This is a genomic window from Mycobacterium kansasii ATCC 12478 (assembly GCF_000157895.3).
In the GTDB taxonomy this organism is placed as follows: domain Bacteria; phylum Actinomycetota; class Actinomycetes; order Mycobacteriales; family Mycobacteriaceae; genus Mycobacterium; species Mycobacterium kansasii.
Genome location: NC_022663.1, coordinates 5,411,821 through 6,334,566, shown reverse-complemented (window position 1 = coordinate 6,334,566; position 922,746 = coordinate 5,411,821). Strand labels below are relative to the sequence as shown.

At 66.5% G+C, this 922,746-nt stretch carries 761 protein-coding genes, 6 tRNA genes, 40 pseudogenes and 1 riboswitch (2 of these 808 cut by a window edge); of the genes and pseudogenes, 304 read left to right on the top strand and 503 right to left on the bottom strand.

Going from position 1 to position 922,746, the window contains the following annotated elements; translation table 11 throughout:
* From MKAN_RS27370 to MKAN_RS33155, 5 genes are all read right to left on the bottom strand, one after another.
* On the bottom strand, positions 1 to 2,532 hold the 5' portion of the coding sequence (locus MKAN_RS27370) for a tubulin-like doman-containing protein (protein ID WP_023373949.1). The gene continues 1,011 nt to the left of window position 1, outside the view; 2,532 of the gene's 3,543 nt are visible here — the first part of the coding sequence; it begins with the start codon at positions 2,530 to 2,532; the stop codon falls past the left edge of the window.
* Entirely contained in the window at positions 2,517 to 5,291 is a 2,775-nt protein-coding gene (locus MKAN_RS27365) for a vWA domain-containing protein (protein WP_225722820.1), read from the bottom strand. The genes MKAN_RS27370 and MKAN_RS27365 overlap by 16 nt, the downstream gene beginning before the upstream one ends.
* A gap of 9 nt (positions 5,292 to 5,300) precedes the next feature.
* Positions 5,301 to 5,828, bottom strand: a complete 528-nt coding sequence (locus MKAN_RS28995) for a hypothetical protein (protein WP_023373945.1) — start codon at positions 5,826 to 5,828, stop codon at positions 5,301 to 5,303.
* 99 nt (positions 5,829 to 5,927) lie between these two features.
* Entirely contained in the window at positions 5,928 to 6,608 is a 681-nt protein-coding gene (locus MKAN_RS30120; RefSeq protein ID WP_080692188.1) for a DUF4190 domain-containing protein, read from the bottom strand.
* Between the two features lie 112 nt (positions 6,609 to 6,720).
* Positions 6,721 to 7,401 carry a DUF4190 domain-containing protein gene (locus tag MKAN_RS33155; protein WP_023373939.1) on the bottom strand — a complete coding sequence of 227 codons (681 nt, stop codon included), beginning with the start codon at positions 7,399 to 7,401 and terminating at the stop codon, positions 6,721 to 6,723.
* A gap of 171 nt (positions 7,402 to 7,572) precedes the next feature.
* On the opposite strand from MKAN_RS33155, the gene MKAN_RS27340 reads away from it, so the two are divergent.
* The 3 genes from MKAN_RS27340 to MKAN_RS28990 all read left to right on the top strand — a co-directional run bounded on the left by MKAN_RS27340 (position 7,573) and on the right by MKAN_RS28990 (position 10,096).
* Complete coding sequence (locus tag MKAN_RS27340; RefSeq protein ID WP_023373937.1) at positions 7,573 to 7,806, top strand: AbrB/MazE/SpoVT family DNA-binding domain-containing protein; 234 nt, start codon at positions 7,573 to 7,575, stop codon at positions 7,804 to 7,806.
* The gene (locus tag MKAN_RS27335) at positions 7,748 to 8,230 is read left to right on the top strand and encodes a type II toxin-antitoxin system VapC family toxin (protein ID WP_023373935.1); all 483 of its coding nucleotides are present in this window, start codon (positions 7,748 to 7,750) and stop codon (positions 8,228 to 8,230) included. Before MKAN_RS27340 ends, MKAN_RS27335 begins: the two co-directional genes overlap by 59 nt.
* A 411-nt stretch (positions 8,231 to 8,641) precedes the next feature.
* Complete coding sequence (locus MKAN_RS28990) at positions 8,642 to 10,096, top strand: Rv2253/PknI dimerization domain-containing protein (RefSeq protein ID WP_023373933.1); 1,455 nt, start codon at positions 8,642 to 8,644, stop codon at positions 10,094 to 10,096.
* 271 nt (positions 10,097 to 10,367) lie between these two features.
* On the opposite strand, the gene MKAN_RS27325 is transcribed toward MKAN_RS28990, so the two are convergent.
* The 5 genes and pseudogenes from MKAN_RS27325 to MKAN_RS30115 all read right to left on the bottom strand — a co-directional run.
* A complete protein-coding gene (locus tag MKAN_RS27325; protein WP_023373931.1) occupies positions 10,368 to 10,949 on the bottom strand; it encodes a dihydrofolate reductase family protein in 582 nt (193 codons plus the stop codon).
* 219 nt (positions 10,950 to 11,168) lie between these two features.
* Positions 11,169 to 12,035 carry an RDD family protein gene (locus MKAN_RS27320; protein WP_225722819.1) on the bottom strand — a complete coding sequence of 289 codons (867 nt, stop codon included), beginning with the start codon at positions 12,033 to 12,035 and terminating at the stop codon, positions 11,169 to 11,171.
* A gap of 440 nt (positions 12,036 to 12,475) precedes the next feature.
* Positions 12,476 to 15,364: an nSTAND1 domain-containing NTPase gene (locus MKAN_RS27315; protein ID WP_023373927.1), complete on the bottom strand. Its 2,889-nt coding sequence runs from the start codon at positions 15,362 to 15,364 to the stop codon at positions 12,476 to 12,478.
* Positions 15,365 to 15,369: 5 nt separating this feature from the next.
* A complete protein-coding gene (locus tag MKAN_RS27310) occupies positions 15,370 to 17,679 on the bottom strand; it encodes a WD40 repeat domain-containing protein (RefSeq protein WP_023373925.1) in 2,310 nt (769 codons plus the stop codon).
* Between the two features lie 1,083 nt (positions 17,680 to 18,762).
* Positions 18,763 to 18,912, bottom strand: a pseudogene (locus MKAN_RS30115) (IS3 family transposase); the annotation flags it as partial.
* Between the two features lie 214 nt (positions 18,913 to 19,126).
* Here MKAN_RS30115 and MKAN_RS27305 point away from each other — a divergent pair.
* The 3 genes from MKAN_RS27305 (at position 19,127) to ricR (ending at position 22,525) form a co-directional block, all read left to right on the top strand.
* The gene (locus MKAN_RS27305; RefSeq protein ID WP_036394134.1) at positions 19,127 to 19,465 is read left to right on the top strand and encodes a hypothetical protein; all 339 of its coding nucleotides are present in this window, start codon (positions 19,127 to 19,129) and stop codon (positions 19,463 to 19,465) included.
* Positions 19,466 to 19,486: 21 nt separating this feature from the next.
* Positions 19,487 to 22,045, top strand: a complete 2,559-nt coding sequence (locus MKAN_RS27300; protein WP_023373917.1) for a heavy metal translocating P-type ATPase — start codon at positions 19,487 to 19,489, stop codon at positions 22,043 to 22,045.
* 189 nt (positions 22,046 to 22,234) lie between these two features.
* Positions 22,235 to 22,525, top strand: a complete 291-nt coding sequence (gene ricR / locus MKAN_RS27295; protein WP_036394311.1) for a copper-sensing transcriptional repressor RicR — start codon at positions 22,235 to 22,237, stop codon at positions 22,523 to 22,525.
* Between the two features lie 457 nt (positions 22,526 to 22,982).
* Here the strand turns inward: ricR and MKAN_RS27290 are convergent.
* The 9 genes and pseudogenes from MKAN_RS27290 to MKAN_RS27250 all read right to left on the bottom strand — a co-directional run.
* Positions 22,983 to 23,282, bottom strand: a pseudogene (locus MKAN_RS27290) (transposase); the annotation flags it as partial.
* 377 nt (positions 23,283 to 23,659) lie between these two features.
* A tRNA-Pro gene (locus MKAN_RS27285) sits at positions 23,660 to 23,736 on the bottom strand.
* Positions 23,737 to 23,804: 68 nt separating this feature from the next.
* Positions 23,805 to 24,272, bottom strand: a complete 468-nt coding sequence (locus MKAN_RS27280) for a lipocalin-like domain-containing protein (protein WP_023373911.1) — start codon at positions 24,270 to 24,272, stop codon at positions 23,805 to 23,807.
* Positions 24,273 to 24,284: 12 nt separating this feature from the next.
* Positions 24,285 to 25,058 carry an IclR family transcriptional regulator gene (locus MKAN_RS27275; RefSeq protein WP_023373909.1) on the bottom strand — a complete coding sequence of 258 codons (774 nt, stop codon included), beginning with the start codon at positions 25,056 to 25,058 and terminating at the stop codon, positions 24,285 to 24,287.
* Positions 25,055 to 25,876 carry a beta-keto acid cleavage family enzyme gene (locus tag MKAN_RS27270; RefSeq protein ID WP_023373907.1) on the bottom strand — a complete coding sequence of 274 codons (822 nt, stop codon included), beginning with the start codon at positions 25,874 to 25,876 and terminating at the stop codon, positions 25,055 to 25,057. Before MKAN_RS27270 ends, MKAN_RS27275 begins: the two co-directional genes overlap by 4 nt.
* Positions 25,873 to 26,223 carry a beta-D-galactosidase gene (locus MKAN_RS27265; protein ID WP_023373905.1) on the bottom strand — a complete coding sequence of 117 codons (351 nt, stop codon included), beginning with the start codon at positions 26,221 to 26,223 and terminating at the stop codon, positions 25,873 to 25,875. Before MKAN_RS27265 ends, MKAN_RS27270 begins: the two co-directional genes overlap by 4 nt.
* Positions 26,223 to 27,047: a cyclase family protein gene (locus tag MKAN_RS27260; protein ID WP_023373903.1), complete on the bottom strand. Its 825-nt coding sequence runs from the start codon at positions 27,045 to 27,047 to the stop codon at positions 26,223 to 26,225. Before MKAN_RS27260 ends, MKAN_RS27265 begins: the two co-directional genes overlap by 1 nt.
* A gap of 2 nt (positions 27,048 to 27,049) precedes the next feature.
* Positions 27,050 to 27,967: a 3-hydroxyacyl-CoA dehydrogenase family protein gene (locus MKAN_RS27255; RefSeq protein WP_023373901.1), complete on the bottom strand. Its 918-nt coding sequence runs from the start codon at positions 27,965 to 27,967 to the stop codon at positions 27,050 to 27,052.
* Positions 27,961 to 28,767, bottom strand: a complete 807-nt coding sequence (locus MKAN_RS27250) for an SDR family NAD(P)-dependent oxidoreductase (RefSeq protein WP_023373899.1) — start codon at positions 28,765 to 28,767, stop codon at positions 27,961 to 27,963. The genes MKAN_RS27255 and MKAN_RS27250 overlap by 7 nt, the downstream gene beginning before the upstream one ends.
* A gap of 295 nt (positions 28,768 to 29,062) precedes the next feature.
* Here MKAN_RS27250 and MKAN_RS32350 point away from each other — a divergent pair.
* A pseudogene (locus tag MKAN_RS32350) lies at positions 29,063 to 30,131 on the top strand (PE family protein); the annotation flags it as partial.
* Between the two features lie 16 nt (positions 30,132 to 30,147).
* On the opposite strand, the gene der reads toward MKAN_RS32350, so the two are convergent.
* The 6 genes from der to MKAN_RS27210 form a co-directional block, all read right to left on the bottom strand.
* Positions 30,148 to 31,548: a ribosome biogenesis GTPase Der gene (der, locus tag MKAN_RS27235; protein ID WP_023373891.1), complete on the bottom strand. Its 1,401-nt coding sequence runs from the start codon at positions 31,546 to 31,548 to the stop codon at positions 30,148 to 30,150.
* Positions 31,545 to 32,228, bottom strand: a complete 684-nt coding sequence (gene cmk / locus MKAN_RS27230; RefSeq protein WP_036394152.1) for a (d)CMP kinase — start codon at positions 32,226 to 32,228, stop codon at positions 31,545 to 31,547. The genes der and cmk overlap by 4 nt, the downstream gene beginning before the upstream one ends.
* A 29-nt stretch (positions 32,229 to 32,257) precedes the next feature.
* Positions 32,258 to 33,010, bottom strand: a complete 753-nt coding sequence (locus MKAN_RS27225; RefSeq protein WP_023373887.1) for a pseudouridine synthase — start codon at positions 33,008 to 33,010, stop codon at positions 32,258 to 32,260.
* The gene (gene scpB / locus MKAN_RS27220; protein ID WP_099184892.1) at positions 33,010 to 33,678 is read right to left on the bottom strand and encodes an SMC-Scp complex subunit ScpB; all 669 of its coding nucleotides are present in this window, start codon (positions 33,676 to 33,678) and stop codon (positions 33,010 to 33,012) included. Before scpB ends, MKAN_RS27225 begins: the two co-directional genes overlap by 1 nt.
* Positions 33,679 to 33,775: 97 nt before the next feature.
* Entirely contained in the window at positions 33,776 to 34,591 is an 816-nt protein-coding gene (locus MKAN_RS27215) for a segregation/condensation protein A (RefSeq protein WP_023373883.1), read from the bottom strand.
* Entirely contained in the window at positions 34,588 to 35,451 is an 864-nt protein-coding gene (locus MKAN_RS27210) for a ParA family protein (protein ID WP_036394155.1), read from the bottom strand. Before MKAN_RS27210 ends, MKAN_RS27215 begins: the two co-directional genes overlap by 4 nt.
* A 179-nt stretch (positions 35,452 to 35,630) precedes the next feature.
* On the opposite strand from MKAN_RS27210, the gene MKAN_RS27205 reads away from it, so the two are divergent.
* From MKAN_RS27205 to MKAN_RS27185, 5 genes are all read left to right on the top strand, one after another.
* Positions 35,631 to 37,190, top strand: a complete 1,560-nt coding sequence (locus tag MKAN_RS27205; RefSeq protein ID WP_051404591.1) for a DHA2 family efflux MFS transporter permease subunit — start codon at positions 35,631 to 35,633, stop codon at positions 37,188 to 37,190.
* 185 nt (positions 37,191 to 37,375) lie between these two features.
* Entirely contained in the window at positions 37,376 to 38,302 is a 927-nt protein-coding gene (locus MKAN_RS27200; protein WP_232336032.1) for a hypothetical protein, read from the top strand.
* Between the two features lie 471 nt (positions 38,303 to 38,773).
* Complete coding sequence (locus tag MKAN_RS27195; RefSeq protein WP_080674291.1) at positions 38,774 to 39,760, top strand: PPE family protein; 987 nt, start codon at positions 38,774 to 38,776, stop codon at positions 39,758 to 39,760.
* Positions 39,761 to 39,812: 52 nt separating this feature from the next.
* On the top strand, positions 39,813 to 40,994 hold the full coding sequence (locus MKAN_RS27190) for a PPE family protein (RefSeq protein ID WP_023373873.1): 1,182 nt from the start codon (positions 39,813 to 39,815) through the stop codon (positions 40,992 to 40,994).
* Between the two features lie 51 nt (positions 40,995 to 41,045).
* Complete coding sequence (locus tag MKAN_RS27185; protein WP_023373871.1) at positions 41,046 to 42,452, top strand: amino acid permease; 1,407 nt, start codon at positions 41,046 to 41,048, stop codon at positions 42,450 to 42,452.
* Here MKAN_RS27185 and MKAN_RS27180 read toward each other — a convergent pair.
* The 6 genes from MKAN_RS27180 to MKAN_RS27155 are packed head-to-tail and all read right to left on the bottom strand — an operon-like array spanning position 42,438 to position 49,278.
* Positions 42,438 to 43,826 (bottom strand): alkaline phosphatase family protein, encoded by a 1,389-nt coding sequence (locus tag MKAN_RS27180; protein WP_036394328.1) that lies wholly within the window; start codon positions 43,824 to 43,826, stop codon positions 42,438 to 42,440. The two genes, MKAN_RS27185 and MKAN_RS27180, sit on opposite strands and share 15 nt — an antisense overlap.
* A complete protein-coding gene (eboE, locus tag MKAN_RS27175; protein ID WP_023373867.1) occupies positions 43,823 to 44,941 on the bottom strand; it encodes a metabolite traffic protein EboE in 1,119 nt (372 codons plus the stop codon). Before eboE ends, MKAN_RS27180 begins: the two co-directional genes overlap by 4 nt.
* Positions 44,941 to 45,792, bottom strand: coding sequence for a TatD family hydrolase (locus MKAN_RS27170; RefSeq protein WP_023373865.1), 852 nt, complete (start codon positions 45,790 to 45,792; stop codon positions 44,941 to 44,943). The genes eboE and MKAN_RS27170 overlap by 1 nt, the downstream gene beginning before the upstream one ends.
* Positions 45,789 to 47,210: a TIM barrel protein gene (locus tag MKAN_RS27165; protein ID WP_023373862.1), complete on the bottom strand. Its 1,422-nt coding sequence runs from the start codon at positions 47,208 to 47,210 to the stop codon at positions 45,789 to 45,791. The genes MKAN_RS27170 and MKAN_RS27165 overlap by 4 nt, the downstream gene beginning before the upstream one ends.
* Complete coding sequence (locus MKAN_RS27160; RefSeq protein ID WP_023373860.1) at positions 47,210 to 48,055, bottom strand: SCO3242 family prenyltransferase; 846 nt, start codon at positions 48,053 to 48,055, stop codon at positions 47,210 to 47,212. Before MKAN_RS27160 ends, MKAN_RS27165 begins: the two co-directional genes overlap by 1 nt.
* On the bottom strand, positions 48,052 to 49,278 hold the full coding sequence (locus MKAN_RS27155; protein ID WP_023373858.1) for an inositol-3-phosphate synthase: 1,227 nt from the start codon (positions 49,276 to 49,278) through the stop codon (positions 48,052 to 48,054). The genes MKAN_RS27160 and MKAN_RS27155 overlap by 4 nt, the downstream gene beginning before the upstream one ends.
* Before the next feature lie 133 nt (positions 49,279 to 49,411).
* Here MKAN_RS27155 and MKAN_RS27150 point away from each other — a divergent pair, with 133 nt between their 5' ends.
* From MKAN_RS27150 to MKAN_RS33150, 3 genes and pseudogenes are all read left to right on the top strand, one after another.
* Entirely contained in the window at positions 49,412 to 50,164 is a 753-nt protein-coding gene (locus tag MKAN_RS27150; RefSeq protein ID WP_036394157.1) for an O-methyltransferase, read from the top strand.
* A 114-nt stretch (positions 50,165 to 50,278) separates the two neighbouring features.
* Positions 50,279 to 53,524, top strand: a complete 3,246-nt coding sequence (locus MKAN_RS27145) for a DEAD/DEAH box helicase (protein WP_172836650.1) — start codon at positions 50,279 to 50,281, stop codon at positions 53,522 to 53,524.
* 229 nt (positions 53,525 to 53,753) lie between these two features.
* Positions 53,754 to 54,642 (top strand): annotated as a pseudogene (locus MKAN_RS33150) (ISL3 family transposase); the annotation flags it as partial.
* 210 nt (positions 54,643 to 54,852) lie between these two features.
* Here MKAN_RS33150 and MKAN_RS27135 read toward each other — a convergent pair.
* The 18 genes and pseudogenes from MKAN_RS27135 to MKAN_RS27055 all read right to left on the bottom strand — a co-directional run bounded on the left by MKAN_RS27135 (position 54,853) and on the right by MKAN_RS27055 (position 71,355).
* A complete protein-coding gene (locus MKAN_RS27135) occupies positions 54,853 to 55,200 on the bottom strand; it encodes a hypothetical protein (protein WP_083028188.1) in 348 nt (115 codons plus the stop codon).
* Between the two features lie 1,276 nt (positions 55,201 to 56,476).
* A complete protein-coding gene (locus tag MKAN_RS27125) occupies positions 56,477 to 56,941 on the bottom strand; it encodes a hypothetical protein (RefSeq protein WP_083043973.1) in 465 nt (154 codons plus the stop codon).
* A 15-nt stretch (positions 56,942 to 56,956) separates the two neighbouring features.
* Complete coding sequence (locus MKAN_RS27120; protein ID WP_023373841.1) at positions 56,957 to 57,256, bottom strand: hypothetical protein; 300 nt, start codon at positions 57,254 to 57,256, stop codon at positions 56,957 to 56,959.
* Positions 57,257 to 57,273: 17 nt separating this feature from the next.
* Entirely contained in the window at positions 57,274 to 57,561 is a 288-nt protein-coding gene (locus MKAN_RS27115; RefSeq protein WP_023373839.1) for a hypothetical protein, read from the bottom strand.
* A 243-nt stretch (positions 57,562 to 57,804) separates the two neighbouring features.
* A complete protein-coding gene (locus MKAN_RS30105) occupies positions 57,805 to 58,101 on the bottom strand; it encodes a hypothetical protein (RefSeq protein ID WP_036448927.1) in 297 nt (98 codons plus the stop codon).
* A 97-nt stretch (positions 58,102 to 58,198) separates the two neighbouring features.
* A pseudogene (locus MKAN_RS27110) lies at positions 58,199 to 59,517 on the bottom strand (adenylate/guanylate cyclase domain-containing protein).
* Positions 59,518 to 59,571: 54 nt separating this feature from the next.
* Positions 59,572 to 60,513, bottom strand: a complete 942-nt coding sequence (xerD, locus tag MKAN_RS27105) for a site-specific tyrosine recombinase XerD (RefSeq protein WP_023373833.1) — start codon at positions 60,511 to 60,513, stop codon at positions 59,572 to 59,574.
* Positions 60,510 to 61,133, bottom strand: a complete 624-nt coding sequence (locus MKAN_RS27100; protein WP_023373831.1) for an NUDIX domain-containing protein — start codon at positions 61,131 to 61,133, stop codon at positions 60,510 to 60,512. The genes xerD and MKAN_RS27100 overlap by 4 nt, the downstream gene beginning before the upstream one ends.
* Positions 61,126 to 62,898 carry a CTP synthase gene (locus tag MKAN_RS27095; protein WP_023373829.1) on the bottom strand — a complete coding sequence of 591 codons (1,773 nt, stop codon included), beginning with the start codon at positions 62,896 to 62,898 and terminating at the stop codon, positions 61,126 to 61,128. The genes MKAN_RS27100 and MKAN_RS27095 overlap by 8 nt, the downstream gene beginning before the upstream one ends.
* Before the next feature lie 148 nt (positions 62,899 to 63,046).
* Positions 63,047 to 64,000, bottom strand: a complete 954-nt coding sequence (locus tag MKAN_RS27090) for a copper transporter (RefSeq protein WP_023373827.1) — start codon at positions 63,998 to 64,000, stop codon at positions 63,047 to 63,049.
* A gap of 22 nt (positions 64,001 to 64,022) precedes the next feature.
* Complete coding sequence (steA, locus tag MKAN_RS27085) at positions 64,023 to 65,204, bottom strand: putative cytokinetic ring protein SteA (protein WP_023373825.1); 1,182 nt, start codon at positions 65,202 to 65,204, stop codon at positions 64,023 to 64,025.
* A 161-nt stretch (positions 65,205 to 65,365) separates the two neighbouring features.
* Positions 65,366 to 67,123: a DNA repair protein RecN gene (gene recN, locus MKAN_RS27080; RefSeq protein WP_023373823.1), complete on the bottom strand. Its 1,758-nt coding sequence runs from the start codon at positions 67,121 to 67,123 to the stop codon at positions 65,366 to 65,368.
* A gap of 3 nt (positions 67,124 to 67,126) precedes the next feature.
* On the bottom strand, positions 67,127 to 68,062 hold the full coding sequence (locus MKAN_RS27075) for an NAD kinase (protein ID WP_023373821.1): 936 nt from the start codon (positions 68,060 to 68,062) through the stop codon (positions 67,127 to 67,129).
* Positions 68,059 to 68,868: a TlyA family RNA methyltransferase gene (locus MKAN_RS27070; RefSeq protein WP_023373819.1), complete on the bottom strand. Its 810-nt coding sequence runs from the start codon at positions 68,866 to 68,868 to the stop codon at positions 68,059 to 68,061. Before MKAN_RS27070 ends, MKAN_RS27075 begins: the two co-directional genes overlap by 4 nt.
* A gap of 8 nt (positions 68,869 to 68,876) precedes the next feature.
* Positions 68,877 to 69,053 (bottom strand): hypothetical protein, encoded by a 177-nt coding sequence (locus MKAN_RS30870; RefSeq protein WP_023373817.1) that lies wholly within the window; start codon positions 69,051 to 69,053, stop codon positions 68,877 to 68,879.
* 23 nt (positions 69,054 to 69,076) lie between these two features.
* Positions 69,077 to 70,087 carry an HAD hydrolase-like protein gene (locus tag MKAN_RS27065; protein ID WP_023373815.1) on the bottom strand — a complete coding sequence of 337 codons (1,011 nt, stop codon included), beginning with the start codon at positions 70,085 to 70,087 and terminating at the stop codon, positions 69,077 to 69,079.
* Positions 70,088 to 70,094: 7 nt separating this feature from the next.
* Positions 70,095 to 70,925: a tetratricopeptide repeat protein gene (locus tag MKAN_RS27060; protein ID WP_080674169.1), complete on the bottom strand. Its 831-nt coding sequence runs from the start codon at positions 70,923 to 70,925 to the stop codon at positions 70,095 to 70,097.
* Between the two features lie 79 nt (positions 70,926 to 71,004).
* A complete protein-coding gene (locus MKAN_RS27055; protein ID WP_036394162.1) occupies positions 71,005 to 71,355 on the bottom strand; it encodes a DUF732 domain-containing protein in 351 nt (116 codons plus the stop codon).
* Between the two features lie 589 nt (positions 71,356 to 71,944).
* Between MKAN_RS27055 and MKAN_RS27050 the strand changes: the two genes are divergently transcribed.
* A complete protein-coding gene (locus MKAN_RS27050; protein WP_023373808.1) occupies positions 71,945 to 73,201 on the top strand; it encodes a YcaO-like family protein in 1,257 nt (418 codons plus the stop codon).
* Positions 73,198 to 74,664 carry a TfuA-like protein gene (locus MKAN_RS27045; RefSeq protein ID WP_023373806.1) on the top strand — a complete coding sequence of 489 codons (1,467 nt, stop codon included), beginning with the start codon at positions 73,198 to 73,200 and terminating at the stop codon, positions 74,662 to 74,664. Before MKAN_RS27050 ends, MKAN_RS27045 begins: the two co-directional genes overlap by 4 nt.
* Positions 74,665 to 74,901: 237 nt before the next feature.
* Here the strand turns inward: MKAN_RS27045 and tyrS are convergent, their stop codons facing one another.
* Positions 74,902 to 76,179, bottom strand: coding sequence for a tyrosine--tRNA ligase (gene tyrS, locus MKAN_RS27040; RefSeq protein WP_023373804.1), 1,278 nt, complete (start codon positions 76,177 to 76,179; stop codon positions 74,902 to 74,904).
* Between the two features lie 19 nt (positions 76,180 to 76,198).
* Complete coding sequence (locus tag MKAN_RS27035; RefSeq protein ID WP_036394332.1) at positions 76,199 to 76,810, bottom strand: DNA-3-methyladenine glycosylase; 612 nt, start codon at positions 76,808 to 76,810, stop codon at positions 76,199 to 76,201.
* A gap of 57 nt (positions 76,811 to 76,867) precedes the next feature.
* Here MKAN_RS27035 and MKAN_RS27030 point away from each other — a divergent pair, with 57 nt between their 5' ends.
* The 3 genes from MKAN_RS27030 to MKAN_RS27020 are packed head-to-tail and all read left to right on the top strand — an operon-like array spanning position 76,868 to position 78,998.
* Positions 76,868 to 77,635 carry an ABC transporter ATP-binding protein gene (locus MKAN_RS27030; protein WP_023373800.1) on the top strand — a complete coding sequence of 256 codons (768 nt, stop codon included), beginning with the start codon at positions 76,868 to 76,870 and terminating at the stop codon, positions 77,633 to 77,635.
* A gap of 2 nt (positions 77,636 to 77,637) precedes the next feature.
* Positions 77,638 to 78,387: an ABC transporter permease gene (locus MKAN_RS27025; protein WP_225722970.1), complete on the top strand. Its 750-nt coding sequence runs from the start codon at positions 77,638 to 77,640 to the stop codon at positions 78,385 to 78,387.
* Positions 78,387 to 78,998 (top strand): TetR/AcrR family transcriptional regulator, encoded by a 612-nt coding sequence (locus tag MKAN_RS27020; RefSeq protein ID WP_023373796.1) that lies wholly within the window; start codon positions 78,387 to 78,389, stop codon positions 78,996 to 78,998. Before MKAN_RS27025 ends, MKAN_RS27020 begins: the two co-directional genes overlap by 1 nt.
* Here the strand turns inward: MKAN_RS27020 and MKAN_RS27015 are convergent.
* The 5 genes from MKAN_RS27015 to MKAN_RS27000 form a co-directional block, all read right to left on the bottom strand.
* Complete coding sequence (locus tag MKAN_RS27015) at positions 78,964 to 79,182, bottom strand: Trm112 family protein (protein WP_023373794.1); 219 nt, start codon at positions 79,180 to 79,182, stop codon at positions 78,964 to 78,966. The genes MKAN_RS27020 and MKAN_RS27015 overlap by 35 nt on opposite strands.
* Complete coding sequence (locus MKAN_RS27010; protein WP_023373792.1) at positions 79,175 to 82,159, bottom strand: acyl-CoA synthetase; 2,985 nt, start codon at positions 82,157 to 82,159, stop codon at positions 79,175 to 79,177. Before MKAN_RS27010 ends, MKAN_RS27015 begins: the two co-directional genes overlap by 8 nt.
* A 218-nt stretch (positions 82,160 to 82,377) precedes the next feature.
* Positions 82,378 to 82,527, bottom strand: a complete 150-nt coding sequence (locus tag MKAN_RS32650; protein WP_269466804.1) for a type VII secretion target — start codon at positions 82,525 to 82,527, stop codon at positions 82,378 to 82,380.
* Positions 82,528 to 83,161: 634 nt separating this feature from the next.
* Complete coding sequence (locus tag MKAN_RS27005) at positions 83,162 to 84,142, bottom strand: hypothetical protein (RefSeq protein WP_225722816.1); 981 nt, start codon at positions 84,140 to 84,142, stop codon at positions 83,162 to 83,164.
* 189 nt (positions 84,143 to 84,331) lie between these two features.
* The gene (locus tag MKAN_RS27000) at positions 84,332 to 85,888 is read right to left on the bottom strand and encodes an MFS transporter (protein ID WP_023373786.1); all 1,557 of its coding nucleotides are present in this window, start codon (positions 85,886 to 85,888) and stop codon (positions 84,332 to 84,334) included.
* A gap of 391 nt (positions 85,889 to 86,279) precedes the next feature.
* Between MKAN_RS27000 and MKAN_RS26995 the strand changes: the two genes are divergently transcribed.
* Positions 86,280 to 88,046 carry an ABC-F family ATP-binding cassette domain-containing protein gene (locus MKAN_RS26995; RefSeq protein ID WP_023373784.1) on the top strand — a complete coding sequence of 589 codons (1,767 nt, stop codon included), beginning with the start codon at positions 86,280 to 86,282 and terminating at the stop codon, positions 88,044 to 88,046.
* A gap of 14 nt (positions 88,047 to 88,060) precedes the next feature.
* Positions 88,061 to 89,323: a cytochrome P450 gene (locus MKAN_RS26990; RefSeq protein ID WP_103799530.1), complete on the top strand. Its 1,263-nt coding sequence runs from the start codon at positions 88,061 to 88,063 to the stop codon at positions 89,321 to 89,323.
* On the opposite strand, the gene MKAN_RS26985 is transcribed toward MKAN_RS26990, so the two are convergent.
* From MKAN_RS26985 to MKAN_RS32640, 22 genes and pseudogenes are all read right to left on the bottom strand, one after another.
* Positions 89,306 to 90,367, bottom strand: coding sequence for a type III polyketide synthase (locus MKAN_RS26985; RefSeq protein ID WP_023373779.1), 1,062 nt, complete (start codon positions 90,365 to 90,367; stop codon positions 89,306 to 89,308). The genes MKAN_RS26990 and MKAN_RS26985 overlap by 18 nt on opposite strands.
* Before the next feature lie 160 nt (positions 90,368 to 90,527).
* On the bottom strand, positions 90,528 to 93,572 hold the full coding sequence (locus tag MKAN_RS26980; RefSeq protein ID WP_023373777.1) for a type I polyketide synthase: 3,045 nt from the start codon (positions 93,570 to 93,572) through the stop codon (positions 90,528 to 90,530).
* The gene (locus tag MKAN_RS26975) at positions 93,569 to 99,886 is read right to left on the bottom strand and encodes a type I polyketide synthase (RefSeq protein WP_023373775.1); all 6,318 of its coding nucleotides are present in this window, start codon (positions 99,884 to 99,886) and stop codon (positions 93,569 to 93,571) included. Before MKAN_RS26975 ends, MKAN_RS26980 begins: the two co-directional genes overlap by 4 nt.
* Positions 99,887 to 99,907: 21 nt before the next feature.
* A complete protein-coding gene (locus MKAN_RS26970; protein ID WP_023373773.1) occupies positions 99,908 to 106,273 on the bottom strand; it encodes a type I polyketide synthase in 6,366 nt (2,121 codons plus the stop codon).
* An 89-nt stretch (positions 106,274 to 106,362) separates the two neighbouring features.
* Entirely contained in the window at positions 106,363 to 107,424 is a 1,062-nt protein-coding gene (locus tag MKAN_RS26965; RefSeq protein WP_023373771.1) for a type III polyketide synthase, read from the bottom strand.
* Between the two features lie 67 nt (positions 107,425 to 107,491).
* Positions 107,492 to 107,983: pseudogene (locus MKAN_RS26960) on the bottom strand (argininosuccinate lyase); the annotation flags it as partial.
* Positions 107,984 to 108,172: 189 nt separating this feature from the next.
* Complete coding sequence (locus MKAN_RS26955) at positions 108,173 to 110,026, bottom strand: PE family protein (RefSeq protein ID WP_155254716.1); 1,854 nt, start codon at positions 110,024 to 110,026, stop codon at positions 108,173 to 108,175.
* A gap of 440 nt (positions 110,027 to 110,466) precedes the next feature.
* Positions 110,467 to 111,885, bottom strand: coding sequence for an argininosuccinate lyase (gene argH, locus MKAN_RS26950; protein WP_023373765.1), 1,419 nt, complete (start codon positions 111,883 to 111,885; stop codon positions 110,467 to 110,469).
* 97 nt (positions 111,886 to 111,982) lie between these two features.
* Entirely contained in the window at positions 111,983 to 113,179 is a 1,197-nt protein-coding gene (locus MKAN_RS26945; protein WP_023373763.1) for an argininosuccinate synthase, read from the bottom strand.
* Positions 113,180 to 113,191: 12 nt separating this feature from the next.
* Positions 113,192 to 113,692 carry an arginine repressor gene (locus MKAN_RS26940; RefSeq protein WP_023373761.1) on the bottom strand — a complete coding sequence of 167 codons (501 nt, stop codon included), beginning with the start codon at positions 113,690 to 113,692 and terminating at the stop codon, positions 113,192 to 113,194.
* A gap of 97 nt (positions 113,693 to 113,789) precedes the next feature.
* Positions 113,790 to 114,716: an ornithine carbamoyltransferase gene (gene argF, locus MKAN_RS26935; RefSeq protein ID WP_023373759.1), complete on the bottom strand. Its 927-nt coding sequence runs from the start codon at positions 114,714 to 114,716 to the stop codon at positions 113,790 to 113,792.
* Positions 114,713 to 115,885 carry an acetylornithine transaminase gene (locus MKAN_RS26930; protein WP_080674290.1) on the bottom strand — a complete coding sequence of 391 codons (1,173 nt, stop codon included), beginning with the start codon at positions 115,883 to 115,885 and terminating at the stop codon, positions 114,713 to 114,715. Before MKAN_RS26930 ends, argF begins: the two co-directional genes overlap by 4 nt.
* 14 nt (positions 115,886 to 115,899) lie before the next feature.
* On the bottom strand, positions 115,900 to 116,781 hold the full coding sequence (argB, locus tag MKAN_RS26925) for an acetylglutamate kinase (RefSeq protein WP_023373755.1): 882 nt from the start codon (positions 116,779 to 116,781) through the stop codon (positions 115,900 to 115,902).
* 208 nt (positions 116,782 to 116,989) lie between these two features.
* On the bottom strand, positions 116,990 to 118,201 hold the full coding sequence (argJ, locus tag MKAN_RS26920) for a bifunctional glutamate N-acetyltransferase/amino-acid acetyltransferase ArgJ (RefSeq protein ID WP_023373753.1): 1,212 nt from the start codon (positions 118,199 to 118,201) through the stop codon (positions 116,990 to 116,992).
* A pseudogene (gene argC / locus MKAN_RS26915) lies at positions 118,198 to 119,257 on the bottom strand (N-acetyl-gamma-glutamyl-phosphate reductase). The gene argJ and the pseudogene argC overlap by 4 nt, the downstream one beginning before the upstream one ends.
* A gap of 93 nt (positions 119,258 to 119,350) precedes the next feature.
* Positions 119,351 to 122,026 (bottom strand): PE family protein, encoded by a 2,676-nt coding sequence (locus tag MKAN_RS32645; RefSeq protein WP_431331519.1) that lies wholly within the window; start codon positions 122,024 to 122,026, stop codon positions 119,351 to 119,353.
* A gap of 1,435 nt (positions 122,027 to 123,461) precedes the next feature.
* Entirely contained in the window at positions 123,462 to 126,701 is a 3,240-nt protein-coding gene (locus MKAN_RS26900; RefSeq protein ID WP_023373747.1) for a PE family protein, read from the bottom strand.
* Positions 126,702 to 126,898: 197 nt separating this feature from the next.
* Entirely contained in the window at positions 126,899 to 129,388 is a 2,490-nt protein-coding gene (gene pheT, locus MKAN_RS26895; RefSeq protein ID WP_023373745.1) for a phenylalanine--tRNA ligase subunit beta, read from the bottom strand.
* Complete coding sequence (gene pheS, locus MKAN_RS26890; protein ID WP_023373743.1) at positions 129,388 to 130,431, bottom strand: phenylalanine--tRNA ligase subunit alpha; 1,044 nt, start codon at positions 130,429 to 130,431, stop codon at positions 129,388 to 129,390. The genes pheT and pheS overlap by 1 nt, the downstream gene beginning before the upstream one ends.
* 451 nt (positions 130,432 to 130,882) lie before the next feature.
* Positions 130,883 to 131,662 carry a rhomboid-like protein gene (locus tag MKAN_RS26885; protein ID WP_036394169.1) on the bottom strand — a complete coding sequence of 260 codons (780 nt, stop codon included), beginning with the start codon at positions 131,660 to 131,662 and terminating at the stop codon, positions 130,883 to 130,885.
* Between the two features lie 9 nt (positions 131,663 to 131,671).
* Positions 131,672 to 132,583, bottom strand: coding sequence for an adenylate/guanylate cyclase domain-containing protein (locus MKAN_RS26880; protein WP_023373739.1), 912 nt, complete (start codon positions 132,581 to 132,583; stop codon positions 131,672 to 131,674).
* 73 nt (positions 132,584 to 132,656) lie between these two features.
* On the bottom strand, positions 132,657 to 133,856 hold the full coding sequence (locus tag MKAN_RS32640) for a PE family protein (protein WP_080674167.1): 1,200 nt from the start codon (positions 133,854 to 133,856) through the stop codon (positions 132,657 to 132,659).
* A gap of 499 nt (positions 133,857 to 134,355) precedes the next feature.
* On the opposite strand from MKAN_RS32640, the gene MKAN_RS26865 reads away from it, so the two are divergent.
* A complete protein-coding gene (locus tag MKAN_RS26865) occupies positions 134,356 to 135,420 on the top strand; it encodes an oxygenase MpaB family protein (RefSeq protein ID WP_036394346.1) in 1,065 nt (354 codons plus the stop codon).
* Positions 135,421 to 135,433: 13 nt separating this feature from the next.
* On the opposite strand, the gene MKAN_RS26860 is transcribed toward MKAN_RS26865, so the two are convergent.
* The 4 genes from MKAN_RS26860 to infC all read right to left on the bottom strand — a co-directional run bounded on the left by MKAN_RS26860 (position 135,434) and on the right by infC (position 137,515).
* The gene (locus tag MKAN_RS26860) at positions 135,434 to 136,219 is read right to left on the bottom strand and encodes a TrmH family RNA methyltransferase (RefSeq protein ID WP_023373733.1); all 786 of its coding nucleotides are present in this window, start codon (positions 136,217 to 136,219) and stop codon (positions 135,434 to 135,436) included.
* A gap of 15 nt (positions 136,220 to 136,234) precedes the next feature.
* Positions 136,235 to 136,624 (bottom strand): 50S ribosomal protein L20, encoded by a 390-nt coding sequence (gene rplT, locus MKAN_RS26855; protein WP_023373731.1) that lies wholly within the window; start codon positions 136,622 to 136,624, stop codon positions 136,235 to 136,237.
* A gap of 75 nt (positions 136,625 to 136,699) precedes the next feature.
* On the bottom strand, positions 136,700 to 136,894 hold the full coding sequence (rpmI, locus tag MKAN_RS26850; RefSeq protein ID WP_023373729.1) for a 50S ribosomal protein L35: 195 nt from the start codon (positions 136,892 to 136,894) through the stop codon (positions 136,700 to 136,702).
* Positions 136,895 to 136,933: 39 nt separating this feature from the next.
* Positions 136,934 to 137,515, bottom strand: a complete 582-nt coding sequence (gene infC, locus MKAN_RS26845) for a translation initiation factor IF-3 (protein ID WP_080674289.1) — start codon at positions 137,513 to 137,515, stop codon at positions 136,934 to 136,936.
* A gap of 426 nt (positions 137,516 to 137,941) precedes the next feature.
* Here infC and lysX point away from each other — a divergent pair, with 426 nt between their 5' ends.
* The 4 genes from lysX (at position 137,942) to MKAN_RS26825 (ending at position 143,492) form a co-directional block, all read left to right on the top strand.
* Positions 137,942 to 141,253, top strand: coding sequence for a bifunctional lysylphosphatidylglycerol synthetase/lysine--tRNA ligase LysX (gene lysX / locus MKAN_RS26840; protein ID WP_023373725.1), 3,312 nt, complete (start codon positions 137,942 to 137,944; stop codon positions 141,251 to 141,253).
* Between the two features lie 77 nt (positions 141,254 to 141,330).
* Positions 141,331 to 142,773, top strand: a complete 1,443-nt coding sequence (locus MKAN_RS26835; RefSeq protein ID WP_023373723.1) for an alpha/beta hydrolase — start codon at positions 141,331 to 141,333, stop codon at positions 142,771 to 142,773.
* A gap of 6 nt (positions 142,774 to 142,779) precedes the next feature.
* Positions 142,780 to 143,217: a DUF6653 family protein gene (locus MKAN_RS26830; protein WP_036395395.1), complete on the top strand. Its 438-nt coding sequence runs from the start codon at positions 142,780 to 142,782 to the stop codon at positions 143,215 to 143,217.
* Positions 143,218 to 143,237: 20 nt separating this feature from the next.
* Entirely contained in the window at positions 143,238 to 143,492 is a 255-nt protein-coding gene (locus MKAN_RS26825; protein ID WP_036395396.1) for a hypothetical protein, read from the top strand.
* A 117-nt stretch (positions 143,493 to 143,609) separates the two neighbouring features.
* Here the strand turns inward: MKAN_RS26825 and uvrA are convergent, their stop codons facing one another.
* Entirely contained in the window at positions 143,610 to 146,519 is a 2,910-nt protein-coding gene (uvrA, locus tag MKAN_RS26820; protein WP_023373716.1) for an excinuclease ABC subunit UvrA, read from the bottom strand.
* A 180-nt stretch (positions 146,520 to 146,699) separates the two neighbouring features.
* On the opposite strand from uvrA, the gene MKAN_RS26815 reads away from it, so the two are divergent.
* The 3 genes from MKAN_RS26815 (at position 146,700) to MKAN_RS26805 (ending at position 149,339) form a co-directional block, all read left to right on the top strand.
* Positions 146,700 to 147,377, top strand: coding sequence for an MBL fold metallo-hydrolase (locus MKAN_RS26815; protein WP_023373714.1), 678 nt, complete (start codon positions 146,700 to 146,702; stop codon positions 147,375 to 147,377).
* 162 nt (positions 147,378 to 147,539) lie between these two features.
* Positions 147,540 to 148,448: a 2-oxo acid dehydrogenase subunit E2 gene (locus tag MKAN_RS26810; RefSeq protein WP_036449014.1), complete on the top strand. Its 909-nt coding sequence runs from the start codon at positions 147,540 to 147,542 to the stop codon at positions 148,446 to 148,448.
* Between the two features lie 39 nt (positions 148,449 to 148,487).
* Positions 148,488 to 149,339, top strand: a complete 852-nt coding sequence (locus MKAN_RS26805) for an SDR family NAD(P)-dependent oxidoreductase (RefSeq protein WP_023373710.1) — start codon at positions 148,488 to 148,490, stop codon at positions 149,337 to 149,339.
* A 51-nt stretch (positions 149,340 to 149,390) separates the two neighbouring features.
* Here MKAN_RS26805 and MKAN_RS26800 read toward each other — a convergent pair whose 3' ends face one another.
* Positions 149,391 to 149,831, bottom strand: coding sequence for a universal stress protein (locus tag MKAN_RS26800; RefSeq protein WP_023373708.1), 441 nt, complete (start codon positions 149,829 to 149,831; stop codon positions 149,391 to 149,393).
* Positions 149,832 to 150,152: 321 nt separating this feature from the next.
* Between MKAN_RS26800 and MKAN_RS26795 the strand changes: the two genes are divergently transcribed.
* Positions 150,153 to 151,724, top strand: a complete 1,572-nt coding sequence (locus MKAN_RS26795) for a mannosyltransferase (protein ID WP_036395345.1) — start codon at positions 150,153 to 150,155, stop codon at positions 151,722 to 151,724.
* On the opposite strand, the gene MKAN_RS26790 is transcribed toward MKAN_RS26795, so the two are convergent.
* Both MKAN_RS26790 and uvrB read right to left on the bottom strand, forming a co-directional pair.
* Positions 151,713 to 153,125, bottom strand: coding sequence for an MFS transporter (locus tag MKAN_RS26790; RefSeq protein WP_023373701.1), 1,413 nt, complete (start codon positions 153,123 to 153,125; stop codon positions 151,713 to 151,715). The two genes, MKAN_RS26795 and MKAN_RS26790, sit on opposite strands and share 12 nt — an antisense overlap.
* Before the next feature lie 34 nt (positions 153,126 to 153,159).
* Entirely contained in the window at positions 153,160 to 155,331 is a 2,172-nt protein-coding gene (gene uvrB, locus MKAN_RS26785) for an excinuclease ABC subunit UvrB (RefSeq protein WP_023373699.1), read from the bottom strand.
* A 535-nt stretch (positions 155,332 to 155,866) separates the two neighbouring features.
* On the opposite strand from uvrB, the gene MKAN_RS26775 reads away from it, so the two are divergent.
* The 3 genes from MKAN_RS26775 to MKAN_RS26765 all read left to right on the top strand — a co-directional run bounded on the left by MKAN_RS26775 (position 155,867) and on the right by MKAN_RS26765 (position 157,419).
* Entirely contained in the window at positions 155,867 to 156,307 is a 441-nt protein-coding gene (locus MKAN_RS26775) for a ribonuclease FAU-1 family protein (RefSeq protein WP_036395399.1), read from the top strand.
* Between the two features lie 49 nt (positions 156,308 to 156,356).
* The gene (locus MKAN_RS26770; protein WP_023373693.1) at positions 156,357 to 156,914 is read left to right on the top strand and encodes a DNA polymerase ligase N-terminal domain-containing protein; all 558 of its coding nucleotides are present in this window, start codon (positions 156,357 to 156,359) and stop codon (positions 156,912 to 156,914) included.
* 85 nt (positions 156,915 to 156,999) lie between these two features.
* Positions 157,000 to 157,419, top strand: a complete 420-nt coding sequence (locus tag MKAN_RS26765; protein ID WP_023373690.1) for a hypothetical protein — start codon at positions 157,000 to 157,002, stop codon at positions 157,417 to 157,419.
* A 4-nt stretch (positions 157,420 to 157,423) separates the two neighbouring features.
* On the opposite strand, the gene coaE is transcribed toward MKAN_RS26765, so the two are convergent.
* The 3 genes from coaE to polA form a co-directional block, all read right to left on the bottom strand.
* The gene (gene coaE, locus MKAN_RS26760) at positions 157,424 to 158,671 is read right to left on the bottom strand and encodes a dephospho-CoA kinase (RefSeq protein WP_023373688.1); all 1,248 of its coding nucleotides are present in this window, start codon (positions 158,669 to 158,671) and stop codon (positions 157,424 to 157,426) included.
* A 6-nt stretch (positions 158,672 to 158,677) separates the two neighbouring features.
* Complete coding sequence (gene rpsA, locus MKAN_RS26755; protein WP_023373686.1) at positions 158,678 to 160,123, bottom strand: 30S ribosomal protein S1; 1,446 nt, start codon at positions 160,121 to 160,123, stop codon at positions 158,678 to 158,680.
* 183 nt (positions 160,124 to 160,306) lie between these two features.
* Positions 160,307 to 162,970, bottom strand: a complete 2,664-nt coding sequence (gene polA, locus MKAN_RS26750) for a DNA polymerase I (protein ID WP_099185132.1) — start codon at positions 162,968 to 162,970, stop codon at positions 160,307 to 160,309.
* 132 nt (positions 162,971 to 163,102) lie between these two features.
* Between polA and MKAN_RS26745 the strand changes: the two genes are divergently transcribed.
* Both MKAN_RS26745 and MKAN_RS26740 read left to right on the top strand, forming a co-directional pair.
* Complete coding sequence (locus MKAN_RS26745) at positions 163,103 to 163,549, top strand: Zn-ribbon domain-containing OB-fold protein (RefSeq protein WP_023373682.1); 447 nt, start codon at positions 163,103 to 163,105, stop codon at positions 163,547 to 163,549.
* On the top strand, positions 163,546 to 164,748 hold the full coding sequence (locus tag MKAN_RS26740; protein ID WP_023373680.1) for a lipid-transfer protein: 1,203 nt from the start codon (positions 163,546 to 163,548) through the stop codon (positions 164,746 to 164,748). Before MKAN_RS26745 ends, MKAN_RS26740 begins: the two co-directional genes overlap by 4 nt.
* Positions 164,749 to 164,818: 70 nt before the next feature.
* Here MKAN_RS26740 and MKAN_RS26735 read toward each other — a convergent pair whose 3' ends face one another.
* Complete coding sequence (locus tag MKAN_RS26735) at positions 164,819 to 165,430, bottom strand: ANTAR domain-containing response regulator (RefSeq protein ID WP_023373678.1); 612 nt, start codon at positions 165,428 to 165,430, stop codon at positions 164,819 to 164,821.
* A gap of 125 nt (positions 165,431 to 165,555) precedes the next feature.
* On the opposite strand from MKAN_RS26735, the gene MKAN_RS26730 reads away from it, so the two are divergent.
* From MKAN_RS26730 to cydC, 8 genes are all read left to right on the top strand, one after another.
* Positions 165,556 to 165,629: transfer RNA gene (locus MKAN_RS26730), tRNA-Leu, on the top strand.
* A gap of 10 nt (positions 165,630 to 165,639) precedes the next feature.
* Positions 165,640 to 166,146 carry a DUF488 domain-containing protein gene (locus tag MKAN_RS26725; protein ID WP_023373676.1) on the top strand — a complete coding sequence of 169 codons (507 nt, stop codon included), beginning with the start codon at positions 165,640 to 165,642 and terminating at the stop codon, positions 166,144 to 166,146.
* Positions 166,147 to 166,196: 50 nt separating this feature from the next.
* A complete protein-coding gene (locus MKAN_RS26720; RefSeq protein WP_036395401.1) occupies positions 166,197 to 167,525 on the top strand; it encodes an adenylate/guanylate cyclase domain-containing protein in 1,329 nt (442 codons plus the stop codon).
* 59 nt (positions 167,526 to 167,584) lie between these two features.
* Entirely contained in the window at positions 167,585 to 168,175 is a 591-nt protein-coding gene (locus tag MKAN_RS26715; RefSeq protein WP_023373672.1) for an HdeD family acid-resistance protein, read from the top strand.
* 130 nt (positions 168,176 to 168,305) lie between these two features.
* The gene (locus tag MKAN_RS26710; protein WP_023373670.1) at positions 168,306 to 169,763 is read left to right on the top strand and encodes a cytochrome ubiquinol oxidase subunit I; all 1,458 of its coding nucleotides are present in this window, start codon (positions 168,306 to 168,308) and stop codon (positions 169,761 to 169,763) included.
* Between the two features lie 29 nt (positions 169,764 to 169,792).
* Complete coding sequence (gene cydB, locus MKAN_RS26705) at positions 169,793 to 170,833, top strand: cytochrome d ubiquinol oxidase subunit II (protein WP_023373668.1); 1,041 nt, start codon at positions 169,793 to 169,795, stop codon at positions 170,831 to 170,833.
* An 86-nt stretch (positions 170,834 to 170,919) separates the two neighbouring features.
* On the top strand, positions 170,920 to 172,509 hold the full coding sequence (gene cydD / locus MKAN_RS26700) for a thiol reductant ABC exporter subunit CydD (protein ID WP_036395347.1): 1,590 nt from the start codon (positions 170,920 to 170,922) through the stop codon (positions 172,507 to 172,509).
* The gene (cydC, locus tag MKAN_RS26695) at positions 172,496 to 174,142 is read left to right on the top strand and encodes a thiol reductant ABC exporter subunit CydC (RefSeq protein WP_023373664.1); all 1,647 of its coding nucleotides are present in this window, start codon (positions 172,496 to 172,498) and stop codon (positions 174,140 to 174,142) included. Before cydD ends, cydC begins: the two co-directional genes overlap by 14 nt.
* Here cydC and MKAN_RS26690 read toward each other — a convergent pair.
* The 3 genes from MKAN_RS26690 to pyk all read right to left on the bottom strand — a co-directional run bounded on the left by MKAN_RS26690 (position 174,131) and on the right by pyk (position 177,953).
* Entirely contained in the window at positions 174,131 to 175,546 is a 1,416-nt protein-coding gene (locus MKAN_RS26690; protein ID WP_036395348.1) for a bifunctional lysylphosphatidylglycerol flippase/synthetase MprF, read from the bottom strand. The two genes, cydC and MKAN_RS26690, sit on opposite strands and share 12 nt — an antisense overlap.
* 121 nt (positions 175,547 to 175,667) lie before the next feature.
* The gene (locus MKAN_RS26685; protein WP_023373660.1) at positions 175,668 to 176,534 is read right to left on the bottom strand and encodes an acyl-CoA thioesterase II; all 867 of its coding nucleotides are present in this window, start codon (positions 176,532 to 176,534) and stop codon (positions 175,668 to 175,670) included.
* Positions 176,535 to 177,953 (bottom strand): pyruvate kinase, encoded by a 1,419-nt coding sequence (pyk, locus tag MKAN_RS26680; RefSeq protein ID WP_023373658.1) that lies wholly within the window; start codon positions 177,951 to 177,953, stop codon positions 176,535 to 176,537.
* Between the two features lie 226 nt (positions 177,954 to 178,179).
* Here pyk and MKAN_RS26675 point away from each other — a divergent pair, with 226 nt between their 5' ends.
* A complete protein-coding gene (locus MKAN_RS26675; RefSeq protein ID WP_023373656.1) occupies positions 178,180 to 178,929 on the top strand; it encodes a cutinase family protein in 750 nt (249 codons plus the stop codon).
* A 25-nt stretch (positions 178,930 to 178,954) separates the two neighbouring features.
* On the opposite strand, the gene MKAN_RS26670 is transcribed toward MKAN_RS26675, so the two are convergent.
* The 8 genes and pseudogenes from MKAN_RS26670 to MKAN_RS26635 all read right to left on the bottom strand — a co-directional run bounded on the left by MKAN_RS26670 (position 178,955) and on the right by MKAN_RS26635 (position 187,252).
* Positions 178,955 to 179,407 (bottom strand): DUF2752 domain-containing protein, encoded by a 453-nt coding sequence (locus tag MKAN_RS26670; RefSeq protein ID WP_023373654.1) that lies wholly within the window; start codon positions 179,405 to 179,407, stop codon positions 178,955 to 178,957.
* A pseudogene (locus MKAN_RS26665) lies at positions 179,397 to 179,812 on the bottom strand (TM2 domain-containing protein). The gene MKAN_RS26670 and the pseudogene MKAN_RS26665 overlap by 11 nt, the downstream one beginning before the upstream one ends.
* Positions 179,813 to 179,865: 53 nt before the next feature.
* Positions 179,866 to 181,896: a prolipoprotein diacylglyceryl transferase gene (locus tag MKAN_RS26660; protein ID WP_023373650.1), complete on the bottom strand. Its 2,031-nt coding sequence runs from the start codon at positions 181,894 to 181,896 to the stop codon at positions 179,866 to 179,868.
* A complete protein-coding gene (gene trpA / locus MKAN_RS26655; protein ID WP_023373648.1) occupies positions 181,893 to 182,702 on the bottom strand; it encodes a tryptophan synthase subunit alpha in 810 nt (269 codons plus the stop codon). Before trpA ends, MKAN_RS26660 begins: the two co-directional genes overlap by 4 nt.
* 2 nt (positions 182,703 to 182,704) lie before the next feature.
* A complete protein-coding gene (trpB, locus tag MKAN_RS26650; RefSeq protein WP_023373646.1) occupies positions 182,705 to 183,991 on the bottom strand; it encodes a tryptophan synthase subunit beta in 1,287 nt (428 codons plus the stop codon).
* 35 nt (positions 183,992 to 184,026) lie between these two features.
* Positions 184,027 to 184,845, bottom strand: coding sequence for an indole-3-glycerol phosphate synthase TrpC (gene trpC, locus MKAN_RS26645; RefSeq protein WP_023373644.1), 819 nt, complete (start codon positions 184,843 to 184,845; stop codon positions 184,027 to 184,029).
* Between the two features lie 150 nt (positions 184,846 to 184,995).
* Positions 184,996 to 185,607 (bottom strand): TIGR02234 family membrane protein, encoded by a 612-nt coding sequence (locus tag MKAN_RS26640; protein WP_036395350.1) that lies wholly within the window; start codon positions 185,605 to 185,607, stop codon positions 184,996 to 184,998.
* Positions 185,608 to 185,647: 40 nt separating this feature from the next.
* On the bottom strand, positions 185,648 to 187,252 hold the full coding sequence (locus MKAN_RS26635) for an anthranilate synthase component I (RefSeq protein WP_023373640.1): 1,605 nt from the start codon (positions 187,250 to 187,252) through the stop codon (positions 185,648 to 185,650).
* Here MKAN_RS26635 and MKAN_RS26630 point away from each other — a divergent pair.
* Positions 187,247 to 187,429 carry a hypothetical protein gene (locus MKAN_RS26630; RefSeq protein ID WP_023373638.1) on the top strand — a complete coding sequence of 61 codons (183 nt, stop codon included), beginning with the start codon at positions 187,247 to 187,249 and terminating at the stop codon, positions 187,427 to 187,429. The genes MKAN_RS26635 and MKAN_RS26630 overlap by 6 nt on opposite strands.
* A gap of 6 nt (positions 187,430 to 187,435) precedes the next feature.
* On the opposite strand, the gene MKAN_RS31520 is transcribed toward MKAN_RS26630, so the two are convergent.
* Complete coding sequence (locus MKAN_RS31520; protein ID WP_023373635.1) at positions 187,436 to 188,845, bottom strand: PPE family protein; 1,410 nt, start codon at positions 188,843 to 188,845, stop codon at positions 187,436 to 187,438.
* Positions 188,846 to 189,185: 340 nt separating this feature from the next.
* Between MKAN_RS31520 and MKAN_RS26620 the strand changes: the two genes are divergently transcribed.
* Positions 189,186 to 189,644 (top strand): peroxiredoxin, encoded by a 459-nt coding sequence (locus tag MKAN_RS26620; protein WP_023373631.1) that lies wholly within the window; start codon positions 189,186 to 189,188, stop codon positions 189,642 to 189,644.
* 6 nt (positions 189,645 to 189,650) lie between these two features.
* Here MKAN_RS26620 and MKAN_RS26615 read toward each other — a convergent pair whose 3' ends face one another.
* Positions 189,651 to 190,733, bottom strand: coding sequence for a calcium:cation antiporter (locus tag MKAN_RS26615; RefSeq protein ID WP_023373629.1), 1,083 nt, complete (start codon positions 190,731 to 190,733; stop codon positions 189,651 to 189,653).
* A gap of 133 nt (positions 190,734 to 190,866) precedes the next feature.
* Between MKAN_RS26615 and MKAN_RS26610 the strand changes: the two genes are divergently transcribed.
* Complete coding sequence (locus tag MKAN_RS26610) at positions 190,867 to 192,381, top strand: protein kinase domain-containing protein (protein WP_023373627.1); 1,515 nt, start codon at positions 190,867 to 190,869, stop codon at positions 192,379 to 192,381.
* On the opposite strand, the gene hisI is transcribed toward MKAN_RS26610, so the two are convergent.
* From hisI to hisD, 8 genes are read right to left on the bottom strand one after another with little or no spacing between them, the layout of a single operon-like run.
* The gene (gene hisI / locus MKAN_RS26605; RefSeq protein WP_036395351.1) at positions 192,378 to 192,725 is read right to left on the bottom strand and encodes a phosphoribosyl-AMP cyclohydrolase; all 348 of its coding nucleotides are present in this window, start codon (positions 192,723 to 192,725) and stop codon (positions 192,378 to 192,380) included. The two genes, MKAN_RS26610 and hisI, sit on opposite strands and share 4 nt — an antisense overlap.
* Complete coding sequence (gene hisF / locus MKAN_RS26600; RefSeq protein WP_036395352.1) at positions 192,722 to 193,507, bottom strand: imidazole glycerol phosphate synthase subunit HisF; 786 nt, start codon at positions 193,505 to 193,507, stop codon at positions 192,722 to 192,724. Before hisF ends, hisI begins: the two co-directional genes overlap by 4 nt.
* Before the next feature lies 1 nt (position 193,508).
* A complete protein-coding gene (locus MKAN_RS26595) occupies positions 193,509 to 194,321 on the bottom strand; it encodes an inositol monophosphatase family protein (RefSeq protein WP_023373625.1) in 813 nt (270 codons plus the stop codon).
* 7 nt (positions 194,322 to 194,328) lie between these two features.
* A complete protein-coding gene (gene priA, locus MKAN_RS26590; RefSeq protein WP_023373623.1) occupies positions 194,329 to 195,063 on the bottom strand; it encodes a bifunctional 1-(5-phosphoribosyl)-5-((5-phosphoribosylamino)methylideneamino)imidazole-4-carboxamide isomerase/phosphoribosylanthranilate isomerase PriA in 735 nt (244 codons plus the stop codon).
* A 2-nt stretch (positions 195,064 to 195,065) separates the two neighbouring features.
* Positions 195,066 to 195,686 (bottom strand): imidazole glycerol phosphate synthase subunit HisH, encoded by a 621-nt coding sequence (gene hisH / locus MKAN_RS26585; protein WP_023373621.1) that lies wholly within the window; start codon positions 195,684 to 195,686, stop codon positions 195,066 to 195,068.
* Entirely contained in the window at positions 195,683 to 196,315 is a 633-nt protein-coding gene (gene hisB / locus MKAN_RS26580; protein ID WP_023373619.1) for an imidazoleglycerol-phosphate dehydratase HisB, read from the bottom strand. The genes hisH and hisB overlap by 4 nt, the downstream gene beginning before the upstream one ends.
* Complete coding sequence (locus MKAN_RS26575; protein WP_023373617.1) at positions 196,312 to 197,454, bottom strand: histidinol-phosphate transaminase; 1,143 nt, start codon at positions 197,452 to 197,454, stop codon at positions 196,312 to 196,314. Before MKAN_RS26575 ends, hisB begins: the two co-directional genes overlap by 4 nt.
* Positions 197,451 to 198,794, bottom strand: a complete 1,344-nt coding sequence (gene hisD / locus MKAN_RS26570; RefSeq protein WP_023373615.1) for a histidinol dehydrogenase — start codon at positions 198,792 to 198,794, stop codon at positions 197,451 to 197,453. The genes MKAN_RS26575 and hisD overlap by 4 nt, the downstream gene beginning before the upstream one ends.
* A gap of 86 nt (positions 198,795 to 198,880) precedes the next feature.
* Here hisD and MKAN_RS26565 point away from each other — a divergent pair, with 86 nt between their 5' ends.
* Positions 198,881 to 199,291: a nitroreductase family deazaflavin-dependent oxidoreductase gene (locus MKAN_RS26565; protein ID WP_036395407.1), complete on the top strand. Its 411-nt coding sequence runs from the start codon at positions 198,881 to 198,883 to the stop codon at positions 199,289 to 199,291.
* 91 nt (positions 199,292 to 199,382) lie between these two features.
* Here the strand turns inward: MKAN_RS26565 and MKAN_RS26560 are convergent, their stop codons facing one another.
* Positions 199,383 to 200,420 carry an alcohol dehydrogenase catalytic domain-containing protein gene (locus MKAN_RS26560; protein WP_023373611.1) on the bottom strand — a complete coding sequence of 346 codons (1,038 nt, stop codon included), beginning with the start codon at positions 200,418 to 200,420 and terminating at the stop codon, positions 199,383 to 199,385.
* A gap of 49 nt (positions 200,421 to 200,469) precedes the next feature.
* On the opposite strand from MKAN_RS26560, the gene MKAN_RS26555 reads away from it, so the two are divergent.
* Positions 200,470 to 201,036, top strand: coding sequence for a TetR/AcrR family transcriptional regulator (locus MKAN_RS26555; RefSeq protein ID WP_023373609.1), 567 nt, complete (start codon positions 200,470 to 200,472; stop codon positions 201,034 to 201,036).
* Positions 201,037 to 201,038: 2 nt separating this feature from the next.
* Here the strand turns inward: MKAN_RS26555 and nadC are convergent, their stop codons facing one another.
* The 3 genes from nadC to nadA are packed head-to-tail and all read right to left on the bottom strand — an operon-like array spanning position 201,039 to position 204,525.
* Complete coding sequence (gene nadC / locus MKAN_RS26550) at positions 201,039 to 201,896, bottom strand: carboxylating nicotinate-nucleotide diphosphorylase (protein ID WP_023373607.1); 858 nt, start codon at positions 201,894 to 201,896, stop codon at positions 201,039 to 201,041.
* A complete protein-coding gene (locus tag MKAN_RS26545) occupies positions 201,896 to 203,470 on the bottom strand; it encodes an L-aspartate oxidase (RefSeq protein ID WP_023373605.1) in 1,575 nt (524 codons plus the stop codon). Before MKAN_RS26545 ends, nadC begins: the two co-directional genes overlap by 1 nt.
* Complete coding sequence (gene nadA / locus MKAN_RS26540; RefSeq protein ID WP_023373603.1) at positions 203,467 to 204,525, bottom strand: quinolinate synthase NadA; 1,059 nt, start codon at positions 204,523 to 204,525, stop codon at positions 203,467 to 203,469. The genes MKAN_RS26545 and nadA overlap by 4 nt, the downstream gene beginning before the upstream one ends.
* 46 nt (positions 204,526 to 204,571) lie before the next feature.
* On the opposite strand from nadA, the gene MKAN_RS26535 reads away from it, so the two are divergent.
* Together MKAN_RS26535 and MKAN_RS26530 are read left to right on the top strand one after the other, a co-directional pair.
* Positions 204,572 to 205,294 (top strand): NUDIX hydrolase, encoded by a 723-nt coding sequence (locus MKAN_RS26535; protein WP_023373601.1) that lies wholly within the window; start codon positions 204,572 to 204,574, stop codon positions 205,292 to 205,294.
* Between the two features lie 308 nt (positions 205,295 to 205,602).
* Entirely contained in the window at positions 205,603 to 206,943 is a 1,341-nt protein-coding gene (locus tag MKAN_RS26530; RefSeq protein ID WP_023373599.1) for a lipase family protein, read from the top strand.
* A gap of 6 nt (positions 206,944 to 206,949) precedes the next feature.
* On the opposite strand, the gene MKAN_RS26525 is transcribed toward MKAN_RS26530, so the two are convergent.
* The 8 genes from MKAN_RS26525 to MKAN_RS26500 form a co-directional block, all read right to left on the bottom strand.
* A complete protein-coding gene (locus MKAN_RS26525; RefSeq protein WP_225722969.1) occupies positions 206,950 to 207,531 on the bottom strand; it encodes a DUF2567 domain-containing protein in 582 nt (193 codons plus the stop codon).
* A 98-nt stretch (positions 207,532 to 207,629) separates the two neighbouring features.
* Positions 207,630 to 207,857 (bottom strand): biotin synthase auxiliary protein BsaP, encoded by a 228-nt coding sequence (bsaP, locus tag MKAN_RS30090; protein ID WP_080674163.1) that lies wholly within the window; start codon positions 207,855 to 207,857, stop codon positions 207,630 to 207,632.
* 13 nt (positions 207,858 to 207,870) lie between these two features.
* Positions 207,871 to 208,932 carry a biotin synthase BioB gene (gene bioB / locus MKAN_RS26520; RefSeq protein WP_023373595.1) on the bottom strand — a complete coding sequence of 354 codons (1,062 nt, stop codon included), beginning with the start codon at positions 208,930 to 208,932 and terminating at the stop codon, positions 207,871 to 207,873.
* A gap of 208 nt (positions 208,933 to 209,140) precedes the next feature.
* Positions 209,141 to 209,317, bottom strand: a complete 177-nt coding sequence (locus MKAN_RS31255) for a hypothetical protein (RefSeq protein WP_023373593.1) — start codon at positions 209,315 to 209,317, stop codon at positions 209,141 to 209,143.
* A gap of 73 nt (positions 209,318 to 209,390) precedes the next feature.
* Positions 209,391 to 209,900, bottom strand: a complete 510-nt coding sequence (locus MKAN_RS26515) for a 2'-5' RNA ligase family protein (protein WP_023373591.1) — start codon at positions 209,898 to 209,900, stop codon at positions 209,391 to 209,393.
* The gene (gene bioD, locus MKAN_RS26510; protein WP_023373589.1) at positions 209,900 to 210,574 is read right to left on the bottom strand and encodes a dethiobiotin synthase; all 675 of its coding nucleotides are present in this window, start codon (positions 210,572 to 210,574) and stop codon (positions 209,900 to 209,902) included. The genes MKAN_RS26515 and bioD overlap by 1 nt, the downstream gene beginning before the upstream one ends.
* Positions 210,571 to 211,731: an 8-amino-7-oxononanoate synthase gene (locus tag MKAN_RS26505; RefSeq protein WP_023373587.1), complete on the bottom strand. Its 1,161-nt coding sequence runs from the start codon at positions 211,729 to 211,731 to the stop codon at positions 210,571 to 210,573. The genes bioD and MKAN_RS26505 overlap by 4 nt, the downstream gene beginning before the upstream one ends.
* A 6-nt stretch (positions 211,732 to 211,737) precedes the next feature.
* Complete coding sequence (locus tag MKAN_RS26500) at positions 211,738 to 213,045, bottom strand: adenosylmethionine--8-amino-7-oxononanoate transaminase (RefSeq protein ID WP_036395409.1); 1,308 nt, start codon at positions 213,043 to 213,045, stop codon at positions 211,738 to 211,740.
* An 84-nt stretch (positions 213,046 to 213,129) separates the two neighbouring features.
* On the opposite strand from MKAN_RS26500, the gene MKAN_RS26495 reads away from it, so the two are divergent.
* The 6 genes from MKAN_RS26495 (at position 213,130) to treZ (ending at position 223,255) form a co-directional block, all read left to right on the top strand.
* Positions 213,130 to 213,549: a hypothetical protein gene (locus MKAN_RS26495; RefSeq protein ID WP_036395355.1), complete on the top strand. Its 420-nt coding sequence runs from the start codon at positions 213,130 to 213,132 to the stop codon at positions 213,547 to 213,549.
* Positions 213,550 to 213,883: 334 nt separating this feature from the next.
* A complete protein-coding gene (gene ripD / locus MKAN_RS26490) occupies positions 213,884 to 214,717 on the top strand; it encodes an NlpC/P60 family peptidoglycan-binding protein RipD (protein ID WP_023373581.1) in 834 nt (277 codons plus the stop codon).
* A gap of 85 nt (positions 214,718 to 214,802) precedes the next feature.
* Positions 214,803 to 216,944, top strand: a complete 2,142-nt coding sequence (locus MKAN_RS26485; protein WP_036395356.1) for an acyltransferase family protein — start codon at positions 214,803 to 214,805, stop codon at positions 216,942 to 216,944.
* 88 nt (positions 216,945 to 217,032) lie between these two features.
* Positions 217,033 to 219,225 carry a glycogen debranching protein GlgX gene (gene glgX, locus MKAN_RS26480; RefSeq protein WP_023373577.1) on the top strand — a complete coding sequence of 731 codons (2,193 nt, stop codon included), beginning with the start codon at positions 217,033 to 217,035 and terminating at the stop codon, positions 219,223 to 219,225.
* A gap of 3 nt (positions 219,226 to 219,228) precedes the next feature.
* Positions 219,229 to 221,538 (top strand): malto-oligosyltrehalose synthase, encoded by a 2,310-nt coding sequence (treY, locus tag MKAN_RS26475; RefSeq protein WP_023373575.1) that lies wholly within the window; start codon positions 219,229 to 219,231, stop codon positions 221,536 to 221,538.
* A complete protein-coding gene (gene treZ, locus MKAN_RS26470) occupies positions 221,531 to 223,255 on the top strand; it encodes a malto-oligosyltrehalose trehalohydrolase (RefSeq protein WP_023373573.1) in 1,725 nt (574 codons plus the stop codon). The genes treY and treZ overlap by 8 nt, the downstream gene beginning before the upstream one ends.
* 75 nt (positions 223,256 to 223,330) lie before the next feature.
* Here treZ and MKAN_RS26465 read toward each other — a convergent pair whose 3' ends face one another.
* Complete coding sequence (locus MKAN_RS26465; RefSeq protein ID WP_023373571.1) at positions 223,331 to 224,656, bottom strand: aminotransferase class I/II-fold pyridoxal phosphate-dependent enzyme; 1,326 nt, start codon at positions 224,654 to 224,656, stop codon at positions 223,331 to 223,333.
* 40 nt (positions 224,657 to 224,696) lie between these two features.
* Between MKAN_RS26465 and MKAN_RS30085 the strand changes: the two are divergent.
* A pseudogene (locus MKAN_RS30085) lies at positions 224,697 to 225,335 on the top strand (pyridoxamine 5'-phosphate oxidase family protein); the annotation flags it as partial.
* 28 nt (positions 225,336 to 225,363) lie between these two features.
* Here the strand turns inward: MKAN_RS30085 and MKAN_RS26455 are convergent.
* From MKAN_RS26455 to MKAN_RS26445, 3 genes are all read right to left on the bottom strand, one after another.
* Complete coding sequence (locus MKAN_RS26455) at positions 225,364 to 226,284, bottom strand: phosphatase PAP2 family protein (protein ID WP_042313070.1); 921 nt, start codon at positions 226,282 to 226,284, stop codon at positions 225,364 to 225,366.
* Between the two features lie 92 nt (positions 226,285 to 226,376).
* Positions 226,377 to 227,669, bottom strand: a complete 1,293-nt coding sequence (gene ilvA / locus MKAN_RS26450; RefSeq protein ID WP_023373565.1) for a threonine ammonia-lyase — start codon at positions 227,667 to 227,669, stop codon at positions 226,377 to 226,379.
* A 33-nt stretch (positions 227,670 to 227,702) separates the two neighbouring features.
* Entirely contained in the window at positions 227,703 to 228,140 is a 438-nt protein-coding gene (locus MKAN_RS26445) for a nitroreductase family deazaflavin-dependent oxidoreductase (RefSeq protein ID WP_023373563.1), read from the bottom strand.
* A gap of 134 nt (positions 228,141 to 228,274) precedes the next feature.
* On the opposite strand from MKAN_RS26445, the gene MKAN_RS26440 reads away from it, so the two are divergent.
* Positions 228,275 to 228,505 carry a hypothetical protein gene (locus MKAN_RS26440; RefSeq protein ID WP_023373561.1) on the top strand — a complete coding sequence of 77 codons (231 nt, stop codon included), beginning with the start codon at positions 228,275 to 228,277 and terminating at the stop codon, positions 228,503 to 228,505.
* A gap of 15 nt (positions 228,506 to 228,520) precedes the next feature.
* Here MKAN_RS26440 and MKAN_RS26435 read toward each other — a convergent pair whose 3' ends face one another.
* Both MKAN_RS26435 and fadD11 read right to left on the bottom strand, forming a co-directional pair.
* Positions 228,521 to 230,404: a lysophospholipid acyltransferase gene (locus MKAN_RS26435; protein WP_023373559.1), complete on the bottom strand. Its 1,884-nt coding sequence runs from the start codon at positions 230,402 to 230,404 to the stop codon at positions 228,521 to 228,523.
* Positions 230,401 to 232,245 carry a fatty acid--CoA ligase FadD11 gene (gene fadD11, locus MKAN_RS26430; RefSeq protein ID WP_023373557.1) on the bottom strand — a complete coding sequence of 615 codons (1,845 nt, stop codon included), beginning with the start codon at positions 232,243 to 232,245 and terminating at the stop codon, positions 230,401 to 230,403. Before fadD11 ends, MKAN_RS26435 begins: the two co-directional genes overlap by 4 nt.
* Before the next feature lie 295 nt (positions 232,246 to 232,540).
* On the opposite strand from fadD11, the gene MKAN_RS28970 reads away from it, so the two are divergent.
* Positions 232,541 to 234,955 (top strand): methyltransferase domain-containing protein, encoded by a 2,415-nt coding sequence (locus MKAN_RS28970; RefSeq protein WP_023373555.1) that lies wholly within the window; start codon positions 232,541 to 232,543, stop codon positions 234,953 to 234,955.
* Between the two features lie 4 nt (positions 234,956 to 234,959).
* Here the strand turns inward: MKAN_RS28970 and dnaE are convergent, their stop codons facing one another.
* From dnaE to MKAN_RS26405, 4 genes are all read right to left on the bottom strand, one after another.
* Entirely contained in the window at positions 234,960 to 238,511 is a 3,552-nt protein-coding gene (dnaE, locus tag MKAN_RS26420) for a DNA polymerase III subunit alpha (protein ID WP_023373553.1), read from the bottom strand.
* Positions 238,512 to 238,578: 67 nt separating this feature from the next.
* Positions 238,579 to 239,010 (bottom strand): type II toxin-antitoxin system Rv0910 family toxin, encoded by a 432-nt coding sequence (locus MKAN_RS26415; RefSeq protein ID WP_023373551.1) that lies wholly within the window; start codon positions 239,008 to 239,010, stop codon positions 238,579 to 238,581.
* Between the two features lie 858 nt (positions 239,011 to 239,868).
* Complete coding sequence (locus MKAN_RS26410) at positions 239,869 to 240,672, bottom strand: SDR family NAD(P)-dependent oxidoreductase (protein ID WP_023373549.1); 804 nt, start codon at positions 240,670 to 240,672, stop codon at positions 239,869 to 239,871.
* A gap of 4 nt (positions 240,673 to 240,676) precedes the next feature.
* Positions 240,677 to 241,693, bottom strand: coding sequence for an SDR family NAD(P)-dependent oxidoreductase (locus MKAN_RS26405; protein WP_023373547.1), 1,017 nt, complete (start codon positions 241,691 to 241,693; stop codon positions 240,677 to 240,679).
* Between the two features lie 227 nt (positions 241,694 to 241,920).
* On the opposite strand from MKAN_RS26405, the gene MKAN_RS26400 reads away from it, so the two are divergent.
* Positions 241,921 to 242,331: a group I truncated hemoglobin gene (locus MKAN_RS26400; RefSeq protein WP_023373543.1), complete on the top strand. Its 411-nt coding sequence runs from the start codon at positions 241,921 to 241,923 to the stop codon at positions 242,329 to 242,331.
* A 37-nt stretch (positions 242,332 to 242,368) separates the two neighbouring features.
* Here the strand turns inward: MKAN_RS26400 and MKAN_RS26395 are convergent, their stop codons facing one another.
* The 4 genes from MKAN_RS26395 to lspA all read right to left on the bottom strand — a co-directional run bounded on the left by MKAN_RS26395 (position 242,369) and on the right by lspA (position 245,620).
* On the bottom strand, positions 242,369 to 243,586 hold the full coding sequence (locus MKAN_RS26395) for an RNA polymerase sigma factor (protein WP_023373541.1): 1,218 nt from the start codon (positions 243,584 to 243,586) through the stop codon (positions 242,369 to 242,371).
* Between the two features lies 1 nt (position 243,587).
* Complete coding sequence (locus tag MKAN_RS26390) at positions 243,588 to 243,968, bottom strand: YciI family protein (protein WP_023373539.1); 381 nt, start codon at positions 243,966 to 243,968, stop codon at positions 243,588 to 243,590.
* Between the two features lie 90 nt (positions 243,969 to 244,058).
* Positions 244,059 to 244,985: an RluA family pseudouridine synthase gene (locus tag MKAN_RS26385; RefSeq protein WP_023373537.1), complete on the bottom strand. Its 927-nt coding sequence runs from the start codon at positions 244,983 to 244,985 to the stop codon at positions 244,059 to 244,061.
* Positions 244,985 to 245,620 (bottom strand): signal peptidase II, encoded by a 636-nt coding sequence (lspA, locus tag MKAN_RS26380; RefSeq protein WP_036444607.1) that lies wholly within the window; start codon positions 245,618 to 245,620, stop codon positions 244,985 to 244,987. The genes MKAN_RS26385 and lspA overlap by 1 nt, the downstream gene beginning before the upstream one ends.
* 57 nt (positions 245,621 to 245,677) lie before the next feature.
* On the opposite strand from lspA, the gene MKAN_RS26375 reads away from it, so the two are divergent.
* Positions 245,678 to 246,634 carry an asparaginase gene (locus MKAN_RS26375; RefSeq protein ID WP_172836651.1) on the top strand — a complete coding sequence of 319 codons (957 nt, stop codon included), beginning with the start codon at positions 245,678 to 245,680 and terminating at the stop codon, positions 246,632 to 246,634.
* On the opposite strand, the gene MKAN_RS26370 is transcribed toward MKAN_RS26375, so the two are convergent.
* Positions 246,599 to 248,011: a DNA polymerase IV gene (locus MKAN_RS26370; protein WP_023373531.1), complete on the bottom strand. Its 1,413-nt coding sequence runs from the start codon at positions 248,009 to 248,011 to the stop codon at positions 246,599 to 246,601. The genes MKAN_RS26375 and MKAN_RS26370 overlap by 36 nt on opposite strands.
* 65 nt (positions 248,012 to 248,076) lie before the next feature.
* Between MKAN_RS26370 and MKAN_RS26365 the strand changes: the two genes are divergently transcribed.
* Positions 248,077 to 248,649, top strand: a complete 573-nt coding sequence (locus MKAN_RS26365) for a class I SAM-dependent methyltransferase (protein ID WP_023373529.1) — start codon at positions 248,077 to 248,079, stop codon at positions 248,647 to 248,649.
* Positions 248,650 to 248,739: 90 nt separating this feature from the next.
* Positions 248,740 to 251,028 carry an arylsulfatase gene (locus MKAN_RS26360; protein ID WP_023373527.1) on the top strand — a complete coding sequence of 763 codons (2,289 nt, stop codon included), beginning with the start codon at positions 248,740 to 248,742 and terminating at the stop codon, positions 251,026 to 251,028.
* A 38-nt stretch (positions 251,029 to 251,066) separates the two neighbouring features.
* On the opposite strand, the gene ileS is transcribed toward MKAN_RS26360, so the two are convergent.
* On the bottom strand, positions 251,067 to 254,249 hold the full coding sequence (gene ileS, locus MKAN_RS26355) for an isoleucine--tRNA ligase (RefSeq protein WP_023373525.1): 3,183 nt from the start codon (positions 254,247 to 254,249) through the stop codon (positions 251,067 to 251,069).
* Positions 254,250 to 254,954: 705 nt separating this feature from the next.
* On the opposite strand from ileS, the gene MKAN_RS26345 reads away from it, so the two are divergent.
* From MKAN_RS26345 to MKAN_RS26325, 5 genes are all read left to right on the top strand, one after another.
* Positions 254,955 to 256,463 carry a condensation domain-containing protein gene (locus tag MKAN_RS26345; RefSeq protein WP_036444604.1) on the top strand — a complete coding sequence of 503 codons (1,509 nt, stop codon included), beginning with the start codon at positions 254,955 to 254,957 and terminating at the stop codon, positions 256,461 to 256,463.
* Positions 256,464 to 256,524: 61 nt separating this feature from the next.
* On the top strand, positions 256,525 to 257,862 hold the full coding sequence (locus tag MKAN_RS26340) for a condensation domain-containing protein (RefSeq protein WP_023373519.1): 1,338 nt from the start codon (positions 256,525 to 256,527) through the stop codon (positions 257,860 to 257,862).
* A 55-nt stretch (positions 257,863 to 257,917) separates the two neighbouring features.
* Positions 257,918 to 259,186, top strand: coding sequence for a glycosyltransferase (locus MKAN_RS26335; protein ID WP_023373517.1), 1,269 nt, complete (start codon positions 257,918 to 257,920; stop codon positions 259,184 to 259,186).
* Between the two features lie 143 nt (positions 259,187 to 259,329).
* Positions 259,330 to 260,052: a GAP family protein gene (locus MKAN_RS26330; RefSeq protein WP_023373515.1), complete on the top strand. Its 723-nt coding sequence runs from the start codon at positions 259,330 to 259,332 to the stop codon at positions 260,050 to 260,052.
* A gap of 29 nt (positions 260,053 to 260,081) precedes the next feature.
* Positions 260,082 to 260,783, top strand: coding sequence for a class I SAM-dependent methyltransferase (locus MKAN_RS26325; protein WP_023373513.1), 702 nt, complete (start codon positions 260,082 to 260,084; stop codon positions 260,781 to 260,783).
* A 307-nt stretch (positions 260,784 to 261,090) separates the two neighbouring features.
* Here MKAN_RS26325 and MKAN_RS26320 read toward each other — a convergent pair whose 3' ends face one another.
* The 5 genes from MKAN_RS26320 to MKAN_RS26300 all read right to left on the bottom strand — a co-directional run bounded on the left by MKAN_RS26320 (position 261,091) and on the right by MKAN_RS26300 (position 265,667).
* Entirely contained in the window at positions 261,091 to 261,807 is a 717-nt protein-coding gene (locus MKAN_RS26320; protein ID WP_023373509.1) for a glycosyltransferase family 2 protein, read from the bottom strand.
* A gap of 157 nt (positions 261,808 to 261,964) precedes the next feature.
* On the bottom strand, positions 261,965 to 262,747 hold the full coding sequence (locus MKAN_RS26315) for a glycosyltransferase family protein (protein WP_225722812.1): 783 nt from the start codon (positions 262,745 to 262,747) through the stop codon (positions 261,965 to 261,967).
* A 267-nt stretch (positions 262,748 to 263,014) separates the two neighbouring features.
* On the bottom strand, positions 263,015 to 263,263 hold the full coding sequence (locus MKAN_RS26310; protein ID WP_023373504.1) for an Rv1535 family protein: 249 nt from the start codon (positions 263,261 to 263,263) through the stop codon (positions 263,015 to 263,017).
* Positions 263,264 to 263,548: 285 nt separating this feature from the next.
* Positions 263,549 to 263,718, bottom strand: a riboswitch (M-box (ykoK) riboswitch).
* A 132-nt stretch (positions 263,719 to 263,850) separates the two neighbouring features.
* On the bottom strand, positions 263,851 to 264,543 hold the full coding sequence (locus MKAN_RS26305) for a TetR/AcrR family transcriptional regulator (RefSeq protein WP_023373502.1): 693 nt from the start codon (positions 264,541 to 264,543) through the stop codon (positions 263,851 to 263,853).
* Entirely contained in the window at positions 264,540 to 265,667 is a 1,128-nt protein-coding gene (locus MKAN_RS26300; protein WP_023373500.1) for an NAD(P)H-dependent flavin oxidoreductase, read from the bottom strand. The genes MKAN_RS26305 and MKAN_RS26300 overlap by 4 nt, the downstream gene beginning before the upstream one ends.
* Before the next feature lie 60 nt (positions 265,668 to 265,727).
* On the opposite strand from MKAN_RS26300, the gene MKAN_RS26295 reads away from it, so the two are divergent.
* Positions 265,728 to 266,162 (top strand): PaaI family thioesterase, encoded by a 435-nt coding sequence (locus tag MKAN_RS26295; protein ID WP_023373498.1) that lies wholly within the window; start codon positions 265,728 to 265,730, stop codon positions 266,160 to 266,162.
* 27 nt (positions 266,163 to 266,189) lie between these two features.
* Here MKAN_RS26295 and MKAN_RS26290 read toward each other — a convergent pair whose 3' ends face one another.
* Together MKAN_RS26290 and MKAN_RS32335 are read right to left on the bottom strand one after the other, a co-directional pair.
* Positions 266,190 to 266,753, bottom strand: coding sequence for a carboxymuconolactone decarboxylase family protein (locus MKAN_RS26290; RefSeq protein WP_099185128.1), 564 nt, complete (start codon positions 266,751 to 266,753; stop codon positions 266,190 to 266,192).
* A gap of 8 nt (positions 266,754 to 266,761) precedes the next feature.
* A pseudogene (locus MKAN_RS32335) lies at positions 266,762 to 266,863 on the bottom strand (hypothetical protein); the annotation flags it as partial.
* Between the two features lie 729 nt (positions 266,864 to 267,592).
* Here MKAN_RS32335 and pks2 (MKAN_RS26280) point away from each other — a divergent pair.
* From pks2 (MKAN_RS26280) to MKAN_RS26270, 3 genes are all read left to right on the top strand, one after another.
* On the top strand, positions 267,593 to 273,841 hold the full coding sequence (gene pks2, locus MKAN_RS26280) for a sulfolipid-1 biosynthesis phthioceranic/hydroxyphthioceranic acid synthase (RefSeq protein WP_230589220.1): 6,249 nt from the start codon (positions 267,593 to 267,595) through the stop codon (positions 273,839 to 273,841).
* A 74-nt stretch (positions 273,842 to 273,915) separates the two neighbouring features.
* Positions 273,916 to 275,382 (top strand): condensation domain-containing protein, encoded by a 1,467-nt coding sequence (locus MKAN_RS26275; RefSeq protein WP_023373490.1) that lies wholly within the window; start codon positions 273,916 to 273,918, stop codon positions 275,380 to 275,382.
* 510 nt (positions 275,383 to 275,892) lie between these two features.
* Entirely contained in the window at positions 275,893 to 279,513 is a 3,621-nt protein-coding gene (locus tag MKAN_RS26270) for an MMPL/RND family transporter (RefSeq protein ID WP_023373488.1), read from the top strand.
* Positions 279,514 to 280,080: 567 nt separating this feature from the next.
* Here MKAN_RS26270 and MKAN_RS26265 read toward each other — a convergent pair.
* Positions 280,081 to 281,433 (bottom strand): EspA/EspE family type VII secretion system effector, encoded by a 1,353-nt coding sequence (locus MKAN_RS26265; RefSeq protein ID WP_052492327.1) that lies wholly within the window; start codon positions 281,431 to 281,433, stop codon positions 280,081 to 280,083.
* Between the two features lie 19 nt (positions 281,434 to 281,452).
* The gene (locus MKAN_RS26260) at positions 281,453 to 282,283 is read right to left on the bottom strand and encodes a hypothetical protein (protein WP_036395388.1); all 831 of its coding nucleotides are present in this window, start codon (positions 282,281 to 282,283) and stop codon (positions 281,453 to 281,455) included.
* Positions 282,284 to 282,617: 334 nt separating this feature from the next.
* Between MKAN_RS26260 and MKAN_RS26255 the strand changes: the two genes are divergently transcribed.
* Positions 282,618 to 282,899: a WhiB family transcriptional regulator gene (locus MKAN_RS26255; RefSeq protein ID WP_023373482.1), complete on the top strand. Its 282-nt coding sequence runs from the start codon at positions 282,618 to 282,620 to the stop codon at positions 282,897 to 282,899.
* Between the two features lie 378 nt (positions 282,900 to 283,277).
* Positions 283,278 to 284,606 (top strand): annotated as a pseudogene (locus MKAN_RS26250) (ISL3 family transposase).
* Positions 284,607 to 284,630: 24 nt separating this feature from the next.
* Here MKAN_RS26250 and MKAN_RS26245 read toward each other — a convergent pair.
* Both MKAN_RS26245 and MKAN_RS26240 read right to left on the bottom strand, forming a co-directional pair.
* Positions 284,631 to 285,992 carry an EspA/EspE family type VII secretion system effector gene (locus MKAN_RS26245; protein ID WP_133163535.1) on the bottom strand — a complete coding sequence of 454 codons (1,362 nt, stop codon included), beginning with the start codon at positions 285,990 to 285,992 and terminating at the stop codon, positions 284,631 to 284,633.
* Between the two features lie 1,229 nt (positions 285,993 to 287,221).
* The gene (locus MKAN_RS26240) at positions 287,222 to 288,973 is read right to left on the bottom strand and encodes an AMP-binding protein (protein ID WP_036395390.1); all 1,752 of its coding nucleotides are present in this window, start codon (positions 288,971 to 288,973) and stop codon (positions 287,222 to 287,224) included.
* 567 nt (positions 288,974 to 289,540) lie between these two features.
* On the opposite strand from MKAN_RS26240, the gene pks2 (MKAN_RS26235) reads away from it, so the two are divergent.
* A complete protein-coding gene (gene pks2, locus MKAN_RS26235) occupies positions 289,541 to 295,780 on the top strand; it encodes a sulfolipid-1 biosynthesis phthioceranic/hydroxyphthioceranic acid synthase (protein WP_042314046.1) in 6,240 nt (2,079 codons plus the stop codon).
* Between the two features lie 56 nt (positions 295,781 to 295,836).
* Complete coding sequence (locus MKAN_RS26230) at positions 295,837 to 296,493, top strand: class I SAM-dependent methyltransferase (RefSeq protein WP_023373468.1); 657 nt, start codon at positions 295,837 to 295,839, stop codon at positions 296,491 to 296,493.
* Positions 296,494 to 296,727: 234 nt separating this feature from the next.
* Here MKAN_RS26230 and MKAN_RS26225 read toward each other — a convergent pair whose 3' ends face one another.
* Genes MKAN_RS26225 through rfbF form a run of 8 tightly spaced genes read right to left on the bottom strand, consistent with a single transcriptional unit; the run spans position 296,728 to position 304,501 of the window.
* The gene (locus MKAN_RS26225) at positions 296,728 to 297,501 is read right to left on the bottom strand and encodes a TylF/MycF/NovP-related O-methyltransferase (protein WP_023373466.1); all 774 of its coding nucleotides are present in this window, start codon (positions 297,499 to 297,501) and stop codon (positions 296,728 to 296,730) included.
* Positions 297,501 to 298,754 (bottom strand): NAD-dependent epimerase/dehydratase family protein, encoded by a 1,254-nt coding sequence (locus MKAN_RS26220; RefSeq protein ID WP_023373464.1) that lies wholly within the window; start codon positions 298,752 to 298,754, stop codon positions 297,501 to 297,503. Before MKAN_RS26220 ends, MKAN_RS26225 begins: the two co-directional genes overlap by 1 nt.
* A complete protein-coding gene (locus MKAN_RS26215; protein WP_023373462.1) occupies positions 298,751 to 299,785 on the bottom strand; it encodes an ATP-grasp domain-containing protein in 1,035 nt (344 codons plus the stop codon). Before MKAN_RS26215 ends, MKAN_RS26220 begins: the two co-directional genes overlap by 4 nt.
* Entirely contained in the window at positions 299,778 to 300,887 is a 1,110-nt protein-coding gene (locus tag MKAN_RS26210) for a DegT/DnrJ/EryC1/StrS family aminotransferase (RefSeq protein WP_023373460.1), read from the bottom strand. Before MKAN_RS26210 ends, MKAN_RS26215 begins: the two co-directional genes overlap by 8 nt.
* Positions 300,884 to 302,080, bottom strand: a complete 1,197-nt coding sequence (locus MKAN_RS26205; RefSeq protein WP_232336029.1) for a class I SAM-dependent methyltransferase — start codon at positions 302,078 to 302,080, stop codon at positions 300,884 to 300,886. The genes MKAN_RS26210 and MKAN_RS26205 overlap by 4 nt, the downstream gene beginning before the upstream one ends.
* A gap of 23 nt (positions 302,081 to 302,103) precedes the next feature.
* Positions 302,104 to 302,655: a dTDP-4-dehydrorhamnose 3,5-epimerase family protein gene (locus MKAN_RS26200; protein WP_036395423.1), complete on the bottom strand. Its 552-nt coding sequence runs from the start codon at positions 302,653 to 302,655 to the stop codon at positions 302,104 to 302,106.
* Complete coding sequence (gene rfbG / locus MKAN_RS26195; RefSeq protein WP_023373454.1) at positions 302,652 to 303,740, bottom strand: CDP-glucose 4,6-dehydratase; 1,089 nt, start codon at positions 303,738 to 303,740, stop codon at positions 302,652 to 302,654. The genes MKAN_RS26200 and rfbG overlap by 4 nt, the downstream gene beginning before the upstream one ends.
* Positions 303,728 to 304,501: a glucose-1-phosphate cytidylyltransferase gene (gene rfbF / locus MKAN_RS26190; protein WP_023373452.1), complete on the bottom strand. Its 774-nt coding sequence runs from the start codon at positions 304,499 to 304,501 to the stop codon at positions 303,728 to 303,730. The genes rfbG and rfbF overlap by 13 nt, the downstream gene beginning before the upstream one ends.
* A 399-nt stretch (positions 304,502 to 304,900) precedes the next feature.
* Here rfbF and MKAN_RS26185 point away from each other — a divergent pair, with 399 nt between their 5' ends.
* Positions 304,901 to 305,902, top strand: a complete 1,002-nt coding sequence (locus MKAN_RS26185; protein ID WP_023373450.1) for a glycosyltransferase — start codon at positions 304,901 to 304,903, stop codon at positions 305,900 to 305,902.
* A 47-nt stretch (positions 305,903 to 305,949) separates the two neighbouring features.
* Positions 305,950 to 306,819 carry an NAD-dependent epimerase/dehydratase family protein gene (locus MKAN_RS26180; RefSeq protein ID WP_129111746.1) on the top strand — a complete coding sequence of 290 codons (870 nt, stop codon included), beginning with the start codon at positions 305,950 to 305,952 and terminating at the stop codon, positions 306,817 to 306,819.
* 184 nt (positions 306,820 to 307,003) lie between these two features.
* Here MKAN_RS26180 and MKAN_RS26175 read toward each other — a convergent pair whose 3' ends face one another.
* Both MKAN_RS26175 and MKAN_RS26170 read right to left on the bottom strand, forming a co-directional pair.
* Positions 307,004 to 307,879: a glycosyltransferase family 2 protein gene (locus tag MKAN_RS26175; protein ID WP_161940155.1), complete on the bottom strand. Its 876-nt coding sequence runs from the start codon at positions 307,877 to 307,879 to the stop codon at positions 307,004 to 307,006.
* Between the two features lie 8 nt (positions 307,880 to 307,887).
* The gene (locus MKAN_RS26170; RefSeq protein WP_023373443.1) at positions 307,888 to 308,073 is read right to left on the bottom strand and encodes a hypothetical protein; all 186 of its coding nucleotides are present in this window, start codon (positions 308,071 to 308,073) and stop codon (positions 307,888 to 307,890) included.
* 138 nt (positions 308,074 to 308,211) lie between these two features.
* Between MKAN_RS26170 and MKAN_RS32330 the strand changes: the two genes are divergently transcribed.
* Positions 308,212 to 309,120 carry a class I SAM-dependent methyltransferase gene (locus MKAN_RS32330; protein WP_023373441.1) on the top strand — a complete coding sequence of 303 codons (909 nt, stop codon included), beginning with the start codon at positions 308,212 to 308,214 and terminating at the stop codon, positions 309,118 to 309,120.
* A 216-nt stretch (positions 309,121 to 309,336) separates the two neighbouring features.
* Positions 309,337 to 309,843, top strand: coding sequence for a GtrA family protein (locus MKAN_RS26160; RefSeq protein ID WP_042314042.1), 507 nt, complete (start codon positions 309,337 to 309,339; stop codon positions 309,841 to 309,843).
* A gap of 49 nt (positions 309,844 to 309,892) precedes the next feature.
* Here MKAN_RS26160 and MKAN_RS26155 read toward each other — a convergent pair whose 3' ends face one another.
* The 6 genes from MKAN_RS26155 to MKAN_RS26130 all read right to left on the bottom strand — a co-directional run bounded on the left by MKAN_RS26155 (position 309,893) and on the right by MKAN_RS26130 (position 318,173).
* On the bottom strand, positions 309,893 to 311,407 hold the full coding sequence (locus MKAN_RS26155; RefSeq protein WP_023373437.1) for a glycosyltransferase family 87 protein: 1,515 nt from the start codon (positions 311,405 to 311,407) through the stop codon (positions 309,893 to 309,895).
* Positions 311,408 to 311,595: 188 nt separating this feature from the next.
* Positions 311,596 to 313,488, bottom strand: a complete 1,893-nt coding sequence (locus tag MKAN_RS26150; RefSeq protein ID WP_023373435.1) for a hypothetical protein — start codon at positions 313,486 to 313,488, stop codon at positions 311,596 to 311,598.
* A 294-nt stretch (positions 313,489 to 313,782) separates the two neighbouring features.
* Positions 313,783 to 314,226, bottom strand: coding sequence for a hypothetical protein (locus MKAN_RS26145; protein WP_023373432.1), 444 nt, complete (start codon positions 314,224 to 314,226; stop codon positions 313,783 to 313,785).
* Positions 314,227 to 314,374: 148 nt separating this feature from the next.
* Positions 314,375 to 315,868, bottom strand: coding sequence for a glycosyltransferase (locus MKAN_RS26140; protein ID WP_023373430.1), 1,494 nt, complete (start codon positions 315,866 to 315,868; stop codon positions 314,375 to 314,377).
* A gap of 29 nt (positions 315,869 to 315,897) precedes the next feature.
* Positions 315,898 to 316,917, bottom strand: coding sequence for an NAD-dependent epimerase/dehydratase family protein (locus MKAN_RS26135; RefSeq protein WP_023373428.1), 1,020 nt, complete (start codon positions 316,915 to 316,917; stop codon positions 315,898 to 315,900).
* Positions 316,914 to 318,173: a nucleotide sugar dehydrogenase gene (locus MKAN_RS26130; protein ID WP_036395429.1), complete on the bottom strand. Its 1,260-nt coding sequence runs from the start codon at positions 318,171 to 318,173 to the stop codon at positions 316,914 to 316,916. Before MKAN_RS26130 ends, MKAN_RS26135 begins: the two co-directional genes overlap by 4 nt.
* Before the next feature lie 304 nt (positions 318,174 to 318,477).
* On the opposite strand from MKAN_RS26130, the gene MKAN_RS26125 reads away from it, so the two are divergent.
* The 3 genes from MKAN_RS26125 to MKAN_RS26115 all read left to right on the top strand — a co-directional run bounded on the left by MKAN_RS26125 (position 318,478) and on the right by MKAN_RS26115 (position 321,411).
* On the top strand, positions 318,478 to 318,933 hold the full coding sequence (locus tag MKAN_RS26125) for a GtrA family protein (protein WP_023373424.1): 456 nt from the start codon (positions 318,478 to 318,480) through the stop codon (positions 318,931 to 318,933).
* Between the two features lie 17 nt (positions 318,934 to 318,950).
* Positions 318,951 to 320,855 (top strand): hypothetical protein, encoded by a 1,905-nt coding sequence (locus MKAN_RS26120; protein ID WP_023373421.1) that lies wholly within the window; start codon positions 318,951 to 318,953, stop codon positions 320,853 to 320,855.
* 343 nt (positions 320,856 to 321,198) lie between these two features.
* Positions 321,199 to 321,411, top strand: coding sequence for a dodecin (locus tag MKAN_RS26115; protein WP_023373419.1), 213 nt, complete (start codon positions 321,199 to 321,201; stop codon positions 321,409 to 321,411).
* Positions 321,412 to 321,414: 3 nt separating this feature from the next.
* Here the strand turns inward: MKAN_RS26115 and lipL are convergent, their stop codons facing one another.
* The 4 genes from lipL to mutA form a co-directional block, all read right to left on the bottom strand.
* The gene (gene lipL, locus MKAN_RS26110) at positions 321,415 to 322,704 is read right to left on the bottom strand and encodes an esterase/beta-lactamase LipL (protein ID WP_023373417.1); all 1,290 of its coding nucleotides are present in this window, start codon (positions 322,702 to 322,704) and stop codon (positions 321,415 to 321,417) included.
* A gap of 64 nt (positions 322,705 to 322,768) precedes the next feature.
* On the bottom strand, positions 322,769 to 323,740 hold the full coding sequence (meaB, locus tag MKAN_RS26105; RefSeq protein ID WP_036395430.1) for a methylmalonyl Co-A mutase-associated GTPase MeaB: 972 nt from the start codon (positions 323,738 to 323,740) through the stop codon (positions 322,769 to 322,771).
* A gap of 100 nt (positions 323,741 to 323,840) precedes the next feature.
* Positions 323,841 to 326,093 carry a methylmalonyl-CoA mutase gene (gene scpA, locus MKAN_RS26100; protein ID WP_023373413.1) on the bottom strand — a complete coding sequence of 751 codons (2,253 nt, stop codon included), beginning with the start codon at positions 326,091 to 326,093 and terminating at the stop codon, positions 323,841 to 323,843.
* A gap of 5 nt (positions 326,094 to 326,098) precedes the next feature.
* Complete coding sequence (gene mutA, locus MKAN_RS26095) at positions 326,099 to 327,985, bottom strand: methylmalonyl-CoA mutase small subunit (RefSeq protein ID WP_023373411.1); 1,887 nt, start codon at positions 327,983 to 327,985, stop codon at positions 326,099 to 326,101.
* Between the two features lie 191 nt (positions 327,986 to 328,176).
* Between mutA and MKAN_RS26090 the strand changes: the two genes are divergently transcribed.
* The 4 genes and pseudogenes from MKAN_RS26090 to MKAN_RS33240 all read left to right on the top strand — a co-directional run bounded on the left by MKAN_RS26090 (position 328,177) and on the right by MKAN_RS33240 (position 334,796).
* A complete protein-coding gene (locus tag MKAN_RS26090) occupies positions 328,177 to 328,944 on the top strand; it encodes a TVP38/TMEM64 family protein (protein ID WP_023373409.1) in 768 nt (255 codons plus the stop codon).
* 244 nt (positions 328,945 to 329,188) lie between these two features.
* Complete coding sequence (locus tag MKAN_RS26085; protein WP_023373407.1) at positions 329,189 to 330,622, top strand: PE family protein; 1,434 nt, start codon at positions 329,189 to 329,191, stop codon at positions 330,620 to 330,622.
* Positions 330,623 to 330,853: 231 nt separating this feature from the next.
* Positions 330,854 to 333,949, top strand: a complete 3,096-nt coding sequence (locus MKAN_RS26080; RefSeq protein WP_023373405.1) for a PE family protein — start codon at positions 330,854 to 330,856, stop codon at positions 333,947 to 333,949.
* A 141-nt stretch (positions 333,950 to 334,090) separates the two neighbouring features.
* Positions 334,091 to 334,796, top strand: a pseudogene (locus MKAN_RS33240) (chymotrypsin family serine protease).
* A gap of 41 nt (positions 334,797 to 334,837) precedes the next feature.
* Here MKAN_RS33240 and MKAN_RS26070 read toward each other — a convergent pair.
* Positions 334,838 to 335,197 carry an Rv2640c family ArsR-like transcriptional regulator gene (locus tag MKAN_RS26070; RefSeq protein ID WP_023373401.1) on the bottom strand — a complete coding sequence of 120 codons (360 nt, stop codon included), beginning with the start codon at positions 335,195 to 335,197 and terminating at the stop codon, positions 334,838 to 334,840.
* 99 nt (positions 335,198 to 335,296) lie between these two features.
* Here MKAN_RS26070 and MKAN_RS26065 point away from each other — a divergent pair, with 99 nt between their 5' ends.
* The 3 genes and pseudogenes from MKAN_RS26065 to arsB all read left to right on the top strand — a co-directional run bounded on the left by MKAN_RS26065 (position 335,297) and on the right by arsB (position 337,677).
* Positions 335,297 to 335,746 (top strand): ArsI/CadI family heavy metal resistance metalloenzyme, encoded by a 450-nt coding sequence (locus MKAN_RS26065; protein WP_023373399.1) that lies wholly within the window; start codon positions 335,297 to 335,299, stop codon positions 335,744 to 335,746.
* Positions 335,747 to 335,798: 52 nt separating this feature from the next.
* On the top strand, positions 335,799 to 336,188 hold the full coding sequence (locus tag MKAN_RS26060) for an ArsR/SmtB family transcription factor (protein WP_023373397.1): 390 nt from the start codon (positions 335,799 to 335,801) through the stop codon (positions 336,186 to 336,188).
* Positions 336,185 to 337,677: pseudogene (gene arsB / locus MKAN_RS26055) on the top strand (ACR3 family arsenite efflux transporter). Before MKAN_RS26060 ends, arsB begins: the two are co-directional and overlap by 4 nt.
* A gap of 349 nt (positions 337,678 to 338,026) precedes the next feature.
* Here the strand turns inward: arsB and MKAN_RS26045 are convergent.
* Together MKAN_RS26045 and MKAN_RS26040 are read right to left on the bottom strand one after the other, a co-directional pair.
* A pseudogene (locus MKAN_RS26045) lies at positions 338,027 to 339,534 on the bottom strand (ATP-binding protein).
* Complete coding sequence (locus MKAN_RS26040) at positions 339,531 to 340,265, bottom strand: response regulator transcription factor (RefSeq protein WP_023373387.1); 735 nt, start codon at positions 340,263 to 340,265, stop codon at positions 339,531 to 339,533. The pseudogene MKAN_RS26045 and the gene MKAN_RS26040 overlap by 4 nt, the downstream one beginning before the upstream one ends.
* An 84-nt stretch (positions 340,266 to 340,349) precedes the next feature.
* Here MKAN_RS26040 and MKAN_RS30840 point away from each other — a divergent pair, with 84 nt between their 5' ends.
* The 4 genes from MKAN_RS30840 (at position 340,350) to MKAN_RS26030 (ending at position 342,398) form a co-directional block, all read left to right on the top strand.
* On the top strand, positions 340,350 to 340,673 hold the full coding sequence (locus MKAN_RS30840) for a hypothetical protein (RefSeq protein WP_133163571.1): 324 nt from the start codon (positions 340,350 to 340,352) through the stop codon (positions 340,671 to 340,673).
* Positions 340,674 to 340,764: 91 nt separating this feature from the next.
* The gene (locus MKAN_RS30070) at positions 340,765 to 341,244 is read left to right on the top strand and encodes a hypothetical protein (RefSeq protein WP_080674158.1); all 480 of its coding nucleotides are present in this window, start codon (positions 340,765 to 340,767) and stop codon (positions 341,242 to 341,244) included.
* A gap of 60 nt (positions 341,245 to 341,304) precedes the next feature.
* Positions 341,305 to 341,910 carry a TetR/AcrR family transcriptional regulator gene (locus MKAN_RS26035; protein WP_023373385.1) on the top strand — a complete coding sequence of 202 codons (606 nt, stop codon included), beginning with the start codon at positions 341,305 to 341,307 and terminating at the stop codon, positions 341,908 to 341,910.
* A gap of 20 nt (positions 341,911 to 341,930) precedes the next feature.
* Positions 341,931 to 342,398: a nitroreductase family deazaflavin-dependent oxidoreductase gene (locus tag MKAN_RS26030; protein WP_042313041.1), complete on the top strand. Its 468-nt coding sequence runs from the start codon at positions 341,931 to 341,933 to the stop codon at positions 342,396 to 342,398.
* Here the strand turns inward: MKAN_RS26030 and MKAN_RS26025 are convergent.
* From MKAN_RS26025 to MKAN_RS26015, 3 genes are read right to left on the bottom strand one after another with little or no spacing between them, the layout of a single operon-like run.
* Positions 342,395 to 342,751 (bottom strand): DoxX family protein, encoded by a 357-nt coding sequence (locus MKAN_RS26025; protein WP_023373381.1) that lies wholly within the window; start codon positions 342,749 to 342,751, stop codon positions 342,395 to 342,397. The two genes, MKAN_RS26030 and MKAN_RS26025, sit on opposite strands and share 4 nt — an antisense overlap.
* Before the next feature lie 9 nt (positions 342,752 to 342,760).
* The gene (locus tag MKAN_RS26020) at positions 342,761 to 343,906 is read right to left on the bottom strand and encodes an SPFH domain-containing protein (RefSeq protein WP_023373379.1); all 1,146 of its coding nucleotides are present in this window, start codon (positions 343,904 to 343,906) and stop codon (positions 342,761 to 342,763) included.
* A 21-nt stretch (positions 343,907 to 343,927) separates the two neighbouring features.
* Positions 343,928 to 344,362: an NfeD family protein gene (locus tag MKAN_RS26015; protein ID WP_023373377.1), complete on the bottom strand. Its 435-nt coding sequence runs from the start codon at positions 344,360 to 344,362 to the stop codon at positions 343,928 to 343,930.
* A gap of 57 nt (positions 344,363 to 344,419) precedes the next feature.
* Here MKAN_RS26015 and MKAN_RS26010 point away from each other — a divergent pair, with 57 nt between their 5' ends.
* Positions 344,420 to 345,370: a hypothetical protein gene (locus MKAN_RS26010; protein WP_023373375.1), complete on the top strand. Its 951-nt coding sequence runs from the start codon at positions 344,420 to 344,422 to the stop codon at positions 345,368 to 345,370.
* On the opposite strand, the gene MKAN_RS26005 is transcribed toward MKAN_RS26010, so the two are convergent.
* Genes MKAN_RS26005 through fabG1 form a run of 3 tightly spaced genes read right to left on the bottom strand, consistent with a single transcriptional unit; the run spans position 345,336 to position 347,982 of the window.
* The gene (locus MKAN_RS26005) at positions 345,336 to 346,379 is read right to left on the bottom strand and encodes a ferrochelatase (protein WP_023373373.1); all 1,044 of its coding nucleotides are present in this window, start codon (positions 346,377 to 346,379) and stop codon (positions 345,336 to 345,338) included. The genes MKAN_RS26010 and MKAN_RS26005 overlap by 35 nt on opposite strands.
* A gap of 5 nt (positions 346,380 to 346,384) precedes the next feature.
* The gene (gene inhA, locus MKAN_RS26000) at positions 346,385 to 347,194 is read right to left on the bottom strand and encodes an NADH-dependent enoyl-ACP reductase InhA (protein ID WP_023373371.1); all 810 of its coding nucleotides are present in this window, start codon (positions 347,192 to 347,194) and stop codon (positions 346,385 to 346,387) included.
* Between the two features lie 20 nt (positions 347,195 to 347,214).
* Complete coding sequence (gene fabG1, locus MKAN_RS25995; RefSeq protein WP_023373369.1) at positions 347,215 to 347,982, bottom strand: 3-oxoacyl-ACP reductase FabG1; 768 nt, start codon at positions 347,980 to 347,982, stop codon at positions 347,215 to 347,217.
* On the opposite strand from fabG1, the pseudogene MKAN_RS25990 reads away from it, so the two are divergent.
* Positions 347,955 to 348,757 (top strand): annotated as a pseudogene (locus tag MKAN_RS25990) (DUF559 domain-containing protein). The gene fabG1 and the pseudogene MKAN_RS25990 sit on opposite strands and share 28 nt — an antisense overlap.
* Before the next feature lie 54 nt (positions 348,758 to 348,811).
* Here the strand turns inward: MKAN_RS25990 and MKAN_RS25985 are convergent.
* The 6 genes from MKAN_RS25985 to MKAN_RS25960 form a co-directional block, all read right to left on the bottom strand.
* On the bottom strand, positions 348,812 to 349,819 hold the full coding sequence (locus MKAN_RS25985) for a VWA domain-containing protein (RefSeq protein ID WP_023373363.1): 1,008 nt from the start codon (positions 349,817 to 349,819) through the stop codon (positions 348,812 to 348,814).
* Between the two features lie 34 nt (positions 349,820 to 349,853).
* Positions 349,854 to 350,807 carry a DUF58 domain-containing protein gene (locus tag MKAN_RS25980; RefSeq protein ID WP_023373361.1) on the bottom strand — a complete coding sequence of 318 codons (954 nt, stop codon included), beginning with the start codon at positions 350,805 to 350,807 and terminating at the stop codon, positions 349,854 to 349,856.
* Positions 350,804 to 351,928: a chaperone MoxR1 gene (moxR1, locus tag MKAN_RS25975; RefSeq protein WP_023373359.1), complete on the bottom strand. Its 1,125-nt coding sequence runs from the start codon at positions 351,926 to 351,928 to the stop codon at positions 350,804 to 350,806. The genes MKAN_RS25980 and moxR1 overlap by 4 nt, the downstream gene beginning before the upstream one ends.
* A 209-nt stretch (positions 351,929 to 352,137) precedes the next feature.
* Complete coding sequence (gene ripB, locus MKAN_RS25970; RefSeq protein ID WP_023373357.1) at positions 352,138 to 352,857, bottom strand: NlpC/P60 family peptidoglycan endopeptidase RipB; 720 nt, start codon at positions 352,855 to 352,857, stop codon at positions 352,138 to 352,140.
* A 10-nt stretch (positions 352,858 to 352,867) separates the two neighbouring features.
* On the bottom strand, positions 352,868 to 354,283 hold the full coding sequence (ripA, locus tag MKAN_RS25965; RefSeq protein ID WP_023373355.1) for an NlpC/P60 family peptidoglycan endopeptidase RipA: 1,416 nt from the start codon (positions 354,281 to 354,283) through the stop codon (positions 352,868 to 352,870).
* Positions 354,284 to 354,513: 230 nt separating this feature from the next.
* Positions 354,514 to 355,092 carry an Rv1476 family membrane protein gene (locus MKAN_RS25960; RefSeq protein ID WP_023373353.1) on the bottom strand — a complete coding sequence of 193 codons (579 nt, stop codon included), beginning with the start codon at positions 355,090 to 355,092 and terminating at the stop codon, positions 354,514 to 354,516.
* Positions 355,093 to 355,375: 283 nt separating this feature from the next.
* Here MKAN_RS25960 and MKAN_RS25955 point away from each other — a divergent pair, with 283 nt between their 5' ends.
* Both MKAN_RS25955 and MKAN_RS25950 read left to right on the top strand, forming a co-directional pair.
* Positions 355,376 to 358,201 (top strand): aconitate hydratase, encoded by a 2,826-nt coding sequence (locus MKAN_RS25955; protein WP_133163572.1) that lies wholly within the window; start codon positions 355,376 to 355,378, stop codon positions 358,199 to 358,201.
* A gap of 25 nt (positions 358,202 to 358,226) precedes the next feature.
* Entirely contained in the window at positions 358,227 to 358,790 is a 564-nt protein-coding gene (locus tag MKAN_RS25950) for a TetR/AcrR family transcriptional regulator (RefSeq protein WP_023373349.1), read from the top strand.
* 52 nt (positions 358,791 to 358,842) lie between these two features.
* On the opposite strand, the gene MKAN_RS25945 is transcribed toward MKAN_RS25950, so the two are convergent.
* The 6 genes from MKAN_RS25945 to MKAN_RS25920 all read right to left on the bottom strand — a co-directional run bounded on the left by MKAN_RS25945 (position 358,843) and on the right by MKAN_RS25920 (position 364,473).
* Positions 358,843 to 359,049, bottom strand: coding sequence for a helix-turn-helix domain-containing protein (locus MKAN_RS25945; protein ID WP_023373347.1), 207 nt, complete (start codon positions 359,047 to 359,049; stop codon positions 358,843 to 358,845).
* 96 nt (positions 359,050 to 359,145) lie between these two features.
* Positions 359,146 to 360,774 carry an ABC-F family ATP-binding cassette domain-containing protein gene (locus MKAN_RS25940; protein WP_023373345.1) on the bottom strand — a complete coding sequence of 543 codons (1,629 nt, stop codon included), beginning with the start codon at positions 360,772 to 360,774 and terminating at the stop codon, positions 359,146 to 359,148.
* Positions 360,775 to 360,809: 35 nt separating this feature from the next.
* Positions 360,810 to 361,619, bottom strand: coding sequence for an enoyl-CoA hydratase (locus tag MKAN_RS25935; protein WP_023373342.1), 810 nt, complete (start codon positions 361,617 to 361,619; stop codon positions 360,810 to 360,812).
* Positions 361,620 to 361,681: 62 nt separating this feature from the next.
* Positions 361,682 to 362,011, bottom strand: a complete 330-nt coding sequence (gene trxA / locus MKAN_RS25930; protein ID WP_023373340.1) for a thioredoxin — start codon at positions 362,009 to 362,011, stop codon at positions 361,682 to 361,684.
* A gap of 43 nt (positions 362,012 to 362,054) precedes the next feature.
* Positions 362,055 to 362,411 carry a thioredoxin family protein gene (locus tag MKAN_RS25925; protein WP_023373338.1) on the bottom strand — a complete coding sequence of 119 codons (357 nt, stop codon included), beginning with the start codon at positions 362,409 to 362,411 and terminating at the stop codon, positions 362,055 to 362,057.
* Between the two features lie 31 nt (positions 362,412 to 362,442).
* Positions 362,443 to 364,473 (bottom strand): heavy metal translocating P-type ATPase, encoded by a 2,031-nt coding sequence (locus MKAN_RS25920; RefSeq protein WP_023373336.1) that lies wholly within the window; start codon positions 364,471 to 364,473, stop codon positions 362,443 to 362,445.
* Positions 364,474 to 364,783: 310 nt separating this feature from the next.
* On the opposite strand from MKAN_RS25920, the gene MKAN_RS25915 reads away from it, so the two are divergent.
* The 3 genes from MKAN_RS25915 to fmdA all read left to right on the top strand — a co-directional run bounded on the left by MKAN_RS25915 (position 364,784) and on the right by fmdA (position 369,558).
* Positions 364,784 to 365,890 (top strand): PE family protein, encoded by a 1,107-nt coding sequence (locus MKAN_RS25915; protein WP_023373334.1) that lies wholly within the window; start codon positions 364,784 to 364,786, stop codon positions 365,888 to 365,890.
* Between the two features lie 123 nt (positions 365,891 to 366,013).
* Entirely contained in the window at positions 366,014 to 367,843 is a 1,830-nt protein-coding gene (locus MKAN_RS25910; RefSeq protein WP_036392225.1) for an acyl-CoA dehydrogenase, read from the top strand.
* Positions 367,844 to 368,298: 455 nt separating this feature from the next.
* Complete coding sequence (gene fmdA / locus MKAN_RS25900; RefSeq protein ID WP_023373328.1) at positions 368,299 to 369,558, top strand: formamidase; 1,260 nt, start codon at positions 368,299 to 368,301, stop codon at positions 369,556 to 369,558.
* 8 nt (positions 369,559 to 369,566) lie between these two features.
* Here fmdA and MKAN_RS25895 read toward each other — a convergent pair whose 3' ends face one another.
* The 7 genes from MKAN_RS25895 to MKAN_RS25865 are packed head-to-tail and all read right to left on the bottom strand — an operon-like array spanning position 369,567 to position 376,902.
* Positions 369,567 to 369,914: a metal-sulfur cluster assembly factor gene (locus tag MKAN_RS25895; protein ID WP_023373326.1), complete on the bottom strand. Its 348-nt coding sequence runs from the start codon at positions 369,912 to 369,914 to the stop codon at positions 369,567 to 369,569.
* The gene (gene sufU / locus MKAN_RS25890) at positions 369,907 to 370,377 is read right to left on the bottom strand and encodes a Fe-S cluster assembly sulfur transfer protein SufU (protein WP_036391488.1); all 471 of its coding nucleotides are present in this window, start codon (positions 370,375 to 370,377) and stop codon (positions 369,907 to 369,909) included. The genes MKAN_RS25895 and sufU overlap by 8 nt, the downstream gene beginning before the upstream one ends.
* Positions 370,374 to 371,630, bottom strand: a complete 1,257-nt coding sequence (locus MKAN_RS25885; protein ID WP_023373323.1) for a cysteine desulfurase — start codon at positions 371,628 to 371,630, stop codon at positions 370,374 to 370,376. Before MKAN_RS25885 ends, sufU begins: the two co-directional genes overlap by 4 nt.
* Before the next feature lie 2 nt (positions 371,631 to 371,632).
* Positions 371,633 to 372,415 carry a Fe-S cluster assembly ATPase SufC gene (gene sufC / locus MKAN_RS25880; RefSeq protein WP_023373321.1) on the bottom strand — a complete coding sequence of 261 codons (783 nt, stop codon included), beginning with the start codon at positions 372,413 to 372,415 and terminating at the stop codon, positions 371,633 to 371,635.
* Positions 372,415 to 373,566, bottom strand: coding sequence for a Fe-S cluster assembly protein SufD (gene sufD, locus MKAN_RS25875; protein ID WP_023373319.1), 1,152 nt, complete (start codon positions 373,564 to 373,566; stop codon positions 372,415 to 372,417). The genes sufC and sufD overlap by 1 nt, the downstream gene beginning before the upstream one ends.
* A gap of 7 nt (positions 373,567 to 373,573) precedes the next feature.
* A complete protein-coding gene (sufB, locus tag MKAN_RS25870; RefSeq protein ID WP_023373317.1) occupies positions 373,574 to 376,093 on the bottom strand; it encodes an intein-containing Fe-S cluster assembly protein SufB in 2,520 nt (839 codons plus the stop codon).
* Positions 376,090 to 376,902 carry a helix-turn-helix transcriptional regulator gene (locus tag MKAN_RS25865; protein WP_036391486.1) on the bottom strand — a complete coding sequence of 271 codons (813 nt, stop codon included), beginning with the start codon at positions 376,900 to 376,902 and terminating at the stop codon, positions 376,090 to 376,092. Before MKAN_RS25865 ends, sufB begins: the two co-directional genes overlap by 4 nt.
* Before the next feature lie 162 nt (positions 376,903 to 377,064).
* On the opposite strand from MKAN_RS25865, the gene mptB reads away from it, so the two are divergent.
* From mptB to MKAN_RS25845, 4 genes are all read left to right on the top strand, one after another.
* Positions 377,065 to 378,786 (top strand): polyprenol phosphomannose-dependent alpha 1,6 mannosyltransferase MptB, encoded by a 1,722-nt coding sequence (gene mptB / locus MKAN_RS25860; protein WP_023373313.1) that lies wholly within the window; start codon positions 377,065 to 377,067, stop codon positions 378,784 to 378,786.
* Positions 378,783 to 379,733: an ABC transporter ATP-binding protein gene (locus MKAN_RS25855; protein ID WP_036391485.1), complete on the top strand. Its 951-nt coding sequence runs from the start codon at positions 378,783 to 378,785 to the stop codon at positions 379,731 to 379,733. The genes mptB and MKAN_RS25855 overlap by 4 nt, the downstream gene beginning before the upstream one ends.
* A 65-nt stretch (positions 379,734 to 379,798) precedes the next feature.
* Positions 379,799 to 380,509, top strand: coding sequence for an ABC transporter permease (locus MKAN_RS25850; protein ID WP_036391483.1), 711 nt, complete (start codon positions 379,799 to 379,801; stop codon positions 380,507 to 380,509).
* Between the two features lie 149 nt (positions 380,510 to 380,658).
* Positions 380,659 to 381,594 carry a COX15/CtaA family protein gene (locus MKAN_RS25845; RefSeq protein WP_036392222.1) on the top strand — a complete coding sequence of 312 codons (936 nt, stop codon included), beginning with the start codon at positions 380,659 to 380,661 and terminating at the stop codon, positions 381,592 to 381,594.
* Here the strand turns inward: MKAN_RS25845 and MKAN_RS25840 are convergent.
* A complete protein-coding gene (locus MKAN_RS25840; protein ID WP_023373304.1) occupies positions 381,544 to 382,398 on the bottom strand; it encodes an ATP-grasp domain-containing protein in 855 nt (284 codons plus the stop codon). The two genes, MKAN_RS25845 and MKAN_RS25840, sit on opposite strands and share 51 nt — an antisense overlap.
* A 19-nt stretch (positions 382,399 to 382,417) precedes the next feature.
* Here MKAN_RS25840 and MKAN_RS25835 point away from each other — a divergent pair, with 19 nt between their 5' ends.
* Both MKAN_RS25835 and MKAN_RS25830 read left to right on the top strand, forming a co-directional pair.
* The gene (locus MKAN_RS25835; protein ID WP_023373302.1) at positions 382,418 to 383,395 is read left to right on the top strand and encodes a quinone oxidoreductase family protein; all 978 of its coding nucleotides are present in this window, start codon (positions 382,418 to 382,420) and stop codon (positions 383,393 to 383,395) included.
* Between the two features lie 68 nt (positions 383,396 to 383,463).
* On the top strand, positions 383,464 to 383,778 hold the full coding sequence (locus tag MKAN_RS25830) for a YbaB/EbfC family nucleoid-associated protein (RefSeq protein ID WP_042313027.1): 315 nt from the start codon (positions 383,464 to 383,466) through the stop codon (positions 383,776 to 383,778).
* 5 nt (positions 383,779 to 383,783) lie between these two features.
* On the opposite strand, the gene MKAN_RS25825 is transcribed toward MKAN_RS25830, so the two are convergent.
* On the bottom strand, positions 383,784 to 384,221 hold the full coding sequence (locus MKAN_RS25825) for a hypothetical protein (RefSeq protein WP_023373298.1): 438 nt from the start codon (positions 384,219 to 384,221) through the stop codon (positions 383,784 to 383,786).
* 89 nt (positions 384,222 to 384,310) lie between these two features.
* Here MKAN_RS25825 and MKAN_RS25820 point away from each other — a divergent pair, with 89 nt between their 5' ends.
* Positions 384,311 to 384,637: a WXG100 family type VII secretion target gene (locus MKAN_RS25820; RefSeq protein ID WP_129111742.1), complete on the top strand. Its 327-nt coding sequence runs from the start codon at positions 384,311 to 384,313 to the stop codon at positions 384,635 to 384,637.
* Positions 384,638 to 384,639: 2 nt separating this feature from the next.
* Positions 384,640 to 384,930 carry a WXG100 family type VII secretion target gene (locus MKAN_RS25815; RefSeq protein ID WP_023373294.1) on the top strand — a complete coding sequence of 97 codons (291 nt, stop codon included), beginning with the start codon at positions 384,640 to 384,642 and terminating at the stop codon, positions 384,928 to 384,930.
* Here MKAN_RS25815 and MKAN_RS25810 read toward each other — a convergent pair.
* Positions 384,927 to 386,054: a hypothetical protein gene (locus tag MKAN_RS25810; protein WP_023373292.1), complete on the bottom strand. Its 1,128-nt coding sequence runs from the start codon at positions 386,052 to 386,054 to the stop codon at positions 384,927 to 384,929. The two genes, MKAN_RS25815 and MKAN_RS25810, sit on opposite strands and share 4 nt — an antisense overlap.
* An 84-nt stretch (positions 386,055 to 386,138) precedes the next feature.
* On the opposite strand from MKAN_RS25810, the gene MKAN_RS25805 reads away from it, so the two are divergent.
* Positions 386,139 to 387,467 (top strand): putative toxin, encoded by a 1,329-nt coding sequence (locus MKAN_RS25805; protein ID WP_169733145.1) that lies wholly within the window; start codon positions 386,139 to 386,141, stop codon positions 387,465 to 387,467.
* A gap of 50 nt (positions 387,468 to 387,517) precedes the next feature.
* On the top strand, positions 387,518 to 388,099 hold the full coding sequence (locus tag MKAN_RS25800) for a hypothetical protein (protein WP_133163590.1): 582 nt from the start codon (positions 387,518 to 387,520) through the stop codon (positions 388,097 to 388,099).
* A gap of 79 nt (positions 388,100 to 388,178) precedes the next feature.
* Here MKAN_RS25800 and otsB read toward each other — a convergent pair whose 3' ends face one another.
* The gene (otsB, locus tag MKAN_RS25795; protein WP_023373285.1) at positions 388,179 to 391,892 is read right to left on the bottom strand and encodes a trehalose-phosphatase; all 3,714 of its coding nucleotides are present in this window, start codon (positions 391,890 to 391,892) and stop codon (positions 388,179 to 388,181) included.
* A gap of 178 nt (positions 391,893 to 392,070) precedes the next feature.
* Positions 392,071 to 393,054: a heme o synthase gene (locus MKAN_RS25790; RefSeq protein ID WP_099318754.1), complete on the bottom strand. Its 984-nt coding sequence runs from the start codon at positions 393,052 to 393,054 to the stop codon at positions 392,071 to 392,073.
* A 293-nt stretch (positions 393,055 to 393,347) separates the two neighbouring features.
* Between MKAN_RS25790 and tkt the strand changes: the two genes are divergently transcribed.
* The 7 genes from tkt to MKAN_RS25755 all read left to right on the top strand — a co-directional run bounded on the left by tkt (position 393,348) and on the right by MKAN_RS25755 (position 401,805).
* On the top strand, positions 393,348 to 395,438 hold the full coding sequence (gene tkt / locus MKAN_RS25785; RefSeq protein WP_023373281.1) for a transketolase: 2,091 nt from the start codon (positions 393,348 to 393,350) through the stop codon (positions 395,436 to 395,438).
* Positions 395,439 to 395,452: 14 nt separating this feature from the next.
* Positions 395,453 to 396,571, top strand: a complete 1,119-nt coding sequence (gene tal, locus MKAN_RS25780) for a transaldolase (protein ID WP_023373279.1) — start codon at positions 395,453 to 395,455, stop codon at positions 396,569 to 396,571.
* Complete coding sequence (gene zwf, locus MKAN_RS25775; RefSeq protein ID WP_023373277.1) at positions 396,568 to 398,118, top strand: glucose-6-phosphate dehydrogenase; 1,551 nt, start codon at positions 396,568 to 396,570, stop codon at positions 398,116 to 398,118. Before tal ends, zwf begins: the two co-directional genes overlap by 4 nt.
* A gap of 102 nt (positions 398,119 to 398,220) precedes the next feature.
* Entirely contained in the window at positions 398,221 to 399,132 is a 912-nt protein-coding gene (gene opcA / locus MKAN_RS25770) for a glucose-6-phosphate dehydrogenase assembly protein OpcA (protein ID WP_023373275.1), read from the top strand.
* A complete protein-coding gene (gene pgl / locus MKAN_RS25765; RefSeq protein WP_023373273.1) occupies positions 399,129 to 399,869 on the top strand; it encodes a 6-phosphogluconolactonase in 741 nt (246 codons plus the stop codon). The genes opcA and pgl overlap by 4 nt, the downstream gene beginning before the upstream one ends.
* A 49-nt stretch (positions 399,870 to 399,918) precedes the next feature.
* Entirely contained in the window at positions 399,919 to 400,317 is a 399-nt protein-coding gene (locus MKAN_RS25760; RefSeq protein WP_023373271.1) for a hypothetical protein, read from the top strand.
* Between the two features lie 135 nt (positions 400,318 to 400,452).
* Positions 400,453 to 401,805, top strand: a complete 1,353-nt coding sequence (locus tag MKAN_RS25755) for a PE family protein (protein WP_036391476.1) — start codon at positions 400,453 to 400,455, stop codon at positions 401,803 to 401,805.
* 13 nt (positions 401,806 to 401,818) lie between these two features.
* On the opposite strand, the gene ppc is transcribed toward MKAN_RS25755, so the two are convergent.
* On the bottom strand, positions 401,819 to 404,638 hold the full coding sequence (ppc, locus tag MKAN_RS25750) for a phosphoenolpyruvate carboxylase (protein ID WP_023373267.1): 2,820 nt from the start codon (positions 404,636 to 404,638) through the stop codon (positions 401,819 to 401,821).
* A gap of 69 nt (positions 404,639 to 404,707) precedes the next feature.
* Between ppc and secG the strand changes: the two genes are divergently transcribed.
* From secG to MKAN_RS25730, 4 genes are all read left to right on the top strand, one after another.
* The gene (gene secG / locus MKAN_RS25745; RefSeq protein ID WP_036391473.1) at positions 404,708 to 404,941 is read left to right on the top strand and encodes a preprotein translocase subunit SecG; all 234 of its coding nucleotides are present in this window, start codon (positions 404,708 to 404,710) and stop codon (positions 404,939 to 404,941) included.
* 96 nt (positions 404,942 to 405,037) lie between these two features.
* Positions 405,038 to 407,401 carry a xanthine dehydrogenase family protein molybdopterin-binding subunit gene (locus MKAN_RS25740; RefSeq protein ID WP_023373263.1) on the top strand — a complete coding sequence of 788 codons (2,364 nt, stop codon included), beginning with the start codon at positions 405,038 to 405,040 and terminating at the stop codon, positions 407,399 to 407,401.
* A complete protein-coding gene (locus MKAN_RS25735; RefSeq protein ID WP_023373261.1) occupies positions 407,388 to 407,894 on the top strand; it encodes a (2Fe-2S)-binding protein in 507 nt (168 codons plus the stop codon). Before MKAN_RS25740 ends, MKAN_RS25735 begins: the two co-directional genes overlap by 14 nt.
* Entirely contained in the window at positions 407,891 to 408,673 is a 783-nt protein-coding gene (locus MKAN_RS25730; RefSeq protein WP_023373259.1) for an FAD binding domain-containing protein, read from the top strand. The genes MKAN_RS25735 and MKAN_RS25730 overlap by 4 nt, the downstream gene beginning before the upstream one ends.
* A 13-nt stretch (positions 408,674 to 408,686) precedes the next feature.
* Here the strand turns inward: MKAN_RS25730 and MKAN_RS32315 are convergent, their stop codons facing one another.
* Complete coding sequence (locus MKAN_RS32315) at positions 408,687 to 410,393, bottom strand: FUSC family protein (RefSeq protein WP_023373257.1); 1,707 nt, start codon at positions 410,391 to 410,393, stop codon at positions 408,687 to 408,689.
* A 1,054-nt stretch (positions 410,394 to 411,447) separates the two neighbouring features.
* Here MKAN_RS32315 and MKAN_RS25720 point away from each other — a divergent pair.
* Entirely contained in the window at positions 411,448 to 412,656 is a 1,209-nt protein-coding gene (locus MKAN_RS25720; protein ID WP_023373253.1) for a PPE family protein, read from the top strand.
* 26 nt (positions 412,657 to 412,682) lie between these two features.
* Here the strand turns inward: MKAN_RS25720 and tpiA are convergent, their stop codons facing one another.
* The 3 genes from tpiA to gap are packed head-to-tail and all read right to left on the bottom strand — an operon-like array spanning position 412,683 to position 415,747.
* Positions 412,683 to 413,468 (bottom strand): triose-phosphate isomerase, encoded by a 786-nt coding sequence (tpiA, locus tag MKAN_RS25715; protein WP_023373251.1) that lies wholly within the window; start codon positions 413,466 to 413,468, stop codon positions 412,683 to 412,685.
* Complete coding sequence (locus MKAN_RS25710) at positions 413,465 to 414,715, bottom strand: phosphoglycerate kinase (RefSeq protein ID WP_023373249.1); 1,251 nt, start codon at positions 414,713 to 414,715, stop codon at positions 413,465 to 413,467. The genes tpiA and MKAN_RS25710 overlap by 4 nt, the downstream gene beginning before the upstream one ends.
* Positions 414,716 to 414,727: 12 nt before the next feature.
* The gene (gene gap, locus MKAN_RS25705; protein WP_023373247.1) at positions 414,728 to 415,747 is read right to left on the bottom strand and encodes a type I glyceraldehyde-3-phosphate dehydrogenase; all 1,020 of its coding nucleotides are present in this window, start codon (positions 415,745 to 415,747) and stop codon (positions 414,728 to 414,730) included.
* A gap of 413 nt (positions 415,748 to 416,160) precedes the next feature.
* Here gap and MKAN_RS30065 point away from each other — a divergent pair, with 413 nt between their 5' ends.
* The 3 genes and pseudogenes from MKAN_RS30065 to MKAN_RS25690 all read left to right on the top strand — a co-directional run.
* A complete protein-coding gene (locus MKAN_RS30065; RefSeq protein ID WP_023373245.1) occupies positions 416,161 to 417,090 on the top strand; it encodes a hypothetical protein in 930 nt (309 codons plus the stop codon).
* Between the two features lie 665 nt (positions 417,091 to 417,755).
* Positions 417,756 to 419,039, top strand: coding sequence for a PPE family protein (locus MKAN_RS25695; RefSeq protein WP_023373243.1), 1,284 nt, complete (start codon positions 417,756 to 417,758; stop codon positions 419,037 to 419,039).
* 273 nt (positions 419,040 to 419,312) lie between these two features.
* Positions 419,313 to 420,560 (top strand): annotated as a pseudogene (locus MKAN_RS25690) (HNH endonuclease signature motif containing protein); the annotation flags it as partial.
* Between the two features lie 482 nt (positions 420,561 to 421,042).
* On the opposite strand, the gene MKAN_RS25685 reads toward MKAN_RS25690, so the two are convergent.
* The 4 genes from MKAN_RS25685 to MKAN_RS25670 all read right to left on the bottom strand — a co-directional run bounded on the left by MKAN_RS25685 (position 421,043) and on the right by MKAN_RS25670 (position 426,481).
* The gene (locus MKAN_RS25685; protein WP_023373236.1) at positions 421,043 to 422,464 is read right to left on the bottom strand and encodes a phytoene desaturase family protein; all 1,422 of its coding nucleotides are present in this window, start codon (positions 422,462 to 422,464) and stop codon (positions 421,043 to 421,045) included.
* Between the two features lie 74 nt (positions 422,465 to 422,538).
* Positions 422,539 to 424,134 (bottom strand): WS/DGAT/MGAT family O-acyltransferase, encoded by a 1,596-nt coding sequence (locus MKAN_RS25680; RefSeq protein WP_023373234.1) that lies wholly within the window; start codon positions 424,132 to 424,134, stop codon positions 422,539 to 422,541.
* 14 nt (positions 424,135 to 424,148) lie between these two features.
* Positions 424,149 to 425,690 (bottom strand): acyl-CoA synthetase, encoded by a 1,542-nt coding sequence (locus MKAN_RS25675; protein WP_023373231.1) that lies wholly within the window; start codon positions 425,688 to 425,690, stop codon positions 424,149 to 424,151.
* 26 nt (positions 425,691 to 425,716) lie between these two features.
* The gene (locus MKAN_RS25670; protein ID WP_023373229.1) at positions 425,717 to 426,481 is read right to left on the bottom strand and encodes an SDR family NAD(P)-dependent oxidoreductase; all 765 of its coding nucleotides are present in this window, start codon (positions 426,479 to 426,481) and stop codon (positions 425,717 to 425,719) included.
* 315 nt (positions 426,482 to 426,796) lie between these two features.
* On the opposite strand from MKAN_RS25670, the gene MKAN_RS25665 reads away from it, so the two are divergent.
* On the top strand, positions 426,797 to 427,357 hold the full coding sequence (locus MKAN_RS25665) for a QsdR family transcriptional regulator (protein ID WP_023373227.1): 561 nt from the start codon (positions 426,797 to 426,799) through the stop codon (positions 427,355 to 427,357).
* A 9-nt stretch (positions 427,358 to 427,366) separates the two neighbouring features.
* Here the strand turns inward: MKAN_RS25665 and MKAN_RS25660 are convergent, their stop codons facing one another.
* Positions 427,367 to 429,133 carry a DUF3556 domain-containing protein gene (locus tag MKAN_RS25660; protein ID WP_023373225.1) on the bottom strand — a complete coding sequence of 589 codons (1,767 nt, stop codon included), beginning with the start codon at positions 429,131 to 429,133 and terminating at the stop codon, positions 427,367 to 427,369.
* Between the two features lie 216 nt (positions 429,134 to 429,349).
* On the bottom strand, positions 429,350 to 431,092 hold the full coding sequence (locus tag MKAN_RS25655; RefSeq protein ID WP_023373223.1) for a PE family protein: 1,743 nt from the start codon (positions 431,090 to 431,092) through the stop codon (positions 429,350 to 429,352).
* Positions 431,093 to 431,679: 587 nt separating this feature from the next.
* Between MKAN_RS25655 and MKAN_RS25650 the strand changes: the two genes are divergently transcribed.
* Positions 431,680 to 432,657 (top strand): Rieske (2Fe-2S) protein, encoded by a 978-nt coding sequence (locus tag MKAN_RS25650; RefSeq protein WP_080674155.1) that lies wholly within the window; start codon positions 431,680 to 431,682, stop codon positions 432,655 to 432,657.
* A gap of 81 nt (positions 432,658 to 432,738) precedes the next feature.
* Here the strand turns inward: MKAN_RS25650 and MKAN_RS25645 are convergent, their stop codons facing one another.
* The gene (locus MKAN_RS25645) at positions 432,739 to 434,007 is read right to left on the bottom strand and encodes a PucR family transcriptional regulator (protein WP_023373219.1); all 1,269 of its coding nucleotides are present in this window, start codon (positions 434,005 to 434,007) and stop codon (positions 432,739 to 432,741) included.
* A gap of 265 nt (positions 434,008 to 434,272) precedes the next feature.
* Between MKAN_RS25645 and MKAN_RS25640 the strand changes: the two genes are divergently transcribed.
* From MKAN_RS25640 to MKAN_RS25630, 3 genes are read left to right on the top strand one after another with little or no spacing between them, the layout of a single operon-like run.
* Positions 434,273 to 435,013 carry a lysophospholipid acyltransferase family protein gene (locus MKAN_RS25640; RefSeq protein WP_099185123.1) on the top strand — a complete coding sequence of 247 codons (741 nt, stop codon included), beginning with the start codon at positions 434,273 to 434,275 and terminating at the stop codon, positions 435,011 to 435,013.
* A gap of 3 nt (positions 435,014 to 435,016) precedes the next feature.
* Positions 435,017 to 436,651 (top strand): acyl-CoA ligase FadD12, encoded by a 1,635-nt coding sequence (gene fadD12, locus MKAN_RS25635; protein ID WP_023373213.1) that lies wholly within the window; start codon positions 435,017 to 435,019, stop codon positions 436,649 to 436,651.
* Positions 436,648 to 437,925 (top strand): alpha/beta hydrolase, encoded by a 1,278-nt coding sequence (locus MKAN_RS25630; RefSeq protein WP_023373211.1) that lies wholly within the window; start codon positions 436,648 to 436,650, stop codon positions 437,923 to 437,925. Before fadD12 ends, MKAN_RS25630 begins: the two co-directional genes overlap by 4 nt.
* A 457-nt stretch (positions 437,926 to 438,382) precedes the next feature.
* On the opposite strand, the gene MKAN_RS30835 is transcribed toward MKAN_RS25630, so the two are convergent.
* The 8 genes and pseudogenes from MKAN_RS30835 to MKAN_RS30830 all read right to left on the bottom strand — a co-directional run.
* Positions 438,383 to 438,559, bottom strand: coding sequence for a hypothetical protein (locus MKAN_RS30835; RefSeq protein WP_155254715.1), 177 nt, complete (start codon positions 438,557 to 438,559; stop codon positions 438,383 to 438,385).
* Positions 438,560 to 438,692: 133 nt separating this feature from the next.
* Positions 438,693 to 440,078: a WS/DGAT/MGAT family O-acyltransferase gene (locus MKAN_RS25625; protein ID WP_023373207.1), complete on the bottom strand. Its 1,386-nt coding sequence runs from the start codon at positions 440,076 to 440,078 to the stop codon at positions 438,693 to 438,695.
* Positions 440,079 to 440,151: 73 nt separating this feature from the next.
* Positions 440,152 to 441,129 carry a DNA-binding protein WhiA gene (gene whiA, locus MKAN_RS25620; protein WP_099318757.1) on the bottom strand — a complete coding sequence of 326 codons (978 nt, stop codon included), beginning with the start codon at positions 441,127 to 441,129 and terminating at the stop codon, positions 440,152 to 440,154.
* Positions 441,126 to 442,212: pseudogene (locus MKAN_RS25615) on the bottom strand (YvcK family protein). Before MKAN_RS25615 ends, whiA begins: the two are co-directional and overlap by 4 nt.
* Positions 442,209 to 443,132, bottom strand: coding sequence for an RNase adapter RapZ (gene rapZ, locus MKAN_RS25610; protein ID WP_023373201.1), 924 nt, complete (start codon positions 443,130 to 443,132; stop codon positions 442,209 to 442,211). Before rapZ ends, MKAN_RS25615 begins: the two are co-directional and overlap by 4 nt.
* Positions 443,129 to 445,072, bottom strand: coding sequence for an excinuclease ABC subunit UvrC (gene uvrC, locus MKAN_RS25605; RefSeq protein WP_023373199.1), 1,944 nt, complete (start codon positions 445,070 to 445,072; stop codon positions 443,129 to 443,131). The genes rapZ and uvrC overlap by 4 nt, the downstream gene beginning before the upstream one ends.
* A 121-nt stretch (positions 445,073 to 445,193) precedes the next feature.
* On the bottom strand, positions 445,194 to 445,640 hold the full coding sequence (locus MKAN_RS25600) for a protease inhibitor I42 family protein (protein ID WP_023373197.1): 447 nt from the start codon (positions 445,638 to 445,640) through the stop codon (positions 445,194 to 445,196).
* A 189-nt stretch (positions 445,641 to 445,829) separates the two neighbouring features.
* A pseudogene (locus MKAN_RS30830) lies at positions 445,830 to 445,972 on the bottom strand (PH domain-containing protein); the annotation flags it as partial.
* A 253-nt stretch (positions 445,973 to 446,225) separates the two neighbouring features.
* Here MKAN_RS30830 and MKAN_RS25595 point away from each other — a divergent pair.
* A pseudogene (locus tag MKAN_RS25595) lies at positions 446,226 to 447,659 on the top strand (IS1634 family transposase); the annotation flags it as partial.
* A 9-nt stretch (positions 447,660 to 447,668) separates the two neighbouring features.
* Here the strand turns inward: MKAN_RS25595 and MKAN_RS25590 are convergent.
* From MKAN_RS25590 to istA, 5 genes and pseudogenes are all read right to left on the bottom strand, one after another.
* Positions 447,669 to 448,124 (bottom strand): annotated as a pseudogene (locus MKAN_RS25590) (ATP-binding protein); the annotation flags it as partial.
* Positions 448,125 to 448,131: 7 nt separating this feature from the next.
* On the bottom strand, positions 448,132 to 448,578 hold the full coding sequence (locus MKAN_RS32310; protein ID WP_225722810.1) for an IS110 family transposase: 447 nt from the start codon (positions 448,576 to 448,578) through the stop codon (positions 448,132 to 448,134).
* A complete protein-coding gene (locus MKAN_RS32305; protein ID WP_103798082.1) occupies positions 448,565 to 449,197 on the bottom strand; it encodes an IS110 family transposase in 633 nt (210 codons plus the stop codon). Before MKAN_RS32305 ends, MKAN_RS32310 begins: the two co-directional genes overlap by 14 nt.
* 297 nt (positions 449,198 to 449,494) lie before the next feature.
* A pseudogene (locus tag MKAN_RS25580) lies at positions 449,495 to 449,866 on the bottom strand (ATP-binding protein); the annotation flags it as partial.
* Positions 449,863 to 451,458, bottom strand: a complete 1,596-nt coding sequence (gene istA, locus MKAN_RS25575) for an IS21 family transposase (RefSeq protein ID WP_036392203.1) — start codon at positions 451,456 to 451,458, stop codon at positions 449,863 to 449,865. The pseudogene MKAN_RS25580 and the gene istA, both read right to left, overlap by 4 nt.
* A gap of 206 nt (positions 451,459 to 451,664) precedes the next feature.
* Between istA and MKAN_RS33145 the strand changes: the two are divergent.
* Positions 451,665 to 451,922, top strand: a pseudogene (locus tag MKAN_RS33145) (IS1634 family transposase); the annotation flags it as partial.
* Between the two features lie 220 nt (positions 451,923 to 452,142).
* On the opposite strand, the gene MKAN_RS25565 reads toward MKAN_RS33145, so the two are convergent.
* Both MKAN_RS25565 and MKAN_RS25560 read right to left on the bottom strand, forming a co-directional pair.
* On the bottom strand, positions 452,143 to 464,421 hold the full coding sequence (locus tag MKAN_RS25565) for a non-ribosomal peptide synthetase (RefSeq protein WP_080674153.1): 12,279 nt from the start codon (positions 464,419 to 464,421) through the stop codon (positions 452,143 to 452,145).
* Complete coding sequence (locus MKAN_RS25560; protein WP_023373182.1) at positions 464,414 to 464,641, bottom strand: MbtH family protein; 228 nt, start codon at positions 464,639 to 464,641, stop codon at positions 464,414 to 464,416. Before MKAN_RS25560 ends, MKAN_RS25565 begins: the two co-directional genes overlap by 8 nt.
* A 717-nt stretch (positions 464,642 to 465,358) precedes the next feature.
* On the opposite strand from MKAN_RS25560, the gene MKAN_RS25550 reads away from it, so the two are divergent.
* The gene (locus MKAN_RS25550; protein ID WP_371686044.1) at positions 465,359 to 466,924 is read left to right on the top strand and encodes an MFS transporter; all 1,566 of its coding nucleotides are present in this window, start codon (positions 465,359 to 465,361) and stop codon (positions 466,922 to 466,924) included.
* 76 nt (positions 466,925 to 467,000) lie between these two features.
* Here MKAN_RS25550 and MKAN_RS25545 read toward each other — a convergent pair whose 3' ends face one another.
* The 4 genes from MKAN_RS25545 to MKAN_RS25530 form a co-directional block, all read right to left on the bottom strand.
* Positions 467,001 to 467,471: a PH domain-containing protein gene (locus tag MKAN_RS25545; RefSeq protein ID WP_023373176.1), complete on the bottom strand. Its 471-nt coding sequence runs from the start codon at positions 467,469 to 467,471 to the stop codon at positions 467,001 to 467,003.
* Positions 467,468 to 467,950 (bottom strand): 6,7-dimethyl-8-ribityllumazine synthase, encoded by a 483-nt coding sequence (gene ribH / locus MKAN_RS25540; RefSeq protein WP_023373174.1) that lies wholly within the window; start codon positions 467,948 to 467,950, stop codon positions 467,468 to 467,470. The genes MKAN_RS25545 and ribH overlap by 4 nt, the downstream gene beginning before the upstream one ends.
* Positions 467,947 to 469,233: a bifunctional 3,4-dihydroxy-2-butanone-4-phosphate synthase/GTP cyclohydrolase II gene (locus MKAN_RS25535; RefSeq protein ID WP_023373172.1), complete on the bottom strand. Its 1,287-nt coding sequence runs from the start codon at positions 469,231 to 469,233 to the stop codon at positions 467,947 to 467,949. Before MKAN_RS25535 ends, ribH begins: the two co-directional genes overlap by 4 nt.
* Before the next feature lie 385 nt (positions 469,234 to 469,618).
* On the bottom strand, positions 469,619 to 470,266 hold the full coding sequence (locus MKAN_RS25530; protein ID WP_023373170.1) for a riboflavin synthase: 648 nt from the start codon (positions 470,264 to 470,266) through the stop codon (positions 469,619 to 469,621).
* Between the two features lie 118 nt (positions 470,267 to 470,384).
* Between MKAN_RS25530 and MKAN_RS25525 the strand changes: the two genes are divergently transcribed.
* Both MKAN_RS25525 and MKAN_RS25520 read left to right on the top strand, forming a co-directional pair.
* On the top strand, positions 470,385 to 471,086 hold the full coding sequence (locus MKAN_RS25525) for an LppX_LprAFG lipoprotein (RefSeq protein WP_036392193.1): 702 nt from the start codon (positions 470,385 to 470,387) through the stop codon (positions 471,084 to 471,086).
* Positions 471,086 to 472,639, top strand: coding sequence for an MFS transporter (locus tag MKAN_RS25520; protein WP_023373166.1), 1,554 nt, complete (start codon positions 471,086 to 471,088; stop codon positions 472,637 to 472,639). Before MKAN_RS25525 ends, MKAN_RS25520 begins: the two co-directional genes overlap by 1 nt.
* 4 nt (positions 472,640 to 472,643) lie before the next feature.
* Here MKAN_RS25520 and ribD read toward each other — a convergent pair whose 3' ends face one another.
* The 4 genes from ribD to fmt are packed head-to-tail and all read right to left on the bottom strand — an operon-like array spanning position 472,644 to position 476,742.
* Positions 472,644 to 473,663 carry a bifunctional diaminohydroxyphosphoribosylaminopyrimidine deaminase/5-amino-6-(5-phosphoribosylamino)uracil reductase RibD gene (ribD, locus tag MKAN_RS25515; RefSeq protein ID WP_036392191.1) on the bottom strand — a complete coding sequence of 340 codons (1,020 nt, stop codon included), beginning with the start codon at positions 473,661 to 473,663 and terminating at the stop codon, positions 472,644 to 472,646.
* A 7-nt stretch (positions 473,664 to 473,670) separates the two neighbouring features.
* Positions 473,671 to 474,369, bottom strand: coding sequence for a ribulose-phosphate 3-epimerase (rpe, locus tag MKAN_RS25510; protein ID WP_099185120.1), 699 nt, complete (start codon positions 474,367 to 474,369; stop codon positions 473,671 to 473,673).
* A gap of 43 nt (positions 474,370 to 474,412) precedes the next feature.
* Complete coding sequence (locus tag MKAN_RS25505) at positions 474,413 to 475,807, bottom strand: RsmB/NOP family class I SAM-dependent RNA methyltransferase (RefSeq protein ID WP_023373160.1); 1,395 nt, start codon at positions 475,805 to 475,807, stop codon at positions 474,413 to 474,415.
* A complete protein-coding gene (gene fmt / locus MKAN_RS25500; RefSeq protein ID WP_023373158.1) occupies positions 475,804 to 476,742 on the bottom strand; it encodes a methionyl-tRNA formyltransferase in 939 nt (312 codons plus the stop codon). Before fmt ends, MKAN_RS25505 begins: the two co-directional genes overlap by 4 nt.
* A 200-nt stretch (positions 476,743 to 476,942) precedes the next feature.
* Between fmt and MKAN_RS25495 the strand changes: the two genes are divergently transcribed.
* Complete coding sequence (locus tag MKAN_RS25495; protein WP_023373156.1) at positions 476,943 to 477,767, top strand: class I SAM-dependent methyltransferase; 825 nt, start codon at positions 476,943 to 476,945, stop codon at positions 477,765 to 477,767.
* A 66-nt stretch (positions 477,768 to 477,833) separates the two neighbouring features.
* Here the strand turns inward: MKAN_RS25495 and MKAN_RS25490 are convergent, their stop codons facing one another.
* Positions 477,834 to 478,319 carry a MarR family transcriptional regulator gene (locus MKAN_RS25490; RefSeq protein WP_023373154.1) on the bottom strand — a complete coding sequence of 162 codons (486 nt, stop codon included), beginning with the start codon at positions 478,317 to 478,319 and terminating at the stop codon, positions 477,834 to 477,836.
* Positions 478,320 to 478,443: 124 nt separating this feature from the next.
* On the opposite strand from MKAN_RS25490, the gene MKAN_RS25485 reads away from it, so the two are divergent.
* Entirely contained in the window at positions 478,444 to 478,785 is a 342-nt protein-coding gene (locus MKAN_RS25485; protein ID WP_129111890.1) for a hypothetical protein, read from the top strand.
* A gap of 26 nt (positions 478,786 to 478,811) precedes the next feature.
* On the opposite strand, the gene MKAN_RS25480 is transcribed toward MKAN_RS25485, so the two are convergent.
* Positions 478,812 to 480,830, bottom strand: coding sequence for a primosomal protein N' (locus MKAN_RS25480; protein ID WP_023373150.1), 2,019 nt, complete (start codon positions 480,828 to 480,830; stop codon positions 478,812 to 478,814).
* Positions 480,831 to 480,879: 49 nt separating this feature from the next.
* Complete coding sequence (locus tag MKAN_RS25475) at positions 480,880 to 481,617, bottom strand: lysoplasmalogenase (RefSeq protein WP_023373148.1); 738 nt, start codon at positions 481,615 to 481,617, stop codon at positions 480,880 to 480,882.
* Between MKAN_RS25475 and MKAN_RS25470 the strand changes: the two genes are divergently transcribed.
* Positions 481,616 to 482,581, top strand: a complete 966-nt coding sequence (locus MKAN_RS25470) for an alpha/beta hydrolase (protein ID WP_023373145.1) — start codon at positions 481,616 to 481,618, stop codon at positions 482,579 to 482,581. The two genes, MKAN_RS25475 and MKAN_RS25470, sit on opposite strands and share 2 nt — an antisense overlap.
* A gap of 24 nt (positions 482,582 to 482,605) precedes the next feature.
* Positions 482,606 to 482,922, top strand: a pseudogene (locus MKAN_RS30825) (alpha/beta hydrolase); the annotation flags it as partial.
* A 136-nt stretch (positions 482,923 to 483,058) separates the two neighbouring features.
* Here MKAN_RS30825 and MKAN_RS25460 read toward each other — a convergent pair.
* Positions 483,059 to 484,087, bottom strand: a complete 1,029-nt coding sequence (locus MKAN_RS25460; protein ID WP_023373139.1) for a helix-turn-helix transcriptional regulator — start codon at positions 484,085 to 484,087, stop codon at positions 483,059 to 483,061.
* 75 nt (positions 484,088 to 484,162) lie between these two features.
* On the opposite strand from MKAN_RS25460, the gene MKAN_RS25455 reads away from it, so the two are divergent.
* The 3 genes from MKAN_RS25455 to MKAN_RS25445 are packed head-to-tail and all read left to right on the top strand — an operon-like array spanning position 484,163 to position 487,649.
* Positions 484,163 to 485,554, top strand: coding sequence for a cytochrome P450 (locus MKAN_RS25455; protein ID WP_023373137.1), 1,392 nt, complete (start codon positions 484,163 to 484,165; stop codon positions 485,552 to 485,554).
* Entirely contained in the window at positions 485,551 to 487,029 is a 1,479-nt protein-coding gene (locus MKAN_RS25450; RefSeq protein WP_023373135.1) for a flavin-containing monooxygenase, read from the top strand. Before MKAN_RS25455 ends, MKAN_RS25450 begins: the two co-directional genes overlap by 4 nt.
* Before the next feature lie 44 nt (positions 487,030 to 487,073).
* Positions 487,074 to 487,649, top strand: coding sequence for a pyridoxamine 5'-phosphate oxidase family protein (locus MKAN_RS25445; protein ID WP_023373133.1), 576 nt, complete (start codon positions 487,074 to 487,076; stop codon positions 487,647 to 487,649).
* 82 nt (positions 487,650 to 487,731) lie between these two features.
* On the opposite strand, the gene metK is transcribed toward MKAN_RS25445, so the two are convergent.
* From metK to mihF, 5 genes are all read right to left on the bottom strand, one after another.
* On the bottom strand, positions 487,732 to 488,943 hold the full coding sequence (gene metK, locus MKAN_RS25440) for a methionine adenosyltransferase (RefSeq protein WP_023373131.1): 1,212 nt from the start codon (positions 488,941 to 488,943) through the stop codon (positions 487,732 to 487,734).
* A 126-nt stretch (positions 488,944 to 489,069) separates the two neighbouring features.
* The gene (gene coaBC, locus MKAN_RS25435; protein WP_023373129.1) at positions 489,070 to 490,332 is read right to left on the bottom strand and encodes a bifunctional phosphopantothenoylcysteine decarboxylase/phosphopantothenate--cysteine ligase CoaBC; all 1,263 of its coding nucleotides are present in this window, start codon (positions 490,330 to 490,332) and stop codon (positions 489,070 to 489,072) included.
* A gap of 15 nt (positions 490,333 to 490,347) precedes the next feature.
* Positions 490,348 to 490,677 carry a DNA-directed RNA polymerase subunit omega gene (gene rpoZ, locus MKAN_RS25430; protein ID WP_023373127.1) on the bottom strand — a complete coding sequence of 110 codons (330 nt, stop codon included), beginning with the start codon at positions 490,675 to 490,677 and terminating at the stop codon, positions 490,348 to 490,350.
* Between the two features lie 73 nt (positions 490,678 to 490,750).
* Positions 490,751 to 491,389 (bottom strand): guanylate kinase, encoded by a 639-nt coding sequence (gmk, locus tag MKAN_RS25425; protein ID WP_042312999.1) that lies wholly within the window; start codon positions 491,387 to 491,389, stop codon positions 490,751 to 490,753.
* 96 nt (positions 491,390 to 491,485) lie between these two features.
* A complete protein-coding gene (gene mihF / locus MKAN_RS25420) occupies positions 491,486 to 491,803 on the bottom strand; it encodes an integration host factor, actinobacterial type (protein ID WP_015355818.1) in 318 nt (105 codons plus the stop codon).
* A gap of 722 nt (positions 491,804 to 492,525) precedes the next feature.
* Here mihF and MKAN_RS30815 point away from each other — a divergent pair.
* Entirely contained in the window at positions 492,526 to 495,486 is a 2,961-nt protein-coding gene (locus MKAN_RS30815; protein WP_023373123.1) for a PE family protein, read from the top strand.
* Positions 495,487 to 495,518: 32 nt separating this feature from the next.
* Here MKAN_RS30815 and pyrF read toward each other — a convergent pair whose 3' ends face one another.
* The 7 genes from pyrF to pyrR all read right to left on the bottom strand — a co-directional run bounded on the left by pyrF (position 495,519) and on the right by pyrR (position 504,292).
* Entirely contained in the window at positions 495,519 to 496,343 is an 825-nt protein-coding gene (gene pyrF, locus MKAN_RS25410) for an orotidine-5'-phosphate decarboxylase (RefSeq protein ID WP_023373121.1), read from the bottom strand.
* On the bottom strand, positions 496,340 to 499,693 hold the full coding sequence (gene carB, locus MKAN_RS25405; RefSeq protein WP_023373119.1) for a carbamoyl-phosphate synthase large subunit: 3,354 nt from the start codon (positions 499,691 to 499,693) through the stop codon (positions 496,340 to 496,342). Before carB ends, pyrF begins: the two co-directional genes overlap by 4 nt.
* Before the next feature lie 82 nt (positions 499,694 to 499,775).
* The gene (carA, locus tag MKAN_RS25400; protein WP_023373117.1) at positions 499,776 to 500,909 is read right to left on the bottom strand and encodes a glutamine-hydrolyzing carbamoyl-phosphate synthase small subunit; all 1,134 of its coding nucleotides are present in this window, start codon (positions 500,907 to 500,909) and stop codon (positions 499,776 to 499,778) included.
* On the bottom strand, positions 500,906 to 501,415 hold the full coding sequence (locus tag MKAN_RS25395) for a PH-like domain-containing protein (protein ID WP_023373115.1): 510 nt from the start codon (positions 501,413 to 501,415) through the stop codon (positions 500,906 to 500,908). The genes carA and MKAN_RS25395 overlap by 4 nt, the downstream gene beginning before the upstream one ends.
* 58 nt (positions 501,416 to 501,473) lie before the next feature.
* Positions 501,474 to 502,766: a dihydroorotase gene (locus MKAN_RS25390; protein WP_023373113.1), complete on the bottom strand. Its 1,293-nt coding sequence runs from the start codon at positions 502,764 to 502,766 to the stop codon at positions 501,474 to 501,476.
* Positions 502,763 to 503,719 carry an aspartate carbamoyltransferase catalytic subunit gene (locus MKAN_RS25385; protein ID WP_023373111.1) on the bottom strand — a complete coding sequence of 319 codons (957 nt, stop codon included), beginning with the start codon at positions 503,717 to 503,719 and terminating at the stop codon, positions 502,763 to 502,765. The genes MKAN_RS25390 and MKAN_RS25385 overlap by 4 nt, the downstream gene beginning before the upstream one ends.
* Before the next feature lie 9 nt (positions 503,720 to 503,728).
* On the bottom strand, positions 503,729 to 504,292 hold the full coding sequence (gene pyrR, locus MKAN_RS25380; RefSeq protein ID WP_023373109.1) for a bifunctional pyr operon transcriptional regulator/uracil phosphoribosyltransferase PyrR: 564 nt from the start codon (positions 504,290 to 504,292) through the stop codon (positions 503,729 to 503,731).
* A gap of 577 nt (positions 504,293 to 504,869) precedes the next feature.
* On the opposite strand from pyrR, the gene MKAN_RS25375 reads away from it, so the two are divergent.
* Positions 504,870 to 505,502 (top strand): class I SAM-dependent methyltransferase, encoded by a 633-nt coding sequence (locus tag MKAN_RS25375; RefSeq protein WP_036392181.1) that lies wholly within the window; start codon positions 504,870 to 504,872, stop codon positions 505,500 to 505,502.
* Positions 505,503 to 505,505: 3 nt separating this feature from the next.
* Here the strand turns inward: MKAN_RS25375 and MKAN_RS25370 are convergent, their stop codons facing one another.
* From MKAN_RS25370 to MKAN_RS25355, 4 genes are all read right to left on the bottom strand, one after another.
* Entirely contained in the window at positions 505,506 to 506,516 is a 1,011-nt protein-coding gene (locus tag MKAN_RS25370) for a sulfotransferase domain-containing protein (RefSeq protein WP_174893698.1), read from the bottom strand.
* Between the two features lie 32 nt (positions 506,517 to 506,548).
* On the bottom strand, positions 506,549 to 507,736 hold the full coding sequence (locus tag MKAN_RS25365) for a type III polyketide synthase (RefSeq protein WP_023373103.1): 1,188 nt from the start codon (positions 507,734 to 507,736) through the stop codon (positions 506,549 to 506,551).
* The gene (locus MKAN_RS25360) at positions 507,733 to 509,202 is read right to left on the bottom strand and encodes a fatty acid desaturase (protein ID WP_023373101.1); all 1,470 of its coding nucleotides are present in this window, start codon (positions 509,200 to 509,202) and stop codon (positions 507,733 to 507,735) included. Before MKAN_RS25360 ends, MKAN_RS25365 begins: the two co-directional genes overlap by 4 nt.
* Before the next feature lie 257 nt (positions 509,203 to 509,459).
* Complete coding sequence (locus MKAN_RS25355) at positions 509,460 to 510,320, bottom strand: LppX_LprAFG lipoprotein (protein ID WP_023373099.1); 861 nt, start codon at positions 510,318 to 510,320, stop codon at positions 509,460 to 509,462.
* A 360-nt stretch (positions 510,321 to 510,680) separates the two neighbouring features.
* On the opposite strand from MKAN_RS25355, the gene MKAN_RS25350 reads away from it, so the two are divergent.
* From MKAN_RS25350 to MKAN_RS33135, 4 genes are all read left to right on the top strand, one after another.
* Positions 510,681 to 511,886 carry a serine hydrolase domain-containing protein gene (locus MKAN_RS25350; protein ID WP_023373097.1) on the top strand — a complete coding sequence of 402 codons (1,206 nt, stop codon included), beginning with the start codon at positions 510,681 to 510,683 and terminating at the stop codon, positions 511,884 to 511,886.
* Between the two features lie 9 nt (positions 511,887 to 511,895).
* Entirely contained in the window at positions 511,896 to 512,435 is a 540-nt protein-coding gene (locus MKAN_RS25345) for a GNAT family N-acetyltransferase (RefSeq protein ID WP_023373095.1), read from the top strand.
* A 450-nt stretch (positions 512,436 to 512,885) separates the two neighbouring features.
* Entirely contained in the window at positions 512,886 to 513,023 is a 138-nt protein-coding gene (locus tag MKAN_RS33140) for a hypothetical protein (RefSeq protein WP_225722809.1), read from the top strand.
* Between the two features lie 63 nt (positions 513,024 to 513,086).
* A complete protein-coding gene (locus MKAN_RS33135) occupies positions 513,087 to 513,455 on the top strand; it encodes a hypothetical protein (RefSeq protein ID WP_225722808.1) in 369 nt (122 codons plus the stop codon).
* A 1-nt stretch (position 513,456) separates the two neighbouring features.
* Here MKAN_RS33135 and MKAN_RS32290 read toward each other — a convergent pair.
* From MKAN_RS32290 to MKAN_RS25305, 8 genes and pseudogenes are all read right to left on the bottom strand, one after another.
* Positions 513,457 to 513,825, bottom strand: a pseudogene (locus MKAN_RS32290) (PIN domain-containing protein).
* Positions 513,822 to 514,045: pseudogene (locus MKAN_RS30030) on the bottom strand (antitoxin). The pseudogenes MKAN_RS32290 and MKAN_RS30030 overlap by 4 nt, the downstream one beginning before the upstream one ends.
* 16 nt (positions 514,046 to 514,061) lie before the next feature.
* On the bottom strand, positions 514,062 to 516,902 hold the full coding sequence (locus MKAN_RS25330) for an aminotransferase class I/II-fold pyridoxal phosphate-dependent enzyme (protein WP_023373082.1): 2,841 nt from the start codon (positions 516,900 to 516,902) through the stop codon (positions 514,062 to 514,064).
* A 337-nt stretch (positions 516,903 to 517,239) separates the two neighbouring features.
* Positions 517,240 to 517,722, bottom strand: a complete 483-nt coding sequence (locus MKAN_RS25325) for a GreA/GreB family elongation factor (RefSeq protein ID WP_023373080.1) — start codon at positions 517,720 to 517,722, stop codon at positions 517,240 to 517,242.
* Positions 517,712 to 518,191: a GreA/GreB family elongation factor gene (locus MKAN_RS25320; protein ID WP_036391450.1), complete on the bottom strand. Its 480-nt coding sequence runs from the start codon at positions 518,189 to 518,191 to the stop codon at positions 517,712 to 517,714. The genes MKAN_RS25325 and MKAN_RS25320 overlap by 11 nt, the downstream gene beginning before the upstream one ends.
* 126 nt (positions 518,192 to 518,317) lie before the next feature.
* Complete coding sequence (locus MKAN_RS25315; protein WP_023373076.1) at positions 518,318 to 519,583, bottom strand: NAD(P)/FAD-dependent oxidoreductase; 1,266 nt, start codon at positions 519,581 to 519,583, stop codon at positions 518,318 to 518,320.
* A gap of 123 nt (positions 519,584 to 519,706) precedes the next feature.
* Positions 519,707 to 520,345, bottom strand: a complete 639-nt coding sequence (locus MKAN_RS25310; RefSeq protein WP_023373074.1) for an Rv1733c family protein — start codon at positions 520,343 to 520,345, stop codon at positions 519,707 to 519,709.
* A gap of 114 nt (positions 520,346 to 520,459) precedes the next feature.
* A complete protein-coding gene (locus MKAN_RS25305) occupies positions 520,460 to 521,995 on the bottom strand; it encodes a PucR family transcriptional regulator (RefSeq protein WP_023373072.1) in 1,536 nt (511 codons plus the stop codon).
* An 87-nt stretch (positions 521,996 to 522,082) separates the two neighbouring features.
* On the opposite strand from MKAN_RS25305, the gene MKAN_RS25300 reads away from it, so the two are divergent.
* Positions 522,083 to 523,558 carry a dihydrolipoyl dehydrogenase family protein gene (locus MKAN_RS25300; protein ID WP_023373070.1) on the top strand — a complete coding sequence of 492 codons (1,476 nt, stop codon included), beginning with the start codon at positions 522,083 to 522,085 and terminating at the stop codon, positions 523,556 to 523,558.
* Between the two features lie 24 nt (positions 523,559 to 523,582).
* On the opposite strand, the gene MKAN_RS25295 is transcribed toward MKAN_RS25300, so the two are convergent.
* The 4 genes from MKAN_RS25295 to MKAN_RS25280 are packed head-to-tail and all read right to left on the bottom strand — an operon-like array spanning position 523,583 to position 526,211.
* Positions 523,583 to 523,990, bottom strand: a complete 408-nt coding sequence (locus MKAN_RS25295; RefSeq protein WP_023373068.1) for a hypothetical protein — start codon at positions 523,988 to 523,990, stop codon at positions 523,583 to 523,585.
* Positions 523,987 to 524,511 carry a transcription antitermination factor NusB gene (nusB, locus tag MKAN_RS25290; RefSeq protein WP_023373066.1) on the bottom strand — a complete coding sequence of 175 codons (525 nt, stop codon included), beginning with the start codon at positions 524,509 to 524,511 and terminating at the stop codon, positions 523,987 to 523,989. Before nusB ends, MKAN_RS25295 begins: the two co-directional genes overlap by 4 nt.
* A 2-nt stretch (positions 524,512 to 524,513) precedes the next feature.
* On the bottom strand, positions 524,514 to 525,077 hold the full coding sequence (efp, locus tag MKAN_RS25285) for an elongation factor P (RefSeq protein ID WP_023373064.1): 564 nt from the start codon (positions 525,075 to 525,077) through the stop codon (positions 524,514 to 524,516).
* Between the two features lie 15 nt (positions 525,078 to 525,092).
* Positions 525,093 to 526,211, bottom strand: coding sequence for a M24 family metallopeptidase (locus tag MKAN_RS25280; RefSeq protein WP_023373061.1), 1,119 nt, complete (start codon positions 526,209 to 526,211; stop codon positions 525,093 to 525,095).
* A gap of 32 nt (positions 526,212 to 526,243) precedes the next feature.
* On the opposite strand from MKAN_RS25280, the gene MKAN_RS25275 reads away from it, so the two are divergent.
* Positions 526,244 to 526,996 carry a B-4DMT family transporter gene (locus MKAN_RS25275; RefSeq protein ID WP_036448656.1) on the top strand — a complete coding sequence of 251 codons (753 nt, stop codon included), beginning with the start codon at positions 526,244 to 526,246 and terminating at the stop codon, positions 526,994 to 526,996.
* Here MKAN_RS25275 and aroQ read toward each other — a convergent pair.
* From aroQ to MKAN_RS25215, 12 genes are all read right to left on the bottom strand, one after another.
* Positions 526,993 to 527,433 carry a type II 3-dehydroquinate dehydratase gene (aroQ, locus tag MKAN_RS25270; RefSeq protein ID WP_023373057.1) on the bottom strand — a complete coding sequence of 147 codons (441 nt, stop codon included), beginning with the start codon at positions 527,431 to 527,433 and terminating at the stop codon, positions 526,993 to 526,995. The genes MKAN_RS25275 and aroQ overlap by 4 nt on opposite strands.
* A complete protein-coding gene (gene aroB / locus MKAN_RS25265; RefSeq protein WP_023373055.1) occupies positions 527,430 to 528,518 on the bottom strand; it encodes a 3-dehydroquinate synthase in 1,089 nt (362 codons plus the stop codon). The genes aroQ and aroB overlap by 4 nt, the downstream gene beginning before the upstream one ends.
* Positions 528,515 to 529,051 (bottom strand): shikimate kinase, encoded by a 537-nt coding sequence (locus MKAN_RS25260; RefSeq protein ID WP_023373053.1) that lies wholly within the window; start codon positions 529,049 to 529,051, stop codon positions 528,515 to 528,517. The genes aroB and MKAN_RS25260 overlap by 4 nt, the downstream gene beginning before the upstream one ends.
* A 16-nt stretch (positions 529,052 to 529,067) precedes the next feature.
* Positions 529,068 to 530,273, bottom strand: coding sequence for a chorismate synthase (gene aroC, locus MKAN_RS25255; RefSeq protein ID WP_023373051.1), 1,206 nt, complete (start codon positions 530,271 to 530,273; stop codon positions 529,068 to 529,070).
* 128 nt (positions 530,274 to 530,401) lie between these two features.
* A complete protein-coding gene (locus tag MKAN_RS25250; protein WP_023373049.1) occupies positions 530,402 to 530,812 on the bottom strand; it encodes a type II toxin-antitoxin system VapC family toxin in 411 nt (136 codons plus the stop codon).
* On the bottom strand, positions 530,809 to 531,096 hold the full coding sequence (locus tag MKAN_RS25245) for a type II toxin-antitoxin system Phd/YefM family antitoxin (protein WP_371686042.1): 288 nt from the start codon (positions 531,094 to 531,096) through the stop codon (positions 530,809 to 530,811). Before MKAN_RS25245 ends, MKAN_RS25250 begins: the two co-directional genes overlap by 4 nt.
* Before the next feature lie 53 nt (positions 531,097 to 531,149).
* The gene (locus MKAN_RS25240) at positions 531,150 to 531,578 is read right to left on the bottom strand and encodes a prepilin peptidase (RefSeq protein WP_023373045.1); all 429 of its coding nucleotides are present in this window, start codon (positions 531,576 to 531,578) and stop codon (positions 531,150 to 531,152) included.
* 11 nt (positions 531,579 to 531,589) lie between these two features.
* Entirely contained in the window at positions 531,590 to 532,414 is an 825-nt protein-coding gene (locus MKAN_RS25235) for a shikimate dehydrogenase (protein WP_023373043.1), read from the bottom strand.
* Positions 532,392 to 533,639: an endolytic transglycosylase MltG gene (mltG, locus tag MKAN_RS25230; protein ID WP_023373040.1), complete on the bottom strand. Its 1,248-nt coding sequence runs from the start codon at positions 533,637 to 533,639 to the stop codon at positions 532,392 to 532,394. Before mltG ends, MKAN_RS25235 begins: the two co-directional genes overlap by 23 nt.
* Positions 533,632 to 534,144: a Holliday junction resolvase RuvX gene (gene ruvX / locus MKAN_RS25225; RefSeq protein ID WP_036391447.1), complete on the bottom strand. Its 513-nt coding sequence runs from the start codon at positions 534,142 to 534,144 to the stop codon at positions 533,632 to 533,634. Before ruvX ends, mltG begins: the two co-directional genes overlap by 8 nt.
* The gene (gene alaS, locus MKAN_RS25220) at positions 534,145 to 536,859 is read right to left on the bottom strand and encodes an alanine--tRNA ligase (RefSeq protein WP_023373036.1); all 2,715 of its coding nucleotides are present in this window, start codon (positions 536,857 to 536,859) and stop codon (positions 534,145 to 534,147) included.
* A 94-nt stretch (positions 536,860 to 536,953) separates the two neighbouring features.
* Positions 536,954 to 537,343 (bottom strand): secondary thiamine-phosphate synthase enzyme YjbQ, encoded by a 390-nt coding sequence (locus tag MKAN_RS25215; protein WP_099185116.1) that lies wholly within the window; start codon positions 537,341 to 537,343, stop codon positions 536,954 to 536,956.
* 171 nt (positions 537,344 to 537,514) lie between these two features.
* On the opposite strand from MKAN_RS25215, the gene MKAN_RS25210 reads away from it, so the two are divergent.
* Positions 537,515 to 538,138: a hypothetical protein gene (locus tag MKAN_RS25210; protein WP_023373032.1), complete on the top strand. Its 624-nt coding sequence runs from the start codon at positions 537,515 to 537,517 to the stop codon at positions 538,136 to 538,138.
* A gap of 528 nt (positions 538,139 to 538,666) precedes the next feature.
* Here the strand turns inward: MKAN_RS25210 and MKAN_RS25205 are convergent.
* Positions 538,667 to 539,002, bottom strand: coding sequence for a hypothetical protein (locus MKAN_RS25205; protein WP_023373031.1), 336 nt, complete (start codon positions 539,000 to 539,002; stop codon positions 538,667 to 538,669).
* Positions 538,999 to 540,339 carry a replication-associated recombination protein A gene (locus MKAN_RS25200; protein ID WP_023373029.1) on the bottom strand — a complete coding sequence of 447 codons (1,341 nt, stop codon included), beginning with the start codon at positions 540,337 to 540,339 and terminating at the stop codon, positions 538,999 to 539,001. Before MKAN_RS25200 ends, MKAN_RS25205 begins: the two co-directional genes overlap by 4 nt.
* A 177-nt stretch (positions 540,340 to 540,516) precedes the next feature.
* Here MKAN_RS25200 and MKAN_RS25195 point away from each other — a divergent pair, with 177 nt between their 5' ends.
* On the top strand, positions 540,517 to 541,605 hold the full coding sequence (locus MKAN_RS25195) for a membrane protein (RefSeq protein WP_036391444.1): 1,089 nt from the start codon (positions 540,517 to 540,519) through the stop codon (positions 541,603 to 541,605).
* A gap of 74 nt (positions 541,606 to 541,679) precedes the next feature.
* Positions 541,680 to 544,322: a circularly permuted type 2 ATP-grasp protein gene (locus MKAN_RS25190; RefSeq protein ID WP_023373025.1), complete on the top strand. Its 2,643-nt coding sequence runs from the start codon at positions 541,680 to 541,682 to the stop codon at positions 544,320 to 544,322.
* 4 nt (positions 544,323 to 544,326) lie between these two features.
* Here MKAN_RS25190 and MKAN_RS25185 read toward each other — a convergent pair whose 3' ends face one another.
* The 5 genes from MKAN_RS25185 to aspS all read right to left on the bottom strand — a co-directional run bounded on the left by MKAN_RS25185 (position 544,327) and on the right by aspS (position 550,933).
* Positions 544,327 to 545,826 (bottom strand): PE family protein, encoded by a 1,500-nt coding sequence (locus tag MKAN_RS25185; protein WP_036392169.1) that lies wholly within the window; start codon positions 545,824 to 545,826, stop codon positions 544,327 to 544,329.
* Positions 545,827 to 545,934: 108 nt separating this feature from the next.
* The gene (locus tag MKAN_RS25180) at positions 545,935 to 546,954 is read right to left on the bottom strand and encodes a zinc-binding metallopeptidase family protein (RefSeq protein ID WP_036392167.1); all 1,020 of its coding nucleotides are present in this window, start codon (positions 546,952 to 546,954) and stop codon (positions 545,935 to 545,937) included.
* On the bottom strand, positions 546,947 to 547,903 hold the full coding sequence (locus MKAN_RS25175; RefSeq protein ID WP_023373019.1) for a transglutaminase family protein: 957 nt from the start codon (positions 547,901 to 547,903) through the stop codon (positions 546,947 to 546,949). Before MKAN_RS25175 ends, MKAN_RS25180 begins: the two co-directional genes overlap by 8 nt.
* Positions 547,904 to 548,025: 122 nt before the next feature.
* Positions 548,026 to 549,081: an FUSC family protein gene (locus MKAN_RS25170; protein ID WP_036391440.1), complete on the bottom strand. Its 1,056-nt coding sequence runs from the start codon at positions 549,079 to 549,081 to the stop codon at positions 548,026 to 548,028.
* A 76-nt stretch (positions 549,082 to 549,157) separates the two neighbouring features.
* The gene (gene aspS / locus MKAN_RS25165; protein WP_023373015.1) at positions 549,158 to 550,933 is read right to left on the bottom strand and encodes an aspartate--tRNA ligase; all 1,776 of its coding nucleotides are present in this window, start codon (positions 550,931 to 550,933) and stop codon (positions 549,158 to 549,160) included.
* 82 nt (positions 550,934 to 551,015) lie between these two features.
* Here aspS and MKAN_RS25160 point away from each other — a divergent pair, with 82 nt between their 5' ends.
* Both MKAN_RS25160 and MKAN_RS25155 read left to right on the top strand, forming a co-directional pair.
* A complete protein-coding gene (locus MKAN_RS25160) occupies positions 551,016 to 551,903 on the top strand; it encodes an oxidoreductase (protein ID WP_178131782.1) in 888 nt (295 codons plus the stop codon).
* Positions 551,904 to 552,087: 184 nt separating this feature from the next.
* The gene (locus MKAN_RS25155) at positions 552,088 to 552,288 is read left to right on the top strand and encodes a hypothetical protein (RefSeq protein ID WP_023373011.1); all 201 of its coding nucleotides are present in this window, start codon (positions 552,088 to 552,090) and stop codon (positions 552,286 to 552,288) included.
* Positions 552,289 to 552,318: 30 nt separating this feature from the next.
* Here MKAN_RS25155 and MKAN_RS32630 read toward each other — a convergent pair.
* A pseudogene (locus MKAN_RS32630) lies at positions 552,319 to 554,936 on the bottom strand (PE family protein).
* Positions 554,937 to 555,362: 426 nt separating this feature from the next.
* On the opposite strand from MKAN_RS32630, the gene MKAN_RS25145 reads away from it, so the two are divergent.
* From MKAN_RS25145 to MKAN_RS25125, 5 genes are all read left to right on the top strand, one after another.
* Positions 555,363 to 555,878 carry an SRPBCC family protein gene (locus MKAN_RS25145; RefSeq protein ID WP_023373003.1) on the top strand — a complete coding sequence of 172 codons (516 nt, stop codon included), beginning with the start codon at positions 555,363 to 555,365 and terminating at the stop codon, positions 555,876 to 555,878.
* Between the two features lie 42 nt (positions 555,879 to 555,920).
* Complete coding sequence (gene ypfJ / locus MKAN_RS25140; protein ID WP_023373001.1) at positions 555,921 to 556,805, top strand: KPN_02809 family neutral zinc metallopeptidase; 885 nt, start codon at positions 555,921 to 555,923, stop codon at positions 556,803 to 556,805.
* 7 nt (positions 556,806 to 556,812) lie between these two features.
* Complete coding sequence (locus MKAN_RS25135) at positions 556,813 to 558,018, top strand: cytochrome P450 family protein (RefSeq protein WP_023372999.1); 1,206 nt, start codon at positions 556,813 to 556,815, stop codon at positions 558,016 to 558,018.
* A gap of 337 nt (positions 558,019 to 558,355) precedes the next feature.
* Positions 558,356 to 559,042, top strand: coding sequence for a class I SAM-dependent methyltransferase (locus tag MKAN_RS33235; protein WP_023372996.1), 687 nt, complete (start codon positions 558,356 to 558,358; stop codon positions 559,040 to 559,042).
* 1,075 nt (positions 559,043 to 560,117) lie between these two features.
* Positions 560,118 to 561,125, top strand: a complete 1,008-nt coding sequence (locus tag MKAN_RS25125) for a YVTN family beta-propeller repeat protein (protein WP_023372992.1) — start codon at positions 560,118 to 560,120, stop codon at positions 561,123 to 561,125.
* Between the two features lie 169 nt (positions 561,126 to 561,294).
* Here the strand turns inward: MKAN_RS25125 and MKAN_RS25120 are convergent, their stop codons facing one another.
* The 3 genes from MKAN_RS25120 to MKAN_RS25110 form a co-directional block, all read right to left on the bottom strand.
* Positions 561,295 to 562,488 carry a PPE family protein gene (locus MKAN_RS25120; protein ID WP_023372990.1) on the bottom strand — a complete coding sequence of 398 codons (1,194 nt, stop codon included), beginning with the start codon at positions 562,486 to 562,488 and terminating at the stop codon, positions 561,295 to 561,297.
* A gap of 228 nt (positions 562,489 to 562,716) precedes the next feature.
* Complete coding sequence (locus MKAN_RS25115; protein ID WP_023372986.1) at positions 562,717 to 563,613, bottom strand: dihydrodipicolinate synthase family protein; 897 nt, start codon at positions 563,611 to 563,613, stop codon at positions 562,717 to 562,719.
* Positions 563,614 to 563,649: 36 nt separating this feature from the next.
* Positions 563,650 to 564,435 carry an aldolase gene (locus MKAN_RS25110; protein WP_023372984.1) on the bottom strand — a complete coding sequence of 262 codons (786 nt, stop codon included), beginning with the start codon at positions 564,433 to 564,435 and terminating at the stop codon, positions 563,650 to 563,652.
* A 90-nt stretch (positions 564,436 to 564,525) separates the two neighbouring features.
* Here MKAN_RS25110 and MKAN_RS25105 point away from each other — a divergent pair, with 90 nt between their 5' ends.
* Positions 564,526 to 565,050 (top strand): helix-turn-helix domain-containing protein, encoded by a 525-nt coding sequence (locus tag MKAN_RS25105; protein ID WP_023372982.1) that lies wholly within the window; start codon positions 564,526 to 564,528, stop codon positions 565,048 to 565,050.
* 123 nt (positions 565,051 to 565,173) lie between these two features.
* Here the strand turns inward: MKAN_RS25105 and MKAN_RS25100 are convergent.
* The 3 genes and pseudogenes from MKAN_RS25100 to MKAN_RS25090 all read right to left on the bottom strand — a co-directional run.
* A pseudogene (locus MKAN_RS25100) lies at positions 565,174 to 566,127 on the bottom strand (PPE family protein); the annotation flags it as partial.
* Positions 566,128 to 566,346: 219 nt separating this feature from the next.
* Positions 566,347 to 566,643, bottom strand: a pseudogene (locus MKAN_RS32260) (PE family protein); the annotation flags it as partial.
* Positions 566,644 to 566,934: 291 nt separating this feature from the next.
* The gene (locus tag MKAN_RS25090; protein WP_023372976.1) at positions 566,935 to 567,378 is read right to left on the bottom strand and encodes a hypothetical protein; all 444 of its coding nucleotides are present in this window, start codon (positions 567,376 to 567,378) and stop codon (positions 566,935 to 566,937) included.
* Positions 567,379 to 567,473: 95 nt separating this feature from the next.
* Between MKAN_RS25090 and MKAN_RS25085 the strand changes: the two genes are divergently transcribed.
* The 6 genes from MKAN_RS25085 to MKAN_RS25060 all read left to right on the top strand — a co-directional run bounded on the left by MKAN_RS25085 (position 567,474) and on the right by MKAN_RS25060 (position 575,895).
* Complete coding sequence (locus MKAN_RS25085) at positions 567,474 to 568,319, top strand: patatin-like phospholipase family protein (protein ID WP_023372973.1); 846 nt, start codon at positions 567,474 to 567,476, stop codon at positions 568,317 to 568,319.
* Positions 568,320 to 568,524: 205 nt separating this feature from the next.
* Positions 568,525 to 569,643, top strand: a complete 1,119-nt coding sequence (locus MKAN_RS25080; RefSeq protein WP_225722807.1) for a polyprenyl synthetase family protein — start codon at positions 568,525 to 568,527, stop codon at positions 569,641 to 569,643.
* The gene (locus MKAN_RS25075) at positions 569,640 to 570,911 is read left to right on the top strand and encodes a hypothetical protein (RefSeq protein WP_023372969.1); all 1,272 of its coding nucleotides are present in this window, start codon (positions 569,640 to 569,642) and stop codon (positions 570,909 to 570,911) included. The genes MKAN_RS25080 and MKAN_RS25075 overlap by 4 nt, the downstream gene beginning before the upstream one ends.
* Positions 570,908 to 571,924, top strand: coding sequence for a fatty acid desaturase (locus MKAN_RS25070; RefSeq protein WP_023372967.1), 1,017 nt, complete (start codon positions 570,908 to 570,910; stop codon positions 571,922 to 571,924). Before MKAN_RS25075 ends, MKAN_RS25070 begins: the two co-directional genes overlap by 4 nt.
* Positions 571,915 to 572,817, top strand: coding sequence for a methyltransferase family protein (locus tag MKAN_RS25065; protein WP_023372964.1), 903 nt, complete (start codon positions 571,915 to 571,917; stop codon positions 572,815 to 572,817). Before MKAN_RS25070 ends, MKAN_RS25065 begins: the two co-directional genes overlap by 10 nt.
* Before the next feature lie 207 nt (positions 572,818 to 573,024).
* Positions 573,025 to 575,895, top strand: a complete 2,871-nt coding sequence (locus MKAN_RS25060; protein WP_036444440.1) for an MMPL/RND family transporter — start codon at positions 573,025 to 573,027, stop codon at positions 575,893 to 575,895.
* Here MKAN_RS25060 and MKAN_RS25055 read toward each other — a convergent pair.
* The 6 genes and pseudogenes from MKAN_RS25055 to MKAN_RS25035 form a co-directional block, all read right to left on the bottom strand.
* Entirely contained in the window at positions 575,877 to 576,905 is a 1,029-nt protein-coding gene (locus MKAN_RS25055) for an Rv2578c family radical SAM protein (RefSeq protein ID WP_023372960.1), read from the bottom strand. The genes MKAN_RS25060 and MKAN_RS25055 overlap by 19 nt on opposite strands.
* 24 nt (positions 576,906 to 576,929) lie before the next feature.
* Positions 576,930 to 577,360 (bottom strand): annotated as a pseudogene (locus MKAN_RS33125) (hypothetical protein); the annotation flags it as partial.
* A gap of 38 nt (positions 577,361 to 577,398) precedes the next feature.
* Positions 577,399 to 577,709: pseudogene (locus tag MKAN_RS25050) on the bottom strand (hypothetical protein).
* 230 nt (positions 577,710 to 577,939) lie between these two features.
* Positions 577,940 to 578,503, bottom strand: a complete 564-nt coding sequence (locus MKAN_RS25045; protein WP_023372956.1) for a hypothetical protein — start codon at positions 578,501 to 578,503, stop codon at positions 577,940 to 577,942.
* A 421-nt stretch (positions 578,504 to 578,924) separates the two neighbouring features.
* Entirely contained in the window at positions 578,925 to 580,187 is a 1,263-nt protein-coding gene (hisS, locus tag MKAN_RS25040; protein WP_023372954.1) for a histidine--tRNA ligase, read from the bottom strand.
* Positions 580,184 to 580,858, bottom strand: a complete 675-nt coding sequence (locus MKAN_RS25035; protein WP_023372952.1) for an MBL fold metallo-hydrolase — start codon at positions 580,856 to 580,858, stop codon at positions 580,184 to 580,186. Before MKAN_RS25035 ends, hisS begins: the two co-directional genes overlap by 4 nt.
* A gap of 85 nt (positions 580,859 to 580,943) precedes the next feature.
* On the opposite strand from MKAN_RS25035, the gene MKAN_RS25030 reads away from it, so the two are divergent.
* Positions 580,944 to 581,843: a peptidylprolyl isomerase gene (locus MKAN_RS25030; RefSeq protein WP_036391436.1), complete on the top strand. Its 900-nt coding sequence runs from the start codon at positions 580,944 to 580,946 to the stop codon at positions 581,841 to 581,843.
* 191 nt (positions 581,844 to 582,034) lie between these two features.
* Here MKAN_RS25030 and MKAN_RS25025 read toward each other — a convergent pair whose 3' ends face one another.
* From MKAN_RS25025 to yajC, 6 genes are all read right to left on the bottom strand, one after another.
* Positions 582,035 to 584,395: a RelA/SpoT family protein gene (locus tag MKAN_RS25025; RefSeq protein ID WP_036392150.1), complete on the bottom strand. Its 2,361-nt coding sequence runs from the start codon at positions 584,393 to 584,395 to the stop codon at positions 582,035 to 582,037.
* A 216-nt stretch (positions 584,396 to 584,611) separates the two neighbouring features.
* Positions 584,612 to 585,151, bottom strand: a complete 540-nt coding sequence (locus MKAN_RS25020) for an adenine phosphoribosyltransferase (protein WP_036391433.1) — start codon at positions 585,149 to 585,151, stop codon at positions 584,612 to 584,614.
* The gene (locus tag MKAN_RS25015) at positions 585,151 to 586,785 is read right to left on the bottom strand and encodes an ABC transporter substrate-binding protein (protein ID WP_225722966.1); all 1,635 of its coding nucleotides are present in this window, start codon (positions 586,783 to 586,785) and stop codon (positions 585,151 to 585,153) included. Before MKAN_RS25015 ends, MKAN_RS25020 begins: the two co-directional genes overlap by 1 nt.
* Positions 586,786 to 586,874: 89 nt before the next feature.
* A complete protein-coding gene (gene secF, locus MKAN_RS25010; protein ID WP_023372942.1) occupies positions 586,875 to 588,185 on the bottom strand; it encodes a protein translocase subunit SecF in 1,311 nt (436 codons plus the stop codon).
* A 4-nt stretch (positions 588,186 to 588,189) separates the two neighbouring features.
* Positions 588,190 to 589,983, bottom strand: a complete 1,794-nt coding sequence (gene secD / locus MKAN_RS25005; protein WP_023372940.1) for a protein translocase subunit SecD — start codon at positions 589,981 to 589,983, stop codon at positions 588,190 to 588,192.
* Positions 589,984 to 590,110: 127 nt separating this feature from the next.
* The gene (gene yajC / locus MKAN_RS25000; RefSeq protein WP_042313999.1) at positions 590,111 to 590,488 is read right to left on the bottom strand and encodes a preprotein translocase subunit YajC; all 378 of its coding nucleotides are present in this window, start codon (positions 590,486 to 590,488) and stop codon (positions 590,111 to 590,113) included.
* Positions 590,489 to 590,706: 218 nt separating this feature from the next.
* Here yajC and gabT point away from each other — a divergent pair, with 218 nt between their 5' ends.
* Complete coding sequence (gabT, locus tag MKAN_RS24995) at positions 590,707 to 592,056, top strand: 4-aminobutyrate--2-oxoglutarate transaminase (protein ID WP_023372936.1); 1,350 nt, start codon at positions 590,707 to 590,709, stop codon at positions 592,054 to 592,056.
* On the opposite strand, the gene MKAN_RS24990 is transcribed toward gabT, so the two are convergent.
* Positions 592,006 to 592,878 carry an alpha/beta fold hydrolase gene (locus MKAN_RS24990; protein ID WP_023372934.1) on the bottom strand — a complete coding sequence of 291 codons (873 nt, stop codon included), beginning with the start codon at positions 592,876 to 592,878 and terminating at the stop codon, positions 592,006 to 592,008. The genes gabT and MKAN_RS24990 overlap by 51 nt on opposite strands.
* 60 nt (positions 592,879 to 592,938) lie before the next feature.
* On the opposite strand from MKAN_RS24990, the gene MKAN_RS24985 reads away from it, so the two are divergent.
* Together MKAN_RS24985 and car are read left to right on the top strand one after the other, a co-directional pair.
* Positions 592,939 to 593,403 carry a MarR family winged helix-turn-helix transcriptional regulator gene (locus tag MKAN_RS24985; protein ID WP_023372932.1) on the top strand — a complete coding sequence of 155 codons (465 nt, stop codon included), beginning with the start codon at positions 592,939 to 592,941 and terminating at the stop codon, positions 593,401 to 593,403.
* A 143-nt stretch (positions 593,404 to 593,546) separates the two neighbouring features.
* Positions 593,547 to 597,071, top strand: coding sequence for a carboxylic acid reductase (car, locus tag MKAN_RS24980; RefSeq protein ID WP_023372930.1), 3,525 nt, complete (start codon positions 593,547 to 593,549; stop codon positions 597,069 to 597,071).
* Between the two features lie 41 nt (positions 597,072 to 597,112).
* Here the strand turns inward: car and MKAN_RS24975 are convergent, their stop codons facing one another.
* Positions 597,113 to 597,793 (bottom strand): hypothetical protein, encoded by a 681-nt coding sequence (locus MKAN_RS24975; protein WP_023372928.1) that lies wholly within the window; start codon positions 597,791 to 597,793, stop codon positions 597,113 to 597,115.
* A gap of 180 nt (positions 597,794 to 597,973) precedes the next feature.
* On the opposite strand from MKAN_RS24975, the gene MKAN_RS24970 reads away from it, so the two are divergent.
* Positions 597,974 to 599,611: a PE family protein gene (locus tag MKAN_RS24970; RefSeq protein WP_036444438.1), complete on the top strand. Its 1,638-nt coding sequence runs from the start codon at positions 597,974 to 597,976 to the stop codon at positions 599,609 to 599,611.
* 1 nt (position 599,612) lies between these two features.
* Here the strand turns inward: MKAN_RS24970 and ruvB are convergent, their stop codons facing one another.
* The 3 genes from ruvB to ruvC are packed head-to-tail and all read right to left on the bottom strand — an operon-like array spanning position 599,613 to position 601,791.
* Positions 599,613 to 600,656: a Holliday junction branch migration DNA helicase RuvB gene (gene ruvB / locus MKAN_RS24965; protein WP_023372924.1), complete on the bottom strand. Its 1,044-nt coding sequence runs from the start codon at positions 600,654 to 600,656 to the stop codon at positions 599,613 to 599,615.
* Positions 600,653 to 601,240: a Holliday junction branch migration protein RuvA gene (ruvA, locus tag MKAN_RS24960; protein ID WP_023372922.1), complete on the bottom strand. Its 588-nt coding sequence runs from the start codon at positions 601,238 to 601,240 to the stop codon at positions 600,653 to 600,655. The genes ruvB and ruvA overlap by 4 nt, the downstream gene beginning before the upstream one ends.
* Positions 601,237 to 601,791: a crossover junction endodeoxyribonuclease RuvC gene (gene ruvC, locus MKAN_RS24955; RefSeq protein ID WP_023372920.1), complete on the bottom strand. Its 555-nt coding sequence runs from the start codon at positions 601,789 to 601,791 to the stop codon at positions 601,237 to 601,239. The genes ruvA and ruvC overlap by 4 nt, the downstream gene beginning before the upstream one ends.
* Before the next feature lie 200 nt (positions 601,792 to 601,991).
* On the opposite strand from ruvC, the gene MKAN_RS24950 reads away from it, so the two are divergent.
* From MKAN_RS24950 to MKAN_RS24930, 5 genes are read left to right on the top strand one after another with little or no spacing between them, the layout of a single operon-like run.
* A complete protein-coding gene (locus MKAN_RS24950) occupies positions 601,992 to 602,612 on the top strand; it encodes a DUF4178 domain-containing protein (protein ID WP_023372918.1) in 621 nt (206 codons plus the stop codon).
* A gap of 9 nt (positions 602,613 to 602,621) precedes the next feature.
* Positions 602,622 to 603,125: a DUF2617 family protein gene (locus tag MKAN_RS24945; RefSeq protein ID WP_023372916.1), complete on the top strand. Its 504-nt coding sequence runs from the start codon at positions 602,622 to 602,624 to the stop codon at positions 603,123 to 603,125.
* The gene (locus MKAN_RS24940; RefSeq protein WP_036391429.1) at positions 603,122 to 603,553 is read left to right on the top strand and encodes a DUF4247 domain-containing protein; all 432 of its coding nucleotides are present in this window, start codon (positions 603,122 to 603,124) and stop codon (positions 603,551 to 603,553) included. The genes MKAN_RS24945 and MKAN_RS24940 overlap by 4 nt, the downstream gene beginning before the upstream one ends.
* Before the next feature lie 24 nt (positions 603,554 to 603,577).
* Positions 603,578 to 604,072 (top strand): DUF350 domain-containing protein, encoded by a 495-nt coding sequence (locus MKAN_RS24935; protein ID WP_023372911.1) that lies wholly within the window; start codon positions 603,578 to 603,580, stop codon positions 604,070 to 604,072.
* The gene (locus MKAN_RS24930; protein WP_023372909.1) at positions 604,069 to 605,619 is read left to right on the top strand and encodes a polyamine aminopropyltransferase; all 1,551 of its coding nucleotides are present in this window, start codon (positions 604,069 to 604,071) and stop codon (positions 605,617 to 605,619) included. The genes MKAN_RS24935 and MKAN_RS24930 overlap by 4 nt, the downstream gene beginning before the upstream one ends.
* Before the next feature lie 227 nt (positions 605,620 to 605,846).
* Here MKAN_RS24930 and MKAN_RS24925 read toward each other — a convergent pair whose 3' ends face one another.
* The 4 genes from MKAN_RS24925 to pdxS (MKAN_RS24910) all read right to left on the bottom strand — a co-directional run bounded on the left by MKAN_RS24925 (position 605,847) and on the right by pdxS (MKAN_RS24910) (position 609,087).
* Entirely contained in the window at positions 605,847 to 606,602 is a 756-nt protein-coding gene (locus tag MKAN_RS24925; RefSeq protein ID WP_023372907.1) for a YebC/PmpR family DNA-binding transcriptional regulator, read from the bottom strand.
* A gap of 197 nt (positions 606,603 to 606,799) precedes the next feature.
* Positions 606,800 to 607,396, bottom strand: a complete 597-nt coding sequence (pdxT, locus tag MKAN_RS24920; RefSeq protein WP_023372905.1) for a pyridoxal 5'-phosphate synthase glutaminase subunit PdxT — start codon at positions 607,394 to 607,396, stop codon at positions 606,800 to 606,802.
* A complete protein-coding gene (gene tesB, locus MKAN_RS24915; protein WP_023372903.1) occupies positions 607,393 to 608,229 on the bottom strand; it encodes an acyl-CoA thioesterase II in 837 nt (278 codons plus the stop codon). The genes pdxT and tesB overlap by 4 nt, the downstream gene beginning before the upstream one ends.
* A 9-nt stretch (positions 608,230 to 608,238) precedes the next feature.
* Positions 608,239 to 609,087, bottom strand: coding sequence for a pyridoxal 5'-phosphate synthase lyase subunit PdxS (gene pdxS, locus MKAN_RS24910; RefSeq protein WP_232341748.1), 849 nt, complete (start codon positions 609,085 to 609,087; stop codon positions 608,239 to 608,241).
* Positions 609,088 to 609,513: 426 nt separating this feature from the next.
* Between pdxS (MKAN_RS24910) and MKAN_RS24905 the strand changes: the two genes are divergently transcribed.
* Positions 609,514 to 610,998, top strand: coding sequence for a PPE family protein (locus MKAN_RS24905; RefSeq protein WP_036392135.1), 1,485 nt, complete (start codon positions 609,514 to 609,516; stop codon positions 610,996 to 610,998).
* 210 nt (positions 610,999 to 611,208) lie between these two features.
* Positions 611,209 to 613,122: a PE-PPE domain-containing protein gene (locus tag MKAN_RS24900; protein WP_023372897.1), complete on the top strand. Its 1,914-nt coding sequence runs from the start codon at positions 611,209 to 611,211 to the stop codon at positions 613,120 to 613,122.
* A gap of 27 nt (positions 613,123 to 613,149) precedes the next feature.
* Here the strand turns inward: MKAN_RS24900 and MKAN_RS24895 are convergent, their stop codons facing one another.
* The 6 genes from MKAN_RS24895 to thrS all read right to left on the bottom strand — a co-directional run bounded on the left by MKAN_RS24895 (position 613,150) and on the right by thrS (position 619,998).
* Entirely contained in the window at positions 613,150 to 614,211 is a 1,062-nt protein-coding gene (locus MKAN_RS24895) for an NUDIX hydrolase (RefSeq protein WP_023372895.1), read from the bottom strand.
* Positions 614,211 to 615,347: a glycosyltransferase family 4 protein gene (locus MKAN_RS24890; protein ID WP_023372894.1), complete on the bottom strand. Its 1,137-nt coding sequence runs from the start codon at positions 615,345 to 615,347 to the stop codon at positions 614,211 to 614,213. Before MKAN_RS24890 ends, MKAN_RS24895 begins: the two co-directional genes overlap by 1 nt.
* A 32-nt stretch (positions 615,348 to 615,379) precedes the next feature.
* Positions 615,380 to 616,330, bottom strand: a complete 951-nt coding sequence (locus tag MKAN_RS24885) for a phosphatidylinositol mannoside acyltransferase (RefSeq protein ID WP_023372892.1) — start codon at positions 616,328 to 616,330, stop codon at positions 615,380 to 615,382.
* The gene (gene pgsA, locus MKAN_RS24880) at positions 616,327 to 617,025 is read right to left on the bottom strand and encodes a phosphatidylinositol phosphate synthase (protein ID WP_023372890.1); all 699 of its coding nucleotides are present in this window, start codon (positions 617,023 to 617,025) and stop codon (positions 616,327 to 616,329) included. Before pgsA (MKAN_RS24880) ends, MKAN_RS24885 begins: the two co-directional genes overlap by 4 nt.
* A gap of 314 nt (positions 617,026 to 617,339) precedes the next feature.
* Complete coding sequence (locus MKAN_RS24875; RefSeq protein WP_023372888.1) at positions 617,340 to 617,912, bottom strand: ATP adenylyltransferase; 573 nt, start codon at positions 617,910 to 617,912, stop codon at positions 617,340 to 617,342.
* A complete protein-coding gene (thrS, locus tag MKAN_RS24870) occupies positions 617,905 to 619,998 on the bottom strand; it encodes a threonine--tRNA ligase (protein ID WP_036392132.1) in 2,094 nt (697 codons plus the stop codon). Before thrS ends, MKAN_RS24875 begins: the two co-directional genes overlap by 8 nt.
* 140 nt (positions 619,999 to 620,138) lie before the next feature.
* Here thrS and MKAN_RS24865 point away from each other — a divergent pair, with 140 nt between their 5' ends.
* Positions 620,139 to 621,725: an MmgE/PrpD family protein gene (locus MKAN_RS24865; protein WP_169733144.1), complete on the top strand. Its 1,587-nt coding sequence runs from the start codon at positions 620,139 to 620,141 to the stop codon at positions 621,723 to 621,725.
* On the opposite strand, the gene MKAN_RS24860 is transcribed toward MKAN_RS24865, so the two are convergent.
* Positions 621,722 to 622,348 carry a PaaI family thioesterase gene (locus MKAN_RS24860; RefSeq protein WP_036392129.1) on the bottom strand — a complete coding sequence of 209 codons (627 nt, stop codon included), beginning with the start codon at positions 622,346 to 622,348 and terminating at the stop codon, positions 621,722 to 621,724. The genes MKAN_RS24865 and MKAN_RS24860 overlap by 4 nt on opposite strands.
* 382 nt (positions 622,349 to 622,730) lie before the next feature.
* Positions 622,731 to 623,615: an aldo/keto reductase gene (locus MKAN_RS24855; RefSeq protein WP_023372879.1), complete on the bottom strand. Its 885-nt coding sequence runs from the start codon at positions 623,613 to 623,615 to the stop codon at positions 622,731 to 622,733.
* Positions 623,616 to 623,669: 54 nt separating this feature from the next.
* Here MKAN_RS24855 and MKAN_RS24850 point away from each other — a divergent pair, with 54 nt between their 5' ends.
* Complete coding sequence (locus tag MKAN_RS24850) at positions 623,670 to 624,173, top strand: DUF1990 family protein (RefSeq protein ID WP_023372877.1); 504 nt, start codon at positions 623,670 to 623,672, stop codon at positions 624,171 to 624,173.
* Between the two features lie 15 nt (positions 624,174 to 624,188).
* On the opposite strand, the gene MKAN_RS24845 is transcribed toward MKAN_RS24850, so the two are convergent.
* Positions 624,189 to 624,644 (bottom strand): Rv2617c family stress response/phage resistance protein, encoded by a 456-nt coding sequence (locus tag MKAN_RS24845; protein WP_023372875.1) that lies wholly within the window; start codon positions 624,642 to 624,644, stop codon positions 624,189 to 624,191.
* 87 nt (positions 624,645 to 624,731) lie between these two features.
* On the opposite strand from MKAN_RS24845, the gene MKAN_RS24840 reads away from it, so the two are divergent.
* Positions 624,732 to 625,424, top strand: coding sequence for a helix-turn-helix transcriptional regulator (locus MKAN_RS24840; RefSeq protein ID WP_023372873.1), 693 nt, complete (start codon positions 624,732 to 624,734; stop codon positions 625,422 to 625,424).
* On the opposite strand, the gene MKAN_RS24835 is transcribed toward MKAN_RS24840, so the two are convergent.
* The 5 genes from MKAN_RS24835 to fdxA are packed head-to-tail and all read right to left on the bottom strand — an operon-like array spanning position 625,419 to position 628,162.
* Positions 625,419 to 626,366, bottom strand: a complete 948-nt coding sequence (locus MKAN_RS24835) for an NAD(P)H-dependent flavin oxidoreductase (RefSeq protein ID WP_023372871.1) — start codon at positions 626,364 to 626,366, stop codon at positions 625,419 to 625,421. The genes MKAN_RS24840 and MKAN_RS24835 overlap by 6 nt on opposite strands.
* A gap of 2 nt (positions 626,367 to 626,368) precedes the next feature.
* Positions 626,369 to 626,713 carry a cupin domain-containing protein gene (locus MKAN_RS24830; RefSeq protein WP_023372869.1) on the bottom strand — a complete coding sequence of 115 codons (345 nt, stop codon included), beginning with the start codon at positions 626,711 to 626,713 and terminating at the stop codon, positions 626,369 to 626,371.
* A gap of 12 nt (positions 626,714 to 626,725) precedes the next feature.
* On the bottom strand, positions 626,726 to 627,151 hold the full coding sequence (locus MKAN_RS24825) for a hypothetical protein (RefSeq protein WP_023372867.1): 426 nt from the start codon (positions 627,149 to 627,151) through the stop codon (positions 626,726 to 626,728).
* Positions 627,148 to 627,813 carry a helix-turn-helix transcriptional regulator gene (locus tag MKAN_RS24820; protein WP_023372865.1) on the bottom strand — a complete coding sequence of 222 codons (666 nt, stop codon included), beginning with the start codon at positions 627,811 to 627,813 and terminating at the stop codon, positions 627,148 to 627,150. Before MKAN_RS24820 ends, MKAN_RS24825 begins: the two co-directional genes overlap by 4 nt.
* Positions 627,806 to 628,162 (bottom strand): ferredoxin, encoded by a 357-nt coding sequence (fdxA, locus tag MKAN_RS24815; protein ID WP_023372863.1) that lies wholly within the window; start codon positions 628,160 to 628,162, stop codon positions 627,806 to 627,808. The genes MKAN_RS24820 and fdxA overlap by 8 nt, the downstream gene beginning before the upstream one ends.
* A gap of 54 nt (positions 628,163 to 628,216) precedes the next feature.
* Between fdxA and MKAN_RS24810 the strand changes: the two genes are divergently transcribed.
* The 3 genes from MKAN_RS24810 to MKAN_RS24800 all read left to right on the top strand — a co-directional run bounded on the left by MKAN_RS24810 (position 628,217) and on the right by MKAN_RS24800 (position 630,661).
* Complete coding sequence (locus MKAN_RS24810) at positions 628,217 to 628,774, top strand: DUF2249 domain-containing protein (RefSeq protein WP_023372861.1); 558 nt, start codon at positions 628,217 to 628,219, stop codon at positions 628,772 to 628,774.
* A gap of 48 nt (positions 628,775 to 628,822) precedes the next feature.
* Positions 628,823 to 629,656, top strand: coding sequence for a class I SAM-dependent methyltransferase (locus MKAN_RS24805; protein ID WP_023372859.1), 834 nt, complete (start codon positions 628,823 to 628,825; stop codon positions 629,654 to 629,656).
* Positions 629,657 to 629,767: 111 nt separating this feature from the next.
* Entirely contained in the window at positions 629,768 to 630,661 is an 894-nt protein-coding gene (locus tag MKAN_RS24800; protein ID WP_023372856.1) for a universal stress protein, read from the top strand.
* A gap of 14 nt (positions 630,662 to 630,675) precedes the next feature.
* On the opposite strand, the pseudogene MKAN_RS24795 reads toward MKAN_RS24800, so the two are convergent.
* The 4 genes and pseudogenes from MKAN_RS24795 to MKAN_RS24780 all read right to left on the bottom strand — a co-directional run.
* A pseudogene (locus MKAN_RS24795) lies at positions 630,676 to 630,996 on the bottom strand (PE family protein); the annotation flags it as partial.
* 125 nt (positions 630,997 to 631,121) lie between these two features.
* A complete protein-coding gene (locus MKAN_RS24790) occupies positions 631,122 to 631,916 on the bottom strand; it encodes a universal stress protein (RefSeq protein ID WP_023372852.1) in 795 nt (264 codons plus the stop codon).
* A gap of 64 nt (positions 631,917 to 631,980) precedes the next feature.
* Positions 631,981 to 633,138, bottom strand: coding sequence for a site-2 protease family protein (locus MKAN_RS24785; RefSeq protein ID WP_023372850.1), 1,158 nt, complete (start codon positions 633,136 to 633,138; stop codon positions 631,981 to 631,983).
* Between the two features lie 48 nt (positions 633,139 to 633,186).
* On the bottom strand, positions 633,187 to 633,618 hold the full coding sequence (locus MKAN_RS24780) for a CBS domain-containing protein (protein ID WP_023372848.1): 432 nt from the start codon (positions 633,616 to 633,618) through the stop codon (positions 633,187 to 633,189).
* Between the two features lie 229 nt (positions 633,619 to 633,847).
* On the opposite strand from MKAN_RS24780, the gene MKAN_RS24775 reads away from it, so the two are divergent.
* Positions 633,848 to 634,279 carry an Hsp20/alpha crystallin family protein gene (locus MKAN_RS24775; protein ID WP_023372846.1) on the top strand — a complete coding sequence of 144 codons (432 nt, stop codon included), beginning with the start codon at positions 633,848 to 633,850 and terminating at the stop codon, positions 634,277 to 634,279.
* 82 nt (positions 634,280 to 634,361) lie between these two features.
* Here MKAN_RS24775 and MKAN_RS24770 read toward each other — a convergent pair whose 3' ends face one another.
* Positions 634,362 to 635,024 (bottom strand): hypothetical protein, encoded by a 663-nt coding sequence (locus MKAN_RS24770; RefSeq protein ID WP_023372843.1) that lies wholly within the window; start codon positions 635,022 to 635,024, stop codon positions 634,362 to 634,364.
* A 197-nt stretch (positions 635,025 to 635,221) separates the two neighbouring features.
* Here MKAN_RS24770 and MKAN_RS24765 point away from each other — a divergent pair, with 197 nt between their 5' ends.
* The 3 genes from MKAN_RS24765 to MKAN_RS24755 all read left to right on the top strand — a co-directional run bounded on the left by MKAN_RS24765 (position 635,222) and on the right by MKAN_RS24755 (position 638,519).
* Positions 635,222 to 635,467, top strand: coding sequence for a hypothetical protein (locus tag MKAN_RS24765; protein WP_232336024.1), 246 nt, complete (start codon positions 635,222 to 635,224; stop codon positions 635,465 to 635,467).
* Positions 635,468 to 635,611: 144 nt separating this feature from the next.
* Positions 635,612 to 637,027, top strand: coding sequence for a WS/DGAT/MGAT family O-acyltransferase (locus tag MKAN_RS24760; RefSeq protein WP_172836654.1), 1,416 nt, complete (start codon positions 635,612 to 635,614; stop codon positions 637,025 to 637,027).
* 82 nt (positions 637,028 to 637,109) lie between these two features.
* Complete coding sequence (locus tag MKAN_RS24755; protein WP_023372836.1) at positions 637,110 to 638,519, top strand: YhgE/Pip domain-containing protein; 1,410 nt, start codon at positions 637,110 to 637,112, stop codon at positions 638,517 to 638,519.
* Positions 638,520 to 638,551: 32 nt separating this feature from the next.
* Here MKAN_RS24755 and MKAN_RS24750 read toward each other — a convergent pair whose 3' ends face one another.
* Positions 638,552 to 640,210: an HAD family hydrolase gene (locus MKAN_RS24750; protein WP_023372834.1), complete on the bottom strand. Its 1,659-nt coding sequence runs from the start codon at positions 640,208 to 640,210 to the stop codon at positions 638,552 to 638,554.
* A gap of 671 nt (positions 640,211 to 640,881) precedes the next feature.
* Between MKAN_RS24750 and MKAN_RS24740 the strand changes: the two genes are divergently transcribed.
* The gene (locus tag MKAN_RS24740) at positions 640,882 to 641,349 is read left to right on the top strand and encodes a hypothetical protein (RefSeq protein ID WP_036391413.1); all 468 of its coding nucleotides are present in this window, start codon (positions 640,882 to 640,884) and stop codon (positions 641,347 to 641,349) included.
* On the opposite strand, the gene MKAN_RS24735 is transcribed toward MKAN_RS24740, so the two are convergent.
* Positions 641,350 to 642,756: a wax ester/triacylglycerol synthase family O-acyltransferase gene (locus MKAN_RS24735; protein ID WP_023372826.1), complete on the bottom strand. Its 1,407-nt coding sequence runs from the start codon at positions 642,754 to 642,756 to the stop codon at positions 641,350 to 641,352.
* 14 nt (positions 642,757 to 642,770) lie between these two features.
* Positions 642,771 to 644,024, bottom strand: a complete 1,254-nt coding sequence (locus tag MKAN_RS24730) for an alpha/beta hydrolase family protein (protein ID WP_023372824.1) — start codon at positions 644,022 to 644,024, stop codon at positions 642,771 to 642,773.
* A 212-nt stretch (positions 644,025 to 644,236) separates the two neighbouring features.
* On the opposite strand from MKAN_RS24730, the gene MKAN_RS24725 reads away from it, so the two are divergent.
* The gene (locus MKAN_RS24725; protein ID WP_023372822.1) at positions 644,237 to 644,503 is read left to right on the top strand and encodes a hypothetical protein; all 267 of its coding nucleotides are present in this window, start codon (positions 644,237 to 644,239) and stop codon (positions 644,501 to 644,503) included.
* An 18-nt stretch (positions 644,504 to 644,521) separates the two neighbouring features.
* On the opposite strand, the gene MKAN_RS24720 is transcribed toward MKAN_RS24725, so the two are convergent.
* The 4 genes from MKAN_RS24720 to MKAN_RS24705 form a co-directional block, all read right to left on the bottom strand.
* Positions 644,522 to 645,757, bottom strand: a complete 1,236-nt coding sequence (locus MKAN_RS24720) for an alpha/beta hydrolase family protein (RefSeq protein ID WP_023372820.1) — start codon at positions 645,755 to 645,757, stop codon at positions 644,522 to 644,524.
* Positions 645,758 to 645,799: 42 nt separating this feature from the next.
* The gene (locus MKAN_RS24715; RefSeq protein WP_023372818.1) at positions 645,800 to 648,586 is read right to left on the bottom strand and encodes an AMP-binding protein; all 2,787 of its coding nucleotides are present in this window, start codon (positions 648,584 to 648,586) and stop codon (positions 645,800 to 645,802) included.
* Between the two features lie 3 nt (positions 648,587 to 648,589).
* Complete coding sequence (locus tag MKAN_RS24710) at positions 648,590 to 649,072, bottom strand: flavodoxin family protein (protein WP_036391410.1); 483 nt, start codon at positions 649,070 to 649,072, stop codon at positions 648,590 to 648,592.
* 106 nt (positions 649,073 to 649,178) lie between these two features.
* A complete protein-coding gene (locus MKAN_RS24705) occupies positions 649,179 to 650,165 on the bottom strand; it encodes a GNAT family N-acetyltransferase (RefSeq protein WP_023372814.1) in 987 nt (328 codons plus the stop codon).
* A 313-nt stretch (positions 650,166 to 650,478) separates the two neighbouring features.
* Between MKAN_RS24705 and MKAN_RS24700 the strand changes: the two genes are divergently transcribed.
* From MKAN_RS24700 to MKAN_RS24690, 3 genes are all read left to right on the top strand, one after another.
* A complete protein-coding gene (locus MKAN_RS24700; protein WP_023372812.1) occupies positions 650,479 to 650,727 on the top strand; it encodes a hypothetical protein in 249 nt (82 codons plus the stop codon).
* Between the two features lie 191 nt (positions 650,728 to 650,918).
* On the top strand, positions 650,919 to 652,760 hold the full coding sequence (locus tag MKAN_RS24695) for an AMP-dependent synthetase/ligase (RefSeq protein ID WP_023372810.1): 1,842 nt from the start codon (positions 650,919 to 650,921) through the stop codon (positions 652,758 to 652,760).
* A 57-nt stretch (positions 652,761 to 652,817) separates the two neighbouring features.
* Complete coding sequence (locus tag MKAN_RS24690) at positions 652,818 to 653,942, top strand: Rv2629 family ribosome hibernation factor (RefSeq protein WP_023372808.1); 1,125 nt, start codon at positions 652,818 to 652,820, stop codon at positions 653,940 to 653,942.
* A gap of 16 nt (positions 653,943 to 653,958) precedes the next feature.
* Here MKAN_RS24690 and MKAN_RS24685 read toward each other — a convergent pair whose 3' ends face one another.
* Positions 653,959 to 656,574 (bottom strand): flavin-containing monooxygenase, encoded by a 2,616-nt coding sequence (locus MKAN_RS24685; protein ID WP_036392118.1) that lies wholly within the window; start codon positions 656,572 to 656,574, stop codon positions 653,959 to 653,961.
* Positions 656,575 to 656,919: 345 nt separating this feature from the next.
* On the opposite strand from MKAN_RS24685, the gene MKAN_RS24675 reads away from it, so the two are divergent.
* The gene (locus MKAN_RS24675; protein WP_023372801.1) at positions 656,920 to 658,233 is read left to right on the top strand and encodes a phosphoribosyltransferase; all 1,314 of its coding nucleotides are present in this window, start codon (positions 656,920 to 656,922) and stop codon (positions 658,231 to 658,233) included.
* Positions 658,234 to 658,266: 33 nt separating this feature from the next.
* On the opposite strand, the gene MKAN_RS24670 is transcribed toward MKAN_RS24675, so the two are convergent.
* The 5 genes from MKAN_RS24670 to pcaH form a co-directional block, all read right to left on the bottom strand.
* Positions 658,267 to 658,557, bottom strand: coding sequence for a DUF1876 domain-containing protein (locus tag MKAN_RS24670; RefSeq protein ID WP_023372799.1), 291 nt, complete (start codon positions 658,555 to 658,557; stop codon positions 658,267 to 658,269).
* Between the two features lie 355 nt (positions 658,558 to 658,912).
* On the bottom strand, positions 658,913 to 659,260 hold the full coding sequence (locus MKAN_RS24665; RefSeq protein ID WP_129111896.1) for a hypothetical protein: 348 nt from the start codon (positions 659,258 to 659,260) through the stop codon (positions 658,913 to 658,915).
* A gap of 302 nt (positions 659,261 to 659,562) precedes the next feature.
* Complete coding sequence (locus MKAN_RS24660; RefSeq protein ID WP_023372793.1) at positions 659,563 to 660,792, bottom strand: lyase family protein; 1,230 nt, start codon at positions 660,790 to 660,792, stop codon at positions 659,563 to 659,565.
* Positions 660,789 to 661,364 carry a protocatechuate 3,4-dioxygenase subunit alpha gene (pcaG, locus tag MKAN_RS24655; protein WP_023372791.1) on the bottom strand — a complete coding sequence of 192 codons (576 nt, stop codon included), beginning with the start codon at positions 661,362 to 661,364 and terminating at the stop codon, positions 660,789 to 660,791. The genes MKAN_RS24660 and pcaG overlap by 4 nt, the downstream gene beginning before the upstream one ends.
* 2 nt (positions 661,365 to 661,366) lie before the next feature.
* Positions 661,367 to 662,131 (bottom strand): protocatechuate 3,4-dioxygenase subunit beta, encoded by a 765-nt coding sequence (gene pcaH, locus MKAN_RS24650; protein WP_023372789.1) that lies wholly within the window; start codon positions 662,129 to 662,131, stop codon positions 661,367 to 661,369.
* 57 nt (positions 662,132 to 662,188) lie between these two features.
* On the opposite strand from pcaH, the gene MKAN_RS24645 reads away from it, so the two are divergent.
* Positions 662,189 to 662,950 (top strand): class I SAM-dependent methyltransferase, encoded by a 762-nt coding sequence (locus MKAN_RS24645; protein WP_023372787.1) that lies wholly within the window; start codon positions 662,189 to 662,191, stop codon positions 662,948 to 662,950.
* A gap of 14 nt (positions 662,951 to 662,964) precedes the next feature.
* On the opposite strand, the gene MKAN_RS24640 is transcribed toward MKAN_RS24645, so the two are convergent.
* Both MKAN_RS24640 and MKAN_RS24635 read right to left on the bottom strand, forming a co-directional pair.
* Positions 662,965 to 663,450: a hemerythrin domain-containing protein gene (locus tag MKAN_RS24640; protein WP_023372785.1), complete on the bottom strand. Its 486-nt coding sequence runs from the start codon at positions 663,448 to 663,450 to the stop codon at positions 662,965 to 662,967.
* Positions 663,447 to 664,406 (bottom strand): Rieske (2Fe-2S) protein, encoded by a 960-nt coding sequence (locus MKAN_RS24635; RefSeq protein ID WP_023372783.1) that lies wholly within the window; start codon positions 664,404 to 664,406, stop codon positions 663,447 to 663,449. The genes MKAN_RS24640 and MKAN_RS24635 overlap by 4 nt, the downstream gene beginning before the upstream one ends.
* 329 nt (positions 664,407 to 664,735) lie before the next feature.
* Here MKAN_RS24635 and MKAN_RS24630 point away from each other — a divergent pair, with 329 nt between their 5' ends.
* Genes MKAN_RS24630 through phtC form a run of 5 tightly spaced genes read left to right on the top strand, consistent with a single transcriptional unit; the run spans position 664,736 to position 668,293 of the window.
* Positions 664,736 to 666,025, top strand: coding sequence for a Rieske 2Fe-2S domain-containing protein (locus MKAN_RS24630; RefSeq protein ID WP_036448671.1), 1,290 nt, complete (start codon positions 664,736 to 664,738; stop codon positions 666,023 to 666,025).
* Positions 666,022 to 666,549: a 3-phenylpropionate/cinnamic acid dioxygenase subunit beta gene (locus MKAN_RS24625; RefSeq protein WP_023372778.1), complete on the top strand. Its 528-nt coding sequence runs from the start codon at positions 666,022 to 666,024 to the stop codon at positions 666,547 to 666,549. Before MKAN_RS24630 ends, MKAN_RS24625 begins: the two co-directional genes overlap by 4 nt.
* Positions 666,546 to 666,797, top strand: a complete 252-nt coding sequence (locus MKAN_RS24620; protein ID WP_023372776.1) for a hypothetical protein — start codon at positions 666,546 to 666,548, stop codon at positions 666,795 to 666,797. The genes MKAN_RS24625 and MKAN_RS24620 overlap by 4 nt, the downstream gene beginning before the upstream one ends.
* Positions 666,781 to 667,578 carry a 3-(cis-5,6-dihydroxycyclohexa-1,3-dien-1-yl)propanoate dehydrogenase gene (gene hcaB, locus MKAN_RS24615; protein ID WP_023372774.1) on the top strand — a complete coding sequence of 266 codons (798 nt, stop codon included), beginning with the start codon at positions 666,781 to 666,783 and terminating at the stop codon, positions 667,576 to 667,578. The genes MKAN_RS24620 and hcaB overlap by 17 nt, the downstream gene beginning before the upstream one ends.
* Positions 667,562 to 668,293, top strand: coding sequence for a 3,4-dihydroxyphthalate decarboxylase (gene phtC, locus MKAN_RS24610; protein WP_023372772.1), 732 nt, complete (start codon positions 667,562 to 667,564; stop codon positions 668,291 to 668,293). The genes hcaB and phtC overlap by 17 nt, the downstream gene beginning before the upstream one ends.
* Here the strand turns inward: phtC and MKAN_RS24605 are convergent.
* Both MKAN_RS24605 and MKAN_RS24600 read right to left on the bottom strand, forming a co-directional pair.
* Complete coding sequence (locus tag MKAN_RS24605; RefSeq protein ID WP_036391406.1) at positions 668,281 to 669,084, bottom strand: IclR family transcriptional regulator; 804 nt, start codon at positions 669,082 to 669,084, stop codon at positions 668,281 to 668,283. The two genes, phtC and MKAN_RS24605, sit on opposite strands and share 13 nt — an antisense overlap.
* Positions 669,085 to 669,108: 24 nt before the next feature.
* Positions 669,109 to 671,532: a PE family protein gene (locus tag MKAN_RS24600; RefSeq protein ID WP_023372768.1), complete on the bottom strand. Its 2,424-nt coding sequence runs from the start codon at positions 671,530 to 671,532 to the stop codon at positions 669,109 to 669,111.
* A 558-nt stretch (positions 671,533 to 672,090) separates the two neighbouring features.
* Between MKAN_RS24600 and MKAN_RS24595 the strand changes: the two genes are divergently transcribed.
* Positions 672,091 to 673,680 (top strand): HNH endonuclease signature motif containing protein, encoded by a 1,590-nt coding sequence (locus MKAN_RS24595; protein ID WP_023372766.1) that lies wholly within the window; start codon positions 672,091 to 672,093, stop codon positions 673,678 to 673,680.
* Positions 673,681 to 673,719: 39 nt separating this feature from the next.
* Positions 673,720 to 674,358: a phosphotransferase-like protein gene (locus MKAN_RS24590; protein ID WP_172836655.1), complete on the top strand. Its 639-nt coding sequence runs from the start codon at positions 673,720 to 673,722 to the stop codon at positions 674,356 to 674,358.
* 10 nt (positions 674,359 to 674,368) lie between these two features.
* Here MKAN_RS24590 and MKAN_RS24585 read toward each other — a convergent pair whose 3' ends face one another.
* The gene (locus MKAN_RS24585; protein WP_023372762.1) at positions 674,369 to 676,006 is read right to left on the bottom strand and encodes an acyl-CoA synthetase; all 1,638 of its coding nucleotides are present in this window, start codon (positions 676,004 to 676,006) and stop codon (positions 674,369 to 674,371) included.
* A gap of 143 nt (positions 676,007 to 676,149) precedes the next feature.
* On the opposite strand from MKAN_RS24585, the gene MKAN_RS24580 reads away from it, so the two are divergent.
* Positions 676,150 to 676,803: a DedA family protein gene (locus tag MKAN_RS24580; protein WP_023372760.1), complete on the top strand. Its 654-nt coding sequence runs from the start codon at positions 676,150 to 676,152 to the stop codon at positions 676,801 to 676,803.
* A 43-nt stretch (positions 676,804 to 676,846) separates the two neighbouring features.
* Here the strand turns inward: MKAN_RS24580 and MKAN_RS24575 are convergent, their stop codons facing one another.
* Both MKAN_RS24575 and MKAN_RS24570 read right to left on the bottom strand, forming a co-directional pair.
* Positions 676,847 to 677,800, bottom strand: a complete 954-nt coding sequence (locus tag MKAN_RS24575) for a glycosyltransferase family 2 protein (RefSeq protein ID WP_051404554.1) — start codon at positions 677,798 to 677,800, stop codon at positions 676,847 to 676,849.
* Positions 677,801 to 678,078: 278 nt separating this feature from the next.
* Complete coding sequence (locus MKAN_RS24570; protein ID WP_023372756.1) at positions 678,079 to 678,684, bottom strand: TetR/AcrR family transcriptional regulator; 606 nt, start codon at positions 678,682 to 678,684, stop codon at positions 678,079 to 678,081.
* A 150-nt stretch (positions 678,685 to 678,834) separates the two neighbouring features.
* Between MKAN_RS24570 and MKAN_RS24565 the strand changes: the two genes are divergently transcribed.
* Positions 678,835 to 679,263 carry an anti-sigma factor antagonist gene (locus MKAN_RS24565; RefSeq protein WP_023372754.1) on the top strand — a complete coding sequence of 143 codons (429 nt, stop codon included), beginning with the start codon at positions 678,835 to 678,837 and terminating at the stop codon, positions 679,261 to 679,263.
* A gap of 70 nt (positions 679,264 to 679,333) precedes the next feature.
* Here MKAN_RS24565 and MKAN_RS24560 read toward each other — a convergent pair whose 3' ends face one another.
* On the bottom strand, positions 679,334 to 682,246 hold the full coding sequence (locus MKAN_RS24560; RefSeq protein ID WP_023372752.1) for an arylsulfatase: 2,913 nt from the start codon (positions 682,244 to 682,246) through the stop codon (positions 679,334 to 679,336).
* 228 nt (positions 682,247 to 682,474) lie between these two features.
* On the opposite strand from MKAN_RS24560, the gene MKAN_RS24555 reads away from it, so the two are divergent.
* Entirely contained in the window at positions 682,475 to 684,193 is a 1,719-nt protein-coding gene (locus MKAN_RS24555) for a thiamine pyrophosphate-binding protein (protein WP_023372750.1), read from the top strand.
* 219 nt (positions 684,194 to 684,412) lie between these two features.
* On the opposite strand, the gene MKAN_RS24550 is transcribed toward MKAN_RS24555, so the two are convergent.
* The 5 genes from MKAN_RS24550 to MKAN_RS24530 form a co-directional block, all read right to left on the bottom strand.
* A complete protein-coding gene (locus tag MKAN_RS24550) occupies positions 684,413 to 684,751 on the bottom strand; it encodes a hypothetical protein (RefSeq protein ID WP_023372746.1) in 339 nt (112 codons plus the stop codon).
* A 203-nt stretch (positions 684,752 to 684,954) separates the two neighbouring features.
* Positions 684,955 to 686,397, bottom strand: coding sequence for a serine/threonine-protein kinase (locus MKAN_RS28945; RefSeq protein WP_023372744.1), 1,443 nt, complete (start codon positions 686,395 to 686,397; stop codon positions 684,955 to 684,957).
* Positions 686,394 to 686,669, bottom strand: coding sequence for a hypothetical protein (locus tag MKAN_RS24540; protein WP_129111899.1), 276 nt, complete (start codon positions 686,667 to 686,669; stop codon positions 686,394 to 686,396). The genes MKAN_RS28945 and MKAN_RS24540 overlap by 4 nt, the downstream gene beginning before the upstream one ends.
* Before the next feature lie 209 nt (positions 686,670 to 686,878).
* Complete coding sequence (locus tag MKAN_RS24535) at positions 686,879 to 689,809, bottom strand: ATP-binding protein (protein ID WP_023372740.1); 2,931 nt, start codon at positions 689,807 to 689,809, stop codon at positions 686,879 to 686,881.
* 190 nt (positions 689,810 to 689,999) lie between these two features.
* Positions 690,000 to 690,071: transfer RNA gene (locus MKAN_RS24530), tRNA-Val, on the bottom strand.
* Positions 690,072 to 690,242: 171 nt separating this feature from the next.
* On the opposite strand from MKAN_RS24530, the gene MKAN_RS24525 reads away from it, so the two are divergent.
* The 8 genes and pseudogenes from MKAN_RS24525 to MKAN_RS24490 all read left to right on the top strand — a co-directional run bounded on the left by MKAN_RS24525 (position 690,243) and on the right by MKAN_RS24490 (position 693,284).
* Positions 690,243 to 690,315: transfer RNA gene (locus tag MKAN_RS24525), tRNA-Gly, on the top strand.
* A gap of 29 nt (positions 690,316 to 690,344) precedes the next feature.
* Positions 690,345 to 690,418: transfer RNA gene (locus MKAN_RS24520), tRNA-Cys, on the top strand.
* Positions 690,419 to 690,432: 14 nt separating this feature from the next.
* A tRNA-Val gene (locus tag MKAN_RS24515) sits at positions 690,433 to 690,507 on the top strand.
* A gap of 112 nt (positions 690,508 to 690,619) precedes the next feature.
* On the top strand, positions 690,620 to 690,931 hold the full coding sequence (locus MKAN_RS24510; RefSeq protein ID WP_129111680.1) for a hypothetical protein: 312 nt from the start codon (positions 690,620 to 690,622) through the stop codon (positions 690,929 to 690,931).
* Positions 690,928 to 691,188, top strand: a complete 261-nt coding sequence (locus tag MKAN_RS24505; protein ID WP_023372736.1) for a hypothetical protein — start codon at positions 690,928 to 690,930, stop codon at positions 691,186 to 691,188. Before MKAN_RS24510 ends, MKAN_RS24505 begins: the two co-directional genes overlap by 4 nt.
* Positions 691,185 to 692,180, top strand: a pseudogene (locus tag MKAN_RS32820) (tyrosine-type recombinase/integrase). Before MKAN_RS24505 ends, MKAN_RS32820 begins: the two are co-directional and overlap by 4 nt.
* A 74-nt stretch (positions 692,181 to 692,254) precedes the next feature.
* Positions 692,255 to 692,719 (top strand): helix-turn-helix domain-containing protein, encoded by a 465-nt coding sequence (locus tag MKAN_RS24495; RefSeq protein WP_023372730.1) that lies wholly within the window; start codon positions 692,255 to 692,257, stop codon positions 692,717 to 692,719.
* A 67-nt stretch (positions 692,720 to 692,786) separates the two neighbouring features.
* The gene (locus tag MKAN_RS24490; protein WP_042312964.1) at positions 692,787 to 693,284 is read left to right on the top strand and encodes a VapC50 family PIN domain-containing toxin; all 498 of its coding nucleotides are present in this window, start codon (positions 692,787 to 692,789) and stop codon (positions 693,282 to 693,284) included.
* Between the two features lie 783 nt (positions 693,285 to 694,067).
* On the opposite strand, the gene MKAN_RS24480 is transcribed toward MKAN_RS24490, so the two are convergent.
* The 12 genes from MKAN_RS24480 to MKAN_RS24425 all read right to left on the bottom strand — a co-directional run bounded on the left by MKAN_RS24480 (position 694,068) and on the right by MKAN_RS24425 (position 702,543).
* Positions 694,068 to 694,856 (bottom strand): hypothetical protein, encoded by a 789-nt coding sequence (locus MKAN_RS24480; RefSeq protein WP_023372724.1) that lies wholly within the window; start codon positions 694,854 to 694,856, stop codon positions 694,068 to 694,070.
* Entirely contained in the window at positions 694,853 to 695,239 is a 387-nt protein-coding gene (locus MKAN_RS24475; protein ID WP_023372722.1) for a helix-turn-helix domain-containing protein, read from the bottom strand. Before MKAN_RS24475 ends, MKAN_RS24480 begins: the two co-directional genes overlap by 4 nt.
* The gene (locus tag MKAN_RS24470; protein WP_023372720.1) at positions 695,227 to 695,418 is read right to left on the bottom strand and encodes a hypothetical protein; all 192 of its coding nucleotides are present in this window, start codon (positions 695,416 to 695,418) and stop codon (positions 695,227 to 695,229) included. Before MKAN_RS24470 ends, MKAN_RS24475 begins: the two co-directional genes overlap by 13 nt.
* Positions 695,415 to 695,663, bottom strand: a complete 249-nt coding sequence (locus tag MKAN_RS24465; RefSeq protein ID WP_023372717.1) for a hypothetical protein — start codon at positions 695,661 to 695,663, stop codon at positions 695,415 to 695,417. The genes MKAN_RS24470 and MKAN_RS24465 overlap by 4 nt, the downstream gene beginning before the upstream one ends.
* Complete coding sequence (locus tag MKAN_RS24460) at positions 695,660 to 695,923, bottom strand: hypothetical protein (protein WP_023372715.1); 264 nt, start codon at positions 695,921 to 695,923, stop codon at positions 695,660 to 695,662. The genes MKAN_RS24465 and MKAN_RS24460 overlap by 4 nt, the downstream gene beginning before the upstream one ends.
* Positions 695,920 to 697,707 (bottom strand): hypothetical protein, encoded by a 1,788-nt coding sequence (locus MKAN_RS31345; protein WP_023372711.1) that lies wholly within the window; start codon positions 697,705 to 697,707, stop codon positions 695,920 to 695,922. Before MKAN_RS31345 ends, MKAN_RS24460 begins: the two co-directional genes overlap by 4 nt.
* Entirely contained in the window at positions 697,704 to 698,264 is a 561-nt protein-coding gene (locus MKAN_RS24450; RefSeq protein WP_023372709.1) for a hypothetical protein, read from the bottom strand. Before MKAN_RS24450 ends, MKAN_RS31345 begins: the two co-directional genes overlap by 4 nt.
* A complete protein-coding gene (locus MKAN_RS24445) occupies positions 698,261 to 698,485 on the bottom strand; it encodes an excisionase family DNA-binding protein (protein WP_023372707.1) in 225 nt (74 codons plus the stop codon). The genes MKAN_RS24450 and MKAN_RS24445 overlap by 4 nt, the downstream gene beginning before the upstream one ends.
* Positions 698,486 to 698,553: 68 nt before the next feature.
* Positions 698,554 to 699,018: a hypothetical protein gene (locus MKAN_RS30795; RefSeq protein ID WP_133163511.1), complete on the bottom strand. Its 465-nt coding sequence runs from the start codon at positions 699,016 to 699,018 to the stop codon at positions 698,554 to 698,556.
* Positions 699,018 to 700,139, bottom strand: coding sequence for a tyrosine-type recombinase/integrase (locus tag MKAN_RS24435; RefSeq protein WP_023372703.1), 1,122 nt, complete (start codon positions 700,137 to 700,139; stop codon positions 699,018 to 699,020). The genes MKAN_RS30795 and MKAN_RS24435 overlap by 1 nt, the downstream gene beginning before the upstream one ends.
* Before the next feature lie 280 nt (positions 700,140 to 700,419).
* Positions 700,420 to 702,069 carry a tetratricopeptide repeat protein gene (locus MKAN_RS24430; RefSeq protein ID WP_036391399.1) on the bottom strand — a complete coding sequence of 550 codons (1,650 nt, stop codon included), beginning with the start codon at positions 702,067 to 702,069 and terminating at the stop codon, positions 700,420 to 700,422.
* Between the two features lie 144 nt (positions 702,070 to 702,213).
* Entirely contained in the window at positions 702,214 to 702,543 is a 330-nt protein-coding gene (locus tag MKAN_RS24425; protein ID WP_023372699.1) for a DUF732 domain-containing protein, read from the bottom strand.
* A 216-nt stretch (positions 702,544 to 702,759) separates the two neighbouring features.
* Here MKAN_RS24425 and MKAN_RS24420 point away from each other — a divergent pair, with 216 nt between their 5' ends.
* Both MKAN_RS24420 and MKAN_RS30015 read left to right on the top strand, forming a co-directional pair.
* Positions 702,760 to 703,278 carry a hypothetical protein gene (locus MKAN_RS24420; RefSeq protein WP_023372697.1) on the top strand — a complete coding sequence of 173 codons (519 nt, stop codon included), beginning with the start codon at positions 702,760 to 702,762 and terminating at the stop codon, positions 703,276 to 703,278.
* A pseudogene (locus MKAN_RS30015) lies at positions 703,199 to 703,771 on the top strand (GNAT family N-acetyltransferase); the annotation flags it as partial. The gene MKAN_RS24420 and the pseudogene MKAN_RS30015, both read left to right, overlap by 80 nt.
* A 4-nt stretch (positions 703,772 to 703,775) precedes the next feature.
* Here the strand turns inward: MKAN_RS30015 and zapE are convergent.
* Positions 703,776 to 704,849 (bottom strand): cell division protein ZapE, encoded by a 1,074-nt coding sequence (gene zapE, locus MKAN_RS24415; protein ID WP_036392100.1) that lies wholly within the window; start codon positions 704,847 to 704,849, stop codon positions 703,776 to 703,778.
* Between zapE and MKAN_RS24410 the strand changes: the two genes are divergently transcribed.
* The 4 genes from MKAN_RS24410 to msrB are packed head-to-tail and all read left to right on the top strand — an operon-like array spanning position 704,848 to position 709,012.
* A complete protein-coding gene (locus MKAN_RS24410) occupies positions 704,848 to 705,642 on the top strand; it encodes a pyrimidine reductase family protein (protein ID WP_023372693.1) in 795 nt (264 codons plus the stop codon). The genes zapE and MKAN_RS24410 overlap by 2 nt on opposite strands.
* Positions 705,643 to 705,658: 16 nt before the next feature.
* Positions 705,659 to 707,227 carry an alpha/beta hydrolase gene (locus MKAN_RS24405; protein ID WP_036392097.1) on the top strand — a complete coding sequence of 523 codons (1,569 nt, stop codon included), beginning with the start codon at positions 705,659 to 705,661 and terminating at the stop codon, positions 707,225 to 707,227.
* A gap of 22 nt (positions 707,228 to 707,249) precedes the next feature.
* A complete protein-coding gene (gene aftC, locus MKAN_RS24400) occupies positions 707,250 to 708,551 on the top strand; it encodes an arabinofuranan 3-O-arabinosyltransferase (RefSeq protein ID WP_023372688.1) in 1,302 nt (433 codons plus the stop codon).
* Between the two features lie 53 nt (positions 708,552 to 708,604).
* Positions 708,605 to 709,012, top strand: a complete 408-nt coding sequence (gene msrB / locus MKAN_RS24395) for a peptide-methionine (R)-S-oxide reductase MsrB (RefSeq protein ID WP_023372686.1) — start codon at positions 708,605 to 708,607, stop codon at positions 709,010 to 709,012.
* Between the two features lie 87 nt (positions 709,013 to 709,099).
* Here msrB and MKAN_RS24390 read toward each other — a convergent pair.
* The 4 genes and pseudogenes from MKAN_RS24390 to hemE all read right to left on the bottom strand — a co-directional run bounded on the left by MKAN_RS24390 (position 709,100) and on the right by hemE (position 713,035).
* Positions 709,100 to 709,850: pseudogene (locus MKAN_RS24390) on the bottom strand (class I SAM-dependent methyltransferase).
* On the bottom strand, positions 709,847 to 710,554 hold the full coding sequence (hemQ, locus tag MKAN_RS24385) for a hydrogen peroxide-dependent heme synthase (RefSeq protein WP_023372682.1): 708 nt from the start codon (positions 710,552 to 710,554) through the stop codon (positions 709,847 to 709,849). The pseudogene MKAN_RS24390 and the gene hemQ overlap by 4 nt, the downstream one beginning before the upstream one ends.
* Before the next feature lie 43 nt (positions 710,555 to 710,597).
* Entirely contained in the window at positions 710,598 to 711,947 is a 1,350-nt protein-coding gene (locus MKAN_RS24380; RefSeq protein ID WP_036391397.1) for a protoporphyrinogen oxidase, read from the bottom strand.
* The gene (gene hemE / locus MKAN_RS24375; RefSeq protein ID WP_042312953.1) at positions 711,944 to 713,035 is read right to left on the bottom strand and encodes a uroporphyrinogen decarboxylase; all 1,092 of its coding nucleotides are present in this window, start codon (positions 713,033 to 713,035) and stop codon (positions 711,944 to 711,946) included. Before hemE ends, MKAN_RS24380 begins: the two co-directional genes overlap by 4 nt.
* 122 nt (positions 713,036 to 713,157) lie before the next feature.
* Here hemE and MKAN_RS24370 point away from each other — a divergent pair, with 122 nt between their 5' ends.
* The 6 genes and pseudogenes from MKAN_RS24370 to MKAN_RS24345 all read left to right on the top strand — a co-directional run bounded on the left by MKAN_RS24370 (position 713,158) and on the right by MKAN_RS24345 (position 718,892).
* A complete protein-coding gene (locus tag MKAN_RS24370; RefSeq protein WP_023372676.1) occupies positions 713,158 to 713,637 on the top strand; it encodes a hypothetical protein in 480 nt (159 codons plus the stop codon).
* 4 nt (positions 713,638 to 713,641) lie between these two features.
* Entirely contained in the window at positions 713,642 to 714,379 is a 738-nt protein-coding gene (locus MKAN_RS24365) for a gluconate 2-dehydrogenase subunit 3 family protein (RefSeq protein WP_023372674.1), read from the top strand.
* Entirely contained in the window at positions 714,372 to 716,066 is a 1,695-nt protein-coding gene (locus tag MKAN_RS24360) for a GMC family oxidoreductase (RefSeq protein WP_023372672.1), read from the top strand. The genes MKAN_RS24365 and MKAN_RS24360 overlap by 8 nt, the downstream gene beginning before the upstream one ends.
* 9 nt (positions 716,067 to 716,075) lie before the next feature.
* A complete protein-coding gene (locus MKAN_RS24355; RefSeq protein WP_023372670.1) occupies positions 716,076 to 716,897 on the top strand; it encodes an enoyl-CoA hydratase/isomerase family protein in 822 nt (273 codons plus the stop codon).
* 57 nt (positions 716,898 to 716,954) lie between these two features.
* Positions 716,955 to 717,589, top strand: a pseudogene (locus MKAN_RS24350) (DUF3000 domain-containing protein).
* A 1-nt stretch (position 717,590) separates the two neighbouring features.
* Complete coding sequence (locus MKAN_RS24345; RefSeq protein ID WP_023372666.1) at positions 717,591 to 718,892, top strand: HRDC domain-containing protein; 1,302 nt, start codon at positions 717,591 to 717,593, stop codon at positions 718,890 to 718,892.
* Here the strand turns inward: MKAN_RS24345 and dxs are convergent.
* On the bottom strand, positions 718,889 to 720,829 hold the full coding sequence (gene dxs, locus MKAN_RS24340) for a 1-deoxy-D-xylulose-5-phosphate synthase (protein WP_023372664.1): 1,941 nt from the start codon (positions 720,827 to 720,829) through the stop codon (positions 718,889 to 718,891). The two genes, MKAN_RS24345 and dxs, sit on opposite strands and share 4 nt — an antisense overlap.
* Before the next feature lie 207 nt (positions 720,830 to 721,036).
* On the opposite strand from dxs, the gene MKAN_RS24335 reads away from it, so the two are divergent.
* The 7 genes and pseudogenes from MKAN_RS24335 (at position 721,037) to MKAN_RS24310 (ending at position 729,265) form a co-directional block, all read left to right on the top strand.
* Positions 721,037 to 721,480, top strand: a complete 444-nt coding sequence (locus MKAN_RS24335) for a CBS domain-containing protein (protein ID WP_023372662.1) — start codon at positions 721,037 to 721,039, stop codon at positions 721,478 to 721,480.
* 55 nt (positions 721,481 to 721,535) lie between these two features.
* Positions 721,536 to 722,825 carry an ArsB/NhaD family transporter gene (locus tag MKAN_RS24330; RefSeq protein WP_023372660.1) on the top strand — a complete coding sequence of 430 codons (1,290 nt, stop codon included), beginning with the start codon at positions 721,536 to 721,538 and terminating at the stop codon, positions 722,823 to 722,825.
* A 74-nt stretch (positions 722,826 to 722,899) separates the two neighbouring features.
* The gene (locus MKAN_RS24325; protein WP_023372657.1) at positions 722,900 to 724,186 is read left to right on the top strand and encodes an ArsB/NhaD family transporter; all 1,287 of its coding nucleotides are present in this window, start codon (positions 722,900 to 722,902) and stop codon (positions 724,184 to 724,186) included.
* A gap of 1,068 nt (positions 724,187 to 725,254) precedes the next feature.
* The gene (locus tag MKAN_RS24320) at positions 725,255 to 726,616 is read left to right on the top strand and encodes a PPE family protein (protein WP_023372655.1); all 1,362 of its coding nucleotides are present in this window, start codon (positions 725,255 to 725,257) and stop codon (positions 726,614 to 726,616) included.
* A gap of 71 nt (positions 726,617 to 726,687) precedes the next feature.
* Positions 726,688 to 726,786 (top strand): annotated as a pseudogene (locus MKAN_RS32245) (PE domain-containing protein); the annotation flags it as partial.
* 116 nt (positions 726,787 to 726,902) lie between these two features.
* Positions 726,903 to 727,406 (top strand): DUF421 domain-containing protein, encoded by a 504-nt coding sequence (locus tag MKAN_RS24315; protein WP_023372653.1) that lies wholly within the window; start codon positions 726,903 to 726,905, stop codon positions 727,404 to 727,406.
* 521 nt (positions 727,407 to 727,927) lie between these two features.
* A complete protein-coding gene (locus MKAN_RS24310) occupies positions 727,928 to 729,265 on the top strand; it encodes a PPE family protein, SVP subgroup (RefSeq protein ID WP_023372649.1) in 1,338 nt (445 codons plus the stop codon).
* 87 nt (positions 729,266 to 729,352) lie between these two features.
* On the opposite strand, the gene MKAN_RS24305 is transcribed toward MKAN_RS24310, so the two are convergent.
* The 5 genes from MKAN_RS24305 to MKAN_RS24285 form a co-directional block, all read right to left on the bottom strand.
* Positions 729,353 to 730,117: a hypothetical protein gene (locus MKAN_RS24305; protein WP_023372647.1), complete on the bottom strand. Its 765-nt coding sequence runs from the start codon at positions 730,115 to 730,117 to the stop codon at positions 729,353 to 729,355.
* Positions 730,111 to 730,821, bottom strand: a complete 711-nt coding sequence (locus MKAN_RS24300) for a fluoroquinolone export ABC transporter permease subunit (protein WP_036391393.1) — start codon at positions 730,819 to 730,821, stop codon at positions 730,111 to 730,113. Before MKAN_RS24300 ends, MKAN_RS24305 begins: the two co-directional genes overlap by 7 nt.
* The gene (locus MKAN_RS24295; RefSeq protein ID WP_023372643.1) at positions 730,818 to 731,717 is read right to left on the bottom strand and encodes an ABC transporter ATP-binding protein; all 900 of its coding nucleotides are present in this window, start codon (positions 731,715 to 731,717) and stop codon (positions 730,818 to 730,820) included. Before MKAN_RS24295 ends, MKAN_RS24300 begins: the two co-directional genes overlap by 4 nt.
* A 105-nt stretch (positions 731,718 to 731,822) precedes the next feature.
* Positions 731,823 to 733,013, bottom strand: a complete 1,191-nt coding sequence (locus MKAN_RS24290) for a class I SAM-dependent RNA methyltransferase (protein ID WP_023372641.1) — start codon at positions 733,011 to 733,013, stop codon at positions 731,823 to 731,825.
* Positions 733,010 to 735,007, bottom strand: coding sequence for an APC family permease (locus MKAN_RS24285; RefSeq protein WP_023372639.1), 1,998 nt, complete (start codon positions 735,005 to 735,007; stop codon positions 733,010 to 733,012). Before MKAN_RS24285 ends, MKAN_RS24290 begins: the two co-directional genes overlap by 4 nt.
* 94 nt (positions 735,008 to 735,101) lie before the next feature.
* On the opposite strand from MKAN_RS24285, the gene MKAN_RS24280 reads away from it, so the two are divergent.
* On the top strand, positions 735,102 to 735,785 hold the full coding sequence (locus MKAN_RS24280; protein ID WP_023372637.1) for a potassium channel family protein: 684 nt from the start codon (positions 735,102 to 735,104) through the stop codon (positions 735,783 to 735,785).
* Positions 735,786 to 735,849: 64 nt separating this feature from the next.
* Positions 735,850 to 736,542 carry a potassium channel family protein gene (locus MKAN_RS24275; RefSeq protein WP_023372635.1) on the top strand — a complete coding sequence of 231 codons (693 nt, stop codon included), beginning with the start codon at positions 735,850 to 735,852 and terminating at the stop codon, positions 736,540 to 736,542.
* A 115-nt stretch (positions 736,543 to 736,657) separates the two neighbouring features.
* On the opposite strand, the gene MKAN_RS24270 is transcribed toward MKAN_RS24275, so the two are convergent.
* Both MKAN_RS24270 and MKAN_RS24265 read right to left on the bottom strand, forming a co-directional pair.
* Complete coding sequence (locus MKAN_RS24270; RefSeq protein WP_023372633.1) at positions 736,658 to 737,329, bottom strand: DUF3159 domain-containing protein; 672 nt, start codon at positions 737,327 to 737,329, stop codon at positions 736,658 to 736,660.
* 67 nt (positions 737,330 to 737,396) lie between these two features.
* Positions 737,397 to 737,765: an OB-fold nucleic acid binding domain-containing protein gene (locus MKAN_RS24265; protein WP_036391390.1), complete on the bottom strand. Its 369-nt coding sequence runs from the start codon at positions 737,763 to 737,765 to the stop codon at positions 737,397 to 737,399.
* A gap of 156 nt (positions 737,766 to 737,921) precedes the next feature.
* On the opposite strand from MKAN_RS24265, the gene MKAN_RS24260 reads away from it, so the two are divergent.
* Complete coding sequence (locus MKAN_RS24260) at positions 737,922 to 738,632, top strand: alpha/beta fold hydrolase (RefSeq protein WP_023372629.1); 711 nt, start codon at positions 737,922 to 737,924, stop codon at positions 738,630 to 738,632.
* A 15-nt stretch (positions 738,633 to 738,647) separates the two neighbouring features.
* Here MKAN_RS24260 and MKAN_RS24255 read toward each other — a convergent pair whose 3' ends face one another.
* Both MKAN_RS24255 and dut read right to left on the bottom strand, forming a co-directional pair.
* The gene (locus MKAN_RS24255; protein ID WP_036391388.1) at positions 738,648 to 739,406 is read right to left on the bottom strand and encodes a DUF3710 domain-containing protein; all 759 of its coding nucleotides are present in this window, start codon (positions 739,404 to 739,406) and stop codon (positions 738,648 to 738,650) included.
* Positions 739,403 to 739,867, bottom strand: a complete 465-nt coding sequence (gene dut, locus MKAN_RS24250) for a dUTP diphosphatase (RefSeq protein ID WP_023372625.1) — start codon at positions 739,865 to 739,867, stop codon at positions 739,403 to 739,405. The genes MKAN_RS24255 and dut overlap by 4 nt, the downstream gene beginning before the upstream one ends.
* Before the next feature lie 25 nt (positions 739,868 to 739,892).
* Between dut and MKAN_RS24245 the strand changes: the two genes are divergently transcribed.
* Positions 739,893 to 740,369 carry a DUF3093 domain-containing protein gene (locus MKAN_RS24245; protein ID WP_023372623.1) on the top strand — a complete coding sequence of 159 codons (477 nt, stop codon included), beginning with the start codon at positions 739,893 to 739,895 and terminating at the stop codon, positions 740,367 to 740,369.
* Between the two features lie 9 nt (positions 740,370 to 740,378).
* Here the strand turns inward: MKAN_RS24245 and MKAN_RS24240 are convergent, their stop codons facing one another.
* The gene (locus MKAN_RS24240) at positions 740,379 to 740,681 is read right to left on the bottom strand and encodes a DUF4193 domain-containing protein (RefSeq protein ID WP_023372621.1); all 303 of its coding nucleotides are present in this window, start codon (positions 740,679 to 740,681) and stop codon (positions 740,379 to 740,381) included.
* Between the two features lie 185 nt (positions 740,682 to 740,866).
* Here MKAN_RS24240 and cei point away from each other — a divergent pair, with 185 nt between their 5' ends.
* A complete protein-coding gene (cei, locus tag MKAN_RS24235) occupies positions 740,867 to 741,520 on the top strand; it encodes an envelope integrity protein Cei (RefSeq protein WP_036392085.1) in 654 nt (217 codons plus the stop codon).
* Between the two features lie 5 nt (positions 741,521 to 741,525).
* Here cei and MKAN_RS24230 read toward each other — a convergent pair whose 3' ends face one another.
* Positions 741,526 to 742,395, bottom strand: coding sequence for an inositol monophosphatase family protein (locus tag MKAN_RS24230; RefSeq protein WP_023372617.1), 870 nt, complete (start codon positions 742,393 to 742,395; stop codon positions 741,526 to 741,528).
* Positions 742,396 to 742,786: 391 nt separating this feature from the next.
* Between MKAN_RS24230 and ppgK the strand changes: the two genes are divergently transcribed.
* The 3 genes from ppgK to MKAN_RS24215 all read left to right on the top strand — a co-directional run bounded on the left by ppgK (position 742,787) and on the right by MKAN_RS24215 (position 745,836).
* Complete coding sequence (ppgK, locus tag MKAN_RS24225; RefSeq protein ID WP_023372615.1) at positions 742,787 to 743,581, top strand: polyphosphate--glucose phosphotransferase; 795 nt, start codon at positions 742,787 to 742,789, stop codon at positions 743,579 to 743,581.
* Positions 743,582 to 743,761: 180 nt separating this feature from the next.
* Positions 743,762 to 745,312 carry an RNA polymerase sigma factor gene (locus tag MKAN_RS24220; protein ID WP_036392083.1) on the top strand — a complete coding sequence of 517 codons (1,551 nt, stop codon included), beginning with the start codon at positions 743,762 to 743,764 and terminating at the stop codon, positions 745,310 to 745,312.
* A 152-nt stretch (positions 745,313 to 745,464) separates the two neighbouring features.
* Positions 745,465 to 745,836 carry a RidA family protein gene (locus MKAN_RS24215; RefSeq protein ID WP_023372611.1) on the top strand — a complete coding sequence of 124 codons (372 nt, stop codon included), beginning with the start codon at positions 745,465 to 745,467 and terminating at the stop codon, positions 745,834 to 745,836.
* Here MKAN_RS24215 and MKAN_RS24210 read toward each other — a convergent pair.
* The gene (locus MKAN_RS24210; RefSeq protein ID WP_023372609.1) at positions 745,821 to 746,189 is read right to left on the bottom strand and encodes a DUF952 domain-containing protein; all 369 of its coding nucleotides are present in this window, start codon (positions 746,187 to 746,189) and stop codon (positions 745,821 to 745,823) included. The genes MKAN_RS24215 and MKAN_RS24210 overlap by 16 nt on opposite strands.
* Positions 746,190 to 746,315: 126 nt before the next feature.
* Between MKAN_RS24210 and MKAN_RS24205 the strand changes: the two genes are divergently transcribed.
* Complete coding sequence (locus MKAN_RS24205) at positions 746,316 to 746,501, top strand: DUF7455 domain-containing protein (RefSeq protein ID WP_023372607.1); 186 nt, start codon at positions 746,316 to 746,318, stop codon at positions 746,499 to 746,501.
* Positions 746,502 to 746,576: 75 nt separating this feature from the next.
* Positions 746,577 to 747,509, top strand: coding sequence for a YihY/virulence factor BrkB family protein (locus tag MKAN_RS24200; RefSeq protein WP_042313976.1), 933 nt, complete (start codon positions 746,577 to 746,579; stop codon positions 747,507 to 747,509).
* 37 nt (positions 747,510 to 747,546) lie between these two features.
* Here the strand turns inward: MKAN_RS24200 and MKAN_RS24195 are convergent, their stop codons facing one another.
* On the bottom strand, positions 747,547 to 747,786 hold the full coding sequence (locus MKAN_RS24195; protein WP_036391385.1) for a DUF3039 domain-containing protein: 240 nt from the start codon (positions 747,784 to 747,786) through the stop codon (positions 747,547 to 747,549).
* Between the two features lie 45 nt (positions 747,787 to 747,831).
* Here MKAN_RS24195 and MKAN_RS24190 point away from each other — a divergent pair, with 45 nt between their 5' ends.
* The 3 genes from MKAN_RS24190 (at position 747,832) to ideR (ending at position 750,269) form a co-directional block, all read left to right on the top strand.
* A complete protein-coding gene (locus tag MKAN_RS24190; protein WP_036391383.1) occupies positions 747,832 to 748,266 on the top strand; it encodes a DUF3099 domain-containing protein in 435 nt (144 codons plus the stop codon).
* Between the two features lie 150 nt (positions 748,267 to 748,416).
* Entirely contained in the window at positions 748,417 to 749,376 is a 960-nt protein-coding gene (sigB, locus tag MKAN_RS24185) for a sigma-70 family RNA polymerase sigma factor SigB (RefSeq protein WP_023372599.1), read from the top strand.
* A 200-nt stretch (positions 749,377 to 749,576) separates the two neighbouring features.
* On the top strand, positions 749,577 to 750,269 hold the full coding sequence (gene ideR, locus MKAN_RS24180; RefSeq protein WP_023372597.1) for an iron-dependent transcriptional regulator IdeR: 693 nt from the start codon (positions 749,577 to 749,579) through the stop codon (positions 750,267 to 750,269).
* A gap of 1 nt (position 750,270) precedes the next feature.
* On the opposite strand, the gene MKAN_RS24175 is transcribed toward ideR, so the two are convergent.
* Positions 750,271 to 751,347: a DUF4192 domain-containing protein gene (locus MKAN_RS24175; protein ID WP_023372595.1), complete on the bottom strand. Its 1,077-nt coding sequence runs from the start codon at positions 751,345 to 751,347 to the stop codon at positions 750,271 to 750,273.
* A gap of 114 nt (positions 751,348 to 751,461) precedes the next feature.
* On the opposite strand from MKAN_RS24175, the gene sthA reads away from it, so the two are divergent.
* From sthA to MKAN_RS24155, 4 genes are all read left to right on the top strand, one after another.
* Positions 751,462 to 752,868, top strand: a complete 1,407-nt coding sequence (gene sthA, locus MKAN_RS24170) for a Si-specific NAD(P)(+) transhydrogenase (protein WP_099185110.1) — start codon at positions 751,462 to 751,464, stop codon at positions 752,866 to 752,868.
* A gap of 292 nt (positions 752,869 to 753,160) precedes the next feature.
* Positions 753,161 to 754,138: a proteasome assembly chaperone family protein gene (locus tag MKAN_RS24165; RefSeq protein ID WP_023372591.1), complete on the top strand. Its 978-nt coding sequence runs from the start codon at positions 753,161 to 753,163 to the stop codon at positions 754,136 to 754,138.
* Positions 754,139 to 754,194: 56 nt separating this feature from the next.
* On the top strand, positions 754,195 to 755,220 hold the full coding sequence (locus MKAN_RS24160; protein WP_023372589.1) for an alpha/beta fold hydrolase: 1,026 nt from the start codon (positions 754,195 to 754,197) through the stop codon (positions 755,218 to 755,220).
* Positions 755,221 to 755,265: 45 nt separating this feature from the next.
* A complete protein-coding gene (locus tag MKAN_RS24155) occupies positions 755,266 to 755,952 on the top strand; it encodes a PhzF family phenazine biosynthesis protein (protein ID WP_023372587.1) in 687 nt (228 codons plus the stop codon).
* 2 nt (positions 755,953 to 755,954) lie between these two features.
* Here MKAN_RS24155 and MKAN_RS24150 read toward each other — a convergent pair whose 3' ends face one another.
* From MKAN_RS24150 to MKAN_RS24140, 3 genes are all read right to left on the bottom strand, one after another.
* Positions 755,955 to 756,440 carry a peroxynitrite isomerase gene (locus tag MKAN_RS24150; protein WP_023372585.1) on the bottom strand — a complete coding sequence of 162 codons (486 nt, stop codon included), beginning with the start codon at positions 756,438 to 756,440 and terminating at the stop codon, positions 755,955 to 755,957.
* Positions 756,441 to 756,470: 30 nt separating this feature from the next.
* Complete coding sequence (gene nrdR / locus MKAN_RS24145) at positions 756,471 to 756,935, bottom strand: transcriptional regulator NrdR (protein WP_036391381.1); 465 nt, start codon at positions 756,933 to 756,935, stop codon at positions 756,471 to 756,473.
* 166 nt (positions 756,936 to 757,101) lie between these two features.
* Positions 757,102 to 757,608, bottom strand: a complete 507-nt coding sequence (locus tag MKAN_RS24140) for a LysM peptidoglycan-binding domain-containing protein (RefSeq protein ID WP_036444416.1) — start codon at positions 757,606 to 757,608, stop codon at positions 757,102 to 757,104.
* Between the two features lie 349 nt (positions 757,609 to 757,957).
* Between MKAN_RS24140 and lexA the strand changes: the two genes are divergently transcribed.
* Entirely contained in the window at positions 757,958 to 758,638 is a 681-nt protein-coding gene (lexA, locus tag MKAN_RS24135) for a transcriptional repressor LexA (protein WP_023372579.1), read from the top strand.
* A 41-nt stretch (positions 758,639 to 758,679) separates the two neighbouring features.
* On the opposite strand, the gene MKAN_RS24130 is transcribed toward lexA, so the two are convergent.
* Entirely contained in the window at positions 758,680 to 760,932 is a 2,253-nt protein-coding gene (locus MKAN_RS24130; RefSeq protein ID WP_023372577.1) for a sunset domain-containing protein, read from the bottom strand.
* A 291-nt stretch (positions 760,933 to 761,223) separates the two neighbouring features.
* Between MKAN_RS24130 and MKAN_RS24125 the strand changes: the two genes are divergently transcribed.
* Positions 761,224 to 762,402: a TerC/Alx family metal homeostasis membrane protein gene (locus MKAN_RS24125; RefSeq protein WP_023372575.1), complete on the top strand. Its 1,179-nt coding sequence runs from the start codon at positions 761,224 to 761,226 to the stop codon at positions 762,400 to 762,402.
* Between the two features lie 13 nt (positions 762,403 to 762,415).
* On the opposite strand, the gene MKAN_RS24120 is transcribed toward MKAN_RS24125, so the two are convergent.
* The 7 genes from MKAN_RS24120 to MKAN_RS24090 all read right to left on the bottom strand — a co-directional run bounded on the left by MKAN_RS24120 (position 762,416) and on the right by MKAN_RS24090 (position 770,129).
* A complete protein-coding gene (locus MKAN_RS24120) occupies positions 762,416 to 763,576 on the bottom strand; it encodes an acyl-CoA dehydrogenase family protein (RefSeq protein WP_023372573.1) in 1,161 nt (386 codons plus the stop codon).
* Between the two features lie 165 nt (positions 763,577 to 763,741).
* Positions 763,742 to 765,184 (bottom strand): GTPase HflX, encoded by a 1,443-nt coding sequence (gene hflX, locus MKAN_RS24115; RefSeq protein WP_023372571.1) that lies wholly within the window; start codon positions 765,182 to 765,184, stop codon positions 763,742 to 763,744.
* Positions 765,185 to 765,230: 46 nt separating this feature from the next.
* Entirely contained in the window at positions 765,231 to 766,103 is an 873-nt protein-coding gene (gene dapF, locus MKAN_RS24110) for a diaminopimelate epimerase (protein ID WP_023372569.1), read from the bottom strand.
* A gap of 4 nt (positions 766,104 to 766,107) precedes the next feature.
* Entirely contained in the window at positions 766,108 to 767,037 is a 930-nt protein-coding gene (miaA, locus tag MKAN_RS24105) for a tRNA (adenosine(37)-N6)-dimethylallyltransferase MiaA (protein WP_036392075.1), read from the bottom strand.
* Positions 767,034 to 767,729 (bottom strand): class III extradiol ring-cleavage dioxygenase family protein, encoded by a 696-nt coding sequence (locus MKAN_RS24100; protein WP_023372565.1) that lies wholly within the window; start codon positions 767,727 to 767,729, stop codon positions 767,034 to 767,036. Before MKAN_RS24100 ends, miaA begins: the two co-directional genes overlap by 4 nt.
* Positions 767,730 to 767,798: 69 nt before the next feature.
* Positions 767,799 to 768,788, bottom strand: a complete 990-nt coding sequence (locus MKAN_RS24095) for a DMT family transporter (protein ID WP_023372564.1) — start codon at positions 768,786 to 768,788, stop codon at positions 767,799 to 767,801.
* A gap of 438 nt (positions 768,789 to 769,226) precedes the next feature.
* Positions 769,227 to 770,129 carry a DMT family transporter gene (locus MKAN_RS24090; protein WP_023372562.1) on the bottom strand — a complete coding sequence of 301 codons (903 nt, stop codon included), beginning with the start codon at positions 770,127 to 770,129 and terminating at the stop codon, positions 769,227 to 769,229.
* Positions 770,130 to 770,717: 588 nt separating this feature from the next.
* On the opposite strand from MKAN_RS24090, the gene MKAN_RS24085 reads away from it, so the two are divergent.
* Together MKAN_RS24085 and MKAN_RS24080 are read left to right on the top strand one after the other, a co-directional pair.
* Positions 770,718 to 772,502 carry a serine/threonine-protein kinase gene (locus MKAN_RS24085; RefSeq protein WP_036391379.1) on the top strand — a complete coding sequence of 595 codons (1,785 nt, stop codon included), beginning with the start codon at positions 770,718 to 770,720 and terminating at the stop codon, positions 772,500 to 772,502.
* 198 nt (positions 772,503 to 772,700) lie between these two features.
* Positions 772,701 to 774,059, top strand: coding sequence for a DUF349 domain-containing protein (locus tag MKAN_RS24080; RefSeq protein ID WP_080674145.1), 1,359 nt, complete (start codon positions 772,701 to 772,703; stop codon positions 774,057 to 774,059).
* Here MKAN_RS24080 and MKAN_RS24075 read toward each other — a convergent pair.
* The 4 genes from MKAN_RS24075 to recA are packed head-to-tail and all read right to left on the bottom strand — an operon-like array spanning position 774,056 to position 777,869.
* Positions 774,056 to 774,670 carry an Rv2732c family membrane protein gene (locus MKAN_RS24075; RefSeq protein WP_023372554.1) on the bottom strand — a complete coding sequence of 205 codons (615 nt, stop codon included), beginning with the start codon at positions 774,668 to 774,670 and terminating at the stop codon, positions 774,056 to 774,058. The two genes, MKAN_RS24080 and MKAN_RS24075, sit on opposite strands and share 4 nt — an antisense overlap.
* The gene (miaB, locus tag MKAN_RS24070; RefSeq protein WP_023372552.1) at positions 774,654 to 776,282 is read right to left on the bottom strand and encodes a tRNA (N6-isopentenyl adenosine(37)-C2)-methylthiotransferase MiaB; all 1,629 of its coding nucleotides are present in this window, start codon (positions 776,280 to 776,282) and stop codon (positions 774,654 to 774,656) included. Before miaB ends, MKAN_RS24075 begins: the two co-directional genes overlap by 17 nt.
* A gap of 41 nt (positions 776,283 to 776,323) precedes the next feature.
* Positions 776,324 to 776,863 carry a recombination regulator RecX gene (gene recX / locus MKAN_RS24065; protein ID WP_080674144.1) on the bottom strand — a complete coding sequence of 180 codons (540 nt, stop codon included), beginning with the start codon at positions 776,861 to 776,863 and terminating at the stop codon, positions 776,324 to 776,326.
* Positions 776,820 to 777,869, bottom strand: a complete 1,050-nt coding sequence (gene recA / locus MKAN_RS24060) for a recombinase RecA (protein ID WP_023372548.1) — start codon at positions 777,867 to 777,869, stop codon at positions 776,820 to 776,822. Before recA ends, recX begins: the two co-directional genes overlap by 44 nt.
* Positions 777,870 to 778,040: 171 nt before the next feature.
* On the opposite strand from recA, the gene MKAN_RS24055 reads away from it, so the two are divergent.
* Positions 778,041 to 778,736, top strand: a complete 696-nt coding sequence (locus MKAN_RS24055; RefSeq protein ID WP_042313970.1) for a (2Fe-2S)-binding protein — start codon at positions 778,041 to 778,043, stop codon at positions 778,734 to 778,736.
* Positions 778,737 to 778,792: 56 nt separating this feature from the next.
* Here MKAN_RS24055 and MKAN_RS24050 read toward each other — a convergent pair whose 3' ends face one another.
* Both MKAN_RS24050 and MKAN_RS24045 read right to left on the bottom strand, forming a co-directional pair.
* Positions 778,793 to 778,987, bottom strand: a complete 195-nt coding sequence (locus MKAN_RS24050; RefSeq protein ID WP_023372544.1) for a DUF3046 domain-containing protein — start codon at positions 778,985 to 778,987, stop codon at positions 778,793 to 778,795.
* A 30-nt stretch (positions 778,988 to 779,017) separates the two neighbouring features.
* Positions 779,018 to 780,172, bottom strand: coding sequence for a glycosyltransferase (locus tag MKAN_RS24045; protein ID WP_023372542.1), 1,155 nt, complete (start codon positions 780,170 to 780,172; stop codon positions 779,018 to 779,020).
* Positions 780,173 to 780,244: 72 nt separating this feature from the next.
* Between MKAN_RS24045 and MKAN_RS24040 the strand changes: the two genes are divergently transcribed.
* Positions 780,245 to 780,685 (top strand): limonene-1,2-epoxide hydrolase family protein, encoded by a 441-nt coding sequence (locus MKAN_RS24040; protein WP_023372540.1) that lies wholly within the window; start codon positions 780,245 to 780,247, stop codon positions 780,683 to 780,685.
* A 13-nt stretch (positions 780,686 to 780,698) separates the two neighbouring features.
* Here the strand turns inward: MKAN_RS24040 and pspM are convergent, their stop codons facing one another.
* The 4 genes from pspM to pgsA (MKAN_RS24020) form a co-directional block, all read right to left on the bottom strand.
* Entirely contained in the window at positions 780,699 to 781,514 is an 816-nt protein-coding gene (gene pspM, locus MKAN_RS24035; protein WP_023372538.1) for a phage shock envelope stress response protein PspM, read from the bottom strand.
* A gap of 9 nt (positions 781,515 to 781,523) precedes the next feature.
* Positions 781,524 to 782,345 (bottom strand): phage shock protein PspA, encoded by an 822-nt coding sequence (pspA, locus tag MKAN_RS24030; protein WP_023372536.1) that lies wholly within the window; start codon positions 782,343 to 782,345, stop codon positions 781,524 to 781,526.
* A 147-nt stretch (positions 782,346 to 782,492) separates the two neighbouring features.
* Complete coding sequence (clgR, locus tag MKAN_RS24025; protein ID WP_036392070.1) at positions 782,493 to 782,822, bottom strand: transcriptional regulator ClgR; 330 nt, start codon at positions 782,820 to 782,822, stop codon at positions 782,493 to 782,495.
* A 159-nt stretch (positions 782,823 to 782,981) separates the two neighbouring features.
* The gene (gene pgsA, locus MKAN_RS24020) at positions 782,982 to 783,554 is read right to left on the bottom strand and encodes a CDP-diacylglycerol--glycerol-3-phosphate 3-phosphatidyltransferase (RefSeq protein ID WP_023372532.1); all 573 of its coding nucleotides are present in this window, start codon (positions 783,552 to 783,554) and stop codon (positions 782,982 to 782,984) included.
* A gap of 84 nt (positions 783,555 to 783,638) precedes the next feature.
* Here pgsA (MKAN_RS24020) and MKAN_RS24015 point away from each other — a divergent pair, with 84 nt between their 5' ends.
* Positions 783,639 to 784,172, top strand: coding sequence for an amino-acid N-acetyltransferase (locus MKAN_RS24015; protein ID WP_023372530.1), 534 nt, complete (start codon positions 783,639 to 783,641; stop codon positions 784,170 to 784,172).
* Positions 784,173 to 784,238: 66 nt separating this feature from the next.
* On the opposite strand, the gene MKAN_RS24010 is transcribed toward MKAN_RS24015, so the two are convergent.
* On the bottom strand, positions 784,239 to 786,758 hold the full coding sequence (locus MKAN_RS24010) for an FtsK/SpoIIIE family DNA translocase (protein ID WP_042312937.1): 2,520 nt from the start codon (positions 786,756 to 786,758) through the stop codon (positions 784,239 to 784,241).
* 187 nt (positions 786,759 to 786,945) lie between these two features.
* Here MKAN_RS24010 and MKAN_RS24005 point away from each other — a divergent pair, with 187 nt between their 5' ends.
* The 3 genes from MKAN_RS24005 to MKAN_RS23995 are packed head-to-tail and all read left to right on the top strand — an operon-like array spanning position 786,946 to position 788,969.
* Positions 786,946 to 787,260 carry a putative quinol monooxygenase gene (locus MKAN_RS24005; RefSeq protein WP_023372526.1) on the top strand — a complete coding sequence of 105 codons (315 nt, stop codon included), beginning with the start codon at positions 786,946 to 786,948 and terminating at the stop codon, positions 787,258 to 787,260.
* Complete coding sequence (locus MKAN_RS24000; protein WP_023372524.1) at positions 787,260 to 788,093, top strand: mycofactocin-coupled SDR family oxidoreductase; 834 nt, start codon at positions 787,260 to 787,262, stop codon at positions 788,091 to 788,093. The genes MKAN_RS24005 and MKAN_RS24000 overlap by 1 nt, the downstream gene beginning before the upstream one ends.
* Positions 788,094 to 788,096: 3 nt before the next feature.
* Positions 788,097 to 788,969 (top strand): SAM-dependent methyltransferase, encoded by an 873-nt coding sequence (locus MKAN_RS23995; protein ID WP_023372522.1) that lies wholly within the window; start codon positions 788,097 to 788,099, stop codon positions 788,967 to 788,969.
* Positions 788,970 to 789,000: 31 nt separating this feature from the next.
* Here the strand turns inward: MKAN_RS23995 and MKAN_RS23990 are convergent, their stop codons facing one another.
* From MKAN_RS23990 to MKAN_RS23940, 10 genes are all read right to left on the bottom strand, one after another.
* The gene (locus MKAN_RS23990) at positions 789,001 to 790,257 is read right to left on the bottom strand and encodes a WS/DGAT/MGAT family O-acyltransferase (protein WP_306769721.1); all 1,257 of its coding nucleotides are present in this window, start codon (positions 790,255 to 790,257) and stop codon (positions 789,001 to 789,003) included.
* A gap of 642 nt (positions 790,258 to 790,899) precedes the next feature.
* Positions 790,900 to 792,576, bottom strand: a complete 1,677-nt coding sequence (locus MKAN_RS23985; RefSeq protein WP_023372518.1) for a ribonuclease J — start codon at positions 792,574 to 792,576, stop codon at positions 790,900 to 790,902.
* A gap of 19 nt (positions 792,577 to 792,595) precedes the next feature.
* Positions 792,596 to 793,498 (bottom strand): 4-hydroxy-tetrahydrodipicolinate synthase, encoded by a 903-nt coding sequence (gene dapA, locus MKAN_RS23980; protein WP_036392065.1) that lies wholly within the window; start codon positions 793,496 to 793,498, stop codon positions 792,596 to 792,598.
* A gap of 69 nt (positions 793,499 to 793,567) precedes the next feature.
* A complete protein-coding gene (thyX, locus tag MKAN_RS23975) occupies positions 793,568 to 794,320 on the bottom strand; it encodes an FAD-dependent thymidylate synthase (protein ID WP_023372514.1) in 753 nt (250 codons plus the stop codon).
* 555 nt (positions 794,321 to 794,875) lie between these two features.
* A complete protein-coding gene (locus tag MKAN_RS23965; protein ID WP_023372510.1) occupies positions 794,876 to 796,273 on the bottom strand; it encodes an MFS transporter in 1,398 nt (465 codons plus the stop codon).
* Between the two features lie 249 nt (positions 796,274 to 796,522).
* Positions 796,523 to 798,085, bottom strand: coding sequence for a class I SAM-dependent DNA methyltransferase (locus MKAN_RS23960; protein WP_023372508.1), 1,563 nt, complete (start codon positions 798,083 to 798,085; stop codon positions 796,523 to 796,525).
* 55 nt (positions 798,086 to 798,140) lie between these two features.
* A complete protein-coding gene (locus tag MKAN_RS23955) occupies positions 798,141 to 799,241 on the bottom strand; it encodes a restriction endonuclease subunit S (protein ID WP_023372506.1) in 1,101 nt (366 codons plus the stop codon).
* Positions 799,241 to 800,461 (bottom strand): winged helix-turn-helix domain-containing protein, encoded by a 1,221-nt coding sequence (locus MKAN_RS23950; RefSeq protein ID WP_023372504.1) that lies wholly within the window; start codon positions 800,459 to 800,461, stop codon positions 799,241 to 799,243. The genes MKAN_RS23955 and MKAN_RS23950 overlap by 1 nt, the downstream gene beginning before the upstream one ends.
* Entirely contained in the window at positions 800,461 to 800,946 is a 486-nt protein-coding gene (locus MKAN_RS23945; protein WP_023372502.1) for a dihydrofolate reductase, read from the bottom strand. Before MKAN_RS23945 ends, MKAN_RS23950 begins: the two co-directional genes overlap by 1 nt.
* A complete protein-coding gene (locus MKAN_RS23940) occupies positions 800,943 to 801,743 on the bottom strand; it encodes a thymidylate synthase (protein WP_036392057.1) in 801 nt (266 codons plus the stop codon). The genes MKAN_RS23945 and MKAN_RS23940 overlap by 4 nt, the downstream gene beginning before the upstream one ends.
* A 717-nt stretch (positions 801,744 to 802,460) precedes the next feature.
* Here MKAN_RS23940 and MKAN_RS23935 point away from each other — a divergent pair.
* The gene (locus MKAN_RS23935) at positions 802,461 to 803,204 is read left to right on the top strand and encodes a dienelactone hydrolase family protein (RefSeq protein WP_023372498.1); all 744 of its coding nucleotides are present in this window, start codon (positions 802,461 to 802,463) and stop codon (positions 803,202 to 803,204) included.
* 80 nt (positions 803,205 to 803,284) lie between these two features.
* On the opposite strand, the gene MKAN_RS23930 is transcribed toward MKAN_RS23935, so the two are convergent.
* From MKAN_RS23930 to MKAN_RS23920, 3 genes are read right to left on the bottom strand one after another with little or no spacing between them, the layout of a single operon-like run.
* Positions 803,285 to 804,388, bottom strand: a complete 1,104-nt coding sequence (locus tag MKAN_RS23930; RefSeq protein WP_023372496.1) for an acyl-CoA dehydrogenase family protein — start codon at positions 804,386 to 804,388, stop codon at positions 803,285 to 803,287.
* Complete coding sequence (locus MKAN_RS23925; protein WP_023372494.1) at positions 804,385 to 805,569, bottom strand: acyl-CoA dehydrogenase family protein; 1,185 nt, start codon at positions 805,567 to 805,569, stop codon at positions 804,385 to 804,387. Before MKAN_RS23925 ends, MKAN_RS23930 begins: the two co-directional genes overlap by 4 nt.
* Complete coding sequence (locus tag MKAN_RS23920; protein ID WP_023372492.1) at positions 805,566 to 806,348, bottom strand: SDR family oxidoreductase; 783 nt, start codon at positions 806,346 to 806,348, stop codon at positions 805,566 to 805,568. The genes MKAN_RS23925 and MKAN_RS23920 overlap by 4 nt, the downstream gene beginning before the upstream one ends.
* Before the next feature lie 99 nt (positions 806,349 to 806,447).
* Here MKAN_RS23920 and MKAN_RS32240 point away from each other — a divergent pair, with 99 nt between their 5' ends.
* Entirely contained in the window at positions 806,448 to 806,777 is a 330-nt protein-coding gene (locus MKAN_RS32240; protein ID WP_080674142.1) for a PE-PGRS family protein, read from the top strand.
* Here MKAN_RS32240 and MKAN_RS23915 read toward each other — a convergent pair.
* The 11 genes and pseudogenes from MKAN_RS23915 to pdxH form a co-directional block, all read right to left on the bottom strand.
* Complete coding sequence (locus MKAN_RS23915) at positions 806,691 to 809,975, bottom strand: acetyl-CoA carboxylase family protein (RefSeq protein WP_023372490.1); 3,285 nt, start codon at positions 809,973 to 809,975, stop codon at positions 806,691 to 806,693. The two genes, MKAN_RS32240 and MKAN_RS23915, sit on opposite strands and share 87 nt — an antisense overlap.
* Before the next feature lie 65 nt (positions 809,976 to 810,040).
* Positions 810,041 to 811,195: a PPE family protein gene (locus tag MKAN_RS23910; protein WP_023372488.1), complete on the bottom strand. Its 1,155-nt coding sequence runs from the start codon at positions 811,193 to 811,195 to the stop codon at positions 810,041 to 810,043.
* A 50-nt stretch (positions 811,196 to 811,245) separates the two neighbouring features.
* Positions 811,246 to 812,055, bottom strand: a complete 810-nt coding sequence (locus MKAN_RS23905; RefSeq protein WP_023372486.1) for a PPE family protein, SVP subgroup — start codon at positions 812,053 to 812,055, stop codon at positions 811,246 to 811,248.
* A gap of 302 nt (positions 812,056 to 812,357) precedes the next feature.
* The gene (locus tag MKAN_RS23900; protein WP_023372484.1) at positions 812,358 to 813,905 is read right to left on the bottom strand and encodes a class I adenylate-forming enzyme family protein; all 1,548 of its coding nucleotides are present in this window, start codon (positions 813,903 to 813,905) and stop codon (positions 812,358 to 812,360) included.
* 14 nt (positions 813,906 to 813,919) lie between these two features.
* Positions 813,920 to 814,054, bottom strand: coding sequence for a hypothetical protein (locus tag MKAN_RS32235; protein WP_371686039.1), 135 nt, complete (start codon positions 814,052 to 814,054; stop codon positions 813,920 to 813,922).
* 48 nt (positions 814,055 to 814,102) lie between these two features.
* Positions 814,103 to 815,254 (bottom strand): PPE family protein, encoded by a 1,152-nt coding sequence (locus tag MKAN_RS23895; protein ID WP_036391366.1) that lies wholly within the window; start codon positions 815,252 to 815,254, stop codon positions 814,103 to 814,105.
* 380 nt (positions 815,255 to 815,634) lie between these two features.
* Entirely contained in the window at positions 815,635 to 816,087 is a 453-nt protein-coding gene (locus tag MKAN_RS23890; protein ID WP_023372479.1) for a flavodoxin family protein, read from the bottom strand.
* 38 nt (positions 816,088 to 816,125) lie between these two features.
* Positions 816,126 to 816,347 (bottom strand): annotated as a pseudogene (locus MKAN_RS23885) (flavodoxin family protein); the annotation flags it as partial.
* Position 816,348: 1 nt separating this feature from the next.
* Positions 816,349 to 816,810: pseudogene (locus MKAN_RS23880) on the bottom strand (hypothetical protein); the annotation flags it as partial.
* Positions 816,811 to 816,859: 49 nt separating this feature from the next.
* Positions 816,860 to 817,597 (bottom strand): 4-hydroxy-tetrahydrodipicolinate reductase, encoded by a 738-nt coding sequence (gene dapB / locus MKAN_RS23875; protein ID WP_023372473.1) that lies wholly within the window; start codon positions 817,595 to 817,597, stop codon positions 816,860 to 816,862.
* A 171-nt stretch (positions 817,598 to 817,768) separates the two neighbouring features.
* On the bottom strand, positions 817,769 to 818,443 hold the full coding sequence (gene pdxH, locus MKAN_RS23870; protein WP_023372471.1) for a pyridoxamine 5'-phosphate oxidase: 675 nt from the start codon (positions 818,441 to 818,443) through the stop codon (positions 817,769 to 817,771).
* A gap of 286 nt (positions 818,444 to 818,729) precedes the next feature.
* Here pdxH and pdxS (MKAN_RS23865) point away from each other — a divergent pair, with 286 nt between their 5' ends.
* Complete coding sequence (pdxS, locus tag MKAN_RS23865; protein WP_036392051.1) at positions 818,730 to 819,629, top strand: pyridoxal 5'-phosphate synthase lyase subunit PdxS; 900 nt, start codon at positions 818,730 to 818,732, stop codon at positions 819,627 to 819,629.
* Positions 819,630 to 819,654: 25 nt separating this feature from the next.
* Here the strand turns inward: pdxS (MKAN_RS23865) and MKAN_RS23860 are convergent, their stop codons facing one another.
* The 11 genes from MKAN_RS23860 to MKAN_RS23810 form a co-directional block, all read right to left on the bottom strand.
* A complete protein-coding gene (locus MKAN_RS23860; RefSeq protein ID WP_023372467.1) occupies positions 819,655 to 820,743 on the bottom strand; it encodes an NAD(P)H-dependent amine dehydrogenase family protein in 1,089 nt (362 codons plus the stop codon).
* Positions 820,740 to 821,771: an aromatic ring-hydroxylating dioxygenase subunit alpha gene (locus MKAN_RS23855; RefSeq protein WP_023372466.1), complete on the bottom strand. Its 1,032-nt coding sequence runs from the start codon at positions 821,769 to 821,771 to the stop codon at positions 820,740 to 820,742. The genes MKAN_RS23860 and MKAN_RS23855 overlap by 4 nt, the downstream gene beginning before the upstream one ends.
* Before the next feature lie 97 nt (positions 821,772 to 821,868).
* Positions 821,869 to 822,945 (bottom strand): PDR/VanB family oxidoreductase, encoded by a 1,077-nt coding sequence (locus MKAN_RS23850; protein WP_036391362.1) that lies wholly within the window; start codon positions 822,943 to 822,945, stop codon positions 821,869 to 821,871.
* Between the two features lie 51 nt (positions 822,946 to 822,996).
* The gene (locus MKAN_RS23845) at positions 822,997 to 823,914 is read right to left on the bottom strand and encodes a metal-dependent hydrolase (protein ID WP_023372462.1); all 918 of its coding nucleotides are present in this window, start codon (positions 823,912 to 823,914) and stop codon (positions 822,997 to 822,999) included.
* 88 nt (positions 823,915 to 824,002) lie between these two features.
* Positions 824,003 to 824,464 (bottom strand): SRPBCC family protein, encoded by a 462-nt coding sequence (locus tag MKAN_RS23840; RefSeq protein WP_023372460.1) that lies wholly within the window; start codon positions 824,462 to 824,464, stop codon positions 824,003 to 824,005.
* A gap of 174 nt (positions 824,465 to 824,638) precedes the next feature.
* Entirely contained in the window at positions 824,639 to 825,673 is a 1,035-nt protein-coding gene (locus MKAN_RS23835; RefSeq protein WP_023372458.1) for a nitronate monooxygenase, read from the bottom strand.
* A 4-nt stretch (positions 825,674 to 825,677) separates the two neighbouring features.
* On the bottom strand, positions 825,678 to 826,994 hold the full coding sequence (locus tag MKAN_RS23830) for a M16 family metallopeptidase (protein WP_023372456.1): 1,317 nt from the start codon (positions 826,992 to 826,994) through the stop codon (positions 825,678 to 825,680).
* Entirely contained in the window at positions 826,972 to 829,269 is a 2,298-nt protein-coding gene (locus MKAN_RS23825) for a polyribonucleotide nucleotidyltransferase (RefSeq protein ID WP_036391360.1), read from the bottom strand. Before MKAN_RS23825 ends, MKAN_RS23830 begins: the two co-directional genes overlap by 23 nt.
* Before the next feature lie 386 nt (positions 829,270 to 829,655).
* Complete coding sequence (gene lppU, locus MKAN_RS23820; RefSeq protein ID WP_023372452.1) at positions 829,656 to 830,174, bottom strand: LppU family putative lipoprotein; 519 nt, start codon at positions 830,172 to 830,174, stop codon at positions 829,656 to 829,658.
* 11 nt (positions 830,175 to 830,185) lie between these two features.
* Positions 830,186 to 830,455, bottom strand: coding sequence for a 30S ribosomal protein S15 (gene rpsO / locus MKAN_RS23815; protein WP_023372450.1), 270 nt, complete (start codon positions 830,453 to 830,455; stop codon positions 830,186 to 830,188).
* Between the two features lie 121 nt (positions 830,456 to 830,576).
* Positions 830,577 to 831,551, bottom strand: coding sequence for a bifunctional riboflavin kinase/FAD synthetase (locus tag MKAN_RS23810; RefSeq protein ID WP_023372448.1), 975 nt, complete (start codon positions 831,549 to 831,551; stop codon positions 830,577 to 830,579).
* 219 nt (positions 831,552 to 831,770) lie between these two features.
* On the opposite strand from MKAN_RS23810, the gene mntR reads away from it, so the two are divergent.
* Positions 831,771 to 832,463, top strand: a complete 693-nt coding sequence (gene mntR / locus MKAN_RS23805) for a manganese-binding transcriptional regulator MntR (RefSeq protein ID WP_023372447.1) — start codon at positions 831,771 to 831,773, stop codon at positions 832,461 to 832,463.
* A gap of 2 nt (positions 832,464 to 832,465) precedes the next feature.
* Here the strand turns inward: mntR and MKAN_RS23800 are convergent, their stop codons facing one another.
* The 11 genes from MKAN_RS23800 to MKAN_RS23750 all read right to left on the bottom strand — a co-directional run bounded on the left by MKAN_RS23800 (position 832,466) and on the right by MKAN_RS23750 (position 842,008).
* Positions 832,466 to 833,719 (bottom strand): acyl-CoA dehydrogenase family protein, encoded by a 1,254-nt coding sequence (locus MKAN_RS23800; protein WP_023372446.1) that lies wholly within the window; start codon positions 833,717 to 833,719, stop codon positions 832,466 to 832,468.
* A gap of 15 nt (positions 833,720 to 833,734) precedes the next feature.
* Entirely contained in the window at positions 833,735 to 834,925 is a 1,191-nt protein-coding gene (locus MKAN_RS23795; protein WP_023372445.1) for a lipid-transfer protein, read from the bottom strand.
* A gap of 111 nt (positions 834,926 to 835,036) precedes the next feature.
* Positions 835,037 to 835,933, bottom strand: coding sequence for a tRNA pseudouridine(55) synthase TruB (gene truB, locus MKAN_RS23790; RefSeq protein WP_023372444.1), 897 nt, complete (start codon positions 835,931 to 835,933; stop codon positions 835,037 to 835,039).
* Positions 835,930 to 836,613, bottom strand: coding sequence for a 4'-phosphopantetheinyl transferase PptT (pptT, locus tag MKAN_RS23785; RefSeq protein WP_023372443.1), 684 nt, complete (start codon positions 836,611 to 836,613; stop codon positions 835,930 to 835,932). The genes truB and pptT overlap by 4 nt, the downstream gene beginning before the upstream one ends.
* On the bottom strand, positions 836,610 to 837,575 hold the full coding sequence (locus MKAN_RS23780) for a metallophosphoesterase family protein (RefSeq protein ID WP_023372442.1): 966 nt from the start codon (positions 837,573 to 837,575) through the stop codon (positions 836,610 to 836,612). Before MKAN_RS23780 ends, pptT begins: the two co-directional genes overlap by 4 nt.
* A 70-nt stretch (positions 837,576 to 837,645) precedes the next feature.
* On the bottom strand, positions 837,646 to 838,206 hold the full coding sequence (locus MKAN_RS23775; RefSeq protein ID WP_036391357.1) for an LppA family lipoprotein: 561 nt from the start codon (positions 838,204 to 838,206) through the stop codon (positions 837,646 to 837,648).
* An 18-nt stretch (positions 838,207 to 838,224) separates the two neighbouring features.
* Entirely contained in the window at positions 838,225 to 838,785 is a 561-nt protein-coding gene (locus MKAN_RS23770) for an LppA family lipoprotein (RefSeq protein WP_036392045.1), read from the bottom strand.
* Positions 838,786 to 838,828: 43 nt separating this feature from the next.
* On the bottom strand, positions 838,829 to 839,389 hold the full coding sequence (locus tag MKAN_RS23765; RefSeq protein ID WP_036392043.1) for an LppA family lipoprotein: 561 nt from the start codon (positions 839,387 to 839,389) through the stop codon (positions 838,829 to 838,831).
* A gap of 43 nt (positions 839,390 to 839,432) precedes the next feature.
* Positions 839,433 to 839,996, bottom strand: coding sequence for an LppA family lipoprotein (locus MKAN_RS23760; RefSeq protein WP_023372438.1), 564 nt, complete (start codon positions 839,994 to 839,996; stop codon positions 839,433 to 839,435).
* Entirely contained in the window at positions 839,996 to 841,684 is a 1,689-nt protein-coding gene (locus tag MKAN_RS23755) for an alpha/beta hydrolase family protein (RefSeq protein WP_023372437.1), read from the bottom strand. The genes MKAN_RS23760 and MKAN_RS23755 overlap by 1 nt, the downstream gene beginning before the upstream one ends.
* Positions 841,685 to 841,687: 3 nt before the next feature.
* Entirely contained in the window at positions 841,688 to 842,008 is a 321-nt protein-coding gene (locus tag MKAN_RS23750) for a hypothetical protein (RefSeq protein WP_023372436.1), read from the bottom strand.
* Between the two features lie 135 nt (positions 842,009 to 842,143).
* Between MKAN_RS23750 and MKAN_RS23745 the strand changes: the two genes are divergently transcribed.
* Complete coding sequence (locus MKAN_RS23745; RefSeq protein WP_023372435.1) at positions 842,144 to 842,725, top strand: DUF3558 domain-containing protein; 582 nt, start codon at positions 842,144 to 842,146, stop codon at positions 842,723 to 842,725.
* A gap of 10 nt (positions 842,726 to 842,735) precedes the next feature.
* Positions 842,736 to 844,427, top strand: a complete 1,692-nt coding sequence (locus tag MKAN_RS23740) for a CocE/NonD family hydrolase (RefSeq protein ID WP_023372434.1) — start codon at positions 842,736 to 842,738, stop codon at positions 844,425 to 844,427.
* On the opposite strand, the gene MKAN_RS23735 is transcribed toward MKAN_RS23740, so the two are convergent.
* The 4 genes from MKAN_RS23735 to MKAN_RS23720 all read right to left on the bottom strand — a co-directional run bounded on the left by MKAN_RS23735 (position 844,386) and on the right by MKAN_RS23720 (position 847,792).
* A complete protein-coding gene (locus tag MKAN_RS23735) occupies positions 844,386 to 844,931 on the bottom strand; it encodes a DUF1802 family protein (protein WP_023372433.1) in 546 nt (181 codons plus the stop codon). The genes MKAN_RS23740 and MKAN_RS23735 overlap by 42 nt on opposite strands.
* Positions 844,928 to 845,197 (bottom strand): DUF2277 family protein, encoded by a 270-nt coding sequence (locus tag MKAN_RS23730; protein ID WP_023372432.1) that lies wholly within the window; start codon positions 845,195 to 845,197, stop codon positions 844,928 to 844,930. Before MKAN_RS23730 ends, MKAN_RS23735 begins: the two co-directional genes overlap by 4 nt.
* A 28-nt stretch (positions 845,198 to 845,225) precedes the next feature.
* Positions 845,226 to 846,461 (bottom strand): PPE family protein, encoded by a 1,236-nt coding sequence (locus MKAN_RS23725; RefSeq protein ID WP_023372431.1) that lies wholly within the window; start codon positions 846,459 to 846,461, stop codon positions 845,226 to 845,228.
* A 128-nt stretch (positions 846,462 to 846,589) separates the two neighbouring features.
* Positions 846,590 to 847,792, bottom strand: coding sequence for a PPE family protein (locus MKAN_RS23720; protein WP_023372430.1), 1,203 nt, complete (start codon positions 847,790 to 847,792; stop codon positions 846,590 to 846,592).
* A gap of 275 nt (positions 847,793 to 848,067) precedes the next feature.
* Here MKAN_RS23720 and MKAN_RS23715 point away from each other — a divergent pair, with 275 nt between their 5' ends.
* A complete protein-coding gene (locus MKAN_RS23715) occupies positions 848,068 to 848,817 on the top strand; it encodes an enoyl-CoA hydratase (RefSeq protein WP_023372429.1) in 750 nt (249 codons plus the stop codon).
* A gap of 283 nt (positions 848,818 to 849,100) precedes the next feature.
* Here the strand turns inward: MKAN_RS23715 and MKAN_RS23710 are convergent, their stop codons facing one another.
* The 11 genes from MKAN_RS23710 to rimP all read right to left on the bottom strand — a co-directional run bounded on the left by MKAN_RS23710 (position 849,101) and on the right by rimP (position 861,170).
* The gene (locus MKAN_RS23710; protein WP_023372428.1) at positions 849,101 to 850,183 is read right to left on the bottom strand and encodes an ABC transporter ATP-binding protein; all 1,083 of its coding nucleotides are present in this window, start codon (positions 850,181 to 850,183) and stop codon (positions 849,101 to 849,103) included.
* Positions 850,176 to 851,489 (bottom strand): ABC transporter substrate-binding protein, encoded by a 1,314-nt coding sequence (locus MKAN_RS23705; protein ID WP_036391355.1) that lies wholly within the window; start codon positions 851,487 to 851,489, stop codon positions 850,176 to 850,178. The genes MKAN_RS23710 and MKAN_RS23705 overlap by 8 nt, the downstream gene beginning before the upstream one ends.
* A 6-nt stretch (positions 851,490 to 851,495) precedes the next feature.
* Positions 851,496 to 852,281 (bottom strand): carbohydrate ABC transporter permease, encoded by a 786-nt coding sequence (locus MKAN_RS23700; protein ID WP_042312924.1) that lies wholly within the window; start codon positions 852,279 to 852,281, stop codon positions 851,496 to 851,498.
* A gap of 47 nt (positions 852,282 to 852,328) precedes the next feature.
* On the bottom strand, positions 852,329 to 853,240 hold the full coding sequence (locus tag MKAN_RS23695) for a carbohydrate ABC transporter permease (RefSeq protein WP_023372425.1): 912 nt from the start codon (positions 853,238 to 853,240) through the stop codon (positions 852,329 to 852,331).
* Between the two features lie 79 nt (positions 853,241 to 853,319).
* Entirely contained in the window at positions 853,320 to 854,642 is a 1,323-nt protein-coding gene (locus MKAN_RS23690; RefSeq protein ID WP_036444400.1) for an MATE family efflux transporter, read from the bottom strand.
* A gap of 6 nt (positions 854,643 to 854,648) precedes the next feature.
* Positions 854,649 to 855,662 (bottom strand): DHH family phosphoesterase, encoded by a 1,014-nt coding sequence (locus MKAN_RS23685; protein WP_023372423.1) that lies wholly within the window; start codon positions 855,660 to 855,662, stop codon positions 854,649 to 854,651.
* Positions 855,637 to 856,134: a 30S ribosome-binding factor RbfA gene (gene rbfA / locus MKAN_RS23680; protein WP_023372422.1), complete on the bottom strand. Its 498-nt coding sequence runs from the start codon at positions 856,132 to 856,134 to the stop codon at positions 855,637 to 855,639. The genes MKAN_RS23685 and rbfA overlap by 26 nt, the downstream gene beginning before the upstream one ends.
* 113 nt (positions 856,135 to 856,247) lie before the next feature.
* Positions 856,248 to 859,088 carry a translation initiation factor IF-2 gene (gene infB, locus MKAN_RS23675; protein ID WP_023372421.1) on the bottom strand — a complete coding sequence of 947 codons (2,841 nt, stop codon included), beginning with the start codon at positions 859,086 to 859,088 and terminating at the stop codon, positions 856,248 to 856,250.
* A gap of 88 nt (positions 859,089 to 859,176) precedes the next feature.
* Positions 859,177 to 859,407 carry a YlxR family protein gene (locus MKAN_RS30000; RefSeq protein WP_230589209.1) on the bottom strand — a complete coding sequence of 77 codons (231 nt, stop codon included), beginning with the start codon at positions 859,405 to 859,407 and terminating at the stop codon, positions 859,177 to 859,179.
* A 189-nt stretch (positions 859,408 to 859,596) separates the two neighbouring features.
* Positions 859,597 to 860,640 (bottom strand): transcription termination factor NusA, encoded by a 1,044-nt coding sequence (gene nusA / locus MKAN_RS23665; protein WP_023372419.1) that lies wholly within the window; start codon positions 860,638 to 860,640, stop codon positions 859,597 to 859,599.
* The gene (gene rimP, locus MKAN_RS23660; protein ID WP_023372418.1) at positions 860,637 to 861,170 is read right to left on the bottom strand and encodes a ribosome maturation factor RimP; all 534 of its coding nucleotides are present in this window, start codon (positions 861,168 to 861,170) and stop codon (positions 860,637 to 860,639) included. Before rimP ends, nusA begins: the two co-directional genes overlap by 4 nt.
* A 226-nt stretch (positions 861,171 to 861,396) precedes the next feature.
* Here rimP and MKAN_RS23655 point away from each other — a divergent pair, with 226 nt between their 5' ends.
* Both MKAN_RS23655 and MKAN_RS23650 read left to right on the top strand, forming a co-directional pair.
* On the top strand, positions 861,397 to 861,933 hold the full coding sequence (locus tag MKAN_RS23655) for a hypothetical protein (protein ID WP_036391352.1): 537 nt from the start codon (positions 861,397 to 861,399) through the stop codon (positions 861,931 to 861,933).
* On the top strand, positions 861,930 to 862,418 hold the full coding sequence (locus MKAN_RS23650; RefSeq protein WP_023372416.1) for a ferritin-like domain-containing protein: 489 nt from the start codon (positions 861,930 to 861,932) through the stop codon (positions 862,416 to 862,418). The genes MKAN_RS23655 and MKAN_RS23650 overlap by 4 nt, the downstream gene beginning before the upstream one ends.
* Here MKAN_RS23650 and MKAN_RS23645 read toward each other — a convergent pair whose 3' ends face one another.
* A complete protein-coding gene (locus tag MKAN_RS23645) occupies positions 862,419 to 864,167 on the bottom strand; it encodes a proline--tRNA ligase (protein ID WP_023372415.1) in 1,749 nt (582 codons plus the stop codon).
* 368 nt (positions 864,168 to 864,535) lie between these two features.
* On the opposite strand from MKAN_RS23645, the gene MKAN_RS28940 reads away from it, so the two are divergent.
* Positions 864,536 to 865,822, top strand: a complete 1,287-nt coding sequence (locus MKAN_RS28940) for a sterol desaturase family protein (RefSeq protein WP_023372414.1) — start codon at positions 864,536 to 864,538, stop codon at positions 865,820 to 865,822.
* A gap of 12 nt (positions 865,823 to 865,834) precedes the next feature.
* Here the strand turns inward: MKAN_RS28940 and MKAN_RS23635 are convergent, their stop codons facing one another.
* From MKAN_RS23635 to mqo, 7 genes are all read right to left on the bottom strand, one after another.
* Positions 865,835 to 867,427, bottom strand: coding sequence for an MFS transporter (locus MKAN_RS23635; protein WP_023372413.1), 1,593 nt, complete (start codon positions 867,425 to 867,427; stop codon positions 865,835 to 865,837).
* 22 nt (positions 867,428 to 867,449) lie between these two features.
* Positions 867,450 to 868,685 carry a uroporphyrinogen-III C-methyltransferase gene (gene cobA, locus MKAN_RS23630; RefSeq protein ID WP_023372412.1) on the bottom strand — a complete coding sequence of 412 codons (1,236 nt, stop codon included), beginning with the start codon at positions 868,683 to 868,685 and terminating at the stop codon, positions 867,450 to 867,452.
* A 179-nt stretch (positions 868,686 to 868,864) separates the two neighbouring features.
* Positions 868,865 to 870,238: a cobyrinic acid a,c-diamide synthase CobB gene (locus tag MKAN_RS23625; protein ID WP_023372411.1), complete on the bottom strand. Its 1,374-nt coding sequence runs from the start codon at positions 870,236 to 870,238 to the stop codon at positions 868,865 to 868,867.
* Between the two features lie 4 nt (positions 870,239 to 870,242).
* The gene (cobO, locus tag MKAN_RS23620) at positions 870,243 to 870,866 is read right to left on the bottom strand and encodes a cob(I)yrinic acid a,c-diamide adenosyltransferase (protein WP_023372410.1); all 624 of its coding nucleotides are present in this window, start codon (positions 870,864 to 870,866) and stop codon (positions 870,243 to 870,245) included.
* A 33-nt stretch (positions 870,867 to 870,899) separates the two neighbouring features.
* On the bottom strand, positions 870,900 to 872,747 hold the full coding sequence (locus MKAN_RS23615) for a magnesium chelatase subunit D family protein (RefSeq protein WP_023372409.1): 1,848 nt from the start codon (positions 872,745 to 872,747) through the stop codon (positions 870,900 to 870,902).
* On the bottom strand, positions 872,744 to 873,214 hold the full coding sequence (locus tag MKAN_RS23610) for a GNAT family N-acetyltransferase (RefSeq protein WP_023372408.1): 471 nt from the start codon (positions 873,212 to 873,214) through the stop codon (positions 872,744 to 872,746). Before MKAN_RS23610 ends, MKAN_RS23615 begins: the two co-directional genes overlap by 4 nt.
* Positions 873,211 to 874,695 (bottom strand): malate dehydrogenase (quinone), encoded by a 1,485-nt coding sequence (mqo, locus tag MKAN_RS23605; RefSeq protein WP_036391350.1) that lies wholly within the window; start codon positions 874,693 to 874,695, stop codon positions 873,211 to 873,213. Before mqo ends, MKAN_RS23610 begins: the two co-directional genes overlap by 4 nt.
* 237 nt (positions 874,696 to 874,932) lie before the next feature.
* Here mqo and MKAN_RS23600 point away from each other — a divergent pair, with 237 nt between their 5' ends.
* Positions 874,933 to 876,771, top strand: coding sequence for a PE family protein (locus MKAN_RS23600; RefSeq protein ID WP_041803368.1), 1,839 nt, complete (start codon positions 874,933 to 874,935; stop codon positions 876,769 to 876,771).
* A gap of 180 nt (positions 876,772 to 876,951) precedes the next feature.
* On the opposite strand, the gene MKAN_RS23595 is transcribed toward MKAN_RS23600, so the two are convergent.
* Positions 876,952 to 877,359 carry a PPOX class F420-dependent oxidoreductase gene (locus MKAN_RS23595; RefSeq protein WP_023372405.1) on the bottom strand — a complete coding sequence of 136 codons (408 nt, stop codon included), beginning with the start codon at positions 877,357 to 877,359 and terminating at the stop codon, positions 876,952 to 876,954.
* A 209-nt stretch (positions 877,360 to 877,568) separates the two neighbouring features.
* A complete protein-coding gene (locus MKAN_RS23590) occupies positions 877,569 to 878,054 on the bottom strand; it encodes a (R)-mandelonitrile lyase (RefSeq protein WP_023372404.1) in 486 nt (161 codons plus the stop codon).
* 200 nt (positions 878,055 to 878,254) lie between these two features.
* On the opposite strand from MKAN_RS23590, the gene MKAN_RS23585 reads away from it, so the two are divergent.
* On the top strand, positions 878,255 to 879,271 hold the full coding sequence (locus tag MKAN_RS23585; RefSeq protein ID WP_023372403.1) for an alpha/beta hydrolase: 1,017 nt from the start codon (positions 878,255 to 878,257) through the stop codon (positions 879,269 to 879,271).
* A gap of 8 nt (positions 879,272 to 879,279) precedes the next feature.
* Positions 879,280 to 880,659: a mycothione reductase gene (gene mtr, locus MKAN_RS23580; RefSeq protein ID WP_023372402.1), complete on the top strand. Its 1,380-nt coding sequence runs from the start codon at positions 879,280 to 879,282 to the stop codon at positions 880,657 to 880,659.
* A gap of 2 nt (positions 880,660 to 880,661) precedes the next feature.
* Here the strand turns inward: mtr and MKAN_RS23575 are convergent, their stop codons facing one another.
* A complete protein-coding gene (locus tag MKAN_RS23575; RefSeq protein WP_036392029.1) occupies positions 880,662 to 881,195 on the bottom strand; it encodes a Fur family transcriptional regulator in 534 nt (177 codons plus the stop codon).
* 480 nt (positions 881,196 to 881,675) lie between these two features.
* Between MKAN_RS23575 and MKAN_RS23570 the strand changes: the two genes are divergently transcribed.
* From MKAN_RS23570 to MKAN_RS23460, 24 genes and pseudogenes are all read left to right on the top strand, one after another.
* Positions 881,676 to 882,047 carry a WhiB family transcriptional regulator gene (locus MKAN_RS23570; RefSeq protein WP_165800770.1) on the top strand — a complete coding sequence of 124 codons (372 nt, stop codon included), beginning with the start codon at positions 881,676 to 881,678 and terminating at the stop codon, positions 882,045 to 882,047.
* 120 nt (positions 882,048 to 882,167) lie between these two features.
* The gene (gene nicT, locus MKAN_RS23565) at positions 882,168 to 883,304 is read left to right on the top strand and encodes a Nickel transporter NicT (protein WP_036391343.1); all 1,137 of its coding nucleotides are present in this window, start codon (positions 882,168 to 882,170) and stop codon (positions 883,302 to 883,304) included.
* A gap of 420 nt (positions 883,305 to 883,724) precedes the next feature.
* On the top strand, positions 883,725 to 884,033 hold the full coding sequence (locus MKAN_RS23560) for a PE family protein (protein ID WP_036392022.1): 309 nt from the start codon (positions 883,725 to 883,727) through the stop codon (positions 884,031 to 884,033).
* Positions 884,030 to 885,637 carry a PPE family protein gene (locus tag MKAN_RS23555; RefSeq protein WP_023372397.1) on the top strand — a complete coding sequence of 536 codons (1,608 nt, stop codon included), beginning with the start codon at positions 884,030 to 884,032 and terminating at the stop codon, positions 885,635 to 885,637. Before MKAN_RS23560 ends, MKAN_RS23555 begins: the two co-directional genes overlap by 4 nt.
* Positions 885,638 to 885,863: 226 nt before the next feature.
* The gene (locus tag MKAN_RS23550; RefSeq protein ID WP_023372396.1) at positions 885,864 to 886,199 is read left to right on the top strand and encodes a hydrogenase maturation nickel metallochaperone HypA; all 336 of its coding nucleotides are present in this window, start codon (positions 885,864 to 885,866) and stop codon (positions 886,197 to 886,199) included.
* 12 nt (positions 886,200 to 886,211) lie between these two features.
* Positions 886,212 to 886,985 carry a hydrogenase nickel incorporation protein HypB gene (hypB, locus tag MKAN_RS23545; protein WP_023372395.1) on the top strand — a complete coding sequence of 258 codons (774 nt, stop codon included), beginning with the start codon at positions 886,212 to 886,214 and terminating at the stop codon, positions 886,983 to 886,985.
* A 260-nt stretch (positions 886,986 to 887,245) separates the two neighbouring features.
* Positions 887,246 to 888,301, top strand: a complete 1,056-nt coding sequence (locus tag MKAN_RS23540) for an NADH-quinone oxidoreductase subunit B family protein (protein WP_023372394.1) — start codon at positions 887,246 to 887,248, stop codon at positions 888,299 to 888,301.
* A 39-nt stretch (positions 888,302 to 888,340) separates the two neighbouring features.
* Positions 888,341 to 890,140 (top strand): nickel-dependent hydrogenase large subunit, encoded by a 1,800-nt coding sequence (locus MKAN_RS23535; protein ID WP_023372393.1) that lies wholly within the window; start codon positions 888,341 to 888,343, stop codon positions 890,138 to 890,140.
* Between the two features lie 83 nt (positions 890,141 to 890,223).
* The gene (locus tag MKAN_RS23530; RefSeq protein WP_023372392.1) at positions 890,224 to 891,129 is read left to right on the top strand and encodes a NifU family protein; all 906 of its coding nucleotides are present in this window, start codon (positions 890,224 to 890,226) and stop codon (positions 891,127 to 891,129) included.
* Complete coding sequence (locus MKAN_RS23525; RefSeq protein ID WP_023372391.1) at positions 891,126 to 891,752, top strand: DUF5947 family protein; 627 nt, start codon at positions 891,126 to 891,128, stop codon at positions 891,750 to 891,752. The genes MKAN_RS23530 and MKAN_RS23525 overlap by 4 nt, the downstream gene beginning before the upstream one ends.
* A gap of 8 nt (positions 891,753 to 891,760) precedes the next feature.
* Complete coding sequence (locus tag MKAN_RS23520; protein WP_036392019.1) at positions 891,761 to 892,414, top strand: DUF6084 family protein; 654 nt, start codon at positions 891,761 to 891,763, stop codon at positions 892,412 to 892,414.
* Positions 892,411 to 893,749 (top strand): annotated as a pseudogene (locus tag MKAN_RS23515) (hypothetical protein). The gene MKAN_RS23520 and the pseudogene MKAN_RS23515 overlap by 4 nt, the downstream one beginning before the upstream one ends.
* Positions 893,737 to 893,856 (top strand): DUF6893 family small protein, encoded by a 120-nt coding sequence (locus MKAN_RS33120; RefSeq protein WP_023372388.1) that lies wholly within the window; start codon positions 893,737 to 893,739, stop codon positions 893,854 to 893,856. Before MKAN_RS23515 ends, MKAN_RS33120 begins: the two are co-directional and overlap by 13 nt.
* Positions 893,857 to 893,874: 18 nt before the next feature.
* The gene (locus MKAN_RS23510) at positions 893,875 to 894,375 is read left to right on the top strand and encodes a hydrogenase maturation protease (RefSeq protein ID WP_023372387.1); all 501 of its coding nucleotides are present in this window, start codon (positions 893,875 to 893,877) and stop codon (positions 894,373 to 894,375) included.
* Positions 894,376 to 894,377: 2 nt separating this feature from the next.
* Positions 894,378 to 894,641 carry a HypC/HybG/HupF family hydrogenase formation chaperone gene (locus MKAN_RS23505; protein ID WP_036392016.1) on the top strand — a complete coding sequence of 88 codons (264 nt, stop codon included), beginning with the start codon at positions 894,378 to 894,380 and terminating at the stop codon, positions 894,639 to 894,641.
* A 1-nt stretch (position 894,642) separates the two neighbouring features.
* The gene (hypF, locus tag MKAN_RS23500; protein ID WP_036391340.1) at positions 894,643 to 896,991 is read left to right on the top strand and encodes a carbamoyltransferase HypF; all 2,349 of its coding nucleotides are present in this window, start codon (positions 894,643 to 894,645) and stop codon (positions 896,989 to 896,991) included.
* Positions 896,988 to 897,704 carry a HypC/HybG/HupF family hydrogenase formation chaperone gene (locus tag MKAN_RS23495; RefSeq protein ID WP_023372384.1) on the top strand — a complete coding sequence of 239 codons (717 nt, stop codon included), beginning with the start codon at positions 896,988 to 896,990 and terminating at the stop codon, positions 897,702 to 897,704. Before hypF ends, MKAN_RS23495 begins: the two co-directional genes overlap by 4 nt.
* Positions 897,704 to 898,366, top strand: a complete 663-nt coding sequence (locus MKAN_RS23490; RefSeq protein ID WP_023372383.1) for a D-sedoheptulose-7-phosphate isomerase — start codon at positions 897,704 to 897,706, stop codon at positions 898,364 to 898,366. The genes MKAN_RS23495 and MKAN_RS23490 overlap by 1 nt, the downstream gene beginning before the upstream one ends.
* A complete protein-coding gene (hypE, locus tag MKAN_RS23485) occupies positions 898,363 to 899,475 on the top strand; it encodes a hydrogenase expression/formation protein HypE (protein ID WP_023372382.1) in 1,113 nt (370 codons plus the stop codon). The genes MKAN_RS23490 and hypE overlap by 4 nt, the downstream gene beginning before the upstream one ends.
* Before the next feature lie 18 nt (positions 899,476 to 899,493).
* Positions 899,494 to 899,766 (top strand): HypC/HybG/HupF family hydrogenase formation chaperone, encoded by a 273-nt coding sequence (locus tag MKAN_RS23480; RefSeq protein ID WP_023372381.1) that lies wholly within the window; start codon positions 899,494 to 899,496, stop codon positions 899,764 to 899,766.
* A 16-nt stretch (positions 899,767 to 899,782) separates the two neighbouring features.
* The gene (gene hypD, locus MKAN_RS23475) at positions 899,783 to 900,931 is read left to right on the top strand and encodes a hydrogenase formation protein HypD (protein WP_023372380.1); all 1,149 of its coding nucleotides are present in this window, start codon (positions 899,783 to 899,785) and stop codon (positions 900,929 to 900,931) included.
* A gap of 35 nt (positions 900,932 to 900,966) precedes the next feature.
* Positions 900,967 to 901,677: a DUF6390 family protein gene (locus tag MKAN_RS23470; RefSeq protein ID WP_099185104.1), complete on the top strand. Its 711-nt coding sequence runs from the start codon at positions 900,967 to 900,969 to the stop codon at positions 901,675 to 901,677.
* Position 901,678: 1 nt separating this feature from the next.
* Positions 901,679 to 902,800 (top strand): alkaline phosphatase family protein, encoded by a 1,122-nt coding sequence (locus tag MKAN_RS23465; protein WP_023372378.1) that lies wholly within the window; start codon positions 901,679 to 901,681, stop codon positions 902,798 to 902,800.
* Between the two features lie 648 nt (positions 902,801 to 903,448).
* The gene (locus tag MKAN_RS23460) at positions 903,449 to 904,675 is read left to right on the top strand and encodes a PPE family protein (RefSeq protein ID WP_023372377.1); all 1,227 of its coding nucleotides are present in this window, start codon (positions 903,449 to 903,451) and stop codon (positions 904,673 to 904,675) included.
* A 69-nt stretch (positions 904,676 to 904,744) separates the two neighbouring features.
* Here the strand turns inward: MKAN_RS23460 and MKAN_RS23455 are convergent, their stop codons facing one another.
* From MKAN_RS23455 to MKAN_RS23430, 6 genes and pseudogenes are all read right to left on the bottom strand, one after another.
* Entirely contained in the window at positions 904,745 to 905,530 is a 786-nt protein-coding gene (locus MKAN_RS23455; RefSeq protein WP_042313951.1) for a gamma-glutamyl-gamma-aminobutyrate hydrolase family protein, read from the bottom strand.
* A gap of 245 nt (positions 905,531 to 905,775) precedes the next feature.
* The gene (locus MKAN_RS23450) at positions 905,776 to 906,330 is read right to left on the bottom strand and encodes an alpha/beta hydrolase (RefSeq protein WP_023372375.1); all 555 of its coding nucleotides are present in this window, start codon (positions 906,328 to 906,330) and stop codon (positions 905,776 to 905,778) included.
* A gap of 396 nt (positions 906,331 to 906,726) precedes the next feature.
* Positions 906,727 to 906,948: pseudogene (locus tag MKAN_RS33115) on the bottom strand (PPE domain-containing protein); the annotation flags it as partial.
* A gap of 171 nt (positions 906,949 to 907,119) precedes the next feature.
* The gene (locus MKAN_RS23440; protein ID WP_042312910.1) at positions 907,120 to 908,673 is read right to left on the bottom strand and encodes a cobyric acid synthase; all 1,554 of its coding nucleotides are present in this window, start codon (positions 908,671 to 908,673) and stop codon (positions 907,120 to 907,122) included.
* Between the two features lie 79 nt (positions 908,674 to 908,752).
* The gene (gene map, locus MKAN_RS23435; RefSeq protein WP_023372372.1) at positions 908,753 to 909,610 is read right to left on the bottom strand and encodes a type I methionyl aminopeptidase; all 858 of its coding nucleotides are present in this window, start codon (positions 909,608 to 909,610) and stop codon (positions 908,753 to 908,755) included.
* A gap of 151 nt (positions 909,611 to 909,761) precedes the next feature.
* Positions 909,762 to 910,346 carry a DUF1707 SHOCT-like domain-containing protein gene (locus MKAN_RS23430; RefSeq protein ID WP_023372371.1) on the bottom strand — a complete coding sequence of 195 codons (585 nt, stop codon included), beginning with the start codon at positions 910,344 to 910,346 and terminating at the stop codon, positions 909,762 to 909,764.
* A gap of 224 nt (positions 910,347 to 910,570) precedes the next feature.
* Here MKAN_RS23430 and MKAN_RS23425 point away from each other — a divergent pair, with 224 nt between their 5' ends.
* Entirely contained in the window at positions 910,571 to 911,962 is a 1,392-nt protein-coding gene (locus MKAN_RS23425) for a PE family protein (RefSeq protein ID WP_023372369.1), read from the top strand.
* 25 nt (positions 911,963 to 911,987) lie between these two features.
* On the opposite strand, the gene MKAN_RS23420 is transcribed toward MKAN_RS23425, so the two are convergent.
* From MKAN_RS23420 to dxr, 5 genes are all read right to left on the bottom strand, one after another.
* Positions 911,988 to 913,799, bottom strand: a complete 1,812-nt coding sequence (locus MKAN_RS23420) for a penicillin-binding transpeptidase domain-containing protein (RefSeq protein ID WP_036391336.1) — start codon at positions 913,797 to 913,799, stop codon at positions 911,988 to 911,990.
* Between the two features lie 145 nt (positions 913,800 to 913,944).
* Complete coding sequence (locus MKAN_RS23415; protein ID WP_023372367.1) at positions 913,945 to 914,802, bottom strand: GNAT family N-acetyltransferase; 858 nt, start codon at positions 914,800 to 914,802, stop codon at positions 913,945 to 913,947.
* Between the two features lie 52 nt (positions 914,803 to 914,854).
* On the bottom strand, positions 914,855 to 916,030 hold the full coding sequence (gene ispG, locus MKAN_RS23410; RefSeq protein ID WP_023372366.1) for a flavodoxin-dependent (E)-4-hydroxy-3-methylbut-2-enyl-diphosphate synthase: 1,176 nt from the start codon (positions 916,028 to 916,030) through the stop codon (positions 914,855 to 914,857).
* A 23-nt stretch (positions 916,031 to 916,053) separates the two neighbouring features.
* Positions 916,054 to 917,268, bottom strand: a complete 1,215-nt coding sequence (locus tag MKAN_RS23405; protein ID WP_023372365.1) for a M50 family metallopeptidase — start codon at positions 917,266 to 917,268, stop codon at positions 916,054 to 916,056.
* Positions 917,269 to 917,287: 19 nt separating this feature from the next.
* On the bottom strand, positions 917,288 to 918,493 hold the full coding sequence (gene dxr, locus MKAN_RS23400; RefSeq protein WP_036392002.1) for a 1-deoxy-D-xylulose-5-phosphate reductoisomerase: 1,206 nt from the start codon (positions 918,491 to 918,493) through the stop codon (positions 917,288 to 917,290).
* Positions 918,494 to 918,580: 87 nt separating this feature from the next.
* Between dxr and MKAN_RS23395 the strand changes: the two genes are divergently transcribed.
* The 3 genes from MKAN_RS23395 (at position 918,581) to MKAN_RS23385 (ending at position 919,637) form a co-directional block, all read left to right on the top strand.
* Positions 918,581 to 918,838 (top strand): ribbon-helix-helix domain-containing protein, encoded by a 258-nt coding sequence (locus tag MKAN_RS23395; RefSeq protein ID WP_036391998.1) that lies wholly within the window; start codon positions 918,581 to 918,583, stop codon positions 918,836 to 918,838.
* Entirely contained in the window at positions 918,825 to 919,256 is a 432-nt protein-coding gene (locus MKAN_RS23390) for a type II toxin-antitoxin system VapC family toxin (protein WP_023372362.1), read from the top strand. The genes MKAN_RS23395 and MKAN_RS23390 overlap by 14 nt, the downstream gene beginning before the upstream one ends.
* A 126-nt stretch (positions 919,257 to 919,382) precedes the next feature.
* Positions 919,383 to 919,637, top strand: a complete 255-nt coding sequence (locus MKAN_RS23385; RefSeq protein WP_023372361.1) for a DUF2631 domain-containing protein — start codon at positions 919,383 to 919,385, stop codon at positions 919,635 to 919,637.
* Here MKAN_RS23385 and MKAN_RS23380 read toward each other — a convergent pair.
* From MKAN_RS23380 to MKAN_RS23365, 4 genes are all read right to left on the bottom strand, one after another.
* On the bottom strand, positions 919,630 to 920,496 hold the full coding sequence (locus MKAN_RS23380) for a cytochrome c biogenesis CcdA family protein (RefSeq protein WP_023372360.1): 867 nt from the start codon (positions 920,494 to 920,496) through the stop codon (positions 919,630 to 919,632). The genes MKAN_RS23385 and MKAN_RS23380 overlap by 8 nt on opposite strands.
* Positions 920,497 to 920,500: 4 nt before the next feature.
* On the bottom strand, positions 920,501 to 921,022 hold the full coding sequence (gene dsbE / locus MKAN_RS23375) for a disulfide bond-forming protein DsbE (RefSeq protein ID WP_023372359.1): 522 nt from the start codon (positions 921,020 to 921,022) through the stop codon (positions 920,501 to 920,503).
* A 240-nt stretch (positions 921,023 to 921,262) separates the two neighbouring features.
* Positions 921,263 to 922,357: a dual-specificity RNA methyltransferase RlmN gene (gene rlmN / locus MKAN_RS23370; RefSeq protein ID WP_023372358.1), complete on the bottom strand. Its 1,095-nt coding sequence runs from the start codon at positions 922,355 to 922,357 to the stop codon at positions 921,263 to 921,265.
* Positions 922,358 to 922,398: 41 nt separating this feature from the next.
* Positions 922,399 to 922,746, bottom strand: partial view of a phosphatidate cytidylyltransferase gene (locus tag MKAN_RS23365; RefSeq protein ID WP_023372357.1) — the final stretch only. The gene runs 549 nt beyond the window's last position; 348 of the gene's 897 nt are visible here — the last part of the coding sequence; its start codon lies off the right edge, out of view; it ends in the stop codon at positions 922,399 to 922,401.

Genomic DNA, 922,746 nt, shown 5'->3' with positions numbered 1-922,746 from the left:
GATCTCGGAAAACTTGTAGCGGTATTCGACCTGCTGGCCGGGATGCACGCGGGTGAGCGCCTGGTCGCTCACGCTGGCCAACGGGCGCGCCAGCGACAGGGCCTCGGCGAACTTGGTGGCAATGTCGTGGCGGCGTGCGGTTAATTCGGATTCCGGGGCTCCGGCCCCCTGGACATAGTCGCGCAGCGACACCCGGCAGAACTCGTCGAATGCCTCACCGGGTCGCTCCACGTACAGCCGTGCCCGCGCGAGCAACTCGGCGGGGCGGGTGTGCACATCGAACTGGGCCACCGACGGCACCCGTGAGCGCCCGGTGTCCGGATCGGAACCGAGCGCACGGGTGACCCAATTCGCGCTGCGCTCCAACAAACCGCCGGGCGCGACCATGCCGCCGGTGGTTTGCCACTCACCGAGAATCACCCGTGTGGTGGCTTCCCCGACCGCGGCCCGGAACGGCACCAGTGTGTGGCCGGCCGCGATCACTTTGACGAGATCGCTCTCGTAGCGCTGCTTGAAGGCCGACGAACTGATCAGCAGGACCTCGTTGTTGGCCTCGGCGAACCGGGACGGGACGAACTCGTCGGCATCGGCCGGCCACGCCGCGTACTGGTCAGTGGCAAGGCGGGCCAGACCGACATCGGACGGCGGCTCGGCCTGCGCGTTCTCCAGCAGGATCAGCGCTTCAGAGAGCGCGTCGCGCAGCGGGACGAGTAGCTCGCCACCGATCACGGCGAACACATCTGCCAGCCGCGCCGCAGCGGTGGCATAGACCTGTCGGCGCACGGCACCGCGGAAGCCGTCCAATGTCGTGGCGAGCACCTGGTCGGCGTTGGTGATCACGCCGCGCAGCGACGCCAGCGCCGTGTCGACGTTGGGGGGCAGCGCGACGACGTCGGGTGACCCCATCGAACCGAGCTGGCCCATGGGCGCGGTGAGCACGTCGTCGATGTGGCGGCGCAGCTGGTCGACCAGCGCCCGGGCGTACGGCAGGCCGAAGTCGGCGATCGCGTTGCCGACGACGTCGTCGAGCCGGTCGGCGAAGGCCCGTTGCCAGCCGAAGGCCAGGCGGTAGCCGGCGTCGGAACAGGCGTGTGCCAGCGCATCACGACGGTTGGTGATCGCCTGCCGGAAGACGGGAACCCACTGAGCGGCGGTCATTCCTTCCGGGCTGGGCAGGTGGCTGCGGAGTTGACGATCAATGACGGTATTGACGACGGGGGCTACCGACTGGGCTGGGAACGCCACGTTGGCCACCCAGTTTCCGAGTGCGTTGATGTCCTCGCTGCCGGCGGCGGCCAGCAATCCGAGCTCGTTACAGATCGCCGCCCATTGGCTGGTCAGCAACGACTCCAGCTGCTCGTTGCTGGACGCCGGATTACCCGGCTGCATGTGACCGGACACCAATTTGTCAGCGCAGCTGCGGGCCAGTCGCTGCGCGGCGTATTCGGCGTAGCGGTCGCGACCCATCCTGAGGCTGGAAAACCCGTATGTCCCCCACGGCAGCGGATCCCACACCGAGTTGCCCCACCCCAACAGGTCCCGATCACCGGCCGGCGAGGCGGTGTTGCCCAGGTCGTAGGAGACGAACTGGTCGCTGGCCGTGCCGCTCATCATTAAACCGGCCAGGCCGCGGGCCAGTCCCCGGTACACCGCGAACGGTGAGCCGTCCCCGAACAGGGTGCGGTCGGCGCCGACATAGCGGCCGACCGGGAAGACCCGTGCGAACGGGATCGGCTCGCCCTCACCGTGTTGCTGTCCGAGCGCCCGAAGGATCCGTACGTCGTGCTCCCTGGCCGCGCCGGACTGGCTGGCGACGATCTCACCCAGCATGGCCAGCGAGTTGGCCCGAACGCCGGTCCGGGCGCTCTCCGGCAGCGAATCGAAAATGTCAGGCGTGACCAGGAACAAGCCCATCAACCTCGGGTCCAGCCCGGAGACCAGCGTCAACAACCGGCACACATCCAAGGCCATCGACGCGCCGGCGCCGCCGGCCATCGACGACACCACGAGCACCAGCGGCGGCTGATGCGGGTCGAATTGACCGATGCCCGGGACCTGCGCCGTCGACATCGCAGAAATGGTCTCCACGCGAAATAGCTGATCCCAGGCGGCTTGCAGCCGAGACCGGATCTCGCCGGCCTTGCTCAGGACGATCATCCGCCCGATCGCGCGGTACTGTCCGGCACCTGTCGAGATCGGATTGGTCACTTCCTCCGGGTGGCGCGGCGCCCAGGTGGCGATGGTATCCAGCGCAGCATTGGCGGCCAGGCGCTGCGAAAGCGCCGCGTCCAGGATCGCGTAGCTGCTGCCCTGCGGGCCGCAGCCGATGTAGGTGCCGCCCTGCGCTGGAACGTTGCTCAGCCCCTCCGGTCCGTCCTCAGCCCCGCTGGGCACATCGATGACGACGAATTGCCAACCGGGCAGCAGGCTCTCGATACCGGCCGCGTGCAGTTCGGAGCGCAGCTGGTCCATCATGTAGGCCAACGTCGCGCCGCCCGAGCCGCCACAACCAACAATCAGGAATCGTCGCATGAGGCTCCTTCGTCGAATGGGTCGAAAGGCCGGGGATCATAGCCGCCCGGCCGCGCGGTGTGTTCTGCCGTGGTGAACGGGTCCGGTGCGGGCGCGGCCGCCCCGGTGGAGGCGGACGGTGATCCGGGCTCGCCGTCGGTGGACGCGACCAGTCCGGCGTCGGCCGCCCGTTGCCGCAAAGCTGTCAGCAGCTCGGGTAGGCGTCGGCCGACATCGTCGTAGAGTCGCTGACGCACGGCGGTGTCGGTTCGCCCGCCCACGAGCAGCAGCACCTCGGCCGCATTCGGTGGACCACCGGGATCGTGCAACACCACCCATTTGTTGTGCACGGCAAGGGGAAGCACCGCCTTCAGACCGGTGCGATCCGTGCCGGGAAGTGCCGAGCCCACGCTGACCCTGCCGTCGGCATCGACGATGACGTGCCCGGTGCCGAAGGGGCTTCGTCCAACGGTCGCGCTCAAGGTAACCCCCAGCACACTCAGCTTTCGGGCACCTCCGGCCAGCCCCGGTACCAGCCTGAGCAGGTCGGTGTCGGCCATGTCGAACGGCGAGCCGTTGCGGACCACGGTGTCGGAGTCGGGGTCCACCTCGACCGGTATCCGCTCGGCCAGCATCGGCTCGCCGGGAATCTTGGCCGCATACCACTTGCCGGCATACAACAGCGCCAGCGGAATGCCCGGACCCAGCAGCAACGCGGCCAGAAACACCAGCACGAAGTTGGTCTTGCTGAGCGGCTTGGTCAGCGACGCGACGAACGGGACGTCGACGACCTGCGCGTCGCTCGGGTTGGCCAGGGGCGAAATATGAACCGGCACAGTCCCACTCAGGCCGCCGCGGCCGTCCCGGTCGGTGCGCAACGTGACCGGCAGCCGGGCGGTCTCACCCGCAGCTACCTTCAGACAGGTTTGCGGCGCATCGGCCGAGGAGGTGATGCGGGTGGTCCCGATGCCCTCGGGGGCGGCGATGATGTTGTCCTTGTCGGAAGCGGCGATCCAGACGCATCCCGGCCCGGTGATGGCGAGTGAGCCGGTCGCGCCCCTGGCGCCCACCACGGTGCCAAAGTCGATCCGGCCTGCCGGGGTGGGTAGCCCCAACTTGGGCAGAATCTGGATCGACATCGCGACGTCTTGGGGCGAGAGCGTGGTTCCCGGGGCTATCTGGGCGCCGCTGCGATCGGTCGCCGCAGCGGTGGTGATGGTCAACGACATCCGCAGGGTCGCATGACCCGGCTTGACGGTGGTCAGGTCGGCGTTGACGGGTTTGCCGATGTCGGTCTTGGGCACCGACACCAGCAGCGGAATCGGTTGAGCACCATCAGGTTCCAGCACCGCCGACAGCGTCGCAGTGCCTGCCAGGTCGCCGGGCTTGACCGGATTGCCTTGCCCGTCGGCCAAACCGAAGGTCAGGCCCTTGACGGCTTGTCCGCTGCGCCAGGCGACCTTCGCGGCGTCGACGAGGACCGGAAATATGTCGGTGATGATGTGAATGCTGACCCGCGACACCGCGTCCGGGTGTTGCCCGGTGGTGTCGACGTAGACGATCGCCCACTTCCCCGGCCAGTCGGGACTGCCGGTATTGCGGATCGTGATGGTTTGCGACGACTCCGAAAGCCATTCGTATTCGACTGGGGTGCCAGCGATTTCGGTGCTGACCGGGCCTGACCTGTTCGGCAACTCGACCTTCTGCCCGGCGGGCGAAATCAGGTACGGGACGATGCCGGGCGTGCCGCCGGAGCCCAGGATCTTCACCGACTTGATCGACCGGTCCAGCACGAAGTCGTGGCGGGCCTCCTGGCAAACCTGCAACTCGCACACCGGGCCTTTGCGCTGGGGTACACCGGGCTCGGGATTGAGCGAATCGAAGGCAAACAGCATGTCGTCGATGTTGGACACCCGGTAAAAATCGCCGGGAGCGGGTTCAGTGATGTTGCCGCAGGGCATTCCGTTGAGGCCCCGCCCGGTGCTGATCGCCGACATGACGTCGAACTGGGACGCGCGGGCGGCGTCACCGAGTCCCACACCTAACATCACGATGCCGCGGGAGCGCAGTTGGTCGGCAAGCCCACCCGGCCGGCAGATCGATTCGGTGGCGAGCCGAATCGTTTCGGCCACGCCGTTCGCACTATTCAGGGGAACCCCTTCGGCGTACGGCTTGGTCAGCGGCCGCGCCGTGAAATCGATCTTGCTGTCGGAGAACCATGCGATCGCCTGGCAGCGGTCGGCGCCGCCGACACCGCTGCCGCGGGAGGCCAGCGCCTGGCGCGCGCCGTCGAGAGCGAGCCAGTAGTCGGTGTCGATCCCGGTGTTTTTCGACGCCAGGGTCGACAGCGCATCGCCCACGTGCTGGGCGGTGGCACCGGTCAGCGGCGTCCAATCCTGTTCGGAGACATAGCTTTCGGCAAACCCGGCGATGGCGACGTCGAGCTTGGCCTGGATACGGTCGGCGTAACGACCCAATGTTTGCACCAGGTACTTGGCCGCCTGCACGCGCGCAGCTTTGCCGTCGGTGTCTTGCAGGCTGCTTGACTCGTCGACCAGGATCAGCAACTCACCCTGTTTCTGTGCGGCCAGGCAGGCACCGTAGCGGGCCACCCCATTGTCGGGCCCGGTGTCGGGTTGCGCCTGGGCTGTCGGCAGGAGCGATCCCCACAACATAAGGGCACCAGCCAGCGCAGCAACCGCTGTGATGCGGCCCGGGATACCGCCCAGCGCTCTTCCCGGGGTTGCGGGGCGTCGGCCTAGTTGGTTGACGATCATCATCAGGTCGTCCTACAGCCTGCCCGCCCAGATCGCGATATGCCAGGCGCCGACGGCGATACCGAGAAGACACACTCCCAGGACCGCCCAGTACAGGGTTGCGACCCACCGTGGCGCCGAATACACCGCGTTGGCCCGGCGTTGGGTGTCCACCCGGGTGAACTCGGCCAGCACCCCGATCGCCACCGGACCGGCCAGCAGCCACCCGGAAAACGCGGCCGGCAACGAAGTGCCCCACAGCATTCCGATCACAACCCCGGCGACCGCAAGCCCGAGCGCGAGCGCGAAAAGCGCTACGGGTGGACGCGCGACCACCAGCGCGGCTTCCCCCAGCCCGGGATCGGAACCGCCGAAAGCGTCGCCGGCAACTGGACGGGCCTGGTCGAAGGCCTGGTCGGCGAACGGGTCAAAACCGGTGTCGAATGGACGGTTCGTTTCCCGCCCAGCGGATTGACGAGGTGCCGGGGTGCTACGCGGCTGCGACGGGGGGGCCGAGGGGGCGCCGAAATCGCTGAAGTCAAACGGATCCGCTGGCGCCATTTCAGCTGGAACCCCTAGGTGCGGCTGAGGTGCCAAAACCTTGCCAGCAGTCGGTCTGCATCATCTCCATTCCCTCTGTCTGCGGTCCGCGGGCACCGATCAGTACAGGTTCAAGCACACGGCGAATGCGCGGTCCGGAGGCGCAGCGATGTATGTCGACTTGCACTCGTACTGATTGTTTACCCGAGCGGTGACCACGTACACACCTTGGCGGTGCTCGCAGTCGACCTTGAACAGATCAAGCTCGTCCGCCTGGGTTCCTCGGCGCTGAATTTCCACACAGGTGCCCACTGCGGCCTGGCTGAGATCGATCTTCACGCGTGGCCGGATGGACGGCGGCACCGTCACGATCGACGTCGACGTTGACGTCGACGCCGGCAGCGACGGTGCACTGGTCGGCGTGGCCGCGTTCCGACTCGACGGCGAGCGACTAGTCGATGCCACCCAGATCGCCCCGGCCAAGAGCACCGCACACATCAGGTACCCGGTTACCAGTCCCAGGATGGCCGCTAACCGCCCGCGCTCGCCCGTGCGGCGAATTCGGGGCAATGCCAGATGCCCCAGCACGACGGCCGCCGGGGGCATCGGGACGGCCAGGATCGCTGACAGCACCGCAAACGTGTCTAAGCTCGCCTTTTGGACGGGTGGGGTGGGGAACGCACTTCCTCCCACCTGCCACGGATCGCCGCCAGGCTGCGGGTAGCTGACCGCGGGCGGCCCGCCGCTCGTACCGAACTGATCAGCAGAATCCTGGCGAAACGGATCCCCAGAGTGGTTCACCGACGCAGTCTATCGGTCCGGTGCCCCCGTCGGCCCCGGTTACCAGATTCCTTCAACGACGTGAAACGGCGACACCATTCACAGCTTCTTCCAGGCAAATACGCTCGCCGGGTCATCCACGGAAATTGGAGACGCACGCGAAGAGGGTCTCGTCGGCGTTGACCAGTGCGTAGCCGGGGCACTGGCTCCTCTGTGTGGCGATCTTGTCGACCCGAAACACTCCGTCGCGAACCTCGCACGGCACGGAGTAGAACAGGCTTATCTGCGTTTGATCGGGGTTCGTCGGGTCGGGATAGAGGTGCTGTATCTCCACGCAGTCGCCGACCCGCATGTCCTCAACCGGGAACGTTGGCCGCGTTGTCGACGGCGCGGTGACGATGCTGGTGACGATGCTCGTCGACGGGGTGGCTGTGGTCGGCGTGGTGGTCGGGGTGGTTGTCCCTCCTGGCGAAGGGCCTCTACCGCCGCCCATGACCAGCCACACCACCAGGGCGACCGCCGCGAACAGGATGAACGCATACGACAGCGTCAGGCCGATCAGCGCGCGGTCACGCCCTCGTTCGCCACTGCGAGAGATCCGCGCCAGCGCAACATGGCCCAGCACAACCCCTGCCGGGGCGAAGAAAAACGCGAACACTATCGACAGTGTGGCCAGCGTGTTGACCTCGCCTTGGCGGCGTCTGCGCGGTTCGGGCGCCCCGGGGACCGGGCCGTCACCACCGAATGAGCCGGCGTCAAAGGAGCCGGCGCCGAACGGGTCCCCCGAGCCCCCGCCGTATCCGCCCGAGGTCATGTGCGCCTTCCCGGCACGACCGTAAGCACCGCTCTAGATTGCACCATCTTGCGGCTCCGGGTCACCCATATTGCTGACAACCGGTCGGTGAGAGGTTGCGGGCAATGATCAGGGGTATTGACTGTCGCTCTATGTACCACAGATGTACCATGACTGCGGTATCGTAATGGTATGCGTACTACCATTGACAAGGCCGGGCGTTTGGTGATCCCGAAGTCGCTTCGCGAGCAGTCGGGCATTACTGCGGGAGAGGTCGAGATCTCGGTCGAGGGGGCTGCTATCCGTATTGAAAGTCCGGCGGTTGACGAGCTCGTCGAACTGGACGGTCTTCTCCTGCTACCCGGGGGTGGGCCGGAGCTCGACGACGACGCGGTCAGGGAGTTACGGCTTGGCGATCAACGCTGAACATGTGCTTGTTGATACCAGCGCGGCACTCGCATTGGCGCAGCGGGAGAACCCATTTCACCGTGCGGCAAGAGCTAGGCTGCTGTCCTGTCGCCGGGGGATGTCTGGGCATGCTGCGGTGGAGCTGTTGTCGGTCCTGACCCGGTTGCCGCCGCCACAGCGCCTTAGTCCGGCTGCGGCATTGCGGCTAGAGGTGACGAATTTTCCGGATTCTCGCTTTCTGTCGGCAACTGACACTGCCGACCTGTTGCAGGAGTTCGTCCAGGCGGGCTTGGCCGGTGGCGCACTCTACGACGGTCTGGTCGGCGCCGCTGCCCGCGAGCACAAGTTGCCGCTCATCACCTGCGATAGGCGTGCGGAGCCCACGTATCGGGTGCTCGGCGTTACTTACGAGCTCCTCTTGCCGCACGGCGGGGCGACGTAGGTGACAGTGGCCCCAAACCGCCGGATCGGAGGTCGCCTGAACTCACCGATCCACAGGTCTTGAAAATATCCCGGAGACTGCACCCACCGACGACACGACCAGAGACCTCTTGCCGCGCCGGCGTCGTGCCGATACCCGAAACCGAAAGCCAGGCGGTCGCGCACGAGTGGCAGCGAATGCGGCCGTATGGCAGGTCGTGAGGGTGGTCATCAACAGCTGCCCCGGATGAGGGTATGGCAAGTCTCGTTGGGCCTCATGGGGTCTCATGGCTTCTCATCGAGGACCGCGAATCCCGGGTTTCCCTCTGCCGACCAGGTTCTCACCACTACGATCCGAGATAGCGGCATGTGAAAGGAAAGGCAAGTGTCCAACGATGTCGATCCGCACAGGCCGGGAGACCAGCCTCAGCCGGTGAACGAGGTGATATCCCACGGGTCGCCGACGCAGCATCAGGGTACAACCGGCGTCGAGCCCAGCGAGGCAACCGCACCAACGGGGAGTTTCGACGAAGTCGACTCGAGTTCACAACAAGCAGAGCCCCCGCGGGATGGGTTTGTTACCGCGAGCGGACCGCCGTTACCGCCGGTGATCGAGGCCTTCCCCGGCTACCACGATGTACCGAAGGCCTCGACGCCGGCATGGGTTACCGGTTCTCCGCCGGCTGCGGCGAGGCGGAAGAAGCGCAGCCAGCCCTGGATCCTCCTCGCCGCGACGATGGCGATGGCAGTGTTGATAGTCGTCGGTGTCATCGGTTACCGGATGATCCAGAACAACACCGCCGCTAAACCGCCTGCGGCCGCCGAACCGCCTCCGGCCGCCGTGCTCGAGGGCACCTACCGGGTAGACATCGACTGGGCCAAGCAGACCGAAAATGGCGCTCCCGCATCATCTTCCGACAAGACGAACAGCAGTTCTTGGTGGGCATTTCGCTCATTTTGCTCGTCCACGGGGTGCGTTGCCAGCGGCACCGTGCTGGACGACACGAACCACCAAGTGGCGGCTACACCCCCGCGCACAGCCGAATTCCATTTTGTCAACGGCCAATGGCAGCGCACACCCGTTACGAGTCAATATCCGCGTAAGCGGTGCCTGGGCGCAGACGGGAAAATCGGCCCGGGCACCGAGACCCAAATCATTTCGTGGTCCGCGGAGCCGCAGCCTGACAGATCCCTTCGAGGCCTTTGGACCAATACCGTCTTAACCGATGAATGCGGCTTCATAGGCACGGTCTGGCAGGCTCCGCTGGTGGCGGTGCGGACAGGCGATCTACCGCCCGCCGTTACGGTGGCCGATCCGGCGACCATTACCGTCACACCACTGACCAGCAGCCCGGTTCCACCGGTTGCGGGTGCGACTCCGGTACTCGACGGCACCTTCAGCGTGGAGTATGACTGGTCGAAGCAGACGGTGAACGGCAAGCAGACGATTGGTGACATGGCGCCCAGTGTCGACTGGTGGGCCTTTCGTTCGTTGTGCACATCGGCTGGATGCGTCGCCACAGGTGCCCAACTGGCCCAGGAAAACCACCAAGCGCCAGTAGGCGGCGGTATGGTGCTCCGTTTTGTCGATGGTCGCTGGGAACAGACACCTCACCTTGGGCCCGGCCAGGGCTGCCCCGGAGGAACGAACCCGCAAGTCGCCACCAGTGAGACCTTCGTGTGGTCATTAGAGCCGCAGCCTGACGGCACGCTTCGAGGCATCCAGACCGACACCGCTATGAGCGACGAATGCGGCAATCGCGGATATGTCTATCGAACCCCGCTGTTGGCGACACGCAAAGGCGATGTGCCCGCGGCGGTGGTCCTCGCCGATCCGTCATTGTTCCAGCTGCCACCTGCGCCGCCCAGCACCAGCCCCCACCCGTAGAAAATTGGTCGGACCAACCCGATCGAGTCGACCTTCACGACGCCGGCGGGTCACCAAAGGCCCCGGCTTCCGCACTGCCCGGGATGGCGTTCAAACTCATCGAGTCCGCCCCCCACCATTGGACAGTGGTCGACGCCCACCTCGTCGGACGATGGCGACGAGGCGGGGCCATCAGCAAGCCGCGTGACGGGCGGCCATGGGACCGGTCGGGCATGTCGGTGGCTGGAACTTCCGGCCGGATTCGGCTGCTTGGCGGGTGGGTATGGAGCGCTCAGACATGCAGGGTGGGCCGGTAGATGAGCTCTTGGATATTGCCGTCGAGCGTTCGGCTCTCGATCAGCTCGAGGTCGAAGTCGGCCGCGCCCTGGTAGATCGGGTCGTCACCGGTCTGACCGGTTATCACGGGGAAGAGCGTCACCTGGACGCGGTCGACCAGGCCGGCCGCCATCAGCGCTCGGTTCATCGACAGGCTGCCGTGCGAGCGCAACGGCACCTCGGACTCCTGCTTGAGCCGGGCGACGACGTCGACGGCGTCGCCGCTCACGACGGTCGCGTCGGGCCAGTCGAGAGGTCCATCCAGGGTTGTCGACACCACCGTCGCCGGCAGGTGTCTCATCCGGGTGACCCACGGGTCATGCACCTCGGACTCCTCGGTGCTCTCGGCCAGCATTTGCGCAAATGCCCGATATGTGTTGGCGCCGAAGACCATTCGCTGGTGCTCGTCGTACAGGGAGAGGCGGTGGTCGAGCAATTCGGGGCCTTGCTTGCCCCAGTAGCCGCTCCAGTCGCCGCCGCTGACGCCGCCGAAGCCGTCGAGGCTGGAAAAGACGTCGAAGGTGTAGCTAGCGGTCATGATGCGCTCCTCGGGTGCGGTTGCCGGCGTGTTGGGGATACAGACTGGAAACCATGGCAAAACTCATCGCCCTTGGACTCCTGGAGCCCGGCCGCCCGCTCCGGCCCGCGGTCAGCAATACGGCGACCAGAAAGACGGGCGCGCCACGCCGATCCCGAGGTCTTGCACATGTGCGATACGAAGTGACGCGTCAGATTTCGCCGACGCCGGCCACCGGGATCAATACTTCACCACGTGGGTTCCGCCGGCGAACTCGTCATGTTTGCCTTGTTTGGTGGGACTCGACTGGATGGTCGCCGCGATCACGATGCCGGCGACGAGCACGAGCAGTTCGCCCACGAAGGGGATGATCGCCAGCAGTGTGAAGAGGTTGCGGACGGCGGACTGCCGCACGGTCGGTTTCTCGGCGCCGGGCGGTCCGTGTACCCGCATACCCAGCAGCTTCTTGCCCAGGGTCCAGCCCTGACTCACCTCGAACGCCACGAAGTAGCTGAAGGCAAGCAACCCGGAAAACAAACCGGGGAATAAGCCGGCAGCCCCGATGTGAATTTCCGCCAGCACGGCCAGCGGCACCGCGACAATGACGACCAGCAGGCCGTCGATCAGCCGGGCGAGAAACCGCAAGCCCAACGGACCGGGCTGCAAACCGGACGGCAGCGCCCCGGATGACGGCTGAGCACCAGGACGGCGTCGGTCGACAACCGCAATTATGGACAGCAACGTCGTTATTCCACCGGCGAGTGCGAACAGAGCCCCGGTACCGAGAAAGGTGAGCGGGGTCGCCACATCGGTTCCGTTACCGACAGATAAGACCCCAAGTAAGCAGCCGGCTAACCCGACGACGATCACCGCTGCCCCTTCGATAACACTGAACATCGGGTGACTGGCGGGTCTTGTCAGCGAGACAATGCCCAGCACCAACGCCACGACACAGAGCGCCAAGATCGCCAGAAAGTAAGTGCGCCATATAGTGTCGGCCCCCGCGGTGGCGTATTCGTTCCAGTGCGTAGGGCCTTCGGGTAAGGATGCAGAAGCAATGGGCCCGAACAAGAGCGCCAGCAAGATCAGCGAGATTCCCCTGGTCACCGTGAGGCCTGAAGCTTTTCCGCTTCGTGATTGCGGTTTGTTCATCAGCGCCTTCCCCTGCGGGTCGAGGCATCAACTGTCGAGCCTGGGCGCGCAACGCGTCACCGATCTAGCCGCTCGCCTCGTGGTAGTTCGGTTCGACACCCGCTGCGAACCGGAACCCGGACCGAGAGCGGCGAGCGGTCTCCCCTGAATCGCGGCGCGTCCGAGGTCGCCGGCCACCAAGCCGTCGAAACTCAACCCCGGTAGGCAAAAGCCGCAGCGGCGGCTCGCTGCCGCTGCACCGGTGCGTAAGTTGGCCGCTGCGTTCGGAATTGGGCGCGCCACTGCGTATCACTACCTCTCGGGGGAAGTCTCTCACCGTTTTCTGCCACAAGTGTTGAGGCCGGTCGGCTCCATGGATAGCTGTCGGACGTGTCGTAAACCTCGTCGGGTGGGTGTTAGGGGACGGGCAGGTTCGGGCAGAGCCTGATGTAGTCGATGTCGGGGAATACCCAGTCGTGCCACTGTTTGTGGCTCATATTCGCGACGAGCTTGTCGCACAACAGATCAGGCCAGGCCGCGGGCCCCGGCCACAACCGCAGTGTCATGTCGAGCCCGCCGGAGACGATGCGCCGCCCGTCGGGGCTAAACGCCACACTGAACACCGTGCCGGTGTGGCCGCTCAGCGGTGGTCCGATCTGCTGGCCGGTGCTCACGTCCCACAACCGCACCGTGCCGTCGGCGATGCTGCCGCCCGAGACGATGCGCCGCCCGTCGGAGCTGAACGCCACACTGTCCACCGAGTCGGTGTGACCGGTCAGCGGAGCACCAATGGGCGCGCCGGTGGCAGCGTCCCACAACCGCAGTGTGGTGTCGGTGCTGCCGGAGACAATGCGGTGCCCGTCTGGGCTGAACGCCACACTGGTCACCGATTCGGTGTGACCGGTCAGCGGAGCGCCGATCGGCTGACCGGTGGCAGCGTCCCATAACCGCAGGGTCTTGTCGTAGCTGCCGGAGACGATGCGGTGCCCGTCGGGGCTGAACGCAACACTGGACACCGAGGCCGTGTGGCCGGTCAATGGGGCACCGATCGGCTGCCCGGTGCCGGCGTCCCACAACCGCAGCGTGTCATCGGCGCTGCCGGAAACGATGCGCCGCCCGTCGGGACTGAACGCCACGCTGGTCACCCACAGGGTGTGCCCAGTCAGCGGGGCGCCGATCGGCTGGCCGGTGCCGGCGTCCCACAACCGCACCGTGTCGGCGCTGGCGGAGACGATGCGCCGCCCGTCGGGGCTAAACGCCACACTCGACACCGAGGCGGTGCTGCCGCTCAGCGGGGCACCGATGGGCTGACCGGTTGCGGCGTCCCACAACCGCAGCGTCTTATCGTCGCTGCCGGAGACGATGCGCCGCCCATCGGGACTGAACGCCACACTGTCCACCGCGCCGGTGTGGCCGGTCAGCGGGGCACCGATCTGCTGGCCCGTTCCGACGTCCCACAACTGCAGCGTGCCCTCGACGCTGCCGGGGGGTGTGCGCCGCCCGTCCGGGCTACCGGAGACAATGCGCCCCCCGTCGGGACTGAACGCCACACTGGCCACCGCGCCGGTGTGGCCGGTGAGCGGGACGCCGATCGGCTGACCGGTGCCGGCGTCCCACAACCGCACCGTGCTGTCGGCGCTGCCGGAGACGATGCGCCGCCCGTCGGGGCTAAACGCCACACTGGCCACCGCGCCGGTGTGGCCGGTCAGCGGAGCACCGATCGGCTGACCGGTGCCGGCGTCCCACAACCGCACCGTGCTGTCGGCGCTGCCGGAGACAATGCGCCGCCCGTCGGGGCTAAACGCCACACTGAACACCGGCCCAGTGCCACCAACCAGCGGTTGCCCGATCGGTTGGCCGGTGTCGGCGTCCCACACCTGCACTGTGCCGGGGCCGACGTTGCCGACGGGGCCGCTGCCGGAGACGATACGCCGCCCGTCGGGGCTAAACGCCACACTGTCCCACGGGCCGCTGTTGCCGGTCAGCAGGGCGCCGATCTGCTGACCGGTGCCGCTGTCCCACAACCGCACCGTGCCGTCGGCGATGGTGTCACCGGCGGAGACGATGCGCCGCCCGTCGGGGCTAAAGCCCGCACTTTCCACCGGGCCGGTGTGGCCGGTCAGCGGGGCGCCGATCGGCGCGCCGGTGGCGGCATCCCACAACCGCAGCGTTTTGTCGTCGCTGCCGGAGACGATGCGCCGCCCGTCGGGGCTGAACGCCACACTGAGTACCGGGGCGGTGTGGCCGGTCAGCGGGGCGCCGACGGGCTTGCCGGTGGCGGCATCCCACAACCGCAGCGTGTTATCGGCGCCGCCGGAGGCGATGCGGAGGCCGTCGGGGCTGAACGCCACACTGAAAACCGCGTCGGGCGTCGGGATGATCTTGATGGTGGATTGTCGCTCCACCACGGCGGTGAGCAGCGCACTGATGTCGGTACTGGGCGCGATGGCCGGTGCGGCCAGGATCTGCTGGATCGCCCGCACATCGCCTCCGGCGCGAACACCCGCGAGGATGGCCTGTCCCTGCGAACTCAATTTCAAGGCGATCGCTTCCCGATTCCGGGTTTCCGCCAGGTGTTTGGCGTCGTTGGCTTGAACGAACCCGGCCACGGCCACGATCGCGGCGATAAGGGCGATCACGACAGTGCCGGCCAGGACGGCACGCAGGATGCGGACGCGCTTGCGCAGTTCGGCGGCGTGGGCTTCGGCAGTGTCTTGGCGTTCCCGCGCGAAGTGTGCCCGCTCCTCAGCCTGGCGCAATTCGGCTTGGCGTCGTTCTTCGTTGGCGACGGGCTCGTTTTCGGCCTGGCGGGAGGCGGCCAGGTAGTCGCGCGCGCCGGCGAGCCTATCACGGAATCCCGTTGTGCTGGCAAGGTTTTCAGCGTCGGTGAGCCGGGTGCCGGTAAGCAGCCAGGCGGGGTCTCGGTGGTGGGCGGTCCAGGCGGTGGCGTTGCGTTCGACGTCGTCGGCGGTTGCGAGGTTTTGCCGTTCGGCACGTAGCCAGCCGGCAAGCTCATCCCATTGATACAGCAGGCTTTCCGGCGCCACCTCCACGACCGCCTGCCCGTCGCGTTCGTCGCGCACCAGCAGCCGCTTTTCCACCAGCGCGTCAATCAGTGGGCGGCTTGCCTCCGGCAGATCAGCCTGGCGCGCCACCCGCCGCATCGGATGATGGTCTTCGGGATTGATGGTGACCAACCAGGGAATGAACGCCGAACGCAACAGCTCCAATGCGGTCTGGCGCTGCTGGGGGTCGCGCGGGAGGATCTGCTCGATCTCGTTGTTGACCGCATCGTTGCCGCTCATGGGACCTACCACTCGTATTCTTTCTTGATCTGAAGGCCGGGGCAGGCTTCGACGTAGTCGATGCCGGGAGACACCCAGGCCTGCCACAGCCGGCGGCTCATGTTGGTGGAGAGCTTGGCGCACAACGCCGATGCCGCGTCGGGATAGTTGAGCCACAACCGCACGGTCCCGTCCTCACTGCCGGACACGAGGAACGTTCCGTCGGGGCTGAATGCCACGCTCGTTACGTCCGCCGTATGGCCTCTGAGCGGAGCACCGACAGGTTGTCCCGTGTCGGCATCCCACAATCGCACGGTGTGGTCCCACACAGTCGAGGCGATGCGCTTGCCGTCGGGGCTGAACGCCACGCTCATCTCGTATAACAGCAGGCCCGGATAACTCATCAAGGTCTTCGCCGTCATCGGCCGGCCGACGGGTTTGCCCGTCGCCGTGTCCCACAACCGCACCGTGGTGCCCGCGACGGTGTCTTCGTCGGCGGCGATCCGCCTGCCGTCCGGGCTGAACACGACGCTCTCGACACCTCTGCTTTCCGTACCGCCGATTGCCATCAGTCCACCGACTTGCCGGGCGGTCGTCGCATCCCACAAACGCACGCCGTCGCGACTGCCCGATGCGATACGCGTGCCGTCCGGGCTGAACGCGACGCCTTTCACATCGGAACTGTGGCCGGTCATCGGGTCTCCGATCTGCCGGCCGGTCGCCACGTCCCACAGCCGGACGGTCTGGTCGTCGCCGCCGGAGACGATCCTGGTGCCGTCCGGGCTGAATGCAACGATTCGCACTTCCCAGTTCTCCACCGGGGCGCCGACGGGTCGGCCGGTGCCCACGTCCAACACCTGGACCTTCCCGTCACCCATCGCGGCGATCCGCTTGCCGTCGCGGCTCAACGCCACGAATTCCCCGTATTCGGTGATCGGGGCGCGGATGGCTTGACCCGTGGCCGGGTCCCACAGCGCGACGCCGTCACCGCCGGAGGCGATCCACCTGCCGTCGGGACTGACCGCCACTTTGACGTTCTTTACCCAGCCCGGGGACGACGGAGTCCAGCCGGGCGGGGTCAGGGACTGGCCCACGAGCGGGCCGGGTTCGGCACTCCATAGTCGGACGGTCCTATCCCCGCTGCCGGAGGCGACCCGTTTGCCGTCGGGACTGAACGCCACGGTTCCGACCGTCCATCGGTGGCCGACCAATGGCCGCCCGACGGGCTGACCGGTGTCGGCATTCCACAACCGCACCGTCTTGTCCTGACCGCCGGAGGCGATCCGCGTGCCGTCGGGGCTGAACGCCACGCTGTACACGTTTCCCGCGTGACCCGTCATCGCCGGGCCGACGGCGTGGGTTGCGTCAGCGTCCCACAACTGGATGGTGCCGTCGCTGTTGGCGGAGGCGATCCGTGTGCCGTCGGGGCTGAATGCCACGCTGAGCACCGAGCCGCCGGTCGTTTGCTGACCGATCGGTTGGCCGGTGGCCGCATCCCACACCCGCACTGTCTGGTCCGCGCTGCCGGAGATGATCCGTCTGCCGTCGGGGCTGAACGCCAGGGCGATGACGGGACCCTGGTGCCCGGCCAGGGGCTTACCGACGGTTCGGCCGGTGTTGAGATCCCAGATCTGAATGGTGCCGTTGTTGCCGCCGCACGCTATTCGCGAATTGTCCGGGCTGAACGCCACCTCAGCGCCGTTGAGCTTCAGCGGGTCGCCGATCGGATGGCCGGTCTCGGCGTCCAATACCTGCCCGGTGTTTCGAAGGATGGCGACGGCCCGCGTGCCGTCCGGGCTGACCACCGCAGTTCGGACACCGTCGAGGTGCGCCCGTTCGCCGATTGCCCCGCCGGACTCGGCATTCCATACAGACACGCCAAGGTCATCGGCTGCGACAATTCGCCGCCCATCGCGGCTGAACGCGACGCTGGTAACTGCATTGGGTGGCTGGAAGGAGGTCTCGATGATCTTCAGGGCCCGGTAGTTGTCTTCCAGCACGCTGCGTAACGGACCGTTATCAGGGGTTTGCGCAAGTCGCTGCGCCGCGACCAGTCCTTGAAAGGCTGTGATGTCCGACCCGATGCGGGTACGGGCCAGGATCGACTGAGCTTCGGCGACCAGGCGAAGGCTGGTCGCCTGGCGAAGATTGCGATTCGCCTCTCGCGTTGCCTGGAACGCCATGACGAAGCCAACAACTGCGGCGACCAGCGCGATGACGGCGGCTACCGCGAGCACGGTTATGAGCGCCCGCGGGCGGCTGGACTCAGCAACCGTGGCCCGGTGCCCGGCGGCGGCCTGGTCACCGGCGGCCGGCGGTTCGGTCGTGTCGTCCACCGAAATCTCCTTTGCAGCAACACCTTTGCAGTGCCGAAGACATCACCCGGGGCCGGCCCTTGCCCGGTGATCCTCCAGCGCTATCGCCGGGATCGGCAGCCGATGCCAAGGTTCCGATCCCGACTACTCAGTGTCAGCGGTCGAAGAGTTCTCCAAACAGAGCCTTTTGATTCTCCAAACAGAGCCTTTTGACCTCTTATCGGCCCAGTTCGGATAGCACCGGCAAGTTGCCTCCGCGGTTCCACGAGCCGGTGCAATGGGTGAGTGCCAGGTAGGCATGCTCAACTTGGCTGGCTCGCACGGGCGGTCGGGGCAGGCGGTTAGCGCCGAGGCTGCGGCTACGTGGACGACGGCGGCGCTGGCCCGCGGCGGGTTCGGCGTCAGCGGCCGGCTGCCTCGCCACGCGAGCTGTTCGTCCCTGGCGGCCAGAGTCCCCCAATGCGTCGGCGCGCGATTCAGCCGGGTAATACCGAACTGGACCACCATTGCCACAGGGCGTCGACGCCGGGCCCCGGCAGGTTATTGGTCTCAGATCCCCCTTGGGCCAAGGCGATGAGCGGACCGGAGTCGTTCGTCCACATCAAGGCAGCGGTGTCGCCTTCAACGTTGCCGCAAGCGATCGAGCCACCGGGCTTGCCGTCCGGTCGAGTCCAAGAAGCCGGCGTGGAGCCCGATCCAGGGCAGTTGGCGGCCCTGAAGTGGTGTGAGTGGTAAATAGCGGTGAAGGGCTTTCTAGCGTGCCGGTATCGCGGAACAGTGTGTAGCGCGCGCTTGTTGGGCCGCCCGGCAGCGAATTATCCGAACATTCCACCATGGCTATGGCCCCGGGTCCGCCAACGGTCCGTCGACCGAATGGCACGAACTTTTGCTGTCCCCGGGCGGCAGCCTGCCCATCAGGTCGACAACCGGGTCGGCACTGGCTACCGGAGGCGCGGCGACGGCGGCTGCTGCGCTGGCTGCCGCGACGAGCACTGCGCGAATCACAGGAGTTAGTGTTCGATGCCCGGACGCGGGCCAAACAGGGTATTTGGGTCTGCTGCAGGAATAGGTGACAGTTTCTGTTACGCGGCCTGATGGGCCGGCTTGGCGGCGCCGGCGGTGGTAGGTCCGTTCGATCCAAGTGACGATGACGATGCGTAGTCGTTCGCGGGTGTCCCAGCGGCGACGGTCCAAGACATTGTTCTGTAGCAGGCCAAAGAAGCTTTCCATGGCCGCGTTCAATCGAGCAGACCCAAAACTTTCGCTCCATCCACTCTGTCTGGCGGCGGCCGGAACAGCAGGGTCGGTCGCCACATGATTCCAAGGACCTTCGGCGCTTTTCCTGCGGTGGCAGGTTTCTGCTCCTACGCGAAGTGACCTAAGTCCCTACCCCCTAGGGGTATGATCTGGCATCGTAGACCGAAGTGCAGCGGCTGGCGTTGTGTTAAGACAATAGGCAGGCGTCGTTATGGTGGCATCGGGACAGATCACCGGCGGTAATTGGCCCGCAACGCTGGTTGGCTTAGTGCTGTTGACTACCTTCGTCGCGACCATGATCAGGCCGATCAAGTGCAAATACCGGCGGCATCGCGACGAAACTTTGCGGCACGACACCGTGGGGCTGTCCGGCCTGCTCGTTTCAGACAGGGATACCAGCCTCTGGCGGTGCCGGGGCCTTACGGCAGAGGCGCTCATCGTTCGCCAACGGCTGTCCGGGGATATCGATGCCGAGGCCTACCGGGCCCGCATGAACGATCTAGCGCGGAAGGCGGCCCGGGAGCGCGGTCGCAGTGCAGCTCTTGATTAGTCGGAATTGGCGAGGAGGCTCGTGATTCCAAGCGTTGATGTCGCAGTCGTGCTAGGAGCGGCCCTGGCAATCGCCGGCTTGGCGTGGTACTTCTTTGCCCCCCGCCGCGCCCAGGCCGCTGCGGTGAGCGGCGGTGTGCAGCGGATCCAGGTAACGATCCGCGGGGGGTACAGCCCCAACATCGTGCAAGTACGCCAGGGCATTCCGGTCGAGATCGAATTCGACCGGCAAGAAACCGGGGATTGCAGCTCGCGAGTCGTTTTTCCCGACCTTCATCTGTCGGCGGCCCTGCCCGCCCATCAGCGCACCATCGTCAAGTTCAACCCCCAACAGGCAGGGTCGTTCCCATTTGTCTGCAGCATGAACATGATCTCCGGCACACTCGTCGTCACCCCTAATGGTCAGGCCACGCAATCTGCTGAACCCGAAAAGACCGCCGCCGCTTTTGGTCACGCGCCATCCGATGGCGTCGGCGAGCCAACCGCCGCTGACGTTGAAGCCTCCCAGGCCGAAGAACGGCGCGCCGATATCGCCGATTTGACCCGTCGGGTGGTGATCGGGGCAGTGCTGACCGCGCCGGTGCTGTATGCGGTGATGGCTCGACCACTAGGTGCGCGCTGGGTGCCGGCGGTGTTACTCGACCATTGGGTGCAGTTGGTGTTGATCACCCCGGTGATGATGTATGTGGGGTGGCCGATCCATCGCACGGGTTGGTTGGCGCTGGCGCATCGCAGCGCCGATATGAACAGCCTGATTACCCTGGGCACTTTCGCGGCCTACGGCTACAGCCTGCTCGTGACGGTCGCCTCCACCGCGTTGCCGGCCGAAGTACGTGATGTGTATTTCGAGGCCGTTGGGGTGATTCTGACCCTGATCATGCTGGGCCGGTTGCTGGAAGCCCGCGCCAAAGCCGGCACCGGTGAAGCCATCCGCGCCCTGCTGGGCTTGCAGGCCCGCACCGCTCGCGTGTTGCGTGACGGTGCCGAAACCGAGATTCCTGTCGACGAGGTCGCCGTCGGCGACGCGATCGTGATCCGGCCTGGCGATAAAATCCCCGTCGATGCCACCGTGCTGTCCGGACAATCTGCTGTCGATGAGTCCATGGTGACCGGCGAATCGATGCCGGTGGTCAAACACATTGGCGACACCGTGATCGGCGCGACGGTCAACACAACCGGCTCGTTGCGGGTGCGCGCGGCCAAAGTCGGCGCGGACACCATGCTCGCCCAAATCATCCGCATGGTGCAGCAGGCGCAGGCATCGCGAGCCCCGATTCAGCGGCTGGCCGACGCGATCTCGGCCTACTTCGTGCCAGTCGTGATCGCTACTGCCGTAGCCACTTTCGCGGTCTGGTTCGTCGCCGGCCCAGCACCCACGGTGACGCAGGCGTTGGTATCGACGGTCGCCGTGCTGATCATCGCCTGCCCCTGCGCGCTCGGGCTGGCCACCCCGCTGTCGATCATGGTCGGCACCGGCAAGGGCGCCCGCGCGGGCATACTGATCCGCTCGGCCGAAGCCCTAGAGACTGCGCACAGGCTCGACACCATCGTGCTTGACAAGACGGGCACCATCACTGCCGGCAAGCCGGCACTGACCGACATCCATCTCACCGGGACATTGTCGGAGAACGAACTGCTGACACTTGTTGCCAGTGCCGAAGCCGACAGTGAACACCCAGTTGCCGTCGCGGTGGTCGCCGGTGCCCGAGACAGAGGCATTTATGTTGGTGCCCCCGAGGATTTCGACTCCATCACGGGCAAGGGTGTCCGGGCCACCGTCGGCGGCCACAGTGTGCTCGTCGGTACTGCGACCTTGTTGGCTGAAAACGGTATCGACACAGCGGGATCGGAAAGCATCAGCGCCGATCTGGCGGCCGCGGGCAAGACGCCGCTGCTGGCCGCTGTCGACGGCAACCCGGCCGGGGTGCTCGCCGTGGCCGACACCGTCAAAGATGACTCCATCGCGGCGATCGCCGCCTTGCGCAAGCTAGGTCTGCAGGTCGTGATGATCACCGGGGACAATGCCCGCACCGCCGCTGCGATCGCTCGCCAGGTGGGAGTCTCGCGGGTGCTGGCCGAAGTTCTGCCCGAACACAAGGCCAGCGAGATTCGCCGGCTACAAGCAGAAGGCCGCCGGGTGGGGATGGTCGGCGACGGCATCAACGATGCGCCCGCCCTGGCCCAGGCCGATGTCGGGCTTGCGATCGGTACCGGTACCGACGTGGCCATTGAAGCCGCCGACATCATCTTGATCTCGGGGTCGCTGGCCGGGGTGGTCACCGCGATCCGGCTCTCCCGCGCAACTATGCGGAACATTCGGCAGAACCTTTTCTTCGCCCTGATTTACAACGCCATTGGCATCCCGCTCGCGGCGGGCGTCCTGTATCCGCTGCTGGGGCTGCGACTCTCCCCAATGATCGCTGCCGGGGCAATGGCCCTGTCGTCGCTATCGGTGGTCGGCAACGCTAACCGCCTACGCCGCTCCCACGTCCAACCACTACCCCTCACCGAAACACCCGCGATCGAACCTCGGGTCGAAATTGATGGCGCCCAACAAGAAAGAATCTCTGGCAAAGCCTGAGGATGACACCGTTCTCGGCAGTGATGTCAGCAACCCTGCGTGCGCACGAGCCGATATGTTGAAGAAATCGACTACACCGTACCCCTATGGGGTAACGTTGCTATCGTAGATGTCTTTGGTGGCCGATCACACTCGTCACCATGCGGCGATGCCGGCGACGACCCGATGACTAAAGTGCTGGAAGGTCAAATGGAATCCACATACGGGTATGTAGCGCACAAGGACAGCTACGCCAAGCGACTGCGTCGAATCGAGGGCCAGATTCGCGGTATCGCAAAGATGATCGACGACGACAAGTACTGCATCGACATCCTCACCCAAATCAGTGCAGCCAGCAGTGCTTTGCGGTCCGTGGCGTTGAACCTGCTCGACGACCACCTCGACAGCTGCGTAAGCCAAGCAATTACTCAGGGAGGGGACGAGGCTGACGTGAAGCTGGCCGAGGCCTCCGCGGCTATCGCGCGACTTGTTCGTTCCTGATCGGCACGATGGGCAGGCGCCCGCTGCCTGCTATCAGTACCGACAAGAACAGCTACCCTTGAAACTCATACACCCTGCCCGGGTATATGAGTCATTTATCAACGAGACTCACGCCTGCTGCTGCGAATCCACCGGCTGCACCTGCGGTGTCTCCGCCTGCACCACGCAGCCGGGTGCACTTGCGGTTACCGCGCGCCGGTTCCGGCAAGGGCTCTGTCCTGTGGTCACTGATTGCAGGCCTTGCACCCGGAATTAGTGCGGGATGGATCCGCGTACTCGCCGTAGACCCGAAGGGCGGCATCGAGTTTGGCAGTAGACAAAAACTATTCGGCAGCTCCGCTTAGGACAGCGGCCACGACACGGTCGCGCTTCTGCGGGCCGCGACGAATATCATGCAAGGGCGGGCGCGACGACTGCGCGGGCACGCCCGGCTGCACGACCCATCGCTCGACGAGCCGCTGCGGTCGATGCGCCGGCGCCGCTCCAGCAGCGACGGGAAGAACGACCCGGCCCGCAGCTTAGGGATCGCCACCTCGATATCCCCGGCCGTGGTCGATACCGTCTTGGGCCGGTGTCCGTTGCGGTGCACCGTGCGCTCGCCGCTGCGCTGGTAGCGGCCGGTGCCGATCGCCTCGGTGGCTTCGGCCTCGATCAGGGCCTGCAGCCCGGCGCGGATCAGCTCGGCGAACACCGCCTAAGCATCGGCCGACTTGAGCGCATCAAGCTGAGCAAGCAGGGCAGAAAGGTCCTGGGGCATCGCGTCGTGTCTTTCTGTGAGTCACTTTGGTCGGCAACGCACTGACCACTACGCGATGGCCCACTCCCAACACCGGCAACGACACACCCGGCTTCACCCAACTCCAACCGGTCCTGCCCCACTCCCGAAACCCCACCACCCCAGGGAACTTACCCCGGGCTGACATGGCTGACGCCGGCGTGCCCGTGCATGTATTCCGGAAGATCGCCGGCCACGCTGACCTGAGCACGACGCAGCGTTACCTACACCCCGATCGCCAGTCGGTTGCGGGTGCCGGTGAGCTGCCGTCGAAGCACTTGTGGTCCCAAAATGGGACCAAGCTCCGAGTCGTCTGATCTACCTCTCCAGACATCGCAGCAGTTCAGAGCCTATTCCTCTGGTCGGGCTGACAGGATTTGAACCTGCGACCACTTGACCCCCAGTCAAGTGCGCTACCAAACTGCGCCACAGCCCGGTGCCGCCGAAATGACGCGGCGGCAGGTCGAAAGCCTACCGCAACCGAGCCCCAATCCCAGCCACCACCTAGGCAACCCGCCAGCCGGCCTGCTCGGCACGCTTCCACACCAAAGACGAGTACACGGTCCGCCCGTCAGGCAAAGTCAGTTCCGACGACAGGGTCAGCTTGTCGCCGTCGAGGTCGCTGTGCCGTAGATGAAACTGGCCCAGGTAGTTCGGCACCAGGGACAGCTTCGCCTCATGACGAATATCGCCCGTGGACTCGTCGACGAAGTACCGTCCGCTGTAGGCGAGATACCCCAGCGCCGCGGCCGCCGCCTGCTCGGTGGTGCCGCCGCAAGCCACCGGCCGGTCGTAGTCGGGCCGCCCGGACGACTGGATCTGGGCCGACATGTACCCATCCGGGGTGTACATGATCAAGCCCTGCGCATCCGCACCGTGGGGGTATCGCACCGGGCCGTCGGGACTGTCCCGCTCAACGTAGGACACCAGCTCCCAGGCGCCAACCAGAGTGTCACGCAATGCTTTTGCCATTTTCAATGCTCCTCACGATGCTTCGAACCAGCTGTTCACTTTCGCCTCCCACACCCGTAATGCCTTGGCCAGCTCTGCCTCGCGGCCGTAGAACCGCTGCGCCGGCACCGGCACGCTGACGGCCACCACGTGGTCGGTCACGCCATGCAGCACCGTCCCGACCGCGCAAATGCCGTCGGTCTGCTCCTCCCGGTCGTAGGCGATGCCGTCGCGGCTGATCTGGGCAAGCTCCTCGCGCAACGCTGCTCGATCGGTGATGGTGTTGGCGGTCAGCGGCATCAGCCGACTGGGTAGTACCTGCGCCTGCCGCTCCGGTGGCAGCGACGCCAGCAGCGCCTTGCCGTTGGCGCAGCAGTACAGCGGAAAGGACTCTCCCACCGCGCTCACCGCGCGCAACCGCCGCGGCGGAACCACCTGGTCGATGAAATCGGCGCGATCCCCGTCCAGGATCGACAAGTCCACCGTCTCGTCGAGTTCTCGCGACAACTGCGTCAGGAATGGGTGCAGGTCGGCCACCACGCTGAGCCGCACGGTGCTGGCCATGCGCGCGATCTCCGGCCCCAGCCGGTAGGGTCCCCGCACCCCGCGTGAGGCGACCAGACCCTCGTCCTCCAATGCGTTGAGGATCCGGCTCACGGTGGACCGGGCCATTCCGACCCGCTCCCCGATCTCGACTTGGCTGAGCCCGCCGGGGTGTGCTTGCAGCACCCGCAAGATCTCGGCCGCGCGGGCAATCACCTGGATGCCGCCGCTGCGGACGTCGCTGTCTTCGGCCTTGGCGCTCATCGCCGAACTCCGGGCAGGCGCAGCAACACCTCGGCTTCTTCAACGGAGGCGACGGGCAAATCCAGGGCCTGGACAAGGCGCATGGTGCGCGTCACCAGCGCCAGGTTGCTTGGAGCCAGCTCACCCTTACGCAAGTACAAGGTGTCCTCCAGGCCCACTCGCGCATTACCGCCCAGGGCCAGGCCCATCGCGGTTAACTCCAGGTTGGCCCGGCCGATCGCGATGACTTGCCACATCGCATCGGGAGGAAGCCGGCGCACCATCGTCAGCAGGTTGTCGGCGGTGGCGGCCATTCCGCCGCGCACCCCGAGGACGATGCTGAACTGCAAAGGTTCGGCCAGCAGGTCCTCTTCCCGCAATTGCAGGCAGGCCTCGAGATGCCCGGTGTCATAGATTTCCAGTTCCGGTTTGATATCCAGCTCGCGCATCCGTGCCGCCAATCGGCGGACGGCATCCGGCGGGTTGCGGAATTCGCCGGCACCGAAACTCATCGAGCACGGGTTGAGGGTGGCCATCCGCGGGCGCAGTTCGACCAGCTTTTCCCGATCCTCGAACGGAACCGACAGTCCGACTCCCGTCGACAGCTGGATCAGGATCGGGCAACGCTCGCCAATCAGGTCCATGGCCCGCCGCGCAGTAGCGAGATCTGCTGTAGGCCTTTCCTTTTCGTCACGAAGATGGATATGTGCCACCGCGGCTCCGGCGTGATAGGCCTGTTCGACCGCGGCTGCGATTTCTTCCGGGGTGGTCGGCAGCGCCGGGTTGTCGGCCTTGGTCGCGATGGGCCCGGTGGGTGCCACGGTGATGACGACGCTCACGCCCCTGCCTCCTGCGGATGAGCGATGGCCACCAGCAGCACCGCCGCACGCCCGGAACGGTTTTCCAGCGACCGCACCTCGCCTTTGGCGAAATGCACACTGTCGAACCGGCCCAAGACCGTTTCGGTTCCCCCGGCGGTGACGACCAGCTCGCCGTCGATCACCACATAGACGGTTTCCTCTCGGGCTGCGGCCTTTTCGGCGATCCCGCCCGGCCGATAGGTGGACAGCCCCACCCAGAACCGTTCGGTGTGTCCGGCCTCGTGGCCCTGCAGACGCACCGTAAGCACGTCACGGTGTAGCGCGGCAGTGTATTCCGGTGCCTGCGACACCCGGGTCACGTTCATCAGACCCCCGTCTCGATGCGGTAGCTCCCGGTGGGGTCGGCGATCGCGACCAGCCGAACGATGCAGCCGTCGCCGCCCACCCAGCGCCAGGGGAAGGCGGCGAAGGTGACACGCTTGCCGGTGACCTTGTCCAGGTCGCCGCCGACGTTTTCGAAACCGTAGATGCCCTTCGACAGGATCGCACGGTGGCAGGGCTCCCACTCCGGGAAGTCGTCGAGTACCTTGCGACCTGTCTGCTGTTCGTATTCGCTTACCGCCCAGGGCAATAAACCGCCTTGGGCTTCCGCTGGGCCATGTGGCGCGATCGCGGTGGCCAGCGGATGGTCCAGCGCCTGGGTGTCGGTGCCGACCGCCTTGACGCCCTTGGCCGCAAACCACTCACCCGCTTCCTTGTAGAAGCCCGGCGAGTAGGCGTAGTACTCGGCGCTGTCGGCGTATTTGTGGTGCCAGCCGGTGTTGACGATGACGATGTCACCGGGCCGGATCTCCGGGCTGGCCTGCTCGAGATCCTCGGCGGTAACCACACCCCATTTGGTCTTGGGGATCGACACCACCACCCCGGTGCCGAAGAAGGCACTCAGCGGAATCTCGTCCAGGAACGGCGTTCCCTCCACCACATGCGCCGGCGCATCGATGTGGGTGCCGGAATGCATGACGGTGGTGATCTTCTGCGTCAGCACCCGGCTTTTCGCCATGCCATGCAGCCGTTCGATCTTGACGTCCTCGAAATACGGCCAGGCCGGCGCCCCGTGTCCCCACGGGTGCGACAGGTCGTAGAACTCCAGCTTGGACTCGGCATCACCGAGGGGCCACGTGAAAGCCATGGCTATTTACTTCCTTTCCGATGTGGGTCTTGGTCGAGTTGTGCACTGATGTGCCGGGAAAGTCGTGCCGCCGTGCGCTCGCGGGCGCCCGGGGGCCAGTCGAGGAATCCGTGTCCGGTGCGCGCCCCGAGTTGTCCCTCGGCGACCAGTTGGCGCAGCAGCGGGCTGGGATGCGGGTCGCTGTTGAGGCTGGGGATGACCGCGTCGTGGATGGCCAGGGTGAGGTCGAGGCCGATGTAGTCGGCGTTTTCCAGCGGGCCCAGGGTGGCCAGCCGGAGCCCAATGGTGTTGCGCACCACCAGATCCACCGTCTCGGCGTCGCACACACCTTCAGCGACCAGCGCCATCGCCTCACGCCACAACGCATGCTGAAGCCGGTTGCCGATGAATCCGGGGACATCGCGTCCGACCCGCACCGGCATCTTGCCGGCCTCGGCCAGCAGCACCACGATGCGTTCCACCGTGTCCGGGGCGGTTCGATCGCTAGGCACCACCTCGACGACGGGAATGAGGTCGGGCGGATTCCAGAAGTGTGTACCGATTACTCGGCTGCCGTCGTCGACGCGCTCGGTAACCGCCCCAATCGGCAGGACGGACGTGTTGGTCGCCAGCACCGCATGTGGGGCCAGGCTCGCCAGGCGTTGGAAGAGTTCGCGTTTGACGGCCAGGTTTTCGACGATCGCCTCGACCACCAGGTCGGTGTTGTGCACCGCCGCGGCCAGATCTCCGGTGGCGGTGACCGATCCGCGTTCTGCACCGCTCACTTCGGCGCCTTCCGCCGCTGCCGCATCGAGGATTTCGGCGTTGGTGTCGGTGATGGCGACCTCGAGCCCTGCCGACGCCAGCACGCCGGCGATGCGCCGGCCCATCAAACCGGCGCCGACGACGGCGGCGCGGGAAAATCCGTGAGACGTCAGCATGCGGTATATCCCCCGTCCAGATACATCACCTGGCCGGTGTAGAAGCTTGACGCATCGCTCAGCAGATAGATCAGCGCCCCGACGAAGTCTTCGGGCTCGGCGAAGCGGCGCAACGGGATCCGGGCGAACATCGCCTCGCGGGTGGCGCGCCCCTTCCCGTCGTCGGCGTACATCCACTCGGTCAGCTCGGACCGGAAAACCGTTGGCGCAAGGGCATTTACCCGGATACCGTCAGCACCCCATTCGGCCGCAAGGGATTTGGCCAGCAGATCGGTGCCCGCTTTCGACGGGCAGTATGCGCTGTAGCCGGCGGGGTGACCGAGGGCTCCGCGGACCGATGAGACCAGCACGATGCTGCCGCCGTCGCCCTGCTCGAGCAGCACCCGCCCGGCCGCTTGGCAGACCAGCCAGGCTCCCCGCAGATTCGCATCCATCACCTTGTCGAAGTCCTCGACGGCCATCTCGGTGATCGGCGCGACATGGTTCATGCCCGACGCCACCAGAACCCCGTCAAGGCGGCCGTGGTGGGCAACGGCCGCAGCCACCATGGCCTGCGCGTCGGCCGGAGTCTCCGGCCGACGCTCGACCACCACCGCGTTGTCGATGCCGGCGTCCTCGACCAACTCGGCCAGGCCGGCGGCGTTGCCGCCGGTCAGGGTCAGCCGAGCACCCGCATCCGCAAGCGCCCGGGCGGCGACACTGCCCAGCGAACCGGTGGCGCCGGTGATCAGTATGGACTTGTCTTGCACGCTGAAGCGCGTCAAGCCCGAATTCGGCGCTTGCTGTGTCATCGTCACCATCTCTCACTATTCTCCTGCGATGCGGGTTTATTAACCCGTGATGTGAGAGATCGTATGGGTGCATCAGCGCGAGCGTCAACCATCTACTCCTGTGATGTAGGCCGCTACATCCGTATTACGGGATTTGAGCCGGAATGCTGAGCGGACGGACCCCGCACCATCCCGGAGCGGCCGACATGCTGGATACGGCACCCCAGCGCGGCTCGACAAAGACGCCGGTTAGCCAAATCAGCTGCCGGAACGGGGATACGCTGGTTGTTTCGGCGGTCGCTGTTGACCGAGTGGGAGTACTGCGATGTCCTACCTGGTGGCGGTCCCAGAAATATTGGCTTCGTCGGCGGAGGATGTGGCGAACCTTGGCGCGGCGCTGAGCGCGGCAAACGCGGCGGCTGCGACACCCACGACAGCGATGCTGGCGGCGGGTGCCGACGAGGTGTCGGCGGCCATCGCGTCATTGTTTTCCGAAGAGGCCCAGGCCTATCAGGCGCTCAGCGCGCAAATGGAAGCGTTTCATCAGCAATTTGTCCAGACGTTGAACGCCGGCGCGGGTGCCTATGCCAGCGCCGAGACCACAAGGTGGTGGAGCTCTTGCAGCAGCAGGCGCTCAATCTCATCAATGCGCCCACCAATCTGCTGCTGAGGCGACCGCTGATCGGCGACGGTGCCAACGGGACCGCGCCGGGCCAGCCCGGCCAGGCCGGCGGACTGTTGCTCGGCAACGGCGGGAACGGCGCGCCTGGCGCTGCCGGCAAGGCCGGCGGTGCCGGGGGCGACGCCGGCCTGATCGGCAATGGTGGAGCCGGGGGTGCCGGGGGTAAGGGCGGCACCGGCGCCCTGATGGGTGGGGCCGGCGGGCGCGGTGGACACGGCGGGTGGCTGTACGGCAACGGCGGGGCCGGAGGCCAAGGGGGTGAGGGCAACACCAGTGGAACCAGCAACGGCAACGGCGGCAGCGGTGGCAACGGTGGCGCCGCTGGCCTGTGGGGCGCCGGCGGCGCCGGCGGGGCCGGCGGCGCGGGCGGGGTCTCCCCACCCTCGGCCAACCAAGTCACAGGTGGGGTTGGTGGCAACGGCGGCAACGGCGGCAGCGCCGGCCTGCTGTCCGGCCCTGCCGGTGCGGGCGGGCTAGGTGGGACCGGTGGGCAAGGCAGCGCTGGCGGGTTCAGCCCCGGTGGTGCCGGCGGCGCCGGCGGCACCGGGGCGCCGCCGGGCTGTTCGGCGCCGGCGGGGCCGGCGGCCAAGGCGGCGACGGTGGCATGGGCGGGTTTGCCGGCGCCACGGCCGGCGGAGTCGGCGGGGGCGGGGGTGCCGGCGGCAGCGGCGGTGCCGCAGGGCTGTTGCTCGGCAATCCCGGACCCGCCGGGTAGCAACCAGCGCTGCTCAGCGGCGTTTGGCGCCCCGCTTTTCGCGCACCCGTACGTTGATCCGGATCGGACTGCCCTCGAAGCCGAATGTCTCGCGCAGCCGCCGCTCCAGGAACCGCCGGTAGCCGGCCTCCAGAAAACCGGTGGTGAATAGCACGAACGTCGGCGGCCGCGCGGTCGCCTGGGTGGCGAACAGGATGCGGGGTTGTCGGCCGCCGCGCACCGGGGGCGGCGTCGCGGCCACCACTTCCTTCAGCCAGGCGTTCAGCGGGCCGGTCGCTATCCTCGTGTCCCACGACGCCAGCGCGCTCTCCAACGCCGGCACCAGCTTCTGCACCGCCCGACCCGTCTTTGCCGAGATGTTGACTCGCTGCGCCCAGCGCACCTGCACCAGTTCGCGGTCGATCTCCCGTTCCAGCAGCTCGCGCCGGTCCTCGTCGACCAGATCCCACTTGTTGAAGGCCAGCACCAGCGCCCGTCCGGCCTCGATGACCATCGACAGCACCCGCTGATCCTGTTCGGTCAGCGGCTGTGACGCGTCGACCAGCACGATCGCCACCTCGGCGGAATCGATGGCCGCGTGGGTGCGCACCGACGCATAGAACTCGTGTCCGCTGGCCTGGCCGACTTTGCGCCGCAGGCCCGCGGTGTCGACGAAACGCCACACCTTGCCGCCCATCTCGATCAGCGAATCCACCGGGTCGACCGTCGTCCCCGCGACCTCGTGCACCACCGACCGCTGATCACCGGCCAGCTTGTTCAGCAACGAACTCTTGCCGACATTGGGTTTGCCGACGAGGGCCACCCGCCGCGGACCGCCGCCGGCCGAGGCCGACTCCCCCACTTCGGGCAGCGCGGCCAACACCTGGTCGAGCAGATCGGCCACACCGCGACCGTGCATCGCGCTGACCGCATGCGGCTCGCCAAGTCCCAGCGACCACAGCGCGGCCGCGTCGGCTTCGCCCTTCTCGTTGTCAACCTTGTTGGCGGCCAAGAAGACCGGCTTTCCCGAGCGGAGCAGGATGCGGGCGGCGGCCTCGTCGGCGGTGGTAGCCCCGACACCGGCGTCCACCACCAGAATCACCGCGTCGGCGGTGCGCATCGCCACCGACGCCTGCTCGGCCACCAGTTGCTGCAGACCTTTGGCGTCCGGCTCCCATCCCCCGGTGTCCTGCACGACGAACCGCCGTCCACTCCACAGGGCGTCGTAGGACACGCGGTCACGCGTCACGCCCGGAACGTCTTGCACCACCGCCTCGCGCCTGCCCAAGATCCGATTGACCAGAGTCGATTTGCCGACGTTGGGCCGGCCCACGATCGCCACGACCGGCGCGGGCGCCGACTCCGACAGCGCGGCCAGATCGGAATCGTCGAGCTCCCAGTCGCTTTCGTCGAACCAGGTGCCGTCGTGGGTCACCGCAGGGCTCCGCTATGCTGCGTCACCAACTCCAATAGGTGATCGACGACTTGGGCCTCGGTCATGTCGCTGGTGTCGACGACGATCGCGTCAGCCGCGGCTCGCAACGGCGACACCGCGCGAGTGGAATCCAGATGGTCGCGCCGGCGCACGTCGGCCAGCACCGCGTCGTAATCGTCGACCAACCCGGCCGCGACATTTTGATCGTTGCGGCGCCGGGCCCGGGTTTCGGCCGACGCGGTCAGAAAGATTTTCACCGGGGCATCGGGAAACACCACGGTCCCGATGTCGCGGCCTTCCACGACGATGCGATCCGGCCCCGCGGCCATGGCACGTTGCAGCTCGACCAGCCGCTCACGAACCACAGGCACCGCTGACACCGCCGACACCGCCCGGGTGACGTCACCGCCGCGGATCTCCGCCGAAACGTCTTCTCCGGAAAGGCAAAAACTGCTCGCGTCCGGGCTAAAGCCGACCGACAACTGCGCGGTTGATGCGCAGTCCCCGACCGCCGGTGCGTCCGCCGGATCGATTCCGGCGCGCAGCACCGCCAGTGTCACCATCCGGTACATCGCCCCGGTATCCAGAAAGCGAGCTCCCAGCCTACGAGCCAATCCCCTTGAAACAGATGACTTTCCAGTCCCAGCCGGACCGTCGATGGCGATAACCGTGGCCGCCACCGGCTGACGACCCCCTTGGCTTTGGTCACTCACAGGCCCACCGCTTTATACAGTTGTCCGATCTCGTCGCGACCTAATGCCCGCACACTGCCCGGGCGCTGCTTGCCCAGTGTCACCGGGCCGATATCGGTGCGCACCAATGCCTCCACCGGAAATCCCGCCGCCGCCAGCAGCCGGCGCACGATTCGATTACGTCCTTCGTGCAGCGTCACCCGCACCAACGTCTTGCCCGGGATCGCGTCCACCACCGCGAAACCGTCGACCCGGGCGAGCCCGTCGTCCAATTCGATTCCCGTCCTTAGCTTTTTGCCCAGCCCCCGCGGCACCGTCCCGGCCACCGTGGCCAGATATGTCTTGGGAACTTCGTGTGAGGGATGCATCAACCGGTGCGCCAGCTCGCCGTCGTTGGTCAGCAGGATCAGTCCTTCGGTGTCGGCGTCCAGCCGCCCGACATGAAAAAGATTCTTGTTCCCGCGGACTTTCCGCTCGATCAGGTCGCCGATACACGGCCGGCCGCGGTCGTCGGCCATGGTCGAGTGCATCCCCCGGGGCTTGTTCAGCGCCAGGTAGACGAGCGACTCGTCGAGCACCACCCGGGCCCCGTCGACCCGGATCACCGAGACGTCCGGGTCTACCCGGGTTCCCAGCTCGGTCACCAGCTTCCCGTCGACCTCGACACGGCCGTCTATGATCATCTTCTCGGCAGCCCGCCGGGACGCAATTCCGGCCTGGGACAACACTTTTTGCAAACGAATGCCCGGCGACCGCCCCAGCTCAACCATCAGTCATTGTCCACGTCGAACGTCAACGTCTGGTCGGATGGCTGGCCGCCGGCGAGTTTGATGAAACGCGGCTCGCTATCCAGAGAGGCACTCAGGTCATCGATCGTGTCGACGTCGGGAAGCAGCGGCGCGAGATCGGGCAGCTCGGACAATGCCGTCAAACCCAAACGCTCCAAGAACAAGTCGCTGGTGGCGAACGTCACCGCACCGGTGTCCTCGTCGGTACCGACCTCGGTGATCAGGCCGCGCGCCAGCAGGGTGCGCATCACGGCGTCCACGTTGACCCCGCGAACCGCACTCACCCGCGCACGCGTCACCGGTTGACGGTAAGCCACGACCGCAAGGGTTTCCAGCGCGGCGCGGGTCAGCTTGGTTCGCGCTCCGTCCAGAAGCAGCTTCTCGACGTAGGGCGCGAATCGGGCGCGGGTATACAACCGCCAGCCTTCACTGCTGTGCCGCAAATCGATGCCGCTGTCGCGTTCGGTGAGTTCGTCGGCCATCAACCTCAGTTTCGCCGCGACCCGGTAGACCGGTTGTTCGGTGGCCGTGGCCAGCGCCTCGGCGGTCACCGGGGTGTCGACGACCAGCAGCAGTGCCTCTAATACCCGTCCGAGTTCGTCGGGATGCATCTCGGTGGGCTCGGCGATATCCGGGATGCCCGATGACATGGCATAGCCGAGATCTTGGTCGGGAGCATCGTCAGTCAAGCGCCGCTCCTCAGCATCTCGTCCCGCTGCATCGTCATATCGTTGCCGGCGCGGGTCATCATTGGTCTCGAACTTCCACCAAAGCTTCGTTGGTCGGCCGTTCCCCGGTCCACGAAACCTGGAGCACCCCAAGGGGCTCTGACTGGTCGAATGCTACCGCTCGGGACCTATACAGTTCGAGCAGCGCCAGGAAGCGTCCCACCACCTCGATCGGCGCCTGACAGTCGGCGACCAGCTCAGAAAATGTGGCCCATTGGCCGCCGCCCCGCGCTTGCAGCATTGCGAGTAGGTGTTTGGCCTGTTCGGCGACCGAGACGGTCTGCTCGTGCAGGTGTGCGGTCGCCACCTTGGGTGCCGGCCGCGGAGTCAGGGCGACCGCGGCGATCTCGGCGAAGCGTTCGGCGTCGACGCCCAGCATCACCTCGGGCAGCAGGCCGGCGAACCGGTCTTCCAGGGACACCGCTCGGGGGTAACTGCGCAACGCGGTGGCCTCCAGCTCGGCGAACATCTCCGCGACATGCTTGAACGCCCGGTATTGCAGCAGCCGGGCGAACAGCAGATCACGCACCTCGAGCAGGGCGAGATCCTCGTCGTCGTCGACCTGCCCGGCCGGCAACAGCCGGGCCGCTTTGAGGTCGAGCAAGGTCGCGGCGACCACCAGAAACGCCGTGGTCTCCTCCAGGTCCAGCTGGGCGCCAATGGCTTTGGTATAGGCGATGAAGTCGTCGGTGACCTGATGCAAGGCCACTTCGGTGACATCGAGCCGGTGGGCGAAAATCAGCTGCAGCAGCAGATCGAACGGCCCTTCGAAGTTGGTCAGCCGGACCTGAAAGCCGTTCGGAGGTGCGGTGTCTGGATTCGCGGTGTCGTTCACACGCCGAATCGGTCGATGAACTCGCGGGCCAGGGCGCGGTAGGCCAGGGCACCGCCGGACTTCGGGGCCCAGGTGGTGATGGGTTCGCCCGCGACGGTGGTCTCGGGGAAACGAACCGTGCGGGTGATCACGGTATCGAACACTAGGTCACCGAACCGCTCGACGACGCGGGCCATCACCTCTCGGGCGTTGACGGTGCGCGGATCATAACGGGTCAGCAGGATGCCGCTGATCTCCAGCTTGGGGTTGAGCCGGTCGCGCACCTTGTCGACCGTGTCTGTCAGCAACGCCAGGCCGCGCAGCGAGAAGAACTCGCACTCGGTCGGGATGACCACGCCGTCCGCGCAGGCCAACCCGTTGACGGTGAGCAGACCCAACGACGGCTGGCAGTCGATGAGCACATAGTCGTAGCGGTCCAGCACCGGGTACAGCGCCCGGCCCAGGGTCTGCTCCCGGCCCACCTCGTTGACCAGCTGGATCTCTGCGGCCGACAGGTCGATATTGCTGGGCACCAGATCCATGTCCTTGACCCGGGTGTGAATCAGCACGTCGTCGATCGACACGCGCGGCTCCACCAGCACGTTGTGGATTGTTTTTTCCAGCTCGTAGTGCGGGACACCCAGGCCCGCGGACAACGCCCCCTGCGGGTCCATGTCCACCAGCAGCACCCGCCGGCCGTACTCGGCCAACGCGGCACCCAGGTTGATGGTTGATGTGGTTTTCCCGACGCCGCCCTTCTGGTTGCACATCGCCACCACCTTGGCCGGCCCGTGTGAGGTCAGCGGCACCGGATCAGGAATCGCCCGCGGCGGCCGTCCGGTCAGGCCGACTTCGATGCCGCTGTCGGGGTGGTCGGTCATACCCGGTCGCGGCTGATGGTGACGGGCGTCAGGGTGGACATCGCAGGAAAGTCTAACGGCTTCCTCCGCCTGCGCCGGGAGAACCGCGGGCAACTATGGGAGCTATGCCGTCGTCGGCAGCCGCAGGACCGCGGCGCTGTGACATGCTTCTCCGGCAAGCGCATTTCTTGGGAGCTGCCATGGACGACACGAGCACCGGCCAACGAAGCCACACCGATCAACTCGACGCCCGGCTACTACGGATCGCCGGCGTGTGTGTCCTGGGCTCGATGATGTCGATCGTGGACACGACGGTGGTCACCGTCGCGCAGCGCACCTTCGTCGCCACGTTCCACACCACTCAAGCCATGGTCGCCTGGACCATGACCGGCTACACCCTTGCTTTGGCGGCGGTGATCCCGCTGGCCGGCTGGGTAGCCGACCGGTTCGGCACCAAGCGCCCCTTCATGGGCTCGCTGCTCGCGTTCACCTTCGGCTCACTGCTGTGCGCGATGGCGCCCAACATCACTCTGCTGGTCGTGTTCCGGGTGGTGCAGGGCCTCGGCGGCGGCATGCTGATGCCGCTGGTACTGACCATCCTCACCCGAGAGGCGGGCCCCCGGCGGCTCGGGCGGGTGCTGGCCATCTTGGGCATTCCGATGCTGCTCGGCCCCGTTTTCGGCCCGGTGCTGGGCGGCTGGCTGATCGACAGCTATGGATGGCAATGGATCTTCTGGATCAACCTGCCGATCGGGCTGATCACATTGCTGCTTGCGGCAACCGTCTTCCCGGGGGATCAGCCGACACCGTCGGAGTCATTCGACGTCCTCGGCATGCTGCTGCTGTCCCCCGGCCTGGCCACATTCCTGTACGGGGTGTCCGTTGTTCCCGCGCGCGGAACGGTGACCGATCGCCATGTGTGGATACCGGCCGCGCTCGGTCTGGCGTTGATCGTCGGGTTCGTCTTGCATGCCAGCTACCGCGCCGAGCATCCGCTGATCGATCTGCGGTTGTTCACTAACCGCGTGGTCGCGCTTGCCAACTCGGCGATGTTTCTGTTCGCCGTCTCCTTTTTCGGCGCCGGGCTGCTATTCCCCAGCTACTTCCAGGAGTTGCTGCACCAGACGCCGCTAGGGGCCGGGATGAGCATGGTCCCGAGGGGAATCGGCGCCATGGTGACCATGCCGCTGGCCGGATCCATGATGGACAAACGCGGACCCGGCAAGATCCTGCTGGTCGGCGTGACGCTGATCGCCGCGGGAATGGGCATCTTCGCCTACGGGGTGGCCCGACAGGCGGCGTACCTGCCGACACTGCTCATCGGATTGACGATCATGGGCCTGGGCATGGGTTTGACGATGATGCCGCTTTCCGCCGCCGCGGTGCAGACCCTGGCCCCGCATCACATCGCGCGGGGTTCGACGCTGGTCAGTGTCAATCAGCAGGTGGGGGCATCGGTGGGAACGGCCTTGATGTCGATGATCCTGACCAGCCAGTTCAATCGCAGCGAAAACGTCGCGGCCGCACGCAAGATCGCGGACCTACAAGAGGACGCGGCCCGGCGCGGGGTACCGGTCGACCCGTCGTCGATACCGCCGCAGGCACTCAACCCTGACTTCAAAGGCAATGTGCTGCATGACCTTTCGCACGCATACAGCGTGGTGTTCGCGGCAGCGGTGGGGCTGGTGGCGTTGACACTTGTCCCGGTGGCATTTCTGCCGAAGAAGCCCGCGGGCCAGATGTCTAAGAGTGCGAAATAACCTGCCCCTTCGTCGAATGCCGCCGGCACCCGGGTGAACCAGCCCCGCCGGGCGCCAGCGCCCCGAACACCGCGCCTGGTGGATATGCTTGCACGATGACTTCGCGGGAAGGACCGTCGCACATCGCCAGCGAAAATCCGCAACGGTTGCCGACGAAGCGCGACGTGGAAATCGGCATTGCGGCAATGGCCGGTGTTGCCAAGTCCAACGGGCTCTCAGTAACCGATGAGAGCCTCCTGGAAGCCGCAAGCAGGTATCTGGCCGATGACGACATCGACTGGAGAAAGGTTGCCGAGCGACCGGCCGACGAAATATCGGCCGGGCTCGAATCCGACGTCGCGAAACGCTGCGCGTTGTTCCTGATGACCGCTGCGATTTTCGCGCACGGCAGAGTGCAGCTGCCGAGAGTCGAGGCGAGCCGGAAGGTCGCGAGGACGCTGGGTTGCCATGAGGGGTTCCTCGATGACCTACTCGACATTGCCCGCGGACGCGAATTCATCGGGGCCATGCGAATCAGGGCAAAGCTCATGAGCAGCCACGGCACATCTCGTATCCAGGTTCTGAAGGGCTTCTGGGACAACATGTCCGGTTATCTCGGGCTTTCGACCGACCCGGTGCTGGCCGCGTCCTATCACAAGCTGGGTCTTCTCGAACCGGGCCTGCTCGGACGCGAACTGTGGGCCCACTATGTGCGGAACAGCCTGAGGTTTCCGGGTGAGAAAGGCACCACGGGCGAGTTCATTGTTTCGCATGACGTGGCTCACGTCTTGTCCGCGTATTCGACGGAGCCTGCCGGTGAAATTCTTGCCGGAGCGTTCACGGTCGGATATAAGGCCCGCAACCCATTTGCACCGCTGCTGCTGGTGCTCCTGCAGTTTCAGGCCGGCATAAAAATTGACTTTCGGTCCGAGGCGCTGACCGGATCATTAGATCCCGCCGGCTATATGGATGCTTTTCGGCGCGGCCTCGAGTGCAAAGCTGACCTCACCTACGGGAGTTGGGACTGGCGACGCTACGCCGAGGTACCAGTGGCGGAGCTTCGCGAGCGGTTGGCGATTCCACCGCAATCGGCGCCGGCCGTTGCGGGCGGCACCTATCAAGAAGTCTTGTGAAGTCTAGGCAAGTCTGAGAGGTCGCTACCGGCGCTAATTGCCGAACCGGCGCGCGGGTCAGACATTAGACGAGCGGTGATTTTATCTTCGTTAACTACTCCTACCGGGGGTTTAACAAAGCGGTAATTTCATTTCGACCTCCGCGCCGCAGGGACGGCGGATACAAACTAATGCACTGATTGCCGACATCTTGCCGACATCGATGTCGCGACCGGCCGCGTCAGTCCCAATCGCTAGGTGGTGTCGATGACCGTCAATTTCTGTGCCAACAACGTTGATTGCTCTGGTCACGTTGCTTGCCCAAGCTCAGCCGGGGTCGGCGGTGGGGCATCGGCCATCGCGATGGGACGGTAGGGCGTGCCCGGCGTGCAGATCTTGCCTGTTGTCGGCAGTCCGCTGGTGGCCGGCGGCATCCGCCCCGGCCTGCTGTCCGACTTCACGGCATTGCCGCCCGAGATCAATTCCGGGCGTATGTACAGCGGCCCCGGATCGGGGCCGCTGATGGCCGCCGCGGCGGCGTGGGGCCGCCTGGCGGATGACCTGGAGACTGCGGCTACTGCCTACAGCTCGCTGATCCTCGAGCTGACCGGCCTGCCCTGGCGCGGGCCGGCGGCCGATGCGATGGTGGCTTCCGTTCTGCCGTTTGTCAGTTGGCTGAGTACCACGGCGGCGCTTGCCGAGCAGGCCGCAATTCAGGCCAGCGCGGCCGCTGCTGCCTTTGAGTTGGCGTTCGCGCTGACAGTGCCGCCGCCGGTGATCGTGGCCAACAGGGCTTTATTGATGACACTCGTCGCGACCAACTGGTTCGGGCAAAACACCCCGGCGATCGCGACCGCCGAGGCTCACTACGCCGAGATGTGGGTTCAAGACGCCACCGCCATGCACGAATACGCCGCCGCCGCGGCGGTCGCCTCGGTATTGACGCCGTTCACCCCGCCACCGAAGGTGACCAACCCCTACCCGGCGTCGATTCCATGGGACACCGTGCTCGAGTACTGGACAACGATTCTGGACGCCTTGGCCATCTCCGAGGGGTTCATTTACGACGCCGGCGGGCTGACCCTGAATGGTCTGCAGTTTGCCGCAGCGATGTTGTGGTCCAACGCGCAAGTGCCGGCTGCGGCGGCCGCGGCCGGGGCCGGCGCGCCGGGCGCCGCCGCGGGGTGGAGCTTGTCGCAAGTGGGCGCCGGGCCGGTGGCGATCAGTGCCGGTCTGGCCGTCAAGATCGGACCGATGTCGGTGCCACCGGGGTGGGACCCGCTGCCCTCGGCCGCAGGCGCCAAGGTGGCGACGGTATCGGCTCGTGGCGTCCGCGCCGCCGTCCGGGCCGGTGAATTGTCGGGCCTGCTGCCGGGCGTATCACCGGCACGGTCGAGAACGGCCGAGGCCGGCGGCAACTTCGGCCGCCGGTATGGATCACGAATCCGGGTGACGTGTCGCCCACCGAACGCCGGATAGCCGGTTCAGTGATCGCCATGGCGAGCCGCCACAACGTTAGGAGCTCATAGCGATGGATTTCGGGGCGCTGCCACCGGAGGTCAACTCCGGACGCTTGTATGCCGGACCGGGATCAGCCCCGCTGGTTGCGGCGGCCTCGGCCTGGAGCGGGTTGGCTTCCGAGCTGAGTTCGGCCGCCGACGGCTACCAGCGGGTGGTGACGACGCTGCATGCCGAAGAATGGCTGGGGCCGGCGTCGACGCTGATGATCGAGGCGGTCGCACCGTACCTGGCGTGGATGCGAGCCGCCGCCGCGCAGGCCGAGCAGGCCGCAAGTCAGGCGCGGGCGGCGGCGGCCGCGTTCGAGACGGCGTTTGCCTCCGTGGTGCCCCCACCGCTCATTGCGGCCAATCGCGCTCAGCTGGCATCGCTCATCGCGAAAAACGTGTACGGACAATACGGCGCCGCGATCGCGGCGCTGGAAGCTCAGTACGCCGAGATGTGGGCGCAGGACGCCAGGGCGATGTACAGCTATGCGGGTTCCTCGGCGAGCGCGGCGCAGCTGACCCCGTACACCCCGCCGCCGCACATCACTAGCCCCGCGGCGGCCGCAACCCAGTCCGCCGCGGTCACCCAAGCCGTCGCGACCTCGGCCGGGGCGGCGCAGAACACGTTGTCGGGGCTCATTTCTGAGCTGCCGAGCATGCTGCTGGGACTCGCATCGCCCATCTCGTCGGCACTGAATGCTGGGGGCTTGACCTCGAATCCGGGATGGCTGCAGTGGCTCATCGACTGGTATATGCCGATATCGCAACTCATCTACAACACCGTGGGTCTGCCATATTTCGCCATCGGTATCGGCAACAGCCTGATCACGTCGTGGCGGGCGCTCGGCTGGATCGGCCCGGCGGCCTCGGAAATCTCCGAAACCTCGGCCGCCGCGGCCGCAGCTGCGGCAGGCGCTGCGCCTGCTGCCCTCGGCGGCGCCGGGCCGGTAACCGCCGGTTTGGGCAACGCATCCGCCCTCGGCAAGTTGTCGGTGCCGCCCACCTGGTCAGCCAATCCGGGCCCGGGCCCGGCAGTGGCGGACGCTGCACCATTGGCCAGCGACATCGTCAATCCGCCGGAGGTCGGTGCGCCGGGAAGCCTGCTGGGCGGAATGCCACTGGCCGGCCCGGGCGCTGCCGCCGCGGGTGCGGGTCCCAAGTACGGGTTTCGGGTCACCGTGATGTCCCGACCGCCATTTGCGGGGTGACCGCCGCTGCGGTGGTGCACAATTCAATCCACCACGTGATGAGGACCCCACATGCCGCACCTGCAGCGCAGGCTTTCCAACCGTCACATCCAGTTGATCGCGATCGGGGGTGCGATAGGCACCGGCCTGTTCATGGGGTCCGGACGCACGATCTCCCTTGCCGGACCCGCCGTTTTGGTGGTGTACGCAATCATCGGGTTCTTCGTGTTTTTCGTCCTGCGGGCGATGGGTGAACTACTGCTATCGAACCTGAACTACAAGTCGTTCGTCGATTTCACTGCCGACCTGTTGGGGCCCGCCGCAGCGTTTTATCTGGGGTGGTCGTACTGGTTTGCCTGGGTCGTCACCGGCATCGCAGACCTCGTCGCGATCACCGGCTACGCCAGGTTCTGGTGGCCCGCCTCGCCGGTCTGGTTACCGGCTCTGCTCACCGTTGGCCTCATCCTGACGGTCAACTTGTTCAGCGTCGGCCATTTCGGCGAGATGGAATTCTGGCTGGCGCTGATCAAGGTCGTGGCGATACTGAGCCTGATCCTCTTGGGCGCATTCCTGGTGGTGACCAACTTCGTTTCCCCGCAAGGTGATCGAGCGACGATCGAAAACCTGTGGAACGACGGCGGATTGTTCCCCCAGGGCTTCATGGGCTTGGCCAGTGGCTTCCAGATCGCGTTCTTCGCCTACATCGGTGTCGAACTCGTCGGCACCGCCGCCGGCGAAACGGCTAACCCGCGCCGCACCATTCCCCGGGCGATCAACGCCGTTCCGGTGCGCGTGGCGATCTTCTACGTCGGCGCGCTGGTGGCAATCCTTGCCGTAGTGCCCTGGCGGCGCTTCGCCAGCGGCCAATCCCCGTTCGTGACAATGTTCTCGCTGGCGGGCCTGGCCGCGGCGGCGTCGGTCGTCAACTTCGTGGTGACCACCGCGGCCGCCTCGTCGGCGAACTCCGGGGTGTTTTCCACCGGCCGGATGCTGTTCGGCCTGGCCGACGAGGGCAGCGCGCCGGCAGTGTTCCAACGGCTCAACCGCGGGGGGGTGCCTGCGTCGGCCATTGTCTTCACGGCTCCGCTGCTGCTGACGTCCATCCCGCTGCTCTACGCGGGCGGTTCGGTGATCGGCGCCTTCACACTGATCACCACCGTCGCGTCGCTGCTCTTCATGTTCGTGTGGACGACGATCGTCGTCAGCTACCTCGTGTACCGCCGCCGGCATCCACGGCGGCACGCCGGCTCCATCTACAAGATGCCCGGCGGTGTCAGCATGTGTTGGGCGGTCCTGGCCTTCTTTGCCTTCGTGATCTGGACCCTCACCACCAAGACAGAAACCGCAGTTGCGTTGGCGCTGGTCCCGCTCTGGTTCGTGACCCTCACCGGGGGTTGGCTCATGGTCCGGCGGCGTGCCGTGAGCGTGCGCGGCTTTGCCGACGGCCCGATCAGCGGCGAACGCTCAGTGTTGCCGTAGGCCGTGGGCGTCCAGCACCACGTCACGCACCGCGGTGACCGAAATGGGTGCGGCCTTATCCGGCAGCAGGTCTGGTGATGAGGTGATGATCAGGGGCGTGTCCTCGTCGGAGTCCGGCAGCCTGCCGTGCGTGCCGCCGACATGCCGGCCGTGAAGAGCGATGACTCCCATGGTGTATCGAAGACCGAGCGCTTTTTTGGCCAGGGCCGCGGCGGCTTTGGCTTTGACGGTCCGGTCGTCGGGGTTCATCAGCAACTCGGCGGGGTCGTAACCGGGTTTGCGATGAATGTCCACGCACGGCGCGAACTCCGGCGCCCTGGTGTCGTCGAGCCAGTAGTAATAGGTGAACCAGGCGGCCGGTTCGGCGATCGCAACCAGCTCCCCCGCCCGCGGATGATCGATTGCCAAGGACCGCTGGGCGTTTCGATCCAGGACGGCGTCGACTCCGTCGAGCTCTGCGACCAGAGCTGCCACCCGGGCGATGTCGGACTCGTCACGCACATAGATATGCGCTACTTGATGGTCGGCTACGGCGAATGCGCGTGATGTCCACGGGTCCAGATATTCCCGGCCTTGTTGCGTGTAGACGTTCAGATACCCTTCCCGGCGGAGCCGGCGGTTGATATCCACCGGGTTGTTGGCCGGTGCGATCCCGTATTCGGAGACCACGACGGTCGTCATGTCATGCTCGGCGGCCGCCGCCAGCAGGGGGGCCAGTGCCGCGTCGACGTCCGCGGCGGCGGTCAGGGCCTGCGGTGACTGCGGACCGTAGCGCTGAAGATCGTAGTCCAGGTGTGGGATATACGTTGTGAGCAACGTCGGCGAATACCGCTGCAGGATTTCTATCGACGCATCCACCAGCCAGCGCGACGACGTGATGTCGGCCGTCGGTCCCCAGTATTGGAACAGCGGGAACGTGCCCAGCTTGTCGGTCAGGATGTCGTGCAGATCCGACGGCACGACGTAGCAGTCCGGCGATTTGCGGCCGTCCTGGTGGTACACCGGCCGCGGTGTGACGATCACGTCGTTGCTCGCGTTCATCGCATACCACCAGCCGACGTTCGCAGAGGTGTACCCGTCGAAGCGCCCGGCAGCGGTCTCCCAAACCTTCTCCCCCGCAACCAGCTTGTTACTCTGCCGCCACAGCAGTACCTCGCCCAGGTCACGGAAATACCAGCCGTTGCCGACGATTCCGTGCTGGTTGGGCTTCAGGCCGGTGACCATCGACGACTGCACCGAGCAGGTGACCGCCGGGAACACCGGCACCAGTTGTCGCATCGCGCCCGATGCGGCAAGCGCGGAGAGATTCGGCATGTGCCGCAGCAGCGGTTGGGTGAGCCCGACGACGTTGACCAGCAGAACTCGTCGGGTCATGCCGCGTCCCATTCGCACAACAGATCGTTCAGCCAACGGGTTTCGGCCGCGATATCGTCGGCCAAGCTGCCCATCCGCAGCGACGACGGAAGAACTTCCCATGTGTACGTTTCGATTTCGACGTCCACGGGTTGGGGTAGCGCGCCCTCACCAAGCATCGCCATCACGTCGGCGAGTACGTGTGACGTATTGCTCAGCGGTGCCGGCGGAGCCAGGTGCAGCGGGACGTGGTAGTGCACGCGGGCGCTGCCGGTCCGCGGTGTCGACGGGTCCGCGAACGACAGATCGTCGCGGAACCACTGGCGCCCGTCGGCGTCGATGCCGTTGACCTGATGCAGATAAGGGGAGCCCGCGAACTCGGCGAAGGCTTCGGCCACACCGTCGGCGGCCAGGTCGTCGATCTGAATTGCGTTGGAGGCCTGGATCTTCACCACGTCGATTCCGATGTCAGCCAGGCCGGCCACCACCTCGGCCGGGCTCTCACCCATCACGGCCAGGTGGCAGGTGTCCAGGCACAGCCCGATGTAGCGGGTATCGACGCTGCCGTGGCCGAACCAGCCGATGGCGTCGCGGCATGATCCGATCACGCAGCCGGGCTCGGGTTCGATGGCCATCCTGATTCGATGCCCGGCCTCCTGTTCGATGCGCCGCAGATCGTCGCTGAGCGCGGCCAGCGTCTGCCGGGCCCGGTCGTCGGCCGAGGCATCCCATGGGTTGCTCCAGCCCAGCGGCAGTGTCGAGATGGTGCCGAGTTCGGTGCCGGCCAGCAGGTCACTGAGCACCTCAGCGCAGTGCCGGGTGTATTCCAGCCGGTCCGGCGTGGTCCAATCAGGTTGGTATACTTTATGTTTCACCGAATCGCCGTGAAAGACCCCGTAGGGAAAAGCGTTCATGGTCACCACGGCAAGCCCGTTGTCGGCCAGAATCGCGGCCAGCCGGCTGCGCGCTGCTCGATCAGCGGCCAACCGGGCCATGGTGGCGGCCGGCAACCACAGGCCGACGCCGAGGCGTTCCAGACCGGCGCGTTGTCGAGCCGGCGCGAACACCGACAGCAGTTGGTGCTCCAGCGCCTGCAGACTGTCGGCAGCGACGACGTTGCTGCAGTAGGACAGCATCAGCGCTTTTCTCCGCGGTTGATGGTGTTGCCGGCAAAGGCCGCCTGCTGCTCTTCGCTCAACAAGCGAAGTTGCCCGCTTTGGCCGTAGAACTCGACCGGGTTGCGCCACATCACCCGGTCGACGTCGTCTTCGCTGAACGAGGCCGCCAGCATCGCCTCCGCGGTTTTGACCGTCTTGAGCGGATCGGATCGTCCCCAATCGGCGGCCGAGTTGACGATGATCCGTTCGAGGCCGAAACGCTGCATCAAGACGACCATCCGCGCTTCGTCCATCTTGGTGTCCGGATAGATGGAGAAGCCCATCCAGCATCCGCTGTCTCGGGCGGGCTCGATGGTCACCTCGTTGAGGTGGTCCAGCAGCACCATTCCCGGATCGATTCCGACCCGCTTCACCAGCTCGATGCTGGCCAGCGTGCCCCCGAGCTTGTCCCGGTGCGGGGTGTGCACCAGCGCGGGCAGGCCGTGTTCGGCGGCCATCTCCAATTGCGTTTGGAAAACCGAGGTCTCCTCCGGTGTCATGGAGTCGTAGCCGATCTCACCGACGGCGACCACACCGCTCTTCGAAAGATACCTCGGGATCTGCTCGAGCACGGCCCGGCAGCGGCTGTCGTTGGCCTCCTTGGGATTCAGCGCGATCGTGCAGTTGTGGGCGATACCGAACTGGGACGCGCGGTAACGCTCCCAGCCGATGAGACTGTCGAAGTAGTCGATGAACGATCCTGCGCAGGTGCGGGGCTGTCCCATCCAGAAGGCCGGCTCCACGACAGCACGCACACCCGCGGCATACATCGCCTCGTAATCGTCGGTGGTCCGTGACGTCATATGAATGTGCGGGTCGAAGATCCTCACTCCGGCACCTCCGTCATCGTGGCAGCCAGCTGCTGCAGCATCCGCACGTCGGCCGACACCGGCCGTCCGGCCGCAGTACGTTCATTGATGTAATCGGTTGCCATCCGGCTCAATTCCGCATCGGCACGGATGCGCAGGCCGGGTACGGCACGCAACGGAACCTCCATGAAGATCAGCTTCATCACGCCATGACGCCAGGTGGGCTGGGCCAGGAACCGTGTTCCGAATCCGCCGAGTGCCGCGCCTACCAGCCGCGGATCGTTGCACCGCAACGCATCCTCGGCCAGGGTCACGCCGGCCGCTGTGGTAACCGGTCCGAGGTTGCCGTCCAGCGCGGCCGTCTCCAGGCCGCGGAGCACGGCCAGGCGTTCGTCGCTATCCCCCCATTGGTACAGCCTTTCGACGAGCGGACCCGCTGTCTGGTCGGGATTTCCGGCCACCAGCGTGGTGAGCAGTTGCAGTCGGGCCAGGAGCGCCGCATCGCCGGAATCCTGCGACATCGCCCGCTCGGCCTTGGGGAAGGCTTCCAGGATCTTGTCCGGGCCGCTCCGGATCTCGGTCGCAGCGTTGTCGATCCACGAGCGCGCCGCGATCGGCAGTCTGGCGCGATTGATGGCGGACATGCTGCGCCGCAGCACATTCGGTGCGTCGTGGGAATGACGTGGCAACTCGACCGAGGCGACACCGCCGAAGCCGCTGCTGTGCAGTGCGTCCATCACGGCTCCGAGATCGAGGTCGCCATGGCCGAACTCGAGGTGTTCGTGTTTGAGCGGTGTCATGTCGTCGAGGTGGACATTGACCAGTTTGTCGCCCAGGTCGGCGATGGCCGCTTGCGCACCCGCCGGCTCGGTCATCACGCAGTGACCGACGTCGAGGGTGATGCCGAGTCGCGGCGGATCACCCAGTGCCCGGCACACTTCGCGGGCCTGTTCCACGGTCTCGACGAACATGCCGGGTTCGGGCTCGAATCCGAGCGTGACCGCCTTGCGGTCCGCGTAGTCGACCACCTGCGCCAGCCTGCTGACGAGCAGCTCCCGGGTGGTTTCGGGGTCGCTGTAGTCGACGGAATAGCCCGACCACAGCGACACGCAGGTGGCTCCGAGGTCCGCGGCAATGTCGATTGCCCGCCGCAGGAATTCGACGCGGGGTTCGGCGGCGATGTCGACGAGCGCGGGTTTGTGTTTGTTGCATGGGTCGAGCAGATAGCGCGCTCCCGTTTCGATCGCCACCTGCAATCCGTGGGTGTCCAGCAGCGCGCGCAATGCGCCCAGCTGCGCACCGAGATCGGAGTCGAACGGCCGAACATGCGGGTAGCCGATGGTCAATGCGACGGCGGTATACCCGTGCTCGGCGATCAGCGCGAGCGCGTCGGCGAGCGGGTGATCGGTCAAGCCATTCGTGTTGTAGCCAACATGCATCAGGTCACCTCAGTGGGTTGGGCCGCAGAAACTTTGAGCCGCAATCCAATTGCGATCCCGGACAACGCCAGCATGGTGCGCGGCGCCCGGGCGGCCAGCATGGCCTGGACCGCGATCGTCGACGCGATGCCGCTACGCACCGCGCTGCGCAGAACCTCGGCGGTCGGCTGCCGCCATGCCTTCCACAAGCCGGGGCCAAACGACCACGCGTACACCGCCGCGGCGGGTGCGGCGCGAAACCCCGGTGTGCTCACCATCGCCGAGGCGGCCACCGCCGCCGCCATACCGCCGACGATCGCCGGCAATCTCGGTTCCGAACCCGTGACCTCGCTGCGGGACAGCACCGTGATCGCCGTGGTGTGCCCGCCGACCACCGACGCCGGAACCAGCGCACGACGATAATTCGGGCCGGCGCCGAGCATCACGTCGAGGAACCGGCAACCCGCCATGACCAACGGCCCCGCGGCGGTGTCCTTGGCAACCAGGTCATAAGCGGCCACGCACAACGTGATTCGGCCGGCAGCGGCCAGACCGTGGCGGCCCCCGGCCGCCGTCGCGGTCGCCAGTCCCGCCGTGGCCAGGGCGGCGGCGAAAGATACGGCCGTGCCCCCCGACACTTCTCCGGACGGGATCGGCCGCTCGGGGCGTTCGACGGCGTCGCGCTCGCGGTCGGCCCAGTCGTTGAGCACCATGCCGCTCCAATACAGCAGCGCCGAGGCCAGCGGTAGCGCCAGGCGGCGTCCGGTCAGCGGACGCCCAGCCCAGATGGCGCCCACCGCAGTGTCACCCAGCACGGTGAGCGCAGCAGGCGCCCGCATCAGGTCCAGGTACGCCTTGACCTTCACCGGTCGGCCGGAACCGGTGTGGCAAAGGACTGAGCCCACTGCACCAGCGCCTCGTATTGCGCCGCAAGTGAATGCGTCGACGAGCCCCACGGTTCCTTGAAGAAGAAGCCGAGTTCCCCGACGACGCCGTGCGCACCGCGCATCCGGGCCATCGCCAGCAGGCGGGCCACGTCGAGAACCAACGGCGCGGCCAATGCGGAATCCGGTGCCGACCAGATGGTTTGCAGCGTGATCTGACCGCCCAGGAATCCGGTGGCGTGAATGTGGTCCCACGCAACCTTGGTTTCCCCGAGGTCGGGCACGTAGTCGATATGCAGCGGAGCGTTGACGGAGCCACCGAGCATCTGCTGGATGCCACGTTGCTTGCTGGCGAGCTTGGACTGCACAGCGACCGGGTCGGCGAGCGTGGCGCCGTCGCCGCCGCCCAGCAGATTCGTTCCCGCCCAGGAGTGTACGGTCATCGCGCGGCTGGCGAACATCGGCGCCAGCACGGTGCGCAGCAAGGTCTGGCCGGTCTTGGCGTCCTGGCCGCCGCAGAGAATGTCGGCATCGTCAGCCAGGCTGCGCAACGCGGGAACGCCCATGCTGGGCGACGGGGTGAAGCAGGAGTAGGCGGCGCCATTGCGGATCGCCGCCAGGGCCGTCAGCGCGCTTGCCGGCAGCACCATGCGGTCCTTTTCGCATAGTGCGGCCCGCAATAAATCCGGGTCGTGGTACTCGGGGCGGTCCGGCACCGGCGGCTGCGTCGATGCCACGTCGATGACCACGAAGACGTCAAGTGCGTTGCGCGAGATGAACGAGCCCATCGCATCGCTGAGCCGGTCGATCAGTTCGGCTTGGGTGCTGGCACCGACGGTGGACGGATCCGGCGTGGCCACGCAGGACGGACCGACGATCTCGGCTTCGGTGGCGGCCAGGCGATCTGACACCGCCGCGACGACGTGGTGCGGCAGCAGTCCCGCCTCGACCAGAGCCTCGGCGCGCTTGGCCAACGGGGCGGTCGAAAGGTCGCGTCCGGCCACCACGAAATCGGCATATTTCGGCAATGGGACGCCGGCGAACTCGGCAGTCGCCGTCACGCAGCCGGTTTCGGGGATCAGCCCGGCGCTGAGCGCATACAGACCCACGATCGACGTGGTCGCCACCGACCCCCGCGCACCGCTGAGCCACAGGCCGCAGCGGGGCTGCGCGGTCACCCGGGAGGTGGTGTCGTCGTGGTCCATCGCGCCGTCCTTGATCGCCGAACGCTGTAAAAATCTGATGTATCGTGCGTGACAAACTAGCTTTTCTAAGCAGAGGATGCTAACACCGCGCATTGGTCTCGGCTGATCATTGACTGTACGTAAGCTGGCAACGATGAGCTTCAGAGCACGCATTGCCCCATTGCGGTGGTCGGTCTGGCGCATGGCGCCCGGAATCCGCAACCTCACCAGGACGGGTCAAATCGGTGACGGTCGCGAAGCGGCCGCCGTCGACTATGTACTCCGGTACGCCCGTGCCGGCGACATCGACGACGTGCTGGCCACCATCGACAGGTTCGCCTATGAAAAGTCGATGCTGATCAATATCGGCGACGAGAAGGGGCCGATGCTCGACGCGGCGGCGCGGCGCGCCAACCCGGCGCTGGCGCTGGAGCTGGGCACCTACTGCGGCTACGGCGCACTGCGGATCGCCCGGGCGGCGCCGGCGGCCCGGGTGTACTCGGTCGAACTGGCCGAAGCCAACGCCGCCAATGCCCGGCAGATCTGGGCTCATGCTGGCGTCGCCGACCGGATAACCTGTGTGGTCGGCACCATCGGCGACGGCGGACACACCCTGGACGCACTGGCAACTGAACACGGATTCGGTTCTGGCGCTCTGGATTTCGTGTTCATCGACCACGACAAGAAGGTCTACCTGGACGACCTGCAGAGTATCCTGGACCGCGACTGGCTGCATCCGGGTTCGATCGTGGTAGCCGACAACGTCCTGGTGCCGGGGGCGCCGAAGTACCGCGCCTACATGCGGCGCGAGCAGGGCAGGCTGTGGAACACCGTGGAGCACAGGGCCCACCTCGAATACCAGACCCTAGTGCCCGACCTGGTACTGGAATCGGAGTACCTGGGTTAGTCGCCCCGACGCCCGGGTCGCCACACCCGAATCCCGAGCCTCATCCGCACCACTTTGGCTGCTGGGCGGGCGTGGCTCTGGGTTTCTGTCGGACCGGGTCGTTACGGTGCGGACGTGCAGTCACTGATGTATCCGTCGATCGATCTCGACGACGCCGAATCACATCTGGGCGCCGACACCTACCGGCGTGGCCTGGACTACGCGCGCGAAGGTCGAGTGGTGCGTTGTTCATGGAACCCCGGCGACGACAGTCTCACCGGGAGCATTCGCGGTAACCGGGGCCGCACTTACACCACCACGGTGGAGCTTTCGATGGATTACGCCGACTCCTGGAACCTCGAGATCGGGTTGTGCACCTGCCCTATGCAAGTGGACTGTAAGCATGTGGCCGCGATCCTCATCGCGGCCAGCGGGACCACCAAGACACGGTCGCAACCCCCATCGGCCGTACAGCCGGTGGTGCCGGCTCCGGCGGCATGGCGCAAGTCACTGGACTCCTTGTTCCCGACACGTTCGCCGGGCGGTACCGCCGGCACGCCGCTGGCTATCGAGCTGAACCTGTCGGCGAGCGGCTTGGATGCGCGCGTGGTGCGCCCGGGTAAGCGTGGTGGCTGGGTCGCCGCCGACCTGAGCTGGGGCCGCTTGTCCGCGCTGCGACACTACGGTTATCCCGACGCGCACCTCCACGCGCTACAAGAGTTCTATGCCGCCTATCGGGCGGGCGCCCCGAATCTGACTGGCTACTACAGCTATTCGTATACCTCGTATGGGGACGCGAAGACGATCTCGCTGCTGAAATTCGAGTCAGCCCGGTTATGGCCGCTACTGGACGAGCTGCGCCGAGTCGGCGTGCGGTTGGTGCAGGCACAAGACCACCACGACGTGCCGCCGTATGCCGCGGCACGCCTGTCCTTGGACGTCACCGCCGACCCGTCGGGCAACCTCACGGTCATGCCCTTGCTTGAAGTCGACGGAGCGCCCGCACCAGCTGTCGCGTTCATCGGGTCGTCGGGCCATGGTGTTGTCTGCACCGACGGCGGGCTGCGGCTGGCGCGGATGGACCAGCCGGTCTCGGCGACGTTGCAGCGGATGACCCTTGGCGGTCAGATCCTGACCATCCCTGCAGCTGAGGCACCGCAGTTCGCAGCCGAGTACTACCCGAAGCTGCGGCGCATCACGCCCGTCACATCGTCGGACACCTCGTTCACGCCGCCGACGATCACCGGGCCGACGTTGATGCTGCGTGCCGACTACCGGGATGGACACGAGGTCGAGTTGACGCTGCAGTGGGCGTACCGGGTGGGCGACAACGAGTTTCGCGTCGGTGTGGACGCGTGTGGTGATCCGGGCTACCGCGACCTGGACATCGAGAACGAGCTCGCGCGTCGCATCGACGCCCCGCTGGAGCGGTTCGGGCTCCGCGCCCCCGACGGCAGGCTGATTGCCCGAGCCCGATTGTGCGGCTTGGAGACAATGCGGTTCACCACTGAACTCCAACCGCTGCTCACCGGGCTGTCCGAGATCGTGGTGGAGGTGACCGGCGACCCCGTCGACTATCGGGAGGCGGGCGAGTCCCTGGTCATCGGTGTGGCCATGGATGCGGTGCCCGGACAGGCGGACTGGTTCGACCTGGACATCACGATCAGCGTTGAGGGCAACCAGATTCCGTTCGTCAGCGTGTTCACCGCGCTGGCCTCCGGCCAGTCACATGTGCTACTGGCCGACGGAGCCTACTTTGCGGTGAACAAGCCGGAGCTGGTGAAGCTGCGCCGGCTGATCGAGGAAGCCCGCGCACTGACCGATGCCGATGAGGGGCCGCCCCGGATCAGCCGGTTCCAGGCCGGGCTATTCGACGAGCTAGCCGCACTGGGCGTGGTCACCCAACAGGCCGACGAGTGGCGTCGGCAGGTTCGCGGACTGCGCGCGCTACAGGGAGTAGAGCCGGTGCCGGTGCCCAGCGGCTTGCGCGCCGAACTGCGGCCCTACCAGGCCGACGGGTTCTCGTGGCTGGCGACGCTTTACGCCCACGGACTGGGCGGGATCCTCGCCGACGACATGGGTCTGGGGAAGACGCTCCAGTCGCTCGCACTGATCTGCCATGTCCGACAAGAGGATCCGAGTCCAGCCCCGTTCTTGGTGGTAGCGCCCTCGAGCGTGGTTGCCAACTGGAGCGCGGAGGCCGCGCGGTTCGCACCGGAACTGTCGGTGGCTGCGATCAGCGATACCCTGCGCCGTGCCGGCATCGACCTTGACGAGCTGGCCGCCGGCGCCAACGTCGTCGTTACCTCGTATACCTTGTTCCGCCTCGACTTCGACGCCTACGCTTCCCAAACCTGGTCCGGCCTCATTCTGGACGAAGCCCAGTACGTAAAGAACCGGCACGCCAAGACCTACCAGTGCGCGCGCCGGCTACCGGCCCCCATCAAGGTGGCGATCACGGGTACGCCGATGGAAAACAACGTCATGGAGCTGTGGTCGCTGCTATCGATCACTGCCCCGGGATTGTTTCCCAACCCGGCCAAGTTCGCCGACTACTACGCAAAACCCATCGAGAAGACCGGCGACCCCGAGTTGCTGTCTCTGTTGCGCCGGCGGATCAAACCGCTCGTCAAGCGTCGTACCAAGGCACTGGTGGCCGCCGAGCTGCCCGCCAAGCAAGAGCAATTGCTCGATATCGAGCTGCCGCCCAGACACCGCTCGCTCTACGACAAGCGGCTGCAACGCGAACGCCAGAAGGTGCTCGGCTTGCTCGACGACATCCAGCGCAACCGATTCACGATCCTGAAATCTTTGACCGTGCTGCGCCAGATGGCGCTGCATCCCGGGCTTGTCGACGCTGCGCATGACGCGCTGGTCTGCGCGAAAATTGATGTCTTGGTGGAGCAGCTGCGTGACGTCGCCGATGGCGGCCACCGCGCGCTGGTGTTCAGCCAGTTCACTCGCTTCCTCGGCCGGGTGCGAGATCGCCTCGGCGCCGAGGGCATCGACTACTGCTACCTTGATGGGCGAACCCGCAACCGTCCCAAGGTGATTCAGCAGTTCAAGGAAGGGACTGCGCCAGTTTTCCTGATCAGTCTCAAGGCCGGCGGTTTCGGGTTGAACCTCACCGAGGCCGACTACTGCTTCCTGCTCGACCCGTGGTGGAATCCGGCCACCGAAACCCAGGCAGTCGATCGCACCCACCGCATCGGACAGCAGCGCAATGTCATGGTGTATCGACTTATCGCCCGCGACACCATCGAAGCGAAGGTCATGGCACTCAACGCGCGCAAAGCCAAGCTCTTTGCCAGCGTGATCGACGACGGCAACGCCTTCGCCTCAATGCTGACGGCCGACGACATCCGCGGACTGCTCACCTGAGGTCTGGGCGCTTGGCGATTATCCACAGCCAGAAGTTTGGGCACGGAGCTTGTCCTACCCGCGCGCCATGACCGAATGCATGTGACGCTCCAGGGTTTTCGTGCTGTTCAGGGCGGTTTTGATTGGCTAATGCGTGTCAGCGTTGCATCGGTGAAATGACGGACGCGCACGCGGTGCGGCTCTAGATTTCGGGGTTACCACACCAACCTCAACCCGGAAGGCCAACCACGTGCAATTTTCTACAGCATTTAACCGTCTGCTGCAGATCCTCGGGGCCTGGGTGACGGATATCGTCATCAAAGATCGCGATGTCGAAGTCAGTCTGCGCCCGCGCGCCCGATGGCTGCGCTGCCCGTGCGGGATGCTGTGCTCAGCGGCCTATGACCGGCGCCGGCGCCGCTGGCGCCACTTGGACTTGGGCGGATTCAAGCTGTGGCTGGTCTATGAGATCCGGCGGGTGGACTGCCCCGAGTGCGGGGTGCGCATCGACGAGCTGCCCTGGGCGCGCCCGGGTGCGCGTCATACCCGAGATTTCGAAAACATGGTGCTGTGGCTGGCCCAGCGCACCGACCGCACTTCGGTGGCCACGTTGATGCGCTGAGGCTGGGAAACCGTCACCTCGATCATCAACCGCGGGGTGGCCGAGCTACTCGTTATCCGACAGCTTGAGACGCTCTACCGCATCGGAGTCGACGAGGTGTGCTACCGCCACCCACACCGGTATTTGACCATCATCGGCGATCACGACACCGGCACCGTGGTTGACATCCAATCTGGACGCAGCGAGGAATCGCTGGTCAATTTCTATCAATCCCAACTCGATTCGGCTCTGTCGCACATCAGCGTGGTCAGCACGGATGTGTCCAAGGCCTACACCAAAGCCACCCGCACCCACCTGCCGCAGGCGACAATCTGTTACGACCCATTTCACATCATCTGATGGGCCAACCGTGCCCTAGATGCGGTGTACTCCTAGGGCGCCACGGGACCCGGCCGCGCCGCGATGAGCCCGGCGCAGTGGCGCTCTCCCGCTGGGCGCTGCGCATCCGGGGAAAAAACTCACCGACGATAAGCGCGCCCTGGTCAACCAGATCGCCCGCACCAACCGACACATCGGCAGTTACAGGCTCTAGTGCGCCCATCGTCCGGCGACCGCCACGCCGAGCCTTCACGGGCAGGCCTGCGAGAAGCATCAGGAACTCGCGACGACGGGTCTCGGCCCGTGACCGCCCGTCAAGCGCGCCTCCGCCGTCGCTGCCGCAAGCAACGTCCACGGGAAAGCCGCGTATTGACCGCCCTGACCTGGCTCGTGAGAACTTTCTTTACTGCTATCGAGCGTCTTCGCCCGTGTCGCGGACTGGCGGCAGCTCATAGCCCTGGAGTTCCGCAACTAGCTCGGCGATAACTCCCCGCACGTAAACCTCCTCTTCCTCTGTCAGACGGAAACGTTCTTCATCAAGCGCTAACGCATAGATAATCTCGAGCTGGCCCCACAGCCGGAGCAAAGAGCTGGTCCAGGATGGATCCGCCACGTCGTTCAGAGATCGGATTATCGACTTCAGGTCACGATCTACCCGTTCGAGATCGGCGAATCCACCGCTGTATCTGTTCAGCGAATCAAGAGCCAGTTGCCGGAGATAGGCGGTCCGGTCGCGAGACACGTCTTCGTTCGTCAACGTCGTAGGTCCCCGAAACTCACGGTGACAATCCTGCCACTTGCGGCTTGGACGACGCTGACATTGTTGACAGGATCAAAGAAAACCGTTGTGCCTCCTCTGCTCGGCGCGGATAGACCATTTCGAAGCGTATTTTGCACGACACTTACTGGAATGCCGTCGCTTTGCATTTCGTCAAGCGCATGTCCGCTGAAAGACGTTCCATCAATCGTCGCAGGAGCATTCGTTCCGCGGGGGACATCCATTGGGCCGCCGCGCTGACCAGTGGGTGTCGATGGATCTGGTGACGGTGCGTGCGGCTGTTCTGGTGCTGGTTGTGTCCAGTATGGGATGTCGGCCCGTATGGCGTCTTTGACGGGCGTGTATTGAGCGTTGGCCGCATCTAATTGTCGCTCGAGTTGCGCCTTCAAGGAGTTGTAATACCAAGCTTCTTGGTTATAGACCTGAACCGCGTTCCAATTGGTGGGGTCGGGCGGATTCAAATTGTGGTGGTCGATATCGTTTATCAACTTGTTGTAGGCGTCTCGCGTCGCTTGCAGCGATGGCGGTGGCGGCGGGCTGGCCCAGGGCGGAATGGGGGGCTGCCCAAGCGGCGGTTTGCCCGGCGACGGAGACGGTGGCGGCGGAACCGGTGGTTGCGGAGCAAGCGGTATCGGCAACGGCGGCGCCTGAGGTGCTTGGCCGGCTCCAGAACCTAGCATCTGGGCCCCGGGGCCCCCGGCGCCTCGAGGATCACCGCTTCCGGTGGAGGACCCCGGCGGGTCGCCTTGCGGTGCAGCCGGTTGGGGGGCCGGCGGCGGGGGTGTCGCAGGTTGCGGTGGGGGTGGGGAGTTGAGGGTGTGGGCGGTGCCGCCGGGGCCGAGCAGGGGCGATGGTGAAGACGGGCCGCTGGGTCGTGGTAGTTGTGGGTGGACGTAGGCCAGCGGCTGCACCGTAGCTGTCGAGCTGGGCGCGGTAGCGACTGGGCTGCGCAGCGCGGCGGCGGTGAGCATGCCAGCGGGTGTGCCGCTGCCGGGTCGCTGCACGGCTGATGGCTTGAATCCGTCGCCGGTGGGCCGAATGTAGCTGGTTAAACCCGCACCCGGATAACCGCTGACCACACCAGGCCCCAGCCCCGATCCAGGCGGGGTCAAGGCGCCGGCGCGGCTCTGCAGCGCCTCGCTGAGCTGCGCTGAGGCCGGTCCCTCACCGGCTGGGGGCGCGGCTGCGGGGGCGGCAACCACCCCGGCCGGTGAGATCCTTGCGAACATCCCCAACGGAGCCTGCGGCGCCGGACTCATTGTCTGAGCCCCGGTTGGGGTGCCCGCCACCGAGGCCCCGTATTCCGGGCGGCCGACACTGCAGCGGGGCCGGCTAGTGGGGCGGCACCAGCCACTGCGGCGGCACCGCCCTGCTGCGCGGCCGCTGCCGGGGTGACCACCGCGTGGGCGGCTCGCTCGCTGGCCTGCAGGGTTGCCTCGGCCGCGCTGTCGGCCCCGGTTTCGGCCAACCCCACCGCCGCCGCAGCCGGCGACCCTCCCGCCACCGCGGGTGGAAACGGCACCATGAGCGCCGCCGCGGCCGCGCGCAACGCCGCACCATAGGCCGCGCCTGCAGCCGCATTGCGCGGCCACATCTGCCCGTAATACTCCAGATTCAACGCCACGATCTGCGGGGTCAACGCCCCCCACACCAGCGGGTTGAGCTGCTGGGCGGTGGCCTCATCGCGTCGATTCGCCACTGCCTGCTGCGCGGTGACCATCGAGGCCACCGCGCTCTAATGCGCACCGGCCGCCGCCGCGACATGGGATGCCTTCTCCAGCAGCGCAGCTGCCAGCAGCTCATGCTGGGTATCCAACGCAGCCTGGGCCACCGCCGAAGCCGAAGCCCCCGCCCCGCGCCACGTGGTGCCATAGGTGGCCGTCCCACTGGCTGTCGACGCCGCCACCACCGCCTGCACCTGCGCCGCCTGCGCGCTCAACGTGTCGGCATAAGCCAACGTCGAGGCCGGACCAGACCCCGACACCAACGCCGCACAGTTGGCCTCCGGCGAAAACGCCGACCACGGATGCACCACCACAATCCCCTAACCCCCTACAGGGCCAGGGCCGCCGCTCGCATCGCCTCACTAACCACCGCGATCCCGGCCGCCACCGACTGCGCATCAGACTGCACCCCGCGCGCCGCGGCATGCTCAGCAGCGGTGCTCACATACGCTGCCCCCACCGCGGCCAGCGCCGCCGTGAACGCCGCCGAATCAGCATCCTCGCCCATCGGCATCACCCCCACCAACGTCGGCGCCCCCGCGGCCACCCCAGCACCCTGCTGCGCCGCCAACCCCGCCTGGGCTAGCGCCGAAACCCCCACCACAGCCGGCTCCATAGCAAACACCCCACGACCTCCGACGCACTACCCGCAGACAAACGTCAGCCGATCCTAAACCGCACCCGCCAACCCCGCAGTACAGCACGAACCCCGCACCAGCCGAGCCCCGAGGCCGCATTAAGCCGCCTACGCCCGGAGCCGGCATGCGAAAACAATGAGAGGGTAGATTGGCAACTTGCAGGAAACCTCAAGTGTTACTGTCGAACTCATCAACGCCCACAGACTCTGGTACCTCGCTGATCATGTTGTGGAGTCGTGGCCTACCTCATTGAGAACCAGCGCTGTCGGTGTTCCTACGAGCGCTGGCGACGCCTCTGGCGTCGACCACACATGTTCCCGCAGAAATGTCCGGAAATCTGATACTGCCGAGGCAGTCGGAAAGCGGAGGTGGATGACGACGTAATGCGGGTCATCGTCGGGTTGCCATACGTGTGTTTCACTTACGCCGGCCTGCTTGCGCGCCGGTGCGAACGTGCTGAACGCCTGAAGCCAGGTATCAATGTCGCTGATCTGATGTTCGATATGCAGGGTCGCCATTGGCTGAGTGTGCCGAATGCCGGGTGAACGGTCCAGACCCTGCAACCGCTGCCACCCCCAAACCCCAGCGCCCGCACCCCTTCTGATGGCCAGCGATTCACGCGGAGACGACGGCGAACAGGCGCCACTCTCCGGGCACACCCTTGAGTTGGTGCGCCCCGCGGTCCACAAACAGCAGTCCTGACCCGATCACCAGATCGTGCAGCGTGCTGGACACCAGCACCTCGTTCGGCTCGGCCAGGGCGCTCACCCGAGCCCCGATATGCACGGCGATCCCGCCGATGTCGTCACCGCGGACTTCGCATTCGCCGGTGTGCAGCCCGGCTCGGACCTCGATGCCGAGCGCCGGCACCGCGTCACGAATTGCCATGGCGCAGCGGATCGCTCGCTGCGGGCCGTCGAACATCGCCAGGAAGCCGTCGCCGGACGTGTTCACCTCGCGGCCCCGAAAGCTAGCGAGCTGCGAGCGGACGACGGCGTCGTGGGCATCGAGCACCGCACGCCAATCCCGGTCACCCAGCTGCGCCGCACACCGTGTCGAGTCCACAATGTCGGTGAACAGTACCGTGGCCAGAATCCGGTCATCCGGCACCTGCGCCCGATGCCCGGTGAGGAACTCGGCGATCTCCTGAAACGACGCACGCCACGGTTCAACAAACTGGTACATGTTGCGCCCCGGCAGCTCAACGTATTTCGCGCCCGGAATGCGGTCGGCCACGTACTTGCCCGCCGCCCGCGGGATGGTCGCGTCGTCGGTGTGCTGGACGCCCAGGGTGGGCACCCGGATTGTGGGAAGCACCGCCCGCACGTCCAATTCAGACAACAGCGGCATCATGAGAGCCACGGTTGCCGGGCTGGCCGCCAGACGCTCCTCTCGGGCCCAGGTTGCCCGGATCTCCTCGTTCCAGGGCATGTCCGGATTATGCGCATGCTGCGTCAGCCCGGTTCCCCACACCGCGACCGCGGCATCGAACAGTTGCGTCGACGTGCGCCCACCGGTGCGCTCAGCCATCTGGTCCGCGAAGACCTCGAGCGCGACCAGCGCGGTGGTGCGGGACGGATGTGTCGCCGCGAACAACGCCGCGGTTGCCAACCCGCCGCCGACCGCGACCAGGACCGCTTGGTGACTCCCGAGACGTCCAACACGGCGGTCATGCTGTCGGCCCACTGCTCCAACGTCGGCCGCGCGCCGGCAGTGACCGGATCGGACACTCCCGTGCCCGGCTGGTCGAAGAAGATCAGTCGGCCGAGCGATGTCATCGCCTCGACCCACCCGTGAAGGGACGGCAGTTCCGGCAGCACCTCGCAGCAAAAAAACCAGTTCGGGACGAACACAACGTCGCGTTCACCCTCAGCCGATGTGCGATAGGCGACGCGCAAGTCGCCGTTCAGCGCATAGCGCGTCTCCGAGAACACCGCCGCAGTCTAAGCCTGTCGACCGTGAATTTCGCCCCTCACGCGACGCACCCGTCACGTCGCACGCGGGTGGGCTCCGGCCCACACCTCCCGCAACGCGTGAACGGTGACCAGCGTGTAGATCTGCGTCGTCGTCACCGAGGCATGACCCAGCAATTCCTGCACCACGCGGACATCGGCGCCGCCCTCGAGCAGGTGGGTGGCGAACGAATGTCGCAGCATGTGCGGCGACACGCCCGCGGTGATCCCGGCGCACTCGGCCGCATCCTGCAGCACCTGCCATGCGCTTTGCCGTGACAACCGGCCGCCGCGGGCGTTGAGAAAGATCGCCGCCGTGCCGCGGCCCCGGCGGGCCAAATCCGGGCGCCCACGCACCAGGTAGGCGTCCAGCGCGTGCACCGCCGGCCGGCCCACCGGAACCAACCGTTGTTTACCGCCCTTGCCGCGCAACAACACCGACCGGGCGTGTGTATCGACATCGTCCACGTCCAGACCGACGGCTTCGGAGATGCGCGACCCGGTGGAATACAGCAGCTCCAGCAGTGCCCGGTTGCGCAGCGTCAGCGGCCCGTCGGCCGGGTTGTCGCCGCCCGCGCCTTCCAGCAGGGCCAGCACCTGGTCGACCGTCAGACTCTTGGGCAGCCGCCGGCCCGGTGTCGGCGGCCGGACCGCGCGTGCCACATCCAACTCGGCCAGGCCTTCGGCAGCGGCGAACCGATGCAGCCCGCGCACCGCGATCAGGGCCCGGGCCGCTGACACCGCAGCCAGCGCCGTCGCCCCGGAATCGGGATCGCCGCGCCGCAGTGCCACCAGAAAGTCACTGACGTCGTCCTCACCGACGGCGGCCAGGTCGGTGATCCCCCGGTCTTCGAGGTGCTTGGTGTAGCGACGCAGGTCTCGCCGGTAGGAGCTCAGGGTGTTGGCCGCCACGCCGCGTTCGATCGCCAGATGGTCAAGGTAGCCCTGCAGTTGTGTGTCCAGGGTCAGTGTTGTCACCGCGCGGTCTTTCGCGCCATGAAGGCCGTCGGCTTGTCGATCCAGGGGCTGTCCACCGGGCGCGGTTGGCCCAACCCACCGGTTACCGCCTGCGCGGCCAAAATCCCCGCTACCGCAATGGCATTGACGATTTCGCCGCTGAACACCTTCCGCGCGGCCTCTTCGAGGGGAAACCATTGCACCGTCATGTCGGCCTCTTCGTGGTGCGCCTCGGGTTGCTCCGCCGCGCTGAGTCCGGTGGCCAGATAGACCCGCACCGATTCGTCGCTGAAGCCCGGCGTGGAGTCGAGGTCGACAAGCACCTGCCAGGTAGCGGCCTGCAAACCGGCCTCTTCCTGCAGCTCGCGGGCGGCAGTGAGATGCGCCGGCTCCCCAGAGGCATCCAGCAATCCGGCCGGCAGCTCCCACAGCCGCCGGCCGAACGGGTGGCGGTACTGATAGACCAACGGGATGTTGCCGTCGTCGTCGACCGCGACGACGCCGACCGCACCATAATGCTCGACGACTTCTCGGACGGCGGTGGTGTCACCCGGCATTCGCACCCGGTCCCGCCGCAGCGCGAAAATCGCCCCGGTATGCAAGATTTCGGACGATATCGTCTCGAAGTCGTGCTCAGCCACGAGTCGCGGGCTCAGGTAGCGGCTGCGCGACGCCGTCGCGATGCTCGGATCGCCGCTCGTTTCCGTTCGAGGCGGGCTCGGACATTTCCGGGATGTCGACGGGCAGCAGCTCGCCTCCCTTGTAGTCGATGGCCGCCTTGACGAATGCGACGAACAGCGGATGCGGGCGGGTGGGCCGGCTCTTCAACTCGGGGTGCGCCTGGGTGCCGACCAGGAACGGGTGCTGGTCACGCGGGTACTCGACGAACTCGACCAAATGGCCGTCGGGCGAGGTCCCGGAAAACCGAAGGCCGCTGCGGGCGATCCGCTCCCGGTAGGCATTGTTGACCTCGTAGCGGTGCCGGTGTCGCTCGGACACCTGGGTCGATTGATATGCCTGTGCCACAATGGAATCCGGCTCCAGCACCGCGGGGTAGGCACCCAGGCGCATGGTGCCGCCCAGATCCGCCTCGCCGGCCACGATGTGTTGCTGGTCGGCCATCGTGGAGATCACCGGATCGGGGGTATCCGGTTCGAATTCGGCCGAATTCGCCTGGCTCAGACCGACCGAACGGGCGGCTTCGATCACGATGCACTGCAGGCCCAGACACAGCCCCAACACCGGCAAGCCCCGCGCCCGGGCATACGAGATGGCAGCGATCTTGCCCTCGATGCCGCGGATGCCGAACCCGCCCGGAATCAGCACTCCGTGGACATCTCCCAGCGCGGCCGCGACCCCGCCATCGGTCTGGCAATCGTCGGAACCCACCCAGAGGATCTCGACTTTGGCGCGGTGCTTGAACCCGCCGGCACGCAACGCCTCGATCACCGACAGATACGCGTCGGATAGCTCAACGTACTTTCCCACCAACGCAATTCGGACCGACTCGTGCGGTTCGTGCACCCTGCGTAACAAGTCGTCCCATTCGGTCCAGTCGACGTCACGGAACGGCAGGTTGAGCCGGCGGACGACGAACGCGTCCAGTTCCTCGCGGTGCAACACCTTGGGGATGTCGTAGATGGAGGGTGCGTCCGGAGTGGAGATCACGCCGTCGATGTCGACGTCACACATCAGTGCGATCTTGTTTTTCAGCGCTTCGGGGACATCGCGGTCGCAACGCAGGATCAGCGCATCCGGAGTGATACCGATGCTGCGCAGTGCGGCCACCGAGTGTTGCGTCGGCTTGGTCTTGAGCTCGCCGGACGGGGCCAGGTAAGGCACCAGCGACACATGCAGAAAGAACACGTTCTCCCGGCCCAGGTCGTGGCGCACCTGGCGCGCCGCCTCCAGAAACGGCTGCGACTCGATATCGCCCACGGTGCCGCCGATTTCGGTGATCACGACGTCGGGGCGGCGTCCGCCCGGGTTGGGTTCGGCCATCGCCATGATGCGCCGCTTGATCTCGTCGGTGATGTGCGGGATCACCTGGACGGTGTCACCGAGGTATTCGCCACGGCGTTCTTTGGCGATCACCGTCGAATACACTTGTCCGGTAGTCACATTCGCCGAGCCGGACAGGTCGCGATCAAGGAAACGCTCGTAGTGGCCGACGTCGAGATCGGTCTCGGCGCCATCCTCGGTGACAAAAACCTCGCCGTGCTGGAACGGGTTCATGGTGCCCGGGTCGACGTTGAGGTACGGATCGAGTTTCTGCATCGTGACCTGCAACCCGCGGGCGGTCAGCAGCTGGCCGAGGCTACTCGCCGTCAATCCCTTGCCGAGGGACGATGCGACCCCGCCGCTGACGAAGAGGTGCTTGGTGACAGTTTGCGGATGCTTGCGCAACTGGGCGACCTCCGTGAAGACGGGCAGGGCTTGCCTTTCTAGCCTGACCTAGCTGGGCCTGCCGACCCACGGAATCCCACCCTAACACCCACGACGCCGCGTCGTGGCGAACACGCCCGACCGGTCCCACCGGGGCCCTACCGGGGGACTATTGGGGAACAGTCACCGACGTGGCCCCGTGACCGGTGCCATAGTGGGCCGGTCGCCCGCCGTTGATGAGGTCGTGCAGGGCCAGGATCGCCGTGATGCGGCCGGGCGCGGCGTCGACGTCGTCGACGGTGCTGACGGTGGCGGCCATGCCGGCATCGGCGCGGGTGACTGCGACGGCCGCGCTGCCCGTCGACGAGCCATCCCGGCCGGCGAGCACGGTGCCGGAACCGTGCGGCGCCAGCGCAGCGGCGAACCGCGCCACGCTGGCCCCCTGGTTGCCGGCATCTGCGGGCAGGCCCCCGCCGGTGATGACGATGGCCGCGTTTGCCACTCCGAAGTGGTCGGCGGGCGGATAGGTGATGAAGCCGGTCTCGCGCAGCGCCGCCAGCACGGTGTCGCGCTGGGCGTCGTCGACCGGTGGCGCCGGCGGGTTGGCCGGGTTGACGGGGCTCAGCAGGGCGATCCCGAGCAGGTCACCGGCCTGGGAACCCTGGTCGACGAGCTTGGTGCTCAGCTGCGTACCGGCGGGCAGGATCGACGAATTCACCACCGACCGCAGCTTTTCCGCCGAGTTGGCTTCGACGAACTCCTGGGTCAGCGACACGGTTCCGGTGACCGAACCTCCGGCCTGCCCGACGATTTTCGACACCATGGCGACGTCGTCGTCCTTGGCATCCGGGGTCCGAAATATCACCACCGCCTTGCCGGCCAACGCGTCGTGCACTATCCGCCCGAGCACCTGGTTATCGAAAGTATTTGCCGCGCTGAGCTTTTCGTTGAGCGCGTTGCGTTGGTCGTTGAGTCCGCTGATCTGGGCGGCCAGGTCCCGCTTCTCGTTACGCAGGCTGGACAGCAGCGTATCGGAGAAGAAGCCCGAACCGAGCACGACTCCGATCGCCAGCGCCAGGAAGACGGCAGCCAGCGAAATCGCGTGTTGGCGTAACGAGATCATGAAGGCACCGTCCTCGAAGGGTTCAGGTCACCAGGTTCTGCACCCAGAGGGAGAAGCGGTTCCAGTAGTCGATGATCCAGTGCAGCACCACACCATCGGTGCGGGACACCCACAAGACGACGATGATGGCGATCAGCATCGTCAACGCCAACAGCGCAATGGCGCCAGCCGAAATGTGGTTACGGTACAACGTCGCGACCGCCTTGGCGTCTACCAGCTTCTCCCCCACCCGCAGCCTGGTGAGGAAGGTCGACGGGTTGCTTTGCGCCCGCGTCCGGTCGAAGAAGGTCTCGATGTTGGCGGTGTGGCCGGCGGTGACCAGCAGTGCGGCGCCGTGGTGGTCGGCAAGCAGCAACGCCAGGTCGATCGCCGAGCCGGCGGCCGGGAACGTCATCGCCCCGACACCGAGATCCTGGATGCGCTCCAGCCCGGGCGCGTGGCCGTCGGCGTCGGCGGGCAACACCACCTGGGCGCCGCACTTGAGCACCTCGGTGCTGATCTGGTCGGGGTCGCCGACGATCAGCTGCGGACGGTACCCGGCCTTACGCAACACGTCCGCGCCGGTGCCGACACCGACCAGCACCGGCTGGTACTCCTTGATGAACGGTTTGAGAGCTTTCACATCGTCGGCGGCCCTTGGCTCTTCCCCGACGACCACCACGTGCCGGCGGCGCATGTCTACGTCGATGTCGGGGATGCCGATTCCGTCGATCAGCAGCGGGCTCTCGCTCTTGATGAACTCGATCGTGTTGCCGGCGAACGCTTCCAGGTGCGCAGCGAGCCCACTCTTGGCCTCCCGCATCAGGTCGGCGATGTCGTGGTCGCTGCGCTCGGTACCGCGGACCAGCCGGCGGTCGCCCGAATACAGGCCGCCTTCGTACAACCGGATCTTCGAACCGTCCTTGACCTTCTTGAAGACCTCGGGTCCGGTCTCGTCGATCAGGGTGACCCCGTTGTTGACCAATACCTCGGGCCCCAGGTTCGGGTAGCGGCCCGATACCGACGACGATGCGTTGACGACGGCGGCGACGTCAGCTTCCACCAGTGCGTCCGCGGTGATGCGGTCCAGGTCCAGGATGTCGAGGACCACGATGTCGCCGGGACAGACCCTGCGCAGCAGGCGGTCGACGTTCCGGTCGACGCGGGCGGTGCCGACCAGGCCTGGCCGGGCGGTGTTACGAGACAGAAGTGCTGACATCTTCATGGGGGCGATTCTGTCGGGGAAGCATGGCCGGGGCCGGGAGGCGCGCCGTAACATCAGCCCCATAAGTTATATGGAGTCACAACTGTCACACACTACGCCGCAGGGCGCCGAGTTGTTGGCCGATCGCGACCAGATGGCAACAAGGCGTCGACGTTGGGCGGCTAGATCTCGTCGTTCTGCGCGGCGTCGAGCAGCTCACGGGCGTGGGCGCGACCGCTGTCCGACTCACCCAGCCCGGCCAGCATCCTGGCCAGCTCGGCCACCCGCTCCTCGGCGTTCAGCCGACGTACCCCGCTGGCGCCGTCGCGTCCGGTGCTGTGCACCGTCAAATGCACGTCGGCATAGGCAGCCACCTGGGGCAGGTGCGTGACCACGATGACCTGGTGGGTGCGCGCCAGCTTCGCCAGGCGTCGCCCGATCTGGACGGCCGCCCTGCCGCCGACCCCGGCGTCGACCTCGTCGAACACCATCGTGGTGCCGACCGTTTGTTTCCGCGATGTCGCCAGCACTACTTCCAGCGCCAGCATCACCCGGGACAACTCACCGCCGGATGCACTCTTGGCCAGCGGCAGCACGGTCATGCCGCGGTGTGCAGCGAAGCCGAACTCGACGTGGTCGATGCCGTCGGCACCGGCGCGGGCCGGCTCGCCCGACGGCAATGTCAATGCAACGGGATCGTCGTGCTCGGCCAGGTCGGTGGTCACGCCGATGGTGAACTCGGCGTCGGCCATCGCCAGGGCGGACAGCTCCGCCGTGACCTCGGTGGCCAACTTCTTGGCCGCTTTGCGCCGAATCTTGCTCAGATCGACTGCTGCTTGGGCTAATTCGCGCTCCAGTTGCTCGGCGCGGCGCTCCAGCGCCGCCAAGCCCTCTTCGGAGACGTCGAGTTGGCCCAGCCGGTCACGGGAGGCCCGGGCCCACCGCAGCACCCCGTCGATATCGGCGGCGTACTTGCGGGTCAGGGTGCGCAGTTGGGCTTGGCGGGCCAGTTTGGCGTCTAGAGCGCTGGCATCGGCCGGCAGCCCGTCGACATAATTGCCGAGCTCCCCGGCCGCATCGACAATCACCGTCAACGCCTCGCCGATTTGATCGGCCAGCGCCCGCAGCGCGGTATCGTCGGTCGATTCAAGAGCCGCCCGGGCGCGCCCGAGGCATTCGGTGGCGCCGACGCCGAACGTGTCATCGGGCGCGCCGGACAATGCCGCGCGCGCCACCGACGCGGCCTCGCGCAGGGTGTCCAGCTCGGAGAGCCGCACGATGTCAGCGACCAGCGCCTCGTCCTCGCCCGGCTGCGGGTCGACCGCGTCGATCTCGTTGAGGGCAAACTGCAACCGGTCCGCCTCCTGGGCCAGCTCGCGCGCCCGGTTACGCCGGTCAGACAGGTCTCGCCGCGCCGACAGCCACGTGTCGCGCAGCTTGCGATAGCGCTCGCACGCGGGTCCGCTGGCCGCGAAGCGGTCCACCGCGCCACGTTGTTCGTCCGGTCGCAGCAACCGCAACTGGTCGTTTTGCCCATGCAGGGCCAGTAGCTCGTTGGTGAAACCGCTGAGCGACTTGGCGGGCACGCTGCGACCGCCGAGGTATGCGCGCGACGGCCCGTTACCGCTGACCGAGCGCAATGCGATCACGCTGTCGTCCTCGTCGCGCTGCGCCCCCGAAGCGTCCAGGATCTCGTCGAGCCTGGCGACCGTGGCATCGTCGAGATCGGTTGTGGTGAACCGGCCTTCGACGACGGCACGATCGGCCCCGGATCGCACCCGGGTCGGGTCGGCGCGCGCACCGCCCAGCAGCTGCAACCCGGTGACCACCATGGTCTTGCCGGTACCGGTCTCGCCGGTGAGCACGGTCAGCCCGCGATCGAACTCGGCGGTCGCGGTGCTGATGGCGCCCAGCGACTCGATGCGGATCTCAGTGAGCACCGGTTACTTCCCGCGCCAACCGGTCACTGGCAACTGGAACTTGGTCACCAGACGGTCGGTGAACGGCGCGCTGTCCAACCGTGCCCATCTCACCGGTGTGTCACAGCGGGTCACCTCGAGCCGCCCGCCGGCGGGTATCAGCATTTCGCGGCGGCCGTCGCAGAACACCAGGGCGTCGTGACCGTCAGCCTCTATCTCGATCGCGATGCGGGCATCCGGACTGGTGACCATCGGCCGGCCGAACAACGCGTGAGCGTTGTTGGGCACCACCAAGATCGCCTCGAGATCCGGCCACAACACCGGGCCGCCCGCCGAGAACGCATAGGCGGTGGACCCGGTCGGCGTCGACACCAGCACCCCGTCGCAGCCGAAAGCCGACACCGGACGGCCGTCGATTTCGACGACCACCCCCAGCACGCCCAGCCGGGGGCCCTTTTCCAGGCTCGCTTCGTTGAGCGCCCAGCCCTGGTCGATGACGCGGCCACCGTGGCGCACCGCGACATCGAGGGTCAGCCGGTCTTCCACCCGGTAGTCCCGCGCCACCACGTGCTCGAGCACCAGGTCGATAGCCTCGGCCTCGGCTTCGGCCAGGAATCCGATCCGGCCCAGGTTGACACCCAACACCGGAATGCTGGCGTTGCGGGCCAGCTCGGCTGCCCGCAAGAAGGTGCCGTCACCGCCGAGCACCAGCACCAACTCGCAGCCATCGGCGGCGTGCGGGTCGGCATTCACCACCTCGATCTGGACGCCCCGGGCTCGCATGTCGTCGGGAGCCAGGCGTAACGATCCGCGGTTGACCGCCTCGGCGGACAGCACTCGAAGTCCAATCTTGTTGTCGCCCAGTACTTTCTCGACGCGCCGCGCGGTCTCGGTAGCTTCGTCGCGTCCGGTGTGGACCACCAGTAAGACGGTGCGCTCGGTGCTCTGCTGCGACGTCACTGCGGGCCCATGCTCGTCGCCCGCCGCACCGCGTCCACCAGTTCGTCGCCGGCCAACCACCGATCGGTCTGTGCGCGCAACCACAGGAAGTATTCGACGTTGCCCGACGGGCCCGGAAGCGGGCTGGCGGCGACACCGACGGTGTGCCAACCCAGCTCGTCCGCACGCCGCGAGACAGCCAGCACCGCATCCGCGCGCAACTGCGGGTCCGAAACCACCCCGCCGGGACCGACCTGCCCCTTGCCCACCTCGAACTGTGGCTTCACCATGGGAACGATATCTGCGCCCGGCGACGCACAGTCAATCAGCGCGGGCAACACCGTGCCCAGCGAGATGAACGAGAGGTCGGCCACGATGAGGTCGACGGAGCCGCCGATCGCCTCGGGCGACACGTCACGCACATTGGTCCGCTCGACGACCGCCACTCGCGGATCGTTACGCAGCGACCAGGCCAGCTGGCCGTAACCGACATCGACGGCAACCACTTCGGCGGCACCGCGGTCCAGCAGCACCTCGGTGAACCCGCCGGTCGACGCGCCCGCGTCCAGGCAGCGTCGGCCTTGAACGGGAACCGCGAAGGCGTCCAGCGCACCGATGAGTTTGTGGGCCCCCCGCGATACCCAGCCGCGGGCGCCATCCACCGCGACGGTCAACGCCGCGCTGGGGGCCACGGCGGTCGCCGGCTTGACCACCGGCAGGCCGTCGATGCGCACCTTGCCGGCTTCGATCAATTCCGCAGCCTGGTGACGGGATCGCGCGAGGCCGCGCCGCACCAGCTCGACGTCAACGCGGGCACGCCGTGCCACCGTTGCCCTCAGCCCTTCTCCGCCGACTCCAGGGCCCGCAACAACACGTCGTGGGCCTCCGACAGGCGGCGCGCGATGACCTCGAGCTCGGCAAGAGACGGCCCGTTCTCGGCGTCGGCGACATCGGGCAGCTGGGCCACCAGGGCTTCGATTTCCGAGCGAATCTGATCAGGGTCAATAGTCATTGCGCTCCCTACGCTAGTTGCCGCTAGTCGCCGTGCTCGAGGGACCAGCGGCGCAATGCGTCGCGGGCCGCCTCGTCGCCGGCCCCGATACTGACTGGCCGTCCGTCCGGATGCGCGTCCCAGACCGCGCTCGCGACGGCACGTACCACCGAGAGGTCGTCCCCGTCCTGGTCACCGGTGGCGCTGACCGTCACCGTCGTGTCGGCCACGTCGACCCGCCAGCCCGGCTGTGACCCTATCGCCAGCAGCTCGCCATCCTGGTGCAGGCAGCGCAGATCGTGGCCGAGATAGGTGGGACGCTGCCGAGGTGGCGCGAACACCGCATCTCGCGCGCTGTTGACCCCACTGAGCACCATCAGGCTCGGCAGCCCGGCGGCGTGGGCGCCTTCGATGTCGGTGTCGAGCCGATCGCCGATCACCAGCGGCGCGCGCCAATCGCCGCGGGCTATGGCGTCCGCCATCAATTGCGGACCCGGCTTACCGGCCACTTGCGGCTCGGCACCGGTGGCCGCTCGCAGCGCCGCGACCAGTGACCCGTTGCCCGGCAGCAGGCCGCGCTCGGTGGGCAAGGTGGGGTCGACGTTGGCCGCCACCCACAGGGCGCCGGCCCGGATGGCCAGCGCGGCCTCGGCAAGCTCCGGCCAGCCGGTGGTCATCGAGAGGCCTTGAACCACGGCAACCGGTCCGTCGTCCCAGCGACGCACCGGATGCAGCCCCACCGTGGCGACCTCGGCGGCCAGCGCGTCGGTACCCACAATCAGCACCGGTGAACCTGGAGGGAGCTGATCGGCCAGCACCCGGGCGGCGCTCTGCGCGCTGGTGACCACGTCGTTACCGTAGGCATCGAAGCCGAGTTCGCGCAGATGCGCCGCGACCTCGTCGGCGCTGCGCGACGCGTTGTTGGTGACGAAGAGTTTTCGACTGCTCACCCCCGCCAGCGATTGGACCGCGCCCTCGGTGGCCCGGCGGCCGCGAAATACCGTCCCATCCAGGTCGATCAGCAGGCAATCATACTGCTGCGCAAGACTTTTCACCTGATGCTCAACCCAGCTCGGCGACCCGGTCTTCGGCGTCGGTGACGCCTTCCAGATCGGCGTCGGCGGCGCGCAAGAACCATCGCAGCGCCTCGTCGCGACGCCCGAGCGCCAACAGTGTCTCGGCATAGGCGTAAAACAGTCGCGCCGCCGTCGAGCCGGTGCGGGCCGGGTCGAGCTGGGGCGTCGACAACACGGTCAGCGCCTGCTCCAGCTGCCCGAGATCGGCACGCGCGCCGGCGGCGACGATTCGTAACTCGTCGGCGTCGTCGCCGCTGAGTTGTGCCGCCTCGGGTCCGCGCGCAAGTTCGATGGCCCGTAGCGGGCGGCCGAGACCGCGTTCGCAGTCGGCGATCAGGGCCAGCAGCGGGGAACGGCTGCCCATCCGCCGCGCAGCGCGCAATTCGGCCAGTGCCTGAGCCCAGTCGCCGCAGCGGTAGGCGGCGATCCCGACGGCTTCGCGAACGACGGCGATCCTGCCGGAGCGGGCCCGGGCCGCACGCGCGTGGCTCAGGGCGGCTTCGGGATCCTCGTCGAGCAGTTCCCCGGCGGCCACCAGGTGCCGCGCCACCGCATCGGCGGTGGCCCGGTCCAGGGTGCTCAGCTCGCGCCGGATCTCCGGTGCCAGCTGCTTGGCATCCACTCCCGGCGGGATTGCCGGCCCGTCGCGGGACTCGCGGGGTACCTCGGGAGGTGCCGACCGCGGTTGAGCCGGGCGCGCCCGGCCCGGACCCGACCAGGGACCGTCACGCTTTTGCTGTGGACCACGCCGCGGTACGCCACCCGATGCCGGTCGCGGCCTGCGATCGCCGCTGCGGTCATGCCTGTCGTCGACCACTCGCTAGAGGTTACGGGCACATTCGATGAGCTCACAATCGGTCCCCACAATCGGTCCCCACAATCGGTCTAGGCCAGGTCTAGGCCTGTAGCCGATTGGGCAACAGCGGGTAGATCACCGCCGGGCAATACGTCGCGATCGCGACAATGGTGAACGCGGCTGCCGCATCGTGAGACATCCCGTTGTCTTCAGCCATTCTGGCGACGACGGATTCGAACGTCCCGTCCGGCTGGACTGCCATCGGACACACCGACCGGCCGATCGCCATCGCCGCCGCCGGCTGTCCATATGAGATGCCGGCGTTGTTCAAGGCCGTCAGGAAGGCATTACCCATCATGTCGGCGTGCGTGGGTGCCGCCATGGTCGCGGAGATGCCAAGCACCCCGGCAGCCAAGGCCAAGAGTCGAAGGGCCCTCACCGATGCCGTCATCTCCGCCTTCTCATCTGTCGGTTCTTGGACACGTGCCAGATAAATCGCTGAATACACTGCTGGCCGGCGGTCACATTCACAACACGGTGCGGTAAAAGTTTGCCCACTAACCCGTTTCGCAACCGATCTGCGTAGCCACGAACGTCTAGAGACGGCGATTTCATCCGCACGTGCGCGCCGAGCGCCCCTGTCCCCCAATCGGGGGACACGCGGACCCTGCCACTGGGGGACCCGAATTTTCCCCCGGCTATTAGCCAGTTGTGGGATAGCAGCTGGGTGCAAAGCCTCGGAAGATTGGTCTCGAAGCGGAAACCGAAACATCACGAACCCGCTCCGGAAGCCAAGGAAGTGAGGAGTTCTCCCAGATGTCCCACGAACTCCTGTACTGCCAGACCGAGGCCCACTAGAACTTCGGCGGGGGTCCCATCGCCTCCCACCCCCCAAGTCTGGGACCCCCGCCGAATCACCCGCCCAGCGGGGTCTCATCGCCGCCCCCCTCCCCCTCCGCGATGAGATCCCGCTGGGATTTTCTTCTGCACCCGGCGCAATGTCCCGCCGGAAACCCGGCAACTAAGTAGCGTGAAAAGCCATGTCGGAACTGTCCGGGCGCGGCACCCAGCAATTGATGAAAGCCGGACCCGACTGGTCACATTGGCCGCCGCGCGTGCTGGGTCACGCGGACCCCACCACAATCGGATATCGGGCCGGCACTCACCGGATCATCTCGCCCGATCAAACCTGGCAGGCCGTTCAGCCTGCGCTGGAACGGGCCGGGATCACCCGGGTCGCGGACCTGACCTGGCTGGACGATCTCGGAATTCCTACCGTCCAGGCCGTGCGGCCCGCCTCGCTGACCTTGTCGGTCAGTCAGGGCAAGGCCACCACCTACCGCGCAGCCCAGGTCTCGGCCGTGATGGAATCGCTGGAGAACTGGCACGTGGAGAGCATCACTCCCGACCTTTTATCCAGGAGCACAACCGATCTCGCCCGCGAACTGACCTATGACCCGGCTGAGCTCAACCGGCCCGCCGGAAGCTTCTACCATCCTGGTGCCAAGCTCGACTGGATGATCGCGACGACATTGCTGACCGGCCGCCGAACCTTCGTGCCGTGGCTGGCCACCGTCGTCAACGTGGCGGTCAGCGACTCCTGGGGACCGCCGATGTTCGGGATGGACACCACGGGATTGGCATCCGGCAACAGCTACCACGAAGCCACCCTGCACGGGCTCTACGAGATCATGGAGCGTCATGGCATGGCCACGGCCGCGCCGGGATCGACCTTGTTCGAGGTACCTCTGGACGACGCCGCGCGCTCGGAGTGTGCCGAACTGGTCGAGATGATTCACCGGGCCGGAAGCGAACTGAGCGTTGCCCGGATCGACAGCTGGGACGGGTTCTACTGCTTCGCCGCCGAGATCACCTCGCCCATGGCCGAGATTCCGTTCAGCGGCAGCGGACTTCACCACGACCCCAACGTGGCGCTGTCCCGGGCGATCACCGAGGCCGCGCAGTCGCGCCTGACGGCCATCAGCGGAGCTCGCGAAGATCTCCCTTCGGCGATTTACCACAGGTTCGCCCGGGTGCACACGTATGCACCGGCTCGTCGATCGATGCAGCCGATGCCCGCCGCGCCCGCGACGCCGTGGCACATCGACTACAGCAACTCGCTGACCGAGCTGCTCGCCTTGGCGGCGACCGCCGTGACCGTCCGGTCGGGCGTCGAGCCACTCGCGGTCGTCTGCGACTTCGACGACGCCTGCGTCCCCGTGGTCAAGGTCATCGCCCCCGGACTGTCGGCTTCCATACATTCGCCGATGCGTACCCCGTTACAGGAGCACGGATGACAACTAACGGCCGGGTCGTCGTCACCGCGGGACCAACGATCGGCGCCGACGATATCCATGCGGTGGTGCCCAATGCCGAAGTGGTGACGCCGATCGCGTTCGGTCAGGCGCTCGGATACGGGTTGCGGCCGGGCGACACCCTGCTCATCGTCGACGGACTCTTCTTCCAGCAGGCGTCGGTGCGGCACAAGGAACTGCTGACGCTCATCGACGACGGGGTGCGGGTGGTCGGTTCATCGAGCATGGGAGCGTTGCGCGCCGCAGAGCTGCACCCGTTCGGCATGGAAGGCTACGGCTGGGTCTTCGAGGGCTACCGCGACGGGCTGCTCGAGGCCGACGACGAAGTGGGGATGGTCCACGGCGACCCAGAAGACGGTTATCCGGTCTTTGTCGATGCCCTGGTCAACATTCGCCATACCGTCGCGCGGGCTGTCGAATCCGGTTTGATATCAGCAACTTTGGCTGAGAAGTTGATCGAAACCGCACGCAGCACCCCGTTTACCCAGCGTACCTGGAATCGATTGCTCGAGAGTGTCGGCGCTCCCGAAAGCCGCAGCCTGGCAACACAATTGAGGTCGCTGCGGGTCGACATCAAACACGCCGACGCGGTCCTCGCGTTGCGCGAGGTGGTCCGCGGCAAAGGCGGCCGTGCCGTGCGGCCCGGCCCACCTCCGACGGTATGGTCGGAGCGCTGGCGGCAGCGGTGGGCGCCTGCGACACCCGTTCCCGTCACCACCGGCAGTGGATCCCGGTCGGCCGTCGACGTCGGTGACCTTGACGTCCTTTCGTTGCTGAGCGTCTGCGCGAGCGATCGATGGGCATACGTCCCGGCGCTGGAGCAGGTCGCCGCCTGGTACTGGAGCATGACTCACCCCGAGGAGGGCGGCACGGTGTGCGAGCGCGCCGCTCGGGCCGCCGCGGAGGTAGCTGCCGACAGCTATGAACGCTCGCTCGAGACCGTCGCTCACCGCTATGCGCAGGCCACCGGCATCATCGACGAGTCCGGGTTTCCCGAGCACGTCAGGGCACACTGGCTCACCGCCGAGGAGAACGAGAGCCTGCGCGACGATCCGATTGCGGTCTCGGCCCGACTGACCACCCGCACCCTCTTTTTCGCCCGGTCGCTCCCGGCGATCCAGCACTTCCTCGAACTGCTGCGGGCAGATCCTCGGCTGCCCGAATGGCGTGCCATGGCCGCCCGCGCCCTCGCGCAGCGGGACGAATTAGCCCGTCAGAAGCCACATTTGAACGTGCACCGGCCGGATCGAGGACAACTCAAGCGGCTATTCGCCAACAGCTGGGGCACTCAGGTGAACCGCATCGAGCTGGCGCAGCGAGGATTGATGACCGAGGACGCGTTCTATACCGCCGCCACGCCCTTCGCGGTGGCGGCGGCCGACGACCAGTTGCCGTCTATCCAGGTCGGCAGGCTGGGTTCTGGCCCCAATATGGGAACCGCGTAACGTCTTGCCGTCGAAGGCGGTCGAACATCTTGGTATGCAGCCGATCCATGCCCCGGGTGAGCCTATCCGGTTCGTCGGGTGTCAGCGGTTGCAAGCAATCTCTCGCGCAGCGGCAGGCACTGGCAGCAGACGGTGGCGTCACACCGAGCAACTGATGGAAAGCTTTTCTGCCATAACAGAAAATGTGGTTTCCGCACCGCAATTTCGCCCCACGGCCAAAGCCGCTGCCTGGACGGGCTAAGACCCGACCCGTTCGACACCCGCGACATTGCGCTTGCCACGGCGCAGCACCAGCCACCGGCCGTGCAGGAAATCCATGCCCTGCGGCGTCCATTCGTCGGTTTCGACGCGAATGTTGTTGACCGACACCCCGCCCTCATTGATGGTGCGCCGCGCCGCCTTCCTGCTGTCGGCAAGGCCGGTGGCCACCAACAGGTCCACGATCCCGTCGGGACTTCCCGGTTTGAGTTCGGCGACGGTGGTTTCGCGCAGCGCGGCGGCCAGCGTCGGCTCGTCGAGCCGGCTCAGCTCGGCGTGGCCGAAGAGCGCGCGGCTGGCGTGCTCGACGGCTGCGGTGGCCGCTTCGCCGTGTACCAGCGAGGTGAGTTCGGCGGCCAGCCGTCGTTGAGCCGCACGTTGTTGCGGGCGCTCAGCGGTCGCCTGCTCCAGTTCGGCCAACTCCTCGGCCGACAGGAACGTGAACCAGCGCAGATAGCGGATCACATCCGCGTCGGAGGTGTTCACGAAGTACTGGTACCAGGCGTACGGGCTGGTCAGCTGCGGGTCCAGCCACAAGCTGCCGCCGCCAGTGGACTTGCCGAACTTGGTGCCGTCGGCGGCGGTCACCAGCGGGACGGTGAGCGCATGCACTGTGGCACCGAGCTTTTGGCGCACCAGCCGAACTCCGGCGATGATGTTGCCCCACTGATCGGAACCGCCGATCTGCAAAGCACAGCCGTGGCGCCGGTGTAATTCGACGTAGTCGTTGGCCTGCAACAACATGTAGCTGAATTCGGTGTAGGAGATGCCCTCCCCCTCGAGACGGCGCCGGACGGTATCGCGATCCAGCATCACGTTGACCGAGAAATGCTTGCCGACGTCGCGCAGGAATTCGATGGCCGACATCGCCGACGTCCACTCGATGTTGTTCTCGACGATGGCCCCGGTCGGCGAGTCCCCAGAATCCGAGAAGTCGACGAAGCGTTCCAGCTGCCCACGAATCCGCTCGGTCCATTCGGCGACGGTGTCGACGTCGTTGAGCGTGCGCTCGCCGACGTCGCGCGGGTCGCCGATCATGCCGGTGGCCCCGCCGGCCAGCACGATGGGCCGATGGCCCGCCCGCTGGAAGCGGCGCAACGTCAGCAGCGGCACCAGATGTCCGGCGTGCAGGCTCGCCGCGGTGGGGTCGAAGCCGGCGTACAACGTCATCGGGCCGCGCCGCAATTCGGCGGCCAGCGCGTCGAGGTCGGTGGACTGCGCGATCAGCCCACGCCAAGCCAACTCGTCAAGGATCATGGTCGAAGAGTCTTCCAAACTAGTCGCTGGCGCCCGGGACCGGCGCTCGGGGGCTGCGCCGATAGGCCGACACCTCCGGTCGCCCCGCAAGCCACAATCGCCACGGCCGGTCGGCGGCCTGGCTGACGCCGACCCGGGGACCAGACAGCGCATGGGGCGTTTCGTTGAGCCTCAGCGTCACCGGACTGTCCGGGTCGAACAGGTCAATCCCATTGTCCTCCATGGCGATTCCCAATGCCGAGCAGAGATTTCCCGGACCACGCGCCAGTGCGGCGGTACGGACCAGTTCGCCACGACGGGACCGGGCAACATCGATGCCGTCCTCGACGACGCAAGCCCGTAGCAACACGGCAGCAGCCGTGCCGTCGGGGCCGCACGAGACATTGGCGCAGACATGGATTCCGTGACTGCGGTAGGTGTAGAGCCGGCCAGGCGGCCCGAACATCACCGCGTTCCGGCCGCTGAGCCCGCGGTAGGAATGCGCCGCGGCGTCCGGCCAGGGGCCGTGAGGCACCCCCCCATAGGCCTCGACCTCGACGACGATGCCGCGCACCCCTCGTCCGGCGAGTGTGGCACCCAGTAAGCGGCGCGCGGCAGCGACCGGATCCACCAGTAGTTGCTCAGCGCTCACCGGAGAGATTGTGCCGCGCCTCTTGACAACCGCCGGCAGCAGGTCGATATTCATCACATGATGAGTTCATCGAGTGATGAATTACTTCGGGGCGGCGCCGAACCGGCGGTCCTCATCGAAAGCCTGACCGTCATCCGTGGCAAACACCCAGCGGTTCAAGATATTTCACTGAGAGTCGGGTGCGGAACCATCACCGGGCTGCTGGGCCCGTCCGGCTCGGGCAAGACCACGCTGATGCGCTGCATCGTCGGCTCCCAGATCATCACGTCCGGTTCGGTGCGCGTTCTGGGGCTGCCGGCCGGATCGTCCCAATTGCGCCACCGCGTCGGATACATGCCTCAGGACCCAACCGTCTACAACGACCTGCGGGTGATCGACAACATCCGCTACTTCGCCGAACTCTGCGGAGTCGACGGTCAAGCCGCCGACGAGGTGATCGATGCGGTGGATCTGAGCAGCCACCGCACCGCGCGCTGTGCCAACCTCTCCGGCGGCCAGCGGGCCCGCGTTTCGCTGGCCTGTGCCCTGGTCGGCCGGCCGGATCTGCTGGTGCTCGACGAGCCGACGATCGGCCTGGACCCGGTGCTGCGGGTCGAATTGTGGGATCAGTTCACCACCCTGGCGCGGCGCGGCACCACGCTGGTGGTGTCCAGCCACGTGATGGACGAGGCCGACCGCTGCGGCGATCTGCTGCTGATGCGCGAAGGACGGCTGCTGGCCCACACCACACCGGACAGGCTACGGAAGGAAACGGGATGCACATCACTGGAGGACGCGTTTCTGTCCATCATCCGACGCACCACCACCGCGCCCGCAGCCGGCTGAGCCTGCAGAACTATGCGGCCACTACCGCACGGATTCTGCGCCAGCTGACTGCCGATCACCGCAGCATCGCGATGATCCTGCTGGTGCCGGTTCTGGTCATCACGCTGATGTATTTCATGTTCGACAAGGTTCCGCCCCGCCCCGGTGCTCCCTCCGGATTCGACACGGCGTGCATGGTCCTGCTGGGCCTTTTCCCGCTTTTCGTGATGTTCGTCATCACTGCGATCACCATGCAACGCGAACGGGCTTCGGGAACGCTGGAGCGCATCTTGACCACGCCGCTGCGCAGAATCGATCTGCTCGCCGGCTACGGGACCGCGTTTTCGATCGCCGCGGCCGCCCAGGCCACGCTGGCGTGCATGGTGGCGTTCTGGTTCCTCGGCTTCGACACCGCGGGGAGTCCCGCGTGGGTATTCGTGATCGCGATCGTCAACGCGACCTTGGGTGTCGGGCTGGGGCTGCTCTGTAGCGCCTTCGCCCGCACCGAATTCCAGGCCGTGCAGTTCATCCCGCTGGTGATGGTGCCGCAACTGCTGCTGGCGGGCATCATCGTCCCGCGGGCGCTGATGCCGGCCTGGCTACAGTGGCTCAGCAATGCGATGCCCGCAAGCTACGCCCTGGAGGCCCTGCAACAGGTGAGCGCGCATTCCGAGCTGACCTACACCACGGTGCGCGACATCGTGGTCGTGCTGGGTTTCGCGATCACCTCGCTGGGTCTGGCGGCGGTGACGCTGCGACGGCGGACGCCGTAGTGGCGGCGCGGCGACGCCCCGGCCGGCCGGCCGGAAACTCCGACACCCGCGAGCGCATCCTGGCCTGTGCTCGAGAACTGTTCGCGCACAACGGTATTGACCGAACCTCGATCCGGGCCGTGGCCACGGCCGCCGGAGTGGACGCCGCCCTGGTGCATCACTACTTCGGCACCAAACAACAACTGTTCGCTGCCGCCATTCATGTGGCGGTGGATCCGATGGACATCATCGCGCCGATGCGGGAAGCCCCGGTCGAGGAGCTCGGCGTGCAGCTACCGACCGCGCTGCTTGCGCTGTGGGATTCCGAACTGGGCCCGCGGTTGATCGCGACGGTGCGGTCGCTGTTGTCGGGCGACGGCGTCACCTTTGTGCGCTCTTTCTTCGAGGACATGGTGACCGCGGAGCTGGGTTCACGCGTCGACAGTCCCCCCGGGACGGGCAGGATCCGCGCTCAATTCGTCGCCTCACAGTTGATAGGTGTGGCCATGGCGCGCTACATCGTCAAGATGGAGCCTTTTGCGTCGCTGCCGGCCGAGCAGATCGTGCAGACGATCGCACCGAATCTGCAGCGCTACCTCACCGGGGAGCTGCCGAAGGGCCTGGCGCCGTGAAGCGGGCGTGTTCGTCGTCGCCGACGTCGCGGGCTTGGTCGACCAGTAGCACCGGGATGCCGTCCTCGATGCGGTAGGCGCGCCGCAGCCGCGGGTTGTAGAGCGCCTGTCCGTCGTCCACGAGCAGCAGCGGGCCCTGGTCAGCCGGGCACACCAGGATGTCCAGCAGCTTTTCGTCAATCATCGGCGGATTTCTCGCCGCACAACTCGGTGCGCGCCGCCGGGGTCAGCCGGCGGAACTCGCTGGAGGCAGGGTCGAAATACCATGCCTGGCGGCCCGGCTTGGGAATTCCGGCGGCCCGCAGCGCGCTGACGGTGGGCCGGTAGGTCGCGCTGAGCGACAGCTTCGGCACCACGTGGACGATATCGGGTCCCAGTCCGACCGGCGTGCCTGCGACCGCTTCCGTGAGATCGGCCGCGGTGATCGTCGCCCCCGGCCGCAAGGTCACCGCCGAGACGGCGAACTGCTGGCCGTTGACCGCAACGTCATAGGTGACCGCGAGGTCGACGCCGTTGACGCAGCCCAGCGCATCGGTGACCGGCTCGGCATAGACCATTCCCCGCGCGGTGCGTACGACCGAGCCGCGCCGGCCCGCCAGCCAGTAGTCCCCGTCTGCATCGCGGTAGAACAGGTATTCGGTGGAGATCCAGGTGTCGGCGGGTGCGAAGACGCCCCGCTTGATCGAGGCGGTCGGATCGATGGGTCCGCTGGCGTGTGCTAGCAGCACTCCGACTTGGTTGGTTTCGGCGACCTGGACGAACCCGTGTTCGTTTTCCAGGATCAGGTCGTGTTCGGCGTCGTAGGCACCGAGTTCGACCCGTCCGGCGCCGGGCAACGGGCGGCCCTTGCTGCCGATCTTGGCGCCGGACACGTTGGCCAGCACCGCCTGCCCGTCGGTGGTGGCGAAGAACTCGACGACATGTGCCGGAGCGAAGGTGTCGACGACGCGCCCCCACAATCCGGTCGGCATACCCGAGCCGATAAACAGCCGCACGGGGTGGTTGCCGTTGAGAGCAAACGCCGGATCGTCGACCACGTCGCGCAGCATGGCCCAGGTGTAGGACACGACGGTGACGCCGTAACGGCGTACCTCGGCGACGAACCGGTCGGCACACAGTCCGCGTGACAGTGCGATGCGCGTGCCGCCCACGACCGCGCCGCCCAGGCTGACCAGCAGCGCCGATTCATGGTGCAGCGGTGTCAGGCAGTACACGGTGTCTCGACGGTCCAGGGCGGCCGTCGATGCCGTGCCGAAGGCCGAGACCGCCCACCGGTAGTTGGTGATCTGCTTGGCGACCAGCTCACCCCCGACCGCGCTGAACGCAATGAACGCCAAATCCCTTGCCAGGCCTGGATTTTGCCGGTACCAGGCGGGCAGTTGGACGGCATCGGGGTCGATCTTCTCCATGTCGATGACGTCGGCGTCTTCGGGCAGATGCAGATCTCGTGACTCGCCGCCACCGAGCACCAGCACCTGTCCGGGCAATTGGCGGGCCGCGGCGAGGTTGGTGGGATCGGTGATGATCTCGGTCGCTCCGCCGAGCCGGACCTGTGCGGCCAGGTCGACGTCTTGGCGCATCAGCACCACGATCGCCCCCAACCGGGACAACGCCGCGATGGCGACCAGGGCGCTGGGCCGGGTCTCCATCAACACACCCACCCGGTCCCCCTGGCGCACCCCCACGTCGATCAGGCCGCGAACGACGTTGTTGATACGCCGATTCACGGCCTCGTAGGTGTGCACGCGATCGTCGAACAGCAGGAATTCGCCCTGCGGAGCGTCGTGGGCCTGTTCGTCGATGATCCGGCCCAGCGATATCCGGGTGTGGTCGTTGAGTTGCCCCAGCCGGGCCAGGCGCGGCAACGTGCGGACGGTTTCGACGGCCAGGGTGCGCATCGATTTGTTGGCGGCGACTACCGCCTCGGCCGCACCGCGGGCCATGGCCAGGGCCGCCTCGGAGACCTCTCCGATACCGTGCGCGACCCGGGAGCTGAACGCGACTCCGCTGTCGGTGTGTTCGGCCGACTGCTCGACCATCAAGCTGATGTTGGCCGGCTTGTCACCGTCGCTGGAGATCCAGCGCACCCAGTCGGCGACCGTGGGCCAGCTCTGGTGCGCCGCCCTGGATCCGACGACGAGACCGAAATGGCCGGTGCGGATGAGACATTCGTAGACCTCGGTGTTGGGCGCGGCGCGGCGGATGCCGCGCACCGAGGCCGGCTGGCCGATGTCGTCGACTTCTCCGACGAAAGCCAGTATCGGGCAGGTGATGTCGGTGAGCGTCACCATTTGACCGCTGATGGCGAAACCGCCGGTCATCATCCGGTTGTGGGCGATGAACTGCTTGAGCAGCTCTGAGATCGCCGGACCGGACCAGGCGATCCAGCCTTCGGATTCGAGGAATCGGCGCTGTTGTTCCCGCGGCAGCAGGGCCTCGCGGTCGTGAAGCTGCCGCAGGAAGTCGAGGCGGGCCTTGGCCGTCTTGAGCGGATCCATCATCTGGAAACCGGTGCGCGCCATCCAGCTGGGAATGGCCAGTCGATTGAAGACGTGATCTGCCATGAAACTGGCGGCGGCCGCACCGAAGTTGGCCGGAATACCCATCGGCAACGCGGCCAGGGTGTCCACCGGCGAGCCGAACGCCACGATGCTGGCGAGGTTCTTGGAGCGCCGATAGGCGGCGACCTGGTAGCACCACATCCCGCCCTGCGAGTAGCCGACGAGATGCACGTCCTGTCCGGTGGTGTCCTTGACCGTGTCGATGGCCTGACTGAGTGCGACGATGTGGTCGGCCAGGTTGCGGCGCATGCCGCCCTCGACCTTGTCGGGCGAGCCGAAGTCGATTACCCACGGATCCAGACCGCGGGCGTGCAGGATGCCCACCGCGCCGTCCTCGCGGGTGACGTCCCACATGTCGGCCGACATCATCATCGGGTGCACCATCAGCACCGGCGGACCCACGGGCGCGTGCCCGGGCCGGGTGTCCGGCGGGAAGTACCGCCGCAGCTTGTACATCGGCACGCTCTCGACGATCTGCGAAGGCGACGGTGCGCTGCCGGTTTCCAGGCCACCCAGCCGCAGGACTTCCAGACCATTCTGGGCTGTGGCCACCAGACGCTCGACCGGGCGTGTGACCATCGACAAATTGAGATCCACCACTGCTCCTGAGTGCTCCTGAGTGCTCCTGAACGCTCCCCGAGTGCTGCCTGGGTGCTGCCTGGGTTGGCCTTGACCAGCGTGGACATCATTCCACATCGGAGCGGGGCGCAGGTCACGCCGTCGTAGACGGCTCCGCCGGCGCCGCCGGCGGTGGCCGGGGTGCTGCAGCTCCGACTGACGGTGCCCATGCTGCAGACGGCCCCTATCCCGGGCGGCGATCAGCGAAAGAATTTGCTGAGCACGCCGGCCGCCCCTTCGTCGGTGTCGAGATAAGCACCGGCGGCCTTACGAAGACTTTCTGCCAGCTGTCCGTCGACCTGTTGAACGCACGCGCCGGTGGCACCGCGAACGGTCTCGAACCCTGCCAGAGTCTGATTGAACAGCGAGCAGAACGTGCCGTGAGTGGTCGAGACCGACTGACTGATTGCGAATCCGCTCCAGCACGCCCAGGAACTCCGGCACGACGTACAGAAAACGTCCCATGATTACTCCCCTCTGGTAGACAACTTTGCTGTCAGGTTTGGCTCGCTACGCTTTTGGCACCCCGACATTGACGAATATCGGCACCCTCGCGGTCTTCTCAGCACTCGTTGGCGGCCCTTCGACGGGCGCCCGCGCGGCATCCGCTCCGCCCGAAGCCCTGCCACCTCCGCCGTCGCCCTGCGGTCGGCGCGACGGGGCATGCGGCGCAGATCCTGGCAACCCCGGGGTGCCCGACGCGGATTGCGCGGCGGTCGTCAGCGCGGGGCTGCCGGCCTGACCAATGCTGCCGACAGGCCCCACTTCCATTGGGAGCGAATGCATCTGAGCCGTCGCGCCACCGAGTTGGCCCATCGCCGGCAAGCCGGCACCGCCGAGAAGTCGCGCCGGGTCCGACATCTGAACCAGATCCGACAAGTGGGTGAGGTCGGGCATGATCGCCGAGCCGGGTGCGGCGTGCGCATACGGTCCGCGCTGAACTGAATCCCTCGTGGTGCTCGGGCCTTTAGCCCGCCGTGGGAATTAGATGGCTCGCAGTTCCGAGAACGCGCCCCCCATCGACTGAAGCATGTTGGTTTCGGCACATCGGGCCGACTCCAGGATCGCGGGGATGTCCTCGAGTTTGGCGTGTATGCGCGCCAGCTGCTCGAGCACACCGAGCCTTCGTTGATTGACGTCGTCCAACATACGTCGCGCCTCGGCCATGCGCTGCTCGACCTGCTCGTCGGCAAGGCGGACGCGCCGTTCGGCCTCGGTCTTGGCGTCATTGAGCCGCTTGTCGCACTCCTGCTGCGTGGTTCGCAGCTGATCATCGATCTGGAATTGGGCGTCGGACCGGAGCCTGATCAGTTCGGCATCGAGTTGCTGTTCCGCCTTCTCGCGGCGCCTGGCATCGGCGATGCGCATCTGGTCGATCTCTCGGACAGCTTGTGCCCTAAGCTCTTCTGCTTCTTCTCGCGCACGTCGGACCGCCTCGGCATGCTCGAGATCGAGGGCTCGTTGCCGCGCCTCTATCTGGGCCAGCATGTCTCTTTTGCTCACGCGAGCCGCTTCGGCTTCATTCTTGGCCGCGGCGATCAACGCCGACGCCTCGGCACGCGCCTCGGACTGCATCTGAAATACCTCGTCGACAGCGAACCGGAGCATTTTCGCCAACCGGTCGGTGACCGCCGGCGGCGACGGCGAGGTATCGCGCAGCACCGCGTTTTCGTCCCGCAGGGCGGCAATCTCCACCCGGAGTCTTTCGGTCTCGTAGTGTTGCGCCTGCCGCTGAACCATCAGTTCCGCGATGTACTGGTTGACGGCAGCCGGATCGTATCCATTGCGCGTGCGTTCGAATTTCGGAGCGGGATCGTTAACGAAGGTTGTCACCTGGTACCCCTCAGACACGCCTCGCGATGGGCTGACGGTGGTTGGCCACGGCCCGCTTTCCGGTCGCTGACTGACTTGCGGATCGCCCCCGGGGATGGCCGGTAAGCGATGCCAACACAGCCGCCGGTGCAAGGACGGACGGGACTGCGTGACTCACCGAAACTCCTTTACATCAGCGTGCGACTCGCCAGTTTGGTAAGCGAGGCAGACTATAGTGCACATTGGCAATAATTGTTATCGGCGGCATTTCTTGCGGCTGGAAGATGATTGTCTCCGACCCCCGCCCCACGCTGCGGAGCCACCGAGCCATCGCGATGGCTGTCACCCAGCCCGCTGCTCAAGAGGTAGCTGGCGTGGCAGCAGCAGCCAGACGGCCGCAGCGGCGGTTAGCGGCATCAGTGCCATCAGCAGGCTGGTGGTACGCAACGCGGAAACGACGATTTCCTGGGTGGTCGCCATGAGGCTGCGGGCTGACTCCGGATCAAGCACGGCGACGCCGCCGAGGTTGCCCCCGCCGTACGAACGGGTAGCTTCCAATGCTCTGGCGGCCTGGGTGGGAGAGACGCCCGTCCCGGCGAACCGGTCCTGCGCTCGTGCCGTGTAGAAAGTCGTGGCCAACAGGGTGACCATGGTGGGGCCAAGCGAGTAAGCGGACTGGCCGACGCCGGGTTTGACCGCGGCGACCGAGCCCTCCAAACCTGGTGGGGCAAAACTCATCATGACACTGGCCTGCGGGGGCTCAATGAAGCCCAGGCCTGCAGTCAGGACCACTATTCCCACTCCGATCACGACGATAGAAGTGCCCATACCGAAGGTGGCGAACACGCCGGTGGCCCCGGCGAGCAGCCCCAGACCTAACAAGATCGTGGCCCGCGCCGAGGTCCGGGTCATCATGCGGCCAGCCGCAACGGCCGCGGGCGCCTGCACGGCGGCGCCCAGCAGCAACAACACGCCCAGCACGGTGAGCGAATATCCGCGGACCACGGTGGCGTAGTAGCTCAGGATGAGGATGAGCCCGGCGGACAGGAAGTTGAACGCCAGCCCGGCGATGACGGCGGCATTGAACGGGCCGGCCCGGAAGATCCGCAGATCCAGGGCCGGATGGTCGGTCCGCAACTCCCACCACACGAAAAAGACTCCGGCAGCCAGCCCGACCACCAACAGCGGTGCGGCAGCGGCCGGGCCGTGCGCCAGCCGGGACAGGCCGTAGACAAAACTGACCAGCATGAAGCCGGCGGCGGCAATACCGGGATAGTCGATTCGGCGGTCGTTGATCCGGAACGTCTCGGGGACGAACCGAATGGTGATGGGGATGGTGAGCAACGCTACGGCGGGGGCCACGACCAACGCCCAGCGCCACCCAAGTGACTCGACCAGGACGTTGCCGATCAGCGGTAGTGGTGCGCCGACCAAGAATGCGGCCCCAAGGAAGAGGCTGATGGCCTTGGGCCGCTGCTCGGGCAGGAACACGGCGTTGATGATCGCCAGCGAAAGACCCAGCAGGAAGGCGAAGAAGACACCGGTCAGAGCGCGGGCGACCATCAGCATCACCGCGTTGGGCGAGGCTGCGGCCAGCAAGCCGAAAACGATCGCACCAGCCAGGCCCAGCAGATACATCCGGCGTTTGCCGTAGACGTCGCCGAGGGTGCCTGCGCCGAGGATGGCCGCGGCCAGGGTGAGAGTAGCCAGACTGGCAGCGAACCCAGCGGCGGCGGTGGACATATGTAGTCCCTCCCGCACCGGCACGAGGTTGCTGGAGAAGATGGTTGGGTCGGCACCGGTGACGGCGAATCCCAGTGCCATGGCGAGCACGGTCATCCATTGGGCGAGCGTCAGCTTGTCCTCGCCGGGTTGCGTTTCGATGCGTGGCACATCCATGCCGGTTTGCCTCTCGTCGTGATGTGCGGTCGAGTCTAGGGATCACGCTGGCCGATGTTTTCCTGTAATGCCCTGAACGACCGGAAGTTTGCGCAATCGATGGGCGACTGGCGGCCGATTAGGTCCGGCCGCCGCTCGAACCTCACCTTTGCCGCGGACCAACGACGAACTAGCCGCGGCCATTGCCTGATGGACTGGACAAACAGCAATTCCATTGGGCTACACGGTTTCCCAGGTTTTCGACAGCGTCCCACCGCGTGGGGTAACACCGGCCCTCGAGAACCGCGCCCCGAGCGGCACAGCCGGTACCGTTGACGCCGAAGACCACGGATTACGACACGGAATCTGTCCGCCAGCCGAGTCAACGATGTGTGCAGGTAGCGTCGGCCCGATGGCACACCTGCTCGGAGCCGAGGCCGTACACCTGGCGTACCCGACCCAGGTGATATTCGAGTCGGTCACGCTCGGCGTCAACGACGGCGCACGCATCGGCATCGTCGGGCGAAATGGGGACGGCAAATCCAGCCTGCTGGGCCTGCTCACCGGCCAGATGGAGCCGGACGCCGGACGGGTCACCCAGCGCAGCGGCTTGCGCGTCGGCGCGCTGAGCCAGGCCGACACCCTGGACCCCGCTCACACCGTCGGCTGGACGCTGGTCGGCGACCAACCCGAACACCACTGGGCCGGCGACCCGCGCGTCCGTGACGTGGTCGCCGGACTGGTGTCCGACATCGCCTGGCGTGCAAAGGTTTCCACCCTCAGCGGCGGCCAGCGGCGCCGCGTCCAGCTGGCCCGGCTGCTGGTCGGCGACTGGGACGTGATCGCTCTCGACGAGCCGACCAACCACCTCGACATCGAAGGCATCACCTGGCTGGCCGGCCACCTCCAACAACGCTGGGCCCGCAACAGCGGCGGGCTGCTGCTGGTCACCCACGACCGGTGGTTTCTCGACGAGGTCGCCACCACCACCTGGGAAGTCCACGACGGCGTCGTCGAGCCCTTCGAGGGCGGATACGCGGCCTACGTGCTGCAACGCGTCGAACGTGACCGGCTCGCCGCCGCGGCCGAGGCCAAACGGCAGAACCTGATGCGCAAGGAGCTGGCCTGGCTGCGGCGCGGTCCTCCGGCGCGAACCGCCAAACCCAAGTTCCGCATCGAGGCCGCCAACCAGCTGATCGCCGACGTGCCGCCGCTGCGCAACGCCGTCGAGCTGGCCAAGCTGGCCACCGCCCGGCTGGGCAAGGACGTCATCGACCTACTCGACGTGTCGGTCTGCTTTGACGGCCGCCCGGTGCTGCGGGACATCGAATGGCGGATCGGCCCGGGCGAACGCACCGGAATCGTCGGAGCCAATGGCGCCGGGAAATCCACCCTGCTGGGACTGATAGCGGGCACCCTCGAGCCCGATTCCGGCCGGGTCAAGCGCGGCAAGACCGTTCGGCTGGCGGTACTCGACCAGCAAGGTGATGCGCTGACCCCGTTCGCACAGGACCGGATTGCCGATGTGCTGACCGGGCTTCGCGGCGGCTATGAGGTCGACGGGCGCGAGGTGACCCCGGCCCAGCTGCTGGAACGTCTGGGCTTCGGCCGGGGTCAGCTGTCGGCGCGGGTTGGCGAGCTTTCCGGCGGTCAGCGGCGCCGGCTGCAGCTCATGCTGACGCTGTTATCCGAACCCAACGTGCTGCTGCTCGACGAGCCCACCAACGACGTGGATACCGACATGCTGACGGCGACCGAAGATCTGCTGGACTCGTGGGCGGGCACCTTGATCGTCGTTTCCCACGATCGTTATCTGCTGGAACGGGTCACCGATCAGCAGTACGCGATTCTGGACGGCCGGCTGCGGCATCTGCCCGGCGGCATCGACGAATACCTGCGGCTGGCTACCAAACCGTCACCTACACCAGTCGCCAAACCAGCTGAGCCACAGGAGATCTCGGGCGCACAGCGCCGGGCTGCGGAGAAGGAATTGGCCGCCGCCGAGCGTCAGCTTGCCCGCCTGGCCGACCGGATTGCCGCCAAGCACACCGAACTCGCCGAGCATGACCAGGCCGACCACGTCGGCCTGGCCCGATTGACCCGGGAATTGCGCGATCTCGAAGACGAGGTTGGCGCGACGGAGGAACGCTGGCTGCAGATTTCAGAGGTGCTGGAATGAACGGGTACCGGACGGTGCCGTACCTGCCCGGGGAAGCGCTGCTGGCGCTCTATCGGCACCGCGGTGCGGTGATCGACGCCGGCGTCGGGCGGCATGGCTTCGTGTATCTGTTGGGCGCCGAGGCCAATAAGTTCGTGTTCGCCAACGCCGACGCGTTCAGCTGGCGTGAGACGTTCGAGAGCCTGGTTCCCGTCGACGGGCCTACCGCGCTGATCGTCAGCGACGGCGAAGACCACCGGCGCCGCCGCAGCGTGGTGGCACCCGGGCTGCACCACCGGCGAGTTCAGGACTATGTGCAGACCATGGTGTCCACCATCGACGCCGTCATCGACGCCTGGCGCCCAGGACAGCGGCTCGACCTCTACCAAGAGTTCCGTTCGGCAGTGCGGCGCAGCACCGCCGAGAGTCTGTTCGGCCCGCGACTGGCCGCCCATTCCGACTTCCTCGGTGAGCAATTGCAGCCGCTGCTCGACCTGACCCACCGGCCGCCGCAGCTGATGCGGCTGCAACGACGGTTGAACTCACCGGGCTGGCGAAGCGCGATGGCGGCTCGGCACCGTATCGACGACCTCGTCAACACGGTGATCTCCGACGCGCGCGCCCGGCCCATGCCCGACGACCACATGTTGACCGCACTGATCGACACGTTGAGCGACAACGAGGTTCGCGATGCGATCGTCTCGCTCATCACTGCCGGCTACGAAACCACCAGCGGGGCGCTGGCCTGGGCGGCCCATGCGTTGCTCACGTTGCCGGGCGCCTGGGAGACCGTCGCCCGAGAAGTTGATCGCGTGCTCGGCGGCAACGCTCCCGCCGCCGACAACATCGACTCACTGACTTTCCTCAACGGCCTTGTGCAGGAAACACTTCGGCTGTACTCCCCCGGGGTGATCTCGGCTCGCAGGGTGATGCGCGACCTGGTGTTCGACGGCCACCGGATCAGGTCGGGACGGCTGTTGATCTTCAGTGCGTACGTCACCCATCGGTTGCCCGAAATATGGCCCGCGCCAAGGGAGTTCCGTCCGCAGCGGTGGGACCCCGACTCACCGGACTACCGCAGGCCCGCGCCACACGAGTTCATCCCGTTCAGCGGCGGGCTGCACCGATGCATCGGGGCGGTCATGGCTACCACCGAGATGATGGTGATGCTGGCTCGACTGGTCGCCCGAACGACGCTGCGCCTGCCTGCCCAGCGGATCCGCGCGGCCAACTTCGCCGCGCTGTCCCCAAAACCCGGACTGATCGTCGAGTTCGCCGGCTCAGTGCCAGCGCAGTAGTACCAACTCGGCACAGAACCCCGGCCCCATGGCCAGCATCAGTCCGGGACTGCCGCTCGGCGGCCGTTTGGCGATGGTATCGCGCAGGATGTGCAGCACCGACGCCGACGAGAGGTTGCCGATTTCGCCGAGCGAACGCCAGGTCAGCTCGAGCGCGTCGGGGGCCAGTTCGAGGCTGTTGGTGATTGCGTCGATCACCTTGGGACCGCCCGGATGACACACCCACGCGCCGACGTCGTCCTTGGACAGTCCATGCGTGGCGAGGAATCCGGTTACGTCACCGGGCAAATAATGCTCGATCAGGTTCGGGAGTTCGGGAGAAAGCCGCAGCTGCAGGCCGTGAGAACCGACGTCCCAGCCCATGATGTGCAGCGATTCGGGGTACAGCCGGCTGCGGGAGTCGACGATGGTGGGCCCGGTGGTGCGCAGCTGCTCGGCGCGGCGATCGCCGACGGCGACAACGGCGGCGGCGCCGTCCCCGAACAGCGCGGTCCCGATAAGTCCCGACACCGTCGGCTTGACCGCGGGGTAGGTAAGCGAACAGAGCTCGACCGCTATCAGCACGGCGACGTCATCGGGTGCACCGCGCAGGTAGTCGTGTAGCCGGGCCACTCCGGCCGCGCCGGCCACACACCCCAGGCCGAACAGCGGCACCCTGCGTACGTCGGGGCGCAGGCCCAGGCGGCCGGCGACCCGGGCGTCCAGGGCCGGCACCGCGACACCGGTCACCGTCGTGGTGACGATCATGTCGATGTCCTGCGGTTCCAGCCCGGCCTCGTGGAGCGCACCCATGAGCGCTTCGACGGCCAGATCGACGGCTTTGTCGATAAAGATCTCGTTCGCATCGCCGAAGTCGGTCAGCCCCGGGTACTGCTCCAGCGGAAGGACGAATTGGCGGCTGTTCACCCGGGCGGCGGCGTGCAAGCGCCGGACGATATCCTCGTGCTCCTTCAGACCGGGAAATCCGACGAACGAATCGGTGATCTGATTCTGGCTATAGCGGTGCGGAGGCAATGCACCGCACACGGCTGCAACAACGCTCATGGCCCCCTGCCCTCGCTTGCTCACCCGCCGGCCAGCCCACCTGAAGGGAATTCAAATTTTAGGCGGCTTCGGGCGGTCTGGCAAAGGCACGCGTATTCAACACATGTCGTATGCGGGCATGGCCGGTGATGCCGTAATTTGGCGTGCCCGCCGGATTTCGTCATTGGAGGCTGTTGTCGTCGGATGGCTCGAGCGCCATCGCGACCAGGGCATCGGGGCTCAGCGCGTCGATGACGTCCTCGGTGACGGTCGATTCACGCACCGTGTTCTCGGCCTGGCCGGCCAACACCAAGAGCTTGCCCAGTAATCCGGTTCGCCGAAGCTCGCGCAGCGGAATACTTCTCAACAACGGCCAGACCTGCTCGTCGCCGGGTTCGTCCAGACCGCTCGACGACAGCCGCTCACCCAGGTGGCGGGCGACCGCTGTGGGAGTGGGATAGTCGAATATCAGCGTGCGCGACAACGTCAAACCAGTGGCTGCGGCCAGGCGGTTACGCAGCTCGATCCCCGTCATCGACTCGAAGCCGACGTCTTCAAAAGCGCGGCCCGTGTCGATGCGGCGGCTGCTCGAGTCACCCAACACCGCCGCCGCGTTTCGGCACACCAAATCGAGTAGCAGACGGTGCCGTTCCGCCGGATCGAGTTCGTTCCAGTGGTGCCACAGCGTGGACCTACCGGCGTGTTCGATGTCGTGACGTGTGCCCTCACCAAGCCAAAAACGCTGCCGCGCAAAGCCGTAGGTGGGAAGTTCGACCGGCCGGGCGCCCAGGCCGGCAAATGCCTTGGGCCAGTCCATGCTCACGCCTTCGGTGAACAGCTGACCCATTGCGGTGAGCAGGGATTCGGCTTCGGGATGATCCTTGGCCAACAACGCCGGAGAGGTTGTCAAGCCAGCGCAGGGGCCGACCTCGAGAAACGTTGTTGCGCCTGAAGACTCGGCCAACAAGATACCTTCGGCCAACCGCACCGGTTTACGCACATGCTCAACCCAATAAGCTGCCGATCCATAGTCGGCACCAACCACTCGGCCGGTGACATTGGACACCAATGTGATCCGCGGCCGACTCACCGGCAGCCCCGCCAAGGCCGCACCAAACCCCGCAAGCATCGGCTCCATCGATGCCGAATGAAACGCATGCGACACCGCCAACCGGCGCACCCGCCGTCCCGTGCCCGCCAGCCGGTCCGCCACCGCATTCACCGCAAGCTCGGGGCCGGAAATCACCACCGAATCAGGCGCATTGACCGCCGCGATCTCAACTCCCGGCGCCAGCACTGACGCCACCTCGTCTTCGGAAGCGGCCACCGCCACCATCGCGCCGCCGGCCGGCAATCCCGCCATCAGCCGAGCGCGGACCGCAACCACCCGCGCGGCGTCGGGTAGTGACAACACCCCGGCCACCTGGGCCGCCGCGATCTCGCCCACCGAATGACCCAGCACGATGTCGGGCACGACACCCATCTCCGCCAGCAGCGCCGCCAACGCCACCTCCACGGCGAACAACGCCGGTTGCGCAAACTCGGTATTCTGCAACACCGCCGCATCCGTACCCCACAGCACCCGCCGCAGCGGCAGCCTCAGGTGTTCATCCAACGCCTCGGCTGCCGCATCGAAAGCCTTGCCGAACACCGGGAACCGCTCGCACAGCCCGCGTCCCATGCCCAGGTATTGCACCCCTTGGCCGGGGAACACGAATGCGGTCTTGCCGACCCGCTGTGCCCGGCCGACCGCCACACCGGCGCCCGGTTCGCCGGCGGCAAGGCCGGCAAGCCCGCTCAGCAGCTGCGCCCGGCCGCTGCCCACCACCACCGCGCGGTGCTCGAACACCGACCGCGTGGACACTAGCGACCAGCCCACATCCACCGCATCCAGATCGGGGCGCTCGTCCATCCGGGCCAGCAATCGCTGCACCTGGTTGGCCAACGCTGGCGCCGACCGGGCCGACAGCACCCACGGTAGGCCGGTTGACTTGTTAACGCGTGGCATTGCAGCGCTTTCGGTGGCCGGCGCCTGTTGGAGCAACAGGTGAGCGTTGGTGCCGCCCATTCCGAACGACGACACCCCGGCCCGCCGCGGCCGACCCCAGTCGGGCCACCCCGCCGGCACGGTGTTGACTTGCAGCCCAAGGCTTTCCACATTGATAGCGGAGCTTGCGCTGACATAGTTGAGGCTCGCCGGAATCGACTCGTTCTCGATGGCCAACACCGTCTTGATCAGGCCCGCGATTCCCGCGGCCGCGCCGGCGTGGCCGATGTTCGTCTTCACCGAGCCAACCCTGACCGGATCATGCCGGCGCTGAGCGAATATCTGACCCAGCGCCGCAGCCTCGGCCGGGTCGCCGATTCTGGTGCCGGTACCGTGCGCCTCGACATAGTCGACCCCGGTGCAGTCCACGCCGGCCTGGGCCAGCGCACGCCGGATCACGTCGGCTTCCGCCGAAGTCGACGGCGCGGTCAGGCCGGCGGAGCTGTGCCCGGCGTTGCCCACGGCGCTACCCACAATGACTGCGCGGATTCGGTTTCCGTCAGCCAGGGCCGCGTGCAGTGGCTTCAGCAGAACCAGGCCACCGCCTTCGCCGCGAACGTAGCCGTCGGCGCGGCCGTCGAACGCGTAGGTGTGCCCCGAGGTCGACACGGCACCGAACTCGCGCTCCAACAGGGCCGTTTCACTCGCGACATTGAGATGTACGCCGCCGGCAATCGCCTGCTCGGAGGTTCCGGCACGCAGGCTCTCACAGGCGAGGTGAACCGCCACCAGCGAAGACGACTGACCCGAATCGACAGTCATGCTGGGACCGTGTAGGGCGAAGGCATACGAGACCCGGTTGGCGATCATCGCTCTACTGACGCCGGCAAACGAGTAGTGATCCACGTTTTCGGTGGCATTGCGTAGCGTCAAGGACGAATAGTCGTCGTTCATGGCTCCGAGGTAAACCGACACCTGCCGTGCCCGAACCGTTTCCGGCACGATGAAGGCATCTTCGAGCAGCTCCCAGGCCAGTTCCAGCGCCAGTCGTTGCCGCGGATCCATCGCGGCCGCCTCGCGGGGCGAGATGTCGAAGAACTCCGCGTCGAAATCGGCGCTACCGGCCATGGGTCCGGCGGTTTCGCGGCCGTCGCGCAGCACTTGCCAGAATTCGCCGGGGCCGGGAGCGGCTGGAAACCGGCAGGCCAGTCCGATAATTGCGATGTCGCCCGGGTTCACGGGCCGAGTTCCTCGTCGAGAATGGCGAATAGTTCGCTTTCGCTGGCGGTGGTGATGTCGGCGTCCTGGCTGACGATCGCGGCGCTGGGCGTGGCGAGCCCGGCCAGCATGGCGCGCAGCCGCTCGGACACCTGGTCCTTCTCTTCGGAGGTCCAGTCGGTCCGGTTGACCAGGGTATCGAGTTCGCGCGCAACGTCGTCGAAGCGGGCCAGCCGGTCAGGTTGCTCGTCGGCGAGCACGGGGACAGTGGAATCGAGTTGCTGGGCAAGGTGTTCGGCCAGGGCGGCCGGGGTCGGATAATCGAAGATCAGCGTGGGCGACAGCGTCATCCCGGTTGCGGCCTTGATGCGGTTGCGCAGTTCCACGGCGGTCAGCGAGTCGAACCCGAGATCCTGGAAGGGCTTATGGGCATCGATGTCGACGGCGCTGGAATGCCCGAGAACGGTCGCGGCGTTGGTGATGATCACGTCGACGAGTTCGCGGTGGCGTTGCTCGGGGCTCAGCGATTGCAGACGCGAAATCAGGTCCGGCATCGACGCGGCGGTGCCGGTGCTGTCGATGACGCGCCGCGACGGGCGGGTGACCAATTCCCGCCATAGCGGCAGCACCTCGGCATTAGCTGTCATCACCGCGGTATTGAGCTGGGCGGCGACGACGACCGGGCGGTCGCTGATCAGCGCGGTGTCCAGCAGTTGCAGCGCGTGCTCGGTGGTCAGCCGATCCAGCCCGGCCTGCTTCATCCGGGCGAAATCTCGTTCCCCCAGGTGCCGCGTCATGGTGCTGGGCTGTTCCCACAATCCCCAGGCAACCGATAGTCCGGGCAACCCGCGCTCGCGTCGATAGGCGGCCAACCCGTCCAGGAACGCGTTGGCTGCCGCGTAACTGCCCTGCCCCGGGTCGCCCGCGATCCCGGCCATCGACGAAAACATCACAAACGCAGTCAGATCCACATCCTGTGTCAGCTGGTGCAGGTTCCAGGCCCCGTCGACCTTGGCCTTCAGCACCGCCTCGACCCGGCTCGGCGTCAGCGACGCGATCACCGCGTCGTCGAGCACCCCGGCGGCATGGAACACTCCCTTGAGCGGGAACCTGTCCGGTAACTCGGTCAGCACTGCTTCGAGCGCATCTCGATCGGCCACATCGCAGGCGGCCACCGAAACCTGAGCTCCACCCTGCTGCAATTGGGCCACCAAGTCCGCAACGCCCGGGGCCTGCTCGCCGGTGCGGCTGACCAACACCACATGCCCGACCCCGTAGCGGTCCACCAGATGCCGCGCCACCGCCGCCCCGGCCATTCCGGTGCCGCCGGTGATCACCACGCTGCCCCCATGGAGAACCGACCGCGCCGCGGGCCCTTGGGGGATGGTCAGCACCACCTTGCCGACGTGACGGGCCTGGCTGACATACCGGTATGCCTGCTGAGCGCAGCGCACGTCAAAGGCCCTGACCGGCAATGGTTTCAAGGTACGGTTGGACAGTAACTCGAGCAGCTCGGAAAGCATCTGCGCGATGAGATCCGGGCCGGCCTCCATCAAGTCGAATGCCCGATAGCCCACTCCCCGATACTGTTCGGTCACGGCCCGGGGGTCACGCAGGTCGGTCTTGCCCATCTCGATGAAATACCCGCCTGGCACCAACAGCCGCAACGACGCATCGACGGACTCCCCCGCCAACGAGTTGAGCACCACGTCGACCCCGCCGTCGCCGGTGGCTTTGCGGAACTTCTCCTCGAAGTCGAGCGTCCGGGAATCGGCGATGTGGTCGTCGTCAAAACCCATGGCCCGCAAGGTATCCCATTTGCCGACACTCGCGGTGGCGAAGACTTCCGCACCCCAATACCGCGCCAATGCGACGGCCGCCATGCCCACACCGCCGGTCGCGGCATGCACCAGGACCTTCTGGCCGGCTCGCACGCCAGCCAGCACCGACAACCCGTACCACGCGGTCAGGAACACCACCGGCACGCCCGCGGCCGCTACCAGCGACCAGCCCGCCGGAACCGCAGTGACCAACCGCTCGTCCACCACCGCTTCGGAGCTCACCACTCCCAGCAAACCCATCACCGGGTCACCGACGGAGCGCCCCGTGACCCCCGGGCCGACCTCGACCACCACCCCGGCGCCCTCGGCGCCCAGCTCGCCACCGCCCGGGTACATCCCCAAGGCCACCAACACATCCCGGAAGTTCACCCCTACCGCGCCCACGGCAACCCGCACCTGGCGGGTCTCCAGGTCTACCCGCGGACACGGCCGCACCGCCACCTCCTCGAATGTTCCGCCGCCGCCAACACCCAACCGCCACAACCGATCCGGCAATGCCAATCCCGAATTCACAACCTCCAGCCGGGCGCCGTACACCACGCCGGAGCGCACCACCAACTGCGGCTCGCCGGCACCGACGACAGCGTCGGCGGCCACGGATCCGTCCGAATCCACCAGAACCACCCGGCCCGGGTACTCCGCCTGAGCCGACCGCACCAGCCCCCACACCGCCGCACCCGCCAAGTCGCGGACGCCCTCACCGTCCAACCCCACCGCGCCGCACGTCAACACCACCAGGACTTCGCGACGATCGTCGGCCAGCCAGCGCTGCAGCGTCTCCAGCGCCGCAACCACGCGTTCGGCGACACCACCGGCACTCGCCTCGGACGCCCACACGACCACGTCGGAGTCGGCGCCGCCGGGCGCCAACGTAATCGGCGACCATGCCAGTCCGAGTAACCGGTCACCGGCCACACCACCGGCAGCCAATGCCGCCGCCGACAACGCGTCACCTGACACCGGACGAATCGCCAACTCGCGCACCGACAACACCGGCAGGCCCGCCCAATCGGCCAGGGCCACCGACACCGAACCGGCGTCTGCCGGGGTGATGCGGACCCGGACCCTTGACGCACCGGCCGCGTGCAGTGACACCCCCTGCCAGGAGAACGGCAGCGCCAACTGGTCGGCAGCCGCGGCGAATCCCCACGCATGCAGTGCGGCATCCAGCACCGCCGGGTGGATACCAAACCCCGCCACCTTGACATCCTCGGAAGCCGCCACCTCCGCATAAATTTCGCGCCCCCGCCGCCACGCTGCCCGCAGGCCGCGAAACGCCGGCCCGTAACCGTAGCCACGTTGCGCCAACAGCTCGTAGACATCGGTCACATCCACGGCGGACGCACCCACCGGCGGCCACACCGACAAGTCCACTCCGTGACCGGGACCGCCGGCCCGTAGTACACCTTCGGCATGTAGCACCCACGAATCGCCGGCTGCCCGCGTCGAATACACCGACACCGTCCGGCTCCCCGCCCCGTCCGCGTCGCCGACCATGACCTGTATCCGCGTCGCTTCGCCCGCCGGCAATGCCAGCGGCGACAGTAAGGTCAGCTCCTGCACCACCGGACAGCCGACCTCGTCACCGGCGCGCAGCGCCAACTCCACGAATCCGGCCCCGGGGAACAGGGTTACGCCGCCCACCACGTGATCGCCCAACCACCCCTGCACTTCGGGCCACAGCATTCCGGTCAACACCACGCCACCGACGTCGGGGCGTTCCACCACCGCCCCCAGCAGCGGATGGCCAAGCCCCCGCAGTCCGACACCGCTCAGCGTGGTCTGGTCGACTCCCAGGTCCTGCAACCAAAACCGGCGCCGCATGAAGGCATAGGTGGGTAGCTCGACCCGCTCGGCGCCCAGGCCGGTGAACACCGTGCGCCAATCCATGGACATGCCTTGAGTGAAGAATTCGCCCAGCCCGGTGAGCAGGGATTGGGCTTCGGGCCGGTCCTTGACCAACAGCGGCGGCGACGCCGTCAGCCCGGCCCGGGGGCCCACCTCCACGAATGTCACCGCGCCCAAGGACTCGATCAGCGCCACACTGTCGGCGAACCGCACCGGCTTGCGCACCTGCTCAACCCAATACGACGCCGATCCGTACCCCGAGCCGGCCAATTGCCCGGTGACGTTGGACACCAACCCGATCTGCGGCGGATCTGCTTTCAGATCGGCCAGAACCGTGCCGAACTCCCGCAGCATCGGCTCCATCAATGCCGAATGAAACGCGTGCGACACCGCCAACCGATGAATTCGGCGCCCCAGCGCCACCAACCCATCGACGACGACGTCCACAGCGGCCGCGGGACCCGAAACCACCACCGAATCAGCGGCGTTCACCGCCGCGATCTCGACGCCGGGTACCAGCAGCGGCGCCACCTCGTCTTCGGAAGCTGCCACCGCCACCATCGCCCCACCGGCGGGCAACCGGGCCATCAGCCGACCGCGGCCCACCACTACGCGCGCGGCATCGGTCAGCGACAACACCCCGGCCACATGGGCCGCCGCGATCTCGCCCACCGAATGACCCAGCACCACGTCCGGCACCACACCCACGTCCGCCAACAGCGCCGCCAACGCCACCTCGACGGCGAACAACGCCGGTTGGGCGAACTCGGTACTTTCCAGCAGCGCCTCATCGAGGCCCCACAGCACCTGCCGCAACGGCAATCTCAGGTGCCGATCCAGCGCGTCGGCGACGGCGTCAAATGCTTTGGCGTATGACGGGAACCGCTCATACAGCCCGCGGCCCATGCCCAGGTATTGCGCCCCTTGTCCGGGAAAGACAAACACGGTCTTGCCGGTCGGCCGGGCGCGACCTGCCACCACCGCCGCATCCGGCTCAGCGGCGGCAAGACCGGCCAAACCCTGCAACAACTGCGCCCGGTCGGCGCCCACCACTACCGCCCGATGCTCGAACACCGACCGGGTGGACACCAACGACCACCCCACATCCGCCGTTGCCAAAGCCGGACGCTGATCCACCCACGCCAACAACCGCCGCGCCTGGTTGGCCAACGCCGACGCCGAGCGCGCCGACACCACCCACGGCACCACCCCGTTAACCGGCTCGGCCGCAACACCGTCCACCGCCGGCGCCTGCTCGAGAATCACATGCGCATTCGTCCCGCTGATCCCAAACGACGACACCGCCGCCCTTCTAACCCGGCCCTGCGGCCGACCCAGCACCGGCTCAGCCGGCCAGGGCCGCGGCTCGGTCAACAACGACACCGCCCCCGCCGACCAATCCACATGCGGCGTCGGCACATCCACATGCAACGTCTTGGGCAACACCCCGTGCCGCATCGCCAACACCATCTTCATCACCCCGGCCACCCCCGCCGCCGCCGACGTGTGGCCGATGTTGGACTTGATCGACCCCAACCACAACGGCTCCGCGCCCGGCTCGCCACCGCGCTGCCCGTAGGTGGCCACGATCGCCTGCGCCTCAATCGGATCCCCCAGCATGGTCCCGGTTCCATGCCCCTCCACCACATCCACATCGGCCACCCCCAGCCGCGCGCTGGCCAGCGCCGCCCGAATCACCCGCTGCTGCGCCGGCCCATTCGGCGCTGTCAGCCCGTTGGAGGCACCATCCTGATTGACCGCCGAACCCCGCACCAACGCCAACACCGGATGCCCCAACCGCTGCGCATCAGCGAGCCGCTCCACCACCAGCACGCCCGCGCCCTCCGACCATGCGGTGCCGTCGGCAGCCCCCGCATACGCCTTGCACCGCCCGTCGGGGGCCAGCGCGCGTTGCCGACTGAACTCCACGAACGCCGCCGGGGTGGCCATCACCGTCACCCCACCCACCAGCACCAGATCGCACTCGCGCGACCGCAACGACTGCACCGCCAGATGCAACGCCACCAACGACGACGAACACGCCGTATCCACCGACACCGCCGGGCCCTCCAACCCCAGCACATACGACACCCGACCCGAGGCCACACTCAACGTCGAACCCGTCAGGCCGTACCCTTCCAGCTCACCCTTGACCTCGCCCCCGTAGCCGGCATGGATGACGCCGACGAACACGCCGGTGGGCGAGCCGCGCAGGGTAGTCGGGTCAATCCCGGTGCGCTCCAAGGCTTCCCAGGACACCTCCAGCATCAGCCGCTGCTGCGGATCCATCGCCAGCGCCTCGCTGGGGCCGATACCGAAGAACCCGGCGTCGAAGTCACCCGCGTCGGTGAGGAATCCGCCCCGTCGCGAGTAGGTTTTCCCGGACGCGTCCGGATCCGGATCGAACGTCCCCTCGATATCCCAGCCGCGATCGGCAGGGAATTCGGTGATGGCATCGCGGCCGTCGATCAGCATCTGCCACAACGACTCCGGCGAGTCGACACCGCCGGGATACCGGCAACCCATCCCCACGATCGCCACCGGCTCCGACAGCCTGTCCTCCAGTTCTGCAAGCCGGCGCCGGGTGCGTCGCAGATCGGCGGTCAGCCGTCTGAGGTAATCAACGTGTTTGGCGGTGCCCGTCAAAGCTGCTCCTTGGTGGCTGGCTCAGGAGCCGAGTTCTTCGTCGAGGATGGCGAAGAGTTGGCTTTCGCTGGCGGTGGTGATGTCGTCGTCGGCGGACAGCTGGGCCAGGATGGCATGCAGCCGGTCCGCCAGCCGCGCCTTGTCCTCTGGTGCCCAGTCGCCTTGGTTGATCAGCCTGTCGAGTTCGCCGGCCACGTCGTTGCAACGAGTTATCAGATCGGCTTCGTCTGAGGTGCCGGCGGCCAGCCGACTGTCGAGGTGTTCGGCCAGGGCGGCGGGCGTGGGGTAATCGAAGATCAGGGTGGGCGAAAGAGTCAGGCCAGTAGCGGTTTTCAGCCTGTTGCGCAGTTCGACTGCGGTCAGCGAGTCGAACCCCAGGTCCTGGAACGAGCGGTCGGCGTCGACGTCAGCGGTGCTGGAGCGTCCCAGCACGGTGGCGGCGTTGCTGCAGACCACACCGGCCAGTTCGCGGTGTCGCCGCTCCGGACGGAGCGAACGCAGTCGGGCGGCCAACCCCGTTGTCGAGCCGGCGGTGTCGGCGTCATCGACGACGCGTCGAGCCGGACGAGCGGCCAACTCGCCGAACAACGGTAATGGAGCGGTGCTGTCGGTGCCGAGCGCGCGGGAGTCGAGCCGGGTGGCCACCACGACGGCGCGGTCCGCGACCATTGCGGTATCGAGCAACTCCAGTGCCTGCGCGGTTGACAGGGTTGCCAGACCCGCTCGACTCATCCGGGCCTTGTCACGGTCCCCCAGGTGCCGGGTCATCGCACTGGCCTGTTCCCACAACCCCCACGCCACCGACAATCCCGGCAACCCATGCGCGTGCCGATACGCCGCCAGGCCGTCGAGGAAGCTGTTGGCCGCCGCGTAATTGCCTTGGCCCGGGGTGCCCATGATGCCGGCCATCGACGAAAAGAGGACGAACGCCGAGACATCCTGATATCGGGTCAACACGTGCAAATTCCACGCCCCGTCAACCTTGGCGCGCAGCACGGCATCCATCCGGTCGGGCGTCAGCGAGGCGATCAGCCCGTCATCGAGAACCCCGGCGGCATGAAACACCCCCCGAAGCGGATACTGCGGCGGCACCTGCGCCAGGAGCGCCGCTACCGCGTCGCGGTCAGCCACGTCACACGCCACGACCGACACCCCGGCCCCGGCATCCCGCAGCTGGTCTGCCAACTCCGAAATCCCGTGTGCCCGGCCGCCGGATCGGCTGACAAGCATCACGTGGGCCGCCCGATGGCGGGACACGACGTGGCGGGCCGTTACCGCACCGGCCATCCCGGTCCCGCCCGTGATCACGACGGTGCCCCCGGCGAGCCCGTCGGATTCGGAAAGCGTCAACACCACCTTGCCGATATGGCGGGCCTGGCTGACGAAGCGATACGCCTGCCGAGCCCGCCGCACATCGAAAGTCTTGGCCGGCAACGGCTGCAACGCTCCGGCGGCGAACATCGTCATCAACTCGGTCAGCATCTGCGCGATCCGGTCCGGCCCGGCTTCGATCAGATCGAACGCACGGTAACCGGTGCCCCGGTACTGCTCGGCGATCGTCTGGGGGTCCCGAATATCGGTCTTGCCCATTTCGATGAAGCGCCCGCCCGGGCTCAGCAGCCGCAGCGACGCGTCGGCAAACTCACCGGCCAGCGAGTTGAGCACCACGTCGACTCCGGCACCGCCGGTGGTCTGGCGGAACTTCTCCTCGAATTCCAGGGTGCGGGAGTCGCCGATATGGTCATCGTCAAAACCCATCGCCCGCAAGGTATCCCACTTGCCGCGACTGGCCGTGGCAAACACCTCCAAGCCCCAGCGCCGAGCCAGCTGCACCGCAGCCATACCGACCCCGCCGGCCGCGGCATGCACCAACACCTTCTGCCCGGCCCGCACCCCCGCCAAGTCCGACAGACCGTAGAACGCCGTCAGGAACACCAGCGGGACACCGGCAGCCGTATCCAGCGCCCAGCCCGCCGGAACCGCGGTCACCAGCCGTTGATCCACCACCGCCTGGGGCCCCGCCACGCCCAGCAGCCCCATCACCACGTCGCCGACGGCCACACCGGACACACCCGGCCCTACTTCGACAACGACCCCGGCGCCGTCGACACCGAGTTCACCGCCACCCGGGTACATGCCCAACGCCACCAGCACGTCACGGAAGTTCACCCCGACCGCGGCCACCGCTACTCGTACCTGCCCGGCGGTGAGGTCGCTTCGTTCACACGGGCCCACCTGTACGTCGTCGAGTGTTCCCGCGCCGCCTGGGATCAACCGCCAGCCCGACGGGCCCTCGGGCAGCCGAAGTATCGGGTCGGCCGGCTGCAACCGGGCCTTGTAGACCGTGCCGGCGCGAACCACCAGTTGCGGCTCGCCGGAACCGATTGCCGCGCTGACGGCCACCGACCCGTCCGAATCGAGCAGCACCACCCGACCCGGGTGTTCGGCCTGGGCCGAACGCACCAGGCCCCAGACCGCCGCACCGGCCAGGTCCGAGACGTCCTCGGTCGACAGGCCCGCCGCCCCGTGCGTCTGCACCACCAAGACGCCGCGCTGGTCGCCGGCCAACCACGACTGCAACACCGCTAGTGCCGCATGGGTGGCCGCCCGCACCGATTTCGCCATGTCCGCCTGCGGCGGCACCTGGGAAGCCAACTCCCACACCGTCGCGGGTGTGTCGCCAATACCGTTGTCCACCAGTGTTGTTGGAGGCCACACGACCTCGAACAAGCCACCCTCGCCAGGAGCGACCGAGGACAGCCCGTTGCCGGGCAACGGACGAAACGCCACGCTTCGCACGGTCAATACGGGCAAGCCCGCCGTATCAGCCAACTCCAGCGACACCGCGTCCGGGCCGGCCGGCGCCAGACGAACCCGTACTCGCGACGCGCCGGCGGCATGCAGCGACAGCCCCTGCCACGCGAACGGCAACACCGTATCCTTCTGCCCGCCGGCCACTCCCAGCGCATGCAGTGCCGTGTCGAGCAGCACCGGATGGATGCCGAAGGTGCCGACCTGCAGGCCGGCGTGCTCGGGCAGGGACACCTCGGCGAAGATCTCCTCGCCCCGCTGCCACATCGCCTGCAGACCACGAAACGCCGGACCATACGTGTAGCCCCGCGCCGCCAGCCCCTCGTAGGCTCCGGTCACGTCCAACGGTGTTGCGCCCGCGGGCGGCCATACCGACCAGTCTGTTTCCGCGGCGAGCACCCCCGGCCGCAACGCCGCCTCAGCGTGTAAGGTCCATGACGAATCCGGTTGGGCAGCACGAGAATACACTGATGCCGTCCGCTGCCCCGAGGTGTCGGCGGCACCCACCACGACCTGCACCTGAAGCGCGCCGGCCGTCGGCAGCAGCAACGGCGCCGACACCGTCAGCTCCGCCACCGTGGCGCAGCCGACCTCGTCGCCGGCTCGGACGGCGAGCTCCGCGAATCCCGCACCCGGGAACAGCGCCACCCCGGCCACCGCGTGGTCGGCCAGCCATGGCTGTGCCGTCACCGAAAGTTGGCCCGCGAGCACGACTCCGCCGGAGTCGGGCCGCTCCACCACCGCGCTCAGCAAGCCATGCGCCGCGCCGGTCAACCCGAGACGTCCGGCAGCTGTTCGGCTGTCATCGGGTTGGTCGAGCCAGAACCGGCGATGGACGAATCCGTAGGTGGGCAATTCCACGCGTTGAGCTTCCAGACCGCCGAACGCCGCGGCCCAGTCCACCCGGACACCCGCCACGTGAGCCTGGGCGGCCGACAGCCAAAACCTGTCCAGTCCGCCGTCGTCGCGGCCGAGTGACGGGATGACGATCGGCTCGTCGGGCCGATTGACTTCGGCCAGCGTCTCTTCAATGGCGGCGGTCAGGACGGGGTGCGGGCTCGACTCGATGAACACGTGGCATCCCGCGTCGCTAGCAGCGCGGACAGCCTCGTCGAATCGCACCGTCTGGCGGATGTTTTGGTACCAATACTCTGCGGTGAGGGCCGCGGTATCGAAGCGCTGGCCCGTCACGGTGGAGAAGAAGGCGATGGGCGCCTGTCGGGTCTGGATGCCGGCGAGGGCGTCGGTGAGTTCGGTGCGGATGGCATCGACCTGGGCCGAGTGCGACGCGTAGTCGACGTCGATTCTGCGGGTGCGAATGCCTTCCGACTCACATCGGCGAATGAGTTCCTCGAGCGCATCCACGGCACCGGAGACGACGACCGCCGAAACACCGTTGACCGCAGCGATGTTCAACCGGCCGGCCCAGGCGGATACCAGTTCCCCGGCGCGCGATACGCGGCACGAGACGGACACCATGCCGCCCGACCCGGCCAACTTCACCAACAGCCGGCTGCGCAGCGCCACCACCCGTGCCGCATCGTCCAGCGACAGCGCTCCCGCCACACAGGCCGCGGCGATCTCACCCTGCGAATGCCCGATCACCGCGTCGGGCACCACCCCGACCGATCGCCACAACTCGGCCAGCGACACCATGATCGCCCACAGCGCCGGCTGCACGACGTCCACCCGATCCAGACCAGGGGCGCCCGGCGCGCCCCGTACGACGTCGAGCAGTGACCAAGGCACGTACTCGCCCAGCGCCTTGTCGCAGCGGCGCATCTGCTCGGTGAAAACCGTTGACGCATCAAGTAATTGGGCTCCCATGCCGGCCCACTGCGACCCCTGGCCCGGGAAGATGAACACGGTCTTGCCCGTTGATTGGGTGCGGCCGGCCACCACCCCCGCGCCGGGCGCAGCAGCGGCCAGACCGGCCAGTCCCTGCAGCAACTGCGCCCGGTCGCCGCCCACCACCACCGCCCGATGCTCGAACACCGACCGGGTCGAAACCAACGACCAACCCACATTCACCACATCAAGGTCAGGCCGCTGCTCCAGCCACGCACCCAACCGCCGCGCCTGACCGGCCAACGCCGACGCCGAGCGCGCCGACAGCACCCACGGCACCACCGCCCTCGCCGGCTCGGCCGCAACACCGTCCACCGCCGGCGCCTGCTCGAGAATCACATGCGCATTCGTCCCGCTGATCCCAAACGACGACACCGCCGCCCTTCTAACCCGGCCCTGCGGCCGACCCAGCACCGGCTCAGCCGGCCAGGGCCGCGACTCGGTCAACAACGACACCGCCCCCGCCGACCAATCCACATGCGGCGTCGGCACATCCACATGCAACGTCTTGGGCAACACCCCGTGCTGCATCGCCAACACCATCTTCATCACCCCGGCCACCCCCGCCGCCGCCGAGGTATGACCCATGTTGGACTTGATCGACCCCAACCACAACGGCTCGGCGCCCGGCTCGCCACCGCGCTGCCCGTAGGTGGCCACGATCGCCTGCGCCTCAATCGGATCCCCCAGCATGGTGCCCGTCCCATGCCCCTCCACCACATCCACATCGGCCACCCCCAGCCGCGCGCTGGCCAGCGCCGCCCGAATCACCCGCTGCTGCGCCGGCCCATTCGGTGTCGCCAGCCCGTTGGAGGCACCATCCTGATTGACCGCCGAACCCCGCACCAACGCCAACACCGGATGCCCCAACCGCTGCGCATCGGCGAGCCGCTCCACCACCAACACTCCGGCACCTTCGGAAAAGCCGGTGCCGTCGGCAGCCCCCGCATACGCCTTGCACCGCCCGTCGGGGGCCAGCGCGCGTTGCCGACTGAACTCCACGAACATCGCCGGGGTGGCCATCACCGTCACCCCACCCACCAGCACCAGATCGCACTCGCGCGACCGCAACGACTGCACCGCCAGATGCAACGCCACCAACGACGACGAACACGCCGTATCCACCGACACCGCCGGGCCCTCCAACCCCAGCACATACGACACCCGACCCGACGCCACACTCAACGTCGAACCCCGCATCCCGTACCTCTCGAGGTCACCGGGCACCCGGTCCTGGCCACCGTAGGAGCCGTGGAACACGCCGACGAACACGCCGGTCGCCGAGCCACGCAGCGTGGTCGGGTCAATCCCGGTGCGCTCCAAGGCTTCCCAGGACACCTCCAGCATCAGCCGCTGCTGCGGATCCATCGCCAGCGCCTCGCTGGGCGCTATCCCGAAGAACTCGGCGTCGAAACCGGCGACGTCCGTGAGGAATCCGCCGCTGCGGGTGTACGAGGTGCCCACCGCGTCGGGGTCCGGGTCAAACAGATTCGCCAGATCCCAGCCGCGATCACCCGGAAAGTCCGACACCACGTCCCGGCCGGCGGCCACCATCTCCCAGAGGCCTTCGGGGCTGTCGATACCGCCGGGATAGCGGCAGCCCATTCCCACCACGGCCACCGGCTCCGTCGTCTGGGCCAGATAGTCACGGTTTTCACGCTTCAGCCGCTCGTTTTCCTTGAGCGTCTTGCGCAGGGCCGTGATGAGCTGTTCTCGGGTGCTGTCCATACCTCGCGGTCTTTCGTACTACTCCGGGAATCGGCGCGAGCGGCACGCCGCCTCCGTAACCCCCCGACCGAGCAGACAGTCCACGTCGACTAGTGCCAGCGCAGCAGTACTAGTTCGGAGCAGAATCCGGGGCCCATCGCCATCATCAGACCCGGACTTCCACTGGGCGGTGGTTTGGCGATGGTGTCGCGCAGCACGTGCAGCACCGACGCCGAGGAGAGGTTGCCGATCTCTCCCAACGAGCGCCAGGTCAGCTCCAAGGCCTCCGGGGGCAAGTTGAGACTCTCGGTGATCGCATTGATGATCTTGGGGCCACCGGGGTGGGTCACCCAAGCGCCGATGTCGGTAGTGCTCAAGTCGTGCGCGGCCAGGAAAGTGCTGACGTCGCCGGCTACGTACTCCTCGACGACGGCCGCCAGATCCTTGGACAGGACGAGCTCGAATCCGGCGGAGCCGACGTCGTATCCCATGGTGCGCAGTGAGTCGGGGTAGAGATGGCTGCGCGAGTCGAGGATGTCCGGTCCGCCGGCGCCGACGTGATCGGCGCGGCGGTCCCCCACCGCCACCACCGCGGCGGCACCGTCAGCAAACAAAGCACTGCCCACCAGACCGGCCAGCGAGGGCTTGTATCCGGGATAGGTGAGCGAGCACAGCTCGACCGAAACCAGGGCCGCGATGCCGTCCGGCGCTCCGCGCAGGTAGTCGTGCAGCCGAGCCACCCCCGCCGCTCCGGCCACGCAGCCCAAGCCGAACAGCGGCAACCGCCGCACATCCGGACGCAGCCCGACCCGGCCGGCGATGCGTGCGTCCAGCGACGGCACCGCCACACCGGTGACCGTGGTGGTGATGACGAGATCGAGGTCCTCGGGCTGCAGCCCAGCCACATCGAGCGCCCCGATCAGGGCTTCGACGCCTAGATCTACGGCCTTGTCGATGAAAATCTCGTTGGCCTCGCCGAAGTCGTTCAGCTTCGGGTACGTCTCCAACGGCAGGACCAGGTGACGGCTGTCGACCTTCGAATTGGCATGCAGCTGCCGAACGACGTCTTCGTAACAGCGGAAATCCGGGATGTTGACGAAGGCTTCGGTGAGTTCTCGCTGACTATAGCGATACGGTGGCAGAGCACCGAACACACCGGCGATGACGCTCATTGTTCCCACACCCTTAACACGAACAACAACGCCGAAACGTTCGATTAGCTTACCTAGGGGTCAAAGTCTAGTCTGCCGAGAACGGACCGGAGCGCGGTTTCGTCAAGGGCGTCAATTTCTGGCGCAGCCGGTCGACGGCGTTGTTCACAATGTTGAGCTGATCGGCAACCCGGCTCGGCGCGGTACCACCCCGAGCATCGCGCGAGGCCACCGAACCCGCCACGGTCAAGACCTCACGAACCTGCGGCGTCAGATCGGGGCTGAGGGCGGCCAGCTCATCGTCGGTGAGCTCCGGCAGCCCCACGCCACGCGCTTCGGCGGCACGCACCGCCGCGCCGGCGGTCTCATGCGCGACGCGAAACGGGATACCTTGGCGCACAAGCCATTCCGCAACATCGGTGGCCAGCGTGTAGCCGGCGGGCGCCAGCGCCGCCATCCGCTCGACGTCAAAGGTCAAGGTGCCCACCAGGCCGGCCATCGCCGGCAGCAGCAGCTCCAGCTGAGCTACCGAGTCGAACACCGGCTCCTTGTCTTCCTGCGGGTCGCGGTTGATCGCCGGCCGGCAACTCATCGCAAGCCTCTGGGCCCACTGGAAACAGACTGAACCCTTAGCACCTGCGGCTAACTGAGGCGGCTTGCTAGCCGAGCTGGCGACGCCCAGGGCTGCCGCCCGGGCCTGGCGTACCGGCCTGGCCGGCGGCCCCGTCCAGGCCGTCGGCACCCGACTCGCCGTTCTGCCCGTTTCCATTCACACCCAGGCCACCTGGGCCCCCGGAGCCACCGCCGCCGCCGTCACCGCCTTGCCCGCCGGGCCCGGCGGCCCCGCCGGCCCCCCAGCACCTGGCTGCCCGAACAATCCGCCCGCCCCACCGTTGCCACCAGCGCCGCCGACACCGCCGCCACCACCAGTGCCTCCAGTACCGCCTGGCCCACCATCGCCACCATCGCCACCGCTAGCGCTGGCCGACGGGATGACAGCCTGGGCGGTGGCCGTGGCATTGCCACCACCGCCACCGTTTCCACCAGTACCGCCGATCGCGCCGTGCCCGCCGTGCCCGCCAGCCCCGCCAGCCCCGCCAGCCCCGCCGTCGCCCAATAGCAGTCCACCGCGGCCCCCCATCCCGCCAGCTCCGCCACCAGCGCCACTACCCGCGTTGTCGGCGCCGCCGCCGCCGGCGCCGCCCGTGCCACCCATGCCACCGCTGGCGATCGCCGTCGCTGTGCCGTCATTGCCACCGGTGGCAGTAGCAGAGGCGGTGCCCCCCGCCCCTCCCGTGCCGCCTGCGCTACCGATGCCACCGGTGCCGCCAGGACCACCCGCGCCGCCGCCAGCGCCTGCTGACGCGTTGCCAGTGCTGCTGGTCGCGGTGGCGGTGGCGGTGTTGTTGGCTCCGGCACCTCCGGTGCCCCCTGGGCCTCCGCTGCCGCCGGTGCCGCCCGTGCCGCCGGAACCGCTGCTGGCGGTGGCGGTGGCCGCGGTAACGGCGTTGGCAGTGGCGGTGTTGTTGGCTCCGGCACCTCCGGCGCCGCCGACGCCGCCCGTGCCGCCGGTACCACCTGCGCCACCGGTACCACCGGTGGTGGTACCGGTGGCGAAAGCACCCGAGACGCCACTGGCACCGGTGGCGGTGGCGCTGCCGGCCTGGCCACCGGCCCCACCCGCTTGGCCGATCAGGCTGCCGTCGGCACCGAGCCCGCCGCCGCCACCCACGGCGGCGGCGGTACCCGTTAGGGAGTTGGTGACGGGAGTCCCCGCGGGTCCGCCTTGGGCGGTGCCGTTAGGCGTCGCCGGCACGGGGTTGACGGCGGGCGCTCCGGCGGCACCGATCCCGCCAACCCCACCAGCACCACCGGCACCGGACAACAGCGCAGCGTCACCGCCGACCCCGCCGTTCCCGCCGATGCCGTTATTGATAGCCGCGTTGCCAGCACCGCCAGCTCCACCGGCGCCACCGTCACCAAGCAACAACCCGCCGTTGCCGCCGGCCCCGCCAGTACCACCGCCGCCGCCCAGCCCCCCCATCCCCCCATTGCCGAATAGCCACCCACCATTGCCGCCAGCACCCCCAGGCGCACCGAGCCCACCGGTCCCGCCGACTCCGCCGGCACCGATCAGCCCCGCACTTCCGCCCCTTCCGCCGACCACCCCAGCAGTTGTACTGGCGCCGCCGCTTCCACCGTTGCCGTACAACAACCCACCGTCGCCGCCGGGCTGACCTACCCCGCCAACAGTCCCTCCATTGGCGCCGTTGCCAATTAGCGGGCGCCCCAGCAACGTTTGGGTAGGCGCATTGATCAAATTCAGTAGAGTCTGCTGAACGTTTATGGCTTCGGCGCTGGCATACGAGCGACCAGCGGTACTGAAGGTCTGCACGAAATTCTCATAAAAAGTCGCCGCCTCGGCACTCAGCTCCTGATATGCCTGAGCATGCCGAGTGAATAACCCCGCGACCGCGCTCGACACCTCATCAGCACCGGCTGCCACCAGCACCGTCGTCGGGACCGCCGCCACGACATTCGCCGCCCCGATCGCCGAGCCAATTCTGGCCAAATCCCCAGCTGCGGCCTCCATTATCGCTGGCGTTGTGATCACGAAGGACATCGTCAGTACCTCCTACCGGACGTTGGGTAAAGCGTAATCCCGGAGGCTCCGACAGGGCTCATCATCGAGCCGTCAAAATCATGGCTACATACCGTCACGCGTATCGGTCACACCGCATTCAGACCCGTGCCCGTTATTTCCCGCTTCCTCTGACCGCCCATCATCTCCGACAGCACAAACCAGCTCGTTCACATGTCTCTATGCCGACTTGGCGCGCGCGACCGACGAGACCGGGGCGGCGGCTTCAGTTTCCGCCGGTGAGGACGGCCAGCGGAATCGAGCCGCCATGCATTTCCAGGAGCCGCGGTCCACACATCCTTCTCTGCCGAAAGCCGGTCAGCATTCCCGCGAGACCCAGCGTGCGCCCGCCAAGACCGCATCTTATGGATGTTGCTCCGCGGGAGCGCTTCCGAGCAGCGCAGAGGTAGCCCAAGGTCGTCTCACGACGGACGGCGGAGCCGCTCCCGCAACGCGTCGCAGCTGACCTGGACCGCTTTCAATTGCTTGGCAACTTGACCCGGCGCGGTACCACCCCGAGCATCGCGCGAGGCCACCGAACCCGCCACGGTCAAGACCTCACGAACCTGCGGCGTCAGATCGGGGCTGAGGGCGGCCAGCTCATCGTCGGTGAGCTCCGGCAGCCCCACGCCACGCGCTTCGGCGGCACGCACCGCCGCGCCGGCGGTCTCATGCGCGACGCGAAACGGAATACCTTGGCGCACAAGCCATTCCGCAACATCGGTGGCCAGCGTGTAGCCGGCGGGCGCCAGCGCCGCCATCCGCTCGACGTCAAAGGTCAAGGTGCCCACCAGGCCGGCCATCGCCGGCAGCAGCAGCTCCAGCTGAGCTACCGAGTCGAACACCGGCTCCTTGTCTTCCTGCAGGTCGCGGTTGTAGGCCAATGGCTGGGCCTTCAGCGTGGCCAGCAGTCCGGTGAGGTTTCCGATCAACCGCCCGGACTTGCCGCGGGCCAGCTCGGCGATATCGGGATTCTTTTTCTGCGGCATGATCGAGCTACCGGTGGACCAGGAGTCGTGCAGCGTCACATAACCGAACTCCGTCGTGCTCCAGATGATGATGTCCTCGGCCAGCCGCGACAGGTCGACCGCGATCATGGCCAGCACGAACGCGGCCTCGGCCGCGAAATCCCGGGCGGCGGTCGCGTCGACGGAATTGTCGGCGGCGCCCGAGAAGCCCAGCTCCGCGGCGATCGCGTCCGGGTCCAGACCCAGCGACGAGCCGGCCAATGCGCCCGAGCCGTACGGGGACACGGCCGCGCGCTTGTCGAAGTCGACGATCCTTTCCACGTCGCGCAGCAATGGATGAGCGTGTGCGAGCAGGTGGTGGGCCAGCAGGATCGGCTGAGCCGACTGCAGGTGTGTCTTGCCGGGCATGATCGCGATCGGATGCGCGGCGGCCTGAACGGTCAGGGCTTGGACCACGTCGAGCGCACCGGCGGCGACCCGGCGCACGGCGTCGCGCAGCCACATCCGGAACAGGGTGGCGATTTGGTCGTTGCGTGAGCGGCCGGCCCTCAGCCGGCCACCCAGCTCCGGCCCGACCCGCTCGATCAGCCCGCGTTCCAGCGCGGCATGCACGTCCTCGTCGGTGACCAGTGGGCCGAAGCTGCCGTCGGCGACGTCGTTTGCGAGGCGGTCGAGGCCGGCCAGCAAACCGTCGCGCTGCTGTTCGGTGAGCAGCCCCGCTTGGAAGAGAACCTTGGCGTGGGCTTGGGAGGCTCTGATGTCGTAGGGCGCCAGCACCCAGTCGAAGTGGGTGGACTTGCTCAGCGCGGCCAGCGCATCGGACGGGCCGCCGGCGAACCGCCCGCCCCACAGCGACCCTTCGTTGGTGCTCACTTTTTCTCCGCGGGTAGGGCTCCCCTCGCGAGCAGAGGCAAAAGCCCCTCCACGACCGACGTGTCGGGGGCTTTTGCGTCTGCTCGCCAAGGGTGCGTCACCGCAGGTCCCGGCGGGCGGAGAGTTTGGACGACAGCCCGTGCACGTAGACAAAGCCCTTCGCGGCCGATTGATCGAAGGTGTCGCCCTCGTCGTAGGTGGCCAGGTTGAAGTCGTAGAGGGATTCGGCGCTGCGCCGCCCGTTGACCGCGATGTGACCGCCGTGCAACACCATCCGGATCTCGCCGGATACATGTTCCTGAGTCTTGGCGACGAAGCTTTCCAGCGCGATCTTCAGCGGCGAATACCACAGCCCGTCGTACACCAGTTCGGCCCAGCGCTGATCAGTTTGACGCTTGAACCGGCCCAACTCGCGTTCCAATGTCACATGTTCGAGTTCGGTGTGCGCGGTGATGAGCACCATCGCGCCCGGCGCCTCGTAGATCTCGCGGCTCTTGATGCCGACCAACCGGTCTTCGACCACATCGAGCCGGCCGACACCTTGCGCACCGGCGCGGTGGTTGAGTTCTTCGATGGCCTGCAACAGCGACACCGATCGGCCGTCGATCGACACAGGCACGCCTCGCTCGAATCCGACGATCACCTCGTCGGGGGTGCTCCAGTTGACCGTTGGGTCTTCGGTGTAGGCGTAGATGTCCTTGGTGGGGGCGTTCCACAGATGTTCCAGGAAGCCGGTCTCCACCGCACGGCCCCAGACGTTCTGGTCGATGGAAAACGGTGAGCGTTTGGTGACATTGATCGGGATGGCGTTTTCCTCGGCGAACGCGATCGCCTTCTCCCGGGTCCAGGCGTAGTCACGGACCGGCGCCAGTACCTCCAAATCCGGTGCCAGCGAAGCGAATCCGACTTCGAATCGGACCTGGTCGTTGCCCTTGCCGGTGCAGCCGTGCGCGACGATGCCGCCGCCGTGCTCGCGTGCGGCCGCAACCAGGTGCTTGACGATCAACGGTCGGCTGATCGCCGAAACCAGCGGGTAGCGGTCCATGTACAGGGCGTTGTTCAAGATCGTGGGCAGGCAGTAGCCCTCGGCGAACTCGTCGCGGGCATCGACGACGACGGCCTCGACGGCGCCGCAGTCCAGCGCCCGCTGCCGCACAACCTCCATGTCCTCGCCACCCTGGCCGAGGTCGATCGCCACCGCCACGACCTCACGGCCGGTCTCCTTGCCGATCCAGCTGATGGCCACCGAGGTGTCCAGACCGCCCGAATACGCCAGGATGACGCGTTCTGACATGAACCAACTCCTTTATTTCAGGTTTTCCAAAGCCGAGGCCAGCTCGGCGCCGGTCATCGGCTCGCGGGCGGCCACGAACACGGTGTCATCGCCGGCGATGGTGCCGACGACGTAGGGTAGCGCCGCGCGATCGATGGCGCTGGCCAGGTAGTGCGCGCCACCGGGTGGAGTGCGCAGTACGGCCAGGTTGGCGCTGGCGTCGGTGGACACCAGCAACTCGCCAAGCAGCCGGGACAACCGTCCGGTGCCCCCGGTGACGCCGCGCACCGGGCTGCCGTCTTCGGGCACGACATAGACCCCGACCCCGCCGTCGGCGCCGCGCAGCTTGACCGCGCCAAGTTCTTCGAGGTCACGCGACAGCGTGGCCTGGGTTACTTCGATGCCTTCGGCGGCCAGCAACCCCGCCAGTTCGCTTTGGCTGCTGACCGGTTGGGTCGACAGGATCGCCACGATGCGGGCCTGCCGACCGGCACGGGTGACTTCGGGTGTGGCCTTCGACCCGCTGGCGGTCATTGCGCCCCTCCTCTCCCCCGCAAGCGGTTGGTACCCCCACATCGCTGCGTCCCCCGCAAGCGGGCGGTACCCCCACTGCATCGTCGTCGGCGCGGCGTCATTGCGAGCGCTCCAACAGCCACACCAGCAGCGCTTTTTGGGCATGCAACCGGTTTTCGGCCTCGTCCCAAACCGCGCTGGCCGGGCCGTCCATCACCTCGTCGGTGATCTCATCGCCGCGATGCGCCGGAAGGCAATGCAGCACAACGGCTTCCGAGTCGGCCAGACCCAGTAGTTGCTCGTTGACCTGGAACGGGCGGAACGGTTTGACACGATCCACCCCGTCGTTCTCCTGTCCCATCGACGTCCAGGTATCGGTCACCAGGACGTCAGCGCCGGCGGCGGCCGCCCCGGCGTCGGCGGTCACCGTCACCGAGGCGCCGGTCGACTGGGCGCGCTTTTCGGCAGCGGCCAGCACCGACCGGTCGGGCAGGAAGCCCCCGGGGGTCGCGACGGTGACGTGAATACCTGCGGTGACCCCGCCGAGCAGCAACGAGTGGGCCATGTTGTTGGCGCCGTCGCCGAAGTAGGACAGACGCAGGCCGCGCAGTGACCCTTTGCGCTCGGCGATGGTCTGCAGATCGGCGAGCACCTGGCAGGGGTGGAACTCGTCGGAAAGCCCATTGATGACGGGCACCGTGGCGACACCGGCCATGGCGTCAAGGCGGTCTTGGCCGAACGTTCGCCAGACGATGGCATCGACGAAGCGGGACAACACTCTTGCGGTGTCCTGCAGAGTTTCGTCGCGACCCAGCTGGGTGCTTTTGGCGTCGACGACGACGGCGTGCCCGCCAAGTTGCGCGATGCCCATTTCGAAGGAGAAGCGGGTGCGGGTGGAGTTCTTGTCGAAGATGACCGCCACCCCGCGCGGCCCCTGCAGCGGGCGGCGACTGAACGGGTCCTTCTTCAGTTCCGCGGCAAGCTCGAGGACCTCGGCCTGCTCGGCGGGTGACAGGTCGTCGTCGCGCAGGAAATGTCTGGTCATGTCTGTGCTCCGGCGGTCTCGAGGATGCCCGGCAGCGCGTGCACGAAGCCGTCGAGCTGAGCTTCGGTGATGATCAGCGGCGGCGCCAGCCGGATGACGTCGGGCGCGGCGGCGTTGACCAGGTAACCGGCCTCGCGGCCGGCCGCCTCGACGGCTTTGGCGTACTCGCCCGCCAACACGATGCCCTGCAGTAGTCCGCGGCCGCGGACGTGGTCGATCAGCGGATGTCCCAGCGATTCGATGCCCTGCCTCAGCCCTTTGCCCAGCACATCGGCGCAGCGGACCAGATCCTCGGTCGCCAGCGTTCGCAGCACCGCCAGGGCCGCCGCGGTGCACACCGGGTTACCGCCGAAGGTGCTGCCGTGCAGTCCGGGGGTCATCAGATCCGCGGCGGGCCCGACGGCCAGGCACGCCCCGATCGGCAGCCCGCCCCCGAGCCCCTTGGCCAGGGTCACCACGTCCGGGGTGATGCCGTCGTGCTGGTGGGCGTAAAAAGCGCCGGTGCGGCCCATCCCGGTTTGCACCTCGTCGAGCACCAGCAAGGCGCCATGTCGTGACGTGATGTCGCGGGCGGCCGCCAGGTAGCCCTCGGGCGGGACGACCACACCGCTCTCTCCCATGATCGGCTCGAGAAAGACTGCGGCGGTGCCGTCGTCGACCGCGGCGGCCAAGGCGTCGACGTCGCCGTAGCGGACGTGGGTGACGTAGCCCGGCAACGGCTGAAACGGCGCCTGCTTGGCGGGCTGCCCGGTGAGGGCCAGCGAACCCATCGTCCTGCCGTGGAAAGATTCTTGGGCCGCAACCAGTTTCGTGCGTCCGGTCAGCCGGGACAGCTTGAATGCCAACTCGTTGGCCTCGGTTCCGGAGTTGCAGAAGAAGACTCGTGCTGGGTTTTCCGCGCCCAGCAGTGCCACCAGCTCCTCGGCCAGCGCGACTCCGGGTTCGGTGGCATACAGGTTGGATGTGTGGCCCAGCGTCGAAAGCTGGTGCGTGACAGCACCGATGACCGCCGGGTGGCGATGGCCCAGGACGTTGACCGCAATGCCGCCGAGCAGGTCGACGTAGGTTTTGCCGTCCACGTCGGTCACCATGGCGCCGTCCCCGCTGGCCAGCGCTATCGGCGGAGTGCCGTAGTTGTTCAGCATCACGGCCTGCCACCGTTGTTGCATGCTCTCGGTTTGTGTCACACGCCCACCACCTTCGTGCCGGTGCCCTCGTTGGTGAACAGCTCTACCAACACACAGTGTTTGACCCGGCCGTCGATGACGTGCGCACTGGGGACGCCGCCGTCGACAGCCCGCAGACACGCCTCTATCTTCGGGATCATCCCCGCTTCCAGGGTGGGCAGCAGTTGCGCCAGTGTGGCCGTGTCGATTTCGCTGACCAAGGAATTGCGGTCCGGCCAGCTCGTGTACAGGCCTTCGACATCAGTGAGCATCAGCAACTTTTCGGCTCCCAGAGCCTCGGCCAATGCTGCCGCAGCGGTGTCGGCGTTGATGTTGTGCACCACACCGTCGGCGTCCGGCGCCAGCGTCGAGACCACCGGAATCCGGCGTGCGCCAATGAGATCCACCACCGCATCCGTGTTCACCTTGTCGACGTCGCCGACCAGGCCGATGTCGGTGGCTACACCGTCGACGGTGACGCTGCGCCGCACCGCGGTGAACAGCTGGGCATCCTCCCCGGTGATCCCGACGGCATAGGGACCGTGCGCATTGATCAGGTTCACCAGCTCGCGGCCCACCTGGCCGAACAGCACCATGCGCGCCACGTCGAGCACTTCCGGTGTGGTGACCCGGAATCCGCCCTTGAAGTCACCTTCGATGCCCAGCCGCCGTAGCATCGCGGTTATCTGCGGTCCCCCGCCGTGCACCACGACCGGATGGATCCCGCAATTGCGCAGAAATGCCATGTCGGCGGCGAATGCCTGCCGCAGCGTGTCGTCGATCATCGCGTTGCCGCCGTACTTGATCACAATGATCTTGCCGTGCAACTGCTTCAGCCAGGGCAGAGCTTCGGCCAGCACCTGCGCCTTGACCTGAGTGGTCAGGGCCTCGATGGTCATGAGCGCCGCTCCTCCTCATCGCTTCGCTCTGCATTGTCGCCGGCGCGGGTCATGAGCGCCGCTCCTCCTCATCGCTTCGCTCTGCATTGTCGCCGGCGCGGGTCATGAGCGCCGCTCCTCCTCATCGCTTCGCTCTGCATTGTCGCCGGCGCGGGTCATGAGCGCCGCTCCTCCTCATCGCTTCGCTCTGCATTGTCGCCGGCGCGGGTCATGAGCTGTAGGCCGAATTCTCTTCGACGTAGGCGTGCGACAGGTCGGTGGTCCGGATGGCGGCCTGCCCATCGCCGATATTCAGGTCCACGGTGATGTCGATGTCGGCACCTGACAGGTCGACCTCGCGTGCTCCCGGAACACCGACTCCGTCGACACAGACGGCTGAGCAGTTGAACGACACGCTGATTCGATCGGGATCGAGGGTGATCGGCGCCATCCCGACGGCCGCCAACACGCGGCCCCAGTTCGGGTCGGATCCGAAAAGCGCCGTCTTGACCAGGCTGTCACGAGCGATTACCCGGGCGGCGGTCAACGCGTCGTCCTCGCTGGTTGCTCCTCTTACCGTTACCGTGACACGCTTGGTGACGCCTTCGGCGTCGGCTTGCAGTTGAGCGCACAGATCGTCGCAGACCCGCAGCACCGCTTCGTCGAGGTCAGCTTGCGACGGCGTGAATTCGCTTGCCCCCGAAGCCAGCAACAGCACCGTGTCGTTGGTGGAACAGCTGCCGTCGACGTCGAGCCGGTCAAAGGTGCGGGCGGCGGCTCGGCGCAGCGCGTGATCGAGTGCCGCAGGCTCGGCGACCGCGTCGGTGGTCAGCACACACAGCATGGTGGCCAGCGACGGCGCCAGCATGCCCGCACCCTTGGCCATCCCGCCGACCGTCCACTTCTGATGGTGCAGCGCAACCTGTTTGGGAACGGTGTCGGTGGTCATGATGGCGTGCGCGGCGTCGTCGCCGCCAGTTAGCCCGCCGTGCATTTCATGCACAATGTCACGAACGCCGTTGAGCACCTTGTCCATCGGTAGCCGGTCGCCGATCAGGCCCGTCGAGCAGACGGCGACCTCGATGGCCCCGGTCTCGGTTCCCCAGTCCGACAGCTCGGCGGCGACCGCTTCGGCGGTGGCATGGGTGTCCTGAAAGCCACCCGGGCCGGTGCACGCGTTGGCGCCGCCGGAGTTGAGAATCACCGCGCGCAACTGTCCGGTGGTCAACACCTGCTGGGTCCACAACACCGGCGCGGCCTTGACCTTGTTTCGGGTGAAGACGCCCGCGGCGGCATAGTCGGGGCCCTCATTGAATACCAGCGCGAGGTCGGGGGCACCGGATGATTTGATGCCAGCGGCGATGCCGGCGGCCCGGAAGCCGGCCGGTGCGGTGACCCCTTGAGCACGCAGCAACCTTGTGACGGTTGGTGTTTCGGTCACGGTGCCACTCCTACGACTGACAGGCCGTCGATTTCCGGCCAGCCCATCGCCAGGTTCATGGATTGGATCGCGGCGCCGGCCGTTCCCTTGACCAGGTTGTCGATCGCGGCCAGCGCCACCAGCGTCTGGGCGCCCTCGTCGACGGCGACGGCAATATGCGCGGCGTTGCTGCCGATCACCGCGCCCGTGCGGGGCAACTGGCCCTCAGGCAGCAGATGAACGAAGGGCTCAGCGTCGTAGGCCTTTTCGTAGGCTGCCCGCAATTGGGCGATCGGCGAGCGGGTGCGCGCGGTGCAGGTGGCCAAGATGCCGCGCGACGTCGGAATCAGGACGGGGGTGAACGACACTGTGACGTCGCGGCCGGTAACCGCGCGCAGCCCCTGCGCGATTTCCGGGGTGTGCCGATGGGCACCGGCAATGTTGTAGGCCCGAGCCGACCCGATGACTTCCGATCCGAGTAAGTCCGTCTTGGCCGCGCGGCCCGCCCCTGACGTTCCACTGACGGCGACGACGGTCACAGCCGGCTCGATCAGATCGTCGGCCATGGCGGGCAGTAGCGCCAGCAACGCCGCGGTTGGATAACACCCGGGAACCGCGATGCGGCGTGCGCTTTTCAGCCGTTTACGCGCACCTGGCAACTCGGGTAGACCGTAGGGCCAGCTCCCGGCGTGCGGGGAGCCGTAGAACCGCTCCCAGGCCGCCGGGTCCGTAAGCCGGAAGTCCGCGCCGCAGTCGATGATGAGGGTCTCCGGCTCGAGTTGCGCGGCTAGCGCCGCCGAATATCCGTGCGGCAGAGCGAGGAACACCACGTCGTGGTTGTCGAGCACGTTGTGCTCCGTGGGTTCGAGAATTCGTTCGGCCAACGGCACCAGATGCGGGTGATGCTCACCCAGCGTGCTGCCCGCGCTGCCCGCGGCGGTCAACGCGCCGATCGTCAACCGGCCGGCGGTGCGCGCTGGATGCCCCAGCAATAGACGTAGGATTTCACCGCCTGCGTAGCCGCTGGCACCGGCAACCGCCACCTTTGTCACATCGGCCATTCGGCCGATTCTGCATGGTTATGCAGATGTTTGCAAATCCATTCCGGAATGTGTCGGCTGGGCGCTGTTGCCGCCACGGTTGGAGGCGCACCACGACGCCGTCGGGCTACTAGGCAGCGACCTGAACACCGAGGCTCGCGTTCAACGCCGCTTGGATGGCGAGTTGGAGGTCGGCCAGCGCAGCCCCGATATTGGCAGCGAGTCCAAGAGATGCATTATCCAAAGCCGTCAGGATGACCCCGCCGGTCTGGGCTAGGCCGGCGGGGACGTTGGCGATACCTGTCGCAAGCGTCAGACCGACGTGGGACAGCCCCGGAAACCCGACGGCAAGGCTTGCCTCGACCGCGCCGCCCAGCGCACCGCCGATCTGAGCCGCGGCATTTTCCCAAATGGCCGCGAGGGCTTCGCCCGTCCGCAGCAGTCCGGACGCGCTTGCACCGAAGCTGCCGGCCAGCACTTGGCCCGTGCCGAGGAGACCCGACAGCCCAGCACCCAGACCGCCCGCCAGAGTCCCACCGGTCTGCACCAGCCCCGACCCCAATGCGGACAACGCGCCGTTGACGCTCGTCGCCAATGCCGCACTGAGTTCCGCCGACAGGCTCCCGCTCAAGCTCGCCGACAGGGCCGCGGATAGCCTCGCCGCCAGCTCCGGCAAGCGTCCACCGAACGCTGCTCCCAGGCTGCCGACCAGATTCTGTCCGGTTTGAATCACTCCGTTGAGCCCCCCGGTGAGCGCGGCAACCAATTGCGGGAACGATCCGCCCAGGCTGGCCTGCAACATCGCACTGAGCTGTGCGGCCAACGCCGGAGCAGTGAAGCCGCCTGTCAAGCTGGCCACGAACGTCTGGCCGGTCTGAATCAGGGCGTTCAATCCGCCACCCAAATTGCCGGCCAAGCTGGTCGCCGACGACTGACCGGTCTGGATCAGCCCGTTGAGGCCGCCGTTGAGCGCAGCCACCAACTGCGGCAACGACCCACCCAAACCGGCCTGCAACACCGCGCTCAGTTGCGCGGCCAACGCGGGAGCATTGAAGCCACCGGCCAGGGTCGCGGCGAAACTTTGGCCCAGCTCGACGAGGCCGTGCAGCCCACCATTGAGCGCGGCCACCACCGCCGGGGCATCCAACACCGCGCCCACCGCGGCCGCGAAGCGCTGCCCCACCTCGACCAGCCCATGCAACCCACCATTGAGCGCGGCCACCAGCTGCGGCAACGACCCACCCAAACCGGCCTGCAACATCGCGCTCAGTTGCGCGGCCAACGCGGGAGCATTGAAGCCACCGGCCAGGGTCGCGGCGAAACTTTGGCCCAGCTCGACGAGGCCGTGCAGCCCACCATTGAGCGCGGCCACCACCGCCGGGGCATCCAACACCGCGCCCACCGCGGCCGCGAAGCGCTGCCCCACCTCGACCAGCCCGTGCAACCCACCATTGAGCGCGGCCACCAACTGCGGCAACGACCCACCCAAACCGGCCTGCAACATCGCGCTCAGTTGCGCGGCCAACGCGGGAGCATTGAAGCCACCGGCCAGGGTCGCGGCGAAACTTTGGCCCAGCTCGACGAGGCCGTGCAGCCCACCATTGAGCGCGGCCACCACCGCCGGGGCATCCAACACCGCGCCCACCGCGGCCGCGAAGCGCTGCCCCACCTCGACCAGCCCATGCAACCCACCATTGAGCGCGGCCACCAACTGCGGCAACGACCCACCCAAACCGGCCCGCAACACCGCCGACAACTGCGCAGCCAACACCGGCACACTCAACCCGCCGGTCAAGGTCGCGACGAGACTCTCACCCGTTTGAATCAGCCCGCTCAGGCCACCGCCGACGCCGCCTGCCAAGCTGGTCGCCAACGACTGCCCCGTCTGAAGCAACCCAGTCACACCACCGTTGACCGCTGCAACCAACGTCGGCAAGGCCCCACCTAAAGTCGCCGAAAAGGCAACATTGAGATGGGCGGCAATCTCGGGCAAGCTGCCACCGAGGTTAGCCAATAGGGTTCCGCCCGTTTGGATGAGCTCACTAAGCCCGCTGCTGAAGCCTATGAGCACGTTCCCAGTCAGGGTTTGACCCGTGTGGATCAGTCCGGTCAAGCCACCGTTGAATGCCGCGATCAACTCCGGTAGGCCAAGGTCGAGGCTGCCTGACAGGGACGCGCCGAGTTGACCGCTCAATGAACCGCCCAACGTCAACGCCTGTGTCAGGGCGGCACTCGCCTGGGTGCTCAACCCAGCGCCGACGCCCGACATAAGAACGCCGAAATTCTGCAGGGAGTGGCCGGCCGCCACGATGACTTCGCCCGTCTGAACCAACCCCGTGCCGATACCGGACACGATGGCTCCTCCGGTCTGCAGGGCGAGACCGGAAGCTCCGGCACCAAACGCGTTCGCGAGCGAGTTGGCAGCCTGGAGAGCCAGTTCACCATTGAAGGCGGCGGTCAGACTGCCGTTGAACCCGCCGCCCACTGCAGCAGCGGCATTTCGGCCGGTGAGGACTGAAACAGCATTCGCCACCTCGGCTTCGACGTATGAAGACGCAGCGCCGCTCAACAGCTTGACGAAGTCCGCATGAAACGCCGACGCCTGGGCGCTGACGGCTTGGTACTCCTGACCGAAGGTGCCGAATAGTGCTGCGACTGCAGCTGATACCTCGTCCTCGCCCGCCGCCGCCAACGCAGTAGTGGGAGCCGCCGCTGCTGCGGCGGCCTCTTCCAGCGCCAGGCGAATACCTGCGAGATCCTGGGCTGCCGCCTGGACAACCGCAGGCACAGCGTTCACAAATGACATGCTCATCGCCCCCACAACATGAACGGTTTGACCCGATGAGACCCGACCTCATCGGCAAAAAGAAACGTAATCCCCTGGGACACAACAACAACGGAAAATGATCATTTTCAGTTGATTGGGTGGAACTTATCTAGGTGATAGCGGCGAGGTGACATTTGACCGAAGGAGTTCAACTCCACTCATGGCAGCGACCCGGCTGGCCCCGCGCGGGACTGTAGTATGCGACGCTATTTCGAACAGCAAACGTGTTGCGCCATAGCAGATTCCGATTGGCCCGTCAGGCGCCTTGCCGCCCAGGCGGCGAAAGCAATCGCCTGCGCCCTCGATGCACACCCACCAGCAGCCTTGCCCATCACGGTATTGTCCTGTTGTACAACAACGCATTTGAGCGGCATGACAGCGCTCACCATGCATTCAAAAGCCCGTCGTTGTCTGATCGCTCATCATCGTCGCAATCCCGACCGCCGAAAGGCGTTCGGCAGGCGCAGCTTCCAGCGACCGAGCGACCGAGCGATCTAGGCGGTGATAATCCATCTCGTTAGCTGCAGTGAGGACCGGCACCGAATGTTCAGATTGAAAGGGCACTGGCCCTACCCGGTGTTATGCGGCCGCGAGGACCGGGAAATCACGTCGCCGGTGACATGCCAAGCGGTTAGTGTCGTTTGCCAAATCTGCCTAACTGCCCTCAGTCGCCACGAATTGGTCACGGCAAATCACCTACGCCGTCTTACGACATGGATCGCTAGCCGGCGCGTCAGTGGCCGAAAAGTCGCACAAACCCGTGGGAAGCCACACATATCCCCGCCGAGAGATTTGGTGATTGTGAATTCATAATTGGTGAGCGGACACTCCCACCGACATGAACCGAATATGGGCACAACGGGCTTCGGTGCTCGCTTGCCGCCGCAGGGCCGCCACCCTAATTCGCGCCGATACGGCCAGTCTCCGAGCGCCGCAACTTGGTGCTCGAGCGATTACTCATCGTCGTTACAACGATCACTGGCCCCTAACCCGAAGTTAGGGCGATTCCGGTAGGCAATTTCCGCTTTGACGTGGGGTTTTGTCGGTCGATGGTGCGGTGAAGTGGTTACCCACTTCGTATTCCGACGATCCCTTCGATCGTCTCGCCGTCGGCAACGCAGCGACTTCAGGCGGCGGCCACCTCGAGGTCGACACCCACGGCGCTGTCCGCTCACCACGACAACGTCGGACGTTTCGACGTGGGGCCGACCCATCCGCGACACGATCAAGCGAAATCCCGCGACCGGCGGGCCGGACCCGACAGCGCCATCACTACCGCCGCCACGCGCGGCAGCGAGCGGATGGTGCTGAAACGGCTGACCGGCCGGCACCAGCGTGTGACCCTTCAGCGCGGGCTTGCGGGACTAGCTGGTGAAATAGGCTATTTCTCTTCGCGCGACACACCGGTCAGCAACTACGCCCCGATCGCATTCGCGAGCTGTTGGGGCCAATAGTTCAGCAGCGCGGGAACGATGCCGCCGATCTCCGTGCCGTTGGTTGTGACGTTGAGCATGCCTCCGGTGAGTGGGTTCGGCGCAATAGCCGTGATGCGCTCGAGGGGGTGCAGAATCCCGTTAAAGGGGACGTTGTTCTGCAGCGTTATGGTTTGTGGCACCACGCCGACCAGCGGAACCACAAAGGGAACCGTCAACGTCAGCGGCGTGGGCAGCACGTATTGGCCATTGAGGAAGCCATCTGCGATGACGGCGGGCGCGTCTACCAATACAGTCAAAGCCGCCGGCATGTTCCCGGCCTGCACGGCTTGGGAAAATGCCGCGGCACTCTTTCCGGCCGCGGCAGCTGTAGAGAACGCAGGGCCTACCAGCTCCAGACCCAATGCCACCGGGAACCCGAGGGTCTGGGTGGGAGCCAAGAAATTCGTGACATCCACCGATATGGTCGGGTCGGTAAGCAACTTGACCACGTTGGCGACGTTCTGCGCCGACTCTCCGGGGATGGTCAGGATCGGTAGCAGGTCTCCAAGGGCGCCGTTCACGACCGCAGTGAGTTGCGGGAAGTTGCCAGTCACGGAGAACAGGCTGGAGGTATCGACGAAGAGGCCGAACACGCCATTCGCCACCTGCTGCACTGCACCGCTGATGTTGCCCGCCAGAAGGTCGGAGAAAGCCGCCATCAGGTGTTGGGGCAAGTTATACAAATTGCTGTTGAAGTCGGTGACCGCCGCGCCGAGCGACTGGCCGGTCAGCTGGATGTAGCCATCCAGGTTATCGGCGATCTGGCTCAGGAAAGGCGCCGGACTGCCAGCAGAGGTGGCACTCGTGCTGGCGAGATTCACGGCCGTATTCGCCACGAGGGCTTCATACGCGTTGGTGGTGCTCGGCGGCGGGGCCACCCCCCCGGCTAGGCCGGGACTGCCCAGCTGCCCGGGCGTGCCGCCGGTACCGTTCGCGCCGCCGTTGATGCCGCTGCCACCATTGCCGCCGTTGCCGATCACGGTGGTCGTGGCGTTGCCACCGTTGCCGCCACTGGCGGGCGTAATCAAGTTGAGAGGGGAATTGCCGGAATTCCCGCCGTTGCCGCCGGCGCCGACAAGGCCCATGGCATCGCCGCCGTTCCCGCCGTTACCGGCACCGGTGGCTGCGGCAAATGTCGACCCGCCGAGGCCGCCGTTGCCGCCGCTGCCGATGAATGTGGCGTTGCCGCCGTTGCCGCCGGCTCCGCCGGCGCCGGTGCCGTTGACGCTGCCGCCGTCGCCGCCGGTCCCACCGTTGCCGAACCACCCAGCGGTGCCGCCGTTGCCGCCGGCCCCGCCGCTGCCGCCGGAGCCCCCTTGAGCGGCCGCGGAGCCGCCGCCGGCACCCCCGGCCCCGCCATTGCCGATGCCGAAGGCGTTGCCGCCCGCGCCACCAGCCCCGCCGGCGCCGCTGACGGTAGCGCCGTTGCCGCCGGCGCCGCCGGCCCCGCCGTTGCCGTACGACGACCCGCCGTTGCCACCGGCACCCCCGGCCCCACCGGCTCCGGCTCCGGCCGAGCCGACCGAGCCGTTCCCGCCAGCACCCCCGGCCCCACCGGCACCGGCGACGCTGACGTCGCCGCCCCGGCCACCATCGCCGCCGGCCCCAGTCGTGATGCCGCCGTTGCCGCCGGCACCACCAGCGCCACCATCGCCTATGCGCGCCCCACCCCCGCTACCACCTGCCCCACCGGCGCCACTGGCTCCGCCGACTCCGCCGGCCCCGCCGCGACCGCCATCGCCCATCCCGAGGCCGGCACCGCCGTTACCGCCCGCGCCGCCGGCCCCCTTGCCGAGGCCGGCGCTGCCGTCACCACCGGCACCGCCGTCGCCAAACCATGATCCGCCGTTGCCGCCGCTGCCGCCGGCCCCACCGGTGACGTTGCCGTTGTAAGTCAGCCCGCCGGTGCCGCCGGCACCACCGTCACCCCAGAGCCGGGCGTCACCGCCGTTGCCGCCGGCCCCGATGGTTCCATTGAAGAGAACAGCAAGATTGTTGCCGCCGACGCCGCCCTTGCCGCCCGCGCCGATCAGCCCGCTAGTGCCGCCATTGCCGCCGGTGCCGGCGGTTCCCGCCGCAAGAACCCCACCCAAAGTGTCGCCGCCGGCCCCGCCGTCGCCGCCATTGCCGAACACGCCACCGATGCCGCCATTGCCGCCGCTGCCGGCGAGTCCTCTGGTCGAGCTGCCGCCGGCCCCGCCGACACCACCGTTGCCAAACAGCGACCCGCCACTGCCGCCCACACCGCCCGCGCCGCTGGTGCCACCGACGGTCCCGGCGAGGTTGTTGCTGGAGTTCCCGCCCTGCCCGCCGGCGCCTCCGGTCCCGAAGTACTGAGAGTTGCCGCCGGCACCGCCGGTTCCGCCGGTCCCGGTCGTGACGCTCCCGCCGGCACCGCCGTCGCCGCCGCCGACACCGAACACACCGCCGTCGCCGCCGGCGCCGCCGTTGCCGCCAAGTCCGGTGGTGGCGGAGCCACCGGCGCCACCGGCGCCGCCGTAGCCGAGCAACCCGGCGTTGCCGCCGACCCCGCCGATACCGCCGTGGGCGTTGTTGACCGTCGTACTCCCGCCGGCCCCACCAACGCCACCATTGCCGTAAAGCCACCCGCCCGCACCACCGGCGCCGCCGGTCCCGCCAGCGGTGGCGGCCGTGCCCGGCCCGCCGGTCCCACCCATGCCGCCGTTGCCCAGCAAGCCTGCGGCCCCGCCCGCCCCGCCGGTCGCTCCGACATTCGTGCTATCTCCACCTTTGCCGCCGTTGCCCAACAGCCACCCGCCGGGACCGCCGGCTGTCCCGACGGGTCCGCTCGTCCCGTCGGTGCCGTTGCCGATCAGCGGGCGCCCGGTCAATGCCAGAAAGGGCTGGTTGATCAGGTCGAGCAAGCTCTGCTGGACGTTGGCGGCCTCGGCGCCGGCATAGGCGGCCGCACCCGAGTTGAGGGTCTGCACAAACTGGGAGTGGAAAGCCACCACCTGGGCGCTCAGCGCCTGATACTCCGCGGCGTGCTGCGAAAACAGCGACGCAATCGTCGCCGACACCTCGTCGGCACCGGCCGCCAGCAGCCCCGTGGTAGGCACTGCTGCCGCCGCGTTGGCCGAGCTGATCGTCGAGCCGATGCTCGCCAAATCCGTTGCCGCCGAAGCCACCATCTCCGGCATCGCGATCACAAACGACATCCGACAACCTCCACTTCCCGTCCCGAATCAAGCTGTCGTCGCGTCGCGACGGCCGGTGAAAGCAGATAGTAGGCGTTTCAAAACGCGAATTCCGTGTTTTCCCTGACAATTTCACCGATATAGTTCGGTAGACCCCAACGAGCGCAAGGAAGGGCAGGACACAACCACTCGGCTAACTTGGTGCCCGGCCCACAGTTTCAGCGACGCAGCAGGGCGCCGACGCGTTCGGCAGCCAGCTGTACCGCCGCGTCGCGGGCCGCGCTTGCGTCGTCTTCGGTCAGCGTGCGATCGGGCGCGCGAAACCGTAGCGCGAAGGTCAGCGACTTGCGCGCTTCGCCGATCTGCGGACCGGTGAAGACGTCGAATAACTGAATGTCCTCCAGCAACTCACCTGCGCCTTCGCGAACCGCATCCGCCACGACCTGGGCGGGGACATCCGCGGACACCACAAGGCTGACGTCCTGAAACACCGCGGGGAACGGCGACACCCTGGGAGCCGGAAGCGACTCCACGACGGGGATCGCATCGAGGTTCAGCTCGATCGCGCAGGTGCCCTTCGGCAGGCCCGTCCGCTCGATCACGGCCGGATGCAGCTGTCCCGCGTGACCGATGGAGCTTTCGCCGACGAGTACTTCGGCGCAGCGGCCCGGATGCCAGGGTAGGTACCGGGCCGCGCGAAGAGTCACGTCAATTCCACTGGCCCGGGCAATGATTCGCACCGCCTCGAAAGCGTCGGCAGCTTCGACCGCGCGGCCGGGACCCCACGGGCCGCGAGGCTCGCGCAACCCGGTCAGCACCGCGGCGACGTGTTGCGGTTGCCGGGGCAGCGATTCGTCCAGCTTGGCGATCTCGCCTTCGGTGGGCCGGCGATGCACGGGGATCAGCTCGATGCCGCGAGTCTGCTCGGTTGGCCGGACCACCTGCGCGATGGCGAACAACGCGACATCGGTCAGACCGCGGGACACGTTGCGCCCCAACGCTTCCAGCAGGGCCGGCAACAACGTGGTGGCCAGCTGCGGACGGTCGGCTTCCAACGGGTTGACCACACTGGTCGTGGTCCGGCGCGGGTCATCGGCCGTTAGTCCCCAGAGGTCGAAAACGCCGGCGGGCAGAAACGGCGTCGGCAGCACCTCGACGTAGCCGGACAGCGCCAGTGATTTACCGATCGCCCGACGGCGCCGCTGCGTAGCCGTGAGGCCGCGACCCGCGGGCGCGGAGGGCAGGACCGACGGGATGACCTCGAGCCCTTCCAGCCGCATCACCTCCTCGACGAGGTCGGCGGGCTGCAGCAGATCGGGTCGCCAACTCGGCGGCCTCACCTCAAGCACATCGGGGCCATCCTCGGCTACCTGGGCGCCGATTTGTGTCAGCCGCCGAGCAGCCGTGCCCGGGGCGTAGGACACGCCCGCGAAGCGGTCCGGCAGGTCGACGGCGATCCGGATCGGCGGCATCGACCAGTCATCGACCGGCGGTTCACCCCGCCAATCGGTCAGTGCCGGGACGACTACTCCCCCGGCGATATCGGCGAGCAGCGCAGCGCATCGATCCAGGGCGGCCACCGAAATGGCCGGGTCGACTGCGCGCTCGTAGCGCCGGGCGGCCTCGCTGGGCAAGTGCAACCGCCGCTGGGTGCGCGACACCGCAGCCGGATCCCATATCGCCGCCTCCAACAGGACGTCGGTTGAATCGGCGCGCACCTCGGTGCTGGCCGCACCCATCACGCCGCCGATCGCTGCGGTGGTGACGTCGTCGACGATCAGGACGTCGGCGGGTTCGAGTCGCCGCTCGATGTTGTCCAGGGTGACTACGGTCTCGCAGGAGCGGGCGAACCGCACGCCCAGGCTGCCGGTGATCCGGTTGCGGTCGTGCGCGTGCATCGGGTGACCGAACTCGAGCATTACGTAGTTGGTGACGTCGACCGCCGGCGAGGTCGCGCGGATGCCGCACAGTAGCAGCCGGCGTTGCAGCCACCAGGGCGATGCCGCGGCCGGATCGATGCCAGTCACCGGCCGCAGGGCGAACCGGCGCACGCCTGTTTCGGCCTGTACCGTCAACGGCCACGCCTCTGCCTCCACCGGCAGCGCCGGCACGTCGGCGGGGTCGACGAAATCCAAGTCATAAGCGCAGGCGATCTCTCGGGCCAGGCCTCGCACCGACATGCAGTAGCCGCGGTCGGGGGTGATCGCCAGGTGGAAGACCACGTCGTCCAATCCGAGCACACCCGCGCCGTCGGCCCCCGGTTCGGCCGTTCCCGGCGGCAGCACCAGGATCCCGGAATGATCTGCGGCCAAAGCAAGTTCGGCCGCCGAGCAGATCATTCCCGCCGAGGTACGGCCGTAGGTCTTGCGAGCGGTGATGGTGAAGCCGCCCGGCAGGGTGGTTCCCGGGAGCGCCACGACGACCAAATCGCCAACCATGAAATTTGTGGCACCACAGACTATTTCGCGCTCCGCACCGTCGCCGAGGTCGACCAGGCAGGCCCGGATCGGCTTCTTGAAACCGGTAAGTTCCTCGATGGCGGCGACCCGCCCCATGGTCAGCGGGCCGTCAACCGGGCCGAGTGCGGTCACCTCTTCGACTTCATGGCCGATACGGACCAACGTCTGCTCGAGTTCACCTGCCGGGACGTCCCAACCCGGTGCGCCGGCCGAAACCACTTCGCGCAGCCAGCTATACGGAACACGCATCAGGCACCCACCCCGAACGGCAACGAGAACCGGATGTCACCCTCGACCATGTCGCGCATGTCGGGAATCCCGTTGCGGAACTGCAGCGTTCGCTCTAGACCCATCCCGAACGCGAAGCCCGAGTAAACCTCAGGGTCAATTCCGGCGGCCCGCAACACGTTTGGATGCACCATTCCGCAGCCACCCCACTCCACCCAGTCGGCGCCACCCTTCTTGCTGGCGAACCACACATCGACCTCGGCGGACGGTTCGGTGAACGGGAAGAAGTGCGGCCGGATCCGGGTGCGCGCCAACGGCCCGAACTCGGCCCGGGCGAAGGCATCCAGCGTCCCGCGCAGGTGCGCCATGGTCAGCCCGCGATCCACCGCCAATCCCTCGACCTGATGGAACACCGGCGTGTGGGTGGCATCGAGTTCGTCGGTGCGGAAGGTCCGGCCGATCGAGATGATGTAGACCGGTAATTCGCGCTCCAGCAGGGTGCGCACCTGTACCGGTGACGTGTGGGTGCGCAGCAGCTGCCGTGAATTCTCCGGCGCGATATAGAAGGTGTCTTGCTCGCTGCGCGCGGGGTGGTCCGGCGGGAAGTTGAGGGCATCGAAGTTGAACTGCTCGCTCTCGACCTCCGGTCCTTCGGCCAGCTCCCATCCCATTGCGATGAAGGTGTCCGCGATGTGCTCGGCCAGGATCGTGATCGGATGCCGGGCGCCGGTCGGCTGCCGGGTCGACGGCAGCGTGACGTCAATACCCTCGGCGGCCAGCACCGCAGTGTCACGTTCGGCCCGCAGCGCCGTCAGACGTCCGTCGTAGCTGCGTTGAGCATCGCCCCGGGCGACGTTCACTCGCTGGCCGGAATCGGCACGCTCCTCCTTGGGCAACCTGCCCAGTGCCTGCCGGGCCAGCGCCAGCGGCGAACGGTCCCCAAGGTGCTCGGTCTTGGCGCGCGCCAGCGCCTCCAGACTGTCGGCTAGTGCGAAAGCCTGTTGGGCGGCGTTAACCGCCTTGGCCAATGCCTCCGGCGACAGATCGACGGGTTGTTCACCCACGCGGCGACACTCTCCTTGCTGACGAGGCTAGGTATAACTGCCCGGCTCTCCCCCGAGGGGGACACCCACCTCGGTCCGTCACCCGGCCAGCGGGTGGGCCCTAAGGGGGCTCACATCGTCGCGGGGTGGGTTCACGGCACGGGTTTGACGCAACTGCCGATCATAAGTCATCGATCGGCTCGTTTTGGTGATGCCCAGTGGGCAACGCCCCCCGGGGGCCGGAACCGCCAGCCACATCATCGAGACGGTCTGCACGCCCTCTCCCGCGGCAGCGAGTCAACCGTCGCCTTGCCGTAGGCCTTACTCGGCGTCCGCGGGGGCAGGGCCGACGGTGGTCCGGCATCCGCAAGGGGCGTGGTTCCAGACCACCCGGAGTTGTTGAGGAGTCCCCCACCACCGGCCAATGTCCTTTGGAGGTCCTATCGGGACGCCCGTCCGGCCCGGCCGCGCGTCATGTTTGCGCCGGTACGACCCGCATGGTCTTCCAGCGGGCCAACCCGTAGGCCACGCCCGCGCCCAGCGCGCCCACGGCAACACCGCTCACCGATGTCCAGCTGGTGTGCGCCAGAAGCAGAAAGCCGAACCCGGACGAGACCATGAGCAACGCATACCGCGCCGGCGTCCAGCGAACCGGCCGATCGAACCGCATGGTCACCAGCATGCCCAGCAAGAGGGAAATGGCGTGGCCGGCGTCGGTGAAATCACCGCCGGCGATCGCGGCCGCCACAGCCAGCGACGCCCACCAGCCGATCCATGCCGGCCGCCAGCGGCGGGAGATCGTGGCGGTAAGCGCTCCGACAACCGCGAGGGCGCCGTAGCTCATCCCTACGTCGCTGACACGGGTGATCGACCACGGCAGCCAGCCGAACTCGACCGCGCCCGCCAACGCGGCCGCCACCAGCAAGGTGGCCCCGAGATGGCCGACGACGAACGCGAGGGTCAACCGCCCGGTGTGCAGGTGCAGTTCGGCAAGCGCGAGCAGACAGGCCAGACACGGCAGCCAGAAGTAAAGCGGACCCTCGGCGATCACGAAGGCGCTATTCCACAGAGTGCCCAGGCGACCGTGTGACAGGTTGTGCAAGTTTGTACTGGCATGCCGAATGACCTGCTCGTGGGCATGCGGACCGAGCATCAAGATCGCGATGCTGACCGAGGCCAGAGCTGCCAGGTAGCCAAGTGTGAACCGGACCCGGCCGAGCCGGTACACGAGTGCCCAAATGCGATGATTCATCGATATCTACTATGCCTGCTGTTCTGTTTCGGGAGCGTCACCAAAAGCTGGCAGCTCCTTACGAGGTTTGAGGCGATAAATCGCCAAGTCCGGTGGAATGCCGGTGAGCTTGCTGGAAAACATCGGCCGACGTGCCCGCTTGGCGACGACGCCCAATGCGTCCAACTCGCTTTGCGGGATCAAGTCCAGGGTGGGACTCGATATCATGATGCCACCTTTTGTGGCGCGTTCCATAACGCGAGCGGCGATGTTGACGTCGATACCGAGCCAGTCAGCGGCCAGTCGCTGCGGCCGGCCGGTGTGGATGCCGACCCGCATCCGCGGCGTGTAGCCCGCCACCTCGACTGCGCTCAATGCCTCCCGAGCGGCGAGCACGGCGCGGACGGCCACAGCCGGATTGCGAAACACCGCCATGATGCCGTCGCCCATCCGTTTGACGATGTGACCCCCGGCGTCCAGCAGCGGGGGCTCGACAGCCCGGGCCACCCGGCGCAACAGCGCCAAGGTGGCATCATCACCGGCTTGCAGCGACCAGGTCGAGAAACCCACCAGGTCGGTGAAGACCAGCGTCACTTCGGGATTCACCGGACGGCGGGAAACTGCCTCAGTCAATGCCTGCCACAGTTGCAGCACACCCAGGCTGACTTCACGCGAGGCCGCATCACGATCCCCCAGCAGCCGGTCGGCAGCCCGTGCCGCGGCCCGCGGACCGCCGTCACCAGCAGTGGACAGCGGATCGCCGAATTCGGGATCGCCGGGCAACAGCCGTCGCGCCCGCCGGATGAACGCCACGACGCCCGGGCTGTGGTTGGTGGAGCGCAGCCACTGTCCCGGAGAACGCCGACGCGAAGCCGACGGCGCGACCGCAGTCGCCGTCTCGTCGGGCACGCCGGACTCCCCTTCGCCAGCCCCGACCTCCACTTCGCAAGGGTAGGTGCTACGGGCTGAGCCAGGCAATCGCAGTCGTCCCGCCGGCGCCCCGACGATCGACAACCTAGAAGCCGGAGAACAGCCCCAACAAGCCGGGAACAAGGCCGCCGACCTGTGTTCCGCCCAATGCAATAGAGGTGGGCGTTCCGCTGGTCGGCGTGAGCGTAAGCGTGAAGGGCTGAAGCGGGGACAGCAGCCCGCCAACCGGAACGCTGAACGCCACGTCCGAGTAACCAAGCCCCGCCGGCGCCGCCATCGACTGCGTTATCGTCTCGTGGCCGAAAAGGAAGCTGTTTACGGCGTTGACGGGAGCAAAGAACAGCGTGCCTGCCGCCGCCAACGGATTACCGCTTGATATCGCGTTGCCAAACGCCATGGCGCTATTTTGCAGCGCGGTCGTCGCGAGGTAATACGGACCCAAAGCATCAATGCCGAGCGCAAGCGGCGTAGGTAATGCGATGGAGCCGGAGTCGAAGGCTACTTGAAAGGTAGTCAGGTCCACGGTCCCGTTGAGCGTGAGCGCCACCGGACCGAACGGGGTGCTCGTACTCACCAGCGGAACAGTCACGGGAGCGGTCGGGCCGGCCAGCGGCAACATTGCGCTGCCGCCCGTGGTACCTGTGGCCGTGGCACCAGTGGCCGTCGTGCCGGTGGCCGTCGCACCAGTGGCCGTCGCACCAGTGGCCGTCGTGCCGGTGGCCGTCGCACCAGTGGCCGTCGTACCGGTGACCGCAGCACCCGTAGCCGTCGCATCCGTCGCCGTCGCACCGGTGGCCGTCGCACCGGCGACCGCAGCACCGGTGGCCGAGCTGAGCCCCGAACCGGCACTCCAGCCGGCGCTCTCCGCGCTAGCGGCAGTCGCGCCGGTGCCGCTGCCGGCAGTCGCCGCGCGTGCAGCAGAATCTGCGCCGGTCCCCAGCAACGGATGGCCAAGCAACGACAGGGCGGGTCCATTCACCGCGTTCAGCAGATTCTGCTCGGCATTGGCAATCTCGGCGCCGAGGTACGCACCCGCGCCATTGCTCAGGGTACGGACGAACTGGTCGTGAAACGCCGCCATCTTCGCGCTGAGGGCTTGATAGTCCTGGGCATGTGTCGCGAATGCCGCCGTGACAGCCGCCGACACCTGATCTGCCGCCATGGCCACCAGCCCGGTCGTGGGCGGGGCTGCTGCCGCATTGGCCGCGCTCATCGCGGAACCAATTTCCGCCAAATTTCCCGCCGCCGCGTTCATAACGTCCGGTACCACATTGAGAATCGACAATGCCGGGCCTCCTTGCTTGACTCAAGAAGAAAATCACCGAGTAGTCTCCAGGAAAGAAACTCTACTCCCGGCAATCGCCTTTTGGTTAGCCCTTTTTCGGCCCTTTCAGCAACGCCCGGCGCTTCGCCGCACCAGCTCGAAACCAACGTGGCGAGAAGCAAACAAGACCAATAGAACGTTCCCGCGGACGTCAAATCGTCCGATCGGAACTGTTTCATGGCAGTCGGCAACATCCCGGTGGGCCGTCGCGTGTTTATCCCATCCGGTCGGTCGCATCCGCAGCTCGGGACGCAGTCGACAACCCCGCCGCCAGGTCCGAGGGCAAGGGCTCGCGCGGGGTCGGCCCAATGCCATGCGCTGCGACAAACAACCCTGATCACGCGGGTACCACGCCGCTATGGACACCCGATAACAGCATGCCGGGGCACTCGCCGAAAACGTAGACAACGTATGTTGTCACCGATTATCGTGGGCGCACATCGAGCGCGTGGAGGCCGCGATGACTGCCACATCGACGACACCAGTCGAGCCACTCGGACCCGATTCGCTGACCTGGAAATACTTCGGTGACCTGCGGACCGGAATGATGGGCGTGTGGATCGGCGCGATCCAGAACATGTATCCGGAGCTTGGCGCCGGCGTCACGGAGCATTCGATCCTGCTGCGGGAACCACTGCAGCGGGTGGCCCGGTCGGTGTATCCCATCATGGGCGTCGTCTACGACGGCGACCGGGCGGCCCGGACCGGCGAGCAGATCAAGGGCTATCACCACACGATCAAGGGAGTCGACGCCGAGGGTCGCCGCTATCACGCCTTGAACCCGGAGACCTTCTACTGGGCGCATGCCACGTTCTTCATGCTCGTCGTCAAAGTCGCCGAATACTTCTGCGGAGGTTTGACCGAGGCCGAAAAGCGCCAACTATTCGACGAACACGTGCGGTGGTACCGGATGTACGGCATGAGCATGCGGCCGGTCCCCAAGTCGTGGGAAGAGTTTCAGGAGTATTGGGCCCGGGTCTGCCGGGACGAACTCGAGATCAACCAGGCCACGCTGGACATCTTCCGCATGCGCATTCCCAAGCCGAAGTTCGTACTCATGCCAACGCCCATCTGGGACCAAATGTTCAAGCCCCTGGTTGCCGGTCAGCGCTGGATCGCGGCCGGCCTATTCGACCCGGCCGTGCGGGAGAAGGCGGGAATGCATTGGACCCCGGGCGACGAGGTATTGCTGCGGCTGTTCGGCAAGCTGGTGGAGCTGGTGTTTCTGGCGGTGCCCGACGAGATCAGACTGCATCCTCGCGCGCTGGCCGCCTACCGCCGGGAAGAGGGCCGGACCCGAAGCGACGCGCCGCTGGTCGAAGCGCCTGCCTTCATGGCTCCGCCGCGGGACCGCCGCGGATTGCCGATGCATTACTTCCCACCGCGCGCACGCGGATTCGCCCCGTTCCCGCTGGAGCCGGCCCGGCTGATCATGGAGCGGGCCGGATCGTTGGTGCACACCACGCTCTCGCTGGCCGGCCTGCGCCCCGCCCGCGGCCGCGGCCGGGCGACCAGGGCCGCATAAAACGCAAACGATTTCAGCGAGTGCCGCTCAGTGCCCGGGCGCTTTGGTACAGGCAGATAGCCGCGGCGGCGGCGATGTTCAGGCTCTCGGCTCGGCCGGACATCGGGATGCGCACCCGGTGGTCTGCCGCGCCGGCGATCTCGGCGGACAGCCCGTGTGATTCGGGGCCGAACAACCACGCCGTCGCAACTCCCAGCAGCGGATCGGCATCGTCGAGGGACGTCTCACCGTCTACGGCAGTGGCCAGTACCTGCAACCCGGCGCCCCGCAACGACACGATGGCGGCATGGGTGTCCGCAACGGCGACGACGGGAATGTTGAAGATGCTGCCCGCGGACGCGCGCAGACACTTGCCGTTGTACGGGTCGACGCTGTGTCCGGCAAGGATCACGGCCGCGGCCCCCATGGCGTCGGCGATGCGGATCAGTGTCCCGGCGTTACCTGGCTCGCTGATCTCGACGGCCGTTGCGATGAGCCGCGGTGAGCGGGTCAGCACATCGTCCAGGCGGGTCGTCGGAATGTCGCACACCGCGACCAGTCCCGCCGGGGTAACCGTGTCGGACAGGGCTTTTGCGGCACGCTCGGTCACCAGATGGACCGGCGCGTCGTGGCCGGCCAACCAGGTCTCGTGCCGCTGCGCCGCGACCTCGGTGACAAACACTTCCCGGACCAGTCCGCGCGCCGACGCCGCCTCGACCAGATTGGGGCCCTCGGCGAGAAATCGGTTTGCGCGACGCCGGCCGACGTGGCGATGCAATTTGACCGCGGCGGCTACCCTGGCCGAGCGTTCGGTGAGCACCGGGATGCGGTGCGCCTAAGCGGCCTCTCCGGAGGGTGCGTTGACGTCCTCGGGCAGGGCCGCCCGGGCGACCTCCACGAGCGCGGTGAACGCAGCCGGATCGGTGACCGCGATATCGGCGAGGTTCTTGCGGTCCACCTCCACACCAGCGGCCTTCAGACCTTGGATCAGCCGGTTGTAAGTGATGTCGTTGGCACGCGCCGCCGCGTTGATCCGCGAGATCCACAATTTGCGGAACTCGCCCTTACGCGCGCGACGGTCGCGGTAGGCGTAGTTCAGCGAATGCAGCTGCTGTTCTTTGGCCTTGCGGTAGAGCCGGGACCGCTGGCCCCGATAACCTTTCGAGGCCTTCAGGACGGAGCGCCGCTTCTTGTGGGCGTTGACTGCCCGCTTTACGCGTGCCATGGATGTTCCTACTCTCGTTCGGACTCGGACGTGCTTGGTCAGGTACCGGCGCCAGCCGGTCGTACGGGGCGCCGGCTAACCGTTCAGCAGCGAATTGACCCGCTTGGTGTCGTTGGCCGCCACCGCCGTACGGCCTTCCAGGCGCCGGGTTCGGGTCGACGGTTTGTGCTCGAGCAGGTGCCGGCGGTTGGCTTTCTGCCGGACGATCTTTCCGGTACCGGTGCGGCGGAACCGCTTCGAGGCGCCGCTGTGAGTTTTGGCCTTGGGCATTTTTCCTCAGTCCTGGTGAGTTCTGGTTGGGCTAGCGAGTTAGTTCGATGAAGGTTTGATGTCGCCGCCCGCCGGTCCCTCCCCATGCCGCGCCCGGGCGCGAGTTTTCGCGCCGCGGTGGGGTGCCAGCACCATCGTCATGTTGCGCCCGTCCTGCTTGGGCGCCGTTTCGACGAATCCGTATTCGGCAACGTCGGCGCCCAGGCGCTGCAGCAACCGATAGCCCAATTCCGGCCGCGACTGCTCGCGTCCGCGAAACATGATGGTGACCTTGACCTTCGATCCGGCCTCCAAAAAACGCACCACGTGGCCTTTCTTGGTTTCGTAATCGTGATCGTCGATCTTGGGCCGCAGCTTCTGTTCTTTGACGACGGTCTGCTGTTGGTTCCGGCGGGATTCGCGCGCCTTCTGCGCCGCCTCGTACTTGTACTTGCCGTAGTCCATGATCTTGCAGACCGGCGGTCTGGCATTCGGGGCAACTTCGACAAGGTCGAGATCGGCGTCCGCGGCAACGCGGAGTGCGTCTTCGATACGCACGATGCCTACCTGTTCCCCCCCTGGGCCGATCAAACGAACTTCAGGTACGCGAATGCGCTCGTTGACGCGGGTCTCAGTGCTGATGTGGCCTCCCTTGTTGGCTTTCTTCCGCTGCAGCCAGGGCCCGGACGGGCCGGAATCAGCAGTGGGATACACCAGCCATCAGCAAAAAAGCCCTGCCTAAGCAGGGCCCAATGCCGACCGATCGCGGCTCGAGACAACTCCAGCCGCCTGCGCCACGCGCAGAACAGGCATCGCAAACAATGCCTGTGACCGGACCGCGCAACCTTGAAAAAGCGTTGGACCTTTTCGTGGCTGGCGGTGGGAGTGGGACTCCACTTAACTGTTCCTGGCCTTCGCCGGGATGGTCGCAGCAGCCAGTCTAACAGCCAAGACCCGTCCCCCGGGTAGCGAGCCGGCCAGCGCGCCAGCCTAAGCGCGCTGAGCAGGCGCAATCCAGCCACCCGGTCGCCAGGATTTTCCCGGTTTGAGGGAATATCCTCGCGGTTTGTGACCATCGCAAAGCCTCGCTCGACGGAGAGCAGGCCCGTCTCCCGGTATCACTGGGTTCCCGCGGCAGCAGGCTGGACCGTCGGAGTCATCGCGACGCTGTCGCTGCTGGCGAGCATGTCGCCGCTGATTCGCTGGATCATCAAGGTTCCTCGGGAGTTCATCAACAGCTATCTGTTCAACTTCCCCGACACCAGCTTCGCGTGGTCGTTCGTGCTGGCGTTGCTGGCCGCGGCGCTGACCGCACGCAAGCGAATTGCCTGGTTGCTGTTGCTGGGAAACATGGTGCTGGCCGCCTTCTTGAACGCCGCCGATATCGCCGCCGGTGGCAACACCGCAGCCGAAAACTTCGGTGAGAACCTCGGTTTCGCGGTGCACGTGGTCGCGATTGTCGTGCTGGTGCTGGGTTATCGCGAGTTCTGGGCCAAGGTCCGCAGGGCCGCATTGTTCAAAGCGGCCGCCGTGCTGTTAGCCGGTGGAGCTATCGGAATCCTGATTTCCTGGGGCTTGGTGGAACTGTTCCCCGGATCGCTTGCGGCGCCCGACCGGCTACCCTATGTGGCCAACCGGGTGGTCGGATTCGCGCTCGCCGATCCCGACCTGTTCACCGGTCGGCCGCACGTCTTCCTCAACGCCATCTTCGGCCTGTTCGGCGCCTTCGCCTTGATCGCGGCCACCATCGTGCTGTTCCAGTCGCAACGCGCCGACAACGCCCTGACCGGCGAAGACGAGTCGGCCATCCGCGGACTGCTGGAGTTGTACGGCAACAGCGACTCACTGGGCTACTTCGCCACTCGTCGCGACAAGTCGGTGGTATTCGCACCCAGTGGCCGCGCCGCCGTCACGTACCGCGTCGAGATCGGAGTCTGTCTGGCCAGCGGTGACCCGGTGGGCGACCCCCGGGCTTGGCCGCAAGCCGTCGACGCATGGTTACGGCTGTGCCAGACCTACGGCTGGTCCCCCGGTGTGATGGGTGCCAGCTCCCAAGGCGCTCAGACCTATCGCGAAGCGGGCCTGAACGCGCTGGAGCTGGGTGACGAGGCGATTCTGCGGCCAACGGATTTCAAGTTGTCCGGCCCGGAGATGCGCGGCGTACGCCAAGCCGTGACCCGGGCGCGCAGGGCCGGGTTGACGGTGCGTATCCGTCGACATCGCGACATTTCCGCGGCGGAAATGGAACAAACCATCGCGCGCGCCGATGCCTGGCGCGACACCGAAACCGAACGTGGCTTCTCGATGGCGCTGGGCCGGCTCGGCGACCCGGCGGACTCCGACTGCCTGCTGGTCGAGGCGCTAGACCCGGACAACCGGGTGGTGGCGATGCTGTCGCTGGTGCCGTGGGGCACCACCGGCGTCTCCCTGGACTTGATGCGCCGCTCTCCGGAATCGCCTAACGGCACCATCGAACTCATGGTCAGCGAGCTTGCGCTGCACGCCGAAAGTCTTGGCCTCAGCCGTATCTCGCTGAACTTTGCGATGTTTCGGTCCGCCTTCGAGCAGGGCGCGCAGCTCGGCGCCGGCCCGGTTGCCCGGCTGTGGCGATGGCTGCTGATTTTCTTTTCCCGCTGGTGGCAGATCGAAACGCTCTACCGGTCCAACCAGAAGTACCAACCCGAATGGGTGCCCCGCTACGCCTGTTACGAGGACGCACGACTGATACCCAAGGTGGGCGTCGCCTCGGTGATCGCCGAGGGCTTCCTGGTCTTGCCGTTCAGTAGGCGCAACAAAGCGCACACCGGGCACCACCCTGCGGTGCCCGAACCGCTGGCAGCCACCGGGCTGTTGCATCACGACGGCTCGGCACCGGACATCACCGAGCTGCAGCAGGTGGACCTCGCCGACGACGAAGTTGGGCGTCGCCTGCCCGAGCAGGTGCGTGTTCGACTGAACAAGTTGAAAACCTTGCGGCGCAACGGTATCGACGCCTATCCGGTAGGCCGTTCGCCCAGTCACACAGTCGCACAGGCGATGGGCGCGGACGACAAGGCCACGCTTTCGGTGTCCGGACGCATATTGCGGGTACGCCATTACGGCGGCGTGTTGTTCGCGCACCTGCGCGACTGGACCGGTGAAATGCAACTGCTGCTTGACAATTCATGCCTGCAGCAGGGCCGCGCTGCGGATTTCAACGCCACCATCGACCTCGGTGACCTGGTGGAGATGACCGGGCACATGGGCTCGAGCAAACGGGGAACCAGGTCACTGATCGTGTCCAGCTGGCGGCTGATCGGAAAATGCCTGCGGCCCTTGCCGAACAAGTGGAAGGGGTTGACCGATCCCGAGGCCCGAGTGCGGACCCGCTATGTCGATCTGGCGGTCAACGCCGAATCCCGTGACCTGCTCACCGCACGCAGCACGGTACTGCGCTCGGTCCGGGAAACACTGTTCGCCAAGGGTTTCATCGAAGTCGAGACTCCTATCTTGCAGCAGGTGCACGGCGGAGCCGCCGCCAGACCATTCGTCACGCACATCAACAGCTATTCGATGGACCTGTTCCTGCGCATCGCGCCGGAGCTGTACCTCAAGCGGCTGTGCGTCGGCGGCGTGGAACGCGTATTCGAACTGGGCCGGGCCTTTCGGAACGAGGGCGTCGACTTCAGTCACAATCCTGAGTTCACTTTGCTCGAGGCCTATCAAGCACATGCCGACTACCTGGTGTGGCTGGACAGCTGTCGCGAGCTCATCCAAAACGCCGCCCAGGCCGCCAACGGCGCACCGATCGCGATGCGGCCCACCAGCGACGGCCTGCAGCCCGTCGACATCTCCGGAGTCTGGCCGGTCAAGACGGTGTACGACGCGGTTTCCGAAGCCCTCGGTGAGCACATTCACGTCGACACCAACTTGGCGACGCTGCGCAGGTTGTCCGACGCGGCCCACATCCCCTATCGGGCGCAGTGGGATGCCGGCGCCGTGGTCCTCGAGCTGTACGAGCACCTGGTGGAAAGCCGCACCGAGCGGCCGACGTTTTACATCGACTTCCCCACCTCGGTGTCGCCGCTGACACGGCCGCATCGCAGCAAGCTCGGAGTCGCCGAACGCTGGGACCTGGTGGCCTGGGGCATCGAGCTCGGTACCGCCTACAGCGAACTCACCGACCCGGTGGAACAACGACGTCGTCTGCACGAACAATCCCTGCTGGCGGCCGGTGGAGATCCCGAGGCGATGCAGCTCGATGAGGACTTTCTGCAGGCCTTGGAGTATGCGATGCCGCCCACCGGGGGCCTCGGCATGGGCGTCGACCGGGTGGTCATGCTGATCACCGGACGCAGTATTCGCGAGACACTCCCATTTCCATTGGCGAAGCCGCATTAACCCGGTCCGACAGCTACCAGCGAATACACAGCAAACATTCAATGAACGCGTTCCTGGACGGTTAACAAGCGATCACAATGGTTCTTGTGACAGCGTCGACGGTGTATCTTGCGCAGCCGCTGGCCAGCGCCCATACCTCGCTGATGTACGGCTGGCTGCCGATCACGGTCCAGCTGGCGACCGCGACGGTACTGGTGCTGGCGATCGGGTCGCGCTTTCGCCGCTGGCGCCGGTTACCGGCCGCGGTGGCCGTCGGAGGTGCCACGGCCTGCGGGACCGGGTGGTATCTCGGCGGACTCGCCAATGATCCCGCCCCGGCCGCGCTCTGGATCTGGGCCGGTTTGACGGGCGTGGCCGCGACGGTACTGGTCCTGGACTGGCGCAGCGCGCGCTGGTGGGGTCGCGGCGCATCGCTGATGGCGGTGCCGCTATGTGTGCTCAGCGCGGCGTTGGCGCTCAACCTGTGGGTCGGCTATTTTCCGACCGTTCAGGCCGCTTGGAACCAGCTCACCTCCGGTCCGCTGCCCGATCAGGCGGATCCGGCCAGCGTTGCCGCGATGGCCGGCAAGGGAACACGGCCGCCGCGCGGCAGCGTGGTGCCGGTCTCCATCCCGTCCACGGCATCGCATTTCAAACATCGCGGGGAACTGGTGTACCTGCCGCCCGCCTGGTTCGCGAGTGATCCGCCCCCGCGATTGCCTGTCGTGATGATGATCGGCGGGCAGTTCAACACCCCGGCCGACTGGGCGCGAGCCGGCAACGCCATACAGACGGTCGACGAATTTGCCACCGCCCACGATGGCAATGCGCCGGTGCTGGTCTTCGTCGACTCCGGCGGAGCCTTCAACAACGACACCGAATGCGTCAATGGACGACGCGGCAACGCGGCCGATCATCTGACCAAAGACGTTGTGCCATATATGGTCTCGAAATTCGGCGTCAGCTCGCAGCAGCGCAACTGGGGCATTGTCGGCTGGTCGATGGGCGGGACTTGCGCCGTGGATTTGACGGTCATGCACCCCGACCTGTTCAGCGCATTCGTCGATGTCGCCGGAGATTTCTACCCGAACGCGGGAAACAAGGCGGAAACCATCGCCAGGCTGTTCGGCGGCAACGCCGACGCCTGGGCCGCATTCGATCCGACGACGGTGATCACCCGGCACGGGCCGTATACCGGGGTTTCGGGTTGGTTCGCCATCTCTGTCCCTGGTCAACCGGCGGGGCGTCGGGATACCCCGATCGTCGACACCGCCGCCATGCGGGTGGCCGGGCGCGATGCCGCCGCAAATCCGGGCAACCAGACGGCGGCCGCCAATGCGCTGTGCGCGCTGGGCCGGACCAACGGCATCGACTGCGCGGTGGTCCCCCAACCGGGCAAGCACGATTGGCCCTTTGCCGACCAGGCGTTCGTGCGGGCCCTGCCCTGGCTGGCCGGGCAACTGGACACTCCGCAGGCACCCCGGATTTCGTTACCGGGTGCCGGCGGTGCGGCGGCGCAGGTCGTCACCGCCGGACGGTAGTTGCCGGTGCGGCCTGTCGCGCGGGTTCGCCGGGCGGTATTCGCCCGGCACTGCAATCCCTGGAGCGCCTGGACGCGCTGGGCAAGCACACCGCTGGCGCTGGTGCCGATATGGACCCGGCACCGGATCCACGCCGCGGTGATCGCATTGTGGCTGGCGGTCAATCCGTTTGTCTTCGGCAAGCCGAAACACCATCGAGCATGGGCGACGCGGGCGATGGTGGGCGAGGAATTGTGGATCGCCGAGCGTCCGGCCGACGCGGCGATGCTGGTCAGCGCGCTGACATCGGCCGTTTCGCTGAGCGCGGTGATCGCGGCCCGCCGCCGCCGACTCAAGCCGGCGGTTGTCGCGACCGCGCTGCAAATGGCGCTGACCATGGTGTACTGGGCACAGATGGTCCGCTACCTCGATCATCGGCGCCGCGGTGACGGGCCGGTGACGTAGTGCCGCAGTACCGTGGCGGCATGCCCGACGAACCAGCAGCCCAGGCCGACTCGTCCGACCCCGGACATGACCCCGGATATGACAATGGCGGGGTCCCGACCTTCGAAGCGGTCCGGGAGAAGATCGAATCCCGCTACGCGACAGCGATGGGTGCGGCCGAACTGGATGCCGAGACGACTGAGAGCCGATCCGTCGAGGAACAGTACGAAAAGCGCCAGCGCGCGGCGGCCGAACGACTGGCCCGAATCCGTGAGTCGATGCACACCGATGAGTGACACGGTGGGCGGGAGAGAACGCCTGGTCACCGCCGCCGGTGCTGGCTGACGCCGAAACTTCAACCACTGCTACGCGTTGCGGCGGCGTGTCGGCGCAACGGATTGGCCGAACCCGGCTCAGGCGCTGACTTTGCCTCGGCGGTTCGACCGGGGTGGGCCCGCCGGCTTCCCGGTGTCGACGACTTCGGCCAGGAATTTGCCCGTGTAACTTTCCGGCACAGCGGCGACCTCCTCCGGAGTGCCCTGGGCGACAACGGTTCCGCCCCCCGCGCCACCCTCCGGTCCCATGTCGACGATCCAGTCCGAAGTCTTGATCACGTCCAGGTTGTGTTCGATGACGATGACCGTATTGCCCTTGTCGACCAGACCGTTGATCACCTTGAGCAGCTTGCGGATGTCCTCGAAATGCAGGCCGGTGGTGGGTTCGTCGAGGATGTAAATGGTGCGCCCGGTTGAGCGTTTCTGTAACTCGGAGGCCAGCTTGACCCGCTGCGCCTCACCGCCGGACAGCGTCGGCGCGGGCTGGCCGAGCCTGACGTAGCCCAGGCCGACGTCGACGAGGGTCTGCAGATAGCGGTGAATGCCGGTGATCGGCTCGAAGAACTGTGCCGCTTCCTCGATCGACATGTCCAGCACCTCGGAGATGGTCTTGCCCTTGTAGTGCACTTCGAGGGTTTCCCGGTTGTAGCGGGCGCCCTGGCACACCTCGCAGGGCACGTACACGTCGGGCAGGAAGTTCATCTCGATCTTGATGGTGCCGTCCCCGGTACAGGCTTCGCAGCGACCGCCCTTGACGTTGAACGAGAACCGGCCCGGTTGGTAGCCGCGGACCTTGGCCTCGGTGGTGGCGGCGAACAGGGTGCGGATCTTGTCGAACACCCCGGTGTAGGTGGCCGGGTTGGATCGCGGCGTGCGCCCGATCGGCGACTGGTCGACCCGCACCAGCTTGTCCAGGTGGTCCAGCCCGGTGACCCGGGTATGACGGCCCGGGACTTGCCGGGCCCCGTTGAGCCGGTTGGCCAATACCGCGGCCAGGATGTCGTTGACCAGCGTCGACTTGCCCGACCCGGACACCCCGGTCACCGATGTCAGCACGCCGAGCGGGAATGACACGTCGATGCCGCGCAGGTTGTGTTCCCGGGCTCCGACAACGGTGAGCTGACGCCGCGGGTCGGCAGGTCGACGGATCGCGGGAATATCTATGCTTTCCCGCCCCGACAGATAGGCTCCGGTGATCGAGTTCTCGTCGGCCAGCAGTTCGTCGTACGGTCCGCTGTGCACGATGCGGCCGCCGTGCTCGCCGGCGCCCGGCCCGATGTCGACGATCCAGTCGGCGTGGGCGATGGTGTCCTGGTCATGTTCGACGACGATCAGAGTGTTGCCCAGATCCCGCAAGCGGGTGAGGGTTTCGATGAGACGACGGTTGTCGCGCTGATGTAGGCCGATAGACGGCTCGTCGAGCACATACAACACCCCCACCAGGCCGGAACCGATCTGGGTGGCCAGCCGGATGCGTTGCGCCTCGCCCCCGGACAGGGTCGCCGCCGCGCGCGACAGCGATAGGTACTCGAGCCCGACGTCGAGCAGAAATCCGAGCCGCGACTGGATTTCCTTGAGCACCTGGCCCGCGATCGCCTGCTCGCGCGGACCCAGGGTGAGGCGCTGAAGAAAGTCCGCGCACTCCGCGATCGACAGTTCGCAGACCTCGGCGATCGACTTGGGGCCGAGCTCGCGCCCGGCCAGTGTCACCGCCAGAATTTCCGGCTTGAGCCGGGTGCCTTCGCATACCGGGCACGGCACGTCGCGCATGAAGCCCTCGTAGCGTTCCTTCATCTGCTCGGACTCGGTCTGCGACATCTTGCGCTGCAAAAACGCCAGCACGCCCTCGAAATCGGCGTAATACGACCGGGTGCGTCCGTACCGGTTGCGGTAGCGCACGTGCACCTGCTCGTCGCAGCCTTCCAGAATGGCCTTGCGCGCCTTGGCCGGCAGCTTGCGCCAGGGAGTGTCGACGTCGAAACCCAGCGCCTCGCCGAGCCCGGCCATCATCCGGATGAAGTACTCCGCGGTGTGGCCCGTCGACCACGGGGCGACCGCACCCTCGGCCAGGGTGCGTTCCGGGTCGGGCACCACGAGGTCCGGGTCGACTTCCTTGCGGATGCCCAGACCGCTGCATTCGGGGCAGGCCCCGTAGGGCGAGTTGAACGAGAACGACCGCGGCTCCAGGTCGTCTACGGCCAGGGCGTGCCCGTTGGGGCAGGCCAGTTTCTCGGAGAACCGCTGTTCACGGTGCGACGCGCCCGGTTCGTGGTCGGGGAATTCCAGCACCACGATGCCGTCAGCCAAGTTCAGCGCGGTCTCCACCGAATCGGTGAGCCGCTGCTTGGCGGCGGCTTTGACGGTGAGGCGATCCACCACGACCTCGATGTCATGCTTTTCCTGCTTCTTCAGCTTCGGCGGATCGGTCAAAGAATGCACGACACCGTCGACCCGGACTCGGCTGTAGCCCTGGGCGTTCAGCTTGTCGAACAGGTCGGCGAACTCGCCCTTACGGGTGCGCACCACCGGCGCGAGCACCAGAAAGCGGGTGCCCTCCGCCATGGCCAGCACCTGGTCGACGATTTGCTGGGGCGTCTGGCGCGCGATCCGCTCCCCGCAGACCGGACAGTGCGGCGTGCCGGCACGGGCGTACAGCAGCCGCAGGTAGTCGTACACCTCGGTGATCGTGCCGACCGTCGACCGCGGGTTGCGGTTGGTGGACTTCTGGTCGATGGACACCGCCGGAGACAGACCCTCGATGAAGTCGACGTCGGGTTTGTCCATCTGCCCGAGGAACTGGCGGGCATACGCCGATAGGGATTCCACGTAGCGCCGTTGACCCTCGGCGAAGATGGTGTCGAAAGCCAGCGACGATTTACCGGATCCGGACAGTCCGGTGAAGACGATCATCGCGTCGCGGGGCAGGTCGAGGTCGACACTGCGCAGGTTGTGTTCGCGCGCACCCTTGACGATCAGGCGCTCAGCCACCCAGGCCCTTTCACTGACGGGTTCCTTCTAGAGACGGAGTTCGTTCCCCATGCTATGTGCCCGTACCGACAAGCATTCGGGGACCAGTAAGGTGACGCCTATGACCTGCGCCGACAACGGCAATGCCGGGGCAGCCACGATAGTCGCGGGTACCACCGCTTGCTGGGGGGAGTGGCGCACATGACCACCGTCGATGACGACTACACCGGACACGTCGACCCGGGGACCGCGGCCCGTCGCACGCTGCCCGGCGCGACCATCCTCAAGGCGTCGGTGGGGCCCATCGACAACAATGCGTACCTGGTGACATGTGCTACGACCGGCGAGACGCTACTGATCGATGCCGCCAATGACGCCGACGTCCTCATCGACCTGATCCGCCGGTATGCGCCGAAGGTGTCGTTGATCGTCACCAGTCATCAGCACTTCGACCATTGGCAGGCACTGCAGGCGGTGGCCGAAGCCACCGGCGCCCCCACCGCCGCCCACCAAATCGATGCCGACCCGCTGCCGGTCAGGCCCGATCGTTTCCTGGCCAATGGCGACACCGTCCGGATCGGCGAGCTGACATTCGACGTCATCCACTTGCGCGGGCACACGCCGGGATCGGTCGCGCTGGCACTCGACGGGCCGGCGACCGGCGGGGTCACGCAGTTGTTCACCGGCGACTGCCTGTTCCCCGGTGGAGTCGGCAAGACCTGGCAGCCCGGCGATTTCACCCAGCTGCTCACCGACGTCACCACCCGGGTGTTCGACGTGTACGCCGACTCCACCGTCATCTATCCCGGCCATGGTGACGACACCGTGCTGGGCCTCGAGCGCCCTCACCTTCAGGAGTGGCGCGATCGCGGCTGGTGAACGGCGCATCGCGCTCAACTCGGCAGAACAAGGCCGGAAGGCAGCGGCGGTAGGGGACCTTGTTCCCTCGTCGGCGACCCGGCGGCGGCGCACAATCGGCACGAAGCCCGGCGTGAATTGAGGTAGGCGCCGGTCGCGGCGCGAAGGAATGGAGCTCCGACGATGTGGGCACCGTCATCTATCCCGTTCTCCGTTTGGCGCAAGATCGCCATGGCCACCTGGCGTCCCAGAAAGGACCCGATCATCTGGGCGACGGCCGAAATCGATGCTTCGCGGCTGCTGGACTACATCGCCCGGGTTCGCGAGGCCACGGGCCAGCATGTCACCCCCGTGGATCTGGTAGGCCGGGCGGCGGGCAAAGTCGTCGAAGCGCTGCCCGGCCTCAACGGCCGCGTGGTATTTGGCAGCTTTCTGCCATCGCCGACGATCGACTGCTTTTTCGTCGTGTCGCTGCGAACAGACGTGGTGACGGGAGTCGAAGCGGCCAGGACGGATCTTTCCGGCGCCGTCGTGCGTCGCATCAATGAGAAGCCGCCCTGGGTCATCGCCAAAGAATTGGCTGATCGTGCCGCACGGATCCGGCACAACGAAGATCCACAGTTCAAGCAAGCCAAGGCCATGGTCAAAGGCCTCCCGCCGCTACTGCTACGCCCGGTGATGGATGCGATCGCGTTCGTTACCGAAAGTCTCCAGCTGCCCCTGCCCTTCCTCGGGCTCGAGGCCCGTCCCTACGGTTCGATACTCGTCAGCAACGTGGGCACCTACGGCCTGGACACGGCCGCCGCTCCCTGGCCGACGTTTTGCCACGTGCCGTTCGGGATTCTGATCGGGGCCGTGACCGACAAGGTGCTCGCCGAAAAGGGACAACCGGTGGTACGCCCGGTGCTGCCGCTGACGATCGGTCTGGACCACCGGTTCGTCGACGGTTACCAGGCGGCGACGATGGCCCACGTGTTTCGCCAGTATCTGGACGATCCCGCCGCGTTCGACCCGGTCCCCGCTCCCACGCAACCGCGCAAGACGCGCCAGTCCCCCGTTCGCCGCAACGGGAAGCGCCCGGCAATGGCGTAGGCGCACTTCGCCGATAGCAGGACTACAGCAGGAAATGCCATGGAGCTAGCGCAAAAACGGGTCCTCATCACGGGAGCTTCGCGAGGCATCGGAGAAGCCCTCGCCCACGCTTTCGCCGGCGCCGGGGCAACCGTGGCGCTCGTCGCGCGGACCGAGGGCCTCCTTCGGACGCTGGCGGTGGAGCTTGGCGGTTCTGCTCACATCGCCGACCTGTCGGACCCCGGCCAGGTCGCAACCTTGATTGACCGTGTTGAAGACGAAGTCGGGCCGATCGACGTCCTCGTCAACAACGCAGGCATCGACAACAGCACGGGGGGCTTTGCTGACGCGCCCGACGACGATTTGCGAAAAGTAACGCAGGTCAACTACCTCGCCCCGGCCGAATTGTGCCGGCGCGCCATCCCACGGATGCTTCGCCGCGGCGCCGGTCACATCGTCAACGTCTCCTCGATGGGGGGCTGCGTTGTCCTTCCGGGGTTGGTGTCCTACTCGGCTTCCAAAGCGGCTCTTTCACATTTCACCGCGGGCCTAAGAGCCGACCTTCGCGGCTTGCCGATCCGCACCACCCTCGTCGAACTCGGGCCGATCCCCACCGACCTGCTGGCCCATACCGAGGATTACCCGCCGACCGCTGATTCCTTCCGCCGCCTTTACCGGATGCACCTCATGGTCGACGTCACCCGCGAGGTGGTTGCCGATCAGGTCGTGTCCGCGGTACAGAAGGGCCGCAAACACGTCCGGCTGCCCAGGCGGGCAGCCGTCTTCTCGATGCTTGCCGAGGCTCCCAGGCGTACTGCCGAACTCGTTCTCACCGGCATTCCGCATCAAACAAAACGCTCAGCCGGGTTGCCGCCGACATCCCACAGCGCGAGGGATGACGCGGTTCGCTGACGGTATCCGCCTCGCCGAGCATCCGGCCGGCTATTGACGCCCGGCTATGGGCTAGGTCGTGTGCACGATGAGCACGTCGACCTTGGCCCGCCGCGAGACGTTGGCCGGCACCGAACCCAGCAACCGCCCCGCGATCGTGCTCAGGCCGACGTTGCCGACCACCAGGAGGTCGGCCTTCGCTTCTTCGGCGAGGCTGACCAGCGCGTCGACCGGAGCGCCCACGATCGCGCGTTCCTCGACGTTCTTCGCGCCGGCGTTGTGTGCCCGTTCCTTGGCGTCGTGCAGGATCTCATAGATCGGGGCGGTGCCCGTCACCTTGTAGCTTTCGTCCTTCAGGACGTCGGCGGCTCGGGCGTCCTCGTGTTGAGGCAGGTACGCCGACGCGATGATCAACGTGGCATCGGCCCCGGCGATCTGCGCGGCCCGGTCCACTGCCCGCATCGACGAGTCCGAGCCGTCGGTTCCTACCACCACGGTCCGATAGGCGCCCATTTACCCTCCCAGTGTCGGTTGCTACGCCAACCCCAGACAGTATCGCTTTGCCTGATCCAGATGGGTCAGATTACCCACACCGCAGCGGCGTGGCGCAATCCGCATTTTGCCGGGGCAGACACCCGCAGCACACCAGCGGGTTACCGCGACGCAATCGACGGTCCCGGTTTGCTGCGAAAATAGCTGCGGTGCAACGCTTTTCGCTAGATATGGCGATCATGCGGGGCGGCACCGGCGGCGGTGCGCTCCGATGCCCGGCCGGGCGGCTAGACGACGGCTGGTGACCGGAATCATCGCGGGCGACCTACAGTGACAGGCATCATGTCTGCACCGACACTCGATCAGGACACGGCGCCGCCGGCGGCCGGGGCGGCGCACTCGCATGCCCGTGGCCGGCGCCTCGACCCCTGGGCTATCGCTTTGCTGGCGGCGGTCGTGAGCGGAGCCTGGGCCAGTCGGCCGTCGCTGTGGTTCGACGAGGGTGCGACGATCTCGGCTTCGGCACGGCGCACCCTGCCGGAGCTGTGGAATCTGCTGGGCCATATCGATGCGGTACACGGCCTGTACTACCTGCTGATGCACGGCTGGTTCGCGATCTTCCCGCCGACCGAGTTCTGGTCGCGGGTTCCCAGCAGCCTGGCCATCGGCGCCGCCGCCGGCGGCGTAGTCGTGTTCGCCAAGCAGTTTTCCGGCCGCAGCACCGCGTTGTGTGCGGGAGCCGTCTTTGCCATCCTGCCCCGGGTGACCTGGGCGGGCATCGAGGCGCGCTCCTCTGCGCTGTCGGTGACGGCCGCGGTCTGGCTGACGGTACTGCTGGTCACCGCGGTGCGGCGCAACAAGCCATGGGTGTGGCTGCTGTACGCGCTGGGGTTGATGCTGTCGATTTTGATCAGCATCAACTTGGGACTGCTGGTGCCGGTGTACGCCGCGCTGCTGCCACTGCTGGCCCCGGCGCAATCGCGGAAAGCTCCCACCATCTGGTGGGCGGTCGCCTCGCTGGCCGCGGTCGGGGCCATGACGCCCTTCGTCCGGTTCGCCCACGGACAGGTCTGGCAGGTCGGGTGGATCTCGGGGCTGAACCGAAACCTCTTCCTCGATGTGGTGCATCGACAGTACTTCGACCACAGTGTTCCGTTCGCCATCTTGTCCGGCGTGGTCGTCGTCGCCGCCGCCGTGCTGCGGTTGACCGGCGCGCCGGGGCCTGGCGAGGGCACCCGACCGCTGCTGCTTGCCGGCGTGGCCTGGGTGGTCGTTCCCACCGCCGTCGTTCTGATCTACTCGGCGACCGTCGAACCCATCTACTACCCGCGCTACCTGATCCTGACCGCCCCCGGGGCGGCGGTCATCCTGGCCATCTGCATCGTCAGCGTCGCCCGCAAGCCCTGGCTCATAGCCGGCGCGGTGGCGGTCTTCGCCGCCGCCGCGTTCCCGAACTACTACTTCACCCAACGCGGGCCCTACGCCAAGGAGGGCTGGGATTACAGCCAGGTGGCCGACGTCATCAGTGCCCATGCCGCGCCCGGTGACTGCCTGCTGGTGGACAACACCGTGCCGTGGAGACCGGGGCCGATTCGGGCACTGCTGGCCACCCGGCCGGCGGCGTTCCGGTCGTTGGTCGACGTCGAACGCGGCGCCTATGGGCCCAAGGCCGGCACGCTGTGGGACGGCCACGTCGCGGTCTGGCTGACCACCGCCAAGATCAACAAATGCACGACGCTGTGGACGATCACCAATCGCGACAAGTCGTTGCCGGATCATCAAGTGGGACAACGTTTGTCGCCGGGAACGGCGTTCGGGCGCACCCCGGTGTACCAGTTTCCCGGCTACCTGGGCTTCCACATCGTCGAGCGGTGGCAGTTCCACTATTCGCAGGTCGTCAAGTCAACCCGGTGACCGACGCCGGCGTTGGGTCGCCTGGTAGGAGGCGATGAACCCGAGGGCGGCCAACACGGTGAATAGCGCGAACAACCAGCGAGCGGCCGTCACTTCGCCCCCCTCGGCCCTGTTGACCACGACACCGGCCAGGCCGGCGCCGAAGGCCGCCGAGATCAGCTGCACGATGTTGATGGCCGCCGCCGCGGCGCCGCTCTCGGCCGGATCGTCGACGGAATCCATTGCCCATGCGGACAGATGCGGCCAGGCGATCCCGATCCCGGTCCCGGTGATCAGCAGCGCCAGCGCCCACAGCGCGACGACCCCCGGGGGGGCATCGGCACGCTGGGTGACGGCACCAAGCGCCAAGCCCGACGCCATCACCAACGGCGCTGCCGCCACCACATGCGCGATCACCCGGGTGTTGTTCACCGATGCGCTGACAATCTCGCTCGCCGTCCAGCCCACCGCCAGTGACGCACCCAGGAATCCGGCCGCCACCGGTGTCAGGTTGCCCAACCGCTGACCGAACAGCGGCACATAGGTGGTCACCATCGCGGCGACCATCTGCACGGACATGGTCAGGTAGATCCACTTCAGCGGTCCAGGCCCAAACACGCTGTGCGGCAATACTGCTACGTGCATCCGCCAGTCGACGAGCACAAAGATCCCGATCAGCAGCACGCTGGCGGCGAGCAGGCCCGCGGTCTGCACCGGGTAGCGCGGGAGTTCGGCGACGCTGACAGCCAGGGCGGCAGCGCCCATCAACAACAACGACCACACCGGCACCTTGTGCGCGGCGGTCACCGGCTGCCCACCGCTCGTGCCGGCCCGGCTGCTCAGCACGGCCAGCACCAACACGGCCATCAGCCCGGACATCACCGCCATCGCAGCGAACGCCCACCGCCATAGCCCGAACTGCGCGAAAAGTCCACCCGTGGCCGGCCCGACCAGCGTCGCCACCCCCCACATGGCCGACACCAGCGCCGAGCCGCGCGTCCACAGCCGATGCGGCAGCGCGGCGTTGATCAGCGCGTAGCCGAGTCCGGCCAGCAGTCCGCCGGCCACCCCCTGCAGGGTGCGTCCGGCGACCAGGGCCTCCATATTCGGCGCGGCCGCGCACAACAGGCTCGCGACACCGAAGACGGTCAGTCCCATCAGATACGAGGTGCGGGCACCGACGCGCAGCAGCATCGGGTTGACCGAGGTCGCTGCCACCACCGAACCGACCAGATACAGGGTTGTCACCCAGGCGTACAGGCGGCTGCCACCGATTTCGGCGATTGTGCTCGGAAGGAGGCTAATGGTCAGGAACTCGTTGGTGGCATACAGCGCGACGCCGCCGGCCAGCATGGTGGCCGTTCCCAAGTGCCTGCTGAGCAGTTCGCTCCAGCTGCCGGTCTCGCTCGCCGTCTCGGTCACAGCTACACCGTAGGCAGCGCCTGGTCACCCCGAGTCACTTGAGCCCGGCAGCGTCCATCCCACGCAATTCCTTTTTCAGGTCGGCAATTTCGTCGCGGAACCGGGCGGCCAGCTCGAACTGCAGGTCGCGCGCGGCTGCCATCATCTGCTCGGTGAGGTCCTTGATCAGGTCGGCGAGCTCAGCGCGGGGCATGTTCGATGTGTCGCGGCCCTCGAAGACGCCGGCGCTGACCGCGCGGCCGGGCGCACCCTGAGCACGTCGCCCGCGGGACGCGTTGCGGCCCGACCCACCGATCTCCACCGCTTCCGTGTCGTCGGCCTCGCGGTAGACCTGGTCGAGGATGTCGGCGATCTTCTTGCGCAGCGGCTGCGGATCGATTCCATTGGCCTGGTTGTAGGCGATCTGCTTTGCCCGGCGCCGCTCGGTCTCGTCGATGGCCTCTTTCATCGAGTCGGTGATCTTGTCGGCGTACATGTGCACCTCGCCGGAGACATTGCGGGCGGCGCGGCCGATCGTCTGGATCAGGCTGCGCGACGACCGCAAAAAGCCCTCCTTGTCGGCGTCGAGGATCGACACCAGCGACACCTCGGGCAGGTCGAGGCCCTCGCGCAACAGATTGATGCCGACCAGCACGTCGTAGTCGCCGAGGCGCAGCTGACGTAACAGTTCCACCCGCCGCAACGTGTCGACCTCGGAATGCAGGTAGCGGACCCGGATACCCATCTCCAGCAGGTAGTCCGTGAGGTCTTCGGCCATCTTCTTGGTCAGTGTGGTCACCAGCACCCGCTGGTCGGCATCGGCGCGTTTGCGGATCTCCCCGATGAGATCGTCGATCTGCCCCTTGGTCGGTTTCACCACCACCTTCGGGTCCACCAGGCCGGTCGGCCGGATCACCTGCTCGACAAACTCGCCGCCGGACTGGCTGAGCTCGTACGGTCCCGGCGTGGCCGACAGATATACCGTCTGCCCGATTCGGGTGGCGAATTCCTCCCAGGTCAGCGGGCGGTTGTCGCACGCCGAGGGCAGCCGGAACCCGTATTCGACCAGGTTGCGCTTGCGCGAGATATCACCCTCGTACATGCCGCCGATCTGCGGCACAGTGACGTGCGACTCGTCGATGACGAGCAGGAAGTCCTCCGGGAAGTAGTCCAATAGGGTCGCCGGAGGCGAACCGGGGCCCCGGCCATCTATATGTCGCGAGTAATTTTCGATGCCCGAGCAGAACCCGACCTGCCGCATCATCTCGACGTCGTAGTTGGTACGCATCCGTAGTCGCTGGGCTTCCAGCAGCTTGCCCTGCGCCTCCAATTCGGCTAGCCGCTCGGCCAGCTCCCCCTCGATGGTGGAGATCGCGTGCGCCATCCGCTCGGGCCCGGCCACGTAGTGAGTGGCCGGGAAGATCCGCAGCGAGTCGACCTGGCGGATCACCTCTCCGGTCAGCGGGTGCAGGTAATACAACGCCTCGATCTCGTCGCCGAAGAACTCGATGCGAACCGCCAGCTCCTCGTAGGAGGGGATGATCTCCACGGTGTCGCCGCGCACCCGGAAGGAACCGCGGGTGAAGGACAGATCGTTGCGGGTGTACTGCACGTCGACCAGCAGCCGCAGCAGCCCGTCCCGCGGCACCTCGCTGCCGACCCGCAACTCGACCGAGCGGTCCAGGTAGGACTGCGGGGTGCCCAGGCCGTAGATGCAGGACACCGAGGCCACCACCACCACGTCACGCCGCGACAGCAGCGCCGACGTGGCGGAGTGGCGCAACCGCTCCACGTCGTCGTTGATCGAGCTGTCCTTCTCGATGTAGGTGTCGGTCTGGGCGATATACGCCTCCGGCTGGTAGTAATCGTAGTACGACACGAAGTACTCAACCGCGTTGTGCGGCAACATCTCTCGCAGCTCGTTGGCCATCTGGGCGGCCAGCGTCTTGTTGGGTTCCATGACCAGGGTGGGGCGCTGCAGGCGCTCGATGAGCCACGCGGTGGTGGCCGACTTTCCGGTGCCGGTGGCGCCGAGGAGCACCACATCACGCTCCCCCGCGTTGATCCGGCGCTCCAGCTCGTCGATGGCGGCCGGCTGGTCGCCGGCGGGCGCGTGCGGGCTGACCACCTCGAAGCGCGCGCCGGAGCGCACCAAGCCTTCCACGTCCTCTGCGGCTGGACGGTATTCGGAATGGGCAACTACTGGGTGTTCGGTGGCAAAAGCCATGTCATCAGGGTAGAACGAGGCACCGACACGTCTTAGCCGTGGCGGACCCACATGCGGCTTGCCGGGCGCATCCGAGCAGTTAGCCGTCGTTGGAGGCGGACATGGCGAACCCCGGGATGTCCGGCCGGTCGCATGAGGCTCCGGCGGCGTGAACGCCGGTCGTAATCGGCGCTTTGTCCCGGGTGTTGCCCTCGCACACGACTTGCTCGTTGCTGGTCTGGTCGTAGGCGAGTTTGTCGACACCGTCGCCCCTCCGGGAACGAGCGGCGATGAAACACTCGAGCGCCGGGGGCGGGGGTGGCGACTGCTTATGCGGGGTCCGCCGGGACCACCGTCGACACATCACCGATGCAGGTGGCGACCACCGGTACTGAGGAATGCCGGCCGTGCTGCCGGTCCGCTGCCGGGTTCGCGCGGTGGAAGATCCGGCCGAGCCGCTAATGACACGCTTTAACGGTAAGGTGACGCCATCCACCCACCCAAGCACGAAACGTTCGACCTGGTGGCCCGCACCAACACCGATCCCAAAGGCATGGTGCGGGCCGTCGATGAGTACGCCGTGCATCCATGGGGGCTCTATCTGGCCCGGCCCACCCCGGGCCGGGTCCAGTTCCACTACCTCGAGTCCTGGCTGCTGCCGTCATTCGGGTTGCGCGCCACCGTCTTTCACTTCAATCCTGGCCACGAACGCGACTACGACCACTACCTCGACGTGGGTGAATACACGCCCGGCCCCGCGGTGTGGCGTTCCGAAGATCACTACCTCGACATCGAGGTCCGCACCGGACGCGGGGCCAGATTGGCCGACGTCGACGAGCTGCTTGATGCGGTCCGCCACGGACTGTTGCCCGCCGAGGTCGCTGAGCAGGCACTGCAGCGGGCGGTGACCGCCGTCGACGGCCTGGCGCGCCACGACTACGACCTGGTGCGCTGGTTGGCCAGCCACGGCATGGCGCTCACCTGGCGCTCAAGCTGATCGCCGGCCGCTGCGGGTCATTTGCGGCCATAGCGGGTATCCGTGTCGTATGCAATTGAGCGAATACCGGCGCATGGGGCTGCCCGGCGCCATCACCGTGCGCCGCGCCGCGCCAGGGGGACGGCACCGCCCGAAGAAGCTGACGACCGGGAAGGGACCACGTTTCGTCATCCGCCACCATGTGGCGCACAGCGATCACTACGACCTGTCCCTCGAGATCGACGGCATGCTCGTCTGCTGGGCGATACCCCGAAGTCCGTCGACCGATCCCAAGGACAAGCGGATGGCCCTACGCACCGAGGACCACCCGGTGCAGTACGCCACATTCGAAGCGGCCCGTGGCGTCATCGTCTGGGACCACGGCACCTACGCCAACATGACGGGGCACGACATGATCAAGGGTCTTGAGCGCGGCCATCTTTGGTTCCACTTGCACGGTCGGACACTGTGCGGCGGCTACGCGCTCACCCGGATCCGCGAGGGCGAGGACGAGACCTGGCTCCTGACCAAACGCAACGACGCCGTTCAGCCCGACGCACGGCCCAAACTTGGGCTGAACCAACCCGAAGCGGTGCTATCCGGTCGCACGCCGGACGAACCGTCGTGATGGACCTCGCCAAACGCTTACCGCGCAGGTCAATCCGGTCCGACGACCCGCTGCGTGACCGCGCACCGCGCGTATCGTCATCGATATGAGCTCCACCACGCAGAAATGGTCTACGATCGCCGCGATGACGGCCGTCGCGGTCGGCTCACAGCTAGACCCCGCAATCGCGCTGGCCGACCTCCACAACGTCACCTATATCGCCAGGATCGACGGTGTCGCACCCGGTAGTCAGGCCACCTTCGTGCTCAACGGCGGCCAGACATCCACCGCCCCGCTGAGCCCGATGCCCGGCAACGTGTTCGAGGCCAACGAGGTACTGGCCGATCCGCAACAGGCAGGGATGCAGGTGTCGCTGCACTGGCCCTACTCGGCGAATGTCCACTGCGAAATCGACGTCGACGACAACGTCGCCACCCAGGTCGACCAGTTCGTCAGACCGAAGCAAGGCAACAGTGATCCCATGAGCGGGGTACTGCATTGCGGCGCCCCGCTGCCCGGCACCTGACCGGTCACCTCCGGAGCGCGCCGGGCCTCAGTGGTCGCCAGCCAACGGAATCGGCCCAGTCCCACGCCCTCCGGTAGGCGTCGAGAAACCACGGCTCTTTGGCTGCCACGTAGTGCGCGATGTCGCCGGCACCCGATGCCGCGCTCTCCTCGGCGACACGCTTGAGCGACAGGTAGTCTGCCCGCACACCGGAGTTGGCCCGTAGCCAGTCCACGAACAGCAGCGCGAACTGCTGATTGGGCCAACCGTCCACCCGGATATGCACATTCGTCGGCCGTCCGGGATCGGCTGATGCGTGAAAGCGCTTGTGCCACAAAGCAGCATCCGAACTGTGGTCGTAGTGGTCGACGGTGCTGCGCGCATCGGCTTTGGGGACGTCCTGGGTGATGTGCTCCAGGCGCGGATAACCGGCGGATAGCAGCGAGTCGGCGAGTTCGTCTGCCACCGCCAGTGATTCGACGGTGATCTGGATGTCGATGACGTCCTTGGCGTCATAGCCCGGCACCGCCGTTGAACCGATATGGTCCACTCGCAGCGCCCGGTGGCCGGCTGCCGTCTTGAGCCGGTTGACGATGCGGCGGGCCTGGTCCGGCCAACTCGGATCGGCTGGCACCAACCGTGCCGGAGGGCGGACGATCCGACGCTCGCTGAGGTTGTGGGCAAACGGCAATATCCGGTTGTACCAGACGTCGCGGGCGCGCTCGACCAAAACTTCCACGCTGCCCGAGTTGTCCAGCCAGACATCGGCGACTTCACGGCGCTGCTCGTCGGTGGCCTGCGCGGCGATCCGGGCGCGGGCGTCCGCTTCGGACATCCCGCGTTGCTCGACCAGCCGTCGCACCCGCTGTTCGGCGTCGGCGTGCACGATCACCACCAGTGGAAACAGCGACGCCATCCCCGATTCGACCAGCAGCGGAATGTCTTCGACGACAACCGCATCCTGCGCTACCGCCGCGATGATCTCGGCGCGGCGGCGGGCCACCAGCGGGTGCACGATCCCGTTGAGTCTCGTCCGCGCCTCGTCATCCCGAAACGCCTTGGCGGCCAACGCCGGCCGATCCAGCGCCCCGCTAGGCAGCAGGATGTCGTCGCCGAAGGCGTCGACCAGTGCCGCAAGTCCCTCGGTGCCCGGCTCGACTACCTCGCGGGCCAGTACATCCCCGTCGACGATGATGCCGCCGCATTGCGCGAACGTGGTGGACAGCACCGACTTGCCGGAGCCGATGCCGCCGGTGAGTCCGATGCGCAGCATCGGCGCTTAAGCGTTGCCGGCGAGTTTTTCCCGCAGCGCCGCCAGCTGGGCGTCGCTGGCCAGCGACCCACCCGCGGCCTTCTCCGTCGACGCCTGGCTGCCCGAGGGCTGCTCGCCACCGCCGTGTCCGGCCGCCTCGGCCGCGGCAAATTTCTCCATCTGCGCGGTGTGCATCTTGTGCCGCCGCTCGGCCTCGGCGTAGCGGGCTTCCCACTCGTTGCGCTGGGCGTCGAAACCTTCCATCCACTCGTTGGTTTCGGCGTCGAAGCCCTCGGGGAAGATGTAGTTGCCCTGCTCGTCGTAGCTGTCGGCCATGCCGTACTTCGCCGGGTCGAACTCCTCGGTGTAGTCCTCGTTGGCCTGCTTGAGCGACAAGGAAATCCGGCGGCGCTCCAGGTCGATGTCGATGACCTTGACCATCGCGTCGTCGCCGACGGCAACCACCTGGTCGGGCACCTCGACGTGGCGCTCGGCCAGCTCGGAGATGTGCACCAGGCCTTCGATGCCCTCCTCGACGCGGACGAACGCACCGAACGGCACCAGCTTGGTGACCTTGCCCGGCACGATCTGGCCGATGGCGTGGGTGCGGGCGAAGTGGCGCCACGGGTCTTCCTGAGTTGCCTTCAGCGACAACGAAACCCGCTCGCGGTCCATATCCACGTCGAGCACCTCGACGGTGACCTCGTCGCCCACCTGAACCACCTCGGACGGGTGGTCGATGTGCTTCCAGGACAGCTCGGAGACGTGCACCAGACCGTCCACACCGCCCAGGTCGACGAAGGCGCCGAAGTTGACGATGGAGGAGACCACACCCTTGCGAATGGTGCCCTTCTGCAGTTGGTTCAAGAACTCGCTGCGGACCTCGGACTGGGTCTGCTCCAGCCAGGCCCGCCGGGACAGCACCACGTTGTTGCGGTTCTTGTCCAGCTCGATGATCTTGGCTTCGATCTCCTTGCCGATGTACGGCTGTAGGTCGCGGACCCGGCGCATCTCGACCAGCGAGGCGGGCAGGAAGCCGCGCAGCCCGATGTCGAGGATCAGGCCGCCCTTGACGACCTCGATGACGGTGCCCTTGACGGCCTCGTCCTTCTCCTTGAGCGCCTCGATGGTGCCCCAGGCGCGCTCGTACTGCGCGCGCTTCTTCGACAGGATCAGCCGGCCCTCTTTGTCCTCCTTGGTGAGCACCAGGGCCTCGACCTCGTCACCGACGGAAACGACCTCGTTGGGGTCGACGTCGTGTTTGATGGAGAGCTCGCGGGCGGGGATGACCCCTTCAGTCTTGTAGCCGATGTCGAGGAGAACCTCGTCCCGGTCCACTTTGACGATGGTTCCCTCGACGATGTCGCCATCGTTGAAGTACTTGATCGTTTTGTCTATTGCGGCTAGAAAATCCTCGCTGGTGCCAATGTCGTTGACGGCTACTTGCGGCGAGGTGACGGCGGGACTCGGCATATTGTTGGGTTGCTCCGGACAGGGTCGGTCGTAGGGACGTGGGACTTGAGTTGTTGATGTGAGTCGAGGCTACTCGACTGTGTACATGCTGGACAAACCGCACCATCCGTCGCGAATGTAACGCCACGGCGAATTTCAGCGAGTTTTTCCGCCGCCACGTTACACGCGGCGCCCGATCGCCTGTCAGTGAGCCGCCGCGTCCCAAGAGCGCCCGAAGCCCACCGACACTTCCAGCGGAACGTCCAACGGGTAGGCGCCGCCCATTTTCTCGCGCACCAGCGCCTCGACCCGTTCGCGTTCTCCGGGCGCGATTTCGAACAGCAATTCGTCGTGGACCTGCAGCAGCATGCGCGACGCCAGCCCGGCCTCGGTGAGCGCCTTGTCGACCTCGATCATCGCCACCTTGATGATGTCGGCCGCACTGCCCTGGATCGGCGCGTTGAGCGCCGCCCGCTCGGCAGCCTCACGCACCTGCCGATTGCTGCTGTCCAGCTCGGGAAGGTAGCGCCGGCGCCCCAACACGGTTGAGGTGTATCCGTCCTTGCGGGCCTGCTCGACCACGGCCATCAGGTAGTCGCGCACGCCGCCGAAGCGCGCGAAGTATTGGTCCATCTGAACCTTCGCCTCTTCGGTGGAGATCTTCAGCTGCGTGGACAGCCCATAGGCACTCAACCCGTAGGCCAGCCCGTACGACATCGCCTTGACCCGGCGGCGCAACTCGCCGGTCACCTCGTCGATGGGCACACCGAAAGCCCGGGACGCGACGAACGAGTGCAGGTCCTCGCCGGTATTGAAGGCTTCGATGAGACCTTCGTCGCCCGACAGGTGCGCCATGATCCGCATCTCGATCTGGCTGTAATCGGCGGTCATCAGCTCGCTATAACCGGCGCCGACGACGAACGCGTCGCGGATCTGCCGGCCGGCGTCGGTGCGGATCGGGATGTTCTGCAAGTTGGGCTCCGTCGACGACAGCCTGCCCGTGGCCGCGATGGTCTGGTTGAACGTGGTATGAATCCGGCCGTCGGCGGCCACCGAGTTCAGCAGCCCGTCGACGGTGACCTTGAGCCGGGTGACGTCGCGGTGCGCCAGCAGATGCTGCAGGAACGGGTGCCCGGTCTTTTCAAAAAGGCCCTGCACAGCGTCGGCGTCGGTGGTGTAGCCGGTCTTGGTCCGCTTGGTCTTCGGCATCCCGAGTTCGTCGAACAGCACGACCTGCAGCTGCTTGGGCGAGCCGAGGTTGATCTGCTTGCCGATGACGGCGTATGCGGCCTCGGCGGCGTCGCGGATCTGGTCGGCGAACTGGCTTTGCAGCTCGGCCAGCAGTCGCAGGTCGACGGCGATGCCGGCGCGCTCCATGTCGGCCAGCACCCGCTGCACGGGCAGTTCCATGTCGGCCAGCAAGGCCGTGGAATCGATGCGGGCCAGTTCGGCGTCCAGCGCTTCGGCCAGGTCCGCCACCGCCCTGGCCCGCAGGATCGCGGTTTGGACGGCTTGGTCGTCCACTCCTTCCATATCGTCGAGCAATGAAAGTTGTTGCTGTTCAGGCGTTTCCGCGCGCAGCTCGCGGCGCAGGTAGCGCAGCGAGAGATCGTCGAGGGTGAAGCTGCGCTGGCCCGGCCGCACCAGGTAGGCGGCCAGTGCGGTGTCGGAGGTGACGCCGTCCAGGGTCCAGCCGCGGCCCCCGAGGTCATGGATGGCGAGCTTGGCCTCATGCAGTGCCTTGGGTTTGGCCGGGTCGGCCAACCAGGCCGCCAGCGCGGCGTCGTCCTCGGGTGTCACCGTGGCGGTACCGATGTAGCCGCCGTCGCCGTCGGCGGCCGCGATTGCCAGCGCGGTGGTGTCACCGCCGTGCGGCAGATGGGTGCCCACGACCGTCAGGCCGCAGCGGCGCCCGTCGCCGGCGTGTGCGGCCAGCCACTGCGCCACCGTGCCGGGCTGCAGCGTCCCGCCGCGCACGTCGAACCCCTCGTCGACCTCGGGCTCGACCGCGGCCAGCGTGTCGAATAACCGGTCTCGCAACACCCGGAACTCCAGGTCGTCGAAGAGCCGGTGGATGTGGTCGCGGTCCCAGGGCTGCAGCCGCAGCGTGTCCGGGGTTTGGGCCAGCGGCACATCACGCACCAGCTCGGTGAGTTCGCGGTTGCGCACCACGTTGGCCACGTGCGCCCGAAGCGCGTCGCCGACTTTGCCGCGAACCGAGTCGACATGGTCGACCAGCTCCTGCAGCGAGCCGTATTCGGCGATCCACTTGGTGGCGGTCTTCTCGCCCACCCCGGGAATGCCGGGCAGGTTGTCGCTGGGGTCCCCGCGCAGCGCGGCGAAGTCCGGGTATTGCGCGGGGGTGAGCCCGTACTTCTCGACGACGGCCTCGGGGGTGAAGCGGGTGAGTTCGCTGACCCCCTTGCGCGGGTACAGGACCGTCACGTCGTCACTGACCAGCTGCAGTGAGTCGCGGTCGCCGGTGACGACCAGGACCCGATAGCCCTCCTTCTCGGCCTGGGTGGCCAGCGTCGCGATGATGTCGTCGGCCTCGAATCCCGGTTCGGCGAGCACCGTGATGCCCAGCGCGCCCAGGACCTCCTTGGTGATGTCGATCTGGCCGTGGAATTCGTCGGGCGTCGATGATCGGTTGGCCTTGTACTCGGGGTAACGCTCGGAGCGAAAGGTCTGCCGGGACACGTCGAAGGCCGCGGCGATGTGCGTCGGGGCTTCGTCACGCAGCAGGTTGATCAGCATGGCGGTGAAGCCGTAGACCGCGTTGGTGGTCAGCCCGCCGCGGGTCTTGAAGTTCTCCGCCGGCAGCGCATAAAACGCCCGAAACGCCAGCGAGTTGCCATCCAGCAACATCAGCGTCGGCTTGGCTCGATCCTCACTGGCGGTGCTCACGGATCACACTCTATGCACCTGGTCCGACGCGGTATGCGGCGCCGGAACTGCAACACGTTTCAGTTTTGTGCGTCTGCTGGGTAGGCTGGGCCGGTGCCCGAGGTCACCAGCCAAGCACCGGCCGTTGACGGGTGGTTCGCCACCGACGACGCCGGCAACCCGCATCTGACCGGCAGCAAGTGCCCGCAGTGCGGCACCTACGTCTTCCCGCCGCGAGAGAACAACTGCCCCAACCCGGCCTGCGAGTCCGACGCACTAGAGTCCGTCGTGTTGTCTCGGCGCGGAAAGCTCTGGAGCTACACCGAAAACCGTTATGCCCCACCGCCGCCCTATCCCTCCCCCGACCCCTTCGAGCCGTTCGCCGTCGCCGCGGTGGAGCTGGCCGACGAGGGGCTGATCGTGCTGGGCAAGGTGGTCGAGGGCACGCTGGCGGCCGACTTGAAAGTGGGCATGGAGATGGAGCTGACCACCATGCCACTGTTTACCGACGACGACGGTGTGCAACGCATCGTCTACGCGTGGAGGATCGCCCAGACATGAGCACGCCCGAACCGCTCTACATCCTCGGTGCCGGAATGCACCCGTGGGGCAAGTGGGGTACCGACTTCACCGAGTACGGGGTGGTAGCCGCGCGGGCCGCGCTGCGCGAGGCCGGCCTCGACTGGCCTCAGATCCAATTGGTGGCCGGGGCGGACACCATCCGCAACGGTTACCCGGGTTTTGTCGCCGGCGCCACGTTCGCCCAGAAGCTGGGCTGGAACGGCGTGCCGGTCAGTTCCAGCTACGCCGCGTGCGCCAGCGGTTCGCAGGCCCTGCAAAGCGCCCGGGCCCAGATCCTGGCCGGTTTCTGCGATGTGGCGCTGGTGATAGGCGCCGACACCACGCCGAAGGGCTTTTTCGCCCCGGTGGGCGGCGAACGCAAGAACGATCCCGACTGGCAGCGGTTCCACCTCATCGGGGCCACCAACCCGGTGTACTTCGCGCTGCTGGCGCGTCGACGGATGGACCTCTACGGAGCCACGCTCGAGGACTTCGCCCAGGTGAAGGTCAAGAACTCCCGGCATGGCCTGCATAACCCGAACGCCCGGTTCCGCAAGGAGACATCGGTCGACGACGTGCTGGCCAGCCCGGTGGTGGCCGATCCGCTGCGCCTGCTGGACATCTGCGCCACCTCCGACGGCGCGGCAGCGCTGATCGTGGCCAGCGCGAAGTTCGCCCGCGAGCACCTGGGCTCCCTGGACGGGGTGCCGTCGGTGCGCGCGGTCAGCACGGTCACTCCCCGCTATCCGCAGCACCTGCCCGAATTACCGGATATCGCAACGGATTCCACCGCGGCGGTGCCGGCGCCGGACCGGGTGTTCAAAGACCAGATCCTGGACGCGGCCTACGCCGAGGCCGGCATCGGGCCCGAGGACCTGAGCCTGGCCGAGGTCTACGACCTGTCCACCGCGCTGGAACTCGACTGGTACGAGCACCTGGGACTGTGCGCCAAAGGCGAAGCCGAGGCGCTGCTGCGCAGCGGCGCGACCACCATCGGCGGCAGGGTCCCGGTCAACCCCTCGGGCGGCCTGGCGTGCTTCGGCGAGGCGATCCCCGCGCAGGCCATCGCCCAGGTGTGCGAGCTGACCTGGCAGTTGCGCGGTCAGGCCACCGGCCGCCAGGTCGAGAACGCGAAGGTCGGCATCACCGCGAACCAGGGCCTGTTCGGCCACGGCTCGTCGGTGATCGTGGCGCGGTAATCACTGGCGAGCAGACGCGGAATCGCACTCCGCTGCGCGGATGCGTGCGATTCCGTGTCTGCTCGCGCCGTTAGGTGGGCGTGTCGAGGGTTTCCAGGACCACCTCGGCCACCCGCTTCATGGTGGTCCGCCGGTCCATAGCGGCGCGCTGAATCCACTTGAACGCCTCCGGCTCGGTCATCCCCTGCTTGGCCTGCAGCAGGCCTTTGGCACGTTCGACGAGCTTGCGCGTTTCCAGACGGTCGGACAGCGCCGCCACTTCCTGTTCCAGCGCGGTGATCTCGCTGAACCGGCTGACGGCCAGCTCGATGGCCGGGATCAGGTCGCTGGCCGTGAAGGGCTTCACCAGATAGGCCATGGCCCCGGCGTCGCGGGCGCGTTCCACGAGGTCGCGCTGGCTGAATGCGGTGAGTACCACGATCGGCGCGATGCGCTTGCTGGCGATCTCCGACGCCGCGTCGATCCCGTCGCGGCGCGGCATCTTCACGTCCATGATCACCAGATCAGGCTTGTGTCGCTCGGCCAGTTCGACGGCTTCCTGGCCGTCACCGGCCTCCCCGACGATGTCGTACCCCTCCTCTCGCAGCATCTCGGCGAGGTCCATTCGGATGAGCGCTTCGTCTTCCGCAATCAGGACACGGTGTGGCTTTGCGGCGTCGGCGTCGGTGGTGGGGCCGGTCATGACGGACATTGTGGCGTGAGCGGCTGCGATGGGAAACCTTGGGGTGCGGCGAGTCGGGATCAGGGTATGAATCCGCTATGGTTGGAGGCTGCTCTGAGGTGGAAAGCCGTACGGAAACAACCTCAGCCCTCGTATCCCAACTGGCAGAGGAAACGGACTCAAAACCCGTCCAGTGTGGGTTCGAATCCCACCGAGGGCACTCCGGGATCATGCTGTACACCATTGGCCACGGCGCCAAGACCGCAGGGCAACTCACCGACATGCTGCGCCGGCACGACATCAACCTGCTGGTCGACGTGCGCAGTTTCCCCGGCTCGCGCCGCAACCCCGACGTGTCCAAACAGGCAATGCCCGATTGGCTTGGCGCCGCCGGGATCGCCTACCGGCACGAACCTGACCTCGGTGGCCGGCGCAAACCGCCCGTCGACCCGGTGCAGCGCGACCGGTGGTGGGAAAACCAGGCGTTCGCGAACTACGCGGCGCACACCCGAACACCCGGCTTCCACGCGGCATACCAGCGGCTGCTGCGGGATGCCGACACCACCAACGTAGCGGTGATGTGCGGGGAACCGACGTGGTGGCGCTGTCATCGGCGCATGATCGCCGACCTGGCCGTCCGCGACGGGCACCGGGTGCAACACATCATGCCCAACGGCGCACTGTCGCAACATCGTCCGTCGGATTGGCTCACCCACGACGTCGTGGACGGGTCCTGAGTCTTGGCAGGTGGCCGACAATATCGAGCTCAACGGTTAGGCTCTTGATCGTGGCGGCTAAGAAACGCGGTGCCCCACGGAAACGATCCGAGGGCTCATCCCGCCACGACTGCGTCACGGTCGTGCGCGAGCAAACCCGCGAGTTCGACCAGCACTACGCCCGCAGCGCGGCGCGCCGGGCGCGGCTGCTCAGCATTGCCGCCTGGCTGGCCGTGATGGTCAGCGTGAGCTTTGTGCTGATGCAACTTCTGACCGATGCCTGGCTGTGGCCGCTGAGTTGGATCAACGTCGCCGCCGCCGTGGTCTTCGCGATCGTCCCGATGCTGCACCGGTTCGGGGAACTGGTGGCACCGCTGACATTTATCGGAGCCGCCTATGTGACGGTCTTCGCCAGCTGCTGGAGCATCGGCACCGGGTCGGGCGCGCAGTTCTTCTTTCTCGTCGGCGCCTGCCTGGTGGTGCTGGTGCTGGGCATCGAACACATCGTGCTGGCCAGCGGACTGGCGGCCCTTGCCACGGCGTTGATCATCGCGGTGGAGTTCCTGGTGCCCCGCAATACCGGAGTGGAGCCCGGCTGGGCTCAGTCGGCGGGCTTCGTCATCACCACGGTGTCCGCCTGCGTGGTGGTGGTCGTCTCGGTCTGGTTTGCCCTGTGGGACACCGCCCGCGCCGAAGCGATCATGGAAGCCCAATACGACCGGTCCGAGGCCCTGCTGGCCAACATGTTGCCGGCCAGCATCGCCGAACGGCTCAAACATCCCGAGCGAGACGTCATCGCCGACAAATACGACGAGGCCTCGGTGCTGTTCGCCGACATCGTCGGCTTCACCGAGCGGGCCAGCAGCGCCGCGCCGGCCGAACTCGTCCGATTCCTGGACCGGCTGTACAGCGCTTTCGACGCATTGGTGGACAAGCACGGGCTGGAGAAAATCAAGGTCAGTGGCGACTGCTACATGGTGGTCAGCGGAGTGCCGCGCCCGCGGCCTGACCATGTGCAGGCATTGGCAGACTTTGCCCTCGACATGGTGGACGTCGCGGCTGGACTGAAGGATCCACAGGGCTGCTCGGTGCCCCTGCGGGTGGGCCTGGCCACCGGTCCGGTGGTCGCCGGCGTGGTGGGTTCGCGCCGCTTTTTCTACGACGTATGGGGCGACGCGGTCAATGTCGCGTCGCGGATGGAGACCACCGATTCGGTCGGCAAGATTCAAGTGCCGGATGAGGTCTACGAGCTCTTGAAGGACGACTTCTTGCTGCAGGAGCGCGGGCACATCAATGTCAAGGGCAAAGGCGTCATGCGCACCTGGTACCTGCTCGGTCGCAAACCGGCGGAGCAGCCGGCCGACACGCTTGCCGAGGAGCCGAGCACCGCCGGCGTCTGACACCTCAACGCACCGGGCGGGCACCGCCGGTTCACCACTATGCTGCCAAAACCCGTCACATGCGTCACACTGGTGTCATGCAAACCGCACCCGTCTCGGGCCCCGTCCCCCGCTTGTTGCCGCATCTGTGGAAGTCAACGCTGTTATCGGGACTCCTGTCGCTGATCCTCGGCGTCCTGATCCTGGTCTGGCCAGGGATATCGGTCCTGGTGGCCGCCGTCGCGTTCGGCGCCTACCTCGTCGTGACCGGCATCGCGCAGGTCTTCCTCGCGTTCAGCCTGCATGTTTCGGCCGGCAGCCGAATTCTGGCGTTCATCAGCGGCGCGGCCTCGCTGATCCTGGCCGTACTGGCGTTCCGCCATTTCGGCAACGCGGTCCTGTTGCTGGCCATCTGGATCGGCATCGGGTTCATCTTCCGCGGCGTCGCGACAACCGTGTCCGCGATCAACGACCCGACGCTGCCGGGACGAGGATGGCAGATTTTCGTCGGTGTGATCAGCCTGATCGCCGGCGTGGTGGTGATGGCCGCGCCGTTCGAGTCGATCATCACGTTGGCCATCGTCGTCGGTGTGTGGCTGGTCATCATCGGCGCTTGCGAGATCGCGTCGGCGTTCGGCATCCGTAAGGCGGCCAAAACGCTGGGACTATAGGGTTTCGCAAGGTCCCCACAGGGTCCCCGCAAGGTCCACAGACAAACGTCACTCAACTCGCGTCAACGCGGACATCGCTACTACACTTCGTCGTAGCCCGCTGTAAGGCCTGCATCCCGGGAGATGACAGATGAATGTCGTCGATATTTCGCGCTGGCAGTTCGGTATCACCACCGTCTACCACTTCATCTTCGTGCCACTCACCATCGGCTTGGCCCCGCTGCTGGCCGTGATGCAAACGGTGTGGGTGGTCACCGGCAATACGGCCTGGTATCGGCTGACCAAGTTCTTCGGGAAGTTGTTCCTGATCAACTTCGCCATCGGCGTGGCGACGGGGATCGTGCAGGAATTTCAGTTCGGAATGAACTGGAGTGAATACTCCAGATTCGTCGGCGACATCTTCGGCGCGCCGCTGGCGATGGAGGGCCTGATGGCCTTCTTCTTCGAATCGACGTTCCTGGGACTGTGGATCTTCGGTTGGAGCAGGCTGCCCCGATTGGTCCACCTGGCCTGCATCTGGATCGTCGCGATCGCGGTCAACGTCTCCGCATTCTTCATCATCTCCGCGAACTCGTTCATGCAGCACCCGGTGGGGGCGCATTACAACCCGGCCACCAAACGCGCAGAGCTGAACAGCATTACCGCGCTGCTCACCAATAACACTGCGATAGCGGCATTTTCACACACCGTCGCGGGCTCATTGCTCACCGCGGGTACCTTTGTCGCCGCGGTCAGCGCATGGTGGCTGGTGCGTTCGAAAACCGCCCCCGTCGGGCCCGGCACCCGCGCCATGTATCGCCCGGCGACCATCCTGGGCTGTTGGGTTGTGCTGGTCGCCACCGTCGGCTTGTTCTTCACCGGTGACCACCAGGGCAAGCTGATGTTTATCCAGCAACCGATGAAAATGGCGTCCGCGGAATCGCTGTGCGACACCCAGACCGACCCGGACTTTTCCATCCTGACGGTGGGCCGGCAGAACAATTGCGACAGCCTCACCCGGGTCCTCGAGGTGCCCTATGTGTTGCCGTACCTCGCCCAGGGCCAAACCACCGGTGTGACGTTGCAGGGTGTCCGCAATTTGCAGCAGGACTACAACCAACGATTCGGCCCGAATGATTACCGGCCCAATCTGTTCGTGACCTACTGGTCGTTTCGCGCGATGATCGGGTTCCTCGCGATTCCGGTCCTGTTCGCATTGTTGGCCCTGTGGCTGACGCGTGGCGGACGAATCCCGGGACGACGGTGGTTCGCCTGGTTTGCGCTGCTCACCATTCCCGCCCCGTTCCTGGCCAACATGTTCGGATGGGTGTTCACCGAGATGGGCCGCCAGCCCTGGATCGTGGCTCCCAACCCGACGGGCGACCAGCAGGTTCGACTCACCGTCGCGACCGCTGTCTCCAACCACCCGTTCGGCATGGTCGTCACCTCACTGGTGACGTTCACGCTCGTCTACGCGGTGCTCGCGGTCATCTGGTTCTGGCTGCTCAAGCGCTATGTCGTCGAAGGTCCGCAGGAGCACGACGCAGAACCGGCGGCGCCGGCGGCGCCTGGCAGCGACGAAGTGGCACCGCTCTCATTCGCTTACTGACACCCACTGACCCAGGAGGGAGATGACCGGTGGGACTCCAACAATTGTGGTTCGCTGTCATCGGGGTGCTGTTCCTCGGCTTCTTGGTTCTCGAGGGATTCGACTTCGGTGTTGGCATGCTCATGGAGCCGCTGGCCCGGGTGGCCCCGGGCGATTCCGAAATCCAAAGGCGAGCCGTACTGAACACCATCGGCCCGGTCTGGGACGGTAACGAGGTCTGGCTGCTGACCGCGGGCGCCGGAATGTTCGCCGCGTTTCCCGGGTGGTACGCGACCGTATTTTCGGCGTTGTACCTGCCGCTGCTGGCCATCTTGTTCGGCATGATCCTGCGCGCGGTGGCCATCGAATGGCGCGGCAAGGTCGACGACACCAAATGGCGGGCCTGGGCCGATTTCGGTGTCGCCGCGGGGTCTTGGCTGCCCGCGGTGCTGTGGGGCGTCGCGTTCGCCATCCTGGTGCACGGACTCCCGGTCGACGGCGATGGCCACATACATCTGGGCATCGGCGATGTGCTCAACGCCTACACACTGCTGGGCGGTCTGGCCACCGCCGGGTTGTTCCTGCAATACGGCGCGGTGTTCATCGCCTTGAAAACCGCCGGGCCGATCCGCGATAGCGCCTACCGGATCGCGCTGTGGCTCGCTCTTGCGGCGACGGTGCTGGTTGGGGGGTTCGGAGTGTGGACCCAGCTGGCGTATGGCAAGCAATGGACCTGGGCTGCGCTGGGCCTGGCGGTGATCGCCCAGGTCGCGGCCGTGCTGCTGATATGGCGGCGCGCATCCGACGGGTTTGCGTTCCTGAGCACGCTGGTGGTCGTCGCGGCCGTGGTGGTGTTGTTGTTCGGCGTGCTGTACCCGAACCTGGTGCCGTCGACGCTCAACGAGCAGTGGAACGTCACGATCTACAACGCCTCGTCGACGCCATACACCCTGAAGATCATGACCTGGGTGACGGCCATCTTCGCGCCGCTGACGGTGGTGTACCAGGCCTGGACGTATTGGGTGTTCCGGCAACGCATATCGGCTGAGCGGATACCTCCGTCCATCGGTCTGGCGAGGCGCCCGTCCTGAGCGCGACGGACAGGCCGGCCCGGGCGCCGCTGGATCCGCGGCTGTGGCGGGCGTCGTCGGCCCTGCGCCGCTACCTGATCGCCGCGGTGGCATGCGGAGTGGCGATATCCGGCTGCGCGATCGGCTCGGCGGTGGTCCTGGCGGGCATCGTCGCGCGGGTCGTGGCCGATCCCTCGACGCGACACCTAGGCCGCTGGCTGGGACCGCTGGCAATATTGTTGGCGCTGTGGGCAATTCGCGCCCTGACACACTGGCTGCAGGCGCGTCTGGGGCAGCGGGGAGCCAGCGCGGTGATCGCGGATCTCAGCGGCCAGGTGCTGACGGCGGTAACCGGGCGCCAGCCCAGGCAGGTGGCGGCACAGCGGGATGCCGCCGCGGTGCTGGTCACTCGGGGACTGGACGGCTTGCGCCCCTACTTCACCGGTTACCTGCCCGCCTTGCTGCTTGCGGTGATTCTGACGCCGGCCACCGTCGCGGTCATCGCGGCCTACGACATGAAGTCGACGGCGATCGTGGTGATCACGCTGCCGCTGATTCCGATCTTCATGGTGTTGATCGGGCTCGCGACCGCCGATCGGTCGACAGCCGCACTGGCCGCGATGGGCACGCTGCAGGCTCGGCTGTTGGACCTGATCGCGGGCATCCCCACCCTGCGGGCGTTGGGCCGTGCAGTGGGGCCGGAGCAGCGCATCGCAGAACTCGCTGCCGCGCACCGCCGTTCGGCGATGGCCACGCTGCGGGTCGCCTTCCTGTCGGCGTTGGTGCTCGAATTGCTGGCCACGCTGGGCGTGGCCCTGGTCGCGGTCAGCATCGGTCTTCGCCTGGTATTCGGTCAGATGAGCCTGGCCACCGGGCTGACGGTACTGCTGCTGGCGCCCGACGTGTACTGGCCGCTTCGGCGTATCGGTGTGGAGTTTCATGCCGCCCAGGACGGCAGAGCCGCGGCCGCCCAGGCTTTTGCCCTCATCGGCGAACCGGCGTCCACGACGGCGGGCATCCGGACGGTGGCGGCCCGCGGAGCCCTGATCCGGATCGAAACCCTCAGCGTCGCAAGCAGAGACGGCCGATCCCCGGATGCGCTGACCGCGGTGCTCGAACCCGGCCGGGTGACGGTGCTGACCGGGCGAAACGGCGCGGGCAAGAGCACCGCCCTGCAGGTGATCGCCGGCCTCACGGTGCCGTCGTCGGGACGGGTCACCGTCGCCGGAATCGACGTCGGCGACTTGGACCCCGCCGACTGGCGGCGGCAGCTGTCCTGGCTGCCGCAACGCCCGGTGCTGGTTCCGGGAACGGTCCGCGACAACCTGGTCCTGTTCGGTGATCTGGATGACCTCGAGAGTGCTTGCACGGCAGCAGGGTTCGACACCGTGCTGGCGGAGCTGCCGGACGGATTGGACACCGTGCTCGGCCGCGGCGGCGTCGGCTTGTCGCTGGGGCAGCGGCAGCGGCTGGGACTGGCCCGTGCCCTCGGATCTAACGCACCGCTGCTGCTCCTCGACGAACCGACCGCGCACCTGGACGCGGTCACCGAGAGCCGGGTGTTGCGGGCCGTCGTCGACCGGGCCCGCCAGGGTGTGACGGTGGTGGTCGTCGGCCACCGGGCACCCGTCGTGGCCATCGGTGACCGGGTCGTCGAGGTCACCGCCGGCAGCGAGGTCGGCTATGCCCCGGTCTGATCCGCTGCGGGCCGGCTATGAGCTGCTGCGTCCTCGACTGGGGCGCGTCCTGGCCGCGATTGTTCTGGCGGCGTTGTCGTTGGGCAGCGGCCTCGCCCTGGCCGGCGTTTCGGCATGGTTGATCACCCGTGCCTGGCAGATGCCGCCGGTGCTGGACTTGTCGGTCGCGGTCGTCGCGGTGCGGACGTTCGCGATTTCGCGCGGGATTCTGCACTATTGCGGGCGACTGGCCAGCCACGACACCGCGCTGCGCGCGGCCGGTGCCGCCCGCGCCCGGATCTACCACCGGTTGGCCGTGGGGCCGGCAGCGGAGGCGGTCCGGCTGCACAGCGGCGAGGTGGTGGCCCGAGTCGGTGCCGACGTCGACACCGTGGCCGACATGCTGGTCCGTGCGGTGGTACCGATCGGCGTCGCCGCATTACTGGCGCTGGCCGCGACCACGGTCGTTGCGATCATCTCGGTGCCGGCCGCAGCGGTCCTGGCGATCTGCCTGCTGGTGGCCGGGGTTGTCGCGCCCTGGCTTGCCGGTAGCGCCGCCGTGCAACACGAAGCGCTGGCCCGGCGGCATCATGGCGACCGCGACACGTCGGCCATGGTCGCATTCGAGCATGCACCCGAGCTTCGAGTCGCCGGAGTCCTCACCGACGTCATTGCCGAATCCCAGCGGCAACAACGTGCTTGGGGTAAGGCACTCGACGCCGCGGCCAGGCCGGCGGCGATCGCCGAGGCGATACCGACCGCGGCGATCGGGATCAGCGTGTTGGGTGCGGTGGTGGCGGCGATCGGCATGGCTCCCACGGTGGCGCCGACGACGCTGGCCGTGTTGATGTTGTTGCCGTTGTCGGCCTTCGAGGCGACGACCGCACTGCCGGCGGCCGCGGTCCAGCTGACCCGGTCCCGTATCGCGGCGCGTCGGCTGCTCGACCTGGCTCCGCCCGACCGCCTCGCCGAGGCCGCCGCAACACCAGCGGGGCCCGCGAACACCGGCCGGCTGGCCGCCGATGTGTGGTTCGGTCACGTCCAGGCGCAGGCAGCCCGGGCAGTGGTCGACTTGTCACCGGGCACCCGGCTTGCCGTAACCGGCCCCAGCGGTTCCGGCAAGACGACACTGCTGATGACGCTGGCCGGGCTGCTGCCGCCACTACACGGCCGGGTGCTCTTGGATGAAATCGACCTGAGCCGCTTCGATGAAGCCGGACTGCGAAGAGCCGTCACCTTTTTCGCCGAAGACGCACATGTCTTCGCCACCACCGTACGAGACAACCTACTGGTCGTCCGCGGCGATTGCAGCGACGACGAATTGACGGCCGCCCTGGCGAAAGTCGGCCTCGGCGGTTGGCTAGCGGGCCTGCCCGAGGGCTTGTCGACCATGTTGATCGGTGGCGCGCAAGGACTTTCAGCAGGACAACGCCGACGGCTGCTGCTCGCGCGGGCGGTGCTCTCCCCCGCCCGAATTGTGCTGCTGGACGAGCCAACCGAGCACCTTGACGCGACCGACGCCGAGGCCGTGTTGCGCGATTTGCTGGTGCCCGGCCCCGGACCGATTCTGGGCGACAGGACGGTTGTGGTGGCCACCCACCACCTGCCCGACGATATTGACTGTGCTCGACTCAGCGTCGGCTCACCGGCGTGACCCTTCGGGTAGTCCTCGGCGCCGCGGCATGAATTCCAGGGAGAGCAGCACCAGCAGCAGCGGAACGATCTGGGTCAACGAGACCAGCGCATAGCGCCGTTCGTCCAATGCGTGGAATTTACACAGGTACCGGTACAAGGACTCCAGGGAAATGAACGGGTCAAGCAGATGGATCAGCAGATAGAACAGCCGTTGCGGCCGGCTCCGGTGCGCCGCGTCGAAGATCTCCGGGAACGCCGCGAACGCCAGCGAGAGCCGCTGCGCGCCCGCCTCTTTGGCGGCGGTGATCATGTCGACGCTGAGCCGCTCGTCGATCCCGTTCGGGGCACCACGGCGCCGCCACGGCACGTCGAGGGAGTAATCACTGCCGCCGCCCGCGGTCGTGAATCGGTCGAAGCCCTGCACCTGCCCCGAAGCGTCCCTGGCGATGATCAGCTGAACGCCTGGGTATTTGCCTTCCAGTACGCCGTCCAGGCTCATGCAGAAGCCGCGGTCGGTGCGCGCCCCCTTGGGTGACGCCAGCAGCATCTCGGTCAGTTCGGCGCGCTGGTTGTCGTCGAGTTCCTGCTCCGCCACGATCTCGGTGGTGATGCCGGCGTTATGGGTCCGCTTGACGGCCTGACGCAGGTTGCGGAACTTGCGGCCCACCATCGCGAAGTTGGGGACATCGATGACGACGTCTCGCCCGATGGGTACCGCCCGTAGCGACCGTCCCGGCACGGCGGGATCGGTCCATAAACTCAGCCGTCGCTCACTACAGGCCAGCACCGCAATCCGCCAACCCCGCGCATGACACAGGGCGGCAAAGTCGGCAACCAGCTCGGGAAACTGCGATTCCTCACCAATCGGATCCCCGGCGACTACCGCAAAGCCCAGCCGCGTCCGGTATGCCAGCGCCGCCGTGCCGGCCGCGCTGAAGTGGTAGCACTTGTCCGCCTGCATGGCGAACGGCGCCAACGGATCCTCGCTGGTGGCGTTGATCAAGGCCCACACCCGGGGTAAGGCGCCGGGCCGCGGGTGCGACGACGTCGGCCACATCAACACCAACCCCGATCCGGCGATCAGCATCTCACCGGCCAGATCGAACGACAGCACATGCAGGCCCAGCCCCGCGACCAGGAATAGCGCGGCCGCAGCCGCATGCATGGCCGTGACCGGACGCCCGAGGAAGATGCCCCGGGCGATCAAGGCGACGGCCGCCAGCATCGTCAGCGACCAACTCAGCCGCCCGGCTGCCTGCCAATCCTCGTGCCGGTAGTTGTGTGCGAGCAGGGCAATCAGCCAGCACGCCGCGCAGAACACCGCCAGGGCGCCGACAAAGCGAGCCATGAGTGAATCGACATGGACGACGACGCGTTCGCGGGCGCGGACCCGCGGCGCAACATCAACCGACGGTTCGTTCACGCTCACCTCCCGCTGACCTGCCTCTCAGCTGCCGGAAGGGTACCCGCTACCAGGAACGGTACGCCTGAGCGCGGCCTGGTCGAGCCGAAACCGGCGGTTGTCCTGCGGTTACCCCACCTGTCTATCGGCGGGCCGCGGGAAAGTATTTCAGGACGCCCTCCTGCACCACGGTCGCGATGAGTCGCCCGCCGCGGTCGAAGAAATGACCCGTACCCAGCCCGCGCGAATCCGCGGCCACCGGCGACGAGGTCGAATACAGGACCCAGTCGTCGAAGTCGACCTGCCGATGAAACCACACCGAGTGGTTGGCGGAGGCGGCGAAAATCCGGTCGAAGCCCCACGACAGCCCATGGGTGGTGATCACCGAGTCCAACACCGTGGTGTCTGAGGAATACAGCATCGTCGCGGTGTGCAGCACCGGGTCGTCGGGCATCGCGCCCAGCGCCTTGAGCCAGACCCGGTTGTAAGGAAGCCGATCGCCCTTCTCCCGCATCACCCAGGACGGATCATTGGTATAGCGCCACTCGATCGGTTGCAACGCGTTGACGAAGTGCGGGACGGTGGCCTCGTAGCCGCGCAACAGCTCGCCGATGGGTGGCCGGGTGTGCGGCTCGTCCACCTCCGGCGGATCCACGGCGTGCTCGAGCCCGGGACCGCCGGACATGTAGGAGATCATCGCCGAAGACAGCAACGTGCCGTCCTGTACCGCGTCGACGCGCCGGTTGGCGAACCGCCGCTCGTCGCGCAACCGCACCACATGGAATTCGATGTCCTTGGTGGTGTCACCCCCGTTGATGAAATGCACCGAGAGCGCGCTGGGCGGTAGCTCTTCGCGGGTCAACGTGCGGGTGCTGGCGACGAACGACTGCGCCACCAGCAACCCGCCGAAGGTGCGCATCGGGTTCTTGCTGGGATGAGATCCGATGAACCGGTCGTCGGCGACCCGGCGGAGATCCAGCACCGCCAGCAGTTCGTCAAAGTCGGACAACTAAACGTCGTCCTCACCGATCCGGTGCACGTGGATCAGGTTGGTGGAACCGACCGTGCCCGGAGGCGCACCCGCGACGATGACCACCAAGTCGCCCCGTTTGTAGCGCCCGAGTTCCAGCAGCGACTTGTCGACCTGGCGGATCATGCCGTCGGTGGACTCCATCTTCGGAACGATGAATGTCTCGGTGCCCCAGGTCATCGCGAGCTGGCTGCGCACCTCGGGCCAGGCGGTGAAGGCCAGCAGCGGCAGCGGGGTGTGCAGGCGGGCCAGCCGTCGCACCGTGTCGCCGGATTGGGTGAAAGCGACCAGGGCCTTGGCGTCCAGTCGCTCGCCGATGTCGCGGGCGGCGTAGGAGATCACGCCCCGCTTGGTGCGCGGCACATGCGTCAGCGGCGGGGCCGCAGTCGAATTCTCTTCGACCGCACAGATGATCCGCGACATGGTCCGCACCGCCAACAGCGGATACTTGCCGACCGACGTTTCACCGGACAGCATCAGCGCGTCGGCGCCGTCGAGCACCGCGTTGGCGACGTCGGAGGCCTCGGCGCGGGTCGGCCGCGAGTTCTCGATCATCGAGTCCAGCATCTGGGTCGCCACGATCACCGGCTTGGCGTTCTCCCGCGCCATCTGGATGGCTCGCTTCTGCACCAGCGGAACCTCTTCCAGCGGCAGCTCGACCCCGAGATCACCACGCGCCACCATGACGGCGTCGAAGGCCAGCACGATGGCCTCGAGGTTGTCGATGGCTTCGGGCTTTTCCAACTTGGCGATCACCGGCACCCGCCGGCCGATCCGGTCCATCACCTCGTGGACGAGTTCGACATCAGAGGGCGAGCGCACGAAGGAGAGCGCCACCATGTCGATGCCCAGGTTCAGCGCGAATGTCAGGTCCTCGATGTCCTTCTCCGACAACGCGGGAGCGGAAACACTCATGCCGGGCAGGGAGATTCCCTTGTTGTTACTGACCGGGCCGCCCTCGACGACAGTGCACACCACGTCGTCGCCGTCGACGTGATCGACCACCAACCCGACTTTGCCGTCGTCGACCAGCACGCGGTCACCGGCTGTGGCGTCCTGAGCCAACCTCTTGTAGGTGGTGGACACCCGGTCGTGGCAGCCGTCGCAGTCTCCGACGGTGATCCGGACCGTTTCACCATCAGCCCAATAGGTTGGCCCGCTCGCGAAGCGCCCCAACCTGATCTTCGGGCCTTGTAGGTCGGCGAGCAGGCCAACGGCACGCCCGGTGGCATCCGAGGCTGCCCGCACTCGTTTGTAGGCGGCCTCGTGATCGGCGTAGTCGCCGTGGCTGAAGTTCATTCGGGCGACGTCCATTCCGGCTTCGACCAGCGCTCTGACCATGTCGTCCGATTGGGTGGCCGGCCCGAGAGTGCAGACGATCTTCCCGCGTCTTGTCACGACGACAAAGCATAGTCGCGGTCATGTGCCTTCGGTGCGCCTCGCCGATACCCGCGGATCGGACCACAGCCGACCGCGGGCGTAGCAATGCGGGTGTGCGCGCCCACTCTCCGCGCGATGCGAACACAGAGCGGCTGCGGCGGCGCCGGCCCGTCGATCGCCGTACGCCGGCAACTTTCCGCGTGCAAAAGGTGCCGAAAATTTGCCAATTTGAGAAACTCCTCGTATGGACACCTACCGCGCCGTGATTGCTTCTCCCGTCGTCCGAATCCTTGGTCCCGCAATTGTCACCGCGTGGGGTATCAGCGCCTCCGTCCTTCCCGGGTTTGTGGTCCCGGCGGCGTCCGCCGAGCCCTGCCCCGACGTCGAGGTGGTGTTCGCCCGGGGTACCGGTGAGGCTCCGGGTGTCGGCCCCACGGGGCAGGCATTTGTCGACTCCTTGCGCTCGCGACTCGGCGGCAAGACGTTCGGCGTATATCCGGTCAACTACCCGGCCAGTGACCAGTGGGATACCGGGATCGACGGTATCCGAGACGCTAGTGCTCATGTCGTTTCCATGGCGGGCAGCTGCCCCCAGACGAAAATGGTCCTCGGCGGATATTCGCAGGGAGCGGCGGTGATGGGCTTTGTCACCTCGGCCGCGGTGCCGGATGGTGTCGATCCCGCCAGCGTGCCCAAGCCGTTGGCGCCCGAGGTGGCTGATCACGTCGCCGCGGTGGTGTTGTTCGGGTTGCCGAACCACCGGGCGATGGACTTCCTCGGCCAGCCCCCGGTCGCTATCGGTCCCGCGTATCAGGCCAAGACAATCAAGGTATGCGAACCGGAGGATCCGGTTTGCTCCGACGGCCTGAACTTCGCCGCCCATGACGCGTACGCAGGCGACGGGCTGGTGGTGGAGCAGGGGGTGGCCTTTGCCGCCAGTCGGCTTAGCGCGGCTCCTGGCGGCCCGGGCCCGCTTTCGGGCTTCGGCAACTGAGCTACCGGGCCGGCGCCGGCTGAGGTCAACCGCCCAGAACGGTTGGCACCAACGGGAAACCAGGCAGATTTCGCAGCACGGTCCACACCACCGTCGCCACCGCAAGGGTGATGATCGCGGGCGCGGGCAGCCACGACTGGCCATTACGGCGGCGCAGCAGCATCCAACCGGCAATCATGGGGATGCCGGCCAACAAGAGAACCACGAAAACATTGTCATTGATGGCGGCCGCGACATCACCGTGCAGCAGGTCATGCGTCATCCGCAGTCCACCGCACGCGGGGCAATTCCAGCCGGTGAGCAACTTGAACGGACATTGCGGGTACAGCGAGTGGCTGCGGTGCGGATCGACCACGCCGACGTAGCCCAATGCGCCGGCCAACAGCACGGCCGAGCCCGCGGCGCCGTAGAGATGACGAAGCCGCCGAGCGTGCTTACCGCGCGCCCCCGATGCTGTGGCGGGCCGATCAGGTTCCATCGCGCAATGGGCGACCCCACGGGTCGCTGACTTTGTCAGTCAGGATCAGCACCGCGTCGATGACGCCCCAGATCACGGCGCCGACCCCGCACGTCAGCCAACCGACGAGCAGCTGCGCGATGCCCATCCCGGTGTGCCCGAGGTAGATTCGGCCGATACCGGCGATGCCGAACAGCCCCAACAGCTGTAACAGCCCCGCGATCGTCTTCGATTTGTCCGAAAGTGGTTGCCCGGTAACAGGATGCCGACCGAAGGGAGCCGACGGGTCCGCTGCCGGGCCGTAGTAGCCGCCGGGCCGGGAGTATTCCGGATAGTACGGCGGCGGAAAAGGCGGCGGATATCCCGGTTGCTGCTCCGGTGAACCGGGCTGCGCAGCCCACGACTGGTCAGTCACCGCTTCAGCATGCCAGATTCAGTGGGTCTGCGCCCGAGCCGCCGGTGCCGGACCGCGCCGGCGGCTACCGTCCCGACCGCTGTCGCCGGTTACGTAACCGAGCCCGCCAGCCCTGCCGTGTCGAGCCGGTGCTGTCCGACGTCTGCGCACTGGGAACGGGCGGTGCCTGGTCGCCATCCTGGTGATCATCCCGGTCGGCATCCTGGTCGTCAGCACCACCGGAAGTATCCTCTTCCGCCGCCTTCGGCGCGGTGGTGTCCTCCGCGTCAGGCTCCGAAGCCTGCGCTTGGGCCGCTGGCTCTTGGGCCTCGGCCTCTTCGGCTTCGGTGTCTGCCGCTTCGGTGTCTGCGGCATCTGCCGCTTCGGTGTCTGCGGCCTGCGACTCGGCCTTTTCGGATTCAACCTCCGAGGGTTCAACCTCCGGGGTCTGCGCATCCGCGGCTTCAACCTCCGGAGCTTCAGCCTCGCCGACCTTAGCCTCGGGAGCTTCAGCCTCCGCCGGCTCAGCTTCGTCAGCGGCGTCGGCGGAAGCTGCTTCAGGCTCTTCGACTTCGGACTCTTCCGCCTCGGTTTCGGTCACGGCTGGCACAGCAAGCTCTGGCTCCCCGATGTCCGATTCGCCTTCAGCCTGTGCGGCCTCAGCCTCGTCGGCTGCCGACTCGGCCTCAGACTCGTCGACAACGACCTCCGATTCTTCGGCTCGAGCTTCGTCGACCTCAGGCTCCTCGGGCGCAGGCTCCGACTCGACCTCGGCCACTTCGGCGTCTTCGGCCTCAGCCGGCTCAGCCTCGGCCACTTCGGCTTCTTCAGCCTCTGCCGGCTCAGCCTCGGCCACTTCGGCTTCTTCAGCCTCTGCCGGCTCAGCCTCGGCATCTTCGGCCTGGGGGGCCACCTCGGCCGCTACCTCACCGGTTTCCGGACCGGTTTCCGGACCGGTTTCCGGACCGGTTTCCGGACCGGTTTCCGGACCGGTTTCCGGCTCCTCGGTCTCCGCTTCTCGAGCCTCGGTTGCGCCGTCCTCGGACGCCGCGGCCGGGGCCTTCAGGGTGTGCGGCTCGGCGAGTTCGCCAGCTCGCTGTGTTTCCGCCGACTCAGTCGGTTCGTCGTCTTCGGCGCCGGCAGCCCCAGCGACTGCGGTGACAGCCGCCGAGCCCGAAGCCACAGCCACGACCTCGGCCTCAGGCTCGGCCGGTTCCTCAGACTCGGCCGCTTCCTCGCCGACCACGGCGGTGCCACGCACCGTGGCCGGATCCTCGCGGCCCTTCGGCGCCAAGATCACATACACCACGGCGCCGATGAACACGAAAGTCGATGTGAACAGATTGATCCGGATTCCGGCGATGTGTGTGGCGGTATCGTCACGCATCAGCTCGACTCCGAATCGCCCGACGCAATAAAGCGCGACGTAAAGCCCGAACAGTCGCCCATGCCCGATCGTGAAACGCCGATCCAGATAGATCAGCATCGCGAATACCAGTACGTTCCAAAGCAATTCGTAGAGGAACGTGGGGTGCACGACGACCGCGAGCTGCCCGGTCGAGACACCGTCGAGGGAATGAACGTCGACGAATCCGGCGGGATCGCGCCGGTAGAAGATCTCCAGTCCCCACGGCACTGTGGTCTCGCGGCCGTAAAGCTCTTGATTGAAGTAATTTCCGAGCCGGCCGATAGCCTGCGCCAACACGACTGCGGGAGCAGCCGCGTCCAGGAAAGCCGGCAGCGGAATTCCGCGGCGCCGACAGGCGATCCACGCCCCGACGGCGCCGAGGGCGATCGCCCCCCAGATGCCCAAGCCGCCATCCCAGATTCGCAGTGCCGCGGCAAACCCGGCGCCACCGTGGCCGAAATATGTCCGCCAATCGGTGGCCAGGTGGTAGAGCCTGCCGCCGATCAAGCCGAAAGGCACCATCCACAGCGCGATGTCGTAGATCACGCCCCGCTCACCGCCGCGGGCCACAAAGCGTCGGTCGCCGATCAGTAAGGCCACGATGATGCCGGTAATGATGAACAGCGCGTAAGCGCGGATGGGCAGCGGCCCGAGATGCCAGACGCCGCGCGGCGGGCTGGGGATGTATGCGAGCAACGTCGTAGTCATGAGGCCGCCCTTTCCCGTACCCCGGCGGCAAGTTCCTCCGTCAGTGCACGCAGCCTCGGCAAGCCGGCACCCAGTGCCGACACCAAGGCCGAGCCGACAATGACACCGTCGGCGTAACCTGCGATCTGCGCGGCCTGTTCTCGTGACCGCACCCCCAACCCGACCCCGACCGGTATGTCCGACACTGCCTTCACCCTCCCCACCAGCTTGGGCGCGGCCTGTGAAACCACATCGCGCGCCCCGGTCACCCCCATCGTCGACGCCGCATAGACGAACCCACGCGACGCCTTGACCGTGATTGCCAATCGTTCGGGCGTCGATGACGGCGCCACCAGAAAGATGCGGTCCAGTCGATGTTCGTCGGATGCGGCGAACCAGGGCTGCGCCTCGTCGGGAATCAGGTCGGGAGTGATGAGGCCCCGCCCGCCGGCCGCGGCCAGGTCCCGGGCGAACGCATCGACTCCGTAGCGCAGCACCGGGTTCCAGTACGTCATCACCACGGCATTGCCACCGGCCCGGCTGATCGCCTCTACCGCGGCCAACGTATCCCGGACCCGCACTCCCCCACGCAAAGCCGCCTCGGTAGCCCGCTGGATGGTGGGTCCGTCCATACCCGGGTCCGAATACGGGACGCCGACTTCGACTATGTCACAACCAGATTCGACCAGCGCAGTCATGGCTTCCACCGACGTGCGCACGTCGGGATAGCCGGTGGGCAGATAGCCGATCAACGCCGCACGACCAGCCGCCCGGCACGACTCGAAAAGCGGCCCCAGCTTGCTCGTTTCACACTGCTCGACAGTCATCGTCAAACGGACCTGTCCGCGTCGGCGCCGGGTGACAGCAGGCCGAACCATCTGGCGGCTGTCTCGACGTCCTTGTCGCCACGCCCCGACAGATTCACCACAATGACTGCGCCCCTTCCCAATTCAGCCCCCAGCTGGAGCGCACCGGCCACCGCGTGCGCGGATTCGATGGCAGGAATGATGCCTTCCGTCCGGCACAGCAGACCGAACGCCTCCATCGCCTCGGAATCGGTGATCGGTTGGTAGCTGACGCGTCCGGTCTCCTTGAGCCATGCATGTTCGGGGCCGACGCCGGGATAGTCCAGACCTGCTGAGATCGAATGCGATTCGATGGTTTGGCCGTCTTCGTCCTGCAACAGGTAGGAGTAGGAGCCCTGAAAGGCTCCGGGCGAACCTCCGGTGAATGTTGCCGCGTGCCGACCGGTCTCGACACCGTCACCGGCCGCCTCGTATCCGACCAATCGCACCCCGGGATCGTCGAGGAATGCGTGAAAGATACCGATCGCATTGGACCCGCCGCCCACGCACGCCACCACCGCATCCGGCAACCTGCCCGCCTGGTCCTGGATCTGGACGCGCGCCTCCATACCGATGATCCGCTGAAAGTCGCGCACCATGGTGGGGAAGGGATGCGGCCCGGCGGCCGTGCCGAAGCAGTAGTACGTGCTGTCGGCGTTGCTGACCCAATCCCGGAACGCCTCGTTGATGGCGTCCTTGAGCGTCTGGGAACCGGTCTGCACGGAAACTACCTGCGCCCCGAGCAGTCGCATCCGGGCCACGTTGAGGGCCTGGCGCGCGGTGTCGACGGCACCCATGTAGATGACGCACTCCAGGCCCAGCAGCGCACATGCGGTGGCGGTGGCCACCCCATGCTGCCCGGCGCCCGTCTCGGCGATCACCCGGGTCTTACCCATCCGGCGGGCCAGCAACGCCTGGCCGAGGACGTTGTTGATCTTGTGAGAACCCGTGTGGTTCAGGTCTTCTCGCTTCAAGAACAGTCGTGCTGACCCGGCATGTTCGCTGAGTCGGGTTGCTTCGTACAGCGGCGACGGACGGCCGGCATAGTTGGCTTGCAACGTGTCCAGGGTGTCCAGGAAGTCCTGGTTGACGCGTTCCTTCTCGTAGGCGACGGTGACCTCCTCGATCACCGCCATCAGCGCCTCGGGAACATAGCGGCCACCATACCCACCGGGGCCCCCGAAATGACCGCCGGAATCAGGATCGTGGCTGGTCCGTTCGGCAATGGCAGCACTCGTGCGCGGAAGGTCCGGGCGAGATAGATCTGCCATCACCGACGCTCGAGGTGCACGCGGGTCATCAACGACTAACGAGCCGGCTTCGGGCAGGACGGGTGGGTGCCCGCGGTGACCAGATCGGCGACCGCCGCACGAGGGTCTCCGCTTTTCACCAGACCTTCACCGACCAGCACCGCATCAGCGCCCGCGCCGGCGTACGCCAGCAGGTCACCGGTGCCGCGGACCCCCGATTCGGCGATCCTGATCACGTTGCTGGGCAGCCCGGGAGCGATTCGCGCGAAGCAGTCCCGATCAACCTCCAGGGTCGTGAGATCGCGGGCGTTGACGCCGATGACCTTGGCGCCGGCCTTCAGCGCCCGGTCGGCTTCCTGCTCGGTGTGCACTTCGACGAGCGCGGTCATACCGAGTGATTCGGTGCGGTCCAGCATCGATACCAACGCCGACTGGTCGAGTGCGGCAACGATGAGCAACAGCATGTCGGCGCCGTGCGCACGCGCCTCGTGAATCTGATAGGGCTGCACGACAAAGTCTTTGCGCAACACCGGAATCGAGACAGCCGCACGTACCGCGTCGAGATCATCGAGGGAACCGTGGAACCGCCGCTCCTCGGTCAACACGCTGATGATGCGGGCGCCGCCGTCTTCGTAGGCCCGAGCCAGTTTCGCCGGATCGGCGATGGTCGCCAGCGAGCCCGCCGACGGGCTGGCGCGCTTGACCTCGGCGATCACCCCGATACCCGGGGCGCGCAGCGCGGCCATCACGTCAAGCGGCGGTGGCGCCGCGGCCGCGGCAGCCTTGATCTCCGGCAGGCTGATACGTGCTTCGCGCGCGGCTACGTCGGCCCGGACTCCCTCGAGGATGGAGTCAAGCACGGTTGCCGGACTCATGCCTGCTGTTTCCTTTCCCAACGGACCCCAACGGACCCCAACGGACCCCAACGGACCCCAACGGTCTCCAACCGTCACCACCGTGACCCGCGCCCCGCAGCCGATTGCGATGACGTTCATGAAGGGTAGCGGCCCTCGGCGCGCGCTTCGTCACCGACCCTCGGTGTCAGACCCCTGCGGTCGGTCGGTCGGGTCGACACCGTGGTCAAGGGCATCCCAAATCATTCGTTCCGACATGGGTCCGTCGTCGTCGCGGCGCGCCGTAGCCTGGCGCGCCGCAGGTCCGGCGTACTTTGTGGGGCCCGGATGAGCCGACCCGGCAATCGAGGCCGAGCGCAGCAGCACCGCGGCGGCCATCAGGATGCACACCGCAGCGCCCACCGCCACCGCAGCACCCCAGTAGTAACGTCCGCTGCCAACCAGGGCCGTCAGCGGGACATGCGCGAGCTCGGCGCCACGGGCCGCGACGTCGGGAATCACCCACAGACTGATGCCGAGATAGCCGACCGCAAAGCTCGTTGCCGCCAGCAGAGCGGCCAGCACCCGCAGCGGCCAACCGCGCACTGCGAGTGCCGCCACCGCCGCGGCCAACAGCAACATCGCTACCGGCAGCAACGCAGTCGACCAGGTCGCACCGGTCAATATCACCTGCCGGGGCGGCCCCAGCCCGTCGAACGAGCGAATGCCAACCCACGGCAGCCGCGACGCCGCCCACAGCGCCCCGGCGGCAATCACCAGCAATAACTGGGCCATCCCGATCATCAGCCGACTGGTCAGCCGGCGGGACCGGCCCGGCCCGGCATCAGTCACCGCCGCATACCTTGATCGGGCCTGGATCGGGCCGCTCCACGCCCCGGGTCGACGCCGGGCCGCAGTCCGGACTGGCCAGCGTCTCGGCGGCGGCAATCGCATTGAGCACCGCCCGCGCTTTGTTTCGGGCCTCGTTGTATTCGTAGGGTCCATTGGAGTCGGCCACCACGCCGCCACCGGCCTGGACGTAGGCGGTGCCGTTCCGCATCAGCGCGGTGCGGATGGCGATCGCGAAGTCAGCGTTGCCGGCGAAGTCGAGGTAACCCACCACGCCGCCGTAGAGACCGCGGCGAGTCTTCTCCACCTCTTCGATCAACTCCATGGCCCGCACCTTGGGCGCACCCGAAAGCGTGCCGGCCGGGAAGCAGGCGGTCACCGCGTCCAGGGCGGTATGACCGTGGTCTAGCAGACCGGTCACCGTCGACACCAGGTGCATGACGTGGCTATAGCGTTCGATGTGGCTGTAATCCTCGACCCGAACGGTGCCCGGCGTACAGACTCGACCGAGGTCGTTGCGGCCCAAATCGACCAACATCAGGTGCTCGGCCCGTTCTTTGTCGTCGGCCAGCAACTCCTTTTCCAGTAACTGATCCTCTTCGTCGGTGTTTCCGCGCCACCTCGTCCCGGCGATGGGGTGGGTCGTCGCTCGGCCCTCATGGACGGTGACCAGCGCCTCGGGACTGGATCCGACAATCGAAAAGTCGATTGCGCCAGCACTATTCGGTATCTGAAGCAGATACATGTAGGGGCTCGGGTTGGTCACCCGCAGGATTCGGTAGACATCGATCGGATCGACGTCGGTGTCCATCTCGAAGCGCTGCGAGGGCACCACCTGGAAGGCCTCGCCGGCAGCGATTTGTTCCACCAGATGCTCGACGATCGCGCCGTACTCTTCGACGGTGCGCTGGGCACGGTATCGCGGCTCGGGCGTACTGAAGGTGGCGACCGTCGACGGTAGTGGTTGACCCAATGCCGCGGTCATCACGTCCAGGCGCGCGACCGCGTCGTCGTAGGCCCAGTCGACCCGCTCGTCGGTGCCGTTCCAATTCACCGCGTTGGCGATCAGCGTGATGGTGCCCTCGTGGTGGTCGACCGCCGCCACATCGGTGGCCAGCATCAGCAACATGTCCGGCAGCTGCAGATCGTCGACGGCGAGTTCGGGCAACCGCTCGAGGCGCCGCACCATGTCGTAGGCGAAAAAGCCGACCATACCGCCCGACAGTGGCGGAAACCCGGGCTCGGACTGGCTCGGGGCCGCTGTGGCAAGAAGGTCGAGGGTCGCCTGTAGCGCGGCCAGCGGGTCGCCTCCGGTTGGGGCATCCTTCGGGACGGTGCCCAGCCACACCGCTTCGCCGCCGCGCACCGTCAATGCCGTCGGCGCTCCGGCGCCGATGAAGGACCATCGCGACCATGACCGGCCGTTCTCGGCCGACTCGAGCAGGAACGTCCCTGGCCGGTTGGCGGCGAGTTTGCGGTACGCCGACAGCGGAGTTTCGCTGTCGGCCAAGACCTTGCGGGTCACCGGAACCACCCGGTGCTCTGCCGCCAGCACGCGGAAATCCTCCCGCGTGGTCGTGGTTGCAAGGTTGGCGTGCACCGACCCATCCAACCAGATTCGCAGATCAGCACCGGCCTGACCTCGCGGTCAGGAAACGCCGGAGACACCGCTGCCGACGCGGAACTCCGGATCGGACCGCAGCGCTCGGCGCACCGCCTGTCCGCCGTCGTATCGCGGGTGAGCAAGGGCTGGCTTGCCGGGGCCCGCGCGGCCTGACCGAACCTACGGCCCGAGGAAGTCCAATGCCGGCGGCAAGAACTTGAAGGTGGTCTTCAAGCTTCCCAGGGCATTCGCCGTGAGGTTGTTGGTGCCCGGGAGCAGGCCCGAGACCCCGGCCGCGTTGAAGTTGCCAGAGCCGGCTTGGGCGGAACAGCCGGTGCCGGCGTAGACGCCGGCAACGTTGGCGTTGCCAGAGCCCGCTTGGGCGTGGCCGTTGGTGGCGGAGACGGCGGCTGCGACGTTGGCGTTGCCGTCGATAGCATTGGCAAGGCTGTGGTTTCCGAGGAAGACGCCGGCGACGTTGGCGTTGCTGGAGTTATTGGTAAGGGTCCCGGCCATGACATTGCTGTTGTTCCCCTGCGCGAAGCCAAGGTTGAGGTTGCTGGTGGCGCCGCCGGCGACAGCCGGGTTGCCGCCGGCCCGCACCGTGTTGTCGTTACCGAACGTCACGGCCGCGTTGCCGCTGCCGGACCCGGCAAGAGCCGAGCTGTAGTTACCGGAGACGGCGGCGAGGTTGCCGAAGTCGCGATTGCTGAACCCGGCAGAAGCTCCAGAATGGTCGCCGGTGACGAAGGCGGTGCTGCCCAGCCCGCCGAAGCCCCCGGTGGCATTGCTGTAGTTGCCCAACACGGTTGCCGTGCACAGGGTGCCGTTGGCCACGGCAGTGTTGTTGTTGCCGATGGCGGTGGCAAAGGAACCTAAGCCCGGGGTGAGCATGGTGGTGTTGGCGGTGGCGTTGCTGTTGGCGCCGACGGCAAGCGCAACGCCCCCGAAACCGGAGGTGGCGTGCGCCGTGCCCGACTGGAACAGCGTCGTCCCGAACATCGACAAGGCGATGTCCGGACCCGCAGGGGCGGCCGCTGGGGCGGACGCACTGACCTGGCCGGGCAGGCTTTGCAGCATCCGCTGGAACGGGGTCAGCCGCGCGGCCACCGCCGAGGCGCAGCCGTGATAGCCGGCCATCGCGGCCACGTCCTGGGCCCACATCTGCTCATACTCGGCCTCGGCGCCCGCGATCGCCAGGCAGTTCTGCCCGAACCAGTTCGTCAGCACCATCCGCACAAATGCATTGCGGTTGAGCGCCACCATGATCGGTTGCACCGTGGCCGCCTGGGCGGCCTCGAACGCGCTCACCATGGCCCGGGCCTGCCCGGCAGCCCCGCCCGCCTGCACCGCCGCCGCGGTCAGCCACCCCATGTAGGGTGCGGCCGCGGCTGCCATCGCCGCCGACGCCGGCCCCTGCCAGGCGGCGCCCGCCAGCTCCGAGGTCACCGACGAAAACGAGGTTGCCGCCGCCTGCAGCTCGGCGGCCAGCCCGTCCCAGGCCGCCGCCGCCGACAGCATCGGACCCGGGCCTGCACCGACAAACATCCGCGCCGAATTGATCTCCGGCGGCAATACCGAAAAATTCATCACAGCCGTCCCTTCTCAGGTGGCCTGCCCGGGCTGACCCCCCAATTCACGGTGACGGCCGCGGCGCTCCCAGTTGACGCGAGCAGTTCGGTACCAGAACTTTATGCCAATCGCGGCCCAATATCCCGGTAGTCAGCAAACTGGCGCAGGCTTTTTCGGAAGTGTTTTCCGACCACGCCTCCAGCCCCGTCGACCCGCAAACCGCGAGCCGATCCAGCACCGCCACCGCGATCCCCCGCGACCCCCGGCTATCTGCGGTCCCGTCGACAAATCTGCTCGACCATCGCTCGGTCGAGATCCTCGCCGAGCAGCGTCGGCCGGTCGGCGTAGCCTGACCGCCATGAATACTGGTGACACCGTGGCCGACTTCGAGCTTCCCGACCAGACCGGCTCGCCTCGCAAGCTCAGTACGCTACTATCCGACGGACCGGTGGTTCTGTTCTTCTACCCGGCGGCCATGACGCCGGGCTGCACCAAGGAGGCCTGCCACTTCCGCGACTTGGCGGCAGAATTCGCCGCCGTTGGCGCCATTCGGGTCGGCATCAGCGCCGATCCCGTCCACAAGCAGGCCAAGTTCGCCGACATGCAGCACTTCGACTACCCGCTGCTGTCCGACACCGACGGCACCGTCGCCACCCAATTCGGCGTCAAGCGGGGCCTGCTGGGCAAGTTGCTGCCGGTTAAACGGACCACCTTTGTCATCGACACCGACCGCACGGTGCTCGACGTGATCTCCAGCGAATTCAGCATGGACACTCACGCCGACAAGGCACTGGAGACGCTGCGCGCGCGGTCTTGACGCGCTTCACGGGACGATCGAAAGAAATAGATACGCGGCCAGCAACACCAAATGCACCTCCCCTTCCAGCCTGGTGGCCCGGCCCGGTACCACCGTCAGCATGCTGACCGCGACGGTCAGTACCAGCAGCACCAACTGGGTCGGACCGAGACCAAGTAAGAGCGGGCCGCTCAGCCAGAGCGATGCCAGGGCAATTGTCGGGATGGTCAGCCCGATGCTGGCCATCGCGGAGCCATACGCCAGGTTCAGGCTGATCTGCAGGCGGCCTTGCCTCGCCGCGCGTGCCGCAGCGAGTGTCTCCGGGAGTAGCACCAGCATGGCAATCACCACGCCGGCGAAAGACGGCGGAAAGCCGGCCGCCGCGATGGCACGCTCGATGATCGGTGATTCCACCTTGGCCAGACCCACCACCGCCACCAGCGCGAGTAGCAGAAGCCCGAGACTGCGCAGTGCCACACGGGTACTCGGAGGATCTGCATGGCGGTCGTCATCGACTGCGCCTTTTTGGGCGACGGGCAGAAAGAAATCTCGATGCCGGACCGTTTGAGTGAACACGAAAAGTAGGTATAGGCCCAGCGAGGCGACCGCGGCGAAGGCGAGCTGGCTGGGTGAAAACTGCGGCCCCGGTTTGCTGGTGGTAAACGTGGGCAGCACCAGGCTCAACGTTGCCAAGGTGGTGACCATGGCAAGCGCGGAGCCGCTGCCCTGGTCGTTGAACAGTGTCACGCCGTAGCGTCGGGAACCAAGCAGCAGCGCCAACCCGGCGATCCCATTGGTGGTAATCATGACCGCGGCGAACACGGTGTCGCGGGCAAGCGTGGCCGTCTGGTGCCCCCCGGAGGCCATGAGCGTGACGATTAGGGCCACCTCGATGACGGTCACCGCAATCGCCAACACCAGTGACCCGAAGGGCTCACCGACCCGGTGCGCGACCACCTCGGCATGGTGGACCGCGGCCAGGACCGCACCCGCGAGCAGCACCGCTTCCAGCAGGCCCAGCAGTGGCCCGATTTTCTGGCCCCACGTCAAAGTCAGCGCGACAAACGCAAGCACCGGCGCTACCACGCTCCAGGGCACGCGTTTCACCATCGAACGCCATTCTTGCCGATGCCATCGGCCGACCGATCAGCGGTCGCTGCGTGCCGGCCAGGCGCAACGCTGTTCGCACGGCGGCTACCGGCAAGCGCGGTGGTCCGTAGCGTCGCCTCAGTAGCATGCTCACATGCCGACCAACGCCGGCCAGAGTGCAGGCCTCAGTGAAGGCGAGTTGTTCGCCGGATACACCATCGTGCGCCGGCTCGGCGCGGGCGGGATGGGCGAGGTGTACCTGGCGCAGCACCCCCGGCTGCCGCGGCGCGATGCTCTCAAGATCCTGCCCCGCGAACTGACCGGTGACCTCGAGTTTCGTCAGCGCTTCAACCGCGAGGCCGATCTGGCCGCGAGCTTGTACAACGAGCACATCGTCGGCATTCACGACCGCGGCGAATTTCAGGGACAACTGTGGATCTCGATGGACTACGTCGAGGGAACCGACGCGGCCCAACTGCTGCGCAGCCGGTACCCCTCCGGGATGCCGCACCCGGACGTCGTCGAGATCATCTCGGCCGTTGCCGACGCACTGGACTACGCCCATTCGCGCGGGCTGCTGCATCGTGACGTGAAACCCGCCAACATTCTGCTGGGCGAAGCCATGCCCCGGCGCCGGATTCTGCTGGCCGACTTCGGAATTGCCCGGCAGCTGGGCGAAATCAGCGGGCTGACCGCGACGAACATGCTGATGGGAACCACCGCATATTGCGCACCCGAGCAACTGCAGGGTGCCGATCTCGACGGACGGGCCGACCAGTACGCGTTGGGTTGCACCGCGTTTCACCTGCTGGCCGGCTCTGCTCCGTTCCAGCACTCGAATCCGGCGGTGGTCATCAGCCAGCACCTGTCGTCGCCGCCGCCGTCGATCAGCACATGGCGACCCGAACTGGCCCACCTCGATGGCGTCATCGCCAAGGCGCTGGCCAAGGACCCCGCCGAGCGTTACCCGACGTGCGCGGATTTCGCCGCCGCACTTGCCGGCCGGCCCGCCACGGGCCCCGCACCCGTGACGAGTCCCGCGGCGGCGACGGAGTTACCGACGCAGGTCATCACCTCCCCGGCGGTATCGCCCAACCCGAGCAGTAGCCGGGTCAAGCCGGCCACCCTGATTGCGGCACTGATCACTGTTGCGCTGGTCATGGTCGCGGTGGTTCTCGGTGTCCGATTGCTTCGCAGCCCCTCCGCCGAGCCGGGCAGCGCTGCCCAGTCCCCGTCGACGGCGTCACCGAGCGGTGGGGCTACGCCTCCGTCGACGCCGGCGCTGCGGTTGTCCGTCTACCTCACCGACGATTCGAATGTGTTGACCCCGGCCGAGCACGCCGTCGTCGACCGGGCCCTGACCAAGCTCTACAACCAGCGCGGTGTCCGGCTCTGGGTCGTCTACGTCAAGGACTTCGGCGGCCTCAAACCGGCCAGGTGGGCTGAAAACACCATGCGCACCAACGGTTTCGCCGACACCGATGCCATGCTCGCGGTCGCCACCGACGGCCCGGCCTTCTCCTTCCGGGTGCCGGCGGCCGTCACCACCGGACGAGCCATCGACGTCGAGGTCATCAGACGCGACCGTATCGAGCCGTCCGTGTTCCGGCACGAATGGACGCGTGCGGCGCTGGCCGCCGCCAACGGCCTCGACGTGGCTGCCCGCTAACTCTCCGGCTCCAGCAACACCGCTGCGTCGAAGCAGCTGTGGTCGCCGGTGTGGCAGGCTGCGCCGACCTGGTCGACCGTCAACAGCACGGCGTCCCCGTCGCAGTCCAGGCGCACGGAATGGACGCGCTGGGTGTGCCCCGAGGTCGCGCCCTTGACCCATTGTTCGCCGCGGGACCGCGAATAGTAGGTGGCCTCACGGGTTTCCAGGGTGCGCGCCAATGCGTCGTCGTCCATCCAGGCGACCATCAGCACGTCGCCGCTGCCGCGCTCCTGCACGACCGCGGTGAACAAGCCGTCGGCGTTGCGCTTGAGGCGCGCGGCGATCGCGGGGTCGAGGCTCATCGCACGGTGATCCCTGCCGCGGCCATGGCGGCCTTCACCTGCCCGATCGTCAATTCCCGGAAGTGAAAGACGCTGGCGGCCAATACCGCATCGGCTCCGGCGGTGACCGCGGGGGCGAAGTGTTCCACGGCGCCGGCGCCGCCGCTGGCGATGACCGGCACGGTGACCGCGGCCCGAACCGCGCGCAGCATCGCGAGATCGAAGCCGGCTTTGGTGCCGTCGGCGTCCATCGAATTCAGCAGGATCTCCCCCACTCCCAGGTCGGCGCCGCGGGCAGCCCACTCCACGGCGTCGATGCCGGTGCCGCGACGGCCGCCGTGCGTGGTGACCTCCCAGCCCGACGGGGTCGGGGGTGAGCCGACGGGCACGGTGCGGGCGTCAACCGACAAGACGATGCACTGGGAGCCGAATTGCCTTGCCATATCACCCAGCAGTTCGGGGCGGGCGATCGCGGCGGTGTTGACCGAGACCTTATCGGCGCCCGCGCGCAGCAACGCGTCCACGTCGGCCACGGTACGCACCCCGCCGCCGACAGTGAGGGGAATGAACACCTGCTCGGCGGTGTGCCGCACCACCTCCAACATGGTGGCCCGACCCGACGACGACGCGGTCACGTCGAGAAACGTCAGCTCGTCGGCGCCTTCGGCGTCATAGGCCGCGGCGAGTTCCACCGGATCGCCCGCATCCCGCAGGTTCTCGAAGTTGACTCCTTTCACCACGCGCCCGCCGTCGACGTCCAGGCACGGGATCACCCGCACCGCAAGGCCGGTATCGGCGTACATGTCAGTAGTCCTCCGGTTCCCCGGTACCGCGCAGCAATTCGAGGATCTCGTCGTGCACGCCGGGCGCCGCGGCCAGCACCGAACGCGCTGCCGGAGTCCACGGTTTGCCGGCCAGGTTGGTGACGACGCCGCCGGCGGCGCGCACCTGAGCCACACCCGCCGCATGATCCCATACGTGGCCGCCGAAACTTATTGCACCACCCAGGATTCCGTCGGCAACGTAGACAAGGTCGATACCGGTCGACCCATGCATGCGCAACCGCGACGAGACCCGGCTCAGGTTTTCCAGCACCGCCAGCCGATAGCGCCCGGGGAATCGGCCCCGGGAATCCGCGCTGAAGGTGCCGACGCCGACGAGACTGTCGGCCAACTTGGCGGGCGCCAACCGCGGCCGTGGGACACCGTTTTTCATCAGCGGGCCGCCGGTGACCGCGGTGTAGCGCTCATCGATGAACGGCAACCAGGTCAAGCCGGCCACCGGATCGCCGTGGTGCAGCAGACCCAACAAGATCGCGGCCATCGGCGACCCTGCGGCGTAGTTGAACGTGCCGTCCACCGGATCCAATACCCACACCCAGGGCGTGTCGACGGGCGCGCCACCGAATTCCTCACCGTGCACGCCGATTCCGGTGGCCGCCACCAACGCCTCAACCACTTGGCGCTCGATCGCCAGGTCGACCTCGGTGGCGAAGTCGTTGCCCTTCTTGCGGACCGCGGAATCGGCACGGTGCCCGTCCAGAAACCGCGGCACCGCGGCATCCAGAATCGCCGATGCCTGCTCGACCAGCGGTGTCAGCTGCGCAGTCCGATCCATGGCAGGGCTACTCCCGTACCGCGGCCAACGCCTGCGGCAACGTGAACCGCCCGGCGTAGAGGGCCTTACCGACGATGGCGCCCTCAACCCCGCGGTCGGCAAGGGTGGCGATGGCCCGCAAATCGTCCAGACTGGATACCCCGCCCGAGGCGATCACCGGCGCCGCGGTGCGGTCGGCGACCTGCCGCAGTAGGTCGAGGTTCGGACCGCGCAGGGTGCCGTCCTTGCTGACATCGGTGACGACGAACCGCGAACACCCTTGGCTATCAAGGCGTTCCAGTACTTCCCACAGGTCCCCGCCGTCGGTCTCCCAGCCGCGTCCACGCAACCGGTGCCGCCCGTCGACGATGTGGACGTCCAAGCCGACGGCGACCTTGTCGCCGTGCTCGGCGATCGCCCGGGCGCACCATTGCGGGTTTTCCAGCGCAGCCGTGCCCAGGTTTACCCGGGCGCACCCGGTGGCCAGCGCAGCGGCCAACGAAGCGTCGTCGCGGATACCCCCGGACAACTCGACCTGCACGTCGAGCCTGCCGACCACATCGGCGAGCAGTGCGCGGTTGGAGCCGCGCCCGAATGCGGCGTCGAGGTCGACCAGGTGAATCCACTCGGCGCCGTCGCGCTGCCAACCCAACGCGGCATCGACGGCCGATCCGTACTCGGTTTCACTACCGGCCTTGCCCTGTACCAGGCGCACGGCACGACCGTCGACCACGTCGACCGCGGGCAACAGAATCAGTGGCATCTTCAAAGTTCCCCAACCCAGTTGCTCAATACGGCCGCACCCGCGTCCCCGCTCTTTTCCGGGTGAAACTGGGTGGCGGCCAACGGTCCATCCTCCACGGCGGCCAGGAACGGTACCTGGTGGGTAGCCCAGGTCAGCAGCGCCCCCGGGTGCCCTTCCCAGCGCTGCGCGGCATAGGAATGCACGAAATAAAACCGGGCGTCGGCGTCCAGACCCTGGAACAACGTGCTGCCCGCAGCGGCGTTCACCACATTCCACCCCATGTGCGGAATCACCGGGGCGTCCAGCCGGGTGACCGCGCCGGGCCACTGCCCGCAGCCTCGCGTCTCCACACCGAACTCGACCCCGCGCGCGAACATGATCTGCATGCCGACACAGACGCCGAGCACCGGGTGCCCGGCCGCCACCCGCTCGGCGATGATCCGCTCTCCCCCGATCTTGCGCAGGCCCGTCATGCACGCTTCGAAAGCCCCGACGCCGGGCACCAGCAGCCCGTCGGCAGCCGCGGCCGCCTTGGCGTCCGCGGTCACTTCCACCGCCGCGCCGACCCGCTGCAGCGCGCGTTGGGCCGACCGCAGGTTGCCGGAGCCGTAGTCCAGGACAACAACTGATTTCGTTGTCACAGAACACCTTTGGTGGACGGCACACCGGAAGTACGGGGGTCGGGTGCGACGGCCTGCCGCAGCGCGCGGGCGACGGCCTTGTACTGGGCTTCCGTGATGTGGTGCGGATCGCGTCCGTACAGGACGCGCACATGCAGGGCGATGCGCGCGTTCATCGCCAGCGACTCGAACACGTGCCGGTTGATGACGGTGTGGTACGGCACCGAGCTGCCGGCGATCGTGGTGTGCTGCAAATGATCCGGCTCCCCGGTGTGCACGCAGTAAGGCCGGCCGGACACATCCACCGCGGCATGGGCCAGCGCCTCGTCCATCGGGATGAAGGCATCTCCGAAGCGGCGGATACCCTTCTTGTCGCCGAGGGCCTGCCCGAGTGCCTGGCCCAGCGCGATCGCGGTGTCCTCGACACTATGATGCGCTTCGATGTGGACGTCGCCGGTGGTACGCACCGTCAGGTCGAAGCTGGCGTGACTGCCCAGCGCCGTCAGCATGTGGTCGTAGAACGGCACCCCGGTGTCGACGTCGACCTGCCCGGTGCCGTCGAGATCCAGTTCGACGACGATGTCGGATTCGCGCGTGCGCCGTTCGATGCGGGCACGGCGGGTTGCGTTGCCTGGTGGGGGGGCGGTCATGGCGCTCCTACGGGGCTGGTGGCGGGGACCAGTTCGGTGGCAGCGATTCGCGCGCTCGCCCGTAGGAACGCGTCGTTCTCGTCGACCAGGCCGGTGGTGGCGCGCAGGTAACCGGGAATACCGACATCGCGGATCAGCACCCCGGCATCCAGGTAATGCCGCCAGGCGGCCGGCGCGTCGGCGAATTTTCCGAACAGCACGAAGTTGGCATCACTCGGGACGACCCGGAAACCCATGCCGGACAGGGCGGTTGACACCCGCTCGCGTTCGGCGATCAGCGCGGCGACACTGGCCAGGGTGTCGTCGGCGTGCCGCAACGCGGCGCGCGCCGCCGCCTGAGTGACCGTGGACAGGTGATAGGGCAGCCGCACCAGCAGCATCGCGTCTACCAACGCCGGCGTGGCGACCAAGTACCCGAGCCGGCCGCCGGCGAAGGCGAACGCCTTGCTCATGGTGCGGCTGACGACCAGCTTGCTCGGATACTCGGCCACCAACCGCACCGCGCTGGGCTGCGACGAAAATTCACCGTAGGCCTCGTCGACGATCAGGATCCCGGGCACCACGTCGAGCAGCCTGCGCAGGTCGCTCAGCGAAACACTTTGTCCGGTGGGGTTATTGGGGCTGACAATGAAAACCACATCCGGCCTTAGCCGGGCGACGGCGGCCACGGCGGCGTCGATGTCCAGGCTGAAGTCGTCGGCCCGCACCGCCTCCATCCACTCGGTGTGGGTGCCGCCGGCGATGATCGGGTGCATCGAATAGGACGGGACGAAACCGATCGCGCTGCGCCCCGGCCCACCGAACGCCTGCAGCAACTGCTGCAGGATCTCGTTGGATCCGTTGGCGGCCCAGAGGTTTTCGACGCCGAGCTGGACGCCGGTTTGCGCAGTGAGGTAGCCGGCCAGGTCATGACGCAATGCCACCGCGTCCCGGTCAGGGTAGCGGTGCAAGTCGACGGCGGCCGCCCGCACCGACCGGACCACGTCGTCGACCAGCGCCTCGGTGGGCGGATGCGGGTTCTCGTTGGTGTTCAGCCGCACCGGAACCGCCAATTGTGGTGCACCGTAAGGTGATTTACTGCGCAGGTCGTCGCGCAGCGGCAGCTGGTCAAGGGTGGGCCCTTGGGCTGCGCCCGTCACCGCTCGAACCTCCGCCGTACCGCCTCACCGTGGGCTGGCAGGTCTTCGGCCTTGGCCAGGGTGATCACGTGCCCGGAGACGTCTTTGAGCGCCGCTTCGGTGTAGTCGACCACATGGATGCCGCGCAGGAAGGTCTGCACCGACAGGCCGCTGGAATGCCGGGCGCAGCCGGCCGTCGGCAACACGTGGTTGGACCCGGCGCAGTAGTCGCCCAGGCTGACCGGGGCCCAGGGTCCGACGAAAATGGCCCCGGCCGAACGTATCCGACCGGCAACCTGCGGCGCATCGGCGGTCTGGATCTCCAGATGCTCGGCGGCGTACGCGTTGACGACCTTGATGCCGGCCTCCACATCGTCGACCAGGATGATCGCTGATTGCGAGCCACTTAGCGCGGCCGTTACGCGGCCGCGGTGCAGGGTGGTCTGCAGTTGGGCGGCTACTTCGGCCTCGGTGGCGTCGGCCAGATCCGGACTCGGGGTGACGAGCACGCTGGCGGCCATCTCGTCGTGTTCGGCCTGGCTGATCAGGTCGGCGGCGACATGCGCAGGATCGGCCGTGTGGTCGGCGAGGATGGCGATCTCGGTCGGCCCCGCCTCGGCGTCGATGCCTACGTGGGAGCGGCACAGCCGCTTTGCGGCCGTCACGTAGATATTGCCGGGTCCGGTGATCATGTCGACCGGTACCAACTCAGCGCCGTCGGTGTCGGTGCCGCCGTAGGCCAACAACGCCACCGCCTGAGCTCCGCCCACGGCCCAGACCTCGTCGACGCCCAACAGCCGGGCCGCCGCGAGGATGGTCGGATGCGGCAGTCCGCCGAAGCTGGTCTGCGGTGGGCTGGCCACTACCAGCGAGTCGACCCCGGCGACCTGCGCGGGCACCACGTTCATCACCACGCTCGACGGGTAAACAGCGTTGCCCCCGGGGACATACAGGCCGACCCGCTGAACCGGAACCCACCGCTCGGTGACCGTCGCACCGGGGCCCAGCGTCGTGGTGACGTCGCTGCGCCGCTGGTCGGCATGCACCGCGCGGGTCCGTTCGATCATCACCTGCAGCGCTTCCCGTACCTCGGATGCAAGTTCAGTCAGCGCGGAGTCCAACGCGCTATCCGGTACCCGCACGGCCGCGGGGCGCACGCCGTCGAACGACTCGCCGAAGTCCAAAGCGGCCTCGGCACCGCGCTCGGCCACTGCTTGCACAATCGGCCGGACCTTGGGCAGCACGGCCTCTATGTCGGCGCCGCCGCGCGGCAACGCCGCCCGCAGCCGCGCCGCCGTCAACTCCGCTCCCCGCAGATCGATACGGGCCAGCTGCGCGGGCGGTGTAGTCACGTGGACCATTGTCCCAGAGCAACTCAAGTCGATATCCGGCCGGTACAGTGCCGGTAGAGCGGCTCCACCGTCCGCATTCGCGAAAGGTAGCCAACATGTCGGCAAAGGACCACCCGAACAACGCGCCGGGCGTCCCCATGGTGTTCCCGCCCTGGTTTGAGAACTTCCAGATCAAATACATCAATCCCGCGCTCAAACCGGTCGCCCGTTACCTGCCCGGCGCGGCTACCATCACCCACCGCGGCCGCAAATCCGGCAAGTCGTACCGGACCATCGTGACCGCCTACCGTAAGGGAAACGTACTGGCGATCGCGCTGGGCCACGGTAAGACCGACTGGGTCAAGAACGTGCTGGCTGCCGGCGAGGCCGATGTGCTGTTCACCCGCCGTCAGGTGCACATCACCAACCCGCGGATCCTGCCAGCCGGGTCTGACGGCACGGGGTTGCCGTTCATGGCACGCATGCAGGCGGGTCGGATGGGGATATTCGTCGCCGACATCGCCTGAGCTCAGCTGAGTGTGCTTCCGGGGTTACGGATGCGGGCTGCATCCGGCGTCACGGCCGACGCCCTCGGAACAGGGTCGGGGCAAGCCGCGATCAGGCCCGGGCGAACACGGTCTTTCCGGTCATCGCCGGCCAGGCCGACGGAGCGTCGTCCCAGGCCACGACGCGATCGACGGCGGGCGACAGGTCGCAGCCGCCGGCAATCACGTCCAGGATTTCCGGGATGACGGCACGTGCGTTGACGCGTCCGGTCACAAACCTCACGCCGCGGGTGTACATCGACAGCAACGGCATCTCGACCGTGGGTTGGTAGTAGATCCCGGTGTCGGTGCATACGCCGTCCGGCCAGGTGGCCCGCAGCGTGGCGGCCAGCACCGACGGGTCGGCCGACGTATGCACCGTGACGGGATACGGGTCCCACTCCTTGGCCGGCTTCGGCCGGTCATGCACGGTTGCCCCGAGCTTTTCGGCGACCGCGAGGCGCTGCACGTCAGTGTCGACGTAGTCGACGTGAGCTCCCAGCGCCGCCGCGAAGGCCGCGGCGTACAGCCCGATCGACAACCGCCCGACCACCAAGACCCGGCGGTCGGCGGGCTCGAGCCCGGACAAGTCGTCCTTGAAGGGCCCCACGGTGCGCCAGGCGTCGGGAATGTTGTCCGACAGCGACGCAATGGCGATCAGATCGCTGGGATTGATGCTGGCAGGAACCGCAACCAGCATCGCGTCGGCGTAAGGCACCGACACCAGGTCGGCCATGAATCCACCGCCATCCAGACCGGCGAGCGGACCCAAGCCGTACATCGCCATCAGCGGCACCGAGTTGCACGAGCCCGTCATGCCGCGACGACACTCACGGCACGTGCCGCAGCTGATCTGGAAGGGCACCACCACCCGGTCGCCCACGCGGATGGCGCTGACGCCGTCACCGACCGCCACGACTTCGGCCACCCCCTCGTGACCGACCGCATACCCGGGCGGTAGCGGCGCCCGACCGTGGACAACCGCGATATCGAGGTCACAACAGGCCACGACCAGGGGCCTCACCAGCGCTTGGTCCGGGGTGGTGAGCACCGGGTCCGGCGACTCGCGCCATCCGTATCGCCCGGTCTCTTCGAAAACCAAATGTCTCATTCCGCTATTCTTGAGTGATCACTCAAGAATAGTCAAGTATTTTCTACCCATGCCCAGACCCGACCACAGCCGTGCCGCGTTGATCAGTACCGCCGCCACGCTGTTCCGTCGTCAGGGATACGCAGCGACCGGGCTGAAGCAGATCCTCGACGAAGCCGGCGTCAAACCCGGGTCGCTCTACCACCACTTCCCCGACGGCAAGCAACAGTTGGCCGCCGCGGTCGTCGACACCGCCGGGGCCGCCATCGAGCAACTTCTGCGAAGCTTCCTGGCCACCGACCGCCTGGTGGCTGACGTCGTCGACCAATGGGTCGACCTGTTGGTCGCGGGATTGGCCGGCGACCATCGCGACGGCTGCCCGATCGAGCCGATTGCCACCGAGGCCGTGCACGCCAGCCCACTGGTACGCGAAGCCTCCGCACACGCATTCAAAGGATGGTGTGCGGCGATCGCGGAGCGACTTCACGCCGACGGTTGGGCGGCCCCCGATGCGGAATCGGTTGCGCTCGCGGTGGTTTCGTTGATCGAGGGAGCCTTGATGCTGTCCCGCGTCGCCGGTGATGCGGCCGCGCTACAAGCCGTCAAGCCGGCAGCGCGCAACCTGCTGTCCGGCTAGACCTAAATATCCAAACCGATATCGAGGACGCGCACCGAGTGCGTCAGCGCCCCCACCGCCAGGTAGTCCACTCCGGTTCGGGCGTAGGTCGCCGCCGTCTCCAGGCTGAGCCCGCCGGACGACTCGAGCAGCACGGTGGGTGCGCGTGCATCGCGTCGCTGCACCGCCATCTGGGTCTGCCACACCGGGAAGTTGTCCAACAGGATCAATTCGGGCTTTTCGGGCAACACCGCGTCGAGTTGCTCGAGCGAGTCGACCTCCACCTCGCAGGGCAGCTCGGGTGCGGCAGTGCGCACCGCCCGCAACGCCTCGACCACCGATCCCGCGGCGGCGACGTGGTTGTCCTTGATCAACGCCGCATCCCCCAGGCCCATCCGGTGATTGACGCCACCGCCGACGCGCACCGCATACTTCTGCAACGCACGCAGACCCGGCAAGGTCTTGCGGGTGTCGCGGATCTTGGCCTTGGTGCCGTGCACCGCGTCGACCCAAGCCGCGGTCACCGAGGCGATTCCCGACATGTGGCAGATCAGGTTGAGCATGGTGCGCTCGGCGGTCAGCAGTCCGCGTACGTCGGCCCGCAGAGTCAGCAACGGCTCGCCCGGCTGTAGCCGCACGCCGTCATCGACGCGGTGAAGCACCCGGTATCCGCCGTTGCCGATCACCTCGTCCAGCACCATCAGGGCGACGTCCACTCCGGCGATCACGCCGACTTCCCGGGGAACCATCGACGCTGTGGCCACCGCGCCGGCGGGCACCGTCGCGATCGTGGTGACGTCCGGCCCAAAGCTCAAGTCCTCATCGAGTCCGCGCCGAATGGTCTCCCGAGCGGCATCCCGCTCCCGATCAGACAGCACCATCAGCCCACCGCAGCTAACGCCGGCACACCGACCGTGTGGTGGTCATCGGCCAACTGAACCACGATGCTGCGGGCCTGCTCCGGGGTGGCATCCGGGTACTCGGCACGATGATGACAGCCGCGGCTTTCGGTGCGCGCCAAGGCGGCGGCAGCCACGACGCGGGCGGCAACCGCCAACGACAGGTCTTCGAAGTCCCGACGGCCCGCGACCCTGCGCACCGGTCCGGCCAGCGATCCGGACAGCCGCCGCAGCCCGTCGGCGGTGCGCACCACCGATGCTTCCCGACTCATCGCCCGTTGCAGCTCGGCACGCTCCGGGGCAGTGTGCAGGATCGGCTCAGGCAAGCTTGCGCGGCGCCGTCCGACTACCGCCGCATGCGCGGCCGCACCCCTTCCGGCCCGCCCGCCGACCACGAGGCCTTCGAGCAGGCTGTTGGAGGCCAGCCGATTGGCGCCGTGCATCCCGGTGCGGGCAACCTCACCGGCGGCGAACAACCCCGGTAGTTCGGTCTGGCCGAATACGTCGGTGACGACGCCACCGCAGCTGTAATGCGCGCCCGGGACCACGGGGATGGGCCGGCGGACCGGGTCGATGCCGACGGCGCGGCACGAGGCGGTGACGGTAGGGAACCGCGATTCGAAACCGTCGATGCCACGCGCGTCGAGATAGACGCACGGGTCGCCGGTGGCCCTCATCCGGGCGTCGATAGCCGCCGCGACGACATCGCGGGGCGCCAGATCACCCATCGGATGAACGCCTGCCGTAATGGAACGGCCTTGGCGGTCGAGCAATTTCGCGCCTTCGCCGCGCAGCGCCTCGCTGACCAGCGGGCACCGGCCGCCGCTGCCTACCGCGTAGAGCATCGTCGGATGGAATTGGATGAACTCGAGGTCGCTGACCGCCACACCGGCCCACAACGCCAGTGCGATGCCGTCGGCGGTGGAGCCGTCGGGGTTGGTGGTCGCGCTGTACAACTGCCCCAGCCCGCCGGTGGCAAGGATCACCGACGGAGCACTGATGATGCCGACGCCGCGCGGGCTGAGCACCAACACGCCGGTCACCGCGGCGTCGTCGCGAAGCACCCGCATGACCACATGGCTGCCGCGGATGTCCAGCGCCCCGGCCGCGTGGTCGAGCGCCCGCTGGACCTCGGCGCCGGTGGCATCGCCTCCGGCGTGCACGATGCGTCGCTGCGAGTGCCCGCCTTCACGCGTGAGCGCCCAACGGCCAGGCGAAGTTTCGTCGAATCGCGCTCCGTCGCCGACGAGTTCGGTAACCGCGCGGTAGCCATCGGCGACGATCGAGTACACCGCGCCGGCATCACACAAGCCGGCCCCCGCGGCCAGCGTGTCGGCGACGTGGGCCTCGACGGAATCGTCGGTGTTCGGCAACACCACCGCTATGCCGCCCTGCGCGTAGTGTGTCGCGGTCACCCCGACCAGCTGGGCCGCCTTGTTGAGCACCACGACGCTGCGGCCCGCGCGATGGGCCGCCAGCGCGGCGGCCAGGCCGGCCACGCCGGTACCGACCACAACGACGTCGACGGCATCGCGCCAGGCAGGCGCGGTCGTCATTCGCCACCGCCAGGTTGTCCGATTTCGATCATCCGCTGGACACTGCGCCGGCCCGCGGCCGCGACGTCGGGATCGACATGGACTTCGTCGGCCCCCTCCACCAGACAACGCAACAAAGCCGCGGGCGTGATCATCTTCATAAACTTGCACGACGCACGGTCGTTGACCGCCCGGAAGTCGACTTCCGGCGCCGCCCGGCGCAGTTGATGCAGCATTCCTACCTCGGTGGCGACCAGCACCTTGCGGGCACGGGTTTGGCGGGCCGCATCCAGCATCCCACCGGTGGACAGAATCTTGACCCGCTCCTGGGGGAAGGCGCCTTCTCCTGCAAGGTAGAGCGCCGAGGTAGCGCAGCCACATTCCGGATGCACGAACAGTTCGGCATCGGGATTGGCACGCGCCTGGTCGGTGAGCTCTTCACCGTTGATCCCGGCGTGCACGTGGCATTCGCCGGCCCATACGTGCAGATTCTGGCGACCGGTTACGCGGCGCACGTGTGCACCGAGGAATTGGTCCGGGCAGAACAGCACCTCACGATCGGGGTCGATGGAGGCCACCACGTCGACTGCGTTCGACGAGGTGCAGCAGATATCGGTGAGCGCCTTCACCTCGGCCGTGGTGTTGACGTAGGAGACGACGACCGCGCCGGGGTGCTCAGCCCTCCAGGCACGCAATTCGTCAGCAGTGATCGAATCGGCCAGCGAGCAGCCGGCCCGTTGGTCGGGAATCAGCACTGTCTTTTGCGGGCTGAGGATCTTGGCGGTCTCGGCCATGAAGTGCACCCCGCAGAAAACGATGGTGTCTTCGGGCGCATCGGCGGCGATGCGCGACAGTGCCAGCGAATCCCCGATGTGGTCGGCGACGTCTTGAATGGCGGGCAGCTGGTAGTTGTGGGCCAGTATCGTGGCTCCGCGCAATCGCGCCAGTCGACGCACTTCGGCGGCCCACTGTGCGTCACCGTCGACCCCGGTGTAGCCGGTTGGCGTATCAGTGATCCGAGCGGTCATGTCGGTGATGCCAGTGCCGAGCGTGTCCATGCGACTCAAGACCGTCACTGCGGCTCCTTTCACGCCAGCAGGTTTTCGACTTACAATCGAAAACATGCCCCATGGTAACACCGCGCATGAAGTCCTGGCCGTCGTATTCCAGGTTCGCATGATCACCGTCGGCCGGGAGCAACAGTCGAGTGCCGAAAAACCACAGCTCAACGTGCTTTTATGGCAACGTGCCCAGGACCCGCAAAAGGGCGCGTGGTCGCTTCCGGGGGGACGGCTGCGCAACGACGAGGATTTGACGACCTCGGTGCGCCGCCAACTGGCCGAGAAAGTCGATCTGCGTGAACTGTCCCATCTCGAACAGCTGGCCGTGTTCTCCAATCCGCATCGGGTGCCGGGCACTCGGGTGATCGCGTCGACCTTCCTGGGGCTGGTTCCCTCCCCCGCCACCCCCGAGTTGCCCGACGACACCCGCTGGCATCCGGTGAATTCCCTGCCACCAATGGCCTTCGATCACGGCCCTATGGTCGCCCATGCCCGCGCCCGACTCGTCGCCAAAATGTCGTACACCAATATCGGGTTCGCGTTGGCTCCCAAAGAATTCGCGCTGTCCACACTGCGCGGTATCTACGGTGCCGCGTTGGGCTATCAGGTCGATGCCACGAACCTGCAGCGAGTCCTGGCGCGTCGCAAGGTGATCACCCAGACCGGTACCGTGGCCCAATCCGGGCGCAGCGGCGGCCGTCCGGCGGCGCTGTACCGGTTCACCGATTCGCGGCTGAGGGTCACCGACGAATTCGCCGCGTTGCGGCCCCCCGGCCAAGCCTGAAAGTTCGGGCAGGACGGCTTCGGCTTCCGCAACTTCTCCGGGTCGGCGTGTCGCCAAGGATTGCGGTCTCACCGGATCTGAATGCCCAGCTCACCGATTGTGACGAGCGGCACGCCGCCTCCTTATCGCTCCAGCGACCGACGATGCCGTAAGTTGCATAAGAACTGAGTAAGGCTATATAAGAGGTAGCTAAGAGGCGCTGGCCGCCGTTTGAGGTGCCGGCGCCTGACTATGACTGGGCTGGTCGCGCTGTCTCCTGGTCCGGGACACATTGATGCGCGAGACGCCAAGGCCGAGAAGGGAGCCCGATGGTTAGCGTCGGCAATCTGGCAGATGCGCGCGCCGCGGAATGGATCGGCCGACCCTCGCATGAGGAGTTGCAGCGCAAGGTGCGCCCATTGCTGCCGTGCGACGATCCCTTTTATCAGGCACCGGCGGGCTACCAGCATGCCGAACCCGGAACGGTACTGCGATCACGTGACGTCGAGCTGGCGTTTCTGGGTCTGATTCCGCAATCCATCACCGCGACTCAGCTGCTGTACCGGACGACCGATATGAACGGCAACCCCGAGGCGACGGTGACCACGGTGATCCTGCCCGCCGAAGCCGCACCGGGGCAGACCTGTCCGCTGTTGTCGTACCAGTGTGCGATCGACGCCATAACCTCGCGGTGCTTTCCGTCCTATGCGCTGCGGCGCCGGGCCAAGGGCCTCGGATCATTGACTCAGCTGGAGCTGTTGTTGATCACCGCCGCCGTCGCCGAGGGTTGGGCGGTCTCGGTACCCGACCACGAAGGCGTACGAGGACTGTGGGGGGCTCCGTATGAACCCGGCTACCGCGTCCTGGACGGCATCCGGGCGGCCCTGAATTCGGAACGTCTCGGGTTGTCCCCGTCGGCGCCCATCGGGCTGTGGGGTTACTCGGGCGGCGGTCTGGCCAGCGCCTGGGCCGCTGAAATGTCCGGGGACTACGCGCCGGAGCTGGATATCGTCGGGGCTGTGCTGGGATCACCGGTCGGCGACCTGGGTAACACTTTCCGCCGGCTCAACGGCACCCTGCTCGCTGGCCTGCCCGCGCTGGTGGTGGCTGCGCTCTCACACACCTACCCCGGGCTGGACCGGGTGATCAAGCAACACGCCAACGACGCCGGGATCGACCTGCTCAAGCGGCTGGAGGGGATGACGACAATCGAAGCGGTTGTCCGCACGGCGAACAAGAACTTGGGCGACTATTTGGACGAGCCCCTCGAGGACGTCCTGTCCACCCCCGAGATCGTGCACGTCTTCCAGGACATCAGGCTGGGGGCCGCGGTACCGGCGCCCCCGGTCCTGATCGTTCAGGCGGTCCACGACTATCTCATCGACGTCGACGACATCGACGCGCTCGCCGAGGCGTATTCGGCCGGCGGCGCCAGAGTCACCTACCATCGGGACGCCTTCAACGAACACATGGTGCTGCACCCGCTGTCGGCTCCGATGACGCTGCGCTGGCTCACCGACCGGTTCGCCGGGCGGCCGCTGAGCGAACATGTCATCCGGACTACCTGGCCGACCATGTTCAACCCGATGACCTACGCCGGCATGGCCCGACTGGCCGTCATTGCCGCCAAGGTCATCACCGGGCGCAAAGTCCACCGCCGGCCGCTCTGACGGCGGTCAAGCCACCCCGGCTTCTGACATCGGCGCGTTTGACGCCGGCTCACCGGCCGGACAGCGGCCCAAGTCGTCACGTGCGGTCCCGGCCGCAATCACCGCGTACACCAGTGACGCGGTGGCCGCCGGCGACAGTAGCGTGGCCGCCACCAGCGACGGCCGCCAGCCAAAGAACACCGGCGGCGCCTGCGTGACGTACGTCAGCGCATGCTCGCCGCTTGCCAGCGGCACCGTGTCGAAATCCAGCGCGCCGTAGCGCAACCGAACCAGCAACGCCCCCACCGCCGCCGCTGCCGCCGCGGCGCCGACCATGCCGACCGAAAGCGCGACGACCATCCCCGGTCCCCGGTGTTCACGCCACTGCCACACCAGCACTGCCGCCACCACCGCCACCACACCCGACAGTCCGAGCATCAAAAACGGGGCGATGAAGAAGTTCTGCGATTCTTCGCCCAAATATTCGTGCACCCGCTCGCCCGCGCGGGTGAGCGCCACAACCGCATGGATCGGTGGCGCCACCCACGCCCACAACGCACCGATCACCAAACCGGTCAGCGACAAACCGAGCACCACGGTGATGGCCACACTTTTACGGGATGCGCGATCGGTGCCGGACGACTCTAGACCGGCCGGCGGGCTGGCCGTCTGCGGCGCCGGCGCACTCTGCGGCGCAGATTCCTCGGTCACCGCTGCGCCTCCAGATCGGATGAATCCACCTGTCCGTGACGGGAACATCGTGCCCGCCACCCATCGGGACGAACCTGCACGGTCATTCGCCGGCCGCACACTGCACAGAACCGTGGTGGCTCGAGACCCAATTGAGCGGCTGTGGGCGTGGCCGTGCCCGCCGGTTGCCCGGTGTAGACGTTGTAGGCACCGCCAACGACCGGATCGCCCCGATTTTCGACCACGTTTGCCGCCTTCTCACAAGGTGGCGTTGAGCGCCTTGATCGGCATCTGTAGGTCGTCGAGCAACTGGAGGTCGGCCTCGGCGGGGCGGCCAAGGGTGGTCAGGTAGTTGCCGACGATCACCGCGTTGATGCCGCCCAGAATCCCCCGCCTGGCACCAAGGTCGCCCAGGGTGATCTCGCGGCCACCGGCGAAGCGCAGCATCGTGCGCGGCAGCGCCAGCCGGAAAGCGCCCACAGCCTTGAGCGCTTCGCTGACCGGCAGCACCTCCAAGTCGCCGAATGGGGTTCCCGGGCGCGGGTTGAGAAAGTTCAACGGCACCTCGTCGGGGTTCAGCTCGGCGAGGTTGGCAGCGAATTCGGCCCGCTGCTCCACCGTTTCGCCCATGCCGAGGATGCCGCCGCAGCACACCTCCATGCCGGCGTCACGCACCATCGTCAGCGTCTGCCACCGCTCCTCCCAGGTGTGCGTGGTGACGACCTTGGTGAAGTACGAGCGGGCCGTCTCCAGGTTGTGGTTATAGCGGTGCACACCCATCGCCGACAGCTGCTCCACCTGCTGGGCGCTCAGCATGCCCAGCGAGCAGGCGATGTTGATCTCGACTTCGTTGCGAATCGCCTCGATACCGGCCGCGACCTGGGCCAGCAGCCGGTCGTCGGGCCCGCGTACCGCGGCCACGATGCAGAACTCGGTGGCACCGGTCTTAGCGGTCTGCTTGGCCGCCTCAACCAGGCTGGGAATATCCAGCCAGGCGCTGCGTACCGGGGAGCTGAATAGGCCCGACTGAGAGCAGAAATGACAATCCTCGGGGCAGCCGCCGGTCTTCAGGCTGATGATGCCTTCCACCTCGACCTCGGGACCGCACCACCGCATCCGCACCTCGTGCGCCAGCCCCAGCAGCTCCTCGAGCCGCTCGTCGGGCAGCTGCAGCACCCGCAGCACCTGATCCTGGTTCAAACCCTCACCACGCTCCAGCACCTGCTGGCGGGCCTCGGCCAAAATGTCGGCAAGATTGTCCGGGTCGGGCACGCCATGCTGGCCGGCGTCGGTCGTCGGGCGGATCGGCGCTTGAGTCACCAGGTACTCCCCTACATCTTTGTCGTATCCGAGCGTTCGGAACGCAGTTATGGTTCGGGGCCGCAGCGAATACGCGGCCCGAACTAAAACGGTGTTCAGGCTAGGGTAACGGTCTGCACGGGCCCAACAGCTTGTGGGCATGCAGCCGCGGCACCCGCCGCTGGGTATCGCACCTGCGTAGTCACCGTTTGGCGTGGGTACGGTGATTTTATTGGGCCATGTGGATGGCCTTCGGTACTGGTCTGGGCCTGGCGGCCTGCGGTGGCTCACCGAACCAGCCGCCCGCCGGGGGCTTGGCCACGATCAACGTCGCTTGGTCACCGGGCACATCGTGGCGGTGATTGCGGCGCACGACAAGGCCCTGCGGCTGCTGCCGGCCGGCCATCAGCTCACCGGGCAGCTCACCATGATGCTGGTCATGGTCGGCTACACATTCACCGGCTTGTACCTGCGGATAGTCAGCAGATGGGGTGCTCGAGCCGCTTGTTGCCCTCCCAGCGGCGCAGGCCGGCGAAACTGCCGTTGATCTGCGCCGGGCGTCCCGCGATGCGCAGCGCCCGTCCCAGCTGGCCGCCACCCACGCGGCGGGCCAGCGTGACGTGGGCGGTCCACTGACCGGGCAGGCTATTGGACATCGGAGCCGGCGCCGTATGCGGCAGGCAGACCCGGTGCACCTCGGCATGCAGTGCCAACAGCTCGCTCGTCGGCACCACCAGGCGCGTGAACACCACGTTGGCACGGCCGAAGAGCACCGGCGCGCCGATCGCACAGTTCAGTGGCAGTTCGCCGGCAACCGGATGCAGCAACGCATCGACATCGGAGTCGATGTGGTCGGCGACGGCCAGCGTCACGTGCGGCCGGCTGGCGGGCGCCTGGCTGGGTATGCCGGCGGCGGCCAACTCGGCCCAGATACGGCGGACCGCCGCCTCAGTATCGGGGTCGAAGACCAGCTCGATCGAATGAACCATCAGACGACCAGGGTTCTCACCCACTCGGGGTCAAACGCGGCCGCGCTGATGGCCGCGAAGTCTTCGGCCACGCCGGCGCCCGCTGGAAGTACTGCCCGCACCGGAGCCATCCGGGCCAGCGCTTCCCGATTGGAGGTCTCGACCAGGCTCGGGTGGGCCGGCCAGCTGCCGATCACCAGCCCGGCACAGGAAACCCCTTGGGCGGCAAGTGCTTCGAGTGTGAGCGCGGTGTGGTTGAGGGTGCCAAGTCCGGCGCCGACCACGACCAGCACCGCGGCCGGCAGGGCGACGCCGAGATCGCGCAGCGTGACGCCGCCGTCGGCGAGGTCGACCAGCAAGCCGCCCGCGCCCTCGACGAGAGTCAGCCGGCCCGGGCGGTCCAGACTCCTGATGAGCTGCAACACCTGATCGCGCGCGGGCAACGCCATCCCGGCCTGCTGGGCCGCCGCCGCCGGCGCCATGGGTAGCGGGTAGCGCGCCAACCCGGCGAGCTCGGTCACCCCGGACATCCGGCCCACCTCGGCCAGGTCGTCGTCGCCGGCGCCGGTACCGGTCTGTACGGGCTTGCACACCGCTACGTCGATGCCGGCCTGGCGCGCGTGTGACGCCAGCGCCGCACTGGCGATGGTCTTACCGACGCCGGTGTCGGTCCCGGTGACGAGCAGTACGGTCAACCGCGCGCCACAGCCAGGGCGTCGGTCAAGACACGGCGAGCCAACTCCTGCTCGTCGGCACTCAGCGAGGCGCGCGCCGTCAGCCGCAACCGCGACGTCCCGGCGGGCACCGTCGGAGGGCGGAAACAGCCGACCTTGACGCCGGCGTCCAGGCAGGCCGCCGCGGTCGCCACCGCCACCTCCGGGTCACCCAGCACCACGGACACCACGGCCGATTCCGGCGGTGCGGGCACACCGCAGATCCCGGCCAGGCGGCGGGCATGTGTGAGGACGGCGTCGGGCCGCCATGGTTCAGCCTTCAACACTCGCAGCGCGGCACCCGCCGCGCCCACCGCCGCCGGTGCCAGACCGGTGTCGAAGATGAACGGCCGGGCCGCGTCGATCAGATGAGCACGCACCGCTGCCGGCCCCAGAACTACACCGCCCTGGCTGCCCAGCGCCTTGGACAACGTCGTCGTCATCACCACATCAGGCGCACCCGCCAGCCCGACTTCGTGCAACAGCCCGCGCCCGCCGCCGCGTACCCCCAGACCATGCGCCTCGTCGACCACAAGCAGCGCCCGGTGCCGACGGCACACCTCGTGTAGCTCGCGGATGGGCGCCAGGGTGCCGTCGGCGCTGAACACCGAGTCGGTGACGACGACGGCGCGCCGCTCGGAGCGCGATCCCAGTGCCGCTTCCACCGCATCGAGGTCGCGGTGCGGGGTGACGACCACTCGGGCCCGCGAAAGCCGGCAGGCATCCACCAGGGACGCGTGCGAGTAGGCGTCGGACACCAACAGCGAACCGGGACCGGTTAAGCCAACAACAGCTCCCAGGTTGGCGGTGTAGCCGGAGGAGAACAACAACCCCGAAGAGGCGCCGACGTATTCGGCGAGCTCGGCTTCGAACTCCTGGTGCAGCTCGGTGTCGCCGGTGACCAGGCGGGAACCGGTGGCACCGGCGCCCCACACCCGCAGCGCCTGGACACCGCCGTCGATGACATCGGGATGCTGGGACAGGCCGAGGTAGTCGTTGGATGCCAGGTCCAGTTCGGTGGCGACGGCGGGACGTGGCCGCAGCGAGCGCCGCAACCCGGCCGCGCGGCGCTGCCGCTCGACCTCGTCGAGCCACGCCAGCGGTGACGTCTCGATCGGTGCCCGCGGGAAGGCGTTCATAGACGTTCAGACTACGAGTCGCGCGACCTCGACCATCGCAGAGGTGATCTGCGCAATCTCGGCGGGCGGACAAATGTAGGGCGGCATCGCATAGACCAGGTTGCGAAACGGGCGTAGCCAGACACCATGGTCCAGGGCCACCGGGGTGGCGACGGTCAGATCGACCGGCCGCTCGCATTCGATGACGCCGATGGCGCCGCACACCCGTATATCGGTGACCGCGGGCAATGTTCGGGCGGGCTCGAGCCCTGCGGTCAGTCCGGCCGCTATCTCGGCGATCCTCGACCGCCAGTCCTGTTCGAGCAGCACCTCGACGCTGGCCACCGACACCGCGCAGGCCAAAGGATTTGCCATGAAAGTGGGCCCGTGCATCAGCGCACCTGCCGCGCCGGTGCTGATGGTGTGCGCAATGCCGGTGGTACACAAGGTGGCGGCCAGGCTGAGATATCCGCCAGTGAGCGCCTTTCCGACACACATGATGTCCGGGCTCACCCCGGCATGGTCGGCGGCGAACAGTTCGCCGGTGCGGCCGAATCCGGTGGCGATCTCGTCGAATATCAACAACACGTCGTGGCGACGGCAGATGTCGCGCACGTCGCACAAGTAACGCGGGTCGTGGAAGCGCATTCCGCCCGCGCCCTGCACGACCGGCTCCACGACCACCGCGGCCAACTCGGCGGCATGCTCGGCCAGCTGCACCTCGAACGCCGCGCTGTAGCCGGGGTCGTAGTCCCGCGGCACCTGCGGAGCGAACACCTGCCGGGCCAAGATGTCGGTCCATAGCGAATGCATGCCGCCGTCAGGGTCGCAAATGCTCATCGGCGTGAACGTGTCGCCGTGATAACCGCCCCGCCAGGTCATCAACCGGTGCTTGGCGGGCCGGCCGCGGCTGCGCCAGTACTGCAGTGCCATCTTCACCGCGACCTCCACCGCCACCGAGCCGGAGTCGCTGAAGAACACCGTGTCCAGGCCCTGCGGGGTGAGCTCGACCAGCAGCCGCGCCAGCCGGGCCGCCGGCTCGTGGGTCAGGCCGCCGAACATCACATGGTTCATCGTGGCCAGCTGAGTGGTCAGGGCCGCATCCAGAACGGGATGGCCGTGACCGTGGATGGAGGTCCACCACGAGCTCATCGCGTCGAGGACCCGGATCGGGTGGCCGTCGCGGATCAACGTGAGCCAGGCGCCATGGGCGGCGACTGCCACTACGGGCGGGAGCGCTTCGGCGCCGATGGTGCTGTAGGGGTGCCAGAGGTGGGCGGCGTCGATCGCGCTGATCTGCTCGGGCGTCAACCCGGGCGTTACCGCGGCAGCCATGGAGACCGAGAGTAATGCAGGCGCCGCGCCGCCCATCGCGGTCGCGGGTCGCGGAAACCGCGACCATCCGGGAGCATGCATGGCATGGCTGCGCCGAATCGTCCCGAAGACCGTCCCGGCTCCGGTACCGCCGACCCTCAGGCTCCGCGGGTGCTCAAGCTGCGGATCGTCCCGTGGGATGTGATCAGCACGGTTGTTGTATCGGGGTTGCTGCTTTATCTGGTGACCGCAACCAGTTGGCCGTCGCGGCTCTTCGCTTTCACCGACAACGTATGCCTCTCCGAAGATTGCCCGCCGGTGCCCTACGGCGCCAACTATTACATCTATCCGCTGATGTGGGGCGGTATCGGCGCCGCCATAGCCGCGGCGGTCATCGGGCCGTTCGTGTCCATGGTGAAGGGCTGGTACATGTCCTTCTGGCCGATCATCGCAGTCGGCGTCATGACCGTCACGTCCGTACTCGGGTATGCGCTGGCCGGCTTCAGCGAACGATATTGGCCCTGATCGCCGCATCTGGTTGATCACGCGGCGGCAACGTCGGTGAGACCGAAATCACAACTGCCCGCACAAGATTGGGCCAACCCAGTCACCGTCCGGTCACGTTAAGACAAAAAATCCCGGCCGGGCCTGGCGGTTGCCCGCTTCTGTTGTCAAAGTGACTGTAGTGACTGGTGTGAATTACGTGGTTTCGGCCAGATGATTCACACTTGCGAGTGCATGCAGCGCCGGCAGGTCTCGATGTAGCGGCCACCGCGTGAGTCATGCAACGGCGGCTGAGGCGCGAAGTCACCGCGCTGACGCAAGAAGGGCCCGGCAGGGTCCAGGAGGTTGGATCCCCATGAAACGCATCTACGCCTTCGCCATCGGTCTGGCGATGATGGTCAGCCCGATGGCGGCCGTCCCGGGCCTCGCGGCCGCCGACCCCGGCCTGAGGTCGACGGATTACCAGCAGGCCACCGACGTCGTCATCGCCCGCGGTCTTTCACAGCGCGGGGTGCCGTTCTCGTGGGCCGGCGGCGGTGTCACCGGCCCCACTCGCGGCAAGGGTTCCGGCATCTACACCGTTGGGTTCGACGCATCGGGGCTGATCCAATACGCCTACGCCGGCGCCGGGATCAAGCTCCCGCGTTCCTCCGGCGAGATGTACAAAGTAGGCCAGAAGGTCCTGCCGCAGCAGGCACGCAAAGGTGACCTGATCTTCTACGGTCCCGAAGGCACCCAAAGTGTCGCCATGTATCTCGGCAACGGCCAGATGCTGGAGGTTGGCGACGTGGTTCAGGTGTCGCCGGTGCGAAGCAGCGGCATGACCCCCTACCTGGTCCGGATCCTCGGTACCCAGACCGCGCCCGGCCAGCAGCTGCCGCCGCAGACACCATTGCCGCAGGCGCCGGTACAGCAGACGCCGCAGACACCATTGCCGCAGGCGCCGGTACAGCAGACACCGCTGCCACAGACGCCGTTGCAGCAGGCGCCCGCGCGACAGGCACCACTGCAGCAGCTGCCCGCGCAACAGGCACCACTACCGCAGGCCCCCTTGCAGCAGGCGCCCGCAACCCAGGCACCGCTGCAGCAGTTGCCGGCACAGCAGGCACCACTGCAGCACATGCCGGCGCAGCAAGCGCCCGCGCAGCCGGCCCCGGCGCAGCCTGCACCCACCGGCACCCCCCGATAACCTTCGCGACCCAACGCAACCCGCCACCGGTCCCCGCTGCTCAGCGCGGGGCCGGTAGCGGGTTTCGGTAAATTAGCGGTCGATCATGCAGACCCTGGCACCACCTCCTACACCGACCGCGATGGGGTCGCGGGCGGTGGGCTTTTATCGGCATGATCTCGACGGCTTGCGGGGTATCGCGATTGCGCTGGTCGCCGCATTCCATGTGTGGTTCGGCCGGGTTTCCGGCGGCGTGGACGTGTTCCTGGCGTTGTCCGGCTTCTTCTTCGGCGGCAAAGTACTGCGGGCGGCCCTTGATCCAGCGGTGAAGCTCTCGCCGATCACCGAGGTGGTCAGACTGGTCCGCCGGCTGGTTCCGGCGCTGGTCGTGGTGCTTGCCGGCTGCGCGTTGCTCACCGTGCTGGTGCAACCGCAGACCCGATGGGAGACGTTCGCCAACCAGAGCCTGGCCAGCCTCGGCTACTACCAGAACTGGGAACTGGCCAACTCGCAGTCGGATTACCTGCGCGCCGGCGAAGCCGTCAGCCCGCTGCAGCACATCTGGTCCATGTCCGTGCAGGGCCAGTTCTATCTGGCATTCCTGTTCCTGGTTGCCGCGTGTGCATATGTATTCAGGCGTCCCCTGGGCCCCCGCCTGCGAACGCTCTTCGTCGTGCTGCTCAGCGCGCTCACGATCGCGTCATTCGGCTACGCGGTCGCCGCCCACCAGGCCAACCAGGCCAACGCGTATTACGACAGCTTCGCGCGGGCGTGGGAGTTGCTCCTGGGGGTGCTCGTCGGTGCGTCGGTGCCCTACATCCGCTGGCCGATGTGGCTGCGCACCGTCACGGCCACCGCAGCACTGGCGGCGATCTTGTCGTGCGGCGCCCTGATCGACGGCGTCAAGGAGTTCCCCGGCCCCTGGGCGCTGGTGCCCGTCGGGGCAGCGATGCTGATGATCATGGCCGGAGCCAACCGGCAAGCCCATCCCGGTACCAGCAATCGCCTGCCTGTGCCGAATCGGGTGCTGGCGATCGGGCCGCTGGTGACGTTGGGGGCGATGGCCTACTCGCTGTATCTGTGGCATTGGCCGCTGCTCATCTTCTGGCTTTCTTACACCGGCCACCGGCAGGCGAACTTCCTCGAGGGCGCAGCGGTGCTGCTGGTCTCGGGTTTACTGGCCTACCTGACGCTTCGCCATGTCGAGGACCCGCTGCGGTACCGGGCACCCACCACCGCCGCCACCGCCCAAGCCGCCCCGTCCTGGCAGCTGCGATTGCGCCGGCCGACCATCGCGCTGGGATCGATAGTGGTGCTGCTGGGCGTCACATTGACCGCGACGTCGTTCAGCTGGCGTGAACATGTCATCGTCGCCCGCGCCTCCGGCAAGGAGCTCAGTGGACTCAGCGCGAACGATTATCCCGGCGCCCGAGCCCTGACCAACCATGCCCGGGTGCCGACCCTGCGGATGCGTCCCACCGTCTTGGAAGTCAAAGACGACCTGCCGGCGTCCACCCGGGACGGGTGCATCAGCGACTTCGTCAATCCGGCTCTGGTCAACTGCACCTACGGCGACGAGGACGCGCCCCGGACCATAGCGCTGGCCGGCGGATCGCATGCCGAACACTGGCTGCCGGCGCTGGACCTGCTCGGGCGTCTGCACCACTTCAAAGTGGTGACCTATCTCAAGATGGGCTGCCCGCTGTCGACCGAGGAAGTCCCGTTGATCATGGGCAACAACGCCGCGTACCCACAGTGCCGCGAGTGGGTGCAGGCAACCATGGAAAAGATCGTCGCCGATCGTCCCGATTACGTGTTCACCACGTCGACCCGCCCCTGGAACATCAAGCCCGGCGACGTGATGCCGGCCACCTACATCGGGATCTGGCAAACGTTGTCGGACAACAACATTCCTATTCTCGCCGTTCGCGACACCCCGTGGATGGTCAAGGACGGCCAACCATTCAAGCCGGCGGACTGCCTGGCCAAGGGCGGCAATGGGAAGTCCTGCGGAATCAAGCGGTCCGAGTTACTCTCCGACTACAACACCACCCTGGATTTCGTGGCGCAGTTTCCATTGCTGAAGCCCATCGACATGTCGGATGCGATATGCCGCGAGGATTTCTGCCGCGCGGTCGAGGGGAATGTGCTGATCTACCGCGACTCTCACCACCTGACACCGACGTACATGCGAACCATGGCACCCGAACTGGGGCGACAGATCGCGACGATCACCGGCTGGTGGTGATTGGGCGCCGACGCGAGCGGCGCGAAACAGCAGGACACGAGCGCGAATCACCAAACGGCGCCACACCGAACGCGGATAAAGTCAACCCATGTCGCCGAACAACACCGAACGCTCAGGCGGAACCCGGCCCACACTGCCCACGGTGTGGCCGGGCACCCCGTATCCGCTCGGAGCTACCTACGACGGTGCCGGCACCAACTTTTCGGTGTTCTCCGAAATCGCCGAGAAAGTCGAATTGTGCCTGATCGCCGACGACGGTAGCGAAACCCGAATCTCCCTGGACGAGGTCGACGGATACGTCTGGCACGCCTATCTGCCCAACATCATCCCCGGCCAGCGTTATGGGTTTCGGGTTTACGGGCCCTTTGCCCCCTCGGCCGGCCATCGCTGTGATCCCAGCAAACTGCTGCTCGACCCGTACGGCAAAGCCTTCGACGGCGATTTCACCTTCGGGCAGGCGCTGTTCTCCTACGACATGAGTGCAGTGGACCCCGAAAGCGATTCGGCCGACCCGGGCACCCCTCCCATGGTTGACTCCCTGGGCTCCACCATGACCAGCGTGGTGATCAACCCGTTCTTCGACTGGGGCTACGACCGGGCACCGGTGACTCCGTATAACGAGACGGTCATCTACGAGGCTCATGTCAAAGGGATGACGCAAACTCACCCGGGTATCCCTGAGCAACTGCGGGGCACCTACGCCGGCCTGGCCCACCCGATGATCATCGACCACCTCAAGTCGCTGAACGTCACCGCGCTCGAACTGATGCCGGTACACCAGTTCCTGCACGACTCGCGGCTACTCGACTTGGGCTTGCGAAACTACTGGGGCTACAACACGTTCGGCTTTTTCGCCCCACACAACCAATACGCGTCGAACCGGCATCCCGGCGGGGCGGTGGCCGAGTTCAAATCCATGGTGCGCAGCCTGCACGAAGCCGATATCGAGGTGATCCTGGACGTGGTGTACAACCACACCGCCGAAGGCAACCACCTGGGCCCGACCATCAACTTCCGCGGCATCGACAATGCCGCCTACTACCGGCTCGTCGACTCGGACCTGCGGCTGTACAAGGACTACACGGGTACCGGTAACAGCCTCAACGCGCGCCACCCGCACGTGCTGCAACTGATCATGGACTCACTGCGCTACTGGGTGCTCGAGATGCACGTCGACGGATTCCGCTTCGACCTGGCCGCGACCCTGGCCCGAGAGCTGCACGACGTGGACCGGTTGAGCGCATTCTTCGACCTGGTACAGCAGGATCCGGTGGTCAGCCAGGTCAAATTGATCGCCGAACCGTGGGACGTCGGCGAGGGCGGCTACCAGGTCGGCAATTTTCCCGGTTTGTGGACGGAGTGGAACGGGAAGTATCGGGATACTGTGCGTGACTACTGGCGGGGCGAGCCCGCAACCCTGGGCGAGTTCGCCTCCCGGCTGACCGGGTCGTCGGACCTCTACGAGGCGACCGGCCGCCGTCCCAGCGCGAGCATCAACTTCGTCACCGCCCATGACGGCTTCACCCTCAACGACCTGGTGTCTTACAACGAAAAGCACAACGAGGCCAATGGCGAGGCCAACCGCGACGGAGAAAGCCACAACCGGTCGTGGAACTGCGGCGTCGAAGGTCCCACCGACGACCCCGACATCGCGGCGCTGCGCCGCCGCCAGATGCGCAACTTCTGGGCCACCCTGATGCTCAGCCAAGGCACACCGATGATCCTGCACGGGGACGAGATCGGGCGCACCCAGGGCGGAAACAACAACGTCTACTGCCAGGACTCCGAATTGTCCTGGATGGACTGGACTTTGGTGGACAAGAACTCGGATCTGCTGACCTTCGCGCGCAAGGTAACCACGTTGCGCAAGAACCACCCGGTGTTTCGCCGGCGTAGGTTCTTCGAAGGCGAACCGATCCGAAGCGGCGACGAGGTACGCGATATCGCTTGGTTGACGCCGGACGGCCGCGAAATGACACACGAGGATTGGGGCAAGAGTTTTCACCAGTACGTGGCGGTGTTTCTCAACGGCGACGCCATCACGGCACCCAACGCCCGCGGTGAGCGGGTGGTCGACGATTCATTCCTGTTGTGCTTCAACGCTCACGACGAACCGGTCGAGTTCCTGACGCCCCATGGCAGCTACGCGCAGGAGTGGACCGTGGAGCTCGACACCAACGACCCGGCCGGTCTCAAAGAGGTAGGCGACCGGGTCCTCAACGCCGGAGAACAGTTCTCGCTGCCCGCCCGTTCGCTCCTCGTACTCCGTAAGACGTTGTGACACATGGCTTTGCCCATCGTGTCCAGCTACCGGCTGCAGCTGCGTGGTTGCTCCAGCGGATTCGCGTTCACCTTCGCCGACGCCGAGAACCTGCTGGACTACTTCGACGACCTCGGGGTGTCACATCTGTACCTGTCCCCGATCATGACCGCGGCCGCCGGGTCGAGCCACGGCTACGATGTCACCGACCCGACGGCGGTGTCGGCCGAGCTCGGGGGCGCTGACGGGCTGGCGCGACTATCGGCGGCGGCCCGGGCCCGCGGCATCGGTCTGGTCGTCGACATAGTGCCCAACCATGTGGGCATCGACCAGCCCGAGCAGAACGCCTGGTGGTGGGACGTCCTGCGACACGGCCGCTCGTCGGCCTACGCCAGCTACTTCGACATCGACTGGGATCTCGACGAGGACGGCCGAATTGTGCTGCCGATTCTGGGTTCCGACGACGACGTCGCGGACCTGAAAGTCGACGGCGACCTGTTGCGGTTGGGTGATCTGGCGCTGCCGATCGCGCCCGGCACCGCGGCGGGCACCGGCCCGGAGATTCACGACCGTCAGCACTACCGATTAGTGGGCTGGCGAAACGGGGTCTGCGGCTACCGCCGGTTCTTCTCGATCACCTCGCTGGCCGGGCTGCGTCAGGAGGACCGGGCGGTGTTCGACGCCACCCATGCCGAAGTCGCGCGATGGTTTGTCGAGGGACTCGTCGACGGCGTGCGCATCGATCATCCCGACGGCCTGTCGGATCCGTGTGGATACCTCACGTGGTTACGCGAATTGCTCGGCCCTGACGCATGGATCGTGATCGAGAAGATCCTGGCCGTCGACGAGGCGCTGGAGCCGACGCTGCCGGTGGCCGGCACCACCGGCTACGACGCATTGCGGGAGATAGGCGGGCTTTTCGTCGATCCGAGCGGAGCCGCGGAGCTCACCGCGCTGGTCGAGTCCGCGGGAGTGAACTATCGGGCGATGCCGGACATGTTGGCCGAGCTCAAGACCCGTTCGGCAACCGACACCCTGGCAAGCGAATTGCGCAGGCTACGCCGCAGTATCGTGGCCGCCGCCGGCGCCGATGATCCGTTGCTGCCCGAGGCGATAGCCGCGCTACTCACCCACATCGGCGTGTACCGCTGCGACTACCCGGGCCTGGCCGCGGTGATGCCCACCGCGTTGGCCGAAACCCAGTCGGCCGCACCGGAATTAGGTCCGGCACTGCAGGTCGTCGCCGCGGCGCTGGCCATTGGCGGCGAACCGGCCACCCGGCTGCAGCAGCTCTGCGGTGCGGTGACCGCCAAATCCGTCGAGGACTGCTACTTCTACCGTGACTCCCGGCTGGTTTCACTCAACGAGGTGGGTGGCGAACCGCACCGGTTCGGTGTCGGGGCGGCGGAGTTCCATCACAGCGCTGCCACCCGGGCCCGGATGTGGCCGCTCGCGATGACGACACTGACCACCCACGACACCAAGCGCGGTGAGGATGTGCGCGCCCGGATCGGGGTGCTCTCACAGGTTCCGTCGCTGTGGGCCGAGTTCGTCGCCCGTTGGGAGATCCAGTCCCCCTCCCCCGATCCCGCCACCGGACAATTCTTGTGGCAGAACATCTTCGGGGTGTGGCCCGTCAGTGGTGAGGTGACCGCCGAGCTACGCGACCGGCTGCACAGCTACGCCGAGAAGGCCATCCGGGAAGCGGCCTGGCACACCTCGTGGAACGATCCGGACACCGATTTCGAGGACGCGATACACCGCTGGCTCGATACCGTGCTCGACGGTCCGGTGGCCGAGCAGCTGACCGGGCTGGTGGCTCAGCTGCACCCGCATGCGGCAAGCGACGCGCTCGGCCAGAAGCTGCTCGCGCTGACCGTACCCGGGATACCCGATGTGTACCAGGGGACCGAGCTGTGGGACGACAGCCTGGTCGACCCCGACAACCGCCGGCCCGTCGATTACGCCGCCCGCCGCACCGCACTGAAAACGTTGGCACACCCCAAGATTCGGGTCGTCACCACCGCGCTTCGGCTGCGGCGCTCCCGTCCGGAGAGCTTCCGGCACGGTGGCTACGTACCGGTGCTGGCCAGCGGCGACGCCAGTGATCATGTGGTGGCGTTTCGCCGCGGCTGGGAATGCCAGGACATCCTGGTCGCGGTGACCCGCTGGACCGTGCGGCTGGAGGAAACCGGCTGGGGTAATACCGTGGTGCCGCTGCCCGACGGGTCCTGGACCGACACGCTTTCCGGTGCCACGGCAAGCGGGCCGACGTCGGCCGCAGAACTGTTCGCGGACCTACCCGTGGTCCTGCTGGAGCGCAACCGTGACTGAATTTCGCGTCTGGGCACCCAAACCCGAGCTGGTGCGTCTTGACGTCGACGGCCGGGTGCACCCAATGACTCGTTCGGATGACGGGTGGTGGCACGCGGTCGTGGACACGGCACCGCACGCGCGCTACGGATATCTGCTCGACGACGACCCCGCCGTGCTGCCCGACCCCCGATCACCTCGCCAACCCGACGGGGTGCACGCGCGCTCGCAGTTGTGGGACCCTGCCGACGCGGCGTGGACCGACACCGATTGGGCGGGCCGGTCGGTCGAAGGCGCGGTGATCTACGAATTACACCCGGGCACCTTCACCGGCGCCGGCACCTTCGACGCTGCCGTCGAAAAGCTGGACTATCTGGTCGATCTCGGGATCGATTTCGTCGAGCTGCTGCCGGTCAACTCTTTTGCCGGCACCCGAGGCTGGGGATACGACGGCGTGCTGTGGTACAGCGTGCACGAACCCTACGGCGGACCCGACGGGCTGGTCCGGTTCGTCGACGCCTGTCACGCCCGCGGTCTGGGGGTCTTGATCGATGCGGTGTTCAACCACCTTGGCCCGTCGGGGAATTACCTGCCGCGGTTCGGCCCTTACCTCTCGTCGGCGAGCAACCCGTGGGGGGAGGGTATCAACATCGCCGACGCCGACTCCGACGAGGTCCGCCGCTACATCATCGGGTGCGCGCTGCGGTGGATGCGCGACTTTCACGCCGACGGGCTGCGGCTGGACGCCGTGCACGCGCTGGTGGACACCACCGCCATCGATATCCTCGAGGAGCTGGCCGGCGAAACCGATTGGCTGTCAACCCAGCTGGGGCGTCCGCTGTCGCTGATCGCCGAAAGCGACCGCAATGATCCCCGGGTGATCACCGCGCGCGATTGCGGCGGCTATGGACTGACCGCGCAATGGTCCGACGACATCCATCACGCCATCCACACCGCGGTATCCGGCGAGCGCCAAGGCTATTATGCGGATTTCGGCTCGCTGGCCACGCTGGCACACACCCTGCGCCACGGTTACTTTCACGCGGCCACCTATTCATCGTTTCGGCGCCGGCGCCACGGGCGGCCGCTGGATACTGCGACCGTCCCGGCCACCAGGCTGCTCGCCTATACCTGCACCCACGACCAGGTTGGCAACCGGGCTCTGGGAGACCGCCCGTCGCAATACCTGACCGGTGGCCAGCTGGCGATCAAGGCCGCGCTGGCGCTCGGATCACCTTATACAGCAATGCTTTTCATGGGTGAGGAATGGGGGGCGTCGACACCCTTCCAGTTCTTCAGCTCGCATCCCGAACCGGAGCTGGCCCGGGCCACCGCGGAGGGACGCAAGTCCGAATTCGCCGAGCACGGCTGGGATGCCGGCGAGATCCCCGACCCCCAAGACCCGCAGACGTTTCAGCGCTCCAAGCTGAATTGGGATGAGGTCCATGCCGGCGAACACGCGCTCGTGCACCGCTTTTATCGCGACCTGATCGCGTTGCGGCACGACGACCCCGATATGGCCGATCCCTGGCTCGGGCGCCTGACCGTCGACTACGACGAAGACCAACGCTGGATCATCGTGTGCCGCAACCGGTTGCGCATCGCGTGCAACCTGGGCGCCGAATCGGTGCAGGTGCCCGTCACCGGTGAGGTGGTACTGGCCTGGGGCGAGCCGGCAGTCGACGCCGACCACACTGCGCTGGAAGGCCATTCGGTCGCCATTCTCCGCTGCGGATAGCACCGCGAGCAGACGCGGAATCGCACTGTTGTGGCCAAAACAGTGCGATTCCGCGTCTGCTCGCCACCCGGTAGCTCACACGCTGCGTCGGCCGGTGACGTGCACCGCCTCGGCAATCGAGTCGGCAAGGGGTTCGATCTCGCCAACGCTCAGATCCGCAATCGTGATCCGCATTCCGGGCGGGGTGGCAATTCGAAACCGCGATCCCGGCGCCGCCGCCCAGCCGGTATTGAGCAGACGGGTGATCGCCACCGTCTCGTCGGGCACCGGAATCCACACGTTCAGCCCGGATCGGCCGTAAGCAAGGACGCCACGGTTGGCCAGGGCAGCACATAACCGCCGACGGGTATCCGCGTAGCGCCGTTCGGCTTTGCGAATCAGGCGCGTCGCCTCCTTGTCCGACCACCGCGTTACGGCCAGATCCTGCAGCAGGTGGCTCACCCAGCCCGGCCCCAGCCTTAGCCGCCCCTGCACCCGTTCGACCGTCCGCCGATCTCCGGCGACGATGGCCAGGCGCAGGTCGGGGCCATAGGCCTTTGATGCCGAGCGCACGAGAACCCAGTGCTCGGTCGAACCTGCGAGGGTGTGCAGGGGTGCCCCGGCAATGCCGGCACAGTGGTCGTCCTCGACCAGCAGCACGTCGTCGGATCGGGCCGCCAACAGATTGCCCAGCGCGGTCGCACGATCCGCGGACACCGCCGCCCCGGTCGGGTTCTGCGCGCGAGTGGTGATTACCACTGCCCGCACCCCGCGGCTCAGTGCTCGGGCGAGGTCGGCAACCAGCGGCCCGTCGTCGTCGACTCGTACCGGCTCCGCGTTAAGTCTCAGTGCGGCAAGCAGATCGAGCAGATTGGCCCAGCCCGGGTCCTCGACGGCGACCCGGTCACCGGGCCGCAGGTGTGCGGTCAGCGCCCGCTCGATGCCGTCGAGCGCGCCGCTGGTCACCGCGAGGTGGTGAGCCGGGACGCCATCCGCGGTCAGCGCGGCGCGAGCGTGGTGGACCAACTCGTCAGACATCGGCAGCTGTCCGTAGAGGACGGGCGGTCCGGGACGGGTCCGCAGTCGCGCGACGGCGATCGGCAGCAAAGCGGGGTCCGGGTTGCCGGTAGACAAGTCGCGGGCGCCTTCGGGGACGTCGAGGCCGAGCGCGGACCGCGGCGTGATGGCCGGCCGGTCGCGCACCCGGGTACCGCGCCGCCCCGCGGTCTCGACGGCTCCACGATCACGAAGGATGCGGTACGCGGCGGCCACCGTGTTGGGATTCACGCCGAGTTGCCCCGCGACATCGCGGATAGGCGGCAGCGTGTCGCCGGGCGTGAGGCTGCCTTGCGAGATGGCTTGTTCGACGCTGGTGGCTATGGATTCGGCGCCCGTCCCGGTTATCCTATATTGTGCTGGCACAGTCATAATTATGTACTAGTACGGAATCGGTGGCAATGATATGGCCCGTGGATACCAACCAACGCCAGGCACTACCCCCTCTCGCTACCGCGAGCGTGCTCGTTACGACGGCGAGACCGTCCATCGCATCCTCGACGAGGCCTTGTTCTGTCACCTTGGCTATGTCCGCGACGGCAGGCCGGTGGTCTTGCCGACCATGCATGTCCGCTGCGGAGAGACGCTGTACATTCACGGCTCCACCGGCAGCGGACCAATGCTTGGCGCCAAGCCAGCCGGCCTGCCCGTCTGCGTCACCGCCACCCTCGTCGACGGGCTGGTGCTGGCCCGCTCGGCGATGCACCATTCCCTGAACTATCGCTCGGTAGTCGTGATGGGCAGCGCGCGTGCGGTTGACGACCACGCCGAGAAGTTGTCTGCCTTGCACGCGCTGCTCGACCACATCCGGCCCGGTCGCGCCGCCGACTGCCGAACCCCCAACACCCGTGAACTGGCCGCCACGGCGGTGCTTGCCCTCGATCTTGTCGAGGTTTCGGCCAAGGTGCGCCAGGGCGGGCCGGTCGACGATCCGGAAGATCGTGCGCTGCCGCATTGGGCCGGGGTCATCCCGCTGACCGTGACGGCGGGGACGCCGCGACCGGCCGACGATCTCGACCCTGCTACCCCACTGCCGCAGTATCTGACGGGCAGACCGAGACCTACCGGCGCGCTCACCGTGCCTGGTTATCGGAGGCGGGCTTCGCGGCGTTCGCTCCCCTGGTGCTGTCCCACCATGTTCCCACCAGCACGACGACACCGCCCCAGACCATGCCTACCAACCAGCCGGCCAGCACATCGCTGATGTAGTGCACTCCCAGATAGATACGTGAAAATCCGACCAGGGCGGACCAGCCCATCGCCAAAGTCCACACGATGACTCGCCCGGTCCACGACATGATCAACCAGCGGGCCACCAGCCACCCCGAGAGCAATGTGACCGCGGCGGTGCCCGCTGCGTGCCCCGAGGGAAAGGAGTATCCGCCTTCGGCGATCGTTGCAAAAGGCAGGGCGGGCCGGTCCCGGACTACCAGCGCTTTCGCAACGAGAACCACCAGTGCAATACCACCGCCACCGACCAGAGCAAGCACCACCGGCAGCCACGACCTGCACCGAAAAACGACAGCGGCGCAGGTCAACACGGTGAGCGCCGCCATCCCAACCGGACCGCCCGCAGCGGTGACCACCTGCAGCGTCATGGTCAACCACAGGTCGCGATGGGCCGCAAGCCATTCGGCAGCCGGTTGGTCGATCCCCGCTATGCCGTCACCCTCGAGGACGTCATCGAGCACTTCGGTGAAGCAGACCGCCAATACCGTGACCACCGCAGCGCCGATGAGCAGCGCGACACCGGCGACCTCGGACACCGGCAGTCGACGAGTCAGCGCCCTTCCCCTGGCACCGGCCCGCTTGCGTAGCCAGGCCACCACGCGGCCGATCACGGAGACGTTGCACGCGCGCGCCCACAGTCCGCGAATCGGCGTCTCGTTCCCCGCGATCCACGACGCCGCGGCCACCAGTAGTGCCAGACACGCCACGGTCGCTGCGCTCACCAGACCGAAACCGGGCGTACCGGGTCCAGATGGCTGGCTCATGTTCTAACCCAACGTGCAAGAGAACGCCTCGGTCCGGGCGTCGACCAGGTTATCAAGCCATCGGCCCGTGCAGATGTGAGCAAGATTGCCGGCTACAGCAAGTAGCGGTAGGCCGGCGAACCCGGCTCGAGGGCTTCGATGTGAAGGTCGGTCGCCCGCATCCGGGCCAACAGTCCGTCCAAGTCCGCGGCCGACCCGAGTTCGATACCTACCAGGGCTTCGCCGGTCTCGCGGTTGTTGCGCTTGACGTATTCGAACAACGTGATGTCGTCGGTGGGGCCGAGCACCCCGTCAAGAAACCGGCGCAGCGCACCGGGCTCCTGCGGGAAGTCCACCAGGAAATAGTGCTTGAGGCCCAGGTGAACCAACGAGCGCTCGAGCACCTCGCCATACCGTGACACGTCGTTGTTGCCACCCGAGATCAAGCACACCACGGTGGACCCAGGCTCGATGTCGGCTTCCAGCAAGCCGGCCACCGACAGGGCGCCCGCCGGTTCGGCGATGATGCCCTCGTTCTGATAGAGATCGAGCATCGCGGTACACACCGCGCCTTCGTCGACGGTGGTGATCGACACCATATCCCCGGCGGCTGCCAGCGCCGTATACGTCAGCGTCCCGGCCCGGCTGACCGCGGCGCCGTCGACGAACTGGTCCACATGGTCCAGCGTCACCGGCTCGCCCGCGGCCAGCGCGGCCATCATCGCGGCGGCTCCGGCCGGCTCGATACCCAGCACCGCGGTGGCTGTCGTTCGCTCCGCAAGGTAGGTGGTAATCCCGGCGATGCAGCCGCCGCCGCCGACCGGGACCACCACCAGGTCGGGCTCTTGGACGATCGGGCCGAGCTCGGCAAGGATTTCGACGGCGATGGTGCCCTGCCCGGCGATGGTGCGCAGGTCGTCGTACGGGTGTACCAGCGTGGCGCCGGTACGGCGAACGTCTTCCAGCGCCGCCGCGGCAGCCAGGTCATAAGTCGCCCCGCCCACGATCAACTCGATGAACTCCCCGCCGTGGTAGCGGATTCGGTCTCGCTTTTGCTTAGGTGTTTTGGCCGGGACATAGACGCGGCCGTGCACCCGCAGTGCCCGGCAGGCGAAAGCGAAGCCCTGCGCGTGGTTACCCGCCGAGCAGCACACCACGCCGGCGGCCAGGTCCTCATCGGTCAGTTGCACCAGCAGGTTGTAGGCCCCCCGCAGCTTGTAAGAGCGCACCACCTGCAGGTCTTCGCGTTTCAGATACACCGTCGCGCCGGTGATCGCCGACAACCGGTCACTCAGCTGCAACGGCGTCGGTGTGATGACCGGGGCAATCCGCTTCGCCGCACTGTCGATGTCAGCCGCCGACAGCAGCGGCAGGCTGCTCGGGCCCTGGCTCAGTTCAGCGGACACCGATCAATGGTGCCATGCCACCCGCCGGACGACTCAGCTCACCGGCGTCAGCACGAACAGCGGTATCTGACGGTCCGTATTTTTCTGGTATTCGGCGTAGTCCGGCCAGGCCCGCACGGCCCGGTCCCACCACGTGGCCTTCTCGTCGCCGAATACCTCACGGGCCTGGTAGTCACGCGTGACGGTGCCGTCCCGAAGCTCGACCCGCGGGTTCTTCTTGACGTTGTAGTACCACACCGGGTTCTGCGGGGCCCCGCCCAACGAGGCGACGATTGCGTACTCGCCGTTATGCTCCACGCGCATCAGCGGCGTCTTGCGGAGTTTGCCGGTTTTGGCCCCGACGGTGGTCAGCAGAACGACCGGTTTGCCCTTCATCTCGGTGCCCTCGGTCCCGCCTGATTCGGAGTACTTGTCGGCCTGTTCGCGCGACCAGCCCAGCGGGCTCGGCGCGTATTCACCCTCTAACGGCATAAGCCCACTCTAAAGAGGCGTGCTCGCGGGCGGCGACCGGGCTTCGTGAGCCAATCCGGGCTCCGCCGAATCGCCCGTCACCCCCGCGGCAGACTTCGGTTACCCGAAGTCAAAGTAGCCACTATCCTGAATTCATGACCACAGCCGAACGATTGCGCTCGTTCGCCGCCCCGAATAATGCGGACGTGCTGATCGCGGGTGTGCCCTGGCCGCGGCACAAGTTGTTCGCCGTGATCGCCGGGTTCGCCGCCCTGGTGCTGCTCGGGGTGGTGACCACGAGTGCAGCCGCGTCTGTGCTGGGCGCCACCGCAGTCGGAATCGTGGTCGGCCTCGTACTGAAGATCCTCACACCGGCGCAGCGCTGACGGCCATAAGGCGGGTCACCGCGTTCTGGCCAGTTCGGCGATCGCGTTGACCCGCCTTATGGCCGTCGCGATCTCGTCGGCGAATTCACGCCGCCGTTGGGCGATGTCGTGGGAGTCGGAGTAGCCGGCCTCATCCACGAGCTCACGATGGCGAGCCAGCCGAAGTGCGGTCTTGAAAAGCTCCATCGACCTGGACTCGGCGTTGGCGATTCTGCGCTGCAATTCCCACTGCTTGCCCACCTGCAGACACTCGGCCAGAAACGCCTGCTCGTCGAACGCGTCGTCTTCGCAGGCGGCCAGGCGGTCGGCGACGATGTGGTAGGCGTCCAGGAACGGCCGTAGCACCAGATGCGCCAGCAGCAGATCGGCCGACTCCAGCAGTTGCCGTACCTGCTCGGCGGTGGCCGCCTTGGTGGTGTCTTCCACCGGCCCGATCAGCCGTACTTCGTCGGCGAGGTCCTTCTCGAACTGCGCGCGCGCCGAAAACAGGAACTCGAACTTGAGTAGCTCGCGAAGCCGCAGCGCCTCGTCGCGCACGGTAGCCGGTAACACGGAACCGTTCCCGGACCGTTCGGAGATCTCCGCGGCCGCCAACAACGCCATCTCCGCGATGGCACGGTCGACGAAGATGTGAATTGCGGTGTTGCGATAGAACGCGGCGACGAGGTGCTGGTCCTCGCCGATGCCCCACACCGCTTCGGTGCCGGCCTCGTAGACGCGCACCACACCCGACGCCACCATTTGGTGCAATGCCCATCGGATGGTGGAGCGATTCGTCAGATCCGCCGCGCCGGCCACCGCCCAGTGACGCGCCGCGATGTAGCTGGCCAGCGGTTGCACCGTGGCCAGCACCTCGCTGATGGACAGCGAACGGTCGGCGCCCAGCAGCGCCAGACTGACCACCGCGGTGGGCGTAACCGGCGTGGCGCGGTTGATGCGGTGCTCCACGTCCAGCGCGATGCGTTCGATCTCGGTTCCGCTGCCCGATTCGTCAGCCCGCAACTCCTCGAGGCGTTTGCGCAGCGGCAGCGGCTCGCCGAAGTCCAGGTAGGCACGGCCGAGCCGCTCACCCTGCTGGCGCGCGAGCCGGATCAGGAAGCGCAGGTCCTCCGGCGGTTTTACCGCACCATAGGCCTCGGTGGTCATGGCCTCCACCTCGTGCAGCTGGTCGTACACGATGGACGTCGGCACCAAATACACCTCCGGACCGTCGATTTCGTCGACGGCGTCGGCGATGTAGCGCAGGATCCCGAACACCGGAGGGCGCAGCTTGCCGGTACGGGTCCGGCCCCCTTCGATCGACCAGGTCAGGTTGGCGTGGTTTTGCACCAGCTGCGCGGCGTAGGCGCGCAGCACGAACCGGTAAACGGGAATGTCTTTGGTCTGGCGCCGGATGAAGATGGCCCCGGTGCGCTTGGCCCACGCACCCATCGGGAAGAAGTTCAAGTTTGCGCCGCCGAAGGTCAGCGCCGGGGACAGCCGATTGGCCAGGATCACCTCGGGCAGCAGTAAGCCGTCCAGGTAGGAGCGATGCGAGAAGGCGAACGCCAGGGTGGCTTTGCGATCCAGCTTGCGCAGCGCGGCGATCTGGTCCTCGTCGACCAGCACGTCGTAGGCCCGCATGAGCCAGCGACTGAAACCCCGCCACGCCTCCACGGCCCGCTCGTCGAGCGAGGCCGCCATCTCCCGCAGGTAGCCCGCGGCCTCGGCACGGACGCTGTCCGGATCGCGCCCGAGCTCGTGTGCCAGCTTGACCAACCGTTCGTCGTACCACGGGGTGCCCAGCAGCTGGACGACCTCGGCCGGGTCGGTCGACAACGGTGTGATCGATTCGTCGACAATTCCGGTGCGCTGCAGCAGCTTTCGCAACGCAACCCGACCTGCCTCGCGCGCCGTCACCGCCGCTCCCCCAGTGATGCCGGTTGTGCGGACGCCGTGACGGCCGGTTCGTGGACATCGGGTCCCGGCTCGGCCGCGTAGAGTTCCTCGATCTCGGCGGCGTACTTGGCCAGAATCGGGCGGCGCTTGAGTTTCATGGTCAACGTGATCTCGTCACCGCCGGGCTCCCACAAGGTGGGCAGTACCCGGAAACGTTTGATCTGCTCCACGCGGGAAAGTTTGGCATTGCCCTCGGCCACGCCGGCCGCGATGCGGGTGATTACTTCCGGGTCGGCGGCCAGGGCCGCGGGTGACGCGTCGGACAGCCCGTGCCGGGCGGCGTACGGACCGACCGAATCGGCGTCGAAGACCATCAGCGCGGTGTTGTAGGGGCGCCCGTCACCGATGGCCATCATCACGCCGATCATCGGGCAAGCGGCCAGGATGGTGTTCTCAATGTTGGCCGGCGACATGTTCTTTCCGGCCGCGTTGATGATCAACTCCTTCTTCCGGTCGACCACCCGCAGGTAGCCGTGTTCGTCGACGTCGAAAATGTCGCCGGTGTGCAGCCAACCCTCGGGATCAATGGCGGCTGCGGTCTTCTCCGGTTCCTTGCGGTAACCCTTCATCACCAGCGGGCCGCGGACCAGGTATTCACCGTCCTCGGCGATCCTGCCCTCCAACCCGGGCAGCAGCTTGCCGACGCTGCCCAGCCGCGCGTCTCGGGGGTGACAGGCGGTGGCCACGCAGCTCAGCTCGGACATTCCCCAAATCTCGGCAATCGGGATGCCGACGCCGGCGAAGAAACCCAGCGTCTCCTTCGGAATGGGCGCGGCGCCCGAGATCGCCCATCGAAGCTCCCCGAAGCCGAGTCGCTCGCGAAGCTGGGACAACACCAGCTCGTCGGCCCTGGCCCATTCGGCGGCGAGCTCATCGGGGATCGGCACACCGGCGAGCACCGCTTCGGCGCGTCTGGCGGCCACCGACATCGCCCACTGCAATGCCTGCCGCTTCATCTCGTCGCTCTCGTGGCTCACGGTGAATTCGATTGCGGCTTTGAGCTTTTCCCATACCCGCGGAACCGCGCCCCACACGGTGGGCCGCACGTCGGGCAGCGCAGCCGCGATAGCGCGGCCGTCGGAAACCACCGTGACCTGGGTGCCGAACATCTCCTGAAGGTACAGACCGGTCATCCGGTCGGCGATATGCGCCGACGGCAGAAACGACGTGACCCGGTCACCGAACTCGATTCCGAGCACCTCGTCGATGGCGTGGCCCTCGAACAGCAGGTTGGTGTGGGTCATCTCCACACCCTTGGGGTTCCCGGTGGTTCCGGAGGTGTAGATGAGGGTGACGACGTCGTCGCGCTGGACCGCGCGCCACGCCGCCTCGAAGTCGAAATCGGCGGGCGCGGCCGCGTAGAGCGCGGCGACCGAGATGGTGCCCTCCGGCGCGCCGTCAATGCAGACGATGTGGTCGATCGGGGCACCGCTGGCGCGGATGCGGTCGACGTATTGCTCCTCGCAGAGCACCACCTTGGTGCCGGCGTTGTCGAACACGTACGTCAGCTGCTCGGCGGGCAACGTGTTGTAGACCGAAAACGACGTGGCGCCAACGTGTTGGGCACCCACTTCCAGCGGATAGAACTCGATGCGGTTGGCCATCATCAGCGATACCGTGTCGCCGCGCCCGACCCCCAGACCCGCAAGGCCAGCAGCAACGTGGCGCACCTGGTCCGCATACTCGCGCCAGGTCAGCGTCCGGGCGCCTCCGGGGGTCCGCAGTGCCACCGCATCCGGGTCGATGGCGGCGGTTCGCTGAAATGCCTGGCACATGGTGGCCGGGCGCTCGGTCGTGGTCATCTGTCCCGCTCCTTCGCTCCTGCATCGCGCCGCATCAGCACTGCCCGTTCACATCGGTGAGCGTACGTCCGCGATCGCCGGACATGGAAGCCCGCGCCCGGCGCCCGCACCCGAAGTCGAACTGTTCGCAGGCCGGATTCAGTTGTCCACCAAGCTATCTGAGACGTAGAAGACGGGTGCTACTGGCCATCCCCGGACCGAGCGCCCCAGCGCCGCGGCCGGAGCGGCTACTTGAGGTCTGCCGCGGCCGCACATATCCGCGACCCGATGCGCGATCGCTGGGTACGATTTTGCGGTGTCCGACCCAGGGGCAGAGCGTGCGAAGCGCCCGGCGATCTGCCTCAACATGATCGTGCGTAACGAGGCACACATCGTCGTTGAGGCACTCGACTCGGTGGCGCCCTACATCAGCTCGTGGGTGATCGTGGACACCGGCTCCGACGACGGGACTCAGGACCTCATTCGCGACCACATGGCCCGCCTCGGCATTCCCGGTGAGCTGCATGAACGCCCGTGGCGCAACTTCGGCGACAACCGCACCGAGGCGCTGACCCTCGCGCAGGGCCATGGCGACTACGTCTGGGTGGTCGACGCCGACGATTTGCTGGTGGGCACACCCGATTTCGCGGGCCTGGATGCCGACGTCTACTGGGTGCGTTACGTGTGCAATTCCCACGGCTACTACCGCTCGCAGTTGTTCCGTGACGGGGTGCGCGTGCGGTGGGTGGGCGTCACCCACGAGGCGCCGATGTGGGACTTCAACTCCTGCGTGGAGGCGCGCCTGGGGGGCGACTACCACGTCGAGGATCGTCAACGCGGTGCGCGCAACCTGTCGGGACAGAAGTATGAGCGTGACCGTGATCTACTGCTGGCCGAGGTGGAACGCGATCCCGGGGATGCGCGGTCGGTCTTCTATCTGGCCCAGAGCTATTACGACCTTGGTGATTTCGCCAACGCGCGCACGTGGTATGCGCGGCGTGCCGAGATGGCCGGCTGGGCGGAGGAGACCTACTACGCGATGTGGCGGGTCGCGGTGTCGATGGGCCAGCTCAACGAACCGTGGCCCGACGTGCGCGACGCCTACCTGCGGGCCTGGGAGTTTCGGCCGACCCGAGCCGAACCGCTGTTTGCCATCGCGGCTCGGTACCGCGCCGACGGGTGCTACCAGCTTGGCTACGAGTTCGCCAAGCGCGCCGCCGAAATCCCGTTCCCCGAACAGGACATGTTGTTTGTCCGCGCCGACATCTACGACTGGCGGATAGTCGACGAACAAGCGGTGTGCGCGTCCTGGATCGGCAAGTACGCTGAGGCGTTCACGCTGTGGCGGCGGCTGCTGACCCGATCCGACCTCCCGGAGAACGAGCGCCAACGCATCGCGGAAAACCGCGACATCTGTGCGCCGACGATGGTCGAGGCAGCGTCCACGTATCCCGACCCGGAGCTGCTGGCGTCCGTGCAGCCTTCGAGTCAACACAACGCCGGGGTGGTCGTCAGCCTGGTCGCCGGGCCGGACCTCGCTGCCACTGAGCAGACACTCAACTCGTTTCTACGTTGCTGCACCGACGTCTGGCGGGTCGGACGCTTCCTGGTCATCGATGCCGGCCTGTCCGGCCCGGATCGCGAAACACTATGCCGGCGTTACGAATTCCTCGACGTTGTTCGCGTCGGCGTTAAGCTCGGGCAGATCCGCGCCCAGATTGACGGCCGGTTCTGGTTACACCTGGACCGGGGCTGGCGATTCTTCGCGCCCGAAAACCTGATCACCCGCCTCGTGGCAGTCCTCGAGGCCGAGCCGCAAGTGTTTCAGGTGGGCGTCAACCTCGCCGATGCGGTCACGCTGACCGGCGTCAGCGCACCCGAGCAGTCGGTGCGCCGCACACCCGAAGCCGGGCGCTACCTGCTGACCGACGCGATAGCCAGGGGCCCTGCCATATTCGATACCCAGCGACTGGACCGGGCCGGTGGAATCGACCCGACTAGCGAACTCGGACGCCGAGCGGCCGCCGCCGGGCTGCACACCGCCACCCTCGACGAGGTGCTCTGCATCTCCGGCGACAGTAGGGAAACCACTCTCTACACACCGGCGTTCTACGACGGGCAGGCCGCGGGATCGTCCGCCTCCGCGACGGTGATGGTGCCGATGTTGGCCGCGCTGAACCGGCCCAGCTCCGTGCTCGACGTTGGCTGTGGGGTCGGCGGTTGGGTCGCGACCTGGCTGGATAGCGGCGCCGACGCCATCGGCGTGGACGGCGATTACGTCCCCCGCGCTCAGCTATGCATCCCCGCGGACCGCTTCATCGACCATGACCTGACCACCCCGTTGGACCTCGGTCGTCGATTCGACCTGGTCACATGCCTTGAAGTGGCTGAGCACCTGCCGCCGGAGGCCGCCCAGACGCTCGTCGACAGCCTCTGTCGACACGGCGACGTGATCGTCTTTTCGGCGGCGATACCCGGCCAGGGCGGAACCGGGCATGTCAACGAGAGGTGGCCGAGCTACTGGGCGGCGCTGTTTGCCACCCACGGCTACCTGCCCTACGACCTCCTGCGCGGCAAGTTGTGGCACGACACCCGATGCGAGTGGTGGTACCGGCAGAACGTGCTCGTCTACGCCACCGACGACGTCGCCCACGAGCACGGATGGCCCGCCATGACGGGGCCGCTGGACATGGTCCACCCGGAACTGTTCGCGCTTCGATGTGGCGGGTGACTGGCTAACCGCCCAGGCACCCGGGACCGAGCAGCTCCTTGAGGTCCCCCATCAATGCCGGCGAGGGCGTCACCCGCAGTGACTGATCGAGCTCTAGCGTGGTGATCCGGTCCCCGCTGATGAGCCGCAAGTGCACCTGCGAAGTGCCGGGATGACGCGCCAGCACCTGCTTGAGCGCGCTCACCTTGTCGAACGTGCACTGCCGTGTCGGCAGGCTGACCGACAACGGCCGCTGCACCTGGGCATTGGAAAAGTCCGGTATCACAAGCTCATTGGCGATCAACGAAACCCGGTCATCGCGAATCGCGACTTTGGCGTTGACCAGCACCACGGCGTCGTCGGCGATGTCGGCGCCGTAGCTGGAATAGGTGTGCGGGAAGAACATCACCTCGATGCCGCCGGTGAGGTCTTCCAATTGCGCTGATGCCCAAGGCATTCCGTTCTTGTTGACGCGCCGGTTCACCGACGCCAGAATGCCGCCCACCCGCACCTGGGTGTCGTTGGGGACGTCACCGTCCAGAATCGCGGGAATGGCGGTATCGACCTGGCCGGCCAGCAGGTGTGCCACCCCGTTGAGCGGATGCCCGGACACATACAGGCCCAGCATTTCGCGTTCCAGGGCCAGCTTGTGCTTGTCTTCCCACTCGTCGTCGGGGACCTTGATGGTGAACACGGGGTCCGCGGCGCCGGTACCGTCGTCGCTGCCGCCGAACAGGTCGAACTGCCCCATCGCCTCGGCCTTCTTGGTGCCCAGCACCGAGTCGACGGCGTCGGTGTGGACCAGGAAGAGACCTTTGCGGGCGTGGCCAAGCGAGTCGAACGCCCCCGCTTTGATCAACGACTCGGTGACCTTCTTGTTGCACGCCGAAATGTCGATCTTGTTCAGATAGTCCGAAAAATCGGTGAATTTGCCTTTGTCGCTGCGGGTTTGGATCAGCGAGCCGACGACGTTGGCGCCGACGTTGCGCACTGCACCCAGGCCGTAGCGAATGTCCTCACCCACCGACGCGAAGTTCAGCCCGGACTCGTTGACGTCTGGCGGCAGTACCGTGATGCCCAGCTTGCGGCAGTCGGCCAGATAGACGGCGGCCTTGTCCTTGTCGTCGCCCACCGACGTCAGCAGGCCGGCCATGTACTCGGCGGGATAGTTGGCCTTGAGGTAGGCCGTCCAGTACGAGACCAGCCCGTAGCCGGCGGCATGCGATTTGTTGAACGCGTAGTCGGCGAACGGCAGGATGGTGTCCCACAGCGCCTTGATCGCGCCGGAGGAGAATCCGTTGGCTTGCATCCCCTGCGCGAAGCCTTCGTACTCTTTGTCGAGCACTTCGCGCTTCTTCTTGCCCATCGCCTTGCGCAGAATGTCGGCTCGGGCCAGCGAATAGCCGGCCACTTTCTGCGCGATGCGCATGATCTGCTCTTGGTAGACGATGAGGCCGTAGGTCTCGGCCAGGATCTCCTCGAGGGGTTCGGCCAGCTCCGGGTGGATCGGCTTGATCGCCTGGCGGCCGTTCTTGCGGTCGGCGTAGTCGTTGTGCGCGTTCTGGCCCATCGGGCCGGGCCGGTACAGGGCGAGCACCGCGACGATGTCCTCGAACCCGGTGGGCTGCATGCGGCGCAGCAGGTCGCGCATCGGCCCACCGTCGAGTTGGAACACCCCTAGGGTGTCGCCGCGGCCCAGCAGTTCATAGGTGGGCTTGTCGTCCAACGGCACCGATTCCAGGTCGAGGTCAATTCCCTTGTTGGCTTTGATGTTGTCGATCGCGTCGCCGATGATCGTCAGGTTGCGTAGCCCCAGGAAGTCCATCTTCAGCAGGCCGATCGCCTCACACGACGGGTAGTCCCAGCCGGTGATGATGGCCCCGTCCTGCGGTCGCTTCCACAGCGGGATGGCTTCGGTCAGTGGCTCGCTGCTCATGATGACCGCACAGGCGTGTACGCCGGCGTTGCGGATCAGGCCTTCCAGTCCGAGTGCGGTCTGGTAGATGGTGCGCACGTCCGGATCGGTTTCGATCAGGCCGCGAACCTCGGCTGCTTCCTTGTATCGCTCGTGAGCAGGATCGGTGATGCCCGACAGCGGAATGTCCTTGGCCATGATGGCCGGCGGCAGCGCCTTGGTGATCCGATCGGCAATTGCGAAGCCGGGTTGCCCGTAGTGAATTCGTGCCGAGTCCTTCAGCGCCGCTTTGGTTTTGATAGTGCCGAAGGTGATGACCTGGGCTACCCGGTCGTGGCCCCATTTGTCGGCGGCATAGCGCACCATCTCGCCACGGCGGCGGTCGTCGAAGTCGATGTCGATGTCGGGCATCGACGTACGCTCGGGGTTGAGGAAGCGCTCGAACAGCAGACCGTGCGGAATCGGGTCGATGTCGGTGATACCCAGCGCGTACGCGACCAGCGAGCCGGCGGCCGAGCCGCGGCCCGGTCCGACGCGGATGCCCACCGACTTCGCGTAGCCGATCAAGTCGGCGACGATCAAGAAGTAGGACGGAAATCCCTTGGCGCAGATCACGTCGATCTCGTAGTCCGCGCGGGTGACGTAGCTGGCGGGCGGTCCGTCGGGGAACCGTCGGCGCAGCCCCGCGGCCACCTCGTGGCGCAGCCAGGACGCCGGATCGTGGCCGTCGGGAACCGGGAAGACCGGCATCCGGTCACGCGGGGTCCACACGTCGGCGTAGGACTGCACCCGCTCGGCAATCAGCAGGGTCGAGTCGCAGGCGCCGGGGACCTCGTCGTCCCAGATCTGGCGCATTTCGGCGGCTGACTTGAGGTAGTAGCCGTCGCCGTCGAATTTGAACCGGTTGGGGTCGGACAGGGTCTTGCCGGTTTGGACGCACAGCAGCGCTTCGTGGTTGTGGGCCGCGTCGCGGGTCACGTAGTGGCAGTCGTTGGTCGCCAGCGGCGGAATGTTGAGGGTGCGGCCGATGTGCAGCAGTCCCTCGCGGACTCGCCGTTCGATGGTCAGCCCGTGATCCATCAGCTCGAGGAAGTAGTTTTCCGGGCCGACGATCTCCCGCCACCTGGCAGCGGCCTCGAGCGCCTCACGCTCCTGGCCGAGGCGAAGGCGGGTCTGCACCTCACCCGAGGGACAGCCGGTGGTGATGATGATGCCTTCGGCATGTTCGGCAATGAGCTCGGCGTCCATGCGCGACCACTTGCTGAGCTGGCCCTCGAAGGATGCCAGCGACGACAGCTTGAACAGGTTGCGCAGGCCGGTGGCGTTCTCGGCCATCATCGTCAAGTGGGTGTAGGAGCCGCTTCCCGAGATGTCGTCGGCCTTCTGGCTCGGGTCGCCCCAGAAGATGCGCCGGGTATCAAAACGAGAAGCGGGCGCGATATACGCCTCGACGCCGATGATCGGTTTGATCCCGGCCTGTGTCGCCGAGTTGTAGAACTCGCTGGCGCCGAACATGTTTCCGTGATCGGTCATCCCGATCGCCGGCATCTGCAGCCGCTCGACCTCGGCCAGCATGGGGTTGATCTTCGCGGCACCGTCCAGCATCGAGTACTCGGTGTGGTTATGCAGGTGCACGAAGGACCGCGAAGATGAACCGCTCATAGGGACGCCAGTCTATGACTGAGCACCGACGGCTTTCGGGCGTGTCGCGGAGTGTGTCTTGTGGTCGCTAGGCATACAGCTCGACGAACTGCTGCAGCGACTTTTCAACGTCGCCCTTGACGGCTCGTGCAGCCGCCGAACCCACCGGCCCGAACAACGCACGACCGCCCAGCTCGAGACGCAAGCCGAGGCCGGACCCGTCCTTGGTCGGCGTGACCGTGAGGGTAACGCCGTACTTGGCGCCGCCCTTGCCGGAGCCGGACAGCGCGACCTCGTGCGGCGGGTCCCATTTGGTCACCGTCCACGTGACCCGGTTGCGCATGCCCTTGGCCCGGGCCACCCCCACGATTTCGACGCCCTCGCTCAGTTCGTCCGGTAGCTCGCTGCGCCATCCCTCGTGGATCACCAGCCAATCGCCCAACTCTGAAAGATTGGAGACGTGTTCCCAGGTGTCGCGGGGGGGCATCGGAACGTCGGCGGTCATCTCAACGGAAGCCATCGCACGAGCCTAGCCGTGGCGACGATGCGGGCCGCACGGCCCGCTGAGGAGCCCGGCAACCAGACCCAGCCGTGGCGACGATGCGGGCCGCACGGCCCGCTGAGGAGCCCGGCAACCAGACCCAGCCGTGGCGACGATGCGGGCCGCACGGCCCGCTGAGGAGCCCGGCAACCAGACCCAGCCGTGGCGACGATGCGGGCCGCACGGCCCGCTGATGGCGCCGAGCGTGCGCTCATGGCGCGGAGTGTGCACTGATGGCGCCGAGCGTGCCGTCAGGGCGGGCCATTCGCGGATTTACCACCCTACGTTCACGCTCGAAGCCGCCACCGCACACTCAAAGCCGTCATCGCACACTCGATACGCGGAATGCCGGCCGACCTGATGAACGCGTAAATCTTCTGCGTCCTCACCGAACACCGGTCTTTGCAAGAGGTTTGAGCGAAGCCGCGCGTATCACCGCCGAATACAGCCGCCAAAGCGAGCGTGGGCTCCAAGGCTGCGCTCGTCGACGTGCTGATCAAGTCGACGCAGCGTCCTGGAAACATCCTGGAAGCCGGAAGCCGTCGTCAGCCGGCGCGATCACATCGGACCGGTAACCGTCACCCCACAACCGCCCTCGAAGCACCACCCCCGCCGGCATCGCCTAGCCCGACACCTGCTTCAACGCCCGCGTCCCACCCATCTCCGGCGGACCCAACAGTCGCCACACCCATCCATCGCACCAGCGGACAAGCCACCGACCAGTCTCGTGGTCACTTTGAATTCTCAAGTTGAGGTGGGCAAATCGCGGGCCTCCCGGCACCGGCCCGACGGCGATCCAGACACCACTGAGACAGATGCGACGTGAGGTGACACGCTTTAGCGACCGGGTCCCCCGCGCAGCCGGTTGCCGATCCTGATCGCGGGCAGCAACACGGTTCGCGGTAGGAATCTGCCGCCGGTGCTGACCAACTTGGGCACCGCACCCGGCACCACGGTGCGTTTGCCGGCAAGCATCCCGCCGATCGCGGCTTCGGCGACCTCTCGCGGCGACACCTGCGCGATGGGAATGCTGAACCGCTCGGCACTGGCGATCTCCGCCCACTCGGTAGGCACCGGGCCCGGGCACAGCGCCGTGACGGACACACCGGTGCCGTGCAACTCCTCTTGGACGGCTTCGGAGAAGGTCAGCACAAATGCCTTGGAGGCCGAGTACACCGCCATGAAAGGAATGGGCTGGAACCCGGCGATCGATGCGATGTTGAGCACCGCTCCCGCACCGCGCTCCACCATGCCGGGCAGTGCTGCGCGGGTGAGTTCCATGAGGGCCAGCGCGTTGAGTGTGACCTGCTCGCTTTCGCGTTCCGGGGACAGCTCGTAGAAACGGCCGCTGGTGCCGAAGCCCGCGCTATTGCACAGACCGGCGATCTCGTCGGTACCCAGGCGATCGGCCAACTGTGCTCTGGCTTGCGCATCGGCGAGATCGAGCGGCAAGACCTCGACACCTACCGAAAATTCCGCGCGCAATTGATCGGCGAGCTCCTCGAGGCGCTCGCGGCGCCGCGCAACCAGCATCAGCGGAAAGCCGCGGCGGGCCAGACCGCGGGCCAGTTCGACTCCGATGCCGGAAGAAGCACCGGTGATGACCACGGTGGCCTGCTTGTTCGGTTTGGGAAGACTCATGATTTCACCAATGTATCCCTCGGGTCGCCTGGACGAACGTTTCGCTTCTCTTGTCGAGTTCTGATGTGTCCGTTGGAGATTCGCCGCCTTTGGCCGCGGCGGAATCCCGGAACATGCTGAACGCCCGGTTGCGTACCCGATCCATGACGGCCGGGTTGACGGCGTCGGCCACAGCCGCGAACTGGCCGAAAGGAGAGCTTGCCCGTCGCGGCCGGTGCACGATCGCATCGGTGATCACACCGGCCGCCTGATCCGGGGTCAACGTGGGGAATTTGTCGTAGATCGTGGTCGGACTGATCATCGGCGTCCGCACCAGTGCCATATGCACGGTGGTGAACCGGACGTTGTCGCTGACCGTCTCGGCTTGCAGCGCGTCGCACAGACTGTCCAAAGCGGCCTTGCTGGCGATGTAGGCGCCGAAGCGCGGTGCTCGAGTCTGCACCCCGACCGAGGAGACGTTGATGATCTGCCCGAACTTGCGTTCCCGCATACCGGGAATGAACTTGAGAATGAGCTGGACCGCACCCAGGTAGTTCAGTTGCATGGTCCGCTGGTAGTCGTGAATCCGGTCATAGGACAGCTCCAGTGAGCGCCGAATTGACCTCCCCGCGTTGTTGATCAGGATGTCGACCCGTCCCAGATCGGCCAGTACCTGGTCGGCCATGCTGGCGATGCCGTCCATGTCGGACAGATCGCACGGGTATACGTGCGCCGCTCCGCCATCGCCGCGGATATCGCCGGCAACCTTTTCCAGGTTCTCCCGCGTGCGCGCGACCAGCACCACCTCGCCCCCGGCTTCGGCGATCTTCTTCGCGGCCGCCTCGCCGATACCCGACGACCCGCCGGTGATGAGGACGATCTTGCCCTCAACCGCGTCGCGCAGTGTCCGGCCCTGCACCGCGTCGAGCAGATTCCTCAGATAGAAGGGCCGATATCGTCCGGCGGAGTTCGGCGTGTTGACGATGTTGGACACCGTCGCGAACGGCTTCTCGACGAGGTTCGCTAAGTCACCAAGATTCATCGGTTGTCGCTCCTGATGGCGGTGTGGTGGATGTGGCACTGGTCATGAAGCAAACCTAGGGCATCGGTCAATGACCGGGACCAACCTGTCGGCATGCGAGTCCGCCAGGTGCCTGGCCGAACCGCGGGACGCTTCGACGTTCTACGGCAATCGACTTGTTACAGCTGATAATCCGGGCGTGATCGGCCTCTAACGGCCAGGCAACGCCGACGTGTTCCCTTGACCGGATGGGACTACTGTCACGTTTCCGCAAGCGCACGCCAATCACCATCTACGACCAGATCGGCGGGTACCAGGCGATCGAGGTCGTCGTCGAGGATTTCTACGCTCGGGTGCTCGCCGACGACCAGCTCGCCGGCTTCTTCACCGGAACGAATATGAGCCGTCTCAAAGGCAAACAGACGGAATTCTTTGCCGCGGCTCTGGGCGGGCCGGAGCCATATACCGGTGCGCCGATGAAGCAGGTGCATCAGGGCCGTGGCATCACCATGCACCACTTCACCCTGGTGGCCGGGCATTTGGGCGACGCATTGGCCGCGGCCGGAGTCCCCCCCGAGACGATCACCGAAATCCTGAAAACGATCTCGCCGCTGGCCGCCGACGTCGTATCGGACGACAGCACCACGGTCAGCGTCTGAGCCGGCCCGGAACGGTTGGCAACGCACCGATGAAAGGTCAGCGCCGCGCCACCGCCGCGAGTCGTCGCTGCAGGTATTCGACGACGCCGGCGTCGGTGCTCAGGTCGATGGCCGCGCGGTAGGCCTCGGCCGCCGCTGCGTGACGACCGGCTGATACCAGCAGATGGGCTCGGGCCGCCCAGGCGGGCTGAAACCGTTCGACCGCAGGGTCGGCAATCGCATCGAGGGCGCTGAGCCCTGCGTCCGGACCGTCGAGTTCAGCATCCACCACGGCCAGCGCCACCGACGCCCCCAGCGACGGCGCGACGCGCACCAGCGTGCGATGCAGCTTGCGAAGCGATGCCCAGTCGAGGTGACCGCCGTGCGCTCGGACACAATGCGCCGACTGGATCGCCGCCTCGTACTGGTAGCGCCCGGGACGGCCGATGCGGTGTGCTCGATGCAGCAACGTCTCGCCGCGCGCGATCATCGCCGGATCCCACAGCCGGGTGTCTTGTTCGTCCAGCGGCACGAACTCGCCCCGGCTCGTGCGCCGCGCGGCGCGACGCGACTCCGACAGGCACAGCAGCGCGGCCAGGCCCAGCACCTCGGGCTCGTCGGGCAGTAGTTCGGCCAGCAGCAATGCCAGATGCAGAGCCTCGGCGGACAGGCAGTCAATCGGTTCACCGCATGGTTCCACCTGCCAGTCGATGGCAAACGCGCCGTACACCGCCTCCAGAACCGCGGGCAGCCGCTCGTCGAGGTCGGCGCGGTCCGGCGCCACGTAGGGAATGCGCGCGTCGCGAATCCGGCGCTTGGCGCGGACCAGTCGCTGCGCCATGGTTGCGGCCGGAAGCGAGAACGCCCGGGCGATTGCGGCCGTGTCGATGCCGAGGACGGTCTGCAGCATCAGGGGTGTGCGGCAGTTGGCGGCGATCGCCGGATGCGCGCACACCAACATCAGCTCGAGGCGGCGATCCGGGATCGCCTCCGGGTCGTCGGTGGATTCGTCTGCGGCAGAATCAGTTTCGTCGAGCGCACCGGTCAACCGGTAACCGTGCGATTTCCACCGGTCGCGCAGCCGGTTGCGGGCCACGGTGAGGACCCAACCGTCCGGGTTGGCCGGTATTCCGTCGGCCGGCCACCGGCTGAGCGCACGCTCCAAGGCGTCGGCCAGGGCGTCCTCGGCCGCGGCGATATCGCCGGTTGGCGCGGCCAGCAGCGCCAACAACCGGCCGTAGGACTCGCGGACCAGCCCGGTGACCCGAGCCTGCACCTCACTCAGGCTGGTACCAGCCCTTACCGCGAGCGTAAGTGACTGCGACGGGCCGGATTTCGACCGATCCCCACTCGGCTGCGGGGCATCGTCGCGCCCACGCCAGGGCCGTATCGAGGTCGGGCACCTCAATAACGAACACCCCACCGAGCCGTTCTTTGGTGTCGGCGAACGGCCCGTCCTGAATCTGCGGGACACCGCTGCGCGCGGTGAAGGTGGTGGACGTGTCGGCCGGCTGCAGCACCTGGGTTGCGATCAGCACGCCCGCGGCGTCGAGGTCGTCGGCGTACTTGGCAAACGCCGCCCGTGCGGGGGCCATGTCTTCCTCACTCAGCCCGATCTCGCCGCCCTCCTGATAGTGCATGAGTAGGCAGTACTGCATGACGGTGTTCCTTTCCGACTCGATGGTGTCACCGGTATGACGATTGACACGCCATCAGATCGACACCCGGGCCAAGCCGGAAGCCTGCGGTCACCCCTCGGCTCGTAACACATCCAGCGCGTGCTGAAGATCCGGCGGGTAGGGGCTGACGATCTCGATCCTGCGGCCATCGGCGGGATGAGCGAAGGCCAGCGACCGGGCGTGCAACCATTGCCGTTCCAGGCCAAGCTTTTTCGCCAGCTTGGGGTCGGCTCCGTACACCAGGTCGCCGCAGCATGGATGGCGCAGCGCGGCGAAATGCACCCGAATCTGGTGAGTGCGTCCGGTCTCGAGCTCGATGTCGAGCAGGCTGGCCGCGACGAAAGCCTCGATGGTGTCGTAGTGGGTCACGCTGTGGCGGCCGTTCGTGGTGACCGCGAACTTCCATTCGGGGCCGGGGTGGCGGCCGATCGGTGCGTCGATCGTCCCGCTGGACGGATCGGGATGTCCCTGCACCAGCGCGTGATACCGCTTCTCGACGGTGCGGTGCTTGAAGGCCCGCTTCAGCACGGTGTACGCCCGTTCCGACAGTGCCACCACCATCACCCCGGAGGTGCCGACGTCGAGGCGATGCACGATGCCCTGCCGCTCGTGCACGCCGGATGTGGTGATGCGGTAACCCGCCGCGGCAAGACCGCCGAGCACAGTGGGACCGGTCCAGCCCACCGATGCGTGTGCCGCGACAGCCGCCGGTTTGTCGACGGCGACGATGTCGTCGTCGGAATACAGAATCGTCATGCCTTCGATGTCGACGGGTGTGTTTTCCAGCGGTGGCGGTGCCTCGGGCAGCCGAACCTGCAGCCATGCCCCCGACGTCAGCCGGTCGGATTTGCCGGCCGGCACGCCGTCGAGCTGCACGCCGCCGCCCTCGGCGATGGCCGCCACGGCGCTGCGGGACAGTCCGAGAAGGCGGGCGAGCCCGGCATCGACGCGCAGGCCCGCCAATCCCTCCGGGACGGGCATCGAGCGGTCGGGCATCAGTGCTGATCGGCCTTGCGCCGGCCGGTGTCCCCGTCGGCCTTGCGCCGACTCGGGGTGGCACGGTCGGGTCTGCGCCGGCCTACCGAGTCGAAATCGAAGCCCAGGATCGACAGGACCACCAGCAGGATCGCACCGCCGACCACCGACGGGTCGGCGACATTGAACACCGGCCACCAGCCGACCGACAAGAAGTCGACGACATGTCCCCGAAGCGGCCCGGGAGCCCGGAAGAAGCGATCAACCAGATTGCCCATCGCGCCGCCCAGAATCATCCCAAGCCCCAGCGCCCACCAGGGGGACACCAGCCGTCGTCCCATCCAGAAGATGCCCACCACGACGCCCGTCGCGATCAGCGTCAGTACCCAGGTGTAGCCGGTCGCCATGGAGAATGCGGCACCGGAATTGCGCACCAATGTCCACGTCACCGTGTCGCCGATAATTGGAACCGGCTGGCCCGGCGGCAGCAGCTTGACGGCCAGCACCTTGGTGACGATGTCCAGTGCCAGCACGATCGCCGCAACTGACAGCAGCAAGCGTAGCCGCCTGGGAGGAGGCGGCGCGGAAGCCTCAGGTTCCCCGGTATCCCCCGCCGTAGTAGGCGGATCGGCTGATCCTGTTGGTTCGTCAGGCACGCCACCATCATCCCCTAGTCCAGTGACAGCGCCCACATGCGGATGGCGGTGCCCGGCATGCGGGATGATCCCAGCATGGGCCGCCTAAGCGTGATCACCACCGGAGGGACGATCGCCACCAGCACCGGCGCCGACGGAGTGCGCCGTCCGTCGCGCAGCGGGGCAGAACTGACCGCGGCGGCCGGCGCAGACCTCGACATCGATGTCGTGGATCTGATGGCACTCGACAGTTCGCTGTTGACCCCGGTCGATTGGGATCGCATCCGCGCCGCGGTCCAAGCCGCCGTCGATGGCGGTGCGGTCGGTGTCGTCATCACGCACGGCACCGACACCCTCGAAGAAACCGCGCTCTGGCTGGACCTCACCTATTCCGGCGACACCCCGGTGGTCATTACCGGCGCGATGCACAGCTCCGACGCCGCCGACGCGGACGGTCCGGTCAATCTGCGCGACGCACTGACGCTGGCAGCCGACGCGACAGCCCGCGACCACGGCGTGCTGGTGTGTCTCGCAGGCCGGGTGCTGCAACCGCTGGGCCTGCGCAAGGCGGTAACCGACGACCTGAGCGGGTTCGCCGGCAAACTGCTTGGCACCGTCACCGAAACGGTGACGATGACGAGCCCCAAGCAACGCCCGTACCTCGGTGAACTGTGCGCTGCCGAGGCACCGCGGGTCGATATCGTCGCGGTGTATCCGGGATGTGACGCCGTTGCTTTGGATGCGTATGTGGCCGCCGGCGCCCGGGCCATCGTGCTGGAGGCATTGGGTTCGGGAAATGCCGGGTCGGCGGTGATCGATGCGGCGCGCCGACACAGCGGCGACGGAGTGGTGGTCGCGGTCTCGACCCGGGTCGCCGGCGCGCGGGTGGGCGCCGGCTACGGTCCCGGACACGACCTGGTGGACGCTGGCGCAGTGATGGTGCCACGGCTGCCACCGTCGCAGGCCCGGGTGTTGCTGATGGCCGCGCTGGCGGCCGGGCTACCGGTCGCCGACGTCGTCGACCGCTGGGGGTGAGACGCCGATCGGCTCGTCGGCCCGCAGCCGGCTGACATAGTCCGGCCAGTCCAGGCTGTCGACCGGGTTGGCGACGGCGAGGTCGCCGGTATCGATGGGAAAGGTCCGCGCGGGGCCCGGACCTGAACGACGAGTCTCGAACCGGACGGTGACCACGCCGTGGCCGGCCCCCTGCACCCAGCCGTGGCCGAGTTCCGGGTGGGCTACGTCGTCGCCGATGCGCCATCTGGCGCTGTCTGGCCCGCCGAATTGCGCGGCCCGTAATGTCGGGAAGTCGTGCTGGGCTTCCTCGGCCGGATCCGGTGACAGGTCCAAGTCGGGGAACAGCGACTCCTGCTGCACCTCGCTGAGCCCCGAAAAACCAACGCCGAGAAGGCGAATCGGCCCGATCTCAATGGGGTCCAGCAGCAGCCGCCGGGCCACCGCGATCAGCGCCCCCGCCTCGGTGGTCGCGTAGGGCATTGTCGCCGAACGGGTCAGCGTGCCCATGTCGGCCTTCTTCAGCTTCACGGTGACGGTGCGAGCTCCGCGGCCGTCGCGCAGCAGGCGATGATACGCGTGCTCGGCGATGGGGTCGATAGCCTCACGCAGCTGGTCAAGGGTGGTCAGGTCGGCGGCGAAAGTGGACTCGGCGCTGATCTGCTTGGCTTCGGCTCGCTCGGCAACGGGCCGATCGTCGATACCGCGGGCCAGCCGATGCAGTGCGGGCCCCACGGTCGCGCCGAGGATGTTGGCCACCTCGACGTCGGTCAATGCGGCCAGCTGCCCCACGGTCTCGATGCCGAGTCGATGCAGTTTCTCCTCGGCAACCGGGCCGATTCCCCACAACCGCCGCACCGGCAAGCCGTGGAGCAGCCGCTGTTCTTCCTCCCGGCGGACCACTCGAATGCCGTCAGGCTTGGCCAGACCGGACGCGATCTTGGCGATCTGCTTGCCTGAGCCCGCCCCCACCGAAGCCACCAGGCCGGTCTCCTCGCGCACCCGTCGCCGCAAGGCGTCACAGAACGTCGCTACGTCCTCGGCGGTGGCGGCGCCTAGGTGGGGCGGTTCCCCGAAGGCCTCGTCGAAAGACAGCTGCTCGACGACGGGAACCAGGCTGCGCACGGTGTCGAACACCCGGCGGCTGGCAATCCCGTACACCACACCGCGCGGCGGCAACACCACCGCTGTGACGCCGATCAGCCGGCGCGCCTGGTGCATCGGCATGGCCGAGCGGGCACCGAACACTCGCGCCTCGTAGCTGGCGCCGGCAACCACACCGCGCCCGCCGAGGCCACCCACCAATACGGGCCGGCCCCGGAGTGTAGGACGGGTGAGTTGTTCGACCGAGGCAAAGAACGCGTCCATGTCCAGGTGCAGCACCCAACGGGACTCCACAACGGGCAATGCTATTCGCGGCTGCCGAAACCATCGGAAGGTTCCGTCGTCTAACGTCGGTCGGTATGGCGATGAATCTGGTTCACCGGTTGTGCTGTAACTCCGACCGCTGGGCCAGGGAAGTTGAAAGCCAGGTCTTGCCATGGGTGCTCGCCGATGTGGACCTGGGCGACAACACCCTCGAGATCGGACCTGGATACGGCGCATTTCTTCGGATTCTGGTCGACAAGACGCCGCAGCTGACAGCTGTCGAGATCGACGCCCCGATGGCGCAGCGGCTGCAGGAACTGTACGGAGACCGGGCACGCATCATCATCGGCGACGGCACCGCCACCAGACTGCCCGCCGACGAGTTCAGCTCCGTGGTTTCGTTCACCATGCTGCACCACGTGCCGACCGTTAGCCTGCAAAACCGGCTGTTCGCTGAAGCCTTCCGGGTACTGCGCCCGGGCGGCGTATTCGCCGGCAGCGACGGCGTACCGTCTCTGGTGTTCAGCTTGTTGCACCTGCGCGACACGTGCAACCCGATCCCGCCGGCGACCTTGCCGGATCGCTTGCGCGCAGCGGGTTTTCGCGATGTCGATGTTGAGGTTCGCGACCGCAGGCAACGCTGGCGGGCGATCAAACCCGCTGCTTGACGTCGGTAACCAAGCGACCTAGATCGTTCGGCGGCCTTGTCGCTACCGGGCCACAGCACCAGCCAATCCCAACCCGAGTGGAGGTAACCCGTGACACACGACTCGACCAGCACCGTCGATCGGACCCGGCTGCCGTTGCCGGACACGCCGACGGGGGGAAGAGCCGGGCGAACGGTTTCCGAGTCGACAATGCCGACGATCGCTCCCATCCGCCCACCACAGAACGCGCCGAATGTGGTGATCGTCCTGCTCGACGACGTCGGATTCGGCGCCACGGCGACCTTCGGCGGCCCGGTGCCGACGCCAACCGGCGACGCGCTGGCGCGGGAAGGGCTGCGGTACAACCGGTTTCACACCACCGCCTTGTGCTCCCCAACTCGCGCCGCACTTTTGACCGGCCGGAATCATCACGCGGTCAACACGGGCAACATCACCGAATGGGCCACCGGGTACGACGGCTACAACAGCATCATCCCGAAATCTGCCGCCACCATCGCCGAGACGCTCCGCCAAAACGGCTACAGCACAGCAGCGTTCGGCAAATGGCACAACACCCCGGTATGGGAGGTAAGTCCGGCCGGCCCGTTCGACAGGTGGCCAACCGGGATGGGTTTTGAAGAGTTCTACGGCTTCATGGGCGGTGAAGCCCACCAATACAATCCCGGCTTGTATCACGGCACGACGCCGGTCGAACGGCCCGACGGCGTTGAGAACTACCACCTTACGACCGATCTCGCGGATCGGATGATCGAATGGGTACATCGGCAGCAGGCCATGTCGCCCGACCGACCGTTCTTTGTCTACTGGGCGCCCGGCGCCACCCATGCGCCGCACCACGTGGCACCGGAATGGAGCGAACCTTTTCGCGGCCGGTTCGACGGCGGCTGGGACACCCTGCGTGAGGAAATCTATTCCCGACAGCAGGAATTGGGCGTGATCCCGGCAGATGCCGCGTTGACGCCGCGCCACGAATCGATACCCGCCTGGGACACGATGTCTGCCGAGCAGCAGCGCATCGCATCGCGTCTCATGGAGGTCTACGCCGGATTCCTGGCCCATACCGATCACGAGATCGGCCGGATAGTCACCGCGCTCAAGGACATGAGCGTCTGGGACAACACGATGGTCGTCTACATCATCGGTGACAACGGCGCAGCTGCCGCCGGTGGGATCACCGGTGTCTTCAACGAAATGGTGACGTTGAACGGCCTCCAAGAAGATCCCGAGATCGTCTTGTCGCGGATCGACGATTTCGGCGGGCCCAAGGCCAGCAACGAGTATCCGGTCGGCTTCGCCTGGGCGATGTGCACCCCGTTCCAGTTCACCAAGCAGTTCGCCAGTCACTTCGGCGGCACCCGCAATCCGATGATTGTGACCTGGCCACAACGCATCAACGATGGCGGCGGTCTGCGCTCGCAGTTTCACCATGTCATCGATATCGCCCCCACCATCCTGGAAGCCGCCGGCATCCCCGCACCCGTTGTTGTCAACGGCGTGCCACAGCAGCCCCACGACGGCATCAGCCTGGCGTATACGTTCGACGACGCCGCCGCCCCGGACCGGCGCCGCACCCAGTATTTCGAGATCAAGGGCATCCGCGGGATCTATCACGATGACTGGATGGCCTGCACCTATCACGGCAAGATTCAGTGGCAACCGGGTTCGAAGATGCCCGCCTTCTCCGACGACCGCTGGGAACTCTACGACCTGTCGCAGGACTACAGTCAAGCCGTTGATCTTTCCGCCCAGCACCCCGACCGGCTTGCCGAGTTGAAGGCACTATTCGACGCTGAAGCTGAGAAGAACCATGTCTTTCCGCTCGACGACCGCGGCCCCGCACGGGCGATCGGTGCGCGGCCGACGGTACTGGGCCAGCGAACCTCGATTTCGTTGGGGCACGGATCAATCCGAATGCCTGAAGACATCATTCGGTGCGCCTTTAACCGGTCCTACTCGATTACCGCGGTCATCGACACTCCCGGTGGCGAGACGGTCGAGGGCGTTCTCCTGGCCGCCGGCGGCTACTTCGCCGGCCTGGCTCTCTACGTGCAGAACGGACTCGCCAAGTTCACCTACAACTATTTCGGGTCGAAATACACGACCGTCGCCGCTGCCACGCCGCTGCCCGCGGGCAATGCGACGGTCGCGATCGAATTCGACTATGACGGTGGAGGTTTGGGCAAAGGTGGCGTCGTGAGACTGCTGGTGAACGGGTGCCAGGCAGCCGAATCGCGCATCGAGCGGACCGTCCCGCTGGGGTTCAGCGCCGACGAAGGGCTCGATATCGGGCTTGACGGCGGCACCCCGGCCGCTGATACCTACGAGGGCACCTTCCCGTTCAACGCCACCATCAAGGAGGTGACGATCCAGCTGCGGTGAGCCGCCGGCGCGGCTGTCCCCGTCGGGGGCACCCGCCGTTAGCCGGCTTTGGCGATCGTGACTCGCACCCCGTCGCCGATGTCGACGCCGCCGCACGGGTCGCCGAATTCGAAACTGGTGGCCAGGATTTCGCCGGCAATGAGATCGCGGTGGGTCTGTGCCCAGGCTTGACGCTCGGCGGGCACGGCTATCACCACGCTGATCCGGTCGGACACGTCCAGCCCGGTTGACTTGCGCAGCTCTTGCAGTTCCCGGATGCGGTCTTTGGCCCAGCCCTCGGCCTCCAATTCCGGGGTGACCGCGCCGTCGAGCACCACCAGCCCGGCGCCGCCGGGCAGTGCCGCAGTGGACTCCGGGTCGGCAGCCACCAGCCGTGAGTTGTATTCCTCCGGTTGCAGCACCGCGGGCCCTGCCGTCAAGGTGCCGTCGGGATTGACGACGCCGTCGCCGGCCTTGACCGCCTTGATCGCCGCTTGCACGTCCTTGCCCAGTCGCGGCCCGGCCACCCGGGCGTTGACGGTCAGCTCGAACCGCCCGTAGGTGTCGATGTCGTCGGTGAGTTCGACCTGTTTGACGTTGAGCTCATCGGCGATCAGCTCGGCGAACGGCTTCAATCGTTCCGGATCGGCAACTGCCACAGTCAGTTTCGGCAACGGCAGGCGCACCCGCAGCTTCTTGGCCTTGCGCAGTGACGACGCTGCCGAGCACACTTCGCGCACCTGATCCATTGCGGCCACCAGATCGGCGTCGGCGGGCACCGCATCGGCCTGCGGCCAGTCCGTCAGATGAACCGAGCGCTCACCGGTCACGGCGCGCCAGATCACCTCGGTAATCAATGGGAGCAACGGCGCAGCCAGTCTGGTGGTGACCTCCAGCACCGTGTGCAGGGTGTCGATGGCATCGCCGTCTTCTTCCCAGAATCGCAACCGTGACCGCCGCACATACCAATTCGTCAGCGCCTCGGTGAACTGCCGCAGCTGTTCGCAGGCTCCGGAGATGTCGCACACCTCCATCGACCGGGTGAGGTCTTCGCGCAGCACCGCCAGCTTGGCCAGAATGTAGCGATCCAGTACATGGCGTGAATCGGTACGCCAGGTACCCACTTTCGGCGCATATAAGGCCAAGAAGCTGTAGGCATTCCACAACGGCCGCAAGACCTGCCGTACCCCGTCCCGGATCCCCTGCTCGGTGACAATCAGGTTGCCGCCGCGCAGGATCGGCGAGGCCATCAAGAACCAGCGCATCGCGTCGGAGCCGTCCCGGTGGAACACCTCGTTGACGTCGGGGTAATTGCGCAGCGACTTGCTCATTTTCTGACCGTCGGAGCCCAGCACGATCCCGTGCGCCACACAGGTTTTGAATGCGGGCCGGTCGAACAGCGCGGTCGCCAGCACGTGCAGGGTGTAGAACCAGCCGCGGGTCTGCCCGATGTACTCGACGATGAAGTCCCCGGGATAGTGGGCGTCGACCCGTTGGTCCGGATCGGCGCAATCGACCCCGTCGAACCAGCCACGGTTTTCGAATGGGTAGTGCACCTGGGCGTAGGGCATGGAGCCCGAGTCGAACCACACGTCGAGCACGTCGGGGATGCGCCGCATCGTGCTTTCCCCGGTGGGATCGTCGGGGTTGGGCCGGGTCAGCTCGTCGATGTAGGGCCGGTGCAAGTTGTCCGGCCGGACCCCGAAATCGCGTTCCAGCTCGTCCAAGCTGCCGTACACATCGATTCTCGGATAGGAGGGATCATCGGACTTCCACACCGGAATCGGGGTGCCCCAGTAGCGGTTTCGTGAGATGGACCAATCGCGGGCACCCTGCAGCCACTTTCCGAACTGGCCGTCCTTGACGTGCTCGGGATACCAGGTGATCTGCTGGTTGAGTTCGACCATGCGCTCGCGGAATTCCGTCACCGTGACGAACCAGGACGACACCGCACGGTAGATCAACGGGTTACGGCAGCGCCAGCAATGTGGGTAAGGGTGTTCGTAGGATTCGTGGCGGATCAACACCGCGCCGTTCGCCGCCGCCGGACCACTTTGTTTCTTCAGGTCATGGATGATCTGGGCATTGGCGTCGAACACGTGCTGCCCCTGGTAATCGGCGACGGTGGCGTCGAAGCGGCCCTTGGCATCGACCGGAGTCACCGGCGCGATGCCGGCAGCCTCCGCGACCGCCATGTCGTCTTCGCCGTACGCCGGGGCCATATGTACGATGCCGGTACCGTCTTCGGTGGTGACGAAATCGCCTGACAGTACGCGAAATGCGTTCTGCGAATCCCTAAAGTATGTAAAGGGCGGTTGGTACCGAATATCCAGTAGGTCGGCGCCGCGATAGGTACCGAGAACCTCGGGTTCTTCTCCGAACTCTCGAGCGTAGGCAGGCACCCTTGCCTCGGCCAGCACAAAGCGCCGATCGCCGGCTTTGATCTGTACATATGTCGTCTCGGGGTTTACCGCGACGGCCAGGTTTGACGGCAGCGTCCACGGTGTCGTCGTCCACACCAACAGGAATGCGCCGGCCAGCTCTTCAAGTGGTTGGCCACCCGCTACTTTGAATCCCACCGTGATAGCGGGGTCCTGACGGCTCTGGTAGACGTCGTCGTCCATCCGCAGTTCGTGATTGGATAGCGGGGTTTCGTCGCGCCAGCAGTAGGGCAGCACCCGGTATCCCTCGTATGCCAGGCCCTTGTCCCAGAGTTGTTTGAACGCCCAGATCACCGATTCCATATACGACAGATCGAGCGTCTTGTAGTCGTTGTCGAAATCGACCCAGCGAGCTTGGCGGGTCACATATGCCTGCCACTCGCCGGTGTAGCGCAACACCGAAGCCCGGCAGGCATCGTTGAACGCGGCGATCCCCATGGCGTCGATCTGCGATTTGTCGGTGATGCCCAGCTGGCGCTCGACCTCGAGTTCGGCGGGCAACCCGTGGGTGTCCCAACCGAAGCGGCGCTCCACCTTATAACCGCGCATGGTTCGGTATCGCGGCACGATGTCCTTGACATAGCCGGTCAGTAGATGTCCGTAGTGCGGTAGGCCGTTGGCGAAGGGGGGCCCGTCGTAGAACACGTATTCCGGGGCGCCGTCGCGGCGGGCGATGCTGGCGCGGAAGGTGTCGTCGCGCGCCCAATACTCGAGGACCTGGGCTTCCATCGCGGGAAAGTCCGGAGAGCCACCACGTTGGTCGGCGCCCAGGTCGCTGCGCGGGTAGGCGCTGTCAGTCATGCCGTCTCCTGTGTCGTTTGTCACAAGACACGGGGACGACGACGCGCCGGAGGCGCGAACACCGCGGTACCACCCCGCTTGCCGCGCCTACGCACGGCCGCTCGTTGCAGGCTGTGACGGGCCAACCCGTTCGGTTCTACTGGGCTTTTGCGCTGTTCTTCCGAAGGCTCACCGGTGATAGCCGGATCAACGCCGTTGCGGCCGATCCTACCCGGCAGCAAGGGCGCGAGCCCCGCCCAGCCAACAAACTGCGACCCCTCAACCACGGGTTTAAACCCAATGCAGCGAAAACCGAAATTTAAGCACCAACCATCAACTAGGCTCAGCTCACCAACGCTAGAAACCTAAATACCCGGATGAACGGTCGTCACAACGTCGGGCATAAGCAACCCTTACCGACGGCAATATGGTCGTGCCGTCGGGGAGGCACGACATGTTAATGAGGGGGCATGTGAACACCACGATACCCGGCCGACCCAGTGCCGTCACGACCGCAGTCCGTTGGCTGGCCAGGGGCACCGACCCGTCCAACGTGTCCCGTGACGTGTGGTGGGCCGGCACCGGTGGCGCAACCCGAAATCGCTACGGCCAAGACCTCGAACCCGGTTCACCCGGGTCCCTACAAATGTCATCACCGTGCCAGGTTCTGTGGACCACCCTTGGCTCTCCGGTGCATCGCAACCTGCTGGGCGACTGGGAGGAAGAATGGTCAGAGTAGGGAAGGTAGAGGCCGGGACAATCCGCGATTGGGCCCCCGAGCCGGGCATGCTGGTGTCGTGGCAACCGTCGCCGCCGTCACTCGCCAAGGCGAAGCAAGCACCGATCAGCCCGGTACCGCCCAGCTATATGCAAGCCCATCACCTGCGTAACTTCCGGTCCTACGCCAGCCGCGGCCTGGAGATGTCGCGATTGCTGATTTCCGCCTGGGACATTCCCGGTCGATGCGACATCCGCACCATGACGCACGTCATCAACGCGCACCTGCGTCGCCACGACACCTACCGAAGCTGGTTCGAGCACGCCGAGGGCGATCGCTTCGTGCGGCGAACCATCAACAAAGCCAACGACATTCAGTTCGTCGCGACCCAGCACGGTGAGCTGACAACGCAAAGCCAATGGCGGGACCACCTGTTGGCCACTCCGAGCCCGCTGGAGTGGGACTGCTTCCGCTTCTCGATCATTCAGCGCGCAGACCATTTCACCTTCTGTGTGGCCATTGACCATCTTCACTGCGACGCCATGTTCGTCGGTGTCGCGTTCGCCGAGATCCACCTGATGTACGTAGCACTGGTCGGGGGCGGAGCGCCGTTGCGGCTGGCCGAGACGGGCAGCTATCACGACTACTGCACCCGGCAGCAGGAGCACCTGGCCGGGCTCACCTTGGACTCCCCGGTTATCCGCGCATGGGCCCAATTCTTCGAGAGCAACGACGGGTGCCTTCCCAAATTCCCACTGCCACTCGGGGACACATCAGCACCGTGCGAGATGATGGGCGTCCGGTTGCTGGACGAGCGGCAGACACTCGCGTTCGAATCGGCGTGCTTGTCGGCGGGAGCGCGGTTCTGCGGCGGCGTACTCGCGATGTCGGCAGTTGCCGAACACGAATTGACCGGAACCGACGAGTTCCACGCCATCGTTCCCATCGACATTCGCCGCACCCAGACGGATTTCATGACGACGGGTTGGTTCACCGGCTTCGTGCCGATCACCGTCCCCACCACCGGGTCGTCGTTCGGTGAAATCGTCAAGGCGGCTCAGGAATGCTTTGATTCCGGCCGGGAATTGGCCGAAGTGCCGTTGGACCGCGTGCTGGAACTGGTTCCGTGGCTGCGGAAAGGCCAATGGGGAGCACCGTTGCTCTTCTACCTCGACGCCGGCATTCCACCGCTGTCGGCTTTGGCCAACTGCCACGTGGAAGGCTTGCACGCCCGGCTCTGCCACGACGGCGGAATGATGGGTCAAATCGACATCCGGGTCAACCGGTTCGAGAAAGAGACCCAGTTGACGGTGTTGTTCCCGAACAACCCGATCGCCCGCGAGTCGGTCACCCGCTACGCGGAGACGCTGAAGGCCGCCTATGTTCGCGTAGCGGAGGGACGCGAGGTGATGCCGGCCCGGCGCCACAACGGCAGTCAGCTGCACCTTGCCTATAGTCGGCGCGCTTACGAACCCGCGACGGCGGTCCCTCCCTTGACCACATGGCGCACCGGCTAGGCCGGCTGGGCCGGAAATCCGGGTTTTCCCAAGGAGTTTCGAATTGGCACGTTCTTCGGCCATGACGGACAACAGGATCGCCTTTCTCGACCACGTAGCTTTTCTTCGGTTGCGCGCAACCGGCGTTGACACCGTCGGCCAAGTCACCTGGATCTATGATCGTCCGGTTGACTTGGAAGGGTTGCGCCGGTTCAGCCGCCACCTCGGCCGTGGATGGCTTGGGCGCCGAATCGAGCGTTCACCGTTACCGTTTGGTCGTCCCCGCTGGGTCGCATACCACGATGCACCGGAAATCGACATCGCTCCGTCACCCCGATCTCGCGCTGAAATCATGGGCTGGCTGGATGAGCGTGCGCAGATTCCGGTCGACCCAGAATACGGACCTTGCTGGCATCTGGGGGTCCTCCCGCTGGACGACGGCGGGACGGCGGTAACCCTGATCACGTCGCACTCGGTGGTAGACGGCGTCGCGCTGCATCTCGCTATCCACGAGGCCGTCAACGGCATCACACGAGATTTCGGCTATCCACCGCCACGATCGCGCAGTCGTGGACGAGCACTGCTTGTCGACGCGTGGGACGCCATCCGCGGCTTGCCCGAGGTTTTTCGGGCGCTGATCGCCTGCATCATGCTCGTACTCGAACGCGACTCGAGCGCGAAGACGCGAACAAGCACACCATCGGCTAAGTCGAGCCGCAGCGACGAGCCGATTGTCGTACCTTCTGTCACATTTTCCTGCGATTTGGCTTTGTGGGATGCCCGGGTACTCGAACTCGGCGGGTCCAGTAATTCGCTTTTCGTTGCTTTAGCGACCAGGCTCGCGCAACGCATGGGACGGCTGAGCCCGGCTGATGGCGCCGTCACGATAACAATGCCGGTCAATGAACGCACCGCAGGTGATTTACGAGCGAATGCGCTGACAGCCATTACCTTCCGGGTTGACCCGGACCGGGTGACAACGGATTTGCAACTCATCCGCAACGAGATGAAACAGAGCCTGGCTGCGCTCCACGGGTCCCCAAACGAGCTGCTCAAACCGCTGCCGCTGGCCCCTTACACGCCAAGGTGGCTGGCCAGGAAGATGGCCGCACTGGCCCTGGGTAGTTCGGATTTGCCGGTTTGCTGTTCGAATGTCAGGGACCTTGGTCAAGACTTGAACCGTATAGACGGTACCGATGCCGACTACTTCTCGGCACGTCTGTTCAATCAAGGTGCGACCAAACAGAGCATCGAGCGGGAAAGCGGCCAGCTGTACCTTTTCTCCGGACGTCTGAATGGAAAAGTTTTCATCAGCGTATCCTCTTATCAACTTGACGCGGAGAATTCGAACCGGCAGCTGCGCGAATTGATAGAAGAAACGCTTGCAGATTATCGGCTAACCGCTGAGGTATTCGGATAGCTCGCAGTCACAGGACTGTGGTCGCCTGGGGGCGAGTAAAAGGTAGGGGACGCTGATGAAGTTCGCACTGGCGATCAACGGCACCCGCGGCGATGTCGAGCCCTGCACGGCTCTCGGTCGGGAGCTGGCACGCCGGGGGCACGAGGTTCGCCTTGCGGTGCCACCCAACCTGATCGGTTTGGCCGAAGCGGCCGGACTGGATGCGGTCAGCTACGGGCCGGACACTCAGGCGCTGCTGAACGACGAAGACAACTTGCACGAATTTTGGAAGCCGCAGACTTCGATCAAGTTGGTGCGCGAAGGTATCGCGGACCTGCGTCAAGCCTGGGCCGATATGGCAGCGACCCTGAGATCGTTGGCAAGCGGCGTCGATCTGGTGTTGACCGGCATGATCCACCAGGGCATTGCGGCCAACATCGCAGAGTATTACGACATTCGGCTGGCGACGATGCACTTCATGCCCGCGCGGGTCAATGGCCAGCTCTTACCGATCTTGCCGGCGCGGTTGAATCGCGCGCTGGTTTCGGCGCTGTGGTGGGTGCAGTGGCGCATCACGAAGAGCCCTGAAGACGCCCAGCGGCGAGAACTGGGCCTGCCGAAGGCAACCGCGTCCTCGTCGTCACGCATTCTGGGCCGCCGGGCACTCGAGATCCAGGCCTATGACGAGCTGTGCTTTCCCGGTCTGGTTACCGAGTGGGCGCAATGGGCTGACAGGCGACCGTTCGTCGGAGCTCTGACCCTGGAACTGCCAACGGATTACGACGACGAGGTGTTGTCGTGGATTGCCGCCGGCACACCGCCGATCTACTTCGGCTTCGGCAGCATGCCAGTGGATTCGCCCGCCGACACCATCGACATGATCAGCGCTGCCTGTGCGGAATTGGGCGAACGCGCGTTGATCTGCACCGGCCAGAATGACATCAGCACTTTCGTGTCCGCTGACCACGTCAAACTGGTGCCCGGGGTAAGCCACGCCGCCGTATTTCCGGCCTGCCGCGCGGTTGTACACCACGGTGGCGCCGGAACGACCGCGGCGGGCATGCGAGCCGGCATCCCCACCCTGATCCTCTGGATCTGGATAGAGCAACCGATTTGGTTAGCCCAGATCAAACGGCTCAAGATCGGCTCCGGACGCCGGCTCGCGGCCACCACGAAGGAGACGCTGGTCAGCGACCTCCGGGCAATTCTGGCCCCCGAGTACGTCAACCGGGCGCGCGAGATTGCAAATCAGATGACCAAACCTGGCGAAAGCGCCACGCGGGCAGCCGATCTTCTGGAAAATGAGGTGAGCCGGGATCAGGCCAGCCCGCAATTTCGTGACTGACTCCGGCGCACTGCCCACTCGAACAGGACGATATGACCACGAAACGCTTCTTCAACGACAGAGCCCCGGGCGGTCGCTACCGCTTCCTATGCGTTGACGCAGTGTCGGTCAGCTGAAAGACGGCGAACGGGAGGAGGGGGCAGATGTGGACCACAGTGCTGATCCTCGCGCTGATCACAGCGACTGAGCCGGTGCGTCTGGGCGTTGCCCTCTTCTTGATCTCGAAGCCGCGGCCAATGGTCAACCTGCTCGCTTTCTGGTTCGGCGGAATGGCGACGGGCGCAGCCGTCGCTCTGGGCGTTTTACTTCTGCTGCGCGACTTCGCGCATGCCCTCGCCGACAATGTGACGTCCCTGGCGGCAAGTTCCACTGTCGGGCACATCCAAGTCGTGCTTGGTGTAGTGGCATTAGTGGTGGCTGCTCTGATCGCCGCCGGAGTTTCGGTCCGTTCGCCCGCGCTGGTGTCCACCGGCGAATCCTCGGCGGTGCTGGTGCAGGAGCAGCCCTCCCGCTTCTCGCGGCTGATGGCAAACGCCCAGGGTGCACTCGAGGGCGGGTTTCCCTGGGTCGCGTTTGTGGCCGGCCTGAGTTCGGCGGGACCACCGCCGGTGGAGTACCTGGTGGCGCTCACCGCTATCGGCGCTTCGGGTGCGGCGTTCGGTACTCAGCTCAGCGCGACCGTCGCCTACCTTCTCGTGATGCTCGCGATCGTCGAGATCCCGCTTGTCAGCCATCTGGTCAACCCTGACAAGACCGAAGCCACCATGTTGCGGCTGCGCAACTGGCTACGGACGCATCGGCGCCAGATCCTTTCCATTGCCTTCGCCGCGGCGGGGGTCGCCCTGCTGGCAAGCGGCATGAAGTGAACCCGGCACGCGGGTTGACAGCTGAGCCGATGACACAAGAACCCGGCCGCCTCGCGCGGTACTATCGCCAAGCGGCGGCAGAGACGTTGCGGCTCATACCCACCGACGCACAACGGGTCCTCGATCTCGGCTGCGCGGACGGGTCGTTCGGCGTCACGGTCAAAGACCGCACCGGCGCGGAACTCTGGGGCATCGTGTCCGATGAGCACGCCACCCGGCCTGCCAGCGCCGTCATCGATCGCGTCCGCACCGAAGATCTGGAGCGGGAGATTGCCCAACTACCGGACGGTTACTTCGACGCGGTGATCTGCGTCGACGTACTGGAACGACTGGTGGAACCGGGCGCGGCGCTCCGGAAGCTGCGCACCAAGCTCAAGCCCGATGGCGTCGTCGTCGCCGCGGTTCCGAACTTCCGCTTTCTTCCCGCGCTGGGCCAGGTGCTGTTCCGAAAAGACTTCCCGCAGGAGGACTTTGGCCCGTTCGACCGCACTTACATACGTTTCTTCACCCGCAGGAGCATTGTGCGAATCTTCAAGAAAGCGGGCTTGCGGATACAGCGGATCGAGGGCATCAATGCTTGGCCCGGCCCGCTTGGCGTGGCGATTGCCGTGGGCAGTTTGGGGTTCTTCGCCGACGGCCGATATCTCCACTATGTCTGCGTCGGGTCGCCGGTCGCGCCGAGGCCGGGGCTATTGAGCGTTTTCAAAGCGGGTGCCCGCCAAGCTTCGTGAAGCGCGTCGCAACGCTTGTAACCGGATCGGTCAGTCCTCGAGCGGGTGCGTCGTGTACGCCGTCGCCGCTTTGCCCCACAGCGGCCGTGACAATGTCCCCGGTGGGAACTGCTTGCGCCATGTGCGGCCGTGGGTTTTGCGCATCGCCAGCGCCAGGGTCAGGTTTGCACCCAGCAAATGCCGCCGTTAGCCGCGGTTCACGGCAGGCTTTGACTAACCCGTTGGAGACGCGGGTTACCGCCATCGCCAAACACGGGTTGTATTACCTCCGGCATTTGCTGACACGTGTTTCGTGGATAACCAACTATTATCGGACCACTTTGTAGCGCCGGCGTTTTTGCAGCTGCCGCGGCAATATTTCGAAAGATGCCCACTGGAAGTAAAGCCTCCAGTATCCTGTAGTGTCGAAACGACGTGTCGAAGTGTAGACCGTGCCTGTCGGCACGTAGAAGAACTTTCCGAGTTTGCGCGCCTGCTTAATCAGCAGGACATCCTCTCCCATGATCAGATGCTCGTCGAATCTGAGAGCAGGAAAGAGTGAACGCCTCGCTATCTGAATGGCGTACGAGCCACCCAATCGGTGCAGCACGTTGTACACGGCGAACCAGATACGCGCGTTACGGCCGCCACCAAGAGGCAATACTTTCGTGGTGCCCACGGAGAGCGGCTTGTGCGATGCTCGCAGCAGTTGCGCGTTGAGGTCATGCAGAAAGTTGGGTTTGAGAAGCGTATCCGCGTCTAAGAACACTACCCAGTCGCTATGCTGCGACAGCCGGTCGATACCGAAGTTCTTGGCCGCCGAAACGCCTGCCTTCTCGTTCTTGAGGATACGGATGTTGCCGCCCTCGAATCGCTTTGCGACATCAAATGTGCGGTCCGATGAGCCGTTTTCAACCACAATAACCTCAAATGATCCTGTGGGGTATGAGAGGTTTGCGGCATGTTCGAGTGTGGCGGCGATATATTTCTCTTCGTTGTGGGCAGGAATGATGATAGAAAAAAACAGCTCGGGAGAGATAACCATATCGGTACTACCCCCCGGCTGAGGTGACAGCCAACACGACACGATCGTAGCAGGGTGTGTTTGCTCGAACCCAGATAATGGCCGAAGAGACCACCGCCGCAGGCGAACTGCAGCGGTCGGTGAGCACTTTCCGCAGGAGGTCAATCCGGAGGTGGAGTCACTCTCCCAGCTCGTAAGCTGTATACCCGATCGGGTTCCGTGATACCGCTTGCGGCAATGTCCCTGGCGGGAATCGCTTGCGCCACTTGCGGCCATACACGCGCCGCATCGTGCGCTCCATCGCGGAGTTTGCACCCAGCAAGTACCGCCATCGACCGAAATGCGTGTTGGCCGTCCTGCGGCCGAAATGGTTGACGTACGACATCTCGGTTGTGTACAAACCGAATTCAGCGTCTCGAGCGCGCAGGGCTAGATCTAGATCTACCCCCCACCCGTAGCGACCGAAGGTGCGCACATCCATCCCGCCGATAGCCTGCCAGCATTCGCGAGACAGCATCAACGCCGTTCCCTCGACAGCACTTACGGCCCGATATCGCGGCCGGGGAATGTAATCCGCGGCGTTCGGTTTCTGGTCGTCCTCTGCGCAGGGGAACCCATGGTCGAACATGGGCCCAACGATTCCCGCATCACCGGGCAGGCGGGGATCGAGTAGACCGGTGACGAAGCCCTTCGAGATGCGGGTGTCGTTGTTGAGTGTCATCGCGTGGGAGTGCCCCTCCGAGAACGCAATTCGGAATCCAAGATCACTGCCCCCGGCCCAGCCGAGGTTCTCCCCGGGAGTAACGACACGTTCATTGCTGATCCTGGGATAATCGCCCCGGTTGTCAACGATTAGATACTCCGCGCCCTCGCGCTCCAAGTCGCCGACAAGAGCATGGGTGTACTCATGCTGCCCGAACACTGGGACGACAATCAGTACAGACATGAGTCGACCGTACACCGGCCAATGCCACGCTCAGGGCCATTCCGGACGAGATGACGAGGTCCAGACCATACCGGCACGCTCAACATGGGCGACTCGTCGGCTCGCAACAGCATCGCAAAACTCAGCACCGGACAGCGGCGAACGGGGCCGGGACGCAAGTGCCCCAAGGGGTTGCCAAACCGCAGAACACCGACAAGTACGTCTGCGATCAACCAGCCCCTTGGAGCTATGCGTCAGGCATACCCGCGCCGGAGGGGGTGGAAATGCTCGCCATCCATCGGGCTAGACCCGAACTTCGAGCACACCGATGCGCCACAGCGCCGCGTAGACATGCCGAATCGGAATGGTCAGCAAGCGGGCGGCCCCGTCCACGAGCGGGTCCCCACCAACACCGAAAGGCGGGTTGGCGGTACGGCGCGCCACCTGCACCTTCGCGGGCGCGGACGTCTCGATGGGGGCTCCCTCGCGCACAACGCGCAGCCGGGGAGCGGGGGTTGCGGTTACTACTTCGTCGTACAGAACAGCGGTCATGATCGGCTCCTAGCGGGGAGATCAAAGCTATGGACTGATTGGACTGGCTGAAGAGCTGTAGTCCCGTCCCGTAGCGATTCCGATCCAGCAGGGCTGATCTAGGTGTGACGACTCAGCAGAGTACGTCGCGCCGGCGATCGGATCGGGACGAAACAGAGCCCGGATATCGGTCCGGACTGTCACCGGAACTCATGGGTCCCTCACCTCCTCGCGGTCGCGGTACGCGCGGTAATCCGCACGTTCTACGTGCACACAGGAGCAACGGAATGCCGACGACCGTCGGAGCCCGCACCCCTCTCGTCAGAGCTTTGGCACCACACGACGTGTCCGGTAATCCGGAAGCCACCTGGGCTCAACCCTTAAGCCGGGAGGAGCTGTCCTGACCCGGGGCGTCTTTCGACGTTCGGGGTCAGTGGCCTGTGTTCGTGTAGCCGCCTCACCTAACGAGGTGCTTACCCGACAGATGATGCACTACCGATGCGAGTCGGTCAAACGAACCCGGCGCCCGTGTCCGAATCTTTACGTATTCATGAGGGGCGTTGACAGCAATTCAGCAGGTTTACGCATTCTGAACTGGTCTTATACCCTCAAAGCCGGCGCCTGTGACTTACATATGAATCGATCGGCGCGACACGTCCGTCCGGCTCCGGACGCGGGCGCAGCCCGTCGAGCACGAGCGACACGACGAAGTCCGCCACTTGAGCCGCGGTAACCCCGTCGTCGGTGCTCAGGCGCCGGTGCGCCAATTGGCCCACCAACGCGGCCAGCGTGTAGGCGACCATCCGGGGCGGCGCCGCCACCACTTCACCTCGTTCCTGAGCAGCGACGATGAAGGTTTCGATGTCGTCGATGAACCGTTCGTAGATCCCGCCGAGGTGCTTTTCGAACCGGTCGCCGAGCGCATGGGCGTCCCGGAACAACAGTTTGACGGTGGCCTTGTCGGCTTCGAAGAACTCGAACGTGGCCTGGACCCCGGCCCGAAACAACACCTCTCCCCCGATGCTGTCGGCCGAACCGCCCGCCGCGACCAGCGCATCGGCGAGATGCGCGCGCAACGCATCCTCTTCAGCCGCCATCAACGAGTGGAACAGGACGTCCTTGGAGTCGAAATACCAGTAGATCAAGCCGTACGCCAGGCCGGCCTGTTTGGCGATGTCCGCGATCGTGGTGGCGTGAAAACCGTTGCGGGCGAAGACTTCTTTGGCTGCGGCCATGATCTGGTCACGCCGTTGCGACTTCTCCTCGTCGCTGACTGCCCGGCGCCGCCGGGTGGTGCTCACTTGTCGACCAGCCCCTCGAGCCGCCCGACGGTGTCGATGAATTCCTCGACCATCTCGAGCACCACCGAGCGGGTCGGCCGCACCCGATTGAGGGAGCCGACGACCTGACCGACGAAGTAGGTCGCCAACTCTCGGGCCTTGGCGCCCGGCTGCCCGGCCGCCTGGCTGATGCGCAGCTGTGCGTCACCGATCAGCGCCGTCTGCAGCGGCATACCGAGGGGGTCGGGATTTTCCGGCCGGGCCCACTCGTCGGTCCACGCGGTGCGCAACATTCGTGCCGGTTTGCCGGTCATCGACCTGGAACGCACGGTGTCGGTGGAGCTGGCGGCCAGAAACTTCTCCTTGACCACCGCGGGCGTCTCGGCTTCCTCGGTGGTCAGCCACACCGACCCGCACCACACGCCCTCGGCGCCCAGGGCCAGGGCCGCAGCGATCTGGCGGCCGCGTGCGATCCCGCCGGCAGCCAATACCGGAAGCGGATCGACGGCATCGACTATCTCGGGGACCAGCACCATCGTTGCCACCTCACCGGTGTGACCGCCGGCCTCGGTGCCCTGAGCCACGATCAGATCGACACCCGCCGCGGCGTGCCGGCGAGCATGTTGCGTCGTGCCGGCCAGCGCAGCCACCAGGACGTCATGGCCGTGAGCGCGTTCGACAAGGTCAGCCGGCGGCGGTCCCAGCGCGCTGGCGATCAACCGGATGTCGTGGGCGAAAGCTACATCCAGGAGCGGCTCGTAACCCTTGGGCGAGATGTTGAGACCTCCCCCGGACGTCCGGCGTTGCGGTTCGGCGGGCTGTGCGACGCCGTAGCGCAGCAGCAAGTCGTCGACGAAAGCGCGATGCTCGGCCGGCAGCAACTCGGCCACCTGCTGGCGGTCGATCCCACCCTGCTCGGCGCCGACATACTTCGGCGGCAGCAGCAGGTCCACTCCATAGGGTTTGCCGCCGGTCTGCTCCTCGATCCAGGTCAGCTCGCTGTCCAGCCGCTTGGGGCTGTGCGCCACGGCGCCGAGGACCCCGAACCCGCCGGCGTTGGTCACCGCGGCAACGACATCGCGGCAATGGCTGAATGCGCAGATGGGAAACTCGACACCGAGCATTTCGGCGACTCTGGTCCGCATTTGGGAGACGCTACTGAGCTATTGATTGATATGTCAATCTAATCCGGTAGCGTAGCCGCCATGGCCGAGCCGTTGACCGCTGAACAGCAACACCAGCGCCGCCAGGCGGTGCGTGACCTGATGACCAGCACCCCGTTCATGGGCGGGCTGGGCATCGTGTTCGAACGTTACGAGCCCGACGACGTCACCATCCGGCTGCCGTTCCGCGACGACCTCACCAACGACGGCACCTACTTTCACGGCGGGGTCATCGCATCGGTGATCGATACCGCCGGCGCTGCGGCCGCCTGGTCCAACCACGACTTCGACAAGGGCATGCGGGCGGCGACCGTCGCGTTGAGCATCCAGTACACGGGCGCCGCCAAACGCAGCGACCTGCTGTGCCATGCCCGCACCACCCGGCGCCGCAAGGAACTCACCTTCACCGAGATCACCGCCACCGATGCCGACGGCAGTGTCGTCGCACACGCGATACAGACCTATCGGATCGTCTGATCCTCGACCATCTCGATTACGGTGCGCCTACGGCGAGACGCCGTCGGGCGGCCAGCTCGACACGCCGTCCTCCAGCGGGACTTCGAGGCTGTGCAGGATCGAAGCGACCATCCGCCACGCCCCGATGGCCGTGACGAGCTCAATGAGAACCGTTGTGTCGCCATGTAATTCGTGTTCGCAGGCGGCCCAGCTATCGGCGCTTACCGCACCGTCGCGCACGACGTCGTCGGTGGCCGCCAGCACGGCCCGCTCGGCCGGCCCGAACCCGTCGTGGCTCCGCCAATCCCGTACCCCAAGCAGATCCTCGGCCGACACGCCCAATCCGGATGCAACGCGCCAGTGCTGGGTCCACTCGTAGTCGCAGGCGGTCAGCCAGCCGATCCGCATGATCGCCAACTCCCGCAGCCTCGAGTCCAGAACGCCGTGCCAGAGCATGGTGGCGAGCAGGTCGTTGAAGGTGCGCGCCAGTCGCGGGTGGTTCAGCAACACCTGAAAGATGCTGAGCTCGGCCATGTAGTCGGGCACGCCGGCTTCATCGGCGGCCGCCTTGGCCTCATCGACCGGCAACTGGGGTACCCGGGCTGGCTTCAAGGGTGGGGTCATGGTGTGAGCACTCCGTGTCCTTCAGGGATGCCATCGCGTTCGCCGGCCATGGTAGCCAGCAGTTCCTCAACCTTGCCGCGGCGCGCGCAACGGCGTGGCGGCCACTGGTGCCGGCAACGACCGCGGCGGGCCAGGACCGGCTCACCGAGCCGCCCCCAGGCGCCACACCACGTCGACATCTGCCGGCTTGGTGCTGAACCTGTTATTCCCCAAGGCATTTCAGCGCTGTGCAGATTGATCGGGAGAGCCACTTGCGGGCCGTGTTGACAACGCACCGGCAGCACTGTCCAGTCAGGTGCCAGGTGGGGGCGTTCGGCACAGACCAAATGACACGCGTGCCGACCGGTTCCGCAGCGCCCGAAGACCGCGCCGTCGTCTGGGAAACGATACACACCGACGATGAGCTTGCGCGGCGGCTTCGATGCCCGTGATAACCGTGCCCGCGCAACCGCGATGTCCGACATACCAGCACACTATGGACGGCTGACAGGCCGGTCAATAGCGGGCAGTCACGTGCCCGGAGCAGGCCGGGATGGGGCGAACTTGTTGTGGCACAACGCCGAAATTCGCAGCCAGACACCCGGGGGTCAACAGCCGGCGCATGACGTAATCGGGACGCTCCGAAAAGCTATCGGGGCTGCGGCGTTCGCCATCTATCGACGCCGGCGAATTCGCAAATACGTCAAACCGGACGCGGTGTGGCAGGTCTGCGAAGGCCCGGCAACCGGATACGCTGCGGTCACCTGAAGAGATGGCGATCGGAGGTCGCGCTGGGGAGGTGGCTGACCGTGGACGACACGCGTGCGGACCCGGTTGCAGTGATTGGTATGGCGTGCCGGCTACCGAGCGGCATCGATTCACCCGAGGCGTTGTGGACGGCGCTGCTGCGCGGCGACGACTTGGTTTCCGAAGTTCCCGGCGACCGTTGGGACGCCGATGAATACTACGACCCGGAACCTGGCGTGCCCGGCCGGTCCGTGTCGAGGTGGGGCGGCTTCCTCGACGACGTCGCCGGCTTTGATGCCGAGTTCTTCGGAATCGGCGAGCGTGAAGCGACCGCGATGGATCCCCAGCAACGGCTGCTGCTGGAAACCTCGTGGGAGGCGGTGGAACACGCCGGTTTGGCGCCGAAATCGCTGACCGGCACCCTGACCGGCGTGTTCATCGGTATCGCGCACAGCGATTACGCACACGTCACCGCCGAAGCTGGCGCCCTGGAAGACGCGTACGGGTTCACCGGAATTCCGTTCAGCATGGCCTCCGGACGAATTTCGTACGCACTGGGGCTGCGCGGGCCGGCGGTCAGCCTCGACACCGCATGTTCGTCGAGTTTGTTTGCGGTGCATATGGCTTGCCGCAGCCTCAACGACGGCGAGAGCGACCTGGCCCTGGCGGGTGGGTGCATGGTGATGCTGGAGCCCAGGATCGGCGCTTCCGCGTCGGCGTTGGGCATGCTGTCGCCGACCGGCCGCTGCCGCGCATTCGACGTCTCGGCAGACGGCTTCGTCCGCTCCGAGGGCTGCGCCGTAGTGCTGCTCAAGCGGCTTCGCGACGCCCTGCGCGACGGCGACCGAATCCTTGCGGTGCTGCGCGGCACCGCAACCAACCAGGACGGCCGCACCGAAAACATTTCGATTCCTTCCGCGCAGGCGCAGGCCCAGGCATATCGAGCGGCTTTGCGGGCGGCCGGCGTGGACCCGGCCACCATCGGGATGGTGGAGGCGCACGGTACCGGCACCCCCGTCGGCGACCCGGTCGAATTCACAAGCCTGGCAGAGGTTTACGGCGTCGAACGCGCCTGCGCAATCGGTTCGGCCAAGAGCAACCTGGGCCACACCGAGGCCGCTTCCGGCGTGGTGGGGCTCATCAAAGCGATCCTGTCGCTGCAGCACGGGGCGGTGCCGCCGATGCTGCACTTCACCCAATTGCCCGATGGCCTGGCCGGGATTAATACCAAACTTTTTGTGCCGCAGGACGTTACGCCCTGGCCCGAACAAGATGACGCGCTGCCCCGGCGGGCGGCGGTGTCGTCGTATGGGATGTCGGGCACCAACGTGCACGCCATTGTGGAACAGGCTCCGGCCGCTGCGACGTGCCACGACCCGGCGGACTCGGCGGCGCCGTTGATCTTTGCGCTGTCCGCCACGTCGGCCGAGGCGTTGCGCGGCAGTTCGCGCCGGCTGGCCGAGTGGCTGGCCGGACGCCAGCACCAAGACGCCACGGCATTGTCGAATCTGGCCTACACGTTGGCACGCCGGCGCGGCCACCGGCCGGTCCGTACCGGAGTGGTCGCCGACAGCCGGGCCGAGCTGATCGAGCGCCTGCACCGGGTGGCCGAGGACGAACACCCCTATCCCGCCGCCGTCGGCCACGACGACCGCGGCCCGGTGTGGGTGTTCTCGGGTCAGGGTTCGCAATGGACGGCGATGGGCGCCGAGCTGTTGGCCAGCGAACCGGTGTTCGCCTCGACCGTCGCCGCGCTCGAGCCGGTGATCGCCGCGGAATCCGGCTTTTCGGTCACCGACGCGATGTCCGCCCCGCACACCGTCACCGGCATCGACCGGGTCCAACCGACGCTGTTCGCCGTTCAGGTCGCGCTTGCGGCCACGATGTCGTCCTACGGAGTCCGTCCGGGCGCGGTGATCGGCCATTCGCTGGGTGAAGCGGCGGCAGCCGTGGTCGCAGGAGCCCTGTCCTTGGACGACGGGGCACGCGTGATCTGCCGCCGGTCACGGCTGTGTCTCCGGGTGGCCGGTAACGGCGCGATGGCCTCGGTGGAATTGCCCGCGCAACAGGTACGTGAGGAGCTCGCCCGGCCCGGCGCAACGGCCCGCGACGTCGTCGTCGCCGTGGTCGCCTCACCGCAGTCCACCGTGATCGGCGGGGCGGCCCAGACGGTTCGCGACCTCGTCGCGCAGTGGCAGGAGCGCGAGGTGCTGGCCCGCGAGGTAGCCGTCGACGTGGCATCGCACACCCCGCAAGTCGACCCGATCTTGCCCGAGCTATCCCAGGCTCTCGGCGACCTCACCCCGATGAAACCGACCATTCCTTACTACTCGGCAACGTCGTTCGATCCGCGCGAACAGCCGACCTGCGACGCGCGCTACTGGGTCGACAACCTGCGTCATATGGTGCGTTTCGCCGCCGCGGTGCGAGCGGCACTGGAGGACGGATACCGGGTGTTCGCGGAGCTGTCACCGCACCCACTGTTGACGCGGGCCGTCCAGCAGACCGCTTGCAGCCTCGACATTCCGGTCGCCGCGGTGGCCGCCATGCGACGTGAGCAACCGATGCCATGGGGACTGCGCCCGGTGGTGATCGATCTGTACAGCGCCGGTGCCGCCGTGGACTTCGGCGTGCTTCATCCCGGCGGGCAGTTGGTCGACGCGCCGCTTCCCGTGTGGACACGTCGTCGAATGCTGCTGCGCCCCGACCGGGCAGGCCGCCATTCATGCGTCAATACCGTTGCGGCGCATCCGTTGTTGGGTGCACACGTGCGGTTGATGGAGGAGCCGCCGCGTCACGTCTGGCACGGCGAGGTCGGCACGGCGGCGCTGCCGTGGTTGCGCGACCACCAGATCCACGATGTGGCCGCGCTTCCGGGCGCCGCCTTTTGCGAGATGGCATTGGCAGCGGCCCACACGATCTTCGGCGAACAGTCGCAGGTGTGCGATATCCGCTTCGAGGAGATGCTGCTGCTGGACGACCAGACCCCGATCGGCGCCGTCGCGTCGGTGGAGGAACCCGGTGTCGCCGGCTTCGTCGTCCAGACCGAGCAGCAGAACCAAAAGGTGCGACGAGCCGGCGCAATACTGCAGGCCGTATCCGCGCAAGACCGGCCGCCCGCCCATGACGTGGCCGATCTACTGCGGGCCTATCGGTGCCGCCACGACGGCGCCGAGGTGCGAAAGCGGTTCGGGGAGCGTGGTATTCGGTTGAGTTCGGCCTTCGCCGGCCTGACCGCCGCCCACGTCGCACCGCAGACGGTCAGTGCCGTGCTCGCCGAGGTCGCCTTACCGAGTTCGATCCGCAGGCAACAGGCCGACTACCGAGTTCACCCCGCGTTGCTCGATGCGTGTTTCCAGTCCGTTGCGGCCCACCCCGCCGTCCGGCAGGTGGGCAACGGCGGCCTGCTGTTGCCGCTCGGTTTGCGCCGGCTGCGTGTCTACGCGTCCACCCGCAACGCCCGCTACTGCCACACGACAGTGACTGCCTACGGCACCAATGTCGAGGCCGACATCGACGTCATGGACGAAGACGGGACGGTGCTGCTGGTGGCGCGCGGCCTGCAGATGGGCACCGGCCTCTCAGAGTGCGCCGACCGTGATCGCCTGCTGGCCGAGCGATTGCTGACCATCGAATGGCGCGAGCGCGAACCGGCCGGCTGCGATGGTGTCAATGCTGTCGGCTCCGGAAAGTGGCTGCTAGTCAGCATTTCCGATACCGCCGATATGTTGGCGACCGAACTCACCGATGCGTTGAAGCGCTACGGTGCCGAATGCGCGACACTGTGCTGGCCCCGACAGGCAGACCCCGCCGCCAACCTCGAACGGCTGGGCAAGCAGCTCGACTGCGGCGGAGTCACCGGCGTGGTCGTTCTGGCGCCCGAAGGTATGGGCGGTGACGATGCGCGAAGTCCGCGCCGCGGCAGCGAAAACGTCAAGCAGCTGGTGCGCATCGCACGCCGGCTACCGGAAGTCTCCGGCTCCGTCCCCCGGCTGCATGTGGTGACCCGCAACGCGCAGCGGGTGCGATCCGATGACTGCCCCAATCTGGATCAGGCGGGGTTACGCGGTCTGCTGCGGGTGGTCGGCGCCGAACACCCGTACCTGCGCACCACGCACATCGATGTCGACGACCACACCGACGCCGACCAGGTGGCACGCCAACTGCTGGCGGGCTCCGATGAAGACGAGACCGCCTGGCGACAGGGGCAGTGGCTGACCGCCCGGTTGTGCCCGGCGCCGCTGCGGTCCGAGGAGCGGGAAACCACCGTCGCCGACCACGACCGACACTTGGTGCGCCTGCAGATCCGGACGCCCGGAGACCTGCGGACGATGGAAGTCGCGGCGGCCGAGCGAATTCCGCCGGGTCCCGGGCAGATCGAGGTCGCCGTGAGCGCATCCAGCGTCAACTTCGCCGATGTCTTGATCGCCTTCGGCAGATACCCCGCCTTCGACGATCTGTCGCCGCAGTTCGGCGCGGATTTCGCCGGCGTGGTCACCGCCGTGGGTTCCGATGTCACCGATCACCAGATCGGCGACCGCGTGGGCGGCATGTCATCGGCGGGGTGCTGGGGCTCGTTCATCACCTGCGATGCCCGACTGGCAACAACGCTGCCGCCTGGGCTCACCGACCGGCAGGCCGCCGCGGTGACCACCGCGCACGCCACCGCCTGGTACAGCCTCGTCGACCTGGCCCGCATCGAAGCCGGCGACAAGGTGCTCATCCATTCCGCCACCGGCGGAGTGGGACAGGCCGCGATTGCGATCGCGCGCTTCGCCGGCGCCGAGATCTTCGCCACCGCCGGCAGCCCGAAACGTCGAGAGCTATTGCGCGACATGGGAATCGACCATGTCTACGACTCGCGCGGCAGCGAGTTCGCCGACCAGATTCGCCGGGACACCGACGGTTACGGTGTCGACGTCGTGCTCAACTCACTGACCGGTACCGCCCAGCGCGCCGGCCTTGCGCTGTTGTCTTTCGGCGGTCGATTCGTCGAGATCGGCAAGCGCGACATCTACGACGACACCCGGCTGGCGCTGTTCACCCTGCGGCGCAACCTCACCTTCCACGCCGTCGACCTGGCGTTGATGACGCTTACCCACCCCTCCCGGATCCGGGATATGTTGAGCACCGTCTACCGGCTGGTCGCCGACGGCGCATTGCCGATGCCTCAGTCCAGGCATTACCCGATTACCCAGGCGGCCGAAGCGATTCGGACAATGAGCACCGCCGGGCATACCGGCAAACTCGTCCTCGACATCCCGCACACCGGACGCAGCACCGTGGTGCTCCCGCCCGAACAGATCCCGGTCTTCCGGCCCGACGGCTCCTACATCATCACCGGTGGCCTCGGTGGCCTCGGGTTGTTCCTGGCGGAGAAGATGGCCGACGCCGGCGCTGGCCGCATCGTGCTCAACTCGCGCGCCCAGCCGGATCAAAAGGCCCGGGAGACAATAGATCTGGTCAAGGCCACCGGGTCGGACGTGGTGGTCGAGTGCGGCGACATCGCCCAGCCCGCCACCGCGGGCCGGCTGGTGGCAACCGCAACAGCGACCGGGCTGCCGGTGCGCGGCGTGTTGCACGCGGCCGCCGTCGTCGAAGACGCCATCCTGTCCAACGTCACCGACGAGCTGATCGAGCGGGACTGGCGGCCGAAGGTCCACGGTGCCTGGCACCTGCACCAGGCGACCGCCACCCAACCGCTGGATTGGTTCGCCGTGTTCTCGTCGGCAGCTGCCCTACTGGGCTCACCCGGTCAGGGCGCCTATGCGGCGGCCAACAGCTGGCTTGACGCCTTCGTGCAGTGGCGGCGAGTTCGCGGACTTCCGGCCACCGCGATCGCCTGGGGCCCGTGGGCCGAGGTCGGCCGGGGTGCACACCTCGCCGAAAACGCCGACACCACGATGATCGCCCCCGACGAGGGCGCATACGCGTTCGAGGCGTTGCTTCGACACACCCGCGCCTATAGCGGTTATGTCCCGGTCGTCGGATCACCATGGCTGACGGCCCTGGCCGCACGCAGCCGGTTTGCCGAGGGTTTCCACTCTCCTACCCGGAATCGGCCCGGTGAAAGCACATTCCGTGGCGAGCTGCTGGAACTGGCGCTAGAAGAGTGGCCGGGACGGCTTCGACGACTGATCTCCGAACAAATCGCTGTGATTTTGCGTCGCAGTGTCGATCCGGATCGCCCGCTTTCCGAATACGGGCTGGATTCGCTGGGCAATCTGGAGCTGCGGACCCGTATAGAAACCGAGGTCGGGATACGCTGCAGCCCCACTGATGTCACCACGGTTCGCGATTTCGCCGATTACCTGTGTGAAAAGCTGGCCGTCAAAGAAACGATCCGGTGACGATGTGCGGCGTATTCGATGACATGAAATATCCTGGGACCGGGCGTTGAGCCAAAGGAGTTCAATTGGTTGTCGTGGGCAATCTCGGTCTGGATAACGTCAGGAATTGGCTGCCGGAGCCGGGTGTTGTCTGGCTGTGGCAGCCGACGCCGGCAACTGTGGCGAACGCCCGGGACGCGCCGATCAGCGCCGTGCCGCCGAGCTACATACAGGCCCGGCATCTGCGGAGGTTCGCTGAGCAAACGGCCAAGAACCTCGACATGTCACGGCTTTTGGTCATTGCCTTCGATATCGTCGGTCACTGCGATATCCGCACGATGACCTACGTCATCAACTCGCACCTTCGTCGCCATGACACCTACCGCAGCAGGTTTGCGATCACCGGTGCGCGTCAGATAGTCCGCCATACCATGACCGATCCCGGCGCTATCGAAATGCAACCGGTTGAGCACGGCGAGATGACGCCGAACCAATGGCAGGAATACATCTTGAGCACCCCGAGTCCCCTGGATTGGGATTGCTTCAGATTCGGCGTGATCCAACATGACGATCACTTCACCGTCTGCATCAGCATTGACCACATACATTTCGATGCGACATTTCTCGGCACCATCTTCTTGGAGATCCGCGAGATGTACAACACGCTGATGGACGGCGGCGAGCCTATTCCGCTGCCGAAGGCCGGTAGCTACGCCGAGTACTGCCTGCGCGAACACGCCTACACCTCCGCATTGACAATAGATTCGCCGGAGGTACGTCAATGGATCGAATTCCTGGACAACAACGACGGATCCTTCCCCGCCTTCCCGCTGCCGCTGGGCGACACGTCGCGGCTCACGGCGGGCGAGGTGCTTTCCCTGCAGCTGCTGGATGCCCACCAGACCGCCGATTTCGAGGCCGCGTGCACCCGGGCCGGCGCCAGGTTCAGCGGCGGAGTCTTCGCGTGCGCCGCCCTCACCGAATACGAACTCGCCGGCGCGGAGACCTATTACGCGGTCACACCCACCGGCACCCGAAGCACCCCCGCGGAATTTGTCACCAGCGGATGGTTCATCGGCCACCTTCCGCTCGCCGTGCCGGTCGGGGCCTCGTTCGGTGAGACCGCGCGCGGCGCACAAGCCGCTTTCGACTCCCGCGCCCGCCTGGCCAGAGTGCCGTTCGAACGTGTGTTGGAGCTGGCACCCCGGCTCGCGACCCCGCTGTCGCGAGGATGCTTTCCCATGCTGTCGTTCCTCGACGCCGGTGTACCGCCGCTGTCGGCCGTGTTCGCGCCACATATCCGAACAGCAAATACCAGAGTCTTCAGTGACGGTCGCATCGCGGCCCGGGTGTGCATGTGGGTCAACCGATTCCACGAAGAGACCACGGTGACGGCATCCTTCCCGGATAGTCCGATCGCCCACGAGTCGGTGCGGCGCTACCTGGACGCCATGAAATCGGTGTATGTGCGCGTCGCCGAGGGCCGCAGCGACATCCGGCAACGTCGGGCAACCGCACTCAGCTTCAGCGGCAACGGAAATGACGGCCTGTTCCCTGGTTGATGGGCGGCGGTGTGAGCGGTGCCCGGACCCCGGCCTCGCCGGGCGGCCGGCACGCCAGGGCAAGGCGCTGTTGGCTGACAAGTCAATACCCGGGGTGTGCTGCCGGATTACCCGAAAACAGCCGACTTTCTGCACTTCGGACAAAAAATTTTTGTACGTTGGCACGATTTTTCCACAGGCCGAAGATCAACGGGTTACCCTGTGGTGCACTAGCAGAATTGAGGATGCCCGGCCGTTGCGGACCGAGACGTTGGGGGGCTGAGTCGACGTGCGATGCCCCCGGACCGGGCGCCTGAACACCACCGAAAAGAGGTGGCTGGACTTGAATAGAACCGCTGCCGATCCAGCCACTTTCGTTAGCCCACCTGACCAGTTGTCGGCGGTGCGCGCTGCGACGTTGTCGAGGCCCGACCGGGTGGCTACCGAGTTCATTCACCACCGCCGCTATGCGGATCGGCTTGATGGGCTTTATCGGCCGAACCGCTGTGGCGTGGAAAGGTGTTGCGACTGATGAGCGATTCGGAAGCAGCCCGCCCCGGAGGGATTTTCGACCGACTCGGCCAATTGGTCGTTCGGGCTCCGGCGCTGGTAATCGCATTCTGGATTGCGCTGGCAGCGGTGCTCGCTGTGACTTTCCCGCCGCTGATGGAAGTAGCCGGTAGGGCCGGCGGAGATGCTTTGCCCGATGATGCCCCGACGATGGTCACCGGCAAAGAGATGGGCAAGGCCTTCGGCGACAGCGGCAAAGGCTCGCAGTTGTTGGTGATCCTCACCGACGAAAACGGGCTTAGTCCCGCCGACTTAGAGACCTACCACACGCTGGTCGACAGGCTGCACCAGGCAAACCTGTCGGTGCAGGACTTCATTAGCACGCCCGGCTTGCACGACGTCTTGTCCAGCAAGGACAACAAAGCCTGGAACGTGCCGGTGATGTTCCAGACCGACCCGCAGGACCCAGCCACCACCGCGGGGTACAACAAAGCCAGGGAGATCGTTAGCCAGACCGTCGCCGGTTCGACACTGACCGCCAATTATGCCGGCGGTCTGGTCACCATGTCCGACCTCACCGCCATCGGTCAAGAAGATGCGCATCTGATCGAAATCGGCACCGCGGTCAGCGTGCTCATCATCCTGCTGATCATCTACCGAAACGTGGTCACCATGTTGGTGCCGCTGGCCACCATCGGTATCTCTATGGGGACCGCCCAAGGCACGTTGTCCGCGCTGGCAACAATCGGCCTGGACGTGCAAACGCAGACGATCATTTTCATGAGCGCGGTAATGATCGGTGCCGGAACGGATTATGCCGTCTTTCTGATCAGCCGATATCACGACTATGTGCGGCAAGGCCTGGCTTCGGACCTGGCTGTCCAGAGAGCATTGATGTCGATCGGCAAAGTAATCGCGGCATCGGCGGCGACCGTGGCGGTCACATTCATCGTGATGGTCTTCTGCAAATTGCCGGTCTTTTCCACGGTCGGACCGGCGATTTCGGTATCGATCGTCGTCAGCTTCGTGGCTGCGGTGAGCCTGCTGCCCGCCATTCTGGTGCTGATCGGGCGCCGCGGCTGGATCAAGCCGCGACGCGATCTCACCCATCGCTTCTGGAGGCGCACCGGAACACGGATCGTACGGCGGCCCCGGATCCATCTGGTCGCCAGTCTCGTCGTGCTGGCAATCCTGGCGGGATCCAGCTTCTTGGTGCGCTTCAACTACGACGATCTCAAGGCATTGCCGTCCGACGTCACCAGCGTCGCGGGATACGAGGCCATGAGTCGCCACTTCCCGCAGAACATGATGACGCCGATGATGCTTTTCATTAAGTCGCCGCGTGACCTGCGGAACCCGACCGCACTCGCCGATCTCGAGATGATGTCGCACCGGATCAGCCAACTACCCGACATCACCGCCATACGCGGGTTGACCCGGCCCAACGGCGAACCGCTGCAGCAGACGAAGGTGTCCTATCAGGCCGGCGAGGTAGGCGGCAAACTCGACGAGGCCGGGGATGCAATCAGGGACCACGGCAGCGACTTGGACAGGCTGGTCAACGGCTCCAACGATTTAGCCGGCGCCCTGGCGCAGGTGCGCGACCAGGTCACTCAAGCTGTCGGCAGTGCCGGCACGCTGGTGAGCGTGCTTACCACGATGAAGCAACTGATGGGCGGCGACAAGACGCTCAACGACCTCGACAGGACGGCCAAGCTGGTCGGCCGCATGCGGGCGCTCGGCGACGCCCTTAGCGCAAACATGGTCGACGTGGCGAATACCGTCGCCTGGGCCAGTCCGCTGCTGAAGGCGCTGAACTCCAGTCCGACCTGCAATGCCGACCCGGCCTGTGCGGCCTCGCGGAGCCAGTTGCAGGCGCTGGTCCAAGCACAGACCAGTGGAACCCTCAACAGCATCACCAATCTGGCTCGCAGCCTGCAGCAAACGAAAGAGGTGCAGACCGTCAGCCAGACGATCGACAAGCTGCAGCAAAACCTGAACGAAGCAGTCAGTACGTTGCGGTCTATCGACGGACTGCAGAACCGGCTGAATCAGATGCAGCAGGGCGCCAACGCCCTCGCACAAGGTAGCCGTGCGGTCGCCGACGGCGTAGCAGCACTGGTAGACCAGACCAAGAAGATGGGCACCGGACTCGACGAGGCATCGGACTTCCTGCTGGGCCTCAAGCGCGACGCCGAACGACCGTCTATGGCCGGCTTCAATGTCCCGCCGCAGGTGCTGGCCGCCGACGAGTTCAAGAAGGCCGCGCAGATTTTCATATCCAGCGACGGGCACGCGGCACGGTACCTCATCCAAAGCTCGCTCAATCCGTTCACCACCCAAGCCATGGACCAGGTGAATACGATCCTGTCGGCAGCGCGGTCCTCGCAACCGAATACCGAGTTGGCGGACGCGACGATATCGCTGGTGGGCATTCCGACCGGGCTGGCAGATACTCGGGACTATTACAATAGCGACATCAATTTCATCGTGTTGGCCACGATCGTTATCGTCTTTTTGATCCTGGTCATGCTGCTACGAGCGATTATTGCGCCCCTATACCTCATCGGTTCTGTACTGGTTTCCTTTTTTGCAGCCCTAGGCCTCGGTGTCATCGTTTTCCAGCTGATACTCGGCAAAGAATTGCATTGGAGCCTGCCCGGGCTGTCATTCATTCTGCTGGTTGCGGTTGGCGCTGACTACAACATGCTGCTGATCTCGCGTATCCGTGACGAATCGCCCCATGGCGTGCGGGTCGGTGTTATTCGCACAGTCGGTTCAACGGGCGGTGTGATCACATCCGCCGGCCTCATTTTCGCCGCGTCAATGTTCGGCCTGCTGGCCGCCACGATCAGCACCATGGTGGAAGCCGGCTTCATTATCGGCGCCGGGATCCTGATCGACACCTTCATCGTTCGCACCGTCACGGTGCCAGCGTTGGCTGCGCTGATTGGCCAGGCTAACTGGTGGCCGTCGAAGCTCGCTACGTCCAGTAAGAAGCAGCGGGCGAGCGGTCGCAACAAGACGCGGGGCCAAGCTCGGCCAGCACGGGCAAAGGCCGTCCCCGCCCGCAAGACCGGCGGTGCGACACGCCCACCGTCGAAAGTTCGTGCCGTTCCAGCCGGCGATACGCCCAGAGCCGTACGCCGCCGTCCCGCCAAAGATGTGCCGCTGCGGAAGTTGGATTTCCCCATCACGAGCAATGGCAAGGACCCGTTCGCCGATCTCGGCGAGCACGCTCTTCCGCTATTCGGTTCCGTCGTGCTGCGTGCCAAGACGGCCACATCAAATGGGCACGAATCAGGCGTCAGCGATGGCGACGGCGACCGCATCCAACACTCCCTGCCGCTTTTCGGCCCCATCGACCTGCCGGCCCTGATGACCAATGGCAACGGCAACGGTAACGGCCATGCCAACGGCAACGGCCACACCAACGGCAACGGCCACACCAATGGCAACGGCCACACCAACGGCAACGGCCACACCAATGGCAACGGCCACACCAACGGCAACGGCCACACCAACGGCAACGGCCACACCAACGGCAACGGCCACACCAACGGCAACGGCCACACCAACGGCAACGGCAAGCAACCCGTCGACACGGGAAGCGCCCTTCCCGATAGGTCGGCAATCACCTAGCACCCTGCTCGTTGTCCGCCGTCGACATGACATGACTGTTATCACTGCGCGCGTTCCCCTCCGGGAACGCTCTGACGTACGGGTTCGGTTCGCAACTGGTGCGGATTTGCGCGCTAGCCGCCACCTCTAGAGCCCGCCGGCGGCGTGCATCCGCGGCGCGGGCAGTGATGTTGGCCGGGAAGTTGATCCGGAGGGTTCGATCGTCGACGAGGTCGAGCCGCGGATCCGGGCGGCGGGCCGTTGCCGTCGCCCTCTGAGAAGTCCCCGTCGGTGTCGTCGTCCGAGATCCCGGGACTGCTCGGAATCGGCTAATTCGCTCTCGCGGTACCTATGGGCATCGGCGGGTTCGCGCCGCGCTGCAGGCGAACTCGTCCGCGCGGCGCAGCTTACGCACCACGTCCTCAGCGGAATACTTCTTCCGGCCAGCCGTGTAATTCATCGTCGGTTTAGGCCCCAACAGGGGCCACAGAACTCTGAAAAAGGCCGACTCCATCACCGGGGACACGCCAGTTGGACTCTAGCGTTGCACCGACGCCGATTTTCGCTGGTGATGGCTGGACGGGAGCCTTACCGGACGTGGTGCCGGGGCTGTGGGGCGGAACCGGTTGCGGCATCGACGGGAGCAGGCTCTGTCGTGGTTGTGCCGGCGGCGGCGCCGTCGTTGTGGTCGTCTTTTCTCACCTGATCGGCCAGGGCGGCGTGCTGCTGCGCACCCTGCTGGGCAAGTGAGGAGATCATTTGTGCCTGCTGGCCGGCAATGTTGGTGAGTTGGCTGAGCCCGCCGGCTGCTCCCGAGAGCCCGCTGAGCTGGCTGAGCGGTGCCGCCAGTTGAGCCATGGTTGACAGGTTGGCCAGGCCGGGCTCGCCGGCCAAGGCGCCCGACAAGTCGGGCAACGCCGCTAATTCGTCGGCGGTGGGCAGAATGGCTAGGCCGGCCAAGGTGGGGATGGGCAAGTGGGGCGCGCCGAAATCGGGGAAGCCGGGACTCGGCAGCGTGGGCATGCTGAATTCAGGCGAGCCGGGTAGGTCAGCGAACGCCAAGGAGACATCGGGCGTCTCGGCGGTGGGCGCCTTGTCGTCGGGCAGGCCCGCGACAGGGGAAACCAAGCTGTGCTCGGCGGCATCGAATTCGGAACGGGGATCTGCTGGGGGGAAAGGCGCATCGGGCAACCGGGGATTCGTGTCCGACAGTGAAGGCAAGGTCGTCACCATATGGGTCAATCTCTGGGTCGCTGCCTGCAGGTTACTCGCATTACGGTACGTCGCGATTGCAAAGAACCCGAGGACAGAGAGGAGGCTAGTGATCACAAAAAGGAACATGAGTGACGCGATTTGTAACGACAGGAGTCGGCCGGGGGCCCCCTCGAACTGTTCAAGGTAGAAGCAATATGCGCCTAAAAGGCCGACTCCGCCCAGCAATGCAATCACGAAATAGCGAATCTTTTCAACGAGATCGCCTTGAGCGGAAACCAGGTCGGCGGCGAGATGGTCGAGATCACGCATCAGCTTCGCCCGCTGTGATTGTGCGAGGTTGTGGGCTACATAAGCCTGCGCCGCCGAGCCTTGCCAGCCACCACCCGGAACAAGAGCCTCGATCTGGGCACTGACCTCGTTGAACATCGACCTACTGGCCACCAAACGATCACCTGGATCGGGTCTTCCCTGTCCAAGCAATGCCAGCACGACGCCAAGTAAGACCTCGGTCTCGGCGCAGATAACCGATCCCCTCTCCGAGGTATCCCGTACCTGCTCTTGTGGTGCCGGCGCCGGGGGTGGCTGGTTCCCATTTTGCTGGAACGGCCACGGCCCATGGTGAGCTGCCCACCCCACGTTTTCCGGATTAAGATTGGCTGCAAATTCCGCTTCCTCTACCATCGCGTCAACGAAATCCGTGATGAGCTCCTCAATTCCAGAGAACATGGTTGAACTTTCTTTCGGTCTAGCGTTGTAGCGCTATGTTTGGGCTGGTGTTGGGGGCGCACGCGCCAACGACGCCACTACTCGGTAAGTCCGCTATCAGGGCCTCCGCCTCGTCGGCCCTGGCTAAAATATCGCTCTGGTTCACTGTCAGCGTCGGCTGAGACATGACAGAACCTTCTTCCTGGTGATTACACCAATTGTAGTGGCTGAATTCACTGATTCCGGCACTAAATTCAGCACTGCAATTACAGACCTGGCTGGAAATCGCGTCATATGGTGTCGGCAGGGCCGTCACCATACTGGTCGACCTCTTGGTCTGCACCCGCACATTGCTCGCATTTTGTGAGGTCGTCCTTCCTAAAGAGACGAATTTGTCAATGGCGACACGAAGCGCAATAGGGCAAACGACGACGGCGATGGCAAGCGACACTTTCTGGCCGGTGGTTCCCCCGTACTGTTCAAGGGCGAGGCAACTAGCGGCCACCGCGAGGACCGTGAAGAACTCGTAATTCAGCCGGGCGCAGCGATCAAGGCACCGGAAGAAATCGAGTAGCGCCGTTAATTCGTCGGCGGTGGGCACCGTGGGCAGGCCACCCGGGAACAAGTCGGCCAAGCTCGATAGGCTGTCGCGGTCAACACCTTCGTGGGCCGTGGCCACGTCCCGCATGGGCTGCGCAAGGTGTTGGCGCTCCTTGGCGCCCGCCATACGGCTGGTCCGCATGTTCTCGGTGGACAACATGGTTCGCCTGGTCGCCTTTGAAGCGCACGCGCCCTCGGCGGCGTTGTCTGTTGGATCCGCCATCGGGGATTCCACCTCGTCGGCCCTGGCCGAAATCTCGCTCTGGTCCACCCACAGAGCGCGTGCTTGAGACATAACCGAATCTTCTTACTTGGGGTTACCACAATAATAGTCGCTGAATTCGCTGGTTCGTGCACCAAATTCAGCACATCGAATTCAGAACCGGCTTCCAAAACAAAGCAGAACCAGGTTCCGAGATAAACCGGAATGTGTTTCTGAAATAGAATGAGTGGCACGACGATCTCGTCGAATGGAGCCGGCTCGCCTCTAACGAGCTTGGCCAGGCCGTCTGATTGGATATGCAATGGTTTGTGCTATTGTTTGCCGGGGCGTGGTGGAGGCGTGAAACGAAAAGCTGCACCGCTTCTGAAAGAGCCTGGCAAAGATGACCGCACCAGTCTTATATGACATCCCGTTGGGCGCTTGCACGCAGGACCCTGACCGCTGGACGACCAGTCCCGATGACGAGGCCAAAGCGCTGTGCCGCGCTTGCCCGTGCCGGTGGCTGTGTGCCCGCGAAGCCGTCGAGTCACCGGGTGCCGAAGGGCTGTGGGCCGGCGTGGTGATCCCTGCAACGGGGCGGGCGCGCGCGTTCGCGTTGGGCCAACTGCGGTCGCTGGCCGAGCGTCACGGTTACCCGGTCCGCGAGGCCGCACAATTGGCCTGATCGGTTGTGCCGCCGGGTTCAGCCGTTGGTAGCAGTGGAAAGCAATGCACGGCTTCATCTTTGAGGCTCGTCGCGCATTCGAGTGCGGCCGCCATGCACACGCCGCGACAACATCAGCGGATTCCCGACCCTGACACATCCGTGGCTGGTGCGCCCCCTCGAGTGCGCGCATTGGTGGCCCTACACCAATCGGTTGATGCACGTGTGGACCAGCTCACGAGCTGCGGTCACAGCACCGGTATTGCTCTGGCTTCGCCTGCACGTAATCGGGCTCTTCGCGGATGAGGGTGTAGGGAGGCCGGCGCGTCGTTGACCGGGTAGGGGTCGGGGTCTTCCGATGATGGGGGTTCCTACACCAACCATCCGAAAGACCTCGACGTGCACGACGCTACCGGTGGTGCGGGCTTTGCCTGCGCTGACTTGACGACTTTTTGCCGGCTCGATGAACTCGGGCTTGAGGTGACGGGGCAGCGCCTGGACTGCGACCGGGCGATGCTGGCGTGCCGGATCACCGACGAGGATCGATGGTGCCGGCGCTGCGGCGAGCAAGGCAGTCCGCACGACACCGGGACGCGCCAACTTGCACATGAGCCGTTCGGGTGGCGGCCGACGACCTTGCTGGTCACGATCCGCCGCTACGGGTGCGCCAGCTGCCGGCATGTATGGCGCCAAAACACCAGCAGCGCGGCCGAACCGCGGGCCAAGCTCTCCCGCCGTGGCCTGCGGTGGGCACTGGAAGCCATTGTGTGCCAACACCTCACGATCGCCCGTGTCGCCGAAGGGCTCGCGGTGTCGTGGAACACCGCCAACGACGCCGTGTTGGCCGAGGGCAAGCGTAGGTTGATCGACGATCCGGGCAGGTTCGACGGGGTCAAGGTGATCGGGGTCGACGAACACGTGTGGCGCCACACGCGGCGCGGCGACAAGTACGTGACCGTGATCATCGACCTGACCGGCATCCGTGAGGCACCGGCCCGGCGCGGCTGCTGGACATGGTCGAGGGCCGCTCAAAACAGGCCTTCATGGCCTGGCTGGCCGAACGAGACAAGTCCTGGCGCGAGGCGGTGAAAGTAGTGGCGATGGAAGGCTTCACCGGGTTTAAGACGGTTTAAGACCGCCGCCAGCGAGGAGCTGCCCGACGCGGTCGCGGTGATGGATCCCTTCCACGTCGTGCGGCTGGCCGGCGAGGCGCTGGACGCATGCCGGCGCCTTGTTCAACTCGACACCTGTGGACACCGCGGCCGCACGAGCGATCCGCTCTATGCCGCGCGGCGGACCCTGCATACCGGGACCGACTTGCTCACCGACAAGCAAAGAGACCGGCTGACAAACCTGTTCGCCGTCGACGCCCACGCCGAAGTCGATGCGACCTGGGGCATCTACCAGCGCATGATCACCGCCTACCGCAACCCCGACCGCCGGACCGGCCCCGAACTGATGAGCACGCTCATCGAGTCGATCGGCCACGCCGTCCCCGCCGCATTGACCGAAGTCATCACCCTGGGGCGAACGTTGAAGAAATGCGCCACTGACGTGCTGGCCTACTTCGACCGACCCGGTACCTCCAACGGACCCACAGAAGCCATCAACGGCCGACTCGAACACCTGTGCGGCTCCGCCCTCGGATTCCGCGACCTCTGCCGCTACATCGCCCGATCACTGCTGGAGACCGGCGGATTCAGACCCCGACTACACCCTCAATCATGAAGAGCCCGTAATCGTGTGACGGGTCTATGGCGCGTTGGTGGTCTTACCGACGCGCTGTTGGCGTTGTTGGGAGGTGCCGGTTTCGGCATCGACTGGCACGCGCTGTGCGGTGGGTGTGCCCGCGGCGGCGCCGGTGGTGTGGTCGTCCTGGGTGACGTGATCGGCCGGGGTGACCCGCTGGGCCAGCGAGGCGATCATGTGTGCCTGCTGACCGGCCACGGTGGTGAGTTGGCTGAACCCGCCGGCTGCCCCCCAGAGCCCGGCGAGCCGGCTCAGCGATGCCGCCGGTTGAGCAACGGTGGGAAGGTTGGTCACGCCCAGGCTGGGCAGCGCAGCCAAGGCGCCCACCAGGTCGGGTAGCGCGGCGAACTCGTCGGCGGCGGGCAGCGGCGGCCGGCTCGGCATGCCGGCCAACCGGGGGACGGGCAAGTCGGGCGCGCCGAAATCCGGGAAGCCGGGCCTTGGCACGTCGGGCACGCTGAATTCAGGCGAGCCGGGTAAGTCAGCGAAAACCAAGGGAACGTCGAGTGTCCTGGGGGTGAACCCGGTGTCGTCGGGCAGGCCTGCGAGGGTGCGGGAGAAGATGTGCTCGGCGGCGTCGAATTCGGACTCGGAATGTGATGGGGGCAAGGGCGTGTCGGGCAACCCGGGAATCGGGTCAGACAGCGCCGGCAATCTTGTCAACATATCTGTCAATCTCTGCGTCAGTGCATGCAGTTTGTTGGCATGGGAGTGTGTCGTTTTCAGCAAGGAGACAATTAGGTAAATGGTGACTTCGATAGCAGCAGTGCAAACGACCAATGCGACGGCAAGTGACACCTCTTGGCCAACAGGGCCGCCCCACATTTCAAGGGCATAGCAACCACGGCCCACCGTGGCAACGGTGATTATTTCTCCAATCAGCCACGCGAAAGCGTTGAAAACGGTTTGGGCCTGAGCGGAAACCAGGCCGGCGGTGTGGTGGTCGAGATCGGCCATCATCTTCGCGCGATGCGACTGTGCGAGGTTCTGGGCTACATAAGCCTGCGCCGCCAAGCCCTGCCAGCCGCCGTCGGGAACAAGAGCCGCGATCTGGGCCCCGACGTCGCAGAACATCGACCCGCCGTCCACAAGCTCAACACCCGGATCGGGACTGCCGTCGCCAAGGCCTGCCAGCACGCCGCCAAGGCCGCACCCGGTCCAATCGCAAACACGGTGTCCCGACAGCAGCTCCGGGATGTTTTTCACCGGCTCTGGTACCGGCTGTTCTACCGGCGGTTGGTCATAGATCAGGTCCAACAGCTCATCGCCGTCCTCCCACGGGAGATCCTCCTCCCGGCGGGTCAATTCGACGGCAATACGGGTCTCCATATCGAAGTCTCTCGGAAATGGCAGTTGTCCCGGCATCCGGGGGATCCGGAACGGCCGAAAAGTACGCATGGGTTTCTAATTTCCCCTCGGGGTCAAAACGTTGTATCGGCTGCGGTTCTGGCTGGTGAGGGCGTTTGCAGCACGCCTCGGTCGCCTCACCGGGCGCGCTGCGGGCCCTGTTGGGTGGGGCCGGTCCGGCGTCGACAGGAACGCGCCGCGGTGGATTTGCCCGCAGCGGCGCCGGGTGTGACCGTCCTGGGTGACATCATCAGCCAACGTGGCCGGCCGCTGGACGCCGTGTCGGGCGCGTAAAGATATCACGTGTGGCTATTAGCCGACCATGTCGGCGAGTTGGCTGAGCCCGCCGGCTGCCCTCGAGTGCCCAGTGAGCCGGCTCTGGGGGCGTCGCCAGCTGAGCCGTGGCGGGCAGGTTGGCCGGGCCAGCCGGGGCGCAGCGGCCAAGGGTCGTCGAGATCAGCCAAACCGGGGATCGGCACGTCGGGCGCGCTGAATTCTAGGTGAGCCGGGTAACTCTGTTAGCGCCAAAGCGATATCGGGTCTCTCGGGCAGGGGCCTGGTGTCGTCCGGCAGGCGCGCGAAGGTGGGGCCGGCGGCGTCGAACTCGGAACGGGACTGTGCTGCTGGCGCGGGCGCGTGGGGCAAACCGGGGATCGTGTCGGACAGTGCGGGCAAGGCGCTCGCCAGATCGGCCAATCGCTGCGTCAGTGCCTGCAGGCTGTAGCACCGGCGCCATCGCGATCGGGAACCGCCTATTGACCAGTCGCACAGCGCCTTCCGTCCGACCCACCGGATACACGTACCCTAGCGCCCGGGGATTCGGTGCACACCGTGCATCGCACTCATCGCTGCCGACCCCACATCGACGACCTCAGCGAGGCCATCGCGACAATCCACGAATTGCGCACTAGCCCGATACAAGTCGGGTATGAGAACCGGGATCGGGTTCTATCTGGAAACAGTGCTCAACCGAACCCCTTCGAGGCCCGGCGGATTGGAATGCTGGCGCGAGGCCGGCCAGCTACGTCGGCCCACATCGACCTATTGATCGATCGGGCAACGCCGAGATCGACTCCAGCACACAGAAATTCAAGTGGACGTCGGGCTAACTAAGACGGCGCCGAGTGTGAACCGTACGACGCGACGCGCCGAGAAAGCGGGCGTCGTGAGATTCACTCTCGCCGCCGAAACTCCGGGCTAACGTCGATCTCGGCGAACGTCTGCCGCAAACTAGCGAGCAGGAAAGGCTAAGCGTCTAAGCGGGTGAACTCGTCGTGGCGATACAGCTCGACACATTGCGCTCGCCTGATTTTGCCACTCGTCGTTATCGGAATCGAGCCGGGCGAGACCAGAACCAGATCCGCCACGCTCAGGCCGTGCGACTTCGAAATTGCCGACGTCACTTCCCGTTTGACGACCTGTAACCTGTCAGCCAAATCCTCGTCCGTGTCAGGGCGCTTCTTGAGCTCGATGATTGCGACCAGCTTCTCAGCCCCACGGTCCGGAACCGAGATCGCCGCGCATCGACCCGGAGTGACCTCCTGGATCGTCGCCTCGATGTCGTCTGGAGAGTGGTTGCGGCCGTACACGATCAAGAGGTCTTTGATACGGCCGATGATGAACAACTCTCCGTCGAAGTAGAAGCCGGAATCACCAGTTCTGAGCCAGGGACCTTCCGGGGTACCGGCCGAAGGGTTGACAATGCGCGCCTGGAAGGTGCGCTCGGACTCGACCGGCTTCTGCCAGTAGCCGGCGCCCACGTTGGGTCCGTGCAGCCAGATCTCGCCGACCGCTCCCTCCGGGCACTCGACGCCGGTGTCGGGGTCGACGATTCGCACCGTCATTTGCCGCGGGTTGCCATAGCTCACCAACCCGGTACCGGTTCCAGGTGCGCACCGCTCCGCCTCACCCGCGGGCAGTTTCGCGGAATCGAAATACACGACTTTCGGCGGTTCGCCCGGTTCACGAGTCGCGATATAGACCGTTGCCTCGGCCATCCCATATGACGGCCGGACCGCCGCGGGATCAAGGTTGAATTTAGCGAATCGGTCGGTGAAGCGCTTCACGGTGACGGGCTGCACCCGCTCACTGCCGCTGAGGACATGCAGCACTTCCCCGAGATCGAAACCGTTCATATCGTCGTCGGACGTCTTGCGCGCTACCAGGTCAAACGCGAAATTTGGCGCCGCCGTGAACACCCGGCCACTACTCGCCATCAATTGCATCCATCGGGCCGGTCTCTGCAAAAACCCAGCCGGACTCGTCAGGACCACGGGAATGCCCGCAAGAATGGGAATGATAATTCCAACAAAGAAACCCATATCGTGATAAAACGGCAGCCAGGACACCACACCGCTGCCGGGCGGGGGAACCTTCCCGTACTTCCCGTAGTAGCCGTCCATGATCTGTCCGAAATTGACGAACAAATTCTTATTCGAGACCACAACCCCGGCCGGCGTGCGAGTGGACCCCGAGGTGTACTGCAAATACAGCGCATCCGGCACCTCCGCGCTGCGAGAGCCCGGCCGGACCGAGGAAGCCGGCCGAGAGTCCAGGTCCAGTAGATCGATTTCGACAACTGCGGGCGCAGATTGTCCGGGTTGCGGCTTCGCGTACCCGGAGACATGGTCGCTCACCGAGGACGTCGTCAAGATGACCGACGGTGACGTATCAGCCAGGACGGAAGTGGTGCGCTCGTCATGAACGCCGGAATAGGGAACCGAAAGCGGAACGGCGGTCAGCCCGGCCTCGAGCGCCCCGAGGAAACCAGCGATGTAGTCAAGGGTCTGCGGCGCAAGTATCACTGCCCGATCGCCAGGCGATCCGCATTGCCTGAGGCGCTGCCCTACGTTGAGCATGCGCCGGTGCAGCTGCGCCCACGTCAGCGTTTCCGGGACACCTTCCCAATCCTGCTCGTAATCAATGAATGTCATCGCTGTGTCGTTGGGCTGCAAGCTCGCACGCTCGCGCAGCACAGCGGGAATCGAAGACTCAACCACGGGCCTCACACTACCTCGGATGCGCTTGGCTAGTGCCGAATCTGCTCGTCACAGGGGTAACACGCGGATTATCCGCCGCCGGGCCGGCCGCGCTGGGCCCACCGGCTCGGCGCCCCGGTAGCGCTCAGGCCATAATTTCTGCCACCCCCATGGCTCTCGGTTTGTATGCAACACGCCGGCGGCCCGCCGCGGTGTTGGGCGCATTTATGGCGCATATATATAGTCGTCAAGCGGGTGCTCTGGAGGCGAGCCGAGCAAAGCGCCCGCATACTGCTTTTTGCGGACATCCGGGGCCACTCTTAAGCCGTCGACCTGCCCTTTCGCCCTTATTCGACAGATTTTTTTGTACGTACGCACAGTTTTCCCACATTGGTGAAGCTGAGGGGCTACGCTGCTGTTCACCTGACTAGTTGGGTCGGATGCGATCAGGGGGATCATGGCGCGGTGCACGATGCGCCGGCACCGACAGCCCGGATCGACATTCGATGAAGTCTCCTTGAGACAGGGGGAAAAGAAGAGGTGACGGCGGTGATCGAACCAGGTGTGACTCCGGTGGCTGTGATCGGGATGGCATGCCGGCTTCCCGGAGGAGTCGACTCCCCGAAAAAGCTGTGGGAGGCGTTGTTACGAGGAGACGACACAGTCACCGAGGTTCCCGCTGACCGCTGGGACGCTGACGAATACTACGACCCCGAGCCCGGCGTGCCCGGCCGGACCGTCTGCAAGTGGGGTTCGTTCCTCGACAACGTCGGCGACTTCGATCCCGAGTTCTTCGGGATCACCGAAAAAGAGGCAACGGCGATCGACCCGCAACACCGCTTGCTTCTGGAAACCGCATGGGAGGCCATGGAACACGCCGGTCTGACACCGGAAAAGATGGCCGAGTCCCTCACCGGCGTCTTCGTCGGTCTCAATCACGGCGACTACCAGTTTGTGCACATCGACGCGGAGGCCTTCGACGGGCCGTACGGCAACACCGGAACCAATTCCTGCTTTGCGTCGGGACGGATTTCCTATGCTCTGCGGTTGCACGGGCCCGCGGTCACGGTGGACACCGCATGCTCGTCCAGCTTGTTCGCAACCCACCTGGCCTGCCGCAGCCTCAGCGACGGCGAAAGCGATCTGGCCTTCGCGGCCGGTGTCTACGTGATGATGGAGCCGCGCAGGTTCGCCTCGGCGTCGGCGCAGAATATGTTGTCGCCCACCGGACATTGCCACGCATTCGACGCTGCGGCGGACGGGTTCGTGTCCGGCGAGGGCTCGGTGGTGCTGTTGCTCAAGCGGTTGCCGGACGCACTGCGCGACGGCGATCGGGTCCTGGCCGTCGTGCGCGGAACGGCAGCCAACCAGGACGGCCACACGGTCAGCATCGCGACACCGTCGGTGCAGGCCCAGTCCATGGTGTATCGCGCGGCGCTGGCCGCGGCGGGAGTGGAGCCGGGCAGCGTCGGGTTGGTGGAGGCGCACGGCACCGGCACCCCCGTCGGCGACCCCATCGAATACGAGAGTCTGGCCGAGGTGTACGGCATCGACCGGCCCTGCGCGCTGACATCGGCAAAGCCCAATTTCGGACACACCCAAGCGGCGGCCGGGGCGCTCGGGCTGATGAAGGCAATTCTCGCCCTGCAGCACGGTGTGATTCCGCGGAACCTGCACTTCACCTGCCTGCCGGACGATATGGCCCGAATCAGCACCAAACTCTTTGTGCCACAGGAGATCACGCCGTGGCCTACGAACGGTGAGCAGGTACGACGGGCGGCGGTATCGTCGTACGGAATATCCGGGACGAACGTGCACGCCATCGTCGAGCAGGCGCCCGAAATCACTGCTCACGACGACGTACCGACCACCCCGACTGAAGGCGAGCTGATCTTCCCGCTCTCGGCGACGTCAGCCGACGCATTGCGGCAGACGGCCGGGCGGCTCGCGGACTGGGTCGATGCGCAGGGCCCGGCATGGTCGGTGTCGGACCTGGCCTACACCCTGGCCCGGCGGCGCACTCATCGCCCGGTGCGGACGTCGGTGCTAGCCAACAACGCGGCGGAACTTTCCGTGGCGTTACGCGAGATTGCCGGCGACGAGACTCCCTACCAAGCCGCCGTCGGGCAGGACGACCTGGGCCCGGTTTGGGTGTTCTCCGGCCAAGGCTCGCAGTGGGCGGCGATGGGCGCCGACCTGCTCGCCAACGAACCCGTATTCGCCGCAACCATAGCGGAACTGGAGCCGCTGATCGCCCGGGAGTCCGGGTTCTCGGTGACCGAAGCTATGACCGCACCGGAGACCGTGACCGGGATCGACAGGGTACAGCCGACTCTGTTCGCTATGCAGGTGGCGCTGGCCGCCACCATGAAGTCCTACGGGGTTCGCCCCGGCGCGGTCATCGGGCACTCCCTCGGAGAATCGGCGGCGGCCGTCGCGGCGGGCGCGCTGTCACTTCAAGACGGGGCGAAGGTCATCTGTCGCCGTTCCCGGCTGATGACCCGCATCTCCGGTTCCGGAGCCATGGCATCGGTGGAACTGCCTGCCCAGCAAGTGCTTTCGGAACTGATGGCCCGCGGCGTCAACGACGTCGTGGTCGCGGTCGTGGCTTCGCCGCAGTCCACGGTGATCGGCGGCGCCACCGAGGCCGTTCGCGAGCTCGTCGCGGCATGGGAGCAGCGCGAGGTGATGGCCCGTGAGGTGGCCGTCGACGTCGCGTCGCACTCGCCGCAAGTGGACCCGATCCTCGACGATCTGTACGAGATTCTGGCCGACCTCGAGCCGCTGGCACCGGAGGTGCCCTACTATTCCGCGACGCTGTTCGACCCCCGCGAGGAGCCGTACTGCGACGCCAACTACTGGGTGGACAATCTGCGCCACACGGTGCGCTTCGGCGCGGCGGTGCAAGCGGCGCTCGAGGACGGCTACCGGGTCTTCGCCGAATTGGCGCCGCATCCACTGCTGACCCGTGCCGTCGAAAAGACTGCCGAGAGCCTCGACATACCGGTGGCGGCATTGGCCGGCATGCGGCGCGAACAGCCGCTGCCGCACGGGCTGCGCGGCCTGCTGGCGGATCTGCATAGCGCCGGAGCCGCGGTGGACTTCTCCGTTTTCTACCCCGCCGGGCAGCTGGTGGAAGCGCCGCTGCCGACGTGGACGCACCGATCGTTGCTGTTGAACCGCGCCGGGCACGACCACCAGGGCCAAGGCGGCTCGTCGGTGGTCGTGCACCCGCTGCTGGGCTCACATGTGCGGCTGCCGGAGGAGCCGGAGCGGCACGTGTGGCAGACCGATGTCGGCACCGAGGCACTGCCCTGGTTGGCTGATCACCAAATCCACAGTGCCCCAGCGCTTCCGGGCGCTGCGTATTGCGAGATGGCGTTGGCGGCAGCCCGCACCATCCTCGGCGAGGTATCCGAAGTCCGCGACATGCGCTTCGAGCAGATGCTGCTGCTGGACGAAGAAACCCCGTTGTCGGTGGTCGGATCGGTGAAATCGCCCGGGGTCGTCGACTTCGTGGTGGAGACCTTCCAGGAGGGCGGGTCGATCCGGCGCGGCGCGGCGGTGCTGCACGTCGCCGAAGACGAGGACCAGCCACCCGCCTACGATGTCCCCGGCTTGTTGGCCAGCCACCTGCGCACCGAGGAGGGGACCGAGCTACGGGAACGGTTCGACGAGCACGGCGTGCAATACGGTCCCGCCTTCACCGGACTGGGCGCCGCGCACATTGCGGACGGGGCCGTCAGCACGGTGCTGGCCGAGGTCTCGCTGCCCGGCGCGATGCGGTCACAGCAGCGGGCTTATGCGATCCACCCCGCCCTGTTGGATGCCTGTTTCCAGGCTGTCGGCGCTCATCCCGACGTGCAGGTCGCGGGCAACGGCGGTTTGATGTTGCCATTGGGTGTAGGACGGATCCGTGCCTACGGCTCCACCCGTAATGCCCATTACTGCTATGCGCGGGTGACAAACGTCGACGCCGCCGGGGTTGACGCGGACCTCGACGTGCTCGACGAGCACGGGACCGTGCTGGTGGCCGTGCGTGGGTTACGGCTTGGCACAGGGGTTTCCGAGCTAGGCAACCGGGATCGCGTACTCGGCGAGCGGCTGCTGAGCATCGAATGGCAGCAGCGTGAGCTGCCCGAACTGGACTTCGCCGACGCCGGAACATGGCTGCTGGTCAGCACCACCGACGTTGCGGACCTATTGGCGACCGAGCTGACCGACTCGTTGAAGTCGCACGGCGCGCAGTGCGCAACCATGAGCTGGCCGGAACACACCGACCATGCCGGGGCCGCCGAACGGCTGCGAAACCAGCTCAATGCCGGCGGTTTTCACAATGTGGTCATCCTGACCGCGCCGGACAACGGCGACCGCGACGAGAAGAGCGCGGTCCGCGGCGTCGAGTGCGTCCGGCACCTGGTGCGCATCACTCGCGAGCTACCGGAAATCATGGGCGAGGCACCTCGCTTGCACGTGGTGACGCGTAACGCGCAGACCGTGCTCGCCGCAGACAGCCCCAACCTCGAGCAGGCCGGGCTGCGAGGTCTGCTGCGGGTCGTCGGTGCCGAGCATCCGCACCTGCACACCACCCACATCGATGTCGACGAGCACACCCAGGCCGAGCACATCGCGCGCCAACTGCTGTCCGGCTCGGAAGAAGACGAGACCGCCTGGCGCAACGACGAGTGGCACACCGCACGCTTGTCGCCCGCGCCGTTGCTTCCCGAAGAGCGCAAGACGACTGTGGTGAATCACGAATCCGCCGGCATGCGCCTGCAGATCCGTACCCCTGGTGATCTACAGACCATGGAATTCGTTGCCTTCGACCGGGTTACGCCGGGGCCCGGCGAAATCGAAGTCGCCGTCACCGCCTCCAGCATCAACTTCGCCGATGTTCTGGTCACCTTCGGTCGATACAACTCCCCGGACGGCCGGATGCCGGAGCTGGGAACCGATTTCGCGGGCGTGGTCACCGCCGTCGGGCCCGACGTCACGACGCACAAGGTGGGTGATCACGTCGGCGGCATGTCACCCCACGGCTGCTGGGCGACTTTCGTCACCTGCGACGCGAACTTGGCGACACCGATTCCGCAGGGACTGACGGACGCCCAGGCCGCGGCGGTGACCACCGCGCACGCCACCGCCTGGTACGGGCTGCATGACCTGGCCCGGATCAAAGCCGGTGACAAGGTGCTCATCCACTCCGGCACCGGCGGGGTGGGCCAGGCCGCGATCGCGATCGCCCGTGCGGCCGGTGCCGAGATCTACGCCACCGCGGGCAGCCCCAAGCGCCGGCAATTGCTGAGCGACATGGGGATTGACCACGTCTACGACTCACGCAGCATCGACTTCGCCGAGCAGATCCGCCGCGACACCGACGGCTACGGCGTCGACATCGTGCTCAACTCGCTGACCGGTGCGGCGCAGCGAGCCGGGCTGGAATTGCTTTCGTGGGGTGGGCGTTTCGTCGAGATCGGCAAGCGTGACATCTACGGCGACACCAAGATGGGCCTCTTCCCGTTCCGGCGCAACCTGTCCTTCTACGGTGTCGACCTGGGGATGATGTCGCTCACTCATCCGCAGTACATCCGCGAGCTGTTGAGCACCGTGTACCGGCTGACCGCCGACGGCACGCTGCCGATGCCTGAGAGCACCCATTATCCGTTGGCCGATGCTGCCACCGCGATCCGGGTGATGGGTGCCGCCGACCACACCGGCAAGCTCATCCTCGACATCCCGCGTGCCGGGAGCAGCAGTGTGGTGTTGCCGCCCCAGCAGGTACCCGTCTTCCGTGGCGACGGCTCCTACATCATCACCGGTGGCCTGGGTGGCCTGGGGCTCTTCCTGGCCGAGAAGATGGCCACCGCCGGCGCCGGGCGAATCGTACTCAGCTCCCGGTCCGCTCCCAGCCAAAAGGCCTTGGAGACAATCGAACTCATCCGCTCGATCGGATCCGATGTCGTGGTGGAGTGCGCCGATATCGCCCAGGCCGGCGCCGCGGAGCGGCTGGTGGCCAATGCCACGGCCACCGGACTCCCGTTGCGCGGTGTGCTCCACGCGGCTGCCGTGGTCGAGGACGCCACACTGACCAACATCAGCGACGAGTTACTCGACCGGGACTGGGCGCCCAAGGTGTACGGCGCCTGGCATCTGCACCAGGCCACCGTCGGTCAGCCACTGGACTGGTTCTGCTCGTTCTCGTCAGCGGCGGCGATGCTGGGCTCGCCGGGCCAGGGCGCCTATGCCGCGGCCAACAGCTGGTTGGATGCCTTCACACATTGGCGACAGTTGCAAGGTCTGCCAGCCACCTCGATCGCCTGGGGTGCCTGGGCCGAGATCGGGCGCGCCATCGCGCTGGCGGAGAGCACCGACGCCGCGATCGCCCCGGAGGAGGGTGCCTACGCGTTCGAGGCGATGCTCCGCCACGACCGCGCCTACACCGGCTACTCCCCGACCGTCGGGGTGCCGTGGCTGGCCGCTTTCGCGGAGCGGAGCAAGTTCGCCGAGGCATTCAAGGCATCGGAGCAAGGACGCTCGGGTTCAAGCAAATTCCGCAACGAGCTGGCTTCGGTGCCGGTGGACGAATGGCCGGGCCTGCTGCGGCGCCTGGTCTCCGAGCAGGTCAGCCTGATCCTGCGGCGCACCATCGATCCGGACCGTCAACTCTCCGAGTACGGACTCGACTCGCTGGGCAACCTGGAACTGCGCACCCGCGTCCAGTCCGAAACGGGGATACGGATCAGCTCCACCGACATCACCACGGTGCGGGGTTTGGCCGATCACCTGTTCAACCAGTTGGCTCCGGAAGAAGCCACCACGTCTTCGTGACGTCGCCGAGAAGAGCTGCGGCCCAGGGTAGTTCGTCCTTGCGAGGTGGCTGAGTAATGCGAATCTTGCCGGAATCGAAAAGCGTCACCGAGTACTACGGCCACAAACGGCCGGGAATGCTGAAGTTCGTCCCGGCTGATGCGCAACGCGTGCTCGAACTCGGCTGCGGCCAGGGAGCCTTCAGCGCCCAACTCAAGAATGGCAGGGGCGCGGAGGTCTGGGGCATCGAGTACAACGAGGAAGCGGCCCGGCGCGCCGGCGACGTCCTTGACCATGTCCTGGCCGGGGACGCGAATGAGCGGATCGCCGAGCTGCCTGACGGCTACTTCGACGCGATCGTCTGTAACGACGTCTTGGAGCATCTGGTCAATCCACTCGAGACACTGACGCAGCTGCGGGGCAAACTCAAGCCTCAAGGCGTCGTTGTCGCGTCGATCCCCAACATCCGCTACCTGCCCGCGCTGGGCAAGGTGGTGTTCCGAAGAGACTTCCCGCAGGAGGACTTTGGCATCTTCGACCGCACCCACTTGCGTTTCTTCACGCGCAGCAGCATCGTGCGGATGTTCGAGGACGCGGGCTACGCCGTCCAGCGCATCAAAGGTATCAACCCTTTCCTGGGGCCCTTTGGTGCGCTGTTCATCGTGTTGAGCGGGGGGTACTTCGCCGACGGGGTGTTTCTGCAGTACGCGTGCGTGGCTACACCGGCAGGGTGAAGGCCGGAATGCACGAGCGCCCATGGTCACATAGGCCTCGCAAGTACGGGCAGCACAGGTACCGCACCGACGTTGTGGCGGTCTTGTTGGGAATACCGGCAGGTAAGACGCTGGCACCGGTGCTCGGTGAGGTGTGACGGTGCTCCGCCGGTTTGGTGATTTGATATCGGCGGGCCGGCGGCGGGGTGAGGCCGACTTCCAGGCTTCGCCTGCCTACCATGCCGCGTTCACGCGTCAGTCCAGCACCGCGTAGGAAATTTGCGGCGTAAAAGGAAATCTCCTGATACGAAGATTCCTGATGCCGGCCGACTCCAGTACGGCAAGGGTCTCGCCGGGCCAATATTTCTGGTTGAGTTCGTCGAAGGCGAGTACGGCGCCTTTGGGCATTCTGGGCAGGAAAGTCCTGATCGCCGCCAAAGTCGGTTCGAACAGATCAAAGTCGAGGTAGAGAAGCGCGACCACCGTGTGCTGATTGTCTTCCAAGTAGGCAGGGATCGTCTGTTGGGCGTCCCCCTTGACGAGTTCCACGCGGTCGATATGCCCCAGCGGGCGATTGAGATCGTACAGCGACACAGCGTGCCGAATGTCGTCCTCGATGCCTTGAACCGCCAAGCCACCGACCTTGGCAAATGACAGAGTTGCGTCCGCGGCTGTCGCATCCTGATCGGCAAGGCTGGGAAAGCCGGCGAAGGTGTCGAACCCCACGATTCGTCGTGTGTGATTGTAGGGCTCGTAGATCGCCGAGAGCTGCGCCCACGTCATCAAGCCGCCCCCCATGAAGACGCCACACTCGATGATATGGCCGTGAACGTCCACGATTTGCTTGAAAATCTCGTTCTTCGCCAGGAACGTCGCCATTGTCTGCCGCGGAACAAACTTCGCGAAGTTCTTCAGTTTGGCGAGTATGTCACCTTCGCCGGCGCTAAAGAATTCCTGAACCTTAGTAGCGTATTGCTCGTCCGCGGAAGTTTGTGTGCGCGCGTCGAGCATCGAAAAACGGTTATCCATTACTCACCTTTTCCGGACTGAATTTCGGGAGCAGCGGCGCACGCAAGTGTGCGGCGCAGCCCGTCACTTAGGGTGGTCGTCGGCCGCCAGCCGAATTCCGTCTCCGTCGCTGACCAATCAAGGAAGACGTTCGCGATGTCGTCATCGATGCTGGTCTCCTCGATCGCCGCATGGCACCCGAGGATCTCGGCCATTTCGTTGATGATTTCGCGCGGTTCATGGGAGAAATCGCCACCCAGATGGTAGATCGGAGCGTTTCCTTTCTTTTCGATGATGCAGGCAAGCCCCTCGATGGCGTCATCAATGTAGAGAAGTTGCAGACTAGGTAACCCGTTGCGATAGCGGTGGGTCACGATCGGCCGCCCTTCTTTCAGGCGCCGATACGCGAACCATATCAAGCGCGGCCGCAAGCTTTGCGGACCGAAAGTCGGTGAGATTCGAACGATGGTGGAATTGACTTCACCGTTGGCCCGCGCATTTTGAACGAGGACCTCTTCGAGAAATTTTGTTTCGCCGTATACCCCCCGAGGACGCATCGTTGTGTTGACGTCAGCAATCATCGAGCTCGACCTGTAGGCCGAGAACACCACTGCGCCTGAGGGCAGGACAAGGTGAATTCCGAGCGATTTGCAGACGTCGAGAATCCCGCGCAGCATAGTCAAGCTGTGACCCATAGCGTCGTTGTTGGTGTAGATCCGCGGGTAGGCGAGATGAATGATCTTTCCTATCTCGTTGTCGCGGCAATAGCGGTCAAGGTGGACCACGGGACCCAGCAGGTCCACCGTGGCGCGGTCGGGTGCAACGACACGATGCGAATCAGCGAGGCGGTCGCGCAGCGCGGCACCCAGAAAGCCGCTGCTGCCGGTGATGAGTATGCCGTCCTGGCGGACCGACGCGGGAGACTTCCGCAGTGCCGCGCGCAGCGAGTCGACCATCTCAAGCTTGACCGCCTGCTCTCCCGTGGTCGCGATGACTTGAGCCACCGCCACATCGAATTCCAGGCCGCGCCATTCGGCTAAAATGCCGGCTGCGATCGTGTTGCTGCGAGAAACGCCGAAATCACAGACGACCACGACGGAGCCGCCATTCTCGAGTTCCGCCACGCCCTCGCGGATCTTGTCGAGCAGATCGTCAGCCGAGTTGCCGCGCTTGTCGACCATGGCTCTCGTATCGACCACGTGGAACGGGCAGTCGCGCGCGATGCTGTCACCCGGCGCGGTTCCCAGTCGGCCTTCGACGATCCATCGGATCATTTCACGACCTGCCAGAGCGGAACGGCGACCTCGCTCAGGGTTCGCAAATACCATCCCGGAGTGATGCCGAGTGCGCCCCGCGGCGCGAGGCCGAGGAGGTGTCGGACGTACCAATCGACCTCGTTGAAACCGGCGAGTGTCCTCAGGTAAGTGCTGGCCGAGAACCGGGCATTGATTTCGAAGGGAACGAACGTGCCGTCGGCGGCGACGCGCCCCTGGATGTTCAAGGGGCCGGTGCTGCCGAGGCGCCGGGCGATCAGTTCGGCGGTCTCGCAGATGGCTGGGAAATCTTCGATCAGACCCTGGCTATATCCGCTCGAGATGAGGAAGTCCGGGCCGCGCATAGAGACGGAAAGTTTGCTGTGAAACGCGCGCTTGAGGGCTATCGCCCCCGCGCAGCTGCCGTCGGGCAACGAAAGAACGCCGACCGTGAACTCGCCTCTGTCCTCCGGCAGGTATTCCTGAAGTATCGGGGTCCGGCCATTGTTGTGTAGGTAGGTGCAGTACAGGCGTGCTTCCTCGCGGCTCCTGACAAAGAACACAAACACGCTGCCGCCGCTCGCCACCGCCGGCTTCACGATGCACGGCATCGGGAAGTCGCCTATGTCGGTCCCCGGGTCCATCGTTCGGGTCCGCGGCGTTCTGACACCGGCACTCTCAAGGATCTCGAAGCAGTGACCTTTGTGGGCAAGGCGCTCGGTGAGCTGCGGGTTGTTTTGCCCGAGCCGTATCCCGGCGCGGGTGAACAGCTCGTGGTCTCTGCCGATGAGGATCGCGGGCTCGTCGCCGCCCGGGATGATGCAATCGACCTGCTCGCGGAGGCAAAGGTCGAGCAGATTTTGGGCATAGCCCTCGCGATCGACGAGGAAGGTCGAGGCGAAACGCTCGTCATAGTGCCCGAAAGCGAGCGGGGAGATGTCGCATCCCAGGATGTCATAGCCTCCGGCATGGTTGAGGGCCTTGGCGATCTCGGTCCCAAGCGAGGCGCCCGCGATTCCGGCAATAAGCACCCGCGGACTCTTCTCATGCAACGCAAATCTCCCGGACAACTTGCACGACTCGGCGCTGCTCGATTTCGGTGATGTCATGGAAACTGGGAACATTGATTGCACGGTCTGAAATATTGCCGGCCCATTTGCCTCCAGGCGATCCTGCAAACGGAGGGGTCGTGGATAGCGGATGAAAGAAAACCCGGGCATCAATATTTTCGGCCGCGAATGTAGCAGTAAGACGCTCGGTCGTTACCCCGGTCGACTCTTCGAATACAACAGTCGGCATCCAGAATCCATTTTGGGTCCCCGTCGGCTCAGAGTTCATCGATACCCCCGGCACGCCGGCCAACCCACCCTGGTAAGCCCGAAATATCTCCCGCTTTCGTGAAATCAGGTCATCGATACGCTCCACCTGTGCGCAACCGATGGCTGCCTGGATGTTCGACATTTTGTACTTGAAGCCCACCACATCCGGCCAGAACTGCTTGGTCTGGCTGCGCGCGCGGCCGTGGTTGCTCAGCGTAAGAACTTCCTCGTACAGGTTGTCGTCATTGGTGACGAACATGCCGCCCTCACCGGTGGTGATCGTCTTGGTGCCGTGAAATGAAAAGGTCCCAAAGCACCCCATGGCACCGGCACGCTTTCCGTGGTAAATCGAACCAATGGCCTCCGCTGCGTCCTCGATTACCGGGATACCGTGCTTCTGCCCTACTGCCAGGAGACGGTCCATCTCGCAAAGATTGCCATACAAGTGCACGGCGACAATGGCCTTGGTGCGCGGAGTGATTGCGGCTTCGGCCAGCTCCGGGTCGATGCACCAACTCTCCGGCACGATGTCGACAAATATGGGTTTCGCCCCGAGGTGAACGATGGGCGCGGCCGTGGCGATCCAGTTGGTGTCGGCCATGATGACCTCGTCGCCCGGGCCGATTCCGAGCGCAGCCATGCCCATGTGCAGCGCACCGGTGCAACTCGACGTCGCGATCGCGTGCTTGACCCCGAGATGTGCCTTGAAGGCGCTTTCGAAGCGCTGGATGTATTCGTAGCAACGCTCGCCCCAGCCGTTGGCGGCGGCATCGGCGGCGTAGCGCACCTCGAGCTCGGTGATCGACGGCTTGGTGTAAGCGATGCGGGGCTTCACAGGAAGCTCAATTCGGGTACCGCAGTCACGAAACGTGTGCCGCTGTGGACAAGGTCAGCCAACTGGGTCCGCACCTCATGGGCGATGTTCCAGGGCAAAATGATCACGTCGTCTGGAGGATTCTCGCGCAGCACCGCAGGCGAACGGATGGGAATGTGGCTTCCTGGCATGAATTTTCCCTGCTTGGACTGCGCGGCATCACAAACGTACGGAAGTAAGTCGGGCCTGACACCTGCGTAGTTCAACAAGGTGTTACCTTTCGCCGCGGCACCGTAGGCCGCCACGCGCCGGCCGGCACGTTTTTGTTCGATGAGGAAGGCCAAGAGGTCATCCTTCACCCGATCCGCACGCGACTGGAAGGCCGTGTAGGTGTCGGGCCGGGTCAATCCGAACTCGTCCTCCCGCCTGAGCAGCGAACCCACGCGGTCCGTGGTGGAGTTCGCTGCCCCAGCATGACAGCCATACACTCGCAGGCTGCCGCCGTGGGTAGGCAATTCTTCCACGTCCCACACACGCAAGCCGGCCTGGGCAAAGATATGCGCCACAGTCGTGAGCGACAGGTACGAGAAGTGCTCGTGATAGATGGTGTCGAACTGAGTCCGGTCGATCAACGGCATCAGATGGGGAAATTCCAGCGTGACGCTGCCTTCGGGCTTGAGTACGGCGGCCAGTCCACGGGTGAAGTCGTTGATGTCGGGCACGTGAGCGTACACATTGTTACCCGCGACCAGATCCGCCGACCGTCCTTCACTGGCCAGTCGATGTCCCAAGGATTCCCCGAAGAATTCCCGCCTGACTGGGATTCCCTGTGCTTCGGCGGCAGCCGCCGTGCTCGTCGTCGGCTCGATGCCTAGGCATGGGATCCCCGCTGCCACGAAGTTCTTTAGTAGGTAGCCATCGTTTGAGGCCACCTCGATGACAAAGCTCTGGGACCCCAGTTGTAGCCGTTCGGTGATCATGTCCGCGTAACTGGCGGCGTGCTCAAGCCACGTGCTCGAGGTGCTGGAGAAGTAGGCGTAGTCGGCGCTGAACAGTTCCTCAGGGCGTGCGTAGTCCTCGGTCTGCACCAACCAACACCGGTGGCACACCAGCACACGCAGCGGGTAGTGCACCTCCGGGTGACGCAGGTCCTCGGCATGCAGGTAGGCGTTGGACGGTGGCGCAAAGCCCAGGTCCACGAAACTGTGTTCCACGGGTGCCCCGCAGTGCCGGCATTTCATGGCGCGACCCCGGTGAAATCAGCATCCAGTAGCCGATGGGCCAGATCACGAGGCGATAGATCTCGCGGCGGCAATGGCCACGCGATGGCAAGCCGCGGATCATCATGGCGCAGGCCGCCCTCGGAAGGCGGGTGATAGAAAGCCGTGTGGAGGTACAGCAATTCGCTGTCCGGCTCCAAGACCTGGAACCCGTGGGCGAAGCCCTCGGGGATGACGAGCATCTGCGCGTCGTCTGGCGCCAGTTCCTGGGCGTGCCACCGAAGAAACGTCGGAGAGCCGGACCGCAGGTCCACCGCGACGTCCCAAACCCGGCCACTAAGGCAGCGGACCATTTTCATTTCCGCATGCGGCGGATACTGAAAATGCATCCCCCGCACGGCCCCTGCATGGCTGGTTCTGGAGTGGTTGATCTGCGCGATCTGGCGGTGGCCCAGCAGAGACTGAAGGTCGTTGGCGCAAAAGAGGCGGACGAACGCTCCGCGGGCATCACGGTGGGGCAGGGTCTGAACAACCTTGAGATCGGAGATCGGGGTGTCGAGGATATTCATGCGGTAGCCCACGTCAGCTCTGAAGTGACTGCATCGGCGATGTAGGCGTCCAGTTGGTCGGCGCTTCGCACTTCACCAAATTCGAGCCAATGGCGATACCAGTCGGCCGTGTGGTGGATCGCTTTTTCAAGATCCCAGACGGGACGCCACCCGAGATGCATTCTCGCCCTGGCACTGTCGAGTTGCAGCAAGCCCGCCTCGTGCGGCTGCGGATCGGTTGTCTGTTGCCACCGAAGCTTCGGCCAGGTGCGAGCAAGGTCTCGGAGCACCTGCTCTACCGTACGGTTACCTTTCTCATCGGGGCCGAAATTCCAAGCATCAGCGCAACTGTCGTCGCCCGCCAGCAGCCGCCGGCCCAGTAGTAGGTACCCGCTGAGGCAATCGAGTACGTGTTGCCAAGGGCGCGTGGCGTGTGGCGAGCGAATGACCAGTGGCTCGTCGGCGACGACGGATCGCACCAAGTCGGGAATCAGCCGGTCCTCAGACCAGTCGCCACCACCAATCACGTTGCCGCCCCGAGCGGTTGCGATCAGCGAGGCCGACGAGTGTTGCAGAAAGGCAGTCCGGTAGCTCGCCGCCGCCAACTCGGCCCCGGCCTTGGACGCGCTGTAGGGGTCGTGGCCGCCCAGCCGATCTCTTTCTCGGTAGGCCCACGGCCATTCGCGATTCTCATAACACTTGTCGGTCGTCACGACCACCACGGCACGCACATCTGGCGTGGCTCGGGCAGCCTCGAGTACATGCACCGTGCCCATCACGTTGGTCGCCCAAGTGGCGACAGGCTCGCGGTAGGACCGGCGGACCAACGGCTGGGCAGCCAAGTGGAACACGATCTCCGGCCCTTCCGCGGCGAAAATCCCACGGACTGCGGCTTCATCACGAATGTCGACGCGATGATCGTTGATCGACAGCTTCAACAGGTCCCAATGGTTGGGCTTCGACGATGGGTCCAAAGCCAGCCCGGTCACCTCAGCACCCAGGGCATGCAGCCATAGGCACAACCAGCTGCCCTTGAATCCCGTGTGGCCGGTGACGAGGACCCGGCGCCCGCGATAAGCAGTTCTGAATGCGTTCAATGCCAGCATTTCCACGGCGCTTTGCCGCTACTCCACAGTTCTTCGAGCAGGTTCTTCTCTCGAAGGGTGTCCATCGGTTGCCAGAAGCCGGAATGCTCGAAGGCCATCATTTCGCCGTCGGCAGCCAGACGCGCCAAGGGGGGCCCTTCCCATGCGACGTGATCGCCGTCAATGTAATCGAGTACTGCGGGAGACAGGACGAAAAATCCGCCGTTGATGAGGCCGCCATCGCCGCGTGGTTTTTCGGCGAAGCCCGTGACTCGGTCGCCCTCGCACTCGATGGCGCCATAGCGCCCCGGCGGAAGCACCGCCGTAACCGTGGCGTGACGCCCATGCTGACGGTGGAATTCAACGCTCGCGCCGATATCCACATCGCTGAGTCCGTCACCGTAGGTGAAGCAAAACGCCTCATCGTCCTGGATATAGGTAGTCACGCGCTTCAGGCGCCCACCCGTCATGGTTTCGTCGCCAGTGTCAACCAGCGTCACCCGCCACGGTTCTGCGTGGTGCCGATGGACTTCCATCTTGTTGAGTGACATATCGAAAGTCACGTCCGACATATGCAGGAAATAGTTGGCGAAATACTCCTTGATGACGTAACCCTTATAGCCACAGCAAACGACAAAATCACGAATACCGTGATGCGAGTAGAGTTTCATGATGTGCCACAGGATGGGTCGCCCGCCGATCTCCACCATAGGTTTGGGGCGGATCGTGGTTTCCTCACTCAGGCGAGTACCGAGGCCCCCGGCCAGTATTACGGCTTTCATTGGACTCGCTTATGTTAGGAATGATGCCAAACCGACCAATTTCTTGGCCGATCTGTTAATTGAGAGCAACTAAATCTACCTTCCAATATGACAGTCGTGTACGCCAATATATCGGCAGTAGAGTTTGAATACTTGTCCCGGTAAGCTGACGAATGAGAAAGAAAGACCCCCAACGGTTGGATACTTCGCGCCCTCGCACTCCAGGTCGCCTTCGAGCGCATGAGTCTACTCTTGCTGACCGGCACTGGGACCGTAATCAGGCGGGCCGCGCGCCGTGTACTCGGGCCATCTCCACTCCGACGGCCCGGAACCGCGAGGCAGAACCACAATTGGCATCACTTTCCGGCTTATCCATCGGTACAGTCACTTCACTGGAGCCGTATGTTGGGGAGGCGACGCGTGACTGGTGACCGTCAGTTGGGCCGTGTGGATTCGGTCAGCGTTGTGATCCCGGTCTACAACGGAGCTGCGACTTTGCCTGGCGTGGTGAAGGAGCTTGCGCAGCTGCGTTCGACTCAGCAAACGCGGGACGGTCGTGAGTTCCGCGTCGACGAGGTGCTCCTGGTGTGGGACCGGGGCATTCGCGGTAGCGAAGAAGTCGTTCGAGAGTTGGCCGGCCACGACGAATGGGTGCGCCCGGTGTGGCTGTCTCGCAACTTCGGACAACATCCGGCCACACTTGCGGGGATGACCTCATCGGGTGGGGACTGGATCGTCACGATGGACGAGGACGGGCAGCACGACCCGGGTTATATCGGTGACTTGCTTGACACGGCCTACCGGGACCGCACCCAGCTCGTGTATGCCTCGCCGAGGAATCGACCGCCGCATGGGGTGTTGCGCAACACGGCGTCTCGGATAACAAAGTGGTTGTTTGTGCACGTCTTGGTGTCGTCTGACGGGCCCAGTGCATTCAACAGTTACCGATTGATCCTCGGTGAGGCCGGACGAAGTGTCGCTGCCTACGCCGGCGCGGGCGTGTTTTTGGATGTCGCTCTTTCTTGGGTTGTCGCCAACCCGTCGACCTGTCCGGTGATGATGCGCCAAGAAGGACGGCCTGCAAGCGCCTATACCCTGCGTCGCCTGGTGTCGCATTTTTGGCGGCTCGTCATCTCTTCGGGTACCCGGCCGCTGCGTTTCGTGTCAATGATGGGCATTTTGTTCGCCCTTCTCGGTTTTGGTGTGGCGATCTACAGCATGATCCAGAAGTTGGTCGGCGGTATCACCGTGCAAGGGTGGACATCGGTGTTCGTGGCGGTGCTGGTCGTCGGCGGGGCCACCTTGTTCGCCCTGGGGATCATCGCCGAATACATCGCCGCTTCAGCCACTATGGCAATGGGCAAGCCTGTGTACGTCATCGTGCGAGATCCCGGTGACACCTTCGACAATCCGGCGGACTGACCGTGCTTACCTGGATCGTGGGTCGCGGCGGACTTCTCGGAAGCGCCGTGTCGCGGGCGATGGGTCCGACGTTCATGCATCTTTCGGTGCCGTGGGAGGACCACGATGCGGCGGTCGAGGTGCTCGATGCCGATCTCAAGCGATTCATCCGAACGGCCCAAAACGACGATTGGTCGATTGTCTGGGCCGCCGGCAGCGGCGTCGTCGGTTCCACGGCCGACAAACTCGCCGCGGAGACGCGCATCATGTCGCATTTCGTCACGAGGCTGCGGGACATGCAGCCGGCCGGTAAGGGCGCGTTCTTCCTCTCCTCCTCAGCAGGCGGCGTCTATGCCGGGTCGACTCAACCCCCGTTCAGTGAGTCGACGAAGCCACGGCCGCTGAGTCCCTACGGCGAGACAAAGCTCGCTCAGGAGGAGATCCTGCGGATGACGCTTCAAGGCTGCGTCCCGCTCGTCATCGGGCGGTTCTCAAACCTCGCCGGGCCCGGTCAGAATCTTGCGAAACAGCAGGGTCTGGTCAGTCAGCTATGTCGAGCCGCCGTCACGCGACAATCGTTGAACGTTTTCGTGCCGATGGAGACACTGCGCGACTACTTGTACGTCGATGATGCCGCTGCGATGGTGTGCGCGCTGGTGGAGACTGTGGTGCGCGACCAGCCGTCGGAGCCGGTGCTGCGCAATATCTCATCTCAACGACCCGTGTCCGTCTGTACCGTCCTGCGGACCGTACAGCAGGTCGCACATCGCTCCGTCCGGATCGCACTCGGGACCAGCCCGTCCTCGCGCTATCACGTTCGGGACCTGAGGCTTTGCACAGACTTTCCGCGCGAATTCCAGAGCGTGGCAATCACGCCGTTCCCCGTGACAGTCAAGCGCGTGTACGAGGCAGTGCTAAGGCAACAAGCAATGTGCTAGTAGGCCAAGCCGACTGCCGAAGACTCTGTAAGTACCTACCGGTGTTCGAGCCGCGCTGACTGCCACATTCGCTCCCCCGGTACCGGGGACACGTCGCCTCCGAAGTGTATGGGCAACGGAAGGGCAGAAGTTCGCCTCCTCAGCGCTCACGGACGATATGCCATTTCGGTTCCACCCAAGGGCGTTAACCCGTCTTGCTGGCATCGTGCTGGCTGTCTGCGGCAGGGGGCGCGGGGTGCATCCGCCGCCCAAGCCAGCGGTACACCACGTGGCGCCCGAGGGCGTTCATACGCGCTCGCGCGCTGCCGACGGCCAGGTACCTCTGCCCGAGCAGCCCGGGGTGCTCAGCTGCCAACGCGCGAAAGAACCCGATCACCTCGCCGGCCTGGGACTGTATCTGCGTTCCAACACTCGCCTGAGCACCGCTGATTCGAAATGCCCAGAGTGGCCGGGGTACTGCGACAAGGCTGCCATTGCTATGAAGTAGCACCGCACAGTAAGTCGCCAGATCCATGAGAAAGGGGAAGCGAACGTCCCATCCACCGGCGTCAACAAAGGCCCCGCGCCTGAACAAGGCCGATGGCGGTTCGCCGAAAATGTTGGTGCCAGCGAGCACGCTGCGCCGGATAGCGTCAGGGCCGGCGATTTCACCGCGGAGCCCGGCCAATCCGCGGTTGCGAAGCACGATCCTGCCCGTGGCGTCGATAACATCTCTGGAACTGACGGCGACCACCGCTGAAGGGTGAGCTGCCAGCTCCTCCACCTGCACCTCGAGGTTGTCCGGATACAGCACGTCATCGGCACAGACTGCCTTGATGAATTCGCCAGTGGCCAGGTCGGTCACGGTCTTGAAGTTCACCGTTGGTCCAACGTTGGAAGCATGTCGGATCAAGCGGACCCGGGGGTCGACGGCGTAACGCTGCAGTGCCTCCCAGGTGCCGTCGGTGGACATATTGTCCGAAACCAGCAGTTCGAAGTCACGGAATGTCTGCGCCAAAAGCGACTGCATCGTTGCATCGATCGTCGCGATGCCGTTGTACACCGGCACGACCACCGACACCGATGGCGTCACGACGCTGTCTCCCGCTGCCCGGCGGGTCGGCATTCGGTCGAATCACGGCGGAACGAAGAGCCCCGAAGAGTGGACCAGCTGTACGTGGCCGTCGCGGTGACGATGACCAGTTGTGACAGCGAGATGAAAACCGGCGGCAAATCCTCCACCGCCGGCAACGCCGGGGCAAGGACCGCGGTCATGGGCAGCAATTTAGTTCCTAACTTACTCGGGCGCTAGGCTTCTCACATATCGCCCAGCATGTCCACGATTGTGGTCCAACATAGTACGAATATGTGTCTACACCGCAAACATCGCTTACTAATAATGGAGAGCGAGTCATGATCACTTTGAACCCTGTGAGCGTGGCGGCGGCGGTGAAAGCCCGAGTGGGGCGACCTGTGCTGCTCAACCTGCGCCCGCCGCGCGACCGACGCGCCGACAAAGCGGGCCGCTGCGTGGTCTGCGGCGCCGATACCAGGTTTACCTTCAATTCCTGGACCATCCCGGACGACGTGCACGCCTTTTGGGCCGATCCCACCGTGTCGCGGGCCAATATCTTGCGCGAGAGCATGTTCTGCCGGCTCTGCTGCAGCAACCTGAGAGTGCGGCGGATCGCCGAAATCCTCATCGCTCTCTACGGTCCGCCCGGGTGCGGGTCGTTCGCTGAACTCATCGAGGATTCGGCGTTTCGCGCTCTGGACGTCGCCGAAGTAAACACGATCGGCTCACTCGGCTCGCTGCATGCCTTGTTGCGCCGACTACCGCGGCTTTCGTTCTCCGCCTACCGGGGGCCGGAGCGCCTGGGCGAGATGATTGACGGCGTCCGTAACGAAGATATGTGTCGCTTTACCTACCCCGATGCATCCTTCGACCTCGTCCTGTCGTCTGACACTCTGGAGCATGTCCCCGACTTCCGAACCGCACTGGCCGAGACGCGGCGAGTGCTACGGCCTGGCGGACGTCATGTCTTCACGGTGCCGGTCGTCTGGACGCGTGCGACTACGGAAGCACGGGCCCGCGTTGGCGATGGCGGCGAGATCGTGCACCTGATGCCGCCCCTCTACCACGGTAGGGGTAGCGGGGCTTACCGGTTCATTCCGGTGGGGGCCGATTTGCTGGCGTTCACCGAATTCGGCCGCGACATAGTCGATTACGTGCGCGAGGCGGGTTTCGAGCCCGAGGTCTACGAAGTCGCCGACGACGGCACCGGCGCCCAGACCGTCTTCGCTGGGCGCGTCCCCGGGTGACCGGATTCCTTGAAGTCGAGTGCTGGGGTACTTCGCATGTTTGGCTGTGAGGAGCGCTCCGACAAAAAGGTGAGGGATGGAATGACACAGCTGGGGATAACCGTCTGGCTTACGCGATTGCATGGCATGAATGATCGACTGGGAAGGGCGTATGCATGTCGACGCCGACGCGCCTAGGGTGAGCCGGGAACACTCGCCCCCATTCGAATGCGCCAATTGACTGAATTCGACTTGCCGCCCGAATCGGCGCCGCCGGGGCCGTTGATCCGGCTTGTCCGTGACCAGCGTGTGGCTTTCCTAGTGGTCGGAGGAGTCAACACCGTCGTCGGGTTCGGTATCTTCGTCGCCTGCTCGCAGACCGTAGGCCACCTAGTCGACCGCCGGTTCGGCACGGTCGCCGGGTCGCTGGTGACGGTCGGCATCTCTCACGTACTGAGCGTGCTGTTCGCATTCCTGATGCATCGTCGGTTGGTGTTCCGCGTTCGCGGCCACGTACTGCGTGACCTCGTGCGGTTCGAGAGTGTCTACCTCACCACGTTTGGCCTCAACGCCGTCGCCCTGACTGTGCTGGTGGAGCTGGGCCTGCACCGCATCCCGGCGCAAGCGATCATCTTTGTGCCCATCCTGGTGCTCAACTACGTTGGCCACCGGTACTTCTCCTTCCGGCGCGGCGGCGCCGACGTCCACGTCGTCGACGTTCAAGACGAGACGTCGCGCACGTAAAGTCGTGCCCGTTACAGCCATTGCCAATCTCGTAGAACGAGAGGTCGGTTCACTTGCCATCCCCCGGCGATACGGCGGCCCGTATGGGTTCGCCCACGGCCGAACTGGTGGCAGGGACATTCTCCTGGGCGCCGGCAGCCGGTCTTCGCGCGTAAGAAATGATGATCACCGCGCACGCGATCAACCACAAGAGCGGAACCAACTCTGCCGTGGTGTGCACAATCGGTGTGTAGCCGACGATCCCGACAACGCCCAGCTGGCCTGCGAGCGGCGACATCATCGGCGGGCCGGGCAGCGGGATGCGGACAATGGAGAGGGCCGCGGCGAGGCTCACGCAGATGCCGATCGCGCGGCGGCGGTCACCCCGGGTCGCGAACCCGTCGAAAATCCCGGACTCCGGCCGCCCGTCCGGGTCGCGGACCACCAGCGCCGCGATCGGTAGGGCGAACACCAGGTAGTAGTTGAATACCAGGCCGGGAAACAGACAAGCGGTGGTCAGCAGCGCGATGCCCCCCATGACCGGGGAGATGCGTCGCCCGAGGGCCAGCACGGAGACAACGACCAACAAGAGCAGGACATACCCGATCAGCGATCGGGTGGCATCAAAAAAGCCATTCGATACATAGCCCCACTGCGGGTCGTAGAGCTTGTCCGGAATGAAGAAAATTCCTCTTGCGAAAGACACGTTATACGGCCCTACGAGCGTGTCGACCGAACTGCTGTAATTGAGGAGACTGCGGGCCGACTGCGCGATGGTTTCCGGAAAGTCGCGCGGCCACAACAGATATGGAACAAAGTTGGAGATCACAACCCCGATGGCGGCGATGCCACCCATCCGCCATTGTCGGGCCGCGAACAACGCCACAGCGAGTAGTACGAACTGTGGTTTCAGCAGCGCGGCCAGAACCACCATGATCGCCACCAGTCCCCATCGTTGCCGGCGCAGCGCCACCAGAAAAACCAGCCCGACCGGCGCTATGAATCCCACCGAGTTGCCTCGATCGATCACCCCCCACACCGGAATGGCCAGGGCGCCCAACGCCACAAAGACGACCACGCGCTCCAGACCGCGAGCACCGCGCGCCGCCCAGACCGCGGGGGTAAAGACTGCACCCGTCAAGAGGAGCTGGTAGCCCCAGAACCCTAGCCGCGGGGCATGCAGCCATTTGCCGAGAACCCCGAACAGCATTTGCGGCAGCATCCCCGCCGGCGGATAGCCGGCCCCTCCCCCCGCCTCGTAGTTGTTCCAGGGTAAGCGCAGCGGGTAGGGCGCCCAGGGATTGGGCCGCATCCCGAAGCCCAAGGTCATTCCGTAATCGCTGAAGCAGTGCGTGCCCATTTGCCTGCCCCAGTCAAGCCAGCAGTCCTTGGCGGCCATAAAGAGAGAGGTAAACACGTCGACGGAGTAGTACTGGGCGAGAACGAAGCCAGCTGCCGCCGATAACGCCGACCCCAGCAATACGGTGCCGAGCAGGAGCGTGCGTTCGGATTCGCGGCCGACCGCAAGAGCTTGTTCTCGAGTCGCGATGACCGCGCCCCGCAGTACCTCGACAAGTCGACTCACGCGCACTCCCCTCGGTTCCGATCGAAACTGCAGCAAAGCGAGCTGCCGAGCCTACCCCCGGAGACAATATAGTGAACGCGTTGTCCCGCTACCGACAAAGAGGAGTATCGGCTGACAGCGATGCTCCACATCGCAGTCATTCCGTTGCCGGGAACCAACCACTCTGAACGGCATGCCTGGGCCGCGGCCTACGGTCCGACGCGCATCTCATAAAAGCGCAGTCGTGCAGTAACCGAGGGCTCATTCAAGTTGACGGTACGGCCGACACCAATGCTGTGGGCGTGGATCTGCAGATTCGTGTCCGCTGCCGACGCAGGGGTGTTGACGAGAAATGGCTCGGCTGCGTTCTTCGCGATGAGGCGGTAGGTGACCCCGTCGACCACGAGCGTGAAGGTGCTCAGTGGAGCGATCTTTCCGTGGAAGTACCGGTCGCCGAAGGTCTGATCCAGGTCGATTCCAACGAGCACCGCCTTATCCGGTGCGCTGGGGGCGGGAATTGGAACCGCGTGGTCTTCCCGCACGGGTGCTTCCGACAGCTTGGTGAGCGGTCCGCAGTGGGGGGCGGTGTGTTTGAACAGCGCCCAGCGGTTCTCGATGCCGCTCAGCGTGTAGTTGCACAGCAGGGCACGCGAATACAGCGGGGATTCTTGCACGCCAAGCCGGCCGTCGATACCGACGGCGGGCAAGGCCGGCGATAACCGGGACAGCACGAATTCCGGCCCGTTGGTGAGTGATTCGCCGTTGAGTGCATCGAGCATGGGCGTGAGAGCCTGATATGTCTGGAAGACCAGTGTTGGACGCCACGCTAGATCGTAGGCCCACACGGCCGAAATCTCGTGGGGGTCAACGTGGACCGTGCTCGAGCCGATGGTCTTGATGAAGCGGTCCGGGATGCCGTAAAGCGCGCGCTGGCGCGCCTTGGCTTGTTCGATTTTTTGCTGCACATGACCGGGCAGGGCGAACGTGACAATGCGGTCCACCGCTTGCACCGGTGCCTGCATGGCCAACACACCGCGATCGGACAGAGCGGGAATCCCCCCAAGGTCGACCACGACAACCAAAGCGACTGCCAGCGCAACCACCACCAACGTTCGACGGCGAGCCCGCGGCCAAGGGGTGATTGCCAGCGCAACAACTATCACGCCGACCAGAATGGCGAAGTGCCACGGTTCGAAACGTCCGAACGCGGCCTTTCCGGCGATCAGCGATGCGAGGACAACGAGCGCCAGGTAGCGGCGTGGTATCTCATGGCCTCTACGTAGGAACATCACGCAGAGCCAACCCATCCAAGCGAGGCTCAATACGACTGAGGGTAAGGCCCACTGTGGGAGGGGCGCGGTCGCCATTCCGTCGGTGTAACCCGATGCAATCGCGGCGCTGCCCCGAAGCCACGCCGGAAGATTCCCCGGTCGTTGGCCGGCAAGCACCCACGAAACAAGGGTGGACACCGCGAATGCGGCTACCGTTGCACAATGCCGGCCGACGGCTTTCCAGCCGAGCAGCACCGACGTGGCCAGCGCGACAACCATGATGGCAAGGCCGGTGTTGAATTTCATCAACAGCTGAAACCCTGCGACGGCACCGAGCGCGACGCAGGTCGTGAACACCGTCGATCGCTTAGGCTCGCGCTGCAATAGGGGCACGCTCGCCCACACGAACGCCGCGAGAACGGCCAGCTCGGGATACATCATTTCCAGGGACGAAGACCCTCTGAAAGCCAAACCATGGCCGAGGTGCAGGACGGTGAGGATGCCGGTCAGCACGAACGCGCCGACGAGCGATGTCAGCGGGGAGTGGCGCAGGCGCAGGGCTGCCGCGATGCCGAGGAAGAGTGCGGCGATGATAATGACCTGGCAGATCGTGGCGAGCAACGACTGCTCGAATGAGTAGTAGGCGCTGGTTCGCAGGAAGCCCAGGGGCCCGTACGTGAATACCAATTCGCGACCCCACGCAATATGGTCAATTCGGGCCAGAGCGAGCCCAGCCTGCCACGACGGATCGAGCCCGACACTGGGATCGACCGATGGTTGTGGCCAGAAGATGACAGCAGCGATGACAGCAGCCAGAACTCGCTGCCACAAGGCGGAGCCCCATGTTGTCGTCGAGAACCATGTTCCAACTCGTCCTGACGCCCTGTTCACCCGATTGCGGCACGCTGACAATGGATCCAGGAGAATTTGCGTTCTTGGTCGATCGGGGCGTGGATCGACATGAACTTCTTCAGTTCTCTGCGCGGTCATCTCCGAGTGCGGCGAGCTACCAGCACACTGCTCACCAGGGTTTGTGAGGCCCGCGTCGCGGGCCGCATCAACGGCCATCGGCAACTACCCAACTAGTTGAGGCACAGCGCGGCACGCTCACCCTGGAATAGATCGTCACCCGAGTCCCGTGACGCTCGGGACATGCATCATCTGCCAGGTACCGCAGTCTTGCGTCAAGAACGCGGTGTCACTCTCCTTGATCTGGATTCGCTGCGGACCACTGCCCTTCCAGCTATCGATGATGTCGCCGGTATCAAGGCTTCCCAGCCGCGCCCAACTACACGTCGCCCCACCGGCCGTGCGATACATCCCCGGCATGATGTCCACCCCGACCAGATACGTGCCGTCCCTGTCGATCACACCGGTGTACGTGCCGAAGGGGTCAATGACGGTCTTGGAACCCGTAGGTGGCGGCGGCTTGAGACCACTCGCTGGTTCCGGGGCGGCCGCCTCCACGGTGACAGTTTGCGTAACGGTCACTGTCGACGCCGTGGTGTGCGTGCCTCCCCCGCACGCTGAAAGCAGTAGTGCACCGGCAACCACTGCAAGGGGCTTCATGCCGATGAATTGTAGACGGAGCCAACTAGATATATGGCCACTTTCTGCCAAAACAGTTGGCCATTTAGCTGGCAATAACGAGCAATTGCCCGAATGGCATGGCGGTAGCCGAGCCGTTGGGAGGCCCCTGAATTAGCTCCAATTCGCTTTAGCTACGCGGCCTTTCACGCCGAGCTCCGGCACAGTCGCCCAGTCGATGTCGGCGCACGAGCTGCGCGGCTGCGATCGCTGCCAGCCCACCGCCCGTCCAGCGCAACATCGGCCGCCGCATGGCCAGCCCGTACCAGTGCAGATAGGCAGGCAGCCAACCCACCAAGTCGAACTTGCTGGTGCCGGCGGTGCGGTCCTCCCAACTGCTGGGAACCTCGTCGACCCGATAACCCAGCAGATACGCCTTCGTCGTGAGTTCCAAACCCACCTCGAAGCCACGCAGACTCTCCACGGGAACGTCGTCGAGGAAGCGGCGGCTGTAAGCACGGAAGTTGGTGGTCGCATCATGCGTCGGCACACCGCCGACGTAATGCAAACTCAGCCCGGCCGTGCGCGACATCAATGTCTTCAACCGCGGTCCGCCTGTTTGGGAGCCGCCGGGCATGTATCGCGACCCGCTGACGATGTCGGCTCCCTCGTCGCGAACCTTGGCTGCCATCAACGGAATTGCCGACGGCGGATCGGACAGGTCGGCCATGCTGGTGACCACGACATCACCCCGTGCCGCGGCGAAGCCGGCGATCAGCGCATTGGCCACACCCTTGCCGATGGAGTTGCGGACCAGCCGAACGGTGGCCGGCTTGTCGGGCATGGCCGCCAGCGCCGGCAGCGTGGTGTCCTCGTCGAAGTCGTAGCAGACCAACAGTTCATGAGGCATGTCCGCGAGCGCCTCGGCGAGTCTGCGGACACAGATCTGGATGTTCTCGCCCTCGTTGTAGACCGGGATGACCACGCTCACCAGCCGCTCGCTTGCGGCCGCTGCCCGCGGCTTGCGGGCGCGGATCACGAACTGTTTACCGAAGGCCGGCCACACGATTTTGAAGTGCAGGTACAGCTGCACCAACAGCGGCGCCTGCGGCCACGGCGACCTCGACGTGTACGGCAGGAACCGGTCATAGGTGTCGACGATCTTGAGCTGGTTGGATTCCAGCAGCTCGATCAGCGAGCGGTCGCTGATCGGCACGGTGTGATCCCAGAAGTCCCAGTAGTCCCCGCCGACGAAACGAATATTGGGCCCCATGGCGATGAAGTGCCCACCCGGTTTCAGCACCCGGCGGGCCTCGGCGATGGTGCGTTCGACTTCGACCTTGCTCGGCAGATGCTCGAGCAGGTTGCTGGTGAAGACCACATCCACCGAGTCATCGTCGAGGAAGCTCAGATCGTCTGCGCTACCGTGGTGGAACTCCACCCCGGGCTCGAGCATTCCGGCACTGTCGGGGTTGAGGTCGACACCGATCCGGCGAGCCGCGCTCACCTGGTTGAGGAATTCGCCGTAACCACAACCCAAGTCCAGCACCGTGTCGCTGCGCCTGATCCATGCCTGGAAGAAGTCGCGGACCAGCACGCGCCAGATGGCCGAGCGCGCTTCCCGGGCGTGGCCGAACCGGTTACGGTAGAGCTGTTGAAGATCGGGCTCACCCGCGATGCGCATGGCGTCCTAGCGGATACAACCCACACACGTCAGATGGTCCCCGCCTTGACGGCGTCGACAACCCAGGGTATGACCTCGTCGAGCATGGCATCCAGGGTAGTTGTCGCCTCGAAGCCGAGTACCTCCGATGCCTTGTGGACGTCGGGCGAGCGCAGCTGCACGTCATGCTCGAACGGCGGATCGCTTTCGTAGCGAAACGGAGTGTCGGGCCGCATTTTGCGCCAGATCACCTCGGCCAGTTCCAGCACCGTGGTGGCCTCGGGTGTGGACAGGTTGAAGTCGCCGTTGAGCGCGGCCGGGTGCTCCATGCAGATGCGGATGCCGCGCGCCAGGTCACCACCGTAGGTGTAGTGCCGTATCTGGGTACCGTCGCCGAGAATGTGCAGCGGATCCTGGCCCTTGGCCACCTTCTGAATCAGATCCGGCACCACATGACTCATCGCGAGTTTGACGTTCCCGCTGGGGATTTCATGCCCGCCCAGCGCCCGCTGTTCGCCGGTGCCGACACAGTTGAACGGGCGGATGATGGTGTACGGCAATCCATACTGCTCGTAAGCGCCATGCGCGAAGTACTCACAGGCCAGCTTCTGGAACCCGTAAGTGCTTGTCGGGGGCGGACATTCGGTGATGTGCTTTTCCGGGGTCGGGAAGACGGTGGCGTTCTCGAACACCATCGACGAACTGATCACGTTGATCTTCTTGAGCCAGCCCTTGCGATAGGCATAGATTGCAGTATCGAAGTGGGCGGCCGCAATTCGCTCATTCTCGGCCAGCAGGTCGTAGGCGTACTCGTGGAAATAGGTGATGCCACCGATACGGGCCGCGCTGGCCACCATCTGGTCGCAGCCTTCGACCAGCCGGAACATCAGGTCGACGTCTTTGACGTCGCCCTCGACGAAGTGGTACCGCGGGTGGTCGTCGTAGCTTTTGCTGACCGGCCCGTATTTCGAGTAGTTGTCGATCCCGACGACATCGTGGCCGGCGCGCAGCAGCTCTTCGACGACATAACCGTTGATGAATCCGGCGCTGCCGGTTACCAGGATCTTCACCGGGCCACCGCTTCCGGCCCCAGGGTAGCCAGTTGGGCTCCGTTGAGCGCTTCGGTGTCAAGCTCGCTCACGTCCAGACATCCCCAGACATCCTCGACGACCTTGCCAGGCGGTACCGAAAGACCTCGGTAGGCCGAGTGGGGAACGCCGACCACGATGACGTCCGCACGCTCCACCACGGTGTCCAGCGGGTAGTAGTCCTTGCCGTCGAGGAACGGATCGTGCAGCAGCACTTCCTTGGCCTCCAATATCAGCAGATGCCGCAGTTTGAAACTGAGCGAGTCGCGGGTGTCGTCGCAGTCAGCTTTGAACGTCATACCCAGGATGCCAACGGTCTTGTCGCGCAAGTTAACCCGGCGCTTGAGCATGTTGACGATGAACTGCGGCTGGCCCTCGTTGATGAGCATGGCCGCATGCCCCAGCATGAAGTTGTTGTTGCTGAACGCCGCGAGCTGCATGGTGTCCTTCAGCAAGCACGGGCCGGCCGCCAGCCCGGCACGGGGCAGACTGTCGACCCGAAAGTTCTTGTACGTTGCCGCATGGTGGACTCGGTCGAAATCGAGTCCGGCCTCGCGGCTGAGCAGATAGAACTGGTTGGCTACCGCGAACTGGATATAGCGGTAGCTGTTGCAGAACAGCTTGGCCAGCTCGGCTTCCTGCGGCTCGACTTCGATGATCTCAGTGGTGATTCGCGAGAAGAGTTCGCGGACCACCCGGCGGCCCTCGGCGTCGAAGCCGCTGATGACCTGAGGAATGATGCGCAGCTCGCGGATCGAGTGCCCCTGCGCGATCCGCTCTGGACAGAAGGTGACGTGAACGCCGATCCCCCGCTCGGCGAACATGTCGTGGACGCGTTGACTCAGTCCCGGGTACACCGTGCTCCGCAGGACGAGCGTCTGATCGTCGTGGAAGTAGGGGCTGATCTCGTCGATGATCCGAAAGAACGTGTGCGCCTGCGGCGTCAGGTATTCGTCGACAGGCGTGCCGACGACACAGATCACGATGTCGGCATTGCGCACCACCCATGCGTCGGTGCTCGCACAGATGCGCCCGGTCGGCAACAGCCGCTTGAGCAGATCCTCGGCGCCATTCTCGATGAAGGGCATGCGGCCGGCCATGATGGTCCGCAACGCCTGGGCGTTGGTGTCCAGGATGTCGACGGTATAGCCCTCATCCGCCAACACCAGCGCCAGCGGTAGCCCGACATGTCCGGCGCCACCGACGATACAAATACGTTCAGAGGGTTGAGTTGCCACGTGAACCGCCGCCGCCTTCCTGTTCCCGGTCCGGCCCGGGTGCTGGGCCATAACCAAGCCGATCGTCGTCTCTATATGGATGGTGTTGGAGCCTACGAGATCACCGCCGCTCCATGCGGCATTTCCCGCGATTCCAAAGGCCGATCCCCCCGCGGCTCCGTGACGGCGGCAGCCTTTCGCAACAGCATTTCACGCACGCGATCAGCTTGTCCGTTGAATCGCGAAGTTCGCAGCCCTAGTTTGTGGGTCCCGGATTCTTTAGTTCTCGCTTGAGAAGACGTGATTCCGAGTATCTTGGCTGACCATGGAGCTCGCCGGGGGCTTGATGGCGTACACCAGCGACGAAGTGCGCAAGAAGTTGCGCTACGCCGCCGTCGCCCTGGTCTTTCTGCCCATCGGGCAAGGCCTCATCCAGGTCTTGGGCCCGTGGCTGGACAACTACACCCTCGCATCGCTGCTGGCGGCGGCCATAGTCACGATTCCGAATTTCTTCGCCAACAAGCGCTTCGTCTGGCGGGCGGTGTCGGGCGAGAACCTCCATCACCAGGTGTTGGTGTTCTGGACGGTGGTGATGTTGGCCGTCGGACTGGCGACCTACTTCACCTACCTCGTCGACGACGCGATGGCCGGTTACAGCAGACCCGTCCACGGCGTCGTGGTGTTCCTGGTTCAAGTACTCGGCTTCGGCCTCGTATGGATCGGCCGCTACCTGATCCTGGATCGATGGCTGTTCCGCGAAATCCGTGAAATCCGCACCTGAATCGATAGCTTTCGGGGATGGTGACAACGCGCGCGGGTCGCGTGAAGACGTGGTGTTCGACGGCCGGTTGGGGGTCGGCTCGTTGGCAACGGTGCCTCGCCGCGCTGGTGACCGCCGTCCTGTTTTGGCCGCAGTCGTCGGTCGACGCCGACGTCGGGCTCGATCCGTCCTGGGAGGCCGCGGTAGCGCTGGCCCGCATTCACCACCTCGCGTGGGGTCCCGAGATCGTTTTCACCTACGGACCGCTGGCATTCCTGCAGAACACCGCCTACTACTCGACCCAGCAGGCGGTGCTCGCGACGCTCTACCAGATTGGCGTCATCGCCGCGCTGTTCCTCGGCGTCGCAGCGGCCATGCGCCGGCGCTACCCGGCTACGACGTCGCTGGTCGGCGCATTCGTGACGACTGGAATCACCGCCATCCTGCTGGGTTCGATGTACCCCGAGGTGGTCGTGCTGGCCGCGTTCGCGTGGTCCGCACCGCTGCTCATGCACGATGACCTGAAGCGGTCGACGGCGTTTATCACTTGTGTCGTCGTCGCCTCGGTCGGCGGCTTTGAGCTGCTGGTGAAATTCAACACCGGGCTCGTCATCGCGACCATCGCGCTGGCGGCGTCGATCTTGCGGGACTGGCGAGCCCTCGGCCGCCACTGCGTGACGGTGATTGCTTTCGCGGTGTCCATCCCGATGTGGTGGCTGCTGGCGGGTCAGCAGCTGGGGAACCTGCCGGTCTGGCTTCGCTACAGCGGCCAGATCGTCTCCGGCTATATCGAGGGCCAGGCCGTACCCATCCCCCGCGACGCGGTCGGCGCGGTTCTGCTGACCATTGCATGGGTCGTGGTGATCTGCGCAATGTTCGTGCGGGGCGGTCCGGTGATTCCGCGCAACTACGTGTTGCTCGTCGCGGTCACCTCGGTCCTGATCGCCAAGAGCGCATTCGGGCGCTACGACACCATTCACTTTTCGGCGTTGTTGGGCCTGATGGTGATCACGGTGGCCATCACCCCGCTTTACGGAATTCTCCGGCCTCCGTTCGAGATCGCCGTGGTGCTGATCCTCGTCATGTTCCTCGCCGGGACACTGGCAATCGAGCAGCGACCCGTTGCGGTGCTGCAGGCCCCCGTGCGCGCGCTGGATCGCCTGGTCACATTGGCCTTCCCCGGTCGTGCGGCAACGCACATCCAGCACAGCAAGGCGCGCCTGCGCCGGGATTACGGCATTCCCGAGCGCTTCGTCAAAACCATCGGGTCGGCGGCAGTCCACGTCGACCCCGACGAGACCTCGGCCGTATGGGCGTATGACTTCGCCTGGCGCCCCGCACCCGTTTTCCAGACCTACTCGGCCTACACGCCTGCGCTGGACAAACTGAACAGCGAAACCCTGGGAGACGGGCCACAATTCGTGGTGTCGCGACAATCCCCGACCTCGCCCGCCACCGGCATCAATGGCCGGCTCGGCGTGCAGGAAAACCCGCTGTATTCACGTTCGCTGCTGTGTGACTTCACCGTTAGCGGCGTCGAGAACCACTGGGCCTTGTTGTCCCACACCAAACCCCGCTGCGGACCGCTGCTGCCGATCTCGGACGTCGTTGTGCGCGATGGCAATTCGATTACGGTACCCGCACCCAGTGGGCCGCATATGGCGGTGTTGGTGGGCATCGACCTGAATCCGACCATCGTCGATCGGCTCTTCATGGGATCGCTCGTCCCGCTGACGGCCTACACGGTTGCCCTCGACGGCGTCAGTTACCGCCTGATCGCCGGCAACGCCGCCGAGCCGTTTCTGGTCAACACACCCGGCTCGGTCAATGCCACCAACCTCGAGATCCACTCCCGCACAATCGGTGTCGGCCGAACCCGATCCTTGGGTCAGCACAACCCCACCGCACGATTGCGCTTCTACGAAATGCGCGTCAGTCAGTAACCACGGGCCGAGTTCATTCTTTCGTCGACGGGGCCGTGGCCGCGTTCACAGCCTCCTGCGCAGCGGAAGCGGCCGGTCCACGACACGAGGTTCACGCGGCGCAGATAGCGGCCGAACCGGCCGAAGAACGAGGCGGTTGCGCGCAGCCGAATTTCCGGTTCGGCACACCCCCGGCACCGACCGGAAGTCGTAACCCAATCAGCACCGTCGGCGGCCGAGTTCGAGGGTTCTGATCAGCGGACAGGCGCGTCGGCACCTCACCCGGCCGGCAGTACAGCAAGATGATGCTTCGAGCCCTCGGACCTTCAGGGGCGCCGTCAACCACTGAACACAAGGGGATGCGATGAGCAATCACACCTACCGCGTTATCGAGATCGTCGGGAGTTCACCCGACGGAATCGACGCCGCGATTCGCAATGGTCTGGATCGAGCGGCGCAGACCATGCGCAGCCTGGACTGGTTCGAAGTCGAGTCGGTGCGCGGCCACCTGGTCGACGGCGCCGTCGGTCACTTTCAGGTCACCATGAAAGTCGGCTTCCGCCTGGAAGATTCGTAGCTACTAGCCTGCGACGGCTCCCGGCTCGGGCGAATACGGCGCCCCGAATCCCGTCACCGGCTGGTAGCCGTGCTTGCGCGCCTTCTCGGCAGCCTGCCGGATCAGGGCGTAGACAGCGACGAAACCGGCGTGATCCGTCGCCACCAGCGGGGTCAGCAATCGGTTGTGCACCAAGGCGAATGCCACCCCGGTCGCCGGGTCCGTCCACCCGACCGAACCGCCCATGCCGATATGCCCGAACCCTGGCATCAGATTGCCGATCGGGAAACTGTGATAGCCCAGGTGGAAGGCCATTGGCACGAACAGATTCCGATCCGGCCGCAGCCGCCGTTCTCCGGTCAGTCCCGCGACCAGCTCCCGCGACAGGAATCGGGTGCCGTCGATCTCGCCGCCGTTGGCGATCGCGCCGTACATCTTGGCCAGCGCCCGGGCCGTCACCACCCCGTTGGCGGCGGGGATTTCGGCGTCCAGCATGGGGGTGTCGCCCTGGACGGTGGCCAGGACGCCCGGGAAGTACATCGAGCGGAATCCGCCGGAGAACTGGTTGGCGATCTTGTGCATCGCGTAGGTCAGTACCGGGTTGGCGGCGACATCCTGCGGCATGATGATCTGGGCCGCGCGGGTGGGTGATCCGGCGGGCGGACGACCCAGGTGGAAGCCGTCGGTGTCGAGTGGCTCGGCGAGTTCCTCGCGGAACAGGGTGCGCATGCTCTTTCCGGTGACCGCCCTGGCGAGCCCGGACATCAGCCAGCCGAAGGTCAGCGCGTGATATGCCGATTTGCCCAGCAGGCGGCCGGGAGCCGCAGCCGCCAGCCGCTCTTCCATCACGACGTGATCCATCAAATCGTCCAGGGTGGCGCCGCGCAGACCTGACAGACCGGCGTGGTGCCTCATCACGTCGCGGACAGTCAGCTTCTCCTTGCCGTTGGCCGCGAACTCCGGCCAATACTCGGCGACCGGGGTGTCGTAGTCGATCAGCCCCCGATCAGCCAGCCGGTGGATGACCGTGGCGGCCATGCCTTTGGTTGCCGAGAACACCATCGGCGCGCTGTCAGCCGACCACGGCACCTCGCCGCGCCGGTCGGCCCACCCTTTCCAGACGTCGACGACGGGTTGCCCGTCCAGATACACCGTCAGCGCCCCGCCGCCGGTCCGCCGGGCGGGAAACATGCTGGAAAAGAAACGAACGACGCACGCAAAGTGGGAGTCCGCCGCGCCGAACAGCCGATGACCTGCGTCAGGGTCATCGCGGAAAGGAACCGCGCGTCGATTGACTCCGATCTCTACCGTCACACCTTTGAATTTACTTGGATTTCACAGAGGCCAGTGTCAAACCGGAATTATATTTACCGTTCCGTTAGGACGATGCCGCCTGGAGTATTTGCTGGGCCGCCAACGCCGGGGTCAACTCCCCGGCTCGGACCTGGCACTCCACATCCGAGCGGATCTTACGCACCTCCGGATGCGACAGCACCCGGTCCAGCACCGCGTCGCGGACCAGCTGCCACGTCCAGTCGACCTGCTGCTCGCGCCGCCGGGCTTCGAACTCTCCGGCCTCGGTGAGCACCCGGCGATGATGCTCGATGGTCTTCCACAGCTCTGTCAGACCGGTCCCCTCGACTGCGCTCATCGTGAGAACCGGTGGGCGCCACAGTGCTTCATGAGGGTGAATCAATCTCATCGCCCCAGACAGCTCCCGGGCAGCGATCCGCGCATCGCGCAGGTGTTCGCCGTCGGCCTTGTTCACCACCACGACGTCGGCGAGCTCCAGCACACCCTTTTTGATGCCCTGCAACTGGTCACCGGCACGCGCCAGGGTCAGCAGGACGAAGGTGTCGACCATGTTGGCGACCGCGACCTCGGACTGGCCGACGCCGACCGTTTCGATCAGGATCACGTCGAAACCGGCGGCTTCCAACAGCACGACCGTTTCCCTGGTGGCCTTTGCTACTCCACCCAACGTGCCCGAGGTTGGCGAGGGACGGATGTAGGCGTCCGGGTGCATCGCCAGTCGCGCCATCCGCGTCTTGTCGCCCAAAATGGACCCGCCGGTGCGCGTCGACGACGGATCGACCGCCAGCACCGCCACCTTGTGCCCCTGGTCGATCAGGTACATCCCGAGAGCCTCGATGGCGGTGGACTTGCCCACGCCGGGGACGCCGGTGATGCCGACGCGGTGCGCCTTGCCGGAATCCGGCTGCAAGGCCAGCAGCAGCTGTTGCGCATGCTCACGGTGGTCTTTGCGGGTGGACTCCAGCAGGGTGATGGCCCGTGGCAGCGCGGCGCGGTCGCCGCGCCGGATGGCCTGCGCGAGTTGTTCGGTGGTCATCGGGGCCGCCTCGACGCAGGCACCGAACGTAACGCCACGGCGAGAAATCGAGCCGAATTTCGCCATGACGTTACGCTCACGGGAGGGATGGGGCCGGCCACTAGTCCAGCGTGTATCCAAGGCGCTCGGCCAGCTTGTGCAGCAGGCCGATGGCGGCGTCGGCGATCACCGTCCCGGGCGGGTAGATGGCAGTGGCACCCGCGGAGTAGAGCTCGTCGAAGTCACCGGGCGGGATGACACCGCCGACCACGATCATGATGTCGGGCCGACCCACCTTGGCCAGCGCGTCGCGCAGCGCGGGCACCAGGGTCAGGTGCCCGGCAGCCAGTGAGGACACGCCGACGACGTGGACGTCGTTATCGGCGGCCTGGCGGGCGACCTCCTCCGGCGTGGAGAACAGCGATCCGACGTCGACGTCGAACCCGATGTCGGCGAATGCGGTGGCAATCACCTTCTGACCGCGGTCGTGGCCGTCCTGGCCCATCTTTGCCACCAAGATCCGCGGCCGGCGACCGTCGGCCTCGGCGAATTTCTCTACTAGCTCGGTTGCGGCAGCGATATTTGGGGCCTTTCCGACTTCGTCACGGTAAACGCCGGCGATGGTACGGATCTCGGCCTGGTGACGCCCGTACACCTTCTCCAGTGCGTCGGAGATTTCGCCGACGGTGGCCTTGGCGCGAGCAGCGTTGATGGCCAACGCCAGCAAATTATTGCCCAGCCCGTCTTGCCCGGCGCGGCCGTGGGCGGACGCGGCGCGGGTCAGTTCGCCCAGGGCAGCCGCGACCGCGGCCTGGTCGCGGCCGGCCCGCAGCTCCCGCAGTTTGGCCAGCTGCTCGGAGCGCACCCGGCTGTTGTCGACCTTGAGCACCTCGATCTGTTGCTCCTCGTCGACCCGGTACTTGTTCACCCCGATCACCGGCTGCTGGCCGGAATCGATGCGGGCCTGAGTACGGGCGGCGGCCTCCTCGATGCGCAGTTTGGGAATGCCGTCGCTGATGGCCTGCGCCATGCCACCGTGCTCGGCGACCTCCTCGATGTGGGCCCGTGCCCGCTGGGCGAGCTGGTGGGTCAACCACTCCACGTAATAGGAACCACCCCAGGGGTCGATGGGCCTGGTGGTGCCCGATTCCTGCTGCAGCAGCAGTTGCGTGTTGCGGGCGATGCGTGCGGAGAAGTCGGTGGGCAGTGCCAACGCCTCGTCCAGAGCATTGGTGTGCAACGACTGAGTGTGGCCCTGGGTTGCGGCCATCGCCTCGATGCAGGTGCGGGCAACGTTGTTGAACACGTCCTGTGCCGTCAGCGACCAGCCCGAGGTCTGCGAATGGGTGCGCAGTGACAGCGATTTCGGGTTCTGGGGTCCGAATTGTGCCACCAGGTCACTCCACAGCAGCCGGCCGGCTCGCAGCTTGGCCACCTCCATGAAGAAGTTCATCCCGATGCCCCAGAAGAAGGACAGCCGGGGGGCGAACTTATCGATGTCCAAGCCCGCGTCCAAACCCGCCTTGATGTAGTCCACACCGTCGGCCAGCGTGTAGGCAAGCTCCAAATCCGCTGTGGCACCGGCCTCTTGGATGTGGTAGCCGGAAATCGAGATGGAGTTGAACTTCGGCATTTTCGCACTGGTGTAGGCGAAGATATCGGAGATGATCCGCATGGACGGCTTGGGCGGATAGATGTAGGTGTTGCGGACCATGAACTCTTTGAGGATGTCGTTCTGGATGGTGCCGGCCAGTTTCTCCGGCGGCACCCCCTGCTCCTCGGCCGCGACCACATACAGCGCCAGGATCGGCAGCACCGCCCCGTTCATCGTCATCGACACGCTGACCGCAGACAGGTCGATTCCGTCGAACAGCTGCCTCATGTCGAGAATGGAATCGATTGCCACGCCGGCCATTCCGACATCGCCCTGCACCCGCGGATGGTCCGAGTCGTAGCCGCGGTGGGTGGCCAGGTCGAAGGCCACCGAGAGACCCTTTTGACCGGCGGCCAGGTTGCGGCGGTAGAACGCGTTGGAGTCAGCGGCGGTGGAGAAGCCGGCGTATTGCCGAATGGTCCACGGCTGGTTGACATACATCGTCGGATAGGGCCCGCGCACATAGGGCGGCTCACCCGGGAAGCTGTGCAACGGGTAGCCCTGCGCCGCGGCGGCACCGCGATCGGCGGCGATGTAAACGGGTTTGACGTCAATGCCTTCCGGGGTGTGCCAGTGCAGCTGCTCGGGCTGGTAGGAGTGGGCGGCTGCGGCCGCGGCGACGAGCTCGTCGACTCCGTTCTCAGTGGCCGGTGGCACAGCGCGGTCGCCGTGCAGCGGGACATCGGCGAAACTGCCGACAACGGGTGCGGTGGTCGTCATCGTGGCTACGCTCCCAATCGAGTGAGCAGATTCGAAAGCGCTTCCAGCGCATTGATTTTCGTGGTCAGGAAGTCATCGGGACCGTGTGCCGCCGAGTCTCCCAGCGCTGCTCTGGGTCCGGCCAGGTAGACGCTCCCTATCCCGGCGCTTCGTGCGGCCCGCGCCACTTCGGCGGCCTCGTCCCGGTAGCGTTTGTCGGTACCGCAGATCACTGCCACCGTCGGCGACCCCGTCTCCGCCACCATTGTTGCCACGACGTTTGCCACACCGGCCGCGTCGACTGTTCCGGGGTTGAGCGTCTCGATGCCACCGGAGGCCAGCAGGTTGGCCGCGAACGTCGTGCGGGTGTTGTGCTCGGCCAGCGGACCCAACGGCAGCAACAGCACCTGCGGTCGTGAGCGGGTGCGGGCCAGAAAGCTGTCCGAGCGGTCGCGCAGTGCTTCGAACCCCGCCGCATAGCGCACCAGGTTTCCGCCGGTGCAGGGCAGATCACCCTGCGGCAGCGGGGGTTCGTCGAGATTCGGAAATTCGTTGACGCCGGTGATCGCGAGGCGGCGATGCGCAATGTCGTCGGTGCGGCGTGCGGCAACCTCGGCGATCCGGCCGGCCAGATAGTCATGAGCGGCGACGAAACCGCCGTGCGCCTCGATGGCCTGGAAATGCCGCCACGCCTCCTGGGCCAGTTGTTCGGTGAGATCCTCGACGAACCACGACCCACCGGCCGGATCCAGCACCCGGCCCACATGTGATTCCTCCAGCAGCAACAGCTGAGTATTGCGGGCGATGCGGCGCGCGAAGCTGTTCGGGGTGCCGGGAAAGCCGCCGGGAATCGCCACATCGAACGGATGCACCAGCACCGTGTCGGCGCCGCCGACACCGGCGCCGAAGGCGGCCAGCGTGCAGCGCAGCATGTTCACCCACGGGTCGCGCTGGGTCATCATCGGCAGCGACGTCTCCGCGTGTACGGTGACCGCGCCGCCGTCCGGGTCTCCGGCGACTTCGGCGACGCGGGCCCACAACTGGCGGGCGGCCCGCATCTTGGCCAGCGTCATGAACTGGTCGTCGTCGGCGGCCAGCCGCAAGCTGATCTGCCGCAATGCCTCGCCGACCGGAATCCCGGATTCGGTGAGCAGCCGGAGATAGGCCACCCCCGCGGCGACGGTGCCGGCGAGTTCCCAGGCCGCGGTGGCGCCCAGGTTGTGAAAGGCCGGTCCGTCGACGGTGATGGCCCGCACACCCCGATCGCCTGCGACCCGCGCGGCGACCGCGACGATCTCCTCGACGGTCGGTGCGGAGCGATCACTGAAAGAGGCTGTCAGCGGGTCACCGCCCAGCTCGATCGACACTGTGGCGCGCTGGTCGGGCTCGAGCTTGGCGACCAGCGCGAGCATGGCATCGCAGGTTTCCGGGTAGTCGGCGCCGGCGTCGAGGATGACCGGTGCCAGATTCAGATACACACCGGCGAATAGCCGTTCGAGCTGGTCCGGCGCCACGCCGCCCCGACCCACCTGGCCTACTCTGATCAGCACCGCGCTGACACCTTCGCCGAGCGCGGCCAGCAGCGAAGCGTTGACGTCTTCGGTCTCTTGGGCGTGCGCGTCCGGAAACGCCTCGGCGACCTTCCAGCCGGAATTGACGTCGCGCAGCGCGTCGCCGCCGCGCACATAGGGCCACTGGCCGGGCAGGGAGGGCTCGGGCAGCTCGTCGAATGCGGTATAGAGGGCCCCGATCGCGAACCCGTCATAGGTCGCGGTCTCCAGCAGCTGCTCGGGGTGGTCCCCGAGTTCTGCCGGGTCACGGCGAGTGGTCCCGGACAGCACACCGGCGACCGCAGCGCGCCAGCGCTCGCGAACCTGTTCTAGGCCGGCGAGCCCGGGTACATCAATGGACACCGACTGCTCCTATTTATGCAGCAACTGACAACTTTGTTTCGGGTTGCTTCAGGACCGCCACTAACTAATAAGGCTAATTGATTGCGGCCGCCGCATAGGTGACGAGGTCTGGTGACCGAGGCCGGAGTGTGACAAGAAACGCCAGCCAGGGGAAACGAGATATTCATGTTCACCCCGTACCCTTGGACAGCGTGACGGCCCCGGCCATCTGCAAAACCACCGATACGGTGCGCGGAATCGCGATCGCGCTCGGTACGGCTGCGCGTCAGGTGTCATTGCCGCGGATGGTGGGCACCGTGGTGGGAATCACAGCATTGGTCGCGGTGGCGCTCCTGGTTCCGCTCCCCACAGCGGTGCAGATGCGGGACTGGGCGACATCGGTGGGCCCGTGGTTCCCGCTGGCGTTTCTGGTTGTACACATCGTCGTCACGGTGCCGCCATTCCCGCGCACCGCATTCACCGTGGCCGCGGGCCTGTTATTCGGGCCGGCGTGGGGCATATTGATCGCGATCATCGCCAGCACAGCCAGCGCGGTCATCTCGATGCTGCTGGTGCGCGCGGCCGGATGGCGGCTTAACCGCCTGGTGCGCCACCGGGCGGTCGACCGGCTCGACGCGCGGCTGCGGGAGCGCGGCTGGCTGGCGATATTGTCGTTGCGGTTGATTCCGGCGGTACCGTTCGCGGCGCTGAACTACGGCGCCGGCGCATCGGCCGTCCGGGTGGCGCCGTACGCGTTGTCCACGCTGACCGGTCTACTCCCCGGCACTGCCGCGGTGGTGATTTTGGGCAATGCGCTCGCCGGGGACGGCAACCCGCTGCTGGTCTTGGTGTCGGTGTGCACGGCCGCGCTGGGTATGGCCGGACTGATCTTCGAGGTGCGCCACTATCGGCGCCAGCACCGCCGCAGCATGCCAAGCTACGACCACGAGCCCGTGCGTGAGCCGGCCGTCACCCACTGAACCGGCGACTGCATCAGAGCGTCCCTGTCGCGCTGTAACCAGCGCATTTCATACCTGAATCACATTCTCCGAATACCCGCACGTCAGGGTTGGTGACGTCAACAAGACGGTCGCGGAGATAGTCGCCGCGTGCTCTGCAAAGCAGGAATCACATGGACGCAAGGCAACCGTGGGTGTCGTGGACCAAGCCCGCGATCGACGACACGCTAGATCCTCGACGGTGTCAGCACTGAGGTAGCTCCGGATGTCATTTGTGATCACGTCGCCGGAAATGCTGGCGACGGCCAGCGCGCAGCTGGCGGGAATAGGGTCAGCCATCAGTGAGGCCAACGCGGCGGCCGCAGCGCCGATAACAGGGGTGCTGGCCGCGGGCGCCGATGAGGTGTCGGCGGCCATCGCAGCGATGTTTACCGCGCACGGTCAGGCATATCAAGCAATCAGCGCTCAAGCGGAGGCATTCCACAACCAGTTTGTGCAGACCGTGGCGGCCAATGCGGCTGCCTATGCGAGCACCGAGGTTGCAAATGTCGAGCAGACCCTCCTGAACGCGGTGAACGCGCCCTCGCAAGCCCTCACAGGGCGGGCATTGATCGGCAACGGCGTCAACGGGACGTCGCCAGGCCAGGCCGGCGGGAACGGCGGGTGGCTTTGGGGCAACGGGGGCGACGGCGCACCGGGCGCCCCGGGCCAAGCGGGGGGTCGCGGCGGAGATGCCGGATTGTTCGGTAACGGAGGAAACGGCGGCGCCGGAGGCGCGGGGCTGGTCGGCGGCGCTGGCGGCGCGGGCGGGACCGGCGGCTTGATTGCCGGCAACGGCGGTCACGGTGGGGTCGGCGGTGCCGGAGTCAACGGCGGAAGCGGCGGTCAAGGCGGTAATGGCGGCGCCGCCGCCGGACCCTTCGGTCACGGCGGCGACGGTGGAGTCGGAGGCAACGGGGGCGCAGGCAACGCCGGGATCAATCCGCCGAGCAGCCCGGCACCCAGCGGTGCCGCCGGTGGCCAGAGTTCGCCAATTCCGTTCGGAACCGCCGGCGGGTCCGGAAGCGATGGCACCGCCTATGGGCAAGCCGGCGGCAACGGTGGCAGAGGCGGCGATGGCTACGGACTGCCGCGACCTGACCCACTCCCTAACGGACCCATTGATGGTCTGCCCGGCGGTGACGGTGGCGCCGCAGGTGACGGTGCCATGGGAGCGCCCGGCGGTATCGGCGGAATGGGCGGCACCGGCGGGGCTGGCGGCCATGGCGGGTGGCTGGTCGGCAACGGTGGCTTCGGCGGGCGAGGCGGCGCCGGCGGCATCGGCGGCACCGGCGCTGGCGGCGGGGATGGCGGCATCGGCGGCCCTGGCGGCGTGGGTGCCCAGTTCGACACCGCAGGAGCGAACGGTAATGGAGGTGCCGGCGGTCGCGGTGGGCAAGGCGGCGCCGGCGGCGCCGGCGGCGACGGCGGAAATGGCGGTGCCGGCGGCGCGGGCGGGATCTTCGGCCATTCCGGTGGTGCCGGCGAAGCCGGTGCCGGCGGTGCCGGGGGCACCGGAGGTACCGGCGGGGCCGGCGGCCATGGCGGTGGGGGTGGTCATAGCGGCAACGGGGTTCCCGACGGGAAGGCAGGCGGGGACGGCAAAGCCGGTGGCTTCGGCCCGAACGGCACGGCCGGTCAACCCGGAGCGCCCGGCTGATCCGGCTGACGTCGCCCATCGCGATACGGCAATGGGACAGCCGGTGGCCCTGCGCCCCGGTCCACTCCGGCAGTCGTCGTAGCACCGGCGAATCGCAGCGCTGTGAGCAGCGCATTTCATGGTTGTCGAACATTTGCCGAAGGCCCGCACAGCACCGTATTCCGCGTCAGCAGCCCGAGGGCCGAACCGGCGCCGGGCAGCACAAACTGGGATACTCCGCGGAGGATTGAGATGTCGTTTGTGGCCGCGACAACGGACATGCTGGCGGCCGCCGGAGCGGATTTGGCACGCATCGGCTCGGCACTCGAAGCGGCGAACCTAGCGGCAGCCGCACAGACGACAAGGGTGCTGGCCGCGGGTGCCGATGAGGTCTCAGCCGCCATCGCGGCGCTATTTTCGGAAAACGCCCAGACATATCAAGCGATAAGCGCTCAGGCGGCGACGTTTCACAGCCAGTTCGTGCACCGGTTGCACACCAGCGCGCAAGCCTACGCGGCCGCCGAAGCCAACGCCGAACGGACGCTGCTCCATGCCGTCAATGCGCCGACTCAGACCTTGCTAGGGCGCCCACTGATCGGCAACGGCGCCGACGCGACGACGCCAGGCCAACCCGGCGGCGACGGCGGACTGCTCTGCGGCAACGGCGGAGCCGGTTACACCAGCACGATCGCCGGGATGGCCGGCACTCGCGGCGGCAATGCCGGCCTGCTTGGCAACGGCGGTCCCGGCGGGGCTGGCGGGCCAGGAGCGACCGGCGGCAGCGGCGGCAGCGGCGGATGGTTGCTGGGCAATGGCGGCACCGGCGGGATGGGCGGCGCCGGCGGCGGGACCGGCGGTGTGGGCGGCAATGCGGGATTCCTCGGCAATGGCGGCACCGGCGGGATGGGCGGCGCCGGCGGCGGGACCGGCGGTGTGGGCGGCAATGCGGGATTCCTCGGCAACGGTGGCACCGGTGGTGTCGGTGGGTCCGAAGGCGGGACCGGCGGAGCCGGCGGCAACGCCGGCTTCGTCGGCAACGGCGGTACCGGTGGTACGGGCGGTGTCGGTGCGGCCGGGCCGGCCGGTGCGCAGCCCGGTGATCCCGGCGCCGCCGCAACCAATGGTCTTCCTGGCGGTGACGGTGGGACGGGATCGGCTGGCGGCACCGGTGGCGTCGGCGGTGTCGGCGGCCGCGGCGGTCACGGCGGGTGGTTGATCGGCAATGGCGGGGTCGGTGGCACCGGAGGTGCCGGCGGAGTCGGCGGAGCGGGTGCTGCCGGCGGCAACGGCGGCATGGGCGCAAGCGGGGCGTCGAGCACGGTGACCGCCGGCGGTGATGGCGCGGCGGGCGGCCACGGCGGTAACGGCGGGACAGGCGGGCCCGGGGGCACCGGCGGCATAGGTGGCGCCGGTGGGGCAAGCGGACTGGTCGGGCAGGTGGGACGAGCCGGCAATGGTGGTGCAGGCGGTGCCGGAGGCCTCGGCGGGGCGGGCGGTACCGGTGGCCCGGGTGGAAACGGCGGCACCGGCCTGACCGCCGGCGACGGCGGCGCCGGCGGCATCGGTGGTGACCCCGGCGCGGGCGGACCGGGCGGTCAGGGCGGTGAGTCGGGCGGCCCCGGCGGTCGCGCCGGTGCCCATGGTGTGTCCGGCAGCAATAACGGGCCCGGGACCGGCGGCGATGGCGGTTCAGGTGGTCGCGGCGCCGACGCCATCGTGGCCGGTGCAGCGGGCGGCAAAGGCGGAGCCGGTGGGAATGCCGGGCTGGTCGGCGACGGTGGCATGGGAGGTGACGGCGGCAACGGCATGGCCGGCGCCAATCTCAGCGGGACCGACGGCGTGCGCGGCGCCGATGCCACCAGCCCCGGCCAGGATGGAGCTGACGGCGGAGTTGGCTCGGCCGGACAGGCCGGCGGTGCGGGCGGTCCCGGGGGCGCCGGTGGTTACGGCGGTTCAGTATCCGGCAACGGCGGTGACGGCGGCAAGGGCGGCGACGGCGGCGACGGCGGCACCGGCAACCGCGGCGGTGACGGCGGCAACGGAGCCACCGGGGACGGCGGATTGGGCGGAAACGGTGGCCTTGGTGGCGCCATCACTACCGGGGGCACCGGCGGATCTGGCGGCGAAGGCGGCGATGGTGGTGCTGGCGGTGACGGCGGCAGAGGCGGCGACGGCGGTGCCGGCGGCGCCGCGCGGGCGCCGTCGGGCCACGCGGGCAACCACGGTGCCGGCGGGGCGGGCGGCAAGGGCGCCATCGGGGGCGCGGGCGGTGACGGCGGCAGAGGCGGTGACGGCGGCACCGCCGGCGGCCCGGGCGGCGACGGCGGTCACGGCGGCGCCGGCGGCAACGGAGGCAACCCCGGCGCCGGCGGGGCCGGCGGTCTCGGCGGCGACAGCGGCAACGGCATGCGTGGCCGCGACGGTGTAGCCGCCAGCGACAACGGGCCCGGAACGGGTGGCAACGGCGGACATGGCGGCAACGGCGCCGACGCCAACGCCGTGGGGGCAGCCGGCGGCAACGGCGGCGCCGGTGGCAGCGCCGGCAAGGTCGGCAACGGCGGCGACGGCGGTGATGGTGGTAAAGGAATGACCGGAGCCGACGGGGTCAACCCGGCAAGCAACCCGGCCCCCGACGGCGCTGACGGCACTAGTCGCCTATTAGAGGCGGGCACGAACGGCCAGCGCGGTAGCGACGGCACCGTCCCGGGACAAACCGGCGGTGGCGGCGGCGACGGTGGCGACGGATCGATCAAACTCGTCCCGGATAAAGAAACCGGACGCACCTATCAAGTCGGTCTTGCCGGCGGCGCCGGCGGAGCCGCAGGCACCGGAGGTGTCGGCGCACCCGGCAGCGCCGGCGGCGTCGGCGGCGCGGGCGGCCCCGGCGGATCCGGTGGATCGGTCTCAGGTGACGGCGGCGCCGGTGGCAACGGCGGCCGCGGTGGCGACGGCGGCGACGGCGCCGGTGGCGGTATGGGCGGCGCGGGCGGCACCGGCGGCGACGGGGGCATTGGCGTCAACCCCGGCAAGGTCGGACCGGAATATAGCGTCGGTAAAGGTGGTGCGGGCGGTGCCGGCGGAAATGGCGGCATAGGCGGCGCCGGCGGCGTAGGCGGCGCCGGCGGAAAGGGCGGTGCGGGTGGTGTGGCGCTGGCGCCGTCGGGTCACTCCGGTGGCGCCGGTGACGGCGGTCCGGGAGGTGCGGGGGGTGTTGGTGGGGCCGGAGGCCTGCCCGGTGCGGGCGGCAAGGGCGGAACGGGAGATCCCACCGGCCGTTCTGGCACCGCCGGCAAAGCAGGTGACATCGGCCCAGCCGGCGCGGCCGGGCAACCCGGATCATCCGGCTGATTATCTGGTGAACGTCCCGGCGTACGGCCGCACCATGCCGGTCGGTGGTGAGGGACTGGCAGACGGCGGACACGCCGCTGCTCGGTGGGTCGCGAAGCGCGATATTGAGGATCCTTGTCGCTTACCTGACAGATCTACCCAATGGTCACGGTCAGCGCCAACGAGCTTGCCATTCTGGGCTCGGAGTCGACACTGGGCCGTACGGTCATGCTCCTGTTCGGTCCGCTGCTGTGGTTGTCGGTGGCAGCGTGGCCATTGGCGGCCAATCGGGCCAGGTTGTACCGCTGGATTCTTGGTTCGTACCAGCACGGGTCAGGCTGGTGTGCTCACTGCCGGCCACTGCAACAAGCCAGGCGAGGCGAGGCGAGCAAGGTCAACATCAATTTCTGGGGCGCCTTCGTGACCGTTGGAACGTTCACTCAAACGGTCAGCGAAGGACTGCGGGGCGAAGCCCACGACATTGGACTGATCATGCTCGATACGGACCAAGTCCCGCAGCACTCGGCGATCACCGCGTCGCTGCCGGTCAGTGGAGTGGCAACAAAATCTGCGAATTGGCCGGCAGCTGTGCAAGTTTGGGATGAAGACGGGCAAGGCCGAATGCGGGCAGGTCACGGATGTCAGCGAGAGCACGGTTCTGGCGGCCAGCCAATGCGGTGATTCCGGTGGCACGGTCTACCTCCTGCGCACGGACGGCACCGCGGTCGCGGTCGGCATCCACATCCGCGGTGGGCGCCCCAACGATCCGAATCCCGGATGCTCGACACCGGCCACGTTTTCCATCACCGCGTTGATGTACCCCTGGCTCGACAAGTGGAGCCGCACCGCCGTCACCGAGGCGAGCTGAGCAATTGCGAAGAGCACGAAAAGGTTCGCGCAGTGACCGGTTCAGCTACAACAGCGCGGGTCCAGAACCGCGCACAGTGCCTGCAGGCCCTGGGGATGGGCGCGGTGAAAGACATACATGCCGCGACGGTCGGAGATGACCAGGCCCGCATTGCGCAACTGGGCCAGGTGGTGGCTGACCGTGCCGTCCGACAGGCTGAGGGCCGCGGCCAACTCGCCGCTGGTCTGCTCCCCCGCGCTGGAGCTGAACAGATACGACATGATCTTGACCCGGGCCGGGTCGGCCAAGGCTTTGAGCCGCAGTGCCACCTCGAGGGCGTCGTCGTCGCTCATCGGCCCCGCGGCCATGGGAGCGCAGCACACCGGTTGGGAGATGTCGATCACGGGCAGCGATTTGGGCATGACCCCACCATGCCAGATCTCTTGACATATATCAAAAAGGTGGCATCATGGGCATCGACATCAGTTCGATATATGTCTAACCGATTGGAGACTGTTCCGATGTCCCGTGTCCAACTGGCTCTCAACGTCGACGACCTGCAGAGCGCAATCACGTTCTACTCCAAGCTGTTTGGCACGCAGCCGGCTAAAGTCAAGCCGGGTTACGCCAACTTTGCGATTGCCGATCCACCGCTGAAATTGGTGCTGCTGGAAAACCCCGGCTCCGGCGGCAGCCTGAACCATCTTGGGGTGGAGGTCGACGCCAGCGCCACGGTGCATTCCGAAATCGCCAGGTTGACCGAGGCCGGCATGTTCACCGAGGAGGAGATGGGAACCACCTGTTGTTTTGCCGCCCAGGACAAGGTCTGGGTCACCGGACCCGGCGGGGAGCGCTGGGAGGTCTACACCGTGCTGGCCGACTCCGAAACCTTCGGCACCAGCCCGGCTCACCCCGGCGACGAGGAAACCACATGCTGCGGCGCCGCGGCCGCGGCGACGTCGTCCTGCTGACACCCCCGGCTGCTGGGTAGCGCATTGCTTCGATAACTGTCAATATCGATGCATGTCGAATCAAACTGAGCCGTCGGGCATCGGCGATGCCTGCTGCGAGGTCAGCCCGTTGGTCGCCGAACCGCTGAGCGCGCCGGCAGCAACGGTAATGGCGGCCCGGTTCAAGGCCCTTTCCGATCCGGTACGGCTGCGCCTGCTCTCGGCGGTGGCCAGCCACGACGGCGGGCAGGCCTGCGTGTGCGACATTACCGATGGCCTCGGCGCGCTTGGGGTTGGTCAACCCACCATCTCCCATCACCTCAAGGTGCTGCGCGAAGCCGGGCTGTTGACCTCGCAGCGCCGCGGCACCTGGGTCTACTACGCCGTGGTGCCCGAGGTGCTCACCGAGCTTTCGGCGCTGCTGGCCGGTGTCCCCGCGAGCGCAGCGGCGGCAGCCCGGTGACCGATACAGCCCGGCTTTCCACGCTGGATCGACTCCTGCCGGTGTGGATCGGTTTGGCGATGGCCGCCGGGCTGGCACTGGGCCGGCTGATCCCCGGCCTGGGCGCGCTGCTCAGCGCCGTGCAAGTGGATGGGATCTCGTTGCCCATCGCGGCCGGGTTGCTGATCATGATGTATCCGGTGCTGGCCAAGGTCCGCTACGACCGGCTCGATACCGTCACCGCCGACCGCCGCCTGTTGATCGGTTCACTGCTGCTGAACTGGGTGGTCGGCCCGGCGGTCATGTTCTCCCTGGCCTGGTTGCTGCTGCCGGACCTGCCCCACTACCGAACCGGGTTGATCATCGTCGGGCTGGCCCGCTGTATCGCCATGGTCATCGTCTGGAACGACCTTGCCTGCGGTGACCGCGAAGCCGCCGCCGTTCTGGTCGCGCTGAACTCGATGTTCCAGGTCGTCATGTTCGCCGTGCTGGGCTGGTTCTACCTCTCGGTGTTGCCCGGCTGGCTCGGCCTGCCGCAAACCGGCATCGATGTCTCGGCATGGCAGATCGGCAAATCCGTGCTCATCTTCCTCGGTATCCCCCTGGCCGCCGGATACCTGACCCGTCGGCTTGGAGAACGTGCCAAGGGCCGCCAGTGGTATGAGACCCGGCTGCTGCCCCGCCTCGGGCCCTGGGCTCTGTACGGACTGCTGTTCACGATCGTGATTCTCTTTGCCCTGCAAGGTGATCAGATCACCACCCGGCCATGGGACGTCGCCCGTATCGCGCTACCCCTGCTGGCCTACTTCGCCGTCATGTGGGCGGGGGGCTACGCGCTGGGACTCGCGTTGCGGCTGGGCTATGCCCGCACTACCACGCAGGCATTTACCGCCGCCGGCAACAACTTTGAACTCGCCATCGCCGTGGCGATCGCCACCTTCGGCGCCTCGTCCGGCGAGGCGCTGGCCGGGGTGGTCGGACCGCTGATCGAAGTGCCCGTGCTCGTCGCCCTGGTCTACGTCTCTTTGGCGCTGCGGCCTCGGCTCTTCCCGTCACCGCAGGCCCCGACCTATCCGGTGGAAAGCCTGCCCTCATGACTGACATCCCCAGCGTGATGTTCGTCTGCGTGCACAACGCCGGCCGCTCCCAGATGGCCGCCGCCCTGTTGACCCGGCTGTCCGAGGGCCGCATCGAAGTCCGTTCGGCCGGAACCGAACCCGCTGACCGGATCAACCCGGTCGCTGTGGCCGCGATGGCCGAACTGGGCATCGACCTGACCTCGGCGACCCCGAAGGTGCTCACCCCTCAGGCCGTGCAGGCCAGCGATGTGGTGATCACCATGGGCTGTGGCGACGCGTGCCCGTACTTCCCCGGGGTGTCCTACCGTGACTGGAAACTCGACGACCCTGCCGGCCAGCCACTCGACGTCGTGCGGGCGATCCGCGACGACATCATCAGACATGTCGATGCACTGATCACCGAACTGCTGCCGGCACCCAAAACCGGGTGACCAGCCAGAATGCCTGTCTGCTAATCGGTTTCACGCCGATGCCGAATGCAAATTCTGGTTGTGCGGTGCCGGCAAGACCGTAGCCACCACCGAGGCACCGCAGCGCCGTCCAGATTCGGGTTGCGGCGATCCTTGTTACCTGTCCGAGGCCAGTGTCGGCCAAGCGATATCACCGGCGATATCGCTCTCGAAAACGAACCACCGGGGCCCAGGAGGAAACTGGTGCGACGCGACTTCCCTGTAACCCCGTCAAGCAGGGGCTCTCGCGCGATCAGCGCGCTGCGCAGGCGAGATGGTCCTCAGTGCCGAACCAGCGCTCTGATATCGCAGGCCGACCTCCCCCGCGCGTCTAACGGACGGCGACCGCAGGCAACGCGAGCCGGAATTGCGCGCCGCCATCATGCGCCAGGCACACCAGGTCACCGCCATGTGCCCGAGCCAGCGCCCGTGCGATGGACAGGCCCAACCCGGCGCCACCGTGGTCTCGGGCGCGTCCGGTGTCCAGGCGTACCAGGCGCTCGAAGATACGGTGGCGCTCGTCGTCGGGGACGCCGGGGCCGGTGTCGATGACGGTGACCTCGGCCACCCCGCCGCCGGCGCTCAGCTCCACGGTGATGGACCCGCCCGCCGGGGTATACCTGCGGGCATTATCAAGCAGGTTGGACAGTATCTGCGCCACCCGCGTCGGGTCCGCCGCGATGGTCAGCGAGCTGAGCCCCGTCCGGCTCACCGTGAGGTTCGGCGCCAGCATGGCGGCCCGGTGCACTTCGGCGTCGACAATGGCACCCAGGTCGGTGTCGTGCACATCCAGCGAGAGCCCCGCATCGATACGGCTCAGATCCAGCATGTCGGCAACCAGGCGGCCCGCCCGGCGGACATCCGACAGCAACAGGCTGGCGCGGCGGTATTGACCGCGCGCAACGGAATCGGCCTCGTGCTGGCTGGCGCTGGTGGCCAGTTGTTCAGCGGCGGCCTGGATCCCGGCGATCGGGGTGCGCAGTTCATGAGCGGCGTCGACGAGGAATTGCCGGGTCGCGCTCTCGGCTCGCTGCGCAGCTTCCGCGGCTTGCCGGGCCCGCAGCTCAGAAGCTTCCAACGCGTCCAGCATCCCGTCGAAAGCGCTTGCGGCCCTGCCTAATTCGGTCTCGCTGCGGTCCGGGCGGAGTCGACGGCCGCGATCGCCGGTGGTGATGTCTTTGGCGAGCGCGGTGAGCCGGTCCAACGGCCGCAGCGCCGTGCGGCTGACCGCAACCAGCAGCAACGCCGCCACCGCCAGGGTTGCCAGCCCGGCAGCGATCATCAGCTGACGCAGCTGACGGGTCACCTGGGTGGTCTGCGTGGTGTCGGCAACCAGGATCAGCCGAGAACCGTCGGGCAAGGGGTGTAACACCGCCGTTGCGGTGGTGTCGGGCGGCAGGCCCGGCGGGGGCCCTAGCGGGGGAGGCGGCGGGGGCCCGGCGGCGGGCCCGGATGCGGGCCGGGCGGAACGGGCGGGGGGTAGCCGGGCGGCACCGGAACGACCGGGCCCGCGGTGGTCGCGGGGCTGATGCTGCGATCACCGTAGGCGGCGCCGTCGGCGGTGACCAGCAGCGCCCGCACGCTTCCCCCGTTGAGTTGGGCGGCAAGCAGTTCGGGTGACGTATGCGCGGCGACCAGCGCGTCGGCGCGCGAGGTGGCAGCCATGAGCCGATCATGCAGATTTCGCCGAGCCTGCAGCCCCAGGCTGACGTCGACGGTGACACCCAGCACCACCAGCAACCCCGCCAGCAGGACCACCACCAGCAGCACCACCCGGCGCTGCAACGACGGCGTCGGGGTGGCGGGATCGGCCGCAGGTCCCGTCGGGATAGCCGTCATGATCGCAGTCGGTATCCGAGGCCGCGAACCGTGTGCAGTATCCGCGGACCATGGGCCTCGAGTTTTCGCCGCAAACTGCTGACATGGACCTGCACCAGATTGGTGTCGTACGCGTCGTAGCCCCACACGGCATTGAGGATCTGACGGGCGCTGACAATCCGGCCGCGTTGCTGCACGAGAAAGTCGAGCAGCCGAAGCTCCGTGGCGGTCAGTTCCAGCTGGTGGCCATCGCGTGCCGCGACTCCCCCGTCGACGTCGAGTATCAGATCGCCGACCTGGACCACGCGCGGTAATCGGCCTCGCCGCCGCAGCACCGCTCCCACCCGTGACACCAGTTCGGCGAGTTCGAAAGGTTTGACCACATAGTCGTCGGCGCCGCCGTCAAGACCGCGCAACCGGTCGGGCAGGCCGTCGCGGGCGGTGATCAACACGATGCTGATGTCGCCCCACGCCTGGATGACGTTGATGAGGTCGAAGCCGTCGCGACCCGGCAACATCACGTCGAGCACCACCAGATCCGGCCGCAGGCCCTCCAGGAGCTCTTCTAAACCTTCACCGTCACAACGGGTTTCGGTGTGGTAACCGACGTCGGCCAACGCCTCGCCGACCATTTCCCGGATGGTCTCGGAGTCCTCGACCACCAGCACTCGCGGTGCGCCGACACCGAATCGACCGATGCGCCCCGCCGCCGAACGACCAGCGACGCGGTCCGGGCGCGAATGATCGCTCATGGCTCCATTGTTAACGTGCGGTGCTGAGATCAATCCGAAGCGCGCACGTTTGTCCCGGCGAATTTCAACGACGGAGGGAGCCGCATGACCGTCCAGCACACCAACCCACCATCCCCACCGGCCACCGGAGCCGCAGCGGGCCGGCGTCATTCCACCGGGGTGGTGATCGCGGCCGCAGTGGCGGGATTGGCGATTGGTGCGCTCGCCGTCTTCGCGGTCACCGGCGTCACCTGGAAAATCCGCGTCGAACTGCCCGCTCCGCTGTATCCGCCTGCGCTGTCGTCGGCACCACCGGTGAGTAATCCCCCGTCGCCGCCTGCAGCGCCGACGTTTACGCCGAGCAGCTCCCCTACACCACCGGCAGCACCACCGGCGCCGCCGTTGCCGCCGTTGCCGCCTGGTCAGTAAACCGCTCGAGCACCCAGGTTCTTCAGGTCCACTTCAAGTACGGCCATTACCGTCGCGATTACTGAACACACCCGACGACCTGAGGAGCCGTATGACCTCCGACGAGAACACCGCCGCGAGCGGCCCTGTGCCAACTCCCGCACCCGTCGCGCCCCCGCCGGCGGTGGTCGCCGACCCCGGTCGTGAGCGCCGCCGCTTCTCGCTGGCCGCGCTGATCGGCGCCGGGGTTGCGGGCCTGATCCTGGGCGCAGCCGGCAGCGTTGCTGCGATCGCGTTTGCCTGGCTGATCAGCGTCGGGCCACCGCCACCTCCCCCGGGATCGGGGCCCATGCAAATGCCGGGGCAAGCATTCAGCCACGGCCAACCGCCTCCTCCCGGTCCCGGCGGCCCACCCGGACCGGTCGCGGGAGCTTTCCGGCCGATGCCCGGGCCGTTGGGAGTGCCGCGTGGCCCACGTCCGCCGGCACCGCCCCAAGCCGGACCCTTAGGCCCGGGCCAACCGCCGGGGGCACCGGGCCAGCCACCCGGACTTCCGCCGTCCATGCAAACCTCGCCGACACCCCGCCCCTGAGCGGTCGCTGAGCGGCACCCCAACAACCGTGGATGTAAACAATCGTTTATAATTGTAAACGTGCGTTTATCCCAGCCGGATGACCGGACGGCGCGGGCACGAATCCGTGACGAGGCGCTGCGACTGTTCGCCGAGCACGACCCCGCCGCGGTCACGATGCGCGACATCGCGACCGCGGCGGGAGTGTCTGCGGCCTTGGTCATCCGCCACTACGGCTCGAAGGACGGGCTGATCGAGGCGGTCGACAATCATGTCGTCGCGACCTTCGATGTACTGCTGACCGAAATCACCGGCCAGACCCCCGACCAATCGGCGGTGCCCAGCCTGCTCGACGGCCTGGCAACCCACCTGCCGCCCGACTCGCCGATCCCGGCCTACCTGAGCCGGATGCTGCTCGCCGGCGGCGCGGCCGGATCGACGTTGTTCGCCCGCCTTTTTCGGCTCAGCAAGACCGCTCTGGACGCCATGGTGGCCGCCGGCACGGCCAGCCCCGGCGCGGATCCCGAGATACGCGCCGCCTTCCTACTGGTCAACGACCTGGCGCTGCTGACCCTGCGACCACGGCTGATCGAGGTGCTTGGCGTGGACCCGCTCGCCGCTACCGGGATGCAGCGCTGGGCCGGGGAGGTGTTCTCGATCTACCGCGACGGACTACGCAGTACCTGATGGAGGAATGGAGGCAAACAATGTCCCTATTAGCCAGGGCCGGCGCACAGCTGTTGCGCTCCCGCAGGCTCATGCGCGCGCCCATCTGGATTTATCGCGCACGCGCCGGTGCCCTGTTCGGATCGCGGATCCTGATGCTCGAACACATCGGCCGCAAGTCCGGCGCCCGGCGCAATGTGGTGCTCGAGGTGGTCGATCATCCCGACCCGCACACCTATGTCGTCGCCTCCGGCTTCGGCCGGAAAGCCCAGTGGTTCCGCAACATCGAGGCCAACCCGCACGTGCGGGTCTACGCCGGCAGCCGCGCCCCCGCTGCCGCCACCGCGCGCGTCCTCGACCAGCCGCACGCCGACCGCGCCCTGGCCGCCTACCGCAGCCGCCACCCGCGGGCCTGGCGACACCTCAAGCCGGCACTCGAGCAAACTCTCGGCACCGCCATCACCGACACCGGCACTCCGCTGCCGCTGGTCGAGTTGCGCCTCGGCTAAACCCGGTCCGGCCCCTTGGCCGTCATCACCGCGAACAGCGCCAGAAACATGGCCGCCGGAATCGCGGTGACACTGAAATCGCGTGCCCGAACATGGGCGCCCAGCGCCAAGACGAAGTACACCGTCAGCATCGCCGTCGTCAATCGCGCCAGCGCGGGAAACCGGGTGGCCGAGAGCAGCCCGACGGCGGCGGCGGCCTTGGCCACGGGCAGGACCGGACGCACATCGGCCGGCACACCCAGGTCGTCGAGCAGCTTCTCGATCGGCGCCAGGGGGATCGCGCATGCCACCGCATCGCCGGCCTGAAACACCGCCAGCGCCGCATAGGTTTTCGGTGAGGTCAAAATGCCCATCAGCTGCTCCTAGCGCCGCAGCTCCGGCGGCGGACCCAGCGGATTTTCCACCGGTGCGCGAGCTATCGCCTCGGCCTTGGCCACCGCTTGGGCGATCGTCGGGTCGGGCTGGGTGGAGAACCAGTCGGCGACCTCGGCGTCGTCGCCGTCGCCGGCGTGCTTGGGCAGGTCCTCGACCGGAGACGGCTCGAACCGGAACACGCCGTCCTCCCCCGGCGTCCCCAACAACCTGGTGAAGCCCTGCAGCGCCGCGCTGAAATCGCTGGGCACCACCCACACCTTGTTCGCGTCGCCGCGGGCCATCTCCGGCAGCGTCTGCAAGTACTGGTAGGCCAGCATCTCGGGGGTCGGCCGGCCGGCCTTGATCGCCGCGAACGTCTTCTCGATGGCCTTGGCCTGCCCCTGCGCCTGCAGGTAAGCCGCGGCTCGCTCACCCTGGGCACGCAATATCCGCGACTGCCGGTCGGCCTCGGCGGCCAGGATCGCGGCCTGCTTGGCGCCCTCGGCCGCAAGAATCTGCGCCTGCTTCTGCCCCTCCGCCTGCTTGATCGCCGCTTCCCGGGTGCCTTCGGCGGTCAGGATCATCGCCCGCTTTTCCCGGTCGGCCTTCATCTGCTTTTCCATGGATGCCTGAATGGACGGCGGCGGGTCGATGCTGCGCAATTCCACGCGCGCCACCCGCAGGCCCCAGCGGCCGGTTGCCTCGTCGAGCACGCCGCGCAACTGCGCGTTGATCTGATCACGGGAGGTCAGCGTCTGCTCGAGGGTCATGCCGCCGACGACGTTGCGCAGCGTGGTGGTGGTGAGCTGCTCGACGCCGACGATGTAATTGCTGATCTCGTACACCGCGGCCTGGGGAACGGTGACCTGGAAGTACACCACGGTGTCGATGTTGAGGGTCAGGTTGTCCTCGGTGATGACGGGCTGCGGCGGAAACGACACCACCCGCTCGCGCAGGTCCACCCGGGCGCGGACGCGGTCGATGAACGGCACCAACAACGTCAGCTGCCCACTGACGGTGCGGCTGTAACGACCCAGCCGCTCGATCACTGCGGCCTCGGCCTGCGGGATCAGCGCAACCGACTTGGCCACCACAATGATGGCGAATATCACCAGTACGGCCAGAAACACCAGGCCGGCAACGGCACCTTCCACCGGGATTCCTTTCTCCAGTTGCTACGCGTCTTTGAAGACGACCGCGGTGGCTCCGTCGATGTGCACCACGGTCACCGAATCACCCGGTTCGAACACATCGCCCTCGTTCAGCGGGCGCGCCGTCCACACCTGGCCGTCGATTTTGACCTGGCCTTCATCACGGGCCACCCGATCCAGCACAAGGGCATTCTTGCCCTCCAGCGCTTTGATGCCCATCGGCAAGCCTTTGCCGGGGGTGATCCGCCGCCGCAACGCGGGCCGAACCAGCACCAGCAATAGCACCGAGACGACGAGGAACACCACGCCGTCGGCCCACAGCGGCCAATCCATCAGCCAGCTGCTTCCCGCTGCCGCCAGCGCGCCGCCACCGAGCATCAGCAGGAACATGTCACCGGTCAACGCTTCCGCGCTGACGAGCACCAACGCTGCGACGAGCCAGAGCAGGGCTACGGGCATGCGCACAGAATACGCGCGATCCCCGACAACCGTGCCCAACAACTACACTGCGAGATCATGTGGTGTCCCAGCGCAACGCTTTCGATGTGGGCCAACGCCTGGCTCGCCGGCAAGGCGGCGCCCGACGACCTTCTGGACGCGTTATCCCTCTGGGCGCCAACGCAATCGGTCACGGCATATGACGCCGTCGCAGCCGGGCATACCGGCCTGCCATGGCCGGATGTGGATAGCGCCGGAACGGTGTCGCTGTTGTCAACGCTGCGCACCGCCGCAGGCCGGGCAAGGACGTCGGCACCCGGTCCGCCGGATCGGCTCCGCGGGACGATCAACGTGGTGTTGCCGGTGCCGGGCGATGTGCGCGGGCTTTCCGCCGGAACACAATTCGAGCGCGACGCGCTGGCCGCCGGTGAAGCGATCATCGTTACCAATCCCGATGACCCCGGCACATCTATCGGGCTGGTCCCCGAGTTCTCTTACCGCGACACCGAACCGACGCCCGACGACCACGCGGCCCTAACCGAGTTGTGTGCGTTGTCGTGGATGGTGTACTCGCTGCCCGGTACCCCGGTATTGGACCACTACGAACTGGGCGACGCCGAATACGCCCTGCGGGCAGCGGTGCGCTCGGCTGCCGACGCGTTGGGCGCCATCGGCATGGGACCCAGCGCCGCCGGCATCACCAACCCGCGCGGCCTGGTCGAGCAGTTGCTGGAATCCGCACGGCAACACCGCATTCCCGACCATGCACCGTCGCGCGCACTGCGGGTGCTGGAGAACGCCGCACACGTCGACGCGATCATCGCGGTCAGCGCCGGCCTCAGCCGATTACCCGATTCCGCAGCGGACCGCTTCGCCCCACGCCCGGCGGCCGGTCTCGAGCCGATCCGAGCCCAGTCGTCGTCGGAGGTACAGACCACGTTCGACGCGCTGCGGCCGCTGACCGCGGTGGTGCGCTCCGCGCGGATAGCCGCCGTCAGCGCGATCCTGCATTCGGCTTGGTCGGACTGACCTCCAGTTCGCGCGCAACGCAGTGCGGCGGACGGCAGGGCTCACCGTTGATGCCGGCGAGACAGCCGGGCACCGGATCGGGACCGCTGACCCGCGACGGCGCGCGACCGTAGCGAAGTTCGTCGATCAAATCCGCGGCCAGCCGGGCGAAGCGCCGGTCGGCGTTGGGGGTACCGGCCCGGGCGAATTCGACGCCCAATGCCTGTGCCTGTAAGCGCAATTCATGGTCGAGATCCCACACGACCTCGATGTGGTCGGCGACGAATCCGAGGGGACAGATGATCACTGCGGTGGTACCCGTGCTCGCCAGCGCGGTGAGGTGGTCGCCGACGTCGGGCTCCAGCCACGGAACCTGCGGCGGGCCGGAGCGTGACTGCCAGACCAGGTCATAGTCGGCATATCCGGCGGCCTTTGCGACAAGGTTTGCGGCATAAGCGACTTGGCGGCTGTAGAGGCGGGGGCCCCAGCGCTGGTCGGCGGCCACCGGGATCGAGTGCGCGGTAAACACCAGTCTTGCGTTAGCGGGCACGGTCGCCGCAGCCGAAGCAACGCTAGCGGCGAACATTTCGACGAATACCGGATGGTCGAAGTAGGGCCGCAGCTTGACCAGCTCGGGCGCGTCCGGGCCGGCCGCCCGGCGTGCCCGGGCAATGTCCTCGGCATACTGCCCGCAACTGGAATAGCCGCTCCACGCCGATGTCGCGAACACGGCGGCACGGCGAATACCGTTGTCGCGCATGGCTTTAACCGCGCCTTCGACGTAGGGATCCCAGTTGCGGTTGCCGAAGTAGACCGGCAGGTCCTGCTCGGCTTGCAGTTGGTTCACCAGCGCCCGGTTGATGCCGTTGATCGGTGAGACGCCCCCGAAATGCAGGTAGTGCTCGGCCACCGCATCGAGGCGCTCGGGCGGCACACCGCGGCCCCGGGTGACGTTCTCCAAAAACGGCCGCACCTGCTCGGGCCCCTCCGGCCCACCGAAGGACAGCAGCAGGACGGCGTCAAATTCCATGCGGGCTAGAGCAACTGAGTGTGGGCGCCGCCGTCGGCGAAGATGATGTCCCCCGTGGTGGCCGGCAGCCACTCCGACAGCAGTGCGCAGACGGTCTTGGCGACGGGCGTCGGGTCCTTCATGTTCCAGCCAATGGGCGCGCGCTGGTCCCAGCCCTCTTCGAGTAGCTGGATCTGGGCGCCGGCCTCCTCGCCCAGCGCACCGCCGACGATTGCCGCCATCGCCAGCGTCCGGATCGGCCCGGCGGCAACGAGGTTCGAGCGCACACCGTACTTGCCGGCCTCGCGGGCCACGAACCGGTTGACCGACTCCAGCGCGCTCTTGGCGACCGTCATCCAGTTATAGGCCGGCATCGCCCGGCTCGGGTCGAAGTCCATGCCGACGATGGAGCCACCACGATTCATGATGGGCAGCAACGCCTTTGCCATGGATGCGTAGGAGTAGGCGGAGATGTGAATGCCCTTGGACACGTCCTCGTAGGGCGCGTCGAAGAACGGGTTGATCCCCATCCCGCTTTGCGGCATGAAGCCGATCGAGTGGACCAGCCCGTCGAGTTTGTTGCCTTCGCCGATCACCTCGACGACCCGGTCTGCGAGGGTGGCCAGGTGCTCGTCGTTTTGCACGTCGAGCTCCAGCAGCGGCGCCTTCTCCGGTAACCGGTCGGTGATCCGCTGGATCAGCCGCAACCGGTCGAAACCGGTCAGCACCAGCTGTGCGCCCTGCTCCTGGGCCACCCGGGCGATATGAAACGCGATCGAGGAGTCGGTGATGATCCCGGACACCAGGATCCGTTTACCCTCCAGCAGTCCTGCCATTGTTTCGTCCCCTCTTGCTCTTAGTGGCCCATGCCCATGCCGCCGTCAACCGGGATGACCGCACCGGAGATGTAACTCGCGTCCTCCGACGCTAGAAAACTGACCACCCCGGCGACCTCGGCAGCGGTGCCGACCCGCTTCGCCGGGATGAATTGCAGTGCCCCCTCCTGGATCCGCTCGTCCAGGGCTCGGGTCATATCGGTGTCGATGTACCCGGGGGCGACCACGTTCGCCGTCACGTTGACCTTGGACAGCTCTCGGGCGATCGAGCGGGCCATCCCGATGACACCGGCCTTGGAGGCTGCGTAGTTGGCCTGGTTGCCGATGCCCCAACTGCCGGACACCGATCCGATATAGATCAGCCGGCCGAACTTCTTTCGCTGCATGCTGCGCGCTGCCCGCTGCGTCACCCGGAACGCTCCGGTGAGGTTGGCGTCGATGACCTTCTCGAACCGCTCTTCGGTCATTCGAATCAGGAACGCGTCCGCAGAGACGCCGGCGTTGGACACCAGCACCTCAACGGGCCCCTGGTGCTCCTCGACCTCTTTGAAGGCGCGATCGACGGCGTCGCTGTCGGTGACGTCGCACTCGACGGCGAACAGCCCCTCGGGCGCGCCGGATCCACGGTGCGTGACCGCCACCTTGTGGCCGTCGGCGGCCAGCCGCTGCGCGATCGCCAGCCCGATTCCCCGGTTTCCACCGGTGACCAGAACTGAACGGGATACGAAGGGGGGTTTGCCGCCGTCGGTGGTGGCCTCGCTTGTGGTGTCGGTGGCTGTGTCAGTCACCCCGTCAACCTAGCGCCTTGTCGAGGCAACACCGAAATCGGCTCGTCGCATGTCGCGGACGTAACGCCAGGGCGAGAAATCGAGCCAGATCTCGCCGTGGCGTTACGCTGGCTGGCCGGTGTCGGTGTGGTCGAGCACACTTTCGCCGTGGCCGACCGGCCGCGATCATCGACACCAACCGCCGCCCCGCCAAGGGCGCGCAGGTCTGGGAAGGGCTCATCGGTGACGATGAAATCGGCGTTGTCGACGGCATGCGGGTCACGACGCCGCCGCGCACCGCTTTGGACCTGGCACGCCGCTACCCGGTGGGCGTTGCGGTCGCTGCCATCGATGCCCTCGCGCAGGCGGCGGAGTTGAAGCTCGCCGATGTCGAGCTACTGCTCGATGGCTATCGGGGCCGCCATGGCATCAGGGCGGCCCGAGCAGCCTTGGATTTGGTGGATGCCGGGGCGCAATCGCCCAAGGAAACCTGGCTGCGGCTGGGTGCGCTGGTGCTGGTTACCGCCGGCTTCCCGCGCCCGCAGACGCAAATCGCCGTACGCAAGGAATGGGGTTGGGCGAAGCCTATGTGGATATGGGCTGGGAGGACATCAAGGTCGCCGTCGAGTATGACGGCGACCAACATCGCTCCAACCGCCGTCAATATGTGAAGGACATCCGGCGCCTCGCCATGCTGGAGCAGCGCTACGGGTGGATAGTGATCCGGGTGGTAGCCGAAGACCACCCCGAGGATGTCGTCCATCGGGTGCGCGAAGCTCGAGCGCGCCGACTGTAACGCCGCGGCGAAATCCGCCGCGTTTTTCACCGTGGCGTTACGTTCGGCGAGACGTCAGGTCGGCAGCCGGCGGTTGATCAGCAACGCGGCCAAGCCGGCCAGCGCGAGCACCAGCGCACCCAGCCGCAGCCAGCCCGCGCTGGCGTCACCTTTGATGGTCTCGTAGCCGATCTGCTGTTGCAGCGAGGCGTACACCGACTTCAATTCGGCCAACGTCGCGGCGTTGTAGGCGTTTCCGCCGGAAAGTTGGGCCACCTTCTTCAGTGTCTCGTCATCGACCGGCACCGGCTGACGCTGGCCGTTGATCTCCACGAAGCCATACGGCGTGCCGAACGAGATGGTCGAGATCGGCACGCCCTGGTCCTTGGCGGTGCGAGCCGCGGTAAAGGCGCCCTTGGGATTGTCCGGATTGGTCGGCATCGTCTCCTTGCCGTCGGAGAACAACACGATGCGCGCCGGCGGCGGTGTGTCGCCTCCACCGATCACCGCGCCGACGGTGGCGATGGCCTGCAAGGCGGTGAAGATCGCCTCCCCGGTGGCCGTGCGATCGGCGAATTGCAGCTTGTCCAGCGCGTTCTTGGTCGCGTCACGGTTGGTCGTCGGCGACACCAGCACCGTCGCCGTACCGGCGTACGCGATCAGTCCGAGATTAATGCCGGGGGTGAGCTCGTCGGCGAACTGCTTGGCGGCCTCCTGCGCGGCGACCATGCGGTTGGGTTCGACGTCGGTCGCGCGCATCGATTGCGACACGTCGATCACCAGCATCACGACCGCCCGGTTGCGCGGAATCCGGACGTCATGCGTCGGTCCGGCCATCGCGGTGGTCAACAGCACCAGCGACAACGCCAGCAGGATCGCCGGAACATGCCGCCAGCGCGAGGGCCGCTTGGGCGCCACACTCTCCAGCAACTCCATGTTGGCGAATCGCAGCATCCGCTTCTGGCGCGCCAGCTGCAGCACGATGTACAGCGCCACCAGCCCGACGATGACAAAGAGGAAGAGGAAGAACCACGAGTGTTCGAAGCCGGACAGCGTCATCGGCCCGAGCAACGGCAGTGTCATATCAGACCCGTCATAAAAGATGCGAGCAGGTGTGTCACTGAACCCCCGCCATGGCACCACGTCGCCGGGAGGCGACGAAGCGGACGATGTCGGCCAGCCAGTCGCGGTCGGTGCGAAGCGTCAGCACCGGTGCGCCACAACCGCGAAGGGTCCGGGCCACGTCCGCACGATGCGCCGCTGCGGCCCTGGCAAAATCGTTCTGCAGCTGTGTGTCGATGGTGAATTCGCGGGTGACGCCGCTTTCGGCGTCCTGCAGGATCACGTCGCCGATATCGGGCAGTTCGACGTCGCGCGGATCCAGCACTTCGATGGCCAGCACCTCGTGGCGGGCCGCGATCGCCCGCAGCGGCCGCATCCAGTTGATCGGACCCAGGAAGTCGCTGATGACCACCGCCATCCCCCGACGGCGTTCCGGTCTACGCAGCGCGTCGATGGCCACCGCCAGGTCGCCGCGTACCCCGGCCGGAGCCTTGGGCATGGTGGCGATGGTGCGCAACATGGTGTGCTGATGCTGGCGGCCGGTACGGGCCGGCACCCGAGTCATCGTGGCGCCGTTGGCGATCAGGGCGCCGATCCGGTTGCCGCCACCGCTATTGAGGAAGGTGATGGCGGCGGCGGCCGCCACGGCGAGGTCACGTTTCTCGCAGACCGCGGTACCGAAGTCCAGGCTGGCCGACATGTCCACCACGAGCCAGGTTTCCAGTTCCCGGTCGGCGATCATCTGCCGCACGTGGGGGTGCGTGGTCCGGGCGGTGACCGCCCAGTCCATCCGGCGCACGTCGTCGCCGGGCTGGTAGAGACGCGACTCGCCCGGCTCCGTGCCCGGCCCGGGGATCAAGCCGAGGTGATCGCCGTGCAAGACACCGTCGAGCTTGTGCTTGACGGTCAGCTCCAGGGTGCGCAGCGCCGCCGACAGCTTCGGGTCGTCGATGTCGCCACGCAGCAACGATGGCGGATGGACGACCGCCGGCGCCTTGCTTTCGGTCACCGGCCGCTAGCCGCAGCCGCCGCCTGCATTACCGGCGGTACCGAATGGCCTTGTTGCGGAACGGCGTTCACTTGCGGCAGGGCGACGGTCTGCAACACCCGGTTGATGATGATCTCCGGGGTGATCTCGTCGGCCAACGCGTCGTAGGTGAGCACCAGCCGGTGGCGCAGCACGTCGGGGATGACTTCGATGACATCCTGCGGGATCACGTAGTCGCGTCCGCGCACCAGCGCCAGCGAGCGGGCCGCGGCGATGATGCCCAGCGAAGCTCGCGGAGACGCGCCGAACGCGATCCAGCTCTTGACGTCGTTCATCCCGAGCTGCTCGGGCGCGCGCGTGGCGAACACGACGCGGACCACGTAGTCGACCAGCGCGTGGTGGACGAAGTTGTTGGCCGCGATGCCCTGGAGCCGCACCAGGTCGCCGGTGTTCAGGATCTGCTTGGGTTGCGGCGGGGTGACGCCCATCCGGTAGATGATCTCGCGCTCTTCCTCGGCCGAGGGGTAGCCGACGTTGATCTTGAACAGGAAGCGGTCGCGTTGCGCTTCGGGCAGCGGGTAGACGCCCTCATGCTCGATCGGGTTCTGCGTCGCCATCACCAGGAACGGGTTGGGCAGCGGGAAGGTCTTGCCCCCGATCGAGACGGAACGTTCCTGCATCACCTCCAGCAACGCCGATTGCACCTTGGCCGGGGCACGGTTGATCTCGTCAGCAAGCAGGAAATTGACCACCACCGGACCGAGCTCGGTGTCGAATTCCTCCTTGCCCTGCCGGTAGATGCGGGTTCCGATGATGTCGGTGGGCACCAGGTCGGGGGTGAACTGGATACGCGCGAACGTGCCGCCTACCACCCGGGCGAACGTTTCCACCGCCAGCGTCTTGGCGACCCCGGGCACCCCTTCGAGCAATACGTGGCCCTTGGACAGGAGGCCGACCAGCATCCGCTCCACCAGCTGGTCCTGGCCCACGATGATCCGCTTGACCTCGAAGATGGCCCGCTCGAGCGTGTGTACCTCGGCGGCCAGCCCGTCAGAACCACCAGGAGCACCCGCGGATGCCTCATGGGCCGGCGGGCCGGATTGCCCGCCCGGACCCGGGTAACCGCCACCTGCTGCTGTCATCGACAACCCTCCACCGCTCGATCAGACACGACTGCTGACACGACCAACGTCGCGGGGCAGCGACGTGCCCGCGTTCAACTATTCCAGGCGCCGTGGATTCCGTCGACGCCGCGGTTCCTGCCCGGCCACCCTAGACCCTCCGGGCGGGACACAACCGTCCGGGGGAAGCCGGACGAGGCACCCCGGACAGTCGCCGGAGCCGCACCGGCTCAGTACTCGATGATCCTGGTCACGAACGGTGTCATGCCGGCCTTGCGCACCGGGCTCACGGTGACTTTGCCGGCAAGGCTGGACGCTTCCAGCATCTGACCGTTGCCCAGGTACATGGTGACGTGCTGGCTACCGCCCGGGCCGTAGAAGATCAGGTCACCGCGTCTGGCCTCGTTGGGCGGGATGTGGCGGCCCGCGTTGTACTGGTCACCGGAAAATCGCGGGATCAGCACGCCCACGCCCGCGAAGGCGTAGCGCATCAACCCCGAGCAGTCGAAGCCGACGGTCCCGGCGCCGGAGTCCACGCCCTTACTCGGACCCTCCAAAGTGCCGCCGCCCCAGGAATAGGGGACTCCCATCTGTGATCCGGCCCGGCGGATCACGTACTCGATGGCCTGCCGGCCGTTGGCACGCGGAATCCGGCTGGGGCTGGTGTTGGCGGCACCGGCGGCAGGACCGCCGCCGAGGTTGATGCCCAGCCCGCCCAGAAACTGTCGACCCAAGTCGAGGGTGGTCTGGGTTGCCTGGGCGGTGGCCTGAAGCGACGCGTTGGCGACGGCGAGCGCATCTCCGGGTGCGCCCGCGCTGGCGGTTGCCGGCAAAGTCGGATCCCACGGACCGGGATCGGCGTCGGCCGGCGCCGCTACAGCAACCAAGAGCCCGGTCACCATCGCGGTGATCCAGGCCAGGTTGATCAGGCGAAATCGCTTGTGCCGCATAAGTCCTCGTTCACCACTCGATGTAGCGCACCACGAAGGGCGTCATGCCGCTGGTGCGCACCGGCGCAACGCGGACCTTCAGGCCGATGTCGGGCGCCTCGAGCATCTGACCGTCGCCCAGGTAGATCGTCACGTGCTGGCTGCCGCCGGGGCCGTAGAAGATGACGTCGCCGCGACGCATCTGGGAAGTCGGGATCTTGCGGCCCAGGTTGTATTGCGAACCCGAGTAGTGCGGCAGCTTGATGCCGACCCCGGCAAACGAATACAAGACCAGTCCGGAACAGTCGAAGCCGGTAATGCCGGCCCCGGAGTCGATGCCCTTGCTGGGGCCCGCGGCATTGCCGCCACCCCAGGAATACGGAACCCCGATCTGTGACATGCCCCGACGGATCACGTACTCGCTGGCCTGACGTCCGTAGACCCGCGGAATCCGGCCGGCATGCGTCGAACCCGCCGGGGCGTTGGTGATGCCGGTGTCGGTGGGTTTGAGGATGCCCAGCTGCTGCAGGAAGTTTCGTCCCATCTGGGCGGTGACCTGCGCCGAGGTCGCCGAGTAGCCCAACACCTGGTTGACCACGGCGATCGGGTCGCCGGGGATGTTAGCGCTGGGAATCTGCGGCAACGACGGGTCCCACCCGTCCCAGCGGCGGCCGCCGCCGGGTCCTGCGCCCGGGTCCCACATCTCAGCGGGCGTGCCCTGCCCGCCGGCCGAGGACCAGGCGACCAGCCTGGCCGCCTGCAGCCTGGCCTGCGCCTCGTCACGCTCTGCGGCCAGGCGATTGACCTCCTCGCGCTGTTCGTCGAACTTGCGCTGGGTGTCGGTGAGGGCGGCCACCGCCGCGTCCTGGCTTGCTTTCGCCTCGGCAGCGGCCTTGTCGGCCTTCTGCTTGGCCAGCCGGGCCGCCGATTCCTTGTTCACTTGTTCGGTTCGGGCCCGCTGCAGGTTGGCCATCACCGTCTGGGTGCTGGCGGTCATCGCCCTCGTCGCGGTTGCGGCGGCGATGATGTCGTCGGGGCTCTTGGCGGTCAGGTAGCCGTCGGACGGGCCATTCATATAGGTGGCCGCCGCGAAGCTGTCGAATCGGTGTTGGGCTGCAGAGATCGCCGCGTTGGCGTCCTTGACGGCCTGTTGACTGATCTCGAGTTCATGTTCGGCAGCGGTGGCCTCGTCACGAGCGGTCTCCACGGCGACCATCGCTTTGTTGACGCTCTCCTGCTCCATCTCCACGGCGGCGCTGAGGTCCTCCAGCCGCTGATTGGCCTTGGCGACCTCCGCGATCAGCGCGGCGATGGGATCAGTGCCGGGACTGGCGGGTGCCAGTCCGGGAGTCGATACCAGCAAGAGCACGCTCACTACCGACGGAATGGCCGGTCGCACCAACCGTGCTGCCGATCGTGAAGCAGAGCCACCTCGGGTCCGTCTCATCGACTCTGGTCTCCTATGGCTCAAACCGGACGGACGGCATTCAGCGCCGAAAGCGTTAATGGCATCACAATCATCATTCGCACCGTACGTCACACCTGACGCTAAAGAAACGTATGTCACAAAGTGCACCCTGGACGTGCAATTAATGTGACCGAATGGTGATGTGAAGCGTTTGCCGCCGCCGAACCACGTGGCCGGCGAACTACCCTGGGCCGAGGCTCACATGCTGGCTAGATGCCCTGGCCGGCTTGATCCGAAATCGTGTCGGCACTGTCACCCGAGGTTGCTGACCGCCGGGCGCGCAGCTGCATGAACCGGGTGCCGACGGCTGCGGCAAGCACCGCAATCAGCAAAAAAATGGTCAATCCGGCCCAGGGAAACTCCGGTGTGTCCAGCTCGTGCAAGAAATTCTGTGCGGACTGCACCGGGTTGCCCGTCTTGGAATGGTCCTCCCCCGCCTCCAGGGTGACCCGCGGGTATTGCGTGCTGTAGCTGCCGACGTAGCTGGGACTGAGCACCAACACCGTCGCGTCCTTGTAGTCGGCTCCCACCACGGTCGCGATATCCCGCAACGGAGTGTCATTGGGCGGGTTGTGGTCCAGCAGGACGATCTTGAGGTTGATGCCCTCGTCGTGCGCGTGGTTGACCACCTCGAGCAATCCTGGCACGGCGGGCGGTGGCGCGCTGACGCCGACCGCGGCGACTTGTGCCTTGACCGCCGTCATGTCGACGTCCTGTGGAATATAGGCCGGCAGGAACGGGATCGTCTGGGGTAACGGCAGCTGGCCTGCGGTGTCGTGCCCGGTCATGGTCTCGCTCCTCTCGCACCTCCCGTGGCGCTACAGGCACCGTACGCGTTGAGGATGCGTCGGCGGCGTTCAGCCGTGCGGTAGGGACGGCAATTTCGCCGCGTTGTCGGTATCCCGCCAGTCCAATCGGCGAGGGGCTTTTCAACTCGCGCCCGGCACGACAAGACTGAAGGGTACGGGTACCAACCGAAATGCAGGACAAACGTACTGTTAAAGTGGCTGAGCATGTGAAGCACCGTCGACACGGCCCGTCGGCGGCAGAACTGAATCCTCGGGAGTTGATGTGACCAGCAAAGAGTCTGTGAACTCGTTCGGAGCCCGCAACACACTCAAGGTCGGCGACCGGAGTTACCAGATCTATCGCCTCGACGCCGTCCCCAACACTAAGAGACTCCCCTACAGCCTCAAGGTCCTCGCGGAGAACCTGCTGCGTAACGAAGACGGCAGCAACATCACCAAGGATCACATCGAGGCGATCGCGAACTGGGACCCCGAAGCCGAGCCCAGCGTCGAAATCCAGTACACGCCCGCCCGGGTCGTCATGCAGGACTTCACCGGCGTGCCCTGCATCGTCGACTTGGCCACCATGCGGGAGGCCATCGCCGACCTGGGCGGCAAGCCCGACAAGGTCAACCCGCTGGCGCCCGCGGACCTGGTGATCGACCACTCGGTGATCGCCGACCTGTTCGGGCGGGCCGACGCGTTCGAGCGCAACGTCGAGATCGAGTACCAGCGCAACGGCGAGCGCTATCAGTTCTTGCGGTGGGGCCAGGGCGCTTTCCGCGACTTCAAGGTGGTGCCGCCGGGCACCGGCATTGTGCACCAGGTCAATATCGAATACCTGGCGAGCGTCGTCATGGACCGCGATGGGGTGGCCTACCCCGACACGGTCGTGGGCACCGACTCGCACACCACCATGGTCAACGGCCTGGGCGTACTGGGCTGGGGCGTGGGCGGCATCGAGGCCGAGGCGGCCATGCTGGGCCAGCCCGTGTCAATGCTGATCCCGCGGGTGGTCGGCTTCAAGCTGACCGGCGAGATCCAGCCCGGCGTCACGGCCACCGATGTCGTGCTGACCGTGACCGAGATGCTGCGCAAGCACGGCGTGGTGGGCAAATTCGTCGAGTTCTACGGCGCGGGGGTGGCCGAGGTGCCGTTGGCCAACCGCGCCACCCTGGGCAACATGAGCCCCGAATTCGGTTCTACGGCAGCCATTTTCCCGATCGACGAGGAGACCATCAGCTATCTGCGGTTCACCGGCCGCGACCCGGAGCAGCTGGCGCTGGTGGAGGCCTACGCCAAAGAACAGGGCATGTGGCACGACCCGAAACACGAGCCCGCGTACTCGGAATACATCGAACTTGACCTGTCCGACGTGGTGCCGTCGATCGCCGGACCCAAGCGACCACAGGACCGCATCGCGTTGTCGGACGCCAAATCCACGTTCCGCGAGCAGATTCCGAACTATGTCGGCGACGACCCAGACAAGAAGGACTACTCGAAGCTGGACGAGATGGTCGACGAGACGTTCCCGGCCAGCGACCCGGGGGCACTGAGCAACGGCCACGCCGACGACCACGCTCCGGTGGAGTCGGCCGCCAAACACGCCAAGGGCAGGGTGAGCAACCCGGTGACGGTGAAGTCCGACGAACTCGGCGAATTCGTGCTCGACCACGGCGCGGTGGTGATCGCCGCCGTCACCTCGTGCACCAACACCTCCAACCCGGAGGTGATGCTGGGCGCGGCGCTGCTGGCGAAAAACGCCGTCGAAAAGGGGCTGGCCGCCAAGCCGTGGGTGAAGACCACCATGGCCCCGGGCTCCCAAGTGGTCAGCGACTACTACGACAAGGCCGGCCTATGGCCGTATCTGGAGAAACTCGGCTTCTATCTGGTCGGCTACGGGTGCACCACGTGTATCGGCAATTCGGGCCCACTGCCCGAGGAAATCTCGAAGGCGATCAACGACAACGACCTTTCGGTGGCGGCCGTGCTGTCGGGCAACCGCAACTTCGAAGGCCGTATCAATCCCGACGTCAAGATGAACTACCTGGCCTCACCACCGTTGGTGGTTGCCTACGCGTTGGCCGGGACCATGGACTTCGACTTCGAGTCACAGAAGTTGGGCACCGATAAAGACGGCAACGACGTCTACTTGAAAGACATCTGGCCGTCGCAGAAAGACGTCTCCGACACCATCGCGTCGGCGATCAACCAGGAGATGTTCACCAAGAACTACGCCGACGTGTTCAAGGGTGACGAGCGCTGGCGTAACCTGCCGACCCCGGGCGGCAATACCTTCGAGTGGGATCAGGATTCGACGTACGTCCGCAAGCCGCCGTATTTCGAGGGAATGTCGGCCGAACCGGAGCCGGTGCGCAACATCACCGGCGCACGGGTGCTTGCGCTGCTCGGTGACTCGGTGACCACCGACCACATCTCCCCCGCCGGCAGCATCAAACCGGGCACCCCCGCCGCGCAATACCTCGACGAGCACGGCGTGGAGCGCAAGGACTACAATTCCTTTGGCTCGCGGCGCGGCAACCACGAGGTGATGATTCGCGGCACGTTCGCCAACATCCGGCTTCGCAACCAACTGCTCGAGGACGTTTCCGGCGGTTACACCCGCGACTTCACCCAGGAGGGCGGACCGCAGGCGTTCATCTACGACGCGGCGCAAAACTATGCGGCACAAAACATTCCGCTGGTGGTGCTGGGCGGTAAAGAGTACGGTTCCGGCTCCTCACGCGACTGGGCGGCCAAGGGCACACTGTTGCTGGGCGTGCGGGCGGTGATCGCCGAGTCGTTCGAGCGCATTCACCGCTCCAACCTGATCGGCATGGGCGTGATCCCGCTGCAATTCCCCGAGGGTGAGTCGGCTTCGTCGCTGGGACTGGACGGCACCGAGGTCTTCGACATCACCGGGATCGCGGCACTCAACGACGGCAAGACACCGAAAACGGTGCATGTCAAGGCCAGCAAGAACGCCGGCGGTGACGCCGCGGTTGAGTTCGACGCCGTGGTACGCATCGACACACCCGGCGAGGCCGACTACTACCGTAACGGCGGCATCCTGCAGTTCGTGCTGCGCAACATGCTCAAATCGGGTTAACGCCAGGCGATCCCCAGCCCTGGCCATGCCGAAAGTCAGCGAGGACCATCTGGCGGCTCGGCGCCGCCAGATCCTCGACGGCGCACGCCGCTGCTTTGCCGAGTACGGCTACGACAAAGCCACCGTCCGGCGCCTGGAACAGGCGATCGGTATGTCGCGCGGTGCGATCTTCCACCACTTCCGGGACAAGGACGCGCTGTTCTTCGCGCTGGCGCACGAGGACGCCGAGCGGATGGCCGATGTCGCGTCGCGCGAGGGTCTCATCCAGGTGATGCGCGACATGCTCGCCGCGCCCGAGCAGTTCGACTGGCTGGCTACCCGGCTGGAGATCGCGCGCAAGCTACGCAATGACCCGGTGTTCAACCGCGGCTGGGCGGAGCGCTCCCTGGAACTGGCCGCCGCGACGACCGATCGGCTGCGCCGGCAGAAGCAAGCCAAACGAGTGCGCGACGACGTTCCCAGTGACGTGTTGCAGTGCTACCTTGATCTGGTCCTCGACGGATTGGTGGCCAGGCTTGCCTCCGGCGAAGACCCCCGGCGGCTCTCCGCCGTACTTGACCTGGTGGAAAATTCGGTGCGCCGCCGCTGATTTGGGCCGTGCGCGTAACGCCACGGCGAACAATCCAAATCTGGCCGCGGTGTTACGCTCGCGCCGGCCGGGCGCGGTGATTTGGTCCGCCGCGGCTGCGCATTGTGGTACCGGATTCGAGCAGCATGCTGTGAACGGATCCGTACGATCGCCCGACGCTGGCCGCCAGTTTGCGGATGCTGGCTCCGCCCTCATAGGCGTTGCGCAACTCGTGCAACAACTGATCGCGCGTCTTCTTCGACTTCCGCTGGGTTCTCACCGGCTGCCTCCCACGCATGGTCACGATCCCCGGCTTCCAGGGTAAGAACCGGCCGGCGATAACGGGACCGCTTTGGCCGAAAACGCCTGTGATTTCTCAGGCCAGCTCGATGAGGTCGCGATACTCCTCGGACCAATAGTCCTCGGTGCCGTCGGGCAGCAGCACGACCCGTTGCGGGTCGAGCGCCTCGGCGGCACCCGGGTCATGGGTCACCAGCACCACCGCGCCGCGGTAGCTGCGCAGCGCGTCAAGGACCTGTTCGCGCGAGGCGGGATCGAGGTTGTTGGTCGGTTCGTCGAGCAACAGCACGTTCGCCGTGGAGGCCACCAGCCCGGCCAGCGCGAGGCGCGTCTTTTCGCCGCCGGACAATGTGCCGGCCGGTTGCTCGAGCTGTGGGCCGCTGAACATGAACGCGCCCAGCAGGCCGCGCAACTCCTGGTCACCGGTTTCCGGTGCGGCGTGCCGAACGTTCTGCCAGACTGTCGCGTCGTTGTCCAGCGTGTCGTGCTCCTGCGCGAAATAGCCGATGCGCACACCATGTCCGGGCTCCAGCGCCCCGGTGTCGGGTGTTTCGACACCGGCCAACAGTCGCAGCAGCGTGGTCTTGCCGGCGCCATTGAGTCCGAGGACGACGACGCGCGAGCCCCGGTCGATGGCCAGGTCGACACCACTGAACACTTCCAGCGATCCGTAGTTCTTACTGAGCCCCTTGGCCACCAGCGGGATGCGGCCGCAGGCGGCCGGGGTGGGGAACTTGATCCGGGCCACCTTGTCGGCTACCCGTTCCTCGTCGAGCGCCGCCATCATCCGGTCGGCCCGACGCAACATGTTCTGTGCCGCAACGGCCTTGGTGGCCTTGGCGCCCAGCTTGGCGGCCTGGGTTCGCAGCGCGGCGGCCTTGCGTTCGGCATTGGCGCGTTCTCGGCGACGACGCTGTTCATCGGTGGCGCGGGCATCGAGATATTTCTGCCAGCCCATGTTGTAGACGTCCATCTCGCCGCGCACCGCATCCAAGAACCACACCCGGTTGACCACATCGGCGACCAGGTCGACGTTGTGGCTGATCATCACCAGCCCGCCGGTGTGTGCCCGCAGGAAATCCCGCAGCCAGCCAATCGAATCCGCGTCGAGGTGGTTGGTCGGCTCGTCGAGCAGCAGGGTGGTTCCCGATCCAGCGCCGCTGTCGGAGGCGGCGAACAGAATCCGCGCCAGCTCGACCCGGCGGCGCTGGCCTCCGGACAGGGTACGCAGCTGTTGGGTCAGCACCCGTTCGGGCAAGCCGAGACTCGCGCAGATCCGGCCCGCCTCGCTTTCGGCGCCGTAGCCGCCCAGCGCGACGAAGCGCTCCTCGAGCTGACCGTAGCGGCGGATCGCACGGTCGCGCGCTTCGTCGTCGGCGACCTCGGCCATCAACGCCTGCTGTTTCTCCAGATCGGTGAGCAACACGTCGAGCCCGCGAGCCGACAGCACCCGGTCCCGAGCCAGCACGTCAAGGTCTCCCTCTTTGGGATCCTGTGGCAGATAACCTATTTCGCCGTTGCGACTGACCGATCCGGCATACGGTTCGCTCTCCCCGGCCAGGATGCGCAGCGTGGTGGTCTTGCCGGCGCCATTGCGACCCACCAATCCGATGCGGTCGCCCGGCTGCACGCGCAAATCCGGACCCTCGGGCGAGAGCAGGATGCGCGCACCAGCTCGGACCTCGAGGTCCGTTGCCGTGATCACAATCGCTCTCCTTGGTGGCCCGCTTGGTTGTGCCGCTACTTGTCGTCGGTGAAGACCGGCGGCCGCTTCTCGGCGCGCGCGGCAACCGCCTCTTCGAAATTGGCGGTGAGCAACCGGACGAAAAGTTGCCCCAGACCCTCGGCCTGCATGTGCCCTTCCAGGCTGGCGGCGTCTAGTCCACTCCACAGTGTACGTTTGGTCAACTCAATTCCCGGCCGGGAGAACGCCGCCATCCGCGCCGCGATCGCATAACAGGTGTCCAGCAGCTGGCCGTCGGGCACCCTGCAGGACACCAGCCCGATACGCTCGGCTTCCTCGGCGCTGACGTCACGCCCGGTCAGCATGATCTCGAAGGCACGTGAGGATCCGATGGCCCTGGGCAACAGGTAACTCAGCCCCAGTTCGCTGGCCGTCAGCCCGTTGTTGATGCCGGCGGCCCGAAAATATGCGCTGGTGGAGGCCACCCGGATGTCCGCGGCCAGCGCCAGGCACAGCCCGCCACCGATGGCCGGTCCGTTGACCGCGGCGATCACCGGCTGGTGTAACCGGCGCAGCTTCAGGATGACCTCGTCGAGCAGCTCCATCGACCGCAGCGCATAGGTCGGCCGGGTCAGGCCGTCGACATTCGGCACCGCACCCGCAGACTTGTGATCTGCGCCGGAGGAGAACCCGCGCCCCGCCCCGGTCAGCACCACCACCCGCACGGAATTGTCGCAGGTCACCGTCTCCAAGGCCTCCTTGAGTGGGACCATGACGTCGAAAGCCATGGAGTTCATCCGCTCGGGCCGGTTGAGGGTGATCAGCGCAATATCTGGGCGCGGGTGCTCCAGCAGGACCAAACTCACCCGTGCACGGTATCGCGTACGGCGGTGCGCCCGGCTGTCACCGCCGCCGGATTATTGACGGTCTAGGCGACTTCATAGGCCTTGAGCTGCTGTACCAGGTCTTCCAGGGCCGCCGGGGGCAGGGCCCCGGGCTGGTTGAACAGCAGTTGGCCCTTCTTGAATGCCATCAGCGTGGGAATCGACCGGATCTGGGCCGCCGCCGCCAGCTCTTGCTCTTCTTCGGTGTTGACCTTGGCGTACACCACGTCGGGGTGTTTCTCCGAGGAGGCCTGGAACGTGGGCGCGAAGGAGCGACACGGGCCGCACCAGGAGGCCCAGAAATCGACAAGCACCATGTCGTTGTCGTTGACGGTTTCGTTGAACTGCGCCGCAGTGAGGTCTTTGGTTGCCATGACTGGCCTAACGCCGCGGGCAGGCGGGTTTGTTCCGCCGAATTCAGAGCAGCCCCTGCTGCCGTGGCGGCAAGTCGACCCGGTAGGCCCTGAGCTGCCGCACCAGGTCGTCCATGACGGCGGGGTTGGCGACACCGGCCTGCTTGAACACCAGCTTGCCTTTTTTGAACGCCATTAACGTGGGCAATAGTGTGACCCCGGCGATCGACACCAACTCCTGCTCGGTTTCGAAGTTGATCTTGCCGTGCACGATGTCGGGATGCTTGTCCGACGAGCCCTCATACGTCGGCGTCAACACGGCACACGGTGGGCACAACGGCGCCCAAATATAGACGAGCACGTTGTCGTTGCCGTAGACGGTCTGTTTGAAATTCTGGGCGGTGAGCTCTCGAGTCGCCACGTGCTCCCTTATCCGCTCCGGGCCTGGTGGGTCAAGCGACGTCGAGCGTACGTCGAGCACACCCGGAACCGCTGCGGATTCCGGCCGTTGGTGCGCCCATCGATGCCGCCGCACGCCAGGACCGGTTGGTCAACAGGCGCATACCGTTGAGTGCGACCAGCACCGTGGATCCTTCATGACCAGCCACGCCCAGGGGTAACGGTAAGTGCCCCAACAGATCCCACAACACCAAGACGCTGATGAAGGTGCCGGCGATGATCAGGTTGGCGGTCACCACGTGGCGGGCCTGTCTGGCCAGCCCGATGATCGTCGGGATGACTTGCAGTTCGTCTCGCACGGTGACGCCGTCGGCCGTCTGCAAGGTCAGGTCGGCGCCGGCGCCCATCGCGACGGACGTGCGGGCCGCGGCCATCGCGGGAGCATCGTTGACACCGTCACCGACGACGAGCACCCGGTGACCGCTGGCTTCCAGAGCGCGGACCGCTTCGACCTTCTGCTCGGGCAACAGCGCGGCCCGTACATCGCTGATCCCGGCGTGCCGGGCCGCCCACCGGGCCGCGCACCCGTTGTCCCCGGTCAGCAGGACCGGCGGCGCCGACGTCAGCGCGGTCAGGGACGCGACAGATTCCGCGGCATCGGGGCGCACCTGGTCGGTCAGCCCCAGCACGCCGGCTGCGACGCCGTTGAGCATCACGATGGCCGCCGTGGCGCCTGCGTCGAGGATCGGCGCGAGCTCGGGTAGCGGCACCCCCCGGTAGCTCTGCGGACTGCACACCTCGACGAAATCGAGACCCACGGTGGCTCGCACCCCGCGCCCGGGCAATGCACGGAAATCCCCGGCCTCGGGGATGGTGATACCGCGCCGGCGAACTTCCTCGACAATGGCCCTGCCCAACGGATGTTCACTGGATTGCTCTGCAGCAGCCGCCAATTGGAGCAACTTTCGTACACCCACCACTTCCGGGTGCAGCGGCTCGACGGTGGTCAATTGCGGTGTGCCACAGGTCAGTGTGCCGGTCTTGTCCAAGGCGACGATGCTGGTGTCGGCCAGATGTTCCACGACCACAGCCGATTTGACCAGAACCCCGTGCCGACCGGCGTTCGCGATCGCCGAAAGCAGCGGCGGCATGGTTGCCAGCACCACCGCGCACGGCGAGGCCACAATCATAAATGTCATGGCGCGCAATAGAACTGGTTGCAGTGGCGCGCCCAGCATCAACGGAATGACGATCAGTGCGAGGGTCGCCACCACCATGGCCACCGAGTACCGCTGCTCGATCTTTTCAATGAACAACTGGGTTTTGGCTTTGGTGGCCGACGCCTCGGCGACCAGCTCGACGATGCGGGCCACCACTGTCTGCGACGGGTCCCGGGTGACCAACAGCTGCAACACCCCGGACCCGTTGACCGTACCCGCGAACACCTCGTCACCGCGGCCCTTGGCCACCGGGATGGACTCGCCGGTGATCGAGCATTGGTCGACTTCGGAGCAGCCCGACAGCACGGCCCCGTCGGCGGGTATGCGCTCGCCCGGCCGCACCAGCACCCGGTCACCGACGACCAGCTCGCCGGCCGCAACCACCCGCTCGCGACCGTCGCCGTCGACGACCACGGCCTGCTCAGGCGCGAGGTCCAGTAACCCCTTGACCGAATCGGCGGTGTGCTTGGTGGCCACGTCGTCCAGGGCGCCCGATGTAGCAAAGATCACGATCAGCAGGGCACCGTCGAAGATCTGCCCGATTGCGACCGCTCCGATCGCCGCCACCACCATCAGCAGGTCTACGTCGAGCGCCTTGCTCCAAAGTGCTTGCGCCCCAGCCCATGCCGAACCCCAGCCGCCGGCGAGGTAACAGCCCAGATACAACGTCCACCACACGGGCTGCGGTGCGCCGTTCAGCTGAGCCCCGAGCCCCGCAAGAAACAGGGCCAACGCGAATGCGGCCCAACGAACCGACATGACCGACCACAGCGCCGCACGCCAACTCAGCGGCCGCGCGACGGCGACGGGAATGTGGTCGAAAGAAACCTCGGAGGTGCACGCTTCAGCAGCGGTCAAGGTCATTCCGGCGGCCTCACAGAGGGGGTGGAGTTCGTCAGGATGAACCGAGTCTAGGGACGCCGGCGATCGCCGAGTATCTCGATTGCATTGCGGTATGCGATTGAATTGGTCACTGGCACAAGGCAAGCGGTTTCCGTCGCCCCCCGACTACGGCGGTGCCGTCGGCTGCCGTGGCGGGTATTCCACAGCCGATTGAAATTTGCATCCGCGCAGAAAAATCTGTGTCACGAAATTGCTCGGGGAATGGGCAATCAAGCTGCCGAAATCACGATAAGATTCGTCAGTCGCTGACGCTTCACTGTGGAGGTGCGGGATGTCGTTCGTGGTCACTAATACAGACATGGTGTCGGGGGCGGCCGGGAATCTGGCCCGCATCGGTTCAGCCATCAGTGAGGCCAACTCGGCGGCGGTGGCCCAGACGACCGCCTTCGCGGCCGCGGGCGCCGATGAGGTGTCGGCCGCCATCGCGGCGTTCTTTCAACAGCACGGCCTGAACTATCAGGCGCTCAGCGCACAGGCCGCGGCGTTCCACAACCAATTCGTGCAGAACCTGTTCGGCGGCGCGCAGGCCTACGCCAGCGCAGAGGCCGCCGCGGCGAACCCCTTGCAGCCGCTGCTCGACGTGATCAACGCGCCCGCCCGGGCGCTACTCGGGCGCCCGCTGATCGGTGACGGGGTCGACGGCGGGGCGGGACAGGCCGGTGAGGACGGCGGAATCTTGTTCGGCAACGGCGGTAGAGGCGGCGATGGAGTGGCTGGCCAGGCCGGTGGCCGGGGCGGGTCCGCGGGCCTGCTCGGTTTCGGCGGCGCCGGCGGCGTGGGCGGAGCGGGCGCGAACGGCGGCGCCGGCGGAACCGGTGGGCTGTTCTTCGGCAACGGCGGTGCGGGCGGCAACAGCGGCGGCGGCGGCGGTGCGGGCGGTCTCGGCGGCTCCGCCCTACTGTTTGGACATGGCGGCGCCGGCGGTATCAGCCCCAACGGTATGGGCGCCGGTGGCGCCGGAGGCAACGGCGGCGTGCTGTACGGAAACGGCGGTGGTGGCGGCAGCAGCTTCCTCGGCGGCGGCGGCAACGGTGGCCGGGCATTCCTGCTCGGCGACGGCGGCACCGGCGGGGACGCTCTCTCCGCCGGGACCGGCGGGGCCGGCGGCAGCGGTGGATTCTTTGTCGGCAACGGCGGGGCCGGCGGCAACGGCTTTAGCAATGCCAGTGGCGGGCTCGGCGGCCAGGCCGGGTTGATCGGCAACGGCGGCAACGGCGGCAACGGCGGGGCATTCCCACCCGGCAACGGCGGCAACGGCGGCAACGCGCTATTGATCGGCAATGGCGGCAACGGCGGCCACGCCACGGCCGCCGGCAGCACGCCCGGCACCGGCGGCCTGCGCGGTCTGCTGTTCGGCCAAAACGGCGCCAACGGCTAGCCGTAGCGGCAGGTCAGCGCGCCGTGCCGCTGGTTACGGTTGCGTACGTTTTCCTCGCTCGGGGAAACTGGGCCGGATCACGGCCCGGCCAAGGGTCGAGCAGCCGACGTGAAGGGAACCGCATTGGGCCACTACATCGCCAACGTCCGCGATCTCGAGTTCAACCTCTTCGAGGTCCTTGATGTGGGCGCCGTCCTCGGCACCGGACGTTATAGCGAGCTCGACGCCGACACGGTGCGCACCATCCTGGCCGAAGCGGCCCGCCTGGCCGAAGGACCGGTCGCCGAGACCTTCGCCTACGCCGACCGCAACCCGCCCGTCTTCGACCCCGCCACTCACTCCATCAGCGTGCCCGACGAGTTGGTCAAAACGGTGCAAGCGATCAAAGATGCCGAGTGGTGGCGCCTTGGTTTGGCCGAGGAGATCGGCGGGATGCCCGCGCCCGCACCGCTGGTGTGGGCCGTCAACGAAATGATCTACTGCGCCAACCCTTCTGCGTCCTTCTACAACCTGGGCCCGACGCTGTCCCAGTCCCTGTACGTCGAGGGCGACGAGCAGCAGCGGCAGTGGGCGGCGATGGGTGTCGAACGCGGTTGGCAGGCCACCATGGTGCTCACCGAACCCGATGCGGGCTCCGACGTGGGCGCCGGCCGGACCAAGGCCGTCGAACAGCCCGACGGCACCTGGCACATCGAGGGCGTCAAGCGGTTCATCTCCGGTGGTGACGTGGGCGACACGGCCGAGAACATCTTCCATCTGGTGCTGGCCCGGCCGGAGGGCGCCGGCCCGGGGACCAAAGGGTTGAGCCTGTTCTATGTGCCCAATTACCTTTTCGATCCGGACACCGGTGAACTCGGCCCGCGGAACGGCGTTTACGTCACGGGCCTGGAACACAAGATGGGGCTGAAGTCCTCCCCGACGTGCGAGTTGACTTTCGGCGCCACCGACGTGCCCGCGGTCGGCTATCTGGTCGGTGGAGTGCACAACGGGATCGCGCAGATGTTCACGGTGATCGAGCACGCCCGCATGACGATCGGCGTCAAGTCCACGGGCACGCTGTCCACCGGCTACCTCAACGCGCTCGCCTACGCCAAAGAACGGGTGCAGGGCGCGGACCTGACCCAGATGACCGACAAGACCGCGCCTCGGGTCACGATCATGCGCCACCCCGACATTCGCCGCAGCCTGATGACCCAGAAGGCCTACGCCGAGGGCCTGCGAGCACTGTATCTCTATGCCGCCGCACACCAGGACAACGCTGTGGCGCAACATGTTTCGGGCGCCGACCCAGACATGGCGCACCGCGTGGACGATCTGCTGCTGCCGGTCGTCAAGGGGGTCGGCTCAGAACGGGCCTACGAGGTCCTGACCGAGTCGTTGCAGACCCTGGGTGGTTCGGGCTTTTTGACGGACTATCCCATCGAGCAATACATCCGCGACGCGAAGATCGATTCGCTCTACGAGGGCACCACCGCCATCCAGGCGCTGGACTTCTTCTTCCGCAAGATCGTGCGCGACCACGGCAAGGCGCTGCAGTTCGTGACGGCTCAGATAACGCAGACCATCGACAACATCGACGAAGCGCTGAAACCGCAAGCCGCGCTGGTGCAGACCGCGCTCGACGAGGTCACGGCAATGACGGGCGCGCTGACCACCTACCTGATGTCCGCCGCGCAGCATCCGACCGACATCTACAAGGTCGGGCTCGCGTCGGTGCGATACCTGCTGGCCGTCGGCGACCTGATCATCGGCTGGCGCCTGTTGGTGCAAGCCGGTGTCGCCCATGCGGCGTTGGCCAACGGACCTTCCAAGGATGACGAGGCGTTCTATCGAGGCAAGGTCGCGGTTTCGGGTTTCTTCGCCAAGAACATCCTGCCGAAGCTGTCCGGAGTTCGGGTCGTCATCGAATCCGTCGACGACGAGATCATGCGCATGCCCGAAGCCGCCTTCTGACGCGCGCCGGCATCCAAGCCGGCGCCGGGCTATGGCCGCGGCAGTCCGCGGTGCAGTGGGTTCATGGTCATGTCGGACCTGCCGCGCCGGGCAGGAGGCAGGCCGCTGACCACCTGCGGTGAATCAGCGGTGGCCCGGGTGCGGTCATGGAGTTGCATCGCGGCGGTGCGACCGATACCGACCATCGGGGCAGCGGGAATCCTTCTGGCCACGCAAGTGCACCGTGGACACTCGGCATTGTCGGGCACTGAAGCCATCGGGTGCCGCTCGACAAATTTCGGACAGCCCTGCGCGCAGCGGAATACGTAGCTCGGCACCCCGCCGACTATAAATCGCCGGCGGCAGCGTGTAGACCGCTGCGGCGTTGTCGTAGCCGCTTTGCAGAAGATCATCAGCACCATCACAGTTACCGGCCAAGTTGGGCTGCAAGGGTCGTCATGTGCAGAGAGTGCCGCATGCCTGAATTACTGTTCCCGCTGGATTCGGCCAAGAAATTCAACGAACAACACATAATCGGGCACAATCGCTGGCATCCGGATATTCCTCCGGTCGTCACCGTCAAGCGCGGCGACACGTTTCGCGCACACTGCCGGGAATGGTTTGACGGCGCCATCCACAACGACGATTCGGCCGAGGACATCCTCAACGCTCCCCTGCAGAATGTGCACTGCCTGTCCGGACCGTTCGCGGTCGACGGCGCCGAACCGGGCGACCTGCTGATCGTGGACATCCTGGACCTCGGTCCCATCCCGCAAGAGGACTCAGGCCCGCTTGCCGGACAGGGCTGGGGCTATACCGGGATATTCGCCAAGCGCAACGGCGGCGGGTTTCTCACCGATCAATTCCCCGACGCCTACAAAGCGATCTGGGACTTCGCCGGGCAAACGGCGACCTCGCGACACATTCCCGGCGTCAAGTACACCGGCATCGTGCATCCGGGGCTGATGGGAACGGCCCCGTCCGCGCAGTTGCTGGCGAAATGGAACCGGCGCGAGGGGGCGCTCATCGCGACCGATCCCGACCGGGTGCCACCACTTGCCCTACCGCCGGAGCCCGACGGCGCCATTCTGGGTGCCCTGACCGGTGACGAGTTCGCTCGGGTCGCGGCCGAGGCTGCGCGCACCGCCCCGCCCCGCGAAAACGGCGGCAACCAGGACATCAAGAACCTCACCAAAGGTACCCGGGTGTTTTATCCGGTGTTCGTGCCCGGCGCCAACCTGTCGTTCGGCGATCTGCACTTCTCCCAGGGCGACGGCGAGATCACTTTCTGCGGCGCCATCGAAATGGGTGGCTTCATCGACGTTCATGTGGACGTGATCAAAGGGGGCATGCAGACCTACGGCGTCTATGAAAATGCCATCTTCATGCCGGGCAATGTCGCCCCGCAGTATTCGGAGTGGATCGCCTTCTCGGGCACGTCGGTGACCTTGGACGGCGAACAGCGCTACCTGGATTCCGATCTCGCCTACCAGCGCGCCTGCCTGCATGCGATCGACTACCTGACGAAGTTCGGCTATAGCCCCGAACAGGCTTATCTGCTACTCGGATCGGCCCCTATCGAGGGACGCCTGTCCGGAGTGGTCGACATTCCCAATTCGTGTGCCACCGTGTACATCCCGACTGCGATCTTCGACTTTCCGGTGACGCCCTCAGCATCTGGACCACATCGGATCGACCCCGGCATGGGGGCGCCGCGGGCCAGCTTCGCCGGTTGACCGGGGAATCAGACGGTGAAGCCGAGCGCGCGCAGTTGTTCGCGGCCGTCGTCGGTGATCTTGTCCGGACCCCACGGCGGGTTCCACACCCAGTTGATCCGTATCTCGTCGACCAGACCGCTGCCGACCAGTGCGCTGCGCGACTGATCCTCGATGACATCGGTCAGTGGGCACGCCGCCGAGGTCAAGGTCATGTCGATCAGCGCGACGGTTCCTTCGTCGCCGTCCGCCACGTCCAGCCCGTAGACCAGGCCCAGGTCGACGACGTTGATCCCCAACTCCGGGTCGACGACGTCGCGCATCGCCTCCTCGAGATCGGCGATCAATTCTTCGTTGGGAGCGGCGGTTTCACTCATTGCTGACCTCCTCCAGGGCATGACTGGCCTGAGCCAGCGCATCTTTGCAAGCCATCCATCCGAGCAGCGCGCATTTCACCCGTGCCGGGTATTTCGCCACGCCGGCAAACGCAATTCCGTCTCCGAGAACGTCCTCGTCACCGTGCACCGTTCCACGCGAGGACACCATCTCGGTGAACGCGTCGATGATCTGCAACGCTTCCGGCACGCTGCGGCCGATCACCTGCTGGGTGAGCACCGACGTCGACGCCTGGGAGATCGAACAACCCTGGCCGTCGTAGGAGACGTCGGTGATCGTCGTGCCGTCGTCGGACAACGCGACCCGCAGCGTGACCTCGTCGCCGCAGACGGGGTTGACATGGTAGACCTGCGCGCCGAACGGCTCCCGCAGCCCGCGGTGCTGCGGGTGCTTGTAGTGATCCAGGATGACGTCCTGATACATCTGCTCTAGTCGCAACGTCAGGCTCTCCCAAAGAATTTCAGCGACCGTCGCACCCCGGCCAGCAGCCGGTCGACCTCGTCGAGCGTGTTGTACACCGCGAAGGATGCTCGCGCGGTGGCGGCCACGCCGAACCGCCGGTGCAGCGGCATGGCGCAGTGATGTCCGACCCGCACGGCCACCCCCTCGTCGTCGAGAATCTGGCCGACGTCGTGGGCGTGCACCCCGTCGACAACGAATGCGACCGGGGAGCCACGGCTTTCCATCGTTGTGGGGCCGATGATGCGGACACCGTCGATAGCGGACAGGCCCTCGATGGTCGCTGCGACCAGCTCACGTTCGTGTGCCTCGACGGCGTCCATGCCGATAGCGCCCAGATAGCGTGCAGCGGCGGCCAATCCGACCACCTGGGAGGTCATCGGGGTGCCGGCCTCGAAGCGTTGCGGCGACGGCGCATAGGTGGACTCTTCCATGGTCACCGTCTCGATCATCGAACCGCCGGTGAGAAATGGGGGCATGGCGGCCAACACGTCGCGACGGCCATATAGCACGCCGATTCCGGTGGGACCCAGCATCTTATGCCCCGAGAAGGCCGCGAAGTCGACGCCCAGCGTCTGGAAATCCACCGGCTGATGCGGCACCGACTGGCAGGCGTCCAGCACGGTGAGCGCGCCGACTTCTCTTGCTCGGGAAACCAATTCGTTCACCGGCGCCAAAGCCCCGGTGACATTGGAATGATGGCTGAACGCAACGACTTTCACACGCTCGTCGAGTTGCAGCGAGTCCAGGTCGATCCGTCCGTCGTCGGTCACGCCGTACCAGCGCAGGGTGGCCCCGGTGCGCCGGGCGAGTTCCTGCCACGGGACCAGGTTGGCGTGGTGCTCGAGCTCGGTGGTGACAATAACATCACCGCCGTCGCCGACAGCGCGGTCGAATCGCTTGTCGCCCAACACATATGACACCAGATTGAGCGCCTCGGTGGCGTTCTTGGTGAATACCAGGTCATCGGCACGGGCCCCGACGAACGCCGCGATGTCGGCTCGCCCCTGTTCGTAGGCGTCGGTGGCCTCTTCCATCAGTTGGTGCGCACCACGGTGCACCGCGCCGTTGGAGGTGACGAGAAAGTCGCGTTCGGCGTCGAGCACTTGCAGCGGCCGCTGCGACGTCGCACCGGAATCCAGATACGCCAATTGATTTCCGCCGCGCATGACGCGCTGCAGGATCGGGAAATCGGCACGGATCGCCGCGGCGTCGACGTGCGTCACCGAGGTCTTCATGGTCAGGCCCCGGTGGCCGCCGCTTGGGTGAAGCGCACGTAGCCGTTTTCTTCGAGTTCGTCGGCCAGTTCGGGGCCGCCGGATTCGACGATGCGGCCCCCGACGAACACGTGCACGTGTTGCGGATGGATGTAGCGCAGGATGCGGGTGTAGTGGGTGATCAGCAGGACGCCGCCGTGCTCGGTTTCGGCATAGCGGTTCACGCCCTCGCTGACCACCCGCAAGGCGTCGACATCCAAGCCGGAGTCGGTCTCGTCGAGGATGGCGATTTTGGGCTTGAGCAGCTCGAGCTGCAGGATCTCGTGGCGCTTCTTCTCGCCACCGGAGAAACCTTCGTTGACGTTGCGTTCGGCGAACGACGGGTCGATGTCGAGTGCGGCCATCGCCGCCTTGACCTCTTTGACCCAGTGCCGCAGCTTCGGCGGCTCGCCGCGGATGGCGGTTGCCGCCGAGCGCAGGAAGTTCGACATCGAGACACCGGGCACCTCGACCGGATATTGCATGGCCAGGAACAGGCCGGCGCGGGCCCGCTCGTCGACGCTCATGGCCAGCACGTCGGCGCCGTCCAGCGTGATGGATCCCGACGTCACCTGATACTTGGGGTGGCCGGCGATGGCGTAGGACAGCGTGGACTTACCCGAGCCGTTGGGACCCATCAGGGCATGCGTCTCACCGGAATTCACGGTCAGGTCGACACCGTTGAGAATGGGAATTTCTCGCTCCCCGTCGGCGGCGTTGGGATTTTCGACGCTGACGTGCAGGTCTTTGATTTCCAGGGTCGTCATCAGGCTGTTGTCTTTTCCGTGAGTTCCAGTTCGTGTTCAATGGCTGCGGTCAAACGTTCGCGTACCTCGGGCACCGCGATCTTGGAGATGATCTCGCCGAAGAATCCGCGGATCACCAGCCGGCGGGCCTGCTCTTCCGGGATTCCGCGAGAGCGCAGGTAGAACAGCTGCTCGTCGTCGAAACGTCCGGTGGCGCTGGCGTGCCCGGCGCCGGCGATCTCGCCGGTTTCGATCTCGAGATTGGGCACCGAGTCCGCGCGCGCCCCGTCGGTGAGCACCAGGTTGCGGTTGACCTCGAAGGTGTCCGTGCCGGTTGCCTCGGCGCGGATCAGCACGTCACCCACCCACACGGTGTGCGCATCAGGCCGCGACGACGCCGGATCTCCTTGCAGCGCACCCTTGTACAGCACGTTCGACTTACAGTCAGGGTGAGCGTGGTCAACCAGCAGCCGCGATTCCAGGTGCTGGCCGTCGTCGGCGAAGTACAGCCCCAGCAGCTCGGCATCGCCGCCCGGAGCATCGAAGCGCACGTTGGCCGCCATCCGCACCACCTCCCCGCCGAGCATGACGGCGACGTGCCGCAGCACGGCGTCCTTGCCGAGCCGGGCGTGGTGGGCGCTGAGATGAACGGTGTCGTCGGCCCAGTCGGCGATCCACACCACGGTAAGCCGAGCGGCGTCGGCGACCACGAATTCGACGTTGTCGGCGTAGGTTCCGCTCCCCCGGTGGTCGATGATGACGACGGCCTCGCCGAGCTCCTCGACGCGGATCTGCATATGTCCGTAGGCAGTTGCGCCCTCGCCCGGACCGGTGACGGTGATGTTCACCGGCTCGGCAATTTGCGTGTCACGTCCTACCGTGACCAGCGTCGCCGAGTTGAACGACGAAAAGGCTTGGGCTGCAACGCGGTCAGCGGGAACACCGCCTTGGCCGAGCCGTTCGTCACCGCGGCGCACCGTCTCCACGGTGAGGCGCGTCGGGCCGCTGACGCTGATCTCCGCATTGCCGGTGGCCGGCGCGGAGCCGTCGTGCAGGCCGCGCAACCGCTTTAGCGGGGTGAACCGCCAAAGCTCGTCGCGGCCGTGCGGAACCTCGAAGGCGTCGACGTCGAAGGACGAGAACAGCTCGCCCTTGTTCAAGGTGGCGGTCATTCGATTCTCATCCTACGGAGCCCTCCATCTGCAGCTCGATCAGCCGGTTGAGCTCCAGCGCATACTCCATCGGCAGTTCCTTGGCGATCGGCTCGACGAAGCCGCGCACCACCATCGCCATGGCCTCGTCCTCGGTCATCCCGCGGCTCATCAGGTAGAACAGCTGGTTCTCACTGACCTTGGACACGGTGGCCTCATGGCCCATGGTGACGTCGTCCTCGCGGATGTCGACGTAGGGGTAGGTGTCGCTGCGGCTGATCGTATCGACCAGCAGCGCATCGCATTTCACGCTCGACTTGGAACCGTGCGCGCCCTTGTTCACCTGGACGAGGCCCCGGTAGGAGGTGCGGCCGCCGCCGCGCGCTACCGACTTCGACACGATGTTGCTCGACGTGTTGGGCGCCAGATGCAGCATCTTGGCACCGGTGTCCTGGTGCTGGTCCTCGCCGGCGAACGCCACCGACAGCACTTCGCCTTTGGCGTGCTCTCCGGTCATCCAGACCGCCGGATATTTCATGGTCACCTTGGATCCGATGTTGCCGTCGACCCACTCCATGGTGGCGCCGGCCTCTGCGCGGGCCCGCTTGGTGACCAGGTTGTAGACGTTGTTCGACCAGTTCTGGATGGTGGTGTAACGCACGCGCGCATGCGGTTTCACGATGATCTCGACCACCGCGGAGTGTAGCGAGTCCGACTTGTAAATAGGGGCAGTGCAGTTGTGCACCGCGAACCCGTAGGCGAGGTAGCTGTCCGGCTCCTCGACATCGAGGTTGTAGACCCGCTCGTGTGCTTCTCGGACCTCACGCTTTCTTATCGGCACCGCAAAGTAGTCACCGCAATCACGCGCTTGCTTAGGCCCGTGGCCGCCCTCGGTCCACTGGACCTGGTAGATGTCCTTGCGCATGATGTCACGACCCTGGATAACTCCTGGACCGCCAGGACGACGCAATTCGACTGTGGCGTAATGACCCAACCGCGCGAGGATGGACTGCAATTGGAATGCCCAGACACGGGAAGTCGTATGCACGCGCTTCCAGAGGGCGCCGCCGCGCTTCGTTACATTGCCGTCCCCGTTGACATAGGCGTCGACGAGCTCGCTGAGGAACGTCTCGTCTTGACGCATCAAGAGATCCGACAGCTTCTTGTTCGACGATCCGATGCCGACGTTGTCACGCATCGCGGCATAGCCCGCCTTCGTGTAGACAGTGACGCGTGCCGAATGCTTGTGCTCCTCGATCAGGACAGAGCCTGACTTCTCGTACAACGACTTGCACGCTTGGCGAACCTCCTCGACGAACTCGAATTCGTCGCTGTGGAACGAGAAGATCAGTGACTCACAGCCATTGGTCAGACATGCATGGCCTTCCGCCAGGTAATACCCCGCCAGCCGCGCGAACTCGAGGGACAGCACCGTCTTGTGTGGGATCGGCTTCGGCTTGGGGTAGATCAGGAAGTCACCTTCGGCAACGTTCTTCGCCGCAATCCACCGCGGCTCGGTGCGACGCAGCTTGGCGCTGTTGACTTCTGCCTTCCATCCTTTGCGCTCTTTGCGCATGACGCGCACCTCGTGGCGGGGAACGATGAGCAAGGGATGTTCCGCGGTGACGGAGAACTTGTTCGCGGAAGACATCGGCGTGAAGCTGTAGAGCTCCCCGTTGAGGTCGCGCATCTGCACCGCGGTGACACGATGTGGCCGCCCATCGTGGCTACTGACGTAGTCACCCACACGGATCGACTCGATGGGCCTCAGGTCTCCGTCAGCGGTCGTGATCAGCTCACCGGCTGGCACACAGCCCTCGACGTAGTGCACGTAGGAGCCCTCGTCGGCAATAATCAGTGTTCGCTCGAACTGGCCCATGTTCTCGGTGTTGATCCGGAAGTAAGCCTGCAGGGGGATGTCGACGTGGACCCCCGGCGGGACGTAAATAAAGGACCCGCCACTCCACACAGCGGTATTGAGTGCAGAAAACTTATTATCGCCAGCAGGAATTACGGTTCCAAAATATTGTTTGAATACTTCGGGATGTTCCCGCAAGCCAGTATCAGTGTCTAAGAAAATAACGCCTTGGGATTCTAAATCCTCTCTGATCTGGTGGTACACTACTTCGCTTTCATACTGGGCCGCTACTCCAGCAACTAATCTTTGCTTTTCCGCTTCGGGAATTCCTAAACGGTCGTAGGTATTTTTGATGTCCTCTGGCAAATCGTCCCAGCTGGCCGCCTGCTTTTCTGTCGATCGCACGAAGTACTTGATGTTGTCGAAGTCGATGCCCTCGAGGTTGGAGCCCCAGCGCGGCATCGGCTTGCGCTCGAAGATGCGCAGCGCCTTCAGCCGGTTCTGCAGCATCCACTCAGGCTCGTTCTTCTTCGCGGAGATGTCGCGAACCACCGCCTCCGACAGCCCGCGCTGAGCGCTGGCGCCGGCGACATCGGAGTCGACCCAGCCGTAGCCGTAGCGGCTCAGCGAAGCAATGGCCTCGGCCTGGGTCAGCGGCTCGGCAGCGGTCTTGCTGGCCTCGAGGGTCATATCGACGCTCCTTTGATGCTCGTAGTGTCGCGGCGCGGGCTGGGCGCCGGGGTTAAAGGCACGTGGGTGGTACAGGCGCAGTCGCCGTTGACGATGGTCGCCAACCGCTGCACGTGGGTTCCAAGCACTTCGGCCATGGCCTGCTGCTCGGCTTCGCACAATTCCGGGAACTCCTCGGCGACATGGGCCACCGGGCAGTGATGCTGGCAGATTTGCACACCATGGATCGGCCCACCCACCCGGGTGGTGGTGGCGACGTAACCGGCTTTGGTCAACGCGCCGGCGATACGCTCCGCGGCGGCTTCCACCGCGTCGTCGTCGTGGCCGTCCGCCGGGGCGACATCGGCGAGTATCGCGTCGATGCGTCGTCGTGCGAACGTCCGCACCGCGTCTTCGCCGCCGATCTCCCGCAGTTGGCGCATCGCCGCCGACGCCAAGTCGTCGTATGAGTGATCCAGCTTGCCCCGGCCGGCCGCCGTCAACCGGTAACGCTTGGCGGGCCGTCCGCGCCCCGCCTGCTGCCACGGCGCCGCGGGGACGGACTCCGCGTCGCCCGTTTCAATGAGCGCGTCAAGATGACGACGTACGCCGGCGGCCGACAACCCCAACCGATCGCCGATCTCACTGGCGGTGATCGATCCGGACTCCAGCAGCAAGCGCACAATGGCGCGACGGGTATGACCGTCGGGAACTGCGGCTGGAACAGCAGCAGTAGCTGCCGGGATTTTCACAACACAAGTGTGACGTAATTCCAGGAAGCTGTCCAGCGAGGTGGCCTGTGCAACGGCTGTGGGCTCCGCACGCCGCAACGCGGCGCGCCCGCCCGCCCCGAGTCGCCGGGGCTAGCCCGACTGCCCCACTCCTCCTCACGCCGCAACGCGGCGCGTATCGTCGCCGGGGCTAGCCCGACTGCCCCACTCCTCCTCACGCCGCAACGCGGCGCGTATCGTCGCCGGGGCTAGGCTGCTCTGATGGCAGCCCGCCACCACACGCTGAGCTCGTCGATCGCCAGCCTCCACGGTGACGAGCAGGCGGTGGGGTCGCCGCTGAACGCTGCCGAACTGACTGCGCTCGCACGCACCCGGCTGTTCGGCGCCACCGGCACGGTCTTGATGGGCATCGGGGCCCTGGGCGCCGGCGCCAGGCCGGTCGTGCAGGATCCCACCTTCGGGGTCCGGCTGCTCAACCTGCCGTCACGAATCCAGACCGTGTCGCTGACGATGACCACCACCGGAGCCGTCATGATGGCGCTGGCCTGGCTGATGCTCGGCCGGTTCGCGCTGGGCAAGCGGAAGATGTCGCGCGGCGATCTGGACCGCACCCTGCTGTTGTGGATGCTGCCGCTGCTCATCGCCCCGCCGATGTACAGCAAAGACGTCTACTCCTACTTGGCCCAAAGCCAGATCTCCCGCGACGGACTCGACCCCTACCGAGTGGGCCCGGCGTCCGGCCTCGGCTTGGGCCACGTGTTCACCCTGTCGGTTCCCAGCCTGTGGCGGGAGACGCCGGCCCCCTACGGTCCGCTCTTCTTGTGGATCGGCCGCGGCATCTCCGCGCTGACCGGAGAAAATATTGTCGCCGCCGTGCTGTGCCACCGGTTGGTGGTGTTGATCGGCGTGGCGATGATCGTGTGGGCGACGCCGCGGCTGGCCAGGCGCTGTGGCGTGGCCGAGGTCAGCGCGCTGTGGCTGGGCGCGGCCAATCCCCTGCTGTTCATGCACCTGGTTGCCGGCATCCACAACGAAGCACTGATGCTCGGGTTGATGCTGACCGGCGCCGAAATCGCGCTGCGTGGCATCGATTTAGTCGATTTACAGGAAACCACGCGTCTGCTGCCCGCATCATGGCGTCCGGGCGCGGACTGGGAACCACTGGCCCTGTTGCTCGGCGGATCGATCCTGATCACGCTGTCATCGCAAGTGAAGCTGCCTTCGCTGCTGGCGCTGGGCTTCATCACGATGGCCTTGGCTTACCGCTACGGCGGCACGATCAAAGCGCTGCTGCTGACCGGCGGCGGCATGGCGGCACTGTCGCTTTCGGTGATGGCCATCGTCGGATGGGCAAGCGGGCTGGGCTTCGGCTGGGTCTACACGCTGGGCACCGCCAACGTGGTGCGCAGCTGGATGTCGCCGCCGACACTGCTGGCGCTGGGCACCGGGCAGGTGGGCATTCTGCTGCGCTTGGGAGATCACACCACCGCGGTGTTGTCGCTGACGCGTGCCATGGGTGTGCTGATCATCATGGTGATGGTCTGCTGGTTGCTGCTGGCGGTGCTCCGCGGCCGGTTACACCCGATCGGCGGCCTCGGGGTCGCGCTGGGCATCACAGTGCTGCTGTTCCCTGTCGTGCAGCCCTGGTATCTGCTGTGGGCCATCATTCCCATGGCGGCGTGGGCGACGCGCACCGGATTTCGGGTGGCCGCCATCGTCATCACCCTCATCGTCGGCATCTTCGGACCGACGGCCAACGGGGACCGCTTCGCGTTGTTTCAGATCATCGATGCCACCCTGGCCAGCGCGATCATCGTGTTGGTCCTGATCGCGCTGACCTACCACCGGTTACCGTGGCAAGGCCTGCCCATGGGGAACGGCGAGGCGAACCAACAGACGCTCGTCGACCCGGTACCCGCAGCTGAGACTTCGGTGACCCGGCAGACGACGTCGGCGCCGGACGCCTACGCTGACTCCACGTGAGCTCGGCCCCCCAAGCATCCCCAGGAGACTCCGTCGTAGTCCGGCTACGTGGAGTGACCAAGCGGTACGGATCCCTGACGGCCGTCTCCAGCCTCGACCTCGAGGTGCACGCCGCAGAGGTACTGGCGCTGCTGGGCCCCAACGGTGCCGGCAAGACGACAACCGTCGAGATGTGCGAGGGCTTCGTACGCCCGGACACCGGAACCATCGAGGTGCTCGGGCTGGACCCGATCGCCGACAACGCGCGGCTGCGCCCACGCATTGGCGTGATGCTGCAGGGCGGCGGCGGATATCCAGCCGCACGCGCCGGGGAAATGCTGAACCTGGTCGCCGCCTATGCGTCCGACCCGATTGATCCGCGGTGGCTGTTGGACACCCTGGGGCTCACCGAGGTTGCCCAGACCACCTATCGGCGGCTCTCCGGAGGGCAGCAGCAGCGACTTGCCCTGGCCTGCGCTCTGGTGGGGCGTCCCGAGCTGGTTTTTCTCGACGAGCCCACTGCCGGCATGGACGCCCACGCCCGGCTAGTGGTATGGGAGTTGATCGACGCTTTGCGCCGCGACGGCGTGACGGTCGTACTGACCACCCATCAACTCAAAGAAGCTGAGGAACTCGCGGATCGGCTGGTCATCATCGACCACGGCGTCACGGTGGCCGCGGGGACCCCGACCGAGCTGACACGAACCGGCGCCAAAGACCAGTTGCGGTTTACCGCACCACCGCGGCTTGAGCTGTCGCTGCTGGCCTCCGCGCTGCCGGAGGACTATCAAGCCTCCGAGTTGACGCCCGGCGAGTACCTCGTCGAGGGCCCGGTCAACCCGCAGGTACTGGCAACCGTCACCGCCTGGTGCGCGCAGATCGACGTGCTGGCCACCGATATGCGGGTCGAACAACGCAGCCTCGAGGACGTGTTCCTGGATCTCACCGGCAGGAAGTTGCGACCGTGACCGACAACACGCTGTTCCCCCCGGGAACCTTCACCCCGAATCCGCGCCCCAATGCCGTATCCCGGATGCTGGCCGCACAGTTCGGGCTGGAACTCAAACTGCTGTTGCGCAACGGCGAGCAGCTGCTGCTGACCATGTTCATCCCCATCACCTTGCTGGTCGGGCTCACGCTGCTGCCGCTCGGCTCGTTCGGGCAGCACCGCGCGGCCACGTTCGTACCGGTGATCATGGCGCTCGCCGTGGTCTCCACCGCGTTCACCGGCCAGGCCATCGCGGTCGCGTTCGACCGCCGCTACGGCGCACTCAAACGACTCGGTGCGACGCCGCTACCGGTCTGGGGAATCATCGCCGGCAAGTCACTGGCCGTGGTCGCCGTGGTATTTCTGCAAGCAATCATCTTGGGCGCAATCGGCTTTGCGCTGGGCTGGCGACCGGCACCGGCCGCACTGGCCTTGGGGGCGGCCGTCATCGCGCTGGGCACCGCGGGCTTCGCCGCGCTCGGGCTGCTGCTGGGCGGCACGTTGCGGGCCGAGATCGTGCTCGCGGTTGCCAACCTGATGTGGTTCGTGTTCGCCGGGTTCGGCGCACTCACCCTCGAAACCACGATGATCCCGATGGCGATCAAGTGGGCGGCCCGGCTCACCCCGTCCGGCGCGCTCACCGAGGCGCTGTCGCAGGCGATGATCCTGTCGGTGGACTGGTTCGGGCTGATCGTCCTGGCGGCGTGGGGAACGCTGGCGGCGCTGGCGGCGCGTCGCTGGTTCCGCTTCACCTGATCGGGCCCCGGTCAGCCCGTCGATATTGCCGCCATGGTCGCCGGCCTAGCTGAAACCACAGCCATGGCGGCAATCTCGGCGCGACGCCCGCTTCTACTACGTGACGTAGTTGTCGTTACGATCGGGCGGTGGCCGTCGGACGAACCCTGATGCGGTTGGTGGACCTGCTCCCCGACCCGAGTCTGCGGGTGCAGCGCGCAATTGCCGCCGCCGTCATCGTGACCCAGGGCGGTATCGCGGTCACCGGCACGATCGTGCGGGTCACGGCGTCGGGCCTGGGTTGTCCGACCTGGCCGCAGTGCTTCCCCGGCAGCTTCACCCCGGTAGCGGTTGCCGAAGTGCCGCGGATCCACCAGGCGGTGGAGTTCGGCAACCGGATGATCACCTTCGCGGTCGTGATCGCCGCGGCGGCTGCCGTGCTGGCGGTCACCAGGGCGCGCCGGCGTCCCGAGGTGCTGGTCTACGCATGGCTGATGCCCGCGTCGACGGTGGTGCAGGCGGTGATCGGCGGCATCACGGTACGCACCGGGCTGCTGTGGTGGACAGTGTCTGTTCACCTGTTGGCATCCATGACGATGGTGTGGCTGTCGGTGTTGCTCTACGTCAAGATCGGCGAGCCCGACGACGGGATTGTTCGCCGGCTCGTGGTCCGACCGCTGCGCGCGCTCACGGTGTTGAGCGCGGTGAATCTGGCCGCGGTCCTGGTCACCGGCACGCTGGTGACAGCCGCCGGGCCGCATGCCGGTGACAAGAGCCCCACCCGCACGGTGCCGCGGCTGAAAGTCGAGATCAACACCCTGGTGCACCTGCATTCGTCGCTGCTGGTTTCCTACCTGGCGTTGCTGGTCGGCCTCGGATTCGGGTTGTTGGCTGTCGGTGCGGGACGGCCGATCCTGCGGCGCCTCGCCGTGCTGCTCGCCCTGGTTTTCGCGCAGGCGCTGGTGGGCATCGTGCAGTACCACATCGGGGTTCCGCCGGCGCTGGTCGCCACCCACGTCGCCGGGGCCGCAGCGTGCACCGCAGCCACCGCGGCGCTATGGGCGTCGATGCGAGAACGGGCCCAGCCCCAACCGCTCCAGAGCTGACTCCACGCACACCGCGAACCGCCGCTGGCCCCGATCGCGGGCCGATGCGTCCAATCGCCGCCACCCCAACGACGGGTCCACCAGCTGCAGGTCCAGCAGCCGCGCACCGACCAGGTGGGCCCGCGCGCAGAGCAACTCACCGATGCCGACGCCGCATGCGGCCGCGGCGGCGCCCAGCGCGGCGGCGCCGATCTCCCAGGTTTCGAAATCGGGCTCACCCTGGCGCAACACGTCATCGTGCGAAGTGAAGGCGTGCGACGGCTGGCCCCCAAGGAAGATCAGCACCGTTTCAACGTCCGGGCCGGCCGTCTGCACCACCACCGAGTGGCCGCCTTGCCGGCGTTCGGCGATATAGGCCGCGGCCGGCGAGGGATCACTGAACCGGCGGGCGCCGGTGCCGACCGTCGGGCTGATGAAGACCCGTCCGGCATACGGCAGCCGGATCTGCTGGCCCGGCGCGCATACCTCACCGGGCACGGTCGGCACTCCCCGACTGTCCAGGTCTTCCAGATAGCCACGGTCGGCGTTCCAGGCGACCACCGAAGGGGCATTCAGCAGATTGGCCACGCTGTTGGTCCAGGGCAGGAACTCGTCGAGGCGCTCGGCGTAATCGCGGGTGGCCCGCAATATCACCAGATGCGCGCGCGCCACGTCGGGATCGTCCCAAGGTAACCAATGGGCGTGTAACCCACGGTGGCGCAACGCCGCAACCAGCCCGACGTCGTCGCCGTCACCGGCGGGCTGCCGCGGCCAACCCGCCAGCACGACGCGCGGATGGAAGATATCCGGCCGGGCAAGCTTCATTGCCGGGCATGATAACCAGATGCACGCAATCGAAGTCAGTGAAACCGGCGACCCCGAGGTGTTGCGCTACGTCGAGACGGCACAGCCCGAGGCGGGCGACGGCCAACTGTTGGTCAAGGCCGAGGCGATCGGTGTCAACTTCATCGACACCTATTTCCGTTCGGGGCAGTACCCACGACCACTGCCGTTCATCATCGGCTCCGAGGTGTGCGGCACCGTGGTGGCCATCGGTGAAGGAGTCGAGAGCGCCATCACGGTGGGCGACCGGGTGGTCAGCGCTTCCGCCAATGGTGGCTACGCCGAATTCTGCACGGCGCCAGCGTTTTTGAGCGCCAAGGTACCGGACGGCGTCAGCTCCGAGGTGGCGGCGTCGGCGTTGCTGAAGGGCCTGACCGCCCATTACCTGCTGAAGTCGGTGTACCCGGTGCAATCCGGCGAAACGATCTTGGTGCATGCCGGCGCCGGCGGTGTCGGGCTGATCTTGACGCAGTGGGCCACTCACCTGGGAGTGCGGGTGATCAGCACCGTCTCGACCCCGGAGAAAGCCAAGCTGTCCCGGGAAGCCGGTGCGGCCGAGGTTCTCGACTACCCCACCGATGCCGGGCAGTTCGCCGATCGGATCCGGGCGCTGACCGACGGAGCCGGTGTGGCGGCCGTATACGACGGCGTGGGCGCCACCACGTTCGACGCCAGCCTGGCCAGCCTGGCCGTCCGCGGGACGCTGGCGCTGTTCGGCGCCGCCTCCGGTCCGGTTCCGCCGGTCGACCCGCAGCGCCTCAACGCGGCCGGGTCGGTGTATCTGACCCGCCCATCACTGGTCCACTTCCTGCGCACCGGCGAGGAATTCGGCTGGCGCGCCGCCGAGCTGTTCGACGTCATCGGCGGCGGGGTGGTCAACGTGGAGATCAGCGGTCGGTATCCGCTGGCCGAAGCTGCCCGGGCACATCAGGACTTGCAGGGCCGCAAGACCACCGGCTCAATAGTGTTGCTGCCGTAAGTCGCTGACCCGCTGCGTGAATCGACGGAGATAATGTGAGCCCGGCTCATCACCCCCAGGTCAGACGGATGTTTGATCAGGCCGACGTCGTGATGTCTCTTCTGGACCAGCAGGTTCACCGGATGGACGCCGAGGCGTTCACCGCCACACATCAGACAGGCGCCGTCGAGGTGACGGTTAATGGGCATCGACGCCTCATCGGACTCAGCATCAACCCGGGGATACTTGGCATGGGCGCCCACGACGTTGCTCGGATGATCAACGAAACCATCAGCGCGGCAACCGATTACGCGCAGGAATGCATGGCCGATGATGTTGCGGAGCTAGCGGACAGTATTGCCGACGCCCTGGCGGTGATGCGGGACCTGCCGCCTCCGGCGTAGGGACGTCAAGACACCCAGATGCGTGGATCTTCCCGGTGAGCCGAGGGTGCCTCAAGCTGATAAGCGCCGTCGGCGCCGCGGGTGTAGGGGAAGATCAGCCCGATCGCCACACCTTCGCGGTGCTCAACGCTGATCTCGATACCGTCCTGATTCGCCTCGGTCAATCTGACGTTGACCGCGACGGCGGCGGCCCGCAGGCTGTCCTTCAAGTCGGTGAGCGCGCGCCACTGCGTAGCGATCTGCTCTGCTATCGGCAGTTCACGACCGCGGGGATAGTTAGGCGCGATGGCTTGTCGTTCGCCGCCGTTGGACACCGCGAGGGCGAACGGCAGAAATTCACCCGCCGAGGCGACCCGCTCGAGCGCGAACCCGGTTGCGGCGTCGACCAACTCGTCGAGGTCGGCTTGTGCTTCCTCGGTCACGCTGTCGCGCCAACCGGCCATAGCTCGCCATCTCCGCTTCGTTCTAGTCGCGTGTGGACCGCCTGTGACAGTAGTCTGCGGATACGACGTCTTTTCGAGGGGTGGTCAGCATGGCGGCCGAAGAGCTTCGCGTTTACTGTGCAGAGCTGGCTCACGCGTCGAAGACCACGACGGGCGCTGCCGACGAGATCGATGGCCTGCGCGACAAGCTGGGCGGGCAGACGGACGGCCTTGCCGGCACCTGGACCGGTCAGGCAGCCAGTGCCTATCTGGATGTCTGGGCCGAGATCGACGACGAGTGCGGCCAGATGCTCGCCGACCTGCGATGGATCGGGGAATCGCTGGCAGCCGCGGCCGCCGGCTACGCCCAGATGGAGCACGCCGCGGCCGATGCTTTCGGCAGCATCAGGCCCGCCGGCCCGGTTGACGGGCGCTGATCATGGCGCGCCGCACCGTCAACGAGCATGACTTGGTGGACGCCGCCGATGCGATGCGGCAGTTTTGCCTGGTGATGAAGGATCGCCTCAACGAGGTGGCCACCGAATTGCGTGGCCTGCAACATCATTGGGAAGGTGTGGCGTTCGACGCATTTCTGGAGCGGGTGCAGCACTGGCAGGGCTGGGCGGACGAGATGAGCGAGGTGGTGTTCGACATGCACCTCAACGCGCACATCGCGCATCGCAACTATGTGCATAACGCGGAGGTTAATACCGCGATGTGGGGCGGTTAACCCTGGTTGAGGCGAGGGCGGATCGCCGCCGGGCTGTTCATGGGAGTGTTGCTAGGCCCATATTCCGAAGGGATGGCCGTGACGCGCAGTGACGCCGGGAACGGATCGGGCAGTCCGGCGAGTTGGCCGCGATCGGTGGGTTCCTCGGTCGGCGCGTATAGGGCGCCCTCGTCGTAGTAGGTGGTGTGTTCGGGCGGCAGATAATCGCGGACCAGTGGCAGGTAATCGTTGCCCAGCCAGGTCCACCAGACTGGGTTGGCCGGCAGACCCAGGATCCCGCCGGGGCCGCGCAGTGAGCCGCTCAGATCCCAGCTGGTGTCTGGGGGTCCGGACAGTTTGTGGTTGCGTAGCACTTCGCCGGTGGCCAGCACGCTGCCGCGCCGGCGGGCGTACTCGACGAAGAAGCGCTGCACGGTGTTGCGCCACGGTGGGTCGTCCAACGGTTGGGCCACCATTTTGAGGGTGTCAATCAGGATGCCGTCCCATGGCTCGAGGTACAGCCCGCCGTCGATGCACGGCAGGGTGGCCTTGAACCATGCGCCGTGGGAGGCGAAGGTTGCGATGAATTGGTCGTCTCCATCCCGATCCAGCCGATACCGCAGCGGGTAGACATTGCCGAAGCGACGTGGCAGCGCCTCGGGCAGAAACTTTCTTGCCAGCTCCAGCCACAGGGTCGCCGCGTCGGGCGCCGACTCCGGTGAGTGCCACTGCAAGTCAACGATGCGGATCAGCTCCGAACCGGGCGAGGCGATCTGGCGTGCCCTCTTCGCGCCGAGAATCTCCTCGGTCTGCTCGTCGACCGCAACACCCCCCGCGGCCCGAGCCAACGCCTTGGCGAACCGCCGGGCGGGCCGCACTTCGGCCGGATCGCTGCCCTCGATGACGATCTGCCAACTGGTGGTCGGGTCCAGCACATGCGGCACCACGTCGTCCGGCACGTCCTCGGGCTCGATCTCGTGCGGCCCGAAGACGGTGAACGAGTACTTTTCTTGCTTACCGCGCAGCACGGTCATCTCATGGTCACCGCTATCGCCGACCGACAACCCGGGGACCGATGCGACGATTTCTTCCAACTGCTCGTCGTCGATGCTGGACGCGGCGTAGACGGTCAGGTCATAGGACAATGGGGTCAGCCCTTACTGTCGTCCGAATTCACCCGAAATCACCGAACGCCAGGTTGCCATACAATCGATCCGCTAGCGCGGGAGGTGGGCGGGGCGGCCATGACTGACGTTGACCCGGAGTTGTTCTACGACGCGGCCGCGGCGTACAAGGAAAACAGCGACCACGCCGGCGCCGCGCTGCGCAAGCTGGCCGGGGTGGATGCCGCCGGAGCGGCCGGAACCCACGGGGTCGGCCCGCAATGGGCGAGTTCCTACGACGCCGCGGCCGAGGAGGCCGGCCAGGTCGCCTACCGGTTGGTCAACGTGTTCCACAATTTGGGCAGCCTGCTACGCCAAAACGGCATCAACCACGACCAAACCGAGGAAGCCTCGACCCTCAACCAGCGCGATGCCTATGGCGCGCCGATCACCCCGCCGGGTGAATCCGCCGGCACCTTCATCGACGCGGCGGTGGCTGTGAGTTCGGTGGCCGGTGGCGGCGATCCCGAACCGCCGCACTGGAATCTGGTCGCCGACCGCATCGTGGACGGCTGGCCCGACGGGCATCCCGATCATGCGCTGGCGGCCTCGGCGGCCTGGGAAACCTTCGGCCACGACCTCGTTCGCATCGACGATCAACCCGGCCCCGAAGAGCAACGGCTGATCGTCGATGTGGAGGCCGCCGAGATTGCGCCGCTGGTCGACCGGCTGGAGGAGGCGCGCGGTGTCAACACCGATATCGCCGGCGCTTGTGGCGATTTGTCGCGTGCGGCAAAGGATTACGGCAATAAGCTGAAGTCCGTCAAGGACGACATGGCCTTCGTCGTCAACCAGTTGCATTGGCTGATAATCATTTTGGATAGCTACCCGCCGGTGCCGCATCGACTGACCGGGCCGATCAAGGAGACCTTCATCGCCGCGGCCGTTACCCAAATCAACGGGCTCAACGCCGCGCTGCGCACCATCGCGACCGCGTCGATGACCGATTTGACGGCGGCAGGCAGCGCCATGGGCGCGGCATTGCCCGCGGTGAAGCGGCTGTTGGATCTGGTGCCGCGTCGGGTCAATCCGACACCGACGCATCGGGTTAACGACAACCGCCGCAAAGGCCGCCGCGCCGAGGACATCGCCGGCATCGACCAGTCAAAGAAGGTGCGGATCCCCGTCAGGAACCCGAAACCTGGCCGCCCCAGGTTCAGGATCCCTGATGAAATCGACGATGAAAATCACGTAGTGCGTGAGGTCAAAAATGTTAAGAAGCTCGACACCACCCAGCAGATCCGCGATATCGCAGAGTGGGCGCGCGACAACGGCTACAAGCTGGTCATCGTGGTGGACAAAGGCCGGACGGACGCCGGAAGCGTAGAACAAACATTGGAACGCGACTTTGAAGGACTGGATGTGGTAATCGACGACAGCAAGAACCTGTCATGAACCAGAAGTACGGCGACGACCCCGCAACCTGGCCGGAATACCGACGAGCGATGAAACACGAACTCAACGCCGCTGGCATCCCTGAAGACACCATCTTCCAACTTGTCAACTCCCGCTACGACTACCCTCAGGCAGTGCCGATCATGGTGGACTGGCTGCAGAACCTCGACGAACGCATCCCAGCCGAAGAAGATCGCCGCGCCTGGCGAGTCGCCTTGATCCGCAACCTGATCACCAAGAACGCCAAAGGCAACCGTGTTGCCGCCGACATCTTATTCCACCAATTCGATATCGACCCGCCGCTGAGCGGCTTGGAACTCGAAGTCACCGGGTTTGCCCTGGCTGAAGTCTGTGATGGCTCCGACTTCCCAAGGGTGGCCGCGTTGCTTCGCTCCGGCAAGGACTTCTCAACAAAGTTTGAGTTGGTGCGCTGGCTCGGCCGATTCAAGACCGAGGAGGCCAAGGAGCTAGTGGTTAGCCAACTCGCCGATCCGACAACTCGGGCTGACGCTATGGCGGCCCTGGTGCGCCAACGCGCCACCGGGGTGCGGGTGACCGTTGCGAGGTACCTCAACGACGAGGTCTGGCGCAAGGAAGCGCAAAAGACCCTCGACAAACTGCCCCCGGACTAGTCCTGTCCCCCGCCTCACCCGCGGCTCGCGCCGGTCGAGCATGCCCACGCCCGCAGCCACAACGCTCACCCAGCCGGCCCTAGGTGAATCGGACGACGCTGCCGGGTACCAGGAGTTCCACTCGTCCGCGGCATTCGATTTCCACCGGTGGCACATCACGCGGTTCGACACTGATCTCCGCGCCCTTGCCGCTGACCCTCAGGTGCAGGTGGTTGCCCCGGTAGTGAATCGGAAATCCCAGCGCACCAAGGTATTCCGGCCAGAGCGGGGACAGCACGATGCGATCGCCGCGGATCTCGAGACCGGTGAAACACCGTTGCACGAAATCGACACTGCCGGCCATGGCGGCCAGGTGTACGCCTTCCGAAGTGGTGCCACCCTGGATGTCGGCGATATCGGACTTGAGCACTTGCTGGAAGAACTCCAGCGCCCGATCCCGATTGGCCCGGGCCAGCACCCAGCCATGGACGACCGCACTCAGCGTCGACCCATGTGAAGTACGCGCCAGGTAATAATCGACCATCTCCGGAATCCGGCGCGGATCCAAGTGGTAGTCGAGCCGGTCCAACAGCTCCCGCAATTCGTCGGCCGACAGCAGGTAGAGCAGCATCAGCACGTCGGCCTGCTTGGACGCCCGGTATCGGTTGACGTCGTCGTCCTCGGCTTCGAGGATGCGGTCGAGCCGCTGAATATTACGGTATCGCCGCCGGTAAGCGTCCCAATCCAGTTCCAATAATTGCTCGTATCCCTCGAACTGGCTGATCACGCCATCGTGGAACGGGACGAACATGCGCCGGCTGACGTGGTCCCAATGGGCGAGCTCCTCGTCGGTCAAGCCCAGCTCTTCGCACAGGTCCAGCCGGTTCGGCAGCGGCATCAGCTGCAGCGCGTCGATCGCCCGCAGGATCACCCAGACCGCCATCACGTTGGTGTAGGCGTTATTGTCCACGCCGTCGTACGGCCGGTCCGGATAGCCGGAGTGGAATTCGTCGGGCCCGATGACTCCGTTGATGGTGTAGCGGTCGCGGTCCCGGTCGTAGGTGGCCCGGCTCACCCAGAACCGCGCGATCTCGGCCATCATCTCGGTGCCGTAGTCGATCATGTACGCCAAATCACCGGTGACCTGGTAGAAGTTCCATACGTTGTAGGCGACGGCGATACCGATGTGGTGCGCGCGGTGGCTGGCATCGGGTCGCCACCGCCCGGATCGCGGATTCAAGTGCTGCTCCGGGCTTTCCTCTCGCCCGTCGCTCCCGGACTGCCATGGGTACATTGCGCCGCGGTAACCGGCCAGCTTGGCCGCGCCCCGCGCCTCCACCAAGCGCCGATGCCGGTACCGGAGCAGCGACCGCGTGACCGTGGGAACTCGCAGGTTCAGCACCGGAAAGATGAACAGCTCGTCCCAGAAGATATGGCCGCGGTATGCCTCGCCATGCAGCCCGCGGGCCGGGACTCCGACATCGAGTTCCTCGCTGTTGTAGGACACCGTCTGCAGTAGATGCAGCAGATGCAGCCGCAAGACTCGCAATTCTTCGGTGTGGTTGCTGAATTCGATCGACACCCGCTCCCACAAATGTGCCCAGGCGAGCCGATGGGCAGCACAGGTCTCGGCGAACCGTCCTTGGCGGGCGAGCCTGCGCTCGGCTCCGGTCGACGGGTGTGACGTGGCAACGTCACGCCCGGTCACCAGGGTGACGATCTTCTCCACGGTCAGCGGCTGACCCGGTTTCAGGTCGGCGAAAATTTGGTGGCCGATTTCGAATTCTTCGTCGAGCAGTCGATATGTCGCGGGCGCCGGCGCATCGCCGTGCCACACGCTGGTCCGCGCGGCCAGCGCGACCGGGATTTTCGACTGGGTGGTCTCGACGGACATCAGCACCGAATTCTCTGACAGTGCAACCTTTTCCAGTCCCTGTAGGTGGTTGCTGGCCAAGTCCCGGTAACGCTCCACCCCGGAGTTGCGGACGTCGCCGTCCAGGGTTGACCGGATCTCGATTGTCCCTTCCCAGTCCTGGGCCACGACGGTGGTTTGCAGCGCCGCCACGTGCACCTGGTTCATCGCCACGAACCGGTGCTGCGTGATCGAGGTGGTACGGCCCGCGTCGTCGCGGTAGGTCAGCTCCCGAGTGAGCACCGCGCCGCGCAGGTCGAGCGTCTGGCGGTAAGACAGCAACGTCACCGCGTCGAGGTCCAACCAGTCACCGTCGCCGATGCGGAAGGTCAACGGAAGCCAGTTGGGCAGATTCACCAGGCTCTCGTGCGCAGTCCGGGTACCCGCGACCAGATCATCGAGCCGGTTGTACACACCGGCGGCATAGGTTCCCGGGTAATGGACTTGGCCGGCCTTGGATTCGGGAGCAGCCCCTCGAGTGGCGAAGTAGCCGTTGCCCACCGTGCACAGCGCTTCACGCAGCTTTTCGTTGGGCGGGTCATAACCTTCCCAGGTGAAAGTCCAACCGCGAGCGCGGGTCTCCCGGTCATAGGCCAGCCACCTGGCGCCGCGCCGAACGAAGTCACGAGCTTCCGTGGGGCTGGTCAGCGTGAAGCTGGCGGCGGTGGGGCGGTCACCGTCGCGGTCGTGGCGGACCACGACCCCGATACCGCTGAACCGCACCGCATCGAAGGCGTCCTCGTCGGTGAGGTCGCCACCGATGTAGATCGGCAGCACCCGGCCCGGTTGCGGCCCCGATTCGACCCCCGATTCGATGACGTGATCGCGGATCCAGGCAAGTGCGGTGCCCTTGTCCCAGTCGACATCCGGGCGCAGTTCGACAACCCCGCGGCCGGTAATCAGCCGAAGGCCGTGTCGTCGGCTCTGCCGGTGCGCTGCCGCGATCACGTCGGGCACCTGCTCATGCGCGACCTTGCCATAGTGCACGCGGACCCCGAACCGGGTGTGTTCAACGTGCGCGCCCGATGTCGGGCCCAGTTCCTCTTGAAGTGTGGTTGCTGCGCTTGCCATTACGGGGACCGCGGCGGCCGCCGCGTCATGCTGATACCGGGTGCCGTCGGGTGCCATCAGGTCAAATCCGTGGCTGCCGGCATACCAGATGCCCGGCAGCCCAACCCGGTTGCGAATATCCGCCAGATCCCGGCCGGACAACATCGCGACCGGGCACTGCATCGACAAATCCGCCAGCGCCTCGGCCGCGCCGTCGACCAGCGTGGCGAGGTCGGGGTCCGGCACGATCTCCGACAGCGTGCTGTCGTAATTCACACAGACGAACGGCTGCCGGCCGGAGACCATCCCGATCACCTGACCATAGGAATCCAGCGCGTTGGGGCGCCGCGACATGCATTCGTCGCCGGTGCGGACCATGACGTCGGAGAGATCGGCGACGACGACGTCGGCGCCGCAGTGCAGTAGTTCGTCGGGATGCCCCTCCTGGTCGAGACCGACGACGTAGGCGAAGCCGCACTCACGGGCCGCCGCCACCCCGCCGCTATCACCCGCGACCACCGCCGACCGCTCCGCGGCCACTCCCAGTTTGCCGGCGGCCGCTAACAGGCCGATGCAGTAGCGCTTGGTGGGGAGTTCCGGTGCCCCCGCGGGGGCTCGCTCGACCCGGGCGGTGAACGGTTCGGCGATCCCCGTCGCCTCCAGGACTCGGATGCTGTGGCCGGCCGGCGAGTAGAGGGCGGTGACCAAACCGGCCTGGCGGAGCCTATGGGCAAGCGCGAGGGTCGACTCCATCACCGAGTTGTCGGGCTCGGGTCGCGTCGACACGGCAGGAGTGTCGAGAACGAAGATCACCCCGTCGTGCCGACGCGGATCGATCGTGAACGACTTCATCGCGGGGATCCCCCTAGGCCCGGGTACTCAACGTCCAATGGTCGCGCGCGTTTGCAACGGCGAGAACCCTTTCCGGGCCATCCGAGCATTTCGGCAGCCGATTAGTGACAAAGGTCCCGTCGAGCTGAGGCAGCTCGGCCATGGCGGCACGCCGCTCGGAACTACGGCCGCTTGAAAACTAGAGCAGGGTAGGCAGGCCCAACGCCGAGTCGACCGCCAATGCGCAGAAGACCAACGCCAGATAGTTGTTCGACTGCAGGAACAAGCGCAGCGGCTTGACCGGCTCACCGGCGCGGACACCCGCGTCCAACTGATGTGCCATCGCCAGGAACCACGCACCCGCCACCACGGCCACCGCGGCGTACAGCCACCCGGTCGCCGGCGTCAGCGCCAGCGTCGCCAACACGGTCAGCCAGGTGTAGATCAAGATCTGCCTGGTGACCTGACGTTCGGTCGCAACCGCGGGCAGCATGGGCACGCCGGCCTCTTGGTAGTCCTCCTTGTAGCGCATCGCCAGGGCCCAGGTATGCGGCGGCGTCCAGAAGAAGACGATCGCGAACATCGCCAGCGCCGGCCACGCCAGGGTGCCGGTGACCGCCGACCAGCCGATCATCACCGGCATGCAGCCGGCCGCCCCGCCCCACACCACGTTCTGGGAGGTGCGGCGCTTGAGCAGCAACGTGTAGACGAACACGTAGAACGCCACCGTCGCCAACGCCAGCAGCCCCGACAGCAAGTTCGTCGTCCACCACAGCCAGAGAACGGAGACCACCGTCAGCGCCAAACCGAAGGCCAGCGCGCTTCTGGTCGGCACCGCGGCACGTGCGAGCGGCCGGCGCGCCGTCCGCTTCATCACCTTGTCGATGTCGGCGTCGGCCACACAGTTGAGGGTGTTCGCGCCGCCGGCGGCCATCATCCCGCCGATCAGCGTGTTGAGAATGACCAGCGGATGGACGCTGCCGCGATCGGCAAGCAGCATCGCCGGAATGGCGGTGACCAGCAGCAGCTCGATGACCCGCGGCTTGGTCAACGCCAGGTAGGCCAACGCTGTTGCGAGCGCGCGGCTCTTCTTCGACGTCGCGGTGCCTGGCGCGTAGTGGCGCCTGGCCATGCCAGGTATGCCAGGTATGCGGCCCGTCGCGACGCGGCCACGATCGCTCACGAAATAACTCCTCGGGGAACGGCCGCGCACAGCTTCTACTACGCACGATGGTAGACGGCGTCGCCGCGGCAGCAGTGCCGCAGGGTCGATTCACAGCAATTTTTCCGGCCTTGCGGCACTGATTGCACAGCGTACGCAGCCGACAGGCTATTTTCACAGTGCTGTTGGACGCTTTGCGACAGGCCGCGATGGTTACTCCAACTTGGGGCCTGCAACCGCCGGCCATCCCGCACTAGGGTGGGATTGATCAGTTTGATGACCCTGGACTGCGGACTGAACTGAGGACTGAATCTGTGACCACACTCGAAGAGATCTCGACGCTTACGCAACCGCGCCACCCCGACGACTGGACCGAGATCGATTCGGCTGCGGTCGACACCATCCGGGTGCTTGCCGCGGACGCTGTCCAAAAGGTCGGCAACGGTCACCCCGGAACAGCCATGAGTCTGGCTCCGCTGGCCTACACCCTATTTCAGCGCACGATGGTTCACGATCCGAGCGACACCACCTGGCTGGGCCGCGACCGATTCGTGTTGTCGTGCGGGCACAGCAGCCTGACGCTCTACATCCAGCTCTACCTCGGCGGCTTCGGCCTCGAACTATCCGACATCGAGTCGCTGCGCACCTGGGGTTCCAAGACTCCCGGACACCCGGAATTCCGGCACACCCGAGGTGTGGAGATCACCACCGGCCCGCTGGGTCAGGGGCTGGCGTCGGCGGTCGGGATGGCCATGGCGTCGCGGTACGAACGTGGTCTGTTCGACCCGGACGCCGAGCCGGGCACCAGCCCCTTCGACCACCACATCTACGTGATCGCCTCCGACGGGGACATCGAGGAAGGGGTGACGTCCGAAGCGTCGTCTCTGGCCGCCGTTCAGCAGCTGGGCAACCTGATCGTGTTCTACGACCACAACCAGATCTCGATCGAGGACGACACCAACATCGCGCTGTGCGAGGACACCGCCGCCCGCTACCGCGCCTACGGCTGGCACGTGCAGGAGGTGGAGGGCGGCGAAAACGTCGTCGGGATCGAAGAGGCCATCGCCAACGCGAAGGCCGTCACCGACCGGCCATCGTTCATCTCGCTGCGGACCATCATCGGCTACCCGGCGCCGAATCTGATGAACACCGGTAAGGCGCACGGCGCGGCCCTCGGCGACGACGAGGTGGCCGCCGTCAAGAAGGTGTTGGGATTCGACCCCGACAAGACATTCGAGGTTCGCGAGGACGTCCTCACCCACACCCGGGGTCTGGTGGCTCGTGGCAAAGAAGCCCACGACCGCTGGCAGGTCGAGTTCGACGCCTGGGCACAACGCGAACCGGAACGCAAGGCGCTCCTGGATAGGTTGACCGCCGAGCAGTTGCCCGACGGCTGGGACGACGACCTGCCGCATTGGGAACCCGGGTCCAAAGCGCTGGCCACCCGAGCGGCCTCCGGCGAGGTGCTTTCTGCCCTGGGACCGAAGCTGCCGGAGTTGTGGGGTGGGTCCGCGGACCTGGCGGGCAGCAACAACACCACCATGAAGGGTGCGGATTCCTTTGGCCCGCCGTCGATTTCGACCAAGGATTACACCGCGCACTGGTATGGCCGAACCCTGCACTTCGGGGTCCGCGAACATGCGATGGGCGCCATCCTGTCCGGCATCGTGCTGCACGGCCCCACCCGCGCCTATGGCGGCACGTTCTTACAGTTCTCCGATTACATGCGCCCGGCGGTGCGGCTGGCTGCTCTGATGGATATCGACACCATCTACGTCTGGACGCACGACTCGATCGGGCTGGGCGAGGATGGGCCGACCCACCAGCCGATCGAGCACCTTGCGGCGCTGCGGGCGATTCCCCAGCTCTCGGTGGTACGCCCGGGCGACGCCAACGAGACCGCATATGCCTGGCGCACGATACTGGCCCGCGGCAACGGCAGCGGTCCGGTCGGGTTGATTTTGACCCGGCAGGGCCTACCGATACTCGAGGGCACCAGCGCCGAGGGTGTCGCCCGTGGCGGGTATGTGCTCGGCGACGACAGCGATGACGAGCCTGACGTGGTGATAATCGCTACCGGCTCGGAGCTGCAGCTCGCGGTCGAGGCGCAGAAGTTGTTGGCGGACAAGGACATCATCGCGCGAGTGGTGTCGATGCCCTGCGTGGAGTGGTTCGAGTCCCAGCCACCGGACTACCGCGACAGCGTGTTGCCGCCGTCGGTCTCGGCCAGGGTCGCCGTCGAGGCCGGTGTCGCGCAGTGCTGGCACAAACTGGTCGGGGATACCGGCGAGATCATCTCGATCGAGCACTACGGCGAATCCGCCGACTACAAGACGTTGTTCCGGGAATTCGGCTTTACCGCGCAAGCGGTTGCCGCCGCCGCGGAACGAGCACTCGACAACTGAGAAAGGGCGTTTCCATGAGTCAGAACCCCAACCTCGCCGCGCTCAGCGCCGTGGGCGTATCCGTGTGGCTGGACGACCTGTCCCGCGACCGACTGAATTCGGGCAATCTGCAGGAGCTGATCGACACCAAGTGTGTCGTCGGCGTGACCACTAATCCGTCGATCTTCCAGAAGGCGCTGGCCGAAGGCGATGCCTACAACGGCCAGATCGCCGAGCTGGCCGAGCGCGGAGCTGACGTGGACGCCACGGTGCGCACCGCCACCACCGACGACGTGCGCCGGGCTTGCGACGTGTTCGCTCCGGTGTGGGAGGCTTCCGACGGACTGGACGGCCGGGTGTCGATCGAGGTCGACCCGCGGCTTGCGCACGACACCGACAAGACGATCCAGCAGGCTGTCGAGCTGTGGAAGATCGTCGACCGGCCAAACCTGTTCATCAAGATTCCGGCCACGAAGGCCGGCCTGCCCGCCATCACCGCGGTTCTGGCCGAAGGCATTTCGGTCAACGTCACGTTGATCTTCTCCGTCGAACGCTACCGTGAGGTCGTGGACGCCTACCTGGCCGGAATCGAGAAGGCACGAGAAGCCGGCCAGGACCTATCCAAGATCCACTCGGTGGCATCGTTTTTCGTGTCCAGGGTGGACACCGAAATCGACAAACGGCTGGAAAAGCTCGGATCGCAGGACGCAGTGGCATTGCGCGGGCAGGCCGGGGTGGCCAACGCCCGCCTCGCCTATGCCGCCTACCAGGAAGTCTTCGGGGGCGGAGATCGTTTCCGAGCCCTCAAGACCCACGGCGCCCGCGTACAACGCCCCCTGTGGGCTTCGACCGGCGTCAAGAACCCCGACTACGCCGACACTCTCTATGTCACCGAGTTGGCGGCCCCCGACACAGTGAACACCATGCCGGAACCGACGCTGGACGCCGTCGCCGATCATGGCGTGATCAAAGGAGATACCGTCAGCGGCACCGCATCCGACGCGCAGCAGGTATTCGACAAACTTCAGGCGGCCGGCGTCGACCTTGACGATGTGTTCGTCGTACTGGAGGACGAAGGCGTGGCGAAGTTCGAGGCGGCGTGGACCGAGCTGCTCAAAGAGACTCAGGCGCAGCTCGACTCCGTAACCAAATGAGCGCAGCTCGCAACTCCGCCGCCACGCAGTGGCACAACCCGCTGCGCGACAAGCTGGACAAGCGGCTGCCCAGAATCGCGGGTTCGTGCGGCATGGTGATTTTCGGCGTCACCGGCGACCTGGCCCGCAAGAAGGTGATGCCGGCCATCTACGACCTGGCCAACCGGGGGCTGCTACCGCCCACGTTCGCCCTGGTGGGATTCGCCCGCAGAGACTGGGACACTCAAGATTTCGGCCAGGTGGTCTACCAGGCGGTCAAAGAACACTGCCGGACCCCGTTCCGGCAGGAGAACTGGGATCGGCTGGCCGAGGGGTTTCGTTTCGTACCAGGCTCTTTCGATGACGAGCAGGCGTTCGCACGGCTCGCCGAGACGCTGGACAAACTCGACGCCGAGCGTGGCACCGGCGGCAATCACGCCTTCTACCTGGCCATCCCGCCCAAGGCATTCCCGGTGGTCTCCGAGCAGCTGCACAAGTCGGGACTGGCCCGTCCGCAGAGCGGCCGCTGGAGCCGGGTCGTCATCGAGAAACCGTTCGGCCATGACCTGGACAGTGCCCGTGAGCTGAACCGGGCGGTCAACGCGGTCTTTCCGGAGGAGTCGGTCTTCCGCATCGACCACTACCTGGGCAAAGAGACGGTGCAGAACATTCTGGCGCTGCGGTTCGCCAATCAATTCTGGGATCCGATCTGGAATGCGCACTATGTCGACCATGTGCAGATCACCATGGCCGAAGACATCGGCCTGGGCGGTCGGGCCGGCTACTACGACGGTATCGGTGCGGCCCGTGACGTCATCCAGAACCACCTGATGCAGCTGCTGGCATTGACCGCGATGGAAGAGCCGGTCAGCTTCAAACCGTCTGCGTTGCAGGCGGAAAAAATCAAGGTGCTCTCGGCAACTCGGCTTGCCGAGCCGCTCGACGAGACCAGCAGCCGTGGGCAATACACGGCCGGCTGGCAGGGCGGGGAAAAAGTGGTGGGTCTGCTCGACGAGGAAGGTTTCGCCGAGGACTCCACCACCGAGACGTTCGCCGCGATCACTCTGGAGGTCGACACCCGCCGCTGGGCCGGTGTGCCCTTCTATCTACGCACCGGAAAGCGGCTGGGCCGCAGGGTGACTGAGATCGCGCTGGTCTTCAAGCGGGCGCCGCATCTACCGTTCGACGCCACCATGACCGACGAGCTCGGAGCCAACGCCTTGGTCATCCGGGTGCAACCGGATGAAGGGATGACCCTGCGGTTCGGATCCAAGGTCCCGGGCAGTGCGATGGAAGTCCGCGACGTCAACATGGACTTCTCCTACGGCTCGGCGTTCGCCGAAGACTCGCCGGAAGCCTACGAGCGGCTCATCCTCGACGTACTCCTCGGCGAACCGTCGCTGTTTCCCGTCAATGCGGAGGTCGAGTTGGCTTGGGAAATACTGGATCCCGTCCTGGATTACTGGGCGGCGCACGGCAAACCCGACCCCTACGAGGCCGGCACGTGGGGCCCGGATTCGGCCTTCCAGATGCTGCACCGCACCGGCCGGGAGTGGCGGCGCCCGTGATCCGCGCCGGCGACGATGCACTGCGAAGCGATGAAAAGGAGCGGCGCACATGATCCGCGCCGGCGACGATGCACTGCGAAGCAGTGAGAAGGAGCGGCGCACATGATCGTCGATCTGCCCGAAACCACCACCACCGCAGTCAATAAGAAGCTCGACGAGCTACGCGCAAGGATCGGCGCTGTCACGATGGGCCGGGTCCTGACGCTGATCATCGCCCCGGACAGTGAGGCGATGTTCGAAGAATCCATCGAAGCCGCCAACTCCGCCAGCCATGAACATCCCAGCCGGATCATCGTGGTGATGCGAGGTGACCCGTACGCCGAGAAACCGCGCCTGGACGCCCAACTGCGGGTGGGCGCCGACGCCGGCGCCGGGGAGGTCGTGGTGCTGCGACTGTCCGGCCCCCTCTCCGGCCACGCCCACAGCGTCGTGATCCCTTTCCTGCTGCCCGACATCCCGGTAGTGGTCTGGTGGCCCGACATCGCTCCGGCGGTACCTGCCCAGGATCCCTTGGGCAAGTTGGCGATTCGCCGCATCATGGACGCCACCAATGGCGTCGACCCGCTGTCGGCGATCAAGAGCCGGCTACCCGGATACACCGCCGGCGACACCGATTTGGCCTGGAGCCGCATCACCTATTGGCGGGCATTGCTGACCTCTGCCGTCGACCAGCCGCCCCACGAACCGATCGAGTCGGCGCTCGTCTCGGGCTTGAAGACCGAGCCGGCGCTCGACATCCTGGCTGGCTGGCTGGCCAGCCGGATCGACGGTCCGGTCCGCCGTGCGGTCGGCAAACTCCAAGTCGAGCTGGTGCGCAAGAGCGAGACCATCGTGTTGAGCCGACCGCAGGAAGGAACGACCGCCACCCTGAGCCGAACGGCCAGGCCCGATGCCCGGCTTCCGTTGGCGCGCAGGGTAACCGGGGAATGCCTGGCCGAAGATCTGCGCCGGCTGGACCCCGATGAAATCTACTTTGCGGCATTGGAAGGCATCAAGAAGGTGCAGTACGTATGAACCTTGACGTCCAAACCTTTCCTGATAGCGAGAATCTGGTCGAGGCGGCCGGCCAGCGACTGATCCAGGCCATCGACAACGCCGTGGCGGCCAGGGGGCAGGCACTGATCGTGCTGACCGGCGGCGGCAACGGCATCGCGTTGCTGCGCTATCTCGGTGCGTCCGGGCCGCGGATCGACTGGTCGAAGATTCATCTGTTCTGGGGCGACGAGCGCTACGTCTCCGAGGAGGACGACGAGCGCAACGACAAGCAGGCGCGTGCGGCGTTGCTCGATCACGTCGACATCCCACCGGGCCAGGTGCACCCGATGGCCGCCAGTGACGGTGAGTTCGGCACCGACCTGGACGCCGCGGCACTGGCCTACGAACAGGTGCTGGCGGCCAATGCCGCACTGGGTGAGCGGGCACCGAATTTCGACGTCCACCTGTTGGGAATGGGGCCCGAAGGCCACGTCAACTCGTTGTTCCCGCACACTGCGGCCGTGCGTGAGACTACCCGTCTGGTGGTTCCCGTCGAAGACTCGCCCAAACCCCCGCCCCAACGAATCACCTTGACGCTACCGGCGATACAGCGCTCCCGCGAAGTGTGGCTGATCGTTTCCGGCCGGGCCAAGGCCGAGGCCGTGGCAGCTGCCATCGGCGGCGCGGACCCGGTTGCGGTGCCGGCGGCCGGGGCGGTCGGGCGGGAGAGCACACTGTGGCTGCTCGACGAGGAGGCCGCGGCCAAGCTCGGCTGACAACGCGGTCCGCAGACTCCGAGCCGTGTCGCCTTCAAATGGCGCGATAATGACCATCATGGCAGACAGAAGCGTGCGCAGCGGGCCGGAGCGCAGCCGGATCAAGACCCTCACCCAGGCGGCGCTGAACGCCGACAAGACGGTGGAGCAGGTCGAGGACGTCCTCGAAGGACTGGACAAGACGATGAAGGAGCTGAACAGTTCACTGACGGCTCTCAACACTACGGTGGAGCGGCTGGAGGGTGGCCTGGACCACCTGGAGGGCACATTATCCAGCCTGGACGATCTGGCCAAGCGGCTCATCGTGCTGGTCGAGCCGATCGAAGCCATCGTCGACCGGATCGACTACATCGTGAGCCTGGGCGAGACCGTGATGTCGCCGCTGTCGGTCACCGAGCACGCTGTCCGCGGCGTGTTGGACCGCCTACGCAACCGCGCGGTGCGTTAACCGCGTGCGCGGCGGAAGCCCGCCGTCAATTCGCGTTGGGCGTGCCCGATACACCCCTACCAGCATTTCTTAGTGCTTTTTTTGCATATGTTCATATTTGTCTCCTACTACCGAAGACCGATTTACACTGCGGCGATGGCAGGTGTACTCGTAGCCCCGGAAATCTTGACCGCAACGGCAGCGGATTTGGCGGGGATCGGTTCGACACTTGAAGCGGCCAATAGGGCCGCAGCGGCCTCGACATCGCGCGTGCTCGCCGCCGGTGCCGATGAGGTCTCCGAAGCCATTGCCGACCTGCTCTCTGGCTATGCCCGCCAGTACCAGGCGCTGAGCACCAGCATGGCGGGATTTCATCAACAATTCGTGCAGACCTTAGCCTCCGGTGGAGGCTCCTACGCGGCCGCCGAGACCACCAACGCAGCCCCGCTGCAGACCCTCGAGCAGCAGGTGCTCGCCGTAATCAACGCGCCCACCCAGACCCTGCTGGGGCGCCCGCTGATCGGCACCGGCGCAGACGGAGCGCCCGGCCGAAACGGCGGCGACGGTGGTTTGCTGTGGGGCGACGGCGGAAACGGTGGGGCCGGGACGGCGGACCACCCTACCGGCGGCAATGGCGGCAACGCCGGGCTGATCGGCAACGGCGGGAACGGCGGCGCGGGCTACAGCCCGGCTGGCGTGACCGGAGCGGCCGGCGGGGCCGGCGGTGTGGGTGGTCGCGGTGGCTGGTTGTTCGGCAACGGCGGTGCCGGCGGCAACGGCGGCGCCGGCGCTAGCGGGATTTCCGGCCCACCTCACGCCACCGCCGGTCCTGGGGGTGACGGCGGTAACGGTGGTGCCGGCGGTGCTGCCGGGCTGTGGGGCACCGGCGGTGCCGGCGGGACCGGCGGGCAAGCCGGAACCGGCGGACGGGGCTTCGTCGGGCCCGTCAACGGTGACGGCGGCAATGGCGGCGACGGCGGAAATGGCGGCCTGGGCGGGGCCGGCGGCTGGCTCTACGGGGACGGCGGCGCCGGTGGCAACGGCGGAATGGGCGGGAACGGCGGGCCTGGTGGCTTTTCTGTCGTCACTGGTCAGCCGGGCGACAGCGGCAACGGCGGCAATGGCGGCACTGGTGCTGGCGGTGGGCCCGGCGGCTGGCTCTATGGCAACGGCGGAACAGGCGGAGCCGGCGGCAACGGCGGCGCCGGTGGCCTGCCTGTCCGCACTGGCGCGGGCGGCGACGGCGGTATCGGCGGCGACGGCGCTACGGGCGGGCGTGGCGGATTCCTGACCGGCAACGGCGGATCGGGCGGAGCCGGCGGCAGCGGCGGCCACGGCAACGGTGATGGCACCGACGGCGCCGGCGGTGACGGCGGCGACGGCGGCGACGCCGTGTTCATCGGGAACGGCGGTAACGGCGGGCCCGGCGGCGCGGGCGAGCCCGACGGAAACGGCGGCGCAGGCGGCGCCGGCGGGCAACTATTCGGCGGATCCGGGAGCCCCGGATAACGGCCTAGCCCGGTTAGCCGCTATTACGTAACGCGCTGGCCAGCCCGTTCATCGTCAGCAGGATGCCGCGCTGCACCAATTCGTCGTCTTCGCCCGAGCGGTAGCGACGCAATAACTCCACCTGAAGGTGATTCAGCGGCTCCAGGTACGGGAAGCGGTTGAACACCGAACGCGCCAGGGCCGGGTTGTCGACGAGCAGATCGTCGTGGCCGGTGATGCGCTTGTACATGGTGATGGTGCGGTGATGTTCGTCGGCAATCTTGTCGAAGACCCGGCGCCGCAATGATTCGTCGGCCACGAGTTCGGCGTAGTGGGCGGCCAGGCCTAGATCGCTTTTGGCCAGCACCTGCGCCATGTTGGACAGCACGCTGCGAAAAAACGGCCACCGCTGGTAGAGATCGTGCAGAACGTCCAGCTTGTCGGCCTCGCCTTCCGGGCCCGCTGCGATCCATCGCTCGAACGCTGTGCCGGCGCCGTACCATCCGGGAAGCATCACCCGTGACTGGCTCCACGCCAGCACCCATGGAATGGCGCGCAGGTCCGCGATCGACGACGTGGGCTTGCGGGACGTCGGGCGACTACCGATGTTCAGTGACCCGATTTCGCTGACCGGTGTGGACGCCATGAAATATTCGACGAAACCCGGTGTTTCGTGGACCAATTCGGCATACGCACGCTGCGACAGTGCGGCGACCTCCTCGAGCACCGCGTAAGCCGGCGCCGCCGTGTCACCGAGACCCTCGACATCCAGCAGCGTCGATTCCAGGGTTGCGGCCAACAGGCTCTCCAGGTTGCGACGCGCCATCTGCGGCTCGGCGTACTTGGCGGCAATCACCTCGCCCTGCTCGGTAAGGCGCAACGAGCCGCTCACCGCGCCCGGCGGCTGCGCCAAGATTGCTTGATAACTCGGGCCGCCGCCGCGGCCGACCGTGCCGCCGCGACCGTGGAAGAGCCGCAATCGAATTCCCGACTTGCGAGCCGTTTCGACCAGGGCCAGCTCAGCGCGGTACACCGCCCAGTTGGCGGCCAGGTACCCGCCGTCCTTGTTGGAGTCGGAGTAGCCGAGCATCACCTCCTGCATGTCACCTCGGGCTTTGACCAGCCCGCGATACAGCGGAAGGTCCAGCGTTGCTTGCAGAATCGTCGCGCCGTTGCGCAGGTCGTCGATCGTCTCGAACAGTGGCGAGATGCCCACCGGGCAGTACGGTTGCGGTCCCGAGGCGTCCAGCAGGCCGGCCTCTTTCAGCAGGATCGCCGCCTCCAACATGTCCGACACCGACCGGCACATGGAAATGACGTAATTGGGCACCGCCTCGGCACCGTAGGTCCGGACCGCGCGGGCGGCGGCCGCGACGATGTCAAGCTCGCCACGCGCCTGATCGGATATCTGCGCCCGGCCGCCGATCAGCGGTCGCCGGGTGCTGAGCTCGCCGACCAGCAGCGCGACCCGCTCGTCTTCGGGCAGCGAACCGTAGTCCGGATGCACCCCGGCCCATGCCAGCAGCTCGCCGACGACTTCCTCGTGTACGTCGGAATTTTGCCGCAGGTCCAGGCCGCACAGGTGAAAACCGAAGACGTGCACGGCTTCTCGCAACAAGGCCAGCCGGTCGTCGGCCAACAGCGCGCTGCCGTGGGTGCGCAGCGATGCATCGATGACGTCGAGGTCGGCCCGCAGCTCGCCCGGCGTGGCGTACGGCGGCAATCCCAGGTCCAGCTGGTGTTGCGGTTGCTGGTCCAGGATCTCGGCGCCGGTGGCGCTGAGCCGGGCACGGATCACCCGCAGCGCCCGCCGGTACGGTTCGTCGTCGCGAGCATTGTCGCGGCAGCCGCCGGCCAGCGCGGTCAACTCAGTTGTGACGGTGAGCAGCCGCGACGACATCGACAGCTCCTGCTCGAGCTGGTCGAGCTCGGCCAGGTAGTGCGACAGCGCGGTGTAGGCGGCGCTGCCGGTGGCCAGCCGCACCACCTCGGCGGTCACGTTGGGGTTGCCGTCACGGTCGCCGCCGATCCAGGATCCCGGTTTCAGAATGGGCTCCGACAACAGCTCGGCGTCGGGCCACCGGTCGCGCAATGCCCCCCGCACCTCGGCGTTGACCTGCGGGACGACCTTGAAGAACGCCGACCGGTATAGCCGCAGCCCGACGGCGATCTCGTCGCTGATCTGCAGTCGCGACAGCCGGATCAGCGCGGTCTGCCACAAGGTCAGAACCTGGCGACGCAACTCCAATTCGATGCTGCGGCCGTCGTCGGTCTCGCTGTGGCCCTCGGCATGGAGCCGCATCAACTCGGTGATCCGGTGCTGGGTGATGAAGATGGTGCGCCGGCGGATCTCGGTCGGATGGGCGGTGATGACCGGGGAAACCAGCGCGCCCTTCAATGCGTCGGCGACGGTTACCGAATCCAGCTCGGCTGCTTCTAGTTTCAGGTACGTGGCGGCCAGGCTGCTGTCTTGCGGCGGCTCCCCGGCGGCGATGTGCCCGGCGCGGCGGCGTTCCCGGTGGATGTCTTCGGCGACGTTGGCCAGCAACGCGAAATGGCTGAATGCCCGAATGACCGGAAGCGCCCGGTGAATGTCGATGCCGTCGAACATGCGCGCCATCTCGGTTCGGTCGATCTCGGAACGGCGCACCCGGAAGGCTTCCACCCGTGCTCGCTCGACGAGTTCGAAGATTTCGTCGCCGTTCTGCTCGCGAACGGTGTCGCCCAGGATGGAGCCCAACAACCTGATGTCAGCGCGCATCGGCTCGGTCGCCTCGCGCCCCAGCCGGGTCCGATGGACATCGCCGATCGGTTCCAGCGCGGCATCGGATACCAGGTCGGCAGCGTTACCCATGTGTCCCAGTATCGACGACCGGCCCGCCCGGCGCCCGCTATCTGCCGGCCATTCGGTAGGCTGCCGGTCATGGAGTTGGCCCTGCAGATCACCTTGGTGATCACCAGCGTGCTGGTGGTGTTGCTGGTGCTGCTGCACCGCGCGAAAGGTGGCGGCCTGTCGACCCTGTTCGGCGGCGGGGTGCAGTCCAGCCTGTCCGGGTCGACCGTTGTCGAGAAGAACCTGGACCGGTTGACGCTGTTCATCACCGGGATCTGGGTGGTGTGCATCGTCGGCGTGGGTTTGTTGATCAAGTACCGCTGACGCGCCCGCGCAGCCCAGCGCCACGACGGGTCGTCATGGTAGCTTTCGCCCTTGTGTTCGTCCCCATCCTCGTAGCGCGCGCCGCCGTCTGAGCTGGTGCGGTTCACCCATCCGTCGGGGCATGGGCCCGGCCACGACGTTGCCGCCGGGGTCCCGGGCCCGCTGGCCCGGTCGGAACACGACCTGGTTCGCGGGACCGGCAAGTACGTCGATGCCCTGCGGTTCGACGGCGAGGCGCACGGTTGCCTGGTGCGCTCACCGCTGCCGCACGCCCGCATTCGGCGCATCGACAGCTCGCGGGCGGCGAGCGCGCCGGGAGTTCTGACCGTCCTCACGGGCCACGACATCGCGGCCACGATCCGTCCGCTGGGCTGCGTGATCGGTTTGCGCTCCGATGACGGCACACCTCGTGTCGATGCCGACCGCGCCGTATTGGCCGTGGACCGGGTGCGCCACGTCGGTGACGGTGTCGCCTTCGTCGTCGCCGAAACCGCAAACCAGGCCGCCACCGCCGCCGCCTTGGTCGACGTCGGCTATGAGCCGCTGCCCTACCGATCCGACGCCGACTCACCCGAGCTGGAGGTGCCCATCTGGGCCGATGCACCCGACGACGTGTGCTTCACCTGGCGATTCGGCGACGCACCGGCGTGCCGGGCCCTGTTCGCTTCGGCCCATCACGTGGTGCGAATCACGCTGGCGTCACCGCGGCTTGTTCCCTACCCCATCGAACCGCGCGCGGCCGTCGGTATTTACGACGAACAGACCGATGCCATGACGTTGCTGGCCAATACCCAAGGGGTGCATTTCGTCCGCAACGTGCTGGCCCGGGCCTTCGACCGGGACCCGCGGCGGCTGCGGGTGCTGACGCCCGCCGTTGGTGGCGGGTTCGGCGCAAAGATCTACGCCTATCCGGAGCACGCCCTGGTGCTGGAGAGCGCCCGCCGGCTGCGGCGACCGGTCCGCTGGACGGCCACCCGTTCGGAGTCCTTCCTGTCCGATACCCAAGGCCGCGGGCACATCACCGACGCGGCGATCGCCCTGGACAAGGACGGCCGCTTTCTGGCGTTGTCGGTCCGGCCTACCGTCGACTTGGGCGCCTACCTGTCGCAGCTCGCGCCGCTGACCGCGACCGGGGTCGGCGCGCCAGTACAGGCCGGCGCCTACCGCTTCCAAGCCGTCGAAATCAACGTACGAGCCATGTTCACCAACAACGTGCCGGTCGACGCTTTTCGCGGAGCGGGCCGCCCGGAGGCGAACTACGTGCTGGAACGACTGATCGACCGGGCCGCCCGCGAGCTGGGTTTCGATCCGGCCCTGCTGCGAGCCCGCAATCTGCCCGCCACTCAGACCCGGCCCCTGACCGCGGCCACCGGGCTGGTCATCGACGGCGGCCGCTTTCTGGACAATCAGATTCGGTGTCTGGACGTGGCCGACCGTGCCGGGTTCGAAGCGCGACGGCGAGAATCGGCGGCGCGTGGACGCTTGCGCGGATTCGGTTTTGCCAACTATCTCGAAGCCAACGGCGGCCTGCAGGTCGCCGAGGCCATGAGCGCCGGCGCCTTTCCCGTCGAGTGCGCCACCCTGACGTTTTCCGGTGACGGCTGCCTGGACATCGTCGTCGGAACTCAATCAAGCGGACAGGACCATGCCGTTCCGCTTCAGCGGCTGGCTGCCGAGCGGCTCGGTATGGATCCGCGGCACATCACCGTGCGCGAGGGCGACAGTTCGGTGGCGCCGCTGGGGGCGGGTACCGGCGGATCCAAGTCGCTGCTGACCTCGACCGCTGCACTGGACCAGGCTTTGTCCGACGCGGTGCAGCGCGGCAAGCAGGTACTCGCGGACAAGTGGGGCGTGGATGCCGAAGCGGTGAGCTTTGCCGACGGCAGGTTTCTTGCCGATGCCGGTGCGGGCGAATGGTTTTCGTCCTCGATCGGCGAGGTGGCCACGCACTGGCCGGGAGCATTGGACGGTCAGTCCGAGGTCAGCTTGCGCAACGGCAGCTTCGCCAACGGCTGCCATGCCTGCGAACTTGAGATCGACCCGGAAACCGGTTGCGTCACGGTGCTGCGCTACGTCGCGGTCGACGATTTCGGCCGGGTGATCAACGAAGGCGCGGTGCGTGGCCAGGTACAGGGCGCAGTGGCGCACGGTATCGCCCAGGCGCTCCTGGAGCGTGCACCCGGCTGCGAGGAACTGATGCGCATCGCCGCCGGCGGCGCCGCGGCGTACACTCCCCCGACTGCATGCGAGATACCCGACGTCGAATGGGTCGACAATGGTCTGCCGTCGACGACCAATGTGTTGGGGGCCAAGGGATGTGGCGAATCCGGTACCGCAGCAGCTCCCCCCGCTGTGATGAACGCCGTCGCCGATGCGCTCCGGGACTATCCGGCTGCGGCCGGCATCCAGATGCCCGCCCGCCCCGCTGTCATCTGGAAGGCCATCCATGAAGAACGTTGAGCCCGCTGGCACGGTCAGGTTCACGGTCAACGGTGCTCCTGCCGAAGTGAACGTGGCCGCACACGAGCGTCTGGTCGACGTGCTGCGTGGTCCGCTCGAACTCACCGGTGCCGCAATCGGATGTGATACGGCCGTGTGCGGCGCTTGTACCGTGCTGCTGGACGGCCGCACGGTGAAGTCCTGCACCGTTCTTGCGGTGCAGGCCGCGGACACCGACGTCGTCACCGTCGAAGGATTGGCCACGCCGGATTCCCTACACGTGCTGCAGGCAGCATTCCTCCGCCACGGCGCCGTGCAATGCGGCTACTGCACCGCTGGCATGCTGGTGGCCGCAGTCGACCTGCTGACCCGCTACGGCGCGTCACTGGATGAGGCCATCATCCGCGACGGCATCTGCGGAAACCTGTGCCGCTGCACCGGATACCGCAGCATTGTCTCCGCTATCGCCGAGGCCGCCGCGGAGATGGCCGCCGACGACGGGTCGGCGCGTTGAGCACCCGCGGCTATCACCGTCCCACCACCGTCGGTGAGGCAGTCCGGATGCTCAGCTCCGTCGGCGCCGTGGTGCTGGCGGGCGGACAAACCCTGGTTCCGGCGTTGACCAGGACACCAGGCAGGTCGGTGACGCTGGTGGACCTCGGCGCGGTCGCGGGGTTGCGCGACATCATCGCCGGTGGCGCCGAGGTCCGTATCGGCGCAATGGCGACCCATACCCAGGTTGCTACCGATGCCCTTGTCCGGCAAGCAATTCCATCACTGGCGCTGCTGGCTTCCCAAATCGCAGATCCGCAGGTGCGCAACCGTGCGACCATCGGCGGGTCACTGGCATACAACGATCCGGCCGGCGACTACCCGGCTGCCTGCGTCGGATTGGGCGCCACGGTGATCACCGACCGGCGCCGCATCCCGGCCGAAGAATTTTTCACCGGCGCTTTCAGCACCGCTTTGGCGGAATCGGAAGTCATTGTCTCACTGGCCTTTCCGAAGCCCCCAGAACTGCTACGGGCGGCGTATGTGCGGCTGCCCGATCGGGCCGCTCGCAGTGCGTTGGTCGGGGTGACGGTGGCCGAGACGCAATCCGCATTCCGGGTCGCGATCAGCGGTCTGGCATCGGGTCCGACACGGTGGCCCGATGCCGAAGCGGCGCTGGCAAAGCGACCGCATCCCGACGCGTTGCGAGACATCGCGGGCCCGCCAGCTGGTACCGACCCTTATCGGGCGCACGTGGCACGGACCCTGACCATTCGGGCGGTGCGGTCGTTGACCACATGACCTCGCGATCGACCTATCGCAGAGCGAGTGCGCTCTGATCAAGGCGGGCCAGTCGATGCGCTACGTCGTCGATCAGCGTGGCCGCATCATATCCGCCGTCGACCGCCACACTGATCGCCGTGATCGCGTCCACTACGTCCTCCAATTCCATGGCGGCCGGGATGGCCTGTGCCGCAAGTGCACTGACCGGTGGTGGTTCCAGCACGGCGGCCTCCGCGCCGGCACGCACCTGGTGGGCCAGCCGATACGCCTCATCGCGGGTCGGTTGCCAGCGGCGGCGCCGACCGGCCGGCTTGACCGCCTCGGTGAGATAACGGCGGGCCGCCGCCAGCGCCGACGAGAACCGGGCGGATCCGGGTAACCGCCTGGCCCCCGGCCACAGCAGATAACCGAACACCACGGCGACCGCGGCACCGATCAGAGTGTCTACCAGTCGGATGGCGGGTGCGTTCGGATCGGCCTGACCGATCGACTGCGACAACAGCGCCGCGCTGGTGATTCCGACGACGCTGAGGCCATACAGCTTCGGCGCCGAGAGTACGACGAAGCCCAGCGCCAGCGCAGTCGCCGCCACCACCGGCAAGCCACAGGGCCACACCGCCAGAAAAGCCGTCGTCAGCAACGCGCCGATCAACGTGCCGAAGATCCGGTTTACCGTGCGCACGAACACCGACGCGTACTCCGGCCGCACGATGACCGCTGTAGTCAAGGGCAGCCAGAACGAGTGGGTGCGTTCATGCATCGCGACGGTGATGCCGGTCGCGACCGCCAGGCATAGCCCAATCCGCACCCCGTTGGCGACGGTGTCGCGCGAGCAGGCCGCTCGAACCGATGCCCACGACCGGCCGGTCGCCGGCACCGCCGCGCCCGGGCGCACCGGGGCGGGGCGCAGCGCATCAGCCAGCGCCAGCAGCCCCGGGTCGTCGCGCTCCGGCAGTATCACCGAGACCGGATCGCCGGCCCGAACCTGCTTGCCGGCCTGACGAATCGCCTCGATCACCGGGTCCGGCACCGGTGTGCCACGCGCATACAAGGCGGCGGCCGCCAGCGCCACCAAATCGGCTTGCCGGTGCTCCCGAGTGGAACGCGCAATGGCCGATGCGGCCGCCAGCCGCGCCCGCGCCGCACCGGCGTCCTCGGCGCCAATGGCTGCACACAAGTCCGCGGCCGCGTCGAACACCCCCGCCACGGCGCGACGTTCCTGTGCACCGCGCTGGAATACCCAGGCCGCCAATAACGCCACGGTGGCCACCGCGCTGCCGGCCAGATACCACAGCACCTGCTGCCACCACGGCAGCGATGACCCGCCGAACTGACCGAACGCTACTCCGACCGTCAACATCATCCCGAATGCCGTTGCACTGGCGCCGATCCCACCGACCAATCCGGAAATAGTGCCGGCGATCGCCGCCATCAGCACCAGCCCGGCAGCCGAATCCGGTGCCAGCGCACCGGCGCCGATACCGAGCGCTCCCCCACATGCCTGGGCCATCATCGCGCGCCAGCGGGCACGATAGGACCCGGTAGCCAGGAATCCGACCGCGCATGCCGCCCCAAGGAAGGCCACTCCCGCGACTTGGAGATCTCCGACGAGCACTCCGACTCCGCCGATCGACGCCGCGGTGGCCATCGCCCACACCGCCGGCCCGACAACCCAGGGCGCCTTGGCCGGCCGCAGTGCCGCGATAACGCTGCGTCCAAGCGCCGCAATATGATTCATCAGCGGACCGCGCTAAGGCCGTCACGGCGGCAGGGCGTGGATTCGCGGCCCACAACGATCCTTACCTGGCTGTTGATGATTCTTGCCATTCTTGCCATTCTTGCCTCAGCAAGTATGCAGCCACCCCGCCGTCACCGGAGCCGTCAACGGATCTGTTGCGGGATCGACCGTCACGCTGGCCTATCCGACAACGCATCGTCACAATCGAAATGGAAAGCACGATAGAGAATCCGCCGCTTAGGATTTCGATAACGGGCCTTCAATGCATTATGTGCCGCTGCAATCTCCCCGAGACACAAATTGCTCCCGATGATGTCGGGGGCCATGCTGCGCCGGGCGTCGCGAAGCGGGAATAAATCGAATGCAGTGTCAGTTCCCGCGCCCGGCCTGTCATCCCGGGTCTGGTGTACACAATCTCTACATCCATGTTTTCAATCCGCACATCGCACCCTGATGTCAAGAATTTGTGCAGCGCACCGGCAGTAATCACCGCCTCGACAGAGTAGGTGATTACCAAAAGCGGCTCGTCAACGGGAATTCGCGCCCGAATTTAAATCACCAACATAGTTATTGTTGACGATAGCTACATTTCTTGGGATTCATTGGTTCCGCCAAAGATATGGCCGGCCTCCGAGTCGGCGCGAACGTGATCTTGGCCTGCGTCGGTGAAGAGCTGCACCAGAAAGGTTGGCTAATAGTGTCGTGGCTGATTGATAAAGGTTCCATAGTGGTTAATGGGCTGCTGATATTTCGGCGGGGTCGTTGTATCCGATATTCGCCGGCGCGGCCCGAGGCGGGACCTCAATGCTGACCGCGACGTTCGTGGTCCACAAAAGCTAGGCACCTTTCCCACCGCGCGACTTCGGCACAACGAATGCCGATCGGCTTTGTCGAGAGCCGCCCCCCGAATGCATTAACCGGCTGACGCCGTAGTTCGAACAAAATCACCCACCAGCACCGGACACCGTAGCCCGGGCTTCATCAGGCCGGGCCCCGGTTCGCATGCGCCGAACCGCGTCGCCTTTGTCGCCTCGACCAGCCAAGGAGGTAGCACATGTTCACCGATTTTGCGTTCCTACCGCCAGAGGTCATCTCGACCAGGATGTACAGCGGTCCGGGATCAGGCTCGCTGCAAGCCGCGGCGGAGGGCTGGCAGCAGTTGTCTGCTGAATTACACGCCAGCGCCCAGACGTACCGATCGGTGGTCTCGGACCTCATCGCCTGGCATTGGGTAGGCCCTTCGTCCGCGGCGATGGCGGCAGCAGCCACCTCTTACGCGGAGTGGCTGGAGGCGACTGCCATCCAGACAGGGCAAACCGCCCGGCAGGCCGCGACCGCGGCCAGTGCATTCGATGAGGCGTTTGCCATGACGGTTCCCCCGTCGATCGTCTTCGCCAATCGCGAGCAGCTGCTCTTGCTGATAGCGACGAATTTCTTCGGTCAGAACACTTCGGCGATCGCCGCCCTTGAGCTGGCCTACGCAGAGATGTGGGTCACCAATAGCAGCGTGATGCAGGATTATTCCGTCACTTCGGCGGCCGCGACGAAGCTGACGCCATTTGCTTCTCCGCAGCAGGCCACGAACCCCGCCGGTCTACCCGGCCAGGCCGCCGCGGTGGCTCAAGCCACCGCCGGCGCCGCCGCCGACGGCGGTAACTGGCTGGGGAATCTCTTGGAACAGATCGGGATGGCCCTCCTGCCGTTCGCACCCGAGCTGACGCCGTTCTTTCTCGAGGCGGGTGAACTCATCAACGCCATTCCTTTCCCGTCCATAGTCGCGGACGACTTCACGTTCCTCGACGGCGTCATGGCTTGGTACGCAACCGTCAGCTCGATCAACAACATCAGCTCGCTGGGCACCGGGATCATCGGGGCCGAGAAGAATCTGGGCATCCTGCCCAGCCTCGCGGCACCGGCAGCCGAGGTTGTCCCCAGTGAGCTTGCCCCACTGGTCAATTCGGTCAAAAACGTAGCCGATGCGGTGGCTAAGGGCGGACCGGGAATTGGGGAGGTGACCGCGGCTTTCCGTGGCGCCGGTTCGATCGGGCCAATGTCAGTGCCGCCCACCTGGACCGCACCGGCAGTCACCACGGTGAAGACGTTTCAAGGTACGCCCCTGACGACGTTGCCAGCCGGCGACGCCGGAGGGGCCGGGATGCCGGGGATGCCGGGTATAGCGCCCGCGGGGACGCGACGCGGCGGGGTGGTGCCACGGTACGGTTTGACACCTCGGGTGATGACGCGCCCCCTATCCGGAGGGTAGCGCGAGCGCCGCTTGCCGTGCGGTGGCTACGGAAGCGGTCCCCCGGCGGCGATGGCCGCCAGCGTCGCGAACTGCTCCCCGTCCAGCGACGCGCCCCCGACCAGCCCGCCGTCGATGTCGTCCTGGGCGACCAGGTCGGCGACGTTCTTCGCGTTCATCGAGCCGCCGTAGAGCACCCGCACCGTCTCGGCGAGCTTCGCTGATGCCAGCGACGCCAACTCCTTTCGGATCGCCGCGCAGACCTCTTGGGCGTCGGCGGCGCTGGCCACCCGCCCGGTGCCGATCGCCCAGACCGGCTCATAGGCGATGACGATTGACCCGATCTGCTCGGCCGACAGCCCGGCCAGCGAACCGCGTAGCTGTTCGACGTTGTATGCCACATGGTTTCCCGCTTCCCGCACGTCGAGGTGTTCGCCGATACAGACGATCGGCGTGAGCTCGTGCTTGAGCGCGGCGGCGGCCTTGGCGGCCACCAGGGCATCGTCCTCGTTGTGGTAGGTGCGCCGTTCGGAGTGTCCGACGATGACGTAGCTGCAGCCCAATTTCGCCAGGAACGCCCCGCTGATGTCACCGGTGTAGGCGCCGGAGTCGTGTTGTGACAAGTCCTGGGCACCATAGGTCAACCGCAGCTTGTCGCCGTCGACCAGCGTCTGCACGCTGCGCAGGTCGGTGAACGGCGGGATCACCGTGACGTCAACCTTGTCGTAATACTTGTCCGGCAACGCGAATGCGACCTTTTGCACCAGCGCGATCGCCTCGAAGTGATTGAGGTTCATCTTCCAGTTGCCGGCGATCAACGGCTTGCGGCTCACGACTGTCCGCCTCTCTTGTCTCGATCGGGCTGGGCCTCACCAAGCACCTCGATGCCGGGAAGTGCTTTGCCCTCAAGGTATTCCAGCGACGCGCCGCCGCCGGTGGATATGTGCGAAAAGTCGCCTTCGGCGATGCCGAGCGCGCGCACCGCGGCCGCCGAGTCGCCGCCGCCGACCACGCTGAAAGCTCCTCTACCGGTCGCGGCGGCAATCGCCTCGGCGACGCCTCGGGTGCCCGCCGCATAACCGGGGAATTCGAACACGCCCATCGGCCCGTTCCAGAAAATGGTCTTGGCGTTGGACAGCAGCGTGGCGAACCGTTTGACCGATCCCGGGCCGATGTCCAGGCCCATCAGGTCGTGCGGGATAGCGTCGGCGGCGACGGTTTGGGGCGGGGAGTCGGCGGCGAACTTCTCGGTCACCACGATGTCGACGGGCAGCCGCAGCACGTCGTGGTAGGTGTCGAGCAGCCTGCGGCAGGTGTCGACCATCTCGCCTTCCAGCAGCGACGTGCCAACCGAATAGCCTTGTGCGGCGAGGAAAGTGAAACACATTCCGCCGCCGATAACGATGCTGTCAGCCTTGGTGGCCAGCGACTCGATCACACCGAGTTTGTCCGACACCTTCGATCCGCCCAGCACCACCGCGTAGGGTCGCTCGGAGGAGCCGGTCAACTGCTCGAGTACCCGGATCTCCTCGGCGACCAGTTCGCCGGCATAGTGCGGCAGCAACGTTGCCACGTCGTACACCGAGGCCTGTTTGCGGTGCACCACGCCGAACCCATCGGAGACGAAAGCGCCCCCCGGAGATACCAATTCGGCAAGCTGTCGAGCGAGGGCGAGCCGCTCACCGTCGTCCTTGGCGGTCTCGCGCTTGTCGAAGCGGACGTTTTCCAGCAGCAGGATGTCGCCCGCGGTCAGTCCTTCGGCGCGGGCCAGCGCGTCGGCGCCGACGACATCACCGGCCAGCTGAACGTGCCGGCCCAGCTGCTCACCCAGGGCCGCGGCCACCGGCGCCAGCGACAGCTTCGGGTCGGGGCCGGCCTTGGGGCGACCCAGGTGCGCGGTGACCACCACCTTGGCGCCGGCATCGAGCAACGCCTGCAGCGTCGGCACCGACGCGGTGATGCGCCCAGGGTCGGTGATCACGCCGTCCTCATCGAGCGGAACATTCAGATCGGAGCGCACCAATACGCCGCGACCCGAAACACCTTCGGCGAGAAGGTCTTCGAGGGAATGGATAGTCACGGCTGCGTGAGTTTACAGGGACTTGCCGACCAGGGCGACCAGGTCGATAAGGCGGTTGGAGTAACCCCACTCGTTGTCGTACCACGACACGACCTTGGCCTGGCCTTCGATCACCTTGGTCAACCCGGAGTCGAAGATCGAGCTGTGCGGGTCGGTGACGATGTCGGTCGAGACGATCGGTGCGTCGTAATACTTCAGAATGCCCTTGAGCCTGCCCTCGGCAGCGGCTTTGAATGCCGCGTTGATCTCTTCGGCAGTGGCAGACTTGGCCAGGTCGGCGGTCAGGTCGGTGACCGAACCGGTGGGAATCGGGACCCGCAGCGCGTAGCCGTCGAGTTTGCCCTTGAGCTCGGGCATCACCAGGCCGATAGCCTTGGCCGCGCCGGTCGAGGTGGGGACGATGTTCAGCGCGGCGGCGCGGGCGCGGCGCAGGTCTTTGTGCGGACCATCCTGGAGGTTTTGGTCCTGGGTGTAGGCGTGGATGGTGGTCATCAGGCCTCTGACGATGCCGAACTCGTCGTGCAGCACCTTGGCCAGTGGCGCGAGGCAGTTCGTGGTGCACGAGGCGTTGGAGATGATGTTCTGGCTGCCGTCGTACTTGTCGTCGTTGACGCCCAACACGATGGTGAGGTCCGGGTCGGTCGCGGGGGCCGAGATGACGACCTTTTTGGCGCCGGCGTCGAGATGGCCCTTGGCTTTGGCGGCGTTGGTGAACAGGCCGGTGGATTCGACGACCACGTCGACGCCGAGGTCACCCCACGGCAATGCGGCCGGTCCTTCCCGGACGGCCAGCGCCTTGATCTTGGTACTACCGACCACGATCGTGTCCTCACCCTCGAGGCTGACGTCGTGGGGCAGCCGGCCCAGGATCGAGTCGAATTTCAGCAGGTGAGCCAGTGTGTGGTTGTCGGTGATGTCGTTGACGGCCACCACCTCCATATCAGCGGTGCCCCGCTCCTGTTGAGCCAATAAGGCCCGGTAAAAGTTGCGGCCGATTCGACCAAAGCCGTTGATGCCTACCCGGACCGTCACTTGCCTCTCCTGTCTTTCCCTGTCCACTTATGAGTCCGCTTATGAGTCCGCTAACGAGCGCCTTGCCGTCAGCCTAGATCAGTGACAGGCACCGACGCCCCGCCGGTAAGAGTGCTGGACCTCTGCGGCGGCCAAAAGCCGGACGCGGGTCGAGCGCGGGTTGCGACAGAGGTGGGTGAGAGCACCGATGGGCCTGCCCGAAGGCGCACCGCTGCCCCGCCGCCCTTCTTTGCAAGGAAAAGTGATGGCGAACGTCACCATTTGGAAACGGCGCGGTGCGGCGCGCCTCGTGTTTCACGTCGGCTGCCGAAAATTGTGCCGGTCGGCTAGACACGAGTGCAGTAGGGCTAGGCGGTGCTGCTGCAGGTTTTGATTGCGGAAATGCTGGGTGCCAATAAAGAGGAGTCGGCGTGATGACGGTCTTCGATCGGTTCAACTTGAAAGTGGTTGCCTGCGCTGGCTTGTGCGGGGCCGCCATAGCGTTGAGCCCGGATGTAGCTGCCGCCCCGCTGAAGACCGGCGGCTACGGGTGCGTCCAAGGAATGGCGGGCGAGGCTGGGGCGCCGGCGGCCGGTGGAGCGGCCGCAGCCGGTGCAGCTGCCGCATCCGGTGCTTGCTGCGCCCCGGGCGGACCAGCCGCCGGCGGAGCAGCAGCCGGGGGCACACCGGCAGCCGGCGGCGGAGCAGCAGCCGGGGGCACACCCACCGCAGCCGGCGGACCAGCAGCCACCAGCGAGGTATGTGCGGCTAGCGCCGCGCTCACCGATATGTCTGGTGTTCCGATGGTCGTGCCCGGGCCCGTTCCGGTGCTGCCAGCTGGTGCTCCGCTGATTGACCTTGGGCCGGCCGTTGCCCCGGTACCGGCAGTAGCCCCAGTGCCCGCCGCGGCCCCGGTACCGGCAGTAGCCCCAGTGCCCGCCGCGGCCCCGGTGCCGGCAGTAGCCCCGGTACCCGCCGTCGCCCCGGTGCCGTTGCCCGCTGCGGTCCCGGTACCGGCCGCCGTTCCAGTGCCCGCCGCCGCGCCGGTGCCCGCCGCCGTGCCGGTACCGGCCGCGGTTCCAGTGCCCGCCGCCGTGCCGGTGCCCGCTGCGGTCCCGGTACCGGCCGCTGTCCCGGTGCCCGCCGGCGCCCCCGTCGTCGCGCCGATGCCGGCCGGTGTTCCGTTGATCGCGCTCGGGCCTGCGGCAGCCGGTGCTCCGCTGGACGCGCCGGCACTGGCTGGGGCTCCAATCATCGACATGTCGGGGACCGGCAAGGGTGCGCCGACTGGTCCCGCACCGGCCGGTGGGCCCGTACCCGGTCAGCCCGTTGCGCCGGGTCCTTCGGGTGCGGGCGCGGGCTGAGTTTCGGCTCTGTCGGTCTACTCTTCGGCTTTGCGCCGACCCGCCGGGTACCACCAGCGAATGCAGTAGCTGCCGCTGGTGGCCGTATCTCGTCGGCGGTCTTGGCCCAGGCCGGACGCTGGGCGGGTGAGGATGCCGTCAAGCGTGGAAGTTCAAGCGCACCTGAGCAATTCGATTAGACCTAGCGCCTACCGGCCACGTCCAGCCGACCCGGCGACGTGCTTGCCCGCCACGCGGACAACACCGTCGTAACCCGGCATCACCGCAGAGATGCTCCGGCAACCAGGACAATTGCGGTTCATAATTTGCGTTAATGGCCTGAACATGACAATCAATTAGCCAGATGTTGTCGGCATAGCGCGGCATTGGTTCTAATGGAACCTCGTTCCAATCCAAGGGATGCACCGCGAAATGGCAGCGTGGCAGGGCGGCGCAATGCGAATAAACCGAAGGAAAGCGTTGACGCAACGAATGTTTCTGGCCGGGCTGACGACCCCCGACCCGGCTGCGCGCATGTTGACTATTGGCCGGAGTACCGTGCATGTCGCCGCGACACCAATGGATGGCATGGCGCCGTCCGCAACGGGCGATCAGGTCTTGCCGCATGCCGCTGTGAGATTCACCGGTTGCCTCGATGTACCAAATGCGCGCGCAGGCAGCCCACAATGACGGCGCCGATATGGATGGCCGCGCCACCGGAGGTGCATTCGGCACTACTCAACGCGGGACCAGGACCGGACTCGTTGCTGGCCGGGGCACAAGCCTGGACGTCATTGAGCTCCGAGTACGCGTCGGTGGCCGAAGAACTGACCGTCATACTGGCCGGGGTCCAAGCCGGCACCTGGGACGGGCCCAGCGCAGAATTCTGCGTGGCGGCCTACGCCCCCTATCTGGCGTGGTTGGCAGCCACCAGCGCCGCCAGCGCGGAAATCGCTGCGGCCCAGCAGAATTTGGCAACAGCCTACGTCTGCGCGGTGGCGGCGATGCCGACGTTGAGCGAGTTGGCGGCTAACCATGCCACCCACGCGGTGCTGGTGGCCACGAACTTCTTCGGTATCAATACCATCCCCATCGCACTCACCGAAGCCGACTACGTACGGATGTGGATCCAAGCCGCCACCACCATGGGTGTGTACGACGCGGTTGCTACTGCCACGCTGGCCGCCGCCCCACACACCGCCCCGGCACCGATCATCATCAACCCCGGCGCCAACACCGAGTTCGCTGCCAGTATCGCCCAGGCCGTCACCGAGACGCCCATCGAAGAATTATTGATTGAGTTACTCAACCTGATTTTGGCCGAGTATATCAATGTTCTCGAAATGGTTATCGGCATCCTCATGCTGCCCACGATCGGACTTAGGATCCCGCTCGAGGCCCTTTTGGACTTCTTGACCCTGCACTTTGCCGCCGGATTTTTCATGCTGTGGTATTACGGCTTTCTCTGGTATCACTTCGTCGTGATGCCGGCGTGGCAATTCGTGATCGATCCTTTGTTGGTTGTCGATGCGGTGATCGAATGGATTCTTGGGGGTGGCGCGGGTTTTGGCGCTGTTGGGGCTATGGCGAGTCCGTTGGCGGACGCAGTGGCGTTGTCGGCCACCGGTGCAGCGGCGGCTTCTGCCGGCGTGAACCTCGGCGGGATGACTGCTATGCCCGTGGCCGACGTCGCCGTTGGTGCGTTAGGGCCGTTGGCGGGTGCATCAGCGGTTCAGCCACAAGCACTAATCGCCTCTGCGGCGGCGCCCGCGGTACCGGCGTCGGTGGTAGCTGCTGATCAAGGCGCTGGGGTGCTGGGGTTTGCCGGGACCACGTCCGGCGCGGCGGCCGTACCGGCCGGCGGATTGACAACGGTCTGCGGCGGTGAGCTTGGCGCCGGTGCACGGGTACCGATGCTGCCGACCAATTGGCAGCCCAGCGTGGTCGGCGGCCCAACGGAGACCCTGTGATATTTGGGGTGAATCAGCTGGCAAAGCTCGAAATGCGCCCCGCGATATGCAGTTTGTCGCTGCGCGAATCGACCGGCGGCCACTGAGTAGCCGTTGGCTGAAATTACACACCGTCGGGCTGTCTCTGGGCCGGCCGAAACCGGATGTGCCGGCTCTGGGATGTCTTGGCTTACGAATCGGGATTTCGCGGTGGTTGCAGCGAGTTGAGCTGTTGTTTGCGGCGTGGGGAGCGGGCGGCCCGGAGTTGTCGGTGGTGGCTGCGATGATGAGGTCATGTCGTCGAGTGCACCTGCGGATGCGGTGGTGGTCAGTCCTGCCGGGCGTCTTGAGGTGTTGTCGAGGAGCTGGCGGAGTTGACCGGTCAGCGCAACGCCATTGATGGGCGCATCGTGGACATCGTGGCCGAGATCGATCGCGACGAGTTGTGCGGGATCACCGGGGCGCGGTCGGTGGCGGCGTTGGTGGCCTGGAAGCTGGGCTGCTCGCCGGCCAACGCCCACACGATCACCACCATCGCCGGGCGGCTGCAGGAGTTCCCACGCTGCGCGGCGGGGATGCGGGAGGGCCGGCTGTCGCTGGATCAAATCGGCGTCATCGCCGCCCGGGCCGGCCAAGGATCCGATGAGCACTACGCGCAGCTGGCGCAGGTGGCCACGGTCAACCAGCTGCGCACCGCGGTCAAGCTCGAACCGCGACCCGAACCCGATTTACGGCCGCAACCGCAGCCCTCGATCACCAAGACCTCCGACGAGCAGTTCAGCTGTTGGCGGATCACACTGCCGCACCCCGACGCGGCGAAGTTCGACGCCGCCTTGGCCTCGCATCGTGATGCGCTGATCGCCGAGTGGAAACACGACCACGGCACCGGCCACGGCGCTGCAGATCAGCGGCCGCCGATGGCGGGCACCCTTGAGGCGTTTCTGCGCCTGGTCGAGGCCGGCTGGGACGCCGAGGCCACCCGCCGCCCCCAACGGACAGCACACCACCGTGGTGGTACACCTCGACGTCGAACAGCGCGCCGCGGCGCTGCATCTGGGCCCGCTGCTGTCTGAGGCCGAACGCCGATACCTGACCTGTGATGCCACCGCTGAAGTCTGGTTGCAACGCAACGGCCAGCTCATCGGCGCCGGCCGAACCACCCGCCTGATCAGCCGGCGGCTGCGCCGCGCGCTCGAGCACCGCCAGCGCACGTGCGCGGTTCCCGGCTGTGGCGCCACCCGTGGTCTGCACGCCCACCACCTCCGCCACTGGGAAGACGGCGGCCCCACCGAGCTGGCCAACCTGGTACTGCTGTGCCCATATCACCACCGCAGCCACCACCGCGGCGTCATCACCATCACCGGACCCGCTGACGCTTTGACCGTCACCGACACCGACGGCCGATTACTGCGCCCAGGATCGCTGGCGCGCCCACCCACCCAACCCCCACCCGCCGTCGCGCCCTGCCCAGGACCCACCGGCGAACGCGCCCACTGTTGGTGGTACCAACCCTTCCAACCCCAACCACCACCAGCGCCACCACCGGCACCGCATCGAAACCCAAACACATTGGCGCACAACCCGGCCACCCACCACATCGCGGACACCCGAAACCACAACCAACCCCGCACCGCCACCGACCCCACCGCCGCCGGCATCGCGGTGCTGAACTCCCCCGTCCGCAACGCCGACGCCGTATTCGAGCCAAGTCGGCTGTGAGCGTCAGTTTCGGTCGCGCTGTGCTGCCAATGCGGTGGTCGCGCGGAGCGGGCACGGCGAGAGTGCCTTCAACAACGGGCTGCGGATGTGGCTAAGCAGCAATATGGACGGGGCGTCCCAACCAGCGCAACACACTACGGTAACCCCGGGCCGTGGCCGGCGAAATGACGTCTAGGCAATCGAGTGTGTTGCGCGACAACGTATTCCAACTCATCGGCGGCCGAAGAGACGATTCCTATTCCTGCGTGGGCTTTGTCGAGTCAGGTCGAGGGCACGCGACGGTGATCGCACCTGGGCGCCGGACTTCAGCGCCGCTTACGCAGCCACCGCAAGGCCGATTCTGCGGCGTAGTACCCGCACAGTCCATGGATGCCGGCACCCGGCGGCGCGGACTGCGAACACAGGTAGACACCAGGCACCCCAATCACATACGGGTCGACGGCGATCCGCGGCCGGAAGATGACCTGCAGCCCGTCGTTGGCACCGCCGATGATGTCGCCGCCGATGAAATTCCGGTTGTAGGCCTGCAATTCGGCGGTGGACTTGCTGACGGTGGCGATAATGCGGTCACGAAAACCGGGAGCGAACCGCTCGATCTGGTCCACGACGGCCTCGGTAGCGTCGCCGGTGTAACCGAACGGCACGTGCGCATAGGCCCAGACCGGGTTGATGCTGCCCGCTGAGCGCGACGGGTCGGCCAGGTACTGCTGACCCACCAGAACAAACGGCCGTTGCACCATTTTGCCTTGTGCGCGTTGCCGTTCCGTGTCCGCGATCTCGGCGAAGGTGCCGCCTAGGTGGACAGTGCCGGCGCGCCCACAGTCAGGATTCGTCCACGGAATGTCACCCTCGACGGCGAAGTCGACCTTGAAGGCTGACGACCCTTCGCGATATCGCCGATAGGACGACTTGATTCGGGCCGGCATCACATCGCCATAGAGTTCCAGGACGGCTGCGGGACTCAGATTGAGCATGACAATGTCGGCATCCGGGATGTCGCGGCGGCTGGTAACGGTCACGCCGGTGGCGATTCCGCCGCCGAGAGCCTGCAAAGCCGCGCCCAGTGCCCGCGTGATCGACCCCGATCCGCCCTGGGCGACGGGCCAGCCGTAGCGGTGACCACTGGCCAGGATCATCAGACCGAGCGAAGCCGTCAGCGGCCGGTCCAGACGCGTATAGACGTGCGCGGCCGCCCCGCCGAACAGCGCCCGCGCCTGCTCGGTACGAAACCAGCGCGCCATCACGGTCGCCGGCAGCGCCGCACGCGGACCAAAGGCGGCAAGACGGAGCGGGTGTCGGGGCACGTTGATGACCGGCCGGAGCAAATCGCTTGCCAAATCATCGAATCCGGCCGCCAGATCCCCTACCGCGCGTCGCCAGCGACTGGCGTCCGGTCCCATCCGCGCCGCGGTCTTCTCGATCGACTGGAACAGCACGCCGGCGCTACCGTCATCGAGCGGATGCGCGCAATCGGTCTGCGGCCACTTCCAGGTCAGCCCGTAGCGCTGCAGGTCGATCTCCTGCCAAAACGGCGAACCGACACCCAGCGGGTGAAACGCCGAACAGTGGTCGTGGATGAGTCCGGGCACCGTCAGCTCACCCGAACGCGCTCCCCCGCCGATGGTGTCGCCAGCCTCGAGCACCTGCACGTCGAGACCGTGGCGAGCGAGATGGATCGCTGCGGCCAGGCCGTTGGGTCCGGCACCGACGACGATCGCGTTGGTCATCGCAAAGTGCGTTGAGTCGTCACCTCGACGAGCTTAACTGTCAACCAGAGCCGGGCCGGCGAGGCCGGTTCGATCTATCGGCGGCCCGTTGTCGATGCCGGCTTGGTCGCTGTCTTCGCCGTCTTCTTGGTTGCGGGCTTGGCCGGCTTCGGGGCACGCTTGACCGGGCCGCGGCGCGGGGAGGGCGGCTGCGGCGGCTGGGCCCACTGCGCACCGGTGGCTTCGAAGAGCCGGCTGATCTCGGCGACGTGCATGTCGGCGAGATCCCACACGTCGGGGACGAGCTCGCGGTCGGCGATGAAGCCGAAGTCGAGCCGGTCCAGGTAGCTCACCACGGTGATATTGAGGCCCTGCCCGTCGGTGACGATCGACACCGGGAACTGGTGACACAGCTTCGAGCCGGCGAAATACAACGGCTGGCGGGGCCCGGGCACGTTGGAGATCACCACGTTGAACGGCTGCGACACCCGGTCGGCCAGCCGCAGCCGCGACGCCAGCCGCACCGCGGCAGTGGACAGCACCGGCGGCGAGTATCGGCTGAGGTCGACCAGTTCGGCGGCCGGCACCAGCTCGTGCGTGCGTTTGGCGTCCTGCATGGCCTTGCGGCAGCGGGCGACCCGTTCCACCGGATCGGCACAGTCGGTAGGCAACTCGGCGACGATCGCCGACACCCGGTTGGTCCACGGGTCCGCCTCGTCGCCGGTGCGGATCGACACCGGCACCATCGCCCGCAGCGGGCGGTCCGGCAGTGCGTCATGGGACAGCAGATACTCCCGCAGCCCGCCGGCGCAGATCGCCATGACGATGTCGTTGACGGTGCTGCCGGTGGCGTCCTTGAGCCGCTTGACGTTGTCCAGCGAGGTGGTGCGCATCGCAAAGCGGCGGTGGCCGGTGATCGTCTTGTTCCACGGTGTCGGCGGTGCCGTGACAGCGGGCAACGAGATGCTCGGCCGGTTGCCGCTATTTCTGAGGCCCAGTTGGGCGACCCATTTGACCGCGTCCCCGGCCCGGCCTGCCGCGCTGCTCACGCTATGGATTCCCGCGGCGTCGGCGAGCTGACCGACGATCCGGGTCTGCACCCGCAGCGCCCGGAACGGGTTGCGGGCGAGTTGGGCTGCCGTGCGGCGCAGTAATTCGGCGGTCGACGGCAGCGCCTCGGGTTCCCACGACGGGCCTTCCCCCGGCGGCGGCGCGTCCGGCTGCGTGTCGGTGACGATCTGCAACATCAGTTGCCCGGAGGCCCCGTCGATGGTGGCGTGGTGATATTTGGTCAGCAGCGCCCAACGTCCGTCCTGCAGGCCGTCGATGACGTACACCTCCCACAGCGGCCGGGTGCGGTCCATCGGCCGCCCCACGATCCGGCACACCTGCTCGGCCAGCTGATCCACGAGACCCGGTCGGGCCAGCCGCAATTCGCGGATGTGGTAGTCGAGGTCGAAGTTCGGGTCGAACACCCAGTACGGATGGTCGAGCCCGAACGGCACTTCGACCAGGCGTCGCCGCAACGGTTCGAGCTCGCCCACCAGCGAGGCGAACTTGGCGTGCACCGCCGCATACGGGTCGTAGTCGGGATTGGGCCTTTCGAAGATCATCAGGCCGGTGACGTGGCCGAACGTCGTCGGCGTCTCCAGGTAGAGGAACGCTGCGTCCAAACCGGAGAGTTGCTTCATGGGTGACTCCTTGGCTACTCGGGCGCCGCTACCGAAAACTGTTCGCGCAGGACGCGTTTGAGCGCCTTGCCAGTGGGGGTGCGCGGGATGGCATCGACGAACACCGCCCGCTTGGGCAGTTTGTAGCGCGCTAGCTTGCCTTCGCAGTGCACCAGCACCGCCGCCTCGTCGAGTTCCGGGTCGGCGCGCACTACCACCGCCAGCGGCGACTCGCCCCATTTGGCCGACGGGATGCCCACCACGGCGACGTCGGCGATACCGGGGTGCGACAGCAGGACGTCTTCGATTTCGGCCGGGTAGACGTTCTCGCCGCCGGAGATGATCATGTCCTTGATCCGGTCCTGGATGTAAACGAAACCGTCGGCGTCACGAACGGCGATATCGCCGGTGTGCAGCCAGCCGTCGACGATGGTCTCGGCCGTCGCTTCGGGACGGTTCCAGTACCCGGCCATGATGTGGCGCCCACGAATCAAAATCTCACCCGCAACACCACTTGCCACATCCACGCCGTGCTCGTCGACAATGCGAATGTCGGTGTGAAAGAACGCCTTACCGGTCGACCCGATATGCGACATCGCGTCGTCGGGGCCGATCACGCAGCCCGGACCGCACGATTCGGTGAGCCCGTAAACCTGATGCACCTCGAAGCCGAGATCGGCGTAGGACTTGATCAGCGACGGCGGCACCGGGGACGCCCCGCTCATGATCCAGCGCAGCGCCAACGACTCCCGCAGCTCGGGCTGATATGTCGGCAGCATGAAGTTCAGCATCGCCGGCACGGCCAGGGTAGTGGTGATCTGCTCGTCGCGGAACACCTCCCAGATCCGCTTCGGGTCGAACTGACGCAACATGACTATCGTCGCACCGCGGTAGACACAACCGACCAGCGGGGCAAGTGCGGCCACGTGAAACAGCGGCAGCGAGATCAGGTAGCGGTCCCGGAACCGCATATCGACGCTGGCCAGCATCGTCAGCAGGCACCACTGCACGCTGTCGTGGGTGTGCACCGCGCCCTTAGGCAGGCCGGTGGTGCCCGAGGTGTACATGATGAACAGTGGGTCGGCACCGTCGGCGACGACCGAAACCGGTTGCGGCGCTGCCTGATCCACCAGCGCGTCGAAGTCGGCGGCCCAAGCCGGGCCGTCGGCCCCGACGCGCAGCCAGCGGGTCACCGGTGTGCCGTCGTCGTTTCCGCCACGCTCATGCAACTCGGCGACGACGGCGTCGTATTCGGCGTCGAACACCAGCACCGTCGCGCCCGAGTCGCGCAGCATGAACGCCAGCTCGTTGGCGACCAGCCGCCAGTTCAATGGCACGACCACCAGCCCGGCCCGGGCCGCGCCGTAGAACACCTCGACGAACTGGTGGCAGGTGGGCAGCAGCACGGCGACCCGGTCGCCCTTGCCAAGCCCCGGCCCGGTCAGCACCCGGGCAGCCCGATCGGCGCGTTCGTCGAGTTCGGCAAAGGTGAACCGCCGTCCGGCGGTGTCATCGACGAGTGCCTCCAGGGCGGGATTCAACTCGGCCCGTTTGCGCAGATGCGATCCGACGTTCATGACTGCCTTTCTCTGAGTCGGTGCGGTCAGGAGGTGAGCAGGCCGCCTTCGACGGGCAGCGTGATACCGGTGACGTAGCTGGCGGCGTCGCTGGCCAGGAAGACCAGCGCGGCGGCCAGTTCGTCGGCCAGGCCGACGCGGCCCATCAGGGTGCGTGGGATGACCGTGGTCTCGACGTAACCGGCGGGGAATTGGTCGGTCATCTCGGATTCGAAGAAGCCGGGCGCCAACGCGTTGACCCGGATGCCCTTTCGCCCGGTCCACTGCTGGGCCAGGTCGCGGGTCAGACCGATCAGTCCGGCCTTGGACGATGCGTAGGCGGCCTGCGGCAATCCGGCGGAGGTCAGGCCCAGCACGCTGCTGATGTTGACGATCGAGCTGCCGGGCCTCATGACCTGCGCACACGCCTGCGCCATCCAGTAGCAACCGTTGAGGTTGAGCTCGACGACGGAACGGAACTGATCCGGGGTTTCGCGGGTGGCGGGCACCGCGGTCCCGACGCCGGCGTTGTTGACCAGGATGTCGACCCGGCCGAACGCGTCGATCGCGGCGTTCACCAGGGCCCGGCACTGCTCGGGATCGGTGACGTCGGTGCGCACCGCGAGAGCCTTGCGCCCCGCCGCCTCGACGAGCGCGCGGGTGCCGGCCAGCCGGTCCTCGCGCCGTGCGCCGAGTACGACATCGGCGCCGGCCTCGGCCAGGGCCTGGGCGAACGTGACGCCGAGGCCGCTGGATGCCCCGGTCACGATCGCGGCCCGGCCGTCGAGCCGGAAGCGGTCGAGGATGCGCATCACAGGACTCCGGTAAGCAGAATGAATACCACGGTTGCACCTTATCTAGATATGTTGCATATCTGCAACCAAACGCGATTTATCTCACTGAGGCCAGCCTGAGTCAGCACTGGCCAGTACTAATAGCCGTCGTACCGACGGTGCTTGAGGCCGACGGGCGCCAAGGAACCGACGACCCCCGATGCAACATCTGATAATCTGTCGCAGAAGTGAGGCATCGGTTGCCTGACGTGGTTCACCGAGGCCAGGAGGTGCGACATCGGCGAAACGCAGCTGGCTCGACTGCTGGCGGCGACGGACCGCCGCCCCGATGCCATGACGGCCTTCCGCATCGCCCGCCGGTGGTTCATGGCCGGTCGGCGGATCGAGATGCAGGAACTGGCCGCCGAACTGGGCGTGAACCGGGCCACCTTGTTCCGCTGGGTCGGCAGCCGCGATGAACTGCTGGCCGAGATTCTCTGGTCACTGGCCGAACGCACGCTGGCACTAGCCGTCGAGAACGCGCCCGGGTCCGGCGGCGAGCGCATCTCGGCCATCATCGGCAGCTTTGTGGCGCTGCTGGACGAGGCGGAGTACTTCCGCGAGTTTCTGCGGCGAGAACCGGAACGGGCGCTGCGGATCCTGACCACACATGCCAGTACGGTCCAGGCGCGGCTGGTCGCGGCCGTCGAAACCCTGCTCCGCGAAGAGATCACGCGCACACAGCTGCGGGCACCGTTACCGCCACACGACCTGGCATACCTCATCGTGCGGATCGTCGAGTCCTTCCTCTACTCCGACATCATCACCGGCGAACAACACGACGCGGCAAAGGCGGCGCTGGCGGTGACCGCGCTCCTCGGAAGGGATGCGCCGGCTGCCGGTGCCCCCGGCTGACCGCGACCGTTACGGCGTACCTGGCACAGCGCGCTGAGTCGTGACGTGGACGGGGAATTCGTCGCCGGCTTCCGGCCACGGTTGACGCGACAGCATGTCCTTGACCTCGACATAGCCGGTCTCGAGCACACCGGCTTTGGCGTCGACAATGCGGTACCACTGCTTTTGGACGTGGATCGGTTGGCCCTCGAGGATGACGACGCGGATGTCACCCGCCTCGAAATTGCACCGCCGCTGCACCGCGGCCAGCAGTTGCTCGTTGTGCAGGTGGCCCTCGCCGAAATTCCAGCCGACCAGCGGCCCGGCAATCAGCTCGCCCTCACGCACGCGGTAGTCGGTTTCGTCGACGTCGCCCCCCACAGCACGAGAAACCAGACCGTTGAGCGCTCTGCCGTGAGTATGCATCGCCCGGAATGCCGCGGTCTTGTCCATCATGATTTCCGCGCTGTCGGCGCCGTAGAGCCTGGTCAGCTGGTTGACCACCAGCGCGGAGCTTTTGACGACGTTGGCCTCGAGCTTCTCCTCGGCCCCGGGACGGAAGCACCACACGCTGGTGGCCCAGTTGCCGGCGTAGTAACGCATCGCCGGCAGGAACGAAATCTTTTCGGGGAAAAGGTTTCCCGCAACGGCCACGGCCACCGCGGCGAGCACGATGGCCAGCAGCAGAGGTGACTGCAGGCCGGTTGCCTGGATCGCGCCGTAGTGCCCGAACAGATAGAACAGCGAAAAGATGAAGAACACGTTCCACTCCAACGGCACCCCCATCGGAAGGTTGGACAGGATGTTGAGGTGGAAGATCACCATGAACCCGATGAGGAACCATCGCCAGGGATGGCCGTCGGCGACGAAGACCAGCACCCCGGGGACCAGGAATTCCGCGGTGGTCCCCCCGACATGGGCCATCAGCTTGGGCAGCCAGGACGGGCGCAGGTCATTGACCGGGTCCAGATAAAGCAGGTGTTTGAGCCAGTTGAACAGCCTGCTGCGCAGTAGCGCGTTATTGCTCGTCATCACCGAGACGACGTACGGGAAGTGGTGGTTGAGCTTGGACGTCGCCGCGCCCCACCACAGCGCGAGCATGATGAGCTTGAACGCTGCGATCTGATCGGTGAACGGGAAGAAGAACACGAACAGCTTCAGCCAATAGTGTTCACCGCGGGCCGCGAGGAAGATCGTCTTGTCGCGCAGACCCAGCAGCGCCAGGGCCACGATCGTCGGGATCACCAGCACCGGGTCGATCAAGCCGACGTCGCCGGCCCCGGTCACCGGTCCGCCGTGTCCCGGGGACACCAGTGCCCACACCCCACCTGCCAACACGACGGCGTAGAGGATGACGTCGACGAGGGTACGGCTGTCGCCGCGGGTGAACGGGACTTTGTCCGGCCAGGCGGGCAGTCGAATGGTCTTGGGCCGCAACCAATATAGGAATCCGCCGACGGGCGGCAGGAAGCGGCCGGTCAGCGGGCCGGAGCCGCAGCCAAAGCCCATCACCTCGAACAGCAGCGTGAAGATGATGACCTTCTGGTACACGATCGGTTGGGTCCACCAGTCGGCGATGTGACCCAGCCCGCCCAGCCCGGGCGTGAGCGAGATAATCGCCGCGGGCGCGGCGATGTACACGCCGATCTTGAACAGATACAGCAGGTACGCGGCGTACGGGGTTCCGAAGCCGTGCTCGACCCAATGCCGGGTGACGATTTGCAGCCTCGTTGCCCGTGGCAGGGTCTGCCAGGTGGCGGGGTCGGCGTCCGGAAGCTCCGGTGACATGAAACCCATGGCGGCCTTCCTGATTGGTTCAGCGTGAAATCAATTGACGCGCAGGGTGAATCGGCATCGTACAATTCGGTGGTCGGTCCTGCGCATCGTTGGCCCCCTCGGTGCCTCTGACATAAATGTTCGCACCACCGCCGGTCATCTGGCGAGACCGTCGTGCCGGTCTTTCCGTGATCGTCGCCTTCACACCCGGATATTCGGAGTCGTCGGCGATACGGATCAGGTCGGAAACGGCTGACCGCTCAAGATCGCCGCAATGGCCACCCCGGCGATTCCCGCGCCGAATACGCCCAGGGTGACATTGGTGGCCGGGATGAGTTGCATGTTTTGGCTGAACCCGTTGAGGTCGCCGGCGGCCAAATCCCCGATGCCGTCCGCCAGGTACTGGGCATCGGCGGTCACGAAATAGCCGGGACCCTCCACCAGAACCGGCATCATCTGCTGGGCGACGACGATCGCATTGATGAGCTGCGGAGACGCGCCCTGGCTGACCGCGGCGCCGAGGAGCGAATCGCCCGCCTGGTAGATCGCCGAGGTGATGGCCGGATCGAGTGTGTCGTTGATGACGGTGTCGAGTAAGCCGGGCAGGTGATCCAGCGGCCCGTCGATGGCGTCGCCGATCTGTGGCGGTACCGGAAGTGCGGCTGGTATGGCCGGCGCCGGCACCGACGGAGGCTGCGGCAGCGGCAAATTCGGGATCGCCACCTTCGGTAGCGGCGGCAAGCCGACATCGGCAAGCGCATGGTCGATGCCGTGCGCGGTCGAGTCGGCAAGGTCACCGGCGAGGGTGAGCGCGTCGATATCGGTCGGGAAAAGCCCGGCGGGGGTGGGCACGTCGGCGTATCCGGTTCGGTCGTAACCCAATTCGATGATCACCCGCAGGTCCGGCTCGACGAGATCCAGCAGCGGCGCGGGCACAATTCCGCGCAGCGGCTCCAACAGCGGCAGATGCTCGCTGGGCAGCAACATATAGGTGGTGTAGACGTCGGCCGGGGACACCGGCTGAACCACACCCGCCGCGACCTGAGCCGGGGTCAGCTCCTGATAGGTGCCGTGCGCGTAATAGATACCCAACAGCGCGTTGAGGTCGGCGGGAATGTTGAGCGGGTACTGGGGGAAGTCGGCAAAGCCGTCGTATTGGCGCGTGTACACGGTCGTCGGGTAGAGGTTGCTCGGTGTCGCACCGCTGAACGTGAGACCCATCGGCTGCACGAAAAGCCCCGGAAAACGGGCGAGTAAGCCACCGTTGGGATTGTTGGGATCACCGAGCAGCACGAAGGACAGCTGGTCGGGGCCGGGCCGTAGGTCGGCCGGCAGGCTTGCCAGGTAACGCATTTCGGCGGTGGCCACCGAAGCGCTCTGGGAGAAGCCCAGGACCACCACGTCGTGTCCCGCGGCGTGCTGGGCCATGATCGCGGCGTGTAGATCGGCGGCACCCGCAGCCACCGATTCGTCAAAGGTCAGGCTGGGGATTCCGGTGAACGGCTGGAACTGCTCCGGCGTGGTCACACCCAATACCGGTGAGCCGGGGTAGAAGGGGCGGATGTAGAGGTTGTAGACCTGCTGCAAATAGCGAAACGACGGTCCCGGATTTCCGGTCGGACCCATGATCAGCACAGTCGGCCCGCCCCCGCCCGGCGCCCCGACGGTCCGGTTCGGCAACGGCTGCAACAGCGTGCGATTGGCGGCTTCGGCGCCGGTGTATGCCTCCGCCCCCGCGCCGAGCGCCCGCACAACGTGGTCGTGATACGCCGCGATCTGGGCGCTGACGGCCTGATAGTCCCGCGCGAACGCGCCGAACAGCGCGGCGATCCCCTGCGACACCTCATCGGCGCCCGCGGCGAGCAGCTGTGTGGTGGTGGCTGCTGCCGCGTCGTTGGCCGCGCTGATCGCCGCACCGATGCGGGCCACATCCGAGGCCGCCGACGCCATCATGTCCGGCTCGGCCACCAGAAACGACATTCCCGCCACTACCACCCTCCCGTGCCCGTTTGGTCGGCATCGGCGCCGCCCCGCGGTGGCTGGATGGTAGCTAACGAGTCACGCGACTACCCCGAAACCGGCCGAAACCGGCCCAACCCGGCCGGCGCCCGCCGGGTCCGCCCCCCTCTGGCGGACCCGGCCCCGTAACTTCGGGCTAGCGCTCGGCCGGGCGCGGCTGCCTCGGCCGGCTCGGGCTCAGCCATGCGCGACCCCTCAACGCGCACGGACGGTTGCCCACCGCCGCTTCGGGCAATTCGTCGCGGTCTCAAGAAACCACGACCCGCGCTTTCAGCTTCTTTCACGTGGTCTTACGAATTGACGTGCGCATACGCTAGAGGCCCACGGCGGATGGACACCATATGCGCGCGCACCGAAGCTCAAGATCACTTTGGTGCGCGCAGCATGAAAGGACTTCGCGTCGTAACCACCCCGCCGGGCCCGCTACCCGGCTGGGTCGCCCGAATTTCTCGCCCTCCTACCTCAAACACGCTGCAGCATAAGGTGTTTACATACGTTCTAAGGGGCATGCCACGAAGCGCTGGAGCCGGAGGCTGGACGGATCGGGGATGAGTTCTCCTGCCCCAGGCCTGGCCACCCAAGGGCCGAACTGGATCGGCGAATCCTCGGACGACCGGATTCAAGTTGCCCGGGTGGGGTACTGCCAGAGGATGCCCGCCTACACACCCCCCCGACCGTTGGTCGATGCGTTTGAACGAGCCCGAGTGCTGGACGCCCCGGCGCAGTCGATCGCCAAGAGAGTTCGTCAGCTACTGGCCCAGCCGAGATTGAAACAAGCGATCAGCGGAACGTGGCTCGGTCATCCGGTCCATCCGCCGTTGACCGACGTGGTCATCGGCTCGTTCCTGTCGGCGTCGCTGCTGGATGTGATCGCGCCCCACTCCGGCGGGACGGCCGCACGGCGGCTGATCAGCGTGGGCATTACCGCGACGTTACCCACCGCGCTCACCGGCATCAGCGACTGGGCCGACACCGAACTTTCCGACGAACGGGTACGCCGCGTCGGTCTGGTCCATGCCGAACTGAACAGCGTGGCACTGCTGCTCTACACCGCCTCGTTGAGAGCCCGTCGGCGCGATCGGAGGCTATCCGGCATGCTGCTCGCGTTCGCCGGGGCCACCGTACTTGGGTTCAGCGGATACCTGGGCGGCCATATGTCATATATGCGCGGGATCGGTGTCAACCAGACAGCGTTCGACCCCGGTCCGCCGCAGTGGACGGCGGTGCTTGACAGCACCGAGCTTCGTGACGGACAACTGCACGGCACTGTTGCCGAGGACGCGCCGGTACTGCTGGTGCGCCACAACGGCGGGCTCTATGCCATTCACAACCGCTGTAGCCATCGCGGATGTCTGCTGAGCGAGGGCGAGCTGGACGGCGCGGTGATCACCTGCCCATGCCACGGGTCGCAGTTCGACGTTCGCGACGGAACGCTGGTGCGCGGCCCTGCCACCACCGGCCAGCCCCAGTTGGATGTGCGGGAAACCAACGGGCACATCGAGGTTCGCACCGCCACCCGGGGCTGAGCCGTTGCGGCCCGAGCCACCGGCTACCGGTGGTGACACCGTCTCCTGCTGCGTCTGACAACCACAACATGAATCCCGCCCTTACTTTGGTGCAGCTAGCACCGCCGGAGCCATCCACCGGCAGATCTCCAACGCGACCTGCACCCTGAACACGGCATCGGGATCGTCGAAGCTGCCTGCGCACAACTCCATCGCCTGAGCGACCCGATACTGAATGGTGTTGCGGTGCAAGAGCATCGCTTCGGCTGTCGTGACATAACTGCGATTGCGCACCAAGAACTCGCGCAGTGTCTCGCGTAGCCACTCATTACGCTCGTTGTCCACGCTGAGCTCGCCCAGTACCTCTGCGACGTAGCACCGCAACGCATCCACGTCGGCGGCCATCAACGCTATCGGCGCCACGTCGTCGTAGCAGACAACCCGGGCGCTGCGGCGGGCTCCGCCGGCACGGACCACCGCTTTCACCAACTGGGCCTGTTTCAGCGATGCGCGGAAACCGCGAAGCCCGTCTGCCGCCTGGCCGTAGGCCAGCCGTGCTCGGATGCCGGCCGACTCGAATGCAGCGCGCAGCCGCGACGGATCACCGGCGCGGTCGTCCCAGACCGAAAACCACAGCCGCGCCTCCCGTTCGTCGGTCGGCACCAGCAAGGAGCCACCCACCAAGCCCAGCTCGGCAGCTACCAGGCAACGGACCTGCTCGAACACGGCCATCACGTCACCGGCCGGCACCGCCGCATCCACCCATACCACCGCGGCGACGTGCATCCCGTCCAGGCGGTACCGCAACAACTTCTCGGCGCGCTGCACGTCCACCGGGGTACCGGCCAGCAACTCGCTGACCGACTGCTGCCGCAGGCCACCGTGGCGGCTCAGCCACCGTTCGTGTTCCTCTTCGTAGGCGACGATCATCTGGTCGGCCACCAGGTCAACGATTCGCGAGGAACGATTCACCAACTCGGTGATGGTCGGCACTCGCTGTGCGGGTTCCAGGAGCGACACATACCGCATCGCGACCTCGAGAAAGCGTGCATGGCCGAGCCGATGCGCTCGAACCAACGGCGCCAGCGGCACATCGCGCTGAGCCGCTGCCCGCGCGTAGGCCAGTGCGGCGGGTGGCGCTTCGAGCAACGATGTCGGCGCGTCCCGTTCCAGGTAATGAACGGCTGCGACGTAGTTCTCGGTGATACTGGCCTGCCACATGTCCATCATCCGGCTGTCGTAGTCGAGCCCCTGGATTTCGCTTTTCATGGTGTCGAACACCTCCACGATGAACTGGTCGCGAATCGTGTCCATCTGCCGGGCGATCACCGAAATGGGGCTGCCGCCGACCCCGCCACCGACCTGGGCCACTCTACGTCCCTCCTGGGTTGGGCTCCGCTGGTCATTGCCCGGCCGGAGGCCGGGTTCACATGAACACTGTGCCCGGCCACGGACAAGAGCGGAGCCGTTTCGCCGCCCATGCCGGCGCGCCGGACCGACATCGGTCGCTACCATCGAGGGACTCGACGGCAACGCAGCCCAGAGACAGCCTCGAGGGAGGAACGTGAGCACCGACAGCCCAGACATCGGAGATCCCGAGATCGACAAGTGGGATCCCGGCTTGACCAAGCGGTTGATGAGTGTCATGCGCCCGATCTTGAAGACGTACTTCCGGTGCGAAGTGCATGGCCTCGATTCTTTTCCGCCCGGCGGAGCGCTGGTGGTCGGCAACCACTCGGGCGGAATGTTCCCGATGGACGTTCCCATCTTCAGCATCGATTTCTACGACAAGTTCGGCTACGACCGGCCCGTTTACACGCTGAGCCACGACATTCTGTTCATGGGGCTGACCGGGTCGCTGTTCCGGCGCACCGGCTACATCCGGGCCAGCCGGGACAACGCGGCCAAGGCACTGCGCTCCGGTGGCGTGGTGATCGTGTTTCCGGGCGGTGACTACGACGCGTACCGGCCCACGTTCGCCGAGAACGTCATCGACTTCAACGGTCGCAAAGGATACGTCAGCACCGCGATCGAAGCCGGCGTGCCCATCGTGCCGGCGGTGTCCATCGGTGGTCAGGAGACGCAGCTCTACCTGTCGCGCGGCACCTGGCTGGCCGAGCACCTCGGACTAAAGCGGCTGCTGCGCAGCGACATCCTGCCGCTCTCGTTCGGTTTTCCGTTCGGGTTCAGCGCCGCGATTCCGCCCAACCTGCCGCTACCGACCAAAATTGTCACCGAGGTGCTGGATCCGATCGACATCACGGCACGTTTCGGCGAGGACCCCGACATCGACGAGGTCGACGAGTATGTGCGGTCGGTGATGCAGGAAGCCCTCGACAAGCTCGCAGCCACCCGTCGCTTCCCGATTCTGGGCTGAGCCATGGCATCTCGCGTCAACGAGGCTCTCGGTCTGATCACGACGATGGGGCGTGCCGGGCTGATCGCGCCGATGCGGCCTGACCGTTACCTCAAGATTGCTGCCGCGATGCGTCGCGAAGGGATGGGATTCACCGCGGGTTTCGCCGGTGCGGCGCAGCGCTGCCCGGACCGCCCGGGGCTGATCGACGAACTCGGCACGCTCACCTGGCGGCAGCTCGACGAGCGCAGCAGCGCCCTGGCCGCCGCGCTGCAGGACTTGCCGGCCGGTCCCCCGAAAGTCGTCGGCATCATGTGCCGCAACCATCGCGGGTTCGTCGAGGCTCTGATAGCGACCAACCGGATCGGCGCCCACACCTTGCTGCTCAACACGTCGTTCGCCGGTCCCGCGCTGGCCGACGTGGTGAGCCGGGAGAACGTCGACACCGTGATTTACGACGAAGAGTTCACCGCGACGGTGGATCGCGCCTTCGCGGACAAGCCGGAAGCCACTCGCATCGTGGCATGGACCGACAACCAGCACGAGCTGACCGTCGAAAAACTCATCGCCGCGCATTCCGGGAAGCAGCCTCGGCGTCCCGGCACCAAAGGCAAGTTGATCCTGCTGACGTCTGGCACCACCGGAACACCCAAGGGCGCAACGCATTCCGGTGGAAGTGGCGGAGTCCGCACGCTGAAGGCGGTCCTGGACCGCACGCCGTGGCGCGCCGAGGAACCCATCGTGATCGTGGCGCCGATGTTCCACGCCTGGGGTTTCTCGCAGCTGGTGCTGGCCGCGTCCCTGGCGTGCACGATCATCACCCGGCGCAAGTTCGATGCGGAGGCCACGCTGGACCTCGTCGACCGCCACCAGGCAACGGGTCTGGCGGTGGTGCCGGTGATGTTCGACCGGATCATGGAGCTGCCCGCCGAGGTGCGTCGTCGCTACAGCGGCCGGTCGTTACGCTTCGCCGCGGCGTCGGGCTCACGGATGCGCCCCGATGTCGTCATCGCCTTCATGAACCAGTTCGGTGACGTGATCTACAACAACTACAACGCCACCGAGGCCGGCATGATCGCGACCGCGACGCCCGCCGACTTGCGCGCCGCCCCCGACACCGCGGGCAAACCCGCTGAGGGCACCGAAATCCGCATCCTGGACCCGGAATTCAACGAGCTGCCGGTCGGCGAGGTCGGCAGCATCTATGTCCGCAACGAGAGCCAATTCGACGGCTACACCTCCGGCACCACGAAGGACTTCCATGCCGGGTTCATGTCCTCCGGCGACGTCGGCTACCTCGATCAGAACGGACGGCTGTTCGTGGTCGGCCGCGACGACGAGATGATCGTCTCCGGCGGCGAGAACGTCTACCCGATCGAGGTGGAGAAAACGCTGGCCGCCCATCCCGAGGTGGCCGAAGCCGCGGTGATCGGCGTGGACGACGAGCAGTACGGCCAGCGGCTCGCGGCGTTCGTGGTGCTGGCGCCCGACGCTCATCTCGATAGGGGCGCGGCCCCCGAGGCCCTCAAACAGCATGTGCGCGACAACCTGGCCAACTACAAGGTGCCGCGTGAAATCACGGTTCTCGACGAGCTGCCGCGCGGCAGCACCGGCAAAATCCTGCGCGCCGAACTGCAGTCCAAGGTGCGCGGCTCGTGAGAGGGGAGCGACTGCTGAGGCTGGCGCGCCGTCCCCGGCCGCTGACCCGCGGAGCCGTCGAACTGGTCAACGCCGCCAACGGATTACAGCCGATCACCCGCCACCCCTACGCCTCGGCCCTGGTGTTCTGGTTCGGCTGGCCGGCATCGGAGGTGCCGGGAATGTATCTGAGCGTCTCGGTGCTCGACGCGGTACGCCGCGGCCGCCGCGGCGATTTCGCCGGGCCGAAGGGAAAGACGGCGTTGGCGTTGACCGTTGCGGCGTGGGCCATCTTGGGGGTGATCCGCTATCGCGGCATCACGACTCCGGGCCCGGTGCTGGAAGCGGGGCTGAGCGAAGGGCTCGGACCCGACTACGCCGGCGAACTCGCCGCGCTGCCGACCGAGCCGACGCGCCGGGGCCGGCGTAACCTGCCACTGCGTACCACCGTGGCGCGCCGGCGTTATGTCGAGAAGACCAACATCGTGGCGTACGGCCCGCATCGGCGCGCCAACCTGGCCGACATCTGGCGCCGCCGCGACCTGCCCCGTGACGGCAAGGCGCCGGTGCTGGTGCAGGTGCCCGGCGGCGCGTGGGTGATGGGCTGGCGCCGGCCGCAGGCGTATCCCTTGATGGCCCATCTGGTTTCGCGGGGCTGGGTCTGCGTGTCGTTGAACTACCGGGTCTCTCCGCTGCATACCTGGCCGGCGCACATCGTCGACGTGAAACGTGCGCTGGCGTGGGTCAAGGAGAATATCGCGGCCTACGGCGGCGATCCGGACTTCGTTGCGATCAGCGGAGGTTCGGCCGGCGGACACCTGTCGGCCCTGGCGGCACTGACGCCCAATGAACCCCGGTTCCAGCCCGGTTTCGAACATGCCGACACCTCGGTGGTCGCAGCGGTTCCCTTCTACGGGCGCTACGACTGGTATTCCACCGACGCAGCCGGGCGACCCGAATTCATCGGGCTGCTCGAAAGATTTGTGGTGAAGCGCAAATTCAGCGAGCATCGGCAAATATTCGTCGATGCCTCGCCGATTCATCACGTGCGCGCCGACGCGCCGCCTTTCTTTGTGCTGCACGGCACCGACGACTCCCTCATCCCGGTCGTGGAAGCCCGGGAATTCGTCGACGAATTGCGCGGAGTCTCGAAGTCCCCGGTCGCTTACGCCGAATTGCCCAATGCTCAACACGCTTTCGACATCTTCGGTTCCCCGCGCGCACATCAGGCGGCCGAGGCGGTAGCCCGGTTCCTGTCCTGGGTCTATGTGACGAACGGGCCAGGCGTGCGGTAGTTGCGGGGGTCCGACATTTAGCCAACGTGGGCACCGAATTTCGTCGGCGCTAAGGTTCGGGGGCTGCGGTGCGGGAGATGAAATCCGGGGGCGCCGAGTGTGCGCTCCTGGCGCCGAGTGTGCGCTCCTGGCGCCGAGTGTGCGCTCCTGGCGCCGAGTGTGCGCTCCTGGCGCCGACTGTGCGTTCATGGCGCCGAGTGTGCGCTCCTGGCGCCGAGTGTGCGTTCATGGCGCCGAGTGTGCGCTCCTGGCGCCGAGTGTGCCGCCAGGGCGGTCCCAGCGCGAAATTCCCACCCTCTGCGCACACTCAAATACCTCTGCGCACACTCAAAACCCTCTACGCACACTCAAAGCCGTCATCGCAAACTCGATATGGCGGCATCACAGTCGACCCGGCAGGTTCTCCCGAACCCCTTCCACCGCAACAGGTTCGAGCGAAAGAGCGGGCGCCAGCGAGTCACAGGCAGTGCTCGAGCATATTGAAGATCAGACGCATTGTGGCGTCGCGGAAGCATCCGAACGCCGAACAGGCAACCCGCAAGATGACCGAGCCAACCATCGGCTCGGGAAGCATCCTGGAAGTCACTGTCAGATCTTCTGGCTCGACGCCTGATTGCCGCTCATCGACGGTCACCGAGCTACCCGACCCGTACACCGCCGGGCAGACTCCGGGTACATCGCCTCGCGGCCGCATCCCAGTTGCGAAGGACGGCCACCCACGACTGACCAGCCGCTGTCGCCCTACGGCTAACGAGGCGACAACACCGTCATCGCAAGCCCGCGGCGTGCTCGAGTTCGGTCAGCGCGGGTTGGATGGCGTCGGCCATCTGGTCGATGTCGTTGGCCACTTCCGGTGTCGTCACAAATCCGAAGTCCAGGTACTCCATGTAGGAGAAGCAGGTGACGTTGAGGGCGACGTCCATCACCGGTGGCCCCAACGGAACCAGCGAATCCAGTTTGGCGCCGGCCATGTACAGCGGGAACTGCGGACCGGGGACGTTGGAGACGACCAGGTTGATCGGCGCCAGGTTGTGCGACAGACCTGTGACCGTATATGCGCGGGCGGCCAGCTGCAGCAGCCCCGGTGGTGTGGTCTCGGTCAGACCCATGATCTGATGCGCCGAGAGCGCCTTGGCCATTTCCTTGGCGCTCTGGGTACTTTCGTGGATCGACTTGAGCCGCTCGGCGGGGTCCTCGATATGGGTTGCCAGCGAGGCCGTCATCGAGCTGATCTGGTTGCCCACATCGGATTTCGTCTCGTCGGTGCGGGTGGAGACGGGGATCTGCGCGATCAGCGGCTTGGTGGGCAATTCGTCATGCTTTTGCAGGTATTCCCGGGCCGCCCCCGCCACCAGCGCGAGGACGACGTCGTTGAGCTTGACACCGAAAGTGTCCTTGACGGCTTTGGCCCGGGCCAGTTCGACCCGCGCGCCGGTAATGCGCCGGTGCGGCGACACCGACGCGTTGAACCGGGTCTTGGGGGCGTCGAAGTAGCGCGGTGGCTTGGTGCGCACACCCAAAGCCGCGATCTGCTGGCGCACGGTCTGCTCGACCAGCCTGGCGATGCGGAACGGCGTCATGATGCCGACGTTGATCAGCGCGCTGACTGCACGCCGCTCCAGCCCGGGAACCTGGAATCCCACGAACCCAACCGTTTCCTGTTGCGGCGCCCGTGGTTCCGGTGTGACGTCCAAGAGGATTTCGCCCAGACCTGCCCCGGAGACGCCGTCGACGATGGCGTGGTGCATCTTGGTCAGCGTCGCGATCCGGCCGCCCTCGACACCCTCGATGACCCACAGTTCCCACAGCGGCCGGGAGCGGTCCAGTTTGTAGGACATGAGCCGGCCGACGAGCTCCTCGAGTTCTCGCCGCCCACCTGGAGCGGGAACGCCGATACGACGGACGTGGAAGTCGATGTCGAGGTCCTCGTCCTCGACGAACCAGGGCCGGTCCAGGCCCAGCGGGGCGCCGGTGACCTTCCACCGCAATTGCGGCAGCTCCGGCAATCGCTCGACGAGCAGTTCGCGGAGCCGCTGAAAGCTGTAGTCGGGCGCGTCACTGGGATCGCAGATCGCCAGGGCACCCACATGCATGTGCCAGCCTGCGGTTTCCGCAGACCAAAACGCCGCATCAACACTCGAGAGCCGCTTCATTCCGCGACCATAGCCCGCAGCTAGCGGGCGGGGCCAGCTCTCACGAAAATCTCACATCGCGCCGGCCGGCCGGTCAGGCGTCCTCGAGCAAATCCGGCGTCACTGCCGACTCGGTATCCGGAATCCCGTCAACCTTCGCCTTGCGGTCGGCCATCGACAGCAATCGCCGGATCCGGCCTGCCACAGCATCTTTGGTCATCGGTGGCTCGGCGAGGCGGCCCAGCTCCTCCAGCGACGCCTGCCGATGCTGGACCCGCAGTTTGCCGGCCGCGGCCAGATGGTCGGGCACGGTGTCGCCGAGGATCTCCAGCGCACGCTCCACCCGCGCCGCCGCTGCGACCGCCGCCCGGGCCGAGCGGCGCAGATTGGCATCGTCGAAGTTGGCCAGCCGGTTGGCCGTCGCGCGCACTTCGCGACGCATCCGGCGCTCCTCCCACACCAGCCGGGTGTCCTGCGCTCCCATTCGGGTCAGCAATGCACCGATCGCCTCGCCGTCGCGCACCACCACCCGGTCGGCGCCGCGCACCTCGCGGGCCTTCGCGCTGACCCCGAGCCGACGTGCCGCACCTACCAGCGCGAGCGCGGCCTCCGGGCCGGGACAGCTCACCTCCAGCGCCGACGAGCGTCCTGGCTCGGTCAGCGATCCGTGTGCCAAAAAGGCTCCGCGCCAAGCGGCTTCGGCGTCGGCGACACTGCCCCCGACCACCTGCGCCGGCAGGCCGCGCACCGGGCGCCCGCGCACATCCAGCAACCCGGTCTGGCGAGCCAGCGCCTCGCCGTCGTTGGCCACCCGCAGCACGTATCGGGTGTTTTTGCGAATACCGCTGGCCGACAACACGTGCACCACCGCGTTGTAGCCATACAGTTCGAAGATGTCCTTGCGCAGCCGCCGGGCGATGCTGCCCAGGTCCACCTCCGCTTCGACGACCACGCGGCCGCCCACGATGTGCAAGCCGCCGGCGAACCGCAGCAGGGAGGTGACCTCAGCTCGCCGCGCACTGACCGATTTGACCACCAGACGACTCAACTCGTCCTTGACTTCGGTCGTCATCGCCACGCGTCGTCACCCCTCGGTCCGTTGCCGCCCAGCGCCGTGCACGCCGGTCTGTCGACGTCCACCCTCGATCGGTATCTCCTGTGTGGTCACCGGAGTCGCCGCCGGGCCCCGGTCCCGCGCCCGCACCGCGTCGAGGACGGCCGCCAGCTTCCCCGGGTCATGTAAAGGTGTACCAGGTCTGGCAACGTCGGCGAAGTGCACCTCGGCCTGTAGCAGCGTCGCGGTGCGGCGCAGTTGGTCGCGCTCGCGTTCGCTCGGCACCCGTTCGGCGTCGATGATGATGTCGTGCACGGTGAACCCGGGAGCGTGCTGGGCCAGCACGTGCAAGTGACGCTCCACCGAAAAGCCCGCCGTCTCCCCCGGCTCGGCCACTAGGTTCAGCACCAGCGCCCGCTGCGCGGTGGTGGTCTGCAGCGCCGTGAGCAGTCCGGGCACCAGCACATGCGGGATCACGCTGGTGAACCACGAGCCGGGCCCCAGGACCACCAGGTCCGCTGCCATGATGGCGTCGACAGCCTGCCGGGTCGCCGGCGGGTCCGGGGGCAGCAACCGCACCCGCCGCACCTTTCCCGGCGTGGTGGCGATCGCAACCTGCCCGCGGATCAGGCGAAACATTCGCGGGTCGGACTCTAGGCCGGAGACGTCAGCCTCGATCTGCAACGCGATCGGGCACATCGGCAACACCCTGCCCTTGACGCCCAGGACGCGTCCGAGTTCGTCGAGCGCGGCAACCGGATCGGCCAGCACCTCCGACAGACCGGCAAGAATCAGGTTGCCGATCGGATGTCCGGCCAGGGCGCCGTCGCCGCCGAATCGATGCTGCAGAATGGTCGCCCACAATCGCCCGTGCGGGCTATCGGATGCCAAGGCCGCCAACGCCATTCGCAAGTCTCCGGGTGGCACCACGTCGAGTTCGCTGCGCAGCCGGCCAGAGGAACCACCGTCGTCGGCGACGGTCACGATCGCGGTGACGTACGGAGTCAGCCGGCGCGCCGCCGACAAGGTCGCATACAACCCGTGTCCGCCGCCCAGAGCGACGATGCTGTGGCTTGAATGCGGGCTGCCTGGCGTGTTCATTCGCGACCCAGATCCCGGTGCAGCACCCGTACCGATAGTCGCGAATCGGAGCCGAGCAGCCGCATGAGCGCTTCGGCGATCGCCACACTGCGATGCTTGCCGCCGGTGCAGCCGACGGCAACCGTCATGTAGCGCTTCCCCTCCCTCCGGTAGCCCTCGACGACCAGCGACAACAGCCGATGGTAAGTCCCGAGGAACTCGGCCGCGCCGGGTTGCTCCAGCACATAATCACGCACCGCGGGGTGTTGGCCGGTGAGTGGCCGCAGCTCGTCCACCCAGTGTGGGTTGGGCAGGAAACGCACGTCCATCACCATGTCGGCGTCCATCGGCAGCCCGTATTTGAAGCCGAAGGATTCGACGGTAACGCTGGTGGTCGCGCCGCCGTCGCTGCCGAACGCGCGCTCGATGCTTTCCCGCAAGCCCCGTACCGACAGGGTCGAGGTGTCGATGATCAGGTCCGCGTTGGCGCGCACCGGCGCCAGCATTTTTCGCTCGGCGGCGATGCCCTCGGCCAGCGTCTGCTGGCCCTGCAGCGGGTGGCTACGCCGATTCTGTTCGTAGCGGCGCACCAACATGTCGTCCGACGCCTCCATGAACACCACCCGGGGGGTGATGTTGCGGGTGGCCAATTCGTTGCGCACCTCGTCCAGGTCGCCGGTGAATCCGCGTGACCGCACGTCCATCACCACGGCCAGTTGAGTGATCCGCGAACCGGCTGCCAGCCCGAAGTCGACCATGCGGGTGATCAGCTGGGGCGGCAGGTTGTCTGCGACATACCAGCCCAGGTCCTCCAGCACCTTGGCCGCCGTGCCGCGTCCGGCTCCGGACAACCCGGTCACCAGAACCACGTCGATATCGGGCGACGCATGGTTTTCCGGGCTTTCCCGGCTTGACGGGCCGGGATGGCTGTGCCCGGTCATTCCGAAGCTTCCGATCGGTCAGGGCGCAGCGCCTCGAGGACGGCCGTAGCCGTGGCTACGCCGATACCCGGAACGGCGGTGATCTGGTCTACGGTGGCCTCCTTGAGGCGGGCGATCGACCCGAAATGGGTGACCAGCGCCTTGCGACGGTGTTCTCCCAATCCAGGCACCCCATCGAGCGCCGATGCCGTCATTCGCTTGGATCGTTTGCTCCGATGGTAAGTGATGGCGAATCGGTGCGCCTCGTCGCGCACCCGCTGCAGCAGATAAAGACCCTCGCTGTTGCGGGGCATGATGACGGGGTCCGGCTCCGACGGCACCCACACCTCTTCCAGCCGCTTGGCCAAGCCGATCACCGCGACGTCGCTGACACCCAGTTCATCGAGGACGGCTTTGGCCGCATTGACCTGCGGTGCGCCGCCGTCGACGACGTAAAGGTTGGGCGGGTAAGCGAACCGCCGTGACTTCCCTTCCGGGCTAAGCAGATTCGGATCGCTCTGATCACTTACGTGGCGCAGGAAGCGTCGTCGGGTCACTTCCGCGATGGAGGCGACGTCGTCGGAGCGTCCCTGGCCGGCGGCCTCCCGGATCCCGAAGTGGCGGTAATCCGACTTGCGCGGCAGGCCGTCCTCGAAGACCACCAGCGAGCCCACCACGTCGGTGCCCTGCACATGGCTGATGTCGACACACTCGATGCGCAGCGGCGCGTCGGCCAGCCCGAGAGCTTCCTGAATATTCTGCAGTGCAGCCGATCTGGCGTTGAAGTCACCGGCTCGCTTCAGCTTGTGTTGCTGCAACGCCTCTTTCGCATTGCGCTGTACGGTCTCGGCCAGCGCCCGCTTGTCGCCACGGCGCGGCACCCGCAGCGTGACCCGGGAGCCGCGCAGCCCCGAGAGCCAGCTGGACAACTCCTCGGAGTTGGACGGCAGACAGGGCACCAGCACCTCACGCGGAACCGGGTTGACCGATTCGTCTGCGGCGCTACCCAACTCGGCCTGCTCGCCATAGAACTGGGTGAGGAACTGTTCGACCAACTGCTCCTCACCGGAATCCCCGGGGTCTCCGGACTTTTCGACGATCCAGCCGCGCTGGCCACGGACCCGCCCGCCCCGGACGTGGAACACCTGCACCGCGGCTTCGAGTTCGTCGTCGGCGAAGGCCATCACGTCGGCGTCGGTACCGTCGCCGAGCACCACGGCCTGTTTTTCCATGGCGCGCTTCAGCGCCGACAGGTCGTCGCGAAGCCGGGCGGCTCGCTCGAAATCCAGCTGCTCGGCCGCGGCGCTCATGTGCCGTTCCAGCTCGCGGGCATACCTGTCGGTCTGGCCGGAGAGGAAGTCGCAGAAGTCCTCGACGATCTGGCGGTGCTGCTCGGCGCTGACCCTGCCGACACAGGGAGCCGAACACTTGTCGATGTAGCCGAGCAGGCATGGGCGCTCGATTTGCTTGTGGCGCTTGAACACTCCGGTCGAGCAGGTTCGCGCGGGAAACACCCGGGTGAGCAGGTCCAGCGTTTCGCGGATTGCCCATGCATGCGAGTACGGTCCGAAATAACGCACCCCCTTGCGCCGCGGACCGCGATAGACCATCAGCCGGGGAAATTCCTCGTTGAGGGTGACGGCCAGCGCCGGATACGACTTGTCGTCGCGATAGCGAACGTTGAAGCGGGGGTCGAATTCCTTGATCCAGTTGTACTCCAGCTGCAGCGCCTCGACCTCGGTGTTGACCACGGTCCACTCGACCTTGGCCGCGGTGGTCACCATCTGCCGGGTCCTCGGATGCAGATGGGCGACGTCGGCGAAGTACGACGTCAGCCGGCTGCGGAGACTTTTTGCCTTGCCGACGTAGATCACCCGCCCGTGCGCGTCCCGGAACCGGTAGACGCCGGGCTCGACCGGGATGGACCCGGGCGCGGGGCGGTACGTTGCGGGATCTGGCACGTACCCAGGCTAGTAGCCGCTGGAAGGGCGCCCTGGAAGGCGGGGGTTGGTCAAGGCAGGTGTGCCGGCTTTCGGTTCACAGCATCGATTGGACGCCGGAGCGCCGGCGGCGACGGCCGACCTACTGCACTGTGACTTTCGCCGTGAACGTGCGCAAAGGTGCGGTACCCGGGCTGGTCTTGTTGGTTTCGTCGATGGCGATTGTGGTGGTGCCAACTGTCAAAGCCTTGAATGTCCAGACCTCGTTGCCGGGTCCGCCGGTCGTAGCGCCTGCCACATATTCGTGATTCGTCTGCTCAATGACGGTGGAATCGCCGATCCGCGAATCAGCGCTCCACCAAAAAGGGGTGCTGTGATTCGCTCCCAAGATGACTCTGAGCACGTCGCCGACCGACATCGTCACCTCCTGGGTGAGTTGCTGCCCGGAGCCGTCAGTGACCTCGACAGTTTTCACGGCCGCGGGCATCGTCTGAGTGGTGGTTGACTGCGGACGGTTTCCGCTCGCCGCACAGCCCGGCGCCGCCAGCGAAAGCACGATCGCGACCATCGCCCAGAGCCTTGTCTGCATAACAGTCATCCTCCAAGCGGCTCGCCGGTACTACCTGACTTCCTCAGCATCAGGCGGTCGGCAACCATTTACTTCACTTTCGACAAAATCCCGATTTTCAGCACGCTCACGGAGCGCTATCCCACTCGTGGCCGGGTTGGTCTGCCGCGGCGCTGCGGCCAACACCTGTCGCTATGCGAGGGAGTACCTTCAGTGTGCGCGCAAATCCGGCCGGTATCGGCCAGCAGGGTTCGTACCGTGTCCATGGCCGCCACGGCGCTTTCCTTGTCCACGGCCTGAATCGCCATCACCGGGATGTATTCGTCGCCGGGCAAGTCGATCTGTGGCCAGCGTTCAGGACGCCCACGTACCCAGGCTAGCCGGAAGTTACGACGGGTTCTGACTGGAGATTAGTGTTCTGAGCTGGCGCTATAGGCTGCTGTCTCGTGCTGATATGTAGTCACGAATAGGTGCGTGTCATTCGTATCTGATCGGCGTAATCAGGCTATGATGCTTCGTATGCCGCGTAACCAGGGCAAAGCTCACGTAGTCAGAGTTAAAAAGACGCATGTGGATAAGTAGGGCAAACAGCGCGTCTATCAGTCGGTGCTGTTGCGCCGCACCTTCCGCGACGGGCCCAAGGTGCGCAACGAGACCGTGGCCAACTTGTCGATGTTGCCCGAGGCGGCGATCGCCGCGCTGGAGGCGACGCTGAAGGGACACAGCCTGGTGCCCGCTGGTCAGGAGGTGACGGTGCTACGCGCGTTGCCGCATGGGCATGTGGCCGCGGTCGCGGCGATGGCCCGCCAGCTGGGACTGCCCGCGCTGCTGGGGTCGCCGTGTCGGTCCCGCGATCTGGTCTACGGGCTGATCGTCTCGCGGGTGATCCATCCGGCATCCAAGCTCTCGACGCTGTCGCGCTGGGCCGATTGCACCCTGGGCGCAGACCTGCAGATCGCCGGCGCTTCCACCGACGAGATCTATGCGGCGATGGACTGGCTCAGCGACCGCCAAGACGGCATCGAAAAGAGGCTCGCCGCTAAACACCTTGGTCCAGAAGCCAATCCGTCACGGATGGCATTGTTTGACCTGACCTCATCGTGGGTGACGGGCCGGCATTGCCAGCTGGCCAAGCGCGGCTATTCCCGCGACCGCAAAAAGGGCTTACCGCAAATCGAATACGGGGTGCTCACCGACCCTGCCGGCCGGCCGGTGGCGGTGCGGGTCTTTGCCGGTGATACCGCCGATCCGGTCGCCTTCACCGACATCGTGGAGGTCATCCGCACCGGCTTCGGGCTGGATCGGCTGGTGCTAGTCGGCGATCGCGGCATGATCACCGCCGCTCGCATCGCCGCGATCAAAGAACTCAACGACACCGGAACCGATTTCGGGTGGATCACCGCGCTGCGCGCTCCAGCGATTGCCAAACTGGCCGCCGACGACGGGCCGCTGCAGATGAGCCTGTTCGATACCCACGACCTGGCCGAGATCACCCACCCCGACTACCCACACGAACGGCTGATCGCCTGCCGCAACCCCGCCCTGGCCGCTGAACGGGCCCGCAAACGCAACGAACTGCTGGCCGCCACCGAGACCGCCCTAGCGCGTATCGCCGAACGGGTCGAGCGCGGCAGCCTGGCCGGGGCCGGCAAGATCGGCGAAGCTGTCGGGCAGATCGTCAACAAATACAAGGTAAGCAAGCACTTTCACCGCACCATCACAGACGCCAGCTTCGCCTATGAACGCGACCACGCAGCCATCACCGCCGAAGCCGCCCTCGACGGCATCTACGTCCTGCGCACCTCGGTGCCCGCCACCGACCTCGACGCCCCCGCGGTGGTCACCGGGTATAAGAACCTGGCCTATGTCGAACGCGACTTCCGCAGCATCAAAACCGACGACCTCGACCTACGCCCCATCCACCACCGGCTGTCTGAGCGCGTCAAAGCCCACGTACTGATCTGCCTGCTGGCCTGCTATGTGACCTGGCACTTACGCAAAGCCTGGGCGCCGCCGACCTGCACCGACGAACACCCACCAATCGCAATGTCAACTTGAACTGGCCCCGGCGTGACGGTTTGAATTGGCCCCACCTGCTGGGCGGGTCTTGCGGGCTTGGGCGAGTCGGTAGGAGGCGCTGCCGGTTTCGATGATCTGGCCGGCGAACGTCAGTCTGTCGACGATGGCAGCGCACAGTCGTGGGTCGGTGAATGTCTTGGTCCAGGAGGAGAAGGGCTCGTTGGAGGCGATAGCGATGGCCGCGCGTTCTTCTCGTTCGGTGAGAACTTGGAACAGCAGTTCTGCGCCGCGCCGGTCGAGCTGTAGGTACCCCAGTTCATCGACCAGGATGAGGTCGACTCGTCCGTAATGGTTGATCAGTTTGGTCAGCTGCTTGTCTTCGGCGGCTTCGACGAGTTCGTTGACGAGCTTGCTGGCCAGGGTGTAGCGCACGCGGTGGCCGGCTTCGGCGGCCAGGGTGCCCAGCGCGATGAGCAGGATGCTTCTATGTCTGTCAAGCCGCCGTTTCGATGGTGGTGATTGATGCGGCGTCGGTCTGCATGATCCGGTAGACCTCGCGGGCGATAGCGCGTTTGAGGCATCGTTTGATCTCTCGGGGCGTCTTGCCTTCTGCAGTGCGTCGGGCGGCGTAGGCCTTTGTCGTAGGCTCGAACCGCAAGCGCGTCAGTGCAACAGTGTGCAGTGCGCGGTTGAGTTGGCGGTCACCGGCGCGGTTGAGTCGGTGGCGCACGGTGGCGCCGCTGCTGGCTGGGATGGGTGCGGCGCCGGCCAGGGACGCGAAGGCCGCCTCGCTGCGGATGCGGTCGCGATGCGACCACGAGATCAAGAACTGCGCAGCAGTGATGACGCCGATGCCGGGTCGGTCGAGCAGCTGGGGGCAGGCGGCAGTGACGAGGAGTTCGAGCTCGGTTTCGTGTTCTGCGGCTTCAGCTTCGAGCATGAGAGCACGCCGGGCGGTAGCGCGAATGGCGCGGACGGTGGCGCGGTGTTCGACTGAGTGTGACGGCAGGGTACGCAGCACGTGCGCAGCGGTTGAGTTGTTCGTCGGTCGTTCCGCGTCGTAGTTGATCACGCAGCGATTGGGGGGCGTTGACGATCATGGCCTTGAGTTGCCCAATAGCTTTGGTACGGGCCAGGATTGCACCCTCACGCGCGGCGAGTAGCACTCGCATAGCTTCCCGGTCGCCGCGAGCGCGGGGCGCTGCTAGGTGCTCGCGCGTCAATGCTTCGCGTGCGGCGCGGACGGCGTCGAGGTCATCAGATTTGGCGCCGTCCCGTCGGGCAGGGCGTGCGGGGCGATCAATCTCGACTACCCATTCGCCGCGTCCGAGCAAGTGTGTGGTCAGACCAGCGCCGAAGCTGCCGGTGCCCTCGATCGCCCAAACTCGCCGACCTGTGGCATGTTTGGCGGCGAAGGTGTCGAGTTTACGGAATCCGAACGCGTCGGTCGCCACCGTCAGCCGCTCGACCAATCCTCCGGCGGCGGTGACGATCGCCGCGGTGTGGGAGTCGCGGTGGGTATCGACGCCGATGACGAAATCGACCTTGTCTGTCAGCATGGGTGTCACGGTGTTCTCCAATCATTGGGGTGCATCAGGTCGGCACCGGCCTGGATGGGATCACCGTGCGGCAAGACTGTGATGAGGCACGACCCGGCATCGGGTCGGCCAGGCTTCTGATCAGGCCAGTCGTGGTGGGCCAGGCCGGTGCCGGTCACCGGCGACGACAAATCCAAAGCAAGGGCACTACCCGCGTGAGGTGCGGCCAATGAGTCTTTAGGGTCAGTCGCGGTCACCGACACCGACCCTTCCACCGGCGGCGCCGAGACTCCATTGAGTCCGCCCTCAAGACTCACAATGAGTTTTGCCGGTGCCGGAGTCACCGATCAAACACAAGGGGTTTCCTGCCTTGACCCAGGCGCAGGTGGCCAGCTGCCCGATGACGGCGGGGTTGATGGCGGGATTGTCGTCAAAGGAGAACTCTTCCAACCGCTTTGGGCGTGGAAAACCGGCGTCGCGCACACGGCGGTCGGCCCGTCGGCGGGTGCGGTCGTCGCATTCGGCGATTACCAGCTCGGAGAGAAATGCTAAGTAGGACAGTTGCTCACGTTCGGCGGCGGCGGCGATTTCGGCAAACCGGTCGCGAATCGTGGGCAGGCGCAGCATACGACAGCCTTGCTCGATCGCCGCGGTGGCTGCCTGCTCGGTGACGGCGTGCCGCCGGGTCATGAGGTTTCTCGCCCCAGCAGGACGTCATACTGCTGCACCGAGGGCAGCGGGCGGGTATCGGCCGGCACGGCCGCCGAGCGATGCTCGGCCAGCACGACGACACGACCGCAGGTGTTGGCATCATCGGGGTCAGTCGTCGCGCCGCGGCGCTCGGTGGCCTTGCGCGCTTCCAGCGCAACCACATCAGGGCTGGTGGACCCGACCGATAGCGCGGCGGTGATGCCGGCCAGCACGTCTCGGCGATCCATATGGCGATGCAGCAGCAGCACTTCGACGAGCATCCGGGTGCCCCTGGCATCACCGTGGGCTTTGCGGGCGGCGACCCAAAACGCCTCATGCTCGGCGGTGAACACTTTGGCTGCGCGAGCCTGCGCCAGTGCTGTGGCGCCGGGCAGGGCGCCGGGCTTGCGCAACAGGATCTCCAGATAGTGATCCAAATCGAGGACTTTGGCGCCCTTGCCGACGGCGCGCTGGTGGCGGGCCACCACCGTGGTGCGGTGATAGACGACCACCGCCGAGGCCGACAGTTTGACTCGCAGCCGATGGCCGATGAAGCGCGCCGGCACCGAATACTGATTGCAGCGCACCGCCACTTGGGCATAACGGTCTACTCGAGGTGTCAAAGTCAATGCCGTATCAAATGATTCAGCAGGCAAAGGGCGTAACAGCGTCTTTTCGAACGCCCAGTCCTGGCCCACACTGGTCGAGCGGTTGCCCACCCGGCGGGCGTCATCGGCATCATCGGCGGCCTGAAGCAATGCGTTGAGCTCGTCGATGGAATCCACCACGGGCATGGGCACGCAATGATTGCGGCGAAACCGCCCGCCCTCGCCTTCCACACCGCCTTTTTCGTGACTGCCCTCATGGCCGGGCTGGCAGTACCAGGCTTCGAAACCGTAGTGGCTGCGAAACGCGATCCAACGCTCATTCTCCTGCCGAGAGCGCCCGAACAGCACCTTCTTGACCGCGCTGTTGAGGTTGTCGTAGCGCACCTTATCCACCGGCACCCCACCGAGGCGCTCAAACCCATACACGTGGCCTTCCAGAAACGCCTCTTGCCCTTCGGTCAAAAACGCCCGGTGCACCGCGCGCGCCGAGTACGACAACCGCATGGTGAACAGCATGGTCTTGGTCTTCACCCCGGCCAGGATCACCCACAGGTCATGAAAGTCCACTTCCCCTTCAGCCGCCGGCGGATGGGTCTGCGGCACATAGCCCAACTCCAGGGGCTTACCCGCCTCGGCCAAGATCTGCGAGCGGCGCTTACCGACATAGTCGCGCACCGTCGAATACGACAAGTCGGTCGCGCCATGCTCATCGACGAGCCGGGCCAAGATGCGTCGAGCGGTGTGGCGTTGCTTTTTGGGTGCATCTAGATCACTGCGCAGCATCTCGTCTATCGCGCCCTTGAACGCCTCCAGCCGCGGCGCAATTCGCTCAGGCACCTTGCGCTCCGGGGGGATCGCCGACTCCAGCGCCTGGCGCACCGTGCGTCGGTGCACGTGGTGCTTATCGGCCAGCGCCCGAATCGACATCCCGTCTACCCGATGATCGCGGCGAATCGCCGCAAACTGCTCCACCCGCGCACTCACTTTCCAGCCTCCACCTTCGTGATCCACGATCCGGAACATCCGGATGCCGACCACGCTGAGGTGGGGCCAAATCAAGCCGTCATAACCGTCTCGGCGTGTCGCAAAGGTGGGGCCAAATCAGACCGTCACACCGACACCCCGCCGCCTCACAGGTGGGGCCACTTCAAGCCGCCCTCCTGGGGCCAATTCAGACTGTCACGGCCACACCAACCCGCGACAACCCCGTCGCACCCGCACAACGCTCACCACATGCGCACACCAAAGCATCTCGCCACCAAACCACCGACGCCACTCCACTGCGCAGCTTCCGCGCTCTGCTCGATCACCTGGCCACCTTGACCCGCAACCGAATCCGCTACCAGGACACCAACATCGAAATCGAGACTCTCACCGAACCCACCCACGACCAACGCCGCGCCTTCGACCTCATCAAGGCCACCATCCCCCTCACCATCGCGGCGTAGTCAGACCTAAAACACCCAAAACCAACAAAACCCCACGTCAAAGCCCGAATCACCTATCCAGACGGTCGCAACTTCGGGCTAGTGGTCGTTAAGGGCGTGGCTAGAAAAGCGGTGGCTCGTCGGGATCAGGTGGCGGCCGCTGCGACGTAAGTGTGCGACGATGGCCAGCCACGCGATGGTGATCGGCGTGCCGGTCGCCGGGCACATCCAATCTGCTTTGCTAGGTTTCATGGCGAAGCTCGATGGCGCGGAGCGGCTTGTCCGGGTAGGCCGCCATGATGTCCAATAGCTGTCGCAGGCGGCGGATGATCAGTTCGATTCCGGACGCGTCGAAAACATCGCCGGCAAACTCCACGCGAAGATTGAGTTGGCGGCCCGGTGACACGCGCACGGCTAACGGGTAGTGGCTGAATTCGTAGCCGGTGATTTCGGTGATCGCCAGCTCGTCGGCGCCCCCAACCGTGAAATTCTCCACCGGGTAGTTCTGGAACACCAAAAGAGTGTCGAACAGAGGGTCCTGGCCGCAACCGTCGGTAATATCTGCCAGCGCCAGGTATTGATGCTCGAGGGTGTCGTGTTGGGCTTGCTTGAGTTGGCTGAGCAATTCTGTGGTCGTGGTCGTCACGCTGGTAATCGCGCGCACCGGCACGGTGTTGGCCAACAGGCCGACCATAGATTGTGCACCGGCCAACTCGGCGGGCCGCCCAGATACCGTGGTGCCGAAGGCCACATCATGGTGGCCGGTCAGCCAGACCAGGACCTGCGCCCAAGCGGCTTGCAACACCGTATTGATCGTCGTGGTGTGTGAGCGAGCGAGTCGGGTCAGCGCGTCGGTGGTTTCGACCGGCAGCTGAAAAGATCGCACGCGGCCCTCAGCGAGTCGCGACCGGTTGGGTGGGCCCACCAAAGTGGGCGTGTGGAAACCGGAAAAGAGTTTGCGCCAGGCGGCGCAGGCTGCGGCGTGGTCGCGGGCAGCAAGCCACGTCAAAAAACGCCGGTACGCGACCGGCCGCGGCAATTCCTGCTCGTGGTAACAGGCGAAGATGTCGCGCAGCATGATCTGCAGTGACCAGCCATCGCAAACAATGTGGTGGGTGGTCAGCAAGAACAGGTGACGATTCTGCGCCCGGCGAAGGAGAGCGGCTCTCAGGGGGCCGTTGTTAGTGAGGTCGGTTACGGCTTGGCGCTCGGCAGCGCAGAGCCGCTCGACGTCGTGCTGCTCGGCGGCGGCGAACTCGGCATAGCGCCACTGCGCTATCGGATTGGCTGGAATGATCTGCACCGGCTCGTCGAGACCCTCGGTGATGAACCGGGCCGCCAAGTTGGGGTGGCGCTCGAGGAGGATCTCGACGGCCCGCCGGAGGCGGTGCTGGTCAAGTTGACCCGTCAGGGTGATGCCGACCTGTACCACGTATGCATCCGCGAGGCCGTGGGGGCGGCCGGCAAAGGAAAGCATCGCTTGCTGTAGCGGGGTAAGCGGCACAACATCAGCAATCCGATATTGCCGGCCCAATTCGTCGATTTGCTGCTGACTGAGCCGGGCGGGCAGCACATCGGATGGGGTCAACCCGCCGCCGCCGGTTCGGACGTGTGCGCAGATCCCACGCAGTGCTTCGAACCACAATTGGCTTATCCGGGTGATCTGGGCACGATCAACTTTGGATGGCGCCCAGGTCCACTCAGCGTGCAGTTGCGGGCCTGCAGGGGTGTTAACTGTGGCGGCGTTGACTTCCACGGTGTGCATCAGCGGCATGTCGTAGCCAGCCTCGCTCATTTCGTTAACCGGCAAGGCGCCATAGCAGATTTGCCAGCTGTCATCGGCAGTGACGGCCTGAGCGTGCTCGCCGAGGCGGCCCAAGTAGTTGAATCCAATCGGCGGGTCGGCTGCCGCGAGCTCGATCTGTTCGTTCTGTGCGGTGAGGTAACGCAGCAGCCCATAGGTAAGACCGTCGGGTAGGGCGCGAAGCTGCTCTTTGGCGTTCTTGATGACCACGCCCAGTGCGGCCCCACCAGCCACCACATCCGTCCAGCGCAGGTCTGTTTCCACGGCCACTGCCACCGGGTATTTGGTGGTGAACCACCCCACCGTATGGGACAAGTCGATGCCAGGAGCCAATTCATCCTGACGTCCGTGGCCCTCGACGTCGATAACGATCCGGCCTGCGTCTTCGCCGAAGAATGCCCACCACGCCAGCGCGTAGGCGATCAGCAGAATTTCCTGTATCCGGGCATGGAACGCCGCGGGAACGTCGTCCGTAAGCATGCGGGTGGTCTCGACATCGAGCGATGCCGACATGTGCCCGGCGCTGGCGAACGTATCTACCGCGGGTTGAACCGCGGGCATCTCGGCACCAGGCATCATGACCTGCTGCCAGGCGGAGACCTGAGCGACCACCTCGTGGCGCTGCGCGTACTCACCTAACAGTGACGCCCACCGCCGGAATGACGTACCCCTGGAGGACAGCACGACCCGCTGCCCCCGGCGGTGTTGATTCCAAGCGTTATTGAGATCGTCCAGCAAAATCCGCCAAGACACCGCGTCAACAGCTAGGTGATGGATGACTAGCAGCAGTTGTCCTGCGTTGGCGACCCATAACGCGCTGAGCATCTCCCCGGCAGCCGGATTCAACCGGGACCGGGCCGCTGCCAGTGCCGTTTCCGACATCTCCGGCACGACTTGCAGGCGGCTTGGCGCAGCCACACTGCCCGGCTCGGGCACCCACAACGACCAGTGTCCGGTGCTGCCGTCGGCGACCTGCAACCGCAGCATTGCGTGTCGATCCAACAACGCTTGCAGCAGGACCACCACGTCATCCTTGGTAACGCCAGCCGGAGCCTGCACTAGCACCATCTGATTGAACTGCCCGACCGGCCCCTGCACGCTTTCCAGCCAGCGGATGATCGGTGTTGCCGGCACCTCGCCCGCGCAGTCATCTACCGCGCCGCTCGCGGCGTCACCGTTCAACCGGGCTGCGCCGGCGATCCCAGCGACGCTTTGAAGGGTGAATAGATCCCGAGGTCGACACTCGATGCCCGCGGCGCGCGCCCGCGCGGCGACCTGTATCGCGGAAATGCTGTCCCCGCCAAGATCGAAAAACGAGTCATCAACACCGACTTGATCCAGCCCTAAAACCTGGGCATAAATCCCGGCCAGGACCGCCTCCACCGGGGTCGCCGGCGCCCGATACCGCTCGACTTGACCATAACTGGGCGCCGGCAACGCGCGGGTATCAAGTTTGCCGTTGACCGTCAACGGCAAACCCTGCACCACCACCACCACCGCAGGCACCATGAAATGCGGCAACCGAGACGCCACCCGCGCCCGAACCGCCACCCCATCGACCGCCCCGGTCACATACCCCACCAGACGCCGATCCCCCGGCCGGTCCTCACGGACCACCACCACCGCCTGCTGCACCCCCTCCACCTGCAACAACGCCGCCGCAACCTCACCCGGCTCGACCCGATACCCCCGAATCTTGACCTGCTCATCAACACGGCCCACATACTGCAACTGCCCATCGCCACCCCACCGCACCACATCCCCGGTGCGATACATCCGTTTCCCACCCACCCCACCAAACGGACACGCCACAAACCGCGACGCCGTCAACCCCGACCGACCCCAATACCCCAACCCCACCCCCGACCCCGCCACATACAACTCCCCCACCACACCCACCGGCACCGGCCGCAACCACCGATCCAGCACCAACAACACCGCCCCCGACAACGGCACCCCAATCGGACTTGCAGCACTGCCGATGTCGGCCTCGAGAATCCGGCGAAACGAGGCATACACCGTCGCCTCGGTCGGGCCATAGGCGTTGACCAGCCGGGTGCGTCCGCCGAACCGACCCCACCACCGTTTGAGCCGGGGCGGGTCGAGCGCTTCACCCGCCACCACCACCGCCTCGAGCCGCAGGTGGCTCCCCAGCTTCGGGTGAGCCGAATAGGCGGCCTGCAACGCATACCACGCCGAGGGTGTCTGACATAGCACCCGCACACCTTCATCAGCCAGCAAGCCCAGCAACTCCGTCGGCGAACGCGTGACCTCGTCGGGCACGATGACCAGGCGTCCGCCGTGGAGCAGCGCACTCCACATCTCCCACACCGACACATCAAAGGCATGCGAATGACACTGCGCCCACACCTGCCCGGGCAACGGCTGCAGATCGGGGTGCAAACCAGCAAACAGCTCGGTGATGTTGTGGTGGGTGATGGCGACGGCTTTGGGGGTGCCGGTGGTGCCCGAGGTGTAGATGAGGTAGGCGAGGTTGGCCGCCTCCGGCTCGGGCAACGGGTCGGCGGGCTGGGTCGCGATCGCGGGATCGTCGACCTCGATGACCTGCACCCCCAACCCGTCGAGGCGCTGCCCAAACCCCGCGGTGCATACCGCCACCACCGGTTTGGCGTCATCGAGCATGAACTTCACCCGTGCCCGCGGATGAGCCGCATCAATGGGCAAATACGCCGCCCCCGTCTTCCACACCGCCACAATCGCGATCACCGCCTGCGCGCAGCGCCGCCCCACCAACGCCACCACATCACCGGCCCCCACCCCACGGCCCACCAACCACCGCGCTAACCGATTCGCCGCCGCATCCACCTGCCCATAAGTCCACGACGTAGACGTAGCCCCACACACCAACGCCACCGCCCGCGGCGTACGCCCCACCTGCGCCTGCCACAACTGCGGCACCGACACCGCCGCCGATACCCCACCAGCGGCCAACGCCGCCCAATTACCCCAGCGCACCAACCGGGCATGCTCATCCACACCCACCACATCCACCGACGACAACCGCCGACCCGGATCAGCGGTCACCGCCACCAAAACCCGCTCCAAGCGCTTCACCAGCATCTCGATGCTGGCCGCGTCGAACACATCGGTGCGAAACTCCACCACCCCGTTGATCCCGGCAGGTCCACCGGTCTCGGTGAAAGATTCGGCCAACGAAAACACCAAATCCATCCGAGCCGTGTGGGTCCGCACCGGCAACGAACTGACCTGCACATCCCCCAACCTCAACCCGCCAGCAAAGTCGGCACCCCCCGCGAAGTTCTGCCAGGCCACCAACACCTGAATCAACGGGTGATAAGCCAACGACCGGGCCGGATTGAGCCGCTCGACAAGCGCCTCAAAAGGCACATCTTGATGCTCGAAGGCCGCCAGGCTGCGCGCCCGCACCTGAGCCAACAACTCAGCGAAACTGGGATCACCCTCAACGTGGACCCGCAACACCAACGTATTGACGAAAAACCCCACCAGCCCATCAAGAGCAGGATCACCCCGGCCAGCCACCGCAAACCCCACCGCCACATCAGAGCTGGCACACAGCTGCGACAACAGCACCGACAACGCGGCCTGCACCACCATAAAACTGCTGGCCCGATGCTCGCGGGCGACCCGGGCCACCCGCTGCTGCAACTCCGCCGACCACACCACCACCACCTGGTCACCGCGATAATCAGCTACCTGCGGATACGGCCGATCGGTGGGCAGCTCCAACCGTTCCGGCATCCCCGCCAACGCCTTTTCCCAAAACACCAACTGCGCCGCAATAGCACTACCGCTATCAGACAACTCCCCCAGATTGGCCCGCTGCCACAACGTGTAATCGACATACTGCACCGCCAACGGCGCCCACCGCGGCGCTCGACCCCCACACCGGCTGGCATAAGCCACACTCAAATCAGCGGCCAACGCAGCCACCGACCACCCATCAGCAGCGATATGGTGCACCACCACCACCAGCACATACTCGCGCTCACCGACCACCAACAACTGCACCCGCACCGGAATCTCGGTGGCCAAATCAAAACACCGACCCACCACCGCCGCCACGGCCTGCCCCACCCGGCCGGCCGTCCAACCGCCGGCATCGACAACCCGCCAACCCAGCCGCACCCGCTCAACCGGAACAACCACCTGCTGCGGCACCCCCGCCACCGCGCTAAACACCGTCCGCAAACTCTCATGCCGGCCCACCACATCAGCCCACGCCGCCCCCAACGCCGCCACATCCAGCCGACCACGCAACCGCACCGCCCACGCCATGTGGTAAACCGGCGAGGGCCCCTGCACCTGATCGATGAACCACAACCGACTCTGCGCAAACGACAACGGCACCACCGCAGGCCGCACCCCCGCCACCAACGGACCACCCCGACGCGCCGCACCCCCCACCCACGACGCCAACCCCGCCACCGTCGGCGCCTCAAACAACGCCCGCACCGACAACCCCACATCCAACGCATCATTGAGCGCAGCGATCACCCGCATCGCCAACAACGAATCCCCGCCAAGATCGAAAAACGAGTCATCAACACCGACTTGATCCAGCCCTAAAACCTGGGCATAAATCCCGGCCAGGACCGCCTCCACCGGGGTCGCCGGCGCCCGATACCGCTCGACTTGACCATAACTGGGCGCCGGCAACGCGCGGGTATCAAGTTTGCCGTTGACCGTCAACGGCAAACCCTGCACCACCACCACCACCGCAGGCACCATGAAATGCGGCAACCGAGACGCCACCCGCGCCCGAACCGCCACCCCATCGACCGCCCCGGTCACATACCCCACCAGACGCCGATCCCCCGGCCGGTCCTCACGGACCACCACCACCGCCTGCTGCACCCCCTCCACCTGCAACAACGCCGCCGCAACCTCACCCGGCTCGACCCGATACCCCCGAATCTTGACCTGCTCATCAACACGGCCCACATACTGCAACTGCCCATCGCCACCCCACCGCACCACATCCCCGGTGCGATACATCCGTTTCCCACCCACCCCACCAAACGGACACGCCACAAACCGCGACGCCGTCAACCCCGACCGACCCCAATACCCCAACCCCACCCCCGACCCCGCCACATACAACTCCCCCACCACACCCACCGGCACCGGCCGCAACCACCGATCCAGCACCAACAACACCGCCCCCGACAACGGCACCCCAATCGGAGGCGGGCCCGAACCCGGCCGCAACGGCGCACTCATTGACACGTACCACGTCTCGGTAGGGCCGTAGGCGTTGATCATGATCCGTCCGGGCGCCCAGCGGTCCACCAGGTCGGCCGGACAGGCCTCACCGGCTACGACGAGTGCCGTCGATTCCAAACCGTCCGTCGACAACATCGCAGCCGCAGATGGGGTCTGAGTCAGTACATCCACGTGCTCGGAGGTGAGCAGGTTGTGGAAGTCTGTGGGTGATCGGGTGACTTCCTCGGGCACGATGACCAGGCGTCCGCCGTGGAGCAGCGCGCTCCACATCTCCCACACCGACACGTCAAACCCATAGGAATGACACTGTGTCACCGCCTGGCCCGCGGCGAGAATGGACGCGTTCGGCGCGGTGAAGAGCTGGGTGATGTTGTGGTGGGTGATGGCGACGGCTTTGGGGGTGCCGGTGGTGCCCGAGGTGTAGATGAGGTAGGCGAGGTTGGCCGCCTCCGGCTCGGGCAACGGGTCGGCGGGCTGGGTCGCGATCGCGGGATCGTCGACCTCGATGACCTGCACCCCCAACCCGTCGAGGCGCTGCCCAAACCCCGCGGTGCATACCGCCACCACCGGTTTGGCGTCATCGAGCATGAACTTCACCCGTGCCCGCGGATGAGCCGCATCAATGGGCAAATACGCCGCCCCCGTCTTCCACACCGCCACAATCGCGATCACCGCCTGCGCGCAGCGCCGCCCCACCAACGCCACCACATCACCGGCCCCCACCCCACGGCCCACCAACCACCGCGCTAACCGATTCGCCGCCGCATCCACCTGCCCATAAGTCCACGACGTAGACGTAGCCCCACACACCAACGCCACCGCCCGCGGCGTACGCCCCACCTGCGCCTGCCACAACTGCGGCACCGACACCGCCGCCGATACCCCACCAGCGGCCAACGCCGCCCAATTACCCCAGCGCACCAACCGGGCATGCTCATCCACACCCACCACATCCACCGACGACAACCGCCGACCCGGATCAGCGGTCACCGCCACCAAAACCCGCTCCAAGCGCTTCACCAGCATCTCGATGCTGGCCGCGTCGAACACATCGGTGCGAAACTCCACCACCCCGTTGATCCCGGCAGGTCCACCGGTCTCGGTGAAAGATTCGGCCAACGAAAACACCAAATCCATCCGAGCCGTGTGGGTCCGCACCGGCAACGAACTGACCTGCACATCCCCCAACCTCAACCCGCCAGCAAAGTCGGCACCCCCCGCGAAGTTCTGCCAGGCCACCAACACCTGAATCAACGGGTGATAAGCCAACGACCGGGCCGGATTGAGCCGCTCGACAAGCGCCTCAAAAGGCACATCTTGATGCTCGAAGGCCGCCAGGCTGCGCGCCCGCACCTGAGCCAACAACTCAGCGAAACTGGGATCACCCTCAACGTGGACCCGCAACACCAACGTATTGACGAAAAACCCCACCAGCCCATCAAGAGCAGGATCACCCCGGCCAGCCACCGCAAACCCCACCGCCACATCAGAGCTGGCACACAGCTGCGACAACAGCACCGACAACGCGGCCTGCACCACCATAAAACTGCTGGCCCGATGCTCGCGGGCGACCCGGGCCACCCGCTGCTGCAACTCCGCCGACCACACCACCACCACCTGGTCACCGCGATAATCAGCTACCTGCGGATACGGCCGATCGGTGGGCAGCTCCAACCGTTCCGGCATCCCCGCCAACGCCTTTTCCCAAAACACCAACTGCGCCGCAATAGCACTACCGCTATCAGACAACTCCCCCAGATTGGCCCGCTGCCACAACGTGTAATCGACATACTGCACCGCCAACGGCGCCCACCGCGGCGCTCGACCCCCACACCGGCTGGCATAAGCCACACTCAAATCAGCGGCCAACGCAGCCACCGACCACCCATCAGCAGCGATATGGTGCACCACCACCACCAGCACATACTCGCGCTCACCGACCACCAACAACTGCACCCGCACCGGAATCTCGGTGGCCAAATCAAAACACCGACCCACCACCGCCGCCACGGCCTGCCCCACCCGGCCGGCCGTCCAACCGCCGGCATCGACAACCCGCCAACCCAGCCGCACCCGCTCAACCGGAACAACCACCTGCTGCGGCACCCCCGCCACCGCGCTAAACACCGTCCGCAAACTCTCATGCCGGCCCACCACATCAGCCCACGCCGCCCCCAACGCCGCCACATCCAGCCGACCACGCAACCGCACCGCCCACGCCATGTGGTAAACCGGCGAGGGCCCCTGCACCTGATCGATGAACCACAACCGACTCTGCGCAAACGACAACGGCACCACCGCAGGCCGCACCCCCGCCACCAACGGACCACCCCGACGCGCCGCACCCCCCACCCACGACGCCAACCCCGCCACCGTCGGCGCCTCAAACAACGCCCGCACCGACAACCCCACATCCAACGCATCATTGAGCGCAGCGATCACCCGCATCGCCAACAACGAATCCCCGCCAAGATCGAAAAACGAGTCATCAACACCGACTTGATCCAGCCCTAAAACCTGGGCATAAATCCCGGCCAGGACCGCCTCCACCGGGGTCGCCGGCGCCCGATACCGCTCGACTTGACCATAACTGGGCGCCGGCAACGCGCGGGTATCAAGTTTGCCGTTGACCGTCAACGGCAAACCCTGCACCACCACCACCACCGCAGGCACCATGAAATGCGGCAACCGAGACGCCACCCGCGCCCGAACCGCCACCCCATCGACCGCCCCGGTCACATACCCCACCAGACGCCGATCCCCCGGCCGGTCCTCACGGACCACCACCACCGCCTGCTGCACCCCCTCCACCTGCAACAACGCCGCCGCAACCTCACCCGGCTCGACCCGATACCCCCGAATCTTGACCTGCTCATCAACACGGCCCACATACTGCAACTGCCCATCGCCACCCCACCGCACCACATCCCCGGTGCGATACATCCGTTTCCCACCCACCCCACCAAACGGACACGCCACAAACCGCGACGCCGTCAACCCCGACCGACCCCAATACCCCAACCCCACCCCCGACCCCGCCACATACAACTCCCCCACCACACCCACCGGCACCGGCCGCAACCACCGATCCAGCACCAACAACACCGCCCCCGACAACGGCACCCCAATCGGACTTGCAGCACTGCCGATGTCGGCCTCGAGAATCCGGCGAAACGAGGCATACACCGTCGCCTCGGTCGGGCCATAGGCGTTGACCAGCCGGGTGCGTCCGCCGAACCGACCCCACCACCGTTTGAGCCGGGGCGGGTCGAGCGCTTCACCCGCCACCACCACCGCCTCGAGCCGCAGGTGGCTCCCCAGCTTCGGGTGAGCCGAATAGGCGGCCTGCAACGCATACCACGCCGAGGGTGTCTGACATAGCACCCGCACACCTTCATCAGCCAGCAAGCCCAGCAACTCCGTCGGCGAACGCGTGACCTCGTCGGGCACGATGACCAGGCGTCCGCCGTGGAGCAGCGCACTCCACATCTCCCACACCGACACATCAAAGGCATGCGAATGACACTGCGCCCACACCTGCCCGGGCAACGGCTGCAGATCGGGGTGCAAACCAGCAAACAGCTCGGTGATGTTGTGGTGGGTGATGGCGACGGCTTTGGGGGTGCCGGTGGTGCCCGAGGTGTAGATGAGGTAGGCGAGGTTGGCCGCCTCCGGCTCGGGCAACGGGTCGGCGGGCTGGGTCGCGATCGCGGGATCGTCGACCTCGATGACCTGCACCCCCAACCCGTCGAGGCGCTGCCCAAACCCCGCGGTGCATACCGCCACCACCGGTTTGGCGTCATCGAGCATGAACTTCACCCGTGCCCGCGGATGAGCCGCATCAATGGGCAAATACGCCGCCCCCGTCTTCCACACCGCCACAATCGCGATCACCGCCTGCGCGCAGCGCCGCCCCACCAACGCCACCACATCACCGGCCCCCACCCCACGGCCCACCAACCACCGCGCTAACCGATTCGCCGCCGCATCCACCTGCCCATAAGTCCACGACGTAGACGTAGCCCCACACACCAACGCCACCGCCCGCGGCGTACGCCCCACCTGCGCCTGCCACAACTGCGGCACCGACACCGCCGCCGATACCCCACCAGCGGCCAACGCCGCCCAATTACCCCAGCGCACCAACCGGGCATGCTCATCCACACCCACCACATCCACCGACGACAACCGCCGACCCGGATCAGCGGTCACCGCCACCAAAACCCGCTCCAAGCGGGCAGCCAGATCAGCAACCCCGAAATCGGAAAACGGGCGACCGGCTCCTACCGTTCTGAGAAAAAGCCCGTCGTCATCTTTGATGAAGTACAAGCCAAAATAATCTACGTGGGCAACGGTTGTGTAAAATGCCCTTGCCGCGGCCCCATTGAATGTAAGGCGATTCGCCGCGGGGATAAAATTGACGCTTACCCTACCCGTATTCCGAACGTTCTGGGTCTTGTGATCCAAGGTATGAACCGGAAATCGTTGATGCCGAAGGGCCTCCTGAATCTGCAGATCGACGTGCCTGCAGAAATCGGCAGCTCCGGACCCTGACGATGCTTTCAAAACCAGCGGCAAGACCCCGGACAACATTCCAGGAAGAAATTTCGACTCGCGAGTCGTCCGCCTGCTGACCGGAAAATCGAGCACCACTTCTGAACCGTCAATGCAGCATGAACCAACCAGGAGTGCGCAAGCCGCAGTAATAATCGAGGACTGCCGAATACCCAGCACCCGCGACAACTCGTGCACCCTTGCCAAGACGTCAGGATCCAATTGCACGGGTACCGAAGCGGTATAGGAATCGCAGTCGGCATTCTCTTGCGAAAACCAGTTGTCCTGCCCGCTTTCCGATGGGATATTTTGGCGCCAGTAATGCTCGTCGTCCGAATATTCGCTAGAAGCCTCGTAGTTGGACTCGCAGCGAACCAGATCCTCCAGGGATCCGAAATAAGCAGGGGCGACGGGTTTGCCGGCGGCAAGCGCTGAATATACCGACGAAATTCGTTCCGCTAAAATGGTGATAGTGAATCCATCGAGAACTAAATGGTGAACGCAGATGAATAGGTAGAATTCCTCCGGCTGCGTCTGAAACAACGCGAACCTGAACAGCGGGCCGGCCGGCGACATGGGCGCCTGCTGGATGGTCGAGGCCAACCTGTAGGCCTCTTGCACCGGGCGCTGCGAGCACCGCAGATCGTGGACGGGAATCTCGAAATCCGGGTAATGGAACGGCGTTTGGAAAACCCGCCCACCGATTTCAGAAAAGGCGACCCTCAGCGGTTCGGCCTCGGCTATTACCTGGCGGATCGACTGTCCTATCAAATCAGGATCTACGACACCGTCGATGATCAAGAACTGCCCGACTTGCCATTCCACTGCCGAGCGACCCGTCTGCTGCCACAGCCATATGCCCAGCTGCGCCTGTGTTACCGGAAATGTCCGCCCATCGGGTTCCAACCGACCATCCGACCCCGATTGCCTAGACATCAGGACCTCCGCCCGAGGTCCAACTTTCTCGCAGATTCGGCCGGATGTCGGTCCAATTCCGTTCGATGTAGGCCAGGCACGCAGCACGCTCGGCCTCGTCGTAAACGACTCGCCAACCTTTAGTAACGTCGGCAAAGACGGGCCACAGGCGGTGTTGCTCCTGGCAGTTGATCAAGACGAAGTAGCTGCCGCGGTCTTCGTCGAACGGGTTGGCACGCAACGCGCTACCTCAGCGCCGCCACGTGCGCCCGGCTGACTGCCGAGCACGCAATCACCGTATCCGGCGCCGCCCCGAGTAAACGCCGCTGCAAAGCCACGACCGAGGAGGGCATCGCCATGGCAACGGCGATGCCAGCCGCGCCCTCCGTCATCGGCACAAGGCACGAGCTGACGCGGGAAAGCCAGCCCACGCCTGCGTTCACCGACCACGCCCTTCACTTCCGATGGAGAACTGAACAGCGGACTACTATGATCCGCTATGTGGCTCTAACTATAGGGCATCTCGGCAACACTTTCTATAGGCCGTTGACCGTGATGTCGCCGATCCGACCGTGCTGCGGAACGATGTCTTGCCAGGACATGCACCGGGCGCAAAGCGCGCAAGGCGCGATCAAGGGCACCCATCGCCATGGGCGGCGACCTCGGCTGCACCGCCGAAGCGTTGCCCCGGTTGAATGGAACGGATCGGCCAAGTCGGCACGCCCGAGATCTGGGTCGCAGATGCTGCGAGTGCCCGGACTCTGGCGGCCAAGAGCATTTCTCGAACGAAAAAGCCGGTGGCGACTTTCCGGGACGAGGAGGTAACGTGCGTGCGGCGATGACTCCGGCGGGAAGTGGCCGACGACCCACCGAATCCGGCGGCCCACCGAACCGCGGAGGGCGTGGATGTCCCCGACACCCGTGGCGGGCGCTGTGGGCGATGCTGTTGGGCTCCTTCATGATTCAGGTCGACTTCATCATCGTTGTGGTCGCCAACCCGAGCATCATGACCGATCTTCACTCCGATTACGACACGGTGATCTGGGTGACCAGCGCCGCCGTGCTGGCCTACGCGGTGTCGGCGCTGGTGGCCGGGCGGCTCGGTGACCGATTCGGCCCGAAGAATGTGTATCTGATCGGCTTGGCCATCTTCACCGCCGCCTCCCTGTGGTGCGGCTTGTCGGACAGTGTCGAGATGCTGATCGCGGCTCGTGCGATCCAAGGGATCGGTGCCTCACTACTGAATACGCAGACGCTGTCGACGATTACCCGTACTTTCCCTCCGGAACGTCGGGGGACGGCGTTGAGCGTCTGGGGAGCGACCGCGGGTATCGCCACTCTGGTCGGGCCTTTGCTGGGCGGTTTACTGGTCGGCGCACTGGGCTGGAAATCGATTTTCTTCGTCAATGTTCCCATCGGCGTCGTCGGACTGGCGCTGGCCGCCAGGTGGATTCCGGTTTTGCCGACCCACACGCATCGATTCGACTGGATCGGCGTCGCGCTCTCCGGAATGGGCACGAGCCTGGTCGTTTTTGCGCTGCAAGAGGGACAATCCGCAGGGTGGGGGACGTGGATCTGGGCAGCAATCGGCACCGGCATGGGATTTCTGGCGGTCTTCGTTCACTGGCAGTCCGTCAACCTGCGCGAGCCGCTGATCCCGCTGGAAATTTTTCGCTATCGAGACTTCGCTTTGTCTAGCTTGGGAGTGGCGATGATCGCCTTCGTCACGACGGCGATGATGCTGCCGGCGATGTTCTACGCACAAGGGGTGCTTGGCCTATCCCCGGCGCAATCGGCACTGCTGACCGCACCGATGGCCGTTACCACAACCCTGCTCGCCCCGCTGGTTGGCAAGCTTGTTGACCGCGCACACCCGCGGCCCGTGATCGGTTTCGGTTTCTCGCTGGTATCGGCTGCGCTGACCTGGCTAGCGGTCGAGATGACTCCGGGCGCACCGATATGGCAGTTGGTGCTGCCATTCGCCGCGCTCGGTGTCGGGATGGCGATGCTGTGGTCGCCGCTGGCTGCAACCGCTTCTCGCAACCTGCCCGCACACTTGGCCGGGGCCTGCTCGGGCGTTTACAACTCGGTCCGGCTTCTTGGCGCCGTGCTGGGCAGCTCAGGCATGGCAGCGTTTATGGCGGCCCGGATCGCCGCCGAAACACCAAACCACAGCGGACCTCCACCGCCCCCGGCGGGCGGCGGCACGGGCATCGGCGTGCGATTACCTGACCTGATGCGCGAGCCTTTCTCGACCGCAATGTCGCAATCAATGCTGCTGCCCGCATTTGTCGCTTTGCTCGGCGTGGTTGCGGCGCTATTCATGGTGGGCTCTGGCGCTCACTTATCCTCCGACCGGTGCCCGCGCTCGGCGACAGCCGGAAAAATCGGCTCCCGACGTTTCCCTATCGATGTCCAGCCAACAGCGGCCACCGCGAAGAAAAGCCCACCCGCCCCGAACCCAACCGACAGCTGCGGGCGCACCAATGGCAACACCATGCCAGCAAGACCGGATTTAGATTAGGAGCGCAACGGCGGTTCGACACGTCGCCGCCCACCCGGCCACCGGTTCCCCACAGCGATCCACAGCCGGTCGGACCTCAGGGGGCGCGCAAGTCCGGCCGGTAACGCGCCAGCAGCGTTCGTACCGTATCCATGGCCGCCACGGCGCGTTCCTTGTCCACGGCCTGAATCGCCATCACCGGGATGTACTCGTCATCAGGCAGATCAATTCGCGCCCAGCGGCTGCCGCTGGGAAACGACACAGCGACTACGTCGTTCCAATGGATTAGCTTGTACCCCAATATATTTCGCACGGAAAGACCGGCCGCGCCCACCCGCAGGCGCGGCCGCGTCAACAGCAACACGGCGCCGGCGAAGATCAACCCCAGCGCGCCCATAGCCACCTGGTCAGCGGTCCGCAGGACCACGCCGGTGGTCCCGACCTTCAGCAGCATGCCCACCGCGACGTGCACCACGACGATCAGGAACGCTGCGACGCAGGCGAATATCGGCGTCCAGTAGGGACGCAGCACCACGTCCCAGTCACCTTGCTGCGCGTCCGCCGTCACGACTGAACGCGTAGCTCGCGCAAGGTCAGCGCTGTGGTCAGGGCAGCCGCGGTCGCTTGCGCGCCCTTGTCCTCCGCCGACGTCGGGAGTCCGGCCCGGTCCAGGGCCTGCTCCTCGGTGTTGGTGGTCAACACCCCGTTGGCCACGGGTGTCGACTCGTCCAGCGAAACCCGGGTCAGCCCTTGGGTCACCGCATCGCAGACATAATCGAAATGCGGTGTCTCACCACGGATTACCACGCCCAGCGCGACGACAGCGTCGTGCTGGCGGGCCAATTCCTGCGCCACTACCGGAATCTCGATTGCGCCCAGTACGCGCACCACCGTCGGGTTGTCGATGCCGGAGTCGGCAGCCACCTTCCGCGCGCCGGCAAGCAGCGCATCGCAGATTTGGCTGTGCCAGGTGCTGGCCACAATCGCCAGCCGCACACCGGACGCGTCAAGCGCCGGGATGTCCGGGACGCCGGCGCCACCGCTCACAAAGCACCACCGAATTCGCCGGGCAGCGGGACCGATTCCTGGAAATTCCCGAATTCGTCCAGCCCGACCAGGTCGTGGCCCATCCGGTCGCGCTTGGTCATCAGGTAGCGGATGTTTTCCGCATTGGCACGCACCGGCAGCGGCACCCGCTCGATGATGTGCAGTCCGTAGCCGTCCAGCCCGACCCGTTTGGCCGGGTTGTTGGTAAGCAGCCGCATCGACCGGACCCCGAGGTCGACCAGGATTTGCGCGCCGATCCCGTAATCCCTTGCGTCGGCAGGCAAACCAAGCTTGAGATTGGCATCCACGGTGTCCGCACCTGCGTCCTGCAACTGGTAAGCCTGCAATTTGTGCATCAGGCCGATGCCGCGGCCCTCGTGGCCGCGCATGTACAGCACCACGCCACGCCCCTCCCGCGCGACCATCGCCATCGCGGCGTCCAGCTGAGGTCCGCAGTCGCAGCGGCGCGACCCGAACACGTCGCCGGTCAAGCATTCGGAGTGCACCCGGACCAACACGTCGTCGCCGTCGGCGTTCGGGCCGGCTATCTCGCCGCGCACCAGCGCCACGTGTTCGACGTCCTCATAGATGCTGGAGTAACCGATGGCGCGAAACTCCCCATGCCGAGTCGGGATCCGGGCTTCGGCGATTCGCTCGACATGTTTTTCGTGCTTGCGGCGCCATTCGATCAAATCGGCGATGGTGATCAGCGCCAGACCGTGCTCGTCGGCGAACACCCGCAACTCGTCGGTCTGGGCCATCGCCCCTTCGTCTTTTTGGCTGACGATCTCGCAGATGGCGCCGGCGGGTTGCAGTCCCGCCAGCCGCGCCAGGTCGACGGCCGCCTCGGTGTGGCCGGGGCGGCGCAACACACCGCCGTCCTTGGCCCGCAACGGAACAACGTGACCGGGACGGGTGAAGTCGTCGGCGTTGCTGGCCGGATCGGCCAGCAACCGCATGGTGGTAGCGCGGTCGGACGCCGAAATACCGGTCCCGATACCTTGTCGCGCGTCGACGGTGACGGTGTAGGCGGTGCCGTGCTTGTCCTGGTTGACCGCAAACATCGGCAACAGCCCGAGCCGGTCGCAGATCGAGCCGTCCAGCGGTACGCAAAGGTAGCCGGATGTGTAGCGAACCATGAAGGCGACCAACTCCGGAGTGGCCTTCTCGGCCGCGAAGATCAGGTCGCCCTCGTTCTCGCGGTCCTCGTCATCGATAACGATGATGGCCTTGCCCGCCGCAATGTCGGCAACCGCCCGCTCGACGGAATCCAGCCTCGTCATCGTTGTTACCTTTGCTGTCGGTGAGCCGGGCGGTAATGCCCGCATGTCGCATTCAGTATGAACCACGCTGCCGCCTCGGATGTCGCCTTGTTCAGTGAGATGGCTCATTCGCGTACCTTCTGATCAGGCAGTCGGCAATGCCGTCGGGCAACCGCGCGCCGGTTCACGCATTCGTTCATGACTCGTCCAAGGCTGGGCGAACGAATGTTGGCGACCCTATTGGGTTATTCCCCCATCGGTTTTTCGCCGCCGTTGGAAAAGCGCGGCCAAGCGCGGACGGGCAAGCGATAATCATCGCCGTTTTCCTCATTGACTGCCATATTGACTGCCATCCCGAGGCCCGCTGGTTCGCAACGTGGGGGCATACCCGAGCGCGCCCGCCTTGCTAAGCGGTGTTCTCGGTTGCCGGCGCGCTTCCGGCGTTGGCTGTTCGCGGGGCCGGCAGCAGCCGTTCCACATACTTGGCGAGCACGTCGACCTCGAGATTCACCCGCGTCCCCACGGGCGCAGAACCCAGCGTGGTCAACTCCCGAGTGGTCGGAATCAGCGAGACCTCGAACCAGTCCCGCGGCTGGGCACCGAGCCCGGAAACGGTCAGCGAAATGCCGTCGACGGTGATCGATCCCTTCTCCACGATGTAGCGAGCCAACGTCGCGGGAACCTCGATCCGGACCACTTCCCAGTGCTGCGACGGGGTCCGGGCCACGATCTCGCCGGTCCCGTCCACATGCCCCTGCACGATGTGCCCGCCGAGCCGGCTGTTGAGCGCGGCAGCTCGTTCCAGATTGACCCGGCTGCCCACTCGCAGATCGCCGAGGCTGGACCGGTTGAGCGTCTCGGCCATCACGTCGGCGGTGAACTGGCCGTCGGGCAGCACTTCTACCACGGTCAGGCACACGCCGTTGACGGCGATGGAATCGCCGTGGCCGGCGTCGGAGGTGACGACGGGACCGCGGATGGTCAGGCGCGCCGCATCGGTGAGGGTGTCCCGCGCGATCACCTCGCCGAGTTCCTCGACAATTCCGGTGAACATCGCACCAGGCTAGTGGCTCCAGGTGGCCCCGGGTTAGCCGGTACAACCGCGCTGCCCCGACCGACCGCGGGCCCTGCGTTGCCCGGTGCGGTCACCGGCACCCTCTACGATGCTGGGTATGCAACCCCCCAGACGTCTCTTCGCTGTTGTCGTCGCCCTCAGCCTCGCCACCACCGTGGTCGTGGGCTGCTCGTCGGGCAAGAAAGACAGCGGCGGACCACTACCCGACGCGACGACATTGGTGAAGCAGGCGACCGACAAGACCAAGACCGTCAAGAGTGCACATCTGGTCCTGACGGTGAACGGCAAGATCCCGGGATTGTCGATGAAGACGCTGACCGGCGATCTCACGACCAATCCCACTGCCGCCAAAGGAAACGTCAAGCTCACACTCGGCGGGTCCGATGTCGATGCCGACTTCGTCGTCTTCGAAGGGATCCTGTACGCCACCCTCACACCCAATAAGTGGAGCGACTTCGGTCCGGCCGCCGACATCTACGATCCCTCGCAGATCCTGAACCCTGACACCGGGCTGGCCAACGTGCTGGCGAACTTCACCAATGCCAAAGCCGAAGGGCGCGACACCATCAACGGACAGAGCACCATCCGCATCAGCGGGAAGGTCACGGCGGACGCGGTGAACCAGATCGCACCGCCGTTCAGTGCAACCGATCCGGTGCCGGGCACCGTATGGATCCAGGAGAGCGGCGACCACCAGCTGGCCCAGGTTAAGTTGGATCGGGGTTCGGGCAATTCCGTCCAGATGACCTTGTCGAATTGGGGCGAGCAGGTGCAAGTCACGAAGCCGCCGGTGAGCTGATGAGCACGCAGACGGGCCGGCGGGTAGCGATCAGCGCGGGCAGCCTCGCGGTGCTGCTGGGTGCCCTCGACACCTATGTCGTGGTCACCATCATGCGCGACATCATGAACAGCGTCGGTATCCCCGTAAACCAGCTGCAGCGGATCACCTGGATCGTCACGATGTACCTGCTGGGCTACATTGCCGCGATGCCGCTGCTGGGCCGGGCCTCCGACCGGTTCGGCCGCAAGCTCATGCTGCAGGTCAGCCTTGCCGGCTTCGCTGCGGGTTCGGTGATCACCGCGCTGGCCGGGCACTTCGGCGATTTCCACATGCTGATCGCCGGACGCACCGTCCAGGGGGTTGCCAGCGGTGCACTGCTGCCGATCACGCTGGCGCTGGGCGCCGATCTGTGGGCGCAGCGCAACCGCGCCGGTGTGCTCGGCGGCATCGGCGCTGCACAGGAACTCGGCAGTGTGCTCGGTCCGCTGTACGGGATCTTCATCGTCTGGCTGTTCCATGATTGGCGCGATGTGTTCTGGATCAACGTCCCGCTCACCGCGATCGCGATGGTGATGATCCACTTCAGCCTGCCCGCCCATGACCGCAGTGCCGAGCCGGAACGGATTGACGTGATCGGCGGGCTGCTGCTGGCCACGGCGCTGGGTCTGGCGGTGATCGGGCTCTACAACCCCAACCCCGACGGCAAACAGGTGCTACCGAGCTATGGGTTGCCGCTGGTGATCGGCGCGGTCGTGGCCGCGGTGTTGTTCTTCGTCTGGGAGCGCATGGCCCGCACCCGGCTGATCGAACCGGCCGGTGTGCATTTCCGGCCGTTCCTGTCCGCGTTGGGCGCATCGGTGTGTGCCGGCGCGGCGTTGATGGTCACCCTGGTCAACGTGGAGCTGTTCGGCCAGGGTGTGCTGGATATGGACCAGGCGCAGGCGGCAGGGATGCTGCTGTGGTTCTTGATTGCCCTGCCGATCGGGGCGGTGGTGGGCGGGTGGGTCGCCACTCGGGCCGGCGACCGTGTGATGACGTTCATCGGGCTGCTGGTGGCCGCCGGCGGCTACTGGCTGATGCACTATTGGCCGGTCGACCTGCTGGCCTATCGCCACAGCATCTTCGGCTTGTTCACGGTGCCCGCGATGCATGCCGACCTGCTGGTCGCCGGGCTGGGGCTCGGACTGGTGATCGGGCCGCTGTCCTCGGCGGCCCTGCGGGTGGTCCCCTCCGCAGAGCATGGCATCGCCTCCGCGGCGGTGGTGGTGGCGCGGATGACCGGGATGTTGATCGGGGTGGCCGCGCTGAGCGCCTGGGGGCTGTACCGGTTCAACCAGATATTGGCGGGGCTGTCGGCGGCCGTCCCGCCCAACGCCACGCTGCTCGAGCGCGCCGCCGCGATCGGAGCCCTGTACCGGCAAGCGTTCGCCTTGATGTACGGGGACATCTTCAAGGTGACGGTGGTGATTTGCGTGTTCGGAGCGCTGCTGGGCCTGTTGGTCAGCGGTCGCAAGGAGCACGCCGAGGAGCCGGAACTACCCCGGCACCAGGCCGTCGCACCCCGGCAATGAACCGCTAACGCGGTATCAGGCTGAGCAGCAGATCCGGTCCCACCTTCTCGACGCTGTCGAATTGCCAGCGCAGCGCGTGCGCGATGCTGGACACCCCCACATCGTCGACCGCGGTCACCGGGCCGCCCAGCAGGATGGGCGCGACATAGGCCAGGATGCGGCTGATCGCCCCGCACCGCAAGAAAGCCCCGGCGACCGTGGGACCGCCTTCCAGCAGGACGTCGGTGTAGTCCAACAGCGCCCTGAGCACCTCCACGGGCTCGTGGGTACGAAGCACCATGGTCCGTGCGTCGTCGTTGAGAACCTTTGCCTCCGGCGGAATGTCACGGGTGCCCACCACCACCCGCAGCGGCTGTTTCGGTGCCAGAGACCCGTCCGGCAGGCGGGCGGTCAGGGCCGGGTCGTCGGCCAGAACAGTGCCGGTGCCGACCACGATCGCGTCGGCGATCGCGCGCCGGCGATGCAGGTCGGCGCGGGCGGCCTCGCTGGAAATCCACTGGCTGGAGCCGTCGGCGGCAGCGCTGCGGCCGTCCACGCTGGTGGCGTACTTCCACGTCACGTGCGGTAGCCCGGTGCGTTGCTTGTGCAGCCACTCGCGCAGCGGCCCGGCCGCCACGTGGTCGGCCAGCACCCCGGAGCGCACTTGCACGCCCGCTGCCGACAGCCGCCCGGCACCGCCCCCCGCGATTCCGTTGGGGTCGGCTACGCCATAGATCACCGTGCCCACCCTGGCTTCGATCAGTGCGTTCACGCATGGCGGAGTCTTGCCGTAGTGGTTGCAGGGCTCCATGGTGACCACCGCGATGGCGCCGGCGGCCAAACCGCCGGCCCGGCGCAGGGCTACCACCTCGGCGTGGTCGCCGCCGGTGGGCTGGGTACCGCCGACGCCGACGACCCGGCCCTCGGTGTCCACAATCACCGCCCCGACGGGGGGGTTCGGATACGTCGAGCCCTTGACCAGGTAGGACTGGTCGATGGCGAGGCGCATGGCGTCCTCGATGCTCTTGACCTGCTCGACAGTCATCGGCTGATCACCGGCCACGGTGGTGTGACGCGGCCCTGGCCCGTTGCCTAAGTGCCTCTACCGCGGTAGCCGGGTTATCGGCGCCATACACCGCCGATCCGGCAACGAAGCAGTCGACGCCCGCTTCGGCCGCCTGCTCGATGGTGTCCGCGTTAACGCCGCCGTCGATCTCGATCAGGATCGTCAACTCACCCGAATCGACCATCTTGCGTACCGTCCGCACCTTGCTCAACACCTCGGGAATGAACTTCTGGCCGCCGAAGCCGGGCTCCACCGACATGACGAGCAGGGTATCGAAGTGCGGCAGGATCTCCAGATACGGATCCAGCGGCGTCCCCGGCTTCACGCTGATACCGGCTTTGGCGCCCGCTGCCCGGATGTCGCGGGCCACCCCGACCGGATTGTCGGCGGCCTCGGCGTGAAACGTGACGTTATGGGCGCCGGCTTCGGCGTACGGCGGAGCCCACCGGTCCGGGTTCTCGATCATCAGATGACAATCCATCGGGATGCGGCTTACCGCCAGCAGGCTTTCCACCACCGGCAGGCCGATCGTCAGGTTCGGCACGAAGTGACCGTCCATCACGTCGACATGCAGCCAGTCGGCGCCGTGCACCGCGGCTGCTTCGTCGGCGAGCCGGGCGAAATCGGCAGCCAGGATCGACGGCGCAATCATCGGCCCCCCCGTGCTGCAAGACATGAGCGACAGACTACTGAGCCCGGCGGCGCGGCGTGCGACGCGCACCGGCGCGTCACGCGAGCCGTTGCAGCGCGCCAGCGAACATCGCGTCGGTGCCGTGCCGGTGTGGCCACAGCTGAACGTACGGTCCGTCACCGAGCCCTTCGGTGACGGGTTCGAACAACGGCCGGGTGTCCAGCGCGGCCACCGGATGCCGGCGCAGGGCGTCGGCCAGCACCCCCACGGTTTCGGCGAGGTGCGGTGAGCAGGTCGCGTAGAGCACCACGCCACCCGGCCGGACCAGCGCAATCGCGGCAGCCAGCAGCTCACGTTGCAGCTTGGCCAGCGCGGGCACGTCGGCCGGTTGACGCCGCCAGCGCGCCTCCGGACGGCGGCGCAATGCGCCCAGCCCGGTGCACGGGACATCGACCAGCACCCGGTCGAAGCCGGGGTCCAGCCCGCTGTGGCGACCGTCGGCCTGCACTACCGCGACCGGCAGCCCGGCGGTGTTGGCCCTCACCATCCCCGCGCGCTGCGGTGACGGCTCAACAGCAGTCACCCGGGCCCCTGATTGCCCGCCCAGGCCGGCCAGCAACGCGGTCTTGCCGCCCGGTCCGGCGCACAGATCGAGCCACCGGCCGCGGTCGTCGTCGACGGGAGCCAGCGTCAGCGCCCGCGCCACCAGCTGGCTGCCCTCGTCCTGGACCAGGGCTTGACCGTCGCGCACCGGCGCCAACCGCGCGGGGTCACCGCCGGGCAGGTACACCGCGTACGGCGAGTACCGGCCGACGGTGCCGCCCACTGCGGCGGCGAGTTCGGCGGCGGTCAGTACCCCGGGGCGAGCCGCCAGGTGCACGTGCGGGCGTTCGTCATCACTGGCCAGCACCGCTTCGAGCTCCGCGGCCGCTGTGCCCAGGGCGTCGGCGAATGCCTGAGCGATCCACCGTGGGTGGGCATGCACGAAGGCCGCATGTCCGATCGGGTCGCTACGCGGGTCGGGAGCCAGCTCGTCCACCCAGCTCCGCTCGTCACGGCCGGCGATGGTTCGCAGCACACCGTTGACGAATCCTGCTCGGGCAGAATCGAATTCGATGCCCGCCTGGTCGACCGTGGTAGACACCGCGGCGTGGCTGCCGACTCGGGTGCGCAGCAGCTGATAGGTGCCCAGCCGGAGCAGGTCGAGCAGGACCGGGTCGATCGCCTCCGGTGCCCGTCCCGCTGCCGCACCGATGACCGCGTCGAGCAGGCCCCTGGTCCGGCAGGTGCCGTAGGTCAGCTCGGTGGCGAAGGCAGCGTCGCGTCCGGTGATGCCGCGTTCCCGTAGCAGCGCGGGCAGGGCCAGGTTTGCGTAGGCGTCCCGGCTGGTTACCGCGCACAGTGCGTCGAATGCCGCGGCGCGTGCCGGGTCCAGTGGCCGGCGGCGACGGCCTCGTTCGCCGGTTCGGGAACGTTGGGGCCTGGCGGTCATGAGGCCCGCGCGCCGGGGTCGAGCCGGGCCCCGCGCGCCCAGTCGGCCGCCTGCATCGGCTTCTTGCCCGGTGGCTGAATCTGTCCCAGCCGCACCGGTTCGGAGCCGGTGCCGATCCAGACGGTCGTGCGGTCTACGTGAATAGCGCCGGGCGGCAACAGTTCCGGAGGTCTCGGTGCGCCGTCGAGCTGTACCGGTCCGAGCTTGACCCGCAGGTCGCCGATGAGGGTCCAGGCGCCGGGGTTGGGGGTGACGGCGCGGATTCGGCGTTCGACGACCGCCGCCGGAAGTTCCCAGCGCACCCGCGCCTGCTCCACGGTGATCTTCGGTGCCAGGCTGACTCCGTCGGCCGGCTGTGGTCGCGGTGTCAGCGTCTGGTCGGCAATGCCGTCCAGCGTGGCAGACAGCAGGGCTGCACCCGAAACGGCAAGGCGCTCAAGCAGATCACCCGCAGTATCGGTGGGCCGAATGGCTTCGGTGACCACCCCGTAGACGGGGCCGGAATCCAGGCTCGGCTCAATCTGGAACGTCGTGGCCCCGGTGATGGTGTCCCCGGCGGCAATCGCGGCCTGCACCGGCGCCGCGCCGCGCCAGGCGGGCAGCAGCGAAAAGTGCAGGTTCACCCACCCGTACGGGGGAATCGCCAGCAGCGCGTCGCCCAGGAGCGCCCCGTAGGCGACCACCGCGCAGCACTGGGGCGCCAGCTTCGACAGTTCAGCGACAAACTCCGGCGAGTTGGGCCGTGACGGCCTCAGCACCGGTATGCCGCGATCGAGTGCCTCGCGGGCCACCGGCGACGGCTCCGGCCTGCCTCGCCGCCCGGATGCGGCGTCCGGCCGGGTCAGCACTGCGACCACATCGTGACGGGGCGAGTCGATGAGGCGACGCAGTGCCGGCAGCGCGGGTTCGGGCGTGCCCGCGAAAACGATGCGCACCGCAATAGTCTAGGTAGCCGGCCGGCGGCACCGACGTGTCGCGGGCCACAATCCGGACCCGCCAAATTCTCAGCCAGTTATAACCTTGCTAATGCATACTGTGTCCGACGGAAACGATCTCTTCCCGAGTTTCCCACCGCGCCTGCGACGACGAAGTCGAAGTAACGCAGCCCTGTCCCCTTCTTTCTCAGGAGCTCTCCATGACTATCGACACACCGATCAGCGAAGACGCGACACTCGCGGCCACGCACCGGGCGATGTGGGCCCTCGGCGACTACGCACTGATGGCCGAGGAGGTGATGGCCCCGCTCGGGCCGATCCTGGTCGCCGCCGCGGGCATCGGGCCGGGCGTGCGGGTGCTCGACGTCGCGGCCGGTTCCGGCAACATCTCGCTGCCGGCGGCCAAGGCCGGCGCCACCGTGGTTTCCACCGATCTCACCCCGGAGCTGCTGCAGCGGTCCCAGGCACGCGCCGCGGAGCTGGGGCTGACCCTCGAGTACCAGGAAGCCAACGCGCAAGCCCTGCCGTTCGCCGAAGGCGAGTTCGACGCCGTGATCTCGGCGATCGGCATCATGTTCGCTCCGGATCACCAGTGCTCGGCCGACGAGTTGGTCCGGGTCTGCAAGCCGGGCGGAACCATCGGCGTGATCAGCTGGACCCCGGAAGGATTCTTCGGCCGGATGCTGGCCGCCATCCGGCCGTACCGGCCGAGCCTGTCGGCGGCGTTGCCCCCGTCGGCCCTGTGGGGCCGGGAAAACTACTTCCGCGGCCTGCTGGGTGATCGAGTCACCGATGTCAAGACCCGTCGCGAGCCGTTGAAGGTCACGCGTTTCAGCACCGCGCAGGACGTCCACGACTACTTCAAGACTCATTACGGCCCGACGATCGAGGCCTATGCCAACATTGGCGACAACGCGGTGCTGGCCGCCGAGCTCGACGCTCAGCTGGTCGAACTCGCCGCGGAGTATCTGACCGACGGCGTCATGGATTGGGAGGTATTGATCGGCACCGCGGCCAAGATCTGAGTCGGCTCACGGCCGTGTCGGGCCATCCGCCGCCGGGCGACCGGCCCGACACGGTACCGCGGCTCGCTACAGCTCCATTTCGACGTGCGCGTCGGGTTCGCCGCCGGCGGCGGTAAACGCCGTCAGGGCACGCACCAACCCGCGGCGTTCGGCCTGCGGCATCTGCTCCACGATGCGGGCGATCTCGGCGCGCCGAAGCGCGGTGACCCGGCGAACCAGATCCCGGCCCCGTTTGGTCAGCACGGCGAGCAGTTCGCGCCGGGAGTTCGGGTGCGGCTGACGGTCGATCATCCCCGCGCTGACCAGCCGGTCGACCATCCGGCCGGTCGCCGACGGTTGCACGCCCAGCAACGTCGCCAAAGTGGCCAGGTTGATCGGCCCTCGATTGGACAGAATGACCAGGGTCCGGAACTGCGGGATGGTGATCGTCTCGTCGATCTGTGCGATGGAATGAGCCGAGATGGCTACCAGCAACCGGGATGCCGTCAGTAGCGAATCGGTGATCGCATCCACCGACTCCTCAGCTGCCGTCGCGTTTTCCGTGGACATCATGGCCCCCTTCCCCGGTCCACCGGGTCGTCAACTTCGTCGTCGCGCTCACACGGGCTGCAGCAAAATGAAGTCTAACAGCGTCCGATAGTCGTAAACATGGATTATTGACAAGATACATATTTTCTTGCGGGCATCATTGGACTCGGTTGCCGAAACCTCCAGCCTGCTGCAGGGGACGCCCCAGGAGCTGTGGTGGGGCCGCGAAGACTTTATCAGCGAGCTGGTCAACGACCACGTTTGCGATATCCGTGTGCAGCGCGGATCGCTGCGGGCGGACCGGTTCGACCACCCCTACAGGTGCCCCGAGTACTTCCAGGAGTACTACGGCCCGGCGATCAACGCCTACCCCAACATCGGCGCGGACACCGAGCGTGTCGCCGAGCTGGACTCCGAACTCAGCTGCGAATATTTCACCGACGGCGTGATGGAGTGCGAGTACCTGATTCTCACCGCGCGGAAGCGGTGACCGCGGGTTAGCCGGTCGCCTGGCACCTAACCGATATGCAGCGGGTCGATCTGCACCCGCACCGGCTCATGGGTTTGACGGGCGCTGAGCACCGAGACCGCGCGGCGCAGACAGGCTGCCAGTTCCAGGCCGTGCTCGCGGCGAACTCGCACCAGCATCCTGGTTACGGGTGCTCCGGCGGGGATGCCGGCCGGTCGGCGCACGCCGGGCGGCAGCTCGACGGGGCCGAGCAACTCGGCTTGGAAGCGTTCGGGGTCGGGCAGCCCGGCCTGGTCAAGCAAGGCCATGACCGCCTCGGCGGTGCCGTCGAGAGCGGCGATGTGCACGCTCGGTGGCAGCCCCACTTCGCTGCGGGCCGTCAGCTCGGCCTCGGCGTGGCCCACCGGGTCCCAGCGAACCAGGGATTGCACGGTCGGGATGGATGATTCGGCGACCACCATCACCACACCGCCGTCAGCCCGCGAACGCACCAGCGCCGCCGCCGCCATCCAGCGCCACAGCGCGTCCTCGGCCGCGCGCAGATCCTGTCGCCCCAGCAGCGCCCAGGTATCCAGCAGCAGCGCCGCGCCGTACCCGCCGGACGCCCGGGGTTCGGCCCCCGGGGTCGCGACCACCAATGCCGGGCGGGTTGCCACCTCGGGGACGACCGCATCGCCCGACGAGGTGATCACCGCCGTTCCCGGGAAGGCCCGGCCGAGCTCCTCGGCGGTGCGCCGGGCACCGATTACCACGGCACGCACCGCATCCGATCCGCAACGCGCGCAGCGCAGCGCCGGCTCGGCGCGACCGCACCAGCGGCACACCGCGCCCGGCCCGCCGCGCTCCTGCAGCGACAACGGACCGGTGCAGTGCCGGCAGCGGGTGATCGCCCGGCAACGCCCGCAGGCCAGTGACGGCACATAGCCGCGGCGGGGCACCTGAACGAGGACCGGCGCTGCGGCCGCCAGTGCCGAACGGGCGGCGCGCAGAGCAATGGATGGCAGCCGGGCGGTGCGAGCGGCCGGGTCGCGTTCCTCGGCGTACCCGCTGTCATCGAGGGCGACGACGCGCGGGCTGCGCGCCCGCACCACCGGCCGGGCCGCGACGATGTCGTGGGCCCAGCCGCTGCGCACCAGCGCGTGGGCTTCGGCGGTTCGCGCGTAGCCGCCGATCAGCGCCGCGCACCGGGCCTGATGGGCACGCAGCATCGCCACTTCCCGAGCATGGGGATAAGGTGCCCGCGGCTCGGCCAGGCTGTCGTCGCCGTCAGCCCAGACCATGACCAGACCCAGATCGCTCAGCGGCGCGAACACCGCGCTCCGGGTGCCGATCACCAGCCGCGCGGTGCCGCGTAACGCGGCCAGCCACCTGCGGTAGCGGGCGGCCGGTCCCAGGCCGGCCGACAGAGCCACCACGCTGGGCTCGTCGATCCGGGCCGTCGCGGCCTGCCACAACGTGTCCAGATCGCGCTGATCAGGCACTATCCCCAGGACCGCACGGCCGGCGCGCACCGTCTGCGCGGCGGCCTCGGCGAAGCGATCCGCCCACCGCTCCCCCGGCAACACCTGCCAGACCGCGCGGGCGGCCCGAGCCTGGGCGAGCGCGGCCAGGAACTGGCCGCCGCGGCCGTACACCTGCCAGCCCGCAGGGTCGACCGGGTCGACATCGGGCCGGTCGGCGATCAGCCCGGGTTCCCGTTCCACCCTCGCGTGCCGGGCCGGAATAGCCAGCCGCAACACGTCGGCCCGGGTGCCGGCATAACGGGCGGCCACCGCATCGACCAACCGGCGGATTTCCGGGGTGAGCACCGGTTCGGCCGACACCACCCGATCCAGCCAGCCCAGCTTGCCCTGGTGGTCGGTGTCGTTGCGGCGCTCCAGCACGAACCCGTCGACCAGCCGGCCATGAAACCGCACCCGCACCCGCACCCCCGGCTGGGCGTCGTCGGACTGCTCGGCGGACACCAAATAGTCGAACTCGCGATCCAGGTGCGGTACCGACAGCATCGGTAGGATTCGAGCGATCGGCTCGACCTGGATGGGGGTACCGTCCGAGCCGCGAGACATGTTGCCAGACAACCTTTTTCTCGCTGATCGGCGCCTCAGGAGCAGTCGACTAGCGGTCTGCGGGCTCAGCAGCGCCGGCCGGGATTTCCCGCCCGAAGAAGAACCCGGCGGTGATCAGAATTTCGGCGGCGGCGTAGGACCACCAGATTGGGACCGCCAGCGCTTCGTTGCCCAAGATGAATCGGCTGATGGCGATCATCGAATCCGATACCGCGAAACTCAGCGCCCCGACGGCCGTCCAGATCGTCGGAAGGCGCGCCAAGAAAGCGGTGCACACCATCGCCGTCAGCGCCAGCATGTAGACGGTCACCGGAACCGTCAGCTTCTCCTGGCCCAGGTGCGGCCAGAACCAGACCAACAGCGATATCGCCCCCACACACATCAGCACCACCGGGGCCAGGCGCGCACGCGACGGTGCCCGCCCCAGCGCCAGGGGCAGCATTGCGCCCAGAAAACACAGGTGCGCCAACAGGAATGAGCCGAGTCCGAAGACGAATGACGGTGTCCACCAAGGGATGGCCAACAGCCAGTCACCGGCGGCAGAGAACAGCAGCGCCGGCACCAGCCACCGCCGCTCGCGCGCAATCGGGTGCGCAATCGCCGCCAGAGCCAGCAGCACCGCCATCGACGCCTTGAACGGCGGCTGCAGAATCCAGTGTCCGGTCAACTCGGTGCCCGGCGGGCGGCTCATCGCGATCACGGTCAAGTACACGCCGTAAGCCAGACCCGCCCACCCGGCCACCACCCAAGCGCCGGCCACCAGACGCGATGCGTACGGTACCTGCATGCCCAGCTTGGACCAGACCGCCGACGAACGACCAGCTCTCGACCCCATCCTGCTGAAGGTACTGGATGCGGTTCCCTTTCGGCTATCGACCGACGACGGAATCGACGCCATGCGCCAGCGGATGCGTGACTTGCCACGCCGGCCGGTATACCCCGAGTTGCGTATCGAAGACCGGTCAATCGACGGGCCAGGCGGCGGCATCGGTATCCGGATCTATTGGCCGCCAAGCGATTCCGCTCAAGGCAGTGCCCCGCCGGTGGTGCTGTACTTCCACGGCGGCGGCTTCGTCATGGGCGATCTCGACACCCACGACGGCACCTGCCGTCACCATGCCGTGGGCGCCGGCGCGGTGATCGTGTCGGTTGACTACCGGCTGGCCCCCGAGCATCCCTATCCCGCAGCCGTCGAAGACGCTTGGGCCGCAACGCTATGGGTTGCCGAACAGGGTGCCGGCATCGGCGCCGACAGCACCCGGCTGGCCGTCGCCGGGGATTCGGCTGGCGGCACCATCGCCGCGGTGATGGCCCAGCAAGCCCGTGACAATGCCGGACCGAACCTGGCATTCCAGCTGTTGTGGTACCCCTCCACGATGTGGGATCAGTCCCTGCCGTCGTTCAAAGAGAACGCCACCGCTCAGATCCTGGACGCCAAGGCGGTGGCCGCGTTCTCCCGTTGGTACGCAGGCGGAATCGACTTGTCCGACCCGCCGGCGGGAATGGCGCCGGGCCGGGCGGAGAACCTGGCCGGCCTGCCGCCGGCCTACATCGGGGTCGCCGGATACGACCCGCTGCGCGACGACGGAATCCGCTATGGCGAGCTGCTGAGCGCCGCCGGCGTGCCCGTCGAGGTGCACAACGCCGAGACGATGGTGCACGGCTACGTCGGCTACGCCGGTGTGGTACCGGCAGCCACCGCCGCGATGGATCGCGGGCTGACGGCGTTGCGCGAGGCGCTGCACGGGTAGCCGCGCCGGTACGGCGGTAGGGCCATGATCGAGCCGACCCTCGCCCGACCCCGCATCGACCCCGTTCTCCAGACGCTGCTCGATACCCTCCCGACGACCTTCAGCGCGGCCGACGGCGTGCACGTCGCGCGTGCCAGGCTGGCTGCGAGGAAGCGACCACCGGAGTTGCTGCCGGCATTGCGAATCGACGACCGCACGGTTGGTTACGGCGACCTCACCGACATTCCGGTTCGGATCTACTGGCCACCCACCGCGACCGGCGAAGCCTTGCCGTGGTCGTCTTCTACCACGGCGGCCGGTCGCTCGGCAGTGTGGACACCCATGACCACGTTTGTTCGGCTCCCTGCACCATTGCGCGGCAACACCACATGGTGCACGGCTACGTCGATTTCGCGCTCGTGGTGCCCGCCGCGGCCGAGGCCGCCGGCCGCGGGCTGGCTGCGCTGAAGCAGGCGTTGCACGCTTAGCTGCCGCTTCCTAGTTTCGCTGTGGATACGCGCTGGGTGCCACGCCGTACCACCGTTTGAAGGCGTGCGAGAACGTCGAGACCTCGGTATAGCCCAGCCGCCTGGACACCTCTTCGGTGGTGAGGCCGACATTGCACAACAAGTCGACGGCCACGGTGGACCGCGCCTCGTTCAGCAAGGCGCGAAAAGACGTGCCTTCCTCGGCAAGCCGGCGCCGCAGTGTGCGCGGATGCAGGCCGACCTCGGCCGCGATGTCGGGTAGCGTCGGAAACAGTCCGGGATCACGAAACAGCTTGGTGCGCACCAGCGCAGTGATGCCTCGGCGTTGCTCATTGCGCTGCATCAGCACGTCGCACTGCGCCATACACATTTCCAGGGTGTGCCGATCTGCTTGCGGCAACGGCTCATCGAACATGGCACGCGGAAAGTGCAACCTGTTGTGGGCCCGGCCGAACGCGACGTGATGAATCGGCACCAGTTCGAGCAGCGGCCGCAGCAACCGCTCGTCGACGGCCACCTCCGCCGACACCTGCTCGGCATACTTCGCCGCCACCGGCAGCGCGAAACTCGTTGTAGTGGCCAGGATTCCGGCAATGTCACGTTCGATGAAAAACCGCCGCACGTCGGGCGGCAAGTGACCGGCGTCCAGCTCGAGCAAACAGTCTCCGGCCGTTTCGAACAACCGGACGTCGATGTGCAACATCGTCAGCGCGAAGTAGCGCATCGCGATGCTGAAGAGTTCGCGCAAGGTGGCACAAGACATCACCGCAAAACCGAACAGTCCAAAGTGGGTGAGCGTGAACCGGCTGCCCACGTCGACCCCGATGCCGGCATGCTCCGGCAACCGGGCCAGCAATCGGCGGACGGCAAGGATCTCGTCGCCGGCACTGATGACGGCATCGGGATCATCGAGATCCGTCTGCCGGATCGCGGTGCCGGCAAGCACATCGCTGGTGGGCACCCCGTGCTCGTTGGCCACCTCGCACAGCACCCGGGTCGCATAGACCCCGTGGCTCACCTCGGCTTGCACGTGTTCCATGATCTGTCCTAAATTCCCAACTCTTTGTCCCATAGTCTCATTACCGGCGGCCGACGTCGCCCATACAGTGACCCCATGGCCAGTGTGATCGCCGAGCGACCCCTGAACAGACCAGCCAGACGCCTGAGCACCTGGACGATGACGCGGGAGGCCCTCACCGTAGGCTTCGATGCCGGCGACGGATTCCTGGGCCGGGTGCGCGGCAACGATATCGTCCGATTTCGTTGTGGTGGAAGACGTTTCGTTTCCGTCACGCATCCCGGCTATATCGACCACGTGCTACACGAGGCGCGGCTGAAATACGTCAAGTCCGACGAATACGAGCCCATCCGCGCGGCCGCCGGCATCAACCTGCTCACCGACGAGGGCGACTCGTGGGCCGCGCACCGCGGCGTGCTGAACCCGACGTTCGCCCGGCGCCACCTCAACGATCTCGTCGACCTGATGATCGACCCGATCGAAGACGTCACCGCCAGGGTTGTGTGCGCTATACCCTTCGACATGCACGAGACGATGGTCCAGGCAACCCTGCGCGTGGTCGCCAATGCCCTGTTCAGCCAGGACTTCGGGCCATTGGTCCACAGCATGAACGATCTGGCGACCCGGGGCCTGCGCCGGGCCGAGAAGCTGGAGCGACTGGGCTTGTGGGGGCTGATGCCGCGCCCGGTCTACGACGCGCTGATCTGGTGCACCTTTTCCGGTGTCCACCTGCCGCCGCCGTTACGGGAGATGCAGGACATCACGCTGGCGCTCGACGCCGCGGTCAACGCGGTGATCGACCAGCGACTGGCGCATCCGACCGACTCCGAGGACCTGCTCAACGTGCTGCTGCGCGCCGACGACGGAACCTGGCCGCGCCAGCGGGTCCGCGACGAGGCGCTGACCTTCATGCTCGCCGGTCACGAAACCACCGCGAACGCCATGTCGTGGTTCTGGTATCTGATGGCGCTGCACCCCGATGCCCGCGACCGGATGCTCGCCGAGGTCGACGACGTGCTGGGGACCAGCCGGCCGACCGCCGAGCACCTGGGCAAGCTGCCGTGGACGACGGCCTGCTTGCAGGAGTCGCAGCGCTACTTCTCCTCGGTATGGGTTCTCGCCCGCAAGGCCGTCGCGGACGACGTCATCGGCGGGCATCACATCCGCCGCGGAACCACCGTCGTCATCCCGATCCACCACATCCACCACGACCCGCGCTGGTGGCCCGACCCGGAGAAATTCGATCCCCAACGGTTTTTCGGCAGCGGAGCCAGGGACCGTCCCCGCTCGGCCTATCTGCCGTTCGGAGGGGGCCGGCGCATCTGCATCGGACAGAGCTTCGCCCTGATGGAAATGGTGTTGATCGCGGCAATCATGAGTCAGCGCTTTGTCTTTGACCTCGAGCCGCATTACCCTGTCGAGCTTGAGGCGACACTGACCCTGCGACCCAAGCACGGGCTGCACCTCATCGGAAGCGAGCGTTCATGAAGCCCGACTACCAGATACTGATCGTCGGCGCCGGATTCTCCGGGATCGGCGCGGCGATCGAGCTCGACCGGGCCGGATTCCACGATTACCTGCTGATCGAAGCCGGCGACGGAGTCGGCGGAACCTGGTACTGGAACACCTATCCCGGTATCGCCGTGGATATTCCGTCGTTTTCCTACCAGTTCTCGTTCGAGCAGAGCCCGCGCTGGTCGCGCACCTACGCACCCGGCCGCGAACTTCGCGCATACGCCGAACACTGCGTCGACAAATACGCCATCCGGTCCCGCATCCGGTTCAACACCAAGGTGCAGGCCGCAGAATACGACGAAGAGCACCGTCTGTGGCGGATCCAGACAGACCCCGGCGGCGTGGTGACCGCCAGGTTCGTGATCAACGCCAGCGGCGTGTTGACCGTACCGAAACTGCCCGACATCGACGGGGTGGACTCGTTCGACGGCATCGTCATGCACACCGCGCGGTGGGACCACAGCCAAGACTTGACCGGTAAGCGCGTCGCGATCATCGGCACCGGCGCGTCGGCGGTCCAAGTCATTCCGGAGATCGCGCCGATTGTCAAGCACCTCATCGTTTTTCAGCGAACGCCAATCTGGTGCTTCCCGAAGCTCGACGTGCCGCTACCGGCGGCGGCCCGCTGGGCGATGCGCATTCCCGGCGGCAAAGCCGTGCAGCGGTGGCTCAGCCAGGCCTTCGTGGAAGCGACCTTCCCGATCTCGGCGCACTACTTCACGGTGTTTCCGCTGGCCCGATGGAGCGCGGTACTGGGACGGCGGTATCTGCGCCAGCAAGTCGAAGACCCGAGGGTACGCGACCAACTGACGCCGCGTTACGCGGTGGGCTGCAAACGGCCGGGCTTCCACAACAGCTACCTGTCCACGTTCAACCGCGACAACGTCCAGTTGGTCACCGAACCGATCGACAAGATCACCCCGTCGGCGGTGGCCACCACCGATGGCGTCGACCACGAGATCGACGTGCTGATCCTGGCGACCGGCTTCAAGGTGCTCGACACCGACGACGTGCTCACCTATCCGGTGATGGGGCGCGGCGGCCACTCCCTGAGCCGGTTCTGGGACGAACACCGGACTCAGGCTTACGAGGGTGTCAGCATTCCCGGCTATCCGAACTTCTTCACGGTGTTCGGCCCCTACGGCTATGTCGGTTCGTCGTATTTCGCGCTGATCGAAGCGCAGACCCACCACATCCTGCGGTGCCTGAAGCGGGCCCGACGAGACGGCGCGACCTGTGTCGAGGTGACCGAGGAAGCCAACGCCCGCTATTTCGCCGAGGTGATGCGCCGCCGGCACCGCCAGGTCTTCTGGCAAGACAGCTGCCGGCTGGCCAACAGCTACTACTTCGACAAGAACGGCGACGTCCCGTTACGCCCGACGACGACCATGCAGGCCTACTGGCGCAGTCGCCGCTTCGATCTCGACGACTACCGCTTCACCGGTTAGCTTCACCGGTTAGCTTCACCGGTGCTCGCGTAGGCTCGACAACTATGGCGAAGGTGTTCTCCCACATCGACGAATCGTTGAGGGAGTTCATCGGCAAGCAGGCGATGTTCTTCGTTGCCACCGCGCCATCCGACGGCGGTCGAGTCAACCTCTCCCCCAAGGGGTATCGGGACACCTTCGCGGTGCTCGACGACCACACCTTCGCCTATCTCGACCTGTTCGGCAGTGGCACCGAGACAATTGCCCATCTGCGCGACAACGGCCGGATCACCATCATGTTCTGCTCGTTCACTCGCAATTCGCGGATCCTGCGACTGTTCGGCACCGGACGAGTAGTGCGCCCCGACGACGCCGAATTCGACAGCCTTCGAACGCATTTCAAGGCTCTGCACGCGGGAACCCGGGCCGCCATTGTCGTCGACGTGGAACGGATCGCCGATGCGTGCGGATTCGCGGTGCCCTATTACGAGCTTGTCGACGAAAGGCCGGTGCTCGATGCACATCTTGGCAAGGCATCCGAGGAAACCTACGTCCGCCTAGTCGAGCGTAACCAGCACAGCATCGACGGCCTGCCCGGGTTGGAGCCCGATCACCCGATGCCACCCAGCACCGGGCACTGAGCGCACCCCGGCTCGCGAGCAGACACAGAATCGCACGCGGGCAGCCCTTGTAATGCGATTCTGCGACTGCTCGCGCCCGGAACTAGATGGCGCGCTTGAGGTCGTCGACCTTGTTGAGCTGCTCCCACGGCAGTTCGATATCGGTGCGGCCGAAATGCCCGTAGGCAGCCGTCGGCGCATAGATCGGGCGCAGCAGGTCCAGGTCGCGGATGATCGCCCCGGGCCGCAGATCGAACACCTCACCGATGGCCTTCTCGATCTTGACCGGGTCGACCGTTTCGGTGCCGAACGTCTCGACGAACAAGCCCACCGGGGCGGCTTTGCCGATGGCGTAGGCCACCTGCACCTCCACCCGCTCGGCCAGTCCGGCCGCGACGACGTTCTTGGCCACCCAGCGCATCGCGTACGCGGCCGACCGGTCCACCTTGGACGGGTCCTTGCCGGAGAACGCGCCGCCGCCGTGGCGCGCCCAGCCGCCATAGGTGTCGACGATGATCTTGCGGCCGGTCAGTCCGGCGTCACCCATGGGCCCGCCGAGCACGAACTTGCCGGTGGGGTTCACCAGCACCCGCACCTGCGAGGCATCCAGGGTCTGGTGGGCCAATTCGTCGAGCACACTCTTGAGCACGTGCTCGCGGATGTCGGGATCCAGCGTCTTCTCCAGGTCGATGTCGGCGGCGTGCTGAGTGGAGATCACCACGGTGTCCAGCCGCACCGGGACGTTGTCCTCGTAGGCGATGGTGACCTGCGTCTTGCCGTCGGGCCGCAGGTAGGGCAGCACGCCGTTCTTGCGGACCTCGGTCAGCCGCCGCGACAGCCGGTGGGCCAGCGCGATGGGCAGCGGCATCAGTTCCGGGGTGTCGTTGATCGCGTAGCCGAACATCAGCCCCTGGTCGCCGGCGCCCTGAGCATCCAGCGGGTCCGCCGCGCCTTCGACGCGCGCCTCGTGGGCGGTGTCGACCCCCTGGGCGATGTCCGGAGACTGTGCCCCGATGCCGATGTTGACGCCGCAGGATGCCCCGTCGAAGCCCTTGTCCGACGAGTCGTAGCCGATCTGCAGAATCCGGGCGCGCACGGTATTGGTGATGTCGGCGAACGCGGCCTTTGCCGTGGTGGTCACCTCGCCCACCACGTGTACCTGCCCGGTGGTCACCAACGTCTCGACCGCGACACGTGAGCGGGGATCCTCCGCCAGAAGCGCGTCGAGGACCGAGTCGCTGATCGCATCACAGATCTTGTCGGGATGTCCCTCTGTCACCGACTCACTGGTAAACAGCCGACCCTTTTCGCTCACTCTGCGTCCTTCCAATAATTAGTTAGCCGAATTATATCCTCCGGCAACAATTCCAGCTCGTCCACTCGGGCAAGGGATCGTCCAGCACCTCTGCAGGAGCCGTACAGGCCTAGACCCGCCGATCCGCTACCCGGTACAGCCATGCAGAAACGCGACGATCGCGTCAACGATACGACTGGCCATCAGCGTCTTGGAACCGTGCTGCAGCGCCGACTCGGTTCCGTCGGAGGCCAGCAGCCAGCCATCGTTGTTGTCCACCTCGAAGGCCCTGCCGTCCCCGACGGCGTTGACGACCAGCAGATCGCAGCCCTTGCGCCGAAGCTTTTCCCTTGCGTGAAACAGCACGTCGCCGTTGGCGTCACCGGTCTCGGCCGCGAACCCCACGATGGCACGCATCTTGGGCAACTGCCCATGCTCGCGGGCGCGCACCACGCCGGCCAGCACGTCGTCGTTGCGTAGGAGTTCGATCGTCGGCGACCCGGCCTGGTCGTCCGGGCCCTTCTTGATCTTGGCGGCCGACACCTGGGCCGGCCGGAAGTCGGCGACAGCGGCCGCCATCACCAACACGTCCACCCCGGGTGCGTGCTTGGACACCGCGTCGCCGAGTTGCTGCGCCGAGCTGACGTGCACCACGTTGACGCCGGCAGGATCGATCAGCCCGGCGGTATGTCCGGCGATCAGCGTGACGTCGGCGCCGCGCTGGGCGGCGACCCGGGCGACCGCATATCCCTGCTTGCCGGAGCTGCGGTTGCCGATGAAGCGCACCGGATCGATCGGCTCGCGGGTGCCGCCCGCGGTGACCAGCAGCTTACGGCCGGCGAGGTCGTAGGGCATGGCGTCGTGCCGCTCCAGCAGCAGCTGGGCAAAAGTGGTGATCTCCTCGGCCTCGGGCAGTCGTCCCGGGCCGCTGTCACTGCCGGTGAGACGCCCGAACGCGGGTTCGAGCACCACCGCCCCGCGGCGGCGCAGAGTGGCGACATTGTCGACGGTGGCCGGATGCAACCACATCTCGGTGTGCATCGCCGGCGCGAACAGCACCGGACATCGCGCCGTGAGCAGAGTCGCGGTCAGCAGGTCGTCGGCGCGGCCGTGCACCGCCCGGGCCAGCAGGTCGGCGGTGGCCGGTGCGACGACGACGAGGTCGGCCTGCTGTCCCAGGTGGACGTGTGGGACCGCCGGGACGTCGTCGAAAACGTCGGTGCGCACCGGCTGGCCGGAGAGCGCCTCGAAGGTCGCCGCCCCGACAAAGCGCAGCGCGGATTCGGTGGGGATGACCCGGACATGGTGCCCGGCCTCGGCGAGCTGACGAACGACGGTGCACGCCTTATAGGCGGCGATACCACCGGAGACGCCGACTATGACCTGTTTGGGGATCCGCTTTCGGTCCATCCGGGCCCGGCCCTGTTACTCGCCCTCGGTGTGCTCGAGCAGGTCGGCGTGGATCTCGCGCAGGGCGATGGATAGCGGCTTTTCCTGCAACCCGGGCTCGACCAGTGGACCCACGTACTCCAGGATGCCCTCGCCGAGCTGGTTGTAGTAGTCGTTGATCTGCCGGGCACGCTTCGCCGCGTAAATCACCAGCGCGTATTTGCTCGAGACGCGGTCCAGCAACTCGTCGATGGGCGGGTTGGTGATGCCGAGCGGGGTGTCGTAGGCCCCAATTCCGGCTGATGCCGGATCGAACTGATCCGAGGCGGAACCGGCTAGCGGCGCGTCTGACTGCGGAATACTCACGAAAGACTTTCTCCTGGCGGCGTAGAGCGGTGCGAAAGCGGCAAAAATCTCGATTCTCAAATCCGGCTGGGACTCATACAGAGCCGGGCATAGCACTAACCAGCAAGGATACCAATTCGGCGCACGCAGACTCCAATCGACGGTTCACCACGACCTTGTCGAAGTCATGTTGGGCTGCCAATTCGATGCGCGCGGTGTCCAGGCGGCGGCTGATGACCTCCGGCGTTTCGGTTCCCCGACCGACCAGTCTGGCCTCCAGGTCTTGCCAGCTGGGCGGCGCCAAGAACACGGTGATGGCCTCGGGCATCGCCTTCTTGATCGCCCTGGCCCCGGCGAGGTCGACCTCGATCAGAACCGGCTCACCCGACGCGGCGGCTTGGCGCACCGGCTTGGCCAGGGTGCCCGATCGGTGCAGGCCGCCGTGGATCTCGGCCCATTCCAGCAGTTCGCCGCCGTCGATCAGTTGCTGGAAACGGGCGGGGCTGACGAAATGGTAGTCGACGCCGTCGACCTCACCCGGGCGCGGCGTCCGCGTCGTGGCCGAGACGCTGAAGTGCAGGTTCGGGATCCGCTCACGCAGGCACCGGACCACGGTCGACTTGCCGACCGCGGAGGGACCGGACAACACGACTACGCGTCCGGTGCCCGGTCCCCCGCTGGCACTGGCTGATGCCCCCGGACCGACTCCCCCTACAGGCCGCTCGGAGTGCATTCTCGGGCGTCGGGCTGGGCGGCCCGCCTCGCCCCCGCACGCGGGCGGAACACCCACCTCAGGCCCTCCGGCCTGCATTGTCTGCGGGGGGCTGGGCTAGGCGGAGCCGAATTTTTCCAGCAACGCCTTGCGCTGACGGTCGCCCAGACCACGCAGGCGGCGAGTCGGCGCGATCTCCAACTCGGTCATGATTTCCTGCGCCTTGACCTTGCCCACCTTCGGCAACGCCTCAAGCAGCGCGGACACCTTCATCTTGCCCAAGACTTCGTCGGTTTCGGCGTCCTTGAGCACCTGGGTGAGGTTGGTGCCGCCACGCTTGAGCCGGTCCTTGAGCTCTGCTCGCGCTCGACGTGCGGCAGCAGCCTTCTCCAACGCGGCCGCGCGCTGCTCGTCGGTCAACTGGGGAAGGGCCACGATTCCTCCGTCTCTCATCGATATCTTTCGGATATCTGTCGATCTTCATTTGTCTTGGCCGGGTACTCCAGCCAGCGCAGACGACCGTACTCACGCTGTCTGACGAAATCTAACCCGACCCCCTGGTTACGGCGACGAATGCCCAGCGTGGGACCAGCGTGAGACATCTGCCGGCGCCTCGACAAGTCGTGCTGAAAGCGGCTTGACATGACCTCACATTCGCGGTGACACGCCCGGTTTCTGGATCCGGATAACCCCTATCTAGCTGCGGTTTTAGTGCTGGTAAGGCAACTCGCGTGGCGCCGCATCCGGCCGCCACGAACGGCGGCAGCGGGCACCGGGAAATCCACGTGATTGGGACCACGCATTTTCGTGATGTGTCGCGCGTGTCGCGCTGCGGCATCACCAGAACAGCCGCTGCTCGTCGGTCTTTGGGAGCGGCGACAACACCGTCCGTCGATGGACCGACCGAAGACACCTTGACGGACCAACCAAGACTCGTCTGGCCGAGGGTCGTAGCTATTCCCAAGCTGTTTGCTACCGCGGCGTGGCCGCGATCGGCGACCAGCCACGTCCAATGCAGCGACCATCAAACGCGCCGATCCTTCGTTACCGAAAGGCGGGTTCGAGAAATCCCGAATTACCTTGCGCGGCTCGCGATACGATCCGGCCATCGTCGGGCTTGACTCCTCGATCGGGGCTCAAGTGTTCGGAGGTGTCAGATGTCGTTTGTGACCTCAACACCCGAGGCACTGCTAGGGGCGACGACGGATCTGGCCGGTATCGGTTCGGCCCTCAATGCAGCCAACGCGGCCGCGGCCGCCCCGACGACCACCGTGCTGGCAGCGGCCGCCGATGAGGTTTCGGCGGGCATCGCCGCGTTATTCGGGTCGCATGGCGCAGCGTATCAGGCGGTCAGCGCTCAAGCAGAGTCGTTTCATCGCTGGTTTTCCCAGGCGTTGAGCGCCGCCGCCGGCTCATATGCCAGCGCCGAGGCCGCCAACGTCCAGCAGATCCTGACGAGCGCGCTGACTGGCGGCTGGGCGCCGGCGGCCGCGCAGCCCCCCAACCTCGGGCAGGAGTTGCTTGACCTGGTAAATGCGCCCACCCAGACGCTGTTCAACCGTCCGCTGATCGGCAACGGCGCCAACGGCGCGCCGGGAACTGGGGCACCCGGCGGGCCGGGTGGGTACTTGTTCGGCAACGGCGGGGCGGGCGGGTCGGGCGCGCCAGGTATGCCGGGCGGCAACGGCGGGGACGCCGGACTGTTCGGGGCCGGGGGCACCGGCGGTACTGGCGGGCCCAATACCACGGTCGGCGGCACCGGCGGGGCCGGTGGCAACGGCGGATTCGGCGGCATGTTGTACGGCCCCGGCGGCGCCGGCGGGGTCGGCGGTGGCGCTGGGGCCACGGGCAGCGCCGGCGGGGCCGGCGGGGCGGGCGGGCTCGGTGGGCTGTTCGGCGCCGGCGGGGCCGGCGGGGCCGGCGGGCTCGGGAGCGGCACCGGCGATGGCGGGGCCGGCGGGCACGGCGGGGCCAGCCGGCTGATCGGCGACGGCGGGGCTGGCGGTGCCGGCGGCATCGGCGGCACCACCGCCGGTGACGGAGGCGCCGGCGGAGCCGGCGGCGCAGCTGGCGTGCTCTACGGCAGCGGAGGCGCCGGCGGGGACGGCGGGTTTAGCTTCAAAGGCGATGGCGGTATCGGCGGGGCCGGCGGGCACGGCGGCTCGCTGATTGGCAACGGCGGCGCCGGCGGGTACGGCGGGACCGCCGACTCCAATTTCGGTGGGGCCGGCGGTAAGGGTGGGGACGGCGGGCTTTTCGGCAACGGAGGTGGCGGCGGCAATGGCGGGCCCAGTCCTACCGGCGTCGGCGGCGTCGGGGGGAACGCAGGGTCCGCAACGCTGTTCGGTTCCGGCGGGATGGGCGGCGACGGCGGGGCCTCCTCCAAAGGCAGCGGGGGGTCGGCCGGTAATGGCGGCGACGGCGGCCTATGGTTCGGCATCGGCGGCGACGGCGGTGAAGGCGGGCATAGCGCGATGGGCACCAGCGCCGGGAACGGCGGGTCCGGCGGCAACGCCTACGGGTTCGGCTCCGCCGGTAACGGCGGCCCCGGCGCGGTCGCCGGGGCCGGTCTCGGCGGGGCCGGCGGAGCCGGCGGCAACGCCTACGGGTTTGGCGACGGCGGCCACGGCGGGACCGGCGGGTTCAGCGGCGGCGCCAGTGACAACGGCGGCAAAGGCGGGGCCGGCGGCAACGCACGTCTCAGCGGCGCGGGCGGGGCCGGCGGCGCTGGCGGGGCCAGCGCCCTGAGCACCGGCGGGGCCGGCGGTAACGGCGGATTCGGCGGACTGTTGTACGGCCCCGGCGGCGCCGGTGGGGTCGGCGGTAGCGCTGGGGCCACGGGCAGCGCCGGCGGGGCCGGCGGAGGAGGCGGGCTCGGTGGGCTGTTCGGCGCCGGCGGGGCCGGCGGGGCCGGCGGGGCTGGGGGCGGCGCCGGCGATGGCGGGGCCGGCGGGCACGGCGGGGCCAGCCGGCTGATCGGCGACGGCGGGGCTGGCGGTGCCGGCGGCCTCGGCGGCACCACCGCCGGTGACGGAGGCGCCGGCGGAGCCGGCGGCGCAGCTGGCGTGCTCTACGGCGCCGGAGGCGCCGGCGGAGCCGGCGGGTATAGCTTCAAAGGCGATGGCGGCGTCGGCGGGGCCGGCGGGCACGGCGGCTCGCTGATCGGCAGCGGCGGCGCCGGCGGATACGGTGGGGTGGCCGACTCCAATTTCGGTGGGGCCGGCGGTAAGGGTGGGGACGGCGGGGCGTTCGGCAACGGAGGTGACGGCGGCAAGGGCGGGCCCAGTCCTACCGGCGTCGGCGGCGCCGGGGGGAACGCAGGGTCCGCAACGCTGTTCGGTTCCGGCGGGATGGGCGGCGAAGGCGGGTCCACCTCCAAAGGCAGCGGGGGGTCCGCCGGTAATGGCGGCGACGGCGGCCTATTGTTCGGCTTCGGCGGCGACGGCGGTGAAGCCGGGCATAGCGCGATGGGCACCAGCGCCGGGAACGGCGGATCCGGCGGCAACGCCTACGGGTTCGGCTCCGCCGGTAACGGCGGCCCCGGCGGGTTCGCCGGGGCCGGTCTCGGCGGGGCCGGCGGAGCCGGCGGCAACGCCTACGGGTTTGGCGACGGCGGCCACGGCGGAGCCGGCGGGTTCAGCGGCGGCGCCGGTGACAACGGCGGCAAAGGCGGGGCCGGCGGCAACGCACGTCTCAGCGGCGCGGGCGGGGCCGGCGGCGCTGGCGGGGCCAGCGCCCTGAGCACCGGCGGGGCCGGCGGTAACGGCGGGTGGGCCGGCGCGTTCAGTGGCAGTGGCGGCACGGGCGGTTCCGGCGGGGCCAGCGAAGCCGCCGGTGGCACCGGCGGGGCCGGCGGCGATGGTGGCACCGCACTCGGGATTTTCGGCTCCGGCGGTAGCGGCGGGGTCGGCGGCACCGCCACCGGCACCGGCGCCACCACCGGAGGGGCCGGCGGGGCCGGCGGCAAGGCTGGGCTGATCGGCGACGGCGGGAACGGTGGTAACGGCGGTGACGTCACCAGTGCCGTCGGCACCGGTGGCGCCGGCGGTGCCGGCGGCGACGGCGGGAAGTTGATCGGCCCACCCGGCTTCGCCGGGCAAAACGGGGTGCTGTTGTAGCCGGCGGGGCGGGTGCGCTGCTCGGCTCGCAGTCACACCGCGGCGAGGTAGGCGACGACGTCGCGCATCCGTTCGGCCGCCGCGCGCAATTCCGCCACGCGAGGACCCGCCCGCAGCACCTCACGCGACACCGCGGGCAACAGCTGGTCCGGCGCCGCCCCGCCCAGTCCGCCGAGCGCTTCGGGCCGCCCACCCTGCACCCCGACACCGGGCACCAGCACCGGTCCGCCCAGGGAGCTCAGGTCGGGGGGCTGCAGGACGGTTGCCCCGACCACCACGCCGACGGATCCGGGCCCGGGTTTGGTCGCCTGGTTAGCTGCGGCGACGTGGTCGACGATCAGCTGCGCCACCGTGCGGCCGTCGGCGTCGGCACGCTGCACCGTCGCACCCTCGGGATTGGACGTCGCCGCCAACACGAACACCCCTCGGTCATGAGCCGCAGCGACCTCCAGCAGGGGCCGCAGCGACCCGAACCCCAGGTACGGCGAGGCGGTCACAGCGTCGACGGCCAACGGCGAGTCGCCGGTCCAGGCCGCGGCGTAGGCGGCCATCGTGGACCCGATGTCGCCGCGCTTGGCGTCCGCCAGCACCAGCACCCCGTTGGCTCGTAACGCGGCAATGGTGCGTTCCAGCACCGCATATCCCGCCGCACCGTAGGCCTCGAAGAACGCCACCTGGGGCTTGACCACCGCGAAACCGGCGTAGGCCTGTACGCAGATATCGCAGAACGCGGCCAAGCCGTCGGCGGTGGCCGGCAGATCCCAGGCCCGCAGCAGCTCGGGATGGGGATCGATGCCCAAACACAGCGGCCCCCGGCGCGCCTTGGCCTTGGCCAACCGCGCTCCGAAGCCGGTCACCGGTCGGTGCTCCGCGAATCGATCGCGCGGTGCAATTCTTGTAGCGACCGGACTCCGATGTCGCCGCGAATCCCGGCTTCGATGCCCTGCACGGCAGCCGAGGCGCCCTGCACCGTGGTGATGCACGGAATGTTGACGGCCACCGCGACCGAGCGGATCTCATAGCCGTCAATGCGCGGACCGGAATTGCCGTAGGGAGTGTTGATGACCATATCGACCTCGCCGGCGCGGATGGCGTCGACGGCCGACATCTCGGGGCGGCCCGGCTGCGGCGACTCGAAATGCTTGCGTACCTCGTCACACGGAATCCCGTTGCGGCGCAGCATCTCTGCGGTCCCCTCAGTGGCCAGAACGCGAAACCCCAAGTCGGCGAGTCGTTTTACCGGGAACACCAGTGAGCGCTTGTCGCGGTTGGCGACCGAGACGAACACCGTCCCGTGAGCCGGTAGCGAGCCGTAAGCCGCCGTCTGACTCTTGGCGAACGCGCTGCCGAAATCACGGTCGATGCCCATCACCTCGCCGGTGGATTTCATCTCCGGGCCCAACAGCGAATCGATGGCGGCCCCGTCGGCGCGGCGGAACCGATGAAACGGCAACACGGCTTCCTTGACCGCGATGGGGGCGTACGGGTCGGCGTTCCCGCCGTCACCCGAGGCCACTAGCATGCCTTCGGCACGCAGCTGAGAAATACTGGCGCCCAACATGATCCGGGCACAGGCCTTGGCGAGAGGCACCGCGGTGGCCTTCGAAACGAACGGCACCGTTCGGCTGGCGCGCGGGTTGGCCTCCAGGACGTAGAGGACATCGTCTTTGAGTGCGTATTGCACATTGAGCAACCCCACCACCCCGATACCGTGCGCGATGGCTTCGGTGGCCTTGCGTACCTTCTCGATGTCGCTGCGTCCCAACGTCACCGGCGGCAGCGCGCAGGCCGAATCGCCGGAGTGGACCCCGGCTTCCTCGATGTGTTCCATGATTCCGCCGATATAGACCTCGGTGCCGTCACACAGCGCATCCACGTCGATCTCGACCGCATCTTCGAGGAAACGGTCGACCAGCACCGGATGTTCGGGCGAGAGCTCGGTGGCCCGCGTGATGTAGCCCTTCAGCGTCTCCTCGTCGTAGACGATCTCCATGCCCCGGCCACCCAACACATACGATGGCCGCACCAGCACCGGATAGCCGATCTCGTCGGCGATCCGGCGGGCCTGCGCGAAAGTCGTTGCGGTGCCGTATTTCGGCGCCGGCAGGCCCGCGGTGCTCAGCAGGTCGCCGAAGGCCCCGCGGTCCTCGGCCAGGTCGATCGCTTCCGGCGGGGTGCCCACGATCGGGACGCCGGCGTCGGCAAGGCGCTGTGCCAGCCCCAGTGGGGTCTGGCCGCCGAGTTGCACGATGACCCCGGCAACTCCCGGGCCGCCAACGGCCGACTGTTGCTCGGCGCGGAACACCTCGAGGACGTCTTCGAAGGTCAGCGGCTCGAAGTAGAGCCGGTCGGCGGTGTCGTAGTCGGTGGACACCGTCTCCGGGTTGCAGTTGATCATCACGGTCTCAAAACCGGCCTGGCTCAGCGTGGTTGCCGCGTGCACGCAACTGTAGTCGAATTCGATGCCCTGCCCGATGCGGTTGGGACCCGATCCCAGGATCAGTACTTTGGGTCTTTCGGTCTGCGGCGCCACCTCGCTCTCGGCGCCCGGGTCCAGCTCGTAGCTGCTGTAGTGGTAGGGCGTCTTGGCCTCGAACTCGGCCGCGCAGGTGTCCACTGTCTTGTACACCGGGTGGACGCCCAGTCGCTCGCGCAGTGATCGGACCCCGGCCTCCCCCGCCAATTCCGGCCGCAACGACGCGATCTGGCGATCCGACAGTCCGCTGTGCTTGGCGTGTCGGAGCAGCTCCGCGTCCAGTACCGGCGCGTCGACCAGTTCAGCACGCAGCTTGACGAGTTCACCGATCTGGGCGACGAACCACGGGTCGACGCCGCTGGCCTCGGCGGCTTGTTCCACCGAAGCGCCCAGCCGCAGGGCCAGTTCGAGGTCGTAGAGCCGGCCTTCGGTGGGAGTCTGCAGCCGGGTCAACACCTGATCGATGTCGCCTTCGGGGTCCGGGGCCGTCCAGAACCCGGCGCGCTTGGTCTCCAACGAGCGCATCACCTTGCCGAGCGCCTCGACGAAGTTGCGGCCCAACGACATTGCCTCGCCCACCGATTTCATGGTGGTGGTCAGCGTCGGATCGGCGCCGGGGAATTTCTCGAACGCGAACCGCGGCGACTTGACCACGACGTAGTCGAGGGTGGGTTCGAAGCAAGCCGGAGTCTCCTTGGTGATGTCGTTGACGATCTCGTCGAGGGTGTAACCGATGGCCAGCTTCGCGGCGATCTTGGCGATCGGGAAGCCGGTGGCCTTGGACGCCAACGCACTTGACCGCGACACCCGCGGATTCATCTCGACCACGATCAGCCGGCCGTCGCGCGGGTTGACCGCGAACTGGATGTTACAGCCGCCGGTGTCCACACCGACCTCACGCAGGATCGCGATCCCCAGATCACGCATCCGCTGGTATTCGCGGTCGGTCAGCGTCATCGCCGGCGCGACGGTGACCGAGTCACCGGTGTGAACACCCATCGGGTCGACGTTCTCGATGGAGCACACCACCACCACGTTGTCGTGGCTATCGCGCATCAGCTCGAGCTCGAATTCCTTCCAGCCGTAGATGGATTCCTCGATCAGCACGTTGGCGCTGGGCGAGGCTGCCAGCCCGGCGCCGGCCATCCGGTCCACCTGGTCGGCCGAATGCGCCATCCCCGAGCCCAGTCCGCCCATGGTGAACGACGGCCGCACCACCACCGGCAGGCCGAGTTCGTCTACCGTCTCACGGACCTCGTCCATGGTGAAACACACTCGGCTACGGGCCGATTCGCCGCCGACCTTGGTGACGATGTCCTTGAACCGCTGCCGGTCCTCGCCGCGCTGGATGGCGTCGAAGTCGGCGCCGATCAACTCGACCCCGTAGCGATCCAGTACCCCGTTCTCATACAGCGCGACCGCGGTGTTGAGCGCCGTCTGGCCCCCCAACGTGGCCAGCAGCGCGTCGATCTTGTTGCCGCGCTCGGCCTGTTGGGCGATCACCCGTTCGACGAAGGCCGGGGTGATGGGCTCGACGTAGGTGAAGTCGGCGTATTCCGGGTCGGTCATGATGGTGGCCGGGTTGGAGTTGACCAGGCTGACCTGCAATCCCTCGGCGCGCAGCACCCGGCAGGCCTGTGTGCCGGAGTAGTCGAACTCGCACGCCTGTCCGATGACGATCGGCCCCGAGCCGATGACCAGGACGTGGCGCAAGTCGGAGCGACGCGGCACTAGCACTCCCCTTTCTGGGCGCGAGCGGACGCAGCTGTCCACCTGTTACGACGTGTCGCTGTATGGACACGAGCCCTCACCATCACTGGCCCTCCATCAGCTCGACAAATTGGTCGAACAGGTACTCCGCGTCGTGCGGCCCGGCTGCGGCCTCGGGGTGGTATTGGACCGAAAAGGCCCGTCCGTCAGTCAGTCTGACGCCCTCGACCACCCCGTCATTGGCGCAGGTGTGGCTGACGACGGCCGGACCGAACGGCGTGTCGAAGCGTTGCCCGGCCTCGCCTTCCAGCGCGAAGCCGTGGTTCTGCGCGGTCACCGCGACTCGCCCGGTGGCGTGGTCGATCACCGGGATGTTGATCCCGCGGTGACCGAAGACCATCTTGTAGGTTGACAGTCCCAGCGCGCGGCCCAGGATCTGATTGCCGAAACAGATACCGAACAACGGGATTCCGGCGCCCAGCACTTCGCGGGTGAGGGCGACGACGTGGTCCGCGGTCGCCGGGTCACCGGGCCCGTTGGACAGGAACACGCCGTGTGGGTTGATGTCGGCGACCTGGTCGAAACTCGCCGACGAGGGCAGCACGTAACTGCGGATCCCGCGCCGGGCGAAGTTGCGCGGCGTGTTGGTCTTGATACCTAGGTCGAATGCGACGACGGTAAACCTGGGTAGTCCAGGTGGCCCTTCGGGTTCGACGACATACGGCTGCGGGGTACTGACCTCGCCGGCGAGATCGGCGCCCAGCATGGGCGGCTGGCCCTGCACGCGCTGCAGCAACTCGGCTACGTCGGGGGCCTCAGCGAGCGCAGCACCCGAGAACACCCCTGCCTTCATCGACCCCCGGCTGCGCAGATGACGCACCACGGCCCGGGTGTCGATGCCGGCGATGCCGACGATGTGCTGGCGGATCAGCTCGTCTTCGAGGGTGCCGGTGGCGCGCCAGTTGGAGGCTCGCGGCGACGGGTCACGCACCGCGTAGCCGGCAACCCAGATCTTGTCGCCGCGACTCTCGGCGTCCTCGCCGTTCCAGCCGGTGTTGCCGATCTGCGGCGCGGTGGCCACCACGATCTGGCGGTGATAACTGGGGTCGGTCAGCGTCTCCTGGTAGCCGGACATGCCGGTGCTGAACACGGCTTCGCCCAGCGTTTGGCCGATGGCGCCGAATGGCGTTCCGGTGAAGACGCGGCCGTCCTCGAGTACCAGCAGGGCCTTGCTCACGCGGCTCCTTCCGTCCAACCGTCCACCCAACCGTCCAAGTCATCGCGGTTGTCCGCCCGGAACCCGGTGTCGATCTCGACGCCCGATGGCAGTTGCCACCGGACCGCCAAAATCCCGTCCCGGGCGGCGACCTTACCGGCGATGCCGCGCTCCGCACGCAGCGCGGTGATGGACTGCCATGGAATCCAAAGCGGCTGCGCCCCAATACGTTCCAGCAGAATTCCGTCCTGGTGGCGGGTCAGCACCGCCTTGCTGCGGTACCCGAGATCGCCGGCGTTGACCCGGTCGTTCCATGCCGGCGAGAGCGTGCAGCCGACGTAGACACCGCGGAGCGTGGCGGTCGCGGCGCCCACCTGCCCGGGAACGTCGGGCAGCTCGCCGATCCGTTCCGCCTGCTGCTGCGCGCGCCGCCGCCAGCCCCGCATCATCAACGCGAGCACCGCCGCGATCGTCACCACCAGCACCGTTGCGAAGATCAGCGAGCCCACCAGCGTGCCCGAGTTCATGCGCGCCGCTCTCCCCCGCAAGCGGGTGGTACCCCCACTGCATCGTCGCCGGCGCGGTTCATGCGGGACTCTTCCCGTCCCGGGCGGTGACCTTCCCGCGCAGCAAGGTCATCGTCACAGTGGCCGGCAATGTCATCGATTCGTAGGGGGTGTTCGCCGAGCGGCTGGCCAGCTCCGACCCGGTGACCGTCCAGGTGGCCTCGGGGTCCACCACAGTCAGATTGGCCGGCTCCCCTACCTGCAGCGGACGCCCATGGTCAGGCAGACCCACGATTCGCGCCGGATTCTCGCTCATCACCCGCGCCACGCCACGCCAATTCAACAGGCCCGGCTGCACCATCGTCTGCACCACCACCGACAGCGCGGTCTGCAACCCGAGCATGCCGGGACGCGCCGCGGCGAATTCGACACACTTCTCGTGTTCGGCGTGTGGGGCGTGGTCGGTGGCCACACAATCGATGATTCCCTCGGCCAGCGCTTGCCGCAGGGCGCTGGCGTCGGCGGCTTCGCGCAGCGGCGGGTTGACCCGGTTCACCCCGTCGTAGCCGGCAAGTCGGCCGTCGTCGAGCAGCAAGTGGTGTGGGGTGACCTCGGCCGTGATCGAAATGCCCTGTTTCTTAGCCCATTTCAGGATCTCGACGGTACCAGCGGTAGAGGCGTGGCAGATGTGCACCCGGGCACCCGCGTCGCGGGCCAGCAGCGCGTCGCGGGCAACGATGGATTCCTCGGCGGCCCTGGGCCATCCCGACAGCCCCAGCCGCGCGGCGTTCGGACCTTCGTGCGCCACGGCCCCGGCGGTCAGCCTGGGCTCCTCGGCGTGCTGGGCGATCAGCACGCCCAGACCGGTGGCATATTCCAGGGCGCGGCGCATCACCAGCGGGTCGTGCACGCAGACGCCGTCGTCGGAGAACATCCGCACCGCGGCGGCACCGGCGTTCATCATGCCCATCTCGGTGAGCTCGGCCCCGGCCAGCCCCACCGTCACCGCGCCGACCGGGTGCACGTCGACCAGACCCACCTCCTGACCGCGGCGCCACACATGGTCGGTGACCACCGGGCTGTCGGCCACCGGGTGGGTGTTGGCCATCGCGAACACCGCGGTGTATCCGCCCAAAGCCGCTGCGGCCGAGCCGGTTTCGATGTCTTCGGCGTATTCGCGGCCGGGCTCGCGAAGATGGGTGTGCAAGTCGACCAGGCCGGGCAGCAGCACCTGGCCGGTGGCGTCGATGACGTCGGCCCGGTCCGGGATGGCCAGCCCCGCGCCGATATCGGCGATCTGGCCATCATCGACCAATACGTCGACCCGCTCCCCCTCGCCGTACAGCCGGACCCCGCGGATGAACACAGTCACGCCGCACCTTCTTTCCCGGCCGACTCGGCACCCACCAACAGATGGAACAACACCGCCATCCGCACGTGGACACCGTTGGAAACCTGTTGCAGCACAGCCGATTGCGACGAGTCGGCAACCGAAAAGGCGATCTCCATGCCACGCAGCATCGGCCCGGGATGTAGCACCACGGCATGGCCGGGAAGCATCGCCTGCCGCCGGTCGGAAAGGCCGTAGCGCACCGAATACTCGCGCACGGACGGGAAGAAGCCGCCGTTCATCCGCTCGGCCTGCACCCGCAACATCAGCACCGCGTCGGCGGCCGGTAATTCGGCGTCGAAGTCGTAGGACACGGTGACCGGCCAACCTTCGGCCCCCACCGGCAGCAATGTCGGCGGCGCCACCAGCACCACCTCGGCACCCAGCGTGTGCAGCAACATGACGTTGGAGCGCGCCACCCGGCTGTGCAGGATGTCGCCGACGATCACGACGCGACGGCCCTCGATGCCGCCGAGCCGCTGCCGGATGGTCAGCGCGTCCAGCAACGCCTGGGTGGGGTGCTCGTGCGTGCCGTCGCCGGCGTTGATCACCGACGGGCCGTCCTCGCCGTTTCTGGTCCAGTCGGCCAGCAGCCGCGCCGCACCCGAGGCCGGGTGGCGGATGATCAGGGCATCGGCGCCGGCCGCACGCAGGGTCAGCGCGGTGTCGCGCAGCGACTCGCCCTTGCCCACCGAGGATCCGGCCGCGCTGACGTTGATCACGTCCGCGCTCATCCACTTGCCGGCCACCTCGAAGGACACCCGAGTTCGCGTCGAGTTCTCGTAGAACATGGTGACGATGGTGCGGCCGCGCAGCGTCGGCAGCTTGCGGACCTCGCGGCCGACCAGAGCCTGGGCGAACCGATCGGCGTCGTCGAGGATGGCGGTGGCCTGGTCGCGGCTCAGGTCGCCGGCGGCCAGCAGATGCCTACTCATGACCGGGCCTCATCGCGAGATCACCACGCCGTCGTGCCCGTCGTGTTCGCGCAGCTGCACGTGCACGCTCTCGCTGCGGGAGGTCGGCACGTTCTTGCCGACGTAGTCGGCACGCACCGGCAGTTCCCGATGGCCGCGGTCGACCAGGACTGCCAACTGCACCGCGCGCGGCCGGCCCACATCGCGCAGCGCGTCCAGGGCGGAGCGCACCGAGCGACCGGAGTACAGCACGTCATCGACCAGAATCACCAGAGCGTCATCTATACCACCGGCGGGGATCTCCGTCTCCTCCAGCGGCCGCGGCGGCTTGCTCATCAGGTCATCGCGATACAGCGTGATGTCCAGGGCGCCGTGGGCAACATCGACACCGCTGTATTCGCGGATATGGGTTGCCAGCCGCCGGGCCAGGGACACGCCGCGAGTCGGGATGCCCAACAGCACCACCCGCGGCGAGTCGGGGCTATCCAGCGCGGTTTTTTCGATGACCTGGTGCGCGATGCGGGAAATGGTGCGACCGACGTCGGCGGCGGACATCAGTTCGCGGCCGTTCGCGGCATCACTCACAGTACCCATGCGAGATGGTGACCTCCTTCTCCGCCTCTCTGGACGGATCGTTAAAGGATGTCGGCTGCCCGGGAGCGTAGCACCTGCTTCGGATACAGCAACGATGCGGGCGGCGTGGCGGATTTCGCCGTCGCGTGTCTTGTCACTTCCGCCACAGTGGCCTCTGGAGAGAAGATGTCCAGCCCACAGCGACAACGCCGCCGACTGCCGGAGTCGTCGCTCTGAGCGGTCATGGGGCTGCGCCCCGGTGTGATGGGATGAAGATCATGGGCTGGTGCGGGTGGGTGGGCACGCCAATGTCCGGCGCCGACTGTGCGCTGGGGGCGCCGATTGTGCGCTCAGGGCGCCGACTGTGCCGTCAGGGCGGCCCGATCGCGGATTTCCCGCCCTACATGCACCCTCAAAGCCGCCACTGCACACTCGATACCGCAGCATGACAGCCGACTCGGTGCGGTCGTTAGACATCCGCCAGCACAAAAGGTTTGAGCGAAGATGCGGCGTGCCGAACCAGCTCGTCGGCCAGGGCTCTATCCTGGCGAATGTGACGGATCCCAACCCTTCCGCAAACGAATCCGACCGTCCGCGCATGGATTTCGATGCGCTGTATCGCGGGGAAAGTCCCGGCCCGGGCATCCCGCCGATGACGACGCCGCCGTGGGATACCAAGGCGCCCAAGGAGAACGTGATCGCGTGGCAGACCGGTGGCTGGGTCCACGGTGAGGTGCTCGACATCGGCTGCGGGTTCGGCGACAACGCGATCTATCTGGCTCAGCACGGACACCGCGTGACCGCTATGGACATTTCTCCGACCGCACTGATCACCGCCGAACGCCGCGCCGCCGACGCCGGAGTCGACGTGAGGTTCGCGGCAGCCGACGCCACCACGCTCGACGGCTATACCGACAGATTCGACACCGTGATCGACAGCGGCATGTTCCATTGCCTCGACGACGACGGCAAGCGCAGCTATGCGGCGGCCGTGCACCGGGCCACCCGGCCGGGGGCCACCCTGCTGATCAGTTGCTTCTCGGACGCCAATCCGCCGAATGAGCAATGGCCACGACCGGCGGTATCCGAGCAGACACTGCGCGACGTGCTCGGCGGCGCCGCGTGGGATGTCGAATCACTGGAGCCCGTCACGGTGCGCCGCGAAATGGACGGGACCGAAACGGAAATGTCGTTTTGGTACGTACGAGCCCAACGGCGTACGTCGGACTGACCGTCACCGGTCCGGGTCGCACCCGCGGCGTCCCTCGTGCGCCCAGGCCAGCAGATCGGGCGGTGCGAGCTGGTTGATCCGGTGGTTGTAGCGGCGGTGCTCGTCATGGGTGAAGTACTGCTGCCAGTCGCCGCTGCGGCCGCCGCGGAAGAATTGCTCCTCGCTGTGCCAGATGCCGTCGGTGGTGTTCGGGGCGATCTCCGCCGCGCGCGATCGCATGACGTCCAGCGACGCGTGGGCGACCAGTTCGCGGGCGTGATCGCGACTCAGATCGATGCCGAGTACCGCGGCAAGCCGCCTCAGCTCGACTATCAGGTCCACCTGATAGTCGGCGTAGTGGAACAGCGCCACATTCGGCAGGTGCCGCCGCTCCCATGCCGTGCCGAAGTGGTGCAGCACGTTGGCCAGCGTTCCGATGCCTTTGGGAGGCGCGAACCCCACTCCCGGCGGTGGCAGCGCCGGACCCTCCATCCAGTGCCGGAACTCCTCGGCCGGGCCACGCCCGCCAGCCGCAGGGCCGGGCTCGGGACCCGGCGGGCCGGATCGCAGCTGCGGCGGCATCGCGGCCTCGTGCAATTCCCGCAACCGCTCGGCGTCGACATTGGCCACGTGGAACAGCATCGACACCGCGGCATCGCGCGGATCGCGGCCCACGCAGATATAGGTGACCCGATCATCAAGCACCAGGCCATCCAAAGGCGTATGGGTCTTGATGAACCGGCGGTGATCCTGCGCGTCGAGGACGGCAACCACCTCCTCGATGGGCCGGATGGTCTGGTCGAGCCACGGCGACACCGTCGACAATGGCCCCGGCAGCTCCGGTCCGTCGAAGACCAGCAAGGACACCAGCCGCTGAGTCCAGGTCATCCCGCACTTCGACGGCGTCGAGATGACGATGTCTCCGGCGCGCAGTTGCAGTGCGTCCCAGCGCGTACTGTCGGTCATCAACGACCGGTACAGGACTCGGTCGGCCGTCAGCGCATTGGCGTTCGGCGGCTCAGGGGCATTGGTCATGTGCCACCTCCCTTCGGATATCACGGTCGCGGTCACCGTCGCACGATGTCGAACAGCATGCCTTCAACGGTGACCCCGGGCGCGAACGCGAACGCCACGCCGGTCGAGAGAGGTTTCTCCGACTCCGCCTGCTGCACCATCATTTCCAGCACGAAGATCAGCGAGACACTCAGCATGTTGCCGTAGCGGGCCAACACGTCCCAGCTGGGCGCCGCGCATTCGACTCCGATGCCCAACGAGCGCACCGACTGTTCGATGATCTTGGGCCCACCCGGATGGATCGCCCACAGGTCAATATCGGATTGTTGTAATCCATTGTCGTACAATACGTTTGCGACAACCGGCGCGACACCGCGGTAAATGTAGTCGGGCAGGTTCTCCGACAGCTCGCAGGTGATGCCGTCATGATTGACGCCCAGCACGATGCCGTCTTCGGCGTCGTCGAGGAGCTGGCTGAAGTTGCTGCGGATCACCACACTGCCCGCCGGCAACTGCTGTTGTACCTGGCTGGCGCCGATCACCAGCGCTGCGCAACCATCGCCGAACAGGCTGTGAATCACCACATCTTTGACGTTGTCGGCGAACACGGCGTTGACCGAGCACAATTCGATGCACACCACCAACGCCTTCATCGCCGGGTGGGCGCGGACGTAGTTGGTGGCGGTGCGAATGGCGTTCATCGCGGCCGCGCATCCCATGAAATTGACCACGACTCGCGAAATCGCCCGCGACAGGCCGAGTTCCTTGACGATTGCCACGTCGACGCCCGGAGCGACGAACCCGGTGCTGGTGACGAACACCAACAGCCCGATCTCGTCGGCACCATAGGAAAGCCCGGCGAGCGCACGCCGGGTCACCTCGACCGCCAGCGGCACCGCATGCCGATAGAACAGGCTCATCCGGTCCCGGATGGTCGCGGGTTCGCGCCGGAACGCGTCGAACTCGGCGTCCAGCGGGTTGACGGCCATCCTGCGGGTGTCGATGCGTGTCTTCGCGTAGACCCGCGAAACCCGTTCCCGCTGTTGCGGGTCGACGAACATCTGGGCCACCCGCGCCGCGGCGTCGGACTGACGGACCACCCGTTGCGGCACACCGGTCGCCATACCTTCGATGACGGCCACCGTCGTCGGCGGAGCCGGCGGCAACTGGGCGAGGTCATAGTGGGGTTCGTAACCGGGCACGTCGGCCACCGGAGCACCACCGTCGGCTGCGCTGCTCATACCGACCCGATTCCGACGAAGCCGGCGACCACGTAGCCGGCACTGGCTTTCCAGGCCGTCGGCGAGCAGTGTTCCCGCAGGAAACCCCACTTGTGCTCGCTGGCTTGGCGTGACGGCGAGAGCAGGTAGGTCCGGCAGAGCTTCGGCAGCCGATCGATCACGAAACTCTTCGCCGGAACCCACTCGACGCCGGACTTCGCGGCTTCTTCCCGCAATACGTCTTCGGTGACGATGTTGGCGAAACCGCTGCGCTGGAACGGCAATACATGGTGGACGCGGTGGGAACTCAGGCCCGCCGACAGGAAGCAGTCGACGTAGCGATTCCCGACCACCACCAGGTCGTTGGCATGCACCACCTGATCCACGCCCCAGTCTTCACCGGTCGCGGCAGTGTCGTCGACGTCGTCCTCGAACTCGTGGCTCGCCACCACCAGGAAGGTGCTGACCCACAGGGTGACGACGAATTGCAGTGCCCAGGCCCAGAAGTCACCGGCGAGTACGAAAACCACCATCTCGGTGACCAGGAGCAGCCGCACCCCGGACGACCCCAGGAAATGCGGCAGCGCGTTGCGCCAGCTTCCGTAGCCCTCCTCGACACCCACCTTGCGCGTCATGTTCCATACGTCGGCGATGCGGATGGCCATGCCGGTGAGCAAGTGGCCGAACTTGTGAACCGTATGCACCGGAACCCGATACAGCCGCGGCAACTGCATCATCATCGTGAAGACGTTCTTCTTGATGTCGACGTCGCTTTGCGTGTACGGGTGATGCAGCAACGTGTGCCCGTCGGCGACCACCAACGACAACGCCACATAGTTCAAGTCGAAGGCATTGGCCAAGAACCGATTAGGACCCCGTTGCGCCCGATGCAACGCGTAATGGCCGTACCCGACCAACGAACTGCGCAGCAGCACCATCGCAATGACGAAGGCCCACAACGGCATCCACCGTGGTTCGGCCAACCGCACGGCCTGGACCGCCAGATAGCCGGCGGCCAGCAATGCCACCACGATGTTGAACAGCCGGTCCATCCGTTTGATTCGGGCGGCCAGCACCGGCTCGGCCAGGCGTGCTTTGACGCGGTGCATCAAGTCGTTCGGGTTGTCGAAACGGTACTTCGGGGTGTCGCGCCAGCTGTTGAAGTCTTCTTTGAAGAGAAAAGGCGGCGCGTTGTGTTTGGGATGGATGTCGCGCGGCGTTGCGTCGCGGCCCAATGCATAGCGCCGCTCCAAGATTCGTTCGACCTTGGCCGGGTCACGATGGTAGGAGGCGATGATCGCGGTGATGTCGCGGTTCTTGGTGCGCCCGATGAAGAAGGCGCCGCCGGGGTGCTTGGATATCCAGTCGCTGAGGTCGTATGCCCTGCCGTTGTAGACCCACACGTCCGACAGCGGTGGCCCGCCCGGAGGAGGAGCGGGGTGCAGGCCGGGGCCACGCTCCTGCACGTCTGGGACATCGTTCGTCATTCGTATTCCTCCAGGTCTGATCGGGTGAGATCGGGCGCTAGCCGTCGTATCCGGCGAAGTGCCCCAATGTTGGAGGTACGGCCTTGGCGAATTCTCAACGGAATCCCGGGCCGCGCGACCTGCTCTTACGGTGCACCAAATCGGTTGCGCCCAAAGTGGCCAACCGCGGGCGGGAACCGGCCCGGAGACTGCCGGCAGCGCTAGCCGCCAGGTGGCAGTTGCGGGCCGGTTCCCAATCCGGAATGCACCCGCGCCGGTTATCCCGTCGGGTTGGGAATGGTGACCGGCGCGCCCCAGGCGGACAGGTTGATGGTGACGTGGCCCTGGTCCTTGTCGACGACCATGCGCACCAAGTTGGGGCTGGGCGCCGGCCCTCCGGGCGTGGTGCTGGTGCCCGCGGCCTTCACATCGACGATGTACAACGTGATCGGCAGCGTGCCCCCGCCCTTACCCAGCTGAGGCACCAGTGGATCGATCACTGCGGCGTCGATGGTTCCCGTCACCTTGACGGTGGCGATGCCGTCGATCGTTTCGTTTCCGGCGATCTGCGGACTTTGGACCTTGGCGATAACGTTGCCTAGTCCCTTGTCCTTGTCGAGAACGATGCCCGGGTCGTAGATCTTCTCTGCCGGCCCCATCGAGGTGTACTTTCCGGCGTCGTCCTTCGTGTACATGGTCTTATTAGTGACCAGGAACTGCTTGGAGACCGTGGGGGCCTTCGGCTGCAACCTGATCATGGCATCACCGACGGCCTGACCGTTGCCCTCGGGCTGGTTGGTCACGTCGGCATTGACGCTCTCCATGGGAAGCGTCGTGATGTTGGTTGTCTGCAGACTCACATGAATCGAATGCAGGCCTTTGGTCGCTTTGGAGCTGTCCTGCAGGAGTTGCTGGGCTTCGGGTGACGGGGCGCCGGATGACCCGGATGCGCTGGTGGTGGCGGAGCTTCCGGATGCCCCGGAGGTTTGAGAGGTGCTGGTGGCCGATTTGTGGCCGCATCCGGTGATGACCGTCGCGATCAGTGCCGCCGCGAACAGCATCGCGGCCGACACCCGAAGCGAGGGTCGATGGGTGACACGTCGGCGGGAGGTTTGCGTTTGGGAGATCAAGCCATTCATGGCCAACCTTTGCTGAGTTATCCAACCGGTGGTAAAGAGCAGCGGGTCGCTAGCTCCATACGGCATGGACGGAGGCCAGCGAACCGCCCCCCGTCAACTGTTGCGGGTCTCGGTGACTGCTTCCCCACACCCTGGTTCACCGCAACGGTTCGATTGTCAACCGCATGCCGTTGCTCCCACAGCCTGTTCCCCAGATCACATTGCCGGAGAGCGCGACAGTAACACGCCATGGCCAGGTCGGACGGCTTTTCGCACAAGTAACAACCGCCCGCGACGAGCCCGGCCCACGGTCGATCGCGATGACGCGACAGGCGGTCCCACCGCCGGGCCCGCCCACGGCCGGCGACTAACCTAGGGCCGGTGAAGCTCGACGGCAATCAGACATCCATTCGCGAGGTCTGCGACGCCGGCTTGCTCTCCGGCGCGGTGACCGTGGTCTGGCAACGCGGAGAGGTGTTGCAGGTCAACGAGATCGGCTACCGAGACGTCGATGCGGGGCTGCCGATGCAACGGGACACGCTGTTTCGGATCGCGTCGATGACCAAGCCGGTGACCGTTGCCGCGGCCATGAGCCTGGTCGACGAGGGCAAGCTGGCATTGCGGGACCCCGTCGCGCGCTGGGCGCCGGAGCTGGACGACCCGCAGGTGCTGGACGACCCGCATGGCCCGCTGGACCGGACCCATCCGGCCCGGCGGGCCATCCTGGTCGAGGATCTGCTGACCCATACCAGCGGCCTGGCCTACAGCTTCTCGGTCTCCGGGCCCATCTCCCGGGCCTACATGCGACTGCCCTTCGGCAAGGGCTCGGACACCTGGCTGGCCGAACTGGCCGCCCTGCCGCTGGTGCACCAGCCCGGCGAGCGGGTGACCTATAGCCACGCGATCGACGTGCTGGGCGTCATCGTTTCTCGCGTCGAGGACAAGCCGTTCCATCAGGTGCTCGACGAGCGAGTGCTGGGTCCGGCGGGCATGACCGACACGGGCTTTTTCGTCGCGGCCGAGGCGCGGGGGCGGGCCGCCACGATGTACCGGCTCGATGAGGACGACAAGTTGCGCCACGACGTGATGGGGCCGCCGCAGGTCCGGCCGCCGTCGTTTCCCAACGCCGGCGGCGGACTGTGGTCGACCGCCGACGACTACCTGCGGTTCGTGCGGATGCTGCTGGGCGAGGGGACGGTCGACGGAGTCCGAGTGCTGTCGGCGGAATCGGCACGCCTGATGCGCACCGACCGGCTGACCGACGAGCACAAGCGCCACAACTTCTTGGGAGCGCCATTCTGGGTGGGCCGCGGCTTCGGTTTGAATCTGTCGGTGGTGACCGACCCGGCGAAGTCGGCGCCGCTGTTCGGTCCGGGCGGGACAGGAACGTTCAGCTGGCCCGGCGCATACGGGACATGGTGGCAGGCCGACCCGTCCGCCGACCTGATCCTGCTGTATCTGATCCAGCATTGTCCCGATTTGTCCGTGGATGCCGCGTCGGCGGTGGCGGGCAACCCCGCGCTGGCCAAGCTGCGGACGGCCCAACCACGATTCGTCCGCCACACCTATCGAGCCCTCGGACTGTAGCGGGGCGTCATGGCCCGGTTCCCGTCCGAATACCTCGAAGGCTCACGACTGCTGCTGCGCCCACCCGTGCTCGACGACGCCGAGGCGTTGTTCGACGGGATTGCCCACGATCCCGAGGTAACCCGCTACCTGTTGTGGACGCCGCATCCCGATGTCGGCGAGACGCGACGGGTAATCACCGAGCATTTCAACGTCGGCGACGACGAGCGGACCTGGCTGCTCGTGCCCCGTGACAGCGGCGACATCGTCGGCCTGATCAGCTGCCGAAGCCGGGCGCGCCACTCCGTCGAAATCGGCTACTGTCTGGGCCGGCGTTGGTGGGGTCTCGGTCTGATGTCTGAAGCGCTGGGTGTGCTGCTGGCCGAGCTGGCTGCCGACCCCCGCGTGTACCGTGTCTGGGCCACCTGTCACGTCGACAACACGCGCTCGGCGCGGTTACTGCAGCGGGCCGGTTTCGTGTTCGAGGGCCGGCTGCGCCGCCACTCCGTCTACCCGAACCTCGGGCCCGAACCGCACGACAGCCTGCTCTACGCCAAGATCCTGCGCTGAGCGCGAAGCCTGGGCGGCCAGTGTGAAACCTGAGCGGCCAGTGTGAGACCTGGGCGGCCAGTGTGAAACCTGGGCGGCCAGTGTGAGACCTGGGCGGCCAGTGTGAAACCTGGGCGGAAACCGGCGAAAATTCGCGCCCTCAGCGCACATTCAAAGCCACACTTGCACACTCAAGCGGAGTCGTCGGCGCCGCATGACGCCTGACACCTCTAACCCGTTGAGCTGCTGATCGCCGCCAACCCCGACACCGGTTCCCGAAGCGGGACTTCGCAGCTCGGTTCTGTGGCCGCGGACCAAGGCGCTGTATTGCCATCGGCTCGACATCGCCCACTGCCCCGCCGACTCCGTCATCATCGACCGCGTCGAGCTGCGCGAGTCCAGCCGCCGCGGCGGGGCCATCGACGTTGTCGCGGCGCCGCCCCGGATAACCAATCCCAACTGGTGCACACCATGGCCCGTGGGCGTCAGTTTTGGCAGAACGCCAAGACCCGCAAGCAGTCCCGGCCGGGTGTGCGCACCCTGACAGCACGTGCCGCCGACATCCCGGAACTCGACGTCATCGTCGACGCTCACGAACGCTATCCCTAACCTTTGCCGACCAACCCGCGCGGGCAGCTCATCACGCCAGCCGGGCGAAAAGCACTGTCGGACTTGTCTTCTCACCTACTCAACGGCCAGGTGGAATACCAACTCACCGAACTGGCTGCACTACCGCGTGCCGTCGTCATCGTCGAGGAGCGGTATTCGGAGATCTTCGCGATGAGCTATGCGCGCCCGGCAGCGGTCGCCGACGGGCTTGCCGAGTTACAGATCAGCTTGCCGGCGGGTGCCGATCGTGTGCTGACACACCTACCGCTATTTCGCCGCAGCACGCAGCAGAGGTTTTCGAGCCGACTCCGGCCACACCCGAGCCCAGTCGTGCCGACCTGCGCGCGTGGGCGAAAACCGTGGGCCTGGAAGTGCCCGACCGCGGCTGCGCCCGGAGATTCGCATGCCTGGCATGACAGGCATCGCAGTTGAGCTACAGCATCGCGATCACTCCGGCCGATGCCGAATCGGCGAGTGCGGCATCGAAGGTGATCAGCCCGCCCCCCATATCGGGTGGCCAGGGCAATCAAGTGACGGTCTGCAACGAGGCCATGAGTCGACACAACTCCGCGATCGCCGTCCACACCGACCACCAAGGGCACGTCGTCGGGCCAAAACTCGTGTCCTGGAAGGCTGCTTAGCGCCTCCAGTTGCGCGACACCCGTCGACACCTGAGTCAGCCTGCGATTGCTCGAAATGCGAACAAAACAGATCTCGGTGACGGGCGTCGTAGCCCATCCTTTCGACGGTGGTTTCGCCAGCCCCACGCGATCAGCACATTGACACCGAGCAGTGCTGTCACACGTCTTTCTCGAGGGCGCGGGCGACATCTTCAGCGGTGATGGTCGGCGCATCCGGAGACATCGAATACCGGGAGTCCATCGACCACAACGATCCACCACCGGCCGCGGCGACCTACGCGCCAGCTCAGAAATGACCGCACCCACCGACCGATCCGCTGCCCGTGCGATGCTACGCGCATCTTCTAGGACATCGTCTTCAATATCCAAGGCGATGCGCAGTGCATCACGTCGCGTCTCACGCGTCCTCGGCGATAGCCCCCACGACACCGTCGCCGTTCAGAGCCGAGGCGTCCGGCGGCACTTCGAACGACGGCAGCGCGGCTCCGGCCGAGGCAATCGCGTTGCGCGCGGCCTCCATCCGCTTCAGCGCAGCGTCGGTGAACACCGACAACCCGAGTTCGTGGTTGTAGCCGTGGATTTCCTTGACGTCGAGCTGGGCCAGGAAGTAGACGATCTCCTTGGACACCACCTGGCCGGGCACCAGCACCGGAAAGCCCGGCGGGTAGGGCACCACAAACGTCGTCGACACCAGTGTCCGTCCCTCGGCCAGCCGCCGCCCGGCCATGCCGATCTGCACGTACTCGCGGTCGGACTCTTCATAACCGGCGTAGAAGGCCGACCGGGTGTCGCCGTAGACACTGTTGTCGTCGGGGCGGAAGGCCACGTCGAACTCGCTGAAATCGGGTAGGTGCGGCAGATCCTGGGTGATCTCCTCGACGCGGCGCTGGTGCAGCGCCCAGTCGGCGGCGCTGGCCGCCTTCTGGGTCCGGTCGAAGTCGGTGGCAATCCGGCGCAGCACGTCGAGCAGATAGTGCACGCTCGACCATGTCACGCCGATGGTGAAGATCAGCAGCACACTGTTGATCGAGGTCTTGTTGATCTGGATGCCGAACCGCTCCATCAGGATCTTCTCGCGGAAGTCGTAGCCGTTCATCCCCGTCGCACCGATGAACAGGGTGACCCGGGTGGCGTCCAGCACAAACTGGTCGGAGCGCCACGCCTCGTTCCATTCGGCCAGCGCGCCCTGCCGGACCTGCCGGTAGGAGCTGACCGAGGAGGCCCGGTATTCTTCGGGCACCAGGTCGGATTCGTCGAGGATGCGGAACCACCTGCTGATCAGCCGGTCCTTGCGGACCCGATGCCGAAAGACCAGCGCCATGTCGTAGACCTGGCGGACCAATTGGAATCCCTCGATGTCGACCTGCCGGCGCGCCAGGTCCAGCGAGGCCAGCAGTTGCTGGTTCGGCGATGTCGAGGTGTGGGTCAAGAACGCCTCACCGAACGCGTCCCGGGCCAGTGCGTTGAAGTCCTGATCGCGGACGTGGATCATCGACGCCTGCCGCAGCGCCGACAACGACTTGTGGGTGGAGTGCGTCGCATACACCCTTACCCGCGCGCGAGCAGGGTCGGGCAGCAGCCGGCGATCCAGCCACTCCGACCGGTCGACCCCTTGCATCGACGCCGACCATTGCCGGTATTCCTTGGCGTATTCGTCCGACGCCAGCATCTCTTCGAGGTGCTCGGCAGCCACCATCGCGGTCCGCTGCCGCGCCCACGGCACGGCGGTGGCGAATGCGTACCAGGCTTCGTCCCACAGGAAGCAGATGTCCGGCTTGATCGCCAGCACCTCCTCCATGACCCGCCGCGGGTTGTAGACGACGCCGTCGAAGGTGCAGTTGGTCAACAGCAGCATGCGGACCTTGTGCAGCTGCCCGGCCGCTTCCAGGTCCAGCAGCGCCTTCTTGATGGTGCGCAACGACACCGCACCGTAGATGGCGAACTGAGGCAGCGGATAGGCGTCCAGGTACAGCGGATACGCGCCCGCCAGTACCAGCCCGTAGTGGTGCGACTTGTGACAGTTGCGGTCGATCAGCACGATGTCGCCGGGGCGGGTCAGCGACTGGACGACGATCTTGTTGGCCGTCGACGTTCCGTTGGTGACGAAGTAGGTGTGGTTGGCGTTCCAGGTGACCGCGGCCTTGTCCATCGCCTTCTTGATGTTGCCGTGCGGGTCCAGCAACGAGTCCAGGCCGCCGGAGGTGGTCGAGGTCTCGGCCATGAAGATGTTGCGGCCGTAGAACTCGCCCATGTCCTGCAGCGACTTGGAGTTGAAGATGCTGGCGCCGCGCGCGACCGGCAGCGCGTGGAATTGGCCGACGGGTGCGGCCGCGTAGGCCCGCAGCGCGTCGAAAAACGGTGTGGCGAAACGGTTCCGCAGCCCGGCGAGCACCGTGCTGTGCAGGTCGGTCACGTCGTTGAGCCGGTAGAACGTCCGGTCGTAGACGTCGGGCTCGTCGCCATCGCCCGCCGCGATCGACTCGTCGGTGAGCAGGTAGAGGTCGATGTGTGGCCGCAGCTCTCTGATCCACTCGCCACATTCGATCCAGTCGTGCGGACGATCGGGAATGACCATCGCGCCGTCGGCGTCATTGGGCCCCAGCAGCGTGTTCATCAGCGGCAACCGGTCACGGGAGCGCAGCGGCAGGTCGTGGCGGATGATGGCGGCCTGGATCTCGCCGTTGAGCGCGACCGCGGTGATCGCGTCCTCGACGCTGGGGGCCACCAGGATCTCGAACTGGACATCGTCGGCGGGGTTGCGCAGCGCCCGCAGGCACTCGGCCAGGCTCTCCGGCGCCGTGGGCGGCGCGTCGTCGGCGAGCAACACCGTGTAGAACTGCTGCTGTTTGGCCTGGGCCACCAGCTCCTGGTCGGCCAGCGGCGCGGAGATGTCGAACAACGCTGTGCGGTCGCCGTATTCGCTGAGCAGGCGCACCGCCAGCGACACCTCTTCGGTGAGCCGCACGGTGGACTTGCTCTCCAGGTGAGCACGGAAGGTCGCCAGGTTCTCCGCGCCGGGATACAGCCAGTACCGCTCGTAGGCGCCGATGCGGTCCATCAGCCGCTTGACCTTGGCCATGTCGTGGGTGATGTCCAGCCCGGCAAGGTCCACCTCGGCCAGGTGCCGGCATGCGTCGTCGAGCAGGTTCCACGTGTCGATGCGTGCATACGACGGGTTGGCGACTGCCGCGAGCGCGGAGACACGAAGTCGTCGGGGGCGGGAACTGTCTCGATACATGTCGTCACCTGTTCTTGTGGTGCGGTAGCGCCATTCAGTGCAACTGGTAATTATCGCGCGCAGGACGGAAATGACGGAAATGACGGAAATACGGGCCGGTACGAACACGCCGGCAGTTCGACGGTGTCCGAATGCGGCAGCGCATGCCGCGAGGTTACGCCGTCGGCCCGACCGCCGGCAGAGGTGTTCCTGCCAGGCGAGTCCACGAATCAAATCCCGAGGCCACGGTAGTCCCCGCGGCGTGACCGCCGCCGCCCGGCGGATCCCCGGTGCTCGCGTGCCGGAGTATCGTAATCACCTGAGTTGTAGGCTGTTTGGCGACGACGATATTCCTGCTTCAGGTGGCCCCGGCCATGTGGACGCCGTATGGGACGGCGCTCACGAGCGTGACCGTCAAGTTGGCGCCACCGGGCAGGGTGAAGCTGCGTTGCTCACCGGGGATCGCGCCGATGACCGCGGCGCCCAGCGGTGAGCGGGGCGAGTAGACCTCCACGTCGCAGTGCTCGGCGCCGCGGGCACCCAGCAGGAATGTCTCGGTGTCGCCCGTGTCGTGGTAGCGGACCGTCAAAACCATGCCGGGTTCGGCGATCCCGTCGTCGGGCGGGTCCTCGCCGACGTCGGCCCTGACCAACAGGTCGTGAATCCGGCGAATCCGTGTTTGCCACGCTCGCTGCACATCAGGGGCGCTGTTGTCGAAATCGCTGTCGGCCGGTTCGCGGGCACTCCGCTGACGCAGGTCAGCGAGCTTGCGCTGCAGCCGTTCATATGCCTGCGACGAGATCCAATCACGTTGTCCGCCAGGCTGTTTCTTAATTTCCATCTCGCCTCGCCCGACCGTCGCGATAGGGCACCGCCTCGATCAGCGTCACCACCAGGTCCGCTCCCTGCGGAATCGAGTACACCCGCTGTTCTCCCAGACGTGCGCCGGTGATCGCCCGGCCCAGCGGCGACAGCGTGGAGTAGACCGGGATGTCGGCGTTCTGGGCGCCACGCCTGCCCAGCAGGAAAGTCTCGGTCTGACCCGTGGCCTCGTAGCTGATGGTGACGACCATGCCCGGCTGGGCGATGACGTCGCCGCCGGTGTCGACGCCCACGATCGCACTGCTGAGCAACTGCTCGATCTCGCGGATGCGCGCCTTTCGGGCGCAATAGCGCGCGATGACATTCGCGTGGTAATCGAGGAAGTCGTCCGGGGCTTCGACGGCGTGCTGCGAGCGCAGCGCGATGAGCTCGGAAAGCAGTCGACTGTGATCCTGTTGAGTCATCCGAATGCGTTCAGTAGTGGTCATTTCCGGTGGTGTTCTTCCTTTGGTAGAGGTCGGGGGTGTCGGGGGTTGTCGTCAGGGGCGGGCCGCGGCGGGGCAACCGCCCCTGACGACTCGGGGCCCGTAGTGGGCAAGACGTGATCTGGTGCGCTAGCGGCCGGTTCTGCGCAACGGATCGAACTCGCGTAGGGCTTGGGGTTGCTTGCCGGTGGTGATCTGCTCGGCCAGCAGCCGACCGGTCACCGGTCCGTGCGCCAGTCCCCACATGCCGTGGCCGCCGGCCACGAAGACGCCCGGGGACACCGCACCGATGACGGGACGGCCGTCGGCAGCGATCGGTCGCGCGCCCACCCACACGTTGCTGCGTTCGGCCCATCGCACGCCATCCAGCAGCGGACCGGCCGAGGCCACAATGGTCGCCACCCGTTGGGGCATGACCGGGGCGTGCGGGTGGCGAAATTCCATGGTGCCCGAAACACGCATCGCGCCGTGGTGCGGCGTAGCCGCGACCCGCACGCTCGGCAGGTAGATGGGCCAGGGCATCGGGCGCTCGACCGGCACGGTGAACGAGTAACCGCGACCGGCCCGCACCGGTACGCCCAGCCGGTGGCCGGCCAGTTGCGGCAATTGTGCGCCGGTGGCGATCACGGCGGCTTCGGTAATCAGCGGTGCGCCGCGGCGCGGCCGCACCGCAATACCGTTGGCCGCGTTGACAATTTCGGCTACTTCCAGCGTGCGCAGCGTCGCCCCGCGGTTCACCACCGCGCGACCCAGAGCCGTCACGAAGCGGGCCGGGTCGACGAAACGCTGTCCGTTGACGCTGAGCCCGACCCGGATCGCCCGGGACGCCAGCGGCACTTGCTCCCGCAGCGCCGCACTCGTCAATACCGTGATATCCATTGTCTGGCCTGCCTTTCCGAGCTCCTGCAGGTCCTCCTGGAATTGTTTTGCCGCGGCGGTGGAGTCGAACACCGCGGTGATGGGTGCATCGGTCACCGGTGCGTCGACCCCGTTGGCTATGAGCACGTCAAAAGCTTCGATGCAGTCCTCGTTGAGGATTGCGTTGGCGCGCACCGCGCGCTGCCAGGATGATCGCCGGCAGTGACCGGCGAATCGCACCAGGAACATCCCGAGGCCCATGTCGGCGGTCAACGGAATGTGTAGTGGGGCTTTCGAGTCGAGCAGGGAACGTAATCCATAGCGCAGCACTGCCGGCGAGTTGAGCGGCAGCGCCAGTCCCGGCGCAATCCACCCGGCGTTGCCGCCGGAAGCGCCGGCGCCCACGCCGTCGCGATCCACCACCGTGACATCGACGCCACGCTCCTGAAGGAACCATGCCGTCGACAATCCGACGATCCCGGCACCGACGACAACCACGGAACGAGGCCCACCGTCAATCCGCTCGACGCCGGCCATCACACACCTCCATGAACTGAACTCCTGCTTGGTATTTCCTATGCTGCGCGGAACGGGCGCCGCGGTGCTTGGCTTAGCCGGCCAATCACGCGAAAGGCCATTGTGGTTCTGCGACAACACCCCTCAACGAGGTGCGGCCCTCGGACCGATCCCGCGACAGCTCCTTGCGGACGGCTGCAATCGGCCGGCGCTTGCGCGGTCGGCAACCGTCCAGACGCCGGCCAGCAGGACGGCTGTCACGGCGGAAATCATCAGCCACGCCGACAATCCGGCCGCCACCGCATCGTCCAGCGCGGTCCTGAGTGGCGGGCCGGCGTGGTAACCATTCTCATCTACCCAGATATCAACGGAATCACCGGCTTTCACGCCCCGCGGCGCATCCACGGGACCCGCGTGCTCGACTCCCCCGACAACCCAGCGGGCCGGCACGCTGACCGTCTGCGGATCGGCAAGCTCTTGATGGCCGGCCTTGTCACCGGTGACCACCGCGGTGACCGACTGACGGGTTTGCGCCTGCTCGGCGTAGAAACGGCTACGGGATTCGTGCTCTTTGGTGCCCAGGGCGACAGCGATCGGCAGGCCGGCCAGTACCACCACAGCGACCCACATCGCAAGCAGCATCTGGAATCCGCGGGTGGTAGGCATACGGGATAGCCACGCCACAAGCGGGTGCGGCCGGCGCAGCGTGTTGATGTCCATCGAGGCGTCGTCGCCTGATGTGCGGCCGGTGCGTCGGCGCCGGTCGGAACACGGGGTGGTCATCGGACATTCCTATCGACGGGTGTGCCGGAGGCTGACATCCTCCAGGGTGGCGTCGACAGGCGCCGCACTGTTTGCCGAAGTTCGACAACCCGGCCGTCGCGTGTTGTCGGGTTACTACAGCGCCTCGTCAGGATCAGTGGCCGCCAGCTCGATCGTCATGGCCAACCGCTTCTTGGCGTCGTCCAGAGACAAGGTGGTGATCTCGGCCATCTTCCGCAGCCGGTAGCGCACGGTGTTCTCGTGCACCCCCAGACGCTCACCGGCCCGCGCCGGGTCGCCCTGCTCCTCCAGCCAGGCCCGCAGCGTGGGCACGTACTCGGTGGCGTTGGCTCGGTCGTGGCGGCGCAACTCGGCCACCGGCCCACGGTCTGGCAACCGGCCGGACCTGGCCGCGGTGCGCAACCGTTGCAGCAGGATGTCATCCCAGGACTGGTCGTATGCCGGTGGGGCGGCGCTGTCCGGGCACAGCTGGTGCAGCGCCAGACACTCGTCGGCCTCCTGACGCGCCGCGACGAGGTCGGCCACCTCGGCCGGTCCGCTGATGCCGGCCCACACCCGCATCCCCTCGGGCAGGGCCGCCCGGACACCACTGACCCAGCGGCGCGCCGCTGCCGTCTGATCGCCGGGCAGCACGGTGTAGACGGTGTTGCCCGCCAACGCGCTGCGGCCCGGCCGTGACCAACCGAACCCCGTGGTTGCCCGCTCGAAAGCCAACAGCAGCGCGGCATCACGGTCGGCACCGACGAACGCCCGCAACGCAATCACCCGCAGCGCACCGCGCGGCAATCCCAGCCTGCTGGCGACGGTGGCGGCGTCAATGGTGCCCTCCAGCAGCTGAATCACCAGTTCGGATTCGACCTGGCGCTCCAAGTCGGCGCTGGCTCGAGACCGCAGCAGATGCAAGGCCACGGTATGCGCGCCGTCGGTCAACGCGGTGCGCTCGGCGCCGCTCAGCGGAGCCGAACACGCCACCCATACCGACCCCAGGACTTCGCGTCCGGAACGCACGGCCACCACCATGCGCCCGGTCAGGCCGTGTTCGCCATCTGCGGCAACGTAGAGCGGATCCTCGGACGTGGCCAGGTGAGCCGAAACTCCGTGCTCGTCCAAGAGCACGCGCAGCTGCTCCGGCGTCTGGCGCCCCAGGATGGTGGCGACCCGCGCGGGATCGGCGCCTTGCTGCAGCCGCGAGTACGCCAGTACCCGCAACAGCCGATCTTCGATGGTCACCGCTCCACCGGTGGCCTCGGCCAAGCTGTCGGCCAGCGCGAACAGATCCGTGGGACCACGACCGGACTCCGTCTCGCGGCCCTCCAACACCAGCCCGTAGACAACCGCGGCGACCTCGCTCCAGGACAGCGACTCGTCGAGCACCATGACCGCTCCCGCTTCGAGGTCGCCCTGCGACGTGATGGGCCGTTCGCCGTCACGCATCAACACCACCACAGCCCGGGCCGACGCCGCCCACTGAACCGCTTCCCGGACGGAACTCGCGCCGATCGCCAGCAACACATCTCCGACTAGCGGACGGGTCGCGGCTGCCTCGTGGATCACCACACTGCGCAATTCCGTCGACCTGGGTAACGACGACCACCGCAGCCGGACCCCGTAACCACCCAACACATTCACCAAGCGGTCCAACGTGATCACGAGCCGCTCCCAAAATCCGAACTGTTCACCCAGCGTAATTCGGAATCGAGCGGATCCCGAAAATGGCCTGCACATAGGATTTCGGCCATGGCGGCCGACCAACAGGAACAGACATACGACCAGACATTCGACGTAGTGGTGCTTGGGGCGGGTCCGGTGGGCCAGAATGTCGCGGACCGCGCACGGGCGGCCGGCCTGGACGTCGCAGTGGTCGAACGTGAGCTCGTAGGGGGCGAGTGTTCGTATTGGGCCTGCGTGCCCAGCAAGTCGCTGCTGCGTCCAGTCCTCGCGGTTTCTGACGTCCGCCGGGTCGACGGGGCGCGCGAGGCGGTCACCGGTTCGATAGACCCGGCCGGTGTCTTCGGCCGCCGCGACCGCTATGTGAACGACTGGGACGACACCAGCCGGGTCGACTGGGTGGCCGGGATCGGAGCGACGCTGGTCCGTGGACATGGACGGTTGGACGGTCCGCGACGAGTAGTCGTCACCACACCCAGCGGAAGGGAGGTGGTGCTGGCCGTCCGGCACGCGGTTGTCATCTGCACCGGAAGCCGGTCCGCGATCCCCGACTTGCCCGGCCTGGCCGAAGCTCGACCCTGGACCAACCGCGAAGCCAACGACAGTAGCGATGTCCCGAACCGGCTCGCAGTTGTCGGGGCCGGCGGAGTGGGTGTCGAAATGGCAACGGCCTGGCAAGGATTGGGCTCAAAGGTGACCTTGCTGGCCAGAGGCTCGCGCCTACTGCCACGGATGGAGCCTTTTGTGGGAGAGCTTGTCGGCAGAGGTCTGGCGGAGGCTGGTGTGGACGTGCGCACGGGTGTGACAGTCCGCGAACTCAGCCGGGCATACCCCTACTGCCCGCTGGCGCTCGCCTTGACCGACGGCACCGAGCTCGAGGTCGACGAAATACTGTTTGCCACCGGCCGAAAGCCCCTCACCGACCACATCGGCTTGGAAACAGTCGGATTGACCCCCGGCAGCTGGCTCGATGTCGACGACACCTGCTGCGTGCGCGCCGTCGACGATGGTTGGCTCTACGCGGCCGGCGATGTCAATCACCGTGCGCTGCTGACCCATCAGGGCAAATACCAAGCGCGCATAGCCGGTGCGGCTATCGGCGCCCGTGCGGCGGGCACGCCGCTGGACACCGCGCCGTGGGGCGTTCATGCGACCACCGCAGACCATCACGCCGTGCCGCAGGCCCTCTTCACCGACCCCGAAGTCGCCGCGGTCGGGCTCACGGAGGAACAGGCGGTGCAGGCCGGGCACCGGATCAAGACCATCGATGTCGAAATCGGAGACGTCGTCATGGGAGCCAAGCTCTATGCCGACGGGTACACGGGCCGGGCGCGGATGGTGGTCGACGTCGATCGCGGCCACCTGCTCGGCGTGACCATGGTCGGCCCGGGTGTCACTGAGCTTTTGCACTCGGCCACCATCGCCGTCGCCGGCCAGGTGCCCATCGACCGGTTGTGGCACGCCGTGCCGTGCTTCCCGACCGTCAGCGAATTATGGCTGAGACTTCTTGAGGCCTACCGCGATTCGTTTTTCGTGGTCGTTTAGGAGCCGCGCCGAAATCCGGTGGGGTCAGCCGTCCACCTCGTCGTCGCTGTCGATGATCCGCCGGTTACCCAACGTGCTGTCGACCCAGCGCAGCATCGGAAGCTGCGGGAATTGCGGAAATTCCCAGCGCCGAGCGGGCAGGTCGGTGACGTCGCCGAGAGATCGCACGACCGCCTGAGTCAGGCCCATGATGGCCGCCATCACCGGCAGCAGCGGCTGCAGCGGCTTCGCGGCCGAGCGGACCGTGCTGATGCGGCGGGCCAGGATCAGGCGCTCGATGCTGTGATACAGCCAGGCGCCCACGCCCAGCGCATAGATCGACAGCGCCGAGGCGACGATGGCCCAGCCGTAGGCAGCGCAGATCACAGCGCCCAGCACCACCGCCGCGGCCATCCAGGCGGCGATCACGACACGCAATTCGAGTCTGCTCATGAACACGATCCTTGGTTTTCCGGCAGGCGTTCCGCATCTCCAGGTACCGCCTGGCGGACCGCGTGAGCGGCCGCGCGGATCTGCGGCGTCACCAGCATGACTTGGCCCAGCACTCCGTTGACGAAGCCGGGCGACTCGTCGGTGGACAGTTCCTTGGCCAGCTCGACGGCCTCGTCGACGGCTACCGGTTCGGGGACGTCGTCGGCATGCAGCAATTCCCACACCGAGACCCGCAGAATGGCGCGATCCACCGCGGGCAGCCGATCCAGCGTCCAGCCCTGCAGATGCGCGGCGATCAGATCATCGATGTGGGCGGCATCCTCACTGACGCCGCGCGCCACCGCGGCCGTGTAGGGATGCAACGGCGCGACTTCCGGCTTGGCTGCCGCTAGTGCGGTACGGGACTCGACCACCTCGAGCGGGCTCATGCCCCGCGCCTCGGCCTCGAACAACACGTCCACCGCCCGCTTGCGGGCCTGATGGCGTCCTTTAACCGGCTTGCCCGGTTTTCCCTCGGGCATGCTCAGGCGTTGACCCTGCCCAGGTAGCTGCCGTCGCGCGAATCGACCTTCAGCTTGTCCCCGGTGTTGATGAACAGCGGCACCTGGATCTGGGCGCCGGTCTCCAGCGTGGCCGGCTTGGTGCCGGCGCTGGACCGGTCACCCTGCAGGCCCGGCTCGGTGTGGGTGACTTCGAGCTCGACGGTCACCGGCAGCTCGATGTACAGTGGCGCCCCGTCGTGGAAGGCCACCTGTACCGGCATGCCCTCCAACAGAAACCGCGCGGCGTCGCCGACCAGGGACTCCGGCAGCGGGTGCTGCTCGTAGTCCTGGCTGTCCATGAACACGAAGTCCGAGCCGTCGCGGTACAGGTAGGTGGTGTCGCGGCGGTCCACGGTGGCGGTCTCCACCTTCACCCCGGCGTTGTAGGTCTTGTCGACGACCTTGCCCGACAGCACGTTCTTGAGCTTGGTGCGCACGAATGCCGGGCCCTTGCCCGGCTTGACGTGCTGAAACTCGACGATCTGCCACAGCTGCCCATCGATATTCAGGACAAGTCCGTTCTTGAAGTCAGCGGTGGTCGCCACGGTCTGCTAAATCTCCTACAAAATGGCCAGTTCCTTGGGGAACCGGGTCAACAATTCCGGGGTCTGTCCGGCGCTTTCTGAGGCGCCGGGCGTCTCAGAGGGCACCACCAATGTGTCCTCGATGCGGACACCGCCGCGGCCGGGTAGATAGACGCCGGGCTCCACGGTCACCACGGAGCCCGCAAGTAGTGTACCGGCGGATGTCGCCCCGATGCCCGGCGCTTCGTGTATCTGCAGGCCAACGCCGTGTCCCAGACCGTGGCCGAAATTGTCGCCGTAGCCCGCGTCGGTGATCAACTGGCGCGCCGCGGCGTCGACCTCACGCAGCTCGGCACCCGGGCGCAATGCCTCGCGACCGGCCTGTTGCGCCCGGGAAACCAGCTGGTAGAGCTCCAGCTGCCAGTCGGCCGCCTTACCCAGCACGAAGGTGCGGGTCATGTCGGAGTGATAGCCGGCGACCAGGGCACCGAAGTCGATCTTGACGAAGTCGCCCGTGGCCAGCACCGCGTCGGTGGGCCGGTGGTGCGGGATGGCCGAATTCGGTCCGGCCGCCACGATCGTCTCGAACGACACCGCGTCGGCGCCGTGATCGAACATCAACCCTTCCAGGTCGCGGGCCACCTCCCGCTCGGTGCGTCCCGGGCGCAGACCGCCGCGCCGCACCAGGTCGGTCAGCGCGGCGTCGGCCGCTTCGCAGGCCAGCCGCAGCAATGCGAGCTCACCGGCATCCTTGACCTCCCGCAGCGTCTCCACCGTCCCGGAAGCCCGGACCAGCTCGGTGCCGGTGTCCTGCAGGCCGGCCGTCAGGGCATCCAAACCGTCCACGGTGACGACATGGCTCTCGAAACCCAGCCTGCCGACGCCGCATTCGGCCGCCCGGCAGCTCAAGTGACGGCCGAGCGCCCGCTCGATGACAACCTCGAGGTCGGGGGCCTGCTGCGCGGCCTGAGTACGGTACCGGCCGTCGGTGGCCAGCACCGCTTCGCGTTCGTCGGCGAACACCAGCAACGCGCCGTTGGACCCGCTGAAACCGGATAGATATCGGACATTTATCAGGTCGGTGACCAGCATCGCATCCAGTCCGGCGGCACCAATTTTGGCTTTGAGGTTGTGTCGACGCTGGGAATGTGTCACGACCGTTGACGGTACAGCTACGCTGAACTCCCATGACTAACTGGATGCTGCGCGGACTGGTGTTCGCCGCCGCGATGGTCGTTGTGCGCCTATTTCAGGGGGCGCTGATCAACGCCTGGCAGACTCAGGCCGGATTGATCAGCCTGGCGCTTCTCGCGTTGTACATCATAGCCGTCGTGGTGTGGGGGCTCATCGACGGAAACGCCGACGCCAAAGCCAATCCAGACCCCGACCGCCGCGAAGACCTGGCCATGACCTGGCTGCTGGCCGGCCTGGCAGCCGGAGTGCTCAGCGGTGCGGTGACCTGGCTCATCGCCGTTTTCTACAACGGCGTCTACGCCGGCGGGCTGATCAGCGAGCTGACGACGTTTGCGGCCTTCACCGCGCTCATCGTGTTCCTGTTCGCGATCACCGGGGTGGCCGTCGCCCGGTGGCGTATCGACCGCAACGCTCCCCCGCCGCCCACTCACGACGGATCCAGAGGTCGTGGCGATACCGACGTATTTTCCGCCGTTCGCGCCGACGAGACGCCGACCGGGGAGATCCATGCCCCCCGGTCCGAGTCCCAAGCCACCGCACCCACCGCGGTTGCCACCGTCGAACGCGAAGCACCCACCGAGACGATCGCCACCGCGGAGCAGGAGTCCCCGACCGAGGTGATCCGCACCGGCGAGTCCGAGGCGCCCACCGAGACGATCCCCACCAGCGACTCCGAGGCACGCACCGAGGCGATCCGCCTCGACCACGACGAAACCAAGCCGGATCACAAGCCCAAACAGGATTAGCGTTCGGCGGCGTTCGCCAGGTAGCGCAGGGCGAGCAGGTAGCCCTGGACGCCGAGGCCGACGATCACTCCGGTGGCGACCGGGCTGAGGTAGGAGTGCCGCCGGAACTCCTCGCGGGCATGGACATTGGAGATATGTACCTCGATCAGGGGCGCGCTCAATTCCGCGCAGGCGTCGCGTAACGCCACCGAGGTGTGCGTCAGTCCGCCGGCATTGAGAATCACCGGCTCTGCGGCGTCGGCTGCCCGATGAATCCATTCCAACAGTTGAGCTTCGCTATCGCTTTGCCGCACAACGGCTTTGAGTCCGAGTTCGGCGGCCTCCCGCTCGACCAGGGCGGCCAGTTCAGCATGGGTGGTGCTGCCGTAGACGGCGGGCTCGCGCTGGCCCAGCCGGCCCAGGTTCGGACCGTTGATCACGTTGACCGTCACACTCATTCGGCGCAGACTCCGGCGTAGGCGCTCACCAGCAGTCCGGGGTCCGGCCCCACCAACCGCCCCGGCCTGCCCAATCCGTCCAGGACCACGAACCGAAGGACACCGGCCCGTGTCTTCTTGTCGCCGGCCATGATCTCCAGCAGCTGGGGCAGTGCGTCGGGGTCGTAGCTGACCGGCAGGCCCAGCGACGACAGGATCGTGCGATGGCGTTGCGCGGTGGCCTCATCCAGCCGTCCGGCGAGTCTGGCGAGCTCGGCCGCGAACACCAACCCGACCGACACGGCGGCGCCATGCCGCCACCGGTAGCGCTCGCGCCGCTCGATCGCGTGCCCCAAAGTGTGGCCGTAGTTGAGGATTTCGCGCAGCTCGGATTCCTTCTCGTCGGCCGCGACGACTTCGGCCTTGACGACGACCGCCCGGCGGATCAGCTCCGGCAGCACATCGCCCTTCGGGTTCAGGGCAGCCTCTGGGTCGGCTTCGATGAGATCCAGGATCACCGGGTCCGCGATGAACCCGGCCTTGACGACTTCGGCCATCCCGCAAGCGAGTTCGTTGTGCGGCAAGGTCTGCAGTGTCGCCAGGTCGGCGAGCACGGCGAGCGGCTGGTGAAACGCACCGACCAGGTTCTTGCCCGCATCGGTGTTGATGCCCGTCTTGCCGCCGATGGCCGCGTCCACCATGCCCAGCAGCGTGGTGGGCACATGCACGATCGACACGCCGCGCAACCAGGTGGCCGCCGCGAAGCCGGCGACGTCGGTGGCGGCTCCCCCGCCGAGGCTGACCAGAGCGTCTTTGCGGCCGAGTCCGATGCGGCCCAACACTTCCCAGATGAATCCGACGACCGGCAGGTCCTTGCCGGCCTCGGCGTCGGGTATTTCGATGCGGTGTGCGTCGATACCCTTGTCGGCCAGGCGTTTGCGGGCGGTCTCGGCGGTTTCGGCCAGCACGGGCTGATGCAGGATGGCGACCTTGTGCCGGCCGGCCAGCAGTTCGTCCAACTGCGTCAACACACCGCTGCCGATCACCACCGGATAGGGCGGGTCGACGGCAACGTGCACCGTCGCGGGTGCGCCGGTTCCAGTCATGTTGCCGCCTGAGTGGGTGTCTGGCTGGGCGTCTGCAGGCGCGACATGATGTAGCGCACCACCGCGCCGGGATTGCGGCGGTTGGTGTCGACCCGGATGGTCGCGACCCGGCGGTACAGCGGAATCCGTTTGGCCATCAGCGAACGGTACTTCTCGGCGCGGTCGGGCCCGGCCAGCAACGGCCGCGCGGTGTTACCGCCGGTGCGCCGCACCCCCTCGGCAGCATTGATCTCCAGGTAGACGACGGTCTGACCGGCCAGCGCCGCGCACACGCCCGGACTGGTGACCGCGCCGCCGCCCAGCGACAGCACTCCGTCGTGGTCGGCGAGTGCCGCGCGCACCACGTCTTCCTCGATGCGCCGGAACTCCTGCTCCCCGTCGGTGGCGAAGATGTCGGCGATGCTGCGCCCGGTCTGTTGCTCGATGGCTGCGTCGGTGTCGAGGAGACCGACCCCGAGGGCTTTGGCCAACCGCCGGCCGATGGTGGACTTGCCGGATCCCGGCAGTCCCACGAGTACCGCTAGTGGTGCCATCTGATTGCTTACCCGGCTATCCCGACACCCGCGCGGCCGGTGACTGGCGGTCAGCGACCGCGCGCTGGTAGGCCTCGATGTTGCGGCGCGTCTCGGTCAGCGAATCGCCGCCGAATTTCTCCAGGGCCGCGCGCGCCAGCACCAGCGCCACCATCGCCTCGGCCACCACTCCGGCGGCCGGTACCGCGCACACGTCGGAGCGCTGGTGGATGGCGACGGCCTCGTCGCCGGTGGCCAGGTCGACGGTGGCCAGCGCCCGCGGCACGGTGGAGATGGGCTTCATCGCGGCGCGCACCCGCAGCGGCTGGCCGTTGGTCATCCCGCCTTCGAGCCCACCGGCCCGGTTGGTGGAGCGGACCACACCGTCGGACCCGGGGTACATCTCGTCGTGGGCGCGGCTGCCGCGACGGCGTGCGGTCTCGAACCCGTCACCGATCTCCACACCCTTGATCGCCTGGATGCCCATCACGGCCGCGGCCAGTTGGCTATCGAGCCGGTTGTCGCCGCTGGTGAACGACCCCAACCCCACCGGCAGGCCCAGCGCCACCACCTCCACCACGCCGCCCAGGGTGTCACCGTCTTTCTTGGCCGCTTCGATCTCGGCGATCATCGCTTGCTCGGCAGCCTTGCCGAACGCGCGGACCGGGCTGGCATCGATGGCGGGCAGGTGTTCGGCCCCGGGCGGCGGGCCGTCGTAGGGCGCCGACGGGCCGATCGAAATCACATGGGACAACACGTCGACACCCAGCGCCTGTTTGAGGAACTGCCGCGCGACGGTTGCGGCTGCCACGCGAGCGGCGGTCTCGCGGGCACTGGCCCGCTCGAGCACCGGCCGGGCGTCGTCGAAGCCGAACTTGAGCATGCCGGCGTAGTCGGCGTGGCCCGGACGCGGCCGGGTGAGCGGCGCGTTGCGGGCCCCATCCTGCAGTTGTGCCGGGTCGACGGGATCGGCGGCCATCACGGTTTCCCACTTCGGCCATTCGGTGTTGCCGATCTCGATGGCGATGGGCCCGCCGAGCGTGCTGCCGTGGCGCACGCCCGACAACACGGTCACCGCGTCGCGCTCGAAGGTCATCCGCGCACCGCGGCCGTAGCCCAACCGGCGACGGGCCAACTGGTCGGCGATCTCGGTCGAGGTGACGTCCACTCCGGCGACCATGCCTTCGACCACGGCCACCAACGCCCGGCCATGGGACTCACCCGCGGTGATCCAGCGCAACACCCGAACATCTTCCCATGGCGGCTGGCGGCCTGGGCTCGCTGACCGGCTTGAGCCGTATGTCGCCGACGAAGCGCCACCCGCGTTGTGCAAACCTGCCATGCCGACGCCTTGTCCGTCGGTTCCGATGACTAGCGGACTGCGCCGGGCGATGCGGTCACCAGCCCGACCTCGAGGCAGCCGGCCAACAAACGGTGGTCATAGGTCACAAACGCGGTCAGCTCCCGCTTGATCTGCGTTGCCGCTGCGAGGTGAATCGCGTCGAGCGTGCGCAGGGTAGCCGGGCCGATCGTTTCGGCGAGATTGATCACCGGCGCGGTGAGCGGGAGAATGTCGAGCCCGTCCAGTAGGTAACGCGCGCGTTCAGCTTGGCCGGATTCCCCTTGCCGCGCAACAACTCTCATCAACTCGACCCGGCTGAGCGCGCTCGTCGCCGCGAATTCGCCCTGGTCTGTGTGCACGGTAAGCCAGTTGCGCAGTTCGTCCGTCTCCGGTTCAGCGATGAGCAACTTAGTCAGAGCCGACGTGTCCAGATAAATCACTGCTCGTCGCGCATCTCGTCGAGAACATCGGAGAGAGTGCGCTTGCGGTCTGGCGCCGGTGTCGCCGTCACGTCGAGAAGGTTCTGCGGGCATGGGGCCGGAATCAGGGTGCCTGATTCGATCAGGGCTTCGCGAGAACGCTCTGCCGCCTGAACCGGCACGAGCCGGGCGACGAGCCGCCCGTTGTTGGTGATGCCGAGTTCCTCGCCGGCTTCAACCCGGGCGAGATACCGCGATGCATGCTGCCGCAGCTCTCGGACCCCAATCGCTTCCACCGCCCCCATGGTAGCACTCAATGTGCTACATCGCTGCCTCATCGCGCGCACGCAACCCGAGCTCACATCACTACCATTGCCAGCGCGCCGGCGGTGGCCAGACACATCGACGGGCCGTGCGGCATGGTGGCGGCGCCGTCGGCGCCGCCGATAAGCCGGGCAACCACGCCGCACACCGCCGTGAACAGCGGCGCCGCCAGCGCCGCCAGAAACCACACGTCGGCACCGAAGCAGCCGGTTAACCCGCCCACGCCGATCGCCAGCTTGACGTCACCGGCGCCCATCGCCGCCGGAGTCACCAGGTGCACCAGCAGGTACACGCCGGCCAACGCGGCCGCGCCGGCCAGCGCCGGCACCCCGCGGCCCGCGGCCAGCGCGCCGAAAAGGATCACCGCGGCCCCGGGCACGGTCAACGCGTTAGGTAACCGGCGCTGCCGCACGTCGTAGACGCACAGCGCCCCCATCCACAGCAATACCGCAACCGCCAGCATGCCGGGGCACGCTAGTCCAGCTCCGCCAATGCGCAAGTCATCGCGTCACGGGGCGCGGGCATCCCGGTGAATTGCTCCACCTGAGCGAACGCCTGATGCAGTAGCATCTGCAGTCCACTGATCGCCCGGCCGCCGGCGTCCGTCACCGCAGCGGCCAGCGGTGTGGGCCACGGATGATAGATCGCGTCCAGCAGCACCGGGACGCCGGCCAACGCCTGGATGTAGCGCGCCGCCACGTCCGCCGGCAGCGTGCTGATCAGCACTTGCGCGGCGGCGACCTGGTCGGGCAATCCGGCATCGTCCAGGGCGCAGAACCGGCTCGCCACACCGGCCTGGGTTCCCAGGTCGACCAACCGGGCCGCCTTCCCGGGATTGCGTGCCACCACGGTGATGCCGGTGACGCCGAGTTGGGCCAGCCCGATGACCGCGGCCGGCGCGGTGCCGCCGGACCCCAGCACCACCGCGTCTCCGGACGCCGCGCCGAGGGCGCCGGTCACCCCGTCGATGTCGGTGTTGTCGGCCCGCCACCCCCGCGGCGTGCGCACCAGCGTGTTGGCCGAACCAACCTGCTCGGCGCGGGCGGTTCGCTCGTCGGCGAACCGCAGGGCGGCGAACTTGCCCGGCATGGTCACCGACACACCGACCCACTCCGGCCCGAATCCGCCGACGACGGCCGGCAACTGCTCTGCCGTGCACTCGATGCGCTCATAGGTCCAGTCGTCCAGGCCCAGCGCGCGATAGGCGGCCAGGTGCAGCTGGGGGGACCGGGAGTGGGCGATCGGCGAACCGAGAACCCCGGCTTTCCTGGCTTTTCTAGCGGGTGCTGTCGAGGACACCGTTGTGTTTAGCCAGCTCGATGTTGGCCAGATGCTGCTGATAATCCCGGGTGAACAGCGTCGTGCCCTGAGAGTCGATGGTGACGAAATACAGCCAGTCCCCGGGCGCGGGATGTTCGGCAGCGTGCAGCGCGTCCACCCCGGGCGAGCAGATCGCGGTCGCCGGCAGCCCCTCGGCCATGTAGGTGTTCCACGGCGTCCGCAGGGCACGGTCGGCGTCGCTGGTAGCCACTTCCCGCCGGTCCAGCGAGTAGTTCACGGTCGAGTCGAACTCCAGCGTGCGGTGTTCGTGCAGGCGGTTGTAGATGACCTGCGCCACCTTCGGGAAATCCTGGACGTTGGCTTCCTGCTGCACCAGCGACGCCACCACCAGGATGTCGTAGGGCGACAGGCCCAGCGACGTGGCAGTGTCCACCAAACCCGCCTTGGCGTATTCCACGGCGCCCGCGCTGATCAGCGCCGACAGGACGGCGCCCGCCGAGGCCGACGGATCGACATTGAAGGTGCCCGGCGCAATCAGCCCCTCGATGCGGCGATGGTCATCGCCGAGCTCGATCACCGGCTCAACCGCCCACGGCGGCACCGAGAGCATCGCCGGGGTGTTCTTGCTTGCCGCGGCACGCAGGTCGGCCACCGCAACGCAGTGCTTGTTCCCATCAAGATCCACACACGTCGCCCGCGAAATCAACGTGAGGATTCCGGGCGTCACCACGTTGGTCTTCATGTCGGTGGTGTCGTCGAGCTGACGTCCTTCCGGGATGACCAGCCTGCCCACCCTGCTTTTCGGGTCGGCCAGCCGGGCGACCGCATTGGCTGCCGGAATCTCGGTGCGCATCCGGTAGTAGCCGGGCTGAATCGACGAAATGGCCTCGTTGCCGTGCGCGGCATCGACGAACGCCCGAACCGTCTTCACCACGCCGTGTTTGTACAGCGTCTCGCCGACAGCCGTGGTCGAGTCGCCCGCCTCGATCTGAATCACAAGGTCGTGCTTGCCGGTGCCGGTGTAGTCGTTACCGGCGCCCAGCATCAGGTGCCAGAGCTTCCCGCCGAAGACGACGGCCGTCGCCACGACCGCGACCAGCACGGTGAAGGCCAATCCGCCCAGGACGCGCCGCCGTCTTCTGCGGCTCTGGCTGCGCTTGCGCCGGTCCGCTCTGCTCATCCGGTGTCGGTGCGGCCCGACCGCCACCGGCTCGGCCCGCGGACGGTCGACATCCTCAGCCATCGGCCACGTTCCCGGTTACCGGTCCGGGCGCTGTACTGCGGCGTTGATCCAGCCACGTCTGCAGGATTGCCACGGCAGCGGCCTGGTCGATCACCGCACGTTGTTCTTTGGCCCGGATGCCCGCCTGACGCAGTGATCGCTGGGCGCTCACGGTGGTCAACCGCTCGTCGACAAGCCGCACCGGTGTCGGGCCGATGCGCTGTGCCAGCGCATCGGCCAGGTCGATCGCGTCCTGGGCCGCCGGGCCGATGCGGTCGGCCAGCGTGCGCGGCAGTCCGACCACCACCTCGACGGCCTGCAGTTCGGCGGCCAGCGCGACCAGCCGGCGCAGATGCTTGCCGGAGCGGTCGCGGCGCACCGTTTCCACCGGAGTGGCCAAGATGCCGTCGGGGTCGCTGCACGCCACGCCGATCCGCACGCTTCCCACATCAATACCGAGGCGTCGTCCCGGTCCGGGGTCTGAGTCGCCGGGCCGGTCGGGCTGGCGTTGAAGTGGAGCGCTCACTCAACCGACCCGCGCTATCGCGGCGATCTCGGAGCGGACCGCGTCGAGCGCGGCGTCGATGCCGGCCGGTTTCTTTCCGGACCCCTGCGCCAGGTCGGCCTTGCCGCCGCCGCGGCCGTCGACGGCCGCAGCCAGCGGTTTGATCAGCTCGTTAGCGCGGATCCCCAGGTCCTGGGCGGCCGGGTTGGCGGCGACGGCATACGGCACGCTGTCGTTCTCGCCTTCGGCGATCAGCGCGATCACCGCCGGATCGCTACCCAGCCGGCCGCGGATATCGCCGACCAGGGAACGTAAATCGGCTGATGTGATGCCGCCCGAGATGCGCTGTGCCACCACCCGGACGTTACCGATGCGTTCGGCGCCGGCGGCGGCGTTGACCGCGGCTGCCCGCGCATTCGCCAGCCGGACGCGTTCCAGCTCCTTCTCGGCGGCCTTGAGCCGATCCACCAGGTTTGCCACCCGCGTGGGGACTTCGTCGGAGGGCACCTTCAGCGACGAAGCAAGCCCCGCCATCAGGGCGCGCTCCTTGGCCAGGTGACGGAAGGAGTCCAGCCCGACGTAGGCCTCCACCCGGCGCACCCCGGACCCGATCGACGATTCGCCCAAGATGGTCACCGGCCCGATCTGCGCCGAGCTCTCGACGTGGGTGCCCCCGCACAGCTCCAGTGAGAACGGCCCACCGATTTCGACGACCCGGACTTCGTCGGGGTAGCTTTCGCCGAACAGCGCCATCGCACCCATCGCCTTGGCTTTTTCGAGCTGCTCGGTGAAAGTGTGAACTTCGAAATCGGCCTGCACCGCTTCGTTGGTCACCTCTTCGATGTGGGTCCGCTGGTCTTCGGTGAGCGGCCCCTGCCAGCTGAAATCGAACCGCAGATAGCCCGGTCGGTTCAGCGAGCCGGCCTGAACCGCGTTGGGCCCCAGCACTTGCCGCAATGCGGCGTGCACCATGTGGGTCCCCGAGTGACCTTGCGTGGCGCCTCTGCGCCAGCCCGGGTCCACCGCGGCGATAACGGTGTCGCCCTCGACGAATTCGCCGGACTCGACGTTGACCCGGTGCACCCAAAGGGTTTTGGCGATCTTCTGCACGTCGGTGACCGCCGCTCGGGCGCTGCCGCCCGATCCGGTTCCGCTGATGGTTCCCTCGTCGGCGATCTGTCCGCCCGACTCGGCGTACAGCGGGGTGCGGTCCAGCACCAGCTCCACCCGATCGCCGTTGGCCGCCTGTCCTTCCGAGCCGTGAGCCACCACCGGCACCCGCTTGCCGTCGACGAAGATGCCCAGGATTCGTGCTTCCGAGGCGAGTTCGTCGAATCCGGTGAATTCGGTGGGTCCCGCGTCGACCAGTTCCCGATATGCGGTGAGGTCGGTGTGTGCATGTTTGCGTGCGGCGGCGTCGGCCTTGGCTCGGCGGCGCTGCTCCGCCATCAACTCCCGGAACCCGGCCTCGTCGACCCGGAGCCCGGATTCGGCGGCCATCTCCAAGGTGAGCTCGATCGGGAACCCGTAGGTGTCGTGCAGGGTGAAGGCGTCCGAACCGGAAACCACGGTGGCGCCCTTGGCTTTGGTGGTGCCGGCGACCTCGTCGAACAGTCTGGAGCCCGAGGCCAGAGTGCGGTTGAACGCCGTCTCCTCGGCGACTGCGATGCGGTTGATCCGGTCGAAGTCGCTGACCAGCTCGGGATAGGACGGGCCCATCGCGTCGCGCACGGTGGCCATCAGGTCGCCGACGATCGGGGTGTCGATGTTGAGCAGCTTGGCCGACCGGATGACGCGGCGCAGCAGCCGGCGCAACACGTATCCGCGGCCGTCGTTGCCGGGGCTCACGCCGTCGCCGATCAGGATCGCTGCGGTGCGGCTGTGGTCGGCGATGATGCGGTACCGCACGTCGTCGGCGTGATTTCCGGCGTCATAGGGGCGCGCGGCGACCAAGGCCACAGCATCCACGACCGGTCGTAGGAGGTCGGTCTCGTAGACGTTGTGCACGTCTTGCAGAACCAGCGCGACCCGCTCGACCCCCATGCCGGTGTCGATGTTCTTGCGGGGCAGCGGACCCAGGATCTCGTAGTCCTCTTTGGTGGTTCCCTCGCCGCGCTCGTTCTGCATGAAGACGAGGTTCCACACCTCGAGGTAGCGGTCTTCGTTGACGATGGGCCCACCTTCGGGGCCGTAGTCGGGGCCGCGGTCGTAGTAGATCTCCGATGACGGCCCGCACGGCCCGGGAATGCCCATCGACCAGTAGTTGTCGGCCATGCCGCGGCGCTGGATCCGCTCGGGCGGCAGACCGGCGACGTCCTGCCACAGGCCGGCGGCCTCGTCGTCGTCGAGATAGACTGTGGCCCAAAGCCTTTCCGGGTCCAGCCCGTATCCGCCGGCGGCAACGCCGTTGGTCAGAAGCGACCAGGCCAGTTCGATTGCCCCGCGCTTGAAGTAGTCGCCGAAGGAGAAATTGCCGGCCATCTGGAAGAAGGTGTTGTGCCGGGTGGTGATGCCCACCTCGTCGATGTCGGGCGTACGGATGCACTTCTGGATGCTGGTGGCCGTCGGGTACGGCGGTGTGCGCTGTCCCAGGAAGTAGGGCACGAATTGGACCATGCCGGCGTTGACGAACAACAGGTTGGGGTCGTCGAGGATCACCGATGCGCTGGGCACCTCGGTGTGACCGGCCTTCACGAAATGATCGAGGAACCGTTTCCTGATCTCGTGTGTCTGCACTGTCGTCGCTTCCCTAAGTTTCCTCGGTCAGATTTAATACCAGCCTATTCGCCGGTCTATTAGACGGCTTTCCAAAGGACGCTTTGTGTCCGGCTTAGCCTTCCACAAAACTCAAACGCACCGAGCGTCGCGGATTGTCCCGGTTCAAGTCGACCAGAACGACGCTTTGCCACGTGCCCAGCAGCGGCTCGCCGCCCGAGACCGGCACCGTCACCGACGGGGCGACCAGGGCCGGGAGCACGTGGTCGGCGCCGTGACCGGGAGAGCCATGCGCATGCCGATAGCGGTCGTCACGCGGCAGCAGTCTCTCCAGGGTGTCAACCAGGTCATGGTCGGAGCCGGCGCCGGTCTCGATGATCGCGACCCCGGCCGTCGCATGGGGGACGAACACGTTGCACAGCCCGTCACCGTGGGATGCGCAGAAGCCGCGCACCGCGTCGGTGAGATCGACAATGCGGCGACGCGCGGTGTCAACGTCGAGCACATCGGTATCCACCCGCCCAGCCTACCGGGACGCATTTCACGGCCCGGCGGTCCAAGTGCCGGTCCAGGAGCGGCCCAAGAATTTATTGCCAGGGCTGTTCGGTAGGAGGAAGGTATTCGGTGAGACCGGTGGCGCCACCGGGGCGCCGCCCCGACATAGGAGGGGCCGATCGTGTACGCACGCTCTACCACCATCCAGGCACAACCCTTGTCGGTCGACATTGGAATCGCGCACGTTCGCGATGTCGTGATGCCCGCTCTGCAGGCGATCAACGGATACGTCGGGCTGTCGCTGCTGGTCGACCGGCAGTCCGGTACCTGCATCGCCACCAGCGCCTGGGAGACCCTGGAGGCGATGCGCGCCAGCGCCGAGCGGGTCGCGCCCGTCCGGGATCGGGCCGCGATGATGTTCTCCGGCAACGCGCGGGTCGAGGAATGGAATATCGCCATGCTGCACCGCGACCACCACTCCCATCCCGGGGCATGCGTGCGGGCCACCTGGCTCAAGGTGGTACCGGATCAGATCGAGCGATCGCTCGACTTTTACGGCATGCATGTGTTGCCCGAGATGGAGGGGTTGGACGGGTTCTGCAGTGCCAGCCTGATGATTGACCATCCCGCATGCCGGCGCGCGGTGTCATGCACCACGTTCGACACCATGGATGCAATGGCCCGTAATCGCGACCAGGCGACCGAGTTGCGCAGCAGGCGGGTCCGCGAATTGGGCGCCGAGGTACTTGACGTGGCCGAGTTCGAGCTGGCGATAGCGCACTTACGCGTGCCTGAGCTGGTCTGACCCGGCTTGGATTCGGGCGGTCGCAGCGCGCCGCGTAGCGGTGCGTGCACTGGTGGCGGCGAGCGTGCACTGGTGGCAGCGAGCGTGCACTGGTGGCAGCGAGCGTGCACTGGTGGCGGCGAGCGTGCATCGGTGGCGGCGAGTGTGCACTGGTGGCGGCGAGCGTGCACCGGTGGCGGCGAGCGTGCACTGGTGGCGGCGAGTGTGCACTGGTGGCGGCGAGCGTGCACTGGTGGCGGCGAGCGTGCACCGGTGGCGGCGAGCGTGCACCGGTGGCGGCGAGCGTGCACTGGTGGCGAGTTCAGGGCCCGTCGGCCGCCGTAGTTACACTCTGAAAACCGTAGGCGCGCACTCGAAGCCGCGAATGCACATTCAATGCCTCAGCTCGGCACCTAGCGCTGCCTGCTCGATGCCCCGCTCGCTGCCTGCTCGCTGCCAGGTCGACGCCGGAGTCGCCGGAGTAGCCGGGTCCGTCGAAGCGCCAAGCGGCACGGGACTCCCGGTTGCAGAGGGACAGCCGCGCTGCCGTCAAGGCAGGGCGTCACCGGGAAAGCCTCGGCAAGGGTGTACGTCGTAGGTGAATACGCCCGCGGCGACGCCCGGGTCGTCATTCATGATCGCCGCGGTGTCGTCAACCGTCGCCGCGAATACTCCGATGCCACAGACGTCGGACCCGTCGGTGACCGGCAGGACGACCGCCAGCACACCCTCGTCGCGCAGCCCGAAGTTGCGGCGCCCGTGCTCCCAGACGATGGCCGGCGCCGCCTCGTCACCGAACTTCGGTCCCTGCTTGAGGATGACGACGCTGTAGGGCCTGGCGGTGGGCAGCAGCTGGTTCATCTCGTCGTCGGTAAAGGTCTTCATGCCCGTCCCCGTTTCTTGCGGATGATCGCCCGTAGCCGGTCCAGCCGGCCGGCCATGTCACGTTCGCCGCCGCGACCGGTGGGCCGATAGTAGTTCACGCCCACCAGCTCGTCCGGCGGATACTGTTGAGCCACAACACCATCCGGGTTGTCGTGAGAGTACTTGTAGCCCTGCGCATTGCCCAGGGCCGCGGCACCGGAGTAGTGCCCGTCGCGCAGCTGAGCCGGGACCAAGCCGGCTTTGCCCGCCTTGATGTCGGCCATCGCCGCGGCCAGGGCCGTGGTGACCGCGTTGGACTTGGGCGCAGTGGCCAGATGAATCGTGGCGTGAGCCAACGTCAGCTGGGCCTCCGGCATGCCGATCAGCGCCACGGTCTGGGCGGCGGCGACCGCGGTCTGCAGCGCGGTCGGGTCGGCCATGCCGATGTCCTCGCTGGCCAGAATCATCAGCCGCCGCGCGATGAACCGGGGGTCCTCACCGGCGACCAGCATGCGGGCCAGATAGTGCAGTGCGGCGTCGACGTCGGAGCCACGCACCGATTTGATGAAGGCACTGACGACGTCGTAGTGCTGGTCACCGTTGCGGTCGTAGCGGACCGCGGCCCGGTCCAAGGATTGCTCGATCGCCTCGACGGTAACCTGCTCGGCGACTTCAGCAGCCACCTCCAGCGCGGTCAGCGCCCGGCGCGCATCCCCGGCGGCCAATTGCACCAGCAGCTCGACGGCCTCGGGCGTCACCACCACGCGCCCGCCGAACCCGCGGGGATCCTCGATCGCGCGCTGCACGACGATCCGAATGTCGTCGGAGGTCAGCGGCCTCAGCTGCAGAATCAACGACCGCGACAGCAGCGGGGCCACCACCGCAAAGGATGGATTCTCGGTAGTCGCGGCGACCAACAACACCACCCGGTTCTCCACCGCCGACAGCAGCGCATCCTGCTGGGTCTTGGAAAACCGGTGCACCTCGTCGATGAACAGCACCGTTTGCTCACCGGCAAGAAGCCCCCGCCGTGCCCCCTCGATGACGGCTCGGACGTCTTTCACCCCCGCCGACAACGCCGACAGGGCTTCAAACCGGCGTCCGGTGGCCTGTGAGACCAGCGCTGCCAACGTCGTCTTGCCGCTTCCGGGCGGACCGTAGAGGATCACGGACGCCACGCCCGACCCCTCGACCAGCCGGCGCAGCGGCGACCCCGCCGCAAGCAGGTGGTCCTGCCCGACCACTTCATCGAGCGACGCCGGGCGCATCCGCACCGCCAGCGGCGCGCCGGCTGACACGTCGAGGCCATGATCGGTCGGCTTCGGTGCGCCGGGCAGGTCGAAAAGACCGTCGGACACGCTTCAGACATACCACGCGAGCCCTAAGGGGGCCGAGGCGTCGCACGCTCCGGGGTCGCCACCCGAAAAAGGAGCACCACCAATCCGCGCGCCTCCGGCCCACATTTGCTAAGTTCCGGTTTGCTAATTCCACGCGCATACCAGGCGAGAGCGAACGACCAGCCACTTAGGACAGCGATGAGCCAGCCGCCAGAACACCCAGGCACACCGGCCGACCCCCAGGGCGGCGATCACAGCACCTCGGGCTACCCGCCGCCTCCCCCGCCACCGGGTTACGGGACCACGCCTCCGCCGCCGGGTTACGGCGCGCCGCCGCCTCCCCCGCCCGGTTACGGCGCACCTCCACCCGGTTACGGCGCACCGCCTCCCCCACCGCCCGGTTACGGCCCGCCGCCCGGCGGCTACTCGGCTCCCGGCTACAACGCCCCGCCCCCGCCTCCCGGCTATGGCCCGCCGGGAGCACCTGCGCCGGGCTACCCGCCTCAGCCGGGTTTCGGCGGACAGCCGAAGTCGGGCTTCAACGTGGGCGAAGCGATCAGTTGGGCGTGGAACAAGTTCACCAAGAACGTCGCGGCGCTGGTCGTGCCGCTGGTCATCTACGGGCTGACGATGGCCGCGGTGATCGGTATCCCGCTGGCGATCGCCTTTGCGACCGCGCAAACCACCACGACTACCGTTGTCGAGTACGACTACAGCTACCACACCACGTCCGCAGAGTTTTCCGCGATCGGCTGGATCCTCACGATCATCGGCTACATCGCCCTGTTCTTCGTGGTGGCCTACATGCATGCCGGCCTGCTCACCGGATGCCTCGACATTGCCGATGGCAAGCCGGTCAGCATCGGGACGTTCTTCAAGCCGCGCAATGTGGGCGCTGTGGTGCTCACCTCATTCCTGCTCGCTGTCGGTGCCATGATTCTGTCGTGCACCATTGTCGGGCCGTTGGTCTTGGCTTTCTTCGCCCAATTCGCGATTGCGTTCGTCGTCGACAAATCCCTGTCGCCGATCGAGTCGATCAAGGCCAGCATCGCGACCGTTCGCGGCGAACTCGGAAGCAGCGCGCTGTCCTGGCTGGTTCAGTATGCGGCCGTGCTGATCGGCGAACTCGCATGCTTGGTCGGCATGGTCGTCGGCGTTCCGGTCGCCGCGCTGGTCCAGGTCTACACCTACCGCAAGCTGACGGGTGGCCAGGTGGTGCCGGTCGAGCAAACGGCGCCCCCTGGCGGCTATCCGCCGGGACCGCCGCCAGGGCAGCAGTACGCATAAGCCCGGCCGGAACCAGCGGGTTCGGCGCAGCGAACGCTGTGTAGGCGAGGGCAGTCCCTGATGTTGCGGCAGTAATGGCGCCCGCCGACGTGACGTGGGGAACGGGTCGAGCAATGGCCGATGCTGACCACCTCCTGGACGGTTACCGCACCGCGCGAGCCCAGCAAGCTCTCTTCGACCTGCGTAACGGCCCGGGAACCGGCTACGACGAGTTCGTCGACGCCGACGGAAAGGTGCGGCCCGCCTGGACGGAGCTGGCCGACGCCGTCGCCGAGCGCGGTAGAGCGGGTCTGGACCGGCTGCGCACGGTCGTGCACAGCCTGATCGACCACGACGGCATCAGCTACACCGGGGCCGATCCCACGCGCGACGAGCACAGCGCCCACGGCCTGGAGCCCGGACCCTGGCGACTGGACACGCTGCCGCTGGTGGTGTCAGCCGAAGACTGGGCCGTCCTGGAGGCCGGCCTGGTGCAGCGGTCACGCCTACTCGATGCCATGCTGGCGGACCTCTACGGAGCCCGTAGCCTGCTCACCGAGGGCGTGCTGCCCGCCGAGCTGGTATTCGCCCATCCCGGTTATGTGCGCCGCGCCAAGGGGATCACGGTGCCGGGGCGCCAACTTTTCCTGCACGCCTGCGACCTCAGCCGGATACCCGACGGCAGCTATCAGGTCAACGCCGACTGGACGCAGGCGCCATCGGGGGCGGGTTATGCGCTGGCCGACCGGCGGGTGATCGCCCACGCGATCCCGGACCTGTACGAAAGGATTGCGCCGCGGCCCACGACACCGTTTGCCCAAGCGTTGCGGTTGGCGTTGATCGACGCGGCTCCCGACGTCGCCCAAGACCCGGTGGTGGTGGTGCTCAGCCCCGGCATCTATTCGGAGACGGCCTTCGATCAGGCGTATCTGGCGACGCTGCTGGGTTTCCCGCTGGTGGAAAGCGCGGACCTGGTGGTGCGCGACGGCAAGCTGTGGATGCGCTCGCTGGGCACTCTCAAACGCGTGGACGTGGTGTTGCGCCGCGTGGACGCCGACTACGCCGACCCGCTGGATTTGCGCGCCGATTCCCGGCTCGGCGTGGTCGGTTTGGTGGAGGCCCAGCACCGCGGAACGGTGACCGTGGTCAACACACTGGGCAGCGGCATCCTGGAAAGCCCGGGGCTGCTGCGGTTTCTGCCGGAGCTGGCCCGGCGCTTACTGGGCGAAGAACCATTGTTGCCGACCGCTGCTGTCTACTGGGGCGGCATCGCCAGTGAACGCTCGCATCTGCTGGCCAATCTGCCGTCGCTGCTGATCAGATCCACGGTTGGCAGGAAAACCCTTGCCGGGCCGACACTTTCGTCTCGGCAGCTGGCGGATTTGGCGGCGCGGATCGAGGCGATGCCATGGCAGTGGGCCGGCCAGGAGTTGCCGACGTTCTCCTCCGCGCCCACCGACCACGCCGGGATGCTGACCTCAGCCGGCGTCGGCATGCGGTTGTTCACCGTCGCCCAACGCGGCGGCTATGCGCCGATGATCGGCGGCCTGGGCTACGTACTGGCGCCCGGCGCGGCCGCATACATGCTGAAATCCGTTGCGGCAAAGGATGTCTGGGTGCGCCCCACGGAGCGGGCGATTGCCGAGGCGGTGACGGTCACGACCTTGCCGCCGGCGCTCAAGACCGGCGCGGGCACCCGCGCGGTCAGTTCCCCGCGGGTGCTGTCGGACCTGTTCTGGATGGGACGCTACGGCGAACGCGCCGAGAACATGGCCCGGTTGCTGATCGTGGCCCGCGAGCGCTACCACGTCTTCCGTCACCAACAGCACACCGAGGAAAGCGAATGTGTGCCGGTACTCATGGCCGCGCTCGGCCAGATCACCGGAACCGACACCGGAGCCGCTCACGATCACGCCGAGATGATCGCCGTCGCCCCCTCGATGCTGTGGTCGATGACCGTGGACCTGGAGCGGCCAGGATCCCTGGTCCAGTCGGTCGAAGGGCTGGCGCTGTGCGCCAGGGCGGTGCGCGACCAATTGTCCAACGACACCTGGATGGTGCTGGCCGGCGTCGAGCGCGCCGTCGCCTTGCGGTCGGACCCGCCGCAGTCACTCGCCGAGGCCGATGCCCTGCTCGCCGAGGCTCAGGCGCAGACCCTGGCCGGGATGTTGACGCTGGCCGGGGTGGCCGCCGAGTCGATGGTGCGCGACGCGGGCTGGACGATGATGGACATCGGCAAGCGGATCGAGCGTGGCCTGTGGCTGACCGCACTGTTGGCGGACACGCTGACCGCGGTTCGTGGCGTGGCCGCCGAACAAACCATCATCGAGTCGACGCTGGAGGCTTGTGAGTCCTCGGTCAGCTACCGGCGCCGTACCGTGGGCAAGGTCAGCGTCGCCGCCGTGACCGACCTGATGCTGTTCGACCCGCAGAACCCGCGCTCGCTGGTGTATCAGCTGGAGCGGCTGCGGGCCGACCTCAAGGACCTTCCCGGCTCGTCGGGGTCGTCGCGTCCCGAGCGGATGGTGGACGAGATCAACACTCGATTGCGCCGCTCGGATCCTGCCGAGCTGGAGGGCGTCGTCGACGGACGCCGGACGGAGCTGGCCGACCTGCTGACCGCGATACATGCCGCGCTGCGCGACGTCGCCGACGTGATCACCGCGACACAGTTGAAGCTGCCCGGGGGCATGCAGCCGCTGTGGGGGCCCGAGGAACGGCGGACGATGCCGGCCTGACCGCTTAGACCGGCGTGCCGGGCTTTCCGAAGAGCAAACCACCGGCACCGGCGAGGCCACCAGGGCCGTCGGCCTCGCCATCCCCGCCGGTGCCGGCATTGCCGCCATCACCGATCAGCTGCGCATCCCCGCCGTTACCGCCGGAACCCCCGTTCCCGACGGCGCCCCAGCTGGCCTGACTACCACCGGCGCCGCCTTGCCCACCGCCCCCACCGGGTCCGGCCAGCAATCCACCGTCCCCGCCGTCGCCACCAGCTCCGCCGGTTCCACCGGCGTGCAGTCCGCTGAGGCCGCCGGTTCCACCGACGCCACCGACACCACCGGCACCGATCAGCCCAGCATCACCACCGGAACCGCCAACCCCACCTGTCCCACCGGTCGTATCGAAGTAGCTGCGGGATCCGGTCCCGTCCGGGTTAAAGACCGTTGCTGCTCCACCGGTTCCACCGTGGCCCCCGGCCCCGCCGTCGCCGTAGAGCAAGCCGCCGCGACCGCCATCACCGCCGCTACCGCCGGTCCCGCCAACGCTGGCCTTTCCCGCGGAAACACCGCCCGTCCCGCCGGTGCCGCCTGCCCCACCTGCGCCGAACAACCCGGCATTGCCGCCAGCGCCACCGTCGCCGCTGAGACCGACGTTCGGGAAGTCAGTTTGGGGCGAAGTTTCCCACTTGTGGGTGTCTCCGGCGGCCCCACCACTTCCGCCGTCGCCGCCGTTGCCGAACACCAGTCCCCCGCGGCCCCCATGGCCTCCGGTGCCGCCACTTCCGGTAAAGCTCGTCGCGTCCGGCCTGTCGGAGAACCCGCCGTGGCCGCCGGCGCCACCAGCACCGCCGGCGCCGAACAGTCCCGCCGCGCCGCCGGCGCCACCCGCTCCCCCATTGCCGGCGCTGACAGTTGCGGTGGCTGCCGGCCCCGCCCCGCCTGGCCCACCGGCGCCACCGTTGCCGCATAGCCATCCGCCGCGACCGCCGGCGCCGCCGGCAGCGCTCGGCCCGCCGGCGCCGCCCGCTCCGCCGTTGCCGATCAGCCCTGCGGCGCCGCCGGCACCACCGGCCGCACCTGCCTTAGTTTGCGAAAAGCCGTTGCCGCCATTGCCGTACAGCAACCCACCGGCGCCGCCGTTCGGATTCGCGGCGGTGCCGTCGGCGCCGTTGCCGATCAGCGGGCGGCCCAGCGCCGCCTGGACGGGTGCATTGATCCCGTTGAGCAGGTTCTGTTCGGCGTTAGCGAGCTCGGTCTGTAGATAGGCACCCGCGCCTGTGCTGACAGCCTGCACAAACTGCTCGTGAAATGCCGTCGCCTGGACGCTCAGCGCCTGATACTGCTGCGCATACCCGGCGAACAACGCCGCAATCGCCCCCGACACCTCATCGGCACCGGCCGCCAACACCGTCGTGGTCGAAGCGCCGGCCGACGCATTGGCCGCATTCAGCGCTGAGCCCACGCCAGCCAGATCCGCTGCGGCCGCGGCCAGCATGTCCGGCGCCGCTACCAAATACGACATCGCTTCCTCCGTGCGCATGAAGCGACCGTGAATAGTCGGTGGCAACGATCATATGCCCGCGTGGCACCGCAAGTGCCCCAATCGAGTTGGCCGCCGGTCACGCAGATCTCAGGGCACTTCGTCGATGACGGCATGGATGAACTGCATCTTCGCCAAGACCGCGGGCGGCAGCACAAAGGGGTACAGGTCGTCGTGGCCCATCGAGCGGTTCACCATGTTCAGCGACCACGACAACGGCAGCCACATGTCGATGATCGCGGGAAAAGCGCTGGGGCCCAGCGCCGGCCGGTCGAAGGTTGCCGACGCCGGCGCGAAACCGCACCATGCCGCGGTGTCCAGGGTGTCACGGATATGCAGGTAGTGGGCGAACGTCTCGGCCCAGTCCTCGGCGGGGTGCATGGTCGCATACGACGACACGAATCTGTCCTGCCAGCCCTGAGGGGCGCCGTCGCGGTAGTGCCGGTCCAGCGCCTGCTGGTAGTCGGCGTCCGGGTCGCCGAACAACTCGGTGAAGCGTGCCCGGTGGTCGCCGGACGGGTCGATCAGCCGGTAGAAGTAGTAGTGCCCGATCTCGTGACGGAAGTGGCCGAGCAGGGTCCGGTACGGCTCGTCCATCTCCACCCGCAGCTGTTCGCGGTGGACGTCGTCGCCCTCGGCCAGGTCCAGGGTGATGACGCCGTCGGCGTGTCCGGTGATCACCTGCTCGTGCGCACTGGACAAGAGCCGGAATGCCAGCCCGTGGTCGGGATCCTGGTCGCGTCCGACGATCGGCAGCTTCAGCTCGTGCAACTCGGCGATCAGCCGCCGCTTGGCCGCCTCGGCTCGGGCGAACCCCGCCAGACCCACGGTGTCGACGTCGTTGGGCCGCTCGACGGTCAGCGCACACGACGTGCACAACCCATTGGCGTGGTTCACCGGAACCAGCCAATTACATTGGGCCAGATGCAGATTGGCACACAGTTGGTATTCGTCGGCGGGCACCGCTCCGGCGTGCCCGACGCCGCGCTCGGCGATCACCAGCAGCGCCATCCGGTCCAGAGAAAAACCCAGCGCACTGCCGCACGACAGGCACACGGAGTTCTCGAAGGTCAGGCGCTGGCCACAGCTGGGACAGTGGAAATCACGCATCGAGCGCATCACCGCCGAACGGCACGACGTCGACCCCGACGTCGATCACGGTGTGCTCGGAGTTGGTGTAGATGATGCCGCGCAACGGCGGCACGTCCGCATAATCACGGCCACGGCCGACCACGATGTAACGCTCGTCGATCAGTTGGTCGTTGGTGGGATCGAGGCCCAGCCATTCGAACTGGCCCGGCTGTTGGGGCGTCCACACCGCGGCCCAGGCATGGGTGGCGTCAGTACCGATCATCCGATCCTTTCCCGGCGGCGGGTCGGTAGCCAGATAGCCGGACACGTAGCAGGCTGCCAGCCCGTTGGCGCGCAGGCAGGCGATCGCCAGCCTGGCAAAGTCTTGGCATACCCCTTCCCGGGCGGTCAGCACCTCGTCGACTTTGGTGGAGACGGTGGTCGATCCGGAACGGTAGGTGAAGTCGGTATAGATCCGCGTCGTCAGCTCGCGCAGCACCTCGACCAACGGGCGGCCGGGAACAAAGCTGGGAGCGGCGTACTTTCGCACCTCTTCGGTGATCTCCGGCGGGTTCAAGTCCAGCACGAAGTCGACTGCCAGGGCACCACGCGGCGCAACCGGCCTGGCGGCCTCCCACGGCTGCAGCGCCGGACCGCTGGTGTAGAGCCCGGAAGCCGGTGGCGCCACGTCGACGATGGAGTCGCCGGTGATGGTCAGGGCCCGGTGCGGTTCGGTGACATGGAAATAGGAGCTGATGTTGCCGTAGGTGTCGCGGCTGGTGGAGCTGTCGGCGGGGACGGGATCGATGGTCAGCCGGTGTGCGACACACCGCTGGCGCGGCGAGCTGCGCGGGGTGAGAAACCCGCGGCCGTAGGAGCTGGTCACCACGTCGGAGTAGCGGTATTCGGTGCGGTGCGTGACTCGATAACGCTTGACGGCCGGCGAGTCGAACCGTGCGTCAGAAGGCCCATCAAATGGCAGGGACAACCACTCACTCCTGACTTCTCGACGCCCAACCCACGGCCGCCACGCCGGCCGCGGGACGAATCCCGCACCACGGGCACCCTATCGTCGAACACATCACGTCGTCCCGAAGGAGCTGGCAGAGCTTACTTTGCCGGGCTGGGGAGATCGATCAGCTCTTGTAAGTCGTCGGCGCAGACGCAGACGATGTCGGCCAGCACCACCTGATTCTTGTCGCGGGCCCCGGCTTCCAGTTCCCATGCGCGGTCTCTGGCCGCGGTGGCATGTGCGCTGGCTGCCGCGGGTTCGTCGTCGGCAACGGCCATGCCGGCGGCGAGTTCGGTCAGGGCGATGTGCAGCGGACGCGGGACTTGCCCCCGGTGAAGCCGGGTGACCGCGCGAGATAGCTGCAGTACGCCGCTGACCAGCATCGCCAATCGCGCCGACTGTTGTTCGATGCCGAGCAAGGTGTTGCGCGCAGTCCAGCGGCGCGGAGCCCTGGTGGCCACGACCGCGGTGGTGCGCGCCTCGGCCAGCCTGGTGAGCTGGTCATGTAGCCGGTCGAAGGCTGACATCGGCCAGTCCGAAGCGGCCCGGGAAGGATCTTCCAGCATGTCGGCCACCTCGACCAGCGTCTCGCGCAGTGCCGCCAACACGTCGGCGCGGGCATCGCACAGGATCTGCACCGGGTCGGGCGGAAACAACAGCACGGCGAACACCAGAGCCAACCCGCCGCCGATGACGGCGTCGAACAGACGCTCGGCCACTACACCGGCGGTATCGGCGAATACCAGCACCAGCACCGACGACACCGCGGTCTGGTTGACGAACATCAGGCCCTGGGCAATGAAGCCGCGTCCGCTCAGCACCGCGACACACAGCGCGACGAAGACCGCCACCGCCATGGTGGTCGGTCCGGTGCCCAGAAGCGCGTGTACCCCGGCTCCCAGCACGATCCCCAGAGCCACCCCGATGATCATCTGCGCAGCGCGTCGGGCCCGCAGAACATTGGTCGCCGACATGCACACCACGGCCGAGATCGGTGCGAAGAACGGCTGCCGGTGGTGCAGCACGTCATGGGTCAGATACCAGGCCAGGCCGGCCGCCACCGAGGTCTGGGTGATCGGCCACACAACGGCGCGCAGCCGCTGCACTGCCGCGGGGCCGCCGTCAGCCACCAGGGCAAGCCGCGAAGTCCTCATCAGGCTTACTTACCGCAGGACGGGATGCGCCGTGCACCCGCCCAGGGCGTGTCTCCTAGGCCCTCCTAGGCCGCTCCTAGGCCCGGTCAACCGGTTTGGGCTTGGCGTCGATTCCGGATTCCTTGCGCTGCTGGGCGGTGATCGGCGCGGGCGCGTTGGTCAGCGGGTCGACGCCGCCGCCGGTCTTGGGGAACGCTATCACCTCACGGATCGAGTCGGCCCCGGCCAGCAGCGCCGTGATCCGGTCCCAACCGAACGCGATCCCGCCATGAGGCGGGGCACCAAACATGAAGGCTTCCAACAGGAAACCGAACTTCTCCTCCGCCTCCGCCTTGTCCAGACCCATCACCGCGAACACCCGCTCCTGGACGTCGCGGCGGTGGATACGCACCGAGCCGCCTCCGATCTCGTGGCCGTTGCAGACGATGTCGTAGGCGTCGGCCAGCACGCTGCCCGGATCGGAGTCGATGCGGTCCTCGAACTCGGGCTTGGGCGCGGTGAACGCGTGGTGCACCGCCGTCCACGCCCCCGATCCGACAGCGACGTCACCGGCGGCCGTGGCCTCGTCGGCGGGCTCGAACAGCGGCGGATCGACCACCCACACGAAGGCCCAGGCATCGGGATCGACGAGGTCGAGCCGGTGGGCGATCTCGCTGCGAGCCGCCCCCAGCAGGGCCCGCGACGACTTCGGCGGGCCCGCCGAGAAGAAGATGCAGTCGCCGGGTTCGGCTCCGACATGGGCGGCCAGACCGTCGCGCTCGCTGTCGGACAGATTCTTGGCTACCGGGCCACCCAGCGTGCCGTCCTCGCCGACCAGCACGTAAGCCAGCCCGCGGTGACCACGCTGCTTGGCCCACTCCTGCCAGCCGTCCAGCGTCCGCCGCGGCTGCGACGCTCCGCCGGGCATCACCACGGAGCCGACGTAGGGTGCCTGGAAGACCCGAAATGTGGTGTCTTTGAAGAACTCCGTGCACTCGACAAGCTCGACACCGAACCGCATGTCGGGTTTGTCGGAGCCGAAGCGTCGCATGGCGTCGGCGTAGCTGATCCGCGGGATCGGCGTCGAAATCCGGTAACCGATCAACTCCCATAGCGCGGTCAGGATCTCCTCGGAGATGGCGATGATGTCCTCGGCGTCGACGAAACTCAGCTCCATGTCGAGCTGGGTGAATTCGGGCTGGCGGTCGGCGCGGAAATCCTCGTCCCGGTAGCAGCGGGCGATCTGGTAGTAGCGCTCCATCCCGGCCACCATCAGCAGCTGCTTGAACAGCTGCGGGCTCTGCGGCAATGCGTAGAACGAGCCGGGGTGCAGTCGGGCCGGCACCAGGAAGTCGCGCGCCCCTTCCGGAGTGGAGCGGGTGATCGTCGGGGTTTCGATCTCGACGAAGTCGTGCCGCGCCAGCACGTCGCGTGCTGCGGCATTGACCTTGGAGCGCAACCGAATTGCCGACGCCGGGCCGTCGCGGCGCAGGTCGAGGTAGCGGTACTTCAACCGCAGCTCCTCCCCCGCGGGCTCGTCGAGCTGGAACGGCAGCGGCGCGCATTCGCCCAGCACCGTCAGGGCGGTGGCGTTGACCTCCACGTCGCCAGTGGCGATCTCCGGGTTGGCGTTGCCTTCCGGGCGGAGTTCGACGACACCGCAGACCGTCACACAGAATTCCGCGCGCAGCCGGTGCGCCTGGGCCAGCACCTGGGGGTCGCGGAAGACGACCTGCGCCACGCCGGAGGCATCGCGCAGATCGATGAAGATGACACCGCCGTGGTCGCGGCGCCGAGCCACCCAGCCGGCCAACGTCACGTGCTGCCCGGCGTCGCGATCCCGTAGTGAACCAGCGCCGTGGCTGCGCAGCACAAGACTCCCTTTCACGCGGTCGGAATGACTGCCCAGTCTAAGGTCCGGCCCGGTCGCCGGATGAACCCGGTACTTTTGGCTCATCGCACCCAACATCGCTGTGGTCGGCCCCGGCGCCGTCGGCACGACGGTGGCCGCGCTGCTGCACGCGGCCGGCCACCGGGTGCTGCTGTGCGGCCACACCCCTCGGGACGGCATCGAACTGCGGCCCGACGGCGCGGACCCCATCGTGGTGCCCGGCCCGGTGCACACAGATCCCGACGACGTCGCCGGCCCGGTCGAGGTGGTGATCCTGGCGGTCAAAGCCACCCAGAACGACTCCACCCGCGGCTGGCTGGCCCGGCTGTGCGGCGAGCACACCGTGGTGGCCGTCCTGCAAAACGGGGTCGAACAGGTCGAGCAGGTACAGCCGCACTGCCCCTCGTCGACCGTCGTACCCGGCAGTGTGTGGTTTTCCGCGGAGACCCAACCGGACGGTTGGGTGCGGTTGCGCGGCGAGGCCGCACTGGTGCTGCCGACCGGAGCGGCTGCGGAAGCCGTGGCCGAACTGCTGCGCGGCGCGGGCGCCCGGGTGGACTGCGATCCGGATTTCACCACCGTGCTGTGGCGCAAGCTGGTGCTCAACGCGCTGGCCGGATTGATGGCGCTGTCCGGGAGACGGTCCGGAATGTTTCGCCGCGACGACGTCGCCGCATTGTCGCGCCGCTACGTCGCCGAATGCCTGGCGGTGGCGCGCGCGGAGGGCGCCCGGCTCGGCGACGACGCGGTCGAGGAGATGGTGAATCTGTTCCGGTCGGCCCCCGAGGACATGGGCACCTCAATCTTGGCCGACCGGGAAGCCCATCGGCGCCTGGAATGGGACCTGCGCAACGGAGTGATCATCCGCAAGGCGCGCGCCCACGGCCTGGCGACCCCGATCAGCGATGTCGTGGTGCCGCTGTTGGCCGCGGCCAGCGACGGCCCGGGCTGACCGGTCGGCAGTTGGCGATCGTGAGGGCGCACCGCCGTAGCCTGACGACCTGGGGCAATAAGTTCCAGTTATCGTCCGAGTCAAAGAAGCGATTGTCGCTGTCGCCGTGACAGCTGGTGCATATCGGCGGGTTTCGGGCACCATCGAAGCTCGATTACATCGGCTACGCGAACAGGAGTTCCATATGACGGATCGCAAGATCGGACTCAAGCCGGTCGGCGCCGGGATCGCCATTGCCGCCATGGGCGTCGCGGCCGGTGCTGTCCTCGGTCACGACGAGGGCGGCCGCACACACGCGATAACGCACGAGGTCTTGTTTCAAGAGACGCACGCCTCGATCCACTCGGCGTGCTTCACGATTGTCGCCGACAACATCCCCGACTAGGGCAGGTGGCAGTATTCGCCGCTAGGCAGGCTACGGCGATCCGTTCTGTCCCGGCGTACCGAGCGTGCCGGCGCTGCCACCTTTGCCGCCGCTTCCGCCGTTGACGCCGTTGCCGCCGTTGCCGCCGTTGCCGTATATGGACGGTGTGAACTGGCCGTTGTTCGTGATCCCAGCGTTGCCCCCGTTGCCGCCATTAGCAGCCCCGACGCCGCTACCCGCGTCACCGCCGTTGCCGCCCGAGCCGATGATGCCGCCGCCGTCGCCGCCGGCACCGCCATCGCCGCCGGTACCGGTGGGAGCCGCGCCGCCGTCTCCGCCGGACCCGCCCACCCCGGCCCCAAGCCCTGCAGCAAAGCCGCCGTTGCCCCCGTTGCCGCCGGTGCCGCCGGTTCCGGTGGCGGACCCACCCTCCCCGCCGGCACCGCCGCCGTATATGCCCCAGAGCGCGGTGATGCTACTGCCATTACCACCCGCCCCGCCGATGCCACCGGCCCCGGTGGCGGCTCCACCATCCCCGCCGGCGCCACCGTGAAACAGGCCAAACCCAAGGAAGTCCACGGCCAAGGTGAGACCGCCGCCACCGCCGGCCCCGCCGGTTCCGGTGGTAGCTGCGCCACCCGCGCCGCCGTCGCCCGCCAGCACGAAGTCGATTGCAGCGACGCCGTAAGAAGCGCCGGCACCGCCGAAACCACCGTCGCCACCACTGGTACCGGCGCCGCCGTCCCCACCGGCGCCGCCGATGCCGATGCCGGTTACCAGGGGGCTGTAGGCGATGCCCAGGCCGCCGTTACCGCCGCCTCCGCCGCCTCCCGTGGAAGCATCGCCGCCGTGTCCGCCGGCCCCGCCCACCGCGGCAAACAGACTCTCGGCGTTGCCGCCGCCGCCACCACCACCGCCAAACCCACTGGTGCCCGGACCGCCGGTGCCGCCGGCCCCGGCAAAGGCGGCGATCGCGCCGGAGGCGCTGCCGCCGTCACCGCCCTGGCCGCCGTTGACCCCGGCACCGGTGCCGGCGTGCCCGCCGGCACCGCCCAACGCAACGAACAGACTTCCACCGCCGCCGCCGTCGCCGCCGGACCCGCTGGTACCCGGGCCGGCGGCGCCTCCCTGCCCACCGATGGCTGCGAGTACTCCGTAAGCGCTGCCGCCGGAACCTCCGTTGCCGCCGCCGACCGCGAGGCCGGTGCCGGCGTCACCACCGCTCCCAGCCGTACCGATGAACCCGAAGCCGGCACCGCCGACACCGCCACTGCCGCCGCTGCCGGTGGGGGCCGCACCGCCGTGCCCGCCGGTACCCCCAGCACCGGCCAGCAGCCCGACACCATCGGCACCGGCGCCGCCGGCGCCGCCGTTACCGAGGGCAGCCGCACCGCCATCCCCACCGGCACCGCCGCCGCCAGCGCCCACGGCCGCGAAGCCGAAGCCACCATTGCCGCCGGCTCCGCCGCTGCCGCCGGACCCGGTGGCGGCCCCGCCGACCCCGCCGGCGCCGGCGTGGGCCACGCTGAACCCGAGCAAGTTGAAAGCCAAAGCGTCGCCACCCGCGCCGCCGGCGCCCGCGGTCCCGGTGGTAGCTGCGCCGCCCATGCCGCCGGCACCGCCCAGCTCCAAGAGGATTCCAATGGGGCCGTCGTAACCGGCAATGCCGCCGGCACCGCCGGCACCGCCGGTCACACCGGCGCCGCCGGCCCCACCGACCCCGCCGATGCCCACGTTGATCCCGATGTAGCTGGCGGAGGCGGCGCCGCCGCCGGCACCACCGGCTCCGCCGGTTCCCGCGGAAGCGTCCCCGCCGTGCCCGCCGGCCCCGCCCAGGCTGAAGAACAGGGCGTCTGCGACAGCGCCGGCGCCGCCAGCTCCGCCCGTTCCACTGGTGGCGGCGCCGCCGGCGCCGCCCGCCCCGCCGATGGCGATGAGCGAACCGCCGCCGCCGCCGGCCCCGCCTGCCCCGCCGTTACCAGATCCGCTTGCAACCCCGCCAGGGCCGCCGTTGCCACCAAAGCCTAAGAACAGCGCGTTGCCACCTGCGCCACCGGCGCCGCCGCCGGTGCCGCCGGCCCCCCGGCGCCGCCGTTACCCCACAGCCACCCACCGGTGCCGCCTTTGCCGCCCGACGCGCCGGTACCACCGACGCCGCCAGCCCCGCCGTTGCCGAGCAATCCGGCGGCCCCGCCGGCCCCCCCGGCCTGCCCTGGGGCACCCGAGCCGCCATTGCCGCCGTTACCCATTAGATATCCACCAGGCCCACCGGGTTCCCCTGTCCCTGGGGCCCCGTTGGTGCCGTTGCCGATCAGCGGGCGGCCGGCGATGGTAGGGGCAGTGATCGCACCAAGCAGGAATTGTTCGAGGGTCTGCAACGGAGAGACATTTGCCGCCTCAGCGGCCGCGTACGCGTTCCCGGCATCCGTCAGCGTCCGCACGAACTGGCCCTGCAACGTCGCCACCTGGGCGCTCAGCGCCTGGTACTGCTGGGCGTAGCTGGAAAATACCGCCGCAATTGCCTTCGACACCTCATCGGCGGCGGCGGCCGCCAACCCACTTGTCGGGACCGCGGCCGCGGCATTGGCCGCGGTCAGCGTCGAGCCGATATCCGCGAGGTCTGCCGCCGCCAGCGCCACCACGTCGGGCGTCGCAATGACAAACGACATCTCGCACCTCCGTCAATCCGCGTGATCTGACTGTCGTCGGCATGCATTACCAGCCAGCAGAGCGTACGCTTCGGCGGCGCATTTTCGAGGCAATCTTTCGGATACGCGCGGGATTGTCTCAAAACTGGTGCGGCCCCTGTCGTCGCCAGTCTGGGCGATTACCGGCGTCCCAGCCGCCGAAGGCGCCGGAATTTCGTCGTTGAACACAACCCCGGCCACAGGCGGCCACCCGGCGCCGACGGCGTGTCAAGAAGCGTTTCCACAATCCGAATGCTGGGAAGGCTCCGCAAATTTCGCAGATCTCTCGAGCGGGAGATGCGGTGGCGCTCCGGCCCAGACGTCGCCGGTAGTGAGGTCCGCCGCTTCACGGCACGCGAAGTCCGCGGGTTCGCCGGACGGCTTTACGTCGGCTTAATGTCTGTAGTCATGTTTCCCTGCGAGCGCGTCGAGTTGACCTTTCTCGACCCGGATTCCGGTGCGGCGCCATACCTGTTCCGCAACAGCGTCGACCTGGCCATCACCCCCGAGCAACTGTTCGAAGTGCTCGCCGACGCGGACGCCTGGCCGCGCTGGGCATCGGCCATCAAGAAAGTGACCTGGACCAGTCCGCAGCCGTATCACGTCGGCACCACGCGCACCGTCGACATGCACGGGGGCATGGAAGCCAACGAGGAATTTCTGGTCTGGGAGCCGTTGCAGCGCATGGCATTTCGGTTCAACGAATGCTCCACGCAAGCGGTCGCAGCGTTCGCCGAGGATTACCAGGTCGAGGTCATCCCCGGTGGCTGCCGGCTCACCTGGACCATGGCGCAGAGGCCCGCCGGCCCGGCGGTCCTGGGCATGTTCTTGTTCGGGCCACTGCTGAACCTGGCGCTGCGCCGGTTTCTTGCCAACCTGCGCAGGTATACCGACGCGCGGTTCGCCACCGGGAAGCAGGGTTAGGCTGGTTCGACCCGGTAGGCGGTCCGGATTGGGGAGCATGCGATGACCTTCAACGAGGGTATGCAGATCGACACCAGCACCGCGTCGTCGTCGGGTGGTTTCCCGGGCGGGCGGATGGCCATCGGCGGCGGCATCGGGGGGCTGCTGATCGTGGTGGTCGCCCTGTTCCTGGGAGTCGATCCGGGCGGCATCATGAGCCAGCAACCGGTCGACAACCGCGAGGCCGTGGCACCCGGCTTCGACCTCAGCCGGTGCAAAACCGGTGCCGACGCCAACAAGTATGTGCAGTGCCGGGTGGTGGCCACCGGTAACTCCCTGGACGCGGTATGGAAGCAGCTGATGCCCAATCGCTACACCCGCCCGCATCTGCGGCTGTTCAGCGGTCAGGTCAGCACCGGTTGCGGACCCGCCAGCAGCGACGTGGGACCGTTCTACTGTCCGGTGGACAAGACCGCGTATTTCGACACCGACTTCTTCCAGGTGCTGGTCACCCAATTCGGTTCCAGCGGTGGACCATTCGCCGAAGAATACGTCGTGGCCCACGAATACGGCCATCACGTGCAAAACCTGCTGGGGGTGCTCGGCCGCGCCCAGCAAGGCGCCCAGGGCGCCGGCGGCAACGGGGTGCGCACCGAGTTGCAGGCCGACTGCTACGCCGGCGTCTGGGCGTACTACGCGTCGACCGTCAAACAGCAGAGCACCGGAGTGCCGTACCTGCAACCGTTGAGCGACAAGGACATTCAAGACGCACTCTCGGCCGCGGCGTCGGTCGGCGATGACCGCATCCAGCAGCAGGTGAACGGACGCACCAACCCCGAGACGTGGACGCACGGCTCGTCGTCGCAGCGGCAGAAGTGGTTCACCATCGGCTATCAGACCGGCGACCCCAACAAGTGCGACACCTTCACCGCGACCGACCTGGGATAGAGCCGGGTTGATCAGCCATCCGATCACGGTGGGGACGGCGGAGTTCAACGCCGACCAGCACCGCTACTACGACTGGATGCGCCGCAATGCCCCGGTCTACCGGGGGCGGCTGGCCCTGCGGCCACCCGACCGGGACGTCTATTTCATCTCCCGTTACCAAGACTGCGTGGACGTGGTCACCGATCCGCGGATCCGGCGCGTCGTGGAGGGCGCCGAACACCTCCCGTTGCCCGAAGCCATCCGCATGCTCACCACCGGCACCATGGTGTATCAGGACGATCCCGCGCACCTGCGGCTGCGCAAGCTGGTCAGCCGGCCGTTCACCCCACGCGCGATCGCGCGCCTCGGCGATCGAGTACAGACCGTCACCCGTGTCGTGCTCGACGGGTTTAAGGCAGGACAGCGGATCGACCTGCAACGCGACTATGCGTTGCCGATCCCGACCACGGTGATCAGTGAGATGGTCGGCATACCCGCTGAGGATCGGTCCGCCTTCTACGATTACATCGACTCGCTGTTCGAGCTGATGTTGGCCGGCGGCACCGAGGGCGCTGCGCAGCGGATGGACGAGTTCGTCGACTGTCTGCGGACCCTGGTCCAACAGCGCCGCGGCGACCCAGGGCAAGACATCATCACCGCGATGATTGAGGCCAGCGAGGACGGCGACCGGCTATCGGACGACGAGATCGTCGCGATGGTGTTCCTGCTCATCACCGGCGACTATCAAACAACCCCGAACGTGATCACCAACGGAATAGCCGCCCTGCTCTCCCACCGTGAACAGCTAAGCCTGCTACAGCGACGACCGGAGCTCATCGGCAGCGCCGTCGAAGAGGTCCTGCGTTATACCGGCACCGTCGGCAGCACCGAGGCGACAACGTTCGCCGCCGAGGACATCGTGGTGCACGGCGTCACGATTCCGCGCGGAGCGATGGTGGTGCCGCTGCTGACGTCTGCCAACCGCGACCCCGCCGAATTCGACGATCCCGACCGCTTCGATATCACCCGCAAGCCCAACAACCACCTGGCCTTCAGCCGAGGTAGTCACTTCTGTCTGGGCTCACATCTCGCGCGAATGGAAACCCGCATCGCGATCGCCGGCTTGATAACCCGCTTTCCTGGTCTCACCCTGGCTATCGCCCCGGAGGAGCTTCGCCTCGAACCGATCCCGCTGCTCAATCGATACGCCGAGCTTCCCGTCATGCTGGGATAGCACTCACCCGTCAGGCGACACGCGCCGTGTCCCCCATCTGGGGGACACGCTTCTTGCCCAGCGATGGGATACACATTTGCAAAATGTGTAACGATAATCGGAGATGTTGATAGATACGGATCATTGATCAAGAAAGGAGATTGATCGTGTCCCACGAACTCTTGTTCAAAGCACACGAGACGCCCTATGCGTTGATCTCGTTCGTCGTCGACGACATCGTCGACTGACGGTGACCATCGGTTGGATCCACTAGCCGACGGCCAGCGGGACTTTGATCAGCAGGTCTGCATCATTCCCGCTGGCCCGGCGGCGCACGACAGGACAGCAGGTACATCGCATGCCCAGCAGCGGCGCACCGGGTTCCGGCGGCCCGATAACCTCCGACGGCAGCGTGGTCGAGATCTACCGCCGGGTGTCGGGGGACGCCGAGGTGCAGGTCATTGCCGCAATGCTCGACCCGGCAAGCTCGGTGTTGGACCTGGGATCCGGTGTCGGCCGAATCGCTAATCCGCTGTCCGAACTGGGCCATCAAATCACCGCGGTGGACGACTCCGCCGACATGCTCGCCCATGTCCGCCCTGGGCGAACGGTCCGAGCCCGCATCGAGCACCTGCGGCTTGCCGAGAAATTCGACGCCGTCCTGCTGGCCAGCAGCTTGATCAACTATCCGGGTGTCGAATTCCGCAGGCGCCTCCTGGCGACCATCGCCCACCATCTCAAGCCGGAAGGCAAGGCCATCATCCAGTGGCGACCATTACAGTGGTTCGCACAGCGACCACCGGGCAGGTACCAGCGGTCCGATGGTCAGATGCTGCAGACGATGACGATCCTCAGCAACCAGAACGGGACTGTCGTCGGCGAGTTCACCCTGGACTACGACGACAAAAGTCTGACCCAATCGTTCGAGGCCCATCACGTGACAGCCGACGAACTCAAGGCCTTGCTCAAAGAGGTGGGGATGGGATTGGACACCGCCGACCCGGACTCGTCGGAATGGCTGGTGGCGGCACCACGAACGAAATAGTCCCGCATCGTCGGGTCAGCGGACTCCGATGCCAGCCGCTTGCTCACCCCAGATGGCTGGCACAATGCGTCCGGTTGCGGTTGAGACGTTCCCGTCGTAGCCGATTGTCGAACGAATCGATATGACCGTTGTTCCACGGCGTCCCCGGCGGGATATCGCGAAGCCATAATTGCGCAACGCAAAACTCTTGCAGCGCTTGACAAATCAGCTCTGGCCCGTTGTCCATGCGCAGCACGGCGAAAGCCCGCCGGCCGCGGCGAAACACCTGCGCGGTTCCTCGATCACGCGCTCGGCGGTGATCGAGCGCTGCAACGATTCACCGGTATGCTCATCGAGCAACTGACGCGATCTCGACGGACTTACCTTCGATGTTGGCATCGAACTGGAAATCCAAGGTCCACAACACCTTCGGGCATTGGCAACCACTTCCGACGCCGACGGCCCGCCGGCCCATTTGCGATGGCTGTGCACGCGCCGCCGCAGGCCCTCTTCCCGCCAGAGGCGGAGGTGTCGCAAATAGTTGCGGCGACGGCGGGCAAGCGCGAGCGTCGGCTCGCGACCGCCGGTCAGCATGCCGTTCGCGCGATTACCACGCCGCGGTAGGGGCGGCCAGTCGCGGCAGCGGAAGCCGCTGCATCGATTCGGCGGCGTGGGCCCTAAACTGCTGATTCCGATGGCTTCGGGTTGACTCTCGTGCGCGGGCGGAATCTGATGACACCGATGACGGCGGAAACCTTTACCCGGCCGCGGGCCGCAGAAGAAGGGACGCTAACTCATGGTGACGTGCGAGAACGGTCACCAAAACCCCGACGACTACCGTTTCTGCGGGGAGTGCGGAGCCCCGATTGTGCCCGCCATGGTGCTCTGCCCAGCGGGCCACCTTACATCGGTGAACCAGCCTTTCTGTGAAGAGTGCGGTGCCCCGATCATCGGTGCGGGACCATCAGTCAAGGCCGGCATCATTTATGCGAACCTCCCCGAGTCCGGGATCGGGCCGTGGCGTCGGAAGGTGTGGGGGTCTTGGAAGAACGCCAAGGTCAGGCGCGTAGCCATCATTGTTGGGAGTCTCCTTCTTGTGGGCGCGCTTGCCGTGCTTGGGTTTTCGGTGATCAACTCCGGCCACGAGCGCGCCGGCACCACAACCACCGGACCGACGAAGCCTGGGGCCGGACCGGGTTCGGCCGCGCCGCTCACGCACACGGTCACCGCAACCGTGGCCGTCGGCTCTCTCCTCAACGGAGTAGCGGTCGATTCTGGCACCCGCACCGTCTACGCCGTCAACCACACGGTCAGGGGCAGGGTGTCAGTGATCGACGCAAAGACACACAAGGTCACGGCCACCGTGCCCGTCGGCGGCTCTCCGGTCGGGGCAGCGGTGGATCCAGGCACCCACACCGTCTACGTCACCAACAACGATGACGACACGGTGTCGGTGATCGACGGGAATACGCACACCGTCACCGCCACCGTGCGAGTGGGTCACGGCCCGTTCGGGGTGGCGGTGGATTCAGAAACCCACACTGCCTACGTCACCAACGCCTTCGGCGCTTCAGTGTCGCTGATCGACGGGAATACGCACACCGTCACCGCCACCGTGCACGTCGGTAGCGGCCCGTTCGGAGTTGCGGTGGATCCGGAAACTCACACCGCCTACGTCACCAACAGCGGCGACGACACCGTGTCGGTAATCGGCGGGCCCACACACACCGTCACCGCCACCGTGGCTGTCGGCACGCGACCGTACGGGGTGGCGGTGGATCCCGGCACGCACACGATTTACACCGCCAACTCGGACGGCCATACCGTGTCGGCGATCGACGGGAGGACGAACACGGTCATCGCCGCGGTGCCCGTCGGCACGAAGCCGTGGAAGATTGCGGTGGATTTGGGGACGCACGGCGTCTATGTCACGAACTACGACAAGGACGCCACACTGTGGGTGATCGACGGGAAGACGCACACGGTCACGGCCACCGTGGCCGTCGGCAAATACCCGTGGGGGGTCGCGGTGGACCCAAACACCCGCACCGTGTATGTCACGAGCTACCTCGACGGCACGATGTCGGTGATTGAGTCGAGATAGCCCGGCGCCCAGACCTCAAATGGAGGCCGGCTTGCGGGCGCTTGGGCGTGCGCCGCTGCACGCCCTGGATCGTTTGGCCGTGGGCGTTGGTTTGTTCGTGGATCACCTGCATGTTGCGGCCCGCCGCGGTGATGAACTCCTGGCAGGCCTCGCCGCGGAAGTCCCGGCCTTATCCGATCCCGGTACGCGGGATCACACTCGGGCGCGCCTGCACCACATGCGGATTAGCACCGCCGCGGCCCATCATCCCGCCGGGCATCCCCGCCCCCGCACCACCGGCACCCATCGGCATCGGCATCATCGGCATCCCACCACCGGTGCCGGCCGCTCCGGCTGCCTGCGCCAGCTCCGCCGCCGTGGGCACCCCACTCAACCCCGCCATCGCCGCACTCGACAACCCCTTGGGCATCGACCCCTCCCACGTCGGCGGCACCGACATCGCCCCCACCAACCGCGCCTTACCCAACTCCGCACCCATTCCCGCACCCACCCCCGCGCCACCGCCGAGGCCCTTCATCGGATTGACATCACCGACAAACTTCGGCGCATCAGCCAACCCCTCCCACGCCGCCGCCCCCGCCAACCCCGCGGTACCCGCATTGGCCGTGTTGGCCAACTGCATCAGCGGCCCGAGCATCATGCTGGCCGGCTGCGCCGCGACCTGCGCCACCTGCATCACCGACGACACCGGCAGCGACGAGGCCAACGACTGCACCCCGCTCACCACCCCCGGAACCCCCGCCAGCGCACCCTGCAACGCCGGCGACACCGCCCCCGTCGCCGCCGTCGCCGCCGTGCTCACCTGGGCCGCGACCTGCCCAGCCAACCCCGCCAAATCCAACGGCGGCACACCAAACGGCATCAACTCCGCAGCCGCCGCCCCCGCCCCCGCGTCATAGCCCACCATCGCCCCCACATCCTGAGCCCACATCTCCACATAATCGAACTCAGTAGCCGCAATCGCCGGCGTGTTCTGACCCAAGAAATTGGTCGCCACCAACGCCCCCAACAACACCCGATTCGCCGCCACCGCCGCCGGATGCACCGTCGCCGCCACCGCCGACTCAAACGCCGTCGCCGCCGCCACCGCCGAGGCCGCCGCCGTCTCCGCCTGCACCGCCGCCGCGCTCAACCACCCCACATACGGCGCCGCCGCCGCCGCCATCGACACCGACGCCGGACCCGCCCACGGCCCACCCGTCAACCCCGCAATCACCGCATCAAACGACGACGCCCACCCCGCCAACTCCGCAGCCAGACCCGCCCACGCCGACGCCGCCGCAAACAACGGCCCCGCCCCAGCACCAGCAAAGATCCGCGCCGAATTGATCTCCGGCGGCAACCACGCAAACTCAGGAACCATTCCAACCTCGTCTCTGCGCGCCGACATCTGGTGCTATCGTGCACCCCAACTGCCCAGCAACCGGTTGGCCTCACCGTCGCGCTTGGCTCCAAACACCACCCGCAACAACGTGTTTGACATCGACAGCGGCGATGAGGTCAACAATGACCTCTGATAGTCCGCTACGCACCGGACACCGGCGTAGAGTCGAAAGTCACCTCAGCCGCGGCACCAAAGTCCTGACAAGCGCTACCCGCCGGCCAGTAAGTCCCGCAACTCGGCACGCCCGCGCTCGTCAAGCGGCAGCAACGGCGGACGCGGATCCCCGACCGGGAAACCCAACAATTCGAGACCGGCCTTCACCGTGGTCGGCAGGCCGCCTGCAACGATGAACTGCAGCAATGGCTTCAGGTCGTCGTAGAGGAGCTGGGCCTTCTCGAGGTCGTCGCGGCGCACCGCCTCATAGAGGTCGATGCAGGGCTGCGGCCGCAGGTTGGGGGCAGCCGTACACCATCCGGCCGCCCCGGCCCGTAACGCGTCCAGCACCAGCGGGTTGCTGCCGTTGTAGAAGGGCAGCTGGCCGTCGCTGAGTTGGGCGATGCGGTGCATCCGGGACAGATCGCCGGTGGATTCCTTGACCATGGTGAGGTTTTCGATGTTGTCGAACATGGTGACCAACAGTTCGGGGCTCATGTCGACGCCGCTGGTGGCCGGATTGTTGTAGGCCATGATCGGGATTCCGATCGCGTCGCCGATACTGCGGTAGTGCTGGGCGATCTCGCGTTCGGTGAGCTTCCAGTAGGACACCGGAAGGATCATCACCGCGTCGGCGCCGGCCCGCTCGGCGTACCGGGCACGCCGAATGGTCTTGGCAGTGGTCACATCCGAGACGCCGACAATCACCGGCACCCGCCGATCGACGGCCGCAATGGTGGTGTCGACCACGGTGTCGAACTCCGACTCGTCGAGGTAGGCCAGTTCACCGGTGCTGCCCAGCGGGGCAATGGCGTGCACGCCGGAGCTGATCAGGCGATCGACCAGAGCCGCGAGCCTGGTGGTGTCGATACCGCCGGTTGCGTCGGGCGCGAATGGCGTCACCGGGTAGGCGATGATCCCGTGGATCTTGGGCACGGCTGGTTGGACCACAGCGGGGCTCCTCCGATTCTGTTGGCGGATAACGAGTTAGGTACTCAGTGCATCGGGATGGCGCGCCAGGGCGCGGCGGGCATAGTAGCCGAAGTTAGCCCGGCTGCGCGCCGGTGTCAGCGTCCAGTCGTGGGCTTCTCGGGCCAGCTGCTCGGGCAGCTCGACGATGGTTCCGGCGGCCATGGCGGCCAGCTGCAATTTGGCGGCACGCTCGATCAGCACCGCCAGCGAGCACGCCTCCTCAATGCTGGCCCCGGCCACCACCTGCCCGTGATGGGCCAGCAGCACCGCCTTCTTGGAACCCAGTGCGGCGGTGATGATTTCGCCCTCCTCGTTGCCAACGGGAACGCCCGGCCAGTCGGCGAGAAACGCGCAGTCGTCGTAGAGCGGCGTGGTGTCCATGTGCGACACGACCAGCGGAACCTTCAGCATCGACAACGCCGCCACGTGGAAGGCGTGGGTGTGCACGATGCACTGCACATCGGGACGTGCCCGATAGATCCAGCTGTGAAAACGGTTGGCGGGGTTGGCCATACCGTCTCCCTGCAGGACGTTGAGGTCCTCGTCGACCAGCAGCAGGTTGTCTTCGGTGATCTCGTCGAACCCCAGGCCCAGCCGCTGGGTGTAGTACGTCCCGGGGTCTTCGGCGCGGGCGGTGATCTGCCCGGTCAGGCCGGAGTCATGTCCGGCGTCGAACAAGGCGCGGCAGGTCAGCGCCACCTTCTGCCGGGTCGTCAACGGAGATTCGGCCGTCTCGGCGCTGAGCCGCTCCTGGGCACGGCGCATCAGTTCGGGCTTGGAATCGGAAAACGTGGTTGCCATCAGCGGCTCCCCGGTGTCGCGAACGTGTGACACAATAGTAGCACTATAGGAAACCTTGTGTCCCAGGTGGCGGGGCGGAAGGAGTGTCCGGTGACAGCACTGCTGCGCGCCGTTCGCAGGCATCGTGGCCTCACCCTGGAACAGCTCGCGGAACAGACCGGCCTGACCAAGAGCTACCTGTCCAAGATCGAGCGCGGGCACAGCACACCGTCAATCGCTGTGGCGCTCAAGGTCTCCCGAGCGCTCGACGTCGATGTCGGGCGGCTGTTCTCCGACGAGACGGCCCAAGAGAAGATCACCGTCGACCGGGCAAGCGACCGCGCCGGCCAGGTACGGGGACGCTATCGGGCGCTGGCGTCGACGTTGCTGGGAAAGTCCATGTCGCCGTTCCTGGTTCGCCCTACCGGCAACCCCGCTGACGATCCCCATCCCGAGCACGCCGGCCAGGAGTTCGTGTTCGTACACACCGGCAGTGTCGAACTCGACTACGGCGACCAGACCATCACACTCGACACCGGCGACAGCGCCTACTTCGACGCGTCGGTCGGCCACGCCTTGCGGGCGGTCGGCGACGAGCGCGCAGAGGTCGTCGTCGTCACCCATGCCGGTCGCTGAAAGCACCGCGGCATCGACGTGGCGCTGTTAGCCTCGTCACATCAGGAGTCGCAGTGAACGGAGGCGATATGTCCTACGAAAGCCTGTTCCGCGAGGAAGAAGACCCGCGTTCGTCACGTTGGTTCACCGTCGACGAAATCTCCGACTGACACGGGGTCGCAACCCCTTGGCGGGAGCGCACAACTCGCGGTACCCCAGCACCTGCGGGGGGACCACCTTGGGTTGGACTCCGTATCGCGGTCCCGTGCCGTAGCCTCCCGGTCCGGCCCAGGCGACCGCAGGCATACCGGCGGGCAACGTTGTCACCTGCGTGCCCTCTTCCGCGGGAACGGCCCAGCCCGAGCCGGTCAGCGTCGCGGCAGCATCGTCAGCCGGGACCGCGGCGGACCATCCGGCAGGCACCGACAACTTGCCGACCGAGGACGCCGAAGCCATACCCGCCAGCACCGGTGTTCCACCCAAACCGGCGGGGCTGGCCGTCGCCCCGACGACACCGGCGCCGATTCCCGCGGCGGAAGCCGCAGCGCCTGACGCCGGAACGGTGTTTCCGTTGAGGATCGAGGATGCGATGACGGCGAACATGTTCCACGCCACGGTATCGAAGACCGCTTGCCCGATATTGATGACCAGGTTGTTGTTGAAGAAATCGTCTAACGGGCTGGTCACAGACGAGACGGCCAGCGGCGCGGCAAGTGATTGCACCGCGTCGGGCAGGCTGGACACCAGCCCGCCAAACTCCGGCTGCGCGCCGCTTGCGGCGGCTTGAGACACCGCGGCGGCTTGGGCGCCCAGTCCGCCGGGATTGGTGGCCGGCGGCGGGGACGTCAACGCAGTCAGCACCCCGGCGCTCGCCGACGAACCGGCGTAGCCGTACATGGCGGCGGCGTCCTGTGCCCACATTTCGGCGTGCTGTGCCTCGGTGGCCGCGATCGCCGGTGTGTTCTGTCCGAGAATGTTCGTGGCGACGAGAGCCGCCAGCCGAGCCCGGTTGGCCGCAACGACCGGCGGCGGCACCGTCATCGCGAAGGCAGTTTCATATGCGGCCGCCGAGGCGGTGGCTTGAGCGGCCGCATGCTGAAGTTAGGCATCCCGGCGCCCATGCCGTCCATTGAATTCGAAGCGGCGACGTTGCCGGAGCCAGCGGCGTGTTGCCCGGGCTCGACCTGGACCAGGTCCGAGGCGGCGGCGCTGAAGTTGAGCCCACCCGATCGGGGTTCCGATGGTGGCACCCGACGACGACGACAAACCAGCGCCTCCGGTGGCCAGTCCGCCGAGAAGTCCCGACAACGACGTCGAACCGGCCGCGGTGCGGTTGGCGGCCTCGGTCTTCGCATACGAACCCGCGCTGCTGCCCAGCGTGTTGACCAGCATCTGGTGAATCACCATGGCCTGGGCGCTGACCTGCTGATACCAGGTGCCGTAGGCGGCGAACTGTGCGGCCTGCAGCGCCGAGGCCTGGTCGGCGGCCGTGGGAACGAGGCCCGTGGTGGGCGCTGCCGCCGCCGCATTCTGGGTGGCCATCGATGAGCCGACGATGTGTAGCGCGCTCGCGGCGGCCGTCAACGCCGCGGGTCGCGTGGTCACGAAGGACATGTGCGTCTCCTTGGAAAGCGAGCCGGCCCACCAGCCGGCGACGTGGTTGTGCCCTGGCTAAGTACCCGCAAAGGCGGGCATGTCACAGCACATCGAGGTCGCCAGGGCTCGCCGCCGGGAACACCTGACGGCGCCGCGGCCGATTCGGCCCGGCGGGCGACGGCACCGGATGCGGCTTGAGCTCAACGGATCGTCTTGTGCCACAAGGCCAAACCGGCCATGCGGCGGCCGCCACCGACAGCCGATTCAGCCGCCCGGAAAGAAACGCCCGACTCTGTTACTACGGCCCGGTCACCACGGCCGCGTCGAGCAGGAAACTCCGCTGCCGCCGTTCTGCGACACCACCACCTGACCGTCGACGGCGATCTCGCAGTGGAACTCCGGGTTGACCCGCAGCCCGCCACTGGCGGTGACGATCGCCCACTGGTTCGGGTTTGCCAGCGTGGTCGTATAGACCAGCGGCTCGCCGCCGGTGATCGGGGCATGCACGGTGGTCATGTACTTCGACGAGTCGGCGTTGAACGCCGCCTGGCTGGGCGGGTCGGCGTTCATGTACTGGATGTTGGCCATCAGATCACTGGTGGTGGTGACGGTGTAGGTCACCTGATGCCCGGCCGGGTCCGCGTGGGAGACCGCCGGCGTTGCCGCGATCCCCGCTACCGCCAAGGCTGCTGCGGCCATTGCCACACAGCCTGCCGCCGCGACCGCGCTTACCGTCTTTCGCACGTCCGTCATATCGAAAACGCTACCGGATTCGTTACGCACGGTAGGGATTTGCGATCTCGCCGGAAGCCGCAGCCGCGCCGGCAAAAGGTCCTTAGTATCCATCTGTGACCACTGCGTTTGTGTTCTCCGGCGGCGCGAGCCTCGGCGCCATCCAGGTCGGGATGCTGCAGGCCCTGGCGGACGAAGGCATCAGGCCGGACCTGATCATCGGCACCTCCGTCGGCGCGCTCAATGGCGCCTGGATCGCCGCGCGGCCCGATTCCGACGGCATTCGGGAGCTGGCAAAGGTGTGGCTGTCGCTCAGCCGCAAAGAGGTGTTCCCCACCCACCCGGTCGCCGGGCTACTGGGCTTCCTCGGCCGCCGTCAGCACTTGGTGCCCAGCGCGGGTCTGCGGCGCATCCTCACCAGGGAACTCGGTTTCGCCAGGCTCGAGGATGCTCCGATCCCGTTCCACGTCGTGGCCACCGACGTGATCTCGGGTATCGACGTGCTGCTGTCGTCCGGAGACGCAGTCGACGCGATTGCGGCCAGCGCGGCCATCCCGGGCATCTTCCCGCCGGTCAACATCGATGGACGCGATCTGATGGACGGCGGCGTGGTGAACAACACCCCGGTATCACACGCGATCGCCCTTGGCGCCGACCAGGTCTGGGTGTTGCCGACCGGCTACTCATGTGCCCTGCCCACGTCACCACCGTCGGCGGTCACGATGGTTTTGCACGCGATATCCCTTGCCGTCAATCATCGCCTCGCCCTCGACGTCGAGCGCTTCGAGCAGACCGCCGACCTGCGCGTCATCCGCCCGCTGTGTCCGGTCTCCATTTCCGGAGTCGACTTCTCGCATGCGGCAACGCTCATCGAGCGGTCGCACCAGGCAACCCGCCAGTGGTTGGCGACCAGCCCCATGTCCACCGGCCAGGCCGCACTGCTCGAACCGCACCTGCACTAGCCCGGACCGCCGTGTAAAGCAACTTGACACGTGTCAGGTTAGGTCCCCCAATCGGGGGACAATTCACCAATCGTCGTGGTGGACAACATTTTTAACCGATCATCGGATAGCCGATCCGATTCCCGGCCGCCACCATCTACTCAGCATGAATTAGTCCGGCAGGAAATTGCAGGGTCCGGCTCTCGATGAGCTCGAGGAGAAGGTGGTGAAACGCATCTGTACCGCCGAGCCATCAGTCTCCGGTGAGCCGCGGGAGCACCACAGCAGCAAGTTAGGCACGGTACACACGCTCGGCGCCCGCTCCGGGCGTGAGCTGAGCCCGCAAACCCGGTCAACTGGCGCGGATTTGGGGCGGGCCACCGACTGCATTGCCGATCAATTGAATCTGGTCGCTCGCCGTCTGCACGAAATCCTGGTCACCGGCTGCAGTTTCGACCCGATCTATCGACACGTCCTCGCCACCCCCGGCAAGCGGATCCGCGCCGGCCTGGGGCTGGCCTGCTTCCGCCTGCAACCTTCCGCCGCCACGGTGTCACCTGCCGAGGCGATCGACCTGGCCTGCGCGATCGAGATGTTCCACGAGTCGTCGCTCATCCACGACGACATCTGCGACGGCTCGTTGTTACGACGTGGCGCCCGATCCGTTCCGGCAGCGTTCGGCGTCCGAATCGCAGCCCGAGCCGGATTCCACTTGGCGGGCACCGCATTACAGATACTCGCGCGAGTGGTTGCCGACAATCCGGCGGTATTCGCGCGAGTTGGCGAGGACCCGGCCATCACCTACCTCGACCAGCTCTCGGAACTGTCCTTCGGCCAGCTCATCGAAACCCTGCCGCCTGCGATCGACGACTCCGTCCTGCGCCGCCACTATGAACGTGTGGCCGGGGCGAAAACCGGCACGCTGTTCCGGCTCGCATGCTCGTACGGTGGCACGGCGGGCGGCGTCGACGCCGATGGACTGCGCGCCCTGATGCGGTATGCCGACCAGCTCGCCTTGGCCTTCCAGATCATGGATGACGTATGCGATGTCGAGGGCGGCCCGTCACTCGGCAAGAAGTCCTGCGGCGACCTCGACCGCCGGGTGCCGACGTGGCCGGTGATCGAATGGCTGGCCATGCGGCCCGGTTCTCGTGAGCTGTGGCTGTCGGAGCTAACCCCTAGCGGCGTACTGCAAGCCGAGCTGGTGCGCAGCGGTGCCACCCTGGCCGCCCGCGCGGTTGCCGTCCATGCCGCCGAGGCGGCGTGCCGGGCGCTGGATGTGTTCCCGCCCTCCGTCGCTCGCGACCATCTGCGTGAACTGACGGTTCGAGTGGTCTCCCGATGAGCGGCGTGCGGATTGGCGGCCTGGCCTACGGGCTGCGGCAGCTGCGCAGCGCGCCGGACCTGACCGCAATGCGCGCTGCACAGTCCCCGGATCGGCTGGCCCGGCTGGCGTTGGTCCCGGCGGCCCGAAATCTGGGCATCGCCATCGGTTTGCTGCCTGCCCACCTGCGGGCCGAGTCCACCGCGGCCCTGCTCGCCTGCCGGGTGCTCGACGCCTACGAAGACCTGATGGACCCGCAGCTGGCCGGCAACGCCGTGCTGCTCGCCGCGAACTACCTGCGCGCAACGGCCGGCACGCCGCCCCCACCACTACGGGCGGTGCCGCTGCGCGACAGCGAAGCCGTCGACCTGATCTTGGCCACGCGCATCCGCGACGTCCGGGCGATGGTGTCGGCGCTCCCCTGCGACGGACAGCAACGGGTCGGCCAGCTGCTGGTCGACATCGGCCAGGTAATGGCCCGCAACATCGAGTACCCGCTCCCGCGGGCAACCTACAGCGAGGGTGTGCTCGGACGGGTGGCGCTGTATGCCTGCTCGCTGCTCACCGAGGGCGCCTGCACCGCTGCCGATCTGGGAGAACTCGCCGGATGCATCGGCATTGCCGCCCAACTGGCCAACGACTTGCGCGATGGCGAGCTGGCGCTCCACGGCGCCGGCGACCACGCGGAACTGCAGCATGCGGTCATGCTGCGACTGCTGGTTCCCGCTCTGGGTAGCTTCGCGTTGCTGGCGCACGTGGGTCCGCGCATCCCCAGTCGTGGTGCCCGAACGGCGACGGCCTACATGACCATCACGACGACCGCGTTCCTGTGCGCGGCAGTCGGGGCGCCCGCGCCGTACCGGCGGTCGCTACGGCTCGCAGCGGCAGTGCTCGCGGCTCGCTCGCCGGCTCGCTGGGCGACGATGGTAGCGCGGGTGCGCGAGTGCGCTGACGCGGCTATCCACCGACTGCTCGACGCGTCGCCCGAACTGAGCACCGGACCGGATCGCGCTGCAGACGTGCTCCGGCTGGGCGACCGTGGCGCGAGGTCCCTCGCGATCGGGCCACTGACCGTCGACCTCGCCTTCGCGCTTGTCGATGCCCTACCGGAAGGACCACTGACCGCCGAACTACCCGGCAATCAGAAGCGCCGCATGATGATCGCCGACCACCTGGCCTTCGGCGCCTTAGAGCGGTTGCGGCCCAACGACACCGACGCGATGTTCGCGCTCGCCACCCAATTTCAGCTCACCGCACTCGACGTAGCCAACCAGGGGGGACACCGATGACCATCGCTTCACCTGTCCACAGCACCGCAAAGCCCGGTGCGTCCGCCGAACCGCTGCCCTTCAGCCGCCGAGTGCTCAAGCTCGAGCATCCGGCCAATGTCGGTCCACTTCTGCATATTGCATGCTGGATCGCGCTGCTGGCATTCGGCCTGTCGGTACCGGCTGCCACCAGATGGTATCTGGCGGTGCCGCTGATCATCACGCTTGGGCTGCTGAACTTTTCGATCACCATCGGCATCCTGCACATGCACACTCATCGGCCGTTGTTCGTGTCGCGACGGGCCAACCGCGCGCTGGACCTGCTGTGCTGCATGCCTGCCGCGCTGACTGCCGCCGACATGTACGAAGTGCATGTCGTCAACCACCACCGCTACAACGACGGGCCCGGAGACGTCACGTCAACCGAGGGACGCGAGCACGGGTGGCGCGCCGTCTGGTACTGGATGCGGTACAGCTCTGTCGTCAAAAAGCACACCACCCGAACGGTTTTCGCGGCCAACCCGTCACCAAGTCGGCGTAAGAGACGCGACCAGTTCGTCTTCGACTTCACCCTCATCACGACGCTGATCTGGATTACCTTCTTGACCACCGACCCGCTGCGCTTCACCCTCTTCTACTGGATCCCGTTCCTGATCACCCAGGCGACCTCCGGCTACTTCGCCTGGCTGACCCACGGCCCGGCTCGGGTCTTCGAGGACGACCCGAGCAAGTCGTTGAACACGGTGGGAAACTGGCTGAATTTCTTCATCTTCAACCAGGGCTACCACAGCGTGCACCACCGCTATCCCGGCATCCACTGGACACAGATCCCCGACAAGTTCGACTTCATGCTGCAGGTCGAGCCCGACGTCATCGTCCCCTACTGGATGACGCTCACCTCGTGCTGGCGCCTGTTCGTTCCCGGAGGCTTTCTCGACGCATCCCACGGCCGGCAGTGGAAGGCCAAGCTGGAGAAGCGACTTGAGCAGGGGACCGTGCGCGCGCGCTACCTGCCGTGGTTCGCATGGGTCTGATCACCCGAGGCCTGACCAGGAGCCAGATCGCGGGCACGCTGTCAGACCCGCGCCGGCTCGTCCCGTTCGTCGTGGCGCTCAGCGCATACGCGTTTGCCGGGATTACGGTGCCGCTGTTTCTGTTGTTCGCCGGCGGCTGGTGGCTGCCCAAGACGGTCGACGCCGGGGCGCACCTGTCGGCCGGGCCGTCGTTGCTGATTGACGTCCTGCTGTTGGCATTGTTCGCTGCGCAGCATTCGGGTATGGCTCGGCCGTCGGTCAAGGCGTTCGTAACCCGTTGGATGCCAACGGCTTTAGAACGCAGTTTATACGTCTTCATGACCAGTCTTGCGGTGTGGGTACTGTGCTTGGGCTGGCAACCATTGCCCGGGCACATCTGGTCTGCCGGCGGAATCGGTTCGGCAGTTCTCGACGCTGGGTTCTGGTCCGGTGTCGCCCTCGTCTACGTGGCCACACTGTTGCTGAACCACTTTCACCTGCTCGGTGTCAGTCAGGCCTACCGCCGCTACGTGGCGCGGGTGTCCGATGCCACTTGTGACCGGCTGCAGGTGCACGGGCCCTACCGTCTGGTGCGTCATCCGCTGATGACCGGCCTGTTGATCTGTTTCTGGTCCGCCAGCACGTTCACCGCCGGACACCTGCTCTGGGCGACCGGCCTGACCGGCTACATTTTACTGGGCACCTACCTCGAGGAACGTGATCTCGTCGCCCGCTTCGGCACGGCCTATCGCAGCTATGCGGCGCGGGTGCCCGCCTTCATCCCGTCGCTGCTTCGCGGCTCGACACGGGCCCGCATCACTACGTCCAGGGTCGTCATGCCGCTCCCGTCGGCGATCCGTTTCCTGATCGCGCGCAGCGTCCGCAATGCCCCGGCCACCGCCGTAAAGCCGTGAGACGGGAATCAGATGGTCTGGCTCAAACAGGAGAATCAGCTCGCGGAAATCTGGACGCGGCTCATCGGGATGATTGGTTCCGGTCCGGCTCCCGGTGGCCCGACAACAGCCGACACCCGACCAAAGGCGTTGCCGCTCAGCGATCCCGATGACGCCGCGCCGCCACTTCCTGACGACGCAGGCCGGTCTGCAGCGGCCGCGCGTAACGTGTGGGATTCACTGGCCGGCTTGGCAAACCGCTACGCGATCGTCGTGATCGGACTATGGGTCGTCGCCGCCGGCCTGGGCACACTGCTGGTGCCGCCGGCGGAACACATGGCTCGTATCCATGCCCGGGGTTTCCTCCCGGCCGACGCGCCGGTCAACATCGCCGGCTCACGCATGGGAGCTCAATTCCACGACGGGAAAAGCGGCAACCTCAACTATCTGGTGCTGGAAAGCGACCGTCCACTGGGCCCAGCCGAACGTGCCTTCCACGATCAGCTGCTGGCCAAGCTTCGTGCCGACCACCAGGATGTGGATTCGGTCACCGACCTGTGGTCGGACCCGATGACCGCGCCGGCAGCGCTGAGCGACGACGGCAAGGCCACCTACACCATACTGCGGCTACCCGGCGATCTTGGTGCTGCACAAGCAAATCGAGCACTGGACGGGGTTCGGCGGATCGTCGCCGGCCAGCCCGCTCCGGTGGGGTTGCGCGCCTATGTCACGGGCCCGGGTGCCACCATCGCCGACGAGCTGAGCACGATCGACCGGCAAATGCTGGTGATGACCTGCGTGACAGTCGTTCTCATCGCCCTTCTGCTCATCGCGGTGTATCGCTCGCTGACAACCGCCTTGATCCCGCTGATGACGGTGGGACTCGCGTTGGGGGTCGCCCGGTCGATCGTGTCGCTGCTGGGCGAACGCGACGTCTTCGAGGTGTCCATCTTCTCGGTGGCATTGCTGGCCGCCATGGTGCTTGGCGGGGCAACCGATTACGGAATCTTCCTGATTGGCCGCTATCACGAGGCGCGGCGCGGCGGCGTCAGCCACGAGCGAGCACTTGGTGTTGCCAATCGCACCGTCGGGCCGGTGATCGTGGCTTCGGCACTGACCGTGGCCGCGGCCCTGTCCTGCCTGACGTTTGCCAAGGTAGGTATGTTGCGCAGCGCTGGGTTGCCTTGTGCCATAGGCATTGTCACCGGCATGGTGGCCTCCCTGACCCTGCTGCCGGCGCTGATCGCCCTCGCGGGGCGCTATGGCCTCGCCCAGCCACGCAACCCGAACCGCAAGACCGGGCTTCGCTGGCGACGCGTGGGGGCACTGGTGGCCCGCTGGCCGGCTCCGATGCTCGTGGCCTCTGCTCTGGTGCTGGCGATCTGCGCCTTACCCGTTTCCGGTCTCAGGCTCGGCTTCGACGAGCTTGCGGCGCAACCGGATTCCACACTTGCCAACCGCGGATACCAAGCCATGGACCGCCACTTCCCGCCGAATCGGCTACTGCCGGAGATCGTCTCCATCAAGACGGGACACGATCTGCGCAACCCCGCCGGGGTCATAGCCATCGAGCGGGTCACCCGCAAGTTGATGGAAATTCCGGGGATCACGATGGTTCAATCCGCCTCACGCCCAGCAGGTTCCATCCCTGAAGAGGCCACCCTCAGCGACCAGGCGGGAGTGATCGGTGACCAGCTCGACGATGGCGTCGCCAAACTTGACCAGCGTCTTTCCGCGGTCAACCGGCTGGCCCCGACGCTTGCCCAATTCTCGGACGCGCTATCGCGGTTGCAGGCCGGCCTATCGGGCGGTGTCGACGGAATAGGCCAACTCAATTCCAACATCGACATCATGGGGTTGGGAATGCACCAGCTGCAGGACACCTTGGCGCAGGTGTCCAGCAACCTCGACCCGCTACGGAACTACACGCAAAGCAATCCCAATTGCCAAAACGATCAGATCTGCTCGATGGTGCTCAAAATCGTCCAACCGGTGGACTCCCTGATAGCGGGAACGGATGTGCTCGCAAGGGGCGCATCACAATTGAGCGTGAGCACGTCTCATACGGCCCAGGGACTCACCACCGCCGACCACTCGGTCGGCACCATGCGCACCCTGGTGGCGCAACTCGGCTCGATGGCGGCCCAACTCACCGGCGCCGTCGACGAGATGCGCACCACGTTCTCGGGTCTCACCGACTACCTGCGGGAAGTCCGGCAAGGCTTCCAGCGCAGCGGCGAGGGCGGCTACTACCTGCCGCAGCGGGCCTGGAACGATCCTCGGTTCCAGCGAGCGGCCGAACTGTACTTCGCCCCCGGCGGCGACGTGACCCGGATGCTGGTCTACGGCGATGGAAAGGTCTTCGGTGCCGACGGTGCCCGCAGGTCACCGCAGATCGTCGCGGCCGTGCACGAGGCGACAAAGGAAGGCACGCTCGCGGGAAGCACGGTGGACATCACCGGTTTCGGCACCGGGACCGCCGAGTTGCGCGGCTTCGTGAACAGCGACTTCGTGCTGCTGGCCGCGGTGGCGCTCGCGTTGGTGTTTCTCATCGTGCTCGTGATGCTGCGAAGTCCTGTGGCCGCGACGGCGGTGATCGGAACGGTCGTCGTCTCTTACCTCTCGGCGTTGGGCGTCAGCACCTTCATCTGGCATGACCTGCTCGGTAAAGATCTGCACTGGGCAGTGCAGTCCATGGCGCTCATCGCGCTCGTGGCCGTCGGCGCCGACTACAACCTGCTGCTGACCATGCGCATGCGCGAAGAAGCGTTGGCCCGCACCGGGACCAGGGTGGGGCTGCGCACCGCGATGATCCGCGCCTTCGGCAGCACCGGCGGCGTGGTCACCACGGCGGGCATCGTCTTCGGAATCACCATGTTGGCGATGTTGTCCAGTGATGTGCTCACCATTGAGCAGGTCGGCTCCACCATTGGCGTTGGGCTCATCATCGACACACTCGTCGTCCGTACCTTCGCGGTCCCCGGTATCGCCGGGTTGCTGGGTCGGTGGTTCTGGTGGTCGCCGCCGGCGTTCCTGCTCGGACCGCTGCGGAGGCGCACCTCGCAGCAGCCCGGGCCGCCTCAAAATAGGGTTGGCTGAACGGATTTGGGCAGTATCGCCGCTTCGGCCGCGGGCGAGAGCTCGCGGTGCTCACCGCCCAGACGGTACTTCGCGATCAGCGGTGCCGCCCGTTTTCGCAACATCTCGCGATAGCTCGGCGGCAGGTAGGCGCCGCGACCGTAGAGCTCGCGGTACCGGCCGACCAGCTCGGGATACGCCCGGCCCAGCCAGGACAGGAACCAGTCGCGTGTCGAGCCGCGCAGGTGCAGGCCGAAAACCGTCACGCCGGTGGCGCCGGCGGCGGCGATCTGGCCAAGCAGCCCGTCGAGGTGACCGACGGAGTCGGTGAGGTGCGGTAGCACCGGCGCGACCATCACGTGGCAGCCCAGGCCCGCCTCGCGGATTGCGGTGATGAGCCCCAGACGCGTCTGGGGTGTCGGGGTGCCCGGCTCGACGTGGCGGTGCAGCTCCGGATCGGCGACCGCCAGGGATACCGCCACCGACACGGGCACTTGTCGGGCCGCCTCGACGAGCAGCGGCACGTCCCGTCGCAGCAACGTTCCCTTGGTCAGGATCGACAGCGGCGTACCGGATTCGGCGAGTGCGCCGATGATGCCCGGCATCAGCGCGTAACGGCCTTCCGCACGCTGGTAGGGGTCGGTGTTGGTGCCCAGCGCAACGGTCTCGCGCTGCCACGACGGCCGGCGCAGTTCACGGCGCAGAACCGCGACGACGTTGGTCTTCACCACCACCTGGGTGTCGAAGTCGGCGCCGGGGTCGAAGTCGAGGTATTCGTGGGTCGGACGGGCAAAACAGTAGCGGCAGGCGTGCGAGCAGCCGCGGTAGCCGTTGATGGTGTAGCGAAACGGCAGGGCCGCCGCGTTGGGCACCCTGTTCAGGGCGGACTTGCACAGCACCTCATGGAAAGTCATGCCCTCGAAATGCGGTGATCGCACGCTTCGGACGAAGCCGATCCGCTGCAGCCCGGGCAACGCTCCGTCGTCGACCGGTGTCCCGTTGACCGCCACCGCCTGACTGGTCCAGCGCATGACTCTATTCGAACAGCAGTTCGATTAAGAGTCAAGCTTCGAACGTCGCCAGAAGGGCGGAGGCTCCCCGTCTCCGACACCATGGTTCAGGCCGAAATATGTTTCTTTCCAATGCTTTCGGTGTGTTTCACGTGTCATTTGGGTGTGTCGGCGCTCGGTGGCGACGCGCTGGGCGCGGTCTTGAGTACGGGCCTGGGGCGTTTGGGCATCATCGCTGCCCGGTCGGCGCACTAGCCTGCTAAAAGTCGGGTCTGGTGTTTGGGCTTCGGGGGCGGGTATGCCGCCCACCGCGTAACACGGGCTGGGAAACAGCAACGCGCTGCCGGGGGCGGTGACATAGGTGTGCCCCGGGAGCGAAGCAGGATCAGCGTGCCGTCGGGCGACTGCTTTTCCCGCCAGCCCCGAAAAGTTTTCGTCAAATGGCGCGTGTGGCAATAACACTTGAGGTTGGTCGCAAATCCGTAAGCTGCCCCCACAGGTGGGGCATTAATGCTCACCGGTTCCACTCCACCAGCTTCATCCGCACGTCGACACCTGGTCCGAACTTCTGCTTGAGACCCCGCATAAAACCCCACTGACCACCGCCTGGTCGGCCAAACGCCGACATAGCCGCTCCACTGCGTCGACCGGCTGGTTTTCGTAGTCGATATCACCGCGCGCATCCAACGTGTCTGTCGCGGAAGCGACCGGTACCTCGTCCTCTAGCAGGAGCACGGCGAGCTGACGCTTGTCCACCAGCACCACCCACCGCATCTGTGCAGGCAGTTTGGGGAGCGTCGTTTCGTCCCTGGCTGCGTACGTCATGTGCGTTCCTGCCTGAGTTCCTTCAGTCCCACGCGGATACCACCGCCGGACGATGACCTCTGCGGACAGCGTTGCCTCGTAGCCGATTCCCCGCAGTACAGCACTTCCCTGACACCTCCCCCATTGCCGGCCCACGTGGGCGGCGCCGAACCCGCAACGCTTCATGAGATGGGCCATTGAGGACTGCCAATTTGTTGCGCAACTCTCGGGGATTTCGCACCTTGGCGAGCTCACTCCCAGACCATCGAAGATGTCAAGAATAGCCCCCAAAGAAATCCCGCACCATAGCGATCTCCCTTCCATAAGAACTCGTAGCCTTCGTACGCGGGAAGGATGTCGTCGAATAGCGGCCTTTTGGTACGTCGAATAGCCGGACCGAAACACTCATCAAATTCGGGAATGTCGCAACTCCAAGCTGCCAGCTGCGCCGGAGATTCGACATCGAGCGATGTGTGCTCGGTGTGCGTGTAACCCGCTGACTCAAGTAGTCCGTTCACGTCAGCGTAGGCGTTGAATTTGAAGCCGGGCCACAACACGCTGTTGTACTTCAGTGATGTGGCGTCCTCGTCAAGAACTCCTAACAGCGTCTTCATATCTCGAAAACGCGATATCTCTTCGCCGAGGGCTTCTGCTACCCGATCGTGAATACGTACTGCCTCGTCCAAAGATAGCCCTGCCTTGGCCAGCTTGGCATCTAATAGGCCCCGGGTATCTTTTAAAGACAGTCGCGGCTTCATGGTCATCAGGAGATAAACCTCGAAGTTGACTACTGCTGCATGCAAAGTTACATTCATCGCCTACTCCACTACTTCGGCAAAAACTGATAGAGGTCGCCGCGAAATACAGAAAGCGTTCCGTCCGGGGCTACCATGATAGCTTCCCCGAACTTCGGGTTAGCGGGTAGCACCAGCTTTGCTCCATTAGGCCCGTCGACAATTCCCGCGGTCTGACCCACGCCGCTTTCGCCGCGGCGTCTGCCGCCTCGGCGGCCTGTTGCTGATTGCCGATGTGCAATTGATTAAGCCTATCGACCAAGGAATTTAGTCTTGAGCCCTTAGGTACGTGTTCCATGACATCTTTACCGATTTGCGTGGCCTGATCGGTAATACTCGGGCTTGAAGGCGCACCCGGTTGGTTTGGCGGGGGCTCGGAACCGGGTGTACCCGGCCGCGTGGTGGCGATGGCGTTCTTCAGTGGCTGAAGTATGCTCGAGACTTACCGAGCCAATCGTGAAACCACTTCGGCGACAACGGAATCCAGAGCCACCGAGACCTGGTCGCCAGTCGCGAGATCCTTCACCCCCACCATGGCCGCCTCGATGTCACGATCGCCGACGACCAACGCGATCCGCGCACCGGAACGGTCGGCCGCGCGCATCGCGCCTTTGAGCCCGCGGTCGCCGTAGGCCAGATCGACGCGCACCCCGGAGGCACGCAGCTGCGCGGCCAGCACCGCCAGTTTCAGCTTGGCCTGCTCGCTGAGCGGCACGCCGAACACGTCGCAGCGGGTCGTCTCGCCCACGTTCTTGCCTTCGGCGCGCAGGGCAAGCAGCGTCCGGTCGACGCCCAGCCCGAACCCGATACCCGACAGGTTCTGCCCGCCGAGCTGGCGCATCAGGCCGTCGTAGCGGCCGCCGCCGCCGATACCGGATTGCGCCCCCAAACCGTCGTGGACAAACTCGAACGTCGTCTTGGTGTAGTAATCCAGCCCGCGCACCATGCGCGCATTGATCACGTAGGGCACCCCGAGCGCGTCCAGGTGCGACAGCACGGTGTCGAAATGCTGCTTGGCCGTATCGGACAGGTGATCGAGCAGCACCGGCGCATCGGCCGTCATTGCCCGCACCGCCGGGCGTTTGTCGTCGAGCACCCGTAACGGGTTCAGCTGCGCGCGGCGCCGGGTTTCCTCGTCGAGGTCGAGCCCGAACAGGAACTCCTGCAACAGCTCCCGGTACTGCGGCCGACAGGTCTCGTCACCCAGCGAGGTGATTTCCAGGCGGAACCCCTCCAGGCCCAGTGCCCGGAAACCGGCGTCGGCCACGGCGATCACCTCGGCGTCCAGAGCCGGATCGTCGACGCCGATGGCCTCCACGCCGACCTGCTGCAGTTGGCGATACCGGCCGGCTTGAGGCCGCTCGTAGCGGAAAAATGGCCCGGCGTAGCTCAGCTTCACCGGCAGCGCGCCGCGGTCCAGTCCGTGTTCGATCACCGCCCGCACCACACCGGCGGTGCCTTCCGGCCGCAGCGTCACCGACCGGTCGCCGCGGTCGGCGAAGGTGTACATCTCCTTGGACACCACGTCGGTGGACTCACCTACCCCGCGCGCAAACAGCGCCGTGTCCTCGAAGATCGGCAGCTCGATATACCCGTAACCGGCCCGGCGGGCGGCACTGAGCAGGCCGTCGCGCACCGCGACGAACTGCGCGGAGTCCGGTGGGTAGTAGTCGGGCACTCCCTTGGGCGCCGAGAATTCGGTCACGGGCTCAGCCCTTCGAGGAACGGGTTGAAGCGCCGCTCGGCGCCGATGGTGGTGGCGTTGCCGTGGCCGGGCAGCACCACGGTCTTGTCGTCGAGCACCAGGAGCTTGTCGACGATGGAGCGCAGCAGGTCGCGGCCGCTGCCGCCGAACAGGTCGGAGCGGCCGATCGAGCGCTCGAACAGTGTGTCGCCGGTGAACACGACGTCCCGGTCGTCCTTGCTGGCCTGCAACACCCGGAAGCACACCGATCCGCGGGTGTGCCCGGGCGTGTGGTCGACGTTGACGGAAACGTTGCCGAGGTCGATTTTGTCGCCGTCACGGTCCAGTTCGACGACTTGCTTGGGCTCCCGGAAGAACGCCCCGGCGACCAGCTGCGCCACCCGCGGCCCCAGGCCGTAGATCGGGTCGGTCAGCATGAACCGGTCCTCGGGGTGGATGTAGGTGGGGCAGCCGAAGGTGTCGGAGACCTTCTGGGCGGACCACATGTGGTCGATGTGCCCATGGGTGATCAGCACCGCGGCTGGGGTCAGCCGGTTTTTGTCCAGGATGCGGCGCAGCGGGCCCAGCGCACGCTGGCCCGGGTCCACGATGACGGCGTCAGTTCCGGGCCGCTCCGCCAGCACGTAACAGTTGCATGCCAGCACCCCGGCGGGGAATCCGGTGATCAACACGGTTACCAGTTTCCCATCCGCCGGGTCGGGCCACGATGTGGGCCGCGGCGGGTTCCGCTGCAGCGGTCATGGAAAGATATCGGCCGTGCCGACCAATCAGCAGCGACGTGCCACCGCCAAGCGCAAACTCGAACGGCAGCTGGAGCGCCGTGCCAAGCAGGCCAAGCGGCGCCGCATCGCGACAATCGCCGGGGCTTCCGTTGTCGCGGTAGCTGTGGTCGCCGCGGTGGTGTACGTCGTGTTCGTCAACAAGGACGACCACAAGGGGACCACGTCAGCCAGCCCCAGCAGCTCCGCGCCCGGGTCGCCTTCGGCGACCGGTCTGCCGCCGGTGCAGCTTGGGAACGCGGTGCCGATGCCGGCGTTCAAAGCGCCGGCGAATCTGGGCGCCAACTGCCAGTACCCGCCGTCGCCTGACAAGGCCGCCAAAGAGGCCAAGCCGCCGCGCACCGGCAAGGTGCCCACCGAGCCGGCTCAAATCAGCGCCAGCATGGTGACCAGCCAGGGCAAGATCGGCCTAATGCTGGCCAACAATGAGTCACCGTGCACGGTCAACAGCTTCGCCAGCCTGGCTCAGCAGGGCTTCTTCAAAGACACCAAATGCCATCGGCTGACCACGTCGCCGTCGCTGTCGGTGCTGCAGTGTGGTGATCCCAAGGGTGACGGCACCGGCGGGCCGGGCTATCAGTTCGCCAACGAATACCCGACCAACCAGTACCCGCCGAACGACCCCAAGCTCAAGGAGCCGGTCATCTATCCGCGGGGCACCCTGGCCATGGCCAACGCGGGACCCGACACTAACAGCAGCCAATTCTTCATGGTCTATCGCGACTCGGCGCTGCCGCCCGAGTACACCGTTTTCGGCACCATCCAGGCCGACGGACTGGCCACCCTGGACAAGATCGCCGAGGCCGGTGTCGCTGGCGGCGGTGAGGACGGCCCGCCCGCCCTTGACGTCGTCATCAAGTCGTTGCTGCTCGACTAGCGATGCCGGAACTCGCAGCAGCCCCCACCCCGGGCCCGTCTGCGACCCGTCGCGCCGGCTATAACCACGCGCTTGCCCAGACTGCGCTAAGCGCTTGATCTTTGCGAGATGTCGCACTATGGACGCAGGTTCGGCGCCGTGAGCGCAGACTCGGCACCCGAACCGTTGGCCCTGGACACTTCCAAGCTGCTCTAAGTTGCAGACGTCACCCGGTACACGTCGTAGACGCCTTCGACATTGCGGACGACGTTGAGCAGATGGCCGAGATGCTTGGGATCGCCCATCTCGAAGGTGAACCGGCTGATAGCCACCCGGTCGCCTGAAGTCGTGACCGACGCGGACAGGATGTTCACCTTCTCGTCGGCGAGCACCCGGGTGATGTCCGACAGCAGCCGGTGCCGGTCGAGCGCCTCAACCTGGATGGCGACCAGGAACACCGACGTCGGTGATGGCGCCCACAGCACTTCGATGATGCGCTCGGCCTGCTGCTGCAACGACGTGGCATTGGTGCAGTCGGTGCGGTGCACACTGACGCCGCCGCCGCGGGTGACGAACCCCATGATCTGGTCGCCGGGCACCGGCGTGCAGCACTTGGCCAACTTGGTCAGCACACCCGGGGCGCCCGGTACCGATACTCCGACGTCGTCGCTGCTGCGCTGGCGGCGCGGCATCGTGGTGGGCGTGGACCGCTCGGCGAGCTCCTCTTCTGCCTGGTCGATACCGCCGAGCTCGGCCAGCAGTCGCTGCATGACATGCCGGGCCGACACATGGCCCTCGCCGATCGCGGTGTAGAGCGCTGAGACGTCCGCGTAGTGCAGTTCGCGGGCAACGGCAGCCATGGATTCGCCGTTGACCAAGCGCTGCAACGGAAGTCCGCCGCGACGCACTTCGCGCGCCATCGCCTCTTTGCCGGTCTCCAGCGCCTCCTCACGGCGCTCCTTGGCGAACCACTGCCGGATCTTCGTCTTGGCGCGCGGGGACACCACGAACTGCTGCCAGTCGCGCGACGGCCCGGCATTGGGCGCCTTGGACGTGAAAACCTCGACCACTTCGCCGTTTTCCAGCTTGCGTTCCAGCGCCACCAGCCGGCCGTTGACCCGGGCGCCGATGCAGCGGTGGCCGACCTCGGTGTGCACCGCGTAGGCGAAGTCCACCGGTGTCGACCCGGTGGGCAGGGTGATCACATCACCCTTCGGGGTGAACACGAAGATCTCTTGTACCGCAAGGTCGTAACGCAGCGACTCCAGGAATTCGCCGGGGTCCGCGGCTTCCCGTTGCCAGTCGAGTAGCTGGCGCATCCAGGCCATGTCGTCGATCTCGGCGGCGGCATGTGGATGCGGAACGCCGTTGCGGCCCTTGGCTTCCTTGTAGCGCCAGTGCGCGGCAATGCCGTATTCGGCGGTGCGGTGCATGTCGCGGGTGCGGATCTGCACCTCCAGCGGCTTACCCTCGGGCCCGACGACGGTAGTGTGCAGCGACTGGTACACCCCGTACCTGGGCTGGGCGATGTAGTCCTTGAACCGTCCGGCCATCGGCTGCCACAGCGAATGCACCACGCCCACAGCGGCATAGCAGTCGCGGATCTCGTCGCACAGGATGCGGATGCCGACCAGGTCGTGGATGTCGTCGAAGTCACGGCCCTTGACGATCATCTTCTGGTAAATCGACCAGTAATGTTTCGGCCTACCTTCAACGGTCGCCTTGATTTTCGATGCGCCCAGGGTGTTGATGATCTCGGTGCGGACCTTGGCCAGGTAGGTGTCCCGCGAGGGCGCACGGCCGGCGACCAGCCGCACGATCTCCTCGTACTTCTTGGGATGCAGGATCGCGAACGACAGGTCTTCCAACTCCCACTTGACGCTGGCCATACCAAGCCGATGCGCCAGGGGCGCAATGACTTCCAACGTTTCGCGGGCCTTGCGGGCCTGCTTCTCCGGCGGCAGGAAGCGCATGGTGCGCATGTTGTGCAGCCGGTCGGCCACCTTGATCACCAGCACCCGCGGATCGCGCGCCATCGCGATGATCATCTTGCGAATGGTCTCGCCTTCGGCGGCGCTGCCGAGCACGACGCGGTCCAGTTTGGTGACCCCGTCGACGAGATGACCCACCTCTTCGCCGAAATCCTCGGACAGTGCTTCCAGGGTGTAACCGGTGTCCTCGACGGTGTCGTGCAGCAGTGCGGCCACCAGGGTGGTGGTGTCCATGCCCAACTCGGCCAGGATGTTGGCGACGGCCAGCGGGTGGGTGATGTAGGGATCTCCGGAATGCCGAAACTGCCCGGCATGTCGTTGGTCGGCGACCTCGTAGGCTCGCTGCAGCATGGACAGGTCGGCCTTGGGATAGATCTCGCGGTGCACCGCCACCAGCGGCTCGAGCACCGGGTTGATGGCGCCGCTACGAGCGGTCATCCGGCGGGCCAGCCGGGCCCGGACCCGACGAGACGCGCTGCTGCTGGTCTTGAGGGTCTCTACGGGCGACGGCTCAGGCGCTTCGACAGGCGGCGCCTCGATCGGCGACACAACAGCTTGCGCTGCGTTTTGGTCATCCGCCACAGTCGTCACCTCCGACCTTGAGGATATCTCCTGAATCGTGGTACCGGGCCTGTCCTCGGGCCGCTAAGGCGCTGATCCGCGCGACAGGGCCCGCTTGCGGTTGAGTGTGAAGCTACAGCTTCCAGGGTGCGTACCCGGCGGCCCGCCGATGGTTGAACGCGCTCTGGATGCACACGCGAGCCGCCACTGCACGCTCGGCCGGGCTGAATGGCCGGGCTAGACCTGGCTCAAGCTGTGCACCGGCAACGGCGCGATCGCCGCACGCCCACCCAGCGCCGTGAGTTCGACGACCACGGCCACCCCGGTCACCATGGCACCGGTGCGCTCGAGCAACCGTGTTGCCGCGCTGAGGGTTCCGCCAGTGGCGAGCACGTCGTCGATGAGCACGACATTGCGGCCACGCAACTTGAGGCTGTCGGCGGGAATCTCCATGCTGGCCGCGCCGTATTCCCGGTCGTACTCCTCGGTGAGCACCGGCGGCGGCAGCTTGCCGCTCTTGCGGATCGACAGCACGCCGGTGCCGAGCCGCGCGGCGAGGGCAGCCGCGACCAAAGAACCACGCGATTCGATGCCGGCGACCAAATCCGCACCGGCGGTGACATCAGCCAGCGCGTCGATCACCGCGCCCATCGCTTCGCGGTCCGCGAACAGCGCGGTGAGGTCCTTGAACTGGATTCCGGGCGTCGGGAAATCCGCGACATCACGAGTCAGCGACGCGATCACGTCGGCGACAGGAGCGCTCCCCCTAACAGTCATCACTGCATCAACGCCCATCGGTCCATATTCCAGCCCGCACCCCAGCGGGTCGGATTCCTGCTCACGGCATACATCTTTTTCGACATCAACAACGTGCGCTGCTGCCGGCACAATGGCAACGTCGGCATTTCAGCCCACAGTACCGGCGCCGCCTCGGCGAGCAACCTGACACGCTCGGCGGGATCGGCGGAAACCGCCAACGCCCCGATGATGTTGTCTATCTGGGGATTCGCGTAGCCCGACAGGTTGTTTCCGTTGCCGCTGTGCAGGTCATAGGCGTCCATCGCCGACGATCCGGTGGACCCGCTGCCGGTCGCCCCACCCGTGCTGGCCAGCAGCACATCGATCTTCCCGTCCCGCAGCGCCTGCGGACCCGACGTGTCCAACGTCACATCGGCAACGGTGATCCCGGCCGGCGCGCAGGACTTGGCGATGGCCCCGCCGACGGCAGCCAACCGCGCATTGGGCCCGCGGTAACCGATCCGCACGGACAGTGGCGAGCCCCCCAGCGCATCGCGGGCGGCGGCGGGATCACCCTTGATGAACTGACTAGCCTCGGCCGCGCCGTCCGCCTGGGCGACGGCATCCTCGGTGGCCGGGGACAGGCGTGAGTTGGCGATCGCAACCCCGGCATCCCGGGCGATCGCCTCGCGCGGCGTACACAGGGCGATGGCACGGCGCGCGCGGACTTCGGCCAGCGGCCCGCGCGGCGCGAAGATCAGCTGTTCTATCCCGTCGGACGGCGAATCGATGCGCTGATAGTTGTCCGGCGTGGCCAGCGCCCCTGACGATCCGGCGGCCACGTCCACAACGTCGACGTTGCGGTTGTTGACCCGATCCTGGATGTCGGCTCCCTGCGGCCAGACGGTGACCCGTTTGGTGATCGCCTTGGCGCCCCACCAACGGTCATTGGTGACAAGCACCACCGCGCCACCATCGAGGACGGATTCGATCTGGTACGGGCCCGATGACGGGAAGTGCTTCGAAATCTCGTCGGGTTTGAGGCCGCTCTTGAGGTCCCACGTCGTATTCCACAGCCGCGCAATCTGTTCCACCACAGGCACCTTGTTGGTGAGCAGCGCCGTTGTGATATCGACGTTGAGCTGCTCGGCGATCACGTGCGACGGCATCAGCGACGTCGCGCCGAACAGCTGGGTGTAGTCGACGACGCCGCGATCCGGGATGAACGACACCCGTGCCTTCTTTTGGCCCGGCGTGCACTCGATATTGGCGATGTCGATATAGCCGGCCTGCGTGGCAGCGTCGAAGCCGGGAAATCGCCCGGATTGGGCGGCCCAGCTCAATACCAGGTCGTCGCAGGTCACCGGCTTACCGTCGGAATAGACGGCATTGTCGGCGATCTGATAGTCGAGCACCAGCGGCGAGCCGCCGACCACCGAGATGGTGCCGAAGTCGTGGTCGGCGACGACCTGACCGTCGGGCCCGTGATAGCCGAAGCCGGTGAGCACCCGGGCAAACGCCTGCGCTCCGGCAGAGGCGGCGCCGATGACGGTGTTGGTGTTGTAGGTCGGCAACGCACCGTCGACGACGTAATCGATCTGGCCGGCGGCACTCCCCGAACAGGCGGTCAGGGTTGCGGCCACCGCCACCGTCGCAGCGGTACCAGCGGCCATCCCGACGGCATTGCCGCGCAAGGCTTTCCGCAATCCGGACCACTGGCCGAAATTGCCTCCGCCGCGGCGGCGCCAGGTGGCCATGACTCCTACCGCCGGCCGGCGTTTCGCTTGCCCGTCGGACGTTGCTTGGTGCCGGTGGGCCGCACCGGCCGGGCCCCCGGTGCCGGCTTGGTCGATGCCGCCGGCTTGCTGTCCGCCTTCTGCGGATGGTCGGCTGACTGCGGTGACGCCTCGACAACGGCGGATTCCGTCAGTTCTGCGGCGGTGTCCTCGCCTTGCTCGGCAGCCACCGGCGAGGCGGCACCGCGGCGTTTGAGCACCCGGCGCGTATGAGTGCGTACCAGGTCGGTGCGTTCCCGCAAGGTGACCAGCAGCGGCGTTGCGAAGAAGATCGACGAGTAGGTCCCGACGATGATGCCGATCAGCTGTACCAGTGCCAGGTCCTTGAGCGTGCCTACACCCAGCAGCCACACCGCCACCACCATGAGCGCCACCACCGGCAGCACCGAGATCAGGCTGGTGTTGATCGAGCGCATGAACGTCTGGTTGACAGCCAGGTTGGCCTGCTCTGCGAAGGTGCGCCGGGTGGTGTGCTGGAAGCCGTTGGTGTTTTCTTCGACCTTGTCGAACACGATGACGGTGTCATAGATCGAGAACCCGAGAATCGTCAGCAGCCCGATGACGGTGGCCGGGGTGACTTCGAAGCCCACCAGCGCATAGACGCCGGCGGTGACGGTCAGGTCGAAGACCATGGCCGCAATGGCGGAGATGGTCATGTACCGCTCGTAGCGCACGGTGATGTAGATGGCGACCAGCACCAGGAACACCACCAGCGCAATCACCGCCTTCTTGGTGATCTGGCCGCCCCACGTCTCCGATACCGCCGCATCGCTGATGGCCTTCTTGCTGGGCTTACCGTCGGCACCTTTGGGGTGGAATGCGTCGAACAGGGCGTCGCGCAGCTTTTCCGTCTGGGCGTTGGACAAGGTCTTGGAGCGGATCTGCACGGTCGCCGAGGCTCCGTTGCCGACGGTCACCACCGATTCGGGATCGCTGCCCAGGGTCTTGTGGAACACCTCCTCGACCTCGGTCACTTTCACGTCGCCGCGGGGGAACGACACCGTCGTGCCGCCCTTGAAATCGATCCCGAAAGTGAACCCGCGCACGATGATGCTCAGGATGGCGATCGTGACGATCCCACCGCTGATGCCGTACCAGAGCTTGCGACGTCCCACCACCTCGAACGCACCCGTGCCGGTGTAGAGCCGGGACAGAAAGCTGTGCTGCACTCCGCCGGTGGCCCGGTCGGGGTCGGAGCCGCTGAGCTCTACCGCACCTTGGGCCGCGTCGCCGGCGTCGGTTTCGGTCTCAGTCTTGGTCTTGGTCTTGGACGTCATGGCGTTATCCCCGTCCCGTCTTGGCGGCACCCGCTTGAGCCCGGCGCTCGCGCGCGACCTGCTGCACGGCTCCGAGTCCGTTGTATGCCGGCTTGGCCAGCGTCGACGACTTGGAGGCCAGGTACACCAGCGGCCAGGTCACCAGGAACACGACCACCAGGTCCAGGATCGTGGTCAGACCCAAGGTGAATGCGAATCCCTTTACCTGTCCGATCGCCAGGAAGTACAGCACGGCAGCGGCCAGGAAGGTGACCGCGTTGCCCGACACGATCGTCTTGCGGGCCCGGGCCCAACCGCGCGGCACCGCCGATCGGAACGAACGGCCTTCGCGGATCTCGTCTTTGATGCGTTCGAAGAACACCACGAACGAGTCGGCGGTGGTACCGATACCGATGATCAGACCCGCGATACCCGCCAGGTCAAGGGTGTAGTTGATATAGCGGCCGAGCAGCACCAGGATCGCGAAAACCATTGCGCCGGAAGCGACCAGCGACAGCGCCGTCAGCAGGCCCAGCACCCGGTAGTACAGCAGCGAATAGACCAGCACCAGTGCCAGACCGATCCCGCCGGCGATCAGGCCTGCTCGCAGCGACGTCAAACCCAGTGTCGCCGAAACGGTTTGGGCCTCCGAGGATTCGAAGGACAGCGGCAGCGACCCGTATTTCAGGACGTTGGCTAGCTGGCGCGCGGTTGCCGCGGTGAACGGCGGGTCTCCCCCGCTGATCTGGGTCCGGCCGCCGGGTATCGGCTCGAGAATCTGCGGCGCGCTGACGACCTGCGAATCCAGAGTGAAGGCGGTCTGTTTGCCCAGGTGAGCCGCGGTGTAGCGGGCCCACTCGTCGGCCGCCCCACTCTTGAATTGCAGATCGACGACGTAGCCGACGCCCCGCTGGTCCATCCCGAAGGTGGCGTCTTGAATCTGGTCGCCGCTGATGATCGACGGCTCCAACAGGTAAGCGGTCTTGTGGTCGGTCGAGCAGGTCACCAGCGGCAGCTTGGGGTCGTCGTTGCCGGCCAGGATGTCCTCTTTGTCGCAGCGGGTGGCCTCGAATTGCAGGGCGACCATCTGGATGTAGGGGCTGGTGCTCTGTCGCCACTTCTTCTCCTGCGCGATGCGCTCGGCCAGGTCCTTGCGCGGATCCGGGGGTGCCGGCTGCTCACCGGGTGGCAGGTCGGCGGGCGGCGCCACGCCAGCGCTCGGCGGAGCGGGGCTGTCGCTCGGGGCAGGACTGGGGGCGGGAGCAGGCGACGGTGGCGGCTCCTGCGGATAAGGCCGCGGCTGCGCCGGAGCGCCCGAGGGCGGCGCAGCCGGCGCGCCCGAGGGCGGCGCAGCCGGCGCGCCTGAGGGCGGCGGCGCCGGGGCACCCGAGGGCGGCGGTGTTCCCGCGGGGGGCTTGGGCTCTTCCTGAGCGGGCTGCGCCGGCATCGAGTTGAGCACCGGGCGGATGTAGAGCCGGGCGGTCTGGCCGAGGTTGCGGGCCTCGTTGCCGTCGTTTCCGGGCACCGTGATGACCAGGTTGTCGCCGTCCACGACGACCTCGGAGCCCGACACGCCAAGACCATTGACCCGGGCGCTGATGATCTGCTGAGCCTGGTTCAAGGCCTGCCGACTCGGCGCCGTGCCGTCGGGTGTACGCGCGGTCAGCGTGACACGGGTGCCGCCCTGTAGGTCGATACCCAGCTTCGGGGTGGCCTTCTTGTCGCCGGTGAGGAACACCAGCAGGTAAACGCCGATGAGTAGCACCAGGAACACGGACAGGTAGCGGGCAGGATGCACCGGCGCCGAAGACGATGCCACGTTCCGTATGTCTCCTTGAAAGTCGGTTCTTACCCCCAACAGAGCCTACGTGGCGCAACGGGGCACGTCGCGCAAGCGGGCTTGTGGGTCTGGTCAGCAGTCCGGTCGGGAATCCGGCCGGCAATCCTCAGGACTCCTTGGTCGCGGAGCTCTCGTCGCCGGCCGGTACCTGCTCGTCATCGTCCGGGTGAGCCCGTTCCTCGTCCAGGTCCTCGTCGGTGTCATCGTCCAGGTCCTCATCGGTGTCCGGCAGGATCCGGTCGCGGATTGCCAGCTTCATCCACGTGGTCACCACGCCAGGGGCGATCTCGAGGTCGACGGTGTCGTCGGTGATGCCCACGACGGTGGCTTCCATGCCGGACGTGGTGTGCACCCGATCTCCCGGCTCCAGCGACTCGTGCAGGTCGATGGTGGCTTGCATGGCGCGCCGCTGACGTCGCGACGCGAAATACATGAACCCGCCCATGATGAGCAGGAACGGCAGGAATAAGACCAAACTCTCCATCAACACGCCTGTCTTTCGTATGCGGTATCCCTCGACATTTCGAGGGCGGCGCCGAACTCGACTGGGAAGCTCGCGCGCCTCGTAACCGTCCAGTCTGCCATTCACGCAGGTCGCGAACGGACCGGCACCACGGCAGACCGCGCCAGGTCGCACCGCGGCGGCGAACCGATAGGCTTTACCCGCGACGTGACCGCCGCGCCGCGGGGAGAGGAGGATGCGTGGCCAGCCTCGAGCAGACACGCCACCTGGTCACCGAAATCCCGGGTCCCGCATCGCTGGAACTGAACAAACGGCGGGTCGCGGCGGTGTCCAGTGGTGTAGGGGTCATGCTGCCGGTGTTCGTCGTCCGCGCCGGCGGGGGGATCCTCGAGGATGCCGACGGGAACCGGCTCATCGACCTGGGTTCCGGGATCGCCGTGACGACCATCGGCAATTCCCATCCCAAGGTCGTGGACGCGGTGCGCGAGCAGGTGGCGGAGTTCACCCACACCTGCTTCATGGTGACGCCCTACGAGCAGTACGTGGCCGTCGCCGAACAACTCAACCGGATCACCCCGGGCTCCGGCGAGAAGCGCTCGGCGCTGTTCAACTCCGGCGCCGAGGCCGTCGAGAACGCCATCAAGATCGCCCGCGCTTACACCCGCAAGCCCGCGGTGGTCGCGTTCGACCACGCGTATCACGGCCGCACCAACATGACGATGGCGCTGACCGCCAAGTCCATGCCCTACAAGAGCGGCTTCGGCCCGTTCGCCCCGGAGATCTACCGGGCTCCGCTGTCCTACCCCTACCGCGACGGACTGCTCGACAAGGAGCTGGCCACCGACGGTGAACTGGCCGCCGCACGGACCATCAGCGTCATCGACAAGCAGGTCGGCGCCAGCAACTTGGCCGCCGTCATCATCGAGCCCATCCAGGGCGAAGGCGGTTTCATCGTTCCCGCCGACGGGTTCCTGCCCGCGCTGCTGGACTGGTGCCGCAGCAACGACGTCGTCTTCATCGCCGACGAGGTGCAGACCGGCTTTGCCCGCACCGGCGCGATGTTCGCCTGCGAGCACGAGGGCACCGACGGCCTGGAGCCCGACCTGATCGTCACCGCCAAGGGCATCGCCGACGGACTGCCGCTGTCCGCGGTGACCGGTCGGGCCGAGATCATGGATGCACCGCACGCCAGCGGTGTGGGCGGCACGTTCGGCGGCAACCCGGTCGCGTGTGCGGCCGCGCTGGCCACCATCGAAACCATCGAACGTGAGGGCCTGGTGGAACGGGCCCGGCAGATCGAGCAGCAGATCATGGACCGGTTGTTGCGGCTGCAGGTGGCCGACGACCGAGTGGGCGACGTGCGTGGTCGCGGCGCCATGATCGCCCTCGAGCTGGTGAAGTCCGGAACCGCCGAACCCGACGCCGAGCTGACCGAGAAACTGGCCACCGCAGCCCACCGCGCCGGGGTGATCCTGTTGACTTGCGGCATGTTCGGCAACGTCATCCGGCTACTGCCGCCGCTGACCATCACCGACGAGCTACTGGCCGAAGGCCTCGACATCATGTGCGGGATCCTGGGCGACCTCTGACCAGAAGCCGAGCAGGGTTCGCGCGATCAGCTCGGGGTCCAGCAGCAGCGGCGCCACCCTCGCGCTGCCCGACAGCACGCCGGCGCGGGCGTTGCGCATGGTGGCGCAGGCAGACTCTGCCTGCGCCACCGGCCAGCCTTCGTCGTCGTCGCGGGCGGCCAACATCAGGGTGGGCGCGGTCACCCGCGGCAGATACTCGCTCAGGTCGGGCCGCTTCAGCATCATCGAGCGCATCGCGTGCAACATTCCGGTGCGGTCGGCGCACCGGAATGCATCGATAACCGTGTAAGCCTGATCCGGTTGCGCGGCAACGGCTTCCGGCCCCAGCAGGGCGTCGGAGAGCGCCACGGACAGAAATCGCGTCGGACCCGACCACCGATACAGCGCCACCAACGGCCAGGCCTTGGCCCAGCGGAACCGGGTGCTCAGCGCCGGCACCGGGGTGCCGATGGTGGTCAACGTGCGAATCCGCCGCGATTGGGTTGCGGCCAGCAGAATGCCGACGTGCCCGCCCCAGGCGTTGCCGACCCAGTCGACGGGTTCGGCGATGCCCAGCCCGTCGAGGACCTCTCCGGCGGCACGGGTGCATTCGTCGAACGTGAAGTCGCGGTGGACGGGTTCGCTGCGCCCGTGCGACGGCCCGTCGACCGTCACCACGGCGCGGTGCGGCGCCAGCGCGTCCAGAGCGTCGGTCAGCGGCGCCCACGATCGTGAATCCAGGAACAAACTGTGCCAGAAGACGGTGACCGGTCCTGTCCCCTGTCGCGTCACGTGCAGGCGCCCCAGGGCGGTCGGGACGAATCCATCGGTGCGGTCGGCCATGGGAGCCCTCCAATTACTTCGGAACCCGAAACTTCGGTAACCGTAGTATCCTCCTCTGCTATGGCGGCGTCAACGGAATTGCCGGCGGACCGGCAGGCAGTGGGCCAATTGTTGGTGCGATTGACCCGGCAATTTCGCCGCGAGTTGGCGCAACCCCGCGCGGCGCGCGGCTACGGCGATGTCCGCGATCCGCACCTGCAGATCTTCGGCAATATCGGCACCGGCGGCGTCCGGCTCACCGAACTGGCCGCACGCGCACAGCTCAGTCTCGCGGCGACCTCGGAGCTGGTAAACGATCTGTGCGCGTTGGGATACCTGACCAGGCGGGCCGACCCGGACGACGGGCGGGCCAAGCTGATCGAACTCACCGACCGCGGACAGCGGTTGCTTGCCGACGCCGGTGAGCGGGTCGCCGACATCGAGGCGCGATGGTCGGAACTGGTCGGCACCGGCGATTTCGCGCACATGTGTGACACCATGCAACGACTGCTCGACAGCCTCGATCCCGACGAAGCGCGCCGGTAACCCGCCCACCGACGTGCGCCATCTCACAGTGCAGGCACCCGTGCCGATCGTTGTGAAATACCGTTAGTTTCGCTAACGTTCTAGTTGCTCAGCGCAGCGTAGCGCAAACAATCTTTTCGCCTCAGTGACCGCAAGGAACTGTTATGTCGACTACCACTCGTGACGAGCGCCTCGAGCGCCGCATCGACACCCTGATCCACGACGACGCACAGTTCGCCGCCGCCAAGCCGGACCCGGCAATCGCCGCCGCCCTGGAAAAGCCCGGCCTGAGCCTGCCAGAGATCATCCAGACCGCGCTGCAGGGCTACGCCGACCGGCCGGCTCTCGGGCAGCGCGCCGTCGAGTTCGTCACGGACACCCAGACCGGCCGCACCTCGGTGCGGCTGCTGACCCGCTTCGAGACCATCACCTACCGTCAGCTCGGCGACCGGGTCGGTGCGCTGGCGCGCGCCCTGACCCACGACTCGGTGCACGCCGGCGACCGGGTCTGCGTGCTGGGCTTCAACAGCCTCGACTACACCACCATCGACATGGCGCTGGCGAAGGTCGGCGCGGTGTCGGTGCCGCTGCAGACCAGTGCGGCGGTTACCCAGCTGCAGCCGATCGTGGCCGAGACCGAGCCCACCATGATGGCGGCCAGTGTGAATCAGCTGTCGGATGCCGTGGACGTGCTGTTGAGCGGCCACCTGCCGGCCAAGCTGGTGGTGTTCGACTACCACCCCGAGGTGGACGACCAGCGCGAGGCGCTCGACACGGCCCGGGAGCGGTTGGCGGACACAGCGGTGGTTGTCCAGACCCTCAAGGACGTCCTGGACCACGGCGCAACGCTGGCGGCGGGGTCGGTTGCCGAGCCGCTCGCGGCGTCGGGCGACAACGACTCGCTGGCGCTGCTGATCTACACCTCCGGCAGCACCGGCGCACCCAAAGGTGCGATGTATCGACAGAGCAACGTCGGCAAGATGTGGCGCCGGTCGAGCAAGAACTGGTTCGGGCCCACCGCGGCGTCGATCACCCTCAACTTCATGCCGATGAGCCACATCATGGGACGTGGAGTCCTCTACGGCACGCTCGGCAACGGCGGCACCGCGTACTTCGCGGCCAGGAGCGACCTCTCGACGCTGCTGGAAGACTTGCGGCTGGTGCGGCCCACCGAGTTGAACTTCGTGCCGCGGATCTGGGAGACCTTGTACGGCGAATACCAGCGCGCGGTCGACCAGCGGTCGGTCGATCCCGGTGAACCCGCCGCCCGCGAAGCCGTCGAAGCCCAGGTCATGGCCGAGCAGCGCCAGGACCTGCTGGGTGGGCGCTATATCTTCGCGATGACGGGCTCGGCGCCCATGTCCCCGGAGCTGCGGAACTGGGTGGAAGCGCTGCTGGAGATCCCACTGCTCGACGGTTACGGCTCCACCGAGGCCGGGATGGTCATGTTCGACGGTGAAATTCAGCGCCCGCCGGTGATCGACTACAAGCTGGTCGACGTGCCCGATCTGGGCTACTTCAGCACCGACCAGCCGTATCCGCGGGGCGAGTTGCTGCTCAAGACCGAGAACATGTTCCCAGGCTATTACAAGCGGCCGGAGGTTACGGCCAGCGTGTTCGACGCGGACGGCTACTACCGGACCGGAGACGTCGTGGCCGAGGTCGCTCCGGACCGGCTGGTGTACGTGGACCGCCGCAACAACGTGCTGAAGCTTGCCCAGGGCGAGTTCGTGACCGTCGCCAAGCTGGAGGCGGTGTTCGGCAACAGCCCGCTGGTGCGCCAGATCTACGTCTACGGCAACAGCGCGCATCCCTACCTGTTGGCCGTGGTGGTGCCAACGGAAGAAGCGTCGGCGGGCACTGACATAGCGGCCTTGAAGCCGCTGATCGCCGACTCGCTGCAGACCGTCGCCAAAGAGGCCGGCCTGCAGTCCTACGAGGTGCCGCGCGACTTCCTCATCGAGACAACACCATTCACGCTGGAGAACGGTCTGCTCACCGGTATCCGCAAGCTGGCGTGGCCGAAGCTGAGGCAGCATTACGGCGAACGGCTGGAGCAGCTCTACACGGAGCTGGCCGCGAGCCAGGCCAACGAGTTGAGCGAGCTGCGGCGCAGCGGGGCCCATGCGCCGGTGCTGGAAACGGTGAGCCGGGCGGCGGGCGCGCTGCTGGGGGCGGCGAGCACCGCCTTGTCACCCGACGCGCACTTCACCGATCTGGGTGGAGACTCGTTGTCGGCGTTGACATTCGGCAACCTGCTGCGGGAGATCTTCGACGTTGACGTACCGGTGGGTGTGATCGTCAGCCCGGCCAGCGACCTGGCGGCGATCGCCGCTTACATCGAGGGCGAGCGGCAGGGCAGCAAGCGACCCACGTTCGCCGTGATTCACGGTCGGGACGCGCTAGAGGTGCATGCGAGTGACCTCACCCTGGACAAGTTCATCGACGCATCCACCCTGGCAGCCGCACCGGTACTGCCGCCTCCGAGCGCCGCGGTGCGCACCGTCCTGTTGACCGGCGCGACCGGCTTTTTGGGCCGCTACCTGGCGCTGGACTGGCTGGAGCGCATGGACCTGGTCGACGGCAAGGTGATCGCCCTGGTGCGGGCGAAGTCGGACGACGATGCCCGGGCACGCCTGGACAAGACGTTCGACAGCGGAGACCCCGAGCTGCTGACCCACTACCGGCGGCTGGCGACCGACCACTTGGAGGTCATCGCCGGCGACAAGGGCGAGGCCAACCTCGGGCTGGATCAGCTGACCTGGCAGCGGCTGGCCGACACCGTCGACCTGATCGTCGACCCGGCCGCGTTGGTCAACCACGTGCTGCCCTACAGCGAGCTGTTCGGCCCCAACGCGCTGGGCACCGCCGAATTGATCCGGATAGCGCTGACCGGCAAGCTCAAGCCCTACACCTACGTCTCGACCATCGGGGTGGGCGACCAGATCGAGCCGGGCAAGTTCACCGAGGACGCCGACATCCGGCACATCAGCGCGACCCGGAAGATCAACGACAGTTACGCCAACGGCTACGGCAACAGCAAGTGGGCCGGCGAGGTGCTACTGCGCGAGGCCCACGACCTGTGCGGGCTGCCGGTCGCGGTGTTCCGCTGCGACATGATCCTGGCCGACACCACGTGGGCGGGTCAGCTCAACGTGCCGGACATGTTCACCCGGATGATGCTGAGCCTGGTGGCCACCGGCATTGCACCCGGTTCGTTCTACGAGCTGGACGCCGACGGCAACCGGCAGCGTGCCCACTACGACGGCTTGCCGGTCGAGTTCATCGCCGAGGCGATCGCGACGCTGGGCGCCCGGGACGGGAAGGGTTTCCAGACCTACCACGTGATGAACCCCTACGACGACGGCATCGGGATGGACCGGTTCGTCGACTGGCTCGTCGACGCCGGATGCGCCATCCACCGCATCGACGACTACGGCGACTGGCTGCGACGATTCGAGACCGCGCTGCGCGGCCTGCCCGAAAAGCAGCGTCACGCGTCACTACTGCCGTTGCTGCACAACTACCAGAAGCCGGCGCCGCCGCTGCGCGGGTCGATGGCTCCGACCGACCGGTTCCGGGCGGCCGTGCAGGACGCGAAAGTGGGCCCGGACAAGGACATCCCGCACATCTCGCCGCAGATCATCGCGAAGTACCTCAGTGATCTGCGCTTGCTCGGGCTCCTCTGAGTCGGATCTGAGTCGGGTCTGAGTCGGCCTTCCACGCTGGCTTACACGCTGGCACGGTGACGGCGCAGGAACCGGCCGCGGTGCTCGGTGCTTGCGGCTTCGCTGCTCGCCGCCGGCATTTTTTGTGCCCGCGGCATGGTGAGGGCATCGGAATACCTTGCGTCCGAATATGGTTCCGGCGACGCCCCGGCAGCGGGTGCGTCCGCCGCAGCGACCGGTTCCTCAGCCGGCGCCGTAACCGGCGCCGGCCGGACATCACGGGCCAGCCGCACCGCCAGGCGAGACAGGACCGCGCCGGCCAGGAAGACGATCAGCACTCCCAGGCCGGAGAAGTAGGCGAGTTCCAACACTGCGCGCTTGCGATCCGTCACGGCGACCGGATCCCCCACCGAGCCGATCCGCAACAGCGGGGCGAACTGGGTGCCGACCACGAACCATGCACCGGCGAGGGCGGACAGCCAGCCACCGAGCATCGCGATAGCGCGGTTGCCGGAAATGATCAGCAGCAGACCCCCGACCGCCGCGGCGACACCCGGCAATACCTCGAGCCAGCCCCGAGCGGCGGTCCACGCCTGGCCCGGCGTATAGGCGAAGTCGAATCTGGGACCGATGAACGGAATCAGCGCACCCCAGGCGCCCAGAATCACTAGGAGTAATCCGGTCACCACTCCGCGGGAGCGCGGCATCCGCAGCGTTGCGGGGCGGTCTTCTGTGTGCTTCATGGCAGCCTCCTCATTAGGTACCGGCTTGGGTACCCCGACGGTCCGGCGATGTAACGCCCGGCCGCGCGATGACTGCCCGATCTATAGAAACCGCTGACAACGATTGCCGAAGTATCGATAATTACCGACATTGCTTGCAGCTGTGGCTTATGTCACGTGACCGGGTTCGGGAGGGGTTCGATGTCGTTTGTGTTCGCAGTTCCGGAGTTTCTGACAACGGCAGCGCAGGATGCGGCCGCAATCGGCACGTCGCTGAGTACGGCAAACGCCGCGGCAGCATCGTCCACGACAGGAGTGCTGGCGGCCGGTGCCGACGAGGTGTCGCAGGCCATTACGGCACTGTTCAACGGCTACGCCGCGCAATATCAGTCGTTGAGCGCCCAGGCCGCGCAGCTTCATCAGAGTTTTGTCCAAACACTGAATGCGGCCAGTGGGGCGTATGCGGGCGCCGAGGCGGCTAATGTCACGCCGTTGCAGACGTTGGAGCAGAGCCTGTTGGGCGCCATCAACGCGCCCGCCCAGACGTTGTTCGGGCGGCCGTTCATCGGCAATGGCGCGGACGGGACGGCGGCAAGTCCTAACGGCGGTGCCGGGGGCATTTTGTACGGCAACGGCGGAAACGGCTTTTCCCAAGCGACGGCCGGGCAGCCCGGCGGTGCGGGAGGCTCCGCGGGCCTGATCGGCAACGGCGGCAACGGCGGGGGCGGTGGGGCCGGTGCCGCCGGTGGGGCCGGCGGCAACGGCGGTTGGCTGATCGGCAACGGCGGCGCCGGCGGCGCCGGCGGCGCCACCAGCGTTGTCGGCGGGACGGGTGGTGCCGGCGGCGCCGGCGGCAGCGCCCCATTGCTCGGCTGGGGCGGCCACGGCGGGGCCGGCGGTGCCGCTGCCTCGGGTACCGGCGGCGCCGGCGGCGCCGGCGGCGCCGCCGGCTCACTCTTGTCCCTCGGCACTGCCGGCGGTGACGGCGGGGCCGGCGGGACCGGCCTGACCGGCGGCGCCGGGGGCGGAGGCGGTCAGGGACAGGGTCTGCTGTTCGGCCTCGGCGGTGACGGCGGAGCCGGCGGAGCGGGTGACACCGCCGGCGGTGACGGCGGTGCCGGCGGCGTCGGCGGGGGTCGTCTGTTCGGCCTGGGTGGCAACGGTGGCGCCGGGGGCGCCGCCACCGGCGCCACCGGTGTCGGTGGTGACGGTGGCGCCGGTGGCGCCGGTGGCGCCAACTTCGGCTACGGGCAGGGCGGTGCCGGTGGCCTCGGTGGCTACGGCATCTCGAAGGGCGGCATGGGCGGCGCGGGCGGCGTGGCGGGCACACTCGCCGGCGTGGCCGTCGGCGGTTTCGGTGGCCTCGGTGGTGCCGGCAACGTCGGCGGCGCCGGCGGCCAGGGCGGCGAGGCGGCCGCGCTCGTCGGTGCGGGCATCGGCGGCGGCGGCGGCCAGGGTGGGTTCGGCGTGACCACCGGCGGCGCCGGCGGCCAGGCCGGCCAGGGCGTGGCGTTGACCGGCCTGGGCGTCGGCGGTGTCGGCGGATTTGGCGGCGACAGTGTCACGGGCACCGGCGGCAACGGCGGTGCCGGTGGCGACGCCGGCGGCCTGCTCGCCCTCAACTTCGCCGGTAACGGCGGCAACGCCGGTCAGGGCGCCGGCGGTCCTGCCAACGGCGGCGATGGCGGCAACGTCGGCATCGTCAACAACGGCGCCTTCACGCCGGCGCTGTACGGCTTCGGCGGCAACGGTGGCAACGGCGTCAACGGTGGCACCGGTGGCACCGGTGGCACCGGCGGAATACTCGGCGGCGCCAACGGGACGAACGGATCGCCGTAACTTAGTCGAACAGCCCCGGTTGGCCCAGCCCGCTGACCCCGGCCGGCGGGCTCATGCCTAGATGCGTCCAGGCCAGCGCGGTGGCCACCCGGCCGCGCGGTGTACGAGCGACCATCCCGGCACGCACCAGGAACGGCTCGCACACCTCCTCCACGGTCGCCGCCTCCTCCCCTACGGCCACCGCCAGCGTGGAGACGCCGACCGGGCCGCCGCCGAAGCTGCGGGTCAGGGCGGACAGCACCGCGCGGTCCAGCCGGTCCAGGCCCAGCTCGTCGACGTCGTAGACCTCCAGCGCCGCCTTGGCGACATCGCGGGTGATGACGCCGTCGGCGCGGACCTCGGCAAAGTCACGGACCCGCCGCAGCAGCCGGTTGGCGATCCGCGGCGTTCCCCTGGAACGGCGGGCGATCTCCGCTGCAGCCTCGGCACCCAGTTGGATGCCCAGAATTCCGGCCGAGCGCGCCAGCACCCGCTCCAGCTCGGCCGGTTCGTAGAAGTCCATGTGCGCAGTGAAACCGAACCGGTCGCGCAGCGGGCCGGTCAGCGCCCCGGAACGGGTGGTGGCACCGACCAGGGTGAACGGCGCGATCTCCAGCGGAATCGACGTCGCGCCGGGACCCTTGCCGACCACCACGTCGACCCGGAAATCCTCCATCGCCAGATACAACATCTCCTCGGCCGGGCGGGCGATGCGGTGAATCTCGTCGATGAACAGCACGTCGTGGTCGACCAGGTTGGACAGCATCGCGGCCAGGTCGCCGGCGCGCTCCAGCGCGGGTCCCGACGTCACTCGAAGCGAGGACCCCAGCTCGCCGGCGATGATCATCGCCAGCGACGTCTTGCCCAGTCCGGGCGGGCCGGACAGCAGGATGTGATCCGGTGTGCCGCCTCGGTTTCGGGCTCCTTCGATGACCAGCTGGAGCTGTTCGCGCACCCGGGGCTGGCCGATGAACTCCCGTAACGAGCGGGGCCGCAGGCTGCCGTCGATATCGCCCTCGCCGACGGCCAGGGCCGGTGACACGTCGCGGTCGCCCGGCTCGCTCATCGCGCCTTACCCAGCAATGCCAGGGCGGCCCGCAACGCGCCCGACGTCGTGGTCCCGGGTTCTGCCGCAAGCACCTTGTCGGTGGCCTCCTCGGCCTGTTTGGCGGCAAAGCCGAGGCCGACGAGGGCCTCCACCACCGGAGTCCGCACCGCGTTGCCGTTGAGCGCGGGCGCGGCCGCCCCCGCCGGGCCCACCTTGTCGCGCAACTCCAGCACCATCCGTTCGGCGCCGCGTTTGCCGATACCGGGCACCCGCGTCAACGCCGCGACGTCGCCATCGGCCAGCGCCCGGCGCAGCGCCGCGGCGTCGTGTACGGCCAGTGTCGCCATCGCCAGGCGGGGACCGACACCAGAGACCGACAACAGCGTCAGGAACAGGTCGCGAGTTTCCCGGTCGCCGAATCCGTACAGCGTCATCGAATCCTCGCGCACGATCATCGCCGTGACCAGCCGCGCCTCGGTCCCCTGCCGCAATGTCGCCAGCGTCGACGGTGTCGCGTTGACCCGGTATCCGACACCGGCCGCCTCAATCACCACGTGATCGAGGGCCACCTCCAGCACCTCACCACGGACCCCGGCGATCATCGCGCGGCCTTCAGCTTGGCCAGATAGGCGTGGCGCTGCTGTGCGGCCAGTGCCTCGGCCCGAGCGATCCGGGCGATCATCGGCGCCCGCCAGCAATGGCAGATCGCCAGGGCCAATGCGTCGGCCGCATCGGCCGGTGTCGGTTTGGCTTGCAGGGCAAGGATTCTGGTGACCATCGCGGTGACCTGGGCCTTGTCGGCGGCACCGTTGCCGGTGACGGCGGCCTTGACCTCGCTGGGCGTGTGGAAGTGGACGTCGATGTCGCGTTTGGCCGCCGCCAGGGCGATCACCCCCCCGGCCTGCGCGGTACCCATCACCGTCGTCACGTTCAGCTGGGAGAACACCCGCTCGATGGCCAGCACGTCGGGGCGGTGGGTGTCCAGCCAGTGCTCGACGGCTTCATTGATGGCCAGCAGCCGCTTCGACAGCGCCGTATCCGAGGGGGTGCGCACCACGTCGACATCGAGCGCGACGAGGTCGCGGCCCCGCCCGCTTTCCACCAGCGACAGCCCGCACCGCGTCAACCCGGGATCGACACCCATTACCCGCACCGCATTTACCTTTCAGGGCCCTTTCGCACCGAACAGCTGTTCGATAGCCTAGCGGCTGGGTGTGACAGGGCCGGGCAAGGACACGCGGTTTAACCACGCGTCCGGAGGTAGCCGCTGTCGCATGCCTCTTATCCGGAGCCGGCCCGGTACAAAGCTGTTACGTTAGGGCGCACATCGGCTCGCCGTAGGGAAGGGTTGGGGTGGGATCACTGCTGGTGGTGCTCGCGGTGGCATTGTTCATCGCGTCACTTCTCGTCCTCGTCGTCGCTCTCAAGCGGCCCAAGACCGCCGCGCCGCCGGGCAGCCGCCAAGATCCCCTGTCGTTCAACGCGATGCCTCAGTTCGGCCCGCGTCAGCTCGGCCCCGGCGCCATCGTCAGCTACGGCGGTGTCGACTATGTGGTTCGCGGATCGGTCACCTACCGGGAGGGACCGTTCGTCTGGTGGGAGCACTTGCTGGAGGGAGGCGACCAGCCGACGTGGTTCAGCGTCGAAGACGACGACGGACGCCTCGAGCTGGCCATGTGGGTGAAACGCACCGACCTCGCCGTGCAACCCGACGGCGATCAGGTGCTCGACGGTGTGACGTTTCACGAATCGGAGCGCGGGCATGCCGGTTACACCACGGAGGGGACGACGGGCCTGCCCGCGGGTGGCGAGATGGACTACGTCGACTACGTCGGCGCCGGTCGGGGGGCCGACGAGACCGCGTTGTTGTCATTCGAGCGTTGGGCACCCGACATGCCCTGGGAGATATCCACCGGCAAAGCGGTGCTGCCCGGCGAGCTGACCGTCTACCCCGCTCCCCCGGCGTCCGCATAAGGACCATCGGTGCCGCTTCATCAGCTCGCCGTCGCTCCGGCTGACGTATCGGGGGCCCGGCTGCGGCTGGCCATCAACGCGCCGCCGCCCCGGCCCCTGGCCAGCCATCGGATGGACCACCCCCACGGCGGCACCCTGCTGCTCGGCGTGCTGGGGGCATCGCATGTCATCACCGTGCACCACGGCGGCACCGCCTTTTCCGAGCAGATCTCCTGTTCGGCCCGCAATCAGGGCTCGAGTCTGCCGGCGCACACCGAGGCTCCCGGCTACCGGCTGGAATCCCGCAGCGACACCCATGACGAGTCGACGTTCCGCCGTCTCGCCCACGAGCTGCGCCGGCGCTGCGCGCGCGACGACGGGTGGCTGGGCGGCATGTTTCCCGGCGATGACGCCGCGCTGACCGCGCTGGCCGCCGAACCCGACGGCACCGGCTGGCGCTGGCAGACCTGGCACCTCTACCCGACCGGCTCCGGCGGCTCGGTGGTGTACACCGCAAGCCGGTGGCAACCATGAGCCGCAACCGCTTGCTTCTGATTGCCGGGGGGCTGGCCGTCGCCGCCACGGTGTCGCTGGTCTCGGGAGTAGTGCTGCTGAACCGGAACATCAGCTCATATATCGCGTCTCACTATCGCGAAGAATCTCGCGACGCCAACGGAACGCGTTACCTCTGCACGGGATCAGCACATCAGGTGGCCGACACACTGGCCCACTATCAGGCCCCCGCGGCGCGCGCGGCCAGCGGCGACAACGAATACCTGCGCTACCGCAACAACATCGTGATCGTCGGCCCCGACGGCTCCTACCCGTGCAGCATCCGCGTCGAACCCCTGAGCGCGGGCTACAGCCACGGCTCATTCGTCTTCCTCGGCCCGGGGTTCACCCCCGGGTCTCCGTCGGGCGGCTCCGGAGGCAGCCCCGGCGGGCCGGGCGGCAGCAAGTAGGACCAGTACCCAAAGGAGACACCCGTGCAGCAAGCGTTACATCAGGCGTTACAAAAGGCGTTTCATCAGACGGGAGTCGATTTCGGCACCGTCAACATCACCCCGATCCTGCATGGCGTGGTGGCGACCATCTTGTACTTCCTGGTGGGTGCCGCCGTCCTGATCGCGGGTTTCCTGATGGTCGATGTGCTGACCCCGGGCAACCTGCGCCGCCTGGTGTTCATCGATCGGCGGCCCAACGCCGTCGTCCTGGCCTCGGCGATGTATGCGGCTCTGGCCATCGTCATCATTACGGCCATTCACACCAGTTCCAGCCAGCTGGGCCAGGGGCTGGTCGACGTCGCGGTCTACGGAGGCATCGGGGTGGCCCTGCAGGGGGCGGCACTGGTCATTCTCGAGATTGCCGTTCCCGGTCGCTTCCGCGAGCACGTCGCGGAACCGACACTACATCCGGCGGCATTCGCCACGGCGGTGATGATGCTGGCCGTCGGGGGTGTGATCGCCGCCGCGCTGTCATGACATCGACACAGCAGGCACCGGTTGCGGCCTCGCTGCGCTGGCGCGCGGTGCTGCTGGCCGCCGTCGCCGCCTGCGCGGCCTGCGGCATCGTCTACGAGCTCGCGCTGCTCACCCTGTCGGCCAGCCTGGACGGCGGCGGCATCGTCGCGACGTCGCTGATCGTCGCCGGCTACATCGCCGCGCTGGGCGCCGGCGCGCTGCTGGTCAAGCCGCTGCTGGCGCGGGCGGCCATCACCTTCATCACCGTGGAGGTGCTGCTGGGCATCGTCGGTGGACTGTCGGCGGCGGCGTTGTATGTGACGTTCGCATTCATCGGCGGATCGCTGTGGGTGCTGGCGCTGGGCACCGCGCTGATCGGCGGTCTGGTTGGCGCCGAGGTGCCGCTGCTGATGACACTGCTGCAGAGCGGCCGGGTGGCCGAAGCGACCGACACCGGCCGGACGCTGGCCAACCTGACCGCGGCCGATTATCTGGGCGCGTTGCTCGGCGGGCTCAGTTGGCCGTTTGTGCTGCTGCCGCATCTGGGCATGATCCGCGGCGCGGCCGCCACCGGCATCGTCAACCTCGTGGCCGCGGCCGTCGTGTCGGTCTTCCTGCTGCGGCGCGTCGTCGGCGTTCGCCAGTTGGTGACGGCGCTGGGCGCGCTGACCGCCGCCCTTGGGCTGCTGGTGACGCTGCTGGCGGGTGCGCGCGGTATCGAGACGACCAGCCGGCAGCGGCTCTACACCGACCCGATCATCGCCTACCGGCACACGGCGTATCAGGAAATCGTGGTGACGCGGCGCGGTGACGACCTGCGGCTCTACCTCGACGGCGGGTTGCAGTTCGCCACCGTGGACGAGTACCGCTACTCCGAAAGCCTGGTCTATCCCGCGCTCGGCTCCGGTGCCCGTTCGGTGCTGGTGCTGGGCGGGGGCGACGGGCTGGCCGCCCGCGAGCTACTGCGCCAGCCCGGTGTGCAGCAGATCGTTCAGGTCGAACTCGACCCCGCGGTCGTCGAATTGGCGCGCACCACCATGCGCGGGGCCAACGGCGGTTCGCTGGACGACCCGCGCGTGCACGTCGTGATCGACGATGCGATGAGCTGGCTGCGCGGCCCGGGCCGGGGGACCTTCGATGCGATCATCGCCGACCTGCCCGACCCGGACACGCCCGTGCTGGCCCGCTTGTATTCGACCGAGTTCTACACGCTGGCCGCCCGTGCACTGGCCCCCGGCGGACTGATGGTGGTGCAGGCGGGCAGCCCGTTCTCGACGCGGACCGCGTTCTGGCGCACGGTGTCGTCGGTGCAGGCCGCGGGGTACGCGGTGACGCCCTACCACGTTTATGTGCCCACGTTCGGTGACTGGGGCTTCGTCCTGGCACGCCGCGGGTCCAGCGCCCCCGCGCCGACGGTGCCGAGCGACGCGCCGTCGCTGCGTTTCCTCAATCAGCGGGTGCTCGATGCGGCCACGGTGTTCCCGGGCGACGTGGCGCCGCGCCCGCTCGAGCCCTCGACCCTCGACAACCCGCGCATCGTCGAAGACATGCGGCACGGATACGACTAACCGGTGGCGCCAGCCGGTGTTAGCCGCCGGCGGCGCCGCGGACGCCTCGTGGTCCCCAAGCCGATTCGCGACCGCTTCGGCGTGCGCGGCAACGAAAGGCAGAGATCACCGAGCGCGATGGGCGCATCAAGACCCATTAGGTGTGCGTGCGGCCAACACGTACGAGTGGCTGCAAGTGGAGTTCGAGCTGATGAGCTTCCGGTGGCGCCGCGCTGCGACGGCCGCGCTCACTCCTCGTCGAGAGCCGCCAACACCTCGTCGGACACGTCGACATTGGTCCACACGTTCTGCACGTCGTCGCTGTCTTCCAGAGCGTCGACGAGCTTGAACACCTTGCGGGCGCCATCGACATCCACCGGCACACTGACCGACGGCTGAAAACCGGCTTCGGCCGATTCGTAGTCAATCCCCGCGTCTTGCAACGCGGTGCGCACCGCGACCAGATCACCTGGTTCGGCGACCACTTCGAAAGTGTCGCCCAGGTCGTTGACCTCCTCGGCACCGGCATCCAGCACCGCGGTCAGCACGTCGTCTTCGGTCAGGCCGTCCTTGTCCAGGGTGACCACACCCTTGCGAGAGAACAGATAGGACACCGATCCCGGATCGGCCATGGTGCCGCCGTTGCGCGTCATGGCCACCCGCACCTCGCTGGCGGCCCGGTTGCGATTGTCGGTCAGGCACTCGATCAACACCGCCACGCCGTTGGGCGCATAACCCTCGTACATGATGGTCTGCCAGTCGGCGCCACCGGCTTCCTCACCGGCGCCGCGCTTGCGTGCCCGCTCGATGTTCTCATTGGGCACCGAGCTCTTCTTGGCCTTCTGGATGGCGTCGTAAAGGGTCGGGTTGCCCGCCGGGTCACCGCCGCCGACGCGGGCTGCGACCTCGATGTTCTTGATCAGCCGGGCGAACATCTTGCCGCGACGGGCGTCGACGACGGCCTTCTTGTGCTTGGTGGTAGCCCACTTGGAATGGCCGCTCATCGCTGTGGTGCACCTCTTCTTTTCGGGTTCTGTTGCTTGAAAGTTCGCCCAACGAGTCTACGTGGACCGCAGGTGGTGGTCGCCTGGCCGGCTTCCGCCCACCGAGCCTGTAATTCTGCAGGGGAAGTTCGAGTGCGAGCCTGCAAAATTACAGGCTCGATGATGGTGCGCACATGAAGGCGCCCCCCGATGAGACGTCAGCGCCGACCCCGGACGATGTCGACGAACAGCTGATGGATACGACGATCGCCGGTGATCTCCGGGTGGAACGCCGTCGCCAACACCGCGCCCTGCCGAACCGCGACGATGTGGCCCGCGGCCCGGGCCAGCACCTGCACACCCTCGCCGGCCCGCTCGACCCATGGCGCCCTGATGAACACCGCACGCACCGGGTCGTCCAGGCCGGCGAACGCGATATCGCCCTCAAACGAATCGACTTGGCGCCCAAAGGCATTGCGCCGCACGGTCATATCGATCCCACGCAGCGGCACAGCCTCGCGGCCGCGAGCGCCGGCGTCCAGAATTTCGCTGGCCAGCAGGATCATGCCGGCACACGCGCCGTACGCGGGAAGGCCATCGGACAGCCGCGCCCGCAGCGGCGCCAGCAATTCGAAGTCGCGCAGCAGATGGCTGATGGTCGTCGACTCGCCGCCCGGAAGCACCAGCGCATCCACCGCGTCCAGCTCGTCGCGGCGGCGCACCGGCATCGCCTCGGCTCCGGCTTCACGCAGTGCCGCAAGGTGTTCCCGGGTGTCCCCCTGCAGTGCCAGGACGCCGATCTTCGGCGGGCTCACGGCTGGTATCCGTGACGATAACGAGTCAGCCCCTCCTGCACGACGGCCGCCACCAACTCACCGCGCTGGGTAAAGATCTTCCCGTGGGTGAGGGCGCGCCCGCCGCCGGCCGACGGCGAGGACTGGTCGTACAGTAACCATTCGTCGGCGCGGAACGACCGCATGAACCACATCGCATGATCCAGCGACGCTACCTGCAGATGCTCACGCTCGTGCAGATGGTTCACCTGCGCCGAACCCAGCAACGTCAGATCGCTCATGTAGGCGAGCGCGCAGATGTGCAGCACCGGATCGTCGGGCAGCGGATCGTGGTGGCGAAACCACACCTGCTGCTGGGAAGCCTTGCCGGGCAAACACTGCAACTGCTCCCGCGGCACAATCCGCACGTCCCACTCCTCGAACTGCCGGAAACCGGCATCGTCGAACACCCGCACCGAGCGCAATCCGGGCAGATCGTCAGGCGGCGGCGCCGCCGGCATCTGGTCCTGGTGGCTGATGCCTTGCTGATGGGTTTGAAAGGATGCGCCCATGCTGAAGATGATTTCCCCATGCTGGATGGCAGTGACCCGCCTGGTGGCGAACGATCCGCCATCTCGAGTGCGCTCGACCAGAAAAACGGTGCGCTCCTTGGCATCTCCAGGCCGAAGAAAGTATCCGTGCAACGAGTGGACTCGATACGACGGGTCGACGGTACGCACCGCCGACACCAGCGACTGCCCCGCGACATGGCCGCCGAACGTGCGCTGCAGAAAACCTGACTCCGGACTGAAGACGCTGCCGCGATAGATGTTGACCTCAAGTTGCTCGAGGTCGAGGATCTCTTCGATCGCCACGGAAGGTTCTTACCAGCCGCGCTCGGCGAGCCGGTGCGGCTGGGCGATCTGTTCGACGTTGATGCCGACCATCGCCTCGCCCAGCCCTCGCGACACCTTGGCCAGCACGTCGGGGTCGTCGTAGAAGGTGGTGGCTTTGACGATCGCGGCGGCGCGGTGCTCGGGGGCGCCGGACTTGAAGATGCCCGAGCCGACGAACACGCCTTCAGCGCCGAGCTGCATCATCATCGCCGCATCGGCCGGGGTGGCGATCCCGCCGGCGGTGAACATCGTCACCGGCAGCTTGCCGGAGCGGGCCACCTCGGCGACGAGTTCATAGGGCGCCTGCAAATCCTTTGCCGCCACATACAATTCGTCCTGCGACAGCGACGTCAGCCGGCGGATCTCGCCGCTGATCGCCCGCATGTGGCTGGTGGCATTGGAGACATCACCGGTGCCGGCCTCCCCTTTGGAGCGGATCATGGCCGCGCCCTCGCCGATCCGACGCAGCGCTTCACCGAGGTTGGTCGCCCCACACACGAACGGCACGGTGAACTTCCATTTGTCGATGTGATGGGTGTAATCGGCCGGAGTCAGCACCTCCGACTCGTCGATGTAGTCCACGCCCAGGCTCTGCAGGATCTGCGCCTCCACGAAATGACCGATGCGCACCTTGGCCATCACCGGGATGGTGACCGCGGAGATGATGCCCTCGATCATTTCGGGGTCGCTCATCCGCGACACCCCGCCGTGAGCGCGGATGTCAGCGGGCACCCGCTCCAACGCCATCACCGCGACCGCGCCCGCGCCCTCGGCGATGCGAGCCTGCTCCGCGGTGACGACGTCCATAATCACGCCGCCCTTGAGCATCTCGGCCATACCACGCTTGACCCGCGCCGTACCGGCCTGGCCGTTGACCGACCCGGATGACGGGGCCCCGTTCGAGGTGTCCACTACCTTCTTCTCTCCTTCGATGCGGGCTTCAGTCTAGTGGTGAGCGAAAACCGGGTTTTTCGGCTCCGCGCGGTCGTGCGGGCGGTGGTCATGGCCGCGTTCAGACGGTGAACGAATCGGCCCGCAACCCTTTTGCGCCCCAACGTCGTTGGGCGCCGAGGAAATCTGCCGAAGCCTAAGCGAGCGCCGCGCCCCTGTCATACAGTCATTGACGTCCTTTCGGGCAGGACCTCAATTCCGTTGGGTTTTCACTCGCCCGTGCCCGGCGGCGGTCGGCGTACGAAAGTCCGCGGCCACCGGCGCCACATCGCACGGCAGCTGAGAGCGCCTGCTGTGAAGGAAACGCGTGTCATGAACTTCACCGTGCTACCGCCGGAGATCAACTCGGCGCGGATGTACGCCGGTGCCGGTCCGGCGCCGATGTTGGCGGCCGCGGCCGCCTGGGACGGGCTGGCCGCCGACCTGCAGGCCTCGGCGGTCTCGTTCGAGTCGGTCGCCTCTTGTCTGGTGACATCCTGGCAGGGCGCTGCATCGACCGCGATGACGGCCGCGGCCGCACCGTATCTGGCCTGGCTGAGCGCGGCCGCACAGCACGCTGAGCAGACGGCCGGGCAGGCCCGGATGGCCGCGAGCACGTTCGAGGCCGCACTGACGGCCACGGTGCACCCGGCGATGGTCGGCGTCAACCGGACTCAGTTGGTGTCGCTGATCGCGTCGAACCTGCTGGGCCAGAACGCCCCGGCGATCGCGGCCACCGAGGCCGAATACGAGCAGATGTGGGCCCAGAATGTGGCCGCCATGTCCGGTTACTACTCCAATGCGTCGGCGGTGGCCAGCCGGCTGACTCCGTGGCAGCAGCTCATGGACGGCCTGTCGACAACCGGCGCAGGCCCGGCGGCGATGGCGCCGGGCACGGCGCTCGTCATGGGCACCGCGTTCCTGCAGCCGACGCCGAGCTATGTAAGCCGCATCGACCAGCTGTTCATCGCCCCGTTCCACCCGGGCTACCTCGCCCAAGGCCTGTACACCCCGGAGCAGTACTGGCCGCTCACCGGTCTGACGAGTCTGACCGTCGGCCAGTCGATGGTACAGAGCGCGAAAGTGCTCAACGACGCGATCATGACGCAGAACGGCAACCCCACCCTGGTATTCGGCTACTCGCAGAGCGCCTCGGTTGCCAGCTTGGAAATGCAGCACCTGCTGACCCTGCCCGCCGGCCAACGGCCCACAGCCGACCAGCTGTCATTTGTGCTGGCCGCCAACCCCAACCGCCCCAACGGCGGATTCCTCGAGCGCTTCCACGGTCTGTACATCCCGATTCTGGATCTGCCGTTCTTCGGCGCCACCCCGGCCAACGCCTACCCGACCACTGACTACGCGATTCAATACGACTTCCAGGCCGACTTCCCGCAGTACCCACTCAACCTGCTCGCCGACGCCAACGCCGTCGCCGGCCAGTTCTACATCCACTCCAGCTATCCTGACCTCACGCCCGCCCAGATCGCTACCGGTGTGGTGCAGCCCGTGTCGCCGGCGGACACCATGACCAAATACATCCTGATCCCCACCCACGATCTGCCGCTGCTGAACCCGCTGCGCGCGGTCCCCATTCTGGGAAACCCGCTGGCCGACCTGGTGCAGCCGGATCTGCGGGTGCTCGTGGAGTTGGGTTATGACCGCACCGCCTATCAGGATGTGCCCACCCCGGCCGGCCTGTTCCCGCAATTCGACCCGCTTACCGTTGCCGGCCAACTGGTCGAGGGGGCCGGGCAGGGCCTACACGACGCCATGGCCGACCTGGGATTGCCGCCGCCGCGATTCCCGCAATTGTCCTGACCCGGTGCAGTGCTACCCACCTGAAAGGTTGCGGGACGGGCTTCCGAAGCCGTCGCCGACGTCTAGGCGATTTCGTCGATTTCGTCGACGGGCAACGCGTTTGGTCGCCGCTGTGGGGAATAACCCGCGAGAGCTCCGTGGCGCTCGTAGACTGCTTGGCTATCGCGGGGGTGCGAGGGCTGAAAACCAGCTCAGATAAGGCGGACAACGATGAATTTCGTCATCTTGCCCCCGGAAATCAATTCGACGCGCATGTTTTCGGGCGCTGGACTGGGGCCGATGCTGGCGGCGTCGGCAGCATGGGATGGGGTGGCCGCTGAGCTGGGCTCGGCGGCCACCTCGTTCGAGGCGTTGACCGCGGGGTTGGCGGGCGGGACGTGGTTGGGTGCGGCGTCGGCGGCGATGCTGGGCGCGGCAGCGCCCTACGCCGCGTGGTTGCAGGCGACGGCCAGTGACGCCGAGCAGGCGGCCGCTCAGGCCCGATCAGCGGTGAGCGCGTTCGAAGCGGCGCAGCCGGCCACCGTGCATCCCGCGATCATCGCAGGTAATCGGTCTCAGTTGTTGTCGCTGGTGATGTCCAACCTATTCGGCCAAAACGCGCCGGCAATCGCGCTCGCCGAGGCCGAATACGAGCAGATGTGGGCTCAGGACGTGACCGCCATGCTGGGCTACCACCTGAGCGCCTCGGCAGCTGTGGCGCAGTTGCCGCCATGGCAGGAACTGCCGCAACGATTGGCGGATATGGCCGACAGCGCCATTGCCAGCTGGCAACTCCCGAACATCAACATCGGCACTGGAAACACCGGCAGCTTCAACATCGGCAACAACAACACCGGCAACTTCAACATCGGCAGCAATAACATCGGCAACGCCAACATCGGCAACGCAAACCTTGGCAGCTTCAACCTGGGTTTTGACAACGTGGGCAATTTCAACGCGGGTTGGAACAACTATGTCAATGCGAATGTCGGTACCCGCAACGTCGGCCAATTCAACATCGGTTTCGAGAACACCGGCGACGCGAACGTCGGCATCTGGAACGTCGGCTTCCGAAACGTAGGCTTCGTCAACGTCGGCGAAGGTTTGGTCGGCTTCGCCCGGCCCGGCGACGGCGACGTCGGGGTCACCAGCGTGTTCGAGCGGTTGGGGGGCGGCGGCGTGGTATTGACCCTGGGCGGTACGGCGTTCAGTCCGCTGCCCCGGATCTTCTACACGGCGGCCGTTTCGGACTTGTTCATCAACCCGGTCGACCCCGCCTTCGCCGGGTACGCCGCCAACTTCTTGGTAACGCCCTCGAAGCTGTGGCCGTTGACCGGCCTGGACAGCTTGAGCCTCGACAAATCGGTGGCTCGGGGCGTCGCCGATCTGAACTCGGCGATCATGACGCAATTCACCTTGGGGCAAAAAACCGTCGTTCTGGGCTACTCGCAAGGCGCCGTGGTCGTCGGCGAAGAAATGCGCCATCTCGCGACCTTGCCGACCGACCAGCGGCCGGCCTTGAGTGATCTGTCCTTCGTGCTGATCGGTGATCCCGCCAACCCCAACGGCGGCATTCTGTCCCGCTTCCCCGGAGTGCATCTTCCGATCGCGGACTTCACCTTTTTCCCGGCTACTCCGTCCAACGTCTACCCGACCACCGTTTACTCGCTCGAATACGGCGGGATCAGCAATTTTCCGCAGTACCCGATCAATATCCTGGCGGACGTCAACGCCGTCGCCGGTGCATTGATTCTGCACTCCCAATTCCCGGCCCTCACGCCCGAATGGGTTGCCGCGGGTGTGGTTCAGCCGGTGACCCCGGGGTCACTGACCACCTACATCATGATTCCCGTCCAGGATCTGCCGATGCTGGCTCCGGTGCGCGCCATTCCCTTCGTCGGGGAGCCGCTGGCGGATTTGATCCAACCGAATTTGAAGGTCCTGGTGAACTGGGGCTACGGCAACCTCGAACACGGTTACAGCCAGGGCCCGGCCGACGTTCCCACCCCGGCCGGGCTGTTCCCGGACATCAGTGTGTTCGACGTGGTCGCGGCGCTGCAGCGCGGCACCGTGCAAGGCGTCAACGACGCACTGGCCGATGTGGGGCTGCCGCCGCTGTCATCGTGGTTACCACGGCTCCCCTGAGATCGACCAAGCGAGACCGCGCGCCGATCAGCGGATGGACTGCGGCACAACGGTATTGCGCATATCTTCGCCCGACGCATCCGCCAGCCGGTTCGCTTCGGGCAGCAGCTCGCCGAGCTGCAACGGGTACACCTGCTCGCCGGCGGCTATCAACTTCGCGATCTCGGTGGCGCCGCACCAGCGGGCACCGTGAATGTAGCGGCGCTCCAGCTCGGTTCGGCCCTCGATGGACGGCTCAAACCGCTGCGTGCGGTACACCAGGTAGAACTCCTCGCTGTCGAGCAGCGAGCCGTTGAACTCGAAGACGTCGTGGCGTCGCCAGATGGGGCCGACCAAGTCGGCCGGCTCGACCTGCAGGCCGGTTTCCTCGGCCAGCTCCCGCGCAGCCGCTGCAGCCAGCTGCTCCCCGTTGCGCACCTCACCGCCGACGGTGAACCACCACCGAGGCACCGCGGGGCCATCAGATTCCCGGGCCGCCGGGTCCGAACCGCGCAGCAACAGCACCGCGCCGGTCTCGTCGAGCAGCACCAGGCGCGCCGAGGTGCGTCGAATCAGGTCACTGTGGTCACCCCGGCCGCCGTGGACCAGCGCGTGGGGACGCTCCGCGATTTCGAAATACGTTGGCAGCGGCGCTCTTCCACCGAGCCGGAAAGCACGCACCATGCGCCGTTCGCGCAGCACGAGGGTGTCGCGCACGGCGTCGTTGTGGAATCTGCGAGCCAGCACCACCCGGGCTTCGGCGTCGGCCAGCTCGGCAGCCAGGGCCGTCGGCAGCGACGGCGGGTCGACCACCTCAAGTGCGGCGGAGAGCTCGTTTTCCGCGGCCTCGCGCGCTTGCCGAGGGGCGCACTCGGCCGCGTCGGCCAGGTCCGCCAACCGCCTGCCCTCGGGCGTATCGCCGTAGGCCTCGATAGCGACGGCGCGCGCCACCACCGCGCGCCGCGCCAGGGCACCGTCGAGCGCCTGCCAGGACAGGTCGTAACGGACGTGCAGCCGGTCCAGCCGGTTGGCCCGCTGATAACCCCAGGCGCCGAACGCCACCAGCACCACGAACAGCACCGCGACGACGGCGACGAGCAGCCACGTCATCAGCTGGCTACCTGCACCTTGACGCCCGACCCGGCGACCGTCTCGTATACCCGCATGATCTGGCTGGCCACCACCGACCAGTCGTAACGACGAACCGCGTCGGCCCCGGCGGCGACATACCGGCGACGCAGCGCGTCGTCGTCGAGCACCCGGATCAGCGCACCGGCCAGCGCGGCGGCCTGTGAATCCGGGGGTCCGACCGGGACCAGACATCCCAACTCGCCGTCTCGTAGCACGCGCCGGAAGGCGTCCAGATCGCTGGCCACCACCGGGGTTCCGGCGGCCATCGCCTCGACCAGGACGATGCCGAAACTCTCGCCGCCGGTGTTGGGGGCGCAGTACACGTCGGCGCCGCGCATCGCCGAGGCCTTACCGGCGTCGTCGACCTGACCCAGGAAGCGCATGTGTTCGGCCAACCGACCTGCCTGGCTGCGCAACTGGTCCTCGTCGCCGCGGCCGACGATCAACAGCTGCACCTCCGGGAAACGCTGCAGCACGGCAGGCAACGCGGCCAGCAGGACGGCCATGCCTTTGCGCGGCTCGTCGTAGCGGCCCAGGAACAGCACCGTCTTGCCCGGCCGCGGATATCCGTCCAGCGGCGACGCCGTGGCGAAGTAAGCCACGTCCACGCCGTTGGGGATCTCCACCGCGTCCGAGCCCAGCGCCTCCATCTGCCAGCGCCGGGCCAGATCCGACACCGCGATCCGGCCGACGATCTTCTCGTGCATCGGCCGCAGGATGCCCTGGAACACCGTCAGGGTCAGCGACTTGGTGGTCGACGTGTGAAACGTCGCCACGATCGGGCCTTCGGCGATGTTCAGGGCCAGCATCGACAGGCTCGGCGCGTTGGGCTCGTGCAGGTGCAGGACGTCGAAATCGCCTTCGGACAGCCACTTCTTGACCTTGCGGTGGGTTGCCGGGCCGAAGCGGAGCCGCGCCACCGACCCGTTGTAGGGAATCGGCACCGCCTTGCCACCGGAGACGACATAGTCGGGCAGCGCGGCATGCGGTGATGCCGGCGCGAGCACGCTGACCTCGTGCCCGCGGGCGCGCATCACCTCGGCGAGCTGCAACACGTGCGACTGCACGCCGCCCGCCACGTCGAACGAGTATGGACAGACCATCCCGATGCGCATCAGGCTTTCCTCAAGTGGGCCTCAATTGGGCCTCAATTGTGCCTCAGTCGGGCCCGCCGGGCGTCGGACAGATCAGCCAGCCATTGCGGCTGCAGCATGTGCCAGTCGGCGGGGTGCTCGGCGATGTTGGCCGCGAACCGGTCAGCCAACGCCTGGATGATGGCGCCGACGTCCCCGCTGGTGCAGTCCAGCGCCGGATACACCCGAAAACCCCAGCCATTGCGTTCGAACCAGCAGTGCGCCGGCAGCAACGCCGCTCCGGTTTCGATGGCCAGCTTGGCCGGCCCCGCGGGCATCCGGGTGGGTTCGCCGAAAAAGTTGACCTCGACACCGCTGCGGGTCAGGTCGCGCTCGGCCATCAGGCAGACCACCCGGTTGGCCCGCAGCCGCTCGCACAACACCTCGAACGGCGGTTTGCCGCCGCCGGACAGCGGGAGCACCTCGAAGCCCAGGCGTTCCCGATACTCGATAAAACGCCGATACAACGACTCGGGTTTGAGTCGTTCCGCGACGGTGGTGAAAGTGCCATGCGTCTGCGCCAGCCACATGCCGGCCATGTCCCAGTTTCCGCTGTGCGGCAATGCGAGCACAACACCGCGGCCCGCGGCCAGCGCGGCATCCAGATGGTCGAGGCCCCGGAACGAGTTGTCGATCTGTCGAGCCACCTTGCGGTGGTTCATCGTCGGCAACCGGAACGCCTCGCGCCAGTAGCGGGCATAGGACTCCAGCGAGGCACGCATCAAGCTGTCCGGGACGTCGGCGGGTCGAACGCCGATGACCCGGGCCAGGTTCTTGCGCAGTTGCTCGGGCCCACCACGGCGGGCCGCGTAATGCGCCCCGGCGTCGAACACATTGCGAGCGGCGAACTCCGGCATCGCGCGCACGACCCGCCAGCCCGCGGCGTAGGCCCAGTCGGTCGCATGACCGGTCAGCAGGCGACGCGGGCTCCCGCGGAATTGCAGGCCGGCCGGGGTGGTGGTCACTGCTGCGTCTTTCCGGGGTTGCCCGGTTCCGGGTGGCCTTGCGTTTCGGTCCTACCGCCCGTCGCCGGTATGCGATCGGTGGCCCCCGGCGAGGTCCACACCGTGTGCAACCGCTGCCCCAGCGTGATCACGCTGGCCACGGCCAGCACCCACATGGCCACCGGCAACGCCGGCGGCCACGCGATGAACGGAAAGTCCGATACGCCCGCACCGACGAGCACGATGATCAACCGCTCCGGGCGTTCGATGATGCCGCCGTCGCCGCGCAGGCCGCTGGCTTCGGCCCGCGCCTTGATGTAGGAGATCACCTGCGAGGTGACCAGACAGGTCAGCGTCGCCACCACCAGCAGCCGGTCGCGCATGCCGAACGCGATCCACCACAGCAGACCGCTGAACACCGCGCCGTCACTGATGCGGTCGCAGGCGGCATCCAACACCGCGCCGAACCTGGTGCCACCGCCGCGTTGCCGGGCCATGGCCCCGTCCAACATGTCGAAAAGCACGAAGAACCAGACCACACACGCACCGGGAAACAGCTTGCCCATCGGGAAAAGCACCAGCGCCCCGGCCACCGAAGCCGTGGTCCCGATGATGGTGACGGCATCGGGCGTCAGGCCGATCCGCAGCAGCGCCCGGGCCAGCGGATCGGTGATCCGCGCAAAGGCCGCCCGGGACAGGAACGGCACCTTACTCATGCGCGCCGCTCCTCCTCATCGCTGCGCTCTGCATCGTCGCCGCCGCAACTCATGCGCGCCGCTCCTCCTCATCGCTGCGCTCTGCATCGTCGCCGCCGCAACTCATGCGCGCCGCTCCTCCTCATCGCTGCGCTCTGCATCGTCGCCGCCGCAACTCATGCGCGCCGCTCCTCCTCATCGCTGCGCTCTGCATCGTCGCCGCCGCAACTCATGCGCGCCGCTCCTCCTCATCGCTGCGCTCTGCATCGTCGCCGCCGCAACTCATGCGCGCCGCTCCTCCTCATCGCTGCGCTCTGCATCGTCGCCGCCGCAACTCACCGTTGCCTGGCCCATTCGGTGGCCAACAACCGGCGGGTGTCGCGCAGCAACTGCGGAATCACCTTGGAGCCGCCGATGATCGTGATGAAGTTCGCGTCGCCGCCCCATCGCGGTACCACGTGCACGTGCAGATGCTCGGCCAGCGATCCGCCCGCCGAGGTGCCCAGGTTCAGGCCGACGTTGAAGCCGTGCGGCCGTGACACCGTCTTGATGACTCGAATCGCCTTCTGGGTGAACGCCATCAGCTCCGCGCTCTCCCGCTCGGTCAGGTCCTCGAGCTCTGAAACCCGACGGTAGGGCACCACCATCAGGTGCCCCGGGTTGTACGGATAGAGGTTGAGCACGGCGTAGACGAGTTCGCCGCGGGCCACCACCAGGCCTTCCTCGTCGGACAGCAGCGGGATTTCGGTGAACGGCTGCGAGCGCTCCGACTCGGGGCGCTTCATCGGCGCTTCGGCGAGGTAGTTCATCCGGTAGGGCGTCCACAGCCGCTCCAGGTGGTCGCGCTGGCCGACGCCTCGATCCAAGATGGTGCTGTCCTCGCGGTCAGCGTACTGCTCGTCACCCACCGCTGCCCACTTTCACCAGTCCAGCCGTCGGAGCAGTGTTTTCGCGAGTCGCGAGCCACTCCACGATCGCCGCCACCGCCGCGTCCCGCGGCACGCCGTTGAGCTGGGTGCGATCACCGAACCGGAAGCTGACCGCCCCGGCCTGCACGTCGCGGTCACCGGCCAGCAGCATGAACGGCACCTTCTGGTTGGTGTGGTGCACGATCTTCTTGGCCATCCGGTCGTCGCTGCCGTCCACCTCGACCCGTACGCCGTACGACTTCAGCTGTGCCGCAACCTCTTCCAGGTATGGCACGTGCTCGTCGGCGACCGGGATGCCGACCACCTGAACCGGCGCCAGCCACGCCGGGAACGCCCCCGCGTAGTGCTCGGTGAGGATCCCGAAGAACCGCTCGATGGACCCGAACAGCGCGCGGTGAATCATGACCGGACGCTGCCGGGTCCCGTCGGCTGCCGTGTAATCCAGCTCGAAGCGCTCCGGAAAGTTGAAGTCCAGCTGGATGGTCGACATCTGCCAGGTACGGCCCAGCGCGTCTTTGACCTGCACCGAGATCTTGGGTCCGTAGAACGCGGCGCCGCCGGGATCCGGCACCAAATCCAGGCCGGATTCGGCGCCCACCTCGGCCAGCACGTTGGTGGCTTCCTCCCAGACCTCGTCGGATCCGACGAACTTGTCCGGGTCCTTGGTGGACAGCTCGAGATAGAAGTCGGTCAGACCGTAGTCGCCGAGCAGGTCGAGGATGAACCGCAGCAGCGAGCGCAGCTCGTCGCGCATCTGGTCGCGGGTGGAGAAGATGTGCGCGTCGTCCATGGTCAGCCCGCGCACCCTGGTCAACCCGTGCACCACGCCGGACTTCTCGTAGCGATAGACCGTGCCGAACTCGAAGAGCCGCAACGGCAATTCGCGATAGGACCGCCCACGAGCCCGGAAGATCAGGCAGTGCATCGGGCAGTTCATCGGCTTGAGGTAGTAGTCCTGGCCGGGTTTGCGCACCGAGCCGTCCGCGTTGTGTTCCGCGTCGATATGCATCGGCGGGAACATGCCGTCGGCGTACCAGTCCAGGTGTCCGGAGGTGTGGAACAGCTGGGCCTTGGTGATGTGCGGGCTGTTGACGAATTGGTAGCCGGCCTCGGTGTGCTTGCGCCGCGAGTAGTCCTCCAGTTCGCGGCGCACGATCCCGCCCTTAGGGTGGAAAACGGCTAGGCCGGAACCGATTTCATCGGGGAAGCTGAACAGGTCCAGCTCGACGCCGAGCTTGCGGTGATCGCGGCGCTGCGCCTCTTCGATGAGTTCCAGATGGCGGTCGAGCGCCTCCTGCGACTCCCACGCGGTGCCGTAAATCCGTTGCAGGCTGGCGTTTCTCTGGTCACCGCGCCAGTAGGCCGCCGAGCTCCTGGTCAGCTTGAAGGCCGGGATGTGTTTGGTGGTCGGGATGTGCGGCCCTCGGCACAGGTCGCCCCAGACCCGTTGCCGGGTACGGGGATTGAGGTTGTCGTAGGCGGTGAGTTCGTCGCCACCTACCTCCATGACGTCTGGGTCGCCGGATTTGTCGTCGACGAGTTCGAGCTTGTAGGGCTCGTTGGCCAGCTCGGCGCGGGCCTGGTCCTTGGACTCATAGACCCGCCGGTCAAATAGCTGCCCCTCCTTGACGATCTGACGCATCCGCTTCTCCAGCGCCGCCAGGTCCTCCGGAGTGAACGGCTCGGCCACGTCGAAGTCGTAATAGAAGCCGTCGGTGATGGGCGGGCCGATGCCCAGTTTGGCGTGCGGGAACAGCTCCTGCACGGCCTGGGCCAGGACGTGGGCGGTCGAATGCCGGATGACACTGCGGCCGTCGTCGGTATTGGCCGGCACCGGTATGACCTCGACATCGGCATCGGGCACCCAGCTCAGGTCGCGCAGCTTGCCCTCGCCGTCGCGCACCACCACGATCGCGTCGGGCGTGCCGCGCCTGGGCAACCCCGCCTCGCTGACCGCGGCGGCCGCGGCGGTCCCGGCCGGAACCCGGATCACGTGTCCCGGCCGGGACGACCGCGCGTCGCCGCCGTCGTCGGCTCCGGGGACGGGGTGTGCGGGGGCGCTCATCGGGTTGGTCTCCAAGGCTTGGACATGTTCGATGCGTGTCAGGACGATCGCGACCATGCTATCGGTGCGCCCGACTACCAGCCCAAGCCGATCCGCCACCTCGATTGACCCATCAGTCGATGCGCGCCTACCGTGCGACCGTGGTGACGACCATCGAACGGTTGGCGGGCTGGGCCGCCGACCTTCGTCTCGAGGATGTCCCGGACCCGGTGGTCGACCTTTGCCGCGCCCAGCGCCGATCCGTGTTTGCGGCCATGGCCGCTTCGACCGGCGACGTCGCGTCCCAGCGGGTGCTCGCGGGCGTCGAAACCTGGGCCGGCGAGGGCCCGGTTTTGGTGCCGGGACTGCCCCGCTCGGTTGCCTTCGACGATGCCCTGTATGCGGCGGCCGCGTTGTCGATCGCGCTCGATTTCGACGACTATGTGTGCTTCGCTCACGCCGGCCACTCCGCCGTGCTGGTGCCGGTATTGCTGGCCGCCGAGACCGGCGCCTCGGCGGCCGAGCAACTCACCGCCCAGGTTGCGGCTAACGAACTCGAGGCCCGGTTGGGCGGCGCCTGCCTGCTCGGACCGCTCAATGGCCAGCTGTGGTCGTTCGTGCACGCCGCCGGATCGGCCGTCGCCGCAGGACTCCTGCTCGGGCTGGACACCGGCCGGCTGGCACATGCCCTGGCCCTTGCCGTTTACCAAGCTCCGCGCGCCACCGTGCCGGGGTTCATGGCGCCCGACTCGAAGTTGCTGACGGCGGCCGAGCCGACTCTGGCCGGGATCCGGGGCGCCCGACTCGCCGCCCGCGGCGTCACCGGTCCACTGGATGCCCTGGACCATCCGCAGGGCTTCTTCGATGCGTTCTGCTATGCGCCGCTGTCCGCGCTTCTCGGCGGACTCGGCTCCGGATGGGCGACCCGGACGATGAGCATCAAGCGCTACCCGGGCTGCGCCTATGTTGATACGACCGTCGATGCGCTGCTTGAACTGGGGCCGCCGCCGGCCGCCGACGTCGCGTCGGTGGTCGTCGAGGCTGGCGTGCTGACGTGCGGAATGGACGCCATGTCGCAGAGGTACGCGGCCGTCCGCATGCCCACGCCGGTGACCATCAACTTCTCGATCCCGTGGACCGTCGCGGTGACGCTCGTCGCCGGCCGGCTCACGCCCGTCGAGGTCAACGAGGAGTGGCTGACCACCCACCACCGCGAGCTCGCCACGGTGGCCGACCGAGTGTCGTTGCGCCACGACTGGTCCCTCACCCTGCGCACGGCTGAGGCGATGGCGCCGCTGCTTCCGGTGCGCACGATCACGGCCGGTACGCCAACCCGCCGGCTGCTCGCCGCGGTTCGACGAACTCGCCGCGGGCACAAGGGCATTCGCGTCGGCGTCGGCGACGGCATGGCTCTGCTGCGCGCCCTGCGAGAGGGCGGGATCGGTGCCGCCGGCCGCGCCGCGACAGGACAGCCCTGGGCGCCGGCGGCACTCGACGCGTTCACCATGACGTTCCCGGCGCGAGTGCGGGTGAGGTTGCGCGACGGCCGCGAGCTGGTGGCCGAACGCGATGTTCCGCACGGCGGGGCCGGGAATATGAGAACCGGTCCGGATGTGGTCAGCCGCGAGAAACTCTCCGCTTGTGGACCGGCGGTGTGGGGCTCGCGGGGCACCGAGAACCTCGTCGAGGCGATCGACTCCGACGCCGCCGGCTTGTGGCGCCTGCTGGGAACTCCTGCTGGGAACTAAGGCTGCCCAGGTTTGAGCCGCACGAACAACGCGTCGGCCTCGGTCAGCAAGGTGTCGCCGTCGGTCAACCGGCCGGAGACGAAGATCTTGCGGCCGTCGACACGGTCGACTCCCGCGTCGACCTGCAGCTTTTTTTCGATGGGCACGATATTGCGGTAGTTGATCGTCAGGTAGGCCGTGCGCTGCCGGGTGCTGCCGGTGAGCACCGATGCCGTCAAACCCAGGACCGTGTCGAAAAGCAACCCGAGCGCCCCGCCGTGCACGGCGCCGTTGCGGCCGAGGTGAAATCGGGCGAATCGGGCCCAGCCGTGGATCCGGCCGTCATCTGTCTTACGCGCCGACATCGGCACCGTCAGGATATTGCCGCGCACGAACAGGTCCATCCGCCGGCCCGACGGCGAGTGCCATTCGTCGGCGTCGAACGGCGTCAGCAGCGCCGACACCCTCTCCAGCAGGTCGGCGGCCTCCGTGATCACGTCGTCGGGGGCGTCGGCGGCCCGGGCATGGTCTTGCAGCCTGCGCACCGCGTCGATGAACCGGCCGTAGTCGGGCCCACCCTTGGTGGTCGGTTCGGGGGGATTGAATCCGCCGCCCGGGTGTCGTTGATGGTGACCTGCCACCACCACACCGTATTAGGTCGCCCCAAGGTACGAGCCGGCCCGCGTAGGGTGAGCCCACCGCCGGATGCACATCGCCGGCCGACCGTGGTTTAACCCGGTTGGCCAGACAGGCCGTCAGCACCGATGCCGCCGTCGGCGCCATCGCCTCCGTTCTGGGTCGTGCCAGTCCCACCCGTACCGCCGGTCCCCAGCCCGCCTGGCCGATCAGCAAACATACGACATCCCAGCCTCCGCTGATTCGGCACAGTTTGGCTTGGGATGCTATGCCGAAAGTCCTGACCTCGATCTCGATTTCTTAAACGTTCCAAAGAGATTGAACAGAATTCGGCCGTCGACTTCGGGCTCGATTTCGCCGCTTACCGCCGAATGCCGTGCGCCGCCCGAGTCAGGCGTTCTGCTCTCCGATGGCCGCCAGCAGCTCGAATTCGTCGTCGCTCAGCTCGATCTCGGCCGCGGCGACGTTCTCCTCCAGATGCGCCACGCTCGAGGTGCCCGGAATTGGCAACATCGCCGGTGAGCGTTTCAACAGCCAGGCCAGCGCCAGCTGCGACGGCGTCGCACGATGCTCGGCCGCGATCTGCCGCAGCGGGCCATCGGGGGCGGCCAGCGGACCCGACGCCAGCGGAAACCATGGAATGAAACCGACGCCTTGCTGGGTGGCGAAATCCACGAGTGGTTCGGCGCCCCGCGAGGCCAGGTTGTACATGTTCTGCACCGACACGATTTCGGTGATCTGCCGGGCCGCCTTCAGTTGGTCCACGTCGACCTCGGATAGCCCGATATGGCGGATCTTGCCTTCGTTCTTCAGCGCGAGCAGTTCGCCGACTTGCTCTTCCAGGGGAACGTGACGGTCGATGCGATGCAGCTGGAACAGGTCAATGGTGTCGACGCCCAGACGCCGCAGGCTCATCTCGCACTCCTGGCGCAGATAGCTCGGGTTACCCAACGGAATCCACACCCCCGGCCCCGTCCGCAGCAACCCGGCCTTGGTGGCGATCACCAGCCCGGCGTAGGGATGCAGCGCCTCGCGGATGATCTCCTCGGACACGTAGGGGCCGTAGGAATCGGCGGTGTCGATGAAATTCACGCCGAGTTCGACGGCGCGCCGCAACACCCGAACACACTCCTCGCGGTCGGCCGGTGGCCCCCACACGCCCTCACCGGTCAGGCGCATCGCGCCGAAGCCGAGCCGGTTGACCGTCAAGTCGCCGCCGAATGTGAATGTTCCGGATGCTGCTGCCAAGGCTTTCGAGGTCTGTGTGGTCACCATTCCGACCGTACGCCGCCAACCCGGCTGCGCAATCCGTCGTGGCAAGCTGGGTGTGTGGACCTGGATGCGCTCGCCGACCTTCAGCTGACCTATCCCGAAGTGGGCGCGACCGCGGCCGCGCAGCTGCCGCCGGGCTACGATCACCTCAGCGTGTCGGCCCAGATCGGTTCTGGCCGTGTGCGTTTCGAGCAAGCCGCCGACGCCGTCATGCGCTGGGGCATGCAGCGCGGGGCCGGCCTGGGCGTTGTGGCGAGTTCCGACGTGGCGGCGGTTTCGGCCATCGTGGTGGTCAAGATGATGGGTCTGCTGCGCGCGCCCTGCCGCGTCGTGTACGTCATCGACGAACCCGATACCCGTGGATTCGCCTATGGCACGCTGCCGGGTCACCCGGAGTCCGGTGAGGAACGGTTCGCCGTGCGCTACGACGCGAACACCTCCGCGGTATACGCGGAGGTGTCGGCGTTCTCCCGGCCCGCGATCTGGTGGAGCAAGCTCGGCGGGCCGGTCGTGTCGGTGGCCCAGCGCATCATCGCCAAGCGCTACCTGCGCGGGATCTGACGGAACCGGGCCCCCTCAATGCCGCCCGATGCTGCCCCGGTGCACACCCTGGGCCAGCCGGGCCAGCGCGACAGCGCCGGCCAGCAAACCGAAGTCGCGCAGTGCCACGTCGTAGAACCCGGGACCGGTGACCAGGTCGAGGATGATCCCGGCCAGCCAGGCCGCCACCACCCAGGCACCAAAGCGCGGCACCACCGCAACCAGCACGCCGGCGGCGATCTCGATCGCACCCACCAGGTACATGCACTGGTCGGCGGTACCGGGCACCAGGTTGTCGATCCAGCCGGCCAGGTACATGCTCCAGTGATGCGGGTGGGTCAGCAGATTGAAGAACTTGTCTAGCCCGAACACGATGGGCGCCACCGTGAACACGGTGCGAAGCAGCAGGTACGCCGAATATGCCGGATCCTTCACCTGGTCGGCGAAGGACGGTGCGACACCGACGGATTGGTGGACTTGCCTGGTACTCATGACCCCTCCATTTCTATAGGAAAGTATTTTGTACGTTAGAACGTGTAAGCTGTACCGTCAAGTGTTTTGTCTCTTAGAAACAGACTTATGACGGACTCACTCGAACGCAACGCCGCCGGGATCGGGGCACTGGCCGACCCGGTGCGTCATCGGCTCTACGAGTACGTGTGCTCACAACCAGGGCCGGTGAGCCGCGACCAGGCGGCCGACGCCCTGGGAATCGCCCACCACCAGGTCAAATTCCACCTCGACCGACTCACCGCCGAGGGCCTGCTGGAGACCGACTACGCACGTGTGACGGGTCGCTCCGGCCCCGGTGCGGGACGGACCGCCAAGCGGTACCGCAGGGCTCGGCGCGATATCGCGGTGAGCCTTCCGCAGCGGGAGTACGAGCTGGCGGGACGGCTGATGGCCGCGGCCATCGCCCGCTCGGCCACCACCGGCGAGCCCGCCGCCGAGGTGCTCAACCAACTCGCCCACGACTACGGCCAGATGATCGGCAACGGCGTCGCCAAGCCCGCGGATGCCGCGGCCGCACTCGAGGTGACGTTGCGGGTGCTGCGCCGGCACGGCTACGAGCCCCGCCGCACCGATGGCGAAGTCGAGCTGGCGAACTGCCCGTTCCATGCGCTGGCCCAGGAGCAGACGGAGCTGGCCTGCACCATGAACCACGCGCTGATCACCGGGGTGTCCGACGCCCTGGCGCCGCACGGCCCCGACGCCCGGCTGGACCCCGGGCCGCAAAGGTGTTGCGTCGTGCTCAAGGGCCGAGCGTCATGAGCCCCAGCGAGCGAGCAAACTTTCCGCACCCGAGCACATCGGCCCGATAACCTCGGCGACCGACGCGTTGTCACCGATCATCCCGACGCCCTGCCCCGCATCGACGGGGGCCACCCGCAGGTCTTCGGCAGCGACCGCGGCGGCCAACCGCGCCCGGGCATCCGGGTCAGCGGCCAGCTCATCCTCCCGGCCCGTCCATTGCGCGACGAAGTCGTTGGCCAACACCCGTGAGGGGTACCGCGCCGGCCAGGGCAGGCCGGCGGCGACGTCGAATACCCGGCTCACCCGGGTATCGGTTTCGCGGGCCTCGATCAACGCCCGACGGGTACTCTCGCTGGTCAGCGCCTCGGGGCACGCCGCCAGGCGGGTGCCCACCCAGGCCCCGCTGGCACCGGCGGCCAGCACCGCGGCCAGGCTGCGGGGCGAGGCGATGCCACCGCCGGCCAGCACCGGCACCGACACGGCTTCCAGGACGGCATCCAGCAACGGCAGCGTGCCCAGCCGTACCTCGCCGTGGCCGCCCCCCTCGGCCCCGCGTGCGACCACGATGTCCACCCCGGCGTCAACCGCGCGACGGGCCCCTGCGCCGTCGTAAACCTGTGTGGCCGTGACGATTCCGGCGTCGTGCGCCTTGTCCACCCAGGACCAATCGGTACCGAAGCTGACCGACAACAGCGCCGGCCGCGCGGCCAGCGCGTCCTCGAGCAGGCCAACTTCGTCACGCATCACCCAGTCGACCAGCCCGATCCCGAACCTGCCGGTCACCTGCCGCAGCTGTTCGGCCAGCGACGCCTGGGTCGCCGTGCTGCCCATGCCGATCATGCCCAGACCGCCGGCAGCGGTGACCGCGGCGGCCAATCGACCGCCGGCCACCCCGCCCATGGGCGCGTTGACGATGGGCACCCGCAGGCCGAAGCCCCGGGACCAGGGCGTGGACAGCACGCTTAGTGCGCGCCGGGCTGGTCTTTCAGCACGGTCAGCATGACCACCGAATCCTGCACCGCGTGCAGGGCGTGCCGGGTGCGCGGAATCGCCACGTAATCGCCTGTTTTGCCGTCCCAGGCATCGTCGGCGGTGGTGAGGCGCACGTGTCCCTGCAGCACCTGCAACGTCGCCTCGCCCGGGCTGTCGTGTTCGGACAGGTCATGGTCGGCAAGCAGGGCCAGCACGGTCTGCCGCAGTTCGTGGGTGTGCCCGCCGTGGATGGTGTGCGCAGCCCGTCCACTGTGGGACTGTTTCGCCTCGGCCAGCTTTTCGGCGGCCAGCTCGTTCAGCGAAATGGATTCCATCGATGAGTCCTTTCAGCCGTTCAGTAGCAGTATCCCCGCCACCACCAGGGCGACCACCTTGACCACCTCAAAACCGACGTATATGTAGTGGGCCCGGGAGCGCGGCCCCTCCTGCCCGGCCAGCACCCGGTCGGAGCGGCGGGTCAGGCGGGGACGAACCGCGATCAGTTGCAGGGCCAGCGCGGCCAGCGCGACTCCGAGCGCCACACTGACGCCCCCCGGCGTCGGGCCGGCCACCACCAGTGCCAGCAGGACCAGCGCGAACCCGACCTCGACGGTGTTGAGCGCGCGAAAGACCAGGCGGCCGATGCCGAGCCCGATCTGCAGCGTGACATTGGGCGCCCGGAACTTCAGCGGCGCTTCCAGGAACGAGATGGCCAGCACCATGCCGAGCCACACGAAGGTGATGGCAACCTCGATCGCCGGGCCGGTGCTCACCTGGCCGCTCCTTTCAGCGAGAGGTGGGCCAGACACAGGTCTGGCTCGGCGAACACGTCGAGCCGCTCGACGCCGACTGGCGCCGCCCATGATTCCAGAGCTCCTTGCATGAGCCCGAGGTGGATCGGACAGACGATGGCGGATCGGCTTTCGGCGACTTCCAGAAACGGGCAGTGGCGCAGGCCCAGCTGGTGCTGCCCGTCGGACACCCGGCGCTCCGGGGCGAACCCCAGCTGGTCGAGCACCCCCACCAGGTGCTCGATCGACTTCTCGGCGTTGCTGTCGGTTGCCGGTGCTTCCAGCCGCTGCCCCCAGGCGCGTCCGGCGGCCAGCGCCTTCGCTTGTGAATCAGGTTCGGCGGCAAGGCCGTTGGAAAGGATTTCGGCGAGCAGCCGATAGTGCCGCGCGCCACCTCGGTCCATCTGCCGAACCGCGGAGAACATCTGCGGCGGCCGTCCCGGACCGCGTGGACCGGACTCGACGCGCTGCGCCTGGCCGTCGGCGACCAGGGCGTCGAGGTGGAACCGGACGGTATTCGGATGTATTTCCAGCGCGTCGGCAATCGCAACGATGCTCATCGGAACGCGTGATGCCCGCAATACCCGCAGCACCGCGCGACGGCGTCCCGTCGGCTCCTGGACTGATCTGGCGATATCACTCACCTCCGGAATCGTCGGCTCTGGGCTCGGCGGCCACCAGGGGAGTATCAACCCCCAGAGGCCCAATCTTGGCAGCCCCGCCCGGCGAACCCAGCGGTTCGTCCCGGCCCGGCAGGGTTTCGGTGAAGAACGCCGCATTGTCTGCCCGGTAGGGTTCCAGCTCGGCCGGCAGGTCGTCCTCGTAGTAAATGGCCTCCACCGGGCATACCGGCTCACAGGCTCCACAGTCCACACATTCGTCCGGGTGGATGTAGAGCGCCCGGCCCCCCTCGTAGATGCAATCGACCGGGCACTCCTCCACACAGGCGCGGTCCATCACGTCGATGCACGGCTTTCCGATCACGTATGTCATGCGCTAGATTTTACACAACCAGTTTTGTAAAAACTACTTGAGGCGGGGAACCCTATGCCCGACAACGAACTTGACGTACGCCGACTACGCAAACCGGACAAGCATCCGATGATTTTCGCCCGCTACGCCGCGTTGCCCACCGGCGGGTCGTTCGTTCTGGTCAACAACCACGACCCCAAACACCTGCGCGCCGAGTTCGACACCGAACACCCCGGCGGCTACGGGTGGGAATACGTCGAAAAGGGCCCCGAGGTGTGGCGTATCCGGATCAGCAAGCTGACCACCACGCCACTGCCCCGGGTCCTGGCCGACACCAACGACACCCACGACACCGCCGTACCCACCGACGCCACCGGAGCAGCATGGAAATTGGAGGTCCGGGAGCGTCATCTGGACTCCAACATCGTCGCCCTGCCGCCCGGCGGCGGAATCGGCATTGCATACTGGACCGGATCTCGACGTCTTGATCCACGTCTTGTCTGGCAGCGGCCGGCTGAGCACCGAGGAGGGCACCATCAACCTGCACCCGGGCGCACTGCTGTGGCTGCCACGACGCTCGCGCCGGCAGTTCACTGCCGGCCCAGCGGGCTTGCGATACCTCACCGTGCATAAGCGGCGCCAGGCGCCGGCCTTGGAACCCGCTGTGCCCCAGGGCAGCTGATGGCGGACGAACCAGACGGATGCGAGCGGCCGCTGCCCCAGTCGAGTCGCGACGAGGATCATCTGCAGGGGCACTGGCTGCTGGCCCGGCTGGGCAAACGGGTGCTCCGGCCCGGTGGCGTGGAGCTGACCCGCACCCTGCTGGCCCGCGCCGACGTCAGCGACGCTGACGTGCTCGAGCTGGCTCCGGGTCTAGGCCGTACCGCCGCCGAAATACTGGTCCGGCACCCGCGATCGTACGTTGGCGCGGAAGGCGACCCGGATGCCGCCAACCTGGTTCGCGGGGTGCTGCAAGATCACGGAAACCGGGGCGACGTGCGGGTCACCGATGCCTCCGATACCGGATTACCCGACGCCAGCGTCGATGTGGTGATCGGCGAGGCGATGTTGACCATGCAGGGGGATGCGGCCAAGCACGCGATCGTGGCCGAGGCGGCGCGGGTGCTGCGCCCACGCGGCCGCTACGCCATTCACGAGCTGGCCCTGACGCCCGACGACGTGCCCGACGACGTCAGCACCGAGGTCAGGCAGTCGCTGGCACGGGCGATCAAGGTCAACGCGCGTCCGCTCACCGTCGCGGAATGGTCGCAGCTGCTGGCCGGACACGGCCTGGTTGTGGAGCACGTCGCGACCGCCCCGATGGCACTGTTGCAGCCGCGCCGGCTGATCGCCGACGAAGGTCTGTTCGGTGCGCTGCGCTTTGCCAAGAACGTCCTCACCCAACCGGCCGCGCGTAAGCGAGTGCTGGTGATGCGCAACACATTCCGCAAGCATCGAGAGCGGTTGGCCGCGGTGGCCATCGTCGCCTCCAAACCGGCGATATCGGGCATCTGATCGCACCGATCGCGGGACTTATGCCTTCGTGCTGGTGACAAACGGCTCTGACCCGGCCGGGCCGCCGTAGATAGCGTCCATAGCGGCGAACCGGCACACGAAGGACGAGTCATGTCATCGCGCAACGCACCTCTGGGAATTGTCGTCGGCATCGACGAGTCACCGTCCGCCCGGCTGGCGGTACAGTGGGCGGCCCACGATGCCGAACTGCGAAACATCCCACTGACACTCGTGCATGCCGTGTCGCCCGAAGTGTCGAGCCGGCTGAAGATGCCGATGCCGGCGGGCCTGGCGCGCTGGCAGCAGGATCGGGGACGCCGACTGGTCGACGAAGCGCTCAAAGTGGTCGACGAGGCCGCTCAGGGTGGCGGTCCTGCCGGCGTCCACACCGAGATCCTGGGGTCACCAGCCGTTCCGGCGCTGGTCGACCTGTCCAAAGACGCGGAAATGGTGGTCACGGGTTGTCTGGGCAGCGGACGATGGCCTGGCCGGCAGCTCGGCTCGGTCAGTTCCGCCGTGCTCCGCTACGCACACTGTCCGGTCGTGATCGTCCACGACGAGGACCCGTCGGCGGCGCAGCGCGGTCAGGCACCGGTGCTGGTGGGCATCGACGGCTCGTCGGCCTCCGAACTGGCCACGGCGTTCGCATTCGACGAGGCCGCACGCCGGCGCGTGGGGCTGGTGGGCCTGCATGCATGGAGCGACATCGATGTCTCGGAGTGGCCCGGAATCGATTGGCCGGCAACACAGTCGATGGCCGAACAGGTGCTGGCCGAGCGCTTGGCGGGTTGGCAGGAACAGTACCCGGATGTGGCGGTAACCCGGATCGTCGTGCAGGATCAGCCGGCGCGCCAGCTCGTCGACAAGTCCGGACAAGCCCAGCTGGTGGTTGTCGGCAGCCGGGGCCGCGGCGGGTTCGCCGGAATGTCGGTGGGCTCCGTCGGCGAAGCGGTCGCGCAGCTGGCACAGGTACCGGTGATCGTGGCACGTGAATCGCCGGAGTAATTCGGTTGGTCAATTCACGCCGGCGGAATCAGCTCCAGCACGTCCCCGACCGCGCCGCTCAGCACAGATAGCACGGTCACCGTCGGCTGACCCAGGAAGAAGTTCACTCCCGGATTGATGGACGGAAGGTACGGGCAGGCGTTCGGCGTATAGGACTGCGGCAACAATCCGATATCCACCAACGCGGCCTGGGGTCCTTGCACGGTCCCTAACGCCAGGTAGGGGACAACGGTGAACGGGTTGGGTACCGATAACAACGCGGCAGGGGTGGGAATATCCGCATAGCTGAGCCCGGGCCCGTAGGACGAGTAGCCCATGTCGACGAGCACCCGCAGGCGTCGGGAACATCGGCAGCCAACTGTCCGGCATCCTCACCCACAACAGCGCGCCGTAATTTCCCTGCCTCGTGTGCACTCCCGCGCAGCGGGACGTGCGCGGCACGGGCCAGATCGGCGCGAGCTCAGTCGCGGACCACCAGCACCGAGCATTCCGGGTGCCGGAAAACGGGATGTCCCGACGGGCCAACCAGCCGCACCAGCTGATCAGCCTCGGCCGCTCCGATCACGGCGAGCAATACCCGCTCGCGGTGCTCGGCCAGGAAGCGAGCGATGCCCGCTTTGGTGGTGACCGGGTAGACCCGCACGCCGGGATGGCGCTGGTGCCATTCGTGCACCCGGCGTTCGAAGTCGCCGTCCGGGGTTTCGGTGAGTTCCTCCGGCCGCCCGCCCAGCGCGAGTATGGGCGCTTGCCGCAGCATCGCTTCCCGGGCCGCATGCTCGACGACCGCGTCGTTGTCGGGCGCGTCGGTCATGCGCACCACAATCCAGTTGATATCCAGCGGCGGCTGATCCGCATCCGAGCGGATCACCGCGACCGGGCAGTGCGCTTTTTCGGCGAGCTCGGTTGCCGTCGAACCCAGGATCGAGCGAGCGTAGCGCCGCATCCCGGTGGATCCGACACAGACCAGTTCGGCATCGCGGGAGGCCTCGACGAGAACCGCGCCGGCCGGCCCGCGCGGGGTATCGGTCTCGACCTTGACCTGCTTCCCGGTGGCCGCCACCGCGACTTGCGCTGCCCGCAAGGACGTTTCGGCATGCCGCAGGTCGCGTTCGTAGTCTTCCGGGGAGGGATGCGTGGTCTTGATGACCGAGATCAGGCGTAGCGGCACGGCTCTGCCGTGGGCCTCGTCGGCACCCCACAATGCGGCCGTGATCGCCGCGGGCGAACCATCGACCCCGACAACGACCGGTTTCATGTCCGCTCTCCTTTGCCTTTATCCCGGCACCTTGTCGAATAACCTTGCGTGGCAATATTTCTCGTCACTTCTGGTCCCATTGTGGTGTGGCCGGCGCCGGCTGGGCAAGCCGGTAGACGTCGACAAGCCGCGCGATGTCGCTGGCCGTGACGATGCCGACCACTGCGCCCGCGTCGACGACAAGGGCACGGCTACGGGGGCCGGCCGGCGCCATCTGCTCGAGCAGCGCGCTCAGCGGCTCCCGGGGTGCCGCGGTCGGCACCTCCTGCAGTGGTACGGCAATGTCACGCACGCTGGTGGTGCCGCGTCGGGCGGGTGGCAGCTCGCGCAGCTGCCTCAGCGTGACCAAACCCATGATCGATCCGTCCTGCTCGGCAACCGGGTAGGCCGAGTGGCGGTCGCCGAGCACATAACGCTGGATGAATTCCTCGACGGTGATCCATCCGGGGGCGGTATGCGGCTGGGGGGTCATTGCGTCTGCGACCGTGACGCCGGAGAAGAGCTGCCGGGTCGAAATCCGGGTTTCCTCCTCCCGAGCGGCAGCAAAGATGAACCAGCCGATGAAGGCCAGCCAGACGCCACCGACCAGGCCGCCGGCCACAAACTCGGCCAGTCCCAGCGCGATCAAGACGAGCGCCACCACGCGTCCGGCCCGCGCCGCGCCGATTCCGGCGCGCACGATGTCGCCGTGACGGCGCCAGAGATAGGCCCGGACCAGCCGGCCGCCGTCCAGCGGTGCGCCCGGCAGCAGATTGAACAGGCCCAGCAGCAGATTGACCCCCGCCAGCCACCATGCCACGCTGACCACGATCGGCGGGGTCCGTATGACGGCGAGCGCGACGGCCAGCGTGCCGAATGTCGCGGACAGCGCCAGGCTGGTGGCCGGGCCCGCGAACGCGATCCGGAACGCGGCCTTGGGTGTCTTCGCTTCACCGCCCAGCGTGGTCACCCCGCCGAACAGCCACAGGGTCACGTTCTCGACGGGTACCCCGCAGCGGCGGGCGACGATGGCGTGCGCGAGTTCATGAGCCAACAGCGACGCCAGCAGGACTGCCGCCCCACCGGCGCCGGCGAGCCAATAGGCCACGGGTGCATAACCTTTGACCGCACCGGGCAACGTCGTGGCCAGACTCCAGGTGAACAACCACAGGATGACCAGCACGCTCCAATGGACCTTCACCGAAAACCCGGCGATCCGCCCCAGCGGAATCTCGTCGTGCACGTCGATAACCTCCGAAACTGGCGGACCAGGCCCGGGCCGCCGACGTCGCTAGCTGGTGATGGCCATCGGCGCGCAGATCGCCTTGACGAACTGCGCGATGGAGTGCTCCGGGAGGTGCCGGGCGATGTCCGCTTCGGTGACGATGCCCACCAGGCGGTGCTCTTCGACGACCGGAAGGCGGCGGACCTGATGCTCTTCCATGACGTTGAGCATCTCCGAGATGCTTGCGTTCACGTCGACGTAGTAAGTGTGATCGTGCACCAGCTGCCCGGCGGTCGTGGTGTTCGGATCCAGCCCCGTCGCAATGCCTTTGATCACGATGTCGCGATCGGTGAGCATTCCATGGAGCCGGTCGTCGTCTCCACAGATTGGCAGTACGCCGATGTCGTGCTCACGCATGTGTTGGGCAGCAGCACTTAACGTTTCATGCTCACCGATGCATGTCACGCCAGCGTTCATGACGTCGCGCGCGGTGGTCATCGCATCCTCCTCGAGTTCGATTCACCTACTACCGAACGTAAGGCGACGCCGCGGCGGACACTAGGGTCGTTTGACCTTCTGGTCGCGGATCAATGGCCCCGTGCGACGACGCGAGAAGCTCGTTGCCCGTCGACGCGTCGACTGGGGACTTCGGGCCCTACCAGGCCACCGGCTCGCATGGTCGGATGGACTGCGTCACCGTATTCGGGACTATGGCACAAAGGAGAAAATGATGACCACTCTTCCTGTGAAGCGAGAACAACATTCGTTGTTCCCCGAGTTCTCGGATCTGTTTACGGCGTTCCCCTCCTTCGCCGGGCTTCGCCCGATGTTCGATACCCGGCTGATGCGGCTGGAGGACGAGATGGCGGAAGGCCGCTACGAGGTGCGCGCCGAGATGCCTGGCATCGACCCGGCCAAGGATGTGGATATCACGGTCCGTAACGGGCAGCTCACCATCAAAGCCGAACGCACGGAGAAAAAGGAATTCGAGGGCCGGTCGGAGTTCTCCTACGGCTCGTTCGTCCGCACGGTCTCACTACCGGATGGTGCCGACGAGGACGACATCAAGGCCACTTACGACAAGGGCATCTTGACTGTCTCCGTGGGGGTTTCAGAGCCCGCCAAGCCTGAAAAGCACATCCAGGTAGCCACCAATTAGCCAAGCGTTACGGGTCCGGGCATCTTGTGCCCGGGCCCGTAACATCGCTTCGGCGATATCACGCCGGTATCCGCAGCCGATCTCAGCAACCGGGAGCGGTGGGCTGCGGCAGCGGCAGCCGCTCAACCCGGTGCTTGATACCGAGCAGCAATCCTCGGGTGCCCAGCGAGATCATCGGCCTGGCCAGTTCCAGGGCGAACACTTCGCCGGGGCGGCGCAGCGCAATCCGGGTCCGGGTGAGGAGCCGGACGCGATCCTCCCAGTGCGGCTGAAGGTGGAATGACCACACCGCATTCCAGCGCAGGTCCGGTCGCGTCGCATTGAGCACGAGGTATTTGTCGGGCACGATTTCGGCGACACGCAATGTCACCCCGTCGGGCAGGCCCATCCAGCCTTCGGGAGCCAGCCGCACCACATCGCCCACCGCGAGCTGTTGCCATTCCGGGTGGACTCGATCGGCGTCGTTGTGGCGAAGCCCGGCCAGGTTTTTCAGCCCTTCACCACCGTAGAAACCACCGCGGTCCTGACCCATTTGCACCAGCCACGGCCACACGGCGGCTGCCGGGGCGTCGATGTTCAGCGCTTCGGTCGTTTGGGTAGCCGGGTCGCTGACCAAGGCGTCGCCGGGCAGCAGCATCCGGGCTTCCTGCTTGGTGGTACCCCAATTGCGGTAGTACCGCCGCGCGGCGTACAGCACTGCCAGCGCGGCCCCGGCCCCGGCAACCCGCTTGATCGTCTTGGACATAGCGCCAGTCTGCGGCCCACCACGGGTCGTTCACCAGGGTCTATGGTCCTCGCCGCACAAGCCGACATACCGAACAGGTGACTTTAGACCCTATTCCGCAACATGAGTGTGACGAAATGATGACCTGGTCCACGTAACTTGGCTGCGGTTGTGGCTCAGCAAGGATTAGGACGGCTATGCGTGGCGACCCACCATTATTGACTGATTCCGACGTCGATGGTCTCGCCTGGGAATTCCTGCGCTCACGCTACGTAGACACCATCTACGCCGGCTGGTCGCCCGATCGGCGCCTGGACACTTTCCTGCGACGGCGCGGCCTTGGCCGGGTTGCCGACGACGGCGATCTGTCCAACATCGTTCTGGATCGCATCATGAGGTACGTGGGCATCGTGCCCCGTGAGCTGTCCGATATGACGGACGAGTCGCCGGTCCCGATTCACTGAGCCCACCGTTTGCCGGAGCGACTGGCGATAATCCGACCAGGTTGGGAAGTCCGGCACTAGTCCTTGGGGACTAACGGCACTATTGCCCCCGGTGCCCTACCGCGGATAGTGATGCCGATCGATGGGGATCGGAGGTGGCTGGCGGTGGAACAGCTGACGACCATGGAGGCCAGTTTCCTGGAGGCGGAGGACGCCGACAGGCACGTGAGCCTGGCCATCGGCGCGCTGGCTGTCATCGACGGACCCAGCCCCGGGCGAGACGAGCTCGTCGAGACGCTCTCGGAGCGAATGCGAACCATCCCCCGGTTGACGCAGCTGGTGCACAAGCACCCGTTGGAACTCGCGGCGCCGGAATGGGTTGACGACGCCAACTTCGACATCACCCACCATGTGCGGTGGGCGGCATTGCCGCGGCCCGGCGATGATGCCGCCTTGTTCCGGACCATCGCCGATCTCATGGAGCGCCGGCTCGATCGCGACCACCCCTTGTGGGAGTGCTGGATCATCGAAGGCCTGCCGGAACGGCGGTGGGCGGCGCTGATAAAGATCCACCATTGCATCGCCGACGGAATTGCCGCGATGCGGATGTTGGCCAACATCGCCGATACGGGTCCGGCCGCGACGTTCGCCACCGACATCCGCGCCGCCAAAGAACCGCCGGCGCCGATCGGCAATCCGGCCGGGCTCAGCCTCAATCCGCTGAGCTGGGCCGGCGGACTGTGGCGCGCATCGGTGGCCACCACCGGCGCAGCCGCGCACACCGCCAAAGGCGCGGCCGAATTCGTTGCCGGCTTACTCGCTCCCGCCGCAAACTCGTCGCTGCGCGGCTCGGTGACGAACATGCGCCGTTACAGTGCGGCGCGGGTGTCGCTCAAAGATGTCGAAACGGTGTGCGAGGTCTTCGGCGTCACACTCAACGACGTGGCACTGGCCGCCATCACCGATAGCTATCGTGCGGTCCTGCTGCGTCGCGGTGAGAAGCCGCGGCGCAACTCGCTGCGCACCCTGATCCCGGTATCGGTGCGCACGCCGGATGCCATGGACCGCACCGATATTCGGGTGTCGGCGATGCTCCCGTCGTTGCCGGTGGAGCAGGACGACCCGGTGAAGCGGTTACGGTCGGTGCACACCCGGTTGGACAGGCTGAAAGGCAGCGGTGAGCGCCAGGCCGCGAGCGCCTTTGTCGCCCTGGCCAACTTCGTGCCGTTCGTGTTGAGCGCGTGGACGGTTCGGCTACTGGCGCGGCTGCCGCAGCGCAGCGTCGTCACGCTGGCGACCAATGTGCCGGGTCCCCGCCAGCGGCTACAGGTCCTGGGCCGCCCGGTGGAAGAGCTGCTGCCGGTGCCGCCGATCGCGATGCACCTGCGCACGGTCATCGGCATGCTCACCTATGTCGACACATTGGTGTTCGGCATCACCGCCGACTACGACGCCACGCCCGACGTCGACGAACTCGCGCGCGGCATCGAACTCGGCGTCGCCCGTCTGCTGGCCCGCGCCCTGGCCCGCAAACAGACCCGCGCGAAGCAAAGCCGGCGGCCGACCCGGTTGGCCACCTGAGTTCCGGAGGCAGCTGTTCGTGATTTCGCTTCCGATATCTAGCCCGCATGCGGGTCCCGCTTAGTCGAGGAAGGAGCCCCTCATGTCCGATCAGCAACTACTACGTCAAACCACCCCGTATCCGCTGCCGCACCCGTTGCGCACCGTGCGGTTCTGGCTGGCCCCGATCGTCGTCACGCTCGCCGTATTGGCGGGACTGTCGTGGCTGTTTTTCGGCAGCAGCCTGAACCCGAAGAAAAACTTCCACAACTTCCCGATCGCGATCGTCAACGAGGACACGGGAAGCGCCCAGGCGGGCGCAAAGATCACCGACGCACTCAAAACCAAACTCGAGGAAGGGCATAAGTTCGATATCCGGTTGCTGACCTCCGAGGAGGCGAACCATCAGTTCGACACCGGCAGGATCTATGGCGCGCTGGTGATACCGCCGGACTTCTCCGACAAACTGCTGGGGTTGTTGCAAACCGTGTCGAAGCCGGGCGAGCTGACCAAGCCGGTCATCACGATCGAAACCAACCCGCGGGCCAGCGCGATGGGCGCGGGCATCGCCGAAAGTGTGCTGAAAAAGGCGATGGTCGACTACAACACCAAGGCCGGCAAGAAACTCACGGATGCGGCGGCTGCGGGCGGTGGCGACCAGCTGAGCGCCAGTGCCGCATGGGTGCTCGCCAATCCCCTCGACGTTCGGGTCGAGCAGCGCAATGAGCTGCCTGACGGCACCGGGATCGGACTGTCCAGTTACTTCTACACCCTGATGTTGCTGATCGGCGGCGTCACCGGCGCCCTGGTGGTGAGCATGCTGGTCGAGGCGATGCTCGGCTATTCGCCGGCCGAATTCGGACCGATGTACCGGTTGGCGGATCGGGTCCGGGTGTCGTGGTTCCGCACGCTGCTGCTCAAGTGGATGTTGGTGGCGGTGGTGTCATTGTTCTCCTCGGCGGTCTACCTGTGGGTGGCAAAGGCCTTCGGGATGCCGGTGCCCCACCCGTGGGCGCTGTGGCTCTTCGGTGTCTTCATCATGTTGACCGTGGGGGTCGCCTCCACCAGCCTCATCACGGCATTGGGTACGCTCGGCATCCTGACCGCCCTGTTCATCTTCAACTTCCTGGGCCTGCCGTCCACCGGCGCCACGATTCCGCTCGAGGCGGAGCCGAAGATCTTCAGTTGGCTGGCCAATTTCGAGCCGATGCGCCAGGTGTTCATCGGCACCCGGGCGCTGCTGTACTTCGACGGCCGCCTCGACGCAGGCCTGGGCCGCTCCCTAACGCTGACGGTGATCGGGCTGGTGATCGGTGTGGTCTTCGGCGCCGTGCTGACCTGGATCTACGATCGTAAGGGCATCCACCGCATCGCGGCGGTCCCAACGACCGCCCCCGCCGCAACGCCGGCTCCTGAAACCGGCTCCGCGGAACCGGCTCATTCCATGTCCGGCGCACCGTCGGACGCCACGCCTGGATCAGCCGAGGAGCGTGGCAAGCACGAAGCGCCATAGCGCAACGACGTCGCAGGCCGGCCTGTGTTGGCTCAGTCGGGTTCTTGCGCGGGTAGATACCGCTCCTCCACCGCTTGGGCGAGGTGCAGACGGATGCGCTCCAGGTCGGCGGCGCGATTCGCCAGTAGCTCGTCCTCCCAGGCGGCCACCTGCGTGGCGAGGTCTTTGTCGGCGATAGTGCCGTCTAGCCAGCGGGAAAAGTCGCCGCGTTCCAGGTGGTATTCGAGCGCTTGTTGGTCGAGATGCCTTACGGCAGTGCCGAAATCACGCATTGTCGCCGCTGGCGCAATGGCTTGGCGGGCGCTGGTGTGAAAGTAGAAGCGCCGGTCATGGGGCAGGCCGATATCGACATACTTGTGCCAGTGCCGCACGTGGGCGGTCTGACGTTGCGCGATGGTGAACTCGCGCACCGGCTCGGAGCCGATCCGTATGCTGGCTCGCCGCCGAGACGCGATACCTGACGTCGCGTCGCCAGTGGTGAGGGTTAGCACCACGTCGCTGGCATCGATCTCGTGGGCGGGCAGCGACGCCGGGGCAAACGACGACAACACGTAGCCGCCTCGCCGAGCCCAGTGTGCATGCTCGCCGCCGCTGAGCAGGTGGGCCTCGTCGTAGATCACCCAATGTGGGTATCCATACTGGTGTCGGTGCGCCTCGGCGGCAGACCGCAATCGATACATGTAGTCGACCTTGGATGGCTCGCTGAGTGCTGACATGTCCACCACCATGCTGGAATGCGGTTGCAACATGGTGAGCAGTTCGACCGGCTCAGGGAGGTGGTGGCCGCCGTCGAACACCTGCACCCGGTTGAGCTGCTGCAATTGCACGTGGTCGCCTTCGGGGTCGAGGACAAGGACGGAGTAGTTGGCGAGGATCCACTGCTCTGCCATCAACCCGACGACATAGCTTTTCCCTGTCGCGGCAGGTCCGGTGACCAAGATCCGGCCCTGGCTTCCGGGTACCCGGGTCGGCGTTGCGTCGTCGAACGTGCCGATGTCGACCCACCGGCGGGGTGGACACCAACGTTGTACCCCAGCGAGATATGGGCCGCTCAACAGCTCGGCGACACCGGCCCCGTCCGGTTTGTCCAAAACCAGGTCGGCACTTCGCCGAACCGATGCGACGGCATCGGCCACGGCCGCGCCGATCTCGGCGATACCGAATAACGACAAGTCGTTCTCGGCGTCGCCCACCGCCACGGTGTTGTGCGGGGACAGCTTCATCCCCCCCAGGACTGTCGCCAGTCCGGTCCCTTTGGTGGTACCTGCCGGCAACACCATGAGAGCACCACGGTTGTGGGCGATCTGGTAGTCCAAGCCAAGCTCGCCGATCACCTCGATGATGGTCGCGGCGTGCTCGCCGTCGGCGGCAACCAGCACCTCACCGCATCGGTACGGGACTCCGCGGTCAGTGAGGGCCTGCCGAAGGCCACCGTCGACCGGAGGTGCCAGCGCGCTGGCCTGGCCGTTGATGACAGTCACCGCGCCATTTTCGAGCACCATCGCGTCGACCTGGTGGGGTATCCGTGGGAATTCGGCCTGCAATTCGGCTCCGATGCGGCCGGAAACCAGCACTACCGCAAGGCCATCGCGCCGGGCCTGCTCGATAGCCGCCACGGTATGTGCGGATATGTTGCCGCCCGATGTGAGCGTGCCGTCGAAGTCGAGCGCGACCGCCTTGAAAAACGTCACGGCCCTTCCAATCTGTTGCCGACGAGGGGGCTGAATATGTCGTCTGGACTCCCATAAAGCCCTACCGGACAGGTAGCCGTCAACTCCCCCGCATCACCGAAGCTTGGCCCGGAAGCGTTTAATGCAGCATCGGCACAACAAGTTTCGCCTCGGGTAGCCGCCCGTTGAACTGGGTCGACTTCGAGGCGTTCGACGCGCGGGGCTGGATGGGCATGGTAACGATCCGTGTCGAAACCCGCCCCGGGCGATCGGTGATCGGGACGATCAATCGCAGCCCGGGTTCGCGAACACCAATGACCCGGCCGAGTCGAATGTGCACGCCTCACTGATACTGCTGCACCACCCTGACCGAGGCAGCCGCCACCAGCATGAGTACCACACCAAGCCCGAAACCCGACGGAACCAAGACACTGTGGTTCATGAAGGCCTGCTGACGGCAGCGCGCAGCGACAACACATACGGCATAACGCTAGAACCGCCATTGCCGTCGGTCAGCGGCCAGAGGTCCCCTGCCGCCTGGCGAAGGTCCCTACGCTTGGCGCAGTCGGCTACGAGATACGGCCCTCGGGCCTTTCGCCTCTATTGCCGGGAGCGATGCAGCGATTGGATGGCCGTATGGGGACCAGCCAGTCGCACCGATCGCCAGATAATCGCCGGATAGAGGTACCGCCATGAGCACTCCACCACCCACCCCGCCGAGGACACGCATGTTTGCCCGCGTGATGGGTCCCTTTCTCGTTATCGTCACCGTTACGGCGATCGCCCGAACCTCGGAAATGCGAATGCTGCTGACGGAGTTCCGGGCAAACTTTGTGTGGCCCTGGGTCGGTGGCGCGTTCACTCTGCTGACCGGGCTGGTCGTCGTCGCGCTGCACCGGCACTGGCGGGGCGCCCCCGCGATCATCGTGTCGGCCGTCGGATGGATGACCACCCTCAAAGGGTTCTTCCTGATGGCCTTCCCCCAAACCTACCTGGGGTTTGCCAGCGACGCGATCGAGGCGCCGGCCTGGTGGCGGGGCACCTTCATCGTCATGGCGCTGGCCGGGCTGTATCTGACCTTCATCGGATGGGCTCCCGTCCCGCACCGAACGAATCCGCAAACGGCAACCCCACCCAAGGATCTGCCGCGGGCCGCCTGATCAGATCCCCACGCCCAGCGCGGCTTCCAGCTCGGTCAGGCACTGTTCGGTCAGCGGGATCAGCTTCTCGATATCGGGGACGATTTCGCGGCCCGCGACGTAGCCGAACCCGATTTGGTCGGCGTAGGAGCACGTCGTCACGTTGAGCGCCTGACCGTCGTAGACGGTGGAGACCGGATAGATCTCGTCGACACGCGCGCCGTTCCAAAATCTTGCCGCACGGGGACCCGGAACGTGTGAAATCGGGACGTTGTATCCGGTGCGGATCTTCGGCGAAAACGGCAGCAGCGGAAACACTACCGTGGCGGCAATGCTTCCCGCGACCGTCAGCAACGATGCGGCCGATCCGCGTTTGCCCACCCACTGTTTTCCTTCCGACATCGACCGGTGAATCCTGTCCAACCGCGCCACCGGGTCATCGACGTCGGTACCCAAGGGGCACAACCAGAGACCGAACATGTTGCCGTGCTCGTCGTCTGCCCCGGCGTGGTCGTGACCACGCACCGTGATCGGGCAGGCGGCCACCAGCGACTGCTTGGGCAGCTCGCCGCGGTCGAGCAACCAGCGGCGCAGCGCGCCGGCCACCATGGCGGTCACTACGTCGTTGCCGGTGACCTCGGCGGCATGTTGCACCGCCTGGATGCGGATCTTCGGCCAGCTACCCGCCGCGACGGCTCGCTCGGGTCCGAGACGACCGTTGAATCGCGTGTACGGAGCTCCGAATGGCAGCACCGTCGTATGGCCGATCAGGCTGTCGACTATGGTCGATATCTCGCCGGTGACAACATGATTCACCAACCCGACCCCGGATGCGGCCGTCCCGACCAGCGTCCGCAACGGTGCGGCCAGCCGATGCAGCAGCCCGGTCGACGTCGACGACGGCGCGCGTTCCCGGTGATGCTCGGCGTAGAAGGGGGGCATCGATCGCCGGTCCGCATCGGTGCTCAGCGCCTCGGCGATCATCTTGAACCCGGCCACACCGTCGATGACCGTGTGATGCACCTTGATATAGAAGGCGAATCGGCCATCCTCGAGGCCGTCGATCAGATACGACATCCACATCGGACGGGACCGATCAAGGCGCTCGGCATCCAGCTCGGCGATCAGCCGCCAGAATCCCGCATCGTCAGCGGAGACGGTGCGCCGCTGGCAGTGTTGCCCGATGTCAACGGTGTCGGCGTCACGCCAGACCCAGATGCCCCCGGTGTCCACACCCTGATGCGGATATCGCCGCAGCCTCGGGTCGATCGGATCGTTGCCCGCCTGCGTTTCCCGATACAGCTCGTCGACGTATTCGGGACCCGCACCCGGCGGTGGTGACAGGATCAGCACAGCGCCGACATGCATTGGGTTGGACAACATTTCCGCGGTCATCATCGCCGCGTCCAGCGGATCCAGTGGGTTCATCTCGTCCTCCGCGGCTAGGCCGGGCGGTCGCGCTGTGCCGTCGGCCGGTCCAGAAGCCCTGATTGCTGTAGCGCCTCCTCGACAAACCGCTGCACCGGCCGGGACCGGAAGAATCCCGTGTGACCACCTGGATACCAAACGATTTCGGGTTTACCCCAGTGCTCCCACAGTCGGGTCACCTGCTCGCGCGGATGCACAAGCTGGTCGGCGACACCGGCGTAGATGAAACGGCCGGCCATGGGCACCAGCGGGGTAAGCGAAAGAGGTGAAATCATTCGGCCGATCGGTTCGGCCATCTTCACCGTGTCACGGCGCGGGTCGTCACGATGCAGGCCGGAGTGGCGACCCAGCAACTCGACCAGATCAGCGACCGGTACTCCGAGAATCGCGCAGGTGAGGCCCTCTTCGAGGCTGGCGACCAACGACGCAATGTAGCCGCCCAGCGACAGACCGTTCAGCCCGATCAGCGATTCCGGCTCCTGCAACCGTATCCACGACAGCAGCCGCCGGATGTCCCACACACCCTGAGCCGTCGCGTGGACGTTGTCGAGCACATCCTCGCCCGGAAACACCGCGCCCTTCGGCAGGCCGCGCGCCCGCGGGCCGTGCATCGGAAGGACCGGCATGACGATGTTCAGGCCGAGCTCGTCGTGCAGTTTCCAGGACCGAAAAAGCGCCAGATCCAGTGGGGCGCGACCCATTTCGGTCCCGTGCACACATACCAGCCAGGGGCGCGGTTCGGGGTGGCGCAGCAACAATGCGTACTCGCGGTTGTTCGCGGTGTATCCCAGCCATCGTTCGGCACCCGGTTCGCCCGCGTGCGGGGCATAGCCGCTGTCGAAGTGCAGGCGATAAAAGGTACGTCGGCGGTCCTTGACCTTGCGGACCGTGACGTCTGGGAGCGGCGGCGGATCACCAAAGAATCCTCGGGGCCACGCCAGCCATCCGCGGTTGCCGTAGAACTCGACGCCGGCCGCCACTTCGTCTCGGATTCGTTCGAACACGTGCCCAGCGCTGACCGGGCGGCGCGCCTTCAGGCCCATCAGGACGATCTCGTCACGAAATGCCTGGGCCGCCAACGCAATGGTGGGTCGTGCGATCGGCAGCTCGTCGGGAGTGTGGTCGAGATAGTCGCGCCATGACTGGGCGAAGTACCGACCGGTGTGCAGAAATGGTTTGACCACGTTGCCCAATCCACCGATACCGGGCGGGTTCAGCTGCCGTGGACCCGGGTGATCATGGACGTCATCACCGGCCGATGTTGCCATGGCGGCAAAGCTAACAGCCCGCGACGTGGTGCGTTAGGGTCTTACGTCCCGCCGAAGGTCACCGGATGGGACAAATCCTCGTAGGAGGAAGGGACTTTAGTCACTCGTGCCGGTGACTCGACAGTCGTAACTTCATCAGCGTCGGCAATCGCCGAAGTTTGCGGCGTACGCCGGTCGAGTATAAGCCCGATAGAGTTCAGGGAGTTGACATCATGACAGAGACGCCGCAGAAGGCCGAGCCACGCTGGGCCGAACTTTCCGACGAGGTGCTCGAATCGGTGGAAACCGGCCGCAAAAAGGCCATCGAGGCCGTCCGCAAGTTCGTCGATCAGATCGATTCCGTTCTCCCCGACGAGTCACGACGCAAGACCGTTGTCGACGCTGCCCTGGACTTGGCCGACGATCTGGTCACCGCGCGGATGGAGTTCTTCCGCAGCGTGGTGCGAAGCGCCGGCCAGGCGGCAAGCAAAACGCGGTGAATTGAAGCGGCGCAACGATCAATCCGAGTTGAGGGTGTCTTCGAGCCAATCCATAGTGACGGCATTCGACGACGTCAGGTTGCCGAGCTGGCAATGGGTGTCGGCGCCTTCGTCGGTAGTGAACATCCGAGCGGTCACCGGCCCGCCGGCCTGTCGGGCGAATACGTTGAATTGACGTATCGGCTCACCGCCCTCGCCGGAGCCGACGAGCGCCAGTGCGGGACAACGGATCAATGCCGGATCGACGCTGAATTGGCGCAGAAACCGGAATGTCTCGAGGAAGGTCGTCTGCCCGAACCGCAGGATCAGCGACCGGCTCATCTCCTTGATCTGGGGCGCCATTTCGGTGTCGGATATGTGCTCCAGCGCCGCAATATCGAAATCCTCTTCCGGGGCTAGCACTTCCTCCGGATCGCCGCCCACGGCCGCCACGAAAGAGACTAAGTATGCACGCAGGTCGATGATGGGTGAGTTAGCCACGAGAGCCCGAACCCTGCGTTCGTGGGCAGCGGCTCGCGCGACGAAGTAACCACCGAAGCTGATACCAAGTAGTGCGAGCCGTTGCGGGTCGACGAGCGGTCGGCCCAGTGCCAAGTCGATCCAGCCAGCCACCCAGCTTTCGGTATCGGGCACGAAATGCGTGCCGGGTTCGGTTCGCGCCGTGTCCATCTGGCCCGGCCCACAGATGAGCAGGACCCGCCAGCCGCGCTCCAGCGCCGCCGCGCCGATCTGAAAGTAGGTCTCTTCGAGGGTGCCGTCGAAGCCGCTGGTGGCGACCAGGGTTGGTCCCGGCCCGCTAGACCCCGGCGGGACGAACCAATACCCCGGCAGTCGCTGACCGCGCCACGGCAGCCACAGCTCTTCAACGTCGACGCACCCTTCGGTCATTGCGGCTAGGAAGGCCGTACGGCTGGCCAATCCGAGCTCGGCATGCCGGGCGGTTCCGAAGGGCGAAAAGTACTCGGCCGCCCGGTAACTGTTCGCGGCGTGCAGGTAGCGGTCTCGGGCACTGATACGGTGGCCCGCTGTCGCACGTTGCGTCGCGTCGGAACACTGACGGTCGGCGAGTTGGGCGAACGCATCGGACCAGCCCCGGGCGCCGGTGCCGCGAATCTGGCCCGCCACGGCCAGGCACTCGCCTACCGACGCGCCACCGTATGCCGCCGATCCCAGCTGGCGCAGCAGTTGAAAATCCAGCTCGGGATCGTCGAAACCAATGACTCGGGTACTGCTTCGAAGCGTCTTTTCCGACACGGATGAACTTTTACTCCGGCTCGTCTTCTCCCCGCAACCGGGTCATTCGACGTCCGGCTCGCCCGACATCCGCAGCACCGCCTCGCGGGCCTTGCGTTGCACGTCGACCGCCGCATCCCAGTCCCGGCCCGCGGGCCGGATCGGCATGCCGATGACGACGTCGATCGCGCCGCGACGCGGGAAATGGTGGCCCGGCCTCATCACCGACCGGGTCCCCCGGATGGCGACCGGAAGGGCCGGTACCCCGGCCTCGGCCGCGACGACGAATGCGCCGATGTGGAAGGGCCGCAAGCCCGGGGCGCGGGCTAGCCGGCCTTCGGGGAAGATGACCAGCGACTGCCCCGCTCGCGCACACCCGACCAGCTGGTCGGTGTCGGCCACACCCTGCTCACGCTGGTGACGTTCGACGAACTGGGTGCCCAGCCGCCGCAGCGCAAATCCGTACAGCCCCTGCTGCAGCTGCTCGGCGACGACGAAGTGGAACGACGGCGGCAGCACCGAGGCGAGCACGATTCCGTCGATCCAGCTCGGGTGGTTGGCCACCGCGATGCAGGTTTGGGCCGGCAAGTGATTGAGGCCATGCACCGTGATGGCCGTTCCGGTAAGGCGAGCCAGCAGGCGGATCGATCGCCGAACCGCCCACCACCGCCATCGCTCTCGGGGCAACAGCAACAGCAACAAGACCAGCGCCAGCCCCAGGACCAGGTACACCGCCCAGGTGTACGCCGCGAATGCGACGGCGGACGCCGCGCGACCGGTGCGGCGCAGCGACGGGGCCGCGCCGCGCAACCGCAGCCGCACCAACTCCAACCACACCGCATGTGGCCGGGCGCCGATTCGTCCCGCCTCGTACAGTTGCCGGCTGGCGGCCCGCCGGATCTTGCCGCTCGAGGTCTTCAACACCGTGCGCGGCGGCGCCAGCACCACGTCGTCCGGCGGTACGCCAAGCAAATCAACTGTGGTGGAAGCGATTTCGGAGCGCAGCGCGGCGCGGGCGGCGTCTTCGGTCAGCCGCGTCTCGGCCACCACGACGAGTCGTTCGGCGCCCCCCGACCGATCGGCGGAGGCGAACACCGCCACACAACCCTTGCGAACCCCGGTGAGGTTGCCGACGGCCTCTTCGAGCTCGGCCGGATGCAGGTTACGGCCGGCCCGGATGATCAGATCCTTGACCCGGCCGGTGACGTAGAGGTCGGCGTCGGCCATGTAGCCCAGGTCGCCGGTATCGAGCCAGTCGCCGTGGAACAGCGAACGGGTGGGCGTCGGGTTGTTGAAATATCCGGCGGTCGCCGACGGACCACGGAACTCGATGCGTCCTTCGCGGCGATCGCCCAGTTCGGTGCCAGCGGTGTCGACGATGCGGATTTCGTGGCCGGGCAGCGGCCGGCCGCAGGCCACGAAGCGCAGTGCGTCACGCTCGCCGGGCCAGGCCGGCTCGGCGCGCCCGGAACGCACGAACTCGTCGCGGCGGATCCGGTCGATCAGCGGACCCCGGCCAAGCGGCGGGAAGGCCAGGCCCACCGAGGATTCGGCCAGACCGTACACCGGGGTCATCGCGTCTGGCCGGAAGCCGTACGCGGCGAAGCGGTCGGCGAACCGTTCTATCGTCGCGGGGCTCACCGGCTCGGCGCCGTTGTAGGCCAATCGCCATGAGCTCAGGTCGAGCCCGGCGATCTCGTCGTCGCGGACCTTGGCCAGGCACAGCTCGTAGGCGAAGTTGGGACCGGCCGACATGGTCGCCCGGTTTGCGTGGATGGCCCACAGCCATCGGGACGGACGGATGAGGAAGGCCTGGGGACTCATCACCACCAGCGGGACGCCGAAATACATGCACCCCAGCCACGCGCCGATCAGACCCATGTCGTGGTACAGCGGCAGCCAGCTGACGAACGTATCCGTTCCCGAAGCCCCGGCGGCTTGGCCCATGGCCCGGATGTTGGCAAGCAGGTTGCGGTGCGCGAGGGCGACCCCTTTGGGCTGGCCGGTGCTGCCCGAGGTGTACTGCACCAGCGCGAGGTCGTCGGATCTCGGCCGTGGCAGCGCGGGGAGCGACGGCGAGGCGTCTTCGCTTGTGCCCATGAGGGTTTCGGGTACGACGACGTGACGCAGGCTTTCGACGTTGGCGCGCAACAGATGCCCCAGAGTCACCGCCTCGGGCACGGTGACCAGCAGCGTGGCCCCGGCGTTGGTGAGGATGCCGGTGGTGCGGCGCAGATGATCGGCCAACTGGGACGGCCGGGCCGGCGGGTAGACGGGAACGGGTACCGCGCCGGCGAGCACCACACCGGCGAACGTGGTGAAGTAAGCCCGGCAGGTGGGCAACATGATGGCAACCGTCTCGCCCGGCATGACGTCGTGGGCGATCAACCCGGCCGCCACGGCGGCCGCCTCCCGGTGCAGCGTCGCATACGTCAGGTCCGTGCCGCCGCCGGAATCGTCGAGCAGCCGGATGTGCATGCGCTCCGGGGTCGCGCCGACGTGCCAGTCGAGGACATCGTTGAGGGTCGACGCCGCTTCGGGCGCCAGCCCGCCTGGTTCCGTGGTGGGCAGAGACACCATGACGCCGCGCTCAGGGGCCAGGACGGGATGGCCGCGATCGACCGCCACCACCAGGTCACGCGGTGTCTCGGCACTGGCCAGCAGGTCTGACGGCAACGCCACCCCGTATTTGCCCTGTACCCGCAACAGCAGTTCGGCCAGTTCGAGGCTGCCGATACCGAGGTCGTCGAAAGTGCTGTCGAGCGTCACCGAGGGGGGCATGGCATGCGGGTGAACTTCGGCGACCAGGCCACGCACCAGTGCCAGGACGTCGCGCTCCTCGCCTGCCATTTGTCAGGACGCCGCTCTGGACCCCGCGACCCGTTCGCGAATCCGTTCCGCGAAGGCCGCGGCCCGATCCAGGTCGTGGTGGTCTGGCCGGCCCTTGTTGATCCCGCCGATGTACCCGAACGGCCCCACGGTGTCCAGGCCCCGGCAGGAGAACAATCCGATCACCTCAAAACCCTTGGCAGCAAGCTGTTTTCCCATCGGCTTGTGATAGCTCGTCAGCGGGATCTCGCGGGCACCGCTGGTGAAGAAGGTGAACGCCGCAACGCCGTCGACCTGCGGCAGGCGACGCAAGAATCTCCGTAACCTCGGGTGCACCGCCATGTAGTAGATGCCTGATCCGAAGCCGACAAGGTCGTAGTCGCCGAGTGTGTGCGGATCGACTTGCTCGGGTTCGACTACCTGCGCGTGCAGCACCTCAGCCATCCGGTCGGCGACGCGGCGGGTGTTGCCGTGCGACGTCGACACGCACACGATGAGCGATTTCATCGACCAACTCCTTCCGATACCGAAGCCGGACAGGTCCATGCTGCGCAGCCACCTCGTCGTCGGGTAGGGCGCAAAGGCCCCAGATGGCAGAGGCGTTGTACCCGCCTCAGTCGAATGCGTGGATCACCTGGTAGGCCACATTCAGGATCTGCTTGCGCAGGACCTCATCGAGGGGTAGGTCCCGGAGGGCTGGGATCTGCAGCGTCGTGGTGACCACACCGGGGTCCTCCCGCTCCCAACAGGGATGCAGCTTGCGCACCAACGCGTGAACGGCTTCGTTGTCGGCTAGCACCTGGGCCCAGAAGCGGTCGATGCCATCGGTGCGTGCCGCGATCGCCAGGGCGGTCAGCAGCATCGTCCCGATCCCCCGGCGCTGATACGCGTCGCCGACGGTAACCGCGACCTCGGCCAGGCCGGGGTCGTCCTTGTCCCGAACGAACCGGCCGACCGCGACGACCGGCCCGTCGGCGCCATCGGTCATGACCCAGACGAAATGATCGACATAGTCGACCTCGAACAGGTAGGCCAGCCGCGCATCGTTGAGCTGGTATGACGACATGAAGCGCCGATACAGGGTTTCTCGGGAGAACGTCCCGCTGCTCTGGGACCGTTCGGCATCGCCGGGCAGGACGGGGCGCAACAGCAGATCAGGATGGTCTTCGACGGATACCGGGATCGGAGCGGCGTAGGCCGCCAACCGTTGTCGCGCGGTGCGGACCATTCGCTCGGCGACCGCGGGGATGGCCAACATGGCCTCGAAGGCGTCGTTGTATCCGAGGTAACCGCACACGTCGTCTTTGGCGATCACCGTCGCCGTCCGCATCGTGTGCCGCAACAACGCGATTTCGCCGACGATCAGCCCGGGCGACAGCTCCGTCACCGATATCTGGCCGTCCCGGTCGACGTGCCTGACCTCGACCCGGCCGTCGGTGATGATGGCAAACGATTCCGCCCGGTCACCCTGGCGCATCAAAACCTCGCCCGCCACCGAATGCAGCGGCTTCAGGTGGTCAGCCAACGCTGTGAGCTGCTCCGTCGCGATGTCGGCGAACATCTCCACCGCTGCCAGATCCTGCGGCCGGACCGGGTTCACCCCGGCCCACCCACCAACGCGACCGGCGCTGCTACGCGGTAATCGGTTGCTACGGCGGTCATTTCGCTCATTCCTCGGTTGCCGACATCCTCAACATCCTCCGCATCCTCCACATCCCCAACATCGAAGTACGCTACTCGCCCGGCCCAGCGATGGCCTGGGCCGAAAGACCCTTCCGCGGGGGACTTCGGCGGGTCCGGACAACGACCAAAGCACACCGGCAACGGTGCTCTTGGCCTCTAGGGCCGGGGAGGCGCGCATGGTCAGATCGATACTTACGAGCTGACCAACTCGGGAGAACCGGGAGACCACGATGAACGCAGCGATCTGGCGGCATCACAAGGTCACGACGATCTATCAGGTGACCGACCGCCTGCACGACGGACGTACCGCCCGGGTAACCGCGAACGAGATCACGGCGACGGTGGCGAGCTGGCTGTCGGAATTGGGCGTCCAAACGCCATTGGTCGACGACCTGGCGTGCGCGGTGCGTACCGGTGACTGGCCGACTGCCTATGCCATCGGCGAATGCCTGTCCATTCAGGTGAGCATCGCGGCCTGAACCCGGCCCGCTGACTCCCGAAGGGACGATTGCCGCTGCCTGGATGACTTTGGTCCCTATACCTGCCCCGGCAACCGCACAAGCATCGGATGTGTCAAGGCGCAACAGAAGCGCGCAACAGAAGAGATCGTCATGCACCACTTCGCTAACCAATCACTATTGATTCCGTTGGGCGAGAAGGGATTTGAGTCATGAATACCGCACTCGCCTCACTGGAGAGGCCCGATTTCTCCAAGATCGAGAGCCGGCCGGCGTCGGTGGCGAGGATGTTCCTCGACCGGGTGGCCGCCACGCCCCACGCGGAGGCCTTCCGCTATCCACACGATCACGGCTGGGAGAGCGTCACCTGGGAGCAGGTCGGTGAGCGCGTGCACCACCTCGCCGCGGGGCTGATCTCGCTCGGGATTGCCGCCGAGGACCGGGTCGCACTTGCCAGCTCGACCCGATACGAGTGGGTGCTCACCGACTTCGCGGTGATGTGTGCCGGCGCCGCAACCACCACCGTCTACCCGACGACCATCGCCCCCGACGTCGCCTACATCGTCGCCAATTCCGGCAGCCGGATCGTGGTCGCCGAGGACCAAAAGCAGGTCGACAAGTTGCTCGCGCACCGCGCCGAACTGCCTGCGGTGAGCAAGGTCGTGATCATCGACGGCAACGGTGACGGGGACTGGGTGATCACCCTGGCCGACCTGGAGCAGCTGGGTAAGCAACTGCTGGCCGACTCCCCCAGCGCCGTCGAGGAGCGGGTGGCAGCCGTCGGTCCCGACCAGCTTGCCAGCCTGATCTACACCTCGGGCACCACCGGGCGGCCTAAGGGGGTGCGGCTGACCCACGGGGCCTGGACGTACACCGCCGCGGCCATCGACGCCCTCAACGTGCTCGGCCCCGACGACCTGAACTTCCTGTGGCTGCCGCTGGCCCACGCCTTCGGCAAAGTGATGCTGGCGCTGCCGCTGTCGATCGGGTTCACCACCGCCATCGACGGGCGCGTCGAAAAGATCGTCGACAATCTCGCCGTGCTGCATCCCACCGTCATGGGGGCCGCACCCCGGATCTTCGAAAAAGCCCATGCCCGCATCGAGCAGATGGTCGCCGAGCAAAGCCGGTTCAAGAGAACGGTTTTCGGCTGGTCGATGAGGGTCGGGTTGAGGGTGTCGGCGGCCAGGCAAGCGGGCCGGAAACCGTCGCGGGCCGCGGCACTGGCATACAAACTGGCCGACCGGCTGGTGTTCTCGACCATCCGCGAGCGTTTCGGCGGCCGGATCCGGTTTTTCGTGTCCGCCGCCGCCGCCCTGGACCGCAATGTCGCGCAGTGGTTCGACGCGATCGGCATCACCGTCCTCGAGGGGTACGGGCTGACCGAGACCGCTGCGGCGTCGTTCATCAACCGCCCGCACGCGTATCGGTTCGGCACGGTGGGCTGGCCGTTCCCCGCCACCGAGGTCAAGATCGCCGGCGACGGCGAAATCCTGCTCAGGGGGCCCGGTTTGATGACCTCGTACCACGATTTGCCCGACGCCACCACCGAGGCACTCGACCAGGACGGGTGGTTCCACACCGGCGACATCGGTGAGGTCGACGCCGACGGCTACTTGCGGATCACCGACCGCAAGAAGGACATGTTCAAGACCTCCCAGGGCAAATATGTGGCACCTTCGGCGATCGAGGTGCGGTTCAAGGGTCTGTGCCCGTATGTGGGCGAACTCATCGTCATCGGCGAAGCCAAGCCCTACTGCGTGGCACTGGTCAGCCTGGACCGCGAGGCGATCACCGACTGGGCGGCCAAACATGGTTTGGCCGGCCGATCATTCGCCGAAATCGCCGGCGACGACCGAACGCGCACGCTGATAGCGGGATACATCGACATGCTCAACTCGGAACTGAATCGCTGGGAGCAGATCAAGAAATTCACCATCCTTGATCGCGAGCTCTCCATCGAATCCGGCGACCTGACGCCGAGCATGAAGCTGCGTCGCAAGGTGGTCGTCGACAAGTCCGCCGACCAGATAGCGGCTCTGTACCAAGACTGATCGCCGCATCGGCAACCTGCAGGCAAGCATCACGACGACATAGCGGAGAAGGTGGGCATGCGATCAGAACGCCTCCGATGGCTGGTAAACGCCGAAGGTCCGGTCGCCTCGGTATATTTCGACGATTCTCACGACACCGCCGATGCCGCCGGGCAACTCGAGGCGAAATGGCGGGATATCCGTCGGCATCTCGAGGAGTTGGGGGCAGCCGCGGAACTCGTCGGCAAGCTCGAAGACGCGGTGCTCAACCATCGACCGGCCGTGGGCCGGCGCGGCCGCGCGGTCATCGCGACCAGCGACCAGGTGCTGGTCAACGAGCAACTCCTCAGCCCGCCGCCCATGACGGTGGTCCGCCTGTCCGATTACCCCTATCTGGTGCCGTTGATCGACCGCGAAATGCTGCGGCCCACATACGTGTTCGCCGCGGTGGACCACACCGGGGCCGACGTCCGGCTGTACCGCGGCGACACCTTCAGTTCCACCAGCATCGACGGCGGCGGCTACCCGGTCCACAAGCCGGTCACCGCGGGCTGGAACGGCTACGGCGATCTGCAGCACACGACCGAGGAAGCCATCCGGATGAACTACCGCGCCGTCGCCGACCACCTCACCCGGCTCGTCGACGAAACCGACCCGGAGGTGGTGTTCGTCTGCGGCGAGGTCCGTTCGCGCTCCGACCTGGTTTCGGCATTGCCGCAGCGGGTGGCGCGGCGGGTGTCCCAATTGCATGCCGGAGCCCGCACCAGCGGCATCAGCGAGGACGAGATCCGCGACTTAACGGCAGCGGAGTTCGCCCGGCGGCGATCCGCCGAGCTGGCCGACATTGCGGAACGTTTCCAGGCGCAGCTGGGACGTGGTTCGGGGCTGGCCGCCGAAGGGGTGGCCGCGGTGTGCGCAGCGCTGCGTGACGGCGACGTCGACACGCTGATCATCGGCGGACTGGGCGACACCACAGTGGTTACCGGCGCGGCGCGGACGACGGTCGCTCCCGATGCCGACGCGTTGTCCGAGCTGGGTGAGCCGGTGGCCCGGGTGGTTCGGGCAGACGAGGCATTGCCGTTTGCCGCGATCGCGGTTGACGCGTCGCTGGTGCGCGCCGACGACCGGCTGACTCCCGCCGACGGTGTGGGCGCGCTGCTCCGATATGCCGCGACCGACAGGCTCGCCGGGCAGAGTTCGTAGGGGGCGCTGGCCGCGTTCAGTTAAACCGCCCGGCAGGCTTGACTGTCGTCGCGGCGTCGGTCGCGAAGAACCCCCGTAACGCGTCGGCGATCTGGGCACGAATCGGGGCTCCGGAGACGACCACGTCCACCATGGACAACGACAGGTGCGTGTGTCCTCGAGCCCGCACATGCCGGACGGGAACCTCTGCTGCCGCAAGCGCTTCGGCGTACGCGTCGCCTTCATCGCGCAGCGGGTCGAACTCTGCTGAGACGACGATCGCGGGGGGCAGACCCGACAGATCCGGCGCACGCAGCGGGGCGATCCTCGGGTCATCCCGCACTTCCGGATCGGCATAGTGGTCGAAGAACCAACGCATCAACGGGGCAGTAAGCCCGTAGCCATCGGCATTGTCGAAATACGAGCGTCGGGCCTGATCGGTATCAACGACAGGCGTGATCAACGCCTGGCCGACAATCGCCGGCCAGCCGGTGTCCCTGGCCAATTGGCAGATCACGGCGGCGATGCCGGCACCGGCACTCCACCCGCACACCGCGAGTCGTCCCGGAATGCCACCGAGCTCTTCGGCATGCTCGGCAACCCACCGCACGGCCGCCCAGCCGTCGTCCAGCGCGGCGGGGAAGCGGTGCTCGGGCGCGTGCCGGTAGTTCACCGACACGATGAGCGTGTCGCTGCGCACGCAGAGATCTCGGCACAACGGATCATCGGAAGTCTGGTCGCCGAGAACCCAACCGCCGCCGTGGAAATAGACGACTAAGGGATGTAGGAGGTTTGGCCCCGGACTCGCCGGCCGATACAGGCGGTAGGCCAAGTCGCCGGCAGCACCGGGCAAGGATCCGTCCACGATTTCGCCCACGTCTGGGCCCCATGGACGTGCCACGTTCATTTCGTTCATCAGCGCGCGCGCCTGTTCGGGCGGCAATGACTCCATGGGTGGCAGGTCAAGCAGCGCCATCTGCTCGAGGACCATCTGCACGTCGGGTTGCAGGCGGCGAATCACCCCGTCGTTGCAGTGCGCACCGCCAGGCCCGGACAACGCGAACCCCAGGTATTCGCGGGCCGCCACCTCGTCGCACGCCATCCGGTAGAAGTCGACGCCGGCGGCGTAGGCCATGAAGGTGCGCGGCTTGCCCGGTATGTTGGCGCCGACATACCACGAATTAGCTTGTGGGAAAAGGGTTATCGATGCCGCATCATCGACGTGCCGCATCCAGCCGGCTTCGGCGAGCTTGGTGGGTTCGATCTGGTCGAAGCCGTGGGCGCGCAGATACGTCAAAGCGTCGGCAACGAAATCGAGGTGTTGCTCGATCGACACGGCCATGTTCGAGAGCACCGAGGGGCTGTGTGGGCCCGCGATGAGAAAGAGGTTGGGGAACCCCTCGGTCATCAGGCCGAGGTAGGTGGACGGACCGTGCCGCCATTTGTCCTTCAGCGCGAGTCCGTCCCGGCCGACGATGTCGACCGCCGCCACCGCGCCCGTAATTGCGTCGAAGCCGGTGGCGAACACGATCGTGTCGAACTCGAAAGATTCACCGGCCGTGGCGATTCCGGTCTCGGTGACGCTTACCAACGGCTGGTCTTGCAGATTCACCAGCCGCACGTGGGGCAGGTTGAACGTCGCGTAGTAGTTGGTGTCCAGGCAGAGCCGTTTCGCGCCGACGGGATAGGTCGTGGGACACAGCGCCTCGGCCGTCTGGGGGTCACGAACGATACTGCGAATCTTGCCGCGGATGAACTCGGCAAAGTCGTTGTTGGCCAACGTATTACTCATGACATCGGTATAGAGATTCAGTACTTCCAACAGTTCGCCGCGCTGCCAGGCGCGTTCGTAGCGCTGCCGGCGTTCGTCGGCGGACACCGAGAACGCCGGGGTGCTGGTGCGCTCCAACGGCACTCCTCCGAAGGAGTATTTCGCCGCCTGCCGGTAGGCCGAATCGTCGACCAGCTGGGCGAGCTTGTCCGGGGCGATCGGGCCATTGTGCGCGGGGATCGAAAAGCAGGGCGTGCGCTGGAAGACCACCAGCTGCGCTGCCTGCGCCGCGATCAACGGGATCGATTGGATTCCCGATGACCCGGTGCCGACGACACCGACGCGCTTGCCGGTGAAGTCGACGGGCTCATGCGGCCAGCTACTGGTGAAATACAGCTCTCCGGTGAAGTTTTCGACGCCGGGGATGTCGAGATCCTTGGGTACCGACAAACAGCCCGTCGCCATCACGAGGTAGTGGCAGCCGATCTCGTCGCCGCGATCGGTGCGCACGCGGTAGCCGGACAACGTGTCGTCCCAATGCGCCTGCGTGACCCGGGTACCGAACTGCATGTCGCGACGAAGGTCGTGCTTGTCGGCGACGTGGTTCAGATAGCGCAGGATCTCGGGCTGGGTGGCGTACTTCTCCGACCACTGCCAGTCTTTCGACCAGTCCGCGTCGAAGCTGAACATGTAGTCGACACTGGGGATGTCGACCCGCGCGCCGGGATAGCGGTTCCAGTACCAGGTGCCGCCGAGGTCGTCGCCCGCCTCGAATATGCGCATCGATTGACCCGCGAGCCGAAGACGGTACGCGGCGTACAGACCGGCGAAGCCGGCGCCCACCACAACAACATCCACGTTGGAGATGTGCTCATCAGCCATGTGAATCATCATGACCACTCGAGCGCAGTTTGTTTAGTGGCTGGATCCCCCAATCTCACAGGGGACCGTCAGTCGGCACGGCAGGCCGGCCGCCGCCCGGTGCCGGTGGCGATTGTGCTCGTGAGGACGCTGGTAACCAACATCGGCGAGGGCGACGTCGAAGGCCGGACGGCCGCATCCCGCGCGGTGATCGTGATGCCGTTGAAGGTCCGGGGTTCGTGGGGCGCGGCACGACCACGACGATCGATCACGTGCCGGGCGCCGCGCCAAGGATTGCAGAACAAACCTGACAATTAGGGACCTGTGGCCGTACCGACAACCCATCATGCAATGGACACTCAAAATATGAGGCAGTTCACGGATCGCGTCGACGCCGGCCGGCAATTGTCGCGCCGTCTGGAATTCTTACGGGGCCACCACGTGGTGGTGCTGGGTCTGCCGCGAGGCGGTGTCCCGGTGGCTTTCGAAGTCGCCCGGGCGCTGCACGCTCCCCTCGACGTGCTTTTGGTGCGCAAGCTCGGCGTGCCGGCGCACTCCGAGCTCGCGTTCGGCGCTATCGGGGAAGGCGATGTGCGGGTCATCAACGAAGACGTGGTGCGCGAGGCGCACCTCACCGACCGGGACATAGCCGCCGTGGAGACCACCCAGCGGGCCGAACTGCAGCGCCGAGCGGAACGCTTCCGCGGCGACCACGTCCCGGTTGCGCTCGACGGGCGCATCGCGGTGATCGTCGACGACGGTGTCGCGACCGGAGCCACCGCGCAGGCCGCCTGCCAGGTAGCACGTGCGCAGAGGGCGAGCCGAGTGATCCTGGCCGTTCCCATCGGAGCGACGGACATCGCCCAACGGTTCGCCGGGTACGCCGACGAGGTGGTGTGCCTGGAAACACCGGTGCCTTACTTCGCGGTCGGCCAGGGATACCGCAACTTCACCCAGACCTCCGACGACGAGGTGGTGGCGCTGTTGCGTCGCGCCCGCACCGAATTCGGCGCCGTCAGCGAAGCCGGTGACCCGCCACCGCGCGACGAGGAGGTCCGGGTGACTGCCGGACCGGTGTCGGTGGCCGGGCAGCTGACCATTCCCGAACACCCCGGCGGCGTCGTCGTTTTCGCTCACGGCAGCGGAAGCAGCCGACATAGCCCGCGCAATCGATACGTCGCCGAGGTCCTCAACCGGGCCGGGCTGGCCACCCTGCTGCTCGACCTACTGACACCCGACGAAGAACGCAACCGCGCCAACGTTTTTGACATCGGCTTGCTCGCCCGGCGACTCGTCGACGTCACCGGCTGGCTGGCCGGCCAGCCCGACACCGCTTCACTGCCGGTCGGTTTTTTCGGGGCCAGCACCGGGGCCGGCGCGGCTCTGGTCGCGGCCGCACATCCGGGGGTCAAGGTCGCGGCGGTGGTGTCCCGTGGCGGACGGCCCGATCTAGCGGGCGATGCGCTTCGCGACGTACACACGCCCACCCTGTTGATTGTGGGTGGCCGCGACGAATTGGTCCTCGAACTGAATCGGCAGGCACAGGCGGCGATCCCGGCCGTGTGCGAACTGGCGGTGGTTCCCGGCGCCACTCACCTCTTCGAAGAACCGGGCACCCTGGAACGTGCGGCGACCCTGGCGCGCGACTGGTTCCTCGAGCACCTCGTCAACAGGCCCTAAGGCGGTTGCGCCGGGACGTGAGTGCCCGGCAACTCAGTGGTGCAGGCCCGTGACCGGCTGGTGCGTGCTGGCCTGGATGTCGGCCGACGTCACCGCGAACAGCTGATTCGCCAGATCCGTCAAGGCCCGCGCGATCGCGAGTTCGTCGCCGATCTCGGCCACCGGCTCGTCGGCCGGGTCGAGCCGGGCCAAGCCGACACCGACCAGCGTGTGATCTCCCCAGACCAGTCGCGCCTTGGCCCGGGTTCGTTCGTCGCGTTCCTCGATCAGCACGTCGACATGGCAGGACTTGGCGTTGTTGGCGTTGTTGGCGTTGTCGGTCATCGCCGTCTCCTTAGTGTCTGCAGTCACTATTGATGCGATCACCGCCGAACCTATGACCAGTAGAGGCAAAAGTCACGAGTCGGCGTACCTGCTGGTGCGGTAGGCGATTTCGAGAGTGTCAGCCGGCCGGGGATGCGTCATGCCAGACATGCCAGGTCGGTTTCGATACCGCTGCAGCCGAGGATGAAATGTGCGGCGTGGTTTTCGCAATCAACTCAGCACCGGGCAGCCCGCTGCCGATCTCGGCGAGGCGCGGTTAGGTGCTACGCCGGAGGTAGGAGAACGCGAGATTTCCGGTCGCTTCGCGCGGCCTACTCCGCACGATCAAGCACGAGCGATTCGCGCTTGGGCCCAGCTACGGCCATGACCCGGGCATCGGCACAGTCACTTCGAAATCGATGTTGCCGGTCGTGGTGTTCAAGCCGCGAATGGTGATCGAACTCACCTCTGTGTTCACCAAATCGCTCCCGACGTCCTGGATGGTGGCATCGGCGTAGACGCCCACGTGATTGAAGCTCGGCTGATCCCACCTGATCGAAACTCTGATCGTGTCCTTGCCTGGATTGTCGATCTGAAACTCGCACTTGTACTCTCGGGCCCAATCCGGGTGACTTTCATCTACAACCTTGATCGAGGTCTTCGCCCAGGTCAGTGTCGCGGCCCCAGGATCCGCGCCGGATACCCTGCTGCCGAGCACGGCCATCGCCATGAGCAGCGGAAGAACTCCGAATATCCTCAAGGCACGCTTCTTCATTGAAGTCTCTCTTCCCCCGTTGAGGCGGCTAAGTATCCTGCCGGGCTGGGTTGAGCATCGACCCGACCTGGATGCGGATCAAGGGACCTAGGTCTCTTGAACCGGGGGTACTTCGGCCCGAAGGATCACCACTTTCGAGCCGTCGGCGAGGCTCTCCGAGCGGCGCGACATCCGGCAAGCGAACAACTCCCCATTACGGCTCGCAGCCATGAGGCGAGTCTCGACGAACACCATCCTGTGAGGCACGGAAGTCACGAACCACCGCCCAACGCACGCTCGGCCCGCTGCAGGCTCTGGTCGATCAGCCGGTCGACGGCTCCGAGGTAGGTAGGCGAAGCTTCCGTTCCGGCCAAGTCGGCGATCGCCCGCTGCTCCCCCAGAACATCTGCCGCACTGAGGTTTTGAACCATCCGGGAGGTGTGCACGTCGAGTCCGGCCAGCAGTTCGCCGCATTGGGAGCCCGCGACCACGGTACGCCGGGCCAGGGTCCGTAGGGTGTCCCATTCGACATGCCAAGAGCCATCGGGACGTTCGTCGTTGGCCAGTGCCGCGGCGGTGTGCAGGGTCGCGGCCAAATGCGGCGCGGCCACGGCGGCCCGGCGGATCAGGATGGACAGCACCGGATTACGTTTGTGCGGCATCGACGACGATCCGCCGCGCGGTCCACCCGCCGGTTCGCCCAGTTCGGCGATCTCGGGACGAACCATCGTGATGACGTCGGCGGCGATCCGGCCCCAGCAGTCGGTGCACCCGACCAGAGCGTCAGCGGCGGCGGTGACCGGCGTCCGCGTGGTGTGCCACGGTAGCCGCACCCGAAGCCCCAAAGTGGTTGTGGCACTGCGTATCACACGCTCTGCCAATTCTGCCGGCTCCGCCGTGGCCGTGAGCAGAGAGGCCAATTCGGTCGTTGCCGACCAGGTTCCGACAGCGCCGCCGAACTGAGCCGGGGTGACCAGTGCACCGAGCCGCAGATAGGCGTCCACGACGCCGTTGAGCCAGACCGCGGCCTTGGCCCCGAACGTGGTGGGCGCCGCGTGCTGGGTCAGGGTGCGGGCCACCATCGGTGTGCCCCGATGCGCCCCGGCCAGCGCCGACAGCGTCGTAATCTGTTGCGCCAATTGCGTTATCACGTGGTCGGCGACGGAACGCATTCCCAGCATCAGGCTGGTGTCGAGGACGTCCTGGCTGGTCAGTCCGCGGTGGATCCACGGCGCAACGACCGGCAGCGCGCGATCTCGCAGCAGCGACACCAACCCGATGACCGGGTTCCCGCCGTCTTCGGCGGTGACCGCGAGCAGCTCGCAGTCGTGCTCGCCCACCAGGTGCCGCAGGTCCGCCCCGGCCCGGTCGATGGGCGCCAGTCCGGCGTCGGCCAGTGCCCCCAGCCAGGCGGATTCCACCGCCACCATCGACCGCAGCAGCGACTCGTCGCTCAGGTAGTCGCCGGCCCGCTGGTCGCCGGGCCACAACAGGTTGGTCATCGCATGTCATCTCGGTACGTCAGGAACACGGTTTCAGACGGGCCCTGCAGGTGGATGTCGAAACGGTATCCGAGACGGCCCGAAGCATCGTCGCCGGCGCACAGCAGCGTGGCGCGCCGTGGTGGGTCGACTCGGGCCAACAGCCGATCGGCGTCCAGATCAGGCGACGGCAGGTAGGCGCGGGTGAACAGCCGGTGCAACAAGCCCCGGGCGAAGACGGCGATCACGAAAAATGGCGCCCGGCCGTCGACCGAGCCGGGCGCCACGGTGGTGAACCGGTAATGTCCGTCCGCGTCGGTCGCGGCCCGCCCGAATCCGGTGAACTCAGCCAACCCGGCACCCGCGCGCCGTAACGAGCCGGCCTGTCGTGGAATGCGACCGGCACCGTCGGCCTGCCAGAGTTCGAGCAGGGCGTCGGGAACACCGGCGCCGGCGCCGTCGTAAACCGTGCCGTGTAAGCCGATAGCGTCGGGATGCTCGTCGGCGACCAGCTGGCTGTCGCCCGGATACGACAACGCGATGCCGAAGAACGGCCCGACGGTTTGCCCTGGGGTGCACGCTAATTCAGCCATCGCTAGCGGTCCTCGCTCCAGGTCCGGCAGCGGCCTGACAACACGATGTCCCACCGATAACCGGTCGCGTACTCGGGCTCGGTGAGACCATGGTCGTAGGTGGCGAGCAGCCGTTGGCGCGCAACGGGTTCCACGATCGACTGGAAGATCGGATCCAATGCCAGGAACGGATCACCCGGAAAGTACATCTGGGTGACCAAGCGTTGGGTGAACGCCGTCCCGAAGACCGAGAAGTGAATGTGCGCGGGTCGCCAGGCGTTGTGATGGTTGCGCCACGGATAGGGGCCGGGCTTGATGGTGACAAAGCGGTATGAGCCGTCGGGACCGGTGAGGCAGCGGCCGACGCCGGTGAAGTTGGGGTCCAGCGGGGCGGGATGCCGGTCGGCGTGGTGGCGATAGCGGCCGCCGGCGTTGGCTTGCCAGATCTCTACCAGCTGGCCCGCCACCGGTCTGCCGCCTCCGTCGAGGACCCGGCCGGCCACGATGCAGCGCTCCCCGATCGGTTCGCCGGGATGACCTGCCGTCAGGTCGGCATCGAGCGGCCCGACATCCCGCTCGCCGAAGCACGGGGCCCGGCGCTCGACCTCCTCGGGGTCGACGGACAGCAGGGCGCGTTCGGGATGGCGCAGCACACTGCTGCGATACGGCGGATAGTCGAGGCGGGGCTGGGTCTCTGCCCCGCCGGTGCACTCGTATTCGGCTGCGATGGCGTTGATTTCCGACGTGATGTCGGCTTGGGACGCGATGCGCTGCGGTGCGGCATTCACGAAGCGTGAGGCTACTCGCAATAGGCACCCCGGACCTATGCGGCTAGCGTTACCGCCATGCCGCGTGACTACGTCTATGACCAGGGCTTCTCGCAGGAACGGACCCGGTTGGCCGGCATCGAAAGCCTCTGGGACCCCGGGACGCAAGCCTTGTTGGACGACCTCGGTATCGGCCCCGGCTGGAGGTGCCTGGAAGTCGGCGCCGGCGGCGGCTCGCTGCTGCAGTGGATGAGCGGCCGCGGTGCCATGGTGGTGGCCGTCGACATCGATACCCGTTTCATCGAACCGCTGGCCGGCGACACGATCGACGTCCGCCGCCTCGACATCAGGACCGACGAGCTTCCCCGGGGTGAGTTCGACTTGGTGCATTCCCGGCTGGTGCTGGAACACCTGCCGGACCGCCGGCAGATCATCGACCGGCTGGCCGGGGCGCTACGGCCCGGCGGGTGGATGGTCATCGAGGACTATGACTGGACCGCCTTCGGCTTCGAGGGGTCTGGCGCAGAGCTCGACCGGGTAACCGAGGCGATCCTGTCCTTCATGCAGCGCTCCGGCTTCGAACCGCATTACGGCCGCCAGGTCGTCGCGGACCTGGCCGCCGCCGGGCTCACCGAGGTCCGCGGTGAGGGCCGCGCTCGGGTAATCGATTCCGCTACACCGGGTTTCGACTTCTTCAGGTTGTCCTTCGAGAGCCTGCGCGACGCCGTCGTCGATGCGGGGCTCATTTCCCCCGAGGACGCCGACGCGGCCGCGGCACGCTTCGGCGAGGACGTCCGCGTCTTCACCCCGATCATGATGGCCGGAATCGGCCGCCGGTAATCGGCCGGGTGCGGCTACAGGCTTCGGACCAGCGCGGCCCTGCCCTTGGTACGAAGCTTGTACAGGGCAGATCCACGGTATTGCTCCATGCGTGCGGCCATCTTCTCGCCCAGTTCCTCGAGTTCGGCATCCGTGATCTTCACCTCGGGAGGAGCAGGGATCATGTCGCGTTCCTCCTCGTCGGCGTGTGCTTCGAGGACGGTCTTGAAGGAGTTCCATTCGTCTTCGTAGCCGGGTTCGCTCTGGGGCGTGCGCAACAGTACCGAAAGTTGGTCGATCACCTGACGATGCTCGGCGTGAGCCACCGCGATCAGCTTGGTGGCCGCTGACAGCGCCGGGTAATAGAGGTCGTCCTCGATGCGGAAGTGAATGTCCAGCTCGATCAGCAACTCGTCGAACAGTGCATGGCGCTCTTCGCTGTTCACCGGCGCTTCGCTGATCTTGCGGCCGAGCCCCTTGATCACCACGTGGTGTTCTTTGAGCACTTCGTATGCGTTCACTTTGCAATCCCTTCCGACGCGGGGAGACCTTCATGGCCGTCGCCACGCACTTCCACCATTCCGTCGACCAGCCGGGCCTCATAACAGGGCAGCGGAGCCGCCGACGGCCCGCGCAACACCTCACCTGACTCCAGCGCGAACCGCGAGCCGTGCCATGGGCACACCAGCCGGCCCCGATCGATCCAGCCGTCGGCCATCGGCGCCGCCAGGTGCGGGCAGAACTCACCGAACGCCGACACCTCGCCCGGCTTGGTTTGGCACACCACCAGCCCCACTCCGTCCACCTCGACACGAACGGGCTTGCCGTTCAACGAACTCGCGGGCAAAACCGGTGTCCACTCTTTGGTGCGCAGCCGCCCGCCCGACTGGTCGATCCCGATGCCGGATTCGAACACCAGCGCCCCGCCGAGGTAGGCGCCGCTGACGGTGATGGCGTAGCCCAGCGCGCTGACTGCGATCCCGCGAAGGTGGTGGCCGCGGCGGCGGTCCACCCACGACATCACGTACAGGGCAGTCGCAGCCGTGTTCACCAAACCGTGCACCAGCCCCACCCGGCGGTCCTCTTCATGGGTGTGCTGCCAGTCGGCAATCCCGGTGACAGCCGAGCCGACGCTGGCCGCAATACCCAGCCCCAGTGCGCGGCTAGCAAACCGTGAGGCGTCCAGCACCTCCGAGGCAGGCCGGCCGGGCAGCAGGCTGAGGGCGTCCAAGGCCACCGTGGTGCCGAGCGCTCCACTGGCAAACGAGGTCAGCGGCGGATGCACCGGGTGGCCCAGCCAAATGCCGTTCAAGGCGTTGGTGACGCGGTCGCGTGCCCCGCCCAGCGCGTTGAAACCGAAGCTGATCAGGTGCTCCAGCCGATAGCTGGGCCGATCCAGCCACTCTTGGCGCCCAATTGCGGCCAGCACCCGCGATCCGAATTTATGCCGCTGCCGATCTCGAGGCCGCTCCACCATCACACCAGTCCTTCCCCATTGAGAGACTCAGACAGACTCAGCCGGACGGTGATGCGCATCAAGCGAACCCGCCCCCGCATGCACCAGCTACCAACGTATCCACGCGGCGCAGCTCCACAACGCTTTGACAAATGTGAAGTGGCTGTGAATCAGCCTCGGGCCTCCTGTGCGATCGCTGACGCCGTCGAAACAGATTGACCAACGCAACGTCCTAAGGGATTCTGGTAGCCAGAATAAATTTCTGTAATACAGAGCAGGCGAGAAGGGGGCTGGGATTGGCCGATCACGGTGCTGCCCTCGACGGCGTTACCGGCGCTGTGCGCCGGGGGATGATTCCCGCCCACATCTACAACGACAACGCGCTGTTCGACTTGGAGAAGGAGCGCCTGTTCGGCCGCGCGTGGATGTTCATGGCCCATGAATCGGAGATCCCGCATGAGGGCGACTACGTCGTACGCCGGGTGCTCGATGATTCGTTCGTCATCGCCCGCGACTCCGATGGCGCGGTGCGCGCGATGTTCAATATGTGCCTGCACCGCGGCATGCAGCTGTGCCGCGCGGAGATGGGTAATGCCTCCAATTTCCGCTGCCCCTACCACGGCTGGACATACCGCAACGATGGCCGGCTCACCGGACTGCCGTTCCATCGGGAGGCGTACGGCGGCGACGCGGGGTTTCCGAAGGACCAAACCCTGTTATCCGCACCGAATCTGGCCAGCTACAACGGTTTGATCTTCGTCAGCTTGGACGCGCGCGCCGAACCGCTCGAGGATTACCTCGGCGACTTCCGGTTCTATCTGGACTACTACACCAAGCAGAGCGCCGGTGGGCTGGAGGTGCGCGGTCCGCAGCGCTGGCGGATCAAAGCCAACTGGAAGATCGGTGCCGAGAATTTCGCCGGCGACATGTACCACACGCCACACACTCATGCTTCGATCGTCGAGATCGGGTTGTTCCGCGAGCCGAAAGCTCAAAAACGCAAGGACGGCGCCACCTACTGGGCCCACCGCGGGGGCGGAACCACCTACAAACTTCCACCCGGCAGCTTCGAGGAACGCATGCGCTATGTCGGCTACCCCGACGACATGATCGACCGGATGAAAGACGTCTGGACACCCCGGCAACAGCGGGTCATCGGGGAGGACGGCTTCATGTTCTCGGCCGCCACCTGCTTTCCCAACCTGAGTTTCGTGCACAACTGGCCCAAGCTGCCCGGCAGTGATTCCGAAAATGAAATGGTGCTGCCGTTCATCTCGATCCGGCAGTGGCAGCCGATCAGCGAGAGCGAAACCGAGGTGTGCTCCTGGTTCGCGGTGGACGCGGGCGCACCTGCGGACTTCAAGAAGCGGTCCTACCAGGCGTATCTGATGTGCTTCGGGTCGACCGGCATGTTCGAGCAGGACGACGTGGAGAACTGGGTCTCGCTGACCACCACCGCCGGCGGGACGATGGCACGTCGGCTGCTGCTGAACAGCCGGATGGGCCTGCTGTCCGACGACCGGCCCGTCGTCGAGGCGCTGCCGGCCGAGGCCTTTCACGGACCGGGACGCGCTCAGGTCGGCTACAACGAGTACAACCAGCGCGAGCTGCTCAAGCTCTGGGGCGCGTACCTGTCATGAGAAACTCCCTGCCGTTCAACGATATTCGCCATCTCCAGGCACACCGGTTCCTGGTGGACGAGGCCTATCTGCTGGACGCCCAGCGGTATGAGGAATGGCTGGACATCATGACCGACGACATTCGCTACGTCATGCCGGTGCGTGTCACGACCGCCCGTGGCGCCGGGTTCGACACGTCACCGGGGATGGCTCATTTCGACGAGGACAAGTACTCGCTCACCCAACGGGTGGCGCGTTTTGCCACCGAGCACGCCTGGACCGAGGATCCCCCGTCGCGACTGCGGCATTTCATCACCAACGTGCGCACCTTCGCCGGCGCAGACTCCGAGCATGTGATCGTCGAATCGGCCGAGTTGCTATTCCGCAGTCGCGGCGACGTCAACGAAAGCGCGTTGTTGTCCTGCGGTCGCAAGGATGTGCTGCGCTGGTGTGGGGATCCGGAAAACACCTGGAAGTTGGCCCGTCGCACCATTATTGCCGACGAGTCGGTGTTACGGATGCAGAATCTGGCGGTGTTCCTGTGAACCCCGTCGGTGAGCCCATCACTGTGGCAAACGAATTCACCGAGGTTGTGGTCCAGCGTGTCGACACGCGCAACGGCTCCCGACTGCTGATCACCGCGCCCAGAACCGGGCAGTCGATCAGTCTGGACGCGCTCGAAGTGGAGGCGCTCACCTGGCAGAACCCCCGTACGCTGGCGGCCATGGTCGGCAATGCCCGCGCTCCGTTGCTGCCCGACGAGCCGGAGGGACGCGATGACGGGCTGGCTTGAGGGCAAGCGCGCGCTCGTGGTGGGCGCCGGCTCGGGAATCGGCCGCGCCGTCGTCGACACGTTTCGTAGTGAAGGCGCGAAAGTCGCCGTGCTGGAACTCGATAGCGATAAGTGCGCGAGGTTGCGTCAGGAACTACCGGACGTGCCGGTGGTCGAGGGTGACGCCACCACCCGGGCGGCGAATGAGCGTGCGGTAACGACGGCCGTGGATGCGTTCGGCGGTCTCGACACTCTGGTCAACTGCGTCGGCGTCTTCGACTTCTACCGCGGTGTCAGCGATATCGACGCGGACATCCTTGCGGCGGCCTTCGACGAGATGTTTCGCACCAATGTGCTGAGCCAGCTGCAGTCGGTGAAGGCCGCGGTGTCGGCGTTGCAGGCCCAAACCGGGTCCTCGATTGTGCTGACCGAGTCTACGTCGTCGTTCCATCCCGGACGTGGCGGCGTGCTGTACGTGGCGTCAAAGTTCGCCGTGCGCGGGCTGGTTGCCTCGCTGGCACACGAATTGGCACCGGGCATTCGGGTCAACGGCGTGGCACCGGGCGGCACGCTGGACACCGACCTGCGCGGTCTTGCCAGCCTGGGCCTGGATGGTGTGCGCCTCGACTCCCCCAACAGGGCAAGCGATTTGGCCGCGCGAGTGCCGCTCAACGTCGCGCTCACCGGTCACGACCATGCGTGGAGTTTCGTGTTCCTGGCTTCCGACCGCTCCCGCGGCATCACCGGTGAAACCATCCACCCCGACGGCGGATTCGGCTTGCGGGATGGCCATGACGCTTGACCCGCAGCGCACTCTGCTGGCCCTGGGCTGCCGGGTGGCCGCGGCGCGCGGCCTGGCTGACGGCATCCTCGGCCATCTGAGTTTGCGAATCGACGACGATAGGTTGCTGATCCGGTGCCGCAGCGATACCGATACCGGGATGGCATTCACCATGCCCAACGACATCCGGCTTGTCCGATTAGACGGAACCGCTGGTGCTGCAGGGGAACTCGACGGATACCGGGTCCCCAACGAACTACCCATCCACGTCGAGACCATGCTGGCCAACCCGGCATATCGGGCAGTCGCGCACTTACACCCTCCGGCGGTCGTCGCCGCGGATCTGGCCGACATCACGCTGCGGCCGATCTACGGCGCCTACGACATTCCCGGCGCGCGGCTCGCGCGCGGCGGCGTGCCCGTCTACGAAAGCGCCGTCCTGATCCGCTCCGCACAGCTGGGCAAGGAGATGGTGGCCGCCATGCGCGGTCAGCCGGTGGTGATCTGCCGCGGGCACGGAATCACCAGCGCGGCCGCCAGTGTCGAGCAGGCCGTGCTGCAGGCGATCAGCCTCGACGCGCTGGCCCGAATGTCGTTGCAGGTCAGTGCTGCCGGCGGAACGCTGCGCGACATCGCCGATGCCGACTGGGATGACTTGCCGGACTTGGGATCTGGATTCAACGTCGAGGCGGCCTGGCGACATGAGGTCGCCCGGTTGGGTGTTCAACCAAGCTGATCGCCAATCTCCTTGGCTGCTTGGGCAAGTACTGCGGCGAACGAGGAGTACTGGGTCTTGTCCAGCCGATGGTGTGGAGCAGCGGCGTTGAGCGCAATCCGCAAACCCGGTGCCTTGGTGGGAATCGGTACCGCAACCGACGCCACGCCTTCTTCGCTTTCTTCCCGGTTGACGGCATAACCCCGATCGCGGATGCGGGAAAGTTCGGACTCCAACTCCGTGCGGCTGCCGATCGAATGGGCGGTGACGCGCTTCAGTTCGTCATTCGGAAGTAATTGCCGCAGTTCAGCTTCGGGCAGCTGGGCCAGCAGCGCCTTGCCCGTCGAGGTGCAGTGCGCGGGCAGCGTGCGGCCCAGCCGGGACGCCACCCTGACGGCGGCCGGGCCCTCGACGGCCGCGACGAATCGGACATCGGCGCCGTCCAGCATGCCGACGTGGATCGTTTCCCGCAGGCGTTCGCTGAGATCGCGCATGATGGGCATGGCGGCTCCCTGGATATCGATGCGGCTGAATATCGAGAACGCTACGCTGGTCAACGCCGGACCGGGTAGATACGCCTTGGACACCGGGTCTTGGCGCACGAAGCCCCGATACGTCAGCATCGCCAGCAGCCGGTGCGCGGTGGATGACGCCACACCCAGATACCGGGTCGCCTCACTCAGCCGGATCTCGGGGCGTTCGCCGAGCAGCAACAGCAGCTTCAGCGCGTTGTCGACAGATTCGATCGGGTATTGCGGCACAAGCGAATCGGCGGCCGGCATGCCCGTCGTGCGCTGCCTTTTCGTCGGCATGACAGTGACGGTATCAGCGCACCGTCACACAATCGTCCCGGGCAAGCCGTTGCTGCCGGGCACACCCAAGTTGCCGGTGAACCCGGAGTTGCCGCCCGGACCACCGGCAGCGCCACCGGTGCCGCCTTGCCCGCCCAGCGCCAGATTGCCGCCTTGGCCTACGGTGCCCCCCGTCGACGCATTTCCACCGTTGCCGCCGTTACCGCCGGCGCCGCCCTGACCGCCGTTGCCACCGGTGCCGCCGGCGCCCGTACCACCGTTGGCGCCGGCCCAACCGATCACGCCGCCGGCTCCCCCGCTGCCGCCGCTCGATCCGCCGGCCCCTCCCGCGCCCCCGGTGCCGCCGTTGCCGCCGAGAGCACCGTTGTTGCCGGTTCCGCCGAATGTGGCCGCCGTGCTGGTGGTGGTGCCTGCCCCGCCGAAACCACCATCGCCACCGGCACCGCCGATGCCGCCGATCCCGCCGAAACCACCTGCGCCGCCGGTGCCGCCGGCGCCGCCGATGCCGATGAACCCGGCGGCGCCGCCGTTGCCGCCGACGCCTCCGCTGCCACCCGTGCCGCCGGTGCCACCGACGCCGCCGGCGCCGCCGAGACCGCCGTTGCCGCCGGTCGCCGTGCCCGTGCCGTTGTTGAGGCCCTGGCCGCCGGCGCCGCCGTCACCGCCGGCAAAGCCGGCTGCGCCGATTCCACCGGTACCACCGGTCCCTCCGGCGCCTCCGGCACCGCCGTTGCCGATGAACATCCCGCCATGTCCGCCGTTGCCGCCCATGCCGCCGGCACCGCCGTTGCCGCCGTTTGCGCCCAATGCCACGCTCGCGGCACCGCCGTTTCCGCCGGCGCCGCCCTGTGCGACACCATTGCCCGCGGTTTGACCCAGGCCGCCCATCCCGCCGGCACCACCGTCACCACCGCTGGCACTGCCGGTGTTGCCACTGCCCCCGGCCCCGCCGGTGGCATTGACCGCACCGGTGATCGAGCCGTTGTTCGTGACCGTGGCGTCCCCACCGGCCCCACCCGCGCCACCGTTCCCGCCGGCACCGGCGGTGCCGCCATTACCGCCGCCGCCGGCGGTCATGTCGATGACGCCTGTGATCGAGCCGGTATTGGTGTTCGTCACCGATGTGGCGCCGCCGGTACCGCCGGTGCCGCCGGTCTGGCCGGCGCCGCCGGGGTCGCCGGGACCGCCGTTCATGCCGTTGAAAATGACGTGAGCACCAATGGTGCCGGCATTCGTGAGCGAAGCAGGTAGGGGGCTGGAACCGGGTCCGGCCGTCCCGCTGGGCGGTGGGTTGACCCCATTCGCTCCGGTCAGGCCGGTGCCGCCCTGCCCGCCGTTACCGCCGGAACCGAACCAGTTGGCGTTGCCCCCGTTGCCGCCCTGTCCGGGCAGGCCGCCCAGGATGCCCGCGACAGCGGCACCGCCTTGCCCGCCGTGCCCACCGTCGCCGAACCAGGTGCCGCCGGCGCCACCGTTACCGCCGGCCGCCCCGGCCCCGCCGAGCCCTCCGTTACCGCCGTTGCCGATCAACATCGGGCCGGCACCGCCGTTGCCGCCGGGCGCACCCTCCCCGCCGGCACCGCCAACCCCGCCGCTGCCAAACCAGCTGGCCGCACCGCCGACTCCGCCGGCTCCACCGCCGCCGGTGAGATCACCGGCACCACCGTGTCCACCGAAGCCGCCGTTGCCGAACACGCCGCCAACCCCGCCGGCACCACCGACCCCGCCGGTAGTGCCCGCCGCTCGGGCACCACCGAAACCGCCGGTTCCCCCGCTGCCGATGAGCCCGGTAGCCCCGCCGACACCGCCGACACCGCCTACTCCACCAGCGGCTGCCGCTCCGCCAGCCCCACCGGTGCCACCGTTGCCCAGCAACCATCCGCCGGCCCCACCGGCGCCACCGGCGGCGCCGTTCCCGGCGACCGCATCCCCGCCCTTCCCGCCGATCCCGCCGTTGCCGAGCAACCCCGCGGCTCCGCCAGCACCGCCGACCTGACCCGGCGCGCCGGAACCGCCGTTACCGCCGTTGCCGAGCAAGAGCCCGCCCGGCCCACCGGGAGCGCCGGTGCCGTCGGCGCCGTTGGTGCCATTGCCGATCAGTGGGCGCCCGAGCAGCGCCTGGGTGGGCGCATTGATCAACCCCAGCAACTGTCCCAAGGGTGACGTGCTGGCCGCCTCGGTGGCCGCATACGCGCCGGCACCCGCAGTCAACCCCGCCACGAACTGCTGATGGAACGCCGACATCTGGGCACTGAGGGCCTGATAGCCCTGTGCGTGCGATCCGAACACGGCGGCTATCGCTGCCGACACCTCATCCTCGGCCGCCGCGACTATCGCCGTCGTCGGTAACGCTGCAGCCGCATTGGCGGCCGTGAGCGCAGAGCCGATACCCGCCAGGTCCGACGCCGTTGTCGCTATCCATTCCGGCGCCGCCACAACAAACGACATGTGCAACCTCCCGACAAGACAACGCAACAGTTGCCAGGGACCATCGAGGGACCATCGAGGAACCATCGAGCACTCTGCAGCAACAGATCTTATCCCCGCAGCGAACACCTCGAGGGCTTTTGAGGCAAGGCGAGTCGCGGTTTGCAGTGCCACCAGATACTGTGGTCAACGTCCGTCGGAGGGCCGCACGATGAGCGCCGGCCGGCGCACCGGTACTGCCGAAACCAGCAAACATACCCGGCGTGCGTGGCTGCCGCTGGAAGGTGCCCGGATCGCAACCCACCCCGCCACAGACGGCGGCGCTCTCAGTGCCGAGGCGACCCACTGTCGTCGCGTACCCGCCGGACCAGGCAATTCGACTGGGAGACAGGACCTATCGCAGACACTCAGCTTCGCCAAGCGATCGGCGACGTTCGGCAGGCCGCGGCACGCACCTCGCGGGCGAGCGCCACACAGCGTCGCTACTCGGCGTAAAGGAGTTATCCACAGTCGGAAGTTCATCCACAGTGAGGCCGCGGACCCGAGAAATCGTCGCACCTCAACGACATAATCGAAAGCATGTTCGAGACCCGCGGTGCATCGTCTGCGGATTTGGACCAGCTCACGCCGGAGCAATTGGTCACCGCAATCGAGAGCGCCTACCGGCAGGAGTCGGCCCTGACCGCGCGACGCCTCGCCTGCGTGGCGGCGCTGCTGCGCCGCCGAAGCGGCGCCGAACGCCGCGACCCGGATTTGGCCTACGCGACCATCGACGGGGCCGAGCAGACCTGCGCCGAGGTAGCGGCGGCGTTGAATGTTTCTTCGGCGGCTGCCGCATACCAGGTGCACTGCGCGGAGATGCTCGATACCCGGCTACGTCGGATCGGAGCGCTGTTGGCCGACGGCAGAATCGATTGGCGCACAGCGCAATTGACCATCAGCCGCACTGATCTGGTCAATGACGACAAGCTGATCGCCAGGCTCGACGAGTCGCTTGCGGCACGAATCAGCAAGTGGCAAGGGTGGTCGCGCCAGCGCATCGTCAACGCCATCGACCGGCAGGTGCTGGCGATCGATCCCGACGCCGCCCGGGAGCGCCGACGCCGTGCCGACGACGAACGCGAGATCGGTATCACGCCTCATCCCGACGGCATGGCCGAGCTGTGGGGCATCGTGACCGGCGCAGACGCCACCGCCTTCGACCGCAGATTGTCGCAGTTGGCAACGGCCGTGTGCCGCAACGACCCCCGTACCCTTGCGCAGCGTCGCGCCGACGCGCTCGGAGCGCTGGCCGCCGGTGGACCCCTGGCCTGTCGATGCGGATCGAGCAACTGCCCGGCCCGGCCCGGTGGCGCAGTCGCACCAACCGGCGCGCAGGTGCTCGTCAACGTCGTGGCCACTGCCGACACGCTTTCGGGCAAGAGCCAACAACCCGGATACGTCGAGGGCTACGGCGTCATCGACGCCGACCTGGTCCGCGAACTTACGGCCTCGGCGACCCGTCACCTCATCGTGGACCTACCCTCCGAAGCCGGCGCTTTGACGTATCACCCATCGGCCGCGCTTGACCGCGCGGTCCGCTGCCGAGATCTGACCTGCCGATTTCCCGGATGCAGCCGACCGGCGCGGGTCTGCGATATCGATCACACCATCCCCTTCAACCACACCGACCCAGGCGCCGGTGGCCGGACGGTACTTGCCAATCTCAAGTGTTTGTGCCGAAAACACCACCGGCTGAAGACATTTCACGGCGGCATCACCGGATGGCGGGACGAGCAACTGCCCGACGGTGTCGTGATCTGGACATCGCCGACCGGCAAGACATATCGAACGGTACCCGCGGGTGCCGAGTTGTTCTCGAATCCCGCGCCACGCCGATCTCGGACCCGGGCCGACGAACGCGCCGCGCGGATCGCTCGAGCACGAAACCGCAATCACGTTCAACGCCGCGCCAACACCGCCGAACAAGAGTTGCGGCAGGCACGGAAAGCAGAGATCGAAGCACGCAAGTTTCGAAACCACATGCGCGACATGCTGTTTCTGTTCAAGGGCGACCGGAGCACCAGTCCGTTTTGCACCTGGGTGAATGATCCCCGCGAATCCGAGGAACTCCCACCGGACTGGCGACCACCGCCGGCACCCCCCGTGCCTGACGATCCACCATTTTGACGAGCAATAACCCGAACCTGGCGGTACCCTCATCCGGCTATGGCAGCTATGACTGAGACGGCCCAGGGCAAGCTCATCATTCTCAACGGTGGATCCAGCGCGGGAAAGACGTCACTCGCTATGGCGTTCCAAGACTTGGCCGCCGAATGCTGGATGCACCTGGGTATCGACCTGTTCTGGTTTGCACTGCCTCCCGCGCAACTGGACCTCGATCGAGTGCGGCCCGAGTACTACACGTGGGACAGCCTGGTCGAAGACGACGGTCTGGACTGGTTCACCGTGCATCCTGGTCCGCTCTTGGATCAGGCGATGCATGCCCGCTACCACGCCATCCGGGCCTACCTGGACAACGGCATGAACGTGATCGCCGACGAGGTGATCTGGAAGCGGGAGTGGCTGGTGGACGCCCTCCGGATTTTCGAGGGCTGCAGAGTCTGGATGGTGGGAGTCCACGTCTCCGACGAAGAGGGTGCTCGCCGGGAGCAAGAACGCGGCAACCGCTACCCCGGCTGGAACCGGGGCAGCGCCCGCGCCGCACATGCCGATGCCGAGTACGACTTCGAACTGGACACCACGGCCACCCCGGTCCAGGTACTGGCCCGAGATCTGCACGAGCGCTACCGGGCGTGCCGCGAGCCCACCGCCTTCACCCGGCTACATAAACGCTTTCTGTCCTGAGCACGACGCGTTAAAGTTTTTGTGTCACTTGATCTTTCGCCCAGCGGTAATCGGCCTTGCCCGACGGCGAACGTTGCACCCGACTGCAGAAGACAATGTCCTTCGGAAGCTTGTAGCGCGCGATGTGGCGCGCGGCCTCGGCGATGATGCTGTCCGGGTCGGCATGCCGGCCCGGCGCCAACTGGACGATCGCGACGACTTCGCTTCCCCACCGGACACTGGGACGACCAGTCACCACGACGTCGTATACAGCGGGGTGCTCGGCAATCGCGGCCTCGACCTCCTCGGCAAAGATCTTCTCCCCGCCGGAGTTGATGGTGACCGAATCGCGGCCGAGCAGCTCGATTCCCCCATCGGCGTCCCAGCGGGCCCGGTCGCCGGGAACCGAATGGCGAATCCCTTCGATGACGGGAAACGTTCGCGCCGTCTTCTCGGGGTCGCCGAGGTATCCGAGCGGAATCAGACCCTGCTGGGCCAGCCAGCCGATTTCGTCGTCTCCGGGCGACAGGATCCGGGTCATGTCGTCGCTGACCACCACCGCGCCCGGGTTCGGAGCGAACCGGCCGGAAGCCCCCTGCAGGCGAGTGGACACCTGGCCCATCTGTGACCCCGACTCCGAGGACCCGCCCGCGTCCAGGATTGCCAGTTGCGGCAGCAATTCCACGAAGCGCTGCTTGATCGGCGCACTGAGCGCCGCACCGCCGGTGACCAGAATCAGTAGCCCGGACAAGTCGTAATCACCGGACTCGAGTTCGTCGATCAACGGCCGGCCGAACGCGTCGCCGACAATTGACAGCGACACCACCTGTTCCCGGCTGGCCAGCGCCCACACTTCGGCAGGATCGAAGTGGGTGGTCGTCGGCGCCATGACAAACGTCCGTCCGCCGCACAGGTTGATGAATGCCGCCCACTGTGCGGCGCCGTGCATGAGCGGCGCCGCCGTCATCGAGCCCGGCCCGTCCGGCCGTGACCGCTCGACGATCTCCTCCAGGCTGGTGGCCATCTCGCCGGTGCCGAAAGCCCGTCCGCCCATTGCGTTCATGTAGATGTCGTGCTGACGCCACAGCACCGCCTTGGGCATTCCGGTGGTGCCACCGGTGTAGAGCACATAAAGGTCGTCGGGCGACGGGGTCACGTCGAGCGGCTCGTCGGACATCGAGGCCAGCAGTTCCTCGTAGTGCACCGCCCCCGGCAACGGATCGTTTCCCGAATGGTCGTCGACATGGATCAGGCGCGGGCGGCGGTCGTATCTCTCCAAGGCCTCAGCCAGCGTCGGGCCGAATCGTGCGTGGTACATGACGGCGTCGGCGGTGGCATTGCCGAGCAGATACACCAGTTCGTCGGCAACATAGCGGTAGTTGACGTTGAACGGGGCGACCCGGGCTTTGTAAGCCCCGATCATCGCCTCGAGGAACTCGTTACAGTTCGCCATGTACAAACCGAGGTGGCTTTGTCCCGATTCGTAGGGTGCCAACTCGGAACGTTCCCGACGAACGCCGAGCCCCCACCGGTGTAGGGCGCGGGCGAAACGGCGGGCGCGTTCGTCGGTCTGCGCGTACGTGAACCGCCGGTCACCGAACACGATGCAGTCGCGATCCGGGTTGGCCGCCGCCACCGCCGAGAACACCTGAGCGATGTTGTATTCCACTAACGGCCTCCTGGCAATGTGACGGCCGAATATACGCCATCGGGGGGCCGCACTCGTGGGGCAGATGTGACGGCAAATACGGCGCTCCCGGTCACAAGCCTCGTTACACGGCGCGGCGCGCATGCGTCAGGCATCCTTTAGCAATGGATGTGGAAGCGCTGCTGCACTCGATCCCGCCGCTGGCCATCTACCTGGTGGTGGGCGGCGTGGTCGGAGTCGAGAGTCTGGGCATTCCCCTTCCCGGGGAGATCGTGTTGGTCAGCGCGGCGCTGATGTCGTCACATCACGATCTGGCCGTCAACCCCGTCGGTGTTGGCGTTGCCGCCGTAATCGGCGCGGTAGTTGGTGACTCGATCGGTTACTCGATCGGCCGCCGATTCGGCATGCCGCTGTTCGACCGGCTTGGCCGGCGGTTTCCGAGGCACTTCGGCCCCGGACATGTCGCGCTCGCCGAGCGGCTGTTCAACCGCTGGGGCGTTCGCGCGGTGTTCTTCGGTCGCTTCATCGCGCTGCTGCGGATCTTGGCCGGGCCGCTCGCCGGCGCCTTGAAAATGCACTACCCACGATTTCTGGCCGCCAATGTGTCGGGTGCCATCTGTTGGGCGGGTGGCACCACCGCGCTGGTCTACTACGCCGGGATGGCGGCCGAACGCTGGATGCAGCGCTTCTCCTGGGTCGCGCTGGTCGTCGCCATCGTGGTCGGGATCATCGCGGCAATCCTGCTGCGCGAGCGCACGTCGCGGGCCATCGCCGAACTCGAGCAGGAGCACTATCGCAAGGCGGACACGGCGGCCTGATCAACACCACGCCCGACAGGCCACGTCGGTCGGCGAGCTGGCGCTAGGCGACGAGCCGGTACCCCGGCACGGGTGCCGGGCGACCGGCAGACACGCCGGCGGCAACCGCGGGCAACCGCTCCCCACTGGGTATTGCGCGTGAGCGGCGGCGCAGCAATCCATCGCGCTTGCCGCGGAATTCGGCACGCAGCTTCGACAGCGTCAGTTGATTATTCTCGCCATCGAAGAAGAACCGCATCATGCGAAGCCGGAAATAGACCAGCGCGAGTACGGACATCGCGACAAGTGCGACGTTACTTCTGACACTGTGCAATTTCGTCGTCCTGATGTAGCGAGTGATGTACCAGTAGGCATCGCGCACCGTGCATTCCGCCCGGCGGCAGGACAAACCGCCCACCAGTCCGGGATCGTATCCGACCTCGAAACCATTCTTGAATAACGTGATCGCCAGATCGATGTCCTCGTGCAGCCGGTCTTCGGGATCCAGCTGGGTGAGGTGCCGAATCGCCCGCCACGCGGACGCGCGGATGGCCATATTCGCTCCGTAAAGAAACCGCTGATCCTTGCCGATGCGATGCAGTGTCCGGCGGACCATACGCTCAAAAACGAGACCGAGCGCGGGAAACGGCATGTCATAGTAGAAGACCGGCCCCGAGACCGCGTCGAGGTCCGGGTCCTGAAAGCAGGACCGAACCGTCTCGACCCAGTCATGGGGAGGAATGGCGTCGGCGTCGATCCGGGCGATCACGTCACTGCGCGTATTGTCAAACCCACAATTGCGAGTCGGAATAACGCCCTGATGTTCGGTTTGATGGAGCAGGCGTATGTCGATTTGCGGATTCTCTTCTTGATACCGTCGTACGATCGATGCGGTGCCGTCGGCCGATCTATTGTCAACCACAATGATCTCATCCGGCGGCGATGTCTGACGAATGGATGCCGCCAGGCACTTGGCAATAAAGCGTTCTTCGTTATAGGCGGGGATAACGATTGCCACCGTAGGAGACGATCCCGCAGCTGACCGAGATTCCAGTCCGACGCCCACAATAGCCATGTGGTTTCCTCATTCTTCGCTTACCGAGCGCCGGCGCATCGTTAGCCAGGCGGGGGTCTTCGCGCGTGAGTCGGCACCCGCATGCTCTCGCCCGCATACCCGTCGCTGTCGTGTCCGGTGCGCAACTCAGTCGCTTCGCACTTACTATAAGTAAGTACAACTATTTGTCAATGCAATGATTGCTTTAGGCAATCGTTTGCCAGGCCGACATCCGGCGAACGCTAACCGGCCGCTTCGGATTGCGGACGATGCCGTTCGATGAGAACGCGGGCCATCTTCTGCGCACGGTGCGCCGCCTCGGCGTCCCCGACGGCCGCCATGATGATGGCGCCCTTCATGAGGATGTGCCACGACCAGGCGAAATCCTCCACGTCGAGGAGGCCGGCTACCACCGCACGTTCCCGCACCATGTCACGCACATGATCGATATGGGCGACGCAAGCCTGCCCGACGGGATGATCACGCCCCAATTCGAGCAGCACATTGATAAACGAGCAGCCTTCATATCCGTCGCGACTTTGGAACCAATCGTGCAGGACGTCGAAGATCGCCAGCAATTGTTCCTCGGGGGTGTTGCCCAGCTCGCGCGAGTGTGCGTCGATCAGACCGTACGTCCAGAGTTCTTCGCGCCGCTGCAGCACCGCCAGCACCAGGTCGTTCTTGGTCGCGAAATGCCGGTACAGCGTGGCCCTGGCCACACTCGCCCGCTCGATCACCTCGTCGGTGCCTACTGCCCGGATACCGCGCCGGCTGAACAGTTCGTAGGCGGCCCCCAGGATGCGCTCACGGGCCGGTGCAGCCGGCGTGGCGAACTCCGGTACGGCCATAGCAAACCCTAACCATACTCTCAGACCCCAGATGTAGACAGACCGACCTGTCTCGTTATACAAATGAGACCTAACGACGAAGTCTGTCTTCAGACGCGCAGGACGGGCATCCATCGCGGCGCTGCGGCGCCAGTCGATTAGGAGTGCGCCATGAGCGTGGTTACAGCAGAACCGATCACCCCACACCTGATGCTCAGCACGCGGCTTGTCAGCGAGTTGGGCGACCCGCGGAGCACCTTGCGGGCGACCACCGACCGCAACGGAGCGGCGGTGTTGATACACGCGGGCGGCGAGGTCGATGCCTGCAACGAGCACACCTGGCGCCAGCTGATCACCGAGACAGCCACCAGCGTCCCCGGGTCGGGGTTGTTCGTCGTCGACGTCACCGGCCTGGATTTCATGGGCTGTTGCGCCTACACGGTGTTGGCCGAAGAGGCCGATCGGTGTCGTCGCCGCGGCGCCGAGCTACGCCTAGTGACCCCGCAATCGACCGTCGCCCGAATCGTGGCGGCCTGCGGGTTCAGCGACCTATTGCCCGTGTACCCGACGGTGGCGTCCGCTCTGCGGCCAAGCTGGTAGTCCAAGCAGCTCCGGACGTCACGCGCGTCGTGGCTGGATTGCCGAGCTGCGTGAGCGGGGCTCCCCGCGTTCACCCCGCGGCGCCCTGGCCGACGGCTTGGACCGCCGCGTGCTCGTGCAGCGCCCTCTCGGCTTCCTCGTGCACGGGCTGCAGGTCGAACACCACCTCGCGGATGGTGCCGGTGAACGGGTACGGCGCCTTTCCCTCGTAGGCGCGGTCGACGACCAGGCCGTTGTCGCAGCCGATGTCCATCCCGGCATACGAGGAGAACGCCAACGGCACGGTTTGCGGCATGTCGCCTTCGCCGATCAGCTCGTCGTCGGCCCACAACGTGACGCGGCCGCCGGATCCGGGGACGGGCTGGGTGGACTCGAAGAGCATCTTGACCGTCACGTCGCCGGTGGGGATCGGCTTGGTGGAGACCTGCCGGTAGGTTTCAACGCCGAGCATGGAGTAGGTGTGGTGCAGCAGCCGCTGCTCGTCGACCCAGAGACCGAACCCGCCGATGAAGTCGGCGTTGGCCACGACGACGCCCTCGGCACCACTGTCGGGCACGTGTAGGCGGGCCTCGATGGCGTAGGACCGGCCGTAGATACGCGGGATCATGCCGCGCTGAATGTTGTGCACGTCGCCCTTGAACGAGAACCGCGTGACGGTGGGCATCGGCGGCAGCTGGCCGAACACCACTGCCAGGCCGCCCAGCAGCGGCAACACCCGGTTGCGTTCGGCTTCTTGCCACCACAGCCGGGTGAGTTCGGCAACCTTGTCGGGATGCTGCGCGGCCACGTTGCGGGCCTGCGAGAAGTCGTCGGGCAGGTAGTACAGCTCCCAGACGTCGTTGTCGGGGTCGTAGCTTCCGGGCGCGAAGCGTTGCAGGGTTTGCGGGGAGAAGTCCCATGGCGCCTTGTCCAGGCGGGTGCACGCCCACCAGCCGTCCTGATATATCGCCCGGCTGCCGAACATCTCGAAGTACTGCACTCTGTGGCGCTCGTCGGCGGCGGCGTCGTCGAAGGTGTGCAGGAAGCTGGTGCCGTCCATCGGTTCCTGGTCGATGCCGTCGACGCTGGTCGGCTCGGGCAGGCCGACCGCCTCCAGCACCGTCGGCGTGATGTCGATGCAGTGAGTGAACTGGTCGCGAATTCGCTTGTCCGGCGTGATCCGGCCGGGCCAGGCAACCACCATCGGATCCCGTGCCCCGCCGAGATGGCTGGCCATCTGCTTGCCCCATTGGAACGGTGTGTTGTTGGCGTGCGCCCAGGCCGAGGCAAAGTGCGGGGCGGTGTGCTCGTCGCCGAGCGCTTCGATTCCGCCGTACTGTTCGATCAGCTGCAGCTGGTGGTCGGCATCGAGGACGATGCCGTTCAGAAATGTCATCTCGTTGAACGACCCGGTGATGGTGCCCTCCATGCTGGCGCCGTTGTCGCCCCAGATGTAGAAGACCAGGGTGTTGTCCAACTCGCCCAGGTCTTCGACCGCATCGAGCAGCCGTCCCACGTTCCAGTCGGCATTCTCGGAGAAGCCGGCGAACACCTCCATCTGGCGGGCGTAGAGCTTTTTCTGGCTGTCCGACAAGCTGTCCCAGGCAGGGAAAAGGCTTGGCCGCTCGGTCAATTCGGTGTCCGGCGGCACGATGCCGAGCTTTATCTGCCGCTCCAGCGTCTGCTGGCGGTAGACGTCCCAGCCGTCGTCGAACACACCCTGGTATTTGTCGGCCCACGCCTTGGCGACGTGATGAGGGGCATGGGTGGCCCCGGTGGAGTAATACATCATCCAGGGTTTATCGGTGTCTTGGGCCCGCACGGCGTGCAGCCACTCGACGGCCTTGTCGGTGAGGTCGTCGGGGAAGTAATAGGGCTTGCCGTCCCCGCCTGCCGACCCCTGCGGTACTCCGAGCACCGAGTTGTCCTGGGTGATGATCGGGTCGTACTGGCCGGCAGCCCCGGACAGAAAGCCCCAGTAGTGGTCGAATCCCCAACCCAGCGGCCAATTGTCGAACGGGCCCGCGGCGCCTTGGACACTGTCGGGAGTCAGATGCCACTTGCCGAAACCGCCGGTGGCATAGCCGTTGTCACGCAATATCCGCGGCAGCGCCGCACAGCTGCGCGGCTTGACCGACGAGTAGCCCGGGAACGGACCCGGATACTCCGCGATCGATCCGAATCCGACGCGGTGGTGGTTGCGTCCGGTCAACAGCGCCGCCCTGGTCGGGGAGCACACGGCGGTGACATGGAATCTGTTGTAGGTCAAGCCATTCTGTGCGACACGGGTCAACGTTGGGGTGCGGATCGCGCCGCCGAAGGTGTCCGGACCGCCGAATCCCGCGTCGTCGATCAGCACGATCAGAACGTTGGGCGCGCCCTCCGGCGCCTTCGGTCCCGGAACGATCGTCCAGTCGCCCACCGACTCTCCCATCGTGCGGCCCATCACGCCACCGAATTTGCGGTCCGGTAGCGGCAGCCGGGTGCGGTCGGGGTTGAACTTGCCCATCGCCTCGGTCAACGCCGATTCCAGCCCGTGAAGAGTCGACTTGTCCAGTTCGGCAACCGATTTCATCGGCGACGAATCCAGCGCCTGTTCGACGGCGAGCCGGCTGCCTTCAGGCAACACGGCGATCACGACTGCCGTGCCGGCCGACAATGCCCGGCCGATCTTGTCGCCGAGACCGGTCTTGAGGCGGTGGTCGGCGAATGTGCCCGCCAAGGCACCGGCTGCGGCACCGACCGCTGCCGACGCCAGCAACGCCGGGGCGAACAGCCCGACCGCCAGACCCACCCCCACACCCCAGGCCGCCCCCCGGCGGCCGAGGCGGTTACCGGTGTCGATCAGCACGGGTTTACCGTCGGTGTCCTTGCCGACCAGCACGGCGCCGGTCAACGCCAGCGTCCGGTTACTCACCCTTTCGGTCAGGGTGTCGAAATCGCCGTGCGCGGCGGCCAGGTCCGGGTAGCCGGCCACCAGCACCAGCGCATGATCGTCGCTCATCGAAGTCCCTTTCTGCAGGTGTTGAGCTTCGGCTCCCCGCCGCCGTAGCAGCAATCGTGGTGACCCGCGGAACCGATCGGTAGGGACCAACGTCCCCGAATCGCCGCGCGGCCACCAACGGCCGACCGGGGACCCGGGAACTTCAGGAAGGGGACTTCAGCCTCTTCTGCCAACGGGTGCACCGGTGGTGCGATCCATGGATGAGCGACTCACGCTTGGGAGGTTGAGATGACCGAGATGACCGGCGGCGAGCTCTTCGCCCGTTCGCTTCAGGCCGAGGGGATCGAGTTCCTCTTCGGGCTGCCGTCCCCGGAGATCGATCCGCTTTTCGCGCAATTGAAGGCCCACGGTATCCGGCTGGTGCCGGTGCGCCACGAAGCGGCCGGGGTGCACATGGCCGAGGGACTGTACAAGACGACGGGAAAGGTCGCGGCTGTGCTGGGCAATCCCGGCCCCGGCTCGGCGAACCTGCTGCCGGGAGTGGTCACCGCACTGCACGAAGGTGTTCCGGTGCTGGCCATCACCTCCCAGCACCGGCTCGGGATCGTCTATCCCTCACCGCCGTCGACCTTCCAGGGCCAAGATCAACTCGACCTTTTCCGGCCCGCGGTCAAATGGGGCGGCCCGATCTTCGAATGGGCACGCATACCCGAGGTGCTACGGCTGGCGTTCCGCGAGATGCACAACGGACGGCCGGGTCCGGTCCACGTCGAGCTGCCGGCACCGATTCTGTATGAGACCGGCGATCCGCGGACGGCGCCGGTGTGGCCGCCCACCAGCTACCGGGTCGGGCCGCCGCAGCCGTCGGACCGCCAGCTCGACGAGGCCGCAGCGCTGCTGGCGGCCGCCCGGCGCCCGGTGGTGATCGCGGGCCAAGGCGTCGACCGTGCCGACGCACGCGGTGGTCTGCTGGATATCGCCGCGCTGCTCGGCTGCCCCGCCATCGGCTCGATGGCCGGGCGCGCGTGCGTCCCGGCCGATCATCCCAACTACGTGTTCGGATTCGGCCCGGCCGGCGACCTCGCGCGCAGCGAGGCCGACGTGTTGCTGGTGGCCGGCTCCCGGATGGGAAACCTCGACGTCCCCTACGACAGCTACTGGGGTGACCCGGCGGGTAAGCGGCTGATCCAGATCGACATCGACCCAAGGCATTTCGGCGTCACCCGGCCGCTGCACCTGGGCATCCTGGCCGACGCACGAGTCGCCCTCGACGGCATTGCCGCGCGGCTGCGTGCGTCGGACCTCGGCCCCCGCGACGGCGCCGACCTGGCCCGCTACCGCCGGCTCGACGAGCAGGTTCGGATGCAACTTGCTACCCCGATACTCGAATGGCAGGGCCCGGGCATCCACCCTGCACACGCGGCCGGTGTGATCGGCGCCGCGTTCGGTCCGGATGCGGTGTACACCGTCGACGGTGGCAACACGTCGCTGTGGGCCTACAACGTACTGCCCCCGACGCGGCCGCGGTCCTATCACTCGATCCTCGAGCTCGGGATGCTCGGCACCGGGATACCGTCGGCGATCGGCGCCAAACTGGGCGCGCCCGAACGCGAGGTGGTATGCGTCACCGGCGATGGGGCCGCCGGATTCAACGTCATGGAGTTGCAGACCGCCGCCCGTGAGGGCATCGACGTCACCGTCGTGGTATTCGCCGAGGGCTCATGGACGATGGAGGAGCTGAACGAACTTCAGTTGTACGGCACGACATTCGGCACCGCGCAGGGCGAGATCCGGTGGGACATCGTCGCGCAGGGACTCGGCTGCCACGGTGAGTACGTGGAGCGGATCGACGACCTCGACGGCGCCCTGCGGCGTTCTCGCGAGCACGGCGGCCCGAGCCTGGTGTGTGTGCGGACCGATCACGCCGCGAACCTCGCCATCCCGGCCGAGATGACAGCCCGGTTCTTCGAGGTCTACTCCGGCCCCGCCAAACCCGCTGTTGTCTAAGGAGCGGCGACGATAGTGCGTCGGTAGTGCGTTCGTCCCGCGCATGCTCGCACAGGGCGGCCGACCGATGGGGATCAACATCACCTCTGAGGCGGCGTTGATCCCGATCGACCGATGGCGCCGCGCCGCGCTTCGAAGGTCGGCGTCGTTGGCCTGAGCTCCGCTATCCAGGATGGGAGTGCACGTGCCGGCTGCCGATCCTCAGCGAGTGCTGCGGAACTATCCGGATCCTCCGTCGTCGGATTGGTTGGCAATGCAGGCGCGGTAGGCCTCCCAGCACATCGCGGCAGCGTCAGGCGGCACATACCTCTCCCCGTAGATGCCTATTTGCACGCTGGCCGACATGCAGGCCTGCTTTTCGCTATTACAGCTCGTTGTGGGCGCGTCCTGTTGCTGCAGGGGCAGGGTGCCCAGATCTCCGGTTGTCAGCTCGGCGGTTTCCCCGCTTACGCAGGGTGTTGTCGGCGACTCGGCCGCCGCCGGCGTGGCTAATACGCCGGCGATCGGGCAGAGCAGAACTGTTGCCAACGCTAGCCGGGCAACGGGTTTGAAAGACATCAGCGACTCCTCACGAGGGAAATGTCAGGGGTTTCAGAATTGCGCCCGTCGTCTTGTTGGGTTAGGGCATTACGGCCCAAAGGCCGGGGGAAGAAGTCCCTAGGGCGAGAAGTCCTCACGGATCGAACGTGAGCTCCATGCCTGGCGCACATAGTGCGTCGTTGCGGGCACCTTCGTGGCCGCGATCTTGGCAGCTTCGCCCGTTACCGCGGATCCGCCGGGCAACCTGATGGGCATGCTGCCCGCGGACAAAGAGCAGCACAAGCGTGTTCGTTAACGCCCCGGGCGTCGAGCATCGCGGCCTGCGCCTGTGCGGGGTGAGACGTGCGCTGACCGGTGGCGTGATGACGATTAGCCATCACGAATCCGAGGGAACACAGCAACACAGCGATCACCGCTATCAGCACCGCCGCCTTGCCAGCCCGTGCCCTTACGGCGAACCTGCCGGGACGGCTAGCCCACTGGACACGTGCGAGCGACCCCGGTCCGGCGGCCTGCGTCGCCTCGGATTGGCGTGGTGCGGCTGAATCGACATGGACGGCAGGGGGATTCGCAAACCGCAGCCGCGGGGCGCAGCCGACCGCCAGAGCAGCGCGTACCGCGCGGGCGAATTCGCCCGCTGTCTGGTAGCGGTCACCGGGGTCTTTGGCCATCGCGGTGGCGACGACGCCGTCGAGTGCGGCCGGCAGCCCGGCCACGTAGTCGCTGAGCCGGGGCGGGGGATGCTGGATGTGAGCCATCATCACCGCAGCCAATCCGGGTCGGTCGCTGAATGGGGCATGACCGGTGAGCAGGTGGAACAGTGTGCACCCGAGGGAGTAGATGTCGGTGCGCGCGTCGAGAGGCCAGCCCTGCAGGAGTTCCGGGGAGGCATAGGCCACCGTCGTGATCACGTCGCCGGTGCGGGTCAGCCCATAGTGGTCATCGCAGCTGCGGGCGATGCCGAAGTCGGCCAACACCACCCGCTCGGGCTCCCCCGGCAGGCCAGGAGATAGCAGGATGTTCGCCGGCTTGACATCGCGATGAAGCAGGTTGCGGCGATGCAGGTGATCGAGGGCCATGGCCACCTCGCTGACGATGCGCTCGGCCCGCGCCGGCGGCATCCGCCCGGCACCGGTTTCGACATCGGCGTCCGTGCCGCGCACGTACTCCATCGCCATCCACAACGCGCCGTCCGGCGTGTCCCCGCGATCGTAAACCGCGACGATATTGGGGTGATGCAGCCCGGCCGCCAGGTCGGCCTCCCGCATGAACCGAACACGAAACCGGGGATCCCGCGCGAGGGGACCATCGAGAATTTTCAGCGCGTCGCGCCGAGGCAAGCTCGGATGACGGGCCAGATACACCGTGCCCATGCCTCCCGACGAGACCACGGCTTCAACCCGATAGTTCGCGATCATCGTGCCCACCCGCCGTGCCGGGTCTCCGCTTCCGAACGTCGCGCCACGCGTGCTGGGTGCGTACACGGTTGCCAATGCCGACGCCCGCTGCACGGGCAAACCGGCGACGGCGCGCCGCGTCACCCGATCACCAACGCCCCCATAACCGAGAACTGCGACCATGGGAAACCGAATCTGGGTGCGGCCATCCCGCGCCGAGGGCACGATCAGCGGTTTGCGGAACGGTTCGACGCGTCGAGTCTTCATCGGTGAGATCTTCCGGACACGGCGCCCAACAAGCGGTCGGACCACCCGGACAACCAGATCCTCAACAGCTGGACACTCGCCGCGGAAAATTGCTCCAGCCAGACGGCCGGGCCGGTCTGCACCACGACGAACCGGGCCAGCAGGACCAGCATCCACACCGCGCCCGTCGCCGTCCCCAACACGATCACCTCCCAAGGCGGTGCCTGGGACACCGGAATGATCGCCTCAGCCACACCACTGACCATGTCGAGGTACAACCGTGGACTGGACACAGCCGCATCACCTCCCACGTGATGTGCATCCACGCAAGCACACAGACTTCGCATACGTTGCTCCGCGTTGGCCCGGTCTTCGCTGAGCGGCTGACGGCTGCCGAGACGAATTCCTTGCCCGCTGCCCACAATGCGGGTCAGGCGTTCGGAAACGATTTGCAAACTATGAAATGCGCAGTTAGAACGGCTTTTTTCGGCGCCCGACGGGTTCAGGGGGCGGGCACTGCCGCGGGTCCGCAGCAACGCTGCAGGCTCGACCGGGCCCGCGTCACCGCATCGGCAATGCCGGTAGGTGCGTTGAGCGCGTCCAGGCGGGCAGTGCCCAGCGAATCAACGAGCACCGCCATCTGGGCCGCGGCCAGCGGCACGGGCTTGCCGGCATTGACGAAGGCCCAATACAGGACGGCCGCGTCCTCGCGGCAGCCGAGCCGGAGCAACAGCCGCGTGATGTAGCGCAGCGTAAGCCACTGCTGGGTCAGGTCGGCGAAGCGTTCCCAGTGCTCGAGCACGCCGATGAACATCTGCGCAGCCACCCGTGGATCGCCGTAAACGGCACGGATGGCGGCGGCCTCCATCAAGGCGCTGCCGTATACCCAGAAATTCTGCACGTCGGCGGCCAGCCGCGCTGAGTCGTCGAACAGGGCCAAGGCACGCTCCGGTTCGGACCTTCTCAGCAGGTATCCGAGCGCGAAGTAGGCCATCGACTGTGCAGTCGGGTTGCCGGTGTCGTCGGCCGCCCCGACAGCTTCCTGCGCCGCAGGTATCGCAGCCTCGTCATTGCCAAGTACGCCCTGGCAGATCGTCAACGTGAACAGCGTCCACCCCAGGCGGATGGGATCCGCGTCGCGGCGGGCACGCTCCGCCTCAGCGGTCCAGTAGGCCAGCGCCGCCTCCGGATGCCCTTCGAAGAGGGCGACATCGGTAAGCACATCGACCGGGTTGACGACGCGGGCGCTGCCCCTCGCCGGAGTCCGTCCTTGCGCCAAGGATGCCAATGACTTGGCCCGCGGGAAATCAGCCCGGGCCCACGCAACGCGAGCTGCCGTCCCGACGACCGCCGGGAACAACGGATGGTCGGGATCGGCAACGGCGATGACGCGCTCGGCCCACTCGGCTACCTCGTAGCCCACCCGCCACCCGATCAACTCCGGTACCGCAGCGACGATCCGCATCGCAAGGCCGATGTCCTGCTCGTCCATCGCATGCCCGAACGCTGCGCGCAGGTTGTCGTAGTCGGGCAGCGCACGCTCCACCCATTTCCGCTCCTCGGCGGTGCGCATGCCAGCTCCGGCCCGCTCGGCCAGCCTGGTGTAGTAGTTTGCGTGCCGTATCGAGCACTGGCGGTCAATGCCGTTTTCCCGCAACCGATCTCGGCCATATGCCCGCATCGTTTCCAAGACGGCGTATCGGGTTCGGTCCTCGACGCTGCGCACCACCACCATGGATTTGTCCACCAAACCCGTCAGCCACTCCAGCGTGTCGGCCTCACCGGCGCCGTCGAGCCCGCAGATTCCGTGGGCGGCGGCCAAGTCGAAACTGCCGGCGAACACCGAAAGGCTGGCAAACAACGACTGCTCGGATTCGGTGAGTAGGCGATACGACCACGCGATCGTCTCGGACAGACTCTGCTGGCGGGGCAGTGCACCTCGGGTCCCGCCGCGCAGTAGCCGCAGGAAATCCGGGCGCCGGGCGACGTCCAAACTGCTCATCACCCGCATCCGCGCCGCTGCCAGCTCCACCCCCAGCGGCAGGCAATCGACCCGTCGACAGATCTCGACGACGGCGCCCATCGGCTGGTCTTCGAGCGTGAAATCCGAACGGCTTGCCAGGGCTCGGTCGACGAACAACTCGGTCGCGTCCGCGACCTCCAACGGCGGCACGCCGATAATTCGCTCACCTTCCAGGCCGAGGGGTTGCCTGCTGGTGGCCAGCACCGATACTCGCGGGCAATGCTGCAAGATCTGGTCGATGAATTTCCCGGCGGCTTCCAGCACGTGCTCGCAGTTGTCGAATACCAGTAAGACTTCACGTGACCTGAGGTACTCGATCACCGATTCCTCGATGTCCATGCCTTGCTGTTGCCGCAACCAGACACTTGCCGCAACGGCGTGCCCGACTGCCTCACCGTGCTCCAACGGCCCCAGTTCGCAGATCCATATGCCGTCGGCGAAACGCTCTTGCACACTTCGTGCGGCCTCTAGACCCAGCCGGGTCTTGCCTACACCACCGACTCCGACCAAGGTGACCAGCGGACCGTCGCTCAGGGCGTTGATCGCTTGAGCCAGTTCGCGCTGCCGACCAACGAAACTCGTCACCCGCCGCAACAGCCCCGACCGTGGCCGATGCATCCCCAGCCGGTGCGCCGGCGCGGCGACCGAGTCGGAAACCGTTGGCGCCACCGGGATGGCGGCCTCGCCGGTGAGTATCTGCTGATGCACCTCGCGTAGGGCGGGACCCGGATCGATTCCGAGTTCGTCGACGAGTTGCTCGCGAACCCGCCGATAGGTTTCCAGCGCATCGGCCTGGCGTCCACAACGGTACTGGGCCAGCATCAACTGGCCGGCCAACCGCTCGTCCAACGGATGCGCAGCCTGGGCAGCCGAGATCTCAACCAGCAGATCTGCGTGTTTACCGATTCGCAGGGCCGTGTCGTTGCGGTCCAGCTCCACTGAAAGCTTTTCGGCCTGCAAGGCACCGCGGACGTCGTTCACCCACGGCGTGTCCAGGGTCGCGAACGGCTCACCAGACCAGATCACCAACGCCTTGTCGAACAGGAGCGCGGCCTGCAGGGGGTCATCGGTCGCCCTGGCCTGTGCGGCCACGCGGCGGAAGCGGTGCAGGTCCACCGACAGCGGATCGGCCGCGAGGACATATCCACCCGGCTCACGTGAAATGGAAGCGCCTTCAAATTCGGCGAGCAGATTCCGCAGCCGCGACACATAGCCGGCCAGCGAATTCCGGGCACGGTATGGGGGGCGGTCCGACCACACCCGATCGACCAGTTGACCGACCGGGATGGGCCGATTCACGTCGATCAGCAATGCGACCAGCACACAGCGTTGACGGGCATGACCGATTTCTAGCCGTCGCCCGTTAACTCGGGCTTCGATGTCGCCGAGCAACGTGAACTCGACCGTCATCCAGCAAACCCTACCTGCAGAATCGCGGCAAACGTCGCATCCGTCCGGTGGGTAGCATACGACCGTCGGGTAGGCGCCCATTGATGCGACAGGCGGAGTGCGTCATGGCCACCGAGCGGATCCAGGCGTCTCGGGGCGGCCCCGGCGCGCGGGAACCCACGATGAAGACGGTGAGCCGGGCAAATACGTGTGGTCCCGGCTGGGATCGAACCAGCGACCTTCCGCGTGTGAAGCGGACGCTCTTCCACTGAGCCACGGGACCGGCGCCGAGCGGCAACGAGGTCGAAGACTAGCACGATCCGTGGCTGCACCGAACGTGCTACCTCGGCCGGTGATAGCCAAAGCGCCCCAAAAGAACCTGGAGATTTGTGTGCGCCGGGTCACGTGGACTATCGTCGTGCTTCGCACCGGGCGACGATCTCGTCCGTTGCGCGCGGATGTAGCGCAGTTGGTAGCGCATCACCTTGCCAAGGTGAGGGTCGCGGGTTCGAATCCCGTCATCCGCTCGAAGGTGCAAGTGGCATCAATCCCCCGCGGTGGAGTGGCCGAGTGGTGAGGCAACGGCCTGCAAAGCCGTGCACACGGGTTCGATTCCCGTCTCCACCTCCAGATTGCAATCCCCAGCGCGATTAGCTCAGCGGGAGAGCGCTTCCCTGACACGGAAGAGGTCACTGGTTCAATCCCAGTATCGCGCACCAGAGTTTTCGCAGGTCAGAGGCTTTTTTAACGCCTCATCCTCGGCGGGATGCCAGATACATGCCAGACTGGATGGTTCGGCGCTCTCGGGTTAGATCCGAGAGGACCATCACCATGACCACAACCACACCCGATGTCCCTCTCCCTCCTGGCGCAGTGTTTGCCAATCTGTGGGAAGACGCCACCACCGACCGCCCCTATCGGCGGATCACCAGCGAAGTCCGCAGCATCGAAGGCAACACCAACGTTCTGGTGTGGGTTGAGGCCATCCAATACGGCGACGGCAGCCTTGACCAGTCCGCGATCGACCGCCCCTCGGTGCAAATCGAGGCCAACCAAGAAGCCCTGAGTAGCCGGCAGGCACGTGAGCTGGCCGCCGCGCTGCTGACCGCCGCCGACGAGTTAGACGGGTGGGCCAAGCGATGAGCGGCGTCACCATCGACTTCGTCGAAGAATCCGGCGACGGTACCCGGCGCATCATCGTGTGGGGCCACGACCACGGCGACAACCTTGACTCCGATCAGGCGCGTCAGCTCGCGGCCGAACTGCTTGCCGCGGCCCACACCCTCGACGACGACCAGCCGATACCAGCTATCTACGCGCACACGTCCAGGCCGCAGCGGGCGCAACTTCACGCCCAGCTCGACGACGACGCCAACCGGGAAACGGATGGGGTGAAGTGAACACCGTCAACCGCGTCCGGATAACCCGCGCCCGCGCCAAGAGGCTCGGCTTGACATTCACCCAACGCGGCACCGTGTATACCCTGCGCGACGCCGATGACATCACCCTTGCCGTCGGGCCGCTGGCCACGGTGGACGCCTACCTGATTGGGCGCATGCAACCCAAACGGCCCGGCCCGCGCCCCACCACCCACGCGCCCGAAGCGTGGCGCCGCGACGTGGACGACTACCTGATATGCCTGGCCGCCGGCGGCCAGCGGAAATCAACAATCCGGCTCCGCAGGGCCAACCTCTGCGTGGCCGCACGAGGCCTGGGATGCCCACCCGGCGAGGTCACCGCCGAGCAGCTAGTGAACTGGCTGGGCAAACAGCAACACCTATCCCAGGAAGCCCGCAAGAGCTACCGCACCACCTTGCGCGGATTCTTCGTCTGGCTCTACGAAATGGGACGTGTACCGCTCTATATCGGGGACGCGCTGCCCGTGGTGCGCGTCCCCAAGGCCCCGCCGCGGCCGGCCAGCGACGAGGCCTGACAGGCGGCACTGGCCAACGCTGACCGGCGTACCGAGCTGATGCTGCGCCTAGCCGGTGAGGCGGGGCTGCGGCGCGCCGAGATAGCCCAGGTGCACACTGGTGACTTGATGGACGGCGGCGCGCTGCTGGTACACGGAAAAGGCGGAAAGAACCGGGTAGTACCGATCAGCACCTACCTGGTTTCCCTGATCCGCCAAGCGCCCGCGGGGTGGTTGTTCCCCAACACCCCCGACCGGCATCTAACCCCCGAACACGTCGGCAAAATCATCTCGCGGGCGCTGCCGGACAACTGGACCGCCCACACTCTGCGTCACCGCATGGCCTCGCGTGCCTTCCACGGGTCACGCAACATCCGGGCAGTGCAGGCACTGCTAGGTCATGAGTCGATCCTGACCACCGAACGGTATGTGGCGATCTGCGATGACGAAATCCGCGCGGCAGCCGCGTGCGCGTGGTAAGACCGTGAAGTTGCCGGCGCCGCAGTGGTCGAAATCTCACACATTTTCGATTTTTTCGAATTACTCTGTATTTTGTGACCGCTGTCTTGGAAGCCCGCACTGTTCTCCCCCCGAAGGAACAACGAAACTTCGGCGAACTGCTAGATGCCCTCGGCTCTGCTGGCGTGTCGATCTGCGACGGAGCAGGACGCGCGATAACTCTGCCTGAAGAGGTTCGCGACGCGTTCCTCAATGTTGCAACTGCGATGTCCCAGGGGAAGGGGATCCAACTGGTTCCCCACCACATGGCCCTGACAACCCAAGAGGCCGCCGACATATTGAACATCTCCCGGCCAACGCTGGTGAAGCTACTGGAAGAGGGCCGGATACCGTACGACAAGCCAGGCCGGCATCGCAGAATCCGCCTCGATGCCGTGTTGGCATATCAGCAGGAGACACGCGCCAGACGGAAGGCGGCGCTACAAGAGGCAACGCGCGATTCCGCCGATGAGATACGGGCCGCCTTAGATTCTGGCGCGCCAACCAAGGTGGAGGATTGACGGATAGGTGTCTGCCTTTCCTGTTGTTCTCGACGCGTGCGTACTCGCGCCATATCCGCTAGCCGATATGCTGCTCCGGTTAGCGGTTGAGCAGACATACAGGCCTTTGTGGTCTGCAGACATCCTGGCAGAGACACGTAGGACCATGGTCGAGTCGCTGGGGTTGTCCGAGCAGAAGGCCGACCGCCGACTTGCAGTGATGCGGGAGAACTTCATTGACGCCGAGATCACTGGTTACCGCGACTTGATCCCGGTGATGAAGAACAACGACAAGGACAAGCATGTGTTAGCCGCTGCAGTGCGAGAGAGGGCGGAAGTGATTGTGACGTTTGATCTCGGCGGCTTCCCCGATGATGCGCTCAAGGAATACAGCATCCGCGCACTGCATCCCGACGACTTCTTGCTTGACCAACTAGACCTCTATCAGGAGGCGACGATCACGGCTATTCGTGGCATGGTCGACAGCTGGACGAATCCACCATTCACGCTGGACGAGATTCTTATTGCCCTCGCGCGCAGGGGCGCGCCCAACTTTGCCGCGGAGGCACGACTCGCATTTCCGTGATGGACTTACCTATGCCTGCGCGATTTGACGGGCTGGTCCGGCTGCAGCAACGGCGTCACGGCAAGGATGTTGCGGAATCCCGTCACCTACATCTCGACCAGTGCATCAAACCCCGGCGGGCTAGCTGTGAACAAGCTGTCCATAACCGACCGCACCCCAGGAACCGCCCTTGTCCACGCGCCAGATGTGCCACCCCCGGCTATTCTCCGAAACGTCGTTTGCATGAAACTGATGCCCTTGCGGTTAATCGGCTAGAACAGTTCATAACCACATACCCCAACCGGGGGCAAATCTGGCGAAATCCGTTGGAATACAGTGCAATTCGGCGTACTGACGTCCGCTGAAAAGCTGTCGTGGCACATGGGGGTTTTTGTTTTTTTCAGCGGTAGATAGATCGACGGCGACCGCTCGTCTCCGCTTAGCAGTTTGCTAAAAAACTCATCATCGCAGGTCAGAGCGTTTTCGGACGTTAGCCACATTTCCCCAGGTCACGATAGGGGTGGGGGGTAACCCGCCTACCCCGTGGGGTATATCGCATACCCATGGTCGCACTCGCCACATTTGTGCAGGTCGCGATAGTTGATATCCAAGGGTGATGCCGGGCGCAGGGCCGTCCGCTGCCCGGCCGCCTTGGTCCAGTGTGCCAGGCCGCCAGGGAAGGGGTGCAGCGATGCGACGATCCCTTTGCAGTCCGCGTTCGCGGTGAGCTTGACGCCCGACACCACAGCCGTTGGGCCGGTCGCGCGGGGAGCGCCGTGTCAGACTCCCCGCGCGACCGGCTGCTCATCCGCCGATCCATCCGTCGGGGACCTGGTGCCAACCTGTTGGCAGTTCACCATCGAGAGGGTCCCACCGCTGCACAACCCGATGCTTGTCAACGCATGTCAGGAAGGCCGGCAAGTCGGGGGCGGCACGCAGCGGGTCGGCGGCGGCGCGCAGGTGGGCACCGAGTTCGAGCATGGCCGCCCACCTGCCCTTGCCGTAAAGGCGTTGGGCTTCGCCGGGCACCACGAACGCGTTGACCAGCTTGCGCAGGTGTGCCCGGCGCGGATCGACACACAAGGCGAACTGCAGACGGTCGGTAGCCCACTTCGCCGCGTTCGGGTCCGCGCCGCACAACCGGGCAGCGGCGGCCAGGGCAATGGCCTTGAAGTCCAACTCGCTTTCGTCAGCGCCGTTGAACGACTTCACCGCGGCGTCGAATGCCTTGGCGGCGGCGGCGTATGCCCTTTCCGCTGGCCATAAGCGGTTCAGCTCGTGGTACACCCGAACGGCCAACTGCTGACATAACTCGGCGTCGGCGGCCCCGGAGCCGGCCAGCTCGGCCAGCGCGGCGGCCCGCAGGGTGGCAATATCTCCTGCGCCGCTGGCCACGTGGCGTAGCACCGCATCGACATGCGGTGTCGCCAGGTCGATGAACTCGGCCCAGCGCTGGCGCACAGCCAGCCATTCCGTGGGTGGGGTGTACCCGGCGGCTTCGACGGCGCCGGCATCGGCCAGGTGGGCGGGCAGCGGATCGCGGATCCGGACCTCCAGGCCGTGGTGCCCGATCCAGCCGGGGATTTTGCTCATTCGCGTTGCTGCCCTTCCATGTGTTCTCGGACCGCAGTCTCGGGGATGAGCCACCGGCCACCCTCGCGCCTGCCGTCGAGCTGGCCGGCCCTACGTCGGGCGTGTCTCTCGGTCCATCCCGTTCGATCTGCGACTTCTCGTGTGCTAAGCCAAGTCTCATTGACAGACTGCGCAGCGGCGTCCGACTGCGGACCCGCGGACATGGCCTGAGCTAGAGCGACTTCCAGCGCCGACCACTCCGCCGGCACCGGCAGGTGCTCGCGGCGGCGCCGGCCGATGATGTGCTGGATCGCCAACAGGGCGTGACGCAGGTAGTCGCCGTGCAGGACAACCACACCGCCGACGACGAGCGGGTGCGCCGGTTTCTCGCCTAGAAGGGACACTGGACAGGCCCTTGTGTGGAGTCGAGTCGGTCGACGGCGGCGACCAGCAGGGCGGCCAGGGCGATGGCGTCGTCTCTGCTGGCGATGTAGCGGTTCGGCCCCAATCTGATGATGATGCAGGCGGTTTCGGGCTGGTGCTCGACACGGGGTGTGATGCCGTCGCGGCCCACCAGCCTCACGGCTGCTCCCCCTCGGGTACCGCCGATCGCGACCGGACCTGGCGCCGCTGGCCGCGCCCGCGAATGTCGACGATCCCGGCCCGCCACAAACGCCAGATCGCCCCCTCGGCATCTTCCAGCGTGGCGCCGGTATATTCGCTGACTGCTGCGACGATCACAGGCCACGATTCCCATGTGCCGGTCGCGAGCAAGTCGCAGACGGCATTACGGACGCGGGAGCGGGCCACGACGGCGTTCGTGCTCACTGGACGCGCCTGACGCCGGGGCCGTTGGTTGTGATGTCCCAGTGGCCAAGCGCGGCCCGCAGCCGGGCAACGTCTCGCGCATCGAGGGAATACGGCCCAACTTCGAGCACGATGCCCACGCCCGGTGTGGTGGTGACCCGCAAGGGCATACTCACCCAACCGTCGATTTCGTCGATGTAGGGCTCAAGTTCGCCGCACTCGCTGATGACCATGCGGCCCTCGGTGTCGCGGTTGCCGTCGAGTATGGGGAAGTCGCTCATGAGTCGTACCCGACCAACGCGCGGTCCCGGCAGGGCTTGCATTTGCGGATCCTCAGCGCTTCGGGCGAGCTGAGCTGGTTGCCGCAGCCGCAGTGTTGCGCTTGGCCGTTGGTGGCCGGGGAGTCGAAAAGGGCGCTGTCCAGAGATTGCCCGTATTCCTGACTCGCCTGGCTCGCCAACTCGTTTACGCAGGTAGGGCCTATGTTTTCGGGCGAGTTATTCGAATTGCGTTGACTCGCCTCATCACTGGCCTGACTCGCCGCCGTCTCGTAACTCGCCTCTGACTCGCCGCCGTTTTCGCCGTTGGCCTGCAAAGACGAGTCAGGCGAGTCAGGCGAGTCAGAATTGCGGCCCTTCTCAGGCGGTTGGATGGTCCATTGCCGCCGGTTGCGCTTATTGCGGGCGTCGTCGTGCTCGATCAGCCAGCCTTGGCCGCGCAGCGCCGGGGCGTGGCGGGTTAGCTGTCCTGTGACTGCTCGGGCGTTTGAAGGCCATTCTTTTGGTGGCTTCCAGTCCGGTGCAGTCGGCCTGGCCGCGGCCAAGATTTCGGCGCCCGTTAGGCCGATGAAGGACAGCCTGCGCTCGACCAACTCGGCGATGAATGGCGCGTCGAGCGTGTCGGCCGACGCCCGTTTCGAGCGTTCTCGATAGCGGGCCAGGCCGTCAGCGCCAAGAATCTGGTCAACCGCTGCCAGCACATACGCGAAGTCGGCCATCCTCGGCGGGTCGGGCACCGTGATATCCGGCAAGCGGTAGTGCACCTTAGCCGCGAGAGTCAGTAGGCCACCCAGAATGTCGGGTTTGGCTTCGGCCCACGCGGCGGCCAGCTCGGCGTCATTGCGGCGCTTGCTGATTCGGGGCAATTCGATCGGAAGTGCCCGTTCGGCAAGGTCTCCCTGCGTAATTTGCAGATCCACCCCGTTAACGATCGGCACCCGCCGAAACGCGATCACCGACACGTCCGAGTCCGTGTACAGGGCGCGGCGCACGTCGCCGTCTCCGGTGACGGCACGGCACAGGCTATCTGAGAGCCATTGCGGCAGTTCGCCAGACAGATTATCCAACGCGGCGACCCAGCTCGCGTTGGCGGCCGTCACCCAACCCTCGGCGTCCCGTGGAGCCTTCCGCAGTGGCACCACTGACGGGTCAACCAAGTCGACCAGGCAACGCGTGACGGTGGACTTCGCAGAGCCCTGCTCGGCCAACAACGCCGGTATCGGGTGGGCGGTATCGGGCTGGATTAGCGCCTGCACCATCCACGCCAGCAGCGGCGGCCGATCCGCTTCGGCGATCGGTACGAACTCCCACAATTGCGAAACGTCACCGCCATATAAGGGTGTCGGCATAGCGGCCGTCAACTTGGTCCGCCGGAATAACACCGGCGCGCGGACGCCGATATCCCAGCTGCCGCCCGATATCTCGATGACCTCGCCAGCCGGATTTCCCATGTCAATGTAGGCGCCGGCCACATCGGCGGCCACGCGCAGATACACCCGTCGTGGGGTTGCTTCGGCGGCGAACCCTTCTAGGGTGCCGCACGCATCAGCAAGGGCCTGCTGGGACGCCACCACCTTGTTCGCCTCAAAGAACCACTTCGCCAACTCGGCGCGCAGCCCCGTTTTTCCGCCACGTAGCGGCCGAGCGATATGCGGCAAGTCGTGGTGGACCCCGTACGGGTCGCCAGCATCTGATACGCCGAGCGTGTAGGCGTCTCGCGCATGCCGCACAAGCTGGGCCGCAACCGAATTGCGCGGGTCGGGCCTTTTCTTCTCGTCGCTGCTCATGCCTCACCCCGCAACTGCTCCAACCGCCACGCACACCCTGAAATCGACGCGGCGGCCCGCTCGACAAGCGCCGCCAAATCAATCTCAGGCGCGGTTCCGGCAGCAGCCGACAAAGCAGAACCAGCTGATTCCACCTGGCGGCGAAGCGATTCCGCGACCACAGCAGCGGCGTAGTGCCGAGCTGCTGACGAGCATGCCCCGCTCGTGGTGGCCGCCATCAACGTTGTCGCCACCTGACGTGTCAGCGATCCCTGACGCCGCAGTTCGTCAAGGACCAACTGCGGAGAGGGCGTGACCCCGCAGTCGGCCAAACGACGAATCGCTGACAGAACGGTACTCAGCGGAGGGTTAATGTCGCCGTCGTGGACCAATATCAGGACGAAGCGGGCCTCAGCGAGAGAGCTGTAGAGCAGAGCGCCGACAAACAGATCAGCCACGCCCGGTTCGTGCCCGACAGGGCGCATTTGTCCCATGCGTTCGCTAGACTGCGTGTTATCTGCTGAGTGAGCCGTCTCGGTGCCGCCGGGGCGGCTTTCTCGTATCGGGGGGGTGGTCATGCCGCACCGCCGCCGAAAGGCAGCATCGCAGAATCGATTTCATCGCGCCGCAGTCGAACCACCCGTGCCCCAAGTTTGTATCCCCGGAGTCGACCGTCGGCGACCATTTGCCTGACGGTCCTGGTGGTGATGCCAAGATAGTCGGCGGTCTCAGCGATCGACAGATAAGGGCGTTCCGACGCAGCGCGCAGCTTGTTGAGATGAGCGGGAGAGTTTGGCATTCGGTCTTCCTAGGCACGAGAAAATGCCCGGGATCGAAGCCGGATTATGAGTGAGTGTAGCGCACGGATTACACCTCTAGGTGGAATCTTGTGCGCGCCGTGTCGCGCGCCGTGTGCAGCGCATCCAACTTGATGACGATGACGTTCTCGTCGGCGACTACCGAGACCGCGTCGCGGAATTGCTGGTTGGACGCGATAAATTCGAAAAGGGTTTGCAGCTTATCCCTATCGGTGCGGTACTGCCTGCGGGTACAACCTCGGGTCGGGCACGGAATCATCAGGGTGCTTCGAGCTGGACCTGGAGGTTTCGGCGGTCGAGTTCTACTACGCGGCTGCTGTAGGTCGGGAGTATATGTGTGCTCTAACGTATTTCGGCCGACGTAGTCGATCAGCTTGGTCTCGATCGCGTCATCGTAGTCAGGCCCCGGCCGCCACTGGCGGATGTCGGGGCACCATACGAGCCAGGCCACATGATCCAATCGGCCGTCACGGATGCCGTGATCGCAGACAACCCGAAAGTGTGGCTGCTCCATCACAGCTCCCTATTGGCCGCGAGCTTGCTTAACAGGGCGGCAATCTCACGGTCCCTGCCTTGCGCAGCGTGTTGGTAGCGCATCGCGGCCTGTGGCGTCGAATGCCCAAGGCGTGCCATCAATTCAGCCAGCGACGCGCCCGTGGCCGCAGCCAGCACCGCACCGGAGTGCCGCAGGTCGTGCCAGCGCAGATCGTCTCGGTTAGCCGCCTTGCGCGCTTTGTACCAGTGCCGGGTAAGCGTGGACGGCTGTAGATGCCCACCGTTCTGGGCGGCAAAAAGCAACGAATCACGCTTACTGCCAACGTACTTCGACAGGTGATCCTCGATCTGCGGGATGATGTGCGGTGGTATCGCAACGTCGCGCACACCGGCATCGGACTTCGGTGTCGTGACCTGGAAGCTGCCGCCGCCCGTGCGTACAGCTGCGCGTCGAACACGGATCATTTCGTCGGACAGGTCGATGTCGCTGCGGCGCAACTCCACGGTCTCGCCGAACCGCAGTGCGCACCAGGATGCGAGGGTGACCATTAGGCGTAGCCGTTCAGGCATCGCATTGGTGAGGGTCGCGAGTTCATCGACCGACGCGGGGCGAATCTTGTGTACACGCTTGGCACGGCCGGCGCCGACGATGCGGCACGGGTTGGTGTCGATCAGCTCGTCATTGACGGCGCTTCCCATGATCGTGCGCAATAGGCTGTAGGCGTGGCTGCGCATCGTCGGCCGATTTGTCAGAGTCACCGCGTACCATTCGCGGACAGCTTTCGGAGTGATCGCGGCGAGCTGGCGAGTACCGAACGTCTCAATCAAGTGGTCGTCGAGGATGGCTTGGTAGTGCTCGCGAGTGCGCTGTTTGATCGGTCGCCCAGCCACCTGCCGGCCAGCAAGCCATGCGCTCGCGTAGGCGCCGAAGGTGATCTTGTCGGGTTTGGCGACCGATGCGGGGTTCCAGAGTTTCGCATCGATTTCGCGACGCCGGTCGGTAAGCCACGCCTCGGCGTCGATGCGCGCGGCGAAGGTCTTGGGCGCGGTGATGTAGTTGCCGTCTGGGTCGGTGAAGCGGACCTGATAGCGGCCGGACGGCAGCTTGCGAATGTTGCCGAACGACCGTTTGCGTGCCATCGGGTGATCCGTCCAGTATCGCGTTCCAGCGATCACTCAGTATCGCCTTTTCGTGCCAAATATGTGCCGAATGAGTTTATCAAAGCTTCCGCTTGCTTCCGCTTAGCGCGCGCGATACTGTCCAGTGTGTTACCAGTTCAGAGGCCATCCGCACTGGTCACAACACAAATCCGAAAAACCCGAAATCGCCTACTTCAATCCCAGTATCGCGCACCAGTGTTAGTGCAGGTCAAGGACATTAATGAGCCCGGCAGCGCCAGGTACATTCCCGCCGGACCCGTCAGTCATCGCAGCACGACGACACGTCGAGCCGGCACGCACATGACGCACGAATCGGGACGTCGGCACGCGCAACGGCCAGCCTTAGCTGCCGGCCGATGAGCGCGGCTTCGGCGGTACGACCAAGCCGCTGCAGGCATTCGTGGTACCCGTGCAGGCTCCAGACGTTCCCGGGGTGCTGGCAGGGCCTGGCCAAGGTGGGGTCCAGACCGAGGTCGGCGGCATAGACGGCCGCCGCTTCTTCGACGTGCCCCTGCTCGAGCAGCAGCGCACCGTACGCATGCCGAGTGGGCTGCATCCAGCCCCACGGCTCGTCGTAGGGCAGCGTGTCGTCCAACTCGACGGCGCGTCTCAGATGACCGAACGCCGCTTCGAAGCGCTCTTCGCGGTAGGCGATTTCACCGTCGAGCATGGCTGCGGCCACGGCCAGGATGTCTCGACAGGTGTTGTTGAACAGGCACCGCGAGACCGGTATCCGGTTGTACGCCTTCGTGAACGCGGCGCGCTCGGCATCTGCCTGCGCCGGTTGACCGGTGGCCGCCAGCGCAACACCGCGCCCGTAGTGAATCGTGGCCGTGGTGGTGCAGTACAGGTCCTGATTGTCCGGCAGCGGCTGCGCGATCAGCTCGTCCCACCGGCCGAACCGCACCAGCACGTGCGTCCGCAACGCCACGAAAGCTTCGAGCCAGTCGGCCATCGGCGGGGATTCGATCGACAGCAACTCGGCGGTCAGCTGACCGGCGAGCTCGTCGGCGGCCTGCAACGCCACCTGCAGCCGCCCTTCCAACATCGCCGAATAGACGATGAAGTGCAGATCGTGCGCGCGGTACAGCGAATAGAAGTTCAACGGGCCCTCGCGGCTCACAAAGCGCCGGTCTGCTTGTACCGCAGCAAGATTGGCCATCACCGAGCTGCGATAGTCGCCGCACAGCACGTCGATGTGGCTGGGCATGTGCTGCAGATGCCCGGCGTCAGGCACCAGGCCGCGCAACAAGTCCGCCGCCGGTAGGGCATCCTCCGGAGTCGCCGACATCTCCATGGTGTGCAGGTACAGATGCAGGATCCCCGGGTGTTCGCGACCGGCCGGCGTGGCCAGCGCCGCATCGAGGATCCGCTTGGCCTCCACCACCCGCGAACCCGCCGCCGGCTCGCCGGTCGCGGTGTCCCACAGGGCCCACGCGGAGACGTTGACCAGCGCGTCGGCGGCCAGCGCTTGCACGTCGACATCGTCGGGGTAGGCAGCGGCCAGCGAAGTCATCGCGTCGGCATAGGCGATTACGCCCGCATGCAGGTCGCCGGTGGGAAAGCGGGTCCGCAGCGCGGCGATCAGGCCTTGCTCCACCGGACTGGCCCTGCCGCGCTCGGCCAGCTGGAGTTCCATACGCGCGCGGGCCAGCGACCCACTCAGGTCGAACGGGTCGAATGCTTCCCACGCCTTGTTGTAGTTGGGTCCGACCGCATAAGCGATTCCCCACCGCGCGATGGCCAGCTCCGGGTCGAGTGCCAGTGCCCGTTCGAAGCACCGGATTGCCTCTTCGTGGTTGAACGCATACGCCCATACCAGCCCGCGGTCGAACCAGAGCTGCGCCTCCGCGGAAGAGGTCTCGATTGGCCGGTGATAGGAGCCGAGGTCGAAATACTCGGCAGTCATTCCCGCACCATAGCGCGCCCCAAGGCCGAAGCAGCTCTCGCCGAACGTGTATCTGGCGACGCCCACCCGGGCTGTCGTCGTCAGATGCACACTCGGTGGTCTGGCCACGCCGCAGGGGATTCCATCATCCTCGGTCGCAGACGTTCACCCGCCGCTGTCGGGTTTGCTGCTACCGGGCAGTTGCTCGGGACAGTAAACCCCGGCCGCGATCGCGGTGAATCTGGCAGCGTTCGGCTGCGTCAGCTGCGGGCTGAGGCCTTGCAAGTATGTGACGACCTCGATCGCCGACTTGCCCTCCTTAGCCATATCGCACACCTTCTTGCCGGTGGCGATGGTGGCGCCGGCGTTCTGGTAGGTGATGCCGGCAGCTCCCAGTGCGACCAGGAACGCTTGATCTTGTTTGTCGTCGGCGCGCGCAGGCGCTGCCAAGCCGATGACGGTGACAATGCAGGCCAGCACCAGTAGGAGTCTCATGACCTCCGAATTGTCCCAAAGCCACCGAGAGCATGCGCGTCGCGCGGCGAACGGAAGGTGAACTTTGCATGATTTCGCGAGCTAAGGTCTCGTACCGCGTCCGGCTCGCCGGTACCGGCAGGCCCGGCAAGACCCACGACGGGCGACCCCTCCCCTACCCGTTACGGCATGTGCAATCATGCGAAGGTCCCCGAATAGGGAGCCGAGGAGGCACCGATGCAGCGCTGGCTGATCATCCTTTCCACCTTCCTCGTCGCCGCAGCGGGTCTGCTGGCGTCAGCCGCTCCCCGCGCGTGGGCCGGCGACGCACCCATCGGCCACATCGGTGACACGTTGCGGGTGGACACCGGCACCTACATCGCCGACGTGACCGTCAGCAGCGTCGAACCCGTCGACCCACCGCCCGGCTTCGGCTACACGCGCAGCGGCGTCCCGGTGAAGAGCTTCCCCGGCAGCGCGGTCAACCGAGCCGACGTGACGGTCCGCGCCGTCCGGGTGCCTAATTCCTACATCATGGCGACCAACTTCAGCTTCGACGGAGTCACCCAGTTCGCCGATGCGTACAAGCCGCGGCCCTGCGACGCACCCGATTGGCTGGACGCCGCGCTGGGCAACGCCCCGCAGGGCGCGATCGTCCGCGGCGGAGTCTATTGGGATGCCTACCGTGACCCGGTCTCCGTCGTCGTCCTGCTGGACAGGAAGACCGGCCAGCACCTCGCCCAGTGGAACCTGTGAACTGACCGTCCAGATCACCCCGACGGATCCCGCCGACGCGGCCGAATTGGCGGCCGTGGCCGCACAGACCTTTCCGCTGGCCTGTCCGCCGTCGGTGGCCCTCGAGCACATCGCGTCATTCGTCGACGCCAACCTGTCGACGACCCGGTTCGCCGAGTACCTGGCCGATCCGCGGCGCGCCATCCTGGGTGCCCGGGACCAGGGCCGAATTATCGGTTACGCCATGCTCGTTCGCGGTATCGACCGTGATGACTCGGCCGAGTTGTCAAAGCTGTACGTGCTGGCCGAATTTCACGGCATGGGCGTGGCCTCGGCGTTGATGGGCGCCGCGCTGGCCACCGCCGCCGAGTGGAGCGTTCACCGGGTGTGGTTGGGAGTGAACCAGAAAAACGTTCGCGCCCAACGCTTTTACTTCAAGAATGGCTTCACCGTCAGCGGAACCAGGATGTTTCAGCTGGGCGATCACCAAGAGCACGACTACGTCATGACCCGAGCCGTCACCGGGCGGTCAGCGCCAACAGGCGTGACGTGGCCCGCAGGTACTTCTTCCGGTAGCCACCAGCCAGCATCTCCTCGCTGAAGATGGTGTCCAGCTTCGCCCCGGAGGCCACCACCGGAATGCCGGCGTCATAGAGGCGATCGGTGAGCGCAACCAGTCGCAGCGCGACGTGTTGATCGTCGATGCCGTGCACCCCGGTCAAAAACACCGCCGTCACCCCCTCGATCAACGTCAGATAGCGCGACGGGTGCATGGTGGCCAGGTGCGCACACAGCGCGTCGAAGTCGTCGAGGGTCGCCCCGTCGACGCAAGCGGCCCGTGCGGCGACATCCTCGTCCGACAACGGCGGCGGCGCCGGCGGCAGATCGCGGTGCCGGTAGTCGGGCCCCTCGATCCGTATCGTGGTGAAAATGCTTGCCAGCGTGTGGATTTCACGCAGAAAATCCTGGGCGGCAAAGCGTCCTTCGCCGAGCTGCTCGGGCAGCGTGTTGGAGGTGGCGGCCACCGACACCCCGCGCGCGACCAGCGCGGAGAGCATCCGCGAGATCAGCGTCGTGTTACCCGGGTCATCCAGCTCGAATTCGTCGATGCACACCGCGGTGTAGTGCGCCAGCAGGTCGATGCATTCGGCGAAACCGAACACCCCGGCCAGCTGGGTCAGCTCGCCAAAGGTCGCGAACGCCTTGGGGCGCTCGCCCGGCAGCACGTAGTAGGACGACGCCAGCAAATGGGTCTTGCCGACACCGAACCCGCCGTCCAGGTACAGGCCGACTCCCGGCAACACCTCCCGCTTACCGAACCGCTTCTTGCGGCCCGCCCGCCGCTCCGCAGCCTGCTGGCAGAACTGCTGGCAGGCGACGACCGCGGCGGCCTGAGTCGGCTCTGCCGGGTCGGGCCGATACGTCGCAAAGCTCACCTCGGCGAAGGTGGGCGGCGGCCGCAGCTGGGCGATCAGGCGTTCCGGCGACACCGTGGGATGCCGATCCACCAGGCGGCCCGGCCGGCCGGAAGCTCCCACAGCGGTGGACCCGTGCATGCTGGCACTGTAGCGGCGTGCTGCAATCACACTCATGCCCGACTTCGGGGCCGGCCCGGCCGCCGGCCGATCCGCCGGCATCCGCCTGACATTGCTCGGGTCCGACCGCACGCTCGACGAAGCCGACCTGCCCGAGTATTACCGCTATCCGCCGGACGTCAACGGCATCTGGCTACGAGCCAATTTCATCAGCAGCGTCGACGGCGGTGCCACCGTCGCCGGCACCAGCGGCGGGCTCGGCGGGCCGGGCGACCGGGCGGTGTTCCGGCTGCTGCGTGAACTGGCGGACGTGATCGTGGTGGGCGCGGGCACCGTGCGCGTGGAGGGTTACTCCGGCGCTCAACTCAGCGTCGCCGCACGCCGCCAGCGACAGCTGCGCGGCCAAAGCGAGGTCCCGCAACTGGCGATCGTCACCAAGTCCGGTCACCTCGCCCGCGACCTCGCCGTGTTCACCCGCACCGAGGTGCCGCCTCTGGTGCTCACCGCCACGGCGGTGGCCGACGAGACGCGACGGGGCCTCACCGGCCTCGCCGAGGTGGTCGACTGCTCTGACACCGATCCCGTCAAGGTCGACGAAGCTGTGCTGCTGGCCAGGCTCGCCGAGCGCGGTCTGCGTCGTATCCTCACCGAGGGCGGGCCGATACTGCTCGGATCGTTCATCGAGCGCGGCTTGCTCGACGAACTGTGCCTGACGATCGCGCCGTTTGTGGTCGGCGGTCTGGCCCGGCGCATCGTCACCGGACCGGGGCAGCTGAAGACCCCGATGCGCTGCGCCCACGTGCTCACCGACGACGCCGGTTATCTGTACACCCGCTACGTCAAAGCCTGACGTTACTGTGGTCGGCATGAGTCGGCGCATCACGTCCGCAACAGTCCTGGTCTCGGTGGCCTGCTCGGTGACCATGGTGCTGGCCGGCTGCGTCCCGGTCCTCGGCGCCAACCCGCGCTTCGCCACCTATAGCGGCGCCAAACCGCAGGGCGCCGCCACCACGACACCACCACCCAGCGGCCCGCCACCGATCGCGGCTCCCAAGAACGATCTGTCCTGGCGCGACTGCACGTCTCAGGTCTACGGCAACGCGGCAATCCCCGCCGCGCCGGGCATCAACCTGGAATGCGCCACCTTCGACTCCGACCTCGACCCGCTCAACGGCGGGTCCGGGTCGATCAGCATCGGTGTGGTGCGGGCCCGTTCCGGCCAGACCCCGCGCGACGCGGGACCTCTGGTGTTCACCACCGGTTCCGATCTGCCGTCGTCGACGCAGCTGCCGGTGTGGTTATCGCATGCGGGCGCCGACATCCTCCGCAGTCACCCGATCGTCGCCGTGGACCGCCGGGGCATGGGCATGTCGAGTCCGATCGATTGCCGCGACCACTTCCAGCGTGACGAGATGCGCGACCAGTCGCAGTTCCAGACCGGCGACGATCCGGTGGCCAACCTCTCGGCGATCTCGAACGAGGCCACCACCAGCTGCACAGACGTCATCGCACCCGCCGATTCCGCCTACGACAACGGGCACGCCGCCTCCGATCTCGAGCGGCTGCGCAATCTGTGGGATGTGCCGGCACTGGCACTGGTCGGCATCGGCAACGGCGCCCAGGTGGCACTGACCTATGCCGGCTCGCGCCCGGACAAGGTGGCCAGGTTGATCCTCGACTCGCCGGTCGCGTTGGGTGTGAGCGCCGAGGCGAAGGCCGAACAACAGGTCAAAGGCCAGCAGGCCGCGCTGGACGCGTTCGCGGCGCAGTGTGTTGCGGTCAACTGCGCGCTGGGTCCGGATCCGAAGGGCGCCGTGAGCGCACTGCTGAGCACGGCTCGCTCGCTGCGGGGGTCCGGAACCTCGGTCGCGTCGATCGCCAACGCGATCACCACCACGCTGGGCTTTCCGACCGGCGACCGCATCAGCACCACCACCACGCTGGCCAACGCACTGGCGGCCGCGCGCGCCGGTGACATGAATCAGCTGTCCAACCTGATGAACCGCGCCGACGGCCTTCAGGACACCGACGGCCAATTCGTCAACTCGTGCAGCGACGCGGTCAACCGCCCCACCCCGGACCGGGTACGCGAACTGGTGGTTGCCTGGGCCAAGCTCTATCCCCAGTTCGGCACGGTCGCCGCGCTCAATCTGGTCAAGTGCGTGCACTGGCCCTCCGGTTCGCCGCCGCAATTGCCGAAGGAGCTCAAGGTCGACGTCTTGTTGATGGGTGTGCAAGACGACCCGATCGTGGGCGTCGACGGGGTTGCGCAGACGGCTGCCACGGTCATCAACGCCAACGCCGCGAGCAAGCGGGTGATGTGGCAGGGCATCGGCCACGGCGCCAGCATCTATTCCTCCTGTGCGGTGCCGCCGCTGCTCGGGTACCTCAACGACGGCAAGCTCCCTGGCACCGACACCTACTGTCCCGCCTGACACCTGCGGGCCCGCAGCCCCGGTGTACGGTGCGCTGGTGACGGCAGCTGACACAACTCGAACCCGCCTACGCGAATCGATGCTGGCCGCATTCCGTCCCCGCACCGGCGCACCGAGCACGGCGTCGATAGTGCGGGCGGCGCTCTGGCCGGCCGCGATCATGTCGATACTGCATCGCAGCATCGTGCTGACCACCAACGGAAACATCACCGACGACTTCAAGCCGGTCTACCGCGCGGTGCTGAACTTCCGGCATGGCTGGGACATCTACAACGAGCACTTCGACTACGTCGACCCGCACTACCTCTACCCGCCGGGCGGCACGCTGCTCATGGCGCCGTTCGGCTACCTGCCGTTTGCGCCGTCGCGCTACCTGTTCATCTCCATCAACACCCTGGCCATCCTGGCCGCGGCCTACCTGTTGCTGCGGACGTTCAACTTCACGCTGACCTCGGTGGCCGCCCCCGCCCTGCTGCTGGCCATGTTCGCCACCGAGACGGTGACCAACACCCTGGTGTTCACCAACATCAACGGCTGCATCCTGCTACTCGAGGTGCTGTTCCTTCGGTGGCTGCTCGACGGGCGGACGAGCCGTCAGTGGATGGCCGGGCTTGCCATCGGATTGACCCTGGTCCTCAAACCCCTGCTAGGTCCGTTGCTGCTGCTGCCGCTGCTGAACCGCCAGTGGCGGGCGGTGCTGGCGGCCATCGTGGTGCCCGTCGTTGTCAACCTGGCCGCTCTGCCGCTGGTGAGCCACCCGATGGACTTCTTCACCCGGACCCTGCCCTATATCCTGGGCACCCGCGACTACTTCAACAGCTCCATCCAGGGCAACGGTGTGTACTTCGGCCTGCCGACCTGGTTGATCGTGTTCTTGCGGCTGCTGTTTACCGCCCTCGCGATCGCCAGCCTCTGGCTGCTGTACCGCTATTACCGCACCCGGGATCCGCTGTTCTGGTTCACCACGTCGTCGGGCGTGCTGCTGCTGTGGTCGTGGCTGGTGATGTCGCTGGCCCAGGGCTACTACTCGATGATGCTGTTCCCGTTCTTGATGACGGTGGTGCTGCCCAACTCGGTGATCCGCAACTGGCCGGCGTGGCTGGCGATCTACGGGTTCATGACGCTGGATCGCTGGCTGTTGTTCAACTGGATGCGGTGGGGCCGCGCCCTGGAGTACCTGAAGATCACCTACGGTTGGTCGCTGCTGTTGATCGTCACCTTCACCGTGCTCTACTTCCGCTATCTGGATGCCAAGGCCGAAAACCGGCTGGGCGCTGGTATCGACCCGACCTGGCTGACGGCCGAGCGGGAGCGCGCGCGGTGATCGCAAGCGCGGGGGACGCAACGGGTCACCGCCATTGGCGCTAGCGTGGACGTATGACGCGTCCGAAGCTGGAACTGACCGACGACCAGTGGCGCCAAAGGCTCACCCAGCAGGAATTCGACGTCCTGCGCAGGGCCGGCACCGAGCGACCCTTCACTGGCGAATACACCGACACCAAAACCGAAGGCGTCTACCAGTGCCGGGCATGCGGTGCCGAATTGTTCCGCAGCACAGAGAAATTCGAGTCGCATTGCGGCTGGCCGTCGTTCTACGACCCGGCGAGCTCCGAAGCGGTCATCCTGCGGCCCGACCACTCGCTGGGCATGACGCGCACCGAGGTGCTCTGCGCGAACTGCCACAGCCACCTGGGTCACGTGTTCGCCGGCGAGGGCTATCCGACGCCGACGGATCAGCGTTACTGCATCAACTCGATCTCGCTGCGCCTGGTCCCGACGGACTGACGTCGCCGAGACGGTAATTTCGCAGGCCCTTACTCGCACTTTCGCTGCAGAATTTCAGTTTCGGCGGATGTGCCCCAGCGGCATCCGTCAGTCCAGCCGAGTGGCGTGCACTTCCCAGAAGGGTGCGTGTACCCGGCCACCGACCAGCCATGGTTCCATCGCCCGGAACCGTTCCAGCATGGGTCGCACCTCGTCGGCCATGTCGGGATTGCGCGCCGCCATCATTTCGATCACCTCGACGCTGAGGTTGATCTGGTAGGTGGTCGGTCCCATATATGTGATCTCCCAGCCGCCGACGGGCAGCACCTGGCGAAAGTCGTCCTGGGACAAGGACCGCTCCATCGTGAAGCCGTTGACGTCGTGCTCGCCGAACTCGAACATGTACAGGCGTGCGCCCGGCTTGGTCGCCCGGTGCAGCGCCTGGACATAGGACTTTTGTAGCTCCGGGGCCGTGCTGAACGTGTGATAGAAGGCGCAGTCGACGACGGTGTCGAACCGGCCGTCCAGCCCTTCCAACTTGGTGGCGTCGGCCACCCGGAAGTCCACCGACACGCCGACCTTGCCGCGCATTGTCCCGGGCACGCTCGATGGCGGCCACCGACCCGTCGATGCCGGTGGCCGAGAGGCCCTTGGCGGCGTAGTAGATGGCATGGTGGCCCGGCCCGGTGCCCGGGTCGAGCACCTCCCCCCTGATCGCACCCAGCGCGACGAGTTGCTGGACCACCGGTTGGGGTCCGCCGATGTCCCACGGCGTGGCCGCGGGAAGGCCGTGCGCGACCCGGTCGTCGCGATACATCTCCTCGAAGCGGGTGGGATCGGTCGGGTCGGGTTGGGTCATGGCAGCGATCCCACCAGTTGCTCCACCGGCACCCGCGGCCCGCTGAAAAACGGCGTCTCGGCACGGGTGTGCCGCCGGGCGTCGGTGGCCCGCAGCTCCCGCATCAGGTCGACGATGCGGTGCAATTCGGGCGCCTCGAACGCCAGAATCCATTCGTAGTCGCCCAGCGCGAACGCCGGCACCGTGTTGGCCCGCACGTCCTTGTATTCGCGGGCGGCCATGCCATGCTCGGCGAGCATGCGGCGACGCTCCTCGTCGGGCAGCAGGTACCACTCGTAAGACCGCACAAAGGGATACACGCAGATGTAGGCGCCCGGCTCCTCGCCGGCCAGAAACGCCGGAATGTGACTCTTGTTGAACTCCGCCGGCCGGTGCAGCGCCACACTGCTCCACACCGGCGTGCAGACCCGTCCCAGGGCGGTGGTGCGTCGGAAGTCGGCATAGGTGGCCTGCAGTGCTTCCACCCGCTCGGCATGGGTCCAGATCATGAAATCAGCGTCGGCCCGCAGACCGGCGACGTCGTAGAGGCCGCGCACCACCACCCCGCGTTCCTCCTGCTGCTTGAAGAACATCGCAGCGTCATCCACCACGGCCTCACGCTGCTCCCCGAGCTCGCCGGGACGCACCGCGAACACCGAAAACATCAGGTAGCGAATGGTCGCATTCAAGACGGCATAATCCAGTTTCGCGTCGGGGCGTGCCATGGCACCTATCGTGCCACCTGTGCGGCCGAGCCTGCTCAGGGCCTCACAAGGCCTCGACGATGCCGGTGACCGCAAGGTCCGCCGCCGCCACACAGGCCGGCACGCCGATCCCGTCGAGGTAGCTGCCCGCCACGGCCAACCCCGCAGGCAGGCCGGCGCGCACCTCGGCCACCAGATCCGCGTGCCCGGGTCCGTACTGCGGCATCGCCTCGACCCAGCGCTGCACACGAAAATCGATCGGGTGCACGGCCAGGCCGAACACCGTGGCCAGGTCGTCGAGCGCCCAAGCCAGTAGCTCCTTCTCGGACGCGCGCTCGGCCAGGTCGTCGCCGAAGCGTCCAAACGACAGGCGCAATAGTTGCGTGTCCCCGCGCGGGCCCCACTTGCGTGACGACAACGTGATCGCCTTGGCCCGCAACCGCTCGCCACTGGCCACCAGCACCCCGGAACAGGGCGGAAACGGGGTGTCGAGCGACACCGCGAGCGCCACCACCGCCGACGAGGCACTTGCTATCCGGCGGGCGGCTCCGGCGCTACGCGGGGCGATTTCCTCGACCAACGGCACCAGGCGCGGGGCCGGGATGGCCAGGATCACCGCATCGGCATGCCAACGACCACCGGTTTCGTCATGCAATTCCCAGCCCTCACCGGTTCGGCCGATTTCAACGACCGCGGCGCGCACCCAGTTCAGGCGGCTACGGGCGACCAGCTCGTCGACTAGCACCTGGTAGCCACCCTCGAGCGCACCGAACACCGGTCCATCGCCGGCAGGCGGTAACCCCTGCCGAACCGCGTCGGTCAAGCTGGCGGCGCCGCGGTCGAGCGCCGCCGCCACGCTGGGGGCCGCGGCGCGCAACCCGATCGTCGCCGCCGAGCCCGCATACACCCCGCACAGCAGCGGGTCCACCGACCTGGCCACCGTCTGCTCGCCGAACCGGTCGGCCACCAGCTCGGCCACCGCCGGGTCGCTGCCCGGACGCCAGCTGAACGGTCGACCGGGTTCGGCCTCGATGCGCGCGATCGTGGCGTCGTCGACGAGACCGGCCAGCGACGACGCCGACGTCGGGATCCCCATCATCGTCCCCGATGGCAGGGCGTGCAGCTGCTGCCCGCTGTAGATCATCGGCCGGACGCCGGTGGTGGCGCGTTGGCGCTCGGCCAGGCCCAACTCGGCCAGCAGCGCGGGCACCTCGGGCCGGCGCAGCACGAACGCTTCGGCGCCCACATCCATCGGTTGTCCGCCGACCACCTCGGTGCGCAATATCCCGCCGAGCCGGTCGCCCGGGTCGAACACCGTGATGGTCCCGTCGGCACCGGCGGCGGCCCGCAACCGATACGCCGCCGTCAATCCCGAGATCCCGCCGCCCACAACGCAATATGAGCGCCGGCTCATAACGAATGGACCAGCGAAACCAGTTCGGTCAGCACCCCGGGATCGGTCTGCGGCAACACCCCGTGGCCGAGGTTGAAGACGTGCCCGGCGGCACCCGCGTCGACCGCACGGCGTCCGTCGTCGACGACGGCGCGGGCGGCGCGTTCCACCACCGGCCAGCCCGCCAGCAGCAACACCGGATCGAGGTTGCCCTGCAGCGCCGTGCCCGGCTGGACCCTAGCGGCCGCATCGGCCAGTGCAGTGCGCCAATCGACGCCGACGACGGTCGCCGCCCCCGCCTGGAGGGCCTCGGACATGGCGCCGAGCAGTTCCGCGGTGCCGACCCCGAAGTGCGTCATCGGCACGCCGTGTTCGGCCAGCGTGCCGAACACCCGCGCACTGTGCGGCAGCACGTACTGGCGGTAGTCGCTCAGCGACAACATGCCAGCCCAGGAATCGAACACCTGGATGGCGTCCACACCGGAGTCGATCTGGCCGCGAAGGAAGGCGATGGTGAGGTCGGTCAGCTTGCTCATCAGCGCATGCCAGCTCGCCGGCTCGGCCAGCATCATCGCCTTGGTGCGGATGTAGTGGCGACTGGGTCCGCCCTCGATAAGGTAGGACGCCAGCGTGAACGGCGCACCGGCGAAACCGATCAGCGGGACATCGCCCAGCGCCGCGACCAACAGCTCAACGGTCTGCAGGACTGGCTGAATAGCTTGTGGGTCAAGGGGTTTGATGTGTTCGATATCGGTAGCGGTACGCACCGGGTGGGCGATCACCGGGCCCACGTCGGCCACGATGTCCAGCTCCACGCCCGCAGCCCGCAGTGGCACCACGATGTCGGAGAACAGGATCGCCGCGTCCACACCGTAGCGGCGTACCGGCTGCAGGGTGATCTCGCAGGCCACGTCCGGCTCGAGACAGGCGTCCAGCATGCTGTGCTGTTGGCGCAGCGCCCGGTACTCGGGCAGCGACCGGCCGGCCTGCCGCATGAACCACACCGGCACTCGGCTGGGTTTGCGGCCGGCCACCGCGGCCAGATAGGGCGAGTGCGGAAGCTCGCGTCGGGTACGCGCAGGAGTATTCACTGGCCCCAATGCTGCCATGACGGGCGGGCAGGCAGGTGTGCCCTCCGGGATGTTTGGGTACTGCCCAATACGGCGGTCGCTGCATTGTGCGGAAATTCGCCCCTCGAAGACCCATACATGGCAGGCAAGGAGACGGGTTCATGTTGCTGACTCGAGATTCGGCACCTAGCGGGCATTTGGTCGAGGAGGCGGAGTATTTCGTCGACCGGGTGCTGCACAACGTCGCCCACGGTCGCTTCGAGCGGTCGTTGTCGGGGCTGACGGCGTTCGCGGCGCTGGTGACCACCGCGGAGATCTACTTCGAGCACTATCGCGCCAGCTTCGGCAACAAATGGATGTGGAGCCCGATCGTCGTCACCCCGCCGGTGGTGGTCGCCGGGGTGGGCGGAGTGTTCTCCAAGCGCTGGGCCAAGCGGTGGCTGCCGGCGACAGCGGCGATATACGCGGCGAACGGCCTGCTGGGCGAATACTTCCACGCGCGCGGTGTCGCGCGGCGCCCCGGTGGCTGGCGGCTGTACAACTACAACGTCCCGATGGGGCCCCCCATCGCCGCGCCCGGCCTGATGAGCATCGTCGGGGCGATGGGTCTGCTGGCGGCGGTCCTGCGACGGGAGAAGTAGCGCCGTGCCTGACATCTCGACCGGGCAGCACCTTCCGAAACTGCGACCGGACGGCAAGCCGCTGCATCCGTCCTGGCTGCCGCGCCAGCGTCGCGGCACCACCCCGCAGATGATCGGCCGCTATCCCGACTACGACGTGCTGTCGACCGTCGACAGCTGGGACGCGGCCACCCGGCGGGTGGTGCTGGCCCGGCTGGACAAGCCGGGGCCACTGCGGTTCTTCGAGGCGTCGCAGGAACCGGCGCTGCGCGCGTTCTGTGACACCGTCCTGGCCCAGGACGCCGAGCCGCGGATACCAGTGGCCGAGTTCGTCGACGCCAAGCTCGCCGATGGCCGGCTGGACGGCTATCAATACGCCGACATGCCCGACGACCGCGACACCTGGCGGCTGGTGCTGTTGGGCCTCGACGAGTCCGCCCGCGTCGCCGGCGCGGAGTCGTTCGCGGCGGCCGACCTCGCGACCCGCGAATCGGTGGTGCAGCAGTTCGCCGACGGCGAGGTGTCCGGCGGCAGCTGGGAGAAAGTGAATGTCTCCCGGGCCTGGTCGGTGGTGATGCGGATGACCCTGAGCGGCTTCTACAGCCACCCGTGGGCATGGAACGAGATCGGCTTCGGCGGGCCGGCCTATCCCCGCGGCTTCATGCGGCTGGGCGGAGTGGGAAGCCGGGAGCCGTTCGAAGCCCCGGGAGCCACCTCCGAAGACCCGGTCGCCACTGTCGAACAGGAACACATCGATGGGTGACTTTTGGCGCGGGCTGCTCAAGGGCTCGCTCGGACCGCGCGACAACGATTCGCGGTTCCTGCTCGACGTGCACTCGCGTGACCTGCCCGGCGAGTCCACCATGCGCCGCTACTCCGACGACGAGGAGGTCGACCTGGTGGTCGTCGGCGCCGGCGCCGGTGGTTCGGTGCTGGCCCAGCGGCTGGCCCGGGCTGGCTGGCGCATCGTGATCCTGGAGGCCGGCCCGTTCTGGCACCCCGACGAGGACTGGGTGTCCGACGAGGCGGGGTCGCACGAGCTGTACTGGACTCAGAAGCGGATCATCGGCGGATCGGATCCGGTCGAACTGGGCAAGAACAACTCCGGCCGCGGCGTCGGCGGGTCGATGGTGCACTACGCCGGCTACACGCCGCGCTTTCATCCCAGCGACTTCGAGACCTTCACCCGCGACCGGGTCGGCGCCGACTGGCCGATCAGCTACGCCGACCTGCGGCCACACTACGAGCGCCTCGAACTCGAGTTGCCGGTAGCCGGTCAGGACTGGCCGTGGGGCTACCCGCACCGCTATCCGCATGCGCCGCATCCGGTTTCGGGCGCCGCGATGAAACTCTGGGAAGGCGCGATGAATCTCGGCATCGAGATGCGGGTCGGCCCGGTCGGCATCGTCAACGGCACCTTCGGCAACCGGCCGCACTGCATCTACCGCGGCTACTGCCTGCAGGGTTGCAAGGTCAACGCCAAAGCCAGCCCGTATGTCACTCACCTGCCCGACGCGCTGGCCCACGGCGTCGAGATCCGGGCGAACTGCATGGCCAGCCGTGTCGAAGTCGACGAAACCGGAAATGCCAGCGGTGTAACGTATTTGGATGAGATTGGGGGCCGTGAGCGGTTTCAGCGGGCCAAAGTGGTTGCAGTGGCCTGCTATTCGATCGAAACTCCGAGGTTGCTGCTCAACTCCGCCAGCCCGCGTTTCCCGAAGGGCTTGTGCAACAACCACGATCAGGTGGGCCGCTACGTCATGGTGCAGGGAGCATCACAGACCGCGGGCCGCTGGCCGGAGGAACTGCGCATGTACAAGGCGCCGCCGCCGGAGGTGTCCTCGGAGCAGTTCTACGAAACCGACCCCGACCGCGGATTCGCCCGGGGCTTCTCCATCCAGACGGTGTCCCCGCTGCCGATCGGCTGGGCCGAGCATGTCCTCGCCGACGGGCACTGGGGCGCCGCGCTGCGCGAATACATGCGCGACTACAACCACTGGTCCACCATCGGCGTGCTCAACGAGCTGCTCCCGCACGCCGACAACCGCGTCACCCTGGCCGAGGAGACCGATCACTACGGGCTGCCCATCGCCCGGTTCGACTACCACCTGTCGGACAACGACAAGGCCAACATGGAGTACTCCACTCAGGTGATCACCAACATCCTGCACGCCGCCGGGGCGCAGGATGTGCTGACCATCCAGCGCTTTGCCCACCTCATCGGTGGTGCCCGGATGGGTAGCGACCCCGAGAGCAGCGTCGTCAACTCCGACCAGCGAAGCTGGGCGGTGCCCAACCTGTTCATCGCCGACGGTTCGGTGTGCCCCACCCAGGGCAGCGCCAACCCGGCGCTGACCATCATGGCGCTGGCCTCGCGGCTGGCCGAGCGGATCGTGCGCGGTGACGTCAAGGCAGACGCCCTGGTCGGCAGCCGATCGGCTCGTGCGTAACATCCAGGTATGTCAGTGCGCCACCCGCCTGTCGACTACGGCGAGTTTCCAAGTCTGCGAATAGAACCCACCGATAACGGCGTGCTGAACCTGGTTCTGGACTCCCCCGGCCTGAACTCGGTCGGGCCGCAGATGCACCGCGACCTGGCCGACATCTGGCCGGTGATCGACCGCGACCCGGCCGTGCGGGTGGTGCTGGTCCGCGGTGAGGGCACAGCGTTTTCCTCCGGCGGCAGCTTCGACCTGATCGACCAGACGATGGGCGCCTATGAAGACCGGGTCCGCATCATGCGCGAGGCCCGCGATCTGGTGCTCAACCTGGTCAACCTCGACAAACCGGTGGTCTCGGCGATCCGCGGCCCGGCCGTCGGCGCCGGCCTGGTGGTGGCCCTGCTGGCCGACATCTCGGTGGCGGGGCGGACCGCGAAGATCATCGACGGACACACCAAGCTCGGGGTGGCCGCCGGGGACCACGCCGCGATCTGCTGGCCGCTGCTGGTGGGCATGGCCAAGGCCAAGTACTACCTGCTGACCTGTGAGCCGCTGTCCGGCGCGGAAGCCGAGCGCATCGGCCTGGTCTCGACGTGCGTCGACGACGACGACGTGCTCGCCACCGCGACGCGCCTTGCCGAGAATCTGGCGCAGGGCGCCCAACACGCTCTTCGCTGGACCAAGCACAGCCTCAATCAGTGGTACCGCATGTTCGGGCCCGCCTTCGAAACGTCGCTGGGCCTCGAATTCCTCAGCTTCAGTGGCCCTGACGTGCGGGAAGGATTGGCCGCACACCGCGAGAAGCGCCCGGCGCGATTTAGCGCCGGTTCCGGGGGCTGAGCATGATTCGGCGCGCCTGTCTGCGCGTGTCGGACGTTAGGTCTACCGTCGGATTTTGTGACCCGCGCCGACGACACAGCGGAGCGCAGCGACAAGCAGGAGCGGAGCTCGTGACCGCAGCCGAACCGGCCCCCTTCCGCGAAGCGGTCGCGGCCATGAACGCTGTCACCGTGCGCCCGGAGATCGAACTCGGTCCTATCCGTCCGCCGCAGCGGCTGGCGCCCTACAGCTACGCGCTGGGCGCGGAGGTAAAACATCCCGATCTCGACATCGTCCCCGAGCGGTCCGAGGGTGACGCGTTCGGCCGGCTCATCCTGCTCTACGACCCGGAGGGCTCCGACGCCTGGGACGGCACCATTCGCCTGGTCGCCTACATCCAGGCCGACCTGGACTCACAGGAAGCCATCGATCCGTTGCTGCCCGAGGTGGCGTGGAGCTGGCTGGTGGAGGCGCTCGAGTCGCGCACCGAGCACATGACCGCCCTGGGCGGCACCGTCACCGCCACCACATCGGTGCGCTACGGCGACATTTCCGGACCGCCGCGCGCCCATCAGCTCGAGCTGCGGGCGTCGTGGACGGCGACCACGCCCGAGGTGGGCAGCCACGTCGAGGCGTTCTGCGATGTTCTCGAGCATGCCGCGGGCCTACCCCCAGCCGGGGTCGTCGACCTGAGCTCGCGGTCACGCGCCTGACATGTGCCCCGACCCGTCTCCCGCGGAGACTGAACCGTCGGGCACCACGGCATCCGGGCCGACGCCGTTGCTGCGGCCGGCGAGCGGGATGCCGGACCTCTCGGTGACCGTCGGCCAGATCGAAGCCGCCGCGGAGCTCTTGGATCGCGGCCGCGGGCCCTTTGCGGTGGACGCCGAGCGGGCGTCGGGTTTTCGCTACTCCAACCGGGCCTATCTGATCCAGATCCGTCGGGCCGGCGCCGGCACCGTGCTGATCGATCCGGTCAGCCACGGCGGCGAGCCGGCGACCGCGCTGCAGCCGGTCGCCGAGGTGCTCCGGCAAGACGAGTGGATTCTGCACTCCGCCGATCAGGACCTGCCGTGTCTGGCCGAGGTCGGCATGCGGCCGTCGGCGCTCTACGACACCGAGCTCGCCGGACGCCTGGCCGGGTTCGATCGGGTGAACTTGGCGACCATGGTCGAGCGATTGCTGGGTCTGGGGCTGGCCAAGGGCCACGGCGCGGCCGACTGGTCCAAGCGTCCACTGCCACCGGCCTGGCTGAACTATGCCGCCCTCGACGTCGAACTGCTGATCGAGCTGCGCGCAGCGATCTCGCAGGTGCTGACCGAACAAGGCAAAACCGGTTGGGCCGCAGAGGAATTCGAGCATCTACGGACATACGAATCGAGGTCGTCCGCGGTTTCCGCGCGGCCGGACCGCTGGCGGCGAACCTCCGGTATCCACAAGGTGCGTGACCGCCGAGGGTTGGCCGCGGTTCGCGAGCTGTGGCTGGCCCGAGACCGGATTGCCCAACTGCGCGACATCGCGCCGCGCCGGATCCTGCCGGACTCGGCCATCATCGACGCAGCCATCGCCGACCCGAGATCGGTCGAGGACCTCATCGCTTTGCCGGTGTTCGGCGGACGCAAGCAGCGTCGCAATGCCGCGACGTGGCTGGCGGCGCTGGAAGCGGCCCGAGAAAACCAGAATCCACCCGAGGTGACCGAATCGGCCAACGGGCCGCCGCTACCCGCGCGGTGGAGCAGGCGGAAACCGGAGGCGGCCGCCCGGTTGGAGGCGGTCCGGGCGGCGCTGGCGGAACTGTCGCAGCGGGTGGGGGTGCCGACGGAAAACCTGGTCTCGCCCGAGTTGGTGCGACGGCTGTGCTGGGAGTGGGCGGGTCCCCGGCAGGGCGCCGCCGACGCGATCGACGAGTTCCTGCGGGCCGGCCATGCGCGGGCATGGCAGCGCCGACTGGTGGTGCCGGCGATGGCCGCGGCGATAACCCGGGCCAATGCCCAACCCGACGGCGACAGTCCCTAGTCGAGACGCTCCCTGATCTCCGACGCCGTCCCGAGAGACCGACCGTACCCACCGGCGTCCGAGGTACCCAGCGCGGCGACCCAGCCGGTGATGCGGCGGGCCACATCCTGGTCGGTCAGCCCCAGATCGGCCAGCACCTCACCTCGTGACGCGTGATCGAAGAACTCCTGCGGCAGCCCGACGTCGCGGCACGGCACGTCGATCTCCGCACGCCGCAACGCGGCCGACACCGCCGAGCCCACGCCGCCATTGACCCCGTTGTCCTCCAGCGTGACCAGCAGCTTGTGGCGCACCGCCAGCTCGCGAACGCCGTCGGGCACCGGCAGCACCCATCGCGGATCGATCACCGTCACCCCGATGCCCTGGTTGTGCAGCCGCTTGGCCACCGCCAGCGCCATCGCGGCCAGCGGGCCCACCGCCACCAGCAGCACATCGTGGTTCAGGCCCTCGGCCGGCACCGCGAGCACGTCCACTCCGGCTCGCCGCTCCAGGGCCGGAATATCCTCGCCGACATCACCTTTCGGGAACCGCAAGGCCGTCGGGCCGTCGGTGACGTCGAGTGCCTCACCGAGTTCTTCGCGCAGCCGGGTGGCGTCACGGGGCGCGGCCACCCGAATGCCGGGCACGATGTTGAGCATCGACAGATCCCACATGCCGTTGTGGCTGGGGCCATCCGAGCCGGTGACACCGGCGCGGTCCAGCACCATGGTGACCGGCAGCTTGTGCAGCGCCACATCCATCATGATCTGGTCGAACGCGCGGTTCAGGAACGTCGAATAGATGGCGACCACGGGGTGCATGCCGCCCATCGCCAGCCCGGCGGCCGAGGTGATCGCGTGCTGTTCGGCGATGCCGACGTCGAACAACCGGTCGGGAAAGCGCTGCCCGAACGCGGTCAGGCCGGTGGGTCCCGGCATGGCCGCGGTGATGGCGACGATGTCACGCCGCTTTGTGCCGTAACCGATCAGCGCGTCGGAGAACGTTGCCGTCCAGCCCGGGCCGGCCATCTTGGTGGCCTGCCCGGTCACCGGGTCGATCGGAACGGTGGAGTGCATCTGCTCGGCCTCGTCGGCTTCGGCCGGGGCATAGCCCATTCCCTTGCGGGTGACGACATGCACGATCACCGGTCGGCCAAATCCGCGGGCCTTGCGCAGCGCGACCTCCACCGAGCGTTCGTCATGACCGTCGACCGGGCCGACATACTTCAGCCCGAGGTCGGTGAACATCAGCTGCGGTGACAGGGAGTCCTTGATGCCGGCTTTGACGCTGTGCAGGAAGTGGTAGCAGACCTCACCGACCAGCGGCACCGCACGCACCACGTCGCGGCCCTTCTCCAGCATCTGCTCGTAGGCCGGCTGCAGCCGCAGGGTGGCGAGATGATCGGCGACGCCGCCGATGGTCGGGGCGTAGCTGCGGCCGTTGTCGTTGACCACGATGATCACCGGCCGGTGCGACCCCGCGATATTGTTCAGCGCCTCCCAGCACATGCCGCCAGTGAGCGCGCCGTCACCCACCACCGCGACCACGTGCCGATTGCGGTGCCCGGTCAACTCGAAAGCCTTGGCCAGGCCGTCGGCATACGACAGCGCCGCGCTGGCATGGCTGGACTCGACCCAGTCGTGTTCGCTTTCGGCACGGCACGGATACCCCGACAACCCACCCTTCTTGCGCAGGCTTTCGAAATCCTGGGCGCGTCCGGTGAGCATCTTGTGGACGTAGGCCTGGTGACCCGTGTCGAAAATGATCGGGTCGTGCGGCGAATCGAACACCCGATGCAGCGCCAACGTCAGTTCCACGACCCCCAGGTTGGGTCCGAGGTGTCCCCCGGTGGCGGCCACCTTGTGGATCAGAAACTCACGGATCTCCTGGGCCAGCTCCCGTAGCTGGGCCTGGGAGAGGTGCTGCAGATCGGCGGGCCCACGGATCTGTTGCAGCATCCCGCCAGTGTACGCAGCAAGGGCCCAGTTAGCCCTCGTGATCGCTCGCCGCCGAACCCGCGCCACTGAATGGGCTGAGCACTTGGTACCGTCGGTCACCGGTGAGCCGGGAAGCCTGGTCGGCGTGGAGTGGTACCTACGACACGAAGGAACGCCATGACCACAGCTAGGCTGACCGCGACCCCGACACCGACGTATCGTCGGCATATGCGCGCCGAGGACATCGCTGAAGATTTTCCGGTAGTCGACGTCAATTCGAGCGCGCTGGATGCTGCCCGCATGCTCGCGGAGCATCGCCTGCCCGGGCTCTTGGTCACCAAGCCCTCAGGAAAACCGTACGCGGTACTGCCGGCCTCCCAAGTCGTGCGCTTCATCGTGCCCCGCTACGTCCAGGACGATCCTTCGCTGGCCGGCGTGCTCAACGAATCGATGGCTGACCGCTGTGCGGAGAAGTTGAGCGGCAAGACAGTCCGCGACGTGTTGCCGGACCACCTGGTCGACGTCCCTCCGGTCAATGCCGACGACACCATCATCGAGGTGGCCGCAATAATGGCTCGGCTGCGCAGCCCGCTCCTCCCGGTGGTCAAAGACCGCAGGCTGCTCGGGGTGATCACGGCATCGCGCCTCCTGGCAGCGGCGCTGAAGCGTTGATCTCGAAGGTTTCGGCGATAAGCGGTGTCCCGGCGCCCACACAGGTGACCACCCGATGAGTGTCATCGCGGTCTGTGTATTTGTGGTCGCCTATGCACTGATCGCCAGCGAACGCATCAACAAGACGCTGGTAGCGCTGGCCGGTGCGGCGATCGTGGTTGCCCTACCCGTCATCAATTCCGAAGATGTCTTCTATTCTCACGAGACCGGAATCGATTGGGACGTCATCTTTTTGCTGCTGGGGATGATGATCATCGTCAGCGTGCTGCGGCAGACCGGGGTGTTCGAATACATCGCAATCTGGGCGGCCAAACGGGCCGGCGGCTCGCCCGTGCGCATCATGATCCTGTTAGTGGTGGTCACTGCGATCGCATCAGCGATGCTGGACAACGTCACCACGGTCTTGCTGATCGCCCCGGTGACCCTGCTGGTGTGCGACCGGTTGGCGATCAACGCGAACCCGTTCTTGATGGCCGAAGCGTTCGCATCGAACATCGGCGGCACCGCGACATTGGTCGGCGACCCCCCCAACATCGTCATCGCCAGCAAGGGCGGGCTTTCGTTCAACGACTTCCTGATCAATCTGGCCCCGATCGTAATAATCGTGCTAGCGGCGTTCATCCTTCTCGTGCCGCGCCTGTTTCCCGGCGCATTTACCGCCGATCCCACGCGGATCGGCGACGTCATGTCGTTGGAAGAAAAGGAAGCCATTCGCGATCACAGGCTGCTGATCAAGTGTGGTGTCGTCCTCGTGGCGGTGTTCACGGCCTTCGTCGCAAATTCGGCACTGCATATGAAACCATCCATGGTGGCGCTGGTGGGGGCCGGCATCCTGGTGGTGATCTCCGGGCTGGAGCGGTCCGATTATCTATCCAGCGTCGAATGGGAAACACTGCTTTTCTTTGCCGGGCTGTTCATCATGATCGGCGCCCTGGTAAAAACGGGTGTCGTCTATGAGCTGGCGCGGGCGGCCACCAACTTGACCGCAGGAAACGAGTTGTCCACCGTATTCCTGATTCTCGGCATCTCAGCACCCGTGTCCGGCATCATCGACAACATCCCCTACGTCGCGACGATGACGCCGATTGTCGCCGAGCTGGCCGCGGTCATGCCCGGTCACATCAACCCCGACACGTTATGGTGGGCACTTGCCCTGGGCGCCGACTTCGGAGGCAACCTCACCGCAGTGGGAGCCAGCGCCAACGTCGTTATGCTCGGAATCGCCCGGCGCGCAGGCACTCCTATCTCATTTTGGGAATTCACCCGCAAAGGCGTTGTGGTTACCGCGGTCTCGGTCGCGTTGGCGGCGATCTACCTGTGGGTTCGCTACTTCGTGTTGGGCTGACCGGTGCCTACGCCGGGTACTGCTAGGGCTGACGCCGCCATGGGCGGCGCGCATGAGGATTGGTGGGACATCCCGTGAACATCATCGCAGTCACGGTGTTCGTCATCACCTATGCGCTCATCGCCAGTGACCGGGTGAGCAAGACCCGTGCAGCGCTGTCGGGGGCGGCGATCATGCTCGCGCTCGGGGTCGTCCGCTCACATGACGCGTTCTACTCGCACGAGACCGGAATCGACTGGGACGTCGTCTTTCTCCTGCTGGGCATGATGATCATCGTCAGCGTCCTACGGCAGACCGGTGTTTTCGAATACGTCGCGATCTGGGCCGTCAAACGCGCGAATGGCTCCCCGCTGCGCATCATGATTCTGCTGGTGCTGGTGATGGCTTTCGGGTCGGCCTTGCTCGACAACGTCACCACAGTGTTGTTGATTGCTCCGGTCACGCTGCTGGTGTGTGACCGGCTGGCAATCGACGCGTCGCCGTTTCTGATCGCCGAAGTCTTCGCGTCCAACATCGGCGGCGCGGCGACGTTGGTCGGCGACCCGCCCAACATCATCATCGCTAGCCGGGCGGGGCTGTCGTTCAACGACTTCCTGGTGCACATGGCGCCGGTAGTCCTCGTGGTGCTGATCGTCTTCGTCGCGCTGCTCCCCCGCCTGTTTCGTCCTGCTACGGTCAAGCCCGACCGGGTCGCCGATGTGATGTCGCTCAACGAGCGCGAGGCGATCCGCGACGGCAAGCTGCTCATCAAGTCCGGCGTCGTCCTGCTAGCGGTGTTCACCGCTTTCGTCGCCCACCCGCTGCTGCATATCCAGCCGTCGGTCGTGGCGTTGCTGGGCGCCGGCGTCCTCATCGTGATTTCGGGGCTGGACGGTTCGGACTACCTGTCCAGCGTCGAGTGGGAAACTCTGATGTTCTTCGCCGGCTTGTTCATCATGGTCGGCGCATTGGTGAAGACCGGCATCGTCGAGAAGCTGGCGCGCGGGGCGATCGAATTAACTGGCGGTAATGAACTACTTACGGTGATGCTGATCATCGGCGTGTCAGCGCCGGTGTCCGGCATCATCGACAACATTCCTTATGTCGCCACGATGACGCCGATCGTCACTGAACTTGTCACGGTGATGCCCGGTCAGGTCGATTCCAACGTGCTGTGGTGGGCGCTGGCACTGGGCGCCGACTTCGGCGGCAATCTTACCGCCGTCGGGGCCAGCGCCAACGTCGTCATGCTCGGAATCGCCCGGCGCGCAGGCACTCCCATTTCCTTCTGGGAATTCACCCGCAAAGGCATTCTGGTCACCACGATCTCGCTAGCAGTGGCAGCGGTCTACTTGTGGCTGCGTTACTTCGTGCTCGGATAGCGGCTGTGCCGATGCCGGAAATATGGTGGACACCAACGAACTTCGCGCTACAGCAGCGACAGCCGCGACCAGCACGCCGCCGAAGGCCACCCAAGGAAAACCGGCGCAAGGGTTTGCCAGGCTCGATCGCGTAGTCCGGCGATGGGTGTTGAGTCAGGCTCCCGAGCCCCAGCACCGGCCGTGCCCACCGCGTCAATGCACGAACGATCAGCAACGTGACGTGATGGGTAGACAGCCGGTCAGCTACGTCCAGGAGGCTGGCCACGAGCGCGAGCAGTCAGAAGGCCACCTCCGCGAGCAACGCTCCCCGGATCGATATCCGGCGTCGCCGGCATCGGCAGTCACGACTACCAGTGCGGTTTGCGAACTCCTCGTTAACACAAGTTTGGCTCTCGGCCGCGCCGTCCGATTCGTCCCATGCGCCGCGACCGCATGCGCGCCCACAGATTCGACGTCGAAGCAAGCGGCCAGGTCTTGCAACGAGACGGCGCTGGAAATTTACCGGTTTAGCCTGCCGGTCGGCGGGTATCTCCCTCACCCGAAGCGCGCATAGGCAGCACGGCTGCCCTGGTTGCACGCGGTGCCGAGCGATAGGGCATGGGGGCAGACAGTGTGCAAGACGGTGGAAAAGGTACGGCGCACGATAGCGGCCGATCCCGGTTCTCGGTGCTCGGCGCCAACACCGTGGCGCGCCGGAGTCCAACACAACCGCAATGTTGAAGGGTATCTGCAGCGCCGGCAACACCGGCCATGGCGTAACCGCGGATCATGAAGTAACTGCGACCTCTGCGCCGTCGACAAACGCAAGCACTTCGCTTTGCCGAGCCGCTTATCACCGTTTGCATTACCCGCATAGCGGTTTCCCTCACCGACCAACAAGGCTGGCGAGTCACAAGCTCATTCGGCGCCAAGTCGGACGCAAACTGTCGCAGTGACTTAAACACCCTGGGCCAGAACCAATTTCGGTCATATACCCATGGATTCGTTCCCATCACGTAGCGGAGACGATGCTCGCCCGCATGCGCCGAACCGAATCGCAGCCCATTTGCTAACCGGAGGTTGCAGAAAATGGATTTTGGGGCGTTGCCGCCCGAGATCAATTCCGGCCGAATGTATGCCGGTCCCGGATCGGGACCGATGATGGCCGCCGCTACGTCCTGGGACATGATCGCCGCCGAACTGCGCTCGATGGGCACTGTCTACCAGGCGGTGATCTCAGCGCTGACAAGCCAGGGGTGGCGGGGACCGGCATCGGCTGCGATGCTGGGCGCAGCCGAACCATATATCGCGTGGCTGTCAGCCACCTCGGCGCAAGCCGAACAAACCGCGACGCAGGCCAAGGCCGCGGCGGCGGCCTTCGAGACTGCGTTCATGATGACGGTGCCGCCGCCGGTGATCGCCGCCAACCGGGCACAGCTGGCCGCGCTGGTGACCACGAACTTTTTTGGCCAGAACACGGCCGCGATCGCAGCCACCGAAGCCCAATACGGCGAAATGTGGGCCCAGGACGCGACCGCGATGTACGGCTACGCCAGCTCGTCGGCAACGGCGGCGAAGGTGACCCCGTTTACTGCTCCCCCGCCGACCACCAACCCCGCCGGCCTGGCGGGCCAGGCCGGCGCGGTCGCCCATGCGGCAAGCACAGCTGCGGGCAGCCACTCCCAGCTGCTCTCCAGCATGCCTGCGGCGTTGCAGGGACTTGCTTCGCCAATGGCGGCTGCGCCCAGTCCACCGTCGCCGTTGTCGATGCTGAAAATGCTGGAGACCGCGCTTTCCATCGCTGTCTCGGGAACCGCTGCAGCGCTGACGGCGACCGCGATCCCGGTCGTGCTGACCAATATCGGTTTGGTGTCAACCAATATCGGACTCACGTCACAGAGCATCCAGCAAAAGGAGCAGCAGCAACAGAGGCAACAGTCCCGAACGCCGCCGGCACCAACGTCAGGCTCGGGAAGCCGGCTGCTGTCGGGAGGCTCGGCGGCCAGCAATGCTGAGGCGGGCGTGGGGCAGGCGAATGTTGTTGGCGCGCTCGCGGTGCCGCCCAGTTGGACTGCGGCCGCGCCGGTCCGGCTGCTCACGGCGGCGTTGCGGGACGCCGGGCTCAGCGCCGCCCCGGCCGCATCGATACATGACATAACCGGTGGCCCGGCTCTTCCGATCGCGGGCATGGCCGGCGCCGGCCTCGGCGGTGCCGCCGGGGGCGGCCTGGTGGCAGCAGCGCGCGGCGACAAGCCCGGTGGCCGCAAGGATTACCGCTCCGGAACTGCTGCAACCTTAGGGCAGCCGACCCAGCGGGCCGGCGATGCCGCCCGCCGGGATTTCACCGCGGGCTCCGCGGCGGACCAAGATTCACAGAGCGTGATCCTCACCGGATTCGAACGCGAAATCGTTGCGCTGGTGCGCCGTTACACCGAAGGCCACCCGCCATGACGCGCCAGGCCAACTATGACACCACCGAAATCACCGTCGATATCAGGCGCCGTAACCCGAAAGGAGTCGAAATGTCCTTTGTCAGCACTCAACCGGAGAGCCTGGCAACGGCGGCCGGCGATTTGCGGGCCATCGGATCTGACATGGCCGCTCAGAATGCGGCTTCGGCAGTGGTTGTCCGGGACCATTGGGTTCGGTTGGACAAAGAAGGAGACCCTCCGAGACAGCTACAGATGAGTCAGGGCTCTGGCCAGGTTGGCACACCTAGAGCGGCACTCCTTCTGACATGAGGGAACTGTTACTTCAGCTGGTCGACGGGTGGCGCCCCGCAACCTATGCAGCTATCAAAGCATTTGCGTTGTTCGTCACTGCCGCAACAGCTTTTCGGCTTATGTTGCGTCGCACCATCGCCGAGTTCACCCCATTTGATTGGGTCACCGCTGTTGCGGTCGGTGCCATCGTGGGCCGCACCGCGACCGCCTCCGAGACGTCGTGGCTCACTGGAACGGCGGCACTGCTGGCCTTGATTGTGGCTCATGATGTGGTCGCGAGGCTGCGCTTCATCCCATGGGTGCGTCGCCTCGTTGACCCGCCCGTGCGGGTGCTGATCCGCGATGGTCACGTTGATCAACGTAACTTGAGACGCTGCAGGCTCACCCGCGACGACCTGGACGCGATCCTGCGCGAACATGGTCACGACACAACTGAGGACATTCGGTTGGCCCTTTTCGAGACCAAAGGAGTGGTCTCGATCCTCACCGACAACCAGCGGTCACACAAGCGGGCGTAGCTAACGGCACTTCCTGGACCCGCCAGCGATGGCCTGCCGCCAACCGAGAATGGGTCTGCCGTGCGGGATTTCGTGGCGCCGTTGTTCGGCCGAACGGACCGATTAACCGCCACCAAGCCGCGCGCCGCAGTCGCACCGACTCATGAATACCAAAACCTGGACATCGGCCGACTCATCATGCCGGCAACGGGTATCCACAGCGACGGTAGTCCGGATAGGCCGCGCGGCCAGATCAACAAAGGTAAGGAAACACATGTCGTTAATGGCCAGGCACCCAGAGGCAATTCGGCTCGGCACCAGGCGGCGCGGATGCCGCGGCGCCACCGACAACAGCGGTGGTTCCAGCCGCCCCCAACGCGGTATCAGACTTGACCACAACATAATTCGCTGTCCAAACCAGGTGTATCACGCCGTAGCCCTGCAGGCCAAGGCGATTCACGACGCCTCCACAGCCGGCGGTGCGTCTAACGACGTCGCCGAGACCGTCAACGTGGCCGCTGCCTGCTAAGGAGCCACGTCCAATGGAATTCGCGATGCTACCGCCGGAAGTCAACTCCGGCAGGATGTATGCCGGTCCCGGTCCCGGACCCATGCTGGCCGCCGCAGCGGCCTGGGACGGTCTCGCCAGCGACCTGGACTCGGCCGCCGACGCCTGCCAATCGGTCGTCTCGCAGCTGACCAGCGGATGGTTAGGTCCGGCGTCGACGTCCATGGCGACTGCGGCGTCTGGATATCTTGCCTGGCTACGCACCTCAGCCGGCCAAGCCGAGCAGACCGCCCGCCAGGCCATGGCCGCCGCTACTGCCTACGAGGAGGCGTTCGCGACGACGGTCCCGCCCTCCGTGATCGCCGCAAACCGCGCCCAGCTGGCCGCGCTGATGGCGACAAACCTTCTCGGCCAAAACACTCCGGCGATCGCGGCTACGGAAGCCGATTACGCCGAAATGTGGGCCCAGGATGCTGCCGCCATGTACGGCTATGCCAGCAGCTCGGCCGCCGCCGCGGCGTTGACGCCGTTCACCCCGCCGGGCCCGGCCACCAATCCCGGTGGAGTGGCGGGTCAAGCTGCCGCGGTCGCCGATGCCGCGGCTACCGCTAGCGGTTCCACCACCCAAACAGCCGCCGTGCCGATCTCGGCCGTGCCGCAAGCGCTGCAGAGCCTCGCATCGCCTGCGGCGTCGACGGCCGGGTTGCCGCAGACACTGCTCGGTGCGACGTCGATTCCGGCTGTGGGTGCGGTGTCGTCCTTAGCGGCACCGGCCGCAACCGCCGACCCGGCGTTGACCGTGGCGCTGATCGGTTTGGGGGTAGATCTTTTCGGCGCGTTCATCATCGATTCGGCCGGCTCGTTCGGTATCGATTCGGCCGGCTCGTTCGGCATTGATTCCGCTGGCATAGGAATCGCGTTGCAGGCGGCAGAGATCGAGACAAAGGGCGTATTTCCGGGCTTGGGCATGCCGACCGCGGCGGGTATGGGTCAGGCCGTCCCAGTCGGCTCGTTGTCCGTACCGCCTGCATGGGCCACCGCAGCCCCGGCATACCGGCCCGTTGCCCTGGCGCTACCGGCCAGCGCCGCCGGGCTTGCCACCAACGTGGCGGCGGGCAGCTCAGCAGGCCTGTTCGGTGACATGGCGCTGGCCGGTATGGCCGGCCGGGCTCTCGGCAGCACCGCCGGTTTGCGTCGCCGTGATCGAGGCGCGTTGAGTGCTGATGAGCCCGCGGAACCCCGCGAGCGGGCAACCGAAGGTCCGATAACCGGGATCGCTGCCGAGCTGCGCGAGCTGGCCGGCCTGCGGGATTCCGGAATCCTCACCGATGAGGAATTCGCGCAGCAGAAGCAACGCCTTCTCGGTCGGTAAGCCGTGTTCGCGGGCGAGGACATGGCATGCGGCCGACGACCAACTCTCCAGCGGGGCGACGACCGGGACTGCTGGACCAGCTGTCCACTAGCCAAAGCTGATGCTCTTGGCATAGAACCGCCAAAACAGCATCCAGCCGATGACCACGTTATATCCAGCACCCGCAACCAGATACGGCCACCAGGTGCCGTGGTCACATGCCACCCAGAACGCCTTGGCGGCCCAGTACGGCGGCAAGACTCCGAATGCGATGTTCCAATACGAGTGGACAAACCAAGGCAGACAGGGTAAACCCGCGATAAGCATACCCAGTCCACGAACCGCGGCCAGACCCTGAATCTTGTTGTGCGCCAAGGTCAGAATTAGCAGCAACGTCACGACCGCCGAGAGCCCGGCCAGCAGTCCGATCGGGATCAGCGACGGCACCAAGCCGGGCTCGAGTATGCCACTGAACGACAGCGTGACGATGACATAGCCGGTGGTTAGCACCATGACGGTCGCTGCGCGATAGGCGAGAAAGGCCCACAGCGGGACCGGGGTCACCCGCAGCGCGGTCAGGGTGCCGGCGTCGAGCTCGTCCAGGACGAGGAACGCCGCCAGGCCGCCGACGATGATGATGCTCGTCAGCAGCAGGAAGCCGGTCAAGATCAACGGGTAGTAGGGAACCAAGTCGAAGCCGTTGCGGTTGGCCAACATAGCGGTAACTCGCGGAGTCAGCAACGCGACAGCGCTGGTCCAGATGACCGGAGCGACGACGATCATCACCAGCAACGGATCGCGGTATGTACCACGAAGGTCGTTGCGCCCGAACGCCACCAGCGCCCGTGCTGCCTGGGACCGCGCCGTTACCATCCGCCGGCCTGTGCGACGACGTAGCGGCCAAACATCGCATCGGCCGCCCAATACAACGCAGCCACGCAGGCCGCCGGGTACACCACCGCGTACCCGATCTGCCAGGGCGCCAGCCGCAGCTGGTCGAAGGCCGCACCCAGCAACAGCAGCGGTCCCTGGGTAGGCAGCAGATACAACACCGGGTTTGGCCAGACACCCGAGTAGTACAGAACGGGCAGGTTCATCACCGCCAGCGGGATGGTCGCCACCAGAAACCAGTCGCTGATCGAGGCAAACGGCAACGAGCTGATGAACCCTACCAGCAACATCAGCAACGTCCCCAGCCCTACCCCGACGATCATCGGCGCCGGATGATACGAGAACCCGTGCACAATTGTGGCTACCACTACCGCCACCCCGAGCGAAATCATCAGCAGAACAATAAGTTTGGCGGCCAGGTACTCGCCGAACCGCAGCGGGCTGGCAACAACCGCGCTTAGCGTGCGTTCCTGTTTCTCGAAGAAGACGGTGCCGGCAACAAAGAAGAACCCGATAATGCTGATGTCGCCGGAGAGCACATACGGCTCGGCGACCGGACGCAGGTGGTCCGGCATCGGCAGCAGCACCGCCAGCCAGATCAACCCCGAAAATATCGCTGCGTGCAGAAACCGCTGCCGGACTTGCAGCGTCACCTCCAGCCGCACTGCCTGTGCCAGCCGCATCACAACAACCGCCGGCCGGTGACTTCGACGAAGACGTCGTCGAGGCTGGCTTCCCTGCTGTGGATGGTCTCCACGTGGTGGTCACGCAGCACCGCGTAAAACGCCGGGTCGTCGGCCAGCGTGTCGAGCGGGAACTCGGCAGCGTGCAGGCCGCCGCCGTCGCGTCGGTACTCGACCTTGACCAGGCGCCGGCTGCGGGCGATCTTCAGCTCGGCGGGGCGATCCAACGCGACGATTCTCCCGTCGACGACGAAGGCCACCCGGTCACACAACTCGTCAGCCGTCGCCATGTCGTGCGTGGTGAGAAACACCGTGCGGCCACGTGCTTTCAGATCCATGATCATGTGCCTGACGGTGCGGGCGTTCACCGGGTCCAGGCCGGCGGTCGGTTCGTCGAGGAAGAGCAACTCGGGGTCGTTGATCAACGACCTGGCGAACGTCAGGCGCATCTGCATGCCCTTGGAATACTTGCCGGCCCGGGTGTGGGCGGCGTCGGCCAGACCAACGGCATCCAGCAGCTGCATGGGGTCCAGGGTGGGCTGTGCATACAGCGAAGCGAAAAACCGCAGATTCTCCAGTCCGGTGAGTTTCTGATAATGGTTGGGCAGCTCGAACGACACCCCGATGCGTTCGTAATAGTCAGATCCCCAGGCTGCCGGGTCCTTTCCCCAAACCGCGACCTCGCCGCCGTGACCGCGCAGCAGGCCGATGAGAATCCGCTGCGTCGTCGACTTACCCGCGCCGCTGGGGCCAAGGAATCCAAAGATCTCACCGCGGCCCACGGTGAAATCCATCCCGCGCACCGCCGCCGCGGACGCCTTGGGATAGGTATAGGTGAGCCGACGGACCCGGATCACCTCGCTCACAACATCCGACACTGCCGGCTCGAGGTCCCGCATGCGCGCCCTTCCGTCATACCGCGTCAATACGAATACCGACTTCCGACCAGACTTCCCGGAGCGCCGTCGCCAGCATAATCAAGGTCCGGGCCGCTCGGCATCGGGCTAGCAGGTCAACAGCGCAACGCATTCCACGTGATGGGTCAGCGGGAACGCATCGAACACCCTGATCTTCTCGACCACGTAATCATGACTGCGGTAAAGGCCGATATCGCGCGCGAAAGACGCTGCCTCACAACCGATATGCACCACCCGCGGCACCCGCGCGGCAGCCAGCAGCTTGATCACGTCGCGTCCGGCCCCGGTACGCGGCGGATCCAGCACCGCGACGTCGGCGCCGACTGGTTGCCCCTCCAGCATCCGCCGCACCGATTCGCTGACGACGGCTACCTGCGGCAGATCGGCCAGCGCAGCATGGGCGGTCCTCGACGCCGCACGCGCGCTGTCAACGGTCCATACCCGTCCCGACTCCCCCACGGCCTCACCCAGCACCGCGGCGAAAACACCGGCACCGCCGTACAGATCCCACGCCGTCATACCGGGAGCAGCCTGCGCCCAGTCCGCGACCAGGCCGCTGTACACGGCCGCCGCATCGCGATGCGCCTGCCAAAAGGCCGTCACGGGCACCCGCCAGATTCGCCCGCCGATCCGCTGCACCGCGCGATACTCACCCTCGACCGCACTCGTGGCGACCCGCCGGCCGTGACGCACCGTGAGCATCACGTGACGCTGGCCGTCGTCGTCGAGCACCACGTTCACCTGGCCACCCGGGGGCCAGGCACGACCGGAATTCAGGCCGTCCAGCATGCCGGCGGGCACCTGCCCGCACTGCAAATCGGTCACCAATGCGCTGCTGTGGTAGCGGTGAAAGCCGACGCGACAGTAGGGTCCCACCTCCAGTCGCACCCGGGTGCGCCAACCGGTGGGACCAGCATCCGAAAGCGGTTCGACGGCGCCGAACCAGTTGTATCCGCCGAGCCGTTTGAGTTGATCGGCCACCACATGCGCCTTGAGCGCCCGCGCCGCTTCCGGGGCGGCGAAAGCCAGATCGCAGCAGCCGGCGCCAGTCACCCCGGCAATCGGGCACAACGACTCGATCCGGTTCGGAGACGGATCGAGCACCTCGACAACCTCCGCGTGCCAATAGGATCGACGCTCGGAGGTGACCCGCACCCGCACCCGCTCCCCGGGTAAGGCATAGCGGACGAAGACCACCCGGCCTTCGTGGCGCGCCACACAGCTACCGCCGTTTGCGGGCGCACCGGTGACCAACGTCAGTTCGGGTGCCAGGGTCAATCGAAAATGCCTCGCCGCGCATCGCCGGGAGCCACATGGGGCTGTAGCGTCTTCACCCGCTCCGACGAAGTCAGTTGCCAGGGAACCGATGTCACCATCACGCCCGGCATGAACAGCAACCTGCCCTTGAGCCGCAGCGCACTCTGGTTGTGCAACAGCTGCTCCCACCACCGGCCCACCACGTACTCCGGGATGAACACCGTCACCACGGTCCGAGGGGATTCCTTGCTGACCCGTTTGACGTAATCCAGAACCGGACGGGTCACCTCACGGTAGGGCGAAGCGATGACCTTCAGCGGCACGCTGATATCGCTTTCCTCCCACTTGTGCACCAGATCACGGGTTTCGGCGTCGTCGACGCTGACCGTGACGGCCTCGAGCACGTCGGGACGGGTCGCCCGCGCGTAGGCGAGCGCACGCAGTGTCGGTAGATGCAACTTCGACACCAGTACCACGGCATGATTGCGGCTGGGCAATACGATTTCGTTGTCCTGGGCTGCGGCCTGTTCCGCCAGTTCCCGGTTGACCGTGTCATAGTGGCGGCGGATCAGCTTCATGAGCATGAACAGGGCGCCCATGGCGACGATCGCAATCCAGGCGCCCACAAGGAATTTCGTGACCAGGACGATCAGCAGGACCGTGCCGGTAGACACTAATCCGACCGAGTTGACCACCCGCGAGCGGATCATCTTGCGGCGGCCCACGGGATCGGTCTCGGTGCGAAGCAACCGAGTCCAATGCCGGACCATCCCGATCTGGCTCAGTGTGAACGAAATGAACACACCGACGATGTACAGCTGGATCAACGCGGTGAGTTCGGCGCGGAAGGCGATCACCGCCGCGATGGCGGCCGCCGCGAGGAACAAGATCCCGTTGGAGAACGCCAGCCGGTCACCGCGGGTATGCAGCTGGCGCGGCAGGTAGCTGTGCTGCGCCAGCACCGAGCCGAGCACCGGGAAGCCGTTGAACGCGGTGTTGGCGGCCAACACCAAGATGAGCGCGGTGACTGCGGCGATCAACAAGAACCCCACGTGGAAGCCGCCGAACACGGTCTGCGCCAATTGAGCGACCAACGTTTTTTGTTGATAGCCCGGCGGGGCGCCGGTCAGCTGCGTCTCAGGATCGTCGACGACCTGGACCCCGGTTTCGACGGCGAGCAGGACCATGGCCATCAGCAAGGTCACCGCGATGGTGCCCAGCATGAGCAGTGTCGTGGCTGCGTTGCGGGACTTGGGCTTCTGAAAAGCCGGGACCCCGTTGCTGATTGCCTCCACACCCGTCAGTGCCGCGCAGCCCGAGGAGAATGAGCGGGCCACCAGGAATGCCAGTGCGGCACCGACGACTTTGCCGTGTTCGGCGTGCATCACGAATCCGGCGGACTCGGCGCGCAGCGGGTTGCCCAACACGTAGATCCGGAACAGCCCCCAACAGAGCATCGCGCCCACTCCGATGATGAACGCATAGGTCGGAACGGCGAATGCCAGGCCGGATTCGCGGACCCCCCGCAGGTTCATCGCAGTCACCAGCACGATGGCGCTCACCGCGAAAAACACCTTGTGCTCATACACGAAGGGGATCGCCGAACCGATGTTCGACATCGCCGATGCAATCGAAACCGCAACCGTGAGAACATAATCGACCATCAGGGCGCTGGCGACCACGAGACCGGCGGTGGGGCCCAGGTTGGTGCTGACGACTTCATAGTCCCCGCCCCCGGATGGATAGGCGTGCACGTTCTGCCGGTAGCTCGATACCACCACGAGTAGCACCGCGGCCACCGCCATTGCGATCCACGGCGCCATGGAGTATGCGGCGAGACCGGCCACCGACAGCATCAGAAAGATCTCTTCAGGGGCGTAAGCCACCGACGACATCGCATCCGAGGCGAATACCGGCAACGCGATCCGCTTCGGCAGTAGCGTGTGGCTCAGCCGGTCGCTGCGAAACGGCCTGCCAATCAGCAGCCGGCGCGCGGCGGTGGAAAGTTTGGACACGAGAGCCAAGGGTAAGCCCCGACGGCTTTGACGGTAGCGTTCCCTGGGCGAGAATTTTGCGCACCGGAATCAGCTACAGCCGAGAGGACGTCACGTGCGAGTGGTAGTGATGGGCTGCGGCCGGGTCGGCTCGTCGGTGGCCGACGCGCTGTCCCGCATCGGCCACGACGTCGCGGTCATCGATCGCGACAGCACCGCTTTCAACCGGCTCAGCCCCGAGTTTGCCGGTGAGCGAGTGCTCGGCCAGGGATTCGACCGAGATGTGCTGCTGCGGGCAGGCATCGAAGATGCGGACGCATTCGCTGCGGTGTCCTCCGGTGACAACTCCAACATCATCTCGGCACGGTTGGCCCGGGAAACCTTCGGTGTGCGGCGAGTGGTCGCCCGCATCTATGACGCCAAGCGCGCCGAGGTCTACGAACGCCTGGGTATCCCCACGATCGCCACCGTGCCCTGGACCACCGACCGGCTGCTCAACGCGCTGCTCCGCGAAACTGAGACCGCCAAGTGGCGCGATCCCACCGGTACGGTCGCCGTCGCCGAGGTCATCTTGCACGAGGACTGGATCGGGCACCGGGTCACCGACTTGGAGCAGGCCACCGGCGCCCGGGCGGCGTTCCTGATCCGATTCGGAACCGGGGTGCTGCCCGAGCCGAAGACGATCCTGCAGGCCGGCGACCAGGTCTACGTCGCCGCCATCTCCGGCCGGGCGGCCGAGGCGGTGGCCATTGCGGCCCTGCCGCCCAGTGAGGACTTCGAGTCAGGGCCGCGCAAATGAAGCGCGCCGACGACGAAGACGCCGGCTCGGCCCGGCTTCGAGCCGGGGTTAAGGAGCGGCGCAGATGAAGGTAGTCGTCGCCGGGGCCGGCGCCGTTGGCCGCTCAGTGACCCGTGAGCTCATCGGAAATGGGCACGACGTGACCCTGATCGAGCGCAATCGCGACCACCTCGACCCCGATGCCATCCCGACCGCGCATTGGCAATTGGGCGATGCCTGCGAGCTGACCCTGCTGGAGTCGGTGCACCTCGAGGATTTCGATGTCGTGGTCGCCGCTACCGGCGACGACAAGGTCAACGTGGTACTCAGCCTGCTGGCCAAGACCGAATTCGCGGTGCCGCGGGTAGTGGCCCGAGTCAACGATCCCCGCAACGAGTGGCTGTTCACCGACGCCTGGGGCGTTGACGTGGCGGTTTCCACTCCGCGCATGCTGGCCTCGCTGATCGAGGAGGCCGTCGCCGTCGGCGACCTGGTACGGCTGATGGAATTCCGCAAGGGCCAGGCAAACCTGGTGGAGATCACGCTGCCCGACGACACACCCTGGGGCGGCAAGCCGGTGCGCAAGCTGCAATTACCCCGGGATGCGGTCCTGGTCACGATCCTGCGCGGACCGCGAGTCATCGTGCCGCAAGCCGATGAGCCGCTGGAAGGGGGCGACGAATTGCTGTTCGTCGCGGTCACCGAGGCAGAGGAGGAGCTGAGCCGGCTGTTGCTGCCGCCAACCTCACCGGGGGGAGAGCCCGGTCCTCGAGCGTGAGCTACCGCTTTTCCCGGTGCGACCGGGGCTGGCCCAGCCGGTAGCAATCCCGCCGCGCCCGCCTATTGAGAGCCGCCACGACACGGTCAACACCGCGACGCACACCCGCAAGTCGCTAGAGCTCGCGACCGGCGTCAGTATCGATTTCCGCCACCCCCGCCACCGCAGGGGCTTCGAGAACCGGCATCGCCCGCTGAGCGGCCTTTATCGCGGCATATGTCGCCAGCGCGGCCATCGCGGTGAGCGGCCAGCCCATTCCGATGCGCGCGACGCCCAGCCAGCCGGTCTTGTCGGCATCGTAGAGAAGCCGCTGGACGATGAACCGGGCGGCGAACACCAGCGTCCAACCCACCGTGGCGATGTCAAACGCGTAGCGGGCGCGGGGTACGTCGCGCCAGCCGCGGTCCCGCCCGGCGGCCCAGCTCCAAAGGACACCGACGGCGGGCCGGCGAATCACCACCGACAGGGCGAAAATCACCGCCCATAGCAACGACATCCAAATGCCCAACAAGAAATAACCCTTGGACTGACCCACCAGGTAGGCGATCAGTGCACACACGGCGACCCCGAAGAACCCGGAAATGGCGGGCTGAGTGGACTCCCGACGAATCAGCCGCAATAGCAAGACCAATGCGGCCACACCCACGGCAGACCCGATTGCGGGCAACAGTCCGGCCACACCGGACACCGCGACGAAGACGACCACCGGCAGCGACGAATAGACCAGACCACTGACGCCACCGGCCTGTGCCAGCAGGCGCTCTGCGCTGATGCGGTGTGTACTCATGCCGGGGCCGCTGCCGCTAGCCGGCTCGAGACTGCGCACCCCAGACAAACCCGGATAACGGAAATGGTCACCGCTGAATTTCATAGTGCGGGTTGTAAATGGCTTTGCTCCCGTTTTCGAGCTTGCCCAGCCTGCCGCGTACGCGCAGCGTGCGGCCGGAGTCGATGCCGGGGATCCGGCGCTGGCCCAACCACACCAACGTCACGGTGTCGCTACCGTCGAACAACTCGGCGCGAACACCACCGGCGCAACCCTTGCCGTTGGTTTCCACACTGCGCAGCGTGCCCACCATGGTGACCTCCTGACCACGCTGGCAATCAACGACGCGCTGCGCGCCGGTAGTGAGGACTTCGTCCGACAATTCTTCGACGTCGCGCTGCTCCGGATCTTCCGTCAACCGACGGGTCAGCCGGCGCAGATAACCTTGGGCGCCCATGGCCTCTCCTGACACTCCGACGTCGTAACGGAAGCTCTTCTTGCGATCAGCATTCCATCTATGCCAACGGTCACCGTAGACCTGTTGGTTCCCGTACGCCACACGTATCGATGCACCGGGGTCGGAGTACCCGCAACGGCGGAGCACTATCAACGAATGCCAGTCGATTTTCGCGGAGTCACGGCCGTGGTGTTGCCGGGAACCGGTTCCGACGACGACTACGTCTACCGGGCGTTTTCCCGCCCCCTGAACGGGGTCGGCGCGGCGCTGCTGGCACCTGCGCCGCAACCGGAGCACTTGATCGCCGGGTACCTGGCGGCCCTGGACGACGCCGCGCGCACAGGTCCGGTGGTGGTAGGCGGCATCTCGATCGGAGGCTCCGTCGCCGTCGCGTGGGCGCTGGCCCATCCCGACCGGACCCTGGCCGTCCTGGCCGCGTTACCTGCGTGGTCGGGCCGGCCCGAATCAGCCCCGGCCGCCCACGCGGCGCGATACACGGCCTCACAGCTGCGCCGTGATGGTCTGGCGACGACGACGAAGCAGATGCGGGCATCCAGCCCCGCCTGGTTGGCCGACGAGCTGGCCCGATCCTGGCGGGTTCAATGGCCGCAATTACCCGACGCCATGGAGGAAGCCGCAGCCTATATCGCGCCTGAACGCAGCGACCTGGAGCGGCTGGCCGCGCCGTTGGGGATCGCTGCCGCCATCGATGATCCGATTCACCCGCTGCAGGTCGGTGTTGACTGGGTGACCGCGGCGCCGCATGCCGCGCTACGGACGGTGACGCTGGATGAGATCGGCGCGGATCCCGCCGCACTGGGAGCCGCCTGCCTGGCAGCGCTGGCCGAGGTCCGCGACGTCTCGTAGAACGCTCGCCAAGCCCTAGCCGCTGGTGCTGCTGCGCAACTGCTGCATCGCCGACCCACCAGCACCGCGTCGCGCCGCCGGTGGGTTGGACTGCTGCTGCTCCTGCGCCTGCGCTTGGGCGGCCGCGGCCTCGCGCAGCTGTTCCACCATCGGCTCGGGCAACTGCACCGGCAACGGGGTACGTACCGGCAGGGGTGTGTCTCCGCGGCGCACAACGGTGTCCGCCAACGCCTCGCGAGCCTCATCGGTCAACGCATCGATCGTCTCGTGCGGGCCGTTGACCACACACCGGATCATCCAGCGGTAGCCGTCGACACCGATGAAACGCACCACGCCGGAGGCCGTACCGATCACTTCCCGACCCCACGGGCCGTCCTTGATGGAAACCTGAGCGGAGTCCTTGCGCAGTGAGTCGGCCAGCTCGCCGGCTACCTCGCGCCACAGGCCCGCGGACTTCGGCGCCGCATAGGCCGCGATGGTGAAGCGGCCGTTGGGCGTGACGATCCACACCGCGCTGGGGACGCCATTCTCGGTCAGTTCGACCTGCACCTGGCCCGCCGTCGGCATCGGGATCAACACCGAACCCAGGTCGAGTCTGGCCAACTCCGCGACCGAAGGGTCCTCGAAGTCTTCGATGTCGAAGGGGCCCACTAACTCGTCGCCGTCGTCGTCGGCCAGTTCCGGTGCTTTCGGCGCAGCGGCGGCCGGTGCTTCCGGCTCGGCCGAACTCGATCCGCGGTCCTTGTTGCGTGTGCGTCTACCGAATGCCATCACAAACTCGCATGTCCGCCGGAGGAGCCGTGGCCACCATCGCCACGGGATGTCTCGGCCAGCCCGGCCTCGTCGAATGACGCGACCTCGACCAGCTCGACCAACTCGACCCGCTGCACCAGCAGCTGGGCAATACGGTCACCTCGGTGCACCACGATCGGCGTGGTGGGGTCGAGGTTGATCAGCGCGACCTTGATCTCGCCACGGTAACCCGCGTCGATGGTGCCGGGGCTGTTGACGATCGAAAGCCCCACCCGGGAGGCCAAGCCCGAGCGGGGATGGACGAGACCCACCATCCCGAACGGGATGGCGACCGCGACGCCCGTCGGCACCAGTGCACGCTGCCCGGGGGCCAGCTCCACGTCTTGCGCACTGTAGAGATCTACCCCCGCGTCGCCGTGATGGGCGCGGCTGGGCAGCGGGAGCCCGGGGTCGAGACGGACAACGGCCAGACTGGTCGACACGGGGCCACAGACTACTCTTGACCGAATGTCGGGTACCCGCGTCGCGCCGCATAGTGTGCGATACCGCGAACGACTCCGGGTGCCGTGGTGGTGGTGGCCGCTGGGGTTTGCGGCGGCGGCGCTGATCGCCTTCGAAGTCAACATGGGTATCGCCGCTCTGCCCGACTGGCTGCCATTCGCGACGTTGTTCGCCGTCGCGGCCGGCACGCTCCTGTGGCTGGGCCGGGTGGAGATCCGAGTCACAGCCGACCAGACCGGCGTCGAGCTGTGGGCCGGTGCGGCGCACCTGCCGGTCGGCGTGGTGTCCCGATCGGCCGAAGTGGCGCGCACCGCCAAGTCAGCGGCACTGGGCCGACAGCTCGACCCGGCAGCATTTGTACTGCATCGCGCATGGATCGGCCCCATGGTTCTGCTGGTGCTCGACGATCCCGAGGACCCCACCCCGTACTGGCTGGTGAGCTGCCGTCACCCCGAACGGGTGCTGTCGGCCCTGACAAGCTGAGTGCAGCGATCACGCCGCGCAGTCGGTACAGATCATCACGCCGTTCTTCTCGCTGGCCAGTCGACTGCGGTGTTGCACCAGGAAGCAGCTCGAGCAGGTGAACTCGTCTGCCTGCTTCGGGATGACACGCACCGACAGCTCCTCACCGGACAAGTCGGCGCCAGGCAGCTCGAATGACTCGGCGGATTCGGACTCATCCACGTCGACCACGGCCGACGCCGCCTCGTTCCGTCGAGCCTTCAGCTCCTCCAGCGAATCCTCCGACACATCGTCGGCCTCGGTGCGCCGTGGAGCGTCATAGTCGGTAGGCATTATTCCGTCCCCTCGCATGCCCTCTCATAAGTTCAAGCATCGCTTTGTACCAGCGTCGAACGCATCCACCAAACGATTCGTGCCCAGAACTCGGCTCAATCAACTGTGATTTACGTCACACTCCCCTCGCCGACCTCGTGATCGGCCCTCAACGCGGCAATCCAGGCGCGGACTACAGTGCACGTGTGGTCGCACAAATCACCGAGGGCACCGCCTTTGACAAGCACGGTCGGCCATTTCGACGGCGCAATCCCCGCCCCGCGATTGTCGTCGTGATCCTGCTGGCGATCGCGACGGCAGCGGCGTGGACGGTGGCCCTGACCCGCCCGACGGACGTCCGCGAGGCCGCGTCGTGCAACCCCCCGCCACAGCCGGCCGGGTCGACGGTGCCGCCCAGGCTCGGTGAGCCGGTGTCGCGAACCGAAATGACGGACGTCGCCCCGGCCAAACTCGGCGAGACCAAAGTGCGCGTCCTCAACGCCAGCGGACGGGGAGGTCAAGCCGGCGACATCGCCGGGGCCATGCAGGATCTCGGTTTCGCTCAGCCGACGGCCGCCAACGACCCGGTCTATGCCGGCACCCGGCTGACCTGCCAGGGCCAGATCCGGTTCGGCACCGCAGGTCAAGCCGCGGCCGCCGCGGTATGGCTGGTGGCGCCGTGTACCGAGCTGTTCCACGACAGCCGTGCCGACGACTCGGTCGACCTCGTGCTCGGCACGGACTTCACCACGTTGGCCCACAACGATGACATCGACGCCGTACTCGCGAGCCTGCGACCCGGTGCCACCGAGCCGACCGATCCCACGCTCGTGGCCAAGATCCACGCGAGCAGTTGCTGAGCAGCTCAGTCCGGGATCGGCTCGAGAGCATCGAATCGCGTCAGCACCGCCAGCAGCTCGTCGGCGATGCCGGGCGCGGCGGCGAGCACCAAGCCCCCTTCCGGGGCATTCGCGGCGGGCAATAGCACCCGGGCTCCCGCCTCGGCTGCTATCAGGGCACCCGCCGCGCGGTCCCACACCTGCAGCCCGTGTTCGTAGTAGGCATCCAGCTGGCCGGCGGCGACCATGCACAAGTCCAAGGCCGCAGAACCGATCCGGCGCACATCTCGGACCACCGGCAGCATCCGGGCCAGCAGCGCTGCCTGGGTAGCGCGGCGCCGGGTCGAGTACGCGAAGCCGGTACCCAACAGGGCCATCGACAAATTGTCGACATCGGTGCAGCGCAACCGGCGAGTCCCGTGCTGGTCGGCGACATGGGCGCCTAGCCCGGCCGCAGCCGAATACACCCTGCCGCCGATGACATCAGCGACCGCGCCGGCCACCGACACGCCGCCGACTTGGGCTCCGACCGACACCGCGTAGGCCGGAATGCCGTAGACGAAGTTCACGGTGCCGTCGATGGGGTCGAGCACCCAAGTCACGGCGTCGGCCGCCGCGGCCGACGAGTCTGCTGGGCCCCCGCCCTCCTCCCCCAAAATCGGGTCACCGGGCCGAAGCTGAACCAGCCGTTCACGCAGCAGTCGCTCGGTATCGGTGTCGACCACGGTCACGGGGTCGGTCGGCGTGGTCTTGGTCCGCACCGCGTCGCCGCTGTCGGTGGCCGGATGCAGACCGAATATCTCGGCGCGTCGACCACGCACGAACTCGGCCGCCTCCGCGGCGAGAGTCTCGGCCACCGCACGCAGCCGCGAGGGCTCGTTGTCGGATCGTGTCACCGCTCTATCGCATCACAGTCGCCCGGACCCGCGCGCATCGTCGCCGGGCCGAGCCACATTCGCCCGGCTCCTCAACAGGCAAAGCCTGCATCGTCGCCGGACCGAACCACATTCGCCCGGCTCCTCAACAGGCAAAGCCTGCATCGTCGCCGGGCCGAACCACATTCGCCCGGGTCCTCAACAGGCAAAGCCTGCATCGTCGCCGGACCGAGCCACATTCGCCCGGCTCCTCAACAGGCAAAGCCTGCATCGTCGCCGGGCCGAACCACATTCGCCCGGCTCCTCAACAGGCAAAGCCTGCATCGTCGCCGGGCCGAGCCAGAATGCCCGGTCTCGACAAGCACACGGGCTAAGGTATTCGGACACATACGTCTCTCGCCGAGGAGAACCGATGACCAGCGCCGACCCCGTGCCCCACACCGCCGCTGACACACAACAACGTCGCGGGTTCGGAATCGATGTCGGTGGCAGCGGCATCAAGGGTGGAATCGTCGACCTGGACACCGGCCAGCTGATCGGGGACAGGATCAAGCTGCTGACTCCCCAACCGGCCACGCCGTCAGCGGTCGCCAAGACCATCGCCGAGGTGGTTCACGGCTTCGGCTGGACCGGACCGCTCGGGGTGACCTATCCCGGCGTAGTCACGCACGGCGTCGCGCAGACGGCGGCCAATGTGGACAAGTCATGGATCGGCACCAACGCCAGCGAAGTCATCGCCGCCGAGCTGGGCGGTCAAGAGGTGACGGTTCTCAACGACGCCGATGCGGCCGGGCTTGCCGAAGAACGCTATGGAGCCGGCAAGGACAACTCCGGGCTGGTCATCTTGCTCACCTTCGGAACCGGTATCGGGTCTGCGGTCATCCACAACGGCAAGCTGATACCCAACACAGAGTTCGGGCATCTCGAGGTCGGGGGTAAGGAGGCCGAGCAGCGGGCCGCGTCATCAGTCAAGGAAAGAAAAGGCTGGAGCTACGAAAAGTGGGTCAAGCAGGTGACGCGGGTTCTGGTCGCTATTGAGAACGCGATGTGGCCCGACCTGTTCATCGCGGGCGGGGGCATCAGCCGCAAAGCCGACAAATGGGTGCATCTGCTGGAAAATCGCACCCCTGTAGTGGCGGCAACCCTGCAGAACGCCGCTGGGATAGTTGGCGCAGCAATGGCGTCCACCACGGATGTGACCCGCTGAATTTTTCCCGCTCGGGCAGTACGGGGGCGCAGTGAAGTTACAATGGTCGTCGGCGACCGCCTAACCCGATAGAGCGCGAGTTTTCACGCCGATATCAACGCCGACATTCGACATAGCAGACACTTTCGGTTCAGCACGCCCAGACTAATACCGGAAGCGAGTACCACCGAAGGGGTGTATGTGGCAGCGACCAGGGCCAGCCAGGCGACCGGTGAGCCGGTGAAGCGCACCGCCACCAAGTCCCCGGCCAAAGCCGGCGCCAAGCGACCGGCGGCAAAGACAGCCAATGGAGCTGCGCCCGCGAAGCGGGCCACCAAGGCGGCGGGCCGGTCCACAAAGACCGCCGATGCCACCAACGACGCCGAGGCCACCACCCCGAAGAAAGGCCGTACCGGGGCCAAAGCCGCGAAGGCGCCGGCCCGAGACGCCGACGCGTTCGGCGAGGCACTTGAAGGCGCGGCCACGGACCCGGCGGTTGCGCTCGATGCCGCCGAGGACCTCGACGATGAGCCAGATCTTGACGTCGACCCCGTCGAGGACCTCGACATCGAGGTCGGTCTCGGCCTTGACGACCTCGAAGACGACGTGGAAGGCGACGTCGCTGCCGTCGTCGACGACGCCGACCTCGATCCAACCGTCGAGGACACCGACGAGGTTGAATCTCCGGCTGTCGCAGCGCCCGGCAGCGCCGTCGATGACGAGGAGGAGATCGCCGAGCCCACCGAGAAGGACAAGGCCTCAGGCGATTTCGTATGGGACGAGGACGAGTCGGAAGCGTTGCGCCAGGCGCGCAAAGACGCCGAACTCACCGCCTCCGCGGATTCGGTTCGCGCCTACCTGAAGCAAATCGGCAAGGTGGCGCTGCTCAACGCCGAGGAAGAGGTCGAGCTGGCCAAACGGATCGAGGCCGGCCTCTACGCCACGCAGTTGATGGCGGAGATGGCAGAGCGCGGCGAGAAGCTACCCGCCGCGCAACGTCGCGACATGATGTGGATTTGCCGCGACGGCGATCGCGCGAAGAACCATCTGCTGGAGGCCAACCTGCGGCTGGTGGTTTCACTGGCCAAGCGCTACACCGGGCGCGGGATGGCGTTCCTGGACTTGATCCAGGAGGGCAACCTGGGTCTGATCCGGGCGGTCGAGAAGTTCGACTACACCAAGGGTTACAAGTTCTCCACCTACGCGACCTGGTGGATCCGCCAAGCCATCACCCGCGCCATGGCCGACCAGGCCCGCACCATCCGCATTCCGGTGCACATGGTCGAGGTGATCAACAAGCTCGGCCGAATCCAGCGTGAGCTGCTCCAGGACCTGGGCCGCGAGCCCACACCCGAAGAGCTCGCCAAAGAGATGGACATCACCCCGGAGAAGGTGCTCGAAATCCAGCAATACGCTCGGGAGCCGATCTCGCTGGACCAGACCATCGGCGACGAGGGCGACAGCCAGCTCGGCGACTTCATCGAGGACAGCGAGGCGGTGGTGGCCGTGGACGCCGTGTCGTTCACGCTGCTGCAAGACCAGCTGCAGTCGGTCCTCGACACGCTCTCCGAGCGCGAGGCCGGTGTGGTCCGACTGCGTTTCGGTCTCACCGACGGCCAGCCCCGTACTCTCGACGAGATCGGGCAGGTCTACGGTGTCACCCGCGAACGCATCCGGCAGATCGAGTCCAAGACCATGTCGAAACTGCGCCACCCCAGCCGCTCGCAAGTCCTGCGCGACTACCTGGATTGAGCGAGCCCGCCGGCACAGCGGGAAACTTAGTCGCGACGACCGGGGTCGCCTTTCGGACGCATGCCTCGACACGGCACGCTTCCCGAGGCCGGAACACCAGATGCCCGCACCCAACGGCTGCGCATCGGCCGCCGCCGCCGTACTGTCGCGGCATGTCAGCAACCCGCCGGTGGGTCTCCTCCGGATCCGACTTCGAATCGGCCGTTGGCTATTCGCGCGCGGTGCGCGTGGGCCCGCATGTGGCAGTGGCCGGCACTACCGGCAGCGGCAGCGACATCGCCGCGCAGACCAGAGACGCCCTGCACCGCATCGAGGCCGCACTCGGACAGGCTGGCGCGAAGCTCGGCGACGTGGTCCGCACGCGGATATACGTGACCGATATTTCCTGCTGGCGGGAGGTCGGCGATGTCCACGCCGAGGTTTTCGGCGGGATCCGACCCGCGGCGACCATGGTGGAGGTTTCGGCGCTGATCGCACCCGGCCTGCTGGTTGAGATCGAAGCCGACGCCTACGTGGATGCCTGAGGTCCCGAAATCGGCGGGAAGGTGCCGTCCGCAGCCGGGGGGTAGGCGGCGACGCTGATCACCGCCCGTGCCGGAAGCTCGCCGTACAGGTGCGGGAACAGCATCCAGTCCGGATCCGCTACCGTTCCCGGCTCCCAACGCACCGGGGAGTCGAGGGCCGCTGCGTCGACGTACAGCAGGACCATGTCACGACGGCCGCGAAAGAGCCGATTAGCCGGCAGGTGTATCTGCTCGGGCGTCGACAGATGGATGAACCCACTAGCCGCTTCAGGACGGAGGCCGCCGCGCCGGCGGGCGGACGACCATTCGGAGGCCGCACACATGTGCACCAACACCGCCGGAGTGGACGACATACTAGTCAGCTTGCCCGACTCATCGTCCAGAAATCCGTGAGAAAGGACACACCTGATACCACCCGGGGAACAAGGCGAAAACGGGGAACGTCTGAGACAGTGAACTTACCTAGATATGGAGAAGTCATGAACGCAACGTTGACCAGTCCCGAGCTGACTAGAGCCGACCGCTGCGACCGGTGTGGCGCAGCAGCGCGGGTGCGCGCCAAGCTGCCTTCCGGTGCCGAACTTCTCTTCTGCCAGCACCACGCCAACGAGCACGAAGCGAAACTGATCGAGCTGTCGGCTGTGCTGGAGGTCAGTGGAAACTAAGTTCGCAGAAACTCGCTCGCCTAAAGTCGGGTCCAATGTGCCACGTGTGACCGATCTTCGGTAATGCTGGACCGGATGAGCGACCAAACGCCAAAGCCGTCCCGCCACCACATCTGGCGAATCAGCCTTCGGACGCTCTCCAAGAGTTGGGACGACTCGATCTTCTCCGAGTCAGCACAAGCAGGTTTCTGGTCGGCATTGTCCCTTCCACCCTTGCTGTTGGGAATGCTGGGCAGCTTGGCCTACGTGGCTCCGCTATTCGGTCAGGACACCTTGCCCGCGATCGAGAAAACCATCATTTCCACCGCCCACAGCTTCTTCTCCCCCAGCGTCGTCAACGAGATCATCGAGCCGACCATCCGCGACATCACCGCCAACGCCCGCGGCGAGGTGGTCTCACTGGGATTCTTGATCTCATTGTGGGCAGGATCGTCGGCCATCTCGTCCTACGTCGACGCCGTGGTGGAGGCGCATGACCAGACCCCGCTGCGCCATCCGGTGCGGCAGCGATTTTTCGCGCTATTCCTTTACGTGGTGATGCTGGTGTTCGTGGTAGCCACGGCGCCGGTCGCGGTGGTGGGCCCGCGCAAGGTCAGCGAACGCATCCCGGCCAGCCTGGCCAATATCCTGCATTACGGCTACTACCCCGCGCTGATCGTGGGCCTGACGCTCGGCGTGATCATCCTTTACCGCGTCGCCCTGCCGGTACCGCTGCCGACACACCGACTGGTTATTGGCGCCGTGCTGGCCACCGCGGTGTTTCTGATCGCGACGCTGGGTCTTCGGTTCTATCTCACGTGGATCACCAGCACGGGTTACACCTACGGCGCACTGTCCACCCCTATCGCTTTCCTGTTGTTCGCATTCTTCGGTGGATTTGCGATCATGATCGGCGCGGAACTCAACGCCGCGATCCAAGAGGAATGGCCCGCGCCGGCCACACACGCACACCGGCTGCGCACCTGGCTGAGGGCCCGCACGGCCGCTATCACGGGAGCGGCCGACTAAGCATCAGGAACCACGACGGTCGGGCCGCGTCGCTGATCTAGCCCTTCTTGAGCTTCTCGTAGATCTGCTTGCAGTCCGGGCACACCGGCGAACCCGGCTTGGGTGCCCGGGTCACGGGAAATACCTCACCGCACAACGCCACCACATGGCTTCCCAGCACGGCGCTCTCCGCGATCTTGTCCTTCTTGACGTAGTGGAAGTACTTCGGAGTGTCGCTGCCGGTCCCGTCGTCGACGCGTTCCTCGGTGTCGGTTCGTTCGATCGTCTGCGTCTGCATACCAGACATTGTGCCCCCTGATTCGCTCCTGCCGGAATCGACTGGATGTGGGAGAGTAGAGAAATGAAGCGCGGCTTCGAGCTGAGTTTCGACGACTTCGACGAGCGGGGTCGCCCGGTATTGATCACCGCCGCCGCACCGTCCTACGAGGAGCAGCACCGAGCGCGGGTGCGCAAGTATCTGACCTTGATGGCGTTCCGGATTCCGGCGCTCATCCTGGCCGCCGTCGCATACGGGGCCTGGCACAACGGTCTTGTTTCACTACTGATCGTGGCTGTCTCGATTCCGTTGCCATGGATGGCCGTGCTCATCGCCAACGACAGACCACCCCGCAGCGCCGATGAGCCCCGACGATTCGACGACGCCCGACGACGCACTCCGCTGTTTCCGACGGCCAAGCGTCCGGCGCTGGAGCCTCGGCGAGACCCTGCGCCCCAATCGGACTCCCCGGACTTCGACGGCTGGTCCAATCCCCGTTAAACCGGCTGCCGCGGCCCACTTCTCAGGACATTCTCAGGTCGTTGGCACATTTCTGCACGTCACGGTGTGTGAGATGACAGCGCGGCGGGAACTCTGTGGTCGAGCCTGTCGTTAAACCCCGTGACAGGACAAGCCGATCGGGAGGGCGCTATGGCACATGCCACCACAAGCCGGGCTGACAGCGATCTGGATGCTCAAAGCCCCGCAGCGGACTTGGTGCGTGTATATCTGAACGGCATCGGTAAAACGGCGTTGCTCAACGCCGCCGATGAAGTTGAGCTGGCCAAGCGCATCGAAGCCGGGCTGTATGCCGAGTATCTGCTCGAAACCCGAAAGCGGTTGGGCGAGAACCGGAAACGCGAATTGGCGGCCGTGGTACGCGACGGCGAGGCAGCGCGCCGTCACCTCCTCGAGGCGAACCTTCGGCTGGTGGTGTCACTGGCCAAGCGCTACACGGGCCGCGGAATGCCGCTGCTCGACCTCATCCAGGAGGGCAACCTGGGCCTGATCCGCGCGATGGAGAAGTTCGACTACACAAAGGGATTCAAGTTCTCGACGTATGCCACCTGGTGGATCCGCCAAGCCATCACCCGTGGCATGGCCGACCAGAGCCGTACTATTCGTCTGCCCGTTCACCTGGTCGAGCAGGTCAACAAGCTGGCGCGGATCAAGCGCGAGATGCACCAGAACCTGGGCCGGGAAGCCACCGACGAAGAACTCGCCGAAGAGTCCGGCATTCCGGTTGACAAGATCAACGACCTGCTCGAACACAGCCGGGACCCGGTGAGCCTGGACATGCCGGTCGGCTCTGAGGAAGAGGCGCCGCTGGGTGACTTCATCGAGGACGCCGAAGCCATGTCCGCCGAGAACGCCGTCATCGCCGAACTGCTGCACACCGATATCCGCAGTGTGCTCGCCACTCTCGACGAACGTGAGCACCAGGTGATCCGGCTGCGCTTCGGCCTGGACGACGGTCAGCCGCGCACGCTCGATCAAATCGGCAAGCTGTTTGGTCTGTCCCGCGAGCGCGTGCGCCAGATCGAGCGAGATGTGATGTGCAAGTTGCGCCATGGCGAACGTGCCGATCGGCTGCGGTCATACGCCAGTTGAGACACCGGCCGGACGCCCGTCGAAAAGCGCCGGACGCCCGCCGAAAAATCGCCGAAAAATCGCCGAAAAATCGCCGAAAATCTAGGTACAAGACAGTGTGCCCGCCGCGAAGAGCGGCGGGCATACTGCTGTCGGGGGCGTTTTGGGCCAACCACATGCGCAGCTGGCCAAGTAGACTCGGCGGCAATGGAGGATGCTGAATGAACGACTTGGTTGATACCACCGAGATGTACTTGCGGACGATCTACGACCTCGAGGAAGAGGGCGTCACGCCGCTGCGCGCCCGGATAGCCGAGCGCTTGGAGCAGAGCGGGCCTACTGTCAGCCAAACCGTATCCCGGATGGAGCGGGACGGATTGCTTCGGGTGGCCGGGGATCGCCACCTCGAACTCACCGATAAGGGCCGGGCGCTGGCGATCGCGGTGATGCGCAAGCACCGCCTTGCCGAACGACTCCTCGTCGACGTCATCGGGTTGCCGTGGGAAGAGGTACACGCCGAGGCTTGCCGATGGGAACACGTGATGAGTGAGGACGTCGAGCGTCGGCTGGTCAAGGTGCTGAACAACCCGACAACATCTCCGTTCGGCAATCCGATTCCGGGCTTGCTGGACCTGGGCGTGGGGCCGGAATTCGGCGCCGAAGACGCCAACTTGGTGCGGTTGACCGAGCTGCCCGCCGGTCCGCCGGTGGCAGTAGTCGTTCGCCAGCTCACCGAGCATGTTCAAGGCGACATCGACTTGATCACGCGGCTCAAGGACGCCGGCGTCGTGCCGAACGCCCGCGTGACGGTCGAAACCAGTCCGGGAGGCGGCGTGACCATCGTCATCCCGGGGCATGAGAACGTCACCCTGCCCCACGCAATGGCGCACGCCGTGAAGGTCGAGAAGGTCTGACTTACCCCGCACATCGGCCGGATTGGCCGAATGAGCCGAACGCCCGGCGCGGCGGTAGCCGCACGCCGAGTTGCCGGGCCAACCGATAGCCGGTGGTCGCGAGTTCCCGGATGTGCTCCGGCCGAAGCCCGGACTGTAACGCCGTGTCCAGCATGCCGGCCATCCGATGACCCGGCGAGCAGCGCAGCGCGGCTTCCAGGGCCACCCCGGCCAGCGGACCGTCTCCGCGGGCGTAGGCACTGAACCCCAGCAACACCAGCGCCTCCACCCGCCACGGCTCGGGTAGTGCGCGGGCCAGTACTGCCCACAACGACTCGGCCGGGCCGGAGTCCTCACCGACCGCCAGGGCATAAAGCGTGTCGCGCACCCGCACGTCGGTCAGCGCACAGCCCAACTGGGCCAGCTCCACGTCCGATAGCCGTTGCCCGTCGGCCACCCGCGCGGCAGCGGCCATCGCCTTCTCCACGTCGCGACGGCTACAGCCCAACGGGTCGGCGCGCTCGGCGATGTCACGCTCGGCCGCCTCTCGCTTCACCGTGGGCACCAGCGTGCCGGTGCGCTCCCGGTCGTCCACGGCGACCACGGCCTCGAGGTCGGCACGCCGCGGGTATAGCCGCCGACCGTCCAGTACCGCCGCCACCGCCAGCGGCGACGCCGCCGGGTCGTCGATGACGCCACCCGAACCGCAGTCGTCGACACAATGCCAGCGTCCGCCGACCGCGATGCGATCGACCACGTGAGCCGCCCAGAGCACGATGTCACGCTGCGCCAGCGCCTCGGCCAGCGCATCGCACACCCGCCGGTACTCGTCACTACATCCCGGACACCGCGCTCCGTCGGCGTCGACGATCACCGCGATCGCGGCCTCGGGGTCCGCCGCGGCGGCCACCTCCGCGAGCTGCTCCACGCGGTCGGCAAGCTGCTCCGACACGTCGACGCGCATCACCGATCCCAGTTCACCCTCGTCCACCGAGACCAGGACTAGCGATTTTTCCGGCACGAACCCGAGGATGGCCGGCAGCGCGGCGATCAGGGCGCCAGGGCGATTCAGTTCAAAGTCAGGTCGATGCTTCGTCATAGGTATCAACGCTGACGACCGGCACCGTCAGCCGGTGCGCACATCCGGCACCTGGGCCCCTATCCTGTGGACGAAGTCGCCACTGTGCGTTCTACTGTCTATCTCATGGGGTCGATGCGCGAGTACGACATGGTGGTTCTCGGCTCTGGGCCTGGCGGCCAGAAGGCGGCCATTGCCTCGGCCAAGTTGGGCAAATCCGTTGCGATCGTCGAGCGTGGCCGAATGCTGGGCGGCGTCTGCGTCAACACCGGCACCATCCCATCGAAGACGTTGCGCGAGGCGGTGCTCTACCTCACCGGCATGAATCAGCGCGAACTCTACGGGGCGAGCTACCGTGTCAAGGACCGGATCACCCCGGCCGATCTGCTGGCCCGGACCCAGCATGTGATCGGCAAGGAAGTCGACGTGGTACGCAATCAGTTGATGCGCAACCGGGTCGACCTGCTGGTGGGGCACGGCCGGTTCATCGATCCGCACACCATCATGGTCGAAGACCAGACGCGCCGCGAAAAGACCACTGTCACAGGCGATTACATCGTGATCGCCACCGGCACCAGGCCGGCCCGGCCGTCCGGCGTCGAATTCGACGAAGAGAGGGTCCTGGACTCCGACGGGATTCTGGACCTCAAGTCGCTCCCGGCCTCGATGGTCGTGGTCGGTGCCGGCGTGATCGGCATCGAGTATGCCTCGATGTTCGCCGCGCTGGGCACCAAGGTGACTGTCGTCGAGAAGCGGGAAGACATGCTGGATTTCTGCGACCCCGAGGTCGTCGAGGCGCTGAAATTCCACCTGCGCGACCTGGCGGTGACATTCCGGTTCGGCGAAGAGGTCACCGCGGTCGACGTCGGCTCGGCGGGCACCGTCACGACCCTGGCCAGCGGCAAACAGATTCCCGCCGAGACGGTGATGTACTCCGCTGGACGCCAGGGCCAAACCGACCACCTCGACCTGTCCAATGCCGGCCTGGAGGTCGAACGCCGCGGGCGAATATGGGTGGACGAACAGTTCAAGACCAAGGTGGACCATATCTACGCCGTCGGCGATGTCATCGGCTTTCCGGCCTTGGCCGCGACCTCGATGGAGCAGGGCCGGCTGGCCGCCTACCACGCGTTCGGGGAACCGACCGACGGCATCACCGACCTGCAGCCGATCGGCATCTATTCGATCCCCGAGATCTCCTACGTCGGCTCCACCGAGGTGGAACTGACCAAGGAATCCGTTCCCTACGAGGTGGGCGTGGCGCGCTACCGTGAACTGGCCCGCGGCCAGATCGCCGGCGACTCCTACGGCATGCTCAAACTGCTGGTGTCCACCGACGATCTCAAGCTGCTCGGAGTACACATCTTCGGCACCAGTGCCACCGAGATGGTGCACATCGGACAGGCCGTCATGGGGTGCGGAGGCACCGTCGAGTACCTGGTCGACGCGGTTTTCAACTATCCGACATTCTCCGAGGCCTACAAGGTGGCAGCGCTCGACGTGATGAACAAGGTGCGGGCGCTCAATCAGTTTCGCCGGTAACGCCTCACGAGGCCGTATCGTCGGAATCGGTCGGCCTAGGATCGCCCTAGCAGCACCCGGGCGCCGACCTGGGCCGGTAGTGCAGGACGGTGCTCGTCGAACGACGGGCGGCGGTTTGGTTGTCGACTGGGGCGTCCACCGTCGCCCGTCGCGGTTCGCTGCGAATACGGCGTGGAGCTTTTCGCGTTATGAAGATGTGCGCATAAGTGAGATGTTCGTTTATGGGGGCCCGTTGATTTGAGAGACACTGATCAGGGCACCCCGGTTAGACCCCCGAGAGGAGGCAACACCCATGACGCACGATCAAGACCGGGATGAGGCGCAGGACTACCAGCCCGGGCAACCGGGCATGTACGACCTCGAGTTGCCGGCGCCGCAATTGTCGACATCGGATGGCCGTGGTCCAGTGTTGGTGCACGCTTTGGAGGGCTTTTCCGACGCGGGCCACGCAATTCGGCTAGCCGCTGCCCACCTGAAGGGGTCACTGGACACCGAGCTGGTCGCGTCGTTTGCGATCGACGAATTACTGGATTATCGCTCCCGGCGGCCGCTGATGACCTTCAAGACCGACCACTTCACCAGCTACGACGACCCCGAGCTCAGCCTGTATGCACTGCGCGACAGCGTCGGCACTCCGTTTCTGCTGCTGGCCGGTTTGGAGCCGGACCTGAAATGGGAGCGATTCATCACCGCCGTGCGACTGCTGGCCGAACGCCTGGGGGTCCGGCAGACCATCGGCCTGGGCACCGTTCCCATGGCCGTACCACATACCCGCCCGATCACGATGACCGCCCACTCCAACAATCCGGAACTGATCGCCGACTTCCAGCCGTGGATCTCCGAAATCCAAGTTCCGGCAAGCGCGTCCAACCTGTTGGAATACCGAATGGCGCAGCATGGTCATGAGGTCGTCGGGTTCACCGTGCACGTCCCGCACTACCTGACGCAGACCGACTACCCCGCGGCCGCGCAGTCCCTGCTCGAGCAAGTCGCCAGGACGGGATCGTTGGAACTGCCATTGGCGGCGCTGGCAGAAGCCGCGGCGGAGATCCGGGCCAAGATCGACGAACAAGTCCAGGCAAGCACAGAAGTCGCCCAAGTGGTGGCCGCCCTCGAGCGCCAGTACGATGCCTTCATCGACGCTCAGGAAAACAGATCATTACTCACGCGTGACGAGGATCTGCCTAGCGGCGACGAGTTGGGTGCGGAATTCGAGCGATTCCTGGCCCAGCAGGCAGAGAAGAAGCGCGACGACGACGACCAGGTTTGATGCCTCCGACGCCGTCCCCGAGAATGCCGTAGGCGGCCCGACAACGAGGTTGGCGAATGACCGAGCGGAAGCGCAATCTTCGCCCAGTGCGCGAAATTACGGCGCCTTCGCTGCAGTTCCGCACAATTCACGGTTACAAGCGCGCGTTCCGGATCGCCGGATCCGGGCCGGCGATCCTGCTGGTCCACGGCATCGGGGACAATTCGACGACCTGGACCGGCATCCACGCCAAGCTTGCGCAGCGGTTCACCGTGATTGCTCCCGACCTGTTGGGTCATGGAAAGTCCGATAAGCCGCGCGCCGACTACTCGGTGGCCGCCTATGCGAACGGCATGCGCGACCTGCTCAGCGTGCTCGACGTCGAGCGGGTGACCGTCATCGGTCATTCGCTCGGCGGCGGCGTGGCGATGCAATTCGCCTACCAGTTTCCCCAGCTGGTCGACCGGCTGATCCTGGTCGGTGCCGGTGGCGTCACCAAGGACGTCAACGTGGTGTTCCGGTTGGCCTCGCTGCCGTTGGGCGCCGAGGCGCTGGCATTGCTGCGGTTGCCGATGGTGCGGCCGACCGTTCAGGTGGTCGGGCGGGTACTGGGGCTGGCGATCGGCTCAACCGCCCTAGGCCGCGACCTGCCCAATGTGCTGCGAATCCTGGACGACCTACCCGAGCCGACGGCCTCGTCGGCGTTCACGCGCACACTGCGCGCCGTGGTGGACTGGCGCGGGCAGATCGTCACCATGCTGGACCGATGCTATTTGACCCAGGCCATCCCGGTGCAGATCATCTGGGGCAGCCGCGACGTCGTGGTCCCCGTCCACCACGCCCGGCTGGCACACGCCGCGATGCCCGGCTCGCACCTGGAAATCTTCGAGGGCTCCGGGCATTTCCCGTTCCATGACGATCCCGCCCGCTTCATCGACACCGTGCAACGCTTCATCGACAGCACCGAACCGGCCGAATACGATCAGGCCGCGCTTCGGGAATTGCTTCGTAGCGGCGGTGGCGAAGGAGCTGTTTCCGGCCCGGCCGATACCCGCATCGCTGTGCTCAGTGCGATGGGTTCCGACGAACGCAGCGCCACCTGATCAACCCGGCCGTCATCGATTCGCGCGGCGTCGTACAGTCGGGCCATGGGCATCGAGGTAACGGTGTTGCGGGTGTTCACCGACTCCGAGGGGAACTTCGGCAATCCGCTCGGCGTAGTCGACGCGAGCCGGGTCCAACCCCGCGACCGACAGCACCTGGCAAACCAATTGGGCTACAGCGAGACCATTTTCGTCGACCTCCCGGCCGCCGGCTCGCACACCGCCCACGCCACCATCCACACTCCCCGCACCAGCCTTCCGTTCGCCGGACATCCGATCGTGGGTGTGTCGTGGTGGCTGCGTGAGCGCGGAATGCCGATCAAGACGCTGCACGTGCCGGCCGGTCTGGTGCAGGTCAGCTATGACAACGACCTGACCGCCATCAGCGCACGGGCCGAATGGGCACCCGAATTGGCCATCCATCATCTCGACTCACTCGATGCCCTGGCGGCCGCGGACCCCGACGACTTCTCCGACGACACCTCGCATTACCTGTGGACCTGGACCGACGAGCCCGCCGGCGCCCTACGGGCCCGGATGTTCGCGTCTAACCTGGGGGTCGAGGAAGACGAAGCGACCGGTTCGGCGGCCATGCGGATCACCGACTATCTAAGCCGCGACCTGACCATCACGCAGGGCAAGGGATCGGTGCTCAAGACGACGTGGAGCGCCGAGGGCTGGGTCACGGTTGCCGGATTGGTCGCCGATGACGGTGTGATGCAACTGGTTTGACGTCAGCACTGGCGGTGCAACAAGGCGGCGACGTGGTGCTGTAAGGGTTGCCCGACAGCGGCCATCCGCAACGAGTGCGAGAGCTCGTCGCCGGCGACGCTGAAGGAACGGGTGATCGCCGTAACCTCTTTTGCAGTGGGCGTCAATCCGATGGTTGTGGTGGCCAACTCGAGGTGCACGGCGTCGTCGCCCACCGAATACGTGCCTAACTCGATTTCGGCGATGCCGCTGGGATGCGCCAAGACCAACTCCGCGTGGCCCGGTTGGGGAACACGCAGGTAACCCGCCTCGGCATGCAATGGCCTGCCGTCATCCGCCGCGCGGGTCTTGTGCCCGTAGACGAGAAACGGCTTGCCGACATGTGAGAACTCGACCTCTTCGAAATACTCGAACGGCTCGATCGTGGGATATTCACCGGCACCCCGACCGACCCATGTGCCCAGCAATGGCTCCAAAGGTCGAAGATCGGGGTGCAGCTCGGGAGGCATGACAGGGATCCTAACGGCGTGGCGCCCGAATCAGCGCGAAGTCGGTACCTTGCGGTGCGCGCGCAGGGCCTCGATCTCCCGCTCGAAATCCTCGGCCGACGAAAACGACCGGTATACCGACGCGAAACGCAGATAGGCAACCTCATCGAGTTCGCGAAGCGGCCCCAGGATGGCCAGGCCGACGTCGTGACTGGGCACCTCGGGCGACCCCGCCGCCCGCACGGTGTCTTCCACCTGCTGGGCGAGCAGATTCAGCGCGTCATCGTCGACGTGGCGGCCCTGACACGCCCGGCGCACCCCGCTGATGACCTTTTCCCGGCTGAACGGTTCGGAGACCCCGCTGCGCTTGACCACAGCCAGGACCGCCGTCTCCACCGTGGTGAAACGCCGCCCGCATTCCGGGCACGACCGGCGCCGCCGGATTGCCTGGCCCTCATCGGTTTCCCGTGAGTCGATCACCCGCGAGTCGGGATGCCGGCAGAACGGACAATGCATGGCCGCTCCTTCGCCGTCGTGGCATCCCGGTGTTTCAGACCTCTCCGAGACTACCTGCGCGCTCCCGCGCACTGCCAACGCCGTTGCCATCCACGCATGCTCGATTCCGCGGCATCTCGGAAACGTTGGTGCGCAGCGATTTTCGCTGCCATCCTGCATGGTGTCGTCAGCCGACCGGCGCGATCAACGTCTGCCCGGCGACAGGCATCGACGAATCCAGGTCATTGAGTTCTCGGATCCGTTCGACAACCTGACGGACCGGCATATCGGGCGCGACCCGGGCCGCCACGTCCTGCAACGACTCACCGGCCGCTACTCGCACCACGGCAAGCCGGTCTGGCACGGGAGCCGGCGAATCCGCGTAATTGCTGTTGACCAGCTCCCCGAAATGCGCCATCAGGCCCAGCCATAGCGTGATCATCCCGGCAAGGACCGCCAGACCCACCGTGGTCGCCACCGAGACGGGACGCCTGCGATGCGGAGCCGTCGAGATCGCTAGGCCAGTGCTCTGGTAGCGCAGCGCCGCGCCACCCGGCCGGCACGGCCCCGGCCGCCGCCGCGGCGCCGTCCCGCCCCGGGCCCCAACCGGCTCACCAGCAGGCCTGTTGACCGGCCTGTTGACCGGCAGGGGCACGCCACGGGTACGCGTCGGGAATGCCTGCATGAGTGTCATGTTCGTTTCCTCCGCCCGAGAATTCGTCGCTCGTGTGTTCGACACCATAGTCGATTGTATGTTCGACTGCCGAACATTTGATCGAAGCGTGTCGCGCGAACAAAACGCTAGACCGTGCCACCGACAAGGCCGGTCGGTCGCCATCGCCGTCATGAGGCACGGATACCCGAACCCGCGAATAATTACGCTTTTGTAATTCAGCACCTCAGCGGGTCAGCCGGGCGCGGACGGACTACGAACGGGCTGGGACTGGGCTGGGACTGGGCTGGGCCAGCCGTCAAAACCGCCTCCGACACACCGGTCGAACACATGTTTGATTCTCGGGCGTCGTCGGGTTACATTCAGTGCCATGAGCGACAGCAACGCCCCCTCAGTCAGCTCCGTGGACTCCACACTCACCGAGCGACAGCGCACCATCTTGAACGTCATCCGCACCTCGGTCACCAACCGCGGATATCCCCCCAGCATCCGCGAGATCGGCGACGCCGTCGGTTTGACGTCGACATCGTCGGTAGCCCACCAACTGCGTGTTCTGGAGCGCAAGGGCTATCTGCGGCGTGACCCGAACCGCCCGCGTGCGGTCGACGTCCGCGGGGTCGAAGACGTCGTGACACCGGCGGCGGTCACCGAGGTCGCCGGCTCGGATGCCCTGCCCGAGCCCACCTTTGTCCCGGTCCTCGGGCGCATCGCTGCCGGCGGCCCGATACTTGCCGAGGAAGCGGTCGAAGACGTGTTCCCGTTGCCGCGCGAGCTCGTCGGCGAGGGGACGCTTTTCCTGCTCAAGGTTGTCGGCGACTCGATGGTCGAAGCCGCGATCTGCGACGGCGACTGGGTGGTCGTGCGACAGCAGAACGTTGCCGACAACGGCGACATCGTCGCGGCAATGATCGACGGCGAGGCCACCGTCAAGACCTTCAAACGCGCAGGCGGTCAGGTGTGGCTGATGCCCCACAATCCGTCCTTCGACCCGATACCCGGCAACGACGCAACAGTGCTGGGCAAGGTCGTCACTGTGATCCGCAAGATATAGGGCCGAACGCTACCCGGCAGACATCGCCGGGAGCCGGATTCCTAGTCCGCTTTGATGAAACCGTTGGCTTGGGCCGCTTCCTCGCTGGCGAACCAGATCTCGGCGAGCGTGTCGTAATAGAGCGCACTGCTGGGCGTGTAATACAAGCCGAATCGGGCACTGGCTTTGATCGGATATCCCTCTGGCGCCTGGTATGGGTCGTGGTCCAGGGGCATGTGGATGGTCGGGCGCACAGCCGGGCTGGGCCCGGAAGCAACCGTGGGCGTGAGAGCCGATTCCGGCGCTTGCGGCTCATCACCAGGCTCTGCGGCAGCGTGGCGCCCCGTCCTCCCCTGCGGAGCTGAAAACTCCGGGAAGACTTCCGGGAATGCCTCCGGGGCGACCTCCGCGTAGCCGGGCCCGGCATCGGCGGAGGCAGCGCGCGGGGCGAAAGCATCCGGGAAGGCGGCATCGGCAACCGCGGTCTCCGGCACGGCCACTTCGGGAGCCGCTGCTTCTGGAACCGCCGCTTCCGGCGCGAATGGTGCTGGTACCACGGGTTCCCCGGTCACGGTTTCTGGAACGTCGGGCTCGGGAACCGCCGCCTCTGCGAGGTCGGCGCGGGTCACGATGGGCGTCGGCGTGGTATCCACCGCGTCAGGATTTTCGTCGTCAAACTCGAAGCCCATATCCGACGCGCGCAGGGCATCGCCGCCGTATTCGCCACTGCTAGAGGCATATTCGTCGACAGCAGCGCCGGCCGCGGCGCCCCGTGGCCAGCTGACCCGCGACGCCGCCCCGGTCTCCGGACCGCGATGTTCCTGCAGGTGCTGGTCGTCAGCCGGGAAGTCTTCGGAGCCGAAATCGATGTCGTCGTGCGGCCAGCGCCCACCGGCGCCGTCGTAGCCGGCCTCCACATCGCGATCCTGCTCGTGCTCGTAGGCCTCGTAGGCGTCGGGTTGGCCGGTGCGCCGCCGGCGCACGCCCAACGCGACCAACACGAACATCACGATGAGCAGGACGACGGGCACCACGGCCACCAGCCACCACCAGTGCCAGGTGAACTTCTTGCCGTGCGATGGAGCCGCCGACGTACTGGGCTGATTCTGCCCGGACACCTGCAGCCCGGACAGCAGCGGCGCCAGGTTCGCCGGGTCGGTCGTGAAGGTGTTGCTCGCACGGTTCCAGGACACCTTGCCGCCGGTGAACTTCTGCGACACCACGTCGCCGTCAACGGTCTGGTCGGCGACCGGCGCCCCCAGTTTGCCGGTGGCACCTTTGAGCTTGTCCCAGGCCGCCTTCATCGCTCCGCGCACCACAAAGGCGCCGTGATCAGGGGTCCAGAAGATCACCGGCTTGTCCGCGGCGGAGAACGCCGCGATCCGGCTGGCCGGCGTGATGCCGCCGTCGGACTCGTTGGCGATGGGGAAGCCAAGGTCGCTGCTGACCGGACCGCCCAACGACTCGTATTTGGCCAGGATCGCGCCCTCCACGGCGTTCGCACCGGTGGCCGGACTGAAGAAGATCTTGCCGCCGACGAAGTCCTGGGCGATACCGTCACCGCCGATCGGGTACGGCGCGCCCTTCTTGGCACCCAACGGTCCGGCGGCGCCGCCGGCGGCGCGCCAGGCCATGTTGATGGCGGCGGTGGGGTCGAGCGCCACCTGCAAGCCCTTCAGCTGATCAGCCAATACCGCCGGGTTGGTGGTGAAATCTTTGGTCTTCTTGTTCCAGGAGACTTCGCCGCCGGTGAACTTCTGGGACACGACGTCGCCGTCGTAGGTTTCATCGGCGACCGGGGCACCCAGCACGCCCCCAGAGCTGCCGAGCTTGTCCCACGCAGCGTTCATCGCGCCGCGCACCACGAAGGCGCCGTGGTCGGGCGTCCAGAAAATCACCGGGTTGTCGCTGGCAGAGAAGGTGCTCACCCGACTGTCGGGGCCGGCGAGGCCGGGAACCTCGTTGATGGTGGGAAATCCCAAATCGCTGTCGGCCGGCCCGCCCAGCGCCTCATATTTTGCCAGGACCGGGCCGTACAGATATTTGGCGCCCGTATCCGTGGTGTAGAACATCTTGCCGCCGTCGAAGTCCAGGCCGAACCCATCCGCGACGGGATAGACGTCACCTTTGCGCGCGCCGAGCGTCGATGTCTCGCCCCCCGCCTTCTCCCACGCGGCCATCATCGCGGCTTCCGCATCACCTATCGGAGACGCTGCCGCAGTAGGCGCCAGCAGCCCGACAGCCAGCACCGTAGCCGCCAAGCTGAGCCACGCACGCCCGACCAGCCTGCTCAATTGACCTCTCTGCCCGTTCACCAAGCCTCCCAGCCGATGCCCTGCCCGCGCCGCGAGCTGGCGGATTTCCCACCTGTGGGCCGTCCCCCAGCTACGTTCCGCATCGTCGCCGGGCCCGCATAACTTTGCTCTAGCGAACGACAAATGCGAAGTCAAATCGTAAATATTCCGAAAACGGATACCCAGCTGATTCCGAAATGATGCCGGATCGCCTGCGTGTCGCGAGGAACTGCAACTCGGCCCGCACCGGTTGTACGCTACCGTGCCCGAGAGCCCAGCTCGACTGACCCCACGAGAGGATACCCAGCTGACATGGGTGTTTCCGTAGTTGTCTGGGTCCTCACGATCGTCATGATCACGGCCCTCATGCTGGTGGATTACCTCTTCCACGTACGACATACGCACGGCCCGACGCTACGGGAATCCGCGCTGTGGTCGGCGATGTTCATCGGTATCGCCGTGCTGTTCGGTATCGCGGTGGCCGTCTTCGGCAGCGCTGCCATGGGAATCGAGTACTTGGCGAGCTACCTGAGCAACGAGGCACTATCCGTCGACAACCTGTTCGTGTTTCTGGTGATCATCAGCAGCTTCGGGGTTCCGCGGGTCGCTCAGCAGAAGGTGCTGTTGTTCGGTATTGCGTTCGCGCTCGTCGCACGCACCGGATTCATCCTGCTGGGGGCAGCGCTCATCGACAACTTCAACTGGACGTTCTACGCGTTCGGCTTGGGTCTGCTGGTCATGGCGGGTAACCTCGCCAAACCGGAACAGCCCGAAACCCGCAATGACAACCTGATCCTGCGGCTGGCCAACCGGTTCCTGCGCACATCCCCGGACTACAACCGCGACCGATTGTTCGTCATCGAAAACGGCAAGCGGGTGATGACGCCGCTGCTGCTGGTCATGATCGCCATCGGCGGCAGTGACGTGCTGTTCGCGTTCGATTCCGTGCCGGCGCTGTTCGGACTGACCCAGAATGTCTACCTGGTGTTCGCCGCAACCGCCTTCTCGCTGTTGGGGCTGCGCCAGTTGTACTTCCTGATCGACAATCTGCTGGACCGGCTGATCTACCTGTCCTACGGACTGGCCGCGATCCTGGGCTTCATCGGCGTGAAGTTGATGCTGGAAGCGTTGCACGACAACAATGTTCCCTTCATCAACGACGGCAAGCCGGTGCCGATCGTAGAGATCACGACGGCGACGTCGTTGACGGTGATCGTCGCCGTCCTGTTCATCACCACCGTGGCGTCAGTGTTCTCGGCCCGCGGACGCAGGCAAAACGCCGTCGCCCGGGCACGCCGCCACGCCCTGGAATATCTCGACCTGCATTACGAGGCGGATCCGGCCGAACGCGAGAAGATCTTCGCGGCGCTGCTGGCCGCCGAACACGAGATCGACTCGCTCTCAACAAGGTATCGCGCACCGACCAAGCAGGAAGAAGAGCTGACGGCGCTGTTGCGCAGCGCCCACGACGCACACGAAGCGCACGGATGAGCCGCCAGGGCGGCTAGACACCCAGACCGCGGCCGATGATCTCCTTCATGATTTCGGTCGTGCCGCCGTAAATGGTCTGCACCCGCGCATCGAGATAGGCGCGGGCGACCGGGTATTCGCGCATGTAGCCGTAACCGCCGTGCAACTGCAGACAACGGTCGTTCAAGTACACCTGCTTCTCGGTGGAATACCACTTGGCCATGGCGGCCTGCTCGACCGTCAGCTTGCCTTCCAGGTGCAGGGCGATGAACTCGTCGACCATGATCCGCACCACGGTGGCCTCGGTGGCCAGCTCGGCGAGCACGAACCGGTTGTTCTGGAAGCTGCCGATCGGCTTGCCGAAAGCCTTGCGTTCCCTGACGTATTGCAGTGTCTGCTCCAGCACGGCCTCCATTCCGGCGGCCGCCATGATGGCGATCGAGATACGTTCCTGCGGCAGGTTCTGCATCAGATAGATGAATCCCATGCCTTCTTCGCCGAGAAGATTTTCGGCCGGAACCTTCACATCGGTGAACGACAGTTCGGCGGTGTCTTGCGCGTCCAGCCCGATCTTGTCCAGGTGGCGGCCGCGTTCGAACCCCTGCATCCCGCGCTCGACCACGAGCAGCGAAAAGCCCTGCGCGCCCTTCTCGGGGTCGGTCTGGGCGACCACGATCACCAGGTCGGAGTTGATCCCGTTGGTGATGAATGTCTTCGAGCCGTTCAGCACGTAGTGATCACCGTGCTTGACCGCGCGAGTCTTGATGCCCTGCAAGTCACTGCCGGTTCCCGGCTCGGTCATCGCGATCGCCGTGATCAACTCGCCGCTGCAGAACTTCGGCAACCAGCGCTGCTTCTGCTCTTCGGTCGTCAGCGCCAGCAGATAGGGCGCCACGACGTCGTTGTGCAGCCCGAAGCCGATGCCGCTGTAGCGCCCGGCGCTGGTCTCCTCGGTGATGATCGTGTTGTACCGGAAGTCGGGGTTACCGCCGCCGCCGTACTCCTCGGGCACCGCCATGCCGAGGAAACCCTGCTTGCCGGCCTCCTGCCACACCCCACGGTCGACGATCTTGGCCTTTTCCCATTCATCGTGGTACGGCGCCACGTGGCGGTCCAGAAAGGCCCGGTAGGACTCGCGAAACAAGTCGTGCTCGGGTTCGAACAGCGTGCGCTGGTACTTGATGGCACTGCCCATGAAAACCTCCGGCGAAGCGAACTCTGCTGCCCAACATATACCAACCAGCCGGTTGGTCGGCAGCCGCCGACTGTCTGGTGCCTCAATCGGCGCGTCAGGTCAGTGATCCGTTCGCGCGACCTGGCCACCGCGGATGCGACACGCCGGGGCCAGTCTCGGCGCAACTCAGCGGACCGTGAACTCCTGCAGGCGCCCGGCCAACGTCACCGGAACCCGCGCCTTGATCCGGGTGCCGTGGACGCTGTGCTCCTCGTGCTGGACGCGCCCGTCGGAGTGCAGGCGGGCCACCAGGTCGCCACGGTCGTAGGGAATCACGACGTCCACGGCGGCGTCGGTGGGAGCTACCAGCTCGGCCATCCGCCGCCGCAGCGCGTCGACACCGTCTCCGGTGCGGGCCGACACGAATACCGCGCCAGGCAGCGCGTGACGCAGTTTGGCCAACGCCAGGTCGCTGGCGGCGTCGATCTTGTTGACCACCAGCAGTTCCTGCGGCGCCTCCCCGCCGTCAGCCCCGCGGTCGGCGATCACTTCGGAGATCACCTGACGCACCGCGTTGATCTGGGCCAGCGGGTTCGCGTCAGCGCCGTCGACGACATGCACCAGCAGATCCGCGTCGACGACCTCTTCCAAGGTGGAGCGGAACGCTTCCACCAGCTGGGTGGGTAGATGCCGGACGAAGCCGACGGTGTCGGTGAGCAGGAAACGGCCCGGCCGGCCCGAGCCGTCGTCGAACTCCGCGCGCCGGGTGGTGGGTTCCAGCGTCGCGAACAGCGCGTCCTGCACCAGCACCCCGGCCCCGGTCAGCGCGTTGAGCAGGCTGGACTTGCCGGCATTGGTGTAGCCCACGATGGCGATCGACGGCAGGTCGCTGTGCACCCGACGGCTGCGCCGGGTGTCGCGGGCCTGCTTCATGTCCTTGATCTCGCGTCGCAGCTTGGCCATCCGCTCGCGGATGCGGCGGCGGTCGGTCTCGATCTTGGTTTCACCGGGACCGCGCAGACCCACTCCGCCGCCGCTGCCGCCGGCGCGGCCGCCGGCCTGTCGCGACATCGACTCGCCCCAGCCCCGCAGCCGCGGCAGCATGTACTCCATCTGGGCCAACGACACCTGGGCCTTGCCCTCCCGGCTCGTGGCGTGCTGGGCGAAGATGTCGAGGATCAGCGCGGTGCGGTCGATTACCTTGACCTTGACGGCCTTCTCCAGCGCGGTCAGCTGGGCTGGAGAGAGCTCTCCGTCGCAGATGACGGTATCGGCGCCGGTCGCCACGACGATCTCGCGGAGTTCGGCCGCCTTGCCGGAGCCGATGTAGGTCGACGGGTCCGGCCGGTCGCGGCGCTGGATGATCCCTTCCAGTACCTGGGAGCCGGCGGTTTCTGCAAGCGCCGCCAATTCCGCCATGCTGGCCTCGGTGTCGGCGGCGCTGCCCTCGGTCCAGACGCCTACCAACACCACGCGCTCCAGGCGCAGCTGGCGGTACTCGACCTCGGAGATGTCGGCCAATTCGGTCGACAACCCTGCGACCCGGCGCAGCGCCGACCGGTCCTCGAGGGCAAGCTCGCCGGTGCTGGGCTCCAGCGGATCTTGGTGGGGAAATTCGGGATATGTCATAGGCAATTAGCAATAGTGCACGCTGAATCGGTGTCGTGCACCTCAATTAACGCTGTTGGGCGCGCCACCATTCCCCGCTGACTTCACCCGTGGCCACCAGCACCGACGGCCCACGCAGGAAGCTGGTGGCATCGGTGACGGTAACGGCTACATCACCGCCGGGCACCCTCACGGTGAGCGTGCCGGTCTCGGCCCCGGCGCCGGCCAGCGCGGCGACGGCGGCGGCGACCGTCCCGGTGCCGCAGGAACGGGTCTCACCCACTCCTCGCTCATGGACCCGCATGCTCACCACGCCGTCGACCGGAGCCGTCAGCACCTCGATGTTGACCCCGTCGGGGAATTGCTCCGGGTCGAAGCTCACCGGCGCAGCAACGTCCAAAGCCGCCAGGTCCGCAACGGTCAACCGGGGATCGAGGCATGCCAGGTGCGGGTTGCCCACGTCGACGGCCAGTCCGGGAAACCGCCGACCCCCGACGACAGCGGTCCCCGTGCCGATCCGGTTGGCCTTGCCCATATCGACGGTGACGTCGGCGTTGCTCGCATCGACGCTGTGTACGGTGACCGGCCGCGGGCCGGCCAGTGATCCGACGACGAACTCGTCCCGGCGCTCCAGACCGCTGGCACGCAGGTAGTGCGCGAACACCCGCACGCCGTTGCCGCACATCTGCGCTACCGACCCGTCCGCGTTGCGGTAGTCCATGTACCAGTCGGCCGCACCGACGCCGTCAGGTAGCCGGTCGAGCACACCGGCGGCCGCCGCGGCTTCGGCGGTGGTGACCCGCAGCACCCCGTCGGCGCCCAGTCCCCGGCGGCGGTCACACAAGGCGGCGATCTGGGCAGTGCCGAGCGACAGCTGCGCCTTGATGTCGGGCAACAGCACGAAGTCGTTCTCGGTGCCGTGGCCCTTGGCGAACATCACCAGATCAGGATACGTCCCGCCAGGCGCGGATCGCGTGGTCGACCAGGCTGTCGGCCGAGCTGACATCCAGCCAGCGCACCCGGTGGTCGCGGCGGAACCAGGACCGCTGCCGTCGCACGTAGCGACGGGTGCCCACGTAGGTCTGCTCGTGCGCGTCACGCAGCTGGGCAGCGGTCCCGCCGGCGTCCAGCGCCGCGATCACCTGGGCATAACCCAGCGCCCGTGCGGCGGTGACGCCGTCCCGCAGGCCCTCACCGAGCAGCGCGCGAACTTCGGCAACCAGGCCCTGTTCGAACATCGCGTCGGTTCGGCGCTGTAATCTTTCATCGAGAATTATTGTGGCACAGTCTAATCCGACTATAACCGTGCCCCACCGGGGCTCCCGGATGCGCGGTGCGGACGCGGCGAACGGGCGCCCGGTGAGTTCGATCACCTCGAGCGCCCGCACGGTTCGGCGCCCATCGGTCGGCAGGATCACCGCGGCCGCGGCCGGGTCGCGGCGAGCCAACTCGGCGTGCAACTCGCCCACCCCGACTTCGGCAAGCCGCTGTTCCCATCGCGCGCGCACCGAGGGGTCGGTGGCCGGAAACGTCCAGTCGTCGAGGAGCGACTGGACATAGAGCATCGAGCCGCCCACCACGATCGGCAGCGCTCCCCTGCCCAGGATTTCCGCGATGTCGGCTGCGGCGGCCTGTTGGTAGCGCGCGACGGTCGCCGTTTGGGTGACGTCGAGGACGTCGAGTTGGTGATGCGGGATGCCGCGGCGGTCTTCGACGGACAGCTTCGCGGTCCCGATGTCCATGCCGCGGTAGAGCTGCATAGCGTCGGCGTTGACGATTTCCGCGCCCACCTCGCCGGTGAGCCGGTCGGCGATATCGAGCGCCAGTTGCGATTTGCCGGTACCCGTCGGCCCGATGATCGCCAGTGGCCTCATGGCAGCCATACGCCGACGAAGTAGCCCACCCCGTAAGGCGCCCCGCGGTACAGCTCCTTGGCCGATTGCGGCCCGGCTCCGGTCAGGCCCGCCAATACCTGAAACGCCGCCCGCCCGAGGACCCGCGGTGGCAACGTGCTCAGCGTCGCCACGTCGCCGGCTGCCAGCGCGTCGTCGAGGGCCAGCTGGACATCGGCGCCGCCGGGGTCGTAACCGCCCGGGGCCTGGGGCGTCAGGGTGTTGACGCCGTCGGCGACCACCAGCACGCCGATCGGATCGGGCAGTCGGTCGATCTCGGCGCGCAGGTCTCTGCCGCGCGCCAGCGCCGCGTCGACATCGTGGTCGCCGGCATAGACGCGGACCTGTGCGGCGGCCTCCGGCCGTGCCCGGCCCCGCACCCACGCCGTCATCAGCGCGCACAGCGGCAGGTCGGCCGGCGATCCAGGCTCGTCGGCGCCCAGCGGCGAGAGCCGGACGCGGACGTCGGTGCCGAAACCCGCGAACGTACCGACGGCATCGCGGTCCACAACCCCGTCGGCGGGGCCTATCCCAACGGCAACCCACCGCGGCGGCAACATGGCCGCCGCCGCGGTCACCGCCGCACGGATGTCGGCCACCTCGTCAGCCGCGGTCCCGGCGAGTTCGGTAACAAGCACCGGCGCGGACGGAACGATCGCGATGGCGCCCAGCACGCCACCAAACTAACGCGCCCAGCGGACGGACCAGGCGGGCGCGGGCACGTGGCAACCTCACCGCGGTGACTACACGGAGGACGATCCCCAAATCGGACCGTCGACCACCACGACGGGATCGGCGATCTGACCGGCGCCGGCATCGCGCTTGGCCGACGACGTCGGCGGCGTTGTCGGTGTCCTGTCGCGCCCTGCCTGAGCAACCATGGTCGCGGCCTCACCACGGGCCAGCGCCACGGTCGCCGCGATCACCGCCGCTACCGCGAGCACCAGCACAATCGCCTCCGGGCCGCTGGCTTTCAACGTCTCGCCGAGCACGGTGACGCCCAGAACCGCCGCCACCACGGGCTTGGCGACGGTGATCGCAGGTAGCGAGGCGGTCAGCGCACCAGCGCGAAAAGCGGACTGCTGGAAAATCATGCCGGCCAATGCCGCCAAGAGCCACGGATAGAACTCCGGTGCACGCAGCACCGCGCCCAGGCCGTCTTCGGCAACCTCCACCACACCCTTGGTCAGTACGGCGAACAACGCCAGCGATGCACCCGACACCACCGCCAGCAACACCGCCGCTTGGGGGCGACCGACGCATAACCGGACCGCAAGAACGCACGACACCAAGATCGGGCCCAGGACCACACCGACGATGACCCAGGTGTGCAGCGGGGCGCGCTGGTGGCCGGCCGCCGGGTCCCCGACAATGATGACCACCGCCAACGCGGCCGCCAAGGCCACCGCCCACATCCACTCCCAGCGGGTGATCCGGTGATGCGCGAACCGCGCATAGATAGGCAGGGCGAACAGCAACGCGGTGACCTGCAACGCGGTCACCAGCATCACCGACGCCCACGCCAGTGCCAATGCCTGCAGGCTGTAATTGAGAACCGCCGCCGCGCCGCCCAGCCACCACCGGCCGTCGCGCAGAGACAGGCCGAAAAGCCTCAGGTGACCTACCTGCTTGTCGGTAATCTCCTGGGCGGATCGTTGGCGAATAACGTCGCCCACCGCCGATGCCAGCGCCGCGCACAATGCGATCAGCGCGGCAACCTCAACCTTGGACATGGCCGACCCTCCACCTCTTCGCTCGGCTACCAGCGTTCCCCCGGTCAGCTGCACGTACACCCGGTGTTCGCTAGCAGTTCACTGAAAATCCTATGGCGCCGCTCACATTTCCTGGTGCTGGTTGCTTGTTGCTCGCCTCCGCATACTTCCGCAACGACCTATGCACGACCTGTCATCAGCTATGCGGCAGCTGTGAAACGCCATGATCGAAGGCACCCGATATCTCCGGCCCCGCGCGTTGGCGCCGTACGTGGCGCCGCCCATACCCCGCCGCTGACACTGCTGGTCCGGCAAAGGCGGCCCCCATGCCGCCAATTCGCCGATGTTCTGCGCCACGTTACCGGCCATGGGAGGGTCGGCACGGGTACCCGCCCAACGGCAACCGAACTGTTACCGGCCTCCTGGCCGGCGACGTGAAAATCGGGGTGGCAAAAGCCTTTACGAGACCGCAAGCCTGCCTGGCACGTTCAGATCGCCGACCGGTGCGGCCATCATGGCCGCCTCGTCGCGGGCCAGGGCCACCGTCGCGACAACCACCACCGCCACCGCCACCACCAGCGTGAACAGCTGCCCTTCACCCGAGTGGACCACCTCGTCGAGCACGGTGATTCCCAGCACTGACGCGATCACCGGTCTGGCCACCGTGATCGTCGGCAGTGATGCTGTCAACGAACCCGCCCGCAGGGACGATTGTTGGAGCATCAGCCCGATCGGCAGGACCAACATCCAGCCATAGAACTCGGGAGTCCGAAACATCGCCTCGAACCCGTGCGCCAGTTCGGCCACGACTCCCTTGGTCAGCACGGTGAACACCGCCAAGACCGCCGACGACGCCAGCGCCAGCAACACCGCCGCCGCCGGACCCGGCCAGATACGCGCGCCGACCACACACAGCAGCACCACCGGAACGATCACGATCGCGACCACTGCCCAGTCCCACAGCGGAGCACGGGCGTGGCCGGCCGTCGGATCGCCCGCCAGGACAATGACGGCAACCGCCCCGGCCAGCAAAACCGCCCACATCCACTCCCTGGCGGTGCACCGGTGGTGGGCCATGCGAGCGTCGATCGGCAAGGCGAACAGCAGCGCCGTAGCCTGCAGGGACTGCACCAACACCACCGACCCCATGGTCAGTGCCACCGCCTGCAGACCGAAACTGCCCAGGGCGGCCAGGCTGCCCAGCCACCACAGGGTGTGGCGCAGCGAGAGATGGAACAACGTGAAGTGGCCGACTTCCTCGTCGGTGACCTGCTGAGCGGACCGCTGAAGGGTCACATACCCGACGCCGGCCAGTAACGCAGCGCCCAGCGCGAGCACCGTCGCGAACTCGACGTTGGCCAAGGTGACCTCCCTGCGAACGGCCGGAAGCGCTCAGACGAACGTCTGCTACACAGTTGTTCAATAATGACTCTTGTGCGCCGGTTAAGCATCACAACGGGACTTTCTGTTCGCAATAGGTCATTTGCCGCCGGCGTCGCACTTTGCGGACCACAAGGCACCGATGTTCGCGACGGCGCGAATCACGGTGCCGTCATTTCCCGCCTCGCTTCGCGGCCCAAAATCCGACGCGGACAGCAAAGCGACCTGCGGTCAGCGCCGCCGGTGAGCAACGCCGCTGACAGCAACGATCCGGGCCCCTCGCCGATTACCGTCGAACACCACAAATCGGGCGTCAGTCGTGCTGTGCGCACACACCGCACGGTCGGGTTGTGGCACCGACGTGGCCGATCACCCCTGCCCATCCGCTACCACCGCAGCGCACCCCAGCTAACGGAACGATTGCAGCTGTGGGACGGATGCTTCATTTTTGGTGCGCCCGCTATAGCAAGCAATTACCGTCATGGTTGCTAGGCCGGGGTGTGCGGTCAGCAGGTCGGCCGGTGAGTATGGCTTGCTGGTGCGATTACCCGTTGGTTTGAGGAGTCGGCGATGAGTGCCTCCGCGCGAGGTTCGCGAGTGGGTACCCGGTTCGGGCCCTACTACCTCAAGCGACTGCTGGGTACCGGCGGGATGGGCGAGGTCTACGAGGCCGTCGACACCGTCAGGCAGCGGGTAGTGGCGCTGAAGCTGATGTCGGAGTCGCTGAGCCACGATCCGGTGTTCCGCATGAGGATGCAACGCGAAGCCCGCAACGCGGGCAGGCTGCAGGAACCGCACGTGGTGCCCATCCACGATTACGGCGAAATCGACGGGCAACTGTACTTGGACATGCGCTTGATCGAGGGCACCCACCTGGCGCTGTTGTTGGAACGGTTCGGCCCGGTCACACCCCCGTGGGCGGTGGCCCTGGTGCATCAGGTGGCTGCGGCGTTGGACGCCGCCCATGCGGCCGGGGTGATGCACCGCGACGTCAAGCCGGAGAACATCCTGGTCACCCGCGACGACTTCGTATACCTGGTGGATTTCGGGATCGCCAGCGCCGCAACGGACGAGAAGCTGACCCAACTCGGCAGTGCGGTAGGGACCTGGCGGTATATGGCCCCGGAACGATTTTCCGATGCCGAGGTGACGCACCGCGCCGACATCTATTCCTTGACCTGCGTGCTGCACGAGTGTTTGACCGGGACGCCGCCGTATCGGGCTGACAGCGCCGGGATGCTGATCACCGCCCACCTGATGGCACCGATTCCGCGCCCCAGTCAATTGCGCCCCGGGATACCCGCCGCTTTCGACGCGGTGATCGCACGAGGGATGGCCAAACGGCCGGAGGACCGCTACGCAAGCGCGGGCGACTTGGCGCTGGCAGCTCATCAAGCACTCAGTGGGCCACACCAGGCCCAGGAGTTTCGCATCCTCAAGCGCAGTGAGGAGGCTGGCGGCCTGTACGGCGACGTCCTGGCTGAAGGCGACATTACCGGCGTCACCTACGCGGGGCTTTCGACCGGCACACCATCGGCGGCCACCCCGGTAGCGGCGACAGCGCACCCGGACTTCAACGTGTCCGGGCCGCAAGCACTTCCGTCACTTCCGACGTCGGAGGTGAACGTTTCGTCGTCCAATCCGGAGGCCAGCTCCTGGCCCGGCGTGGCCGGCACCCCACCACCGCAACCGCCGCCGCCGCCGCAGCCACCACCGCAAAAGACGGATGCCACACCACCTTCCGGGCGGCGCGCGCCCTCATTGTCCGGACGGCTGCGCAACCCGTGGATACTGCTGGCGGCCGCAGCTCTGGCGGTATTGCTGGTGTTCGCGGCGCAGGGGATCTGGGTCACCGTCCGGCCGAACACGGCGTCGGGTCCCCGGACGGTCACCGCCTCACCGTCACCGACGTCTCCCGCTTCGACGGCATCCGCAGACGCGTTGGCCCGACTGCTCAGCCTGCTGCCGCTGGGGTACGCACCAGGCACCTGCAGGCCTTTCCTGCCGCCCAAAGACGCACTGGCCAGCGTCATCTGCGACAAGAACGTCGACGCCGGCGGACCATCCCGGGCGATTTACACGCTATTCGGGGAAACCGCCACCTTACGCCAATTCTTCGACGGACTGCTGCGAACCGACATCATGGTCAATTGTCCCGGGGAATCCAAGTCGCCGACGGGTTGGCACCGCCCCGAGAGCCCACAAGTGGGCGGCATGGTCTTCTGCGCGGTCCAGGAAAGCAGCCCGACCGTGGTATGGACCAACGAGGCCCAACTGATGATCTTCCTCGCCCAGGGGGATCCCGAGGGACCCAACCTCGACCAGCTCTATGCCTGGTGGAAAAAGCACTGGTGAACGGACCGCCCGTACCGCGACACCGAATAAGGTGGCGGCGCACGGCACGGCAAGCTGCTTCAATACTGTTGGAACCGGTCGGAAACCCTGGTGACGCATAGGGGCCCATCAGACTTGCCGGCCGTAAGGTGCCGCTTCGCGCGGCCGATGCGCGGGTATCCAACGCGCGAAAGGGTGCAAAGGGTAGGTGACGAGCACATGACGGCAGACGAGCCCCGCAGCAGCGATCCGCACCCGCCGGTGCCGGGGCCGGTTTCGAGGCCCGTTCCAGGCCCCGTGCCGCGTCCGGGACCGCGCCCGGGTCCGATGTCGCGGCCCGTCCGCCACCCGGTGGCAGCACCCCCGCACAGCGATCCGCACCGCTTCGGGCGTGTCGACGACGACGGTACGGTGTGGCTGATCACGTCGGCCGGCGAGCGTGTTGTCGGCACCTGGCAGGCGGGCGATCCCGAAGCTGCATTTGCGCATTTCGGCAGGCGGTTCGACGACCTGAGCACCGAGGTCACGCTGATGGAAGAGCGGCTGGCCTCGGGCACCGGCGATGCCCGCAAAATCCGGGCCAACGCCGTGGCGGTGGCCGAGACCTTGCCCACGGCAAGCGTGTTGGGCGATGTCGACGCGCTTGCGGAAAGGCTGAACTCCCTTCGGGAGCGGGCCGAGGCCGTCGTCGCGGCGGACCGCTCCAGACGCGATGAGCACCGTGCCACACAGACCGCGCGCAAGGAGGCACTGGCCACCGAAGCCGAGGATTTGGCGGCTAACTCCACCCAGTGGAAGGCCGCCGGTGATCGGATGCGGGCGATCCTCGACGAATGGAAGACGATCACCGGGCTGGATCGCAAGGTCGACGACGCACTGTGGAAGCGGTATTCGGCGGCGCGCGAGACGTTCAACCGCCGGCGCGGATCCCACTTCGCCGAACTCGACCGGGAGCGTTCCGGTGTCCGTCAAACCAAGGAAGGGCTCTGCGTGCGCGCCGAGGAGTTGTCCGGCTCGACGGACTGGACCGCTACCAGTGCGGAATTCCGCAAGCTGCTCACCGAATGGAAAGCTGCCGGACGGGCCAGCAAGGACGTCGATGACGCATTGTGGCGCCGTTTCAAGGCCGCCCAGGATGCGTTCTTCACCGCCCGCAACGCCGCGACGGCGGAAAAAGATGCCGAGCTGCAAGCCAATGCTAAAGCCAAAGAAGGACTGCTGGCCCAAGCCGAAAAGCTCGACACCAGCAACCTTGACGCGGCCCGGGCGGCGCTGCGGACCATTACCGACAAATGGGACGCGATCGGCCGAGTACCGCGTGAGCGATCAGCCGAGTTGGAGCGCCGCTTGCGCGCGGTGGAGAAAAAGGTGCGCGACGCCGGCGAATCGGATTGGGCGGACCCGCAGGCCCAGGCACGCGCCGAACAATTCCGCGCCCGCGCCGAGCAGTTCGAACAGCAGGCCGCAAAAGCTGCCGCCGCTGGCAGGACCAAGGAAGCCGAAGAGGCCAAGGCGAACGCCGAACAGTGGCGGCAGTGGGCCGAAGCTGCCGCCGACGCGCTGAGCCGCAGGTCCTAGCGGTCTCGGCCGTTGGCACCGGTTCCATCGCTGGGCTGGTCGGGCTCATCCAGGGTGTCCAACAGCGTCTTGGATTGTTGCTGTGCCGCCGAGCGGCGGCGCTGTTCCTCGGCGGCGAGTTGCACGATGGTGCGCTGCCATACCACCCGTGCCCAGTAAAACGTCAGAAGCATCACGATGATCCACGACACGATCAGCCCGATACCCGGCCCGGGGTGACCCGCGGCGACTGTCTGGCGCGACCACACCGCCAACAGGCCGGTGGCACTGGCCAGTGCCGACCCCACGAGCGCGATCCAGGCGAGCGCCCAGCGCCTCGTCATCAAGGCGAGCATCGAGAAGCCCACCCCGAAAACCAACGCCAACCAGGCAAAGACCCGTGACGGTAACGCCACCGCAGCGGCGGCGGCGCCGTGGCTGCTGAACAGCACGTCCCATCCCCGCACGCTGCCGGTGTGCGGCAAGATGAATGATCCCACCAACACGAACACGAGGATCGCGACCACGAAACCCCTTGCACCAGGCTCGATCTCACCTGCGACCCGGCGTTCTGCCGCCTCGATTTCGGACCGGTAGGCGTCAAAATCTGCCACGTCAACTTCTCCGTTCATCGCAAAGCCCCTTACCTGGATCGACCGCCGGACCGCACCCGGAGCCGCAACCCCCAGGATCGGCGGCCACGGGCCGTCCGACGCCGGGCATGCCGAGCCCGACGCCGGGTGATCGCTGTCCGGCGGCGTAGGCGTCGCCGGCGCGCTGTCCGGCGGCGTAGGCGTCGCCGGCGCGGGTGCGGCGGTGACTAATGACGCCCGCGTCGGCGATGAGATGGTGCGGGGCGGCGCCGGTGATCTGTGTGGTGATGAGGTCGCCGGGACGCACATGCTGATCGCCCGCTCGGAAATGGACCAGTCGTCCGTCGCGTGCCCGCCCGCTCATACGGGAGGTGCGGCTGTCCTTGCGTCCTTCACCGGTGGCGACCAACACCTCGACGCTCTGCCCGACGAGCTCTCTGTTGCCCTCGAGCGAGATCTGCTCCTGCAACTCGATGAGCCGCTCATAGCGTTGCCGCACAATGTCTTTCGGTAGTTGTTCGTCGAAGTCGGCGGCCGGAGTGCCGGGGCGTTTGGAGTACTGGAAGGTAAACGCCGCCGCGAATCGGGCCTGACGCACCACGTCGAGGGTGGCCGCGAAGTCCTCCTCGGTCTCACCGGGAAAGCCCACGATCAGGTCGGTGGTGATGGCGGCGTGCGGCATCGCGGCACGAACCCGTTCAATGATGCCCAGATAGCGGTCGGCTCGGTAGGACCGTCGCATCGCCCGCAACACCGGGTCCGACCCGGACTGCAGCGGCATGTGCAGCGCGGGGCAGACATTGGGTGTCTGCGCCATCGCCTCGATCACGTCGTCGGTGAACTCGGCGGGATGCGGGGAGGTGAACCGGACGCGCTCCAAACCCGGTATACGGCCGCAAGCGCGCAGCAATTCGGCGAACGCGCCCCGGTTGCGCGGCAATGCGGGGTCGGCGAACGAGACGCCGTAGGCGTTGACATTTTGTCCAAGAAGGGTGATTTCGAGCACACCGGTGTCCACCAGCGACTGCACCTCGGCCAGGACGTCCGCGGGGCTGCGGTCGATTTCCTTGCCGCGCAGCGACGGCACGATGCAAAACGTGCAGCTGTTGTTGCATCCTACGGAGATGGAAACCCAAGCAGCATAAGCGGATTCGCGAGCGCTCGGTAGCGACGACGGGAACTGCTGCAGCGCTTCGGCGATTTCGACTTGGGCGACCTTGTTGTGCCGGGCCCGGTCGAGCAATGTCGGCAGCGATCCGATGTTGTGGGTACCGAAGACGACGTCGACCCACGGCGCCCTGCGCAGCACCACGTCGCGATCTTTCTGGGCCAGGCAACCGCCGACCGCGATCTGCATGTCCGGATTGGTGCGCTTGCGCGGGGCCAGGTGGCTGAGGTTGCCGTACAGCTTGTTGTCGGCGTTCTCGCGAACGGCGCAGGTGTTGAACACCACGACGTCGGCGTCTCCAAAATCTGAGCCGTCGGCTGCACGCCGGTAGCCCGCAGCTTCGAGAAGTCCCGCCAAACGCTCGGAGTCGTGGACGTTCATCTGACAGCCGTAGGTGCGGACCTGGTAGGTGCGCCCGGCAGCGGGCGCACCGTTGCCCGCTGCATTCGCAGCATCGGCCCGCTGCGCCACCGTCGAAGTCACGGGGCCATGGTACGGCGACCGGACGGTTCGCGTCGGGTCACCTAGACCCGGCGCCGCTCCCGTTCGGCGGCCAGCTCGGCGATGACCACCTCGCAGGCCACGGTCTGGCTGTAGCCGCGGCGGGCCAGCATCGCCACCAGCCGGCGGCTCACCCGCGCTTCGTCCCTGTTGTCCTCGCCCAGTGTCTCCCGTCGCAGCCGGGCCCGTACCAGTTGCTCAGCCCGCGCCCGCTCGGCGCCGGCATCGATCCCGGCCAGCACCGTGGTGATCACGTCGTTGTCCACACCCTTGGTATGCAGCTCAGCAGCCAAGGCGCGCTTGCTTTTTCCCGTGTTGGCTCGCCGGTACTGCACCCACTGTTCGGCGAAGTCGGTGTCATCCACCAAACCAACAGCGGCCAGCCGATCCAACACCCGGTTGCTGATGTCGTCTGGATATCCACGCTTGGCTAGCTGGCCGGATAACTCGGCCCGGGTCCGTGATCGCGCGGTGAGCAGGCGCAGGCACAGCGCCCGCGCCTGCTCTTCGCGAGATGGCTCAGAAGTCGACGGGGGCGGGCAAGACGTCATTTGAGGGGTCATCGGTCACCACTGCGCCAATGCCAAGCTTTTCCTTGATCTTCTTCTCGATCTCGTTGGCCACGTCGGCGTTCTCCATCAGGAAGTTGCGGGCATTTTCCTTGCCCTGGCCGAGCTGCTCACCCTCGTAGGTGAACCAGGCCCCGGACTTGCGGATAAAACCCTGGTCCACACCCATATCGATCAGGGAGCCCTCTCTGCTGATGCCCTTGCCGTAGAGGATGTCGAACTCGGCCTGCTTGAACGGCGGCGACACCTTGTTCTTGACGATCTTGACCCGGGTGCGGTTGCCGACCGCATTGGTGCCGTCCTTGAGCGTCTCGATCCGTCGCACGTCCATGCGCACCGACGCGTAGAACTTCAGCGCCTTTCCGCCGGTGGTCGTTTCGGGCGATCCGAACATGACCCCGATCTTGTCGCGGAGCTGGTTGATGAAGATCGCCGTGGTTCCCGAATTGTTCAGCGCGCCAGTCATTTTCCGCAGTGCCTGGCTCATCAGCCGGGCCTGCAGGCCGACATGGCTATCCCCCATCTCACCTTCGAGTTCCGCGCGCGGTACCAGCGCCGCCACCGAGTCGATGACCACGATGTCGAGCGCGCCCGAGCGGATCAGCATGTCGGCGATCTCGAGTGCCTGTTCACCGGTGTCCGGCTGGCTGACCAGCAGCGAATCAGTGTCGACGCCGAGCTTCTTCGCATACTCGGGATCCAGCGCGTGCTCCGCGTCGATGAATGCCGCGACGCCGCCGGCGGCCTGCGCGTTGGCCACCGCGTGCAAGGCCACGGTGGTCTTGCCCGAGGACTCCGGGCCGTATATCTCCACCACCCGGCCACGCGGCAGGCCGCCGATGCCCAGGGCGACGTCCAGGGCGATGGATCCGGTCGGAATGACAGATATCGGTTGACGCACCTCGTCGCCGAGGCGCATCACCGAGCCTTTGCCATAACTCTTCTCGATCTGGGCCATCGCCAGTTCGAGAGCTTTCTCACGGTCGGGGGCTTGCGCCATGGTGCCTCTCCTATAGTCGGTGTTCGGTTGACCGGTATCGGTCGGTTGGCCGTGACACTAGAGAAGGCCACCGACAAGTTGACTCTTCGCCAATGTTCACCACAGTAGCCGAACACCTGTTCGAATCAAGCGGACACGCCGAACATGGCGATATCAGCCGTTGACGACGACATGAACATCTCCGCGGAGCTCGCCGAAATCGCTACGTATGGCGGCTTTTTCGCATTGAGCACGGGCCGGGACGATGCCGGATGGCATCCCGTCGTCCAGTCTTACTCCGACGGGTTCGCCGACTTGGTCAAGGCAACCGCCCAGCGCTACCACACCGCGGAACTCAGGATCGGCGCCTCGCTGGTTCACCTCGGCCACGCCGCCCGGCTGTGGTCGCCGGTGCTGGCCTGCGCGCTGGCCCACGGCGTGCTGCCGGACCTGAGCGACCTGCAACGCGCCGACGACACCGCGCAACTCAGACTTCCCGAGCCCGTGGGCGAGCCTGTTCCGGCTCCCCCGGAGCTCCCGGACACGTTGTACCGCGTTGTCGTGCGCGACCACATGGAACAGTTCGCGGCCGGCCTTGAGGTCAAGCTGGCCTCCGGCCTGCTATGCGGCAATATCGCGTCCGCACTCGTCGGAACGTCCCGCGTGCTGCTGTCGCTACGGCCCGACTTGCGGATGCCGATCGTCGAAACCACCACTTCCCTGCTGCGCATCGGCAGGATGGCCGCCACCGGCGTGCTCACCGGCCCCGACCTCGGCTTCAAGCGGCGCAGCTGCTGCCTGTTCTATCGGGTGCCGGGTGGCGGCACATGCGGCGATTGCCCCCTTGAGCGTGGCGAGTCTGCCTCCAGTGCATCGAACCTGCGGTGAGCGCGCGCTGTCAGGCCCACTCGGGCGCGCTGAACGCAGACTCGAAACCCAGAAACTCACCACTGGTCGCGGGGGACGTCGAAATCGGCACACAGCGCCCGCCACACGTCGCGGGGTTCGACACCGTCCTCGATCGCCTGGGCCGCGGTACGACCCCCGAAGCCGGTCAGCACGTGGTCCACCAATACGGATGCCCCATAGGCGGCGCCGAATCGCAGGGTGACCCGCTCGTGGAACTCCGTCAACCGCACGCCAGTCAAGATACCCAGCGGATCGCCGCACTAAAGCGCCTCATGGCACACCCTGACCGGATCGGCGACCTCTGCGGCACCGGCGGCGGCCTGCTGCGCGGCCCCGCGGTAGCCGGGCGACGACAGCACCTCGTTCACCGCGGCCACCAGCGCCTCGGCGGTCAACGGCCGGACCAATCGGCCGCTGCCCTGACGCACCACCCGGTTAGCGATCTCCCACTGGTCCCCGCCGCCGGGTACCACCACCAGGGGAACCCCGGCGAGCAGCGTCTTGGCCACCATCCCATGACCGCCGCCGCAGATCACCAGGTCGGCATGCGTCAATAGCTCGGCCTGGTTTCCCAGCCCGACCACCGCCCAAGCCGGCACCGGCAGATCCCCGCCACCCAGCCGGGAGACCACCACCCGCGAACCCTCCGGCAGCGTGTCACCCGGCGTCAGGCAGCCCAGCGCGACCTCGACCAGTCCGGCCGTCCCGGTCACCGCGGTGGACGGCGCGACGACCACCACCGGCCCGGAGCCCGGGGGTATCGCCAGCACCCGATCGGTCGGCTCGAAATGCAACGGGCCCACCACGACGGCCTCGGCCGGCCAGTCCGGGCGAGGCACCTCCAACGCGGGAAGCGTCGCGATCAGCCGCCGCAGCGGCCCGGGATCGGGTGCCGGCAACCCGATCTGGACCCGGACGGTGGCGCGCTGTCGCAGACCCGCACGCCAGGATCGTCCCGTCAGCGCCCGCATGGTGGCATCGCGCAGCCGGCCGCGGATTCCGGTGCCCGGTGCCAGCCCACTGCCGATCGGCGGCAGACCTTTCGAGGGCAGGTACAGCGGATGCGGGTTGAGTTCGATCCAGGGAATGCCCACCAGCTCGGCGGCCAGGCCCCCGCAGGCGGTGATCACATCAGAGACCACCAGATCGGGCGCCAGCTCGCGCAACGCCGGCGCATTCAGCACCGCCATCTCTGCGGCTCTTCGATGAATCCTGGCCCCGGCGTCCAGATCCTCGTCGGTGGCCGTCAATCCGTCCAATTCGACGGCGTCGATCCCGACCGCGCTGGCGGTTCCCAGCCATTCCACCCCGGTGAACAAGGTGGGCCTGTCACCGGACGCTTGAAAGCGTTGGCATAGCGCAATCGCGGGAAACGAGTGCCCGGGATCCGGCCCGGCGACCACGGCGACGCGCATCGGCCCTACCCTGCCACAGCACCCGGCCACGCGCTCGTCCATGCGCGTCCATGCTCGCCTAGGCTGGCAACCATGACCGAGCTGACCCAGACCACCCCCGAAACCGCAGCCAACGTCCGCACGGTCGAGGGTTTCCTGAACGCCCTACAGAACGAGGACTTCGGCGCCGTAGCAGCGGCGTTCGACGACAACCTCGTCTATGAGAATGTCGGATTTTCCAGGATCCGCGGCGGCCGCCGGACGGTGAAGCTGCTCCGCAGGATGGAAGGGCGCCTCGGGTTCGAGGTCAAGGTCCACCGCATTGCCGCCGACGGCGCGGCGGTACTCACCGAACGGACCGACGCATTGATCCTCGGGCCGCTGCGGCTGCAATTCTGGGTCTGCGGCGTGTTCGAAGTGCACGACGGCAAGATCACCCTTTGGCGGGACTACGTGGATGTCTACGACATGACGAAGGCGCTGCTGCGCGGTCTGGCCGCACTGGTGATCCCACAGCTCAGGACGACGTTGTAGGCAGCGGCGAGCGCTACCGGCGGGGCAGCCCGCCGAGTTCGTCGAACGCCTGTGCCCAACCGACCAGACGATCGGTGGCACCGGCCAGCTCCTCGCGGTAGCGCTGTTGCGATCCCGGCTCACCCACCGCACCACCATTGGCCGATGAGACCAATTGCGCTGCGGCGGTGACCATTTCGTTGTACTGACGGACGCCGGCGCTGAGCTGCGCGGTGAACGCGTTGATGGTGGGCACCAGATGCGACCGCGACGATTCCGAATAGTGCGCCGCCCGCTCCATCGACACCACTTCGGCCGCCGTCGCCGCCATCGCCGCCGAGGTCTGGTTGGCAGCGGCCGTCAAGTCAGCGATCTCGTCGGCCGGCAGCATCGCGCCCCGCTCGATCACACCCAACAACGAGAAGAATCCGCGCTCGGAGGCACCCAACGCCGACATCGCGGGCCGGGCCGCCGAACCGGGCGGGGGTAACCGGCGGGTGTTAGCCGGCCGCGGCGTCGGCAGCGGCTCCGCGCGCAACCAGCGATAGCGGAAGAACAGCAGCGTCGCGGGGATGACCTGAACCACCGCGATCGCTCCGGTGATCTGCAGCAGCAGCGCGAACCAGCCCCAGGCCGCCAGCACCGCCGTCACCGCAGCCCAGAACACGCATCCGGCGCTGAATATCAACGCCCAGCGCAGCGCACGGCGGCGGCGGCGAAGCAATCGGGCCCGCGGATCGGTGGCGGCGCTGATCTTCCGCGCGGCGAGGTCGAAGATCTCGGCGATCATGTCGAGCCAGCGCTGCAGCAACGCACGCCGCCGCCCGCGCTGAGCCGATTTGACCGCCATCAGATGCCCTTACTGGCCGAACGGTTTCTCGGTAATCTGTCCGCCGCCCTCGGCGGCGGGTGTGGCCGGGGTGGCTCCGGGACCGGCGGTACCGCCGGCCGGCAGGGCTTCTCCGCGCATCGACGCCCGGATCTGCTCCAGCCGGGAATGACCGGCCATCTGGATGCCGGCTTGCTGGACCTCGAGCATGCGGCCCTGCACCGACGATTGCGCAAGCTCGGCCTGACCAAGCGCGGTGGCGTAGCGGCGTTCGATCTTGTCGCGTACCTCGTCGAGGCTGGGCACATTGCCCGGGGCGGCGAGCTCGCTCATCGACCGCAGCGATGCGCTGACCTGCTCCTGCATCTTCGCCTGCTCGAGCTGGCTGAGCAGCTTGGTGCGTTCGGCGATCTTCTGCTGCAACACCATGGAATTCTGCTCGACGGCCTTCTTGGCCTGAGCGGCCGCGTTGAGCGCCTGGTCATGCAGGGTCTTGAGGTCTTCGACGCTCTGCTCGGCGGTCACCAGCTGTGCGGCGAACGCCTCGGCGGCATTGTTGTACTCGGCCGCCTTGGCTGCGTCGCCGGCCGCGGTGGCCTGGTCGGCCAGCGTCAGCGCCTGACGGACGTTGACCTGAAGCTTTTCGATGTCGGCCAGCTGCCGGTTGAGCCGCATCTCCAGCTGGCGCTGGTTGCCGATCACCTGCGCCGCCTGCTGAGTCAGCGCTTGATGAGTGCGCTGCGCTTCCTCGATGGCCTGCTGGATCTGCACTTTGGGGTCGGCGTACTCGTCAATCTTGGAGCTGAACAGCGCCATCAGGTACTTCCACGCCTTGACGAACGGATTGGCCATCGGTTAGCTCCGCCTTCGCTTTCTTGTGTGCCGGATGGACCCTGCATCGCCCACCGGTTACCCTGCCGCTCAATTTATCGGGTCAGGCCCGATCTCCCCACCCGTGGTTGCATAACTGGCCGGCACCAACTTCCGCCCAGGTGATGCTCAGGCCACCGCCAGCGACGCGACCGCAGGAATGACCACCTTGGTGCTGACGTCGATGCTGGCACCGGCCACCGAGGGGGCACGTGCCGCACGCTCCTCGCCGGCCAACCGCTCGCCGGCGACGATGAGGACCTCCGAGAGCGGGACCTCCAACGCCTCGCAAATGGCGTTGAGCAGCTCGCTGGAAGGCTCCTTGCGGCCGCGTTCGACTTCCGACAGGTACCCGAGGCTCACCCGTGCTGAATCGGACACCTCCCGCAGCGTCCGGCCCTGCGAAGTCCGAGCCCCGCGCAACACGTCGCCAATGACCTCGCGTACCAATGACGCCATCGTGGTCTCCTTCATCCGGTCACGCCCCGATATCTCAACCACATCCGATCGCAACCCGATCGCAATGGTCCCTTGGTCAACGCCGAGCAGGCTGATGCGGTTCCCGGGGGCGGAGGAGTACGGTCGCCGGAAATATCCCGAAGTACCTGATAACGCCGGTTACTTAGTCCCGGGGCCGCCCGCGCGAATCTCCCTGACTGTGGATGCCACGTAATCGACACCGGTCACCACGGTCAGCACGATGGCAGCGGCCATCACCACCACAGCCGCCGTGTGCAGCGCGCCCGAAAGCGGCAACACGAACAAGCCGATCGCCACCGCCTGGACCACGGTCTTGAGTTTGCCGCCCCAACTGGCGGGAATGACACCGCGGCGAATCACAGCCAGCCGCAGCACCGTCACCCCGATCTCGCGGGCCAGGATCAACACCGTGACCCACCAGGGCAGGTCGCCCAACATCGACAGGCCGATCAGCGCGGCCCCGATCAGGGTCTTGTCGGCAATGGGATCGACGAATGCGCCGAATTCGGTCGCCATGCCGTAGTTGCGGGCCAGCAAGCCATCAAACCGGTCGGTAATGCTGGCGACGGCAAATATCGCCCATGCCGCGACTCGGGCAGGCGTTTGATGGCCGCCGTCGTAGAACAGTGCGTACAAGAAAATCGGCACCAGCACCAGCCGCAGGCCGGTCAGAATATTGGCGAGGTTGGCAATACGGGCGGTTCCTGGCATCTGACCTGTTTGCGGCTGCCCGGGCACGGCAACAGAATAACGGTTGACCAGCTCACCCGTCTTCGATGTCGATACTGTTCTCCCGTGACCGAAAGTCGACGGGATTTCCAACCGGTAGTCCGACGCGCCCGCACGTCGGATGTGCCTTCGATCAAGAAACTCGTCGACACCTATGCGGGAAAGATCCTGCTGGAAAAGAACCTGGTAACGCTTTACGAAGCGGTGCAGGAATTCTGGGTGGCCGAACACCCCAGCGACCCAGGCAACCCGAAAAAGATAGTCGGTTGTGGGGCGCTCCACGTGTTGTGGGCCGATCTCGGGGAAATCCGTACCGTCGCGGTCGACCCCGCCATGACGGGTCGCGGCATCGGCCACGCCATCGTCGACCGGTTGCTCGAGGTTGCCCGCGAACTTCAGCTGGAGCGGCTGTTCGTGTTGACTTTCGAGACCGAATTCTTTGCCCGGCACGGATTTACCGAGATCGAGGGCACGCCGGTCACCGCCGAGGTGTTCGAGGAGATGTGCCGGTCCTATGACATCGGGGTCGCCGAATTCTTGGACCTGAGCTACGTCAAGCCCAACATCCTGGGCAACTCCCGGATGCTGCTCGTCTTGTGAGCTCGCGACCAGACACAGAATGGCACTCCCGAGGCCGGCGGAGTGCGATTCTGTGTCTGCTCGGCGTTACTCGGGGTCGCCGTCGGCGCCGCTGCCGCCCCGGATCAATGCCAGCGTTCCCGCCAGCTCGTCGGGCTTGACCAGCACCTCACGCGCCTTGGAACCCTCGCTGGGCCCGACGATGCCGCGAGTCTCCATCAGGTCCATCAACCGGCCGGCCTTTGCGAAACCCACCCGCAGCTTGCGCTGCAGCATCGACGTCGAACCGAACTGGCTGGACACCACCAGCTCCACGGCCTGCAGGAAGACGTCCATGTCGTCGCCGATATCCGGGTCCCGACCATCCGAGTCGGTGCGCTCGGCGGCGGGCTTGGCGGTGGTGACGCCCTCGGTGTATTCGGGTTCGGCCTGGTCCTTGCAGGCGGTGACGACGGCGTGGATCTCCTCGTCGGTGATGTAGGCGCCCTGCAGCCGGATCGGCTTGCTGGCGCCCATCGGCAGGAACAGGCCATCGCCCATGCCGATCAGCTTTTCCGCGCCCGCCTGGTCCAGGATCACCCGGCTGTCGGTGAGCGACGACGTCGCAAACGCCAGCCGGGACGGCACATTGGTCTTGATCAGGCCGGTGACCACGTCGACCGACGGGCGCTGGGTGGCCAATACCAGATGAATGCCAGCTGCCCGCGCCTTCTGGGTGATCCGCACGATGGCGTCCTCGACGTCACGCGGGGCGGTCATCATCAGGTCGGCCAGCTCGTCGACGATCGCCACGACGTAGGGGTACGGCCGGTACACCCGCTGGCTGCCCAGCGGCGCGGTGATCGCGCCGGATCGCACCTTGTCGTTGAAGTCGTCAATGTGGCGCACCCGCGACGCCTGCATGTCCTGGTAGCGCTGCTCCATCTCCTCGACCAACCACGCCAGCGCGGCCGCGGCCTTCTTCGGCTGAGTGATGATCGGTGTAATCAGATGCGGGATGCCTTCATACGGTGTCAGTTCCACCATCTTCGGGTCGATCAGGATCATCCTGACCTCTTCCGGAGTGGCCCGCGTCAACAGCGATATCAGCATGGAGTTGACGAAGCTGGACTTGCCGGAGCCGGTGGAGCCGGCGACCAGCAGGTGCGGCATCTTGGCCAGGTTGGCCGAGATGAAGTCACCTTCGATGTCCTTGCCCAGCCCGATCACCAGCGGATGGTGGTCGCGACGGGTCGACGGCGCCGTCAGCACGTCGGCCAGCCGCACCATCTCCCGGTCGGTATTGGGCACCTCGATACCGACGGCCGACTTGCCCGGGATCGGGGCCAGCATCCGCACACTCTCGGTCGCCACGGCGTAGGCGATGTTCTTCTGCAACGCGGTGATCTTCTCGACCTTGACGCCGGGCCCCAGTTCGACCTCGTACCGGGTGACGGTGGGCCCGCGGGTGCAGCCGGTAACGGCCGCGTCCACCTTGAACTGAGTGAGCACTTCGCCGATGGCGGCGGCCATGTGGTTGTTGGCCGCACTTCGTTTCTTGGGCGGATCGCCGGCCACCAGCAGGTCCAGCGAGGGCAATGTGTAGGGACCTTCGACGACGCGGTCCAGTACTTGGGTGTCCTGCTTCTTGGGGCTGCGCTTGCGGCCGCGCCCGACCGCCGGTTCGGGAACGGTCGGTACATCGTCGTCAGCCGGCGGGCAGCTCTCGGGCCCCAGCGGGACCTCGTCGTAGTAGCCGTCGGAGAAGTCCTCGCGCGCGACCTCGACGGTGTCCGCATCGTCGCCCGCGAAGTCGTCACAGCCCTGGTCGTATTCGTGGTCTTCGAGGTAGTCACGCTGGAATAGCCGCGTGCCGAAGATGTGCCGCAGGGCGTCGGGCACCTCGCGGACCGTGGTTCCGGTGAGCAGTAGCAGCCCGAACAGCGCACCGATGAACAACAGTGGCGCGGCGATCCACGCGGTCAGCCCGTCCGACAACGGCCCGCCGATCGCAAAACCGATGAACCCGGCCGCGTGCCCGCGCAACGCCGGGGTTTCCGGCGAACCGGCCCACAAGTGCCGTAATCCCAGGAAAGACGATGCGATCAGGCTGGATCCCAGGATCAGCCGCGGGCGGGTGTCGGGATTGGGCTGGGTCCGCATCAGCACGATTGCCGTGGCGACGAGGACGATGGGCAGCAGCACGACGGCCGAGCCGATGAGTATCCGCAGCACCACGTCGACCCACACCCCGACGGGCCGGGCGGCGTGGAACCAGGAACCGGCGGCGACGACCACGGCAAGGCCCAGCAGGACCAGTGCCACACCGTCGCGGCGATGTCCGGGTTCGATGTCACGCGCGCGCCCGATCGACCGTGCCGCGCCCCCGGTGCCCCTGGCCGCCATCAGCCAGGTCGCGCGCAGGGCCCGGCCGCAGGCCAGCCCGGTCGATGCCAGCAGGGATTGGTTGCGCCGCCGCGGGGGCCGGCTCACCCGCTTGACCGGCCTGGTCGGGCTCTTCCGGCCCGTCCTAGGCGCAGCCGACCGCGCGGTGCGCGTCGCCCCTCGCGAAGTGGCTTTTGACCTGCTCGTTCTGCCTCCGGAGCGGGCAACGGTCCGATTCGCCATGCCGGCAAGCCTAGTCGCAAATACATCTTCTGCACCACATGCCACACTGGTAACGCTCGCTTCGCCAACCCGTGCTCGCGTTGTGACCGGCGGGCGTGAGTAGGGTGGCCAGAGGTGACAATGGTCATCCGCGGTCATGCCGCGTCACGCCGCCGATAATCCGCCACAGTTCCCAGGAGGCCCCAGCATGCCCGTCGTCGTCGTCGCCACGCTGACCGTCAAGCCCGAGTCGGTCGACACCGTCCGCGACATCTTGACCACCGCGGTCGAAGAGGTGCACGGCGAACCCGGCTGCGAGCTGTACTCCCTGCACCAAACGGGTGCGACATTCGTCTTCGTCGAGCAATGGGCCGACGCCGACGCGCTCAAAGTCCACAGCACCGCTCCCGCGGTGGCCAAGATGTTCCAGGCGGCCGGTGACCACTTGGTCGGTGCCCCCGACATCAAGATGTTGCAGCCCATCCCGGCGGGCGATCCGGGCAAAGGGCAGCTTCGGCCCTGATGGCACGGTCGTCACAGGGGCCGCTGAGCGGCCGGGTCGCCTTCGTCACCGGAGCCGCGCGCGGTCAGGGTCGCGCCCACGCGATTCAGCTGGCGGCCGACGGCGCAAACGTGATCGCGATCGATCTGTGCGAGCAGATCGCCAGCGTGCCCTACCCGCTGGGCACCGCCGACGACCTGGCACACACCGTCAAACTCGTCGAGGAGACCGGCGCGCGCATCGTGGCACAACGAGCTGACGTCCGCGATCGTGCGTCGCTGGCCGCCGCGCTACGGGCGGGTCTCGACGAGTTCGGCCGGGTCGATATCGTCGTCGCCAATGCCGGGATCGCCCCGATGCAGTCGGGCGCCGACGGCTGGCGCGACGTCATCGACGTCAACCTCACCGGTGTCTACCACACCGTGGATGTCGCGATACCCGCCATGATCTCCCAAGGGGCTGGGGGCTCGATCGTGCTGATCAGTTCGGCGGCGGGACTGGCCGGCTTCGGCAGCGCCGATGCCGGCTCCATCGGCTATACCGCCGCCAAACACGGACTGGTGGGGTTGATGCGGCTATACGCCAATTTGCTTGCTCCCCATAATATTCGAGTTAACTCCGTGCATCCGTCGGCGGTCGGCACCCCGATGATCGACAACGAGTTCACCGCGCAGTGGCTTGCCGACATGGCCGCTCAGACCGGCTCGGCGTCGGGCGCGGGCAACGCGTTGCCGGTAAAGATTCTGCAGGCAGAGGACGTCGCCAATGCCGTGGCATGGCTGGTGTCCGACGAAGCCCGATACATCACCGGCGTGGCGTTGCCGGTCGACGCGGGTTGTGTGAACAAGAGGTAGCTGATGGCCCGAAATCCCGCTGCACAGACTGCATTCGGCCCCATGGTCTTATCGGCCGTCGAACAAAACGAGCCACCCGAGCACCGGCTGGTGGATGACGACCTCGCGGAACTGTTCTTGCCCAGGCCGCTGCGCTGGCTCGTCAGCGCCACCCGGCCGACGACACTGCGGCGCCTGTTCATCGCGGGGTCGGAGTGGTCGGGCCGCGGGCTGTGGGCGAACCTGGTGTGCCGCAAGCGATTCATCGGCGACAAACTCGCCGCGGCGCTCGACGACATCGACGCGGTCGTCATCCTGGGCGCCGGATTGGACACGCGCGCCTATCGATTGACCCGCCAGGTTCGCATCCCGGTCTTCGAAGTGGACCTGCCGGTCAACATCGCTCGCAAGGCCAAGACGGTCCGGCGGGTGCTGGGCGAGTTGCCGCTCTCAGTCCGGTTGGTAGCCTTGGATTTCGAGCGCGACGATTTGCTCACCGCGCTGGCCGAGCACGGATATCGCACCGACTACCGGGTCTTCTTCATCTGCGAAGGTGTCACCCAATACCTCACCGAACGCGCCGTCCGGCGCACGTTGGACGGACTTCGGGCCACCGCACCGGGTAGTCGCTTGGTGTTCACCTACGTGCGCCGCGACTTCATCGACGGGAGTAACCGGTACGGCACCCGGACGCTGTATCGCGCCGTCCGGCAGCGACGTCAGCTGTGGCATTTCGGCTTACTGCCCGAGCAGGTGGCCGATTTTCTCGCCGAGTACGGTTGGCGGCTGGTGGAACAGGCCGGGCCTGATGAACTCGTCCAGCGCTATGTCGAGCCCACCGGCCGCAAACTCAAGGCCTCGCAGATCGAGTGGTCGGCGTATGCGGAGAAGATCTAGACATCTGCCTCGTCAGCAACAGAGCCGGCCGTTAGACGATCGCGACGCTCAGACCGAACTCCGTCAGCGTTTCTGCGGCCAGCTCACGTAGGTCAGACTTGGCATTTAGGTCGAGTTCGTAGACGAGGACGGCGATAGAAACCTTGTCGCCGATGCGGCCGCCCGACACGGCGGTCATGCCACGCACCTGCTCGACGATTTGTCGGGTCACGTGCTGCGTGACCCCTCGCACGAATAATGAATCCGCATCGCTGCCGTCGGGCCGGCCAATCATCGGGTCGATGTCGCCAAGGTAGGAGCAGCCCACTGCCGGAGTCGCCAACAATGTGCCGGTCATTCGTTTTGCCAGCCACTCGGGCGTCAACGGGATCAACGGTTGCAGCTGCGCCGACTCGGCAACTGCCTCCGGCAACGCGGCGAGAGCGTGTTTGATGCTCGTCCGTACACCGGACAAATCCGTTGTGAGGCCACTCGGGTCGACATCGACGTTGGCAAGCGAGAATGCGTTCGCACGCAGGTCGCCCTCGGAGCGGTCATTGACGGTGATACCCACCCGGATCCGGCCGTCGTCGGCACGCCGACATCCCACCCGCTCGGCAAGTTTCGCGGCGAACGCTGTGAACAGCGAGTTACTCGTGCCACCAAGAGCTTTCGCCCGGTGATCCCAATCGTCAAGATCAACAAAGATGACGATAGCCGGTACCGCAACAACGTCACCCGTGCCGGCACCGATGACGAGCGGCCGCGATAACACGGACGGGGCAATATTTCGCTTGCGACGCCGGGCAGGCTTCGTCGCCGCCACCAGTGCCCGGGCAGCTTCGGGTAAGCCCTGCACGGTTTGGCGGGCATCGGACAGCGCTGTAACCAGTCGAGTACCTGAACGCGGCGGCGGGTAGCCGAGATCGCGCACGTTGCCTTCGATCGCATCGGCAATCGCGAGACCGCCGCCGACCCCGTCGACCAAGCAGTGCGAAGCCACCAGGCTGACGCCCGTCGAGCCGTCGGAAAACGATTGCACGCCGAGATGCCAGCCGGGGCCCCATTCCGGATCGACAGGCAGATGCGCCCGTTCATCGGCCCAGTCGATCAACTCCGCACGCGGACGGGAGTGCCCGGCGATATCGATGTCCGGCGAGACCCCCGGTGAGATCCACCGATGCCGGGCAAATGGCAGCGGAGAACGCTCGATCCGCCGTCCCAACAACCCGTGGCCGAGATTGCGCTGAAAACGCCTCAGACCATCCAGGTCTACCTGGCGCTGGTAAACCCACACCCACTGAGCCACCGGTGCCAGACCGGTCGCGCGCAGTGCGAGAAACCTCGCTTGATCATTGAACGCGAGTCGATTGTCTAGCGGCACAGCATTTCATCTGACGTCATGCGCCGCCGCCAACGCCGGCAGATCGATTCCCCTTGCCGCACTCCGGAATCGGACACGGGACGTAGCGAGTGCATGCTTCCCCGTACGCCATGCAATGAAGGCGGTAGCTGCCGGCCGCTAACCGACGGCGTTCCTGCTAACCGATGACCTCAACCACGAAGACGGGGCTCGCATACGCGGTTTCCACTTGCTGGAAGAGTGACTCATGGCAGACGGTGTTGCGGGACATATCTCTCCTCGGCATTGAACTACGGCACGAAAATAGGACGTGAACTGGAAAAGTCTTCCGGCACAAAGTCATCAAGCCGGGAGCCACTACCGTTACCCCTAGCAACAGTAGTCATTGTAGCTTTTTCCTTCTGCCGCATAGTAGGGCAGGCGAGCGGGAAACGCCAATCGACGTCGGGCGTCGTGGAACCCGTCGCCACATCATCGTGCAGGCATCGGCGGGGCGACGGGTGCATTTGCCTGCTCCTCGATCGACTGCGCCTGGGTAAGCCCGGGCAGTTGGGCGCTCGAATGGCCCGCTACGACGAGGTTCGAGGGTCAGACCTCGATCACCGTGGGCACGATCATCGGCTGGCGGCGGTAGGTTTCGCCCACCCACTTGCCGACCGTGCGACGCACGCCCTGCGCGATCCGGGTGGGATCGGTGACGTTGGCGGCGACCAGCGATTCCAGCTCCGCTTCGACCTTGCGCACGGCGGGTTCCAGCGCCTTGGGATCTTCGGAAAAGCCGCGCGAATACAGATGCGGCGCCGCCACCGGGCGCCCGGTGCCACGCTTGACCACCACGGTCACCGCGACAAAACCCGACGACAGGATCAGCCGTTCACCCAGGGTGATTTCGCCGACGTCGCCGGTGATCAGCCCGTCGACGAACATCTTTCCGACCGGCACGGCACCGGCGATCGATGCTCTGCCGCCAACCAGATCGACGCTGACCCCGTTCTCGGCCAACAAGATCGACTCTTCCGGAACTCCGGTGCCGGCCGCGAGCTTGGCGTTGGCGCGCAGCATTCGCCAAGTCCCGTGTACCGGCATCACGTGGCGCGGCCGTACCCCGTTGTACAGAAACAGCAGCTCGCCGCTGTATGCGTGTCCGGAAACATGCACCCGCGCTTGGGCATTGGTGACAACGCGAGCTCCGATCTTGGAGAGCTCGTCGATGACGCCGTAGACCGCCTCCTCGTTTCCGGGGATCAGCGACGACGACAACACGATGAGATCACCCGAAGTCAGAGTGATACGGCGATGTTCGCCGCGCGACATCCGAGACAACGCCGACATCGGTTCGCCCTGCGTGCCGGTGGTGATCAGCACCACCTGTTCGGCCGGCATCATCTCCGCGGCGGCGATGTCGATCAAGTCGGAATCCGCCACCCGCAGGAAACCCAATTCCCTTGCGATGCCCATGTTGCGCACCATCGACCGGCCCACGAATGACACTCGCCGGCCCAAAGCCACTGCGGCGTCGATGATTTGCTGAACCCGGTCCACATTGGAGGCAAAGCATGCCACGATGACCCGGCCCTCGGCGCCCCGGATCAACCGGTGCAGCGTGGGGCCCACTTCGCTTTCCGATGGTCCGACACCGGGGATCTCGGCGTTGGTGGAGTCGCACAAGAACAGGTCCACGCCGGCGTCGCCGAGCCGGGACATGCCGGGCAGGTCGGTGGGACGTCCGTCGAGCGGCAGTTGGTCGAGCTTGATGTCGCCGGTGTGCAGGACGGTGCCCGCACCCGTATAGACCGCGATGGCCAGTGCGTCGGGGATGGAGTGGTTGACCGCGAAATATTCGCACTCGAAGACTCCGTGTCTGCTGCTCTGCCCCTCGGCCACCTCGACGAACACCGGCTTGATCCGATGCTCACGGCATTTGGCGGCGACCAGCGCCAGGGTGAACCTGGAGCCGACGACGGGAATGTCGGGACGCAGCTTGAGCAGGAAGGGAATGGCCCCGATGTGGTCCTCGTGCGCGTGCGTCAACACCAGCGCCTCGATGTCGTCGAGGCGGTCTTCGATATGACGCAGATCGGGCAAGATCAAGTCGACACCCGGCTCGTCATGGGTGGGGAACAGCACCCCGCAGTCGATGATCAGCAGCCGGCCCAGATGCTCGAAAACCGTCATGTTGCGGCCGATTTCGCCGACGCCGCCGAGCGCGGTGACCCGTAGTCCGCCCGCGGCCAACGGAGCTGGCGGCGGAAGGTCTTCGTTCACGGGTGGCTCGCCCTATGACTCACCGAAGCACCGAAACTGCACGCATGTCGGCGGCTAACATGTCGATCTGCTCCGGTGTTGCGGGCATCTGCGGCAGCCGGGGGTCTCCGACGTCGATGCCCTGCAGCCGCAGGCCCGCTTTGGCCATGGTGACGCCGCCCAGACGGCTCATAGCCTTGCACAAGGGGCTTACCGCGACGTTGATCTTGCGAGCGGTGGCGATGTCGCCCGACTGGAAGGCCGAAAGCAACTCGCGAAGCTGCCCTGCCGCCAGATGACCGATCACGCTGATGAACCCGATGGCGCCCATTGCCAGCCAAGGCAGGTTGAGCGCGTCGTCGCCGGAGTAATAGGCCAGTCCGGTGTCGGCGATGATCTGGGCGCCGCTGGGCAGGTCGGCTTTGGCGTCTTTGACCCCGACGATGTTGGGGTGCGACGCCAGCGCACGGATGGTTTCGGGCTCGATCGGTACGCCGGACCTGCCCGGGATGTCGTAGAGCAGCACCGGCAGATCGGTCGCGTCGGCAACGGCGGTGAAGTGTGCCAGCAATCCGCTCTGCGGCGGCTTCGAGTAGTACGGGGTGACCACCAGCAGCCCGTGCGCACCTTCGGCAGCGCAGGACTTGGCCAGCCGGACGCTGTGCGCGGTGTCGTAGGTGCCGGCGCCGGCGATCACCCGGGCCCGGTCACCCACCGCCTCCAGGACCGCACGCAGCAACCCGAGCTTCTCGTCGTCGGTGGTCGTCGGCGACTCACCGGTGGTGCCCGAAACCACCAGGCCATCGCATCCCTGGTCCACCAGGCGATTCGCCAGACGCGCCGCGGCGGCGGTGTCCAGGGACCCATCGGCGCCGAATGGTGTCACCATCGCGGTCAGCAGTGTCCCCAAGCGCGCTGGGACGTCGAATCCGACGGTGCTCACGTTGTCCAAGGTTACCTGGCGCCGCCAAGCTTTTTGGCAGCAGCGTCAGCGCGCGTGCCGGGCCGAAGCTCAGGCTTCTGTGGCTAACGGACTCGTCGCCACCTCGCTGCCGTCGGCCAGGGTTGTGACCTCGAAGTCGGCGAACACCGCGGGTGCGCTGTCGGCGAGTTGACGCAGGCACTCGATGGCCAGCCGCCGGATCTCCACATCGGCGTGCTCGCTGGCCCGCATGGCGATGAAGTGCCGCCACGCCCGGTAGTTGCCGGTGACAACGATGCGGGTCTCGGTGGCGTTGGGCAGCACGGCACGGGCGGCCTGGCGTGCCTGTTTGCGCCGCAGCACGGCGTTGGGCTGGTCGGCGAACTTGGCCTCCAGCTTGGTCAGCAACTCGGTGTAGGTGGCGCGGCCGGCGTCGGCGGCGGCGGTCAGGATCTGCTGCAGTTCGGGGTCGTCCTCCATTCCCGGGGGCACGACGACCTGCGAGTCACCTTCCGGCACGTAGCGCTGCGACAGCTGCGAATAAGAGAAGTGGCGGTGCCGGATCAGCTCATGGGTGCACGACCGCGAAATCCCGGTGATGTAGAAGGACACGCTCGCGTGCTCGAGCACCGAGAAATGACCGACGTCGATGATGTGCTTGAGGTAGCCGGCGTTGGTCGCAGTTCTGGGGTTGGGCTTGGACCAGCTCTGGTAACACGCCCGGCCGGCAAACTCCACCAGCGCCGAGCCGCCGTCGGCGTCGGTGGTCCACGGCACGTCGGGCGGCGTCAAGAACTCGGTCTTGGCGATCAGGTGCACGCGTAGCGGGGCGGTTTGGGCCACGGCGCTCACCCTAGCGGGGCGATCCGGGACATCCCAGCAGACCGCATGACCATTACGGGTCACCTCTTAGTACCAGCCAGGTGGCAATCCGCCCGGAAAACACTCACCGCCGGTGCCGCATGGTGGCCATGCCGGCGGTGCGGGAGGCGGCGATGGGTACGGTTGGCCCGGGGGCGGAGGCGGGGGCGCCGGGCATGGCGAAAACCTGGTACCACCCAAGCCGAAGGGTGGCCACGGTTCCGGGAAGGTGGGAGTCGGTTCACCCGGTGCCGGTGGCGGTTCCCATGGCGGCCAACACCGCGGCGAACACTGACCGCCCATTCCGCACGGTGGCCACGATTGCGGCGGCGGCGAGTCTGATGTCGGGGGTGCATCTGGCAGCGACGGTGTTGGCGTTGCCGGTTCCGATGGCGTTGCCGGTTCCGATGGCGGCGGATCGGCGTGAGCCACGACGCCAATGCCGAGCGCAGCGATACCCAGCGCGCCCGCGAGGCAGAATTTGGCCAATTTCTGCTTCAACTTCAATGCAAAATTCCTTTCACGTCACGCGCAAATTCATCGACCGGTCGTGACAGTTGTGCGAGATTGACCAGCCCACTCGCTTCTCTGCGGGGCTTGCGATCCGCCGCCGTCCGCACTTGCGGCAATCGACAATTCCCGCTGCAGGTAACGCGACGACTTCTGCCGCAATGGGGCGGTTTGCGCAATCGATCCACGGGTACGGTGGTTTAGCCGGCGCAATCCAAAAGCAGCGACCATGCCGACGAGAACCATTACGGTCCAAGGAAGTTCGTGCGCGTTGAAACGACGTGCGGCGCTCATCAGTGATCCGATACCGAGATTGCCGACGAGGACTCCAAGCCCAATGATGGTGCTATAGAACCCGTAGTGGGTCGCCACCAGCCGTTCACCGGAGAGTACGACGACGGCACGCATCTCGAACGGAAACATCACCGTCGAAGCGATGGACAGCAGCAACGTCGACATCAACAACGCCGCCACGGCGGCCGCGGTACCCAGCTCGTGGGCGGTGGGAACGAGCGCGAGCGGCACGAACGATGCAGCCATCACCACCGCCCCGACGAATAGGCTCCGTTGAGCCCCCCAACGGGAGGCCAGCCAGCGGGTGATGTGTTGTTGGCCGACGACCGACAGCAGACCCGATACCGCGAACATGGCTGCTACCAAGAGTGATTGCTGATGCGGAGCCAAGGCCGAGGCCTGAATCGGAAGCGCGAGGTATATCTGGAAAGTCAGCAGGTAGCGGCCGGTCATACAGGCGGCAAACCAGACGAAGGACCGGTTGCTCACGATCATGCGCCAGTCCTGCAGGATGGAACGCTTAACAATGCCCAACTGGGGGCCCAACTCGCGCGGATCGGCACGGTGGTGGGGCAGCGCCAGCAGCTGCGCGACAGTAAGCGCGGCGAAGACACCCGCGGCGCCGAGGACGACGATCCTGAAATTCATCGTCAGCAGCGCAAATCCCACCAACGGACCCAACAAGGCTCCCGACTGGTAGAAGACGCTGTACAGCGCGAACGCCTCAACCCCGCGGTCACCGGAGTCAGCGGCAAGATAGGCGCGCACCGCGGGGGTGAACAGCGCGCCGGCGATACCCGTTCCGGCGGCGGCGATCACCAACATCGGTAACGAATGCGCGACGGCCAACATGGTGTACGCGACGGTCTGCAGCAAGCAACCGGCCGCGATCGGCGGCTTGTAGCCAAGTCGGTCCGCCCACGTGCCACCCACCAAAAACATGCCCTGGTTGGACAAGGTACGGACACCCATCAACAAACCCACGGCCCACGTAGGCAACCCGAGTGGCCCGGTCAAATACCCCACCAAGTACGGCATCAGCATGAAGGAGCCGATGTTGACGCCGAATTGGTTGATCATCAGCACACGACTGGGGTAATTGAAACTCCGGAACTGAGTGAGTAGCCCCATCAGTGCGCAACTCCTGTCAGCTCAACCACCGTGATCGCCGATGTAAGCGACAACCAACAGCAACCTCTGATCTCTGCGGCCGAAGTGATTCATGACACCGAAAACTCTTCGCGATGCGGATCTCGCTGTCCAAGACTTGTTTTCGCTTGATAGATAACCGCCGATTATCACGGCCGGCTTTATGGAGCCCGGATACCGCGGCGGGATCTCGCCCGCTTCACAAACCGTTGACCACGGCGACGAACTCACTCACGCATCGAGCCGCTTCAACTGCTTGCGCAACACCGTCTCCAGACGCGCCGACTCGTCGAGCGCTGTCAACAGGTCCTCGGTCAACCGCGTGATATCGCCGCCGATCGGCTCACCGTCGCACTCGGTTTCGGGTGCGTCCACGTAGCGGCCCGGGGTGAGCGCATAGTTGGCCGCCCTGATCTCCGCCAGCATCACAGATTTGCAGAATCCGCAAACATCTTGGTAAGCAATGCTTTTCGAGCCAGCCGAACGCGTTCCGCGCCACGCGTGGTAGGTATCGCCGATAAGCGTGATCTCTTCGGCGGCCAATGCCCGCTCGGTTCTGTCGACCAGATGGCCGAATTCACGCGCGTCGATGAACAGCACCTGGCCGGAGCGGTCGATCGCGCCTTGACAACCCGCTTTCTTATCCATGGCGAAAAACCACAGACAGACCGGAATCCCGGTGCTGCGAAACAGCTGAGCCGGCAGTGCGACCATGCACGAAACCAGATCTGCGTCCACGATATGGGCGCGGATTATGCCCTCGCCGTTCGAGTTCGACGACATCGAGCCGTTCGCCATCACCACCCCGGCCCTGCCGCCCGGTGCAAGCTTGGACAAGATGTGCTGAATCCACGCGTAATTCGCGTTGTTGGCGGGCGGAACGCCGAAACGCCACCGGGGGTCTTTCTCGTCACGCGCCCAGTCTTTGATGTTGAACGGCGGATTGGCCATCACGTAGTCCATCCGGACGCCCGCATGCTGGTCGCAGACGAACGTGTCACCCCACCTGAGGCCCTTGTTGTCGATACCGTGGACGGCGAGGTTCATCTTCGCCATTCGCCAGGTCTCCTCGACGCTCTCCTGGCCGTAGATGCAAATATCGTTCACGTCGCCACTGTGCTCGTAAGCAAACTTCTCGGCCTGCACGAACATGCCGCCGGAGCCGCAGCACGGGTCATAGACCCGACCGCGTGACGGCTCCAGCACTTCCACGATCACCTTGACCACGCTCGCGGGAGTGAAGAACTCCCCTCCCCTCTTTCCCTCCGCGCGAGCGAAATTGCCGACGAAGTACTCGTACACCTCGCCCATCAGGTCCCGCGCGCGATGCTCACCCTGGCGGCTGAAACGTGCCGTGCTGAACAGTCCGACCAGCTCACCGAGCCGGCGCTGGTCGATGTTGTCCCGGTTGTACATCCGAGGCAGGCTTACGGCAAGCGCCGGATTAGCTTGCATCACGGCGTCCATCGCGTCGTCGATGAGCGCACCGATGCTTTTCGCTGGTTCACCGGCGACCACCGACTTGCCTTCGGCGTGTGCCGCCAGGAGCTCCCAGCGGGCGTTCGGCGGGACTGTGAACGCACCGCGGTCCGTGCCGCCGGCGGACAACGTCGCCCCGATTGCGATGCGCTGCTCGGTATCCGCGTCTGACAAGTACTTGAGGAACAGCAGGCCAAGGATCACGTCTTTGTATTGGCTCGCCCCTATCGACCCCCGCAGCTTGTCGGCGGATTTCCAGAGCGTGTCCTGGAGTTCCTTGAGCGTCGACGGTTCCTGCTTCTTCCCGGGAGGCATCCCTGGGTTCCTCCATCTCGACGTTTCGCCGCAATGCCAGGCCACCGCCGGCCGATTAGTACCTTAATTCCGGCGGGTGCGGCATCCGCGCGGCATCTGTGACATTGACGTCGCCGCACACCAAGAGCGGAAGCAGCGCGTCGCGGCCCGCCGCCAACTGCGCCGATTCGACGCGTCGGACATGGCACAGAGCACCCAGGCCCGATATCGCTGTCGCCTGTGCGGCGGTCAATCGCCGCACATCGCGCACCTGTTCGTGCAGAAGTTCAGCCGGTTGGATTCGTTGGCGGCTTCCCGTCACGCCCGCCACCCGACGCCGGAGCCTGGCCCCGACATCAGATTGTCGCAATGCCGACCACAACGCCGACGTATCGACTCCAACAGGATGCAGCACGACGAATTCCGTGCTCGTCAGCGCCATTTCCACCGGGAGGCTGATGACATTCCAGATTCGCGGGATCCTCGGATTCAGCTTCGAAAACAATACGCACGGCCGCGTCAAAACGAACTTGACGCTCTTGATCGTTCGGCTATTGACGACGGTGGGCTGGGCGCCGTCGTCGAACGCGGGAAAGCTGTAATAAGCGACGCTGCCGTCGAACTCCTGGGGATTGCGACTCGCCGTTGACTTTCTCGCCAGGGTCGAAAGCGGCACCCGATCAGAAATATTGTGGACGATCGCCAGCATCAACGCCTCGGCAGCTTCGATAACGCGCTTGTTGGCGGCGATCTTGTCGTCCAATGCTCCGAGCACTTCCCCAATCCGGGAACGGTCAGGCGCGGCGGCAGCACGCGTGGAAACGTCGCGCAGGATGGTCTGGCTGAGCAACGGCTGGCCCGATCCGGCGCGATACCGATTGAGTCCGCAACCCCGCAGGGCGTAATACCAGTAACGAGTTTCCTCGGGGCGCTTGGCGCGGCAGGCGAGTGCGTTGTCGGTGACCCACACATCGCCATCGTGGTAATGCACGCTCCCGCAATATGAACCAACCCGGCCGATGACGATCAGCGGCCCCCGGGCATTGGGTTGGTCCGCATAACCGATGATCCCGTTGGCGCCACAGACCGGAAAGCCGCCGTCTGACAGCCGCGTCGGCAAAGCACGTCCGTGGGCGAAATCGAGATGATCGCCCAATTTCACGTGTTCGGCGCTCATCAGCCGGCCTGTTTGGCCGCGGTGCGAAGCTGCCCCGCCAGGTCCCCGCGCCCGGACACGCCGACACCGGCCAACCCCAGCCAGGATGCCATCGACGCCAGTTCGCCGGCCAGCGCCGTGGCGACCCGCGTCCGCGTCCGCGGCGAGTCGGGTTCACTGAACGCCCCCACCACGCGCAATGCATCGGCGGCGCGGTCGGCTTTGAGGTCCACCCGCGCGACCAGCTGTCCGTCCAGCAGCAGCGGCCACACGTAGTAGCCGTACTGGCGTTTCGGCGCCGGGGTGTAGATCTCGATGCGGTAGTGAAAACCGAACAGCCGCTTGACTCTTGGCCGGAAGAAGATCAACGGGTCGAACGGACACAGCAGCGCGGTGCCGCGGTCGCGGCGCGGCACCGTCTGGCCGGACCGCAGGTAGGCCGGCGCCGGCCAGCCTTCGACGCTCACCCGCTCGATTTCACCGGTGGCCACCAGGTCGGCGATCGCCGGCTTGATCTGTTGGGCGGTCATCCGGAAATAGTCGCGGATGTCGGCTTCGGTGCTCACGCCCAGCGCGGTAGCCGCTCGCAGCGTCAGTTGGCGTACGGCTTCGTCGTCGTCGACCTCTCGTGCCAGCACCTCTGCCGGCAGCACTCGCTCGACCAGGTCGTAGTGGCGGGCGAACCCGACGCGGGTGGCTGTCGTCAGCACGCCCGAGGCGAACAGCGCCTCGGCGACCCACTTGGTGTCGCTGCGATTCCACCAGGTTCCTTTTCGCATGCGGGGCTCGGCGGCCAGGTGCGCTTCGATCTGACCGGCGGTGCTGGGTCCGAGTTCGGCGACCGCCGCGATGATTTCATCGGCCAGCTGCGGGTTGGCCTTGACGATATGAATACCCCAGCGTCCATGCCGGTACTGCCGCATCCGCCAGCGCAGCAAGGGCCAGTCGTCGACGGCCATCAGCGCGGCTTCGTGTGCCCAATACTCGACCAGCAACCGCGACGAGCGCGGGCCCCATGCGGCGCGGTCCAGCACGTCGCGGTCGTAGGAGCCGAGCCGGCTGAACACCGGTGCGTAGTGTGCCCGCACGGCCACCGACACCGAATCCAGTTGCAGCACTTGGATCCGGGAGATCAGCCGCTTGAGGTGGGCGTGAGTGATCGGGCCGGCCGGTTTGGGCTCGGCGAAGCCTTGTGCCGCGACCGCCACCCGGCGGGCCTGCGCGGCAGTCAAGGTGCTCATCACCGGTAATAGCTGTGGAAGCGGTAGCGCAATCCCGACCGGCTGACCTGCCACTCCCCTACGTCGCCTTGCCACGTCTCGTCGAGCGGCGGAGCCAGGGCGTCGTCGTCGTCGCGAGGTAGGTCGACGTCGACCTCGGTCACCTCGCACCTGATGGCGCGCGGCAGGGCCAGGGTGTAGATCTGCTCCCCGCCGATCACCCAGGTGTCCTCCGGTCCGGTGAGGGCGTCCTCGAGCGAACCGACCACCTCGGCACCTTCCGCCACGAAGCCAGGCTGGCGGCTCAGCACCACATTTCGCCGGCCCGGCAGCGGCCGGGCACTGGCCGGTAGCGAGTCCCAGGTCCGCCGGCCCATCACCACCGTGTGGCCCATGGTGATCCGTTTGAAGTGGCTTAGGTCTTCGGGCACGCGCCAGGGAATGTCACCACCGCGGCCGATGACACCCGACGTTGACTGAGCCCAGATCAGGCCCACTGCAGTCATACGGCTACGGGGGCTTTGATCGCCGGGTGCGGGTGGTAGTTCTCGACGTGGATGTCCTCATAGGCGTAGTCGAAGATCGAATCCCTTTGTACCAGCACTAGTTTCGGGTACGGTCGGGGCTCACGGCGCAATTGTTGGCGGACCTGTTCGACGTGGTTGTCGTAAATGTGGCAATCACCGCCGGTCCAGATGAATTCGCCGACGTCCAGGTCGGACTGTGCGGCCATCATGTGGGTGAGCAACGCGTAACTGGCGATGTTGAAGGGCACGCCGAGAAAGAGGTCGGCGCTGCGCTGGTAGAGCTGGCAGCTCAACCGGCCGTCGGCGACGTAGAACTGGAAGAACGCGTGACACGGCGGCAACGCCATCTGCGGGATATCGCCGACGTTCCAGGCCGACACGATGATCCGCCGGGAATCGGGATCGGTGCGCAGCAAATTCAGAGCGGCACTGATCTGGTCGATGTGTTCACCCGAAGGGGCCGGCCAGGACCGCCATTGCACGCCATAGATAGGTCCGAGATCACCTGTCTCGCTTGCCCATTCGTCCCAGATGGTGACTCCATGCTGGTGTAGCCAGCCGATGTTGGAGTCGCCGCGTAAGAACCACAGCAACTCGTAGGCCACCGACTTGAAATGGACTTTCTTGGTGGTGAGCAGCGGGAAGCCGGCGGACAGGTCATACCTGATCTGCTGGCCGAACAGGCTCCGGGTGCCGGTGCCGGTACGGTCGGATTTGGCCGAACCCGTTTCGAGCACCAGGCGCAGCAGGTCCTCATAGGGAGTCGCAATGGGCACCACGCGGCCAGCTTAGCGGCGATCGCAAGCCCCGCGAAGCGGGGCGCGGCGGGTCGACGCCAATCAATCCAGCGGCGATCGCAAGCCCCGCGAAGCGGGGCGCGGCGGGTCGACGCCAATCAATCCAGCGGCGATCGCAAGCCCCGCGAAGCGGGGCGCGGCGGGTCGACGCCAATCAATCCAGCGGCGATCGCAAGCCCCGCGAAGCGGGGCGCGGCGGGTCGACGCCAATCAATCCAGCGGCGATCGCAAGCCCCGCGAAGCGGGGCGCGGCGGGTCGACGCCAATCAATCCAGCGGCGATCGCAAGCCCCGCGAAGCGGGGCGCGGCGGGTCGACGCCAATCAATCCAGCGGCGATCGCAAGCCCCGCGAAGCGGGGCGCGGCGGGTCGACGCCAATCAATCCAGCGGCGATCGCAAGCCCCGCGAAGCGGGGCGCGGCGGGTCGACGCCAATCAATCCAGCGGCGATCGCAAGCCCCGCGAAGCGGGGCGCGGCGGGTCGACGCCAATCAATCCAGCGGCGATCGCAAGCCCCGCGAAGCGGGGCGCGGCGGGTCGACGCCAATCAATCCAGCGGCGATCGCAAGCCCCGCGAAGCGGGGCGCGGCGGGTCGACGCCAATCAATCCAGCGGCGATCGCAAGCCCCGCGAAGCGGGGCGCGGCGGGTCGACGCCAATCAGCACGCGGCGAGGCCGCAGGAGTACAACGGAGGCCATGCCGAAACTCACCGATACCGTCACCACGCCCGACGGCAGTTGCCCCGTCCACCTGTTCACCCCTGATGGTGCCGAAGGCCCGTGGCCCGGTGTCGTCATGTATCCCGACGCCGGCGGTGTGCGGGAAACCTTCTACCAGATGGCTGCCAAGCTGGCGGGCAACGGCTACGCGGTGCTGCTGCCCGACGTGTACTACCGCGAGGGCGCATGGGCCGCATTCGATATGGCGACCGCGTTCGGCGACGCGAAGGAGCGGGCGCGGATCATGTTCATGATTGGCACCTTGACCCCGGACCGGGTTACCCGCGACTCCGGCGCGTTCTTCGACTACCTGTCCGGCCGCCCGGAGGTGAGGGGCCAGCGCTTCGGTGTGTGCGGCTACTGCATGGGTGGACGGATCTCGCTGGTGGTCGCCGGTCGCCTTGGGGACCGGGTCGCCGCCGCGGCGTCGTTTCACGGCGGCGGCTTGGTCACCGACAGCGCAGACAGCCCGCATCTGCTGGCCGAGCGGATGCGGGCCACGGTCTATGTGGGCGGCGCGAAGAACGACCCGTCGTTCACCGCTGACCACGCCGAACAGCTCGACAAAGCTCTGACCGCGGCGGGTGTCGAGCACACCATCGAGTGGTATCCGGCCGCTCACGGGTTTGCCGTCCCGGACAACCCGCCCTACGACGAGGCTTGCGCGCAGCGGCACTGGACGGCGATGAGGGACGTCTTCGCTGCGGCCCTACCGCGCTGATCCGGCGAGCAGACAGAGAATCCCCCAAATCGTTGGGGCCTCATGCGATTCTGTGTCTGCTCGCCCGATCCTCGTCGAAGTCAGGTGAGCGGCAGGTTGACCAACGTGGCCAGTCGAGCGCGGTGCCGGTAGGCGGTGCCGAGGGCCAACTGGTCGCTCTTGGCCCGCTTCAGGTACAGGTGCGCGGGATACTCCCAGGTCATTCCGATTCCACCGTGCAGCTGCACACATTGCTCGGCGACGTGCACCGCGACCCCGCTGCAGTGGGCCTGCGCAAGAGCCGCCGCAATAGCGGCATCTGCATCGCCCCGGGCACACGTGTCGGCGGCATAGCGGGCCGCTGCCGTCGCCGAACCGACCTCGAACCACAAGTCCGCCAGCCGGTGTTTGATCGCCTGGTAGGAACCGATGGCCCGGCCGAACTGCTTACGCTCCTTGGTGTAGGCCAGTGTGGTGTCAAAGCACCACCGCGCAACCCCCAGCTGCTCGGAGGCGAGCAGCGCCGCTGCGGTCTGCAGCGCCTCGGCCAGTGCCGCGTGGGCCGGCCCGGTACCGATCCGCGACGACGCGGCACCCGAAAACTGCACGTCAGCAAGCGGTCTGGTCATGTCGAAGGTCAATATAGGCGAGACCTCGACACCGGCCGCGTCGCGCGCGACGGTATGCAGCTCCACCCCGTCGGGCCCGGCGACCGGCACCACCAGCACATCGGCTTCCCGGGCGCCCGCCACGCTGGTGATCCGTCCGGTCAGTCCGTCGGCGCCATTGCTCACACCGGTGACCGGATCACCCGGCGCGGTGGACAGAGGCACCACCAGCGCCGCGGTGACGGCACCATTGGCCAGACCCGAGAGCGTTTCGGTCTCGCCGGATAACGACAGCGCGACGGTGGCAAGCACCGCGCTGGACAGGAACGGCACCGGCGCGACGGCCCGGCCGATCTCCTCCATGACCACCGCTACTTCACGGGCACTCGCGCCTGCTCCGCCCAGCGACTCGGGAACCAGTAGCCCGGCCACCCCCAGATCGGCGGCCAGCGTCCGCCACAGTTCCGAAAAGTCTTGCGGCAGAGCATCATAGGACCGCACCACCAGCTCCGGTGGACACCGATCAGCGAACAGTTGCCGAACGCTGTCCCGCAGCGCCTCCTCGGTGTCGGAGTACAGCAGGTCCGCGGCGCTCATCGAGGCAAGTCCTTCCAGGCGACGGTCTTGTCGACCCGATGTTCGCCGGGCAGGCCCAACACCCGCTCGGAGATGGTATTGCGCAAGATCTCCGAGGTGCCACCCTCGATCGAGTTGCCACGAGCCCGCAGGTAGCGATACCCCGGCCCGCGACCGATCAGATCGACGGTCTCCGGCCGGCGCAGTGTCCAGTCGTCGTATCCCATGCCGGACTCCGGGTGCAATTCGAGTTCGAAGCCCGAGATCTGTTGCGCCAGACGGGCAAACGCCACTTTCATACCGGCGCCCTCCGGCCCGGGCTGACCGGTCGCGGCCTGCTGGCGCAATCGTTCGCCGGTGAGCCGCAGCACTTCGGCTTCCACCCACAGCCGCATCATCTCGTCGTGCATCGCGGGATTGCGCAGCGCCGGCTGATCGCGCCAGGCTTCGGTGACCCTTCCGATGTGGCCGCCTTCGCGTGGGATTCCGGTCCGTGCGCCGATCGCGACGCGCTCGTTGTTGAGGGTGGTGGTCGCCACGCGCCAGCCGCCGCCTTCCGGACCGAGCCGGTTCGCGTCGGGCACCCGGACGTCGGTGAGGAATACCTCGTTGAACTCCGCCTCGCCGGTGATCTGGCGCAGCGGCCGGATGTCGATTCCCGGTTGCCTCATGTCGCACAGGAAGTACGTCAGCCCAGCATGTTTGGGCACGTCCGGGTTGGTTCGTGCCACCAGGATGGCCAGCTGTGCATGCTGGGCCATCGACGTCCAAACCTTCTGCCCGTTGACAATCCAGTCATCACCATCGCGCACGGCACGGGTTGCAACCCCGGCGAGATCCGATCCGGCTCCCGGTTCGCTGAACAGCTGGCAATAGAGGTGTTCACCGGTGAACAACGGGCGCAAGAACTTACGTTTCTGGTCTTCGGTTCCGAACGCCGCGATCGTCGGAGCCGCCATGCCGATCCCGATGATGTTTCGCCCGCCGCCGGCCGGCGGCGCTCCGGCTGCGGCCAATTGCGCGTCGACCTGCGCCTGATACGTGTGCGGCAGGTCCAGACCGCCGAATCCCACCGGAAAGTGCACCCAGGCAAGCCCCGCGTCGAACCGCGCGCCGAGAAAGTCCCGCGGCTCGGTGGTGGCCGGGTCATGCTGGTCGAGCATCGACCGCACCCGGGTTCGCAGGTCCTCGCCGATGTTCATCGCGCGCCACCCGGATTGGTGCGAAATCCTTGAGCGTTGCCCAGCAGCAGGCCGCCGTCGATCACCATGGTCTCTCCGGTGATCCAGCTCGCCGCATCCGAGACCAAGAAACCGACGGCTTCGGCCACGTCGACCGGTTCGCCGATGCGCCCCAGCGCGATGGTGGCCGCCAGCGGGTCTTCATGGTCCTTCCAGAGCGCCTCGGCCAGCCGGGTGCGCACCACGCCGGGGCAGATCGCGTTGACCCGCACCCGCGGCGAAAGTTCCAGGGCCAGTTGCTTGGTCACATGTATCAGGGCGGCCTTGGTGGCGTTGTACATCCCCATGGCCGGGGATTGGTGCATTCCGCCGATCGAGGCGGTGTTGATGACGACGCCGCCGTGCTCCCCCATCCATCCCTTGACGGCGAGCGAGGTCCACAGCAACGGGGCCCACAGGTTGACGTCGAAGATCTTGCTGAAGCGGGCGTGGTCCTGCTCGATCAGCGGGCCGAACGCCGGGTTGGTGCCCGCGTTGTTGATCAGGATGTCCACGCTGCCGAAGCGCTCGAGGGCCAGGTCCACACAGCGTCTTGCCGCTTCCTCGTCGACCGCGTGAGCACCGACGCCCAGCGCGCGCTCGCCCACCTCGGCGGCGGCTGCCTCGGCGGTCTCCTGCTTGCGGGCGGTGAGCACCACGTTGGCGCCGGCGGTGGCCAGGCGCTGCGCTGTCGCCAGCCCGATTCCCCTGGAGGCGCCGGTGACTATGGCGGTACGGCCGGTCAGATCCAGTGAGGTCATCGTCGTATGCCTTTGGTGGTCGGTTGGCCGAGCTCTCGGCAACGTTTTGTACACGTGCGTAACGGGTATACGAGGCGCATGTTAGCGAAACTAAACCTCATGAAACCACTAGTCGTGGCCGGGGCTATCGCTACCGCCATCGCCGCCGCGCCAACGGCCTCCGCCGAGGCTTCTGCGGCGGTTCCCACCACGACTGCCACGACCTCCACTCAAATCGTTCCGGTCAACGTGCCCGGCGGTGGGGGCTGCGACGAAAATGGCAACTGCGGCCAGGGCGGCCAGAATGGCGGTCCCGGCGGGGGTCCGGGCGGTAGCGGTTGCGCTCCAGGCGTCGGTTGCGGCTCAGGAGGGGTCAACGCCGGACCTGGCGGAGTCCCCGGCGGCGCCGGCTGCATCCCGGGCGTTGGTTGCGGTTTCGGTCACGCGTAGCAGCCTGCTGATCCAGGTCCGCGACTCCGCAGGATCGATGACGTCGTCCAGTTCGAACGTGGTGGCCGAGCGCAGCGCCTTCCCATGCTGGTAGGCCGCGGCCACCAGCCGCTCGAAAAGCGCTTGGCGTTCAACCTCGTCCGCGGCTGCGGCCAGCTCCTTGCGGAACCCGAGCCGCACCGCCCCTTCCAGCCCCATGCCGCCGATCTCCCCGGTGGGCCAGGCGACCGTGAACTCGGGCGCATGGAAGGAGCCACCGGCCATGGCCATCGCACCCAACCCATAGCCCTTACGCAAGATGATCATTCCGAGCGGCACCGTCAACCGCGCGCCGGCGATGAACATCCGGCCGAAGCGCCGGACCGTGGCTTCCTTTTCCGAGTCCGGACCGACCATGAATCCCGGGGTATCGCACAGCGAGATCACCGGCAGCCGGAACGACTCGCACAGCGTCAGGAAGTCGGCGGCCTTGTCCGACGCCTCGGCGTCGATGGCGCCGCCCAGATGATGGCTGCTGTTGGCGATCAGCCCGTAAGCCGAACCCCCGACGCGGACCAGTGCGGTGACGATGCCTACCCCGTAGTCGGAACGCAACTCCAGCACTGAGCCGACATCGACGATCGACTCGATCGCGCGGTGGACGTCGTAGGCGCGTAATCTGTTCTCCGGCACCACATGCCGTGACAAGCGCGGGTCGGGCTCAGCCCAGTCGCCCACGCTGCCCTGGAAATAGGACAGGTATTGCTTGGCCAGCGAAACGGCGTGCGCCTCGTCGTGGGCGACCAGGCTCACCACGCCGTTGCGCCGCTGTACCTCGATCGGCCCAATCGCCTCCGGCGGATAGACGCCGAGCCCGCCGCCTTCGATCATCGCGGGGCCGCCCATGCCGATGTTGGCGTCCGGGGTCGCGATGATCACGTCGCACACCCCGGCAAGGGCGGCGTTGCCGGCGAAGCACCGACCGGAGACGATGGCCACCAACGGCACCCGGCCGGAGAGACCGGCCAGCACCCGGAATGTCGGCACGTCCAGCCCGGCCCGGCCACCGACGTCGGTGTCGCCGGGCCGGCCCCCACCGCCCTCGGCGAACAGGACCACCGGCAAGCGGTTTCGCACGGCCAGATCGAAGACGCGGTCGGTCTTGGCATGGTTGCGCATGCCCTGGGTCCCGGCAAGCACGGTGTAGTCGTACGACACGACGACCGCTTGTGCGGCGTCCAGGCCGAACCGATCCGCACCGATAGTGGCCACCCCGGCGACCAGGCCGTCGGCCGGGGTGTTGGCGATCAGGTCCGCCTCGGAGCGTCGGCTGCGCTGCGCGGCGATCGCCAGGGCACCGTATTCGACGAAGCTGCCGGGATCGACCAGATCGGCGATGTTCTCTCGTGCGGTGCGCCGGTCTTGCTTGTGCCGTTTGGCCACCGCGGCTTCCCTACCCTCGTCCAGGGTGAGCCGATGACGCTGCCGGACCTCGTCGAGGTCGGCTCGCGGTCGATCCAGATCGATAGTGGCAGTTGATGATTCACCACCGATAACGCTGGTGCGGAGGAAAACCAGCAGCGGGTCGCCGGTGGCGACCACCTGACCGGGCGACACCAGATTGCGGACCGTCCGCAACGCATCCGGAGCGGCCAGGACATGCTGCATCTTCATCGCCTCGAGCACCACCAACTGCCCGTCGGCGCCCAACTCGGTACCTTCGGGCGCGATGTCCACCACCGTGCCGGCCAGTTGGGCACGCAGCGCTTCTTCACCCGGGTAAAGCTCGACCGCGGCCACCCGATGGGCGTGAGGGTGAGACAGTGCGGCCGCAGCCAGGCCGGGCAGCTTTTCGTCGACGAAACTCGTCCTGACGATGCCCGATTGAACCTTGTTGTCCGACAAGAGTTCCTGCAGCAGCGCCAGGTTGGTGGCGACGCCCTCGATGCTGAACTCCGACAGCGCCGTGCGCGCCTTGCGCACCGCCGCAGCGAAGGATGACCCGGATATGTGGGTGATGACCTTGGCCAGCAGCGAGTCATAGCGTGGACTGACCGACAGCCCCACCCGGCCGTAGGTGTCGACCCGGACTCCGGGGCCGCTCGGGGGTGAAAACACCGTCAAGGTGCCCGCTGCGGGTAGGACAGACCCAGCTGCCGCCATGGTTTCAGCGTTGACCCTGGTCTGGATCGCGATGCCCCGTGCCGCGGCGAGATCACCCGTGACTGTGGTTGCCTCGCAGGAAATCCCGGCCGGCAACCCCAGCTCGCCATAGGACGCGCCGCCGGCGATGGCCAGCTGCAAGGCCACCAGGTCCAGCCCGGTCACCTCCTCGGTGACGGTATGTTCAACCTGGATTCGCGGATTGACCTCTAAGAAGACGAATTCCTCAGCGGAGACCAGGAATTCGACGGTGGCCAGCCCACGCAGCCCGACGCCGGCGCAGAGCAAGGTTGCGGCCCGATGTAAGGAACGGCGCAGGTCATCCGAAAGTCCTTGGGCGGGAGCGATTTCGACTAACTTCTGGTAACGCCGCTGGATGCTGCAGTCACGATCGCCCAGCGCCAGCGCATGCGGTGGCTGGCCGACGACCTGCACCTCCAGATGCCGTGCCGTACCCAGATATGCCTCGGCGAATACCGCCGGGTTGCCGAAGGCCAGTTGCGCTTCCGCGGCGCACTGACGGTAGGCATCGTCGATCTGGCCGGCGCCCGTCACCTTGCGCATGCCCCGGCCACCACCGCCGGCAAGCGCCTTGATCATGATCGCGCCGCCGACCTGAGCGGCGAAGAAGTCCCGGATGTCGCCGAGGCTGCTGGGGCCTTGGGTCGCCGCCAGCACCGGCAGCCCGGCGGTGACGGCGGCGGCGCGGGCCGCAGACTTGTTCCCGACCACCTCCAGCACCTCGGCGTCGGGTCCCACGAACGTGTACCCGGCGCCAGTGCAGGCCCGAGCGAATTCGGGGTTCTCGCTGAGGAACCCGTAGCCCGGGTGGACCAGCTCGGCGCCGGACGCTTGGGCCGCGGCCAGGATGGCCGCAGCGTCGAGGTAGGCGTCGATCCCGTTGCCGGGCAGGGCGATTGCCTGGTCGGCCGCGTGCACGTGTGGGCTGTCGGCGTCGTCCGCGGCGTAAACGGCCACCGTGGGGATGTCCAATTCGGTTGCCGTGCGGATGATTCGAAGCGCTATTTCGCCCCGGTTCGCGATCAGCAGGCTCATTCGCACACTCCGGCCATCGTGACGCGCGACCACATACCGGCCACATTACGGCCCGGCCGGTCGGATCAGACGACGACCTGTTTGGGCATCACGGTCGGCCGGAAGCCGTACCGTGGCCCGGCGTAACCACCACCCTTGGACGCGGCGGCCATCCCCGGCCCGCCGGGCATCGCGGTGACCGGTCCGGCCTCCTCGGGTACCGCCCAGCCGCTGCCCTCCAACGCCGTCGTGCCCGAAGGCAACGCCGGAGCGGCACTGGACCAGCTCGCCGGCACCGCCAACTTGCCGACCGCGGACGCCTGGCCCATGCCGGCCAGGACCGAGCCCGCGCCCGCGGGTGCCGCGGCGTTCGTCGTGGCCGCTGCTCCGGCGATGGTCGGAACCAGCTGTGCAGCGGACAGGCCCTCGACATCCAGGGCGTGTCCGAGGAAGACCGCGTTGGGGATGGTGGCCATGACGAACCAGGCCGCGGTGTTGACCGCACCGTTGATGGCGTTCTGCACGAACGTATTGCCGAGCAGGTCATCGATGATTCCGCCCAGGGCCGTCGCGTCGAAAACCGACGCGGCCGGCGACGCGAGCCCCATGACCGTGTTGGGCACGTTGGTGATCAGGTTCGCCAGCCCCACCTGCTGTGCCGTGCCGGTCGCGGCGGCCTGGCCCACCGCGGCCGCCTGCGCGGCCAGCCCCGCCGGGTTGGCGATCCGCGACGGCGTGGTCAACGGGTTCAGCGTCCCGGCGGCCGCCGACGACGCCGCATAGCCGTACATCGCCAATGCGTCCTGCGCCCACATTTCGCCGTAGTGCGCCTCGGTGGCCGCGATGGCGGGTGTGTTCTGGCCCAGGATGTTCGTCGCCACCAGCGCGGCCAGCAGCGCCCTATTGGCCGCAACCTCAGCCGGCGGCACGGTCGCGGCGAAGGCCGCCTCGAAGGCGGCCGCGGACGCGGTGGCCTGCGAGCCCGCATGGGCGGCGGATTCGGCGGTGTAGGTCAGCCAGGCGAGGTAAGGCTGAGCCGCGGCGGCCATCGACATCGACGCCGGACCCAACCACTGCTCGGTGGTCAGTTGGGTGATCACCGATTCGACCGAGGCGGCCGTGGTGCTCAACTCGACGGCCAGCCTGTGCCAGGCTGCGGCGGCGGCCATCATGGGTGCCGCCCCAGCGCCAGCGTACATGCGTGCGGAGTTGATCTCAGGGGGTAAAGCTCCGAAATCCATTGTTATCCCACTCCTTTGGTTTAGTCCGGTTCGTATCGGATGCAGGTGGCCTAGACGGCTTCCGGCTTCGGCATGACGATGGGCTTGACGCCATAGCGCGGGGCGCCGAAGCCGGCGCTGTTTCGAGTCGCCGACGCCAATCCCGGCATGCCGGGAATGACGGCGCGCGGCGCCGCCTGCGGTGCGGCGGCGGTCCAGCCGGCACCTTGCAGCGTGCCGACTTCCGTGCTCGACACCAAGGTGGCCGTCCCCGCCCAGGTCGGCGGTGCGGCTGCGCCGATCGAGGACACCTCGCCTAGGCCGGCGGCCATCGGCGCCCCGCCGATCGCGGCCGCGGCCGCAGCCGCCGGTGCCAGGCCGGCGGCGCCGCCCACGGCTTCGGCGGCGTCGGCTTCGGCGGCCTCCGCGGCAGCCGGCAGAAGCGCACCGCTGCCCAGCGCCAGCAAGTCCGACGCGGCCGACGCCCAGTTGCCGGTCCCGATGTTGAAGATATTGGCGAGATCCGTGATCCATCCGGGAGTCTGGCTGGGCAGCAGCGCCCCGAGGATGTCCGACAAGGGCGAGGCCGCCGCAGAAGAATTGGCCGCCTCGGCGGCCGCATAGGTCCCGGCGCTGACGCCGAGGGTATTCACCAACATCTCGTACATGGCCGCGGCCTCGGCGCTGATCTGCTGGTACAAACTCCCGTAGGCGGTGAACATCGACGCCTGCAGCATCGACACTTCGTCGGCCGCTGCCGGTATCACGCCCGTGGTGGGGACTGCTGCGGCGACGTTCTCGGCTTCCATCGTCGCGCCGATGGTCTGCAGCTTGCCCGCCGCAGCGGCCAGTTCGTCTGGCTGTGTCGTCAGGAATGACATCTGTGCTCCTTGTGTTTCGAGACATGCCGACCGGTTGCGGCGGCCACTTCCTGTGGATTTGCTGGACAGCTTCTGGTTATTTGCTGAACAGTGTCTGTGCGTCGAGGATAAGGCTAGTGATCCACACTCCCGCCGTCGCAATCCAAAGGCGTCAACGATGAGTCCCGTTACGGTTTCTTAACGCAAACGCCGGCAGTGCTAACACTGTCCCGTCGAGCGTGACATCTTCCGGTGACCAGCGGCATCGAAATGAGAGGCGTGGCGCAACATTTCTATGCTGTGCGGCGACGGCGCCAACCGCATCAATGCACCGGCGAACCCCACCGGACCTGTTCGCGGAGCCTGCCCTTGAGCAGTTTGCCGCCGGCGTTGCGCGGCAGCGCTTCGGTCACCACCGTGACGTACTGCGGAACCTTGAAGTCGGCCAGTTGCCGGCGGCAGTGTTCGAGCACCGCCGTCACGTCGATCGGGTCCGCGCCTGCGTACAGCACCGCGCCGACCTTCTCCCCCATGACGTCGTCAGGCACCCCCAGCACACAGGCATCGGCGACGCCGGGCGCCGACAGCAGCGCGGATTCGACCTCAACGCTGGAGACATTCTCGCCGCCCCGGTTGATGATGTCCTTAAGCCGATCGACGATGTGCACCCGGCCCGCGTCATCGACACGTACCACGTCGCCGGTGTGCAACCAGCCGTCGACGATCGTCGCCGCGGTGGCTTGCGGCCGGTTCCAGTAGCCCGCGGTCACATTCGCCCCCCGGACCACCAACTCGCCAACCATCTCGCCCGGGTCGGGGTGATCGCCCCGGAACGGAACCACCCCGAGATCCACCGAGGGAACCGCATACCCGACCGAGTCGGCGTGTTCGGCCGCATCCCAATCAGGCAGCACCGTCATCAGGGAGGCCGACTCGGTCATGCCGTATCCGTTGAACACCGCTGCTTGCGGAAACGCGTCCTTGACCGACCGCACCAACGACGGGGCGATCGGCGCACCTCCGTAAACGACCCAACGCACCGAGGAGACGTCTGTGCCGGGGAAACCCTCGTGCCGCAGCACTAGCGAGTAGACAGCCGGAACCGTCACCATGAGCGAGATGCGCTCGGCGGGAAGTGTCGCGAGCAACTGGTCGAGGTTGAGTGCGGGCATGATCACCGACGCCCCGCCGACGCGGGCGGCTGCCAGCAGCTGCGAGTTGCAACCGGTCGCGTGGAACAACGGCACCGAAATCAGGGTGCGCAGCTCGTCACCGAGATCTAATGACAGCCCGAGACATCTGGCCCCGTTCTCGGTGTTGGTCACGAATGCCTCGTGGGTGGTCGGCACACCTTTGGGATGGCCGGTGGTTCCCGAGGTGTAGAACAGTGCCGCCACATCGGATGGGCCGAGTTGTTCGGTCACGAACGGGTCGCCGTCGGGCAATGCCGTATCCGCGCTCAGGTCGATCCGGGCCCCGGCATCGGACAACACGAAGTCGACCTCCGGCTGGGTGGAGCGGGTGTTCACCGGCACCACAACGCCACCGGCCATCACGGTGCCCCAGAACGCCAGCACCCAGTCGACTCCCGCGGGATACCGCACGCCCACCCGGTCGCCGGCGCTCAGACCACCCGCCCGTAGTCCGCCGGCGACCCGCGAAGCACGATCCCACAGCTGCCGGTAGGTCAGCCGCGCAGCGTCGAGCTCGACCACGGCTTCACTGTCGGGACGACGGTCGACCTGCTCGGCAAGCATGTCCAGCAGGGTGGAGGGGATCTCGTCGTAATGCGGGACGCCGGCACGATCGAGGCGGATCCCCGTCCGCGGGAACGGGTTGTGGTTCCTGGGAATCTCGATTACGTCAGGCACCTGGTCTCTCCACGTCACTCCAGTTCGACGGCGACCGCGGCGCCGACGGCGTCGTTGCTGCAGTGCACCAACACACCGTAGGCACGGCTGACGACGTGGTCCAGGCCCGGGTAATCGCCAACCGCTTCGCCGAAGGTCGCCCGGGCCACCAAGCCCATACACCCGGTGACCCGTCCGGATGTTTCCGTGGGCCCGGATCAGCCGAACACATGTCTGGGCATAACGGTCGGCCTGACTCCGTATCGCGGGCCCACGCCGGCACCTGCGCCGTCGGCGGCTACGACCATTCCGGGCGCAAACGGCGCCGCCGCGATCGCTGCGTCCTCCTCCGGAACAGCCCACCCGGTGCCGACCGAGGCGATGTCGGCGGTCACCGCCGGCGCGGCGGTAGACCAGCTCGCCGGCACCGACAGCCGGCCGACCGAGGACGCAGTGCCCAAACCGGCCACGATCGGTGTTGCGCCGACGCCCGCGGGGGTAACCGTGCGCGCCGATGCGGCTGTCGTGGCGGCAACCGGACCCGCTCCGCTGGCGGTGACCCCGGTAGCGACGTCGGCCCCGTCACTGCTAGTGGTCAAGGCCATATCAAAGTCCGCCAATACGCCCGAGACGCCGTGCCACGCGTGATCGACGAACAACGGATTGGGGTTGGTGAGGAATGACAAGACCGCATTCAGCCCCGACACCTGGGCCTCCGACGGTGCCGGTGAGGCGAGGCTCATAACGGCGTTGGGCAGGTTGCTGATCAGGTTGTTGAGACCGGTCTGCGGCACGGAACCGGCGGCCTGACCAACGGCGGCGGCTTGGCCGGCGATCCCGGCGGGATTGGTGACTGCCGACGGCCCGGTCAGCGGGTTCAACCTTCCCGCTACCGCGGAGGCGGCCGCATAGCCGTACATGGCCGCAGCGTCTTGTGCCCACATTTCCCCGTAGCGTGCCTCGACGGCCGCGATGGCCGGCATGTTTTGCCCGAGGATGTTTGTCGCTACCAGTTCGGCCAACTGGGCTCTGTTGGCCGCAACCTCGCCCGGGGCCACCGTCATCGCACGTCCCGCCTCAAAGGCGGCCGCAGACGCCATGGCTTGTGCCGCCGCGAGCGCCGAGGATTCAGCCGTGTCGGTCAACCAGGCCACGAGGGGCTGCGCGGCGGCGGCCATCGACAGCGAGGCGGGACCCAACCACGGCTCGGTCCTCAGCCGGGTGACGATTGACTCGAAACAGGATGCAGCAGTGCTCAGCTCAACTGCTATGCCGTTCCACGCCGCCGCAGCCGCCACCAGCTCCGCCGCGCCCGCGCCGGCGTACATGCGCGTGGAATTGACCTCCGGAGGCAGAGCTCCAAAATCCACCGAGGCATTCCGTTTCTAGTCGAGTTCCAGGAGCGTGTGGTGCTTCAGTCGCAGCCCTTATTCTTTCATGTTCCGCCAGCGTGCCCCCAGTTTGTAGGCGCGCTCGCGCGCCGCGGCGTCGACGGCAGGCCGAGCCCCGACCCGGTCGCCCGCTTGGCGACGGCCGCTGCGGCGCCGACGGTGTCGTTATTGCCGTGCAGCGACAGACCGTAAGGGCGGCCCAACCACGTTTCTGGGGTGGGAACGATCTGTATGTTTGAGGATCCCGTCGGTGCCGTGATCTACGTGATGGAACCCGAACGGGCACCAGGCGAGTGACCGACGACGGGCCCCCGCCCGATCGGACTCGAACACCCTGAAGCCCGACGCGATATCAGCAATCAGCCCATGAGCTGAGCGGCAACCGTCGCACCGAGGTTCCAGCACCGTTCGATGTCGGCCCTGGTCGGCTTGCCCATCACCACCACCGTCTCGGCAACCTGCGCCCAGCCCAGCCCGGTCGTGATGGCGGCCAGACCCCGCTCCGCTCCCTCGGTGCCCTCGTTGCCGTGAATGTAGACGCCGAACGGTCGCCCCCGCGTCGAGTCGAGGAGCTGGTAGTAGGCGCAGTCGAATGCGTGCTTCATGGCACCGCTGAGATACCCGAGATTTGCCGGCGTGCCCAGCAGGTAGCCGTCGGCCTCCATCATCTCGACCGGCGATACGGTGAGCGCCGGGCGGCGGACGACCTCGACGCCCTCGATATCGGGGTCGGTCGCACCGGCGACAACCGCCTCGAACATCTCCTGGCAGTACGGTGACGGCGTGTGGTGGACGATGAGCAGACGCGGCACTAGCTGGCCTTATCCGTAGTAGTGGGGTATCCGCCCACGTAGTGCTTGAGCGCCCCGCACAGGTAGCCGAAGTCGGCCGTGGTGCCGAACAGGTAGCCGTCGGCGTCGAGCATGTCCGGAAGCGTTGCCGCCAGGGCCGGCCTCGCGATCACGTCGACACCCTCAATCTCGGGGTCGTTGGCCCCGGCCAGCACCGCCTCCAGCAGCTCGCGGGTGGTCGGCGACGGGGTGTGGTGCACGATGAGCAGGGTCTTGGTCATTGCCGTGCCTGCGGCTCCTTTCCAGGCTCAGGGCCGTTTTCATGGCTTCGCGGGCCCGGCGGCGATCCCCCGCATAGTCGTAGCCCCTGGCCAGCCGGTACCAGCGACGCCAGTCGTCGGGGTCGTCTTGCAGTTCGGCGCGCACGATGTCGAACAACGCGTCGGCCGCGGGGCGTTCGATGCGGCCCGACGGCCGCCGCGGCAGCGAGCTGACGTCAAGTTCCATTCCGTCCTCGGCGATCAACCTGGCCAGCTTTTGGTGCGCGAATCCGGCCCTCAGGGTGGCGATCATCGCCCACAGTCCGATGGCGGGCATGAGCAGCAGGGCCAGTCCCAGGCCTATGGCGGCAGCTCGACCCGAGCCGATCAGGGCGACGGCGATGCGGCCCAGCAGGACGAAGTACACCAGCATGGCCGCACACAGGAAAGCGATCAGCAGCTGAATGCGCATGGTGCGCGCCATGCCCGTCATCGCCTCGTCACTGTCTCGTCACTGCCGCGTCATTGCCCGGTCATTGCAGGTCGAGCAACGGCTCGATGCCTACGGTGAGGCCAGGGCGTTCCCCGATGCGGCGCAGCGCCAACAGCACCCCGGGCACAAACGAGGTGCGGTCGAGGCTGTCGTGCCGAATAGTCAGCGTCTCTCCTTGGGTGCCGAACAGCACCTCTTGGTGAGCGACCAGCCCGGCCAGCCGCACCGCGTGCACCGGGATGCCGTCGACGTCGGCGCCACGGGCTCCGGGCAGGCTGGTGCTGGTGGCATCGGGATTGGGCGGCAAGCCTTTTCGAGCCTCGGCAATCAGCTTGGCAGTACGCGTCGCCGTACCCGACGGGGCATCGGCCTTGTTCGGGTGATGCAACTCGATGACCTCAGCCGAGTCGAAGAACCGAGCGGCCTGCTTGGCGAAATGCATGCACAGCACCGCCCCGATCGCGAAGTTCGGCGCGATCAGCACCGACGTCTCGGGCTTGTCGGCCAGCCACGACTCCACCTGCCGCAGCCGCTCCGCGGTGAAGCCGGTGGTCCCGACCACGGCATGAATCCCGTTGGCAATCAAGAACTCCAGATTGCCCATCACGACGTCGGGGTGGGTGAAGTCGATGACCGCCTCGGTGTTGCCGTCGGTCAGCAGACTCAGCGGATCACCGGCGTCCACCTCGGCCGAGAGGGTCAGATCTTCGGCGGCCCGCACCGCTGCCACCATCGTCGCTCCGACTTGGCCCTTGGCTCCCAGCACACCTATCCGCATTTGGTGAAGCCTACTGCGGCCGGCATTGCCACGAACGTGCGTGTTCGTCCCCCGAATCGCCGTACGCAGCGCGTCAACGGGAAGCCGATCGACGCGCTCTCCCGCGAAGGGCCAACGCCGACCACGCCTCGGACGGCCAGGCAGGTGAGTACTTTCTCCGCTGGTATCGAGTCAGGGTTGCAGCCTGTCCAGCCGGCCATCGATGATGCGGATCCGGTTGTGCAACCGGTTCTCACGGCCCTGCCAGAATTCGACCACGTCGGGGGCGATACGGTAGCCACCCCACTGCGGTGGCACCGGAATCTGGTCCTGGTCGGCGAAGCGACGCGTCACCTCCGCGAGCTGCTCGTCGAGTTCGGCGCGGGAACCGACGGGGCGCGACTGCTGCGATGCCCACGCACCCAGCTGGGCACCGCGGGGGCGCTTGGACCAATACTCGAAAGTCTCCTCGGCGCTTACCTTGGTGACCGCACCGCGCACGTGGGCCTGGCGGCCCAACTCGTACCAGGGGAAGGTTGCCGACGCATATGGTGTCGCAGCGAGCTGCTGACCCTTCTCCGACGCGTAACTGGTAAAGAAAACCACACCCGACTCATCCAGTAATTTGCAGAGCACCGAACGGCTCACCGGCTTTCCGTCGGCCACAGTGGCCACCACCATCGCATTAGGCTCAATGACGCCGGCGCGTTGCGCATCGCTCATCCACCGGCGGAGCAGCACGTGCCAGCCGACGTCGAGCCAGTGGAAGTCCAAATCGTCGCAACCGTCCTTTTCCGGACCGTATTCGCCACGCATCCTTGCCAACTCGTCGTCGTTAAGTTCGACGACCTGGGAGTTGTCGTCCATCCCGACCTCCGGCGCTCCGCGAGCTTATCCCGCAATGGTCACATAAGATTCTTTGCTACCGACCGTGCTGCTGGTAAGCCGAACGGCGCTCATTGGATTGCATAATCGATAACACGGAATTCCTATCATATTATGATTTGATGCAGTCGCCGAAGGCACCGGATTTGTGTTACTGCTGCACAGTGTTGTGGGTTGTTCGGTAACGGTTTCGCCGCCGTTTGCACTGGCTGCATGTCGGTAGCGACACGAGCGCGCGATGGCAGTCGTAGTGGAGATTGGAGACACCATGGATGGTGCAGGTAGCCCGGCGACCGGTACGGCGCGGGTCAAGCGTGGTATGGCCGAGATGCTCAAGGGCGGCGTGATTATGGACGTCGTCACCGCGGAGCAGGCTCGCATCGCCGAGGGCGCCGGCGCGGTCGCGGTGATGGCGTTGGAACGGGTGCCCGCTGACATCCGCGCTCACGGCGGGGTGTCGCGGATGAGCGACCCCGAAATGATCGAGGGCATCATCTCCGCGGTCACCATCCCGGTGATGGCCAAGGTGCGCATCGGTCATTTCGTGGAGGCGCAGATCCTGCAGAGCCTGGGCGTGGACTACATCGACGAGTCAGAGGTGCTGACTCCGGCCGATTACACCCATCACATCGACAAGTGGAAGTTCACCGTGCCGTTCGTGTGTGGGGCGACCAACCTCGGTGAAGCGCTGCGTCGGATCGGCGAGGGCGCGGCCATGATCCGCTCCAAAGGGGAGGCCGGCACCGGTGATGTCTCCAATGCCACCAGCCACATGCGGGCGATCAGCGGCGAGATCCGCCGGCTGACGTCGCTGTCGCAGGACGAATTGTATGTGGCGGCAAAGGATTTGCAGGCGCCCTATGAACTCGTCGCCGAGGTGGCCCGCTCCGGCAAGCTGCCGGTGACGATGTTCACCGCCGGCGGGATCGCCACCCCGGCCGATGCGGCGATGATGATGCAGCTCGGCGCTGAAGGCGTGTTCGTCGGCTCGGGCATCTTCAAGTCCGGCGCCCCCGAACACCGCGCCGCCGCGATCGTCAAAGCCACCACCTTCTACGACGACCCCGACATGCTGGCCAAGGTGTCGCGAGGGCTGGGCGAGGCGATGGTTGGCATCAACGTCGAACAGATCGCCCAGCCGCACCGGCTCGCCGAGCGCGGCTGGTGACAACCATCGGCGCACCCTAACCGGCCTACTTTGTGAATCGACCGGCAAACCCGCGCAATGGAATGTCGGCGCTGGTGATCAGGCCGGGCGGCGCCGCGACCACCGACCTGATTGAGTTGAGCGCCGGCATTCCGGTGACCGTCATGCCGATGGAGGCGAAGTTGTCCGGGTTGGACAAATCGACGCCGGGCTTGGGGAAAATCATGTGCTTGTTATAGACACACGGATCACCCTGGATCCGAGTGATGTAGCAGCCCTTGATCTTCCAGCTCGGGTCGGTGTGCGGCGTCATCTGCCACTCCAGGTGTGTCTCGACCCGCGCCACTCCGTCGACCATGCCCCGGTACTTGATGTAACTGCCGCCCACCGAGCCTTTCGGCAGCGTGTACCAGCCCAGATCGACGTCTCTGGTGCAGGCTCCCAGTTCGTAGCTGAACGTAACCTCGTCAAGCGCCAGGTCGAAGCAGTCGGCCATCATCAGCACGCTGTCGGCAAAGACGCAGGTGTACTTTTCCAGCTTCGCCGGGATTTCCGGGTCGTCGACAGGTTGGCCATAGCCGACTTCGATCCAGGTCTCCTTGGAGTGATGGCAGGACACGTCGACGGACTCGATGGTGGTGATGTTCTCGATCTCGGCGACGTCGGCCGAACACACCACGCCGAGGATTTGGTTCAGGCCAGGGTTCATGCCGGTGCCGTAGAACGTCGCACCGCCCTTCTCGCAGGCCTCCGCCAACAGCCGGGTCACCGGCTTGCCGGACGGATGCGGATGGTTATGGTCACGGTGCCACCCGGTGATCCAGTCGGCGGTGGTGACGACATTGATCCCGGCCGCGAGCACTTGCACGTACAGGTCCTCGTCGGGAAACACACCGTGGAAGGTCAGCACGTCCGGCTTGGCCGCGAAGATGTCCTCGACGCTGCCGGTTGCCGTGACGCCGATGGGCCCGATACCGGCCAGTTCTCCGGCGTCGGTGCCGACCTTGTCGGCCGAGTAGCAATGCACTCCGACCAGTTCCAGGTCTGGCCGCGTCTGCAGTCGCCTGATCATCTCGCGGCCGACGTTGCCGGTGGCGACCTGAAAGACGCGGATCGGGCGAACCGTGGTGTTCATTGGCGTCCCCCTGTCCGCGATGCCGCGTGCTCGTCGGCAGCGCTGCCGCCAAGACCGTTTGGATAGAACTGCTTGGCCCAGGCGCGAATTGCAGTGAAGCCGCGGAGTTCGTCGGGGGTCAGTGCGGGTCGGTCGGAGTAGCGCTGGTGAGCCCAGATGTCGATGTCCTGCTCGAACTGCCGGATCACTTCCTGTCCGAACTCGCGTGCCTTGAGCTCGGCGCGGGCCGGATCCTTGGCCGCCGTCCTGCCGATGTAGACCATGAACCGGACATCGGAGGTGGATTCGTCCACCGGCGTGATCGCGGAGATGGTGCGGTTGTCGACCATGCCCCAGCTCTTGGTCACCGCAACTCCCAAGCCGCCGTTGACGGCCTGCACGCCGCTGTTGACGTCCTCGATCTGCTGGCCGTCGTCACCTTCGAAGGTGATGGTGAAGTCGACGAAGGACACCGGGGCAGCGAAGTCGTGGCGGGTGAATACCGGCACGATGGGGGTGTTGTGCACGTACTTGAAATGCGCGAAATCCACCCCGTTTTCGAGCACGTACTGCGGATGGAGCTCCAGACCCGGCCGGTACAACCGCTGCTGCGGGTAGTAGTCCGCGGCAGCACCGTCGTCGAAGCTGGCGAACACATCCGGTGCGTCGAAAAACGGTTCGCGGCCCTGGACGTCGTGCCAGATGTACACCGACTCGTTGCGCTCAACCACCGGATAGGTGGTGATGCGCCGCCCCCGGTTGGGCCGGTCCTGATACGGGATGCACACGTTGCGGCCCTGGTGACTCCACTGCCAGCCGTGGAAGGGACACTGCAGCACCTCGCCGACGACTTTGCCGCCGTGACCCAGGTGAGCACCGAGGTGTTCGCAGTAGGCGTTCATCACGGTCAGGCGACCGGACGCGGCGCGCCAGGCGACCATCTCCTGATCGAAGTACTTCATCCGGAGGACTTCACCGACCGCGATTTCGTCGCACCAGGCGACCTGGAACCATCCGGTCGGCTTCATCGACAGCGGCGGCTTGGCCATCTGAGCGGTCCTCCTTGGGTACGAATGATAGGCGGCGGCCGCGGAAAAAGCACAGTCCCCTCTACGAAAACTTGACGCACCGCATGCCGGGAACGCCTCAGACGTCGATGACCACGCGGCGGCTCTCAGCCCGGGACACGCACACCAGCATCTCGTCGTCGGCTTCAGCTGCGCGGCCGCGGTGATCCACTTGTCCGGCAAGGACTTTGACCTTGCACGTGCCACAGAAGCCCTGCTGACAGGAGTATGCGGTGGTCGGGTCGTCGTCGCGCATGACATCCAACGCCGTCCGGTTCGCCGGAACGTTCAGCACTCTTCCCGACCGCCCGAGTTCCAGCTCGAACGGAAGTCCGTCGACAACCGGCGGCGGGCTGAACCGCTCATAGTGCAACGGTGCGTGGGCATGCCGGGCGCGGGCCGCGCGCACGGCCTCCAGCATGGGGGTCGGCCCGCACACGTAAACGGCCGTCGTCGGACCGGCGCCGCCCAGGAGGTCATCGACGGAGGGGATGCGGCCGCGCTCGTCGTCGGCCCACACCGTCACGCGCTCCGGTGCCACCGACACGACCTCGTCGAGCAACGGCATGTGGTCTCGGCTTCGGCCGGCATAGACGGCCCGCCAATGGGTTCCGCGCTGCTGAGCCGCCTGGATCATCGGCAGGATCGGTGTCACTCCGATGCCGCCGATAACGAAAAGCGGGTCGGGCTCGGCCGTTCCTAGATAGAACGCGTTGTGAGGCCCTTCGAAAACCAGCGGGTCACCGACGTCGTAGGCCTCGTGCATCTCTACCGAACCACCGCCACCGTCGGCGATGCGCCGGATTGCGATGCGGTAGTCCGTGCGGCGCCCGGGCCGCCCGCACAGCGAGTACTGCCGGCGCCGGCCCGAGAGCAGGTGCACGTCGATGTGACCGCCGGGTGTCCAGGACGGCAGCAATCCGCCGTCCGGGTCGGCCAGGGTCAGCGCCACCACGTCGGGTGCCACGAGTTCGCGTCCGACGACGGTCGCCAGATGTGTCCGTCGCACCGGGCTGACCCGCGACGGGTCCCATCGCGAGGCCGACGCAAACCCGCCGAACAGCGTGCGGACACTCCACAACGCGGTGGCAAAACGATCCCGCCGGCTACTGTCGTACAAGTCAGCGGGCCTGCTTGCCCAAATACTTTCCGGCACACCGGGATTCGACTCTGCGCGGATTCGAATCACCGTCGGTCCACCATCCGATCAGCGCGACGCCCGGGCAGCGGGTGAGACGGCCAGGTAATCGACCGCCCGCTCCAGTCCACCCAGCTGCGACGGGTGAAAACCCGGCCGATAGTAGTGGCCGACGACCCGCAGCAATCGCCACGGACCCGGCAACAAGCCCCGGCGCGCCGAATCGAGGTAGTCGCGCCAACGCGGCTTGACGCCCGGTGGTAGGTAGGGATCCACCGAGTACATGAACCGCACTCCGCGGATCCACAACAGCAACAGCACCGGGGTGACGGCCAGCTGGGCACGCGCCTGCCGCCAATATCCGGCGCGTAGATGCTTCATGGTGTCGAAGGCCACCGCCTTGTGCTCGACCTCTTCTGCGCCATGCCACCGGAGCATGTCCATCATCACCGGATCGGCTCCGACGGCATCGAGCTGCGGGGAGTCCAGAATCCACGCGCCCAAGACAGCGGTGTAGTGCTCAATCGCCGCGATGAACGAGACCTGCTCCAGCAACCAGTTGTGCTGTCTGCGTAAGCTTTTCCGGGGTTTGTCGGCCAACAGCTTCTCGAACAGCCAGCTGATCTGTTCGGTGAACGGCGTCACGTCCACGCCTCGGGCATCGAAGTGGGCCAACACGCCGGAATGTGCTTGCGAATGCATCGCCTCTTGCCCGATGAACCCCTGTACATCCCGCCGCAGTTGATCGTCTTTGATCAGCGGCAGCGTCTTCTTGAACACCTTGACGAAGAACTCCTCGCCGGCCGGCAGCAGCAGGTGCAGGACATTAATGAAGTGCGTGGCCAACGGCTCGTTCGGCACATAGTGGAATGGCAAACGCGCCCAGTCGAACTCGACGTCGCGTGCCTCCAGGACGAGATGCTCGTGGTCGGGGGGACCCGGCTTGCCAGAATGCAATCCCGCTGGCCGCTCATCGACAGAGAACATCAGGCCCCCTTGCCTAGCCGTTTACATCAGCACGGAAAATGTCATCCCCTTGGACACCATGTGCCGGTAAGTATAGGCGCTGCGTCCGCTACTCGGCCTCAGCGCGTTGCTTCAGGCGCCGCAGGGTGAGCTGGATGTGCTCGGCGTTGGCCGCCGCCCGGTCGCCAACCCCGGTTGCCATGCCGGCGATCTTGCGGAACCAGCGCGGCCGCCGGTCCCAGGTGCTCTCGGTGACCCGGCAGCCGCCACCGGACGCGACGATGTCGTATTGCCACCGCGCCACCGGAATGACAGCACTGCGCACGTCGAATGCGAAGGTGCGGCCCGGCTCGGCATCGGTGACGGTGCACGTCGTATTCCACCGACGGCTGCCATTTTCGTTGTGGCCGACGAACACGGCCCCTTTGCGGATTCCGTCGCCCTTGCGCAATTCCATCGACACCGCCTCCTCGGCCAGCGAGGCCAGTGTCGACAGATCGGTGATCAGCCCATACACCCGCTGCGGACTGGCATTGATCTGGACAGTGGCCGACACCGAAGGCTCAGTCATGGGCTGATCATAGCCACCCCGGGGCACCGGCAGCAGTACCCGCTGCCCGTCGGGTCCGCAGCAGATGCCGACGTCGTCGATGCTGCGGGAGCGGCGCCGCCGCGTGGGCCACGAAGGTCGAGCACCTCGTGAACGCGTCGAATACCTACGCGCACAACCTGTTACGTGACAGCGCTACAGCATTCGCAAGTCGGGAGCCAACGACGCGACGATGTCGGCCGCCGGACCCGGGCGGGCCTGCCGGTAGGCGGTGCCCGCCCAGAGGTTGGTCCCATGCGGGTCGTCCGCCGCGACCGCTGCCGCGCGTATCGGCTTGGTCATCTGGTTGACCTCGGGATAGCCCAGCGGCGCGACGTGATCGAGCAGTCGGGTGAAGTTGTTCGCCAGCCCGCGGGCGTACCGGCCGGAGAATGCCCGCGTGACCAGGGTGGAGTCGAACTCCGGGTTCTTCAGCGCAACCCGGTGCGCCGGGTTGGTCCCCGCTTCGTCGGCGAGCATCAGCGCGGTGCCGACCTGGGCGGCGACCGCTCCCCTGCGCAGGACGGCAGCGACGTCCTCGACGGTGCCCAAACCGCCCGCGGCGATCAGCGGCACGTCGTGTGCGCTGCCGATCCGGTCGAGCAGCTGATGCAACGACTCCTCCCCCGGTTCCATGTCCGGCGCGAACGTGCCGCGATGCCCGCCGGCTCCCGGGCCCTGCACCACCAGGCTGTCGGCACCGGCCGCGATGGCCACCCCGGCCTCATAGGACGACGTCACGGTGACCGACACCAGCAATCCCAGCGCGCTCAGCCGGCGAATGACATCCGGCGGCGGCGCGCCGAAAGTGAAGGACACCACCTCGGGGCGGACGTCGGCCACCACTTCGAGTTTGCGGGCCCAATCGTCGTCGTCACCGTGTATCGGCTGGCCGACCTCACAGCGGTAGTACTCGGCGACCTCTTCGAGTTCTTCCGCGTAGTACTCCAGCTGCATCCAGTCGGCGACGCTGGGCTGGGGCACAAACAGGTTCGCCCCGATCGGGCCCGTGGTGGCGGCGCGCGCGGCGGCGATGTCGTCGGCAAACTTGTCCGCGCTGATGTAGCCACCGGCGACGAAGCCCAGCCCGCCCGCATTTGACACTGCCGCGGCCAGGGCCGGTGTGCCCGGCCCGCCGGCCATCGGCGCACCAACGATGGGTATCGCGATGTCCCAGAAGCCCAGCACCATCGGGTTAATTTACCATCGCTCGAAGTTGTTGCGGCAGCTGTCGTTTCGAGCCGTAGGGACCGAGAACGGCAGCGCCGTAGCGGTTGCCGAGCAGCCGGCGGGCCACCATGTTGACCTCCTCGACGGTGACCCGCTCGATTTGCTGCAGGGTGTGCTCGATGCTGCGGTGCTTGCCGTAGTTCAATTCGCTGCGACCGATGCGGCTCATCCGTGAGCTGGAATCTTCCAGGCCCAGCACCAGGCCGCCGCGTAACGAGCCTTTGGCGATCCGGCATTCGGCCTCGGTGATGCCGTCGCGTGCCACCGATTCCAGCACGTCGGCGGTCACTCGCATCACCTCGGCGAAACGTTCGGGCAGGCAGGCCGCATACACCGACAGTGCGCCGCTGTCGGCGAAAATGTCCAGCGCGGAGCACACCGAGTAGGCCAACCCGCGGGCCTCGCGGATCTCCTGGAACAGCCGCGAGCTCAGCCCGCCGCCCAACGCGGTGTGCAGCACCGACAGCGCCCAGCGGTGCTGCCAGCCGCGCCCGGGCGTGCGGATGCCCAGCGAGACGTGCGTCTGCTCGGCGTCGCGCTCGGCCAGCGTCAACCCGGGCATCCCGTTCACCCGGCCGGCACCCTTGCGTGGTGCGACGGGCCGGCGCCCGCGGACCAACCGCGGCCCGAAGTGCTCCCGCACCAATGCGACCACCTCGCCGTGATCGACGTTGCCGGCCACCGCCACGACCATGCGCTCCGGTGTGTAGCGCCGCAGGTGAAACGACTGCAGCTGGGCTCGGGTCATCGCCGATACGGATTGCACGGTGCCAATCACCGGCCGGCCCACCGGATGGTTGCCGAACAGCGCCGAGAGGAACAGGTCCGCCAGCGCGTCCTCGGGATCGTCGTCGCGCATCGCGATCTCCTCGAGGACGACGTCGCGTTCCAGCTCGACATCGTCGGCGGCGCAGCGCCCGTTGAGTACCACATCGGAGACCAGATCCATGGCCAGCGCCAGGTCAGCGTCGAGCACATGCGCGTAGTAACAGGTGTGTTCCTTGGCGGTGAACGCGTTCAGCTCGCCACCCACGGCGTCCATTGCCTGCGCGATGTCCACGGCGGTGCGGGTGGGCGTCGATTTGAACAGCAGGTGCTCGAGGAAGTGCGCAGCGCCGGCCACTGTGACGCCCTCGTCGCGCGATCCCACGCCGATCCAGAGCCCGACCGAGGCCGAACGCACCGACGGCAAGTATTCGGTAACGACGCGCAGACCGCCCGGCAGCGTAGTGCGGCGCACCGCCTGGGCCGCCGCTGGCTCAGCTGCTGGCCGTCGCGGCATCGGCTGGCGCTGCGGTGCCGGAAGGCGCGTTGGCGGAGCTTTCCTCCTCAGCCACCAAGACGAGCGAGATCTTGCCGCGCTTGTCGATATCGGCGATCTCCACCCGCAGCTTGTCGCCGACGTTGACCACGTCCTCGACCTTCGCGATGCGCTTGCCCTTGCCGAGCTTGGAGATGTGTACGAGGCCGTCCCGCCCGGGCAGCAGTGAGACGAAGGCACCGAAATCGGTTGTCTTGACCACTGTTCCGAGGAACCGCTCCCCTACCGTCGGCAACTGGGGATTGGCGATGGCGTTGATCCGGTCGATCGCGGCCTGCGCCGAGGGCCCGTCGGTGGCGCCGACGAACACGGTTCCGTCGTCCTCGATGGAGATCTGTGCACCGGTTTCTTCGGTGATGGCGTTGATGACCTTGCCTTTGGGGCCGATGACCTCGCCGATCTTGTCCACCGGAACCTTGATGGTGGTGACGCGCGGCGCATACGGGCTCATCTCGTCGGGCCGGTCGATGGCCTCGGCCATGACCTCCAAGATGGTCAGCCGGGCGTCGCGGGCCTGCTCCAGCGCGCCCGCGAGCACCTGCGACGGAATGCCGTCGAGCTTGGTGTCCAGCTGCAAAGCGGTGACGAAGTCCTTGGTTCCGGCGACCTTGAAGTCCATGTCACCGAAGGCGTCTTCGGCGCCCAGGATGTCGGTCAGGGTGACGAAGCGCCGCTCGGTGCGTTTTCCGTCGTCACCCTCTACCTCTATGTCGTCGGACACCAGGCCCATCGCGATGCCGGCCACCGGCGCCTTGAGCGGCACCCCGGCGTTCAGCAGCGCCAGCGTGGACGCGCACACCGACCCCATCGACGTCGAGCCGTTGGAGCCCAGCGCCTCCGACACCTGGCGGATGGCGTACGGGAACTCCTCGACACCGGGCAGCACCGGCACCAGCGCACGTTCGGCTAGCGCGCCGTGGCCGATCTCGCGGCGCTTGGGCGAGCCGACCCGGCCCGTCTCGCCGGTGGAGAACGGCGGGAAGTTGTAGTGATGCATGTAGCGCTTGGTCGTCTCCGGCCCCAACGAGTCGATCTGCTGGGCCATCTTGACCATGTCGAGGGTCGTCACACCGAGGATCTGGGTCTCACCGCGCTCGAACAGCGCGCTGCCGTGTGCCCGCGGTACCACCGCGACCTCGGCCGACAAGGCGCGGATGTCGGTGATGCCGCGGCCGTCGATGCGGAAGTGGTCGGTGACGATGCGCTGCCGCACCAGCTTCTTGGTCAGCGCGCGGAACGCGGCCCCGATCTCCTTCTCCCGGCCCGGGTAGGTGTCGGCGAGCCGTTCAAGCACCTGGGTCTTGATTTCGTCGGTGCGCTGATTGCGTTCCGCCTTACCGGCGATGGTCAGCGCGGCGGCCAACTCGTCGGTGGCCACCGAGGACACCGCGTAGTACACGTCGTCGCCGTAGTCGGGGAACACCGGGAAGTCGCCGGCCGTCCCGGCCGAAGCCCCACACGCGTCGGCAAGTTCCTGCTGCGCGGTGCACAGTGCGGCGATGAACGGCTTGGCTGCCTCCAGCCCCTGGGCCACCACGCTTTCCGTCGGCGCCGCGGCACCGCCCTCGAGGAGATCGATGACGTTTTCGGTGGCCTCCGCTTCGACCATCATGATTGCGACGTCCGGCTTGCCCGCATCGTCGGTACCGACGATGCGGCCGGCGACCACCATGTCGAACACCGCACGTCCGATCTGTTCGACGGTCGGAAACGCAACCCAGGTGCCGTCGATCAGCGCCACCCGCACCGCGCCGATGGGACCGGAGAAGGGCAGTCCGCCCAGTTGAGTGGACGCCGACGCGGCGTTGATCGCCAGCACGTCGTACAGGTCGTTGGGGTCCAGGCTCAGGATCGTCACCACGATCTGGATCTCGTTGCGCAGACCGTCGACGAACGACGGGCGCAGCGGCCGGTCGATGAGTCGGCAGGTCAGGATGGCGTCGGTGGAGGGTCGTCCCTCACGACGGAAAAACGAACCGGGGATGCGGCCGGCCGCATACATCCGCTCCTCGACATCGACGGTCAGCGGGAAGAAGTCGAAATGCTCCTTGGGATTCTTGCTGGCAGTGGTCGCCGACAGGAGCATGTTCTCCTCGTCGAGGTAGGCGACCACCGCGCCGGCCGCCTGCAAGGCCAGCCGGCCGGTCTCGAACCGGATGGTGCGGGTGCCGAAGCTCCCGTTGTCGATGGTGGCGGTCGCTTCGAACACGCCTTCTTCAATTTCAGCTACAGACATGACGTCCGCGCGCCCTCTCTGGATTGTTCATCTGTTTCGCGTTGTCACGTACAACCCGAGGGTTCGCAGAGCCAACTCGCGGGCCCGGACGGACCTGCGAGCCGCCCTGGGAGCGTCCCTTATGAAAGAGAGCCTGAATGCGGCTACGGCCATCGATCGAAGCGGCCGACCTCCCCAGATCCGGGGAGCCCGGCAGCCACTACCGAAGACCGCCCGATACAGGCCGGGCTGCTCCCTCGGACATACCTAGTGACTCGCTGGAGCGGTACACGCGGATCTACGTGGACCGCACCATGTGCTCGGGCCGAACCGGCCCAGAACGTCATTACTGTACACCGGCTAACTGCGGGGACCGGGAAGACCCGGATGCCCGATATGTCCGACCACTATGTCCGCGGTCCGTTGGTGACGTCCTCGACGCACACGGCGAACCGCCGCTGGGTGTAGGTGTAGCCCACGCCGCTGGCACATTGGTCGGCGGTGACGGGCGGCTCCAAGTTTTCCAGGATCTGCGTGGCCCGCTGCCGATGCGGCGCCGACGCGTCGTTGCAGTCCACCCGGAACGGTTCGGTTTTGTGCGCCGGGTCGACGCTCATGCAGCCGCCGACGACCCAATCGACGTCCAGGCATAGGGTGCTGTTCTCGCCGCTTAACGAGTTATGCATGGAATATGAGGAGTCGACGTCGGCCGGGCATTGCGTGCGCTCGCCCCCGGGCTTCACCACAGCGACGACCTTGAAATTAGAGTCCGGGCTGCCGCACGCCGCCTTGGTGGCCTGTGGTCGGTCGGGTGTGCCGCCGAGCTTGAGACAATCCCCCACCTTGAGGTCGACCAGGTTGGTCGCTGACGAGCACCCCAGCACTATCCCGGACGCCGCCACGACCACGGACGCGAGGGCGCGCATGCCGCCAGGTGTCAGCGACGCAGACCCAGCCGCTCGATGAGCGAGCGGTAGCGCTCGACATCGATCTGGGAGATGTACTTGATCAGCCGTCGCCGGCGGCCCACCAGCAGCAGCAGCCCCCGGCGCGAGTGGTGGTCATGCTTGTGCACCTTCAGGTGCTCGGTCAGGTCGGCGATCCGCTTGGTCAGCAGCGCGATCTGCGCTTCGGGGGATCCGGTGTCGGTCTCATGCAGACCGTAGGTCTTGAGAATTTCCTTTTTCTGCTCGGCAGTCAGCGCCACGAAACATCTCCATCAATTGGTCCGCGATCAAGGAATTTTTCGGGCACGGCCACCGCGAACCGCAGCACGCACCGAGTAACGACGGGCAGTCTAGCAGCGGTTCAGCCCGGCGGCATAACCGTCAGCCCCCGGTCAGCAACGCCCGGGTGCGCTCGGTGTCGGCGGCAATCTCGGCGACGAGGTCACGAACCGATTCGAACTTCTTCTGGCCACGGATCCGAGCAACGAAGTCCAGGGCCACATGTTGGCCGTACAGGTCTGCGGTGGTGTCCAGCACGAAGGCCTCGACGGTACGGGTACGCCCGGAGAACGTCGGATTGGTCCCGATCGACACCGCGGCCTGGTAGCGCTCACCGGGAATCACCGCCCCGGTTGCCGGGCCATGGCCCAAAACCGTGAACCAGGCCGCGTACACACCGTCGGCGGGGATGGCCGAATACATCGGGGGTGCGATGTTAGCGGTGGGAAAACCGAGCTCGGCCCCCCGCCCGTAGCCGCGGACCACGACGCCTTCGACGCGGTGGGGGCGGCCTAGTGCTTCGGTGGCCGCCATCACGTCACCCGCGTCCACGCAGGACCGGATGTAGGTGGACGAGAACGTCACGGTCTCGTGGCTGTGGTGCTCGGACACCAGCGACATCGCCTCCACCGCGAACCCGAACCGCTCGCCGGCCCGCCGCAGGGTGTGCACATTGCCGGCCGCCTTCTTACCGAAGGTGAAGTTCTCACCCACGACGACCTCAACCACGTGCAGGTGCTCGACCAGCAACTCGTGGATGTAGCGGTCCGGGGTGAGCTTCATGAAGTCGGTGGTGAACGGCATCACCAGGAATACGTCGATGCCCAGCTCTTCGACCAGCTCAGCGCGGCGAGTCAGCGTCGTCAGCTGCGCCGGATGACTGCCGGGGTACACCACTTCCATGGGATGTGGATCGAATGTCATCAGCACGGTCGGCACGCCGCGGGTACGGCCGGCTTTCACCGCGTGCGCGATCAACTCCGCGTGCCCGCGATGCACGCCGTCGAACACCCCGACCGTCAGTACGCATCTACCCCAGTCCGTGGGGATCTCGTCTTGGCCGCGCCACCGCTGCACAAAGGCAAGCCTACGGTGCCGGTTGAGCTGTGGCGGGCAAGTTACGCGGGTTGCGGCGGCTCATTTGCGGTTCGAGACTGCGCTGACCGCGCTGAGACTGCGTCCACAGCGTCGATCGCGGTTGGCTAGGCGCGCTCACCGCAGACTCGACGGCGGTACCGGCCATCCGAGGTGATCGCAGCCCCGGTTTCAGCTCAGATCCGCCTAAACTTTCAGGTTGTGAGGGCTGACGAAGAGCCTGGCGGCCTTACCACGGTTGCCCAGGACTACCTGAAGGTGATTTGGAAGGCCCAGGAGTGGTCGTTGGAAAAGGTCAGTACCAAGATGCTGGCCGAGAAGATCGGGGTCTCGGCCAGCACGGCCTCGGAGTCGATCCGCAGACTCGCCGAGCAGGGTCTGGTCGACCACGAAAAATACGGCGCGGTGACGTTGACCGAAGTCGGCCGCCGCGCGGCGCTGGCGATGGTGCGCCGACACCGGCTTCTGGAAACTTTCCTTGTCAATGAACTCGGCTACGGCTGGGACGAAGTGCACGACGAGGCCGAGGTGCTCGAACACGCCGTATCGGATCGGCTGGTGGCCCGGATCGACGCCAAGCTGGGCTTTCCGCAGCGCGATCCGCACGGCGATCCGATTCCGGCCTCCGACGGGCAAGTGCCCACGCCGCCGGCCCGGCAATTGTGGGAGTGTCGCGACGGCGACACCGGCACGGTGGCCCGCATTTCCGATGCCGACCCGGAAATGCTGCGGTACTTCGACAGTGTCGGAATCAGCCTGGACTCGCGGCTGCGGGTTGTAACGCGGCGCGAATTCGCGGGCATGATCTCGGTGACGATCGAGTCCGGTGACGGCGCACCGACGCCCGTCGACTTGGGCAGCCCGGCGGCACGAGCGATCTGGGTGGTGGCCTAGCGTCAGGCCAGCAGTCCCTTGGCGATATGAGTCACCTGAACCTCGTTGCTGCCGGCATAGATCATCAGCGATTTTGCGTCGCGGGCAAGCTGTTCCACCCGATACTCGGCCATATAGCCGTTGCCGCCGAACAACTGCACGGCTTCCATCGCGACGTCGGTGGCGGCCTCCGACGAATAAAGCTTGATCGCCGATGCTTCTGCCAGCGACGGGAGCTTGCCGGCCTTGAGCCGTTCCAAAATTTGAAACACCATGTTCTGCACGTTGATTCGAGCAATTTCCATTTTGGCAAGCTTGAGCTGGATCAGCTGGAACTGTCCGATGTTCTTGCCCCAGAGGGTGCGGGTCTTCGCATACGCCACACACAGCCGGTGACATTCGTTGATGATGCCCAGCGCCATCAACGCAACCCCGAGGCGTTCCGCGGCGAAATTGGCGCGGGCGCTGTCGCGCCCGTCGCCGTTTGTGTGTTGTTCCTGCTCCCCCAGCAGACGGTCCGGAGTCAGTCGCACGTTGTCGAAGAAAAGTTCGCCGGTAGGCGACGACATCATGCCCATCTTCTTGAACGGCTTGCCCTGCGTCAGGCCCGGCATTCCGGCATCCAAAACGAAGGTGAGCACCGGCCGGTTGCGCCGGTCCGCATCGGAGTCGCCAACCGGGCCGTCGTCGAGTTTGGCGTAGACCACCAGCACGTCGGCGTCGGGACCGTTGGTGATGAAGGTCTTCTGCCCGTTGAGAATGTAGTCCGCGCCGTCGCGCTTGACGTGGGTTTTCATGCCGCCGAACGCATCCGAGCCCGAGTCAGGCTCGGTGATTGCCCACGCCGCGACCTTTTCCAGCGTCATCAGCTCAGGCAACCAGCGCTCCTTCTGGGCCAGCGTGCCGCGGCTCATGATGGTCGCCGCCCCCAACCCGATGCTGACCGCGACCGTGCTGATCAATCCGATGCTCACCCCCGCGAGTTCGGACACCATGACCGCGACCATCGACGCCTGGGCACCGAGGACACCGAAACTGCTTGAGCTGCTGGCGCTTTCGCTCTTCCCCAGCTGCTCACCCCGCTCCCGGTCCAGCATCGACTTGACCGATTCGGCGGCCACCGCGTCGAGGCCGAACTGGCTGAACAGCTTGCGCACGATCGGATATGGCGACAGCGCACCGGTTTCCAGTTCGTCCAGATTCGGCCGGATTTCTTTGTCGATGAATTGGCGAACCGCGTCGCGCATCATCAGATCGGTCTCGGACCACTCGATCACGGCGCGCGCCCGATTTCAGCGCTCGGCGCGCTGGTAGGCGGTGACGACGGCGGCGCCGCCCAGCCCGATGTTGTGTTGCAAAGCGGCGGTGACGTTGTCGACCTGCCGCTTGTCTGCGGTGCCGCGCAGCTGCCAGGTCAATTCGGAGCACTGCGCCAAGCCCGTCGCGCCCAGCGGATGCCCCTTGGAGATGAGACCGCCGGAAGGGTTGACCACCCAGCGTCCGCCATAGGTGGTGTCGCCGTTGTCGATCAGCTTGGGCGCCTCGCCCGGGCCGCACAGGCCCAGCGCCTCGTACAGCAAGAGCTCGTTGGCCGAAAAGCAGTCGTGCAACTCGATCACCTGGAAGTCCTGGGGACCGAGCCCCGATTGCTGATAAACACGTTGTGCCGCCTGGACATTCATGTCGTAGCCGATGAGGTTCTTGGCGCTGCCGTCGAAGGTGGACGCGAAATCGGTTGTCATGGCCTGGCCGACGATCTCCACCGCCTGGCCGGCCAGCCCGTGACTGTCGACGAACGACTCCGATGCCAGGATCGCCGCAGCCGAACCGTCGGAGGTCGGCGAACATTGCAGCTTGGTCAGCGGGTCGAAGATCATCCGCGACGCCAGGATGTCGTCGAGGGTGTAGGACTCCTGGAACTGCGCGTAGGGGTTGTTGACCGAGTGTTTGTGATTCTTGTAGCCGATCTTGGCGAAATGCTCTGCTGTGGTGCCATATTGCTTCATGTGCTCCCGGCCGGCGGCGCCGAACATCCACGGGGCCACCGGCATGGCGAACTCGTCGATCTGGGCCAGCGCCTTGACGTGTCTGGCCATCGGCGATTCGCGGTCTTGCGCACCACCGCTCAACGAACCGGGTTGCATCTTCTCGAAGCCGAGCGCGATCGTGCAGTCGGCGATTCCGCCGCGGATGGCCTGGGCCGCCAAGAACAGCGCCGTCGAGCCGGTCGAGCAGTTGTTGTTGACGTTGACGATCGGGATCCCGGTCATGCCGAGCTCGTAGAGCGCCCGCTGCCCGGACGTCGAATCGCCGGCGACATAGCCGACGTAGCCTTGCTCGACGTCGTTGTAGTCGACGCCGGCATCGCGCAGCGCGTTGGTTCCCGATTCCCGCGCCATGTCGGGATAGTCCCAGCCTTCGCGGCGGCCCGGCTTCTCGAACTTGGTCATGCCCACGCCGACGACGAAAACCTTGCTAGGCATCTTGGGAGACATGCACGCCCCTTCCATTCGAGCAGCGGCCGCCCGGCGAGCGCCGTTGGCCTGCCTCCCAGTGTGCAACCTGGATACCGACGGACAACAGCCCGGGTGCCCCTACAACGTTGCCGGACGAATTACGACCACGGATCTGGTCCGTGGACCGTCGTCGCGCAGCAGCGCAATCACCCGCCCGTCGGCGTCGGCGGCGGCGTATATGCCGTCGATACCGGCCGGCGCGAGGGGCCGGCCGTTGGCGGTGGCCTCGGCCTCCCCGGCGGTGAGGTCGCGGCGGGGGAACATCAGCAGACATGCGTCGTCCAGGCTCAGGCTGAGTTGCGGATGCTGCGCCAGCTCGTCGAGCGAGCACGCCTGGTCCAGGCCGAAGCGGCCCACCCGGGTGCGTCGCAACGACGTCAGGTGGCCACCCACGCCAAGGGCATCACCGAGATCACGGGCCAACGCGCGAATGTAGGTGCCCGACGAGCAGTCGACTTCCACGTCGAGGTCGACGACGCCGTCGCCGCCGCGTCGCGCGGCCAGAACGTCGAACCGGTCGACCCGTACCGGCCGAGCTTGCAGCGCGACGTCATGGCCCTGGCGGGCGAGCTCATAGGCGCGACGGCCGCCGACCTTGATTGCACTTACCGCCGAGGGCACCTGACTGATGTCGCCACACAGCCCGGCGATTTCGCTGGCGATCTGCTCATCCGTGACATGCGCGGCGGAAACGGTTTGCAACACTTCGCCTTCGGCGTCGTCGGTGGACGTGGACCGGCCCAGGCGGATGGTGGCGGCATACGACTTCGACGTCGCGGTCAGCAGGCCCAGGATCTTGGTGGCGCGTTCGATTCCGATGACCAGCACGCCGGTGGCCATCGGGTCCAGCGTCCCTGCATGGCCTACCTTGCGGGTGGCGAAGATGCGGCGGCACCGCCCCACCACGTCGTGACTGGTCATTCCGGCCGGCTTGTCGACCACCACAAGGCCTGGGCCGGTGCGGCTTTGGCTCATAGCACGATAGCGGTGAGCACCAGGCCACGTTCGACCGACCATCGGCCGCTCAGCGTCGTCAGCGGCGGACCCGATAGAGCCGACGGGTCGATCAGGATGCGCGACCTGAAGCGGCCCGTCATACCGGAGGCGTCGGCGTCGAACGTGATGTGGGCGTCTTCGAAACCCAGCCATCTCTCGGTCAGCGGGAACCACGCCTTGTACGTTGCCTCCTTGGCGCAGAATAAGATTCGGTCCCAGTGCAGGCCGGCCGGCATGCTGCGGGACAGTTCGGCGCGTTCGGCAGGCAGGCTGATCGCGTCGAGCACGCCGTTGGGCAGCACGTCGTGCGGTTCGGCGTCGATGCCCACCGAACGCACCGCCCCGCTGCGCCCGACCACCGCGCCCCGATAACCGGTGCAGTGGGTCAGACTGCCGACGACGCCGTCGGGCCAGCAGGGTTGTCCCTTGTCGCCCTTGAGAATCGGCACCGGCGGCACGCCGAGCTCACGCAGCGCGACGCGGGCGCAATGCCGGGCGGTGATGAATTCGTTGCGGCGCTTGTCTACCGACCTGGCAATCAACGGCTCCTCGTCCGGCAAGGGCGCCAGACCGGGCGGGTCGGAGTACATCTCGGCGTACGCCAGATCCTCGACCACCGCGCCGGGCAACACCGACGACACCAGCATGCTCGTCGTCACCGCCGTAATTGCCGCTGCCGCAATCGTTCCCGGAATTGGGCGGCTTGGGCACGCATCTCGGGAGTGATGACAAAGTGGCCGCCGAAGTCGTTGAGATAACCCGGCGCGTACTGCGGGTCGGGCAGGACTTGGCGCAGCCAGCTGTACGGCTTGCGACGACGCCATTCCCGCGGGTAGCCCACCGACACCTCTTCGAAGCGCACCTCGTCATGCCAGGTGGTGCGGGGAATGTGGAGATGGCCGTATACCGAGCACACGGCGTTGTAGCGGGTGTGCCAGTCGGCGGTCTTGGTGGTTCCGCACCACAGCGAGAATTCCGGGTAGAACAGCGCTTCGCAGGGCTCGCGCAGCAGGGGAAAGTGGTTGACGAGCACGGTCGGTTGCATCCAATCGAGCTGTTCAAGACGCGCGCGCGTGCTGGCCACCCGTTCGTGGCACCAGGCGGTTCGGGTGGAGTACGGCTCGGGTGAGAGCAGGAATTCGTCGGTGGCCACCACGTTGCGTTGCTTGGCGATCGCCATGCCCTCGGCTTTGCTGGTCGCGCCGTGCGGCAGAAAGGAGTAGTCGTAGAGCAGGAACATCGGAACGATGGTGGCCGGGCCGCCGCGTTCGGTCCACACCGGAAACGGGTGCTCGGGGGTCACGACGCCCAGTTCGTCGCACATATTGACCAGGTAGTCGTAACGCGCTTTGCCGAAGATCTGCGCGGGGTCGCGGTTGGTGGTCCACAACTCGTGGTTACCGGGCACCCAGATGACCTTGGCGAACCGCCGCCGCAGCAAGTCCAGTGTCCAGCGGATCTCGTCGGTGCGTTCGGCGACGTCGCCGGCGACGATCAGCCAGTCGTCCGGCGACGAGGGGTGCAGCGACTCGGCGACGGGCTTGTTGCCCAGGTGACCGGTGTGCAGGTCGGAGACAGCCCACAGCGTCGGCTGTCCGCCGGTCGACTCGCGCCCTGTCACGATCAACCACCCTAATGAACTGGCGAGGTGGAGACGAATTGTTCCTTGTCACACGCTTTGCTGCGGCGCGCTACGGGGTGGGCGTGGGTTTGGGCGTGTCGGTCTGGCTGATGCGGCAGTCCGATTGCGCGGTGAGCGATGACGCAACCTGGGTGCCGAGCTTGAATATGCCGCCAGCTCCGGAAATGTATATGTCGTGGTCACCCGGCTTGTCTTTCATGACACCAAAGTTGGTCACGCCGAATTGTTTTGCCCCGTCCTTAACGATCTGAACGGCCTGCGGCCAGTTGTCGTCGGGGATTGGTCCACTAAACCCGACCATGAAATAGGCCGCTTTGGCCCTGGTCCACTCGTAGTCACCGCCGCAGCCAGTCCAGGTATCCATGTCCATCGACCAAGTCAACCCAGGCACCAGGGCCGTTATCGCGTTGGCCATCTGAGTCACCGCGGCCCGGTACTGATCCTTGGCGGCCTCTAGCGGCGGCTTAGCCCGCAGCGGGTTCTCCAATTCGGCCACCTTCTCCGGGCTCAACGGGCCTTCCTCTCCACGACCGGTTCGATGACCGATGCGACCGCAGCCTAAGCCCATCACAAGAATTAGGACCATCAGCCACGCCATGGGCAATCGCATCAATGTCCTCTCCGGCGGCTAGGAGGTTGGCGGTGGTTTCGGGGTGTCGGTTTCGCTGATCCGGCAATCTGACTGTGCCGTGAGGACCGCCGCTTTCTGAGTGGATAGCTTGAACTCGACTCCGCCATGGCCCGCGATGTAGACATCGTGATCGCCAGGCTTGTTTTTCATCACCCCGAAGTTGGTGGCGCCGAATTGTTTACCACGGTCTTTGACGATCTGCACGGCCTGCGGCCACTTGTCGTCCGGGATTGGTCCACTGAAGACCACCATGAGGTAAGCCATCTTGGCGTCGGTCCATACATATTCGCCTTCACAGTGGTTCCAGCTGTCCATATCGGTTCGCCAAGTCAACCCCGGCACCAAGCCTGTGATCGAATTGGCCATCTGCGTCACCGCGGCGCGATACTCCTCCCTGGCGGCCTCCAATGAAGGCTTGGCCCGCAGCGGGTTCTCCAATTCGGCCACCTTTTCGGGGCTCAACGGCCCCTCCTCACCACGACCGGTTCCATGACCGATGCGACCACAGCCCAGCACCATCACACAAACCACGGCCAGCCAGGCCACAAGCCATCGCATGTCGGGAACCTGCGTCACTAGTCTTTTGCCACGGTCCGAACCGCTACGCGCTGGGGGAGGGTTTCGGCGTATCGGTTTGGCTGATGCGGCAGTCCGACTGTGCGGTGAGCGATGACGCGACCTGGGTGCCGAGCTTGAATTCGATACCGCCGGCTCCGGAAATGTACACGTCGTGGTCTCCCGGTTTATCCTTCATGACACCAAAGTTGGTTGCGCCGAACTGTTTTGCCCCGTCCTTAACGATCTGCACGGCCTGCGGCCACTTGTCGTCCGGGATTGGTCCGCTGAATCCGGCCATGAAATACGCCATCTTGGCGTCGGTCCATACATATTCGCCTCCACAGTGATTCCAGCTGTCCATATCCATCGACCAAGTCAACCCAGGCACCAGGGCCGTTATCGCATTGGCCATCTGAGTCACCGCGGCCCGGTACTGATCCTTGGCGGCCTCTAGCGGCGGCTTGGCCCGCAGCGGGTTCTCCAATTCGGCCACCTTTTCGGGGCTCAACGGCCCCTCCTCGCCACGACCGGTTCCATGACCGATGCGACCACAGCCCAGCACCATCACACAAACCACGGCCAGCCAGGCCACAAGCCATCGCATGTTGGGAACCTGCGTCACTAGTCTTTTGCCACGGTCCGAACCGCTACGCGCTGGGCGAGGGTTTCGGCGTATCGGTTTGGCTGATGCGGCAGTCCGATTGCGCGGTGAGCACCGCCGCCTTCTGAGTGGATAGCTTGAACTCGACTCCGCCATGGCCCGCGATGTAGACATCGTGATCGCCAGGCTTGTTTTTCATCACCCCGAAGTTGGTGGCGCCGAATTGTTTACCACGGTCTTTGACGATCTGCACGGCCTGCGGCCACTTGTCGTCCGGGATTGGTCCACTGAAGACCACCATGAAATACGCGGCTTTTGCCCTGGTCCATTCATAATCGCCACCGCAGCCCGTCCAGGTATCCATGTCGGTCCTCCATGTCAACCCGGGCACCAATGCTGTGATTGCATTTGCCATTTCGGCCGCCACAGCCCGGTACTCGTCCTTCGCTGCTTCCAGCGCCGGCTTGGCGCGCAATGCGTTCTCAAGTTCGGCGACCTTCTCCGGGCTCAACGGCCCCTCCTCTCCACTACCGGTCCCATGACCGCTGCGACCGCAGCCCAGCACCATCACACAGACCACGGTCAGCAGCCACGCCATCGGCCACCGCATCAGTGCCCCCCTTCCGGTACCGGGCCCGGCGCGCCGGGCATGCCACCGCCCAGAACCGGCGGAAGCAACGGCGCCTCCACCTTGTTGCCGGGCAGCCCGGCGGCGATCGCCGCGAAGTTGTAGCCGGACATCCGCAGCTGCGGCTGGCCAGCGGCGTCTTGGAAGACGCGAGGATAGTCGCCATGGGCATACACCCCGTCACGCCAAATGCCGCTCCGATCGAAGCCGGCCTGTGACGAGAGTTCGGTCAACCCGGGGGTCAGGTAGGGGTCCGGACCCCAGCCGTGCAGTGGTGCCACCGGGGCCACGAGATCTGTGATGAGGTCGTGCGGAGCCTGCATGACGTAGGCCTGCCCGTGGTCGAGCCCGAGCTGCGCCGGGCTGTACAGTTCCAGGCCGGGCGAGCCGTAGAACACCACATCGTTAACCGGGTGGGAACCGTGGGCGTTGAGGTCCTGCAAGGCCAGCGACGCGGTTAGCGACCCGTAGGAGTGTCCCAACACCGTCAGGTGGCCATTGGGGTTGTTTGCTCGGACCTGCTGCAGATACTTTGATAAGTCCGCAGCGCCGGCTCGTGCCTGCTCGTCGGTCATGGTCTGCCACAAATCGCCCGCGCTCCCGGTGTCGAGCGGGTTGGGCGGCGGCGTGTAGCCCATCCAAGCGATCGTGGCAACTGACGCGGGCTTGCCGGCGGCATTGAGTTGCCGAATTTCTTCTCTCTGCAAGTTGCGGGCCTCGGTCACCATCCCGGGCAAAGTACCTCGAGTTGTGGAACCCACCCCAGGCACGGTCACCGACACGTTGGCCGCGGTATCCGGATTGCCGACGGCCACGGCCGCCAGCACCTGCTGGTGCGGGTCGTCGGGAATCCGGAGTTGGGCGAGGTAAGTCTCCGGGGCATTGCGCAGCGCCTGATCGACGGCGTCAAGGTCGGCCAGCCGACCCTTGGCGGCACTGAGCTGACCATCAAGGGCGGCAAGCTGGCCCAACGCGTCGCTGTTCAGGATGCCGTTGTTGTAATCTCTGGCAGCCTGTGCCGCAAGGTCGTCGTATCGTCCCTGCAACTGTCCGATACGGGCTTGCAGCTTGGCGCGCTCCTCGCGCAGCCGCTCCTCGTTGGCGTCGCTGGCAAGCTGTGTCGGTGTCAGGCCTTCGGGACCGACCGGCGGACCGGACTCCGCCGGGATGGGCGCATCTCCGTCAGCCATGTTGACCGCTGAGGCCAATTGCTCGTCGACGGCGTTGGCCTCGGCAACGATCACATCGAGCTCGGCCTGCAGCTCCGCTTGCTTGGCCAGCATCCGCGCCCACTCGGCCTCGGTATACCGCAGTCCGGGGACCGGCACCACCTTGTTGCTGAGCGCGTCGACCGTCAGCTCGGCGGCCGCGGCGGCTTTGCGTAGTGCGGCCAGGTCCGATTGAACCTTCACAATGCCGTCCGCGGCCCTGTCAGCCGCGCGGGCAACGGCCAACGCCTCGTAACCGTGGGCGTCGAGATCGCGGCGAAGCCCCTCGTTTTGGTGTGCCGCCGCCTCAGCGGTCTTGCCGCCGGAGCTCGCAAATATCGACAACGTCGCCAACTGACGGGACACCTCCAACGTCACCTCGGCTCGGGACTTGGCGGCGTGAAACACCTCCCGGACCGCTTGCGCGTTCCACCGATCGATATCGGCCACCGTCAAGGACACCGATCACACCTGACGCGTCGTACCGACGGCAGAAGCGCCGACCCGCGCTAACGCATGTGCCCTTTCCTCCTCCGCCGCCGCGTGCCGGACAGCGGCCTCGTGCAGGCCGCGTGCGTGGTCACCGACCCGGGTCAGCAGCGCCCTGGACACCTCCAACCAGTCGCCCAGTTTGGCATCGAACGCCGTCGCCGAGGCGCCTTGCCAGCCCACCTGCGCCGACTGAAGCCGATAGTCGGACGTCAAATGCGCGGTCGCCAACCCCTCACCCTGACCGGTCACGTGCACCGCCGAGGACATCCACTCCTCCGGGCTGAGCTGAAACATCCCAACCTCCTGATGCCATGTGGAGACCCCAGCATGCCAAGCGCCTCATGGGTGCACAACTCAGCGAACCTCTGTGACGGCGCGGAGGCGACTTGTACACTCCCGGCAAAGGGACCGCCAAAGGCAGGGGGTGTCGTGTTCGCCAAGGTGCGTCTGGCCGGAGCGCTCGGTGCGCTGGTCACAGCTGCCGTAGCGGGGACCGTGGGCTGGCATGGCGCCTCGGCGTCGCCGGCCGACGGCAGTGTCGAGTTGCGGTCAACTGCAGAACCGATGTCGACCACCATGAAGAGCCCCATCGTGGCGACCACCGATCCGAGCCCGTTCGACCCGTGCAACGACATTCCCTTCGACGCAGTCCAGCGCCTCGGCCTCGCCTACACACCGCCGGAAGCCGAGGAGGGGTTGCGGTGCCACTACGACGCGGGCAACTATCAGCTGGCCGTCGAGCCCATCACCTGGCGCAGCTACGCCCAGACTCTGCCGGCGGACGCCATCGAGACCACCATCGCCGGCCACCGCGCCGCGCAGTATTGGGTGCTCAAGCCGACCTACCACAACAGCTTCTGGTACTCCTCGTGCATGGTGACGTTCAAAACGAGCTATGGGGTGATCCAGCAGTCGCTGTTCTACTCGACGGTCTACTCCGAGCCCGACGTCGACTGCCCCTCCACCAACCTGCAACGGGCCAACGATCTGGCTCCGTATTACAAGTTCTAGGCCGCGCACAGTGAGCGCCACCTCGCCACGGTCCGAGCAGCGCGGCCCGAGCAGGCGAGCCGGCCGCGCCGTCCCGGGAGCGGTTGGCGCGCTGCTGCGTCTGCCCCGCGCGACCACGCGCTACACCGTGAGCCGGGTGCACGTCCCGATGCGCGACGGGATTCACCTGGTCGCCGACCACTACGCGCCCGCTACGTCCGAACCCGTCGGTACCCTGCTGGTCCGCGGCCCCTACGGGCGGGGCTTCCCGTTTTCTTTGGTGTTCGCCGGGCTCTATGCCGCGCGCGGCTATCACGTGGTGTTGCAAAGCGTGCGCGGAACTTTCGGGTCGGCCGGCGAATTCGAACCGATGGCCAACGAAGCGGCCGACGGTGCCGACACCGTCGAGTGGTTGCGGCGCCAACCGTGGTTCACCGGCCGGTTCGGAACCGTCGGCCTCTCATACTTGGGTTTCACTCAGTGGGCGCTGCTGCACGATCCGCCGCCGGAGCTGGCCGCGGCCGTCATCACCGTGGGGCCACACGATTTCCGGGCCTCGGTGTGGGGCACCGGATCGTTTGCCGTCAACGACTTCTTGGGCTGGAGTTATCTGGTTTCGCGTCAAGAAGAATCGGGGCCGCTGCGAGGCGCGATCCGCCAGCTACGGGCGCCGCGCAAGGTGAAACGTGCCATCTCTGGGATGCCGATGAACTCGGCGGCCCGGACACTGCTCGGCGAGGGCGCACCCTGGTTCGAATCCTGGGTACAAAACGCCGACCACGATCACCCCTTCTGGGAATCACGGCGTTATCCCGCCGCGTTGGACCGCGTTGAGGTTCCGGTCCTGCTGCTGACCGGCTGGCAGGACATCTTCCTGGACCAGACGCTGCACCAGTATCAGCAGCTGCGCGACCGAGGCGTAGAGGTGGCGCTGACAGTCGGTCCGTGGACCCATACCCAGACAATGAGTAAAGGGCTGGCCACCTGCGCTCGGGAGTCGTTGGACTGGCTGGACGCCCACGTTGGCAACGCGCCCGCCCCGCGCCGCGCGGCTGCCGTCCGGGTCTTCGTGAACCGCCACGGCTGGCGCTCCCTGCCCCAGTGGCCGCCGGCCACCACCGAACGGGTGCTGTACCTGCAGCCGAACGGCCGCCTCGACGAGACGGCGCCGCCGGCCGGCGCGCCACCGGCGACTTTCCGCTTCGATCCCACCGACCCGACCCCCATCACGGGCGGACCGCTGCTGTCGAAGGGCGGCTACCGCAACGACAGCCGGCTCGCGCGGCGCAACGACGTGCTGTGCTTGACCGGCGCTTCACTTACGCGCGATCTGTACATCTACGGAAACCCCGTCGTCGAACTGACGCACTCCTCGGACAACCCCAACGTCGACGTGTTCGTCCGGGTCAGCGAGGTCGACACCAAGGGCCGATCACGCAATGTCAGCGACGGCTACCGTCGGCTCGGGGACGCGCCGGAGACGGTCCGCATCGAACTCGACGCCGTCGCCCACCGGTTCAAAGCCGGCTCCCGTATCCGCGTCCTGATCGCCGGTAGTTGGTTTCCGCGCTACGCAGCCAACCTGGGCACCGGAGAACCGGCACTAACCGGCCAGCAGACCAAGCCCGCCACCCACTCGGTGCATTTCGGCAATTCCCGGCTGCTGCTTCCCACCGGCCCGTCAGCCGACCGCGTCGCGAACCCTGGCGGCGACCTCGGCTAGCGCCGCGTCGTCATGCACCGGCGTCGCCAGACTCGCCGCAATCGGCAGCTGAACCCAGCTGGTGCAACCGGCGTACTCGGGGATGCGGGTGACCTGCACGGGCTCGGTGAGCGGGATCGCGGACACCACCAGGACGGCCAGCTTGTGCTTGGGCCGGAAGTCGAGCCGGTCCGCGCGGATCGACGCGGCGGTCCAGATATGCAGATCCTGAATGTCGTCCAGCCCCTCTGGCCGGTTAACCTGAAGTGCTGCAACGACTTTCGCCGCAGCCCGCACCACCAGTCGCTCGTCGGTGCTGTCGGCGGCCGCGGCCGGCAACAAGTCGCGATGCTCGGGACGAACCCGCTGCGCGTGGCTGTGCGCGACCGTCGGGAACAACAAGAACTCTCCGGCCGCCACCTCGAACCGCTTCTCCCCGATGCCGCCCTTGCGCAACAGCACGGTTTGCCGGCCGTCCAGCAGCGCGTGCACGGCCGCACTCCATTCCTTCAGCGCAGGCGTCACTGGGATCTCGCCACGCGGGCCAACACTTCGGGCCGGCGCAGCGGCGGCAGACTCTTGGGTGGCTGACGCCGCCCTGGCAGCGCGGCCAGCAACCGCGTCGTCGTCGCCGCCACTTCCGCAACCGCGGCTTCGAACACTTCGGCATTGGCCGCTGACGGGCGGGTGATGCCGCTGACCTTGCGCACATACTGACGGGCGGCGGCCGCGATCTCGGCCGCCGTGGCCGGGGGTTCCAGGCCGCGCAGTTCGGTGATGTTCCGGCACATGTCTCAACGATAGGGCGCGGTATCCGCGCTACCCAGCAGACGGTGAGCGCTGCATCACTCGATACCGGAATCCGTATCGCTGGTCAGCCGCGGCGTGCTTGCCGGCCGCTGTCATCGGCATGCCCTGCAGGTAGGCATTCGCCTTCGCGTTCGCCAGGGAGCCGATCATGTCGAACTCCTGATCCAGGGGCGCGTGCAGCACCCGAACGCTGGCGTCCCAGCTGCTCGGTGTCGACAAGGAGCCGATCGAGCCGGCCTTGCCCATCACCGCCGATACCGGTCTGGCCAGACGGTCGAGGCGTTCCCAATACTGTTCGGGCACCGCTGCCGCCCCACCTGCGCCGGCACCCGGCGGCGCCCCGAACCGAAGTTTCGGACCCCAGCTGTCCAGAACCGACGACCCTGAATCGCCGGCCCCGCCCGGGCTCCCCGGTATCGTTTGCTGTGCGATCGAGGCAATGAACTGCCCCATTCCCATCCCGAAATAGCTCAAGCCGGCCAGCCGGACCAGCGCGGTCCGTTCCGCGGGGGTGATCTCGGGCAACAGCGCCTCGAGCCAATGTGCGAATGCCGCGTATCCCGGGAACCACGTGTTGGACGACAGTCGTGCCAGCGCGTGCGATATCGCCGGAGTGGAGGCGAGCCCCCAAATCTTTGCCGTTATTGCCGTACCCGCAGATGCCGCAGCGACTTCCGCCACCGCGGCTGTTTGCCGAAGTGATCCGGTTAGGTCGGTTGTCGTCGGCGGAGGGTTAAACGGGGCCAGCACTGTGGCGGTTGCCGACGAGCCGGCATAGCCGTACATCGCGGCAGCGTCTTGGGCCCACATCTCGGCGTATTCGGATTCGGTGGCCGCGATCGCCGGGGTGTTCTGCCCGAAGAAGTTCGTGGCGACGAGCGTCATCAGCAAGACGCGGTTGGCGGTAACCGCTGGCGGGGGCACCGTCATCGCGAAGGCCGTTTCGTAGGCGGCGGCGGCCACCCGGGCCTGGCTGGCGGTGTGTTCCGCCTGGATTGCGGTGGCGCTGAGCCATGTCACATACGGGGCGGCAGCGGCCATCATCGAAGCCGCCGCCGGACCGATCCATGCCGCGTCGGTCAACTCGGAGATCACCGACGAGTAGCCCGACGCCATCGCGCCCAGCTCGCCTGCCAGCGCATCCCAAGCCGCGGCTGCTGCCAGCATGGATCCTGAACCTGGACCGGCATACATCCGCGCGGAATTGATCTCCGGGGGCAGCGCCCCGTAGTCGCCGCACATCATCGGCGTCTCCGTGACTGCGGATCGTCACCCGCGGGCAAGACCCGCAGCCGCAGAATCGCCACGGCGCCGGCGTTGACCCGCGGGCCAGGTTTTCGGCCGCTCGGTGCTGTATCGGTAGCCATCGGTTGTTATCCGGCGAACGGCGGACGCGCCATGACGGTGGGGCGGACACCGTATCGCGGACCGGAACCGGTCGCGCCGTGCCCCATCGGCCCCCCAAGCGGCATGCCGCCCAACAGGTTTCCGGAACCCGCAGCGTCGGGCGCGAATTTGAACGTCTCGACCGGCATCCGTGCCGGGATGGACTCGACGTCCGGCAGGGCCTGCGCCCACGAGGGCGGCACCGACAACCGGCCGATCGACCCGGCATGGCCCAAACCGGCCGACACCGGCCCGCCGCCGCCCACCAGGCTCCCCAAACCCGCTAAACCGCCCTGCGCGGCGCCGCCGGCGGCTGCGGCGGCCGTGCCGCCGAGCAACCCCAAAGTCTTGCTCGACTGAACAAAGTTGTTCGCCATGCCGATGCTGAAATAGGGCAAGCCCTCGGTGTTGTAGAGGAAGCTGGCGTATGGCTGTAAGTCGGTCAGCAACGCCGCAATCGACGTGGGAAATGTGGACGTTCCGAACAGGATCTGCCACAGCCACGCCAGCGGTGAACTCGACACCGCCGAAGCAACCGGCGTGGCGAGCCCTTGCAACATGGTGGGAATCCCCGAAATGAGACGGGCAAGGGCTGACTGGCTGGCGCCGGCCGAGGTGGCAGCGGCGTGAGTGACCGCAGCGGTTTGGCCGGATGCGCCGGCGGGGTTGACGATGTGCGGCGGCTGGTTGAACGGGGTCAGGGTCGTGGCGGACCCGGTAGCGGCGGCGTACTCGTACATGGCGGTGGCGTCCTGAGCCCACATCTGGCCGTACTGGGCTTCCAAAGCCGCGATCGCCGAGGTGTTCTGACCGTAGACGTTCGACTGCATCAACTCGGCCAACTGCAGACGGTTGGCCAGGATCGCCGGCGGTGGCACCATCGCGGCAACGGCGTTCTCGTAGGCGGCCGCCGCGGCTCTCGCCTGCATGGCCGTCTGCTCGGCTTGCGCGGCGGTGGCCCGCATCCAGACAACATAGGGAGCGACGGCGGCGGCCATCGCCGTCGATGCCGGGCCCAACCACCCTTCCCCGGCCAGCTGGTCGACCAGCGTTTCATAACCGGCTGCCGCGGAATCCAATTCGGCTGCCAGCGCGCTCCAAGCCGATGCCGCAGCTGTCATCGACATCGACCCCGGGCCGGTATACATTCGCGCAGAGTTGACTTCCGGTGGTAAGCCGCCATAATCCATTCGCGTCGTCTCCTTAGTGAGGACGTGGCGGCATCGGTGTTGGCGCTTGGTCCACCGCCCATCCCACACAGTGAGCAAAGTCACACTGTTGCGTACACAACAGTTGTTACTTGCACTTGTTAATCAGTTGAAGCGAAGCGTAGCTGCCTTCGGACCGAACGTCCAAGCCGGTTGACAATTGTTCATCGGACGTACATTGCCCAGCCATTCCCGGCCATTCACGGGTGCGGCGGTACAGCCCGTCGGCAGCGTCCGCCACTGGCTACGGTTGCCTTATGACCGACGACATCCTGCTGATCCACACCGACGAGCGGATCCGCACCTTGACCCTTAACCGCCCCCAGTCCCGCAATGCGCTATCGGCGGCACTGCGGGATCGCTTCTTCGGGGCTCTGTCCGAAGCCGACGCCGACGAGGACGTCGACGTCATCGTCCTCACGGGTGCCGATCCGGTGTTCTGCGCGGGACTGGACCTCAAGGAGCTGGGCGGCCAATCGGCATTGCCGGACATCTCACCGCGCTGGCCGGCCATGGCCAAGCCGGTGATCGGCGCCATCAACGGAGCTGCGGTGACCGGCGGACTCGAACTGGCGCTGTACTGCGACATCCTGATCGCCTCGGAGCACGCCCGCTTCGCCGACACCCATGCCCGGGTGGGTCTGCTGCCGACCTGGGGGCTCAGTGTGCGGCTGCCGCAGAAGGTTGGTGTGGGTATGGCCCGCCGGATGAGCCTCACCGGCGACTACCTCTCCGCCGCCGACGCGCTGCGGGCCGGCCTGGTTACCGAGGTCGTGCCGCACGACGAACTGCTGCCCACCGCCCGCCGCGTCGCGGCGTCCATCGTCGGCAACAACCAGAACGCGGTGCGCGCACTGCTGGCGTCCTACCACCGCATCGACGACTCCCACACCAGTGCCGGACTGTGGCTGGAAGCCATGGCCGCCAGGCAATTTCGCACCAGCGGTGACGACATCGCCGCAAATCGGGAGGCCGTGCTGCAACGCGGACGCTCCCAGGTGCGCTAGGAGCCGAATCGGCTCGTATCGGGGGTTCCGCTGGGACCGCGATCGGTTGAATTGCGGTTTCGGCTTCGGAACCACCGTTGCCCAGTCATGTGGGGGTACCACCGGGGTTCTCGTTCATCGAGACTGAAACCACTACGACCGCCATCGGCGTGTCGTGTGCGTGGTTGCAGTGTCGTGGCTACCAGCCGGCGTTCAAGAAGGGAATACCGCAAGGGGCACAACGTATTCGCCTCTGGAAACGGGCCCAATGAGGACCACCTGACGTCGGTAAGGCAGTCGATCCTCAGCGGATACGGGTCCCGGTCCGGCTGTCGAAGAAGCACACCTCTTCCGGGTGCGGCAGAATCCCCAGCGTGTCGTCTACCCCGACCGCGGTGTGGCGGTCGGTGCGGACCACGATCCGCGGCGCACGTAACGCCCAGCCCGCCTGCTCGAGAGGGCTTGCATACACAAAGGATTCGAACCCCAACTCCTCCACCAACTCGGCCCGAACACTCAACGATCCCGCAGTCCCGGCCGGCACTACATCCCAGGACTCCGGCCGGATGCCGACCAGCACCTGCCCGACCGCCCCGCGTGGAACCGGAATCGTCAGCTCCGGCGATGCCAGGGCACCATTGTTCACGGTGGCCTCGATGAGGTTCATTGCCGGGGCCCCGATGAACGTTGCCACGAACGTGTTGACCGGGTCGTCATACAGCGTGCGCGGGCCGTCGACCTGTTGCAGCACACCGTCTTTGAGCACGGCAACCCGATCACCCATGGTCATCGCCTCCACCTGGTCATGGGTGACGTAGACGGTGGTGGTGCCCAGCTGACGCTGCAGCCCGGAGATCTGCGACCTGGTGCTTACCCGCAATTTGGCATCCAGATTCGACAGCGGTTCGTCCATGCAGAACACCCGCGGCCGGCGCACGATCGCCCGTCCCATCGCCACCCGTTGACGCTGCCCACCGGAGAGCTTCGACGGCTTACGATCAAGCAGCTCAGTCAATTCCAGCATGTCTGCGACCTCGAGCACTCGCTGCCGAGTGGCTGCGCGCGACATCCCGCCGTTTCGCAGGGCAAACCCCATGTTGGCAGCCACGGTCATGTTCGGGTACAGCGCATAGTTCTGGAAGACCATCGCTACGTCGCGTTCCCGTGGCGGCAGATGCGTCACGTCCACACCACCGATAGTGATCTGGCCGCTTTCGACCGATTCCAGCCCGGCCAGGAGCCGAAGGACCGTGGACTTGCCGCAACCGGAAGGGCCGACGAGGACCAGAAATTCGCCGTCGGCAATATCGAGGTCCAGGTTGACGACGGCTGGCACGTCGGCGCCGGGATAGCGATGGGTCACTGCGGAATACCGAATGTCAGCCATGACCGGGTAGCTTTCGCTTGATTTGCCGGTCGAGGATGATTTTCAGTTGCCGGTTGATGTCGGCGAAGGTTGACGTGACGTCGGCTCCTTTCAGCCCAATGGATTCCAGGCCGGTCGAGATGATGCGGTTACCGCCGGGCAGGAAAACGCGCGCGTAATCTTGCGGGCGGGTGTGTGGAAGCTGGTCCAGCGCCACTCGCGCGCGGGGGTTTGCCGCCAGGTATTGCTGCTCGCTCGTGTCGTCGACGGCGGACTTTCGGACGGGCAGATAGCCGGTGCGCTGACTGAAATACGCGGTGTTGGCCGCATTGGTGATGAATGCGATGAACTTGAGCGCGTTGACTTTTCGTTCGTGGGATAGCTTGGTGGGAATCGCCAGCCCTGCCCCGCCGGTCGGGCAGCCGGGCGCTCCACCCGGGCCGGTGGGCAGTGGCGACACTCCGAAATTGAAGCGGGCAGCTGCGGTGATGCCGACTAAGGCGCCGGTCGATGCCAGGGCCGAGGCCACGATGCCGGTGGCGAACTCGTTGTTGATATCGTTGGCGATCGCCGCATACCCCTTGCGATGGATAGAATCCCGGTAATAGTTGCCGGCCGCGATGGTGGCCGGGTCGGTGAACTTCAGCGTCCACTCGTCAGAGTAGGCGCCGCCGAATGTCCAGTTCGGCCCCTGGAACGTCCAGGAGATGAGCGTGTCGTTGGCCCAGCCGTGTGCCCAGTTGCCAGCGGTGACGGCGCGCTGCAGCTGGGGACCCCACTCGTCGAATTCTTGCCAGGTTTGCGGCCCGCGGTCCGGCAGGCCGACACGGTCCCATACCGCCTTGTTGTAATAGAACAGCGGTGTCGAGCGGGCATACGGCAAGGCATAGTGTCGGCCGTTGAACTCGTAGTCGGCCAACAGTGAGTCGACGTAATCGCTTGTGTCCAACCCGACTTCGTCGAACAGGTCTTCCAGCGGGGTGATGACACCACTGAGGGCGAAATGGAACCACCAGATGTCGTCCAACAACACGACGTCGGGCACATCGGTTCCGATCAGCGCCGCGTTGAACTTCTGCACGACTTCCTCGTAGTCCTTGCCGGCGTCGATCAGCTTGACCGGCAAGTCCGGAAAGCGGCGCTGAAAGCGATTGATCAACTCCCTCTCCACCGCGGTGGATGTGCCGGGATGACAGGACCAGAAGGTGATTGGACCGGAGCCCGATTTCACCCCGCCACTGCCGCCCATCCCCGCACACCCGGCCGTCGCTCCCGCGGCAGCGGCACTTGCCAGCGCGAGGAACCGTCGGCGGCTTACCGGATTCATGGCACCCTAACCCTTGACCGCACCTGACGTCAGACCCTTGATCATTTGGCGTTGCAGGACAATGAAAATCAGCAAGATCGGCAACATCGCCAGCAGGGTCACCGCCATCACCGGACCCCAGTTGGTGATGCCCTCGGCCTGTTGGAGGAACGTCAGCCCCACCGGCAGGGGCGCCACCGATTCGTCGTCAGACATCAGGAACGGCCACAGGTACTCATTCCATTCATTGACCACAGTAATGATGCCGAAGGCCACCATGGTGGGCCCCGACATCGGCAACACCACCCGCATGAGAAGTTGCCACCAGCGCGCCCCATCCATTCTGGCCGCTTCGATGATCTCGGGGGGCAGCGACAGAAAGTGGTTGCGCATCAGGAATGTTCCGAAAGCGACACCGGCCAGCGGCAAGATGATGCCGGGAAAAGTGTTGCGCATACCCAGTTGTGAGATCAGCGCATAGTTGGAAATCACCGTGATCTGGTTGGGCACCATCAGCGCGGCGATAATCACCAGGAACACCACATTCTTGCCCGGAAACCGCACGAACACCAAGCCGAACGCGCTGAGCACGCCGAGCATGAACTTCACCACCGCCAGCGCCGACGTGATGACGACCGAGTTGCGCAGGAAGGTCCAGAACGGAATCTGCTCGGTCGCCGTTCGGTAATTCTGCGGATGCCAGCGCGGCGGCCACCAGGTCGTGGGCTGCGAATAGATGTCAGGCTGGTCCTTGAATGAGGTGAAAAACACGAACACCAGCGGCCCGGCGATCAATACGACGACCAGCGACATCGCAGCATAACCGAGCAAGCGCGCGGTCGCGCGACGGCCTGCTGACGTCACTGCCGCTGCCCCCGATCCATGACTCGCACCTGGTAATAGGTGATGGCCAGCAGAACCAGGAACATGATGGTGGCGACGGTGGCGCCGTAACCGGCCCGAAAGTTGCGGAACGTCTCCAGATACACCTGGTAGACCATCGTTGTGGTGCCGGTGCCCTGCGGGCCGCCACGGGTCATGACGTTGATCACGTCGAACACCTGCAACGAGTTGATCAGCACGGTGATCGACAAAAAGAAGGTGGTGGGACGCAGCTGGGGCAACAGCACCCGGCGAAACGTGGTCCACCGGCTGGCGCCATCGATTTCGGCCGCCTCCAATAGATCTCGGCGCACCCCTTGCAACGCCGCCAGATAGATGACGAAGGTGTATCCGAGGTTCTTCCAGACATAGGTGACGGTCACCATGAACATCGCCCAGTGCGCATCCTGGTAAAAGTTGGGCACGTTGACTCCGATGCGCGCCAACAGGTCCTGTACCAGACCGAAGTGCGGATCGAAGACGAACTGGGCCGCCAGGCCGACGGCCGCCCCCGAGATCACGAAGGGCGCGAATACCATCGAGCGCACCAGATTTCGGGCCCGCAACGGTTGATCGAGCAGCATGGCCAGCACCAGCCCCAGCACCATCGAGCCCACCACCGCGGCGGTGGTGAACACTGCCGTGTTGAGCACGATCTGCCGGGTGTCGTCGCGGGCGAACCACTCGGCGTAGTTGGAGAACCCGACATAGTCGGCTTTGGGGTCGGAGACATTCCAGTCGAAGAACGACAACCTGATGTTGTCGGCCAGTGGGCGGTAGATGAAGAGCAGCAGCAGCCCCACATTGGGGCCGACCAGGACGACGAACAGCGCGTAATCCCGCCACGGCCGGTGCCGCGCTCGGCGCGCGTCGGGGAGGAGGGGGGTCACCGGCGCAGTGTATCGGCCGGTCGACGTCGAGATCGCCGCGCGGGAACCCGACGATAGCCATGACGGCAATTTCGGCGCGTCAGGCCGCCCCCGTCAGTGCCCACCGGCCGCTGATCGTCCGCCATCCGACGAAGAGCAGCCGCAGCGCGACGAACGTGGCCAGGCCCGACCAGATGCCCGCCAGCCCCCAGCCGTACACCAACGACAACCAGGTCAGCGGCAGAAAGCCGATCAGTGCGCTGACGACGGTGGCGGTGCGCATGAAGGCAGCGTCACCCGCCCCCAGCAACACCCCGTCAAGCGCGAAAACAATTCCGGCGAAGGGTAATTGGGCCACCAGGAACCACCACGGCACCGCGATCGCGGCAAGCACCGATCGGTCATGGGTGAACAGCGAGGGCAGCAGCGGGGCCCCTACCCCTAACGCGGCGGCGAGCACGCCCGCCGCCAGCAACGAAAACACCGTCACCCGCCAGGCCACCGACTTCGCATGCGACACATCACCGGCACCCAGGGCAGCGCCGACCAGTGCCTGCGCCGCGATGGCCAGCGAATCGAGAACCAGGGCAAGGAAACCCCACAATTGCAGTACCACCTGGTGTGCCGCCAGCGCGGCGGCGCCGAACCTCGCGGCCACCGCCGCAGCCGAGACGAAACACGCCTGGAAAGCCAGACCACGCACGATCAGGTCACGCGCCATGACCAGTTGTGCGCGCAGCACCGGCCAATCGACCCGCAGCAGCACCCGCTCGGCCAGCAACGCACCCCCGAACAGCAGCGCCGCCAGCCACTGACCAACCAGATTGGCCACCGCGGAACCGGACAACCCCAGCCGCGGCATGCCCAGCCAGCCGTAGACCAGCAGCGGGCACAGCAATGCCGACAGCCCGAAACCCGCAACCACATAGCGCAGCGGCCGCATGGTGTCCTGCACCCCACGCATCCAGCCGTTGCCGGCGAGCGAAACCAGAATCGCCGGCACCCCCAGGATCGCGATCCGCAGCCACGGCAGCGCCGCCTCCGTGATCGCGCTACTGCCCGCGATCGCCGACACCAGCGGCACCGCCGCGGCTTCCACCACCACAATGGTCGCCACGCCCAAACCCGCCGCCAGCCAGGTCGCCTGCACGCCCTCGACTACCGCCGCGGCCCGATCGCCGGCACCGAAGTGGCGCGCCGAGCGCGCGGTCGTGCCATACGACAGAAAGGTCGCCTGCGAACCAACCAAGCCGAGCACCAGGCTGCCGATCGCAAGCCCCGCCAGCGACAGTGCGCCCAGCCGGCCCACCACGGCGGTATCGAAGAGCAGGTACAACGGCTCGGCGGCCAGCACACCCAGCGCGGGTAGGGCCAGCGCCGCGATCCTTCGGCCAGGAACACGAGACCGTCCGGCGCCGCTCAACGACCTTTAGCCCAGAGCAGCGAGCAGCGACGCCACAACATCGTCGATCGAGCCGCTCGTCGAATAGCCGGCCGCCAACCGGTGGCCGCCGCCGCCGAACCGCGCGGCGACGGGCGTCAGGTCCATATCGCGCTTGGCCCGCATCGACACCGACCACTGTCGTGGTTCGACCTCCTTCAACACCGCCGCAACTTCGGCCTGCTGGGTGGTGCGCACGATGTCGACAATGCTCTCCACTTCTTCCTGACGCGCCCGGAGAAATTCGCGGTTGTCGACGACCACGTAGACCAACCCCCGGCCAGCCACCGCCCCGGGCACCAACTGCGCCGAACCCAGCACCCGCGACAGCATCGGCAACCATTCGAACGGGTGGGTGTCCATCAAGGTCCGGCTGACGGCGGCATTATCTACGCCGATCTCGACCAGGCGCGCCGCCAGTCGATAGCCACGCGCACTTGCCCACCGAAACGAACCTGTGTCCGTCGTCAATCCGGCATAGATGCACTGGGCAACGTCCGTCTCGATCGGCTTGCCCCAGGCGTCGAGAAGGTCGGCGATCATCATCGTGGTGGAGTCTGCCGACAGGTCGATGAAGTTCGCGGTGCCGAACGCATCATTGGAAGCGTGATGGTCGATCACCAGCACATCCCGGCCGGGACCGGCCAGGTCACTCAGCCCGCCGAGCCGCCGGACACTCGGTACGTCTACGGTCACGGCCAAATCGACATCGCGACGCATCGCATCCGGGTTCACGAGCAAGTGGCACCCGGGCAACGACGCCAGCGACTCCGGCAATGTCGCCGGCGCCCCGAAACTCACCTCGACCTGCTTCCCGCACTTGTCCAACACCAACGCCAGCGCCAATCCGGCGCCGATGGCGTCCGCGTCGGGATGAACGTGGGCAATCACCGCGACACTGGCGGCGGCCGACAACATCTCGACGGCGCCGAGGGCATCGACACGCGCCCCCGGGCAAGTCGGCACCTCGGCCAGCTCAGTCTCTCGATCGGTCGTGGTCACCGGTGTCCCCAGCCTCGATCCGATCGCTAAGTTCCCCGGAAGCCCCGCCATCACGGTACGGGTCGGCATCGCCGGCTGGCTTGGCGCCCTGCCGAACCCGCGCCAAGTCAGCGTCGGCGGCACGGGCGCGCGCCAACAACTCCTCCATCCGATGCACGGTGTCGGACGTGGTGTCCCGGGTGAACGTCAAGGTGGGCGTGAATCGCACCCCGGTACCGGCTCCGACCTTGGTGCGCAGCACACCCTTGGCCCGGTCCAGCGCGGCGGCCGCGGCAGCGTAGTCCGGCTCGTCGTCCAGCGTCGGACCCATCACCGTGTAGTACACGGTCGCGTCGTGCAGGTCGGCGGTCACCTTGGCGTCGGTGATGGTCACCCCGGCAAGTCCCGGATCCTTGATCTCGTACTCGATCGCCGACGCGACGATGGTGGTGATCCGTTTGGCAAGTCGGCGTGCCCGTGCCGGGTCAGCCATCCGCGCGGCCCATCACGACTGCACCGCCTCGCCCCCGCACGCGGGTGATACCCCCACCGCATCGCTCCGTCCCCCGCAAGCGGGCGGTGCCCACTTTGCATCGTCGGCGGCGGTCACGAGCGTTCCTTTTGAACCAGCTCGTAGGACTCGATGACGTCGCCTTCCTTGATGTCGGAGTAGCCCAGTGTCAAACCGCACTCGAAGCCCTCGCGAACCTCGGTCACGTCGTCCTTCTCGCGGCGCAGCGACTGGATCGAGAGGTTCTCGGCGACCACGATGTTGTCCCGCAACAACCGGGCCTTCGCGTTGCGTCGCACCACACCCGAGGTGATCATGCAGCCGGCGATGAGGCCGACCTTCGAGGACCGGAACAATGCCCGGATCTCGGCACGACCCAGCTCGACCTCTTCGTAGATCGGCTTGAGCATGCCGCGCAGCGCCGCCTCGATCTCATCGATCGCCTGATAGATGACCGAGTAGTAGCGGATCTCGACGCCTTCGCGGTTGGCCAGCTCGGTGGCTTTGCCCTCGGCGCGCACGTTGAACCCGATGATGATCGCATCGGATGCCGACGCCAGGTTGACGTTGGTCTCGGTGATGCCGCCGACGCCGCGGTCGATGACGCGCAGCGCCACCTCGTCGTCCACCTGAATACCCATCAGGGCCTCTTCCAGCGCCTCGACGGTACCGGCGTTGTCGCCCTTGAGGATCAGGTTCAGCTGGCTGGTTTCCTTCAGCGCCGAGTCCAGGTCCTCCAGGCTGATCCGCTTACGGCTGCGCGCCGCCATGGCGTTGCGCTTGCGGGCGCTGCGCCGGTCGGCGATCTGGCGCGCGATGCGGTCTTCGTCGACCACCAGGAAGTTGTCACCGGCCCCGGGCACCGAGGTGAAGCCGATGACCTGGACGGGACGCGACGGCAATGCCGCTTCGATGTCGTCGCCGTGTTCGTCGACCATCCGGCGGACCCGGCCGTAGGCGTCGCCGGCGACCACCGAGTCGCCGACCCGCAGCGTGCCGCGCTGCACCAACACCGTGGCGACCGGCCCGCGACCGCGGTCCAGGTGTGCCTCGATGGCCACACCCTGAGCCTCCATGTCGGGGTTGGCGCGCAGGTCCAGTGCGGCGTCGGCGGTAAGCAGCACCGCTTCCAACAGCTGTTCGATGTTGGTGCCGTTCTTGGCCGAGATGTCGACGAACATGGTGTCGCCGCCGAAGTCCTCGGCCACCAGGCCGTACTCGGTGAGCTGGGCCCGGATCTTGGCCGGGTCGGCGCCCTCCTTGTCGATCTTGTTGACCGCGACCACGATCGGCACGTCGGCGGCCTGCGCGTGGTTGATGGCCTCGACCGTCTGCGGCATCACGCCGTCGTCGGCCGCGACCACCAGAATGGCGATGTCGGTGGCTTTGGCACCACGGGCACGCATGGCGGTGAACGCCTCGTGACCCGGGGTGTCGATGAAGGTGATCAGCCGCTCACTGCCGTCGAGGTCGACGCCCACCTGGTAGGCGCCGATGTGCTGGGTGATGCCGCCGGCCTCGCCCTCACGGACGTTGGCCTTACGGATGGTGTCCAGCAGCCGAGTTTTACCGTGGTCGACGTGGCCCATCACGGTCACGACCGGCGGCCGGGTCTGCAGATCGGCCTCGTCTCCGGTGTCCTCTCCGTAGGACAGGTCGAAGGATTCCAGCAGCTCGCGGTCCTCGTCCTCGGGGCTGACCACCTGGACGTTGTAGTTCATCTCGCTGCCCAGCAGCTCGAGCGTTTCGTCGCCGACCGACTGGGTGGCGGTCACCATCTCGCCGAGGTTGAACAGCGCCTGGACCAATGCGGCCGGGTTGGCGTCGATCTTCTCGGCAAAGTCGGACAGCGACGCGCCGCGGGCCAGCCGGATCGTCTCGCCGTTGCCGTGCGGCAACCGCACGCCGCCGACAACCGGGGCCTGCATCGAGTCGTATTCCTGGCGCTTCTGCCGCTTGGACTTGCGGCCGCGCCGGGGTGCGCCGCCGGGACGGCCGAACGCGCCCGCCGCGCCGCCGCGCTGGCCTGGACGGCCACCGCCGCCGGGGCCGCCGCCACCACCGCCGGGACGGCCGCGGAATCCGGTCCCGGGCGCGGCACCCACGCCAGCGCCGCCGCCGCGGTAGTTACCCCCGCCGCCGTCCGAACGGCCACCGGGGCCGCCGGGCCGACCGCCGCCGGGTCGCGGCGCGCCGGTGCGCGGCGGGCGTGGCCCACCGGCCGCACCGCCGGGACGTGGCGGCATGCTGCCGGGCGATGCACCCGGACGCGGCGCCCCGGGACGCGGCGCTCCGGGGCGCGGAGCCGGCGGACGCGGAATGGGCCGTTCGGCCGGTTGCGCCGAGGAGAACGGGTTGTTGCCGACGCGCGGGGTCCGGACGCCGGGCTTGGGCGCCGGTCCGGGACGCGCGCCGGGAGCCATGCCGGGGTGGGGTGCCGGGGGGCTGGGCGGTTGGCCCGGTAGCGACGTCGTCGGTTGTCCGGGTTGCGGCGCCTTCGGAGGCGCGGGAGTCGCGGTGGCGGCCGACGGGCGGGGGGTGGCTCGGGTGGGCGAAGTTGCCGTCTTGCCCGAGTCGGCGGCCCTGTCGGGTGCGACGGCCGTCGGTGCTCCGTTGCCGGCCGCCTTGGCAATCGCCTTGTCGAGGGCTTGGTCAAGGGACTGGTCTGCGGCTTTGCCACCATCCGTGCCGGGCGCGGCCGCTGTGGCCTTGGCGGCAGCTCGATCGGGGCCTTTCTCCGGGCCCTTGGCTGGGGCCTGTTCGGGGGCCGGTTTGGCGCCACCGAACGATTCACGCAGCCGGCGGGCGACGGGCGCCTCTACTGTCGACGATGCGGATTTGACGAATTCGCCCTGTTCACTCAGTCGGGCGAGCACTTCCTTGCTGGTAACACCGAGTTCCTTGGCCAACTCGTGTACGCGGGCCTTACCTGCCACTACATCTCCTGTCTATGAGGCGACGACAGTCGTAGGCCGCGCCTCGGGTTTAGCTATGACACATTGTCATCGGGACTTCACGGTGTGCTCATGTTCGTTGCTGCCTGTTCTGTTGCTCAGTGGAAAACCCACTGATGTGTTCGACCACCGCTGATGTATCCGGTGAACCGGTGATGCGCAGCGCTCTAGTGAAAGCCCTCCGCCGAATTGCTTGTTGTAGGCACCGCGGTTCGGGATGCAGCCATGCACCCCGCCCCTGCAGTCTTCTGCTTGGGTCAACGATCACGGCGTAGTTGCCGTTCCCGGTCGACTCAGCCACCACTCGAAGCAGTTCGACGGCCAACTCTCGCTTCCGGCACCCGACGCACGTCCGCACCGGTCCGCTGGGACTGTCGGAGCATCTGTGCGCCGCCACCGAAGGCTCGCGCTGGATCACGGCTAAGTCTAGCGTCACCGAACCGGCCGCCAGAACCACCCGGGGATGGCGTTATGGTTCCGACGCCGACCGCTAGCGGTCGTGTGCCATTCCGCGGCTGGCACCCTGCTCAGGCTGACCCGCCGGGTGCGCCGGTGAATCGCCGCGGATGTCGATGCGCCATCCGGTGAGCCGAGCGGCCAGCCGCGCGTTCTGCCCCTCCTTACCGATGGCCAGCGACAACTGGAAGTCGGGCACCACCACGCGGGCGGCCCGGGCATTCTGGTCGATCACCGACACCGAGACCACCTTCGCGGGCGACAACGCGTTGGCCACGAAGCGCGCGGGATCCTCGTCGTAGTCGATGATGTCGATCTTCTCGCCGGACAGTTCGCTCATCACGTTGCGCACCCGCTGGCCCATCGGCCCGATGCAGGCACCCTTGGCATTGAGACCCGGGACGTTCGAGCGCACCGCGATCTTGGACCGATGGCCGGCCTCGCGGGCCACCGCAACGATCTCCACCGACCCGTCGGCAATCTCGGGAACTTCCAACGAGAACAGCTTGCGCACCAGGTTGGGGTGAGTGCGCGACAACGTGATCAGCGGCTCGCGGGCACCACGACTCACGCCAACCACGTAACAACGCAGGCGGTTGCCATGTTCGTAACTTTCGCCGGGGACCTGTTCGGCGGCGGGGATCACACCCTCGGAGGCCTTGGTCTCGCTTCCCATCCGGACGACCACCAGACCGCGGGCGTTGGCCCTGCTGTCGCGTTGAATCACACCCGCGACAATCTCGCCCTCCCGGGTCGAGAACTCGCCGTATGTGCGCTCGTTCTCGGCGTCGCGGAATCGCTGCAACATCACCTGACGAGCTGTCGTCGCCGCGATGCGGCCGAAACCCTCCGGGGTGTCATCCCATTCGCTGATGAGGTTTCCCTCGTCGTCCAGCTCGCGGGCGATCACCCGGACGACGCCGCTCTTACGGTCGATCTCGATGCGAGCGTCGGTCTGGTGACCCTGGGTGTGCCGGTAGGCGCTGAGCAGCGCGGACTTGATGGTTTCGAGCAATTCGTTGACCGAGATACCCCGGTCGACCTCAATCGCATGCAGCGCGGCCATGTCGATGTTCATGATTCGGCCTCCGTACCAGTGGCCCCAGCCGCCGTCGCCAATTCGAGCTCGGCTCGGGCCGGCGGTGAAAACTCCACTTGGACAACAGCTTTCAGGACCTGCGCCAGTGGAATCTGGCGCACCGCCCAGTTCCGGCCCTGGCGGATCACCAGCGCCAGGGTGTCACCGGTCAGCTCGCCGACCCGGCCGGTCAGCCGCGATCCGTCGGCCAACGTGAGTTCGATCTTGCGACCGCGGGCGCGGCGAAAGTGCTTTTCGCTGGTCAGCGGGCGTTCGACACCCGGCGAGCTGACTTCGAGGACGTACTTGTCGCGGATGGCGTCCAGGCCGTCCAGCAAAGCCGAAGCGGAGCGCGACAGGGCGGCGATGGTGTCCAGGTCGAGTGCGGTGTCGCCGTCGGCGACCACCGTGATTCGCGGTGGGTGGGCGCGGGTGTCGATGACCACGTCTTCGATCTCGTAGCCGGCGCACGCGAATGCCCCACCGAGTAACTCGATCACCTGCGTCTGCGAAGGTAGCCCGGTGGTCACGGCGAGCTCCTCATCTTGAGTTGTCCGGTCATCTGGCGGATTTCGCCGCCAGGGTGCTTCCCCCGGCCCGCCGGCGCCCAATCGTCGGCGATCCACAGGGAACCAGCTACCAACGATACGCCAGGAATCGCCGATACCGCCGTGATCAGGTCGTTGAGGTTTCACCTCCCCGGACCTTGGTCCTCCCTTGTCGTGCCGGGCTCGTTGGTGATGGCAGGATGTTGCTGTGCCCAGAGCAGTACCCGTCGTCAACAGGCGGGGTGTGCTCGCCGGCGGTGCCGCTCTCGCTGCACTCGGAGTGGTCGTGTCCGCCTGCGGCGAGTCCACCCCCAAACCGCCCGCGGTCGATGAGCTCCTGGCGCCCTTGGAGCAGGCCCGACGCGACAGCGCGCTGGCGTCAGCCGCCGCGGCGGCAATCGGCAATCCGCCGCAGATCGCTGCCGCGCTGACGGTGGTGGCCAGTCAACGCGGCGCGCATGCCCGGGCCCTGGCCACCGAGATCGCCCGAGCTGCGGGCAAGCTGGTATCCGCCACCAGCGAAACGAGTAGCTCGAGCGCCAGCCCCAGCCCCACGGACACCGAACCCCCGCCCCCGCCACCGCCGGTGTCCGACGTGGTGGATTCGCTGCGCAAGTCGGCCGAGGATGCCAGTCGCCTGGTTGCCACGGTATCGGGCTACCGCGCCGGTCTGCTCGCCTCCATCGCCGCTTCGTGTACGGCGTCCTACACGGTGGCCCTGATGCCCGGCGGCCCCTCCATATGACCTCGTCCGAACCCAGCTTCGGGGCCAGCCCCAAGCGGTCGCCCGCCGGCAAAGATGCCGACACCGCGGCGCTGAGCGACGCCCTCGCCGTCGAGCACGCGACCATCTATGGGTATGGCATCGTGTCGGCGCTGTCGCCGCCCAGCGTCAACGACTTGGTGGTGGAGGCGTTGAACCAGCATCGCCAACGTCGCGACGACGTCATCGCGATGCTGGCCGCCCGCAAGGTCACCGCGCCGGCGGCCGCCCCGGGCTACCAGTTGCCCAATGACGTGGGCAGCGCAGCCGATGCGGCTCGGCTGGCCGCGCGGATGGAGAACGACGGCGCGACGGCGTGGCGTGCCGTTGTCGAGCATGCCGAGACAGCCGATGACCGGGCGTTCGCGTCGACGGCGTTGACCCAGAGCGCGGTGATGGCCGCCCGGTGGAACAAGGTGCTGGGAGCCTGGCCGATCACCGCCTCGTTCCCGGGCGGCAACGAATAGCTAACCGCTGATGACTGCCGCGATATCGGTAGCCAACGAGGCGCCGGCAGCCAGCTCACGGGTCTGACCGCTGAATCGGTCGCGCAACTCGACCACACCGTCCGCCCAGCCGCGTCCCACGACGACGATCCAGGGCATCCCCAGCAGTTCGGCATCTTTGAACTTGACGCCGGGCGAGGCTTGACGGTCGTCGAGCAGCACCTCGACCCCTTGCTGATTCAGTTCGGTGGCCAGCGCGACGGCTCCGGTGCGCGCCTCCGCGTCCTTGTTGGCGATCACCAGGTGAACATCGAACGGCGCGATCGCCGGCGGCCAGCGCAAGCCCAGCTCGTCGTGATGTTGTTCGGCGACGACCGCGACCAGCCTCGACACCCCGATGCCATAGGAGCCCATGGTCAGCCGTACCGGCTTGCCGTCTTCGCCGAGCACGTCGGCGCTGAAGGCGTCGGTGTATTTCTGGCCGAGCTGGAAGATGTGGCCGATCTCGATACCACGCGCCATGACGAGTGAGCCGGCACCGTCCGGAGAGGGATCGCCTTCGCGCACCTCGGCAGCCTCGATGGTGCCGTCGGCGGTGAAATCACGACCCGCAACCAGGCCGACGACATGCCGGCCTGGTTCGTCCGCCCCGGTGATCCAGCTGCTGCCGTCGACCACGCGCGGGTCGACCAGATAGCGAATATTGTTGGCGTGCAATGCCTTTGGGCCGATGTAACCCTTGACCAGGAACGGGTATCTGGCGAAGTCGTTGTCGTCGAGCAAGGCGTATTCGGCCGGTTCCAGGGCCGCGCTCAACCTCTTGTCGTCGACCTCGCGGTCGCCGGGCACTCCAATGGCCAGCAACTCCCAGTCCTTGCCGGGTTGGCGGACTTTGACCAGGACGTTCTTCAGGGTGTCGGCGGCGGTCACCGTGCGGCCCAGGTCGGCCTGGTTGGCCCATTCGACCAGCGTGGCGATGGTCGGGGTGTCGCCGGTGTCGTGGACCACCGCTTCGGGTTGTCCATCGATCGGTCGGGTCTCCGGGCGCGCGGTGATGACGGCTTCGACGTTGGCGGCATAACCGGACTCCGGGCACCGTACGAACGTGTCCTCACCGACCGGGCTTTCGGCCAGGAACTCTTCGGATGCGCTGCCGCCCATGGCGCCCGAGACCGCCGAGACGATGACGTAGCGCACCCTCAAACGTTCGAAGATGCGCTGGTAGGCCTCCCGGTGTGCGTGGTAGGCGGCCTTCAGGCCGGCGCTGTCGATGTCGAAGGAGTAGGAGTCCTTCATCACAAACTCCCGGACCCGCAGGATGCCGGCGCGCGGGCGGGCTTCGTCGCGGTACTTGTTCTGGATTTGATACAGGACCAGCGGAAAGTCTTTGTAGGAGTTGTATTCGCCCTTCACCGTCAGGGTGAACAGCTCCTCGTGTGTCGGCCCGAGCAAGTAGTCATTACCGCGGCGGTCCTGCAGCCGGAAAACGCTGTCGCCGTATTCGGTCCACCGATTCGTGGTCTCGTAGGGCGCTCGTGGCAGCAGCGCGGGAAACAAGATCTCTTGCCCGCCGATGGCGTTCATCTCTTCGCGGACCACCCGCTCGATGTTGCGCAGTACCCGCAGCCCCAGCGGCAGCCAGCTGTAGAGTCCCGGCGCGATGGGCCGAACGTATCCGGCTCTGATCAGCAGTTTGTGGCTGGGCACTTCGGCGTCGGCGGGGTCGTCACGCAGTGTGCGAAGGAACAGCTGGGACATCCGGGTGATCACAGGCGGCAAGCCTAGCCGGGCGACGATGCGGGCCGGCGCGGCCCGGTGAGGAGCCCGGCCATCAGACCTAGCCGGGCGACGATGCGGGCCGGCGCGGACCGCGGAGGAGCCCGGCAATCAGACCCAGCCGGGCGACCGGACCCATTAGTGTGCGGTGGCGGTTTTGACTGTGAGCTCAGGGCGGCCCCGAGGGCCGCTTGGCCGCCAGGTGCTCGCACTCGAAGCCGTCGACGCACGCTCGACTCGGCGTCTCGACGGATAGACCGGACACGCGATCCACCCTTCGAAGGCCACGGCGCGTCACCACGAACGTCCCGCCCGCCCTGACACTCAGATATTCTTCAGCTGCAGGAGATACCTTGTCGCGCATGAACGCGGCGCTGACCAGGGCTGAACCCGAGTATCGGGACGGGCCGGTGCTGGCGGCATTGGGAATTTTGTACTCGGCCGAACTGATCGGGCTCGCTGGCGCCGCAGCTTTCGTCACCAAAGGCGGGCATGAGCATCTTGACCGCGGTACGACGGTGCTTGCGGTGATACTCGTCGCGGCCGCGGCCATGGCCGGCTGGCACGCAATCCGCCTGCTGCAGGGTGCGCGAGTGCTGAAGGTGACCGGCCTGGCGCTTCAGTCGGCGCTTCTGATCACCGCGATAGCGATCGCCACCGTACGACCGATCCTGGGAGTGCCCGCTGTCATCGTGTCGGCCGGCGTCCTGGTTGGGTGGGGCAGGCTGGCCAGGATTGGATGGCGATTAGCCGTAGCCGACCGCCCGGACCTCGTCGCGAGTACCGCTACTTCTGCGTCGGTGGGACCCGCTGCGGCTCGTGGATCAGGCGGGGTTAGTCCCGGCGGCATTGCTTTGGTGTTGGTCACCTCGACGCTGGTACTGGTCGCACTGAGCATGCGCGGTGAAATGGCGGTCAAGCTGGCGATCCTGGCGATTATCTTCATCCCGCTCGAGCGGCTGTTCGCACTTCGCCCGCTCCACGTGCTGCGCCGGGGATGGCGCACCGATGTGGTGCACTATCTGGTCAATGGAGCCGCGCGCAAGGTCGGACTCGTCGGCGCAGTGGCGGTGGTCGGCACCGTCCTGCAGGTCCTGGTACCGGCAGCCTTTCGCGGCAACGTTGCCGCGGCTTCGGGTTGGGTGCAAATCGTTGCGGCCCTGGGGATTACCGCAGTGGGCGGCTACGCGGGACATCGCGCCATGCACGAGGTTCCGGTCCTGTGGCGATTCCACCGCGTACACCACAGTGTTCGCGAGATGGACTGGCTCGCCGCCGGTCACATGCATCCCCTCGACCAGATAGCCATCCGCTCGGCCGCGGTGGTGCCGCTGTACGCGCTCGGCTTCGGTCGGGTCAGCCTCGGCGCGATCGTCATCCTGCTGACGGTTCAGGACATTTTCATCCACGCAAACCTGCGAATGACGTGCGGCCCACTGCGATGGCTGATTGCCACCCCGCAGTTCCACCACTGGCACCACGCACGCCAGCCCCAGGCTTACAACACCAACTATGCCGCGGAATTCCCCATCGTCGATGCGCTGTTCGGCACTTTGTACCTACCTACGGGCCGCTGGCCCGCGGAGTACGGCATCGACGATGACCAACCCGACGGTTATCTGCGTCAGCTCGTGTGGCCGCTGCGCTGACCGCCGGCAGAGTCAGAGTTCTCCGGCGTCGATGGCTTCCTTGACCTCTTGCGCGTGGGCGACCTGCGCCGGGGTGTAGCCGATCAACACCGCAGCCCCGCCTACGATGACGGCCGCTCCGGCGATCCACAGCAGACCATAGGTGTAGCCATGGTCGAGCGCGGCCAGCTGAGCGTCGTTCATGAATTTCACCGGGCCGGTGGTACCGCCCAAGTACAGCGTGCGCGAGGTGATCACGGCCTGGATCACGGCCAGCACGAGCGGCCCGCCCAGGCTCTGCAGCATCAGAGTCATCGCCGACACCGGGCCGATCTGGTCAAAACCCACGCCGGCGATCGCCGAAAGGGTCAGCGGCACAACCGCCATGCCGATGCCAACCCCACCCACGACGATGGGCACTACCAGGTTCGGGAAGTAGGCCACGCCACGGTGCATGAACAACCAGCCGTACAGCATGGCCAGAACTAGAAGATATCCCCCGGCGATCGTCAGCACCCGGGGCGAAAACCGCGACACCAACTGCGAGGAAATGCCCAGGCCGATACCCATCGCTATGACGAACGGGATGAAGCCGACACCGGCGCGCAGCGCGCTGTAGCCCAGGATGTCCTGCACGTACAGGCCGATGCTCACCGTCAGCGTGAACATGACACCGCCGGCCAGGAAGATCGCAATAAAGGTGACCAGCCGGTTGCGGTCGCGGAACAGGTGGAACGGCACGACGGGGTTTTCGGCGGTGCGTTCCACCACGATGAACGCGAGTACGGCAGCCAGAGCCACCGCGCCCGAACCGATCGTGGTCACCGAGATCCAGCCTTTTTCCGGCCCCATCGAGAAGGCGAAGACGGCAGCGGTGCATGCCAGCGTGGCCAGCATGGCGCCGGCCGCGTCGAGCTTCATCCGCTCACGGTTGGTTTCCCGCAGTGCGGTGCGGGCCAGGTAGATCATCACCAGACCGATCGGCACATTCACCAGGAACGCCAGCCGCCACGAAACCTCGGTCAGCGCTCCGCCGACCACGAGGCCCATCACCGAACCGATCGCCGTCATCGCCGCGAACACCGCCGTGGCGGCGTTACGCGCCGGTCCCTTCGGGAACGTGGTCGCCACCAGCGCCAGACCGGTCGGTGAGGCGATGGCCGACCCCACGCCCTGGGAGAGTCGCGCGATGACCATCGTGGCCTCGTCCCAGGCGACCGCGCACAGCACCGAGGAGATGGTGAACAGCGCGACGCCGACGATGAAGGTCCGCTTGCGCCCGATGGTGTCGCCGAGGCGCCCTCCGAGCAGCATCAGCCCGCCGAAGGTCAGCACGTAAGCGGTGATCACCCAGCTACGGCCGGCGTCGGACAGGCTGAGTTCGTTCTGGATCTTAGGAAGCGCGACGATGGCGACGGTGCTGTCCATGGTCGCCAAGAGCTGCATCCCGCCGATGGCGATGACAGCGGCGATGAAGCGACGGGAGGGCAGCCAGGTCGGGTAATACCTGGTGATGCGCTGCGAGGCGGTCTCCGCCGAGCGCGCCGGGCGAGCCGACGCCGGACGCTCCTGCCGTCCGGACGTCCAATTGTGGGCAGCCCGCTCTGTGTCGTTGAGAGCCGTCATAACGGGTTACCTTACAGTAATCTTAAGAATCGTTTAAACCCCGAACGCCACCGAGGCCTGCAACAGCCCCGATGACGACGATCGCGGGAGGTCGGATCCCCTCTGCGCGGACCTTTTCCGGCGTGTCGGCGAGGGTAGCCCGCAACGTGTGCTGAGCCGGCGTTGTTCCCTGCTGAACCACCAGCACGGGCGTTTTCGCAGGTCGGCCGCCTTTCAGTAGCGCGTCGACGAAAAGTTCGATGCGTTCCACCGCCATCAGCAAAACGATGGTGCCGGACAGTGCTGCCAAAGCATTCCAATTCACTAACGATTCGGGGTGACCGGGCGGGAGATGGCCGCTGACCACGACAAACTCGTGATTTGTGGCCCGATGCGTGACCGGAACACCAGCGGAAGCAGGAACCGCTATGGCACTCGTCACACCAGGCACCACAGTCACCGGAATACCGGCATCGGCGCATGCCAGTACCTCCTCATAGCCCCGGGCGAACACGAAGGGGTCACCACCCTTGAGGCGGACGACAAAGCTACCGGACTTGGCCCGTTCGATCATGGCGGCGTGGATTGCGTCCTGGGCCATGGCACGGCCGTATGGGATCTTGGCGGCGTCGATGACTTCCACATGCGGGGGAAGCTCGGCGAGCAACTCCGGTGGTGCCAGGCGGTCGGCAATCACGACATCCGCATGGGCAAGCAGGCGACGGCCACGGACGGTGATCAATTCGGGGTCGCCGGGTCCGCCACCGACCAGCGCTACCCCACCGTGGACGACGTCGGAGCTTACGGGGCCTTCCGGGCTTTCGGGGGTGATCAGCCCCGTCTGCAGCGCCTCTCGGATCGCAGACCGGATGGCAGCCGAACGGCGGTGCTCGCCGCCGGCCAGCACGCCCACCGACAGCCCCGCATAGCTGAATGTCGCCGGGGTAACTGCACTTCCTTCGACGGCGACGTCGGCACGGACGCAGAAGATCTGCCGGCTGTCGGCCTCGGCGACGACGGTCGCATTCACCTCCGCGTCGTCGGTGGCCGCTATCGCGTACCAGGCCCCTTCGAGGTCACCGTCGCGGTATTCACGCAGCGACAACGTGATGCCTTCCATCGCCTCGACGGCGCGGGTGGCGCTACGGGTGATCACGTGCACGTCTGCGCCGCTCGAGATGAGAAGGGGTAGCCGGCGTTGGGCGACACTGCCCCCGCCGACCACGACCACCTTCTTACCGGCCATTCGCAATCCGACGAGGTAAGGGCTCTCGGTCACCCGCCAAGCTTAGTGGTGATCGCCAGCCCGGCGGAGACGGGCGCAGCCGATCACCACCGTCGAACACCGTGGTGATCGCCAGCCCGGCGGAGACGGGCGCAGCCGATCACCACCGTCGAACACCGTGGTGATCGCCAGCCCGGCGGAGACGGGCGCAGCCGATCACCACCGCCGAGCCGCTACGACCGGGCGGAGGCATGTGCGACGAAGCGCGCTACCGCTTCCGGCGTCGCGGCCGGGTGTGTATGCAAGTAGGACGCATGCACACCGCCATGCACGACGCCGTCTCGCAGGGGGTGGTCGTCATGCCCGCGGCTTCGATACACCCACGCCGGCTGGTAGCTGTCGGTGAACGTGACGGTGGTGCGATGGAATTCGTGCCCGGCTACCCGCCGGCCGACCGAATACAGGGGCGAATCGGCGACCGCGACTGCGTCGCGGTATCCCAGTGTGAGGCGCTGGGTAAAGCGTGCCGAACCGGCCAGCACGCCGCACATCGGGTATCCATCCAGTTCGGATACCAGATAAATCAGTCCGGCGCATTCGGCGTGAACCGGGACGCCCGCGGCCGCCATGTGTTGGAGCTGGCCGCGGACCAACTCATTGGCGGAGAGTTCCGCCGCGAATTGCTCCGGGAATCCACCCGGCAGCAGCACGGCGTTCGTCCCTTCCGGCAGTGCCTGAGTGAGCGGGTCGAACTCGACGACATCGGCCCCGACGGCCCGCAACAGCTCGGCATGTTCGGCGTAGGCGAAGCTGAAGGCCTTGCCCGCCGCCATCGCAACGGTCGGGCGCCCGCCCACTGGCCCACCGACGGCGGTCACCGGGTCCCACGGCGGCGCGCCGACGCGGCTTGCAGCGGCCGCCACTATTGCGCTCAGATCGATGTGCCGAGCGACCAATGCCGTCATCGCCTCGACTGCCAGCCGGGCCCGGCGACCATACTCTACGGCGGTGACGAGCCCCAGATACCTTGTCGGAAGCTCCAATTCAGCGGTGCGGGGGATGGCGCCCAGCACGGGGACACCGGCCTGTTCGCACGCCTGTCGCAGCACATGCTCATGCCTGGCCGTCCCGACCCGGTTGAGGATGACGCCGGCAATCCGGGTTGCTGAGTCGAAGGTGGTGAAGCCGTGCAACAGTGCGGCAACGCTGTGGCTCTGGCCCCGCGCGTCGACCACTAGGACCACCGGCGCCCCCAGCAAGCCTGCGACGTGCGCGGTGGACCCTGCCGCAGGGCCGCTCACCGCTTCATCAATACGCCCGTCGAATAGGCCCATCACACCTTCGATCACCGCGATGTCGGCGCCGACGGTGCCGTGCGCGTAGAGCGGGCCGATGAGCTGCTCCCCCACCAATACCGGGTCCAGGTTGCGGCCGACCCGCCTTGAGGCGAGGGTGTGGTAACCGGGATCGATGAAGTCGGGACCGACCTTGAAGGGCGCGACCCGGTGACCGCCTTGGCATAGAGCCCCCATCAAACCCGTTGCGACGGTGGTCTTTCCGCTGCCCGAGGCGGGCGCGGCGATCACCAGGGCCGGTGTCGAGGTCACGGTTTCACCACTCGATGCCCTGCTGACCCTTACGGCCGACGTCCATCGGGTGTTTGACCTTGGTCATCTCGGTCACCAAATCGGCGGCCTCGATCAATCGAGGTGGTGCGTCGCGTCCGGTGATCACGACATGTTGGTGGCCGGGCCGTGCCAGCAACACCTCCACCACATCGTCGACGTCAAGCCAACCCCACTTCAACGGGTAGGTGAACTCATCCAGCACATAAAACTGGTGGCGTTCCTCCGCCAGCCGGCGTGCGATCTCGGCCCATCCGTCCGCCGCCGCGGCGGCGTGATCAACCTCGCTGCCGGTCTTGCGCGATTTACGCGTCCACGACCAGCCCGCGCCCATCTTGTGCCATTCGACGGCTCCGCCGATCCCTTGTTCGTCGTGCAACCGACCGAGCTGATGCAACGCCGCTTCTTCACCCACCTTCCATTTGGCACTCTTGACGAACTGGAACACCGCGACGTCGAGCCCGACATTCCACGCGCGCAGCGCCATTCCGAAGGCGGCCGTTGATTTTCCCTTGCCGTCACCGGTATGTATCGCCAGCACCGGCAGGTTACGCCGGGCCCTGGTTGTCAGACCATCATCGGGGATGTAAGTCGGATTTCCCTGCGGCATAAGCGGTTACCTTTCCGGCCTCAAGTCCCGGCTTCAAGCCACGTTACGGACGGCCCGCGTCAAGTGTTCGGCGTGCAGCTGCTCGAGCCGAACGGCCGGTGCACCCAGCTGCCGAGCCAGCTGCCCGGCCAATCCGAGGCGAACGTAGGAAGTTTCACAGTCTACGACCACAGCAGCAACTCCCTCGGCAGCCAGGCGAGACGCAGCAATTCGACTGCGGCCCAACGGGTCTGGCCCGGAAGTAGCCCGTCCGTCGGTAAGCACCACCACCAGGGCGCGGCGAGCGAGGTCACGCGCCTTCTCCCGGATGACCAACTCGCGCGCGGCCAATAGACCTTCCGCGAGCGGGGTTTTGCCGCCGGTGTCGAACCGGGCCAGCCGCCGGCCGGCGATGTGCGCCGATGACGTGGGCGGCAGCAACAACCCGGCCTCGTGCTGGCGGAACGTGATCACCGCGACCTTGTCGCGCCGCTGATAGGCGTCGCGCAGCAGCGACATGGTCGCGCCGCTGACCGCGGCCAAGCGATCGCGGGCGGCCATCGATCCCGAAGCGTCTACGACGAAGATCACCAGGTTTCCCTCGCGTCCCTCGCGGACCGCACGGCGAACGTCGTCCGCCTGCGGCCGCAACGGCCCGGCACCAGACGCATGCTCGGCGGCAGCCAACAGGGTGGCGAACAGATGCAGCCCATGACCGGCCGGGGCGCCAGCCTCAGCGGCGGCCACCACACTGCCCGACGCGTTGCGGGCCCGTGATCGTCGGCCGGGGGCTCCCTCGCCAACCCCCGGAACGGTCAGCGCGCGGGTACGAAACATGTTCGACGGCGGCGCACTCGGCTTTGGCGGCGTTGGTGCTGCATGCGAATTTGATTGGAACACAGAGTTGTTGGTGGACTGACCACCGCCCGGCGGGTCAGGCTCGGGTTCTGGGTCGGAACCGGCTCCCCCACCCGCGGGTGGTGCCCCCAGCGCCAGCGCCTCGTTCAGCTGGTCGCGGTCCAGACCGTGATCGTCGAAGGGGTCTCGACGGCGCCGATGCGGCAACGCCAGTTCGGCAGCTACCCGGATATCCTGTTCCTCGACAACGCCTGCACCGCGCCAGGCCGCATGAGCGGCTGCCGTTCGGGCCACCACCAGATCGGCTCGCATACCGTCGACGTCGAACGCCGCACACAACGCCGCAATGCGCCGTAACTCGTTGTCCGGCAGCAAGACATCATCGACGCTCCCCCGCGCCGCGGCAATCCGGTTGGCCAGCGCGGCGTCGGCGCTGGCATACCGTTCGGCGAACGTGTCCGGATCGGCCTCGTAAGCCATTCGCTGACGGATGACCTCCACCCGCACGTCGACGTCCCGCGATGCCTGCACGTCGACGGTGAGACCGAACCGGTCCAGCAGCTGGGGCCGCAGTTCTCCTTCCTCCGGATTCATGGTGCCGATCAGGACGAAACGGGCGTCATGCGAATGCGATACGCCATCGCGTTCGACGTGCACCCGTCCCATCGCCGCGGCGTCGAGCAATATGTCGACAAGATGATCGTGTAACAAGTTGACTTCGTCGACGTAGAGCACTCCCCCGTGAGCCCGGGCCAGCAACCCCGGCGAAAAGGCGTGCTCGCCCTCGCGCAGGACGCGCTGCAAATCCAGCGAGCCGACCACGCGGTCCTCGGTGGCCCCCAATGGCATTTCGACCAGCCCGGCACCACCACCTCCGGTCACGATCGACAGCAACGCGGCAAGCCCGCGCACGGCCGTCGATTTCGCGGTGCCCTTCTCCCCGCGGATAAGCACCCCACCGATCTCCGGGCGGACGGCACACAGCAGCAACGCAAGCCGCATTTGATCATGTCCGACGATCGCGCTGAACGGATACGGCTTCATGAGTGCGCCGTCCGACCGGATGCGGGCCGCAGCATCGGCACATGCGGAATACCGTCGTCGATGAAATCGTCACCGTCACGTACAAATCCGTGCTGCGCGTACATATCTGCGAGATAGACCTGCGCGTCGATCCGGCATGGGTAGTCACCAACCTCAGCCAAGGCGGCGCGCAGCAGCCGGGTGGTATGCCCCTGACCGCGGGCGTCACGTCTGGTACATAGCCGGCCGATCCGGAACGTCTTCTCGCCTCCGGCGTGTTCCTCCATGAGCCGCAATGTGCAAATCACCTCACCGTCAGGGTTTTCCAGCCAGAAGTGCCGTGTCTCGGCGAGCAGATCGCGGCCGTCCAGCTCGGGATATGGGCAGGCCTGTTCGACCACGAAAACCTCCACCCGCAGCTTCAGCAGTTCGTAAAGGGCTGCTGCATCAAGGTCCTTGGCCCACACACGGCGCAGCGCTTCTGTCATGGGATATCCAGTTGCAGTGCTTTGGTAGTCCATGACCACACTTCGTTGTACAACGCCGGCTCTGCCGAGAGCCTGGCCCCCAGCGACGGCACCATCTCCTTAAGCGTGGGCAGCCATGACTGATAGCGGTGAGCAAAGCACCGCTCCAACACCTCGAGCATGATCGGCACCGCCGTCGAGGCGCCGGGCGAGCCGCCGAGCAGTCCGACGATGCTACCGTCGGCGTCGCCGACGATTGTGGTGCCGAAGTCGAGCACCCCGCCCTTGCGCTTGTCACGCCGGATCACTTGCACTCGCTGACCGGCCACTAGCAAGTTCCAATCGGAATCGACTGCACTGGGCGCGAATTCACGCAGCGCGTCGACTCGGTCCGGTGCAGAGAGCCGCAGCTGGCTGACCAAGTAATTCAGCAATGTCATTTGGGTGAAGCCGACACCGAGCATGGATAGCACGTTGTTCGGCTTGATCGAGCGGGGCAGGTCGCTGAAGTGGCCCTGCTTCAAGAACTTTGGCGACCAGCCGGCGTAGGGTCCGAACACCAGCCATGACTTGCCGTTGACGAACCTCAGATCCAGGTGCAGCGCTCCCAGCGGTGGGGCTCCCGGCGACGGAACTCCGTAGACCTTGGCCCGGTGCGCGGCCGTGAGCACCGGGTTGTCGGTGCGCAGGAACCGGCCGCCAATCGGAAAGCCGGCGAAGCCCTTGATCTCTCTGATTCCGGACTTCTGCAACAATGGCAGCGCATCGCCGCCGGCCCCGATGAAGACGAATTTGGCATTCAGCTTGTGCTTTTGGCCGGCACGGCGATTCGTGACGGTCAAAGTCCAACTGCCGTCTGATTGTCGGGACAGCTGACGAACCTCGTGACCGAACAGCGCAGTGGCGCCGTTACGCACACAAAACCCGATAAGCTGGCGAGACAGCGCACCGAAGTCGACATCGGTTCCGCCGGAGGCCCAGTTGAGCGCGACCGGCTCGGAGAAGTCACGTTTGGCGCCCATGAACGGCAGCCGGCGAACGAACTCGTCCGGGTCATCGATCAGCTCGATTGCGGAAAACAATGGGTTGCTGGCCAGCGCAGCATGCCGGCGCCGGAGGTAGTCGACGCGGTCCGCGCCGTGCACGAAACTCACGTGCGGGACCGGGTTGAGGAAGCTGCGGACATCGCCCAGGATGGCGTTTTCCACGGCGTAGGCCCAGAACTGACGAGTGACCTGAAATTGCTCGGCAATGCGTACTGCTTTGCTGACATTGATCGAGCCGTCGAAGTTCTCTGGCGTGTAGTTCAATTCGCACAGCGCGGCGTGGCCGGTGCCGGCGTTGTTCCAGGGGCTGCTACTTTCGGCGGCGACGGTATCGAGCCGTTCGACAACAGTGATCGACCAGTCCGGCTCCAGCCGCTTCAACAACGCTGCCAGCGTGGCGCTCATGATGCCCGCGCCCACTAACACGACATCGGCGGTCCTGGTTAGCTCTGACACCGGGCATTGGTCCTTCCTTTGGCTGTGCCGGTCCCAGGTTATCCCGAGCGTGTGGGTGTCCACACCAGTGCGATCGGCTACCGATTGCCCGGAGCGGCACCATTTCGCCCGCCCCGAGCGAATCCGCCGCATTTACCAACTCGGCCGACGCCATTGCGTGATATCGATAGGATCTGATTTGCCGATCGTGCTTGGATGCAGCGCCGGAGTCAGGTCTTTCAGTGGGAGGTGCCCCTGATGTTGTTTGTGATCGCAACACCGGAAATTCTAACGGCGGCCTCTTCAGATCTGGCGGCTGTCGGGTCGGCGGTCATGGCAGCCAACACGGCCGCTGCGGTTCCGACAACACGATTGCTGGCCGCGGCCCAGGACGAGGTGTCGGCGGCCATCGCGGCCCTGTTCGGTGCGCACGCCCAGGAATACCAGGCCATCAGCGCGCAGGCGGCGGCGTTCCACGACCAGTTTGTGCGGGCTTTGACCGCATCCGGGGGCTCGTATGCCATGGCCGAGGCCGCCAACGCGTCGCCATTTCAGACCGTGCTGGACGCCGTCAATGCGCCCACCCAGGCACTGCTGGGGCGTCCGCTCATCGGTAACGGCGCCGATGGATCGGCACCCGGCCAGGCAGGCGCGCCCGGCGGGTTGCTGTACGGCAACGGTGGCAACGGCGCCGCCGGCGGGCCCAACCAGGCGGGCGGCGCCGGCGGCAACGCCGGACTGATCGGCCACGGCGGGGCCGGCGGCGTTGGGGGTGCCGGCGCGGTCGGTGGTAACGGCGGCACCGGGGGGCTGCTATTCGGCAACGGTGGGGCCGGCGGGCACGGCGGGCCTGGCGTCGCCGGTGTCAACGGCGGCAACGCCGGGCAAGGGGGCCACGGTGGCAACGCCTACCTGTTCGGCGACGGCGGCGCGGGCGGGCAAGGTGGCACCGGCGCCACTGGCATCGCCGGCAGCAATCCCACCCCCCTCGGCACCGCCGCGCCCGGCAGCGACGGCGCAAATCAGATTATGAATACCAGTAGCAATCTCACCGGCGGCGCCGGGGAAGACGGCAAAGCCGGCGGTGTCACCGTGGCCGGCGGCAACGGAGGCAACGGCGGCGTAGCGAGGAACGTATTCGGTAACGGCGACGTCACCGGCGGTGCAGCTGGCGACGGCGGAAACGGCGCCCATGGCGGCAACGGTGGTGTGGGTGGGGAGGCCTCGACAGGTGGTGCCACCGCCGTCAGCGGTAGTGGCGGCAATGGAGGTAACGCCGAGGCGGCCGGCGGTGCGGGCGGCAACGGCGGCAGGGGTGGGTTTGCACAAGCCACCAGCAGCGTGGCCGGGGGCAACGGTGGTAACGGCGGCAACGGCCATGACACTGACGTGTCGGGCGGCGCGGGCGGCGCGGGCGGCGTCGGCGGTGACGGCGGCCGTGGCGGTCTGCTGGCCGGCAACGGCGGGGGCGGTGGCCGCGGTGGTACCGGCGGCATCGGCGGCGCAGGCGCCCCCGGCGGTGCCGGTGGCGGCGGCGGCAAGGCCGACATGGCCAACAGCATCGGCCCTAATGCCACCGTTACCGCGGGCGATGGCGGAACAGGAGGTGATGGCGGCAGCGCACTAGGCACCGGGGGTGCCGGGGGCGCCGGCGGGCTGGGCGGTCACGGCGGCGCGGGCGGGCTGCTGTTTGGCAACGGCGGCGCCGGCGGCGCGGGCGGTATCGGCGGCGCCGGCGGTGAGGGCGGCGCCGGCGGTGGGGGCGGAGCCGGCGGTGCCGGCGGTGAAGCCATTCCCGGCGACGTGAACACCAACTCCTTCGGCGGTGACGGCGGCAACGGCGGTAGTGGCGGTAATGGTGGCAGCGGCGGTGGCGGCGGTGCCCCGGGCCTCGGTGGCACGGGCGGAACCGGAGGATGGCTGATCGGACAGGCGGGCAGCACCGGGGCCGGCGGCGCCGGCGGTGCGGGTGGTGCCGGAGGTGCCGGTGGCACGGCCGGTGACGGCGGCCCGGCTGGCGGTGGGGACACCAGCGACGGTAAAGCCGGCCTGTCCGGCGTGGACGGCTTCAACGGCAACACCGGCCAGCACGGCTGACCGACACGAGCAACGACGTCCTGCCCGGCTATTGGCAGCATCCGATCCCGCTCGGACCGAACCCAGCCGATGAATGCGTCGACCCGCCCGGCTCACGAGGCCAAAACGATTGGCACGCACTTAGTTCCGCGCGCAACGTTCCGCAGGAATACGGTGCGGAGTCGTAGCGGTGGACGCTGGTCAGTCTTTCGTCACGTTGCGTGCGTGCAGAGCCGGGGATTCGCTATCCAGTCCCCACACCACGATCCGCCGGGGATGAATGCGGATCAGGGCACCGCCGGACCCCTCCTGTGCGCCGTCCACCGGTAGGGCCTCGGCCCGCCCGCGAATCTCGATTCCTCGGGGGCGCCACGGATCGATGGAGGCGAGGTCATCGATGACGAATGACACCCGGGGATCGTTCTCGACGTTGCGAAGCTTGCGGCTGCCGGCCATCGCGCGGCCACCGATGTCGATGGTGTCCAGCTCCGCGTTGTACTGGAAGCGGACCGGCCGCACCTGGGGTGATCCTTTGGGGGCGAGCGTCGCAAGCCTGCCCAGCCGCTGGCTGGCCAGATATTCGATCTCGACGTCGGTGAACACAGTCACAAGCGGTGATCCTCACCTGGGCGGGTCGGGGGACGGGTCGGGGGGCCGGTCGGCGAGCGGGTTGGCGGGCGACCCGGATCGCAGACCGAAGCGGACCGGACGACAGTGTAGAAGTGACCAGGTTGGCGGTCAATCATCGTCGACGGCGTTCGGGTAGCACGCGCCCAACGGGCTGGGTCGATCGGACTTTCCCTGCGTTACCGGCGTCATCAGCTCAGATATTGCTCGTCGCTTACCTTCTCCAGCCAGTCGACAAAGCGCCCGTCGACCATCTCTTGAATGGCGATGTGGGTTAGCTCGCCGCTGGGGGTGGCTCCGTGCCAGTGTTTGACTCCGGCCGGAGTCCAGATCACGTCCCCGGGATTGATCTGCTGCCTGTCACCACCCCATTGCTGTATCCAGCCGGTGCCGGCGGTGACGATCAGCGTCTGGCCGGCCGGATGAGTGTGCCACACGCTGCGGGCACCTGCGGCGAAGGTGAGCTGTCCGCCAAAGGCGTTCGCGGAGCCCGCCGGCCCGAACAACGGTTTGACCGTGACGTCGCCGGTAAAGAACTCATGCGGTCCCGGCGTGGCCGGACGGTCACCATCGCGGGAGATGCGCATGGCCTCCTCGGCTCCGGTGGGACCAAGCTTGAAAACGCCAAGCCGAGAATATGCGGCGACGAACGCCGCGAATGTCACGATGCCTCGCATGTCACGCCTTTCACCGGACCGGTAAGCGGATCCTAACTACCGGGACCGGAAAGCGGGGACGATTCAGGTCCTACAAGCGTGCTGACCCGAGAACGCCGACATCGCCGGCGTCACCGACTCCCGCGCCGGACGACCCCTGGTGCATCGGGTCAACCGAGCGTCCGACAGCAGGACCGCCGACCACGCTCTAAGCTGGCCCCGTGACTGGCTGGATGCCCGACGTCCTGCCCGGCTATTGGCAGTATCCGATTCCACTGGGACCGGACCCCGACGGTGAAGGCGACGTCGTCGCAACGCTGATCCGCCGCGGAGAACCCGTCCGGACCGATCACGCCGTCCTGGCGGTGCACGGCTATACCGACTACTTCTTCCACACCGAACTGGCCGATCACTTCGCGCGCCGCGGCTTCGCCTTCTATGCGCTGGACCTCCGCAAGTGCGGCCGCTCCCGCCAGGACGGCCAGACCCCGCACTTCACCACCGATCTGGCTCACTATGACGCCGAACTGCAACACGCCCTGCGGGTCATCGGCGAGCAAACGGACACCGCGCGAATTCTGGTGTACGCCCATTCCGCCGGCGGGCTGATCGTCTCGCTGTGGCTGGACCGGTTGCGCCGGCGCCGCACGACAGTGCACGCAGCCGTCGGTGGCCTGGTACTCAACAGCCCCTTCCTGGACCTGCACGGGCCGGCGATCCTGCGTTCGGGCCTCACCTCGGCTGCGGTCGCCGCGATCTCGCGGATGCGGCCCAAGAGGGTGGTCCGGGCACGGCGTGAGGGCGGATACGGCACCACCCTGCACCGCGATTATGATGGCGAGTTCGAATACAACCTGCAGTGGAAACCCGTGGGCGGCTTCCCGGTCACCTTGGGCTGGGTGCATGCCACACGTCGCGGCCAGGCACGGCTACATCGCGGGCTCGACGTCGGTGTGCCCAACCTGATCCTTCGTTCCGATCACACCGTGCGCGGAAACGCCGACCCGGCAGCCCTGCAACGCGGCGACGCGGTGCTCGACGTCACCCATATCGCCCGCTGGGCGGGTTGTATCGGCAACCGCAGCACCATCATTCCCGTGCCGGACGCCAAACACGACGTGTTCTTGTCGCTGCCGGAGCCGCGCCGGATAGCCTATCGCCACCTGGACAACTGGTTGGACCACTACCTCAGCACACTGGATGACACCGGCGCCTCGGCATCGTCGGGGAAAGGGTGAGCGCCTCAATGGAAACCTACGACCTGGCGATCATCGGAACCGGTTCGGGCAACAGCATTCTCGACGACCGCTATGCGCACAAACGGGTGGCGATCTGCGAGCAGGGCACCTTCGGCGGCACCTGCCTCAATGTCGGGTGCCTGCCGACGAAGATGTTCGTCTACGCCGCCGACGTGGCCAAAACCATCCGTGGTGCCAACCGGTATGGCGTCGACGCGCACATCGACGGGGTGCGCTGGGACGATATCGTCTCCCGGGTCTTCGGGCGCATCGATCCGATCGCGATGGGCGGCGAGCAGTATCGGCGCTCGGCCCGCAACATCGACGTGTACCCCGCCCATACCCGATTCGGGGGTGTCCAGGCCGACGGGAGCTATCTGTTGCGCACCGACGGTGGTGACGAGTTCACCGCCGATCAGGTGGTGATCGCGGCCGGCTCGCGGCCGGTGATTCCGCCGGCGATCCTGGCCTGCGGCGTCAGGTACCACACCAGCGACACCGTCATGCGGATCGCCGAGTTGCCGAAGCATCTGGTCATCGTCGGAAGTGGTTTCGTGGCAGCAGAATTCGCGCACGTATTCTCGGCGTTCGGGGTTCGCGTCACATTGGTGATCCGGGGCGGCTGTATGCTGCGGCATTGCGACGACACGCTGTGCGAACGGTTCACCCGCATCGCGTCGACCAAGTGGGAACTGCGCACCCATCGCAATGTCGTGGCCGGGGAAAGCGGCGCAACCGGCCTGTCGCTCACGCTCGACGACGGGTCCACCATCGACGCGGATCTGCTGCTGGTGGCGACCGGCCGGAGGTCCAACGCCGACCTGTTGGACGCCGACCGGGCCGGCGTCGACGTGGCCGACGACCGGGTGGTAGTCGACGAATACCAAAGGACTTCCGCGCGTAATGTTTTCGCCCTCGGTGACGTCTCGTCGCCATATCAGCTCAAACATGTTGCCAACCACGAAGCCCGTGTCGTGCAACATAACCTGCTGTGCGACTGGGACGATACCGCGTCGATGGCCGTTACCGACCATCGCTACGTACCGGCGGCGGTGTTCACCGATCCCCAGCTGGCCGCTGTGGGATTGACCGAAAACGAAGCCGTGGCAAGAGGTTTCGATGTTTGCGTCGCAATACAGGACTACGGCGACGTCGGTTATGGCTGGGCGATGGAAGACACCACCGGGTTCCTCAAGCTGATCGCCGAACGCGGCAGCGGGCGCCTCCTGGGCGCGCACATCATGGGCCACCAGGCGTCGTCGATCATCCAGCCGCTGATCCAGGCGATGAGCTTCGGACTCACCGCAGCCGAAATGGCCCGCGGCCAGTACTGGATTCACCCGGCGCTGCCCGAGGTCGTCGAAAACGCACTGCTGAACCTGCGCTGACGTCAGCGCCGGCGCTGCGCAGGATCGCGTCTCCGGGGAGGGCGCGGATCGGTCGCGTCGCCCAGATCCTGCACGATGTCCTGACACGCCGGGCACAGGCCGCGCAGCGTCAGACCGGCCCGCTCCGACAGCGCGAACGAGCTGCCCGCCATCGCGTGCTCCAGCGCCGAGCTCAGCTGCCGCGCGGGCACTTCGATGATCGCCCCACACCGGGTGCACACCGCATGGTGGTGCGGCGCGGTGGCCAGCCCGTAGGTGGTTACCCCCCCATCGAGGGTCAACGCATGCAACACCCCCTGGTCGACCAGGGTGGTCACGGTGCGGTAGACGGTGGCCAGGTCGGGCGGCTGGGTCTCGGCGGACAGGCAGGCGGTCAACCGCTGATGAATCTCGGCCACCGACAGATGGCCGTTAACCGGTTCGAGGACCGCCAGCACCTGAATCCGCGAGGGCATCCGCCGCAGGCCGTGGGCACGCAGGAGCCGACCGATCCGTTCAGTGACGGCCGGGTCCAGGCCCGACGGCTTTGACGTCACCCGTTCAGTGTCGCGCCGCAAGGCCGGGTTCGCCAGTATCCCGTCCGGCGCGGGGTGCTGAGGAGTCAGCTGATGGCGGCACGTCCCGCGCGCCGGGGGACCCGCCACCACGTCCCGGGCTTGGCCCGATGCGGACGCCGACTGCCGGGCGCCGGCAATCTCGGCGGGGCCGCGCACCCGGACCCGCGGGGCAGATCCGGCACGGCGCCCGGCAAGGACGATGGTCACAGCCACAAGGGATTTGAAGCCTCTCCGGTGGTGACAATCGGCCCTAGGCGCTACCTGGCGCCTTTTCGTACTGTCGCGACAGACGCCTGTTCGACACCGCTCTATCCCCGCACCGGCGGGGATGAGCATGACAGGGGGTTGAGCCGCCGCCGAATCTGGCGCGGGCACGCACTTGGCCGCGGGCAAAACAGGCCGTTCGAAAAGTTCATCTGTTGACGCCGGCCGCAGCCTTGGGGGATTCTTGTGCCAAAAATCCGGAACGACGCCGCGCAAACCGGCGCCATTACTGCAGTTCACCGCCCTCCCTATGGCTCGGACGCCGAGGCCCGGGCCGCGTGGGTGTCCCAAGCCCGGTGCCGCAACATCGACCCGGAGGAATTGTTCGTGCGCGGCGCCGCCCAGCGGGAAGCGGCGACGATCTGCCGGAACTGCCCGGTGATTCTCGAGTGCGCCGCCGATGCTCTCGACAACCGCGTCGAGTACGGGATCTGGGGCGGCCTGACGGAACGCCAGCGTCGTGCCCTCCTCAAGCAGCACCCCGAGGTGAAGTCCTGGGCGGCCTTCATCGCCACCCGGCGCAACCACCACGCCGCGGCAGCTGGGACCGGCGCCGCCAGCGTGTAGCGCGCGACGCGATGTTCACCGGCGACAAACCCCCGGTGCTTCTGCAAGTGACTTGCAATAACTTAGGACGCAACCTACAGTCGTGCCTGTTGCGTTCGGCCCGCCGCTGCAAGGACCAACATGGCCCGTAGAGAACTCGACCGGCGCCCGTCATATCCCGCACAGACGACAGGTTTCTCCCGGGTGCTCGGCGTATTGGCACCAGCGGAGTGGTGGCGCCTGGCATCGATGTCGGCCGTCATCGTCGCGTTGCACCTGGTTGGCTGGATCACCCTCATCGCTTTGGTGGAGCCCGCGCAACTCGCCGTGGGCGGCAAGGCATTTGGCATCGGCATCGGCTTGACCGCATACACGCTCGGCATGCGGCACGCCTTCGATGCCGACCACATCGCCGCCATCGACAACACCACCCGCAAGCTGATGAACGACGGGCAGCGGCCGCTGGCCGCCGGGTTCTTCTTCTCGCTGGGCCACTCCACCGTCGTCTTTGCTCTGGCGGTATTACTGGCGACCGGAGTCAAAGCCATCGTCGGACCGGTTCAACAAGATTCCTCCTCATTGCACCACTACACCGGCCTGATCGGCACCGGCGTGTCCGGAGTGTTCCTGTATCTGATCGCCGTGCTCAACGTCATTGTCCTGGCCGGTATCCTGCGCGTGTTCACCCGGTTGCGTCGTGGCGAGTTCAACGAAGCCGAGCTGGAGCAACACCTGGACAACCGAGGACTGATCAATCGATTCCTCGGGCGGTTCACCAAGGCGATCACCAAGTCCTGGCATATGTATCCGGTGGGTTTGCTGTTCGGGCTGGGCTTCGACACCGCCACCGAAATCGCGCTGCTGGTACTGGCGAGCACCAGCGCGGCAGCCGGATTGCCCTGGTACGCCATCCTGTGCCTGCCGGTGCTGTTCACCGCGGGCATGTGCCTGCTGGATACCATCGACGGTTCGTTCATGAACTTCGCCTACGGCTGGGCATTCTCCAATCCGGTGCGCAAGATCTACTACAACATCACCATCACCGCACTGTCGGTAGCGGTCGCGTTGCTGATCGGCAGCGTCGAACTGCTCGGCCTGTTCGCCGACGAATTCGGCTGGCGGGGCCCGTTCTGGAAGTGGATCGCCGGATTGGACCTGAACGTGGTCGGCTTCGCGGTCGTCGGCATGTTCGTTGTCACCTGGGCCGTCGCCCTGCTGGTATGGCGCCTCGGCCGCATCGAAGAAAAGTGGACCACCGCAGCCAGCAGCGCAACGTGATCGCATGAGTGCTGTGGCGCCTCGGCGGCGGGGCGGCCAGTCCGAGCAAACGTCATGCAAACAGCGTCCCGAGTTACGACCCAACGTGGCACGCCTGACGTAAGACCCTGGGGATTCGGAAACTGACGGCAAGCGCCGTCTTTTCGGTGCGACACCGCGTGTCCACTCGTTAAACCCTGCGTCTGGGCCATGGGAAGGTCTGTCCGCCCCAGTGGATGCGCCAGGTGCCGCCCGCGGCGGCCCGCCGGGCCCCCGTGCACCTCACAGCTCACCCTGCCGTGGTCCGGCTCGCAGGCGTTCCCGCATCGGGGAACGCACATCAACCGTGGGGCCCGACTAACCCGGGAAGCTATATGGTAATGATTTTCATGTTCAATAGTATGCTACGTGAAGTTGCAGCGCGAAGATGGAGGGACCGTCGTGACGTTGAGCGTTGTTCCGGAAGGGCTGATCGCCGCGAGCGCGGCCATCGAAGCATTGACCACACGGCTGGCAGCGGCGCATGCAGCCGCGGTTCCGCTGATCACCGTGGTGGCCCCGCCGGCTGCAGATCCGGTGTCGGTGCAAAGCGCAGTCGAGGCCGGTGTTCGTGGCAGCGCACACGCTGCCGTGGCGGCCCGGGGCCTCGAGGATCTCGGCCGCTCAGGTGTCGCGGTAGCCGAGTCCGCTACCACTTACGCAACCGGCGACGCGGTGGCGGCCGTTTCCTACCTCAGTGCTGGACTATGACCGCGCCGGTGTGGCTGGCCTCACCTCCGGAGGTGCATTCAGCGTTGCTGAATAGCGGCCCGGGTCCAGAACCGTTGCTGACAGCCGCGGCGGGATGGTCCTCACTGAGCGACGAATACGCCGCGGTAGCAGCAGAACTGGGAACGTTGTTGGCCGCGGTGCAGGCCGGGGTGTGGCGGGGGCCCAGTGCCGACGCATTCGTGGCCGCCTACGGTCCCTACCTGGCCTGGTTGGCACAGGCCAGTGCCGACACCGCGACAGCGGCCACCCGGCACGAGACCTTGGCCGCGGCATACACGGCCGCATTGGCGGCCATGCCGACTCTGCCTGAATTAGCCGCCAATCATGCCAGCCACGCAGGTTTGGTGGCGACGAATTTCTTCGGGATCAACACCATCCCCATTGCGCTCAATGAGGCCGATTATTTGCGCATGTGGATTCAGGCCGCGACGACTATGGCGACCTATCAAGCAATATCCGGAAGCGCGGTGACATCGATCCCACAGACTGGGCCCGCCCCGCCGATCCTGAAATCGAACACACCGGCCCAGGAGTCCGGGAAGGCCGGCGATTCAGGCCACGCCACCCCGATAGACAACCTCATCGCCGAAATACTGAAAGTGATCAGCGGCGGCCGCATCATCTGGGACCCCGCGAACGGCACCCTCAACGGGTTGCCCTACGACGCGTACACGAACCCCGGACAACCAATCTGGTGGTTAGCTCGCGCCCTAGAATTCTTTCAGGACGGCGAGGAATTCTGGCGGCTCCTCTTCACCAATCCGGTGGCGGCGTTTGAGTTCCTGTTCGGCATCTTGGTGTTCGATTTGCCGACGCACATCATGCAGATCGTCACCTGGCTAGCCCAGTCCCCGCAGCTGTTGGCGGTTGCCCTCGGCCAAACCATCGCCACGCTGGGGGCGGCAACGGGCTTCGCCGGACTTGCCGGCCTGACTGCCACCCAGATTGCCGCGATCCCGGTACCCGGCCCGGAGCCGGTGCTGATGCTACCGATGACATTGCCGGGCGCCGGGATAGCTCCGACGCTTTCGACGGCCACGGCCTCGGCAACTGCTCCCGCCGCGGCGCCGGCGCCCGCTGCCGGCATCGTCGCGTCAACCCCTGCGCCGACACCAGCGGCCGGTATCGAAGGGTTTCCCCCCTTCGTCGTCGGCGGCCCGACCATCGGGTCAGATTCCCGACTTTCGACCCGTGCCCGGACGAAGGAGCCAGCTACTGATTCGGCCGCGGCCGCCGCGGCCGCGCAGGCATCGGATCGGCGGGAGGCCCGCGCACGTCGGCGCCGACGGACGCCGGCCGGCGAACGGGGACATCGCGACGAGTTCGCCGAGATGGAACTCGATGGGGACCTGGCCGCTCCCCGACCCGACGAACAGCAGGTTTCAGGTGCGTCGGCGTGGGGTGCGGGTCCGCTGGGATCCCGCGGCACGGCCCGCACCCAGACACTCGTCGAAGCGGCGGGTTTCGCCACGCTTGACGGCAGCGGCCTCGGCGACGGCGCACGGATGCCGATGATCCCCGGGACCTGGAATGCTAAGGCAGACAACGGGACAGACAACCCACACCACAATCAGAAGCAGTGAAGACGAGTTATTGGATCGATGCGGCTCGGCGAGGCGGCCTAGTGTCTTGAGTCATTGACCAGGCGGAAATCCGTTGCGGTACGCGTTGTCGCTCCTGGCGTCAGCGTCGATCTGAGAGCCGGTCCTCGCCATCGGCGATAGCTCGATCGACCGTAGACGGTGTAGAACATGCTCATGAGCACCCTGGTGCTTCGGCTCACCCAGCGACGCTGCGCCGGGCCCGGTCATGCATGAGCTCGCCCTGTGCGAGGCGATCGCCGGCGTGGTCAGGACACATGCCGACGGACGCCACGTCGACGTCGTCCGCGTGCGGGTGGGCGCGCTTCGGCAGGTGGTCCCGGAGTCGCTGTCGTTTTGCTGGACGCTGGTCCGGGACTCGGCGGACATGCCGGACGCCGAGTTGGAACTGGAATGCGTCACCGCCGAGGTCCGCTGCCGCGCCTGCGGCCGGCGGTCGGAAATCACCTCGGCCTGGTCGATCTGGTGCCCGCACTGCGACAGTCCCGACGTCGAGGTGCTACGCGGCAATGAATTTCTGGTGACGTCGCTCGATGTCTCGTGAAAGGTGTTGGAAATGGGCAGGTTTCACCGACACGATGACGGGACTGTGCACATCCACGAGCATGAGCACGGCGACCACGACCACGGGGACCACACCGGTTACCAGACCGGCGCTGCACGCATCGACGTCCTCGAAGACATCTTCGCCGAGAACGACGCGCGCGCCACTATCAACCGGGCGGCATTCGACAGCAACGGCATCCGCGCGCTCAACCTGATGAGCTCACCCGGGTCGGGAAAGACCACCGTGCTGCAAGCCACGCTCGACGAGCTCGCCGGCGAGTTCGCAATCGGGATAATCGAGGGCGACATCGCCACCGACCTGGATGCCGCCAAACTCAGCGGCCGCGGCGCCCAGGTGTCACTGCTCAACACCAGCAACGGTTTTGGCGGCGAATGCCATCTGGACGCACCCATGGTCAACCGCGCCCTGCCGGGTCTGGACCTGGCCCGCCTGGACCTGGTGATCATCGAAAACGTCGGCAATCTGGTCTGCCCTGCCGAATTCGACGTCGGCGAGCACGCGAAGGCCATGGTCTACTCCGTCACCGAAGGCGAGGACAAACCGCTGAAGTATCCGGTGATGTTTCGCTCGGTGGATGTGGTGCTGCTCAACAAGATTGACCTGGTGCCCTACCTGGACGCCGATGTGGAGGCCTACATCGCCCATGTCCGCCAAGTGAATGCGGCCGCGGCGATCTTGCCGGTCAGTGCGCGCACGGGTGCGGGTATGGCTGCCTGGTTCGGTTGGCTACGTCGGTTCGTCCGCGGCGTGCCCACCGGCTAACGCGTTGACGAATCGTCAATTGCAAACAATTTGCAATGATCACGGGCATGCCGGATTGCGAATTCCGTTCTGGCACTGATGGTAAGAAACAAAGACAGGCTATACAACAGACGGCCACCGAATGCCGAATCGGTTGCCACCTGCGAACCATTGACAAGGCATGACGACACGGAGTAGACCCAGAAATAGCGCTGCGCAAGTGGGCCGACGGTCGACTCCGGCAGTGTCAGGGGTTTCAGCTCGCCCCGGAAAGCTGCAATATGCCAACAGAAGCAGCAGTCAAAGCAGAAGAAGCATTGATTCACGTTCTGTGGATCAATGCAGGTCTCAGCTGTGACGGCGATTCGGTGGCGTTGACTGCCGCCACCCAGCCCAGCGTCGAGGAAATCGCTCTCGGAGCGCTTCCCGGCCTCCCCAAGGTCGCCGTGCACTGGCCGCTGATCGATTTCGAATGCGGACCCACCGGCGGGGCCGACGACTTCCTCGCCTGGTTCTTCAAAGCCGATCGCGGCGAATTGGAGCCCTTCGTGCTGGTCGTCGAAGGGTCGATACCCAACGAAAAGATCAAGGACGAGGGCTATTGGTGCGGGTTCGGCAATGATCCGGCGACCGGCCAGCCGATCACCACCAGCGAGTGGCTCGACCGGCTGGCACCCAAGGCCACCGCGGTCGTCGCCGTCGGGACCTGCGCCACCTATGGCGGCATTCACGCGATGGCCGGCAACCCCACCGGCGCGATGGGTGTTCCCGACTACCTCGGCTGGGACTGGAAGAGCAAGGCCGGCATCCCGATCGTCTGCGTGCCCGGCTGCCCGATTCATCCCGACAACCTCGCCGAGACATTGACCTACCTGCTCTACATGGCGACCGGCCAGGCGCCGATGATTCCGCTCGACGACGCGCTACGGCCCACGTGGTTATTCGGGCAAACCGTGCACGAGGGCTGTGACCGAGCCGGTTACTACGAGCAGGGCGACTTCGCCACCGAATACGGTTCGCCGAAATGCATTGTGAAGCTTGGCTGTTGGGGTCCCGTTGTGAAATGCAACGTGCCCAAGCGCGGCTGGATCAACGGTGTCGGTGGGTGCCCGAACGTCGGGGGCATCTGCATCGGCTGCACGATGCCGGGCTTCCCGGACAAGTTCATGCCGTTCATGGACGAGCCGCCGGGCGGCAAGGTGTCCACCACCGCGTCGGGTCTGTACGGAACCGTGATCCGCAACCTGCGGGGCATCACCAACCGCACCCTGGACAAAGAGCCGCGCTGGCGCCATAAGGGCGACAAACTGACCACCGGCGCGCAGCGCACTTGGTAGGTCAGGCGCTTCAATCTCAGCTCAGACGGAGAGACTTCGATGACCACTATCGTCCCCGAGCCGACCACCGCCAAGCGCGAACCCGGCCAGCTCGTCGAAATGTCCTGGGATCCGATCACCCGGATCGTGGGCAGCCTCGGCATCTACACGAAGATCGACTTCGAGAACAAAGAGGTCGTCGAGTGCCACAGCACCTCGTCGATCTTTCGCGGTTACTCGATATTTATGAAAGGCAAGGATCCCCGCGACGCCCACTTCATCACCAGCCGCATCTGCGGCATCTGCGGCGACAACCACGCCACCTGCTCCTGCTACACCCAGAACATGGCCTACGGGGTCAAGCCGCCGCACCTCGGTGAATGGCTGATCAACCTCGGCGAGGCCGCCGAATACATGTTCGACCACAACATCTTCCAGGAGAACCTGGTCGGCGTGGACTTCTGCGAGAAGATGGTCGCCGAAACCAATCCGGGGGTGCTGGCCAAGGCGGAGAAAACGGCGGCGCCGCACGCCGACGCGCACGGCTACAAGACCATCGCCGAGATCATGCGCTCGCTCAACCCGTTCAGCGGCGAGTTCTACCGGGAGGCACTGCAGGTCAGCCGCTGGACCCGGGAGATGTTCTGCCTCATGGAGGGTCGCCACGTACACCCGTCGACGCTGTACCCGGGCGGCATCGGAACCACCGCCACCGTCCAGCTGATGACCGACTACATGACCCGGCTGATGCGCTACGTCGAGTTCATGAAGAAGGTCGTACCGATGCACGACGACCTGTTCGACTTCTTCTACGACGCCCTGCCCGGCTACGAGAAGGTCGGCCTGCGCCGCACGCTGCTGGGCTGCTGGGGCTCGTTCCAGGATCCCGAGGTGTGCAACTTCCAATACAAGGACATGGAGCGTTGGGGTAACGCCATGTTCGTCACCCCGGGCGTGGTGGTCGACGGCAAACTGGTCACCCACTCGCTGGTGGACATCAACCTCGGCATCCGAATCCTGTTGGGCAGTTCGTATTACGACGACTGGGCCGACCAGGAGATGTTCGTCAAGACCGACCCGCTGGGCAACGCCGTGGACCGGCGCCATCCGTGGAACCAGCACACCAACCCCCATCCGCAGAAGCGGGACATGGACGGCGGCAAGTACAGCTGGGTGATGTCGCCGCGCTGGTTCGACGGCACGGACCATCTGGCGCTGGACACCGGCGGCGGCCCGCTGGCCCGGTTGTGGGCCACGGCACTAGCCGGCCTGGTCGACATCGGCTACGTCAAGGCGACCGGCAACAGCGTCAAGATCAACCTGCCCAAGACCGCCCTGAAAGGTCCGGTCGAATTCGAATGGAAGGTGCCCAGGCACGGCAGCAACACCATCGAACGCGACCGGGCCCGCACCTACTTCCAGGCCTACGCGGCCGCATGCGCGCTGCACTTCGCCGAGAAGGCGTTGACGGAAATCCGCGCCGGACGCACCAAGACGTGGGAGCGCTTCGAGGTGCCCGACGAGGCCATCGGCTGCGGGTTCACCGAAGCGGTGCGGGGCGTGCTCAGCCACCACATGGTGATCCGCGACGGCAAGATCGCCAACTATCACCCGTACCCGCCCACCCCGTGGAACGCCAACCCGCGCGACAGCTACGGCACGCCGGGCCCTTACGAAGACGCGGTGCAGGGTCAGCCGATCTTCGAGGAGAACAGCCGGGAGAACTTCAAGGGCATCGACGTGATGCGCACGGTACGCAGCTTCGATCCGTGCCTGCCCTGCGGCGTGCACATGTACCTGGGCAAGGGCAAGACGCTCGAGAGACTGCACACGCCGACGCAGTCACCGATCGAGGCGTGATGATCGCGAGCGCGGCGAAGCCGGGCGCTGGGGGCACCTCCCGCGTGCGGGGGCCGGGTCATCACCATCAAAAGGAGTGACGCATGGCCGATCGCCCGGATACCCCCGAGAACGACACACAATGGCGCACCGCGGGCGATCGAATCCAGACCCTGCTGGATTCCTGCGCGGCAGCCGGGCCGGTCGTGCAGGAACGCGCCCAGCAACTGGTCCGCGAGGTGGTCGGACTCTACGGAGCCGGGCTGGAACGGATCATCGGGCTGCTTGGCGAGGCGGCGCTCGACAACGGCCTAGCCGAGCGGCTGGCCACCGACGACCTGGTGGCCAGCCTGCTCCTGGTGCACGGCCTGCACCCCCATGATGTGCACCGGCGGGTGTCGGACGCGCTGGAACGGGTGCGGCCCTACCTGGGGTCGCACGGCGGCGACGTCGATCTGCTCGAAGTCACCGATACCGTTGTGCGACTGGCGTTCACCGGCAGCTGCAAGAGTTGCCCGTCGTCGGCGGTGACGCTGGAGCTCGCGGTGCAGGACGCTATCCGCGCGGCCGCCCCGGAGATCTGCGCGATCGAACTGGTCACGGACACCAAGCCCGGCACCGTTATTGCGGCCGAAACCCTTTTGGCGCGAGTGCATTCCAACGGCCACGGCGCTGCCACCTGGCATCCGGTGCCGGAGCTAGACGAGTTGGAGTCCGGCGAGGTGGGCGGTTTCCTGATCGCCGGCACCACCATGCTGGCATGTCGGGTCGGCGACGACATCTTCGCCTACCGGGACCACTGCCCGGTGTGTGACGACACGCTGGCCGGTGCGGCTCTGGCCGACCGGCTGCTCCACTGCCCGCGCTGCGGAACCGGATTCGACGTGGTGGGTGCGGGTGCCGGCGCGAACGGTGCCCACCTCGACCCGTTGCCGCTACTGACCCGGGACGGCGTGCTCTCGGTGGCGCTACCCTGCGCGGTGACCGACGCCATGGGAGCTTCGGCATGACCAGTCCCTATGAAGTCCTGGCGCGGATCAGGACCAACCAGCCGGCCCCCGAACCCGCCGGCGAGCGATGTGAGATGTGCTCGGAGTCGATACCCGACGAGCATCAGCATGTGGTGAATGTGGCCGGGCGGCAACTGATGTGCGTCTGCCGCGCCTGCTACCTGCTATTCACCGACTCCGAAGCCGAGCTGCGCTACCGCGCCGTGCCGGACCGGTATCTGGCGTTCCCCGATTTCGCTCTCGACCGGCCCACCTGGGAGGCACTGCAGATTCCGGTCGGGGTGGCATTCTTTTTCACCAACTCCGCCATCGGCCGCACCGTCGCCTTCTACCCGGGTCCGGCCGGCGCCACCGAATCGGAACTGGATCTCGACGCCTGGAACGCCCTCGGCGGGGCCGACCCCCGGCTCAGCCTGGTGGCCGACGACGTCGAGGCGCTGCTGGTCCGGGTCCCCGAATCTGGTTCTCCGCAAAGCTTCCTGGTACCGATCGACGCCTGCTACGAATTCGTCGGCCGGTTGCGATTGCTGTGGCGCGGCTTCGACGGCGGCCAGCAGGCGCGGGAATTCATCGACGGCTTCTTCGCCCAGGTCGCCGCCCAAGCACGGGAGACGCCGCGGTGACCCAGCCGATGGACCTGATGTTCGCCGTACTCGACGTGGCGCCCGAGCCGTACACCGTCAGCCCGTTGCTCACCGCCCGCATCGACATCGCCTCCAGCGGCTCTGAGGTAGGGGACCCGGTGCACGCCATCGCGCTGCGCTGCCAGGTCCGCATCGAACCGCTGCGGCGTTCCTACTCCGACGACGAAGCCGCCGGACTGCTCGACTTGTTCGGACCCCGGGAACGCTGGGCACACACCCAACGGACCTTCCTGTGGCAGCATTGCACCGCCATGGTGCCGGGTTTCACCGGCCACACCACCGCGGCGCTGCCCCTGGCCTGCACCTACGACTTCGAGGTGGCCGCGGCCAAGTACCTGCACGCGCTGCGCGACGGCGCGATCCCCCTCCAATTTCTGTTCAGTGGAACAGTTTTCGCGAAATCCGAGCGCGGCTTCTCGGTGCAGCACGTTTCCTGGGACTGCGAGGACCGCTATGACATGCCGGTCGCGGTATGGCGTGAGCTGATGGTCCAGCACTACCCGAACACGGGATGGCTGCGGCTCAGTCATGACACCATCAGCGCGCTCGCCCACTATAAGTCGGCGCGCGGCCTGCTCGACCTCGACCACGCTCTCACCGCGCTGTTGGCCGACGCATCGCAACGAGAGGCAAGCCCGTGACCTCCAGCTGGGACCGCGCCCGCGCCGTCGCCGACGCGGTGCTCTACGAAGGTTACCTGCTCTACCCGTACCGCGGGACGTCCAGCAAGAACCAATCCCGTTGGCAGTTCGGCGTTCTGGGACCACCCGGCGCGGCCGACGCCGGGCTGGGCGAAGACGACACGATGGCGGCGCAGTTCCTGGTCGACGGCGCCCGGGCGATCACCCTGGTGGTGAGATTCCTGCAATTGCAGCATCGCCGCGCCGAGCGGGCACGTGCCGGCGGCGGCTTCGAACCCGTGGCCGAACTGACCACGGCGTCGGGATCGTGGCTGTCCTGGGACGAAGCCGTCGAATGTGAAAGGTCATTCGGCCCGTTGGCATTCGAGGACCAGCCGTGGAGGCTGCCGGTGCTGGCGCAGGAGGCCAGCGATGTCGAATCCGTCGACGGCGGCCGGCTGGTTCGGCACCGCCGCCAGGTGCGTGGCGAGCTCAGCGTCTCCTGCGAACCCGACGGTGAGCTGCGCCGGGTCTCGTTGCGTGTCACCAACGTCGGTCCCAGCGCTTGCGATAAGAACGATGCGATTGCGCGGTCGCTGATCGGTACCCATATCCTCGCCGAAGTCGTCGGCGGCCAGTTTGTTTCGTTACTCGAGCCAGCGCCGGCCGCATCCGGGTCGGTGTCGCGGTGCACCCAGCACCGCTGCTTCCCCGTGCTGGCCGGGCCACCGGGCAGCCACGACCTGCTGCTGATTTCGCCGATCATCCTCTACGACCACCCCGAAATCGCCGAACAGAGCAGCACCGAGCTGTATGACTGCACCGAGATCGACGAGATCCTGACGCTGCGCGTGATGACCATGACCGACGAGGAAAAGGCTCAGGCGCGGGCCACCGATCCGCGGGCCGCCCGGATCATCGACCGGTGTGAGGCCATGTCCCCGCAGGACATGTCCCGGTTGCACGGGGTGCTGCGGGATCCGCACGGGGTTGTCGGGCTGGTCCCGGAGATACCTGTGGGGCTCGACTGGTGGGATCCGCTGGCCGACGACGCGGTTCGTCCCGAGATCGACGCCGTGCTGGTGAACGGAGTCCGGATCGCCCGGGGCAGCCGGGTCCGGTTACGGCCGAGGCGCAACGCCGACGCGCAGGACATCTTCGTCGCCGGCAAGACCGCCCACGTCGCGTCGGTGCACCAGGACGTCGACGGCAACACGCACGTCGCCGTGGTGGTCGACGACGATCCGGCGGCCGAATTGCACGAGTGGTATGGCCGCTACCGGTACTTCTCCCCTGACGAGGTGGAACCGCTACAAACTCACAACATGTGAAAGGAGTTCGCCATGGACGTCTTAGGTTGGGTGTTCATTGCCCTCATCGCGCTGGTGGTGGCCGTCGCGGTGGCCTTGGGTGTGGCATCACTACCGGATGCCCGCCGCTACCTGAAGCTGCGGCGGATGTAGCCGGGCCCGGGTCAACCCATGACAGCGCGCATCCTGGTCGCCGGAATCGGCAACATTTTCCTGGGGGACGACGGTTTCGGCTCCGAGGTGCTGCGCCACGCCGCGATTCCGCAGGACGGTTCGCAGGTCCGCGTCATCGACTACGGCATCCGCGGCATGCATCTGGCCTACGACCTGCTCGAGGGCTGGGACACCCTGGTGCTGGTCGACGCGGTGCCCAGCCGCGGCGATCCGGGCGCCTTGCACGTCTTCCAGGCCGATCATGACTGGTGGTCCGACCCGACGAGCCTGGACGCGCACAACATGGACCCGGCCACCGTCTTCGCCAACCTGCGGGCGCTGGGGGGCACGCCGCCCTACACCGTCGTCGTCGGGTGCGAGGCGGGTAGCGTCGAAGAAGGCATGGGGCTCAGCGAACCCGTCGCCAAGGCCGTCCCCCGCGCCGCCCGCGCGGTCGAGGAGATCGTCGCGGCGTTGCGAACAACCTCGGCCCCGGAAGCGATCCGAGAGGAGTGCTGATCATGTGTCTGGGTATACCCGGTCAGGTGATCAGGATGCTCGACGGCTACGAGGGGCAGCTGGCCCTGGTCGATGTCTCCGGCGAGCAGCGCAAAGTCAACGTGGGCATGCTTCCGGAGGAGACGTTCGCACCCGGTGACTGGGTGATCATTCACATGGGCTTCGTGGTCGAGAAGACCGACCGGGCCGGAGCCGAGCAGGCGATGGCCGGCCTGGAGCTGATGGGGCGGGGCCGCACTCCCGATGGCGATCGCGGCTGGGTTTGACATGACCGACACGCCCTTGTTGCTGCGTTCCGACGACCTTCGGCGGCGCATCACCGTCACCGGTGTCGTCCAAGGGGTTGGTTTTCGTCCGTTCGTCCACGTGCTGGCCACCGAGCTGGGGCTGGCCGGGTTCGTCGGCAACGATTCCCGCGCGGTCTTCGTGGAAGTACAGGGTGGGCGGGTCCAGCTCGACGAGTTCGCCCGCCGGCTGCGCGCCGAGGCGCCGCCGCTGGCTCGGATCAGCTCGGTCTCGGTGACCGAGATCGCGACCGAGACAAGCACATCCGGATTCCGGATCGTGGCCAGCCAGACGGTTGGGGGTGCCAGGACGCCGATTCCGCCGGATGTCGCGGTGTGCGACGACTGCGTCACCGAATTGTTCGACCCCCGGGACCGCCGCTACCGGCACCCGTTCATCACCTGCACCAACTGCGGGCCACGGTTCACGGTCATCCGCACGCTGCCCTATGACCGCCCGGGTACCACCATGGCGGGGTTTGCCATGTGCGAGCGGTGTGCGGCCGAATACCACGAATCATCCGATCGCCGGTTCCACGCACAGCCGATCGCCTGCCCGGACTGCGGGCCGTCGCTGTGGTTTCGGTCAGCAGCCGGGTGGGTTCGCGGCTCCGACGCCGCGCTGGCGGCCACGCAGCGGGCGCTGGCGGCCGGTGCGGTGGTCGCCATCAAGGGGATCGGCGGTTACCACCTGGCCTGCGCGGTCGACGACGACGCGGTGGTGCGCTCGCTGCGGTCACGAAAGGCGCGTGGCGCCAAGCCGTTTGCCATGCTGGTACGCGATCTGGACGTCGCCCGCCGCTACGCCTACGTCGACGACACCGAGGCGACGGTGTTGTCCGGTCCGGCCCGGCCCATCGTGTTGCTGCGCCGACGTGACACCGCCGCGGTAGCCGACTCCGTTGCGCCCGGTAGTCCGCTGCTCGGGCTGATGCTGCCCTACTCCCCCATCCATCACCTGCTGCTGGCGCCGGTTCCCGGTGGCCGCGGCCCGGTGCCCGACGCGCTGGTGCTGACCAGCGCCAACCGGTCCGACGAGCCCATCTGTTTCACCGACGCCGATGCGGCACGGCGACTTTCGCCGCTCTGCGATGCGGTACTCGACCATGACCGTCCCATCCACGTGCCCTGTGACGACTCGGTGGTACGGGTGGTCAGCGAGGGAGGGTCGGGGCGCGAGCTGCCGATCCGCCGCTCCCGCGGTTACGCGCCGCTGCCGGTCGAGCTCGGCTACGACGGTCCGGCCGTCCTGGCGGTGGGCGGGGAACTGAAGAACACCTTCTGCCTCACCGATGGCAGTCGCGCGTACCTGTCCGCCCACATCGGCGACATGGGTAGCTGGGAGACGCTGCGCGCGTTCGAGCGCGCGGTGCGCCAGCTTAGCGAAATACGCTGTGCGCCAAAGCGATTGGCCGCCGATCTGCATCCGGGGTATCACACCCGGGGTTGGGCGGAGCGCCACGCCGGCGATCGGCCGCTCGATGTGGTACAGCACCACCACGCGCACGTGGTGTCGCTGCTGGCCGAACACGGGCGCCTCGGCGAACCCGTCGTCGGAGTCTCCTTCGACGGCACCGGTTACGGCTGCGATGCCACCATCTGGGGCGGAGAGATCCTGGTCCTCGGCCGCGACAGCCACCGCTTCGCCCGGGCCGGACACCTCTTGCCGGTGCCGCTGCCCGGAGGCGACGCCGCGGTGCGCAATCCCTGGCGGATGGCGCTGTCGCAGCTGTGGCTGGCCCACATCGACTGGACCCCGGATCTGGCCCCGGTCACCGCCGCGACACCCGACGAATTACGGCTCATCCGTTCGCAATTGGAGAGCGGCGCCGGCTGTGTGCCCTGTTCGAGCATGGGCCGGTTGTTCGACGCAGTCGCGTCGATACTCGGAGTGCGCCACCGGATCGACTACGAAGGCCAGGCAGCCATCGAACTCGAAGTACTGGCCGAGTCGGCGGGCGGGCGCGCCGGCCCGTCGCTGCCGCTGACGGTGCGGGCCGACGGGGTCATCGATCCGGCCACCATGGTGCAAACCCTGGTGTCGGCCCTGCGCGCCGGCACTCCCCCGGCGCTGCTGGCGGCGTGTTTCCACCGGGCGGTCGCCGACGCCGTCGCCCGGGTGGTTGCTCAAGTGGCCGGCAGCGTGCGGCTGGTCGGCCTGACCGGTGGCGTGTTCCAGAACGTCCTGTTGCTGCGAGCGTGCCGGGAACGGTTGCTGCGCCTCGGGTTCGAGGTGCTGACCCACCGCACGGTGCCGCCCAACGACGGCGGGTTGGCGCTGGGTCAGGCCGTGATTTCGATGCTGACAGGGGCGGAGGCGGCTGAGCAGTGAGCATTCCCACCGCCATCGACCGCGGAGTCAGTTCCGAATTGGCCGCCGACCTGGCAGCCACCGCTTTCACGTTGGCCAGGCGATTCGCCGCGGGAGCCACCATGTGGTCGGTCGCGCCGTCGTGGGAACCGCATGCCCTGCACATTGCGGTCGAATTCGTGCACCCGGTGATCATGGGCAAACGCGCCCTGCCGGCGGTCGCGCTCACCGGGGCGGATCTGGTGGACCTGGTGCGGGTGTCGGTGCGCCCCGGCGACATCGTCGTCGCGGTCGCCGGCGCCGACCAGCCGGACGTACGCTCGATCATGCGCCGTTGCCCGGCCTGGGGTGCCACCACGCTGTGGATCGGCAGCGGTGAGCGCCCGAAAGCCGGTGCGGCCGATCATGTGTTGTGGCTGGATGATCCCGACCCGCGGGCGCCCGCGACCGGTGGCTTCGTGCTGTTCTATCACGTGTTGTGGGAGCTGACCCATGTGTGCTTCGAACATCCAGGGTTACTCAAACCTGAATGCGCGGAAGAGGTTTGCGTCACCTGTAGCGACGAGGGACGGCTGGGCGAAGTGGTGGCCGTGTCGGCTGACGGCCTGGCCGCCGTGCGCACCGGGCGCGGCGTCGAGGACGTGGTGACGACGCTGGTGGGTCCGGTCGCGGCCGGGGATCTGGTGCTGGTGCATGCGGGCACGGCGATCAGCCGGCTCGAGGAGGACACCTGATGAGCGACGAACCGACAAACTTCCTGTATCCGTTCATCGACGCACAGGAGGAAAACCCCGAATCGCTGCTGGCCGACCTGGCCGCCTCGGCGCAGGCGAAGGCCGCCGAAAGCCTGGCCCTGCGCCGCGCCACCCTGGACGCCAACGCCGACCTGGTGACGGCGGCCGCCACCGAGATGGCGCGCCGATTCGCGGCGGGCGGGCGGATGTTCACCTTCGGAAACGGTGGCAGCTGCACCGATTCCACCACCTTGGCCCGGCTGTTCGCCCGGCCGCCGATTGGCACCCCGCTGCCGGCCTGGTCGTTGACGGCCGATCAGGCGATCCTGACCGCCCTGGGCAACGATGTCGGGTTCGAGTTGGTGTTCGCCCGCCAGCTGATCGCCCGCGCGAAGGCCGGTGACATCGCGATCGCCATGTCCACCAGCGGCAATTCGCCCAACCTGCTGGCCGCGCTCGCCGAGGCGCGCCAGCGGGGTTTGTACACCATCGGATTCGCCGGATACGACGGCGGCGCCTTTGCCGACAACCCACACGTGGACGCCTGCTTCATCGTTCGCTCACAAAGCGTGCACCGGATTCAGGAATCCCAAGCGCTGCTGGGCTATCAGCTGTGGTTGGCCGTGCACGAACGGGGCGAACGGGATCTGGGGGCCGCATGAGTAAGTCAGCAGGCGAATACCTTTCGTCGGGGCCACGTTTCGCCGAAGGCGAGGTCATCGAGCGCATCGAGTCGTTCCGCAGGCGCCGGCCCCGGCTGCTGGACGACCACGTCACACTGGCCCACGGCGCGGGTGGAAAGGCGTCGGCGGCACTGGTCGATGCGGTGTTCGTGGAGGCATTCCGCAACCCGGCGCTGGAGTCGCTGGGCGATAGCGCCGTGCTCGCCTTGCCCAGCGGCGAGCGGGTCGCCATGTCCACCGATTCGTTTGTGGTGGCGCCCAGACGTTTTCCCGGCGGCTCGGTCGGTTCGCTGGCCGTGCATGGAACGTGCAACGACCTGGCGATGGCCGGCGCCGTCCCGTCCTGGATCTCGGCGGCCTTCGTGCTCGAAGAGGGCTTCCCTATCGCCGAATTGAAGGAGATCGTGGCCGACATGGCGGCCGCGGCCGCGCAGGCCGGGGTGCAGATCGTCACCGGCGACACCAAGGTGGTGCCCAAAGGCGCCGCCGACGGCCTGTTTATCACCACCACCGGCGCCGGCGTGATTCCCGCCGGACGCCGGCTCTCCCCCGGCGCGGTGCGCGCCGGCGACAAGGTGCTGCTGTCGGGGTCCATGGGCGATCACGGCATGGCGGTCATGCTGGCCCGCGGCGATCTGGCCATCGAGGCCGACATTAGTTCGGACACCGCGTCGCTCAGCCCATTGGTGGAGCTGCTGATCGCGGCCGCGCCGTCGACGCGCTGGCTGCGGGATGCCACGCGGGGCGGAGTGGGCACCGTATGCAACGAACTGGCCCAGGCGTGTGGGCTCGGGGTGCTACTCGAGGAGCAACGGCTTCCGGTGGCGCCGACGGTCAACGGCGCGTGTGAGCTGCTGGGCATCGATCCCCTCTACGTCGCCAACGAGGGCAAGTTCGTCGCCGTCGTCGCACCCGAGGAAGCCGAAGCCGGGCTGGCCGCGGTGCGTTCGCATCCGCTGGGCGCCGCTGCGGCCGAAGTCGGCGAAATCATCTCCGAGCCGGCCGAAACCGTGATACTGCGAACCGGATTCGGCGGTACCCGGATCGTCGACATGCTGGTCGGCGACCCGCTGCCGCGAATCTGCTGACCTGAGAAAGGAGCTGACATGTGCCTGGGCATACCGGGGCGGATCGTCGAAATCACCGACCCGGCAAACTATCTGGCGAAGGTCGACGTCAGCGGAGTGCAGCGGACCATCAGCGTGCGACTGCTTGACGAGGACATGCCCCAGCCGGACGACTGGGTGCTCATCCACGTCGGTTTCGCCATGGCCAAGATCGACGAGACCGAGGCGTTGCTGACCCTGGCCGCCATCCAGAAGCTCGGCGACGCCTACACCACCGAAATGCAAGCCTTCGACTCGTCGGCGATCATCTGAACAGGGGTGTCACACCATGAAATTCGTTGACGAATTCCGCGACCCGGCCGCGGCGCGCAAACTGCTGACCGCGATCGAGCACCTGGCCGGCTCCGGCCCTGAACACTTCAAGTTCATGGAGGTGTGCGGTGGGCACACCCACACCATTTACCGGCACGGCATCGAACACCTGCTGCCCGACAACGTCGAACTGGTGCACGGCCCGGGTTGTCCGGTGTGCGTGATCCCGATGGGCCGCATCGACGACGCCATGTGGCTTGCTAGCCAACCCGACGTCATCTTCACCTGCTTCGGCGACATGATGCGGGTGCCCGGCTCGGCCGGCAGCCTGCTGGACGCCAAGGCACGCGGCGCCGACGTGCGCTTCGTCTATTCACCGCTGGACGCACTCAAGATCGCCCAGGACAACATCGACACCCCGGACAAGCAGGTGGTGTTCTTCGCGATCGGCTTCGAGACCACGGCGCCCTCGACGGCGGTGACGCTGGTGCGTGCCCGCGACCTGGGGCTGCGCAATTTCAGCGTGTTCTGCAACCACGTGACGATCGTGCCGCCGATCAAGGCCATCCTGGAATCACCGGACCTGCGGCTGTCGGGTTTCATTGGCCCCGGCCATGTTTCGACCGTGGTAGGCAACCGACCGTACCGGTTCGTGCCGCAGGTGTACGGAAAGCCGTTGGTGGTCTCCGGGTTTGAGCCGCTGGACATCCTGGCGTCGGTGGCGATGCTGCTGCGCCAGATCCGTGAGGGCCGGTGCGAGGTGGAAAACCAGTACAAGCGGGTGGTGCCCGAGCAGGGCAACCCGGCCGCGCTGGCGCTGATGGGCAAGGTATTCGCGCTGCGGCCGCACTTCGAATGGCGCGGACTGGGTTTCATCTCCCAAAGCGCGCTGCGGCTGCATGACGATTTCGCCGACTTCGACGCCGAGCTGCGGTTCGCGATGCCCGGCGTGCGGGTGGCCGACCCGAAGGCGTGCCAGTGCGGCGAGGTGCTCAAGGGTGTGCTCAAGCCCTGGGAGTGCAAGGTTTTCGGCACCGCGTGCACCCCCGAGACACCGATCGGCACCTGCATGGTGTCCCCGGAGGGCGCGTGTGCCGCCTACTACAACTTCGGTCGCATGCATCGGGACGCGGTGAAGCTGGTGGGGTCTTCGGGGCGGGGGTGACAGTGGCCGAACGCGGCGTGGAACCGGGCACCGAGATGTTCGCCCGCTATGCCTATGCCCCCAATGCGCTGGGCTATTGCGGTCCCCCGCTGGGCGCGACGTTGCGTGACGGCTCGGTCGAGGACGTGCGCGTGGCGGCGACGAAGTTCTCGGGTGCCTGGCCGTACCTGCGGGTGTTGTCACGATTGACGGGCATCGCCGACCCGCTGGACTACCGGCTGGTCGAATCGTATTGGCTCGGCGGCGGCGTCGGCGCCGACCTCGATCCCGGCAGGTTCTTCGAAGAGCTGCTGGCCATCATCGGGCCGCAGGCGGGACGCTATTGGTCGCACCTCACACCGCAGCTGGCCGACGAGGCCGCCGCCAACCACTGCTTTCACGTCTTCGGCGCCTATCCGTGGACCCGGTTTCTGGGTCGGGGCATGGACGAGCACCCGTTGAACGTGCTGGACAGCTGCCGGATCACCTGGGGCACAGTCCTTTCCCGCACCGGCGATGCCGTCGAAATCCGTTGCCGAAGGTTGGTTTGGGACGGCGCGACGCTGGGTTTGTCCGAGCCCTCGCCACGGGTGCTCGACGTCTGGGCCGACGGGTACAGCGCGGTGCCCGACGTCGCCGCCGGCGACGACGTCGCCGTGCACTGGGGCCGGCTGTGCGGACGGCTGCGGCCAAACCAGGTGTGCGCACTGGCCGACAGCACCGACCGACAACTGCGGGTGACCAGCCGGCGCCTGGCGCCGGTGTAGCGTGGCGACCGGTTCGATCTGCGACGTGCTGCCCGCCGCGGCCGCGCTGCTCGGCGTCTCCGGAGCGGTCGACAAGCTGGGCATTGCAGACCGCGCGGGCCGTGTCGATCGCGTCCTGGTGATCCTCGTCGACGGGTTGGGTTGGCATCTGCTGCCCGAATTAGCTTGTGATGCACCGCTTCTCGCCGCTGTCCTGAACGGTGCCGCCGGACAGCTCAGCCAACTCGGCTGCGCGTTCCCGTCCACCACACCCACCAACCTGGTCTCTTTGGCCACCGGAGCCGAGCCCGGCGAGCACGGCATCCTGGGCTTCACGCTCAACATCCCCGGCACCGACAAGGTGCTCAACCACATCCGGTGGCGCGACGATCCGCCGCACACCCGGTGGCAACCGCTGCCCACCTGGTTCGAGCGGCTCACCCGGGCCGGCGTCGAGGCGCGCGCCGTGTTGCCGGAGTGGTTCCTGGGCAGCGGTCTGACCGCCGCCGCATACCGCGGCGCGCAGCTTCTCCCGACGCGCCACGGCCAGGACTACGCCGGCCAGATAGCGGTCGAATTGGCCGCGGCTCCCGGACTGGTGTACGGCTACACCGCCGAACTCGACACCGCGGCGCACCTGTTCGGCATCGGTTCGGAGCAATGGCACGCCGCGGCGGGCAACGTCGACAACCTGCTGACCCACCTGGCCGAGGCGCTGCCCACGAATGCGGCGCTGCTGGTGACCGCCGACCACGGCGGCCTCAACGTGCCCGCGGGTGCGCGGCTCGACCTCGATGCCGACCCGCGGCTGACGGCGGGAATCCGAGTGGTGGCCGGCGAACCGCGGGTGCGCTACCTGCACACCCAACCCGGCGCCACCGCCGATGTGCTGGCCACCTGGAGAGAACTGCTGACCTGCCGCGCGGATGTGCACAGCCGCCAGGAGGCGGTGGCGACGGGACTGTTCGGCCCGGTGACCCCGCGGCACCTGCCGCGGATCGGCGACGTCGTGGTCATCTGCCGCGGCGAAACGGCCGTCCTGGCCACCGGCCACGAGCCTCCGGAAACGGCCCGGCTCATCGGTTTTCACGGTGCGGCCACGGACGCCGAGATGGCAATCCCGCTGATCGCCTTCGGGGTCTGACTCCCTGCCGACAATCGTTCGCCAAATTGTCCTGCGAACTGATTGCATCTGGACGGCGACTGTAGTTATGTATTTTCTAAGAGCATGCTTCCGAGACTCGAGGTGAAGCCATGGCCGGTGCTTCGTTTCGCCGGCGCCCGCCGCGCCCATGCCAATGCTGGCACGAGGCGACGGGTAAGCCACAGCGCCGGTTGCCAATCCGCAACGACAGCCAGATCCCAGGGCAGCGGAGGGCCCCGTCGCGACGCGCTCGGCTGACCGGTTTCGGCCAAACGGCTTGGGTCTGTCTCAAGCCGCGATCGCCACCGCACTGTCGCCGTTTCGACGACACGTTGGCCTGGCAACCGTTGCACACCAGGAACTTTCAGGCAGGAACCCGCTGAACGGACACGTTGGCCCGCTGCGGGATGGTTTGGTCTCACCTGCCTGCTGAGCTGAAACATCTTTCAGTGCACCATCTTTCACGCGCATCGACCTGTCGTTGTCGTGCGCTTCGGCCGTGCGTGCAGACGCCGGAATGCCAAGATCCGGAACCACATCCGAAGGAAGCAACCCATGCCATTCGTCCACATGCTACCCGAAAAACTGCCCGCAGCAACGCAATCACTCAAGGCCAACGCGGCCGCGGCTGCATGAGGAGGTGTCGCAATGGATTATGCAGCGCTGCCACCGGAAGTCAACTCGGCACGCATGTACACCGGTCCGGGCTGCGGTCCGATCCTGGCCGCCGCATTGGCCTGGGACAGTTTGTCCGGTGAATTAAGCTCTGCCGCAAAGGAATACAGCATAGTTGTCACCGGCATGACAAGCGGGCCGTGGCGGGGGCCGGCATCGTCAGCCATGGCCGCGGCCGTCGGGCCCTATATCGCGTGGCTGGCGACCACCGCTTCGCAGGCATTTCAGGCCGCGGGCCAAGCCAAAGCTGCCGCGGCGGCATACGAAGCTGCGTTCGCCATGACAGTGCCCCCGGCGGAGATCGCAGCCAACCGTGCCCAGTTGGCATCCCTGGTCGCAACCAATCTGCTGGGCCAAAACACGCCGGCGATCGCTGCCACCGAGGCGCTCTACGGCCAGATGTGGGCTCAAGATGCCGCAGCCATGTACGGCTACGCCGCCTCCTCGGCGGCGGCATCACAATTGGCCCCGTTCGCCGATGCGCCCATGACCGCCAGCGGCGACGCGGGCGCCCTGGTCCAGGCCGCCTCGGCTACCAGCACGGCGAGCCAGGGCGCGCTGTCGCAAGTCATGCAGACAGTCCCCGCCACACTGCAGGGCTTGGCCTCGCCCACCGGGGCGAGCACCGCCGGTGCCGACCTGCTCGGACTGCTGGGATCTGGCATGGAGGATTGGATCGGACTCAGCGGAGCCGATCTATCCAGCCCAGCGGGAATTCTCGCTTTCTTGTCCGGAACCGACGGCTCGCCCCTTGGCGTCGCACTCAGCAGCGTCTACTTCAACGCCCTGTCGTCGGGTTTCTACACGCCCGGCAACTTCTTGGGGACGCTGGCCGACGCGGTCGGATTGCAGGGCGCCGAGGCGGTCGAGGAGGCGGCTGCCGGCGCCGCCGAAGCCGCCGCGAGCGAGCTCGGCGCCGCCACCGGTGGAGTCGGTGGTGCGGTGTCGGCGGGAGTGGGGAATGCGGCGACGATCGGCCCGCTGTCCGTGCCGCCGGCCTGGACCGCGACGTCGTCGCTCGGTGCAGCCGCGTCGGCGTTGCCGTCGAACGCCGCCGCGACCGCACCGGGGATTACGGGAGCAACGCCCAGCATGCTCGGCGGGATGCCGTTGAGCGGCCTGGGCGCGCGCGGCTTTGCCGAAGCCCCCCGCTACGGGTTCCGGCCAACCGTCATGGTGCATCCCCCGGCCGCCGGATAGCAGCCCGGATAGCGGGCTAGAACCGGTTCATCACAAGCCGAAAGCGGGCGCAACGACGCTGTCCACTGATCAGCTGCACCGGCAACTACCGTCCGCGTACGCGCGGGCCGCCGCTACCAGTCCGGCGAACAACCGCAAGTCGTCCAGGGACTTCTCCGGGTGCCATTGGACCGCAAGCACAAATCCGTTTCCCGGCAATTCCAGCGCTTCCACCACTCCGTCGGCGTCCGTCGCGCTGACCACCAGACCCGCAGCGACTTCGCCGACCGCCTGGTGGTGGTAGCACGGTACGTCGGCGGACTCGCCGATCAGCCCGGCCAGCCGAGTGCCCGGCACGGTGCGGACCGGCAACGGCGTGAACACGGCGTTGCCCGCGCAATGCCCGCCGTGGCCGATGACGTCGGGAAGGTGCTGATGCAGCGTGCCGCCGAGCGCGACGTTGAGCAGCTGCACACCACGACAGATCCCGAACACCGGCAGCTCGCGGGCCAGTGCACCCTTCAACAACACGAATTCCCAGGCGTCGCGGTCGGCTCGCGGCCGGTCGGTGGCCGGATGCGGGTGCTGGCCGTATGCGGCGGGATCGATGTCGTAGCCGCCGGTGATCACCAAAGCATGCAGGCCATCCAGCACCCGGTCGGCGTTGTCCGGATCCGCCGGCTGCGGCGGCAGCAGTACCGCGTTACCACCGGCCATGACGATGGCGTCGGAGTAGTCGGCAGGCAGGTAGCTCGCGGGTACGTCCCAGATCCCTGTCTGCACCTGCTCCCGATACGTCGTCAGACCGATCACCGGCCGCCGGCCCCTAGAGCTGTTCGAAACCACACTGACTCCCCAATCGATCACCGCCGCCATGAACACGACGAGCTTCACCCGAGCATTGTGGTGCACGACGGATACCCGCCGGCCTGCCGTGTCGCCGGCGGCAGGCACCGCAGGCACCCAGGCAACCGCTCGCTCGACTGCCGGTGGCGAGCACGTCAGCGGAAAGCATTGTGGGACATGATAACCGGACCGAACGCGAACCGCCGCACCGGGCACGTCGACCTTGATTGCCGAGTTTGCCGGCTCGACTTCAAGACATGCTGGTCGACGCCGCACTACCAACCGCTGGTGCGCAGCACGATCTCGGTGGCCAGCTGCGCGGTCGAGTCGTGTGCGTTGCGCCTCGCCGGAAGGTCCACGACACGGTAATCGGCGTAGACCAGTCGCTGGCTGTCGCGGGCAACTTTGCGCGCGGCCGGAGAACTCACCAGCACGGTGGTGCTGATCTCCACCGGCGGGCAGTGGTCGTCGCGGACCGCACCGTTGACATCTGCCACGCGCGGATGCCCCCGATCGATGGCCACCAGACCGGCGAACCGCCCAAGCCTGGTCGCCGCCAGTTCCCAGGCGAGCTCGCCACCGGCGCGGTCACCGACCACCACCGCCCAACCGATCGACAGGACGTCGAGAATGCCCATCACGGACTTGGCGGTCAGCCGCGGGTCAGGGCCGATAACGACGGTCCGAAGCGATGCGGTGTGCAGGCGCTCACAAATGGCGCCGTAGGCTGCGACGGCACGCTGTTCGGCGCCCAGAATGGTGACGACGACGCCCGTTGCCGGACCCGATACCGCTACCGGAACCGGAAATCCGTCGAGCGTGGTCATCATCGCGGACACTTACGCCAAAGTACAGGGAATTGGGCTGGCTGCGCACCGGTTCCAGACGCTCGTGCGGACTGTTCACAGACTCGTCAGCGCACCGAAGATGAGGTTGGCGACGTAGAGCGCGCGCGGCACATAACCGATGTCCTCGGTACCCGAGGTGTAGATCCCGAGGTTCTTGACGCCGGACAACAAGGTGCCGAAGTTGAGCAGGCCGGAGTTGGTTGCACCGAAGTCCAGCAAGCCCGAAACCCCTGCACCGAGATTTAGCGCTCCGGAATTCCCGAAACCTGCCAGCAGGCCACCCGAGTTTCCCGCGCCCGGCGTCAGCAGGCCCGAGTTCCCCGCGCCCGGCGTCAACAAGCCCGAATTGCCCAGACCGAAAGCCAGAAAGCCGGAGTCCCCGGCGTAGGGGACGGCCGCACCGGCCATCGCGGCTGCCGCGGGGCCCTGCCACGATTCGTTCGCCAGTCCCGACGTCACCGAACCGAAAGCCGCGGCCGCCGAGGCCAATTCGAAGGCCAATCCGTCCCAGGCCGCCGCAGCCGACAGCATCGGGCCTGACCCGATACCAGAAAACATCCGCGCCGAGTTGACTTCTGGCGGCAACGCCAAGAAACTCATCGAGAGCCTTCTTCCAGCCTTACCCGCGCGGCCGCAGGTCGCCGACCACCCGCACCCTGTTGGACAGCAAGGTCAGCGCCGCCACGCACATGCGCGCCTCCAAGCGCCAAGCACCGGCAATCGTCGTGATCCCAGAAAGCTACAGCCAAACGCCCTCGCGATATCGGCATTTCAGCGAATGACGGCCCAGCCGGCATGCCCGGCTCCGTCGACGGCTCCGCCGTAAACCCGCAGTTCGCTGACCAGATAGGGCAGCTGCGGCGGCGGGCCGGCAAGCAGGCCGAGCACCGCCTTCACGTCGACATGCGACGTCAACAGATCAGCCATCAGATCCAGCTGAGCGTCGCGTCGCGCCGCCACGTTTACGCCGTCGGCGATGACGAATCCGCTCCGGCCGGCGGCGGCGGCCACCTGGGTGAGCCAGGCGCGACGGAAGTCGTCATTGTCGAGCAGGCCGTGCCAGTGGGTGCCGAAAACCGCGCCGGACCGTACGCCCTGTACCTCGGAGTCGATGTCGAACCAACCCGTCTCGGCGCAGCGGGCCAGTCGCCCGTGATGGATTTCATAACCGGTCAACGGCGACTGCCAGCGCCGCAGCCTCTTGTCCGCGGCGAACACGACGTCGGCGTCCAACAACCCCAGCCCGGCCACCGCCCCGGCCCCGGACTCAATGGTGTCTTCGATACTGCGGCACAGCATTTGGAAGCCACCGCAGATTCCCAGCACCGGCCTGCCGGCCCTCGCGTGGTCGACGATGCCGCGGGCCAGGCCACGTTCGCGCAGCCACGACAGATCTGCAACCGTGGCCTTGCTGCCGGGCAGCACGATCAGGTCGGCGTCGGCCAGGTCGGCGGGCTCGGTGATCCAGCGCACCAGCACGCCGGGCTCACACGCCAGCGCCTCGACATCGGTGGAATTGGAGATCCGCGGCACCCGCACCGCCGCCACCCGCAGCCACTGGTCGCCGCGGGGCGGCTCGGGCGTGCCGACGACGCGGTGCGCCACCACCGACAGCGAGTCCTCGGCATCGAGCCAGAGTTCGTCGGCGTAGGGCAACACTCCGTAAGTTGGGCGGCCCGTCGACTCCAGCAGGTGCTGCAACCCCGGCTCCAGCAGCGCGGGGTCACCGCGAAACTTGTTGACAATGAAGCCCGCAATGTGTGCCTGGTCGTCGGGGTCGAGCACCGCAACCGTCCCGAACAGATGGGCCAGCAAGCCGCCGCGGTCGATGTCGCCGACCACGACCACCGGCAGGTTGGCCGCGCGCGCCAGCCCCATATTTGCCAAATCCGTTGCCCGCAAGTTTGTTTCGGCCGCGGATCCGGCTCCCTCGCAGATCACCGCATCGAACTCGGCTCGCAGACTTGCTAATTCGTCGAGCACGACATCGGCTAGCCGATCACGATGCTGCAGGTAGCCGGCCGCCGTGACGTTATCGGCGACCCGGCCCCGGATGACCAGTTGCGACGTCCGGTCGCTGCCCGGCTTGAGCAGGATGGGGTTGAATCGCACACTGGGCTCCAACCCCGCCGCGCGAGCCTGGATGGCCTGGGCACGGCCGATCTCGCCGCCTTCCACGGCGACGGCTGAATTGTTGGACATGTTCTGCGCCTTGAACGGCGCCACCCGGACGCCGCTGCGGGCCAGTAACCGGCACAGGCCCGCAACCACCACGGACTTGCCGGCATCGGAGCTGGTCCCGGCAACGAGCAGCGCGCCACTCACCGTGTGGTGGCGAGCAGACACGGATTCGCACCGTTGCGGCGACGATCATGCGAGTTTGCGACTGCTCGCGCCGGGAAGTTCACGGCAACGTGAGGATTTCGACGCCGGTGCCGGTGACCAGCAGCGTGTGCTCGAACTGCGCGGTCCACTTGCGGTCTTTGGTGACCACCGTCCAGCCGTCGTCCCAAATCTCGTAGTCCAGGGCGCCCAGGTTGATCATCGGCTCGATGGTGAAGGTCATGCCCGGCTGCATGATCGTTTCCACCGCGGGCTGGTCGTAATGCAGCACAACCAGCCCGTTGTGGAACGTGGTGCCGATGCCGTGACCGGTGAAGTCGCGAACCACGTTGTAGCCGAACCGATTTGCGTAGGACTCGATAACCCGCCCGACGACCGACAACGCGCGTCCGGGTTTGACGGCGTTGATCGCCCGCATCGTCGCCTCCCGGGTCCGTTCCACGAGCAGGCGGTGTTCTTCGGCGACGTCGCCGGCCAGGAAGGTCGCATTGGTGTCGCCGTGGACACCGTCGAAGTAAGCGGTGACATCGATGTTGACGATGTCGCCGTCGGCGATCACCGTCGAGTCGGGGATTCCGTGGCAGATGACCTCGTTGAGCGAAGTGCAGCACGACTTCGGGAATCCCTTGTAGCCCAGCGTCGACGGATAAGCACCGTGGTCGACCATGTACTCGTGCGCGATCCGGTCCAGTTCGTCGGTGGACACCCCCGGCGCAACGGCCTTACCGGCCTCGGCGAGGGCGCCGGCCGCGATCCGGCCGGCGACGCGCATCTTCTCGATTACCTCCGGCGTTTGCACCCACGGTTCGGTCCCCTCCTTGGCCGTCGGCTTGCCGACGTATTCGGGGCGCGCGATCCACTTGGGCACCGGCCGCATCGGGGACAGGGCGCCGGGAGAAAGCGCGGTGCGAGCAGGCATCCCGCTAGCTTAGTCGTGGCCGTGCGACGGTCCGCCAGTTGCGCCGCATTGCCCGCCGCTCAGGCAGGCACCTCGATGCGCCGGCACCGGCTGGGGCACCCCGGTGGGCCGCACCGAACAGGACAGCTGCTCCACCGCAGCGCGACCCGAGTCAGGCCTGGTGGCGGCGCAGCAACGCCCGGCGTGGTCCGCGAATCACCACCGAACCGCAGACGACCCGACCGGTCAGCACCACATGCGGCGTTCCCTCCGCCGGCGCGTCTTTGCGGCGGTCGCTGGCGCTGCCCACATAGACTTCGACGTCGTCGATCGAGGCGCTGGCGCCCTCAGGCAGCCGCAGGTCCAGTGAACCGAACTTCATGTCGAGTTCGATGACCACCACCGGCCCCGCGAAACGGGCCTTGGTGAGGTCGAGGTCGATCGAACCCAAGCGGCGCACCAGCGCCAGCCGGGTGGGCACCGTCCATTCGCCGTGGCGCTTCAACGAGCCGGCCCAGCCTCGCAGCTCCACCCGGTCGGCCGCGGACCTGACGATCGCGCCGGGCCCGGGCAGGTCGCAGACCAGCCCCTCCAGTTCGCTGTGGGTACGCGCAAAGGACACGCGAGACGAGCGTTGCTCGAATTCGTTGATATCGATCAGCCCGAGCGCTACGGCGTTGTGCAACCGCCGCATGGTGCCGTTGCGGTCGGCGTCGGACACCCGCAGTGTCACCATGTCCCCACCGCTGTCAGTCATGGCCCTTCCCGATCGTCCCGATCGTCCTGATCGTTGCCCACCCTCGCAACTTACCTCCGTTACCCGGCCGGTGCGGCCCGGCGAGCCGGCTGCATCGTCGGCAAACACACGGTCCCGCCAACGCGATCGCGATACGATCCATCGGTTGCGGATTCGGCTTGGTCAAGGCTCAGGAGAAGCTTGGGTGCGGCGAATCTGTGGATCGCCACGAACGCGAGGTGCACATGTCCTACCTGATCGTCGCTCCGGAGTCGATCCTTGCGACAGCCTCGAGCCTGTCCAGTATCGGGTCGACGATCACGTCAGCCAACGCGGCGGCCGCGCCCGCCACCCTGGAGGTGCTAGCCGCGGGCGCCGACGAGGTGTCGGCGGCCATCGCTGTGCTGTTTTCCGAGCATGCTCGCGACTACCAGGCACTCAGCGCCCACGCGGCGGCGTTTCACGAACAATTCGTCCGCGCCTTGACGACGGGTGGCGGCGCCTATGCCGCTGCCGAGGCCGCCAACGTCCAACAGAGTCTGCTGGCCGTCATCAACGCGCCCACCCTGGCCCTGTTGGGCCGCCCGCTGATCGGTAATGGGGCCGCCGGCACCCCGGGCTCCGGGGCAAACGGACAGGACGGCGGACTGCTGGCCGGCAACGGCGGTGCCGGCGGCTCCGGGGCCGTCGGCCAGCGGGGCGGCAACGGCGGCGCCGCGGGGCTGTTGTTCGGCAACGGCGGCAACGGCGGCAACGGCGGCGGCTCGGCGACCGTCATCGCCGGTGATGGCGGAACCGGCGGCGCCGGCGGGCTGTTCGGCACCGGCGGGACCGGCGGTACCGGCGGCTTCGGTCTCAACGGCGGTGCCGGCGGCGCCGGCGGAGCGGCCGGCCTCTTCGGCACCGCCGGGGCCGGCGGTGCCGGTGGGCTCGGAGTGGTCGGCTCCCCCGGCAACAGCGGCGCCGGCGGCGCCGGCGGGGCGGGCGGTTTGTTCGGTCCGGGTGGTGCCGGCGGCACCGGCGGAGCCTCGCTGGCCCAGACTGGCGGGGCCGGTGGCGCCGGCGGCGCCGGCGGGATGTTCGGCGCCGGTGGCACTGGCGGCGCCGGCGGGGCCGGCCACAACGCCGGCGGGGTCGGTGGCGCCGGCGGTACCGGTGGGGTGATCGTCGGCTCCGGTGGGACCGGAGGCGACGGAGGTCCCGCGGGCATAGGGGCCGCCCTGGGCGGCAACGGCGGGCCGGGCGGCAATGCTATCGGCCTGATCGGCAACGGGGGTGCCGGCGGCGCCGGGGGCGCCGGCGACTTCACCGGAGGCAGGGGCGGGGCCGGCGGCAAAGCCGCCATCCTGTTCGGGTCCGGCGGGATGGGCGGAAGCGGCGGCTTTGCGCACGCCGCCGGCGGAAGCGCCGGCCCGGGCGGCCCGGGCGGCAAGGCCGGGCTGATCGGCGACGGCGGCGCCGGCGGCGCGGGCGGCGAGTCGGTTGACGGGCTCAGCCCGGGAGGTGACGGCGCCAACGGCGGCGACGCCTGGCTGCTGGGCAGCGGCGGCAGCGGCGGCAACGGCGGAAGCGGCGCACCTGCGGGCCAGCCGGGCGCTGGGGGCGCCGGCGGGCAGATTTTCGGCCAGCACGGCTGACCGCCGAGCCGCGCGGCAGAAGCTGCTACGCCAGATAGCCTGGCGGCAGGATCTCGAACATCATCTTGGTCATCCGGACCGCGTATTCCGAGCTGCCGCCGCCCACGATCAGCGACGCGAACGCCAGATCGCCGCGATAGCCTGCGAACCAGGAATGCGAACCGCCCGGGAATTCGGCTTCACCGGTCTTTCCGAAAATCTCACCGCAGCCGGCGATCTCCTTGGCGGTGCCATTCGTGACCACCAGCCGCATCATCGGGCGCAGCGCGTCGATCATCTTCGAGCTGATCGGGGTGCCGTCGCCCTCGACCGCCGTCGGCCGGCCGACGATCAGCTGCGGCACCGGGGTCTTGCCCGCCGCCACCGTGGCCGCCACCAATGCCATGCCGAACGGGCTGGCCAGGACGCGGCCCTGGCCGAACCCGTCCTCGGTGCGCTCGGCCAGGTCAACCGTCGGCGGCACCGAACCGGTCACGGTGGTGATGCCCTCCACCCGATAGTCCAGGCCGATCCCGTAGCGACTGGCCGCCTGGGTCAGACCACGTGGCGGCAACTTGCTGCTCAATTCGGCAAACGTGGTGTTGCACGAACTGGCGAAGGCCCGCGACAACGGCACCACACCCAGATCAAAACCGCCGTAGTTGGGGATGGTGCGGTGTCCGATGTCGAGGTGGCCGGGGCAGCCCAGCATGGTGTTCGGGGTGGCCATATCGCGCTCGACGGCCGCGCCCGCGGTGACCATCTTGAACGTCGACCCCGGCGGGTACAGGCCGGTGGTGGCGATCGGTCCGTCGGCGTTGGCGCCCGCATTCTGTGCGATCGCCAGGATCTCGCCGGTCGACGGCTTGAGCACCACGATCATCGCCTTGCCGCCGCGGGCGTCCACCGCGCGCTGGGCAGCGTCCTGCACGGTCCGGTCCAAGGTGATCGTGATCGACGGCGCCGGTGACGGCTCGACTTCGTGCAACACCGCGACGTCGACCCCGTTCTGGTTGACGCTGACCACCCGCCAGCCCGCCTGCCCGTCGAGCTGGTCGATGACGGCCTTTTTCACCTCGGTCATGACGACAGGAGCGAAGTGGTCGTCGGTGGGTAGCAGGTCGGCCTGCGGTGTGACCACGACCCCGGGCAGTTGTCCGATCGCCCCGAAGACCCGGTTGCTGTCGTCGGCGCGCAGCGTGACCCCGAGGTCCAGCGGGTGGGTCGACGAGCTGGCCTGCTCGGCGAGCAGCTGCGGGTCGTTGAGCGCGTCGTTGAACGGGTGTAGCGCGTCCACGACCGCGTGTGCGGTGCCGATGAGGTCGGCACCGGCAGTCGTCGCGTCCAGCGAGTAGTGGTACAAGAAGCCCGGCGCCAGCACATCGGTACCGCCGAGTTCGTTCACCGAGGCCCGCCGCGGCGGATCGGAGCGTAGCGAGAAGGTCTGGTGCTCACCGAGTTTCGGATGCAACCCGGTAGTCGCCCAGCGGACCTGCCACTGGCCCTCGTCGCGGGCCATCTTCAGCTGTCCGTCGTAGCTCCACGTCCGGTTCTTGGGCAGATGCCAGGTGAAGCGATACGCGACGGTGCCCATGTCCTCGGCGTACTTCGAGCTGAGAAGCTGCGTGTCCAGGTGGGTGGCTTGCAGTCCGGCCCAGGCGGCGTTGAGCGCTTCGCGGGCTTCGTTGGGGTTGTCGGTGAGTTGGGCGGCGGTGGCGGTGTCGCCGATGGCCAACGCGGCGAAGAACTTCTCCGCGGCCGGTCCGGGCCCTTCGGGCCGAGGGGTGCACCCCGGCAATACGGCGACCGCGACCAGAACGCCTGCGAAAACTGAGGCTAACGTTATGCGAGTTACCATCGTGACTGATGTTAAGAAGACTGACAGCAGCGGCCGCGTCGACACACCGAGACCCAACCGTTATTGAGCCAGGCCACTGCCGTCCGTAACGCCAGGGCGGGATTGGAGCCGGATTTTCGCCGTGGCGTTACACCCGCGCCACGGCTCAGTCGAGCAGCACCGTGGCGAAGGTACCCACTTCCCGGAACCCGACTCGCGTGTAGGCGGCACGGGCGACGGTGTTGAAGCTGTTCACGTACAGGCTGGCGATGCGCCCGCTGCCGACGATCACCGCGGCAACCGTCGCGGTACCGGCGGTCCCCCGACCCAGGCCGCGTCGCTCCGGATGAACCCACACCCCCTGGATCTGCCCGACGGACGGCGACTGCGACCCCACCTCGGCTTTGAAGACCACCTCGCCGTGCTCGAAACGGGCCCAGGCCCGTCCGGCCGCGATGAGGCTGGCCACCCGGCGACGGTAGCCCCGGCCGCCGTCGCCCATGCGCGGGTCGATGCCGACTTCACCGATGAACATGTCCACGGCCGCCACCAGGTAGGCATCGAGCTCCTCCGGCCGTACCTGCCGGACCTCGGGATCGATCGCACAGCTGGGGTGGGTGTTGATCGCCATCAGCGGTTGATGGTCGCGCACGTCGCGCGCGGGACCCCAGGTGGACTCGAGCCGCTGCCACATCGGCAGCACGAGGTCGGCCCGGCCGACCAGCGACGAACACCGCCGTGCGGTGCTCTTGGCCTCGTCGGCGAACGCGTTGAGATCGATCAGCCCGCCACGCAGCGGAATGAGGTTGGCCCCGGCGAAGCACAACGACTCGTCCACGCCACCGCGTCGCGTCCACAGCTCTCCGCCAATCGAATTCGGCTCGATGCCGTAGTCGGCGACCCGCGCGGCGACCATGCACGATTCGATCGGGTTCTCGTCGAGCACCCGCCACACCGCCGCGGCATCGCGCACCACAGCCACCCGTCGCTCGCCGACCAGGCGCATGATGGGCGGAGCCGACATCTGAAAAACTCTCTGTGGTGCCAACCGAAGCCAGAACGAGGTCTGGCGTCTATCAGCTTACGGTCACAATCGGCGAACCGCTCGATGTCGCGCCCGGATCGGCGTCAGGTGCCATTTCGGCGGCAAGTCGCATAGCCTCTTCGATCAAAGTCTCGACGATCTGCGCTTCGGGCACGGTCTTGATCACTTCGCCCCGAACGAAGATCTGCCCCTTGCCGTTTCCGGAAGCAACGCCCAAGTCGGCCTCGCGCGCCTCCCCCGGACCGTTGACGACACAACCCATCACGGCCACCCGCAACGGCACGTCGAGCCCGTCGAGACCCGCGGTCACCTCGTTGGCCAGGGTGTAGACGTCGACCTGGGCGCGACCGCACGACGGGCAGGACACGATCTCCAGCGTCCGCGGCCGCAGGTTCAACGATTCGAGGATCTGATTGCCCACCTTGACTTCCTCGACCGGCGGCGCCGACAACGACACCCGGATGGTGTCGCCGATGCCCTTGGACAACAGCGCCCCGAAGGCGACCGCGGATTTGATGGTGCCCTGGAACGCGGGACCCGCCTCGGTGACGCCGAGGTGCAGCGGGTAGTCGCACTGCGCGGCCAGCAACTCGTACGCGCGGACCATTACCACCGGATCGTTGTGCTTGACGCTGATCTTGATGTCCCCGAAACCGTGCTCCTCGAACAGCGAGGCCTCCCACAGCGCCGACTCGACCAGCGCCTCCGGCGTGGCCTTGCCGTACTTCTGCAGGAACCGCTTGTCCAGCGAGCCGGCGTTGACGCCGATCCGGATCGGGATGCCGGCGTCACCGGCGGCCTTGGCGACCTCGCCGACCCGGCCGTCGAATTCCTTGATGTTTCCCGGGTTTACCCGCACCGCCGCGCAGCCCGCGTCGATGGCGGCGAAGATGTACTTCGGCTGGAAGTGGATGTCGGCGATGACCGGGATCTGGCTGTGGCGGGCGATCTCGGCCAGTGCGTCGGCATCCTCCTGCCGCGGGCACGCCACCCGCACGATGTCGCAGCCGGCCGCAGTCAATTCCGCGATCTGCTGCAGCGTCGAATTGACGTCGTGGGTTTTTGTGGTGCACATCGACTGCACCGAAATCGGGTGGTCGCTGCCGACCCCGACGTCGCCGACCATCAGCTGGCGGGTGGAGCGCCGGGGGGACAGCGTGGGCGCCGGCGGCTTCGGACTTTGGGGCATGCCCAGGCCAACGGTCACTGTCGGTCCTTCTCTCTGGGTAGTTATTGGAAGAGCCGGATCGGGTTGACCAAGTCAGCGGTGACGGTCAACAGCATGTATCCGACGACGAAGAACAGGACCACGTAGGTGGCTGGCATGAGCTTGAGATAGTTCACCGGCGCCGCGGCCACCTTGCCGCGAGCCGCGCGAATCATATTGCGGACCTTCTCGAATACCGCGACGGCGATATGACCGCCGTCGAACGGCAGCAACGGCAACAGGTTGATCGCACCCAGGATGAGGTTCAACTGGGCCAGGAAGAACCAGAATGCCACCCACAGCCCGTGGTCCACGGTGTCGCCGCCGATGATGCTGGCGCCTACCACGCTCATCGGCGTCTCCGGGTCACGCTGCCCGCCACCGATGGCATGGACCAGCGCGCCGACCTTGGTCGGGATGGCGGCCAGCGCCTTGCCCACCTCGATGGTCAGGTCACCGGCGAACGCGAAGGTAGCCGGAATCGCGGACAACACGCCGTATTGGGTAGGACCGGGACGCAGGGCTCCGACCCCGATGGCGCCGACCGTGGCGGGCTGGAGTTGCCCGCTCTGCCCGGTGGGCAACCAGCGCCGGGTGGGTTCGATGGTGACGTTGGCGGTGATGGTGGCGCCATTGCGCTCGACGACAATCGGCACGGTGCCATGCATCTTGCGTACCGCGGCGGCCATTTCGTCGAACGTGGACACAGGGGTGTCGCCGACCTTGACCACGACGTCGCCGGCGCGCAGTCCCGCCACGGCGGCAGGGCCGGGCCCGGCGCACTGTTCGAGCTTGCCTTGCGCGGTTTCCGCTGCGACGCAGCCGGTTTCGCCGATCACGGCCCTGGTCGGCGGATGCAGGTTGGGCAGCCCCCACATCACCGCGATGGCATAGATCAACACCAGGCAGATCACAAAGTTCATGCCCGGGCCGGCGAACAGCACCGCGACCCGCTTCCAGGTCGCCTGCTTGTACATCGCGCGGTCACGTTCGTCGGGAGCGAGCTCCTCGACCGGGGTCATGCCGGCGATGTCGCAGAAACCGCCCGCCGGAATCGCCTTGACGCCGTATTCGGTTTCACCGCGGCGCGTCGACCACAGGGTGGGACCGAAGCCGACGAAATAACGACGCACCTTCATCCCGGTCGCGCGCGCTGCCCACATATGGCCGCATTCATGCAACGCCACCGAGATCAGGATGGCGAGTGCGAACAGCACAATGCCGATAACAAACATCATCAGGCTGTATGGACCTTTCTCACGCCTTTCCGGAGACCTTCTCGTAGGCACCGGCCGGGTTGGCTTTGGCGACCGCGCGCTGCGCGCGTTCCCGCGCCCAGCGCTGCGCGTCGAGTACGTCATCCACGGTAGCGGGTGGAAGCGCCCATTGGTCGGCATCGTGCAGCACGTCGGCGATGGTCCCGACGATGGCGGGGAAGCCGATGCGGCCGGTGAGGAACGCTTCGGCCGCTTCTTCGTTGGCGGCGTTGTAGACGGCGGTCATGCAGCCGCCGGTTTCACCGGCATGTCGGGCCAGTTCGACCGCCGGGAAAACGCCGCTGTCCAGTGGCTCGAATTCCCATGCCTGCGGCTGACCAAAGTCGCAGCTGGTGGCCGCCCCGGGCACCCGGCGCGGCCAGCCCAACGCCAGCGAAATGGGCAGCTTCATGTCCGGCGGGCTGGCCTGGGCGATGGTCGAGCCGTCGACGAAGGTGACCATCGAATGAATGATCGACTGCGGGTGGACCACGACGTCGATGCGGTCATAGGGAATGCCGAACAACAGGTGCGTTTCGATCAGCTCTAGGCCCTTGTTGACCAGCGAAGCCGAGTTGAGCGTGTTCATCGGGCCCATGGACCAGGTGGGATGGGCGCCGGCCTGTTCCGGGGTGACGTGTTCGAGGTCGGCGGCCGACCAGCCCCGGAACGGCCCGCCCGAGGCGGTGAGCACCAGTTTGGCCACTTCGTCCGGAGTGCCGCCGCGCAGGCACTGGGCCAGCGCGGAGTGCTCGGAGTCCACCGGAACGATTTGACCGGGCCGCGCGGCCCGCAGCACCAGGGGGCCACCGGCCACCAGCGACTCCTTGTTGGCCAGGGCCAGCCGGGCACCGGATTCCAGTGCCGCCAGCGTCGGCCGCAGGCCCAACGCACCGACCAGTGCGTTGAGCACCACGTCGGCTTCGGTCTCCTCGATCAGCCTGGTGACGGCATCGGGGCCGTAGTACGGGATGTCGCCGGCACGTTGCGCCGCGTGATCGTCGGTGACCGCGATATTGGTGACGCCGGTCTGGACGCGCTGACGCAACAGTGTGTCGAGATTTTTGCCCCCGGCAGCCAACCCCACCACCTCGAAGCGGTCCGGATTGGCGGCGATGACCTCCAGCGCCTGGGTGCCGATCGAACCTGTGCTGCCCAGCACCAGCACCCGAAGGCGGCCGGCGTGCCCATCGGTCGGCTTTGTCACCTCACCATTGTGCCGCCAAACCATCCCGTCGTCGCCGTGCCCTCGCGGAGGCATCTTGACGCCTACTTCTGATGCTAAGATGCCATGGTGCGCACGACGATCCGGATCGACGACGAGCTCTACCGCGAGGTGAAGGCACGGGCCGCTCGATCCGGGCGTACCGTGGCCGCGGTTCTCGAAGATGCGGTGCGATGCGGTCTCAATCCGCCCGGGCAGTCGGCGGCCGGGCGTTATCGAGTCCAGCCGATTGGCAGCGGCGGGCTTAGACCCGGCGTGGATCTGTCGTCGAACGCCGCGGTCGCAGAGGCGATGGACGAGGGCGTGCCGGTCGATGCATTGCGTTGACGTCAACGTTCTCGTCAACGCCCATCGAGCCGACCTGCGAGAACACCCGAACTACCGAGATGTACTCGAGCGGCTGGCCAACGGCGACGAGCCGCTCGGTCTGCCGGACAGCGTGCTCGCCGGCTTCGTCCGGGTGGTGACCAACCGCCGCATCTTCGTCGAACCGACCAGCCAGCCCGACGCATGGCAGGCGGTGGATGCCTTGCTCGCGGCACCCGCCGCGATACGGCTCAAGCCCGGCGAGCGGCACTGGACGCTGTTTCGGCAGCTCGCCGCCGATATCGATGCGAGTGGCAACGACATCGCGGACGCGTATCTGGCCGCCTACGCCCTGGAGAACAACGCGACCTGGGTGAGCGCAGACCGCGGTTTCGCCCGCTTTGGCCGGCTGCGCTGGCGTCATCCGCTGGATATGTGAGCGACCATGTGCAGGTGGCTACGGTTGGTCGCTCGGCAGGCGACTCCACGCTGATCCGGCGTGTGTCAAAATGTCGGAAACCGCCGATCCGATGCCAGAAGCCAGACCCGAACCGGAGGAGTTGCCGTGGCAAGTACCGAGGTGGAGCAGTACACCGGCGTTGACCCCGCCGAGGTGCCGTCCGCGAAGTGGGGCTGGAGCAGGATCAACCACCGCACCTGGCACATCGTCGGGTTGGGCATATTCGTATTCCTGCTGGCGATGCTGCGCGGCAACCACGTCGGCCACGTCGAGGACTGGTTCCTGATCGGGTTTGCCGCACTGGTGCTCGTTGTGCTGGTGCGCGACTTGTGGGGCCGCCGGCGCGGCTGGCTCAGGTAGAACGCCGCGCCCGGCGATACCACGCACCGGCAAGCCCGCCGAGCGTCAACATGGCCAATGCCGCGACCCACGGCCAGGCGCCGTGTTCGTGTACCCAACCGGCGAGGACGCCCTGGACGCGGCCGGCGGCGGTGATCACCCCGTCGCGTGGGTTCACCCCAGCACCTGAGAACAGGCGCAGCTCGGAGAGGCCGTAGTAACTCACGTACAGTCCGGTCAGTACCAGTAGCGCGCCGCTGATCCGGTTGACCAACGGCAGGATCCGCCGGATGCGCTCGGCCAGAGCCGAACTCGCGGCCGCGACGCCAACGGCAAGCACTCCCACGACCAGGGTGAGACCCGCAACGTAAGCCAGGTAGATTGCGATGCTGCCCACGATCGAACCACCCCGGAACCCGGCCCCGGTGACCGCCAGGAACGGGCCGATGGTGCACGACAGCGAGGCCGTCGCATAGCTGACGCCGTAGCCGTATGTGGATCCCAGCCGGGCCGTGGGTGCCCATCGCGGGCCGAACCGCCGGGGCGTCAACGCCGTCGACTCGCGACCCCCCAGCAGCCAAACCCCCAGGGCGACAAGGAAAATCCCGATCAGAACCGTCGCGTACGGTAAGTAACGCTGCACCGTCGTGGCGGCCGAGATGGTCAGGGCACCGAACAAGCCGAACACCGTTGTGAAGCCGAGCGCCATTCCCACGGTGGCCGCCAGCGCTCGTACGAGCGCTGGCAATCCCCCACGTTCTGCGGGATGCAGCCCGCGCACCACCAAGAACAAGTAGGCGGGCAACATGGCGAACCCACACGGGTTCAGCGCGGCCACCAGCCCAGCGGCGAAGGCCAGACCGACCAGACCCTGGTCCATGACGTCAGGACGCCAGCTCGGCCACCCGGCCGGAGAGCTCTTGCTCGGACATGGCCGACGTCGGGTTGTTGACGAAGGTCGACGAGCCATCCGCGCGGTAGAACACCCACGCCGGCTGCCAGGGAACGTTGTAGCGAGCCCAGATCGAACCGTCGGCGTCGTTGAGGTTCGTGAAGTTCAGCCCGTACTTGGTGACGAAGCCCTGCATCGCGCCGACGTCGGAATGCGCCGCAATGCCGACGAAAGTGACATTTGGATTGACGGCCGCCACGTGGCTGACGCCGGGCGCCTCGGCGTTGCAGAACGGGCACCAGGGCGTCCAGAACCACAACACGGCCGGCTTGCCCTGCAGGCTGGCCCCGTTGAACGGTGCGCCGCTGAGCGTGGTTGCGGTGAAATTCAGACGATCATCGGCAGCCATCGCGCGCGGCGCACCGGTAACGCCGAGCAACAGGACAACCACAAACGCGACGGCCACAAAGCCCGCGGCGAATGCTCTGGTCGGGGACGGTAGACGAAGAATCATGGCAGACCTCGTATTCGGACGTAGGTGCCCTGATCACGTATTACCCCGTGCCGCGGTTCATCACGCTCACCCGCCTCCGGCGGCCAGCTGTCCGCAGGCCCGGTCCGATGCACCCGCGCTCCAGCTACCCGCCTCCGGCGGCCAGCTGTCCGCAGGCCCGGTCCGATGCACCCGCGCTCCAGCTACCCGCCTCCGGCGGCCAGCTGTCCGCAGGCCCGGTCCGATGCACCCGCGCTCCAGCTACCCGCCTCCGGCGGCCAGCTGTCCGCAGGCGGCGCTGATCTCGCGGCCGCGAGTGTCGCGGACGGTACACGAAACCCCTTGCGCACGAACATGCTTGACGAAGTCACGCTCCACCGGCTTGGGGCTGGCATCCCAGTCACTACCCGGTGTCGGGTTCAGCGGGATGAGGTTGACGTGGACCAGTGGCCCCAGCGCGCGATGCAGCCGCCGGCCCAGCAGGTCGGCCCGCCACCGTTGGTCGTTGACGCCACGAATCAATGCATATTCCACGGACACCCGGCGGCCGGTCACCTCGGCGTAGTAGCGCGCGGCATCGAGGGCCTCGTCGACTTTCCAACGGTTGTTCACCGGGACCAGCGTGTCACGCAGCTCGTCGTCGGGCGCATGCAACGACAGCGCCAACGTCACGCCGAGCCGTTCATCGGCGAGCTTGCGGATCGCCGGGGCCAGACCCACCGTCGACACCGTCACCGAGCGGGCCGAGATGCCGAAACCACACGGCGGCGGCTCGGTGATGCGCCGCACGGCGGCCACCACCCGCGAATAGTTGGCCAGCGGCTCTCCCATGCCCATGAAGACCACGTTGGACAGCCGATCACCGAAGTCGTCCCGCATGGCCGCGGCGGCGGCACGCACCTGTTCGACGATCTCTGCCGTCGACAGATTGCGGGTCAGACCGCCCTGGCCGGTAGCACAGAACGGACAGGCCATGCCGCAACCGGCCTGCGACGAGATGCACACCGTATTGCGTTGCGGGTAGCGCATCAGCACCGACTCGACGGTGGCCCCATCGACGGCCCGCCACAACGTCTTTCGAGTCTGCCCGGCGTCACAGGTGACCTCGCGCACCGCGGTCAGCAGGGTCGGGAACATCGCCGCGGCGATCACGTCGCGAACGGCCGCAGGCAGGTCGCTCATCTGGCGCGGGTCGGCGATCAGGCGACCGAAGTAATGGTGCGCGAGTTGCTTGGCCCGAAACGCCGGCAGGCCCAGTTCGGCGACAGCGGACGCGCGGCCGGCCGCGTCAAGATCGGCGAGGTGCCGCGGTGGCATGCCGCGGCGCGGCGCCTCGAACATCAGCTCACCGACCATGATGGTGTCCAGTATCGACCTGCCGGGCAAGCTAGGGCAGCTTAGGGCAGCAGCGTCAGCACTATCCAGGCCGCCACCGCGGACGGCAGAACGCCGTCGAGCCGGTCCATCAGGCCGCCATGGCCCGGCAGCAGCCGCCCCATGTCTTTGATCCCGAGGTCGCGCTTCACTTGCGACTCCACCAGGTCGCCCAGGGTCGTGGTCAGCACGAAAAGTACGCCCAGCAGCGCCCCCACCCACGGTGTCTTGCCGGCCAGGTACGTCGCGGTAATGGTGGTCGCGGTGACACCGCAGACCATCGAACCGGCGAATCCCTCCCACGATTTCTTCGGGCTGATCGTTGGAACCATCGGATGCTTGCCGAACAACACCCCCACCGCATAACCACC

What these genes read in the sequence shown, in the direction of transcription:
- eboE (WP_023373867.1), bottom strand. Translation starts at nt 44,941, where the DNA reads ATGCTGTCCTACTGCAGCAACGTCGTCGCTGCCGACAGTCTGCAGGCG.
- MKAN_RS27015 (WP_023373794.1), bottom strand. Translation starts at nt 79,182, where the DNA reads ATGATTGACGAAAAGCTGCTGGACATCCTGGTGTGCCCGGCTGACCAG.
- MKAN_RS25600 (WP_023373197.1), bottom strand. Translation starts at nt 445,640, where the DNA reads ATGCAGACAAGGCTCTGGGCGATGGTCGCGATCGTGCTTTCGCTGGCG.
- rpmI (WP_023373729.1), bottom strand. Translation starts at nt 136,894, where the DNA reads ATGCCCAAGGCCAAAACTCACAGCGGCGCCTCGAAGCGGTTCCGCCGC.
- MKAN_RS23430 (WP_023372371.1), bottom strand. Translation starts at nt 910,346, where the DNA reads ATGACTGACAGCGGTGGGGACATGGTGACACTGCGGGTGTCCGACGCC.
- MKAN_RS24605 (WP_036391406.1), bottom strand. Translation starts at nt 669,084, where the DNA reads ATGCCGACGAAAAGGCAGCGCACGACGGGCATGCCGGCCGCCGATTCG.
- MKAN_RS23480 (WP_023372381.1), top strand. Translation starts at nt 899,494, where the DNA reads ATGTGCCTGGGCATACCGGGGCGGATCGTCGAAATCACCGACCCGGCA.
- MKAN_RS26300 (WP_023373500.1), bottom strand. Translation starts at nt 265,667, where the DNA reads ATGCGGACCAGAGTCGCCGAAATGCTCGGTGTCGAGTTTCCCATCTGC.
- MKAN_RS25960 (WP_023373353.1), bottom strand. Translation starts at nt 355,092, where the DNA reads ATGACCGGGCACGACACCGCAGGCCAGCTGCCGTTACCCCAGACGATC.
- MKAN_RS26115 (WP_023373419.1), top strand. Translation starts at nt 321,199, where the DNA reads ATGAGCAATCACACCTACCGCGTTATCGAGATCGTCGGGAGTTCACCC.
- inhA (WP_023373371.1), bottom strand. Translation starts at nt 347,194, where the DNA reads ATGGCAGGACTGCTGGAGGGTAAACGGATCCTGGTGTCCGGGATCATC.
- MKAN_RS24200 (WP_042313976.1), top strand. Translation starts at nt 746,577, where the DNA reads ATGAGCGACCAAACGCCAAAGCCGTCCCGCCACCACATCTGGCGAATC.
- MKAN_RS24845 (WP_023372875.1), bottom strand. Translation starts at nt 624,644, where the DNA reads ATGAGTACCAGGCAAGTCCACCAATCCGTCGGTGTCGCACCGTCCTTC.
- MKAN_RS27315 (WP_023373927.1), bottom strand. Translation starts at nt 15,364, where the DNA reads ATGAGCGGCAACGATGCGGTCAACAACGAGATCGAGCAGATCCTCCCG.
- MKAN_RS25205 (WP_023373031.1), bottom strand. Translation starts at nt 539,002, where the DNA reads ATGAAGACCTTTACCGACGACGAGATGAACCAGCTGCTGCCCACCGCC.
- MKAN_RS24690 (WP_023372808.1), top strand. Translation starts at nt 652,818, where the DNA reads ATGCGATCAGAACGCCTCCGATGGCTGGTAAACGCCGAAGGTCCGGTC.
- MKAN_RS24160 (WP_023372589.1), top strand. Translation starts at nt 754,195, where the DNA reads ATGACCGAGCGGAAGCGCAATCTTCGCCCAGTGCGCGAAATTACGGCG.
- MKAN_RS25470 (WP_023373145.1), top strand. Translation starts at nt 481,616, where the DNA reads ATGCCCAGCTTGGACCAGACCGCCGACGAACGACCAGCTCTCGACCCC.
- MKAN_RS26320 (WP_023373509.1), bottom strand. Translation starts at nt 261,807, where the DNA reads ATGGTTATCTCTCCCGAGCTGTTTTTTTCTATCATCATTCCTGCCCAC.
- MKAN_RS26595 (WP_023373625.1), bottom strand. Translation starts at nt 194,321, where the DNA reads ATGGATCGGACTGCGCAGCTGACACCGCTGGTCGAGCAGGCATCGGCG.
- MKAN_RS24190 (WP_036391383.1), top strand. Translation starts at nt 747,832, where the DNA reads ATGTGGGAGAGTAGAGAAATGAAGCGCGGCTTCGAGCTGAGTTTCGAC.
- ppgK (WP_023372615.1), top strand. Translation starts at nt 742,787, where the DNA reads ATGACCAGCGCCGACCCCGTGCCCCACACCGCCGCTGACACACAACAA.
- MKAN_RS24770 (WP_023372843.1), bottom strand. Translation starts at nt 635,024, where the DNA reads ATGTCCAAGACGATCAAGCGGGTTGCCGGGGCCGGGGCCGCGCTGGCA.
- MKAN_RS25625 (WP_023373207.1), bottom strand. Translation starts at nt 440,078, where the DNA reads ATGAAGCGGCTCTCGAGTGTTGATGCGGCGTTTTGGTCTGCGGAAACC.
- MKAN_RS24725 (WP_023372822.1), top strand. Translation starts at nt 644,237, where the DNA reads ATGACAGAGACGCCGCAGAAGGCCGAGCCACGCTGGGCCGAACTTTCC.
- MKAN_RS25655 (WP_023373223.1), bottom strand. Translation starts at nt 431,092, where the DNA reads ATGTCGTTTCTGGTGGCCGAGCCGGACATGATGGCGTCGGCGGCCTCG.
- MKAN_RS25915 (WP_023373334.1), top strand. Translation starts at nt 364,784, where the DNA reads ATGTCGTTCGTGGTCACTAATACAGACATGGTGTCGGGGGCGGCCGGG.
- MKAN_RS25240 (WP_023373045.1), bottom strand. Translation starts at nt 531,578, where the DNA reads ATGCTGGCGGTTGCGGTATTGCTGTGGATGGGGGCGCTGTGCGTCTAC.
- MKAN_RS26390 (WP_023373539.1), bottom strand. Translation starts at nt 243,968, where the DNA reads ATGCAGTACTGCCTACTCATGCACTATCAGGAGGGCGGCGAGATCGGG.
- MKAN_RS24085 (WP_036391379.1), top strand. Translation starts at nt 770,718, where the DNA reads ATGAGTGCCTCCGCGCGAGGTTCGCGAGTGGGTACCCGGTTCGGGCCC.
- MKAN_RS27325 (WP_023373931.1), bottom strand. Translation starts at nt 10,949, where the DNA reads ATGACCGCTAGCTACACCTTCGACGTCTTTTCCAGCCTCGACGGCTTC.
- MKAN_RS23715 (WP_023372429.1), top strand. Translation starts at nt 848,068, where the DNA reads ATGACCGACGACATCCTGCTGATCCACACCGACGAGCGGATCCGCACC.
- MKAN_RS26080 (WP_023373405.1), top strand. Translation starts at nt 330,854, where the DNA reads ATGTCGTTTGTGGCCGCGACAACGGACATGCTGGCGGCCGCCGGAGCG.
- MKAN_RS26560 (WP_023373611.1), bottom strand. Translation starts at nt 200,420, where the DNA reads ATGAGACATTTGGTTTTCGAAGAGACCGGGCGATACGGATGGCGCGAG.
- MKAN_RS33140 (WP_225722809.1), top strand. Translation starts at nt 512,886, where the DNA reads ATGGCCCGTGGGCGTCAGTTTTGGCAGAACGCCAAGACCCGCAAGCAG.
- hcaB (WP_023372774.1), top strand. Translation starts at nt 666,781, where the DNA reads ATGACGGGCTGGCTTGAGGGCAAGCGCGCGCTCGTGGTGGGCGCCGGC.
- MKAN_RS25695 (WP_023373243.1), top strand. Translation starts at nt 417,756, where the DNA reads ATGACGGCGCCGATATGGATGGCCGCGCCACCGGAGGTGCATTCGGCA.
- car (WP_023372930.1), top strand. Translation starts at nt 593,547, where the DNA reads ATGTCGACTACCACTCGTGACGAGCGCCTCGAGCGCCGCATCGACACC.
- MKAN_RS23830 (WP_023372456.1), bottom strand. Translation starts at nt 826,994, where the DNA reads ATGCCGCGACGGCCAGCAGCTGAGCCAGCGGCGGCCCAGGCGGTGCGC.
- MKAN_RS26385 (WP_023373537.1), bottom strand. Translation starts at nt 244,985, where the DNA reads ATGCCCGACCGCTCGATGCCCGTCCCGGAGGGATTGGCGGGCCTGCGC.
- MKAN_RS26620 (WP_023373631.1), top strand. Translation starts at nt 189,186, where the DNA reads ATGAATACTGGTGACACCGTGGCCGACTTCGAGCTTCCCGACCAGACC.
- cobO (WP_023372410.1), bottom strand. Translation starts at nt 870,866, where the DNA reads ATGCCGCAGGGAAATCCGACTTACATCCCCGATGATGGTCTGACAACC.
- MKAN_RS23730 (WP_023372432.1), bottom strand. Translation starts at nt 845,197, where the DNA reads ATGTGCCGGAACATCACCGAACTGCGCGGCCTGGAACCCCCGGCCACG.
- trpB (WP_023373646.1), bottom strand. Translation starts at nt 183,991, where the DNA reads ATGGCAGATCTATCTCGCCCGGACCTTCCGCGCACGAGTGCTGCCATT.
- MKAN_RS23915 (WP_023372490.1), bottom strand. Translation starts at nt 809,975, where the DNA reads ATGAGCCTGCTGATCGCGAACCGGGGCGAAATAGCGCTTCGAATCATC.
- MKAN_RS31255 (WP_023373593.1), bottom strand. Translation starts at nt 209,317, where the DNA reads ATGGCCGGCCGGCAGCAGCCGCAGGGCCTTGTCGTGCGCCGCAATCAC.
- secF (WP_023372942.1), bottom strand. Translation starts at nt 588,185, where the DNA reads ATGACGTCCAAGACCAAGACCAAGACTGAGACCGAAACCGACGCCGGC.
- aroB (WP_023373055.1), bottom strand. Translation starts at nt 528,518, where the DNA reads ATGACTGGAACCGGCGCACCCGCGACGGTGCACGTTGCCGTCGACCCG.
- ripD (WP_023373581.1), top strand. Translation starts at nt 213,884, where the DNA reads ATGAAACGCATCTACGCCTTCGCCATCGGTCTGGCGATGATGGTCAGC.
- MKAN_RS24635 (WP_023372783.1), bottom strand. Translation starts at nt 664,406, where the DNA reads ATGGTGGAGCGGCCTCGAGATCGGCAGCGGCATAAATTCGGATCGCGG.
- MKAN_RS23765 (WP_036392043.1), bottom strand. Translation starts at nt 839,389, where the DNA reads ATGCGATGGCTTGTGGCCTGGCTGGCCGTGGTTTGTGTGATGGTGCTG.
- pks2 (WP_230589220.1), top strand. Translation starts at nt 267,593, where the DNA reads ATGGCGTGCCGGCTACCGAGCGGCATCGATTCACCCGAGGCGTTGTGG.
- MKAN_RS24990 (WP_023372934.1), bottom strand. Translation starts at nt 592,878, where the DNA reads ATGGCCGACCGCACCGATGGATTCGTCCCGACCGCCCTGGGGCGCCTG.
- MKAN_RS24150 (WP_023372585.1), bottom strand. Translation starts at nt 756,440, where the DNA reads ATGCCTCCCGAGCTGCACCCCGATCTTCGACCTTTGGAGCCATTGCTG.
- MKAN_RS25920 (WP_023373336.1), bottom strand. Translation starts at nt 364,473, where the DNA reads ATGACCTTGACCGCTGCTGAAGCGTGCACCTCCGAGGTTTCTTTCGAC.
- MKAN_RS27280 (WP_023373911.1), bottom strand. Translation starts at nt 24,272, where the DNA reads ATGGCAAAAGCATTGCGTGACACTCTGGTTGGCGCCTGGGAGCTGGTG.
- MKAN_RS24355 (WP_023372670.1), top strand. Translation starts at nt 716,076, where the DNA reads ATGTCAGTGCGCCACCCGCCTGTCGACTACGGCGAGTTTCCAAGTCTG.
- MKAN_RS23650 (WP_023372416.1), top strand. Translation starts at nt 861,930, where the DNA reads ATGACCTCGTCCGAACCCAGCTTCGGGGCCAGCCCCAAGCGGTCGCCC.
- MKAN_RS26640 (WP_036395350.1), bottom strand. Translation starts at nt 185,607, where the DNA reads ATGATCGGGATGGCCCAGTTATTGCTGGTGATTGCCGCCGGGGCGCTG.
- MKAN_RS24295 (WP_023372643.1), bottom strand. Translation starts at nt 731,717, where the DNA reads ATGCGGGACCTCGAGCCGGCAGTGTCGGATGTTGTGAGCGAGGTGATC.
- MKAN_RS33120 (WP_023372388.1), top strand. Translation starts at nt 893,737, where the DNA reads ATGGACGTCTTAGGTTGGGTGTTCATTGCCCTCATCGCGCTGGTGGTG.
- MKAN_RS25660 (WP_023373225.1), bottom strand. Translation starts at nt 429,133, where the DNA reads ATGGGTTTCATGTCACCGGAGCTTCCGGACGCCGACCCCGCCACCTGG.
- MKAN_RS25070 (WP_023372967.1), top strand. Translation starts at nt 570,908, where the DNA reads ATGACCATCGCTTCACCTGTCCACAGCACCGCAAAGCCCGGTGCGTCC.
- MKAN_RS26140 (WP_023373430.1), bottom strand. Translation starts at nt 315,868, where the DNA reads ATGCGCATCGCGGGTGAGCCCGATCTTCAACAGCTCTACCGTAACCGG.
- MKAN_RS32315 (WP_023373257.1), bottom strand. Translation starts at nt 410,393, where the DNA reads ATGAATCATATTGCGGCGCTTGGACGCAGCGTTATCGCGGCACTGCGG.
- MKAN_RS30795 (WP_133163511.1), bottom strand. Translation starts at nt 699,018, where the DNA reads ATGGAGCAGCCACACTTTCGGGTTGTCTGCGATCACGGCATCCGTGAC.
- rplT (WP_023373731.1), bottom strand. Translation starts at nt 136,624, where the DNA reads ATGGCACGCGTAAAGCGGGCAGTCAACGCCCACAAGAAGCGGCGCTCC.
- MKAN_RS23540 (WP_023372394.1), top strand. Translation starts at nt 887,246, where the DNA reads ATGCCAACAGAAGCAGCAGTCAAAGCAGAAGAAGCATTGATTCACGTT.
- uvrB (WP_023373699.1), bottom strand. Translation starts at nt 155,331, where the DNA reads ATGGCTTTTGCCACCGAACACCCAGTAGTTGCCCATTCCGAATACCGT.
- MKAN_RS23555 (WP_023372397.1), top strand. Translation starts at nt 884,030, where the DNA reads ATGACCGCGCCGGTGTGGCTGGCCTCACCTCCGGAGGTGCATTCAGCG.
- MKAN_RS25895 (WP_023373326.1), bottom strand. Translation starts at nt 369,914, where the DNA reads ATGAGTGAAACCGCCGCTCCCAACGAAGAATTGATCGCCGATCTCGAG.
- pdxS (WP_232341748.1), bottom strand. Translation starts at nt 609,087, where the DNA reads ATGGCCGAGATGCTCAAGGGCGGCGTGATTATGGACGTCGTCACCGCG.
- MKAN_RS25045 (WP_023372956.1), bottom strand. Translation starts at nt 578,503, where the DNA reads ATGAATGTAACTTTGCATGCAGCAGTAGTCAACTTCGAGGTTTATCTC.
- MKAN_RS27185 (WP_023373871.1), top strand. Translation starts at nt 41,046, where the DNA reads ATGCCGCACCTGCAGCGCAGGCTTTCCAACCGTCACATCCAGTTGATC.
- MKAN_RS24420 (WP_023372697.1), top strand. Translation starts at nt 702,760, where the DNA reads ATGCAGCGCTGGCTGATCATCCTTTCCACCTTCCTCGTCGCCGCAGCG.
- MKAN_RS23460 (WP_023372377.1), top strand. Translation starts at nt 903,449, where the DNA reads ATGGATTATGCAGCGCTGCCACCGGAAGTCAACTCGGCACGCATGTAC.
- MKAN_RS24080 (WP_080674145.1), top strand. Translation starts at nt 772,701, where the DNA reads ATGACGGCAGACGAGCCCCGCAGCAGCGATCCGCACCCGCCGGTGCCG.
- argF (WP_023373759.1), bottom strand. Translation starts at nt 114,716, where the DNA reads ATGACCAGACATTTCCTGCGCGACGACGACCTGTCACCCGCCGAGCAG.
- sthA (WP_099185110.1), top strand. Translation starts at nt 751,462, where the DNA reads ATGCGCGAGTACGACATGGTGGTTCTCGGCTCTGGGCCTGGCGGCCAG.
- MKAN_RS24075 (WP_023372554.1), bottom strand. Translation starts at nt 774,670, where the DNA reads ATGAACGGAGAAGTTGACGTGGCAGATTTTGACGCCTACCGGTCCGAA.
- MKAN_RS27165 (WP_023373862.1), bottom strand. Translation starts at nt 47,210, where the DNA reads ATGCATGTTGGCTACAACACGAATGGCTTGACCGATCACCCGCTCGCC.
- glgX (WP_023373577.1), top strand. Translation starts at nt 217,033, where the DNA reads ATGTCGCCGAACAACACCGAACGCTCAGGCGGAACCCGGCCCACACTG.
- MKAN_RS26995 (WP_023373784.1), top strand. Translation starts at nt 86,280, where the DNA reads ATGGCACACCTGCTCGGAGCCGAGGCCGTACACCTGGCGTACCCGACC.
- MKAN_RS25275 (WP_036448656.1), top strand. Translation starts at nt 526,244, where the DNA reads ATGACTAACTGGATGCTGCGCGGACTGGTGTTCGCCGCCGCGATGGTC.
- MKAN_RS26610 (WP_023373627.1), top strand. Translation starts at nt 190,867, where the DNA reads ATGCCGACCAACGCCGGCCAGAGTGCAGGCCTCAGTGAAGGCGAGTTG.
- MKAN_RS25300 (WP_023373070.1), top strand. Translation starts at nt 522,083, where the DNA reads ATGGCGGCCGACCAACAGGAACAGACATACGACCAGACATTCGACGTA.
- MKAN_RS23965 (WP_023372510.1), bottom strand. Translation starts at nt 796,273, where the DNA reads ATGGGGCTACTCACTCAGTTCCGGAGTTTCAATTACCCCAGTCGTGTG.
- MKAN_RS24195 (WP_036391385.1), bottom strand. Translation starts at nt 747,786, where the DNA reads ATGCAGACGCAGACGATCGAACGAACCGACACCGAGGAACGCGTCGAC.
- MKAN_RS24425 (WP_023372699.1), bottom strand. Translation starts at nt 702,543, where the DNA reads ATGAGACTCCTACTGGTGCTGGCCTGCATTGTCACCGTCATCGGCTTG.
- MKAN_RS24310 (WP_023372649.1), top strand. Translation starts at nt 727,928, where the DNA reads ATGGAATTCGCGATGCTACCGCCGGAAGTCAACTCCGGCAGGATGTAT.
- MKAN_RS26815 (WP_023373714.1), top strand. Translation starts at nt 146,700, where the DNA reads ATGACCACCGTCGATGACGACTACACCGGACACGTCGACCCGGGGACC.
- phtC (WP_023372772.1), top strand. Translation starts at nt 667,562, where the DNA reads ATGGCCATGACGCTTGACCCGCAGCGCACTCTGCTGGCCCTGGGCTGC.
- hemE (WP_042312953.1), bottom strand. Translation starts at nt 713,035, where the DNA reads ATGGCAGCATTGGGGCCAGTGAATACTCCTGCGCGTACCCGACGCGAG.
- MKAN_RS26145 (WP_023373432.1), bottom strand. Translation starts at nt 314,226, where the DNA reads ATGAAGCCCCTTGCAGTGGTTGCCGGTGCACTACTGCTTTCAGCGTGC.
- MKAN_RS26345 (WP_036444604.1), top strand. Translation starts at nt 254,955, where the DNA reads ATGGTCAGAGTAGGGAAGGTAGAGGCCGGGACAATCCGCGATTGGGCC.
- cydC (WP_023373664.1), top strand. Translation starts at nt 172,496, where the DNA reads ATGCCCCGGTCTGATCCGCTGCGGGCCGGCTATGAGCTGCTGCGTCCT.
- MKAN_RS25120 (WP_023372990.1), bottom strand. Translation starts at nt 562,488, where the DNA reads ATGGTTCCTGAGTTTGCGTGGTTGCCGCCGGAGATCAATTCGGCGCGG.
- hypF (WP_036391340.1), top strand. Translation starts at nt 894,643, where the DNA reads ATGACCGACACGCCCTTGTTGCTGCGTTCCGACGACCTTCGGCGGCGC.
- ileS (WP_023373525.1), bottom strand. Translation starts at nt 254,249, where the DNA reads ATGACTGACAGCGCCTACCCGCGCAGCGACCTGGGCGCCGACCAACGT.
- MKAN_RS24590 (WP_172836655.1), top strand. Translation starts at nt 673,720, where the DNA reads ATGGCAGCTATGACTGAGACGGCCCAGGGCAAGCTCATCATTCTCAAC.
- trpA (WP_023373648.1), bottom strand. Translation starts at nt 182,702, where the DNA reads ATGACTGTCGAGCAGTGTGAAACGAGCAAGCTGGGGCCGCTTTTCGAG.
- coaE (WP_023373688.1), bottom strand. Translation starts at nt 158,671, where the DNA reads ATGCTGCGCATCGGACTCACCGGCGGCATCGGCTCCGGCAAGTCGGTG.
- MKAN_RS25505 (WP_023373160.1), bottom strand. Translation starts at nt 475,807, where the DNA reads ATGACCGCCAGGCCCCAACGTTCCCGAACCGGCGAACGAGGCCGTCGC.
- MKAN_RS26965 (WP_023373771.1), bottom strand. Translation starts at nt 107,424, where the DNA reads ATGAGCGTCATCGCCGGTGTGTTCGGTGCTCTGCCACCGTATCGCTAT.
- MKAN_RS24565 (WP_023372754.1), top strand. Translation starts at nt 678,835, where the DNA reads ATGAGCGTGGTTACAGCAGAACCGATCACCCCACACCTGATGCTCAGC.
- fdxA (WP_023372863.1), bottom strand. Translation starts at nt 628,162, where the DNA reads ATGACATACGTGATCGGAAAGCCGTGCATCGACGTGATGGACCGCGCC.
- MKAN_RS30065 (WP_023373245.1), top strand. Translation starts at nt 416,161, where the DNA reads ATGACGGTCTTCGATCGGTTCAACTTGAAAGTGGTTGCCTGCGCTGGC.
- treY (WP_023373575.1), top strand. Translation starts at nt 219,229, where the DNA reads ATGGCTTTGCCCATCGTGTCCAGCTACCGGCTGCAGCTGCGTGGTTGC.
- MKAN_RS24345 (WP_023372666.1), top strand. Translation starts at nt 717,591, where the DNA reads ATGTGCCCCGACCCGTCTCCCGCGGAGACTGAACCGTCGGGCACCACG.
- sufD (WP_023373319.1), bottom strand. Translation starts at nt 373,566, where the DNA reads ATGACCGCCACCTTGAACAAGGGCGAGCTGTTCTCGTCCTTCGACGTC.
- MKAN_RS23750 (WP_023372436.1), bottom strand. Translation starts at nt 842,008, where the DNA reads ATGTTTCAGCTCAGCCCGGAGGAGTGGATGTCCTCGGCGGTGCACGTG.
- MKAN_RS26530 (WP_023373599.1), top strand. Translation starts at nt 205,603, where the DNA reads ATGGTTAGCGTCGGCAATCTGGCAGATGCGCGCGCCGCGGAATGGATC.
- MKAN_RS26555 (WP_023373609.1), top strand. Translation starts at nt 200,470, where the DNA reads ATGCCCAGACCCGACCACAGCCGTGCCGCGTTGATCAGTACCGCCGCC.
- MKAN_RS25110 (WP_023372984.1), bottom strand. Translation starts at nt 564,435, where the DNA reads ATGGCAACCACGTTTTCCGATTCCAAGCCCGAACTGATGCGCCGTGCC.
- MKAN_RS24830 (WP_023372869.1), bottom strand. Translation starts at nt 626,713, where the DNA reads ATGGAATCCATTTCGCTGAACGAGCTGGCCGCCGAAAAGCTGGCCGAG.
- moxR1 (WP_023373359.1), bottom strand. Translation starts at nt 351,928, where the DNA reads ATGACAGCAGCAGGTGGCGGTTACCCGGGTCCGGGCGGGCAATCCGGC.
- MKAN_RS24570 (WP_023372756.1), bottom strand. Translation starts at nt 678,684, where the DNA reads ATGGCCGTACCGGAGTTCGCCACGCCGGCTGCACCGGCCCGTGAGCGC.
- MKAN_RS25950 (WP_023373349.1), top strand. Translation starts at nt 358,227, where the DNA reads ATGCCGAAAGTCAGCGAGGACCATCTGGCGGCTCGGCGCCGCCAGATC.
- dxs (WP_023372664.1), bottom strand. Translation starts at nt 720,829, where the DNA reads ATGCTGCAACAGATCCGTGGGCCCGCCGATCTGCAGCACCTCTCCCAG.
- pgsA (WP_023372532.1), bottom strand. Translation starts at nt 783,554, where the DNA reads ATGCCAGGAACCGCCCGTATTGCCAACCTCGCCAATATTCTGACCGGC.
- MKAN_RS25480 (WP_023373150.1), bottom strand. Translation starts at nt 480,830, where the DNA reads ATGTCTCGCGGCTCGGACGGTACCCCCATCCAGGTCGAGCCGATCGCT.
- hypD (WP_023372380.1), top strand. Translation starts at nt 899,783, where the DNA reads ATGAAATTCGTTGACGAATTCCGCGACCCGGCCGCGGCGCGCAAACTG.
- MKAN_RS32310 (WP_225722810.1), bottom strand. Translation starts at nt 448,578, where the DNA reads ATGCTCGAAGCTGAAGCCGCAGAACACGAAACCGAGCTCGAACTCCTC.
- MKAN_RS24155 (WP_023372587.1), top strand. Translation starts at nt 755,266, where the DNA reads ATGGGCATCGAGGTAACGGTGTTGCGGGTGTTCACCGACTCCGAGGGG.
- MKAN_RS24840 (WP_023372873.1), top strand. Translation starts at nt 624,732, where the DNA reads ATGACGGACTCACTCGAACGCAACGCCGCCGGGATCGGGGCACTGGCC.
- MKAN_RS23470 (WP_099185104.1), top strand. Translation starts at nt 900,967, where the DNA reads ATGTTCGCCCGCTATGCCTATGCCCCCAATGCGCTGGGCTATTGCGGT.
- MKAN_RS24710 (WP_036391410.1), bottom strand. Translation starts at nt 649,072, where the DNA reads ATGAAATCGCTCATCGTGTGCGTGTCGACGTCGCACGGCAACACCCGC.
- msrB (WP_023372686.1), top strand. Translation starts at nt 708,605, where the DNA reads ATGACGCGTCCGAAGCTGGAACTGACCGACGACCAGTGGCGCCAAAGG.
- MKAN_RS28940 (WP_023372414.1), top strand. Translation starts at nt 864,536, where the DNA reads ATGAACGCGGCGCTGACCAGGGCTGAACCCGAGTATCGGGACGGGCCG.
- MKAN_RS24405 (WP_036392097.1), top strand. Translation starts at nt 705,659, where the DNA reads ATGAGTCGGCGCATCACGTCCGCAACAGTCCTGGTCTCGGTGGCCTGC.
- MKAN_RS23710 (WP_023372428.1), bottom strand. Translation starts at nt 850,183, where the DNA reads ATGGCTGACATTCGGTATTCCGCAGTGACCCATCGCTATCCCGGCGCC.
- MKAN_RS25360 (WP_023373101.1), bottom strand. Translation starts at nt 509,202, where the DNA reads ATGACGAACGATGTCCCAGACGTGCAGGAGCGTGGCCCCGGCCTGCAC.
- MKAN_RS24450 (WP_023372709.1), bottom strand. Translation starts at nt 698,264, where the DNA reads ATGACCACCCCCCCGATACGAGAAAGCCGCCCCGGCGGCACCGAGACG.
- MKAN_RS26170 (WP_023373443.1), bottom strand. Translation starts at nt 308,073, where the DNA reads ATGACCGCGGTCCTTGCCCCGGCGTTGCCGGCGGTGGAGGATTTGCCG.
- MKAN_RS25825 (WP_023373298.1), bottom strand. Translation starts at nt 384,221, where the DNA reads ATGGCCGGTTGGCGCGACAGCGTGACCGAGGAAGCACAAGCCGACCTC.
- rfbF (WP_023373452.1), bottom strand. Translation starts at nt 304,501, where the DNA reads ATGAAAGCCGTAATACTGGCCGGGGGCCTCGGTACTCGCCTGAGTGAG.
- MKAN_RS25675 (WP_023373231.1), bottom strand. Translation starts at nt 425,690, where the DNA reads ATGAACGTCGGATCGCATCTGCGCAAACGGGCCGAGTTGAATCCCGCC.
- MKAN_RS24780 (WP_023372848.1), bottom strand. Translation starts at nt 633,618, where the DNA reads ATGACCACCGCGCGCGACGTCATGAACGCTGGCGTGACATGCATCGGT.
- MKAN_RS26440 (WP_023373561.1), top strand. Translation starts at nt 228,275, where the DNA reads ATGACCACAGCCGAACGATTGCGCTCGTTCGCCGCCCCGAATAATGCG.
- MKAN_RS25850 (WP_036391483.1), top strand. Translation starts at nt 379,799, where the DNA reads ATGCTGGCCGCACAGTTCGGGCTGGAACTCAAACTGCTGTTGCGCAAC.
- MKAN_RS23945 (WP_023372502.1), bottom strand. Translation starts at nt 800,946, where the DNA reads ATGACTGCAGTGGGCCTGATCTGGGCTCAGTCAACGTCGGGTGTCATC.
- MKAN_RS26125 (WP_023373424.1), top strand. Translation starts at nt 318,478, where the DNA reads ATGGAGCTCGCCGGGGGCTTGATGGCGTACACCAGCGACGAAGTGCGC.
- MKAN_RS24175 (WP_023372595.1), bottom strand. Translation starts at nt 751,347, where the DNA reads ATGACGAAGCATCGACCTGACTTTGAACTGAATCGCCCTGGCGCCCTG.
- MKAN_RS23920 (WP_023372492.1), bottom strand. Translation starts at nt 806,348, where the DNA reads ATGACCTCACTGGATCTGACCGGCCGTACCGCCATAGTCACCGGCGCC.
- MKAN_RS26010 (WP_023373375.1), top strand. Translation starts at nt 344,420, where the DNA reads ATGTGGTGTCCCAGCGCAACGCTTTCGATGTGGGCCAACGCCTGGCTC.
- secG (WP_036391473.1), top strand. Translation starts at nt 404,708, where the DNA reads ATGGAGTTGGCCCTGCAGATCACCTTGGTGATCACCAGCGTGCTGGTG.
- yajC (WP_042313999.1), bottom strand. Translation starts at nt 590,488, where the DNA reads ATGGAGAGTTTGGTCTTATTCCTGCCGTTCCTGCTCATCATGGGCGGG.
- MKAN_RS26375 (WP_172836651.1), top strand. Translation starts at nt 245,678, where the DNA reads ATGCGGGATGATCCCAGCATGGGCCGCCTAAGCGTGATCACCACCGGA.
- hflX (WP_023372571.1), bottom strand. Translation starts at nt 765,184, where the DNA reads ATGACATATCCCGAATTTCCCCACCAAGATCCGCTGGAGCCCAGCACC.
- MKAN_RS24040 (WP_023372540.1), top strand. Translation starts at nt 780,245, where the DNA reads ATGACCGAGCTGACCCAGACCACCCCCGAAACCGCAGCCAACGTCCGC.
- MKAN_RS25195 (WP_036391444.1), top strand. Translation starts at nt 540,517, where the DNA reads ATGAGCCAGCCGCCAGAACACCCAGGCACACCGGCCGACCCCCAGGGC.
- rpsA (WP_023373686.1), bottom strand. Translation starts at nt 160,123, where the DNA reads ATGCCGAGTCCCGCCGTCACCTCGCCGCAAGTAGCCGTCAACGACATT.
- MKAN_RS25475 (WP_023373148.1), bottom strand. Translation starts at nt 481,617, where the DNA reads ATGCAGGTACCGTACGCATCGCGTCTGGTGGCCGGCGCTTGGGTGGTG.
- lppU (WP_023372452.1), bottom strand. Translation starts at nt 830,174, where the DNA reads ATGCGCGCCCTCGCGTCCGTGGTCGTGGCGGCGTCCGGGATAGTGCTG.
- MKAN_RS25180 (WP_036392167.1), bottom strand. Translation starts at nt 546,954, where the DNA reads ATGCGTGATTTCCACTGTCCCAGCTGTGGCCAGCGCCTGACCTTCGAG.
- MKAN_RS27155 (WP_023373858.1), bottom strand. Translation starts at nt 49,278, where the DNA reads ATGGACCACGACGACACCACCTCCCGGGTGACCGCGCAGCCCCGCTGC.
- MKAN_RS23525 (WP_023372391.1), top strand. Translation starts at nt 891,126, where the DNA reads ATGACCAGTCCCTATGAAGTCCTGGCGCGGATCAGGACCAACCAGCCG.
- MKAN_RS27200 (WP_232336032.1), top strand. Translation starts at nt 37,376, where the DNA reads ATGGCCGGTGTTGCCAAGTCCAACGGGCTCTCAGTAACCGATGAGAGC.
- MKAN_RS28945 (WP_023372744.1), bottom strand. Translation starts at nt 686,397, where the DNA reads ATGAAGACTCGACGCGTCGAACCGTTCCGCAAACCGCTGATCGTGCCC.
- dapB (WP_023372473.1), bottom strand. Translation starts at nt 817,597, where the DNA reads ATGCGGATAGGTGTGCTGGGAGCCAAGGGCCAAGTCGGAGCGACGATG.
- argB (WP_023373755.1), bottom strand. Translation starts at nt 116,781, where the DNA reads ATGACCATCGAGGCCCTGACCACTCAGGTCAAGGCGCAGGTGCTGGCC.
- MKAN_RS23615 (WP_023372409.1), bottom strand. Translation starts at nt 872,747, where the DNA reads ATGAAGCCGTATCCGTTCAGCGCGATCGTCGGACATGATCAAATGCGG.
- MKAN_RS26500 (WP_036395409.1), bottom strand. Translation starts at nt 213,045, where the DNA reads ATGGCTGCCGCGGTAACGCCCGGGTTGACGCCCGAGCAGATCAGCGCG.
- MKAN_RS23600 (WP_041803368.1), top strand. Translation starts at nt 874,933, where the DNA reads ATGTTGTTTGTGATCGCAACACCGGAAATTCTAACGGCGGCCTCTTCA.
- hisD (WP_023373615.1), bottom strand. Translation starts at nt 198,794, where the DNA reads ATGGTCCACGTGACTACACCGCCCGCGCAGCTGGCCCGTATCGATCTG.
- MKAN_RS26225 (WP_023373466.1), bottom strand. Translation starts at nt 297,501, where the DNA reads ATGGATAACCGTTTTTCGATGCTCGACGCGCGCACACAAACTTCCGCG.
- MKAN_RS27050 (WP_023373808.1), top strand. Translation starts at nt 71,945, where the DNA reads ATGTCGGAACTGTCCGGGCGCGGCACCCAGCAATTGATGAAAGCCGGA.
- MKAN_RS24480 (WP_023372724.1), bottom strand. Translation starts at nt 694,856, where the DNA reads ATGAGCAAAATCCCCGGCTGGATCGGGCACCACGGCCTGGAGGTCCGG.
- MKAN_RS26740 (WP_023373680.1), top strand. Translation starts at nt 163,546, where the DNA reads ATGAGCACGCCCGAACCGCTCTACATCCTCGGTGCCGGAATGCACCCG.
- dnaE (WP_023373553.1), bottom strand. Translation starts at nt 238,511, where the DNA reads ATGAGCGGTTCATCTTCGCGGTCCTTCGTGCACCTGCATAACCACACC.
- meaB (WP_036395430.1), bottom strand. Translation starts at nt 323,740, where the DNA reads ATGACCACCGAACAACTCGCGCAGGCCATCCGGCGCGGCGACCGCGCC.
- map (WP_023372372.1), bottom strand. Translation starts at nt 909,610, where the DNA reads ATGCCTGCTCGCACCGCGCTTTCTCCCGGCGCCCTGTCCCCGATGCGG.
- MKAN_RS24510 (WP_129111680.1), top strand. Translation starts at nt 690,620, where the DNA reads ATGACCACAACCACACCCGATGTCCCTCTCCCTCCTGGCGCAGTGTTT.
- MKAN_RS25015 (WP_225722966.1), bottom strand. Translation starts at nt 586,785, where the DNA reads ATGGCCGCTGGTACCGCTGCGACGGTGGCGGTGGCCGCAACCCTGACC.
- MKAN_RS24215 (WP_023372611.1), top strand. Translation starts at nt 745,465, where the DNA reads ATGTCAGCAACCCGCCGGTGGGTCTCCTCCGGATCCGACTTCGAATCG.
- ribD (WP_036392191.1), bottom strand. Translation starts at nt 473,663, where the DNA reads ATGACTGTCGAGCAGGTCAAGAGCATCGAGGACGCCATGCGCCTCGCC.
- ppc (WP_023373267.1), bottom strand. Translation starts at nt 404,638, where the DNA reads ATGGGTAACGCTGCCGACCTGGTATCCGATGCCGCGCTGGAACCGATC.
- MKAN_RS24550 (WP_023372746.1), bottom strand. Translation starts at nt 684,751, where the DNA reads ATGTCTTTCAAACCCGTTGCCCGGCTAGCGTTGGCAACAGTTCTGCTC.
- MKAN_RS24900 (WP_023372897.1), top strand. Translation starts at nt 611,209, where the DNA reads ATGAATTTCGTCATCTTGCCCCCGGAAATCAATTCGACGCGCATGTTT.
- MKAN_RS24055 (WP_042313970.1), top strand. Translation starts at nt 778,041, where the DNA reads ATGAACATCTCCGCGGAGCTCGCCGAAATCGCTACGTATGGCGGCTTT.
- MKAN_RS24430 (WP_036391399.1), bottom strand. Translation starts at nt 702,069, where the DNA reads ATGACTGCCGAGTATTTCGACCTCGGCTCCTATCACCGGCCAATCGAG.
- MKAN_RS25190 (WP_023373025.1), top strand. Translation starts at nt 541,680, where the DNA reads ATGGCGCCCGCCGACGTGACGTGGGGAACGGGTCGAGCAATGGCCGAT.
- MKAN_RS26270 (WP_023373488.1), top strand. Translation starts at nt 275,893, where the DNA reads ATGAGCGATTCGGAAGCAGCCCGCCCCGGAGGGATTTTCGACCGACTC.
- MKAN_RS23610 (WP_023372408.1), bottom strand. Translation starts at nt 873,214, where the DNA reads ATGACAGAAGCGCTGCGCCGTGTGTGGGCCAAGGACCTTGATGCAGCA.
- MKAN_RS23590 (WP_023372404.1), bottom strand. Translation starts at nt 878,054, where the DNA reads ATGCGAGGCATCGTGACATTCGCGGCGTTCGTCGCCGCATATTCTCGG.
- MKAN_RS26220 (WP_023373464.1), bottom strand. Translation starts at nt 298,754, where the DNA reads ATGATCCGATGGATCGTCGAAGGCCGACTGGGAACCGCGCCGGGTGAC.
- MKAN_RS23450 (WP_023372375.1), bottom strand. Translation starts at nt 906,330, where the DNA reads ATGATGACCACGCTCGACGGATTTCCGGTTCCGGTAGCGGTATCGGGT.
- MKAN_RS27255 (WP_023373901.1), bottom strand. Translation starts at nt 27,967, where the DNA reads ATGCTGACGTCTCACGGATTTTCCCGCGCCGCCGTCGTCGGCGCCGGT.
- MKAN_RS26985 (WP_023373779.1), bottom strand. Translation starts at nt 90,367, where the DNA reads ATGAGCGTTGTTGCAGCCGTGTGCGGTGCATTGCCTCCGCACCGCTAT.
- MKAN_RS24600 (WP_023372768.1), bottom strand. Translation starts at nt 671,532, where the DNA reads ATGTCGTTTGTTGTGGCGGCGCCGGAATGGATAGCGACAACGGCGTCG.
- MKAN_RS24630 (WP_036448671.1), top strand. Translation starts at nt 664,736, where the DNA reads ATGATTCCCGCCCACATCTACAACGACAACGCGCTGTTCGACTTGGAG.
- MKAN_RS27365 (WP_225722820.1), bottom strand. Translation starts at nt 5,291, where the DNA reads ATGATGATCGTCAACCAACTAGGCCGACGCCCCGCAACCCCGGGAAGA.
- ruvB (WP_023372924.1), bottom strand. Translation starts at nt 600,656, where the DNA reads ATGAGCGAGCCGGGCGACCGCGACGTGTCACCGGCCCTGGCCGTCGGC.
- MKAN_RS24460 (WP_023372715.1), bottom strand. Translation starts at nt 695,923, where the DNA reads ATGAGCGACTTCCCCATACTCGACGGCAACCGCGACACCGAGGGCCGC.
- tyrS (WP_023373804.1), bottom strand. Translation starts at nt 76,179, where the DNA reads ATGATCCTTGACGAGTTGGCTTGGCGTGGGCTGATCGCGCAGTCCACC.
- MKAN_RS25185 (WP_036392169.1), bottom strand. Translation starts at nt 545,826, where the DNA reads ATGTCGTATTTGGTAGCGGCGCCGGACATGCTGGCCGCGGCCGCAGCG.
- MKAN_RS25685 (WP_023373236.1), bottom strand. Translation starts at nt 422,464, where the DNA reads ATGACCAACGCGATCGTCGTCGGTGCCGGACCCAACGGCCTGGCCGCA.
- MKAN_RS25330 (WP_023373082.1), bottom strand. Translation starts at nt 516,902, where the DNA reads ATGTATCGAGACAGTTCCCGCCCCCGACGACTTCGTGTCTCCGCGCTC.
- trxA (WP_023373340.1), bottom strand. Translation starts at nt 362,011, where the DNA reads ATGGCAACCAAAGACCTCACTGCGGCGCAGTTCAACGAAACCGTCAAC.
- MKAN_RS24275 (WP_023372635.1), top strand. Translation starts at nt 735,850, where the DNA reads ATGAAGGTAGTCGTCGCCGGGGCCGGCGCCGTTGGCCGCTCAGTGACC.
- MKAN_RS25385 (WP_023373111.1), bottom strand. Translation starts at nt 503,719, where the DNA reads ATGAGTAGGCATCTGCTGGCCGCCGGCGACCTGAGCCGCGACCAGGCC.
- MKAN_RS24125 (WP_023372575.1), top strand. Translation starts at nt 761,224, where the DNA reads ATGGGTGTTTCCGTAGTTGTCTGGGTCCTCACGATCGTCATGATCACG.
- MKAN_RS24210 (WP_023372609.1), bottom strand. Translation starts at nt 746,189, where the DNA reads ATGTCGTCCACTCCGGCGGTGTTGGTGCACATGTGTGCGGCCTCCGAA.
- MKAN_RS25020 (WP_036391433.1), bottom strand. Translation starts at nt 585,151, where the DNA reads ATGACTGTTAGGGGGAGCGCTCCTGTCGCCGACGTGATCGCGTCGCTG.
- MKAN_RS26955 (WP_155254716.1), bottom strand. Translation starts at nt 110,026, where the DNA reads ATGTCCTTCGTGATCACAACGCCAGCGATAATGGAGGCCGCAGCTGGG.
- MKAN_RS27210 (WP_036394155.1), bottom strand. Translation starts at nt 35,451, where the DNA reads ATGACCGACCACCCCGACAGCGGCATCGAAGTCGGCCTGACCGGACGG.
- MKAN_RS23950 (WP_023372504.1), bottom strand. Translation starts at nt 800,461, where the DNA reads ATGAGCACCTTGACTGCCGCGCAGGCCCGCCGGGTGGCGGTCGCGGCA.
- MKAN_RS25760 (WP_023373271.1), top strand. Translation starts at nt 399,919, where the DNA reads ATGACCATCATGGCAGACAGAAGCGTGCGCAGCGGGCCGGAGCGCAGC.
- MKAN_RS23720 (WP_023372430.1), bottom strand. Translation starts at nt 847,792, where the DNA reads ATGGATTATGGCGGCTTACCACCGGAAGTCAACTCTGCGCGAATGTAT.
- thrS (WP_036392132.1), bottom strand. Translation starts at nt 619,998, where the DNA reads ATGAGCGCCCCCGCACACCCCGTCCCCGGAGCCGACGACGGCGGCGAC.
- MKAN_RS24120 (WP_023372573.1), bottom strand. Translation starts at nt 763,576, where the DNA reads ATGGGCAGTGCCATCAAGTACCAGCGCACGCTGTTCGAACCCGAGCAC.
- ricR (WP_036394311.1), top strand. Translation starts at nt 22,235, where the DNA reads ATGGAATCCACATACGGGTATGTAGCGCACAAGGACAGCTACGCCAAG.
- MKAN_RS23905 (WP_023372486.1), bottom strand. Translation starts at nt 812,055, where the DNA reads ATGTCATTCCTGACGACACAGCCAGACGAACTGGCCGCTGCGGCGGGC.
- MKAN_RS24925 (WP_023372907.1), bottom strand. Translation starts at nt 606,602, where the DNA reads ATGAGCGGCCATTCCAAGTGGGCTACCACCAAGCACAAGAAGGCCGTC.
- MKAN_RS26735 (WP_023373678.1), bottom strand. Translation starts at nt 165,430, where the DNA reads ATGACCGGCCCCACCACCGACGCCGACGCCGCAAAGCCACACCGTGTC.
- MKAN_RS26200 (WP_036395423.1), bottom strand. Translation starts at nt 302,655, where the DNA reads ATGAATATCCTCGACACCCCGATCTCCGATCTCAAGGTTGTTCAGACC.
- MKAN_RS24265 (WP_036391390.1), bottom strand. Translation starts at nt 737,765, where the DNA reads ATGGGCGCCCAAGGTTATCTGCGCCGGCTGACCCGTCGGTTGACGGAA.
- MKAN_RS25520 (WP_023373166.1), top strand. Translation starts at nt 471,086, where the DNA reads ATGAGCACGCAGACGGGCCGGCGGGTAGCGATCAGCGCGGGCAGCCTC.
- MKAN_RS26085 (WP_023373407.1), top strand. Translation starts at nt 329,189, where the DNA reads ATGTCATTTGTGATCACGTCGCCGGAAATGCTGGCGACGGCCAGCGCG.
- gmk (WP_042312999.1), bottom strand. Translation starts at nt 491,389, where the DNA reads ATGCACTCCGAGCGGCCTGTAGGGGGAGTCGGTCCGGGGGCATCAGCC.
- MKAN_RS24970 (WP_036444438.1), top strand. Translation starts at nt 597,974, where the DNA reads ATGTCGTTTGTGTTCGCAGTTCCGGAGTTTCTGACAACGGCAGCGCAG.
- MKAN_RS26295 (WP_023373498.1), top strand. Translation starts at nt 265,728, where the DNA reads ATGGCCGAGCCGTTGACCGCTGAACAGCAACACCAGCGCCGCCAGGCG.
- pdxH (WP_023372471.1), bottom strand. Translation starts at nt 818,443, where the DNA reads ATGGACGACAACTCCCAGGTCGTCGAACTTAACGACGACGAGTTGGCA.
- MKAN_RS24270 (WP_023372633.1), bottom strand. Translation starts at nt 737,329, where the DNA reads ATGAGTACACACCGCATCAGCGCAGAGCGCCTGCTGGCACAGGCCGGT.
- MKAN_RS24555 (WP_023372750.1), top strand. Translation starts at nt 682,475, where the DNA reads ATGACCGAGATGACCGGCGGCGAGCTCTTCGCCCGTTCGCTTCAGGCC.
- MKAN_RS26325 (WP_023373513.1), top strand. Translation starts at nt 260,082, where the DNA reads ATGACACAAGAACCCGGCCGCCTCGCGCGGTACTATCGCCAAGCGGCG.
- hisI (WP_036395351.1), bottom strand. Translation starts at nt 192,725, where the DNA reads ATGAGCCTCGACCCCGCGATCGCCGCGCGCCTCAAGCGCAACGCCGAC.
- MKAN_RS25735 (WP_023373261.1), top strand. Translation starts at nt 407,388, where the DNA reads ATGAAGAACGTTGAGCCCGCTGGCACGGTCAGGTTCACGGTCAACGGT.
- MKAN_RS26330 (WP_023373515.1), top strand. Translation starts at nt 259,330, where the DNA reads ATGTGGACCACAGTGCTGATCCTCGCGCTGATCACAGCGACTGAGCCG.
- MKAN_RS24490 (WP_042312964.1), top strand. Translation starts at nt 692,787, where the DNA reads ATGCTGCTCCGGTTAGCGGTTGAGCAGACATACAGGCCTTTGTGGTCT.
- MKAN_RS27205 (WP_051404591.1), top strand. Translation starts at nt 35,631, where the DNA reads ATGGACGACACGAGCACCGGCCAACGAAGCCACACCGATCAACTCGAC.
- MKAN_RS24905 (WP_036392135.1), top strand. Translation starts at nt 609,514, where the DNA reads ATGAACTTCACCGTGCTACCGCCGGAGATCAACTCGGCGCGGATGTAC.
- hisF (WP_036395352.1), bottom strand. Translation starts at nt 193,507, where the DNA reads ATGTACGCCGATACCGGCCTTGCGGTGCGGGTGATCCCGTGCCTGGAC.
- miaA (WP_036392075.1), bottom strand. Translation starts at nt 767,037, where the DNA reads ATGAGGCCACTGGCGATCATCGGGCCGACGGGTACCGGCAAATCGCAA.
- MKAN_RS26865 (WP_036394346.1), top strand. Translation starts at nt 134,356, where the DNA reads ATGACTGCCACATCGACGACACCAGTCGAGCCACTCGGACCCGATTCG.
- MKAN_RS27150 (WP_036394157.1), top strand. Translation starts at nt 49,412, where the DNA reads ATGAGCTTCAGAGCACGCATTGCCCCATTGCGGTGGTCGGTCTGGCGC.
- MKAN_RS24715 (WP_023372818.1), bottom strand. Translation starts at nt 648,586, where the DNA reads ATGGCAGGCGAGGAGCGCGACGTCCTGGCACTGGTGCGTGGCCTGGTC.
- MKAN_RS27125 (WP_083043973.1), bottom strand. Translation starts at nt 56,941, where the DNA reads ATGGTCACCGCGCAGCAGGCAGTGGCGAATCGACGCGATGAGGCCACC.
- MKAN_RS24335 (WP_023372662.1), top strand. Translation starts at nt 721,037, where the DNA reads ATGCGCGCCGAGGACATCGCTGAAGATTTTCCGGTAGTCGACGTCAAT.
- MKAN_RS26765 (WP_023373690.1), top strand. Translation starts at nt 157,000, where the DNA reads ATGAGCTCCACCACGCAGAAATGGTCTACGATCGCCGCGATGACGGCC.
- zwf (WP_023373277.1), top strand. Translation starts at nt 396,568, where the DNA reads ATGAGCGCAGCTCGCAACTCCGCCGCCACGCAGTGGCACAACCCGCTG.
- MKAN_RS23705 (WP_036391355.1), bottom strand. Translation starts at nt 851,489, where the DNA reads ATGAATCCGGTAAGCCGCCGACGGTTCCTCGCGCTGGCAAGTGCCGCT.
- MKAN_RS25845 (WP_036392222.1), top strand. Translation starts at nt 380,659, where the DNA reads ATGCGGTTGGTGGACCTGCTCCCCGACCCGAGTCTGCGGGTGCAGCGC.
- MKAN_RS23925 (WP_023372494.1), bottom strand. Translation starts at nt 805,569, where the DNA reads ATGAACATCGGCGAGGACCTGCGAACCCGGGTGCGGTCGATGCTCGAC.
- MKAN_RS26065 (WP_023373399.1), top strand. Translation starts at nt 335,297, where the DNA reads ATGTCCCGTGTCCAACTGGCTCTCAACGTCGACGACCTGCAGAGCGCA.
- MKAN_RS24700 (WP_023372812.1), top strand. Translation starts at nt 650,479, where the DNA reads ATGAACGCAGCGATCTGGCGGCATCACAAGGTCACGACGATCTATCAG.
- MKAN_RS23825 (WP_036391360.1), bottom strand. Translation starts at nt 829,269, where the DNA reads ATGTCTGTAGCTGAAATTGAAGAAGGCGTGTTCGAAGCGACCGCCACC.
- priA (WP_023373623.1), bottom strand. Translation starts at nt 195,063, where the DNA reads ATGCCACTGATTCTGTTGCCCGCGGTCGACGTGGTCGACGGTCGTGCC.
- hemQ (WP_023372682.1), bottom strand. Translation starts at nt 710,554, where the DNA reads ATGGCACGCCCCGACGCGAAACTGGATTATGCCGTCTTGAATGCGACC.
- MKAN_RS25755 (WP_036391476.1), top strand. Translation starts at nt 400,453, where the DNA reads ATGGCAGGTGTACTCGTAGCCCCGGAAATCTTGACCGCAACGGCAGCG.
- MKAN_RS27275 (WP_023373909.1), bottom strand. Translation starts at nt 25,058, where the DNA reads ATGAGCGCCAAGGCCGAAGACAGCGACGTCCGCAGCGGCGGCATCCAG.
- MKAN_RS26335 (WP_023373517.1), top strand. Translation starts at nt 257,918, where the DNA reads ATGAAGTTCGCACTGGCGATCAACGGCACCCGCGGCGATGTCGAGCCC.
- MKAN_RS24730 (WP_023372824.1), bottom strand. Translation starts at nt 644,024, where the DNA reads ATGGCAACATCGGCCGGTGATGACGTCCATGATCACCCGGGTCCACGG.
- MKAN_RS24595 (WP_023372766.1), top strand. Translation starts at nt 672,091, where the DNA reads ATGTTCGAGACCCGCGGTGCATCGTCTGCGGATTTGGACCAGCTCACG.
- MKAN_RS32305 (WP_103798082.1), bottom strand. Translation starts at nt 449,197, where the DNA reads ATGCTGACAGACAAGGTCGATTTCGTCATCGGCGTCGATACCCACCGC.
- MKAN_RS25320 (WP_036391450.1), bottom strand. Translation starts at nt 518,191, where the DNA reads ATGACCACTACTGAACGCATTCGGATGACTCAACAGGATCACAGTCGA.
- MKAN_RS26400 (WP_023373543.1), top strand. Translation starts at nt 241,921, where the DNA reads ATGGGACTACTGTCACGTTTCCGCAAGCGCACGCCAATCACCATCTAC.
- MKAN_RS24940 (WP_036391429.1), top strand. Translation starts at nt 603,122, where the DNA reads ATGAGCCGCAACCGCTTGCTTCTGATTGCCGGGGGGCTGGCCGTCGCC.
- MKAN_RS24755 (WP_023372836.1), top strand. Translation starts at nt 637,110, where the DNA reads ATGTCCGATCAGCAACTACTACGTCAAACCACCCCGTATCCGCTGCCG.
- MKAN_RS27055 (WP_036394162.1), bottom strand. Translation starts at nt 71,355, where the DNA reads ATGACGGCATCGGTGAGGGCCCTTCGACTCTTGGCCTTGGCTGCCGGG.
- MKAN_RS25310 (WP_023373074.1), bottom strand. Translation starts at nt 520,345, where the DNA reads ATGACCACCCCGTGTTCCGACCGGCGCCGACGCACCGGCCGCACATCA.
- MKAN_RS25985 (WP_023373363.1), bottom strand. Translation starts at nt 349,819, where the DNA reads ATGACACTGCCGTTGCTCGGGCCGATGACGCTGTCCGGCTTCGAACAC.
- MKAN_RS23995 (WP_023372522.1), top strand. Translation starts at nt 788,097, where the DNA reads ATGGCCCGAAATCCCGCTGCACAGACTGCATTCGGCCCCATGGTCTTA.
- MKAN_RS27090 (WP_023373827.1), bottom strand. Translation starts at nt 64,000, where the DNA reads ATGATCTCGTTACGCCAACACGCGATTTCGCTGGCTGCCGTCTTCCTG.
- sufB (WP_023373317.1), bottom strand. Translation starts at nt 376,093, where the DNA reads ATGACCCTCGAGGCCAGCAAGACCGCTGCCGAGCCGCTGACCCAGGCC.
- pspA (WP_023372536.1), bottom strand. Translation starts at nt 782,345, where the DNA reads ATGGCCAATCCGTTCGTCAAGGCGTGGAAGTACCTGATGGCGCTGTTC.
- MKAN_RS26245 (WP_133163535.1), bottom strand. Translation starts at nt 285,992, where the DNA reads ATGCCGGGACAACTGCCATTTCCGAGAGACTTCGATATGGAGACCCGT.
- MKAN_RS25830 (WP_042313027.1), top strand. Translation starts at nt 383,464, where the DNA reads ATGTTTGATCAGGCCGACGTCGTGATGTCTCTTCTGGACCAGCAGGTT.
- MKAN_RS24205 (WP_023372607.1), top strand. Translation starts at nt 746,316, where the DNA reads ATGAACGCAACGTTGACCAGTCCCGAGCTGACTAGAGCCGACCGCTGC.
- MKAN_RS26255 (WP_023373482.1), top strand. Translation starts at nt 282,618, where the DNA reads ATGACCGCACCAGTCTTATATGACATCCCGTTGGGCGCTTGCACGCAG.
- MKAN_RS23910 (WP_023372488.1), bottom strand. Translation starts at nt 811,195, where the DNA reads ATGGATTTCGGAGCTTTACCCCCTGAGATCAACTCCGCACGCATGTAC.
- MKAN_RS24775 (WP_023372846.1), top strand. Translation starts at nt 633,848, where the DNA reads ATGATGACCACTCTTCCTGTGAAGCGAGAACAACATTCGTTGTTCCCC.
- MKAN_RS23860 (WP_023372467.1), bottom strand. Translation starts at nt 820,743, where the DNA reads ATGAACACCACGGTTCGCCCGATCCGCGTCTTTCAGGTCGCCACCGGC.
- MKAN_RS25445 (WP_023373133.1), top strand. Translation starts at nt 487,074, where the DNA reads ATGGCGAAGGTGTTCTCCCACATCGACGAATCGTTGAGGGAGTTCATC.
- MKAN_RS25535 (WP_023373172.1), bottom strand. Translation starts at nt 469,233, where the DNA reads ATGACGAGGCTGGATTCCGTCGAGCGGGCGGTTGCCGACATTGCGGCG.
- MKAN_RS24380 (WP_036391397.1), bottom strand. Translation starts at nt 711,947, where the DNA reads ATGAGCCGGCGCTCATATTGCGTTGTGGGCGGCGGGATCTCGGGATTG.
- MKAN_RS24445 (WP_023372707.1), bottom strand. Translation starts at nt 698,485, where the DNA reads ATGCCAAACTCTCCCGCTCATCTCAACAAGCTGCGCGCTGCGTCGGAA.
- MKAN_RS26310 (WP_023373504.1), bottom strand. Translation starts at nt 263,263, where the DNA reads ATGACCGCTGTTCTGTACGACGAAGTAGTAACCGCAACCCCCGCTCCC.
- pheT (WP_023373745.1), bottom strand. Translation starts at nt 129,388, where the DNA reads ATGCGTGTTCCGTATAGCTGGCTGCGCGAAGTGGTTTCGGCCGGCGCA.
- rapZ (WP_023373201.1), bottom strand. Translation starts at nt 443,132, where the DNA reads ATGACCGGGCACAGCCATCCCGGCCCGTCAAGCCGGGAAAGCCCGGAA.
- MKAN_RS24095 (WP_023372564.1), bottom strand. Translation starts at nt 768,788, where the DNA reads ATGTCCAAGGTTGAGGTTGCCGCGCTGATCGCATTGTGCGCGGCGCTG.
- rfbG (WP_023373454.1), bottom strand. Translation starts at nt 303,740, where the DNA reads ATGCTGGCATTGAACGCATTCAGAACTGCTTATCGCGGGCGCCGGGTC.
- opcA (WP_023373275.1), top strand. Translation starts at nt 398,221, where the DNA reads ATGATCGTCGATCTGCCCGAAACCACCACCACCGCAGTCAATAAGAAG.
- MKAN_RS27250 (WP_023373899.1), bottom strand. Translation starts at nt 28,767, where the DNA reads ATGGTGACGATGACACAGCAAGCGCCGAATTCGGGCTTGACGCGCTTC.
- MKAN_RS26940 (WP_023373761.1), bottom strand. Translation starts at nt 113,692, where the DNA reads ATGACCGCCAGCGGGTCGAAGGCCACACCCGAAGTCACCCGTGCCGGT.
- lexA (WP_023372579.1), top strand. Translation starts at nt 757,958, where the DNA reads ATGAGCGACAGCAACGCCCCCTCAGTCAGCTCCGTGGACTCCACACTC.
- MKAN_RS26835 (WP_023373723.1), top strand. Translation starts at nt 141,331, where the DNA reads ATGGTTCTTGTGACAGCGTCGACGGTGTATCTTGCGCAGCCGCTGGCC.
- MKAN_RS26670 (WP_023373654.1), bottom strand. Translation starts at nt 179,407, where the DNA reads ATGGAACCTGATCGGCCCGCCACAGCATCGGGGGCGCGCGGTAAGCAC.
- MKAN_RS25495 (WP_023373156.1), top strand. Translation starts at nt 476,943, where the DNA reads ATGACTATCGACACACCGATCAGCGAAGACGCGACACTCGCGGCCACG.
- MKAN_RS26495 (WP_036395355.1), top strand. Translation starts at nt 213,130, where the DNA reads ATGGCTGCGCCGAATCGTCCCGAAGACCGTCCCGGCTCCGGTACCGCC.
- MKAN_RS31345 (WP_023372711.1), bottom strand. Translation starts at nt 697,707, where the DNA reads ATGAGCAGCGACGAGAAGAAAAGGCCCGACCCGCGCAATTCGGTTGCG.
- MKAN_RS24855 (WP_023372879.1), bottom strand. Translation starts at nt 623,615, where the DNA reads ATGGTGACCACACAGACCTCGAAAGCCTTGGCAGCAGCATCCGGAACA.
- ripA (WP_023373355.1), bottom strand. Translation starts at nt 354,283, where the DNA reads ATGAGACGGACCCGAGGTGGCTCTGCTTCACGATCGGCAGCACGGTTG.
- MKAN_RS23550 (WP_023372396.1), top strand. Translation starts at nt 885,864, where the DNA reads ATGCATGAGCTCGCCCTGTGCGAGGCGATCGCCGGCGTGGTCAGGACA.
- sigB (WP_023372599.1), top strand. Translation starts at nt 748,417, where the DNA reads ATGGCACATGCCACCACAAGCCGGGCTGACAGCGATCTGGATGCTCAA.
- MKAN_RS23835 (WP_023372458.1), bottom strand. Translation starts at nt 825,673, where the DNA reads ATGGTGCTGGGCTTCTGGGACATCGCGATACCCATCGTTGGTGCGCCG.
- MKAN_RS25155 (WP_023373011.1), top strand. Translation starts at nt 552,088, where the DNA reads ATGACGGATCGCAAGATCGGACTCAAGCCGGTCGGCGCCGGGATCGCC.
- MKAN_RS26455 (WP_042313070.1), bottom strand. Translation starts at nt 226,284, where the DNA reads ATGAGCCAGCCATCTGGACCCGGTACGCCCGGTTTCGGTCTGGTGAGC.
- MKAN_RS24315 (WP_023372653.1), top strand. Translation starts at nt 726,903, where the DNA reads ATGAGGGAACTGTTACTTCAGCTGGTCGACGGGTGGCGCCCCGCAACC.
- MKAN_RS25840 (WP_023373304.1), bottom strand. Translation starts at nt 382,398, where the DNA reads ATGAAGCTTGCCCGGCCGGATATCTTCCATCCGCGCGTCGTGCTGGCG.
- MKAN_RS25720 (WP_023373253.1), top strand. Translation starts at nt 411,448, where the DNA reads ATGTTCACCGATTTTGCGTTCCTACCGCCAGAGGTCATCTCGACCAGG.
- MKAN_RS24165 (WP_023372591.1), top strand. Translation starts at nt 753,161, where the DNA reads ATGACGCACGATCAAGACCGGGATGAGGCGCAGGACTACCAGCCCGGG.
- MKAN_RS24370 (WP_023372676.1), top strand. Translation starts at nt 713,158, where the DNA reads ATGTTGCTGACTCGAGATTCGGCACCTAGCGGGCATTTGGTCGAGGAG.
- MKAN_RS24625 (WP_023372778.1), top strand. Translation starts at nt 666,022, where the DNA reads ATGAGAAACTCCCTGCCGTTCAACGATATTCGCCATCTCCAGGCACAC.
- MKAN_RS26230 (WP_023373468.1), top strand. Translation starts at nt 295,837, where the DNA reads ATGCGAATCTTGCCGGAATCGAAAAGCGTCACCGAGTACTACGGCCAC.
- MKAN_RS23425 (WP_023372369.1), top strand. Translation starts at nt 910,571, where the DNA reads ATGTCCTACCTGATCGTCGCTCCGGAGTCGATCCTTGCGACAGCCTCG.
- ideR (WP_023372597.1), top strand. Translation starts at nt 749,577, where the DNA reads ATGAACGACTTGGTTGATACCACCGAGATGTACTTGCGGACGATCTAC.
- MKAN_RS23935 (WP_023372498.1), top strand. Translation starts at nt 802,461, where the DNA reads ATGCCGAAACTCACCGATACCGTCACCACGCCCGACGGCAGTTGCCCC.
- MKAN_RS30070 (WP_080674158.1), top strand. Translation starts at nt 340,765, where the DNA reads ATGACCTCCGACGAGAACACCGCCGCGAGCGGCCCTGTGCCAACTCCC.
- MKAN_RS27260 (WP_023373903.1), bottom strand. Translation starts at nt 27,047, where the DNA reads ATGGCTTTCACGTGGCCCCTCGGTGATGCCGAGTCCAAGCTGGAGTTC.
- MKAN_RS24800 (WP_023372856.1), top strand. Translation starts at nt 629,768, where the DNA reads ATGTCATCGCGCAACGCACCTCTGGGAATTGTCGTCGGCATCGACGAG.
- MKAN_RS26410 (WP_023373549.1), bottom strand. Translation starts at nt 240,672, where the DNA reads ATGAGTCTTCCCAAACCGAACAAGCAGGCCACCGTGGTCATCACCGGT.
- nadC (WP_023373607.1), bottom strand. Translation starts at nt 201,896, where the DNA reads ATGGTGCTGTCTGATCGGGAGCGGGATGCCGCTCGGGAGACCATTCGG.
- MKAN_RS25055 (WP_023372960.1), bottom strand. Translation starts at nt 576,905, where the DNA reads ATGCGCTGGACCAGTCAGGCGGTGGCGGTCAACGGGACACCGGTCGAC.
- MKAN_RS33155 (WP_023373939.1), bottom strand. Translation starts at nt 7,401, where the DNA reads ATGACCTCGGGCGGATACGGCGGGGGCTCGGGGGACCCGTTCGGCGCC.
- MKAN_RS26060 (WP_023373397.1), top strand. Translation starts at nt 335,799, where the DNA reads ATGTCGAATCAAACTGAGCCGTCGGGCATCGGCGATGCCTGCTGCGAG.
- truB (WP_023372444.1), bottom strand. Translation starts at nt 835,933, where the DNA reads ATGAGCCAAAGCCGCACCGGCCCAGGCCTTGTGGTGGTCGACAAGCCG.
- MKAN_RS26885 (WP_036394169.1), bottom strand. Translation starts at nt 131,662, where the DNA reads ATGAATCATCGCATTTGGGCACTCGTGTACCGGCTCGGCCGGGTCCGG.
- MKAN_RS23770 (WP_036392045.1), bottom strand. Translation starts at nt 838,785, where the DNA reads ATGCGATGGCTTGTGGCCTGGCTGGCCGTGGTTTGTGTGATGGTGCTG.
- MKAN_RS26770 (WP_023373693.1), top strand. Translation starts at nt 156,357, where the DNA reads ATGCAATTGAGCGAATACCGGCGCATGGGGCTGCCCGGCGCCATCACC.
- MKAN_RS26825 (WP_036395396.1), top strand. Translation starts at nt 143,238, where the DNA reads ATGCCCGACGAACCAGCAGCCCAGGCCGACTCGTCCGACCCCGGACAT.
- MKAN_RS24305 (WP_023372647.1), bottom strand. Translation starts at nt 730,117, where the DNA reads ATGGTAACGGCGCGGTCCCAGGCAGCACGGGCGCTGGTGGCGTTCGGG.
- MKAN_RS25370 (WP_174893698.1), bottom strand. Translation starts at nt 506,516, where the DNA reads ATGACCAATGCCCCTGAGCCGCCGAACGCCAATGCGCTGACGGCCGAC.
- MKAN_RS24245 (WP_023372623.1), top strand. Translation starts at nt 739,893, where the DNA reads ATGTCGGGTACCCGCGTCGCGCCGCATAGTGTGCGATACCGCGAACGA.
- pgl (WP_023373273.1), top strand. Translation starts at nt 399,129, where the DNA reads ATGAACCTTGACGTCCAAACCTTTCCTGATAGCGAGAATCTGGTCGAG.
- MKAN_RS26340 (WP_023373519.1), top strand. Translation starts at nt 256,525, where the DNA reads ATGACGGACAACAGGATCGCCTTTCTCGACCACGTAGCTTTTCTTCGG.
- MKAN_RS27190 (WP_023373873.1), top strand. Translation starts at nt 39,813, where the DNA reads ATGGATTTCGGGGCGCTGCCACCGGAGGTCAACTCCGGACGCTTGTAT.
- ripB (WP_023373357.1), bottom strand. Translation starts at nt 352,857, where the DNA reads ATGCGGCACAAGCGATTTCGCCTGATCAACCTGGCCTGGATCACCGCG.
- MKAN_RS26025 (WP_023373381.1), bottom strand. Translation starts at nt 342,751, where the DNA reads ATGGGCATTTTGACCTCACCGAAAACCTATGCGGCGCTGGCGGTGTTT.
- MKAN_RS30105 (WP_036448927.1), bottom strand. Translation starts at nt 58,101, where the DNA reads ATGGCGACCCTGCATATCGAACATCAGATCAGCGACATTGATACCTGG.
- MKAN_RS24985 (WP_023372932.1), top strand. Translation starts at nt 592,939, where the DNA reads ATGGCGGCGTCAACGGAATTGCCGGCGGACCGGCAGGCAGTGGGCCAA.
- MKAN_RS26535 (WP_023373601.1), top strand. Translation starts at nt 204,572, where the DNA reads ATGCCCCATGGTAACACCGCGCATGAAGTCCTGGCCGTCGTATTCCAG.
- MKAN_RS23725 (WP_023372431.1), bottom strand. Translation starts at nt 846,461, where the DNA reads ATGATGTGCGGCGACTACGGGGCGCTGCCCCCGGAGATCAATTCCGCG.
- MKAN_RS28995 (WP_023373945.1), bottom strand. Translation starts at nt 5,828, where the DNA reads ATGGCGCCAGCGGATCCGTTTGACTTCAGCGATTTCGGCGCCCCCTCG.
- mptB (WP_023373313.1), top strand. Translation starts at nt 377,065, where the DNA reads ATGGCAGCCCGCCACCACACGCTGAGCTCGTCGATCGCCAGCCTCCAC.
- MKAN_RS23490 (WP_023372383.1), top strand. Translation starts at nt 897,704, where the DNA reads ATGAGCGACGAACCGACAAACTTCCTGTATCCGTTCATCGACGCACAG.
- pgsA (WP_023372890.1), bottom strand. Translation starts at nt 617,025, where the DNA reads ATGAGTAAGGTGCCGTTCCTGTCCCGGGCGGCCTTTGCGCGGATCACC.
- MKAN_RS23855 (WP_023372466.1), bottom strand. Translation starts at nt 821,771, where the DNA reads ATGGCCAAGCCGCCGCTGTCGATGAAGCCGACCGGATGGTTCCAGGTC.
- MKAN_RS25365 (WP_023373103.1), bottom strand. Translation starts at nt 507,736, where the DNA reads ATGAGCAGCGCAGCCGACGGTGGTGCTCCGGTGGCCGACGTGCCCGGT.
- MKAN_RS24790 (WP_023372852.1), bottom strand. Translation starts at nt 631,916, where the DNA reads ATGAAACCGGTCGTTGTCGGGGTCGATGGTTCGCCCGCGGCGATCACG.
- MKAN_RS25145 (WP_023373003.1), top strand. Translation starts at nt 555,363, where the DNA reads ATGTTTCCCTGCGAGCGCGTCGAGTTGACCTTTCTCGACCCGGATTCC.
- scpB (WP_099184892.1), bottom strand. Translation starts at nt 33,678, where the DNA reads ATGTCATCGGGCATCCCGGATATCGCCGAGCCCACCGAGATGCATCCC.
- MKAN_RS24535 (WP_023372740.1), bottom strand. Translation starts at nt 689,809, where the DNA reads ATGACGGTCGAGTTCACGTTGCTCGGCGACATCGAAGCCCGAGTTAAC.
- MKAN_RS27195 (WP_080674291.1), top strand. Translation starts at nt 38,774, where the DNA reads ATGTACAGCGGCCCCGGATCGGGGCCGCTGATGGCCGCCGCGGCGGCG.
- MKAN_RS30870 (WP_023373817.1), bottom strand. Translation starts at nt 69,053, where the DNA reads ATGACTATTGACCCTGATCAGATTCGCTCGGAAATCGAAGCCCTGGTG.
- MKAN_RS30815 (WP_023373123.1), top strand. Translation starts at nt 492,526, where the DNA reads ATGTCGTTTGTGACCTCAACACCCGAGGCACTGCTAGGGGCGACGACG.
- MKAN_RS23845 (WP_023372462.1), bottom strand. Translation starts at nt 823,914, where the DNA reads ATGTTCTCTGTCGATGAGCGGCCAGCGGGATTGCATTCTGGCAAGCCG.
- clgR (WP_036392070.1), bottom strand. Translation starts at nt 782,822, where the DNA reads ATGGCGTCATTGGTACGCGAGGTCATTGGCGACGTGTTGCGCGGGGCT.
- MKAN_RS26725 (WP_023373676.1), top strand. Translation starts at nt 165,640, where the DNA reads ATGCTGTACACCATTGGCCACGGCGCCAAGACCGCAGGGCAACTCACC.
- MKAN_RS26070 (WP_023373401.1), bottom strand. Translation starts at nt 335,197, where the DNA reads ATGCCCAAATCGCTGCCCGTGATCGACATCTCCCAACCGGTGTGCTGC.
- MKAN_RS26715 (WP_023373672.1), top strand. Translation starts at nt 167,585, where the DNA reads ATGCGTCACACTGGTGTCATGCAAACCGCACCCGTCTCGGGCCCCGTC.
- MKAN_RS24810 (WP_023372861.1), top strand. Translation starts at nt 628,217, where the DNA reads ATGCCCGACAACGAACTTGACGTACGCCGACTACGCAAACCGGACAAG.
- MKAN_RS26030 (WP_042313041.1), top strand. Translation starts at nt 341,931, where the DNA reads ATGTCCCTATTAGCCAGGGCCGGCGCACAGCTGTTGCGCTCCCGCAGG.
- MKAN_RS23380 (WP_023372360.1), bottom strand. Translation starts at nt 920,496, where the DNA reads ATGGACCAGGGTCTGGTCGGTCTGGCCTTCGCCGCTGGGCTGGTGGCC.
- hypE (WP_023372382.1), top strand. Translation starts at nt 898,363, where the DNA reads ATGAGTAAGTCAGCAGGCGAATACCTTTCGTCGGGGCCACGTTTCGCC.
- MKAN_RS25065 (WP_023372964.1), top strand. Translation starts at nt 571,915, where the DNA reads ATGGGTCTGATCACCCGAGGCCTGACCAGGAGCCAGATCGCGGGCACG.
- recA (WP_023372548.1), bottom strand. Translation starts at nt 777,869, where the DNA reads ATGGCGCAAGCCCCCGACCGTGAGAAAGCTCTCGAACTGGCGATGGCC.
- MKAN_RS27115 (WP_023373839.1), bottom strand. Translation starts at nt 57,561, where the DNA reads ATGGAGCCGGCTGTGGTGGGGGTTTCGGCGCTAGCCCAGGCGGGGTTG.
- pspM (WP_023372538.1), bottom strand. Translation starts at nt 781,514, where the DNA reads ATGGCGGTCAAATCGGCTCAGCGCGGGCGGCGGCGTGCGTTGCTGCAG.
- MKAN_RS23775 (WP_036391357.1), bottom strand. Translation starts at nt 838,206, where the DNA reads ATGCGATTGCCCATGGCGTGGCTGATGGTCCTAATTCTTGTGATGGGC.
- MKAN_RS23520 (WP_036392019.1), top strand. Translation starts at nt 891,761, where the DNA reads ATGGACCTGATGTTCGCCGTACTCGACGTGGCGCCCGAGCCGTACACC.
- MKAN_RS24675 (WP_023372801.1), top strand. Translation starts at nt 656,920, where the DNA reads ATGAGGCAGTTCACGGATCGCGTCGACGCCGGCCGGCAATTGTCGCGC.
- MKAN_RS25835 (WP_023373302.1), top strand. Translation starts at nt 382,418, where the DNA reads ATGCACGCAATCGAAGTCAGTGAAACCGGCGACCCCGAGGTGTTGCGC.
- MKAN_RS26365 (WP_023373529.1), top strand. Translation starts at nt 248,077, where the DNA reads ATGGCGATGAATCTGGTTCACCGGTTGTGCTGTAACTCCGACCGCTGG.
- MKAN_RS25665 (WP_023373227.1), top strand. Translation starts at nt 426,797, where the DNA reads ATGACGGCCTTCCGCATCGCCCGCCGGTGGTTCATGGCCGGTCGGCGG.
- MKAN_RS26015 (WP_023373377.1), bottom strand. Translation starts at nt 344,362, where the DNA reads ATGCCCGTAGCCCTGCTCTGGCTCGTCGCAGCGTTGGTGCTCGTCAGC.
- MKAN_RS26445 (WP_023373563.1), bottom strand. Translation starts at nt 228,140, where the DNA reads ATGCCGTTAGAGGGTGAATACGCGCCGAGCCCGCTGGGCTGGTCGCGC.
- MKAN_RS25090 (WP_023372976.1), bottom strand. Translation starts at nt 567,378, where the DNA reads ATGACGGACGTGCGAAAGACGGTAAGCGCGGTCGCGGCGGCAGGCTGT.
- MKAN_RS25680 (WP_023373234.1), bottom strand. Translation starts at nt 424,134, where the DNA reads ATGAAGCAACTCTCCGGTTTGGACGCAGCGTTCCTCTACCTGGAGACG.
- MKAN_RS25565 (WP_080674153.1), bottom strand. Translation starts at nt 464,421, where the DNA reads ATGTCTAGGCAATCGGGGTCGGATGGTCGGTTGGAACCCGATGGGCGG.
- MKAN_RS32240 (WP_080674142.1), top strand. Translation starts at nt 806,448, where the DNA reads ATGAAACCACTAGTCGTGGCCGGGGCTATCGCTACCGCCATCGCCGCC.
- MKAN_RS26515 (WP_023373591.1), bottom strand. Translation starts at nt 209,900, where the DNA reads ATGGTTCATTCGATCGAGCTGGTCTTCGACCCCGATACTGAGGCGGCG.
- MKAN_RS27265 (WP_023373905.1), bottom strand. Translation starts at nt 26,223, where the DNA reads ATGAACGTGACCCGGGTGTCGCAGGCACCGGAATACACTGCCGCGCTA.
- MKAN_RS23510 (WP_023372387.1), top strand. Translation starts at nt 893,875, where the DNA reads ATGACAGCGCGCATCCTGGTCGCCGGAATCGGCAACATTTTCCTGGGG.
- MKAN_RS30840 (WP_133163571.1), top strand. Translation starts at nt 340,350, where the DNA reads ATGACCGTCCAGCACACCAACCCACCATCCCCACCGGCCACCGGAGCC.
- pcaG (WP_023372791.1), bottom strand. Translation starts at nt 661,364, where the DNA reads ATGGCTGAATTAGCGTGCACCCCAGGGCAAACCGTCGGGCCGTTCTTC.
- MKAN_RS25650 (WP_080674155.1), top strand. Translation starts at nt 431,680, where the DNA reads ATGAGTTCTCCTGCCCCAGGCCTGGCCACCCAAGGGCCGAACTGGATC.
- MKAN_RS25345 (WP_023373095.1), top strand. Translation starts at nt 511,896, where the DNA reads ATGGCCCGGTTCCCGTCCGAATACCTCGAAGGCTCACGACTGCTGCTG.
- MKAN_RS26710 (WP_023373670.1), top strand. Translation starts at nt 168,306, where the DNA reads ATGAATGTCGTCGATATTTCGCGCTGGCAGTTCGGTATCACCACCGTC.
- MKAN_RS24805 (WP_023372859.1), top strand. Translation starts at nt 628,823, where the DNA reads ATGGCGGACGAACCAGACGGATGCGAGCGGCCGCTGCCCCAGTCGAGT.
- tal (WP_023373279.1), top strand. Translation starts at nt 395,453, where the DNA reads ATGAGTCAGAACCCCAACCTCGCCGCGCTCAGCGCCGTGGGCGTATCC.
- MKAN_RS26265 (WP_052492327.1), bottom strand. Translation starts at nt 281,433, where the DNA reads ATGTTCTCTGGAATTGAGGAGCTCATCACGGATTTCGTTGACGCGATG.
- fmdA (WP_023373328.1), top strand. Translation starts at nt 368,299, where the DNA reads ATGCCTGAATTACTGTTCCCGCTGGATTCGGCCAAGAAATTCAACGAA.
- MKAN_RS23390 (WP_023372362.1), top strand. Translation starts at nt 918,825, where the DNA reads ATGCATTGCGTTGACGTCAACGTTCTCGTCAACGCCCATCGAGCCGAC.
- MKAN_RS24665 (WP_129111896.1), bottom strand. Translation starts at nt 659,260, where the DNA reads ATGGCCGTGCTCGGCAGCAGGGTATCCGGCGCGGATCCTGGGGCCGCG.
- MKAN_RS23700 (WP_042312924.1), bottom strand. Translation starts at nt 852,281, where the DNA reads ATGTCGCTGGTCGTCGTATTGATCGCCGGGCCGCTGGTGTTCGTGTTT.
- steA (WP_023373825.1), bottom strand. Translation starts at nt 65,204, where the DNA reads ATGAAGATGTCAGCACTTCTGTCTCGTAACACCGCCCGGCCAGGCCTG.
- MKAN_RS24670 (WP_023372799.1), bottom strand. Translation starts at nt 658,557, where the DNA reads ATGACCGACAACGCCAACAACGCCAACAACGCCAAGTCCTGCCATGTC.
- MKAN_RS24735 (WP_023372826.1), bottom strand. Translation starts at nt 642,756, where the DNA reads ATGAACCCACTGGATCCGCTGGACGCGGCGATGATGACCGCGGAAATG.
- rbfA (WP_023372422.1), bottom strand. Translation starts at nt 856,134, where the DNA reads ATGGCTGACCCGGCACGGGCACGCCGACTTGCCAAACGGATCACCACC.
- MKAN_RS24330 (WP_023372660.1), top strand. Translation starts at nt 721,536, where the DNA reads ATGAGTGTCATCGCGGTCTGTGTATTTGTGGTCGCCTATGCACTGATC.
- MKAN_RS26675 (WP_023373656.1), top strand. Translation starts at nt 178,180, where the DNA reads ATGGACACCTACCGCGCCGTGATTGCTTCTCCCGTCGTCCGAATCCTT.
- hypB (WP_023372395.1), top strand. Translation starts at nt 886,212, where the DNA reads ATGGGCAGGTTTCACCGACACGATGACGGGACTGTGCACATCCACGAG.
- nicT (WP_036391343.1), top strand. Translation starts at nt 882,168, where the DNA reads ATGGCCCGTAGAGAACTCGACCGGCGCCCGTCATATCCCGCACAGACG.
- MKAN_RS24580 (WP_023372760.1), top strand. Translation starts at nt 676,150, where the DNA reads ATGGATGTGGAAGCGCTGCTGCACTCGATCCCGCCGCTGGCCATCTAC.
- recX (WP_080674144.1), bottom strand. Translation starts at nt 776,863, where the DNA reads ATGACCCCTCAAATGACGTCTTGCCCGCCCCCGTCGACTTCTGAGCCA.
- MKAN_RS25450 (WP_023373135.1), top strand. Translation starts at nt 485,551, where the DNA reads ATGAAGCCCGACTACCAGATACTGATCGTCGGCGCCGGATTCTCCGGG.
- MKAN_RS25260 (WP_023373053.1), bottom strand. Translation starts at nt 529,051, where the DNA reads ATGGCACCACTAGCGGTACTCGTGGGACTGCCGGGATCCGGCAAGTCC.
- MKAN_RS25670 (WP_023373229.1), bottom strand. Translation starts at nt 426,481, where the DNA reads ATGCGCATCCTCGACCGCTTCCGGCTCGACGGCCGGGCCGCGATCGTG.
- MKAN_RS32330 (WP_023373441.1), top strand. Translation starts at nt 308,212, where the DNA reads ATGATCACTTTGAACCCTGTGAGCGTGGCGGCGGCGGTGAAAGCCCGA.
- MKAN_RS24360 (WP_023372672.1), top strand. Translation starts at nt 714,372, where the DNA reads ATGGGTGACTTTTGGCGCGGGCTGCTCAAGGGCTCGCTCGGACCGCGC.
- MKAN_RS25075 (WP_023372969.1), top strand. Translation starts at nt 569,640, where the DNA reads ATGAGCGGCGTGCGGATTGGCGGCCTGGCCTACGGGCTGCGGCAGCTG.
- MKAN_RS23960 (WP_023372508.1), bottom strand. Translation starts at nt 798,085, where the DNA reads ATGCCTCCCGGGAAGAAGCAGGAACCGTCGACGCTCAAGGAACTCCAG.
- fadD11 (WP_023373557.1), bottom strand. Translation starts at nt 232,245, where the DNA reads ATGACCACGACCGAGCGCCCGGCCACCATGTGCCAGGCATTTCAGCGA.
- MKAN_RS27305 (WP_036394134.1), top strand. Translation starts at nt 19,127, where the DNA reads ATGGTGGCATCGGGACAGATCACCGGCGGTAATTGGCCCGCAACGCTG.
- MKAN_RS26505 (WP_023373587.1), bottom strand. Translation starts at nt 211,731, where the DNA reads ATGAACGCCTTCCCGCGGGCACCGATCGAGACGTCACCGCTGGCGTGG.
- MKAN_RS25820 (WP_129111742.1), top strand. Translation starts at nt 384,311, where the DNA reads ATGGCGGCCGAAGAGCTTCGCGTTTACTGTGCAGAGCTGGCTCACGCG.
- MKAN_RS24320 (WP_023372655.1), top strand. Translation starts at nt 725,255, where the DNA reads ATGGATTTTGGGGCGTTGCCGCCCGAGATCAATTCCGGCCGAATGTAT.
- rlmN (WP_023372358.1), bottom strand. Translation starts at nt 922,357, where the DNA reads ATGGTCGGTGAGCTGATGTTCGAGGCGCCGCGCCGCGGCATGCCACCG.
- MKAN_RS24645 (WP_023372787.1), top strand. Translation starts at nt 662,189, where the DNA reads ATGCCGCGTGACTACGTCTATGACCAGGGCTTCTCGCAGGAACGGACC.
- MKAN_RS32645 (WP_431331519.1), bottom strand. Translation starts at nt 122,026, where the DNA reads ATGTCATTTGTGAACGCTGTGCCTGCGGTTGTCCAGGCGGCAGCCCAG.
- MKAN_RS23635 (WP_023372413.1), bottom strand. Translation starts at nt 867,427, where the DNA reads ATGACGGCTCTCAACGACACAGAGCGGGCTGCCCACAATTGGACGTCC.
- MKAN_RS26900 (WP_023373747.1), bottom strand. Translation starts at nt 126,701, where the DNA reads ATGTCGTTTGTGATCGCGATGCCGGAGATGGTGGCTTCGGCGGCAACG.
- MKAN_RS25640 (WP_099185123.1), top strand. Translation starts at nt 434,273, where the DNA reads ATGAGTGTCATGCGCCCGATCTTGAAGACGTACTTCCGGTGCGAAGTG.
- trpC (WP_023373644.1), bottom strand. Translation starts at nt 184,845, where the DNA reads ATGAGTCCGGCAACCGTGCTTGACTCCATCCTCGAGGGAGTCCGGGCC.
- mltG (WP_023373040.1), bottom strand. Translation starts at nt 533,639, where the DNA reads ATGGCTGAGGATGTCGACCGTCCGCGGGCCGAGCCGGTGGCGGTCGGG.
- MKAN_RS27225 (WP_023373887.1), bottom strand. Translation starts at nt 33,010, where the DNA reads ATGGTTGAGCTGGGGCGGTCGCCGGGCATTCGTTTGCAAAAAGTGTTG.
- MKAN_RS24975 (WP_023372928.1), bottom strand. Translation starts at nt 597,793, where the DNA reads ATGAAGCACACAGAAGACCGCCCCGCAACGCTGCGGATGCCGCGCTCC.
- fadD12 (WP_023373213.1), top strand. Translation starts at nt 435,017, where the DNA reads ATGGCATCTCGCGTCAACGAGGCTCTCGGTCTGATCACGACGATGGGG.
- MKAN_RS26005 (WP_023373373.1), bottom strand. Translation starts at nt 346,379, where the DNA reads ATGGAATTTGACGCCGTCCTGCTGCTGTCCTTCGGTGGGCCGGAGGGG.
- MKAN_RS27030 (WP_023373800.1), top strand. Translation starts at nt 76,868, where the DNA reads ATGATGAGTTCATCGAGTGATGAATTACTTCGGGGCGGCGCCGAACCG.
- MKAN_RS24000 (WP_023372524.1), top strand. Translation starts at nt 787,260, where the DNA reads ATGGCACGGTCGTCACAGGGGCCGCTGAGCGGCCGGGTCGCCTTCGTC.
- MKAN_RS23840 (WP_023372460.1), bottom strand. Translation starts at nt 824,464, where the DNA reads ATGACTGAGCCTTCGGTGTCGGCCACTGTCCAGATCAATGCCAGTCCG.
- nusA (WP_023372419.1), bottom strand. Translation starts at nt 860,640, where the DNA reads ATGAACATCGACATGGCCGCGCTGCATGCGATTGAGGTCGACCGGGGT.
- MKAN_RS24410 (WP_023372693.1), top strand. Translation starts at nt 704,848, where the DNA reads ATGCCCGACTTCGGGGCCGGCCCGGCCGCCGGCCGATCCGCCGGCATC.
- MKAN_RS26415 (WP_023373551.1), bottom strand. Translation starts at nt 239,010, where the DNA reads ATGGCTTCCGTTGAGATGACCGCCGACGTTCCGATGCCCCCCCGCGAC.
- MKAN_RS24685 (WP_036392118.1), bottom strand. Translation starts at nt 656,574, where the DNA reads ATGGCTGATGAGCACATCTCCAACGTGGATGTTGTTGTGGTGGGCGCC.
- MKAN_RS25170 (WP_036391440.1), bottom strand. Translation starts at nt 549,081, where the DNA reads ATGAGGACTTCGCGGCTTGCCCTGGTGGCTGACGGCGGCCCCGCGGCA.
- MKAN_RS27180 (WP_036394328.1), bottom strand. Translation starts at nt 43,826, where the DNA reads ATGACCCGACGAGTTCTGCTGGTCAACGTCGTCGGGCTCACCCAACCG.
- MKAN_RS26930 (WP_080674290.1), bottom strand. Translation starts at nt 115,885, where the DNA reads ATGCAACAACGGTGGCAGGCCGTGATGCTGAACAACTACGGCACTCCG.
- MKAN_RS24240 (WP_023372621.1), bottom strand. Translation starts at nt 740,681, where the DNA reads ATGCCTACCGACTATGACGCTCCACGGCGCACCGAGGCCGACGATGTG.
- MKAN_RS25550 (WP_371686044.1), top strand. Translation starts at nt 465,359, where the DNA reads ATGATTCAGGTCGACTTCATCATCGTTGTGGTCGCCAACCCGAGCATC.
- MKAN_RS23420 (WP_036391336.1), bottom strand. Translation starts at nt 913,799, where the DNA reads ATGGTAACTCGCATAACGTTAGCCTCAGTTTTCGCAGGCGTTCTGGTC.
- MKAN_RS26485 (WP_036395356.1), top strand. Translation starts at nt 214,803, where the DNA reads ATGCAGACCCTGGCACCACCTCCTACACCGACCGCGATGGGGTCGCGG.
- MKAN_RS26800 (WP_023373708.1), bottom strand. Translation starts at nt 149,831, where the DNA reads ATGGGCGCCTATCGGACCGTGGTGGTAGGAACCGACGGCTCGGACTCG.
- MKAN_RS26040 (WP_023373387.1), bottom strand. Translation starts at nt 340,265, where the DNA reads ATGAGCGATCATTCGCGCCCGGACCGCGTCGCTGGTCGTTCGGCGGCG.
- MKAN_RS26795 (WP_036395345.1), top strand. Translation starts at nt 150,153, where the DNA reads ATGTCTGCACCGACACTCGATCAGGACACGGCGCCGCCGGCGGCCGGG.
- MKAN_RS25530 (WP_023373170.1), bottom strand. Translation starts at nt 470,266, where the DNA reads ATGTTCACCGGAATTGTCGAGGAACTCGGCGAGGTGATCGCGCGGGAC.
- MKAN_RS25315 (WP_023373076.1), bottom strand. Translation starts at nt 519,583, where the DNA reads ATGGCCGGCGTCGAGCGGATTGACGGTGGGCCTCGTTCCGTGGTTGTC.
- MKAN_RS24660 (WP_023372793.1), bottom strand. Translation starts at nt 660,792, where the DNA reads ATGACCAACCTGTTGTGGCCCGGCGACCAGCGGGCCGGCGACTACCTG.
- nusB (WP_023373066.1), bottom strand. Translation starts at nt 524,511, where the DNA reads ATGCCCGAGGGAAAACCGGGCAAGCCGGTTAAAGGACGCCATCAGGCC.
- MKAN_RS25245 (WP_371686042.1), bottom strand. Translation starts at nt 531,096, where the DNA reads ATGGGGGCGGTGGAAGCGATTGGGGTCCGAGAGCTGCGGCAGCATGCA.
- MKAN_RS25800 (WP_133163590.1), top strand. Translation starts at nt 387,518, where the DNA reads ATGAAACACGAACTCAACGCCGCTGGCATCCCTGAAGACACCATCTTC.
- hisB (WP_023373619.1), bottom strand. Translation starts at nt 196,315, where the DNA reads ATGACCGCCCCCCCACCAGGCAACGCAACCCGCCGTGCCCGCATCGAA.
- MKAN_RS24260 (WP_023372629.1), top strand. Translation starts at nt 737,922, where the DNA reads ATGCCAGTCGATTTTCGCGGAGTCACGGCCGTGGTGTTGCCGGGAACC.
- MKAN_RS23760 (WP_023372438.1), bottom strand. Translation starts at nt 839,996, where the DNA reads ATGCGGTGGCCGATGGCGTGGCTGCTGACCGTGGTCTGTGTGATGGTG.
- MKAN_RS26945 (WP_023373763.1), bottom strand. Translation starts at nt 113,179, where the DNA reads ATGTCAGAACGCGTCATCCTGGCGTATTCGGGCGGTCTGGACACCTCG.
- nrdR (WP_036391381.1), bottom strand. Translation starts at nt 756,935, where the DNA reads ATGCATTGTCCGTTCTGCCGGCATCCCGACTCGCGGGTGATCGACTCA.
- MKAN_RS25455 (WP_023373137.1), top strand. Translation starts at nt 484,163, where the DNA reads ATGGCCAGTGTGATCGCCGAGCGACCCCTGAACAGACCAGCCAGACGC.
- MKAN_RS24560 (WP_023372752.1), bottom strand. Translation starts at nt 682,246, where the DNA reads ATGAGCGACGATCATGCGCTGGTGCTGGTGGCCGGCTACCCGGACCTG.
- MKAN_RS31520 (WP_023373635.1), bottom strand. Translation starts at nt 188,845, where the DNA reads ATGAATTTTTCGGTATTGCCGCCGGAGATCAATTCGGCGCGGATGTTT.
- ypfJ (WP_023373001.1), top strand. Translation starts at nt 555,921, where the DNA reads ATGACCTTCAACGAGGGTATGCAGATCGACACCAGCACCGCGTCGTCG.
- aroQ (WP_023373057.1), bottom strand. Translation starts at nt 527,433, where the DNA reads ATGAGTGTGACGGTCAACGTGATCAACGGTCCGAACCTGGGCCGGCTG.
- MKAN_RS23795 (WP_023372445.1), bottom strand. Translation starts at nt 834,925, where the DNA reads ATGCCTAGCAAGGTTTTCGTCGTCGGCGTGGGCATGACCAAGTTCGAG.
- MKAN_RS26805 (WP_023373710.1), top strand. Translation starts at nt 148,488, where the DNA reads ATGGAGCTAGCGCAAAAACGGGTCCTCATCACGGGAGCTTCGCGAGGC.
- MKAN_RS26405 (WP_023373547.1), bottom strand. Translation starts at nt 241,693, where the DNA reads ATGAATCTTGGTGACTTAGCGAACCTCGTCGAGAAGCCGTTCGCGACG.
- pks2 (WP_042314046.1), top strand. Translation starts at nt 289,541, where the DNA reads ATGGCATGCCGGCTTCCCGGAGGAGTCGACTCCCCGAAAAAGCTGTGG.
- mtr (WP_023372402.1), top strand. Translation starts at nt 879,280, where the DNA reads ATGGAAACCTACGACCTGGCGATCATCGGAACCGGTTCGGGCAACAGC.
- MKAN_RS26970 (WP_023373773.1), bottom strand. Translation starts at nt 106,273, where the DNA reads ATGGACAGCACCCGAGAACAGCTCATCACGGCCCTGCGCAAGACGCTC.
- MKAN_RS26810 (WP_036449014.1), top strand. Translation starts at nt 147,540, where the DNA reads ATGTGGGCACCGTCATCTATCCCGTTCTCCGTTTGGCGCAAGATCGCC.
- MKAN_RS25885 (WP_023373323.1), bottom strand. Translation starts at nt 371,630, where the DNA reads ATGAAGACCTCGGTGACGCACGTCGACGCCGCGGCGATCCGTGCCGAT.
- MKAN_RS23955 (WP_023372506.1), bottom strand. Translation starts at nt 799,241, where the DNA reads ATGAGCGCCGAACACGTGAAATTGGGCGATCATCTCGATTTCGCCCAC.
- MKAN_RS25325 (WP_023373080.1), bottom strand. Translation starts at nt 517,722, where the DNA reads ATGGAAATTAAGAAACAGCCTGGCGGACAACGTGATTGGATCTCGTCG.
- MKAN_RS26660 (WP_023373650.1), bottom strand. Translation starts at nt 181,896, where the DNA reads ATGACTACGACGTTGCTCGCATACATCCCCAGCCCGCCGCGCGGCGTC.
- polA (WP_099185132.1), bottom strand. Translation starts at nt 162,970, where the DNA reads ATGTTGCTGGATGGCAACTCGCTGGCGTTTCGGGCGTTTTATGCGCTG.
- MKAN_RS25395 (WP_023373115.1), bottom strand. Translation starts at nt 501,415, where the DNA reads ATGAACTCGGGCACGCTGGTGGGCTCGCTGATCTTCGCAACGGTGCTG.
- MKAN_RS24435 (WP_023372703.1), bottom strand. Translation starts at nt 700,139, where the DNA reads ATGGCACGCAAACGGTCGTTCGGCAACATTCGCAAGCTGCCGTCCGGC.
- MKAN_RS26565 (WP_036395407.1), top strand. Translation starts at nt 198,881, where the DNA reads ATGTCGGCAAAGGACCACCCGAACAACGCGCCGGGCGTCCCCATGGTG.
- dsbE (WP_023372359.1), bottom strand. Translation starts at nt 921,022, where the DNA reads ATGATTCTTCGTCTACCGTCCCCGACCAGAGCATTCGCCGCGGGCTTT.
- MKAN_RS24045 (WP_023372542.1), bottom strand. Translation starts at nt 780,172, where the DNA reads ATGCGCGTCGCCGTGGTCGCCGGGCCGGATCCCGGGCACTCGTTTCCC.
- MKAN_RS25525 (WP_036392193.1), top strand. Translation starts at nt 470,385, where the DNA reads ATGCAACCCCCCAGACGTCTCTTCGCTGTTGTCGTCGCCCTCAGCCTC.
- MKAN_RS24740 (WP_036391413.1), top strand. Translation starts at nt 640,882, where the DNA reads ATGAGCACTCCACCACCCACCCCGCCGAGGACACGCATGTTTGCCCGC.
- MKAN_RS25490 (WP_023373154.1), bottom strand. Translation starts at nt 478,319, where the DNA reads ATGATGTCCACGGAAAACGCGACGGCAGCTGAGGAGTCGGTGGATGCG.
- whiA (WP_099318757.1), bottom strand. Translation starts at nt 441,129, where the DNA reads ATGACGACCGAAGTCAAGGACGAGTTGAGTCGTCTGGTGGTCAAATCG.
- MKAN_RS24005 (WP_023372526.1), top strand. Translation starts at nt 786,946, where the DNA reads ATGCCCGTCGTCGTCGTCGCCACGCTGACCGTCAAGCCCGAGTCGGTC.
- MKAN_RS24140 (WP_036444416.1), bottom strand. Translation starts at nt 757,608, where the DNA reads ATGACACTCATGCAGGCATTCCCGACGCGTACCCGTGGCGTGCCCCTG.
- MKAN_RS25355 (WP_023373099.1), bottom strand. Translation starts at nt 510,320, where the DNA reads ATGAATGGCTTGATCTCCCAAACGCAAACCTCCCGCCGACGTGTCACC.
- MKAN_RS25295 (WP_023373068.1), bottom strand. Translation starts at nt 523,990, where the DNA reads ATGAGCAGACTCGAATTGCGTGTCGTGATCGCCGCCTGGATGGCCGCG.
- MKAN_RS23415 (WP_023372367.1), bottom strand. Translation starts at nt 914,802, where the DNA reads ATGTCGGCTCCGCCCATCATGCGCCTGGTCGGCGAGCGACGGGTGGCT.
- MKAN_RS23455 (WP_042313951.1), bottom strand. Translation starts at nt 905,530, where the DNA reads ATGGCGGCGGTGATCGATTGGGGAGTCAGTGTGGTTTCGAACAGCTCT.
- MKAN_RS23535 (WP_023372393.1), top strand. Translation starts at nt 888,341, where the DNA reads ATGACCACTATCGTCCCCGAGCCGACCACCGCCAAGCGCGAACCCGGC.
- otsB (WP_023373285.1), bottom strand. Translation starts at nt 391,892, where the DNA reads ATGAAGTCGTTCACGATCGATCCGCGTCGGCACGACGGGGTGATCTTC.
- MKAN_RS23405 (WP_023372365.1), bottom strand. Translation starts at nt 917,268, where the DNA reads ATGATGTTTGTTATCGGCATTGTGCTGTTCGCACTCGCCATCCTGATC.
- MKAN_RS26615 (WP_023373629.1), bottom strand. Translation starts at nt 190,733, where the DNA reads ATGGTGAAACGCGTGCCCTGGAGCGTGGTAGCGCCGGTGCTTGCGTTT.
- MKAN_RS26120 (WP_023373421.1), top strand. Translation starts at nt 318,951, where the DNA reads ATGGTGACAACGCGCGCGGGTCGCGTGAAGACGTGGTGTTCGACGGCC.
- MKAN_RS27000 (WP_023373786.1), bottom strand. Translation starts at nt 85,888, where the DNA reads ATGGATGTGCCACGCATCGAAACGCAACCCGGCGAGGACAAGCTGACG.
- sufC (WP_023373321.1), bottom strand. Translation starts at nt 372,415, where the DNA reads ATGACGACCCTGGAAATCAAAGACCTGCACGTCAGCGTCGAAAATCCC.
- MKAN_RS25815 (WP_023373294.1), top strand. Translation starts at nt 384,640, where the DNA reads ATGGCGCGCCGCACCGTCAACGAGCATGACTTGGTGGACGCCGCCGAT.
- pdxS (WP_036392051.1), top strand. Translation starts at nt 818,730, where the DNA reads ATGGATGGTGCAGGTAGCCCGGCGACCGGTACGGCGCGGGTCAAGCGT.
- MKAN_RS23505 (WP_036392016.1), top strand. Translation starts at nt 894,378, where the DNA reads ATGTGTCTGGGTATACCCGGTCAGGTGATCAGGATGCTCGACGGCTAC.
- MKAN_RS23930 (WP_023372496.1), bottom strand. Translation starts at nt 804,388, where the DNA reads ATGAGCGCCGCGGACCTGCTGTACTCCGACACCGAGGAGGCGCTGCGG.
- MKAN_RS24895 (WP_023372895.1), bottom strand. Translation starts at nt 614,211, where the DNA reads ATGACGTGGCTGCTCGTCGCCGTCGTCGCGGTGCTGTTCGTGGTGCTG.
- MKAN_RS24010 (WP_042312937.1), bottom strand. Translation starts at nt 786,758, where the DNA reads ATGGCGAATCGGACCGTTGCCCGCTCCGGAGGCAGAACGAGCAGGTCA.
- MKAN_RS24695 (WP_023372810.1), top strand. Translation starts at nt 650,919, where the DNA reads ATGAATACCGCACTCGCCTCACTGGAGAGGCCCGATTTCTCCAAGATC.
- MKAN_RS33235 (WP_023372996.1), top strand. Translation starts at nt 558,356, where the DNA reads ATGCCCAGCAGCGGCGCACCGGGTTCCGGCGGCCCGATAACCTCCGAC.
- ruvA (WP_023372922.1), bottom strand. Translation starts at nt 601,240, where the DNA reads ATGATCGCCGGGGTCCGTGGTGAGGTGCTGGAGGTGGCCCTCGATCAC.
- MKAN_RS27340 (WP_023373937.1), top strand. Translation starts at nt 7,573, where the DNA reads ATGCGTACTACCATTGACAAGGCCGGGCGTTTGGTGATCCCGAAGTCG.
- MKAN_RS27045 (WP_023373806.1), top strand. Translation starts at nt 73,198, where the DNA reads ATGACAACTAACGGCCGGGTCGTCGTCACCGCGGGACCAACGATCGGC.
- pyrR (WP_023373109.1), bottom strand. Translation starts at nt 504,292, where the DNA reads ATGGGTACTGTGAGTGATGCCGCGAACGGCCGCGAACTGATGTCCGCC.
- zapE (WP_036392100.1), bottom strand. Translation starts at nt 704,849, where the DNA reads ATGAGTGTGATTGCAGCACGCCGCTACAGTGCCAGCATGCACGGGTCC.
- MKAN_RS24930 (WP_023372909.1), top strand. Translation starts at nt 604,069, where the DNA reads ATGACATCGACACAGCAGGCACCGGTTGCGGCCTCGCTGCGCTGGCGC.
- MKAN_RS25375 (WP_036392181.1), top strand. Translation starts at nt 504,870, where the DNA reads ATGGATTTCGATGCGCTGTATCGCGGGGAAAGTCCCGGCCCGGGCATC.
- MKAN_RS23530 (WP_023372392.1), top strand. Translation starts at nt 890,224, where the DNA reads ATGGCCGATCGCCCGGATACCCCCGAGAACGACACACAATGGCGCACC.
- MKAN_RS24505 (WP_023372736.1), top strand. Translation starts at nt 690,928, where the DNA reads ATGAGCGGCGTCACCATCGACTTCGTCGAAGAATCCGGCGACGGTACC.
- MKAN_RS25460 (WP_023373139.1), bottom strand. Translation starts at nt 484,087, where the DNA reads ATGGAACACGTGCAAGCCGAGGTGAGCCACGGGGTCTATGCGACCCGG.
- MKAN_RS24890 (WP_023372894.1), bottom strand. Translation starts at nt 615,347, where the DNA reads ATGCGCATCGGGATGGTCTGTCCATACTCGTTCGACGTGGCGGGCGGC.
- MKAN_RS26545 (WP_023373605.1), bottom strand. Translation starts at nt 203,470, where the DNA reads ATGACGACCGCGCCTGCCTGGCGCGATGCCGTCGACGTCGTTGTGGTC.
- scpA (WP_023373413.1), bottom strand. Translation starts at nt 326,093, where the DNA reads ATGACGACCACCGCACCCGTTGTCGGCAGTTTCGCCGATGTCCCGCTG.
- coaBC (WP_023373129.1), bottom strand. Translation starts at nt 490,332, where the DNA reads ATGGACCGAAAGCGGATCCCCAAACAGGTCATAGTCGGCGTCTCCGGT.